This is a genomic window from Cytophaga hutchinsonii ATCC 33406 (assembly GCF_000014145.1).
In the GTDB taxonomy this organism is placed as follows: Bacteria; Bacteroidota; Bacteroidia; order Cytophagales; family Cytophagaceae; genus Cytophaga; species Cytophaga hutchinsonii.
The window spans coordinates 1283260-1995000 of sequence record NC_008255.1 but is presented as its reverse complement, the minus strand read 5'-3'; the positions used below and the strand labels follow the sequence as shown (position 1 = coordinate 1995000).

The window sequence follows — 711741 nt, the reverse complement described above, 5'->3', positions numbered from 1 at the left end:
GGTGCCGGAAGGTTAAGAGGGGGGCTTAGCGTAAGCGACGGTCTGAATCGAAGCCCCGGTAAACGGCGGCCGTAACTATAACGGTCCTAAGGTAGCGAAATTCCTTGTCGGGTAAGTTCCGACCTGCACGAATGGTGTAACGATCTGAGAACTGTCTCAGCCGTGAGCTCGGTGAAATTGTAGTAGCGGTGAAGATGCCGCTTACCCGTCACGGGACGGAAAGACCCCGTGCACCTTTACTATAGCTTTGCATTGATTTTGGGTAAATGATGTGTAGGATAGGTGGGAGGCTTTGAAGCGGGTACGCTAGTATTCGTGGAGCCAACGTTGAAATACCACCCTTTATTTACTTGGAGTCTAACCCCTGAATAGGGAAACAGTGCATGGTGGGTAGTTTGACTGGGGTGGTCGCCTCCAAAAAAGTATCGGAGGCTTCTAAAGGTTCCCTCAGTACGCTTGGTAACCGTACGTAGAGTGCAATGGCATAAGGGAGCTTGACTGTGAGACAAACAAGTCGATCAGGTACGAAAGTAGAGCATAGTGATCCGGTGGTTCCGCATGGAAGGGCCATCGCTCAAAGGATAAAAGGTACGCCGGGGATAACAGGCTGATCTCCCCCAAGAGCTCACATCGACGGGGAGGTTTGGCACCTCGATGTCGGCTCGTCACATCCTGGGGCTGGAGAAGGTCCCAAGGGTTCGGCTGTTCGCCGATTAAAGTGGCACGCGAGCTGGGTTCAGAACGTCGTGAGACAGTTCGGTCCCTATCTGTGATGGGCGTAGGAAGTTTGAGTGGACCTGACCTTAGTACGAGAGGACCGGGTTGGACTAACCTCTGGTGTATCTGTTGTGCCGCCAGGTGCAGTGCAGAGTAGCCACGTTGGGACGAGATAAGCGCTGAAAGCATCTAAGCGCGAAACTCACCACAAGATGAGACTTCCATACAGGGACGTCAGAGACTATGACGTTGATAGGCTGCAAGTGTAAAGTCAGAAATGGCATAGCTGAGCAGTACTAATTACCCGATAATTTTCTTTGGAAAAGTACTTTGATATACCCTATAATCATTAGGTCAAACCTATTAGTTTGCTAAACAGCCAGGTTCTCCAGCGGAGACAGAAAAGCAAAGCAGACACACACCTTAATGGTGGCTATAGCGTTGGTGTTCACCTCTTCCCATTTCGAACAGAGAAGTTAAGCCCAACTGCGCCAATGGTACTGCAGTCAAATGTGGGAGAGTAGGTCGCTGCCAACTTATTATCAAAACCCTTATCCTAACCGATAAGGGTTTTTTGTGTTATATAATTTTAAACAGACCACATTAGCCCTCCTGTAATTACATACACCACTAAAACAATGCAGGCAAGTGAGATAAATTGATTTGCTATTTTATAATAAATATTTAATTTTATTTATTATTTACAATTTTAATTTATTCAAATGAAACAATTATTCTATCTGGCATTTTCTATTTTGATCGTATCGATGACCTCTGCTTGCAAAAAAAGCAGTGACCCCACTCCAGCATCACCAGCAAACTCTACTGTTACATTACATGCAACAGATGGTAATGTGTATTGGAATGGAAATAATGAAACGAAACAGTTGGCAGTTAAAGGACAGCTAACAACAAAAAATCTGGTAATTACCGGCACCGGTTTCAAACTTCAGGTAGATACTATTGCCGGCATAGTAGGGACATATAATCTGACTCCTACAGATTTCAATAAATTTATTGAAATAAATACTACAGCAGATGTTTATGTAAGTTACAATAATTCAGGCCAAATTGTAATTACATCGATTGATAGAGTGAATCAGACAGTTTCAGGTTATTTTAAGTTAACGATGATGTCTTCTACCGGAGCAACTACATTTACAGGAGATTTTAAAAACGTTTTTTACCCAGGTAAATCATCTATGACAGCTGTTATTAACGGAGCAAATTGGTCAGCTGCAAATCCATATTATGGTGTTAATAATGGTCAGGTTAATATCACGGGAAGTAATGGATTCGGCGGAGCACCCATTTTTCTGAATTTAGAAAATGTTACGGCTCCGGGTACGTATGAAATAACATTAAGCGGCAGTTATAGAGCAGAGTACTACACAAGCAATTTTATCCAATATAAAGCTACTTCCGGACAGGTGACGGTTACCGAATACAATTCCATTTCGAAAGTAATCAAAGGTACGTTTAGTTTTACAGCTCCTCAAGTACCTGATACAGGTCTGGGTGGAACGCCAGGACCGGCTACTGTTACCGTAACTAATGGAAAGTTTAATATTCAGACGCCTTAATTAATTTAATCATAATACTCTATCAAACCCTTATCCTAATCGATAAGGGTTTTTTGTGTTTAGACCCGTAGCAACTCTATGTATCAAGATTTTTATAAAATAATTAAACTTTAAAATTATTTCAACGTATTTTCAAGTCATATTAAATAATTCCTCAAATCAGAATTGCCCCTTACTGTATTTTCATAAATCTATTGCTCCCCTTTATTAATGACTGATAATTATTTTTTAGAAATGATCCGTACACTTCGTAAACAGGAAGAGGTTATTTTGTATGGAAACATAGTACACATCAATGAAAAATATACCGGAGCAGTTGTAGAATTTCTTCAAAAAGAATATCAAAAGGAAATATTGGAATATCCTGATCACAATCTTCCTGCGTTTGAAACAGAGGCTGCTTTATGGGCAGCACAAACAATTTATACAGCAGCACAACTCTTGTTATACCGGGAAAATAAAGAAACAGACCTGGAACAACTGCTGCCTGATTACAATATTACACGTACCGCATCAGCTGTTTTATCGGTAGATCTTTGTTTGCGTTTTTTACCTGATATTCTGGTGCAACTGAAAATGATTGACAGTGAAGATTCAATCATTGAAATACTTGAACGAAAACTTATTTATTGGCACTACTCAGGCATTAACTATACATTGCCGTTACAGTTGCTTGATTTTAACAGCATGTTTATTGAGCATGCCTTAAAAAGCATATACATAAATCGTATCATCACTTATAAAAAATTAGATCTGGCTAACCAGGATGCATGCAAAGATACTGTTGCAGCGCATTTAGGTCTTTTTGCTGAGCAGTTTTGGAAAGAATTTAATAGAGAAAAATATATAGATGGAACATATTGAAAAGCTTAACGCTGTACTAAAGCATATAAAAACTTCCTTTGTAGGTAAAGATGAAATTATTGACCTGCTGGGAATAAGTTTGATTGCCAGGGAAAACGCATTCCTGCTTGGCCCCCCGGGTACAGCCAAGAGTGCGATTATACGCGCATTATCGGCGTGTATTTCGGATGGTAAAAATTTCGAATATCTGTTAACCCGATTTACAGAACCGGGAGAATTATTCGGGCCGTTTGATATCCGGAAATTAAAAGAAGGGGACTTGGTAACGAATACAGAAGGTATGATGCCGGAAGCTTCCATGGTTTTCCTGGATGAAATTTTCAATGCCAACAGTGCCATCCTGAATAGTTTATTAACGGCATTAAATGAACGTATTTTCAGAAGAGGAAAGGAAACTAAAAAGTTACCAGCGCTCATGTTTATTGGCGCGAGCAACGTATTGCCGGAAGACGAATCGTTAAATGCCTTACTTGATCGGTTCCTGATTCGTGCTCGCTGTGATTATGTAGATACCGATTTGCTTGAAGAAGTATTGGTTGCAGGCTGGAATCTTGAAACCAGAAATCAAAATCAAAAACCTGCTATTGCTCCGGCAGAAATAATTGAGCTGCAGCAATACGCCAAACAAGTCGATGTATCAACAGTGCGCAGGCAATATGTTGACCTGATACACAATCTTAGAAATACGGGGATAAAAATTTCAGACAGGAGAGCGGTGAAGATTCAGAATCTCTTGGCAGCAAGTGCTGTAATGAGTAACAGAAAAGAAGTAATCCCATCGGATCTGTGGGTATTAAAACATGTATGGGATACAGAAGAACAGATCGAAATCCTTGAAGGCATTATTAATACGATCATAGAGAAGGATACAAATCCCTTGGCGCATCCGCAGGCGCAATACAATAAAACGCCGAATGCAGAAGAGCTTATTAAAGAAATAATTCAGTTAACAGAAAAGTGGGAATCCGGTAATTTATCTTTTGAAGAACAGAATGTTGTAAAAGATAAATTAAGGTATTTACAGACACGCAGCAACTGGATCAAAAACAACGAACACAAACTTCATATACAGGAAAAAATAGAATCTTTATGGCACAAAATGCTTCAAACGATATAAGCTATTTCTTACTGTTGGATGAAGTGCATAAAGCAGATTTAGGCACGATACGGATATGGAATAATTTGAAGGTTGCCTTTGATGAAAAAAAAATATGGATCAAAGATTTTACACCTGAGCAGATTCATTCGGTAGAAGTTAAAAGCATTCCATACAAAACAATTTATTATTCGAAGGAAACAAAACTTTATCTGCAGAATAGTTTGCTGCCGGATAGAAATATTCCCTTATCCTTATTGTGGACACCTATTGACAGGGCGTTGCCAGTAATCCTGCCCGCATTTAACCATAATTATTTCGGCATACATGATAAAATCAGTATTGAACTGATTGTTTCCGAAAAAGAAGAAGAAGCCTGTGCCATGATTACAACACTTGAGACGCTGAAGCACTATATAGAAACAGCACCGGCTATTCGCTTACAATCTATCCAATGGACGATTCTGAATAAAAAGAACGTGCTCTTAGTTGGTAAACCATTGCTGCCGGTTACTGGTAATACGTATTGGCAGCAGCAGGAAATGCTGCTGCCGGTAGGCTTTGACTTTGAACTTCCTGTTCTTGCAAACAAAATACGGCATAAAATAAATCCTGAAAACCAAGTTGTTGTTTTGTGGAATTCCAATAATACGTATCAATTAATAGACAGACAGGCATTCAAACCATTATCGTTAGGATCATTCCGTGCAACAGTAAATCATCCGCTTTTTTATTCTTCGGTATATGAAAATGAATGATTACTTTAATGCGTACACCAATTATTTCTGGCAGTGGGAAGACAATGCCGAAGTTATTGCTATACCTGATCATAGCACGATTGCTTATCGGGCATTTATAAAAGAAGTGCTTGCAATACTTTCAGACCAGGGTTTACCACCATTTGGTGCGTTGCTGGCTGCAATCCTTGCAACCAACGCTCAGGGAAATGTTGCCCTGGATGTATTGCAGCAAAAATTTGCAGATGAAATAAATAAAGAAGGCAATGCCTATCTGGTTGAAGCATTTGTTTTTTTGAAACTGCTTTCAGAAATGCCGGAAGAATATAAAAAAGGAAACAAACGTGTACTTCTTTTACAGGTAATCTTTGAAAATTGCCACAATATTTTTTCTGTAAAAAACTCCAGGGAGATTATTCGCTGGTATGATGTAAATAAAGAAAATACAGCGCTTTTTGCTGAAAAAAAGGAATTGAATCATACCATTTACAGCAGAGATTTCAGAACGATTTCATTGCTTGGTTCGCGCTTCAAAAGTGTAGATGCGATCATAGATAAAATCGCATCGATACCTGAAGTAACAGAAGTTATTATTCCCAAAGAAGAAACCAGAAAAGGGAATAATAAACAAACATTTATAGATGAACTGATTGCTGATAACAGAACGTTTCAGTTGGGTATATTTGCTGAACGTATTTTATCCGGACTAAATGTTCCGTTCCACCGGTCATTGGCAGATCAGCAGCCGCTTGGCGGTATTTCTGATGTAACAAATAAAGGTTCGTTTGATAAACTGTTATTGTCAGAATTTGCAAACGAAGATATTCTTTTTCTTTCCCGGCTTGCCAACAATGAAGCACTTTATATTGAACGCGAAATTCCTCCGTCAAATAATAAACTCAAGCGCGTTTTCCTGATAGATGTGTCTTTAAGAAATTGGGGAACACCCAAATTAATAGCTTTTGCAACGATGCTGGCTATTGCTAAAGCGCCTAAAACTGCTACGATAGAATGCAGTGCGTTTTCTGTTGGCCGTTCATTCAAACCCATTGTTCTGGATAACATTCATGCCCTCATAGAAGGCATGCAGATACTGGAAGGCAGTGCAGATGCCTCAAGCGGATTGTCGTTGTATTTTAAAGAAAATCCGCCCGATAAAGATACAGAATTGTTTTTGCTTACTGAATCTTCTGCAGCGAAACAAACGGCTATGTATAATAGCCTGGGCACGTATGGCCCGTTTATTAACTATTATATCCATACCGATTTTGACGGGAATATTGATGTCTTTAAAAAGCAGCAAAAGAGTCAGAAACATATTCAGCATATTAAACTGCCGTTAGAAGAGCTTTTGAAAAAGAAGCCTGCAACAGCCAAACTTAATCTGCGCAATGAGTCTGTACTCAATTATCCGCTATTGGTAAGGAATGCAACGCATGTTAAACAGCAATTACTTGCTCCAAACGGAGAGTTGTATCAGATAACAGGAGAGAAGGCACTTGTAAAAAAATACGACCGGTTTGCAAAACACAATGAAAAAGGTTGGGTAATTGTACATGAAAATATACCTTTTGCTGACGGCATATGTGAAATAGTTGAGTTGAATAACGGAGAACATATGTTATTTATGTTTCATGTACAGAAAAAAATAATTGTATTACTAAATATTGCTACAGGGGATAAAAAAACGGTAACATTTAATGAATTCGGAATGAATCATGTATATAAGAATTTCATATACATTGATCAGAGTTTTTATCATAAAAACAATCATATATGGCGTATTGGCATTGATGGAACCGTTGAACTTGATTCATATATACAGGAAAAAGATTTATTTACGATAAAAAAGCCGTTAGCTTTAGTACCAGATAAAAGCTATACACAAGGTATATTTAAAAATATAAATGATGTTTTTATCAATGAAAACAATAACCTGGTATTTAACATCCATGAGCTTCATTTAAAAAGTAATTCGTATTTTAAACTGGAAAAAACAACACACATTTCCAGTACAAACAGATCTACTAAAACAAAACCGAATGAATTTGTATTTGATGATGGGAGCTGTATTGAAGTAAACAGATCAGGCGTACTAATACTGAAAAGCAGTGATGAAAACATTCCGTTGATTTACATTCCATCCATTATTGAATCAGCCTTGGGGCTGGCCGCAGGAAATGATTTCTCCGGCTATGAATATTATTATAAAAGTCCGCTGGTTGAACTGATTTTAAAAAAAACGGGTCAGAATGTATTACCTCAAATTCAGGCACTGCATGAACAGACAGATATTCCGAGACATGAATGTGGCGAAATTATGCATTCAAGATCCTTGCCGAGAACAATTATTCAATATGTATCCATGGGAAAGGCAGAGACGATCAGGCGAATGCTGGAAATACATGGCTCAACAATAGAAATAAAAGAAATGCCTGCTAAAGAACAAAAGCTGACGATTATACCTCCGTCTCTTTTTTACGATAAGTACATCCAGGCGTTTGTGAAAAATATTCAATCCTATGGAACTAAGAATTAATCCGCATCATAAAAACAGTTTTCCGATAGGAGGAATCCTTATTAAGGATGCATCTGTCAGGCAATGGATGAAGGAAATGCAACGCATGAATCTGATATCGGAAAATTGTCAGATTTTTCCGATACCGGGAACAACGGCCAATTCAGTCTGGGGATGTCTAATTATATATGCTGGTAAAATAGACAATTATCTTCTTGGTAAAAATGAATTATGCCAGCAGGTGTCTTCCAATTTCTTTATCCCGGAAAAAACAATTTTATACCCGGCTGTTACAGAAAAAGAAATGGAATCGGCATTGGGATCTGCCATGCATATAATCCATCCCGATTTTGGTATGACAGCCTTAACGGATGCGCTTGATCTTGACCAGTATATTGAGCTTCCGGCGAGCGGCCTTGCTGCTGTTACGGTACCTGAGCAAGGTGCTTTTATACCTTCATCGATACATGCTTTTCAGATAAAATCCTTATCACCGGAAGAAGTTCTGAAGAATCTGGAAGAAAATATTTTCCCTAAAAAAGAAAAAATAAAAGAAGAACCGTTAACTATTTTTGAAAAGCTGAAGCTTGGTTTTTATAAGCTGTTATTTTCAAAATCAGTTAATGGCCGTGAAACCGATGGTGCAGCTTTACGGAATCAAACGGAGAGCATTGCACCAGCTAATGGATTACTATCTAAATTTCAATCCTGGCTGCACCGTATTTCAAACAACCGTTTTTCGAAAAAACTTCAGCAGGATTTTGAAGACCTGGAAAAAAGAAATCAGAAACAAATTGATAAGCTGATGGATCTCTTTAAGAACAATCTGGAAGAAGCATTGAAGTATGCTATTCCGCTAGACGAAGGAGGTACGGCAAGAGGCGGTAATCAATCTTCGTTTGATTTAACCAAACGCTGGATGGATTTATCCTGGCTGCACCATGCTAAGGGTTCAGCCAGCGGCGGTTCTATAGATCTGGGTAATCATTATTATGACCTGCAAAGACAATATTACGCATCTGCTCAGGAGTTGCTTGATAAAAAGGAATATCAAAAAGCAGCCTTTGTGTATTTAAAATTATTGAAAAATTACCACTCTGCAGCACAGGCACTTGAATCCGGAAAATATTACCAGGAAGCTGCAACCATTTACGTAAAGCATGCAGGCAATAAATTGAAAGCTGCAGAATGTTATGAGCATGGTAAAATGACCGATGAAGCCATCATGTTGTACAAAGAATTAAATGAAAATGAGAAAGTAGGAGACCTGTATGTTTCGATAAACAAAAATAAGGATGCCAATGTGTATTATGAAAAAGTGGTAGATGATTACAAACTTCGTAACCAATATATAAAAGCGTCTTTAATTTATAAGAACAAAATCAAGAACACAATAGGGGCGCAGGCTTTACTGTTAGACGGATGGAGGACGAACAGAGATGCTTCAAATTGTCTGAACAATTATTTTTCCAATATTTCAGATTTGAAAATATTGAAAAATGAAATTCACGATGTGTATCACAACGATGTTACAGAACATAACAGCGAAGTGTTTTTAACGGTTATTGAACATGAATATAAAAAAGGGAATGAACTGGCAGAGCCAATGAGAGAGATTGCTTATGAAATTGTAGCGAAAAACGTTGAAAAAAATCCCTTTATCGTTTCTATGTTAAAAGGATTCAATAAAAATGATACACAATTGCTTAAGGATACAATGAAATATAAACAGCAGGCAAAAAATAAAACTAAATAAAAGCTAACGCTGATCAGTTAGATTTTGTTTGTTCTGTAACTTGTCTCAATATTTGCCACCAGCGTAAGTCGAGGTTTTCTTTGTTGAATTTCATTAAGGAAACAATGACAACGTTATTTTCAGGATTAATGTAAATCTGCTGTCTATACATACCAAGAGCCATATAATCTCCAACTTCTTTTTCTCCGATAAACCAGCTGTTGTTGTAGCCTACATTTTCCCCCAATGAATTTACAGGAGTAATAGATTGCTTCACCCAATTACTATCAATCAATTGGTTTCCTTTCCAGCTGCCGTTATTTAGATACAGCATACCGAATTTAGCATAATCCCTTGCAGAACCCGCGAAACAGCCTATTGCGCGTGTATGTTTGGTTTTATAATCATAGCCCCATACGGCAGAATCACAGGTGCCGATTTTAGACCAGATATTATCCGAGAAGTATTTATGCAGATCCTGTTTGGTTGTACGTTCAATGATTAAGCCCAATAAGGTGTAGTTGATATTAATGTATTCAAAATGCTCACCGGGCTTATGGTCAAAATAGATATAAGGCAATACATTTTCAACTTTACCATAATAAGCATCTGCAACATTTGGAACGCGCATTCTGATGCCTGATTTTTGATTCAGTAAATGGTTGATGGTTAGGGATTCAAAATTCTTATGATAATTGAGTTCCGGCAAATAATCTGTTACACGATCATTTACAGAACCTATATACCCTTGTTGGATAGCTATTCCGAGACATGCGGATACAAACGATTTGGATATTGAAAAGGAGGGAACCGGATTGTATTTTTTTATTTTCCTGTCTGTATATTCATACAGGATACTATCGTTTTTAATAACTACAAAGTATTTCGTTTTTTGTTCTTTTAAAAACTGATCCAGGGGTAATTTTATTAAAGGTACTTTTGAGGTCCAGTTTGCTACTTCAAATGATTTTTTTACAGGAACTTTTTTAAATTCAAAACACGTATCGGCATGTTTAACGGTTTCATATTTAAATCGATAAACGTCCTGCTCATCCGGGACAATATAGCGATATGCCTGAATAGGCATACAGCTGTATACAGTCAATGCAATCATTCCAAACAATACGGATTGTCTGAATGATTTTACTGAAATAAATGAATGAACTCTGAACAACAATGTTTACCGGTTAATGTTACTACAAATATACGATCGAAATAATATTCGATACAATATAGAATATACAAAAAAATCACGGATTATACGCTTATGTATGGTGACAAACGTTCTTGCGGACGGATCTGTAAGTTTTTATTTTATGAAGGTGTGAATAGCCTACCGGCAAAAAACGATGAATAATTGCCGTTTCTTATATTCTATAAAAATGCTTTTTTAAGCACCTGAAATGAGTCAGATACTTATTTTTATTTGCAAATAGATAACTTTCAGTGGGTTAAAAAAATGGATAATTAGTCAAACTCCGGACAAGGGATTCTTCTCAGCGGTTTATTACGCGATTTGGGGTTTCCAAAAAGGAACGTAAGGTTAAATTCGTGTGCTCCGCCGGTCTTGGCTGTGGTAAGTTTTGAAACCGTAAAATCATAACTATAACCTAAACTCAGTTGTTTAAATTTGTAGCCGATCAATACAACAACCGATTCGTTGTTCATTATTTTTTTCGAATAATTCTTTATGGGTATGCCTCTGTACCAAACGCCTAGCATGGTGTTATTTAATAAGGCGTATGCACCCAGATCCAATTGATCTGATTTACCCTGAGATTTGTATTGTGCTGTTGGTATCAGATAAGATTTTCCCTTTTCAGTAAGCGCGTTTGCATGCCCGTTTTTAGAGATCAAAAATTTATAGCCACCTGTTAAACTATACTTAGATGGTAGCGGGCTGCTTTCTCCATAGAACGATTGGTTGGGTGTATTCATATGCGAATAGGCAAGACCAACCCAGAATTTATCTGAATAAAAAACACCTCCGGAAGACAGATCCAGGTAATTTTTTTTATCCACGCCATATGGTTCAGTGCTTGCGTTTGATGTAAGCCCTCCGGTATTATACTGATCAGGAAATGTCAGCAACGAGTAATTAATATTTCTTGAAACATATCCTGCCTGCAAGCCTGCACGGAACGAATATTTTTCACTGATGGATAGTTCATAGGAATATTGCAGCTGAATATCTGTAGAACTGATATTTGTACCTCCTTGTATATCCCTTGAAACGATTGTTCCAACACCGCTACGTGTATTCGCAAAATAATGATCGAACGAAACAACAGACGTTGTGTATGTAGCATCCAGCGCAGGCCATTGCAAACGTTGATGCAGTATAACTCTGTTTTTATGCGCGCTGCCTGCAAAGGCAGGGTTCAGGTATAAAATATTCGCATAGAATTGGGAGAATTGATAATCCTGTGCGCTACTTTCTATACCCAAAGTACCGATAAACATAAAGACGAATAAATACGCTGTTGCCTGTTTCATCAATAGAAATTAAATTCCCCGGAAAATGTTTTCTTTTTTGCAGCCTTGCTTGTTTTTGCATTGGCGGCGTTTAGCTGTTCCTGCTGTTTCGCATTTTTCCGGGTTGCCTTTTTAACATTTGTTTCCCGGTCTTCAATATTTTTGCTTGTTAAGATATGTGCCTGTCTGGCTAAAAAATGGTGTGACTTTTTAGCTTTATCGGTCATCTGATGATCTTTACTCGTACGATACGTTTCTTTGGAACAGGAAAGAAATACGATCGCAAGAATGAGTGCGGGGTAATACGTTCTTTTCATCATTTTACAATGGTTACACTGCCTTCAAGTTGAAATGGCCCTTTATATAATTCAGAGTCGCCTTCGTATTTAATCACATATGGATAAACGCCTACAGGCATACTGTCTCCTTTATAGGTACCATCCCAATATACTGTTTTATCAGTTGAGTGGAAAATAACTTCGCCCCAACGGTTGAAGATTGTCATAGAATATGCCCCTACATGCGAATCAAACACATCATAAGTGTCATTTATACCATCGCCGTTAGGTGAAAACGCATTGGAAACAAATAATGCCGGCTTACATATTTCTGTAACGCTTGTTGAAGCCTGTGCTTTGCAGTTGAATGCATTTGTTATAAGGACATCATATATACCTGCATGGTTTACGGTGATGGTTTGTGACGTTTCATTTGCAGATGACCACTTGTAGCTGTTGAATGCTCCTGCATCCAGCGTTACGGTATTGCCGTTGTCTGAACAGAAAACGTAGCTCGCAGGTAGCGTTGGTACCGGAAGCTCATGTACCGTTACCTGAATATTCTTATCAGAAGAACACGTACCGAGCGATACTTTTACGTTATAGATTCCGGGAGCAGATGTATTATGGGTTTTATCCATTGAAATAATAATCTGACTGTTTTGTCTCCATTCGTATTGCAGTGATGCAAGTAAATGAGCCGGAATATTTGTGGTGGTTACATCCAATGCAGCCGATGAGTCTGCACAGATTGCCGCATCGGTTGTTATTATCTGCGGGATAGGAGTTCCTGTAGCAATGATGCTGTCTTTATTTGAGCATCCGTTCGCATCGGTTTCTGTAACAACATATGTTTCAGCATCTGTTGTTGAAAATACTGTTGCCATATAACTGTTTTGAAGAACAGTTCCGTTTTTATCTCTCCACGTGTAGGCAGATCCTGCCCGGGGATTCGTGAGCAATGTTATGGTACTTCCTTCACAGGAAAACAATTCGTGTTCGGGTGTGAAAAGAATTGGTTTGGGTTTTACTGTTACCAGGGCGTCTTTGCTGCATCCGGCTGTTTTGTAAGTCAATGTGTAGTCACCGGAAGTTGATACTATAAGATCGGAATGTATCGGATCGGATTGCAGTACGTTATTTCCTGACTGCCAGATATACGTAGCAGAAACAGCTGGTAGTCCGGAGGCGTTTGCATGCAGCGTTAATCCGGGTTCAAAGCAAAACGGACCGCCGGGATTTAACGTTGGAAGTTCGTATACCTGAATAGAAATCGTATCCGTATTGGAACAGTTATTTGCACTGCTTGCTTCCAGTACATAATCACCTGCCGTTTGTATATTCTGAAGTGTAATACTGTTTTGTGTTGCAAGAATCGTTTGCGAAGGAATACTATACCACTTGAAAGCTGCCCCTGAAGAACCTGATCCGGTACGTGTGAAATTCGTTGCTTTACAGATTAAGGTATCTTTTCCTGCGTCTACAGATGGAATGGGTGTGATGATGATAGATAATACATCCGAAGAGTCCGGACAGACGCCTCTTTTTCCGGTAAGTGTTAAATCAATGTGAGACGCATGTATTTCAGCAGGGGCTAATGTATATGTGGTTGTTAATCCATTACTGTTTGAGAAACTTCCGTTGCCTCCTGTCCAGCTGAGTGCTGCGGTATTATCTCCTGCAGCATGGATGTTTACAGTTGTTATGCCCTCACAAATTGTCATCGGCGGGCCAACTTCCAATGATACGGGTTTATGTAATGTGATACTTATGGTATCGTCTTGCTGCGGACAGGTGCGTACTCCGGTTGATGTAAATATCAGATTAATGTTGCCGGCAGTAATGTCGGCGGGTGCTATAAAGTAGTTGGTTGATAAAGCAGAAGCTGTAGCAAACGATCCGTTTCCTCCGGTCCAGATACCTGTTGCGCCGTTAACAAGTGCAGCAGATACAGGTAAGGTATTATTGAGTGCGCAAATAATTTTATCTGCCGCTAAACGCACAACAGGTGGCCTTTCAAAGGACAGATGAATGGTATCGTCTTCCTGCGCGCATAAGCGCATACCGGTAGACGTAAATATCAGATCAATACTTCCGGCTGTTGTATCGGCAGATGAAACTGTATACACCGCAGACTTGTTTGTTGGTACTGTAAATGTTCCGGTGCCGCCTTTCCATATGCCGGTTGCAGCATTGGTAAGAATTGCATTCACAGGAATTGTCTTCGTTGTAGAACAAATGGTTTTATCGGCATCTGTTTTTATGACAGGTGCTTTTTCAAATAGTATTATAACAGAATCTTTAGCAGGAGGGCAGATTCCATTGGTTGTTGAAGTCAAATATAATTTAACAGAACCTGCATTCCGTTCTGTTTGATTCGGCACATAGGTTGGATTGACTACATTTCTGGATGGCAAAAATGTTCCTGCGCCGCCAGTCCAGGAGCCGCCAAGCGTTGTACCTTCTACAACACCACTGAGTTTAAAGGAACTGATACTTTCGCATACAAGACTATCGTTTAATTCACCGGCGATGTTGCGGTTGTCTGCATCTACGGTTGCTGCAGGAATATCAAATATAAGATTCCTGGTTATGATGTTCGGATACCACCAGGTGTTAATGGTTTCTGCCGAAGCATTATCGCCGCGGTCTTTCCATTTATGACAGCCGCCTGCATTGGAACATCCGGTGAGATTTACCTTGCCATCAGGTGCAGTGCCTTTGTTAATCGCAGAATCATCCCAATACAGATTTGGTTTAGCACCTGCAGGCCGGATCAATTCTACAATGTACCCATTCGGATTGGCTTCAACGTCATATAAGGGTAAATGTGTAACCCCATTCAGATAGCTTATTTCAAGCGGAATTCCGGTAATGGCTGTAACATAATTTCCCAGTCCATCTTTACTGTCCCAGGGAATGCAGTTTTGTCCCGCAACAACATCTGCAATGATCAACAGATCTGTTGTATTGGGCTGGTAGCCTGCAGTACCATTGAGGTCCAGCACAATTTCAACTTTGCCGGGTTTGTTTACAGCAATGTTGATGCATCTGGTGGCCGGATCGCAGCCGGTTACAATCGGTTGTCCGATAATGTTTCCAAAGCTTCCGGTAGGGTAGCAGTTTCTGTCCGGATCATTCAGAAATATTTTATATTCGGGAACAGAGAAATTCCCCACTTTACTTTTTCGATCCGTTACAAGATTACCTGTATTGGATAACCCTGTTGAATTAGCAGCGATGACGGCACCAAAAGGCTGCATACCATTAAAGTCAATAGAAGTAACAATGCTATCCGTTGATAGAATATACATTTTTCCTGTAAATGGATTGTTGGTAGCAGTTGTATTGATATCCCAGGAATACGACCATAATCTTCCCGGTTTTGCTACCGCACCGGAAGCTACCGTAATATCCAGCAGGTCAAAAAAGCGTTGTGCATTTCCATTCGCAGGATTTACAGGTGGGGTAGTAGCAGAACCGGTATTGAATTCGAAATAATAATCACCTGCAACCAGCGCTGTATAACTCATTGCGTTATATCCACCCGCACCGGCAATCTGTGAAGGCCCGGTAACGGCCTGGTTATATGTTGCAATATATCCTGCACCACTGTTCGGTACCGGTTGAGAAGTATATGGGGATAAAATATTTCCTGATGGGTCTTTTAACCGGAAAAACACATCGTTATCAGGCTGTTTAAATCCAAAGTAGATGATTTCACCCGGTGAGCAGATATGCACATATAAACGGTCCATTGCAGGAGCGTTGTACGTGGCGAAAAGCCGGCCCCGGTCATATATCTGAAGCGAACCAAAATCGGATGCTGTTGGCCGTAATTCTTTCGTACCTTCTGCTATAGAAGAAAAACAAAATAAAAGCAAAAAGAATAAACCGGAAAAACGATTTATTAAAATCAACTTCAATGGAGAAATTGCTGCAGATACAAAGCTGAATGTAAAAAGTCTTTCAAATCTCATATCATAAAGTATTGGTTGTATATGTTTACCCTTACTTATAATACATGCAGTTTTTTAAAAAGTAACGAAATTTCAATAGATATTTAATTGTTTAAAATTCAATTTGTTGAAACAAAAAAGACCGTATTGAACGGTCTTTTTTATTATGAAGAATGAAGAAAATTAATTGATAGAAATTAATTCAACATCAAAAATCAACGTTGTGTGTGGCCCGATCAGTTCAGAAGCACCTCTTGCACCATACGCCAGGTCAGATGGTACATATAGCTGCCATTTAGAACCTGTAGGCATTAACTGCAAGGCTTCGATCCAGCCGGCAATTACACCGTTTACAGGGAAAGTAGCAGGCTGTCCGCGTTCAACAGAACTATCGAATACCGTACCGTTGATCAATGTTCCGTGGTAGTGTGTTGTTACTTTGTCTGTAGCGGTTGGTTTAGGGCCATTTCCTTCAACCAGCACTTTGTATTGCAAACCGCTAGGTAACGTAATTACATCCGCTTTAGCACCATTTGCCTTTAAGAAAGCAACGCCTTCTTCAATGTTTTTTTTCTGTTTGCGTTCCTGCATACCCTGGAAGTAAGCATTTAATATTTGCCCGCCTTTTGCTTCATCTATCTGTAACGTTTTATTGCCAAATACATCGCTTAATGCTGTTGTAAGTGCATCTAAATTTAAGTCATCAAATCCTTGATTTTTAAGGCTTGTTGCAATGTTTACACCAAGGCTATAGCTAACGGTATCTTTTTCTGTTGTGAATGCCATTGTTTTAAATAGAATTAATTTTGAATCTGTAAGTTCCGATTTTAAAAAACAAAACACAAATTCCAAATAGTAAGAAACAATTTACCCCAGGCGAATGATTTTTGATAGAAAGTAATTTATTTATACGTTGAATTTATTCTGTATAAACTAAAACGGCTTAAACAGATGCAAGCTGCAACTATTTAAGCCGTTCGGTTCGCCGCGGCGAATTGTATGTTGTTTATTTGAGATTTTAAAGCACTGAATAATAGGGTTTGAGTTTAATAATACGCATCATATTCAGAAAACGCATCATTTGATATCCGGAATCAAATTCAAACCATTTAATCGAATTGTTGGGATTCTGGGGGTTTGCATGGTGATTGTTGTGAAACGATTCTCCCCAGAATATCACATCTATCGGCAGTATATTTTTAGATGTATTGTTTACTTTGCAGTTTACATACCCAAATTTATGTGCCCACCAGTTTACAGCAACACCTTGTATGGAGCCCATAAGAATAGTGACCGGAAGAAATAAGAACATCCACCAGGCGGTAGCAAATTCTACGTAAAACAAAACGTATAAAAAGATCCATGCAAAACGTGTATAGAACGTATGCGCGTATTTTTCAAATACCGGCCAGTCGGGTAAATTTTTTGTGAAGCGTTCATCAACAGGTGTTTTTCCTGTATATACATCAATGTAATTATTACGTGTTTCCCACATCATCATTAAGGCATTGGATGAGTTTTGCGGAGAGTGCGGATCTTCAGGCGTATCGGTATGGGCATGGTGCAAACGGTGCAGTTTACCATAAGCATTCGCACTGATATAGGAAGAACCCTGAGCAATAAAGCAGCCTACATAAAAGATTTTTTCCCATGTTTTGGACATCGTGAAAATACCGTGAGCAGAATATCGATGGTGGAATACGGATTGAAAAAACAAGGAAACGTACCAGTGGATTACAAGAAAGGCAAATATGATCATACTCTACTTTTTAAGTTAAAATTGTTAAAGAGTAGAGACAACAAGCCAATTCCCGTTCCTGAAGATAAGCTTAATTTATGAATATAACTACAAATAATTGAGTCGTATTTATAAAAGTCAAACCATCAAGCAATTTACTTACAGTCTAACGGTGAATTCTGTTAAAAGTTGTGTGCTTAAAAAAATGTATTTAAAAAGTTACATTTACGTTTGAAACCAGAAGTGCCTGATTTGCATGAAAACTAAATTAACGTCTGTTACAAAAGATTATTCCGGTCTGCGTTTGGAAGAAGCTGAATACGAAAATATGCTATTTTTAAATTGCGACTTTACAAACGCACGGTTAAATGGTGTAGACTTAATCGATTGTACATTTGAGCAGTGTAACTTAAGCAATGCCACACTTGATGCTGCCTCTCTTAAAAACTGTACATTTATTGAATGTAAAATGCTTGGCCTGTCCTTTTCTCAAACACGTGATTTTGGATTTGAAATACATGTAACACATTCCAATCTTTCTTTTGCATCGTTTGATAAAAAGAAACTATATAAAAGTACTTTTACGGAATGCAATATGGAAGGTGTTAATTTTACACAAGCAGATCTGTCAAAAAGCAAGTTGCAGGCCTGTAATCTGCTGGATGCCTTGTTTTCAGACACCAATTTAAGCGGGGTGGATTTCAGAACAAATACCAATTTTCTGATACACCCCGAAGCAAATACAATTAAGAAAGCACGGTTTCAATCGCAGGATCTGCATCGCTTATTGATGGGTTATAATATTATTGTAGACTAGTACATAATAGCACGATTAATTACATCAATAAATTCGTTATGATTTCCATCTATACATTATTTACTAAAACAACGTTCGTTTTAATTTTAACGTTGCTTGTACGTATACTATGTGTATTGCTTATCGGCAAAATACCTTGTATGGAAACCGATTATTTTTCAGAAGGAAGAAATATTATTGAAGGGATTCCCAGTGTTATTTATCTTTCACCTTTGTATTCAATAGTAGTGTATGCATTGTCGACTGTTTTCGACAGTATTTTTTATGCATCAGCATGTATTTTTGTTTTAAGTTCAACAGCAGCAAGTTTTTATATGTATTCAATCTGTAAATTGTGGTTCAATGAACGAACCGCCTATACCAGTTTATTATTTTTGCTGTTCTTACCGAATTTAACCGTTTCTGTTGCCGGGTATTCACATTCCGTTATGCTGGGCATCGCGTTAGAGCTTGCGGCGTTGTTTTATATGTCATGTTATTTTAACAGTAATTCTGTAAAATGTTTTCTGCTTACATGCGTGTTTACAATACCTGCGGTGTGTATCCGGCCGGAGCTGCTTCTTGTATTGCTGCCGTTTTATGTTGTGCTGCTTGGGCACAGCCTTATCGGCAGCGGCATAAAACAGTCATACACAAAAATTGTTTTGTCGGCATTCTTTTTTCTGTTTCTTGTCGTATCGGTTTTGATGCATAAAGCAGTTGTACATACACTTAGCAGTAAAAAAGAAACGGCAGGTATTTTTACAGATAATACGTACAGTTATTTCACATTCATTCATACGTATTCATTGAGGTATTCCGGCGTTATTGATGATCAGAAAGCAATCCTTGCATCTGAACCACTGATAGGAAGTCCTCAGCAAAATAACTATTCCATTCCTGCTGTCATTATAAAGCATCCCGTGCAATTCATATCAAATGCATTATTTAACGGTAAAGAACTTTTAGACAATCTGGCGCATCCGCTGTTTATGCCGTTTTATATGTATTTTTTTATCGGAATACTGTTGATGTCTTCTATGAAGGGCAGTTATGGACCGTTCTGTTTTATTTCCATTCTGTTTGTGCTGCATGTAATTCCTCTTCTGATTTTTCATGTAGAGATCCGGTATATGCAGGCACTTAGTTTACTGATAATTATTGTTGCAGCTGCCGGAGAATCAAAACTGGAATCCAGTCTGTACAGAAAGGCAGTTGTGTTTTGCACAAGTATTATTTTTATCATGTATCTTATTAATAATATGAACATGTCTTCTCTATGTGTATGAAACTATCTGATAAAGTAATTTCTTATGCACGTTAAATTCCATAAGTTGCACTTAAATAATTGTTTGCTGCCCTGATTTCATGAAAAAGAACAGTATCAGATTGGAGAAAATACTTGTTATTCAAACGGCATTTATCGGTGATGCTATTTTAGCTACCGCGCTGCTGGAGTCTATTCATCAGTCGCTGCCGGATGCTGACATCGATATACTGGTTCGGAAAGGGAATGAGTCGCTGTTTCAGCAGCATCCGTTTTTAAAACAGGTATTGATCTGGGATAAAAAACAATCAAAGTATAAAAATCTTTTTGGCTTGCTTTCAAGCATCCGTTCTACTAAATACGACCTGGTTATTAATCTGCAGCGCTTTGGTGCTACCGGTTTTCTTACGGCATTTTCAGGTGCGGGCATAACAGTAGGGTATGATAAAAATCCATTTTCATTTTTATTTACAAAGAAATTCAGTCATGATCTGGATAAAGGGTTACATGAAGTTGACCGGAACAATACGTTGGTTTCCTGGTTTGCTTCAACATTAAAAAGACAACCCAAACTTTATCCGACACAGCAACACTATGAACGGGTAGAAGTGCATACGCAGAAAGCATTCATTTGTGTTGCGCCTAATTCTGTATGGTTTACCAAGCAATATCCGGAACATAAGTGGGTGGAATTTTTAAATCAGGTTCCATCCGTGTATACCATTTATTTATTGGGAGCGCCGGGCGATGCGGTAAGCTGCCAACGAATAAAAGATCAGATCATAACAGGTAATACCGTTGAGATTCTTGCCGGTAAATTATCCTTTTTAGAATCTGCTGCACTGATGGAAAAAGCAGCGATGAATTATGTAAATGATTCGGCACCGATGCATATTGCTTCCTCTATGAATGCACCTGTTGCTGCTGTGTTTTGCTCTACCGTTCCGGGTTTTGGTTTCGGCCCGCTATCCGACAAATCATTTAACATCGAAACGACGGAGAAACTTAGTTGCAGGCCTTGCGGGCTGCATGGATATAAAGCGTGTCCGGAGGGGCATTTTAAATGTGCGCAGACGATCGGGAAGGAGCAGTTTTTAGAGGTTTTAAGTAATAGGTTCTAAGTTTTAAGAAGGGTAAAGTTTAGAGTGTAAAGTATAACTGTATCTCGATTTTTATTTTAGGTTTGTCACGTCCTATTTGACTCATATTTCAACCATACATAAAACGGTTGATCATTTTCCCATGACTGAAGTCATGGGCTATGCAGATCGTTTGTTCATGTTTGCATAGCCCTCGGTTTTAACCGTGGGAAAATATCAACCATGCGTATGAATTGCATATAAACAAAAAAAAACGTCACGCTGTTTGGCGTGACGTTTTCAATTTAGAGAGCCTCCTGTCGGGATCGAACCAACGACCTACTGATTACAAGTCAGTTGCTCTACCAGCTGAGCTAAGGAGGCTTCTTTCCTTAAGGGAGTGCAAATATAAGAACGTTTTTGGGAAAGTCAAGTAGTAGGTTTGAAGTTTTGTTATTTAGTTACCAGACACTAGTTGCTAGTTGCTAGACTCTACTAATAATCAGAAGAGTAAAGTTGAAAGCTTAGTTATAACTATTTTTTTCTTTTGTCAAGGTACTAGTAGCTAGCAACTAGTACCTCAATAAACAAAAAAAACTCATGATATAAATCATGAGTTTTTTGTTTATTGAGCCTCCTGTCGGGATCGAACCAACGACCTACTGATTACAAGTCAGTTGCTCTACCAGCTGAGCTAAGGAGGCTTTTACCCTTAAGGGAGTGCAAATATAAGAACGTTTTTTTTTATTGCAATAGTAAGACATAAAAAAGTCAAAAAATACTTATCAACCTGTTGAAAACTTTACCGTGTTTTGTGCTGCTTATAACTGGCTAAACAGGCAGATTTTCACTATCTTGTATCGTTATTCCAAGTAATAAATTTCTACACAAAATATATGTCGGATCAACCTATTTCAGGCGGTACAAACATCATCCCAATAAATATTGAGGATGAAATGAGAGGTGCTTACATCGATTATTCCATGTCTGTAATTGTTTCAAGAGCATTACCGGATGTACGCGATGGTTTAAAGCCAGTTCACCGCCGGGTGTTATATGGAATGGAAGATTTAGGTGTACATTACAATAAAGCCTATAAAAAATCTGCCAGAATTGTCGGAGAGGTATTGGGTAAGTATCATCCGCACGGTGACTCATCTGTATACGATACCATGGTTCGTATGGCTCAGGAATGGTCGCTGCGCTATCCAATGGTCGACGGACAGGGGAACTTCGGTTCTGTCGATGGTGATTCGCCCGCTGCCATGCGTTATACCGAAGCTCGTTTAAAGCGTATCGCCGAAGAAATGCTTTCGGACATCAATAAAGATACGGTTGATTTCCAGCCCAACTTTGATGACTCGTTACAGGAGCCATCTGTACTTCCTTCAAAAGTTCCCAATTTATTAATAAACGGTTCTTCCGGTATTGCCGTTGGTATGGCTACCAACATGGCGCCCCATAACATCACAGAAGTGATTGACGGTGTGATCGCGTTTATTGACAACAACGATATTACCATTCCTGAACTGATGGTGCATGTAAAAGGTCCGGATTTCCCGACCGGTGCAACCATTTACGGTTACCAGGGCATACGTTCTGCGTTCGAAACAGGCAGAGGCCGTATCGTACTCCGTTCCCGCTCAACCATTGAAACAACATCTACCGGAAAAGAACAGATCATCGTTTCTGAAATTCCATATATGGTGAACAAAGCTGCCATGATTGAAAAGATCGCAGCGATGGTGAACGAAAAGAAAATCGAAGGCATCAGCGATATCCGTGATGAATCGGATAGAGAAGGGATGCGTATCGTATTCGATCTGAAAAGAGATGCAATCGCAAACGTTGTACTGAACAACTTATTTAAATATTCTCAGCTGCAGTCTTCTTTCAGTGTAAACAACGTGTGTCTGGTTAAAGGACGCCCGATGACCCTGAACCTGAAAGAAATGATTATGTATTTCGTTGAACACCGTCACGAGGTTGTTACACGCCGTACACAATTCGAATTGAATGAAGCGGAAAAAAGAGCCCACATTTTACAGGGTTACTTAATCGCGTTAGATCACCTGGATGAAGTAATTAAGCTGATCCGTGAATCCCGTGATCCGGAAGCAGCCCGTATCGGTTTGATGACAAACTTCGGTATGTCTGAGATTCAGGCGAAAGCGGTACTTGACTTAAGGCTGCAACGTCTTACAGGCATGGAGCGCGACAAGATCATTAAGGAATATGAAGAGATCATGGCGCTGATCAACCGGTTGAAAGAAATCCTTGCGAGTAAAGAACTTCGCATGGAGATCATCAAACAGGAACTGGACGAAATGAAGGAACGCTACGGAGATAAACGCAGATCTGACATTGTTCACGCTTCTGATGATATCAATATTGAAGATATGATTCCGGAAGAGCAAATGGTAATCACGATTTCTCATGAAGGATACATTAAACGTACTGCTCTGTCTGAATACAGAACACAAGGCAGAGGCGGCGTTGGCTCTAAAGGAGCAGGTTCAAAAGAATCTGACTTTACAGAACATTTATTTGTAGCATCTACTCATAATTATTTATTGTTCTTTACAGAATACGGTAAAGTATTCTGGTTAAAAGTATACGAAATCCCTGAAGGAGGCAAGACTACAAAAGGCCGTGCGATTCAGAACGTTATTCAGATTGAACCAGGTGATAAAGTACGTACCGTAATTAATGTTAAAACATTAACAGACGACGATTATATCAATAACAATTACCTTGTTATGTGTACCGAACAAGGTGTGATTAAGAAAACAACACTTGAAGCGTATTCAAGACCACGTTCCGGCGGTATCAATGCCATTACCATCCACGAAGGTGACCGTTTGCTGGATGTGAAAATGACATCAGGCAGCGATGAATTGGTCATTGCACTTCGTTCAGGCAGAGCCATCCGTTTCAACGAAAGCAAAGTTCGTCCGATGGGAAGAACAGCAGCAGGTGTGAAAGGGGTAACACTGGCACACGATAAAGATGTGGTTGTTGGTCTGGTTGCCGTAAGTTCTCCGGATACTACTTTGCTGGTCGTTTCAGAAAAAGGGTACGGAAAACGCTCGGATATAGAAGATTACCGTGTAACAAACAGAGGGGGCAAAGGTGTGAAAACATTGAACATCTCTGAAAAAACCGGTGACCTTGTCAGTATTCTTGGTGTGAACGATCAGTATCAGATCATGATCATCAATAAATCCGGTATTACAATCCGTATGGCTGTATCCGATCTGCGTGTAATGGGCAGAGCAACGCAAGGTGTTCGTCTGATCAAAATTCAGGATGGAGACTCTATTGCTTCTGTAGCGAAGTTCGAATTTACGGATATTATCGATGAAGAAGGTGGTGAATTAGCGAAACCGGATCTGGGAGACGTGATCGTTGCCGAAGAAGGTGCTGCAGACGAGGCTGAGGATGAAACAGAAGAAGATGCTGCGGAAGATTCTACCGAAGAATCACCTGAATAAGGATTAATAAAATATTGTTAATAAGTTATTTATATTCAAAGCCATAAACCGTTAGTAGAGGTTTATGGCTTTGTTGTTTATGTCGTAAACTATTTGTTAAGTTTTAATCGATTCAAATAATTCTCCTTTCTTATTCGTTATTTTCTTTCTTCGATTCTTACGTTCTGTTGTTTCTTCGCAGCGGTGAACCGCGAACGCTGCAAAACCGTCCTGGAATAGATACTGAATAAATTACCTGGATTAATCGTTTTACCTATTGAAATACCTGTTCAAAAGAATATATTTATACATCGCTAATCCTTAAAACCATTACATAATGAGTCGTTTTCTCACGTTCTTTTTGATTGTTTTTTCTTATGCATTACAGGCGCAGGTTGCATCCTTAACCAACGCCATTTTGTACCGCAACGATGGTAATCTTATAAAAGCCAAAGAAGAAATTGACAAAGCTGTTGTCAATGAAAAAACGATTGGCATGCCGAAGACCTGGTTTTACACCGGTTTAATCTATAAAGATCTTTATCAGGCAACCCCCACAGATCTTGCTGCACTTACAACGTCTACCGCTGCATTTAAAAAAGTATTTGAACTGGAAAAACCGGCAGGGGAGTTCAGTAAAAAATCTCAGGAAGCATTGGAACAGATCTGGGCAATATCCATCAATAACGGTGTGAATTTATATCAGCTTGAAAATTACCGTCAGGCTATTACAGATTTTGAACGTGCGCAAGGCATTAAGCCAGGCGATACAACAGCGTATGTGTATGCTTTTTATGCAGCCAATGAACTGAAAGATCAGGCACTGTTAGAGAAATATTCTTCCGCATTGGTTCGGTTAAACTATGCCAGCGAAGCTGTTTACTATATTGATATTGAATCGTTAATGGATAAAAATTTATTGGATAGTGCATACACGGTTTCTAAAAAAGCATTAACCAACTATCCATCCGACATTGCATTAAAAACACAGCAAACCGAATTGATGGTGAAGATGAATAAAACACAGGAGGCAATCGAAAACCTGAAAGTGCTTTCAACTAAAAATCCAAAAGATGTACAGCTGTTAATTAATATCGGTTCGCAGTATACCAATCTCAATGATGAACCACATGCGGCTGAATATTATCAAAAGGCCTTAGCTATTGATTCTGTGAATTTCAATGCGAATTATAATATGGCGGTTTTCAGTTTGCGCAAGGCTAATGAAATTTCAAAGCAGATTGTGGTGAGTGACAACAACCTTAAAAAATCATTTAAAGCAATACCAACTGTTGCAACAGATCCGCTTCGCCAGAATCTTCAAAAGGAATTAGCCGTTTCTACTAAATATTATAACCGTGCCGTGTTAGGTGCAAAAGATGAAGAAGCGAAGAAAAATGTAAAAACGCTTCAGGATAATATTACATCTTTTGAAGATCAGTTTTTGAAATAACGAAACATATTATATTCGATAAAAAACTTCCGCGAACCGGAAGTTTTTATTTTGTATAGGAATATTTCCACTTTTTAACGTGTGCAACAACACATTTTTGCACGCGAGCTAATGTATGCTCAACAGCCAATTCCGGTACAGGATTAACCTATCTGTGAAACAATATGACAGGATTATATCCGCTGAACAAAAAATACTAAACAGCAATAACCATACTTTTCCGTTGATGCATGGCTAAAATCTTCTGGATGTCGCGGTTATCCGGATGGCGGTTAACAAAAGGTTTCAGTTCCTCAATAGTTGATCCTGACAGATCAGCTGGTATGTAGGCATAGCCCAGGTAACGGCCTGCTTCAACAACAATTACCGCATATTCATCTCGTGTGCGGCCCGGCTGTTTAATGATGTAACTGTGATCCGGATGCTCAAACGTTGCCAGGGCGCGTTTCATCTTTACATTATACGCGGTGCTTCTTGTTGTGCCTTTACAGGCGGTACACAATTCAACGTCTGAACAGGGAGCAGTCTGTAAACCGCTGCGGCGGTGACACAATTGAAACGTGCGCACTTTTTCCAACAGAAATGTACGTGCTTCGCTGATGTATCTGAAAGAAATAAGCGGGTGCTGAAGTTTGTTTACTTTGGCGATGGATAAGCGGATGAAACCGGCATTATCTTCATACTGATAAATGCCGTAATTCTTTTCGCCGAATTTCTGAATGCTGTTATAGACCGGGAAATATTTTTTGATCTCATGGGATTCCAGCAGCAAAGACAATAACTCGCTGCCGCATACTTCATAACTCAGTCCGTATATGGCCTGCATAAACTGCTGGCTTTTCTGATTCTGCTGTTTGCCGGAAAAGTGGCTGATGACACGTTTTTTGATGTTATTGGCTTTGCCTACATAGATCACTTTGCCTTTATGATCGTGAAAATAATACACACCAAACGTTTCCGGCAGTGCATCAAACTGCTCGCGCGGCAGGTTTGCAGGCAGTAACGTTTCCTTCGAATTTTTCTTTAAAGACTTTGGTATAAATCCTTCTGTATCATTTAATAATAGTTTATTCAGAAGCCTCACCGTTGCTTCTGCATCACCTGCCGCGCGGTGTCTGTTCTGTACATCAATACCCAGGCTGCCGCATAGATTACCAAGACTGTAGGAGGGTAGTCCGGGGAAAATTTTCCGGCTCAAACGAACGGTACACAGTTTCGGCAGATTGTATGGCATGTTAAGTGCCTGCAGTTCTTTCTTTACGAACGTATAATCGAAATTGACATTATGTGCAACAAAAACACTGTCTCTGGTAAAGTCTGTGATTTCCCGTGCAACATCTGCAAAGACCGGGGCATCGGCTACCATTTCAGTATCAATGCCTGTTAAGGAAGTTATAAATACAGGAATGCGACGCTCCGGATTGATCAGCGTCTGATAAGTATCGGTTATTTTTTCTCCATCAAACTTATAGATTGCAATCTCAATGATCCGGTTTCCCGAAGCATGTCCGCCGGTTGTTTCAATATCAATGATCGAATACATCATTTGCCCTGTCCGGTTTTTTTACCTATTGCTCTTTTAACAGCATCCTGACCGAATTTAGTTCGGATCGCATCCATGGCGGCGTAGAGATTCTGATTTTTTTCAGAATCTTCGAACAGACTGATCTGATAATTTCCATGTACCAGGTTGCTCAGCTTTACACCGATAAGCCGGACATGTTTGCGTTTATTGTACAGCGCATCAAACAGGCCTGTGATCTTTTGCATAAGCACATCATCTGAAGAGGTATAAGAAAAAGAACATTGCCGGGTTTCTTTTTCAAAGTTTGAATATTTGATTTTAACGGTTAAACAGCCGGTTAAGAAATTCTTTTTCCGGAGTGAAAAACACAGCTCTTCAACCATTTGTAACAAGGTGGCGTGCAGCATGGGAACATTGGTGCTGTCTTCGCCAAAGGTTGTTTCTGTGGAAATGGATTTGCGTTCGGAATATGGTTCAACAGGTGAAAGATCAATACCGTTTGCACGTTTCCAGAGGCCTTGCCCGTGCTGGCCGAGCAGTTTTTCTATTTGTACAGCAGGTGTATTGCTTAATGTTCCGATATCGAAAATACCTGCCTGATGTAAAATCTCTGTGGTCTTTTTACCAACCATAGGAATTTTTTCAATCGGTAAAGGAGCGAGGAATGCTTTTTCTGTTCCGGCCGGAACATATAACAAGCCATTTGGTTTTGATAAGCCGGTGGCTATTTTAGAAACAACTTTGTTAACAGATAATCCGCAGGAGATCGGTAAACCGGATTCTTTAATGATGGTTTCACGCAGTTCGGTTGTCCATTTTAAAATGCCGAAAAAACGATCCATGCCGGTAATATCCAGGTAAAATTCGTCAATGGATGCCTGTTCGTACACAGGCGCTTTATCGTGAATGATCTGCCGTACAATCTTTGAATACTTGCTGTATTCCTGCATGTCACCGCGGACAAAAATAGCCTCCGGACAAAGTTTTTTGGCTTTCTGGCTCGACATGGCGGAATGAATACCGAATTTCCGGGCTTCATAACTGCAGGAAGCAACCACACCACGTTCACTGGAACCGCCAATGATCAAGGGTTTTCCTTTCAGTTCCGGGCGACGTAAAAGTTCGACGGAAACAAAAAACGAATCCAGATCCATGTGTATGATTGAACGATCCATGTTATTTTGCTAATTATATTAGTAAATTTACAATTAAAAAATCAATATTGAACTAATTTTATTAGTAATTTATGTAACAATCATTGAAAGTATCCTGTAACTTAGTATGCTGGAAAGAATTCGTTAAAAACACTATTCAGCAGTTATTATGGAACTACATACGACAGAAAAAACCGCACGTGAAGCTATAGAATACCGGCGTTCGGTCCGGATTTTTCAACCCGAATCACTGGATACGGAAAAAGTAAAAGAATGTATCCGGTTGGCAGCGTTGGCACCCAACAGCAGCAACATGCAGCTCTGGGAATTTTATCACATAACATCTGCTGAAATGCTTCGGGATGTGAGTAAGGTTTGCATGGACCAGAATGCGTCCAAAAATGCCAAAGAAATGGTTGTTTTTGTTGTCCGTAAGGATCTTTGGAAAGCGCGTGCAAAAGCAAATGCTGAAATCCGTAGAAAGCTGTTCGGAAGCAAACCTTTTAATGCATATACAAAACGCGAACAGGATGCTATAAAATACTTTACCAAGGTAATGCCGATTTTATATATGGATTTTTTCGGGCTATTGGGAGGTTTAAAATGGCTGATTGCGCAGGTTGCAGGCATTTTCAGGCCCATGTACAGGCAACTTACGCAGTCCGATATGCGGATTGTCGCGCATAAAAGCACGGCATTGGCGTGTGAGAATTTTATGATCAGCATGGCGGCAATCGGCTATGATACATGTCCGATGGAAGGCCTGGATTCGTTGCGGTTAAAGCGTCTGTTAAAGCTGCCATACGGTGCTGAAATCAGTATGGTAATAGCCTGTGGAATCCGTGTGCCGGAGGGAATCTATTGGCCGCAACACAGAATTCCATTTGAAGAAGTGTATTTTACAAAGTGAGTTTGAACGTTAAAATTGTAAAAATATTCTAAAATACTTTCGATAATGCAAGATCAGTATGTTCAGCAGGATTGGATCAGGCTTCTAAATACCATGTTATTGGGTGAATGTATATGTTTATAAGTCTTTAATCATCAATTTGATGGCTATTCATTTGTTATATAATTTACATTATGTTAAATAGAATTATGTAAAATCCGACCGCATATCTTCTATCTGATTTCTCTCATTTTGATTAAGATCTTTAGCTGCTGTACTGTATGCTTCAACGTCGCCAATTTCAGATCCTGATATTGTCAGATACGTCTGCTGCTTTTTTGTATGCTCCGCTGTCTAAAAAAAATAAACCTGGTACACCACTTATATCCATCTCTAATCAGATTATTTTTCACCTGGTTTGAGCACAAAATCTGACTCTGAAATTCTGCTTATTGAATTGTATTTCTGAATCTGATTGCAGTTTGGGGACCTTATTCGTCTTTGGTTGTCCGGCTTTTGATTCTGCTTAACGATACCGTTGTAATGCCCAGGTACGATGCAATAATATGCTGCGGTACTTTGCTGATCAGCTCCGGATATGTTTTTACCAGTTCACAGTAACGCTCTTCGGGTTTGGTGGTCATTAAGGAATAAATTCTTCTGGAATTAAGCACCACATTGTGGATAATCTTATGGTATACAGCATCTTTCAGATCTGCATGTGCTGTTAGAAACGCATCAAAATCTGCTTTTGTAATGTATGTCAGCTCGCAGGCATCAATTGTTTCAATATTAAAAATACTGGGCTCATTAAATAAAAACGATTCTATGGATGTAAACGACTTGCCCTCAAAAAGCAGTTGTGTAGTCGTTTCTTTATCATTGCTCATATGCCAGAACCGAACAATTCCTTTTTTTAAGTAATAGAACCTGTCAGATGTTTCACCTGCTTCAATCAGGAAACTTTTGGGTCCTATACTGATTTCCTGGTTGAAAAGTCCGGCTAGAATATCTTTCATTAGTGCATTAACTTATGTTATCTAAATGAAAAAAAATCCAATTTTTATTACATCAAACACGTATTTTACAAGCTTAAATGTTTGGGGCATTTCTTAGTATAAACTAAAGATAATACTATTTTTGAATTGTAAAAAGCGTTTGTGCATGAGTAGCAGTTATAAAGATGAGAATGTAGAATTGTTTTTTAAAGATGCTATTCTGTTCGGTATTTACCAGCCTCCTGTTGTAACATTGGATGTGGCTCAAAAAGCTGTTAAACAAAGATTAACGTTTTCTGAAGGTAAAACCTACCGTGTTTTAATTGATATCAGAAGAATAAAATCCGTTACTGCAGAAGCAAGAAAATTTCTGGCAGAACCGTATTGTTTTGATGGAATATCCATTGCGGCTATTGTTGTGAATAATATTTTTCAGGAAACGATCGGGAATATTTACATTTATCTAAGCAAGCATCCTGTTCCGTTAAAACTTTTTCGCAGTGAAAAAGATGCAATGAATTGGTTGAAGGAATGAATGGATGTTAAAAAAAACTATTACAAAAATCGATCCGTTAAGATTGTAAAAAAATAAGTTGAAAATTAGTATGAGTAAAAAATATGAAAGTGAATGTATTAAATTTTATATCGAAGAGGGTATTTTATATGGTATTTACCTCGCTCCTGTATTAACACTGGAAGTTGCACAGGAAGTTGTTAAGCAGCGATTACTTTTTGCTGCCGGTGTTACCTATCCTGTGCTGGCAGACATCCGCAATATTAAATCCGTAACTTCACAGGCAAGGGCCTTTTTTGCAAAACCGGAAAGCAATACATTCATATCTGCCGGAGCGCTTATTGTTAACAATATATTCTTAGAGACTATTGGAAACATTTTCATTTACCTAAACAAGCCATCTATCCCATCCAGACTTTTCAGGAATGAACAGGATGCTGTAAAGTGGCTAAAGACATTTCTGTAAATTACAGGATCCGTTAATCGTTATACATTTTTATCTGCTGTTCCAGCAACAGTAAACGCTCTTTAAGACTATCCACTTCAGCCGCTAAGGATAACGCCAATTCTGTGAGGAAAACCTCTACATGATGATTGTTTACTTCAGCGTAATACTTTCCGTTAATCTGAATGATTTTATCAGACTTTTTAACTTTTCGTGTAATAGGCCTCAAGCTTTTTTCCATAGCTTTCAACAAGTAAAAATATTAATTATGCAGACTTTGTCGTATTGTTTTCTTCAAAACGATCTTTGTAGAACGTAGCAATTCTTTTAAGATCTACCAACGTTGTATCTGCTAAATCAGCGGAACGTTTATACGCATTAATAGTCATCTCCTGCAATTTAACCATTGCCTGTAAATTCTCTATTTCTTTTTGTAACACAAGAAATTCATCTGAATTTCCTTTGTTTTCGGTTTCAGCAGATGTTGCAGTTCCTTGTGTGATATACATATTGCCTTCACCAAGCAATAACCAGTAAATGTTCATGGTTGGCAATGCCTCTATAATCTGAAGAAGCTTGTCTGTACCATATTTACGTCCATTCAGGATGTTGTAAATCTGCGTGCTGGAATTTCCACTTTGACGGGCAAGAGTATTAGGACGTATTCTTTCTGCTTCCAAAAAGGACCGTAATCTCTCTCCAATGCTTGTTAAGTTTTTCATTATAATTTCAATTTAAAAGAATATTAAAGGACTAGCAATACCATCCTTAAAAAATTCATAACGGTTGATGTAATGAATATTATATAATTATAACGAAAATATTTCATATATCCTCATATTTGATTATATATTTTGTACGTATTTTTATTTTTAATTAAAAATGAATTTGTTTTTATATTATGTTTTCATATTTTTGCAAGCATTATTTAATCATTTCATTAAAACTGAAATTTTAGAAGAATTTTAAATTAAAATTTAACGGCATTCAGTAAAAAAAGCCTTACTCGACAACATAAAATTCATATAATTCAATAAAAATACTCGATTTTTTTCAGTTAGAATATTTCAGCTGTGGGTTATTGGAGAGATTATTTCATATAATCTCTCTATTTTTTTGCTTGTTCCTGAAACGGACAGAAAGTAATTTCACACCTCTGATCAGCGTTTTTTAAGGATGTTGCTCAACGAATATACCGCAACCCCTGCCCAGATTACATTTACAAATGCAGATGGGTAAGCTGTATTGTACAGCGTATGTATGATTAATCCAACCGCGCCAAAAATATTCAACCAATGAAAAACCGGCATGTTGGCATTGACTCTATTTGTTGAGATTAAGAAAAATGCAATCAAAACCAATATGGCTCCCACCCAGCCAGCACACTCCACACCAATTTCTATAGCTGTCATAGAGGCCTACTGATAGGTACGCTGGAAGTTTGGACAAGGAATCGAACGTTTGATTCCAGCCGTCTTACGATAGGGTACTTTAAATTCATAGATTAACGATATTTCATGTGAACCGGCACTTTGTTTATTGGTTAACGATGAAAGCGTATAGTCGTAGCTATAGGTAAAACTCCAGCCTTTATGTCTGTAACCGATCATTGGGATTAGTGCTTCATTGTTTGGCAGGCCATTGTTGTACAAAACGGGAATGCCTCTGTACCACAACCCGATCATGATTGGATCATAGGTGTAATATAAACCTATATCGAGCTGTGTATTTGCACCTTGTGCCTTAAAATTTAAAGTTGGAGTTAAGCTGATTTCTTTGCCTCCCTGTGGCCGGTAATTTCTGTATCCGCCGCCGCCGTTCAGCATAATTTTGTACCCGGTCTGTATGTTGAAACGCATCGGCAGATCAAATCCTTTGGTATTGGTTACGGATTGATTGGGTGTATTTAAATGGTTAATGCCTAAGCCAAACCAGAAGTTTTCATTGTATACCAATCCGCCCGCTCCGATGTCCGGATACAATTTTGATGGGGAAGCGTTTAAAATCGGATCTGAAGAAGGTGCTCCGGTTGTTCCGTTATTGTCTATCTGATCGCCGAATAAAGCACTTGAATAATTTGCATCGCGAACGGCAAATCCTGCCTGTAAACCTGGTCTGAATACCCAGCCGCTTTCCAATGGTACCAGGTATGAATAAGAAACATTAACTTCTGTTGAATGGGTACGGGTTTGTCCCTGTGCATCGCGCATGATCCATAGGCCAATTCCGCTGCGGGCAGATTCAATCGCGTGGTCGCCCCAGACAGCATAGGTTGTATAGGGCTTTGCAATATTGGTCCACTGCGTTCGGTAATGCATACCTAAACGGGTATTATCACCTGTTCCTGCAAAAGCAGGATTGGAAAAAAGCGGTGTATTGTAGTATTGTGAAAATTGTACATCCTGCCCGTTCAATAGTAAACTATTTAAGGATAACAGGATAGCAAGTATTTTAACGCGTATGCTCATAATATAAAAGACAAAAGTATACAATAATCGCATATTTTGTTGCTACAAGAACGGAAAGTATCCCTATTTTCGTACATAAATCATTTATATGGAAAAAAGCTATTGGGAACAGGCACATTTGCAGCTGCCATTAAAATATACCTGGAAAATCTCACGGAATGCTTCTACTGAAAAAATAAATGTGATTGTTTTTCTGTGCATAGACGGACGTACATATCCCGGAGAAGCGGCTCCCAATGTTCGTTATGGCGAATCTGTAGAATTGATTGATCTGCAGTTTAAACATTTCCAGACAGTCTGGAAAGATTCGTTGCTGCAGGATGAACATGCATACAACGATGTGCTGGATGGATTGAAACTATGTCAATCCTTACGCTTTGCGCTGGAAAGTGCGTATGTGCATGCCCGTTGTGATAAAGATCCGGCTTTTTTTGAACGCTATACGGGAATAAAAATGCATACATCTCCCCTTGCCACTTCCTATACCTTACCCATTATGGATCCGGGCCAGATACAGGAATTTATACAAACGCATGATCTCACCCGTTTTGATACCCTGAAAATTAAAACAGGAAAAGAAGAAAGTAAAGAATTGATCAAAACCGCGAGCCGGTATTTTGATAAAATGATCCGGGTGGATGCCAATGAAGCCTGGACAGACCCTGATTTATTGATAAAAGAACTGGAAGAATTAAAGCGGATTCCGTTGGAATTTATTGAACAACCCTTTGAGTCAGCACAAAAGGATGCCTATAAATACTTTAAAAAGTATAGTAAAATACCTGTAATTGCGGATGAGTCGATAACTTTTGCCCCGGATTTAAAAGAAATTAAAGAACTTTTCCACGGTGTAAATATGAAGTTAATGAAGGCGGGCGGGTATCGCGAAGGTGCTAATATATTATTGAAATCCAAAGAGTTAGGGCTTAAAACGATGGTGGGTTGTATGGTCGAAACTACCCTTGGAATACGGTCAGGAATGTGGATTTCAGGCCATTCCGACTACATTGATTTAGATGGAAGTTTTGTAATTGACAATGAACCTTTTAAATTAGTATCCGAAAACCTTGGAAGGTTAGTCATTAAACAAGTAAATTTTTTCATTGAAAAATGGCAAAAGTAGCGAAAAAGAGCGCAAGTAGTGCTAAAAAAAGCGTAGCAACGAAAAAAGTAGTTGCTAAAAAGGCCGATAAACAGAAAAAAACAGCTGTTAAGGTCACCACCACCGCTTCCAAAAAGAAAGTAGCAGCAAAACCTGCTGCTAAGAAAGTAGCTCCTGTTGCTAAAAAGAAGGTTGTTGCTAAAAAAGCTACTAAACCTGTTGCTCCTGCTAAAAAAGCTCCTGCAGCTAAAAAGCCGGTTGCTAAAAAAGTTGCCGTAAAAGCTCCTGCAAAACCCGTTGCAAAAGCTGCCAAGGTTGTTGAAATTAAAAAAGCTGCTAAAAATGTACCTGTTGCTAAAAAAGCGGTTGCTGCTGCAAAAGCAAAACCTGCTGCACCGGTTGCTAAAAAAGCAGTTCCTGAAAAGACAGTCAAAATCGCCGCTCCGGCTGCAAAAGCTGAAGTGAAAAAAGAAGCGCCTGTTCTGCCAGCTGCTGCCCTTGCCGGAAAAGTTGCCGCTAAACCAAGACGCAAAAAGAAAAAAAATGACGATGACGATGACGACGAGGAAGAAGTTGTTTTCAGAAAACCTGTAAAGACAGCCAAAACAAGCGCTGTAAAAAAGGCATCGTCTAAATATATTTCTGAAGAATTAACGATGGAAGGTCCCGCACCGAAACGTGTAGGTCAGATCACCATGACTTCAGATGAAAAGATAAAATTGAAAAAAGCACTTTTAAATAAGTGTATTGATATTCAGAAAAATACCGTTGCAATTGCTAAAAAAGCAATGGAAGATGCCTTGACAAGCGCTAATGCTGAAAAAGTAACGGAAGAATTATCCGATTCATTCAGAGAATCCATGCACGCAACACGGGATATGTATGCGCGTCAGGCAAACGAAGGTGTAAATAACCTGGGTTTATTAAACAGGATTAATATTGTTGAGCATGATAAAGTAAAATTCGGCTCGGTTGTATTTACAAACTTTCAGAATTATTTTATCAGCACAGGCTTAGGAGAAATCAAAGTAGAAGACTTAAGTTTTCAGGCAGTCTCTACCCTTGCGCCGTTGTTCCAGATTCTGGTAGATAAGAAAAAGGGCGATACCTTTATGTTTTTAGACAGACTATATACTGTTATCGAAGTATTTTAACTGTTCGTTAAAAAATATTCAAAAAGCCTCATTCGATTTATTTCGGGTGAGGCTTTTTTATGCTAAAAGCTTAGAGCCTAAAGCCGAACGCTGCATGCTTCAGGCTTTTAGCATTCGGCCCTAAGCAAAAAACTTTGAACTTAGAACTTAAAACGTCTACCTTTGCTCCATGATTATTCAAGATTACATTGACTACTGGAACGAGCAGGACATCGAATTAGATAAAATTAAACTGGAGTCTGTACACGCGATTCCCCTACCCGTTGACATACTGGAATTCCTTTCCATGGTTGGTTTACCTAAGGAAGCAGCTCCTTATTTGACGTTTAATATAACCTCTTTCCCTGCTTTTGTTTCCCCGGATGATCTGTATGATCTGGAAGACCGTCCGGATCTGTCTGACTGGTTCATTATAGGTGAAACGGGAAACAGCGATCCGATCTGTATTGACCCTATGGGCGGTTACCGGATTTGTTATGTAGAAACGGAAAATGAATTTAATGCCGTTTTTATGAATAGCTCACTCGACAAGCTTGCTATTTGTATTTACCTGTATGAAAAATTTATTGAAAAATTCTCTACCGAGGAAAGTGAAAATCTGGTATTCAATGATGCCGATTGGGAATACCTGAAAAAGCAATTTATGGACATTGATCCGGAAGCATTGTCGGAAGGTTCTTTCTGGGATTATTATCTGGAATACCTGTTGGTTGATAGAGACTAAGTATTTCGTACAGAGTACTTAGACGATAATCATAATTAGACTCAGGATAAATGTTTGAATTTTATCGTATAAAGCTTCAGATACTTATATCTGAGCCTTTCGCTTTTATACTCAGTACTTAATACTAAGTACTTTGTACTTCCTAAAACTAACCCACACCCTAGTATTTCAGCCAGTGAAACCGTATCTTTGTGCCTTCAATTGACACTAGAGCATCATGATCGTTTTCGCTAAAAAAAGCACGGGCACTATCTACGCCATTCACACCGAACATTCATTTTCTACAGAAGATAAACAAAAATTAAACTGGTTACTTGACGGCGAAGTACTTTCCGATACAACACTTGCCGGTTTTTACAGAGGCCCGCGTAAGGAAATGCTTACCCCCTGGGCTACGAATGCAGTTGAGATCACACAAAACATGGGCATTGCAGGTATTCTTCGTATTGAAGAATTTTCTTCTGTAGCAAACACAGAAGCGTCGCATGATAAAATGCTTGAAGTGATCTATCAGAATTTAACACAAGATCTTTATAACATTCACATACAGCCGGAGCCGATCAAATACATTGATGATATTGCTGCCTTCAATAAACAGGAAGGTTTGGCATTAAGTCAGGAAGAAATTGATTACCTGGATTCCGTTGCAAAAAAACACAACCGCAAATTAACCGATTCAGAAGTGTTTGGTTTTTCTCAGGTAAACTCTGAACACTGCAGACATAAAATTTTTAACGGACGTTTTATCATTGATGGTGTAGAGAAAGAATCTTCGCTTTTCAAACTGATTAAGAAAACGTCTGAAACAAATCCGAACAAAATTGTTTCCGCATACAAGGATAACGTTTCGTTTACGAAAGGTCCGGTGATGGAACAGTTTGCGCCGGCAACACAGGATAAACCCGATTATTTCGAACGCAAACATGTTGAATCTGTTTTATCTTTAAAAGCAGAAACACACAACTTCCCTACTACGGTTGAACCATTCAACGGAGCTGCAACCGGTTCAGGCGGAGAGATCCGTGACCGTATTGCAGGTGGGATCGGCAGTGCGCCGCTGGCAGGTACTGCGGTATACATGACAGCGTATTCCCGTTTAACAAAAGACAGACCGTGGGAGAAAAACGGAATGAAAGAACGTGACTGGTTATACCAGACACCAATGGATATTCTGATTAAAGCATCCAATGGCGCATCTGACTTCGGTAACAAATTCGGACAGCCTGTGATCAACGGTTCGGTGTTTACGTTTGAACACGAAGAGAACGGCAAACGTTACGGTTTTGATAAAGTGATTATGCAGGCGGGCGGTATCGGGTATGGCGTGTTAAAAGACGCTAAGAAAGGACTGCCGAAAACGGGAGATAAAATTGTTGTGATGGGTGGTGACAACTACCGCATCGGTATGGGCGGCAGTGCCGTATCTTCATTGGATACAGGCGCGCTGAACAGTGCCATTGAACTGAACGCGATCCAGCGTTCGAATCCTGAAATGCAGAAGCGTGTATACAACGCCATCCGTGCGATGATGGAAAGCGGTAATAATCCGATTGTTTCCATACACGATCACGGCGCGGGCGGGCATTTAAACTGTTTGTCGGAACTGGTAGAAAGCACCGGCGGTAAAATTGATCTGGCTAAATTGCCGGTTGGAGATCCTACCCTGTCTGCAAAAGAAATTGTTGGTAATGAATCACAGGAACGTATGGGCCTTGTGATCAATCAAAACGACATAGCTACGCTTGAGCGTGTGGCTGCACGTGAGCGTGCACCATTATATGTAGTGGGTGACATTACAGGTGATCATCATTTCACGTTTGAATCTTCTGTAGATGGTGCGAAGCCGATCGACTGGCCGCTGGAAGACATGTTCGGGAATCCGCCGAAAACAATTCTTCGCGATGAAACACCAACGGCAACGTTCGAAGAAATTACATATGAGCAATCAAAACTAAACGAATATTTAGAAGCCGTTTTACAGCTCGAAGCGGTTGCTTGTAAAGACTGGTTAACCAATAAAGTTGACCGTTCGGTTACAGGTAAAGTTGCACAGCAGCAAAATGTTGGTTCGCTGCAATTGCCGTTAAGCAACTTCGGTGCCATGGCGCTTGATTATAAAGGTGTAGTTGGAGTGGCAACTGCTGTTGGACACGCTCCTGCTGTTGCCTTGATCAATCCGGAAGCAGGTTCGAGAATTGCGATTGCAGAAGCATTGGCGAATATTGTTTTTGCGCCGATTGACGGAGGCTTAAGTGGTGTATCATTGAGTGCGAACTGGATGTGGCCTTGTAAAAATAAAGGCGAAGATGCACGTTTATATGCAGCTGTTGAAGCGGTAAGTGATTTTGCCTGCGATCTTGGAATCAATATTCCTACCGGAAAAGATTCTCTTTCAATGACGCAGAAATACAAAGACGGCGTGGTATATGCACCCGGAACGGTGATCATATCTGCTTCCGGTGAAGTGAGTGATATCCGTAAAGGTGTTACACCGAATGTTGTTAAAGAAGCCGGTACGGGTTTGATCTATATTGATCTTACGTGTATGCCGCTTACATTAGGCGGTTCATCGTTTGCACAGATTTTGAATAAACTTGGAAATTCATCTCCGGATATTTTAGATACAGAACATTTCGAACGTACGTTTGATGCGATCCAGGATTTACTTCAGGATGAATTGATCCTTGCCGGACACGATGTATCAAGCGGAGGTTTAATTACGACATTGCTTGAAATGTGTTTTCCTGAAAATGGAATCGGCATGAATGTTTCATTGGACTTCCTGGGAGAAACAGATCTGGTAAAATGTCTGTTTGCTGAGAACCCGGCATTGGTGCTGCAAGTAAAAGATGCAGTGAAAGTACAGGACATGCTTGTAACAAAAGGGGTTGGAGCAGCTATTATCGGAACAGTAGAGCCTGGTGCTTCTGCTGTTTCAATTCAATTGAACGGTACAACAACCGATTTTGATATTGCCGCATTACGTACGGTCTGGTACAAGACTTCTTATTTATTAGATGAAAAACAAAGCACTCCTGCCTATGCAAAAGAGCGTTTTGAAAATTATACTAAACACGAAATCCAATTCAGCTTCCCGGCAAACTTTACAGGTAAGCTGAACAGTTACGGATTAGATGCAGCACGCACTACGAAGAGCGGTATTAAAGCTGCGATCATCCGTGAAAAAGGTGTGAACGGAGACCGTGAAATGGCTTACTCCATGTGGCTTGCAGGCTTTGATGTGAAAGATGTTCACATGACAGATTTAATTGCCGGCCGCGAAGATCTGGGTGATGTAAACTTTATTGTATTTGTTGGTGGTTTCTCTAACAGTGATGTGTTGGGTTCTGCGAAAGGCTGGGCCGGTGCATTCCTGTACAATGAAAAAGCGAAAAAAGCACTGGATAATTTCTATGCACGTCCGGATACCTTGTCACTAGGCGTTTGTAACGGTTGCCAGTTGATGGTTGAGTTGGGACTGATCAACCAGAACCATGAATCAAAACCAAAGATGCATCACAACAGCTCAGGGAAATTTGAATCCATTTACCTGAATGTGGATGTCGCAAAAGAAAATAAATCGATCTTATTAAAATCTATTGAGGGTTCTAAATTAGGAATCTGGGTTGCACACGGCGAAGGTAAATTCTACTTCCCGTACGATGTAACGAAATATAATATTGTCTTAAACTACAGTCATGCAAGCTATCCGGCCAATCCGAACGGTTCGCCTGTAAATGCTGCAGGTATTGTATCGGACGACGGCAGACATCTAGCGATGATGCCTCACCTGGAACGTTCAGTATTCCCATGGCAATGCGGCTACTACCCTGCTGATAAAGCGAAGGACGAATGTACACCGTGGCTGGAAGCCTTTGTTAACGCACGTAAGTGGGTGGAAGGAAAAAAATAAAAATAGCCCATGACTTAAGTCATGGGCTATTTTTTTAATGGGCTGTTTATGATCCGGAATCAGTATTGGGGTAACGGGACGAACTCTGTTTCATTCGGAACAGCCGGAAACCGTTGTGCAAGCCAGTCTGCCTTGGCTTTTTCGATGGTTTGTTTTTCGCTTGCAACAAAATTCCAGTAGATAAAACGTTCTTCGGGAAATGCTTCTCCGCCGAAAATATACACCGTTGTATTGGCATCCATTTCAAACGAACAGAGTTTACTGTCTTTTGCAATTAAAATATGTTTGGGTTCGAATGTATTTCCTTCACTGCTTACAGAACCTTCCAGTATATACATAGCGCTTTCACCAAATAAGCTATCACCAATAGATATTGTTTTAGGATCTGTTGTTTTAATTTCGATCATAAATAACGGACTGTATACCTGAACCGGAGATTTTTTGCCGAAGGCCTCTCCTGCTATAAGTTTATATTGTACACCATCTTCCTTCCAGTGCGGAATGTCGCTTGCTTCAACATGCATAAAGGCTGGCTCCATGGATTCCAGGGCTTTAGGCAAGGCTACCCAGATCTGTAATCCGTGAAGTGTTTTACTTATCGCCCGCACAGTATCGGGTGTGCGTTCGGAATGTGCAATCCCTTTCCCTGCTGTCATCCAGTTTACGGCACCTGGTTGTATTTCTATTTCTGTACCCAGGCTGTCGCGGTGCATGATACTTCCTTCAAACAGATAGGTTAATGTTGAAAGGCCGATATGTGGATGCGGCGGTATATCTAAATTTTCATTTGCCTTTAAATAAGCCGGCCCCATATGGTCTATAAAAGCAAAGGGCCCCACCATTCTTTTTTCTCTGAAAGGCAGCAAACGGCCTACCATAAAGTTTCCGATGTTTGCAGAACGTTCTTCTATTATAAGCTGGATGTTTGACATATGCGGAGAGATTATACTAGTAAGATATGTTTCAATCTAATAAAAAATATACACAGAAAAATGGTTCCAAATAAAAAAGTCATCACATAAACTGCGATGACTTTTTATTATACTAATTATGACTGTGCTTATTGAGCATCGTAGATAACAACTTTATCAAAAAACACTCTGAATTCTTCCAGGAATGCTTTGTGTAAAGCATGCACCTGATATACATCGTGGCCTGCAAGGTCATCAAATAAGATCAATAAAGAGAATGTGTATGTTGTATCAACAACAGCACGTTCAATGGGGGCCGGTGTTCCGATGTATAAACCTTTTACGGTTTCAACGCCTTTAAGTGTTTCTAAACTTTTGCGGAAAGCTGTTTTTTGTTCTTCTGTTGTATCGGTTTTAAGCCAGAATAATACGTGATGACTAAGCATGTAATTTTATATGTTAATAGGTAATAAACACAGCAAAGATACGAATTCTTCTTTATTCTAATATCTCCTGAACCCGGCCGATCTGTCCGTCTTCCAGGCGTACTTTAATACCACGGTGATGTTTGGGAACACTGGTTAACAGATCTTTAATAATTCCTTCCGTACGTATGCCTGTTTTCTGATCTTTTTTAAGCACGATGCTTACACGTGTTCCTTTTGTGAGATTTGCACGAATTCTTCCGTCCATGGGGTATTATGTTATTATTTATTTTGAAAGTAGTATAAATTATGAAGAAGTAGTATGTATTCTAACTACCTGTTAGCTCAGGATACACCCGAAAAATAGTTTGATTTATTTACATCAGCCTGTTTATGTAAGGGAAGAATTATATTGAACACCGCTCCTTTTTCAGTACTGCCAGTTGCATTGAGATCTCCGTTGTGATTGAGTGCAATTTTTTTACACATAGCCAAGCCAATACCTGTACCTTCATAGTCTGATTTCCGGTGCAGGCGCTGGAATATATTAAAGATCTTTTCTGTGTTTTCCGGGTTCAAACCAATACCATTATCGCTGAGTGTGATTTTATAGTAGTCGGTTTTCAGATTTAGTTCAGCAGCTTTTTTTTCTTCTTTTGATAATAAAGAAGATTCTATGGTAATCACTGGTTTTATATCTGTGCGGGCAAACTTGAGCGCATTGCTGATCAGGTTTCCAAATAATTGAGCCATCTGCAATGGAATTGCTTCAATCACAGGCAGCATTTGATATTGAATCGATGCATTCTTTTGTTCGATCAGGAGTTCAAAATCAATGCGTGTATTTTCTACTACCTGATTAAGATCTACCGAAGTAAATTCTTCCGTTTCCTTTATTAATTCTGAATAGCTTAATACATCTTTGATCAGCGTATTCATGCGTATGGCAGATTTGCTGATTTTACTCAACTGTGTTTTTGACTGCTCATCCAGATTGTTTCCGATCCTGCCTTCAAGCAATTGGGTAAACATACTGATCTTGCGGAGCGGCTCCTGTAAATCGTGTGAGGCAATGTATGCGAACTGTGCAAGTTCGGCATTTGACTTTTGAAGTTTATCATTTGTCGAGGCAAGTTCCTGTGTACGCGCACTTACGATTTCTTCAATCTTCAGCCGGGCAAGTACCTGTGCGGAAACATCTATGGTAACACATAGTACACCGATTATTTTTCCGCAATCTTCCCTATATGGTTCGTAAACAAAATTCTGGTAAACTGTTTCGAGGGTACCATTACGGATCAGCTGTACAGGCATTTCGTCTGCTTTAAACGTAATGCCTTTTTCATATACATCACGCATTATGGCTTCAAGTCCCTGACCGCGGGCATCGGGCAAAGCGTCGAAGACCGGCCGGTTTATGATATCTGCTTTGGGTTTTCCCCACAGTTCGATCATGAAGTCATTGGCAATTTCAATCACATGGTCATGGCCTGAAAGGATACACATAGCAACCGGTGCCTGTAAGATCATATTGCGCAGGTTCTGCTCACTTTGCTCAACACGTTGTTTGGCAAGGTTGAGATCTGTTACTTCCGCGGCTGTATTCATTACGCCATATACATTGCCTGCACCATCAAACAAGGGGGTAAAACTATAATTGAAATAGAATGCCTGTAATCTGTCATCGACAACAATATCTACCTGCTGATTTTTCGCGTGAAACGGAATGCCGGTTGTATATACACGGTCCAGCTGTTCATAGATATTCTGATTGGCCAGCTCCGGCAATACTTCGGAATATAATTTTCCAACTACATCATTCCCTTTCCCCCATACATCAAGAATATTTTGGTTTGTAAAACTTATACGCATCTCTCTGCCTACATATATACCAATCGGGAAAGGTGCACTTTCTATAATACTGCGTACCCGTTGCTCACTCTCTTCCAGTCTATGCCGGTCGATCATCTGTTCCGTAACATCTATAGCAATGTCGAGTATCGCATATACATTTCCGTCTGAATCGGATATGGGTGTATAGGTAAAATCATAATATTTTTCTACTTCAATACCATTCTGTATAATCTTAATCAGCGAGCCATGTGTCTGAATGGTTTTTCCGGTAGTGAAAACTTCATTCAGCATCTGTAAAAAAGGTTGCCTTTGTAATTCCGGAAATGTTTCAGCAAGCGGCTTGCCAGCAATATCAGGCCCTTTTCCGGCAACGTCAATAAAGGTTTGATTCGGATTTTCAATGATCAGGTCTGGGCCAATAAACATGGCGATGGCTGCCGGTGCATTGGCTACGATCGTACGTAATTTATCTTCGCTTTCTTCTACTTTTTTTCTTGCCAGTACCTGTTGCGTAACATCAGTCGCTACTACAAGAATGCCGACAACTAAATTGTCAACACCATACTGAGGCTGGTAAGTAAGATTTACATATACCGTTTCAAGCTTGCCTCTCCGAAGTAATTCAACGCGTACTTCAAAGGCACTATAAGGTTCATTGCTACGCAGAACACCTTCCAGTAAGGTATCAAAACCCTGACCGTTAAGCTCCGGCAATGCTTCCAGCAAGGGCTTATTAATGAGATCTTCTGGTTTTCGACCTACTAATTCAGCATAAAACGGATTTACAAGTCTGAATGTTAAACCTTCTTTATCGATGGTAGCAATAGCAACAGGAGATTGTTCAAAATAGCTGACCAGCTGCTGCAGATTTTTTTCAAGGGTAACCTGTGCTTCCATTTTTTCAGACACATCCATCCCAATACCTAAAATACTTTCTATGTTGCCTGACGCATCACGCAGCGGTTTATAAATAATCTTTTTAATATAAGACTTTGGAATTCCATGCACCATCAGTGTAAATGGTGATGATTCACCGGTATAGGAATTACCGCTTTTAAATACTTCTTTTAAAATTTCAAGATGTGGCTGGGTACTCAATTCCGGAAGTACTTCTGCGAGTTTCCTGCCAATGATATCCGGACCTTTGCCCCAGGTTTGTATTGCCATTTCATTGGCAAGGTCTATCACCATATCTTTACCTTTCAGTACACAGGTAGATACAGGAATTTCTTCAATCAGTGTGCGGAATTTTTCTTCACTTTCTTCCAGCCTTTTTTGATTTTTTACTTTGTTTGTTGTTTCGGTACAGGTAACAAATACGCCGCTTACTTTTCCATCATCGCCATATGCCGGGCTGTAGCTGAAGGTCCAGTATACGTCTTCCATCTGTCCATTACGGTAGATGGGCAGCAGCTGATCTTCATACCATACGGCTTCGTTGGTCTCCAATACCTGTTTAATGAGCGGGGCTATGAAATCCCAGATATCCGGCCATACATCCTTTGCTTTTTTGCCCAGTGCCGGGTGTTTCCCATTGATCCCCAGGCTTGGCCGGTACGCATCGTTGTAAAAACAGATCAGTTCTTCTCCCCAGAACAGAAACATCGGAAAGGAGGAGTGCAGAATAATACCGAGCGTGGTGTTTAAACTGTGCGGCCATTGGTCGGGTGTTCCGATGGATGTTTTTGACCAGTCGAACGAGCGGGTCAGCTCTCCCATCTCTCCGCCGCCGGAAAGGAAATAATGTGTGTGGTTATTTTCGGTAATGTTCATGCAATGAAATCAGCACAGGCTATTGTTGCTATTGAATGCATGTAACACGCATCAACATGTAAACTAAATTACAAAATATTTACAAAGAGACCTCCTCATAAAGAAACAATTAATGGTAAAGAATGCATTGTATCTTACATATAGCAATAAATCGGCCAGCGTAGAAATATTTTAAGCCTGGGATGATTAAATGGAAATTTTAGTGAGCATAACACCTAGAAAAACCGCGGTAAAACCAAACATGCAGCTGCCCAGTGTATTGACAGTAAAGGCTGTATAATTTCCGTTTTGCAGCAATAAAATATTTTCATAAGCAAATGCAGAAAATGTAGTGAAACCGCCGCATAATCCGGTAGCCAGAAATAACCGCCAATGAACAGCAAGCTGAAAACGTTCTGCTAACCCATAGATGATACCGATCAGCAGGCAGCCAATGATATTAACAGCGAATGTACTGTAGGGAAACGTGCCAGGGTACGTTCGTGTGATATGCAAACTCAACAGATAACGGCTGCCACTTCCGATGGCGCCGCCTACAAGTACGAGAATAAAATGCAGCATCTGAATATTCTTTTCTATTTACCTTTCAAAGGTACGAAAATTGGCCGTTCGCATCGGCAAATGTAATTTAGATCACGGAAATGATATAACTTATCCATGTTAAGATAAAATTATAAAAAATCAGACCCACAAGTTATCCGACCATTGGATTAATCTATTTATCCATTTGATGCAAAACCCGGGTAGAGTGTCATGCCGCCATCCACAAACAAGGTAGTGCCATGCACATAGTCTGACTCGTCTGATGCCAGCCACACAGCCACGTTACCGATATCTTCGGTCTCACCGATACGGTTGTATGGAATCAGTTTTAATAATTTTTCCGCTGCTTCCGGTGTTTCCCAGGCCTCATTGTTGATATCCGTTTTTATGGCACCCGGTCCGATGCTGTTAATACGTATTTTTAATCCGCCTAATTCCTGCGCCATGGATTTCATTAACATCATGATGCCGCCTTTAGATGCTGCATAATTTACATGTCCGCCCCATGGAATTACTTCGTGAACAGAACTGATGCAGATGATCTTGCCCAATGCTTTTGAGATCTCCGGACGTGCACCTCTTTTTGTAAACTCACGCACCGCTTCACGTGCGCATAAAAACTGACCCGTAAGATTTACACTGATCACTTTGTTCCACTGCTTCAATGTCATGTCAACGAACGCTGCGTCCTGCTGAAGGCCGGCATTGTTTACCAATATATCAATGGTGCCAAAGTGTTTGACTGCTTCCCTGAACATATTCTGTACATCAGCTTCATCACTTACATCAGCTTGATAGCAGATGGCAGAAGCGCCCAGTACCTTCAATTGTGCAACGGTTTCTTCTGCGGCGTCTTTATCTGAGTTGTAGTTAACAAGAATATTGGCGCCTGCAGCAGCCATTTTTAACGCAATGCCTTTTCCTATGCCGGAATCCCCGCCTGTGATAAGGGCAGTCTGGCCTTTTAATTTTAACTCTGACATATTAAATCTTAGATAGCTTGGTTTACTATATAAGATAGTAAAAAAATTATGAATTATGAATTATGACAAAACGATTTAGGATTATATTCACCGTGAAATGAATTATATCAACCTTCCATCCCACTTTACAAATGCTTCGATGGCTTCGTACTCGGGTAGGCCCAGATTGTTGTATGTATTAGCTGTAGCGCGGTTACGGTCTTCGGCGCGCTGCCAGAATTCGCGCGGATCCGCACCGGGGAACATTGGTGCATCTTTCTGCGACTGATGTTTGAAGATGCCTCTGCGCTTGCGCATCAGTTCATCCGGACTTAATGGTATGGCCATTTCAATCTGGTCGATGTCCCACTCCTGCCACGCACCGCGATACAGCCATACACGGCAGTCGCGCATCCAGTCTTCGTGTTTCAATTCATCCAGGGCCAGGAAGATTGCTTTTAAACATACACGGTGTGTGCCATGCGGATCAGATAAATCGCCTGCAGCAAAGACCTGCTGCGGTCTTAGTTCCTGCAATAAATTCTTTACGCAGTCTATATCTGCACGGCCGATTGGATTTTTTTTCACCAGGCCTGTTTCATAAAACGGCATGTCAAGGAAATGTGCATTAGCATCAGGAATGCCTACATAGCGGCAGGTAGCCTTTGCTTCCCCTCTTCTTATTAAACCTTTGATCTTCATTACGGCCGGCGGATCAATTTCTCCGGGCTTTTTATTTTTTAACGTTTCAACAATATTCCGGAAAGCAGCTGAAGTGGTATCTTCTCCTTCGTGCAGAAACTGATTGTAATCGGTTGCGAAATCTGCAAAACGGATCACATCCTCATCATACACCGCAATGTTTCCGGATGTCTGATAAGCAACGTGTACATCGTGGCCCTGATCAACCAGACGAATGAATGTACCGCCCATGGAGATAATATCATCATCGGGATGCGGACTGAAAATAACCACGCGTTTGGGGAACGGATATGCACGCTCCGGACGGTTGGTATCGTCTGTATTGGGCTTACCGCCAGGCCAGCCGGTAATGGTTTTTTGAAGCAGGTTAAATACTTCAATGTTGATGTTATATGCCGGTCCGTATTGTGCCACCAGTTCAGACAAACCATGTTCATTGTAATCCCTGTCTGTCAGTTTCAGGATTGGTTTTTCAACAACGGAACTCAGCCATACAGAGGCGCGTTTACGGGCATGTTCATCCCAATATACGCTACCTACCAGCCAAGGTGTTTTAATGCGTGTAAGCTCCGCACAAGATGCTGTATCCAGGATCACACCTACGTTGGGATGTGTCTGTAAAAATGTTGCCGGAATGGATTCGGTGATTTTTCCTTCAACGGTCTTTTTTATGATCTGTGCTTTTCCTTCGCCCCATGCCATTAAGATGATGCGTTTGGCCTTGAAGATGGTACCAATACCCATGGTTATCGCCGTTCTGGGTACATGTTCTTCGCCAAAAAAATCACTTGCAGCATCAATACGTGTCACATGATCCAGCGTGATTAAACGTGTTGTAGAGTCTAACCGTGATCCCGGTTCATTGAAACCAATATGTCCGGTGCGTCCGATACCTAAGAGCTGCACATCAAGACCACCTGCCGAATCAATTTTCGCATCGTAATTTTTACAGAATGTGTCAATTTCTTCTTTAGGAATTGAGCCGTTTGGTATGTTTATATTTTCTTTTGGAATATCAATGTGGTCAAATAAGTATTCCCACATGAAACGTACATAGCTTTGAAGGGCAGACCAGCTGATCGGATAATATTCATCTAAATTAAAGGTGATAACATTGTAAAAGCTCAAACCTTCCTCTCTATGCAAACGGATCAGTTCCGCATATACACTCTTAGGCGTAGAGCCGGTAGCAAGACCTAACACACAGTTACGGCCTTCTGCCTGCCGCTGGCGGATAATAGACGCCAGCTCGTGTGCCACTGCCTGTGAAGCCTGGTCGGCAGTAGGGTATATAGTAGTGTGTAAGTGTTCGAAATTTCTATCAACAATGTCCATATATTTGAAATGGTTAGCAGCGTAAATTAGTGAAATTTGGAATGCGTTTTTATGTGGTGGAAAAAATATCTTTTCTGCTTCTGTCCCCTTTACCGCAATGAAATACATTTCGTTTAAAGCAAGGTTTTAACTTCGACCTATTTGAGGCTGAAAGCAGTACACAGATCCACTATTTTGAACCCAATAATGCATTTTATAAGTATTTAAGATTTTCTTTCTGTTCAATACAATATATTTGCTTCCGGTACGACTTACCCCTATGAACGTAAAACGAATAAAAAAACGCATGTTTATCACATTCAGCATTATTGCCGTACTGGCAATCGCATTATATATATTTCTGCAAACAGCACCTTTCGGAAATCCGCCGGCAGACGCCCGTCTGGAACGCATCAGAAAATCAGCCAACTATAAAGACGGTGTATTTAAAAATCTTTCCAATACGCCGGTAATGGCCGAGGATGCATCTTACATGGATATGATCAAACAGCAATTCTCTAAAGATTCAACACGTGAACCTGCGGTATGCATTCCAAGTGTGAAGCGCGATCTATCTCTTGTCCCTTCTGATCGGCCGGTGATTACCTGGTTCGGACATTCGACGTATTTAATTCAAACAGAAGGGAAAAATATTTTAATTGATCCTGTTTTTTGTACCAGCACTTCTCCGGTTCAGTTTGTAGGTAATAAAAAATACAAGGGAACCGAAGTGTATACACCGGCTGATTTTCCGGCAATCAATTATCTGATCCTGACACACGATCATTACGATCACCTGGATTACCAGACAACGCTTGATATGCAATCAAAGGTTTTTTCGTATTACATGCCGCTGGGTGTTGGTTCGCACTTAGAATCCTGGGGTATTGATACGGCTAAATTACACGAACTGGATTGGTGGCAGGAAATTGATCTGGAACCGGGTTATAAGCTTGTATGCCTGCCGGCGCGCCATTTCTCCGGTCGCAGTATTACAGACAGAGGTAAAACGTTGTGGGCATCTTATCTGTTGATTACACCAACACATAAAATTTATATTGGCGGAGACTCCGGCTATGATACACACTTTAAACAGATTGCGGATAAATACGGCGCTGTTGATATTGCGTTTTTAGAATCCGGGCAATACAATGCTTACTGGCCATACATTCACATGATGCCTGAGCAGACGGTGCAGGCAGCAAAAGATCTGCAGGCGAAAGTATTGTTGCCGGTACACTGGGGAAAATATACGTTGGCGCTGCACCCCTGGGATGAACCTATCAAACGGTTAACACTGGAGGCGCATAAACAGCAGGTAAACGTTGCTACCCCAATGATTGGTGAACCGGTGATACTGGATAGTATTTTGCCGCACAGTACGTGGTGGGTGCCTGAAGGGAAAAAGTAATTATGAATTATGAATTATGAATTATGAATTATGAATTATGAATTATGAATTATGAATTATGAATTATGAATTATGAATTATGAATTATGAATTATGAATTATGAATTATGAATTTTTTATCCTTCATAATTCATAATTTTATTCTCTTATTCCTGTGGAGGATTTTGTTTTTTTACAATGGTATGTTTAATACCACTTGGTTCGCGGTGTACCGGTTTTGAATGTTCTTTCGGTGTAGGTCGATTACTACCTTTACTTCCGCTTTTAGATTTATTGTTTGAAAAACCTTTGTTGTTATATTTAGGTTTTTTCTCCGGTTCGTATGCAGGTCCTTCTCCTATTTCAATCGGGATTTTTAATTTTTCAATTTCTCTGCCGATCAGGTTTTCGATCTGCAAGAATTTATACTGATCGGTATCGCTGATAAAAGTTATGGCTGTACCCGTTGTTGCTGCCCGAGCGGTACGGCCAATACGGTGAATATAATTTTCTGCATCACCTGGAACTTCCGCATTAATCACCAGATCAATGCCATCAATATCAATACCTCGGGATAGAATGTCAGTACCAATCAGCATTTGCAATTGACGGCTTTTAAATGCGCGCATAATCTCTTCACGCTCTTCCTGCTCCAGATCCGAATGAAAACCTTTCAAAGAGAAGCCCATATTGGATAAATCACGTTCGAGTTTTTTAACGTGTTCCTTTGTAGAAGAAAAGATGATGATGCTGTTAAAATTACCGCTTGAAAGAATGTGTTTGATTAATTTATTTTTTTGCTCTTCGTACACCAGGTATGCTTGCTGTAAAATACCTTCCGCCGGTTTAGAAATTGCAATGTTGATCTGCTGCGGATCTTTCATGAGTTTGTTTGCTAACGCACGCATCTTTGTAGGCATGGTTGCAGAGAACATAATAGTTTGGCGCTCGGTAGGCAGATAACTTATTACACGTACAATATCATCATAAAAACCCATGTCCAGCATACGATCGGCTTCATCCAGTACAAGATGTTTGATCTGTTTTAAGTTTGCTGTACCGGATTGCAACTGAGCCAGCAATCTGCCTGGGGTTGCAATAACAATGTTGGCACCATCGGTCAATGCTTTGCGCTGCTGATCCCACGTTGCACCATCACCACCGCCATAAACAGCAATGGAGCTCACATTAATGAAGTATGAGAAACCTTCTATCTGCTGATCAATCTGTATGGCAAGTTCACGCGTTGGTACTAGAACCAGCGTATCCAGACTATCTGTATTTGATTCAATAATTTTATGTAAGATAGGAAGCATGTATGCAGCAGTCTTGCCTGTGCCTGTTTGTGCGCAGGCTACCAGATCACTATTCGACATAATCACAGGGATTGCTTCTGTCTGGATCGGTGTGGGTTTATTAAAGCCCATGGAGCTTAAGCTATCTAATAAACCGGAGTTAAAATTAAAATCGTTAAATGTCAATGACGTAGTGTTAAATTGTTTTACTTGTCTACTAGTAAATATAGTAAAATATCAACAGTTTTAGTTGCTTTTAGCCATAAACTACGCTTAGATAAAGGATTACATGGCGATTTGCCTTAAAAATACTGCTTGCTAATTTTTGAAACGGGTAGCAAAAAGGTATTTTTCCTTCCAGTAGCTGTCTGAGGTATTTGTAATGATCACACCGCTGCGGTTTGAAGCATGAATAAAGGTGCCGTCGCCCAGATAGATTCCCACATGCGTGATAAAATTACTACTGCTGTAAGAGCTGTAATAAAATAACAGATCTCCTTTTTTCAGCGAATCTACATTGGGTATAACGGTTCCGTATCTACCTTGTTCATGCGAAGAATGCGGCAATATAACCCCAGCCTGTTTATGTGCTACCATAATAAGACCCGAGCAATCTACTCCTTTTTTACTTACACCTCCCATTACGTGCGGCGTACCGATAAATGTTTTTGCATAAGCGATAACCTCATTGGCAGAATATTCTGAGGTGTCAACGGTTTTTTCAATACCGCCTTTCTGAAAACGTTCCAGCTGATTCTTAACTGTTGGATTGCTTGTATTGTCAAGCACTTGCTGAAATCCATCAGAATTCATTTCGGTTGTAAAACCGGCAAAAAATAAAGCTGCAAAAACGAATAGTGAGATGACTTTCAAACGCATGTGTTGTTATAAATAATTTTAAAGATACTACAATCTGCCTATGCTTACAAGAAATGATGGCTGTAGTTGAAATGTACGTATTCTTTTAATCAACGTTTTTACCCATAAAAAAAATCCCACAGCATTTATACCGTGGGATTTTTTTTTATGGAAATCAATGTATTAAGCAGACAGAATTTCTCCCGTCTCGTTATCTGCAACCTTATGTGGTTTATATCCTTTCATTGCAAAGAAGATGATATAAGCATAACATACCAGGCATAAGGTAAAGCTGTATCTGTAACCAACCTGATCTGCTAAGATACCTTGCAACAACGATACCAATGCACCGCCAGCTACCATGGTTACCATTAAGCCAGACCCTTTACTTGTATATTTACCTAATCGCGCAATACCCAAGGAGAAGATGCTTGGCCACATAATCGCGTTAAATAAACCTATTAATATTAAACAGATTGCTGCCAGCGGAACGGTTAATGATTTAAAGTTGAAATAAAATTCCAATGTGCTGCAATCTTCTCCCATATTTATTACCGGAACGGTTACAGAATTCGAAATCATAAAATCTGTCATACTTAAAAAAATCAGTGCAAATGCAACAACAGCTACAAAGGATAATGCTTTATTGGGTGATATTTTTTGCGTGATTTTGCTTCCCATAAATCGGCCGATCATAGCACCTGCCCAGTAATAGGCAACTAAGCTGGCTGCAAATTTTTCAGGAATATTACCCATGATGTCTGACTTTAAGTACACCACCAATAAGCTCCCGATTACAACTTCCGCACCTACGTAAAAGAAGATTGCGCCTGCACCAAATATCAAATGACTGAATTCAAAAATGCTTCCTGAAAGTACTTCATCTTTATCATTTTCAATAGAAAGTTTCGGAAGCTTCATAAAGATCATCAATGTTGCAATGGTAATAATCAATAGAGCAATGGCAACATATAATGTTCGTGTTGTAGAAAGCGTTTCGGTTTCAGACATTAAACATTCATTAAGTAAATAGAATGAACCGAAAATTGGGCCGATAGCTGTTGCCGTTGAGTTTAGTGCACCACCCAAATTTAGTCGCGCGGCTCCTGTTTCCGGAGAACCTAACGCAATCAGGTAGGGATTGATTGCAACCTGAAGAATGGCGAATCCACTTCCCACAATAAATAAAGCTAATAAGAACAAACCGTATGAAGCATATTCTGAAGCCGGATAGAATAATAATAAACCAAATGCAACAATGAATAATGAACAGATTGTTCCTTTTTTATAACCAATACGTTTTATCAGATTTCCTCCCGGAATAGATAATAAGCCATATGCCATAAAGAAACTGAATTGAATTAACAGTAATTTCCAATTTTCATTGTCTTTAAATACAAAGACGTTTTTCATAATTGGAATAAGTACATCATTCAGTACGGTTATAAAACCAATGATAAAGAATAGTGTTGCCATTAACGCAATGGCAGACGTATACTTTGTATTTGGATCGAGCGGAGAACTGGATGAATAATTTACTGGAGCATTACCACCTGCCATAAAAGTTAACTGTTTAGTTTTAAATATAATTTCCGAAGATAGGCTACTGAAGGCTAACAACAAAACATCAGATGTTTTATCTTAAAATTCGGGTAAAAAAAAAGTCCCGCTACAGGCGGGACTTTTTATACATATGTTAAATCAATTACTTAATTACAGTGAATTTCTGAACGGCTGCACCATTCTCTCCTTGTAAACGGATAAGATACATACCTGCTTTCAAATCAGATAAATTAAGTTGAATGTCAGTTGTTGACCAGTCTCCGGTTACAGGATATTCTCTGCCGTTAAGATCAAGAATAATAGGTTTGGCAGTTATCTCAAACGGTTTTACAACCGTTATGCTTGATGCTGCCGGATTAGGATAAATATTAATGAATGTATTTTTTAATATAGCATCTCTGGTTGATGTAGGTGTATCAACGGTGTAATCACGTTTGCTGGGTTCAATACCTGCATAGATACTTTGTATCGCACCAGTAATATAAGCAAGCGGTGCATTCCAGTTAATAGCAATTTCATTTGTTGAATAACTACATTCACTGTCTACATAAGATAAGGCAGGTTGTGAAGATGGATACCCAGGGCAATTATCCTGCTGACCTGAATTCGGCCCGCCTACCAATAAGCCCGGTACAGCTGGTGCAATACCATCTGCCTGTGACACTCTATGATGTGGTCTGTTTGCGCCAAGGCTTCCTGAACCTGTTACAAAACAATAATTCACACCATTTCTACCTAAGATGTAATCTACATTTGACACCGCTGCTTTTAAATAAGAACTGTCTTTTGTGTAGTTAAATGCCTGAATTAAAATCATAGATTGGTTAGCTGCCTGAGAATTACTTCCCCATCCAAAACCTCCGTTAGCGCCCATTGCTATACCATATGCAGATCCTGTAGCAAAATGATCTCTATAAACATTTGCTAAGGTTACAATTTTATTTTTAATAAATGTTGAATCTGAATTGTCTCCTAATACAACACGATTATGCGCCATGGAAATTAAACCCAGCGTGTATACATTCTGCCAGCCTGGTATGCTTGCGCCGGAAGATAAATTAATATCGTTGTAATATTCAGAGGATAATGTTGTAGTAAATAATTCTGCTGCCGCCCAGCTTTGTTCATCCGCAAAACTCCAGTCATCATACGTACCTGTTGTAATAGCAGGACTCGTTAAGTTTTCCTGTACGTAGAAAATATTTGGGTTTAGAATTGCCCAATCATATGCTTTTTTAGCAGCTTTTATGCAAGAATCTGCCAGCCCGGGTAATTGTGTTGGAAATTTAGAATAAATGCGGGCAGACTGCGCCATAACTGCTGCAAAATCTAATGTTGCTCCAGTGCTTTTCTGTACAACATATCTTTTTTGAGTAGCAGCACTTGGCATAATGTCCCCATCAAAATTAGCATTTGTTAATTTATGATACACGCCGCCATCATATGGATCCTGCATGGTTAACATCCAGCGAATGTTATACAATGCCTCATCCAGAACGTCCGGTACGGAGTTTGCACTTTCGGGAATATTTAAATTAAGTGTATCATAGTAGGTTGAAAAATGCTCATATGCAGCCAATAGCGTGTATGTTGAAATACCTGAATTTACAATGTATTTATTGTAGTCACCTGCATCGTACCAACCTCGTGGAGAAGAAATTTTAGATCCCGCAGCTCTTCCTGGTGAAACAGCCGAGTTGTGAATTTCTACTTGATTATCCGGATGCCCGGCAGCTCTTGACCAAATACCCGCATATGTTGCAGGCAATGCCGTTGATGCACGCTGATAATAAAATCCTTTAACACTGGCTTTAGAAATTGCGCTTAACGGGGTATTAGAAATAACAAATGGATAGGATGCATTTGGTATTCCCGGTGCCATTAATCGATATTTTCCAGGTGTCTTAAAATTACTGAAGTCCGCTATACGTACAGATTCTCCTGAATACGTCCATGTTGCTGTTGCTGAAAGATTTCCGGAATATACAACGGTGTTTGCTTCGTTTACTATTGTAAATGTTGCAGCGGATGCTCCATTGATAACTGCTTTTTTCTGGCCTTCTTTAAAGAAACCAATCTGATTTAATTTAATACCTCTTGCTCCTGTAACAATGGTTGATTTTGCTCTTGTACCAATCATTACACTATCCATGGTAAAGTTTTTGTTAAAACCCTGACCAACGCCTAAATTGCCTTTAGGATCTGTAATAAATTCCATACGTACAATCTGAGTAGCATCTACCGGACCGTTATTGGTTCCGTATTGCTGATAAAACCGGCCTGTAAAATCAAATAAATAATCATTGTATTTACCATCAGATTTAATCGTTTGTTTTGTATCTATCTGGTTTGTTCTGCGGCCGTTTGCGTCAATAAGATCAACGCGCATTACATAACCATAGGAAGATTTAATTTTTACAGAAACCAATGGTGCATCCATAATATCTATTGGTGAAAACTGGTACCCAAATCCGATATAATTTAATCCACCGTCTTTGCATTGTACAACCAATTCATTTCCATATAAATAAAGTTTATATTGCTCATCGGCAGTTCCGGTTTGTACCCAGGCAGCTCCGGCATCCATGCCCGTCGTTCCCGTTCCGGCTCTATCGAAATCATCTCCGGTGCCCGTTTGCGCATTTGCAAGCAGTGAACTAAACACTATTGAAATAAATAAACCTATTTTTTTCATATTTTTTGTCATTTAAACAATAATACTGTTTTGCAGGGAAAGGTGTTCCATTTTTGGGGATAAAAAGCAAAAAAAAAGTAATTTTGGATTGTTTTCTTTAAATCAATATACTATTTTAGTACCACATTTATTATCTGAATATCAACACATTTACATAATACAAAATCGTGATTTATCAATTAAGTACCACAGTTCGTTTTATAGTTTTTTTCCTTGTTTTATTTGTAATAAAGGTAGATTTAAAAGCGCAGGATTATAAGATAATAGACACAACTAATCATGTATCACTTTTGTCTACCGATGTATATTCATTTATTGATACAACAAATAACCTCTCTTTTCAAGACATTATTAGTGGAAAATACGATTCTGCTTTTAAAAAAACTGCTAAAGATGCTTTTTATACCAGTAAATTAAATGTGAATTACTGGCTGATGTTCAGGCTAAAAAATGTCAATGCTACTAAAAACTGGCTCGTAGAATTTCCGGATCCACATATTTCCAAAATAATTTTTTACAGAAAACTACCAGATGGTTCTTTTGAGAAAACATTAGCTTCCGGGTTTGATTACCCATTTTCAAATAAAGAGTTTAATCATAAAAACTTTGTATTTAATGTACGTACTCCCAAAGATTCCATTGAAACTTTTTATGCCGTCATTAATTCCAACAATACATCCAGTCTATCGGTTTTTGTTCGGGAAACTACATTTTTTAGCGGCTATGCATTAAGGGAGTATGTTCTATTAGGATTTTTCTATGGTGTTTTGCTTATAATGGCCATCTATAATCTATTCCTATACTTTAACACAAAGGATTTGGTATATCTGTTTTATGTATTTTATACGCTTTGCTGTGCCCTAAACTCCTTTTCAGAGGATGGACTTGGGTTTCAATATATCTGGCCGAATTTGCCGGTTATTAACAGCTGGGTTATGTTAGGTACACCTCCCCTTTTGGTTACGGCTTTTATGATCTATTCCTATTCTTTCCTGAAGATTACTCAGTTTTCTTCCAAATTCAGTTACCTGATTATTATTTTTTATTTTCTGTATATAATTTTCTACGTAGTTGAAAAATTTGTTTCCGGTACTCGTGTATTCTATCCATTTGTCTACCTGATTCCTTTTATTTTAATTTACCTTGTATCTTTTCAGATCTATTTAAAAGGAGAAAAATACGCACGCTTTTTCATCCTTGCATACACAATGATCATTATTAGTTTTGTGATTTTTGTTTTACGTATGTTTGATCTGGTGCCTGTAACCTTGTTTACTGTATACAGTTTCAACTTTGGATTTTTAATTGAAGTAGTAATTTTATCCATTGCATTGGGAGACAGAATTCGTATTGAAAGGCATCACCGGGAATTATTACAGTATCAGGCAATAAATCAGTTAAAAGAAAATGAATCGTTAAAAAATACCCTGATCTCTGAGTTAAAAGAGAAAGAGGTTATTCTGGACCGTGTAAATAAAGAACTGGAAACAAAAGTCGCCATTCGCACACAGGACCTGCAGAAAAAAACAGATGAGTTAAGTATTTTCAATTCCAATTTATCCAAGCTGGTTGAAGACTTGAATCAAATGAATATTAAGCTGGATGTTGACAACTGGCAGTTAAAACAAAAAGTTCAGGAAGAAGTAAAAGCCAGGTTGTCTGATGAGGAATTAAGCACCGATAAATTCAAAGAACTTTTTCCCGATGAAGCTGCTTGCCTGCGCTACTTGGAAAACATAAAGTGGGAAAATGGTTTTGTCTGTAAGAGATGCGGACATGACAGGTATATCAGTCATACCTCTCCTTTTACCCGTAAATGTACCTCCTGCAAGCACGTTGAAAGTGTTACTGCGGATACATTGTTTCATGGTATTCGTATTCCAATGGATAAGGCATTTTATATTGTTTACGACACCATCCGTTCAGGTAAATCAAAAACCTTAGAAGAATTATCCGATCTGTTGGGTTTAAATAAAAATACGATCTGGGCCTTCAGAAAAAAGATTCAGGCAGCGTATGATTATTTAAAAACAAAATCAAAAGGCGGCGTTGTGAAATGGGATGAATTGTTAAGCAATTAAAATTATTAATTAAATAAAATAAACGACCCCATCCTTCCTGTCTGTATACCATCTCTTCTTGCAGAATAAAAATTAGCCGGATTACTGAATGTACAGCGGCCGGCAATTTCAATATGTTCGGGTAACAGCCCGGCCTCAATTAATTGCGCCTGATTTGCTTTCCATAGATCAATACATGTTTTCCCGTTACTGCTATCTGATTTACAGGAATCTGAAAAATGCATCGCAACTTCTTCACCAACTTCATAACATGCCGCTGAAATGGAAGGCCCTATACCAGCCAGGATATTTTCAGGCAAGCAATTAAAATCTTTCTGCATACGTTGAACGGTATGTTTAGCGATCTCCGAAACGGTACCTTTCCATCCTGCATGAATGCTGGCTATTACATGCGCAACCGGATCAGCTAAAAGTATAGGAACACAATCTGCAGATAAGGTACCGATAATAATACCAGGTACATTTGTAATTAATGCATCGGTGTTTTCAAATATATGATCTTTATTTGAATCATCTATTACAGCTATATTATTACTGTGTGTTTGAAAAGGTATTACAACAGCGGCATCTGACGCATGTAGCAGTTGCGCAATTTCAGTTCTGTTTTGAGCAACAGCCAACGGATCATCCGGAACATTCAGTCCATAATTTAAGCCAGCAATATTACCGCGATGAATGTGCGGATTTCTACCGGTAACAATGTGTTTAACTGAAGGCCATGCGTTAAATACAGTGAATTGCCAATGCTGCTGCTGATCAATGAGTAGTTGTTGCATGATCCGTTAAAAGCCGAAGGGAGATTCACGGTAATTGGAAGGAATGGTAAAATATGTGTCCGCTACCAATTCCATAGATATTTCAGAAACTTCCATATTCATTTTTAATCCTTTCTCAAAGATTTCAATACGCATCGGAATGCCTTTCATTTCTTTGAATGCCTCATGGTGCAGATTTCCATCCATAAAACCCAGTGATCTGAATGCTGCGCTGTTCATGGAAGGCAGATCATTGGTTATCCAGATGTAACTGGTTTTAATCTCATTATTTTCTTTTGTTGTAAGAATGTATTTAATGCAAATACAATCCAGAATCATGGTTGTATCAGTAGTTGCAATTAATGCAATCAATGAATCATTGGTATTTAATCTTGCTGTATCATTAATTACCGAATAGGTACTGGTTTTGTCTTTAATAAAATAAGTATTTTTATTGGTATTAAGATAAAGCATGTTACCGGTTAGTTTTACCATACTTCCGCCATCAATCTTTGTAAACGAATTATTGTTCTTTAAAAAAATAGATAATGCACTCGGAAAAATTGAATTTGTGCTGTTCTCCTGATTAGTTGTCTGTGCAGCTTTTAATTGCTGGAGCTTTTTCAGCATGCTGTTTTTAATCGTTGGATTTTCCAATAACATCTCCTGCATTTCAGGATCTTTCAGCTGTTGTTCGAGCTCTTTGATAGCTTGATTCACTTCTGAATTATCTTCTGATTGTATTTCTGTCTGGTAAGAATCTGCAACTTTTGAATCAACAATATCTACTGTTATTGCCCATTTCATCACGCCTTCAAAAGGTTCTGTGTTTTGTGCGTGAGCCACAAGATTCATTATTAAAAGAAAGCTAACACCCAGGTATTTCATTTTATTTTTAATTACTCTATGTAATATATGAAAAAACCAGAACTTGTCTGGTTTTTTACGATGCGAAATATATACCGTATAAAATTACTTTGTGTAAGGAACTTCTTTATAACCGGAAGGAAGTATGAATAAATAATCTGAAAGTTTTTCAGGAGAAATTTGTACTACTTCCATTATAATTTCACCACCCTTTTCAGATGCTTCAATGCGTAACGGTACACCATCAATCTTTTTTAATGCTTCAGCTGTTTGATCCTGCCCCAGACCACCGCTATGAAATGATTTAGAATCATATTGCTTTAACTCTTTTGTTGCCCATATCTGCATGATATGTGTAACATTATTGTGTATCAGTGTTACATTGTATTTTGTGCAGGTATAAGAGAGTATTTTTTTTGTTTCTGTTGTAGGTGTAACAGTGACCGCAGATTGCTCGGTAGCTGTTTTTGTTGAAGCAGGTATTACGCTATACGTTTTTTCTGCATGTTTAATACTATATGTTTTATCAACAGATTTTATATATAAGATATCTCCCGCTGTATTTGCCATTCCGCCATCAATGGTTGTTAATGAATTTCCATTTTTTGTTTTAATGGAACATCCTTTTGGCATCAGGCTGTTTGCACCGCTTGCGCCCTGCATGGATTTCATTGCCTGTAATTGTGTTTCAAGCGTGGCTTTCAGAGAAGGATTGCTTTCAAAAGCGGCTTTCATATTCGGATCATTCAATTGTTTTTCCAATTGAGCAATCCCATCTTTAAGTTCTGCCTGCTGCTTCGCTGTTAATTCAACACTACCGTTTTTTGTGCCAGGCATATTAATAGAAAGTGTCCATTTTATTGTGCCCTCAAAAGGTGTTTGGGCATGTAAAAATGATATACCTGAAAATAATAAAAAGGCAGATACAATTTTTCTCATAAATAAAATATAGCGCTAAAGATATTTTTTAAAATAGAAAAGATATGAATTTTACTGTTTGAATTTCTCACCAAATACTTTTTTGAATTTTTCAAGCTTGGGTCTGATAATATACATGCAGTATGGCTCGCTACCATGTTCTTTATAATAATTCTGATGATAGTCTTCCGCCGGATAAAATTTTGTGAACGATACAATTTCAGTCACAATCGGTTTCTCAAATATTTTTTCCTCGTCCAGTTTCTTTTTATAAAATTCGGCTTCCTTGCGCTGTGTTTCATTGTGATAAAAAACCACAGATCTGTATTGGGTGCCAACATCGTTTCCCTGACGATTTAATGTTGTCGGGTCATGTGAATACCAGAACATCTGCAGCAATTCGCTGTAACTGACGATTGAGGGATTATAAACAATCTGCAATACTTCCGCATGCCCTGTTGTGCCGGTACATATCTGCTTGTAGCTTGGATTTGTTACTGTGCCGCCGCTATATCCTGACGTAACCTTAACGACTCCTTTAATGTCTTGAAAAACGGCTTCTGTACACCAAAAGCAACCATTGCCAAATGTTGCAGTATCCAATTGTTTTGTATCTCCGGTTTGGTTTTCCATATGTATATCGTGTGCAATAGGTTTCGTTTCTTTTGTTATGCTGCTGCAGGCCATTATGCTAAACAGACCAATGGCTAGTGTTCCAAGTTCCTTTAAATGCGCTTTCATATGAATTATTTTTATATGATATATACTACTTTTATGAACACTCAGATTGCATGTTGTAAGATAAATCAAAGGAATGAAAAAATGATGCCATAATGCTAAGAACATATTGAATTTATGAAAATATATACACATTCAATGAAAATTATATTCTCTGATACTTAATTATTTAGATACATAGTGAATAAATACTGAAAATTGGTTGTGCAATATTGATAATTATTTGTAGTTTTGCAGTCCCAAATGGCGAGGTAGCTCAGCTGGTTAGAGCACAGGATTCATAACCCTGAGGTCTCGGGTTCGAGTCCCGATTTCGCTACAAAAGCTTCACAGAAATGTGAAGCTTTTTTTGTTATACAATAATCCCCAATTTATAAATTTTAACTTTTTGATTTTTAATAGTTTATGTATTTTTAAATAGTTGATTATGATTACTATAATTATATCCGTGAAATAATAATTATATTCGTTCAGAAAATAATTGCCTATATGAAATATATTAAATTTTTAATTGTGACCGCATTTTTATTGTGTCTTCAACATGTAAATGCACAACTTCTTTATAATGAAACCGGGTATTATGTTGATTACGGTTCTTATAATAATTCAGGAACCGGATATTGGTTTAATTATTCAAGTGTTTCACCAACACACGATACGGTTTTTACCTATTATCAATCCCATGATGCATTAGTTTTTAAAGGATACAATAAAATCATTCCGGTAATTCCCGGACAGCCTGCTACTACGTATGTGTATGATAATGTAGGTTTTTTACAAAACAGGTTTTGGATACAACCCTTTCAAAATCCCGCTATAGTGGTAGATATGAGCAAGCCTGAAAATATGAATATGAAAATACGCATGCGGTCAACCGGCTCTGTAAAACCTAAAAATATCTATATAAAATTAATGGATACATTAGGTCACATAACCCTAAATGGTTCTGCTTATTATATTGTCAGTCCAACCAATCAATATACCGACTATTATTTTGATTTCAATCAAGGGTGGAGAGATTCAAGAATGGGCACCGGGATGAGTATCGTTGTTGATTCTTCAGCAATATCCGGCATGGATTTTTTTTGTAGAATTAGAATCTCCTGTTTCCGATTTAACGGTACTGCAACTTGAAATAGATTATATTCAACTGGGCAGTTATGTTGATTGGGCTTTCAATACAATAACAGGAAATATTTTTAATGACAATAATGGTGACTGTCAATTTAATTCCACAGACAATCCGGTAAAGCATAGTTTGGTAAAAGCCTTGCCTGGCCCATACTACGCTTATACAGATGAAAATGGTTTTTATGAATTAAAGGTAGATACATTAAATACTTCATATACGGTATCGTACACTACAGATTCAGAAGCAACGCTTATTGAAAAAATATGTCCTGCATCTGGTATGTACTCCGTATCAACACCTAAAGGAAAATCAACCTATTGCTGCCATGATTTCGCTCAGAAAATAAAACAATGTGCGGTATTAAAGATAGATATTAACAGCGATAGAAGAAGACGGTGTTTTAAAGGTTTTACGTATGTGAATTACCAGAATGTTGGTAATATTAATTCGTCACAGGCACAAATAAAAGTGGTATACCCTGAATTTGTAAAACCAATAAGCAGCACACCAGCCTGGACAAGCAAAGTTGGTGACACGTTGTATTATACTGTAGGGCTTGTTGCTCCATATTCACAACAGACAATAACAATTATTGATTCGGTTATTTGTGGAATTGAAAGTATCCGGTCATTAACTCAATGTACACAGGCTATGATCTCCCCTGCCAATGCATGCTTATACGAAGACATAGACTGGAATAATTCAGATGTTATTGTGAGAGGTAAGTGTGATATGGGTATTGCTAAATTTACCATTCTTAACGGAGGATCGGGAGATATGCCTGATAGTACAGCATTCAGGGTATATACAAATGACACCTTAATTTCTACACAAAAATTTGCCTTAAGGTCACAGGAATATTTTCAGGTTCAATTACCAGCTTATGGAAAAGTTATTCGCTTAGAAGCTGATCAGTCTGCAAACCACCCGGCATTTAACACCATTCCGAGAGTTTCGTTAGAAGGCTGTGTAACGAATCAGGCATTATTACAGAGCGCGTATAAAGGTATTGCAATGAATACCCCGTTAAATAATGATTTTGTGTCGTCAACATCGTGTATGCAAATTACGGATAGCTATGATCCAAATGATAAGGCCGTATTCCCTGTGGGGCAATCAGAAAGGAATTATATAAGTGCAGGAACAAAACTGAATTATACTATTCGTTTTGAAAATACAGGAAGTGATGACGCCTATACGGTGGTTGTAGTTGATACACTAGATTCAGATTTAGACGCTTCAACTTTTTTAGCAGGAAGTTCAAGCCACTCCTACTCGATTAAAAGAGAAGTGATTGATGACAGAGAGATTGTTACGTTTCAGTTTACTGATATTAATTTATCACCTAAAAAAGTTGATAGCATCAAATCTCAAGGCTTTATTAAATTTTCAATTTCTACCAGGCCGGATGTAGCGAATGGAATGCTGATTGAAAATGAGGCAAACATATTTTTTGATTACAATTCAGCCATTGTTACCAATAAGGTTTCACAAACCATTGGTGAGTATATAGAAGAAAAGCCGGAACTGGGAAGTATTGTTTCAAAAACTCCTGTAAATAATATTACTACCGGACTTACATCTAAAACAAATACAAAGGATCTTATTCTTCTCTACCCAAATCCAGTAAGCGAAAGCATTACAATCAAATTCCCGAGAGAGACAATAGAATCTACTATAAATGTTTATACAATAGATGGTGCAACTGTATTAACACAGCGTTTAGGTGCTGTTAAAGAAAGCAGGATCATATTACAACAATTGCCGCAAGGTATCTATTATTACAGCATAGCAGATTCAAGTGGTTTGAACCAGCACGGTAAAATAATAAAACAATAGAATAGTATATTATATAGTTAAACAATAATGGCCGGGAACTCCGGTCTTTATTGTTTAACTATATAACCGTTTATTTCCACGTAGTTAAAATCACGGCACTGGTTAGAATGTACATTAAAATGGCACCTGCAATGATCAGGAAAAATTTAAACGAATAAGCCTGATGGGCATATAGCGGCCCTATTATTGCAACAATGAATCCTAACCACAAGAGTGCTGCAAGGCGTACACTCTCCAGAATTGTTTCGCAACCAAGCTTTTTTAGTAGCCACGATAAGACAATAGCTAATACCAGATTGCCGGCTAGTTGGAATACTGAGGTAGCAACCATGCTGGGTCCTTGATTCATTTGTTCGCGGCTTTTACCTAAGCCTTCGGTGTAAGCTTCCTTAAAAACAACAGTAAACCAAATAAAACCAAATAGAAAGCAGGACGCTGCTGCTACAGCAACAGCCCAGTAATTGTATGCATATTTCATAAGATATAGTTTTAAAAATTAGCTGGTTATAACATAATTAAGGTACAAAAAATAAAATATTGTGTGTTACATAATTACCACATATAACAAAAAAGTCCCCCGCGTTAGGCGGGGGACTTTAAAACCACAATGAAGTGATATTATTTTTTTACTTTTTCAACAACAGCCTTGAAAGCTTCTGGATCATTCATTGCTAAATCAGCTAAAACTTTTCTGTTTAACTTGATGTTCGCTTTATCCAAAGCACCAATGAATTGAGAATAAGACAAACCATGCTGTCTTGTTCCTGCATTGATACGTTGTATCCAAAGACCACGGAAGTGTCTTTTCTTTTGTTTACGGCCAATATAGGCGAAAACTTTTCCTCGTTCAACCGCGTTTTTCGCAACGGTCCAAACATTTTTTCTTCTACCAAAGTAACCTTTGGCTAACTTCAAAATCTTCTTTCTTCTTTCTCTTGAAGCTACTGATGGTACTGATCTAGGCATTTCTTTTTTGTTTTTTAGTAGTTGGTGATTTGCTTATGCAAATTCTTGGTAACCAAACACTGGGTTTAACATTGTTAACCAGTTAAATCTAAACTTAATTAGATTTTTAGCATAGCCCTAACGTTGGACTCATCTGCTGCACTAACCAGGTGTGCGTGTACTAAGTTACGCTTACGTTTAGTAGATTTTTTCGTAAGAATGTGGCTATGATAAGCACTCTTTCTTTTGATTTTTCCACTTCCTGTAAGTTTAAACCTTTTCTTTGCTCCTGATTTGGTTTTTACTTTAGGCATTTTAGTTTATCAGTTTAATTATAAGAAATTACTTTTTTGGTGAAGCCTTTGGTGTAAGCATCAAGAACATTCTCTTACCTTCCAACCTTGGCATCTCTTCTACTTTTGCTAATTCTTCAAGTGCCTGAGCAAACTTCAATAACATGATCTCGCCACGTTCTTTGTAAACAATCGTACGCCCCACAAAGTGTACATACGCTTTTACTTTGAAGCCATCTTTAAGAAATTCAAACGCATGTTTTAATTTGAATTCATAATCGTGCTCATCTGTATTCGGGCCGAAACGAATCTCCTTTACAACAACTTTATGCTGTTTCGCCTTTAGTTCTTTCTGCTTTTTCTTCTGTTCGTATTTGAACTTTGAATAATCAGTAACTTTACAAACCGGAGGATCTGCGTTTGGTGAAATCTCAACAAGGTCAAGGTTCTGAGCCTTTGCAATGTTTAGCGCTTCGCGAATAGGATAAACATTGGGTTCAATGTTCTCTCCAACTAAACGTACATTAGCTGCTTTAATAAAATCGTTAATACGGTGTTCGTCCTTGTCCTTAATTGGTGCCCGGAAAGGCCTGGGATTTCGTAATGCCATTCGTTAAGTTTATTCCTGTTTGTTTTTAAACGAGTTGCGAATATCGCACATTTTTATCGTATACTAAAATCTGTATTCGTTTTTTTTTATCAGACTGCTAATTGTTTTGCAATTTCTGATTCAAAATATTGAATAAAATCTTCTACCAACATGCTTCCAAGATCTTCCCCACCGTGTTTACGAATGGCAATTTTTCCTTCGTTCACTTCTTTTTCCCCTATTACAAGCATAAAAGGCACTTTTTTTACTTCCGTATCTCTAATCTTCTTACCGATTTTTTCATCGCGGTTGTCTATAAACCCGCGAATGTCTTTAACCAAAAGCCTGTCATATACATCCTGGGCATAATCGTTAAATTTTTCGGAAATTGGTAAAATTGCAATCTGATCCGGAGAAAGCCATAGCGGGAAGTTGCCGGCAACGTGCTCAATCAATACGGCAATAAATCGCTCTAATGAACCGAATGGTGCGCGGTGTAACATTACCGGACGGTGTTTTTGGTTGTCAGAGCCTGTGTACTCAAGCTCAAAACGATTTGGCAATTGATAATCTACCTGAATGGTACCCAGCTGCCATTTTCTTCCTAATGCATCTTTTACCATGAAATCGAGTTTCGGCCCATAGAATGCAGCCTCTCCCAATTCAGTTACTGTACTTAAACCCTTCTCAGCGGATGCTTCAATGATGGCTTGTTCAGCCTTTTGCCACTGCTCATCTTCACCGATATATTTGTCTTTATTCTCAGGATCGCGTAACGAAATCTGTGCAGTGTAATCGTTAAAGCCTAATACTTTAAATACATAAAGCACCAGATCAATAACTTTTAAGAACTCTTCTTTTACCTGATCCGGTCTGCAAAAGATATGTGCATCATCCTGAGTAAAGCCTCTTACACGGGTTAACCCATGAAGCTCTCCGCTTTGCTCATATCGGTATACCGTACCAAATTCTGCAAAACGGATTGGAAGATCTTTATAGGAGCGCGGTTTTGTTTTGTATATCTCGCAGTGGTGCGGACAGTTCATTGGTTTTAACAGAAACTGCTCACCTTCATGCGGCGTAAATATTGGCTGGAACGAATCTTTACCATATTTATCAAAGTGCCCTGAAGTAACATACAATTGTTTGTTTCCGATATGTGGCGTTACTACAGGCTGATAACCTGCACGTACCTGAGCTTTCTTTAAAAAGTTTTCAAGGCGTTCGCGCAGTAAAGCACCTTTCGGTAACCATAACGGCAAGCCCATTCCTACTTTTTCAGAGAACGCAAACAATTCTAATTCTTTACCTAATTTTCTATGATCACGTTTCTTCGCCTCTTCCAGAATAGTTAAGTAGTCTTTCAACTCCTGCTGCTTAGGAAACGTAACACCGTAAATACGTGTTAACTGTTTGCTTTTTTCATCACCTCTCCAGTACGCACCGGCAACACTCATCAGCTTTACAGCCTTGATGAATCCTGTATCCGGAATGTGCGGCCCTCTGCAAAGATCTGTAAAGGCACCTTGCTTGTAGAAAGTAATAGAGCCATCTGAAAGACCTTCTAACAAATCCAGTTTGTACGGATCCTGTTTATCTGTAAAATAAGCAACAGCGTCTTTTTTTGAAATCTCTTTACGGATATACGCATTTTTTTGCTTGGCTAATTCAAGCACTTTCTTTTCAATATTTTCAAAATCATCCTGAGAAAATGCGCGGTCACCAAAGTCTACATCGTAGTAGAAACCGGTTTCAATAGCCGGCCCGATTCCGAATTTTGTGCCTGGGTATAATGCTTCAAGCGCTTCTGCCAGTAAGTGTGCAGAAGAGTGCCAAAATGTAGATTTACCTTCCGTGTCGTTCCACGTCAATAACTGCACCGTAGAGTCGCTCGTGATTGCTCTTGAAGCATCCCATATTTCTCCATTTACTTTGGCAGCCAGAACGTTTCTAGCAAGTCCTTCACTAATGCTAAGGGCAATGCCCATGCTCGTGATTCCTTTTTCGTATTCGCGGATTGATCCGTCGGGTAAAGTAATCTTTATCATAATAATATTCTAACCTGCGAATTTAATAAGATTTTCAAAATATAACTCAATACTGAAAGATAATAGCCAAATCAGTTGGTTGTATCCTGGGCAACATAACGAATATGTTTTTCAATACGTTCAATCTCTTTTTTCAGGTAAGTGTTTGATGAATCAATAGATAATGAATTTTTATAATAAGTAACCGCTCCTGCTTCATCATTTTGTTTTAAGGCATAATTACCCATTTTAATGATGCTTTGAGCATCAGAGGAGTTTTTCTCGATCCATTTGCTTAAATAATACATGGATTCTTTATAGTTGCCCTGTCTGCCATAATAGTCACTAAGCGGTTTATATAATTCAATGGCTTGCGGATCGCATAAAAGTCCTTCTTTGTATGCTGCCAGAGCTACTTGATTTTTATTGATGGTTTCATAAAACTTCCCTTCATATAAAAACAACGTAGGATTATTGGGGCGCATACGCTTCGCTTTAATTAATAAAGGCATGATTGAATCGTACATCTGCTTCTTATAATATAAAGACATTAAATCGATATATGCTTCAATGTATTGCGGATTGTTTTGAATACATTCTCTGAATTTTAAGAAGGAATGCGAAGTATCTTTACCGATCAATAATTTTTTTGCCTGCACGTATTTCAATTCAGCCATTTGAGGTGCAATTGCTGTAAGTTTACCAATGTACTGATTGGCAGAAATAGTATCGTTTTTTTCCAGCAAACAATTTGCTAATAGCGCATACAGTATAGGTTCAGCATTCCCTAACTGCAAGGCCTTCTGCCCTTCTTCAATAGCGCGGTCTACATTTTTTAATTCATTATTGATCTGCGCACTCAACAACCAATAGGCAGCAACGGATTCATCCATACGCAACGCTTTTTGAATATCGTTTTGCGCAATTCTGAAATTGTTGATGTTGTAAAAGTACGTTGCACGTTTAAAGTATAGGTATGGATTATCGGGCGTAGCTTCTATAGCTTCATTTAATGCACTTAATTGTAATTCGGAAGAATACAATAATTCATTTTCATTGGTCATTTTATTCGGCTCCTTTCCATCGGAACAGGAAAACAGCATCGTACTTATAATGATAAGTATTAATGCGTTAGTGCATGCTTTTATCATGATTAAATAATAAATCTAAATGATAGTTTTATACCAAATTTACTAATATCCGGCACATCTCTATATGTTACGCGGTGAATAAAATCAATCCGTGCACATTTGAATATATTGTCAATACCGTAGCCAACTTCCACATATGGCCTTGCCGGATCTAAAGAAGAGATTTTAACGGTCGGTTCACCGGATGATGTAGTCGGAGCAAGTAAATTTTTGTTTTGATCAGACATGCTTCCTACCAGCACATTGGTTGTTAAAAAGAATCTCCATTTTAGTTTCCGTACGAGTGGAATCCGGTTGCTGATTAATCCATCAAGGTCGTGTTTTATACGTATAGAAGCATACTGATCACTTGAATATTCAAAGAAGTTCATTAAGTTAAATGCAGCCGTTGTATAAAAAAATGTCTGGTTACCGATATGGTTTTCGATCAATGGATACGGCACCGGATTATATATTTTACCTACTGTAAACTGATAATTTGTACGGCCGATAATTCCGAATCGTATGGAATGATCGATTGTTAACTGAAGTTTATGATACGAATAGTCACTATTGAATACATTTTTCAAACCTGCTGTATACTGAATATTCGCGATGGGCCATTTTTTTCCGCCAAGGCTTATGCGTTCATTTCCATTTTGTAAAAATATTTCATCATACGATAATTTCAACAGGAATATTAATTCTGTGGTTTGAAATTTTTCTACTAAACCCGGTGTATAGCTTGCTGTTGGTTCTGAATCGTAAGCAGCAAAATTATAGATTGGATCAAACCACATATGTCTGAAGATAACTTTAGGCATAATATTTTTTGTCAGATCTCTTTCAAAAAATACGCCGACCTGTCTTGAATAATACGGACCTCTCAATGTTCCCCATCTTGTGAAAGCAAGAAACAGGTTGTTGTTTGTAAGCTTTTCTGAAGGAGCACCGATCTGATCGATGTCGTATTTATAATACACGCCTGTCTGCGTCCAGGGTTTACGGGATAAAATGAACGTTGCTGCTCCGCCATATTTCAATCGGTTATCTCTTGTACCATAACCAACAAACCCTTTTAAAATAACTTTTTTACTGAAATCTGTATTGGTTCTAAAACCTAACTGGAATTTATTCCCTTCAATATTATTATATGAATAACAGGATAAATAAGAACCTAATTCAATTTTGCCAATCTTTTTATATCCGTTAATGGCAATATCCAATAACTCAACATAGCTTTTTATAATCGGCAGATTGCGGATTGTATCAATTACTTTATAAATGGCAGGATCTGTTTTTCTTGTTGTATCCTCATAAATCTTATTCCAGTATTCCGGTGATTTTTCGCGGGCATCTTCAAGCACTTCGATGCCTTGATCAAAAAAGTTATTTGGCCTTGGCTGGTTCACTACAGGATCCTGAATGTTGGAATAAAACGTTGCAACCATACTTGGCAGTTTACCAATATCTTCAAGATCCAGATAGATGTGCGTAGAAGAAGGAAGCCACGCACCTTCTGAAAGCTGGATCAGGTTCTGTGTAAAGGTAATCCCATCGATGTAATTGAGGTTCGCATCTTTATTGATTGTACCTTTGATTTGTTTAAGTGCAAATGTGGTGTCGGTGATCCACATGGTACCTGTAAAGGCTAAGTCTTGTTTCTGTCTGGGAACAAAATTTATCTCATAGCACCACAACGAATCTATAAATAAACTATCCATCAATTCATATTCGTAAAAAATATTCCAGCTTTCAGAAATAGGTGAAATGAAATCTTTGCCTAAGATATTCATGTAATTCTGATAGAAATTATAATCCTGAAATGTTGAACCAAGCACCTGAGACAATACACTTCCATCGTCCATACCGATTCCTTCCACTTTAACCGCTTTAATAATTTCTTTGGCCTGGGTTGGATTCGTGCGGTAATAATAATCCGATATGGTTTCAGACATTAATACCGGTATCATTGGTTTGCCTTGCGCATCAACCAATGTTTTCATGCTATCTAAAATGCCCGCAACATCACGCATGATTTTCCTTTCACGCATTTCCTGACTGATGTTATTAACGTATATTTCTGTTCTGTTATAGGTTTCATATTCGTAACCGCTAAGTTTACGTTTGTCATTGTTCCTTTTATTATCCATGACACTTCGTAAAATTCTGTAAGCCGGATTTTCGGTAGGTACAATAAGAATTTCAGTTCCGCTCAGTTCTTCGGATAATAAAACAGTAATTTTAACAGCAGATTTGTTTTTGGGTATGGCAATGATCTTTGTTTGATAGCCCATGCTGCTGATCCAGAGCGAATCGGTAGATGCAGGGACTTTTAATTCATAGGTGCCATCGTAGTCAGAAGCGGTTCCATACGTTGTGCCTTTAACATAAATAGTGGCAAAAGGAATAGAATCAAGAGAAAGGGAATCCTGGATAACGCCGCTTATTTGAATTGTCTGGGCAAAACTTGCCGATGAGGCAATTAAATATAAAAAAAAACAGAGGAAGCTCTTTTTTAATGGAATTCTTATAATACTAAATACAGAAGTATAAAGTGTTACAAGCCTAACAATGAATGACATCAAAAATGAATGAGCCAACTTATACTATAGTTGAATGAATTTATGTATCAAGAGCAACATAAATTTAGAAAAAAAACATTTCATTCAACCTATATAACATTAATCTTTTGGCCTATTTGTTAACAAATCAATTAATTCTTTATATTCTGCTGCGCTGTGGGAGTCACAGCCCTTAACTATAATGTTGTTAAATATGGATTTTGTATGAACGGTTATTTCTGTAGAAGGCAGTAATGATTCTCTAACACTGATACCTGTTATATCTTCATATTTAATGCTTTCTATAAACGGCGTACCGTGCTTATCTATACCAACGTAATAAACACGCTGATCTGTAGTAACGATAAAGCCGAGGGTACTTTTTATGGATCCTTCTAGAAAGTAGAGTATTGTTTCGTCTGGTTTAAGACTTTTAAGAAATATATCGAATGCAATTGCAGCGGTTTGGGGCACATAACCTAGCTGAGTTAAGCGGGTATTGATTTTCTCTTCTAACTTCATACTTACTTGCTCATAAGTGACTTCTTACAATTTATACGGTTACCAATTGTAAAGGTTTGGTATTAATTAGCGAATGTTAATTAAAATTCAATTCAATTGTTGATCCTGCCACATAACCGTCGTCTTTTTTAGGTTTTTCAGCTGTTTTTTTTGCTTCTAATCTTGAAATTGAATTTATTTTATTTGTTCCTAATTTGTTACCAATTGATTTCCAGCCTTTTATTTCAGAGAATTCATCTATTGAAACAATCATTGTTGGATTAGTCACATATTTGCCTTTAGCGAAATCGATCTTGATTTTAGGCTTATCATCGGTAGAAATGAATAAAACCTGATTTCCTTTACCATCCGGAATAAACGCAAAACGTTTGCCCAAGGTGGTTGTTTCTAACTTAAAACGTTTAATATAGTATGTTTTTGAAGGAGCATCCAGATAAAGCGCTGAAACGATTGCTTCGGGATTGTGCTTTTCGATGGAAAGCAGCTGATCCGCATCATACCTGTTTGTAAGTTCAAAACCCGTTACTTCATAGGTACCATCTTTGTAGGTAGCTAAGATTTTATCTTCGGATGCAAATGAACCAATCAGTAATCCTTTTTTGTCGGTATTGATCCTGCCTATGGTTTCATCGTAATAAATTTCTGTACCAGCCAGCGTAGATTCACCTGCAGCTTTAAACGTTACCTTTTTTACAGGGTGTTTAGTCAGGATGTTCCCTTGCGTATCTCTGCCTTTAATCTCAATAGTACTGAAATCGAAATCAAATACTTTTATTTTTGCTTTGCTGGTAGGAGTTAATGTAACACTCACGGTTTCTGCTTCTCCATTTGGATTGGCCGAAAAATAAAGGACTTTAGAAGCTTTATTAGCTTTTACAAGCGGATATTCTTTTTCACGTGTTACGCCCATTACATTGAAACGTTTCACCATGCTGTTACCGCTGGCACCGTCAAGGGAAATAAGGTTATAGACCATACGGTCATCTCCTTTTCTGAAAATACCTGCGTAAAGAATGTCTTTACCAACAAATACCTTCTCTCCTATTTTCTTTACCACACAAATACCATCGCGTCTGAAAACAATTACATCATCTATATCAGAGCAATCACAAATGTATTCATCTTTTTTCAGCCCAAAGCCTATGAATCCTTCTGCTCTGTTGATATACAGCTTTTGATTGTTTGCTGCCACAACAGTTGCATTAATAACGTCAAATGTTTTGATTTCTGTTTTACGCTCTCTTCCTTTACCGTATTTCTTTAAAATACCTGTATAGTATGCTATTGAATAATCAATGATGTTTTCAAGGTTGTGTTCAACTTCTTTTAACTCGTTTGAATAACCACGCATCAGTTCATCTGCCTTGAAGGAATCAAATTTGGAGATACGTTTGATTTTTATTTCCGTTAAACGAACAATATCTTCTGTCGTAATGGTTCTGTAAAATTGCTTTTTGAATGGCTGTAACCCCTTGTCAATCGTAAGAAGTACATCTTCCCACGTTTCACACTCTTCAATTTTCCGGTAGATTCTATTTTCAATAAATATCTTTTCTAACGAAGAAAATAAAATACGTTCCAGCAATTCACTTCTGCGGATCTGTAATTCCTGCTTTAACAGGTCAACCGTCTGGCGTGTGCAGATACGAAGTATTTCATGAACACTTAAGAAATGCGGTTTATCATCTACAATTACACATGCATTAGGTGAAATAGAACTTTCACATTCCGTGAATGCATATAAGGCATCTATCGTAATACCAGGATCTGTACCGGGTAATAACTGCACCTGTATTTCTACATCCTTCGCTGTATTGTCGATTACTTTTTTAATCTTGATCTTACCGGTATCGTTTGCTTTAACGATCGATTCGATCAGTGAAGTTGTTGTAGTTCCGAAAGGAATATCTTTAATGACAAGTGTCTTCTTATCCATATCCTCAATACGTGCACGAACACGTACGCGGCTTCCCTTCTGGCCTTCATTATAATTACTTACATCTATAAAACCTCCCGTTGCAAAGTCCGGGAAAATCTCGAATTTTTTATTTTTCAATACAGCAATAGAAGCTTCTATAAGTTCAACAAAGTTGTGCGGTAATACTTTGGTGGACAAACCTACGGCAATTCCTTCTACTCCTTGTGCCAATAACAACGGAAATTTGACAGGTAGTGTAACCGGTTCCTTTTTACGCCCATCGTATGATGCCTGCCATTCTGTAGTATCTTCATTGAAAACTACATCCAGTGCAAACTTTGATAAGCGGCCTTCAATGTATCTGGGTGCCGCCGCACTGTCTCCGGTGCGTATATCACCCCAGTTTCCCTGTGGTTCGATCAACAGGTCCTTCTGCCCCATGTTTACAATGGCATCCCCGATCGATGCATCGCCGTGCGGGTGATACTGCATGGTTGAACCAATCACATTGGCAATTTTATTAAACCTGCCGTCATCCATAACTCTCATGGCATGGAGAATTCTTCGCTGAACAGGTTTTAGTCCATCATTGATATGCGGAACTGCTCTTTCAAGAATTACATAGGATGCATATTCTAAAAACCAGTTTTCATATAAACCGTTAACATGCACTACATCATGTATATGCTCGTTACCTGATTGTTCTTCTGATGAATTATTATTAATATCTTTTGCCATTTCTTTGGAAATACCTTAAATCGAATACTAAATTTACTGAAATATAACTTTCGAATCTATCTCATGTGGAAAAATAAGAACTTTTGTGTTCTGCTCATCGTATTGGTTTTTGCCAGCCTGCTATCTTGTAACAGTAACAAAATCAGCTGGATTGAAACAGCGGCCTGGAAAAAAGACTACAAAGGATGCGAAGGTTATCGTGCTTCCTTGATTCCGGAGTTAGAAAAACGCAAAGATGAACTGCTGGATCAGCGGGATGCTTTTTTCTTCCATACCCTTGGCAAAGCAAATAGAGTATCATACAGCGAAAGAGGAAAAAAGATTTTTTATTATTACCTCACACCTGCTGCACAATGCAATGAACTTCATGGAAAAACAATCGGTTTAACCATAGAATTTGAAGCGTTAGGCACTTCCCGTTTAATTTATCTGGAAGAAGTTGAGCCCTGATTCAATAGTGAAATTCTCGGCAGTATAATTTCAAATGTTGTACCCAAACCTTCTGTACTTGATACATCAATTGTTCCGCCTATTTTTATAATTGCTTTTTTAACAATATATAAGCCTAGGCCGGTATCGTCTTTTGACTCATAATTTCCTCTGTAAAACATATTAAATATTTTAGGCAGAATGGCTTCCGGAATACCGAGTCCGTTATCTGTAAACGTAATTTTTATTTCATCCGCATATTCTTCAATAACGATATCCAATATCAGATCCCGTGTTGTATCTCTATATTTTAAGGCATTTTCAAAAATGTTCTGGTAAATGGTTTTAATTGAAAATGCATCCGAAATGAAAGGTTTCTCCAAATGATTTTTAAAGCGAATTTGATTTTTTGTTATGCTATTGTTTCCTAAAAAACGTTCTGAAATTTGCTTATGCAATGTTTCAAAATGAATTTCACTAAAACGCGATTGTTGATTTTGAAGTTTTGTAACTGAATTCAGATCAGAAATATTCGACTCCAGATTATGTAGTTTCTTTTTAATTAATTCAAACAGTTTTTTCTGATCAGCTTGTTCATCCTTAATGCCCAGATTACACAGGCCTTCAATCGTTTTTAACGGACCTTTTAAATCATGAGAAGCGCTATATAAAAATAGATTTAATTCTTCCGATTTTATTTCCAGCAATTTATTTTTTTCTTCGATTTGAGACGTTCTTTTTTGAATGATCTGTTCCAGTTCATTATTCATCTGAAGCGTAGAAATATTTTCGAGTTTAATTCTTTTGAAACGTTCGGCTAATGCAAGTGTCATAAAAATACTTTCAAGGGCAATACCATAATACAATACAAAAAAACCAAACCCGCTTAAGCTGCTTAATGATACTACAGATAAATAATATATTATGTAGCTACATGTTAAAAGGCTTATACCAATGACCATATAAATGGTATCCGGGTTGTCTTTTTTGTAGGAATAGATTGAAAATCCGGTGCAGAATAACAACGTAAATAATTCAAAATGGAACGTATTAAGCGTAGTATCTTCAAGCATAAATACTGCATAACACAGACGCAGCACGATAATAATTTTAATGCAGGTATATATGAATCTGTTGTTAGATGATTTAAAATAGTGATAGGTATACAACAACATAAAAATGCTGACAGTACCCCGGGCAATGTTTTTGATAATCTCCGAATGAGCCGTTAACGATGGTGTTAAGAATAAACCTGTACCATCACGGTATAACATATGTATGATTTGAGCCAGAATAAACAAGCAATAAAATAAGATTACCTTTTCTTTTAGAATAGAATAATAAAAAATATTGTATATCAATACAAATGCCATAAAGCCATAGAATAAGCCAAACGACAGGTATTCATTAAAAAATGAACTGGCAAAATTTTCCGGTGTATAAACAGCAAATTCGTAATAAAAAGAAGATTCATTCTTCAACCGGATGTAGAACTGTTTTGTTTGATGTGCTTTCAGTTCAATATTAAAAATAGGTTGCTTGTGATTGATAAAACGGTTACTCAGATTTATGGTATCTCTATGAATCGTAACCATTGAATCTTCGGGATTATTCTCAAAAAGGTCTATTTCATTAATTGTAAAATTGTATGAGACGACATACCAGTTTTTATTTTTATTGTACGGATTGGAAAGTTTAAATGTATACCAATAACTTTTATTGTGATCAGTGTTTGTAAAATACTTTGTCTTTAACGGATAGGTTTTTCCTGTTGCCGGATCCCAGGATTCAGCAACACTACTATCAATTTTTACTATTTCGTGATTGCGTGTAAGAACAAGCGGCTCTCTGGAATATGCAGTAAAAGCAGCACTGTAGAGAGAAAGCAATAAAGAAAATAAGATGAACAGATATTGTGTACTACGTATATGTTTGAAAGAAACCGTGATTACTCTTCTCAATTTCATTATTCTTCTTTTAATAATAATGCTACCTTATCTTCCCACTCCTTTTGTTTAGCGGCAATAAGCCCATGATCTGTTTCTTTATCATATTTCTCTTGAAACTCATGCCATTCTTTTAATAGTTTAGAAGATTCTTTATTAAAAGAACCATTTTGAAGTGATTTTTCACTGGCAATCGCAGACAATTTTTTTCGTAGGATACGGGTATGGACTTCTGTTATATCAAAATGTACCTGTTCATGTTTCAATAAACTTGCAGACGTTTTATTTTTTGTCCAGGAAAGTTTTTTGTCAAAAAAGTTTTTAACTTCTACATTAATCTTGCCATTTGTATAGCTGGCACTGATATGAATATCAGTAAAGGTTAATGCCGCCGCCGGATTGGTTTTAGTTGGCTTACCTTTAAAATCATCCCAGGTTAATTTACGTTCTGCCGACCAGGCAAACTGATCACTATCTTCGGAAATTGAAACCGCAGAATAAAACAGCAGGGAAATAATCTGTATTAAAATAAGCATAGTTGCGCGATGATATATGTATACCAAAGTTAACAAAAGAGTATGATATAAAATTTGATTTTTATTTAAAATCCGGACAAGGGATCTTCTTTATTGGTTTTTTCTTTTTGGGAGGTTTACTAAAAATGTAGGTAATATTGATTTCATGGCTTCCTCCTGTTCTTCCAAGGCTTAATTTTGAAACGGTAAAATCATAGCTGTATCCCAATCTTAATCCTCTGATTTTCCAGCCAATCAGGCAAACAATTGATTCGTTGTTTTGTAACCCTTTATTATAGTGCTTTACCGGAATACCTCTGTACCACATACCGAGCATGAGGTGATGATAGATACCATAAAGCCCCAAATCCAGCTGATCAGATTTCCCCTGCGCTTTATAATTGAATGTCGGGGTTAGTGTAACTTCATCATCTTGTACTCTTGAACGATCGTTTTTAGGTGAAAGATCGAATCTATAACCACCCATGAAGGTTGTTTTAACAGGCAGGTTACTGGCATCTCCATAAAAAGATTGATTGGGTGTATTCATATGATAGACGGAGACGCCTGCCCAGAATTTATCCGAATATAAAATCCCACCTACGGATACATCAAAATAGCTAACGGTATTATGCCCAAAAGGCTCTTGTGTAGATTGTCCTGTAAAACCATCTACCGTGTATTGATCTGGAAATTTAAGGTAGGAATAATTTACATACCGTGAAGCATAAGTGCCTTGTGCGCCGGCTCTGAAAGCAAGTTTCGAGGTAAGAATAAGCTCATACGAATATTGCATACTTATTTCCGTAGAACTGATGATATTGCTCCCCTGTACGTCTCTTAATACCATCAAGCCAAGACCGCTCTTAGTTTTAGTGAAAAAATGATCAATTGAAAAACTGGACGTGATATATTTTGCGTCTAAGCGCGGCCATTGTAAGCGTTGATGACCTATTACCCGGGTTTGGTGTGCACTGCCGGCAAATGCAGGGTTTAAATATAAGACGTTAGCATAAAATTGAGAAAATTGAATGTCCTGTGCCGATATTTCTAACTGAAAATATAAGAAACAGGAAATTAATATTCCTAATTTTTTTACTGTCAACTTATTGCCTAAATACATTTAATTAATATGAATAAATGAAACACTTCATTATTTTATTATGGTTACACTACCTTCAAGTTTATACGGGCCAATGTATTCGTGACTATCGCCTTCATACACAATCGTCCATGGGTAAACACCTATTGGCATTATTTCTCCTTTATATATTCCGTTCCAGAAATGATCTTTATCAACGCTTTCAAAAATTATTTCTCCCCAGCGATTGAAAATTAAAAGTTTATACGAACCTATGTGTGCTCCATATACATTAAACATATCGTTGGTACCGTCCTGATTAGGACTGAAAGCATCGGCAACAAATAGTCTTGGCGGACAGATTTCTTTTACCTCAACCGATCCGGAAGCAGCACAGTTTGCATTAGTAAAAACAGTTACAGAATATATACCTCCTCTGCCAACATTTATTTCTTTGGTTGTTTCACCTGTTGGTTGCCAGATATAATGGGTGTGATTACCCGCATCAAGAATTATTTCTTTATCGGAGTCCGGACATATTTTTTTATGGGCTGGCAAATCAAGTACCGGCAGCGGATTTATGGATAAATTCATAGAGGCTGTATTGGAACAGGAACCTATTGATGCAACGAGCGAATAGGTGCCGCCGTTTGTCACTTCTATAAGATTTGATTTGCTCTTAGTGAGTTCAATGGTATTGTGCAGCCATTTGTAAGTTGTTGTATAACCTGTAAGTTCTGCTGCATTTAATGGGGTGCCATCAAGTACCAACGATTTATTTTTACAGATGCTGGTATCTCTTAAGTGTAAAACGGGATTAGGAATTCCGGTTACTTCGATACTGTCTTTTGCCTTACAATAATGTTGATCCGTTACCTCAACCAGATAGTTACTTATCCCCTTTTCAATAACTGTTGAGATTGTGTAGGAATTTGTGCCAATGGATTGCCCGTCTTTTTGCCAGCTGTACGTTGCTAATGGAATATTACTGCTGGTAAGTGTAATACTTTTTCCCTCACATTCTGTTTGCTGATCAGGCATATCTAATGTTGGATTGGCAAATACGTCTGTAACGGAAGAACGCTCGCAGTCACCTTGTTTGTAATAAAGTGTATAACGTCCCTGCTGCGTAACGGTTAATGAAAATTTATCTTCGCCGGTTAGTATTTCCCCATCTTTATTCCAGATTGGTTTTTCTAAAAGCGGGTCTGTAATTATAGCGTTTGCATTCAAAATTAATTGGTTGCTGAAACAATAGGGCCCAAGCAGATTAAATACCGGCGGCTTGAATGCATCAATGTTCATTGTGTCTGCATCCGTACAGCCAAATTGATTTTTTAATTTTAGTACTATACTGCTGTCCTTGTCTGCTTCCACAGAAGCTATTTCTGTAGATGAGATTATGATACCCTGTAAACTCTCCCAGGAGTAAATTGTCTGCGGAAATAATGTTGTACTTAATGATAAAGTGGTTCCTGTACAAATCATTCTATCAGGGCCTGCATCAGCAATGGGTGATTGGTGGAATATAAGTTCAACATTATCTTTCATTTGGCTGCACGGAACAGCACCTGTTGATGTAAGGGTTAATACTACAGATCCGGCGGCAGTTTCTGCTGCTGTTGGCTGGTATGTTGTATTTGCTGCATTGCTGTTTGAAAATGTCCCTGCTCCTCCTGACCATACCGTTGAGGCCGCATGTGTACTGCTTCCCTGCAATTGAATAGGCGAATGGTTAGGAATGCATATATCCTTGTCCGGACCTGCGTTTGCTGTTGGTACGGGTATAAAAGTAAGAGAAACGTTATCTGAAACAGAAGCGCATGGGGCAATTCCGGTAATTGTTAATGAGAGATTTACTGAGCCGGAATTGATTTCGTTACTGGTTGCTGTATACGTTGTAGTCAGATTTTGATTGTTTGAAAACGTACCATTGCCTCCTGTCCAGCTTACAGCTGTTTGATTTGCTGCTGCTGCTGTTAAACTAACAGTCGCTGTTGTTGCGCAGATAGTTTGCGCAGCGCCAATTGTTATGGTTGGCGGGGGATTTACAGTAATGGATTTTTGGATGGAGTCTACACATCCGTTTGTATTTGTATAAGTATATTTGATCGGAAATGTTCCCGCAGTTGTTGGTGTAAATCTTCCTGCGGCATTAATGTATTGTCCCGCAAAAACACCTCCTGTTGGACTAACACCCGAAATGTTTATTGCGGTATTGCTTTTACACACCGGGTTAATGTCTGCAAACTGCAGTGTTGGTATGCTGTGAATGGTGAAATCCAATTCTGCGGTATCGCTGCCGGCAGTTGTATAATTAATCACGGCATAATATTTACTGCCATTAGAAACAGTAATACTTGACGGATTGGCAATTTTGTTTGCAGCAGTGGCAGGTAGTGCAGCGTGCCATTCAAAGACTCGTGCTAAGCTGTTATAGGCTGTAATAGCAGTATTGTATGTTGTTAGGTTTACACCGTTTTTTATTCGGCTTCCTTTTACTGTTTCACATGCAGAAGCGCTGATAGGTACGGGTAAACACCTTTCCGGTACAGTTGTCTGAATGGTTATCGGGCATGGATTATCCGCAACGGGAGTAAGCTTAAGCTGGTACACACCCGATTTGTTTACTCTAATATTCTGCGTTGTTCTTGACCCTACTATACCAGGTCCTGTCCAGAGATAGGATGCAAAATCATTGGGCCCGTAAAGGGTAATATTTTCATCCGAACCACAAATGGTTGGAGGTATTTGTTTATCCAGAAAGGAACAGCTGGCATCAATGTATGCATAGCCCAGATGGCCGCCTCGTGAACAATCTGAAGCGATAAATTCTACGGTAACATTTTGTCCTTCATATCCCAGCAAAGGTATGGTTACAGTTGTCCAGTTCCGGTAATACAAGTTTAAAAACGCATTATTGTTAGGCCCATCCCTGGGTTCAGCAGGGTCATAATTTGGATTGGGTACAACGCTTTTGATAAAGTTCTGTATGGGTGGTTTTGCAATAGCTGTATAGGTTGCACAATTAATCTGATTTCCGTTTTTATCATACATGCGTACTTTAAAATAAGGTCTTTCCAGATCTCTATGGTCTCCCGGATCTTCTAATACGGCAGCATATTGATACGTGAAAATATTATTCGCAGGTGTTACAAGAAATGTTTGTCTTACGAGCGCAGCATTTCCACCATTCACATAATTTTCTAACCGGAGGGAATAATTTCCTCCGGGTGCAACAACTGGCAGTGTGGGAATATACGGATCGACCATGCCAGTAGTCATGATTTCATGTCTGGTGGTACTAAATCCATTTACAACATTACATGGCGCAGCTTGTTCACAGGCATTTGCTATAGATCCCTGCCACCCGGCAGTTGTACCTGATTCAAAACCAATGTTTTCACAAGGTCCGTTAAAAGCAAGCGGTGCATAGATATTTTCGTTTTGCAGACGGGCAAACGCTTGTTTGTTTTTTTCAAAGGAATTGTAAGCAGATAGATATTTTTTTACCAATTCATCTGTATAAGATTGAAGAGTTAAAGCAGTAATTTCACCTTTTTCCGCTTTCTTAAAAAAACAGGAACGATCTTCGGAAAATGTTAATTCTAAAAATTTCATGTACAAATCCAGATCCTGATTTGTAAGTTTTGTTTCAAGCTGAATTGCCTTTTTTATTGAAACAAAATCCATCGATGCCCAAAGTTCTTCCGCAGTATCTGAATGATTATCCTGCGCAAACGTGTAATTAGTTAAAATAATAAGGAATATGCCCGAGCAAAATAACCTTGATAGTGCATTCCAATTCATAAAATATAATATTTAAAATGTTTAAAATATTTAACTTTATTACATTGTAATATACATAGAAAATATATAAAAATATAAATTTTATAAAGAAAGTGAATATCTTTATTTCTTATATATTTCTTAATTCAAACAATTGAAAATTTTATAATTAATTAATAAACAGTTATTTGTATTTAAACATGAATTCAATAGCTCATTTTTAATCTATCCTATTCATTTAGTTGAATTTTATCCTTTTTAACCATAAAAGTTGAATATGCATACTAAAATAGATTCATATTTCAGTACGTTTGAAGCCTGAATTGATTTGGATAAAACAAATGAATGTTTTTTTCGTTATTGGGCTTTTTATAAATAGTTAGCATCAGTAAAAGTGCATATTTTAATACCATAGCTACAATTAGTAACTTGCGTAAATATGCTCACAAACAGACAGCTTTTTTTAAACAATCTTGCACAAACAAGTGATGCGCCGCTTTTAATAGAAGTTGAAAAAGCTTCCGGTGTATACATGTATGGTAAGCAAGGAGAAAAATACATCGATCTTATTTCTGGTATCGGAGTCAGTAATATCGGACATTGCCATCCGAAGGTTGTTCAGGCAATTCAGGAACAGAGTCAAAAATACATGCACCTGATGGTGTATGGGGAATTTGTTCAGGCACCACAGGTAAGACTGGCCACCAAACTGATTGAAACACTTCCTCCCTCGTTAGATTCCGTTTATCTGGTTAACTCTGGAAGTGAAGCAACAGAAGGTGCGCTGAAACTTGCAAAAAGATATACAAACCGCAGAGAAATCATTTCATGCAAAAATGCCTATCATGGTTCTTCACATGGAGCATTGAGTGTAATGGGAAATGAGTTTTTTAAGCAGTCTTACAGACCTTTGCTTCCTGGGATAAAACATATCCGGTATAATCATACAGAAGATCTGGATGTAATTACAGAACAGACCGCAGCTGTGATCATTGAAACGATCCAGGGCGAGGCAGGTGTGCGCATTGCTGATAAACCGTATATGCAGGCTTTGAGGAAGCGTTGTGATTACACAGGGACTTTATTGATATTGGATGAGATTCAATGCGGCTTCGGGCGTACAGGTACTTTCTGGGCATTTGAAACGTATGGTATTGTTCCGGATATTTTACTTGCTGCAAAAGGTATGGGCGGAGGTATGCCGATCGGAGCATTTATCTCTTCTAAAAAAATAATGCAGACATTGAGTTCAGATCCGGTATTAGGTCATATTACCACATTTGGCGGACATCCTGTAAGCTGTGCTGCGTCGATTGCCTGTATGGAAGTTATTCAGGAAGAAAAGCTGATGGACACCGTTTTGAAGAAAGAATCGCTGATCAGAAAACAGCTAAATCATCCAGGTATTAAAGAAATCAGAAGTGCAGGTTTGATGATGGCGGTTGAATTTGAATCGTATTCGGTATTGAAACGGATTATCGATCAGGCTATTGAAAAAGGTGTGTTAACAGACTGGTTTTTATTCTGTGACAACTCCATGCGTATTGCACCACCGCTTATTATCTCAGATGACCAGATCGAACAGGCGTGTTCCATTATATCTTCCTGTAAATAAAAAGAGCGGCGTTAATAAACGCCGCTCTTTTTATTTGATCGGTATGTTTGGTTACAACTGCTTTTTAATGGCTTCTGCAATTTCATTCATTTCTTCTGCAGGCAGTTTTAATTTTTCTCTGGTGAAATTAATATCCTGTACAGTTTGTAAAGGTATTAAGTGAATATGCGCATGCGGAACTTCCAGCCCGATAACTGCAACACCTACACGTTTACATGGAATAGCTTTTTCTATTGCTAAGGCAATTTTCTTCGAGAACAATGTCATTTCCGCCAGAAGAGTATCTTCTACTGAAAAAATATAATCAATCTCTTTTTTAGGTACAACAAGCACGTGTCCTTTCGCTAATGGAAATACATCCAGAAATGCAATAAGTGTTTCTGTTTCTGCTATAATAAAAGCAGGTATTTCTTTATTGATTATTTTAGTAAAAATACTCGGCATGTTGGTATTTATCTTCCGATATCTAAAATTTCAAATTCAATTTTACCCGCAGGTACATCTACCAAAACAGTTTCGCCTACTTCTCTACCAAGCAATGCTTTACCAATTGGAGATTTCAACGAAATACGGCCAGCTTTTAAGTCCGCTTCTTCTTCAGAAACCAATGTATACTCAACAATATGTCCGGTTTTCTTATTCTTGATTTTTACTTTTGTAAGAATAGAAGCTTTAGATGTATCAATAGTGCTTTCATCTAATAAACGGGCATTAGAAACAATTTCTTCCAATTTAGAAATTTTAAGTTCCAATAAACCCTGAGCATCTTTTGCTGCATCGTATTCCGCATTTTCACTTAGGTCACCTTTATCGCGAGCTTCAGCAATCTGCGCAGCGATTTGAGAACGGCCTTTTGTTTTAAGATGACTTAACTCGTTTTTCAACTTGTTTAAACCTTCTTCTGTGTAATATGATACTTTACTACTCATAACCAATAATTACTTCCAACTATATAAAATAAAAAAACGGTGCACCTCTGCGTACCGTTTAAACAAAGATAAGAATACTTTTGTAAGATTTCAACCTTAAAAGACATTATGTTGAAATCTAGTGTTTTCTATTTATTTAAATACCAAAAGAGTATTTTTTCGCCCAATACTTCACTTATTTTTCTGTAAGATTCAAATGTCCAGCCAGCTATATGCGGTGTTAAGATAACATTTGGATTTTTTACTAACAAATCAAAATCCTGACGCTGTTCTGTTGTAAGTGTTGAAAGTTTTTCATTTTCCAATACATCAAGAGCAGCCCCGCGTACTTTACCTGATTGTAAGGCTTCATTCAGGTCTTTTAATTTTACAATTTCTCCGCGTGCTGTATTTATCAGCCAAAAAGGTTTTGCAACAGAATCGAAAAATGTTTTATCAACCCATCCGCGGGAAAAATCATCTAACGGAATATGTAAACTTATAATATCAGCTTCTGCTTTTAATTTTTCAATATCCACCTGTTCTGCATTTTTGCAGGAATAATTTTCACGGTATTTATCGTAGGCAATTATTTTGCAGCCAAAGGCAGCCAGGCGTTTGGATGTTTCTTTACCCATATTTCCATACCCGATTAATCCTACCGTTAATGACTCAAGTTCATATCCCCTGTTTTCTTCTCTAAGCCAGATCGCATCTTTAACTTCCGTATCAGACCGTACAATATTATTGATAAGAGCTAAGATTAAACCAAGGGTATGCTCGCCTACAGCTACTCTGTTTCCTTCTGAAGCATGGAACAGTGCAATGTTTTTTTCTTTCAGGTATTCTTTATCAATATTATCAACTCCTGCTCCTGCACGTGCTATGAATTGAAGCTTCGTACACGAATCAATAATTTTTTTATCTACTCTGAATTTACTCCGGATCACTAATCCTTCATATGCCGGCAGCGCTTCGATACATGTTTCTTTGCTCCAGTCGGGCTTATAATCGTACGCTATAGCTGCTTTATCTAACAATTGAAATAAGGCAGTATCAACATCATCAACAATCAAACATTTTATTGAAGCCATAGCGAATTAAAAAGAATATAATAAATGAGCTACTGAAAAATATATACCCAGCCCCAACAAATCGTTGGCTGTAGTAATAAACGGACCGGATGCCAATGCCGGATTTACGCCAAACCGAAATAATATCAAAGGAGTAATTGTACCCATAAACGAAGAAACGAGTACTACACAAAACAGCGCTATTGAAACAGTAAGCGCCAGATCCATTTCCTGTTTTAAAACTAAATTGAATATAAAAACCAATGAAGAAATAGCGATACCATTGATCAATGAAACTACAAACCCCTTTATAAACCGATCCGGATTCATGGCAATATAGGTTGAATCTCTTGCCAGAGACTGAACAATCATAGAAGATGACTGTATACCCACATTACCGCCTGTTGCTGTAATAAGCGGAATAAAGAATGCCATGGCCGTAACCTGATGGATCACGTTTTCGAACAGACCGATGAATTGTGCACCTAATATCCCTCCGATCATACCAACGATCAGCCAGGGCAAACGGCTTTTGGAAAGCAGCCAAACGGAATCATCTTCTTCGGTATCGTTTGAGATACCGGCCATGATCTGTCTTTCAAGATCTGCCTGTTCGGTAATTAAATCGATAACATCATCAATGGTGATTCTTCCTAATAACTTGCCTTGCACATTTACAACCGGAATGGTTTCCAGATCATATTTACGCATCAGGTCGGCTACTTCGGTACCACTGCGATACGATTCAATACTCTTTATAGTAGGATCATAAATATCAGCAACGATGGCATGCTCGTCTGACAATAAAAGTTTTTTCAGTGATAAGAGCCCAAGCAAACGCATGTTGTCATCAACTACATATACAGAAAATACTTTATCGACATTTTTAGACTGTGCACGGATCTCTTCAATGCAACGATCAATTGTCCAGTTTAAATTTGCCTTTATTAATTCCTTAGCCATTAAGCCGCCGGCACAATCTTCATCGTAATGAAGCAGATCAATAATGTGGTCGGCTTTCTCCGGATTCTGGATAAATGCAATTACTTCCTCACCTGTTTTTACAGACAATTCGTTTATTAAATCCACAGCATCATCGGAGTCAATGAATTGAATGAAAGATGCAATTTGTTCCGGAGAATAATGTTTGAGAATTTTTAAACGGATATCTGTATCTAATTCTGAAATTACCTGCGCACTTTTTTCTGTCGTCAGAATATTTAACAGCGCTACAGATTCTTCTGTTTCCAGCTCATATAAAATAGCAGATAAGTCCTGCTCGGGTATTTCATTTACTAATTCAAGTACAGCATTGTTTTCTGCAAGGCTAAGATGCTCCTGCAGTTCCTTGATAAAATCTTCTGTCAGTTCAAATGCCATAACTATTATTTTCCGGAAAGCATGTTAGTTAAATCGAAGAATTCCTGAACAGATAGTTGTTCTGCTCTTTTATCAAAGATAGGTAAATCCATAGAAATGTTTTGCACGTTGATTGATTTGAGCGCATTTCTTAATGTCTTACGCCGCATGTTAAAGCCTGCTTTTACAACTTTGAAAAATTCTTTTTCATCGCAGGGCAAATGTGTGCGGTTATTTCTCTTTAAGCGAATCACACCCGACTTCACTTTAGGCGGCGGTGTGAAAACATGTTCCGGTACGGTAAACAAATATTCTATGTCATAAAATGCCTGCAGCAACACGCTGGTAATGCCGTATGTTTTATTCCCATTCTTAGCAGCAAACCGTTCGGCAACTTCTTTCTGAAACATGCCTACAACCTCCGGAATCTGTTCTCTGTAATCGAGCACTTTAAATAAAATCTCTGTTGAAATATTGTACGGAAAATTTCCTATGATAGCAAATTTATCGGGATACCAATCGGCAAGATCTGCTTTTAAAAAATCGCCATGAATAACATCATCCTTTAACTGAGGAAATACTTTTTTTAAATATTCGATTGATTCCCCATCGATATCAACAACTTTGGTATGATAGGAATTATTTTTAAGCAGGTATTGTGTAAGCACACCCATACCCGGCCCTATCTCCAGAACTTCTTTATACGAACCATGCAATGTAAGGCCATCAACAATATCCTGTGCGATTTGCTGATCATTCAAAAAATGCTGTCCTAAATGTTTTTTTGCTTTTACCTTTTCCATGTATCCTACCCAAAGATTTCTGCGAAGTTACACAACTCCTTCCATGTAACCATAAATTGTGTAATAGTTTGCCAGTGTATTGCTTATGTGATAGAAAAAAATAAACCCATATAAAAAGAAAAAAAGCCTCCGACGAAAGAGGCTTTTTTCAAACACTACTACTTTAATCAAAACGAGCAAGAATTGTTAAAGAAGAATTTTATTAAAATAGATATAAGGGAAACTAATAAATTGGTAATATGAATTATATACATATAAATACTCTTTTCCCGAATAAAGGTAACCTAAAATATATAAGAGATTAAGGATTAAATTTTCAAATTATTGAATTGTTCAAAGAGTTTTGGAACTTGTGTAATAACTTTTGATTACCTTTGAATGTAATAAATAGGTAAAATGACACCAAATCCAACATTTGACAGACCTGTTATTGGTATCACCCTAGGTGATTTCAATGGCGTTGGCCCGGAATTAATCCTTAAAACTTTTTCAGATTCCCGTATACTAAAAGTGTGTATACCTGTGATTTATGCTAATTATAAATTACTTGCCCGTTATAAGAAAATATTAGGCTTGTATGAAGAGCTGAATTTTCATTCAATCCGCAGTATACAGGAAGTGCAACCTAAAAAAATTAACCTTCTGGTTTGCTGGGAAGATGACTTTGAAGTTACGCCTGGTCAACCTACCAACGAGTCTGGTAAAGCGGCTTTCCTTTCATTGGAAAAAGCCGTGAGTGATGCGCTTGCCGGTTCAATACAGGCAATTGTAACCGCTCCTATAGATAAAAAGAATATTCAGCAGGAAGGCTTTACATTTGCAGGCCATACAGAATATCTGGCAGAACGCTGTGGCGTAAAAGATAACCTTATGGTAATGGTTAGTCCTACTATGAAGGTTGCGTTAGCTACAGCACACGTTTCTGTGGCACAAATAACCGCCAATTTAACCCGCGAACGTTTATTGACTAAAATAAACCTGTTATATAATTCCTTGAAAAAGGATTTTGGTATTTTAAAACCTAAAATTGCTGTTTTAGGACTAAATCCTCATGCAGGAGAGAACGGAATGATGGGTACAGAGGAGCAAACGTTAATTTCTCCGGTAATTAAAGAATTAAAAGATAAAGGAATATTAATATTTGGCCCTTTCCCGGCAGATGGCTTTTTCGGACAGCATCACTATACCAAGTTTGATGGAGTTTTAGCCATGTATCACGATCAGGGGTTGGCTCCCTTTAAAGCATTGTGTTTTGATGAAGGCGTTAATTTTACTGGTGGTTTGCCATTTATCCGTACTTCACCTGATCATGGAACAGCATATGATCTGGCAGGTAAAAATCTGGTGGCTGAAGAGTCCTTCAGATCGGCCATTTATTTGGCCTGTGACTTGGTAAAAAACAGTTTGTTAGTAAATAAGTAAGTAAAATTGATGAATAAAGGGGAAATATGAATGAATAACCCTTTTTTAAATCAATTGAATATTATAACTTTGCACCCCATCCTATAAATAGCATATGCAAAAGAATAGGTTAAGAGATTTTGATATTGAGATATCACATGTCAAGGAACACACACCGCACAAGTTTGAGTTCCAGCTTAATGATTCTTTTTTTACGTTATTTGAAGATAGTCTGATCCAGAAGGGATCAGTAACGGTTGATGTAGAATTTGAGAAAACGCCCCTGCTTATTCGAATGAATTTCATATTAAATGGAGTTGTTGAATTGGTTTGTGATCGTTCTTTAGATACCTTTGAGCAACCTATTTCATCTGAAAACGTTCTTTTATTCAAATATTCTGAAGAAGAAGGCGAAATAACAGAAGAGATTATTGGCATTAAAAGAGAAACCATCAAAATTAATATCGCTCAGTATATTTATGAGTTTATTAATTTAGAAGTACCCATAAAAAAACTTCATCCCCGTTTTCAGGAAGAAGAAGTCGATAATGATACATCAGAAACATTATTGATTTATTCTACAGAAACGGAAAATGAAGAAAAGAGTGAATCACCTACTGAAGATTTAATTGATCCGAGGTGGCTGGCACTAAAGAGTTTAAAAGATAAAAGTAAGTTAAACTAGTAATAAAGAAATGGCTCATCCTAAACGCAAAATTTCCAAAACAAGGAGAGACAAGAGAAGAACTCACTACAAAGCGGTTGCTTCTCAGTTTGTTGAATGCTCTAATTGTAGCGCACCTGTCCTGCTTCATATAGTTTGTCCGGAGTGCGGACACTACAGAGGTAAATTGGCAATCGAAAAAGCCTTAGCAGTATAAGCTGATGAGGTTAGCACTAGATGCGATGGGAGGAGATTTTGCTCCCAAGGCTATCATTGAGGGTGCCATCCTTGCCTCTGACTCTCTTCCTGCCGACGCAGAAATTATTCTGATCGGCAAGGAACAGCTAATCCGTGAACATTTGTCTACGCTTGAGGGTAACAAGAGCAGAATACAAATTGTTCATGCTGATGAGGTAATTGGCATGGCCGAGCATCCAACAAAAGCCTTTTCTCAAAAACCTAATTCCAGTATCGCTGTCGGGTTCCACCTGCTGAAGCAAAAAGAAGTTGATGCTTTTTGTAGTGCAGGAAATACGGGAGCTATGCTTGTAGGGTCTATGTTTAGTATCAAACCTATTGAAGGTATTCTTCGTCCTGGGATTGCTGGCTTTATGCCTCAAGAATCAGGACGTTTTGCTGTTGTAATAGATGTTGGTGCTAACGCAGATTGTAAGCCAGAAATGCTTGCTCAGTTTGCGGTTATCGGTTCTTTATATACGAAATATGTATTTGGAATTGAAAATCCGAAAGTGGGTTTAATGAATCTTGGTGAAGAAGAAGAAAAAGGAACCATTCTGACATTAGCTGCACATCAGTTAATTAAGGAGCTGGATTCTATTAATTTCATTGGAAACATTGAAGGACGGGATTTATTTAATAACAAAGCAGACGTTATTGTTTGCGACGGTTATACAGGCAATATCATCCTGAAAATGGGTGAAACGTTTTATGATTTAGTTTCTAAGCGTGGATACGATGATACATTCTTCAATATGTTCAATTATGAAGAAGTTGGCGGTAGTCCGATTTTAGGAGTTAATGGAAATGTAATCATTGGTCATGGAATTTCTTCCCCGAAGGCAATCAAGAATATGATGCATCAGGCGTACCAGTTAACACAAGCCAAAATCTCTGAAAAAATTAAAAACGCATACAGCTAATCTCAACAACTAGAAGATGGGCAATGTAAAGGCATGTATTACCGGTATTGCAGGTTATGTACCGGATTATATATTAACAAACCAGGAATTAGAACAACTTGTTGAAACATCTGATGAGTGGATTCTTTCCAGAACCGGGATTAAAGAACGTCGCATTTTAAAGGGCGAAGGATTAGGTACTTCTCACATGGCTGAGAAAGCAGTTAACGATCTCCTTGCGAAAACAAATACAGACCCTTCTGAAATCGATTTATTAATTTGCTGTACAACCACTCCGGACTATGTATTTCCTGCTACAGGAAATTTAGTATCGGATATGTGCGGACTGAAAAATGCATTCAGCTATGATATGAATGCAGCCTGCTCGGGTTTTTTATTCGGATTGGTAACAGGTTCTCAATATATTGAGAGCGGCAAATTTAAAAAAGTTATTGTAGTAGGTGCAGATAAAATGTCTGCCATTGTTAACTACAAAGATCGCAATACATGTATTTTATTTGGTGATGGTGCTGGTGCCGTTTTGCTGGAACCTAACAACGACGGATTTGGTGTTGTTGATAGTGTTTTAAAAACAGATGGTTCCGGAGCGCAATATCTGATTATGAAAGGCGGCGGCAGTCGCCATCCTGCATCTCTAGAAACAGTTATGAACAGCGAGCACTTTGCACATCAGGAAGGTGCAACAGTATTCAAATTTGCTGTTAAAAATATGTCAGATGTGGCAGCTGAAATCATGGAGCGTAATCAATTAACCGGCGATAATGTACAATGGTTAGTACCTCACCAGGCAAACAAACGAATCATTAATGCAACTGCAGAGCGCATGAATGTTGGACCTGAAAAGGTTATGATCAATATTGAGCGTTATGGCAATACAACAAGTGCTACTATCCCGCTTGTGCTTTGGGATTACGAAAAACAACTTAAAAAAGGAGATAATTTGGTATTGGCAGCGTTTGGCGGTGGCTTTACCTGGGGATCTGTTTATTTGAAATGGGGTTACGACCCAAAATAAATTTAGCTATTTGTTTATTGAAATTTATTAAATAGTATCGTTACACGTTAACGCATTAAAACGGTTATTAAAATTTAAAGACTGATGAAACCAAAGGAAATTCAGGAATTGATTGACTTTATTGCTAGCTCAGGTTTAGCGGAAGTAAATATTGAAACAGAACAATTTAAAATAAACGTTAAAAAATATCCGAACTCTGCTGTTAAAGCTTCGGATATCATAATGCCTGCATTACCTCAGGTAGCACCAATCCAACAATTACCTGCTACTCAAGCACCAGTTGCCACTCCTGCTGCTGCTGAGACAAAAGTCTCTGCTCCTGCTGCTGAATCATCAAATCTGATTACAATTAAATCACCGATGATCGGAACATTCTACCGTTCTTCTAGTCCTGAAACTCCTTCTTTTGTAAATGTTGGGGATGTCATCGAAGCTGGCAAGCCAGTTTGTATCATTGAAGCAATGAAATTATTTAATGAAATTGAATCTGAAATTTCAGGTAAAATTGTTAAAATATTAGTTGAAAACGCTACTCCAGTTGAATACGATCAACCATTATTCTTAGTTGAACCTAAGTAATTAATTGTTGAATAGTTCATTTACGGGATATATATATGTTTAAGAAAATATTAATTGCTAACAGGGGAGAAATTGCATTACGTGTAATCCGTGCTTGTAAAGAGCTTGGAATAAAAACGGTTGCTGTATACTCTGTTGCAGATAAAGAAAGTTTACATGTACGTTTTGCTGATGAAGCGGTTTGTATAGGACCTGCTCCTTCGAATCAATCGTACCTGAGCATACCAAATATTATTGCAGCTGCTGAAATTACAAATGCAGATGCTATTCACCCTGGTTATGGGTTCTTGTCTGAAAATGCAAAATTCTCTCAGGTGTGTGAAGACTATGGAATTAAATTTATTGGTGCAAGTGCAGCAATGATTAATTCTATGGGCGATAAAGCTTCTGCAAAAGATACCATGAAAAAAGCCGGTGTGCCATGTATTCCCGGTTCGGATGGTTTGTTGGGTTCAATCGAAGAAGGTATCAAATTAGCGAATAAAGTAAAGTACCCTGTGATCCTGAAAGCTACGGCTGGCGGTGGTGGCAGAGGTATGCGTATTATCCGCAGCGACCGTGAATTTGAAAAAGCATGGGTTGATGCGAAACAGGAAGCTGGCGCTTCTTTTGGTAACGATGGTTTGTATTTAGAAAAATTCATCGAAGAACCACGCCATATAGAAGTTCAGTTATTAGGCGATAAATTCGGAACGGTTGTTCACTTATCTGAAAGAGATTGTTCTATTCAGAGACGTCACCAGAAACTGATTGAAGAAACTCCTTCTCCGATCATTACAGAACGCTTGCGTACTAAAATGGGTGAAGCTGCTGTAAAAGGTGCAAAATCTATTAAGTATGAAGGTGCCGGTACCATTGAATTCCTGGTAGACAAACACGGTGATTTCTATTTCATGGAAATGAATACCCGTATTCAGGTTGAACATACCATTACCGAAGAAGTAACTGGTGTGGATCTTGTTAAAATGCAGATCCGAGTGGCAGCAGGCGAAAAGCTTGAAAAGAAAAACTACTTACCGTTACGTCATTCTATTGAATGCAGAATAAATGCGGAAGACGCTGCAAACGGTTTCCGTCCTTCTCCGGGCAAGATCACGAACTTCCATATGCCGAGCGGTTTTGGTGTACGTGTAGACAGCCACTGTTATACAGGTTATACAATACCTCCTAATTACGATTCTATGATTGCTAAGCTGATCGTTAACGCGGCTACGCGTGATGAAGCGTGTGACCGCATGAAACGTGCCTTACAGGAGTTTGTTATTGAAGGTGTAAAAACAACTATTCCATTCCATATTACGATGATGGACGACCCTCAGTTCAGGTCCGGGAAGTTTACGACAGCATTCCTTGAGACATTTGATTTCTCAAAAATTAAATAATTTAAAACCGGTTTTATACCGGTTTTTTTTTGCCTTATTTAAAGAATAGATTTCACCTGTAATCATTGATATCTGTATGGAAAAAGTAACGTGTCATATTACAAAAAAAGAATTTGATAAAAGTAATTGCCACAAGGCTGATTTTATCCGTCCTTCCTTATTTGAGTTGATTCAGAAAGATTATCCGGATCTCACTCCCAGCTCTTATATTTCGCTTGATGTGCTGGATAAATACCGTAAAACATATCTGGAAGGCATCATTAACAAAGAGAACAGAGAACTTTCAAGCCTCGAGAATGAAGTAGTAGAATCAATCACGCACAATCAGATTCTTTCAGATAACATTGAGCCTGACCTCAATGATAGCCTGACCTTTGGACAACGTGTGGCAGATTCCATCGCCGAGTTTGGTGGCAGCTGGACATTTATAATTTCCTTCTTCTCCTTCCTGATTGTATGGATGCTGATCAATATTTTCTGGTTGGCACAAACTGCTTTTGATCCGTATCCGTTTATTTTATTGAATTTACTTTTATCCTGCCTTGCTGCTATTCAGGCACCTATCATTATGATGAGTCAAAACAGACGGGAGCAGAAAGATCGTATCCGGAATGAATATGAATACAAAATAAACCTCAAAGCTGAACTGGAAATTAAATTGCTTCATGAAAAACTGGATCATTTAATGATTCATCAGAACAGACGTTTGCTTGAGATTCAGGAAATTCAGGTAGATATTTTAGAAGACATCATGAAGGAAATTAAAACAAAATGAACGTCATATTTCATGAAAAATAAGTATGCAGATATGCGCTATGTGCTTTTAATTGTTCTATTTGTATTTTTAAACACTGTGATATATGCTCAGAATATTGAGGATAGACGGGTATTCGTACTTACTGGTATAGGCGGTACCTCCTATCGCGGCGATCTTTCGCAGTCTTATGAAAGTTGGGGCGGCACGTTTCATGCAGGTATTTTATTCAATAAGAAAAAACGCATCAATGGATTTATCCATTTAATGGCAGGTGGTGTACGCGGAAATAATCCTTCCTATGTATATGAATCGACTGTGCAGACAACTCCAAATAAGTATTTCAAAACATCTTTATTTAGTGTAGGCTATGAGTTGCGCATTAATATTATAAAAAAAGAGTTGTATACGCTTTATTTCAGTCCGGGTATTTCGATTCTGCGGTACAATCCTAAAGACCAATTTAATGATTCGTATTCAAATCAATTTACAACACGTGCAAAAGGAGAAGAATATTCCAACATTACTATTATGCTTCCGGTCAGGATTGGCGTGGCTTATCACTTACCGAACGGGTATGGGATCGGAATGGATGTTGGTTTTTTAAACCCCATGACGGATTACATAGATAATATTTCACATTGGGGAAACAGGAAAAAGAAAGACAATTTAATGCAGCTCAATATTTTGCTTTATGTTCCTTTAAATTTAAAGCATAAAGAATAGTTTATCTGACATGCACAAACAAAAGAGGCTGTCATACAATGTATGCAGCCTTTTTTGTTTGTTGTATTGATTTTAAACATGTACTAATTCATGTTGTTCCACATCGATGGTTTCAATAAGCGTAACATCCTGTATCTCCACTGCCATAAGCCATTCATGGCGATGCTTTTCATAAATGTCTGTCAGTATTTCCGGCAGGAAATTACTTGTATTGGTCATTGATTCTGTCCGGATATCGTATTCGTTTGAAAATTCACCGTTATTTTTAACAGCAATTTTCAGTTGATAATTGATCAAAAATAATTCCATGTTATTTACTTATTTAAGTGAATCTTCAGAATCGGTTGAATTTGTAAATCTTGGTGCACATTTATTAAAGAATTTATCTTTTAAACTGGTACGTTCTTCCGTTGAAAGATTGTCCCACTTTGCTTTCATATGTTCTTTCCATGCTTGGCGCGGATCACGGTGGTTGCCGCAGCAACATCCGCCGCCTTTGCCTTTAAATCCGCCGAAGAGAATTTTAGATAATAAAACGATACCAAACGTTTGCCACAGATTAATTACAGGACCGTTGAACAAGGTTGGCACAAGCCAGTTCCACAAATGCATGGTAATATATCCTAAAGCAAATATTACTAAAGGCACACCAATGATTATTTTTGCGATGATGATGATTTTATTTTTCATGACTTAATAAGGTTAATTGGTTAATCAGATATTTGTTAGAATTTCTGTGATGCTATAATTCATCATACAATTCCTGTAATTTTTTTCTAAGTGTTAAGATTGCATACCGTTTTCTTGACAGCAGTGTATTTACACTAACACCTGTAATTTCACTTATTTCTTTAAACGACTTATCTTCAAATTCATGTAATAACATTACCTGTCTTTGTTCTGCCGGCATTTCAGCCATGGCTACCTCTATTGCTTCCCAGATTACGTTGCGTGCATAAACATCTTCCGGAGTATTTTTAAAATCCGGAAGAATATCTTCCAGCATCAACATTTCCGAATCTTCATTTTTCCCCTGAAATCCCAGATCAGACCATGCTTCAGGCTTCTTCTTCCGATAGCGATCGGTTATTTTGTTACGCGCAACAGAAAATAACCATGAACTAACTTTATCAATTGATTCAATGCTATCATAAGCAGAAACAAATTGAAAGAATACATCCTGCAGAATATCTTCTGCGTCTTCCAGCCGGGATACACGCTTGCGGATAAAACCTAACAGGCCTCCGCGTTGGTTTTTAAAAACCTGTTCTATGTGTGCTTCCTGACTATTTGCCATTTTGTATTTTGAATTCCTTCTATTAGGATAGTCGAACGATATTAAAAAATATTGTATACCTCGTAAAAATATTTCAAATTAAATATTAGAAATTATTTAAAATATTGAATTTCAGTTAATTAAATAGCTATTCAAGTCGGTTATATTCAATTTCATTTTACTAAAAAGACTATTATACCATTCGTACTATAATAAATAAAATAAGTAGTTATTCTTTGATGCGGTTTATCAAAAAGGAAATTTTATTGTCTGGAGTGATCTGATTCAGTATTCCTTCGCCTGTAGTTTTAATGATGAGATAATCGCGTGTGATATCCTGGCTCGTTACCGGTACTTCCAGTTCAATATTTACCCATAAGACCCCTCCTATATGCAGCACGGTAAACTTTGCCTGATATTGTTCAAGAATAGACAGTTTCTCTTTAAATGCACGAATAACCTGTTGCTGCAGCTCTTTATCAATAGATGATACAGACAGGAGTTTTACATTTTCAGAGAATAACATAACCGGTGAATATGCCATAGCGATTGAAAAAACAATACAAAATACCGGATCTATGTAATTCCCATATTCTTTAAATGAAGTAAACGTAAGCCCGTATGATAAGACAATAGCCAGGATAATGGATATATTAAACGCAATATCTGTTTTCCATTCCAGTGCATCGGTTTTCAATAATGCAGAATCGAGTTGTTTTCCTTTATGGCTTATAATAAAAAAAGCAATCATATTAAATACAGAGGTGATCAATGCATAGCTGAACATGATTTTGTGGTCTGTTTCCGGAGGTCCGCTGTATATGCTGCCGAGCGATTCACCGATTGCTTTGATACATATTAAAATGATCATGAAGCTGCGGATCAGATTTAAGATTGGTACATAACCTGAAAAACCCAGCGGGTGATCCTCATCTTTTGGTCTGTCTTTTAATTTTGAAATATAAATGGTTACAAGTCCAATAATGGCGCTGATAACATAAGAGCCGGCATCTACTTCAATGATATTGGATTCTGTAAGTTCATTGAAAACCAAACTGCAAATCATTAACGCTATAATCATGGAAAATGAAAACAGCAATGTATGATATTCTTTTTTGCTTTTAGTTCGTATCATATTGTATTGAAGAATAAAAAGAACAATCTATTTGGAGAATTCAAAAAGAAACTGTTTGGAAAAAGAATAATTAAATATAAAACAAAAAAGCACACGCAGAAAAATTCAGGTGTGCTTTTTGATCTTTATTTTTCTGTTATTCGACTACTTCTGCCGATACTTTTTCTTCATCTACTACCGGTGCATCTTTTTCAAGTTTAAGATTTTCGATAATGAACTGCTGACGTTCCGGGGTGTTTTTACCCATGTAGTAAGAAAGTAATTTAGGTATTGTAATTTCTTTGGTTAAAATAATCGGGTCAAGGCGAATGTTCTCTCCGATAAAGTGGCCAAACTCATCGGGTGAAATTTCTCCTAACCCCTTAAATCGGGTGATCTCTGGCTTTACACCCAACTTAGCCATTGCTTTTTGTTTTTCTTCTTCGCTGTAGCAGTAGATCGTTTCTTTTTTATTCCGGACCCTGAATAAAGGTGTATCTAAAATAAATAAGTGTCCGTTACGAACCAGATCCGGAAAGAATTGCAGGAAGAACGTCATCAATAACAAACGGATGTGCATACCATCTACATCGGCATCGGTAGCGATCACAACGTTTTTATATCGTAATCCCTCAAGTCCGTCTTCAATATTCAAGGCATGCTGAAGCAGATTGAATTCTTCGTTTTCGTAAACGATCTTTTTAGTAAGTCCGAAACAGTTTAATGGTTTACCGCGTAAGCTGAATACGGCCTGTGTTTCTACTTTACGCGATTTTGTAATTGATCCGCTGGCAGAATCCCCTTCGGTAATAAACAGGGTAGATTCATAACGTTTATCCGATTTTTCATCGTCTAAATGGAAACGGCAATCACGTAATTTTTTATTATGCAGATTTGCTTTTTTAGCACGGTCATTTGCAAGCTTTTTAATACCTGCAATGTCCTTACGCTCGCGTTCAGATTGTAAAATTCTTTTTAATAAGGCATCGGCTGCTGTAGAATTCTGGTGCAGGTAATTATCCAGTTCACGTTTTACAAAATCGTTAACAAAGTTACGAACCGTAGGTCCTTCGTGTGCAACGTTCTGAGAACCGAGCTTTGTTTTCGTCTGCGATTCGAATACCGGCTCCTGTACGCGGATTGCAATAGCGCCTATAATGGATGAGCGCACGTCTGACGCGTCAAAATCTTTTTTGTAGTATTCTCTAACCGTTTTAACAACGGCTTCTCTAAAGGCTGCTAAATGCGTTCCTCCCTGTGTTGTGTACTGGCCATTTACGAAGGAGTAATATTCTTCTCCGTATTGTTCTCCGTGTGTTAAACAGATTTCAATATCATTTCCTTTCAGATGAATGAATGGGTAACGGATAGATTCCACATCTGCTTTACGTTTTAACAGATCCAGCAAACCATTTTCAGAATAATATTTTTTTCCGTTATAATTTATTGTTAACCCTGCATTTAAGAACGCGTAGTTCCACAATTGTTCTTCCAGGAACTCCGGAATGAAATAAAAATTTTTAAAAATTGTATTGTCAGGTGTGAACGTAATCATCGTACCGTTTTTTTCGGTCGTTGATGTTTCTTTATGATCTTTTACTAATTCACCTTTTTCAAATTCTGCAACTTTAGTTTTGCCGTCGCGGATGGACTGAACTTTAAAATAAGCTGAAAGCGCATTTACGGCTTTGGTACCGACACCATTTAAACCAACGGATTTCTGGAAAGCACCACTATCATATTTACCACCGGTATTAATCTTGGATACACAATCGATCACTTTTCCCAAAGGAATTCCGCGTCCATAATCGCGTACCTCTACTTTTTTATCCGTAATTACGATGTCGATCTGCTTCCCGTTCCCCATCATGTGTTCATCGATGGAGTTATCTATAATCTCTTTAACAAGAACATAGATACCGTCATCCTGAGCAGAACCATCACCCAGTTTCCCGATATACATACCCGGACGTAACCGGATGTGTTCTTTCCAATCGAGTGAACGGATACTGTCTTCGGTATATATTGGTTTCTCAGCTGCCATGTAGAATCGGTGTGTTATTTTAGTCGCAGGAACAATTTACAAAAAATCTGTGACGCGTAAAGCGTGGATTATCCACAGAGACATTTTATAGATATTAAGTGATTGTTAATGAGTATTTTGTTGTTTCCTTTCGTAGATTATTCTGCCTTTCTGATTTGGCTTCAGGTACTGTTTATAATCACCCTGTCATTGACATAGGAATTTTATGAGACATATATGGTGAAGACATGGTACAACGGTGGGATAACCATGGGATAAACGTAGCTAAACCTTACTTGTTGCCTTCTCCTGTCTTGTCTTAAAATAGCCAATCGATTGTATTTTCAGACATCAGTAATGCATAAAAAAATCCCTGCTTCAATAATTGAACAGGGATTTTTATTTTGGTATATATGAATGAATCAGTTGATCACGATCTTCTGGATTTTATCACCTTCTCTGATCAGATCCACAATTTCAAGACCTTTGGTTACTTTACCAAAGCAGGTATGTAAACCATCCAGCCCGGCTGTTCTTTTACGGTTGTGGCAAATAAAGAATTGTGAACCACCTGTATCTTTTCCTCTGTGTGCCATAGATAATATACCGCGGTCGTGATACTGGCTCGGGTTCTTTGTTTCACATTTAATGGTATATCCCGGCCCGCCGCTGCCAGTACCATTCGGGCAACCAGCCTGAATCACAAAATCAGGAACTACACGGTGAAAATTTAAGCCATCGTAAAATCCGCTTTTCGCAAGTTTAACAAAGTTAGCTACCGCTATAGGTGTATCCTGATCATATAGTTCTACTTTCATAACACCTTTATCGGTGTGAATTTCTCCTGTTGTCATACTATTTATTATTATAGAATACTATTTATCTGTAATTCAAAAGTACGAATTTTTCCGAATATCTATTTAAATATCTATAAATGAATGTGCTGCTTAATAAACCGTTTTATATTATATAAAGCAGTTTGAAATTATTGCAGCTTCTCTCCCATTTTGTTTATGGCATACGTTGCTTTGCCGGTATCAACAATGTATACGCTTGCGTTGGCTTTATCCTGTTTGATTGATACAGCTTTTATCAATTTTGTTTCAATCCCATCCTGATTCAGCAAACACCATTTTTTTGAACGCATCACAGGCACAGGCATTACATTTGACGGATCCATGAATGTATAGAATTCCGTAGAAATCATCGTACCATCAAGACGCATCAATGACCACAGATTATCTTTTTTCACTTTAATATGATTCGGAGCCTGAAGTATAATTTCCTGGTATGCCGAAGGAAGCACACGTTTACCAGTGTTGTCCAGCAAGACTTTCAGGTTGTTTTCGGTTACGATATAATATGTTTTAATTCCAAGCTTCGCTATTTCAACAGATGAATAATTCGGTTCCAGAATATAGTTGCCTGCATGATTTATAATACCTGTATTGTTTCCTTGCCTGATCGTTGCCATGCCATTTGAAAATGGTTCCGCAACATCAAAACCAATATCAAATTTCAGGTTCTGTGCTTTACCGTTATAGTAATACCATTTGTTTTTCTGTTTGATTCGTATAGCTGAAATGGAATCGCTTAGACTTACCTGCTGAAAAGTCTTTACATAAAAAACAGAAGATGTAAGTGGTACAATCAGATCCAGCTGCGGTGTACTTTTCTCATCCGCCTGGTCAGGTTCTTTGCCAACATAATATTCATTATATGCAGATGGAAATATTGTTGTATAAATAGGTTTAACAACAAATGAATCTTTCAGATCAATGATGCCATACAGATTTTTTTCTTTTACAATGGCTGTGCCATTAGAAAAATCAGCCGCATCAACATATTTGGGTTTAATGAAAACTTTTCCTTTAACAGAAGCAAATCCGTATACATTATTTTTTTTGATGCGATAGAAGCCGCTCTGATACGGGGCGATAAATTGATATTCAACCGGCAACAATATGCCGCCTGCCAGATCGAGCAAGCCGTACTGATTGTTTAATTTAGCAATCAGTGTATTTGTTCTGAATACATCCAGCGAATCGTAGGTAGGATTCAGCGTTACTTTTCCAATGTTGTTAAAAATCCCCCATTTGCCATCCTGATTAAAAATAATATCACGCGGTGAAATCTTTTTTACGTTTTCAATATTAGGCTCTAACAGGAAGCCGCCGTTCACATGGTTTACAACACCGAGTTTGCCGTTCTTCTGTATCAATGAACAGTTGGGAGAAAGTACCTGTGCAACGGTGTATTGCGGTACAATGATGTATTTGGTATTGTCTTCATCAAACAAACCCCATAGCCCATCTTTTTTTACCCAGGTAAGTTCTGTACCATGAATGGCATACATATCTGTGAACTGATGTGCCAATACATTTCTTCCTTTGTCATCGATTAAACCCCACATACCACCTTTGGATGCCCATGCTTTGTTGTAGCGGAAGTTTAAAATCTTTTCATATTGTACAGGCACAACAAGATTACCATTGCAGTCAAGTACGCCACATAAATTACCTTTTTGAACAATAGCTTTGTTGCTGCTGTAAGGTGATACTTTGGTAAAGATGGGTTCTATAACCATCATTCCCATTACATCTGCATATCCCCATGCTTTTTTTTCTTTGTCGTAAAACGGGAACAGATCTTCCGGACAGCTGTTTCCCTGCTGTGCCTGTACGTTCAGCGTACAGAGAAGTAATAAAACACAGCTGATTTTTTGAATGAATTTCATAGATATATGTTGTATTTGATTCAATATAATAATGTGATTTGTTGAATTTGTTACAGGGTTAATACGATTGTTGGTTTATGGAACGAATGCTGTTGGTTTATTACGGTTCAATGCTATGGATCAATGTTACGGGGCAATGCTATTGCCCCCTACGGGTTAATCCTATTGCTCCTACGGGTTAATGCGATTAACCCCTACTGATCCATTTGTTGCCTGCAATATAATAACGCCATGGTTTGTCTTTATATTCCTGTGCATAATCAATTCCTACGCGTGTTGTTGATACAATTGATTCAACCGGGATGTTCCGGTCTTCTATCCAGACCGTATTTGCGGATAACGGAATTTTATTGTGTAGCCTGGTAATACCTAATGCCTGTGATAATGCACCGGGGCCGGCAGTAAGTGTTTTGTCCAGTTTCTTTTTATTCCTACGCTGCATCATTATATCAACACCTTCCAGCGGTTCTACCGAGCGGATTAAAATTGCATGGGGTATATTTTCGTTATTTGTAACAACATTGAATAAATGATGTATGCCGTAACAAAGGTACACATATCCGATTCCGCCTTTGTTATAAAATACTTCTGTACGTGTTGTACGTCTGTTGTTGAATGCATGCGATGCTTTATCTTCCGGGGCCTGATAGGCTTCTGTTTCAGTAATTATACCTGCAGTATATTTTCCATCAATATACGTTACGAGTACTTTTCCTAGCAGCTCCTTACTGATCAGCTGTACGTTTTCCCGTAGATAGAAGGATTCAGATAATTTAGGAAACATCGTATATTAAAAGAAATAAAGAATATTTTGTTAAAGCCTACTTTATTGGTGAATGAACAATTAGTAATTTACATGTTAATTGAAACATCATTACATAGAATATCTTTGTAAATATCTATGCATACATCTTAAAGGTTTTTAGTAAAATGCTTTTAGAGCAGATGGATTTCAATAGCAGTTATCAGACATATGCTATAAAAGATGGTTTATGTATAAATTTTAAGCATATTTATGTATAGATTATTTAGTTAAATTTAAGGATATTTATCTAAACTAAATACATATGCATATGTTCTTAATCAGCCGATTTTTAAAAACTATCGTTTTAAGCAGTTTACTCATTATTTCCGCTTATAAAGCTCAGGCACAATTTGATGATGAGCTTCAAGCAAAAAAGAACTGCTTTAAATTCACTCCTCAAGGTTTTTTTGTTTCAACATTTATGTTGTCTTACGAAAGATACATTGCTTCAGGCATTTCTTTGCAGATTACCGGTGGATTATTATCTGCACAGAAAAACTATGACACAAATTATAATGGTACAGCATATAAAGACAAAGATAAAGCTTCAGGCGGACTTGTTGAAGGTATGTTAAAATATTACTTTTTGCGTGGACGTTCACATATGAGCGGTTTGTATGCAGGTCCTTATTATAAATACTCTAAAAATGATTTTGTAATAAATAGAGACGGGACAAGTACATATGATCCTATTACCAGTCAATATACAAGTATGCCGCCTTCACAAATGAAGTATTCAATCACAACGGGTGAATTCGGTGCAGTTTTCGGTTATCAGGTAGTTATAAAAAATTCTTTTGTAATGGATATGTTTGTTGGCGGTGGTGTTAAAAGTTCTGACAATAACAGTCCGGCAACATATACGGATGAACGTTTCTGGATTCTGGAGTCTCAGGATTACAGCGGTGTTGTCCCTAAAGCAGGGTTTAGATTAGGTTTTGTATTCTAGTGCTTATTTAATAAAAAAACCGCCGCTGATAATGCCGGCATTGAAGTGCGTACGTTCGATGCCGGCATTTGTATATATATAGATGGTAGATCGCTGGGAAAAATCACCCGCGTCGCTTACAACAACATCACCGTTTTGCTGCCTGATGCCTAATCCATAAAAGTTTTTACCTGCAGCGTCTATTACTTTTTCTTTTACTGATGCAGAAGTATTGGTAGCTAATTTATAAATATCCCCTTCTATCCAATACATGTGTTTATCGACTTTATTATAATTTAGCTTAGATGCATAGCTGTCATAATTTACACCGGAAATGTTTCGTACCACTTCCCTGTTTATTGGATCCAGGCAACATATAGAAGGAAAGATTGAAAGCGACTTATTTCCACTGCATAAGATCCAGATCTTGTTGTTATCATCTACCGCAATAGATGAACTTCCAAAGCCTATATCCACACTATCTTTTAACACATCTGTATGTGTATCTATCAAATACAGATATCTGCTGTTGGGGCTGGTTACATAAAGCGTATCACGGAAAATAAGCAATTCTTCGGTCCAGTAATTGATGGTGATTTTTTTATTGATTGTGTGCGTGCGTGTATCTACAACGGAGATTCCTTTTCCATACAGATCTGAAACATATCCTTTGTTGTTTGCAGAAAAGCTGATGTATCTGGGTGATGTAAAACCAGATATTGTTTTTGTATTAACAAAGTCGTTGTCTACGATTTCAATTTTTCCTGAATTATTTACGACCAGATAAAATTCATTATTATAATACGATAGAGACTGACATACGTCGCCGGCCTGTTTATTATTCTTTAAATAAAACAGATCCTGTGTAACGGTGTTGGTCGATGAATCATAAAAGCTTACACTTCCGTTGCCCGACATAAAATTACCTTCGTTTACAATGTATATGCCCGTATTAAGCAAATCCGGTAAGGGATCTGATTCCCTTACCGGTGGTTTACATGAACTAATAAGTAAAATGAATGCTATAAATGAAAGAATCCGATTCATCAGTCTATTTTAATAATTTTTTGCGTTGTATTTCCTACACGGATATAGTAGATGCCATTGTTCCATGAAGATGCGTCAATGATGTCTTTTCCTGAAACAATCTGATCTGCCATTAGTATACCATTAGAATCAAAAATAGTTAATTGTTCACCAACGTACGATTGGTTTAATAAAGATATATTAAATGTATTTGAAGATGGGTTTGGATATACCTGAATTATTTGCACGGATGTGTTTTTTACAGATGTTGAAAGTGCATTCTGATTAATTACACCTACTGCATCCAGATCAAATCCACCAGAACCAAAAGCTGTTGGGTATGGATCATTTACCGGGTTACCTAATGAATCTTTTGTTGCAATGCCTGAATTAACTGATCCGATTACATCAATAATTTTTACATGTGTAATATTGTTTACATCTATGAGCGTATTATTTTTTAATTCATCCAGATCAAATGGTGTACCATATCCTGACACATATTTCCCTGCCAGGTTGTGCAATAATGCAGCATCTGTATATCCAAAACTACCAATCTGAGTAAGTGAATTTGTTTTTGAAACGGTAGGAAAACGCACATAATTTATACCATCTGAACTTACTTCAACAAATGCTAATTCAAGAAATTGTCCCGGACCGCTGAAGTTGTTAAATCCATTTTCAAACACAGCAAAATCAGGGCCTGCACCGTTCATCACCGGATATTGAAATTCAAGAATTGCTACGCCATTATCTCCTAATGATACGACTGATCCGTCAGCTTTTAACGTTGCTTTATCATCTGTTCCTACATTGGCCAATGCCCCACCTACTGCAATATCCTGATAACCTCTTGTTACAGCAGCTGCATTTGCCCATGATTTAAATAATAGATCATCTTTAGATAAAGCCTGGGTACTGCCATCTGCAACTGCTACATCATAAAGCGGTTCATTGAAATGATCTATTGCAAAATAGTTTGGAGTGTTCATTCCAAAATTACCATTGTCAGATGAGGTTAAAAGAAAGATTAAGCTATCTACAACACCCAATGGTCTTAGATCTACCCATTTCCATCTGTCTAAAATATAATCTTTTGCATTATCAGTAAAAGTATAATCGGCTAATTTAATTTTTACTGTATCTGAAATAACAGCATTGTTTCTGAAACCAGTAATTGCTAATTGAAAATAATCCGGGTCATTTCCTGATGCGCCTCCAAATTTTTTAGAAATAGTTGGTGTACCATTTTTCATATCTAATACAGCATAAGTAGTATTAGCTACATAAAAACCTGTTACCGGAGATTTTTTTGCTTCATTTTTTAACTGCACAATTGCCTGATCTTTTCCGATTGCAAATTTACCTGAATGGCCAACACCACTGCCTGTATAAACACTGTATTGATTTGTAAACCCAGCTGTTGTTACATCTGTGTGATTAGAATAAGCAAAGCCACCTTCCCAGTAACCATCTCCATATTCTGTGGAATAATTATTTTTAAAATAAGCGTTGCCATCTGTAAAACCGCCAGACTTATCTGCTCCTATCCAGTATCCTGTCTGATCAAGCGGCAAGCTCTCAAATGTTGATGTTATCTGTGTGAATCCCACAACAGATTGTGTTAACAATAATAAACTCGTAAACAGTTTTTTCATATGTGTATTAATTGAATGTATAAGAAATTGTTAATTGATAATTGCGCATCGGCATAGGCCTGCTTGACACAACCTTATAGTTTGTATTAAAGAGATTGTTGATGCGTGCACTTAGTGTGAGTATTGATTTTGCTTTTTTTAAATCAAGTGTAATGTTTGAAAAAACATCAAATAAATGATATGGGTTTAAATAATCTGAATTATCTGAGGTAATGAAACTCCAGGAAGTGTAGTTGTAAATCATTCCGGCTTCAACGCGTCTGGTAGCTATAGATGTTGACAAGGAGTTCTTATAGTAAGGTACATAGATCAGTTGTTTGCCTAAGCGCTGATCTGTGCTTTGCAGATCAGACTCATTGGTGGATTTTGTATAGGCAAAAGAATTACGTATATGAAATGAATATCTGCTGGAATGAATTTTTATACCTGATTCCAATTCAAGCCCTCTTGACCATACGCGTTGAATGTTGTCCGGCATCCAGATACCGTTATTGGGTGTCCACAAAATCCAGTCTGAAATGGTTCGTGTATATCCCGTAACATCCTGATAGATTTCAAATGCATGGTATTTTTTTTCAATTGTAAGCCCTCCTTCATATCCCCAGCCGTGTTCAGGTTTTAACGAGTTGTTTCCTCCCGGATTCCAATACAAATCATTCAAGGAGGGAATGCGGTAATTATAACCGGCTAAGCCATGAAGCTTTAACGTCGGAAAAATAAAATAATTTATACCTAGCGATGGCGTGAATGGCACCCAGGTATTGCACCACTCCTGGCGAACAGACGGCAGGAAAATTAGTTTATTAGTAAGAAAACGAATTGATGAAGAAATAAATACGGCATATTTATTTTGATGAACAGATGATGTAACAAAATTATCCGACATCCCTTCCTGAAGAATCAGCTGAGAACCCGCTAACAGATTTACATGCGTATTAAGCTGATAGCGGTATTCCAGCTCTGCCTGAATAATTCTGCTTGATATAATAGAATGGATATTTGATGTGTCTGATTCATAATTCATTTTATCTTCCTGATACCCTAACCTGCCTTGTATCACGTTGCGTTTCTTCGCGTATGTCCATTGAATCCCCTGTTTCCAGTTACGGTCGTATTGCGTCGCATCTGAATAAAGCGCTGATGTTGTACCCGGCAGATCACGGTTCATCTGTTGATACCATGACCAGTATTTCAGTGTATGATTTTTTATTCTGAAACTATAATCGACATAGACTCCTTTTTGATTTTGTGCAGCGTGATCAATCCGTTTTTTTTCAGCATTAGTGAAATAAGCTATATTATTTTGTGCCTGTTTATAATACGCAGAAATAAATAATTGTTTTGTTGAATCGCCTGCGCGTATAGATGCAATAGGTAATAGCGAGCTGAAGCTTGCCTGCTGGTACGTTATGCGTATTTGTTTTCGTTTTATAAAATCCTGTTGATTGGATAAATGTACGCTGCCTCCTATAGCTCCGCTTCCCATTAAGGAAACCTGAGAACCATATTGAATCTGCAGATTATTAAAAATGAAAGATGGAATGGTAGAATAATCAAGCTGTCCGGTTGTAGGGCTGTTCATGATCATGCCATTCATGGTTGTTTGTGTCTGTGAAGCTGAACCTCCGCGTACGGATATACTTGCAAGAGAAGATACACCGTATGCTTTAATGTATACCGATGACTGGTTACTTAATACATCTGCCAGTGAACCGGGATTGTTTTTTAAATAGGCCGAATCAATCGTAATAGATTTACTTCCGGCAGAAAAATCGTTGTAGCGGTAATCATTTACCTGCATTACAGGCATCACATATACAGAGTCTGTATTAATTTGTGCAAAGCAATAGTAGTTACCTGTTAAGACAGGTAATACAAGTAAAATGAGACGTATGAATGTACTTGATTGCATCAAATGATTTTTATAAATCATCCGAGCTTAGATGTTACAGGAAGATAAATGCAATAATGCAGATTAACACCTGCATTTAGAACTTACCCGCTAGCCTTTTCACCGAAAGCTTCGAATAGTGTGTTAGTGGCAGGTCTTCTGACTTACTCTGTTATATCCGCCTTCCCAAATAAATTCAGTGGCTAAATGAAATATAACGTAATGATGAGCTTACAGCAGCGGGAACTGTTCCGGATTTACACCGGCTTCCCTTTTAATTATTTCAAACGTTGAAATAAACCATTAACGGGAACAAAGGTAGTACTTTTTTTTGACGATGCAAGATATGTCTGGTTACCAGCTGCTAGTCGCTAGTTTCCAGACGAAAAAGTACTTAATACTTAATACCTATTGTCTAATAACTGGGAACCAGTTACTAATTACTAAAACCTAACTATTGTCTTTAGGTTGACAACTCTGGCTGTGAGGGTATTTGGTACAGCATACGTGTTGCCGCTGTAATCCGGAATCCATAAATAGGAAATAGTATTAGAAGTTCCCAATAAGTTCAGAACTTCTAAGCTGATCCAGATGGATTCAAATACCTTACGTTGAATCAGATCTTTGTCGTTAAATGAAATGAGTTTTGAAAAACCGATATCGACTCGTCTGTAAGCAGGTGCACGGAGCGATGAACGATACTCCGGATTTCCGGGAGGGCCGAATGGTAAGCCTGAAGCAAATTGCAGATTCAGGTATACTTTGATTGTGGGATTGTTAGGAATGTGATCCTGAAAGAAAATGGCTGCCGTAACGCGCTGGTCTGTAGGGCGACGGATATAGCCTCGGTTGTCATCAGCGATATTTTCTTTGGTAGAAAGAATACCTAAATTAAACCAGCTCTCCACTCCTTTTACAAACTCGCCATTCAACCGCATGTCAAAGCCCGTTGCATAAGCGGTTCCGTCGTTATACCCATAATAACGCAGACGTACATCATACAAATCATAAGGCACAATGCGATCAATATATTTAACGTATGCTTCTGTAATTAAGGTAAATTTTCTTCCCCAGCGCAGAAACTGTTTATCCATACCTGCGATAAAATGATACGAACGCTGAGCTTTTATTCCGGTGTTTACCGTACCATCTATAGCGCGCATTTCTCTGTAATAGGCCGGCTGCTGATATAAACCTGTACCGATCCGGAATTTAATCAACGTATTGTTTCTTGGCTGGTATGTATACTGCAGCCTGGGTGACACAAGCAGCTGTTCATTCAGAGACCAGTAATTTAACCGTACACCTGTAATAAAGGTATGTGTTGAATCTATAAAGTGTGTGTATTGACCGTATGCCTGAAGACGGCTAGAATTCAACAGCGTGTTTTTGTAGACAGATCTGGTAAGATCAACATAGGAAGCAGAGTCTGAAAAATTATATTCTTCAAAATGATCGTTTATCATTTCACGCTGAACAGAAGCGCCGAAATCAATTTGATTTTGTTTATTGATGTGATAGGTGCTGCGGTTATTTACATTAATGGATGCTGCTTTAAATAAATTTCGTCCATGTTCAAAATACGAACCAATGCCTTTGGTTATAACATCCTGGTTGTAGCTTGGTGAATTGGGATCCTGATCCACAGAGTTTATTTTATATCCGGATTCCACATCATAATATTCTCTTTCGGAAGCTATGTATCCATTTAAACCAAACGCTGTTTTAAAGGCATTATTAAAACGATGCATGTAACGTACTCCGCCTTGTACTGTCTGGTAGGTTAATATATCCCTGCCATCAAACGCTACATTAAAACGAAGCGGATCGTCCAGTGTACCAAATGTTGTCTGACGTGTTGTTGGAGTAATTTCATATTTGTTATTCGAAACAATAAACAGGAGGTCCACTTTAGAAATGCCCTGAGAGTATTTGTATTTGTTCTTTGATGTAATATCATACGTCAGTAACGTTTGCCAATCCCAAAACACAGGCTTGTATTCGCCTTTAGTATCTAACGTTTTTAATAAATAGGACGCAGATTTTAATCGTGCTCCAGACACAAAAGACAAACGGTTATTTATACTTATGCCTTCTATATGGGCTGCACCACCCAGAAAACCTGCCGTTACAGATCCGGCATACCGCCTGGGTGTTTTATAGCTGGCATTTAAAACGGATGAAAGCTTATCTCCGTATTTAGCTTCCCAGCCACCGGTGCTGAATGATACTCGGTTTATAAGGTCTGTATTGACCGTACTCAGTCCTTGCTGCTGGCCGGCTTTAGCCAGTTGAGGTGTGTAAATTTCAATATCGTTGATGTAAATTAAATTTTCATCGAAGTTTCCCCCACGTGCAGAATATTGCGTGGAAAGTTCATTGTTTGAAGTTACACCCAATGCCATTGCTGGAAGCACTTTTGTAAAATCTCCAAAGGCCGACGGAAGATATTTTGCATCTTTTGTATTTATTTCTACCGAATTATACAATAAGGTATCTTTAGAATAATCAATGATGTCAATCGTTTTTCCTTCAACAATATTTTCTTCTGCTTTAATGTTCAGGTATATTACCTGATTTGCTTTTGCTTGCAATGTTGTTGGTGTTTTTTTGTAGCCAAGCGATTTAATGGAAATAACAACAGGCTTACAACACGGTATTGTTGCAGAATAAAAACCTGAAGTATTGGAAACGGCTAACGGAATGGTGTCATTTAAAAAGACATATGCACCGGGAATAGAATCTCCTTCGGCATTTAGTATATATCCTTTAATAGTGGCGTGTTGAGAAAAACAATAACCTGTCAGAAGTATGGATAAGAGAAACGTAAAAAAAAATCGTGCTATATACATCTGACAGGTTAACGAACGGATCGCTTATATATTTTTGAGTTGTTCAATTGTTGCTACAGGATCTTTTGCAGAGAAAACATAATTGCCGGCAACAAGTACATCTGCACCTGCCTGAACCAATTTAGGTCCTGTAACTTCATTTACGCCTCCATCTATTTCAATCAATACGTTTGCATTGTTTTCCTGTATCAATTGTTTCAGATCCCGTACTTTCTGGTACGTATGTTCAATGAATTTCTGTCCGCCAAAACCCGGGTTTACAGACATCATACAAACAAGATCAATGTCTTTGATCACATCCTTTAACAGATGAATAGGTGTATGTGGATTGATTGCAATACCTGCTTTACAACCAACATCTTTTATTTGATAAATGGTACGGTGCAAGTGGGTACATGCTTCATAGTGTACAGAAATATTTGCGGCACCGGAGTCTTTAAATGTCTGAATATATTTCTCAGGATTTACAATCATTAAATGCACATCCAACGGTTTTGCTGCATGTTTATTAATTGCCTGCATAACAGGAAATCCAAAAGAGATATTGGGAACAAAAACGCCGTCCATAATATCAATATGAAACCAATCCGCTTTACTGGAGTTGATCATTTTAACATCTCTCTCCAGATTTGCGAAGTCTGCAGATAATACACTTGGTGCTATAAGTACGTTTGCCATAAGTACAAATATAATAAAAGCTGCTGCTATAAGGAACTATAATTTAATCCACTTAATAATTTCTGCTGTATAGGCAGATTTTACATAAATCAAATAAATGCCTGCCTGTAAATTATTTACATAATTTTCAATCGAAATCATGTTATTGGATGAAAAAAAATAATGTTCAAAAACTTGCTGACCCTGATAGTCATACATGCGTATTTCGTACGATTCTTCCGGTTCAGGAACTTTTATAATCAGCTGACCTGAATGATAGGGATTGGGTGCAATTAAACTGTTTACCGGATTAATGTAAATATTAAAATAGGATTCTGTTCTTGAAAAGTGTGGAACGCCGTAGCCTTTTAAATTTGTAGGATTGGAATAATTATCACACGATTGCAGTAAAATATTTTTTACCTCATCGTTTGATAAGGATGGATATGTTTGTTTGATTCCGGCAATCATGCCGGCAATCATTGGTGTAGATAAGGAAGTGCCACCTGTCATTAAGATTGTGCCATCGGGCTTGATACAGTTGATCCCGGCTCCTGTTGCACAAAGATCAGGTTTTAATCTGCCATCCGCTGTCGGGCCAATTGAACTAAACCCGGACTTTGTATTTGTAAAGTCTACCGAACCAACAGCCAGTACTTTTTTTGCATCGGCTGGTGTGCCAATATATTTCCAAGCATTATTTCCATCATTGCCGGCACTGCATACAACGATCATTCCCTTTCCATAAGCCATATCAGCTGCAGCCGCAATCACACTTGTCTGCCCGTCCATGTCTGCATAGGTATAACTATCCGTATTGTCATCATACGTTGTATAACCCAGAGAAACAGATATGATATCAACACCGCAGCTGTCTGCAATTTCGGCTGCACGCAGCCAATTGAATTCTTCTGTTTGTGTTTCTGTTGCAGCAACTTCTGTACGTAATAAAACATACGACGCTTCCGGCACAACACCTTTATAGACTAATGTATCTGCCGCAAGTACAGAAAGGATGTAGGTTCCATGACTTCCGTCATTGAACACATCAGCTTCATTATCGGCAACATCGTAAAAATAAGTAATCTGATTATTCTCCCATAAATGTTTAAATGCGGTAAGCGTATCAACACCGGGAAAACCGGAATCCGTAACAGCAATCAATATACCGGCTCCTTTTACGCCTTGCTTATGCATATCTGTTATACCCATGTAATCCGTATAATTTTGAGCATAGTTGAGTTGTGTTGCTGCTGTTATTTCCTGTGCATTACTTTTTTGTGTTACCTTAAAATTACCTGTACCATCAAGAACAAATGGGAATGCACGTATGGTATTATATTGACTTTCGGTTGCTTTTATGTGTACTGCATTTAACCATTTAGTGGAATATACAATTGAAGCACCTTCATTTTTTATAGCAGTAAGGTAATTAACGGATACAGGCAGGTCGGTTGAATCAATGCGGATCTGTTCGTGATGACGACGCTCCAGACTGCGTGCCGAAAGGTATGCGGATGGCTGCTGAATAGTACCCGGCGTTCCGTTTTTATCTTTTAAATAAATAATGTATGAATTGGTCTGTCCATACACATGTATGCTTCCGATAAAAAATAGTATAAAGCTCAGTTTTTTATGGAGTGCCATATTCAATTAATGTTTCTTCATATACCGAACCAAAATCAATTTTGTATAGTCCAATATTGGCAGGTTCTGTATTATAACTAAGCTGTTCATATTTTTTATAAATCATACCAACATACTTGGCGTATATTCTGTTTCTGTAATCTTTATTTACCAGGTTTTTGCTTTGTGCTTCTTCTATATTACAGGTTTCCTGAAAAAACAGATTTGAAACAGCGAATGAAGTATTATATGATTTTACAGTATAGGTATTTACCGGTGCTATATTTTTTGCATTGCCGTTCCATTTTTTTCCTGCTGATAAGGGAAAGACAAGACGAATATAATTACTGCCGGCTTCATTAATTGTAATTTGATTTAAATCTGTTGTAAAGCTCCACACCGAATCAGGCGCTGAAGGCCAGGGATTGGAAGCATGTGATCTTGAAAAACGATACAGTTGATAGACAATTGTATTCTTAAAATGAAATGTATCGTAAATAAGCTGTTTTACCTGAAAGGTTGTATCAATTGTATCACTGTTATATTTAATGCTGTGTACATTGTAAATCCAGTAACGGCCTGAATCTGTCGGGAAATATTCTTTGCCGGACAGCTCAGGTATACCTTCATCTTTTTTGTGACAGGAAAGTACTGTAACCAGAAATAAACTAAAAAATACCAGTTGTTTCATTTAGTCCTGTTTAAAACTCGATTTAATCCAGCCGCCGCCAATCACATCGTTGCCTTCATAAAAAACAGCTGCTTGCCCCGGCGCTATTGCCTTTACATGTTCATGGAATAATACACGCATTTCATCTCCTACCTGTTCAATTGTTGAAGATGTACCATCATCATTATAACGGACTTTTGTGATCGATTGTTTCTGAATACCTTTTAGATTTTCATACTTAGACATGATTAACTGATCTACCCACATGCCATTGCGGTTCAACCCTTCTTCTCTGCCTAAGACAACCCGGTTATTTTCTTTTTGAATTTCAGTAACAAATACGGGATAACCCAATGTAATACCCAATCCCTTGCGCTGACCAATGGTATAGAACGGATACCCTTCGTGTTTCCCTACTACAGTTCCATCTTCCATTACAAATTCGCCGCCTCTTACTTCTTCTTCAAGTCCGGGATTACGGCGTTTCAAAAAACCTCTGTAATCATTGTCCGGCACAAAGCAGATCTCATACGACTCACTTTTATTCACCAGATCCATGAAGCCACGTTCAGCAGCCATGGCACGGATATCTGTTTTATGCAGATGTCCCAGCGGGAACATTGTTCTGCTTAAGCTTTGCTGTGATATTCCCCACAAGGCATATGACTGGTCTTTGTTTTCATCTAAACCTTTAGAAATAACAAAGCGGTTATTTTCGCTTCTTACCTGAGCATAGTGGCCGGTTGCAATAAAATCACAATCCATTTTATCTGCTCTTCTCAGCAAAGAATCCCACTTTATATGCGTATTGCAGAGTACACACGGATTGGGCGTACGTCCATCCAGATATTCTTTATTAAAGTGGTTGATTACATAATCACCGAATTCTTCCCGGATATCTACGATATAGTGCGGAAATCCTAAACTTACAGCAATATTGCGGGCATCGTTGATGGAATCTAAACTGCAGCATCCGGTTTCTTTTTTGCTTCCCCCAAGATTTGCATAATCCCAGGTTTTCATGGTCATACCTATCACCTCATAGCCTTGTTCATGCAACATAACAGCTGCAACAGAACTATCTATCCCACCACTCATGGCAACCAATACTCTTCCTTTTTTACTCATTTCCAGTCAATTCCTTTTTTAACAAGGTTGTAACCGTAAAATCGGTTACTTAGTTTCTTTTATTATTAACAAATTTATGAATAAATTATCCCATATTTAGATTTAATTACAGAAGAACACACATAAATGGGATTAACGATTCCGGTAATATTAAACTCGGTAAACAACCTCTCAGATGCCAGATATGCGGCTGGCATGGGTGTTGAATTTATGGGTTTTGAAGTAGAGGCAAGCGGCGAGCGATATGTTTCCCCTGATTTATATAAAGCTATTACAGCCTGGTTGTCAGGTGTTCAAACCGTTACAGAACTAGCCGTTTTGACCCCCGCTGTATTGACAACCATACAAGAACAGTATCAGCCTGATTTTATTCAGTTCGAATCCGTTGAAGGCATTTCACAAAGTGATCTGGCCGATTTACCGTGCATTCAAAAAATCATCATCTCTACCGGCCAGGAAGCTAAGATTTTCAACAATTTAGCGCAGTATATATTCAGCGAAGCGAATTATGTATTGCTTGAATTATCTGATTGGACAAATTGGACTGAATTTCAGCAACTGATTACAGAGATAAATACTGCATACCCCGTTATCTGGTCTTTGCCGATTGAAAAAGAAGATGCCGCTTTAATTCAGGAAATTGAATTAAAAGGCATATCCTTAAAAGGCGGAGACGAACAAAGGCCGGGCTGGAAAGACCTGGATCAGTTGATTGATATATTAGAAGCATTAGAAGAAAATTAATTTACCCTATTACCATTACCCTATGAAGAGTTCGATTTTTACACTAACACTTAGTCCCGCTTTTGATAAAAGTACGTCAGTGGAAAGTGTACAACCTGAGCATAAATTACGTTGCGACAGCCCGATTTATCAACCTGGTGGTGGCGGTATTAATGTTTCCCGTGCAATTAAAAAATTAAACGGAAGTTCTGTAGCCCTTTATCCTATTGGCGGAGATACGGGCAATCATTTTAAAGCATTATTAACTGAAGAAGGAATTGAACAGATTACTTTTCAGATAAAAAACTGGACACGCGAAAATTTCATTGTTGTGGAACGTTCTACAAATAATCAATTCCGTTTCGGCATGCCGGGTTCAGAAATATATAAAGAAGAATGGGAACAAATGCTTGCTGTGATTCAGGATCCTTCAAACGATTTTGAATATTTTGTTGTGAGCGGCAGTACGCCTAAAGGTGTTCCCGATGAATTCTATACCCGTTTATCTCAGATCATTCTTCAGAAAAATGCGCGTCTTATTTTAGATACTTCCGGAGCAGCCTTAAAACACTGCCTGAAAGAAGGAATATTTTTGTGTAAGCCAAACATTAATGAATTAAGTGAAATTGTAGGCAAAGAACTTATTACAAAAGAACAGCAGGAAGCTGCCGCGATGGAAATTATCAATAGCGGTAAAGTTGAAATCCTGGTTGTATCCTTAGGTGGTGCCGGAGCATTCCTGGCGTCTAAACAAGGTATCTATCATGTAACTGCTCCGCCCGTTGAAAAAAGAAGTACAGTAGGTGCCGGAGACAGTATGGTTGCGGGCATGGTATTAAGTTTATCCCGAGGCAATCATTATGAAGATGTGATCAAATTCGGCGTAGCATGCGGTACAGCAGCAACAATGAATTTCGGTACAGAGCTTTGTAAATTAGAAGATGTAGAAAGGTTGTATAAGCAACTTGGCGGAAAATAATTTTGTGAGACTTACGAAGTACGTACTATATGAGTAATCAAACAATACAAACTCCAACAACGAACGGAATGCCATCAGGTATTCCGTTTATTGTGGGTAACGAAGCCGCAGAGCGTTTCAGCTTTTATGGCATGAGAGCTATTCTTGCTGTTTTTATGACCAGTTATTTACACATGACTGAAAGTACGGCAACAGAATGGGCACATACATTTAATTCAGCTGTTTACTTCACGCCTATTTTAGGCGCATTTTTAGCTGATATTTTTATCGGTAAATACCGAACCATCTTATATCTCTCTGTTCTATATTGTTTTGGCCACCTGGTTTTAGCACTGAATGAATCTAAAGACGGATTGTTTTGGGGATTAACCTTGATTTCCATTGGCGCAGGTGGTATTAAGCCTTGTGTGTCCGCGCACGTTGGTGATCAGTTTGGCATTAAAAATAAACACCTGATTGAGCGGGTATTTTCGATCTTTTATTTTGCCGTTAACTTCGGATCTCTTTTCAGCACGTTGCTGATCCCTTATTTGCTGGAACATTACGGTCCTGCTTATGCCTTTGGATTACCCGGTATATTAATGTTTGTTGCTACTTTTATATTTTGGTCTGGCAGAAATAAATTTGTTCATGTACCTCCCTTCGGTAAAGCCTATTTTAAAACAGTTTTTGGTAAAGAAGGTTTATCTGCCATCGGCAGACTCATATTTATATACGCATTTATTGCAATCTTCTGGGCGCTCTATGATCAGCATGCAAGTACGTGGGTATATCAATCTAAAAGTGCTTTCTTAAATAAAGATATTAATCTGTTTGGCCTTGTAGAGTTTACGCTTCTGCCTTCTCAGATACAAGCAGCCAATCCAGTCCTGGTTCTGGTTCTGATACCAGCTTTTGCGTTTTTTATCTATCCGGCGCTTAACAAAATCATTACACTAAAGCCTTTAATCAAGATTTTGCTGGGCATGTTTATGTGTGTGCTTGCCTTCCTGGTAGCAGCGTACATTGAAAAGCGGATTTCCAGCGGCATTGAAACAAGTGTGTGGTGGCAGTTCCTTGCTTATTTAATTTTAACTATGGCAGAAGTGATGGTTTCTATTACAGCACTGGAGTTTTCCTATACACAGGCACCCAATCAAATGAAATCAACAGTAATGGGTATTTTCATGTTTTCCATTTCACTTGGTAATATATTGGTAGCCGTTATTTCAAATTACAACAACCTGCATGAAGAAGTTAAAACGGTTGAAATTGGCACAAAAACATATATATCCATAAAAGATTATACACCGGTTAAAGGAGAAAAAATAGAATTCGAAGACGGAACAGGCTTATTCATTCTTCAGCAGAATTCAAAGACTTCGCTTATGGATACAATTCCGCTCGGTGGAACCTACCTGGTTGGCGATGTTGATGCTGTTTCCAACCGATTTACGCTTGAAGATAATGGCTGGCATGCTATTCAAACCATAAAAAAATCTGAATTGCCTAAAGGCTATAAAGTAGTCTTTCATCGGTTTAAGCACCAATCCTACTTCTATATGTACGCGCTGCTTATGTTTGTAACAGCGGTTCTGTTTATTGGCGTAGCGCTCAAATACAAAGGTAAAACGTACATTCAGGGAGAGGCTGTATAAGCCCTTCCTGAAAATTTTCTATAGAAATTTCTTTATATCAATTAATTAGTTTATCTTTGCATGTCTTTTGAGTAATGTACTCGCCAAAAAGCGGGTTTAATTCACAAGGAAATGTACGCTAGATCGTACCGCTGAAAAAATACCACCCATAGTCTCGAGGTAGGCTATACTACTTGTCAATCTGTTTCTAAGATTAATAGATTTTGATGTCCCAAGGTATTTTTTCATTACACCTTTCGGATATATTATGTAATCTAGAAAAGACGACGAAATAATTCATTTAACAAATTAAAAACATCCTATGTTATTTAAAGACCTTGGATTGTCTCCTGAAGTTGTGGAGGCTATCGAATCTATTGGCTATTCTGAAGCCACGCCTATTCAGGAAAAAACAATTCCAATTTTAATGACAGGAAAAGACCTTACAGGTCAGGCACAAACGGGTACTGGTAAAACAGCTGCCTTTGGTATTCCTGCTATTGAACATGTTGATATTTCTATCAACCAAACACAATCCTTAATTCTTTGTCCTACACGTGAACTTGCTTTACAGGTATGTACGGAATTAAAAAAACTTTCTAAATTCAAAAAAGGTCTTCGTGTACTTGCAGTATACGGTGGCGAATCGATTGAAAGACAAATCCGCGATCTGAAAGCGGGTGCGCATATCGTTGTAGGTACACCTGGCCGTATCATTGATCACCTGGACAGACGTACATTGAATGCTTCTCACCTTTCTCAGATCATCTTAGATGAAGCGGATGAAATGCTGAACATGGGTTTCAGAGAAGACATCGAATTAATCTTAACCCGTTTACCAGAAGAACGTCAGACTGTATTATTTTCTGCAACGCTTGCTCCTCCTATCCTGGCGCTTGCTAAACGTTTCCAGAATAATCCGGAGATCATTAAAATTGAAAGAAAAGAATTAACGATCAGCACGGTTGAACAATTCTATTACTTAGTTAAAAACTCTCAAAAAACAGAAATTGTTACACAAATCATTGACCTGAACAATCTTCAGTTGATGTTGATCTTCTGTAATACAAAAAGAAAAGTTGAAGAAGTTACCGATGAATTAAAAGCATACGGACACAATCCGATCAGCTTACACGGTGATAAAACACAACGCGACAGAACAGAAGTAATGAGCAAATTCCGTAAGGGATTAGCCAATATCCTTGTTGCTACAGATGTTGCGGCACGTGGTATTGACGTTACAGGTGTTGATGCGGTTATCAACTACGATGTTCCATTGGATATTGAAAACTACGTTCACCGTATCGGCAGAACAGGTAGAGCAGGTCAGTTAGGTAAATCATTCACATTGGTAACAAGTGATGAGAAATATAAATTGAGAGACATCGAACGTTATACAAAGGCAACAATTGAAAAAGCTGAAACGCCTACACGTCAGGAATTAGTTGCTTATAAAAAAGATAAATTAGCTACACGTATTACTACTGAATTAGAAAAACCAAACATTAAAATCTGGTCTGATTTATTAGAAGAATATAAAGAAAAAGGTATTACTGCTGATCAGATTGCAATTGCGTTGCTTTCTAAAGAAATGAAAGATCTTGCAGAACCTGAACGCAGAGTATTTGAAGACCGTGGCGATCGTCGTGATCGCGGCGACAGAGGTGACCGTGGCGGTCGTTTCGATCGTGGTGACAGAAGAGATGGACCTCGCAGAGATGGCCGTTCTTCAGACCGTTTCGGAGACAGACCAGCTGCTTCAAGAGACCGTGATGGTGGTGAAAGACGTGAAAGAACGCCGAGACCAAGAACAAGTGATGCAAGTATGGCACGTTTATTCGTAAACGTTGGACGTATTGACCGCATCTCTCCTGGTGATATCGTTGGTGCATTTGCCGGTGAGGCAAACATCAAAGGTTCTCAGATCGGACAGATCGATATCTTCGATAAATATTCATTCGTGGAACTTCCACATGACTTAGTTGATCAGGTTATGGACGGAATGAGAAACAATAAAATTAAAGGAAAATCAATCAACATCGAAATTTCGAACGGTAAGCAATAATAATGAGCCATTTGTTTTTAAACAAAGACGTTTATTCATGCATACTTGATGAACAGGAATCTGTTCATGTTGTTAAAGTTCTAAGATTAAAAGAAGGTGATGCCATTACTGTAACAAACGGTAATGGCATTGTTGTTTCGGCACAGATTACAAAAGCAGACCATCGTAAGTGCGGATATAAAATCATTGAAGAACAAAAATTGAATAAACGGTCTGCCGCACGCATTCATATTGCCATTGCTCCTACCAAGAACATTGATCGCATGGAATGGCTGGTAGAGAAATGTACCGAGTTTGGCATTGATGCATTCAGCTTTGTACTTACAGAACATTCAGAACGAAAAAATTTGCCGGTTGCTAAACTTGAGAAAACGGCTTTTGCTGCAATTAAACAAAGCGGCCAGCCCTTTCTTCCGCATTTCAGCGAATTACTTTCTTTTACTGCATTTCTGCAATCAGACTTTTCAGACTATGATTATAAATTGATTGCTTGCTTGGATGAAGCTCCTAAATCAACTATTTTAAAGCTGGTACAACCAGCCAAATCCTGTCTGGTATTGATTGGCCCTGAAGGTGATTTTACACAGCAGGAAGTCAGATCGGCTGTTGAAAAAGGATTTGTGAAAATATCCTTAGGAAATTCTATCTTACGAACGGAAACGGCAGCAATTGCATCCTGCCATATTTTGAATCTGATTCAGGAATAATGAAAAAAAAGCATTTTCTACTCGCGCTTACAGCTTGTATTTTATTAAGTTCTTCAACGTTTCAACCTTCTTTTAAGCTGGCGAAATTGAAATACCAGGGAGGTGGTGACTGGTATGCAAACAAAACCTCGCTGCCCAATTTAATTGCATTCTGTAATAAAAATATCGGCCTTAATCTGGCGCCTGAGGAAGACATTGTTGAAGCAGGAAGTACCGACCTGTTCTTACACCCGTTTGTACACATGACCGGGCACGGTAATGTTGTGTTCTCTTCTGTTGAAATACAAAACCTGCGCAACTACCTTATTGGTGGAGGCTTTTTACATATCGATGATAACTATGGAATGGATAAATTTATCCGTCCGGAGTTAAAGAAAATATTCCCTGAAGCTGAACTGGTTGAACTGCCTTTTACACATCCGATTTATCATCAGAAATACGACTTCAATGCAGGCTTGCCAAAGATCCATGAACACGATGGTAAAACGCCAAAGGGGTATGGAATCCTATATCAAGGCCGATTAGTTGTTTTCTACACATTTGAATGCGATCTTGGCAATGGTTGGGAAGACAAGCAAGTGTATAATGATCCCGAAGAAATACGTACAAAAGCCCTGCAAATGGGCGCCAATATAATTTCTTATGCACTAACTTCGTATTAATCAGCCTAAATACATACTTCTGAAAATAAATTCTGTTTTTCAGCAACAAATTCATTAAATTTGTTGTTGTAATTACAAACCAAACTAACCTAAAAATGACTGGTACAGCCTGGCCCATTATTATATTCTTTGTTGCGCATTGGTATTTATCTTTGTTCAGCCAAACATTCTTTCTGCACAGATATTCTGCGCACGCAATGTTTAAAATGAATAAATTCTGGGAGAAATTCTTCTTTATATTCTTATACCTGACTCAAGGTTCTTCTTACTTAGTTCCAAGAGCCTATGGCGCACTTCACAGAATGCACCATGCCTATAGTGATACAGAAAAAGATCCACACTCTCCTCTTTATTCAAGAAATGCATTTGTTATGATGTGGAAAACAAAAGACATCTACAACGCTGTATTAAGAAGAGAAGCACAAGTTGAGGATAAGTTCAATAAGAACCTTCCTGAATGGGCATTCATCGATAACATTGGTGATATGTGGATCTCCAGAATTATTTGGGGAACATTATATGTATTATTCTACATTTATTTTGTTCCTGCTGATATGTGGTATTTATATTTATTATTACCAATCCATTTCTTAATGGGACCTGTACACGGTGCTATCGTTAACTGGTTTGGGCATAAATTAGGTTATCAGAACTTTGATAACAAAGATGCTTCCAGAAACACACTTGCTCTGGATGTACTGTTAGGTGGTGAATTATTTCAGAACAATCACCATATGTATGGCAGCAGACCAAACTTTGCAATGAAGTGGTTTGAATTTGATCCTACCTATCCGGTAATAAAAGTATTGCATTATGTACGCATCATACGTCTGGTTAATCCGGATGCTAAAGCGTAATTAAGTAAGATTAAACCATAGTGAAAAATCCCGTCCTGATAAGTATCAGGACGGGATTTTTTTATTCAGATTTTGGATGGATTAAAAAGATTGGAGTAAGAGGTAATTTATTTATTTTCCATGTTAAAAATGTTTTTTCTAATTATTATATTTCATTAGAATCGATTTTAGTTTTTCCACTTCTTTTTTTTCGACTACATAAGTCTTTGTCCATCTATCGTGCCATCCTCTGCTGGGAGAGCTTAGACAAGAAAAAGCTTCAAAAGGAATAAATCGTATTACTGTTCGAAGGATACAAATTCTTAAGCTTGGTTTTTCTGCATATTCATTAATTACTACATAATTTGTAACCATTTTACCTGGAGTTTGCTGAAACTTATATTCAAAAAATATATACATTACTGGGTATAGTATTATCAGTAATAATGAAATAAGCGCAAGTAATTGTGGATTGGAGAAAAAAAATATTTTAGGTACAGATAAAATTAATTGCAATGCAATTCCATCTACAATAAAATGAACAAATCTAAGTCCCGGTTTTATGGTTTTAACATTTAATTTTTGTTTATATGTTCTTGCTACTTCTCTGATTACACCATCTACACCTCTTTCCAAATGAGAATATGTTTTTTCAATATAAATCTCATCTAGTGATTTTGATTTCATTTCGTCCAGTAGCATAAATTATATTCTGATTATGTTTCGTTGATTTTCTTGAGATAAAAGATGAAGGTTGTCTGGTTGCAGATTTCAATAATTAATTGTGTGAAAAACGTATGTTTTCTGTATCAGTCTCTGCGCTTCAGGATCTCCCCTGTTATAAATGCATTTCTTAAGTTACTCTTTGTAGATAAAAAAGTCAGCAACGGATGTTTGTTTTTTTGTTTCACAGAATAAGGCTGCAGATGTTCATCTACACCAAAAACGGAAGCCTTAGGTGCTATTTTTTCGTAATTCACAGGCTCTTCCTGCTTATAAAAAGCTTCGCGTGAAACAATATCCTGATTGTATTTATCGGCTTCGGGATTATTTTTTTGTTTTAGTTCTTCTTTCCGGCTATATGTACTCTGAAATCTTTTTGCAAATTTAGGTTGCTGCGGTTTATATGATTCTCTTATATATGGATTTACAGTACTTGTTGTAACTGGCTGTGAAGATTGTTTTTTAGACAAATTAGGTATGGGGGAACCGGATGGAATCGGGTCGGTACGTTTCCCTTTTTTCAGTGCATCCTTTATTTGTGTGTAAATATAAATGCCTATTGCAACTACCCAAAAAAGAATCTTAAGCTTTTCCATATCAGTGAATTATATTCCGTTATCAAGATACAAAAAATAAACCGGACATACATTTCTGTTAATAAAACTGTTGATAAACGGGTATAATGGGGGTACTATCTGGTGGCTAATTATCTTACTTTTAAAAGATTAAAATTCACAAGAGAGGCGAATTCCATGCAATTAAGTAAGTTAGAGATTAAAGGATTTAAGAGTTTTGGTGATAAAGTAGTCATAAATTTTGACGAAGGTATTACTGGTATTGTAGGTCCAAATGGCTGCGGAAAATCAAACGTTGTAGATGCGATACGTTGGGTATTGGGTGAACAGAAAACACGTGCCCTACGTTCGGACAAAATGGAGAACGTTATTTTTAACGGCACAAAAAACCGTAAGCCACAGCAAATGGCAGAAGTTTCGTTATCTTTTAACAATACAAAAAATTTATTACCGACTGAATATTCTCAGGTTACAATCACACGCCGTTACTACCGTACAGGCGACAGTGAATATTTATTGAACGGTGTTACCTGTCGGTTGAAAGATATCAATGACTTGTTTCTGGATACAGGTATCGGTTCTGATTCGTATGCAATCATTGAATTGAAAATGGTTGATGATATTTTGAACGATAAAGACGGATCGCGCCGTGAATTGTTTGAAGAAGCAGCGGGGATCTCTAAATTCAAAATGCGTAAAAAACAAACGCTTAAGAAATTAGAAGAAACAGATAAAGATCTTGAACGCGTTGAAGATTTACTTTTTGAGATTAACAAAAATCTTAAATCGCTTGAGAAGCAAGCCAAACAGACTGAAAAATATCATGAGATAAAAGAAGATTATAAAAATGCGAGTATTGATCTGGCTAAAGTAAGTGTACATTCTCAACATGAGGAAATACAAGCTTTAAACAAGACGTTAGATGAAAAAACAGACTTGCGCACGCAATACAATTCACAGATCAATGAAAAAGAAAGTGATGTTGAGCGTGTAAAACTGGAGATGGTTAATAAAGAAAAATTATTAGCTGACAGGCAAAAAACGTTGAACGAACATGTGAATTTGATCCGTACGTTTGAAAGTGATAAAAAAATTAAAAACGAACGTCTGCGTTTCTTAAATGACAAAAGCAAATCATTAACCGATCAGATTGAATTAGATAAGCAAAGCAATGACCGTGCGGCATTCAGCCTGGATAGCTTAACAAAAGAAAAAGAATCAGCAGAGAAAATATTTGAAGAAATTTCGTTAAAAGTTGAAAAATTAAAGCAGGAATACGAAGAGCAAAAAGAAAAAAACAAGCTTTTACAGGAAGAAGTAGGAACAGCTTCCAGTGCATTTAAATTAAAGCAGGAACAGGTTTATCAGATCAACAAACAGCTCGAAATTTATGCCATTCAGCTTTCATCTTTAAAACAGGAATTAGAAAAAACAACAAGTGATACATCTGCGCATTCTGCTAACCTTTCAGAATTTGAAAGCAAAGCAAATGAAGTAAAGCGTACACTAGATACAAAAAATGCGGAGCTTGAAACCCTCCAAGCTGAAGATGAGCGTATTCAGCAGCAGGTGATCAATCTTGAAAAAGAGATTGAACAGATCCGTGAACAATTGACGCAGGCAAACAGAAAGCTTGATTCAAAGCAAAACGAATTCAACTTAACCAAATCAATGGTTGAGAACCTGGAAGGTTTCCCGGAAGCAATCAAATTCTTAAAGAAGAATGCGTCGTGGGGTAAGGACACTCCGCTCCTTTCGGATATTCTTACCTGTGACGAAAAATTCAGACTGTGTATAGAGAACTACCTGGAGTCGTTCATGAATTACTATGTGGTAGAGAACGAAGCACAGGCAATTCAGGCAGTAAACCTATTAAGTGATTCAGCAAAAGGCAAAGCAAACTTCTTTGTTTTAACCCGTTTCAATAACTATACATCATCACAAAAAAATACGTTTGGCGACTGCGTATCTGCCCTGGATATTGTTGAATACGATAACAAATACAAAGGTTTGATTCAATATATTCTGGATGGTGTATACATTATTACAGGTAATCAGGATATTATTCCGGAAGATCCGCAATCGGTCTTTATTACACAGAATGGTAAGTTAGCAAAACGCAAATACAGTATTTCCGGTGGTTCAGTAGGATTGTTTGAAGGGAAACGTATCGGCCGTGCCAAGAACATGGAAAAGCTTGAAGCAGATATCAAGCAGATCACCAGTGATATTGAAAACATTCGTGTTGTACTTGATACGAAATTAAAAGAGTTTTATTTATTAAAAGAGAATACGAAAAAATTAGAAGTTGAAGAACTTCGCCGTGAGATCAATTTAGTAAACAACGAGTACATTACGCTGAAAACAAAACAGGAACAGCTGGCTTCCATGCTTTCTGATAATAGTTTGCGCAGAGAAGATGTATTGGAAAAGATCGCTAAAATTGAAGAAGACATTAATATCAATACGCCTCTTGCCAAAGAAGGTAAAGATGAACTTGAAAGTCTGGAAGAAAGACTGAATCAGTTGAATGATGATTTCAGCTTACAGACAACGCAGTTAAGCAACAAATCTGCTGTATACAATCAGGAGAATATTGGTTTCCATCAGCAGCAAAACCGTGTAAACAGTTTAGAGCAGGAAATTGGTTACAAACAAACAACGTTTGATCAAAGCAAAGAACGTATTGCTAAAAACTTAGAAGAACTGGAAATAGCAAATGGTGAGATCCGCCAGATGGTTGACAGTGCTGATGTGAGCGAAGATGAACTCATCTCTTTCTACAAAGAAAAAGAATCGATCGAACAAGGTGTGCATGAAGCTGAAAAAGATTATTACAGCACACGGGTACGTATTGATGAAGTAGAAAAAGAAGTTAAGGAAATCAGACGTAACCGTGAAGAATGTGATGAAATACTTGTTACGCTTCAGAACCGTGTTACGGAAACAAAAATTGGTTTAAGTTCCATCAAAGAGCGTTTGAATGTAGAGTTTAATTTAAACTTAGACGACATTTTAGCGAATCAGAATCCGGATGATGTATTACCATCCGAAGAAGAACTGAAAGAAAAAGTTATTAAAATTAAAAACAGCTTAGACCGCCTTGGGCCAATCAACCCCATGGCAATGGAAGCATACCAGGAGATCAAAGAACGCCACGTGTTTATTACAACACAAAAAGAAGATCTGGCAAAATCAAAAGAATCATTAATGGAAACCATTAATGAGATTGATACCGTTGCTAAGGCGACCTTCCTGGATGCGTTTGAAAAAATCCGCGATAACTTTATCCGGGTGTTCCGTTCGCTGTTTACAGATGAAGATAGTTGTGATCTGAAATTGGTTGATCCGGAAAATCCATTAGATTCAGCGATTGATATTATGGCAAAACCAAAAGGTAAGCGTCCGTTAACAATCAATCAATTATCCGGAGGAGAAAAAACGCTTACTGCAATCTCTCTTCTGTTTGCGATCTACTTAATCAAGCCGGCACCATTCTGTATCTTCGATGAGGTTGATGCACCGTTAGATGATGCCAACATTGATAAATTCAATAATATCATCCGTCAGTTTGCGGGTGAATCACAATTCATTATTGTAACGCACAACAAACGTACGATGGCTAGTACTGATATTATCTACGGTATCACGATGGTAGAGCAAGGTGTATCCAGATTGGTACCTGTAGACTTACGTTCGTTAAATGAAGCCTAACAAGCTTAAATCGATAGAACATAAAAAAGGTCCTTTCCGATATCAGCGGAAAGGACCTTTTTATTTTATTATTAAAAGATAGGTTTGATTATTTAGTAGTAGGCGCTGTAGAAGGGGCCGTAATCTGAGGTATGGCAACCGAATAGTCTGAACGCTGAATAATATCTTCAAAAAATAAAATCGACCAGATAATGTTTTGTTTATCTGCGTAAGGAATAATATCTACCAATGTTTCATTTACAGAAGTAATGTATTCCTGTTTGTTTTTAACTTCTTTTTCTAAATGGCTTTTGTTTTCGGGTGTCTGAGGAATGCTCATATCACTTAATGTCGCACCCGGCTTGCTATGTAAGGCCAAGTATGGTAATACTTCCGTAATGATACCAATACGTTCCTGGTAAATTGTTGTCAATTCCAATTTACTCATCAATTCTAATTCTTCTTTTGTATGGGTTTTCTTTAAAACGGCATTAGCACTAACATATGTTAATGGAGCAGAATTTTTCTGAGCAAATACATTTCCCGTAGAAAATATAAATGTCATTAAAAACATGAAGGCAAGTTTTGATGTAAGTGTGTTCATAGTAAATATGTTGAGATGAGCTTGTTTTAAAACATCTATTAAAGATACAATTTTATGTTTAAATGATTACAATCCTGTTTTGTGAATTCATTTAAATTTTTTACTATAGATTAAAAATAATTATTATATATCTCATAATCAATCATTTAATAGGGAAATATTAGCTATGGCTGCTTGCTTTAAGATAATTGGCAACCGCTCCTTGCAATTCAGGAAAAAATGAATCAAAACAATGCTGCATTTCTGAATAATGTTTTTGAAGAACTGCCGTTGCATCTTCCATATGAGACACAAAAGAAGCTCTACGCGACATTCCCTGAAACACCCGTTCCATACCATAAAAATTAGCATAATTGCTAAGCCAGTCCTGTCTGATCATATACGGCAGTAGTTCCTGTACCCGATCAGGCAACAGTGCAAAATTATTTTGTAAATGCTGATAGATGGTCTGAGCAAAGGCTGCTAAAGGAATATTTGAATAATTAACCCAATCCTTTGCTAAAAAATGATCCATGTATATATCCAGCACTACAGCATTATATTTACCGAAATAGGGCGTAAGTACTTTCTTCCCTTCACTGATAATGGCATGCGTATCGGTATAATGATCTATAAACCGATGCAGCATAATACCTTCTTTAATTTCCGGAGAAAATTCCAATATCTCTTTTCCTCTTACAGAGTCTGCAATAAAATTACCAATCATAGAAGACTGGTTTGTTCCGGAAAGAAATACGTGTGCTAAAAAATTCATTTATTCTCCTCCGCCGATAGTAGTTACTTTTTTAGGATAATTTCGAAACAGATTTATTCCGATACCAAATTCAAAATACGGTGATACATTATTTGTTGATGCATAACCCGGAGTTGATTTTTCTCTGTATTCAGCACCCAGCTGTAACTCTGAAAAGAAACGTGTACCCATATAATATTTCAAACCGCCAAGCAGGGAGTATGCATTAAAATCTGTTGTGGCATTTGCATGCTTGGATTCAGTGCCTCTCACATAATAGACGGAAGCGAGCCAGTAAATATTATAAAACGTTTTTGAGAAAGGAAACAGTTCCTGCGTAACCCCTACTCCATTATATTTATAACCCGGTGCTATACGTAATGTCGTTCCTTTATAACGCACATCTAACGTTGGTATCGGCATAAGCGATGCACCGCCAATACCGGTAAACGTGCCTATATTGAAATCTCTCCGGCGAGGTGTTTCCGATTGAGCAAATACAAAAGCATTTGTTAAAAGAAATAAAAATACAAACAGGCTATACTTCACTTAATTCAGGATGTTTATTAAAAACTTTTTAACGTTGCTTCATCACGGGCGATTACAGCTTTATTTTTATTAATCAATATTGGTCGTTCAATTAAAACAGGATGTTCTGCTAAAATAGAAATCCACTGTGCATCGGTAAATTCCTTGTCTTTATACGAATCAATGTACAGCGTTTCCTTTTTCCGGATAATATCCATTGGTTTCATTTTCAGCAGCTGCAATACTTCTTTCAACTCTTTTGCTGTTGGCGGATTTTTCAAATATTCCACCACTTCAATGTTCTCATCGCGCTCTTCAACATATGCCAGGGCCGTACGACTCTTTTGACAACGTGGGTTATGATAGATTTTTATCATGCAACAGCCGTTTCAATAACAAAATTATGATTGGTATAAATACAGATATCTGCAGCAATGCTCAAACTTTCACGAACCATTTCCGGAGCAGACAAGTGTGTTGCATGTTTTTTTAATGCAGCAGCTGCAGACTGTGCGTACATACTTCCCGAACCAATAGATAAGATGTCATTATCCGGCTCAATCACATCACCAGTTCCGGAAATCAATAACAGTTCATCTTTGTTAACAACAATCATCATCGCTTCCAGCTTGCGTAAATAACGATCTGTACGCCAGTCTTTCGCTAATTCAATAGCAGCACGTTTCATATTGCCGGCGTAGGTATTCAGTTTTTCTTCAAAACGTTCCAGCAGCGTAAATGCATCGGCTGTAGAACCGGCAAATCCGCATAACACTTTACCTTCCATTAATTTACGCACTTTTTTTACATAGTCTTTCACTACCGTATTTCCCAACGTCGCCTGCCCGTCTGCACCTATTGAAATTTGTCCGTTATGTCTGATTGCAACAACCGTAGTTGCATGTATTTTCTCCATTGTCTGTATAATTTGAACTCAAAATACACTTTTCGTTCGATATATAAAACCTTCCATTGGATTGAATATTTAAACAATGTGTATTACAATTCACTTATATTCCGTTATTTTTGGAGGATAAATCAGTGAATAGTAAGCATGAGAAGAGTAGTTGTTACAGGTATAGGAGCTCTTACACCTATCGGGAATACATCGAATGAATTTTGGAATAACCTGCTGGCTGGAAAAAGCGGCGCTGCACCCATCACCTATTTTAATACAGAAAAATTCAAAACAAAATTTGCCTGTGAAATTAAAGGATATAATCCGCTTAATTATTTCGAAAAAGGCGAAGCCCGCAAGTATGATCTGTTTACACAATATGCACTTATAACGGTTAAAGAAGCTATAGAACAGGCGAAGATAGATTTCGACTCATTAAACAAAGACCGCATCGGTGTTATCTGGGGTTCCGGCAACGGAGGTATTCTTACCACACAGGAACAGATCATGGAGTATGCAAAAGGTGACGGCACTCCCCGATTTAACCCATACTTTGTACCTAAAATATTAGTAGATATTGCCTCTGGTGTTATCTCCATTAAATATGGTCTGCGTGGTATAAACTATACAACAGTTTCTGCATGCGCATCCTCTACTACATCGGTTATTGATGCTTTCAATTACATCCGCTGGAACAAGGCAGATATGATTATTACTGGCGGTTCAGACGCTCCGATCAATGAAAGTTTAATCGGAGGGTTTGGTGCACTAAAAGCCTTATCAACACAAAATGAAAATCCGGAATCGGCTTCCCGTCCGTTTGATAATAGCCGTGATGGCTTTGTTATGGGTGAAGGTGCCGGTGCAATCATTTTAGAAGAATACGAACATGCTGTTAAGCGTGGTGCAACGATATTATGTGAAGTAATCGGTGGTGGTATGTGCGCGGACGCCTATCACTTAACGGGCTCACATCCGGAAGGTGACGGCGCCTACATGGGTATGAAATTAACGCTGGAAGATGCGGGTATTTCTGCAGCGGATGTTGATTACATTAACCCGCATGCAACATCTACACCAATTGGTGACCAAAGCGAATTAAAAGCAATTCAACGTTTGTTCGGCGATGCATCAAATGCTTCAATCAGTGCTTCTAAGTCTATGACCGGACACCTGCTGGGTGCTGCGGGTGCCATTGAAGCAATCATTTGCATTCAGGCGGTACAACACAACATGATTCCTCCAACGATTAATACAACTGCCGTAGAAGCCGGATACGAAAATCTGAATCTGGTATTAAACAAAGCTGTTGCTAAAGAAGTGAATGTAGCCATCAGCAATACATTTGGATTTGGCGGGCATATAGCAGCCCTGATGGTTAAAAAAATCTAAGCATATTTTTGATTTGCTTTTCGTATAATATTCATTAGATTAATGAATATTATACATTTTAATTCAGCTTCCCTCTAACCTATGAAAAGGTATTATTTGGTATTTATTTTAAGCATAGTTGCTCAGCTTGTTTTTGCTCAGGATTCTATCCGTCAAAATTTAGGCCCCAATATCAATACTGAATACGATGAAATAGGCCCCATCATTACACCCGATGGTAAAACCTTATACTACGTTATTGAAAGTCACCCTTCCAATACAAAATCGAATTATTACAATGATGCCGAGGATATCTGGTATTCAGAAAAGGATGCTTCAGGAAAATGGGGAAAGGCGAAACGCATGTCTAAACCTTTTAATACCCGTCGTTATAATAGCATTGAATGCATAAGCACCGATGGCAACATTGTATACATCAGGGGAGCGTATGAAAAAGGTGAATATACAGGCAGTGGTTTTTCGTATTCCATAAAAACAACAACAGGCTGGAGCGATCCGCAGGAAATGAACATTCAGGATTTTTCTAAAATGAGCAAAGGAAATTATTCTTCTTTGTGGGTATGCCCGGATGGTAAAACGCTTATCATATCTTTTTCAAAATACGCAGACAACAAAAAATATACTTCCAGAACAAAGATAAATGACATTTATGTTTGTTTTAAAACAGGCCCCAATCAGTGGGCTGCACCCGTTCCGATAAAATCCATTAACACAAAAAATTATACGGAGTCTACTCCATTTGTTGCCTCTGACAATACAACTTTATACTTCTCTTCTGATCGTCCGGGAGGCAAAGGTGATCGGGATATCTGGATGTCAAAACGTCTGGATGACACATGGCTTAAATGGTCTGAACCGGTAAACCTCGATTCAAATATAAATACTTCAGGATGGGATGCATATTATACGTTAGATGCGCGAGGTGAATTTGCATATATGGTTTCCGACAGATCCGGTTATGGACAAAGTGATATTGTACGCATTAAGTTAACAGCATCAAACAGACCAAACCCTGTTGTGTTGATCAGCGGAAGAGTCATTAATGCAAAGACCAATCAACCGGTTTCTGCACGCATTACCTATCAGTCTTTAAAAACAGGTAAAGAAATCGGACAGGCAATTTCAGACCCTGTAACAGGTAATTATAAAATGACTCTGCCGTATGGAAACCAATATAGCTTTAGTGCACAAGGCGGTAATTTCATTCCCGTATTTAATAATCTCGACCTTACAACCGTTGCAGAATATCAGGAAGTAAAACAGGATCTTTATCTTGTTCCGGTTGAAATTGGGCAAACCGTGCAACTGAATAATATTTTCTTTGATGTCAGTAAATCTACCTTAAGACAAGAATCGTATGCAGAACTGGATCGCTTGTATCTGATTCTGCAGAATAATCCGGTAATGGAAATTGAAATTGACGGGCACACGGATAATGTTGGCGACCCGATCATTAATATGCAATTATCAAATGACCGTGCGAATGCGGTAAAAGATTATTTACTAAAAAAAGGCATTGCACCCGGACGTATTGTTACCAAAGGTTTTGGAGGAACAAAACCAATTGTGAGCAACGATACAGAAGAATTAAAAAAACTGAACAGACGTGTTGAGTTTACCATTTTAAAATTGTAATTTTTAATAAAGACTTATATCATTGAAGTACCAGCATGTTCTGCTGATATTTTTTTATACCATTTATCTTAATTTATTTTAAAGATGCCATACGTAAACATTAAAGTTACTGATACAGGTGTTACCTCCGAACAAAAGGCTGCCTTAATTAAAGGGGTTACAGATTTATTACAGCAGGTGCTTAATAAAAATCCATTGACAACGGTTGTTGTTATTGATGAAGTTTCTACGGATAACTGGGGAATTGGCGGCGAGCAGGTAACTTCAAGAACGAAGAAAAGTTAATGAATCAAATGGGCGAAAAGTCAGATACATATAAAGTAGTCATTCAGCTTTCAAGTAATGAATTGCTGGTTCAAAAAGCAACCATCAGTCAATTGAATAATATTTTAAACGCGCTTCCATCCGTCAGCATTGAGCTTGTTATGAATGGACCTGGAATAGATCTGATTTTAAAAGATGCTTTTTTAATTAACACACTGGAGCAGCTAAGTGAAAAGGGTATTCAGTTTATGGTTTGTAAAAATTCATTGAACTATAAAAATATGGATCACAATTCAATCCTTCCTTTTTGTAAAATAGTCCCTTCTGCCCTTGCGCATCTGGTCGTAAGGCAGCATGAAGGCTGGAGTTATATAAAAGCCGGATTTTAACGTTATGAAATTTGACTAATAAGTGCCTTATAATTCTATTCCTATTTATAAAACAAAATGCTGGTTGTAGCCGGCATTTTGTTTTATAAATTCTGAATGATTATAATATAACTATCAGCATGTAAAGAAGTGAAATTAATTTAAATGGTAACGTACCAACCGTCTTTCAATGTAATTGGGGCTTGAAGCAAAAAATGGTAGCGTTTCAATTATAATTCCGACATTTTCAGCATATTTTGAGTGTCTATATCTTGGATTGCCAGCAAATGACCACTTAGGGTACATTAAACATGTTTCTTTCGCATTTAATGTCGCAAATGTTCCTGCAGCTGTTGTTACAGTTGTATTCTTGTCTGCCATTTGTCTTATAACCTTACTAATAGTATCCTTTTCTCCACCTTTAATGTAGCCGTAATTTAATATGGTTGAAAAATCCTGAGATGAAAATAATATTTTCCCGTTGGAATTAATGATATAATGCAATGAGTCTTTCTGAAATGAAATTTCTTTTTGAGTTGCATTATAAAATACAGGTTTTACAATTTTATGATATATTTTATTATTAATAACAGTATCCTTTTCAACATAACAACTATCAAAGATTTTTTTTGATGTAGCCTCACCTGCAGGATTAATATCAAATTGTTCGTAAATCCAATAGTTGCCTGTTTTTAATTGTGAAAAATCAGGATAGTTTGTAGCTGGAGCTGGCATTACTGGTTCCGGATTTTTTTTACAGGAATAAACAATTGCTGGTATTACAATAATTAACAAAAAAAGATTTTTACGCTTCATGTGTTTTGATTTTCATTTTTTCATAAAACGGTTTTTTATTTATTTATTGTGTAAGGAGGATACTTAATCTGTATGTGGATACGCCGGCACTAAACGTTGAAAGCAAACATTTTTTTTAAATTTCAGTAAGTAAAAAATACGTGATATGGATAAATCTATTATATAATAAAAATGCCGGACTACAGAATAGGCCGGCATTTTTCATACCAATGAATGTCTGTACATATTAAGCGTTCACTGCAATAGAGAAAGCCAAACGATGCGCTTTATCATAATAGCTTCCTAAGTTCTGCCAGTCAAAATGTTCGGATGCACTCTCCACTCTGTTACGTTGCGTTATACGGTCTCTGCGGGAGAGGTGAACAAAGTGATACATCTGGTCTGCCAGCTGCTGTGCAGCATCGTGGTAACTCTTATGGAAGCGGTTTGTTACGTAGATACCTTTGTTCTCATTATTCGGAATGTTTTTCAATACGTAGTCACCGAATCCGGATAAATCGGATGTGATTGCAGGCACACCGGATGCCATACATTCAAGCGGCGTATAGCCCCATGGTTCGTAGTAACTTGGGAACACACCTAAATGGCAACCGCGTACAAACTGTCCGTATTCCATGCCAAACAAGGGATTGGTGCTTGCAATGAAGTCCGGGTGATAAACAACTTTTACTTTATCGTGTTCATTGTTTACCATATTGGAATGTCTCAGGAAGTTCAGAATTTCATCCTGATTGTCGTACACTAAATTGTGTGTAACAACCTTTGGCAATTCATGCGACTTCCAGGATAGCAAGGTTCTTCTTAAACGCAGCTTCCAGTATTCGTCTACAAATTTATTTAAATCCGGTAATTTTAAGTCGCCGCTGGATGCAGCCGCTTCAAACAATTTATCGCCCAGCTGCTGTACAATTGCATCGCAGTTGCTTCTCACCTCTTCCATTACCGCGCGTGATTGTAATACCTGCGGGTTAATGGTATGGTATGGCTGCTTGGTAATAAAGAACATCACAACCGTTGTATCGGTGTTCTCTTCTTTTAATCTCCAGTTTAAACGGGCAAGCGCTTCAAGCGTAATGTCGAAGCCTTTATTCTTGTACTCATATCTTCCGGAAGTAAAGAAGTATAAGGTCTTATCCAGGTCAAACGTATAGCTTTGAAAAAAGTGACCGATCACAAATTCATGGATCTGATCTTTATGTTCTTTGTGTAAATTCTGGAATTCGTGTAAGGCAGTGAAACGTTCAATGTTCAAACCGTTGGGCAAAACCATGTCCGGGTTTCTGCCCAGTAACGACTGGCATTCACGGGCTGTTACTTCACTTACGGTTGTAAATACGTTCGCGCCGTGTGCGGCAGCGCGTTCTATTTTTACTGCAGGTTCGATATTAAAATTGACCGCTTCTTTATTCCAATCGTAATAAGGTAAGTTGTCATAGAAATTCGGATCATTCATGGCCAGGTAGCGGCCCAATAAGGTGGCGTGGGTTGTAAATACAATAGATGTTTTTACATGTTCGCGGCGCATTTCAGGAATCGCTGTACCTGTCATCCATTCGTGGAAATGAGATACACATGGAAGTTCTCCTTTTGTTTCATCCAATTGCTGATGGAACACCTTTGCAAGGAAACCAAAAGCAATTACCTGATTTAACAGGTCATCCCCTTCCGGACTTGAGATTCCGTGGTTTTCCCAAAGGCTGTATTTAATTTCACCTAACCGGTAGAATGCAGAGAAATGATTTATCAATACAACTTTCGGACGGCCTGATACCAGCCAGTGTCCGTAATGAACCTCATAACCTAAGTTGCGCATTCTCAATACAGCCTGTGCAAAAACATCATCAGCTTCGTAGGTATCAATCGCTTCAAATTCAGCAATGGCTTTGTTGTGAAAATACGGTCCAACCAAACAGTAGCGATCGCCCCATACTTCAGTCATGGTAGGTACTTTTGAACGGATAACGGTATAGATACCACCTACCTGATTACATACTTCCCAGGCTACTTCGGTTAATAAACAGTCAGAATAATTAGTGTTCATTTCAAATAATTTGGAATTAAAAGTCAATATTGTTTTGTACGTATAACCTGTTCGAATGTGTTTCAAATGCCAGCAGATTTCCTAAACCGGTGCGTTGTCCTTTGAAAACACAGCCGTTATCCAGACATATTTCTAAGTTTATTGAAGCAGAAGCTATCTGTTTTTCAATCGTATCCAGCGGTGTTGGTGTATGTCCGTGAACAACAATCCGGCCACCGGTAAGCGTGTGTGTTATTTCAGCGTTTCTGATCCACATCATTGAATTATAATCTTTCAACGGGGATTCAGCCAAATGGTTTATGCCTGCATGTACAAAGATAAAACGCTCATCCTGGAAATAATAAAAGGTGTTTGATATGAAATCCTGAACATGATACGGTACATGGTCGTGATTTTTTAATCCATAGGAAATCATTACTTCTTCCCCTCCATTTATAATCCAGCGCTCTCTCGCGGCTATCGATTGATGCGCATCCAGAAACATCTGTTCATGATTCCCTCTTAAAAAGACACAGTTTTTATAGTGTTCTTTTATATATATCAAATAATTTATAACAGCTTTACTATCAGGGCCACGGTCAATATAATCCCCTAAAAAAATAAACTGATCTTCATGTGTTGGCTGTAACTGATTTTCTACTAAAGCTTTTAAACTTTTATAACAACCATGAATATCTGCTATAACAAAGGTACGTTTCAACGGAATAAATTAATAGTATTAAGGCTACCTAAATATAACCTAATTTGGCATATATAAAAAAAGCTAACCCATAGGATTAGCTTTTAATGTATAAAATTACCGGAATTATTTTCTGATCGCGTCAAGAACTGTTTTACTCATTGGTTTAACACCTGAGCCAAAGAAATTAACCAGTTCGCCTTTTTCATTGATCAGGTATTTACAGAAATTCCATGTTGGAGCGTCTTTGTTCCAGCCATTTAACGCAGGATCTGTAAGCCATTTATATAAAGGATGTTGTTCATTGCCTTTGATGTGTACCTTTTCAAACATCTGAAAGGTAACGCCATAATTTTTAGTACAGAAAGCACCGATCTCACTTTCAGAACCTGACTCCTGTCCGCCGAAATCATTGCAGGGGAAACCTAAAACAGCTACCGAATCGCCATGAAGTGCATGCAGTTGCTGCAGTTCTTCGTATTGAGGTGTATAACCGCATTTAGAAGCCGTATTTACAATCAGAATCTTTTTACCTTTCAGCGTACTCAGATCAAACGGCTGTCCGTCAAGAGTTGTTACTTTAATGCTATAGATACTCTGCGTTTTGTCAACGGTAGCCATACTGTCTGTTGCAGAAGGTCTGTTTTTAACATCGCTGTTGATCCCCAGGCAGGAAGATACAAACATCATCAGTGAATAAGTTAATCCCATAAGTACAAATTGTTTATTTTTTTTTGTATACATAGCTTACATTTTTTCAGGTACTTCTATTCCCAGTAACAGCATACCATCTTTAATGGTCTTGGCAACCGCTCTGCAGAAGGCAATGCGGAAAGATTTAAGTTGTTCGTCCGGCTCCTGAAAAATTGATACCTCCGCGTAAAAACGGTTGTATTCTTTTGCTACATCAAAGATATAGTTTGCAATCGTAGACGGGGAATAATCGTTTCCGGCTTCACGGATTTTTTCAGGAAAACGGCTCAGCATTTCCAATACGGATACTTCAAACGGATGAAGTTTATTGATAACATGTCCTGCAGGTAACTGTTCATTGATGCCAAGCTCTGCTGCTTTACGCAGGATCGCAGAAATACGGGCATGTGTATATTGAATGAACGGTCCTGTATGTCCCTGGAAATCGATGGACTCTTCGGGATTAAACATCATGCGTTTCTTCGGATCTACTTTTAATAAAAAATATTTCAACGCGCCCAACCCAAGTGTTTCATATAAATGTGTAGCCTGCTCTTCACTGAAGCCATCGGTTTTACCTTGCTCCAGCGTACGTTCTTTTGCGGTAGCAATCATTTCATCTACCAGATCATCAGCATCTACAACGGTACCTTCACGTGATTTCATTTTTCCGCTTGGCAAATCAACCATACCATAAGACATATGATATACACCGTTTGCGTATGGCTTACCAAGTTTTTTAAGAATATGAATTAATACAATGAAATGATAATCCTGTTCATTCCCCACAACATATACCGAACGCTTGCATCCGAAATCTTTGTATTTTAATTCTGCTGTGCCCAGATCCTGTGTAATGTAAACAGAGGTACCGTCTGAGCGCAATACAAGCTTCTCATCCAGACCTTCTGCTGTCAGGTCGATCCACACCGAACCGTCGGCACGTTTATTAAATACACCTTTCGCTAACCCTTCTTCAACAATATCTTTACCTAATAGATAGGTATTTGATTCATAATAAAAGTGATCAAACGTAACACCTATTTTTTTATACGAAGCATTGAACCCATCATATACCCAGCCATTCATGGTCTTCCACAAATCATAAACTTCCTTATCACCCTGCTCCCATTTCAGCAGCATGGCTTGTGCTTCTTTCAGAATAGGCGCTTCTTTTTTTGCTTTATCTTCTTCTACCCCGGCAGCAACAAGTGCTTCCACTTCTTTCTTTAGCTGCTTATCAAAGGCTACATAATATTTTCCTACCAGATGATCGCCTTTCATGCCTGTACTTACGGGTGTTTCACCCAAACCGGATTTCTGATAGGCAATCATTGACTTACAGATATGAATGCCGCGATCGTTTACCAGGTTTGCTTTGATCACATCAAAACCATTTGCCTTTAAGATCTGACTGATGGAATAACCCAAAAAGTTATTACGCAGGTGACCAAGGTGCAGCGGTTTGTTTGTATTCGGAGAAGAATATTCTACCATTACCTTTTCCCCTTTGCCGTCCTGGAGCTGTGCATAATCCGGACGCAGGAAGCTGGCATATAATTGTTCCACCCAAAGCGCATCATTAAATACGACATTCAGGAATCCTTTTACGACATTAAAAGATGCTACAACAGCGGGAATATCCGCTGCACAAAAAGCTCCGATGCGCGCACCTATCTGCTCGGGAGCAACTTTAGCCTGTTTGATGTACGGAAAAACAACAAAGGTTAACGAACCTTCAAAATCTTTACGTGTCGGTTCAAGTAAAATATCTTCAGCAGAAACAGTGATGGAAAACTCTTGTAATAAGCCTTTAGCTATGGATTCTTTTAATAAGAACTCAGGATTCATAAATGGTTTTAAATTGTATTGAAGTACAAAGATGCTGATTTTTTGTGTATTTATCAGCAGAAAATCCATTTGATCCTGCTGCCGGCATATTTGAAAACACTTCTATAAATCAGCTATTTAAACGAAAAGCATTCTTTTCAATATTATTTTTACTGACATTCTGTATATTCAATTGCATAGTATTTTTTTTTATGTGATTATTGCAGTCAATTCGTAATTATAACCGCAGTAGATGGATAAGTATTTTGACCTGATCGACCAAACGTTTTACTTCCCGACAGAAGAGTTTAAACTGGTAAACAATGAATTGCATTTTAATGGATTCCCATTGATGGATGTTATCAATAAATACGGAACGCCATTGAAATTAAGTTACCTGCCTAAGATCAGTTCACAGATCCAAAAAGCAAAACAATGGTTCGGCGAAGCCATTACGAATAATAATTATTCGGGAACGTATACATATTGCTACTGTACCAAATCTTCGCATTTCAGTTTTGTATTGAACGAAGCATTGAAGAATGACATACATATTGAAACCTCTTCTGCTTACGATATTCCGATTGTTCGTATTTTATTCGAGAACAATAAAATTACGAAAGCAACCAATGTGATCTGCAATGGATATAAGCGCCCGGAATACACAGACTACATCTGTGATCTGATAAACGAAGGCTTTAACTGCACACCTATTTTAGACAACCTGGATGAAATTACAGCTTATGAAAAAGGTATTGAAACAAGTTGTAATTTAGGTATCCGTCTGGCAACGGATGAAGAGCCGAAGTTTGAATTCTATACGTCACGCCTGGGTTTCAGATACAACGATGTGGTTCAGTTCTACAAAGAAAAAATTGAGCCGAATCCGAAGTTCAAATTGAAAATGCTGCACTTCTTTATTAATACGGGTATTAAAGATACCACGTACTACTGGAGTGAGTTGAGCCGTTTTGTACACATGTACTGTACGATGAAAAAGATTAATCCGGATATGGACAGCATTGATATTGGTGGCGGCTGGCCGATCAAAACATCTGTGCATTTCGAATACGACTATAAATATATGGCAGACCAGATTGTAAAAACAATCAAGAAGGTGTGTGATGAAGAAGGTGTACCAACACCGAATATTTTCACAGAATTCGGCAGCTTTACCGTGGGAGAAAGCGGCGCTGCGGTATACTCCGTTTTAGGAAGCAAACTTCAGAACGATAAAGAAGAATGGTATATGATTGACAGTTCATTCATTACTACGCTTCCGGATGTATGGGGCTTAAGCCAGAAGTATTTATTACTGGCAGTGAACGGCTGGGATAAACCATATAAAAAAGTTAAGCTTGGCGGTATTACCTGCGACAGCATGGATTATTACAATTCAGAAGCACACCAGAACCTGGTGTTCATGCCGGAACTGGATGAGAAAGAACCTACATACATTGGTTTCTTCCATACCGGTGCTTATCAGGAATCACTTGGCGGATACGGTGGTATACAGCATTGCCTGGTACCGGCACCGAAACATATTTTAATTGATAAAGATGCGGATGGTAATTTCAGCTATAACTTGTTTGCACCGGAGCAGACAAAAGAAAGCATGCTGAAAATATTGGGCTACAAAGCTTAATGCTGAAGGCGGAAAGCTTTTAGTTCCTTGTAGCAAAAAATCACACACATTAAAAAAGGACAGCTGCTGCAGCTGTCCTTTTTGCCTTCGGCTTTAAGCGTGCCGCATTACGCTTTACACTTTCTTCAAAATCAGTTCCGCTGCTTCATACAACGAATCCACTTTATACTTTGCACTTGTTTCTGTATTCGGGAATTCTTCGATCAGAATGGTTGGGATGTTTAATTTATTAGCCGGAAGTATATCGCGCTCTCTGTCTCCAACCATCCACGATTGTGCAATATCAATATCATATTTAGCAATTGCCTTTTCAAACATCAATGAGCCTGGCTTGCGTGATAAGGATTCAGATGTTGACTGGTGATAAGGAGAATAAAAATATTCATCAATTAAATTACCGGATTCACGATCAAAGTAATCGTGGCACTTATATACATCTTCGTGCTGGTAAATACCTTTCGCAATACCGGATTGGTTGGTGATGATGATCAGTAAATAACCTGCTTCTTTTAACATTTTTAACGCAGGAATAACACCATCAATGATTTTAAATTCCTCAACTTTGTAGGTATAATTTACATTATCAACATTGATCACTCCATCGCGGTCCAGAAACACACACTTATTTTTCATTCTTCAGATATTTTTTCAAAAATACTGAAGATTTCCTAATAAATTTGAACATATTCAAATAGTATGATAGCAATTATTGGTGCAGGCATTTCAGGATTAACACTTGCGTATCAGCTTCAACAAGCTGGCAAGCCTTATATATTATTTGAATCTAACTCACGACCAGGCGGTTATATTAATTCTCAACGATTTGGTAAATACCTGTTAGAGGTAGGTCCCAACTCTATTCTGGTTGATAAAAAATTAGAGGAATTTATTCACGAATTGAATCTGGATAAATTATTTGAACCGGCAGCCATCATCAATAAAAACAGATTTATCTATAAAGATGCTAACATACAGCAAGTACCTTCCGGACCGCTGTCTTTTTTAACAGGACGTTTTTTTTCAGCAAAAACGAAGTATGCAATATTCAAAGAGCTTTTTAATAAAAGTATATCGAAAGAAAATGAAACGGTATACGATTTCTTTGCCCGAAGATTTTCTGCGCCCTTTACGCAGTATACCATCGATCCGTTTGCTACCGGAGTCTATGCAGGTGACATTAAACAGCTTTTAATAGAAGAAACATTTCCACAGCTGGTTGAATTGGAAAAACAATACGGCAGCATCATTAAAGGAATCTTCAAAAAAGGTTTTGGCGAAAAAAGAAAAACCGGCACATTTGTGCATGGCTTGCAAACACTTACAGATACACTGGCTGCACAGCTTCATTCCCTTCAGCTTAATACACGTGTATTGAATCTCCGTAAACAGATGGATAAGATTGTGCTAACCACGGATACGAAACATGGTATTGAAGAATTAACGTTTGATAAAGTTGTTGTTTGCGGAACAACTTTTCAGGCGGCTACATTGATCAAAGATTCCTATCCGGATCTTTCAGCCATACTTTCACAGGTACAATATGCTTCTATGAAGGCTGTGTTTGCTGCCTTTAAGCGTACTGATGTAACACATCCGATGAATGGATTCGGATGTTTATATCCCTCTGCAGAGCAATCTTTTTTAGCTGGTACCATTTGGAACAGCAGCATTTTTAACGATCGCTGTCCGGCCGATGAAGTACTGACAACGTCATTCATCGGCGGCATGCATCACCCGGAGTATACAGCGCTTTCAGAATCAGAACTAGAACAACGCGCCATACAGCAGTTAAGCAAAGATCTTGGGATTACAGGCAAACCAACGTTTACACACGTAGCCGGCTGGAACAAAGCCATTCCGCAATACGACATCTATTTAAAAAAGGCACGTCTTGCAAGTAAGCTGTTGAGCGATGATCATATTTACTTCCGTTCAAACTGGACAAACGGAATTTCTTTAGGCAATTGCATACAAAGTGCCCGTGATTTAGCGTTGATTTTATAAGTTATCTCCTGAAGTGTACTGCAAACAGATGATTTCGATGAAAATCTTCTGTTTGCTTTTCATCCTTACTAAAACAATTATTACCTTTAAGTATGAGTAAAAATCTCGTAATTGTTCCTACATACAACGAAATTGAAAACATAGGCTTGCTTATTGATAAAGTAATGACTTTGTCCACGCCATTTGATATTCTGGTTATTGAAGATAATTCTCCGGATGGTACAGCAGAACTCGTAAAAGAGTATGCGGTAAAATATCCGGATCGTGTATTTATGATTCAGCGCCAGGGCAAGTTGGGTTTAGGAACAGCATACATTGAGGGTTTTACATACGGCATCAATCACAGGTATGATTATTTATGTGAAATGGATGCTGATTTTTCCCATAATCCGGAAGACCTGATCCGTTTACACGACACATGCGAAAATAACGGTGCTGATGTAGCAATCGGAAGCCGCTATGTACATGGTGTAACCGTTATCAACTGGCCGATCGGCAGAGTACTGATGTCTTTCTTCGCCAGTAAATATGTACAGTTAATTACCGGTATGCCGATTGAAGATGCTACGGCTGGTTTTAAATGTTACAGCAGAAAAGTATTAGAAACCATTCCATATACAAAAGTAAAATTTGTAGGTTATGCCTTCCAGATCCAGATGAAATTTTTATGCTGGAAGTATGGATTTATATTAAAAGAAGTGCCGATCATTTTTATGGATCGTACGCGCGGCACCTCAAAAATGTCGATGGGCATTTTTAAAGAAGCAATCTTTGGCGTGATTATGATGAAATTTAAAAGTTTGTTTCAAACGTTCCATCCGCAGGCAGATAGTAAATAACAAATTTCAAATTACCGGAATGATTTTTTGTGGCTGCAAACCTGCTTAATACAATCCAGCATTCTGAGTATCACTGAAGGGATATTATTTAAGGTAAAAAAATCAACTTCCATTCGTTTCAATACGTTCGGTATTTAACGTATTTTTTTTAAAATATATTCTACTGATATCACCCCTGATCGGGACACAACTTAGCGATACATCCATTTGTAAAATCAAATTCATATATTTTGGGGGAATCTCATAAATATTTAAAATACTATCCGTATAGATCTGAAAAAATTATGCGTATCCGCTTTCCTTAATTGAATTTTATTGCTTTTACCGGACTCACTCTGGAAATAAAATAGATAGGAATCCAGAGAATTGCTGTAAGGGTTAACAAGGCTGCAATATTAATAGCAATGATTGTAAACCATGGAAATGCAATAGGTACTGCACTCATGAAATAATTTTCCGCATCTAAGGGCACAATGCCGGTATAGTATTGCAGCGCACATAAGGTCAACGCAACCACATTCCCGCCAAGCATTCCGATAATAATAATTTTAAATCCATTCCACAGGAATATTTTACTCACATCACTGTTCGTGGTTCCGAATGCTTTAAGCAGACCAACCATAGAGGTACGTTCCATGATCATGACAATGATGGTGGAGATAATTACAAAAATAGAAACACCCATAATGAGTGCTAAAAAGATTGTAACGTTTCTGTTTAGCAGATTGAGCCAATCAAAAATCTGCAGATACTTATCTGTTATCAGCTGAATCTGCATATCATACTCCATACGCTTGTATACTTCACTTGCAGTGGAATCAAGCATATTAAAATCGGATACATAAATTTCAAGACCGCCTATCTGCTTCGGAGACCAGGCGCTCAATACTCTGTTTAGTTGTATATCACCGATGATAAATAATTCATCCAGTTCTTCCAGACCTGTCTTGTAAATACCTGAAATGCTTACCTTCCTGTATCGCGGCGGATTCTGCACAAAATACAGTAAAAGACTGTCGCCGGTTTTTAAATTAAGCTTGTGTGCAATTTTTTCACTTATAACAATCTGTTTGGAATAACCGCTATCGTTAAACGTAATAAACCGGCCTTCCAGCATATTGCTTTTAAAACGATCAATATCAAAATCAGGCCCAACACCTTTTAAGATCACACCTTGAATTTCAGAGGAAGACTTTAACAGACAGGGTTTATGCGAAACACCCTGAACGTGTTCTATGTTAGGAATGGCTTTAATGGAATCAAGTGTGCCGGTATTAATAATAAACGGCGACTCCTCATACGATTTATCCAGATCATATTTGGTTAAATGAATGTGTGCTCCAAAACTGAAAATCTTTTGACGGATACTGGTTTTAAAACCATCCAGTATACACAACGAAGTAACCGATAATAAAAAACCAAGAAAAATAATGATGACAGCGATCCTGTGAACGAGGGACGAAAATGACTGCCGATCATTTTTTTGTATTCTTGACGATATAAAGTAATAAAGATTCAAATTTTACTAATTTTGAGCTATGTACTCACATTCAAATATACAGATTTCTATGCGTATTAAAGGATTCTTATCGGGGATAATTATTGGATTACCTTTATATCTGATTTTTTCATGCTCTTCTACTCCATCCACCAATCAAATCCCTGCTTCGCCCGCTAAAGTAAGCCATGCAGATTCAAGTCAAACGGCCCCGCCGCTTAAAACAGGTGCTGAACGTCTGGAAAAATACATGGCGTTATTAAAGAATAAAAAAGTAGCCTTGGTAGTTAACCAAACAGCCATGGTTAAACAGACACATTTAGTGGATACACTTTTAGCACTTGGTGTAAACATTAAAAAAATATTAGCTCCTGAACATGGTTTCAGAGGCACTGCCGATGCCGGCGAACATGTAAGTTCCTATGTAGATAAAAAAACAGGCTTGCCTGTGGTGTCCTTATATGGGGCAAATAAAAAACCTTCCTCTGAACAATTAGCAGACATCGATATTGTCGTTTATGACATTCAGGATGTTGGCGTACGTTTTTTTACCTATATCTCAACGCTGTATGTGGTAATGGAAAGCTGTGCTGAAAATAAAAAAGAATTGCTGGTACTGGACAGACCAAACCCAAATGGTGACTATGTAGATGGGCCTGTGCTGGATATGAAATTAAAATCCTTTATAGGCATGCTGCCGCTTCCGGTGGTTCATGGCTTAACTGTAGGGGAATTAACACAAATGATACAAGGGGAAAAATGGCTAAAGGACAGTTTGGTTTGTAAGTACACGGTTATACCGGTTGATAATTATACACACACCACAGAATATATTTTACCGATAAAACCCTCTCCCAACATGCCCAATAATCAAGCGATCCGCTTGTATCCTTCCTTAGGCTTATTCGAAGGAACAAACGTAAGCGTTGGCCGCGGCACGTACTTTCCATTTCAGGTTATTGGCTCTCCATTTACAACAGATACGGCCTTTTCATTTATCCCGGTTAGTATAGACGGCATGTCAAAAGACCCGATGCATATGAATAAAAAATGTTACGGATTTGACCTGAGAAAAACCACGTATAAAAAAGAATTTGATCTGAGTTATGTGATCAATATGTATGCTTTGACGAGCGATAAAGCCGGGTATTTTGGAAAGAATAATTTCTTTGATAAGCTTGCCGGCACAACGTTATTAAAGCAGCAGATCATAGAAAAAAAATCTGCTGCCGAAATAAAACAAACCTGGCAAAAAGACCTGGCCGTTTATAAGGCCATGCGTAAAAAATATTTATTGTACACAGACTTTGAATAAGAGTTGTCAGTAGACAGTGGTTAGTTTACAGTTTCGTTCTGTAAACTGACCATTGTCTACTGTTTACTGACCACTGATTATGAAATTAAGAATTATATATATGGGTACGCCTGATTTTGCTGTACCCAGTTTAGAGATATTAATTGAGAATGGTTTTGATGTTGCTGCTGTTGTTACAGCTCCGGATAAGCCTGCCGGAAGAGGTTTGAAGATTCAGTATTCAGCAGTGAAAGAAGCAGCGCTGAAACACAACATTCCTGTCTTGCAGCCGGAGAAATTAAAAGATGAACGTTTCATAGAAGAGTTAATATCTTATAATGCAAACCTGTTTATCGTTGTTGCATTCCGCATGCTTCCGGAAATAATCTGGCAGATGCCTTCAATCGGCACCTTTAATTTACATGGTTCACTGCTACCTAAATACCAGGGTGCTGCGCCTATCAACTGGGCAATCATTAATGGTGAAACAGAAACAGGGTGTACTACTTTTTTCCTGAAACATCAGATTGATACAGGCGATATTATCTTACAGGATAAAACACCTATCCTGCCGGATGATACATTTGAAACCGTATACAATAAATTAAAAGTACTGGGTGCAGATTTAGTATTAAAAACTGTTCGTATGATTGAATCTGAAACATACACGTCTACTCCCCAGAAAGGACAAGCAATACACGCTCCCAAAATATATAAAGAAACCGGAGCTATTGATTGGAATAACTCCTGCATTGCAATCAATAATCTGATTCGTGGGTTAAATCCGTTTCCTTCTGCCTGGTTTGTGCATGCAGAAAAAACATACAAAGTATTCAAAGCTATACCAGAAGTAACTCAGACGAATGCAGCCATCGGCAGCATCAAATCTGACAATAAAACAGGTATTAAAGTTGCCTGTGCAGATGGCTGGTTGTCATTAATCGAAATTCAGGCAGAAGGAAAAAAACGCATGTCTGTTCAGGATTTTCTAAAAGGAAATAAAATATGATCCGATCCATCATTGTCGCACAATCAGAAAACAGAGCTATTGGAATCAACAATACATTGCCGTGGCATTTGCCCGCAGACCTGAAACGTTTCAAAGCCATTACCATGGGGCACCACATGATCATGGGCCGCAAAACCTATGAATCGATTGGTAACCCGTTACCCGGCCGTACCAGCATTGTTGTAACACGTAATAAAGACCTGGTGTTTGCAGGCTGTACCATGGCCCATTCGCTGGCTGAAGCATTTGAGATTGCACAAAATAATAACGACTCTGAAGCCTTCGTTATTGGTGGTGCAGAACTGATCAAAGAGGCGATCAACTCTTGTGATAAATTATACCTTACAACCATTCATCAAAATTTTGAAGGAGATACTTTTTTAGATGCATTAGCTTCAGACTGGAAAGAAACTGAACATGTTGTACATGCGCCGGATGATAAGAATGCGTATTCGTATTCGTTTATTACGTATGAAAAATAATTATCTTTTTAGACCTCCAAGGTTTCAAAACCTTGGAGGTCTAAAAAGCCATTTTTACCTCAATATATACAGCTTGCCCCAATCCTGCTTAAAGGCTTTGTCTCCCGCAGTTTCTCTGTGTTCGAAAAATTGATTGCTATCTTTGATAATCACACGGTATAAATATACGCCGTTCGCTAAGCGATCACCGAAATCATCTGTGCCATCCCAGGCATACTCTGAAATATTATTGCCAATATGTAACGGACCTAATTGTTCTTTAAATATTTCCTTTACAATTTTTCCGGACACTGTCATGATCTGGATTTTTAAATTATCAGGAACGGTTGTGCCGCTTAATGTAAATACAAATCGGGTGCTTGTAGAAAACGGATTGGGATACGGGTAGAAATAAGAGATCGATGGTTTGTTTTCTACTTTGAATGTAATTTTATACTGGTGACCGCCTGTTTTATTACCTGAAGCGTCTTTCCCCTGAACAATAATAGTATAAGTTCCATCCGGCAGATTGGCAGGTTTAATCTCTGCAACAAAAGTATTGGTACGCGCATTTTCCAGACTCCAGCTTTGCACCATCGGGTTGGTTGATGTAATCTGCACCGCATTTGTCTGCCCCGGATATAACAGATACAGTTCAATACTGGCCGGATCTGTCAGCAACAGATACTGGTTATTATCTTTTAATGAAATATGTATAAGCGGGCTGGCAGAAACTAAATCACCATCGAAAATCCGTATACCATCAAAGGCGACTTCTAATATCGGTTGTGTTTTATCCGCTTCAATCACAAACGACGATTCCAGCACGTTATTGGAATAGTATTGCTCGGATTGCATCTGAGGATTCACATAAGCCTGAATATAATTTTTTCCTGTCAGGCCTTTTGTCGTAAACTTGTACGTAAACACAAGCGATTGTCTGGCATTCAATACCGAATATGTAATCGTATCGATGCGTAGAGAGCCCGATTCATTACGAATTGAATAAACAACCTGTATCGGTTTTGAGAAATCATAATCAGAAATATTATCGAATTGATATTTGATGGAAATACTATCTCCTTCGGGATGATTTGGAATGGTATAGGTATCCAGTCCTACCGCGTACGGGTTCAATGTGCCTTCCGGCACACCGTTATAGATAATCTGCCATTTTTTCAATGCCGGCGGTGTCAATGTTCCGTCATCCTGCAAATCCAGCAGCAGCTTGCAATACACATGCACCCCATCAATTAAATACGTTCCGTTTAAGTCTAATGAATCAACTTTAGGTAATAGTATTGTATCAATCGGATTGGCCATGATGTCAAAACGGATCAGCTTCAGGCTTGTCTCATCATTTAGTGAAGTATCAATGGCAAAATACATTTTACCCCACATGCTTGAGGGTCCGATTAAATTTGTCGTAATACTTCCTTTATAAAAGAAACTGTTCAGTGTGGTATCAATAGCAACAAACGAATCTGTTGCAGTGCTTACATTTACCTTTTCAGTTATCGGGCTTGTATTGATACGCTTTGTTATTAATAAAAACGGTTGCTGGCCGCTTGTTAACGCACTGATCTGCGTGGCATGTAACGAGTCCTTAAAATACGTTTGCAGGTTTGCCGGCCACCCATTTTTCATACTGTTCCCGTCATTAAAAATAATCAGGTAATCATTTTTATTTGTATGCTGTATGGCACGTATCAAACCGTCTGCATCCCGTCCATAGAGCCAGGTTGTTGATGGCGGGGTATTTGTATTTGTTGGGAAAGGTATTTCCAATACAAGCCGGGTATCAAAATTCTGCCCGCAATAATACCATCCTTCTGAATTGGGATTGTATACAACCGGCTCGAGAGAGGAACGGTCCAGTGTAAGCATAAACAGACCGCCGCTGCCGCCTACACAATTATAATAAGGTGTATTTTGAAGCAAGGGTAAATTATTCAGTGTTAAAAGCGTCAGATCTTTTTCTCCCAGATACCTTCCGCCTGCTGCCTGTACCATTAATGCAATAGAAGTTAATGGAAACTCCCATTTAAATTGATTACGGTTATATGACAAACCTACCAGATTATTTTCCAGATACTGATCAATATGTGTTTGCGACCAGCCCGGATTACTGTTCTTTATATATATAAATGAACTGTTATCCCATATCGTATCTTCTGTTGGTGCAATGGTATTAAAACGTACCCGCCAGAAATAAACAATACTGTCCGAAGGAGTCAAATCACTGATTAGCCCGGGTGTCCAGGTAGGCAACGATCCGGAAGAAATAACAGCTGTTTTTTTATGCATGCTGTTAAAAAACTTAGATGTATCTATTTCAAAATAATAATCTGTTAAATTAATAAACAGATTTGTTGCCTGAGCGGTCAATACCGTCGGCTGATTTGAAACAACGCTGTAGTTCAACGGATACATACATTTAATCGCACTTGAACGCATGTAATAATTGATATAAGCAACATTATTATCTTTGCGCATTTCTTTCAGCGAATCGGAAGGGTCGATTGTTATTTCAAACCGGTTATCACCTGCATAATTCCCGTCATTATTTGAAATATCAAAGACTACCGTATCTCTGTAATACAGCGGAGGTAAGGTAGCCTGATAGTTTTTCACAAAAACATTATTTACATATCTCTTAATGATCATATCAACCGTTTTTGTTGTTGTACTTCCATAATTATCAATCGGTATAATTATTCTAAACGGATCTTTCGCTGTTATACTGGCTGTTGTGGAGGGCGTAATAATACAATTTGCTTCTGCTGTTTGATTATCGCCATAAATCGCATAATCCGGCCGGCCGGGATTATACAAACGTAAAGCAGGGTCACCTGTCAGATTCATCTGGGTAATCTGTGCCTGAGAAGTAACATCTATTGATGCATTAATCGAATTGATCGAATCAATTACTTTTTTATGAATAAAACCAACAGGCTTATTTATATACCGGTAATCATTAAATTGAAAATTATAAAAGTATAGCGAAAATTGGTACAGATTATTTGTATAGCCAATATCGGTATGGCCCAATACATTTATAGCCCCAACGCCCGGGGTATTGATCCAGTCTTCTGCAAAAGAATAGTTGGAAAAAATATTTGCAGATGTACAGCCATTCACGAGCATCATTGGGTACTTGCCAAAATTTTTGTAGCCATATACCGGATTGGAAACAAATCCTATATCCACATCATTAATCAATGCCGATGAATGCCCAAAAAATGTCATTAACGAAATCCCTTTATTAAGATCATCCGCAACACCTGAGATCAGCTGATCATCTACGGCACCGTTCTGTAAATTCTTCACATATGTTTTTACGACCTTTCCTCCAAGATGCGGTCCTTCAACATAGGCTTTATAGGTATCAACATATTTTTTGAATAGCGTAACCTGGGCAGCATCTTCCCCGCCGCTTAAATGAATTAAATTCTTCCGCCACAACAATGTTGAATCCAGGGATTCGTGAGCCTGAACTTTTTCCAGATATCCCAATACCTCACTATTGGTGCGCGCAGGTACTCTGCCGGTATGGATCTGTGCTGCATACTTATTGTCTACGCTAAACATTAAATCTGAACCGGGCTCACCAAATGGCGGAACAAGATTTACAAAATGATTTTTAAAATCCGTATTTGTCCAGTAAAAAGAAGGGTTCTTCCGGTAAACAACGCTGCCGACATTATTAATAAAATTACTCATAGAAGGCACCACACCTTTTCCAAGTATCAATAAATATTTTTCTTTTGAATTGACTTGAATAATCTCAGAACAATATCTTTTTATAGCTATAGAAGAATACTCTCCATAGCTATACAGATTACATAGCTTTTCAAACGAACAGCGTTCTACATCATAATTACCACCGGCATTTGAACTTCGGTATTGATCATAACTCAAGGCCGATGAATTAAATACTTCAGGATATATAATAAAATAGTCTTTGCTCAGGTTCGGCAGAGACATGTTTACAAGTTCAACCTGAGAAATTGAATAATACCGATTAGTAAAAACAAAAAAAGTTTTAGTTGTATTTGGAATAACAACGGATGCAGTAGCTCCGGCCTGCGTATAAGGTATGCGTTCCTGATTCAGCTCGTCTGTTATATCTAATATGAATAGATTGCCTGTAACATTAGACAAATTAACGGTTCTGTTTTGATTACCATTTTCAGGAAGAATAACAGAAAGATCTTTTGAATTGGTTAACAGATAGTTTCTGGGATAGGTAATTTTAATATACGATACCGCTACAACATCTGTACCCGCACTGGAAAGCCGTATAGTACAGGCTATGGAATTTTTACCTGTTAAATAAGAATTGGGAATTACGGCTGAAATTTTACGGAATTCGTACGCACTAAAATCTGAAAAATTAAATGTATAATCCGGAGTATTTGCATTACCGATCAGTAGGGATGCTACATGGTTTGAATTGTTCCACTCCCCAACAATCTGTACTTCTATTTTTACATCGGCAGCTGTCTGTGTATAGGCACTAGAAATTGGTATCGTATAACTACCCGTTACAGGATTTCCGCCTTTGGCTATTTTATCGCCAAACCATCCTTCTCCAACATCGTAATCACTTTTCAATGTTTCTATGGAATAATAGGCTCCCGGATAATAGAGATCTGTATAGATAGATAATGCTTCTTCGTAATACCAGGATTCAGTAGTTGTCACGGAAGGAACAGCACTCACTGCAATGCGTTTCCCTGGTTGTGTACCGATGGTAAAAAAATATGCTGATGTGTCAGACCAGATGCTGTAATAGGCATGCGGCTGGTTCGCACTGTTCGCATATAACAGAGAATCCAGCTTTCCATCATTCCTTTTACCTAGGAAAAATAAACTGTCATGCTGCAATAAAATGGATTGCTCTTTACCACGATACCACATCTGAAGATTTGTAAGATCCGCGGTATTGATACCAGCTGATTGGAGTTTTGCATACGGTATTGCATAAATACCGTTTTGATAGGTTTTAACCTTATAATAAATCTGATTAGGTATGATCCATTCCGTACCATTCTGAGCAAGGCTTAACAGGCTTGCGAGAACAAAAAAAACGCTTAGTATAGTTGTCTTTATAGCGCTTTGTACACTCATTCACTATTTAATTTTATCAAATGAAAACTTTAAAGAAAATACATTTGAATATAACGATTCTGAAAAATCACCCAGATCGGTTAACGCATAGTCAATCGTGAACTTGCTTACCTTTACACCTAATCCGAAATTGGGCTGTACAGATGTTGAATAATTTCCTCCAAACCCTTTAATACGTTGTATATTTCCTACTCCAAAACGGAGATAGACGATTTTCATATAGTCAAATTCAAGGCCGGCAGCAGGGTCAATTGAAAACACGCCTGTACGGACAGCTGTGTTTCTTTTACCATCAAACGTAATTATTAAATCCGTGGCTGCTAATAATCCGATTTTTTTTGTAAGCTTAAAATTTCTGGCAACACCGGGTATTAATCTCGGCAAGGTTACTTCAATAGAATTTTTAGGCAGCATATTGTTTGTCTGTGCATACACATCCTTTAACAATTCCGTGTTGTATGACCATGCATTAAATGTACCTGTAATATCTCTTGCAACAAGCCCCAGCTCCCATTTACCGGCTTTATATTGCCCGCCTACATCAAAACCAAAGCCCCATGCCGTTGCAAAAGAACCAACGGTACGGTTAATGATTTTAAGGTTCACACCCAGATTTAAACCTTCGATGAGATTGCTTTTACGTGCATAAGAAACTAAAAATGCATAATCTGCTGCAGAGAAAAATCTAATGTTGTTGTAATTGATTTTGCCGTTTGCATTTCCGTCCCCATCAAACAGATAACGTGTATCGGGAATATCATCAATACCAAACCGGATGATGGAAGCGGCGATCACGCTTTGAGAATCGAGGCGTGTGGCAAATCCTGCATAATCGTATTTGGCGATCCCTGCAAAATATTCAGCGTGCATAAGACCAATGTCATATTTGGTTTTAATCCGCTGCAGCCCTGCCGGGTTCCAATAAGCAGACGTCACGTCGTTTACTGCCGCCGATTGTACGTTGGACATACCAAAAGCTCTTGCACCAATTCCAATCGCTAGAAATTCGTTACTGTACTTCGGTGTATAAATCTGGGAAAAGGAGGTAAATATTTGAAAAACAAACAATAAAAGTGTTACTCCCCTGAAATTTTTAGTTAACATACCGATTCAACGCTTAATTACGCTGTATATTTTGTTTATTTACACGATATTACGAAAAAAGTAAAGAATCGGCTATTTTTTATACTTTTATATATCTATAAACTCAATAAATCAATCCACATGAACAAAAAACAATTAATTGTATACGCTTTTATTGCAGCAGTATGTATGGTTGCCTGCAAAAATACAGATAAGCCAGCGGAAGAAAATAAAACAGTTGAAGTGCCGGTAGAAAAAGAGAAAACAACCGCTGAACAGTTGTCGGCTTTAAATGATTCGGCCAATGTTAAATGGGCAGCTATGGCAAAACTAGACAGCCAAAAATTTGCCGATATAAAACGTTTACTGGAAGAGATTTCTTATTGTAAAAAATACGATGAAAACGCTGTTCAGAAATTATTGAAATTAAATACAGAGGTACATGCGATGGCTTACACGCAGGGTAATTTATCCGATTCACTGATTGATTTATATGACGCACGTACTACAGATCTGATCAATAAGGTTCGGAACCTGAAATCTAAAACCGAAGAAATAAGCCAGCATCCGTTAGCCGATCAGTTAGAGAATGAAATACTGGCTGCTGATGAAGCCTTATTAAGATATAGAAACAATTACGATCAGGCAGCAGGCGCATACAATAGCTTCCTTGAACAGAACAAAGAAGCCATTGCTGCAGATCCCGCATTGGTTACATACCAGAAAAGAAAACTCTTTTCAATTGTATTATAAGCTTAATGTTTTCAACTCTTCTTTTACAAAGTCCATCAATTCTTTGATGTAGTCTTTACTGAAATCAAATTTAATCCCGGCAGCTTTATACACTTCCGGGATTGATTTTTTATATCCCAATGAAAGTGCTTTTTTGTAACGTTCATATCCTTTCGCCGGATCTTTTTTATAGTTTCTCCAAACGGCAATTGCCCCTAATTGAGCCATTCCATATTCAATATAATAGAATGGAACTTCAAATAAGTGAAGTTGTTTTTGCCAGGCTGTTAAACGGAAATTTTCCAGCCCGCTCCAGTCGGTTGTATTATTAGAAAAAGGATAGAAAGACTCTTTCCACATCTGCTCTCTTTCTTGAAGTGTATGATCTGGTTTCTGATAAATCGTATGCTGGAACAGATCAATTGTTGCAACCCACGGCATGGTTTGCAATACACTTTCCAGATGTTCGCGTTTTGCTCTATTAAGATCTTTCGCATCTGTGAAGAAAATATCCCAGTGCTCCATACTCATCAGTTCCATTGACATGGAAGCCAGTTCGGCAACTTCAGAAGTTGGATGTTTAAAGACATTCAGCTCCAGATCGGCTGTTAAAAATGAGTGGAGGGCATGCCCGCCTTCATGCACCATCGTTACTAAATCGCGAAGCGATTGTGTCGCATTCATGAATATAAAGGGCACTCCGGTTTCATCCAGCGGATAGTTGTAACCACCCGGTGCTTTTCCTTTGCGGGACATCAGATCGAGGTGCCCCATTTGTTTCATCGTTGCGATACAATCTGCTGTGTAACCATCCAATGCTGCAAAACATTCAATTGTTTTTTCAGTCAGATCATCTGCATCGTTGAATGGTTTTAAGGGTGTATTTCCGAAATAATTTACTGACAGGTCCCATGGTTTTAAGGCATCCAGATTCAACGCTTTTTTTCGTTCTTCCGCTAAGGTATTTAAGATCGGTACAACTTCAGATTTAATTGCATCGTGAAATGCATAACAATCTGCAGGGGTGTAATCAAAACGCCCCATAGCAGTAAACATATAGTCTCTGAAGTTTTTAAAGCCTGCGTTTAATGCAACCTTATGGCGCAAACCGATCAAGGTTGTATATAAATTATTTAACGTGTCTTTTTCCTGATATCTTCTTTCATTTATTCTTCTCCAGGCTTCTTCCCTTTTCACTCTGTCCAGCTGAAGCAGATAATCGGATGCCTGCTGCATCGTTATTTCTTTGCCGTCAATCGTAACGGTCATTGCTCCGGAAATGGTGCCAAATTCATGCGCTGTTTGCTCTATTTCAGAAAACAATGAAATGTTTTCATCGCGGTAGATGCTTTTATCTTTTTCCAGCAATTTAATTACGATATCAAAACCTTCCTTATCCTTCAGTTCCTTTAAAAACGGGTCTTCCAGCGCTTTCGTATCCAATTGGTTTGAATACGGCGCCATGGCCGGCTGCAATTCAGATACAAAAAAATTAAACGCGTTTTTAATTTCTTCATTCGTCGTATCACAGGTCATTTTGATATAGCGCCATCCGAGATCTTCAGAAATAGCAGATTCAAACTCGCTTCTATCCTGATACCAGGTATATAATTCATTCGAAGAGGCTATGTTTCTTGAAACCAGTTCTTCAAAATACGGTTTCAATGCATCCCAGGTAGTAACTTTAAAATCAGCAGGAAGATATGTTCTTTTCATAATAATGCTTAGTCTATTTCTATTACAGTACCTGCAACTGCTGGCCTGCCTACGCAGGTTAATACGTATCCGTTCTTAACTTCTTTTTCAGACAAGCCATCCTGGTCACCCATTTCCACTTTACCTGAAAGACACTTACCCATACATGCCGTACACAAACCACTCATACAGGAGTATGGTAAATCAATGTCTTCATCAAGGGCGCTTTGCAAAATTGTTTTACCTGGCTTAACTGTGAATTTATATTCACTACCCTGATACATAATGGTTACTTCATTGGCATCACCCGCATGTTCAGGCACACTCACAAATACGGAATCGTTTTCGTTTGTCGTAACAAAACTTTCTTTGTGAATCTTTGAAGATGCGACCTGTAAAATTTCCAGACCATGTTTTACCTCTTCCAGCATGCCATCAGGCCCGCATAAGAAATAGTCTGTTTTTGCAACAGCCAGATCTTTTATGTGTTCAATAATTTTAATAAACTGACTTTGGTTCAAGCGGCCTTTCGGTAAGCTTGTATCGTGCGGCTGGCTATAGGTATAGATAACTTCGAAATTAGAATAGGCTGCTTTCAACTCTTCCAGTTTCTTTTTAAAGATCACCGAATCTTCATTTCTGTTTGAATAGATCAAACAGATTTTCTTGAATTTTTTATTTGCCAGAGCCGTTTTTATCATGCTGATCAATGGTGTAATACCACTTCCCGCGCCAATAAAAACAAGGCTTTCTGACGATGCTTTATCCAGCGTAAAAATCCCTGCAGGCTGTTGAAACTCTAATGAGTCGCCTGCCTTTATGGTATTAAATAAATACGTTGAAGCTTTACCGTCCTGTATTTTTTTGATCGTAATGCTAGGCTTGGAATCCGTTTCCGGGGAAGAGGAAAAAGAATACGAACGTCTTACTTTTTCTCCACCTATATTCAGCAACAAGGTAATAAACTGTCCTGATTTATAATTCTTTATTGAATCATGTTGTTTTAAAACCAACGTTACAGCATCAGCTGTTTCGTTAATCTTTTCTTCGATAAGTACTTGGTTATTCGAACTCATAAACGGGAATAATTTTACGAATATACTATTTTCCTTTTTTTTAGCCGAAAATGTGTATAAAGTTTACGCCGCACGCAGCCTAAAATTAGCCTGATTTTAAGGTATTTTTTGGTATATTTGATGTTTCCTAAAGTAAATAAAATGGAATTACAAGCATTAACAGCTATCAGCCCGATAGACGGCCGATATAGAAACCAAGTTGCTTCATTAGCGCCTTACCTATCTGAATTTGGTTTAATTCACTACAGAGTTAAAATCGAAATAGAATATTTTATCGCATTATGCGAAAAACCTGTGCCGCAATTAAAAGATTTTGACAAATCGATCTATCCTGCCTTGCGTGCCATTTACTTGGAATTCAGCTTAGAAGATGCGCAACGTATCAAAGACATTGAGAAGGTAACAAACCACGATGTTAAAGCCGTTGAATACTTCATAAAAGAAAAATTAAAAAAATACGACTTAGGTAATTACCTTGAGTTTATACACTTCGGTTTAACCTCTCAGGACATCAACAATACTTCTATTCCATTGTTGTTGAAAGACGTGTTAAACAATTGCATCTATCCTGAATTATCTGCTTCCATTAAACAGATTGAAGCGTTGGCAAAAAGCTGGGAAACAATTCCGATGCTGGCAAAAACACACGGACAGCCTGCCTCTCCTACACGTTTGGGAAAAGAGTTTATGGTGTTTGTTGAACGTCTGATCAATCAGATCAATTTATTGCACCAGATTCCGTACAGCGCAAAGTTTGGAGGCGCTACAGGCAATTTCAATGCGCATAACGTTGCTTATCCGGAGATCAACTGGATCGAATTCGGAAATGATTTTGTGAATACAACACTTGGTTTATCGCGCAATCAATATACTACGCAAATTGAACACTACGATAACCTGGCTGCCTTGTTTGATACCCTAAAACGTATCTCAACCATATTGATCGATTTTGACCGCGATGTGTGGCAATATGTTTCGATGAACTACTTTAAACAAAAAGTTAAAAAAGATGAAGTAGGTTCTTCTGCCATGCCGCACAAGGTGAACCCGATTGATTTTGAAAACAGCGAAGGAAATTTAGGTGTGGCTATTGCCCTGTTTGAACATTTCTCTACCAAACTTCCTATTTCAAGATTACAGAGAGATTTAACGGATTCAACGGTGCTGCGTAATATCGGCGTGCCATTGGGCCATTTCTTAATTGCATTAAAATCCCTACAAAAAGGCCTTTCAAAATTAGAATTAAATGTAGATGCAATCAATGCAGATCTTGAAGACAACTGGGCAGTAATTGCTGAAGCAATCCAGACAATTCTTCGCAGAGAGAATTATCCGAATCCGTACGAAGCGTTGAAAGACTTAACACGCAATGGTGGTAAGATCACAAAAGATACCCTGCAGGGATTCATCAATGGACTAACCGTTTCAGAAGAAATCAAAGTGGAACTTCGTAAATTAAGTCCCCATAACTATACAGGTATTCAATTCTAGTTAGCATGAAAGAGATTATTCGTTTTGCTATCCGTAAAATTCCGCGTAAGTATTTACAGATTGTAAGTCCGGTTGCCATGAAAGCCATGAAGTTGGTTTACAGAGGAAATGCCGTTGAGTGTCCGGTGTGTAACAGCACATTTTCAAAAATGCTTCCCTATGGAAGAATTGTAAGCAGAGAAAATGCCTTGTGTCCGGAATGCTTATCGTTGGAAAGACATCGGTTGATGTGGTTGTTCTTAAAAAACAAAACAGATTTCTTTACTGCCAACATAAAACTGTTACATATTGCTCCGGAGCATTGTTTTATTGATCGTTTTGAAAAGTTAAAAAACATTAACTATATCACGGCTGATATTGAATCACCTCTGGCAAAAGTAAAAATGGATGTACATGACATTCCATTTGAAGCAAACACATTTGATGTTGTTTTCTGTAACCATGTGCTTGAACATGTTGACAACGATATCAGAGCAATGGAAGAAATGCTGCGGGTATTAAAGCCGGGCCGCTGGGCAATTCTGCAAAGCCCGATTGATCCTGCACGTGCGGAAACATTTGAAGATCCTACCATTACAGATCCGGCAGAAAGAGAACGTGTACATGGCCAGGATGACCACATGCGCACCTATGGCCTTGATTATGGCAATCGCATCAAACGTTCCGGTTTCCTTGTTACAGAAAGCATGTATGTAAAAGAACTTCCGGCTGAACTGGTAAAAAGATATTGCTTGCCTGGGGATGAAATAATTTATTTTTGCGAGAAAGCCCGGCAAATAGTGTAGAGTTAAAAGTGTATAGTGTACTGGTTCCTTTATTCTAATATTTCATTAAACAAAACAGCGGCCTCTTTATATGAGACCGCTGTTTTTGTTTGTTTTCTACCGAATGTATGAGCAACGATTACACTTTACACTCCTTTTAATTTTCCAGAATTTTTATCTCCGTTCTTCTGTTCAACTGCTTATTTTCCGGCGTATCGTTTGGCACCACCGGTTTTCCTTCCCCATGGCCAACATAAATAATGCGGTCAGCCGAGATACCCTTGCCAATTAAATAATCTTTTACCGTATGCGCCCGTGCATCTGAAAGCGTCAGGTTTGCCTGTGTATCTCCGTCACTATCGGTATGGCCTGCAACTTCAATTTTAATTTTTGGATTCTTACTTAATATATCAAACAATTTATCCAGTTCAGTTTCTGATTCCTTTCTTAGTGTAGATTTATTTACATCAAAGAATACGTTATTTAAAACAATGGTTGTACCAATATCAATTTTATCCAGGCAGATCACATCATCTATTTCTTTAAACTCTTCCAGTTTAGGAATATTGATATTTTTTGAATGGAATAAATATCCTTTTGCTTCTACCGTTATTGAATAATTTTTACCTGCGGGTAATGTTACAATGTATTTACCGGTTGAACTGTTTGATACATATTTACCAATCAGTTTGCCGCTTTCGATATCTGTTACAGTAATACTTGCCTGTATAAATTCTTTTGTTTTACAATCAGAAATTGTACCTTTTAATAATACCAACGCCGCTTTAGCAACTGGCCGTTCAAGCAGGTATAAATCTTTGTCGCCCAAACCACCTTCTCTTGCTGAAGAGAAATACGCACGTTTATTATCTGCAGACCACACAAAATAGATTTCATCACCAACCGTATTGATCGGATACCCTAGATTTTCCGGTTTCGATTTCACTGCAATAGGTTGCATAGATAAATCAATGGTTGATTGAAAAATATCAAATCCACCCATTGATGTGTGCGCCTGCGAACTAAAGTAAAATGTTTTTCCATCTGCATGCAAATACGGCGAAAATTCATCTTCCTTTGTATTGATTTCAGGCCCCATATTTACCGGTGCGCCCCACACGCCTGCAGCATTTTTAACAGCATAATAAATATCTGTACCACCGAATCCGCCTTTTTTATTTGAAACAAAAAACAGATAATTTCCATCCGGAGAAAAGTTTCCGCATGCTTCCCATCCGTCGGTGTTTATTGCCTTACCAAAAGAAATGGGCTTGCTCCAGTTTTGTCCGGATAAATTACTGTAATATAAATCACCGCCGCCGTCGTCCTTATATACAATCATTGTTTGACCTTCTGAAGACAGTCCTACACAGGCGTCGTGGCTTGTTGTGTTGATTGTCTGATCAATCTGAATACTTGTTCCCCAGGAATTGTTTGTCTGTTTATTCGACATGTAAATATCTTCAAAATAATGTCCGTCCATTTCCGATATAAGTCCACCGGTAGAGTTTGGCCTTCTGGATGTATAAATAATGGTTGATTCATCTACACTGATTGCCGGGTTATAATCCGGATAAGCAGAGTTTACAGATGCACCCAGGTTTGTGATTGTCATCTTTACCGGAGTCAGCATCAATGTCTTCGCATTATTACAATACGTTATATATTTTGCTGTTTGAGCAGTGAGTTCTTTGTCAGAAGAACGCAGTGTAGACTGAAAAGCTGTCAAGCTCTTTAACGCCTCATCAATATTACTGTTGGCATGATAGGCAAGCCCCATATAATAATCTAACAAGGGATCTTTTATCCCTGCTTTTTTTGCAGGAATCAAATACGTTAATGCTTTATCGTAACTATAGGTTTGAATATAACATAAGGCAATGGAATAATTCACTCCGGGATCATTCGGCACAAATTTATAAGCACCCAGATAACTATCCAGGGCTTTTAAATAATTCGCTCCATCATAATAGATCTTTCCTTCTTCCAGATAATTTCTCGCTTCTTTTGGTATTGCTTGCGCATAAACAGAAACGATACATGAAAACCATGTGAGAATTGAAATAATTAAGCACTTATACATATGTTTTGATTGCTATAAAAAACTTATTATGTTATTTTGCGTACAGATACAAAAACGAATTTGTGCATGAAAAGGTTATTAATCGGTACGCTATTGTTAACATCTTTGTTTTCTTGTTCCGGCAAGAAGCAGTATTACATGAGTAAAAGAGAAAAAACAAGTCAAAAGGGGTATCATGCCAATTCTGCCAATAAAATCGTAAATGAGAACGAAAAAAATAAAGCTATAAATCAAAAGGCTTCTGAGAAAAACAGGCAAAAAACAAATGCAGCAGCATCTGCCGCAGCTGCTGAAAAAAGTAAATCGAAAACAAAAAAACACAGTGGAGAATACAAATTTTATTTCCATTGATCTGATAATATAAATCCTACAATATAGCGCATAAAAAAGGTCCTGATTTAATCAGGACCTTTTTTATGCGCTATATTGTATCTGTTACAACAATTAATGTTTATAGAAACTAGGACAAGGTAAACGTCTCATTGGCTTGTGCTTCTTTACTGGCTTATGAATGTATGTCACATTAAATTCATGCGAGCCACCCGGCCCCGCAGCTGTTAACTTTGAAATGGTTAAATCATAGCTATAACTTGCACACCAGTTTTTATACATCCAGCCTACTAAAAACACAACCGATTCTCTGTTATTTACCTGTGCAGCATAATGCTTGATCGGAATACCTCTGTACCAGAAACCTGCCATCAATTGACTATAAACACCATACAAACCAATATCTAATTGATCTGCTTTACCTTGAGATTTATAATGAAAAGTTGGTGTAATGCTTATTTCTGTTTTATCTTCTGTATAGGCTAAATATTTCCGTTGAGACAACGGAATTTTATATCCACCGATCAATTGATAGGTCATATCTAAATTATCTTTAGTAGCACCCGCAAAAGATTGTACAGGGGTATTTAAATGCTGTACTGAAAAGCCGCCCCACAAGCGGTCTGAATAGATAACAGTACCCGCTGAGAAATCTGCATATAATTGATTTTCATTTCCTGTCTGATAATTTCCGCCGCCTACAAATACATCCTGCGCTGCGTCGTTAAACTGATTAGGGAATCTTAAACCGGAGTAATTTAATGTACGCTGAACACCTGAAGCCTGTAAGCCGAAACGAACGGTAAACGTTTTGGTAACAGGGACTTCATATGAATAAAGAAATGAAAATTGTGTAGATGAATAAATGCTTGAACCCTGAATATCCCGTACTATCTGAAAGCCCAGACCACTTTTGTATTTAGATAGGTATGTATCACCCGCTGCATAATATGTTTTATAATTCGCATCTAAACCCAACCATTGCAATCTTGTTTGCACCATCCCTCTTGTAGCATGAATACTGCCGGCAAATGCAGGATTATGAAACATTGGATTAGCGTAGAATTGAGAAAACTGTATATCTTGGGAAAAAGCAGTTTTACTTATACTGAAAAGCAGTAAAAGTGCTGTTGTTTTAATAATACGTAGGCTAATTGTACTAAACATGTATATTATATTTAGAATGAATTACGATCAAATATACGGAAATATAGTTCGTAATTCCCAATACGAAATTTATTGAGAATAGTTTTTTTGTACTCATACTTTCTGTTAATTTGTAGATATCAAAAACTCACAATGATAATGTTTTCAATGAAATCAGCATTCCTTATTATACTTTTGGGAGGTCTATGCATGTGCATTACACCACTAAAAGTTTCAGCACAGGTATCTTCTTCTCGTTCTGAAACTGAGTCTGTTGCTCATACAGCTTTTACAAATCAGGATTATTATCACGCGTTACCCTTATATCTTCATCTGGATAGTTTATATCCAAACGTGCCCAAATATATGTTCCCTATTGGTGTTAGTTACATTAACACAACCGGTGATCAGAAAAAAGCATTGGTGTATTTAGAGAAATGTAAATTAAAACCGAATCAATACCCGCCCACATTACATTATTATTTAGGCAGGGCATACCATTTAGATTATCGCTTCGATGATGCTATTGTAGAATTCGATGTTTGTCTTTCGCATTTATATAAAGCGAAATCAAAAAATGCGTTGATTATTAAAGATATTTATAGAGAAATTGAGATGTGTGAGAATGGAAAGAAAATTGTTCAAACACCTATTGTTATTGACATAGAAAATTTAGGCCCTGAAATTAACAGTTCATATGCCGAATACGGCCCTGTACTTACACTGGATGAAAAAGAAATTATCTTTACTTCCTGCAGACCCGAAACGACAGGCGGAATGATTGATCCGGAAGATGGATTATTTTTTGAAGACGTTTATATTTCTTCAAAAAAAGGTTCCGTATGGCAGAAAGCGTTAAATATGGGACCTGCTATCAATACAAACGGCCACGATGCAAGTGTCTCCTTAACACCTGATGGACAGGAATTACTTATATATAGATATGTAAATGAAGGTGCTTTCCTTTCTTCAAAACTTGATGGAACTACCTGGACAATTGCAGAAGAATTAAAAGGAGAAGTGAATTCCAAATTCTATGAACCTTCTGCCTGTTTAACAAAAGATGGCAGTTATATTATTTTCAGCAGCAACCAGCCTGGCGGGTATGGCGGACTTGATTTATATATTTCTAAAAAACTTTTAAATGGTGAATGGGCACGTCCAATTAATTTAGGATCAACCATCAATTCTAAATACGACGAAGACTCTCCTTTTTTACATCCGGATGGTAAAACACTTTACTTCAGTTCCAACGGACATAATTCTATGGGCGGTTTTGATATGTTTTACAGTACTGCATTAACGGATTCTACCAATCAATGGAATACACCTATTAATGTAGGCTATCCATTAAACTCTACACACGATGATCTGCACTTTTCATTATCAGCAGACGGAAAAAGAATTTACTTCGCGTCTATCCGTCCGGAAGGCTATGGGGATAAAGATATATATGTAGCAACATTAGAAGAAACAAACGTACAGGATGTATTGGTAATTGTTGGTGTTATTCAGGATTCACTTTCCAAGCAACCCGTAAGTGCGCGTATAGAAGTAATTAATACAGAAAACAATTCTGTTGTTGGTATTTATAATTCTAATAAAACAACGGGGAAATATATTATGGCACTTCCTGAAGGTGGCAAGTATAAAATTTCGATCCAATCTGAAAATTATAAAATTTGTGATGATTTTATTACAACGAAGGAATTGAATGGTTACCAGGAACTTGAATCTAACATCAATCTATGTCCGGATATTAAAGAATAACAGTTTATTCACAAAAAAACAACATTATTCGACTATATCACGTAAAAGTTAGCAAACTAGTACATCGTACTTATGGAACAACTATACACCTTCAAAATAAAACATACTATACACCAACAATTACTCAGCTTAGCTCTTCTGATGTTAACATGTGTTACATCATTTGCAGAGGGAACAGCTCAGTTAACTCCAACTTTAGCATCTGACAATCAGGGTGTATTACAGCTTTGGGATAATAATGACCCGGCCAGAAATTCTTTTACTTATGGTGCTCCTGAAACAAAGAGATTGAACTTCACAATCTGTAACCCAACAGAAGTTGTTTATTTTGGTATGAACTATGATGCCGGTGACATGGGTGGTACCAGTACGCTGTGGTATAGAATTATAGATCCTAATAATAACCAAGCTTTTCCTGCAACAGGATGGCGACAGGTAACGAATACAGGTGCAGGTTCAATCGGTTCATATGCACAGGCAGTTGCCGGTCCGAATACTATTGTTGGAGGTGCAGGTGGTTATACACCATTATCCTTTAACGTTACACCTGCAATGGGTGGAGGCGACTATTACATTGAATTTTTTAGAAAAAGTACAGCAGGTATGCCTACAGGAATTCCTATTGTACAGGACTTCGTTATCCGTACACCGGCAGAAACTGCAGCAATTGCTACACAACAAAAAACAAAAGTACGTCTACGCTATTTTGATTTAACAGTTACTAATGGTGCAGGAGGAACAAGAATCCCAGGCCGTCTGTTTTCCAAAACATGGGACATCAATGTGAATGCGGCCAATGCGGCATTTATCGCTACTATGTATGTATATGCCAATGATGGTATTGTAACGGGTCTTAATTTCAATAGAATCCGTCCGTTCGGTTTTACAATTGCCTGTAACTCTACAGGTGTGGCCAATACAGGCAATACTGCATTAGACAGAAGATCTACCAATACAAACTCCACGTATGCAGATTATAAAATATTTCTTAATGATCCGGATCAATGTGCGTATGGTACAGGTATATTCGGCGATATTCTGAATAAAAATAATATTACTGTTACCGGATGTGATGTCAATAACCGATGTATAAATATTGTCGTTGATAAGGCCGGTGGTGCTGAACTTTTATTAAACTTTAACGGTGTGCCCGGTTACCAGTTTGGTACATCGGATGTAATCATTAAACAGACATTGGTTGTAGGTTCAAACTGTATCCCATGGAACAGCCGTGATGGATTAGGTAATTTGATTACTCCCGGTACACCGTTGGATATGCGACTAGATTATTTCAATGGTATTACTCATTTACCATTATTTGACGTTGAAAACCATCCGTACGGATATATAGTATCACTCGTACGTCCTGCTGGCCCTCCGCCATTGTTATTCTGGGATGATACAGGAATTGGCGGCGGTACTGCAAACCTTTCCGGCTGTACAACCGGTGTACCTACGGCAACTTCAGGCTGTCACGGTTTCGGTTCCGTTACTGCCGGGGCAATACCTGCATCCAGTAATCCAACAACAAATGACTGGGGGAACAACAGAACCATCAATACCTGGTGGTATGCCAATTACATCAATGTTAATGCTGTATATAATGTACCCGGAAGTATTGCTGTAGATGCAAATACAGGAACACCGGGAACCGGTAGTGCCAACGATATTAACAGCTGTACCAATGCCGGACCGATTCAATTAAACGGTGCGGTAACAGGTGCTACAGGCGGCAGATGGAGCATTAAACCAGGTGTAACCGGAACGTTTGCCAATGTAAACTCTCCTATTACAACCTTTACTCCTTCAACAGCCGATCTAGCGCTCCCATCTATTTATTTATATTTAACATCTACGGGTAATGGTGGATGTCCTTCTGTAAAAGATTCAATAAAAGTAACCTTTATTGGTGGCCCAACAGTTAGTGCAGGTCCGCCGCAATCTGCCTGTGCGAATAATCCAACCTTAACACTCAATGGCAACTCGACTGTTGCTCCCGGTATCAGGTGGACTGGAGGCGCGGGTACGTTTGTGCCTAATAACACAACAAAAAATGCTACCTATACACCTACTGCTGCTGAGATAACAGCAGGTTCGGTGACGTTAACAATCACCACTACGGGAAGCACCCTTTGTCCGGAAGCAACGGCAAATGTAACACTTACCTATACGCCCGCGCCAACTGTAAATGCGGGATCTCCCGTTTCAGTATGTGCAAATAATGCCGTTGCGTCCCTTGTTGGAACAGCAACCAATCAGACAGGTGTAACCTGGTCTGGAGGTACAGGTACTTTTGGAACACCGGGCAGTACGTCAACAACATATACACCTTCGGCTACAGAAATTAATGCCGCCCCTACAGCTGTTACATTAACATTGACAGCCAGCAAAGCAGGTTGTAATTCTGTGACATCAAATGTAAATGTAAACATCACTCCAAGACCAACAGCGAATGCAGGGTTAAACAGAACGATCTGTAAAAATGACTCTGTAAACCTTGCTGGAAGTGTTACTATAGCTACAGGAGGAACATGGTCAGGCGGTACGGGTAAATTCACACCAAATGCGAATTCATTGACCGCAAATTACAAACCAAGTACTACTGAATTAGCAGGTTCTTCAGTAGTCTTAACACTTACAACAACGGGTAATGGATTATGTACACCCGTTCAAAGTCAGATGACTATCAACTTCAATGATGCACCAACAGCCGTAGCATCAGGCCCTGCAAACGTTTGTGCAAATAATCCTACTATTAATTTATCAAGTGTAGTTACAGGTTCTCCCGGACAATTATGGATTGGAGGAAGCGGAGGTACGTTTGTACCAAGTACTACTGCAAAAGACGTTACGTATACTCCTACAGCTTCTGAAATTGCAAGCGGCTTTACAGGTATTGTTTTACAAACCACAGGTGGTATATGTCCGCCGGTTTACGATACACTTATTATTAGCTTTGGCCCTGCTCCTACAGTAGATGCCGGCCTGCCTGTTTCAATTTGTGAAAACAAACCAACAGGTTCACTAGCCGGATCTTCGACAGGTGGCGCTGCAATTTCATGGTCATCACCAACAGGTGGTTTATTTTCTGCGCCAACAACTGTTAACCCTACTTATACGGCAACAGCTTCAGATATCGCTGCAGGCAGTGTTACATTGACAATTACAGGTACATTACCTACCTGTAATCCGGTAACCGATCAGGTGGTTGTTACCATTACGCCTCAGCCAACGGTAAGTGCCGGGCCTTCCAGATCTGTTTGTAGAAATAACCCTACTGCAACGTTCAATGGCAGCTTTGGCGGAGCAACTGGCGTACAATGGACAACTGGCGGAGATGGTACGTTTGGTTCAGCTACATCTGCTGTAACTACTTATACTGCGGGTCCGAATGACCTTGTTGCAGGTACTGTTACCTTAAGACTTACAACAACAGGTAATGGTAATTGTAATCCGGTATTTGCAACAACAACAATGACTTTCACAGCTACACCAGTTGTAGTTGCGGGTAATTATACGGTTTGTTCAAACAATGCAGCTGTAAATTTAAATGGATCTGTTACCATTGCAACCGGAGGCAGATGGACAGGAGGCGCGGGTTCTTTCTCTCCAAGCAGAAATGTTCTTAACCCGATATACACACCTACTGCAGCAGAAATTTCTGCCGGTACATTAAATCTAACGCTACAGTCAACCGGTAATGGAAATTGTAATGCAGTATCTTCAACAGGAACCATTACATTCTCTCCTGCTCCAACCGTTACTCCAACTACACCTGTAAATGTGTGTGCGGATTTCCCTACAGCAACAATTTCTGCTACAAGAACATTGGCAACAGGCATTGTATGGTCAGGAGGTACAGGAACAATAGCGAACACAACAGCTGCATCTACTTCATATACACCTTCCCTTAGTGAAATAACAGCAGGAACTGCTACCTTAACGGTAACAACAACCGGTAATGGAACATGTTCTCCTGTTTCTGCTAACGTTACTATATTAATAGCCCCTGCACCAACTGTTAATGCAGGAGCAAATCAGGTAGTCTGCGGTACGGTTTCAACGGTTTCAAATTTATCCGGTACCGTTACCGGAGCAACGGGTGGTACTTGGTCAAAGGTTTCGGGTACAGGTACTTTTGGAAATGCAAATAATACATCTACTACCTATACGCCATCAAATCAGGATGTAATAAATGGTAGTGTTACACTTAGATTAACCTCAACAGGAAATGGATTATGTCAGCCGGTATCTAATACAATGACAATAAGCTATACTCCTGTACCTTCTATTAATGCAGGTGCAGACCAGATTGTTTGTTCTACAGAATTACCTATTTCTCTTTCTGCTACAGGATCTCCGGCTGTTTGGAGTGCTGCAGGCGGTGTTTATGGAAACGCAAATTCATTGACAACAACGTATATGCCTTCTGCCGGTGAAATTGCTGCCGGTACAGTAACGTTAACAATCAATACAACACCAAGTGGTGCCTGTCCTACGAAATCAAGTCAGATTACTATTACAATACCAGCTGGCCCGATTGTTAATCCAGGTCCTGCCAATCAAACAATGTGCGGTAGTTTAGCTACGTATCAACTTACAGGTACAGTAACAAATGCAACAGGCGGCGTATGGACAACAAGCGGAACAGGTTCTTTCTTGCCAAATGCAAATACACTAAATGCAACGTATTCGCCATCAGCAACAGATCGTGCAAACGGTTCTGTAAACATAACATTAACATCTACAGGCAACGGATTCTGTAAACAGGTAGCCAGACAAATTACGTTAACCATTACTCCTGCCATTACAGTAAGTGCAGGCCCTAATCAAACGTTCTGTGCGGATGCCGGCGGCTTTGCATTAAACGGTACAGTAGCTGTTGCTACAGGCGGTGTATGGTCAATCACTTCCGGTTCCGGTACTATAGGAACACCTGCAAGTTTATCTACTACCTATACGCCTTCAGCGGCAGATCTTACTGCTGGTTCTGTTTCTTTATTATTAACATCAACAGGAAATGGCGGATGTCCGGCAGTAACAAGTGCTGTAACATTTACAATCACGCCAGCACCTACACTTACAATACCTTCAAATCTTACCATATGCGGTGACTCAGCATATGTACAATTGAGTGCAACATATACAATTGCAACAGGTGTGGCATGGACAACAAGCGGAACAGGCTCATTTACCCCAAATGCTTCTACTGCTTCTGCCAGATACATTCCTTCAGCTGCAGATATTGCTGCCGGTACGGTAACATTAACGGCAACAACAACAGGTAATGGCATATGTAATCCGATTGTAAGAAATGTCACAATCACAATTACTCCTATTGTTACATTAAATGCCGGTTCAAATCAAACTGTCTGTGAAAACAATTCCATTGTTAACCTGAATGCAGTAACAACTGTTGCTTCTGCAGTTAACTGGACAACAAACGGAACAGGAACATTTGCAAATCAGACAGCACCTTCTACTACATATACACCTTCTGTTGCAGACATTGCAGGCGGTTTAGTAACATTGACTGTAAGAACAACAGGTAATGGTTCTTGTAAAGCAAAAACCGGCCAGGTGCAGGTTACTATAAAACCTGCGCCAATTGTTGATGCTGGATTACCACAAACACTATGCGCAAATGTATCAGCTATTTCACTTAATGGTACTGTTACAAATGCTGCTGGAGGAACATGGACATCAAATGGTACCGGTACATTTGCTAATGCAAATGCATTAGCAACAACATACACACCTACGCAAGCAGATACAACTGCTGGTTCTGTGATATTCACCCTAACGTCTACCGGAAATGGTACCTGTACGCCGGTTTTCAAAACAGTTACAGTTACCTTTAAAAAGGTACCGATTGTAGTTGCCGGACCGAATCAGACAATTTGTGGTGATAGTACATACATTCAATTGGCTGGTAAAATAACGAATGCCGGGGGCGGTGTTTGGTCTAAATCCGGTACCGGAATATTTTTCCCAAGTACAATTGATTTAAATGCAGTATATTCTATAACAAATGCTGATAGAGCAGCAGGTACCGTTGTATTGACATTAACCTCTACTTCAAATGGTGCGTGTCCTGCAGAAAGCAAAAGCTTAACACTAACAATAACACCTGCTCCGGTAGTATCGATCGATTCAGATAGAATTGTATGTGCTAACAGTGCTGTAACAAGTGTATCAGGATCATTTACGGCTGGTGCTACCGGAATCAGATGGACAACATCCGGTACGGGAACATTCTCCAGTACAACATTAACAACTGTTACCTATACTCCTTCTGCTATTGATAAAGCTGCGGGATCAGTTGTATTAGCAATGACAACTACCGGTAATGGTACATGTAAACCTGCACAAGGTCACTTAACATTAACAATAACACCTGCACCAACACTTGAAGCTGGTTTCAATAAAACAATCTGTGCAGACAGTTTAGGTGTTCTTTTAAATGAGGCTACCTTAACAACCGCTACAGGAGTATTATGGTCAACAAGCGGTTCCGGAGTATTCGGCCCGAACAATACAGCCGTTCAGCCAACTTATTTCCCATCTGCTGCCGATATTACTGCAGGCTTAGTAAGAATAGCCGGAGTAACAACGGGTAATGGAACCTGTCTGGCTGTTAGAGATACTATTAATATACGAATAACTCCAAGACCAACTGTTAATGCGGGTACAGATATAGCTATCTGTGCTGATTCAGGCGGAGTTATTTTAGATGGCAATTCAACTATTGCGGGTGGTGTTAGATGGACGACTTCCGGCTCAGGTACATTTGTACCAAGTGCTTTGGTTAAAAATGCTGAATACATTCCTTCAAATGCAGATACAACTGCTAAAAACATCGTTCTTACATTAACTACTACCAATAACGGCACATGTAGACCAGTATCTGACAACGTAAATATTACAATTGCACCTGTACCGGTTGTTAATGCGGGCAGTGACAGAACAGTCTGTGCGGATGTCGATCAGTTATTATTAGGCGGTAAAGTACTTAACGCTACAGGTGGTATCTGGACAACAAGCGGAAGCGGTGTTTTCGATCCGAACAATACGACGTTAAATCCAAACTACTCGCCTTCAGCCTCTGATTTGACCGTTGGTACAGTTGTATTAACATTAACATCAACCGGGAATGGGTTGTGTAACGCGGTAAGCGAAAATGTGAACCTGCAATTCAATCCGGTTGCAACCATATCAGCCGGAAATAATCTTCAGGTTTGTAACAGTGTACCAACCGTAACAGTTAATGCTTCAGGAACAAACTTATCTAATGTAAGCTGGATTATATTATCCGGCAACGGAAGTTTATCATCTGCATCGACATTATCAACAACGTATAACGTGGATGCAGCAGATGCAGTTCCTGGCGGCAGTGTCACCTTACGTATCATAGGATCAGCGTTAAGCGGCTGTTCAAATGTTATGGATGATGTGGTTATCACATTCGTTGCTGCACCACCAATTGACGCTGGCCCATCTAAAACAGTATGTAGTACAGATCTTCCGATTAAATTAGAAGGTACTGGTTCTTCTGCAAAATGGTCTGGTTATGCGGGAACGTTTAATCCAAATGATGAAACATTAAATGCGTTGTATACGCCTTCTGCAGGAGAAATTTCAGCAGGGACAGTAACGTTGACATTAACAACCATTAATAATGGAGTTTGTTCGGCAGCCACGGATAACGTAACATTTACAATCATCCCTGGGCCTGTAGTGGATGCAGGGACAGTACCTAGAATTTGTACAAACTCTCCGAATGTAGGCTTATCCGGAACAAGTAATGGTATCAGCACAGGAGTTATCTGGTCTACCTCAGGATCTGGATCATTTGCAAACGGAACAACATTAACGCCTACCTATACACCTTCAAATTCAGATAAAAATGGCGGTGAAGTAGTATTGACAATTACATCTACAGGCAACAATACTGCTTGTAGAGCAGCTACAGATACGGTAAAATTATCTATCGCTCCTGCTCCAAAAATAACCGTAGGATCAAACCAAACGGTTTGTGGTGATGCTACTACAGTTGATGTCAATTCAACCGTTACAAATGCAACAGGTGTACTATGGTCAAATGTAACAGCTAATGGTACGTTTGTAAACAATACAGCCACAAGTACAAAATATAATGTTGCTGTACCTGCTGACACTACAGCCGGAACCATTACTGTTCAGGTATCTACGACTGGCCAGTTAACAGGTTGCCCTGCGGCTACTGCACAAATGAGCATTACATTCACGCGCCCTCCAAAAGTAAATGCAGGAAGCCCGATCACGGTATGTACGGATACAACGTCTATTCCTTTAAATGGCTCTGTACTGGTTGCATCCGGAGGGATCTGGACATCTCCTTCAGGTGGAACATTTACACCGAATGCAGGTTTACTAAATGCAAATTACATTCCATCTGCTGCAGATAAAGCTGCGGGTAATGTAACACTGACATTAACAACAACCGGAAACGGTACATGTAACGCTTACACAAGTACGGTAGCTATTACGCTTGATCCAAAGCCTACCTTGACAGGTTCTGTTGGAAATGATTCTATCTGTACAGGAAATGTTATTACTGCATCTTCCAGCTTTACTAATGCTACTTCTATCATCTGGAAGACAACAGGTACCGGAACATTCAATACAACAACCGGCAATTCAATCATCTATACTCCTTCTGCTGATGATGAATTAAATGGTGGTGTAATCATCTATGTTTCTACATTAGGTTCAAATCCGTGTAAAGAAATTGACAAATACTTCTCTATAACAATCCTGCAATCTCCGGCTTCATTGGTTAATGCAGGCTTTGATCAGATTGCCTGTGCGGATGCCGGTTTCTTCCCGCTGAATGGTACAGTAGGCGGTTTGGGAGGTTCTGGTATCTGGACAAGTGGAACAGGCCGTGGAGATTTCTATCCGGATGCAACCGATTTGAATCCGATCTTTGTGGCCGATCAGGCAGATATTGATGCAGGGGGCTTAACCATTACATTAACATCAACAAACAATGGTATCTGTTCTCCAAGCTTTGATGACATGATCTTAACAATAACTCCTGCCCCAACGGTTAGTGCAGGTTCAGATGTTACATTATGTGCAGATACAGCATTTGTTCAGTTAACTCCAACGATCACAAATGCGCTGGGTGGTGAATGGGCAACAACAGGTACGGGTATATTTTCTCCAAGTATTTCTGATCTCAATGCGGTATATGTTCCATCTGCTGCCGATAGAGCAAAAGGCTTGGTAGGTATATCTTTACAGACAACCGGTAATGGTACATGTAATGCATACTTTGATGACTTCATTATTAAGCTGACTCCTAAACCAACCGTAAATGTCGGTCCTGACAAACTTGTTTGTGCAGACCAGGTTGTTGATTTGTCTGCTGATATTACAATTGCAACAGGCGTAGACTGGACAACATCCGGTGCGGGTATATTTACGAACCCATCAAACAGCTTGACATCTCAATACATCATGTTTGATTCTGATACAGCAAATAAAATATTTAACGTCTTTGCTAAAACAGTTAATCAAGGCTTGTGTAAACCGGTTTACGATACACTCAAAATTACGGTACAACCTGTACCGGTAGTAATTGCATCTTCTGACCAGGCTGTATGTGCTGATTTAAATATCATACAGGTAAGTGCAGGTGTTGCCAATGCTGCCAGTGTAGAATGGACAACAAGTGGCTCAGGCTCATTTACACCAAACTCAACAGGTTCACCGATATCATATAACTTCTCACAAGAAGATCTCACATCAGGTTCAGTCACGTTGACTGCAACTTCTGCTAATTCTGGTATATGCAGTTCGAGAAACAGTGACTTAACCGTTACAATCTCTCCTGTACCAGAGGTATCTGCTGGTGCTCCGATCATCTGTGACACCTTAAATGGTGCTGCGTTAACCGGAACAATTATCAGCAGTCTTTCAGGAGATGCAACATGGTCTTCTTCAACTGCAGGTACATTTGCAGTAAACAATTCAACCTTGAATGCGGTTTACTACCCTACTCATGCAGATATCGTGGCTGGAAAAGTTACGCTTACATTAACCGCATCAAATTACGGCACCTGTAATGCAGTTTCAAGCACTGCGGACTTGTTGATTGAACCAATGCCAATTGCAAATGCAGGTACAGATCAATTCTCTTGCGTAGGTGCAGCAATTACAGTGGAAGCGCACAACATAGAAAACGGAGTTAATTATTCATGGGAAGATGAAACAGGAACAGTAGTTGCTCCGGCAAACGCTCCTTCTCACACATTTACCATTGCAGGTGATACAAAAAGAATTTTAGTCGCTGAAAATTACAAAGGCTGTATTACAACAGATACCGTTGCAATTACCACTTTTGTATTACCGAATTATACGTTTTCACCGAATGCTCCTACTTGTTACAGAGAGAATTTGTTGATACAATCAAATCCGTCTCCACAACCAACGGTTCCAGGTTTATACCAATGGTTTAATAACGGATCAATCATGACCGGCCAGGACAAAACGTTCATTATTGTTCCGGATACAGGTATATTCAGGATTGAATTCTCTTATGGAAATTGTAGTTCTTCCGATCAGATTCAGGTAAGACCTGTACCAATTATAACAACAGCTGATGCGATTGCCTGTGGAAATACCAGCTTAAGTGCAGCGGCAATTCCTGCAACATCAACTATTAACTGGAGTTTAAATGGTGCACCTCAAGGAACAGGAAGTCCAATCACCATTACATCTGTTCCAAATGATACAATTAAATATGATATCGTTGCGACAAACCCTGCTACAGGATGTTCTTCAGTAGATAGTGTGTATGTAATTGGTTTGCCGATTCCGCAAATGGTTTCTCTTGATTCAACTACCTGTGAAGGATTGCAGGTACGATTAACCGCACGTCCTGTTAACATTCCGAATTTAGATCAGTTCTTACAACTGACTTTCGACTGGAGAAAAGATGGCGGAGCAATTTTCTCAAGAGATTCAACAATTATTGTTTCTACGATCGGAACGTATAAAGGAGCTCTATCCATAGATCAATGTAAAGATACATCAACAAATGTAATCGACTATGCAGCGTATCCGGTTTCAACTTTACCGGAAGAATACGTGTATTGTCCGGATGCAGGCTTACCGGTAACACTTGATCCGGGTAACCAGCCGGCAGGTACTACGTTCCTTTGGAACAATGGCACGGCTGCTACATCTGATACATTAAATGTTATGCCTTTAGATGACAGTAGCTATGTAGTAGTGATAACAAATAAATATAACTGTTCAACTACAGATCAAACAAATGTATTAGCAATCTGTGCTCCGATCATTAAAGTGCCAACGGCCTTTACACCTGACTTATTGGGAAGCGGTAATGACCAATACTTCAGAGGCTACGGAAGATACGAACAGAATTATAAGTTAACTGTATTTAACAGATGGGGTGAAGTAATCTTCATGAGCACGGATAAAAATGCTGCCTGGGATGGTAATTATCTTGGACAGCCTGCACCATCCGGTATCTATCCTTGGATCGTTACATACGAAGGACGCAGACAATTTAAAGGTCCTTATAAACAAACAGGACAGGTAACAATTATCAGATAATCCTTACCTGTTAAAACATAAAAAAGAGCGGCGCTAATTATGGCACCGCTCTTTTTTTATGTACGAATTACAGATATTGATTAACTGATATATTCCCAGGCTGAGTGATACCCATTATGCGATTCAATATATTCCTGAAAACCGGCGTAAAATTTTGATGATGACAATGTAGACGAATCTCCTATAACAATAAGCTTTTTACGTGCACGTGTGATTGCAACATTCATGCGTCGCAGGTCTTTTAAAAAACCGATCTCCTGTTTTCCGTTGGAACGTACCAGACTTATAATAATAATATCCTTCTCCTGTCCCTGAAAACCATCTACGGTTTGTACCTGAATATTTTTAGACGTGATTTTCTGTTCGATCAATTGTTCACGAATGTATTGAATCTGTAATTTATACGGACTGATAATTCCGATGCTTGCCTGTTTATTTAATTCAGCTACGTTATTCAAAATAGCAAGAACAAGATCTGCCTCCTGTTTATTCCGGATACCAAACGGTGCTCCAACCAGTTCTTCTTCATAGCCTGTTCCGGCCGTATCAATAAACTGAATAACATCGTCATCAAAGGCATGATCTTTAACACTGCCGTGTGCTTCCAGTTTATTGTCATAAAACCATTGGGATGGAAACTGCATGATCTTTTCATTCATGCGGTATTGAATGGCAAGCATTTCCGAAATACCGGGCAAAGGCATTAATTTTTCAAGCAAACTTATCGCCAGGCCTTTTTTCGCCGCTTCATCGGATTTCACTGTTGGCGGCAGTTGTAAATGATCGCCTGCCAAAATTACTTTCTTCACTTTTTGAATCGGGATCCAGCACATCGGTTCCATGGTTTGACCCGATTCATCAAAAATCAACGTGTCAAATTTTTCTTTACCAATCTCTCTATGCATGGAAACTACAGGCGTACACGTTACCACTTGATTTTTTACTAATACATTTTGCTGTAAAAAATGTAAGTGATCGTCGGCTTGTCCACGCAGATTGCGGGCTTCCTTCAAGATGGCTTTTCGCTGTTCCCGTTCTTCCCGGTCAAAATTCCGTTTGTATTTATTCGCCATGCGAAAAAATTCTTCCGCACGTTTTTTCAATTCTTTCACTAAACCAAATTGTTCGTGATTCACAACTTGCCGGTCCAGGCAATACTGCAGATTCTGCTCCGTAATTTTGGAAGGGTTCCCCAATCGTACAACCGGCAAGCCTCTGGCAGCAAGCCTTTCCGTTAATACATCAACAGCCGCATTACTCGAAGCACAAACCAATACACGCTCCCCTTTTTCTATCAGAGTTTTTACTATTTCAACAATGGTAGTTGTTTTACCTGTGCCCGGAGGTCCATGAATGATTGCTACATCCTGCGCCTGTATGGCTTTTTCCCAGGCTTTCTTTTGTGTAATATCTAACTTGTCCGGTGCTGCGTAATTTTCTTTTGTATTGAATGAAGCAGTTTTTTCACCTAAAATAACATCGCGTAACCGGATCGAATCTTTTGTTAATCCATCGTCTGAAGCCCAGTAATCAAGCGTTGAAAGCATCGTTTCATAACTATGCTTATCAAATAGTTTATCCATACCGATCTTTCCATCCGAAAGCCAATCCGGCGCCTCATCTTTCATCAGCTGTACGGTTACCAAATTCCCGGCGGACGCCGTAATTACACCATCAATAAAATCTTCTTTTGTATTATGCTGCTGGTTTGAAAAGATCCGTACTTTGTCTCCTGAATAAAAAATATTTGGTGTATCCGCTTCGTATTTGCGTTCAACTTCAATGTGCAGGCGCTCTGCAAAACCATAGTATTCAGATTTTATAAATAACGGATACCACGTAATACCAAGTTCTTTGCGTTCCTGAATGGATTGTTTGGCAAGTTCTTCTTCATAAATTTTAGCATCCTCACTCATTTCTATTTTCAAAACACTTTTAATGCCTTGAAAATATTCCTTCGCCACACTCATGAATTATTTTTGTTTATCTTCAATTGTTTTACAAAGTTCTGCATACCAGGATTCACCGTACTTACGGATAAGCGGCCCTTTCAAAAATTTATAAATAGGAACGCCTAATTCCTTACCGTTTGAACATGCAGGTTTACAAATACTCCAGCGGTCGTAATTCAAGGCATCAAACTCGTCGTATTTGGTAATACGGATCGGATACAAATGACAGGAAATGGGTTTCTGATACGTAATTTTGCCTTCAATATATGCCTGCTCAATACCGCATTTTAAAATGCCTTTCGGATCGTATATCGCATAGGCGCATTCTCTGTTATTGCCTATTGTTGGCGTTACAGGCTCACCTTCTTCATCGGTAACAGATGTCCCCTGCTTTTCAATTGTCTTAACACCATCTTTTGATAAATACGGCTTAACAATCGGATAAATTTCTTCTAATATAAGGGCTTCTTCCACATCAAGCGGCGCTCCCATATCTCCTTCTACACAACAGGCCCCTTTGCATTTCAATAAATCGCACACAAAGAACTTTTCAGCTACATCGTCGCTTACAACAGCATTTCCTAAAGAAATCATATGATTAAATTTATCAACATATCAATACTCCCCACAAAGATAATGGTTTTAAAGGGGATTAAATCGTAAATTTATCCTTTAAATAAATCCCGTAAATGAGTTATCTAGATTCATTAAATGATGTTCAGCGACAAGCGGTTGAACAAACAGATGGCCCTGTAATGATTATAGCCGGTGCCGGCTCAGGAAAGACCCGTGTACTTACCTACCGTATTGCCCATTTAATACAAAAAGGTGTAGAACCGTTTAATATATTATCCCTCACATTTACCAATAAAGCTGCCAAAGAAATGCAGCACCGGATTCAGGCTGTATGCGGCAGTGAAGCACGAAATGTAATGATGGGAACGTTTCACTCTGTATTTTCGCGTATCCTGCGAGTTGAATCTCAGAAAATTGGATTTCCAAGCAACTTTACGATCTATGATACCGAAGATTCTAAATCGTTGCTGAGAACGATATTAAAGGAACAGAATTTAGACGACAAAGTTTACAAGCCGAATACTGTTTTTAACCGCATCAGTGCGGCAAAAAACAGGCTCATTTCATATAAAGAGTATATTGCCAATCCAAATTATATGGCAGATGACCGGGCAGCATTACGTCCTGAAATGGGTAAATTGTACCAGATGTATCAGGAACGCCTGATCCGCGCCGGTGCGATGGATTTTGACGATTTACTTTTCTATACCTATAAACTTTTCAATGAACATCCGGACGTGCTGAATAAATACCAGCATAAATTCAAATACATCATGGTAGATGAGTTTCAGGATACAAACATTGCACAGTATAACATAACCAAAAAGCTGGCGGCGATGAACCGCAACATCTGCGTGGTGGGTGATGATGCACAAAGTATCTATGCCTTCCGTGGTGCGGATATTCAGAACATCTTAAATTTTGAAAAAGATTATCCGGAATTAAAAGTTTTAAAACTGGAACAGAATTACCGTTCAACAAAAACAATTGTTGAAGCGGCAAATAATGTTATTACAAAAAATAAAGCGCAGTTAAAAAAGGACGTATGGACTTCAAACGAATCCGGAGAAAAAATCCATGTATACCGTGCTGCCAGTGATAATGAAGAAGGCCGGATCATTGCGCAGACAATCTTTGAAAACAAAATGAACATGCAATTGCGAAACAAGGATTTTGCAATCCTGTACCGTACCAACTCGCAATCCAGAAGTTTTGAAGAAGCGCTTCGTAAGCTCAACATAAACTACAAAGTAGTTGGCGGTATGTCTTTCTATCAACGAAAAGAAATTAAAGATGTACTTGCTTATCTGCGTTTTGTATTAAATGATCAGGATGAACAGAGTTTCAGACGTATCGTTAATTTTCCTAAACGCGGTATTGGCGATACAACCATAGCAAAACTATTTGTAATTGCAGATGAACAGGGGACAACGGTTTGGGACATTCTTTGCAATGTTAAAAGTATTATGACCGGCCGTCTGGTACCGGTAATAGAAGGTTTTGTAGATCTGATCAAATCCTATAAAATACTTGCCAATACAAAAGATGCGTTTGAAGCAGCCAATGAAATAGCAAAACAATCAGGGCTTCTGAAAGAATTATATGAAGACAAAACGGTTGAAGGTATTGCACGGTATGAAAACGTGCAGGAGCTTTTAAATGGTATTAAAGAATTTGTGGATCGTCCCGATCAGGAAGACAAATCATTAGGAAGCTACCTACAGGAAATATCCTTATTGACAGATACCGAAAAAGACAAAGAAGATAAAGATTCTGTAACGCTCATGACGATACACTCTGCAAAAGGACTTGAGTTCAATCAGGTATTTGTAGTGGGTATTGAAGAAGATCTGTTTCCATCAGCAATGATGCTGAACAGCCGTGCAGACCTGGAAGAAGAAAGACGTTTGTTTTATGTAGCGATCACACGTGCAGAGAAACGATTAACCTTAAGCTTTGCAACTTCCCGTTACCGTTTTGGACAATTGAAAAGCTGTTCGCCAAGCAGATTTTTAGAAGAAATTGATCCGCGCCATTTGCAAATGACATCTATTACGGCCAACTCCATCGGCTCGCAGGAATCAGGTCCGGCATTCAGCGGAATTAAGCCCAAAACTGCTGCTGCCACCGTTCAGGTTAAAGCAAAAGTTGCACCGGCATATACGCCATCTGAAGATTTTAAACCAAGCGATACATCCAATTTAATGATCGGAATGAAGGTAGAACACCCCAAATTCGGTTATGGAGAGGTTAAAAATATACAATCGAACGGTACAGATCGTAAAGCAGTGATAGATTTTAAAAATTTAGGAGAAAAAACACTAATTCTTAGCTTCGCGAAACTGAGAATTCACGAATCTTAGTTAACTTGAAGCATTAATACTACAAAAATGACATTAATCAAAGGAGAACCTGGTAAGGGCATCGTATTAAAAGAATACGGTAAAAACATACAAAAAATAGTAGACTGGATTTTAACGATTGAAGACAGAGAGCAACGTACCAGATACGCCAACACATGTGTGGAATTAATGCGCCAGTTAAATCCGGGTGTTCGTGATACAGAAGAGCATACAACTAAATTATGGGATCACCTTTTTATCATGTCTAATTTCAAATTAGATGTTGATACTCCGTACCCAATGCCTGACATTGCAGTACTTGGAAGAAAACCCGAAAGAGTTCCGTACAACCACAACAAATTAAAATACAAGCACTACGGTAAAAACATCAATCTTCTTATTGAACAGGCTATCTTAAAAGAAGATGGTGCAGAGAAAGAGGATGCGATCATTTACCTGGGCCGTTTAATGAAGCGTTTGTATAGTACGTGGAATAAAGAAAATGTAGACGATGAAGTTATCGTTGAACATTTATCTGAACTTTCTAAAAACAACTTACAAATAGATATTGCCCGCGTTAAACAGGAAAAATTATTTGACACTATTGGCGGCGCAACTGCAGACAGCAGAATCCCGAGCAGTCCTTCTTCTTCCGGCGGCTATTCAAGAGCAGGCGGAAGCAGCAACAGAAGATCGAATTCAAATGGAGGCGGCGGTTATTCAAATAACAATGGCAACAGCACGAGCAGATATCAACAGAATCAAAATAAACCAAGAAGAAGAAATTAATGGCATCTTTCGAAATAATCGGCGGTACTAAACTACGTGGTGAAATCATTCCGCAGGGAGCAAAAAACGAAGCACTTCAAATTTTATGTGCGGTACTAATATCTCCTGAACCTATTGTTATTCATAATGTACCAAACATTATTGATGTCAATAAACTGATCGAATTGTTAAACGATATGGGTGTTCTGGTTACAAAAATAACCTCATCGTCTTATCGTTTTGAATCAAAAGATATCAATCTGGATTTTTTAGATACAGAAGATTTCAAAAAGAAAGCTTCTGCCCTACGCGGCTCCATCATGATCATAGGTCCGCTATTGGCGCGCTTTGGCAAGGCAAAGATGCCTAAGCCGGGTGGTGACAAAATCGGAAGAAGAAGATTGGATACACACTTTATTGGCTTACAAAAACTAGGTGCCTCTTTTGATTACGATTCAAACGACAGTTTCTATAACATCAGTGCATCTGAATTAAAAGGCTGTTATATGCTACTGGATGAGGCATCGGTAACAGGTACTGCCAATGTTGTGTTAGCGGCTGTAATGGCAAAAGGCGAAACAACTATATATAATGCTGCCTGTGAGCCTTACTTACAGCAGTTGTGCAGCATGCTGAACCGCATGGGTGCTAAGATCAGCGGCATCGGCTCTAATTTATTAAAGATTGAAGGTGTTGATTATTTAGGCGGAACAGAACATACGATTCTTCCGGATATGATTGAGATCGGTAGTTTCATTGGACTTGCAGCAATGACAGGTTCTGAAATTACAATTAAAAATTGCCGTATTGATATGCTTGGCCTGATTCCTTCTGTGTTCCAGCGCTTAGGTATTAAGCTGGAATTCAGAGGAGATGATATCTTTATTCCCGAACAGGAAAATTATGAAATAGACACTTTTATTGATGGTTCTATCTTAACCGTTGCCGATCAGATCTGGCCTGGCTTCACGCCTGACTTATTAAGTATTGTGCTGGTTGTGGCAACACAAGCTAAAGGTTCTGTACTCATCCACCAGAAAATGTTTGAGAGCCGTTTATTCTTCGTAGATAAACTGATTGATATGGGTGCGCAGATTATTTTGTGCGATCCGCACAGAGCAACCGTAATTGGTTTAGGTAAGCAGGTTGCGTTAAGAGGTATATCTATGAGTTCTCCGGATATCAGAGCCGGGGTATCGTTATTGATCGCTGCGATGTCTGCACAGGGAAAATCTACTATTCATAATATTGAACAGATTGATCGTGGTTATCAGAATATTGATACACGATTGAATGCATTAGGTGCTAAAATCTCACGTCTAAACTAATACAACATATGGGTACTTTTAAGAAAATTTTATGGGGAATTCTTTTTCTCGGAGCGCTTTTTATTGCGTTCATGATGTTTGGTTCCTATGGAGATGGTTATCGTGCCGGAGCATTAACGAAAGTGGCTACCAATGGTGTTCTGTTCAAAACAAATGAAGGAGAACTGTATGTAGGTACTGTTATTAATAACGAAGAAGGCGATCCGGAAGCGGGCGGTGTAATCAATAATATCTGGTATTTTTCTATTCGTCGCGACGAAGTGCTTATGAAGCAACTACAAGATGCGTTATTGAATGGACACCGTGTAAAATTACACTACCATAAAAAATACTGGAGATTATTCTGGGTTGGTGACAGCAAATACATTGTTGATGGAGTAGAAATTCTGCCGCCATTACCACCAGCCAAATAAGTACAGATACATTTATTTTCAGAGATAGAATCATAAGCCGGAAACTCCCGGCTTATTTTTTTTGTGCTGGCAATTCGGAATCTCTCTGGCGCGAATCTTCGCGAAGCTGTATGGTTTCCAACATTCAACTAAACCATTGGCTAAAGCACAACGGCAATGAAGCGTAATCTTTATACATGGCAGCAGCATCTCATTGATTGAGCATGCTTAAAAATTACACAGTGCTTATTGAGAGCTGCCGCGCTTCATTGCCGGCAGATTCATGTGCCGGATTATTTCATGGATTATTAAAGTATCAATAAAAAAATCCCGGCTGCTTTCGTAACCGGGATTTTCAATATTGGGAACAATGTTCTTTCTTATGCGTAACTGTTTAACATTACCGGCATAACAAGCATCAATACATCTTCGTGTTCATCTTTATCGGCCGGAGTGATAATACCGGCTCTGTTCGGTGCAGAGAAATGCATGGAGATCTGCGGGCTATCCAGGTTGCTTAACATTTCAACCAGGAACTTCGCGTTGAAACCGATTTCCATATCCTGACCTTCAAACTCACACGCTAAACGCTCATTTGCTTCGTTGGAGAAATCCAAATCTTCTGCAGAAATCTGCAATTCACTTCCTGCTAATTTCAAACGAACCTGATGCGTTGTTTTGTTCGCATAGATCGAAATACGTTTTAATGAATTCATCATATCCGTTCTTGTAATTGTAAGAACATTCGGATTGTCTACCGGAATTGCGTTTTCGTAATCCGGGAAACGCTCATCGATCAAACGACAAATCATTTTAATATTGTTAAAGCTGAAGAATGCATTGGATGCATTGTATTCAATTTTAACATTGGTATTTTCTGAAGGTAAAGAAGCTTTTAATAAGTTCAATGCCTTTTTAGGAATAATCAATGTATTGGCCATTTCAGACACGATATCCGTACGTCTGTAACGGATCAAACGGTGACCGTCTGTAGCAACAAATGTTGCATTAGATTCCGTTAATGAAACGTATACACCTGTCATTGCCGGTTTCAATTCATCGTTGCTGGCAGCAAAGATGGTAGAAGAAATAGCACGGTTTAATATTTCAGTTGAGATATCTACGCTGTAGCCATTTTTAACACCAGGCACTTTAGGGAAATCTGTAGCGTTTTCACCTGAAAGTTTATAACGACCGTTATCTGAGCTGATCTCGATGCTATATGTTTCAGGATCAATTGTAAATGTTACCGGCTGTTCAGGTAAGTTTTTCAATGTATCCAGCAAAATCTTAGCCGGTACTGCAATACTACCCTTTGCTTTCGCCTCAACAGCGATTTCAGTAATCATTGACGTTTGAAGATCAGAAGCATAAACAACCAGCATTCCATCTCCAATTTCAAATAGAAAATTTTCCAGAATAGGCACTACCGGATTGGTTGTAATAACACCATTTATGGCAGTTAGTTGCTTAAGTAAAGCATTTGAAGAAACGACAAATTTCATCCTTGAATGTTTTTATAAATAAACCAAAAATATTACTGTAAAAATAATTAATAGTTAACGAATATTCTAACGAAATACGGCTTATTTATCCATAAACCATTGTTTTCTTACAAGTAACCGGAAAAACACTTCCGGGTTCAGGGTTACCAGCTCTCCGTTATCCACAACACGTGCATACAGAAGTTTTGTTCCTGGGAGTGCTTTATAGATCTGAATGGTTTTAGAACGGCTTTTATCGATATCAGTTACTGTAAGTAATACTTCAGGTTGCTGGGATTTCAACAGGTATTCCACAGAATCTTTCTGCTTATCAACAAGGTAGTTTTCAACATTTATACGTTGATAGAGCCCCAAATACGTGTATAACCGTGTGGAATCAACCTGAGACATGTCGACAACCTCATATCTGTTTAAAACTTTTTTAATGGTAAAACCATCCTTAGGTGAAGATTGGTATGATACAGACAGCTCTTCTATGCCACCCGGAGCATTTCGGAATAATGCTTTATTTCTCCAGTCACTGGCTTTAAGTTTGAACAGATCGGTCAGGTCTCCTGTGAAACCCGGCACATAAATGATATATGGATCAGCCGCTGAAGAACTGATAAAATACGAACTGTTATTATCGTTATCGTTCGTTAGCACCCAGAATTCTTTTTCTCCTTCTTCGGTTAATACCTGAACGTGTACACCATCGGCAAACAAACGTTTTTTAATTTCTTCTTTGATTTCGCTCGCCACAGGCATTTTTACATCCATGCGTGCAAGCCCTAACTTCATCGTTGTGATGATATCTCTGCGCACATCGTATTTCGAATCGATATACCATAGAGAACTCGTTTTAGGAGCTACATAATGTGTTTCTTTGTGCGATGTAAACGTAACTTTAACAATATCTGCCGTATCAATCTTTATAAAGTCTGTATATTCAGGTTTGCCCGATGCGCCTTTGCTTAAAAGCGTCCATAGAGCAGTTGCACCTGTTAACACCGTTAACAAAAATAAAACCTTAACACGAGTTGTAATACCTGTAAGCATACGTTCAATTATACATTGCGTGGAGTGCCGTATTTTTTCTTACGCCACAAATACCGGCTTATGCCGTATATCAATACTAAAATGATCGGCGAAACGATATTCACGATTTGCCAATACTTTTTATCATTCTTTATTTTCTGTTCATTCAACGGACGCATAACTACTTCTTTCTCCCGAACAAGCAGCAGCTCTTCTTCCATCATGTAATCAACAGCATTCAATATAAATTCTTTGTTTGAAAACAGATAGCGCATATCACGGTCGTACCCCAACGGAACAGGCATGTTTCTGTTTACATCATAGTCATTCCGGATCATATCCAGATCCGCACATACCAATACTTTAGAAGGCTTCGCACCTGAAACAACGACAGCATATTCAACAGGTGCAGGTTTACTTTTGTATAAAGAAGTGAACGAACCTTCCAGCAAACACGCAACGGTTTTAATTCCGCCATTGAAAGAGGCCGGATCCAGATCTTTTTTTAACACATCCAGATCGATCTGAAAAGGCACCTGTACTTCTTTGGATTGCGCAGAGGTTTGAATCAACGGTGTTTTCTTAATACCAACAGCTTTAACGGTATCAATCGATCCGGCAAAACGTAACACTACCGCATCCATATTCTTTACGATCGGATGCTTATTGAATTGATAAATCACCGGATAATACGGAAAATTAAGCGCCTGTACTTCGCCATTCAAGCCCGTTTGCACAACTGTTTTGGCACAGTTCATATCTTCCACTACAGATTGATTCATTCGGATACCGTACTTGAAAAGAAGATCGTCCAGATTGAGATTTTTACTCAACCCAAACGTTTCACCGTTTTTCAAACTATCCTTGCGGATGTCAATGGCATCGTAAATAAACATGGCTTTGCCGCCATTATTTATAAACTGATCAAGTATAAATTTCTCTTTTTCTGAATACGCAACTTTTGGCCCGATTACCATTGCCATATCAAAATGCTTTAACGCTGTAATGCTATCCAGCCGGATGCGCTGCACCGAATAGAATTCATTTAAGGTGCTGGTTACATCTTCTAACTGTTCTTTGGCTGGTTCACCATGTCCATCAATAATGGCAATGGTTTTGTATTCGGAAATGCTCAGCTTGCGGATTGCTTTCAGTAATTCAAATTCAACGCCTTCAACCGCCTGATTTAACTGTTCTTCATCAGACTGCACTTTATTTCCTTTCAGAAACTGAACCGGTGTTTCATTTTGTCTGTAGCTTACAATAGCTCCAGGAAAGATGAGCTTTTCTGTTTTCTGTCCGTTTTTCTCTTCTAAAAAATATTTTGGTTTAATGCCGCGTTGTGCAATCAACCTGAAGCCACGCTCACGCATCTGTTCATCTGCCTCATCTGCCGGATTGATGAAACGGTATTCCAGTTTGTTATTTGAATAAGCTTTAAACTGATCCAGCTTTTCTTTGATTGATTTTTTTAACCGTTCGTAGTCGGGATTCAGATCACCATCTAAAAAAATCTCAACGTATACATCTCCGTCTAACTTGCCTAACACCTGCTGGGAAACAGGCGAAATAGAATAACGTTTATCCTGCGTAAAATCCAGCCGGAAGAAATGTTCAGACAAAATGATATTTACAAATACCAGTATGGCTATCAGAAATATGTATTCAAGTATATCGTTTTTTTTCTTCACGTTGCTTACCACTTTCTGCTTTCTAAAATAATTTTGGTTGATAGAAGCATGATGCCTATCACGGTTAAAAAGTAACATACATTTCTGGAATCAACAACACCTTTACTTAATGCATTGTAATGATAATCCAGTCCGAACGGTAACAAGGTTACTGCAGAGCCTTCCCATAAGTCTAAACTGGCAAGGTGATCAAATCCGCTATAGATCAGGTAACACAATAACAAGGCAATGATAAAGGACACAATCTGATTGGTACTGATACTCGATGCAAAGATACCGGCAGATGTATAGACACAACCTAATAAAAACAAACCGATATACGAAGAACCAACTGCAGCTGAATCAATATTACCAACGGGCTTGCCTAATTGATATACGGAAATATAATATAAGACTGTCGGGATCAATGCCAAAGCAACCAGTGTACATGCCGACAGGTATTTACCCAATAATAGCTGCCAGTCGCTGAGAGGCTTTGTTAACAGCAGTTCAATCGTGCCGTCTTTTTTCTCTTCTGCAAAAGAACGCATCGTGATAGCTGGGATCAATAATAAAAATGCTAATGGGCCATAGGAAAACAGTGTATCCATTTCTGCATACCCATAGTCAAGAATACTGCTTGCAGGCAATACCCACATGAACACACCAATAAAGGTTAAGAAGACAAGTATTACTAAATAAGCAATTAAAGAATTAAGGAATACGGCTATTTCTTTCCGGAATATACTCCACATACAGTTACTTATATTTTAGAAGTTAATTCTCTGAACACACTCTCCAACGATTGTTCTTCCACTTTCATTTCAATAAGCGTCCAGCCTTTGTCTGCACAGGCTTTAAAGATAAGCGGACGTGTATCTGCATGGGTAGCAACAACCAGTTCATATGCATTGCCCTGCATGTGTCTGGCATCAGAAACAAAATCAAATATTTTAAACGCCTGTATATCCACTTGCTCGGTAAACTCCAGGCGGATGATTTTAATAGATGTATTGAAATTACGGATCTCCGTAATTGTTTTATCTGCTACGATTTTTCCTCGATTGATAATAATGACCTGATCGCATAAGGCCTGTACTTCCTGCATGATATGGGTTGAAAAAATTACCGTCTTATCTTTGGCAATACTTTTAATTACTTTACGAATCTCCAGGATCTGATTTGGATCTAAACCGGTTGTAGGTTCATCCAATATCAATACCTGCGGATCATGAATCAGTGCCTGTGCCAGGCCTGCACGCTGGCGATATCCTTTTGATAAGGCACCAAGCTTTTTATATTGCTCCACTCCCAACCCGCATAGCTCGATCATTTGAGCAACACGCTTTTTGAGGGCTGTATCTTTCATGCCGTACATCCCTCCGATAAACTGAAGATATTCCTGTACATACATATCCAGATACAAGGGATTGTGTTCGGGTAAGTACCCGATATTACGTCTTACTTCAATGGGCGATTCAAGTACACTGTAACCACACACTTCAATGGTTCCTGAAGAAGGCGGAATAAAACACGTAGCAACTTTCATCGTGGTAGACTTGCCGGCTCCGTTCGGACCTAAGAATCCTGTAATGCGGCCTTTTTCTGCTGTAAAGGATATACCATCAACAGCATATTGTTTCCCATATATCTTAACAAGGTCTTTTACAATTACAGACATAGTATCGGTATTTTTTCAAAAATACACATATTTTCTGAGTTTATCGATTCGCAAGGAGCGCAATTCTTACCAATGAAACAGATGTTTTACACATACGCCTGCATGGATTATTACCACCAGATTAAATAATAAGTCTATCAATCTTCTTTCGCAATTTTTTAATAGATTTAGTAATAGGTTAGCACATATTTTAAACGATGTATTTTATGAAAAAATTACTTTTAGTATTCAGTACTATTTTAATCATTCAGACAACCAGCGCTCAGAAACTTATTACTTTTGGACCTTTGGCCGGATATACCGCCAGTGTATTAGAAAATTCTGACTACCCGAACAGCACACCCGGCTCCGGTTATGTATTTGGTGGCTTTATACGAGCCGATATAAAAAAATGGTATATACAGCCCAATATTTATTATATGTACAATTCCTCTTCGATTGATGTAAATCAAACAAGCACAGATGTAAAATCAAAAAGTGTGAACGGAGATGTATTACTTGGATACCGGTTCTTTAAGTTTACCGATCTTACTTACCTGCGCCTGTTTGCAGGCCCGGGCTATTCAAATATTAATACATTGAAATATGATTCCTGTACTTCTGACTATTCAACAGACAATATCCTTCTCAATGCCGGTGTAGGCCTTGATTTCTGGAAGCTGACGTTTGATCTGAAATATCAAAGAGGATTGACAGATATTGACAAGTCATCGAACACCATGCATACAAGCTTGTTTATGCTGACAGCAGGATTCAAAATATTATAACATAGTCACAAAAATTAAAAGGCTTTATTCAGCAAACAGAATAAAGCCTTTTAATTTTACATTACCACTTTCATAGCGGAAGAAATTCAAATTTTAAATAATTAATCTGCACACCCTGATTCAGGTATGTTTTCTCGTAGGTAGTCTGTATGCCGTAATGTTCGGCTAACAACGGAGACTGATACAGATCGTGCGTAAAAACAAGATCTTTAATTTTCAGTGTTTGATCGGTCAGTACTTCTAAGGTATGATCAAATAATACACGGTTATCTGTTTTGAAAAACACCTTTCCTCCTGCCGGCATTAAGCGGCGGTAAATATTCATAAAACGTAAGCCTGACAACCGAAGCTTGGCTTCACTTTCTCTGGGTTTAGGATCCGGGAATGTAATCCAGATGCCTTTCACCTCACCCGGTTCAAAAAACTCTTCCAGGTTCTGTAATTTTGTGCGGATGAAAGCCGTATTGGTTAAGCCCGTTTCGATGGAAAGCGAACTCCCCTTCCACAAACGCGCGCCTTTAATATCCAGGCCGATGTAATTATTCTCCGGGAATAAAGCCGCCAGACCTGTTGTATATTCTGCCCTTCCGCAGCCAACTTCTAAAATGACCGGATTGTCATTTTTGAAGTATTCATGCCATTTTCCTTTATACGCTTTGTAATTTTCTTTTTCCGGCTGAAACAGGTTATGAACCTCTTCGTTCCATTTAAAGCGCATTAATTTTTTACGTGCCATTCTATTATTCCGATACAAATTCTCCTAAAACATATAAACTGCCTCCGATCCAGATCACATCGTCCGGTGCAGCATTTTTGCGCGCTGCCCGAACAGCGTCGTTTACATTCGTTATTGCCTGTCCCTGCAAACCGTTGACTGCTGCTGCTGTCTGCAGCTCAGCGGCAGGCATGGCTCTTGGCGAGTCTGCCTGACAAAAATAATAGGTAGCCTGCACAGGCAGCAAGGACAATACTTTTTCGATGTCCTTATCTTTAACCATACCGATCACAATATGAATGGACTTATGATATAGCTGCAACTGCTGCATGGAAAGCGTTATGCCCGCTTCGTTGTGTGCAGCATCCAGGATTGTTAACGGTTTTTGTGATATGATCTGCCAACGACCTTTAAAGCCAGCCAACTGCTGGACATGCGCCAACCCTTCTTTGATAGAGTCTTCGGGTATTGCCCAACCGTCCTTCTTCAACTGATCTATTACAGTCAATACACCAACAACATTTTTTGATTGATACAACCCTTGCAGATCTAATCGAAGTGCAATTATTTTCTTTAAGACATGATCTGTAATACTGATTTCAGTATGTTCAGATGCTGTTATAATTGTATCAACGGTATATGCTTCAAAGGCCTTAATTAACGGTGAATTTAGCGCGTTTGCCTGTTCCTCATAAACAGAAATCAGCTCTTGCTGAAGTTCTGAAATCACAACAGGTATTCCTGCTTTAATGATGCCGGCCTTTTCAGAAGCAATTGCTTGTATGGTATTGCCTAAAAACTGTGTATGATCCAGGCTCACATTTGTAATCAATGAAACTTCAGGCTGTACAATATTTGTAGCGTCCAGCCGCCCGCCCATACCAGTTTCAATAATGGCTATATCAACCTGTTGTTTGGCAAACCAGACGAATGCCAGAATGGTTGTTATCTCGAAAAAAGAGGGTTTGAAGCGATCAAATACTGCTGTATTATTCTGAACGAAATCAACAACAATGTCTTTCGGAATGGGAACACCATTGATGCGGATACGCTCCGTAAAATCATGAATGTGCGGGGAAGTATATAAGCCAACCGTATAACCTGCGGATTGGAGCACAGCCGCGAGTATGCTTGAACTACTGCCTTTGCCGTTTGTACCTGCTACGTGAATGGATTTAAATGCTGTATGCGGATTATTGAATGCAGCGGAAATGTTCAGAACATTACCCAGACCCGGTTTGTATGCCAGGCCGCCTTGCTTTTCAAAAGCAGGATATTGTGTATATAAAAATTGTATTGCCTGATTGTAATCCACGAATTAATTCAAACGGAATAAAAACGTAATCACGCCGGTAGAAACTTCGGCAGTACTTCCGTTATTTTTGTTTTTAACAAATTCCATTTTATTACGGATCTCGTATTCGCATTTCTTAACCAAGGCTTCACTTACTTGTTTTTCTTTTACAACAAGACTTATGATCTCCCCTTCATTATCAATCTTAATAACAAATGTTACTTTGCCTGCTTCCTTCTCAACGTTCTCTACTTTCGGTTCTTTTTCCAGGTGCCAGCCATCCATAGATAAGGCAGTACCTTTGCCGCTGCCTCCATTGCCGGGTTCACCATAATAATTTCTGCTATCCAGTGTCCCTTTTGGATTTCCCTGATTACCAGGCTGTCCGGTAACACCATCACCGGAATTTGTTGTACCGGTTTTAGAAGAAGCGTTTTGTTGTGTATTGGAAGTACCTGTTTGATTTGTTGTGCTTGTCGTTGTTGTTTTTGACGTGCTGCTTGACGGATTCTTTGGTGTTTCATTCACAACCGTTTCTGCATCCGGATTGTTTGTAGTTAAATTGGAAGCGTCCGGTGAAGAAATGGATTGAGAAGCATCTGCCTGTTCAACCTGCTCCGGATTATCCTGAGGTGTTTCGGTACCAACTTCTTCCATGGAATTATTGTCTCCGGAACCTATTTCACCAAAACCAAAATTGATTGCCGTGCCGGGAATTCCGCCGCCGCCGGGTTCTGTCTGCTGTAAAACAATCCAAAAGAAAAATCCCAGAAGCAACAATGCATGGACAATTATTGCAATAATAATTCCCTTACGCTCATATTGTCTCTCTTCCGGATGAGTCATTGCTTTTGTTTTAGAAAACGAATGCGTTAAAAGTAAATTGCACTTTCAGTATTAATATTTTTTAACCCAGATACCGCTATACGATGGCTCTAAGTTTGCCATTTCACTATTGGCTTTTTCAAGTGATTCAAATGAACCAACGGCAACTTTGTAAAAACCATTGGCATCTACCGGAAGTTTCACAACCTGCTTACCTGAATCTGTTAGTTTACTGTATAGTTTATCGGCATTTGATTCATTTTTAAATGAACCGATGATTACATAGAATGTCCCTGAAACAACTTCACCCGGAGCAATGTTCTGTACTTTTTTTGCAGATGTATTAGCAGTCGTTTTTGTTTCAATCACCACTTCTTCCATTACAGGAACTTCTTCTGTCTGAGCAAGCGCTTCAACAGGCGTTTCTTCTGTTGTATAGGTAAGGGTGTCTTTTACCAGTACTTCAGCTGTTGCTGCTGTATCTGTAACAGTTACCGCTTCTTTCTTCAATCCCAGTGATTCAAAAATGTTAACGCCGCCCATACTGATATCCTGATTCTGGCTATATCTGACAAAACCTGCAGCACCAACTAATACCAGTAACGGCATCAGTACAAATAACACTTTTGCAAACGTTGTTGTTTTTTTCTTTTCACCGACTGTTGATGGTTCTTCTTTTGAAGTCTGATCTTTTGCAGTACGGTGTTTTGTAGGCTGATTCATGTCAAAGGTATTACGTTCTATCGGTTTAAAAGTAAAATCTGTTAAGCCAAAGCTATCGGAAGAAAAATTAACTCTATAATCAGGTTCAAACTCAAGTTTACCTTCAACATTATAAAAAAAACGTCCGATCTCAGAAAGGTTATAATGTTTGTATAAAGCAAGTGTTGAATTAAATGTCTTTACAAATTCCTCGATTGTATTGGTTGCTTCCTGAAAAGAAACATTTTCGTTGCGGGAAATTTCAGCAGCCAGTAAACCATCGTTTACCTTGATCTGCGCATTAAAACCTAATGTGCGTCCCGGAGCTGTAAATTTATGGGTAATAGGATGAATATCAGCAGAAGTTGCCTGAGCGATAAACGCGCCTAAGCCTGGCACAATCACACAATCATGATTGCCAACTAGTTCTGATATGTATTTTTCTATATTTGTCATTTAAAAACTATACGTCAAACCGGCTAAAACGTTGAATCCTTTAACCTGGTAATATAAATATCTTTGATATTTCTGTGACAATATATTATTTAATTCTAAGAAAGCCGAAAAACTATTGGAAAATCTGTATTCGGTTTTAAGACTTAAATCTGCAATGTCAGTCAGCTTAACAGTTGAGTTACTCTCCATATTAAGCCCCTTAATACCACTAAGGTAATACATTTCAGCATTAAAGTATATTTTTTGCTTTAAATTATACTGTACACCCATTGATCCCTGGAAAGATGGCCGGTGCCATGCGCTTGCCAGCTTGTCTGTACTCCAGGCATTGTACACCATATTTGCAGATACTCTCCACTCCTTGCTCAAGTCATAAAACAATCCTCCGTCAAGCCCGAAAACACCTGCCTTATCATACAATACGCTGAACTGGCTGGAATCGGTTATGCTGTTGGTGAAGAAATACTGGTTGGTATATGCTCTGTAACTCATCTTAACGGTATAGCTTACTTTATCGTCAATGTTTCCGTTTGAACCCACATACAAATCAATTTTCCGGTTTGAATGACTTAGTACCGGATCAGAACCTACATAAGGGTTCTGCTGAATAAACGTACGATACGTATTTTTATCCATACCGCCGCCAATTCCGGCAAACACGGTTACTTTACCCGGCTTTAAATTGTAGTTCCCGTGTATGGCCGGATACAGGTGAAGACCGTTTGAGCCTTTAAGCGTATCGCTGGAATAATTAACGGTTGCACCAACGGTGAGATCCCACTTATCTCCTACCAACTTATACGTGGGTTTAAGCATTAATAAAAAACGGTTTACAGAGGAAGAATCGGACCTGTTTGCATTGGATATACTTGCATCCAGCGAGGCACTTCTGGTATCGGTTAGCTGAAGTGTACCAGCCGCATTCCAAACCAATTCCGTTTCTTTTGCTTTCAGTTTGGTAGCTAAATAATACAGATCAATGCCTGTAGAATACGTAAACTTATCGCCTACTTTTGTTTTAACTGTACCTATGCCCGCATGAAATAATTGATAGGTCTGCTTAATGGAATCTTTATTATTCAAAGAATCAACCTGCGGACGACCATAATATCTGTACCGGTCATTACTATAAGATACATGGCCATTCCAGCTGTTTGTCTTTCCATATTTGCTACCAAATCCTTCCAGCAAGTCATGACCATTCCCTGAATTCATTAAAGAGCCTTTTGCTGAAGACAAATGTTTAAAATGAGCGCCGTACGAATAGCTGGCACTTCTTTTATTTGTCAGATATATTTCCCCTAATACAGTGCCATAATTCCCGGCACCGATTTTACCATAATTCGGCAAAATCGTATTTAGTGAATCGGGTGGTATGGTTGGTATTTTTACTTTGGCATCAAACCGCGGCGGGTTTATAGAATAATCCTTTGTATCGTATTGCTGCGGTGTTGCCTCTCTTGTTGGCTGAACATCCAGGTTTGGTTCAAAGAAACGATTGGCCAGATTCAGATCAAGCTTTGCTTTATCATCTGTAATAATCGTTGTAGAGATAATCTCTCCTTCTGTTTGTGCAAAAACAGAGAAGGAAACGCTTGACAGTATCAACGCGAATATCAGTTTCAGCTTATTCATTTCCTGCACCCTCCTTTGTTTTAGCATCTGTAGCATTTAATTGATCCAAACGTGCCTGAGCCTGCTTTTTAATATCTGCGTTCGGGAATTTCAAAATGATTGAGTTCAAGGTTTCTTTCGCCTGGAAAATCTCATTCTTCATAACAAGATTTTCTGCGATCAATAAATACGATTTACCAAGCAATGTTTCGTAACTGTTGAATGTATTATTGAAATCATACAGCGTTTCCATTGATTGAGCATATTGCTTTTTATCGAACTGGATTTTGGCTACGTAATACATTGCTTCCGCGGCACTGATATCTTTAGGTCCGTTTATGCAAGACAATAAATAATCCTGGGCAGCATCATACTCTTTTTTCTGATAGGATACTTTTCCTTTATAAAGCTGTGCTTTATTTTCTGCATCCGGCGCTGCCGAACCATGGCTTATAATGCGCGTAGCATATGCCATGCAGGAGTCTAATTGATTGGAATCAAAAAACGCAACCATTAAACCTGTCCAGGCTGCGGTTTTTTCTTTATTGCTTGATGCCAGCGACTGGAATTCGGAATAATATTTTAATGAACCCGGCAGGTCGTTTTGCAGGTAAGCAATATCTGCCACACGCTGCAGCGATTTTTTATAATATTGATTTTTTTCTGCCAGAATCTCAATGTATGTTGCCTTCGCGTTGCTGTAATCTTTTGTTCTGAAATACGAATCTGCCAGGTAATACTGTGCTTCACTAACATTCGGGTGTGTCGGATACTGACGGATAAAGGCAGCAAAACCTGTAATCGCCTGCGGATATTTCTGAGAACTGTACAACGATTGTGCACTTCTGAATTCTACTTCTTTCAGATCCTGATCACTTGGATTTAATTCTTTATACTTTGCAAGAATTGGTGCAAACTCTTCTGATTTATCCTGAATGCCCAGCATCTCCTGAATACTTAATAACGCACTGTAAGCCGGAGCGCTTTTAGGGTATTCATACACGATGCGCTTATTATCGGCAATCGCTTTGTTATAATCTTTTAAATTGAAATAGGAAATCGCACGCTTCTGTAAGGCAATTGGTTTAAGTCCGTTCAGATCTTCTTTTTTATTGATAATCTTATTGTAGCCTTCAATAGCTACTTCGTACTTACTGGCTTCCAGATCCAGCTGACAACGTTGCATCAATGCCTGATCGTAATATGCAGAATTCGGATATTTATTTGTCAGCTGCGCATACATGGAATATGCCTGCGACGTTTTATTGGTTAAGTAATTGATTGTTGCTTTCTGAAAAAGAATATAATCTTCATCTTCATTCCGTTCAGCAAGTGCAAAGTCATAATATTTTATTGCTTCAGGAAAACGTCTGGTTACAAAATACAGGTCAGCCAAACGTAATTCAGCATCGCGGTAATAAATATCTCCTTTGCCTTTTTTCTCTGCCTGTATGGTAATGAATTTTACAAACTGCGGAATGGCTTCGTCCCATTTCTTCTGGTAATAATATGCATAGCCCTGTCCGTAATAGGCTTTTGCAACATTGGTATTTTCAAGCGTATTGCCTTTTTCAATAGCCGTTGAATATGACTCAATGGCTTCCGGGTATCTTTTTTCCAACGAAAGACATTCGCCTTTCCAGTAAAACGAATTGATGTATACCGTCTTGTCAAAATTATAGGTAGAAGACTTATCCAGTGCAACAATAGCGGCAGCATACTGTTTTTTATTAATCAGTTCAACGGCTTTGTAATAAGCAATACGCTGGTACGTAGTGTGAATGCGGGAGTTCTGATGTTTTAAATTTTCGATATATACTAAGGCTTCATCATAATTGCGGGAACCTAAAAATGATTCACTCAGCAATTCATATGCTTCCTGCATGTGGTAACTCTTCGGATATTTTTCAATAAAATTCTTTAAACGTGGTGTTGCTTCAGTAAAACGCCCTAAATCAGATGTTATCTTTGCATACAAAAACATTGCTTCTTCATTTATTACGGCACTGAATACAGAACGCTGTGCCAGTTCAAAACTGATCAGCGCAGCGTTTTTGTTTTCTGATTTTAAATAACTCAAACCCAATATATAAGCAGATGACTGTCCGAGAGAATCTTTATCGGTAGCAATTGCCTGAAGCATATCTACGGCCTGTTTATAATCTGCTGCTTTGTATGAGGAGAATCCGATCCGGTATTTCATATCCGGTGTAAGGCTCTTTGTACCTGTCGCCGTTAAATAATCCTTAAATAAAGGTGTTGCTTTAGCATATTCCTGTTTGAAAAAATAGGCATCTGCCAGGATCAGCTTCACATCATTGGTATTAGGACCGGCTGATTTATCTGCAATTACTTTTTCCGCATACGGGATCAGTTCATCATACTTCGCCTGTCTGTAATAGATATTAGCAATCAATACGGCTACTAAAGGCTTATACTCCTTACTTTCCGCTGCTTTCTGCAAATCAGCTATTGCCGTATCGTATTCACCATTTTTAAATTCTATATAGCCGGCATAATAATTTGCAGCAGGTGTGTACTGATGTTTGGCACCTTTACATTTATTAAATTTATCCAGTGCTGTAGCAAAATCTTTTTTGGTAAAGCTTGAATAACCCGACTTAAAATAGTAGTTATTTAATTCTTCGTGAGAAAGTTTTGATTCATCTACTTTAGCATAGTATAGAATGGCCTTATCGTATGATTTATTGGTATAAAAAAAATTTCCTAAGTCAAAACCGGCTCTGCCCGATTTAATATGATTGGGATATTTTTCAACGAAATTATTTAACAGATACTCTGCATCGTCGTTAAACAAATTCAAGGCGCACAGGCCTATATAATATTCACATTCAATGGCTCTGGTTTCCTGTGGGGCAGATTGAATATACTGGCGGAACAATTCTCTGGCAGCAACATATTTTTGCTTATCAAAGAGTTCCATGCCATCATAATACGTTCGATCTGAAGCATTATGTGCAGCTGTATTCTGAGCAAATGCAATAAAAACATTGATGCATGCAAAGAACAGTAAAATACTTTTTTTAACCATATAGTTTTTTAACTAGTATCAGATAAGGAATAATCTATTCTATGCTGCATATACCTATGCGACCGAGCAGACTGTTCAATGTAATAATTTAAACAATAATTCTTTTAAAATAAAGCCATCGGTAACATTAACAACCGTATACCCTTTCACCATTTTGTCCGCTTCACGAATGGCGCGCACACAAGAGATGCATTTATTAATATCATTGATGCGCGACGCATTGATGTATTCTTTTACAAAGAATGGATGTACACCAACAACCTTTGCCAGGCTTGCTTCACTCTTATCTGTGGCGGCATGAATCGCCAGTATTTTAAGATAGTAAGTAAACAAACTTGACAGCACCATTACAATCGGATTCGCTTTTGGATTGGATTCAAAATGATTAACGATTTTATTCGCTTTTATTATATCCCGTACACCGATAGCTTTTTGTAATTCAAAGACATTGTATTCTTTGCTCACGCCAACATATTTTTCGATTAAATCTTCGGTGATGGTTATAGCAGGATCTTTAACGTTGATGAGCAGCTTATCAATTTCATTTGCCATTCGGGAAAGATCCGTACCAATAGATTCGGCCAATAGAACGACCGCCTTCGGATCAATCCTGTAATTCTTTTCCCTGAAATAGCCATTAATCCATTCAGGCAATTTATTATCGTAAAGTTTGGCAGATTCAACAAACACCGAATACTTCTGCAGGTGCTTGGTTATTTTTTTACGGGCATCCAGTTTTTTATACTTGTGGCAAAATACCAGAATGGTTGTAGGCAATGGATTTTCGAGATATGCCATTAAAAATTTCTCTGTTGAATCTTTGGTCAGATCCGAAACATCCTGTGCTTCCTTAACCATTACTACCTGCCTTTCCGAAAACATCGGATACTTGCGGGCATTCTGAAGAATGGTAGAAACATTGGTATCTTTGCCATACAGGATCGTCTGATTAAATCCTCTCTCCGATTCCGGCAAACAGTTATTTTCTATATAACTGGATATTAGATCTATAAAATAGGGTTCCTCTCCCTGCAAAAAATATACAGGAGCGTATTTACCTTCCTTAAGGTCTTTTAATACTTTATCCGGAGCAGAACTGGTTTCAGCCATAATATCAAAATTACTAACCTTTGCGTGGAAACTAAACCAATGTGAATAAATACTTGAAATTTCCGCTTTTGCATATATAACGTATATTTGTACCCATAAAAATTACTGGATTCGTGAAAAATTTTGTTGAAGAGTTAAAATGGAGAGGCATGCTGCACGACATCATGCCGGGAACGGAAGAATATTTATTAAAGAATCAGACAACGGCTTATGTTGGTTTTGACCCTACAGCGTCCTCATTAACAATAGGTAACCTTGTTACGATCATGATGCTGGTGCATTTTCAGCATGCAGGTCATATTCCTATGGCACTTGTTGGCGGTGCTACGGGCATGATCGGTGATCCGTCCGGAAGATCCGAAGAACGTAACTTCCTTTCAGAAGAAACATTGCGCTTAAATCAGGAAGGGATCCGCAAGCAGCTGACTAAATTCCTTGATTTTGATTGCGGTGCAAATTCAGCAAAGCTTGTAAATAACTACGACTGGTTTAAAGGCATTGGCTTTCTGGAGTTTCTGCGTGACGCAGGCAAACACCTAACGGTGAACTACATGATGGCTAAAGATTCTGTAAAAAAGCGTCTGGAAGTGGGTCTTACCTTTACAGAGTTTTCCTACCAGTTATTACAGGGATATGATTTCTGTCATTTATACCAGAAAGAAAATGTACGCCTGCAAATGGGTGGTTCAGATCAATGGGGTAATATTACTTCCGGCACCGAATTGATCCGCAGAATGGCCGATGGTACTGCCTTTGCGTTAACAACCCCGTTGCTTACCAAAGCAGATGGCACCAAGTTTGGTAAATCTGCCGGCGGAAACATCTGGCTGGACGCAGCGCTTACTTCCCCGTACAAGTTTTACCAGTTCTGGCTGAACAGCGCAGATGAAGATGTAAGCCGTTTCATACGCATCTTTACCCTTCTTTCAAAAGAAGCGATTGAAGCGCTGGAAGCGGAACACGCGAAGGCTCCGCACGAACGTTTATTGCAGAAGACACTGGCAAAGGATATCACCATACGAGTACACTCTGAAGAAGACTATGAAATGGCAATCAAGGCTTCTGAAATTCTGTTTGGAAAAAGTGTTACGGAAGATCTGCAGGCATTGAATGAATCAACCCTGCTGTCGGTATTTGAAGGCATTCCGCTGATCGAAATTTCCAGATCGATCTTAGACGAGAAACCCAGCGTGCTGGACTTGTTGAGTACGTTAACCAATTCGGAGGTATTCCCTTCAAAAGGCGAAGCGCGCAAAATGATTCAGGGCGGTGGTGTAAGTATTAACAAAATAAAAATAAATTCTTCCGAAGAAATTGTAAATTACCCTTTGTTACTGAATAATTACCTGTTGGTACAAAAAGGCAAAAAAAATTATTACTTACTGAGATTTAATTAATTTTTAATATGACTCAAATAAACCATTCCATCGTTGTAAAAAAACAGTGTGCGTATAAAGATTCAACAGGCACGCGTTGCAAAAACACCTGTACATTAACGCATCCCTATTGCGAAAAACACACGGAAAGTGAACTTGGTTTTAAAGTTGCACAATCAACGGTTCCGTTTGCAGGTTTAGGTTTGTTTACGTTAAAGAAAATTAAAAAAGGATCCGTAGCTCTTTTATACGAAGGAGAAAAACTAACGGTTGAACAATATAATAAACGTTACGACAAAGAAGGTCATGGTGAGTACGGCATGACACTTGGTAAAAAACATGTAATCGATGCACGTAAGACATCCTCTGGCTTAGGCCGTTTTGTATGCGACTTCACAGGTTCGGATAAAAAAGCAAATGTTGAATACCTGGATAACGAAGGAGTGATTGAAATTGTAGCGAAGAAGAAAATCAAACCGGGCGAAGAACTGCTTGTCGATTACGGCGATGAAATGCGTACGGCTATGGGTTTCCAGCCGGAGAAGAAAAAGAAAGACAAAAAGAAAAAGTCGGATAAATCTGAGAAGAAAGATAAAAAGAAGAAAAAGAAATAGCCCATGGTTAAAACCATAGGAAATAAATAAATTATCAATACTAACAGGTCATGGTTAAAGACGGCCTACTATTAATTCCAGCCCACGGTTAAGCCGTGGGCTGTTTTTTTGCCCATGGGGTGAAGCCATGGGGTGTTTATTTGCCCACGGTTAAAACCGTGGGTTAGTGAGATGAAATGATGGATGGCAAGATTTAAAAACACGGTTGAAACCGTGCCAATAATCAATACCTATATCTTCATTTATTTGCCCACGGTTAAAACCATGGGCTGGTGAGATGAAATGATGGATGGCAAGATTAAAAAATACGGTTGAAACCGTACCAATAATCAATACATACATTTTTATTTATTTGCCCACGGTTAAAACCGTGGGCTGGTGAGATGAATGATGGATGGCAAGATTTAAAAACACGGTTGAAACCGTGCCAATAATCAATACATACATTTTTATTTATTTGCCCACGGTTAAAACCATGGGCTGGTGAGATGAATGATGGATGGCAAGATTAAAAAATACGGTTGAAACCGTGCCAATAATCAATACCTATATCTTCATTTATTTGCCCACGGTTAAAACCATGGGCCGGTGAGATGAATGATGGATGGCAAGATTTAAAAACACGGTTGAAACCGTGCCAATAATCAATAATATATCTTTATTTATTTGCCCATGGTTAAAACCATGGGCCAGTGAGATGAAATGATGGATGGCAAGATTAAAAAACACGGTTGAAACTGTGCCAATAATCAATACCTATATCTTTATTTATTTGCCCATGGTTAAAACCATGGGCCAGTGAGATGAAATGATGGATGGCAAGATTAAAAAAACACGGTTGAAACCGTGCCAATAATCAATACATATATCTTCATTTATTTGCCCACGGTTAAACCATGGGCCGGTGAGATGAAATGATGGATGGCAAGATTAAAAAATACGGTTGAAACCGTACCAAATAATCAATACATATATCTTCATTTATTTGCCCACGGTTAAAACCATGGGCCGGTGAGATGAAATGATGGATGGCAAGATTAAAAAATACGGTTGAAACCGTACCAATAATCAATACCTATATCTTCATTTATTTGCCCACGGTTAAAACCATGGGCCGGTGAGATGAAATGATGGATGGTAAGATTTAAAAACACGGTTGAAACCGTACCAAATAATCAATACATATATCTTCATTTATTTGCCCACGGTTAAAACCATGGGCTGGTGAGATGAATGATGGATGGCAAGATTAAAAAATACGGTTGAAACCGTACCAAATAATCAATACATATATCAAGCATATTAATGCGCAAAGCCCTGATTTACCTGGCAGCATTCAGGTAGTTTAGCATGTGCTGCAGTATCCATTGGTATATGGGTGGTAGCGTGCCCTGTTGCAGCAATAACTTTTTCAATCTCTACCGGCTTTACTACGGTAGAATCATATGCAATCTGAATAGTTTCTGTTTCTACATTCCAGTCTGCTTTGTCAACGCCGCGGATTGCAAGTACAGTTTTATCGATGCGTTCTTTGCACATTTCACAATTCCCGCGCACATGAAATTCAGCCTGTGCATTTGGTTTGCTGCTACATGCGGCCAGGAATGTAATAAGTATAATGAGACTAAGTGCCTTTTTCATTTTCAATAGATTAGTTGGTCAGAATAAAATCAACATTCCAATGTACAAAATAATTCCTGAACCATATTTATCACCCATTCAAAATACTCAAAAAGCATTATATACCATGCAATATCAGCCTCTCTGCTATGGATTTTAATCGTGTAAATGTTTAAGTTTGCATCTATATATTTATTACAATAATGGCTAAACCTAATGATCTTTCCAGAGGTTCATTCATTCGTTACAATGGAGAACTTCTTACAATTACTGAAATTGAACACCGCACACCCGGTAATTTAAGAGCTTTCTATCAGGCTAAAATGAAGAATGTTAAATCCGGCAAATCAGCTGAAGCCCGTTTCAGAGCAGACGAAGATATTGACATGGTTCGTGTTGAGGTAAAAGAGCTGCAGTACTTATATAAAGACGGCGACAGCCTTGTTTGCATGGATACTGAAACGTTCGATCAGATCTATATTCCAACGATCTTATTCGGTGATGCAATTGATTTTGTAAAAGAAGAAATGAATATGCTGATTTCCTTTGATGGTGAAACGCCTATTCAAGGTGAACTACCTTCACATGTAGAAATGGAAGTAACCTATACAGAGCCCGGTATTAAAGGAGATACAGCAACTAAAACATTAAAGCCTGCAACAGTTGATAACGGACCTACGATTACAGTACCGTTATTTGTTGAGATCGGCGACCGCATAAAAATTGACACCCGCACGCGTGCCTATGTGGAGCGTGTAAAATAAAAATATTGACGGGCATCAACTAAGTTATTTCAACAAATAAATAAATCGGTTGAGACACGAATAAACCGGTTGGAACCCATGATTGAAATCATGGGTTGGAAATCATACGCCGGGGATCATGCGGGCACAGGATTGAAATCGTCTGAATGATTGAGATCAAAGGTTCACGATTAAAATCGTGGGGTAGAGTCTATTAAAATAGCGGCCTTGTCGCTAATCAAATAGTGTTATGCAGATCAGGAAGATGATGAATGCGACAATAAATGTTGCATACATGATCAGATCTGTTTTCATATTCAACAAATAAATAAACCGGTTGAGACACGAATAAACCGGTTGGAACCCATGATTGAAATCATGGGTTGAAAATCATACGTCGGGGATCATGCGGCCACAGGATTGAAATCGTCTGAATGATTGAGATCAAAGGTTCACGATTAAAATCGTGGGGTAGAATCTATTAAAATAGCGGCCTTGTCGCTAATCAAATAGTGTTATACAGATCAGGAAGATGATGAATGCGACAATAAATGTTGCATACATGATCAGATCTGTTTTCATATTCAACAAATAAATAAACCGGTTGAGACACGAATAAACCGGTTGGAACCCATGATTGAAATCATGGGTTGAAAATCATACGCCGGGGATCATGCGGGCACAGGATTGAAATCGTCTGAATGATTGGGATCAAAGGTTCACGATTAAAATCGTGGGGTAGAGTCTATTAAAATAGCGGCCTTGTCGCTAATCAAATAGTGTTATGCAGATCAGGAAGATGATGAATGCGACAATAAATGTTGCATACATGATCAGATCTGTTTTCATATTCAACAAATAAATAAATCGGTTGAGACACGAATAAACCGGTTGGGACCCATGATTGAAATCATGGGTTGGAAATCATACGCCGGGGATCATGCGGGCACAGGATTGAAATCGTCTGAATGATTGAGATCAAAGGTTCACGATTAAAATCGTGGGGTAGAATCTATTAAAATAGCGGCCTTGTCGCTAATCAAATAGTGTTATACAGATCAGGAAGATGATGAATGCGACAATAAATGTTGCATACATGATCAGATCTGTTTTCATATTCAACAAATAAATAAATCGGTTGAGACACGAATAAACCGGTTGGACCCCATGATTGAAATCATGGGTTGGAAATCATACGCCGGGGATCATGCGGGCACAGGATTGAAATCGTCTGAATGATTGGGATCAAAGGTTCACGATTAAAATCGTGGGGTAGAGTCTATTAAAATAGCGGCCTTGTCGCTAATCAAATAGTGTTATGCAGATCAGGAAGATGATGAATGCGACAATAAATGTTGCATACATGATCAGATCTGTTTTCATATAGACTTCATATTGTTTATAGAAGTCACGCACCGATTTAAACCAACGTACCATAGTATGAGCAATGTTACGCTAAATATTGATTTCCTGCAAAAGGAATTTCCAAAAACGTGGAAAGATTTTAATGACTTTCATCAGCAGCTGCCTAAATCTCCATCCGCATCTGCTCTGCCGTTTGCTTCCCTTCCCTTTGACTGGCAGCTGGGTGTATATGTACATTACTTTCTGGATTCAGGGATTGAGCTGGATATCAGCAATGCGGGCTACGAATTTATTCCGGGCTTGATCGAGGAAGCTTTCCGGCTGCAGGAAAATAATATCAGCCATTATTCTTAGGCTCAGCGCTTAAGGGGAATGGCAAATAACAAACGATGGAATAATTCAACAGGTACGAGGGTGTTTGTGATTTGTATGGTGGTTTTAGATTTCAGGCTGCATACTCCTTTCATAGGTGTATGGTATGTGTTTCATGCTTTTTCCCGTCTTATTCCCCAGTGTTTCCAGGCACGATCCGTATTGTTGTCCTAGAGCAGCCGTACAGTTGCCATACTCCCTCCGTACTGTCCTGGTACTCCCTCCGTACTGTCTCCGTACTGTCGGCATACATACTTCATACAGTTAAAGAAAATTAAAAAACCCAAAAAACTCCAACTGCTTTCTCTATTTGCCTGGATAATTATTTCTGAATTCGAGTTTCTACATGAAGTAGCTGTTGATATTGCGACAGCTGCAATCAGTATATAAGTCTTAATCATATTAAAATTATTTTATTGTGTAGTAGTTGTTGTAGCTGCTGCATCTATTTTAGCTTCCGCCGTGGTTGGTCTTTTCGACCTCCGCGGCGGAAGCGCATTAACCTTTTTTTCTCGGGCAGGGATTTACCATGTTGCTCATGGATCTTAGATAATATATTCTGAATCAATGTACGTAAAAATACACAAATGTATTTTGAAGCCATTACAACATGTAGGATTTAAAGTAATCTATGATTTTATAAGCTCTTCTTAAGACTTCAAGGCTATGTTTTACTTCCGCAAGCTTATTAAGCAACCCTTCATCTAAAGGAGATATTTGTAGCAAACGATTGTAGTAATTTATTACCACCTTGGCATTTTCGATTTTGATTTTCCTGTCATTTTCTTCCATTGTATTTATTTTTATTACTTATAGAAATTCACTTTTGATTTGTTTTAAAAATTCACACGTGAATTAAAAATAAAAGAGAGATAAACGTTTTCTTATGATGTGTACTTTGTTGTCCGATGGATGCCAAATAACAAAAAACAATTCGCCGCGGCGAACCAAAATCTATCTATTTGATACTTGTGTTTTGGAATTTTTAATTTTGTAACAGGGCGTTCGCCTGCTTTGCGCCGGAAAACTACAAGCTTAAAATAAGTTCCTGCACTGGGCGCAATGCTGGCGCCGGGCTATCCGCTCCAACCTTTTTTGTGAAAAACAAAAAAGGATTTCCGCTCCTACCCCTAACGCGCCGGTGAGAGTTGTGTGTTGAATAATCTGTCTGAAGCTGGTAACATGTTAAGAAACAAAACATACTGAACAGACTTTTTTATTACTGTTTCAGCATGACAAAAATAAACGTAATGATCTTTGTATCCTATTTATAGGATTTGTATCCTGGAGATGGCTTAATAAATAAAAGTACGAAACATCATTTACTATCATTAATCTCTTTTTCTATGCCTGCTATCCGCACACGCAGCAAATACGACACATCTGTTATATATTTATATTATCACAACAAAGAACATCTTATATCAGAAACGTTGCGTAGATCGATTCCATATTCTACTATTTCCACCTGGCGAAATAATGATCCCAGTACTTCTTATATAGGTTATGAGATAAGGCACAAACTCGACCAAGCCTTTGAACACATGGAGCATATACATGAACGTGCTGCACTAAAAAAAACACTCAATATTGTTACCAAAACATGGATCCGTATTGCACACATCGTTAATCCTTTTCTTAATAAACACAAACAGTATAAAGATGTCGTCATAAATGAAGTTCAGCATTTATGTAGGATACTACCCAAACGCATTGCTCTAAAGCTTGCAGGAATTTCGTCCAATACTTTTCACTACAGATTAAACAAACTAAAAAATATCTGTCACGATTCTGCTTTTGCATTATGTTTTAAAAGACATCCGTTACAATTGTCTTTTAAAGAAATCAGCATCATGAAACAATTGCTCATGGACATACGATTTATCTGCTGGCCTGTTTCTTCTATTACATATTTTGCTAAACGAAACAAATTACTTGCTGCATCTTTGAGTACATGGTATAAGTATGTTCCGCTACTTGGAGTAAGGAATAAACAACAAAAAGAAAAACACGTGCACACAGGACTTGTCACAACCGCTCCCAATCAGTTTCTGCATGTGGATACAACCTTCTGGAATATTAAACACGACGTAAAAGCTGCTATTGTATTGGTGAGTGATAATTTTTCAAAAGCGATTCTGGGATGGAGTGTTTCTTTACAAAAAAATGCACATAATGTAAAGTGCGCACTTGATGCCGCTATACAGACTATACATCAATATCATCCAGAGCATCCATGCACAATACTCATGGCAGATGGAGGTACAGAGAATCACAATATTACCATTCATGAACTACTTAAAAATACAGTCCAACCTGAGATAACTAAAATCATAGCATTAAAAGATATTTCCTTTTCAAACGCCCCTATTGAAGCTATTAACAAAATCATTAAAGTATATCTTCGGTTTTATCAACCAGCTACTTTGTCTCAGCTTATTGAATGTGTAAAGCTTACGGTGCATGATTATTCGTTTGTACGCCCGCATGGTTCTTTAAACGGAATGGTTCCGATGGAAATCTATACCAATCAACAGTTCAATATGGATACAAAATCGTTTATGGCTGAAGCAAAAAGCAAACGTATCGAACAAAATCGTAATCACATGTGCCGAACCTGTAAATAAAAATCAACTAGCAGTATGAAAAAGTAAATCCTTCTTCAATTTTATTTCGAAGAAGGTATTTATCTTTTAATCAAATGATCGATTTTATTTATACTACGATAGATCGTAGCATAAACCGTGTAATTACTGTGGGATTTGCACCGTGTAATTACTGTGGGATTTGCAAACACAACAAAAAAGAGGTGTGCATATACCTGCACACCTCTTTCAAAGCAAATTATTCTATTTTATTATATGAATATCAATACATTGAATCTACATTTTGACAAATCAGATAATCTGGAACATTACCCATTACCACTTTCCGGTTCCACGTAAAATATTTGATAAAAAATCCAAATATATTGAGCTACTGTTTGCAACAAAACTGAGATAAAACAAAATAAATTTTTTTTCTCGTTCGCCGATTTCTTTTGGATAATATGATGTAAATGTTCCATCAGAATTTTTTTCTCTATAAATATTATAGACGACTTCATTTTTTATTTTTTCAATATAGTTTTCATGTTCTTTAAAATTCCACAAACGCAAATAATATTGAACAATATTTACTATTGGCACAGAAAAAAGTGGGTGTTCGGCAATTCCAAGGCTAATTCTATTTTTTTCAAATAATTCTTGAGTATCGTTATCAATAAAATTATAAATATAAGTATGTAAATATAATGGAAATTCAAATTGACCTCTATTCATATACCTAAATTCTTCAGTAAAATCATATTCTACAACAATCTTGTGAGTTTGAGATAATACTTTCTCAAATCTGATTTTTTTTTCAGTAGAAATTTGTGGGGCATATTTATAGTTGATTAGTTTTAATTTAAAAATTTCTTTGACATATGCTATAAGACCTTTCGCGTTAATTATTGTTCCTAACTTATTGCCACTTTTTAATTGATCCTCTGTAATAACTGTAGGAATAAAAAAATCAAAATCTGGCATTTTTTTTATTAAAATTTGATTTTGTTGACAATTGAAAAATTCATCAATACTTATCTTCAGTCTTAACATTTGCTGATTTCTCAATATAATTCCATCATTAGGATTTTTTATTCGAATAGAATCATTAAGAGGATTGATAAATTTAATCTCATTATCGTAATATCCACTACGTTTATCAATCCTCTTATTAAATCCTTCAAATTTAAAGTCTTTAAATGCTTTATCTATATTACATAACAAGTCATCTCGTTCTAGCCTAAAATTGGGGTAGACAAAGCTACTTATTGACTCAAGGAAAAAACGATCATAACTATCATAAATCTTACAAGCAAAAGATTTAGTGTCACTTATTAATTTATCTTTACTATTTAAGAATTGTTCAATTATCTGATTTTCTATCAAATTAATCATATTATTAAAATGCTAATGTTAATGAACCTACTACATAGAGTATTCCAACTCCAACAACAACATACCATGGATCAGGTTCTGGTATAACTGGTATTAATTTCAGTTTTGGTTCAGTTTCGGGTACCTTTTCAGGAACCAAAACTGGATCTTTGGGCGGAGTCACTTCAATCCACCATATAGCTCCCAAATTATTATTTATTATATAAACAAAACTACGTTGAGTTTCAATATCTGTAGCAAAAACTGAAACTTGTCCATCCCAAATAGCAGGAGCTCCATTTCTCGTACCTATGCTAAATGCATTTGTGCCATGTTGTATATTTAAAGAGTTGGCATAGAATACTGCATCGCTTACTGCAGAAGGATCTCCTACGGGTTTAATTTCCCATACACCTCCTGCTATACCATTCCAATAATAAATATCAGGACGAGTCTTATTTTGTATATTACGATTTGCTGTCCATAGAGGTTCTGGATATCTTTTTCTGAACTCATCTGTAAATGCTCTATGAGCAATTGTTCCATCTATTGCACCTGCTTGTTGAGGTTTTGATTGAGCTGATAATTGCTGTTGACATGGATCTGCTTGTTTTAAAGGTTCAAAACCTAAAGATTTAACTGGGTCTGAAACTATAAGATTAGCGCCTACAGGAATATTTGTATCTGGGTAACCATTCCACTTTTGAAGATCTTTTACATCAACTCCATATTGTTTAGCCAGGGCACTATATGTATCTCCAGACTGTACTTTATGAGTTTGAGGTTGTTCTCCTTCTAATCCAGTTGGATCTCTAAATTTATTTGGATTATTATTAAAACAAGCATAAGAACTTTGCCATGGATAGGTTTTAGGATCTGCATTCCATCTTCTACCTAATCTTGCATCATATTGCCAATATTCAGCTGTATAAATACCTTCGCCTAATTCTACATCCCTTTCTTGTATTCCATATGCAAAGCGATATTCATTGTTGCCGATAATCTGCCTACCAACCATAGCCATTCCAAATGGATAATAATCCGTTACACTATGGATTTGAGACATTGAAGAGTTTCGTCTGTAATCGGAGAGATTTGCCCTAACATTGCCTAAATGATCGCTTAGTTCATACGATTTACGGCCAAAATTCCTTGTTTTTGAAATATTGTTTGCTGGAGGAGTGTAAACCCCTATCCTTGATGAACCATATAAATATTGCTCGGTTAGTGACGGGTCATTGTTGCTTCCTGAGTTATATGCGTAAATCGAAATTATTTTACCACTAGCATCCCGAAGATAATAGGTTGAAGTTGCAGTTCCATCTTTTCTCAGAACTTTTTTAACGATTCTCTGTCCTGCTGCATCGTATTCAAACTCAAGATTCGGTTTTGTACTAGTTGCAGTACGGATTACGCATTTTACCTTTCCTGAAAAAGTCCACTGAATAATATCAATTTCCTCCTGTTTATCTTTAATTAAATTACCCATACCATCGTAACTATAGTTATCTGTATCTTGATCTTCAATATCTGCTTTAGTTAAAGAGGTTATCGGAGCATCATCAACCCAGCGTAATTTGTTAGTGGTATGCATATATCCTTTCGATTTGGTCTCATAATTATAAGTAAGCGTATCAAACTTTGTACCCTGCCCATCATAGCGCGACAACATTTTTATGTTACCATTGGCATCATAAGTATAATCTGTTCTGTATGCATTTCCTACATTCGGAGTGTTTGAGCCTGTGAGTCTATTTAACTGATCGTAGCTGTACTGCTGCTGTAAGATCGGCTGCGCAGTAATAGCAGGTGTCTTGCTGGTCATGCTGGCAATGTTCCCGTTATATAACCCTTTGCTCTTATTATCGGTTGTTGTCGCAATCGGTGTGGCAAGGATAGTAGCAGAGCCTATCGCTGTATAATCCTTTTCATTATACCCAAGCGCGTAACTGAAGGCTTCGGCCTGCATCTGTTTGATCCAGCCCTCTATAGTATAGGCATAGTTCTGTGTCTCTACGTTCAGCTCTCCGGTCTTGGTTCTGGCAAGCGGGCCGTGCGCGTAGTACTGATAGCTTGCTTCTCTGGTGTAGAGTATATCATCGGTGCTGGTTTTTACTTCCGTAATTCTATTGTCTCCATCGTAGGCATACACATGGATCAATTGATCCGGCTGTGCTTTCTGGTAGTAGACCTTCTTTACTTTTCCAGACATCAAGTCGTACTCGTAATCCACGGTTTTGGCCAACACATTGCCGTCGTGGCGGATCAGCTGCAATAAGCTGTTTACGTTGCCATGCACATCGTAGCTGTAGTGGGTTTCCTGCACCGGTCTGTTTTCTTCCTGCTGGTAAGTGGTATACGCTACCCGGTTTCTCAGGTACGTAGGCGTGAAACCGGCCGGCGGCATGTGGTTGTTGTCGTAAGTTGTTTTGCTTACCTGGTGCCTGAACCCTCCTGTTGCAAACGCTTCGTGCACCCCATACAATACCTGGCTTTCGTTCTTTGCCGTCACAACGGCTTTATCGGTTAACAGTTCTCCTACTTCAGTAATCCGGCCGATCTTATCGTACAGCGTGTATGAATACGCGCGTACTGTTCCACCCTGCGTTTTAACTCTGGAATCAGCAAGTAAGGTCTGATCTTCGTAATCTTTAATATTAAATTGCTTGGCGTTCTGGCTCAGTACGAGCCTGCCTAATTCATCATACCAGAATCTACTGTTAAACTGCTCGGCCTGGTCGTTGAGTTTTTGTACGCTGCCATCTCCTCCGATCAGCGTACCCTGCTGCGCATCGCTGCTTAAGGCAAGCTGCGGCGCGGCGGCACCGGCAGTAATTTTTGATTCGCTTTTCCAGTGTGCTCCGCCGTCTACCGTTTTTAAGATAACATTGTCTGCACCGGTAATGTAACCGGTTAAGCGGTCGCTGAACTGTACGGTTTTAAACGCTGCCACCGGTAAGCCTGTGCCTTTGTCGTCATCGGGAGCGGCGTCTGTAAATACTTTTGTATACGTAAAGGTTGTTGCGGTAAGCGGCGTGATTCTATACGCAGCGCCTGCATCGCCTACTGCAAAGCCATACCCGTCTGCATCCAGCCACACGCTTCGTAACGTTGCGGTGTTACCTGTAAGGCCACCATCTATTGCAAAGGTCTGCCCGTTATTGATTGATTTATAAATAGAGGTTCCTGCTGTAATCAGCACCACGGAAGGGGTAACGTTTACGCTGGTAGCCGCTGCCGGCGCTCCGCCTGCTGCTTTCCACACCGGATCGGTTGCACTCTGGTACAGAATGGTGTTGCTGCTACCCAGAATCACGGCTGTATTGCCCTTGGCGCTTACTGCGGTCAGGTCATTGCCTGTTCCGGCATACTCCATTTTCCAGGTGCTTCCTGCATCTGTTGAACGCAGTACGGTGCCCTGCTTGCCAACGGCGATAACGGTATTGGCATTGGCATACGCAAGGGCCGAAAGCGGCTGGATGTTGATTGCTGCTGCCACGTACGACGATGCCGCATTTTCTTTGTACCAGATCTTACCCAGGTCTGCGCCTGCAAGTAAGGGATCTCCGCTGCCTTCTGCGCTGTAGGTAGTCTGCCCGCTCACCGGACTGCCCGCTCCCGCTACCAGTACCTGGCCGGCGGTCTGCGTGGTACTTACCTGTACCGCGCCGTTATAGCCTGTTTCCGGTGTGAGGCTTGCCGAAGATTCCACATACGTAAGCTGGCTGCCTGCTGTAATAAGTTCCAGCCTGCCTTGCGTGCTGCTATAGGACGCATCGCTGAAACCTGCTTTGCTGCTTACTACCGGAACATAGGTAAAGGTTGTGCCCGAAGAAACATACAGCTCTCCGTTCTCGCCCGCTGCATATGCTTTGGCTCCGTCTGCAGTTACCGTGGTAAGTTTCTGTGGTGTAAGGCCCGCTGTACCGGTTACAAATGTACCGGCGGTGATCCTGCGTACCTTTCCGGATTCTACCGCATACCCGTTGCCTGCGCTGCTTAATACCACATCGGTGATAGCCGGATTGAGTGCAACAGAAACGGCGCCGCCGTAGGTTAATATAGTATTTGTGGTGCGCAGATAAAGTGAAGTGCCGTCTGAAAGCAGGCTGTTAACGGCTGCACCTGCGTAATTATTCGGTGTAGGCGTATCCACGCCCCCGGCCGTTGTATACGGGAAGGTTATGGTATGGGCAACCGCATTAACGGTTCCTTCATATACATTGCCTGTGGTGCTTAATGCAATTACGTTACCGCCCTGGATCGTAAAATCCTTTAAGGCAGGCATTGCCGGCGGTACTGTTGTATAGCCCGTCAGCGAAGGGGTTCCCGACACCGCATTGATGGTTCCGAAGTTGCTGCCGTTGAACACGGCATATACACCGTTAAACGGACGTACGCGTTTAAGGCCGCTGAACAGAATGGAGGCACTGCTGCCTGTAAGCGCATAAGCGCCTGATGTATTGTAGGCCATTACAAGGCTGCCTTCTCTGGTGATCTCTGTAATGCTGCTGATACCTGCCACCTGGGTCCAGGTAAGCGGTGTGGCGCTGTAATACACCATACCGTCGCTGGTAAGTGCATAATGCGTATTGTCGTCTATTGGCAGTAATTTACTGATGGTTTTATCTAAACCGGTACGGGTAATGCTCATGCTGCTGCCTGCTGGATTGCCCTTGAAGATGGTACCTTTAGGTCCGGCTGCCAGTACACCTGCAGATCCCAGTGCCACAGTTGTTACAACCGGCGGTTCAATGGTTCTTTCTGTCCAGCTGTCGCCGTTGCTGCTGCTCTGGTAGAGCTTCGTGCCCGCAAGCACCCAGATGTTTCCGTTTGTTTTATTTACCGCAGCATCCAGTACCGTAGAGGCACCTACCGCTGCTTTAAGCGGTGCTTTGATCTGCCAGGTTTTTCCTGCATCCGGGCTGGTATACTGATTGCCGTCTTCGGTAATGATCCAGCCGCTTCCTGCTGCAGAGAAAGATACGTATTTCACTGCCGACTGTGTGGTCAGCGGCAACAGGATCCAGCTTCTGCCTCCGTTATCGGAACGTAAAAATGTTCCTTTTTCTCCTCCTGCATATACTACCGTGGTAGATGGTACGCGGCTGATGGCGGTAATTTTGCCTAAGCCGATATTCTGGCTGGCCTGCCAGGTCTTGCCGGCATCTGCGGTAGTTAACAGCTGCGTTTTCTCTGTTGTATTGGACAGCATCAGTCCGCTGTTGCCCGTCGGGCTATAGGCCACTGCCGATACACTTGCGCCGTTTAAGCTTATGGTGCTGGCGGCTGTCTGCCACAGATCCATACGCTGGTGATCCGGAATATCCTGATGAATCAGCTGGTTCAGTGAATTGTATGCATAAGTCGTGGTATAATCGTGTTCGGTCAGGATCTTACCGCTGGCAGCAACCGTTCCCGTGATCTCGTTCACGGCCTGGTCTGTCTGGCTGGCAGTAAGGACTTTCACACCTGCCGGCGGAATGGTGCGTACCAGGTTTCCGCTCTGGTCGTAATAGTACAAGGTATAGTGTTCTTCCTTATCGTTAAAACGCATCGTTAAATGTTCTTCTGAACCGCCATATACGGCACGTACATACTGGTTGCGGATGCGGCGCTTCTGCTCGGCTACATAAAGCTCAAAGCGGTATTGCGCATACGCATTTGCCGCAAGACGCTTATAGTCGGCGCAGTGGTCTGCGGTATCAATTTCAATTTCAATCGGGTTGGATGAAATACAGATCAGGCTCTTGTAAAGGGTATCGTTGTAAACAATGGTATCGCTCACGGTACGCGGCGTACAGCCTGCCTTGGTGTAGGTTAAGGTATAAATACCGCCTGCGGTAACAACCTGGCTGCGCTGGGCAGGATATGGAAAGCCGTTCCAGTTCAGGCTGAAACCATCCACAGGAATGCTGCTCAGCGTAGACTGCTGTCCGGCACCAATCATACTGCGGCTGGCAATAATGCCGCCCTGGAAACGCTGGTTTTCGGGAAGCAGCGCGGCGATGGTTACGTTTGCCGTCTGGATACATCCGGCGGCATCGCTGATCCGGTAGGAATAGCTGCCGGCTGCCGGTGCCGGATTTATGGCATAGGCTGCAGCACTTGTTGAATAACCGGCACCTCCGGCACCGGCAGGTGTAGCCGTTTCTGTAATGGTATACGGAAGCTGCCCGCCTTTTAAGTCAAACGAAATACCGGAAAGTTTTTCCGGACAATCGGCAGGTGTTGTCTTAACCGATGCTGTGAATGCCGTAACCGGTCCCTGAATGGTTGCCGATACATTTTTTTCACATCCGCGTTTATCGGTTACATGGAAGGTATAGGCTCCCGGTTTTGCATGCTCATAATCTTCTTTATCGGTGGTAAATGTTACTGCCGGGCCATTGGTACCGTTTACCTGTTTGCGGGCAACGGTCCACTTCATGGTATACGGCGCAAGTCCGCCGCTGATCCGGATATCAATAAAGCCGGGATCTGAGCTGCATGCAGTGGTCAGGATACTTTTTGTCTCATCTACTTCAGCTTTAAAGGCCGAACAGTTTCCGCCTTTTATATCGGTTGGGTCGGTAGTTGTACACGGAGCTGTTCCCAGCGCAAGGGTAAAGCTTTGCTGTATGTAACAGCCTTGTGCATTTTTTATCTGAACCGTATGCAGGCCTCCGCAGCCATTTACAAAACTTGTGGCCTGCGCCTTGCTGTCCCAGGTCACAACTGCGCCCGGCGGAATGTTTCCGGTAAGTTCTGCTTTACCGTCGCAGGCTGTATTGCAGCTGGTGGCTGTGGTGCTTACGCTGATGTTCATGCCACAGCCAGGGCCTGTTACCTGTGCGCTTCCCTTACAGCTTCTGGAATCTGTTACGGTAAGTTTATAAATCCCGTCCAGGTTGGATTGCAGAGCCTGTGTCGGGTTTGCCAGGGCATTCCCGCCAACTGTTTCAACAGTCCACAAATAGGTGTATGGTGCTACTCCTCCGCTTACCGTGGGCGCAGCAGCCGAACCTTCCATTTTCACCAGCACCTTAACCGGGTTAGCCGAACACGGATCGTATACAAAGGTATACACCAGAGTGCAGCCTTTGCTGTCTGTAATATCAACAGTATAAGAAACGCCTGGCGTTAAATCGCTGCGGCTGTCTGACTGCTTATTATCAAAACGCCACACCACTTTATAATTCGGTGTACCGTTGCTTACTACAATATTTACTGTACTGCCTGACTGTGTGCTGGTAGCGCTCATAGGTGCCGGTTTTTTCAGACGTACGCCTGTACGGCTGTTACATTCCGGGTTCCAGCCTTTCACTGAAATAATATACAACCCTTCGCCCAGGTTTTCCTGCAGCGTGTTGTATGGACTGGTGATGGCTGTTGCCGGTGCTGTGGATGTCCAGTAATAATTTGCACCGGAAATAGCCGAGCTGGCTGTGATCTTACCGGTTGATGCTGTGCCGCAGCCTGGCTGTGTAATATCCAGACTGATGGCCGGAACGCAGGATACCGGCGGAATATATAACTGTGTGGTGCGGATACATCCTTTGCTGTCCTGCACCTGTACCTGATAGCTTCCACCGGTAAGGGTTGCAGCAGCAATTTGTGTTCCGTTTGACCATTGATAGGTATATGGCCCCACACCGCCTGTTACCTGAGCGGCATAGAGAGAACCTGATTGCTGTGCCACGTTTACGTGAATTTTAGCAGGCTGGCTCACGGATACAGTACCGCTGCCCGTAAGACATTTATTGCCATTTGACAATGTCAGAAAAACATAGGCACGGTAGGTGCCTGCGCGAAGCGACGTTACACTGCTGGCTGTTGAAAGATATGGCGTACCCGACCAGACCAGCGTTGCATTGGCGGGCAGATTTGTAATGGATATCTGTCCGTTGTTACCTCCATAACACGTTGGACTAACGGAAGCGAACTGTGGTGTAAATGTATTTGGACAAGATGTTCCCACAGGAATTGTGATTGTCTGTGTGAAACCACTCCCGTCTGTAACGGTAGCACTCACATAACCGGTGGAATATACCCATGAAGGGATCGGTATGGGGCCGCTGCCGCTGCCCCCGATCGACCAGCTTACGGTGGTACCTGAAGGCGGCGTTCCGCCGCTGCCTGTCTGCAGACTTACGCTGGCTACTTCACCTGTTGATGTATAACTGGTTGGTACAATCTGGTACGTAGTAGATGCTGTTGTTCCTACATATACAGAAACCGTTTGCGAAAGTCCGGTTTTATTATCGTATACCTGTACCAGTACGGTGCCGGATGGCAGGTTGTTTATGGTTGTGCCATTTATCTGTGTGGTTGCGTTGTTTACAATTGTGTAATCCCCGCTTCCGCCTGTAATGGTTAAGGTAATTGTTCCGTCGTTTTTATCGGTATAACCTTCAGGGGTGGATACGGCGGTTACAACAAGTGTATTGCTTGTCTGGCTGGTATTGTCGGTATACACCGGATTAGCTGAACCGCGAACAAAAATCTCGAATATGCACCCTTCTCCTGTTTTTACCTGCAAGGTACTATCCTTTACCGGGCGTGTCACAACATTACCCAATGCAGCACCTGCTGCGTTAAGAACTGTTACGGCAGAAGAACAGCCTGATGTAAACCGTACCTGATTTACGGCAATATATTCCACCTGCAGCTGCGAACAGCAGGTACTTGGTATTCCGGTAACCGGGATACTGAATGTAAGTGTTTTGGAACAGTTTTTTGTATCGCTTACGGTTACGTTGTAGGTACCGTTATTTACATAGGTATGTGTATTGCTGCTTCCGCTGGTGCCATCCGACCAGGTATAGATCAGCGCGCCCTGGCCACCGCTTGCCGTTACGGTAGCGGTTTTGTCGGTTACCGCAACCGTTGCTGTAATAGCCGTTGTGTCTTTGATCACAAATGTTTTTACTGTTGCCGGACAGCCTTCTGCCTGTACCGTTACCGTGTATGTACCGGCCGGAAGTCCCTGGTACGGATTATTCATACCTAACAGCGGACTGCTGTATTCAAGCGGCTGTAAAATGCACGAACAGTTTTTGTTTGCCGGAGATACAAGCGTACCCGTGAACGTATTGGGCCCGGCGCCCATGCAAAGAGATACCTGTCCCTGTAATTTACCCGAACCGTTTACGATTGTCTGGCCTGTTACTTTTATAGCACTGCACGACGAACCTGCACCGGTTACAGTACCGTCCAGCGTTATATGCTGGGTATTTAAGGCTGTACCTGCAGCCAGGCTCAGCGTGCTGCCGGCGTTAAGCCGCGACCACTGACTTACCTGGATTGATCCGGTATTGGTTACAGCTGCATTATTGATAAATTCATTGCCTACCTGAATCTTACAGTTATTGGTAAAGGTACTGCCTCCGTTAATGTGCAGGTTGCCTGTTATTGTTAAGATACCGCTGTTGGTACCGCTTACGTTATTGTTTACATTCCCGCTCACCGTTAAGGTTCCGTAGTTGAAAAATGTACCCGTGCTGGCATTGTTGTTAAAATCACCGCCGGCAATCATGGTTCCGTAGTTTTCTACCCGTCCGTTAAAGCTTACACTGTATGGGAAGGTAACTTTACCGTAGTTTTTAAGCGTACAGTTGGCAGGAAGGTTTAAGCTGGAAAGTGTCAGTTCTCCGTTTACTACTAAGGTAAAGGCTGCGCCGTTGGTGTTGTAATTAATATTCTGCGGAGTTGCCTTACCACAAATCACCAGTGTACCGGCAGTAACATTGATGTTGCCTGTATAGGCTGTCGCCGTAAGGCACACTTGCTGTCCGGAAGATACATTAATAGCAGCCGTATTATCTGTAACCGTCTGTGTACAGCCTGTTGTACAACTGTAGGTACTGGTCTGCACGGCAGAGCAGCCGGCAGGTGTCTGCGTACCGGAACCGCTGGTACCTGTACCCAGAATATTGCCGTTAAGATAAATGGTTGCTGAACCGTCATTTGAACCTGCACACGTAGGATTCTTCGTTACTACAGTAATTGAGCAGCTTCCGACCGGAGGGGTTACCGGAGCGGTAAGCGTGAATGACTGTGTTGCGGCACAGCCTTTTGAATCTTTTACTTCAACGGTATAGTTGCCTGAAAGTGCGTACGATGCGGCACTCTGGGTGCTCTGATTGCCGCTCCATACATAACTGTACGGGGCAGTACCGCCGCTTACAGCAACACTTGCAGAAAGTCCGTTTGGTGTAACAGCAGCGGCGAGTACTGCCGGCGCCTGAATAGTAAACGTTTTTGTTACCGGCGCGCAGCCTTGTGGTGTTACCACAACACTATAGGTGCGGGCTGTGAGATTGCTGACATTGTCGGATGTACCGCTTAATGGCGATTGCCATGCATACGTAGCAGATACCGGTGTACAGCTGCAGTTCTTTGTTGCAGGTGAACTGAATGTACCTGTGTTGGTTGTACCGTTAGGTGCACAGTAATCGATATTACCGGAGAACACAGCTGAGCTGTTTACAATAGCACCATTTGTTACTTTAATGGATGCGCAATTGCTGCTCATCCCCTGTACAATACCATCTATCGTTGTGCTGCCTGTTGTTAAAACAGAACCTGCATATCCCTGGTACAACGATGAACCATTCAATGCCGTTTTGCCTGTAACGGTAATTTTCCCTTTATTAATGAGGGTTTTATTGTTATTGCATTCAACACCTGCTGTGATGGTACACAGGTTATGAAGTGTACCTCCGCTGTTGTTATTGATCGTTCCGCTAACAGCTATTGTTCCGCCATTTAACGTTGTATTGAAATTATTAAAATTAGCCGATACGGTTACGGTACCTTTATTCGTGAAATTTCCGTAAGGCGCGTTAATGTTGAGGTCTCCGGTTATAGTTAAGGTACCGTTGTTCTCCAGTGTTCCGTTAAAGCCTACACCCGGCACCTTTAGGGTACCATAATTTTTCACCGTGCTGCTTCCGAATAAATTCAGACTGCTGAACTGTGCAGTACCCAGAACAACAAGTGTAAAGCTTGGATTGCTGCTGTTCAGATTCATGTAGGCTGGTGTGGCACTGCCTGTGATTACCAGTGTGCCGCCGGTTACCTGGATACCGCCGGTAAAATTGCTGCTGGTTAAGCAAACCTGCTCTCCGGGTCCTACCAATACTTCACCGGTATTGCTGCTGTAGCTTCGTGTACAGTTTGAAGTATAAGCAGCAGGTGCAATGTCTGCTGCCAGACAGCCTTGCGGGGTGCCGGAAGCCTGTCCGTTTACAACGACTTTCGCTGTACCGTTACTCTGTCCGTTGCAGCTCACATCCGTAGTTATGACCTGAACATCACAAACATTCTGAGCATGAAGGAGTGTGAAACTGAATACTAAAAGCAAACTCAGTATAATACGCTGACCCATAAAATATTTTTTAAAAGGAAAATCAATTTTCATGTGCACTAAAATTATTTTCTATTGACTGTAGCCGGTATAACAGTCGTACATCTGACTGGTATTAACGATGGCGTATAAATAAGTATCTTCCTGGATTCAAACTGATTGCCTGTAATGGAAATCATGGATGCATTGAATTCTTTATTACACAGTGTGCCAGTACATGGCACATATGGAACAGGGCCCAGTGAAAGAAACTGTCTGGCACGATCCGGAAACGTATGCGCATTTCCATTAGGCAGTGTCAGTGGTACAGAACTAATTACAGTACCGTAAGACAAATGAATCATAACATTATTTTCAACTTGTGTATTATTGGGCCCAGGCAGGTAATAGGTAATCTTGCCCGACAGTCCGGCTGAACTCTGTGTAGAAACAGACCAGCTGGGGTTCAGTGCTGAAAGGTTTGCAAGAGAAGTTCCTTCTGAAGATATATTCAATATCGACAAAACCACATCGAAATATTTATTAACATTGGCGGTATAGTCATCGCTGGAAGTATTATCAATACCTGCGAATAATGCTACCGGAGTAGTCGTTTCCAGCTGGCCGGAAGCGGATAATATATTCAAAAAGTCTGCTACATTCTTCGCATCATCTGTTAATACACACTTAGGCAGAATATCACAATCCTTCAGGTTTAAGGTAGTAATTACTCCCGTGAGTAAAACATCTGCATATACTGAATTCTTTTTAAAGGTTGCTTTGATGGTAAATGCATTATTGGACGTGTTTGATACCGTAAGACAACATAGAGAAAGAAGATCATCAAATGTATAGGGCTTATCTGCGGGCACTGTTAATGTAACGGTGTATACATCCGTTGATCCGCGCTGAATAATCCCCGTTAATACTTTATTACCGGATCCCAGTGTTGACTTCCAGTAAATAACGGGGTTGGTAATATCAGCATCAAGAATTTTTCTTTTTAATGATTCCCCAAGTACCACACTGCTGTTTGGGCAGGAAACGCTGGTACCTGCAGCAACAATGAGTTTGTTATTATTTTTTAACTGCATCAGCAATGCTTCCAGATCAGATGCCAGCGGGCATAGTCCGCACAGTTCATATTTTAACCGTTCGGCATCCAATGTGGCTGCATCCTGAAGATCAGTGAGGTCGCTGGCACACGGTATAAGAGAAACAATCGGATTTGTATGATTCGGATCATTTTCATCATCGTATGTTACCTCCGGACAGTTTCCTGCCTGCTCGGAAGAATAGGTATTGCTTATCCCAGACGGATAAAAATGCTGCTGCTTGTTTCTGAAATATTTAGCATTTCCGATGAAACAGATCTGATTCGGTGCCAGGTACGAAGGAATCGTAGCCGGATAATTAACAATGTTCCAGGTTGCGCATCGGTTTCTTGCCCAGTTAAACGGCGGACAGAATTTATAGGTAGCATTTATAACCTGCGGACGCACCATATCAAAATACCAGGCATCCGGAGAACGTATATAATCCGCATGACCGATGCAGCCATTGTAATAGCCCTGGTTCACCGATTTGATCATATCCAGTTTCTTTAAAAATTTCTGTTTGGCAGAGATATAAAGCGCTCTGTAGGTAGTCCATTCTTCTTCGGTAACAATAGTTGTTTTATCACATTTGTCTATAACACCGCAAGGCGTTGTTTCCGGCGTACCATTGGGGCAGTGTACCAAACGGTTTGCCACAATGGCCATAGAAACACCTTGATTGTAATAGTTTTCCATGGTATTGTTCATGTATTCTGTATAGAATATCTGTGTACCGGGAGGTAATTTTAAATGTCCGTTAGAGCTACCTTCTTTTTCAAAAACAGTCGGCAGATTTGTGGTTGGATCTATAAATCCCTGAGCACGGGCCTCCGCCAGATTGGTATTTAAAATTTTATATTCAAAATCATTGCTTTTCGCCTGAGCCATACAAGCAACATAATACGGATACTCCGGATGATACGGTAAAAGATTATATGCCCAGTGTGATTTCCATTGATTTATAAAATCGGAAAGATTTAATAAATACCGTACAGGAATCTTATATAAATTCAGATCTGCATCAACGGGCGTTAATTGCTCCAGTGCTTTCGCTGTATTCTGAATTTCCGGAAAAAAACGTTCTGCATTGTTATTGTCATAATCAATAAGCTTCTGCACATATACATAAGCGATGTCGCCATTTGCTTCTTTATATTCAGTAATTTCATATACAGTGTTTCCCCCCAGGGTAACCGGGTTTGACGCGTCTTTTAATATCTGATAGTTTTTTGCACGCGGAATAACATCCCCTGTATTTCTAATTTCAACCGGGTACCTCCAGTATTCCTTTGAATTACCCATTAAAGGCTGCAATACATTCAGGTATGAACCGAGCGGTAAGCGGTTGTTCGGGTTAAAAATAGAAAGCGGAAACAGTTCGGGGTGCAGTTCCGAATTGTCGGGCGAATTTTCATGATTGATGTCAATATTATCCAGTCCTGCAAATACATTAGAACCACCGGAGGTATTCACAGAAAAAGTATTCTGAGGCATGGTGATCGTGTTCTTATGCACTTCCCCGTACTGCCCGTCAGGGCTCATATCAACTTTCATGGCATTCAGTGATGCACGGCAGGCATAGGATGTATCGCAAATAGATGCACACAAACCATTAATATCATCCAGCTGCTCATCTGTCAGGTAATTCAGGTCTTTCAACCGTTTGATTTCAGCCTGACAGGTCTGGCAGGTCATGTTACAATCGGCAGTATTAATAACAGCCTCTTCTGCCTGAAAATCGGCTAATGTTTTAGCACACGGAGATGCTAAATAACTTTGCGTATAAGCCGCTAATTTTTCCTCGTTGATTACAGCCTGCTTGGTAATCTGATACTCTCCTTCATTTAAACCACTCGTAGGTATATCATCGATTGTAACAGTTTTCTTTGCACCGGTATTTCCTGAAGCTGTACTTCTTGTTGTAGAAAAAAGAACTGCTCCGCATTTATCCTTTAAGGTAAGTGTTACATCTACTACGCCATCAATATGCATATAGCTGCCGGCACTTTTACAAGGAATGTCATAAAATCCAAACGTACCGTTATAAGCAAAATCATAATCAATACCTTCTGAAGTAACAATGAATTTTTTATTAAATATTTTTGATAAGCTGTCCGGAGCCATCAGGTTACTCATCGGACTTGTTTTAATAAGGTCTTCGTTGATGCTTCTGGTATTGGCATTTCCCAGACTTTTTACATTATCCGGAGAGCCGCCCGCAAGCGCAGTTGCAATAACTTTTCCATCCAGATCAAGATAAGAAACACTCACTTGCCCGTTGGGGTCAATAACAGCATTCTTTTTATAATGTGCAGCATTACCAACCTGTGTTCCGAAGAGTCTGCATAATTCTGCCTGCAAAGGCGTAGCATACATGTATTTTGTTTCGTGTGTACTGCCTAAAAAATTAGACTCGCCCATTCCGGATTGAGCTGCAATACGCCCGGTGTTATCGGGTGTATAAACCGTTTGTGCATACGGATATTTTTTTGCGTCCGGAATCAGTTCTTTATTTATAATATCAGCCCCTGTATTGCCAGTTGTTCCGAAGCTGTTGGCTGGTGAATAGTAATTGGAAGCACCTGTGGTGGTTGAAAATTTTGCACCGGCAGGATCACAGGTAGCCGGATTAATATTTGTAATATCTTCTTTGTGCATACTGGTTTGTCCGTCTACAACATTGAAATTCGGATAGTAGCCAAGAGAATCTTTTTTAACCGGAACAGGTAAGGTCTGAATAATGGGACGACCGTTAAAATCATACAATGTTTCACCAACAACTGCACGGCCGTCTGTATTGATACGGGTTACAGCCTGGCGGTTGCGCGAAGAACCATCGTGGTAACTCACCACTACCTTATGTTTGCCTTCTTCAGCAAAACTTAACGACGACTGCCAGTTTAGATTATTTTCGAGGCCACTGTATAAATAGGCATTTGAAACCGGATAGGTATGTGTAAGCGTAGGTGATGTAACAGATCCATTATCAAGGTATGTCCAGTTGGATTTCGTCCATACAGGCGTACTGTTAACTACTGCTTTGCCCACCGCACGTACACGGTACAAAATATATCCTGCTTCATACACCAGCGGAATCTGATACAATGTATCGCTTACCACAACGCGGGAACTGTTGTTTCTGAAATAAAAACGCGGGATCTCTATTTCCGCAAATGTTTTGATCTCCCCAATTGCATTGCCCTGATTTGAAATGTAGGTCCATTCCAGTTCATAAGATTCAGCCTGTGGAACAGAGGTCCAGAATACAGGTAAGCTACCGCCTGCAGTTAAGACTGTATTGTGCGCAAGTCCTTGCGGAATATCTGAAAATGTTAACTTATCAAAGCTTTGTGTCACAACAGAAGCACACAGGGTCAGATCGCTGAAATTAGCTGTATTGGAAACCGAAATAACTTCAACCACGATGTTGTGCGCTCCTTTAGCCAGATAGTATGACGCGTCTGTGGCCATGGCTGTAACGTTATCTACATTAACGGTTAGAGAAACGTTATTCTCAACCGTTGTTTCATATACTGTGGCACCTTCTGTTTTATAGGTAATTTTTACAACAACCGTTGCTGATCCTGAAGTTGTCTGTGCACCTACAGGCAGTGAAAGTTTCACCAGCCCATATGAGTCTTCCACCCAGAAGTTTCGTGTATTTAATGGTATAAGTCCTGCCGGTGTATAACGGGAACCCGCTACCGCTACCGAATTACCGGTAACTAATGCCGCATTTTTAAGTTCACCATATTTGGTATCACTCTTTGAAAACGCTGTAACCGAACATAGTAATGCCATGAAAAATATGATTCTTTTCATATAAGCCCTTATCTTAAAATTGTTCATTATATCAATTTTTAATACGTTTTGTAATTATCAAATGCTTCCTGGATCACATACCGCCCGTTAAGTCTGGTAATGTATGTTTCCGTATCCGGAAACGTTGCAGCAGGTGTCCATTTAAAATCAGGTTCCTGATATGCCACCTGGATATACTTCATTTCTGCATTATAATCCGGAGAAAATACGGCATAGATGCTTACCAGATTTTTAGTCTTTTTGGAAAAAACCAGTTCAAGTGATTCGTATCCATAATCCTTAGGAAAAGAAAGTGCATAGGTGAACAGATTATCTTTAGCCGTATAGGCAATCGAATTACTGCTGTCTATGATCGATACAAAGTTACTGACCAGCATGTTTTTTGACTGCAGATTAGAGCTGTCGTCACTGAAGCGGATCGTACGAACTTCATGATTTACCACCAGTAAAAATGTTCCGTCATGGATCACAACCTGTGCATCTCCCATCTTTATATAATCTTTGTCTCTGGATTTATACAGATCAAAATCCATCTTCTCTACACTATCTGCTCTGCTGGCAACTGTTAAGGTGTATTTCAGATGAAAATTTTTATCTGACAACAACAGCTGTTCATATGCTGCACAACGTTGTTTCAATTCTTCTTTTTGTGCCCACGCACCTAAGACGATCGTGAATAAAAAAACAGTAACTAGTATCCGTTTCATTTGCTGTATAAAATATCGGTTCGCGTATGCGCTTAAAATAATGTTTATTTAATTTTATTTGACTGCACTTTACTCTGATTGCTGCGTGTCTCTTTAATTGTCATAACACCACGCTCGGTTTCTTTTTTTACCCGGATCAGAATGCCCTCATCATCGTATTCATAAACGGTAGCAAAATTATTCTCATCGAGTTCTGCCGTTAATTTCTGTGTGGACGGATCGTATACAAACGATTTCATGTTGCTGTTGAAAGGGTGAATACGGATATCATCAAAGAATACGTCTATGCCTTCAACAGTCTGTTCGTTCACCAGTACAATCTGAATATTACGGGCAATGTCAGGGATCTCAAACACACCCTCAATACGCTGCCAGCCGTCAACAACAGGGCCCGTTGGACGGAATAACGGAATATTGGTTATGGCATCATTATTAAAATTAATTTTTATACCTGAATGGTCGTAAGTACCAGGTGAATTACCGGTAAATGTTTCCTTCACCCAGGCCGACACTACATACTTTCCAGCTTTAGGAGAAAAAGAAGTAATACACTCAGAACAACTGATCGGTTCACAATCGGATTTAGAACCGATATATGTATTTGTCAGGTTAGAGGAAACAGGAAGATTAGCAATATCAAAGGTAAATTTCATGCTAACAGTATTGGTATATGTTTTATTTCCCGGAAAAGTCAGAAAGATGCGGATCTTTTCGTAAGCTGCCAGAGAGGCTGTATAAGACAAGCGCACTTTTGTAGATGTAGGCTGAATAGTAGTGTATTCAGAATTATCTGCTGATATATACACAACTGATGGAGCAGTTAAGACTGTCTTAAATACATCATTATCGGTATACACATTTGCAAGTAATGAAGAATGATCAAAATCAACATCACTTCTTGGAAGACTTAATGTAAATAAGATCTGAGTTTGCTCATAGGAGTTACCCGAACGATTCTCCCCTGTTAACTGCATGGAAAATGCATCGTTGTTTTTTATAGTTATGGATGTATCATTCAAAATACCTGCATCGCAGGACGCTGTCAATAATGCGTTCAGTTTCGAATCTGAATTATAGTTTGTGTAATAAGGGTACCCTATACTTAAATCAACGTTATTATTATTGATCAGATTAGCATATTCCCAGTAGGTTCCATTAGTTGGTTTACTTACAACTTTCACAGGTATCTTTACAAAAATAGATTTAAGTGTATACTGACAACCCGTTAATGTTGGTGGTAAATTAACTCCTGTAACAATTAATTTTTTTAAGTCACCTGAATAGGTATAGCTAAGAGATGCCTGCCCGTAATCAGCCTTGAATTGAAGTAAGCTTTTAAAAACAACACCATCTATACTGAACTGTGGCTGTATGCTTCTGTCAAAATCAAAATGATTATTTTTAGGAAAGGAAATTTTATACTGAGGTGTGTCATCTTTGCCCGGATTATACTGCAGTATATAGCTGTATGTTTCACCCGGACTAACTGTTTTTCCATATGGAGAAACATATATCTGAGCCTGTGTATTAGCGATATTCTGATCAAAGGAAACACCTATAGTTTTTGATGACAACAACGCATCGGTATCTTTTCTTCTCAGATTAAAAACAAGCCGGTTTGTTTCACCGCATTGGTTTGCAACAGCAGTGCTTTTTAAACTCAGCGTTAGATTTAAAAAATCATTGGCAGGTATGCCGCTATCAAAATACAAATAGATTTTTTCAATTTGCTTTTTATCAACCGTTGAAAAATCAAACACTCCCGAGCTGTTTTTTGTTTTTGTAAGCAATGTAGTACTGCTGCAATATTTAAATACTACCCTATTTACATATTGGGAAAGACTAGGTGATAATATATTCAACCCTGTAAATTCCGTATTTTTATCATTCAGAATTTCAATATAAGAATTCGTATTCAGGGCATTATTATAAATATTATCCACTGAAAAATTTACATTAAAATCCGGTTGACAGATATTAGAATATACATATGTACTTTGAAACTGAATTCTCGGATACGTATATAAAGCGCTTGCATCAACCAGTGAGGTTAAGGATTTATTATAGGATACCTCGTATCCGGGTTCAGCACATGAACCGGCTACCCTTACAGGAGTAACTTTAATTTTAAAAGTTAAATCTACCGTACCAACCGTTGTTACGGGCTTGATGTATACCCTGAAAAATCTCCGGTTGTAACTTTGATCCCGTGAAAAGCTGTACACGTTAGAGGAAGCCGTAAATGGAACATTTTCATTGGGCAAAGATTCAACATCATAAATTTGTTCAATTTTAACTATTGCCAGATTGGATTCCAAAGAAATATTGTCACTGAGCTGAGGATTTATACTATATGATGTGTAATAAAATTCTACATAGAAAACATCATTGGCATTTACATAATCCGCATCGCTGTATTTATAAAGAAGAATGTCAATATCTGTTGATTGTTTCAACAGTGTAAAAGCATATGTATTGGTGACGGAACTTATATCGGATGGAAAAATTTCCACACCATCCGCATCATAAAAAGACACCTTAGCTACAATTTGCGCATTGACATTTGAACATACTGGTGTTGTGGGTGTATTTATATAGATATTATTTACGGAGAATGTAAATCCGGTTGATTGCGGTGATTTCCCTTCATATAAATTGCTGCAGTCAAAGGAAATTGTCTGACTGGAAAAAGTAGCCGGGCTTATAACTACACTTGTGGTTGTGTTCGCGCCATAGCCTGTATTCCATGTCATGCTTGCCGGAAGTACAATATTGACACGGGCTTTTACAGGTATCTTGGAACCGAATCCGTTAGGAACAACACTGATAGCCATAGGCAGATTAACATAATTGTCATAGTTATATTGTGTAGTTGGATTATTGATCCGGATATAATTATCACCACAAATTCCTTGTACCGAAATTATAAAACTAAATAAAATAAAAACTAAATAACGTTTCATATAAATATCTTTTATATCTCCTTATTCGCAAGGTAAAATCACTTTCTTTATTTCCAGCTTCTGGCCTGAACCAACTTTGATAGACTTACGTCCGGTGTGCGCTTCCGCTTCGGTCACACTTGTTTTTGCATTTCTCCAGCTGAAGTGATCATCAATACAATCTCCGTAATCGTAATCCTCAAAACCATCGAAACCCGATTCTCTGTACTGAGAATTATTTGATGTAGCAACGGGAAGCTTACGCCCATAGCCATATTGTGCCATTAAATAACGGCCAAGCGCATCTTTATTTTCAATTTCAAGCCCTAGTGGATTGTAATTTGTAATCTCTGTTACATACTGCCATTTGGTTGCAGCAACATTATCGGGTAAACCCAATAAACCGTTTTGTTTGTATTGCCAGAACGTAGCAAAATCTTTATAAAATCCGTCTGTACGGATGTTCATCTGGTTATTCACCAAACGCTGGTAGCGGTCGGTTAAATACGTCCATGATCTGTACGGACGCAGGTTTCCTTTTACGCCGGTTATATAGGGATTGGTACTTTTAGTTGCATCTTCACAGTCGCAGCCCATACGTTTCCATGTCTCTTTGTATTCCGATGCACCCGCGTTAATAACATTATTGAATTCAACTACATTACCCTGCATCGGATTGGTTAATGTCACAACCGTACCAATGGGTGCCGAAGGCATATTACGTGCTCCTGACCGGATTACTTTGGCACGTGCAAAGCTTACAGGAACACCATTCTTATTAATAACCTGCACCGTTGACATATCCGGTTTATTAACAAACGCTTTTATGCCCGTATCAAGAATCAATTCATCTCCATCTTTAAATAAGCCTGTGTGTGTATCAAAATAGTTTTTTGAAAAACTCATTCCTTCTGTTTCACTTGCATGGCTCATACGCGTATATGCCCAGTGTGCAGGATAATTAAAGGTGTAGATCGGATCGTGAAATTCATTTTGCAAGGAAGTTAAAATCACTTCTCCTGTTTTTGCATCCCAGGCAAGGTTCTTCGTTGAAATACTTGCGCCGTTATCTTTTGCAATGGTCTCCTCCAGTATACCATACCTGTTGGCAACCTTGGTTGTAACAACAGAACGGAACTGAACAAGTTCATCCCCAACATCCGGGAAGCCCGTAGGAACTGGCAAAGGAATAAAGATTACGATTGTTTTTAAATGGCCGCTAAACCCGCCTCCTTCTGTTGTAGAAGTAGATTCGCGCTGGTCATTCACTACATCAACATCAACACCTAAAGTACTTGTTGCAGCAGGAATTGTGAGATCCGGATTTATGGTTTTAACCTGATTATCTAATTTACCGCCCAACGTTTTGTATTTATATTCAACCTCTGAAATGGGCTGTGGATTTGTCTCCTGAGAATTGACAGGAATTTCAGGATACACACGTTTGGATTTTGGTTTGCCGTGCATATCGTTTGTTTCAATGTAATATCCTTGTGTGCAGGTAGCTAAATCTGTAGATGCAAACCGCATGAATTTGGAAATCATATTCGGATTCAACCCGGCTTTAATAATCTTGGTACGCTCAGTGTAGGTCGGGAAATCTTTAGCTGTATAGAACTCCTGCTCTACCCGGCCAGTACCATTACCTACGGTATAATTTTTATTCTGAATGTTTGCAACCGTCAGTTTAACCGGTGTAACAACAACCTTGCTGTACCCCACAGTTGGCGCCGGGAAAAAGCATTCACCAAAAGGTTCTTCCAGGAAATGGGTATTGTTGGCAGCCAGCGGAATTTTTTCTTCAACAAATACAGGTTTACGGAATGGGTTTTCATCTCCTCCCATGATCGGTTCATATGCTGCAACACCGGAGCTTATTGTTCTGTTATTTTCGTTTTTTGTATAGCTGTATGTTTGCCCGTAATAGGATGTTTGTTTTACCAGACCCGGTTGCTGATTCTCTTTTACAGATTTCATCAATGCCCAGCTATCAGACATAATAATGGCTTTCACCCGATGACCGCCGCCAAGTTTGATCTGATCGGGTTCTAACAATTTCACGTACGACTCCTTGGGAACGATCTGATTGGAATGCTGCTTGGCAATCATTTCAGATGTATAGCCGGCGAAAACAGTTGCCACGCTTGAGATCTGGGAGATCAGTGCAAGCATGATGGTTTCCATGCCGGCATCTTTGGCATTGCCTAACCCTTTTAATTCTCTGCCCAGATTTAATTTAGCGAACATCCATCCAGCCCGTGAAATAGGATTTACAACGACCCCTCCGGATTTAACTTTCTGAAATACGATTTTAGCTTTCGTGTATTTATTACCCTGCAGACTACTTTCATCGAGTGTGCAGCTTCCCTTATCAATTTCGGCATAGCCTGGCACATACTCCGTTCGTGCTTTGCTTGTGGTAATGGACGGATTGATTACATTCATCAATACTTTAAAATACATCAGCTCCGTAGCACCTATATACAGATCCTGAAACTCCTGGTTACGGTTCGATGTTTTCGGAATAAATCCTTCACCCAGATTTATTGTGATAAAGTTTTTCTGATCAAATGCATTTGTAAACAAAACATCTGATTCATCTGCAATGGTATACATACGCATGGCTTTTTTATCCTGCACATAAGCATAATCATCCGATTCGTATACTACATGCATGGTACCTGCTGTTGGCATCTGAATTGTTGACAAGGCATATACGGCGGCATTATTATCAACAGCACTTTTATTCTGCTGATCGGTATACGGGAATACACCATTGGGTAATTTATTCTCACTGTTACCCGGCAGATTATTGAATTTATACGTACCCCAGCGATCGTAATTCAGATGTGAATAAGATGGATTCAATGCAGCATCCATGTTACCATCAAAATCCTGATCTGCGTATGTAAATACATATGGATTCAATACTCCTTTTTTAGAACCGCCATAGGTGAACCATACTTTTTCAAGCGTTAATTTTCCTTTTGCCGGATTTAATGCTGCATCAAATTTACTGTTTACTGTACCCGGACAAAGTTTATAGCTATAGCTGAAGTATACTGTTTTAATGGGCTCTGCACTTGAGTTCAGCTTATCTGCTTTTGCATATAAAACAATTTTATCCAGCTTCATCAGCGCGGTATTTCCGATTTTCCCATCCAGACCTTCTGCGCCAAAGCCATCCAGACGTGGACTCAGATGAAATTCAGCCACGTGTGTGGGTGTCTCAATCGAATGCAGATACCATACTTCTTTTTCACCGTAAATAATATTTCCTTTATCATCCAGGTTATCTCCTTTCATGCCTTCACTGAAACTTGCAATACGTTCGCTTTCTGACATCGGTGTGCGCCATAAGAAATTAACAGGAAGTTTAGAATAATTAAATTTTGTGTAGGTACCCAAATCTCCGTTAGAGGGGCCCGGAATATTATCGCTGTCTACATAATCCGAAGATAATATACAGGTAAGCAGATAGGAATGTGCATTGGCAGGAGTTGAAATATTATTATAATAATTATCAAGCCCGTTACGGTTGTTGTTTCCTAAATCGCTGCTTTGATAGCTTACAAGTCCTGAATTAACTGCTGCATTTTTAGTAGCCGCTGAGCCAGAATTTACCGCAAAAGTAATTTCCTGCTGGCTGATGTTATATGCCGGAATCCCATATACATAGCGGGATCCGGATTGATCGGTCACACGCACTTCTGAAATGTGATGGGCTTTTCGTAAATTATCAATACGTTTTAAGGTATCCTTTACATAGCCAATATTCTTATTGGAGGTATTTAATTTTTTATCTGCTTCGCTGCGGCCATCAATCCAGTCAAACGTATTCATTACATAATTCTGAATCGGTAATACAGCACCTCTTGAAGCTTCAGCAGCGGTTAGTGTTGTAAAAGCTGAAGTTTTGTTTGGTCTGCTGCTTCTGCTGTTTACCTGCTTTACAGCTGAAGCATTCGCATAGGTATTGGTAGGAATCCCATAAACAGATGAGGCCAGATTGTATTGCAGTAAATCAGTTGATTTCTGAACATCGTTTAAAAATACCAGATCATTTTCAACCGTTGATTCGCCCATTTTTTTAAAATATACAACTTCTTTGGTTGCGTTATTCAGATTGGTTTCTGAATTAAATACTGGAAAATTCCCATTATCACCTGTCCATTTACCTGAGATTGCATTGGTTTTATAGTAGGCGCCGTTCACTCCGACATCAATCGAGTTCGCTCCTAATCCAAGTGACACGCCGCCGGCAGGTGCTATGGATTCGTCTTTGGCAACCGGATCTGAAACAATACCAAAATCTCCGCGGTGTAAACGATAGGTTCCGCTGACACCCTGGCCGCTGACACTAAAAATGTCGTATGTATAATTTGTGACGGGTAAATTCTGTGTATACTTTTTGTGATAGGCACCATCTTTTTCTCTGTTTATATCATAGAGTTTCAAGTCCGAACTTCCTGCGCTGGAATACATATACCCATAGGCAGGATTGTGCGTAGTTGTATTTTTTAAAAATTGTCCGTTGTAATAACCTTCAAAACCCAGGTTCCCCAGTTCAGATACCGGATTAGAAAATTGAATCGCAAAGTTGGTACCTATGCTTAAATTCCGGTGACTTTGCTGTATCGTTGGTGTATAGGTTGGTGTCGAAAATCCCTGAAAAGCATTGCCTCCAAAATTAGTACCGTACAAACTTGATTTTGAACTTGGACTGTAACCGGCAGAAATCGTCATGCCTTTTAACCCTTCGCGGGTGTTGAACGGGAAACCAATGGATGCATTCAAGCCCTGTTCTTTTTTGCCGTTATCTTCTGTGTTGCTTATTCCTAATGTGGGTGAAATATCAAGTCCTGATTCAGATCCCGCCTGTAACGAAACACCTAAATTTCCAACAAGACCGTCTTTTGTACCGGATCCTGAAGAAATTGATGGATTGATTCCGGCACTGATTCCGATTCCATTATAGGTATTGTAAAATATGTTCGCATTTACACCTAAATTAGCCCGTACCAGTTTATCTACTTTCGCATCAAAAAACCTGATCCCTACACTTACTTTCGTTCCATAAGTTTCGTTGGGCGCAACATTAAAATCCGTACGTATATCATCGCCGCCAAAATCATCGGGCAAGCCACGCACAGAACGGTTGATGGCCCCTACATTTAAGTTCCAGCCCAAGCCTGTCCAGCTAGCTTCAGCATCGGGTGTAATACCGGAGGCATAATTTAAATTGATCGGATAGCCGCCTACATCCATTAACGGAATGTTGTAACTGAAGTCGCCCGTAAACGGGTCAACCATGTCATCCATTCCGGCAGGAGCAAACTGCTGCGTTTCTGGCTGTGATGGGCCTGACGACAAAGCTTTGCTTTGAATCGGAATAAAGAATGTTAAAAAATTAATTAACAGAAAAGAAGCTATTATGCGCTGATGCTTTGCTAATCGTAAAAACATTTTCTTATAATTTAATTAATGGAAATGACTGTATAGTTTCACTTGAAAGATAGAGATGACAATCGTTCAGGTGAAATGGTGAACCGTGAATCTTAATTTGATAACTGCTTAAGGAATCTGTATCCGGAATCAGGATCAATAATTTGTTGGGCTGATTCATTACATAAGAAGGAAATGCTTCTGTAATTACATTGGGCAATGTATCAGTGTTATTTTTAACAACAATTAATTGTTGTTTCAGTCCCTGAAGCAAATCTGTTTTTTTAATCGGATCAGATGCTGACTCTGTTTTGATTGTACATTCTGCCAGGCAATAGTAATACCCCTTTTGAATGTCAAGATATTTTGAAAGCGCCTTCTCGCCTTTTTCTCCATTTAGTAATGCTGCAGAATACGCTTCTAACTGTGGCGGATTAAAAATAAGGCTTAATAAAAACTGTTCGTTTTGAACACTGTTATATGTAATCCCTTTTTGTTCTTTTACCCATGCAACATATTCTTCCGCACGTAACTTTTCAGGTGCCGAAGCTGATCCGGCCGATTTTATTGATTGTAACACGTTGTTCCACCCTCCGGCCTTTTCATTGACAGCCGGATCTGACGTACAGGCCAGACATAAAGCTGCAAGCAGGCACACATACATGCGATTAAAAATAAACGTATCGATTAAATTATACTTCATTAATTTTTTATCATTTGTTAAAATATTAACAATTGCTAAAATATGACAATTAATGAATGGTTTTTAAAAAGTATAATTTAATTTATCAACATATAATAAATTTAATTCAACACAATAATTATATCAGTATTAAATATTGGAAAAATCATATTATCAGGAGGAATATAATTTTTATAAATTAAAATTTTCAGGATAAATAAAATCAGGCTTTCTAATACTAAAAAATGAAAAATACCCGGTTTAATACAAAAAACAGGTTGTTTTGAAAAAAGTACGTATAGTATCTGGTAGCTTGCTATACAAAAAAAACGGCAGGATAACCTGCCGTTTTTTTTAACTTATCTGAATCTTACGTTACTTTGATTCAGGTTTTTTACCAATGCTGTAGCCTAACGTAAACAGATATGTCTGATTAAACCATTGTGTCTGTATGCTGTTTACCGGCTCATACAGCGAAGTAAAACCGCGCACCATACGCACTCCGATATTCAATCCAAAATTAAATTCATATTCAACACCGGCCATAATACCTATATCATAGCGGTTGATGCCGTCTAATTTATTGTCGGCAATCTTTTTAACTTCCCCACCTATCAATGTATCTCTGTTTGAAGCAACGAGCAATGTGACACTTGGGCCCGCAAAGATCTGCGCGCCTTTGTAATGAAAGGCAGGTGTTACCGGATATACATCAATACAATAGTAATTTGTTTTTAAGGTTTTACCAGCTTCTTTATGGGTATATCCTCTATTCACATAATTAAATTCCGTTTTGATCCAGAAGTAATCACTGATTTCAGAATTAATATAAAACCCTGCCGTTGGTGTCCAGATCGGAGAAATAGATGAGGCACTTTTTGCATCCGAAAAATCACTGCCGTAATAATTTGGATTTGCGGCCCCTACCCTAAAACCAAAATATCCTTTTTGTGCCTGAACAGAAATTACTATTCCCAGAATGCATGTCAATACAATAGATAGCTTTTTCATAATCAACCGTGTTTGATTTTATATTATACAATAAAATTAACTTTTTTTTAATTGAAATCGCTTATTTGAAATACGTTATTTAAACGTATGCCTTTTTCCGTTTGCTGCAGGGAAATACAGGCATTGCTCAGATCATGCTCCAAAAAAACAGTCCAGTCTTCCGCTAAGACCTGGTTAAAAACGCGTTCTTTTTCCTGCATCGACACCAATGGCCGTACATCATAACTCATAATATACGGCATGGGTATATGACCGGCAGAAGGAAGCAGATCGGCGGCATACAGTATTTTTTTTTCTGCGGGTGTTGTGATCAACGGCAGCATCTGCTGTTCGGTATGTCCATCAACGAAAATAAAATCCATCCACTCAAAGGGCAGATTTTGAGTATCAACAAAATAAAGCTGACCGGATTCCTGCAAAGGAAATAAATTATCTTTCAGAAAGCTTGCTTTCTCTCTGGGGTTCGGCTCAACTGCCCAGTCCCAATGACGTGTATTGCTCCAGTAGCGCGCATTAGAGAAGGTCGGAACAATCTTATCTCCTTTTTTTTCAAGTGCGCCGCCCACATGGTCAAAATGTAAATGCGTTAATACTACATCTGTAATGTCAGAAGAATGAAAGCCATACGGTTTTAATAATGTATCCCAGGTTTGCGGAGTATCCCGGTAATAGTGCCTGAAAAATGATTCATCCTGTTTATCACCTAAGCCGGTATCGATCAATACCAGCTGCTTACCGTTTTCAATAAGCAGGCATCGGGTTGCCCAGGTGCAAAGATTGTTTGAATCAGCGGGGTTTAATTTATTCCAGATAGACTTGGGAACCACGCCGAACATGGCTCCCCCGTCTAGTTTAAAGTTTCCTGCGTTTATCGCAAAAAGTCTCATGCATTTTCTTCTACTACACCCATAGCAGAGAATTTATCAATACGCTGAGAAATACGCTCTGCCGGACTTAGTTGATTTAATTTTGCCAATGTTTCACCAATGACTTTTTTCATTTTTGTATACATCCACTCTGTATCCTGGTGTGCACCGCCAAGTGGTTCTTTAATAATATCATCAATCAGTTTATTTTTAAGCATATCTTCTGCTGTCAGGCGTAATGCTTCTGCGGCCTGTTCTTTATAATCCCAGCTTCTGAATAAAATAGAAGAACATGATTCAGGAGAAATAACCGAATACCAGGTATTTTCAAGCATCATTACTTTATCTCCGATTGCAATACCTAATGCACCACCTGAAGCTCCTTCGCCGATTATGATACAGATTACCGGAACTTTCAGCATGAACATTTCTTTCAGGTTTCGTGCAATTGCTTCACCCTGACCGCGTTCTTCTGCTTCCAGACCCGGATAAGCTCCCGGAGTATCGATTAATGTTAAGATCGGACGGTTAAATTTTTCCGCTAATTTCATTAAACGCAATGCTTTACGGTATCCATCCGGGTTGGCCATACCAAAGTTACGTACCTGACGTTCTTTTGTCTTACGGCCTTTCTGCTGACCAATGATCATAAATGATTCACCATTGATTTCACCGAAACCGCCAACCATAGCTAAATCATCTTTTACGCAACGGTCGCCATGCAGTTCAACGAATGTATCTGTGATACCGGCAATATAATCAAGTGTATACGGTCTTTCCGGATGACGGGATAATTGCACACGCTGCCATCTTGTTAAGTTTCCGTAAATATCTTTTTTTAAGCTTTTTATTTTTGTTTCCAATGCTTTAACAGCAGAGCTTACATCTACTTCACTTTCAGATGCCACTTGCTTCATTTCAGCCAGATTTGTTTCTAAATCGGCGATTGGTTTTTCAAAATCCAAATACATGTTTTTACATATAATAGTTTAGGCTACAAAAATACTAAAACAAACGGTTTTTGTTGCTAGCAGATAAGAAAGAATTAAAATGTTAATAAATTTCAGAAATAGGTTTGGAGTATATAATATTAAATGCTACCTTTGCATCGCAATAAGGGGAAACGCTCCTTGAAAATGCAGAAAGTTGACACAATCAGAATAAAAATAGATAACCATTGGAGTTGTAGTTCAGCTGGTTAGAACGCCTGCCTGTCACGCAGGAGGTCGCGGGTTCGAGTCCCGTCAATTCCGCTTAATGATCAAAGAGTTACAACGAAAGTTGTGACTCTTTTTTTTGTGGGTAAAACATAGGTAAAACATTTCAATTACCTTAATTGGAGTTATATAGAATAAAAAATCCCTAATAAATAGAATAGATTATCTATATAATTTTTTCTTTAGCCAAAATGCCACCTTCACTAACAATATCAAAGCTGGCACTTCAACCAACGGCCCAATCACTCCTGTAAATGCCGGCCCTGAATTTATTCCAAAAATAGCGATAGCAACGGCAATAGCCAGTTCAAAGTTATTTCCGGCTGCGGTAAATGAAAGTGCTACATTTTTAGAATAATCGGCACCAATGTACTTCCCAGCTATAAATGTTCCAATAAACATTAGAGCAAAATAAATCGTTAAAGGAATAGCAATCCTTAAAACATCCATTGGTAGCTGGACAATCAACTCTCCTTTCAAACTAAACATAACTACAATTGTAAATAATAATGCAATTAAGGTAATCGTACTTATGAACGGAAGATATTTTTGTTCGTACCAGTCTTTTCCTTTTACTTTTATCAATACATATCTGGAAACAAATCCTGCTAATAAAGGATTTCCGAGATAGATAAATACGCTCACTGCAATTTCCAGAAAACCAATATTAATTTCAATTCCCTTTATGCCGAAATATGGCGGAAGTACTGTAATATAAAGCCATGCCAACACACTATAAAACAGTACCTGAAAGATACTATTCAATGCAACCAAACCTGCTGCATATTCTCTATTTCCATCAGCCAGCTCATTCCAAACAATAACCATGGCAATGCATCGGGCAATACCGATTAATATTAAACCTACCATATACTCCGGATAATCCGAGAGAAACGTAATAGCAAGTACAAACATTAATAAAGGTCCAACAATCCAGTTTATAAAAAGAGACAACGACAATACTTTTACATTGTCGAATATATTATCAATCTCTTCATATTTTACTTTCGCCAAGGGAGGATACATCATAACAATTAATCCTATTGCAATAGGAATATTTGTTGTGCCAGATTGAAAAGAGTTTATCAATGATGGAGTATTAGGTATAAAATATCCTATCCCTACTCCTATTGCCATTGCTAGGAAAATCCATAACGTCAAGTAACGATCTAAGAAACCTAATTTCTTTCGTTGTGCAGGATTAGAGTTGTTCATTATTAATTGATTTGAGAAAAAACATACAAACATTCCGTTGCAATCTGCTTGCTTCGTTCTAAATACTTAGCATCCTGATGAGGCGTTTCATCAAAAGCTTTAGGGTCATTATAAGGCGTTGAAACCCGAACTTCTGCTCCATCAATATACGGACAAGCACCGTCTGCTTCTGTACACGTCATAACAGCGCAAAAGCCTTGCTTCGGATTTGCTTTATCGTCGTATTTTTTAGAGAAGCATTCAATTACAATTTTAGCATCACCAAACTGAACCGAATACACAGCATTAGGTTTGCCATCTTCATTTGTTACAGTAAATCCAATCGTTTCAATTGCTTTTATGGCATTCGGATTAAATGCTGTTGCTTCTGTTCCTCCTGAATAGGTTTCTACATTATTAAAGCCATAATAGGTTGCTGCAACCTTTGCCCATATCTGGCCCAAATGACTTCTTCTTGAATTATGTGTACAGATATAAATGAGTTCGGCTGCTTTTCCTTCACTTACTTTTTTTTGCACATAAGCACTTATCTTTTTTAATACGCTCTTTCTTTCTTCTGAAATGGTATCAAATGATTTTACTGCTTCTAAAATGTATTGCTCGATTATTGGTGACATTTTATTTTTGGTTTCATTTTTATAAATTAATTAGCAACATGTTGCTCTCGGATCGCATCCACAAGAAGCATCGGGTCTTTCAGCATATACCGTGATGCTATAGATACCCATACCTTTTTCTTTATAGCTATTTATTTCTTCCTGAGATAAATATTGTGACAGCACTTCTACAGGAATGATAATTTCCTTTTCCTTTTGAACTGTGATATTTACAAATCCCTGCTCAGCTAATATTCCTAAATACTCGCTTTTCTTTATCGCTCCTGATACACACCCTGCGTACATTTCACCTTCCTTTTTTATCGCATCAGGTAAATCGCCTTTTAACACTATGTCTGAAATACTAAAATGTCCGAGTGGCTTTAATATTCTAAATACCTCTGAAAAAGCCTTTGCCTTATCAGGTACTAAGTTCATTACACAATTACTTACAACAACATCTGCACGTTTAGAAGACAATGGAATATCTTCAATATCACCCAATCTGAATGCTACATTTGTAAAGCCCAACTTCTCAGTATTTCCTTTAGCTTTCTGAATCATGGCTTCCGTCATATCAATTCCTATAACCTCACCTTCTTCACCTGTTAACGTTCTTGCTACAAAGGCATCATTACCCGCACCTGAGCCCAGGTCAACAACTGTATCCCCTTTCTTTATCTTAGCATACTCCGTAGGAAGTCCGCAACCAAGACCTAAATCTGCATCTGGGTTATATCCATCCAATCCTGAATAGTCTTCACTCATGATGGTGTATGTGCCACAGCTTCCTGCACCGCAACAACTGGTTTCGTTTTGTACTTTTGATTGGTTTGCAATCTCGGAGTATTTCTGCTGAACCATTTCTTTTACATCTTGATTATTATTTTTCATATCTATATTTATTTAGCGTAATATTGCGATGATAGAATGCAAAAAAAGGGTTAACAACAGCTTTCCCCTTTATATGCATCAAATAATTTATTAAATATTTTCTGAGCTTCTTTCCAGACTTTAGCATCTATGCAATAGCAAATACTCTTGCCTTCGATGTCTCCCTTTATCAACCCTGCTTCCTTTAGCTCTTTTAAATGTTGAGATACAGTTGCCTGAGAAAGTGGTAATTCTTCAACAATATCATTACAGATACATGCATTCTTTTTAATTAGGAACTCGAGTATGGCAATTCGTGCAGGATGTCCCAATGCTTTCATCAAAACAGCCGTTCTATTTTGAGCTGTATTAAAATTATCTGTTTTTGTTAATCCCATATCGTAATATTACGATGTTATATTTGTATTTACAAACATTTCATTAACTAAATAGAACATTTTTGGGATTTTACTCTTATTTCTATAGATTTACCTAGTGAGATTCTGGTTATCCATATTAAGCCTATACATAATAGCATTGACGACAATGCCATGCCCTGATGCTATTACGTGTCAGGAAATGAAATCTAATAACTCATATTCAGATAAAAATCATGATCATAGTGAAGATGAAACAGATTTATGTTCGCCTTTTTGCGTCTGCTCTTGTTGCGGGTGTTCAGGTTTTTTATTGACAATAGCAAAAATTTATTTTAAAGATGAGGTTAAAATAAATACACCATTTTTTGTTTTCTTTTACCGCTCAGAGTTTATTTCCTCTTATTACTATTCCTTCTGGCAGCCGCCTAAAATTGCCCTTTCCTAAATCCCAATTAAATTAAGTTTCTTAGCTAGCCTATGTTTATGCATAAGTACGCTCAATCTATTATTTAATTTACATGACAACAAAAAAGTCTAAGGGCAAGCCTTTAACCTTTTTAGGTGTGGTTAAAATTATAGCTATTATATGCATATGCATAATTTTAATCATGGCAATAATAATTAGAATTAGTCATTATGTGCTTTACCATTTTAAATAAAACATCATGCTTGATAAAATCATTCATTTCTCAATAAAAAACAAACTCATAATTGGTGTCTTTACATTGGCATTAATTATTTGGGGATGTTGGTCAGCAACAAAGCTGCCTATTGATGCCGTACCTGACATCACAAACAATCAGGTACAAGTAATCACTTCAAGTCCATCACTGGCTGCCCAGGAAGTGGAAAGGTTAATTTCATTTCCTGTAGAAGTTAACATGGCTAACATACCTGGCTTAATAGAAGTGCGTTCTATTTCCCGCTTTGGGCTATCAGTAGTAACAGTTGTCTTTGATGATGCAACAGATATTTACTGGGCAAGACAACAGGTGTCAGAAAGACTGAAATCTGCTACCGATCAAATACCTAAAGGTGTTGGTGTCCCTGAAATGGGGCCGGTAAGTTCTGGCCTAGGGGAAATTTATCAATACGTGATACATCCTAAAAAAGGCTACGAAAACAAATATACTCCAATGGAACTCCGTACGATTCAAGACTGGATTGTACGAAGACAATTATTGGGAACGAAAGGTGTAGCTGATGTAAGTAGTTTCGGAGGGTTTGTAAAACAATACGAAATATCAATAAATCCGGATAAGCTGCGTAGTATGAATATTACGATAGGAGAAGTTTTTTCAGCCTTAGAAACAAATAATCAAAATACGGGCGGAGCTTATATTGATAAGCAACCAAACGCTTGGTTTATAAGAACAGAAGGTCTTGCTACTTCAATAGAAGATATTCAAAAAGTAGTAGTGAAAAATACAAACAATGGCACCCCCATTCTTATTCGTGATGTAGCTGTAGTACAATTTGGACATGCCGTCCGTTATGGAGCTATGACAAGGAATAACGATGGTGAAGTGGTAGGTGCGATTGTTATGATGCTTAAGGGAGCTAATTCGAATGAAGTAATAGGCAACGTTAAAGAACGAATTGAGCAGATAAGAAAAACGCTTCCTGAAGGTGTTGAGATCGAAGCTTTTCTTGACAGAACAAATTTAGTTAATAGAGCAATTCATACAGTATCTAAAAACTTGATTGAAGGTGCTCTTATAGTAATTTTTGTACTTGTTTTATTTTTAGGAAATCTTCGTGCTGGTTTAGTAGTAGCATCTGTCATACCATTAGCAATGCTATTTGCACTTTCTATGATGAATCTTTTTGGGGTTTCAGGAAACTTAATGTCTCTAGGTGCAATAGATTTCGGATTAATCGTTGATGGAGCTGTAATTATTGTAGAAGCAACCTTACATCATATTGTAAGCAAGCGATACACTCATAAGCTTTCTCAAGATGAGTTAGACAACGAAGTATTTGAATCCGCTTCCAAAATCAGAAACTCTGCTGCTTTTGGAGAAATCATTATACTCATTGTATATCTTCCAATTCTTGCTCTTGTTGGTATTGAAGGTAAAATGTTTAAACCGATGGCGCAAACAGTAGCCTTTGCAATATTAGGTGCTTTCATATTGTCTCTTACTTATGTGCCAATGATTTCAGCATTGCTTTTAAGTAAAAACCCATCTCATAAGAAAAATATTTCAGATAAGATGATGGATTTTTTCTACAAAATTTATTCCCCTGCTATTCATTTTGCCATCAAAAGAAAAATAGCTGTGGTATTAACATCCCTCCTGCTTTTTGCAGTGAGCTTATTTATTTTCATGAATATGGGTGGTGAATTTATACCAACATTAGATGAAGGTGATTTTGCCGTTGAAACTCGTGTACTAACTGGAAGTTCAATGATGGAAACAGTAGATGCTTCTTTAAAAGCTGGAGAAATTTTAACAAAACAATTTCCAAATGAAGTGAAGGAAGTAATCGGAAAAATTGGTGCCGGAGAAATCCCCACTGATCCGATGCCCATTGAAGCATGTGATTTGATGGTCATACTAAAAGATAAGGATGAATGGACAAGTGCAACCACACGCGATGAGCTGGCCAATAAGATGCAGGAAGCGTTAGAAGATATTCCTGGGGTAAATTTTGGTTTTCAGCAGCCTATACAGATGCGATTCAATGAACTCATGACCGGGGCAAAACAGGATGTAGCTATCAAAATTTATGGTGAGGATTTGGATATACTCACACAACAAGCAAATCAACTCGGTAAAATCATACAGACAATCAATGGTGCTAAAGATTTGTATGTCGAAAAGGTAACAGGATTACCACAAATACTTGTAAAATTTGATAGAGATAAGGTAGCACAATTTGGTTTAAACATTGAGGAGATGAATCGAATTGTAAGTACAGCTTTTGCTGGCGAGTCAGCAGGTGTTATATATGAAGGTGAAAGACGTTTTGATTTGGTATTAAGGTTGAATAAAGAAAACCGTCAGAGCATTGAAGATGTACAAAACTTATTTGTAACAACTGCTGATGGCCATCAAATTCCGTTGAGCCAGATTGCAGAAATAAGCTTTAAAGTAGGTCCAAATCAAATACAGCGTGATGATACAAAACGACGTATTACAGTCGCATTTAACGTTAGAGGAAGAGATGTTGAAAGTATTGTTAAAGAGATACAGGATAAAGTACAAGCGCAATTAAAACTTCCTTCAGGATACTATTTAACCTATGGTGGACAGTTTAAAAACTTAGTAGAAGCTAAAGCTCGCTTATCTGTAGCTGTACCTATTGCAATGGCTCTCATATTTATATTGCTGTATTTTACTTTCAATTCCTTTAAGCAAAGCATTCTGATTTTTACAGCTATCCCTCTTTCTGCTATTGGTGGTGTGTTTGCCTTATGGTTGCGTGATATGCCTTTCAGTATTTCGGCAGGTGTAGGTTTCATTGCCTTGTTTGGAGTAGCAGTATTAAACGGCATCGTTTTATTAGGTGAATTTAATAGTCTTAAGAAAGAGGGTTTAACTAACCTAACAGATATTATATTAAAAGGAACCCAAACAAGATTAAGACCCGTTCTTATGACTGCGACAGTTGCTTCCCTAGGCTTTTTGCCTATGGCATTGTCTCATGGGTCTGGAGCTGAGGTACAAAAGCCTTTGGCAACTGTTGTAATTGGAGGATTATTGTCTGCAACATTACTTACTTTATTAGTATTGCCCGTGTTGTATATCCTGTCTGAAAATGGATTCAAATTTAAGACTCCTAAAGTTGCTGTAATACTAGTGCCTCTACTATTTATGATGGGAATGCCAAGCTTATTAAAAGCGCAGGCTCCTCAAATCCTTTCTTTGGAACAGGCAATGCAAACTGCTGTGCAAAATAATTATAGTATAAAAGCAGCTCAGTATAACGTTGATTATAATAAAAATTTAAAAGGGACATCAACGGATATAGGAAAGACGAGCGCTACTCTTATGTATGGGCAGTATAATAGTTATTACAATGACAATAACTTTACGATTTCACAAACAATACCATTCCCTACTACTATGCACAGACAAGCTCAGTATTACAATGCTGCACTTAAAAGTGCAGAATATAATAAGGACATGTCAGAAAATGAATTGATACGAAATGTTAAAACTGCATACTATGCATTGCAATTTTCAAAAGCACGCAGAACTTTTTTACTAAAGCAGGATAGCATTTTTGTTGTCTTCCTTAGGTCAGCAGATCTTCGCTTACGAACAGGAGAAAGCAATGCGTTGGAAAAAGCTACTGCTGAAAGCCAGCTGTATGAAATTCGGACATTAATTGCACAGAATGATGCAGATATTATCATTTATCAGAATCAACTTAAAACACTGCTGAACACGAATGATGATATTACCACCCAGGGGATTACTCTTGATAAAAGAACGCTGTTAATTGGTGCGGATTCAGCTGCTGTAAACGGCAATCCGGCATTACGTTATTTTACTCAACAGGTACAAGTTGCTGAAGCGGCTAAAAATGTGGAACGTTCACGTTTGATGCCCGACATTACCTTGGGATATTTTAATCAAAGCTTATACGGCACACCTAATTATCAAGATCCTACAGTCGTTGCGAATGGGACTAGTCGTTTTCAGGGTGTAACGATAGGTGTTGCCATTCCTATTTGGGCCAAACCTCAGTTAGCTAAAATTAAGGCTAATGAAGCATATAAAAATGTAGCACAAGCCAATTTGGATCTTTACGAAAAAAACTTACAAGGTGAATATGCTCAAGCGTTTCAGTCATATTTAAAATTCAAAAACAGTCTTGAATATTATGAAACTAATGCGCTACCTACAGCCGACATTATAACCAAAAATGCGTTGGCTAACTACCAAAGCGGCAACATCGGTTATATTGAATTCTCTCAAGGCTTAAACAGAGCCTTAAGTATTCAGACAAATTACTTAGACATTGTAAGCCAATACAATCAATCAATCATTAACATTGAATTCCTTATCGGAAATAAATAATCATTATATGAAAAAGACACTATATAAAATCGTAATTATCATTGCAGCCAGCTGCATACTTTATTCCTGCGGAAACAAGTCAGAAAAAGCAGTTGAAGAACATCATGAAGAAGAGGAAGGAAAAGTAGAATTAAACAATGCACAATTTAAAAGTGCAGGGATTGAGTTTGGTAAAGTAGAACTAAAAAATATTAGTTCCACCATTTCTGTTAATGGGGTATTGGATGTCCCTCCTCAAAACATGGTATCTTTATCGGCACTTATGGGAGGATTTATAAAATCTACCATTCTATTACAAGGCATGCGTGTAAAAAAAGGCCAGGTAATTGCTACGATTCAGAATACAGACTTCATACAAATTCAAACTGAATATTTAGAGAATATTCAAAAATTGAAATTTTTAGAGTTAGAATATAAAAGACAGGAAGAACTTTCAAAAGAAAATGTAGCCTCAGCCAAAATTTTCCAACAAGCAAGCTCAGACTATAACAGTTTGCAAGCCACTATTGGAGGTTTGGAAGAAAAATTAAAGATTTTAAATATTGATCCTACAACTTTAACTAAATCTACAATCAGAAGTATCGTAAATATTTATTCTCCAATAAATGGATACGTAACAACAGTAAATATAAACATTGGCAGGTTTGTAAATCCACAAGACGTCATTTGTGAGATAGTCGACACAGAACACTTACATGCTGAGCTAACTGTGTTTGAAAAAGACATTTCAAAAATAAAAATTGGACAGAAACTTAGATTCGTTCTTGTCAATGAAAGTGGCAAAGAACGTACAGCATCCATATATTTAATCAATCATCAAATTTCTCCTGAAAGAACCATACGTGTGCATGCGCACATTGACACGGAAGATCCGAACCTAATGCCAAACATGTATCTAAAAGCATTAATAGAGATTGGTGAAGGTAATAAAACAACTGCGCTACCTGAGAAAGCTATAGTAAATGTTGGAGATAAATTCTATATCTTCATAAAAGATGATGGCCATAGCCATGAACACACAGAAACAAAACATGAAGAGGGTACAGAAACTCATGCAGAAGGCGAAGAAAAACATTCAGCAACTGAAGAGGTAAAACATGAAGAAGAGCAAGCTTTTAAAGCCATTGAAATACAAAAAGGTATTACTCAGAATGGCTATACAGAAGTAATACTCCCAGAGGGTTTTGAAATAGATCATGCTAAAGTAGTTATAAACGGTGCTTATGCGCTGCTTTCAAAAATGAACAATTCAGAAGAAGAAGGTCACGCTCATTAATTCCGACAAAAGATCTGAAAAATATAAATTAGAATAACTCATAAGTAATTAAGATTAGAATTATGCAAGAAACTATTAAAAACGATGCTGAGGACCAAAACCAAAAAGCAGTCGATCAAAAACACGATCACGGTTCTGGCAGTGAGAGTGACCATGATCACGATGCAGTAGATACAGAGGAAGAAAAAGCTGACGGATTTAAAAAATATCTTCCCGCTATAATTTCCTTCGTACTACTAATCGGAGGAATTATTGCCGATAACCAGGTAACTAAATTTCAAAGGCTGGAATTCTTCCAAGGATATGTCAGGTTAGCCTATTATCTTATACCCTATTTGCTCATTGGCTGGCCTGTGCTGAAAAAAGCATACCGATCTATCTTGCGTCGTGACTTCTTTAATGAGTTCATGTTAATGAGCATAGCTACTCTTGGAGCATTCTATATCAAGGAATATCCGGAAGGAGTTGCCGTAATGCTATTTTATCAGATTGGAGAATTATTCCAGGATGCTGCGGTGCAACGGGCTAAAAGATCCATAAAAGCGCTGCTGGATATTCGTCCGGATGAGGTAAATGTACTTAGGAATGGCAAAGCGGAAAAAGTACATCCTACTAAAGTAGCTATAGGTGAAACCATTCAAATCAAGTCCGGTGAAAAAATTGCATTAGATGGGGAGCTCCTTTCTGAAAAAGCATCCTTCAATACTGCTGCGCTAACTGGTGAAAGCAAGCCGGATAATAAGTATAAAGGTGAGCCTGTATTGGCAGGCATGATTAATCTTGACACTGTATCTGAGGTAAAAGTAACTGCTCTATTCAAAGACAGTAAATTGTCCAAGATACTGGAACTCGTACAGGATGCAACAGCAAAAAAAGCAAAGACACAGCTCTTTATTTCACGATTTGCACGCAGGTATACACCTGTAATGGTGTTCCTTGCTATTGCGATTACTGTTGTACCTTCTTTCTTTGTAGACAATTATGTTTTCAATGATTGGCTGTATAGAGCATTGGTATTTCTTGTTATTTCCTGCCCTTGTGCATTAGTTGTATCTATTCCTTTAGGATATTTCGGGGGTATTGGATTAGCCTCACGCAATGGTATCCTGTTTAAAGGCTCTAACTATTTAGATGTCATGACCGGTATTGATACTGTAGTAATGGACAAAACAGGAACGCTAACAAAAGGTGTTTTTAAAGTTCAGCAAGTAGAACCCAGCAATATTGAAAAAGATTCTCTTTTAAAATATACAGCTGCATTAGAGACACATTCAACACATCCTATTGCAAAAGCAGTTGTTGCATATGTAGCTCTTAAAGATTTACCGAATGCTGAAAATGTTGAGGAAATTGCAGGGTATGGATTAAAAGGTACTGTAGAAGGGAAACAGATATTAGTAGGGAATCTAAAATTATTGAGCAAATTCAATATTGCCTTTGATGAACAAATTAAGAACATCACTGACACCATAGTTGTAACAGCCATAGACGGGAAGTATGCAGGCTATTTAACCATTGCAGATGAAATCAAGGAAGATGCCTTAGAAGCCATAAAGGCATTGCATGGACTAGGTATTAAGACTGTTATGCTTTCGGGCGATAAGCAGGCTGTAGTAGATGCTGTCGCAAAGACATTAGGTATTGACGCTGCTTATGGCGATTTGCTTCCTGAAGGTAAAGTAGAAAAAGTACAGGCCCTTAAAAATGAGGGGAAGAAGATAGCATTTGTAGGAGATGGTGTTAACGATGCACCAGTTGTAGCTTTAGCAGATGCTGGAATTGCAATGGGTGGTTTGGGTTCGGATGCTACGATTGAAACTGCTGACATTGTTATTCAAAATGATCAGCCATACAAAATCTTCTCTGCTATTAAAATCGGCAAGCTTACTAAAAGAATTGTATGGCAAAACATATCGCTAGCATTTGCTGTAAAAGTTATTGTATTGATTTTAGGTGCTGGAGGTTTGGCAACCTTATGGGAAGCTGTATTTGCCGATGTTGGTGTTGCTCTGTTGGCAATATTGAATGCTGTACGTATTCAAAAGATAAAATTATAGTTATCTCAAACACGAATTATTATGAATAGTGTTACGCTTACAAATTACAATACAGAATTTATTATTGATGAAAAAGACGCTAGTTCAATCAAACTTATAAAGTTAACTTCATTGAATCAATATTCAAATTTGATGCTAATAATAAAAGATGAAAATGGTTCTACTCTAATAAATCGAGAGTTGGGATCTTTTAATATAGACCCTATCAAAAAGGAAATTCTGATAAACGAAGAAATAAAAGTATTCAAATTTATAATTGTAAGCATTTATAAAACTGAAATGAATCAAAAATTTACCATTACATTATATTTTGAAACCACACAATAAAAACAATTAGAACTGTAATTAAAATATAAATCCTGATGGCATCATCAGGATTTATATTTTAAATTAATAAGGCTTATTATTTAATAACCAATCCTGAAACTCAGAAATTTCCATTTCTTGATCTTTAATCATTTTTTTTGCCATTTCCTTTAAATCTGCGTCCTTACCGTAGTCTATTTGTGCCTGAGCCATTTCAGTAGCACTTTGATGATGTGTAATCATAAGTGCAGCAAAATCATTGTCCGAGTCGCCAGTGATAACTTCAAGATCAGCCCCTTTTGCCATTTTTTCCATGGAGGCCATAACAACCATATTATATTCAGTTGAGTTTGTATTATCCATATCCATGTGATTGTTCAGAAATGCATTCAACTCTGCAATTTCAGCCGTTTGTGCAGATATTATCTGATTTGCTTTTGTTTTCATTGCAGGATTATCACCATGTACCAATTCGTAATTTGCCATATCCAATGCACCTTGGTGATGCATTTTCATCATCATTGCAAAATCATGATCTACATTATTCATTTTGGTCATCGTATCCATGCTATGAGACATTTTGTGCATTATTTTCATCATCTCATTATCATTATGGGCTTGAACCTTTAATCCACTCGGCTCGGCTGGATCATCCTTTTTACAAGAAGATAGAGATATAATTGCGGTAACGATTACGGATGCCAAGATAGTTTTGACAAGTGTGTTCTTTGATTTCATACGTTTTTTTAATTTTGAGTTAATAATAGTTTAGATTTGAATCAAATTTTTAATCTATGCCGAGATAAGTGTTATCATATGATTACACTCTTCTGCACAGGCTCTACAAGATTCTGCGCACTTTTTGCAATGATCCATGTGACTGCCGTGTTTTTCACATTCTTCAGCACATTTATTACAAATATCTGCGCATAGCTGACATAATTGTGAGCTATACATTCCGCCTAAAGCCATTATTCGGGCGGCTGAAAAACATATTTCAGCACACTCCCTATTCAACTGAATGCATTTTTGTAACATTTTCATGTCTGATTCGTTTAAACATTCTGTGGTGCAATGTTCGCATTCAGCGGCACATTTGACGCAGGCATTGATACATGATAGAAATTTTTCGTAACTCATAGCTTTTGGGTTTAAATTGATTGATAGTTACTGAAGTTAAAAAACATTTATGTGATTTATCACAACATCCAAAAATTTTGTAACTATTTACAGTTAAAACATAACAACCCATACTGTTTAATTTCTTTACTTTACATAGATGAAAAGACTTACCAGCATATTGCTCCTTGTTATTTACTTTGCCTTCAATATAGGCTTAGTAATAAATAAGCATTATTGTAGTGGTAAAGTTATTTCAGTTTCGTTCTCGGATGCTAAAAAAGGGATGTGCGGTATTTGTGGCACAAAAAAAATGAACAAAAATTGTTGCAAGGATACTCAAACAAACCTTTCAATTGACGATAATCAAATAAGCTCGCATACAAATTTTAATTTTATTGGTGTATATACTAATGCAATAGTACCGTTCTTATCTTACCTAATTGAAGTGCCTGCTTATTCTAATAGTATAGAACACACAGGTCAATTTTATGCATTTGAAACAGGACCTCCTAAAATACCCATCTACCTTAGGTTACATACGCTTATTATTTAATTTTTACTTTTTTCTATAAAGCGAGAGATACTATTCTATAGTTATCGCTTATAAACATCCTATTCTCCTATCTCTTATTAGTGTATCAAATTAAAGGAAGCTTTTGCTTGACTTTATTTATACTGTCCATTTAAATCAATGAATTTCATGTTCGTTTATGAAATCTTGCTGCGAAAATGGAAGATAGCCTTCCAATAAAGGTAAAAGGGTTATAAATATGATTTTGTTAGTAATCATAGGATGCGTCTTCCTTTTCGTAGCTTATTTACAATAGTTTTATTCTAACTCTAAATATTAAAACCATGAAAACTAAAAAAAGAATTTATTCCATCCTCTTCGCTCTGATTGTATCAGTATTTGCATTTAATGCAACTGCAAAGGTGTTACATGATGAGACATCAACATTTAAGGTATATGGCAACTGTGAAATGTGCAAAAACCGTATTGAAACAGCATTGATAAAAAACCAAAACATCAAAAAAGCAACCTGGGATGTTAAAACAAAAATGCTTACTGTAGTATATGATCCACATATGATAAACCTGGATGCAATTCATAAAATAGTAGCGGATGCAGGTTATGATACAGATAAAGTAAAAGCTACTGATGCAGCGTATAATAAACTTCCGGGTTGCTGCAAATACGATAGAGCTAAAAAAATGTAACAATATTTAAACAACCTATACAATGAAAAAAATAATCTTGCCAATCATGGCTATTGCTATAGTAGCACTAGTTGCCATATCATGTGAAAACAAAAATAATAATCTTCCTGAAGACACGCATACTACCACTCAGCAGTATACATGCCCAATGCATCCTGAAGTTATTTCTGACAAACCTGGCAGCTGCCCGAAATGCGGAATGGATCTTGTAAAAAAATCTTCCTCAGAACCAATGGATATGAAGCATGACAGCACAATGCACAATGACAGTACTATGAAAATGTAATACATATAATCTCTTTGTTCTAATATAGTTTAATGTTCAGATTGGTAATGATCTTCTCCTGCCTTTGGGCAGGAGAATGATTTCAATTAAAAAATTATGGTAAACAAACTTATTTCCTTTTCCATCAGAAACCGCTTTATCGTTCTGTTCATCGCAGTAGGTGTCTTTGCATGGGGTATTTTATCCATCACAAAAAATCCCATTGATGCTATTCCAGACCTTTCTGAAAATCAGGTAATCGTATTCACTGAATGGATGGGACGTAGCCCACAGGTAATCGAAGATCAGATTACGTATCCTTTGGTTTCAAACCTACAAGGAATTCCAAAAATTAAAAATGTACGCGGAACTTCAATGTTCGGGATGAGTTTTGTTTACATCATTTTTGAAGACGATGTAGATATTTATTGGGCTAGAACCAGAGTACTTGAGCGGCTTAATTATGCACAGCGACTATTACCCCAAGGCATCACTCCTACTCTAGGACCTGATGGAACAGGCGTAGGACATGTATTCTGGTATTATTTAGACGCTAAAAATATTGATTTAGGAGAACAGCGTGCCTTACAGGATTGGTATATCAAATTTGGCTTACAGACTGTGAAAGGTGTAAGTGAAGTAGCATCTTTTGGTGGCTTTCAAAAACAATATCAGATTAACATTGATCCAAATAAACTTACTTATTACAATCTCACTTTAATGGATGTCCTCAAGGCTGTAAAAGTCAACAACAATGATGTTGGAGGCAGAAAGTTTGAGATGAGTGATATGAGCTATATCGTTCGTGGATTAGGGTACATTAAAAAAATTGAAGACGTAGAAAATGTACCTGTTTCAACAAATAACACCATACCGATTCGCATCAAAGATATAGCCACCGTGCAAATGGGCGGTGATATTCGATTAGGGATATTTGACAATAATGGTGAAGGCGAAGTTGTCGGAGGGATTGTAGTTATGCGCTATGGAGAGAATGCAGATAATGTTATTAAAGATGTAAAAGCTAAATTAAAAGATATTGAAAAAGGCCTACCCGAAGGTGTAACCATTAAAGTTGCATATGACAGAAGTACGTTGATTGAAGAAGCAATTAGCTCTATTAAGCATACCTTAGGAGAAGAAATTATTACAGTTTCTTTAGTAGTCATTATATTTTTGCTTAGCTGGAAAAGTGCTTTCAGTATTATTATTCAAATACCCATTACTATTGCAGCAAGTTTTATTCTGCTGAATATGTTTGGTATTTCCTCCAACATCATGTCTCTTACAGGGATAGCGCTAGCTATTGGTGTTATTGTAGATAACGGAATAGTCATGGCAGAGAACTGCCATCGAAATTTATCTCTCAAAGTTTATGATGAGCAAGATCGCCTGAATATTATTGAAAAATCCTGTAAACAGGTAGGCCGAGGAATTTTCTTTTCAACCATTATTATTATTGCTTCTTTCTTACCCGTATTTATGCTTTCAGGACAAGAGGGGAAATTATTTCATCCATTAGCATGGACAAAAACATTTATACTTTTAGTGGATGCCATTTTGGCTGTTACACTGGCACCTGTACTGATTTCATTTTTCATGAAAGGTAAACTAAGGCCTGAATCCAGTAATCCAATAAACAGATGGCTTGAGAAAATATATACTCCTATTATCACATGGTGCTTAACATGGAGAAAAACGACTCTTGGAATTAACATATTGGCTTTACTTATTAGCATCCCATTATTGATGAGCCTTGGCAAAGAGTTTATGCCACCGCTTGATGAAGGTTCTATATTATTCATGCCTGTAACATTACCAGATGTTTCTAATTCAGAGGTCAAAAGGATATTACAAATTCAAGACAAAATTATTAAATCTGTACCTGAAGTTGAATCTGTATTAGGGAAAGCAGGAAGAGCAAATACTGCTACAGATAACTCTCCTATTAGTATGATTGAAACCATTGTGTTATTAAAACCAAAATCTGAATGGAGAGCAGGTATAAAAAAAGAAGACATTATTAACGAATTGAATGCAAAGCTTCAGATCCCTGGTGTGGTGAATGGATGGACACAGCCCATCATTAACCGTATTAATATGTTATCTACGGGTATCCGCACAGATGTTGGATTAAAAGTATATGGACAGAATCTGGATTCCATTAATGCCTTCTCTCAAATGTTAAAAAAAGAATTAGAGGGAATTGAAGGTGTTAAAGATTTGTATGTAGAACCAATCACAGGTGGTAAGTATTTAGATATCACTATAAAGAAACAAGAGATCGGACGATATGGACTAACTGAAGATGATATTAATATGATAGTTGAATCTGCCTTAGGTGGAATGAATTTAACTACTACTATTGAGGGCAGGCAGCGATTTAATGTAAATGCGAGATTTGCACAGGACTACCGCAATAGCATCGAGAAAATAAAAAGGACTCCAGTGCAAACAATGAATTATGGCACCATTCCATTGTCAGCTGTAGCAGATATAACTCTATCTGAAGGTCCTCCTATGATCAACTCTGAAAATGCGATGTTACGTGGAACAATACTTTTCAACGTACGGGATAGAGACCTTGGAAGTACTGTAGACGAAGCAATGAAAAAATTAAATAATAAAATCAGTAAGCTACCAAAAGGTTATTTTATTGAATGGAGCGGTCAATATGAAAATTTGATTCGGGCGGAAAGAACATTGCTCATTATAATACCTGTAGTATTGGTTATCATTTTCTTTGCTCTTTATCTAGCCTTCCATTCACTACGAGAAGCATTTCTAAGTCTGTTAACCATTCCATTTGCTTTGATTGGTGGGGCTTATATGATTTATTTTTATCAGGTTAATTTATCTGTAGCTGTAATGGTCGGATTCATTGCTTTGTTTGGAATTGCCGTTGAAACAGGTATTATAATGGTTATTTATTTAAATGATGCCATGCATCAACTGGTACTCAAAAAGAAAGAGCTAAATGAATCCATAACCAATGAAGATATTCGCGAATATGTTATTAATGGGGCAGCTAAACGCTTGCGACCTAAATTAATGACTGTATCCGTTGCACTATTTGGCTTAGTACCTGTATTATGGTCTTCAGGTGTAGGAAGCGATGTGATGCTTCCAATCGTACTGCCAATGATTGGCGGAGTCCTTACCTCTTCTACTCATATACTTCTTGTAACGCCATTGATCTTTGAGATGACAAAAGAATACGAATTAAGAAAATTTGGAAAAATAGATGTATTGGAAGTAGAACATTAATTACCATTATGATAAAAAAGACAACGTTAATCTTATTTCTTCTATCATGTGCATTAATAGTTAATGCACAGATAATGCAACTAGATACCATTATCTCGACGATAGAACAGGCTAATCCGGAATTACAGATGTATGATGCACAATCTGCTGCTTTTACGAGCTATGCTGAAGGAGCTAAAGCTTGGGAAGCACCCAAAGTAGGCGCAGGTTTTTTTATGACCCCATACAATCCATCTATGTGGAAAGCGGATAATTCTGGTGGTATGAATAATATGGGTACTAATGGTATGGGCTCATTCATGATTCAAGGCCAGCAAATGATTCCCAACCCTGCTAAACTAAAAGCTAATGAAAAATACATGCAAAGTATGTCAGAAGTGGAAATAGCAAATAAAGACTATGTGAAAAATGATTTGTTTGCACAGGCTAAAATGAATTATGCTGAATGGATTATTCTTAAAAAGAAATTATATGTATTGGATGAACAGGAGCAATTAATGAATTATATCATTAAAACTTCTGAAATCCGCTATCCGTACCAACAGGAAAAGTTAAATTCTATATATAAAGCTAAAGCAGAGCTCGCCGCAATTCAGAATATGCGTTTGATGTTCGAAAGCGAAATAAGTTGGAAAAGAGTTGCATTGAACCAATTAATGAACCGTGACAAGTCAATACAATTTGATGTAGATACAAGTATTGTATTTAAAAATTACGAAGCAATAAGATTAGATACAACATTACTGATTACAAACAGAAGTGACCTTACTGCCATCGAGAAAAATATTCTAGTTTATAAAAATAAGCAGCAATATGAAAATAGCCGTTTAAAACCGGACTTCGAAATCCAATACGGCCATATGTTTTCATTTGGTAATAATCCCAATTTATTTACACTTATGGGCATGGTAACAATTCCTATTGCTCCATGGTCTTCAAAGATGTATAAATCTACAGCTTTAGGAATAAATTATGAGATACAGGGATATCAAAAGCAAAAAGAAGCAATCATTAATGAAGCCTCTGGCATGGTAGAATCTTTACAATGGCGAATCTCATCTCAAAAAAAACAAATAAATATTTACGAAAACACGATGTTGCCTGCTTTACAAAAAAATTATAAAGCCTCAGTACTTGCTTATGAGCAAAATACAGAGGATCTATTTGTAGTGTTGGATGCAGTGCAAGCATTGCAAATGGCAAAAATGGAATTGCTTGATAAAAAACAACAATTATTACTTCTTCAAATTGAATATGAAAAGACTATTGAACAAAAATAATAGTATATATCTATTTATGCTTGGTATAATATTGACTTCTCTAGCCTGCAATAATAAACAGACTGAATTACATGTGCATGCTAGTGCTGAGATGAGCAATGAAGCCAAAATATATACTTGTCCAATGCATCCGGAGATTATACGAAATAAACCAGGAAAATGCCCTATATGTGGTATGGATCTGGTTGAAAAAGGTGCTATCATGCAAAACTTAGGGGAGCTATCTATTGATGATGTGATTGAACCCGTAAATCAAACGGTAATTGGTAAAGCAAAAACAATCACTCCCCTTAATAAGAAAATGTTATCGCAAATTGAATCGAGCGGATACATTACTTACAATCCAAAAAATACTTCTTCTGTATCATCCCGATTCGATGGCAGGATTGATAAACTATATATAAAATATAATTTTCAGGAAGTAACCAAAGGCCAAAAAATCATGGACGTATACAGTCCTGAACTGGTAACAGCACAACAGAATTACATTTTTCTTTTAAACAATAAAGAAGATGATCCCTCTCTCCTGCAAGCAACAAAACAAAGATTGATTCTTTTGGGAATGAATGAAGCGCAACTACTACAATTAGAAAAAACACGAAAGCCGGAATATCTTGTATCTATTTATGCACCTGTAAGCGGACATATACATCAAATGAGTGATGTAACTGAATTAACGATGCCCACAATGCCAATGAATGGGGACAAAACTGGCAACTCAATGAATACATCTGCAACGGAATTTAATATACGTGAAGGTGTATATATAAAAAAAGGCGAACCAGTTTTTAATATTATAAGTCTTTCTCAAGTATGGGTAATATTAAAAGTGTATCCTCAAGATATAAGCACAATAAAAATTGGTCAACCTGTCACAATCATATCTGAAGTTGCTCCTGATAATGCAATCAATGCAAAGATTAGTTTTATTGAACCAATATTAGATGCAGATTCAAAATTTGCCAGTGTGCGTGTTTATCTGGACAAAAGTGATCATCACATTTTTAAAATAGGTTCTTTGGTAAATGCTATTATTTCTACCGATGGGCAGGATGGTCTTTGGATACCTACATCAGCAACGCTTAATCTAGGCAATGGCAACTCTATCGTATTTAAAAAAGAAGGAAATAACTTTAGAGCATCTGCAATCACTGTAGCTAATAGAGTAGATAACGAGATTAACATAATAAGCGGACTTTCTGCACATGATACAATAGCTTTAAATGCATGGTATATGGTAGACAGCGAAAGCTTTGTATTAACAAAATAAACATCTTGTAATCTTAATTGAATGAATCTACATATGAAAAATATAGTATTAGGCTTAACGCTTCTGATAGTAGCATGGTCATGTAACAAAGAATCCGGAAAAAATACTCCTGACAATGTATTCTATACATGTTCAATGGATCCTCAGGTCATGGAGAAGAAACCTGGAAAATGTCCGATTTGTAAAATGGATCTTACAAAAGTTATTATTGACAAAAATGATATGCAAAGCGGATTGAAATTAAATAACGAACAGGAACAATCCGCTAACATCAAAACCCTAATCATTTCAGAAGGAGATTTAGGAAGAGAAAAAACAGTCAATGGTCGCATAGTAATCAATGAAAATAAACGTTTCAAAATCAGTAGTAGAGTAAGCGGGAGAATTGAAAAACTTTACATAAAAAGTCTTGGGGAAACAATAAGCAAAGGAGTAAAACTATATGATTTATATAGCGAAGATCTTTTAGTTGCTCAAAGGGAATACCTGATTGCAATAGAAAAATCTAAAGAGTTTTCAGGATCTGAATTGGATTATATTCAATTAGCCGATGGGGCCAAAAACAAATTGATTTTATGGGGAATGAATGAAAATCAAATAAAATCACTGATTAATAAAAAAGAACTAAGCAACACCGTCACCATTTATAGCCCATATAAAGGAGTTGTAACTTCAGTAAACAAAAGAGAAGGCGATTATGTAATGGATGGAGATGTTGTCTTCGAAACAGCGGACCTATCTACGTTGTGGGTAGAAGCGGAATTGTATGCCGGCGAAGTAAATGAGTTTGATGTGAATGACCCCGTTGCAATAAAGATTATTGGTTTCCCAGGAAAAATATGGAACAGTCGTATTGACTTTTTTGCACCTCAGCTACAAACTCAGTCTAAAGTAAATCTTGTAAGAGCTGAAATATCTAATACTGACATGTCATTAAGGCCAGGAATGCAAGCAAATATTGTATTAAAAGAAAACACAAAGAAAGCGTTATTTCTTCCATTAAATGCAATACTTCAGGATTCTAAGGGAGCAACGGTTTGGATTAAGGAAAAAGATGGTTCTTATCATAGCAGGATGGTTATAACAGGCATTGAAAGCAATGACAATATAGAAATCCGTTCAGGTATCGAGGCCGGCGAAGAAGTTGTTATCAATGGTGCATACTTGCTCAACAGCGAATATATATTTAAAAAAGGAACTAATCCTATGGCAGGTCACGATATGTCTAACATGTAAATTTATGAACAAGGAGATTATTTTACATATAAAAAATATGGTTTGTCCACGATGTATAAAGGTTGTGACCGATGAACTGACAGAGCTAGGTATCAACACTATCAACGTCAGCTTGGGAAAGGTACAATTAACAGCTCCAGTTTCTAATGAAAGCCTGTTTGAAATAAAAAAAGCACTTGAAAAAAATGGATTCGAATTGCTGGATGATAAAAAGTCTAAAGTAATTGAGCAGATTAAAATATTAATTATAGAAGGAATCAGGGATGGTAAATTTTCTGAAATGCATATTAATTTGTCTCAATATATTAATGACCAAGTGCAGATGGAATATTCTTATTTAAGTAATCTATTTTCATCCGTTGAAGGTAAAACAATTGAGCGATTTGTAATTTTGCAAAAAATAGAACGCATCAAAGAATTAATTTCCTATGATGAATTGAGTATAAAAGAAATTGCCGGCCTTTTGGGATATAGCAGTCTGCAAGCACTTTCAAATCAATTTAAAAAAGAGACAGGAATGAATCCAAGAGACTTTAAAAAAATATCTGCAGACGTGACACGTAATCCAATAAATGATATTTAATAGCATTCTCCCATAAATTCATAAGTTTAAATATAAATTTTATAACCGTTGCTTTTAGTCTATTCTGTACCTTTACAATAAATAAAAAAGGTTATGGAAACGAAAGACATATTTGAAATACCTTTATCAGGTGTACATAGTGAGCATTGTGCTCTTTTAGTAGACAAGACATTTGCTCAGAATACCGACATTTCTACTCATAAGGTAGACTTCAATAATGAACGTGCTTTACTTAATTTTAAATCATTAACTCCTGATTTTACGAAGGTGGTTAAAGATATCCGCAGTATCGGATATGATGTATTAACTGTTAAAAAATCATTTCCGGTTCTTGGAATGTCTTGTGCATCCTGTGCAAGCAGTTCACAGAGTATTCTTGAAACACAACCTGGTGTGATAAGTGTTGCTGTAAATTATGCAAACACAACAGCGCAGATAGAATATATTCCAACGATTACAAATCCAAAAAAACTTAAAGCTTCATTACAATCTATCGGTTACGACTTGATGGTTGATGAAAGCGAAGAAGCAAAAGACACGCTAGAGGAAATTCATAAAAAAAATTATACGATTCTTAGGAATAAAACAATTGCAGCAATCGTACTCTCATTACCTATCGTTGTAATAGGGATGTTTTTTATGGACATACCATATGCAAATTATATTATGTGGGCATTGTCTACACCTGTGATTGGCTATATAGGGAGTTCTTTTTTTATCAATGCCTGGAAACAAGCCAAACATAGGTCTGCTAATATGGATACACTGGTTGCATTAAGCACAGGTGTAGCATATTTCTTTAGTGTATTTAACACTTTGTTTCCTGAATACTGGCATCAGAAAGGCCTTCATGCACATGTATATTTTGAAGCGGCTTCGGTAGTTATTGCTTTTATTTTACTCGGAAAATTATTAGAAGAAAAGGCTAAAGGAAATACATCTTCTGCAATTAAAAAATTAATTGGTTTGCAGCCTAAAACGGTTACGGTCGTTCATCAAGGTGGTCATCAGGTTGAAACGCCGATAGCTAATGTAAAGATTGGTGATGTACTATTAGTGAAGCCGGGAGAAAAGATTGCTGTAGACGGCAAACTTGTTTATGGCAACTCTTTTGTGGATGAAAGTATGATAAGTGGCGAACCTATCCCTATTGAAAAAAATATAAATGATTCTGTGCTTGCAGGCACGATAAATCAAAAGGGAAGTTTTCAATTCGTTGCAGAAAAAGTCGGTGGAGATACGATGCTGGCACACATAATTAAAATGGTGCAAGATGCACAAGGTAGTAAAGCTCCGGTTCAAAAACTTGTTGATAAAATCGCAGGTGTATTTGTACCGATAGTTATTGTAATAGCAATCTTAAGTTTAATAGTGTGGGTGTTGTTTGGAGGCGAAAACGGTTTCACGCAAGGTATGCTGGCAATGGTTACTGTTCTTGTAATAGCGTGCCCTTGTGCGTTAGGATTGGCCACTCCTACGGCAATAATGGTTGGTGTCGGGAAAGGTGCTGAAGCTGGCATCTTGATAAAAGATGCTGAAAGTCTTGAGACTGCAAGGAAGATAAATGCAATTATCCTCGATAAAACAGGAACGATTACAGAAGGCAAGCCTGCTGTGACGGATGTTATTTGGTTGAATGAAAACGCAGACAAAATTAACGTTTTCGCATCCATTGAAAAACAATCCGAACATCCCCTTGCGGAAGCTGTTGTTAACTATTTTGGAGAAATGAGTTACCTAAAAGTTGATAATTTTGAAAGCATTACCGGTTCTGGAGCAAAAGCGGTTGTAGATAATACATCGTATTTCATAGGTAATATGAAATTGATTGATGCACAAAAAATCAACATACATACAAATCTTAGAAATAAATCTAATCTATGGCTTAAAGAAGCTAAGACTGTCATTTACTTTGCTAATACCACAGAAGTTTTAGCAGTATTAGCTATTTCGGATAAAATCAAAACTACTTCCATAGATGCAATTAAACAACTCAAAACGTTGGGCATAGAAGTATATATGCTTACAGGCGACAATACCTTTACTGCTGAAGCTATAGCCAAGCAAGTCGGTATAAGTCAATTTAAAGCAGAAGTGTTACCATCTGATAAAGCGAATTTTGTTAAGGAGCTGCAGGCACAAGGTAAAGTTGTTGCAATGGTAGGTGACGGAATCAACGACAGTAATGCATTGGCACAGGCTAATGTTAGTATAGCCATGGGCAAAGGAAGTGATATTGCAATGGATGTTGCAAAAATGACTATCATTTCATCTGACCTTTCTAAAATACCTCAAGCAATAAAACTATCTACCTATACGGTTAATGCCATCCGACAAAATTTATTCTGGGCATTTATCTATAACATAATCGGTATCCCTTTGGCAGCTGGTATCCTCTACCCTTTTACAGGTTTTTTATTAAACCCAATGATTGCCGGAGCAGCTATGGCACTGAGCTCTGTAAGTGTTGTTAGTAACAGTTTGAGATTAAAATTTAAATCCATTTAACTAAAATTAACATTATGAAAACGCTAAAATTTAAAACAAATATTAATTGCAGTGGTTGTGTTGCTAAAGTAACTCCAGCATTAAATACATTAGAAGGTATTAACGAGTGGAAGGTTGATACAACAGTCCCTGAAAAGATACTGGAAATTAAGACAGATATACTTAATGATAATGAGATAATTCAAAAGCTTATCGCTCTTGGATTCAAGGCGGAAATATATGATTAAATTTTCATAAACATTAATATGTGTGCTTGTATATACTACTCCTAAAAATGAAAAATGATTGGGTAAAGAACCATATTCATAACAAAAGTTAGTCAAATGTTTATGAATATTGCCTGTTGTTGCATCCATATAAGCGAAGGCAACTGAGGAATCATAGTTTGGATCAGGACTCTTGAATGACCTTTATCTTTAATTGCATCTGTCTAAAACATCTCATGCTAATTCAGCATCAACATATCTTCAATCTCAAGGCTATAAGCAACAATTAATAACAATTATTTATGACTGATTTGAACTTTTAAAACTTTCTTTTAATACTCTGAGAAATGTTGAATTTCTAACATCAGCATCATTGATCAAAGAGTTTATTGACATAATATACAAACCAATCGGATATCGATCAGATGATTTCAAATCAAGCTGAATATTGAATTCATTGTAATAGACTGAATCTATAGAAAACAATTCTGTAAATCCATTATTTTTTAAATAAAGTATAACATCATCATTAAACTCAACTATTGCATAAAACCAAATTCGTTGAATTTTATTAGGATAATATTTCATTAATTTGGTGGCTCTTTGCTGTAACTGCACAATAGCTGTTACGTTATCAGACAAATTCAAATTTTTCTTTTTTAATTCAACAATAACCACATCTACCTTTTCGGAAGTATTTGGATCATTTGAAAAAATTAGTGCAATATCAGGTTCTGTAGTATCAGTTTCTACTGTTTCATCTTTAGTAATTTCTTTGATAACATCTGACATGATTTTATCACTTAAAATAGTGTTATATGTCATATATTTATCATCCAACAGCCACGCATTATTACTATATAAATCCGACATAAAATTGGATTTATATAGCTTCTTTCTCATCGGAATAATTAGATTATGAATATCTGGCTCACTACTTTTTTTGTCAATTAATTTTAATTTATTAATAATGATTTGTCGATATAAAATATATTCAGTTAATGCTCTTGACGAAAGCTCTAATGATTTTTCATATATATCTTCTGATAAATTATTAGGAGCGTCTAATACTTCTTTTTGTGCCTTGAAAAATTTATCCTGTGCTTTTTTTATTGATTCATCCCTCTTTATAAAACCAATTGTATCTTCTTCAAAATATCCAAGCAAGTGTGGGTAATGATTAATGAGGCTTTCTTTAGTAATATTATTTCGTTCCTGAATAATTGGTATCTCTCTCAAAAGTATTTCAGTAACTTTAGTTCTAAATAATGAAATTAAAGGTTTTAATATTTGCTCATTAATTGTCAATGATTGTCGCGAAGGATCTACTTGCCCAACAAAAATTGAAGAGTACAGAAGAAATATAACCTCATAACCTAATGGAATATTTTCATCTGTAATTATATCAAGTTTAAATGAGCGTTCATCAATGCATAGGGCAGTTATAATTGTTTTTTCATTTTCCCGTTGAATTATAGAATAATGAACATTCATATCTTTAAACATCTCAATAATTGAGGCGTCTATTGGTTCCACTTTTAAATCGCCAAGTTCAGAGACATTGAGTTTTTTTGTTTCAGAAATAAAATCATATTTCGGCTCAGGGTTTTGAACATCAAGAGAAATTGATATTTCAAATTCTTTCCCTTCTTGCTTTTTAGAATATAATTTTGGGTAAAACTCCTCCTTTATTCTTTTTATTAAATCTGGAGGGCTTAAAAATTTATGCGAACTAATTTTCTTTAAATAATAATTATTGAATGTTAATATAGTCTCCTTTGTATTATCAGTTATATCGTTAACTATTGATTTTTCATCAAAGTCAGTAGAAAAATTAAATGTTCTATGCTTGTTATTATATTTACTTGACACATCAACACTTTTAAAATAGCTTAAAAAAACAAGCCTTCCGATGCCTTTATGTGTTTCTTCTTCTACTTTGAGCAATTCACAGAATTTCAAAAAACGCTCATCTGTAAATCCATCACCATTATCTTTAAAAGATATTTTCAGTGTATCTTGATTAGCAAATTTATCAATTGAAATGTCAATGTCAATTTTAGTAGCATTTGCATCCATAGAATTAGCAATGGCTTCTATAAAAACTAATTCTAATGAAGGGTTTGCAAAAAATAACTTTACGGCTTGCTTTAAATTAATTTTCATGATTCACAATTAAAATACTATATACATTAACAACAATTAAAACAGGTTAATCAATCAACGCTTTCATCACTCATTGCATCACTTCCTTTAATCATTTTATATTGCACGTTAGCATTCAAAACTAAAAATCATTTCGGTAGATAGATAGTTATTTTTTTAAGTCGTATATTAAAATTACTATCACTATAAATTTAGTAATAGTAATATTACTGCCGCCATATTATTAATGCGTGCAAGCTCCAATAAATTTAATTAACCAATTTAAATTTATCTACTTCTATAAAGTAATTTAAAATTAAAAATTGTATTTAATCTTAAATATGGCTAAAACTATTTAAAACCTTGATTAAAAAAATCTTCAAAACTTATCTTATGATATTTTAAAATTTTGTAAAGTTTGCCAATAGTAATATTTGATCCATTCTCATATCTACCATATTGGCCTCTTGCGATTCCAGCATCGTGAGCAAAACTTTCCTGATTAGTGTATCCAGCTGCTTTTCTTAAATCAGTAAGCTTTTTGCCAACTTTCTTATAAAAACCTTCAAGTTCTTTATCTTCATCTGTCATATACAAATTAATGAATTGCGCACTTATAAATCACCTACTTATAAGTAGGATCTTATATGATCATTCATTAACTTTGTTTTAAACAATAAAGTTATGACGGAGAATAAAGTGATTAACCTGCCTAAAAACACTGTTTTATGCGAAAAAACAATAAATGCATTGGATGACCTGTTTAATACAGCAACTCCGCAGGACATCAAACAAAGCATCCATGAGTTCATGTTTTTCATGCTTATAAATACAGATACACAATGGTATCCAGACAATTTCAATACGCTAATGAGGCGAATTTATGTGCTTGACCAGTTCTTAGCTACAGCCGCTGAAAATTGTCAAAGGGATGAATAAACATAAAATTTTCAAGCAATGACGGATAGTAAAGAAGAGCACACCTTTTCACTTTCGACTTTCATATAATTTTAGCATTCAACCATATGGAGCAATATATAATACCACCGCCCACAAAACTATCCTGGACAGAAGAAGAACGTCCAAGAGAAAAACTTTTATCAAAAGGAATCGCAGCACTTAGCGATGCCGAACTTATTGCCATCTTGCTGGGATCCGGCACCGTCAATCTAAGAGCTGTTGATCTTGCCAAACATATCCTTCAAGATAACAACCAGAGTCTGTATACATTGGGCCGACTAAGTGTAAGGGATCTACAGAAAACCAAGGGGATTGGAAAAGCTAAAGCTATTATTTTGGTTAGTGCGTTTGAATTGGGTCGACGACGAAAAAATACAAATGTGGAGATAAAACCGCAGGTAAAGTCATCTGAAGATGTATATAATTATATTCAGGCGGATCTCGCCGACCTGATGCATGAAGAGTTTTGGATTTTATTATTGAACTGTGACAACCGTATCGAAAAGAAAATACGCATAAGTACAGGTGGCGTTTCCGCAACAATAGTTGATCCTAAGCTCATTTACAAATATGCATTAGAAAATCTGGCTTCTTATATTATCTTAATACATAACCATCCTTCAGGAAATACTAAACCTAGTCAGTCAGATTACAATTTAACTAAAAAGTTATGTGAAGCAGGCGCATTTCTAGAAACACCTGTATTGGATCATGTGATAATTTGCAATCATACATGGTATAGTTTTGCAGATGAAGGAAAAATATAATAGTATCACATGATAATAGATGTATCATACATATCATTTTAGCATTATTTCCGTTTGGATCCTGTGAACTTAAGCTGTAAAGCACTAGGAACAGCCATTATCTAATTACGAAATACAAGGAGCAGAAACACGAACATTTTAAAACATTTACCAAATCACCTGTAGTATGTCATCTTCTTTCAATAAAATTCAACAAATTATTTTGAGATGTTTTCAAAAGCTATAAGCAAAATTACTTGCTATTTTTACTAATATGAGATTGAAGAATACTTTTACATTTGGTAATTCTTGGCAAAAGATTTTTTTTCAATACATCATTTGAAAGAGTTTTTTCGGTTAAGCCTTTAATTGTTATAGCAGATTCAATGTTTTCCAAAAAAATAAGCTCTTTAGTTAATCTATCACTATAAGATGTTTCAAGATATCTAATACTAAGAAAGCTTGCCAAATCCATTATTTCTTTTGGCTGCCATTTTTTTACACTTTCATCAATAGTTTTCTTTTTAAATTGATGAAACAAAGGTGTACTTGGACTCCGAACATTAGTATTCGCTGGCAAAAATTCTTTTATAAATAATTGTAAATCATTTGCAAATAATTTCTCTAATTCTTCTGCTTCAATAAGAGCATTATATATTTCAATCTTTACAATCTTTTGTTGAATATGTAGTATTAATTTTTGTAAAAGAGGGTCGTTAAGATCTTCTTGAACGATTTCAAGTTGAGATTTTATTAAATAGTTTAACTTAGTTTGAGGAAGAAAAATATCAAGGCCTTTTTCAACTTTAATAATAATATCATCTTTTTGTACATCAATGATTTCATAAAAGGTTAGTAAATAAAAACAAGCATTTATATAAGAGATAATGTCTTCAAACTTTCCACTTTCACAATACTTCAATAAATCATTCAAGGCAACTCTAAAGTCTTCATCAGTATAAGACCAATAACCCGAATGAAGAAATGTGTTAAGAATTTGATGTGCAGGATTTATTTGACCTTCTTTAATATTGAAGCTTTCATCCAAATGTATCAGAAACTCTTCATTTGGAATTTCTTGACCCGAAGTTATTAGATCATAAACAACTGGGAAGAATATAAATTTTTCGGACAACCTATTATAATATATCCTTTTAAAATTTTCTGAATAAGACCACAAGTTTTCTTCAACTATAATATCTTTCTTTTCAGTTTTATCTAAACCAAAATCCATATCCAAAAAACTTGTTGCTTGTTCGTCAAGCTTTTTTTTGTCAGTAAAAGAAATATTATTAGGTTTTCTAAATTCAATTGAAATTGATAAGGTAAAAAGCCAAAGACTCTTTAATTGTTGATTTATAAGATCACTGTCTTCTTTTCCATCTTTAGTCAATAATAAATAAGGATATTTAAAATGTTCAATAGAAAATTTTAAACTCCTAATATTCGAAAATGATTTACTTAGTTCATTTTGATCATCTTTATCATCAGTTTTAGGATTTAAAGTTAAAATAATAAAATCCTTATTTGATGTTAAGTAATCTTTAAAGGGTGAGGATGCGTAAGAACTTATAATACTATCAAAAATTGAAGATATTTTCGGAATAAAATGAATAGTTTTTTCTATTGTTTTTTCTTTAAAAGTAATTCCATGTTTCATTTCTGATTCATTTGCAATAAGAAGAACTTTACAACCTTTATTCTCCACTAAGTCACTAACAATTCCAAGAAAATCATTTATATCAATTTTTTCACTCATTCGTTCAAGGTCATCAAAACAAATAAGTAAATTACCGTGTGGTAGAAATCTAAAAATATTATCACCAGCACCAACAATTAATTTATCTAAATCAACATACTTTTTTAGAAATGGTACAGCTTCAGAAAAATTCTTAATATTTTTTGCAATGGTTCCTGTAGAAAGATGTACGTCCTTTCCTTTTTTATCAAAATATTCAAAAATGACTTTTTGTGCAATATTATTTTTGTCTGTCTCCCCATATAAAGACACAATAATTGGAATAAATTCAGTTGTAGTTTCAATCAAAGGGAAAACTCGATTTTTTAAATGATGAGTTTTACCACTTCCCCAAGCTCCAGTTAACAGTAATGCCCCTGTAGTTTTCATTTTTAAATGATTGAGTATTGCTTGATTTATATTATCCAAAACATCTTCTTTTCCCATGTTGCTTTTTAAATATTGATTTAGTTTATGTTTTTTAAAAATGTTAATCCACTTTATTAACTTATATTTGAGATACTTTAATTAAATGTTTTAAAAGTTAAAAATGACTAATAGGGCTTATGCATATTGAAGCAAGATAATGATTTCAAATTTAAACGGCCTATCTCTATGATTAATAAGTAAAATTATTTGAGCACAACACAAAATTCTATATTATTTGAAAATGCAAACTTAATTACTTAATTACAATTATCTCATCCCACCTTGTGCTGTAGCATTGACTCAATTTTTCAGCCTTAAGATGCCATTGCTTTGTAACACCTAACGATCCTACTTTTACAAAATCTGCACCTAAGGACTTATTTAACTTGTCCATGATCGTAGTAACCTTGTTGTGCTTGCTTCTATCTACTGTATCGAAAAGATTTTGTTGAACACGATCTTCCGGAACAATACCTGACACGATCACTCCGCATTTCATATATCTGTATCCTGGTTTATAAACCAAATCCAATGCGCGCAATGATGCCTGTATAAGTTCGATGGTGCTATTAGTTGGCACAGGCAATGTGATTACTTTATTAACAAAATATTGTGGCTGATCAGGCTTATGCTTATTGGTATGTAATAGGATTTGTACCAACGTGCATACAGACTTATCTTTTCTAAGCTTTAAAGCGCAGCGTGATGCAAAATTGCTCATTGCTTCTTTTATTGGGTCAATATCCGTTAAGTATCTGCCAAAGCTTCTGGAAGTACAAATATTCTGTTTTGCCATAGCTACTAACTCTAGCTCTAGGCATTTTTCACCCTTCAATTCCTTGTGAAGTCTTAATCCGACCACTGACATATTTTTTCTAACCCACTCTTCGGGCTGCTGAACAAAATCATAAGTAGTTTGTATTCCATGATTCAAAAGAAAATTATGATATGCACGACCTATTCCCCAGATATTATCTACAGTTGTAATCTTTAAGGCTGCCATTATTTTCTCCTGTGAATCAAGCACACAAACATGATTATATTCCTTATTCTTCTTTGCGATCCTATTGGATAATTTGGCAAGAGCTTTTGTAGGGGCAATGCCTATTGATACCGGAATACCTGTATTGCGAAAAACTGTATTACGGATTGTTGTACCATAAATCTTTAAATCCCCAAGCAATTCAAAGCCTTCAAAGTTTAGAAAAGATTCGTCGATACTGTATACTTCAATCTCGGGTGTAAATTCAGCCAATGTATTCATTACCCGTTGTGACATATCACCGTACAAAGTATAATTAGAAGAGAACACAAATACATTATGTTTTTTTAATGCTTCTTCAATCATAAAATACGCTCCTCCCATGTCAATGCCCAGAGCCTTTGCTTCGTTGCTTCTTGCAATCACACAGCCATCGTTATTACTTAATACGACTATGGGCTTTCCGTTCAGTGAAGGATTGAATACTCTTTCACAGCTTGCGTAGAAATTATTGCAGTCAATTAATGCATACATCTCAATAATTTTTTTTAATTGTGTATACTACAATACCCCATATTGTAAATTCATTATCGGGAGTAACAATAATGGGTTTGAAATTTTTATTAGAAGGCATCAAATGAATTTCTTTTTTAGACTTATAAACCTTCACCCGCTTAACGGTAAACTCGCCATCTAAAAAACAAACCGCTATGCTGTTATCGGTAAGCTCTTTTGAACGATCAATGATCAATACATCTCCTTCCTCAATTCCGGCATCAATCATGCTGTTTCCTTTTACCCTTCCGCAAAAAGTAGCATTCGGATTAGTAATAAGCTCTCTATTTAAATCAATGGATAGATCAAGGTAATCTGTAGCTGGCGAAGGGAAACCACAAACCAGCTTATCTGAAATAAATGGAATCAGTGTAGCAGTAGAAGAATCAATTTGATACAGCTCAATCATATTTAATAAATAAAGGATGGTTTGATATTGCTATCAGGAACACCCTTCAACAATTATTAATTTTGCTAGCTATAGCATGCAATCTTAATTATTAGTGCTGAATCTACTCATTAACATATGTTAACTTTGGGGCGCTGATGAAGCAAAAATAAGCTTTTCAATTTCATTTACTAATATTTTTAGTATATAAAATCAATATTCGAAATATTGAATTGATAAAAAGGTTTATTTAAACAGAATTTTAAATTATCTCATTGATATTCAGGTATAAAATTATTTTATGTGTCTATAATAAACTGAATACGATCTGTATTTAACTTAATTTAACGCATATTTAACTTAATTTTAACTCTATTTTATAATTTTTTTAACTGTATTTCAATGATTTAATTAATGTGCTAAAATATTTAGCGCATATTTTAAACACTTTTGGAAAACGTTCGTATATTTGTCCACAATCTAATTCAAAAAACTTATGCGACTAAAACTTTCATTGGAAGAATCAGAAATGGTGTTAGCTCCTCACCTATCAAAATTAACCAGCAGTATCAAAAAGGGCTTTACCGATTATATGGATCTTGTAGGATACGACTGTTATTCTAAGGAACGTATCATTACTTTCAACTCCAGGACTAAGGCTACATTAATTCAAAATCTCATCTTGGAACGGATTAAAGAAAACTTTGCGAATGTTCCTGGAGTTGCCTGTAAAGAATACAAAGGGGTCTTCGGGCTTTTAATCGGCAACCAGATCTTCATTCGTTTTAACAAGTTCAACAAAAGACTTGAACCAGCTAAAGCAAAAACTACTCAAAGCAAGAAGTTTGAAAAGCAGCAAACAGTTATCAAAGGATTTCCCAGAAAGCCTATGTTCCTATATGCAGGCTATACTTTTACAAGCTCTATGACAGGCATAGGAAGCATTCACCTTGCCTTGCGTGTTAAAGGACATCAGGAATGGATCAAAGAACTATTTAATGGCCTCGCTATTCAACAGCCAATAGCTAATCTTACACCTGTAATAGAAAAACCAGCAAAACGTGTGCGTGTAAAACAAACCGTTCAAATTCAGCAAGCCAGTTAATATGAAAATTATCAAGCTTCGGAATAACAGTCCTGAATTCAATTATAAGATGATCGTCCTTGCAAGGGAATCCAGAGGCATTGGGCAGCGTGAGCTGGCTACACTGGTAGAAACCGATCAGGGTAATCTTTCCCGTATTGAGAAAGGCGCACAAACTCCTGTTAAAGATATGATCGAACGCATTAGTAAGGCACTCGATTATCCGGTAAGCTTTTTCAGGCTTCAGCATTCAGTGTATGATTTTTCAAAATCGTATTACAGACGCAAGCTTAAAATGCCTAAAAAGGAAATTGAATTGTCAGAAGCAAAGATCAATATTTCAAAAATCAATATTGAAACACTGATCCGTGCCGTAGAGCTTCCTGAACCCAATTACCCAACCTTTGATCTTTCAAAAGACCTGAGTGCTTCAGCCTGCGCTATACAGCTTCGTAAATACTGGAAACTTCCGCATGGCAGAGTCGAGAATTTTACAAAGGTTCTTGAAGATAATGGCGTACTGGTTGCGAACATTGACTTTGCAGGTATTGAAGTAGATGGGCATGCGATCCTTACCGAAAATAATCTGCCGATAATCTTTATCAATAAAAACATTACAGCAGATCGCTATCGACTAACGCTTGCGCATGAGCTTGGCCATTTGTGCCTGCATGTAGGAAGAGAGATAGCAGAAGATCGTGATGTGGAGCAGGAAGCATTTATGTTTGCAGCCGAACTACTAACACCTGAAGTAGAAATTGCTCCGGATCTCTGTGAAGTGAGTATTGAAAAGCTAAAGGAGCTAAAAAAATACTGGAAGGTTTCCATGGGATCACTTCTTAAGCGAGCGCACGTACTTAAAGGCGTTAGCGATAATCAGTATAAGTATCTTTGGCAGCAAATGGGTAATATGGGATACAAAACCGTTGAACCCAAAGAGCTTGAATTTGAAAAGGAAAAGCCAAAGCTTTTAAAAGAAATTATTGATGCACATCTTGAAGAGCTTCAATATAGCGAAGATGAGCTTTCTGAACTCTTAGGATTAAAGATCCAGGAGTTTGCTAAAAGCTATGCTCCAGCAAGACCAAGACTGAGAGTATCTAAAGGCAAAGCCCGTTAAATTTTAACAATTCATGCAGTAATAAAGCACAGCTTTTTTTAAAGCTCAATGGGATTGGTATCTGCATACGTGAACAAACAACATCATGAAAAAAGGATCACACATTTTATCCCATAATGAGCAGACCGCAGGCGAACTGCCTAGCTGCCATTATCCCTAGACAATAGTAGCATTTCATACAGTAAATGGCGCTTTCAAAAGAAAGTGTGTGCTACTGCATTGCCTTTTAATTCCATCAAGGGAATCGAAGACAGTCTAACGGAATGCAGCATCAAGCAACGGATTACAGCGCAATGCAAGGGATTCGACAAGTATCAGAGTGAAAGTAAGCAGCAGCTTTGTATTGACAAAACAACAAAACATGTCAGACATAAACGCTTACTACTATGAGAAAGAAAGATGAAAAATACATTCAGGCTGTTACACGTATCGAAGAGTTAACCAGTCAGCTAAAGGAAAACCCCGACGATCACGGTTTATTACAGGAATTATTTAAAGCAGAAGATGCACTCTGTAAGCTTATCAAAGATAACGAAAGCGAAGTAGAAGCTCTTTTGAAGTTGGACAGCGAACTGGATGAGGACAATGATTATTTCAACCACTATGACATTACAGAAATATAAAACCAAAAAACTTTTTACAGTACGGGAGTACAAGTTCAAAGAGCTGGTTGAAATCTACAAAGTAGATGCTAAGACTTTGCGCAAATGGATGATGCTTTTTGAAGTTAAAATCAGCCTTGATGGATTGTACTTTAAGATTCGTCAGGTTGAAGCAATTAAGGATACGCTTGGCTTCCCCTACTTCATCTATGATATAGACTGTGATCTTTCTGATGGTGAAAAGAAAATGATGAGTAAGCCTTTTGAAGTGCGTCCTTATAAATTTAAAGAGCTTTGTGCGATGTATAACAAGCACCCGACAACAATGCGCAGATGGCTGGCACCTTTTAAAGAACAGATTGGTGATTTGATCGGTGGCTATTATCTGATTCCGCAAATTGAAGCAATTATTGAACACATTGATCTTCCCTATACAATAACAGATGCAACGGAAAGCGAGATAGAGCAAGGGAATCCAAAGCAAAGTAAGGTAGCCTAGTGCAGAGTAAGGGAAAGCACGAGAAGCAGTATAAAAGTTCAGCATACCTTTGATTCATCAATAAAACGAAAAGCTAAGATGAACGCAGGCACTGATCATAACTCAAACCAATTATCGGTTTTCTTACTGGGAGCAATCTTAAGTATCCTTGCAGCAGTAGACTTCCCAAGCCTAATCAATTACTCTGTAAAAGCAATTGCTGGCGGTTTGATCTGGCTCATCTTTAGCCAGGTTCATGAGGCACTTAAAATCCGCATGAAAAATAAGGATAACCAAAACAATAAAAACAACCAGGAAAATGATTAAGGGCAAGCATGTACTCTTTGGTATGCTTGGAACAGCAGGTCTTGCAGGCGCAGCATACTTATTCAATCTAAGCAGGCTTTCAGCAGAACTGGAAGTAGAAAATAAAGCAGCTATTCATAAGGTGACATTAAGCGGACTTACTATCCGTATTGATGTAACCTTAAAAAATCCAACAGGCGGAAGCATTAATGTAAAGTATCCGTTTGTAAAACTGCTATACAGCGATACTACGCTTGGCAGCTCGGAGGTAAAAGACCAAAACTTTGATCTGGCAAAATTTGCAAAACAAATACTTGATCCTATTTACATCAATTTATCATTCATGAGCCTTGCAAGCAGTGTTCCAGCCTTGCTTAAAGAATACCGAAGTACAGGAAAGTTTGACCTGATCATAAAGATAGTAAGCACACTAAATGATACAATACCATTTTCAAAAACACAAAATATTAGCATTGGCTCTCAAAAACAGGTTACCTGAAAATATCCGGCAAGCAAGGAAACAGCATAATCGCTATTAGTGTACATGCATAGAAATCGTGAAGTAGAATGGAAGCAGATGCAGTAAGAAAGGTAAGAAGCGGAAAGGAATACGATTATCTGTTTCCCCCTGCAACCGGAAAAGATATTATCGTTAAAAAAAGTGCCGACGTATCAGACACGGTAAGTTTCATACAGGAGAATATTCCCAAAACGACCTGGCAAACTAAAAAGCTTGCACAGTTTGTAAAAGGCAGAAGCCTGGATGAAACATGCGCTAAACTCTGGCACTTTCTATATGAACACATTCCTTATAAAAAAGATGAGGAAGGTATTGAGCAGATTCGAAGTCCACGCAGAGTGTGGCACGACCGGAACAAATATAATAGTGACGGAGAAGTTGGTGTAGACTGTGATTGCTTTACAAGCATCGTATCAAGCACGCTGCTTGCTATGAACCCTCCTATCGCCCATAAATACAGGATTACAAAATATCCAAAGCGAAACGGAGAAATACCCAGGTGGCAGCACATTTATGTTGTCGTTCCTAAAGACGGGAAGCTTAATTACGAGCTTCGCAACCGAAACGATTACATCGTTATTGACTGCGTGAAGAATGCATACGATGATGAACAACCTTATTTGGAATTTAAAGATTTTGATGCAAAGATGAGACTAGATTATCTGGACGGTTTGGAAGAAGAGGAAAGATATGATGTTCCCAATTCTGTAGATGCAAAAGACTTTGCCTCTGTGTACGATGAGGAAGATCTTGGAAAGATCGGACAGTGGCTGAAAAAGACAGTCAAGAAGGTTGGCGACACAGCGGGGAAAGTAATACGAACCATTAACAAGGTTGCCAACCCTGCAACAATCCTGCTTCGCAATGGCTTTTTGATAGCCATGAAGATTAACCTTTTGAACGTAGCAAAGAAATTACGCTACGGTTATTTAAGCAATGACCAGGGACGCCAGATGGGAATGGATCTATCTGTACTTGAAAAAGTGCGAAAAGTTAGAGAGAAGGCAGAAACAATCTTTTATCAGGCTGGAGGTAAAAAGGAAAACTTAAAAAAAGCTATCCTTAACGGACATGGCAACAGAGATAAGAAAGTTCCTTTAAGCGGTTTGTTTGGTTTAGGCGAAGTATATGCCGATCAGGATGAATACGACATCATCAACGGCACAGGCAATTTGGGACAGCTTGGTGATCCTGCTACAGGTTCTGCCATTGCAGCTGCAATGTCTACCATGGCAGCACTCGCTGCTGCCTTAAAACAAGTAAAGAATCTGTTTCCTAAAGGAGGTAAAGAAGCAGAAAGCTTCAACAGCGAACAGGATACGGATCCGGGAGCAGCAGTCAATCCCTCAAATGTAACCTTTACGGAAGATGGAGACATTCAGGCAATGACATTAACACCTACAGCAATGAAAGAACTTGCACCAAGCGCTGCTTATGCTTCACAGCTTCCGGCAACGATAGACCCTTCAGCACCGCCGCCAGGCTTTTTTAGTAAAGCCGGAGCATGGATCAAGCAGAATCCAATACCCACAGCCCTTGTGGTAGCAGGTATCGGAACAGGAATTTACCTGCTGACTAAAAAAAAGAATGAGAGTTTCTCAGGTTTTAGTGGAATCAGTTCAAGACGTAAAGTGAAGCGAAAGCCTAAAAGAAAAGTCACACGCAAGACACGTAAGAAAAAAACATTTAAGGCAGTAAGAATCAGATAATATGGCAAAGGCTAAGAAAAGAAAACGCACAACTTCCCGATCAAGAACACGGACACGAAGAACTTCCTCCGCTTCTGCCCCACTAGTCCTTACAAAAGAAGTTTCAAGAAAAGAAATTGGTGTTGCAGTGCTTTCATTCTTTGGAGGTACAATTATTGGCGCAGCACTCGGCAAATACTCAGGTCTGGGAGGCTTAGCAATTGCGGGGCTCGGAGCATGGAAGAAAAACATGTATGCTACCAGCCTTGGTGCAGGAATGTTTTTAAGCACAGTTCCAAAACCAATGGGTGATGCTACCAATGGGATTTCCGATGAAGAAATGGAAGGCGTCAGTATTGCTTCTATCAAGGAAAACACGAAGAACTATTTTCAGACACTTGCAAGCAAACTTATGCTTAAGTCTTCAGAAGGTACAAACGGGTTAAGTGGCGAAGACGATGTAACCTATTTCATCAATCCATATACGCAAGGATCCGGTAAGCTTGATACAAGAGAGCTCGACCGCATACAGGAACAGATTGCCCAGATGAACAACCCTGTTAACGGCACATTCGGAGAGCCTGATTTCACAGAGCGAAACTTCTAAGACTATTGGAATCTAATTCATTAACAGCGCAGGCAAAACTGCGCTGAACACTAAACTATTGTCAATAATTTAAACTATACACACATGCTGGATGCGTTAGGAATGCTTGCAAAATCAGAGTACGGGAATGCAGGCGATTTAATGGGACTCGACGATGTAGATAGCGAATTGCTTGGCTATCTAAATGCACTGGATGTAGTATCCAGACAGCGGGTACTTCAAAAGCTAAATAAAAAAACTGTCGGCTCCCAAGGCTCACGGGCAGAAATGGAAAAGTTCTTTGCTGAACTTCCTAAAACAATTAAGGAAGGTTTGCTTTCTGGCAAGCTGCGCTTGGCTGATACAGTAGTCTACACCATTAAACCGATCAATGGTGCAAAGACAGTAAAGATGATGGAAAGCCAGGACGTGAAAGAAATTGGTCTTCGTACACTGTCTCAAGGCAGACTCCCTAAGAATTCGGCATTGCTTGTATCCGGTGTGATCCTTTTACAAGGCGTAGCAGCATCACTGGCAACGGATGATTTGAAAGCAACGGCCTTCAATACCATTGACAACATTGGCGCACTAGCTAGCGGAGAGTTTACGCTGAAAGCCAATAAGAAAAACATCGTGGACTCGATTTCAAACTACGTGTTTAAAACCAATGACTTCCACAACGTAACCAAAGGTTACTACAAGCTGGCGAACCCTCGCCTAATCCATGATGATGTGGACATCGAATGGGAAATAGACCTTGGCACAGTAAACGGGATTGATCCGAATACTGTATTGTTTGGAGGTCTGCATGGTACCATTACTATCCCATAATATATGTGGGTACATGCGGATGAAATTCATCCGCATGTTTTTATAACAAAGCCAAATCAATTGTGATGGAAGATAAGAAGTTTGTTAAAAAGCGATACAGCTTTATTGTAGATACACCGATTACCACCTACTCTAAAAAGTTTGACCTGGATAAAAACATAAAGCTTGTCAGAGGAATCCTTATGAGCAGTAACAAGCCCGATTTGCTTTTCTTCAGAGGTTCGCAGAAAATCTCGGTTAACGGAGAAGAATTATTTCCTGATGATTATGAGGCAAAACTTTTGATGTCCGGTATCAGTGTGCCGCCCGATCAAAAGTATGCGGACTTAGGCGATGGAGTAATAGCTGGTAACGGGGAAGTAAAAATTTCATACAAGGATTCGGAAAACTCCACTACTGTTTTCAGTGCTTACGAAGTGAATATGTATTTAATGTGCGAACTGGCATGAGTGAGATAAAAACAAAAAAGAAGGTAATGATTCTCCGGTTAGAAATTGATGAACCTACCTCTTCACTTCCTTTTGAAATCAAACTTCCAGCAAATGCCAAGCGTGTAACAGGAATGATGGTTACTACTACTTTGAAGTTATGGATCGATTAGGCACTATCTATTTTCAGGCACTCGACAATACAGATGTTTTCCTTGCAGAGGATGTATTCATGGATGGTTACGATGGGAATGACCGTATCACTACCCATATACCTGAACCGTTTAATATAGAACAGTATTCCATTTACAACGGAAAGGTACCAGCTATGACGCCAGTGACAGTGGATGGAGATACATCGGTTATCTATGGATGGTTTAAAGGAGATCACTACCCTTATCAGTATACACTCAGAATATATGTAGAATATGAAACAGATGAGGAATCTTAAAACTTGAAACAATGAGTGAGCCATTTATTCTATCCATTATACCTGAACGGATCAGACAGCTGGGTTATCACAATTATCATATACGTTACAGGGATGTTTCCATAAAAGCGAATGCGAAAATCATAGTTCCTGCCTACAACGAATTATGGTTTATATCTGGTGATCCGAACGGAATAAAAATAGAATCCGGTTATGGATTGTATGATTCAACAGGAAGCTATGTATATGATAATTCACATCAGCACCGTGGAGAGATAATTATCACAAATCCGAATACAGACAATAAGCGCATCAAATTCATTCAGGTCATTATTATTAATTAATACCTATGGCAATCATTGGAAAAGAAAAATACACGCAGGAAAAAATAGATAAGCTCTTTGACTATCTGAAGATGTATCATGACATGGGGCAGCCCATTGATTATGAAATATTGATCGATGGCTTTAAGGCTGTTAGAAGAACTGATAATCCTGAGTTGTTTCCGCTCTTTGAAAACTTTGTCAATGCAGATACCCGTTCCATAGAAATCCTTTTCTATCAGGGTACATCCAACAACAACGACAAGCATATTTTTACTATGCAGGAAGAGCCCAAGGAAGCCGGCCTTAGTGGAATTGATATTGATAATAAAATTCAGGAGCATGTTAACAAAGCAAAAAAAGACTGGGAGTTTGAACAGCTTAAAAAAGATTCTGAAGAATGGAAAATTTATGCCCAGGAACTCGAAGAGGATATTAGTAAGCTGGAGAAAGAATTACTGGAAGTTAAAAGTGCACAGTCACCGCTTCACGGTTTTCTTGGTCAATTTGGTTCGTCTCTTGTATCAGGTATAGTAAAACAAAACCCGCAGATCGCAGACAAGATTCCAGGGCTATCAGGTCTGTTGGAACCTACTGACAAATCCAGAAGTAATGAACCCGCCCCAGGAAGTGACATCTCCTTTTCTAGTGCAGAGTCCGCAACAGATACGGAGTCTGAAGAAGCCCGCACGTTTGTAAAGCACATAAGAAGTCATTTTCAGGGAGACAAGTTTGATAAGCTCATGCAGATCATTGATCTGCTAGCGATCAGCCCTTATAAGCTTGATGAAGTCATTAATCATTTAAACAACTAACACCAATGGCTACACATAAATTTAATGACGTACCCGTTCAGGGAGCGTCACAAGCCGAAGCATCGGATAAGCTTCGCTATGCGCTTGTATTAACCAAGCATTTTAAAGTAAACGAACTGAAACGCTTGGCTGAAGTAGTGGAAAGAGAACCTTCTAAAGTTGCCTTTGCCAAGCAGGCATTAGGCCTGTAAACGATGCTACAAAGGAATGAAGAAAAGAAGAAAGCGTACTTCAAGAAGTTATGCAAGCAGTCCCGCTCATTCCAGTATAGAAGACTTCAAAACAATTGTCATTTATTCAACGCTTGGACTTGCAACGGCTTCGGGCGTATTTCTTGCAGGCAGACATTTCTACAAAAAATCAAAAGCCAATAACGTTGAAAAGAAAAGCCTTCAGGAAGGTAATCCTGCAACCTATGCCAAGCAGTTGAAAATGGCATTTGACAACGATACCTGGTTTGGATGGGGAACCAATGAAAATCAAGTATTGCAGGTCTTCAATCAGATTCCTTCTAAAGCCTTTTATCAAAAAGTGCAGAAAGCATATGCAGATCTGTATGGCAAAAGCCTGAACAGTGATCTGGAAGATGAGCTATCAAGTGATGATTACAATACCGTAATACGATTATTAAGCAGTAAAAACGCAAAGTGATGCCAATACGAAAAAGACCACAGCAAAAACGAAAAGCCAAATCCAGCATAACTCCTGAAAGAGCATTTCTGTATGGCGTAGGTGTACTGGCTATTGGCGGAGCTGTATACTTTACCGGAAAGCAACTCTTGCAAAAAAAGCAAAATTATGTCAATGCAAGTGATACGAATCTAACCATTAGTGTTGCAGACAGTACTGCACCAGTAAAACGATTAGCCAGTGCTTCGGATTCTTTTCCTTTGAAGCTTGGAAGCAGGGGTTCACGGGTAACGCAATTGCAACAGGCATTGCAAAATGTTTTAGGCGCAAAAGTACTGGAACAATACACAAAGATTGACGGCATATTTGGAAGCGGAACTCAAAAAGCATTGAAAGCTGCAGGCTTGCCTGTTACTGTGAACGAAGACACATTTAATAGCATAGCAGCTAAAGACCGCTTTATACCATTGCCTGTACAGACTCCACAGAGCCTTGGCAGCAAGCTTTACATCTATGCAACAGGGAAAAACTTTGATGGCGTGATGACAGTATTGCAGCAGTTAAATACAACTGCCGATTACTCCGCTGCTAACAGCTCTTTTGTAGGCTCTCAGATCTTTTCTGTATCAAAGTCTATTGTCACGTATCTGCTGGATGAAGCGTTCCCGAATAATCAATTCGCAAAAGATCAGATCAAAGCTGAGTTTAAACGCATTGGCTTAAAGCAGGATACCGCAGGTAAATGGAGCCTTTCTGGTTTCAGCGGGTATAATGATTTGATAACAATAATTGATACCTATGTGCTTGCTCCAAACGGCAATCGTATTTCTGTGAATCGCAATACCATACTCGGAGAACAGACAAGCATCAAAAATGGCATGACAGCATTCCGATCTATAGATGGCGGTCAATTCAGTGTTCCAACCGGACATGTAAAATATGTTTAACAAAACAACAAGAGCTATGACAAGAGAAGAATACATTGAAAAATTTAAAGCTATAGTTATTGATTCAGTATCAGGAACAGGACTGTTCCCATCGGTTATGATGGCGCAGGCAATCTTGGAAAGTTCAAATAAGTACGGTCAGCCAGGTGCCAGTATGCTCGCAAAGGAATTCAACAACCACTTTGGTGTAAAGGCGGATAGAAGCTGGAAAGGTAAAAAGGTAAACTTAAAGACCCGTGAAGTTATTAAAAATAGCAGTGTAATGATTGGCGACTTTTTCCGAGTGTACGATCATGCTGCAAACTCCTTCAAAGACCGTAATACATTTCTTTTAAAAAATCCTACTTACACAAAAGCAGGTGTATTCCTGTCTCAAACACCCGAAGCACAAGCTGAAGCTTTACAGCGTGCAGGCTATGCTACTGATCCAAAATATGCAAACCTTATTAAGGCGCTCATTAAAATGTATAATCTGAAGGAGCTCGATGAGATAGCAAGAAAAAACGACTCATCCTCCATGGTAGCTTAATAGCCGTTGCTCTGGGGGTTAGCATAGGTGGATTATATTACTTGAATGAACATAGGAAAGGAGAATAAACGTGCTGTCAAGGATAAGAGGGATTTTAAAAAGAAGGATTTATAAGCTGTTCACAAGACCATACGAATTAAACATTGTTGGTCTGCGCTCTAAACAGACAAAGGCTAATGCGTTTGATGATGAGATTCATGTGTTCTATAAAACCGATAAGCGTAAATGGAACTATCATGTATACAAGGCTACAACCGATCCAGGAACATTCTGGCTTAAAAATCCTTCTTATCCCCAAGGTACTGCGATTCTAAAAGAAGGTCAGTATGAAAATGCTTATTCAATAGGTCTGCATCAAGGTAAGTATACTGCACTCGTTGAAAAGAAACCAGTAATCGTTATGCGGGATTACGACCGTAATACGGTCCTTGATTTTCAAAATGGCAAACTCGAAACTGGAGTATTTGGAATCAACATTCATCATGCAGCCAGCAAAGGAAAAACATTGCTCATTGATAAATATTCAGCCGGATGCCAGGTCTTTCAAAGTGCCGAGGACTTTAACCAGTTCATCAAACTTTGTGAAAAGCATAAAAGCCTTTACGGAAATGTATTTACCTATACACTAATTGATTTCAGAGCAATCAGAAAGATTACTCTGAAACGATTAGCAATAGCAGCTTCGATGCTAGCTACCGCAGTACTGGGAATGATCTTTAAAGGAAAGAGCAAATGAAAATTCCACGTCCACCCTATCACAGTGTAACAAATGAGCTTCTCTACGCACTGCTTACAGGCGGTGACTGCATTGGATATGAAGATCTCTCAATCTACAGTACATATGCGATGGGTCTAAGCTATCCTGTCAAAGCAGTTTATGCAGTTATTGTTGTAGAAGCTGATCCGAGTACATCTGATAAATCAAAGGTTATCCGCTTTAGAGAGTTTGATTTAGAAAACCTTCGTCCTACTGCTTTTAGCGGAATCCCTTTAGGGGATCTTGCAATGTATCAGGTTAAGGGAGAACATAATTTAGCGCACTTTCAGGCAATAGGAATAGAAGAAAACAAAGTACACACATTACGCATTCAATATTTCGGGTAAGTGTACCAAAATAAAATATAAACTATGAACGATCCGATATACTGCATTTCTTCTTTAACACTTAACACCGCTAAAAATTGCGTCAATATAATATTCAATTTCCGCTATGAAGGCAAGCTGCAATCCGGTTTTGCTTGCGTGGATTATACAGATCATACGCAAAGCCATTTAACTAGAGAGCTATCACAACTTACAAGCGATCCATTTGTTGAAACAATTATTGTACAAGCAATGCGTGATAATATGTATCATATCAGTTATCCTGAACGTGATATTATTGTTTGAAAATGAAAGATCAAGTTTCTTTAAATAAACGTATTGAACAATTTCTTTTAGAAAATAAACTTTCTGAAAAGACATTAAGTCCTGAAGAAATTGAATTCATTCAAACTTATGAAGGTTCAGGAGGACAAGCATCTAAAGGGGCAACAGGTGAAGGTCTTTTACATGAATTCTATACACCGGATTATGTAGTAGAACTGCTCTGGGAACTTGCCAAAAGATTTGGCTATGATGGAGGAAATATTCTGGAGCCCTCTATTGCAACGGGCAGAATGCTGAAGTACGCTCCCAAAGAGGCTACATGTGTAGGATTTGAAATTAATGCGGTATCAGCGGAAATTGCAAGGCTCACCTATCCAAACGCAATCATTCATAAAGGCTTCTTTGAAACAGCATTTCTTGAAGCACCTCGATTTACTAAGCGCATTCAGAAAGGAATTACATGGATCAAAGAATATCCCTTTAGCCTTGTAATTGGAAACCCGCCTTACGGAAAATACAAGAATGCTTACAGCTCTTATTTTCCAAGTCCTGCAATGGCCCAGATTGAGATGTTCTTTATCTACTACGGACTTTTACTATTAAAGTCAGGCGGGCTTTTGATATATGTAATCTCATCAAATTTCCTTCGAAATGGAAATACCTATGATAAGGCTAAGCTGGAGATTGAAAAGATAGCTGTTATAGAAGATGCTTACCGCTTGCCTCCTGTTTTTAAGTCCTCACAGGTTCCGGTAGATATTATTGTTTTACGAAAAAAGTAACAAGGCTATGGAAGAAAAAAAAGAAGTTGAACAGTCTGTACGTGCTGAAATAAGAAAACATTTAAGCCAATGCACCGAAGGCGGCACACCTAAAGTATTTGCTTTGCTCCAAACACCTGAAGGCTATCGCAAAATTGAAAGTATGATCATATTTATTTTAATCTACGATCAAATTACCATTGGTGCAGCTATCAGCAACATTGAAGCTGAATTAATCTGATAATGAAAAATAGCCCCGCTTACTATAGAGCTAGATTAGAAGTATTAGCTGCTCTTTCTAAAACAGGCGGCGAAGGCAAGAACGAGATGGATCATGTACTGTTCCGTAACGGTGTGTTGCCTGCTTCCTACAATGAAATAGCCCTAGTAGAAGATTGGTTGGAATCACACTCTGTATCAAATGAACCGCTAAGGTTTAGCGAACTGTGCCGATACAACACCTGGTTCAATCTGCATCCGGAAAAGATAGCAGGAAAAGAAATCACTTCTACATCAATTCAATTTCCCTTAACCATTAATGGAAGCAAGGAAGATGTTATCCGAACGATCCATGAATCCATTACACCGAAAGTAACTATGTCCTTAAAAGAAAAAGCCCTTCTGTTCAAAAAGTCATTCCAGTCAGATCTCTCCTCTGACTGGAATGACTTATCAGGCTTAGAGGATCTTGGTGAGCTTGTACAACAGGAAATTACTTCCAATCTTGAAGTACTCAAAAAGGCTGTTGAAGATTCACGTCAGGAAAAAACATATACTGCTTCCGATAAACTCTCCTTTGAAGAGGTAGTTTCGCTTTACAATAAAGGCATCTCAGAAGATGAAATCATTGCATGGGTTTGGTATAAGCGCAGCTTAGGCATAACAATGAAAGGCTGGGAAAAGTATTTCTTAGCAGACACCGGACAGGCAGGTGAAATGGTTTACACCGTTAAAGCAACTCTAATTAAAGACAATCATTTCAGAGACATAGCCGAAGTGGGTGCTAATATATTTTTAGGAAAACCAACACGGTTTAAAAATGAATATGCAGGTGTTGTATACATCATTTTCACAGCTATCAATGGCGACAAGCAATATGTAGCTGAAAAAGATATTCGTATTGATAAGACATCCATTAAAACAGATCCAGCTTCGTTAGATGCCCTTGTAAAAAAAGGTGTTCTGTTCTATCATCAGGGTGACCTTATGCCATACCCAATTTATGCGTATGGTAATATGTATGATCGTGAATTGGAACTTAAAAAAGATAAAGATTACATTATTTCAACTTACGGAGCACAGGTTTATAGCAGTCATGAAGAAATTATAGTAAAAGCTAAACCAGAGCTATTAAGCATCTTTAATGCAGACGAAAAGATGCGTCCTAAAATACTTTCGATTTCAGGTTTTGCTGATGAATTTATAATTCATGATCTAAAAGAGGAAACAGGTATTGAGCTAGAACCAAGAGATCATGGACACACATTAACGGGTGCGTTTTATTTTTACTTACAAAGCCTTTCCAGAGAACAGTTCAAAACTTCTACAGCTTTTGATATTTGGACGTACCATGTTCAAAGCAAAAAAATCATAGATAAGGATCTTTCTGAAGAACAACGCAAAGAGCTTAGAGCAAACGCCCGTAATGAGGGTGAAGAATTGTTCAGTCGCTTTCTATTTGAAGGACTAACATTTACAGACCAGGAAAAACTAAACCTATCCTGGAACAGAATTTATAATGGACAATCTTCTATTGCCTATCACAGAATACCGATTGGCTTTGAGTGTTCTGCTAAATTTAAGCAGTTCAATCTTCACTTCACTCCTGCCCAGCGTGAAGGTGTAGCTTTTATGGAAGCTGTAGGGAGTGGTATCGTAGCTTATGATGTTGGCGTTGGTAAAACTATGACAGCCATCATAGCTTTGGCACAAGCTATATACAGCGGCAAAGCGGTGCGTCCACTAATTGTTGTACCCAATCCCACATATGGAAAATGGATCAAAGAAATTATCGGCTATACTGATCCTGCCAGCAAAGAATTTATTCCCGGTGTTCTATCAAACACTGGCATTGAACTCAATGAGTGGTACAATCTTGGAACAGATTTATTGAAAAATCTTGACCTGACTAAAAAGATCAAGGCTAAAACGATAACCATTCTTACCTATGAAGGATTTAAAAAGATTGGCTTTTCAGAAAAGGTCATGGATCAGATGTTTGTCGAGCTGACAAATGTTTTATACCAGTCCAGTGAAAAGTCCGCTCGTGACAAAGAAATTGATTATCAAAAATACCGTGAAAAGATTGGTGTTGGATTAAAAGGGACGGAAGCTGATATAGACACGCTTGGCATTGATTACATCGTAATAGATGAGGCGCATAGATGCAAGAACATCTTTGAAGGCGTAAAGGCAGACGAAGACGGTAAGAAACGATTTGGCATAACAGGTGCTGTAAGTGAAACTGGTATTAAGGCTTTCTTTCTGTGCAACTATATCCAGCGTACTTATGGAAGAAACGTAATGCTTTTAACAGCTACACCTTTTACCAATAGTCCGCTTGAAATTTATTCCATGCTTTCCCTGGTTGCATATGAAAGCATGAAGAAACTAGGCATCTATAACATTCATACTTTCTTTGAATTGTTTGTGCTGGAGCGCACTGAGTATGTAGTCAATTACAAGGAAGAGATTGTGCCAAAGGATACGGTTAAATCCTTTAACAACCGCATGCTTCTTCAAAAGCTGATCTACAATCATATCAATTATAAGACCGGAGAAGAAGCAGGCGTGAAACGTCCTTGCAAAATTAACCTGCCACGCATCAATACATATGAGAACGGTAAGGTGAAGCGACTTCCACCAGCGCAACAGGTACTCACCTACCTTGCTATGACTCCGCTTCAACGTCAAAACCAAAACGAAATTACTGCTCTAGCAAAGAGTGCAACAAACGGACAGCTAAATATGTCTGCAATATTCCGTGCCTTGAACTTTAGCCTTGATAATGCATTAAGTCCTTTTCTATATGCAGATACTCCCGCAGATTACAAGGAGTTTGTAGATGAATCGCCAAAAATTAAATACGTTCTTGAATGTATTGCTTCAGTAAAACAATGGCATGAAGAACGTAAGCAGGAAGTATCCGGTCAGGTTATTTATTTGAACCGTGGTAAGAGCTTCTTTGCATTCATTAAGGAATATTTAGAAAAAGAAACCGGCTATAAAAAAGGAGTAAAATGGAACCGCATTGCTTTAGACGAAGTGGAGATCATTACTTCTGAAATGAGTCAGGCTAGAAAAGAAAACATCAAGGAAGCGTTTCTTGATGGTGCCGTAAAGATTATAATTGGCACGGCTACGATTCGTGAAGGTATTGATTTGCAGCGTAAAGGAACTGTCATCTATAATTGTTATCCAGACTGGAATCCGACCGATATACGGCAGCTCGAAGGACGTATCTGGCGCCAAGGAAATGAGTTCGGTTATATCCGATCTGTGATGCCACTGGTGCAGGATAGTATGGACGTGTTTGTCTTTCAAAAGTTGGAAGAAAAAACCAGCCGGATCAATGACATCTGGTATAGAGGCGACAGAGGTAATGTACTTGACTTAGAAGCGTTAGATCCAGAGGAAGTAAAGTTTGCATTGATCACAGACATTGAAGTCATCGCAAACATGAAGCGGAAAATACTCAAAGCAGAAATGGAACGTAGGCTAAACATTGTGAACGGTAGCCTTGATACATTAGCACGCTTTGATATTATCCTTAGGCGTTTCTTTGTTTTACGCCAGCAAGCAGTTGAGCATTTAGGTAAAGCAAAAGTTAGATTATCTGAAATTGAATTCACTCAATTCAGCTATCAGCGTTACACGGCTAAAGAGATCGACGCTGTAAAAGAAGAAGTAAGAGAAACGATGCTCGCTATTGAAATGTTTCTTGAATCTTCAACTCAAACAGATAAAGAACTGTTACGCCTGGGACGAATTCTTTTAAAAGGCATCTATCCTGTTGATACACGCAACCATTATCTGTTCTCTGAATACAAGCAGTACCTGTCCAATGTTAAGAAAGCTGAAAAAACAATCCTATCACAAAAGGGATTTACGATCAACGATAACATACAGGAAATTATTGGTGCTTACAAAAGAGATCAGGGAGCTATTGAAGCGGAAATCAGTCATGCTGAATCGGATGAATTCTTTGAAACCTTGAAAAGAGAAGCCATTCAAAAAAAATCAGCAATGGCAGTAAATGGTGCTACAGTAGAGGAAAGAGCGGCAGAGTTTGCAAGACTAAATTACCTGCTCTCTTATAAGTCCATGGATGTAGCTTCTGACAGCTGCATTCTTCCTGATAAAGAACGTGTTATTACTCATATTAATGACAATGATCTTCGAAAGCGGAAATTAAAGCTAAAAGCCAAAGCACTGAAATTAAAACTGACTCTACAAAACGCTGCCTGAAAATGATTACGATCCATAACTATATAGAAAGCATTGAGCAAATCGGCATTAGTAATCTTCCAGTACTTTTAAAGAATTTCCATAATGATTTAAAGGAAGGCACAAATGACTTTACAGACTGGAGCGTTTTAGAAGATGGCGATATTAAGGAAAGTACAGAGCTTTATTTTAAGGAGCTTTCAAAGCTGCTTGCAGTAAATAAAAAAGCTGTCAAGGCCGAGCCCAAAGCCAAGCCTGCAGCTCCTGTAAAAAACAAAGTCTCATCTATTAAGTCAGATAAATATTTTGTAGGTCAAAACATCACATTAAAAACAACGGGTGAAAAGGCCGTAATCAATAAAATATTTACGATCAAATCCGGAAATTTTATTCCTGGTCAAGGAGTACAAGCTCCTAAGGTTGAATACTCATTTACAATCAATACAAAAGATTCCATCAAAACAGTAAATGAAGATGAAATTTCTATTGACGTTGCTCCTACTCAAACTAAAAACACACAAGCCAGCAGCGATGCAAATCAAGTAGAAAATACAAGTGAAGATGTAAAATTCATTAAAAGCTTTGTCGCTTTCAATAACAAACAGAAAACACATGCTCAAATCAGAAGCCTATTATTAAGACTGCAAAAAGCAATTACACATAGGCTCATTAATAAAGATTCAACCTATGCTTCTGAAATTGGTATTGTGCAAGACAGGCTTATAAAGCTAGCAAAAGCAACAGAAACCAGCGGAGGAGCAGACATTAAATTGGATAATAGTTTGCTGAGTAAACTCACTGCTATCGCTGGAGGTGAAATCGTTTACGCCTCCATTGCTTATCTGAAACGATACATCGGCATGCAGTCAAAAGAGATTGAAAAGACCAAGGCAGAAAGTTTTGTAAGACAGGCAGAGAAAGCAATCAGCAGCGCAAAAGTTGAACCGACCGATCCATATCTTGACAGACTCAAAGTAGCAATTAAGACGGTAAAGAATTACATCACTGGTAAAGATAAGATCGTCAGTATTTCTAAAACTGAGTTAAACGGTTTGATGGGTATTGTTGATGGATGTGGATGTGGTCTAGCTGGGACAGACGATAGCCCAAGTGAGATCATGAGCAGCATGGACTTTGTAAATCTAAAATTTGATACCATCGGCTTTAAAGGCAAATGGCTTGATCTGATTGGTGATCCTTCTCCAGGATTTTCAGCGATGATCTATGGAAAGCCTAAGTTTGGTAAGTCGTATCTGTGTATGGACTTTGCCGGATACTTAGCAAAGAATCATGGGAAAGTGTTGTATGTAGCAAGTGAAGAGGATCTATTTATTACCCTTCAAAATAAGGTACGAGAAAAAGGCGTAGCAGATCCGAACCTGTTCTTAACAGGCACTATGCCCAAAGATCTTTCAGCTTACAATTTCATATTCCTGGATAGCGTGAGCAAGCTTGGTTTGTCACCGGAAGGTCTGACAGCTCTTGAAAAACAATATCCGCTTATTTCTTTCATCTATGTATTCCATGTCCGTAAAGACGGGAACTTCAAAGGAAGAAATGATTTTCAACACGACGTAGATATTGTTATTGAAGTACCGGAGAAAGGTCATGCTGTTCAATACGGCAGGTTTAACCAGGGCGGAGAAATGGACATCTTCGAATATGATGAAGCAGCTTAAATAAGTTTTAATTCTAAAGAACGATAGATATGTGGGAACTGATAAAAGGATTATTTACAAGCGGAAAAATACTTGAAAGTGCAAAAGACATCATTGATGAAGTAGTTACTTCTAAAGAAGAAAAAGCAAAATTACACATCATGTTCGAACAAATGCTCAATGAGCATGAACAGACCATCTTAAGGATGGAAGTCAAAGACCGTGATTCTGCTCGCAACCGTGAAATTGAGACTGCTAAAGTAGGATCAAGAAATTTCACACAAAACATTTTAGCATATGTAGGTGTGATTGGTTTCTTTGCAATGATGGGTTATCTCCTATCCAATGGCCTTGGTGAAATGAATGCAGAAGAAAGCTTTATCATTGGAAACCTTACAGGTATGGCAGGTGCAATTGCCAAAGACATTTTCAGTTACTACTTTGGTAGCTCTAAAGGTGAGCATGACACAAGACCACAGGCATTCGACTGGCAACGTTTCAAGAATTCAGATGAGTTTAAGAAGATTAAAGAATTGGGTAAAGATAAAGGCAAATAAAATTTTAATCTCAACTGCATTGCTATGCATCTAAATTCGTATCCTAATTATGAGAGATAAAATAATAGTTACCACTCACGACGAATTAATCTTTTTAATTGAGGATTCTGTTCGTAAAATATTGTCAGAAAAAAGTGAAATTAAACACAACGAAAGTAGCACATTGCTGCTTTCACTTAAGGAAGCTTCAGAATTTTTAAAGCTTGCACCTCAAACAATTTATGGATTTACTTCCAAAAGATTGATTCCCTTTATCAAACGAGGAAAGAAACTCTATTTCAAAAAAAATGAATTAGAGGAGTGGCTGGACGAGGGGAAGAAAAAGTCGTTGGCTGAGTTAAATAAGGAATTTAAACTAAACGGTAATATTAAATTGTAATTATTTAAAAAAATCCCAACTAGTTAATAGTTGGGATTTTTTTAAATAAGACTATATAATTAACCCAATATTTTTTCATTAGCATCATCGATAATATCGTTCTCAAAGCTATCCAAATAAATCTGAGTTGTCTTTTCTGTATCATGCTTCATTGCTTCACTTATCACAGAAGTTGACACCCCGCTTTTTTTCAAAATAGTAGCCCATGAATGTCTGGCAACGTAGGTGGTTAATTTAACATCTATGTCGCATGACTTAGCAATTACCTTCAATCCTGAATTAATTTGCTTTGTCACCTTCTTTATTCTATTATGTATTTGGTTTTGGTTTATGTGAACTTTATCGTTAAGAATTGGGAAAATATATTTTGATAGTTGATGTTCCAAATAATAATTCAAAATTTCTATTGCAGGTTTTAGCAGTTTAATATTATATTCCTTACCTGTTTTCATTCTTTTAAACTTCAATCTTCCGTTTTCAATGTTGGCATTTTTCAGAATAGCAATATCTGAAATGTTCATACCCATGTTATAGTAACTAAATAAAAAATAATTTTTACTATGCCATTCATTTGTATCTTCATCAATTTTCAAGTCAATGATACGTTGCATTAAATCTTTTGTAATAGCTCTTTTTTTAGTTTTAGTATCTAGCTTACTAATCTTATATACATCGAAAGGGTAGCAATCTTTTTTCACATAGCCTTCTATTATAGCTTTATTATATAATGAACGCAATGTCCTTATATAGACACTTATGGAGTTTTCACTAACATCATTACCCAATAAATATTCTTCTAATTTGTTTAACATGCCAGGATCAAGCTCATGAAAGAATAAATCTTTTCCTTTTCTAAATTTGAATAATGCCTTTCTTGAATCTCTATACACAGCTGCATTTCCAATTTTATTAGCTTTTTTGAAACGTTCAATTACTTCATCATAAAATTTAAGAACTGTTATTTTATTTTTACTCTTTTTTGTTGTGGCAATAATTTCGTCTGCTGAATAACTTTTGTTTTCAATTTCAGACTCCATAATTGCCTTCTTTACTTCAGCAATCTTTTTGCTGATGAGTGTTTCTAACTCAAATTTATTAGGGTTCTTTTTATTGGGAATACATTTATTCTCATCCCACCATTCTAACTTTGTACTTATTCCTAAAGAACTGTATTTAGTTTTTCTATCAATTATTATCCGAATCCATACCGGATATTCTCCATTTTTAAGCTGCTTATTTTTAGCTAAAAATACTTTTACAGATGCCATATCAATGTATTTAGGTAAAACATAGGTAAAACAAAAGTAATAAAAATTGATAAATAACCAAATATGATGATAAGGTATAAACTGTTTATTTACTCATTATCAATTAATTAATAAACAATGATAAAATTAAAAAAAGTAATATCTCATGCCTGTCACGCAGGAGGTCGCGGGTTCGAGTCCCGTCAATTCCGCGAAAAGCCTTAGAGAAATCTAAGGCTTTTTTGTTTTAGAGACTTTTCAGTTTTATTGAGTACTGATTAAATAGTGCGCATCCTTAAGTATTATTTTCAAAACAGTTGCTTTAAAGTTGAATTAGTAGTGCATCTCCACACAATTCAATCGCTAATTAATTGTAATAAAAAGACATGCTATTATTTATTGTTAATCCATTCATTTTTATAAAACAATTTAGTATTGTAAAACGATTTCATTTACTCACTAACCCATTTAATTAATTTTTACAATGTTTTTTATGAATGTATGTAAAACTTACTGTCATCTTTATCATAAGAATCACGCGTAAATAAAATACAGCATTTGATTTTTTAAGACATGTCGTGTCATTTGAAATATTCCAGCAATTCCAACTTTAAACTTTTATGCAGGATTTTACTTTTCAGAAATAAAAATTCTGAATGCTATTTCTCTGCTGAGGAAACCGATCATGCAAATCAGTAATTTTTAAAACGATATATACGTTCATTTTTAAAACGATATATACGTTCCCGCATTCACTGATATCAAAACAGGAACGGAAACAATTGAATGATCTAAAATTATATCAAATGTTAGATCCTTTAATTTTAACATATGTTAACAATACTCTGATTTCCAATCATTACTAAATCTGGACTACATAGTAATTTCGTAAAAAAATAACATTATTTTTTTTGCCAATACAGTTTTCATGTGTTGTTTTGTACCGGTAGTTTTAAACAGTGTTGCTTTTTATAAACATTTGTTGTCGAAAAAAATGAAATATTTTTTAAGCAGATGCAAACAAGTCTGTTTATGAAGCATTTTAAATAAAACGTACAGCGATATTTTTATCACAAACTATATTTTTTATAAACTACCGCGTAACACATCTTTTAACTATCAAATAACATCGCCTATGTAAACCTACACACAACTTATTGTTGTCAGTGAGCTGACTTTTTACCTGTACAACATGCATCGATTTGGCATAACAAAATCACAACACACATAAACGGACCTCCGTTTATTTTTCAATCATCAACCCTATAAATTAAGTACAAATGAAACTTAAACTACTTTTACTACTAGCTGCGATTACAGTATTTTGCCAGCTTAGCTATTCACAAGGACAAGGAAGCGGGTGGGTTGCATCTATCGGCCCAAGTCCATCTGACCCTACAACTAAAACAATTATTTCTGAAGGACCTACAAGTATCAATTTTGGACAGACATATAATTTTAAAGCAAGATCTTCTATATTTCCACAGGGCTTAGTTGATCTTTCCAGTGAATACGAAATCACGGAATGCGTGATTTTATGGAATTGGTATCTTGTAAAAGGAACGATTGACAATCCACTTCCGGCTGGTTATCAAAATGTGGCTTCAAATTTATTGCCAGGTCACGGCAGTTCTATAAACATCACCATCCCGGCAACAACCGGAACGTATACTGTAGTTGTGCAGGCAATATCATTTTCAAGTGCAACACCCCAGTGTTCGTACAAATGTGATGGTAAAGCATCTACGTACTCAGGTTACAGAGTCACCTACAACGAACCTGTTAATTATGTTTGCAAAAATAATCTGGGAAGACCAGCGTCGGGTTCAAACAGTGTAAACGGAACACAAAGTTATTACAGTCTTTCTCCAAATGTACAGGTTAAAGTATGTAACATTCCCGGCAGCTATGAAGGTTCAACCTCTACCGGATGGTGCCGCAGATTTATCTGGTGGATGTCTGTAGATGGCGGTGCACCGATTGAAGTAATTTATGGTAACAAATTATGTAACGGCACAAACACAACCGATTCTGATTTTGATTTAAATGTACCTTTACTTACGGCTGTTCCAGGTACGCATACCTATGGTTTCACCAGAAACTACCAGCTTATTAAGCCCAATGGTGATGTAAGCTCAAACAACTGGAGCAACTGGACGTATGTTACACTAAGTACCGGCCATATGCTTGATTATTTTAATTTCAGTTATACAACAAGTACGCCTAGCTGCGGACAAACAATAACAATGAGTCTTCCGACTGTAGCAAACGCAAACTACAGCTGGTCTGTACAGGATGGTTCTGCAAGCCCCGCTACCGGCCCAAGCACACAGGTTACCTTTAACAGCCAGGGGGCAAAGAATGTAAATGTAACAGTAACATCTACCGACGGAAGCTTTCCTCCGAAAACATTTACAAAGGTTATGAACGTACAAAACAGGATTGCAGATTTTACGCTTCCTGCATTGTCCGGTAATGCCGCTGCAACTACAATCAGTGTGCCGGCACAGAATAATGTTACGTATACCTGGTCTGTTCCGGGAGCAGTGTTTAATGGTGTACCAACGAATGTATGCAACATCAAAAATTTCACTTCTGCCAAAACAGGAACATACTCGCTTACCATTACACCTGCTGCGGGAACATGCGGAACAGCTATTACGAAAACAGGTACAATCAATATTGCCCATCCGGCTCTGCAGTTCAGCGGAACAACGTATGCACAGGTACCAAACAGCCCGGCATTTAATTTAGGAACAGGAAACTTTACCATGGAAGCCTGGATAAATGCATCAAATGCTCAGGTTTCTTTTCCGCAGATCATGTCGTTACGTACATCGGGATCTGATGGTTTCCTTTTCGGATTGTTCAGCTCCGGAAAACCTTTTATCCAGATGGGTGGCAGCACTGGTAACTGGGAATGCGGTAACTGCGCTGACTTAAGAGATAACAAATGTCACCACATAGCCATTACCAGAAATGCCGATGTAATGAGTTTTTATCAGGATGGTGTATTAATGAGTTCTTACACGGTTGGGTATGCAACAAGGAATATACAAAGTACCGGTCCGTTAAATATCGGAGTGGATGCCGCGTCACCTGGCAACACGTATTTTAAAGGGATGCTGCATGATGTCCGTATCTGGAATGTTGCTAGATCTTCCTCAGAAATTGCTGCCAATTATTCTTCTCTATTGGCAGGAAATGAACCAGGTCTTATAGGAAACTGGAAAATGAATGAAGGACAAGGCCAGTCATTGCTTAACAGTGCAGCCGGCAGCTCTAGTGCAACGTTGGGTACAACTTCAGCAACGGAAGCTGCTGATCCTGCCTGGGTGAGCTATACCTGTAACAACAACAATTACCGTACAGGTGATAATATGTCAATGGCTGATAATGCACCCGACGATGGTTTAGGTATTCAGGAATATGGAGAAACGGCTTTCACTATCTACCCGAATCCGGTAACATCGGGCCTTGTATACTTTGGTAAAACTGCTTCTGAATTCACGTTGATTAACAGTGAAGGTGTAGTGGTTCGCAAAGGAACGAATACGGATAAAATGGACGTATCTAATCTTTTACAAGGACTTTACATTCTTAAGCTGGATAACACGGCAGAAAAAATAGTTATTCAATAATTGAATACACTGTTTATCAATCTGCCAATGGAATGCATCCATTAAAAAAAGAGTCACGCTATATGCGTGACTCTTTTTTTAATGGATTTTTCAGATGAACTGTCGGATATAACTGCATCAGTTATGTCGCTATTTAACCTGAATAAATTATACTTCCTGCATCTTTCGTTTCTTACTGATACTTGCAGCCGTATAAATACTGATCTCATATAACAGATAAATCGGAATGGCAACAATCAGCTGGCTCATAATATCCGGTGATGGTGTAATAATTCCGGCAATAATAAATACCAGGATGATTGCCACCCGGCGATACTTCCGCATAAATTCCGGTGTTAGAATGCCAGCCATTGCCAGAAAATAAACCAGTACGGGCAATTGAAAAATCAATCCGCATACCAGTACCATAATGGTTACGGTTGAAACATACGAAGTAATATCAAACTGATTCTGAATAGCTGCATCGATGTTGTAGTTTGCTAAAAAATTAACGGATAAAGGCGCCAGTATAAAATACCCGAAAAGAATTCCTATGATAAACAAAAACGGCACAACAGAAACTACTTTAAAACTTACGTTAATCTCATTTTTGTGTAAAGCAGGTTTTATGTATTTCCAGATCTCCCATACAATAAATGGAAACCCTGCAATGAATCCCACAATAAATGCCGACTTTAAATGAATGGTAAACTGGCCCGACATTTCCCTGCTTAACAAGGTAAAGTTTAATGTATCCACACATAAGCTGTTATCGATCCTGCACAGCATTCTGTATGTCCAGAAATCCGGATAAGCGTGTGCAAGAATAATCGTATGAAAAATGTACGGCATGTAAATAAACGCTACAACTGTAAAAACCAGAATGATTACTACAGCGCGTATAAGTCTCCATCTTAATTCTTCTATGTGATCTAATACAGAAAATTCAGCTGAATGATCTTTAACAAATGATTTCCCCAACAGATTAAGCAGAAACATGGTCGTGTGGTTTGATATAAAATGAAGAGAAGAACTAAACGTCCTTCTCTATTGATTTATTTATTTCACTTTTCACTTCAGAAGAAGCATCTTTAAATTCTCTTATCCCCTGCCCTAAGCCTTTTGCCAGTTCAGGTATTTTTTTTGCTCCGAACAATAACACGACTGCAAACATAATGAGTGCAATCTCTCCGCCTCCAAGGCCCATGATCAATAATACGCTACCTAACATACCTGTATAATTTAATGTGATATATAAAACTGTGATGAGTTATAATACGCAGCAGGTGCTGTATTACCAGCAACCTGCTGCGTATTGATTAACTTACAATAAACCCTTGTGCAATACCGAACACGGTATTTTTATCCAATGGTTCATCAAATGCTTCTGCGATATTTGTCATCGTAACATCAGCTGAAGCCAAAATAGACAGATCAACACCACCCTGGGTTAGATTACTTTCTGCAGGGAAATTTGCATCCTCACCGGCTCCATACGTAGCGCCTGCTTCACCCACACCGATCCAGCCATTCAGCATTCTAAGCCTGCGCACTTCTGATGCGTGACGTGCCTCTACGGAATGGATCTGTAACGCTGCTGTTAAGGCTACTTTATTTGTTATAAGATTACCTGCCTGACCCTTATATGCTCTAACACCTGTATCTTCCAATGCCTGCGCAGTTGCAAGAAAATTTGCATAGCTATCAAAGGCGGTACCAAAATCAAATGCTGGAGAAGGATTAGCGGCACTCCCTAATACATTTTTCAGGAAAACAACATGCGCTGATTCATGTTTTTTGATCTGATTAAAAATTGTCATATCTGCACTGTCAATCAAACCTGATTTAGCTAACCCCTGTACATAAAAAGCCTCTTCCAGATATTCAAGTGTTAATGCATAATTCAATGTATCTGTTACCGATTGTGTATTTGCCTGTGTACTTGCCTGAACAATGCGTGGCATAGCAAACAATGCAAATGGTAACGAAGTAAGGGCAGCTTTTAAGCTGAAATCACTCGCCTTCTTAAACAAACCTCTTCTTAAGGCTGGCTTAAGAAATTCTTCCTGATCAATTTTTTCTAATTGAAGATCGTCTATAATTTTTAATAAGTTCATAACAGTTTTGTTTAAGCGGTTGGTAAATTACTTGCATTGATTTTTGTCTTGATGTATGTTCCTGCAATAGCAAGAACCTGAGCTGGCGTTTTTGCACCATCAAGACCTGTTGTAGCATCTACAACATCGTCTCCGGAGAAATCTGCTGATTTAGGATTTAACAAATCTCTGATTGCAGCGGCATGTCTCGCTTCAACAGAAACAATTTTCCCAGCCAGACCAAGGTATACAAGGCCGTTGGCTGTATTAGAGATCAATTGGCCAGCCCCATTATAGGCCGATACACCCAGATCTTCAAACGCTTTAGCCGTACCTAATACGCTTGCTCTGTTACCAAAATCAATGCTTGAAAAATTAACCTCAAGATCCTGGATAGCACTTGTTGAAAGTGCAGCTTTTAAAAAATCTCTGTGCACAATTTCATGTGCTTTGATGTCTTTCAACAACTGCTGCTCGGATGCAGAAAAAATTGTTGTAAACTTACTGTTTGCTACTACCTGGATGTAAAAAGCTGCTTCCAGCTGTTCCAGTGCATACGCATAATTTAAAATCCCGGTATCCCCGCTTCCCAGATTTACACCCATATCAGAAGGAGCCGGATCATCATCATCCTTCTTCTTACATGAAATAAGAATAGCCGAAGCTACAGCAGTTGCTCCTGCTGTTTTCAGAAACATTCTGCGATTTTTACCAAGATCACTGATCTGGTTTTTCTCTGTAGTGTTTTGCATGTGGTTGGTTGTTGTTTTGTGTTTAAATAAAGTTCCCTTGGAATTATTTAAAATAACATACTACCTTACACCACTAAATGGATTTCAACGATTCAAAAAAAACATTAAAATAATTTCAAGTCGTTAAAATTCAATGACTTGAAATTATTTTATTTTTTTAATTAATTATTCAGAAAAGGTATTTTAAAACATCCGGAATATAAAAACAAAAATAGCTTCTGACCCAAAAAGCCATAATTGTATGAGTTTTATAAATAAAAAAATGTCTGGCTAAATTTCTTTAACCAGACATTTTCAAGAAAAAAGTATTTTTTAAGTATTATTTGCTTACCACCAAACGTCTGTTTTCTGTAACACCGTTCATTGTTAATTTCACGATATATACACCTGCAGACAACGAGGAAACGTCTAATGAACTATTACCAGTGATTTCTTTTACAAATACAGGTTTACCTGTTACATCCATAAATTCAATCTGTGTAACTTCTGAAACATTTTCAATATGCACCATACCTTGTGCAGGGTTTGGGAACATTGTAATGGATTTCAATGCATTTGTTTCAGACAGACCTGTTGCTACTGTATTTTTAACACAAACTGTAAAAGCAGCATTCGAAGGAACTTCCTGAATGTAATTCTGAATTTTAACATAATACGTTCCGCCTACTGTCAAGCCTGTTACGTTAGCAACTTCTGTAGTTGTAGATGAAATCATATCATCTACGCAGGCTAATGATGTTGTACTTGTACAAGACGCCAGAACACTTAAAATAACATCTACATCTGCCCCTGGATCAGCTGTTATTGTTGCTGTAGTAGCGTTCGCAACAAATTTATAGTATACATCTAAATTACCACTGCATCCGTTTGCTACAGCAGAAGTTGTAGCACCGTTAAATGTACCTGTTGTGTTAATGCATGTTGATGATTGTGTTAATGTAACTGCGTTTGCACACTCATCATTTGCCGGAGGAATAGTTACACAAATAGTAAATGTTGGTGTAGCAGGCAACGAAGAACCGTATTGCTGAACTTTAATATAATACGTATTACCAATAGTTAAACCTGTCATGACAAGTACTTCTGTTGATCCGTTTGACGTATTATCAATACATGTTGTATAAGCACCGCCACATGTGCTATGTGCAGAAACAACCGCATCATATCCGGATGAACCAACAACCGTTACAACTGCATTCGTTGAAGTAGCAACAAATTTATAAAACACATCACTATTTCCTGTCTGGCAGGAAGAAGCTGTTATTGTAGACTTTGTTGCATTTAACGAAGTACCGGTAACCGGGTTGCATGATGTTGATGGTGTTAATGTAATTGCTCCTGAACACTCATCATTTACAGGAACCGTTGCAGGAGTACTTATAACACATACTGTAAATGTGCTTGTCGATGTAGGAGGTGAAGTACTGAAAGCTGAAACTTTAATATAATACGTTGTGCCTGCTGTTAATCCTGTTAACTGTACAGTTTCTGTTTCGCCGGAATAAGTATTATCCACGCATGCCAAAGAAGTACCGCCACACGCACTGAATACACTAAGCTTCATGTCTATTTCAGAAGATCCGGTAGCATTAACGGTAGCCGTTGGTGCATTTGCCACAAACTTATAAAACACATCATAATAACCGCCACAACCTGTTGTAACAGCAGAAGTAGTTGCTTTATAAATTGTACCCGCAACGGATGAACATGCTGTATTTGGGGTTAATGCGATTGCTCCGGTACATTCATCATTTGCAGGAGCCTGTGAAACCTGATTCTGAACACAAATTGTGAATGTAGAAGCAGCTACTGTACTGGAATATGCCTGAACTTTAATGTAATACGTATTACCGATTATCAACCCATCCATATCAACAACTTCAACATCATTACTTGCTGTATTATCTTTACAATCAAGAGACGAAGTACCGCATCCTGAAAATACACCAACGACAAGATCTAACGTACTAAGTGTTGGTGTTACAGTTATTTTAACTGCCGGCGATGTTGCAGTAAATTTATAAAACACATCATAATTTCCACCACAAGAAGTAGTGGTTGTTGTAGTTGAAGCATCTGCTAACGTACCTGATACCGGAGAACACGTAGTAGAAGGAGTTAAGCTTATAGCTCCTGTACACTCATCATTTACAGGACGTGTAACAGATTTAACACAGACACTGAATGTTGAACTGTATGGTGCAAAATCATAACTGGCAACTTTTATGTAATAGGTATTTCCAGGAACCAATCCATTGCTTTGAATAGTTTCTGCATATCCGGTATAATTATCGTTACCACAATACAAAGCAGTACCGCCACAAGCTGAAAACAAACTAACCGCAGGATTAAGCCCTGCACTTGGTGTTACTGTAATGTCTGCAGAAGCAGATGTTGCCACAAACTTAAAAAACACATCATTGTAGCCTACGCAGGATGACGTTGCTGTTGAGGTAGTAGCGCCGGCAATGGTTGCGTTTATGGATGTACACGTTGTTGACGCTGTAATTGTTGTAGCGCCCGCACATTCATCATTAGCAGGTGCTGCTACAGGTGTTTGGTTTTGAACAGCAATGGTAAAAGCAGGTACAATTCCTGTGGCAGGTTCGTTGCTTGCTACTTTTAAATAATATGTTGAACCAAGTGTTAAATTAGTTAAGTACATGGATTCAACCGAACCAGTACCTGAATTATCAACACATGCCAGATAAGAACCGGCACATGAAGTAAATAAACTCACGAATGGATTAAAACTTGCTGATGGGGTTACAGCAACAACTGCAGAAGTAGAAGTTGCTACAAATTTATAAAACACATCTAAGTCTCCTGAACAGGAAGTTGTAACGGTAGTTCTTGTTGATCCAGCCAATGTTCCGGAAAAAGGAGCAGGCGTTGTGGCAGGTGTTAGTGTTACTGCAGCACTACATTCATCATTTGCAGGACGTGTTGTATTTTGCACACAAATTGTAAACGTTGGTGTCGACAATGTTGAATTGTAGCTTGAAACTTTAATATAATATGTTTGACCAACCGTTAATGTGGAAACCTTAGCTTTCTCCGTTCCGCCTTGTCCGCCATTATCCTGACAAACAAGACTTGCAGATGTTCCGCATGCAGACAAGATGCTTAGTTTAGCATCAAGTGTAGAAGACGGAACTACAGTAACATCAACCGCAGCCGATGACGCAACAAACTTGTAGAACACATCTGCATAGCCATTGCACGCAGTTGTCAGTGTACTTGTCCCTGCTCCTGTCAGGGTTCCGCTTGTTGGGGTACAAGTGGAAGATGGCGTCAACGTAAGTGCGCCGGTACATTCATCATTTGCAACCTGCGAAAAAGATGAATGAAAAATTGAAATGCTAAATAAAGCGAGTAAAAATATTTTTTTCATAGAACATATATTTTTTCACAAAACTACAGCAATTCAATCAATTACATAAAAAAATATAATTAATTAATTGTCCACACAATATTATTTTGTATAAATATTGTTTAAACAAACAAATTAATTACTTAAAAATAAGCTACTTATATAAAAATTAACTGTCTCTTCGTTTGCTTTTCTTTCCTGCCATTTTTCGTTTGTCTTTGTAATTATAATTATAATCCTTCAGGTTGCTTTCTTTTTTGGCATGAAAAGCTGCTCCGGGTATATATTCCTCTATTGTTGTCTTTTTCTTCTTAACAACTTTTTCTTCTTCATCTCCTCCTCCACGGTTCCCTTCAATAACCAAATCAACCGGCAGCTCCATAATTTCCATACTATGCCCTACACCTAATTCAATCTTACGAACCATATTCAATTCAATGTCAGTTGCATACGTAATAGCAACCGTATTGGGAAGTTCATCCACCTGTTTACGTTCTACTCTATTGATAAAAATAGTACGGTCTGCAGGAAGATCAAAGTGAAGAATGTGACCGATATCATCCAGATTCAGCAATACCTCTTCTTCATTTGACAGTAACAATACACGAACATTTTCGTCTTGTTTAAACTGTTCAAAAGATGTAAATCCTTTCTGACTATACGATGGATTAAAAATAGCTACTGCTCCTTCAATGCGTTTTTCTAAACTTTTCAATAATTTATCAGAAGTCACTTTTGAATTTGAAAAAACGACAACCTTCTTATAGATGTCATAATCACGCATCATCAGGTTCAGCAGATTCAATTTTGTTTTATAATTCGGAACTTTAAACAACTGTAAATCAACCGTACTTAACACATGTTCTGAATCCAGATTTACTTCAATCGTTGTAGGATAGACTAAGAAGAAATGGATGAGTTTTTCCAGTTTTTCGTGCATCACTTCTGTAAATACAATGTGCTGGCATTTAGGTAAACTTTCAGATATATTTTTTACAACTGTTTGCAGACCTTGTTTAACGATAAGATCTGCATCATCCAGAATAAATGTTTTAAGCTGTGTAAGGTTGACAGCAGATTTAATATACAATGCCTCAATACGGTCGGGTGTACCAATCACTACATCAATACCATCTTCCAGTAACTCCCGCTGGCCTTCCATGCCTGCACCGGGATAAACACCCAATACACGTATATCCAAATTCTTACCCAGAAATCTGAACTGTTCTTCTAATTCAAGGCCCTTATCTTTATTAGGAACCATAATCATTGCGCGGGGAGCAATTTCAAAGGCATATTTTAATTTTGCCAATACGCCTAAAATCATTGCAGTAGTTTTGCCGCATCCCTCAGGCCCAATAACAACCAGATCCTGTCCGCCAATAATACGTGATAATGTTTTTTCCTGAACTTCTTTAGGTTCAACAAAACCCATATCAGACATTGCAGTATTTAACTGCTTATTCAATTTTAAAATTTCTAAAGGCACGGTATTCGCAATTTTATATCTCGGATAGCTTCCTGTTAACACAGGCCAGCAGAAAACACGTATTCGGTTTGAATACGGTTTCTACCTGCAAATTTAAGAAATAATAAACGGTTTCAACGGTGTTTGTATGTTTCAATCAGCTTTACTGTTAAAGGATGTGTGAATTTATTATTTAAAAGCAGCTTAACGGATCAATTTATGATTAAAAGGTATGCAATATCGTTGGTACCTGGCTGAAGCTTAGAAAAAGTACGGGGTAAAGCACGGATTTATCCTTATATAAACCACCTCATCACCCGCCTATGTGCCGGATTGACGATTGTAAACGGCTTATCTGCGGTAAAAAATGGATGGTATATCAGGCACATACACATAAAAAATTATTTATTTAAAGTGATTTGACGAATAATAAAAACTAAAATACCAGTAAAAGGATGTTGGTATATCGAATCAATAAAACGGAAATTCATAAAATTTCTTATCTTAAACGAAGATATTTTACAAGCGTATCTGAAACATATTAAACTTTGGGCTATGAAAATTACAACGCTTCTCTTTTCTTTTATTTTAATGATGCAGGGAGTACTTGCTCAGATTGTTCCCTTAGGTCAACCTATCAGTACTGCACTTACCGATGATTTCAATCCGAGTGTAAGCGGGAACGGAAAAACATTATTGTATGAAGTGATTTATAGAAACTCCAATAAGGCTGATGTAATGATCTCCACACAAACAAATGGTGTGTGGTCATTTCCACAGGTAGTTGCGGGTGTTAATACACAAACGGAACAGCTTACTAACGGAGGTTATTTCATCAACCATGCCGGCAATATTATTCTTTTTCATTCTAACCGCTATAAAGGTATTGGCGGAACAGATATCTGGTATACCGAAAAGAATGCAAACGGTGCCTGGTCTGCACCAACCAATTTTGCAAAGCCGATCAATAGTACAGGAAATGAAATTGATCCATCGATGTCTCCGGATGGGAAGTTTTTATATTTTACCTTATTAAGCGATAAAAAAACACCAAACGGCTTACCGTGCGGAAAAATCATGGTGAGTGAGCGCCTGAGCTCATCTACCTGGAAAGCTCCCGTAGAATTGCCCGGCACAATCAATACAGGCTGCGAATGCGGCGGCAAGCTTTTGTCTGATAATAAAACATTTCTTTTTTCATCCATGCGCCCGGGAGGGAAAGGCGGATTGGATTTTTATAAAAGTACATTGAATGATGACGGAGGTTTTACCACACCAATAAACTATGCATTTATCAATACACCAGATGATGATAAATACATTTCAATAGCTGCCGGCGGTTCTATGTTATATGCCGCTGCTCCCGGTAAAGGTAAAGATGAGCGCGACATTGTACGTTGTAAAGTTCCGGACGACATGCAGCCTGAAATGGTAAAATTATATCAAGGTGTTTTAAAAAATGCGGCAACACAAACTGCTATCACGGGACAGATCACCGTAACACATATAAAGACGGGCACAAGTATGGTATACAGAACTGCTGCAGACGGAAGTTATTCTGTACCTGTATTAACAACAGACGATTATGACATGGGAATCTTTTCTGCGGCGCCGGGTTTTGAATATCTATCCCTTCACATTGCAACATCGCCAGTTAAGAAATATGAAGAAAAAAATATTGAATTCAGTTTAAAACCATTAACCAAAGGAGTTGAGATCCCGCTTTCGGCACTTAGCTTTAAAGATGTTACAGCAATTGACAATGCCAGTCAGCTGGAACTGAATCGTGCAAAATTACTGCTTCGTTTAAACCCAACTATATCGTTCGAAATTCAGGCATATACAGATCAGGTTGTCACAGATACGGTACGTCATACCGCCATGGATAAAGAAGTGCTGAATCAGGCCGACTCAACCGTTACATACAGTAATGATTTTACAAAAGAAGAGGCGCGATACATCTATGATTACCTGGTACAAAACGGAACATCCGCAAGCCGCTTAAGCTACAAAGGCATGGGTGTAAATCCCGCAGAACAAAAAAAGAAATATGTGCTGATCGTAAAGTAACGTATTTAATAATCCAGATTGAATAAGGTTGCAGCACTTCTTGCGCTGCAACCTTATTTTTTTATTTTGTAAATGAGTGATGTAAAAATAGAATGTAATTTTCCGCAGTAATTTGTCTACTCTATTCCTATAAAGTTTATATATTTAAATACCTCTACAAACCGCATGTTCAACGTTAGTGGTAATTACATCAGACAACAATACTATTAATAATATGAAAGAAGATAAACTTGCTGTATTAATTGACGCAGACAACGTCCCTTATTCAAATGTCAAAGAGATGCTTGAAGAAATTTCAAAAAACGGGACACCTACTATTAAAAGAATTTATGCTGATTGGACAAAACCGACTGTTTCAGGCTGGAAAAGCGTCCTTTTGGAAAATGCAATTACTCCAATTCAACAATACAGTTATACAACTGGCAAAAATTCGAGCGACAGTGCTTTGATAATTGATGCCATGGATATTTTGTATTCAGGAAAGGTAAACGGTTTTTGTATTGTTTCCAGCGATAGCGATTTCACAAGATTAGCTACAAGACTTAGAGAGGCTGGAATGACAGTTATTGGATTTGGTGAGAAGAAGACACCTAAGCCTTTTATTTCTGCGTGCGACAAATTTATATACATAGAAATATTAAAAGCATCTTCTGTTGAGACAAAGGTTATTACAAAACCTGATGAGAAATTGAAAAAGGAAGAACCTATCAGCAAAGTAGATAATGAAACAATTCGAGTAATAACAGAAAGTGTAAATGATTTAGCGGATGAAGCAGGTTGGACATTTTTAGGGAGTTTGGGTAACTACATCCTTAAAAAGAAGCCAGACTTTGACCCAAGAAATTATGGATTTCCTAAACTGTATCCGTTAATTAAAGATATTGATAAATTTGAACTTGACGAAAGAGAAACAGGAATAAAAAACATTAGACATATATATTTAAAAGAAAAATAACTACTGCTAACAGCAGCTACAAAATGCGCGTATTCGTGCTTTGCATGACAGTTATAATTATAAAAAGTAATTATCTTCGAAATCAAGTTTTGTGGTAAAAGTCCCGTCCTTCGGGTAGCAGCAATACGTTCGTGGCAAGTGTAATAGAGAGCACTAACAACATAAATCAATGCAAGACATATTATTTGACTTTATATCAACATACATTTCACTGACAGAAGATGAGAAGAACGCATTACTTTCGTTAGACCTATTTCGTTCGGTACCGAAAGGTACGATCTTACTCAAAGAAGGACAGAAATCACAGGAGAGTTATTTTGTTTTAAAAGGCTGTATCCGGATTTATTACATAATAGACGGAGAAGAAAAAACTACTGCTTTCTACACCGAAATGGACGCATTAACACCACCTTGTGTTATACATAATGCCCCTTCTGAATATTTCATTAGCTGTATTGAAGACAGTATTCTTACCGTTTCAAATTTAGAGATGGAAGCAGAAATAAACAGTAAATTTCCAAAGTTTGAACTCATGTGCAGAATGTTGTCGGAAGAATTGTTAGCGAAACAACAAATAGACTTTGACGCGTTTAAGACATCTTCACCTGAACAACGATACCTGAACGTATTACAAAATAGACCGGACCTTATTCAGCGTGTTCCGCAACATCAATTAGCAAGTTTTTTAGGCATTAAGCCTCAATCCTTAAGCAGACTCAGAGCACGGATTGTTGACAAAAAGAGCTGATACATTTTTCTTAACTTAAGTGAAGGAGTTGTAGTATCCTGTCTATCTACTTTTGCCCTATCGTTTCACATAAAAAAGGATAGTAATGCAAAAGAATGTTTTATGGATTGGACTTGCCCTCATGTTGGCAAGCAGTATACAGGCGCATGCACAGGTTGCCCAAAAAGACAGCACCTATAAAAGATGGTTTATCGGGAGTTCCTTATTGATGTTTGGAAATTTTGATCAAACAAACAATCCCGGGTATATCCAATTAAATGCCGGCTATCGTGTAACACCCAAGGATGTTGTTCAATTAAGATTTAAACGATCCATTTATGCCTGGCCACTTGGAATCCCTTTTGGACCTTCCTTTGATGCACCGGGGGAAAACTATTCCGGACATGCTCGCATACTTGCTCCTCAAATAGGCTACCAGCGTTTTTGGTGGAAAGGCGTTTACACATCCCTTTATGCATTGAATGCTTTTGAAAAATACATGGATGAGAACAACAATAAGATTGGAAATGGATACACCTTGTATCTGGACTTATATTTGGGTTATCACTTTACGTTTTTTAAAAACCGGTTCTTTTTTGAACCAGCTATTGGTGTTAGTTATTGGCCCATACGAACAAATGTTCCGGAATCTTTTAAAGCAATAGAAGAAAGATGGCCGAACTACTTTATACAACCGGGCCTGGATGTTGGATTTAAATTTTAAAACAGCAATCATTAAGCGGATCGTTTAAATAGAGCATGCTTTTAATCCCATGACCAGTGCGCCGCGGCGGACAGGCCATTCTAAAGATTTCGGTCTGTGAGCCAACAATACAGGAAGCTTCGTTTTGAGCACAGTACGTTGCTGTTGATCCGCGTAACTGTTTCAGCATTAAAGTAACCATAGAACTTGCGGAAACAAAGATTCCGTTCTGTTCTGTGAGCTGCAGACCGAGGTGATACCAACAACAGCGTCGTTTCCTTTTAACTAAACAACATGAATGGGTCATTTATGAATACACAAAAAACAACACACAATATGCATACACAACATACATTAGAAGACATCAAAGTAAATTTGAAACTGAAGCTGGCTGCGCTGTGGGCGAGTTTGATGTTTCTCATTATCTATCTTGATTATTTCCACTTATACATGCCGAATATGATTGATGAAATCCGGACAGGGATTGTGTTTGAATTTGATATTACACAAGGATTTCTTTTGATAGCACTCATCGTAGTGACAATTCCGGCTTTGATGATTTTCCTTTCTGTTGCCCTGCCGGTTACCATAAATCGACGGGTAAATATCATAATTGCTACAATGAATATTCCGTGTATATTGTTTAATCTGGCTGGAGTAGCCTGGGCGCACATGTATGTGGGCGCTGCTGTACAAGTTGTGCTGCTTTGTCTGATTATCCGTTATGCATGGAAGTGGCCGCGTGTAGAGATATAAAAAACGATCAACGAAAATTTGATTAAAAGTAACCGTAGATCATTTTTCTGGCTGAGGCTGGTAAGTTATACTACTCCCCTAACCTTTGAAGATACAGAGCCAGTCAACGGCGGACAGGCTATTCTAAAGATTTCGGTCTGTGAGCCACAGACCAAGGTGATGGCGGACAGGCTATTCTAAAGATTTCGGTCTGTGAGTCACAGACCAAGGTGATGCAGACCGAGGATGGCGTTGCTCTGGCACAATATGTAAGGGAGAATCGCATTCGCCCTTTAAAGGCAAAGGCCGTCTAGATGTTAGTCTCGACGGCCTTTGTCTTTAAAATGAAATATACTTCGCACTCACCTGAATCACATCCACAAACGCCAGCACCAGTAAAAATAGCAGCAGATTCTTTTCTGCCTCTTCATAACGCAGCCATAGATTATTATTATACATTAATGTTGCGATTAAAAAACTTAAACAAAACGCATAATACAAATCGTATTCCGTAGCAATAAGAAACCTGCTCGCATAAATCAATATAAATACAACGAGTAAACATTCAAGCATCTCAAAGCTCTTAAATTCAACACTGTGTTTGTATGCCAGTATACCTAATGCAATAGCTGCAGCAATAAATGGTGCTGCCAGAAATATTGAATAATAAAGTTCATTCGAGCTCAATAAAAAAAAACGGCAGAACCACTGAACAGCAAACAAGGCAAACGTTAACAGGATAAAATCTTTCTTTTCTGAAATAACGGTATAGAAAACGGCTAAAGCAGCGATAAAAAATGTATGAAAGCTAAAAACCACCATACTTTCAATTGGAATGAAAAGAGGAATTATAGTAGATAATAAAATCAAACCGATTAAACCATAGGCGATCTTATCTTTTAATTCTTCGTTTAGCTTCAGCATATTTTTATTTTAATAATTCTTCTAATTTAGCATCCAATGCATCACCTCTCAGATCACGGGCGATTACAACGCCTTTCGGGTCGAGTAAAAAGGTTGCCGGTATACCTTCTACCTGATACAATTGCACGACAGAAGACTGCCATGATTTTAAATCCCCGACATGCGTCCAGCTTAAACCATCTTTTTCAATAGCCTTCAACCATTTCTCTTTACTATCATCCAGAGATACACTCAGGATATCAAAATTCTTACCTTTGTATGTATTGTAAGCACGTACTACATTGGGAGATTCCTGACGGCAAGGGCCGCACCACGAAGCCCAGAAATCAAGCAGTACATACTTTCCTCTGAAAGAAGATAACCGAACCATTTTGCCCGTTACATCCGGCAACGCAAACTCAGGCGCTTCTTTCCCGATTGCAGCCGGATTGCCTTTATCTTTCGCAGCCTTTTGTTCCAGATACGCTTTATACTGTGTTACATTCGTAACCAGGCTCGCCGTGTATTTATAGTCAGGCTGTTGTTGCTTGATCGTAGTTGTTGCTGTTTCGATAAACGGAAAATCATTTTCCCAATCGGCATAGCTCAACATGCTGAATACAATAGGCGAAGCTGTATGTTTAGTGATCGACTCACGTACATATACTTTCATCTCCGCTTCCACTTCCTTAATCTGATTCATGTAATTGGTAGCAATTACGGATGGTGTGGATGTATTCTTGATAGAATCCAGCATGCGGGACAGATTGGATTGTGCCTTGTTAAATTCAAGCATTTTTTTATTAAATGCTGCATACGCTTCATTATCCTTACTGCCGCTAAACACAACCGTTTCAAAAGGTTCTTTTGCATCTACTGTAAACGTGATGTTATCTCCTGTTAGAATCACCGGCAAATAGCTGTTTTTATCAATCCGTATACGGTATATATCCACTTCTTTTTTAATGCCTGAAAACGAAATCGATTGATCATCTATTTTTGCAGAGTCAACCGTTACCCAGCGCTTATCGCGGATCTCTTCCAGACAGGCATATTCAGATGTTGTATTTAAAACTTTCCCCTGTATGGAATAGTTAAAGCTTCCTGCTTCCAGTGGCTTTTTCTCTTCGCAGGAAAAAATAATCACCGAACATGCAGCCAGGGAAATATAGAAAAGAGATCTTAGATTCATAAACATACCATTATGCTTCCAACACTTGTTTAATCAATTCTGTAGCAACTTTCGGATCTGCTTTGCCTTTGGTAGCTTTCATCAGGTCACCCATAAACATAGACAGAATACCCGTTTTACCACCTTTGTATTCGGCAACTTTGGCCGGATACTTCGCAATAATTTCCTGTATCAAGGGAATCAATTCATCTGTATTGCTTTGTTGAATCAGGTTCATTTCTTCGGCAATCTGCTGCGGAGATTTACTTGTACCTTTAAGCAGTTCCGGGAAGATTGATTGGCTAGCAATCGTTGTGTTTACTTTCCCGGAATCAATCAGATCAACCAAAAGAGCAATCTGTTCAGGATATACCTTCAGGTCTTTTATATGCAGCGCCAATTCATTCAAATGTGATTTCACCGCACCGGTTACCCAGTTGGATGCTGCTTTATAATTTTTAGTATGATTACATACTTCGTTGAAATACAAGGCAATTTCTTTGCTATCTGTCAATACATTTACATCGTATTCAGATAATTTAAATTCGTTTGAGAATTTTGCATACAACTCCTGCGGTAAAGCCGGCAAGGCAGCTTTGATCTCAGCCAGCCAGGCATCACTTACAGCCACAGGCTGCAGATCCGGCTCAGGGAAATAACGGTAATCGTTAAGTTCTTCCTTCGTACGCATACCATGTGTGGTACCGTCTTCCGCATCAAACTGACGGGATTCAGAAACAATCTGTTCTCCTTTTTCGATCAATTCAATCTGACGTAAAATTTCAAAATCAATTGCACGCTGCACGTTACGTACAGAGTTCATGTTTTTAACTTCTACTTTTTTACCGTATTCTTTTGCACCTTTAAGCATTACAGAAACGTTGGCATCACAACGCATAGAACCTTCTTCCATGTTACCGTCGCAGATCTCCAGATAACGAACCAGCTTACGGATCTCGGACATTACCGCGTAGGCTTCTTCCGACGTACGGATATCGGGCTCTGTAACGATCTCGATCAATGGAACACCGGCACGGTTGTAATCAACGAGTGTATCTACTTCACCTGCAAGGTGCATGTTCTTACCTGCATCGTCTTCCATGTGAATACGATTCAAACGGATTGTCTGCTGATCGGTATTCTTCAATTTAATTTTAATGCTCCCGCCAATACAGATCGGTGCTCTGTCCTGCGTTGTTTGAAACCCTTTCGGAAGATCGGGATAGAAATAATTCTTGCGATCGAAAAATGTTAAGCGGTTGATCTCTGAGCCACATGCCAAGCCCATCTTTATGGCATACTCTACCACACGCTTATTCAGCTTGGGCAATGTGCCCGGGTGGCCAAGTGTAATAACACTTACGTTGGTATTGGGCATACTGCCGAACTCTGCTGAGTCTGAAGCAAATATTTTACTCAGCGTAGATAACTGCGCATGAACTTCCAAACCAATAACCGGTTGATATTTATCTATAATTGACTGATCCATAATTCTTCTCTATTCTCAAAATTAAGCATGCACCTGAATAAGATCTTTTGATTTTGCAATCACTTTATCCAATCCATTTAATTCTTTACCCCCTGCTGTAGCGTAGAATGGCTGTCCGCCGCCGCCGCCCTGAATTTCTTTCGACAATTCACGGATCATCTGCGACGCATTCAATCCTTTATCTGCAACTAAATTATCCGAGATCATTACCGCAATGTTAGGTTTGCCATCTACATTTACCGCAAGCACCAGCAGTAAATTATCTACTGTTTGTTTCAGATCGTATGCAACCTGACGCATGGCATCAACTGATGGCAATACAAGTTTCGCGCGGATCACATTGATATCCCCTACTTTTTCAACGGTATCTTTTAATGACTTTGCAATTGCTTTTGATTTCTCAGCCTGGTATTCGTCCAATTGTTTTTGCAATACAATACGCTCTTCCAATAAATCTTCCAACGACTTCACTAAGTCTTTTGGATTCTTCATCAGTTCAGTGATCTTCGCAAGCGTTGTTTGCTGTTCATCTACAAATACCTCCGCAGCAGTTGCCGTTAACGCTTCAATCCTGCGTACACCGGCTGCCACAGACGATTCACTTGTAATTTTAAAGAATCCGATCTTACCGGTAGAAGAAACGTGTGTACCACCGCATAATTCACGGGAGAAGGAATCATCAAAGGTGATCATACGAACATATTCCCCATATTTCTCACCGAACAAGGCCATTGCACCGAGTTTCTTTGCTTCTTCAATCGGTACATTACGTCTTTCGTTCAATGAAATATTTTCACGGATCTTTTCATTTACGATCAGTTCCACTTTTTTCAATTCTTCTTCTGTTACTTTAGAGAAATGAGAAAAGTCAAAACGCAATACCGATTCATTCACTAATGAACCTTTTTGATTTACATGCGAACCCAATACCTGCTTCAATGCAGCATGCAGCAAGTGTGTTGCCGAGTGATTGTTTTCTGTAAGCGAACGCTGCAATACATTTACTTTACAATCGACCGGAGCTTTTAAGTCAGCAGGCAATTGTTCCGTAATGTGAATGATCAGGTTATTTTCTTTTACCGTATTCAGTACTTTAATTTTCTTATCACCTTGTACTAAAGTACCCGTATCCCCAGCCTGTCCACCGCTCTCCGCATAGAACGGAGTTGTATCCAATACCAGCTGATACTGATCTTTGCCTTTTGTTTTAACCTGACGGTATTTAATAATTCTTGACGTAGAAATTAAATGGTCATAACCAACAAACTCCACTTCATCATCTTCTGTTACGATTGTCCAGTCGCTTGTCTCAACACTCGCAGCTTTTTTAGAACGTTGTTTCTGTGCAGCCATTTCAGTATCAAAGCCAGCTTCATCAACAGTCAATCCATTCTCACGCGCAATCAACTGAATTAGATCTAATGGAAAACCAAAGGTATCGTATAATTCAAAAGCAGTCTTACCATCAATGGTTGTAGCTTTCTTCGCTTTCAACTCTTCTCTGATCTGCTCTAATTTACTCAAACCAATATCAAGCGTGCGTAAGAAAGAGATTTCTTCTTCCTGCACTACTTTTGCAACAAAATCCTGTTGAGATTTCAATTCAGGGAACACATGCGCCAATTGATCAGCCAATACAGCAACCAATTTATATAAGAACGGTTCTTTTAAATTTAAGAAGGTATATGCGTAACGCACGGCACGACGCAGAATGCGGCGGATCACGTAACCCGCTTTATTATTCGATGGCAACTGTCCGTCTGCGATAACAAATGAAATTGCACGGATGTGATCGGCCATAACACGCATTGCAATGTCAGTCTTCTCATCGGCACCATATTTAATTCCTGCAGCTTTCGCTACGAAATCAATCATGGGTGTAAAAACATCCGTATCGTAATTTGATTTCTTCTTTTGAATCGCCATACACAGACGTTCGAAACCCATACCGGTATCTACGTGCTTGTCCGGAAGTTCTTCCAACGAGCCATCCGCTTTACGGTTGAACTGTATGAATACGTTGTTCCAGATCTCTACAACCTGCGGGTGATCGTTGTTCACCAATGTTTTACCATCAACAGCTTTTACTTCTTCGTCTGTACGAAGATCTACGTGAATCTCTGAACATGGGCCGCATGGGCCTTGCTCACCCATTTCCCAGAAGTTATCTTTTTTATTCCCTAACAGAATACGATCTTCAGCGATCCATTTTTTCCAGAAGTTATATGCTTCTGTATCGCGAGCTAATTTTTCTTTATCATCGCCTTCAAAAATGGTTACATACAAACGGTCTTTCGGAAGTTTGTATACGGAAGTTAATAATTCCCAAGACCAGGCAATGGCTTCTTCTTTGAAGTAATCTCCGAACGACCAGTTACCAAGCATTTCAAACATGGTATGGTGATAGGTATCAATACCCACCTCTTCCAGATCGTTGTGTTTACCGGATACACGCAAACATTTTTGTGTATCGGCAATACGGCGGTATTTAGGCGTTTCATTTCCCAGGAAATAATCTTTGAATTGATTCATCCCGGCGTTTGTGAACATCAACGTCGGATCATTTTTATTTACGATCGGTGCAGAAGGAACAATTTGGTGGCCTTTGGAGGCAAAGAAATCCAGAAATTGCTGACGGATTTCGGCTGAGGTCATAAACGAAGACATACTCAAAATTGGGTTTTCAACAGAATTTTATAAGATTCAAATTTAGGAAAAAACCACGGCAAAAGTGCCATTTTACTGAACAGATTTAACTTTTTATGTAATTTTTGGAATGCGAAACGGCTTCATAATGAAGGTTTTTCCACAAAGAAGCTTGAAATGTGGAAAACAATTAAAATACTGAAAGGTTTAGAGCAGAAATGTAACCGCCGGAATATGTAATTTTGAGGATAAGCGTTCAGGTATTCATACATATACAGCTACCAAATTGCCTTACAAAGAGAAAGATATAGAAAAAAAATATTTCAGCATTGGCGAGGTTTCTGCCATGTTTAAAGTTGCTCCTTCCCTGATTCGTTTTTGGGAAACAGAGTTCGATATCTTTAAACCGCAAAAAAACCGTCGCGGAAACCGTCAGTTTACCAAAGAAGACATTGAGAATTTCAGGCTCATTTACAATCTGGTAAAAGAACGCGGGTATACGCTGCAGGGTGCAAAAGAAATGCTTAAAGTAGACCGCCATAAATCGAAAGATAAAATGGAACTACTGGACTCTCTTCAGAAAGTACGGGATTTTTTGGTTGACTTGAAGAAGCAGATGGAATAGCGAGCTAGTTTAGAGTGGATTAGTGTGTATAGTTTAGGGGTAATAAGTTTTTAGAGTAAAGCTTAATAAGTGTAGAGTTTAAAGTGTAAAGTGTAGACTCTATCAATCACTCGAATTCATATTTACTTTTGATATCTAAACAGACTTTTAAATTATATTTGAAACCGATTAGAGATACGACTACACTTTACACGTTTACACTATATACTAAAAAAAGATACGATTACACTTTACACTCTAAACCTTACACTTGTAAATAAGTGTAATACTTTTAAAAATTAGCATAAAATCTTCAATAAACATTCCTTCACAGCTATGCAGGAAAAAATTTACCAGGTTGCCGTGGGCCTTATCCCTGGTGTTGGCGCAGCTACAACTAAAACGCTGATCAGTTATTGCGGCTGCGCCGAACAGATTTTTAAAACACCTAAAGGCAAACTCAAAAACATTCCGGGAATCGGAGCTGTTACGGTTGATAATATTTACAGCGCATCTGTTTTACATGAAGCGGAATCTATTGTAGAGCGCGCGCAAAAACTCGACACGCAATTGCTTTTTTACACCGATCCGGATTATCCCAACCGGCTAAAACAAATTCCGGATGCTCCTACACTTCTCTATTATAAAGGATCATCAGCCCTTAATCCACCTAAATCCATTGCGATTGTTGGAACACGAAAAGCAACCGAATACGGAAGATCGGTTGTACGGAAATTACTCGAAGAGATCGCATCTTATAAACCGCTTGTTGTTAGCGGGCTGGCCTATGGAATAGATATACAGGCGCACCGCGACGCATTGGAACTTGGACTGGAAACCATAGGTGTTATGGCCAATGGCACAAACATCATCTACCCTTCCGTACACAAAAACACTGCTCTTAAAATGTTGGAGCAAGGTGGTTTATTAAGCGAATATACATTTGATTCCATTGCAGAACCCATGCGCTTTCCAGCCAGAAACCGCATCATTGCAGGCATGACAGATGCTACCATTGTTATAGAAGCGACGCAATCGGGAGGTGCTTTGATCACTGCTGAAATTGCTGATAGTTATGACCGGGAAGTACTGGCAGTACCAGGCAGAATAACGGATATGGCTTCAGAAGGCTGTAACAATCTGATCAAACAAAATAAAGCGCATGCATTAACGTCTGCGGCGGACTTAATTGAACTATTAAACTGGGACATCACGCCTTCCCAACAAGCACACAAACATATTATCTTAGCTGATCTGGAAGAAGATGAGCTGATGATTTATGCTGTACTTACCGATAATGAGGGCATACATATTGATGAATTAAGCTGGAAGTCGCAGTTATCCATGCAAAAGATCAGTTCGGTATTATTGGAAATGGAGTTCAAAGGAATTGTGAAGGCGCTTCCGGGCAAAAAATTCTCTTTACGTTAACATATTTCTCCTATCGTTGATAAAAGCCGTTTGTTTCACTTTGTGAACTAAACGGCTTTTTCTATCTTGATACACTTTACAGGAAAAATTTATCTATGGCGTCTACATACTATGAACTATTAGGTGTATCAAAATATGCTTCAGAGGCAGATATAAAAAAAGCATTTAAGGATTTAGCCAAAAAATATCATCCTGATAAACATCCCGGGGAAGCTTTTTATGAAGAACATTTCAAAAAAATAAACGAAGCATACCAAATACTTTCAGATAAGCAAGCAAGGCAAAATTATGATTTCCGTTTGCAGTATGGGCAGCATGCTCAACAAAGCAGGCCGGCACAAAATCAACAACGTGCCTATCAACGGCCAACAGCAACCTACCAGCAACCTAAATACAGAAGACCTAAACCTGCGGCATCAGGAACTTCTGCATATCAAAAAAAATTAAATACCTACTACATTTCTATTGCCATAGGAGCTGTTGTATTTATATTCGCCTGCTACTGGTTTTATTCGTTTATGAACACCTACAGTTCAAAAAAATATTTTAATGAAGGATTAAAAGCTGAATCAAGAGGAAACGACATGCAGGCACTATCCTTCTACTTTTCTGCATTAGAAATAAATTTAAAAAACCCGGAGGTTAACGAAAAGATCGGAGACCTGTACTCAAAGTTTGCTACAAACAGTTCATATGATTTATTTTATTATGACCTGGAACTGCAGAAAAATTTTCAGGATCCGGACTTCGATGCAACAAGTATTGAACTGCTGAAAAAAACAAGAAACGTAGACTCCTTAGCTGCACTTTATTACAAACGCTCTTTTGAAAATTTCGAAATGCCTGTTGATAAAAGACGTGTCGGTTTAAAATCGATAAAAGCCTGTTTAAAAACCGGCGACTACAAACAAGCGGCAGATAATTTATATAAAGTATCATTCTTGCCTGATTATAAAAGAGACGACAGTGTGCTGTATTACCGTGGAGATGTTATTTTCCAGACAAGATTTTACGACCAGGCACGTGATAATTATAGAAAATTCCTTGCATTGCACCCTACATCGGCTGAAGCGTCTGTTAAAATTGCCGTATGTCATTACAATGAACACAACGAAGATTACGCATTGGCCCAACTTGCTAAAACGATAAAACGATTCCCGGCTAATGGTGAGGCTTATTATTTTCTTGGACAAATACATCTCAGGAATAACGACACGTTAAAAGCGTGTAGCAATTTCTATAAAGCAGATAGTTTACACGTACTTGCTGCCAAGCCCTCCTTATACAAATATTGTCGAAATTAATTATGAGATATACGTTTCTTGCCCTGTTGCTTCTGGCTTATTTCGTTTCTTTTTCACAGGCCAGTCCTTTTCCAGCCAATACATTCCGTTCAAAGGCAAATAAAAACTATTGGAAAAACAAAGCACCAAGAGCTGACTACTGGCAGCAGGATGTGCATTATACCATTGATGCAACACTGGATGATTCTCTGAATACCATAACAGGGAATTCTTACCGGCTTGTATACTGGAATAACTCTCCGGATGAACTGAAGGAATTATATTTCCATCTTTTTCAGAATATGGCTCAACCCGGTTCGTATTATGAAAATTTAAATCAGAATAATAAAATTCCGATCAAGTACGGCAAATACGAGCAGGAAGGATTGGGTACAACTACTGAGAACATTCAGGTAGACGGGCAAGCAGTAAAACTTGAATTAGACAATACGATACTGAAAATATTTCTGAATAAGCCGCTGCGAAGCGGTGATTCAGTGGTCGTAACCATGACGTTCAAAACGTATTACGACAATGGCAGCATGCGCCGCCGCATGAAATTCTATGAAACATTTAACACCAAACATTTTGACGGCGTGTTCTGGTACCCCTCTGTATGTGTATATGATTCTAAATTCGGATGGACAACAGATCAGGATCTGGACAAAGAATTTTATCACGACTTCGGTACGTTTGATGTTGCATTAACGTTTCCGCAGGAATATGTACTTGACGCCACAGGAGTATTGCTAAATGAAAAAGAAGTACTACCCGATTCGTTACGTGCAAAACTCGACATTAAAAACTTTGCAAAGAAACCATTCAATGAAGCTCCATCCATCATTATTCCCAAAGTTGCCGGTAAAACAAAGACCTGGTACTTCCACGCGGAAAATGTACACAACTTTGCCTTCACAGCTGATCCGTTATACCGCATTGGTGAAACATCATGGAACGGTGTACGTGTAATAACACTGGCACAGGAACCGCATGCTTCTAAATGGCAGCAGTCTGGCTGGTATACCGCACAGATCATTAAAACATACTCCAATGATTTCGGCATGTATGACTGGCCTAAGATTATTGTTGCGGATGCAAAAGACGGGATGGAATATCCAATGCTTACCTTAGATAATGGTACGTATCCGCAGCACCAGTATTTGTTGTCGCATGAAGTCGGACACATGTGGTTTTATGGCATGGTTGGTTCAAACGAAACATACCGTGCCTTTATGGACGAAGGCTTCACGCAGTTTTTAACAGTATGGTCAATGGATAAAATCCTGGGAGCAAAACGTGACCGCATCCACCCTAATAAGCGTGTCGACAAATACATTGATTCGGCTGATAACAGGTATGAAAATTTATATTATCCGTACCTTAACCATGTTACAGAAAATTTTGATGAACCGATCAACACACATTCGTGTGCGTTTAACGGAGCAGTAAGGCATAGCGGTAATTATGGTTTGGTTTATTACAAAGCCGGAACTATGTTATACAATTTAAAGTATGTACTGGGCGATTCGCTTTTTATAGGAGCAATGAAACACTATGTGCAGAAATGGAAATTCGCGCACCCCTACCCCGAAGATTTCAGAGATGCGATTATTGAATATACACACGTTGATCTGAACTGGTTCTTTGATCAATGGCTTGAAACAACCAAGTACATTGACTATAATGTTAAATCGGTAAAGCATGTATCCGAAGCTGACAATCAGCATACGTATGCGCTTACGTTTGAACGGTTGGGCCGCATGAATATGCCGCTAAAATTTGTTGTTATATGTAAAGATAGTACAAAGCAACATTATTTAATACCGAACACCTGGTTTGTTCCCCCAACAAAAGACAGTGTATTAAAAAAATGGTATGGATGGGATCTGCTTCAGCCTACGTATACAACAGAAATTAAAACGTCTTCTGAAATCAAGTCTGTGATTATTGATCCGGAAATGCTGCTTGCGGACATCAATAATTCAAACAATGAATGGGGAAAAAAAACAAACCGTACCTGGCAATTTGACCACCGTGTTCCGACTGCTAAAAACTGGAAGTACCGGAGAAATTATGTTCGTCCGGATGTTTGGTACAATGGGTTTGATGGTGTTCAGCTTGGCGCACATGCTGAAGGTAAATATTTCAACCGGTATAATTACCACATCAGTGTTTGGGGCAATACCACGCTTGGTCAGTATATACGGCAGCCAACAGATCTCAAACCTCAGTACATTGCTTTTAATGCAATGTATAACCGTCAGTTAAGTTTGCTTTCAAAAGAACTATCCGCTAATACACAATTGGCTTTCAATGCCGGTATATGGAAAGGTATAGTTGGTTTTGAAAAAATATTCCGCACACAGGATCAACGGAACACGAGATATACCAGGCTTTCTGTATATGCAAAATACCTGGTAAACGAATATAATTATCAGCCTTATTTATTATATCCTTCTGAATGGGGTGTGCGGAATCAATCGACACAATGGATTAATGCGTCATTGAATATTTCATTGTTACGCAATTACACGTATACAAAAGGCAGCGGAACGGTAAGTATTGGCTTACGTGTACCATTCATCGCAAGTGATTACAACTATTCACAGATTACCGGTGAAGCGAAAAATACGTATGCGCTGAAAAAGCTGGATCTAAAAACGCGCATCTTTGCTCAGCTAGGGCTGAATGATGTACCGCTTGAAAGTTCGTTGTATGCAGCGGGTGCAAACCAGGAGCAACTGATCGATAATAAATACACGCGCGCGATTGGTTTTGTGCCGTACGACTGGTTGAATTATCAGAACGCAACCAACCATTTTCAATATGGCGGCGGCTTAAATCTGAGAGGTTATGCAGGCAGTTATTGCGCAGAAAAAATAAGCACACCTACCGGCGATAGTATTGTGTATGCATACAATGGTCAATCAGGCGGCGCCGTTAATCTCGAACTGGATTTTGATAAGTACATAAAAGTAAAAGCGAAAGGAATTACTAAGAACATCCATCTTGACATGTATGGTTTCTTTGATGCAGGTATCTTAAATTATAATGTCGCAACAAAAAAATACTGGAGCAGCGTACGTATGGATGCCGGCTTGGGAACAGCCATGACAATAAAATTCACTCCATACGACATTACTCCGCTTACCATCCGGGCAGATTTCCCCTTGTGGATCAACACACCTGTTGACGGCACAAATTATGCTGACTTCAGATGGGTGTTGTCGGTGAACAGAGCTTTTTAACGTTTACGTTTTTTTATCCGTAGAGTTGTGAAACGCTCTACGGATGTTTTATACATTTATACTTGCTAGGGGCGATGCCCCTAGTTTTGATATTTAAGGCTTTCAGCCTTACATTATTTCTTATCGTTAGTTTTTATCTTAAATAGTTATTTTAATTTTAATGGGACAATCACTTTCACAGATGTATATACATCTGATTTTTGGTACAAAAAATCGTTATCCTTTTATTATCGGCTCTGTTGAAACGGAATTACATAAATACATTGCTGAAATATTAAAAAGTTATGAATCTCCGGCAATAAAAATAAATTCTGTGCCGGATCATATGCACATACTCTTCCGGTTATCGAAAAACTATACTTTAGTTAAAATTATAGAAGAAATAAAAAAACATTCTTCTAAATGGATGAAAAGTAAAGGTATTGATGGTTTTACGTGGCAAATTGGCTATGGCGCATTCTCTGTAAGCAGTTCAAAAATAGATACTGTTTCTAATTACATTATGAATCAAAAGGAACATCATAAAATTATATCCTTTAAGGATGAAGTTGAAGGATTCATGAAAAAATATCACCTATGCGAATATGATCCGGAATATTTTTGGGTATAGCAGCTAAGCCTGAAAGGCTTACATTTTATAACTAGGGGCAGCGCCCCTAGGATTTCGATGGATGAAAAGTAAAGGTGTTGATGGTTTTACGTGGCAAATCGGTTATGGAGCATTTTCAGTAAGCAGTTCAAAAATTGAAGTTGTATCTACTTATATCATTCATCAAAAACAACACCACAAGATTACATCGTTTAAGGATGAAGTTGAAAACTTTATGAAAAAATATCATATTTCAGAATACGATGCTGAATATTTTTGGGTATAAAACCAAGCCTGAAAGCTTGTATATCAAAAGCAGGGGCATCGCCCCTGGGATAGAATAGAATAATCTACTCAAATACCTTCTCCTTATATGTATACATCCCAAGCGGATCCTGTCTCAACAGCTTGGATAATGCCAGATACATCGCAGGTTGATTTACGTTAAAATGTTCCGGACGCTCGAAGAAATATTCTACAGCAACAGCAAAATATTCCGTACGGTCTACTTTATTATAATGATCGTATTTGGATTTTCCGCTTAAAATATATTTTTCAGCTTCCTGCTTGTATATTTTTTGAAATGCTTTATATGTTTGCTGACTGAATAGAGACTTCTCTCCGAATTTATGCTCCAGATCCAAAGCCATAGCCATGATCTTCAAACCGGGATTGTAGCCATCTATAAGCGAATCAAATCCTTTTTTGAATTCATTCCATGATATCTGAATGATGCGCTTTTTGCGCATAACTTCTACATGAACCGGAACTTCTTCAAATAGCTCAATAAAATCAAAGGATGAAAGGTAATATGCTTTACGGCAAAAAAGTATCTGTACAGCTGTAGCAGCAATCATTACTTTCATCTGTTCTGTTATTTCAAAACCATCAGAAGCTATAAACGATTTATTGGTTAAAAAATGCTGAACACGCTTTTCAAATTCAAGTTTTTTCTTTTCAGATAACTTTTTATAATACGTAAAATTGGTATAAAGTATTTGTTGTCGTTCTGCACTCAAGGATTTATGATATTGCAACATCAACAGGCTGGCCATGTAATATTCATTTTCCTTGCAATACCTGCCAAGCTTATAAATAATATAACCACAAGCAACAATAAATAATTTGATCATATTTTATTCAGAATATAAAATGGATTCTTAACAGGAATAAAATTCCCAAAAAAATGATGTAAAAAATTACAACTTCAGACATAAAGCCTTAAAGAGGCCGCCGTCAGAGATCATACAACCTGCCTGAATCATATCAAACAATTCCAGTTCACGTGTTTTAGAATACGGTTTTGAAGTCGTACGGACAATCAGTTTATCCGGCGGATTAATGGTTGCAGCTTCGATAAATACGGGATCTAAAAAATTCACGTCGGTATCATCCTCAGACTCCATTGCAACCAGTACCAGTTTATCTGTCAAACATTGGAACGCGTGTACAAAATTTTCTGCACGGTATTCCAGATATGCAATTTTCCGTAATATCCCTTCAAAGACAACATCGCTGAATAATTCAATCAGTCGTTCTGCGTCTGCTTTATCGTTTTCCTTTATCTTAACCCAATCTTCTGCAGCGATCCCGTTCAACACAAGATATTCCACAAATTCTTTTTCAAGTTCAGTAAGTTCTTCCAGAGTTAATAAACGGTAGGTAGGCATATTGATTGATTGTAATAGAAATATATACGGATAATGACGTGATTTTATAAACCACTGGCAAGCACGTCACAGATATGCATGGTTTTAATAGGAAGCTTATTATGCTTTATATAGCCTTCCATATGCATCAGACACGACACATCGGTGGATACAATAACAGAGGCTCCTGTATCAATTGCATTCAATACTTTCTGCTCAGCCATGCCTACAGATATAGGTTCAAACTTTACCGCAAAGGTACCGCCAAAACCGCAGCATGTTTCACTATCTTTCAGTTCTACTAACTCCAGGCCTTTCACATTGTTCAGCAAGGCACGTGGTCCTTCTTTGATCTTGCATTCTCTTAATCCGCTGCAGGAATCGTGGTAGGTTACTTTAGCATCGAGCGCTGCACCGGGAACAGATGTAACACCTAAAATTTTTGTAAGGAATTCTGTAAATTCATACGTATTCTGTTTCACACGTTTGTAATCCAGCACATATGAAGTAGAATCAAACAACCGGCTGTAACTGTTGCATACCATACCGACACACGAAGCAGATGGTGAAACCACATACCGGTTTGGCGTAGAGAAATCTTTCAGGAACTTAACCGCAACGTCTTTTGCTTCATCAAAGAAGCCTGCATTGAATGCCGGCTGTCCGCAGCAGGTTTGGTTGGGATTATAATGAACTTCACATCCAAGATGTTCTAATATTTTTACCATGTTAAAACCCGTTTCCGGATATAACTGATCTACAAAACAAGGAATAAAAATATCAACAATTATTTTCTTAGATCTCATTCATGTATGTGTTTATTGCAGTTACCTGCATTATCTCATAAAGATTTCAGAAGCCTGTTTCAAAGCCTCTTTAAAGTACAGGGTATGAATACCACTTGGAATAGCGCGTGTTTCCAGTTCTTCTAACAATACTTCGGTATTGATGTTCCCAACCAGTTCATCTTTAGCCATGGGACAGCCTCCGATACCCAATATGGTAGAGTCGATGCGTTTACAACCTGCATCCAGAGCGGCCTGTATTTTACGCTTTGCTGTTTCCGGACGGGAATGAAAATGTGCACCGAATTCAATATGCGGATAAGAGGCCTGTAATGTCCGGAACAGGTTTTTAATTAATTCAGGTTCTGAACTTCCAATCGTATCCGATAAGGAAATGGTTGTAATTTCTAATTGATCCAGTTGTTTTACAAAATCAATTACGGTTGCCGGCGAATATGCCTCTCCATATGGATTACCAAAGCCCATGGACAGATATACCACTAAGTTTTTGTGCTGACGGATACATAAATGCTGAATAGCATCTACGGTTCGCATAGCCTCATCAATACTTTTATTCGTATTTTTTTGCTGAAAGGTTTCTGAAAGAGACAGCGGAAAACCTAAATAATCAATTTCTGAATATGTCAACGCCTGCTCCGCTCCTCTTTCATTGGCAATGATCGATAATAATGCAGCACGTTCACCATCCAGCTGAAGCAGATCCAGCAGGTCTGCCGTATCTTTCATCTGCGGAATTGCTTTAGGAGAAACAAAACTTCCAAAATCAATGGAATGAAACCCACAGCGCAGCAACGTATTGATATATTTAGCCTTTACTTCCGTAGGAATAAAGGGAATTATACCCTGCATCGCATCACGCGGGCATTCAATCAACTTTATATGGGAAGCAATCGGTTCCATTAAAATACGTTAGAAGCTATTGATTTGACTGTATCTGATTTTCCCATAGAATAATAATGCAATACGGGAGTTCCTGCCTGCATCAGTTCTTTGGATTGCTGTATCGCCCATTCAATTCCAACCTGACGAACCTGCTCATCGTCTTTACATTTTTCAACTTCTTTAACCAAATCTTCCGGAATAACCAGGTGGAATATTTTTGGAAGGATCTGTAATTGTTTTTTAGTTGTTAATGGTTTTATACCTGGAATGATCGGAATCGTAATTCCATTTGCGCGGCAGTTCGCTACAAAATCCAGATACTTTTTATTGTCGAAAAACATCTGCGTTACAATGTAATCACTTCCACATGCAACTTTATGTTTTAGATTTCTCATATCAACTTCCATCGATGCCGCGTCCATATGCATTTCCGGATATGCTGCCACACCGATACAGAAATTAGTCGGAGCCGGATTCAATAGATCTTCTTCTACATAAATCCCCTTATTCATATCATTGATCTGCGAAACCAATTCACAGGCATAATTATACCCGCCCGGCTTTGCTACAAAACTACCTTCAAACTTAATCGGGTCGCCGCGTAATGCAAGTACGTTATCAATTCCCAGGAACTGCAAATCGATCAAGGCATCTTCCGTTTCCTGGCGGTTAAAACCACCGCAGATCAAATGCGGAACAGCATCAACCTTAAAACGGTTCATAATCGCCGCACAGATACCAACTGTTCCTGGGCGCTTACGTACAGTGATCTTTTCCTTTGTCCCATCAGCACGTTCTTTGATCTGATAATCTTCTCTGTGGTAGGTAACATCAATAAACGGAGGTTTAAATTCCATTAATGGATCAATAGCATCAAAAATAGATTGTATGTTTTGTCCCTTAAGCGGGGGAAGTATTTCAATTGAAAATAATGTCTTACCTTTTGCCTGTGCAATGTGCTCCGTAACCTTCATGTATTATATTTGTTGTAATCTTACAAAAATACATAAAACATAGCGATTACAATGCATACCATTCGCTCATTAAATATAAATCGTTGTATGATTACCGATTTTATTTACATAATAAAATGTCTGAATGAAAACCTGAATTATTTTTTTAGAAAATCGAATGATGCGAAATGAAATGCATATCAAAAAAAACAAACGCTTTTATTTTTGAATTGCGTTATCAACAATTTGTACTTGTTAAATATTTTTCACTCCACTAAACACAATTTTTATAACTCAATATCAAAAAAAAATTCTACCGTTTGGCAACGGTAGAATTTTTAACTTTAGTCAAGCAAATATGTTTATTTAATTACAAAAATGAATTAACCACTATTTGCGTATGCTTAATTCTAGGAGGAATTGTAAAACTAAATTAACTAAAAATGCCTCATTTTGCAATCAAATGCGATTATTTTTACTTTTAGCCGGATTGTTTTTTTATTCAAATTATATAACACTTACTTAAATTAATACAATTTTAAAGACTTTTTAAAAAACCAACTTTTTAATTTACAAGCAGTTATACAATAAGATCTTTTCAAAAAAAATATCCCTGATGTACTTTACCCGATAGCTTTCAAAAATTGTACTATTTCAATATTTCAATTTCAAAATCGACCTGTATAAGGACCTTTTTAAAACTAAAAAAAGAAATCCCTGTCTAAATGAATAAACAGGGATTCAATTCAATTAATTGAATTAATATCAAATATCGTATGTAAGATTAGGCGCCAGCCATTTTTCCATGGTCGACAGATTCATGTTTTTGCGGCTTGCATAGGCCTCAACCTGATCTTTTGCCACCTTTCCAAGACCAAAATATTTGGCGTCTGCATTGGCAAAATAAAATCCTGAAACTGAAGATGCTGGATACATAGCCATGCTCTCCGTTAAAATGATGCCTGTCTTATTTGTTGCATCAAGTAATTTAAACAGGTCCGGTTTTTCTGTATGATCGGGACAGGCAGGATAACCTGGTGCCGGGCGAATACCGATGTATGATTCTTTAATTAATTCTTCATTATCCAATGTTTCATCGGATGCATAGCCCCAATATTCTTTGCGGACTTTTGCGTGCAGACATTCTGCGAACGCTTCTGCCAACCGATCGGCAATCGCTTTCAGCATAATGCTGTTATAATCATCGTGATCTTTTTCAAAGCGCTCCAGATGTGGCTCTATGCCCATGCCCGCCGTTACAGCAAACATACCGATGTAATCCAACTTACCGGATTCTTTCGGTGCAATGAAATCTGCCAACGAAATGTTCGGTACATCTTTACCTTTTTTACCTTGCTGTCTTAAGAAATGAAATTTCTTTAACACCGTTGTTCGGGTTTCATCGGAATAGACTTCAACGGTATCATCGTTTACCACAGCTGCGGGGTACATACCATATGCAGCGTTTGCCGTAAGCCATTTTTCAGCAATCACTTTATCTAACAAGACATTGGCATCTTCAAACAATTTGGTTGCTTCAACACCAATTACCGGATCTTTTAATATTTTCGGATACTTGCCTTTCAACATCCAGGTCTGAAAGAAAGGTGTCCAGTCAATATATTCCCGAATTTCTTCCAGCGAAAAATCATTCAGTGCGTAATTGCCCAACTGTTTTGGTGTAACGATCTTAGCCGTCTCCCAATCCACCTGATATTTATTGGCACATGCCTCTTTATATGTTACGTAATTTTTATCTTCACGTTTGTTTGCATAATCTTCCCGGAGCTGGGCATATTCTGCTTTCATTTCTTTTACAAATGCTTCGCTCTGATCATCACTCAGCAGCTTACTGGCAACCGGCACTCCTTTAGATGCGTCAAGCACATGAATAACGGCTCCGCTGTAGTTCGGATCAATTTTAACAGCTGTATGAATACGTGACGTTGTAGCTCCTCCTATCAGTAGAGGGATTTTAAATCCGGCACGTTCCATTTCTTTCGCAACGGTTACCATTTCATCCAGCGACGGCGTGATTAACCCGGAAAGTCCGATGATGTCAACTTTTTCGTTGATCGCTGTTTCCAGTATTTTTGCAGCCGGCACCATAACTCCGATATCAACGATGTCATAATTATTACATGCCAATACAACACCAACAATGTTTTTACCGATATCGTGTACGTCGCCTTTAACGGTAGCCATTAAGATCTTGCCGGCATTTCGCTGATCTCCGTTCTTCGCTTTTTCTTCTTCCAGAAAAGGCATTAAATAGGCAACGGATTTTTTCATTACACGCGCACTCTTCACTACCTGCGGCAGGAACATTTTGCCTTCGCCAAACAAATCTCCAACAACGTTCATACCTGCCATTAGCGGGCCTTCTATTACCTTCAGCGGAATCACATATTTCTGACGCGCTTCTTCTGTATCCGCATCGATGAATTCAATTTCTCCTTTTACCAGAGCGTATGTCAACCGTTCTTCAACCGTCCCCTTTCGCCATTCAAGATCTTTTACCTGAACTTTATCTGTTCCTTTAACACGATCAGCATATTCTAATAAACGTTCAGTTGCATCGTCTCTTCGATTCAGCAATACATCTTCAACACGTTCAAGCAAATCTTTCGGAATATTCTCATATACTTCAAGCATGGCAGGGTTTACAATACCCATATCCATGCCTTCTTTGATGGCATAATATAAAAACACGGAATGCATGGCTTCACGCACGGTATTATTTCCACGGAATGAAAACGATACGTTACTGACACCGCCGCTTACGTGTGCACCCGGAAGGTTCTCCCGGATCCAGCGCGTTGCTCTAAAGAAATCCAGCGCGTAATTTTTATGTTCATCAATACCGGTCGCTACAGGAAAAATATTCGGGTCAAAAATGATGTCATTCGGATTGAAATCAAGTTTATCTACCAGCAAACGATACGAACGTTCGCAAATACTGATACGTCTATCGTATGTATCTGCTTGTCCGTCTTCGTCGAAGGCCATAACAACTACCGCTGCACCATACTTTTTAATTTTACGGGCCTGTTCCAGATATTCTTTTTCACCGGCCTTTAAGCTGATGGAGTTCACAATACCTTTTCCCTGAATACATTTCAAACCGGCTTCGATCACGTGCCATTTAGACGAATCGACCATTACCGGTACACGCGAGATCTCCGGTTCGGAAGCAAGCAGATTTAAATAGCGCACCATAGCGGCTTCACTATCCAGCATCCCTTCATCCATATTGACGTCAATCACCTGTGCTCCGCCACGAACCTGGTCTAACGCAACTTCAATGGCTTCTTCGTATTTGTTTTCTTTTATTAACCGTAAAAACTTCGCGGAACCAGTAACGTTGGTACGTTCACCAATGTTTACGAAGATGGAACCTTTATCAACAATAAGCGGCTCAAGCCCGCTTAATTTTAATGTACCGATTTTGTGACTCATTACTGCTAACTACTACGCTTCTACTGTTTCATCTAATTTACGCGGTGCAAATTTTGCAGCCACTTCTGCCATCGCCCTGATGTGATCCGGTGTACTGCCGCAGCAGCCACCCAGAATGTTTACCAATCCTTCTTCAAGGAAAACGGTTATCTGCTCTGCCATCTGGGCAGGTGTTTCATCGTATTGTCCGAACTCATTTGGTAAGCCGGCATTTGGATATGCACTTACAAAAAATGGAGCTTCTTTTGCAAGTACCTGTAAATACGGACGTAATTCTTTTGCACCTAATGCACAGTTTAAACCAACGGATAATAAAGGGCCGTGTGAAACTGAAATTAAAAATGCTTCTGTTGTTTGCCCGGAAAGTGTTCTTCCGCTGGCATCGGTGATTGTTGCCGAAACCATTACGGGAACTTCGTTGCCGGTTTCTTCAAACAATTCCATGATCGCGTAGATTGCCGCCTTAGAATTTAAGGTATCAAAGATCGTTTCAATCAATAACAGATCGGCCCCACCTTCAAGCAAGGCAATAGCCTGGTCTTTATACGCTTTCGCTAACTCATCAAAGGTTACCGCTCTGTAACCCGGATCATTTACATCAGGAGAAATAGATGCGGTACGGTTTGTTGGCCCGATTGCTCCGGCTACATAGCGCTGCGGCGAAGACGGATTCTTTTTCATAAATTCATCAACGGCTTCACGTGCTATTTTTGCACCGTAGTAATTGATGTCATAGACCATATGTTCCAGACGGTAATCTGCCTGTGCAATGGTTGTACCGCTGAACGTATTTGTTTCAATAATATCCGCACCGGCTGCCAGATATTCGGTATGAATTGCCTTGATCACATCCGGCCGCGTAAAACTTAATAAATCATTATTACCTTTTAACGGGTGATCGTGATTTTTTAATTTATCGTTTCTGAAATCTTCTTCTTCTAATGTGTAACGTTGAATCATGGTGCCCATTGCACCATCCAGAATCAGAATTCTTTTGGCTAATTCGCCGCGTATATCTGCCTTGGTCATAAATTATTCCTTTCTTCTAAGAGCCTCAAATACAAACCTACACACTTGCAGGCGCAAAGACAACTAATTACCTGAAACTTACAGTCTGGAAGCGTAACAAAAGGAACGCGATAATAATTTCAAATACATAACATTCAATATATTACAGAAATGATTATACTTCGATCGTGGACAAATAACCGCTTTCCAAAGCATTCAGTATCCTGTATGCTTATTAGTACAAAGACCGTAAATAGCTTTTAAAAGCCGTGGCAACTGTGTATTTTTGATGTAACGAACGAATACCTAAACATTACTACGTGAAATTAGCTGCAGTTGATATTGGCTCCAATGCCATTCGTTTTCAAGTAAGCAAAATCTTGGAATACAACGGAATGATTATGTTCAAAAAAATGGAGTATGTACGTTTCCCGTTGCGTTTGGGTGAAGATGTATTTCGTTTGGGAATGATTTCTGCGGAAAAGGAAATGAAGTTTATCAAACTCATTCAAACCTTTAAAAATCTATTCGAATTATACGAAGTTGACGACTACATGATCTCAGCAACTTCCGCCATGCGGGAATCTAAAAACGGCAGAGATATCGTTTTAAAAGTAAAAGGTCTGGTTGGCGTAGATATCGATATTATTGACGGAGACAAAGAAGCGGAACTCATCAATACCGTTTTACATAATGAACTTGATGATAACAGCTATATCCATATTGACGTGGGTGGCGGTAGTACAGAACTGAACCTGTTTGTAAACAGAAAAAAAATTGCCGCACGTTCTTTTAAGATTGGTTCCGTAAGAAGATTACAGGGGCTGGATGCACCGGAAGAATGGGAGTCAATGAAACAATGGGTAAAAGACAATATTGATAAACTTCCTAAACCTGTTACAGCTATTGGTACAGGCGGTAACATCGGTAAAATTTTTGAATTAGGTACGACGGAAAAATCTAAAAAAGACAAGCGCATGATCTCGCTTAAAAAGATCGAGGAAGTACAGCACAACATTTCTCAATACAGCTACGAAGACCGTATCAATGTATTAATGCTGAACAGTGACCGTGCCGATGTCATCATTCCTGCATCAGAAATCTATACGAGTGTAATGGAATTCGCAAAAGCTAAAAACATGCTGGTACCGGAAGTAGGTTTGAAGGATGGTTTAATGCTGATGCTGTATGAAAGAAACAAACACCTGCACATTACCGATTTAGACAGTATCCGAAACGTAAACAAATATCAGAAATAGTATTTATGGAAATGAATGAAGAAGGCACAACATCAGAAGGAAAAAATATAGAGCTTTTTATTGGTGTGCTTATTGCTGTTTTTGCAGCAATTTTATCCATCAATGATTTAGGCGGCGGCAGATACGGAGACGATGAAATGATCGCACATAAAGAAAGTGCCGCTATGTATGAATGGTCTCAAGCCAAAAGTATCAAATCTATTTTGTGTCAGAATCAACTGCAATCGCTAACAACATTAGAAGTAACAAATACAATAAAAGAGGGGCATGAAAAGATTGTTGATTCTATTAAAAATTCTCAATCTAAAGACATTGCCAGATATAAAAAAGAAATGGATGAAATCAGAAATGGTTCTGCAAACATTGATAAAAAAGATTGGGTAATCAAAGATGAAAAAACAGGTGCTTTAGGAAACGTGACCGGAGCAGCCGAATGGAAAGCTGAAGCCGAAAAACTAGGTGAAGCCGGAGATAAATTTGATCTTGCGAGTTTGTTTTTACAGATCTGCATTGTATTTGGCGCGATCAGTTTAGTGATACAAAAAACATCTACCCGTAAAATGTTTCTTTATTTAATGATTGGAATGGGTATTGTTGGAACGTATTTTATGATTCATGCCTATTCAATTGCAATGGGGTAACGTTATAAGTAATGTATTTTAAGTGTTAAGAGCGGCTGTTGATGTATAATTAACGGCCGCTTTATTTTTAATCCTAAATTAGAGTGGCTATGAAAAATATATTGTTTCTTTTATTCCTTTCAGCAACACCGTGTCTGAAACAGAAATACTTCAAAACGGTTATTCTAAAGTAGCTGTTAACCCACGTGTTTATTCAAACAAATCACTGTTTGACACATCAATATTAAAACAAGTGGATACTTCTGTTATGTATGAAGAATACGCGGTATACGATGATGATAGCAAATCTGTTCAGATACTTGCCAGACATGATCATCAACATGCTGATACATACTATGGTTCTTACCGCTTTTATAATAATGGATGTTTTAATTATTTTACACTGAACAGAATGGATACTATATTAACAGCTGATATGTTCAATCCGGATATAAAAGGATATGGTGGTGTATATTACAAACAAAAAGACAATATAAAGATATGATTACCCGCACCAATGGTGCGGGTAATCATGGGAAAATCACCGAAACACTCATATTTAAAGGTGATACGTTGTTTGTACTTTTTGTAACGCAAATAAACAACGGATCTTTATAAAACGAGAAATTCAGCCGTATTATTAGAGCACCAGGCAAAATGGTAATCCACAGTTTCATAAACATTCAATAAATCTTTTATATTTGTTCTATCACCTTCTAACATTACTTATGTATTCACGCATTGTTTTTTCATTTTTCTCCATCGGTTTCTTTTTAAGTTGTCAGCCGGATAATCCAGAAGAAGTAGTTCGGGTACAAAGCACCTTAGAAATCTTTTCGCTTGATTCAGGCACACGGCAAATCATTTATCAGGCAGACGAAAACGTTGAAGCACCGAACTGGTCGCGCAGCGATAGCTTTCTTCTTTTCAACATGAAAGGTGAAATATACCGTATTCCAACTACTGGCGGCACGCCGGTTAAAGTAAACACGGGCTTTGCGACACATTGTAATAACGATCACGGAATTTCTCCTGACAACAAACAATTAGTTGTTAGTCATCACGAAAAAGAAAGCGGTAAATCCATGATCTATACCATGCCGATCGGTGGCGGTGAACCGAAGCTGATCACACCGAACGCGCCTTCCTACTGGCACGGCTGGTCTCCGGATGGAAATACACTAGCTTATTGTGCAGAACGCAACGGCGAATTCGATATCTATACCATTCCTGCTAATGGCGGTACAGAACAACGACTGACAGATGCAGCAGGCCTGGATGATGGCCCGGATTATACCGCGGACGGAACATATATTTATTTCAATTCCGTTCGTACAGGAAAAATGAAAATCTGGAGAATGAAACCGGATGGTTCCGAACAGGAACAGGTGACATTTGATGATTACAATGATTGGTTCGCACACCCATCACCGGATGGGAAATACATTGTGTTTGTATCCTATGAACCCGAAGTCGAAGGACACCCGGCCAATAAAAATGTCACGTTACGCTTAATGCCCATGCAAGGCGGCGAACCAAGAGTGATCGCTAAACTTTTCGGCGGACAAGGTACGATCAATGTTCCGTCGTGGTCGCCCGACAGCAAACGATTTGCTTTTGTGAGTTATAAAATCCTCCCCTGATATGAACCAAAGAGATGTTATCCTTGATTGTGAAAAGAAATTATTAACTGCCATTCAGAATAATGATGTAGAATCATTAGAGGTATTACTGCACGATGATCTGCTTTTCATTATTCCATCAGGAGAAACCGTTACAAAAGAAACAGATATCGCAGCTTACAGTTCCGGAAAAATCGCGTTACGCGCTGTAGTACCGAGTGATTATATCATCCGGATCATACACGATACCGTTGTTGTTTCTGTGAACATTGAAATAAAAGGCGAATACATGGAACATACGCTCGACAATACATTCCGGTATCTCAGAGTATGGAAACTATTTGACGGAAACTGGAAAGTAATTGCCGGCAGCTGTACAGCTATTGGTTAAGGGAAAAAATATTTTTATTTTAGACAGTATATATACATATACCTTTTTAACAGGTAATTTTAAAACGAACCTTTAATATGAAAAACATCTTTACCCCTGAAGTTACAACCGAAGTGATAGCACGCATCAACACACTAAGCCCGGAATCAAAGGCAGGATGGGGAAAAATGAGCATCAATCAAATGCTGGCGCATTGTAATGTTGCCTATGAACTGGTATATGAAGACAAACATCCAAAACCAAACGTATTAATGAAATTCATTATCAAACTGGTTGCAAAAGATCTGGTTGTGAATGAAAAACCATATAAAAAAGGTGCAATGACTTCTCCGGCATTTCTTATCAAAGATGAACGGAACTTTGAAAAAGAAAAAATACGTTTGATCGACCATATTATAAAAACACAGCAGCTGGGCGAATCATACTTTGATAACAAAGAATCCCATTCATTTGGTGTGCTTACAAAAGGAGAATGGAACAACATGTTCTACAAACACCTGGATCATCATCTCAACCAATTTGGTGCGTAATTCAATTCTGTTTACAATTTTAAACCAACAGGTAGTATGAAGGTAAACGAAAAAAAACCTGAAACGATAGACGCATACATTTCAGTTTTTCCGGAGCATACTCAAAAGCTGCTTCAGCAAATGCGGACAACGATTAAAAAGGCTGCACCAAAAGCGGAAGAAGTAATCAGCTATGGAATGCCGGCATTTAAACTGCACAGTGTATTAGTCTATTTTGCCGGATATAAAAATCACATTGGCTTCTACCCTACTCCATCCGGAATCAAATTGTTCAGCGATGAATGCGCAGATTATAAAACGTCTAAAGGTGCTGTACAATTTCCGCTGGATAAACCACTACCGGTTAAACTCATCAAAGAAATTACACTATTCAGGGTAAAAGAAGACAAAACAAACGCTGCGATAAAAGCAGCAAAAAAAAACACTCCGAAAAAGAAAACAGTTTCTTCAAAAAAGAAATTATAGCAGCTTAAAAAGCTGCTGTTTCTAAACATTAACATATTCTTTATTTTACATCATCTCTTATTGAATTAGTATGGATTTAAAACTGTCAGATAAAGTAGCTTTTGTAAGTGGCTCTACCGCAGGTATTGGCTTTGCAATTGCTAAAAGACTTCTTATGGAAGGAGCTCAGGTTATTATTAATGGAAGAACACAGCACAATATTGATGAGGCCATCCGCGAACTAAAATCAGCTGTGCCAAAGGCAAAAATATCCGGTATTGCTGCTGACTTTTCAAACGTGGATGAGGTAAACAAACTCATACAAGCACTCCCCGACATAGATATACTTATTAATAATGCCGGCATCTTTGAACCCAAAGCATTCGTAGAAATTCCGGATGAAGACTGGTTTCGCTTCTTTGAAGTAAATGTAATGAGTGGTATCCGCCTGTCCAGACATTTCTTTCCAAACATGCTGAAAAAGAATTGGGGCAGAATCATTTTTATATCCAGCGAATCTGCTGTATTTATTCCGGATGAAATGATACATTACGGCATGACAAAAACAGCACAACTTGCTGTAAGCAGAGGGTTAGCAGAACTCACCAAGGGCTCAAATGTTACTGTAAATTCAATTTTACCTGGCCCTACCAAATCTAAAGGTGTAGGTACGTTTATTGAAGATCTGTCAAAAGCAAACAATATCAGTATTGAAGAAGTTGAAAAAGATTTCTTTAAAAATATGCGTCCTACGTCCCTTCTTCAGCGTTTTGCATCTGTTGAAGAAGTCGCAGATACAGTTGCCTATTACGTAAGTCCGCTTGCTTCAGCCACAAATGGTGCTTCCATACGTGTAGAAGGGGGCTTAGTCCGTTCCATTCTATAAAATCATTTCATGTAACTTTTAAGTTACCTATATTTATATAACTTAAAAGTACAAATGATAAAAAACAACATCAAGCACACCTGGTATTTTGGCCATCCGCAACAGCTGGTATGGGATTATCTGACCAAACCGGAATTGCTTTCGCAATGGCTGATGGAAAGCGATTTTCAGCCGGTTGCAGGACATACATTTATGTTTAATACAAAACCTAAAGTAAAAGTCGGATTTGATGGTTTGATCTATTGTCAGGTTTTAAAGGTGCAACCTGATCATGAATAAAGACTGGGGTAAAATCAAAGCAAGGCTTGATGTACTATTAGACAAACAATACAATGACCCAATAGACACCTGATATTTTTCAGGTAATCGCTGACCCGAACAGAAGGTACATGCTTGAATTACTTACTGAAAAGAATTTATCCATTAACCGTTGGCAGAAAAATTTGACATAAGCAGGCCTGCGCTGTATCCAGGCATGTAAAAGCCTTGTATGCGGCAGGCTTTATCAGTATTGAAGATATTGGCAGAGAAAGAGTTTGTATACTGAATCAGGACGGTTTTACTCATCTGCAGGAATGGATCAGTAATTTTGATGGATTCTGGAAAACAAAACTTAAAAACCTGGAAACGTTACTGAATAAAAAGAAATAAGGTATTATCCATTGTTCTATATATTTACATACTGTCCCATATGAAAAACACATTCATAACAATTATTTTTTCAATTCTTACAACAGTTTTTTCAATACATTCATACGCAGAAACCCATACACAAAAAGATTCAATCGAAACATGTTCCGTTGCAACATCGTTCTTTGATTGGTATTTAAATTCAATAAAAGGGCGTTCATTTTCTGCGTATAAGCCAGCATTTATTCAAGCGCCAAACGGAACTACCACCTTAGATTTTTCAGGTTATATCAGCAATCTTAAGCAACATCATTTTTCTGACTCTTTGCTTAATGTGGAAAAAAACGCGTATCAGCCATGTATTTCTAACCTGTCCAAAATTAAGTATCAGGATTTTATTGCATATACAGACTTAGATCAGTTTGAGGCAATAAACTGCGACTTTGAAAATGTCTACAAGTGGCTCCATACACAGGAAGCACCGGATGTAACGGCAGTAAAATCTATCCGGTTTATTACCCAGGAAAATGCCGTAGTAACAATAATGTTGGGTAGTTATATTTCCAAAGACAAAACGTATTCGTATTACAGTTCTTTACTTGTTTATATGAAAAAGATAAACAATACCTGGTTAATCAATGGCATTCGATAATTTTTATTATTGTGTTTTATATGAAAAAAAATATTCTGATTATTTTTTATATCAATGCATTCTTTTATGGATGTGTAGAAAAACAAAATCTTCCGTTACAGAACAACAACCTGATTCAAGCGCCATACATACAATCAGTACCTTACCCGACACAAATCAATATCTGTATGATTTCTTAAAAATGGTACTAGCAGATCAAAAACTACAATACAGTTATGGCCTATCTCAAGAAGTTAAAAATTGTTTATATGTTGAAAGTGATGAAGTATATCTATCAAGGTTTATTATAACTCCACCTCAAACAAACCCGTATGATCAGAACCCATCCGGTGTTGATTCCACTAAACTAATTTACAATACAGATTCATCCGTATCCGTTAACATATCAGCTCAGTTAATTTTGAATACCTTAACATTACTTCCAAATCATGCGTGTCTAAAAAAAAGTGATATAACATACATGATGGCTGAAAAAAGCAGACTGCATAATTTAAAATGGAACAATCAGAAAACAGGTTTTAGTCTTACTAATAAAAATAACTGGTACACTTTCTCTTTGCCTTATTTTTCAAAAGATAAAAAGAAAGCATTTATATGCATCCAATCATTATGTCCAGGACTTTGCGGAAGCGGAGATGTATTGTTGTATCAATTTAAAAATAACAAGTGGACATCTCAAAAAGTTGATTCCTGGCTGCATTAACAACAGAAAAATCACTTGTCGTATATACCCGCCTATATTGTCGTTTTTGCTAATATTAAATCACTTGTATTCTATTACCTTTGAAGATAAAATTTTATCTTACAATACAAACCAACTATAATACGTATGACAAAGGATTTATGGATCAACCTTCCGGTTAAAAACGTTATTAAATCACGTGATTTTTTTACCGCTATTGGTTTTTCATTGAATGAAGGTCAGGGCAACACTGAAAAATCTGCGGCTATAAAAATCGGAAACAAAAACATTATATTAATGTTGTTTGAAGAAAATTTATTCAAACAAATCGTGCAGCATGATTTAACCGATACGAAAATATCTTCGGAAGTATTATTTTCATTTGATGCGGAAAGCGAACAGGAAGTTCGTGATATCGCTGTAAAAGTTGAAAAAGCCGGAGGTATAGTATTTTCAAGGCCTGCAGAATTTGAAGGATGGATGTATGGTTGTGCATTCTCTGATCTGGATGGACACAGATGGAATGTACTGTACATGAATTTCAGTAAAATGAATAAATAATTATTAACGTGCAGCAAAAGAAACTACTACGGACATGTAAAAACGGACATCAGTATTATAAAAGTACTGAGTGCCCTGCTTGTCCGGTTTGCGAAGCGGCGAAATAACCAAGTGAAGTATTTCTATCAACATTAGGCGCTCCTGCCAGAAGAGCATTAGAATCAATCGGAGTAAAAACAGAAAAGCAATTGGCAGCACATACACAGGAAGAAATTCTATCGCTGCATGGCATGGGACCTGCCTCATTACCTAAACTTATAGATGCCTTAAAAAAGGCGGGCTTGTCTTTCAAATCCTAAAGACGAAACGATTAGTGAATGCCATGCAATTTTATTTTGAAGTACTATTTTGTAATGCTTCCAGGATTTTTTTATCCTTGCCGTAAATATCTTTAAAGAAATATAAATGTATGTCTCCCCGTTTCGAATAACAGGTAAAATAGGTAAGCATGACCGGTATTTTTTCTTTTAACGGAATCACATAATTCTTTTTATTACGGATTATCTTATCAATATCAGCTTGTGTAACACCCTGCTTTGAAAGAATGTGCAGCGCAAATTTCAGCGGATCCTTTAACCGGATACACCCATGGCTGAAAGAGCGCTCTTCCTGCTCAAATAAATACTTACCAGGCGTATCATGCAGGTAGATAGAATATGGATTCGGAAACATCAGCTTTACCTGGCCAAGTGAATTTTTAGGTCCGGGATTTTCTTTTATGGTAAATGGAAAATTACCGGCGGTATAATTACTGAATGAACTTGGTATGGCTACTTGTGCATTCCCTCTGAACAGATCCATATTATGTGACTGCAGATAATTCGGATTTCTTTTTAGAGAAGGCAGAATTTCTTTTACAGCAATGGAGCGTGGCACTGTCCAGTACGGATTGAATTCGATGTATGTCATCATCGCTTCAAACACAGGTGTTGAGGTATATTCTCTTCCTACAATAACCGATTCCGTATATACTACATTCTTATCTATAAAATGACGAAGCGTATAATCGGCAATATTCACCAGAATAAATTCTTTGGGAAGATCATTTGGCAGCCATCTGAAACGTTCCATGTTTACGAGGATCGCGCCCCTTACTTCTGCAGCAGTAAAATTCAGTTTGTCGATTGTTTTCTTATCGATTTTCCCGGAAGCGTGCAGTCCTACATGGGTCTGAAAAATCCGGATAGATTCCTGCAGCTGTTCATCAAAGGTATTATTCAGTGAATCAAAATTGTATTCAGAAGTAGATTGTAACCGTCTTTTTACAGATGAAATAATATAACAGGTATCCCCCAGGGTAAGCGTGCGGTCAAGGTATGGAAGCTTCTGATTATAGATAGCCTGAGAACCCAGACTATCAACAAGCCTGAGTGTTCTTCTTAGTGATTCATAGATATCATAATGCGGCCGTAAAATAGCTGGCAATGAATCCAGATTACCGGTAAAATAACGGACAAGCATGGAGTCAGAAATAATCTCTGAAGCCGAACGCTGGTAATTCCATTCCGGAAAAACACTTACCGGATCTACCTTACCATTATAGAGATGTTTTACATATAACAATACTGAACGGGAAATAACTATTTCAAGGCTCATCGCTTCCGTTACTGTAATAGGATCTTTCAGACAATCGGCATATTGTCTTTGCAATGCTGTATATTCATAATCTTCCGGATTTAATCCATCTGAAGTAGAATTTTTAAAAATATGCAACACGTCTTCTATGCGTTCTTTATATAACCAAAATGGTGTATAGTTATTGCGTGCATATAAATCTGCCAGGGAATCTGTCCTGGTTAGTGTATCTCCACGAAACAGAAATAAATCGTCTCCGGAAAAAACATGTAAAAATTTATCCTGAACCTGCGCACGTACAGAATCAAATACATCTGGCGGTATCTGGATGGGTGTAGCTGTTTTTATTTCATCTCTCCCGCTCTTAGAACAGGATGTACTGATAATCAGTAAAAAAATGACACTAAAAAAAATGCGGTTAGAATATTTCATAAAATGCTATATCATAGGTGATGTATATTCACACAACAATATAGCATTTTAACAGATTTTTTAACAAATCAACGAAAGCATTATTTTTTCAGACCTTCAATAATTTTCTTATCACTGTCATATACATCATAAAAAAAATACAGGCGGTTATCTCCTTTTTTTGTATAGCAGGTAAAATAACTGATCATGATCGGCATTTTTGTTTCCAGCGCCATAACATAATTTTTTTCCGATTGAACAATTTCATCAATGCGTTTCTCTGTTACTCCCTGCTGCGACAATAAATGATCTGCAAACTTTAAGGGATTATGCAGACGGATGCAGCCATGACTGTATGAGCGCACATCATTATCAAACAGATATTTTGCAGGCGTATCGTGCATGTAAATAGAATACGGGTTGGGGAATGAAAACTTTACCTGACCCAATGAGTTTTTAGGACCGGGTTTTTCTTTTATTGTAAACGGAAAATAGCTGTCTGAATACCCGGCAAAAGAAGGCGGAGATGCAATTTCTTTATCTCCTTCCATTAAAAACATGTTATGTTTTTCTAAATATTGTGGATCTTTTTTTAAGGATGGAAGAATTTCTTTAACAGCAATTGATCTGGGCACTGTCCAGTAAGGATTAAATTCTACATTTGAAATTGTTGCCTGAAAAACAGGCGTCTGATTGAGTTGCTTTCCAACAATAACCGTTTCATTATAAATTACTTTTCCATTTTTAAAATGTGACAAGGTATAATCCGGAATGTTAACTAAAATATACTCATTCGGTAGCTCATTTGAAAACCACCGGCAGCGCTCCATATTAGCACGTATCGTATTACGGATCTGTGCAGGCGTATAGTTTAATTTAGCCAATGTTGTTTTGTCAATAACACCCGTACCATGCAATCCTACGTGTTCCTGAAAAATCTTTACTGATTGAAACAGCTGTTCATCAAAAACATTATTAAGCTCATTAAAACTATATTCGGTTGTTGCCTGTAAGCGCTTTTTCACTTCCAATATAACAAAAGAGGTATCGCCCTTTACTAATTTTTTACCGATATACGGAATTTCTTTGCTTGTAAAACCGTTTGCTTCCAGCGAGTCCGCATTTATTAATGCCGTTTGAAGCGATGCATAAAAAGCAATTTGCGGCCGGAAGCGTACAGGAATCTGATCAATATTTTTGTTGAAGTAAATAACAAGTAAAGAATCGGTAATGAGATCTTTTGATGGGCGCTGGTAGTTCCATTCCGGGTAAATGGCTACGGGATCAAGTTTACCAAAATATAAATGATTTGTATATTTATACATAGATGCTGTCAGCATCAATTCGATATCGAGGGCTTCTTCCTCATCTATTTTATTGTCTTCCTTATACGTATTGTATGTGGATTCTATTACCTTATAATTATAATCCTGCGGATTCAAACCTTCATATTGGCTTGCTTTTAATACATTAATAGCTTCTTCCACTCTGCTCTGGTTTGTCCAGAAAGGTTGGTAGGCATTTTTTTTATATAATTTAAAAACAGGACTGGTGTAATTATAAATAGAAGTCCGGGCAACAATGCCGTTACCAGTCGTATCTGCTTTTTGAATTTTCTGTATAATGAAATCTTTGTTGGATTCGAATCCATCTTTCGTGAAAACAGAAACAGGATCTTTTATAATATCGGGAACCTTAACGGCTCCCTTATCAGGTACTTTAGCTGTAGTCTTGGCAGGTGTTGATTTTTTTGAGCAGGCAACTGAAACGCCTCCCACTAGGAGTAATATAACTAAATTTTTAAGCATATACCTAAGATAATAAACTTAGTCAATGCAACCAAACTGAAGTGTTTAAATAATTGTTATCGGGATAGTAGTGAAAAATCAAGGCATTGTTTGCAACCTGCGGAGCGATCGTTGTAAAGGTCGATACCGGTAAAGCCGGACAGCCCAGGCTACGTCCCAGTCTTCCCTGTGATTTACATAACTTTTCGTCTGCATAATCCGCGGTGTGCATTACGATAGCGCGTTTACGTGCATTATCATTAAAACCTTTGTCAAGGCCATCCATGCGGATAGACAAGCCATGCTGGCCTGTATATGTTTCTGATAACATATAAAAACCAAGACTTGATTTATTTGACTCTATTTCATTTGAAAAACTCGTTGCGAAATTTTCGCCTGTATGTTTTCCATGGCATACATAGTCTGTACACACTAAAGAAGTATCTGTCAGATCAATCAGATAAAATCTTCTTTCTGTTGAAGGCTTAGAGAAATCTACCACAGCAAGATATCTGAATTTCTTATGCAAAGAATCCTGAATGGAGTTAAAGCCTTTTAGTGCATATGCATAAACAGAAGGATTCAAACCTGCAATTTTCTTTAATTGAGGTATTTCTCCGTCTTTTGCACCCTGCACAAGGGCTTCAGACTTACTAAACGGCAATAAAATTGCTACTAATGCTATAATTAATACTTTCTGGTATGTTTTCATGTATTAGCTGGTTTAGATTATATATAACAGCAATCCAATTCAGATAATTCCCTGAATACTAAAAATATGTTTTATTTTAACATTGTTAATTTGATAATAAAAACGATTTTTCTGTAACAGTTATTATAGAATTTAAATTTAATATGATTACTTATTTCAGCACTATTTTATACACATAAACCTGTTCAATCCTTCAGCTATGAGCATTAAATACCCCTTCGAAAATCCGTTTTCCGTATCGGCAGATACACTTATTAATGACTTTCAAACAAATACCCAGTCTGGTTTAACAACCAGTGAAGCAGAAAACAGAATAAAAGAATTCGGACAGAATATTTATCAGGTTCAGAAACAAAAAAGTATCTGGCTGATGCTGTTATTACAGTTTAAAAGTCCGATCGTTTATCTGCTTCTTGCTGCGGCAGCTGTTTCTTTATACTTTAAAGATGTTATTGAAACTGCTGCAATCCTTGTCGTAATTGTGGTTAATGCCATCATCGGTTTTTTAATGGAGCTTCAGGCACGCAGTTCAATGAATGCGTTGAAAGAAATGGACGTGATCAAAACAAATGTGATCCGCGATGGAAAGAAACAAGAGATCCCTTCTGAAAATATTACACCCGGAGATATTGTATTGCTGGAAGCCGGTGATGTTGTTCCGGGCGACGGACGTATCATTGAAGCGAACCAGCTCAAATGTGATGAATCTTCTCTGACCGGTGAATCGTTACCTGCGGAAAAAAAGACCGAGGAATTACAAGCCAATACTGCGTTGGGAGATCAACACAATATGGTTTTCAAAGGTACATCGGTTGTGAATGGAAACGGCAAAGCACTTATTACTGGTATAGCCGAACATACACAGCTCGGTACTATTACGTCTCTGGTAGAAAAGTCGGAAGATAAACAAACACCCTTAGATCAAAAAATAAATGTACTAAGTAAAAAACTGATCTGGATCACACTGACAATGACTGCTATATTTGCTGCAACAGGTGTGATACAGGGCAAAGAATGGGTGTTGATTTTCGAAAGCTCTATAGCCCTTGCGGTGGCAGCTTTCCCGGAAGGACTTCCGATTGTTGCCACCATTGCGCTTTCGCATGGCATGCTCCTTATGGCTAAGAGGAATGCAATCGTAAAAAAACTTTCTGCCGTGGAAACGCTTGGCGGTACACGCGTGATTCTGACAGATAAAACAGGCACACTTACTGAAAATAAAATTTATGTAGAAACCTTTTCTTTCCCGGAAGAAAAAATAGCGGTAAAGATTAACAATAACACCGTAAACTACCCGGATAAACAGATAGAAAAGAGCAAAGAGAATTTTGAAAAAATGCGCCTGGTGGGTGCGTTGTGTAACAATGCTCCCCTTGAGCAGCAGGAACAGAAAGACGATCAGAAACCTGCTGCGGGCGACCCGATTGACATTGCACTGATTTTGCTGGCAAATGTTTCAGGAACATCTGCAAAAGACTTACAAGGGCAATTTGAACGTATTGGCGAAGTGCCTTTTAATTCTGATATCAAGATTATGGGAACGCTGCATAATTCTCCAAACGGGAAATTTGTAGCTGCTAAAGGTTCGGTAGAACATCTGTTAAACAACTGCAGCAAAATTCAATATGGCAGCGAAATTAAAGATCTGAATGATGAACAGAAAAAAGGCATTCTGGATGAATCTGAAAAAATGGCGGCAGACGGACTGCGTGTTATAGCGTTTGCTTATCGGGAAGGTCAGGATATCAATACAGACAATTATTTATCGGAACTCATCCACGTAGGTATGATCGGGTTTCTGGACCCGCCGCGTATGGACATTAAAGATGCTATTTTGCGTTGCAGAAATGCGGGCATACGCATTGTTATGATCACTGGTGACCACCCGATGACAGCCTTAAATATTGCAAAAAAAATCGGACTGGTAGATGAAAATGAACAGCATGTAATTATCGGCCAGGATCTGCCGGAGGCAGAAGCGGTAACAGATGAATGGAGAGAGAAAATTCTTGCGACTTCTGTTTTTGCACGTACTACACCAAAACAAAAGCTGGAGATTGTTGAAGCCTTTCAAAAAGCCGGAAATATTGTTGCCATGACCGGTGATGGCATAAACGATGCGCCGGCGCTGAAAAAAGCAGACATTGGTATTGCTATGGGACTGCGCGGCACACAGGTTGCAAAAGAAACAGCAGGCATTGTATTGAAGGATGATTCCTTTACATCGATAGCTGAAGCAGTAGCACATGGCAGAGAAATTTTTGACAACATTAAAAAATTTATTGTGTATTTATTCTCCTGCAATTTAAGCGAGATCTTTATTGTAACCATACTTGGTTTTATTACACCGCTCTCTACCTTGTTACCGCTACAGATTTTATTCCTGAACATGGTAACCGATGTGTTTCCTGCCCTTGCATTAGGCGTAGGCAAAGGCGATGAGAAAGTAATGGAAAAACAACCGCGGGATGCAAAAGAAAATATACTTACCAATAAAGACTGGATAAGAATTGCATTGTACTCCTTACTTATTTCTGTATCGGTTATCATTTCTGTGTTATATTGCAATCACATTATTGAATCAGACCATAAAATTGCTAACAATGCTGCATTCCTTACATTAGCCTTTTCACAACTTTTCCATGTATTAAACATGTCGTCCTTCAGTTCAAAAATGTTCCTGAACGATATAACAAAAAATATATTTGTGTGGCTGGCAATTTTATTATGTGCAGGTATTATGATCACGGTATATGCAATCCCGTATACACGCCTTATACTGGGTCTTGAACTGTTACCAGCAGAAGCTGTAGTCGTTTCAATCGCATGTAGTTTCATTCCGGTGGTAGTAGTTCAAACATATAAACTATTCTACAAAATCACTAAAAGCAAAAAATAATTTGCGGTTTCTATAAAAAAGAGCGTCTTGCTGATCAGCAGAACGCTCTTTTTTTATATAGAAATTAAATAATTCTTAGAACAATTTCACTTTAAGTACTTTCTTTTTATCCAGATAATAAAAATCTTTGTGTACGTTCACAATCGGTTCACCTTGTGTAGGAATATTCTTTACATATACATCATCTGATGTTAAGGTATATGAGTTTACATTGTCCAGTAAATTCAGATTCAATATTTCCAGTGCAATCTGTTTAGACAATTTATCTTCTATTAAAAACAGCGATTCAATACGTCTGTCAAAGCTTCGTACCATCATATCCGCGCTGCCGCCGTATACTTTCGGATCGCCTTCGTTATGGAAATAATACAGACGATTATGTTCAAGCAAATCTCCAACAATTGAACGTACGGAGATATTTTCACTTAAGCCTTCTTTACCAGGGCGCAGACAGCACATACCACGAACGATCAATTTGATCGGCACACCCGCCTGTGACGCTACATACAACGCATCAATGGCATCTTTATCCTGCAGGGAGTTGATTTTAATTACGATCCCGCTTGATTTACCATTGCGTGCATTTTCTGCTTCGTGATCAATCAGTTCAATTAATTTACGGCGCATATCTCCCGGCGCCGTAATAATATTTTGATAATCACCCGGCTCTGAGTGGCCTGTAATTACATTGAAGAATTCACTGATATCCTGGGCATACACTTCGTTTGTACTTAACAAACTGATATCGGTATATAAACGTGCCGTATCTTCGTTGTAATTACCGCTCGACATATGTACATAACGTGTAATTGATTCGTTGGAATTTTTACGAACAATCAGCATCAGTTTTGTATGTGTTTTGTATTTATTGAAACCATAAATTACAAAACAGCCAGCCTTTTGTAAACGCTGTGCTTCTTTAATATTATTCTCTTCATCAAAACGTGCCGTTACTTCAAACAATACAGAAACGTGCTTGCCGTTTTCTGCCGCTTTTAACAAGGCATTCGTAATACGCGAATGTTTCGCTAAACGGTAAATGGTAATTTTAATCGCCAATACACCGGAATCTTCTGCAGCTTGCTCCAGCAATTCCAATACGTATTTAAAATCATTGAACGGGTGATGCAATAAAACATCGTTCTTCTGCAGATATTTTAACAGATTAAATGATTCATCGCCTGTGGGAACCGCAAGTGCTAAAGGCTGTACAGGCGGAGACAATTTATTCTGATAGTTTTTAAATTCCGGATGATTTACAATTTGCCACAGACAGGTAAAATCCATTAGTGTTGGCGTTATAAAAATATTGCTTTCATCAATGTGATAACGGCCAAGTAAAATCTTCATCATCCAGGATGAATAATGCTCTTCTACTTCTATACGGACAACACGTGCTGTTTTCCGTGTCTTGATTTTCTTTTTTATTTCATCAATAAATGCTTCATCAATATCATCACTTTCTTCAACAGAAAAATCTCCGTTTCGTGTAATACGGAAAAGATTTACGGATAAGATCTCTACGTTTCTGAACAATTTAAAAATGTTCCAGCGAACAATTTCCTGAATCGGTATGAACAGAATCTTATCGTCGCGTTCAATTTCAAAAAACCGCGGAATGTTGGTCGGAAGCTGGATCAGCGTTAATCGTCTTTGCTCACCAATAATGTTGCGGTTGATGGTTACGACACCAAACACCAGCAATTTATTCATCATGATCGGAAACGAATGATGGTTATCATACGTCATCGGGGTAAGCATGGGGAAAATTGTCTTTTTGAAATACGTTTTTACCGTTTCATTTTCTTCTTTTGACAATTCATCTTCTTTTGAAACAATTGTAAAATCATTCTTTTCGAATTCAGGTTTCAATTGATCTGTAAAAACAGCAAGCTGATCTTTACAGAAATCCTGTAATTCCTGAAACAATACTTTTTTAAATGCTATTTCACGCAAACCTGAATAGTCAATGCGTTCTCTATCGTAATCTAAATAGTTATACAAACTTCCGACACGGATCTGAAAAAACTCATCTAAGTTTGATGACGTAATCGCCAGAAATTTCAGGCGATCAAAAATATTCCGTTGTTCATTTTTACTTTGATCTAAAACCCGGTAATTAAATTTTATCCAACTTAAATCGCGACTTATATAATTAGTAGAGACTTGTGTCCCTTTGGCATTTATAGAATCTTTAATAACCATACATGTAGAATTACACTGCTAAATAAAACGAAAAAAGGGGTTTATTCAACCCCTTTCACATTATTTTTATAATATTATTTATTCTTAAATATCAATTTTAGCATAACGGGCATTCTTCTCGATAAAGTCTCTTCTTGGAGCGACTTCATCTCCCATTAACATAGAGAATAAGTGATCCGCTTCAGCAGCAGATTCAACACTTACCTGCTTAAGGCTTCTTTTCTCCGGATCCATAGTTGTAGACCAAAGCTGTTCCGGGTTCATCTCACCCAAACCTTTGTATCGTTGTATACCAACCGAATCTTCTTTCCCATCTTTGGCAAGTTCTTTTACAGCAGCTTCACGTTGTTCTTCGGTCCAGCAATATTTTTCCTCTTTACCTCTTTTAACCAGGTAAAGCGGTGGCTGAGCAATGTATACGTGTCCGCCGTCAATAAGAGCGCGCATATAACGGAAGAAGAATGTCAGGATCAGGGTACGGATGTGCGAACCATCGATATCCGCATCCGTCATGATGATCACTTTATGGTAACGAAGTTTGGTCAGGTTCAACACTTTTTCACCTTCTTCTGTACCAAATGATACACCAAGCGCGGTAATCATGTTCTTGATCTCGTCGTTTTCGTAGATCCTGTGTTCCTGTGCTTTTTCAACGTTCAGAATCTTACCTCTTAAGGGTAAAATTGCATGGTATTTACGGTCTCTGCCTTGTTTTGCTGATCCACCGGCAGAATCCCCTTCCACCAGATATAATTCACATTTTTCCGGATCACTTTCAGAACAATCCGCCAGTTTACCCGGAAGGCCTGAACCTGATAAAACGTTTTTACGCTGTACCATTTCACGCGCCTTACGCGCTGCATTTCTGGCCTGTGCAGCTAAAATCACTTTTTGAACAATGATCTTCGCTTCCTTCGGATTCTCTTCCAGATAGGTATTAAGCATTTCGCCAACCACCTGGTCAACGGCGCCCATTACATCTGAGTTTCCTAATTTTGTTTTTGTCTGACCTTCAAATTGAGGCTCCTGCACTTTCACAGAAATTACGGCAGTAAGACCTTCTCTAAAGTCGTCACCGGTAACTTCCATCTTCAGTTTTTCCAGCATGCCCGATTTGTCGGCATAGGATTTCAACGTACGCGTTAAGGCTCTTCTGAAACCGGCAACGTGCGTCCCGCCTTCAATGGTATTGATATTGTTTACGTAAGAAAATACGTTTTCTGAATACGATGTATTATACAACATGGCAACTTCAACAGGAATAGGCCCTTTGTCGCTTTCCATGTATAAAGGTGTCGGAATAAGTTTTTCTCTTGTTGAATCCAGATAATCTACAAATTCACGTAAACCGCCTTCTGAATGAAACATTTCGATTTCAGATTTCCCTTCCGCATCTACCTGACGGTGATCCTGGAGCGTGATACGAATACCTTTGTTCAGAAAAGACAATTCTCTTAAACGGTTGGCAATGGTTTCGTATTTATATTCTGAACTTGTAAAAATAGTATCATCCGGTAAGAACTGAACTTTTGTTCCATGTAGGTCTGATTCGCCTATTTCTTTTACATCATATTGTGGAATCCCTTTTTTATATTCCTGCTGATGTACTTTGCCATGGCTGTAAACGGTAACTTTCATATCTGTTGAAAGTGCATTTACGCAGGAAACCCCTACACCGTGCAAACCACCTGAAACTTTATAGGAATCTTTATCAAATTTACCCCCGGCGTGTAATACGGTTAATACAACTTCAAGTGCCGATTTGCCATATTTAGCAATCACACCTGTAGGAATACCACGACCGTTGTCTGTTACCGTGATGGAATTATTTTCATTTATTTCTACCGTAATATCGGTGCAATGACCCGCGAGCGCTTCATCAATAGAGTTATCGACAACTTCCCAAACCAAATGGTGTAAACCTTTGATGCCGATATCGCCAATATACATGGCTGGTCGTTTACGTACGGCTTCTAGACCTTCTAAAACCTGGATACTATCCGCTGAATAGCCAGCTGCATTCTGTTCAGTAATTTCGCTCATTTTCTTTAGGTAGCTATAATGTAAAAATACATTTTTTTACCCGCATTTGATAGCGAAAAAATAGTTTTTATCCACATAAAATGCAACTTAAAATGTTCCAGCAGAGAGCATTACAAGGGTACATCCGATTACAGGTTCGATTCCATTTTCTGAAAGGATTTCTTCGAGTTCTTCATTCTCTGTTCCGGGGTTAAAAATCACTCTTTTCGGCTTCAGAGAAAGGATATAGTTGTATTCACTTAACTGATTTTGAGGATTAATATACAATGTAACCGTATCAACGCCTTCTATAACCGGACGTTCGTTAATAATGGTTTTACCCAGCACCTCGCCTTTTTTACGACCCACCGGTATAAACTCATGTCCATGACTTTTTAAGCGTTCTGCAGCAAGATATGCGTATCGGTTTGTTTCGGGTGTAGCACCTAAGATTAATGTCTTTTTCATGTGAATGATAGCGGTTGTTTGTAATTATAAGATAAACAAAAAAAATGTAAAAATAGTGCAGAGAATAATTAGTGTAAAGTTTAGAGTGTACAGTGTAAATTTCTAACATTATCCGTCACATAAATGTGATGGCAATGAAGCGCGACAGTGCTTTCAATTAGAGTATGCTTCTGGATCGCATTATTTTTTAGTTATTTCCCATTCAAGTATTTCAAATTGATCAGTCCTCATTCCACATAAAAGGCATGACTTTAAAAAGTCAATTTGAGTTATTCTTATTTTATCTTTTTTTATCTTTTTAGCTCCGCAAATTTCAATTCGTCGTTTTTCCATAAGAGTAAATCCCCCCCTTGAAAACCCTGATCAATAAAAATTTGCAGAGCGACTAGTTCTGCAAATAAAGGTTTATTTTTAGATCGTAAAACTGCTTTCCCTCCATAATTATTCAAAATCGGTTGCCCTTCCCAAAGTTCAAATTCATGAAAGCTCGTATAAATTAAATTTCCGTCAGGATTTGTATTTTGCAGTATGAATGAGATATTCCGGAATTAGTGTTTTGTTATTTGGAATTTATTTCCACTGCTGCCAACCCCAGCCCCTGTGCGATCCGTAACGCACAGCTCTCCCCATCCATAGCGGCCGACATGATTCCGCCTGCGTAACCGGCACCTTCGCCGCATGGATACAGGCCTTTTAAGGTAATGTGCTGTAAGGTTTCTTTATCTCTTGGAACAAATACGGGGGATGATGTACGGCTTTCTACACCGATCAGCAACCCTTCGTTGCTGGTATACCCTTTGATCTTATGTTCGAATTGTTTTAATCCCTGACGGAGGCGCTGCGCGATCATATCCGGCAACACATCGTCCATCCTGGCGCTCTTTAAACCTGGCTGGTAGGAACAATCCGGCAGAGAGGAAGAATATTTATTCTGAATAAAATCTGCGACACGCTGTGCCGGCGCTGTCTGTGTTTTACCACCAACAGCCCAGGCATTCTGTTCTACGCTTTTCTGAAATTCAAGTGCAGCAAAGGGGCCATGCTTACTGAATTCTTTTATATCGTCCAGTTCAACCGCTACTACCATGCCTGAATTGGCAAACTTTGAATCACGTTTACTTGGTGACATCCCGTTAACCACAAGTTCTCCCGGTGCGGTAGCCGCTGGTACAATAAAGCCGCCCGGACACATACAGAAGGAATATACACCGCGTTCTACTTTTTGATATTGCGTTTGTGTAACCAATGAATACGCTGCTGCCGGAAGATAATCGCCACGATCACCGGAACAATGATATTGCACCGTATCGATCAACGTTTGCGGATGCTCAATCCGTACACCTAAGGCAAAGGGTTTCGCTTCAATATGAATGCCTTGCTCATGCAGCATATAAAAAATATCGCGCGCTGAATGTCCCGTACAAAGTATGGTTGCTATGCCTTCAATTTTTTCATTATTGTGTGTAATCACGCCCGCACAAACGCCATCTCGTATAATGAGTTTTTCAACGCGTGTATCAAACAATACTTCACCGCCATATGCTTTAACGGTTTCACGAAGATCTGTAACCAATACAGGTAATTTATTGGTACCAATGTGCGGATGCGCATCTACCAGAATATCTTCCGTAGCACCATGTGCTACCAGTACCTCCAATACTTTTCGGATGTCGCCGCGCTTTTTGGAACGGGTATATAATTTCCCATCGGAATACGTACCCGCGCCGCCTTCTCCAAAACAGTAATTTGATTCCGGATTTACAATATGATCTTTGTTAATGGCTGCCAGGTCTCTTCTGCGTGCACGTACGTCTTTACCGCGTTCAATAACAACCGGCTTAATGCCGTACTCCAATAACCGCAAGGCGGCAAATAAACCAGCCGGACCTGCTCCTATGATCACAACCTGATGTTTACTATCGTTTGCTGGCTTATATATTTGTTTATGCAGCGCTAAAAGCGGGGGAAGCAGCTCTCCTTTATCAAATACTTCTACGCCCATGCGAACCAATACCTGACGGCCGCGCGCATCGATGGAACGACGTTTGATCCGGTATTGAAAATCGAGGGATTGATAAGAAGTCTGAGCTTTGATTGCTCGTTTAATTTGTTCATCACGAACAGCGTCTTCAGGGCGAAGCGCAATTTCAACCAGTTTACTCATGGGTAAGGTGTTTATCCTTAAATCATTTTATTAACAGGCTGCAATATACGTTTTTTTTGAGTCTGTAATAAGTAAAATATACAGAATAGCTATTAAAGCGTCATGCATTTAGCGTTATGTCTTGATAATTTTTACTTTTTAGGAAACTTATATCCTACAGTAAAACCAAACCGAAAAGGAATAGAAACAGGTGATCTGGACACACCGGGAAATACTGCTCCATATTCAATATCCGAGCCGGTCCAGTTTGTTGTAACATTTCTATAACCAAGTCCAATGCCGCCATATATATCAAACGTCCAGCCTTTTTTTCGCTGGTCAATCATAATACGGTCACCAAACAGAATGGAATATTCAATCGTCTGCTGAACCTGCTGCATGTGTTCCGGAGCGCCGGCAACAGGGGCAGTAAAATCAATAAAATTGTTTTCGTATACGGAATATCCATATCGTAATTCCTGTGCCATGTACAACATACCATAATCCTTATCCCTACGGTAAAATTTTTGCCGTACATACAATTCTGCACCTTTTGAATAGACAGTATTTGTTGGGATTTTTGCATGGCTATTGAACATTGGTTTGTATAAAAACACCCCTCCGATTTCATACCCCAATCGTTCCTGCAGATAATATTCAACGCTCACGGGAAAAGATGACGCTAACATGTACAGCGGATTAGAAGAAACGATAAATGCTCTTACTTCATTTACACGAGGGGTAAAATACCTCGACTTCTTTTTAGGTGTTACATACTTAGGTTTTATTGAAGACGCTAATGTGTCTTTGGTCACAAGTACTTGAGTGGTATCTGTAATAAGCTTAGGTGCTTGATTTTCATAAAACGTTTTATAATATCCGGCAACGGTTCCGTCTTCATTATATAAGGTCCAGACGCCAACTTTATTTCCATTAATCAACTTGCCTTCCATTTTAGGTTTCCCATTCAAATAAAAACCTTTGTACAAACCTTCCCCTCTGGTGTAATTACAGGTACCTTCCAGCACACCATTCTCAAGGTAATAATTCCAGACGCCTTCGTGCTTATCGTTTATGATTGTTCCTTCGGTACGCAGCGCCCCGCCTTCATAATATTCTTTATAGGTACCTTGTCCATTCACGTAGTTTGTTTCTCCTTTAAACAAACCTGAGTTATAATATATTTTCCAGGCACCATCTTTTTCCCCGTTTTCCATATTACCAACAGCGCTCAGTACACCATTGTCGTGGTAATATTTCCACGGGCCTGAATTTTTACCATTCACATATAAACCTTCACTGGCAATCTGTCCGTTAGGATGATAATATTTCCATACGCCCGACTTCAATCCATCCACTTCATTTCCTACAGCCATCAGTGTTCCATCTTCATGGTAATAACTCCACTCGCCTACGCTTTTACTGTCTTCAATTCTACCGGAGGCTTTTATTTTTCCTGAGGGATACATTTCTAAATAATCGCCATTATCATCTTCGTAACTGGCTAATGCTTTCAACGCTCCGTCTTCATAATAATAACTCCAGGCACCATTTTTTTTATTTTCAGAATATTTACCTTCACTTCTGGTTTTTCCATTTTCATAATAGTATTTCCAGAGCCCCGTCCTGTCACCGGCTACAGACTGTCCTTCCATACTGATGATGCCATTCTCGTAGTAATATTTCCATACGCCGTCTTTTTCACCGGCAACCATCACACCTTCCATTTTCAGGTTTCCATTTTCATAATAGAAACTCCACAGCCCTTCGGCAAGACCTTTTTTATAGGTTCCTGCAATCTTCTTCTGCTTGTTCTGAAAGTAGGATGTATACGAACTATCTCTGACCTGATTGTTCTTTTTTAACACATAAAAATTTTCTTTCAGTTGCTTCTTATTAAAGTCATAAAAGGTCTGAACATTTACAAGTTGGGCGTTGGATAAAAAAGAAAAACACATATAAACCATTATAAGAATAATGGGCCTATATGTGTTCGCTCTAAAAAAATGAATGTTCACTTATACTTGTTTTGCAGCTTGAATTTTTGAAATCACTTCTTTTTCCACCCAATTTTTTCCCCAGTTATCCAGTTCATCTTTGGTATATAAAGCAGGGAAAAAGATTACTTTCTGAAAACGCGGCGGAAGGTATTCTTTCCAATTCGTGCCTCCGGTAGCTTCCAGGAATTTCTTATGTTTGATCAAATGACCCAGAGCATATTTATAATGCATCAAGGGCCAGTCAATATTAATGTGCTGATCCAGTTGTTTTAGCGCAGCCTGAATAACCGGGTCTGCCTGTTCTTCCAGAGATAAACGCTTGTATACCGACCATACATTGCGTGACTTATATTCATACGCTAACTGTATCAATCTGGCTGTATATTCTTCTTCAAATTGACGCAGTGTTAATGTTTTCTGTCCGGTTTTTGAATCCGTTGCTCCTTTTTTCCAATACAAGCCATCAAATAATTCTTCAATGGTTGAATAGTCGTCGTACTTATCGCGTGTATCTGCATGAACCAGATTGATCAGATCCGTGCATGCTACTTCTACCATTCTGTATTGCACCGATTGAAAGCCGGATGCAGGTGTTAATGCGACACGGAATTTTAAAAACTGATCCTGATCCAAACCAACAGAAATAATATCAAATGAACTGATCAATTGGCCGAAGTACCAGTTACAGCGTTCAATGCGCTTTAAAAATACTGGGCCTGTTAACTGATCCGCTGTTTTAACCTGGTTCAGCTCATGCATCACCAATTTAAAATACAGCTCCGTGATCTGGTGGTATACAATGAATACCATTTCATCCGGGTAAGGCGTTCTGGGGTTTTGCAGTGTAAGCAAACTCTCCAGACGGATATAATCCCAGTACTTTAAATAGTTGGAATTCAACAGACCTTCCAGGTGCGTAGCAACATCCTGTCCATCCTTTTCGAAATGGCTGGTCAGCTGTTCTATTAATTCCTGTATATTATTTCCGGATTCGCTCCCGTGTCCGTGCATCGTTTCTGTTTATTTTTCGTTAGTAAGATATAATACCTTAATGAACGGGTATTATGTATTTCATTTCAACAAAAGAAGTAACTGTAAAACAGATTATTTATTGAAAACGATTTCAATACTTCAGATGTAAGATTGTAAATATCAAGATTTAATTGATGAAATCAAATGTACAAAGTCATCAAAACCGTAATAATTTGATATATTCAACGTAGACTTTAACGCTATGAAAACAAGTACTTATACCCAACCGGATTATTACAATATGGACGACCTGCTGACGGAAGAGCATAAGTTGATCCGCCAATCCGTGCAGGCCTTTATGAATAAAGAAGTTAAGCCAATTATAGAAAATTATGCACAGCGTAGTATCTTTCCGGATCATCTGGTTAAACCGTTCGGAGCCTTAGGTTTATATGGCCCTACAACACCTGTTGAGTATGGCGGCGGCGGACTGGATTATATTTCTTATGGAATTATGATGCAGGAAATTGAACGGGTAGATTCCGGTATGCGTTCCATGGCATCGGTGCAGGGCTCATTGGTTATGTTCCCTATTTTTAAATATGGAAGCGAAGAACAAAAAAAGAAATACTTACCCAAGCTGGCTAGTGGTGAATTACTTGGCTGTTTCGGATTAACCGAACCAGACCATGGATCAAACCCTGCAGGAATGGTTACATCTATTAAAGATGCCGGAGATCATTACATTCTGAATGGCGCCAAGATGTGGATCACCAATTCTCCCAAAGCAGACATTGCTGTGGTTTGGGCAAAGGATGATGCAGGCAGAATAAAAGGGATCATTGTTGAACGGGGTATGGAAGGTTTTACAACTCCGGAGATTCATAACAAATGGTCGCTGCGTGCGAGTATCACAGGTGAACTGGTTTTCGACAATGTAAAAGTTCCTAAGACGCATGTATTGCCTAAAGCAGATGGATTGAGTGGCCCGTTGAAGTGCCTGGATTCGGCTCGCTATGGCATTGCCTGGGGTGCGTTGGGTGCGGCAATGGAATGTTATGACATTGCAAAAAACTATGCCATGGAACGGGTTCAGTTTGGGAAACCCATTGCAGGTTTTCAATTAACACAAAAGAAATTAGCGGAGATGCTGACTGAAATTACCAAGGCACAACTGCTTGTATGGCGCTTAGGTATGTTAAAAAACGAAGGCAAAGCAAGCACCGGACAAGTATCTATGGCAAAACGCAATAACGTTGACATGGCATTAAAGGTTGCGCGCGAAGCACGGCAGATATTGGGTGGCATGGGTATTACAGGCGAATACCCGATCATGCGCCACATGATGAATTTAGAATCTGTGGTTACCTACGAAGGAACACATGATATCCATCTGCTTATTACAGGGCATGATATTACAGGGCTGAATGCATTTAAATAATTATGAGTTATGAATTATGAATGCATCTTACTAGTGTACTTTTAATGCTTGATTTCATTCGAACCAAATTATAATATTAAAGTAAAAACGTAAAATGACTCAATTCATAATTCATAATTCATAATTCATAATTCATAATTTATAATTTATAATTCCATGAGCATCGATTGGAGCTTCGCATTAGTTGTTTTTACAGGCTTATTCGCTATTATCAATCCGATTGGTAATGCGCCCATATTTATAAGTTTTGTTGATCATTTAGATAAGCATCAGCAAAAAGCTATTGCACTCAAATCAGTCACAGTAGGCTTTATCATTTTAGCAATATTCGTTGTTTTCGGTTATGCGTTGTTTAATGTTTTCAACATCAGTATTCAGGCCTTTCGCATTACCGGCGGCTTGCTGGTATTAAAAGTTGGTTTTGACATGATCAATTCCAAACCGAAAGATGCTGCAACATTGGTAAAAAATTCTGAAGCTACCGATACAGGATTTGCCATATCACCCCTGGCAACACCTATATTAGTAGGCCCCGGTACGCTTTCAACGGCAGTTAGTTTTGTGGGTGTCGGAAATAAAATTGAGAACAGTATTATCATTATCTGCTCTTCAGCAATAATCTTAACCATCACCTATTTTGTATTTATCTCTTCTACCACATTGATCGCAAAGATCGGAAAAGAAGCATTAAATGTTGTAACCAAAATAATGGGCTTACTTATTGCATCTATTGGCATACAAATGATCATTACTTCAATTGAAGAACTGATTCATAATTATAAATTATGAATTATGAATTACTATAACCGGTTTTACCTTTTCAAACTAATACATCAAGCTACATTTATATGATTCATTTCGCCGCGATGCATCCATAATTTATCATTCATAATTTAAAAATGAGTTCTATACAACACATTCCTTCGGCATCTTACAGTCCCGAGCAGCAAGAAATTAATACAAAGATCAAAGAAGTTAAAAACCTGCAGGAAGAACTAAAGCAGTTAAATGTCTCCATCCCTGAGGCAGTTACTGCGTATCAAAAAGCAATAGCTCCAATTGCTGAAAAAATACGCTTGCTTCAAAAAGAGAAAATCATTGCGCTGGATATTTATGTGCATGAAATTAAATTCTCTAAAAGAGAACTGCAGGAAATCGACACCTATATGACCGGCGAAATAGAACAATGGCTATATGAAAACGGTTCTGACAGTGAGTTAGAGGATTTATTTATCACCTATGCACACATGTCATTTGAAGCCTACACCGAACAGTTCAGAAAAGAGGAAGATACTTTCAGTTTTCAAAATCAGGTTACAGATGAAGAACCGTCATCTGAATCGAAAAAGAAAACAGCTGCAGAGCGTATGGCTGAGAAAGAAAAAGTTATTCAGGAGCAGCATCGGAAAAAATCCATCCGTGCCATTTATATTGATCTGATAAAAGCATTTCATCCGGATACCGAACAGGATGCCGGGAAAAAAGCAGAGAAAGAAGAGATCAGTAAAAAGATTACGGAAGCTTATGGTAAAAATGATTTGTATGCATTATTAAATCTTGAAACCAAATTTTTAGAGCAGCAGACCAACCGTTTGAACGGCATGAAAGCAGAAACGGTAAAAAGTTATGCAGCCATGCTCGATAACCAGATCAAGGAGCTGAAGCAAAGCATCCGTGACTTTAAAAATCAGCACGACACTATTTTTTTTGAGATGTGCAAGCCAAATGCCAAGCCTGAAAAATACCTGCGTAAAGTAAAGAAAGAATTACAGGAAGGCGTTCAGATCTTAAGCCGGCAGATCATGATTCTGCAGCATGTAGATCCGGGTATTAAATCAGATCTATTATTTGAAATGGAGCGGCAGAACAGCCGCAGACGATAATGCATTTAAATCACACCACAATGAATAAACTGTTTTTGGCTGTAATTATAGCTGTTATATTTTCAGGTTGTAATACTTACCAGAATAACTCTACGTACATTATTGCTCCGGGCGAAACTGTTGACATTTATTATTCAACTAATTCATGTTGTTTTTATTGCCTTATAAATGAAGATCAGTTAAAACACATACGATTAGTTGACCAGAAGACACTTGATCCAGGCCCGGATCAGTGTGAAGGATGCAATGCTACTTTTGCGTTTACTTTTAAAGCAGGTTCAATAGGTACTGATACGGTGAAGTTAAAACATCTGAACGCACTGGATACGTGTACGTATCCAGGAGGTGTAACGGAGAATTACATTATTACTGTGCGTGAATAGTATTACCATTCCGTGTGATAATACTTGCCGGAACTATCTCCAATCTTCTGATACGTATGTGCTCCGAAAAAATCGCGTTGTGCCTGTATGATATTTGCTGTTGCGTAATTACCTGAAAGCACATTCAGGTAATCAAGTGCTGCCAGATGCGACGGTACAGAAAGATCATATTGCAGTGCATTCACGGCAAAAGCTTTCAATGCAGGCTTGAGATCTTTCAATTGTTTTAAAATGGCAGGATGGGTAAAGATGTTTGAATCTTTTTTTAATGCCGGAATAAGCTCTTCCATAAAAGCACTTCGGATAATACAGCCGTTCGTCCAGATGCGTGCAATCTCAGCAAAATTCAGATCCCACCCATATTTCTGTGAAGCCTCATGGATCAGCATAAATCCCTGCTGATGATTAACAATGCGCGCAAGCATATACGCATCTTTTATCTCCGATAATGCAGCTGTATTAAAATGATATACCGAAGCTGGTTGTGTATTTACAAGAATGTGTTCTTTTATCGTGGAAACGTAACGGGCAAACAGCGCGGATGTAATAAGTGTGGCAGGTTGTCCGAGCTCAGATGCCGCAATGGTGGCCCAGTTCCCGGTTCCTTTATTGCCCGCTTTGTCTAAGATCAGATCAATCAGCCAAGCATCTCCTTCTTTTTTTATTAAAAGCGCTGCTGTAATTCCAAGCAGATAACTGTTTAACTCACCGCTGTTCCATTCTGTAAATAATGCAGCTATTTCAGTCGGCTCGATTTTTATGGCATATCTTAAATACGCATATACTTCCGCGATCAATTGCATTTCAGCATATTCAATTCCGTTATGAATCATTTTAACAAAATGGCCTGATCCATCTTTTCCGATATAGGTACAGCATGACTCCCCTTGCTTATCTTTCGCAGCAATTAGTGTAAGGTATTTTTCAACCAGTGCATACGCATCAGGATCTCCGGATGGCATAATAGACGGTCCTTTGAGCGCTCCCTGCTCTCCGCCTGAAACACCTGTTCCGATAAAATATATTCCTTTCCGGGCTAAAAACTCAATACGTCTTTTTGTGTCACCGTAATACGAATTTCCGCCATCAATCAATACATCTCCTGCGTTCAAATACGGAACAAGTTCTTCAATAAACGTGTCTGTTTCTTCTCCGGCCTTAATCATCAGAAAAATTTTACGCGGCTGTTCAAGGGAAGCAGCAAATGTTTTCAAATCTTCAAAGCCTTTCGCCGATTGAAGTTCAGGGTATTCAGCAATACATTTTTCTGCCACCTGCTCTTCTGAACCCTTTACAAATCGATTGTATAAAGATAGGGCTACACCGTTCGCTGCAAAATTTCGGGCGAGGCTTTTGCCCATCACACCCAGGCCTACCAACCCGAATGCTGATTTTGTAAGTTTTTTCACAATTGTATGAATAATCGTATCTGTATCTAATGCTGTATCAATATGCATCGCGGAAGATGGTTCTTCCAGTATATTGAATTGGGATTGTAACAGTGCCGGAGACATAAAATGTCCCGTTCTATTTTTTACTCTGAGATGAATGGTATCAAGGTCTCCTTTTAAATAGATCCAAACGATGGTATCTTCAATCTGCTGTGCTAATAATTTGCGATAAGACTCTTTTAATGCAGAACAGGCAAACACAACAGAATGGCCTTCACTCAGGGATTCTTTCGCCTGCTTATTAATATCCAGCAGCCAGTTGTATCTATCTTCATCTGTAAGTGGAATACCCGCAGCCATTTTCTCAATATTTGATATGGGATGAAAAGCATCGCCATCGTAAAAGTTAATTCCTAATGTTTCTGCCAGCAGCGTACCAATCGTTGTTTTACCACAACCGGAAACGCCCATAACAATATATATTCTATTTTCCATTTCGCATCTGTTCGGTCTACAAATTAACTATTTACATGCACTAATTGAAACCGCTTAAAGCCATATGCTTAAAAGCAGTACGCCGGCCAGGCCCGCAACAGACACAATGCTTTCCATGATTGTCCAGGATAAAAACGTATCTTTTATAGATACGTTAAAGTATTCTTTAAACATCCAGAAACCCGTATCGTTTACATGCGAACAGAAAATACTGCCTGCGCCTATGGCAAGAATCATCAGGTTGGGATCTGCACTTATATGCGGCATGAGCGGAGCAATAATACCGGCAGCTGTTAAACCGGCTACGGTGGCTGAACCCAGGCACAGACGGATGATAGCGGCAATGAGCCAGCCTAATATCAGCGGGTTTATCTGAAGCGATTGGAAATATCCGGCAAGGACGATGCTTGCTTCACTATCAATGAGTACTTGTTTTAACCCGCCGGATGCTCCGATGATCAGCAGGATCATGGCGATATCTTTTATTCCTGCTTCATATGTACGCATGATGTGCTTCATGCTAGTCCGTTGCTGCGTACCTAATGTAATGCTTACAACTAACAACGAAAGCAGCATAAGCACAGACGGCTCTTTTATGAATGAAAGTACCTGAATTACTTGTTTGTTTTCTATGATAAACGAAAGCAGAAAGGTCGTCAGTAATAGAAATACCGGCAACAACGCAGAGAAAATGCTGTTAAACACACCCGGTAAGGAATGGGCAGCAACCGTGTGCTCAACCAGAGGAAGTTCTCCCTGCGGTTGAATATGCCTTAATGTGCGTGCAAAAACAGGTCCGGCCAGAATAATTGCCGGCACTGCAACGGCAATACCGTATAAGAATGTTTTGATCATACTTGCCTGAAAGGTACCTACCAGTGATGCCGGAGAAGGATGCGGCGGCAACAGACTATGCGCCACAGACAAGGCTGCAAGCATCGGAATGCCCACATACACGGCAGGCAATTTATACCGGTAAGACAAGGTAAAAACAATCGGTATGATCAATACAAAGCCTACATTATAAAACAATGGAATACCAATAATCAAACCTGTTAACAGTAAGCCCCACTGCAGGTATTTTTTACCGCACACAGCAATGATCTTATCTGCGATAACCGTTGCCGCACCGCTTTCAGCCACCAGCTTACCGAGCATGGCGCCGGCAGTTAATGTAACCAGAATACTTCCGAGCATATCGCCGATACCTTTCTGAAAAGACTGTACGATATTACCCAATGGCATACCAAGTAGTATACCGGCAAGAATGGTAACAAGGATAAACGATATGAATGGGGATATTTTAAGAACAGCCGTTAAAAAAATTAACGTTGTGATGATTGTTAGTAAAATAAAAAGTAAGGACATGGTTCCGTTTTAAATGATTAGATCTGATGTATAGACTACTGTTTCTTTTTTATTGTTTGCGGAACAGTTAAATCCAGATCAAATTCCTTATTCATTTTTTCAATAAAATAAGCAGAAAGCAAGGGTGATTCCAGTTCTACATTCTGGTGTACAAAGAAATATAGTTCGTTTAATCCTTCTTTACGCCAGGTTTTAATACGTTTGATCCAATCATCCAGCCGCGCATAATCGCTTTCGTGATTAGCTCCTACATAACGTATAAATGCTTTATCTGACGTTAAGCGCATGTGCATGATATCTCTGCGCGCGGCAGTATCAACAAGCACAAATGTCTTTTTATATTTAACCAGCATCGCGTGCAGATCATCCTGTACGTTTTTATCCGAATACCATTCTTCGTTTCGCAGCTCTACAGCTAAAGGTACAGAAGCCGGAAACTTTTTCAGGAACGCATCAAGCTTATCCATATCTTTTGGTTTGAAGTTATCGTGCATCTGTAAAAAGCTCATACCGAGATTTTCTTCAAACAACACAACCGCATCGCAAAATTCCTCCACGATTGTTTCTACGCCAACCAACCGCTTAAAATGACTGATGGTATTGGGTATTTTAGGGAAGAATTTAAATCCTTTGGCTGCTTTCGCTTTCCATGTCTGCACCTGATCTTTAGAGGGAGACTTATAAAACGTAGCATTCAGTTCTATGCTGTTAAACTGCGTCGCATAATACTGCAGTTCGTCTTTTGTGCCTTTTGGGTAAAAGTTTTTCAGATCGGTTTTGTTCCATTTAGCACAACCTACATACACGTTAAAATGCTTGCCGGGCTTTGCTTCCGAGAGAATCTTTTTAGTGTCCGGATGATCTTTAGGTAACGTAAAATCAATATCTTCAGGAGTATCTGTTTTTCCGAATTGCATAAGCTTGTTTGTTGAATTACGATCTTCTTTTCATTCTATATAAAAGATAGAAAAAATATCCGTCATTACATTTATTTGCCTGAATATACTTTAAAAGCAAAAGGAAAGCATGAGCTTTCCTTTTAAGATATTTCTAAAAAACAACCTGTAGTATGGTTTGGAATTTGTATTTTGTTATTTGTTATCTTAACACTAGTGACTCCAGTTGTACTGGTCCAAATTTTCAACAGCCGCCTGAAGTAATTGAATGCTCAGCTCTACATCGTTCTTGTGCACCATTTCAATTACCTGATGAATGTGTCTGGTAGGAATAGAAATAGCACCCGCAATAGAACCGTTTTTTCCATTACGCTGTAGCGGTGCGGTATCTGTACCGCCTGCTACCAGAATTTCCGGTTGCCACATAATATTTTTATACTGCGCCTGTTGTTTTAAATAAGCCACCATTCTGTAATCACAAATGGTTGATGAATCTAAAATTTTGATCGCTGTCCCTTTACCCAGCTCCGTGCATTTTTCATGTGGTCGTGCGCCGGGTACATCGTATGCAATGGTTGTATCCAGGGCAATGGCAAAGTCCGGATTAACGCTGTGTGCAGCTACTCCCGCACCACGTAAGCCTACTTCTTCCTGTACGGTGAATACGGCATAAAAATCATATGGTACATCCTGGTGCTGCAATCTCCTTAGTGTTTCAATTAATATAAAAACAGAAATGCGGTTATCTAACGATTTGCAGTTAATACAGTCGCCCATTTCAATCAGGGAACGTTCTCTTGTAACCGTATCGCCGATGCTGATATATTGCTCTACTTCTTCTTTTTTCATTCCCAGATCAATGAAAAAATCTTCGATCTTCGCAGGCTTATTTTTTTCTTCCGGCGACATTACATGAATAGGCTTAGCACCCATAACACCTACCAGATCTTGTTTACCATGTACGATCACGCGTTGTGCCGTTAATGTTTTCGGATCAAAGCCGCCCAACGTCTGAAAGCGTACGAAGCCCTGTTCATCAATATGCGAAACGATAAAACCGATCTCGTCCATGTGTGCAGCTACCAATACTTTTTTATTTTCCGGATTGCGTACACCTTTTTTCAACGCAAACACGTTGCCGATATTATCTACCCAAACATGATCTGCCAGATGGCTCACTTCTTTCAATACTAATGAACGTACAGCCTGCTCGTAGCCCGGCACACCTGGTGTTTCGCAAATATTTTTTAATAACTGGATATCCATTCTATATGCAATAATTTTAAGTAATAAGTTCTAAGAAATGAATATACTGTTCGTTTGTTAAAACTTAAAATTTCACGACTAAACTTTTTTGTAAAAAAAAAGCCCTCTGAAAATATTCAAAGGGCTCTTTTTATTTTATTGTATGCTTATTCAACAATTCCTAACTTCAGGCTGTTTGCAAGCTGAATATCTGCCATTGGCATAGAAGCCGTAGTAACGTAGATATCACCTTTCTTTAAAAGTCCTTTTTCAACAAGGCTTTTCTTAACCGCTTCGATTGATTCGTCTGTTGTTGTAAATTTTTCAAACCTGAAAGCCTGTACACCCCAAACAAGGTTCATCTGATTCATTAATTGCTCATCATGTGTAGCGATATAAATGCTTGCTTTTGGCCTGTGGCTTGCAATTCTGAAAGCAGAATAACCGGATTGAGACAATCCGATAATTGCTTTAGCATTTACTTTATCCGCTAATTCACATGCAGAAGCGATAACACTGTCGCTGGTATTTGTAATATCATCTAATGTTGATTTATTATAGATATCAGCTTCTTTTTCTACCGCCTGGCAAATACGTGTCATTGCTTTAACCGTGATCACCGGATAGTTTCCTGAAGCTGTTTCAGCAGACAACATGATTGTATCTGTACCATCAATGATTGCGTTCGCTACGTCACTTGCTTCGGCACGTGTAGGACGCGCGTTTGTAATCATACTTTCCATCATTTGTGTTGCCACAATAACAGGTTTAGCTAACTGATTACATTTTTTAATGATCATTTTCTGGATCATCGGAACATCTTCCATCTGAAGTTCAACCCCCAGGTCACCACGTGCAACCATGATTGCATCAGATGCTTCAATAATCGCATCAATATCTTTAACTGCTTCAGGTTTTTCAACCTTGGCAATTACTTTACATGATTTACCATGTTCAGCAATAATTGCTTTTAATTCATTCAGATCAACTGCGCTTCTAACAAAAGAAAGCGCAATCCAGTCAACTTCATTTTTCAAACCGAATAATAAATCTTCTTTATCCTTGTCTGTTAATGAAGGTTCGGAAACAATTGTGTTTGGCAGGTTGATACCTTTACGTGATTTTAAGATACCGCCATAAATAACCACACACGTAACTTCACCATTACCTGTTTCTAAAACTTTTAATTCAATATTACCATCATCAATTAAAATAGCATCGCCTTTTTTAACATCCGATGTAAGCATTTTATAAGAAGTACTAATTTTATCTTTAGTACCTAACATTTTTTCTTTAGTAATAACAATCTGCGCACCTGCAACAAGTTCAACACCGTTGTTCTCAACTTCGTCAGTACGGATCTTAGGACCTTGCAAATCCTGAAGGATTGCTATGTTAACATTGTGTTCTTTTCTAAGTTCGCGGATCGCGTTAATTACGCCTTGATGTACATCGTGAGTGCCGTGAGAAAAATTCAATCTGAAAATGTTCGCGCCAGCTTGAACCAACTCCCATAACTTCTCCTTCGTGTTACATGCCGGACCTACAGTTGCAATAATCTTTGTTTTCTTGTTTACCATATAATATTAAATAAATATTAGATTATCCTTAGACTTCAATTCGTTTACATCAATGACTTTTATATATTGAATTGCCGTGCAAGTTTGTAATTGTTCCTTCATCCATTCCTCGTCAAATATACCACCTTCATCCATGACATGAATGAAATAATCATAATCCTTTAACTCAGGAATGAGGTAAGGTTTGGCAATATTACTAAATTCAATTGATTTATTTTTCAAAAGTCGCACCTGACTATACTCAGTAAAATATAGATATGTGCTAACCAATATGTTACAATCTTTTTGAAATTGTAAATTTATATCTTCAGCCTTAATTAGATGTATTTTGAGCAATTGGTTGATGTTCCAGGCAAGTTTATACTCCTTTGCAGAAGAAATAATTCCAATCATTTTGAAACTATAATCAAAATCAACGACGAGTTTATTAGCTTTCATTTTGAATGATTTTTTGAAAATTTATTCCCGGGAGAAAGAGTGTTAATAAATTTATTGAATGTATTATTTAGTAAGAACGTGTAAATTTAGAAGGAAATAGACGATTTTGGAATCATTTTTAGAATGTTTAAAAAAGAATCCAGAAAATAGTTTGACAAACTAGCATAAAATGTATTTCTTTGCCCCCGTGTTTTACTAAAAAATGTAAAAAAATGTCAGAAATCGCACAAAAAGTAAAAAGCATCATCGTTGAGAAATTAGGTGTTGAAGAATCAGAAGTTACTACTGAAGCAAGTTTCACTAATGATCTAGGTGCTGATTCACTAGATACTGTTGAACTTATCATGGAATTTGAAAAGGAATTCAACATTTCTATCCCAGACGAACAAGCTGAAAACATCACAACTGTTGGTCAGGCTATTGCTTACCTAGAGCAACACGTAAAATAATTTCATCAAATCATTCATTTATCCGGTAAATTCATATCATGAATTTAAAAAGAGTTGTTGTAACGGGATTGGGCTCCTTAACGCCAATTGGTAATACTGTTCCTGAATATTGGGATTCACTAATAAAAGGAGTAAGTGGAGCTGCGCTCATTACAAAATTCAATCCGGAAAAACACAAGACCAAGTTTGCGTGTGAAGTTAAAAACTTTAATGTTGAAGACTTCATTGAAAAGAAAGAAGCCCGTAAGATGGATCCTTTCACGCAGTATGCGGTAGTTGTGGCCGATGAAGCGATCAAAGATGCTGGCATTACAGCAGATTTGGATCATGACAGAATCGGCGTGATTTGGGGAGCCGGCATCGGTGGCCTTAAAACATTTGAAGATGAAGTATCGGCATTCTCCAAAGGAGATGGAACACCTCGTTTCAACCCGTTCTTTATTCCGAAAATGATTATTGATATCAGTGCCGGCTACATTTCTATCAGAAATGGTTTTCGTGGCCCTAATTTTTCAACTGTATCTGCCTGTGCATCTTCTTCAAATGCAATCCTGGATGCGTTCAATTATATCCGTTTAAACAAAGCTAATATTATTATTGCCGGTGGGTCTGAAGCTGCTGTTGTAGAATCAGGAATCGGTGGTTTTAATGCCTGCAGAGCTTTATCTGAAAGAAACGATGATCCGGCAACGGCTTCACGTCCATTCGATAAAGACCGGGATGGTTTTGTTATGGGTGAAGGCGCTGGTGCTCTTGTGCTTGAAGAATATGAACATGCGAAAGCCCGTGGTGCAAAAATTTATTGTGAAGTTATTGGCGGCGGTATGTCTGCTGATGCTTACCATTTAACTGCTCCCCACCCGGAAGGCTTAGGTGCAAAAAATGTAATGCTCAACGCGATCAGCGATGCCGAAATAGCTAAAGAAGACGTTGATTATATTAACGTTCACGGTACATCTACTCCTTTAGGTGATATCGCTGAAGTAACTGCTATTCAAGCTGTTTTTGGTGAACAAGCGTACAAACTGAATATCAGTTCAACGAAATCAATGACCGGACACTTATTAGGTGCTGCCGGTGCTATTGAATCCATTGCAACCATACTTGCAATTAAAAACCAGATCATCCCTCCTACTATTAACAACCACAACAGAGACGAAGCATTTGATGCAAGATTAAAGCTTACATTGAATAAAGCTGAAAAGCGTGAAGTTAACGTTGCGATGTGTAATACATTTGGTTTTGGTGGACATAACTGCTCTATCGTCTTCCGCAAAATTGATTAAGCATTGTTCTTGCTAGAAAAGCAACTCAATATTCTACGTAACTTCTTTCGAAAAAAAGAGGACAAGATCCTCGCTCAAAAAATCAGATACGTTACCGGTATGTGGCCTGGAAACCTGCATCTGTATCAAATGGCAATTGTACATACTTCTGCCGCTGATGAAAATGAGTCTGGTGTAAAAGAATCGTACGAACGTTTAGAATATTTAGGTGATTCCATTCTGGGTGCCGTAGTTGCTGAATATCTTTTCAAGCGTTTCCCCTTTAAAGATGAAGGTTTTTTAACTGAAATCAGAAGCCGGATCGTGAACAGAGAAATTCTGAACCAGGTAGGCAAAGATCTTGGTCTCTCAGACATTGTGGTTTTTAACGGAAGTAAAGGAAAGCAAGGCCATAAATCGCTTTATGGCGATGTGGTAGAAGCTATTGTTGGCGCGGTATACCTCGATAAAGGATTTGAAAATGCGAAGAAATTCGTTTTGAAAAAAATTGTTTCTTCTCAAATTGATGTCGACGCCATTATTCAAAACAATAAAAACTTCAAGAGTATTTTATTGGAATGGTGCCAAAAGGAAAATAAAAAACTTGAGTTTGTGATCATAGAAGAAAGCGGACACAGGCACCAAAAAGTATTTAAAGCTGAAGTGCGTGTTGCCGATGAAAGCAAAGGTCAAGGCATTGGTTTCAGTAAGAAAAAAGCAGAACAAAACGCCGCTGAAATAGCCTGTATCGAATTGGATTTAAAATAAGTACGCTGTTATGTGCAGATTTATTTTTTCACTCTTTTTTTTAATTCAACTCTCGGTTTCCGCTATTGCTCAACAAAATTCTGAGGTTACTGTTACAAAAACAAAACCGCGGCCAGATACAAATTACATTAAAAGCTATAAGCATTATTTAACCATAGGTATTTTTGTAGCAACTCCTATCAACACGCTTACGCTTACACCCAAAGATTCTACCATAAAACCTACGCAGTATTCTACGAATCTTGCCAGTGCTATAGGGTTCACAGGTTCATACAAAAGTATTTCCGGATCCTTTGCCTTCCGCGCAAGCCCGGAAGCTGATGAAACCAGTAAGTATGGAACAACCAAATACAAATCCTTTTCGCTGGGTACACAACGCACACGGTTTTCTATCCGGTTTGATTACAGAAAAGTGGCTGGATTCTACAACGGCGACTCTATAATAGCGTCAGGTAGTAATCCGGATACTTATTTTAAACGAAGTGATGTGAATATAAAGCAATTCATGCTTTCTGGCTTATATAATTTCAGCTGGAAAAAATATTCGTATCAATCCTCTTTTCTTTTTTCAGAACACCAATTAAAAACGCGTGTTGGTTTCATTATGAAATCATCCATAAGCCTGAACCGGTTACAGTCTGATTCGAGCTTAATTAATCTGGACCGTATGGCTACTGATTCTGAAAAAATTCAGCAATTAAATTTTACGTCATTTCTTGTCGGCCCCGGAATGGGCCTGAATGTTGTAGTTGCGAAACGTGTATACTTCTCGCTAATGATTTTTTATTCCCTGGATTTTGTCACCTATACGCTTATTAATAATAATAATTCAACCAATGTACGCGACAATAGTTTAACAGGCTTTTACGAAGGACGTGTTGCGCTCGGCTATCATTCCAAACGTTTTTATGCAGGGTTGAAATTTACAGGAGACAAAATTGCTGTACAAACACAAGGCTATACCGTTGAAAATTCCTTTGGGGTTTTAACACTGGATTTAGGCTACCGCTTTGTTGCACCCGGCATATTAAAAAAGGTGTATGCAAAAACACTCACTAAATACCTGGGACTATAATTATTTGTTCCTGTCTTTTTTAGTATGATCCGTTGCCGATTCATTTGCTACTGCAGGGTCTGAACAGCAAGGCCCGAAATGTACAGACTCGATCCACTCCTCATCCGTAATTATTTTTTTCGCAGCAGCAGGCGCCAATGCCGGCTGACACCACGAACAAGGTGAACCATCATCCATAAATGTTTTCCCTTCACATGAAGGACATAAATACCCACAGGTTGCCATATTTACAGAACTAATATCAGCGTTAATTAGTTTCAATATACAACTAATACATTTATAACAGAATTGTATTAATTTAGCAGGATCACTTAACCGTATTACATGGACGCAATAACTATTAAATACCTCATTATCGGAATTCTTATTTTTGATTTCCTGGTTGAACGCATATTGGATTACCTCAACATTAAAAATCTAAGTGCCGCACTTCCATCCAATGTTGCTGATGTATATGATACAGCTGAATATAACCGCTCGCAGGAATATCAGAAGGAAAAAGAAAAAGCAGAACAGTTTCAATCGTATTTTCAATTTGCCCTATACATATTGCTGCTTACACAAGGCTACCTTGGAGGCTTATACGATTACATACAGGCATCCGTGCTTCAATCTTCGTTAAGCACTTACAGCTTTTATGCATCAAACTTATTATTCTTCGGTGTACTGTTTATTGCAAGCGATCTTATCTCTACACCATTTTCAATTTATAATACGTTTGTGATCGAAGAAAAGTACGGCTTTAATAAAAGTACGGTGAAGCTTTTCATTATGGATAAAATTAAAGGCTACCTGCTTGCAATCATCCTTGGCGGCGTGATTATCGCTTTACTCTTATTCTTAATTCAAACACTTGATACATCGTTCTGGTGGATCTTCTGGTTAATCATCAGTGTACTGATTGTGACATTGAACATGTTTTATACCAGCCTCCTTCTTCCGTTGTTCAACAAACTTACCCCGCTGGGTGATGGCGAATTAAAAACAGCGATTCAGGCATATTGTGTAAAGGAGAATTTCCCTGTAGATAATATTTACATCATGGATGGTTCTAAACGATCGAATAAAGCGAATGCCTTTTTCTCCGGATTTGGCAAGAAGAAAAAAATTGTCTTATTTGATACGTTAGTGGATCAGCATTCCATACCTGAGCTTATCGCAATACTGGCGCATGAAGCAGGACATTTCAAAAAGAAACACATCATACAGATGATGGTATTATCCGTATTTCAAATGGGTGTATATTTATTCCTGTTATCGTTATTGATTAAAAATGAAAACGTATCTGTCGCGTTGGGTTCAACAGGCAACAGTATTGCTCTGAACTTAATTGGCTTTGGCTTATTATTCTCTCCGGTATCTTCAATTACTGGCATACTGGTAAATGTATTATCGAGAAAAAATGAATACGAAGCAGATGCATTTGCCGCGTCAACTTCAAGCGCTGCCGATTTAGGAATAGCGCTAAAGAATTTAAGTAAAAAGAATTTAAGTAATTTAACGCCTCACCCGGCGTATGTATTTCTTCATTACTCCCACCCGCCGGTTACACAACGTCTGGATGCGATGGGAATAAAGTAAGTTATCAGGTGCCGGGTACTAGTTACCAGTAAAGAGTACGGAGTACAACAAAGAAGCAGAAGATGTATCTTCTGCTTCTTTGTTTTTACAGCATTCAGGAAGACATTCAGAGCAGCAAACAATTACTTCTGTCTTTACTTTGTATTCTGTTCATACTTTTTTTCCTGTGTACTGTCTGCTATCTGCTGTCCACTTTTTGTACTATTCCACCATTCGCATGCTTTAATTTAATAATTAGCAAGAATAGATTATAAAATTCTTGTATTGAACGGTAATTATGCTTTCTTTATAGCAGTAAACGAACTTATCCGAATCCCTTCTTATACCCTTTTATCAATATGGCAATCAAAGTCGCAATTAATCACAAAACAACTTACTCGTACGACAGGCTTGTCAACCTGTCGCCCCACGTATTCAGATTAAGACCCGCAAGCCACTCAAGAACTGCTATTGAAGCATATTCATTCAAAGTCAGTCCGGCGAACCACTTTATTAACTGGCAGCAGGATCCTTTCGGCAATTACCAGGCGCGCGTTGTCTTTCCTGAACAGACGAAAGAATTAAGCATCGAAGTGGAAGTAATCGCAAACATGGTTGTGATCAATCCATTTGATTTTTTTGTGGAAGAATATGCAAGCAAATTTCCGTTCCAATACCAGGGGCAGTTGGTTAAAGAGCTGGCTCCGTACCTGGAAGTAAAGGATGACGGCCCCATGCTTGAGGAATGGATGAAAACAGTCAGCAGAGAATCTATTGAGATCGTTGATTTTCTTGTTTACATCAATCAGAAAGTATATAAAGATATTAACTATTCCATTCGTATGGAAGCGGGTGTACAGACACCGGATGAGACATTAGGATTAGCGCTGGGTTCCTGCCGGGATTCGGCCTGGCTGCTGGTGCAGGCGCTTCGTAAACTTGGCCTTGCTGCACGTTTTGTTTCGGGGTATCTTGTACAGTTAAAAGCAGATGTGGAAGCATTGGACGGACCTTCCGGACCGCCGGCAGATTTTACCGATCTGCATGCCTGGGCGGAAGTATACATTCCCGGCGCAGGTTGGGTTGGCCTGGATGCCACTTCGGGCCTGTTTGCCGGCGAAGGACACATTCCATTAGCCTGTACGCCCGACTATCTAAGTGCGGCGCCGGTGGTAGGTGCAACGAGCAAATGTGAAACAACGTTCTCGTTCTCCAATGTTGTTACCCGTATTCATGAAGACCCGCGTGTAACCAAGCCCTATTCAGAAGAAGAGTGGACAGCGATCAACGCACTGGGCATGATGGTTGATTATGAATACCAGAAGGGTGATGTGCGTATGACTATGGGCGGTGAACCTACCTTCGTTTCCATCGATGATATGGAATCTGCTCAATGGAACACAGAGGCAGATGGTGTTGAAAAACGTATCCTGTCACATGAATTATTATTACGCCTGCGTGCTCGCTTTGCTCCTGCAGGCATGCTGCATTACGGTCAGGGAAAATGGTATCCCGGTGAACCGCTTCCTCGCTGGCAGTACGGTTTGTTCTGGCGCAAGGATGGTTTACCGATGTGGAAGAACACCTCTTTACTGGCACTGGAAAACGGAAAGAAAAAATATACGCATATAGATGCCGAAGCATTTATTACGGAGCTGACGAAAACACTTGCAGTACCGGCTTCAGACATTTCTGCCCTACATGAAGATATCTTTTATTTCCTGTGGACAGAAGGAAAGATCCCGGTGAATATTGATCCGATGAGTTTTACATTAAAGGATCCGATTGAGCGCAGAACTTTAACTCAACTGTTGGATAAAGGCCTGGAAACACCGGCAGGTTTCGTATTGCCATTAGAATGGAGTCATAGTAAGAACTCCTGGAAAAGCGGTAAGTGGAGAATGAAACGTGAAGAGATATTTCTTATCCCCGGAAACTCCCCTATTGGTCTGCGATTACCGTTAGATGCGCTTTCTAAAATTGCAGCTGAATATGAGCCTTATGAAATTGAGCGCAGCCTGTTTGAAACAATTCCCTATCTGCAAAATGATTATACAAATACTGTACGTTCACGTTACGGCAGTATTGTAGAGCATGAGGACACTCCCGCGCGCAGAAAAATCAATGAAGCTGTTGAAGAAGAAAAGCAACATTCGAAACATAAAAAAATTGAAAAAGAAATAAAAGAAGCCCAGCCATTATTTTATGTTCCGCTTATAAAGACGGCTTTATGTGTTGAAGTACGTGATGGCATATTATATGTATTCTTACCACCGCTTAAATACATTGAACACTATCTTGACCTGCTTACGTCGATTGAACTGACGGCGGAAAAACTTCAGATCCCGGTTCGCATTGAAGGCTACGAACCGCCACGCGACAATCGTATTGAACGGCTTGTAGTATCCCCTGATCCGGGTGTGATTGAAGTAAATATTCATCCGGCAAAAGACTGGAAGGAAATGTCTTATAATCTGGAAGTATTATACCAGGAAGCATTTAAGACCCGGTTAGGGACGGAGAAATTCATGCTTGACGGCAAGCATACCGGTACCGGCGGCGGTAACCACATTACCATCGGCGGTGCTACGCCTGGCGATAGCCCGCTGCTGCGCAGACCGGATCTGCTTAGAAGTATCATAACGTTCTGGCAACACCACCCAGGCCTTTCGTATTTATTTTCAGGCGCGTTCATCGGTCCTACCAGCCAGGCACCACGCTTTGATGAAGGCCGGGATGAAAAATTATATGAGATGGAAATTGCCTTCGCGCAGATTCCGAATCACGATGAAATTCCCTTCTGGCTTGTTGACCGTTTGTTCCGTCACTTGCTGACCGATATTACCGGAAACACCCATAGAGCAGAATTATGTATTGATAAATTGTATTCCCCGGATTCTTCCAGCGGCCGCTTAGGTATTCTCGAGTTCAGAGCATTCGATATGCCGCCGCACAAAGAGATGAGCATGGTGCAGATGCTGTTAATCCGTACGCTGATCGCCTGGTTCTGGAAGACGCCGTATAAAAAAGACCTTGTACCGTGGGGTACAGAGCTGCATGATAAATATATGCTGCCGCATTTTGTGGAGCAGGATATGAAAGACATTGTGCGTGACCTGAATGATGCGGGATATCCATTCCAGATGAGCTGGCTGGCGCCGTTCTTCGAATTCAGGTTCCCGCATTACGGAACTGTTCACATCAAAGACGTGCAGATCCAGATCCGTATGGGTATTGAGCCATGGCATGTATTGGGCGAAGAAATGACCAGCTCGGGCACCTCGCGTTATGTAGACTCCTCGTTAGAGCGCCTGCAGGTGAAGCTGACCAACATGAATGACTCGCGGTATGTGCTTGCCTGCAATGGTTTCAAAGTGCCGTTAAAACCAACGCCTGTAAAAGGTGAGTTTGTATGCGGGATCCGGTACCGGGCATGGCAGCCGCCATCCGCACTACACCCGACGATTGGGATTGATACACCGCTGGTATTCGATCTGATTGATACGTGGAACGGCAGATCTGTTGGCGGATGTACGTATCACATCGCACATCCGGGCGGAAGAAGTTACGATACCTTCCCGATCAATAGCTATGAAGCGGAATCAAGGCGTGTATCGCGCTTCTGGGACAACGGGCATACACAGGATCCGGTCCCTGCACCGGATTACGTTACATCAACACCGATCGGCCGTTATATGATTGAGATAAATCCTGGTTTGAAACAGTTTGAATTAACAAACATCGAAACAAATAAAGCCTATCCGAATACACTGGATATGCGTCTTTGCTGGAAAGCAAAGAATAAGGACAGGTAGGTTTGCTGTATTACATGCAAATTCAAACATTCATATGAGTATATAAATTTAAACAGCCCGCGATTAAAATGCTGGGCTGTTTAAATTTATATGCTTGTATCTTCTATATGAGGTTCAGGTATGTGTGCGACAGACAAAGGGTAAAGGATTATCTCTTGTGTGCCACAAGGCATAAAAGGCTTCATTAAAAATCTATCACTTAATAGAAACCAAACTCTTTATGTGTAGCCCATATTTTTGTATATAAAAGCGTATTGATAAGCAACTGATTTGCCGGCCTTCCTTCTTCTCCATAATGTCCCAGCTTTTGTTGTGTATATAGAAGTATTGGGGCAGTTCCTGAACTCTTCGCTGTTAACAGTTGGCCGGTGACCCAAGGCGAAGGGTTTTAAATAAAAAAGAAAAGCATCTTTGATATTTTATCAAAGATGCTTTTCTTTTTATGACTAATTCATTATTTCAATTTAATTCATGCACATATTCAGGTTCGCCTTTGAGATACTGTATAATAAGGCGGGCTGTTTTTTCTGACACACCTGTATCCCCCACCCGGCTTGAAACTTCGTGGTAACCGGCAATCATGTCTTTCCGGTAAGCTGTTTCCGGCAATAACTGCTCAAGCTCGGCCCGGATATTCTGAATGGTACAGTCTCCCTGGATCAGTTCTTTCACTATCGGTTTGTCAACAATTAAATTAACCAACGAGATATATTTCACACTTAATACGGCCTTGGCAATATAATACGATAATGTATTCAACCGGTAACAAACAACCTGCGGTACATTAAACAGACAGGTTTCCAGTGTTGCTGTACCGGAAGCTACTACAGCTGCGCGAGCATGCAGCAGCAGATCATATGTTTCATCGGTAACGATTTTTACATTGTGTCTTTTGTATGGTTCGTACATAGCAGAATCCAGATTAGAAACGGCTGCTATCACAAACTGTATATTAGGAAAATCAAATGCGACTTCTACCATCCGATCCAGCAACATGGTTACTTCCTGAAACCGGCTGCCGGGAAGAATGGCTACCAGTTTTTTCTCTGCATTTAGCTGATGCTTCTGTATGAAGTTATTATTCGGAGTGAATGAGGCTATGGCATCGCGCAAGGGATTGCCTACATAATCTACTTTGTAGTCATACGTTGCGAAAAACTCTTTTTCAAAAGGAAGAATCACAAACATATGATCAACCAGCTTTTTAATTTTATACGCACGTTTGGTATTCCAGGCCCATACCTTCGGAGAAATGTAATAAAATACTTTTATATTATTTTCTTTACAGAACGCCGCGATCTTCATATTGAAGCCTGAAAAATCTACCAGTATAATTGCATCCGGCTGAAACGCTAGAATATCTTTTTTTGCTTTGCGTAATACGTTAAAAATCGTGAACAGATTTAAAAACACTTCTACAAAACCCATAAACGCAATGTCTTTGTAATGCGCATGAAGCTTCATACCTGCTGCTTTCGACAAATCGCCGCCTATCCCACGAATTTTAGCTTCAGCATCTTTTGTTTTTAATGCCTTGATTAAATTAGATGCGTGTAAATCACCGGAACGTTCACCACAGATTAAATAATATTTCATAGTAGCAGGTTAAAAGGATCATATACGTATATGTCCCTGAACTTGTTGTCTTTATTTTTTGTACTTACTCGCCGAAATATTCCACGTAGTTGCGTGGTGTTTCATACAATTTGATTGAATGCAGCTTACCTCTGCCATCAGAAAGTGTTGTGATATGCGGTTCAAGTATCTTCCAGAATTCATACGCCAGTATTTCTGTACTGGCCATTTTTCCGATCATAAAATCTACATCCAGATTCAGATTTTTATGATCTACTTTATCCGTTACTTTTTCACGGATCAGGGTGCTTAATTTTTTAAGGTCAATGACAAACCCTGTGTCAGGGCTCGGCTCACCTTTTACTGTAACAATCAAATCAAAATTATGGCCATGCCAGTTTGAATTTGCACATGGCCCAAACATTTCAGCATTTTTTTCCTCCGACCAGGCCGGATTATATAGTTTGTGTGCTGCGTTAAAATGTTCTTGTCTGGATACGTATATGATCATAACGGCATTGATTTTTCCTCATACAAAGGTAGCAATTGTAGCTAACATATCAGATGTTTTTATCGCTGGTCTTTAACAATAAGTACAGGAAGAATGGTACACCAATCAAGGACATCAATATGCCGGCTGGTATGCCTTGCGGCGGAAACAACTGACTCGAAAGCATTTCACAGATCATTAAAAATACTCCTGATAAATAACACAGTACAAGGATGAATGCACGTGTCTGTCTGTAGTTAAAAAGAATACGCACCATATGCGGCATGATCAAACCTATAAAACCGATGGGGCCGACCATACTTACCGCCGCTCCCGTAAGCATGGATGAAAGCAGTAACAATACAATGCGGTAGCGCTGAACGGGTACACCTATTCTGTTTGCATTTTCTTCACCAAGTTCCATGATCTGGAATGCGTTGAAAAACAGCATTGACAGGAGTATGAGCGCAGATACAATGCCTGCCATTACAGCAACTTTTTCCCAGCTTGCTGTTTGAAAAGAACCGAATGTCCAGAAGATAATATTTTTCCAGGACTGGTCTGCACCGGATGTATAAAGCATTAATGAAAGTAAGGCAATGGCTAAACTGGATATGGCAATACCTACCAGTATCATCCGGTATGGCACGATCCGTCCGTTAACGGTTGAAAGAAATAACGAGACGATATTTGTACCGAATGCTCCGGCAAATGTTAACACAAGCAAAACGGATAAACTCGCGAAACCCGGCGCCAGCCAGATATAAAATACGGCTGCAAACAACGATGCTCCGGCTGAACTGCCCAATACATAAGGGTCTGCCAATGGATTGCGTACAAGTACCTGCATCAGATAGCCGGATAAACCCAGGGCCGATCCGGTTAAAAGTGCTAATAACAATCTTGGCATACGCAATTCGATCCAGATTACATTGTTCATAGAACTGCTGTCAAATTGAAACATTGCTTTAGGCAATGCATGAATCGTTTTTACATCTAGCGTGGTTCCTGCAGCGAGCAGAAAAACAACAACCAACAGTGCGGCTATGTACAGGATGGCTTGCTTCATTTTGATAATATGGAAACAAGTGAATCTTTAAGTATCGGTAGTCTGATACCCGGCCTGCTCATAATAGAATCATCGATCACAAACAGCTGGTTCGTAATGTAGCCTTTGCATTGTTTAAGCAACGGATAGGTTTCAAAAAAAAGCTTCTGCTGATCGGTTGAATTAAAAATAAAAACATCCGGATTTGCCCGCAAAATATATTCTACATCTACCGTCGGATAAGCACTTTGAATGGTTTCAACACAATTTTTACCACCGGCCTGTTCAATCAATTCTGAAACAAATGTTGTTTTACCAAATACATAAATAGGTGAAACAGATGTAACTGCCAGGCATGTTTTCGCATGCTGTACAGATGTATGCATAGTATCGGACTGCATGGATGTTAGCCAATGTTTATATGTTGCAGAATCCCCTTTTGTAATCTCAACAAGTGTTTTCGTGCTGGCATATATTTCATTCAGCAGATCATATTTCTGCACATAAACAGCCAGATGCAGTTGCTCCAGCTTGTCCAGTTCCTGTACACTGATCATCCCCTGTTTAACCAAAATCAAATCCGGCTTCAAACGTACAACGCCTTCTATATCTAATGGATAATTGTTTACAGCAGGAATAACTTTTACACCTGCCGGGTAATCGCACCATACGGAACGCCCTATTAATCTAGAAGTATCTGAGAACGTATATACTAATTCGGTTATGGAAGGTGTAAGACTCAGAATTCTTTTCGGATTGACAGAAATGCTGACATTCCTGCCCAGATCATCTTTACGCACATAGAATGATTCAATTACACGATCCTCCTGCTTTGAGTTGCAGGATAGTATTGAAAGAACAAAAAGTATGCACAAGTAAATAGAATATCTCATCGGTTCAGAAAATAATTAGTAAATTTAAGCCAAATATTTGAATATAATCACGAAGTCTTATGATGGTTGTTACAGGTGCGGCTGGATTTATCGGAAGCTGCTTAATTCAACGCTTAAATGAGTTGAATTTTAATTTTATCGTTGCAGTAGATCATTTTGAAAATCCCGAAAAGAAAAAGAATCTGGAAAATAAAAAGATTCAGGAGTATGTGGACCGTGATGATTTTTTCGATTGGCTGGATAAAAACAACAAACATGTTGAATTCATCTTTCATATAGGCGCACGCACTGATACAACTGAATTCGACAAAGCAATCTTTGACAGACTGAATGTTGCCTATTCAAAAAACATGTGGAACGCCTGTATCAAGTATCAGATACCCCTTGTCTATGCTTCTTCTGCTGCAACGTATGGTAATGGTGAGTTTGGCTACGATGATAATGAGCAGAAAATCCCGCAATTAAAACCATTGAATCCATATGGTGATTCTAAAAATGATTTTGATATCTGGGCATTACAACAGGAGAAACAACCATTCTTCTGGGCAGGCTTAAAATTCTTTAACGTTTACGGACCGAATGAATATCATAAAAGCAGAATGGCTTCGGTGATCTTCCATGCGTTTCATCAGATAAAAAATTCCGGAAAGATGAAATTGTTCCGTTCACACAAAGCAGAATATACAGATGGCGGACAGATGCGTGACTTTGTGTATGTGAAAGATGTCTGCAACGTAATCATCTTCCTGATGAATCACCGCAAAAACAGCGGCATCTATAACTTAGGAAGCGGTACAGCCAGAACATTCCTTGATCTTGCCAAAAATACGTTTAAAAATATGGAGGTAACGGAAAATATTTCTTTCATTGATACGCCCATAGATATCCGTGATAAATATCAATACTTTACAGAAGCCAATATGGGCAAACTTAAAAGCATTGGCTATACGGATACATTCCATACCCTGGAAGAAGGTATTAAAGATTATGTAAAAAATTACCTGATACCAAATAAATACTGGTAGCCGGGCATATTGCATATGCCCGGGTATGCAATACATCTTAATCTGGGCGTATGCAATACATCTTAATCCGGGCGTATAGCAATACGTCCATACACCTATGAAATTGGAATTTCTATATCAGATCAATGAATTTGATGAACATGCCGTTCGTTTATCAGACTTTAATTCCGCGCAGGCACGTGCTTTCAGAGATGCTGTACAACAAGTTGTACTGACTGAAAAGAAAGCGCTGGATGTACATACATTAGATTTTGTTGAATCTGTCAACTGTTTGTTTACGCTACGAATCGCAGCAGAAGATCTGGGTATTGAAGAGGTTGTTGGCAAGCATCTCTATTGCGACCTTACAACTGCGGGATATAAAAATATGGTCAGACTGCTGGAACCTTTCTGCAACAAAGAGTCAAAAGGTTATGAGTGGCTGTATGATATAGATACTCCGATTGGTTTTTTATTTTCTGCGGGAGACCAGAGTTTAAAGTAACAAATAAAAAGATTGCGCTATGGCTAAGATTGAATTAAAAAAATACGCGCAATATTATTTTTTCTATAGGCATTTGGCCCCCATGGTGTCAAAATGCTTTCAATATATACTTATACAGTACATCGGAATAATAATAGTATTTGTCAGTGTACATCTAACAAGTTTTACTTAAATAAAAAAGTCCTCACGCTTATCAGCATGAGGACTTCTATATTATACGGTTAATTTTTAAAAATATTTTTTATTGTTTGTATACAATCGGAATCTCGTTTAGTCTGCCTTCAGAGACAGTAATATTTTTAATGGTACCGTCATTCATTACTACACGTAATGCCATTTCAAATGTGCCGGATACAACTTTATTGTTTTCGTCGATCTTATCTAACTGAACATAACCTGTTGAAGGTTTTCCAATTAAGCTGGTTGAAGGATCTTCGTATCGGATATAAGCAGCTCTGCTCTGCTGAGATAAATCTATTTTAGATTGTTGTACGGGATTCATAAAGGTGAATTTTATGAAACGGTCATTGCTAAAAGAAAGTTGATATTCACCACCGGTTATTTTTCTATAGCTGCCGGTTATACCTTCTATAACAAATGGTTTCCCATTGATATAATATGTAAATGTCCCCTTCTTATTAATTGTGGGGTTGTTTGATACAAATGAACTTGAAGATAAAAATACACTTAATAGTATTCCGAAGGCTACAAAATTCTTTACCATCTACAATTTCTGTTTAAATATTCAACCTTTAACCTATACGAATATAATAAAAAGAAGTTTAATTATGATAATATTACAGTACTATTTTTTAGTAAAAAAATACAATATTTCATAATCAAATAAAAATGAGATAGTTAAATACTATCTCATTGAGTAATTATTTAGTATAATTTTGCGTTTATTGCGCTTCTTCTTCCAGTTTATGGACTTTAACCAGTAAAATGCTTTGTTTATTTTTCTTCAAAATTGTGAATTGATATCCTTCAAACGTTAGTTTTTCACTTAAATCCGGAATCCGTGTAAAGATCTTAATGAGTAAGCCGGCTAAGGTATCGTATTCAGGTCCTTCGGGTAACGGAACAGGTAACCATTCATTCACATCCTGTATGTTTGCGAGCGCATTTACCACAAACTCATTCGCTGAAACCTGTTCTACAACAGGTGCTTCATCATCATGCTCATCCTGAATTTCACCGACCAGTTCTTCAATGATATCCTCAATGGTAGTGATTCCGGATACACCACCAAACTCATCTATAATAATAGCCATGTGTAAATGCTTAGCCTGAAGATTTTTGAGCAGTTCATTTATTTTTTTTGTTTCAGGAACAAAGTATGGCTGCCGCATGGCTGACTGCAGCTTAATCTGTTCCCCTTTATTCATCATCTTCAACAGATCTTTGGTATATAAAATACCTATTATATTATCGATGTTGTCTTTATATACAGGTAGCCTTGAATACCCTTCATTTACTATTTTATTCAACACATATTCCAACGGCAGATCAATATCAATTGCGTTGATGCTGGTACGCGGCGTCATAACCTGGCGAACGGTAACATCAATAAAGCCGAAGACATTTTTAATAAGCTGATGCTCATTTGGATTCAATGCACCACTCATTTTCCCCTGATCAATAAGTAATTCAAGTTCTTCCGCTGAATGCAGTTCTTTTTCTCCAACACTGGCGAATCCGGAGATCTTAAGGATGAATGTAGCAAAGCCATTTAATAAAAAGATAAATGGTTTGAAAATCAGATAAAAAGCTTTTAATGGATAGGCGATGGCTAATGTAACATCTTCTGCACGCTGAATAGCAATTGACTTAGGGGCAAGCTCCCCAAAAACAATGTGCATGATTGTTATGAATGTAAATGAGATAACAATCGAAATTTCATGCATGTATAATTCCGGCAATGAAATTGACATCAGGTCAAACACAATCAGCACCAAAGGCATTACAACCCGCTCTCCTGCCCAGCCTAATCCGAGACTGGCTAAAGTAATACCAAATTGAGTAGCAGATAAATAGGCATCTAAATTTTCAAGAATCGTTAAAGAAACCTGCGCCCGGGAGTTGCCCGTTGCAGCTTTAACTTCCAGTTGTGAGGAACGGACTTTTACAATGGCAAATTCGGCGGCAACAAAAAAACCATTTAAAATAACGAGAAAAAGGGTAACGCAAATATAGAATAAGATCATTGAAGTATTAATAGGCTGTTATGTTACAACCAATTAAGATGTTTAATACAAATATACAATTTTAATGGATTACTTTATATGTATCCCATTCATAAAATAAGGCTAGAACGCAGATAATTCAGCACAGAATAAAAACAGTTTTTTACCAATATGTATGAAAACCGAGGGTTATAAACATTGACGTTTAGAAACATTATAAATAAGCTAAAAACCTTTTTTTTTGACTGAATTTACATATTTTTGATGGATTATTATATGTAGAAGTATAGTATCAGGCCCAACTTCTTATGAACAATAAATACGCTGAATATCTTCCTATCGCCATTCAATTAATGGTGACTCTTGGTTTTATTTCTGTAACCTTATTATCAAGCTGGTTATTAGGTCCAAAAGTAAAATCAAAAAAGAAATTAGATGCCTTTGAATCAGGTTTAGATCCGGTAGGCAATGCCCGGGTACAGTTCTCCATCAAATATTTTTTAGTAGCAACCTTGTTTGTACTGTTTGATGTGGAAGTAATTTTCTTCTATCCATGGGCTGTAAACTTTAATTATTTCGCTGAAGCTGTTAATAAATGGGAAGGTTTTGTAAAAATGCTTCTGTTTATGACTTCGTTATTAATTGGATTCATCTACGTTATCAAGAAAAAAGCTTTAGATTGGGAATAACAACCTTTTTATTCAATTGTTTGTTTAAGTAGGTAAAATAGACCCAAACGCATCCAGAATATGAGTGATATAAAAATAGAAGAAAAACCAGACGGACTGGAAGGTCCGGGTTTCTTTGCCACATCATTAGATTCAGTAATCGGTTTAGCACGGAAAAACTCTTTGTGGCCGCTACCGTTTGCAACGTCTTGTTGCGGAATTGAATTCATGGCTACAATGGCATCTACATACGACATTGCGCGTTTTGGTGCTGAACGTCCAAGCTTCTCTCCCCGTCAGGCGGATGTCTTGTTAGTAATGGGAACCATTGCAAAAAAAATGGGTCCGGTACTTCGTCATGTGTACGAACAGATGGCAGAACCAAAATGGGTTGTAGCGGTTGGTGCCTGTGCATCAAGCGGTGGTATCTTCGACACCTACAGCGTACTTCAGGGCATCGACAGAATTATTCCGGTGGATGTGTATGTTCCGGGCTGTCCCCCACGTCCTGAACAGATTATACAAGGCTTAATGCGTGTGCAGGATCTGGCATCAACGGAATCACTTCGCAGACGCGAATCTCCTGAATACAAAGCATTACTTGCTAAATACGAGATTGAAGAATAATTCAAGCACTTCCATGGGAACACTTACAAATCAACACATCATAGATTCTCTTATCAATCGTTTCGGCGATAAAATAATTTCTACAGAGGAATCGTATGGTATGCTTACCATTACTATTGAAAGAAGCTACAACATGAATGTGTTGAATTTTCTTTACAGTGAAGCATCCTTAGGTTTTACTTTTTTAACTGACCTTACGGGTGTTCATTATCCTCAGGGCGAAGATTTATTAGGTGTTGTTTACCACCTGCATAATTTACCTGAGAATATCCGTATCCGCGTAAAAGCATTCTTTCCTAAAGCAGATCCGTATATTGATTCGGCAACAACGCTTTTTCAGGCAGCAAACTGGATGGAAAGAGAGACCTATGATTTCTTCGGGATTATATTCACCGGTCACCCAAATCTGATCCGCATTTTAAATGTAGATGATTTAGGATACCACCCGATGAGAAAAGAATACGCGTTGGAAGATCCAACACGTCACGATAAAGATGATTCTTTCTTTGGTAGATAATTGATATACACATGATCACTACAGGCGGAAATAAGCAGGAAATCGACCACATGGATAATGACCATTTAACTACGTTAAATTTAGGTCCTACCCACCCTGCCACACACGGCGTATTTCAGAATATTCTAAAAATGGATGGTGAACGCATTGTTGATGCAGTACCAACAGTTGGTTATATTCACAGAGCATTTGAAAAGATTGCAGAACGCAGGGCATTCTATCAGATCACAACGCTTACCGATCGTATGAATTATTGCTCGGCTCCATTGAACAACATGGGCTGGCACATGACGGTTGAAAAGCTTGCAGGTATTGAATTACCTAAACGCGTAGAATACATGCGGGTGGTAATTATGGAATTATCACGTATTGCGGATCACCTGATCTGTAATTCGATCTTAGGTGTTGATGCCGGAGCCTTCACCGGTTTCCTATACATTATGCAATCACGTGAGCAGATCTATGAAATATTTGAAGAGATCTGTGGTGCACGTTTAACAACAAACATGGGTCGTATTGGTGGCTTTGAAAGAGATTTCAACGACATCGCAATGCGCAAAATAGATAAGTTCCTGGCAGACTACCCTGCTGTATTGACTGAATTTGAAAACCTGTTTAACAGAAACCGGATTTTCATGGACAGAACAATCGGTACCGGTGGCATCACGGCTGAACGTGCCTTAAACTACGGCTTCACAGGCCCGAACTTACGTGCCGCAGGTGTTGATTACGATGTACGCGTTACCTCACCATACAGCTCGTATCAGGACTTTGATTTTACAATACCTATTGGTATCAATGGTGATACATACGACCGCTTCATGGTTCGTAACAAAGAAATGTGGGAAAGCTTAAGCATCATCCGTCAGGCGATGGAAAAAATCAAAGCGTTACCCAAAGGCGTATTCCATGCTGAAGTGCCGGACTTTTATCTTCCTCCCAAAGAAGATGTGTATTCACAGATGGAAGCATTGATCTACCACTTTAAAATTGTAATGGGTGAAACTGAAATTCCGAAAGGTGAAGTGTACCATTCGATTGAAGGAGCCAATGGTGAATTAGGCTATTATTTAGTAAGCGATGGCGGTAGGACACCTTACCGCTTACACTTCCGCAGACCTTGCTTTATCTATTACCAGGCATATCCTGAAATGATCAAAGGTCAATTAATTTCTGATGCAGTAGTTACAATGAGTAGTCTGAACCTGATTGCAGGTGAAATGGACGCTTAATTATATAAACGGATGGAACAAACACAACAGCAATTCCAGTTTTCTGAAGCAAGCCTGAAAAAAATTCAGGAGATGAAAGCACGTTATCCGGAAGGCAGACAAAAATCAGCGTTATTGCCCGTGTTGCATATGGCACAGGATGAGTTAGGCGGCTGGCTTCCTGCCCCGCTTATGGATTATGTTGCTTCCCTTTTAGATATCACTCCGATTGAAGTATATGAAGTAGCTTCGTTCTACTCCATGTACAACTTAAAGCCGGTTGGCAAGTGCATGTTTGAATTTTGTCAGACAGGGCCGTGCTGCCTAAACGGTGTTGAGGAACTGATCGAATATACGGAAGACAAACTTGGAATTAAACTGAATCAGACAAGTGCTGATGGCAGATTCACCATTAAAGCGGTAGAATGCATGGGTTCATGCGGTACAGCTCCAATGGCTCAGATCGGAACCTATTATTACGAAAATCTGACGAAAGAAAAGATTGATAAAATCATCGAAGTATTCGGTCAGCCGGATTTTGATCCATTTAAAAAATACGCAATCTAATGGCTACAAAATTACTACTTGAACACATCAATGTACCCGGAATCGAAACCTATGAGGTGTATCGTTCGAAGGGTGGTTACAGAGCAGTAGAAAAGGCTTTAAAGACAATGTCTCCTGACGATGTTATGGAGGAGGTTAAGAAGTCCGGACTTCGTGGCCGTGGTGGCGCCGGTTTCCCTACAGGTATGAAATGGAGTTTCCTGGACCGCAAATCCAATAACCCGAGATACCTGGTATGTAACGCCGATGAAAGCGAGCCGGGCACATTCAAGGACAGATACCTGATGGAAAAAAATCCTCATATTTTAATTGAAGGATTGATTGTATCCAGTTATTCCCTTGGTTCTAACAGTACCTACATCTACATCCGTGGTGAATATAAATGGATCGTTGGTATTCTTGAAAAAGCAATCGCTGAAGCCAAGAACGCCGGCTTCCTTGGTAAAAATATTTTAGGTTCGGGATTTGATCTTGAGATCTATGTAAATAATGGTGGCGGCGCGTATATCTGCGGTGAAGAAACGGCATTGATCGAATCACTGGAAGGTAAGCGTGGAAACCCGCGTATCAAACCTCCCTTCCCTGCCATCTCTGGTCTTTACAACTGCCCTACGGTTGTAAACAATGTTGAGACACTTGCTACCGTAACGCCGATCATTAATATGGGTGGTGATGAGTACGCAAAGTTAGGGATTGGAAAAAGTACCGGTACTAAATTAATTTCAGCTTGTGGTCATTTAAACAGACCTGGTGTTTATGAAATTGACCTGGGGTTACCTGTTGATGAGTTTTTAAATTCAGATGAATATTGCGGCGGTATCCGCAAAGGTCACGAATTGAAAGCCGTGATTGCCGGAGGTTCTTCGGTACCGATTCTTCCTGCTGAATTATTCATGCGAAACGCTGCCGGTGAAGCACGTTTAATGAGCTATGAATCGTTATCAGACGGAGGTTTTGCAACCGGTACGATGTTAGGTTCAGGCGGATTTATCGCTATGGATGAAACCACATGTATCGTTCATAACACATGGACACTGGCTCGCTTCTATCACCATGAATCATGTGGACAGTGCAGCCCTTGCCGCGAAGGCACAGGATGGATGGAAAAAGTCCTGCACCGTTTAGAATTCGGTCATGGTCACATGCATGATATCGACCTATTGGTTGAAATTGCTTCAAAAATTGAAGGAAATACCATCTGTCCGTTGGGTGATGCTGCGGCATGGCCTGTAGCTGCTGCTATCCGTCACTTCCGCGATGAATTTGAATATCACGTTACACACGCTAGTTTAGTAAAAGACAGCCGTAAGGCACATCTTCCAAATTATAAAACTGTAACAGTTTAATCGAGGCTCACATTATGTCACAACTGTTCAAAATAACAATAGACGGAGAAACAACCGAAGTAGCGCCGGGAACAACAATCCTGAATGCTGCCAGACAACTTGGCGGTTCGCTTGTTCCTCCTGCCATGTGCTACTACTCCAAACTAAAAGGGAGCGGTGGTAAATGCAGAACATGTCTGGTTGAAGTTTCTCAAGGATCTGAAAAAGATCCGCGTCCGATGCCTAAGTTGGTTGCATCCTGCTCTACTCCTATCATGGATGGGATGGTAGTAAAAAACTTAACATCACCTAAAGTAATTGAAGCACGTAAAAGTGTGGTCGAATTCTTATTGATCAACCACCCGCTGGATTGCCCGGTATGTGATCAGGCAGGTGAATGTCACTTACAGGATTTATCTTACGAACACGGAGCTGCACGTTCCCGCTACGAAGAGGAACGCAGAAAATTTGACCGCATTGATATCGGCGACAAGATCCAGTTACATATGACACGCTGCATTCTTTGCTACCGTTGTGTGTTTACTGCAGATCAGATCACAGATAAGCGTGTACATGGTATCATGTTCCGTGGCGACAAAGCTGAGATCTCTACTTATATTGAAAATGTAATTGATAATGATTTCTCCGGAAACGTTATTGATGTATGTCCGGTTGGCGCATTAACAGATAAAACATTCCGTTTCAAATCACGTGTGTGGTTTGTGAAACCAATGGAAGCGCACAGAGATTGTCCGAAGTGCAGTGGTAAAACAACTGTATGGTTAAGCGACAATGAAGTATACCGTGTTACAGGCCGGAAAGATAAATATGGCGAACTGGAGGAATGGATCTGTAACGACTGCCGTTTCGAACATAAAAAAATCACTGATTGGGTAATTGACGGGCCGAGAGCAATCGATCGCCATTCCGTTATTTCATTGAATAAATATCAAAAAGGAATTAAAGTTGAAGCACCGAAGAAAATAGGATATGGAAATACCCGTTGAGTTTTTACTTGAAAAAACAATCATTGTTACTGCCGTTTTTACCATATCGCTGGTAATAGCAATGTACAGTACATACGCAGAACGTAAAGTTTCAGCGTTACTTCAGGACCGTATCGGCCCGAATAGAGCGGGGCCATTTGGTTTGCTACAGCCGTTGGCAGATGGTGTTAAATTCTTTATGAAAGAAGAGATTATTCCTTCTTCTGCAAACAAAGCACTGTTTATCCTTGGGCCTTCTATTGCCATGATGACTGCCTGTTTAACAGGAGCGGTTATTCCATGGGGAAGTTATCTGGAGATCGGCGGCGATCAGATAGCGCTGCAGGTAACAGACATCAATATTGGTGTGCTTTATATTTTCGCTGTTGTATCGATTGGTGTATACGGTGTAATGATCGGTGGCTGGGCTTCTAATAATAAGTTCTCTTTAATGGGTGCTATACGGGCTTCTTCTCAAATGATCAGTTATGAAATTGCAATGGGTTTATCCATCATTGCTTTAGTAATGACAACAGGAACATTAAGTATCGGTGAAATTGTTCAGCAGCAGACAACAGATTGGTGGAACATTGTTTATCAGCCATTGGGTTTCTTCATCTTTATGGTATGTTCATTCGCAGAATGCAACAGAACTCCATTTGACTTACCTGAATGTGAAGCGGAACTTATCGGCGGATATCATACAGAATATTCATCCATGAAATTAGGGTTGTACTTATTCGCAGAATACATCAACATGTTTATCTCTTCTGCCGTAATGAGTGCATTCTACTTCGGCGGGTATGATATTCCGTATATCGAAACACTTGGTTTAGATCAGAATACAGTAACCATTTTAGGTACGCTGTTCTTCTTTACAAAAATCGTCTTATTCATATTCTTATTCATGTGGGTTAGATGGACATTACCACGTTTCCGTTATGATCAGCTAATGAATCTTGGTTGGAAGATTATGATTCCGATGGCTATCATAAATATTATTATTACTGGTGCATGTATATTGTTATTCTAAGTTAAAAAGCCATGCAATTAACAAACAGATCCAAAGTAGTTGTAGATAAAAAGATGACCTTCATGGAAAGGATATATATCCCTTCCATCGTAAGCGGAATGATGATTACGCTTTCCCACCTTTTTAAAAAGAAGGCTACTATTCAGTATCCGGAAGTACAACGTGAATTTGCTTTTGTATACAGAGGCAAGCATATTCTGAAAAGAGACGAACAAGGAAGAGAAAACTGCACAGCCTGCGGGTTATGTGCCGTATCTTGTCCGGCAGAAGCAATTACGATCATTGCCGATGAACGTAAAAAAGGCGAAGAGCATTTATACAAAGAAGAAAAATATGCTTCTTTGTATGAGATCAACATGCTGAGATGTATCTTCTGTGGCTTATGCGAAGAAGCTTGTCCGAAGGATGCCGTTTACCTTACGGAAGAATTAGTGCCTGCGCAATACAACCGCAAGGACTTTATCTATGGTAAAGATAAACTGGTACAGCCACTGGGAACCAGTGCCCATCCTAAGACTTACAAACCATATAAAAAATAAGCATTCACAGAAATCACAATGGGTAATATCTTATTTTATATCTTATCTGGAATTACGCTATGCAGTGCATTGTTCGTGATCCTTTCTAAAAATCCTGTATATAGCGTATTGTCATTGGTAATTACATTTTGCTGTATTACCGGTCATATGCTATTGTTATCTGCGGACTTTTTAGCAGTCGTTAATATCATTGTTTACGCCGGAGCCATCATGGTATTGTTCCTGTTTGTAATCATGATGCTGAACTTAAACGATGCGGCGGCTCAGCCGAATAAACCGTTCCTTAGTAAACTGGCTGCATGTGTTTCGGGCGGCTTATTATTGATCTCTCTGGTTTATCTGCTAAAAGGATATCAGGTAGGAAGCATTGATATGTCAAAGCTTGATCACAACTTCGGCAGTGCGCAGGAATTGGGTAAAATTTTATTCAATCAATTTATCCTCCCTTTTGAAATCACATCTGTATTATTCCTTTCTGCCATGATCGGTGCAGTAATGTTGGGTAAAAAAGATTTAAAAGATTATTAATAACTAAACGTTATGTCTGAATATTTAATCCTTTGTAGCATACTATTTTCTTTGGGTGCTTTTGGCGTATTGTACCGGAGAAACATACTGGTCATGTTCATGTGCATCGAGTTAATGTTGAATTCTGTAAACTTATTGATGGTTTATTTTTCTGCATTGCACAATGACCAGTCCGGTCAGGTGTTTGTATTCTTTATCATGGCTGTTGCAGCCGCAGAAATCACTATTGGTTTAGCGATCCTTGTCATGATATTCAGACACCTTGGATCAATCAATATTGATAGTTTAAAGAAACTCAAGTGGTAATTAAAAGTATAATTGTATCATGATGGAATTTGTTTGGCTAATACCAGCGCTACCTCTACTTGGCTTTCTGATATTAAGCTTATTTAATAAACACATACCTAAATCTGCTTCCGGCTATATTGCCAGTGCAATGATGTTAGGTTCATTTGCTATTGTTTTAACATTGTTATGCAAAGCTGCAGGCGGCGATTTAACAGCTACTACTGTAACCGTATTTGACTGGATTCATGTTGGTGATCTGAAGCTTGCGTTATCTTTTCAGATAGATAATCTATCTGTTTGGTTTATGTCGATCATTACGGGTGTTGGCTTTTTAATACATGTGTATTCAATCAGCTACATGCACGACGATGAAGGTGTGACACGCTATTTCTCTTACCTGAATTTGTTTGTATTCTCCATGCTTTTGCTGGTAATGGGGTCAAACTATGTAGTGATGTTTACCGGCTGGGAAGGCGTAGGTCTTTGCTCCTATTTACTGATCGGGTTCTGGTTTAAAAATCAGGCATACAATGATGCGGCTAAAAAAGCTTTTATCATGAACCGTATCGGAGATCTGGGATTCCTGCTTGGTATGCTTTTAATCTACAACCAGTTCAAAAGTCTTGAATACAGCGTAGTTTTTGATCAGGCATTAAAGATTATAAATCCGAATGAACCATCCGGTATTATTTTCGCAATCACGATGTTATTATTTGTAGGTGCGATGGGTAAAAGTGCTCAGATCCCGCTTTATACCTGGTTACCGGATGCGATGGCAGGCCCTACTCCTGTTTCAGCATTGATCCACGCGGCTACCATGGTTACTGCAGGTATCTACATGATTGCCCGCTCAAACATTCTGTACAGCATGGCACCATGCACGTTAGATATTATTTATGTAGTTGGTACAGGTACTGCGATTTTAGCCGCGTTAATTGGTTTAACACAAACCGATATCAAAAAGGTATTGGCGTATTCAACCGTGAGTCAGTTAGGTTTCATGTTTATGGCTATTGGCCTTGGAGGTTATTCTGCGGGTGTATTCCATGTAACAACACATGCTTTCTTCAAGGCATTGTTATTCTTGGGTGCGGGCAGTGTTATTCACGCAATGGGCGGCGAGCAGGATATCCGTAAGATGGGTGGTTTAATGAAAAAACTCCCGATCACCTTTATCACATTCATCATTGCAACATTAGCGATTGCCGGTATTCCTCCGCTTGCAGGTTTCTTCTCAAAAGATGCGATCCTTGCTTTAGCGTTTGAATCCAGTCCGCTTAAATGGGGCTTAGGTGTTTTCGCTGCCTTGTTAACTACATTCTATATGTTCAGAATGTTATTCCTTACATTCTTCGGTGAATTCAGAGGAACAACGCATCAGAAAGAACATCTGCATGAGTCTCCGTTGTTAATGACAATCCCATTGATGGTGCTGGCATTACTGACAGTAGTAAGTGGTTTCATTGAAATCCCGCACGTATTTGTACACGAAGGCAGCAACTGGTTCAGCCATTATTTAGCTGGTGCAAACATTGCTTTGCCAGCAGCCTCTCACCTTTCAGCTGAAACTGAATTCGTACTTATGGGTTCTGCATTGGTATTGGTTGTGTTGGTTATCATAACAACATATGTGTTATATGTTTCTAAAAAGACATTACCGCCATCGTCTGAAGCCGAGCTTTCATTTATCGATAAACTTTCATACAATAAGTTCTATGTAGATGAGCTATATGATACCATCATTGTAAAACCGATTGCTTTCTTATCTGATTTTACAAGTACGTTCATTGAAAAACAATTCATTGACAGGATTGTAAACTTCTCCGGAAAATCTGTTCAGTGGAGCGGCAAAACAATTCGTTATATCCAGTCTGGTGATGTAAACACATACGCCATCTTTATGGTGATTGGAATTGTAGTTATCTTATTTATCAACTTAGTACTGTAATACATCTGTCAGACATGATTACGACGCTTTTAATATTCTTCCCTCTTGTTGCAGCATTAATCGTATTTATTGCTGGTCAACGTATGGCTCCGGCAATAGGGATTATAGCAACTCTTATTGAATTTGCATTAGGCATTTTCGCTTACGTTAATTTTGATGCAGCAGCAGGCTGGAACTATGAAATAGTTCTGCCATGGATCAGCACATTAAATATTAATTATGCCGTGGGTATGGATGGTATAAGTCTGGCATTGGTTTTATTAACCACCTTCTTATTACCGCTTATATTGCTGGCTTCTTTATCCGGTTCATTAAAAAATAAAAAAGGCTTTTATGTGCTGGCACTTATTATGCAGTCTGCATTGATTGGTGTATTCACATCAAAAGATTTATTTCTTTTCTACATTTTCTGGGAATTAGCATTAATACCTATCTACTTCATCTGTTTATTGTGGGGTGATGAAAACCGTAAATTTGTAACGTTTAAATTTTTCATTTACACATTGTTTGGTAGCTTGATTATGCTGGCGGCAATTATCTATTTGTATTCCGTTGCTCCGGTAAAATCATTTGCAATGGAAAACATCTACAATACATCTTTAACTACCTGCGAACAGGTATGGATATTCGCTGCGCTGTTTTTAGCGTTTGGTATTAAGATGCCTGTATTCCCGCTCCATACCTGGCAGCCGTCTACCTATACAAGTGCACCAGTAGCAGGTACCATGTTATTAAGCGGTATCATGTTAAAAATGGGTATTTATGGCGTGATCCGCTGGATCTTACCTGTGCTTCCTACGGCATTAATGGACTGGGGCTGGTTAGCGATGTTACTTGCCATAATCGGTATTATCTATGCATCCATTATTGCTATTAAACAATCAAACTACAAAACGCTTATTGCTTATGTATCGATTGCACACGTTGGTTTGATCGCAGCAGGTTTATTCACAAATTCAGTTGAGGGTTTACAAGGTGTGATTGCACAAATGCTGGCGCACGGTGTAAACGTTGTCGGAATTTTATTTGTAGTTGAAATTTTATTAAACCGTACCGGAACATTAGAAATAGCTAAACTTGGCGGGTTAAGAAATCAGATGCCGCAGTTCGCCGTATTCTTTGTGGTGATCATGATGGCAAGTATTGCGCTTCCTTCAACAAATGGTTTCGTTGGCGAATTCTTATTATTTGTCGGTATTTTTAATATCAATCCGTATCTGGCTGCAGTTGCAGGTATAACCATTATCCTGGGAGCTGTTTATATGTTAAGCTCGTATCAGAAAATCATGCTTGGTGAAGCACGGTCTGAATACGACGGTGTAGTTGATTTAACACTCCTTGAAAAAAGCATTTTAATACCAATAGTGATCGTAATTTTCGTACTTGGTTTGTTCCCGAATCTGATTTTAGATTTAACGGAACCAGCTGTAAATGGAATTTTACATTCGGTACATAATTCAATCCCTGTTGCAAACTAAGTAGAACATTAAAAGGAATATGAACGCAATAATTCTTATATCTGTATTAGGTATTTTATCAATGATGTCTGAATTCATTGGTCTAAAGAAATTGATTTACCCGATCATACTTATTTCATTGATTGGAATACTTGGTTACAATGCCTGTACATTCTGGAATAATCCGGAAACACACTATGGTATGTTAGTACACAATAACTACTCAGTAGCATTCGGTTCTTTACTGATCACAATAACGCTATTCTGGTTTATCCTTTTCCGCTCTTCTTACAGCTCAGGTGAATTCAATCAGGGAGATCATTATGCATTGATTTTATTTTCAACAGTTGGTGGGTTGGTACTGGTTTCGTTCAGCAACATGTCCATGCTTTTTCTGGGTGTTGAAATTCTTTCCATCCCATTATATATATTGGCCGGAAGCAGAAAAAAAGATCTGCACTCTGTTGAATCATCCATTAAATATTTTATCCTCGGTTCATTTGCAACGGGTATCATGTTATTAGGTATCGCATTGATCTACGGAGCTACAGGATCATTTGATTTTGCAACCATTGAAAAAACTGCTTCTGCTGATCCGTTATTCTTTATCGGGATTACATTGCTTTCCATTGCGTTTGCCTTTAAAGTATCAGCGGTACCATTCCATTTCTGGGTGCCGGATGTATACAGCGGTGCACCAACATTCATTACAGCTTTCATGTCTACCTTTGTTAAGGTTGCTGCTTTTGGTGCCTTCTACCTTATGCTGGACAGTATCTTTGAATCTGTACCTACCTATTTATCTCATACTTTAATAGGTTTGTCTGCGCTGACAATTGTAGTAGGAAACATAGCAGCTTCTTACCAGGATAATGTTAAACGTATGCTTGCATTTTCAGGGGTTTCACAGGCCGGTTATATGTTAATGGTCTTCCCTATTTTAACGATTAGTGCTAAAACATCTTTGTTCGTTTATTTAGCAGGTTATGCAATAGCCAACCTGATTGCTATTTATATTGTTCAGGTAGTAGAAAAATCAAAAGGTGATGCACGTGTTGAAAATTTCAGCGGCTTAGGTAAATCAAATCCATTCTTAGCATTTGTATTATCTTTATCTTTAATTTCCTTAGCAGGTATTCCTCCGGCAGCAGGTTTTTTCGGTAAATTTTATTTATTCACCGAAGTAATCCATGCGGGTAACATTTACTTAGTTTTAATTGCTATATTGGGTTCATTAATCAGTGTGTATTATTACTTCAAAACCATTATTGCTATGTATAGCGGTGAAGAAGTTTCAACATTAACTAACCCAGCATTCGGATTTACTTCAGTTATCCTTGCGATTATGTCAGCACTTGTTGTACTGATTGGTCTGTTTCCGGATATCTTGTTGCAAATAGGAATGAATATATAGATGGACATTTTCGAATTATACCATAACATTACCAATCCAGAGGTAATCATTAAAACAGGAGGATTATTTTTAATCCTCCTTATCATTTTTGCGGAAAACGGCGTATTCTTTGGTTTCTTTTTACCAGGCGATACCTTGTTGTTTACGACCGGCTTATTGTCTTCTACAGGTAAGTTTGATGTGCCTATTGTAACCCTGCTGATCAGTATTTCCATAGCCGCCTATCTGGGCAGTTTATTCGGATATTTTTTCGGGGAAAAAACAGGAAGCAGGCTCTTTACCAAAGATGATTCCCTTTTCTTTAAGAAAAAATACATGTTTGCTGCTGAAGCATTCTTTATCCGTTACGGTGCCGTAGCCTTAATCATGGCCCGTTTCCTTCCTATTATCCGTACCTTTGCGCCAATTTTCTCTGGTATCGTCCGGTATCCGTACGGTAAATTCCTGCTTTATAACATCATTGGCGGAACACTTTGGGTGGTGAGCCTTGTTTACGGCGGCTACTTATTAGGACAGGTTGTTCCGGAATCAAAAGATTATCTGGAACATATAATTCTTGGCATCATCATTATAACCTGGATACCTGTAGTTGTTACCTATATAAAAGAGCGTAATCGGGCTAAAAAAGCAGCAGAAATTACAACTGATTCAAATTCTGACCGTTGAATCTATTTTGCTTTTTTTTTCGTATTTATATGGTAGGTAGAAATTAATAGAGTATAATTGTAGTTGGTTTACCAGGCATGGCCTTAATTTATATATGAACAACGAAGCTTCATTTTGGATCATTTTTAATGTTAGTATTTTAACGCTACTCACGTTAGATTTATTCGTTTTTAATAAAGGAAATAAAGTCGTTACAACAAAATCGGCTTTACAATGGAGCGCATTCTGGGTTGGATTGGCTATGGCCTTTAATATATTCGTATATTACTGGAAAGGCCGCGAAGCTGCAGAACTCTTTTTTACAGGTTATATCATTGAGGAATCCTTAAGCGTAGATAACTTATTTGTATTCATGCTTATCTTCAGCTATTTCAGGGTACCTTCTGAGTATCAGCGTAAAGTATTATTCTGGGGAATTATTGGCGCCCTTGTTTTAAGAGCGTTATTTATTGTTGTTGGAATTGAACTGATCGAACACTTTGACTGGCTTTTATATATTTTAGGAATATTCCTGGTGTATACAGGTGTAAAAATGCTGTTCTCCAGCGACGACGACGAGATTGACCCGGAGAACAATATTATTTTAAAACTTACCAATAAATTTATCCGCGTAACAAAGACGTATGAAGGAGATAAATTCTTTGTCCGCAAAGAAGGTATCTTATATGCCACGCCCCTTTTTATTGTTGTGCTGATTGTTGAAAGTACAGATGTTGTTTTTGCTGTAGATTCCATCCCTACAATCCTTGGTATAACAACGGATACGTTTATTGTATATACATCAAACGTATTTGCTTTGTTAGGTTTACGTTCTCTTTACTTTGCACTTTCAAGTGTTATGAAGTTATTCCATTATATCAATTACGGACTTGCTGTAATTTTATCTTTTGTTGGAGTAAAACTATTGATCCACTCCTGGTATGAGATTCCGCATAAATATGCATTATCTTTTGTTGTGCTTTCTTTGGGTCTTTCTGTATTGGCTTCCTGGTTATTCCCGAAAAAAGAAAATGAAAAACTAAATTTCTAATTCATCATTTATAAAAAAGGCTTGCTATTTTATAGCAAGCCTTTTTTATATAAATGCATTCCGTTAAAAATTCACAACCAGTTTTACAGCTATATTTCTTCCCATATTATAAATACCTGTGCGGCCATTCGGCGTTTGTGAATAATATTCAAAATACTTTAACCGGTTCATATTAGACTGATAGCTTGTGTTTAACAGATTATTTACCTGAACATACAGCTGCATGGTATTGTTCTTTGCATACGCGATGTCTGTTGAAATACCAATGTTCAGCAAGGCATATCCTTTGGTGAATGTTTCCGTTTCTGCCAGGCTTAAATATCTGTTTTGTGAACCTGTTACTTCCAGTTCAATACGCGGGGTAACTGATGTAAAAAGCTGTGACCGTGTTTGAATTTTATCCGACATACTGCTGTACAATTTCATCGGAGGAATAAACGGCAGATACTCTCCATTCACACCCTGTCCTTTGTAAATGGCATCTCTGTTAAAGCCATAGGTCAATACAAAAGCATTTTCAAAGAGAAAACCTTTCATACGTTCCGGATGAATATTGAGTGTTGCTTCAAACCCATATAAGGCTGCAAGCGCCTGCTTGTATTGATAGGTTTTATTGCCCTGATCGTCTACAATCGGATCATTGTTTGCATCAAAAAGTTTCGTGAGATAGATGTAGTTCTGAATAGTATTATTAAAGATGCTTGCCGACAAAGAGAGATCTTTAAACTCCCCTGTTATCCCAATATCTTCCTGTAATGAAAATTCAGGTTTGAAACTTCGATCTCCCAAATACACAATGTGTGCGCCCGGATCAAGTCCATTTGACGAAAGTTCTGTAATGCTTGGAGCGCGGTATCCGCGGGCAATATTCACTTTAAGGTTTATTTTTTTAGATAACTTATGTGTTAAACCAATACTAGCAGAGATGCCTGAAAACGTTTTATTGAAGGCCGGATACTGCAAATACGCATTCGTTGTATCCGTTGAAATATAATCAAACCCGGTATCAGGATTTGATTTGACATACACATCATTCCAGTGCAATTTACGCGTATCATAGCGTATGCCTCCACTAATAGTAGTTTTGTTCTGCTTCCATTTCAGATACAGATACGAACCGATATCAAATAAAGAATAATCAGGAATGGGAAAATCGGTCGCATCTTTACTGATGTTATTTTGTGACATACCATTTACACCAACGGATGTTTCAATATTCTTAAATGCAGGTGCGTTATATCTCAGGCTGTAATTAATGGTGTTGAGCCGCACAAACAAACCTGCCTGCTGAGGCAGCGTTGGGTGATTGTATTCTCTACGTATATTTTGCTGAAATGCCAATAAGAGATCCAGATCACTCCTTCCCAAGCGGTAAAAGCTGTGGTTGTAGATGCGGTAATGCTGAATGTGCTGATGCAAAGGCGAAAGCTTATAGGCATTCAGTTCTTTATCGGATACTACAGGACGATTGGCAATGTCGTCTACTGCTCCTTCATACACCTGTTTGGTAAATTTCCGTGATAGAGAATCCCGGCTGCCATCGGGAATCCCCTGAAGGTTATCATACAGCGTAATATTCATATGTGAATAGCCTCGGCTATTCTTATAGCCAAGCAAGGCTGAAACATTTTTTTCATCAAAACCTGTATTGTAAACCCTGCCATCATATTGGTTGCGATAATTTTTTGCCGCGCGATAAGAGCCACGAACAGCAGCTACCCAATGCGCGGTGCTATATGTAAGCTGTAATCCGTTACCAATAAGGTTGTTGTTGGTTTGGTATTCAGAAGTGAATTTTCCGTGCAGCGTGCTATCATTCTGGTCTGGGATATAGGGCATAAAACTCACCACCCCAGCTAAAGCATCTGAACCATACATTAAACTTGCCGGCCCTTTAATAACCTCTGCTTTATGTATGTTGTAGGCATCTACTTCAAGCCCATGTTCATCACCCCATTGCTGACCTTCCTGCCTTACACCATCGTATAACGTTAACACACGGTTGTATCCCAGACCACGGATAAATGGTTTGGATACGTTGGGACCAGTCTTTAATGCGGTAACACCGGGCGCGTTTTTCACCAATGCATCTACCACATTACTTTCAACTGTCTGATCCATTTGCTGCGGCGAAACAGAAACAATTGATACCGGATTTTCACTGATCAGTGTTGCCCGCGTAACACCTGTGATTACAATATCGTTTGTATTTTCATCTTCTTTCAGATTGAAATTTAAAACAACAATATTATCCAGTAATACAATTTTACGTTCCGTCTTTTGATATCCGGTACAATGTACCTGAACGATATATGTTCCGGCGGGAACACCATCAAGTCTGTAATTACCGAGAGAATCTGTAACTGTACCAAATGGTGTTTCCTTAAGCAGTACATACGCATATTCTACAGATACACTATCTGCCTTAACTCTTCCGCGAATACCTGACGTTTGAGCGTTTACAATTGTTCCAGCTGAGAAGAAAAACCACAATACCATTAATATACCAATCCGAATGTTCACCTAATCTAATATTTTAGTTATGGTTACAATATTATAAAAGTTAGACTTACCTAACAATTATTATTACATATTTTTTATATATTTGTATAACTATGCTATCCTATACCGAAGAGAATTACCTCAAAGCTTTATTGAAAATCACCCTCCAGGAAGAAAATGAAGGAGCCGGAACAAACGAGCTTGCAGCATTGCTATCGGTAAAACCGGCAACGGTAACAGATATGCTTAAAAAGCTTAAGGATAAAAACCTGGTTTCATACGAAAAATATGGAAAGATCTTTTTGACGTCTAAAGGGAAAAAATATGGCACGGATATCTTACGTAAACACAGGCTTTGGGAAACATTTTTATTTCAAAAGCTGGAATTCACCTGGGATGAGATACATGAAGTTGCGGAACAGCTGGAACATATTCAATCCGCCAAACTCATTGAAAAATTAGATAAGTTTCTGGGGCACCCAACATTAGACCCGCATGGTGATGTTATACCTACTTCCAGTGGTGAAATTAAAATTCAGTTTACAAATACCCTGTCGGAAATAGATGTTGACACAACCTGCCGCATGGTCGCAGTAAAAGATAATTCCTCTTCTTTTTTACAGTATGTAGTAAAAATAGGTCTGGCGCTGAATACAGAAATTAAGGTCTTAGCCAAGCAGGAATACGACTCGTTAATGGAAATTGAAATCAAAGGCAAAAGATGCAGTGTAAGTCAAAAGTTTGCCGAAAATATTTTTGTTGTCTGCAGCAATTGCGTGGTAGGCGAAACCTGCACAAAGAAAAAATGCAGGTTTAAATAACCGGCACTTTTTTTTAATTCTCTGCCACTTTAAGCAGTACTTTTTCAAGCACACGCTGAATCGTTCTATTTTTAGCTTCGTGTTTATTTACCATAAGCGATACCGCATATACTTTACCTGAAGCAGCCGTAACATATCCGCTGTAACAGGTAGTGCCGTTCATGGTTCCGCTTTTAACCCGTATCTTACCGCCGCTTTCTTTACAGATATGTGCTACAGTACCTTCTTTACCCGCTGTTGGCAGACAACCTACAAACACGGTATTGGCCTGTTGTTTCGCCAACAGACTTGTAAGCTGGTTGGGTGATATAGAATTGAAGGGCGACATGCCTGAACCATCGCGCAGAACCAAACCCGAAGTATCCACTCCGATTTTCTTTAAGTACTTTTTAACTGCTGCTGCGCCAAGTTCCGTTGAGCCAATACCTGTTTTATTAAACGCAATTTCTTTTAACAGACATTCTGCATAGAGATTATTGCTGACCAGATTTGTATACACAGCAATTTCCTTTAGCCTAGGTGAACGCTGTTCCAGAAGTGTAATCCAATTTGTTGTATCAGGAATCGTATCATCCTGCGTAAGTACCCGCATCTCTCCTTTCCATTGAATACCCTGTACAGCCATTTCTTTAGTCAGTAATTGACCCAGCAGGCGTGCAGGGTCAGAAATACTTGCTTTAACATTGTATGTGCTACCGGCAGGCACGGTGCCTTCAATGTAAACGAAAGGATTATACGGAGAGGAATATACAATGGACTGATCTCCTGAACCCGCTGCACCTGTTTTAACATGATTTACATACACGCAGGATGTGTCTTTGGGTGTAATGCTTAGTATGGTTGTAATGCTGCCTAAAGAAGTCCCGGGCTTAATAGCAATCACATTCTGATTTTCATTGATGTTTAATCCATAGCTCCCTGCTCCATAATAGTTCCCGATGTCACCCCAGGTGTAATCGTTCGGGATAGCATTGTAGCCAAAATGTGTCGGATCAATAACCAGATTGCCTGTAAAGGCTGTAATGCCTTTATTCTTCAGCGCTGTCACCCAATTGCGCACCAGTGTCTGATAGCTGCCAGCAGCGGTCATCTTATCGGAACCCAGAGTCGGATCACCGCTGCCCTTAACATATAAGGTACCACTAAAATTACCCGCTTCAATATTTCCGGTATATAAGACCTTTGTCACAAACCGGTAATCGCTTCCTAGCAATTCCAGTGCGGCGGCAGTTGTTACAATTTTCAGATTTGATGCCGGAGTAAAGGCCTGCTGTGCATTCTTTTCAAATACCAATGTATTGGCAGTTATATCCCGGATAGAGATGCCCACTTGTGCGCGCTTAAGCAAGCTATCTTCCAAAATAGGCTTTAGCTGACTGTTCCAGCTTACCTGAGCCTGTACCAAAGACGTGAGGAAAAATAATATATACAACAACGGAACAGACTTCTTAAGCAATATTTTCATAATTAATCTTTATCATTCAACCAGCGCTTTCGGCTCTGGCACTACTCATATACAGATAATCGAACAAGCCGGCTTCTTCTTACTGCTGTTGTAACGGATACAGGAATTGACTCAACTGTTGTTGAAAGAGTTCTCGAATTCACTGGTAAAGATGTACGATGATCAATATCTTTTACATCAACGATAGAAAATACTTTCAATTATTTCATAAAATTTATGTCGAACAAATTTTAATATAAAACATTTTTTTTATTTTAGGGTTATAAATTAACTTTAGTCAAAAGAGAACATTTTTATATCACTGACGTACCATGGCAAAAAAAGTAAAAAAAGCAGAGAAATCTTCTGTTAAGAAGACTCTTAAAAAAGCAGAAAAAGCTGTAAAAAAAGTAGCTGCGAAAGTTAAAAAGGCAGCGAAAAAAGTTGTTAAAAAAGTAACTACTGCGAAGAAAGCAGCTCCTAAAAAAGCAGTTAAGAAAGCAGTTAAGAAAGTTGCTAAAAAAGCAGCACCTGCTAAGAAAGCGGTTAAAAAGGCCGTTAAGAAAGCAGTTAAAAAAGCAGCTCCAGCTAAAAAGGCAGCTAAGAAAGCAGTAAAAGCGGTTGCTAAAAAAGCAGCGCCTGCTAAGAAAGCAGTTAAAAAAGCGGTTGCTAAAAAAACAGCTCCGGCTAAGAAATCGGCAGCTAAGAAATCAGCTCCGGCAAAGAAAGCAGCTCCTTCAAAAGCAGTAGCGAAAAAGGCAACAGCGCCTAAGAAAAAAGCAGCGCCTAAAAAACCGGCAGCTAAACCAGAAGTTGAAAAAGATGAGGAAGTAGAAATTCTTTCTTACACAGCTCCAGTAGAGACTCCAAAAGAAGATGAGGATGAAACACCTCAAGGTGATTTATTCTCTCCAAATGACAATTCTATTTTCTAAGAATTACCATTTAATCACATAAAAAGAGTGGTACAAATACATACCACTCTTTTTTATGTCTATAAAATCAGCGCCAGATATAAAAGAAAGCCCTTAAGATATTACTCTTAAGGGCTTTCTTTTTGTGTTCATTATATTGAAGAAATCAATTACGTTTATTCATTTCATCGCGCACGCGGGCAGCTTTTTCATAATCTTCTTTTTCAATTGCTTCATCAAGCATTGCCTGAAGCTGATCAAGAGACATATTCTTTATCTGGTCTTCTCTTCCTGAAAAACTCGAATCCGCTTTAGCAGAACTTATTGTTGCTTCTTCAAGCTTATCTTCGTCGTCTTCATCCTCATCTTCATCCATATCATCCATATCGTCGTTCAGCACAATACCTGCTTCAGACATAATGGTTTCATATGAATAAATCGGAACATCAAAACGCAAACCTATAGCAATCGCATCAGAAGGACGTGCATCGATCTCGATATTTTTAATTCCGTCTGAGCAGATAATTTTAGCAAAGAAAACACCTTCTTTCAGATCTGAAATTACAATCTCTTCGACGATAAAATGGAATGACAAGGCAAACGATTTAAATAAATCGTGTGTCATTGGCCGATTAGGTATTACCTTTTCGATTTCAATAGCAATTGCTTGCGCTTCAAACATTCCAATAATAATCGGTAACCGTCTGTTACCATTCACTTCTCCTAATACCAAAGCAAACGAGCCTGTTTGCGATTGACTGGACGACAAACCTATAATTTCTAATCTAATTTTCTCCACTCTACTGATGTGCTTATTTAAGCAATTTAGCAGCTTCAGTCAATTTCGGTAATACTTCGAATAAGTCACCTACAATGCCATAGTCTGCAGCCTTAAAGAAAGGTGCTTCAGGATCTTTATTGATGACAACAATACATTTGGATGAGTTCACCCCTGCCAAATGTTGGATCGCTCCTGAAATTCCGACTGCAATATATAAATTCGGCGCTACTTTTACACCTGTTTGACCAACGTGTTCGTGGTGAGGTCTCCAATCCATATCAGAAACCGGTTTAGAACATCCTGTTGCTGCTCCCAATGCTTTTGCCAAATCAAGCAAAACACCCCAGTTTTCGGGGCCTTTTAAGCCTCTGCCACCCGATACAACAATCTCTGCTTCCGTCAACAAAAGCTCTCCGGACATTTTTTCCACATTTGTAGTTTTAACCTTTGTATCTGCATCTGTTAATGATACAGATAATGCTTCTACTGCAGCTGTTCCGCCTGTCTCTGTTCCCTGGTAAGCATTTTTAGCCAAGGTGATAACTTTAATATCTGTATTGATCGAAACCGTCGCAAAAGCTTTTCCGGTAAAAATTGAACGTTTTACCTGGAAACCTGCACTTGTATCCGGCAATTCAGTAACATTAGTTACAACACCGGCTTTTAACTGAGAAGCTAATTTAGGTGCAAAAGAATCAACAAGGGTAGATTTAGGCAAGACAATTACTTTTGCACCCGCTTTCTTAGCAGCTTCAACAACAGCAGCTGCAGATGCTAACGGTGCATTCTGATTAAATGCATCTCCTGTTACGTGCAATACTTTTGAAGCACCGAAATTACCCAATGCCGTTAATTGCTCCTGAGGAATATTACCGATTGCCACAACTATAGCAGAACCGCCAAGTTTAGAAGCAACCTGAGTGCCGTAAGCAACAGCATCCATGGAAGATTTTTTTATTTCTGAGCCATTAGACTCAACATATATTAATACTGACATAATCTTTTCTCAATAATGTAAAACAAGAATTAAAGTACTTTTGCTTCGTTGCGTAATAACGTAAGAAGCTCTTCCGGATTAGCTGCATCAATCATTTTACAAGCACCTTTAGGAGCCGGCAATGAAAACGTGCCATATACTACATCGTCAGCAACAACAACCGGTTCCACTACATTCAACGGTTTGGTACGTGCGGACATGATACCGCGCATGTTTGGAATTTTCCATTCTGCGATCGGCTCCTGGCAACCCGCTACAAACGGCAAAGCACATTCAACAGATTCCTTACCGCCTTCTATTTCACGTGTCATTTTAGCTACACCGTTTTCAATATCCAGTTTCATGATTGGTGTAACACAAGGCATACCTAATGCATCAGCAACCAAACCATGAACCAAACCTCCATTATAATCAATAGACTCACGACCCATTAAAATCAAATCATATCCGCCGCTCTTTGCTACCGCTGCAATCTGCGCAGCAACAAAACCAGCGTCTTTAGGAACTGCATTGATGCGGATGGCGTCATCAGCGCCAATCGCTAATGCTTTGCGAATGGTAGGTTCCGTTTCTGCATCGCCAACATTCAGTACTGTTACTGTACCTCCTGACTGCTCTTTTAATTCAACGGCTCTTGAGAGCGCGTATTCATCGTACGGACCGATGATAAACTGAACACCTGCTGTATTAAATTTGTTGTCTGCAAACGTAATTTTAGAAGTGGTGTCGGGCACATGCGTGATACAAACTAAAATTTTCATCGGTTATATGTATATTTAATGATAAATAAATCGGCAACCGTCTCTTACCGAAACTTTACTGTTTTATTGATTGGACGGTACATTGAATGAACACAATTCAATTTATTATATTTAACTCTATTATATACTTAAAAGTTACATTTTTTATCAAAAAATGACAATTATTTAATGAATCGGTTAGACTACTTATTGGAATTGCATAAAGAACAGCCCAACGACCCGTTTTTGCTGTATGGAATTGCGTTGGAATATAAAAAAACGGATCATGCTGAAACCGGTAAAACGTTTGACAACCTACTCACTTCTTTTCCCGATTATCTCGCTACGTATTATCAGGCCGCAGAATTCTTTGCTGAAAAAGGTTCTTATGAAAAAGCACTGGAAATATATGATACCGGAATTTCACTTGCTGCATCTTTAAACGAAATGAAAACACTTGCTGAATTAAAAAATGCAAAACAAAATCTGGAGATTGATCTGATGTAATTCGATCTGTTATTTTTTTAAGAATGTGAAAGCTGGCTCGAACTTTGCCACTCTGCGTACGTATATATTTACCGATTAACTAAAAAAAACAAATATGTAGCAGCCACATTTTTTATTAAAAAGCACCCCTTGATTTCAAAAACCATTTAACCTTTTACACACTTAACCCTACTTGTATGAATATTGTATTTATTGTTTTAGGAGTACTCTTTTTTCTTATCATTCTTTCCGGATTTGTTACTGTTAAACAAGGTTATGTTGCTATCATAACTGTATTCGGAAAATACAGAAGAGTGATTGAACCGGGATTAAGTTTTAGAATCCCTTTTATTGAAACGGTATATAAAAGGATCTCTATTCAGAACAGATCTGTAGAAATTGAATTCCAGGCCGTAACACAGGATCAGGCAAACGTTTATTTCAAAGCAATGATGCTGTATGCTGTGATCAACCAATCTGAGTCTACCATTAAAAACGTTGCCTTTAAATTCGTTGATGAATCAAGTTTCATGCAGGCACTGATCCGTACCATTGAAGGTACAATACGTAGTTTTGTTGCAACAAAAAAGCAGGCAGAAATATTAAGTCTCAGGACAGAAATTATTGAAGAAGTAAAGATGCATCTGGACGCTACATTAGAGGAATGGGGCTATCACATGATTGACATTCAATTAAACGACATTATGTTTGATGAAGAAATCATAAAATCCATGGCTAAAGTAGTAGCATCCAACAACCTGAAAGCTGCGGCTGAGAACGAAGGACAAGCCTTGTTAATTACAAAAACAAAAGCGGCGGAAGCGGAAGGTAATGCTATAAAAATTTCGGCAATTGCTGAAAAAGAAGCGGCTATTCAACGCGGCCAGGGTATTGCATTGTTCCGAGAAGAAGTAGCTAAGGGTATGGCTCAGGCGGCAAGAGAAATGTCTGAAGCGCAGCTGGATTCATCTTACCTGATGTTCTCTTTATGGACGGAGTCAATCAAACATTTTGCTGAACATGGAAAGGGAAATGTTATTTTCTTAGATGGATCAACAGATGGCATGCATAAAACATTGAATCAAATGATGGCCGTTTCTAAACTTCAGGAAACGAAATAACACCATCTGATAAATAACATGAATGAGCCGGCAGAATTGGCAACGTACGTTGTCAATTCTGCCGGCTCATTTTTTTTGCAAATGCAAAAAATCAGTTGAGCACTTTATTATATAAATTATTTAATGCATTTGCTGTAAGAGGCTTTGAGACGTAATAATCTACCCAATCTGAAGCTTCCGCTTTTGCCTGATCACGCGGATCCAGCGAACTGGATAATAAACATACAATACTTTTATTTTTCATCGGCTGAAAGTGTTGTTTAAACAGATCAATAAGCTCCCAACCATTTATTCCCGGCATATTAATATCAATGCATATAATTGAGGGCCATCTGCCGGCTGCATAAAGTTCGTTCAGCTTATTAATGGCGGCATTTCCTGATGTTACTGATTGTATCTCTTCTACCCGATGTGTCATCCTGATAATGGTGGTATTCAGAAAATTTACAATATCATCATCATCGATTAAAAGCACCGAATCAATTTTTCGAGTATCTGCCATTATGCATTATAAGGTATAGTAAAATGAAAAATACTTCCTTCCTTCTCATTCGACTCAACCCATATAGAACCGCTATGTAATTCAGTAACAATTTTAAAACATTGAGCAAGCCCCAATCCATTGCCTTCATACGTTGACTTAGGATGTAATTGCTGATAGAGTTTGAAAATTTTCTCTCTGAATTGCGGATCAATTCCAATACCATTATCCGCTACAGAAAATTTAAAATAACCACCTTCAACAACAGAGTAAATCTTAATAACAGGACGCCTAACTGAAAATTTTAATGCATTACTGATCAGGTTCTGAAATAATATTCTCAGTTCAATATCATAGCCCATAACAAAAGGCAATGGTGTAACCTCAATATCGGCCTGAGTTTCTTCAACCTGTATGTGCAGATCCATCAACACATCAGTAATAACCTGGTTGCAATCGATTTTAGACATAACTACATTTTTACCGATACGGGAGTATTCCAGCAACCCTTTGATAAGGTTTGTCATTCTAAGTGTACTCTGGTTAATATAATGCAGGTATTGTGTAACATCCGGATCGGGCGCATCCTCAAGTTTAGCTGACAATAGGGCTATAAAACCCTGTATGGTATTTAAGGGTTCCTGCAGATCATGAGAAGCAACATACGCAAACTGTTCCATTTCAACATTTTTGCGTTCAAGCTCTTCTGTATATTTCTGAACACCCTGTGCTTTTTTTAATTCTGTATTATCCAGGTGGCAACCAATCATTTTAGAAGGTTTACCATTTTCGTCCCGCGTAACAATATTACCCGAACAGATCACCCAAACAATAGATCCGTTCTTGTGTTTATAGCGCACTTCAATTTCAAAGGGAACTTTACCATCCGACTCAACATGTTTACTCAGCAAAGCATAGGTAGCCGGTAAATCAGAAGGGTGCATAAGCATGTTAATTGTTTCCGGTGAATTCTCCAGTTCATGATCTGCATAACCCAGCATGGATTTCAAGTGTGCACTGATAAACATGGTATTCAATGGAATATCCCAGATCCAGTATCCGGCAAGCGTGTTTTCTGTGATGCTGTTAAACAAACTTTCCTGTTCTGATAATTTTAATTTAAGTATGGCCAATTCTTTTTGAATTGATTTCAAATCTGAAGATTCTTCTTCCTGAAGTCCGTCAAAACCATTCATACAATGCTTTATTATTTCTCTCTATAAAAATATATCCCTGACAGAGCTAACCGCCATATATAATTGCAAGTCACAAACATCCACACAATTACATACAGTTAGCGTATAGTAAATATAAGCCATTTTTTTAAGTAAGACTTATTTTGACAAAATGATTCCTTAAAACATGAATAAGCGATGCAAAAAACACGTTCCAGCCGGAAAGAAATTAACTGACAGGCTGCTCTCCCATCGTTCCCGTTTCATAGAATTACCAGAAGCTTCCTTTCAAAATGTAAACAACTCTGATTAAATATTTATTCAAAATCTGCGTACATCGTATGTTTACTTTATGATAATGCATATATGTAGAAACCGATTGATACAAGCACTGCTGGAAATCATTAAAATAATGTGTACCTTAATCGTATACATGGCTTAACATGTGCATACCAAACCTGGCAACAATATAATGCTGGTGGTATGCTAAACATTAATTTATATCCTTTAATTGCATTGGATCAATTTACTCATACCTTCAGAAGGTGTGCTCTACGTATGTAAATTACCAATTAAAAAAGATCCTGTTTAAAGCTATTTAATTAACTCATGAAAATTGAACAATTATATACCGGCTGTTTAGCGGAAGCTGCTTATTACATCGAATCAGAAGGTGAAGCAATCATCATTGATCCCTTACGTGACATTCAAACGTATGTACAAAAGATAGAACGTAATAACGTTACATTGAAATATATTTTCGAGACACACTTTCATGCAGACTTTGTTTCAGGCCACCTAGACCTTGCTGAGGCAACAGGTGCAACCATCGTTTATGGCCCTAAGGCTGAAACAACGTTCAATAGCCACATTGCGTATGATGGAGAAAAAATATCTATTGGCAAAATTACCCTTCAAGTACTCCACACACCTGGCCATACACAGGAATCAAGCTGTTATCTGTTATACGATGAAGACGGCAATAAACATGCATTATTTACCGGAGACACCTTGTTTATTGGTGATGTTGGGCGACCAGACCTGGCGATTAAAAGCGATCTGACAAAGGAAGATCTGGCAGGTATGCTTTATGATTCTTTAGAGGAAAAAATTAAACCTCTACCGGATGCTATAACTATTTATCCTGCACACGGCGCAGGTTCTGCCTGTGGTAAAAATTTAAGCAAAGAAACATTTGATACATTAGGCAGTCAGAAACAAAAAAATTATGCATTGAAAGCGGCCGATAAAGAGACATTTATTAAACAAGTATTGGATGATCTGCAGCCCGCGCCATCTTATTTTAATATGAATGCCTTATTAAATAAAGAAGGTCCAGGCAGCGTTTCGGAATTAATTAAGCAAGGAAGCATTGCGTTCGATGTTCAGTCGTTTGAAAATCTACAAAGACAGACATATGCAGTACTGCTGGATACACGTGATGCAAAAGAATTTAAAAAAGGTTTTATTCCTGGTTCTATTAATATCGGATTGAATGGTCAGCTTGCGCCATGGGCCGGCACGTTACTTACCAATAGTGATAAACCCATATTAATAATTACTGATCCGGGTAAAGAAGAAGAAACCATTATCCGATTGGCACGTGTGGGTGTAGATCAAGTCATCGGTTATTTAAAAGATGGTTATAATTCCTGGCAAAAAGCGAACAAACCTGAAGAAAATATTGAAACTATTTCTGCAGCTGAGCTTGTAGAAAAGCTTGATGAAAACATCAACATTCTTGATGTACGTAAAGCAGATGAATATGAAAAAGGTCATCTGAATGCTGCCCAACATTTACCACTTGATTACATCAACGACTGGATAACAACATTGGATAAAAACAAAACCTATTATGTACATTGTGCCGGCGGATATCGTTCTGTAATAACAGAATCAATTTTGAAATCACGGAACATTTCCAACGTTATTGATGTTTCAGGTGGATACGGTGCTATAAAAGCGGCAATGGAACCGACTAAAAAGCGCTGGTTAAATGCATTCTTTTCATTTATGAAAGTAAAATAACTGAAATGTCTGTTTTAAAAACAGTACCTCTGTCTGTAATCGGTGCTGGTCTTGGGGCGGCCGGAGGTTTCATTTATTGAAAGTTTATCGGCTGCAGCAATGGGCATGGTATGAACCAATCTATATGGTATCATACCACAGCACATGGTGCTGTTATGGGAGGTTTATTCGTACATACATTTTCAACTAAGTAACAAATACGGCTATGGCTTCATTTAAAGAACTGATAAATTCTGACAAACCGGTATTGGTAGATTTTCATGCTACCTGGTGCGGTCCGTGTAAACAGCTTGCTCCTGTTATCGAAAAGGTTGCAGGTACATTTAATGAACGGTTGAAAGTGGTTAAAGTAGATGTAGATAAAAATACAGCGGCGGCACAAGCCTACCAGGTAAAAGGTGTACCAACCATGATCTTATTTAAACAGGGAAAAATTGTCTGGCGCAGCTCCGGCTATATGGACGAAGGCAAACTGAGCAAGACGCTGCAGGCATTTATTTAAATAATTAAATGTATCATCGAATACAATGCGAAACTGTAGGGCAACCCTTGCTGTTGCCCTGTCCAATCGTGAACATGTGTTTGATGATTACCGGCCCGTGTACCATCACTGGTCACCATTGTATTATCAGGGGCGACCGCAAGGGTCGCCCCTACGTTTTTCATTCCAGCGTTTGGGGTTATCAATGATATAATTGGAAATATTCATATATGATTCATGATTACGAATGATATGTTCATAATAATTCCGTTGCCATAATTTTCCCATTATTTCATTTTTGGATTTATATATTTTTAAAATTTCATTTGAAACAATTGATTTATACCCACCAATAATTGAACCTATCGTTGCCTTGTGTTGCGAAAACTGTAGGGGCAACCCTTGCGGTTGCCCGGTCAAATCGTGAACATGCGTTTGATGATTACCTACAGGTGTACCATCATCGGTCACAGGTGTATTACCAGGGATGTTTTTTGTATTATCACGGGCGACCATTGTATTATCACCGGCGACCGTTGTATGATCATGGGCGACCGTTGTATCATCACGGGCGACCGTTGTATTATCACTGGTCACCATTGTATTATCACGGGCGACCGCAAGGGTCGCCCCTACGGTTTTCATTCCAACGTTTGGGGTTGTCAATAATATAATTGGAAATATTTATATACGATTCATGATTACGAATGATATGTTCATAATAATTCCGTTGCCATAATTTTCCCATTATTTCATTTTGAGATTTATATATTTTTAAAATTTCATTTGAAACAATTGATTTATACCCACCAATAATTGAACCTACCGTTGCATTGTGTTGCGAAAACTGTAGGGGCAACCCTTGCGGTTGCCCGGTCAAATCGTGAACATGTGTTTGATGATTACCGGCCCGTGTACCATCACTGGTCACCATTGTATTATCACCGGCGATCGTTGTATTATCAGGGGTGATCATTGTATTATCACGGGCGACCGTTGTATCATCACCGGCGACCGTTGTATTATCATGGGCGACCGTTGTATGATCACGGGCGACCGCAAGGGTCGCCCCTACGGTTTTCATTCCAACGTTTGGGGTTGTCAATAATATAATTGGAAATATTTATATACGATTCATGATTACGAATAATATGTTCATAATAATTCCGTTGCCATAATTTTCCCATTATTTCATTTTGAGATTTATATATTTTTAAAATTTCATTTGAAACAATTGATTTATACCCACCAATAATTGAACCTACCGTTGCCTTGTGTTGCGAAAACTGTAGGGGCAACCCTTGCGGTTGCCCGGTCAAATCATGAACATGTGTTTGATGATTACCGGCCCGTGTACCATCACTGGTCACCATTGTATTATCACCGGCGACCGTTGTATTATCAGGGGTGATCATTGTATTATCACCGGCGATCGTTGTATGATCAGGGGCGACCGTTGTATTATCACCGGCGATCGTTGTATCACCTGCGACCATTATATTATCAGCGACCGTTGTATTATCACGGGCGACCGCAAGGGTCGCCCCTACGTTGGTTAACGAAACGATTGCGTGTATGTGGTCGGGCATTATTTGAAAAACGTCCAATTCAACATTCATGTATCGTTTTGGCAATTTCATCCATTCATTATACGCAATGATTCCCAATTGATTTAAAATCATTTCATCATATATGATCTCACCAAAACGTGAAATACGGTCCTGGCAACAGATGGTAATAAAATACAGATCTGGTTTTGAATAATCACGCCCTTTCAGGCGAATGCTTTTTCTGTTGTGAGAGTTTTTATTGTAAAAAGTCATAATAGATTGAATAAAAAGTAAAAAACAATTCTAAAATACATGAATTGTTTTTACTTTTTATTCAATTATAAAAATCGTAACAGTCGTTAATACTTGATAACCCAAAGGTCACATCTGTATTCTAAAACGGTGCCGGCCCGTCGTCGTCGCCGCCGAAGTCGTTGACCTTACTGCCCAGCGTTTGTCCGCCGAAGAATTTATTCTGATCTCCGCTCCAGTTATTGCTATCCATATCAATGAAATCTCCGCCAAGATCGGCGAATTTCGTAAACTTACCGATGTATTTCAGTTTAACTGTTTCCAGCGAACCGTTACGGTGTTTGGCAATAATTACTTCACCTGTACCTGCTGTCGGATTTCCTTCTTCATCCTGTTCGATTTTATAGTATTCCGGACGGTACAGGAACATTACAATATCCGCATCCTGTTCAATCGCACCAGATTCACGTAAATCTGAAAGCTGCGGACGTTTATCTCCTCCTCTGGATTCAACCGCACGACTCAACTGAGAAAGCGCAATTACAGGCACTTCCAGTTCTTTGGCCAATCCTTTTAATGCACGCGAGATCGCAGAGATTTCCTGTTCACGGTTACCGCCGCCGCCTTTGTTACTTGTATCAGCAGACATCAGCTGCAGGTAATCAATGATGATCATCTGAATATCATTACGCGATTTCAAGCGGCGCGCTTTGGTACGCAGTTCCCGGATCGATAAACCCGGTGTATCATCAATGTATATAGGAGCAGAAGTTAATGGAGAAATTTTACTGTGCAATTGCTGCCATTCGTATTCTTCCAGCTTACCTGTTTTAATTTTATAACTATCCAGTTCAGCTTCAGAAGCAATTAAACGATTCACAAGCTGAACAGCCGACATCTCCAAAGAGAATAAGGCAATAGGTTTCTTAAAATCAACTGCTGCATTGCGCATGGCAGACAAGACAAAGGCTGTCTTTCCCATACCCGGACGGGCAGCAATGATGATCAGATCACTTTTTTGAAAACCAGACGTAACACGGTCCAGATCAGACATACCGCTTGGTACGCCTGTTAATCCATCCGCCTGGTCTTTCTTTTCTGCCAGCTCTTTCAATGCCTGTCCGATCAAACTTCTCATTTCAGAATAATTCTTACGGATGTTGGCTTCAGAAACTTCGTACAGGTCCTTTTCTGTTTTATCTAATAAATCAAAAACGTCTGTAGTATCTTCATAGGCGTCTTTGTGAATTTTAGAAGCAATCGTAATCAGATTACGTTTGATCGATTGTTCTGAAACGATACGCGCGTGAAATTCAATGTTGGCTGCCGAACTGACCTTTGTTGTCAATTCCGTAATGTAATACGCACCGCCGACAAATTCCAGCTCCGCTTTTGAACGCAGCTGATTTACAACAGTAATCAGATCGACCGGTTCCGAACGGTCAAACAATTCCAGAACAGCTAAATATATTTTCTGATGTGCTTCTTTGTAAAAACTTTCAGGTTTTAAAATATCAATTACTGAAGTCAACGCATCTTTCTCCAGCAATAATGCCCCCAATACAGCCTCTTCCACTTCAATGGCCTGCGGCGGGAGCTTTCCCATTCCGGCTAACAGATCCGATGCTATAGTATTTTTTGCTACAAACCCTGTAGCTTTTGTCCTCGATTTTCCAAACTCCATACTTCAAATATACCTCTAATTATCTATTGAAAAGGATTTGATTTTTATTATAGAACACACAAGTTGATAACCTGGTGTTAACAAATTATCAACAGTGCTCTATCCCATTAATACAAAAGGATTGATGAAAAATTCCCCTATAAAACGATACTTATCAACACTACTCGTTTTCCTTTATCCACTTTGATAATTTTATCCCGAATTCTTCTATTTTTGTTGGATTACTATACGTTAAAATGGCAAACAACAAGGTTCATTTCATTGCAATTGGTGGTGCAGTTATGCATAATCTGGCATTAGCCCTACACCATAAAGGATATTTGGTAAGCGGTTCAGACGATGAAATTTTTGAACCTTCCAGAACACGGTTGGCAGCGTACAATTTACTGCCTGCAGAAATGGGTTGGTTTCCGGAGAAAATAACAACAGACTTGGATGCGGTTATTTTAGGTATGCATGCACGCAATGACAATCCGGAATTACAGAAAGCACGTGAACTGGGAATTAAAATATATTCTTTCCCGGAATACATATACGAACAGTCAAAAGACAAACAACGCATTGTAATTGCGGGTAGTCATGGTAAAACAACGATCACCGCAATGATTATGCATGTACTCAAAACACACAAGCGCAAGTTTGATTACCTGGTAGGTGCAAAATTAGATGGCTTTGAAACAATGGTTCAGATCACAGACGATGCCCCGATCATCATTATTGAAGGAGATGAATATTTAACATCACCGCTGGATCTGACACCAAAATTCCTGCACTATCATCACCACATCGGTTTGATCAGCGGCGTTGCCTGGGATCACATCAATGTATACCCTACATTTGAGGAATATGTTAAACAGTTTGATGCCTTTGCCGATTCAACTCCCAAAGGCGGCATTCTGATCTACAGTGAATCAGACGACCTGGCAACTTTAGTGGCAGATAAACCAAGACCGGATGTACAGGCAATCGGTTATTCTGCACCGAAGCATGAGATTGTAAACGGCATTACGTACCTGCTTACAGATAAAGGCAAAATTGAACTGGAAGTTTTCGGAAAACACAATCTTAAAAACATTAATGCTGCGAAAAATGTGTGCTTAAAAATAGGTATTACGGAAGCGATGTTCTATGATGCAATCAAAACATTTAAAGGTGCAGCAAACCGTCTTGAAATATTGGGCAGAGGCAAACATAATGTTGTGTTCAAAGATTTTGCACATGCTCCCTCAAAATTAAAGGCAACATCTAAAGCTGTAAAAAAACAGTTTTCAGACCGTAAACTTATTGCCGTACTTGAACTGCATACATTCAGCAGTTTAAACAAAGAGTTTCTTTCTCAATACAAAGACACATACAAAGCTCCGGATGAACCAATCGTTTATTTCAATCCGGAAACAGTTAAACATAAACGGTTAGAAGAAATTACGGAAGCCGATATCATTGAAGCATTTGACAATCCTAAATTGAACGTTTTTACGGACAGCAAAAAACTTGAAGAATTTCTATTTTCACACGACTGGAAACACAGTAATTTATTATTGATGAGTTCCGGAAATTTTGGAGGTATTGACTTAAAAAAATTAACATCACACGTATTGAATCAACACGCATAATGACCGATCAACTCCCGCTTTTCGATGCCGCAAATGCATTTAAAATGAAAATAAACAAACCTATTGCATTCTTTGATTTAGAAACAACAGGTGTAAACATTTCTACGGATCGAATTATTGAGATTTGTATTGTTCGGGTTTCTCCTCCGGATGAAAAGGTTGAAGTAAAAACATTCCGTGTAAACCCCGGCATGCCGATCCCTGATCAATCGAGCGCCATACATGGTATTTATGACAAAGATGTTGCCGACAAACCTACGTTTACGGAAATTGCACATCAGATCAATCAGTTCATGAAAGACTGTGATCTGGGAGGGTTTAACAGCATTCGGTTTGATATACCTTTATTAATTGAAGAATTTTTCAGAGCGGGAATTGAATTCGATATTACAAAAAGGAAGTTAGTGGATTCGCAGCGCATCTTCCATTTAATGGAACCGCGAACACTTGGTGCCGCCTATAAATTTTATTGCAACAAAGACCTTGAAAACGCACACAGTGCAGAAGCGGATACACTTGCAACGTATTACATTTTAAAAGCACAGATTGAACGGTATGCAGACAAGCAAATAAAAGATGCAGAAGGTAAAGTAAGTATTCCGATTAAAAATGATATGCAGGTGCTGCATGATTTTTCAGTAGGCAATATGGTTGATCTGGCAGGCCGTATGATCATGAGTGACAAAGGTGAAGAACTATTCAATTTTGGCAAATACAAAGGCATGAAAGTAAAGGATACATTGGTGAAAGATCCGATGTATTATGACTGGATCATGAAAGGTGATTTTCCGCAGGATACCAAGAAAAAGCTTACACAGATCAAATTAAAAAACTTTGGTGGATTAAAATAATGTACGTTTAATTCGTTTAAACGTACATTTCATCCTACATAACACAATGCCTCTGTTAGTAATAAAACTAATAGAGGCATTTTTTCGTTTATATAGAAACATACAAAAGAAAGGAGACTGATTATGAAAAAGAAATTACTCCATACCGTAGGGCTTTTGTTTTTTTCTATCACCGTTGTATTCTTCCTGTTCAACGTTGTTCTGGTGAATCATATTGATACATTATTACCATCGAAAATATCACCACAGAATCCAACGGAAGAATATACGCCTAAAGAAAAAAACAAATATTCTCCCCATGAATTGCAGCGAATCTATTTGTTTGAACACATACATAGAAGTGTTGAAAAAGGCAAGAAAGGAACAATATCATAATCTTCGATAAAGCGAATAATATCAAATGTATATTATTCGCTTTTTTATTATTCCAAACCTTTGTATTGAACACTGTCAAGCACCAAAAGATGAGTGCGTTACACGACACACCCATGCACCTTCCAAATACCTATACACATTTTTACTTTTTACTAGCTACTTAGCCATTAAAAATTTATTTTAGTAGGGCGTATATTTACTTGCCTGTACCGTAAATACATTAATTATTCTAAAAGAACCGGTTTTTATTAAACAACCGTCTTATAAAAATTTTTACGCGAAGAAATCGAATTACACATGAAAGAGAAAAAAGGAATCGCCCTAATTGAAGACGACCCATGGCTGGAGCCCTATGAAGCTGAAATTCAAGATCGCATTATCCGGTATAAACGCGCAGTAAAAGAAATTAAAGAACATTACGGAGACCTGTTGACATTTGCCACAGGACATAAATACTATGGCATAAATTTCGATGAGGACGAGCGCGGCTGGTATTACAGAGAATGGGCTCCTGAAGCCTATGAAGTATACCTTACAGGTGACTTCAACGATTGGGACAGACGTTCACATCCGTTGACACGCAATGAATTTGGTGTGTGGCAGATCTTCCTTCCATACGATCTGTATCAAAAACGTTTTGTTCATAAAAGTAAAATTAAAGTACAGATTGTAGGTGCCAATGGCACACACGACCGTATTCCGGCATACATAACCCGCGTTGTACAGGATACTGAAACAACAGACTTCTCCGGACAGCTTTGGTTCCCGCAAAAACCTTTTGAATGGACAGACCGCGATTTCAATTTGCGCAAGATCAAAAATCCGATTATCTACGAAGCACACGTAGGGATGGCGCAGGAGAAAGAAGGTGTTGGTACGTACAGAGAATTTGCGGATAAGATTGTTCCCCGCATCCGTCAGATGGGCTATAACAGCATTCAGCTGATGGCTGTTATGGAACACCCGTATTATGGTTCATTTGGTTATCACGTTTCCAATTTCTTTGCTCCTTCTTCCCGCTTCGGCACGCCTGAAGATCTGAAATACCTGGTAGATCGTGCACATAAATTCGGACTGGCAGTAATCATGGACGTTGTGCATTCACATGCCGTAAAAAATCTGTCTGAAGGCCTGAATGAATTTGATGGCAGCGATCATCAATACTTCCATCCGGGCGACAGAGGGTATCATACGGGCTGGGATTCTAAACTATTTGATTACGGCAAGCTTGAAGTAAAACGCTTTCTGCTATCAAACCTACGTTACTGGCTGGAAGAATATCACTTTGATGGTTTCCGCTTTGATGGTGTTACTTCGATGCTGTATTTTGATCACGGCATGAAAACATTTGACAGCTACGACACCTATTTTAAAGGCGGTGTGGATTTTGATGCCGTTACGTATTTACAATTAGCCAACGAGGTAACCCATAGGTATTTAAAAGATTCCATTACGATTGCTGAAGATGTAAGCGGTATGCCGGGCTTATCACGCTCCATACGAGATGGCGGTGTTGGTTTCGATTACCGTTTGGCAATGGGTATACCTGATTTCTGGATCAAGTATTTAAAACATTTGCAGGATGAGCAATGGAACATCTATGAAATGTGGAGCACGTTAACGAATCGACGCTACAAAGAAAAAACAATTGCCTATGCAGAGTCGCATGACCAGGCAATGGTTGGCGACAAAACCATTGCCTTCTGGTTAATGGACAAGGAAATGTATTTCCACATGCAGGTAGATGATCCCAATCCGGTGATTGACCGCGGCATTGCGATACATAAGCTGCTGCGTTTATTTACGTTTGCCCTGGGCGGCGAAGGGTATTTAAACTTTATGGGCAATGAATTCGGGCATCCGGAATGGATTGATTTTCCAAGGGAAGGAAACGGCTGGAGTTACCAATACGCCCGCCGCCAGTGGTCGCTGGTAGATAATCCTAAATTGAAATATCAATACTTAGGAGCATTTGATGAAGCGATGATGCGTCTGGTACGTAAAACACGATTGCTTGCAGCAGAACCTGCACAGCAATTGAATATGGACGACCACAACAAAGTGATTATCTTCGAACGCAATAATATGATCTTTGTATTCAATTTCAGTGTAAGCAATTCGGTATTTGATTATAAATTCAAATCATTCGCACCGGGTACATTTGAGATCGTATTAAATAGCGACGACACACGTTTCGGCGGTCACGGCCGTGTAGATGACACACTTGAATACCATACCAACACAGAAGGTCAGTTGAGCATCTATACGCCAAACAGAAGTGTGCTGGTTTTTCAACGGAAAGAAGCATCAGAATAATTGAATCATTCTCTGAAATATGATCAACTGTTTAGTAGCTGCTCTACGTATAAAAATCGAATGATCAGAAAAAAAATAATAAGTCCTGTGGTTTAGGTGCTGCAGGACTTATTATTTAATCCATACATAAATATCTGTTTTTATATAAATGCTGAACACGATGAAAAAATCTTTTTTTATTTTAACTCTTACAGTTATAGTATGTACATCTTTATTGTCAGGTTGTGATGCCTTAACAGGAAAAGAAATAGGGCGAATACCCGTTAATCAGGTAAGTACAGACAGCAATTTAATTATTAAAGAAACTTCACTGGATCTTAAAAACGGTGAAAAAATTTCCATCTGGTCAGACATGGATATGGAGTATGAGGGTAATGCAGAACTGCGATTCAGAATGCAGCTATTAAAAGACGGCGAAAACCTGGGTAACCTGGAAATTGATCCGACGGAAAAGAATATTACACTTGGGGAGGTAAAAACTACTTTAATGGGAAAAACCAACTGGAGTTTTGCAGGTAAAAATTCTGAAATAACAATAGATGGTGATGGCAAGTACACATTCAAAGCAATACTTGTATCCTCAGAAAATCCAACATTGAAAATAATGAAAGCTGAAATCGTATTAAAAAAGTAAAAAATCAAACCAATACAAAAAACGATTTATACATTATATTAATAAATATTGAATCTTCCCTACGCTTTCAATATCCATATGTATTTAAATAAGCCAAACAGATTAGAAGAGTTAGATGCGTTAAGAGGTATTGCGGCGTTACTCGTTATTTTTTTTCATTTTACACTTAACAGAACTGAATATAATTCTTTTTTCAAATTGGGTACAACAGGCGTTGATCTGTTTTTTATGATCAGTGGTTTTGTAATATTCATGAGCCTGCAAAAAATATCAAGGGGAGTTGATTTTGTAATAAACAGAGCCAGCAGGTTATACCCAACGTATTGGGCATGTGTATCTTTTACATTTATCCTGTTAAGTACATATTACATTTACAAGGGCACGTTTCATCCCGCAGCATCTTTTATCCAATTCATAGGAAATCTTACTATGTTTCAATTTTATCTGGGAATTGAAGATATAGACGGCCCTTACTGGACTATGATTATTGAAATGCTTTTTTATATCTTTATTTTAATATTGTTTAAATTAAAATCAATAAAATATGTAATACACGTAGCTGTTACCCTATGCTGTATAACTGTAACTGGTGAATATTATACGATCAAACCGATAATAGAAATTATCAGCTGGATACCTTTATTGAGTTTTCTGCCGTTATTTTTAGCCGGCATAATTTTCTATAACATCTATACAAATAAGAATAGCCTGCTTCTAAATTATTCGTTGCTTACATTTTGTTTATTATGTCAGCTCGTACTTTTTTCGCATGCAGGAAGATCCGTACTTTTCATAAATCAGGCCGCGTATACATGCATGTTGTGTTTTTATTTCATTCTTTTCATCTTATTCGTGAATAAAAAATTGTCCTTTCTGGTAAATAAAGTAACGCTGTTTTTAGGCAATATTTCATTTGCCTTGTATCTGATACATCAATGTGTCTCTCTGTTTTTTATCATTCCTATATTCAATAATGTCTTCGGAATAAATTTCTGGATTGTATGTATATGTATTGACCTGCCTGTTATTATTGGATTAGCAACATTTATAACCTACAAAATAGAGCAGCCTTACTCGAGGAAAATGAAAGAAAAATTGCGTGCTGTGTTTATTCAACAGAATAACACCCGGCATATAAAAACATCCTGAAAAGATAACACGCATAATAAATCCGTAACATTACAATACTTACAACACCTTTATGAAATCATTACGCATAACTTCCTGGACATTAATCGGCGCCAGCTTCATTTTTAAACTTATGCACTATCCGTTTTCAGGTCCGTTGATCTTATTAGGGGTAATATTGTTACTTATTTATACTATCATTTTCCTTGCAAACAATGTAAAAGAAAACCTTGCAGAATCTCTTTTTCATCTGAATATTTTAATCTGGACAGCCTACTTTATGTTCCGTTTTATGTACTGGCCTTTTGCCCAGGCAGTATTTGCTGTTGCAGTCTGTACTGCCCTTGCGTATATCATTTTACTTAGAACAAACAAAACAACCATTTCAGTTCGGCACATCCTTCTATTTACATACATGTCTGCGTTAATTGTATTGTCTTATACACCATCATACAGGATCTACTACTTCTTCAACTTAAATACTGTTTTGAACGAAAACACAAACCAATATAATTACCGGGCGTGGGATAAATACAGTTGGTTTTTATATGTTGCCGAACAGAAACAGGAGGCATTAGATGCCAATCAAAAAGCCCGGCATGCGGTGGAAGAATCGTTAAAAAGTGATCCGTCTGATCCGGAAGCAACGCTGTTTGTTCCTTACATCATGCAGCATACATATAATATCCAGGAAGAAAACTGGACCAATTATACACAACCATAATTCAACGTTATCCTTTCTTCTATTGAAAAAAGATTTTTATATTTAGTAACATTGAATCAAAACGACAGTCATGACAATATTTGAACAGCAACTTAGACGCATGAAGCAGGACAAAGGCTTTATTGCAGCATTGGACCAAAGTGGCGGCAGTACGCCTAAAGCATTAACCGGATATGGCATACAGGAAAATGCGTATAAAAACGAAGACGAAATGTATGGTCTTATTCATGCCATGCGGTCACGTGTACTGACAGATAAATCCTTCACTGGAGATAAAATCTTAGGCGTTATTCTATTTGAAAAAACATTAAACGCCAAGGTTGAAGGTATGCCAACGACCGAGTATTTGTGGAAGAAACACATCGTTCCTTTCTTAAAGATTGATAAAGGGCTGGAAGAAAAAAAGAACGATGTGCAATTAATGAAACCAATCCCAAACCTTGCCGGTATCATTCAGGATGCAAAAAGCAAGGGAGTATTTGGCACAAAAATGCGTTCCGTCATTTTTGCAAACAATCAGGCAGGCATTGCAGCTGTTGTGCAGCAGCAGTTTGAATTTGCCCGTATCATTATTGAAAATGGCCTGGTACCAATTATTGAGCCCGAAGTAGATATTCATGCTGCAGATAAAAAAGAAATTGAAGCAACATTAAAAGCAGCCTTACTGGAACAATTAAACAAGCTTACAGCGAATCAAAACGTAATGCTGAAATTAACCCTTCCAGCAGAAAATAATTTCTATAGCGATTTAACAACGCATCCTCAGGTAGTACGTGTTGTTGCTTTATCGGGCGGATATGATTTTGAAAAAGCGACAAACTTGCTGGCAAATAATAAAAACGTCATTGCAAGTTTTTCAAGAGCATTGCTGGATGATCTGAGAGTTGACCAAACAACAGAACAATTCTCAACTGTACTATCGAAAGCTATTGATGGGATATACAACGCATCGATTACATAAAAAAAGAAACGTATTTGTCATAGAGATTGATTGTTGCATTAACACATATCAATCTCTATGATTTTTACTTAATAGATCCTGAATAACACCCGGCGCTGTATATACACCAAATAATTCTTCGAGTTTCCCGCTTCTGTATTGAAATATTTTTTCAATTTTCCCTTTTAGTGAAAAAGGGTGTACCAGACTACCTAACAAACCCAACGGCATTTTATATTCCAGAATATCGATCATCTCAACACCATTTGGAATAGTATTAAAATAATGTTCGTGATTCCAATATGCATAAGGCCCCGAACGCTGTTTATCTACAAAAGATTTCCGTTCTTCTACCTGTGTGATTTCATTTACCCAGGTGAATGGAAGATTAAAAACGGAACTAACCGTATAGGTTATTGTCATGCCGACATACATAGGCCAATTTCCTCCGGAAACGATATTGAAACCCAAGGAAGGTGGTGTTATTTTTTCAAAATTACATGGAACCGAAAAAAAATTCCATAATTCTTCCACACTTACAGGAAATTGTTGTTTTCGTTCTATGCGATACATATTCAATACATAAAATTAGACGTGCAAGATACATTTTTATCCGCACACTAATACCGCGATTTTCACGTAGATATTCTGAGCATCAGCCTTATGAAGTATAAATACAACTTTTAATTACCGTAAAAACACCTATTAGATGTTTGTCAGCCCCCCCTTTCAGGCAAGTAACCCGGGTTTTTAGTATATTTGAGTTTGAAACTTAACCACATACTATGTCTGATATTACTCCTCCCTGTCCTGCATGTAAATCGTCTTATGCTTACGAAGTGGATTCGTTACTGGTATGTCCGGAATGTAATTATGAATGGAACCCTTCTGATATTGAAGAGGCATTACATACAGATATGATTATTAAGGATTCCAATGGAAATGTACTGCAAGATGGCGACACGGTTGTAATCATAAAAGACCTGCCGGTGAAAGGTGCACCCAAAGCAATAAAAGCCGGTACAAAAGTTAAAAATATACGCTTAACAGACGGCGATCACAATATTGATTGCAAGGTAGATGGTTTTGGTGCCATGGCCTTAAAGTCTGAATTTGTGCGGAAGGCGTAACAACAGCCCATGGTTTAAACCATGGGCTGTTTTGTTAAAGGCTTGTAAACCCGTAAATAATTGCGGAACTTTGCACATCCTATGAAAAAGAAAGTTGAAATACTTGCTCCTGCCAAAAACCTATATCAAGGAATGGCAGCTATCAATGCCGGAGCAGATGCTGTATATATTGGCGCACCTCAATTCGGAGCACGAACCAATGCAACCAATCCGGTTGAAGACATAGCAGAGCTTGTGCGTTACGCACACTTATTCAAAGCTCAGGTATTTGTAGTATTAAACACTATTTTATACGACAACGAACTAGACACCTGTGAAAAACTCATTCACGAGCTGTATCATATTGGTGTAGATGCATTGATCATTCAGGACATGGCCATTATGGAAATGAACATCCCTCCTATTGTGATCCATGCCAGTACACAAGCCAATAACCGCGATCCGAAACATGTAAAGTTTCTGGCAGATGCCGGCATGAAACGCGCCGTGCTGGCACGCGAATTAAATTTAGATCAGATCAGAGACATTGCTGAAGCAACGGATGTTGAACTGGAATTTTTTGTTTCCGGAGCCTTATGTGTATCCTTCAGCGGCAATTGCTACATGAGTATTGCCGGCGGAGAGCGCAGTGCTAACCGCGGCTCGTGTGCACAAAACTGCCGCTTGCCTTATAACCTGATTGATGGTACAGGTAAAACACTTATTGCAAACAGCCATTTATTATCTATCAAAGATCTTGACTTAAGCGATCAATTACCAAATCTCATTGAAGCTGGTATTACTTCGTTTAAAATTGAAGGCCGTTTGAAGGATATTGTCTATGTAAAAAACAATGTATCCTACCTGCGCAAAAAGCTGGATGCGTTCCTTGAAAATAACGAACGTTTTGAAAAAGCTTCCTCCGGGCGCACATTCTACAATTTTGATGCTGAAATGGATCGCAGCTTCAACAGAGGTTATACCGACTATTTTGTAAACAAAAGAACAGAGCGGATCGGCTCATGGGACACACCAAAATCTCAGGGACAAGTAATCGGTAAAGTTATTGAAGTAAAACATAACGGTTACGTCATTGAAAATTCAGATAAACTAAACAATGGGGATGGTTTATATTTCATAAATGAAGCCGGTGAAGCCGATGGCGCGCAAATAAATACAATCACCAATAATGTAGTTATTCCAAATACCTTTAAGCCAATTAAAGTCGGCACAATGATTTACCGGAATGCCGATGCGGAATTCAATAAATTGGTTGAACGGGAAGACAGTGCGATCCGTAAGATCGGCGTATCGCTGCTATTCAGTGAAGTACCTGAAGGTTTCCAGCTTAAAGCAATTGATGAAGACGGACATGAAAGTATTTCAACACTTGACGTTCAGAAGGAATTAAGCAAAAATGGCGACGGCGTTATAGACAACATTAAAAAAAATCTGGCTAAAACAGGAAATACACCGTTTATCGTTGACAAGCTGGACGTAACGCTTTCAGCAAATTGGTTTCTGCCTATTTCAAAAATAAATGAGATCAGAAGAATTGTATTAGAAGAACTGATTGATGTACGTGTTGCTTCATACAATCGTAAAGAATATCAAATCAAAAAAACGGATCATCCATATCCGGTAGAAAAACTCGATTTCATGTATAATGTATCCAATAAAATGGCCAGGACATTTTACCACAGACATGGTGTTACTGAAATTGAAAAAGCATTTGAATTACAATGGGACCCGGGCAAGGCACGTGTAATGACAACCAAATACTGCGTAAAATATGAATTAGGCAAATGTGCACGCTATCAGCGCGACACCATGGGCGAAAAAGTTGTCGAGCCTTTAGTATTAAAGCATGGTGAAAATGAATACAAACTTAAATTCAATTGTAAACCTTGTGAAATGGAGATCTGGGAAAAGGATGCCGATCTCGTTTTTGATGAAGATGATTATTAATTCCTGTTATAAAGCAAAAAAGAAAAGGCCCATAAAAATTAAATTTTTATGGGCCTTTTCTATACGATACTTCTGAATTTATAGAATAGGATTGCTGCACATGAGTACAATTTTTTTCAGGTGATTTAACTGAATAGAATCCGTTACATCCATTGAAAAGCCCAAAATGTTCGTCTGGCCGGTAATGGGGTTAAAAAATGGAATTTTATGTGTTTTAAAAGAATAAGAAGAACCGTTAGGCAATGAAAAACTTTGCTCAGGAAGTTCAATTGCATTTTTGGTTTTTAATACCTTTTCATCCGTTTCTTTAATAAGCGATAATTCGTCTTCATCTTTTATAAAATGCGCATCATTTTTACCGATTATTTCTTCCTCCGGAACCTCAAAAAGTTTTGCTTCAAGTGCATTTACAACCTGATATGTACTATTTTCATCTTTAATGAATACAGGAAAAGGCATACTTTCGATAATAATTTTGAGAAATAAATTTGTTTTGTCAACCGATAAATTTTCAAAACCTTTATCGTCGTACTCCTTATAAACAGTACTATTTTTATAATCTAAGAACTTTTTATCTAACTTATCAACATTAGAAATATCAATACTATCTAAAATAGACTCTAAATATTTAACCTTACTTTCAATATTTGCGATCTTTTTGTCGTATTCGAGCATAATTTTAAAGCTATTATATTCCATAATCAATACAATTTAGTGAAATACATATTATTTAACTATGTCTAAATATAGATGCTAAAAATTGTATTATTTTACTAATGTAAGAATACTATCGTAATTTTACGTATATTTTTTGGGAGACTTATCTTCTGATAATTGATTCCATACAAAAAAGTGCATTATCCTGATAATTCTATATTTAAAAGGAATATAATGCAAAATTGACAAGGTTGTAAAATGTATAGAAAACCTGACAGTTTATCCGATTATTGAAGGCAAATTATTTAAATTTAATTTTAAATTAAATAGTTACAATTGCTCCTTATTGCGTATTAAATAACAAATAACGTTTACATAAAAAGTACCATTTCTATCATGATTAAAAAAACCAGTCTCCTGCTTTTTGCTTACTTAATCGTATTTACCCATCAATTATTCAGTCAAACCCCTTACTTTACCAGTACAGAGTATAAAAAAGCACTCTGGATGACTACACGTTTTTACGGCGGTCAACGTTCCGGCGATAATAACTGGCTATTATATAACCATTTACCATCAGGTGTGGATGCTTCGTTGAGAGGTAAAGCATTTATAGCAGATAAAGACGGCACCTACGATCTTTCCGGCGGATGGCATGATTGCGGTGATCACGTAAAATTCGGGCAAACAGAATTCTATTCAGCTTACATGTTGTTAAAAGGATATGCAGAATTTCCGGCTGGTTATGGTGACTATTATGCATACGACTATCAAGGATATAAAACATCCGGCAGCTGGTCTTTTGAAGGAACAGGACACGCACCTAATGGGATTCCGGACATTTTAGATGAAGTCAAACATGCAACCGATTTTTTCATCAAATGCGCCAAAGATGCAACAACTTTTTATTACCAGGTTGGCCAGGGTGATCCGGATCACAAACAATGGGTAACAGCAGTAAAAATGCAGACGTTATCTGTTGCAAACGGCGGACAGACACGTGCTACCTATAAAAACCCGAACGATGCTTCCATGCCTTCTTTTTGCGGTGCTACCTTAGCATTAATGTCGCGTTTATACAGACCATATGATGCCGCTTATGCCGATTTATGTCTTGTGCATGCAAAATATGCTTATGACTATGCAAAAACAAAAACTTCCACTGTTGGTTCACCTGATGGAAGCTTTTATGCTGCAAACGATAATTACAAGGATGATTATTCAACAATGTGTGCAGAATTATTCTGGGCTACAAACACCGCCTCCTATAAAACAGAAGCGCTAAGCTTTTCAATAAGTACCGCTCCGGGCCAAGGAGCTGACATTTATGGAAAAAATTACGGGTTTGATTATTCAAACAATGGTGATATTGCAATTTATAACCAGGCATTACTAGGCAATACATATGCAAAAGATGTACTAAATTCAATTGTAAATTCTTTTTATTTAAATAATACCCGAAGTGATGGTCAGTTTAATGATGGCAATACCAGCTGGGGGCCGCTGCGTTATAATGCCAACACCGCTTTCATTGTGGCTTTATGGCAAAAACTATATGGTACAAGCGCTACTCCTAATAAATACATTTATGACAACATCGATTATATTTTAGGAAAAAACTCCAGCAACCAATCATTTGTTGTTGGTTTCGGAACAAAATCTCCTGCGCACCCACACCATAGAAATGTTTATTTAAGTGATGCAAACACGCCGGTAAACAGCCTGGCAATACCTGCAAAAAATCAGCAATTTGGCTTAATGGTAGGCGGTACAAGAAATGCCGGTTCCTTTAATGACAATCTTGAAACCTATACACATACAGAAGGCGGTATTGATTACAATGCTTGCCTGGTTGGTGTATTAGCCTACATCAATTCCGTACTCAGCCCTGTCGTTACACACTCTACGCCAAGCCTTGGCGCCGACCAGTCTCTATGCGGCAAAACAAGTATTGTGTTAAATTCAAATGTAAACGTTGACAATATCAAAACATATACCTGGAAAAACGGCACTACGATTGTACAGGCAGCTTCAAAAACAGCTAAAACACTTACCGTAACTTCAGCCGGTACATATACCTGTATTCTTGACTCACTAGGCATCTGGTCTACTCAGGACGAAATTGTTATTACCTCTACTCTTCCGGCAGTTAATCTTGGAGCAACAAAACAATTGTGCAACCCTGCAACGGCAACATTAGATATCGGCGCTTCAGGAACAGGCTATACGTATCAATGGAAAAAGAATAACGTTGTGTTATTGGGAGAAACGTCTAAAACGTTGGTGGTACATAAATCCGGAACGTATATTGGTATATTAAGCGCAACAGGCTGTCCTTCTACTTCAGGAAGTGTAACTATTACATCGCTTCTGCCTAATGCAGGCAACGATACCCTTTGCAGTGCAGGAATAGCAAACCTTAGCATCAGCGGAAGCGGCGGTCCATATCAATGGTATACTGCAGCAACCAACGGCACATTACTTACAACAGGTACTACGTACAAACCAGCCGTATCTGCTCCTGTTACAACCTATTATGTACAGGATGGCGGTTCCGTAAATGTTACAGCAGTACCAAGCAATACAGGCTTCACAGGTCCTCAAAATGCAGGCTCAATCGGCATTACCTTTACAGCTGCAAAAGCGTTTACGATTACACAGTTAAAAGTATTACCTTATGTGTACAGCTGTAACGGAGAAAATGTATTTGTTACCTTCGATCTTTTCCAGGGAACAACGAAACTTGCTTCATACACCTCTTCATCTGTTGTTTGTACAGGTACACAATCCGGAACAACTTTTACTCCTTATACATTAAACTTCCCTACAGCAATAAATATTCCTGCTGCCGGTTCTTATACATTAACACCAAGTGCGGGTAATCAATTAGTATGGTATAGTGGCGGTGCCGATTATACAACGATGGATGTTAGTGGAGTCATTGATGTTACAGGACCTACAAGTACCTATCAGCCAAATTCATTCCCTGGAATTTACGACATAAAAATTCTATCCGGATCTGGTTGTGCAAGAACTCCTGTATACGCTGTAGTAAATTCCAATTATCCGTCATGTAAAATAACTACGGATATTAATACATCTGCACAGGCAAAAGGATACAACATTTATCCAAACCCGTCAAACGAAACATTCAGGTTGACAAGTCCATCTACAGTTGATATAACCATTATGAATGCACTGGGCCAGGCTGTTGAATCCTTCTCAAATATCACGGAATTGAATTTTGGACAGCATTTAAAACCAGGCATGTACTATGTGATAATGAGTCAGGATGGATTAACCATTCAAACGATGAATATCATTAAATACTAATAAGCAGGAGTTTATATTAACAAACGTATACAAGCAGTTTTGCAGTCGTTATATCAAATCAGACGGCTGCAAAACTGCTTTTTTTATAAGATGAAAATCATCTTTTTACGAACATATGTTAACACGCAGGTAAGATAATGCCTTAAAAAACATAAATGTTTGAACATTATTTTTTCTTTTTATCCATACCATAGCTGTGGCGTTAACAAAAAACAGTATAACTTATCACTAAAACTATCTGATAATCAAAACAAAGCATTTTTTAATGTACGCCTTCAGGAATAAAATAATAGTATTTTTCCTCTATAAAATACCTTAAACAAATCCTGTTCAATGTATCTTAAGTCTATTTTTTAACTATTTCAGAAAGTAATAATTAGTTAAATTTAAAATAATATTAGAAAGTTACTATTTGCAATTTTCCGTATTAATAATAAACTAATTAGCATACTTTATTTACAATCCTCCATTTTGTATGAATCAAAAGATCAGGAACTTAATCATTATCTGTGCAGGTTTATTCTTCCTTTCAACGCATTTAAGTGCTCAGACACCTTATTTTACCCCAGCTGAATACAAAAAAGCGTTGTGGATGACTACCCGTTTTTATGGTGGTCAGCGTGCAGGCGACAATAACTGGTTATTATACAATCACCTTCCTTCCGGAGTTAATGCTTCATTAAGAGGAAAATCCTTTTTACAGGATGGTGATGCAGGTTATGATTTGAGTGGAGGTTGGTTTGATTGTGGAGATCATGTAAAATTTGGTCAGACGGAATATTATTCTGCCTACATGCTTTTGAAAGGTTATGCTGAATTCCCAACCGGGTACGGTGATTATTATGCCTATGACTACCAAGGATATAAAACAGCAAACAGCTGGAACTGGGAAGGAACAGGCCACTCGCCAAACGGCATACCAGACATTCTGGATGAAGTAAAACATGCTACAGATTATTTTATTAAGTGTGCAAAAAACTCTACAACCTTCTATTATCAGGTCGGTCAGGGTGGGCCCGATCACATGCTTTGGGAAACAGCCGTACAAATGCAGACAGAATCTGTTGGGAATGGCGGAGAACCAAGAGTTGTTTATAAAAACCCCAGTGATGCTTCCATGCCTTCTTTCTGCGGAGCAACATTAGCTTTAATGTCCAGATTATATAGACAATACGATGCAGCGTACGCAGACTTATGCCTGGAGCATGCAAAATATGCCTATGATTACGCGAAGGCACACCCAGGTACAATAGGTTCTCCGGATGGTGGTTTTTATCCTGCCAACAGCAACTGGAGAGATGATTACTCTTCTATGTGTGCCGAATTATTCTGGGCAACCAATACGGCTGCTTATAAAACAGAAGCATTATCGTTTACAATAGCAGCATCCGGTTCTGCAAACATTACTGGTAACACGTATGGATTTGATTATTCAAATAACGGAGATATTGCCATTTACAATCAGGCTTTATTAGGAAATACAAGTGCTAAAGGGGTTTTAAACACGATTGTAACAAGTAATTATTTAGGCAATGTACAGGGAGACGGTCAGTTTAACGGCGGTAATACAACCTGGGGACCGACCCGATACAATGCAAACACTGCATTCATCGTTGCCTTATGGCAAAAATTATATGGAACTGATGCTACTCCCCATAAATATATTTATGACAACATTGATTACTTACTTGGAAAAAACTCAAGTAACCAATCATTTATTGTCGGCTTCGGAACAAAATCTCCAAAATTCCCGCACCATAGAAATGTTTACCTGCGGGATAATAATCCATCCGATGCTGTAAAAGCTACAATGACCATTCCAGCAAAAAATCAACAGTTTGGGTTAATGGTTGGCGGCTCAAGAAACGCATCTTCTTTCAGTGACAATGTTGTAAACTATCAGCACACAGAAGGTGGTATTGATTACAATGCCTGTCTGGTAGGTGTACTCGCTTACCTTAACTCTGTTTTAGCACCCGTATCTCAACACCCTTCTCCAAATTTAGGCGCAGACAAATCGTTGTGTGGTACCGGGAGTATAGTACTGAATTCGGGTATTGCAACGGATACTAAAAAAACATTTACATGGAAAAAAGATAATGTAGTTGTACAGGCTGCTTCAACAACAGCTAATACATATACGGCAACAGCTGCAGGTACCTATGTAGTAGTACTTGATTCTGCAGGCAAATGGTCTACACAGGATGAAATAATAATTACAGCTACATTACCTGCATTCAGCCTTGGATCCGGAGTTCAGTTATGTAACCCGGCTACCGCAACATTAGATATCGGTGCAACAGGCACGGGTTATACCTACCAATGGAAGAAAAACAATGTTGTGCTTGTTGGTGCAACCGCTAAAACATTAGAAGTATCTTCTGCAGGCACCTACGTGGGAACATTAAGTGCATCCGGCTGTACGTCTACAACCAGCAGTGTGATTGTTACGTCTTCTCTGCCCGTTGCCGGAAATGACACACTTTGTGCAGCAGGTACAGCGGCATTAACCATAACAGGCAGCGGCGGTCCTTACCAATGGTATACAGCAGCTACGGGAGGTACATTACTAACAACCGGAACCAGCTACAGTCCTTCTGTAACGGCGTCAACAACCTATTATGTACAGGATGGAAGTTCTGTAAGCGTTACTGCCGGGCCTTCTTCCGCATCTAATCCCTTATCAGGAGGAACAAATGGCGGTAACGTGGGTATGAAATTCACCGCGTCAAAAGCATTCACTATTACACAGCTGAAAATATTACCGTATGTATATAGTTGCGGTTCGAGCGATAATGTATTTGCGACATTTGATCTGTCAAAAGATGGTACCAAAATCGGAACATACACATCCTCTTCTGTTCCTTGCACAGGCACACAAAGTGGCTCTCCGTTCAATACATTTTATACGTTGAATTTCCCGACAGCAATTTCTATCCCGGGTGCAGGAAATTATACCCTAACACCAAATGGCGGTAACGCAATTGTATGGTTTGCTTCCGGTGCAAACTTCAGTACCATGGATGCTGCCGGTGTAATGGACATTACAGATGATACACGTGATGACATGGCAAACTCCTTCCCGGGTATCTTCGATATAAAAATACAATCCGGTTCAGGTTGTGCAAGAACACCCGTATACGCGATTGTAAATGCCGCCTTCCCGAATTGCAAAGCCAGTAAATCAGCACAGACAATTACCTTCGGAGCCTTACCAGCTAAAGTTTACGGAGACGCACCTTTCACGTTGGCAGCTACCGCTTCTTCCGGCTTAGCCGTAACCTATACAAGCAGCAACCCTGCGGTAGCAACTGTTACTGCTGCCGGTGTGGTTACAATCGTTGGTGCAGGCACTACCGTGATTACAGCAAATCAGGCAGGTAATACAAACTACAATGCTGCAACTGCTGTACCGCAAACATTAACCGTTGGCAAAGCAAACCAGACCATTACATTCGCAACACTTCCGGCTAAAACAGTTGGTGATGCAGACTTTACGTTAGCAGCAACAGCTTCTTCCGGCTTAGCCGTTACCTATACAAGCAGCAACCCTGCGGTAGCAACTGTTACTACTGCCGGTGTGGTTACCATCGTTGGTGCAGGTACTACCGTAATTACAGCAAACCAGGCAGGTAATGCAAACTACAATGCTGCAACTGCTGTACCGCAAACATTAACCGTTGGCAAAGCAAACCAGACCATTACATTCGCAACACTTCCGGCTAAAATAGTTGGTGATGCAGACTTTACGTTGGCAGCTACCGCTTCTTCCGGCTTAGCCGTAACGTACACAAGCAGCAACCCTGCGGTAGCAACGGTTACTGCTGCCGGTGTGGTTACCATCGTTGGTGCAGGTACTACCGTAATTACAGCAAACCAGGCAGGTAATACAAACTACAATGCTGCAACTGCTGTACCGCAAACATTAACCGTTGGCAAAGCAAACCAGACCATTACATTCGCAACACTTCCGGCTAAAATAGTTGGTGATGCAGACTTTACGTTGGCAGCTACCGCTTCTTCCGGCTTAGCCGTAACGTACACAAGCAGCAACCCTGCGGTAGCAACGGTTACTGCTGCCGGTGTGGTTACCATCGTTGGTGCAGGTACTACCGTAATTACAGCAAACCAGGCAGGAAATGCAAACTACAATGCTGCAACTGCTGTACCGCAAACATTAACCGTTGGCAAAGCAAACCAGACCATTACATTCGGAACACTTCCGGCTAAAACAGTTGGTGATGCCAGCTTCAGCTTAACCGCAACAGCTTCTTCCGGTTTAGCCGTAACGTATACAAGCAGCAACCCTGCGGTAGCAACGGTTACTGCTGCCGGTGTGGTTACCATCGTTGATGCAGGTACTACCGTGATTACAGCAAACCAGACAGGTAATGCAAACTACAACGCTGCTCCTGCTGTTACGCAGACATTAACGGTAAATACACCTGCTAAAACAAACCAGACAATTACATTCGGAACAATTCCGGCTAAAACAGTTGGTGATGCCAGCTTCAGCTTAACCGCAACGGCTTCTTCCGGTTTAGCCGTAACCTATACAAGCAGCAACCCGGCCGTAGCAACGGTTACTGCTGCCGGTGTGGTTACAATCGTTGGTGCAGGCACTACCGTGATTACAGCAAATCAGGCAGGTAATACAAACTACAATGCTGCAACTGCTGTACCGCAAACATTAACCGTTGGCAAAGCAAACCAGACCATTACATTCGCAACACTTCCGGCTAAAACAGTTGGTGATGCAGACTTTACGTTAGCAGCAACAGCTTCTTCCGGCTTAGCCGTTACCTATACAAGCAGCAACCCTGCGGTAGCAACTGTTACTACTGCCGGTGTGGTTACCATCGTTGGTGCAGGTACTACCGTAATTACAGCAAACCAGGCAGGTAATGCAAACTACAATGCTGCAACTGCTGTACCGCAAACATTAACCGTTGGCAAAGCAAACCAGACCATTACATTCGCAACACTTCCGGCTAAAATAGTTGGTGATGCAGACTTTACGTTGGCAGCTACCGCTTCTTCCGGCTTAGCCGTAACGTACACAAGCAGCAACCCTGCGGTAGCAACGGTTACTGCTGCCGGTGTGGTTACCATCGTTGGTGCAGGTACTACCGTGATTACAGCAAACCAGGCTGGAAACGCTACTTACAACGCCGCTCCTGCTGTTACGCAGACATTAACCGTTGGCAAAGCAAACCAGACAATTACCTTCGGAACAATTCCGGCTAAAACGGTTGGTGATGCCAGCTTTACCTTAACCGCAACGGCTTCTTCAGGTTTAGCCGTAACGTACACAAGCAGCAACCCTGCGGTAGCAACCGTTACTGCTGCCGGTGTGGTTACTATTGTTGGTGCAGGCACTACGGTTATTACAGCCAACCAGGCTGGAAACGCTACTTACAACGCCGCTCCTGCTGTTACGCAGACATTAACGGTAAATACACCTGCTAAAACAAACCAGACAATTACCTTCGGAACTCTTCCGGCTAAAACGGTTGGTGATGCAAGCTTTACCTTAACCGCAACGGCTTCTTCCGGTTTAGCCGTAACGTACACAAGCAGCAACCCTGCGGTAGCAACCGTTACTGCTGCCGGTGTGGTTACTATTGTTGGTGCAGGCACTACGGTTATTACAGCCAACCAGGCTGGAAACGCTACTTACAACGCCACTCCTGCTGTTACGCAGACATTAACGGTAAATACACCTGCTAAAACAAACCAGACAATTACATTCGGAACAATTCCGGCTAAAACAGTTGGTGATGCCAGCTTCAGCTTAACCGCAACGGCTTCTTCCGGTTTAGCCGTAACGTACACAAGCAGCAACCCTGCCGTAGCAACGGTTACTTCCGCTGGTGTGGTTACTATCGTTGGTGCAGGTACTGCCGTAATTACAGCAAACCAGGCTGGAAACACTACTTACAACGCCGCTCCTGCTGTTACACAGACATTAACCGTGAATGCGCCGGCACCAGTATCTGTTATTCAGGTTTTAACCAGTACATCTGCCATCGTTGAGAATGACGGAGCAACGATCAATATCGGTTCTAATTTGATGAACACTTCTACTTCATTGTATACATTCACTATAAAAAATACAGGATCCAGCAATTTAATTATTGACAACATTGTTGGCTCAACAGGATTCAGCGCGAATCAGATCTCTCCTTCAGGTCCTATTCTTCCGAATTCATCTGCAACGTTTACTATTTCAGGTATACCAAATAATGTTGGCAGCCCAAGACAGGGAACAGCTACGATATTCTACAACAGTAAAATATTTACAATTAATGTATCGGTAAGTGTGGGAACTCCTACCGGTGTTGCAACGATGCTGTCTCAATCTGATATTGAAATCTATCCGAATCCTACCAGCGGTAATTCTAACTTAGAATTCAAAGGTACTTTTGACAATATAGAAGTAACTATATACAGTATCGACGGAAGTAAAATTTCAGTTTCTCAGCTTGGCTCCGCGAGTAGTTCGGTAGGTACGGTTGAAGTACAGGAATTACCTTCTGGTGTTTACCTGGTTGAAGTAAACACCACACAGGGAAAATTGATAAAACGCCTTATAAAAGAATAGCCTATACAGATCAGATAAAAACAAAAAGAGACATCATACTTGATGTCTCTTTTTGTTTTTTATAGCATTTGATTCGTATCTATTTATAGGTACCAAAGAGTTCAACCATTTTTTTATTACGGAAGTTGAAAATTTCTTCCAGCTTATTTTTCACAAGAAACGGGTGAGCCAGATTTCCCAATATGCCAAAGGGTAATTTATAATGTAATATATCCGTCATTTCAACCCCGTTTTCAATAGCTTTAAAATGATGCTGGTGGTGCCAGATAGCATATGGCCCTACACGCTGTTCATCTACAAAAAAACGTTGTGGCTCTACATGTGTAATCTCTGTTACCCACGTCATCGGTATCCCCAATAACGGTCTAACGGTATATTTTATAATCATGCCTGCATACATCGGTATACCGCCTCCCGATTTTATATCAAACCCCATATAAGCAGGTGTTATTTTTTTCAGATTATCCGGGGAAGCAAAAAAATCCCAGGCTTCATCTATTGAAATCGGCAAACGCTGTGTTCTTTCCAGTCTGTACATCTCTTATGCTTTCTGTAATTGTATATTTTCTAAAAATAGTAATATACAATTAGTCCTTTATATATGCAAGGAATTCATTTTTAACCCCTTCTTCTTTAAACTTTCCGGAGTAATGCGCCGTAACCGTTGAGCTGGCTTCATCTTTCACACCGCGCATGGAAACGCATAAATGTTTTGCATCCAGTACAATTGCAACATCTTCTGTTCCCAGAATAGACTTCAATTCATTTGCAATCTGTACCGTTAATCGTTCCTGCACTTGCGGGCGTCTTGCAAAATAATCAACGATTCTGTTGAGTTTTGACAAACCAATTACCTTTCCATTGGAAATGTAAGCAACATGAGCCTTTCCAATAATAGGAACAAAATGATGCTCACAGTTGGAATAAAATGTAATGTTCTTTTCCAGAATCATTTCATCGTATTTGTATTTATTTTCAAACAAAGCCACAGCTGGTTTGTTCAATGGATTCAAGCCGCTGAATATTTCCTTTACATACATTTTTGCTACACGGTTCGGCGTATCCTTCAAACTATCATCAGAAAGATCCAAACCAAGAATTTCCATGATATCCTTAAATTTCCTGCTGATTAATTCCACTTTGATATCATCCTCTAATTCAAATGCATCAACCCGCAATGGTGTTTCCGGATTGGATGAATAATGATCATCATTCAGCTCTTCCTTTTCAATATGTACCGCTTTTGTAATTTTCATATGTACTAAGTTCATGGAAGTATACCAATGACCTGTTCTTCCTTGTAAAATGTAATCTGCTTTTGTTGATTTACTATCTCCGTAACTAAAGTTTGTAGTTCATTAATCAGATAGATCGACAAGTTAACACATATACTACTATTATAATTCCTTCTGGTGTTTATTTTATCCTGATTCAGTGATTCTTTTTATGCGTTTATCCTGATTTAAAGACATTTTTAAAATAAGTATATTTACGTACTAAATATTTGCATTTACGTAATTTATACGTACTTTTGCTTACGTAGTTAACATTAGTCCCTTTACTTATGAAAAACGAAACGCACATACTGGTTGTAGGCAATGGAATGGTTGGCTACAAGTTCTGCGAAAAGCTGAAGAAAAAAGATTCTTCTGGAAACTTCACCATTACCGTACTTGGAGAAGAACCAAGACCAGCCTATGACCGGGTTCACTTAAGTGAATACTTCAGCACACGTTCTGCAGATCATTTAACAATGGCTCCGAAAGAATGGTATGCGGCAAACAACATTAACCTTGTGTTAGGTAATCCGGTTGTATCTATAGATCGGGAACAGAAATCTGTTACTACCTTTTCAGGTGCTGTCTATACGTATGATAAATTAATACTTGCCACCGGGTCTGCTGCTTTTGTTCCACCTATTAAAGGTGTTGAGAAAGACGGCATCTTTGTATACCGCACGATTGAAGATCTGGAGATGATGATCAAGCAGGCGGAAAAATCAAAGGTGGGTGCTGTAATCGGCGGCGGCTTATTAGGTCTGGAAGCTGCGAAAGCCTTACTGGACTTAGGATTGAAGCCCCATGTGATCGAGTTTGCGCCGCGGTTAATGCCTCGTCAGCTGGATGAGGCCGGTTCTAAAATACTTCAGCAAAAATTAGAATCACTCGGTTTATCCATTCACTTAAATAAAACAACTTCGTACTTCGATGGTGATGCAGCAGTAACAGCTATGCAGTTTGCTGATGATACGCGTCTGGAATTGGATATGGTTGTAATTTCTGCCGGGATTAAACCAAGAGACGAAATTGCTAAGAAAGCAGGTTTAACGGTAGGTCCCAGAGGTGGTATTGAAGTAAATGATGCACTTCAGACATCTGACCCGAACATTTATGCCATTGGTGAATGTGCTTTGCATTGGGGTATGATCTATGGATTGGTTGCACCGGGTTATGAAATGGCTGAAGTAGTGGCGGAGAATCTGATCCATGAACACAGCAAAGCATTCAGATCGTTTGATATGTCTACCAAATTGAAATTAATTGGTGTAGATGTTGCAAGCTTTGGTGATGCATTTGGTACCGAAGAAGGTTCTGTTACAATTACATATGAAAATAAAGACAAAGGAATTTACAAGCGTTTAAATTTATCTGCCGATAAAAAACGTGTTATAGGTGGGATATTAGTGGGTGATGCTGAAAGCTATAACATGTTGCTGCAGATGGTTACTAACAAGATGGCTTTACCACCGGACCCGGAAGATCTGATTCTGGGCTCCCGTGGTGAAGGCAGGTCTGAAGGAGGTAATGCAGGCGTGATGAGCCTCCCCGATGAAGCATTGATCTGTTCATGCGAAGGTGTTACGAAAGGCATGATCTGCTGCGCGGTAACGGATCAACACGTAACAGATCTTCCGGGCATGAAAAAATGTACCAAAGCCGGAACAGGCTGCGGTGGCTGTGTGCCGATGGTGAATGATTTAATTTCCGAGACATTAAAATCTCAAGGCAAGGTGATTAAAAAAGTGCTCTGCGAACACTTTGATTATTCCCGTCAGGAATTATTGGATCTGATAAAGATCAATGAATATAAAAGTTACGATGTTATTCTCAATGAAGCTGGAAAAGGCGATGGCTGCGAGATCTGTAAACCGGCAATCGGTTCAATCTTAGCAAGTGTCTGGAATGAAGTTATTTTAAAACAGGCCACGATACAGGACTCAAACGACCGCTTTTTAGCCAACCTGCAGAAAGGCGGTACTTACTCGGTTGTACCACGTGTGGCAGGCGGAGAAATAACGGCAGATAAACTCATTGTACTGGGTGAAGTAGCGAAGAAATACGATCTCTATTGTAAAATTACCGGCGGACAGCGGATCGACTTGTTCGGTGCGCCGGTTCATCAATTGCCGGATATCTGGGAAGAACTGATCCATGCGGGTTTTGAAAGCGGACATGCATACGGTAAATCATTGCGTACGGTAAAAAGTTGTGTCGGGTCAACGTGGTGCAGGTTTGGCGTACAGGATGCTGTTTCTTATGCGATCCGCATTGAAGACCGGTACAAAGGTATCCGATCTCCGCATAAAGTAAAGATGGCTGTATCGGGTTGTGTACGTGAATGCGCAGAAGCTCAAAGCAAAGACTTTGGCATCATTGCTACCGATAAGGGATGGAACTTATATGTATGCGGCAACGGTGGTGCAAAACCTCAGCACGCACTATTATTTGCTTCAGACCTGGATGATGAAACATGCATCCGATACATAGACCGTATCATGATATTCTATATCCGCACGGCAGAACCATTAATGCGCACAGCAACATGGTTAAATAAATTAGAAGGCGGCATGGATTATTTGCGCGATGTAATTATCAACGATAGTCTTGGTATGTGCAGCCAGTTTGAGAAAGAACTGCAACTGCTTGTTGATACTTATCATTGTGAATGGAAAGAAGTTGTTGAAAATCCGGAATTAAGAAAACGTTTTAACACATTCATTAATTCAGAAGAAGCAGATGAAACAATGGCATTTGTAGAAATGCGTACACAAAAAAAACCAGCAAACTGGAAAGCGTAATTATCCTAAATCCTTTAGTCGTATGAACAATGTAACAACAACTCTTACAGATACTACCTGGTATAAAGCCGGAACTATTACAGACGTACCTGAAAACGGCGGCGCATGTGCCATGATACAAGGAAAACAGATTGCAATATTTAATTTTACGCGCCGCGATGAATGGTTTGCAACGGATAATCTTTGTCCGCATAAACAGCAGATGATTCTTTCCCGTGGAATGATTGGTGACATGAGTGAAGAACCTAAAGTAGCCTGTCCCTTTCATAAAAAATCATTTTCATTAAAAGATGGTCATTGTATGTCGGGTGATGACTATACTATAAAGACCTATCCAATCAAAGTAGAAGACGGTTTAATTTTTATTGGCCTGAATGAATAATTTAACTTCTTTTCTGGAATTGGTTTAGTTGGGGCGGTGGCGAAAAGGGCGTCACCGCCTTTTATTTGCTATCGGAGACACAATTAAAGCATTACAGGAAAACAGGATTACAATATTTATAAATTCCAAATAACAAAAAACAAATTCCAAACGGAGAAAAACAAATCCGTGATCCATTGATTGAATCAAGTAATTTTAGCTGTTGTAATTGTTTTTTTGTTATTTGGAATTTGTCCAAGTTAAGGCTTGCTATTAAAGCTGAATACTACGTACTTAGCACATATTACCTAACACTAATTACGTCCTATGCGTGACATCAGCGGAAAACAGATTACTCTACGTACAGCAACAGGCATCGGCATGGTTACCTGTTCGGCCTCAACGGTTGATCACATAAAAAACGATACCTTACCCAAAGGCAATATGTTTGATGTTGCGCGTGCGGCTGCATTTTTAGCCGCAAAAAATACATCACAGCTTATTCCGCATTGCCACCCGGTGGGTATAGATGGCATGTCTGTTGAATTTGAAATTCTTGATCCTGTAAAACATCAGCAAGAATTAGCCATTCCGCTGGATGGCTTATATGGTGTTGTGATCCGTTCAGAAATAAAATCAATCGGCAGAACAGGTATTGAGATTGAAGCCTTAACGGGTATTTCAATTGCAGCCTTAACGGTATATGACCTGTTAAAAAACATTGATAAGCATTTAAGCATTGGCCCTATCCGTTTGCTTGAAAAAACAGGTGGAAAAAGCGGACAGAAATATTTCAATACACCGCCTAAATGCGCCGTATTGGTTTGTTCCGATTCTACTTTTGAAGGTAAACGCGAAGACCGTTCCGGAAAAAAAATAATCGAAATCTTAAACGAACATGGCATCACTGCTGCAGCCTATGATATTGTACCTGATGAGCGGATTCATATTCAGGAAAAAATACGTGCTTGGGTAAACGAAGATTATGCTTATATCTTTACTACCGGAGGCACGGGTCTGGGGCCAAGAGATAAAACGGTTGAAGCGGTAAAAGAATTATTGGAACGTGATGCAGACGGTATCGCCGAAGCAATGCGTGTGTACGGACAAATGCGTACGCCGCTGGCGATGATGTCCAGAGCGGTTGCCGGTGCAATCAATGAAACACTCATTGTTACCTTACCCGGCAGCAGCAATGGTGTGCGCGAATGCCTGGAAGCAATTATGCCGGCCGTATTTCACGCCCGCAAAATGATGAAAGGCGGAGGGCATTAATATGATATCCTTTGATGATGCACAAAAAACCGTTCTAAGTAAAAAACTTGAAACAACACCTACACAAATCCCCTTGCTTGAAAGCATCGGGAATTTTTATTCTGCCGACATTTCTGCCGATAGAAATTACCCGCCCTTTAACAGAGCCGCGGTGGACGGTATTGCCTTTTACTGGGATGGTATCTCTCCTGTTAAAGAATCTTATCAGATAGCCGGAAGTATTTTTGCCGGAGAAATGTGGCAAAAAGACATTCAGGCGTTTGAGTGTGTGTGGATCATGACAGGTGCACCCGTACCAAAGCAATTAAATATGCTTGTACGGGTAGAAGATATTTCTGCACAAAACAATCATATCTATTTCAGAAAAGGACTCACGTTTACACGTATGCAAAACATTGCAAAGGAAGGGGAAGATATTTTAAAGGATACCGTTGTTTTAACAAAGGGAATGCGCATAACACCGCAGCATGTCAGTACACTTGCTTCGCTCGGATATGGATTTGTTCCTTCTTATGGCTTTTTAACAGCTACCATTTTACGCACCGGCAATGAAATTACTGAACCATCAACTGATGTATTAGCTGCCTGGCAAATTCGTGATTCAAATTCTTTTACGATACGCTCACTGTTAAAAGACTATCCGGTAACGATTAACATGCGTTCAGCTCAAGATACCATGGAAGCATTGGTAACACAAATAGAAGCGGGCAAACATTCAAACATCCTTATACTTACAGGCGGCGTATCGGCTGGTGCCGCAGACCTTGTACCCGAGGCGCTGCTCGCCTGCGGATTTACATGTCACTTTCATAAAGTTGAAATACGCCCTGGAAAACCCATTTGGTTTGGCACACATCCTACTGGCTGCATTGCTTTCGGTTTACCCGGAAATCCGTTTTCTGTTCAGATTGGAGTTAAAGTTTTTGTTGAACCATTTATCCGCGCCTGCTTTAATAACCGGGATAAAACATTCATACACAAAATACTTACCCACGAACGCTTAAAGAAAATTTCTTTCGATGAATTCATTGTTGCCGACGAAAATATACATGGCGTATGTGTTAAAAAACACAACGGATCGGGTGATATTTCTGCTTCCTTATCCAGCACAGGTATGATACGTCATCAGGCACAAAAAGAAAAATTAGAAGCTGGCGACACCGTTGATTATTATCCATGGATGATCAACTGGTAATCAATACGCCTACTTTACGTATACGTTTGTGCGGCTGTCAGAATAAGCAGGTTTCTTTATTTTAGTAAAATCGTATTGCTTATCTACAATGTAATAATCAAATCCTTTCAAGGTATCTGCATCCACATTAATTTGAGGGAAGTGAAATTCCAGTTTTTCGGCTTCGTACCCCTGCGTTTTATTCTCAAATAAAAAATTCGTTTCAAATAGAACGGTTGTAAAAAAATAGCTTCCCCGGCCGGTTATCTTTTTATTTATTTCGTGATACGATATATTAAAGCCTTCATATTTTTCAATCGAATAGTAAAAATTAAAAAAGCAGGCACTTTGAATACATAGCGTTATCAGCAATATGTACCCAACAGATTTTTTTCCCAATACGCTCCCAAAAGGAATAACCATAGCAAATACGAAAACGAAGGCGTAATAATTAAACGTTCTTGGAAAAGGAATGACCGCATGGCCGATCAACAAAATTGCAGGTGCCAAAAGAAAAACAACGAGTAAAATCAACTCGAATTTCATTTTGTTTTTAATAAGCATCAGTATGGATATCAGGATAAACAAAAGAATAACCAGATAGTGTACACCAGTAATTTCTGAGATCATCCGGCTGAAAAAATCCGGAAGCTTTTCGAGTACTTCCGTTCTGGCAATTGGTTTTACAAACTGATTATTGGTAAGCGCTCCAATGCCATTGATGATGATTATAGGCAAATACAACACAAACACAACAGCTAAAACTGCTGCATTACTGAAAAACTGTTTTTTGATTCGTAACCCATTATTCAATAAAATAACCAGGTTCAGAATAATAAACACATATAAAAAAGACGGCATGGTAAAAAACCCCAGCACATTACTTATACTAAAAATCAACCAATGTCTTGTCTGGTCTGCATTAAAAATAATATTGTATGCTGCATATAGTGATACGATAAAGAATAACAGCACCAGACCATACCCTCTGGACATGTAACTGTAATATACAGACATAAAAAGCATAGAAGCTATACCTACTATAAGTAACGAACTGTTTTTAGAATAATATTTTTTAATAAAAGAGAAACAAATCAACCAGCAGAAAAATGAAACGGCAATGCTTGAAATTCTGAGACATAATAAGGGATTGAAAAATGGTATGTATCGGGTAACGTTTGTGATCAATGAATGTAATACGTGATTATTCGGAGCCGGATAATAACATAAGGATGCCAATGGAGACTTCGCGGTAAATTGCAGGTAAGTCCAGGCTTCATCATAAGACACGGGCATTGATACCGCAAAAAAAACAGAACTGATTAATGGTATAACTAATACCCATTTAACTTCTGTGTATAAAAGATCTGTCACAAGTAGCTGAATCTGTCTTTTAAAATAGATAAAAACTGCTGCAGCCTGGCTCCATATTTTTTCAAAGAGAACCAGAATAGATGCAAGTACTACTATACAGAAGATCCCAATACTTTGCAGAATTAAAAATTTATCCGGTGCTACCAGCTCCATGATTTTGTCAGCACGTGCAGCTTCTCCAATCGCATTAATCAGATAATGCATACATCCTTCGTATCCAGAGATAAAAGAAAACAGAAGCATACCGAAAACGCATAACAAAATCAGATACAGAAAAAATTTTAAGGTAAATTTCATTTCAAAATAATTAGAAGCGATCAGACAATTTTAACACGAATGAATGCAGTAAAACGATTACTGATAGTGATAAAAGATACCTTTATCAAACAGTGTCCATAGGCAAGCCTTCATATCTGCTGCTTTCAGGCAATTATTTGTCCACGTATTGCAGGTATAAAATAAACTATATCTTCCTTTTGCTTCAAAAAACAAATCATTTTTTCCATAGGAAGCATTGGGGATTAAAATGTACGCTGATGACGCTGTCGTTTGAAAACTTGATTCCATAAACGCAAGCATCTTCAGATATTGTGCTTTAGAAATAGATACTTTTTTACAGCGTTCACCTTCAATCATCTCTGTATAAAAAGTAACATGCATGGCAGAGCTGCTTAAATAAAACAAGGCATTAAAAGCAGTTTTAGCTGTAAGGTCACCCCAGGTTGGAGTGTCGAGATAAAAGCCTTTATCTCCCCATCCGATACCAACATACTTAAAACCGGTTTTCCCGCCTTTCGTTTTTTTTGAATCCAGGTGCGTTGTCCAGTCTTTCAACTCCGAAGTAAGCGGAAGAACAAGATCTGTGTGTACGCCATTAGAGCGTAAATATACATCCACACAATCTTCTGTACAGGCTTCAAAGTCTGTATTCACGGGTATATACGCAACAGCGGTTATCACAAGTACATAAGTGATAAAACCCAATAGAACAATAAGCATGTATTTAAATACGGTCTTTAACAGCTTAGGTAATTTAATTTTCATTAATTGAGGTCGTTATTTTGAAGGGGTAATATCTTCCGGACTGTTTATATTTTTAAACAGTACTTCTGCTTCTTTTTTAATCGGAATGAAAAAGGAATTGCTGATTTCAATACAGTATTTCAAACTGAATCTGGTTAGGTCTCCGGATAAAAACAGCCAGTATATTTTTCGCAGTGCTTCCGAAGTATAAATCCCGGGCATTGGTTCAATAATTTCATTCGCATATTGATAAACAATAATATCATGCCCTATGCTCATCGTTTCATAGGCCTGAACCAAATCTGACAAGATACTTTTTCCTAAATGAATCATATCGCATGGCAGCAGCAGTACATCCGTATTGGGGTATTTTACATAGAATGATAACAAACCTGCCAAAGGTCCTTTTATATCATCCAGCGTATCAACAATAAGCGCGTCTGCCGGCAAAAAATTCAGATACTGTTGATTCTGTGAAGCATTAATGGAATAATAAAAGGGCAACCCTGCCGAAGCACACAAATTACCTGCGCGCTCTACCAATCGTTCGCCATTTAATTCCATACTCCCCTTGTCTGTTCCCATGCGCGAGCTTTGTCCGCCCGACAATATCAATGCAACAAGTTTATCCGGATCTTCCTCGGGTACTCCACAATACATATGCGTTCATTAACTCTGAGGAATGAAGGTAAAAATTTTACTTCATATATCACAATATGCGCAGCGATTCAACTGAACGGAGTTGTGTAAAACTAAAAAGAACTGATCGTTTATTTAACAAGCAAAAATTTCAAGCCGGCAGAACACAATACAACAAATAGAATTGCAATTAAAAACTTATTCTTATATAAGGTTGAACCTAAATGAGAACCCGCATACCCGCCTATAATTACCGCTACAACCCAGTAGGCAATGTTATGTACCTGAAACGTATTGGAAAACATATGGCCAGCCAAGCCGATCAGCGAATTGCATAAAATAAATAACGCAGCCACACCTGATGTTTTTTTGAGTGAGGTCCAACCCATAACAATGATTAACGGAGAAAGAAAAATACCGCCGCCAACACCGATCAAACCGGAAAACAAACCAATTACGGCACCAACAATCAATGCCGTATAAAGATTTACTTCTTTTATCTCATTCTGTTCAATCTGCTTGTTTCTAATAATTAATGCCACAGCAGATACCAGTAAAAATACACCGGCAAACCATTTGAACCAAAACGGATCAAGCGTAATGGCACCGCCTATAAAGGCTGCAGGAATTGATGTAATACTGAAATATATAAAGACTTTCGCATCAAAATATCCTGCCTTAATAAATTTGTACGAAGCGATGGATGCAACAACAATATTTAAAATCAGCGAAGTTGATTTAATTTCCAGTAAGGGAAATGACAATAAAGACATAACTGCCAGATAGCCTGATGCGCCTGCATGTCCAACTGAAGAATAAATAAAGGCGACAAAAAGAAATAAGCAGCATGCACCCACAATCATCCAATCCATGTAACGTTTTTTAGATACTTATCAGGTAGTGGAACATGAACAGTTATGCCCCCATTCGCTGGTTCCGTCTGCAAAATATTCACGCTTCCAGATAGGCGCTTCATGTTTTACCCGGTTAATAATATATTGGTTTGCTTCGTATGCTTCTTTACGATGACGCGAAGCGGTAATAACAACCACTGCAGCTCCCGACACATCTACGCTGCCGGATCGGTGTACGCAAAGAGCCATTTTCAAATTCCATTTAGCGGCTGCTTCGAGTAAAATTTCATGGATCATATGCTCCGCTAAGGAAGTATGTACTTCATAATCCAGGTATAAAACTTCTTTAGCAGAATCCGTACGCACTTCACCGCTGAAGAGAACGATGGCGCCGGCTTCCGGATGATGATACTCTTTCAGCAGATCGGCCGGGGAAATTTCAGCCGCTGAAATATGTATATCATTAACCACCGCTTGAGGGTGGGATAACGAATATGTTTTCATAGTCTGTAATTTCTTTTTCTAACGGAAGTATTTCTTTTTCTGAAGAGAAGCGACATGCGTTAAGCAGCGTAACGGCATCCGGATACGTTAGCAGCAAGGTTTCTTTAAGCTCCCTGATTGTTCTGATATCCGTTGCGTTCAGTTCCAATGCAGCAGGCATAACATCTTTCAGTGCGGCAAATACATGTACTTTCATAAATTAACCTCCCAGGTGTTTCATACTGATTTCACTTCCGGTAAAATATTCCTGTTTTTGTGCCAATGCATTCTGCAGCGAAAAACTAAGTTGTTCTGCTGATTGGTGTTTTATTTGAATTCCTTCTGAAGCACTTATACATCCGTATATTTTTCCATAACTATCCAGCCGCAACCGATTACAATCTGAACAGAAGGGTTCCGATTCATTTGCTATAACTCCGAATACCATGCCTTTGCTTGTTTGCCAATAGGTAGCGGTATTGGAAGGGGCTCGATCCATTTTTGCAACAGATGTCACCGATGAAATTTTCTCAACAATATCATCCATTCCAAAAAAATAATCGGATTCATTGTAATGTAAATAGCCCATCTTCATAAGTTCTAAGAATCGTATGGGAATATTACGGGCCGATGCATATTCCAGCAACGGTATGATCTGATGATCGTTCACACCTCTCAATACCACCGTATTAATTTTTATAGCAATCCCTTTATGGCGTGCAGCTTCAATGCCATCCAATACTGCCCGTAAATCTTGATTTTTTGTGATATTCCTGAAGACAGCAGGATCCAGCGCATCCAGTGAAATATTTATGGATGTCAAACCAGCCTCAACCAGTGCATCAAGTACAGATAAAAGTTTCAACCCGTTTGTAGTAAGTTTAATATCTGTAATACCTAATGCTTTAATTCCTTTTATAAGTACCGGGAGTTCTTTAAATAGAAGTGGTTCGCCGCCTGTGAGGCGTATGGTTTTCAGGCCAACCTGACTGTGTATATTTTTTATAATCGATAAATACTCCTCAACAGTCAATACCTTTTCTGCGCTGGGCGTATGAATGGCACCGGGTGTAACACAATATACACATGCCATATTACATACAGCTGTAAGGCTAACCCGTAGTGTTTTGAATTGTCTTCCGGAGGAATCCTGTATGGGATAGTTAGCTGGCATGTTTGGTTTCTGTATCGATAAACAAGTTAAATCCTTTTTTTGAATTTGAACAGATGGAACAGCAATAATTTTGTGGTAATGCATCAAAAGAAGTACCGGGTACAATACCTTCATCAGCATCCCCATATGCAGGATCATAGATGGTTAAGCACACACTGCATTGATACGAAAACTCAAATGCTTCTTTGGATTTCTGAACGATTACCGGTGCCGGTGCCGGCGTTACTAATGCTTTGTCAAATCTTGCTTTTTTTGCTGTATAATATTCCTCCGTTAAATAACTGATAAACTCGGGTAAATTCTTTTTTTGAACATAATCCATAAAGGCCACGTCTACCGGATTATTCGGATTAAAATTTTCTTTATAGCGGATATGGTATACAGGAAAACAATTCTTCCCAAGAAATGTAAACAAGGGTTCTTCAACAACTTTTATAGAATAAAACGTATCATTCGGATGATTATTTACACCCAGAATCAAGCCCTCTGTACGCTTATCACGTACCCTGAAATAATCATTCACATACGAACGGACTTCATTGCTGTTCATATTCCATTCGTTCATGTTCCAGTTCAGTTCATGTGCTGCATGGCCAGTGCTTACATCATACAGACCCAATAGCTGCTCCCAGAAAGGAATACGGACAGTTGAAATATTTTTCAGTAGAAAACTATCCCATGAACTGATATAAATGGTGCCAATATTTGATTCCAGGGCTTCCACACAAATAGCATCAATCAGGCTGATTGAAAATTCATTATGTGTATTGAATATACCCAGCCAGTGTTTGCTTCCGTATGGATGAAAGCCCTCTACCGGAAAGAAGTGATAATCCGGAATGGCAGGATACGCATCAACCTTTTTAAAATTCCAGGTATCCAGCAGATACAGTTCTTCCATTAATTCATTTAACGAAATTTTATCCTGTGCGAATATGCACGTTTGTACAAACATGCTGAAACTGGATATTTTTTCAGATTGAATCAACACAGGCAGCCAGCCCTGCTCCTTTTGTTCCGGAAGCGAAAAATATACATTCCAATAGCCTTCTACCGTCGAGGCAATAAAATTCAGCACACCGGTAAATAAGGGCATAGCATACTGATCCGGATCCGTAATATTAATTGCGATTCGTGGCTGAAAATCAAAGCTCTCCAATATGTCCTTGTATTCTCCTTCGGTGAGCCACACCTTTGTTTGTAAAATATCTTTTACCAGACAGGAAGATACAATATTAAAATGTGCATGAATACCGATGGAATAGGAAAGCGATAATAAATCAAACCGTATTTTAAAATCTGCCATAAAAATTTCTTTTATGGTAAACCGGATTTCCTGGCGTGTGCCTAATTGCAAACATTCCGCTCCAAACTGCTGTGCAATCATAGCAATTTTACGCAGCGTTCCGGGCGAGATAATCCCGCCCTTACAATATACTTCAACAGATATACGTTTAGGCATACGTTTTTTGTGAGTTAGATGATTCTGTTACTGCATGCATACGCTCCAATATTGCTTTAACTTCCGGCTTGCAGCTGCCGCAGCCAGTACCGGCTCCGGTCGTATTACAAATGGAAGTCACATCCTTACAGCCGCCTTTGATGGCATTTTCAATATTCCCACTGCCAACAGTATTGCAGGAACAAACCAGCGTTCCCAGCATCGGTTCTTTTGATATGCTCCCGGACATCAACAGGCTTTCGCGCTTTTCACCAAGTTCTACGCCAGACTTTATCCAGTCTCTGAATTCATTAAACTCAGATTTATCTCCCATCAGAATTGCACCAACAAGACGGTCCTGATACACAATACATTTTTTATAATACTTTCGTGTTTTGTCAAGGAAAATAATTTCTTCATAATCCGGATTATTAGGAGGTGCTTCAACCATACCAATGGAACATAACTCAACCCCGTGTACTTTCAGTATGTTCATACTTAACGTACCGGTATAATTTGAAGTAGTACTTCCATTCAGATATTCAGCAAGAACAGTAGCCTGTTCTTCTGCACCGGCAGTGATACCAAATAACGCTCCATTACGTTCTGCAATTTCACCCATTGCATATACAAATTCATTCGATGTCTGTAAATGCTCATCCACGATCACTCCTCTGTTTACCTGTATCCCGGCCTCTTTCAGAAACTCTACATTGGGTTGCGTACCAATCGCAAACAGAATAGCTTTGCAATCAATCTTGCGACTGCTTTTCAAACGCAGACTTTCAACTGCATATTCACCGTTTACATACAATACTTCATCATCAAAGTACAGATCCATGCCCCGTTCTGTTAACTCTTTCGCTAACAGATTGGCTGCTGTCTTATCCAGCTGCCGGTCCATTAACCTGGATGAACGCTGAATAACAGAAACCTTCATACCAATTTCTAGCAGGGAGTCGGCCATCTCTAAACCCAGCAAACCACCACCAACAACAACAACAGAGTCTCCCGTAGAAAGATGATGAATCAATGCATCTGCATCTTCTCTCCTTCTCATGGTAAAGATGCCTTTAACCGGAGCAATATGTTTCATCTGTGTGGACCGGCTTCCGGTTGCTACCAGTAAGCGATCGTAACAATGTACTTCTCCGGTATCATCAACAATCGATTTTGATTCTGTGATCAGCCTGGTTATTTTCCGTGGAATCAGGGTTACACCCAACTCCAGCCATTCTGCTTTACGCAGCTTTTCTAAATTATCCCAGCTTTTATGTTTGCTTACATATTCCGGCAATAAAACTCTGTTATAAAAATGAAAATTTTCTGCGCTGAAAACTGTTATTGTATCTTCCGCACCTAATTCACGATGGCGTTTGATAAACTGACACGAAGCAGCACCGGCACCAACAATAACAATATGTTCCCGCGGTTTTACATATTTTGTAACCTGCACCGCTGTGAATTTATAGTCCGGCTCTTTAGAAACCGGATCAATTAAATTATTGGTTACATTGTTTGTACGCGTCAGGTCTGTGCTTAACATCCTTCCCCAATGCATGGGTAAAAACACTACGCCTTTTTTTATATCTTCGGTAAGAATAGCTGTTACCCGTACATCCCCTCTTCTGCTTTCTATCGTAACAACATCATCCTGTTTAATTCCTCTTATTCCGGCATCTTCCGGATGGATTTCCAGAAAGGGTTTTGAAATGTGCTTGTTCAATTTACGTACTTTACCCGTACGTGTCATGGTATGCCATTGATCACGGATGCGTCCCGTTGTAAGGATCAGCGGAAAATCATCATCCAGTTTTTCAGAGTGATTCATAGAATCCACTGAAATAATATTGGCTAAACCGGTAGGTGTATAAAATGTATGATCGGTAAATAAACGCGGTGTACCCGGATGACCTTTTTCCGGAACGGGCCATTGTACGCTTCTCCGCTGAATCAGGTCTGCATACGACAAACCGCTTATATCAATATTCGTACCTTTGGTGATACGCGTATATTCTTCAAATATTTCTGCATTGGATGCATAATTAAATGATTCTTTCCAGCCCATCTTGTGTGCAAACCGGCACAGAATGTCAACATCGGGCAAGGCTTCACCCGGCGGCTCCATTACTTTGGAAAGATAACTTATCCGCCGGTCGGAATTTGTCATCACGCCTTCCTTCTCCATATACGCAGCAGCAGGCAGCACCAGGTCTGCATATTTCAACGTGTCGGATTTATTTGAAATATCCTGCACAACAACAAAACGTGCGTTACGCAACGCAGCTTCTGCATTTCGTGCATCGGGCAGACTCACCAATGGGTTTGTACAAATGATCCATACAGCTTTCATTTTTCCGGAAAGCAGCTGATCAAACATTTCTGTAGCAGTAAATCCAGGCTTTTCATTGATAGCAGGTACACCCCAGAAATCTGCTACTTCCTTTCTGTGTGCTGGATTTAATAAGTTTTTATGTGCAGGTAACATATTGGACAAGCCGCCAACTTCTCTTCCACCCATCGCATTCGGTTGTCCGGTTAAAGACAACGGTCCTGCGCCCGGCTTGCCAATCTGCCCTGTTATTAACGATAAATTCAGAAGTGAAACATTTTTATTTACACCAATAACACTTTGATTCAGGCCCATCGCCCACATGCTGATAAAGGCCTGGGAATCGCCGATCATATCTGCTGCCTGAATGATCAGTTCTTTTTCCAATACACAGATATCAGCCGCTTCCTGAAGGCTTAACGTAAAAACTTTTTCTTTGAATGCTTCATATCCGCTGGTATGGGCATCAATAAAAGCCTGATCGATCTTTCCTGTTTCAATTAACCGGCGTGCAATCGCATGACACAATACAATGTCTGTGCCCGGCTGTAATTGCAAATGCACATCTGCCAAGGAACAGGATTGCGTTTTGCGCGGATCAGCAACGATGATCTTCACATGCGGGTTGGCCGCTTTATGATTTTCCAGACGGCGGAATAAAATCGGGTGACACCAGGCCGGGTTTGCTCCTGTTATAAAAAAGCAGTCTGCCAGTTCAATATCGTCATAACTCAGCGGTACAGAGTCTTCGCCCAAGGCAAGCTTATACCCTACCACCGCCGAGCTCATGCACAACCTGGAATTAGTGTCTATGTTATTGGTACCAATAAAACCTTTGGTGATTTTATTTGCGATATAATATTCTTCTGTTAAACATTGTCCGGACACATAGTATCCCACTGAATCCGGACCATATTTTTCGATCAATGCTTTGAATACTGCAGCAGCTCTATCCAGCGCGGTATCCCAGGAAACACGCTGCAACGGCATGTTTCTGTTTCCACGCATTTCAGGATATAACAAACGGTCTGTCTGATCCATGGCGGCATAATGTAAGTTCATGCCTTTTGAACACAGCATGCCCTGGTTTGCAGGATACGATTTATCGCCTTCTATCTGAAGACTGCCATTAACCGCTTTGTGAATTTTAACACCACAACCAACACCGCAATACGAGCAGGTTGAGGTATATGTTTTTGTAGATTGAGACATGATCGTATTCGTTTAAAAGGGGTAATCGAATAAAATGCATTTTCATTATGCTAAACTTTCAACAGCTGTAAACTCAACCTGTTTTTTTTCTGTGCTTGTTACAAAACGGATCGTGAAAGCCAGTACAGCTATACCTAATACACAATAACCAATAATTGAAAAGGCATCGTTATACGTAAGCGATTCGCTTTTAAATAAAAAGCCCATCAACACGGCACCAATGTTACCGCCTGCACCAACAATACCGGCAACACTGCCTACCGCATTTTTATTCACAAAAGGAACAACTGCATAGGTGGCGCCGTTAGACATTTTTACAAACAAAGCAAAACCGATCATGGAGATCACGGAAAACACAAGTACTTCCATGTTTGAGAAAATAAGAATACCGATACCTTCTAATAAAATACAGGCACCCAATACCAATACACGGCCATTCAATCCTTTTGTATTTCCTATTTTATCACTTAACATACCGCCAAGTGCACGCGCAAACAGGTTCATCATCCCAAACGAAGCAGCGATCAGCCCTGCAGCTTCAAGCGACAAATTAAATTTATCTTTAAAATATAAAGCAGCGATATTATCAATTGTAATTTCAATACCAAAACAGGCGCCGTAACAAAACGCCAGTACCCAAACCCTGTAATCTTTAAAAATTTCAGCAAATGATACCTGCGACTGCTTTTTCTTTAGCGTAAAATTCGGATCCTTCTTCTTCAGGTCCGCGAGATTACCTTCCGGTGTATCTGTTGTATATAAAAAATATAAGATACCCATAATCAATAAGGCGATACCCGGCACCACCATTGCCAGCCTCCATGATTCGCTGTTTGAATAACCCAATCCTACAAAGCCTGCAAAGATCAAAGGCATTACAAGCTGCGTAACTCCTCCGCCCAGATTGCCCCAGCCTGCTGTAACGGCATTTGCTGTTCCTATAATATTAGGTGCAAACATAGCCGAAGTATGAAACTGCGTAACCACAAAAGATGCACCGATCACACCAATGGTTAAGCGAAACAATAGAAACGACGTATAATCGTTACTAAGTCCGATCAGCATTACGGGAAATGCACCCAGGATCAATAACGCTGCATACATGATCCGTGGTCCTACACGATCACATAAATAGCCAATCAGAATACGGGCAAAGATGGTTATGGAAACAGATGCGATCATGATGTTTCCGATTTCTCCTTTCGTTAAATGTAATTCATCGCGAACCATAACCATTAACGGAGCAATACCAAACCATCCGAAAAAACACAGAAAGAAGGCCATCCAGGTCATGTGGAATGCTTTCATGTTAGGTGTCTTTAAACTGAACAGATTAATTGTTGTAGCCTTATGTGTGTTCATGTTGCAGGGAGTAAAAAGAGTGAATACTTACTTACGTACAAATATATTAAACAATACGTAATTATACGTACTAATACGTATTTATTTTTACGTAAATATTAACTCCAGCAAAATCAATTAAATGAATTGATTAAGATCCAGACAAAAAAAAATACGAAACACTGTTTTTCAGATAATTAATAAAATATGTAAAGACTAAAACCTGCTTTTATTCTCCTTTGCTGTGGGTTGAGCAGAATTTTAAGTACCTTAATTGTCATGAATCGCCCCATGCATTTACCTTATATTGTTTTTATTTTACTTATTTTCTGTTTTCAGAGCTGTTTACCCAGCCGTACCTTTTCACACGCGAAACATCCGGCGGTACCGGATTATTCGGATGAATACAACTGGGTAGCACTTCCCTGGAGATTTGATGCCGCCGACTGCATTCCGCAGGGCTGTCCTACACCTGACCGGCAAGACAGTGCAGCGGTTGATGTTTTTTATGTATACCCGACAGCGTATATCATCGGCACAAAGTGGAACGCCAAAATATCTAATCCGCGTATCATCGGGCGGGTTGGTACGATTACCGAATCTCAGGCGAGCGTGTATAATAACATTGGCAAAGTATATGCGCCTTTATACAGGCAAGCTATTCTCAAATCTTTTTTTAATAAAAAGAGCGGCCCGCTGGCATTAGACCTTGCTTACTCAGATGTTAAAAGAGCATTTGATTATTACATGGCACATTGGAATAACGGCAGACCCTTTATTTTGGCAGGTCACAGCCAGGGCTCCAATCACCTGATCCGTTTATTAAAAGAAGAAATAGATGGTAAAGAGATTCAGAAACAATTAGTAGCGGCTTATTTAATTGGTATGCCCGTGTCTGACACAACATTCAAAAGCATTAAACAGGCCCAGACAGAAACACAAGTTAATGGGTATGTTTCCTGGAACACGTTTAAATATGGTACCCGATTAAAACCGTCTGACTATTTTTCCGGAGGAACATGTACGAACCCGCTGAGCTGGAAATCAGATACAACGTTGGTGCCGGCCTCCTTAAACCCGGGCGGCGCACCGTTGAAACTAAACCGCATCGACCAGGCTCTGTGCGGTGCAAAAATAAACAATGGAATATTATGGGTACAAAAGCCAATCAAAAAGGGATATATCCGGTTGGGTAAAAGCTACCACTTATGTGATTATAGTTTATTTTATCTTTCGATCCGGAATAATGCCAAGGCACGGACAGATTCTTATTTCAAAAAATATTCTGCACACACAAGCAACTAATATAAAAACAGTCTAACGCTGTTGCAGGCGTTAGACTATACTATTTTTTCATCAATTGCAATACGCACAAGTTCAACGGCATTTTTTACTTTTAGCTTTTTCATAATATTAGCACGGTGTGTTTCAATCGTACGGATACTGATGCCTAAACCATCTGCAATTTCTCTGTTATTTTTCCCATCGGTGATCATTTTCAAAATGCCTTTTTCACGTTTGGTCAATTCATATTCATCGTTTGAATACCCGGATTGAATTGAATCTGTCTGTTTTACTTTACTCAGATAGCCGGATACCAGTACACTCGAAATAGCGGTGTTAAAATATTTATCTCCGTTGTAAACAGCTGTAATGGCTTTTATAAATTCGTCCTTATCAACGTCTTTTAATAAATATCCGTATGCACCTGCTTCAACAGATTTTAAAATATATGTTTCGTTATCATGCATAGATAAAATCAACACTTTAGAATCCGGATATTTTTTAGAGATTACATCTGCTGCCTCAATACCGCTCATCTCCGGCATGGTGATATCCATGATCACAACATCCGGTTTTAGTTGTTTAACCGCTTCAATGCCATCTAATCCATTTGCGGCTTCACCAACGATATGAAAATTTTTCTGATCTTTTAATGTTGCTTTAATTCCATCGCGAACAATGGTATGATCATCTACCAGTAAAATATTAATTTTCTTCATACACTAAACGATTACGGCAGGAATTTCTACGGTTATGGTAGTCCCTTCCTCAATTATACTATTAAATATAAGATTTCCATTTAATAAACTAACTCTTTCTCTGATATTGGTCATTCCCCGTCCGCTGCCATCTGCTTTCTTTTTATCATGCGGTGTAAAACCTTTACCATTATCCTGTATTGAAAACTGAATCCGGTTCGAATCGAATTGCAGATCCAGGGTTATTTTAGTTGCTTCCGCATATTTGATCGCATTGTTTAATGCTTCCTGTACAATGCGGTATGTATTGATTTCAACATTCTTACCGAACCGTCCGATATCCTTTACCCCTACATATTCAATGCTTATCTGCTTTGTTCCGGAAATGGTGAAACGTTCACTTAAATGCTGCAATGCTGCAGCTAATCCAAAATCATTTAATACACTTGGCATCAGATCAAACGATATTCTCCTAACTTCAAGTATGGTTTCCTGAATGAGCTGTTTAATACCCTCAACGTGCGCCTGTTCTTTTTTTGTGGAAGGTGTTTTCATGCCTTGTATATTAAACTTCAAGGCAGTCAGCATTTGTCCTAAACCATCATGCAGTTCCCGCGCAATCTTTCTGCGCTCATGCTCCTGCCCTTCTAAAACAGACGTTGTACGGATTTTATGTTCTGTTACACTTTGTCTGAATTTTTCCGATAGATCGGTATAGATCGCTATATATTGATTGGGTACATGCTCATCATTCAGTACCGGAATGATGGTAGTGTCCAGCCAGACATAACTTCCGTCTTTTGCTTTGTTGCGTATCTCATCGTTCCATACATTGCCTGTAGATATGGTTTCCCACATGATATCAAAAAAACGCTGCGCGTGATAATGACTGTTTAAGATATCAAAACGCTGACCGATCAATTCCTCTTTATCATATTTCAATATCTCACAAAATTTCTCGTTTGCATAGGTAATGACACCATAGCGATCTGTCCGGATCATAATGGTTGCCAACTCAAGCGCATAATTAATTCCTTTTATATCTTTTAAAGACTTACTCAGCGAATTGTTTGCAATCTTGATCTTATGTGTTAATGCAGTTGATTTAGATTCCGCATCAATCAGCTCAGAGATTGTCTCTTTAATTTTTCTGGATACAGGTTTGAAAATAAACAGACCTTCCGCAATCAGAATCAATATGGTTACAACAAAAAGTATGAATTCAATGTTTTTTAAGAACAATACTTTTGCCCGCGCCTCAGCATCATATTGATAGACAATTTCATTCATGTGATTCAAAAATTTTTTTTCTGAATCGATTACTTTTTTCAATGCCGTTTCTACAACCAGAGAATCTTTACGCACGTTTTGCGATTCATTGGCTATGATACTTGCATTCTCATAAACCTGACTGAAATACGGTTCTGTTTGTTTGAACATTTTCTGTATGGCTAGACTTTCCGTAGAGGGCAGCTTTAATGCGGTATCTCCATGCAACAAACCTAACTGCCGCTCTTTCCAGCCCGTTAGAAGAGTTGTAAGTTCTTTACCCATATCGGAATATTGTTTGTGTGGCAGATCATCACGGATCAGCAAACACATTTTACAAATCTCCTGACTTGAATAGCGCTGACGCCCAGCCATATTAACCACATACGAATCACTCAACTGATTTTGTATCGACTGCTGAATCAGAAACTGACCGATAAAGGTAAGTAGCGCAACGGCCGATAAGGCACCGATATAAAGCTTTGTCAACCTTCCTGAAGAACGTTCCTGTACCTCTATATCTTTTGTATTACGCTGAATCATGATTTGTATTTAGGTAAAAATACGTATTTTTACAGCAAATAAAAATAAGTACCATGGCTGCAGTATTAAATCGTTTAGAAGAGCTTTTAAAGAAAAAAGGAATCGGTCCGGAAGGAAGTAAAAGCCTTAAAGCAGATGAACTTGCAGAAGTACAGGTTTTATTTACAGACAATAGCTATAGCCTTACTACCCGTGCAACCTTATTAACGGCTTTACTGATGCTTCCTCCTTCTGAAGCCGAAGCTACCTGGCTGAAGCATTTTTTACCTACGTATGCAGATCAATTGCCCGCTGCGCTGCATTTCATGGTAACACATACAGAGGCTCAGACACCCATGGAAAAATACCTTTGTAAAACCCTCAGCGGTATGGACCTTAGCTATGACGAGGCTTTCAACGCTATGACATTGTTATTAAAAGACCCGTCTGTTCCGGACTTTCAAAAAGGTGCTTTCCTTGAAGCACAGCGTTTGAAACGTGAAAGCTTTGATGAGAATAAAGCCTTCTTTGATGTACTTTGGCATGCAACTACGCGTGTACAAACAAATGTGCCTGTATTGATTGACATCTGCGATAATTACGACGGGTTTACGCGCCATCATAATCTGGCACCGTTTTTTGCTGCCGCGATCGCTGCCTGCGGTTATCCGTGCCTGGTACACGGCACCGATGAAGTTGCTCCAAAGTTTGGCGTATCAAGCAATAGTGTTTTAAAAGCATGCGGATACCAATATAAGAATCCAATCAACGCAACAGATAAACTTCATGACCCTGAAATTGGCTGGGCGTATGTGGGGCAGGCAGATTTTACGCCTGCATTGTACCGGTTAAAAACAGTGCGCAAAGAAATGGTTAAACGTCCTTTTTTAGCAACGTTTGAAAAAATGATGCAGCCTGTTCAGGCCATAAACGGCAACCATTTACTAACGGGCTTCACGCATGCGCATTACCGCACCGAGGTTGCAGAACAATTAAAGGCACAGCAGAAAATAGCGGCAGCGCTTGTTATCAAAGGAATGGAAGGTTCTTCCTGCCCGCCGCTAAACAGAGAAACGATTCAGGTTACTGTTACCAATAATACCATTCTGGATCAGCAGATTTCCCCATCAGACTTTCTTCCAGAAACACACAATCAATTACCCGCAAAAACAACCGATGCTGAAACAACGGCCGCATTAGGACTTGCGGCCCTTAACGGCGAAGAGAATGAAGCGTTTTATCAGATCATTTATTATGTAAGCATGGCGCTTACCGGCTTTGGATTCGAAAAGAAAAATGTGATTCCCCGAAAAGTTGAAGAACTGTTACGTTCCGGAAATGTGTTAGCGCACTTTAATAAAGGTTTACTTTGATTTTAAGATCCATGTAGGTTTTTCTACAGATGACATCTGGCTTCGGATCCAGAGCACGCGGGATGCAGTATTTTTGCCGGGCTTTAACGGATTTCTTTTTAATGGAAGCGGCAGGATTGCGGCAATAGAAGCGGCTTGCTGCTGTGATAATTTTTTAGCCGGTATGTGGTAATATTTTTGCGCAGCGGCTTCAATACCATAGATTCCCTTACCCATTTCAATTTCATTCAGATACATTTCCATGATCCGTTCTTTCGACCATAATAATTCTATCAGAAAAGTAAAATATGCTTCAAATCCTTTACGGATCCATGATCTGGAAGGAAATAAAAATACGTTTTTAGCTGTTTGCTGACTGATGGTGGATGCGCCGCGTTTAATGCCATTTTTATGGCGTTCATTATATGCTCGGGCAGCCCGGATAGCTTCCCAGTCAAAACCATTGTGTTCGAGAAAATGATGGTCTTCTGAAGCAATAACTGCGCAAACCATGTTGGGAGAAATTTCTTTTATCGGTTTCCATGTTTTACGGATACCCACATACTCTTTTGAGAAAACACCTTCTGCTACACGTACGATCATTAAAGGTGTTACAACCGGATTGACAAATTTAAATACAAGTACGATCTGAAAGGTGTAAACAAAAAAATAGATACAACATGTAAGCAATATTATTTTGGCTTTTTTCATCAACTGTTTACAACTAAATATAATTTCTATGTACAAATCTACACAATTTCAATTGTTTGGTTTGATATAAAATAAGTAAATTGATGAAAATTATTTTATCATGAATGACGCGCAGGCATTGGCACGTATTGAAGAATTAAACAAAGTCCTTCATTACCACAACAATCTATATTATCAGAAAGACACGACAGAAATTTCAGATTTTGAATTCGACACATTATTACAGGAATTAATTGAACTTGAAAAGCAATTTCCGCTGTATCTGAAAGCTGATTCCCCTTCGCAGCGTGTCGGCGGAACCGTTACCAAAGAATTTGCTTCCATCAGTCATAAATACCCGATGCTTTCACTTTCCAACACCTATTCGGAAGAGGAGATCCGGGAGTTTGATGAGCGTGTACAAAAAGCTGTTGGCCATGCAGTAGAATATGTGTGTGAAATGAAATTTGATGGGGTTGCCATAAGCATCACCTATAAGAACGGTATGATTGCGCAGGCCGTTACCCGCGGGGATGGTGTGCGCGGCGACGATGTTACCAATAACATTAAAACCATTAAAAGTATTCCGTTAAAAATTCAATCGGCAACGTTTCCGGAAGAATTTGAAGTACGGGGCGAAGTATATCTGCCGTATGAAATGTTTGAACGTATCAATCAGGAACGTGAAGACATTGGAGAAGCGGCATTGGCCAATCCGCGCAATGCAGCAAGCGGTACGGTTAAAATGCAGGATTCGGGTATTGTTGCCAAACGGGCACTGGATTGTTTTATCTATTCACTCCTGCAGGATTCGAATAAACAGCCAACGCATGCTGCTGCGCTGGCACAATTAAAAGAATGGGGATTCAGAGTATCGGATTCGTACAAAGTCTGTAAAAACGTAGATGAAATTATACAGTATATCAATCACTGGAGCGAGGAACGTTTTAAACTTCCGCTGGCAACGGATGGTATTGTGATCAAGGTGAATGATCTGCGGCTGCAATCAGAGCTGGGCATGACGGCTAAAAGTCCGCGTTGGGCCATTGCTTATAAATTCAAAGCAGAAGAAGCTTCCACTCCCATCCTGTCGGTTGAATATCAGGTGGGCCGTACCGGAGCCGTAACACCTGTTGCCAATCTGGCGCCGGTGCATCTGGCAGGAACAACGGTGAAACGTGCTACACTGCATAATGCCAACGAAATGGAGCGTTTGAATTTACACATAGGTGATACGGTTTTTGTTGAAAAAGGCGGAGAAATCATCCCGAAGATTACCCGTGTGGATGTTTCAAAACGGATTGCAGGAAGCCAAATGATTCCGTTTATTCAGAACTGCCCCGTGTGCGATACCAAACTGATCCGTATTGAAGGCGAAGCTGCCTGGTATTGTCCGAATGACAAAGGCTGCGCGCCACAGATCACGGGCAAGATCGAACATTTTATTCAGCGCAAAGCAATGAACATTGATGGTATCGGTTCAGAAACCATTGAACTGCTGTACCAAAAGAAGCTGATCCGCAATGTTGCAGATCTGTATACATTAACATACGATCAACTCATTCAATTAGACCGATTTGGAGAAAAGTCTGTAACCAATGTATTGAATGGCATAGAAGCATCCAAACAAACACCTTTTAAAAGCGTGTTGTTTGCCATTGGTATACGTTATGTAGGTTCAACCGTAGCGGAGAAGCTGGCGCTGCATTTTAAGAGCATTAACGCATTGGAGAAAGCCAGTATAGAAGAATTACTGCAGGCGCCTGAAATAGGAATTAAAATAGCGCAGAGCATTATTGAATGGTTCTCTGTTGATACAAATGTTCAACTAATAGAAGACCTGAAAAAAGCAGGTGTAAAACTGGAATTAAGCGAACATGAAATTCTGAAACCGGAGTCGGATAAATTTGCCGGCAAAAGTTTTGTCATTTCAGGCGTATTTGAAAACTATGAACGGGATGAATTGAAAGATCTCATCTTAAAAAATGGGGGTAAAATCAGTTCAGGAATTACGGGTAAACTCAACTATCTGGTAGCCGGAGAGAATATGGGACCTGCCAAATTAGAAAAAGCGCAGAAACTAAACATAACTATTCTTTCAGAGGCAGAATTTATTTCACTCTTAAATTCATGATTCTTTTACACAAATAGAAAAATACCCTGCCTGTATTTTCTTAATGTTCTGATAATTTGCCAATTTTGCATATTATAAAATAACTACAATCGTGCACACGTTTTACGGTACAGGAACAGCTCTTATTACTCCGTTTAAAAAAGACCATTCGGTAGATTACGACGCGTTCAAAAACTTAATTGAATTTAACATCTCTTCGGGTGTTGATTATATAGTTGTAAATGGTACTACAGCTGAATCTGCAACTACTTCAAAAGAAGAAAAAGCAAAGCTGCTTGAAGTTGCTCTGGACGTAAATAATGGTCGTGTGCCTGTAATGTATGGCATTGGCGGCAATGACACGGCTGAAGTGATTCAACGCATCGGTTCGGCTGATTTTAAAGGCGTAGATGCATTACTTTCTGTTTGCCCGTACTACAACAAACCTTCTCAGGAAGGCGTTTTTCAGCATTACAAAGCCATTGCCGAAAAATGTCCGGTTCCGGTGTTAGCATACAACGTTCCGGGAAGAACCGGTATTAATATATCTGCTAAAACGTCTATCCGTTTAAGTGAGGTTAAAAACATATTTGGCATTAAAGAAGCAAGCGGCGATTTAGTTCAGGCACTTGAAATCATTAAAAATACGCCAAATGAGTTTTTGGTTATTTCAGGCGACGATCTGTTAGCCGTACCAACCATTTCTCTAGGTGCTGTAGGAGCTATTTCGGTTCTTTCCAATACGTACCCTGCTAAATTTTCAGAAATGATTAAAGCAGCCATACAGTCCCGTTTTCAGCAGGCAACGCAAATCCTTGCCCGATTCACGGAGATGAACCCGTTGATGTACGAAGAAGGCAATCCGGTGGGCGTTAAAAGCTTATTGGAACTTATGGGTATCTGTTCGAGCGAAGTACGTTTACCCTTGGTAAAAGCATCCGGTGAATTAATTCATAAAATTGAACAGGCGCACGTAAAAATTACACGCGAATACGCAAATCATTAATAGCATATAGAAAGGCTAAACATAAAAAAAGTCTTCCAGCGAATTGCTGGAAGACTTTTTTTATGTTTTTCAAAACAGTCAGACTAGATTATTCTGCAGAATTTTTAGCATCCTGAACTTCTTTTCTGATGTCTTGTGCAATATTTTTCAAATCTTGCATTCCTTTTCTTACTCTAGTACCAGCAGCACTATTTTGTTTGTCATAAAACTTAACAAAGTCTGCTTCTAAAGAAGCAATAAGGTCTTTAAGTTGTTCAAATCTGTTCATTGTATCCAAAAATTTTGAGTTTTAACTAATCGTTTAATAATTGAAAATACGAAATATATTGCGAATGCGCAATACATTGGCAATATATTTCGATTTTTCTTTTAGATAGAAATGTTTGTTAAACTTTTGCTATAAACGCCTTGTTTCAATTTTTCAGCGATTTCAGCAAAAGCATTGATCGTTCTTGTTACGTCTGCCAGGGTATGCTCAGCTGTCGGGATTAAACGAAGCATCATAACTCCCTTAGGAACAACCGGATATATTACTATCGAACAGAATATACCGTAATTCTCTCTTAAATCAATGATCATTTGAGCTGCTTCTGATTCCGTTCCGCTCAAATATACAGGTGTTACCGGTGATTGTGTATTACCAATATTAAACCCTTTTTCTTTTAAGCCTGATTGTAAGGCACGAACCACATTCCAAAGATTATCTCTTAACTGAGGTTGTGTACGAAGCAATTCCAGACGTTTCATATTTCCGACAACCAATGCCATCGGCAATGTTTTTGCGAAAATCTGAGAACGTGTATTATATCTTAAATACTCAATAATGTTTTCTTTTGAAGCTACAAATGCACCTACACTCGCCATAGATTTAGCAAACGTAGAGAAGTAAATATCCACTTCATCCTGTACCCCCTGCTCTTCCGCTGCACCTGCACCCGTTTTACCCATAGTACCAAAACCATGTGCATCATCTATCAGTAAACGGAACGAATAGTGTTTTTTCAATTCAACAATTTCCTTCAATTTACCCATATCACCTGCCATACCGAATACGCCTTCAGTAATTACTAGAATTGAACCTTTAGCAGGGTCAATCATTTTATTGGCACGCTCTAACTGTGTTTTTAAGTTATCGATATCGTTGTGCGGGAAAACCAAACGCTTTCCGATGTGCATACGCATACCGTCTATGATACATGCATGTGATTCAGAATCGTAAATAACGATATCATGACGATCCAGTAACGCATCAATGATAGACATGATACCTTGGTATCCGAAATTCAATACCATTGCATCTTCTTTACCCATGAAGTTTGCAAGCTGTGATTCGAACTCTTCAATCAAATTAGAGTTACCTGACATCATACGCGCACCCATTGGGTAAGCTAAACCATATTGAGAAGTTCCGTCTGTATCAGCTTTACGCACTTCCGGATGATTTGCTAACCCTATATAGTTATTCAAACTCCAGTTTAATACATCTTTCCCTCTAAATTTCATATGAGGAGCGATATCGCCTTCCAATTTAGGAAATGCAAAATAACCGTGAGCGATATTTGAGTGCTTCCCTAAGGGCCCTCTGTCGTGCTGTAATTTCTCAAACAGATCCAAAGTAGTACAATTTTATAGTTAAACTAACTTAATTATATAAGGTGGTTTTACACCTGTTAAACTTCCAAATCTAATAAATTTTACCCGTATTTTAAAGGAATGTAGATAAAATCTACGGCAACGTAACACGGATTTAAATCACAAATTATTTTTTCAGCAAAGGGATTTTTTTAAAGAATACGTATAACAAAATTGAGAATTCATCCACAAACAAGGTTTTTCTAAAAAAAAATCAATACATTGTTTTAAAATTCGAAGAATAAAAGCTTTTTACTCTAAAGAGGATATTTATTAATATGAAACATTCATTACTATTTTCAGCTTTATTAACACTTGTTTTTTCTGTTTCTGCCCAAACATCCAATAAAGGAAAAATATTTAATATGCAGGGCCCGGGAGCAGCATCATGGGATTTATTAGAACATAAAGCTTTGTTTATCACATCAAAAGCTGATCATAAAGATTTAGTAAACATTACCGATTCAATTGATTTGCCTGTTTTCAAAAAAACATTCAAATCCTATAATTCTTCTCATTTTTTAAAAGTCGACAAAACATTACCCAAATTATCTTACGAATCACTAGAATCTGCTTTTAATGCAGGAAAATATACATCCAGCATTGATGAGGTTAAGGTAGGTGATGTCTACATCGCTAAAATCAGAGAATCCAAGAGTTTTGCATGGATTAAAATCACACACATTGAAGATGATGGAAAATCAAAAGCAACTGGCGGCAATAACAATGACTACATTGAATTTGAATATACTGTATTTTCAAATATTGATACGCACGGTACTTTCAATGAAGGTTTAGAGTTATTCAAAAAAGGAAATTTTATTGGCGCATATGATAAATTTAAAGCTGCTGCTGTAGCCGATCCAAACGGATATGAAGCGTATTATTATATGGGTTTATGCAAAATGGAACTTGGTGATTATCCTGCAGCAATCACAAATTTTGACAAAGCAATTGATATAAAACCGAAGTACACAGCAGCATTCTCAAAGAGAGGTATGTCTAAAAGCAAAGAAGGTTTTAGAGATGAGGCAATTGCAGATTTTACAACGGCAATCAAATACGATTCTTCTTATGCTGAAGCATATCAAAACCGTGCACACGAATTATTTTTATTAAGCCGTTACGAAGAATCAATCACCGATTATTCAAAAGTGATTGCATTGCAGCCGGATAATTTCCAGGCATATTTTGGCAGAGGACAATCCAAAGCTGAATTTGGCAAGCACGTAGAAGCTATTGCAGATTACAACAAGGCAATTGTTCTGTATCCGAACTTTACATACGCTTACTTTTACAGAGGCTTTTCAAAAAGCTATTTAGATAATTTCAGTGATGCAATAAAAGATTTTAATAAAGCCATACAGCTTGATCCAAACGATCATCCTGCCTATTTCAACAGAGCATACTGCAAACGTGAAGAAGGCGACTACGAAGGTGCTATAAAAGATTACAATAAATGTATTTCATTAAAACCTCAATATGAAGAAGCGTATTTTCAAAAAGCAAATACCTTATACATGATGGGTGATAAAACAGCTGCCATTAAAGAATACGATGAAATTGTTAAAAAATTCCCGAATGAATCTGCAGCCTACGCAAATCGTGGTTTCTTTAATATGAACATCAAAAAAGATAAAGAAGCAATGGATGATTTCAATAAAGCGATCACACTCAATGAAAACAATCCTGAAGCGTACAGATACAGAGCGGTATTAAAAAGTGAAATCAAAGATAAAGAAGGTGCCTGCGCAGACTTAGCAAAAGCTGTTGCACTTGGCGATCAGGAATCTATTGTTTTACAAAAAGATATTTGTAAGAAATAGTGTTCATCAACCACCTACACAACACGGACATAATTTTAGCTTCCGGCTCTCCGAGAAGAAAACAATTATTAGAGGATGCGGGAATTAATTTCCGCATCCATACTAAAAACGTTGAAGAAAACTACCCCGTCTATTTACAACGTTCTGAAATCCCTCTATACCTGTCTAAAATCAAAGCACACGCTGTAAAAGCAGACTTCCCTGACAGTCTCATTATTGCAGCGGATACGATTGTTGTACAACGCAGAGATGTGTTCAATAAACCAGGTTCTGCGGAAGAAGCAAAAGACATGCTGCGCAAACTTTCCAACAACATGCATGAAGTAATAACAGGTGTAACCATCTGTTATGGCGAAAAAGAACGTTCATTCTACGACATTACTGAAGTGTTTTTTAAGCCGCTTTCAGAAACTTATATCAATTACTACATTGAAAACCACAAACCGTTTGATAAAGCGGGTGCATACGGTATTCAGGAATGGCTGGGAATGGTTGGAATAAAAAAAATACAGGGAGATTTTTATAACGTAATGGGATTACCTGTTTCAAAATTAATAGACGAACTCGAAAAAATGTTCAATCCTGAACTGGAACTGAACCAAATAAATTCTAACAGACCGGAAGAACCTAATAAATATTTATACTTCGGCATCTGATATTGGTTCCGCGTAACAATGTATTGCCGCGGCGGAACCAACATATTTTAGCACATAGAATCTTCAAGAATTCTCAATTCTACTGAAGGTGAAATTTTTTCATATAGAATATTATATACAGCCTTTGTAATCGGCATCTGTACATGCAGCTTTTTATTCAGTTCATACACACATTTAACGGCATAATACCCTTCTGCAATCATATTCATTTCTACCTGTGCGGCTTTAACCGAGTATCCTCTGCCAACCATGTTTCCTAAGGTACGGTTGCGACTATATGGTGAATAACAGGTAACCAGTAAATCTCCCAGGTAAGCAGAAGCATTCCAGTTCCGCTCCTTTTTACTTAATGCATCTACAAACAATTCGATCTCTAACATGGCATTAGATACTAAAACTGCCTGAAAATTGTCTCCGTAGTTTAATCCTCTTGCAATACCGCAGGCAATGGCCACAACATTTTTCATTACGGCACAATATTCTACGCCATACAGATCTTCAACAACGGTTGCTTTAACAAAACCGCACTGAAGCAGATCGGCTACTACGGATGCGGCAGTAAAATCTTCACCGGCAATGGATAAATAAGAACGTTTCTCTAAGGCTACTTCTTCGGCGTGGCAAGGCCCCGCGATGATACAGATCTTCTGAGAAGGTACCGCGTGTGTTTTCTGTAACAGGTCTGTAACCAGTATATTTTCAGAAGGTATCATACCTTTGATAGCAGACACCACAATTTTATCTTTTAAGTCTGCTGCCGGAATTGTTTCCAGTACCTCACCTATAAAAGCTGCGGGCACAACAAAAATTACAACCGAGGCACCTTCTAATGCTTTTCTGACATTTGTAGTCGGAGTAACTTTTTTTGTATCAATCGGGACATTGCTTAAATAATTGGGGTTCTTGCCATGCTGTAAAATATAATCAACATCTTTTTTATTCTTTAACCACCAATTGATGCGAACATTCTGTTCTGAAAGTATTTTAACAAGTGCGGTTGCCCAACTTCCTCCACCTATTACTGCAATTTTTGTTGCGTCTACCTTTTTCTGCATCAGTATTCGTATTATGTTTGTTTAAAGATTATGTAAATATACATCATTAAACGTAAACCTATTAATGACTGCAATACCAAATTCAATTCAAAAACAATATTTAGGTGTATTTTTAGGCGTTTGCAGTGCAGCATGTTTTTCAACCAAAGCCATCATGGTAAAGATTGCCTATATGTATGGGGCTGATACTGTGTTTATTTTATTTCTTCGACTGTTTTTCTCCTTGCCCTTATACATTATTCTTGCTGTTATTTATTCAAAAAATGCAGACATGAAAATTACGCGTATACAATGGATCTGGATTGTACTGCTTGGTTTCATCGGCTATTATATTTCCAGCCTGTTTGATTTCATGGGCCTCTCCTACATCAGCGCATCGCTTGAACGCCTGATCCTGTTTATTTATCCAACCTTAATCGTAGTATTAAACACGTTGCTGTTTGGAAGCAAGCTGCAACGCAAAGATTACCTGGCATTGGTGCTTACCTATATCGGCATCTTTTTTATTTATTTAGGGAATACCGAATCAACAACAGAAAATCTGATCAAAGGCAGCATATTGGTTTTTGCCTGCGCGTTAACGTATGCCTTTTATATTGTAGGCAGCGGACGGTTAATACCGGTAATCGGTGCACAACGGTATACTGCGTATGCCATGCTCGTTTCTACGCTGTCTGTTATGATCCACCAGGGGTTAGTAAACGGTATCCCCGACTTAACACATACATCTTCTGAAATTTTATGGGTCGGTTTTGCCATGGCAATTATTGCTACCGTTATCCCATCGTTAACTCTGGCGCAATCCATCAAATTAATCGGCACCGAAAAATCGTCCATCATAGCTACGTTAGGTCCCGTTTTTACAATTGCACTGGCCAATATTATTCTCAAAGAACCATTTACCCTCCGTCAGGGAATCGGAACCGCTTTTATCATAACCGGTGTGTGGATCGTAGGTAAAAAAGACTCCTGAACCGCTTAGTTTTAACTCTAATCTTTCCCATTCTGTATTAACACTGATTGATCGTTTCTGTAAAATAAATCAGTAAAAATTTGCTGTTTGTTAAATTTTGCATTTACTTTGAAATACAAAGTTCTTTATATTATTACAATTAACCATTCCCAATTTATTGAATTTAAATACTTATAAACTTTGTAATTCAAAGTTCTTTACTATTAAAATATATGAATATACCTGCAGTACATACACAACAGAAAGCAAATTCTTCGGATACAACGGCACTGATACGAATGCTTATAAGTAGTTTATTATTACTCAGTACACTTTACTTCATTCCTGTTCTTGTGTGTTACGGCTTTAATGCCGGCTTTGAACTATGGATCTGTGCTGCAGCCTTAAACCTCATGGCTCAGCCACTTTTACTGAGCACTTGCATCTATATATTTTTAACGATAAAACTGCCGAAGGCTTACTTATATGCACTGTTCATACTTCTTAACATAACATTGTTTCTTTTGCCAATCGCTATCATCTGCTTAATATTTAATACACCATGGAATTTTAACTTCGGCTGAGAAGCCTTTAACACTACTACTCATGTTACTCACAAAACAAAAAATCATACTCCGTAAAATACGTATCGTACTTTGTGGATTTATTGTACTACTGGTCTTAAGTGGTGTAACCGCTTTCCCGATCGAAACAGAACTAAGCCTGCTTATGAGGTTTAGGTTTATTCTTCCCTCCCCTTGTCAGCACTGGCTCACAACTATATATGAAGCAGTAGCAGATACAAATAAAAACTATCCGTATTTAAGTTATGGCACCGACTGGCTTGCTTTTGCACACCTGGTAATTGCAGTTGCGTTTATTGGACCGGTAAAAGATCCGGTAAAAAATATCTGGGTGATTCAATTCGGAATGATTGCCTGCGCCATGGTATTCCCGCTGACATTTATTGCCGGCTCGTTCAGAGGTATTCCCTTTTTCTGGCAACTGATCGATTGTTCGTTTGGCTTCTTTGGTTTTATACCGCTCTTCTATTGTTATAAAAGAATCCGGTTAATAGAAAAACATAATTCATAATTCATTCCGCCGCGGCGGATCATAATTCATAATTCAAATGAATCACCTTACAAAAACTCTCTTCTGGCTTACCGCATTCAGCATTGCCATGGGTTTTATGGAAACAGCAGTAGTTGTTTACCTTCGTGAACTGTATTACCCCGCGGGTTTTAAATTTCCCTTAGCTCCTATTACACCTACCGTAGCGATTACGGAATTCCTGCGGGAAGCAGCAACTGTTATTATGCTCGCAGGCATCGGAATTCTGTCCGGAAAAAACAGGATGCAGCGTTTTGCATTTTTCATTTACGCCTTCGCTATCTGGGATATCTTCTATTACGTTTTCCTGAAACTATTATTAGACTGGCCTGCATCTTTATTTACATGGGATATCCTGTTTTTAATTCCTATTCCCTGGGTAGGTCCGGTACTGGCACCATGCATCGTTTCTCTAACCATGATTTTACTCACGGCCGCCATCTTCTATGCTCAGGAAAAAAACGATTCGGTAACATTCAGGCCTGAAGAATGTATACTCCAAATCACCGGCTGTATCATTATCATAGGATCATTTTTATGGGATTATATACAGGCACATAACGGATCGGATATCTGGATACTTTCAAGCAAAGAAGCATTATTAACGGATATGACAAACTATATTCCTCAGGCATACAACTGGTGGGTCTTCTGGACAGGTGAAGCGGTGATTCTTTATGGAATTACATTGTTTCTCATCCGGACTAAAAGCAAAAAAACAAATACATGCCGTTAAACAATCTTAACGAACAGTCTTTCACTTGCATAAAATTGCGTGTATCTTTATAGCATTAATTGTATACCTATGATTATATATTCAAACGGACAATTTATACCGGATTCAGAAGCGCTCTTTACTATAGACAATAGAGCCTTCCAATACGGAGATGGTGTCTTTGAAACAATGCTTTATAAAAATAACAGCATTCGATATTTTTCAGATCACTTCTCCAGGCTGCAAAAATCGATGGCCTGCATGGAACTTACCAATGAGATCTGCTCCAACGAAACGGAATTGGAAAACATCATTCATGAACTCATTAAGAAGAACGGATACGGAGCTGACGTTCGCATCAAATTAATGGTGCATAGAAACTGGGGTGGTTTGTATGCGCCTGAATCTACGAATGGTATTCTAACGGTTTTGGTAAAAGAACACATCGCCTCCAATCAGATAAGCAAAGAATATGTAGTCTTTTCGGACGATGTGCGTAATCACTACTATAAAGGCTCTATGTATAAATTGCTGAGTTCGGGCAGGTATGTACTGGCAGGACTTGAAATGAAGCGCCGTAAAGCAAACGACATTATCATTACAGATATTGACGGCAATGTAAGCGAATGCCTTCAGGCAAATCTGTTCTGGATCAAAAACAATACAATCTATACGCCGGGAATTGAAACAGGCTGCATTGACGGCGTTATGCGCAAGCAAATTCAGCAGTATTGTGCTGTAACTAATATTGAATTCAAAACCGGATTTTACAACATCACCGAATTAGAGAAGTCTGATATCGTATTCGCAGGAAATGTTGCGGGTCTTACTCCTTTTGCACAAATAGAAAAAGTAAAATTCAGAACAGAACACGAATTGTTTGATAAGCTTAAAAAGCACTTGACATAAGAATTGCCTGTTCCCGGGTACAAATTTACAAATACAGAAAACTCTTTTTTTTAAACGGGCATTAACTGGAAGCTGGTACAGATTTGTCGTGCATTCAGCAATTGCCTGGTCATTCGAGTTCAAAAACTACAGAGGTCTATACGTGTGTAAATACGAAACATATCAATCAGATTAAGAGTCCGTTGAACGACTTGTCGATCTAAAAATCTCTCAGTATCTTATCCCAACATATGAAATATACATGCAAGTAGGTGCGTGTATTTACTAGTTGGTTGCAATACTTTGACAACCACACACCAAAAAGACAATATTAATGTAAGAATGGAGACAATAGAAATAAGACAAAACAAAAAGACCTTAATCCCTATGCTTGCTGTGCTGACAGCAGCATTAATGGCATGATTTATTATATTTATTTTTCTGGCACGTATGACAATAATAACACAATGAAGATTGTTTATGTTTTCTTGACTGCTTCATTGCTGTATTCTATTTATATTCCGACAAAGAAATTCGTTAAAAATGAACCCGTTTTAACGTTTAGAAAATCAGAAATCGAAATAAACGAAAAAGGAAAGCCTGTTTCATTTCTTTGGCTTCAAATTATTGACTGGAAAATTGAAAAGGAAGAAGATAGCAGTACTTATTATTTGACAATAGAGACTGCAGACACTAAAAAGAGAATAAATATTTCGTGGCTTGACAAAGGACCGAGTGAAATAGAAGAATTATTACGGACCTATAAAACGAGATGACAAAATAGTATTGCAACCAACAGCAGATTGGCAATCGTTATGGTGTGTTTAAAATTGAGATCAATTGAAACATTTAACATATTTATTGATATTTCCCCTTTTTATTCATTTGTCTTCTTTTGGACAAACGAATAAAAAACACTTCCCTAATCAAAAACCAATTCAAGCAGACAAGATTGATTTTATTGATATGTGCAGTTCTAAAATTCAGTCAGATACAATTCTCTCTAATAGGAAAAGGCTTACCAAAGACCAAGGGGAATATTTTGCGCAAAAATGGACAAATGGAAAACTTAAAGGCCCGTATAAATTTATTCCTGTTTATTTTATAACCATTTATTTTAAAGACGGAAGTAAAAGGGAATTTCGAACCAATAGTACTAATCTGATTAAAGAAGAAACAGATTGGGCTTATGAAATCGGAGATATAAAATTTGTTGATACTTTATGGGGAAATGCGAATATTCATCCAATAAATTCAATTAAAACTATTTTTGATAATTATATTGAATACAACGAATCTACAGATTCAAAAGGCAATAAATACTTAATGACATCAAGTCTGGAGAACTTAACAATTATTACCGAACCTTCAGACTATGAGTTATTACTAAATATTTGGATGTATTACTCACCAACAGATTCTCCAACTTTATATCTAATCCCGGAGTTGTTAAAAAAGAATAAACCTGAAAGTATTGAAGCTGTAAAAAAGCGAATTCAAAATAAAAAAGAATGGGAAAATGAAAATACAGCTCCTTACAAAGACCTATATAAATTATTGCAACAGCTGCAAGAATAATAAACGACACCATAATAATAGCTAGTAATTAGTGTAAGTTTGTTTGTTAGGACACTTCATTGCGTCACAACCGCATGAATAATTTGTAAATTAAGGCATGCTTTCAGTTATAGTGCGGAAACTATAAGCATTAACATTTGTACCAATTAGCAGTAACACGGTTAGCGGTAATTCTAAAATGACACCCTACAAACTTTGACAAAATAGCTATGACAGAAAATACAAATTTCAAAAGCGGGTATTCCGAAGTGAATGGACTAAAGATGTATTACGAAATTCACGGAGAAGGTAAACCACTTGTTTTAATTCACGGCGGTGGCTCAACTATTAAAACATCATTTGGCAATATACTTCCATTACTTTTAAAAAGCAGACAAATTATTGTAATGGAATTGCAAGCTCACGGACACACTGGTGACAGGGAAACAGACTTGACATTTGAACAAGACGCAGATGACGTCGCTAAACTTTTGGAAAATTTACAAATAACAAAAGCAGACTTTTTAGGCTTTAGCAATGGCGGACATACAACAATTGAAATTGCATTACGACACAAAAAGATTGTTGACAAAATCTTACTAGCTTCAGCATTTTACAAAAGAGATGCTGTTGTTCCAGAGTTTTGGGATGGGTTTGACTCTGCTACACTTGAAATGATGCCGAAGGTTTTGCAAGAAGGTTATTTAAAAGCCAACGATGACGAAAAGGGACTTTTAAATATGTTCAAAAAAGACGTTCAAAAGATGAAAGATTTCAAGGGTTGGACAGACGAACAAATGAAATCCATTACAGCTAAAACATTAATAATTAATGGCAATAACGATGTTGGCAGTATAGAACACGCAGTTGAGATGTATCGGATACTTCCAAATTGCGAATTGGCAATCTTGCCAGGCGGACACGGAACTTATTTAGGTGCAATTGAGTCATTGCCGAACGGCGAGTGGACAATGAAATATGTTGCCGAACTAATTGAAGAGTTTTTTGACAAGCATTAATTAAAACAACTACAGCTAACATTGCATTGGGGTTCTAGGGGCTGCCGAACATAGGCTGAACATTTGTAATTCTATCTAACATTGATGCAAGCATTGGCAGCACAAGACTTGATTTTCAACATCTGTTATTGACTGTGGTAGAGATAATCTATATTGAATTATATACAAAAGGCGACACGCTTGAAAATATGTTCGATTGCTCTTGAATAAAAATCAATGATAAGAATTTTAAAGTTCAACAAATACAGACAACCAAAATTCATTATGGTAGAAGAACGGATGATGAAATCTTAAAGAAACTTAAAGTGATTATTGATACATCATACATAAAATTGAAACAATAAAAGATACCTATAACACAACATATACAATTTATATCGGTTCGTTTGTAAGGAAATAGTTGTGCTCTTTTCATACTCCGCCAAATCCCTCCGTAATTCTTATGGCAAACATGAATTTCCGCAGCAATTTTTCTACTCTGTTTCTTTAAAGTTCTTATCTTTAAATACCGCTACAATAGTATGTTAATCCTTAGCGGTCAGGCTCAAATGACAATAACATAGAGGGATGATTTCAACAGAATATAGACCTAAATCACTTTTGGAAGAATTTGTAGTTTGCTTTTATTTCAACAAAAGTGACAATTTTGAATATGCTGACTATGCTAACCCGACAACAAATCAAGAAATGTTCTTTAATCTTGGAGACGATTTTGAATTAAAAAACTCAATCGGACAGGTAACTAGCCAACGGAGTTGGATTAGCGGTCTTCAATCAAAATCACTACCCATAAAATGTAGTGGCAGACATATTACTGCTGGAGTAATTTTTAAGCCTTGGGGACTTTATGCAGCATTTGGCATAAATGCGAAGGAATTAGCTAATAAAACAATATATAGCAAGTGGTTATGCGATTTAAGCAATGAATTAGACAATAGTGAATTTTCGGAATCACAGTTTTTCGACTTGATGGAATTTAACCTATTAAAGTCAATCAAAAGAAGTAAAATGACCAAAGTAATGCAAAAAATTGTCAATGAAATTGAGCAAGAAAACGTATTTACTCTATCAGAAAAATTGAACCGTTCAAAAAAAACTATCATAGAATCATTCAATAAAATGATTGGATTAAGTCCTCATAAGTTCTATACTCTAAAATGTATTTGTGAAACAATCACATTACTACAAAATAACCCGACAATTAAACTTACTGAATTAGCATATAACCAAGGCTTCTATGACCAAGCCCACTTTATCAGGGTTTTTAAAGAACATACTGGATTAACACCCAAAGAATTTCGTAATAGTATTATGAAAAGGTAAATTTTATACAATTTTCGGTTTATTCAAGTAACGAACTTTGCCGAAAAACTAAATATTTATGAGAAAAGTAATCCTTTACATCGCAACAAGTTTAGACGGCTATATTGCTAAGCCAAATGACGACCTTGGTTTTCTTTCAATTGTAGAACAAGAAGGACAAGACTATGGCTATGCGGACTTCGTAAAAACTGTAGATGCTGTTATTGTTGGGCGCAAAACTTACGACAAAGTAATTTCTATGGGCTTTGACTTTCCACACGCAGACAAAGATGCTTATATCATTACTCGGACACCAAGACCAAGTATTGGGTCAATAAAGTTTTATACAGACGATCTTAAATCACTTGTTAACAAACTCAAATCAGAAAACGGAAAAAATATATTTTGTGACGGTGGAGCAGAAATCGTAAGCGAACTTTTAAAAGATGACCTTATTGACGAATTTATTATTTCCGTTATTCCAATATTAGTTGGCAACGGGACAAAACTATTCAAAGACGGAAGACCAGAACAAATATTAGAACTTATTTCAACAAAACAGTTTGAAAAAGGGCTTACTCAACTTCATTACAAACGTGCGGACAAATAGGCAAAATATTAACGCAGAACAAAAAGCCCGAACCGCTAAAAAGGGTTTTGCAATAGTGGGACGAAACTGCAAAGTTTAACGTTAGTTCTTCAATTGAATATAAAACTGTAAAAAAGTAAAGTGGCAAGTTTCAAATTGGAATAGTAAAGCAATAGAGTTTTATAAAAAGCACGGAGCAATAATTGATGAGGTTGAAATAAATTGTGATTTACATTTAGATAAAATCTAAACACAATAAAATAACGAACCGCTAACAATAGCTACACGCAATGCCAGGTTCGTTGTATGGATAGTGTAGTACTGTAAATTAACCCGCCAAAACTTTGTTTCGGCTCATCCGATAACTAATTTATGAGCCGAAACAAAGTTTCGGCTACTCCTGTAAGGCTTGGTCATCTCTTAGCAACCCGGCTCTGCATGTAGCAGAACCTTATCTACAATTACTCAAAATGAAACAAATACAGTGGGATATTGAAATCAAACTATTCTTACCGAACAATACATTGGTAGTATATCCAGATGAGAACAAGGATGAGTTTATTGAAAACCCAAATTTTAAAGTCATTAGAGAATGTTTGAATATTGATATTGATATAACTGATTGGTACAACAAATGTATTCAAATAGCACTTGGAAAAATGGAATTGCAAAAAATCGAAATCTATTATTCCTCAGATGAAGAAAGTTATATTCTGCTAGATAATTATCGAGACCCGTATGATGAACTGGATTTAATTGGAATTGGGGTGAAAACTACTTCTGAATTAGGAGAGCAGGTTAGAAAATTAACAAGAATATTAAATGATGAATCACCATACAATATAAACTATTGTGAAGGCTGTAATTCAGTATTTAAATTGTATCCCATTGACGAGAAAACTAAAGGTAGATACAAAGAACCGCAAAAAAGCGAATATCTGGACGGAAAAGAAATTAAAATTATAAAAAGTAGATAACAATGTATATAAAAAATAGGCGAAACATTAATAAAATCAGGGCTGGGTGCTTGTATTAAATTTTGAACTTAACCGAAATTTTGTGCTTCGAAATCGCCTACTTTTCATATACTAAACGGTAGGCGTAATCTCTATTCATTACTAAATTTTAACTATTAAATAAATTACTTTTTATAAATATCATTCACTAAAATTAATATAGTATGACTCCACTAATTAAGAATGCATTATTAACCGTTTTTTTCATTTTCGGATTACTGATAAGTTTACAGGCACAGGATAAATATCAGTTTGCTGTAATATCATATAGAACTTACGGACACGAGATTGGAATATCTATAAATGGAAAAGAATTTCAAAAAATTGTAGTTCCAAAAGAAGATATAAAACACCCTTCTTTAGATGTTAATGTAGTTATTGAACTAGTAAATAAAATGACAAATGAAGGATGGGAAGTATTTAGTACAGGAAATCCTACCGTTGGGGATTGGATTTGCTACGTCTTCTATTTAAGAAAGAAAATTGAGTAAGCATTTGCGGAATATTCTTTAGTTTAATTACTATCAAGCCGAAAACGCCTAACAATAGCTAGTAATTAGTGCAAGTCCGTTTGCTAGAAAACTTCAGTGCATCTAACCCGCATGAATAATTTGTATATTAAAGCATCCTTTTGTTTCTGCCGGCGGAAAGATATAAGCACTAACGCCTGCATCAACAAATAATACTAAACGTATGGATAATGCTAACCTAAAGCAGAAAACTAAAGAAAATACTATGAATAAATTAATTGAATTTTTAGCGAATAGCCAATCGTATTTTATTAATTTGGCGAGAATATCGATTCTTGTAGTTATGGTTTGGATTGGCGGACTAAAAGCCTATCAGTATGAAGCAGATGGGATTGTCCCATTTGTTGCCAATAGTCCATTAATGTCTTTTCTTTATAATAAAAAAACTCCTGAATACAATGATTATAAAAATCCAGAAGGAAAAACAGTTCAAAAAAATATAGATTGGCATAAAGAAAATGGAACATATATTTTTGCATATGGATTAGGAACTGTTATAATAATTATAGGCTTATTAACTTTTATTGGAATCTGGCATAATAAAATTGGATTATTAGGCGGAGTACTAACCTTTGGTATGTCATTAGTTACATTAACTTTTTTGATTACAACACCAGAAGTATATGTTCCAAATCTTGGCGGAGATTTTCCAACACCACAATATGGATTTCCATATTTATCAGGCGCAGGCAGATTGGTAATAAAAGACGTAATAATGATGGCTACCGGACTAATTTGTGCATCAGATTGTGCACGGAAACTTTTAGCACAAAAGAAATAAGCGCTACCAATAAATGCAACCACAAACGTTGTGCGCAATTCTAATCATTAACATAGATTTATAATTAAGCAGATGAAATTATTGGATTACATCTTTTACAAAGTCAGCAAATATTATCAAGGAGATGCCAATCCTGATTTTTACCCCATTTATATCTTAACTCTTATTTCTTTATCTTCAATAAGTATTATTTTAAATACAACTGAGCTTTTAATTGGTGAAAAGTTAGTCGATTTGAAAAATAATGATGTGTTGGCAATATCAATAGGTATTTTTATATGTGGATTTTTCAGTGTATTATTTTATTTAGTATATATTAAATTCGGTAGAAATTATAGAATATCTTTTAATGAATCTAGAGTTGGCAGAATATTAGGTTCGATAGGTGTAATTACATTGATTGTTGTTTTGTTTCTTTCAGCATTATTATTGTATTCAATTAGATTCAGATCTTTTGCTTAAGAAATGTACATAACAATACATACAATTTATAGCATTCGTTTTTCAGGAAAAGTTGAGCTCTTCCCTACTCCAGCAAATTGCAGCGGAATTCAGATGGCAAAACAGAATATGAATTTCCGCAGGAATTGTCTACCCTCTTCCTTTAAACTTCTTATCTTAAATGCCGCTACAAATTCCATGTTAAACGTTACCGGCAAGTATAACAAGACACCACCACAATGAAAAAACTCCTTGATCACATAAAGAGAATAGAACACGGCTTTAAACATATTTTTGAAGCCGGCAACACTATTTTAGCTGACGAAAAACAAAAACATTTGGACCTTGCAACAAGTTTTTTAGATGACGATAGTTATCAAGTCAGAATGTTAGCAACATATATCTTAGGACATCTTTCAACAAATAACCAAAAAGCGCTTAAACTTCTTAAAACAAAAGTTGCAGACGATAAGGATTGGAGAGTTCAGGAAATGTTAGCCAAAGCGTTTGACTATTATTGTATGACAATTGGATATGAAAAGAGCCTGCCAACTATTAACAAGTGGTTAGAAGATAAAAATCCAAATGTAAAAAGAGCGGTTGTTGAAGGACTTCGCATATGGACAAGCCGACCTTATTTTCGGGATAATCCGACAGTTGCAATACATTTAATTAGCGCGCATAAGTCCGATGACAGTGAATATCTGCGTAAATCAGTGGGCAATGCACTTCGGGATATTGGTAAAAAGTATAAAGACGACATAATAAATGAAATCTCACAATGGGATTTGACAAATAAAAAAACAGCGTTTACTTATAAACTGGCGAAAGGGAAATAAATACTCTAATAGAACTGGAAATTCTTGTCAGAATAGTGCGAGGTTGAATTATATCACATGATTTTAGATGTAGAAGGTCTATCCTATCACAAAGATCTGTAAGATGCTTTTAAGAGCTCTGCAATGTGCGTAACAACAGCTTATATTTGAATATGTATTGCTGTCTTCTTTGATAATCTCAACTGCGCTGCTTTTCAGTCTGCACAAAATGATTATATTTAACATGAGTGCGGATTTAGTGTATGAACGAACGTTTTGAACCCGCATAGCTAAAACAAATGCAGACACAAACCTTAGGTGTACTTTTAAAACAACACCAGACAATAACAACAGACCAATGGTAACAATCGACAACTATTTAGACAGCCATTATATACATAGAAGCAACTGGTTAAGAGCTACTGTTCTTGGGGCTAATGACGGGATAATATCTATTTCCAGTCTTGCAATTGGAGTTGCGGCTGCAAGTTCTGCTAGAGAGCCTATTATTTTAGCAACTGTAGCGGGCCTGGTAGCAGGAGCATTATCAATGGCTGCAGGAGAATATGTTTCAGTAAGTTCACAAACGGATACTGAAAAAGCAGACATTGAAAGAGAGCGAAAGGAATTGCATGAAATGCCCGAAGACGAACTTAATATGTTGGCTCAAATCTATGAAAGAAGAGGGCTAAAAAAGGAAACAGCAAGACAAGTTGCAATAGAACTGACCGAAAAAGATGCGTTGGGAACTCATATCCGTGATGAATTGGGTATAAATGAAATCAGCCAGGCAAAACCAATTCAGGCAGCATTTGCTTCAGGTATATCATTTACAGTAGGTGGTATATTGCCTCTGTTGGTAATATTGGTTGCACCAGTGAAAGGAATGGAATACTGGCTTTATGGCTTTTCAATTGTTTTTCTTGTTATTTTGGGGATCACCTCAGCCAAAACAGGGGGAGCAAGTATTAGTAAAGCAATATTGAGAATTACAATCTGGGGAACTATCGCAATGGGACTATCCGCATTAGCAGGCTATCTTTTTGGAGTGAATGTTTAAGTAGTGTAACACACTCCGCCTAACCCGGCTTTGTGAATGAAATGAGAAGAATGTTTTTTTTTCAGAAAACAGTAGTTCTTTATCCAAGCGTTGTGCATCCAATTAAGTTAGCACTGATACCAGCCTCATACCGCAGCAAACATTATCACTACACCGCTACTGCAGCCTTAATATGCGGATGCGGATCGTATCCTTCCAAGGTGAAATCTTCAAACTTAAAATCAAAGATTGACTTCACATCCGGATTAATCTTCATCGCAGGCAATGGTCTGAAGTCACGGCTCAATTGCAGCTTTGCCTGTTCAAGGTGATTGGAATATAAATGCGCATCTCCTAATGTATGTACAAAATCGCCCGCCTGTAAACCGCATACCTGTGCAACCATCATCGTTAACAAAGCATAGGAAGCAATATTAAACGGTACACCTAAGAATACATCTGCACTGCGCTGATAGAGCTGGCACGACAATTTTCCGTCGGCTACATAAAACTGAAAGAACGCGTGGCATGGCGGCAGCTTCATTTTTTCAATCTCCCCTACGTTCCATGCGCTAACAATCAGCCTTCTTGAATCCGGATTATTTTTTATCATATTCACCACGTTAGTGATCTGATCAATATGCTTCCCGTCTGGCGTAGGCCACGAACGCCACTGATAACCGTAAACCGGCCCTAAGTTGCCGTTCTCATCCGCCCATTCATCCCAGATAGAAACATTGTTATCCTTTAGATATTTGATATTTGTATCGCCCTGTAAAAACCACAGCAACTCATGCGTAATGGAACGCATGTGCAGCTTCTTTGTCGTTAATAAAGGAAAACCTTCCTGCAGATTAAAGCGCATCTGGTATCCAAATACACTGACGGTGCCGGTACCGGTGCGGTCTTCTTTTTTTACACCCTGATCCAGGATGTGCTGCATAAGGTCGTGATATTGTTTCATTGGAAAGAAGTATTTCAGCCAGGATTTATATGAGCAGATCTATTTGAATCGCCTGCTCTGTTCTATAAAATTACAAAAGGCCTGCGGGTTTCCCCACAGGCCTTTATAAGAAGTTATTAACAATAAATTACTTCGCTGGTGCTGTAGTAGTTTTGTCCTGAGAACCACAGCTTGAACCTGATTGGCAGCAAGATTTTTTCTTTTTACCTTTTCCGCCGTCATTTACTGCTGCAGAAAGCGTACCAGCAGCTAATGCTACGAATACAATACCGAAAACGATTTTTTTCATATGTGTTTAAATTTAATGATTACTAGGTTTACTTGTACTTATTAACGCCTAAACTACCGATTTAGTTTATAGAAATGCATTTATTTAGACGAATTAACACAATTGGTCGACTAAGTACAGGAAATTGAAGTCGAAATAACGATAAAAAAGCGTAATTTTGAATTCTTAACACATTATTTCGTATGGCTGATTATCATTTTGGAGAAGTAGAAAACAAGTGGCAAAGTAAGTGGAACGCAGAAAAAACGTTCAAAGCGCTGGAAAATTCTTCTAAACCTAAATATTTTGTTTTAGACATGTTCCCTTACCCATCCGGCAGCGGATTACATGTCGGCCACCCGCTTGGCTACATTGCTTCGGATATCATGGCGCGTTATAAGCGCATTAAAGGATATAACGTACTTCACCCGATGGGCTTTGACTCGTTTGGTTTGCCGGCAGAACAATATGCCGTTCAGACAGGTCAGCACCCGGCTATTACAACAGAACAGAATATTGCCCGATACATTGAGCAATTAAATAAAATCGGTTTCTCGTTTGACTGGGACAGAGAAATCCGTACCAGCGATCCGGCATACTACAAATGGACACAGTGGATTTTTATCCAGCTATTCAATCATTGGTATAATAAAGCATCTGATAAAGCAGAACCGATCACAAACCTGGTCAAACAGTTTGAAACTGCCGGAAATGCAGGAATCAATGCAGCTTGTGATGAAGATGCTGTTACATTTACAGCCGCAGACTGGAAAAGCTATTCTGAAAAACAACAAAGCGATACCTTATTAAAATACCGCTTAACCTATTTATCTGAAACAATGGTAAACTGGTGCCCGGGCCTGGGTACGGTACTTGCGAACGAAGAAGTAAAAGATGGTTTATCTGAACGTGGCGGTTTTCCCGTTGAGCGTAAAAAGATGAAGCAATGGAGCATGCGTATTACTGCCTATGCAGACCGTTTGCTGAAAGGACTTGATACGATTGACTGGCCGGAAGCGATGAAAGAAATGCAGCGCTACTGGATCGGCAAATCGTTGGGTGCAATGCTTACGTTTAAAGTGGTTGATAAAGACATGGAGTTAACCGTCTTTACAACACGTATCGATACAACCTTTGGTGTTACGTATGTATCCATTGCTCCGGAACATGAATGGATCGGCGCATTAACTTCCCCCGAGCAAAAAGCAGCAGTGGAAGAATATGTAACGAAAGCGAAGAACCGTTCGGAGCGCGACCGCATGAGCGATGTTAAAACAGTTTCAGGCTGTTTCACGGGTTCGTATGTAACCAATCCATTCAACAATGAAAAAATTCCGGTGTGGATCGCGGATTATGTATTAGCGGGTTATGGTACAGGAGTTGTAATGGCTGTGCCTTCTTCCGATGAACGTGATTATAAATTTGCAAGCTTCTATAAACTCCCGATTATCTCGGTGCAGGAAGGTGCGCATACGGATATTACCAAAGAAGACTTTGACCCGAAAGCCGGAACCATGATCAACTCCGGGTTCTTAAATGGTTTAACGGTGAAGCAGGCAATTCCTGAAGCAATTAAATTCATTGAAGAAAAGAAGATCGGTTTTGCGAAAATCAATTTCAAAATGCGTGATTCAATCTTTGGCCGTCAGCGTTACTGGGGCGAACCTATTCCGGTTTCCTATAAAAATGATATTCCGTATGTACTGAATGAATCCGAGCTTCCATTAGCCTTACCTGCTATTGACGAGTATAAGCCTACAGAAACAGGCGAACCGCCGCTGGCACGTAACAAAGCATTTGCCGATAAAGGCTATGAATTAAGTACCATGCCGGGCTGGGCCGGTTCCAGCTGGTACTTCATGCGTTACATGGACCCGCAGAATAAAACAGCAGTGGCTGCTGCAGATAAGATAAACTACTGGGGGCAGGTTGATCTGTATATGGGCGGTGCAGAACATGCAACCGGTCACTTATTGTATTCCCGTTTCTGGAACAAATTCCTGTTTGATATGGGTATCACGCCAAACGACGAACCGTTTGCAAAGCTTATCAACCAGGGAATGATTCAGGGTGTTTCAAAATTTGCGTATAGAATCAATGGTACAAACAAATTTGTTTCTGCCGGTTTGAAAAAAGAATACGACACCACACCTATTCACGTTGATGTAAGCATTGTACATAATGATGTATTAGATACGGAAGCATTTAAGAAGTGGCGTCCTGATTTTGCTTCTGCAGAATTTATCTTAGAGAACAATACGTATGTATGCGGTTCTGAAGTTGAAAAAATGTCGAAGTCTAAATTCAACGTGGTTAACCCGGATGATATTGTAAACAAATACGGTGCGGATACACTGCGTATGTATGAAATGTTTCTGGGTCCGCTGGAGCAATCAAAACCCTGGAATACAAATGGCATTGAAGGTGTATACAAATTCTTAAACCGTTTCTGGCGGTTGTTCCACGATACGGCAGGTAACTTTGCCGTAAGTGATGCTCAGCCAACTGCTGAAGAATTAAAAGTATTACATAAAACACTGAAACGTGTTGAGGAAGATATTGAACGTTTCTCTTTCAATACACCGGTGAGTACGTTTATGATCTGTGTAAATGAATTGGGTTCTCTTAAATGTAACAAGCGAACTATTCTTGAACCATTGACGATTGCATTATCACCGTTGGCGCCGCATATCGCAGAAGAGTTATGGTCGCTACTGGGTCATACAACATCTGTTTCAACAGCAACCTACCCTGCCTGGGATGAAAAATTCCTGGTAGAAAGCAACCACGAATATCCCATTTCGATTAACGGTAAAATGCGGGCAAAATTAAATCTGCCGGTTGATATGCCGGCTGCTGAAGTGGAGCAGCAAGTGTTAGCGAATGAAGTTGTTCAAAAATGGCTGGAGGGTAAAGCGCCTAAAAAAATCATTGTTATTCCAAATAAAATCGTGAATGTTGTCATGTAATAAAATAAAAAGGGAGCTCAAGGCTCCCTTTTTATTTGTACGTGCTGTTACAGTTTTATGATTCTGCGGGTATCAAACATACCGTCTTCACTGGTGATGCGAAGCAGGTATGCGCCTTTGTTTAATTCACCGATCGGCACATCAACGCTTGCAGATGTAAAGGCAAGAGTCTTTACAAGCACACCTGTCTCAGAATATATGTCGATTGATTTAATGCTCTTCGGAGACTCTATGTGAATAGACGCACTTGCAGGATTTGGATATAACGCTTCTAAGATCAATGTAGGTTTAACCACCGGAGTTGTTATGGTTGCTGTAAAAGCACCTAACATGCTGGTATGTACACCGCACTGATATGTATAATCTCCGGCTTCTGTAACGGTGTAGGTAAAGGTTTCATTTTTCCCGAACGTACCGGAAGTAAATGGTGCAGCTCCGGCTGGAACAGCTGTAGAGACAATGGAATGCAATGTATTATCCATGTTCGTCCAGGTAATAACATCCCCAACCTGAACAGTTGTTTGTGCTGGACTAAAAGCAAATCCGCTGATCGTAACAGCAACGGCTGCTGCCTGACAAAATAAGGCTGACAGCATAAAAACGAAAATAAGGTACATTTTTTTCATAGATAAAAGATTTTTACATGAAATGGTTAAAAACTAGTAACAATTGGTTTAATTTAATCAAAATATACAAACCCACAATTATTGCTAACCTTATAAAATTACCCGATATGAAAAAGATTGTTTATACATTGCTATCCGTTGCATTCATTAGTGTTTCTGCTCAAGTAAACAGTTCGCCTTCTATAGTTACCGGAATTCAATTGAAAATTGCCTCTCCGCAAATGACAACTACAGATATTTTCAATTACCTGAATACAAACTTAGGTTTGTCTGCAACACAGAAACCAACGGTAAAAACAGCGGTAGATCAGGCAGGTGCGGAAGTTACAAAACTGAATGCAGACGCTACGAAATCTGCAACAGAAGTAGCTGCAGCAAAAACGAATATTGTAAATGCATTAATCAAAAAACTTAGCAGCGGTATACTTACAGGTGCGCAGTCAACAAAACTATCAGGTCTTACAAGTACCCTTACCAGCATGTTTTCTCAATTGAAATAATTAGATACAACTGTATAGTAAATAAAAAAGGAGGTTAATACCTCCTTTTTTATTTACTATTATTTAATCAACTGAATTAAAATGATAAGAAGTCAGCGGATTCTTTTTTCAGGGTTTCGTGAGACTTGTTTGTTTTAATACCGTCAACGATTTTTTTAACTAATACACCAGCAACAGCCATACGGATTCCTAGTTTAATAGCAAGTTCAGTACAAAAATCAATTTTTTGATCTTCGTTATCATCTTCTGTTAAAACCATTTGAACACATTCATATACGCGGTCAAAACGTAAAGAATCATTTTCGGGAGCTTTGAATTTGATTGGCTCTTCACTGCGTATAATTTCTTTTACACGGTCGTTACTTAAACCATTTTTCTCACCCAATTCGAAAATTAATTTTTTTTCGGCTACTGAAAAATTACCATCCAGGTTTGCTATGGCTACCAGGTTAGCAATCTGACTTTTAATTCCTTTTGTTTTTTTACTTACAAAGATTTCCATAAATAAAACTTTTCTTATTTCTTGTTTATACCACAAAGTAAAACAAAAAGATTTACATATCTATCAATAATCTAATATTTTTTAATTCAAATTAAGTTATTCTATTAATATTCAAACAAATAATTAAACAACAAATCGAAATAATACAATTAAATCTTATTTTTTATACAGGCATGACTGAATATAAATAAATTAGTATTTTTACAATAATATCTAACTACATCAAACAGTGGCAGACAAAAAAATACTTTTTTCAGAAGAAATAAACGCTAAATATAATACTAACGGAGATTATATAGTTCTGGGCAGTGCACTATATGAAGGCGAATGTTTACCGGATGCACATATCAAATTGCCTTTAAAAACACTGAACAGGCATGGAATGATTGCCGGTGCTACCGGTACAGGTAAAACAAAAACACTACAGACAATTGCTGAATCTCTTTCATTAAAGGGTATTCCAACCTTAATGATGGATATTAAAGGTGATTTGAGCGGTATTGCTGCAAGCGGAACAACAAATGCTAAAATAGAAGAAAGACAATCTAAAATAGGTCTCCCATTCGAACCTCAGGGATTTCCGATCGAGATTTTCAGTTTATCAAAAGAGAAAGGGGTTCGTTTACGTGCAACTGTTTCTGAATTCGGACCGGTATTATTTTCAAAAATATTAGGACTGAATGATACACAAAGCGGTATTGTTTCCCTCATCTTTAAATTCTGCGACGATGAACGTTTACCGCTTCTGGACCTGGCAGATTTCAAACGTTTGATTCAGTATATTACCAATGAAGGTAAAGCCCGGATTGAAAAAGAATATGGAAAAATATCTTCTACTTCTACTTCAACCATCTTGCGAAAAGTAATTGAGTTAGAGCAACAAGGAGCAGATTTATTTTTTGGGGAATACTCTTTTGAAGTAGATGATCTGTTACGCAAAGATGCTTCAGGAAAGGGTTATATATCGATTATGAAAGTGACCGATATTCAGGACAGGCCTAAATTGTTCTCAACATTTATGCTAAGTTTATTGTCGGAGATATACAGCACATTTCCGGAAGTTGGTGATCAGGAAAAGCCTAAATTAGTACTGTTTATTGACGAAGCACATTTAATCTTTAATGAAGCTTCCGACGCATTACTCAATCAGATAGAGACGATTATCAAGTTAATACGATCTAAAGGTGTAGGTATATTTTTCTGTACACAAAACCCAATGGATATTCCTGCATCCATCTTAGGTCAGCTTGGTTTAAAGGTTCAGCATGCATTACGTGCCTTCACCGCTGCAGATCGCAAGCAGATTAAATTAACAGCTGCCAATTATCCGTTATCAGATTATTACGACACTGAAAGTCTGCTTACTTCTATGGGTATCGGAGAAGCAGCAATTACAGTACTTACCGAAAAAGGAACGCCTTCTCCCCTTGCACACACCCTGCTTTGTGCACCAAGATCACGCATGGACATTTTGAATGATAATGAAATAGATGCGATCATTCAACGTTCTGCTTTAAGTAAAAAATACAACGAAGCGGTTGATCGTAAAAGCGCTTACGAAATACTGAATGAAAAATATTCTGTAAAAGAAGAAGAAACGGAAGAGCCGGAAGAAAAAAAATCCAGTTCCCGTAAAAGTTCCCGACCTGAAAAAAGCACGTTCGAAGAAGCGATTAACAGCCCGATTGCAAAACAGGTTGGAAGAACATTGGTACACGAAATTGTCCGCGGGATCTTTGGCGTATTAGGTGTAAATACTTCTCAACGCAGAAAGAGAAGATAGTAGTATGAATATTGTAATTGTTGGTGGTGGGGCAGCCGGTTTTTTCAGCGCAATTACATGCGCAGCTACGAATAAATCAGCCAAGGTAACGATTGTAGAAAAAACAGATAAGCTGCTTTCAAAAGTGCGTGTTTCCGGTGGTGGCAGATGCAACGTAACAAATGCGTGTGATACGCTTGAAGAGTTTGTAAAACACTATCCAAGAGGAAGTGAATTACTGCGCACAGCTTTTAAAACCTTCAGCAACAAAGATACCATTGCCTGGTTTAATAAAAGATCTGTTAAATTAAAAACCGAACCGGACGGCAGAATTTTCCCTGTTTCAGACAGTTCTCAAACCATTATTGATTGCTTGCTTTCCGAAGCTGCAAAATACCAGATTAAGATTATAACAAAGTTTCAGGTTCAATCCATAAAACAAACACCTTCAGGTTTTAGTATAACTTCTGCCGAGCAGGCAGCACTTACAGCAGATAAAATTATTATTGCCAGCGGCGGATACCCGCAGATACATCACTATAATTGGTTAAAAGAATTGGGATTAACCATTGCTGAGCCTGTGCCTTCCTTATTTACATTTAATATACCTGCCTCTCCTATTAAAGCATTAATGGGCGTTTCGCAACTGGCAGAAGTAAGTATTAAACAAACATCTTATTCTTATAAAGGCCCGTTGCTGATTACGCATTGGGGAGTAAGCGGTCCGGCAGTATTAAAGCTTTCAGCCTTTGCAGCACGCGACCTTGCAATCAAAAAATACAATTTTGATATCCAGATAAACTGGCTGGGAGATACACCCAATGTATCGGAAAATGATCTGAAGATAGTTAGAGAACAGCATGCCAAAAAACTCGTTCGCAATGTGATTCCTTTGGGATTACCAAAACGCTTATGGGAGGTTTTCTGTGATCAGGCAGAAGTACGGCCGTTTGAAAACTGGGCCGAACTGGGTAATAAAAAACTGAAGCTTTTGTTTTCCTTTATAAAAAAATATCCGTTAACCGCTTCCGGTAAAACAACCTTCAAAGAAGAGTTTGTTACATGTGGCGGCATATCACTGGATAGTATAAATAACCAAACCCTTGAGGCATTGCATTGCCCGGGAGTATACGTTGCAGGAGAAGCCTTAGATATTGATGGAATAACAGGTGGTTTTAACTTTCAGGCAGCCTGGACAACCGGCTACATTGCAGGTTTGAACTGCGCTTCCGCTTAGATTAGCTTTTCTTCGGCGTAATTTTAGTTCGCTCAAGATAACTTACATACAACTGATCAATCATCAGGTTCAATAAACGATCATAGCCGATATAATTTTCATATTTTAATTCACCGCTTTCATCGTACTGACTAATGATCGCTTCCAGATCCAGTTCAATGGATGAATAAAGCAAAAACTCATTCAGCTTTGCAGATCTTTTTTTACCCTGAACAGCATCGCTTGAAACAGAAACAGGATTGAAGCCATACATGTTCATGGTGATTGTATTAATCAGGCCAAGGGTGCCGGCAAAAGTAACATCATTCTGAACCAACAGAACAGCATCAACCTCTAAAACCCTGGCCAGCTCAGCCAATGAATTGGCAAATATATAATCCAACTTTTGATTGGGTAGTTTGATGAATTTATATGAAATGGCGGAGCATGATTGGTAGTTAACGGAATCTGATATTTTTCTTCTGTAAGAGCTCACATAGTTTATCCGTAACGAATCATATGCTTCACGCTGCGCTGCTGTAAAATCACCAGGCGAGATTAATTTCGTGCCTAATGAATCGAAGCGTTTGGTTATAGATTCAAGAGAGTAACTGATTAATGCAGAAGAAAGTTTATTCCCATCCATTGAAGCAGTCCAGTTTGAACCTCGCCAGAACTCATTGGCAGATTTATTGGTAACTACAATTTCATTATTCCATATATAAAAGGAAATCAACGCTACCTTTTTAGGAAACTCTTTTTGATTACTCAGATTGGGATAATTCCCACGACCATCAATAAAAGGGTAATATTGATTGATATCCGGATTGTCGTGAATTTTCTTAGTAACAAACTGATCCGGGTACAAACTCAAATCTTCCAGAAACAATTGTGCGTTTGCTCCTGAAATAGAGAGTAAAAATACTGTTACAACGTATAATAGGTGTTTTAGCTGGTTCATAAAAGAAAGGATATATAGCATATCTTGTCTTTCACTTTTACGTTTTAAAAGAAGCCGGGTTTTACATATGTAATAAAAAAAGGGCTTTCGCCCTTTTTTTATTACATATGTTATCGTGTGTGATATCTTACTTTCTGCCTTTTGTTGCCTCAATGGACAAGCACAGGAATGTAAATGGTGAGTTCCAGTTAATAGCAACTTCGTTGGTTGCATAACTACACTGCTCATCAATGTATGATTTTGCAGGAACTTTAGTTGTATACTTACCTGTACATGTTCCGGCATCTTCCTGACCTGGATTTGGTCCGCCTGCCAACATACCTGGTACCGGCTCAACAATTCCATCTGCTTCACTTGGTCTGTGGTGCGGATTCATAACCTGCTTGCTTCCGTATCCGGAAACATAGCAATAACCTGTACCATTACGGCCCAATAAATAATCTAAGTTTGAAATTGCTGCAGTCAGGTAAGAACCTTCATTGCTTAATTTATATGCATTCATCAACAACATACCCTGGTTAGCTGCAGTTGAGTTACTTCCCCAGTTAAAATTACCATTACTCAAACCCATAGCAACATTAAATGCAGACTTGTTAACCTGGTACTTCTGAAGTTTACTTGCTAAATCCAGAACTTTAGTTTTAACCAATTCTAATGTCGGCGCAAATTCTTCCGGAAGATTGTCTCTGTTCTGAATTAAGCTATAAAGACCTAATGTATTTACTTTAGCCCAGTTTGGCAATTCAAATTCTGTACGCAGTGTAAATTCGATATTAGCATCTTCAGCATATTTCGTCTGATTTGTTGCAATAAATAATTCGATTGCAGCCCACTGGAATTCATCTGTAACGTTTCCATCATCATATGCACCTGTATTAATATCAGGATTGTATTTCTGATTCATTACGCCTTGGTTATAAATAACACTTTTGTTCTTTTTAGACCAATCGTATGCAGCAATACTTGCTTTTAAACATTTATCAGAAAATGCCTTATCTGTCTTTTTGTATACTCTGTATGCTACAGCCATAACTGCTGCAAAATCCAGAGAAGCGGCTGTTGTTTTCATGATGACATATCTGCCGTTAGTAGCATCTGCCGGCATTACAGAACCATCAAAGTTTGTGTTTGTCAATTTATGGTAAACACCGCCATCTTCATCCTGCATGGTAACCATCCAGTCAAGGTTCCAGCGTATTTCATCCAGAAGATCCGGAATGTTATTGGTATTTTCAGGGATATTTAATTTAAGTGTATCAAAGAATTTTGGATACTGCTCATATAATGCCATCAATGTATATGTACTGATACCAGAGTTTACAATGTATTTATTGTAATCACCGGCATCATACCATCCTTTAGATGAGTTGATTTTTGTTCCTTCCGGTCTTGTGGCTGTTGCTGCAGAAGCATGAACAATTACCTGATCGTCCGGGTGACCTGCCGGTCTTGCCCATTTGCCTGCATATTGTGCAGGCAGTGCTGTAGAAGCTCTTTGATAGTAAAGAAATCCTAAAGATGCTTTACCAACCGTTAAGTTTACCTGGTTAGAAATCTGGAATGGATAGGAATCACCAACCCCAGGTACAGATACTATATATGTACCTGTTTTATTGAATTTTGTAAAATCTGCTTTGTTTGAAAACTCTTCCGAGTATTCCCAGATACCCATTGGCTTTAATACGCCGGAGAATACTTTTTCCTTTGTTTTTGCATCTAATACAAAAAATTCCTTTGCAGTAGAATCAGTAATGATAGCAACTTTTTCCGTTGAAGGATAAAATCCTACCTGGTTCAAACGTATTTTGTCAGTAGCTTTTTGACCGAAAGCCAATGCTGCCACCGACACAAATAGTGTTATTAAGCTTGCTGTTTTTATTTTTCTCATTGAAACCATAGGTTCTGGCTTATTTAAATGATACAATTATTTAATAGCATTGTTATATTAAACAAATACGATGCCTAACTCCTGCCAGACATCGTATTTGTTTTATGAATTATTGACCAGAAGTAAGCTCTTGGTATTTTTTATCGCTAATAACCTCGATCTCATCAATGAAAATCTTTCCGGTAAATGGTTCTCCACCTGGGTTTACAAAGAATATCACATCTTTCATACCTGTCGGATCTACCGTTTGCACGTCCGGATATGTCTGAGAATATTTCCCTGAATAGTTATAGTAGTAGTTTTTAAATTCACCTGATTCTTCAATCTTCATGATTAAAGGAAATTCATTTGTAGTATGCCCGTTTTTATCTTTGTAATCCATACGAAGATTTGGCGTACCGCCTTCAGCTCTTGCTTTTACACGAACGATCTGAGCTTTTGTGAAATCCATCTGATTGATTGCTCTACCAAACGTTTCGTAACCCGGACCCACTCCTGTACATTCAATAGACATTACATCCCCTTTTTTCTCCAGGTTTAACTTTTCGTTGGCAACCCACCAGGAATACAATTCGTCCTGAAAATCATCTACGACACCACCTTCTGAAGCAACTACCTTTGGTAATTCATCCGGAGAAACAATTTTAATATAATCAATGTATAATGTTCCTGTCCAGTCTGCCATACCACCATTAATGAAGATCAGGAAGTCATGGATCATTTTCTCATCTACCTTCTGATTATCCGGCCAGGATTGTCTCCATTTTCCCGTAAAATCAAAATAGTAATCTTTGTATTCTTTACCTAAATGAATACGCTGTTTCGGAGAATCAGCATTGGCATCCATCTGGTTGATATCTTTCATGTGAATGATAACTGTTGGTGGTTTTTCACCTTCAGCTCTGCAACGGATTTTAATTACAGAACATTCAGACATGTTTAACAAAGCCGTTTCCGTACCAAAACAGTCCCATTTAGAACCGATTGCGTTACCAACAACCTTTAGAGTATCTCCAATTTTAGATAATTTTGTTTGGTCATTACTAACCCACCAGCTATAAATTTCGCCGTTGAATTCGTCAAGTGTGCCTTTTTGAAATTGACAGGCAGGAGTTCCGATATCCGGATCTTCTACCACCGCAATCTGGCTGTTATCATCCAGTACCTGTGCTTCAAAGGATGCACATTGTCTGGCAGTAACCGCTAACAGTATAAGTATCGATGCTAAGAATTTCATTTCTTAAAGTGTTTAAATTATTTATGCGGATCTAATGGAGCTCCGTAAGTAAAGCATGCAAAATCGATATCTACGGATACTCTGTTAAACGGAGGGCTTGAAACTAAACCGAATTGAACCCGTGCAATTTTTTGCGGTTCTAATTTTCTGTTTCCAAAACCACCGTTTGCAAAATCTTCTGATGGTAACAGATCACTGTATTTACAGGAGAATAATTTCCAGCCAATATGGTTAACAGGAATTTTAAATACCCATGAATCTTCAGATGAAGGACAGAAATTATCCGTGTTTGTATTAGAGGGCTTATTAGCATAATATGTACAATTATCGATTGTACTTCCATCCATTCTATCGTCTTCCTGACATTCAAAGTTTAAGGTTGCATAAGGAAGGTTATCTTTAGGCAGGTTCTCAATACCTCTTACATAAATATTCAGATAAAGTTGATTAGGATCTGTCCATGCAGGTGGTAAGAAATAAACAGTAGCACCACCGTTTCTTCTGGATTGTAATCCCCCAACAAAGAACCCGTTTGCTTCTTTAGACACACCTTCCAGACGCATATACTGCACGCCCTCCGGGGCACGTATAGAATCATTTTGAACTTTATAAGCAGGAGCATCCGTGCCGCCACTAGGAAAAATGCTGAATTGGTCTGGATATCCTATTGCAGTTTCAAAATTAGAACCCGCATTTACCAGCATAAATGTTGGTGTAGCAACTGTATAATCTTTTTCTGCAGCAATAGTAAATGTCGTTGAAGTACATACACCTTGCTTGCCGCTGATAATTAAATTAGCAACAACGGTTTCTCCTGTTTCAAAAAAGTACAGTCCATCGTGATTACCTGTCCATGTAGCATTTGAAACATTTAGCGCAGATGATGTACCTGCAATCGTTTTAGTAGCTTTAGAAGTTACTCCTTCCAATTCAATTTTCCAGGTAACTGTTTCAGGAAACGTTGCAATGAAGAATTTCGGAATCGGGAGTGTAAAATCAGCCGATGTACCAAATGAAGTAGTTAACGCCCCGCAAGAGAAATTTTCACTTGCAGCTATGTTTGTCGGGCCAACCACTTTAGAATCGGTATAACTTCTTTTACAAGAAGTTATACCGATTAAAAGGGCTACAGCAAACAAACTATGTTTGAATATATTCATGTTCTTAATTTTTATTAAAATTAGAATATCATTGTGTAGTTAAAGAAAATCTGATTGATCTTATAGTTGTTGTAAGATGCATCATCAAATTTAACACTCTGTGTTACTCCATTAACTGTAAAGTAGGTGTTTTTGCTGAATCTGTATCTTGCACCGAACGTAGACAGGAACTGAGACTGATCAAGTTTGTAATTTGAGAACGGATTATCTGTTCTGATCTGATTGAAATCATTTCGTACATAGATATATTCATTTCCTTTTGCTGTGATTGTCTTAATACCACCGATAAGGTCAAGGTTCTTAACAACTTCAACTGTTAAACCTAAATCTATTAACGTAGATTGAAGGTCAACCGGACTTACGCCACCTCGTGTTGTTTTTTCATAACGTGCGCCGGCAGTAAATATTATGTTCTTTTCAAAACGTAACAACTTGTGTATGTTAACCATAGCACCACCTTTTAAGCCAGTAAATTTACGTAAAGCATTATCAACGGTATCGCCTTGAGAAGCAACTTCAGATAATAAGTCAGCAACGAAATCTGCTTTTACTACTTTTTCAGCATTACCCAATGAAGCACCTATTGTTAAACCTTTACGGTTTGCTGTTGCCTGGCCATAAGGAGTAATGTTGTTGTAGGCAGGGTTAAATGCCATAAGTGTATTTTTCAAATTCAGGTTGCGCAGGTTCTGATCAGATACATAATCAAGTAACGTAGCTCCACCTATTGTTGCTCTTTGAACAGCATTGTTCTGAACCTGATCAAACATTCCTAATGTATTGTTTCCATGAGGACCGTTATAACCGTAATCATTCACTCTTCTTGTTTGTGCTCCGGAACTGAAGAAATCAGCGCCTACATTTCTGTAGTTAACAAACAACTTCAATAACCACGGCTTATATTTTGCAGATAAACCTAAATCATAGAAATAATCATCTGTTTTAACAGAATCTTTTTCAATAACTGCATATTTATTGTTTGACTTACCAGCTTCACCATAGAAAGACAAATCAATTTTATCCATGTAGTGTGTTACTTTCCAGTCACCAGTTAGAACCTGGTTTTGATTTGTTAAACCCGGAGATGATACCGTACCTGCAGCATCAAAGATGTACACGTAGTTACCACCAACCTGTAACATTCTGCTTTGAACCAATTCAACTCTGCCGCCCATCATATAACGATCCGGTGTAATTGAAGGTGTGTATCTTCTGTTTCTTGTAGCAAATGCACGTAAGCCAAGCTTTTCAATCCCTTGTTCGAAACGAAGACCTGTTTCAATGTGTGCACCTTGTAAACGCCATTTGTTACCGAAGTTGAAGTTTTCGTATTCTACCACACTTCTGCGTTGCGCAATGATATCTGATTCATAATCATTGTAGATTTCATTTGAGTTGAAGATGGTATACTTACTCAATTCTAGATCAATATCTCCAATTTCATATTTCACTTTTTTGCCTATGATACCGTCTAAACGTAATTGACGGAAGATAAACTGAGAACCATCACCGTAGAAACCACCAAAGCTGTTAGACAAACGTAATGTTGCACTGGCTCTTAATGCTTCATTTGGCTGAGCATTTACACCCAAATCAAAGATCGTGTAACCATCTGTTGATTTTCTCGCAGATGTTGAATCTTTGTATTGAGTAACAATATTTGCCTGATCAGTACTATCTGAATAAGGCTTTAAGATATTTCCGTTTAAGTAACTTCCTGTTACTAACGCACGACCTAATCCGTTCCAATAAACTACCTGAGCGTTTGAAACCATCATCGTACCAGCAGTCATTGCTGCTAGTATTAGAACTTTTTTAGCAAATGTTCCCATTGTTGACATCTATACTAATATATTTTAGAAAAATATTTTTAATTCAACTGTTGTTTCCATCCCTTTGTACTTGTTAAGGGTGAAGTTTTTATCATTCTGACCAAACCATCTGTTTCGAACATAAAGGCCTGCTCTGCTGGAGAAATCGTAATCGATTCCAAGTCCATAACCCCAGCTTACCTGTTGTACTGTTGCACCCTGATCGGATGTAGTACTCAGGATCGGGTTGTTATAGATATCTTTGATTACATCTCCAGGAGAATATTCAATTCCTTGTGCAGTAGTACCAGAAGTAGTGTATGCTTTTTCAACACGGTTATTACCTGTTACTTTTTCAAAGCTACCAAAACTTACCAGTGTTACTTTAGGATGGATGTTGTAGAATGCCATTAACTCTTCATAGAATGTTCTCAGGAACGCCTTGTCTGTAAATACAGGGATCGGGTTAAAGTTATCATCTGTAACCGAGTTATAGGTATTGAAGTTATTTAAGATCAAATCACGACCAAAGAATTTCAACTTATAAGCTAAATTCAAATTAAGTGTCTGATACATTTTCAAGTAATCAACTACCGTATCTGTGATACCATACGATTCATATACTCTTCTGTAGATGCTGGTATTACGTTGGTAAGGACCTGCATATTTCTGGAAATATGTAAAACGTGATGTAGTGAATGAGTTTGTCTGGTGCCAGTAAGAGATACTGTTACCTCTGTTTGAAAATAAACCTGAAACATCTTCCCATTCTTTGTTGAACGCCCATGCAGCTGATACTTTCAATTTACCATAAGCACTTTCATGCTTAATGTTTGTTCCCCATCTGTTGTTAGCCATTTGACCAACATCTAAAATTGCTCCCGGGAAAACAGTGATATCATTGTTTGTATTGATGTTTGTTGGTGTTGGAACCGTGTGGTTGTTTGCCGTGTTTAAGGACTCACTGTTTACGTTTGCAACGGATTTTCTAACGGAGAATACCTGAGCTGAAAGCGGTACACCAAACCATGATTTTAATACATCAAACTGGAAGTTAAAGCAGTGTGCTTTTAATGGATTGTTCCAGTTGTAGTTCAAGCCTGTAATAGAATCCTTTTCCTGTTTTTTATTGAATAGCAATTCGTAATCTCTATCCGTAAATAAACCATCCTGGAAACGGCCTATACCAACTTCTGTATAGATCTTGAATTTAGAAAAATTGAATTTGCCATCTGCTGTAATAATCTGCTGTCTTACTTTAGAGCCTAAGTAGTGCGGATCAACTGTTGCATCGTATCTTGGATCTAATCTGAAGCCAACGTTATCATAAGTACCGAACTGATCAAAGAAGTTTAACCCGATTTTATGTACGCCTATAGATTTGTCAACACGTATAGCAATTAAGTTTTTAGGTGTTTTAGTTAAATATGTCTGGAAACCACCTGAGTTATCTGACTTACCTACAATGAATGTAAAACCAAATCCTTTAGGTAAATTTTTACCGGATAACATAAACCCTTGCGTACCTGTATTTCCCCAACGCTGATCACGGGCAATGTTCTGCTCGTTGTAAAAACGTGTATATGAACCAAATGAATTTCCTTCCGGCTGCCACGGATAACGCTCAAACATATCATCACGATACTGATAGTTGGCCAATGTAAACGGACTTAATTTTGCCCAGTTTACACCACCACCTGCAACCAGGGTAAAATCCCCTACTTTGGTGTTTGCGTATCCTTTAAATTGCATGATACGATATACCATCGCTCTGCGGTTGGTTGTTTGCCCGATACCAGGCACCTGATTGGCTATGCTGTCCTCACGAATGATACCCATCATCTGATTATCAAATGAGTACTCAATCTGGAACCAGGTTTTAGCGGTTGGAGTACCTTCCAAACGTAATAAGAACATTGGTTCCTGATAACCTGTGTAAACTCTGTTTACAATGTCAAGACCATTTACCGTTAATAACTGATCGGCTTGCGGAGCCAATGGGTTATGTTGCGGCATTGTTCGAAACTGATTATAAGATCTGATATAACCGGAATACTTTAAACCAGTCCATCTCTTATATTGCTTTGTTCCAGATTCTTCGGTTTGATATGCAGAACTTTTCAACGCGGGTGAAAATGTGAACCATTTTTTACCAGATGTTGAAGTTGCAACCGGCGTGTAATTCGTAACACGAGCACTATCATTATCTCCATGATTGCTCGCCGAAACGTTGCCATAACCTAAAACTAGGAGCAATGTAAGAACCCTTACTCGCATGCTTTTAGACATATTGTTTAACTTCTTGTTTAATTAGTTTGATTAACCTTAAAATCCATTTGATGTATTATTTCGGACGTTAAAATCCCACAAGGATACAAATTAAATCTTATAAATCTACAACATTCCTTCAGAATTTTATAAACAAATAACCAAATATTTAATTATAAATAGATTACAATAATTAAATCACCATTCAATGTATCGCTTTTACTACCCTATTACCACCTGAAAAAAATGTTTATTATTTAATAAGGACAATAAAATATACTAAAAGTAACAAAATATTAACCTTCCTTTTTTACATATAACCGCTATTATGCAATATAAATAATGTAATAAAAAATCAGAATTAGAAATAAATTCAATTTTTTAGATTGATGGTTGCGCAGGTATTGCAAGGTTCTCTTGAATTTCAAATCATAAAAAGTAAAATGATTTATATTTATCGGGAATATGAAATATTTTACCCTTCAATATTTTATAATTTAACAATCCATATGTATTTTTAAGAGTTAAAAGTTTTATCAATCTAATTAAATATATACTAAATATCATGTCGAAGGAAGCGGAAATAATATTAGACGGTAAAAGTTATAAATTCCCTGTAATTGAAGGATCTGAAGGCGAAAAAGCAATTGATATTGCGAAACTTAGAGATTTGACGGGTTATGTTACTTTAGATACTGGTTACAAAAACACTGGCGCTACCAAAAGTGCTATTACATTTTTAGATGGAGAACAAGGTATTTTACGCTACAGAGGCTACCCTATTGAGCAGCTTGCTTCTAAAGCTTCCTTCTTGGAAGTTTCCTATTTACTTATATACGGTGAACTTCCGACTACATCTCAATTAGAGAATTTCAAAGAACGCATCAGAAAACACACAAACCTTCACGAAGACATTAAAAAGGTATTTGATGGTTTTCCGTCATCTGCTCACCCAATGGGGGTTTTATCTTCGGCAGTAAGTTCTTTAACCGCTTATTATCCCGGTTCAATTGATCCAACAGCTAATGATGATGAAGTTGATATGACAATTGTACGTTTGATGGCTAAATTACCAACAATTGCTGCATGGTCATACAGAAATTCTAAAGGTCAGCCATTAATGTATCCGAAACCAAAATTAGGATACTGTGAAAATTTCCTATACATGATGTTCGGCCAGCCCAATGAAGATTTTGAACTTGACCCGGTTGTTGTTGAAGCATTAAACACCTTATTTATCCTGCATGCTGATCACGAACAAAACTGCTCTACGTCAACTGTACGTATTGTAGGTTCTGCGCATGCAAGTTTATATTCTTCTATTGCTGCAGGTATCAACGCACTGTGGGGGCCGCTACATGGTGGTGCAAACCAGGAAGTAATTGAAATGCTTGAAGAAATAAAAGCTTCAGGAATTTCTACTAAAGATTATATCGCCAAGGTTAAAACAAAAGAAGTTCGTTTAATGGGCTTCGGACACAGAGTTTATAAAAACTTTGATCCGCGTGCAAAAATCATCAAAAAAGCGTGTGATGATATCTTAAATAAATTAGGGGTAAAGGATCCTGCATTAGAAATTGCAAAAGAACTTGAGCAGGCCGCGCTAAGTGATCCATATTTCGTAGAACGCAAATTATATCCAAACGTCGATTTCTACTCTGGTATTATTTACAAAGCGTTAGGTTTACGCAGCGACTTGTTTACCGTTATGTTTGCTATCGGCCGTCTTCCGGGCTGGATTGCTCAGTGGAAAGAACTTAGAGATGCTAAAGAACCTATCGGCAGACCAAGACAGATCTACACAGGTTATACAGAAAGAGATTACGTTAGTATTGATAAGAGAAAATAGTACATAGTACATAGTAGAAAAAAAATGAAGTCCCGCTAAATATAGCGGGACTTCATTTTTATATTTAAATTGACATATTAATTATGAAACGACTTGTACTTAATACTATATACTTAGTACTTTCTATCTTTTAATGTGTTCCAACCGATCATTCAGACTTTTCAACGCGCCCATAAATTCTTCACGTACTTTTTTTGCATATGGATTTTCCAATTCAATCGTTAAAAAAAGATCCATGGAATCGCCTCCTAAATTTCTTTTTATATCTAACAGATACTGGTATGCGGGTGTCTTTTGTTCTACATCCGGAATATCCATTTCATTGATTGATCTGCCGATGAAATGTGTCAATGCCTGTACATAGGCCATTTGTTTATCGTGTGTTTCCGGTGTACGTTCAAGCACGTTCAATTGAATGACATTACGTAAAAAATGGGTTATTGCACGCATTTTTTTAGAACGCACAGGACAAACAACCATATTCAGCCCCTTAATCCCATTCTTACCGCTTTGTGGACCAAACAGCGGGTGTGTGCCTAATATATCTACAGTCAGCGGCAGATGCTTAAGCATTAATTCGATGGGTTTTACCTTTACAGAAGAAACGTCTACAATAAGTGCTTCTGCTTTTAGATAGTCTTTAATTTCAAGCAATAAGGATTCTAAAAACTGAACCGGCACTGCAAGTATGACAATATCTTTAGATGCAGTTTCCTGCAATGTACCCCACTCTACCTTGTGTTCAGCGGCAATATGCGAGAGATCTGTTAAATCATGAACGGTCACAGAAATATAGGGTTGCAAATGCTTCACCATAAACTGTCCAAAACCACCAAAACCAATAATTCCTAATGTGCGCATTTTTAACGTGTAATGTATAACGCTACGTTATACGAATAAAAAAATAAAACGATACAATTCTATCTATTACTTTCTCATATGAATCCCTTTTCCGGATAAATATGATTTTAATTCAGGTATAGCAATTTCTTTAAAGTGGAAAATGCTTGCAGCCAAGGCAGCATCTGCTTTCCCGAGTGTAAATACATCTGTAAAATGTTCCATCGTACCGGCACCGCCTGATGCAATGATGGGAATGGAAACATGTGTAGATATATATGCTGTCAATTCATTTGCAAAACCAGCTTTGGTTCCATCCTTATCCATTGACGTGAGAAGTAATTCTCCTGCGCCACGTTCCTGCATCTCTTTCGCCCATGCAATCGTATCCAGGTCTGTAGGTTTTGTGCCTCCATGTGAATGAACCAGATTCATTCCCCCAACGTTTCGGGTATCGATTGCAACAACGATACATTGATTACCAAACTCCTTAGACAACTGATCAATCAATGCGGGATTTTTAATTGCAGAAGAGTTTACAGAAACTTTATCTGCACCGGCATTCAGGCAAGCGGACACATCTTCAATGGAACCAATACCACCGCCAATAGTGAAGGGAATATTTATATGTTGTGCTACACGCTTAACAAGTTCAACCAGTGTACCTCTTTTTTCCAATGTAGCTGTGATATCTAAAAATACAAGTTCGTCTGCCCCTTGCTGAGAATACAAAGCGCCCAATTCAACAGGATCACCGGCATCTCTCAGGTTTAAGAAATTTACTCCTTTTACTGTTTTTCCGTCTTTAACATCCAGACAAGGTATGATACGTTTTGTAAGCACGTTTTAAGTATTAAGTTTTATGTATTACGTTTTAAGAAATCCGGATCAATTTCATGTTGCTATTTATAATTCATCCAACCACAAAAAGCAGTTAAATAAAGAACGTTTACGCATTGAATTGCGCTAATTGCTGCAATGTTATCCTTCCTTCATAGAAAGCTTTGCCAACAATTACTCCATAGATACCCATATCGTTTAACTTTTCAATATCAGCAAGCTCTGCGACACCGCCGCTGGCAATCCAGTTAATCTGCTTAAATTCTTCGTTTAATTGTTTATATAAATCGAACGAAGGGCCTTGCAGCAAACCATCTTTTGCGACATCGGTACAAATGGAATATGAAATACCAAAGGGTATGAACTGATTCATTAACTGCTGAATACTCAGGTCAGATGTTTCCTGCCAGCCATGTACAGCAATCATTCCTGATTTAGTATCTGCTCCGAGAATGATGCATTCTTTACCAAACTGTGTCAGCCAATGCTGAACTTTTTCCGGATTTTTAACAGCAATACTACCTGCTGTAATTTGTCTGGCACCTGCATCAAATGCGATTTTAAGATCTTCGTCTGACTGCAGACCGCCTCCGAAGTCTACTGACAATTTTGTTGCAGCGGTTATATTTTCAAGTACTTTATAATTAACGATCTGTTTTTTCTTTGCACCATCCAGATCCACTAAATGCAAGCGTTGAATACCTGCATCTTCAAACATCTTAGCTACTTCAACCGGATTGGAATGATATTCTTTTTTCTGATTGTAATCGCCCTGTGTTAACCGCACACACTTGCCATCTATTATATCTATTGCGGGAATTATCTGTATCATTTAGAAATGTAACGTTTTACGTGTAAAGTGTAAAGATGCGCACTCATTCCTTACAACTCTATGAAATTTTTCAATATTTGTTCTCCCACGTCGCTGCTTTTTTCCGGGTGAAACTGTACCGCGTAGAAATTATCTTTCTGCAGGGCACACGCATACGGGAGAATGTAATTTGTTGTTGCTATCTGATACGCATTTGACTCTACATAATAGCTATGTACAAAATACACGTAGCTCTCTTCTGCTATCCCTTTAAACAAAGGGCTTTTCAATTCTGTAACCGTGTTCCAGCCGATCTGGGGTACTTTATCCAAAGGAGGAAACTTCTTTACTTTAGCAGGAATAATTCCCAAACAATCTGTATTGTTTTCTTCTGAATGTTCGCACAATAGCTGCTGACCGATGCAAATACCAAACACCGGTTGTTTCAGATCTTTAATCACCTGATCCAGTCCTTTGCTGCGCAGGTAATTCATCGCATTAGATGCTTCACCCTGACCCGGAAACAATACTTTATCTGCAGATCTCAATTCATCTACATCATCTGTCAATACAGGCTCAATGCCTAAACGATTTAACGCATATATGACGGATTGAATATTACCCGCATTGTATTTTACTATTGCTAGTTTCATTTTTTTACGTAATAAGCTAAATTGCCGTGATTGTGTCTTTTCGACCAATCACTTGCTGGCTAGGTGGTTGGTCGAAAAGACACAACCACGGCAAACTATACACACAATTAACAAGTCGCATCCTACAATACTCCTTTAGTGCTTGGAATACGTGTATTCGCAGGATCTTTTCTGATGGCTGCTTTAATCGCTTTTGCAAATGCCTTGAATGTTGCTTCGATCTTATGATGTTCGTTATCCCCCTCAACCTTAATATTCAAATTACATTTTGCTGTATCACAAAACGACTTAAAGAAGTGAAAGAACATTTCTGTAGGCATGTCTCCGATTTTCTCACGTTTATATTCCGCATCCCATACCAGCCAGCTTCTGCCTGAAAAATCAATGGCTACCTGAGCCAGTGCTTCATCCATCGGCAATAGAAAGCCGTAACGGTCAATTCCACGCTTGGAGCCCAATGCCAGCAGAAATGCTTCACCAAGTGCCAAAGCGGTATCTTCAATCGTGTGATGTTCATCGATGTGTAAATCACCTTTCACTTCAACAGACAGGTCTATGCCGGAGTGCTTGCATAGCTGATCCAGCATGTGATCAAAGAAACCAAGACCTGTATTCATTACACCTTTACCTTCACCATCCAGATCCAGGTAAATAGTAATGTCTGTTTCGTTTGTCTTTCTGTTAACACGTGCTATACGTTCAGACTTTACCAGGAATTTATAAATTTCCATCCAGTCATCTGTAGCAAGTGCATATTTCAATTCTCCAAGTCCCCAATCCAGGGCCTTTGTAGACGGTGTTATATAAATCGCTTTTGTTCCTAAATTTTTAGCAAGCTGCACATCCGTTACGCGATCACCGATTACGAAACTATTTTCAAGATCATACGTGCCGTTCATGTATTCAGTAAGCATGCCAATACCCGGCTTGCGCGTCGGCAGGTTGTCCTTAGGAAAAGACCGGTCTACGTGAATGCGTTTGAATACAATGCCTTCACCTTCCAGCGTTTTCAACATTTTATTCTGTGCCGGCCAGAAGGTCTCTTCAGGAAAAGAGTTTGTGCCCAAGCCATCCTGATTGGTAACCATTACCAATTCGTAATCTGTTTCAACAGCAATTTTAGACAGTGCTGTTAATACCCTTGGAAGAAATACCAGTTTCTCTAACGAGTCAATCTGTTCATCCGCGGGCTCTGTAATGATGGTTCCATCCCGATCGATAAATAATGCTTTCTTTTTCATATCTATAAATTTCTAATGGAATTAATATGTTTTTAAAACATCCAGCAAACGTTTATTTTCCGCCTCTGTACCTACTGTAATACGCACACAACCTTCACATAGAATGATCTTTGAACGGTCTCTGGTGATTACAATATGCTCAACTAAGTAATCATACACTTTTTTCCCATCCGCGGTACGCATCAATATAAAGTTCGCGTCGGACGGATATAACTCCAGACAAACAGGAAGTTTACTTAATTCCTCACGCAACCAATCCCGCTGTTTTAATATTTTGTACACCATCTCATCTTTCACAGAAACATTCTGCAATGCTTCCAATGCTGCTTCCTGCGTTAACAGGTTGATGTTGTATGGCGGCTTGATCTTATTCAGCACAGAAACGATTTCTTTGGATGCAAAGGCAGTACCTAAACGCAACGCTGCCATTCCCCATGCTTTGGAAAATGTCTGCAGTACCACCATATTCGGATACTGATCCAATAAGGGCACAAAGCCTTTTGTATCGGCGAAATCAATGTATGCTTCATCCACCACAACAATTCCGGAGAATGCGTTTAAAATACGTTTCACTTTATCTTCACTCATCAGATTGCCTGTAGGATTATTAGGCGAACAGATGAAAATGATTTTTGTATGAGTCTTTACAGCAGCAAGAATTGCGTCAACATCCAGGTCGAAGGCTTTTGTAAGCGGAACAGAAATAATATCTACATCGTTAATGCCTGCGCTCACTTCATACATACCGTATGTGGGAGGCAAGATCAGGATACTGTCTTTACCAGGCTGACAGGTGGCGCGTATCAATAGATCGATCGGTTCATCACTGCCATTTCCAAAGAATATATGTTCAGCAGAAACGTTTTTAAGTGCAGACAAAGCTGTTTTAACATCACGTTGTAATGGATCCGGGTACCGGTTAACCATCTTTTGTATGGCAGAACCATATGGGTTTTCATTTGCATCTAAAAAGATGCCTTCCGTCCCTTTATATTCATCCCTTGCAGAAGAATATGGCTTTGCGTTCTTAATATTATCCCTTAAAATCGAATCTAATGAAAATGCCATTCTATTAATTATCTAATAAACTGTAAAACTACGAAATTTATAGATTGAAGACACCCACAAGGCTAAATGAAATCGTCTTTTATATAAAAAAAGTTAAATTTATAGCTATATTTGTTAGTAGTTATTAATAGCAACCCAAGTAAAAAAAGCCATGAAAGTTCGAAATAACTGGCAAATTGAGTGTCATCACTCTCCTGAAACCATTGACCGTATCTTATTGCCGATCCGTAAAAGAGGTCTTTCGGTTATCAGCTTAAATTACAAACAAGCTGACAATCTAGATGCTACATGCACGATTGAATTTGAAACAGAAGAAAACGACGTAGAACGCGTCTACAAAAACATGCTTCGTATTCAGGATATTAAATCAGTCAATAAACTCAGCTAAAAATATCCTTACTATAATTATCAAAAAAGACTGTATTATTCGTAAGCCAGTCTTTTTGTTTTTATAGCAGGGCTTCTTCTAAGCTTTATGATTTCAAAAAAAACACGTCTTTTTTTATTGGCATTTTCAATCTTATGTCTGTGTGTTGGGTTTTATTTTTACAACACGTATGATACCTTACCGATTGTTTATGATTCCACGATAGATAACACTTCTTTTCAAGACGTAGAATTTGAAAGAGATTCCTCTTCCTCCAGCAACATTCCGGAAAAATCCAGTTCAGGAAGCGCGGTATGGGACAGCAGTATTTCAAGTGAACGGCATGCACATACACTACAACACAGAACCCGTATTACAGGCAGGTCAGCAACTATTACAGCCACAACCGCTAAGACAAAAAACGGTGATACACCGATCGACAGGATAACTGACCTTCCTGTAAAAAAAATAATCGGCAGAGAACTAACAGCAGCAGATTTTCATCCGAATTATTCTGCCAATGCCCGTATACGGTTAACGAATTTTTATAATACATTTAAAAACGGGGATTATATTTCCGGCAAAGAATTTTCATTGATTTACAAAAAAGATCCTAACCTGAATAAGATTGAGAAGTCTACTATCTGTTCTTTTATTGAAAAAAATATTCAGCATATTTCAAGAAATAAAAATGCACTTGTCATTCATACTACGGATGATAATGGCATTCATACCAAATTAAAAATACCATTTGTTCAGGATCTGCGTATTGACATTGCGAATGGCGCAACGGTTGAAATCGGACAAACCTTTTCTTCCAGCGAAGTTGAATTTTTAAAAACAATCTTAATGCCTATAAAACTGAATGATATTGAAATCCTTCATAACGGTGAAGAATTTCCTAAAAGCGGTTTTATAAGCGGTAATTATTATTTCATTGACTATTCTAAAAGTAAAATGGCGTATAAGCTTCATTAAAAACACATACGCCAAGTTACTTATTATTCTTCATTCCCTTCTGTCCCCAATACCTCATCGGTATTTTTTATCAATTCATCAAAATTGCTGACATTAAATTTCCGGAGAATATTCATTCGGTGTGTTTCAACCGTACGCACACTTAAATTATATTCTTCCGCAATTTCTTTATTCGTTTTCCCTTCGCGGATCCTATTTAAAATCTGATATTCTCTTTTAGATAACGAAGACTGAATAGAGCTTGATGATATTTCAGGCGTATTCTTCACGTCTTTTAATTCCTTGTATTTTTTTATCAATACATCCGTAACATCACCTGTAAAATAAAACTGTCCGTTTGAAACGGCGCGAATGCCTTTCAGAAATATTTTATTACTGGTATCTTTTAGTATGTAGCCGCTTGCACCCATTTCCAGTGCGGTCACAACATAATCATCCCGATCATATAAGCTGAAGAAGAGAATATGCGTATTGCTGTCGTTCTTAAGAATAGCACGGCTTGTTTCCAAACCATTCATACCTGACATGCGGATATCCATGATAACAACATCGGCGTGGTTATCCTTAAGCAGTTCCAACGCCTCTTCACCTGAAGAAGCGGTACCTACAACTTCCATGTCCGATTCATTTGAGATCAGCTGCCGTACACCATCTCTGAATATTTCATGATCATCAGCAATAAAAACTTTAATCTTTTTAGTCAACATAATACGGTTAGTTTTTTATTAAAAAAATAATTAATTAATTAGTTAGTTAGTTAGTTAGTTAGTTTAAATAGGTATCTGTACCTGAAGTGTTGTGCCCTCTCCGATCAGCGATTTTACTACAAATTTACCGCCTAATAATTCTGCACGCTCTTTCATATTACGCAACCCGTTAGACTTTGCTATAAATTCTCGGCTTAATAATTTTTTTTCATCGAAATCAAATCCTTTCCCGTTATCCTTCACAAATAAATGTACATTTTTTTCGTCATTACTAATATGAATAAAAACGTTTGATCCTTTTGAATGTTTAATGGCATTATTTAGCCCTTCCTGTAAAATACGGAATATACCTATTTCCACTTCACGCGGTAAGGCATGCGGTTCCAGTTCATCATCCAGATCAAAGGACATTTCAGTTGTTGCTGAGCACATCTTCTGTAACTCGCGGATGGCTGCGCTCAAACCAAAATCATCCAGTACACTTGGCAAGAGATCTGAGCATATTTTTTTCGTTTCATTAATGACCATCTGTAACAGATCGGTAAGTTCGGTTATATCACTACCCAGATGTGTATTTTTATTTTCGATCATCTCCATCTTCATACGCAGACTTGTAAGCATTTGTCCGATACCATCGTGAATTTCCGCAGCAATGCGGGTGCGTTCTTTTTCCTGTCCGTTAATGATAGAATATGAAATTATTTTTTGCTCTGCTCCCTGACGTTTTATTTTTTCTTCTGTAAGCAGCAGTAACTCCCGTTCTGTATTTTTACGTTTTGTAATATCTGTGCAAACAACCAGAAACTGATACAACGAACCTTTATTATCTATGATCGGCATCATGGTAACATCGAGCCAGAAGCCTGTACCATCGGAAGCATGATCAAAGATCTCTCCCTGCCATACTTCTTTGCGACGCTCCTGATTATTTATATGCTCGTAGATGATACTTTCCTTGCCGCCCATATTGTTATAGAACAAAGGCTTTCCGATCAGCTCACCCATGTTGTAGCGCGTAACGTGGCAATACTTATCGTTGGCATAAATAATGTGCCCGTATTGATCGGTCTTTACAACGTACGTGGCCTTTTCAAGGGCATAATTTATATCCCGGAATTCTTTATGCGATTGTTCTCGTATCGTGTTCGCTTCCTGCAGCTGCGTGGCCAGATTCTTGGCATTTGTTTCCGACTCTACCAAATCCTTCATGTTTTGTTTCACACGAACGGCTAGCGGATAAAAAATAAAAACGGCTTCCAGAAACAAGCTTACCAACACGATGTATAACAGAATATATTCAATTTCTTTTAACTTCTTCACCCCATTCCGGTAAAAACGATCGTAATCAAATACAATCAGTTCCATGCCCAATAAATACATGCGTTCATTTTCAAGAATGGTTCTTATGTATGCTTTCAGATTCATGGAGTCAAGTGCTTTCGGGCTATACAGTTCCTTGAGCATGCCGTTGGAAGCACCTAAAATAGCGGCATACGGTTCTTCAATAATGCCGAACATTTCTTTTAACTCATCCCGGTCATTGGCCGGAAGGTTCATAAAATCACTGCCGCCGCCTTTGAGCGCTTCGTGCGACTTTTGCCATTGGCGTAAGGTATTTGCAAACTCTTTCCGATTGGTTTCTATATCATTCCCGGACTCGATCAGCAATGCGGTTTTGCTTAGCGACTGACTGTATGTACGCTGACGCGCAGCAATATTAATGACGTGGGAATCCGTAACCTGGCTACTTAAGTATTGTTGAATTAAGATCTGACTTAATATGGTAATCATTGCAATCAAAGACAATGCAATGGCATACATATAAGCAGAGTATTTAAAAAGCTTCTGCTCTTGCCCGACTATACCAATTTCTTTTTCAAAAAGCTTCATAAACGTAAGTAGTCCTGCTATCATTTTAAAATTACTTAAATTTCAGTTAAAATAACGAACTTTAAAAGGCTTTTTTTAGTATATATACAGTAAATACTTACGTATTACTTTATGGTTAAAGATACAACGCATTCCATACTTGAAATTTCAACTATTCATGGTAAAAGTTCTGTTACTGGTTCAAAGATTTTCCGTCCGTTGAAAATTTTCGCCCTTGAAAAAAACAAAGCATGCCACCTGGTGTTTTCAAATTATGGAGGTGGTTTTGTGGAAGGTGATTCGATTGACCTTACGATTGATTGTAAAGCGGATACCGTATCTGCTTTTTCAAGCCAGGCGAATACCCGTATCTATCGGTCGGAGCATGGAAAAACATGCAAACAAACCATTACCGGTACTGTTGGCGAGAACGCACTCGTGGTATTTATGGGTGATCCGGTAGTGCCGCATCAAAAAAGCATATTCGAACAGCATCTTTTCTGGAAACTTGAAAAAAATGCGGTACTGTTAGTAATTGATTGGTTTGAAGCCGGACGCATACTGAATGGCGAGCGTTTTGCTTTTGACTCTTTCTTTACAGAATTAAAAATAGAATCGAATGGTGTACCGATTGTATGGGACCGTTTTAAAATGGATCCGTCACAAAACAACATGAATTCACCGGGAGCTTTTCTGGATCACTCTTCATACATCAATATCTTTTTAGCAGGCGATGAAAATCTGACTCGTGTAAAATCCATTGAAACACAGCTGCGTTTTTTAGCTGCACAATATTTTCATGAGCACATTGAAAATAAATCCGAATCACTGATTCGTATAGGCAGTGCGGTAAAAGTTAACGAACAGGTATTTATGATCCGTTGTTCAGCAAAAAACAATGATCTGCTGCAGCCCTTTGTTAAAGCACTGGCAGAACATATGTCTGATAAAGAGTTATTGGGTTTTAATCCGTTTGAAGGAAGGAATTAATTTGCATGAAATTCTTGGGGCGATGCCCCAAGTTCTGATATGTCAGGCTTTCAGCCTGTGATATCAGATAAAAATCTGTACCATGTAAAAAATCAGCTGCTACAATATAACATACTTATTAAATTATAGCAGCTATACTCAGGCTGAAAGCCTGTGATAATAAAACTTGGGGCATCGCCCCAAGAAAGCAGCACTATACTACTCTTTCCGTAACGAATACACAGGCTTTGCTTCCAGTGCTTTTTCTCTCGCAGTTAATATATGATTGATAATCTCATCAATGCCGAAGCAGTCTTTTGCACGGGCAAATAAAAAAGGTCCATCGCCGCGCATTTTTTTAGAATCGCGTTCCATGACCGATAGGTCTGCATTTACTAAATGTGCCAGGTCAATTTTGTTGATTACCAATAAATCAGCCTGCGTAATACCCGGGCCTCCTTTACGGGGAATCTTGTCTCCACCTGAAACATCAATCACATACACTGAATAATCAACCAGCTCTTTACTAAAGTGTGCGGCTAAATTATCTCCTCCGCTTTCTACAAACAATAATTCTACATCGGGAAAGCGTTTCATTAATTCTTCCAATGCATACATGTTTTGTGAAACATCTTCTCGTATGGCTGCATGCGGACAGCCTCCTGTTTCAACGCCAATGATACGGTCTTTTGAAAGTGCTTCGTTACGGATCAGAAATTCGGCATCTTCGCTGGTAAAGATATCATTGGTAACAACAGCTATATTCATTTTATCGCGCAATGCTTTACAGATCTGCATTAGCCAGGCTGTCTTCCCGGTCCCTACTGGTCCACCGATACCAACGGTAAAAGCACGTTTCTTAAAATTTCTTTTTTCATGAATCAATTCCCGGTGATGAAAATGGCCTGGAGAATCGAAATGATCTAAATGGCGGTACATTTTTAAAAGGGTCATAACAGTAACGTTTTAGTTTTGAAATAATTTAGAGTAAACCCGATCGTGCGAGAGTTGTGCAAGCTCCAGCAGATAGGCTGATTTATAAGCAGTGGAGTAATGTACTGGAATATAAGATTCAATACGAATGGTGAAAAGATGTAAAACCTGTTGCAGTTCCGTGTGCGCCATAGAAGGGCCGGCAGATCCCAAACGGATCAGCGCGCTGATCTGATCGCGGATCGACATGTAGAAATACAGGAACAAGGTTTGTGACAATGTAAAATTTGACGCCTGCATGCTTAATCCGAAAACGATCGGAAATTCAAATGTTAAATTTTCTTTGCGAAATACTTCTTCCGTTTCATCCATCAGGTAACTGTTTGTAATCTGTTTACAGATCTTCAGCCAGTTCCTGCCCATGACGCATCCTGCCTTCGACAAAGGTGGGTTCAGCAACATCGATTTGTAGACCTGCAGCAAAGATTTCAAATCTGCTATATTTATAGAAGTAATTGATTGCTGATGTGCCGCAGCAATAAACGGAAAGTCAAATGCGATCAATTGTTCAGAGAACGTCAACAGATATTCGCGCAAACCTTTTCCGTCTGATATTAAATTATGTTTCACAGCCGATTCCAATCCATATGAATACGCAAAACCTCCTACAGGGAACGCAGAGTCCGCCATCTGAAGGAGCAGGAATAAATGTGTATTGTCTTTGGATGAAATCATGTGTATTCGTTTAACTTACTGTTAAATGATTGTTGGTGACCCGCTTTGTCTTTTGTTCACTACACAAAGAGTTGTTCTTGCGGAACACCAACAATGGCGTTGGACTTCTATCGAGGATCAGATAATTCCGTATCTGCTTTTACTTGGGCCCAAGCTATGAAATATGAGGCTTTCAGCCTGATTCATATTTAAAACAAATTGTAAAGCTGTGCCAGCGGCAGCTTCTTTGCCGGTGCGCAGGTGATCCATTCACCGTTGACGGTTACTTTGTACGTTTCTGCATCTACTTTAATATCCGGAAGAAAATCATTCAGCTTCATGTCTTTTTTCTTCACAGAACGGCAGCCCACAACCGGAGTGACTTTTTTATTCAGCCCATATCCGTTTACGGTTTCTTCCGACGCTGCCGAAACAAATGCTAATGAGGTTGCTCCTGTTGCTTTACCCATCGCACCAAACATAGGCCTTGAGAAGAAAGGCTGCGGCGTTGGTATGGATGCATTGGGATCCCCCATCTGCGCCTGTACGATTACGCCTCCTTTTAAAATCAATTCCGGTCTGCTTCCGAAGAAATCCGGCTGCCAGACAACAAGGTCTGCCAGCTTACCTACTTCAACCGAACCGATCACATGACTGCAGCCGTGCGCGATCGCCGGGTTGATCGTATACTTGGCAATATATCTTTTTACACGAAAGTTATCCGCGTCAATCTGTTTATCTTCTTCCAGCAAACCGCGTTGCTCTTTCATTTTATGTGCTGTCTGCCAGGTACGGCAGATTACTTCTCCTACTCTGCCCATTGCCTGTGAATCAGACGACAGCATTGACAAGGCACCCATATCATGCAGAATATCTTCAGCAGCAATTGTCTCGCCACGGATACGGCTTTCCGCAAAGGACACATCTTCGGGAATGTTCCGGTCTAAATGGTGACAAACCATCAGCATATCCAGGTGTTCATCAATGGTATTTACTGTAAATGGTTTTGTCGGATTGGTTGAAGAAGGCAGTACATCCGGATCTCCGCATAACACTATAATATCAGGCGCGTGGCCGCCGCCTGCACCCTCTGTGTGATAGGTATGAATTGTTCTGCCTTTGAATGCTGCGCGGCTGGATTCCACAAAACCACTTTCGTTTAAGGTATCCGTATGAATACACACCTGTACGTCGTATTTTTCTGCTACTGACAAACAGTTATCAATAGCAGCGGGTGTTGTACCCCAGTCTTCATGAAGCTTTAAACCAAGCGCGCCAGCTTTGATCTGTTCTTCGATCTCTTCCGGATGGGAAGTATTCCCTTTACCAAGAAATCCAATATTCATCGGGATGTTATCGGTTGCTTTCAACATCATTTCAATGTGAAAGGCACCGGGTGTACAGGTAGTTGCTTTTGTTCCTGTTGCAGGACCGGTGCCGCCGCCGATAAAGGTTGTAATACCCGAAGCGAGCGCTTCGTTCATCTGCTGCGGACAGATGTAATGGATGTGATTATCAATCCCGCCTGCAGTAATGATCATACCTTCCCCTGCAATTACTTCCGTAACCGTTCCTGCAATCATATCCGGGTGCACACCCGGCATGATATGTGGATTGCCGCTTTTACCGATTGCCTTAATGTGTCCGTTCTTAATACCGATGTCAGCTTTATAAATACCTGTATAATCAATGATCAATGCATTGGTAATAAGTAAGTCTAATACATCATCCGATTTATAGCCGGAAGCCTGTCCCATGCCGTCGCGTAATACCTTGCCGCCGCCGAATTTACATTCTTCTCCATACACCGTAAGATCCTTTTCAACGCGCACCAGAAGATTGGTGTCGCCTAAGGTGATTTTATCTCCGGTAGTTACGCCAAACATGTCTGCATAACTTTTTCTTGATAGTATATATGACATAACGTGTATGGTTTAAATAAATCCTTTTTCCTGCATGCGCTGCTTGATCTGCGGAATATCATCTTCTGTGATACCGCCATCGATCAACCCATTTCCTCCGTATACGATTTGCTGCCCGGCAATCTCAACTACCTGCACCGTTTTCTTCTCACCCGGTTCAAAGCGTACCGCTGTGCCTGCCGGTATATCAAGTCGGTAGCCGATTGCTCCGACACGGTCAAACTTCAGCGCCGCATTTGTTTCTGAAAAAATATAATGTGAACCAACCTGTACCGGCCTGTCGCCGGAGTTAATCACATCAAGTATTTTCGTTTTTCTGCCTGCGTTCAATTCGATCGTACCGGCGGCATATTCTTTTGCACCTGGTGTTGGATTGATCGTATTATCAATAAGCAGTTTTGATGCTGACTTTGTTAATCCGGAACCATACAGGGCATAACCATTTGACAGGTTTTGATTACAGACAGGATGATGGACCGTTACGAGTTTTGTACCATCCGGAAATGTACCTTCTATCTGTACTTCGTCTACCATCTGCGCAACGCCATCCATTACATCGTCTACGCCAAGAATCTTCATGCCAAGATCCATCAGCTCAGCAACACTGTATCCTTCACGGATAAACTCTAAAAGCTGTGCAGATAAAAGTGCAATGGTTTCCGGGTAATTTAGCAGAATACCTCTGGCATATCTTTTCTGTGCAAGAACTCCGGCATTGTGCAGCATTAACTTTTCAATATCCTTCGGTGCAAGTCTCATATATTGTTTAGTTTCCGGGCACTAGTTGCTAGTGCCGGATTATTGGTTATTATAACTATGCATTGTATTTGTTCTAGTGTCTAGAAACTAGCAGCTAGTAGCTGGCGACTACACCGATAAATATTTCCGGATATCATCCAGATCCAATTCATCTTTGCTTCCTTCCATTAACATTCTGCCGCGGTCCATAAAATAATAGTAGTCGGTGATCTGTTTTGCAAAATCAATTTTTTGTTCTACCAGTAAAATGGTAATTCCTTTTTCGGCTGCAAGGTTTTTCAATACCTGCCCGATCTCCTGTGCAATGGATGGCTGTATGCCTTCTGTAGGTTCGTCTAATAAGATGAGCGAAGGATTACTCACAAGCACCCGGGCAATTGCCAGCTGCTGCTGCTGCCCGCCGCTTAAGTTGCCACCCAGACGTTTCCTGAAATCTTTTAAGATCGGAAACATGGCATAAATTTCATCTTCCGGAATTTTAGCTTTCGACTTACTTCCCAATGCTTCCATGCCTAGTTTGATATTTTCATACACGGTAAGTTTTGGAATGATCTCTCTCCCTTGCGGCACATAACCGATCCCCATGTTTGCTTTTTTAAAAGAAGGTAGTGTTTGTATTTCTTCGCCTTTGTAGGTGATTGTACCTTTAGATACCTGCACCAGACTCATAATGGTTTTCAACAAAGTTGTTTTACCAACACCATTGCGCCCCATAATGGTTGTTACTTTACCTTTTTCTGCTTTAAAATTTAAACCCCATAAAATCATACTCTGTCCGTAAGCAGCATGTAGATCGTTGGATTCAAGTATAATATCTTTCATGTGTATTTAATTATGAATTATAAATGATGAATGATGAATGATACTGCTATTCATCATTTATTTTTCCAGTGCTGTATTGGCTCTTCCCAAATAAGAATCAATCACACGTTCATCGTTGCGCACCTGATCGAATGAGCCTTCCATTAAAAGTTGCCCGCGTACAAGCACGGTAACCAGATTCTGTGCGATCTGTTTCACAAAACCCATGTCATGTTCGATAACGATCACACTGTGCTTTTTGGAAAGGTTTGTCAGCAGCTCTCCTGTCTTGTATGTTTCTTCGTCCGACATACCCGCTGCCGGTTCATCAATCAGCATCAGTTTGGGATCCTGCAGAATTACGATCGCAATTTCCAGCCATTGTTTTTGTCCGTGTGATAAATTTCCCGCGAGTAATTCCAGGTGCTTGCCAAGGCCTACCATTTCTGCTACCGATTCTATGCGATCTTTTATTTCTGTATTCATTTTAAAGAACATAGAGGTAAGCAAACCTTTATGCATACGCACAGAAAGCAGCATATTATCAAACACCGATAAGCTTGGGAATACAGAAGGCTTCTGAAACTTACGACCTATACCCATCTGCGCAATACGTACTTCTTTTTTTCCTAATATCTCTTCTCCGTTGAAAGTAACATCGCCGCCATTGGGTTTTGTTTTGCCGCAAAGGATATCCATGAACGTAGATTTACCGGCACCGTTCGGGCCAATGATCACACGCAGTTCGTTTTGCTGTATATTGAAGGCGGAAAGATTAAGCGCCTTTACTCCTCCAAAAGACACATGAAGATTTTTTACATTCAGTAGCATAATCGTACGGGTTAAGAATTCGTATTTGAAACTGATTTAGTTGATGATAAAGAATTGATTTTATTTTCGAGCATTTCAATTAATCCCCAGAACCCTTTTTCAAAGAAAAGAACCGTGAGTATAAACAGCACGCCTAATATGTATAACCACGATTCCGGAAACATACTTGTGCAGACACTGTATAAATAATTCACCAGCAAGGCTCCGATGATTGCGCCTTTTAATCTTCCTCTTCCGCCCAATGCTACCCACATCACCATTTCAACAGATGCTTTTACATCCATTCTGCCCGGCGTGATAATACCCGTCTGCGGCACATACAGCATACCTCCGATTGCCGCAACCACAGCTGCAATCACAAACACGGCCAGCTTATAATTTACAACATTGTAAGCCGTATAACTTACCCGTGATTCACTATCGCGGATCGCTACCAGTACTTTACCAAACTTAGAGTTTACCAGCCATTTACAGAACAGAAATAAACCGAACATCACCAGAAAGGATACTATGTACAGACCTAATTTGGTTGATGGACTGGAAAGCGAAAAACCGAGCAATGTTTTAAACCCGGTTAAGCCGTTGGTTCCGCCCAGCATGGTTTCATTACGGAGAAAAATCAACCACATAGCCAACGCAAGCGCCTGTGTGATAATGGCCAGATACACCCCTTTGATGCGGCTTCTGAATACGAAGTAGCCAAAGATGAATGCAAAGATTCCGGGAATCAGCAACGCAAGAAGAAATGATAAACCAAAGGAATGAAAAGGTATCCAGAAGGCCGGCAATACATCCACCTGATTCCATACCATGAAATCCGGGATTCCGGAAGGATCCTCTCCGCCTGCCACCAGCAGCATGTGCATGGCAATAGCATAACCGCCCAGACAGAAGAAAACTGCCTGGCACATAGACAACACACCTGAATAACCCCAGATCAGATCTACACCTAGTGCAGCAATGGCAAAACAAAAATATCTTCCCCACAACGAAATGGTATTGTTTGAAACAAAACCCAGCATATTTCCTATGGGCATAATAATTAAGAACACACCGATAAGAATGATATAGAACAACGAATTACTATTGAAATATTTTTTCATAATCTCAGATCAGATACAGGTTATAATTAATCTTCAGCAATACGGCCTTTGTCAGGGAATAAACCTTTAGGTTTAAATTGCAAGAATAAAATAATGATGGCCAGAATAAGTACTTTACCGTACACTGCTTCGAAGAACGATTCGAGTATTTTGAATATAAAACCGATTCCGAAACCCGATACAATTGTACCGGCAATATTACCTACTCCACCTGTTACGACAACCAGGAACGAATCTACGATATATGTCTGTCCCATATCCGGCACAACGTTACCGATCAGTGTCATGGCGCAGCCCGCTGTACCGGCAAGCCCTGAGCCGAGAAAGAATGTAATGGCATCTACTTTACCTGTTTCAATTCCAAGGCATGAACTCATGTTTCTGTTTTGTGTCACGGCACGTACACGTAAACCCAAACGCGTTTTATATAATGTATAATAAGTAATGGCAATCATAAAGATGCACAAGCCAATAATAAATAACCGGTTGTATGGCAAAACCAGATGAGAGGTTATTTCCCAGCCGCCTGACAGTACTGCAGGTGTGCGTACAGCGGTAAGGTCACCAAACAATGTACGTGCAAACTGGATGAGCACAAGACTTACCCCCCAGGTTGCGAGCAAACTCTCCAGCGGACGGGAATATAAATACCGGATAATTAACCGTTCTATGATAAACCCAAAGGCACCTGCAACCAGAAATGAAACAGGCAAAGAGATCCAGAAGAACAGATCACCTTTGGGCAGTAAACTCTGAATAATAAATGTAGTGTATGCCCCGATCATAAGGAATTCACCGTGCGCCATATTGATGATACCCGCTAATCCATAGATGATGGACAAACCAAGTGCAACCATGATCAGGATACTTCCTAAACTTAAGCCGCTGAATAAATTCTGAACAACACTCAACCGTTCGTGTTTTCCGTTCAGATCAGCGATGGCAGCTTTGGCATATGCTTTTAACTCCGGATTTTTTTCCGAAGCTTCATATGCTTCTAAGATTGATTCTGTATTGGAGCCCCAGTTAATTACGAGACTGTCAATCAATATTTTTTTTCTGTTGTCATCCGCAGATGCATTTAATTCAATGGAAAAAATAGTCTCCTGAGCGATGGATTTAACATCAGAAGATGTTTCTTTTGCACGTGCTGCATATAAGGCCGGCAGTGCTTCTTTATCTTTTAAGGCTTGAAACTGTCCGTAGGCAGCCTTACGTTTTTCAGCGTCAGCACTTGAAAGATTTAAGTACGGGCCTAACTGCCCGATCAATAAACGTTCGCTGCGGCCAAACGTAACTTCTTTTAATTTTGATATTGGCTGAAGTATTATAACACCAGCACCATCTTTTACCGGAGCATTAACCGGATACAGTGTATACACTTCATAAAAATCTGTACCATCTTCTCCTGTTGTTCTGACACCTGTTGTTACTGGCTGATCCTTGAACAGATATATTTTTTTATCGTAGACAGCTGCCAGAAACGGATAAACATCGGTATTACCGGATTCTACCAAACGTTTAACAGACAATTGTTTTATTGAATCGTTTCCGGAAATAGACGCGTGAACAAAATAGGATAAAGAATCTTTTTGTAACGAAGATCCTGAAACCAGACTTCCCCAAAACAAGAGTGTTATATATAGAAGATGTTTCATTGAACTACATGGTAAGTAAATGAGAAATAAAAGTTAAAAGAGCTGGCTGCAGTTTCCTTGCACACAAACATACAGCCAGCTTAATCACCCTTTTAACTTATTGTAAACTATTAATCATGAAGACAGCTAAACAGGCAGGGAAGAAATTCCTTTCAATGCTATTCTTCCCTGCGGGAATTATTTAAGGTTGTATGTACCGCCGTGGCTTACATGATCACAGCTCTTATTCGGCGAAGTTAATTTAGACCATGGTTCAGGAGATACCAATCCGTTACTTTTCCAGATGATGTCAAACTGCCCATCGCTTCTGATCTCACCGATCAATACTGGCTTTTCAAGGTGATGGTTGATCGGGCTCATTTTTACAGGGCCGCCTGGTGATAAAAATTCAAGTCCGTATAATTCCGGACGCATTTTTGCAATATCCGTCGTACCTGCTTTTTCTACCGCATTTTTCCAAAGATAAACATCTGTATAAGCCCAACAGATCGGATCATCTGTTACACGTTTGTCGCCGCCCGGCAATCCTTTTTTCGCACAGTATGCTTTGAAATCTGCAACGAATTTTTTGTTTTCAGGAGACTCCAATGATTGGTAATAATTCCATGCAGCTAAGTGACCCACTAAAAACTCTGTATCCATAGAACGCAGTTCATCTTCAGCAACAGAGAATGCCATGATCGGACAGATACCAGCAGTTAAGCCCTGGTTAGAGAATTCTTTGTAGAACGGAACGTTTGAGTCACCATTTACTGTACTCAATACACATGCTTTGCCGCCTGCAGCAAATTTCTTGATCTTAGAAACAATTGTCTGATAATCCTGGTGGTGGAACGGTGTATATTCTTCAATGATATTTTCTTTTGGAACACCTTTCGATAATAAGAATGCTTTCAGAATTTTGTTAGCTGTTCTCGGAAACACATAATCCGTACCTAACAGATAGAATTTTTTATATCCGCCGCCTTTTTCGCTCATTAAATATTCTGCTGCCGGAATCAATTGCTGATTTGGTGTAGCACCAGAATAGATAACGTTTGCGGAACATTCTTCGCCTTCATACTGTACCGGATAAAACAATAAATTATTATGTTCTTCAAACACAGGAAGCACAGACTTTCTGGATACAGAAGTCCAGCAACCGAATACAGCAGTAACTTTTTTATCCAAAATCAATTCCTTGGATTTTTCTGCAAATAAATCCCAGTCAGAAGCCGGATCAACAATCACGGCTTCTACTTTTTTGCCTAATACACCGCCGGAATTATTGATCTCTTCGATCGCCATTTCAATAACATCCTTTAATGAAACTTCAGAAATAGCCATGGTACCGCTTAACGAATGCAGAATACCTACTTTAATTGTTTCTTCTGATTTAGTCGAGTCAGTAGTAGTTTCTCCTTCTGTTTTTGTTTCACTGCCTGAGCAGCTTGTTAATAAAAATCCTACTGCCAGTAAGACGCATACATACTTGAACAGTTGTATGAGGTTTAATCGTGCTGTTTTCATAGTCATTACATTTAGTTGATATAGGTATAGAGTTGTTCGTAAATAATTTTTATGCCGTAAAGCACCGACACAGAAGCAATGATATAAGAGAATGCGAGCAAATACTTAGGTTTTAAAAATTTCAACCGTGTAAAAAACGCGGCAATAATTCCCATACCGATGATTGTGCCTAATCCAAATAAGAAAAGGAATTGTGTCTGTTCGTATAAGGTAGTAAACTGGCTTGTTAATAGTACAGCTATGGTACCGCTTCCTGCAAGGCCATGAATAATCCCTACATTAAAAAACACATATTTATTTTCCCGGTGAGGATGCATATGTTTTTTAGCAGCGATGGCAAATAAGCGTATCACACCAATAACAACCATCATAATTCCCACCAGTAACTCCAGCGAAAATTCAGGAGAAAATTCTACAGAGTTTTTAATAAACAATAAGATAAATGCTGAAACCATTACAGATACGGTATGACCAAGGCCCCATGATGCGCCTCGCAATGCTTCTTTCAGCAAGCCATGGCGTACATCGATCAGATTACTTACCGCAATTACATGATCAGATTCAACAGAGTGGGACAAACCTATAAGTATCGGTGTGAGCATATATAATTTGTTTAAATTGAATTTCTATGATTAGAAAATAAAGAATTGCAATTGTAACCAGATTTGTCCGAATGATTTCTTATCAACTTCTCCGGATGTATTCAGCACGCCTTTTGTAAATGAAGTATAAGATAAACGTAAGTTCGTTCCGTATCCATTAAAGAAGTAGTTCAAACCACCACCAAATACAGAAGAAGAATTTAATTTATTGAACGTACTTTTATCTGTAGTTCCAAAAACCTGATTATCTTCCGCGTTGATGCTTTGATTTTCGTAACGGATATATGGCTGTAATTTGATGTCTTTGAAATAGTATCCTAATTCAAGTAATTGTGTTGTTTGTTTCGGAATTAATCGTGCAAAAGAGTTTGTTGCTGTTAAGCTCGTACCACCAGTCATATAACTGAATGCAGCGCTTAACGTAACAGAACCCGGGTTACCAGCCGGCATGTCTACAAATAAATCCGCACCGATATTCGAGTAAGAACCCTGCGCATCAAAACCTGCACCCAGTGAAATTGTTTTACCGTTTCCTAAATTTGTTCCTGAGTAATAATAATTTTTATCTGCATCCAGAAAGTTATATACGACACGACCAACTGTTCTCAATGGAGAATTATCTGTTGCACGACGGCCGGTAAATACCCCGATACGGTATTCCAGTTTTTCATTTAAAAAATAACCTCTGGCATTCACCCCAAGATCACGGCCGAAGTTACCTTGCAACGGCTGGTTCTCAAATAAGTTATATGGGTATTGGAAGAAGGTAAAATCATTTGCCAGTAAAGAGGCAGCGCCCTGTAAACCATTACGGTTATGTGAAACCAGCTGCATACCACCGATAAGTGTAAGTGCCGTGCTGAATTTATGTTCGTACTGGCAATCTAAAATGATCGGCGATACTTTTACATTCTTTGTTGTTGAATCGATCCGTGTACCGATTGCAGAAGGAACTTCTGTTTCCATAAAGAAACTTCCCTTTTTAGATAACTGTCCGCCCAATAAGATCCTGGCTCTGTACAGCATGAAACCTTTGTTCCATTGGTCGCTTGAATTTGTGCCCGGACCAAAACCTGCCTGTGAATACGTACCCATCATATGAACGATCGCACCGGCAGAAATACTTGGTTTGAATGGCGTGGTATCTGCAGCTGCTTGTGCTGTTGCTTCTGTCCCTGTTTCAAAAAAGTAACCTGGCACTTCACGGAGTATGTATTTATTTTTAGGCGTTTTCTGCATAGTCTTAAAAACCTCAGAACCATTTTTGGCCTGCTTCGATTTTGCATTTTTTTTGATCGGATCTTCCTCATTTGTCGTTAGAGGACCGTTTGCAAAGGATGCAGATGTCAATAGCATCGATATCCCCATGGTAGATAAAAACTTACATGTACTAATCATTTTGTTCGTTGTTTGATGTTAAACATGAATACTTAAGTATTTATACAATAGTATCAAACTACTTAAGTATTTCAAAATGATTATGGAAGATTCTTGCAATAATTATATAGATTGTTTTATAGTTTATATAAGCTATATATCCACAGATGAAACATTTACGTACAACCCATCCGTTTTTAATATATAAAAACTACTTAATATATATACAATTAGTATACAATTAAATGAATAAATATTACGTATAAATAGGATAATACACTGCACTGCAAATACAGTTGTTGGGGGAATCTTGACGGTTGTTGGGGCAACCTTCACGGTTGCCCGTTTCAGGGCGAATGCAATTCGCCCCTACGGCAAATGGCGTTTGCGGTCTTTCTTTTTCTTTGTGCGCTCCTTTGGGGTGTCTTCCAGACCGGTGCTGTTATTCTTTTTATGTTTACGCTGAAAAATCTTTTGCATAAATGTATCTTCTTTATACATCTCGCATGCGATGTCATTTTCAAAAGGAAAATCTTTAGTTACTAAATATTTCAGTGCAGGGTCTTTTTGTACGCGCTTATAAAAACCTGCCCAGATGGGCATTGCCGTTGATGCTCCTCTGCCTTGTGCCATGGATGTAAAATGTATGGCCGGATTATCCGCTCCCACCCACACTCCGGCTAAAAATCCATTGGTATAGCCCATAAACCAGCCGTCTTTATTATCCTGCGTCGTTCCTGTTTTCCCGGCAATCTGTCCACGGAATCCATATACATCTCTTAATTCATATGCTGTGCCTTTATCCACCACATTGCATAACATATTTGTTAATGTATGTGCCTGTTCTGGCGATAAACATTTTTTATATACATTTTTTGACTGATATATTTTTTCTCCCGATGCATTCAAAACAGATGTAATAGACTGCAGGCCGGATTTAACGCCGTTGTTCGCAAAGGCCGTGTAAGCTCCTGTCAATTCAAGCAAACTGATATCGGCAACGCCTAAAGCAATTGAAGGTTTAGCAGGCAGATCGCTTTGAATGCCCAGGGTACGTGCCAATGAAATCACCTGCTTGATGCCCGCCTGCATACAGATCTGTACACTGATCGTATTGATGGAATTCGCCAGCGCCCCGGCCATGGAATACTGATCGTTTTCTTTTTCACCTGAGTTTTCAGGTTTCCAGTCTTCATATTGTGTATAGGTGATCTGTTTGTTGGAAATAAAATCGCAGGGCTTCATTCCGCTAACCAAACCTTCTGCATATACAATCGGTTTAAAAACCGAACCAACCTGCCGCTGAGAAAGAATGTGATCGTATTGAACCTGTTTAAAATTAGCACCTCCTACCCAGGCCATGATTGCTCCGGTATGCGGATTAACTACCAACATGCCTGTCTGAAGCGAACTCAGCACCTGCTGCAAGGAATCCATCGGTGATAGGTATTTCACCTGTTCACCCCATAAGGTATTAATCCGCAGACTATCTTTCTTTTGAACCTGCGTCATGATTTCTTTTGAAGACAAGCCTTGTGCTTCCAACGCTTTATAGCGGTTTGTTTTTTTCATTTCAGCAGCAAGCAGTTTTTTATTGGAATCAAAAAACTTTGTACGCGCCAGCTGCCGGGTAAGCAAGGGCTGTATGCGTTTTAAATGTTCCACAGCAGCCTCTTCAGCATATTGCTGTAAACGGGAATGAATAGTAGTATATATTTTCAATCCATCCGTATACAGATCATACGCGGAGCCATCCGGCTTTTTGCGCGTTGACAATAGCTCCAGCAAGTCGGTCTTTAAACGTTCTCTGAAATAAGGAGCCAGCCCTTCGCTGTTATCCATGCGTTTGTAATTTAATACCAACGGTTTTTTCTGCAGCTGCGCAGATTCAGCAACAGACAGATACTTATATTTTTCCATCTGTTCCAGAACAACATTCCTGCGTGTAAACGCATTGGCAGGCCTGGTACGGGGATTGTAATTGGTTGGCGACTTAAGCATGCCTGCAAGTACTGCTGCCTGTTCAGGGGCAAGAGCCGACGGGGCAATATTAAAAAAGCGTTGCGTAGCTGTTTTAATACCATACGTATCTTCACCAAAAGAAACGGTATTTACATAGAGCAGAATGATCTCATTCTTGGAATAGAGTTTTTCCAGCTGATTGGCAATAATAGCTTCGCGGATCTTATTGACGGGCATGGTAAGCCATCCATACTGTTTACGTCCGAATAAATTTTTGGCGAGCTGTTGCGTAATCGTACTTCCGCCGCCAGCCTGCTGACGCAATAAAATTGATTTAAACAGAACACGAAGTAAGCTTCTGGTATCTACACCTGTATGCTCGTAAAATCGGGCATCTTCTGTTGCAATAATGGCATCGAATACATAATGAGAAACTTCTTTGTACGTTGCATCTGAACGGTTCTGTACAAAGTATCTTCCTAACAAAACACTGTCTGCTGAATAAACTTCTGATGCCTGGTAATTTTTAATTGCCATCAATTCATTATCGTCCGGCATATGGCCGAACATACCGGTGGATACGGAATAAAATAATAGAACCGGCAGACTGGCTATCAATAGACAGCCCGTAAAAACTGTCAGGAAACCTACGAGTATTTTTTTCGGCCAGGAAAGAGATCCGTACCAGATAAATGGCTGTATAAAAATGGTTTTCAACACCTTAAAAATAAAATTCATAATCCTTTTCATATACGCTACCTTCAAAAGCTTTCCGTTACGTTTGATTTTACAATCCTTTATATAAGTTACTTGTTTTTATTGAGATAAAGAAGATGAATTATATCAAACACAAGATACCGGATAGCTATTTCAGATACTTTTCAGTATCTTATTAACACATGCCGGATTGACCTGAACCTTGCTGATTATAGACAAATACACGCATGAACGGAAACACACATCCATCGTCAATAACCTGTCAGCACGAATACCGGCACTTGTATCATCAAAAAAAATATACACATACGTGTTACTAATATGCTGCCCGGAAGTATATATATCTATCATACATTTATTTCTGCAATGAAATTCTTCGTTCCGTTACTGTTTCTGCTTCTTGGATTACAAGTCTCAATCGCTCAGGAACTTGTTATCAATGGTGGTGCTGAACTTCCTACTACTACGGGCTGGACACAAAAAACAGCCGGCGATCACTGGGCCATTGATGCCCAACGTCCACCCCACAGCGGTTCGTATCATTTTTATCCGGAAAATACCGTGAATGCAACTTCCGAACTGTATCAGGATATAGACGTATCAGCCAATGCTGCACGCATTGATGCAGGAACTGCAAGCTATACGTTTTCAGGCTGGCGCAGAGGATACCGCAATACCTCTCCATTCAGTAACGACATGGATCGTTCCCAGATCATTGTTGAATACCTCGACGTTTCAGGAAATGTACTGGAAACGTACGATACCGGAAGTGCGGTGTTTTCTGTATGGACAAACAATACAGATACACGTAATGCACCAATCGGAACACGTACGGTCCGCATCCGGCTGATCAGTGTACGTGTTTCAAGCAGCGATAACGACGGTTACTACGACGACATTTCATTTATTTATAATGCGCCAACCTGTACAGCACCTGCCGGCATTACACTAACACCTGCTGCTGCCACACATTACTGCCTTGGAAGTCCGCTCAGCATATCTGCGGTTGTAAGTCCGGCGAACACAAATTATTACTATACCTGGTACCTGAACGGCACTGCCATTGCACCCGCCAGCAGCACATACACGCCGTTTACAAAACCGGTAACAACCGCTGCGGATGCAGGCATGTATACCTTACGGGTAGAAGATGGCAACAACAGTACAGCAGCCTGCTACCAGGAAGCAAGCGTTACCATTATCCTGGATGCAGCACCTGTAGCCGGCATCATCAGCTCTGATCAGGAAATCTGCCTGGGTACCGCAGCTTCTGCTCTGACAGGCACTGCAAGTACAGGCGGCACAAGCGTAAAATATTATACATGGCAGCGTTCAAACACATCGGCTTCCGGTCCATGGGTAACGGTACAGGCCTACAGTAGCACAGCTGCCGGCTATACACCTGCCTCAGCAACAGGTACCTTTTATTACAGAAGAATCGATTCTTCCGGGGCCTGTGCATCAGTACCGACAAATGCAGTAACCATACGAGTAAATAACACACTGAAGCTCGACCCGATAACTTCTCTGCTGCGTGATACATTATGTACCGGAGAATCCTTTCAGTTGATTCCGCATATGGCAATACCCGTTCCTGCGTCATTAAACGGCGGCTATTATTTTACCTGGAAAAAAATTCAGGAGCCAGCTACAAGTTCTACAGCAGTTGCAGCAGGTTCTTCCATGACTCATTATCCGTCTGTTGCTATGGCGGCTTTCCTCTCCGACTCAGGCACATATATTTTAATTACACAAGACGGTATGTCCGCAAAAAAATGTAAAGATTCTGTTCAGATAAAAATTCATATAAATAAAGCGCCGGATACAAAAGCGCTCATACAATCCAATCAGGAATTTTGCCTGTCTGCTTCCGCAACACCGCTTACAGAAGTGCGTCCGGGAAGCGGTGTTAGCGGCCAGTTATCCTATCAATGGTATACAACCAAAGACACAACAGGTGTTCCGGCACTTATAAAGATCGCTTCTGCTTCATCGGGTATCAGTTATGATCCGGGAACACCCGTGCAAACAAACTATTATGTACGCAAAGATTCCGTATCATATTGCCCTGCGGTCAAAACCAATTTTCTTAAGGTACGGGTAAACAACAAACCGATATTAGACAGTATTCATCCGCTTGTGAACGACACCCTATGCAAAAATTTTAATGAACAGTTTCAGCTTAAAGGCTATCTGGATAGTATAACTGCGGGAAAGGCTTCTTTAAATGGTGGCTATGTTTTTACATGGAAAAAAGTACAGCAGACAATCGGTACAACTGTTTTAACTTCTGCCGGCGCATATACGGATTATCCGTTAACCAGCCGTGCAGTAGCGGAAGACGATTCGGGCACGTATTATCTGATCGTGCGGGATGGTTACGGTGCTGCAACCTGTTTCGATTCTATATCCCTTCATATTGTTGTACAGGACAATTGTGTTGCCATCAACTGCAGTAAGCCAGACGCTGTTTCCATTAAAGTTGCAGCCGGCAGCAGCGATCAGTTATGCGCGGGTACAACACTCATCTTGCAAAAAGATGTAATTACGTTCCCTGCTGTGCCTCCTACGTTTGGTTATGTATATTCATGGGTACGAACCAACACGCTCGGCACCGTAACTGTGCAGGGCCCGTCAGCAATGTATCAGGATCTGATCGTGAATGCCGTTACAGCTGCTGACAGCGGCCGCTATGAGCTGGTTGTACAGGATGGCGCGGCAAGCCCTGCCAGCCTGTGTTCGGAACGTTCACAACCCATTACCATTGTTGTATATGATCCCGTTACACCGGCACGGATTGGCAGCGATACGCTGATCTGCACCGGAAGCACGATCTTGCCTTTTACGGAACTTCTTGCCAATAGCGGCGGCACCGGAAGCTATGCCCACCAATGGCAATCATCTTCAGACCTGTCCGCATTTACGGATATAGCAGGTGCAACAGCTATTACGTATCAACCTCCCGCGATTTCTTCTTCCATCTATTTCAGACGGGCAGACAGGTCCGGCAATTGTGGCGTTGTATACAGCGATACAGTCTCCGTTATCACAACAAGCGGCGTAATACCGGGGAGTATCACGTCTGCTAACGGAACTATCTGTTACAATACCATTCCGCCCCAACCGCTTCTCAGTACTGGTTCTGCTGCTGGAGGAACGGGTGGCAACGGGTCAGAACTGTATCAATGGCAGCAATCAGCGGATAACATAAACTGGACGGATATACCTGGCGCAACAGCAATAAATTACAGCGAAACAAATCCGCTGCAAGATACCACCTATTACCGCAGACGTGTAATCATGGGCCCGGGCACATGTGACCAGGCCTACACAACATCTGTTGTATTAAATGTATCTGCACCATTTACACCCGGTACTATTGGCAAAGATACTGCAGTCTGCTCGGGTTCATCCATCAGGATAAAAGAATTGACAACTGCCACAGGAAATAATATACAGTACAAATGGATCGCTTCGATTACCAAAGGTGCTTCGTGGTTTGATGCTCCCGGGGTTTCAACCGCAAAAGAGTATATAACACCCGGCTTAAACGATTCTATCTGGTACAAACGTGTAGCAATTTCCAGCTGCAGTCAGGATTCCTCTAATCTGGTGCGGGTTGATGTGGCTGTGACACCCGCTGCATATGCAGGCACTGATACGACCGTACAAAAAAACAGCATCATTCAGTTACAGGGAAGGGTTATCGGCTCGGTAAATTATGTATGGATACCGTCAACACGTTTAAGTAATGCGAATATATTAAATCCGGATGCAATGATTGTCAGTACCATTACCTATACACTTAAAGCAACCGATGTAACAGGCACGTGCAGTGCGGTAAGCATTGTTACCATCACCGTTGAAGACCCAATCGGTGTACCAAATGTCATTACACCGAATGGCGATGGCACCAATGACACTTGGATCATCGAACGTATTGAAAATTATCCCAATGCAATCTGTACCATATACAACCGCTGGGGAAATATTGTATGGAAAGCCGGGAACGGTGCTTTTCAATGGAACGGAACGAATTACAGAAACGGAGAAGCGTTACCGGACGGAACATATTTTTACATCATCGATCTCAAAAGCACTGCTTATCCGGAACCTTATACCGGATATATACAATTGGTTCGATAGAAATTCAATCCGGGATCGGATAAATACGTTAATGCGTGTGATAAATTCCCACCCGATTATGTCATGCAAATGACGCAACGATTTCACTAAAGCATGTAAGGCACGTATTCAAAACTATGCAGACATTTACAGGCATTAACCTATAAATTTTTACTGAAAATGAAAACACTATTTACACAGTTACAATCGAAAAGAATTGTTGCAGCATCTGTTGCAGGCATATTTATGTTCAGCATTTTAAGTTGCTCCGAACATGCTGAAAAAAAGACAACTACTGAAGTTATTCAGAAAGAAACCAAAGACAGTATTGTTAAGGAAAACAAAAAGAAGGATCTGAAACCAGCAGGTGAAGCACCTGAATGGGGCAAGTCCATGACACCGGAAATGCTTGTTGTCATTGAAAAACTTAAAAGCCTCGGCGGAAAACCAATCGAAACGCTTGATGCAAAAGAAGCACGCCAGCAACCTACTCCTGCAGACGCTGTACTAGCTGTAATGAAAGATTATGACATGACGATGCCTCCTGCATTGTGTGATACCGTAAACAAGCAGATACCTGTTACCGGAGGTACAACAACCATTCGCATTTATACGCCTAAGCAAGGCACTGCTCCTTATCCGGTAATTGTTTATTACCATGGCGGCGGTTTTGTAATTGCTGATCTGGATGCATACGGTGCAAGCGCACAAAGCTTATGTGAACAGTCTGGAGCCGTTGTTGTATCGGTAGAATACCCAAAAGGTCCGGAACATAAATTCCCTGCTGCACATAATGTATGCTTTGATGCCTATAAATGGATCATCAAAAATGCTGCTTCTCTTAATGCAGATGCTTCAAAGATTGCATTAGTGGGTGAAAGCGCAGGCGGCAATATTGCTATTAATGTAAGCATCCTGGCACGTGATAAAAAAATTCAGATGCCGCTGTATGAAGTATTGATTTACCCGGTTGTAAATAATGACCTGAATGCTGAAAGCTATGTTACGTATGCGGCAGCAAAACCATTGAATAAACCAATGATGGAATGGTTTGTTAAAAATTACCTGAACACACCTAAGCAATCTGAAGACCCGCGCATCAGTGTAGTACGTGCTAATCTGAACGGCTTGCCACCAACACTGATCATTGGTGCAGAAATTGATCCGTTGCAGTCTGAAGGAGAATTGCTGAATAAGAAATTGAAAGACGCAAAGGTTGATTCTCAATATGAGTTATACAAAGGTGTAACACATGAATTCTTTGGTATGGCTGCAGTTATTCCGCAGGCTAAAGATGCACAGGCACTGGCTGTAAAAAAAATCAAAGCTGCATTCGACAAATAAACCGTCAGCAAATAGTATTAAAAAAGAAAGGCCGGTTAGTGTTAGCTAACCGGCCTTTCTTTTGTGATGTGTTTAAATTCAGTTCAAGCCCGACACCCAATCAATAGCTTTCTGCTGGTCTTTGTGTTCAAACACTTTGAATTCTCCCGGTACCAGTACACTGAATACATCGGTAAATGTTTTCACGCCTTTCTCATCTGATACGATTGCGGCACGATTCCATTTTGTAAGATTTTTAACGCCAAGTACAGCATCTTTAAACCAGGCACCTGCTGTAAAATCTTTTACAGACGTATCCAATACAAGCATGTAATTAAGCGTATCTGTTTTTTCTACCAGTTCTTTTACTGTAGGAATAACCTTATTGGTAAAATCTTCCTGGGTAACTTCGTTTGTTGCTTTAAATCCTACCATATTGGCGGGTAAATTTTGAATTTGTGTGATCATAGCAGTATTGGTTTAGTTGAATAAATTAAGTGTATAAATTATTATTGATTAAAAGATTTCTCAGACCTTGTTATTTCTGCGGTTCAGGACCTCTGAATAAATCTTTGCCTTCCAGCTTTTCTAAACTGACAGGTTTATTCTGTCTGGCAGATAAATAAATGGCTTCAATGATTTTCATATCCTGCAAACCTTCTTCCCCGGGTGTATATGGTTTTTTATTCTGACGGATGCAGTCGGCCAAATGATCCATTTCTAATGCAAACTGATTTTTAGGCATCCGTTTTGGTGTTTCATAAATTTCCGCATCCTCATCTGCAAAGGATCGGTACATCTGTAGTCCTCCATAGGAGAACGCAGGGTCCATTCCAAAGAAAGCACGTTCTGCGTATACTCTGTAATTACGCGATTGATGCTGGCTGTAGCTGGTACTGCACATAGCTCTTACACCTCCTGGGAAAGTAAGCTGAAAATTTACCATATCCTCTACTTCTTTAAACCGCGGATCTGATGTATCGGTACTGATCTGTGCATATACTTCCGTAGGTTCTTCTCCTGTCAGAAAGCGGATCGTGTTCAGACAATAAATACCAACATCCGGCAGGCTTCCGCCACCGGCAAGTTTTTTATTCAAACGCCACTGCTTCGGATCACCAATATTCTGGCTATTAACAGAAACAATGTTCGTTACCTTTCCATATTTCTGTTCGCGTACAAGTTTTTTAATTTCTGTATTATTCGGTTCATATTGCACCCGGTAAGCAATCATTAACTTGCGGTTTGCTTCTTCACATGCTTTAATCATTTGTTCGCATTCCGCAACAGAATTCGCCATTGGCTTTTCACACAATACATGTTTGCCGGCTTTAGCAGCACGGATCGTAAATTCTGCATGCTGGCCGTTGGGTAAAATGATGTAAACAACATCTACCTGTTTATTATTTTTAATGGAATCGAAATTCTCATAATCATAAATATTTTTTTCAGAAACACCGTACTGTTTTGCAACAATCAGTGCCTTCTTTTTATCGCCGCTAACAAGTGCCACCACTTTGGATTTTTTGCATGCACCGAATGCGGGCAGAACTTCTTCCAAGGCAAGATGACCCAGACCTACAATAGCATACCCAATGCGCTGATCAACCGGATGCGGATTAGGTAGCGGTCCTTTATCCTGTTCTGTTTTTGCATCAAGCGGAGGAAGTGTAATATCGTTTTCAGGACCGGTACTGGTTAATGCATCGTGTGAGGCAATCGTTCCTGAAGCGTCCGCGCCATACGATGCTACTCCCCCAAGTAACGCAACGGATAAAACAGTTTGTGTAGAACGAAAAAGAAAATGACGCCGCTCAACCGGTGTTTCAAGTGTTTCTAAAATGGATTGTGACATAGCTGATTGATTTGTTATTTTAAAAGAAATGCTGTAACATTTATGCTTTAAGAATTTATGTTGACTAAGGCTTTAAAATTACCTTAACGCAATCTTCCTGTTTATTTTTAAAGATGTCATAAGCATGGGATGCATGTGACAAAGGGAGTACGTGTGTAACAATATCATTTAATACCACTTTCTCATTTTGCACAAGGGTAAATAAATGATCAATATATTTTTGTACCGGAGCTTGTCCCAGTCTTACTGTAAGTCCTTTATCAAACATGGTATGCAGAGGGAAATTATCATAGGGTGTTCCATATACGCCAACTACTGTAACAGTACCACCTCTGCGTACAGCTTTAAAACAATTTTCAAGCACTTTATCTGTTCCTTTTTCAAAACGGACAACCGCTTTTACTTTATCAAAAAACGTCCGTTCAGCCTCAACTCCAACTGCGTCTACGCATACATCTGCACCTCGTCCATTTGTCATTGCGCGGATTGCCTCAATTACATCAACTTCATGTGGATTCAGCGTTTCTACATTATTAACCATTTTAGCTTTAGCTAAACGGTAATTCAACGGATCAATCGCAATAACCCGGCCTGCCCCCTTTAACCAGGCTGCCTTTTGAGCCATCAGTCCTACCGGCCCTGAACCAAAGATTGCTACTGTTTCACCTCCTTTTAACTGTGCCCAATCAATTGCTGACCAACCTGTAGGAAAGATATCCGTAAGAAAAAGAACCTGTTCATCGCTGAGCGATTCCGGCACCAATCGTGGCGAATAATCCGCATACGGAACACGTACGTATTGAGCCTGCCCTCCGGCATATCCGCCGTAAAGATCTGTATAACCAAACAAACCACCGCCTTTCCCGCTTAATACATCTCCTTCGGGGCCGTAATGTTCGGGATTGCTGTGTTCACAATTAGGCTGCATGTCATGGTTACAGAAATAGCAATGTCCGCAGGCAATCGGAAAAGGAACAACAATACGGTCACCTGCTTTTAAATGTGTAACCGCATTACCTACTTCTTCTACAATGCCCATAAATTCATGGCCCATAATCAGCGGACGTGCTTGCGGAAAAAAGCCATCGTAAATATGAAGATCAGAGCCACAGATAGCCGTTGACGTTACTTTAAGAATGATATCATCACTCTTTTCTATTTTAGGATCTTCTACTGTATCTACGGAGATATGACCCGGTTTATGAAATACGGCTGCTTTCATTGTTGTATGTTTAGCTGGTTGAAAGATTATTTAATACTTCATTTTTACTATTTCAGGGATGCTTCTTTAAGATCTAACAGAATACGCTTCTGTACAGTATTTTTAACATTGTAATAAGACAACGCATTCACCCACAATTCAACAACAATCACAAAGCCATCTATATCCAAAGAAGAAATACCAATATTCGGTTTGGGATCTTCCAGAATATCTGTAGAATCTTTAATGGAATGCGCAATCACTTCCTGTACCTTAGTGACATCAGCTGTATAGGGAAACTTCATCAGCAGATCCAGACGGCGGTTACCCTGCTGACTCATGTTCACTATAATTTCATTTGATAATTTACTATTTGGTATAACAACTGTTTTATTATCAAAGGTGGTAATGACGGTAAAAAAAATCTGAATGGATTCTACGATCCCATCCTGTCCCTGTGCAACAATGTTATCACCTACTTTAAACGGCTTTAATAATAATATCAGGATACCTCCTGCAAAATTCTGCAGTGTGCCCGACAACGCAAGACCAATGGCTACACCAAAGGATGCAAGGGCTGCAGCAAACAAGGTCATCTGTATACCAAGCATCTGCATAACAAATAAGAACAGCAATACATGTAACACAGCAATAACAAGGCTCTGAATAAAGGGTTCCAGAGAAGAATGAACTTGGCGTTTTTGCAATGTACGCTTAAGCCATTTCTTAATCATTCTAATAAGCCAGAAACCAATAAATAACAGTACAAAAGCAAAAACAATGCGCGGGCCATTACTTATTATCCAATCAACAGCGCGTTGAAAAATCTCATCAAAATCTACGTGTATATTCATTTTATTTTAACTTAAATATTATATCCAGAATTTACATAAATACGTAAAACCAGTGTTGCTGTAAAATTTGCAGGAATCAATATTGCAGGAAACCGGTGCATCACATTAATTCTTTAATCATTTTATCTTTAGGCCGGTATTTTATGCTGGCCCAGCAACTGATTATATTAATAAGAACAGAAATAGTATTAGAACCAATGATGATCCAGTCTTCACGCATTACACCATAAACAATCCATAAAATACCTCCTGTAAACAGCACTGCCAGCATGAGATACGAAACATCTTCTGCTTTTTTGGTACGCAAGACTTTTATCAGTTGCGGCAGCAACGAAAGTGCGGTGCACATACTTGCACAAACTCCTGTAACAACAATCCAATCCATATGCAACCGTAATTAATAACACCCCGTTAATTCCGGCAAATAAATCTATTTACAGGTGTATGCTGATTTTACTCTTTGCAGGTGAGCACTTTTTTATGGGCTGCTTTTGCATTGTTCCATTTCAATGGCTTAAATGTTCTGCCTTCCTGTTTGTTATAACTGGTAAAAAAATCTTCTATAGAATGAATCATTTTTTTATCCAGCTCTTTAACATCCGTTATATTTTTATATAGCTGCGATTCAACAGAAACAGCTATTAACCGGTCGTTGCGTACCTGCTTATTATTTTTATCTGCTTCAACCGCTTCAAGCACACCCACTAAACGTGCAGCCAGGATACATCCCGGATATGTCTCCCCTTCTACTAAGACCAACGCATCAACCGGATCTCCGTCATCGCATAAGGTATTTGGCACAAATCCGAAATCAAATGGAAAAGCACTGCCCGCCGGTAAGGTTTTTTTAAGGCTGAATGCTTTTAAATCCCGATCGTATGCATATTTTTCTAAAGAATATTGAGGTGTTTCTACTACAACATGAATAATATCACCTTTGTATGGCTGTGCATGTCTTACTTTCATAGCGGTTATAATCAAAATTGAATACGAATATCCCGCGTAGAAATTTATTCTTATTACAGAATAATGTATTATGCTTATATAAAAGCCATGTTAAATAAAAAAACCTGTAAGAGAACATTGATCTGCTCTTTACAGGACAAATAGTTAGGTATAAAATAAACTGTTATTTATTAAAAACAGTATTCAGTTTTAACCTTCCTAATGCTTCTACAGATTGAATGGGTTTGGTTTGAATCAGATACCAGCCATCTTCAAAACGCTTATATATATCCACGTCGCACGGAAAAAAATAGTCATACGTATCAAGTTCTTCTTCCAGATTAATGGATTTACGTTTTGGAATTTTAAAGGCATAATACGTTGCACCTTGTACGCCGGCCTTAACAGTACCTTTCGTACGATCAGAAGCTTCGTCAAGAGACAGTTCCTGTTCGCTGTATACAATGAGATCAAAATGAACATTGCTTGCACATTGCGCCATAACATAAATACCTGTTGAATCGGATTGCGGTACACCTTGAATAGCCCCTTTCCAGATCTCCAGAGAATCGCAGACAGACAAAAAATCCACATCCGATTTTTTCAGTTTCTGTTCTTTCTGTATTTGAATGGTATTTTCTTCTTTATTATTTTGAGTAATCGAATCTGTATGCTTATGCGTTTCTTCAGATGGAGAATCTATGCTGCATGCACCAAATAAGATACCGAATAGTAATATACCGTGATGTTTCATTTGATCAGTTCTCTTTTCCATTTGTATGCATCTGTAATCAATCCTTTTCCTGTAAGCTGATTCATTTCAGGTGTTGCCATAATTTCACCCTGGTCTGCATCCATCGTTTTAAAAAGCTTTTCTCTGGAAAAATAATATTGCGTCCGGCTGATTTTTGTTTTTAACGGATCGTAGTATTCCTTATCCCCGTTTTGGAGAGCTTTATTTTGATCCCAGCTGATAGGTCTGTTATATGCGTAATTTCGCTGAAATGCATAGATCAGCTTTCCCTGAAAAAAATAGTAATACATTTCTTTTTTACCTGTTTCGATCGTCCAGGTCACAAAGATCAGCCTGATGTCTTTCTTTTCCATATACCCCACTACAGAAACACCTTCCGGAGTTTTTTCCCAGCTTCTTATAACTACCGAATCATAGGAAGTACGCTGTTGGTTTATCGCTCGGGCTTTGATCTGAATTTCATTCATTAAGGAGTCTGCTGATTGTGCAACCAGAATATGCGTCATAAAAACAGCAAGTATAGAAAGTATAAATCGGTTCATAGGTTAATTGATAAGGGTTAAAAAGCAGCAATTGCTGAAATTCTTTATGTATTTACGATTTCTTTGCGAGAAAAAGAAATTACAACCCTGCATATGTTTTATTTAAAAAATCAGCATACAAAAATTTCCTTAAAAATAAAGCCTCAATCAGAAAACTGATTGAGGCTCATCGTATAGAATACGTATTTGATTTTTATTTTATAATACTGATTTTCTTTGTGATAACATTTGACTGCTGATTGATAATCAGAATGTATGTTCCGTCTGACAGTTCTGCTACATTCAGTTTTGCATCTGTTCCATTGATAGCAACCGGCAAAGAAACTTCTTCACCCAAAATACTTACAACTTTAACCGTTGCTCCTGAAAGATCCAGATCCGTTTCAACAATTACTTCATCTCTTGCCGGAACAGGATATACATTGCTGTACATGCTGTTACCGGATGAAATCCCTGTTGTAATTCCTGTAAAGATGATCACCGGAGAAGAAGTAGTAATACCGCCGTTGCTGTCCTTAACACGCACCGTAATGGTATGTGATCCTGTTCCCGGATCATTCCATGTAAAGCTGTATGGCTCTGATGCAGCTGTTCCGATTACGATATCACCATCCAGGAATTCAACCTGTTCAATAGAACCATCCGGATCAGAGACATCTACCGTAATCAAAACCGGAGAAGATACATTTGTGTTGTTTGCCGGCGATGTGATCGTAATAACCGAAGGCTGATTGGTTGTTACCGTTACAGTAGTTACTGCAGAAACCATTTTACAGTTATTCGCATTTGTAACCTCTACGGTATAATCGCCTGCTGAAGTAGCGGCATACGATGATGCCGTGCTTAATGGAGTTGTTCCTCTAAACCATTTATATGATAAGCCAGAACCTGTGTTTGCATTTAACAATACACTGCCTCCCGATAAAATAGCAGTAGAACCTGTTGGTGTAATCGTTGCTGCCGGCAATTCATTGACTGTTACCGTGATCATTGCGCGCGGACTTTCACAGCCGTTTGTTGTCTGCGATACATAATAGCTGGTATTACCTGTTGCAGCTGTTGAAGGTATAGGTGTGTTTGCCAGGGCAGTTCCGCCGCTGGCTGTTTCGTACCATTTCAAAGCAGTTCCGGTTGCTGTCAACGGAATAGCCGTTGCCTGCTGACAATACGCTGCAGTTGCCGTTACCGCCGGAGCGGACGGTAAGGAATTTATCGCCACAACGGTAGCTGCTGAAACAGCCTTACAATTGTTCGTATTTGTTACCTCTACCGTATAAGAGCCGGCTGAAGCTGCTACATACGTTGCAGCTGTACCTGCCGGTGTGTTTCCATTCTTCCATACATAAGAAGTACCTGTACTGGCTGTAAGTGTAACAGAACCGCCTGCGCAGAATGTCGTTTCAGAACCTGCTGTGATTGTTGCTGCCGGTAAAGCATTTATCGTTACCGCAATCACTGCTCTCGGACTTTCACATCCGCTTACAGTTTGCGATACATAATAATTGGTTAAACCAACGGTTGCTGTTTCCGGTATCAGCGTTGCAGCAGCTGTGCCGCCCGTTGATGCTGTATACCATTTCAATCCCGTACCGGTTGCCGTTAATGCAGCTGCTGCTGCATTCTGGCAATACGCTGCGGTTGCACTCACTGTTGGTGCCGCTGGTGCTGCATTTACCGTTACGGTTGTTGCGGCTGATGTTGCTTTGCATGTATTTGCATTCGTAACTTCTACCGTATAAGAACCGGATTCCGTTGCTGCATAGGTTGCAGTTGTGCCTACCTGTGTTGTACCTCTTTTCCATACGTAGGAAGTACCTGTGCTTGATGTAAGTGTTACCGAACCGCCTGCACAGAATGTGGTTGCACCTGCTGTTGTAATTACTGCTGCCGGCAAGGCATTTACCGTTACCGCAATCGCTGCTCTTGAACTTTCACAGCCGCTCACTGTTTGCGATACATAATAATTTATTGTGCCAACAGTTCCTGTTTCCGGCGTCAATGAAGCTGCAGATGTACCACCTGTTGCTGCTGTATACCATTTCAATCCGGTACCGGTTGCCGTCAATGCAGTAGCAGGTGCATTCTGGCAATACGCCGCTGTTGCGGTAACTGTTGGTGCCGCTGGTGTTGTACACGGTACCGCGCCTTGTAAAATTGCCGTACCGAATAAGGAAGGATCCTGCCATGCATTATCTGTAGCAGCATTCCAGGAAAGCTTTCCATCCCGTACACCGTTATCATCATCATCATTGATCATAAAGTCTATACCCACAAGCTGGCCGGCAGCAGGCGTGCCCTGTATCGTTGCCCATGGAATACGGGCCTCTATAATATAACCACCGGTACGTGCAACCGCGGTATAGGTAATGCCAGCCACAGAGCGGCCTGCAGGCAATACACTCACCGTTGTTCCTTTATTCCAGCCAAATGTATATTGAAAATCATTTGTGCTATAAGTTGTTGCTTTATCATTATTAATATCAATATAAACTTCTACGCCGTCATCATCGTAAGCATTTGTACTTTCGCTTATTTTTACATCATCCGTAATATCAGCAAGTATATACAGGTAAGTATCATCCCATAGTGCTTTAAAATTACCCGATAAGTCTGCGCTGTTTGTAACGGTACCTGACAACAATTTAGTTGCGGCAGCAGGCAGCACATTTACATTGTTCCATACTTCGTCTACCGTACCGTCTACCGCTACCGGAGCACTTACTTTATATATTTTATAATTGTTTACTACGTTAACTGTTACAGAAACACGTGGGCCTTCACAGCCATTTAATGTCTGTGCGGCATAATATACCATTGTTCCGGTAACCGAAGTGGAAGGTGTTGGTGCTGTTGTTAAAGCAGTACCGCCTGTTGCCACCGTATACCATTTAACAGCAGTACCCGTTGCCGTTAATGCTGTAGCTGCAGCATTCAGGTCGTAATTAATAACAGCTGCGGCAACAGTTGGTGCAGGTGTCGCACAGGTATTCGGACATTCAGGCTTCCATACTTTGAAATTACCGGAGCAGTTTAACATACCAAGCAGGTATAACATACCATCGTAATATCTATACGTACCGGTAGGAAGGCCTGTACTCCAGAATTCCTGTACAAACGGAGTAGTAAGTGTTGTATTTGTAACAGCTAAAGACGCTACGGCATTACAGGCTACAAGGCCCGTTGAATGATCTCCGCCGGCATTTGATCCGTTCCAGTCGTAATGATTTTTATAATTCGAACCTTGATTTTTAAAAAAGTTCAGATACCTCTCTGCGATAACAGGCTGCTGGGCATCTACCTTAAACCAGTGATAATCCATACCCAGGTTCATAATGGTGCGCCACGCATCGTACATAAACCGGTGACTGTCGCTGTTGAATGATGTTGTTTTAGGCGTACCGTCAAAGTTAGAATAATCTGCTGTAAGGCCCGAAGTAGAATGTGAAGCGTCGCGGATCAGCTTTCTTGCCGCTGCAGGTGTCTGTTGCCAGAACGCAGTATTTGAAGTGGACCATCTTCCCCAAAGTTCAAAAAACCCTGGCAGATTGTAGGAAGGATCTGTAAAATCATACGATCCGCCATTCGGTCCAAAAGTAATCAGCTTGGAATTGGTATTGAATAAGCTGTTTATGCCTCCGGCACCTGTCTTACTCTGCACTTTACTTAATACAGCTTGAGCTTCTGCACTGTAATTGTAAATACCGGTTCCATTACCCCATCTGTTAGCAGCAAAAAACAATGCCGTTATAAAATAAGCTTCACCATCTGGTGCAGGATTATTATCAATAACGCCTCCGTTTGTATTTAACTGCCAGCGGAAAAATCCATCCAGGTTACCTGAATTATGCTGCATATAAGTCTTCGTCCATTTCCATAATTTATCAAACTCTGCCTTTTTATCAAGCTGCACACAGATCATAAGGCCATAAGACATCCCTTCTGAACGCACATCATTGTTAGCGATATCTTGTATATAAGCCATATCAGTACCTACTTCATAATATAGTTTTTGAGTGGAACTGCCGTAGAAGAAATGCTGAAAAGCAGCATCAACCTTTGCTTTTACTTCTGCATCTGTCTTATTAAGCAATTCTTTGAACATATTTCTGTATACGCCTGTATAATATGCTCCCTGCCCTGTTTCGTTACAGCTTGTATTACCTGTACCGGAAGCCGTTACGGTTACTACAAGTGCTGCCCTCGGACCTTCGCATCCGTTTAGCGTCTGTGAAACATAATAGGTTGTTGAACCGGCTGCAGTCGTAGATGGTGTTGGTGCTGTTGTACTGGCCGTGCCGGCTGTTGCATTTGTACCGTACCATTTTAATGCTGTACCGGTAGCTGTTAATGCCGTTGCGGCAGCTCCCTGCACAAATGACACCGGCGAAACCGTTGGTGCAGCAGTTGCACAGCCCGGATTGGTAACAGCAGCATTCGCTAATGTATACACACCTTTATCCGGAACCACATCAAACTGTACATACTTAACAGTATTAACCGTAACAATTGTCGAAGTAATAATTGTACCTGCCTGCATAACACGCGCGGCAGTCCAGCCTGAAGGCAATTGACGGCGGATAGTTATAGCCGCATCATAAATGGTATTGTCCAGATTATCTGTCGGCGTCATTCTCAGGGAATCTGCTGTTACAGTAGTTTCTGCAATAGACATGGCATTACGTTCTTTAATGTATTTAGCTACGTTACCGAATGTGCCTACCCAATAATCGGCTGTATTGGTATTCACATAAGAAAGGTGACTGCTCAGTACGCTCGATGCAAGCGGCGAATAACCGCCATCGCCATCAATGCCGTGTATTAAAAACACACACCAGCCGCCTGAAGTTTTTGCGCTGTTGACACGTGTATTCATATCATTGGCGGTGTTTACACCTGTATTGCCGCATATGATTGAACTTAAATTATAAAAATCAGTCGGCGAACTCGGTATGATCTGACCGCTGCATGTTCTTCCCGCAATGTAATATTTCTGAATGGTTGATACATCTCCGATATTACAATTCGGATACGCTACCGTATAACATTTCTGCGTAGTGATATTACTGTTAATGGTTGCCTGCGAATTCTTCAGCTCTGTATCCTGTGCAGATATAGCCGCGCCATTTAAGTTATTATGTGTTACAGTATGACTGCCGATCTCGTGTCCGGCATTGGCTGCCGTTTTCATGTTTGCCCAGTTCGGGCTCATGCTCTGCGTTACAGCAAATATGGTCGATTTAAAACCGTAGGTATTTAATAATGGAATGGCAACCGGAATCTGATTGCTGGTGTTATCATCAAATGTGTACGTTACCGCGGCAGGTTTAAAATTTTTCCATGTACCTACCTGGTATGCAGCTGGAATCTGAGCCTTCGATGAAACTGCGTAAAAAAACGCACAACAAAACAGGGCAACAAAAACAGAAACAGATTTTTTCATAGTATAACGGTTATATATTACAGCACAGAATTATATTGATTCCGTGCAAACATCAAACTTTCAGGAACTACGCACAGGCGTAAAAAAAGTAAACAAAAGAACGGTAAAATACCATAAAAAAAGGCCGTAACAATGTTACGGCCTTTTTTTATGGTATTTAGAAATACAGTTACTATCTGGAAACCAAAAACTTATAGGTATCACCTGTTTTTGTATAGATCAGATACAATCCATTTTCCAATATGCCTGTATCAATGGATTCCAGTTCTGTAAATGAAAATACCAGCGATCCTTTTGAATCGTATACCGTTCCGCTGATGCTTTCAGAGAAATATAAGGTCTGAAGCGTTACAGGATTCGGGAATAGCATAAAATCCTGTTGAACCGAAGAAAAGTCTATATCTGTTGAAATACAATCGGTTTCCGGCAGCCCGCAGCCACATGTTCCCGGAACTGTTTTGGCAGGGTCGGCAGGACATAAATCTCCGGCTGTTGAAACGTATCCGGCAGGTTTTTCACAGGCTGCACGTGTGTTTTCAGCATCACCTAAACCATCATTATCTGTATCCGCAAACCAGATTGTCGGAATCGTTACCGTAACCGTTGTTGTTCCGGACGTTCCTTTGCAGTTTCCTGAACCGGTAACTTCCACGGTGTATGAACCTGCTGTTGTTGCTGTATAACTTGCCGCAGTACCAACCTGTGTATTGCCGTTTTTCCAGATATAAGAACTACCCGCTGAGGCCGTAAGCAGTACCGAACCACCCTGACAGAATGTTGTTGAACCTGTTGCGGTGATTGTTGCCGCTGGTATACTGGTTACAGCAACCGTAGTTACTGGTGAAACAGCTTTACAACCGCCAGCATTTGTAACTTCTACCGTATACGAACCAGCTGCTGTGGCTGTATAACTTGCCGTAGTACCAACCTGCGTATTCCCGTTTTTCCAGATATAAGAAGTACCCGCTGAGGCTGTAAGTATCACTGAATTTCCCTGGCAGATGTTTGTGGCCCCTGCGGCAGTAATTGCAGCCGCTGGTAGGGCATTTACAATTACCACCAGAGTTGCTCTTGAGCTTTCACATCCGTTTACAGTTTGCGATGCATAATAATTTGTAGTACCAGCAGCCGATGTAGATGGTGTCAGTGCGGTTACCACTGTCCCGCCTGTTGCAGCATCATACCATTTCAGGGCGGTGCCTGCAGCCGTTACCGGTACAGCTGTTGCATTTACGCAATAGGTAACAGGTGTTGTAACGGCAGGTGCAGCGGGTAAAGCGTTTACGGTTACAGCAACAGCCGGAGCAGTTGCTGTCTGGCCGTTTGCCGTAATGGTTACGGTATAACTTCCGGATTGCGTTGCTGTATAAGCTGCAGCGGTAGCTCCCGTAATATCGGCTGCATCTTTTTTCCATTGATAGGTATATCCGGTACCGGTATTTGCATTCAGAATAACGTTGCCGCCTGTACAGAACGTTGTTAAACCTGCCGGTGTAATTACTGGCGTAAGGACAAAGTTGCCTTCAGTCATAGATACCTTATCTATATTCAGACAGATGCTGTTTGCACCTGCATAAAATTTCATCAGCGCGGTTGCATCTGTTACATCTGCTGTATACGTAAAGCTAAATGTCTGTGCAGCTGTTGTAAGATCAATTGTCTGTGAAAAATAGGTTGTATAAGGGCTTGCAAGTTCCTGCAGGTTCACAGACATCTGTCGGGCAGCATCTGCCTTAGCCATAAAGCTTATCTGATAGGTTTTACCTGCAACAACCGGTGTTGTCTGGCTTACCTGCACATGCCATTCAATAGTACCCGGATTTGAAGAAGGACACACACGTAATGAATTGGTGCCGGATAAATTTCCATTGGTTACAACCGACATGGTGCCTGTTGCATTATTATTGTTCTGCAAAGTCCAGCCAGTTGTTCCGCTATCAAATTCGCCATTGTTGATCAATTCTTTTTTAGGATTACCAACGGTGATTGTTATGGCAGTGGAAGTGGTTTTGTTGCCTGAATTATCCGTAGCCACGGCTGTAATTGTGTAAACGCCTTCAGCAACAGTAGCCCAGCTATAAGAATACGGCGCTGTTGTTTTACTTCCCAATAAAGTTGTACCGCTATAAAATTCTACGTTAGAAATCGTACCATCGGCATCGGTTGCCGCAGCAGTTAATGTAACAGTGGCCCCTGCCGCATACGTCGCATTGTTTACCGGAGCAGTAAGGCTTACTACCGGGCTGCTGCCGCTTGAACAGTCTGCAAACGGGAACGGTGCCGGACAGCACGACAGACTTGGCTTCCCCGCCATATAGTTTATCAGCCAGGTCAGTGCCGGACGTGGTGTGCCATTTGCATACATGATACCTGAATCTGTACCGTTTGCGCCGGACGTGCCGTTACCGTTTCTCCAGGTAGTTCCCTGTATGTATCCCCAAAGTGTGATCCCTGCTACGTGCGGGTGCTCCCAGGCTACAGGTATTAAAGAAGAATATACAGACGTTTGTTTCGCTTCATTCGGATCTGCCTGCTGATCAAATTCTGTAATGTGTGTCGGCAATCCGGTTTTAGTCCAGATCTCGTCAATACAGGCTTTAAAGTTTGCTGCCGTCAGATTATCAATGCCATGGCATTGCAAGCCTACCCCATCAATCAGGTTTTTCTTTCCGTCCGTAAGGTTTGGGGCATTCTTTACCGCATTGGCCATTTCCAGATACGGAGCTCTGCAGTTGTTCCAGTTCATCTCAACATTGTATTCGTTGATCAGCAATACCGCATCCGGAAAATATTTACGCGCAAGCTGGAACGGCCAGATCACCCATCCGTACGGGTTGTTCAGATCGTTGGCATTTGCTGGCTCAGCTTTGTAACCGGCTGTAAGTGCTGCCTTCATATTACCAGGCATCGCTGTGTTTACGGGCTCATTCAGCACATCGATCATTTTAAGCCCGCCCATTGGCGCATAGTGTGTAGAACATGCTTTGATATAATTCTGTACAGCCGCTGTGATTGTAGCTGCTGATGCTGTTGACACCCAGCCGGGCGCCTGCTGACCCCATACAAACGCGTGGTATTTGAATAAACCGCCGTTATTTTTTGCCCAGTTGTAAGCCAGATCTGAACCTGTCCAGTTATAGGTACCTTGTGTATTTTCTACAGATCCCCATTTAGAGGAGTTCTCTGAAGTTACCTGGTTCCAGTATGTAGTATAGGTAGAAGGAACACTGTTTGCAATAATGTTTCCGAAATATTTTCCTTTACATTTCCCGATCGGGTTAGTTGTTGATGTAGTAGTTGTTACCGTAACACTTTTAGCCGTTGAAGTTGTGCTGCTGCCGGAGTTATCCGTTGCAACCGCGGTAATACTGTATGTCCCTGCTCCAACATTTGTCCAGCTGTATGTATATGGAGAAGTTGTTACCGTACTTAATAAGGTGCTACCGTTATAGAATTTCACAGCTGAAATTGTTCCATCTGCATCGGTTGCGGTTGCGGTAATGGTAATACTTGCAGGCGCTGTAAAGCTGGTTGCTGTTGGTGCCGTTAATGTTACTACCGGGGCTGCCGCTGCAGTTATATTCAGAAGGGAAAGCATGGTTTGCGCATATCTTGTTCCAAGCAATCTATATCCTGCTGTTGTGAAATGTAAATTATCTGACTGATCGGTACAACCGCTGGAAGAAATGACATGTGCTGTTGGTATGGTATTCGGCAACGCATTTATGGTTGTATTCATACTGGCACAAAGACCGCCCTGTGCCGCATCAACAACCTGTCCGGCTAATAGCGGAACATTCGCTGCGGTAAGGCCAAGATCTGCAAGAAGATTTTTATATACATTATTTACTTTAGTAGCCCAGGCCTGATCACCTGTATTAGACTCTCCCTGATGCAGCAGAATCCCTTTGATCACACCATCTTTCTGTGCAAGTTTTGCCAGTTCAACCAAACGGCCATACGGATTACCACCGTATTGACCGGCAGTTGTTTTAATGTATTGATCTGCGGATGAAAGACTATTCAGATAGGTATTGTAATTTGTTTTATCAAACAGTTCAATTTTACAACCTGCCACAGACACATGTACAATACCAACTTTTATATTCGCCGGTAAATTTTTAACCATTTCACGGCCAAAATAATCCGATGGCCCTATTTTGGTATTACATCGCGCAATAGGCGGCGTTGCTGTCCGCCAGGCATTCTGAGGCTGACCCGTGCAGCTTACTGCCTGCATCACGCGGAAACGGCTGTCAACAGTCTGGTCCTGCGCTTCAATCGGTCCCTGCCCTTCCATATTCGATTGCCCGAAGCAAAGGTAAATATGAAAATTGGGGTCCTGTGAAAAAGCCTGAGGCGTTAACACCCATGTAAAAAAAGCCCAGAAGAATGCGGCAATAAATCTATGCTTCATATGTTTCTATATTTAAACGTGTTTTTAAGCTGAAGGATGAGTTTGTATAATCCATATTCTAAGGTCCAGACACGGATTTACAGAGCTACGAACCCGGGGCAAAATTGTAAACAGTAAAAATTCAGTTATATCTATACTAATTTCAGGATCGAGATACTATATAGCTTATTTGATTCGCCGCCGTGAACAGCCTTAATTTTTTGGTTCTTTTGCTCGGCCGCGGCGCAAAGGCAAAAGAACAGCCAAAAGAACAGCAATAAAAAAGAAACTTTTTCAAAAACTGCTGAATGGTCAAGCGCTCAACCGGGCCTGACAATCTGCATTATAAATCATTCTATAGATTGTGGTGAACTACGGATAGATCTGGCAGTAAGCATTCCCCGTTTAGCATTCCGTTTTAAGCTTTCGGCATATCTCATAAAAAAGCCCTCCGTTTAAAACGAAGGGCTGCCGCAGCTGACTGAATTATGAGTGATTATTATTTTATAAGTGTTATTTTTTTTCTTAAAATGGAATTCCCGTCTCTCACAAGTAATACATAAGTCCCTACACTTAAATTACTCAGATCAACCGTTGCGCCATTTCCTGTAACCATGGCCGATAAGGATACTTCTTTACCCAATACATCAACCACCGTAAAATCAGCCGTTGAAAGATCGGTTTCCGTTTCAATAAACACTTCTCCGGCAGAAGGATTCGGATATACAAAAGCCTGAATGCTATTGGCAGATTGTACAGCAGTAGTAATTTGTTCAGAAGTTATTGTTACCGGTGCTGAAGTTGTTACACCGCCATTTTGATCCGTAACCCGAACCGTTATAGAATGTTCTCCTGCGCCCGGCGTATTCCAGACAAATGTATACGGCGCTGCTGCAGCTGTACCGATCACAGTAGTACCATCCAGAAACTCGACACGTGTAATAGCACCATCTGCGTCTGAAATGTCTGCCGAAATAGTTATTGCACCTTTAATCGTTGCATCAGGCAATGGAGAGGTAATCGTAATAACCGAAGGCTGATTCGTTGCTGACGTTACAATCGTTGCTGCAGATACAGCTTTACAGTCGTTTGCATTCGTAACCTCTACGGTATAAGCACCTGCTGTATTAGCTTCGTATGCTGAAGCTATACTTAACTGAGTTGTACCTCTAAACCATTTATAGGCGAAACCGGTACCCGTGTTTGCATTCAACAATACGCTGCCGCCCGGTAAAATGGCTGTAGAACCGGATGCCGTGATCGTTGCTGCAGGTAAGGTATGTATGGTTACCGCAATTACTGCGCGCGCACTTTCACAGCCGTTTGTTGTCTGTGATACATAATAGTTCCTTGAGCCTGCAGTTCCTGTTTCCGGTATTAGTGCAGCAGCTGATGTACCACCCGTTGCTGCTGTATACCATTTCAATCCGCTTCCTGCTGCCGTTAATACCGCTGCTGTTTCATTCTGACAATATGCAACGGTTGCAGCAACTGCAGGTGCGGCAGGTGCGGTGGTTACTGTTACTGCTGTTGCCGTTGATACTGCTTTGCAGGTAGCGACATTGGTAACTTCAACCGTGTATGAACCGGATTCAGCAGCTGTATATGTTGCAGCCGTACCAACCAGTGTTGCACCTCTTTTCCAGACATAGGAAGTACCTGTGCTGGCTGTAAGCAGTACAGAGCCGCCTGTACAAAATGTTGTCGGTGAACCTGCTGTGATCGTTGCTGCCGGCAGTGCATGTATGGTTACCGCAATTACTGCCCGTGCACTTTCACAGCCGTTTGTTGTCTGTGATACATAATAGTTCCTTGAACCTGCAGTTCCGGTTTCCGGTGTCAGTGCATTTGTTGATGTACCACCCGTTGCTGCTGTATACCATTTCAATCCGGTACCTGTTGCCGTTAATACCGCTGCTGTTTCATTCTGGCAATACGCAACGGTTGCGGCAACTGTAGGTGCGGCAGGTGCTGTATTTACCGTTACTAACGTTGCGGTGGATGTTGCCGCACATGCACCGGATGTAACCGTTACCGTATAGGAACCGGAAGTGGTTGCGGCATATGAAGCGGCAGTTGCTCCGGCGATAACTGTATCATCTTTTTTCCATATATAAGTAAAACCTGTTCCCGCATTTGCATTCAGTGTTACAGAAGTACCGCTGCATACAGTTGTTGCACCTGTTGCTGTAATCGTTGCTGCCGGAGGCGTACAATCCAGCCCTTTCAGAACAATTGTACCCATCAGCGATGGATTGTTCCAGGTATCATCTGCCGTAGCTGTCCAGGCTATTTTTTTATCCCGGGCTGCACCATTATCATCGTCGTTGATCATAACATCAAAACCGTGCAGGCTGTTTGCTGCTGGTACACCGCCGATTGTTACCCATGGAATACGTACTTCCATAATATATCCACCCGTTGTATTGGTGCTCCCTTTAGTAATACCGGCAACGGAATGTCCGTTTATTTCATACGCTGCGGTAGCATCATTCCAGCGGAACGTATACTGATGATCGTTTGCGCCATACGCCATTGGTTTATTGTTCCCAAAATCAAAATAGATTTCAACCCCATCATCGTTGTATACATCTGTACCGGCATCGTTGCGTTTCACGTCGTCTGTTACCTGCACAAGCACATACAAATTCGTTGCATCCCACATCGCTTTCCAGTTACCGGAAAGATCTGCGGCAGAACTTACCGTACCGCTCAATATATTTGTGATCGGAACAGCCGTATAATTGCTCCATGCAGCATCTACTGTGCCGTCAATGGCTGGCGCTGTACCTGTCTGGAAAATGGCTTTGGTTACAAGAACGGTTATCGCAGCGGAAGTACCTGCATGACTGGCAGAAGTAGTGGCTTTTGCCGTGATCTGATATTTTCCTGCGGGTGCATTGGCCCATGTAAATGTATAAGGTGCGGCTGCATCCGTTCCTAATAGTGTAGTACCCTGATAAAATTCTACCTGCGTGATCGTCCCTGTTTTTGGTGTTGCCGTTGCAGTGATTGTTATCGGTTCACCTTCGGCGTAAGAAGCATTTGTTGCCGGAGCTGTAACCGTAACGGCCGGCGAATTAGTATTTACCGGAGGCAGTACATATCCTTTCCATGCGGCAATCCATTTATTATAATCGGTATTGGGAAAAGAATGTACCGCAATATTGGTATTCGCTGTTGTACTATTCCGAAGGAATTTATCTACAAAGGCTGTAACCTCTGCGTTTGATGCACTTGGCAGCGAGCAGTGATCGTGGCCGCCACGGAAAGAAAATCCAAACCGTTCAGGCACGCCAAGCGTTGTCCATACTTCCTGAGCAGCTCTGCTCGACACATAACCCGATTCATCTCCCAGCCATTCAAAAGGCGGATTCCCCAATACTAATAAAGCACGAGGTGCAATCATTGCCATTAATTCATGGTGATCATACGGAAGTTTTACTGCATTGCCATTCTGAAAGTTTGTTTTCAGGCTTTGCATAAACCAGGCATAATTGGTATTGCTTATTTTTTCTACGTTTCCAATCGTCTCGGATACACGCCACGCATTAACACCGCCGCCGCCGGACTCCTGTGCGATTGTTAAGGCAATACGTTCATCGAACGCACCTGCAAACAGCGCCATTTTACCGGCATAGGAACAGCCTGTTACAGCAATCCGTTTTGTATCGGCATTCAGTTGTGCCTGCACAAGTTCAATACCATCAATCAAACGGCTTATGCCCCATGCCCATGCACTGTAATATCCGTTACTGGTAAGGTTGGGATAAAGCTGAAAGAACGGATACGATGGATCTCTGTCCCCTTGTGTATATTTCGCAACCTGATCGTGGTTGAATGGTATTTGTATAACACCATTGAATAAATTTGTCGGAAGCTGTCCGGTGCGGGCATTCATCCCGATCACTACAGGGAAAGGTCCCGTGCCGGTTGGCATAGTAACGTTTGATGTAAGCGTAAGCGTTTTGCCATTTTCAGTAACACGCACAGTAAGTACACCTCCGGTATAAGTAGCCGTTATATTAGCGGGTTTCGGCGGTTTCACACCAATCTCGTATTGTTCAATTTCACGTTTGATCTCATTTCTTCTGCACGACCAGTCAGCAAAGCTAGCAATTCTGCCGCTGCCGTTTGACCAGGCAAAAGGATCCGGCAGCATGGCATAGGAAGGTAACTGAGCCACAGCCGGTAAGGGAGGCGCAGTACAGGATGCACCGGTATTCTCTACTTCATACACCAGCGGTATCTGAGCAAATGAAGTGGCGGCAAACAGATTCAGTATAAACAAAAGGATACTGTTCTTGATTTGTCTTTTTATTTTCATCGTATTCTGCGTTTAGGATTCAAAAATTTTATTCCATACTATTTACCCTATAAAACTGCCTTGTGCGTAAGACAGCATTTTAACGTTCAACTATTTTTGAATAGTTAAGCATACTACAGATCCGTTATACAGCAGTACTGTTCTGGCGAATCCAATAAATACAGGGAATCTTTATATCTACGAACGTAGATTAGAAAAGTGAACAGGGAGAAGAAATGATGAAAATGTAACCGCGCATACTCGCATTGGTTGGTGTTTAGCCCGTCTGAATGTTAGGTAAACATCCAAGCATTACCGGGCGTCACCAACCAATTTCAAAAAGGACAACTTATTATAATTCTCAATTCGCGAATAACGAATAATGATTACAATCGCTGTTGGCGTTTAGAAAAGTTTTATTGGAACAGTGTTGGAACAAAAAAAACAAAGACCTAACTAATAATCAATTAGTTAGGTCTTTCAGTGTGGAGTCGGAGAGATTCGAACTCTCGTCCAGAGAAGGCCACTATCGAATCTTCTACATGCTTAGCCGGATGTTCATTTTCGAGCTGTAGCAGGTCACCGGCACCCAACTATAACCTTAGTTACTTAATTTCGCGAAGCACCCGCAACTTGTACTCCCCTAGTCCTGCTGTTCGACATCTCAGTTCACAGCCCGCAGAACAGAAGCCGTGTGAGATGTGGCCGGGTGCTGTTCTTAACAGCTCCACTCAACGCTCATTATTACAAACTTAGTTCGTAATTAAGCAGCCATGGCGTAAGATTCTTCGCCAATTATTGTTCGGAACTATCTTTTAAGGCTCTCATCCCATGAGCCTGCATGCTTACACACGTAATCACTCAACCTGTCAATTCCTGTCGACCCCATTTCGTGTAAAGGGATACAAATATAACCTTTTTTAAACAGAAGTTCCATTTTAAGTTCTAATAATACAGAAAGCGAATACTAAGGCTCACTGCCACCGTGGTCTGTGGCACACAGACCACCAGCAAATGTTCTGTGTGCCACAGACCATGGTGAGAGGGTATGAATAAACAGCCAATCAGTACCGGGCGTCACCAACCAATTTCTCAGCGTGGTCTGTGTGCCACAGACCACGCTGAGAGGAACAGATAAACCATTTCAATCACATCAATCAATTGATTCAGACCTCCGGGGAGTATAACGTTGCTCTGCTGAAAACCCGTACACAAATATTTCAGCAGATGCGTTTTGAAAACTGCTAAAATAACGGAAGAATGATCCTGAATGTTGTTCCTTTATCGATCTCAGACTCCACGTTAATAAGCCCGCCATGGTTCTCAACAATCTTTTTACAAAGTGCCAGACCGATTCCATTGCCTTTGTAATTTATTTCTGTTTGCGCCATGCGGTAAAAGAAACCGAATATCTTATCTGCATACTTCTGTTCAAACCCGATCCCATTATCTTTAAAAGAAATAACAATATATTTCCGTGAAGGATCAAGCTGTTCAAATGTCCGTACCTGTTTATTTGTAAGCTGTATTGCCTCAATGGATATCAATGGTTTCTGCACGCAGAACTTTAGTGAATTACTCAGCAGATTTGAAAAAAGCTGACTGATCTGATGCGCAATACCGTTGATGTGCGGCAGCTTCCCGACATGAACCACAGCACCCTTTTCTTTTATGATCAGTTCAAAATCAACCAGCAGATAACTGATCGTACTGTTCAGGTCTATATCTGTCATCGCGTTATGGTCATAAGACAAGCGCGAAAAATCCAGAACATTTTTTATCAGCGATGACATCCGCTCGGCTGATGCTGCGATCTTCTGCAGATACGTATCTACATCATCTTTTGCCCGCTTCTGATTTAGCAGCGAAATAAAGACACGGATTTTCCGCAACGGTTCCTGCAGATCATGACTCGCTATATAGGCAAACTGTTCCAGATCGCTGTTGGATTTTATAAGCTGATTATTGATCTGGCTCAGCTTCTGGTTGGCGGCATTGATCTCGGTAATGTCATGCGAAATGATCAATGCGCCGTAAACCATATTGTTATATGCAAGCGGGATAAAATAATTGTCCAGATACTTAGTCTCCGGGCCGCGGTTGATCAGTACACTGTTGTGCAGGCTTTGTCCGGAGAATACGCTCAGAATATTTTCATAATCAAATACGGCCTCAGACTGACTGAACACATCGGTATATTTCTGACCGATCGCCGCTTCACGTCTGATCAGGAAGATATCTTCACAGGCTTTATTTACAGAAGTAATTACCAGATCCTTATTAACAACCGCAATCGAATTTACAGAAGCATCAAAGATGGTTTCAATAAACTCATTCTGCTGGGAAAGATCTTCATTCTTTTTGCGCAATTCAGCGGTACGCTTTACAACCATTTGTTCCAGCTGCAGAGATGCCTCTTTATCTTTAGTAATATCGCGTGTGATACCGATCATACGCCGCTGACTGCCATCTGAATCAAGCAACATCTTACCAATGGTTTTAATCCATTTGATGCTGTTATCGGGCCATACAATACGTATTTCATATTCATACAGTCCTGTAGTTTCCATTTGCTGTCTGGCTGTCTGATATAAATGCATATCTTCCGGATAAATCTGCGCAACAAGATCACTCCATACCAGAGTTGTATCTTTCGGGTACCCGAATATAACGGCAAGCGTGTCTGAATAAGCAATGTGTCTGGTATCCATATCAATGTGCCATGCCGCCATATTAGACGCGTCCAGCGCCAGGCTAAGACGCATCTCACTTTCCTTCAGATCTTTTTTGGTATCGCGTATCTCCGTGATGTCCAGCATCGAGCTCAGCATGCGGTACGGCGTTCCGTGTTCATCCAGCATCAGATAGCCTCTGTCATTGATCAGCTTATAGCTGCCGTCTGCATGCTGATACCTGTATTCAAGTTCCCAGTGTGTTTGGGATGTATTGATATAGGCATTAACGGCCTTATTGATCCGGTCGCGGTCTTCCGGATGAATGTTACTGAGCCAGAATTTACGTGTAAGTTCAAACGTATCTTTTTTATATCCCAGAAGGCGTTCATAATTATCACTCAGCCAGATCGAATTATTCATAAAGTTCCAGTCTACCACCACATCGTTTGTAACGGTTGATACCAGACGAAAACGTTCTTCGCTCGTAGCAAGCTCACGTGTGCGTTCAGCGACACGTGTTTCCAGATTGTAATTAAGTGTCTTCAGATTTTCTTTTGCGGCAAAGAGTTCACCATAACTTTTACGCAGCTGGTCTTCCATCATCTTGCGGTCACTGATATCATTCAGTGTAAGCGCAAGCCCGTCCATCATCTTTACAGCAGACACATCAAACCATTTATCGTTTAAACCCAGCTCGGTTACAAAACTGTTCCCGGTTTCAACCACACGCACCAGATCTTTGTAGATCAGCTCATACAAATGCATGCTTACAGCAGAAAACGGCACGTGCTCTTCCGAAAGATTTTTCCCGAACAGCTCATTGGCAACTGAATTGGAAGTAATGCTGAACAGTTCAGAGATTTCTCCCGACCTGTTTCTGGATGCACTAAGCGCAAGAATAGAACTCTTGCTTGAATCGAATACACCATTGATAATACTGTTCAGCTTCTTAAATCCGCTGATATCAATAAAGCTGATGAGCGCACCGTCAATGATATTGTTCTTGCGGATATAGGAATAGATCCGTACAAGAAGCGTTACACCGTTTTCAAGATTCAGTTCTTTTTCAATGATCTTGTTCTCGAACAGCGCCTGTTTGATATCGCGTTCAAAATTATCGTACCGGAAATTGGTCGTAAGGTGTGTAATGGAACGTGAGACATCACTCTCTATGATATTAATAAGCCCTGCGGCGGCAGGGTTGAATTTCCGGATCAGCATGTCTTTATCAACGATCACCTGGCCGATGTCGCTGCACCGGAAATAATTATTCAGATCGTCGTTGAGATCAAGCAGCTCCTGAATGCGGAGCTGATGTTCGGTATTTAATGTGTGCAGTTCCTCATTCAGAGACTGCAGCTCTTCATTGCTCGATTGCAGCTCTTCATTGGATGAGAGCAGTTCTTCATTGCTGGACTGCAGTTCTTCATTTGTTGTTTCAAGTTCTTCAATAGCTGTCTGCAGATTAAACTTGCTTTCCTTAAGTTCCCGCTTGAGTTTGGTCAGCAGCTCCTTATTCGGACCATCTTCCATGTGCTCATTGTTATCGCCAATATCGAACATGTGCGGGGTTGAATTGAACATTACCAGTGTGTTACCCTGCACTTCTTTATCGGGACGCACACTTATAACCAGGCTGATGAACTGACCGTTCAGTTCATAATGCAGATTATTGAGCAGAACAGTTTCATTGTTCTTCCAGGCTTTGATAAGGGCGGTATTTAACGGAATGGATACCGCATCCGGAAGCATTTTCAGCAGATTGAACTTCAACCCTTCTTCCGGGAATACCAGATATTTTTTATAGTTCCCGATCGTGTCATGAATAATATAATGCCGGTCCAGATAAAAACCAACCACAGCAAAATCTTCCAGAATGGTTTGGTGCACGGCTTCTGAAAGAGCCTTGCTTTCAGCCATCCCGACAGCAGTGGTTTTACCTTTCTTAATATTCGTATGAAAGGCAAACCTGTCTTCATAACGTCCTGGATAAGTGCTCTTGCCTTCCGTGTCTGCTTTGCTGTACAGTTTCCATTTGCGGTCCATCTCCACAAAAGCATCCTTATTGGTAGAAATACTTTCACTCGGCCCCAGGAACAGGTAGCCGTTCTTGTTCAGCCCGAAACTGAACTTCGATAAAATGATCTTCTGCAGCTGGTTATTTACATAGATCAGCATGTTCCGGCAGCTTACCAGGTCGTTCTTAATAAACGGCGGATCGGTAATGAGATTATGCCGGGCAAATACGATCTGTTTGCGGATCTCAGGAATGACTGTATAGACATTATCTCTTTTTGTGAAATACCGGCTCAGGTATTCCAGCGGAATTTCCTTATTAATAAATTCCGGATATTCGGCTTTGGAAGCCTTTTCAATATGGGAAGCATCCAGATCGGTGCCGAAAATCTTTACTTCCAGGTTGCGGTTGCGCTGCTGGATAAGATCATGCAGCAGGATTGCAATGGAGTATACCTCTTCTCCTGTACTGCAGGCACTCACCCAAACTTTTATGGTTTCAAAATCATGTTTTGAATCAATCAGCGGAATCAGCACTTTTTCACGCAGGCTGTCAAATGCCTCTTTATCCCGGAAGAACTTTGTAACACCGATCAGCAGGTCCTTACAAAATATTTTCCCTTCCTGTGTATGCTCTATGATGTAGTGCAGATAATCTTCTACGGTAGATATTTTCAGGAAGGCCAGGCGGCGGGTTAACCTTCGAAGGATTGTCGGCATCTTGTACTGCTGAAAATCACATCCTGTCTGCTTATGCAATACATGCAGCACTTTGTTCAACACTCCCTGGTCGATCTCATTTTCAATAAGGCTCACAACCGGCAGCTCATTGATATAATTAATAATCTCTACGTGCATCTTCGAAGTAGGCAGGATCAGGTCCGCACGCCCGGTTGCAATGCTGCTGCGCGGCATGCCGTCAAACTTAGCCAGCTGCGGGTCCTGCACGATCACAAGCCCTTCGGCATCCTTAATGGCTTCTATCCCGCGGGAACCATCGGTACCGGTGCCAGACAATACAATGGCAATGGCACGGTCGCCGTACTTATCGGCAAGGGAATAAAAGAATGTATCAATAGACGTGTTCGGGCCTTTATCCAGACTGTCCTTTTCATGGATGATCAGCTTGTCTTCACCTACCGTAAGATTTTTGCCCGGCGGAATAACATAGATACAATTCGGCCGGATCTCCATTTCATTCCTGGCCTCGTATATTTTCATGTGCGTGTGGCGCGACAGCAGATCTACCAGCAGACTTTTATAATCCGGTGATAAATGCTGTACAAGAATATACGAAAGCCGGCTGTTTTCAGGCGCGTTGTCAAAAAAATCGTTATACGCTTCCAGACCTCCTGCCGAAGCCCCGATACCAACTATGTAATGTGTATTGTCTGATTTTATATCCATCAATATACTATCGTCTGTTTTGTTCTTTCAACCGCGTTTCAATAAAGATACGCTGCAGCTCTTTTGCAAAATTCATTTCATATTCCTGAAAAGGCTGACTTGTGCTTTTGATCTCTTCCTTCCATATCTCAAAGGAATGCCGCGGATGATAGGTTTTCATATCTTCGTTGAACCGGATCGCTTCGTTCGGATTCCCGCCCCAATCGATACGCTGCAGGATCTCTGCACGGAAACACAATATATATTCACCTTTATCGGGAATGACCGGAAACGCCAGCAAGCCGCTGGCTACGGAAGCTATGGCTGCTGCATCTTCATACGCTTCGGTTAATGCGGCGGTAGCGTATAACGTTGTAAAATTTTTCATCTGCAGCCAGATTACCAGTTCATGAATAGAGGATGCAGACGGACAGGCACCGAATGATTTCACCTTAGATTCACGTATATGCACCAATCCGGTGCAATCCAGCAGCTGCATGATTAAAGCTGCACAATTATCAATGGCATTGATCAGCATCGTCTGTGAATAGAGCTCTTCAATGATCGAATTCATCAGGGCCTGGTTTTCCGTTGTCTTTGTCAGGTTCTGTTCGGTCTCAAGTGCGGAAAGACGCGTAGAAACAACATTTGAAAACATTTCAAATACCGAACACTGATCAAAATTCAGAAATTTCTTTTCACGGTGGTGGCACGCGATCAGTCCCCAGAGTGTATTGTCTTTCAGAATACGTGTCGACATAGAAGATTTCACGTTCATGTTTGTCAGATATTCCAGATGCACTTTGATCACCCCGCGCAGATTACACACACCCAGATCTACAAAACCGCTGCTGGCCGGATTAATTACCGGATACAGCTTCGAAGGCTTATACTCCCTGTCCGGGATAAGCCGGTATGGATTTTTCAGGTAAAGTTCGCGCGCCTGCTTAGGAATATCTGAAGCTGGGAATGTGATCCCCAGGTAAGATTCCATACCGGGCTCCATTGCCTCTGCCAGTACATGCCCGTTCCAGTCTTCATCAAACTTATAAATCATGACCTTATCAAAACCCGAAAATGTTTTCAGCTCTTTTACAGCAATGGAAAGCGATTCGCCCAGTTCCTGGCTCTGCTGAATGGCAGCAGATGCTTCATGGATCTGCTGGTAAACTTCCCGGAAGCCTTTTATATCGGTATCATCCGATGGCTCAAACTCGAAGAGAATATATTCTTCTTTTACATGAATCAAGGTCAGGAAAGATGTCCGCACACCTCCGTAAAATTCAAGCGTACAGGTAAAACGCTTCTGGGCCTTGGATGAAAGCTTTTCCTGAAGCAGCTGAAACGAATCTGCAGTAAGAAGTTCCTTCAGATTTTTATCTATAAATGATTGGTAGGAAATACGGGTGAAAGCTTCTGCATTATCACTTACCTGCAAAACAATAAGTGCAGGATCACACACAAGTAAAAAACCATAATCCTGAATCTGGTTAACAAAACTTATTGGCAGACTTCCGCAGAATTTCGAATCGTAATTTTGTTTGGACATGTATTAGTCGGTATAAATAAAGTAGTTATTCAGGCAACGCTTTCCGGCAAACGGCATCACGTAAATCATATTAACTACAGGCATAATAAAGATACATTATTTTACATTTTTAACCGCTTCAGGATGTGCATTATTATTTAAAAAAATTATACAGCTTCAGACTTTATTTTTCTTCAACGGATACGTATAAAAATGCTGCATGCCTGAATACACAGGCCATGCATGCCTGTAAGTATGGTATATGAAAACCAAACAGCATAATAAAACGGTATGGAAATAAAAAAATTATTGACTTAAAATAATAATAATGAATACGTGCTTAACGTCAGGGAAAATTCCGGTATAAAAACATGAATACATACTGTCAGGAATCTCTGAGAATTAGTATTTATTGATCGCGTAAAAGCACTTTCATTAAATAACGTTACATGCTTAAAAATATAACGATATTTACCTGAGAGATAAATTCTTTAGATAATACTATTTTTAAAAAAAATGATATATAGTTTAAATATAAATACAGGATCTGTTTAAAATACGGTGGCATACACAGGAGACTTATAGAGGTTGCATACGCATTCCGGATCGCCTTGGCATAAGACATTTACCAACAGCATGTTTAGTAACTCTGCCTGTTGAAACATAAAAAACGGCAGCTTTACCTAAGCTTCATAAGCAGTTGAGCCATGGTTATCCCACCTTTATCCCACCTTTCTCTCACCTCTTGCTCATCGGTAACTCATATAAACAGATTAAAGAAAGCTGAAAATAAAATTCCCTGTCAGGGATATCTGTTTCCTCTTCCCTGGTTCTGAATCTTTTTTTACGCATACAGCAGAAATTAACATATAATACATACTGAAAATGAATACATTATATCAAAAACCCAAAGAGTTATAACCGCTCGTGTGTAAAACTTTTCCACTCATATTCTATACTTTTAGTAAATTGCTGTATGGATAATTTCATTGTTTCAGCACGTAAATACAGACCGGCAACGTTTGACAGCGTTGTAGGGCAAAGTCATATTACTACGACTCTGAAGAATGCTATTAAAAACAATCACCTTGCTCAGGCATTTTTATTCTGCGGTCCCAGAGGGGTTGGTAAAACCACTAATGCGCGTATTCTGGCCAAAACCATCAACTGTACAAACATTACAGCAGATATTGAAGCCTGCGACGAATGCGAATCGTGCAAGAGTTTTAACAACAATGCCTCGTTCAATATTCAGGAATTAGATGCTGCATCCAACAACTCGGTAGATGATATCCGGAACCTTGTTGAACAGGTGCGCTATCCGCCGCAATACGGAAAATATAAAATCTATATCATAGATGAGGTCCATATGCTCTCTACGGCTGCGTTCAACGCATTCCTGAAGACGCTTGAGGAGCCTCCTGCGTATGCCATTTTCATCTTAGCTACTACGGAAAAACATAAGATCATTCCAACAATTTTATCGCGTTGCCAGATCTTCGATTTCAACCGTATTCAGATAAAAGATATTGCCGAACACCTGGCTGGCATTGCTGTAAAAGAAAATATCAAAGCTGAAAAGGAAGCCTTACACCTGATCGCTCAGAAAGCGGACGGCGCATTGCGTGACGCACTTTCCATGTTTGATCTCATCGTAACATTCTCTTCGGACAATACCATTACCTATAAATGTGCGATTGATAACCTGCATATTTTAGATTACGATTATTACTTCAAGCTTACCGACATGCTGAATACACAGGATGTTGCCAACAGCTTACTTACTTTTGACGAGATCCTGCGCCAGGGTTTTGATGGACACAATTTTATCATTGGCCTGAGCGAACATTTACGCAACCTGATGGTATGCAAAGACAAAGCAACGATTGCCTTGCTGGAAGTTTCGGAAGAAGTTAAGAAACGTTATGAGCAACAGTCATCTGCTGTAAGTATCAGCTTTTTAATGTCCGGCCTGAACATCGGCAACCAGTGTGACCTGCATTACAAAGGAAGCAAAAACCAACGTCTGCACGTTGAACTGGCGCTGATGAAAATGGCCTTCATCAATCAGGCAATTTCCGCTCCTGACCTGCTGGAAGACCTAAAAAAAAAAGTAAATTAAAACAGGACGCTGCTGCTGCAAACGGCGGCGTTTCAGAACAGCCTGCAGGCAAACCTTTCGTATTAGGTGATAAGGCAGGTACGTCTCCTTCCACAAGCGGCTTCCGCATTCCCAAACTACAGGATCTAAAAGAGAGCGCTGCCAGGCCCGCAGCAGAAACAGCGGCGGCAACCATTGCGCTTACACCTGCTTCCGAAGAAACCGCCGGTGTACAGCAAACGTTTACCCTCGCACAGCTTACTCAGGTATGGAATGCCTATGCAGAAAAGCTGAAAGGAAAAGGCATGATCCATCATCATATCGTATTAACGAGCACCGCTATTGACCTGCAGCCCGACTTCAGCATACAGATAACCGTTGGCAATGAAGTGCAGATGGATCAGCTGGAAGAGATTAAAGTAGAATTCCTGGCACATTTACGTCAGTCGTTAAAAAATACAGCGATCCGCATACACGCAAAGATCGGGTATGTAGCACCGAAGGAAAAGAAATTCTTCACCGATGATGACAAGCTTAAGTTCCTGATGGAACACTACCCGGTTGTGGCAGAACTCAGAAAAAAACTGGGACTTGAAATAAACTATTGATTTCAGCGTTTTACAAATACGTTTTGGCAGTTTTTGATATGCCTGCCAGATCTGCAAGTTTAAAATAAAAAATAACACGCATCAACTATTAATAACGTTACGTAATGTTAGCCTGTATTGAACCTGACAGATTTGAATGTACTGTCTTTTCATTCCAATCAATTACTAAATACGAATATTTACGTCTCTCATTTTAATGAAAAGAAAATTCACCATACTCGCCGTAGCACTTGTAATCGTAGCGGCACAATTTATAACCTATCACACCAGTGCTGAATCTGCGCTTTCCAAACGTGTCATCCGCGATTTAATCATCAACAACAACTACCCTTCTGACACCATTCTTTTAAGACCCTTAATTTCTGTTTCAGGAGACAAGAGCATTAAACCATACCCGCTGCAGCTTTCTTCCAAAGAAAATTTTCCTTTGCTCAAAAAGAAACTTGCTCCGGGTATTGTTCTGGATGCAGCAGATCGAACATCAAATTCCACTGCGATCAAATCAGGATTATCCATTGTAGCTCTTGAAGAACACACATTCTCTGTTACAGTAAATACAAACTATTCTTACCAAAGTGAATTTTATTATAATGAGGACAACTATGTATGGATATTGTTTTCCTGGTTTAAACTGTAACAACCCATTCATGTCCGCTTTCTAAAAACAATACGCATTTTCGCTGTTGTTTGTGTTCCTGTCAGATTAACGTTCAACTAATGAGCAAAAGAAAACACAGGTCACCACAACATACACACGTATAAAACATATAGTATTCAACGTATGAAACATTTTATTCTCAGTATCGGATTAAGCATCGGTTGCTTTTCAGCGGCTCTTTCTCAAACAGCTTTTGAAACAAAAACAGCGACCGACTCCAAAGGGCGCAACTATGAATACGTAACCAATGATCCGCTTAAGGCCCGTATCTACACCCTTTCAAACGGATTGAAAGTATATCTGTCCGATTACAAAGATGCTCCCCGCATCCAGACATACGTAGCCGTACGCACCGGCAGCAAGAACGATCCCGCAACGGCAACCGGGCTCGCGCATTACCTGGAACACATCTTGTTTAAAGGTACATCAAAGATCGGTACATCAGACTGGCCGAAAGAACAAATTGAACTGGATAAAATAGAGGCATTGTATGAAGTGTACCGAAATACGGCAGATGCTAAAAAACGTACGGCCATCTACCATCAGATCGACAGCATCTCTGTTGTAGCAGCAGGGTATGCGATCGCAAATGAATACGACAAGATGCTGAGCCAGATCGGCGCGCAGGGCACCAATGCCTATACCTTTGTAGAACAGACCGTATATGTAAACGACATTCCATCCAACCAGATCCAGAAATGGGCAGAGATCGAAGCAGAACGGTTCAGCATGGTTGTTCCGCGCTTGTTCCACACAGAGCTGGAAGCAGTTTACGAAGAAAAGAACAAAGGCCTGGATAATGATGGCAGAAAAGTCTTTGAAACTACCATGGCTTCGCTGTTTAAAAAAGATGCATACGGCACACAGACAACCATCGGTACGGTAGAACATTTAAAAAACCCGTCAATCACAGAAATTAAAAAATACTTCAATACGTATTATGTAGCCAATAACATGGCGATCTGCATGAGCGGCGACCTGAATTACGATTCCACGATTACCCTGCTGGAAAAACAGTTTTCAAAATTACTCAAAAAAGATGTACCCGTGTTAGCGGCGCCGGTTGAAGAGGCCATTAAAATACCGTTGCAGGCAACTGTTGTCGGGCCAACAGCAGAAAGCGTATCGCTTGCTTACCGCCTGGATGTTGCCATACCAAAAGACCCGGCATTCAGAAGCAAATTAAAAATGATCCAGATGCTGCTAACAAATGGTCAGGCTGGCTTAATCGATCTGAATATCAATCAGGCGCAGAAAGCAATGGGGGCCTACTCCTACGATCTGCCGCTGAAAGATTACAGCATCTTAATGCTTGGCGGAAAACCGCTGGAAGGCCAGACACTGGAAGCCGTAGAAGCATTACTGTTACAGCAGATCACGAATTTAAAGACAGGCAATTTTAAAGACTGGCTCATCCCGGCTGTTGTAAACGATTACAAAACAAGTACCATGACGCAGTTTGAAAGTAACAAAGCACGTGCCGATGCGTTTGTAGATGCGTTTGTATGGGGCATCAGCTGGAAAGATTACATCAATGAAATCAATATCCTGCAAAGCATCACCAAACAGCAGGTACAGGATTTTGCAACCGCATACTTTCAGAATAATTATGTAACGGTATTCAAACGCAAAGGCGTTGACTCTACGATACAGAAGGTACCAAAGCCGATCATTTCTTCCGTGCCGGTAAACAGAGACAGCCAGTCTGACTTCTACAAAGAAGTTTTCAAAACGCCGTCTCCGGTGATCAAACCCGTATACCTGGATTATGCAAAAGAACTCACGGCTTCAATCATCGGTGTATTCCCTGCTTTGTATAAACAGAATAAAGAAAACGCATTATTTACGCAGCAATACAAATGGGATTTAGGCAAAATGCCGGACCCGCAGAACAGCTTAATGCTCTCCTACCTGAATTACCTGGGCACGGATAAATATACGGCAGAGCAGCTGCAGGAAGAGTTCTATAAACTTGGCTGTAATTACTCCTTCCGCATAGCAGGCAGTGAATTAATTCTTACACTTTCCGGCATACAGGATAATTATGTAAAAGCATTAACCTTACTTGAATCGTTTGTTCAGCGCATGAAAGGCAACAATGAAGCGCTGGCACAAATCAAATCAAACATCTTAAAAAGCCGGGCAGACAACAAAACCAATAAAGATGTTATTCTGCGTTCGGCAATGGCAGGCTATGTTAAGTACGATGGTATCAATCCATTTACCAATATCATTCCGGAAGATCGCTTAAAAGTAATTACATCCGAAGAATTGATCGCGGCATTTAAACAACTGTACAATTCAAAACATGAAATTGTTTATTATGGCCCGGCATCTTTTGCTGCACTATCTAAATCCATTACAAAGCTGCATAAATCAAAAGGTGAATCGCTGATGCGCATTCAGACAGCTTATTCGTTCAGTAAACCGGCAGCAAACAAAGTGTACTGGGTAAACTACGATATGGTGCAGGCTGAAGTATTATTACTTTCCCGCTCCGTTGATTTTAATAAAGAACTGATTCCGGCCATTCAGCTATACAACGAATATTTTGGCGGCAGCATGGGCAGTCTGGTATTTCAGGAAATGCGTGAATCAAGAGCGCTGGCTTATTCCGTTAAATCTACGTTTGACCTGCCGTATTATCCTTCCGATCCCTTCTATTCTACGTCATACATCGGTACGCAGGCAGACAAGATTCAGGAAGCGTTGAGTGGCATGGTTGAACTGATTGATAACATGCCGAAATCTGATCTCCTGTTTGAGAACTCTAAAATCTCTATTTTAGAAACCATTGCAACGCAGCGTGTAACCAAACTGGGTGTATTGAATGATTATGAGCGCAACAAACGCATGGGTTATACAACAGATATCCGCAAAGCAATTTTCGATTCCATATCTGTCATGACGTTCAATGATATCCATACGTTCCAGCAGACATACATAAACAAGCAGCCGCGCATCATTCTGATCATCGGTTCAAAAGATAAAATTGATTTTAACAGCTTATCTGAATACGGAGAAGTAAAAGAGCTGACACTGGAAGAGATCTTTGGATATTAGAGAGGCGGAAAGCTTAATGCGTAAAGCAGAAGGCGGAAGGCTTAAGGCGGAAGGCGAAAGGCGGAAGGCGAAAGGCTTAAGGCGAAAGGCGAAAGGCGTAAAGCGTAAAGCTATTTAATTTAAAACTATAAGTAGGTTAATAAAAAAGCGATCGTCAGTAATTTGACAATCGCTTTTGCTTTAAACTCTACGCGTTCTGCATTAGGCCTTTTAGCTTTAGGCTTTAGGCTTTAGGCCTTAAGCCTTCTGCATTAGGCTTTTCGCTTTAGGCTTTAGGCTTTAGGCGTTAAGCTTTAAGCCTTAAGCCTTATTCCTCCTTATACGCCACATCCTCATTATGCGCCACTTTCTGAACATCGTTCTCCAGCCATACCAAAAACAATTTATACGCAATAGAAAATAATACCGCTCCTAAGAACATTCCGATAAAACCGCCTGCTATGAACCCTCCTACAACGCCAATAAAAATAATCGGCATAGGTACAGGCGCACCTTTACTTAGTAAAATCGGCTTCATTAAATGCTCAAATATATAAATCAGCACCATCCACGCGGCCAGCAATGATGCTGTAACAGGGCTGCCTGTGTAGAACATATAAATAACAATCGGCACAGCCAGCGGAACAATGCCTAACTGCACAATAGAAAGCAATAAGCACACAACTGTCCACACACCAGCCAGCGGAACACCGGCCACAAAAAAACCAAACGCCGCCAGTACAGATTCCAGGAAAGCAACGCCGATAATGCCTTTAGTAACATTCTGTATCGTACGCTCCGTAATATGAGAAAACTCTTCGCCGTTTTTACCGGCAATACGGATAAATATTTTTTCTGCCAGCCCTGCTGACTGTTTTGCATGAGCTAGAAACAAGCCAGCAATAATAACCGATGCCAGGAAATGCACCAGGCCAAGCCCTAAACCACCGATAAAACCAAGCACACCAATGCCTACGGCTTCAATTTGTGTGGCATGTTCTTTAAATACCACAGAAGAATTATTCGTTAAGTTTTTAAGAAATTCATATAAGGTATCCTGGATAAGCGGCAAGCCTCTCAGATTTTCAATCATACCCGTAACTGCTGCCCTGTTTTCCGGAGAAATAAAGTGGGTAAATTCCCGGATCAATGAATGGATCAATAAATAAGATGGTACAATAAAAACGATCAAGGCAACACATGTAATTAAAACAGCCCCCCATTTATCAGACAGGTTAAATCTGTTTCGCAGCAGTGTCAATATAGGTGACGCCGCAACGGCCAGAATAATTCCGCCTAATAAGATGGATACAAACGGCATCATGATGATGTAACAAAAAAACATTAAGCCAAAGAATAAAACTAATCGAATAGCAGTCTCCAGTGAATTTTTGACATTCGGCGCACCCTGCGCACCTTGGTTGTTCATAGTAAAATATATTAAGCGTGTTTAGTAAAAATTAAACTTACCATGCAAGTTCATAAATAACTTTCATAGATTTTTACATAAAAAACAGTATTTGTAGTATAAAACACAACAAACTATCTTAAAACAATTAAAAACTTCATTTTATACCATTCATTATCAACAAATAACAGGAAAGACGGAATAAGCATTGAATTTTTACGCGTTAATACGTAATATTGAAGGATTATACCTAGTTTATTTAATTCACTACAATATATTCTTACATAAAAATGAGCGGAAAAATTAAAGTAGCTAACCCGGTTGTTGAACTGGATGGCGATGAAATGACACGAATTATCTGGAAATTTATTAAAGATAAATTGATCCTTCCTTACCTGGATTTAGATATCAAGTATTATGACTTGGGTATGGAAAACCGCGATGCTACAAACGATCAGGTTACAATTGATTCTGCAGAAGCAATTAAAAAATACAGCGTTGGTATCAAGTGTGCTACTATTACACCGGATGAACAACGTGTTGAAGAATTTAAACTTAAACAAATGTGGAAGTCTCCAAACGGTACCATCCGTAACATCTTAGATGGTACTGTTTTCCGTGAGCCGATCGTTTGTACAAACGTACCACGCTTAGTTCCTAACTGGACTGCTCCTATTGTTGTTGGCCGTCACGCATTTGGTGATCAGTACAAAGCAACGGATTTCGTTGTACCGGGCAAAGGTAAATTAACCATCAAATTTGAAGGTGAAGACGGAAAAGTAATTGAGCACGAAGTGTATCAGTTCAAAGGTCCGGGTGTTGCAATGGGCATGTACAATACAGAAGAGTCAATCAGAGGTTTTGCGTATTCTTGTTTCAACATGGCCTTAAGCAAAAAATGGCCCTTATACTTATCTACTAAAAACACCATTTTAAAGAAATACGATGGTCGCTTCAAAGATATTTTTGAAGAGATCTACCAGAAAGATTACAAATCCAAGTTTGAAGCTGCGGGTATTGTTTACGAACACCGTTTGATTGATGACATGGTTGCTTCTGCATTAAAGTGGAACGGTAACTTTGTCTGGGCTTGTAAAAACTATGACGGAGACGTTCAATCAGATACGGTTGCTCAAGGTTTCGGTTCATTAGGTTTAATGACATCAGTATTGGTTACGCCAGACGGTTCTACAATGGAAGCAGAAGCGGCACACGGTACAGTAACGCGTCACTACAGAGATCACCAGGCAGGTAAACCAACGTCTACAAACCCGATCGCGTCTATCTTCGCATGGACAAGAGGTTTGGAATTCCGCGGTAAAAAAGATGGTAACCAGGAATTGGTTAACTTCTGCCAGACACTTGAAAAAGTTTGCGTTGCAACCGTTGAAAGTGGTAAAATGACAAAAGATTTAGCTGTTTGTATCCATGGCAACAAAGTGAAACATGGCGAACACTATTTATATACAGAAGAATTTTTAGCTGCAATTGATGACAATTTGAAAATTGCATTAAAGAAGTAATGCTGTCTAAAACTTATACACATAAAACCTCGCTTTCATCGGCGGGGTTTTATTTTTTATACCTTATGCTGTAACTTACGTACATATAAGTATATCGCTACATAACCTGCAAAACGCTTGAACGGAGCATTTGTCATATCGCTGGATTTTGAATTGTATTGGGGGGTACGGGATTCAAAATCACTCGAACACTACAAGGAAAATATCCTGGGTGTTTGGGAGGCTATGCCGCGTTTACTGAATCTGTTCAGCGAGTTTAACATTAAAGCTACTTTTGCAACGGTTGGCCTGCTGACTTTTGACAGCAAGGAAGCCCTGATCGCAGCCATCCCTGAGCAGCTGCCTCATTATACGCATGATGCCTATAACTGGTATCCGGATTATTTAACGCAGGTTGGCTCTTCTGAAAAAGAAGATAAGCTACACTTCGCTCCTTCTCTGATTCAGCAAATACATGATGCCGGTGTACACGAGATCTGCACCCATACCTTCACCCATTATTATACCCTGGAAGAAGGTGCCGGCATAGTGAGTTTTAAAGCCGATCTGGAAGCGGCCAAAAAACGCGCACATGCCATGGGTATCCCCATGAATACAATCATCTTTCCAAGAAATCAATATAACAGCGAATATCTGAACGTGTGTAAAGAAGCGGGCTTCATTGGCTTTAGAGGTACAGAAGACAGCTGGCTATACAAACCGCTGAGCCGAACAAAAGAAAGCAGCTGGCGGAGACTACTGCGTCTGATTGATTCCTACTGGAACATCAGCGGTGTGCATTGTTATGATTGGAATGAAATAAAAGACCCCAGTGGCTTGTATAACATTCCTGCGAGCAGGTTTCTACGTCCTTACCCGGGCAAAAAACTACGCTTCCTGGAACGGCTGCGCTTAAAACGTATTACCAATGCGATGACCTATGCTGCAATGAACGGGAAAATTTTTCATTTGTGGTGGCATCCGCATAACTTTGGCAAAGACATTCAGAAAAACATAACTTTTCTGCGTGCTATTTTAGAACACCAGCATACACTGTATAAAGTATATGGGTTTGAATCGCGCACGATGAATAAATGTTATTCGATAATAAATAACTATGAGCAACGATAAGGAAATTATCAAACGTGCTGTTGAACGTCACGATATCGACAGCAGTATTTTTCAGGGCAGGTATGTAAACTTTACACAGGGTAAATATACGGATGAGTTTATTTACGGGCGTTACCAGATGTTTGAAGAGATTGACAGAATCCTTTCCAGCTTGCCCAAAGGGGCTAAAGTCCTTGACCTGGGTTGCGGAACAGGGCATTTCTCCACATACATCAAAACACTCTGCTATGAAGTAACAGGTCTTGACCCGTCTACAAAAATGCTGGATTACGCACGTCAGAATTTTCCCGAAATCACCTTTGTTGAAGGTTATTCCAATGCACTTCCGTTTGAAGACAATACCTTCGACCTGATCATCAGCATTGAAGTATTACGTTACCTCGATACTAAAATTGTACTGGAATCATACGAAGAAATATACCGGACATTAAAACCAAACGGTAAAATGTTTATCACCCATGTAAACACGCTTGCAACAGAAGGATATTACATATTTTACCATTTAAAAAAACTGGCACATTCCTTTAAAGGAAAAGAATACCACAGTGCTTATTTTACCTCTGCCAATAAAGAAGAACGCACACTGAAAAAAATAGGCTTTAAAAACATTTCCTGCATTGGACGTATGTTCGCGACAGTGCGTACCGGTTATAAGTTCGGAAAGACAATTGGAAAAACATACGCAAAGCTGTTGGAAAAATTCAATCCGAAACAGCGTTTTGAAAAAAGTCATTTCAAAAACTTCACCGGCCATCTGATTGTCATTGCAGAGAAATAGAACATAATTCATAATTCATTCCGCCGCGGCGGATCATAATTCATAATTTTCTTATGAAATACAAAATGCTTGTCCTGGATATGGACGACACCCTGTTAACAGACGAACATCGCATTTCAGATAAAAATAAGGAGGCATTGCGCAAAGCACAGGAACTGGGCGTGTATGTAGTATTAGCTTCCGGCCGCCCCACTCCTGCCATGGTTCATTATGCCGTTGAACTTAACCTGGCACATTACGACTCTTATATTCTTTCTTATAACGGCGCGGTGATTATGCGCATGAAAGACAATAGTATTCTGTTTGAACAAAGCTTAACCAAAGAAGAGATCCATCGCTTATACGATTTTAGTGTATCCCACAAGGTACACATCATAACGTATATCAACGGACAGATTATCAGCGAAACTTCTTCCCCTTATATTGATATCGAAAAACAAATCACCGGCATGCCGTTTGAAAAAGTAGCAAGCTTTAAAGACGCGGTAACAACCTCTGCGATCAAATGTATCCTGCTGGAAGAGCCTGCTTATTTAAAACAGGTGGAAGCATGGTTAAAAGCAGAAATGCCGGACAAAAGCGTAGCAACTTCCAAACCGTATTTTTTAGAAGTAACACACCACGGCATTGATAAGGCTGAAAGCTTAAAGAGACTGGCAGCCAAACTGAACATTAAACAGGAAGAGATCATTGCGGTAGGAAATGCCGGCAACGACCTGTCAATGGTTGAATATGCAGGCCTGGGGGTGTGGGTAGACAATGTAACACCCGAATTGCGGGATAAGGCGGATGTGATCGTAGCATCCAATAACAACCACGGTGTCGCAGAGGTTGTTGAACGTTTTATCCTGTAGGGCGAACCATTGTTGTTACCCGTTTAATCTTCCCTGCTCCCCGCTATTTTATAAACAACCCATTTGAAATTTGTTTTCTGCTGTAATTAATGGTAAATTATATATAAACCATTAATCACCGGTAATTTACAATCACAATATGATCAGCGGAAGGAAAGCAGTGCGGGTAGCTTCCAAAATACTTATTTGGCTCTTAGGAATATTTACTGTTCTTTTTATACTTCTGTGGTCTGTTTTAAAAGTACCTGCTGTTCAAAATTTTCTCATTAAAAAAGCTACCGGCTACGTCAGCAATAAAACACATACCCGTGTTGAATTAGCATACATTGACCTTGAGTTTCCAAAGTCCATCCTGCTTCAAGGAATTTTTCTGGAAGATACAAAACACGACACGTTGGTTTCGATCGGGGAAATAGAAGTAAACCTGAATATGCTTGCGCTTCTTTCCAATACCGTTTCCATTGAAACACTTGGAATTGATAACTTCTATGTGCGCTTAAAACGAACCAATCCAGACACTACATTTAATTTTCAATTTTTAGCAGATGCCTTTACGTCAGACGACACAAAAGAAGTAGTTGTTGATACGGTTAAAGGTACGCCCTGGACGATCAAAGCAAATTCAATTGCTTTAACACATGGTCGTTTTGAAATGCTGGATGAAACAAGCGGTATGCTGATGAATGTCTCTGCGGGAGAAATCGAGGCCGAACTAAATAAACTGGACATCACTGCCAGCTATGTTGACCTGGGTGATATAAAGCTTTCTGAAGTGCATGGCAACATGCGCAATACCAAACCGGCAGCACCGGATACCGATACCAGTTCCGGCGGATGGAACGGCATACACGCTTCTTTACTTACGATTGAACACTCTTCTTTTAAATACACGGATGACATTACTGCGATGCGCATCGATGTAAACATTGGCGAACTTGAGTTAAAGCCGAGTACAATTGATCTTACCAAACAACTTATTGCAAGCGATGGTTTATCGATCGGACAAAGCCGGGCTTTGATTCAGCTTAAAAAATCGTCCGATACAAGCGCACAACATTCAGATGATCCGGAAAGTGCGGAATGGAATGTTCAAGTGAGTTCATTAAATCTGAAACAGAATGATTTCAAAATGGATTTTCTGAATGAACCTGAAATTCCTGCAGGAATAGACTGGAATCATTTAGCACTTACGGGTATCAATACATCAGCAAAAGACATTTCATACAACGGTCCGCTTGTTAAAGCAACCATAGAATCGTTATCCGCACAGGACAACAGCGGCTTCGGAGTTCGATCCCTTAAAACGGTCGCCTATATGGATGCCACATCCGCAAGCCTTACAGACCTTTCGCTTGTTACCAATCATTCTTATCTGGGCCAGGACATAAAAGTAACATTTAACTCCTTAAGCGAAATCATGTCTTCCCTGTCGGTTGACTGCTCCATGATGAATAATCAGGTTGCCGTACGTGACCTGCTGTTGCTTGTACCTTCACTCGACACCGTTGAAATTATTCATAAAAACAAAGACCGCAGAGCAGCTTTCAACCTGATTGCAAAAGGCAATCTAAACCGTCTGGATATTCAGCAGTTTTACTTCAAAACATTAAACACAAGTATTGATACAAAAGGCCGTTTAAATTTCATTACAGATCCGGATAAATTATTTATTGACCTGAACATTAAACGCATTCAGACAGGCGGTGCAGACTTAACAGCGCTTCTGCCTGACAGCACATTGCCCGCAAGTATTCAGATACCTTCTGAAGTATTTGCAACAGGTAATTATACAGGAACATTATCGGACTTCCATTCTACGATAGATATGAGCAGCTCTATCGGCAGTGTATTTATAGATGCAGATATAAAAAATCTGCAGAAAGAAATACCCGTATATACGCTTGCTCTTCAAACGCACAGCTTTGATCTCGGCCAGTTGATGAACCAATCAAACCTGGGTAAACTAAACGGCGCAGTAGATGTGACCGGGAGAGGTTTTGACACCAGCAGCATAAAAGCAACGATACATAGCGACATTGAATCTTTTGGTTTGAACGATTATGTGTACCACAACATACAGCTTGATGGCAGCATAGATAAAAAGCTTATAGAAGCAACCGGCACGGTGGATGATCAGAACCTGAATCTTCTTCTTACAGCAAAGGCCAATCTGGATAAACAGCAGGAATTTTATGATGCACAGATAAATTTAAAAGGTGCCGATTTTAAAGGTTTGGGTATTACCACGGAAAGCATAAACCTGTCGGCAAATACAGATATACATTTAATTGGTGATCCTACACAGAACATTAACGGACATGTTTCAACACGCAACATACTTGTTATTCAAAACGGCAAACGTTATAAAGAAGATTCACTGATTCTGGTATCGATCAATGAACCGGGTAAAAGCAATATGAAATTAAACAGTTCAATGGTAGCAGCCAGCTTTGACGGAAACATCGATGTATTCTCTGTAAGCGATGCCATTACCAATCACCTGAACCGGTATTTCCTTTTAACTGAAACAAAATTCAAGCAGACTAAACCGCAGAATTTTGTATTTGAAATAAAACTGAACGACTCTCCGCTTCTGCGTGAAGTACTTTTGCCTTCACTGCAAAATTACAAACCGCTTAGCATTTCAGGTTCTTTCAACAGCGAAGAAGCCAAAATGGCTGTAAGTGCTTCTATTCCGCTTGCCACCTACTCCGGCATCACCGTTAATGAATTCGTTTTTGATATTGATTCTGATGCGGATAAATTAACGTATAACACGGGCTGGAGTTATTTAAAAACCGGAGGTATTACGCTTCAGCAAACTACCGCAGACGGCTTGCTGCGTAACGACACTGCTTCAATCAACGTTACCATTAAGGATGTTGAAGAACGGAATAAGATCAAACTCAATTCCATTGTAACCCATGCTTCCAAAGACCACTATCGTTTCAGTATTGTTAAAGATGGATTAATGCTGCAGGAAGATAAGTGGGCCGTAACAGAAAATAATTATATAGAAATTGCTTCGAATTATATTTTTGCAGACCATTTTAATTTATCTCATGAAAAACAATTTATAAAACTGCAATCAGCGGCTGAAGGCAACGACATGAATTTGCAATTCAGTGCCTTTGATCTGCATACCTTGTCGCAGATTGTTGAAGATACGGACACATTGCTGGTACAGGGAATTCTGAATGGAGAGGTCAATCTGAAAAACATTCATCAGAATCCAGCCTTTACTTCAAAGCTCGACATTCAGAATCTTGCATATAAGGATTCGCGTGTCGGCAATTTAAAGATCACAGCAGATAACCTTACAGCCGACAGATACACGGCTAATATTGAATTGACAGACTCTCTGAACCGGGCAACCATTGGAGGATATTATTTAAGTTCGGATGAAAACAGCGCCCTGCATTTTAATGCCGATATAAAATCCATTCAGCTGCATTCGCTGGAAGCCTTTAGCGGCGGCCAGATATCGGGCAGTACCGGACTTGTAAGAGGAAATATCGCTATCACCGGACCAGTAAAAGAACCCAGGTTTAACGGCGACATTCAATTTATAGAGGCATCCACAAAAGTAGCATACATCAACCAGCGGATATTCATGAAGAAAGAAACGATAACCGTTTCTTCCGAAAAAGTAACATTCAAATCGTTTAATATACTTGATTCATTAAACAATGAAGCAATCATTAACGGTACGGTAGGAATAGAAAAATTTGACAATGCAACTTTTAACCTAACCGTTACTACAAATGATTTCATGATACTGAATACAACCGCTGTAAATAACAAACTCTATTATGGAAGAGTATTTCTGGACAGTAAAATTTCTATCAGGGGAGATCAGAACCTGCCTGTCATCAATGCAACTATTGATATCGAAAAAGGCAGTCATTTCACCTTTGCTATACCAGATTCAAAGATCAGTGTTGACCGCGGTGATGGTATTGTGATTTTCACAACTGATTCCTCTTCCCTTGATCCGATCATGTTACGGCAAAATGAAGAAGTTATTGCAGAAAAAATAACCGGGCTTGATCTGTCAGCAAAAATTCATATTGACAGGAACAGTACATTAAAGATACTGGTTGATCCGATCTCAGGAGATTCGCTATCCGTAAGAGGTGATGCAGACCTGAACTTCAAGATGGATGCCAGTGGCCAGACAAACTTAACCGGCACCTATGTAGTTAACGATGGTAATTACAAAGCTTCTTTAGAAAATCTCATTGTACGTAAATTCAATATTTCAAGAGGCAGTAAAATCATATGGACCGGCGACCCGCTCGATGCGCTTATTGACATTAAAGCTACTTATACAACGAAGACAGCACCGGACGGCTTACTTGTTAATTCAGCGGTGATAGATTCTTCAGCCATGCGTAAACCATTACCTTTTATTGTAGTCATGTCTATGCAGGGCGAATTATTAAAACCAACCATCAGTTTTCAGCTTGACATGCCGGACAATGCAAAAGGTGCGCTGGGCGGCGAAGTGTATTCAAAGATCACAAATATAAATGCGAATGAGTCCGAAGTTAATAAACAGGTTTTCGCTTTATTGGTTTTAAACCGGTTTATCACGCCTGAAGCCGGCGGCGGCGGAAGCGGCGCTTCGGATTTTGCACGCAGAAGCGTGAGCCGGATGATGAGCAATGAACTCAATAAACTCTCCGCTAAGTATGTGGAAGGATTGCAGATTGATGTTGATGTGCAGTCATACAACCAGGTAAATAACGGGCAGCAAAGAGGAAACACGCAGGTGGAAGTGGGTGTTACAAAGACATTATTTGATGAACGGCTGTCTGTTCAGATCGGCGGAAATGTACCGATTGAAGGACAGGATGCGTCATCAAACAGCAGCACTGCAAAAAATATCACCGGTGATGTAACTGTTGAATATAAGCTTACAAAAAACGGGCGATACAAGGTTAAAGCCTTCCGTAAAAATGAATACGATGGTATATCAAACGGAACCATTGTTGAAACAGGTGCAGGTATTATGTATATCCGGAATTTCACACATTTCAAAGAGCTCTTCATTTCTAAAAAGAAAAGAAAAGAATTAACCCAACAAAAAACACCAATCAGTACGCATTAATGACTTTAAGCAGTAGATACATATATATTCTTTTACTAATAGGAGCTTGCATCGGTTGCACATCAACAAAGTATGTACCTGATGGCGACTCGTTATACACAGGAGCAACATTCGACATACAATCGAATGAACCCAAACGTTTTATAAAATCTGTTCAGACAGATCTGGAAGCGCAATTAAAACCCAAACCCAACACATCCATTTTTGGATGGAGAATCAAACTGAGTATTTATAATGCGCTCGGAAAACCTAAAAAACAAAAAGGCTTAAAATATAATCTGAGCAGAAAGTTTGGACAGGCTCCTGTCCTGTTTTCTTCCGTGAATACATCTCTGACACAAAAAGCGTTATCTGCAGCACTCTTTAACAGAGGGCTTTTTGATGCTCAAGTAAGCTATGATATTGTAACCAGCAAAAATAAAAAAAAGACAAGCATTGTTTATCAGATAAAAACAGGACCGTCTTATAGAATAGATACGTATGCGGTCCGGATAAAAGACACTGCCATAGTAAATCTGATCAATAACAATGCAGATAAAAGCCGTGTAAAAAAAGGAAGAAGATATAGCCTGGAGCGTTTACGGACAGAACGGGAACATATTGATGAGGTTCTGAAAAACAACGGCTACTTCCATTTCAATCCTGAATATCTTGTTTTCGAAGCTGACACATCCGGAACCCGGTCAAGTGTAGCCATGCGGCTAAAGCTAAAGCCTCAGACAACCGAAAAAAGTTTGCGGCGCTATACCATGTCGGGTGTATATGTACTGCTGGACAGCACGTATACAGCTAAACATTTCATTCATAAAACAGATACCGTTATGATAGACAGTGTGGTATTGTATCTGAATCATGACTTTAAAGCCAAATCCATCGCACAGTATGTATATTTAAAACCAAACGATTATTATTCAAGAGAAAATTATCAGCTGACGTTAAGCAGGCTCATGGGTATGAACCTGTTTAAATATGTCGATATAGATATTGTTGAAAAAGACTCTACCCATCTGGACATATTCATTCACCTCTCTCCGTTACCTAAGCGTTCTGTAAGTATTGAGGTTGATCTTGTGAGCAAATCAAATAATTTCATTGGCCCGGGGATGAATCTGAATTATACGGATAAGAATTATTTTAAGGGGGGCGAAAAATTAAGCCTGGGCTTTCATGGTTCTGTAGAAACACAATTGAATGGTCAGTTCAAAGGTTTGTATACGTATGAATTCGGGCCTCAGCTTTCGCTTACGTTTCCAAGGTTTATACTGCCTTTTAAAGTTCCCGCGTCGAGCCTTTTTACTCCCAGTACAATTATCAGCACAAGCTATACATTCCTCAAAAGGGTTAATTATTTTGAAATGCGTTCGCTGCAGATCTCCTATGGATACAAGTGGAAAGAATCGCTGCCGATAGAACATTATCTGAGACCGATCAATATAAATTTTTTCAACATTACTAATATCAGTACGGATTTCAATACCTTGCTGCTGCAAAATCCTGCATTGAGACGCCGTTATGAAGACCAGCTGATTGTAGGGATCATGTATTCATATACATACAATCAGCAGGTTTTTCCTAAAAAGAAAAATCAAATTTATTTTAATGGAAACATTGATATTTCAGGAAATACACTTAGTGCTATAAATAAACTTGCCGGCAGTCCTGAAAAACCGGATGGATCAAAAACCATAAATGGTATAGCCTACGCACAGTATGCAAAATTTGATATTGATGTACGTAACTATCATAAAGTAACAAGACAGACCGTATTTGCCAGCAGGCTCATTCTCGGCTGGGGTATTCCATACGGAAATTCCACTGCGCTTCCTTTTGTTAAAGGTTTCTTTTCAGGCGGTGCGAACAGCTTACGTGCATTCCCTGTTAACTCTGTTGGCCCCGGTACATACAGGCTGCCGGACAGTTTACAAAGTTCCTTCTTTATTCAGCAAGGCGGTGATATAAAAGTTGAATGGAGTGCTGAATATCGGTTCCCTATTGTGAGTATTATTAAAGGTGCTCTTTTTGTTGATGCCGGTAACGTATGGCTGTATAAAAATAACGACTTGATACCCGGTGCACAATTCAAACTGGAAAAAGCATTTACAGAACTGGCTGTTGGCGGCGGTTTTGGTTTGCGTGCAGATCTGAGCTTTTTCATCATACGGCTTGATCTGGCCACCCCTATCCGAAAACCCTGGCTCGAAGAAGGCGAACGCTGGGTATTGGATGATGCAAAATTAGGAAGCGGAGAATGGCGCAGGCAAAACATCATTCTGAATATTGCTATTGGTTATCCGTTTTAACCCTTGGGGAAACCTTTGCGGTTGCCCGTTTCCGGGCGAGGGTAACCAATTATGTCCGGGCGAGGGTAACCAATTATATTCGGGCGAGGGTAAACCTCGCCCCTACTTATTTACCCTCCATTTTTTGAGAATATAAATAATAATGAGTATTATTATATAACTGCGTATCACAAAATAAACGACTCTTTTACGCAGGCTATGTAAGGGATATAATTAGGTATGATAAAAAGTCTTGTAGCCGTATTTACAGCTATTTTTGTATGGAATCTGACAGCACAAGCAGAATATACCATCACCCTTAATAACGATCAAAAACAATATGAGATCCAGCCTCAGTTTGTAGAACAGCTGCAGGACCCAGCGGCTTCTTATACCATAGATCAGGTATCTTCCCCGCTTTTTGCTGCAAAGTTTAAAGCAACAGGCGAAACCATGCTGCGCAATACCAACAGACAAGCGGCTTACTGGTTAAAACTGAGAATTATAAACCATACAGATAAAAGCCAGCAATGGCTTATTGAATCATTTAATTTCAGAATAAACGAAATCTCCTGTTTTCTTCAAACCGACTCCGGCTTTACAGAAGTAGTAGAAGGTGATATGTATGCGTTTAAGCAGCGATCTGTTGGCCATAAAAACTTTGAATTCCTGTTACCAAATGACCGTGATTCCATCATTTGCTACCTGCGCATAAAAACCAAACAACCTGCCAGCTTTGAATTATTCATCCGTCGGTTTGATGCTTTCACTACCTACGCGATAGGTGAGTATTTTCTGCTGGGTATTTTTTATGGAACCATTGGTATTGTAGCATTATTCAGTTTACTGATGCTGCTTTCGTTCCGTAAATTAGTATTCCTGTATTATTCGCTTTTCCTTACAGGCTTCGGCATTTTTTTTATGTGTCAGGATGGCACAGGCTTTCAATACCTGTGGTCAGATATGCCCATCATAAACGCCTATTCCATTTCCATTTCGCGCCTGCTCATGCTGATACCTTATACCTTATACTTTTGCGAGTTTTTAGATATTAAGAAACGCCTTCCATTGGTATGGAAAGCAATGATGATATGGATTGTACTGCGTATAGTGGGTGCTTTTCTTCCCAAAGAAAATGATTTGTTGTTGTCGCTTGTGATGTACTACGATTACATTCCGTTTATTGTAGCTTATCTTACAGCAATTTATTCTTACAGCAAAGGTTTCAAGCCGGCCTTATATTTCACCTTAGGTTTTTCCATTCTGCTCATATCATTTATCATTAATTCACTGCGTGTTGCCTGCATCGTTGAATCGAATATATTTACTGCATACTCATTAAACTTTGGAGCCGTGCTTGAAATTCTTTTCCTTTCCCTTTCATTGGGTGCGTGGTTACGCATAATTATTCAGGAAAAAACTGTCACGGAAAATATCAATAAATTACTGGAGGAAAAAGTACAGGAACGTACCGCCATTCTGCAGATTCAGAATACTATTATAAATGAAAAGGTAAACGAGCTCGACACCTTATTTTACAGGCTTTCACACGATGTAAAAGGTCCGTTAAAATCAATCATGGGGCTTGCTAATTTAGGTTTGATCGATCATACTGACCGGGAGAATTATTTTCGTATGATCCAGAGCAGCGCCACAAAACTTGATAAGATCACATCCAATTTCCTTCAACTCTCCAACGCAAAACAATTTGATACCGAAGATCTTTCTTCCATTAATTTCAGAAAACTGCTTGCAGAAGTCATTGAAAACCTGCGCTACCTGAATGAGTTTGAAAAAACAAGTATTCAGGTAGACATTGAACAGGAAGGGGAATTTTATTCCTATAAAAACATTTTATATCCTGCCATTTCAAATATTATTGAAAACGCCGTTAAGTACCGCCATGAACAGGGCATTTCATCAACCCTGTATATACAGATTGATAGCAGCAGCAAAAAAGCGACCCTGACATTTACCGACAATGGAATCGGGATAAACCCGGTCAATTCTCAGCATATTTTTGATATGTTTTTCAGGGAGAATACAAAAGAAGGTGTTTCAGGTACCGGCCTTGGCTTGTACATTGTAAAAACATTCATTGAAAAAATAAATGGTACTGTAACTCATACAGCCAATCCAGCAAACGAAACCATTTTCGTAATCGAAATTCCCAACGCGTTGGGAGTGAATTGAATTCGCTTTGCATGTATGGGGAATGCAATTCGCCCATACCGTTTACTTATTTGCGGGTTGTTCGTAATAATTTAAATGTGATTTATTAAAATTATCCAACTTTTTCTTAACTTACTGACAAATATACACATACTCGATGAAACACGTATTTACAGTTTTCAGCTTCTTTCTTTCTGTTCTTGCATTTGCAGGCAATGGAAATAACTATCAGGCCCCGCGTGCCCAAACAGCTCCTACCATTGATGGTAATGGCAATGATGCCTGCTGGAGTTCAGCAACCTGGTATGATGTAAGTTATCTTTGGTTGGGCGTGCAGCCTTCGGCGGCAGATTTTACGGGTAAATTTAAAGTAACCTGGAACGCAAATAAATTATTCATATTGGCGGAGATCACAGATGATGTACTAAATGATAACTATGCAAACCCGCTTTCAAATTACTGGGAAGATGATACCTGGGAAATATTTCTGGATGAAAATCATTCAGGCGGAGAACACGAAAATAATTACAATGCATTTGCCTACCACGTATCTACGTTAGGTGATATTGTTGATTCAGATCTTGGCTCACCACGATTATTCAATGCACACGCGACAGTATCCAGAACAAAGAGCGGAACAACCTATACCTGGGAAGCTGCTTTTGATGTATATACAGATGCCTATATATATGCGAACGGAACATCAAACCCAAAAGCTACCTTAACGTTAGGAAAGCAAATGGGCTTTGCCATGGCCTATTGTGATAATGATGGCGGTACTACCAGACAAAGTTTTATCGGTTCAGAAGATGTTCCGGGAACAAATAAAAATGTTGCCTATCAAAATGCAACTGTATTTGGCAACTTAGAATTAGTTGAAACATTAACACCTACGTTCAGCCAGATTTTAGTTAATAATACAGGTCTTACCAACCCTACCGTTATGACGATGCTTCCGGATGGACGTATCCTGATCGGCCAGCAGGCGGGTACAGTAAAGATTGTTAAGAACGGAGCCTTACTTTCGGGAAATGCTTTAGCCATCACCGTTGATGCATCCGGCGGTGATTATACTGAACGCGGTTTGATAGGTATTACCTCAGACCCGAATTTTGCGGCAAACGGGTATATCTATATTTTTTATACCACGAGTGTTGGCGGCACGCACAATAAAGTAAGCCGGTTTAAAATGACTGGAGATGTCATTGACCCTGCTTCCGAAACACTTGTTACAGACCTCGATCCGTTATCAACAGCATCCAATCACAACGGCGGCGCCCTGCATTTTGGCCTTGATGGCAAGCTCTATATCGCAACCGGTGAAAATGCAACACCTGCCAATGCGCAGAATTTAACTGTTACGCATGGAAAACTACTGCGTTTGAATGCCGATGGAACGATCCCTTCTGACAACCCATATGCTACAGATGCAAATCTTTCAAAAAGAAAAATCTGGCAATACGGCTTACGTAACCCATTTACGTTTGATATACAACCGGAAACGGGAAAACTATTCATCAATGATGTTGGCCAGGATGCCTGGGAAGAAATCAACGATGGTACGGTAGCCAATAAAAACTTTGGCTGGCCGAATGTGGAAGGAGTAACAACGATTACTACTTACGCAAACCCTGTATATACATACAATCACGGCGCGAGCAATGTGAATGGCTGTGCCATCACTGGGGGGTGCTTCTTTAATCCTGCATCTACAAACTACCCATCTAAATATATTGGTAAATATTTCTTTATGGATTATTGCGGTGAATGGATGGATGTTATGGACCCTGTAACGGGATTAAAAACAGAACGTTTCATTGACAACGTAATCGGCAGTTACCCGGTAGCGGTTGACGTTGCTGCAGATGGTAACCTGTATTATTTAACAAGAAGCCCTGCGGCATTATATAAAGTCGTTTATTCAGGAAGTTCCATTCCCGACATTCTTCAGAATCCTGCATCGCAAACGGTAGCAGCCAGCCAGCCGGCAACCTTTAAAGTAAGTGCAGCAGGTGTTAAACCGTTTACATACAGGTGGCAAAAAAATGGCGTAGATATTCCCGGCGCTGTAGATTCAACTTTTAAAATCGCTGCTGTAGCAGCAGGCGATGCGGGTGCTTACCGTGTCATCATAACCAACACGTATGGTTCCGATACCAGCAGTGCTGCAACATTAACGGTTACAGCGTTTAACAGCAAGCCTACCGTTACGTTCACAACTGCACCGGCAAACAACTCCTTATTTGTTGGCGGACAGGTATTCAATTTTGTAGCAACGGCAACCGATGTACAGGATGGTTTATTGCCTGCAAGTGCCTTCTCCTGGCACTTTGATTTACACCACAACACACACATTCACGATGGCTTACCATCAAACGGTGTTAAAAACTTCACGGCTACCATTCCTACAACCGGCCATACAGACACCGACATCTATTATAAAATATATGTAGTTGTAAAAGATGCAGGCGGATTAACCGATACAGCTTTTGTAAACTTATTGCCAACGCTGAAAAAGATTACCCTAAAAACAGTTCCGGCAGGTTTAACCGTAAAACTGGATGATGAGCCGGTGGTAACACCAAACACACAGCAAAGCGTTGTTGGTGTAGTACGTACCTTAGACGTGGTGCTTACACAATCCTATCAGGGAAAAGTATACAGCTTTACAGGCTGGTCTCACGGCGGCACGGCAAATCAGTCTTATGCTACTGCCGGTAAAGACACAAGCTTTACAGCCTTATTCCAGGAGACACAGGTAATAAAAGACAGCATCTCTCCTATTCATGATGCCTTTGCACAATACACCAGCTATGATGGTACCAATGCCAACATTGCTTATGGTGCATCTACACCAAATGATCTGGTGGTGAAAAACTATTCTGCAACACCGAACAGACAATCGTATCTCATGTTTAACCTGAACAATCTGTTAGGAAGCGCTACGGATATTTCTTCTGTCAAATTAAAATTATACGGAGGTCTTTCAAATGAAGTAGGCGCAAACAGCATTAAAGTAATTGCGTATGAAGGGGCAAGCAATTTATGGACAGAAAATGCGGTTACCTGGAATACAAAACCGGAACGGTTAAATGTAAAATATGATTCTGTAACGGTAACAAACTTAAGTCCTGCGGATCAGTTTTTTTATTTAGACCTTACAGCACTTATCAAAGCTAAAGTTGCTGCCGGCCAGAATTTAGTTACAGTAGTATTAGTAACACCAAACGACAATGCGAAGCGTGTTATCTTCCAGTCAAAAGAAAACCCGGCAGCGAAAGGTCCTATGCTGGTAGTTTCTTACGCAGCAAATTGCAACGCTGCCATTACATCTCCGGGTACCGTATATTGCACAGGTTCTTCATTGACCTTATCTGCCAATTCAGGTTCAGGCTTTACCTACAAATGGTATAAAGATGCTGTACTTATTCCAGGTGCAACTGCTGCAACATATCCTGTAGCTACAAATGGTGCATATACCGTACAGGTAACAAATGCATCCGGATGCTTTAAAACATCCAGTGCCGTATTAATTACACAGGCTACCCCTCCAACCATAACAATTACGTCTCCTAAAACAGCCCTGTGTACCGGTGATTCTATTTTAATTACCGCGAATCCGGCAACAGGCTTAACCTATGCATGGTATAACAATAATACGCTTATAGCCGGAGCTACCTCTAACAGCTATAAAGCAAAAGCAGCAGGTGTGTATACGGTTGAAGCGCAAAATACAAGTGCATGTAAAAAGGTTTCTACACCGATAACAATTACTGAAAATGCCTTACCAACAGCTGTCATTACCAATTCGGCATCTGCGCTATGTACAGGAGATTCAATCACGTTAACGGCTACGGCAGGAAATGCCAGTTACCAGTGGTATAAAAATGCTGCCGCAGTAAGCGGTGCAACACAGAGTACATACAAAGTAAAAACAGCTGGCTCCTATACGGTTGAAGTAAACAATGCAGCTGCATGTAAAAAACTATCGGCTGCCGTTTCCATTACAGAAAACGCATTACCGGTTATAAGTGTTGCGGCCCCGGTATTTGGTATTTGTACAGGAGATTCTACTACATTAACTGCAACTCCTGCAACCGGGTTAACATATAAGTGGTTCAAAAATTCCGCATTGATTTCAGGTGCTTCGGCAAATATGTACAAAGTTAAAACAGGCGGCAGTTATTATGTTGAAGCAACCAATACAAACGGCTGTAAAAAGAATGCAACAGCAGTAACAATAACAGAAAATCCGTTACCAACCGTTACCGTTACCTCAACGGCTACTTCTTTCTGTACAAACGGTACCGTTACGTTAACGTCCAGCAATGGCCAAACCTATAAATGGATGCTTGCCAATACACCTATCGCCAATGCGACAGCTTCAACATTGGTTACCGGTACGGCAGGTTCTTATACGGTTGAAATCAGCAGCGCAAACGGCTGTAAGAAAACATCTGCACCTGTGGTATTGACAGAAAACAGCTTACCGGTTGCTGAAGTAACGGTTCCTTCCACATCATTCTGTTCAGGCAGCACACTTGAGCTTACCTCCAGCACAGGTGCTTCCTACCAGTGGTATAACAGCAATGGTATTATTGCCGGTGCAACAACTGCTACCTATCTTGCCAGCACAGGAGGGCCGTATTATGTAGAAGTAACCAGCAGTCAGAATTGCAAAAAAACATCTGAACCGAAGAGCCTCACGGTTGTTAATTCGGTTACCTGGTATGCAGATACTGACGGAGACGGTATGGGAGTTGCAGGTGAAACAATTTCTTCGTGTACACAACCCAATGGGTATGTATCTGTAGCCGGAGATCTTTGTCCGGCAGATGCAAACAAAACCGAACCAGGTACCTGTGGCTGCGGTATTGCAGAAGGTACGTGTATACCAACGGATGTAACAGGTGTATTAAGCCAACAGGCATTTGTTCTGTTTCCGAACCCGGTTACACAAACAATCTTATACTTCTCTAAAGAGATAAGCGGCACCGTATATGATGCCAAAGGCGCCCTGGTACTGTCATTCAGTGATGCTGAACGCATTGAAACCAGCACATTGGAAAACGGTCTGTATATCATCCATACAGCAACCGGCGACAACTATAAATTTTATATCGCGCGGTAATTCAAGTGCACCTTTGTGCACCTTTCTTTATAACTCAGAGCGTCCGTTTCACACAGCTGAAGCGGACGCTCTTTTATTTCGACTGACATGGTATAGGCTGCAGGCGTCAACTATTTCATACTTCTGCCGTACCATATGTACACTCTTTTCGTACTGTAAGCATACGTGCGCCATACGTATTCTATGGTATTTCTATGGCATTTCTATGCTGTCCCCATACTCCCTCCGTACTGTCCCCGTACTCTCTTCGTACTGTCTTCATACTCCCCTCGTACTCTCTTCATACTGTTGCCGTACTGTATTCATACCCTTTTGATACATACCCATGCCTTAATTATCTATTCTGCCCGCATCCGTAAATGTGTGCGGTACACTTCTGTTTTTTGAATTGGAAAAACATAGGCTTTTCATTCAATATCACTAATCCATGTTTAAACACGCTTTTATTATATGTTTCATGCAATTTATGGTTACATACATTACAAAAAATAGTAAATTAAAACACTAAAAAACAGATACTTAATTTTAAAAAGTGATATATATCATTTTTTCACGCTCTCCATATTATTATATTTTTTATGCAATACCATATTTTTAGAGTAACTTCATAGAGAATTCAACTGAAAAATCATTTTATTGAATAGTACTACATGTCTAAAGAAATACATTTCCTACTGATTGACGACGATGAAGATGACAGGGAATTTTTCCAGTTTGCATTAGAAGACATCAATAGAAATATTGGATATACGGGCGTTGAAAGTGGCTATGATGCGCTCCATTTGTTAAAAAACGGTCCACAGCCGGATTATATCTTCCTGGATCTGAACATGCCCGGTATGTCCGGGCGTGAATGCCTGATGGAATTAAAAAAAGACCGCGTTTTTTCCCACATCCCTGTAATCATTTTTTCTACTTCCAGCGATCCGTATGACCGGGAAGAAACAAAAAAATTAGGCGCAATAGACTTTATTACAAAACCAACCAAAACAAGCGAATTAGTAAAATCGCTGAATACGTTTTTATCCAATCATTTGTCTCCCAAAATATAACATCTAATGAAAAACGAATCAATCAAAATTTTCCAGAAGAAAAAACAAGTTATTCTGGAAAAATGGATAACCATACAATCGCAGGATCAAGGCTTAAACAATGACCTGATTACAAATGAAGATTTACGTGTTCAATCAGAAGAATTATTGTATACATTTATTGATAACCTCACAGACAATAATATTGAAAATCCTGATTCAAGAGATTTTGAAAATGTGCTTGATATTCTTTCATCCATTTCCATATCACGTGCCAAACAAGGCTATTCGCCCCGTGAGACAGGTTTCTATGTATATAGTTTAAAAGAGGCATTGCTTTCTGTGCTGAACGAAGAGATAAAAGACTCTTCAGTTTTGTATACGCAAAGCATGGCAATCAATAAACTGCTGGATAGCTTTACGATCAGCACATTTGAAACCTTTATCAAAGGACGTGAAGATGTGATCTTCCGCCAGACGGATGAGATCACACAGATCTCCACACCGGTAATACGTGTATGGGATGGCATTCTTGCCCTTCCGATTATCGGCACCCTGGACAGTTCACGTACGCAGGTAGTTATGGAAAGTCTTTTACAGGAAATTGTTGATACCGGAAGCAGCATTGCAATATTAGATATTTCAGGTGTACCAGCAGTAGATTCACTTGTTGCTCAGCATTTGATTAAAACAGTAAGTGCTACACGGCTGATGGGCGCGGAATGTATTATCAGCGGTATCCGTCCGGAGATCGCGCAAACCGTGGTACATTTAGGCATTGACCTTTCAACGATTATTACAAAGGCTACATTGGCAAGCGCACTTAAAACTGCCTTTGTGATGCTTAATCTTGAAGTAAATAAAAAACAACGTAATAAAACAGTATAATACCTTTTAACACTGAACATGGAAAAAATACCTATTTTAAGAATGGGTCACTTTCTTTTGGTGACAATACAAGTGGATCTGTACGATCAGCTGGCAGAAAATCTGGAAGCTGATCTGGTTAATATGGTCAGCAAGACAAATGCAAAAGGTGTACTTATAGATGTTTCCTCCGTTTCTATCATTGATTCTTTTATGGGCCGGATTCTGGGAAACATTGCTACCATGTCTAAAATCATGGATGCCGATACGGTAGTGGTTGGTATGCAGCCCGCGGTAGCAATAACCCTGGTAGAATTGGGATTGCCGTTAAAAGGTGTGTATACAGCTTTGAATGTTGAAAGAGGAATGGAATTGTTGAGGTCAAAAATCCTTCTTGAAGAAGAAGATCAGGAAGAAGAATATGACAACGATGACAACAATGACACCGATAGTCCTGAATAAAGACTCCATAAATGTCTTTCGTGAAACGGATGTTGTACCCTTCAGAAGCAGGGTTAAAGAGCATGCTGTAAAAATCGGCATGAGCCTCTTAAATCAAACCAAACTTATTACCGGTGCCAGTGAGCTTGTCCGGAACATGCTTAAATACGGAAACGGCGGTATTGTGCGGATTGAAATTGTAAGTAAGGGCCGCGATACAGGAATCCGATTGATCTTTGAAGATAAAGGACCGGGCATACCGGATATTAATAAAGCCATGACAGATGGATTTACGACCGGCAAGAGCATGGGGCTTGGTTTACCGGGCACAAAGCGGCTGATGAATGAATTTAACATTACATCTGAAGTAGGCGTGGGTACTACGGTAACGGTAATTAAATGGAAAAATGGATAACATATTGTTTCAAAGTTATATTATAGAGGAACGAAGTTATGCATCGTTTATTAAAAGAGAAATACACAATTTAGTACGCCCGCATTTTACAGAACAACGTACCGGAGAAATTGATATTGTTGTATCCGAAATGGTTTCCAATCTGATTAAGTACGCTACGCGTGGAGAATTGCTCTACAGATTAAGCATGCCGGATAACGAGCCTTTTTTTGAAGTTATCTGTATTGATAATGGAACCGGAATTAAAGATATCTCTCATTCCATGAAAGACGGCATTTCCAGTAAAAGTACGCTGGGGCATGGCATAGGTTCCATTCAGCGGCTGAGCGATTTTTCGCAGATTTATTCACAGCCGGATTGGGGAACCATTCTTTATTCGCAGTTTTCAGGCTCATTGAATTCCACTAAAATTTCTCCTGGCAATACACTGGTTCGGTGCATCAATGTTGCGCTGCCCGGAGAAAAAGTTTCCGGTGACGGAACTGCTATCAGAAAGGCAGGAGAAAAAACACTAGTGTTTACCGGTGATGGACTGGGACACGGGGAATTTGCAAAAGAAGCCGTAGACGCTGCAATCAGCACGTTCAACAACACGAATTATTCAGACCCTTCAGATATCATCCGTGAAATTCATGCAGCCGTAAAAAAGACGCGTGGATTGGTAGCAACTATTGGTATACTGGACCACCGGACAAAAGAATGGCTGATCAGCGGCATCGGCAATATTGCTGTACGTTTGCAGCGCGGGCTTGAATATAAAAACTACAGCAGCTACAACGGTATTATTGGTTTGAATATTCCCACCCGCATAGAGAAAAACCGCTATGAGATGGAAAAATTTCAGCAGTTGATTTTATGCTCAGACGGTATTAAGACACGATGGGATCTGCTGCACTACCCCTCTATTTTAAAATATGACCCGATGATTCTGGCTGCAGCAATCTACAAAGATCATGCACGCCGTACAGATGATATGACTGTATTAATTGTGAAAGTTTTATGATTGAAATTGTAAAGATAAATCTTGAAAATGAAATGGATCTGATCCTTTCACACAAACGCAGTATGAAACTCGCCGAGCTATGCGGGCTTTCGGTACTCGTACAGACATCTTTTGCAACAGCTGTATCGGAAATATCACGCTGTCTGATCGGCGATGAATTCAACCGTTCCAGCCTTACACTTTCAATTCATGTATTACCCAACAACCGAAAGGAACTGGTTGCCGTTTTGCAAACCAACGATACATTTGAACGAAAACATTCTGAAGCTATCAAGTATGCACAGAGATTAATTGACACGCTCAAAATTGACAGGCAAAAAGATACCACAGAAGTGATACTGACTCAAAAGATCAACTTCAGCGGGCTGATCAATGATACGCGCATGCAGTCGTTTATCAATTATTTTAAAAGAGAACTGCCGTTATCTCCCTACGATGAACTGCGCAAAAAGAATATTCAGTTGCTGGAAGTTTCTGAAAAGCTTAAAGACAGTGAAGTACAATATAAAATGCTCACGGAGACGCTTCCTTTAATGATGTTTACAGCTAATGGCGGCGGATACCTCACCTATGCAAATAAATGGCTCAAAGATTATTTTGGAATGCTGGAAATTCAGAGTGGAAAAACAGAATGGACCAGCCTGGTAAATAGCAGCGATACAAAGCAGGTACGTGATGAGTGGGAAAAGGCTCAAACGAATCAAACACATTTCCGTGCGCAGGCAAAACTAAAATCAAAAACAGCAGAGTCAGCGCTGTGGCATTTGATCTCGCTTGTGCCTGTAAAAAATGATCTGAACCAGATTACCAGCTGGACAGGTTTCTTTGTTGACATACATGCACAGAAAGTAGTTGAAGAAACATTAAAAAACAATGTTGAACTGAAGAGCATTCAAAAGCAATTGTTAAATTATCAGGGCAAGCTGGAAGAAAAAGTTCATGAATTAAACAAATCGAACCACGATCTTGAACAGTTTGCATACATTGCCAGTCATGATTTGCAGGAACCTTTACGAAAAATACAAAGCTTTACAGAACTGCTTGAACTAAATATTACGGATAAGGAACGTTCAAAAAAATACCTGGATAAAATAGATTCTGCGGCTTCACGTATGAGTGGTTTGATTAAAGATGTTTTAAATTATTCACGTTTATCACAAAGCGCAAATACATTTGTTGAAACAAACCTTCAAAACGTACTGGAGCATGTTAAAACAGATGTAGAATTAATTATAGAAGAAAAAGGTGCAATAATCAAATCTACACCACTACCTGTGATCAATGGTATTGAACAGCAACTGTATCAGCTGTTCTATAACCTTATAAACAATGCGCTTAAATTCAGTACGGAGAAACCGCTGTTAACTATTTCCTGCCGTAATCTCACGGATGATGAAGTAACCGGCAATACGGAACTGTCTTCCGGACAGGCATACATCGAACTTGTTTTTAAAGACAATGGCATTGGCTTTGATCAAAAGCATGCCAAGCAGATCTTTACGATTTTTAAACGTCTGAATTCAAAAGACAAATACGAAGGAACAGGTATCGGACTGGCACTTTGTAAAAAGATTGTTGACAACCATCATGGCCTGATAACTGTAACCAGCGAACCGGGTGCAGGTACAGCCTTTAACGTAATCCTGCCAGTGGCGTAGGGGCGAATTGCATTCGCCCCTCAACACACACGGACGAATGCAATATACACGGGCGAATGCCATCACGGGCGAATGCCATCACGGGCGAATGCAATTCGCCCCTACGTTAATCCAAACCAACCAGTACAAATGCCCCCCAATAGATCGGCTGCTGGTATTTTTTCAGAATATATACTTTGGCATCGTATAACGACTGACGTTTATTTCCTGTTTTTACCCAATTGGTATAAAACTGATTTAACAGATCGCCGGTTACTTCATCGGATACTTTAAACAAACTCATCACAAGGTTTTTAGAACCTGCTACAATAAACGATCGCTGTAACCCGTATACGCCTTCACCCAATTGTACATCACCCAGACCGGTTTCACAGGCACTTAACAAAACAAGTTCTGTATTATCAAAGTCGAGGTTCATTGCTTCATACGCAGTCAGTAAACCATCTTCACTGTTAAAATCAACATTGTCGGGGTCGTTTAATAATGTACCGCCATTCGCAACGAGTAAACCTGAACGATAGAGCGGGTTTTGTGAAGATTCATTTTCGAGTTCCGAATCAAAACCAGACTGCTGAATATCGGGCAGGAAATAACCGTGTGTGGCAATGTGAAAGAAACGCGGACTCTTTAATGATTTGATTTTATCTTCTGTTGCTGCGCTTTCCATAATCAGTTCAGATGAAATATTGTTTTGCTTCAGCAATACACTAATATCTTTTACTTCTTTTTCAGCACCGGGAAGCTGCGGTATGGTCTTATCATAATCTTCCGACAACGCAGCCGGATAATACGTTGGATTACCTACCAGTACAATGTTTGATTCTTTTACTTTAGTGGCCGTTTCACCGGACGCTGTTTTACGCTGCTTTTTATAACCATCCACCAGGATATCTTTTGTATTGGCAACCTGCACAAACTGATATTTCTCCAGCTGATATTTTCCATCCGGCCCTTTTAATGTTTCAAGATTGATCTGATTATACACTCCTTCAGGAGAAATATATAAACGTGTTTTGGCTGCGGGTATCAAAGCCTGAATATTCTTCCAGTATACATCGTATGAAAATTTATCTTCAATATTAAACTTCATACAGTTACGGTAATATTTAACATTACGGCTTTCCATTTCCTTACCGTTTGTCATCGCAACAATTTCAGGAGAATTTTTCGTTTCTTTATGCAGCACCAATGCAGCATACACAATGGTATCTGTAAACTTTGTTGTAAAGTATCTGAAACGGATCATCTCAACGGCCGCTTCATTCGGAGCCAGCATACCTTTCAACTGTTTCCAGTCATATACCAGTTTGCTTTCATAACTCTGTGCAAATAATTCAGAAGATTCAGAAAGATATTTTTCCAGAGATTCAATCTCCTTTTGAAGTTCAACCTTATTAATGGCGTTTTCCTGAATCTGCGTATTACTCATGGACAATACGGTTGAAAAATATTCTTTTTTACCGATCCAGTTTTGATACGCATCAATCATACTTTGATTTCCGCTGTTTAAAATGCGCTGACGCACTTTAATGGATGAATTCAGCATCAATGCTTTTGTTGAAATGGTCATATTGTACACATTCCCCATCAGATCCGGACGGTCGGCACGTAATTGATAAGCCATTGAATAGTAAAACTCAAAATCGGTTTTAATTACACTCCAGGCTTTCATCTTTTCACGTTCACTTAATGCAGGGAACTGAACGGAAATAAAATTCAGGTATCCTTTAATCGCTTCATCGTACGACTTAACAGCGTTGTCATAATCTTTCAGGATGAAATACATTTGTCCGCTTTTACAAAGAGCTTTTGTATAATCCGGATGGCTTGTACTGAATGAAGAAGAATAAATATCTTTTGATTTAATGAAAGACATATTGGCATCTACATATTTGCCTCTTCTGTAATAGATCAACCCTTTCAGGTAATTATAATCTGCCGCATGTCTGTCTGCAGTACCAAATTTTTCAACCCAGATTTTATTTGCGGCTTCCAGATTTACATCTGCCTTATCTTCTTTACCCGTCTCCAGGTAAAACAGCGACAGGTTCTTTAACACTTCTGCATAAATGGGCGTATTTTCATTCAGTTCCGTTTTAATGGTTTTCAAAGAAGAAAGAAACAGTTTTTCAATTTCATTCTTATCTCCTTTGTTATAATACTTGATCAGCGCCAGATCATTTTTGGCCAATGCTACCTGAATGTGATCTTCGCCATATAATTTTTTATAAATATCAATTACATTTAATATGGTTACCTGAGCCGTGTTATAATCACCAATAGCTGTATGTATATCGGCATACAGTTTCATTGCTTCTGCATAACGGATCGAGTTCGTACCGAATGTATTTTTACAAATGGTCATGGAGCGTGTTGCATACTTTTCAGCACGGGCATAATCTCCTTTAATGAAATACAGAAACCCAATCTGATTCAGTGGATTGATCAAACTTCTGTTATCAATACCAAAACGTTTTTCTCGTAATTGAATGGATTTTATTAAACCATCTTCCGTTTCCTGATACTTTCCGATATGAATGTATAGAATTGCAAGCTCTTCGATAGAGGACGACAGTTTAGACGACTTAAGTGTTTTCTTTGACAGCTTATATGCCTTCTTCAGGTTTTTCTCCGCATCTTCATACAAGCCTTCGATAATAAATAAACGCGCCTGCGTTTCCAGCACTTTTGCGTATTCTAAATTATCTTTATCGGTTGCAAATTTTTTGAACAATGCCAATGCTTCTGCCAGTTTCAATTCTGCGTCGCCGTAATTCCCCTGAGAGATATCCAGGTTTGCCTGTGTCTGCAAAGCAGTTCCATAGTTCACACTCAACTTGCCATATCGTGCCACAACAATAGCAGTAGCTTCAGCGGCAATTTTCTGTGCTTCATCAAAACGGTCTGTCAATTCAAAAAGCTTTGCTTCCTGATACAGGTAGGTTACATATTGTTTGTGCTGATGATCAAGTTCTTTACTTACCACCTGATTCAAGCTATATTTATATGTCTCTTCTGCTTTTTTAAATTTATCCGTATACGTTACATAATACGTGGCACGGTCCAGCAGCTGCATGTGATAATTCGGAGATGCTTCACCCAGCAGGGCTAATTTAATCTGAGTAGCCTGTTCAATGGCTGCTTCTGCTTCATCGTAACGATCTAATTCAATATACGCATCGGCTAATATTTTCAGCAGGAACGCACGATCCAGGTGAACCTTCGGAATCATGCCTTCTTTGTTTAAAATCTTATCAATATTTTTTACTGCGCCGTTCCAGTCCTCTGATAAAAACCGATCCTGAATTTCCAGGAAAATGACTTTGCTGTAGTAGTAATTATCTTTTCCATAATAGCGTGTAACACGTACGTCAAACATTTCAGACTTGGTTCTGAAATCGCTGCTCTGGCTGGTTACACGGTATGTCGGGATCAGGTATTCAAAAATCATAATGGCTTCCCGGCTGTAATTCCTGTATCTGCCGTACTTTGTTTTTAACAGTGTGTTATACGCCAGGTCGTATAACCGGTTTGCTTCTTTTTTTGTACCTACTGTTTCTGCCAGCCGTCCTTTATAAAAGAGATTTTCGACATAACACAGATCTTTCGTTCCAACATTTTTCTTTATCCATTCGCTGGTCAGGTTCAGGATCGAATCGGTAGATTTATAATTGCCGTTATCCAGATACATCTCTGCCTGCATGTTCAGCATACGCGCATACGCACGTTTACGCAGGATCAGGTCCATACCGGAAACTTTAACTACTTTTTGTTTACCGGTTTTCGGATCAGTTTTTAATTCACTTGTTACAATGTTTCTTTTTCTGAACGCAATAATTTCCGTTAAACCTTTTTGTGCTTTGATATAAAAACCCTGGCGATAAAAAGTGATCACCGAACTTTTTTTCAAATCATAATATAAACCCGAATCGCTCAACCCGCCTTTAGCAATGATACCATAGATATCCCCTAAATATTTTGACGCGTTTACATAATCTCCGTAAGACAAATAAGTATCAATGGCATAATTCACAGACTTTGCATACTGGTATACATCATCCTTTGAAGACTTCTGCAGTTCGCGGTCGCCTTTAAACATGTATTCTTCATACGCTTTAAAATTACCATCCAGCTCCGAACCTTTTGCATATAAAAAGTATGCACGGGCCAGCACCAGTGAACCTGCTTTGCCGGAACTGGTCATGCTGTTTATTAATATTCCTGCGGAACGGATGCCTAATTTATAATCTCCTTTTTCGTAATAGGTTTCAATTTTCTTAAAAGAAGTTTCAAATGCTTCATCGCCTGCAAGAGCAAGAAATGAACAGCATACCAAACTAATGGACAATAGAATGTTCTTAAAAAAGGATTTCATGATCGATCGTTTATTTATAGTTTGTAAGTTCTTAAAAATGTCACGAACGGACAAATATTTATTTCAGGCACGCGAATCAAAATTGTACAAATTAAAGACTGCGCTTAATTATATCAGTAATGTGAATAATATCTTTTTCAATCAGTTGTGTTCCTGAGGGCAGACACAGGCTGTTCGCAAATACAGCATCCGAAACGCCGTTCAGATACGCTGTACAATCCTTAAAAACAGGTTGTCTGTGCATGGGATTCCACACATTCCTGCTCTCAATATTTTCTTCTTCCAAGGCCAGCCGAACTTTCTCCGGCGATTCCGCAGATGCAAATTCAACACAGGTGAGCCAGGCATTATCGATACCTGCATCAGCCTGTTTTATATTTGCTGCACCAGATAAATGGATCGCATACCACGCACGTATCTGTTTCTTTTTATTAATTTTTTGTCCAAGCTGTTCCAGCTGCGCGCATGCAACAGCAGCATTTAGATTACACATCCGGTAATTGTATCCTACCTGCAGGTGTTCGTAATACGGCTTTTCTTCTTTCGCTTGATTGGCCAGTACACGCACTTCATTAAAAAGTTCTTCATCGTTTGTAATAACAGCACCACCCGTTCCGCCTGTTACCAGTTTATTTCCATTAAAAGATAACGCGCCTGCATGCCCAAAGGAACCAAGTGCTTTATTTTTGTAGGAAGAGCCCAGCGCTTCTGCAGCATCTTCAATAAGGTATAAATGATATTTAGCAGCAATAGCCTGTATCTGATCCAGCATAGCCGGAAAGCCATAAATATGAACCAGAATAATTGCTTTGGGTTTCTGTTTATTTTCTATGGAATCAAGAATGGCCTGTTCCAGTAATACCGGATCCATGTTCCATGAATGTGATTCGCTATCAATAAATACGGGGGTAGCTCTTTGATACAGCACAGGAAAAATACTTGCGGCAAATGTGAAGGTAGGACAAAAAACAAGATCCCCTTCCTGAATATGCAACGCAAGCAATGCTAAATGAATCGCTGAAGTACCTGAATTAACAGGTACTGCAAAAGATGTACCTGTTTGTGTTTGTAATAATTCCGTGAAAGAATCTAACTGGGGGCCGAATGGAGCAATCCAGTTAGATTCTAATGCTTCCTGTATGTATCGGAATTCATTGCCGGACAAATCCGGCGGTGAGAGATACACACGCTTCTGCATTATACCGTTTTCTTAACAAGTGTACGAATGATTTTCCCCGGAACACCCACAACCATGGAATAATCAGGGATGTCCTGAATGATTACAGCACCCGCCCCGATCACACACCACTTGCCGATCTGCTTCCCAGGAATAACCGTTGAACCCGCACCGATGTGTGTACCTTCACCAATATTTACATCAGCACACAGGGTCACATTAGAGGAAAGGTGTACAAAATCTCCCAATTCACAATCATGCTCTACAATAGCGTTGGAATTAATGATACAATGTTTCCCTACTCTTGAACCCGCATTCACAATAGAACCCGGCATTGCCACTGTGCCTTCACCGATAACGGTTGTTGGTGAAACAGTAGAAGCGCTGTGAATTGCTTTACCGAAAGCATGTTTGATTTTAGAAACAATTTTCTTGCGGATCAGATTGTCACCAATAGTAACAATGATCTGTTCTGCCGATTCATATTCCGGGTCATAATACCCAACAACCGGAATGTTATCCAGTTTGATCAGATCCTGATTGTCATCAAATATTGCATGCACCTCACCGCCTGAAGTCATGACACAATCTTTAACAACTCTGGAGTGGCCACTGGCACCATATAAAAGCATACGATTAATTTTTAAAAGGTTTCATAGTTATAGAATCAGAAGCATTCACTTCGTTAAATTTCATCAGCTGAAAAAATGTTTTCGCTAAAATAAGCATATCCAATCTGAATGATCTGTTTTTAATATACATACTATCGAATTGAAACCGTGACTCCCACGATGTTGCATTACGGCCATTTACCTGCGCCAGACCGGTAATACCGGGCTTTGCTTCAAAACGTAACCGTTGTTCTTCAGTATAGTAACAATCATATGACACAGGCAAAGGCCTTGGCCCAACCAGGCTCATCTTCCCTGTAAGTACGAGAAATAGCTGCGGAAGTTCGTCTATAGAAGTAATTCGTAACAATTTACCGAAACCGGTGACCCGTTTCATGTCTGCCAGAGGTACTCCGTGTTCATCCTGTATCGTTCTCATGGTCTGAAACTTAATCAATTGAAACGGTTTCATGTGCAAACCCGTGCGTTCCTGTATAAAAAAAACATTCTTATACAGCGCATAATTTACAATTGAAATCAGGAGGAAAAGTGGAGCTGTGCACCCAATAGTACTTATGGCAATTAATTTATCGATGAAGGGCTTAATAAATGAACTGTAAAACATTCTCCTGAAATATGTTACAATATAGCCACTTTAGTATTATTTTTGACAGGATTCTTTCAACATTACAATGATCTCATTTCCAAATGCCAAGATCAATCTTGGTTTATCTGTTTTAAGCAAACGTCCGGATGGATACCATAACATTGAAACGTGTTTTTATCCAATCCCGTGGAACGACATGCTTGAGATCATTCCGGCAAAAGAAACCGTATTTACCAGTTCGGGCAATAACATACCGGGAACATCTGCTTCTAATCTGTGCCTTAAGACGTATACCCTGCTGAAAGAAAAGTATCCGCTCTCACCTGTTCACATTCACTTGCATAAACGCATCCCCATCGGTGCAGGCCTGGGCGGCGGCTCTTCAGACGCAGCCTTTACCTGTAAGCTTTTAAACGATGTGTTTGCACTCAAACTTTCTGCCGCAGAAATGGAAGATATTGTTCGGCCCGTTGGTAGTGACTGTGCATTTTTTATTGAAAACACATCTATTCTGGCACACGAAAAAGGTGATTACTTTTCACATCCGGGTATCGTGAATCTAAGTGGAAAATGGATTTACCTGATCCATCCGGGCATTCATGTGGCAACAAAAGAAGCGTATGATGGTGTTGTACCCAATACAGACAGAAAACCGATCGGTGATATTTTAAAACAACCATTGAGTGTCTGGAAAGCAGAACTTGTAAACGATTTTGAACGTAGTGTATTTGAAAAATATCCGGCTATAAAAACCTTAAAAGAACAGATGTACAAACAGGGTGCAGCATATGCGGCAATGAGTGGCTCCGGTTCAACGGTATTCGGTATATTTAATACAAAACCGGAAACTTTTCATGAAAACACATCCAACATACAGAGTTGTATTGCCCCATTATAACCAAACAATTATGCGTTCATTATTTTTCAGCTGCATCTTATTATTAAGCATAACCGTTAAGGGATATAGTCAGTCCATTGCTGCCGATACCACAAATAAAAACTATATTGAATTCGGCAATGGGGGTGGTTTCACAGGTGCTGTTAAAAGCCATATCCTTACCCAGGAAGGCAACCTGTTTCAACTGGAAAATCAGTCTGGCGCAACGTTTGTAAAAAAAATAAAACATTGCAAGGTAAAACATATTTATCGCTATGTAATTAAAAACAACATGGCAGCATGCGTGTACAATGAGCCCGGCAATACCTATGCATTTATAACCATTCAACTGAATAAACAAACCAATAAAATCATTTGGAACAACAGCAATATTCTTACTCCCCCTACAATTACCAAACTTTATAACAAGCTTATTAAGCTCCGTTAATATGAAAAAACCGTATAGCACGTTATTTTTATTGCTGTTAACAGCAACACACACGTTTGCGCAAACATCCTTTGATGTAAAAGAAAAACAGAGCAATCCCGCTGCACACCGCTCCTTTGAAGCAACACGCATCAAAGGAAATATGCTCCAGCAATCCATATTAACAGCGCAAGGAACAAGCCTTCTTCCGCAGCTTTCAAAACCAAACACAGCAGCTGTACGTGCTACAGCAAAAAATCCGTTCAGCGTAATTTATTCAAATGAAACCGGGCTGCCAATCTTCATTAAAACCATCATTCCTCAGACACTGCAGCAGCGCGCTGTTGGTACAGGAAGTGGAATTGCGATTGCGTACAACTACATTGATCAGCTGCGCGAAACATTAGGCTTAACAGACGTTGCCGAGCCATTTACGCCATACAAAACAGAAAAAGATCTTTTGGGCGGACAAATTATCCGGTTAAAGCAATTTTACAACGGCATTGAAATAGATGGTTGTGAAAGTATTGTACACATCAATGCAAGCGGACAGGCTGTTTCGTGGAACGGCAGTTACATTAAACCTGATCTTATTAAACACACCTCTTTTGCGGTCACGCCCGCCGCGGCGGCGGCAAAAGCGCTTGCTGATATTAAAACACATGCACACTATGTAGAACTGTCTGAACAGGAACAGCAGTTTTTAAATTACAGTACACCAGGCATCAAACAAATCTACTACATTGACGACAAACTTGTGCGGAGCTGTGTACCGGCTTACAGCATTGATGTACGTCCAAACTTTCTGGATTGGTGGGAATATATTATTGATGCACAAACAGGAAACATCCTTTCATCGCATTCCAAAACATGCCATGCCGACGGTCCGCGCATAAGTACCGGCAACGACCTCAACGGCGTATCACGTACGATTAATACCTACCAGACAGGTTCATTGTATTATACGACAGATGCCAGCAGAAGCATGTTTAAATCAAGCCAGTCTTCATTCCCCGACAATCCTGCCGGTGCCATTCAAACGCTTGATCTGAACTATACATATGGTTCCAATACCAAATACAAAGCTATTACTTCCAGCACCAACAGTTTTAATGCTACGGCAATTTCGGCACATTATATTGCCGGCAAGTCATACGATTACTATTCTGCCATACATGGCCGTACTTCTATTGATGGGAATGGCGGCACAATTATCTCTTTCATAAATGTTGCTGACCCGGACGATGGAACACCAATGGACAATGCGTTCTGGAATGGTAAAGCCATGTATTACGGCAATGGAAATACAAACTTCAAACCCCTGGCCGGCGGCCTGGATGTAGGCGGGCATGAACTGACGCACGGTGTGATCCAGAATTCTGCCAACCTCAATTACCAGGGCGAATCCGGTGCCATCAACGAATCAATGGCGGATATTTTTGGCTGTATGATTGATTCTCTGGATTGGAAAATCGGTGAAGATGTTGTACTTCTAAGTAAGTACCCTTCCGGTGCCTTACGTGATTTATCCAACCCGCACAATGGCGGCACAAATATAAATTCAAGAGGCTGGCAGCCTGCACATGTATCTGAAAAATACTCCGGAACACAGGATAATGGCGGCGTACACATAAACAGCGGTATAACCAATTATGCTTTTTATTTATTGGCACAGTCTACTTCAAGAAGTAAGGCTGAAAAAATATTTTACCGTGCATTAACCGCCTACCTTACGCGTTCTTCTAAATTCATTGACCTCAGAATTGCATGTATCGCTGCGGCAACCGATTTATATACATCAAATGAGGCAACGAAAACAGGAATCGCTTTTGACCAGGTAGGGATTACAGGAAACAGTGAAGTACCTACAACACCTGTATCAAGCAACCTGCCAGTGAATACAGGCGATGAATACTTGCTTACGTATAATCTGAACACAACCTACAGCACGAAATTATACCGCATAAATACGGCGACACAAGCTTATGCTACCATCAATACAAGTTCGGTATTCAACAAGCCCAGCATAACCGACGATGGTTCAATGGCGTATTTTGTAAACACGGCCAACCAGCTGAAAAGCCTGTACCTGACACCGGGCAATACGTACGAACAGATTATTCAGGACGAACCTATCTGGAACAATGTTGCAATCAGTAAAAACGGCAAACGTTTGGCCGCAACAACAACCGACAAGGATACATCTGTTTATGTATATGATTTCGATAGTGATACCTGGGCACAATTTGTGTTGTACAACCCTACCTATTCAGAAGGAATTAAATCAGGCGGGCCTATCTATGCGGATGCATTGGAATGGGATCACACAGGAGAGTTTTTAGTATACGACTGTTATAACGAATTTGAAAATACATCCGGTAACAACATCAATTTCTGGGACATCAATTTTATTCAGGTGTGGGATAATACCCTGAATGATTTTGGAGACGGAACTGTAACAAAATTATTTTCATCGCTGCCGGATCACATAAGTGTGGGTAATCCTGCGTTTGCAAAAAATTCTACCAATATCATTGCCTTTGATTACATAGACGAAGATGAAGGTGATTTATATGTTATCGGCTGCAATACAGAAACAAATGAACTGGATGTTATTACAAGCAGCAATGTACTTGGTTTTCCGAATTTTAACAGACTTGACAATAAGATTGCTTATCTCTATGAATTAAATTCAGACCATATGAAATCTATCTGGACAGTTGATCTGGATGAAAGCAAAATTACAGCGCTGCCAAACGGTTCAGATACATACTATACAGACAAATCAAACTGGCCGGTTTATTATGCAACCGGCGTACGATCCCTTCCCTCTTCTACTACAGCAAAGCACACGAACACTTCGGAGAATCGTGCAAACGTATATCCGAATCCCGCATCTGCAGATTTCAGCATACGGTTAACGTCCGGTGACCAAAGCCATGCCGTTATACATATCAACAGTACAACCGGCCAGCTCATTTACAGTACTGCTGCCAATCTGCTCACAGGGGAAAACACCATTCCTGTTCAGCTGCCAGCATCTGTTGCTTCAGGATATTATATTGTAACCATTGAAACTGCTGATGAACGCTGGGTAAGCAAGCTGATTAAAAAATAATCCATATGAACAGAAAGGTAAAACGCGCTTTACCTGTTTTATTGATACTGGCAATAGGTTATTTCAGCCTGCCCTACCTGAATGGCAGGAACAGATATCTTAATTACCTGAATTATATTTTCCGGGGAAACAGCTTACAGGTGTCCTGCAGTAAAAATCTGGACATAAAAAACAGTGTGGTATTTTTGAAAATGAAACAGCATTGATTCAAAACAGAGATCCGGAAAGTGCTGAACGCATGTTGCACAGAAAGCAGCCTGCGATACTGATGCGCGACACTATTTTTGCCCATGGTAAACAGGTAAAAGCTATTCCGTATGACTATGGCAAGCAGCGCCTGGCTGTATATTATAACGATGAATACGTTGGTGAGCTCTGCCATTGGCAAACGAACCAGTATCATGTACATGATTACACTGTTCATCTGAAAAGTGCCAAGGGAATAATTGTCATGAACGGCCACATTGACGGGCCTGATGTGATGTATCCAATATCCAGACGTTAAAAAATAGAATACGGTAATGCCTTATACTATTTTTTCTTTCTCCAATCCGTTCCTTCCCAAAAGTCAATCACCGCTCTCCATTGTTCACCGCTCCGTGTGTAAAGCCACTTGTTAAATCCGAAGTAATAATCTATTTCCTGGCCGGCGCTGTTTTGTATCCCTTCAAATATGCCTACAGTTATCAGATCCATTGTTTGTTTGTCACAACTCTTTAATATGTTTTCAATATTTGTAAAAATTATGTGAAAACTTTCTGTTTGGTTCGCTTTAAATTTTTCAATAATGAATTCAATGATAATCCGTATATCTGAATAAATCAATCTTTCAGATACGTCTCCGTTATATTCATTTTCAATGTACTGCTCCCATCTGGCTTTCAATTCAGGATCAGAACTGATTATTAAGGCAAGTGCCGGATCAATCGTATATATCATCGTGAGTCTATATTGATATACTTATTTATCATATTGTTTTATCCTTTCAAACAATTTCTGTTTATAGATTTCAGTAAACAGAAATCCACTCAAAAGACCTTTTGTAATTTCTTTTGACTTTATTTTTTCATCAAACCAATCTTCAAAAAAGTTTGCATAACCTCCTGTGGTAATTCCAGCATCACTCATGGCAACCATAGGCAGATAGTGCTTTACAAAGTCTTCTTTTGATTTGATTTTCCTGTTTATACTCAGCAGGTAAAATTGAATATCATAAGACAGATAGGAAAGTTCATCGGCATGCAGCGCAAAATATCCTTTCTCTGTTGTAAGTTCGGTGAAGAGATTTCTTAAAACACGATCGAAGTTTACAGACAGATCTTTTTTAATGTATGCCTGCAGCACTTCTGAAAAATTTCCTGTACGGAAAGTTTCTAATGTACTTATCAAGTCCTGTGCAGATGTGTCATATACATCTGCATGAACAAGTCCGCGAATGAAAGTTTCGAAATCTTTTGCGAGGAACGTTTTTTGATACTCCCGTTCCTGATCCACATAAAACACCTGCGGTTCGCCCTTGGGGCCGCAGATGGAATAATCAAGCAGAATCATTTCATGTCCGGCAGAAGGACAGGTACAAACATAAATTCCGGTATCCGGGTATCCCCATTCATCAATCATGAAGCGGCTGCCAAAGCTTCCACCTAAGGAATATGTTTTCGATCTGCCGATGCCCATAATTCCGGAAATTTCAACATGATATTCCGTACCGGATGTTTCTTCTGTAACAGGAAAACAACAGTTGACAGGTGTGCCGCCATTATGCTGTTTCATAAGTTCGATGTAAGAAGCCGGAAGCTTATATCCTAGTTCCTGTTCTATTGAATCAATAAGCGCGTCTGTTGGTGTTTCTTCTACATATTCTTCTATGGAATAAGCTGAATCATCCCAGAAACCGGATACGTCGAAATCGCTGAATGTATTTTGTACCATTTATTTGTTTTTTTGCTTCACCAGTATAGTATCCCAGGTATGGTCTTCCGGCTCCTGTTCGGTAACCGGAATATCCACCTTCCGGCTGATCGTATTAAAAAAAGTTTCGTATCCGCCCCACTGAGAAAAACGGGGGAATTCATATAAAGTATTTCCATTGCGCACGTACATCCTGGTCATGACTGTACTTATACATATGATACGGCTTCCGTTCGCAGCTGTTTCCGGAAACAGTTTGCGGCAATCTTTCCTGTATGCTGCAAAGGCTTCTTTAAATAAGGATTGCGGAACGGTGTAGCTTGTTTCTTTTATTACGTTGAGATCACTGCATATTACTGTGTAGGTTGTATCAACCCGGAAGATTTTCATTTTGGTCATAAAGGGGCTGCCGCATCCGGATGAATAGCAGCCAATAAAAAGTGTGTCCAGCTCATCCGTTTGCATAGACAGAACATCGTTGGCATCTCCTTTTATTAAAGGGGAATAAGCAGTGGTGTCAAACAGGATACACGTATCCTGTTTCGGTTTTATCGCATTGACCTGATCATTGGTAAGCAACGAAAAAAATGTCAGTGTTACAGCCTTGCCAGGAATACTGTCATAACTGAAACAGGTATTTTTATCAATGGTATCATATTCTATTTTTGTAAACGGATACATGTTCCCATCGGCATCTTTGACTTGCGGTACATCTGTATAAAAAGAATGACTGAAAGGTATAACTGTTTTTATGTTATAAAACGATTCTGCATCATCTCTTGGCTTACAGGACAAAAGAATACAGACAATCAAAAAACATCCGTAACAAATCTGTTTCATACGTTGTATCTACCTGGTTCTATACGTTCAAAAATCATTGTCAGCAGTTAAAAATAATCGCTGTATTTATGCGCACGGTTCTGTGCTTCGGAACTATCGTTCCAGTCATAGGTTGGCAAACCGAGCTCGTGAAAGATTTGTTTTGTTGCTTCATAATTAATCCTGCCGCAATTTCGCGGTTGTGAAAAATACGTTCTGCATGAAAAACAAATAGCAAGCCGGCCGGCTATTTTTCCTTTTTTATAAAAGATGAATCCGTGATACGGCTGAAAACAATCGGCAGGCAGATAGTTGCGCTGATTCTTCCCTGAAAGATTTTCGCTGATGGTTGTGAGCTGTGCATCCGTTACTTTCCGTTTGCCTGAACGTGTATATTTCGTATCCATTTTTGAAACATCATACATGAGTTCATGACTGCCATCAAGGATAACAGCGTCCGCACTATCAAAATCAGCCTGCAGCCAGACCGGATCAATGTCTTTTACCGCATAGATCATCGAATCTTCCTCCTGCACTACAGGAAGTTTCGATGCTACCACATGTTTATCCGTTGCCGGAAGTTCTTCCTTCGTTTGAGTTTCAAATGTACAGCCCCATATGGCAAGCAGCGTGAGAAGCAGAAAAGCATAGTGTTTCATGTGCAGTTGTTTAAAGTCACTGGAAAACATTTAAAAGGCAGTATGGGCGAATTGCATTCGCCCGTTTGAAAAACAGCATTCGCCCGTTTGAAAAGAACATCTACCCGTTTGAAAAACACACTTGCACTTTTGCAGATACGGCACATACGTATTCGATCGTGCCGTCCAGCGTTTCATTTGACCATTTCGCCTGCGGGCGGAATGGCGGAATTAAACGCTGGACGGGACGAATGCAATGGCAAACAGGGGCAAATGCAATGTTAACAGGGGCGAATGCAATGTTAACAGGGGCAAATGCAATGTTAACAGGGGCAAATGCAATGTTAACAGGGGCAAATGCAATGTTAACAGGGGCAAATGCAATGTTAACAGGGGCAAATGCAATTTGCCCCTACGGTTGTACGTATGTGCGTTTGATTTCCGGGCTTTTAACTTCGTGTGCGATGAATTCCTTGCGGATCTTTTCGTATACGGCTGTCTGCATCGGACCAAAATCAGCTACATTTGCATACGGTCTTACGGATAATACAATTGCGCTTTCTGCATATTCTACTACAATTACAGACGGCTCTGGTGTTTTTAGAACCAGGGGTTCATTCTGTAATACACCCATGATAATGCTTCGTACATGGTCTAGATCTTCTGAAAAATCAATCGCGATACGTAAGCTTGCTCTTAAATTACCGTGACGGGTTACATTCACAATTGTTCCGTTTGAAACAGAACCGTTGGCAAGGATAACCGTTTTATTTTCCGGTGTCAATAAAATCGTATTGAAGATCTGAATCTCCTGCACCTCTCCTGTTTCGCCTTGTGTGCTGATTACATCGCCTACTTTGAACGGTTTAAAGATCAGGATTAACACGCCACCAGCAAAGTTTGCCAATGAGCCCTGAAGTGCCAGACCTACCGCCAGACCCGCAGCACCAAATACCGCAAGCAGAGAGGTTGTGGGCAAACCGATCATACCGGCAAACGTAAGTACAATAATGATCTTGAGGCCCACACTTACCAGGCTGCGGATAAAACCTTCCAGCGAAACATCGTAGTTACGCTTATTAAAATATTTTGCTAAACCTTTATCCAGTCGTTTCGCTAACCAGAAGCCAACAAACAGAACGGCTAAACTATACGCCAGTGTAGGCAGATATGAAATAATGCTGTCGGTAACACTTTTTAAATGATCTACTGAAACAAATTCAGGTTTTGCTAATTCGGGCATATGGGTATTTGTCAAATGTATGTATACTATTTTATTTATCTATCCGTCTGTTTGCCGGTGACACCCGGGTGACAATCCGCGTAAAACTTAGATTTCAGGCTCACTAAACACCAATAACGGCGGCTGACGGTTTATTTATTTCGGCACCCTGCGGTACATAATCAAACCGATCACAATAAAGACAATGTTTGGTATCCACGAAGCGAACAAGGGGCCAATACCGCCGACATTAGCCAGACTGCGGCTCGTAATCATAAAAATAATGTAAACGAATGCCAGCAGGAAACCAAATGCAATGGTTAAGCCGGCGCCTTCTCTTGACTTACGCGAAGATGCGATCACTCCGATCAGGGTTAAGATGATCACGGAAAAAGGATACGTGTACCGCTGATATTTTTCAGTTATGTAGGTACTGATATTTTCTGAACCGCGTGCTTCCAGCAGTGCAATCTGATTATTCAGTTCGCCCATATCATATGTTTCAAAAAGCATATACGTATCTTCGAAATCTTTCGGTGTAATGGTTAATGCCGTATCCAGCCCTCTCCCTTTAAATACTTCTTCCTTACCGTCCTCTGTAAAGCGGCGGATAAAATATTCTTCCATGCGCCATTTTTTTGTACTGTCGTTCCAGTTCATGCGGGCCGCTTTAAGTTTACTTACCAGACGGTTATCAATAATGGTTTCCAGTGTAAACTGGTATCCGACATTGATCTCGCTGTTGTAGCTTTCTATATATACATAGGTAGTCGGCGCGGTTTTCATATGTACATTTCTTCCTTCATAAAAAAATGTACTCTTAATGTATTTCTTTTCAAAATCCACCCGTTTCTTGTTTCCATGCGGAATCAGCCAGCCGCTCATGTAAAATACCATGAAGGCAATCAGGATAGAACCGATCAGGTACGGATACATGATCCGTGTCAGACTCATCCCGCTGCTGAGCATGGCAATGATCTCCGTACGGGCCGCCAGATTCGCGGTAACAAATATGGTGGCAATAAAAATAGTGATCGGACTCAGCAGATTGGCCATATAGGGAATAAAGGCGAAATAATATTCCACCAGTATAAACCATATACTGAGTTTGTGTTTCATGAAATCTTCCATCTTCTCTGTTATATCAATAACAGTGATGACCAGCATAAACATGAGTACAACAAAGAAGTATGTTACCAGGAACTTCTTAATGATATAGAGATCGAGTTTTTTCACAACCAGTTTTTATAAACGTTGCATGCATTGTTTTACCATACGTTCTTTCCATTCCCGGAACGTGCCCGCTACGATCTGCTTACGCGCTTCACGCATGAGCCACAGGTAAAACGAAATATTCTGTATTGTTGCTATCTGCGCACCCAGCATTTCATTGTTGTGCACCAGGTGGCGAACATATGCTTTGGTATAATAATCATTGAGGTAAATATCTAGGCCCTGATCCAGCGGAGTAAAATCGTTCTCCCACTTTTTATTACGGATGTTGATGATGCCCTGTGTAGTAAACAGCATGCCGTTGCGGGCATTACGTGTCGGCATTACACAATCAAACATATCTATACCCAGCGCAATATTTTCCAGTAAATTTTCCGGCGTGCCTACCCCCATCAGATAACGGGGTTTGTCTTTGGGCAGTACCGAACAAACCAGTTCACTCATGGCATACATTTCTTCTGCCGGTTCACCCACCGACAACCCGCCAATGGCATTTCCCACACAGCCTGCTTCAGCAATCACTTCGGCCGACTTCAGACGCAGGTCTTTATATACACTTCCCTGTACAATCGGGAACAGATGCTGCTGATATCCGTACTTCGGCTCTGTCTCTGCCATACGCGTTACACAGCGACCCAGCCAGCGGTGCGTCATTTCCATCGACTTGCGCGCATATTCATATTCGCACGGGTACGGCGTACATTCATCAAAGGCCATTACAATATCTGCGCCAATGGTACGCTGAATGTCCATCACACTTTCCGGCGTAAAGAAATGTGCCGAGCCATCGATGTGTGATTTGAACTTTACCCCTTCCTCGTTAATTTTCCGGATACCCGATAAAGAATAAACCTGAAAACCTCCGCTGTCTGTGAGGATAGAACGTTTCCAGCCGATAAATTTATGTAAACCGCCTGCCTGTTCAATAATGTTCAGCCCCGGACGTAAATATAAGTGATAGGTATTCCCTAAAATGATAGGGGCATCCGCTTCCTGCTCAAGCTCACGCTGATGCATCGCCTTTACAGTACCAGCTGTACCAACCGGCATAAAAATAGGTGTTTCGAAAGTTCCGTGATCGGTGGTTATTACACCAGCCCGCGCACTGGTTCCAATATCATTGTGTTCAATTTTATAAAACATGGTAATCGGTTAAGTATGCTAAATTACCTTTATTTATTTAGGAGATAAAGCCGTTTTGTGCTTTTATTTGATGTTACCGCGTTTGATGCTCCCATGATTTGTCTTCCCACGATTAATCCGCCGCGGCGGACGTGGGCTGGGGGCCGTTTAATGTTCCCACGATGGATGTTGGGTGTTGGGGTGTTGGGGTGTTGGGGTGTTGGGGTGTTGGGGTGTTGGGGTGTTGGGGTGTTGGGGTGTTCCCACGATTAAAATCGTGGGCTGGGGGGATTTTAATCCCTTTATTTTTTATGTCTGTATCGTTTTATATTAACTCTTACCAACCCATGGTTTAAACCATGGGAAATCAATCGTGGGACTGGTGGACATATATAATACCGGACAGGGGCGTATGCAATACGCCCCTACGCCTTTCCATTATTTTTCCTTATTATTGAAAAAAAATCCTTTGAACCAACCGATCTTTATTCAAATCCTTTTGTTTATCACCGGAATAGTGTCGGTTGCTTATCTGTTGCTGCTTCTATGTTCCATTCCGTTCAGAAAAACCTTACCGGAAACCATTTCCAGCGAAGGTGTAACCGTTCTGATTGCTGCACACAATGAACGTGAGAACCTGAGTCAGTTTCTTCCTTCTGTCTTAAACCAATCCTATCCGCTTTTTGAAATCATTGTAGTGTGCGACCGCTGTACTGACGGCACTGTTTCTTATCTTAAATCATTATCTAATAAAAACTTACGAATCATTGAAGTAAACGGGAAAACCCAAGGTGTTCACCCTAAAAAGGCTGCCCTGCAGACCGGCATAAAAGCTGCCCGGTATGACTGGATTTTGCTAACCGACGCTGATTGCCGGGCTGCCAGCGATGGCTGGATCAGCGGAATGATGGCCGCCAAAGAAGACAAAGCCATCTGTCTGGGTATTTCCATGTATGAAAAAAGACCAGGCTTTTTGAATACGTTCATTCAGTTTGAGACCTTATTTACCGCATTTCAATATACAGGCTGGGCCATTTTAGGCAAACCATACATGGCTGTCGGGAGAAATTTGTTGTATTCAAAGCAACTATTTATCAACACTGGCGGCTTTGGAAAATATGGGGGCCATCTTGGCGGAGATGATGATCTGTTGATACAGCGGCTGGCGACGGGAAGGAATACAACAGTTTGTATTAATACCGAAAGTTTCACGCTTAGCAGGCCAGCAGAAGGATTCAGCGTTTGGTGGCGACAGAAACACCGCCATCTGCATGCGGGGAAAAAATACCCAATTGGGGTATTGATTAACTTATGTATATACCCCGTTTGCAGTACAATCTTCTACGCCGGAATCATTTATTCGGGCATATCCTTCAATTTTGCTGAGATAATGCTCTTTTATATTTTGAGAACATGTATATTTATAAGTATTTTTGTGTGTATGGGTCGGAAGTGGAATGTACCTGTTTCAATCTTCTTTCTTCCCATTGCTGAAATAGTCTATTTGATTTATCTACTATTCGCTGGTTTATATAACACAGCAGTACCTATTAAGAAATGGAAGTAACGAATGACCTTCCCGAAGGAAGAGAGTTTTCAGAAAAAGCCAAGAAGGACTTTTTATTAGTAGAAAGAGCTAAGACATCGGGTGATGAGAAAGCGTTTGCCGAATTGATGTCGCGCTACAAGAAACCTGTCTACCACATGATCCTGAAAATGATCCGGAATGTGGATGATGCGGAAGACTTAACGATTGAAGCATTTGCGAAAGCATTTAAGAATTTACATAAATTCAATCCTGACTTTACCTTCAGTACCTGGCTGTTCCGTATTGCAACGAACAACTGTATTGATTTCATCCGTCGTAAGAAACTGGTAACAACCAGTATTTCTTCTACCTACAAGGATGATAATGGCGAACACACCGAAATGGATATTAAGGACAGTAACTTGACACCGTTTGAAGAAACCATTAAAAGTCAGAAGATCGAAATCATTCAGGCCATTGTAAGCAAGCTTCCTCCTAAATATCAAACCTTAGTGCGTTTGAGATATTTTGAAGAGTACTCCTACGAAGAGATCGCCGTAGCGATCGAAGCTCCCCTTGGTACTGTTAAAGCACAGCTGCACCGTGCACGCGAACTCCTGTTAGACTTAGTAAAGAACCGTAAGGATTCCATTTAAATTATTAACGCTCCTAGGGTTTTAGCCCCTTGGAGCGTTCAAGTATCTACCCCACCCCGTTTTGCAAATCATCGAAAAATATTTCAAGCATCTGAGCCCCGAACAGGTAAAACAGTTTGGTGCCTTACACAGCCTGTATACCGAATGGAACGAAAAAATCAATGTCGTTTCAAGAAAAGATATAGACCAGCTGTATGAGCGCCACGTCTTACATTCGTTGGGAATCGCTAAGGTGATGGCCTTCAAGCCCGGCACCAGGATTCTGGATGTGGGCACGGGCGGTGGTTTTCCGGGTATCCCTCTTTCCATCCTGTTCCCTGAATCGGATTTTCACCTGATCGATTCCATTGGCAAAAAGATTAAAGTAGTAGAAGAAGTAAGCGCCGGAGCGGGCATTAAAAACATCCGCACTACGCATGGCCGTGCCGAAGATGTTACCGACAGATACCACTTTGTTGTGAGCAGAGCCGTTACGCGTTTCAAACCTTTCTGGGGTTGGGTAGCAAAGAAATTCAGCGACGAACAATTCAACGATTTGAATAACGGTATCTTATATTTAAAAGGTGGTGACCTGGATGAAGAGATCCAGGAACTGAACCGCCCGGCCTATGAGTACGACCTGAACATGTTTTTTGAAGAGGAATTCTTCGACACAAAAAAAGTAGTCCACGTACCTGCATTCTGATTCTTTTTTGATATAAATATTCGTAGCTTCCGTCGTTCACTTTTTAACACGACCGAACCTTATGTTATCCTCTATTAAAACCCTAACAGCCTGTTGCCTGTTCATGCTGTGCCTGGCGGCCTGCAGCAAAAAGAATGTCATTGAAATCAAAGAAACAAACACGCAGGATGAAGTAGATCTGCAGCAAAACATTGTGATCGTTTTTACCGAAGAGATTGCAGGAGACAGCGCGCTGGATACGTGGACAGCAAACCCGCTTGTTGTTTTTACACCTGAAGTAAAAGGGATGTTCAAATGGACGGCACCAAACGAATTAACCTTCTCGCCTACTACCGGCTTCGCGGCCAGTACAGATTATAAAGCCGTACTCTCGCCGGCACTGGAAACTGAATCGGGCGATAAAAAAATGAAGCTCGGTGATGAAACTTCTTTTGCGTTCCACACACCTTACCTGAACCTTATACAGGTAGGAAATTTCTGGGCAAAAAAAGAAAGCAACAAATCGGTGAACGAAGTACGCATGGCGTTAACGTTCAATTATAAAATAAACCCTTCCCAGTTAAAAGAACTCTTAAGCATTAGCATCGATGGCAAGCCTGTTGCGGTTGACATCTACACAACAGCCGTAAGCAACACCATTGACGTGGGGATTTCGGAAGCGGCTGTTTCGTATGACAATAAAAAAGCAGCCATCCAGATCAAGGCCGGACTGAAATGTGTTGAAAGCCCGTACAGCACGGATAAAGAGATCAGCGTAGAAACGTTTATCACCTCCAAATCTGATTTCCAGATCACGGGTGTAACCGCTGAATATACAGACAAAGACGGCTACATCAATGTAGTTACCAACCAGGAGATCACAACCGATCAGATCCAGTCGTTGATTGTACTGGAGCCGGATCTTCCGGTCACCATTGAAAAACAGACCAGCGGTTTCTACATCAAAGGAAATTTCAATTCCGGAGAAGGCTATGAACTGACGATCAAAAAAGAACTGACCGGCATTTTCGGCGGAACGTTAAAAAGTGATTTCACCGAAACCATTTTATTCGGCACACCGAAACCTGCCATCAGCTTTGTATCTCAGAAAGGCGTTTACCTCAGCAGCAAAGGAAACAAAAACATAGCCGTGCGCATCATCAACGTACCTAAGGTAAAAGTAACCGTGTACAAGGTGTATGCAAACAACGTGTTATCGTTCTTCCGCAACAACAGCATCGGCAATTACGAGTACTATGACGACGAGGAATATTATTACAGCGATTACGGCACCTCGTACTACGGACTGGAAGACATTGGTGATGTTGTATACACCAAAGAAATTGAAACAAAGAATTTAAAGAAAGTAAACGGAACACCGTTACTGAATCTGAACTTCAATGACATTAATCAGTTTAAAGGTATTTACATTGTAAAAGTAACCTCTACCGAAGACCAGTGGCTGCGCGACTCCAAGTTCGTTTCCATTTCTGATATCGGGCTGATTGCCAAACAGGGGAAAGATGACATGCTCATCATGACCAATTCCATTCTTACAAACGAAGCCATCAGCGGTGTGGAAATCAACCTCATCAGCCACAACAACCAGACGGTGTACACAACCAAAACAGACGGCAGCGGTGTGATCCACATTACCGACCTGAAGAACAAGATCCGGAATTTTAATGTACGCATGATCACCGCAACAAACGGCAGTGATTTCAACTTCCTGCATTTCAATCAGAGTTATGTAGAAAATACCGAATACGAAACGGGTGGTTCAAAAGAAAATGAAACCGGTTACGATGCCTTTATCTACGGCGACAGAGAGATCTACCGCCCGGGTGAAACGGTATACATCAACAACGTGGTGCGTGATGTACAGTGGCAGGTATTAAAAAATGTACCTGTAAAAGTGAAGGTATTGCTGCCGAACGGAAAAGACTTCCAGAATATCCGCGGTACCTTAAACGAACAGGGCGCATTCGCTACTTCGTTCAAACTGCCTGAATCAACGGTAACCGGCACCTATTCCATTGAGTTGTACACCTCTACCAATGTATTGCTGAACGCGGTTAATATCAGTGTGGAAGAGTTCATGCCAGACCGCATTAAAGTTACTTCTACGGTAAACAAAGAGGCGCTGAGTCTTTCCGAACCGCTCACGGTGAACATACAGGCGATGAACTTATTCGGCCCGCCGGCATCCAACAGAAACTACGAAGCGGAATTATCGCTGAGCCGCAAATATTTCAGCGCAGCCAAATACCCGAATTATGATTTCGGTATCAACGCTTCTTCCTATAACGAATTCCAGAATGAAGTACGAGAAGGCACCACCGATGCAGAAGGCAAAGGCAAACAGGATTTCACCTTCTCTGCGGCCTATAAAAACTGCGGCGTACTGCAGGGCAAGATCTTTACTACGGTGTTTGACGAATCCGGCAGGCCGGTACACCAGGTAAACCGCTTTGATGTGTATACACAGGAAACGTTCTTCGGTATTCAGTATACCGATAATTATGTAAACACCAACCAGGCATTCTCCATTCCGCTGATTGCGGTGAACCGCGCCGGGGAAGCCGTTGCGGCTTCTGCCCGTGTGGAAGTGATCAAGTACGACTGGCAGACGGTGATGCAGCGCACGTATGGAGACGACTACCGGTATGTATCGCAGCGCAAGGTGCGTGTGATGGAAAATAAAACCATCTCGATCAGCCGGCCGGGACAGCCATTCATCTTCACGCCTACGCTTTCCGGCGAATATGAGATCCGTGTGTATGCACCGGATGCACAATCGTATGTAAGCAACTATTTCTATGCGTATGGCTGGGGCACCACTTCTTCCACCTCGTTTGAAGTAAACACGGAAGGTAAAGTAACCATTGAAACCGACAAAACAGCATACAACACCGGAGATGAAGCCAAACTGTTATTCAAGACACCGTTTGAAGGCAAGCTGATTGTTACCGTTGAACGCAACCAGGTGTATGAATACAAGGTGCTGGAAACAAACAACCGTTCTGCCAGCATGACCCTTGCGTTAAAAGACGCGTACCTGCCCAACGTATATATTTCCGCCACACTGATTAAACCAAACAGCGACCAGCGTGTGCCGCTTACGGTGGCACATGGTTTCCAGAACCTTTCTGTAAACAAAGCGGAAAACAAACTGCCGGTTGAGATTATTGCCCTTGAGAAGAGCCGTTCCAGAACCAGACAGAAGATCTGCATCAAAACAAAAGCAGAGTCTGACATACAGGTTACCATCGCGGTAATTGATGAAGGAATCCTTCAGTTAAAAAACACCCAGACGCCTGACCCGTATGGGTTCTTCTACCGCAAACGTGCGCTTGAAGTAAACTCGTATGATGTGTACGCGCGTTTATTATCTGAGCTCAGCACCAGCAGCAGCCGTATCGGCGGGGATGGGTACAACCTCAGCAAACGTGCCAACCCGCTCTCCAACAAACGCGTGAAGCTGGTTACCTTCTGGAGCGGCATCTTAAAAACCAATTCCAGCGGAGAAGTATGTTACGAGATTGATATTCCGCAATTCTCCGGCGACCTGCGCATCATGGCTGTTGTATATAAAGACAACCGTTTCGGCAGTGCGCAGAAAAGCATGAAAGTGGCGGACCCGATTGTTATATCTACCTCCCTGCCGCGCTTCCTGAGCCCGGGCGACTCTTTAACCATGCCGGTAACCATGAGCAATACAACCGCCAAACCGATGAGCGCCAGCGTAAACATTGGCACCACAGGTGCTGTACGTGTTTCCGGTGCGGCAAACCAGAATGTACAGATCGCGGCGAATTCGGAAAAACAGGTATACTTTACCGTGGTTGCGGATAAAAAAACCGGCCTGGCTAAAATCACCACAACGATTAAAGCGATCAGCGAAACCTTTACCGAAGAGACCGACATCACGGTGCGTCCGGCCAGCTCGCTGATCAAAGTAAGCGGCTCCGGCTTTGTAGCCGGCGGCAGCACGGCAAACGTTACGCTTACAAACGATTTCATTCCATCAAGTACAACAACGCGTATCCTGGTGAACCGTTCACCGATTACAGGCTTTACCGACAACTTAAGTTACCTGATCGGGTATCCGTATGGCTGTATTGAGCAGACCACCTCACGCGCCTTCCCGCAGCTGTACCTGCGCGATCTGATGAAAGAACTGAAACAGGTAAACTATACCGGTGCTTCGCCGGAAGAAATGGTACAGGCGGGTGTAAACCGCATCTATACCTTCCAGACGTATAACGGAAGCTTCAGCTACTGGCCGGGCCACTACGAAGGCGACTGGTGGGGAACGGCGTATGCCACGCACTTCCTGATTGAAGCGAAGAAAGCGGGCTACGACGTATCGAGCCAGGTGATTGATAAAGCCACCAGCTACCTGAAAGAAAAAGTAAAAGAGAAAGGACAGTATACCTATTACTATTATGACGGTGCCGGCAAAAAAGCAAACCGGGTAATCGCGGCGAAAGAGATCTTCTACTCGCTGTATGTACTGAGCCTGAACAACCAGCAGGATGTTTCGGTGATGAACTTCTATAAGAGCAACCCGGATCTGCTGGCCGTAGACAGCCGTTATTTACTGGCTTCTACCTACCTGCGCACCGGCGACCAGGGATCGTACCGTACGTTGAGCCCGAAATCGTTTGACAATGAAAAATCGATCAACAGCTTTGGCGGCAGCTATTACAGCTATGTGCGCGATATGGCCATTGCGCTGGATGCCTTGGTTGAAAACGATCCGAACAACCCGCAGATCGGCATCATGACCAAACACCTGAGCGATGAATTAAAGCACCGCCGCTATCTGAACACGCAGGAAAATGCCTTTGCGCTGATTGCGCTGGGCAAGATTGCCCGTAAGAATGCGGCAGGTACGGCCACTGCCGATATCAGAAGCACGGATGGCGTGCTGGGTACATTTACCGGCAGCACCTTCCTTACGACTAAAAACCAATCGAACAAAACCGTTACCATCAACGCCAAAGGTACCGGCACCATTTACTATTCATGGGAAGCGGAAGGGATCAGCGAAACCGGCAAGGTGAAAGAAGAAGACAGCTACCTGAGTGTACGCAGACAGTTCTACGACCGCAACGGCAACGCAATTACGGGCAACCGTTTTAAACAGAATGACCTGGTGGTGGTACGCATCGCGGTGAGCTCTACCGATGGCTCACACGTGCAGAATGTGGTACTGACCGATATGCTGCCGGCCGGTTTTGAAATTGAGAACCCAAGGCTGAATGACTATTCGGATGCAGGCTGGATCAAAAACGCCGCTACCCCCGAACACTTTGATATCCGCGACGACCGCATCAATATGTTTGTTACCGCAACCAACACAACGCAGTACTATTACTATATGGTGCGCGCGGTAAGTGTGGGTACATTCAAACTGGGGCCATGCAGCGCCGATGCCATGTACAACGGTGAATACCATTCCTACAATGGTTTGGGAACCATAACCGTGACGGAAAAATAATTGCATGCACCCGATCCGTACCTTTTTTACCGCATACAAAAAACACGTCACCAGGTTTGCAGCAATCACAGCAGGCCTGGTGCTGTTGTTTTTTATCCTCAACGCCTTATTTCCGCTGCCGCCGGTGCCCTCCTATTCAACGGTGGTTACAGGCGACAAAAATGAGGTGATTCATGCCTTCTTAAGCCGCGACGATAAATGGCGCTTTAAGATCAGCACGCGTGAGCTGCACCCCGACCTGAAGACGGCCTTCATTCATAAAGAAGACAACTATTTTTATTACCACCCGGGTATCAATGTACTGGCGCTGATGCGGGCGGCTTTCAACAATACCCTTCATCTGAAGAAAACCTCCGGCGCCTCTACCATTACCATGCAGGTGGTGCGCCTGCTGGAACCACGGGAACGTACCTATCTGAACAAAATCATTGAAGCCTTCCGGGCCCTGCAATACGAATGGGTATACAGCAAAGAAGAGATCCTGGAGCTGTATATTAATTTTGTGCCCTACGGCTCTAACATTGAAGGGGTAAAAGCGGCCTCGCTGCTGTACTTCCAGAAATCGCCGGAGCAGCTGAGCCTGGCGCAAATTGTTTCGCTCACCATTATACCCAACCGCCCCGTATCGCTTAACCCGCAGCGCAGCCGCGCGCTGCTGAAAACGGAACGCAACAAATGGCTGAAACGGTTTGGCGAAGCAGGTATCTTTGAACCCCAGCGCATACAGGACGCGCTGAAAGAAGATGTATACGCCAGCCGCAAGCCGCTGCCCAAACGGGCGCCGCACCTGAGCATACGCCTGCATAAAAAATACCCGAAGGCAACGGAGATCGGCACCACCCTTAAAGTAACCACGCAGGAACGCGCACAGCTGATCCTGACCAACTACATGGCACGCATACGCCAGCTGGGCATACACAACAGCGCGCTGGTTATCTACAACAATGAAACCCGCCGCATGGAAGCCTATATCGGCGCCAATGATTTTTACGACAGCGAACACGACGGACAGGTAGACGGCGTAAACGCCATCCGCTCGCCGGGCAGCACACTGAAACCCTTTATCTACGGCATGGCTTTTGACAAAGGACTGCTTACGCCCAAAAGGGTGATTGAAGATATTCCCACCAATTTTGACGGCTATGTACCCACCAACTTTGATGAACACTTTAACGGGCTGGTATCGGTTGAAAAAGCACTGGCCTATTCGCTGAACATACCGGCGGTGAAAACCATTGAACAGATCACGCCCAATGCCTTTACGCAGGTGCTGGCCAAGAACGGCTTTAAGCAGATCAAACGCGACCAGGCACACCTGGGCCTCTCGGTATCGCTGGGGGGCTGCGGCGTAACGCTGGAAGAGCTCACACACCTGTATACGGTTTTTGCGCAGCACGGCATACGCTATCACTACGCAACCCTGCAGCAGGACGCTGACAGCCTGGCCAGCCGCGTGCTCTCCGAATCTTCGGCGTATATGATCTCGGAGATCTTAACGCAGATTACCCGCCCCGACCTGCCCAACAACATGCAGAGCAGTTTTCACATACCGCACATTGCCTGGAAAACCGGCACTTCGTTTGGCCGCAAGGATGCCTGGTGTATCGGCTACAACCAGAAATATACCATTGGTGTATGGGTGGGCAATTTTGATGCCACCGGTGTACATGAACTTACCGGGGCAGACATTGCCACGCCCCTGCTGTTTGAGCTGTTCAACACGCTGGATTATAATTCGCAGCAGCACTGGTTCTTTAAACCGAAGGAACTGGGGCTGCGTACGGTATGCACCTACAGCGGGCTGCCGATGGGCCCGCACTGCACGGAGAGCATGATAGACCAGTATATACCGAAGGTATCAACCAATGCGGTGTGCATGCACCTGAAAGAATATACGGTTGCGGCAAACGGGCAGTACAGCTACTGCACCTCGTGCATACCGGATGGCGGCTATACCGTTAAGCTGTACCCCAACCTGAGTGTGGCACTGGCAGATTTTTATGACAGCCAGCACATACCGTATGAAAAGCCGCCGGTACACAACCCCATGTGCATACGGGTGATGGAAGAGCAGCACCCGAAGATTGTAATGCCTGTAGCCAATAAAGAATACCTGATTGAACGGGCGGTACCTACTGAACTGCAATTAAAAAGCATTGTACCCAATGATGTACGTAAAGTATATTGGTATATCAACGGCAGGTTTTACCAGGAAGCGGGCCCGAAAGACGAAGTATTTTTTTTACCGCAGGAAGGTGTAACCAAGATAGCGTGCAGCGACGACCAGGGCCGCAACAGCAGTATAAAAATTACGGTTGGGTTTTATTAGTTGTGGAACGCGGATGTGATTGCTGCATAAAATCAGGCGCATGCGATTCGCCCATACGTGAACGCAGGTTGGTACTTGCGATACCTGTCAAACAACTACGCCCATTACCGTAAGGGCGTATTGAATACGCCCTTTAAAACAAGAGCAATCATTACTAAATATAAACGCTAATACATAGCGACCAAATACGTGTAGCAAACTCGACACTTCAATAAAACAACCAAGATAAATGTCGAATGTTAATATACGTATAAAAAAATCCCATATTAATATTTATTACAGGTCTTACATAATACTATCCAAATGGCCACGAAGTAATTAATAAGCGAGATAATTTTCAGGTTCAGTGATGACCACATTTCTATTTTGACTTTCAACTGGCCTATCTTAGTGAACTTATTTTATGCTCCTGACATACATATTTAGTTCTTGCACTATGGTTTTTCTTTAGTCTTTCCTTTTACTATCCGTGTAGTATTGATGCTCCCTTCATACTGTCTCCGTACTGTCCCCATACTCCTCTCATACTGTCGCCGTACTCCCTTCGTACTGTCTGCGTACTCCCTTCATACTTAAGTCGTACTTACTTGATACATGAATTGTACTTTAATCAATTATGAGATGCATGATATCTTCCTTATCAATGCCTGCGTAAACACAGAATTCATCAATGGTGATCAGACTTTCCGGTGATTTGTTTAATGAAATTTTAATTTTCTGCATCATGTAGCGAGCAGACCTCAGCCCTTTTCCTGTAATTAGCTGAATATCCTTTGCATAGATTATTGCGCGGTGCATTTTTTTCATAGCAGTACTATTTATTACGCTTTGTTACAATTTATACCATTTGTGATCTTTTGATGCAATATACTACCTCTTAATACCAGTATGACATAGTTGCATTCCTTCTGATTTTTTAACGCTGTAAAATTGCATAACAAATTATTACAGGCAATGAAAAAAACATTTATGTTATCCAATCTATTCTCCACAAACCTTGTCTTTATTGACTTATGGGGGAATCTGTACATGAAAGTGTACATGTCATTATTTATTAATTCAATAACCAACCTAAAAAAAATGAAACAGATTATTTTCATTCTGTCCACGCTACTCTTAATGAGTACTGCCTATTCTCAACAACCTGCGCGAATTACCCGCATAAAAGATGGTGATACATTTGTAGCGGTATGGAAACACCGATCCTACACGTGCCGCCTTGCTTCTATTGATGCACCGGAACTTTCACAAACCTACGGATACGAATCGTACCAAGCGCTAAGTAAAATAGTAGCAGGCAAAAAAATCCTGATTACCGCACACACAAGAGACTTGTATGGACGCGTGCTTGTTAATGCATATGTTGATGGCAAGAGACTGGACAGCCTACTTATCAGAAAGGGTTATGCCTGGCACTATTCTACTTATTCTCATGAGGCAATGTTAAAACAATGTATGCAGGATGCCATACTAGATAAAGCAGGCCTCTGGCATTGCGGAAAAGACTCGGTTTGTCCGCCGTGGTTATTCAGAAATTATAACTACCCGAACAAACAAAAATATTGCATGGGCTGCAACTAAGCATCTATGCAATCACGGATAACTATTGCTACTTCATTATGCCTGTAATGCAGTATCTAATTAATCAACATCCACACATAAAAAATTATCATGGCTAGACAAAAAGGCTTATTAAAAATTGATGGAACAATCGGCGGGATGACATTCCTCAGAACCAAAGACGGGCTTATCGTTAAAGAACAATTACCCTCTACCAAAAGTAAATTTGAAAGTGATCCCAAATTTCAACGGACACGTGAAAACGCACAGGAGTTTGGTATGGCAGGAACATCCGGAAAAATGCTACGTGATGCAATCCGCAGTTTTATGAAGAATGCTTCTGATAGCAAAGTTACAGCCAGACTTACTCAGGTTATGAGCTTTATTCTTAAAGAAGATAAAACAAGCGCACGCGGCAGCCGGAATGTCGCAACGGGGATTAAAACAGATAAGGGAAAAGCGTTTCTAAGAAAATTCAATTTCAATATTGATGCATTATTGGGAACTATTCTATTTAAGCCTTTAGTGCTAGATCCAGCAACGGGTGAAATTACAATTGATGACCTATCTCCTCTTAATGAAATTGAAGGTCCCCAAGGCGCTACCCATGTAACATTAAAAAGCGCGTTTTTAAGCATTGATTTCGCTACCGGTAAAGCCGATGTACAATACTCTTTACCTGTAAATCTAGAATTAACTGCAGACAGAGGGATTTTACAATTATCGCCTACTAAAGCGCCTATAATTACGACTGACACTACCGTTATGCATTTACTTGCACTGGAATTTTATCAGGAAATCAACAATGTACAATACTCTCTGAAAAATGGGGCTTATAATTGCCTTGAGATTGTTCATGTTGAATAATGGACCTACTATTGGAAAGAAACTATAAAACAGGATTACCAACTGATGGCAACCTGTTTTATGAAGAAAAACTTATTTGCCAAACTATTGAGTTGCCTTGGCTAAATAATTCAACTAGTATTTCATGTATACCAGAGGGCAGATATAAACTGCACAGATGTTTTAGTAAAAAATTTGACTGGCATTTAGGGATAGAAAATGTTACGAACAGAAGGTTTATAACTATACATCCAGCAAATGATGCACTAAAAGAATTACGCGGATGTATTGCGCCTGTTACTGAAATAATCCGAACCGGAATTGGGTTAGATTCTAAACATGCTTTAAAAAAGCTATTGGATCTAGTTGGCCCCGAGTTTAAAAAAGGCAACTCCATTTATCTAACAATTAAACCTTCAAATTCTACTTTATTATGAATGTAGTACAACGAGTAAAATCTCCAACGCCAAAATTCTTCAAAGTGTTACGAACCATTGGTTTAAGTTTAGCTGCTGCAGGAACTACAATTATTGCATCTCCTATTGCTGTTCCTATCGCTGTTGTTTCTATAGCTAGCTATGTCATAGTTGCAGGTGCTGTATTAACGGCTGTTAGTCAAACAGCGGTTGAATCTACAAAGCAAGATGAGCCAAATACAGAACAATAACGGAACAATCTTCTGCACTGTTGGAGGGACGCTTTTGAGCGTCCTTTCCAATATACATTCAGATGATTTGGTCAAAACCTGTTTATTGGCAGCAATTGGCGCAACGGTAAGTTTTATTGTATCGTTAAACCTTAAAGGATTAGTAAGAATTATCAAAAAGAAAAAATAGTTAATTAGAAAAGGCTTCTTTTGCTGAGGCCTTTTCTAGTATATTTCTATTTTGTGATAGAAATATACGTTCATAATAAATCAAAAATTAAGTAATCTATCTTTTGTGTTTTTTGTCATTGATTCCCTAATTTTTTTTAAAGCTTTTTGCCCTTGTTCTTCATCAATAGTAAGTATACCTTGATGATTAAATATAATAATTAAAGAATTAGTTTTTTTAAATATATCTGTTGAATTTAATATTAACTTTTTATTATCTGTTAAAAAATAAGGAATTGAATCCTCAATATCAATAATTATATTCCTTTCATTAACTACTTTATATACTTTAACAAATTTTTCTTTTTTCATTAACAAAAAACCTAAAATTTTAGCTGTAAATTTTTTACTTACTGGAACTTTGATGAAATTTATTTTTTCTTCATTCGAAACAGGATTAATTAATAGTTCCCAATCTTTATTGGAAATTCCATCAGAGGCATTAGCCCATAAATTTTTTAGATCTTTGTGTTTATCTAACGAAAATTTAATAAACACATAATCATATGCAAAAGTAATAAGTTGCCTCTCTTTTTTATGTTCACTGTTAATATACTTATACGATTCCTGCAAATAAACAAAGAAATCGTTTAATAAATTATATATTATAACCTCACTAAAAGATTTGTAATCGATACTATAATACAAATCCAATAGATTAAGAAATCTATCAGAATCTGAATGTTTGTAAATTTTAATTAAAATGTCTTTTTGAGCTTCTTTTGAATCCAAAAAAATAAATTGTGCTGCAAAGTATTCTTGTAATGATTTATGAGACCATCTGTAATAAATACCATCAATAGTAAAAAGTGGTACCGTATTAATCAAATCTTTTAGAAAATCTGATTCTTTAAATATTAATCCACTTGTAAACCCCTTGGCTTCTGTTATTAAGTTTAAAATTTCATCTTTTGTAAATTCAATTTTACCTTTAATTATACAATTATAACCTATATGTCTTAATACTCTGTGAAACTCATCAATATCTAGTAACGAAAACTTCCCCCTTATAAAAGAATCACCTTTTGTTAAATCATGGGATTCAAATAAAGCGTCATAAACTTGCCTATAAAATATGTGTTTTTTAAGAGGTATAGTTTGTTTATGTTCATATGCAGCAAATAATAAAGAAACTAGTAAAGGATTGTGCAGAAACTCTTCAATATTTTCGTATTGATGTTCTTTTAATTTTTTGATTAATTGTTTAGACAAGGTACCATTGTGGTCATATTTTGTTAATAATTCAAATGCTTGCAATTTTGTAAGAGAATTAATTTTAAATTCTTTAAAATCACCGAATGATGAAAGCGCTGTTTCAGGACGTGATGTTAAGATAAAAAAATTATTGCCTGCTTTATTAATAAATGTTTGAATTTGCTTTGTCACAGTTTTTCTACTATCTAAAGGAATTTCGTCAAATCCATCTAATAAAAAGATAAAATCTCCTTTCTGAATTAAATGAAGAACAAAACTTTTATCAACTACTTCGTTAATGGTTGACAACTGTTCAATAATTTCATCTATTATGTCCTTAGATTTTGACAACCTCCTTAATTCAATTAATATAGGAATGCCTTTATTTTCATCAATAATTGAAAGGAAAATTCTTTTCATTATTGTGGATTTACCCATGCCAGCTGTGTCAGTAATTAATACTCTTTGAAAATTTGACAATAATTTTTCATTGTAATTATCAATTACAAATGATTGCTTATCTGAATTTACAACTGTTAATGGAATGTATAATTCCTTTAATAACTTCTGTTGATTATGAAATACAATCGTATTTATTATTGAATACTTTTCATATGAATTTATTAGGTATTTATTAAATTTATTTTCAATTAAATGCTCGAAATTTTTTGTCTTAATTGAGAATATATCCGATAGTTCTTTAATTTTAGGCTTTAAAAATGAATCAGTTATACTAGAAATCAAAGGTGCTGAAACAGTTATTAAACTTTTAATTATTTCTGATTTTTCCATGCTTTTAGGGATATTATTTTATTCGCACAAATATTATTAAAAAATTTTAACTATAATTACGCATTACAATATGACAAATATTATTTTAAAAAATTATAAAAATATAAATTTTCTTTATAATTGGAAAAATACTAGCTATAAATATCCGATTGTCAACTTCTTTATATTCTAAATTACAATAATTAATACTAATTAAATTATACACGTTTATCTTTTGAATTTCTATCAAACGAAATGAGATTAAACATTTCACGCATGCGGCTTCTTACGCGGACTCCGTAAAACGATTCGATTTCTTCTGCTACTAGATTTGTAGTAATATGAGTAACCATGTCTTTTTCTATAAACAAATCATACCGTGAGAGCAGAATTTCAGCCATTACGTTGCATTCATTACCATAGTATTTAAGACTGCTTTCAGTGCCTAAGTCATCAAAACACCAAGCCTGTGGTGTAACTACTTTTTTATTATTCTTAAATGACTGATAGCTGTATTTGTGAATAGCATCATACCCTTGTGATATAAAATCATAACTCACTAATCTACATGAACGAACAATGTATCTGTTTGCTACAGGAATTATATGATTCATAAGATTCATGAGTGTTGTTTTACCACATCCTACAGGCCCAGAAAGCATGATGCCTTTATCCAAACTAATCTTATGGCGTTGCGCATTCCTTTCGTCTTTTATAATGTAGATCAATATTTTATAAACCACTTCATAATCTGCGGGATCAATAAAAAATTTTAATCCGAAAAGTTCTTTACCTTTTTTATTTAAAAATGTAATGCATTCATCAAAATCAAGTACCTTTTCTGTTTGATTATTCATACCTGCTGACTTAGAGTGGTTCTGAGTAGTTTCTGTCTGTATTGGTGTGTAATTTTTCATTTATATTTTTATGTGTTGATTTATTTACACTTTCACTGGTGTCAAATTTTACTTTTTTTAACATCCATTTTTGAGCAGCGGCTTTCCAATCCTGAATTTTTGTTTGATTAGCGGTACACCAACCCGTTGCCTGGTAATGAAAAAAAAATGTATCTGCTTCCTGTTCCGGCCATTCTTTTTCATTAAAAAATTCTTTAACCTCATTATGGGTTGGGGATGTATTTTCGTTTCCCCTATGTTTATTCTGTTTATTATTGTTTATATATAATACATGTACACTTTCATGTACAGTTTCTGTACATGTGTCTGTACTTGCACCTGTACATACTGATGTACAGAAACTGTACATGCTAATGGATGAATTGTTCGAATTCCGGCTCGGCTTATAATTGATATATTTCCATTCATGCAGTTCTTTGAGGCATTTTGTATATGTTGTCAGTGAACCAATGCACGCTCCTTTCATTATTTCCAAGCGTTGATACAATAAGGGATTTTTAAACCGGTGTATGTTCCATTGCCGAAATAATGCCATATACAATGATACATGGCTTGGCGTTAATCTTTCGTCGTAATAAATACTTTCAAAAACTTTATTTAGATGCTTAATGTAGTTCATTTATAATGTGATTTGTGTAAAAAATTAATCTGAGTTGCGATGAACAAAAATTGAAAGGTACTGCGATATATAAAATACATACTATAGCGTATTCTTTACATTTGTTCATGTATTTTTCTACGTATTTATCATACATATGCATATACGTATATGCTATTTATTGGCATTATATACACTTATTACACATTACTTATAACCTATGTTAAGATTTTGGAAAGCAATACTTTTTTGCTTGTGTTAAGAGATTTCGTTATTTAATTTTGAAACATTATTAAGCTATTATTAAATAATGATCGAAGCTACTTACTCAGATAGAAAAGCTGCTATAGAAATTCTTACTCAATCTTTTAATTCAAATAAGAGTGTAGAATATGTTATCAGAGGAGGGAAAAACCGTTCTGCTCAAATCAAAGCGCTGATGGAATATGCCTTTGATATGTGCATGCTTTTTGGTAATGTTTACTTATCTGATGATAAAAAAGCGTGTGGCTTAGTTTTACTTCCACATAAAAAAAAAGTAACATTAAAGAGTATTGAACTTGACATTAGCTTTTTATTATTATGCAGCGGCATAAAGAAGGTGTCAAAAATTCTCAAAAGAGAAGAAGCAATCAAAAATGCTCATGCTGAAAATTCCTATGCACACTTATGGTTTTTAGGAGTTGCTCCAAAAGAGCAAGGTAAAGGCTATGGAAGTACATTGCTTAACGAAATAACTGAATTATATACTAAAATAGGATTGCCTGTATATTTAGAAACATCCACGCTGTCAAATTTACCTTGGTATAAAAAAAACGGATTTGAAATTATTCAGGAATTACGCCTAGGATATTCGTTATTCATTCTTAAAAAAGAAATAAATATTCATCATGCTCTTGCCTGGAACTGAAATTCACATCTTCGTTTTTTTTATTTTGGTTGTTGAATTTATTTTCTTTCTATTTCAGATCATTTATTATTTTTCACGGCCAACCGACATACAACGATTACGTTTTCTTCTGTTGCTTTTATTTGCTGTATATTATAATAGTGTAAGCGGTTTCCTGCCCGATAAAAACATACCCTTATCTATAGAGGTACAAAATACCATTGCATATTCCGGAGGCCTGTTATTATCATTTTACCTACCCTATTACATCTATAAATCTTTTAATTTGGCATCTCTTAAGTTTTATGCGTATTGGGGCTCTGTGGTTTTTTTATTCATGCCATTTTTCATGTGTTTTGTAGTTCCTTATTATTTCACCGGAGATATAAACCTAAGCCGAAAACTGGTGGTAATTGTGCCTTTTATATATGCACTGAGTTTTATTTTTTGCTTTACAAAAGCTATTCGGGAAGCATATAGCTATTTAATACAGACATTTTCTAAAATTGAAATGGCAGGCATATATATTACTGTTATATTCTGGACTGCATTACCTATTATTGTTTATTTTGACGGCAGTCAATTGGTAGAAAATACAATAGCAAATGCAGGATTCCTTCTTTTAATTATTATTGCTATTAGAAAAAAGATTTCTGAATCAAGATTAGAATACCAGATGCTTTTATTATCAAAAGATGACTCTAAAAACACTGAAATTGAAATCGTATTTGATGAAAAACGTTTTCAGGAAAACTGCGCTGATTTTAATTTAACAGCCCGTGAAAGGGAAATTATACACCTGCTTGCAAAAGCGTATACGTACAAAGAAATTGCAGAAGAATTATTTATATCTGACAGAACTGTAGCGAAACATATAAGTAACATTTATTCAAAAACAGGTGTGAGCCAAAAGTCTGAACTTTTAGCAAAGCTGGAATATTCATTACTCATTGCTTAACAATAATCCTTCTTGTATGATTACTCCATCCAGATAAATAATAAATGCTTCTGCCAATAAACGTAACGATTTTTTATCCTGGTATTTCAAAAGCAAGGCCTTTTCATAAATAGGATTATATTTGTCAAACCATTCATCAAACATTTCATCTGTGTTTATTCCCATTAATGCTGCAATGGAATGCTGAATGGATGGCTCATATTGGGATTTAAGGCCAATATTTTCCATGCCGATCAATAACTGCTGTAAACAAAGATCTTCTACGATCAAGTCTACTAAAATTGTTTTATCTGTATTCATACCAACGAATTTATATAACCAATTTACTGATAAATAAATCCGTGAAAGCCTGGGTAGCTTTCAGCGGATTCGATTCTTCTCAGTCAACTTAAGTGCTGATTCAAAATTAGGTATTCATTATTTATTCGAGGTTAACAAAAGATAAGAAATGCACCAATCAATTATTATATTTATTAAGTTTCAGCCAAGATAAGATTGAATAAAAATGTGTACCTAATGTATCTGGTAATTGATTAATTAATTGATTTTTTTTCTCAAGAATGGCATCATAAAACTTAAGGGCTAAAAATTCCTGATGTATTCTGAAATAATGCATATCTATTTCAAGTAATGTGTAAACTGTATCTTCATACCAGTTATACATCTGTGCTTCATATTGTTTTGGCAAGTCAATTTTTGAAAAAATGAGATCTGCCAGATTTGAGTTAAAATCATCTGTTGCCAGACCTGTTGCTTCAAGCCCAATTAGAAGCCTTCTGCTCTTCATATCTGCGAGCAATAATAGTATTATTTCTTCTTTGCTGTATTTCATTGTAGTTTCCATAAATAGCTGATCAAAATGGATAATAAGCAAATATAATGATTATTTATAAATCCTTTACATAGTTTCCCATTAATTAATGGTTAGTTATACAAAGGATACTTTTTTCTTTTGTTTATGGAAAAGAAAAAAGCAATAGCTAAAAAATTAGGTAACAATCCTGCCAAAAAGGTAACTAAGGTGACTAAAAAAGTTGTAAACAAAAAAACAGATAAACATATTCAAGCTTTAGCAGCTAGAATCCGACAAATACGTAAAAAGTTGGGTTATACAAATGCCGACTTTTTCGCCTATGAGCACAATATTTCCCGATCACAATTTTCACGTTATGAATCAGGAGAAGATATCCGTTTTTCTAGTTTGATGAACGTAATAAATGCTTTAGGGATGACAGCAGAAGAATTCTTTAGTGAAGGTTTTGATTAATATTTGAGGTGTATGCCTATTAAACTCTCCGAATTAAACAGATTGCTAATGTCTTTTAAATATATGTGTGTGTATGATTTGCTTGCGTATGGTGAGAAGTTAGATACTGGTAAGTTTAAAAAGCTTTTAGATGAAAGGATAAGAGATAATGGAACTTCAGAAGAATACTATCAAGTTGATGGATAAGCCTAGATTGAAATTCAATTAATCTATGCTCTCTCACAGAATCAAATAAGTAGGAAAATATGCGTCTTGGAATCTAGAAAAAAGAAATATCAGAATAATATTCTTTCTTTTAAAAAATCGATTAATCTTATTCGAGAATCCTTCGTAGCAATTAAAGAATTATTTTTTTCACGAATTAACGCTGTTGCTACATGTATAGCATCATTAATTTCGATCGATTTTAATCCAGATAATTCTACATGAGAGGGGGTATCATGTCTTATTCAAGAACAACTAAGAATTTAGAATTGTTTGCATCGCATATGGGTAAGTCAAGTGCTCAGGATGTAGAGAATTATTTAGGAGTTAAGAAGGGCTTAGTAGTATTTAGTGATAAGCATGTATCATATGGTAAATATTATAAAAGAAAGAGAGTAGTGAATAAAGTATTTAAGGCAAAAGATCACGTTTCTAAGACTGATAAGACAGTTCATAATCAAACGTTGAATTATTACTGTGGTAAGCTTCAAAGGTTTTTAGATTGCGAGTTGAAGGGTGTTTCTACGAAATATCTACAGGGGTATTTGAATTGGTTTATGTCTATTGAAAATGGAAAGAGAGAAGCATCATCTGTTAAGAGTGCTGTGATGGAGAATAGAGTGGCGTTGGATATATTTAAGCAGAAGGAAAAAGAGTTTCAGTATTTCTTAAAAATTAACGGTAGAAATAACTACGGGAAGTGTAGGGATAGGTATTATGGAAAAGTAGCATAGTAATAAAAAAATCTATGCTTTTACTATATTTTAAAATAAGTGTCTTTAAATTATTATATTTAGAGGCATTTATTTTAGTTAATTGAAACAATTTGTCTTAAAATAGTTAAAAACTATAAGACAATTGCTATTTTTGAAAAACCTCTACTTTTATGGATAAGACCAAAGATATTATTTTTGACGTTTTTAGATTTCAAATAGTTCCTATATCTTCTACTAACCAAATGGTGCTTTTTAGCGAATTTACAAACGTAGATGATTTAAAGGCGAATAAGAACTTATATTTTTCTACAGTGTTGAAAGCTAATAATAGCTATTATAACAAACAAAATGAAACTCTTCCTTATAAAAGCATTTATTCAGAAGATGATTTGATAGTTTTTAGATTAGCTGCTAAAAAAGGTAGAATAATTCAAGACAGTAATTTTACTCAAAAGCAAGTTGAAGATTATCCTGATGTATTAGTTATTATAAATAACAATCCGGAAATTCAAAAAATAGCTATTAGTAGAAATATACAAGCGTTTAGTAGTTCTGATGTTGTGTTGCATATATTGGAATCAAAATACAGAGATTTATTAAGAGCATACAATTTACAAATATACATAAAGCCAATATTCAAAACTTTTGAGTTTTGGCAAATAGCTAATCAGTATGAAGGTCGTGTTGAAGGCTTAGAATTTGAACTGATAAAGCCGAATATGAGTAATATTAGTGGTTCATTAAGGGAATCATTTAAAAGCATTATAGACACAACAAATAGTCATACAACTAAGTTAGTAATGAAAGCTCCCGAAGATTCTTCTTTGGAGCATATAGATAGCAATAATGAAGACTTAAAAGGTATGGTTGATTATGCCTCAGAAGGTGGAGGCGAAATTTCAATAAAAGTTAAAGGAATAAAAAGAAAGATTAAAACTAAAAAATCATCCACTCAAGTATCAATTGATTCAATTGAACTTACGGGGAATCCAAATGCTGTTATTACTGCTTACAATAAAATAATCGGAAGTTGAATTACATAAAAAACATATTCACTTATTTAGGAATCAGTTTTATACTGACAATATTATCTAATGCATTAGAAAGTGATTTTTGGGCTAAATTTTTAGATGGAAATCTTATTGTTATTCTAATAACTTTATTAGCAATTAATACTGCAACGATAAGTCTTATTATATCTAAGATGCAAGAGATTGCCGAGAAACATATTATTGATTTTGATGGTGCAATAAAAGAAGTTAAGAAATCCTTATATGAGCAAATCATTTTAATAGCATTGGCAATTGTATTTTTAATATTAAAAGATAGTTCTGTTATTAAAACAACTTTTAAATATCATGATGTCGCATTTAATACAATTATTGGTAGTATTTTTATTAATTCAATTGATATTTTAAGGGATACAGGTGTTGCTATTTTTGAAATATTAAAATTCAATAATCGTAAGTGATAATTAATACTATGGATGAGATAATTAATGATTATAATGATTTTCAAGTTATAACAATACCTCCGCATAAAATATCAATTATGCGTGTTTTATTAAAAAAGAATTTTGTTCTAACAAAAGAAACAGAAGAATTTATAAAGGTTGATTTTTCAAATGGTTTTGGTGAAAAATATTCCCATCCACAAAACAAAAAAAGTGAGAAATATTCACAACCCAATTACAATTTTATACAAATAGAAAATTTAAGTGAAGAAGAAGTTTCAGTAAGTATTCAATATTAATTTTATTTTTTCATGACAGATAAATATACAATCCGTGATTTCTTTGCTTATTTATTAATAGGAATTTTTCTCTTATTAACTCTATTATTTGAGTTTAAAGCTTCTTTATTTCATTTTTTTCAAATATCACAAAGAGGTATAAAAGACAATCCCGCAACAATACTTTTTCTATTAATTCCTGGGCTTTATTTATTAGGACATATAGTTCATGGAGTTGATTTAATAATTACTAAAATTGGTATGTATATATGGGATTTTAAGAAAAAAAGCTACAAGAGTATATTAATCAAGAGAACCTTATCTTTTTTGAATTTTGTAGTTAATGGTTATAGACAAGTTGGAATTTTAAATTCTCAAAGCACGCAAATAAATAATCATATTTCATTTAGAAAAAAAGTATGCGAACTACAATATGAGGGAAAGTATAGTAGTTCTGAATATTGGAATTTAATGAATGAATTATTCAAAGGTTTAACCTTAATCACATTTGGTTGGAGTATATACTATTTAACACAATGCATTTTAAACTATTCTCTCATTTATTTTTTATTGACTTGTTTGTTTTGGTATAGGGCAAGATTTATGGTTGTAAATTATGTATCTATGGTTAATAATACATATAATATCATCTCTACGCCTTAATATAATAAGGCCTAAGTTTTTATTATACTTTACGAAATTTTTTTACGAAATATTTTGTCTTATAGGCTTATCAGGGGAACAACTGCATTGAACAACAACTACTATGGCAAATAAAGCTAAATCAGAAATTCTTGAGCGTTTTAAAAAACAAAAATCAAAACCAAATCATGTGATTGACCAAGGTGTTATTTCACATGCAATTTTCCCAAAGTTAAATCCTAAAGAACAGGATTCCTTTAATGATACTCTTAAAGAAATGTATGATGAGGGTCTTATTTTAACAGAGCAAAGAACAGGTGCATTTTGTATAGTTCTTACCGAGAAAGGATATGATACGATTTATCCTATAAATGAGAAAGACGCTATTGAAAAGATTGGCAAATCTATCATGAATCGGTTTTTAGATACAAATTCAAGAGTTGGACACATAATAGATAATCGGTGGCTAAATTATGGTCTTACAGAAGATTTGAATCCTAAAGAAATAGATTTAATTGATAAATCTATAAGCAATTTAATTAAGAAGGAATTCATTGTTGCTTCACAAAATGGTATATCCTTAGCTCAAAAAGGATTTGATAACATTTATTAAATATTTAGAATAGATTATATTAATCACAACAAAAAAATAAAACTATGATATATATACCACATCAAATAATTCCACTCGGCACATCAGGCAGAATTAAAATTGATAATAAAAATTTAGAATTTAATTTTATTAATTCCGCACCTGCAAGTAATATTGGAAATCTATATTTATATGGAATTGGTAGTAATGGAATTAATGAAAGTATATTTATTGTAAAAATGGAGAAATATGACTTTAAAGAAGTGTATGAAAAAATGTGTCATAGATATAGGATACAAATGAAAGATATTACGGTTAATACTTATCAATATCAATTGTTAATTGTAGGAACAAAACATCCAGAAAATAATATAGCTTTTAATAATAGCAGATTTATAACAGTATTCTTTACTAATTCTTTTAAGAAAGTAATATTAGCTGATAGTAAGGAAATGGATATTGCAGAAAATAATATTGATGATTTTCTGAAAAGTTTAGATAATTATGATTTAGGATAAATTTTCTAGGACACTTGTATTATAGAAGATATTTTCAATCGTCTTATTTCCTTTTTATGTTCAATGATTTCTTGTTCAGCTATTTTTAATGCTTCAATGGCTTTAATATAGGTATCCATATCTACATATGTTTCTTCAATAACAGTATTGTTTTTAATGCGTTTCAAAACAATACAATCTACATATTTAGTGCATACTCTCGTATTGTCTATTGTCTGAACCAGGATTAAACTGATTAATATGGTTATCATGATACAGAATAAATACATACACAATTTATAAATGATACTGCCGCGTTTCATTACCGTTCCTTTTAAGGAACGGAGTCAGATACGGCACGGCACCTGGAGTACGACTGTGCGGACCGCCTGCGTTTATTACACTCTACCCCAACCCTGCTACCGGTACGGTGTCTATTGAAAATACCGGCACGCAGGTATTCACACAGCTGGAGATTATTAATCCGGAAGGAATGACCCTGAAAAAAGAAACCGTAACCGGTGCTCTTACCACAACAGATGTATCGGCCTTTCCACCGGGTATGTATTTTGTGCGCTTAACAAACGATGCAGCCTTTACCGTGATGAAGCTGGTTAAGGAGTAATGGTTTCGGATTAGATAAAACATAATAAAAATGGGCAATTTCATGCAAATGGTTGGTGACGCCCGGGTGATTCGCAATCACACCGGATAATGCTGACGGGCTAAACACCAACCATGGCGGGGGATTTCAACGGCATATGCCGCAATATATTTATTAAATGCTTCTGCTACGTACGGGCGAATCGCATTCGCCCTTTAGGTTTAGCATCATTCGCCCTTTAGGATTAGCATCATTCGCCCTTTAGGATTAGCATCGCATTCCCCTTTTAAAACAGGCGAATCGCATTCGCCTTTAAAAATTAAAATTCGCCCTTTTAAATTGGGCGGATGCGATTTGAATGAAAGGACGGATGCGATTTGAATGAAAGGGCGAATGCGATTTGAATAAAAGGACGGATGCAATTCGAATGAAAGGACGGATGCGATTTGAATGTAGGGGCGAATGCAATTCGCCCCTACGGTTGCGTTATTTATGTACGGGGGCGAATTTCTGTACGCAGTTATTATCGGCGTCTGCAATGTACAGGCTGCCGAACGAATCGATTGCTACGCCGCGCGGGCTTTGGAACTGACCATCGTCAATACCGGGTCCGCCGATCACTGTAATGAACGTTCCTGTATTTGAAAACTTCTGTATGCAGTTTCTTTCCAGGTCAGATACATAAATATCCCCTGCCGGACAAGCACCAATACCAATCGGCGTTAAAAACTTTCCGTTTGTAGTGCCCTGTCCGCCCCACTTGGTAATAAACTCACCTGTATTGGTAAACTTCTGCACTTCTCTGGTTTGAGAGTCTACAATATAAATATCTCCTTTTGCATCAATGGCAATATCTGCCAGCCAGGAGAAATGACTTGCGCCCGTGCCCTGCTGCCCCCATTTAGAAAGGAAGTCGCCGTTGCTGTTAAACTTCTGTACCCGGTGATTATCTCTGTCTACTACATAAATATTATCATCTCCATCAATAGCCAGTGCAATGGGGTCATTAAACTGTCCGTTGCCTGAGCCGTAATTCCCCCAGGTAGAAATCATTTGTCCATCCGGCGAGAATTTCATAATACAGTGTTTCTGATCGTCTGCAATGTACACATTGCCTGCATGGTCAATGGCAAAGTCTGCAAGGTTGCCATACGTATTGTTCCAGGAACCTATGTTGCCCCACTTCTGTATAAAATCTCCGGTAGGTGAAAATTTCTGTATGTAATTAATATCCATTACATATACGTTGTTTGCCCTGTCGAGTACCACATTAAAAGGAAAATAGAACTGTTCATTCTGTCCAAGCGGATTGCCCCACAGCAACACATAATGCCCCTGGTTTGTAAATTTCTGTACGCGCTGATTGCCTGCTTCAACGGTATAAATATTATCAGAGGCATCCAGAGCAATGCCTGTAATGGCGTTAAAGTGATTTGGTTTATCGCCGATCTTTCCCCACTTCGCTATAAATACACCTGTGTTTGAAAGTTCCTGAATACGCGTGTTGTTATAGTCAACAACAAACAGGTGATTTTTTTTATCAATCGCTAATCCGTTCGGGTAATTGAACTGGCCTTTACCTTCGCCGTATGAACCCCAGGAAGCGACCATTTCACCGTCGCCGTTAAACTTCTGAATGCGGTGATTGCTGGCATCGGCAATGTAGAGAAAGCCGTATGTATCGATCACAATATCTTCCGGCTCATTCAGCTGCCCGGGTTCTTTACCCAGCACACCCCATTTTTTCAGAAAGACACCATCGCTGGTAAATTTCTGTACGCAGTGATTGGCACGGTCTGTAACATAAATATTGTTCATGCTGTCAATAGCAATGCCTGTTAAAAAAGAAAACTCCCCTTCATGTGTTCCGTATCTTCCCCATTTAGTAACAAACTGTCCATCCAGTGTCATTTTCTGAACACGGAACCCGTCAAGCACATATAAAAAACCCTGCTTATCAATGGCCATGCGGGATGCATCTGAAAACTGTCCTTCGCCAAAACCAAAGCGCCCCCATTTTTTCAACAGCGTTCCTTTTGCGTCAAACTTTTGTACCCGGTCAATATCAGACACGTACACGTTATTCACGGAGTCAACAACAATACCCAGCGGACTGATGAATACCGGTGCTATTCTGGAATTTTTATAGCCGCTTAGTTTCCGTTCAAATAAATAGTTTTGCGCGGATGCAATGCCTATAAATTGTAGTGCAGATATGAGTAACAGACAAATTCTCGTCTTATTGATGTACATAAGGAATGGATATTTTGGATTAAAACTGTTTGTTAATTTTGAAAAACGATCTCCCGAAATTGTAATTTTTGAATTATTAACACATGTATATTTTTCAAAATATTGAACAGTAAGGTAATGTTACAAAAAAAAATATATACATAGCAATGTTTAAACGAATAAAATAGTAGTATGCCAGTAGCCAAAAGTCACCAGCATAAAAAATAAAACACCAGAACTTTTATCCACAAGTACGATTATTCTAAGAAATAGAACAATTGAATGTTTGATTTGTATTTATCCGATTTTTAGGATTAAATTCCGTGGTAGGTGAAATAATCTTTACGTTACTTTTAATAAGGCAATCTGTCCGTTTACAGGGCAACCGCAAGGTTTGCCCCTGCCATTATACCGATACAGGCGGCAGTGCAATGTCTGCAACAGGCAGATATAGGTTTTTATGCTGCAAGGCATTAATAAAACCCGCCGGGTTTTGAATGTACATATGATCTAACGGAAACGAATATCCGATATGGGCATGCGGAATATATTTTTTAATGCCTGTCAGAAAAATGTTCCGTTCAACCGGATCGGTGCATTCAAACGTTATCTCAATCGAATCTCTTGTACATATTTGAAAATGACTTGTTTTGAACAACGTAATAAGATACCATACGGTGTGTTTTTCTACAATGGGTTTTATCCAGACAATGCTTTCAGGCTTATGCTTAATCCGATTTACCCAAAATGCACCTCCGTGCTTTGTTCCTATTTTAAAGCATACGGCCAGCAGCAGCATTGCAATACCGAGTATAGTAAAGGGAACAAAAAATTTCATTGTTCCATAAGCAATTGCGCATATACCTGTGCCAATTATTAGCACCCGTGCAAAGTTCCCTGCTAAGAACACATGCTCACACTGATGTTTTATATACGTTTCAAAATCTTCATCATTGATATCCGGTTCGGGCAAGCGGCTTATGATTGCCGCTGCCTGTTCATCTTTCAGATTCCTTGCTGTTAGGCTCCCGTAAAGCTCTTCAGCTGTTTTCCCTTTTCTTTTTTCTTCCAATGCGAAAAACCAGTGCTGTTCCTTATCATAATCCAGCTCTTCTGGGGTAGGTTCAAAAATAGAAGCGTCCAGTGGCCTGGTTTTATACACTTCAATAAACACAGCCAGCGCTTCTTTTGTTAGTGTATTTCTTTCATGAGTAGCAATATGCAGCAGCTTTTCATCCGGCATGGATGAGAAATTCTGCCTGATCTGATGCAGGTCGGCCATACGTGTTGACAGGATAATCAGCCCAAAGATAATTCAAATAAAACAATCAGGCGATCTGTATACCTGAAATATGATTTATTCGTTAAAAATGCGATATTAGTCATAAATTCCGGCCAGGCCGCCGGATTATTCTGACCGAATCATCTAAAGCCTTATAACGTTACACGCATACCTGCTTATGAAAAATAACAACCAACCCCTTATCTGGATTTTACGCTTTATAGTATCTGCGCTGTTTATTTTTTCAGCTATTTCTAAATTAATTCCGAGTATTGCTGCTTTTGAACATCAATTGGTTGTACAGAACATAACAAATATCTGCTTTGCGCCTATACTTGCGCGCGTTGTAATTGCGGCAGAATTCTTCTTAGGGATCGCGTTCCTTCAAAATCATTACTTTAAAAAATTCATTTTGCCGGCCATGTTCCTTATGCTGCTTGGCTTCTGCATCCACTTAAGCTACCAGATCTTTTTACATGGAGACAGCGGTAATTGCGGCTGTATGGGCGACCTGATCCCGATGACACCTTCGCAGGCATTGATTAAAAATGTTGTTACCCTTGGCATATTGGTTTACATTTATACAAAAACGCAGGTGGCTAAAGCAAATCAACACCGCTACCCGCTTGCCATTCTTCTGGTATGTTTTGGGTTTGTATTCTGGAAATACCAACCGGAATGCGGCTGTGACACGGCTGAAATCCTTACCCCTCCTGCACCTGTTATAGAGCGCATCATTCAGATTGATACGGTATATGTAGACAAAACTACGCTGAATAAAAAAGGCAAAACAGGTACAGAAGTAAAGCCATCGGATAAAAAACCACAGACAGATGCTGTTGTGTTGCCTCCGGAACCGGCTGTTCCGACGGTTCAGCGCCGCACATCCATCTTCGCTCCGTATACAAACTTCAGTACCGGCACAACCAATCTGGATGCAGGCAGACAGATTGTATGTCTGTTTAATGTAGAGTGCGACCATTGTATGCATACAGCCAAAGAAATCTGTGAGTTAAACAAAACCACAAAACTTCCTCCGGTACACATTATCTTCTGGGGAGAAGAGTCTCAAAAAGATGCCTTCTTTAAATTTGCCGGATGCACGTTCCCGTATGCATTTGTTGAAGCCACTAAATTCTTCCGTTTGCTTGATAAAGCGCCTTCTCCGCCACGTATCGTTGTGCTGAATGAAGGAAATATTGTAGGTGATTTCTCTTCTGAAACATTTTCAAAAGCTGCTTTAGTTGACGCAACAAAAAAATAATATGTTGTCCAGATCATTTGCATGGTTCTTATGCATCAGCCTTTGTTTTTTATCGTTCCATATAAAAAACAAAAAAGGAGTTGCCTTAAAAAAAATTGTTATTGACGCGGGCCATGGCGGTAAAGACCCGGGCTGCAACGGAAAATATTCCAGGGAAAAAGATATCACCTTGCAGATTGCGCTTGAGCTGGGCGAACTGATCAAAACAAATCTTCCCGATATTGAAGTTACCTACACCCGCAAAGACGACCGTTTTATTGAACTGCACGACCGTGCGGGTATTGCCAACAGGATTGATGCCGACCTGTTTATTTCAATCCATGTGAATGCGGGCCCCGAGCAGTTTGCCGGAACAGAAACGTACTGCATGGGATTGCATAAAACAGAATCGAATATGCAGGTAGCGCAACGGGAGAATTCTTCTATTCTCATGGAAGCAAACAACCAGGCAAACTACGATGGTTTTGATCCCAACAAACCGGAATCGTACATCATGTTTTCCCTGTATCAAAGCGCCAACTTAAGCAACAGCATGATACTTGCAGAACGCATTGAAGAAGAATTCAAAACATACAACCAACGCTACAGCCGAGGTGTTAAGCAGGCAGGTTTTCTGGTGTTATGGAAAACAACCATGCCGGCCGTACTTGTGGAAACAGGTTTCTTAACACACAAAGAAGAAGAAATCTATCTGAATTCTGAAAAAGGAAAAACCCACACGGCGTATGGCATCTATAGCGCCATCGAAGATTATAAACTGCTGATCGAAGCGGAATAACAGTGTATCGTTTAACGTGTAATATGTAGTCATTACACGATTTAAACCTATCTGCGTATGATCTGTATTCCAATAATCAGGGATTAAATAATCCTAATTAAAAGATCGATATCCTGGGGCACCGGTCAGTACCGATCTCCGTCAACAGATAAAACTAAATACGTTACCTTACACTTTTAACTTTTCACGTTTACATGACTGACACTGAATTACACGCATTAAAATTTCCGATCGGGGAATACCAAAAAACAGTTGACCCTTCTGCCGCACAACTTACGGCGTTTATATCTGACATACATTTATTTCCGCAACGCCTGCGGGAAGCTGCAGAAACACTGAGTCAGGCGCAGCTTGATACAACGTATCGCCCGGGCGGGTGGACGATCAGACAGGTGATTCATCATTGTGCAGATAGTCATATGAACAGTTTTATTCGTTTTAAGCTGGCGCTGACAGAAGACACTCCTACGATCAAACCTTACTGGGAAGACCGCTGGGCAGAATGCATTGACAGTAAAATGGCTATAGAATTCAGCCTGCATATCTTAGACGGCTTGCATACCCGGTGGACCGCTTTACTGGAATCACTTTCAGCCGCTGAATTAAAACGGGAGTTTAACCATCCGGAACACCACGCACCATTTAAAATTGATGAATACATCGGCATGTATGCCTGGCACAGCAATCACCACCTGGCGCATATCACAGCATTAAAAAAACGGAAAGGCTGGTAATACCTGCCTTTCCGTTTTTTTAACAGACACGATCTTTTACTTCAGAAACCCATTTCATCAAATGGGTTTCTTTTTTTATATCCCTTTCCGAAATTGAATTAATCCACTTTTATAAAAAAATATTGAAAATTCCGTTACCTCGGTCATAGCTCTGGTGTATTTAAATAGAATGAAGTTTTAAAACCGAATATTCATACACTAAAAAAATATACTTCTCACACTAATAAGAGACCGACGATGAAACATGTCTATTTAGTACTATTCAGTATACTGAGCATTGTATTTGTACAGGCACAGGATAAATGTGCGCCCGTGGGCTGGGCCACACAAAACGGAGGTGTAACGGGCGGCGGCTCTGCCACACCTACAGTTGTTACAACCTATGCGGCGTTAAAGACTGCACTTACCAGCACTTCTGTAAAAGTAGTACATGTATCCGGAACGATTACCTTTCCAACCAACGGACGCATTACCATACAGGATACCGATGGAAAAACCATTATCGGTTTAGCGGGTTCACGTATGATCTCGGTTGATAAAACCAAAGACGGTTCAGGAATTATGTACATCAAACGGTCTAAAAATTTCATCATGCGGAATTTAACGTTTGAAGGTCCGGGGGCCTACGACACAGATGGTAACGATAACCTTACTATAGATGCCTGTACAAATTTCTGGGTAGACCACTGCGATTTTCAGGATGGTATGGATGGAAATTTCGACATTAAAAATGCTTCGGATTATATTTCAGTAACGTGGTGCAAATTCAGCTATATAAAAGCCCCTATACCAAACGGACCGGGAGGTTCGGATGATCACCGGTACACAAACCTGATCGGCAGTTCAGACGGCGCCACCGGTGATGCAGGCAAACTGCGTGTTACTTTCCAGTACTGCTGGTGGGGACAGGGATGTGTAGAACGTATGCCGCGTGTACGGTTCGGTAAAATACACCTTGCAAACAATCTGTATAACAGCACCGTTTCAAACAACGTTATCCGCGCGGGCTATAAAGCAGACCTGCTGATAGAAAGCAATGTTTTTATCGGTGTGAACAAGCCGATTGATCTGTTTGAAAATGATTTCACGGCGGTAACCGCACGCAACAACATCTTTACAAATACAAGCGGCAATACAGCCGGAAGCGGTACATCCTTCACTCCTCCCTACACGCTGACAGTTGCACCAGCAAATACGGTGCAGGCACTGGTAACAAACACTGCCTGCGGTTCGGGCGCAACGCTGGACAGCCCTACGCAATGCGGCTGCGGAACAACACCTGTAAACAATAACCCCACAGCAACACTTTCTGCTCCTGCCAATGGCGCTTCAGGCTGTATAGGAACGGCAATTACCCTGACAGCTTCTGCACAGGACAGCGATGGTACCATTCAGAAAGTAGATTTTTACAACGGCACTGCCTTGCTTGGTTCAGACAATACATCTCCCTACTCGATTACCTATACGCCAACAGCGGCAGGTACCTTATCCATCAAAGCTACTGCTACAGACAATGCGGGCGGTACCGGCACGTCTGCAACCAACACAGTAACGGTATCTGCATTACCAACGGCAAGCGTTTCTTCTTCAACCACCAATCTGTGTCCGTCTGGTTCTGTTGTGCTGACAGCCACTACAGGCGCTTCGTACAAATGGTTCAGAGGGACAGAACAAGTGGGAACCGCAGCAACGTACACCGCTGCCGAAGCCGGTGCCTATACCGTAGAAGTAACCAATGCGGCAGGCTGTAAAGCAACTTCTGCAGCCAGAACACTTACAGGGACACTTCAGGCAACCCCAACGATAACAGCATCAGCTACGTCATTCTGCGCAGGCGGTTCAGCTGTATTAACAGCCAGCAGCGGCGCTTCGTACAAATGGTACAGAGGAACAGCACCGGTGGGTACAGCAGCATCCTTAACCGTTACAGAAGCAGGTGCCTATACCGTAGAAGTAACGAATGCTTCCGGATGCAAAGCAACATCGGCTGTAACACAAATCGCTGTGAATACCGCAACAATACCAACGGTAACGGCTTCATCGACTTCATTCTGCGCAGGCGGTTCAGCTGTATTAACAGCCAGCAGCGGCGCTTCGTACAAATGGTACAGAGGAACAGCACCGGTGGGTACAGCAGCATCCTTAACCGTTACAGAAGCAGGTGCCTATACTGTAGAAGTAACGAATGCTTCCGGGTGTAAAGCAACATCGGCTGTAACACAAATCGCTGTGAATACCGCAACAATACCAACGGTAACCGCTTCATCCACTTCATTCTGCGCAGGCGGTTCAGCTGTATTAACAGCCAGCAGCGGCGCATCGTACAAATGGTACAGAGGAACAGCACCGGTGGGTACAGCAGCATCCTTAACCGTTACAGAAGCAGGTGCCTATACTGTAGAAGTAACGAATGCTTCCGGGTGTAAAGCAACATCGGCTGTAACACAAATCGGTGTGAATACCGCAACAATACCAACGGTAACGGCTTCATCGACTTCATTCTGTACAGGCGGTTCAGCTGTATTAACAGCCAGCAGCGGCGCTTCGTACAAATGGTACAGAGGAACAGTACCGGTTGGTACAGCAGCATCCTTAACCGTTACAGAAGCAGGTGCCTATACCGTAGAAGTAACGAATGCTTCCGGATGCAAAGCCGCCTCTTCCGTTACGCAGATCAACACAACACAGCAAACTGTCTGGTATGCAGACGCTGATAACGATGGCAAAGGCGATGCAGCTTCAACGCTGCTTTCCTGTACGAAACCACAAGGGTATGTTTCCGTATCGGGAGATGCCTGCCCGGCAGACCCGGGAAAAACAGCTGCGGGCAACTGTGGCTGCGGCAATACAGAAGCTTCTTGTCTGGATTGTTCGGGAACACCGAACGGAACTGCATTTTACGATAACTGTTCCATCTGTGTAGGCGGCAATACTGAAAAAACGGCTTGTGTAACAACGGCAACAATTAATGGAACAAATACAAATATTAAAGTTGTGCCGCAGCCTTTTGATGTGCATACATCTATATCAATAGAAAATCTGGGCATGATCCAATCCATCACAATCATAAACAGTGCGGGTACAGTTGTTGAAACAACTCAGCAGATCAATGCACCATACATCACCGTGGGTGAATCGCTTGCATCTGGATTATACACCGTTCTTATTCATGTTGAACAGGGTGTGTATACAACAAAGATTGTAAAAAAATAGTAGTTAGCAGTTAGTAATTATGAATTATAAAAATACATTATGATTCATAATTACTAACTTTTTTTATCTGCTGTATGTTAGAAATACCTCTACCGCGTTATCACCTTTTGCCAGGTAGTTTAATATGCCTGTTGAATAAGACATGGCAAGAGATAGGCTGGATGTTCCTATGTGAATGTCTTTTAATCCGCCGATCAGCACAACACCTTTCTGATACTTATAATTTCCGCCGAATTCTACCAGATTCTGTAGCGTTATAATAGCTGCAACCTGTACATCATGCATATTGTGTTGCTGATACTTATACCACACATGTGTTGTGAGCTGAATATCGGGATTAATAAAAAACAGATAACTGACATTCGCATTGTATTGTCTTCTCAATTCAAAGATTTGTCCAAGCGGACTGAGTTTCCCCTGAGAAATCTGCTGTATCGAAATACCTGCTTTAAGCTTGCGGCCTACCACCCAAAGGCCTGTGCTGCCATCGTATGCCAGATCAGAACCGCCGGCACTGGATTGCGTTGCTTTAAATGCATAACTAACGGCACCTACTGCTATTCCTGCGGATAAAAAATAGGTTTCTGAAAGGTGTATATCAAATGCGTACCTTCCATATATCCTGTTTTTACTGAAAAAATCTCCTTCACTATTATTAAACAATTGAATACCTACGGAGTGTGCACGATTAAAACGATTAGATTGTATGCGAAAATTTGCATCAAAATAGGTTTGTCTTACACCGCGGAAAACACCCAGCTGCGACTTATGCCCCATGTGTAAGATAACGCCTGCTGTATCCGTATTTGCTGGATTTATGAGGTAGTAGTTTTGAAAGAACTGATCGTATGTATCCGGTATAAGCGCTCCGTTTTGCCCTTTTGAAATAAAGGATGTGATAAAAAATACGGGAAGAATATACCAGTTACGGACAGCATTCATTGAACAAAACAACATCAATTCTATTAATAATAAAATATTTTTTACATTTATTACTAAAATATTAAATAAAGCCTGTTACTTTTTTAAAGCCAGTTTGTAATACAGATACGTGAAGGATATAAACAGAACAATTGTTGAATGTATTAAAAACAGGCAAAACGAAAAAGCGTTGTCTTATCTGTATAGTCATACCCTCAAAAAAGTAAAAGGTTATATCTTAAGCAATAGCGGCACGCAGGATGAAGCAAATGACATCTTTCAGGATGCGGTTATTATTTTCTTCAAATCTGTAATCGAAAACAAGTTTGAAGACAATTTATCGGTTGATGCATACCTTTTCACGATATCGAAAAACTTATGGATCAATGCAGCTAAAAGAAAACGAAAGCTCGTTCATGTAGATATTGAAGACCAGCATCTTTCAGCCGAATCATATAATCAGCTTGATTCTATGATCTCAGCCGAAAAAAGAAAAGCACTGGATATCGCTTACAGTAAACTTGAAGATGCCTGCCGGAAATTACTCGGACTGGTTGCATACGAAAAATTAAGTATGAAAGAACTTCAGGAAAAGATGCAGCTTTCCAGTGAAAATGCAGCCAAAACAATGCATTACAGATGCAAACAATCTTTCCATAAGATCATTAAAGAAAATTCAGATCTATTAAATATACTAAAGCCTTGAGACCGGATCTTGAACACTATTACCTGATTGACCAGTACCTTGAGAACAAACTCACGGGGCAGGAATTAGCGGCATTTGAACAGCAGCTGATGCAGGATAAGGCTTTTGCGAACGAAGTGCAGGAACAGCGCATGCTCAATAACCTGATCCTCGAAGCCGAATTAAAAAGTGTGCGAAGCCAGATAGAAAAAGATCTGCTGAACATGCAAACGCCTTCGTTCTTCCGCATGCATTGGCAATGGATTAGCGCAGGTGCCTTATGTTTGCTTGGCTCCTTGTTTTTTATGCTGCCTGGTAAAAAAGATATTCAAACAGTTTCTCTCCAGAAATCTGCCGCTTCACATATTGAAAAGGAAAATAATCCAGATATTGCACCGGTTGAAAACACGACGCAAAAAACAGCAACAGCTCTGAACCTGCCTGCAAAAACGGATATAAGCGATATCGTTACCCGTACACAAGCAACTGACACAGCACAAGCTGGCAGCCTGGTTATTGCTGGTACACCTGTGATTGTTCCCGTCAATACAAAAACAGAACCTGCTCTTGAGACAACAGCAGGTGAAGAAAATAAAAAAACAGATTGTTCTTTAACCAAAATAACATCTGTCATTACTACGGAGAACAGCTGCATGAACACGGAGACAGGCTCGATACATATTGATAAGATCAGCGGCGGAATTGCTCCGTATACGTACACACTTAACAACAAAAAAATTAAAGAGAAAAATGTTTCTGCATTGGGTGCCGGAATCTATGAGGTGAAAATATCAGACCGAAACGGATGTTTATCCGAACAGAAAATTTCTATCCTTGAAAAAAACTGCACACCTGCTATTCAACAGGGAACGAAATTCAACATCAATCCGATGCTTGGCGAGACATGCTCTATCGCGTTCGATACAGATAAAAAAGGAAGCCTGACCATTTATAACCGAAGCGGAAAAATTGTTTACCGCGTTACAAATCCATCCCTTGATTACATTGAATGGAACGGAAGCGATGGTACCGGAGCACTTGCTGAAGCAGGGCTTTATGTGTATCTTATCGACTACACGGATGGGACAAAAGTAACCGGAGAAGTGACTATTACCAGATAATGAAAAAATACCTATACATATCAGTTATCTATTTTTTATTTGCCGGCATATACGCGGCAAATGCCCAGCCTTATTATACCATTCCGGATATAAATCTTCGAAATGTATTAATAAGAGATTACCCTGCCTATATGAATGCTGAAGGGCAGCTGAATGTAGCCGCAGCAAAAATGATGTCGGCCGATCTGAATCTTGACAATGCAGACATTCAAAACCCTGACGGAATACAGTTCTTTGAAAAAACGGGAATTCTGCGTTTGAGAAATAATAGAGTAACAAACGTGTCGCAGTTAAGCTACATGAAAAATTTACGCCGGATTTATGTAAACGGAAATCAAATCACTTCCATTCCTAATCTGGCAGACCTTTACCAGTTAATTGATTTGTATGTCGGGAATAATAAAATAACTTCTATTGCAAGCATTGCAAATAAAACAACGCTGCTGTATTTAAATGCTGCCGGAAATGCGCTGACTGAAATACCGGATCTTTCTGCATTGGTAAATCTTAAAACATTAGCGCTGGATTTTAATTCAATCAGTGTGTTGCCTGACTTAAGCATGAATAGTAATCTTCAACAGCTTAGTATAAGCAACACCAATATCCATAGTATTCCCAGCCTGCCGACTCTTCTCAATCTTGAAATATTCAATTGTGAAAAGACAAACATGACAGATCTTTCGGGTTTACATACAAACACAAAACTGATTAAACTGCTTGCTCAGAATTGCAGAGTAAGCACACTTCCGAACTTTGCCAACAAACCAAACCTTACTACTGTAAACCTTTCAGAGAATTACCTTACGTTTGAAGATCTTATTCCGCTGGCATCACTTCCGAATTTTTCTGTCTTTACCTATGCACCGCAGAAGAACATCAGTATTCCTGCCTATGTGGATATACGCGAACGTAATATGTATACCTACCAGATTCCGATCGACCCTGCACTTACAACAAATACATTTACCTGGTATAAAAACAACACACCCTTGTTAACAAATGCTACAGGGAACTACAGCTTCGCTCCTGCTTTCATGAGTGATTCAGGTATATATTCTGCATACATTACAAATGCTGCATTGCCGGGCCTTACACTAAAGACCAATACATCAAAACTAACCGTACGTACGTGTATGGACATCAGCAAGCTAAACATAAGTGTATTATCTTCCGATTGCCGTGAAGGCTCCCTGATAGACATTGCCGGCACAACGGTTGACGGTGCTGTAGCTCCGGTCAATTATATCCTTCAATCAACAAGTCCTGTAAAAAATATGACAGGAATTACAGCTACACAGTTTCCTAACATCATACCGGGAACGTATGTATTACAGGCAACCGATTCAAGAAACTGCACAACCTACAAGACATTCCTGCTGGATAAAGGAAGCGATTGCGAATCTGTTTTTTCCCCCAACGGAGATGGCATCATGGATAATTATTTTATTCCTGACATTGGAACGGTACGGATTTACAATACTTCTAAAAAATTAATTAAAACACTTCAGGTTCCCGGCGCGTGGGACGGATCAACCGATGCTGGCGGCATGGCCGATTCGGGTTATTATGTCATTATCATCAATGAATCCGGCAGCATCGGTGTAAGCCTTATGAGGTAATTTTTTATTGCTGTTTATTTGCCACATACCAGCTCATACATGAGACGGCAATGCAGCGCAGTCTCTCTCAAGTATTGTATCCTGACTTATTTTTGTAACGACACAATACCTGGCCTTTCCTTTTTTATGCCCTGCGCCGCTTTTATTGCCGTGCGGCTTTAGCTAAGGGTAAAAGCTGTTAATCCATATTCAATTCATTCACATACCAGCTCATACATGAGACGGCAATGAAGCGCAGCCTTTCTCAAGTATTGTATCCTGACTTATTTTTGTAACGACACAATACCTGGCCTTTCCTTTTTATGCCCTGCGCCGCTTTTATTGCCGTGCGGCTTTAGCTAAGGGTAAAAGCTGTTAATCCATATTCAATTCATTCACATACCAGCTCATAAATGAGACGGCAATGAAGCGCAGCCTTTCTCAAGTATTGTATCCTGACTTATTTTTGTAACGACACAATACCTGGCCTTTCCTTTTTATGCCCTGCGCCGCTTTTATTGCCGTGCGGCTTTAGCTAAGGGTAAAAGCTGTTAATTCCTATTCAATTCATTCACATACCAGCTCATAAATGAGACGGCAATGAAGCGCAGCCTTTCTCAAGTATTGTATCCTGACTTATTTTTGTAACGACACAATACCTGGCCTTTCCTTTTTATGCCCTGCGCCGCTTTTATTGCCGTGCGGCTTTAGCTAAGGGTAAAAGCTGTTAATCCATATTCAATTCATTCACATACCATCTCATAAATGAGACGGCAATGAAGCGCAGCCTTTCTCAAGTATTGTATCCTGACTTATTTTTGTAACGACACAATACCTGGCCTTTCCTTTTTATGCCCTGCGCCGCTTTTATTGCCGTGCGGCTTTAGCTAAGGGGTTTGTTATCCGGTTAAGCCAATAGCAGCAGATAAAGAGTCAATAAAATTCAACCAGGTGTAATACAGGATTTTTTTACGAAAAACATGAACAAAACCTGTTACCTTTTTAAGCCTTTTTTGTATTAGAAGTAGATAAAGTCAATTTCTATAACCAACATCATTTATATGAAAGAATTCTACATTCTCTCAACGCTGAAAAGAATCATTTTTATAATTTTCCTTTCTGGCATTACTTTTCAGCATACATTTGCTCAATACCAGATGGAACAGCTCAACCGAGGGGTTGTAGCTGTAAGTATGGGTGGAACCAAAGTATTTGTCAGCTGGAGATGGCTGGGGACAGAAGATAACATCACGTTCAATTTATACCGAAACGGTACAAAAATAAACAGTACACCGCTTACAGTAAGCAATTATACGGATAATGCGGGCAGCACCTCTGCTTCCTATACCGTAAAAGCTATCGTTAATGGTGTTGAGCAGGCCGCTTCTGAGGCTGCAACACCATGGGCACAAAAATATTATACGCTGCCGTTAAATGTACCTGCAGGCGGAACAACGCCAACAGGAGAAGCTTATACGTATAGTCCGAATGATTGTAGTGTAGGTGATGTGGATGGCGATGGCACATTGGAAATAGTTGTTAAATGGGACCCTTCCAATGCAAAGGACAATTCGCAATCTGGCTATACCGGGAATGTATACATTGATTGTTATACAATGAAAGGTGTGTTTTTATGGAGAATCGATCTTGGAAAAAATATCCGTGCAGGCGCGCATTATACACAATTCCTGGTGTATGATTTTGATGGAGACGGAAAAGCAGAAATGGCGTGTAAAACTGCCGACGGAACAAAAGATGGCAAAGGCGTTGTGATAGGATCTGCAACAGCAGATTATAGGAACAGCAGCGGTTATATTTTAAGCGGCCCTGAATTTCTAACCGTATTTAACGGGAAAACAGGAGCTGCAATGGCTACTGCAAATTATACGCCCGGCAGAGGCACGGTGTCAAGCTGGGGAGACAATTATGGAAACAGAGTAGATCGTTTTATTGCAACGGTTGCTTATCTTGACGGACAGCGCCCGAGCATGGTTTTCGGACGTGGTTACTACACACGTTTGGTACGTTCTGCCTGGGATTTCAGAAACGGCCAGTTAACACAACGCTGGATCTTTGACAGCAATGCGTCCGGAAATGGCAGCTATGCAGGCATGGGCAATCACCAGATGACGGTTGGAGATGTTGATGGAGATGGCAGGCAGGAAGTATGTAACGGCTCAAGCGCGGTAGATAATGATGGTAAAGGTTTATATTCAAATGGACTTGGGCACGGTGATGCGCTGCACATGAGTGATATGGACCCTGACAGACCGGGCCAGGAAGTATGGCAGTGTCATGAAGAACCTAAAAAATATGGCAACAATGGCCTGGCTTTTAAAGATGCAAAAACCGGACAGCCGATCTGGAGCCTGGGTGGCGGAGATCAGGGAGATATCGGCCGCTGTATGGCCGGTGATATTGATCCGCGTTATAAAGGATATGAAGTATGGGGATCATCGGGTTCGTTGTATACATGTAAAGGTGTAGCCATAGGAACGTCAAAACCTTCTGTAAACTTTGGTGTTTACTGGGATGGCGACCTGCAGCGCGAATTACTGGATGGGGCTAAGCTGGATGAATGGGATTATGTGAATAACCGCATGAACCGGTTAGCAACATTATATGATGCCTCTTATGGCGGCGGTACTCCATGTAATACAACAAAAGCCACACCGAATATCTCCGGAGATTTATTCGGAGACTGGCGTGAAGAAATTATTTTACATTCAGCAGATAATAAAAATCTGCTGATCTATACAACAACCATTCCGTCTGATTACAAATTCAGAACTTTGCTGCATGACCCGCAATACCGCGTAGCTATTGCCTGGCAGAATGCTGCATATAATCAGCCCCCGCATCTTAGTTATTATCTGGGTACCGATATGGCAACGCCTGCTAAACCTGATATAACAATCGTTGGAAATAATACAACAGGTTGTGTCCCGGCAATAGCTGTACCTTCAACTGCTTTCTGTGCCGGTGGGTCTGTGCTTATGACAGCAACCACAGGAACTTCCTATAAATGGTTCAATGGAACTTCTCAGGTAGGAACAGCTGCAACCTATACAGCTACTACAGCCGGAAATTATACGGTAGAAGTGACGAATGCTTCAGGCTGTAAAGCAACAAGTATTCCGGTAACAATCACGGTTAATACATTACCCGTTATTACTCCATATGTAAAAATAGATGCAAATGCATGGACCAGTAGTTCAACAGCTGCAGTCTGTGAAGCTGACACAGTCAATTTCGGACCGCATCCTAATGTTGCTTCTGGCTGGAGTTGGACAGGGCCAAATAATTTCAATTCATCCTTAAGGAATCCGGTTCTTACTGCTATTACCGCTACACAGGCAGGAACGTATAAAGCTACTTATACGGATGCCAACGGCTGCAAAACAACCAGCGACTTTATTCTTCAGGTATCGAAACCAACGGCAGCAATCACGGTTTCTGCTGCTTCATTCTGCCCGGGTGGTTCAGCAGTGCTGACAGCAAGTACAGGGACAACATACAAATGGTTCAAAGGAACAACAGCCCTTGGAACAGCGTCAACACAAACCGTTACAGAAGCTGGCGCCTATACCGTGGAAGTAACAAATGCGGCAGGCTGTAAGGCAACATCGGCACCATCAACTGTAACCCTCAGTACTCCACAGGCAACGCCAACAATTACAGCAACGGTAACATCATTCTGCCCGGGTGGTTCAGCAGTGCTGACAGCAAGTACAGGGACAACATACAAATGGTTCAAAGGAACAACAGCCCTTGGAACAGCGTCAACACAAACCGTTACAGAAGCTGGCGCCTATACCGTGGAAGTAACAAATGCGGCAGGCTGTAAGGCAACATCGGCACCATCAACTGTAACCCTCAGTACTCCACAGGCAACGCCAACAATTACAGCAACGGCAACATCGTTCTGCGCAGGTGGTTCAGCAGTGCTGACAGCAAGTACAGGAACAACATATAAATGGTTCAAAGGAACTACAGCGCTTGGCACAGCGTCAACACAAACCGTTACGGAAGCGGGCGCCTATACCGTAGAAGTAACCAATGCCTCCGGGTGTAAAGCAACGTCGGCTGTAACACAAATAACACTGAATGCTGCACCGCCGGCAATCATTACAGCATCAGCAACATCGTTCTGCGCAGGTGGTTCAGCAGTGCTGACAGCAAGTACAGGAACAACATATAAATGGTTCAAAGGAACTACAGCGCTTGGCACAGCGTCAACACAAACCGTTACGGAAGCGGGCGCCTATACCGTAGAAGTAACCAATGCTTCCGGATGTAAAGCAACGTCGGCTGTAACTCAAATTCTTACTACGCAACCATCTGCCTGGTATGCAGATACTGATGGCGATGGCAAAGGCGATCCTGCTGTTACAATGACGGCATGCACACAACCTGCCGGCTATGTAGCCACAGCCGGCGATGGCTGTCCGGCCGATGCCGGCAAAATCGCTGCGGGCAATTGCGGATGCGGCAATACAGAAACTTCGTGTCTGGATTGTGCGGGTGTTGTTAACGGAATGGCTGTACTGGACAACTGCAACATCTGTGTAGGCGGCAATACCGGCAAATCAGCCTGCGTAACAACGGCAACAGTAAACGGTTCAGCAGCTAACATTCAAGTGATCCCGCAACCGTTTGACGGTACTACTACCATCACGGTTTATAACATAGGCATGATCCAATCCATAACAATCATAAGTGCTTCCGGAGCTATTGTTGAAACAAGACAGGGATTGAGCACAGATGAAATAACAATCGGCGAATCATTAGCAGCAGGTCTTTATTCGGTGATTATTACAACCGAAAATGGCATGTATACTACCCGGATCGTAAAAAAGTAAATACGATGGCAAAGGCGATCCGGCTGTTGCTCCATAGCCTGCACACAACCTGCAGGCTATGGAGCAACAGCCGGCGATGGCTGTCCGGCGGATGCGGCAACACAGAAACTTCGTGTCTGGATTGTGCGGATATTCCTAACGGAACAGCCTTGCTGGATAACTGCAACACCTGCAGGCGGCACCACCGGAAAATCTCTTTGTGCAACAACGGATATTTTTATGTATTTAACCTTTTCTAAAAATACATTATCCATTTTCCCTCAACCATTTACACAAAACGTAGTCCTTTCATTAAAAAATAATCCAATTAATCCGTTACTTTTTTCAATCTGCAGGGTCTTTAATAGAATACCATCCCGGTACAGGCACCTCAGAAATACAATCCGGGGAATCTTTACCTAGCCGATTGTATATCCTTGTTGTAGAAACCGAGTTTGAGGTTTACAAGTAAAGTTATAAAACACTGATTTATAGCGTTAACCTGTTTATGGAACAAGTTGTTCTATAAACAGGTTAACGCTATAGCCAATAGCACATATGATTATTTTACTAAATAATGTAACTTTAATAGCTGGTTAAACACATATATTGAATGACTAAATCCTCCTACTCCTTCTTTCAAGTGTATACGCAGAGAATCATCCTTCCATTATTGTTCCTGCTTACATACACGGTTACATTTTCACAAACCTATAAATGGGATAACGTTGCTATAGGTGGCGGCGGTTTCGTTTCCGGAATCATCACCAGTAAAACCGAGCAGAATGTTATGTTTGCCCGCACCGATGTTGGCGGTGCATACCGCTGGGATGCAACAAACTCGAAATGGATTCCCCTACTCGATTGGAATTCAGAAAGTGAAACAGGATATCAGGGGGTTGAATCGATCGCGATGGACCCCAAAGCATCAAAAAATGTATACATGCTTGTTGGTACGGATTATTTCAACGCAGGTAAAACGGCAATATTACGCTCGTCTGATTATGGAAACACATTTGCTGTAACAGATGTAACGTCTAAGTTTAAAGCACATGGCAACGGCATGGGCAGGCAGAACGGTGAAAAACTGGTGGTAGATCCGAATAAAGGATCCATTCTTTTTTGCGGAACACGATATAATGGTTTGTTTAAAAGTACGGATTCCGGTGCAAGCTGGAACAATGTAACAACAACAGGCAGCGGTACACCAAATGGTAATGGTTTAAGTTTTGTTTTGATTGACCCGAAAAGCGGTACAACGGGCAACGCATCGCAAACCATATTTTTTGGTATCTCTCAGACAAATGATAATTTTTATAAAAGCACAAACGGTGGTGCATCCTTCAGCGCTGTAACCGGCGGACCAAATTTAATGCCGCAACGCGCAGTATTGGCAAGTGATAATAATATGTATATCACCTATGCAGATAAAGAAGGTCCATGGAATATTTCCAACGGACAAATATGGAAATATAATATTACGACGGGTGTATGGACAAATGTTACGCCAACAGTACCTACTATGGTTGCAGGCTTTGGCGGTATCAGTGTGGATCCGAATAACCCGAACCGATTGATTGCATCAACAACGAATTTATACTGGACACAGTTTCCGGATTCTTACGGAGACCGTTTCTTTTTAAGTACAAACGGAGGTGCAACCTGGACAGATTTAGTAGGAAACAGCGGAATAACCGTTAACCCGAACGGCTGTACCTGGATCACCGGAAAGTCTATTCACTGGGCTGGCTGCATCGAATTCAATCCGTTCAATACAGCGCAGGCATATGTTATTTCCGGAAACGGAATATTTGTTTGCGACAATGTAAACGCGGCAACAACAACCTGGAAGTTTTTGGTAAAAGGACTTGAAGAAACAGTCCCGCTGGATATTGTAAGTATTACGGGCGGTCCGTTAGTTTCTGTCATTGGCGATTATGATGGTTTTATTCATACAGATGTTACACAATATGCTCCGATCCATACACCCAACATTGGTACAACAACAGGTTTGGCTGTTGCTGCCTTAAACAGCAGTAAAATGGTACGTGTCGGAAATGACATGTATTATACGCTGAATCAGGGAGCAAGCGCCTGGACAAAAACCACATCGCTTAATGGTACAAAAGGTAAAGTTGCTCTTTCTGCAAATGGCACTACCCTATTACACTGTCCGGAAGGGTCATCTACCATGTATCGTTCTACCAACAACGGCAGCTCCTGGTCTACCTGTAATGGCATCAGCATTAAAGATGCCGTGCCCGTTGCAGATATGGTGAATTCCAGTAAATTCTATGCGTACAGCAATACCTCCGGTTCAGTTATGGTAAGTACCGATGGTGGTGCAAATTTCACGGCTGCTTCAAATGCGGGAACAAACGGTTCACCGATCATGCGTACCGTTCCGGGTATTGAAGGAGATATCTGGCTCGCCTTATATGATGGCGGTTTAAAACATTCAACAAATTCCGGCACAACATTTACATCCATATCAAACGTTACTACCTGTTCGGCAGTTGGCTTAGGTAAAGCAGCACCTTCAGCAACGTATCATACCATTTATATCTGGGGAACTGTAGGCGGTGTAAAAGGCGCCTTCCGTTCAATCGATAAAGGTGTAACCTGGGTACGTATAAACGATGATGCGCATGAATACGGCGGACCTGGTAACGGGCAATTTATTATCGGAGACATGAATGTTTACGGCCGTGTGTATATGAGCACCGTTGGCCGAGGTATTGCTTACGGAGAAACAACAACAGCAACGTGTACAGCAACAATCACCAGCGCTTCTACGTCTTTCTGTACAGGCGGTTCTCTTTTATTAACGGCAAGTACAGGAACAACCTATAAGTGGTACAAAGATAATGTTGCCATCACCGGAGCTACCAATTCAACCTATGCAGCAACTGCTGCCGGTTCGTATACGGTAGACGTTACAAACGCGGGCAGCTGTACAGCAACAGCTGATGCTAAAACCATTACCGCAACGGCATTACCAACAGCTGCCATTACAACAACTGCCGGTTCATTCTGCGCCGGTTCTGCTCTTTCACTTGCCGCAAGCACCGGTACCGGTTTAACCTACCAATGGTCGAATGCTGCAGGTACGATCTCCGGGGCAACCGCTTCAACGTATGCTGTGAATGTTGCTGGCACCTATAAAGTAACGGTTACAAACACCGCTACAACCTGCTCTGCAACATCAGCAGATAAAACCATTACCGCAACGGCATTACCAACAGCTGCTATTACAACAACTGCCAGTTCATTCTGCGCCGGTTCTGCCCTTTCACTTGCCGCAAACACCGGTACCGGTTTAACCTACCAATGGTCGAATGCGGCAGGTACGATCTCCGGAGCTACTGCTTCAACGTATGCTGCAACTGTTGCAGGCACGTATAAAGTAACCGTTACAAACACTGCTACAACCTGTTCTGCAACATCAGCAGATAAAACCATTACCGCAACGGCGTTACCAACAGCTGCTATTACAACAACTGCCAGTTCATTCTGCGCCGGTTCTGCTCTTTCCCTTGCCGCAAACTCCGGCACCGGTTTAACCTACCAATGGTCAAATGCTGCAGGCACGATCTCCGGAGCAACTGCTTCAACGTATGCTGCGAATGTTGCAGGCACGTATAAAGTAACGGTTACAAACTCTGCTACAACCTGCTCTGCAACATCAGCAGATAAAACCATTACCGCAACGGCATTACCAACTGCTGCCATTACAACAACTGCCAATTCATTCTGCGCCGGTTCTGCCCTTTCACTTGCCGCAAACTCCGGTACCGGTTTAACCTACCAATGGTCAAATGCTGCAGGCACGATCTCCGGAGCTACTGCTTCAACGTATGCTGTGAATGTTGCAGGCACGTATAAAGTAACGGTTACAAACTCTGCTACAACTTGTTCTGCAACATCAGCAGATAAAACGGTTACGGTAACTAATTCACTTACCTGGTATGAAGATGCCGATGGTGACGGGAAAGGCGATCCGAACGTTACAGTTTCTTCGTGTACGCAGCCATCAGGTTATGTTTCTACCGCAGGCGATACCTGTCCGGCTGATCCTGCCAAAACAGCTGCCGGTAACTGCGGCTGTGGAAAAACAGAAACAAGCTGTTTAGATTGTGCGGGTGTACCAAATGGCGCGGCATTTATGGACAATTGTTCGATCTGTGTGGGTGGTACAACCGGAAAAAATCCGTGTATTACGACTGCAACGATCAACGGAGCCAATACAAACATCACTGTTTCTCCGCAGCCATTCCAGTCACATACAACCATTAAACTGGACAATATCGGAAAGATTCAATCTTTATTGATCATCAGCAGCGCAGGTAGTATTGTTGACAGCAGACAGGACATCAATGCAACGGAAATTACATTAGGTGAATCCTTATCTGCAGGTATGTATTCGGTTATTTTAACTACCGAGTCGGGTGTGTACACAACAAAAATTGTAAAATTCTAGGTGTTTATTTTTTAACACCTGTAAATAAAGGTTCTGCTTATCAGCAGAACCTTTATTTTTTTACTTAAGCTTCTTTTTTTTTATTACCTTGAAAACTGTAACTCATTATTCAGTTTCCCATGGACATACACATCAAACCCATCAATACATTTGCACACGCAGAAATGGATGCTTTATACACAATGATCTTTCATTTTTATGAAGAATATGATCCGACCCATGTAATTACGAAAGAATCCATAAATGATACCATCATTCACCTGACCAATCACCCTGAAAGCGGTTCCATTCAATTTGTTTATGATGCTGAAAATGCCCTGGTGGGATATGTTATTCTGATAAAATACTGGAGCAACGAATACCAGGGATACCTGCTGTTTATTGATGAACTTTATATCGTTCCCGATAAAAGAAGTTTAGGCTATGGCAGAACCTGTATTACATTGATTGAAAAAACATTTCACGACATACAGGCGCTGGCACTGGAAGTTTCACCCAAAAACACGCGGGCCCAGGCGTTCTATCTGCAACTTGGCTTTCTGCCAAATAAAAACAAGACGTTCATTAAAATTAAATATTAATAGATACCATTCATTTTTTATCTGAATACTTACGCCCAAATAAACCGTTCATTCTTTTTAACGGTTTATTTTTTCAAATACGTTTAACATACTACAGCTATGGAAAATTATATACTACCCGCGTCCAAGATTTTATCCTGGGCAGAAGAAGACCGTCCACGTGAAAAACTTTTATTAAAAGGCATTTCTGCCTTGAGTGATGCAGAACTCATTGCTATTTTACTTGGCTCAGGCACAACAAATGTAAGTGCTGTAGAACTTGCCAAACAGATTATGCAGGACAATAATCAAAGCCTGAATAACCTTGCCCGGCAGAATGTAAAAGCCTTACAAAAATTCAAGGGAATTGGCGAAGCTAAGGCAATTACCTTAGTAAGCGCATTGGAATTAGGCAGGCGCCGGAAAGTTGCAGATGTTGAAATCAGGCCACAGGTAAAATCTTCCGAAGATGTGTACAACTATATGCAAAGTAATCTGGCTGATCTTCCGTATGAAGAATTCTGGATTTTACTATTGAACCGGGCAAATCGGATTGAAAAGAAAATACGCATCAGTACCGGCGGCGTTTCAGGTACAGTAGCTGATCCTAAGCTCATTTACAAATATGCGTTGGAAAATTTAGCTTCATCTATTATCTTAGTACATAACCACCCCTCCGGAAATACGAAACCAAGTGAGGCAGATTACAGTTTAACTAAAAAATTGTGTGAGGCAGGAACGTTTTTAGAAACACCTGTTTTAGATCATGTGATAATTTGTAATCATACGTGGTATAGTTTTGCAGATGAAGGAAAAATATAATAGCATTAAACGAAAACAGATTTTACACATCATTTTCGTACTCATTGCCGTAGGTATCGCTGTCAGCTTAATGTTATCAAGCATTAAAGTAAACAAACCGGTTGATATTGTTGCAAAATACCGCGAGCAGAAAGACGATCATTTTAAAACATCTATAAAATCCCCGATCAAAGAAAAAGAAACGTTTGAAGGACTCTCGTATTATGATTATTCTGAAAACTACCGGGTTAAGGCATACATTACGTTTACGCAGGATACACAGCTGATCAGCATGCCGCGTACAGATGGCAAGCAGTCGTTTTATTTATATTTTGCAACGGCCACGTTCAAGATTGATGATAAAATGTGCTCGCTCCGCTTGTATAAATATCCGGATGATGTGCAGGCAAAACCCTTATTGTTTGTTCCTTTTTACGATCAGACAAATGGCGCAGGCAGCTATGAAGGCGGCCGTTACCTGGATGTAGAACTTTCAAATAACAAAACTGTAATCATTGATTTCAATTATGCGTACAATCCTTTTTGTGTCTATAATTATCAATACACGTGTCCTATTCCGCCTGCAGAGAATCATTTGCCGGTAGCAATACCTGCAGGAGAAAAATCATATTTCCACACGCACGAATGATGTTCCCGCCCCGCTATAGCAACCCTGATTACTGGAAGGAATCCGGTATTATACAGGAAGCCCGTTTTCAAACGTCTCTTTCCGGCGGCAAAGGCGGACAGAATGTAAATAAGGTAAGCACAAAGGTTGAAATTTACTGGTCGCCTTCAACATCTGCTGTACTTTCAGAAGATGCGCGTGCACGCGTATTAGAAAAAATTTCATCTAAGATTGATAATGACGGAGAGATCCGTGTTACCTGCGATACAAGCAGAAGCCAATTACAGAATAAAAAAACCGCGATCGATAAATTAAGTATTCTTCTTGCTTTCTGTTTTAAGGAAAATAAACCACGCAAGGCATCCAAGCCAACGCATGCTTCGGTTAAGAAACGCCTGGAAAGTAAAAAGATTCAGAAAGATATTAAAGCCAACCGCAGAAAAGGAAATTACGAATAAAGCCTGCGGTTTCAACCGTGGGCTTTACGTTTCTCATTTATCCATAACGTAACATTAAAAACGGTTTCAACCGTTTTACCTCATAACATACAATGATACCGGTTGGATTGATGCTTATTCATAACTGATGGTTTCAACCATGGGCACATAACGTTACCTTTCAATAAAATTTTTTATCAGCCCACGGTTGAAACCGTGGGCTATTTGCCAACCTTTCCTTCTTCAAAAACAAATTCATTCCTATTATTCCTCACCTTGCTCAAATCAATAGACTTATACCCCATGTTGTAATAATCAATTGTTTTGGCACCTTCTTTTTTTAAAAGAAAATTAACAACGCCAAAAATGTAATTTTTAGATGGCGACTTATCAAGCGCTTTTTTTATGGCTAAATCTTCTTCAGGAAGAAATATGCTGCAATGATCGGGGGTATCTGTATACCTTCTGACTTTTATTTTTTGCCTGTTTGGAAATGTAAACCAATAGATATAATATCTGTACGCATAATCATACCATCCTTGTTCGTCCTTCGTTCCTACATCTTCCTGATATTCCTTTGTCCAAAATATTTTTTCCATGTTTATCCCAAAATAATTATGTATCGGTATAACTAACGCAACAGGGTACTATATGTTACCGGGAAAATTTAAGGAAAGATAAATCCCTTTTATTTGTATGTATTGTATACTTGCGCGCTATACGTGGGCGACACCAGGAGTTACCGCTGCAGGAAAATCCTCCTTGCTGTTATCCTTTATAAATCATTCCGAAGCGATAATACTACACAATTTAATATTATACTAAATAATTAATTGTCTGATGTTTATAAAAATTAAAACTATTAAAAGTATTATCAAACCATAAATAATACCTAAAAAAGAAGAATTCAACCATGTTTTTACAGGATTTTTCTGCAATTTTGAACTTGTAAAATTGTTATTCATAAACACGTACATATCAAATGGCAAATTATTTCAATACTCTTTCATTAAGAGAAAAATTAGATCAGTTAGGCGTTTGCGAATTCATGGACAGAAGTGAGTTTTCTGACGGTGTAGCTGCTTTGAAAGGTAAAAAAATTGTAATCGTAGGTTGTGGTGCACAAGGTTTGAACCAGGGTTTAAACCTTCGTGATTCTGGTTTAGATGTTTCTTATACATTACGTAAAGAAGCCATTGATTCTAAAAGACAATCATTTTTAAATGCTTCTGAAAATGGTTTCAAAGTGGGCACGTACGAAGAATTAATTCCTACTGCTGATTTAGTAATTAACTTAACGCCGGATAAACAACATACTGCTGTTGTGTCTGCAGTTATGCCATTAATGAAAAAAGGTTCTACCTTATCTTACTCTCACGGTTTCAACATCGTTGAAGAAGGTATGCAGATCCGTAAGGACATCACGGTAATCATGGTTGCTCCTAAGTCTCCGGGTTCTGAAGTTCGTGAAGAATATAAAAGAGGTTTCGGTGTCCCTACGTTGATCGCCGTTCACCCTGAAAACGATCCTGAAGGTAAAGGCTGGGATTATGCTAAGGCTTACTGCGTAGGTACAGGTGGTGACAGAGCTGGTGTATTGAAATCATCTTTCGTTGCTGAAGTAAAATCTGATTTAATGGGTGAGCAAACAATCCTTTGTGGTTTGTTGCAAACTGGTTCTATCCTTTGCTTCGACAAAATGGTTGAAAAAGGCATTGATAAAGGATATGCTTCTAAATTGATCCAGTACGGATGGGAAGTTATCACGGAATCATTGAAACATGGCGGTATCAGCGGTATGATGGATCGTCTTTCAAACCCTGCTAAAATCAAGGCGTTCCAGGTATCTGAAGAATTGAAAGATATCATGCGTCCATTATTCCGTAAGCATCAGGATGATATCATCAGCGGAGAATTCTCCCGCATCATGATGGAAGACTGGGCGAATGGCGATAAAAATTTATTGACATGGAGAGCTGCAACAGGTGAAACTGCATTTGAAAAAACGCCTGCAGGTGACGTTAAAATTGCTGAGCAGGAATATTATGACAATGGTTTGCTGATGGTTGCTATGGTTCGTGCGGGTGTTGAACTGGCATTCGAAACAATGACTGAATCAGGTATCATTGATGAATCTGCTTACTACGAATCATTACACGAAACACCGCTTATCGCGAACACAATCGCGCGTAAGAAATTATTCGAAATGAACCGTGTAATTTCTGATACAGCTGAATACGGCTGCTACTTATTCGATCATGCCTGTAAGCCATTATTGGCGAACTTCATGAAGACAGTAGATACAGACATCATTGGTAAAAACTTCAACGCGGGTAAAGATAATGGTGTTGACAACCAGATGCTGATCGCTGTAAATGAAGTATTACGTTCTCACCCGATCGAAATCGTTGGTGCTGAATTACGTGAAGCAATGACTGAAATGAAAGCAATCGTTTCTTAAGTACGACTAAAATCAGAAGTTTAGTATAAAATGAAAAGTGGCCGACGGCGTAAAGCTGGCGGTCACTTTTTTGCTTATTATATAGTTGTAATGAAATCATTTCTCCTTAAAATATTCTTCCAGTACATTCTTATCTGACTGATACCATTTACCTTTATACGGCCCGTATCCATGTCCATTGGTATGTATGCTATCTTTACGGCCATTTTTTCTTATAACTATTATTCTTCCTTTATTCTGGAATTTTACAGGACCTAACACTTGCTGTACGGAATGCATCTTATCTAAAAAACGTGCTACATCATTTATCTGAACGGTGTCTTTCCATTGAATGATCATTACTGCAGATATTGATTCCTGTTCAAAATGATTACCAAGATTATCGTCCGGTGTATATTTTTTAAATAGCGTATTCACAAGGATCACTAAAACTAATACGGTTATCGAAACAGCTGCGATTATCTGTATAACCCAGAAGCGCATCACACGGAATGGATTTTTATCCTTATGTAACCTGTTAAATACAATCAGAATTAATAAAAATGCAATAGCGTAGATACTTGATATCAATACATTGATATTCATAATTTAAATAAATGATTTTTCATTTCATACGAATTATGGGTTACAATGTTTACAAAAAGAATAGTAAACAGCTCTCTTTCTTATTCTCATCCCTCTCTCCTTTTAATTCTTCTGTCCCTGTTCTTTTGCTCCGACATGCCGTGAGCAAAAAGAGTAAAAGAACAAAGATCAGGATTGTACGCCCCTGGATCAAATAAGCTAAAATTCTGATTCTTCGTCACAGCGAATGAGACCGAATGAAGCAAGAATAATCATTGCCGAAATGGGTTTGTAAATTTAACCTACTAACAGAGGTTTGTACATTTAACAAAAAAAATATTGCCAAATAATTTAACAATATTTTTTGTTACCATACTCCTAAGTAACTACGTTAACTTTATCGTGTACGTTAACGTCTTTCTTTGCAGCCCTTGAAAAATAACTGTATACCGCAGGTATTACATACAAGGTAAGTGCTAACGAAATAAGTAAACCGCCTACAATTACGATACCCATACCGGTGCGGCTTTTAGAGGCAGCTCCGAATGCAACGGCAATAGGTAATGCGCCTAAGGCTGTAGCAATACTGGTCATCAGAATAGGCCGCAACCTGGCTACGGATGCTTCTACGACAGATTCAGCAATACTCAATCCTTCCTGTTTTAACTGATTGGCAAATTCAACAATCAGGATTCCGTTTTTTGTGACTAAGCCTATCAGCATAATGAGTCCGATCTGACTGAACAGGTTATTTGTCTGGTTGAAATACCACAGCGAAAAAACGCCGCCACCGATCGCCAGCGGAACGGTTAACATAATAATAAAGGGATCAATAAAACTTTCAAACTGCGCGGCAAGGATCATATACACCAGCAGTAAGGCCAGAATAAAGACAGATGATGTATTAGACGAACTCTCAACAAAGTCGCGGGAAGGTCCTTGCAATGCAGTCGAAAATGATTTATCCAGTAATTGATCTGAAACTTCATCCATTGCTTTCAATCCGTCGCCTATTGTATAACCAGATGCGAGCCCTGCGGAAACAGTTGCAGACATATAGCGATTGTAACGAAATAACTGAGGCGGACTGCTTGCTTCCTGCAGTTCAACAAGATTATCCAATGAAATTAAAATGCCGGCATTACTGCGCACATAGATATTTTTAAGATCCACAGTTTCATTCCGGTTCCTGCGGTCGAACTGGCCAATTACCTGATATTGCTTTCCTGACCGGTTGAAAAATCCAAGACGCTGTCCGCTTAGGGCCAGCTGCAGCGACTGTGCAATATCTGTCACTGTTACGCCTACGTTACGGGCTTTCTCCCGGTTAATCAGCACTTGTACTTCCGGACGATTGAATTTCAGGTTTACATCAACAATAGAGAAGGCAGGTTTTTTTTGGGCTTCTTCCATAAACTTCGGCAGCACTTCACGCAGCTTCTCAAATGTGGGAGCCTGAATAATATATTGAACGGGTAACCCTCTGAACCCTGTATTAATAGTCTGCTCCTGCCCGACCTGAATTTTTGCTTCCGGAAATTTTTTAACGATACGATTGAGCTGATCGGTAATTTCCTGCTGGCTTCGGTCCCGTTCTGAACGGTCAACCAACGGAATACGGCAAAGCCCTGCATTTGTACTTCCGGAACCAAAACCTGCACCGGTAATTGTCAGTACAAGGAATTTTTCAGGAACAGAATCCATAATTGTTTTACTAAAGCGAAGCATGAAATCATCGGTATATTCAAAGCTTGCCCCCTCAGGTGTTGTAATCGTAATACGAATCATACTGCGGTCTTCCAGCGGAGCAATCTCTGCGGGAAGCGCCTTCCAGACAAAAACAGTAAGCACCATGGCAATACCCAGAATAAAAAAAGCCAGCCAGCGTTTTTTCATAAACTGCTGTAATGACTTGCGATACGATTCATTGAGTGCAACAAAAAACGGTTCGGTCTTTTCATAGAAACGAGTCTTCTTATGAACATCTTTGACCAGCCAGGCATTCAACATAGGTGTGAGGGTGAGTGATACAAAAATTGAAATAAAGATGGACGATGCTACAACAATACCAAACTCCATAAATAATTTTCCGACAAAACCTTCCATAAAAATAATCGGCAGGAAAATCGCGATCAATGTTACAGAAGTTGAAATAACAGCGAATACAATTTCGTTGGCTCCGTCAATAGCCGCCTGAAAGGGATTCATACCCAGCTCCATTTTTTTATAAATATTCTCTGTTACCACGATCCCGTCATCAACAACCAAGCCGGTTGATAATACAATTGCAAGCAGCGTTAATATGTTAATAGAAAAACCAAACAGATACATGATAAAAAATGTACCGATGAGAGAAACAGGTATATCAATCAATGGACGCAATGCAACAGACCAGTCACGAAAGAATAGATAAATAATAATTACAACAAGCAGCACCGCTATAAAAAGTGTTTCGATTACTTCATGAATAGACTTGGTAACAAAGCGTGTCATGTCATTTGAAATACTCAATTCATACTCTGCCGGCAGTTCAGTTTTAAGCTGTTCATACCGTTTATAAAACTCTTTGGCAATTTCAACATGGTTTGCACCGGGCTGTGGTATCAGAATACAAGCGGTGCTCGGCACACCATTGATGCGATAGCTGCTTTGTTCATTTTCTGCCCCTAATTCGGCATAACCAACATCCTGCAAACGCACTACTCTGTTATTCTCTGACCGGATGATCATATTATCAAAGCCATATGCATTGCTGAATTTTGCATTCGCTTTCACAGTTAGTTCTGTACTGTTTCCTTCCAGCCTGCCAGCAGGCAGTTCAACATTTTCTTTATCCAGTGCCTGCTTCACATCCTGCAGCGTTACTCCGTAAGCTTCAAGCTTTATGGGATCAAGCCAAAGACGCATGGCATACTTTTTCTCTCCCATCAACTGTACCGTACTGACACCAGGAATCGTCTGTAACCGGGGAATCAATACATCATCTGCATATTCACATATTTCAAGGTCTGTCAGCGATTTATTCGTAACAGTCATTGCAATAATGTATTCTGACAAATTATTATTCTTACTGATTACAGGCGGTCCATCAAGGTCCTGTGGAAGCGAGCGCTGCGCCTGCGATACTTTATCGCGTACATCATTGGTTGCAGTCTCCATATCGATGCCCAGCTCAAACTCCACACTGATATTGCTTGATCCGATGCTGCTTGAGGACGCGATTGATTTTACCCCTTCAATGCCATTGATTGCTTTCTCTAACGGATATGTGATCTGCGATTCGATAACTTCAGCACTTGCGCCGGCATAGCCTACACGTATGGATACAACAGGTGGATCAATCACCGGAAATTCACGGATTCCTAATTTCTGATACCCAAGATATCCGAAAAGCAGAATGATTCCATTCATGACAATGGTCAATACCGGTCTTTTTATACTGATGGTTGATAAACTCATTGCGTTTCCGTTTACTTCTTTTTCCCTTGTACAACTTTAACCGGCGTATTTTTCTTCAGCTGAAAATTACCTTTAACAACAACGGAATCTCCTGCTGCAAGCCCTGAAAGAATCTGTACATTATCGGCGGTACGCAGGCCTGTTTCTATAATACGTTCTTCTGCCAATCCATTTTTCACGATAAAAACTTTTTTACCTGTTAAAAATGGAATAATGGTTTCTGTAGGCACAAACAGTGTTCCTGATTTATCTTTCAGAAAAAGTTCTACATGAGTAAATGCACCGGGTAACAACCGGCCATCTGCGTTACGGCTCAGCGCACGATAACGAACACTTCTGCTTCCTGCATCAACCATCGGGTCTTTCACCGATATCGTTGCAGTATGAACTTCAGCAGAACCTTCCGTTTTAAAATGAACGACATCACCTGCATTAAAAAGACTGGTATATTTTTCAGGCAGTGAAAAATCTATTTTAACCGGATCAAGCTGGTGAATATATGCAACTGTAACAGCAGGTGTGAGGTAGCTTCCGATACTTACATTGCGAATACCGATTACCCCGTCAAATGGTGCACGTATTTCTGTCTTTGCAAGCAATGCCTGATGATATGTACTATCTGCCAGTAAGGATTTCAGATCCGCCAGCGCAATATCATATTCCTGCTGGCTAACGCCTGACAGTTTAAGCAACTTTCTCTGCCGTACTTCTGATTCTTCTGCCAGACGTAACCTTATATTAATTTTATCAAGCTGCGCACGAAGATCTGCATCATTTACTTTGAGTAATAATGTTCCGGCCTTTACACGTTGACCTTCCGGAAGATTCAGGTACGTTATAATACCTGTTGCTTCTGCTTTTAATGCAGCCTCTTCATTTGCAACAATGGTACCGCTTGCATAAATATGATCCTGAAATGCATCATCTCCAACAATACAAACCGTTACAGGAACAGCAGACTGTTTATCTTTGCCTGAACTGTTGCCTCCGGCTTTCTGAGAAGGAAAAAAAATAAGCTTTACAGCAATTAATATACCTATGGCAATACCGGTAATTACGTATAGTCTGATCTTCTTCATACAAGTATGCAGAATACTTACACCTTTTATATTATGCGGAAAAAACATGGAAGGCGTACTATTCTTCTTATTAATTCAACAGGCAATTTATTCAAATCAGCTTATTTCATTTCACAATTTCCTGTATCATACCACTGACTTATCCTGGTCAGTATGAAAAATATTGTCCTGCCATTTTTTACTATGACAGGACAAATTCATTAAACGAACAAAAAAATTAAACTGCTTTTGAAAACTGAACAGCCGAAGAAGCTCCCTCCCAATACCTTTCATCAAAGGCTATACAGATGTTCCGTAAAAACGCCTTGCCGAGATCAGTCACCTGTAAGCTATTGCTTGTAGTTATGATTAAACCGTCTGCTTCCAATGGCGCAAATCTATTTATCAATGCATCGGAAAGATCGCCTTTACACCACGTGGTTTTATATGTACACATTACAGCTAAGATATGTGTGCGGATTTTCAGATCCTGTTTGGTTAATACATGTCCTTTGAATATCGGAATCAGATCCATATCCACGAGCTTCTGATACGCTTCAACCGTTTTAACATTTTGAGCAAATGCTCCCCAGGTATCACTAATTGCTGACACACCCAATCCAATAGCAAAACCAGTATGCTGTGCGGTATAGCCCATGAAATTTCTATGCAGCGTTCCATTGTCAGCTGCACGGGTAAGAGCATCTCCCGGCAATGCAAAATGATCCATACCAATATCAATATATCCGGCATGTAACAGCAACGCCTTGCCTGCTTCATATAACGCCCGCTTTACTTCATCATCCGGCAAATCGAGTTCAGTATATTTCCGCTGACCTGGTTTCAGCCAGGGTACGTGTGCATAGCTGTAAAAAGCAATCCGATCTGGTGTCAATGCAATGGATTTTGAAATGGTATCTGTTATGCCTGCTAAGGTTTGTAAAGGCAAGCCATATACGAGATCATAATTAATTGATGTATAACCAATGGCACGGGCTTCTTCTGTTACACGTACAACATTTTCCAAAGGCTGTACCCGATTGATGATTTCCTGTACATGTAAATCGAAATCCTGTATACCAAAACTCACTCTGGAGAAGCCTAACCGGTAAAGAATATCTAAATGTTCTTTGGTTGTATTGTTGGGGTGCCCTTCAAAACTATACGATGTATGTTCAGGGATAATGCAATCGCATAATATGGAACGGATCAAAAACTCCAGATTATCCGGATGAAAGAATGTGGGTGTACCACCGCCCAAATGCAATTCTGTGAGGATGGGCTTTTCTTTAAATAAATTCAGATATAATTTCCATTCTTTCAGAACAGATTTTATATAGGGCATCTCAACCGCATGATTGACTGTAATACGGGTATTACACCCACAATATGTACACAGACTTTCGCAATAAGGCAAATGTATGTATAAGCTGATTCCACCATGTGTATTGGCATGAAAGAAATCTGTACGCACACCATGCTCCCACTCCTGCTTTTTAAAATTGGCTGTATCCCAATACGGCACTGTCGGGTAGCTTGTATACCGCGGACAGGAAACATTGTATTTTTGAATTAAGCTCTTTTCAGAATGAGTAATTTCCATATAGATCAATGACAAGATACTTCAGCGCAGCCGGATTTATCTGCAGCCGGACTTACATACGGAATTCCTAAATTCATTCCGCGTAAAATCAATACGATTCCTAAGGCACATACAAAAACAGGTACAGCCTTTTGAAATAAGTGTTTTAATGATGCAGGAATATAATTCTTTGTAAAAATCAATGCTACCATAGCCGGTAATGTACCGAGACCAAACAAAGCCATATACAGGCTGCTTTGAAATACATCCTCCATCGCTATAGATCCTATCAGTGTCAGCGATACTAACCCGCAGGGCAATAAACCATTCAGTAAACCAATAACAAACAAAGAAGAAAATGTATGCTGTTTTAAATGCCCGGAGATCGACTGTTTTAACGCGTGTACATACGGAATCGCGATCCATGTTTTACCGGAAGCAGTTTTTCTGAATATAAACGGAGCCAGGATCAACACTACAAGCATGCAGCCTGAAGCAATTGATACGATCTGCTGCAAATCAGCTATTTTAAATGCGGCACCTAATGTTCCAACAATTGCTCCGAGTATACTGTAGGTTACAGCTCGTCCGCTATTATAAAATAATGCAGCCAGAAGACGCATACGTTTATCAGCAGTTTGAATGGGTAAGGCAAGGGCGATCGGCCCGCACATACCAATGCAATGCAGACTTCCCAAAATGCCCATTATTAATCCAGCCCAGATCATATTATTTTATATATAGCGTTTCTTCTGTATAAAAAGGAATTGTATTTCCTTTCCAATCAACATGTACAACATAATTACCTTTTATAAATTCTTTTTTCGAAAACGTTTGCCGGTTATTTATACGTGTAATTGAAAAGGTCTTATCTTTTGAAATATCCGACGGCCGGTATAATTTAATTATTCCTGTTACAGCTGTATGTGCATATGCTTCAGGAAAAATAAATTGAATGGAATCTTCTGTCTGTATCACCTGCACGGCTGCGTTTAATCGACGCACATTTGAAAGTTTATCTATTTTCTGCTGATAGGCAATTTCTTTATCGTAATAATCTTCACTAACCAATTCTGTATTGATGCTGAATGTTTTGGATATGAGCCAAAACATGAACACAACAAAACACGTAAAAAAGATTGCGATGTAATTTCCCCAATGTAATTTCATACTCTTACTATTATAATACTGGTCCAACAAACGACGTACTTACTTCATCAATTAATTCTGTTCCCTTATACACGCCAATAGTAAAAGGGGTTTTAATCGAGTGAATATCTTTTTGATCCAGCAGAATGAAGAAAGCCCCTTCTGAAATGGCATTAGGAACAATCTCCGGAATCTGTCCGATTAATTTAATTTCACCGGCTTGGCCAATAATGTTAAAACTGATCGGTACCGTGTCTCTTGTCTTATTTACAATTTTAAAATTATAAAGATTACTATACCGTTCGTTTTCCTGCTGCTGATACAGCATGCCCGGTGTACGTAATACAGTTGTTTCAACATCCGGCCGCGTAGCCAGCAGCGTTACGAACGCCGCAACTAAAACCAATAATATACCAGTGTAGGCTATCACACGTCTTGTCCATGTAAAGGATATTTGATTCCGTATACCCTCTTCAGATGCATACCGAATCAAACCATGAGGCTTACCAATCTTATCCATGATACTGTCACATTCATCAATACAAGCCGTACAGTTGATACATTCCATCTGTACACCATTGCGTATATCAATGCCTGTTGGACATACATGTACGCATTGATGACAATCAATACAATCTCCTTTTCCCGCAATTTCCCGGTCTTCTCCGCGTTTCAGGTGTCCTCTGCGTTCCCCCCGGATATAATCATAGGCAACATTGATCGAATTCTTATCAAGCAATACACCCTGCAGCCTCCCATACGGGCAGATCGTCGTACAGATCTGTTCTCTGAAACGTGCATAGACACCGTAGAAAACACCGGTAAAAATAAGTATGGAAGAAAAACCTCCGATATGATTCAGCGGATTATCTGAAACGATCTGCTGCCATTCATCTGTACCAATGATATAGGTTAAAAATAAGTTTGAGATACAGAAAGAAAATAAAAGAAACATCGCATGCTTGGCAAGTTTTTTCAATAACTTATTCAATGTTAAGGAAGCATTATTCAATGCAATCTGGCTTCTGTAATCGCCTTCGATCCAATATTCAATTTTACGAAAAACCATTTCCATGAATATAGTCTGCGGACATACCCATCCACAGAATACACGACCATAGATCATCGTAAAGAGAACAATGAATACCACAAAAGAAATCATTGCCAATAAAAACAAATGAAAATCCTGCGGCCAGAAGATGATCCCGAACAATATAAATTTACGTTCCAGCACATTCAGCAGGATCAGCGGATCACCTTCTATACGTATGAACGGCGTAACAATAAAGAGTGTAAGAAATACATAACTCACATAATTTCTGATAGACGTAAAGAAACCTTTTGGCTTTTTAGGATATAACCAAATCCGTTTACCTTCTGCATCTACCGTTGAGATGTGATCTCTGAATGACTGATCGATATGTTTATGCTCTGCTTCCACGCTCCATGAAACTATGTTCTACACTTATATTATTTCTGCACCAGTTCCCCCTGCGGTGCTTTAGGATTCGGAGGATTTGTACCTTTCAATGTCAGGATATAGCTCGACACCTGCTGAATCTGTACCGGACTGATCTGTGATTGCCACGAGATCATTCCTTTTTCAGGTACACCATATTTTACCGTTTTGAAAATCTCTTTTATATCACCGCCATGTAACCAGTAATCATCCGCAAAATTAGGCCCGACACCGCCTTCCCCAAGCTTACCGTGACATGCTGCACAATTTTCCAGGAACAGTTTTTTCCCTTCTTCAATCGCAGTAGCGTCCGTAAGTACCGTTGCAGAATTTTCATCTACTTTGCTTGCATACAATTTCATTTCTTCCTGTGCAGCGATCAAAGACTTTTCATATTCCTGCACCTGTGTATCACCATACCCGGATGTCTGATAATAATAGAAATATCCGCCTGCAAAAATAATCGTTGCATAAAACAGGTATACCCACCAGGTAGGCAGATTATTATCCAGTTCACGGATACCATCGTAATTGTGATCCATCAGAATCTCATGTTCGCGATCAACCGGTACGGCACCTGTAAAATCAAACAACGGTTTCTCTTCTTTATTATCTGCGGCAAACATCACACGTAATGCGGTATTGAGATAATATAAAAAGAACAGAAGCCCTAATAATAAAACGATCAGCGTGCACAATGCAAAGATCAGGATCACAGAAGATGTATTTTCCACAACCGGTGTTTCAGGCGCAATACTTGATGCCCATGAATTTTGCAGTGTGCATAAAAAAGAAACCATACATAAAATACCTGTTTTCATATATCTGATTTTATTAGATGTTAGAAGAATGCTCTGTTTCATCTTCCAGAGGAAGATTGGACATGATTGAAATATTTTCTTTGCTTTCTTTAAAAACCAGAATGGCTACAATCAAAAAGAATACAAAGAAAATAATGAACGATATCAAGGGGTAGATCTCAATGCCGCCTATCGTTGACATGTGTGATTTGATAAACTTTAGCATATCTTATTTGATTGAAGTTGAATCGTTAACTTTAATATCTGTACCAAGGCGCTGCAGGTAAGCAATCATTGCAATAATTTCTTTATCCCTGGTCACTTTAATATTATCTGCAGCCAGGCTTTTCACAATTGCGTCGGCCTGTATACGCATTTCTGCATGAACATTTTTTTCATATCCTTCCGCATATGGCACGCCAAGTGTACGCATGGCTGCTATCTTTTTTTCGGTATCGGAAATATCCAGTATATTTTCTAACATCGAAGCATATGCCGGCATGATGGAATTCGGTGAAGTAAGTGTTGGATCGAGCATGTGGTTGTAATGCCAGGAGTTTGGATATTTGCCGCCAACACGATGTAAATCCGGACCGGTACGTTTAGAACCCCACAAATGCGGGTGGTCGTACACAAACTCTCCTGCTTTGGAATACTCGCCATACCGAACGGTCTCAGAACGGAACGGACGCACCATTTGAGAGTGGCAGTTGTTACATCCTTCGCGGATGTAAATATCACGGCCTTCGAGTTCAAGCGGTGTATAAGGTTTAACCGACCTGATTGTAGGAATATTTGATTTAACCAGAAATGTCGGAATCATTTCTACCATCCCGCCAATCAGAATCACAATCAAACTGAAAAACATCAATTGTATTGGTTTGCGTTCGATCCATCGGTGCCAGTGATCACCTTTGTGTGCGTGATATACAGCAGGTAATGCAGGAGCTTCCGCTTCTTCGTTTTTCTCAAATACCGTTGCTGCAGCTACTGTTTTAGCAATGTTATAACACATCACAATAACACCTGTGAGGTAAAACACACCACCCAATGCGCGAAGCATGTACATGGTACGAAGCTGCAATACTGTTTCAAGGAAATTCGGATACGCTAATACGCCATCCTGTGTAAATTCTTTCCACATGGCACTTTGTGTAAAGCCGGCCCAATACATCGGCAATGCATAAAAGAGGATACCAAGGGTGCCGATCCAGAAATGGAAGTTGGCAAGTCTGGTTGAGAATAATTCCGTTTTATACATACGCGGGATCAGCCAGTAAATCATACCAAATGTTAAGAACCCATTCCAGCCAAGTGCACCTACGTGTACGTGTGCCACGATCCAATCTGTATAGTGTGCAATTGCATTTACACTTTTTAAAGAAAGCATAGGTCCTTCAAAAGTAGCCATGCCATAAGCTGTAATGGCTACAACAAAAAATTTCAATACCGGTTCCACGCGTACTTTATCCCACACACTGCGTAAAGTTAGTAACCCATTGAGCATGCCTCCCCAGGAAGGAGCAATCAACATAACAGAGAATACAACACCCAACGTCTGCGCCCAGTCTGGCAAGGCCGTATAAAGCAAGTGGTGCGGCCCGGCCCAGATATACATAAATATCAATGCCCAGAAGTGAATGATGGAAAGACGATAGGAATAAACGGGTCTGTTGGCCGCTTTAGGAACAAAGTAATACATAAGCCCTAAGTATGGCGTTGTTAAAAAGAATGCAACAGCATTGTGGCCATACCACCATTGCACCAGTGCATCTTGTACACCTGCATACCAGGAATAACTTTTCAGAAATGTTACCGGAATTTCAAACGAGTTAACAAGGTGGAGTACGGCAACGGTTACAAACGTACCGATATAAAACCAGATGGCTACATATAAATGCTGCTGTCTTCTTTTAAGAATGGTACCAAACATGTTCCAGCCAAAAACAACCCAGATGATCGTAATTGCAATATCAATCGGCCATTCCAGCTCGGCATATTCTTTACTTGTTGTGATGCCAAAAGGTAAGGTTGCCACTGCTGAAACAATGATCAGCTGCCAGCCCCAGAAGTTTATCCTGCTTAAGGTATCGCTGAACATACGTGCTTTACATAAACGCTGTAAGGAATAATATACACCGGAAAAAATACCATTACCTACAAAGGCAAAAATAACCGCATTTGTATGCAATGGCCGTATACGGCCAAACGTAGTAATATCTGCAAAATTCAATACTGGAAAAACCAGTTGCAGGGCAGCTAACAAACCTACCACCATACCGATCACTCCCCAGATCATTGTTGCAAAAATAAAATTCCTGACAATTATATTGTCATAGGAAAATTTTTCGAGCGTGTTGTTGTTCATATACTCTATTTATTATTTGTTGTTTTATTTTTTGGAACATCATCAAAAAGCATGCGATGAGCAGGTGTATCTTCATCGTCGTATTGTCCATCTTTTATAGACCATATACAGGCTGCTAAAAAACAGATAGCAACCAGCAGACTTATTCCTATTAAGATGAATAATACACTCATTATTGTGATTGGTTATTCCGGAACAAAGTAACTCAAGTCATACCTTCTATAGTATGAGATTGACCAATGCATTACATGACAATTATCATTATTCCAACAAACAGCTGTACCTCTTGTATTACATGGCATTCAGCAGTATTTATCAGCTAGAATATTTTTAAACAACCATATTATACAAGCATTTTACACATGTGATGTATGCTGTTTGCATGTATGATTTTTATCATGAACAAAAAACGAAATGCTGCATACTTTTGAAAAATAAACTGAATCAACGTTGATATGATTATCTTACTATTCTTTGTTGCGCATTGGTATCTATCTTTATTTATGCAGACATTCTTTCTGCACCGGTATGCCGCACATCAAATGTTTACCATGTCTAAAGGCTGGGAAAAATTCTTTTACATACTTACGTGGCTGTTTCAGGGTTCATCTTATCTGAGTCCCTATGCATATGGTGTGATGCACCGTCTGCATCACACCTATGCAGATACAGATAAAGATCCGCACTCTCCTAAATATTCTACCGGAATGTTTGATATGATGTGGAAGACTAAAAATATTTATAATGACATTTTACACGGACGCATAGAGCTTGATCCGAAGTATAAAAAAAATGTACCTTACTGGGGATTTATAGAAAAGATGGGAGACAATTGGTTTTCACGTGTTGCGTGGGGTACTGCCTATACCCTGTTCTATGTATATTTTGCAACACATTGGTGGATGTTTTTATTACTACCGATTCATTATCTGATGGGCCCTGTACACGGAGCTATTATTAATTGGTTTGCCCATAAATATGGTTATGTAAACTTTGTAGTTAATGATACGGCTAAAAACTTACTGCCTGTTGATTTTCTCATGTTTGGAGAAAGCTATCACAACAACCATCACAAACTTGGTGGCCGTGCTAATTTTGGTGTTAAGTGGCACGAATTTGATCCGGCCTACCCGATCATCTTATTTTTCAATGCCTTTCACATCATCAAATTAAAACGGAATAATGATTTGAATTACATGTAAAAAATCCGGACCTGAAAAATACCGGATAGTTTTAGAAAATAAAGAGCGAGGTATCAGATCATATCTGACAGCCCGCTCTTTTTCTTTCCGTAGATTTCTGTTAATTTAAATGTACAACCAGTAAAGGTATACGTGTGTGAAAGGCCATTTCTTTTGTATTGCTTTTAAAAAACAGTTCTTCTAAAAAACTTTTTTTACCTGTGGCCATACAAATTACATCAATATATCCGGAAGCAATTTCCTTTTCCAGCCCTTCAAATACCGTATCATCGTGGCTTACAGTATATGAAATTTTATTGTATTTAATTTCATTGACATGTATTTCTGCAAGCTGATCCAGCTTTTCTTTTGCATCGCTGTATATAGATGCTTCTGTATTTATATATATAACGTTTACTTCTGCATCAAACAGTTCCGCAAACCTGCAAACTCTTTTTAATTCTTTTGAATGGCCTTCCTGAAAATCGATAGCGTAAAGGATTTTTTTTATAAGTCTGAAATTACAATTTGAAGGAATGATCAATACAGGACAGGTAACGTGCTTAAATATACCAACTGAATTTGTTCCCAAAAACAGTCCTTCAATATTGCCTGCTCCATTCGTTCCGGAAACAATCAAATCTATATTATGTTCTTTTACAACATTGCTGATATCTTCGGCTAAAGAACCGATCCGGATAACCTTATTAACTGTAATGTATTCACTGGCCAGGCCGGCAGCCAGTTCATCCATATGCTGATTTAAATTTAAGTCGTCAGCATCATCGAACATGCCATTATACATTGTTTGTATAGCCTGATCAGGAGTTACAATCATTCTTTTGCTGTGAAACAAAAAAATCGTGCAGCTCATTTTTCGGGTCAGATGTTTCACATATTCAATTGCATTCATTGAAACATCACTAAAATCTACTGGAATTAATACATTTCTAATCATTGCTAACAAGTATTGGTTTGCAACAAATTAGCTTAAATAGACAATAAGGTCAATACAGTTTTATACGGATTATAAACGAACGTGCTATCATTTTTCAGGTTTTATAAAACGATAACGTATTTAAAAAATAATTTATAAGAATTATTATCTGAAAAACGGAAGCAAACCCAACAATCTGCGCAGGCCCTGCGTTTGGGGTGCTGATTTTTGTTTGGGTTTTGCATGAACAATATTCTTGTCAATATAGCGTGATAAACCAGATCCTTTTGCTGCAAGCAGTTTCATTGCCTCAACATGTTTCTGCGAGACCATGGATGCGTTATATTCAACGATACTTTTTCTATACTGAATGCGGATGAATACATCTCCTGTTTCATAGTGGGTAATTTCCGATTTACCTGTACTATTCATATACCTTTCCATGTAAAAATACTGTTTGTTTAACTGTTAAAAATAAACTGAAAGCTATTCAAATCATGAATTACCTACGGTAAACAAAACACGTAAAAGCATGTAAGTAATTCTAATTCAATTAATAAAAAAATAAAATAAAATCCAATTATTAGACAATAAAATCACATTTTCCGGGCAAGCACATTTGTTGTCAAAACAACCATTAATACAACCGTAACAGAACTTACCGGCATAATCACCGCTGCAACAAGCGGACTGAACAGGCCTTGAACTGCCAGTGTAATGACAACAATGTTATATAAAATGGAAAATAATAATGTTGCTTTTACCGCTTTTACCGTTCCTCTACTAAAGTTTAACATACGACTCAATGAAGAAATATATAATGCATCCATAATACCATCGCAGGATGGGGAAAAATTATACACTTCTTCTGAAACAGAAATACCTACATTACTCTGCTTTAATGCACCGGCATCATTCAACCCATCGCCCAACATTAAAACCTGTTTTCCCTGCTGTTGCAGCCCGGATATGAAGGCGAGCTTATCTTCGGGGCTTTGATTAAAAATAATATTTTCTGCTTCCGGAAAAATAGCTTCCAGCTGTTTTTTTTCCGTATCATTATCTCCGGACAATACATACAACCGGTATGTACCTTTCAGCTGCTGTATCAATGTGTCCATGTGCATCCGATATTTATTCCGGAAGATATAGTAACCGTAAAATACATCATTTACAGAAATACCAACATATGCTCCGGCTAATGTACCCGCCTCTCTTCGCTGTGTAAAAGCTGCCGATCCGATTTTATAATTATTACCTGCAATGCTTGCCTGCAGGCCTTTTCCTGAAATTTCTTCAAAATCAGAAACAACATAATGTAATGCGTGCGGTTTTAAATAGGCAGCAAGCTTCATGCTTAGCGGGTGCGTCGAATGCTGCACGACTGCATAAATACAGCCAAGCTGTTCCATGGTGAGTTTATTTCCATAAAAGGTAACCGCAGACTGGTCGGATTGGGTAATCGTACCCGTTTTATCAAATACAATTGTATCTATGTGTGCAAGTTTTTCAACTACCTCTGTACTCCGTAAAAACAATCCTTTTTTTGCCAGAATACGAATCGCATTACCATAAGCAAACGGAATGGATAACGCCAGCGCACACGGACACGCTACAATCAAGACAGCTGTTAATGCATTAAATGCTGCAGCAATATTAATGGTATACCAATATCCGAATGTTATAGCACTCAATATCAATAAAGCAATGGTAAAATTACGGCCGAAGCGATCTGCAAGCTGCGAAACAGAATTGCCGCCTTTCGATTTATCAAACACCTGATTATTCCACAGCTGCAGTAAATGACTCTGTGACACCTCTTTTTCTATGCGCAGGTGAATACTTTCCTTTGTTTGTCTGCCACCGGCATAGATCAATTCACCTTTATGTTTTTTAACAGGCAGTGATTCACCTGTAACAAAACTATAATCGATGTATGCGCTTTCGCTTATTAATGTTGCATCTGCCGGAATAATCTCCTGTGAACGGATTACGATCTCCTCTCCTGCACGAAGCGTAGAAATAGCAGCTGGTTTCAGCCCATCGGCCTCAACTCTGTTTACCGCTACCGGAAAATACGATTGATAATCGCGGTCAAACGACATCGATTGATATACTTTGCTTTGATACCATTTACCGATGAGCAGAAAAAAGACCAGACCTGTAAACGAATCAATATACCCTGCGCTGGTATGGGTCAGTATTTCATATACACTTCGGGAAAATAACGCTGTCATACCAATCGTAATGGGCATATCCAGGTTGATCATTTTGTTTTTTATTCCTTTCCAGGCAGCGATATAAAAATCAGATGCGGAATAAAATAATACAGGTAAACCAAGCGCAATAGAAATGTATCCGAATACCTCTGCATACATCCCTTCTATTTCCCTGTCAAGCCCCAGGTATTCCGGGAAACTCATCAACATACTATTCGAAGCACAAAAACCTGCTACTACCAGTTTATAAAAAACACTGCGGTTGGTTTCAGGCGTTTCTTTCTCTGTTGTTTTATTCAGTTGTATGTGTGGTGCGTAACCAAGCGAATCCATCAACTCTACGATACGACGCAGGTTTACGACAGAACTGTTATAGGTAATTGAAATCTCTTTTTTGGTAAAGCTTACATCCGAGCGGATAATGCCCGGTTCAATCGTATAAAGTTTTTCCAGTAACCACAGGCAGGAACTGCAATGAATAGAAGGAATAAAAAAATGTATAACAACGGTTGAATCATTTTTAAAATCAACCAGCGAATCTGCAATATCTGCCTGATCCAGATATGCATATGCATCACCAATGGATGACCGGACCTTAATACCTGCAGAAGTATCAAGTTCATAATAGGTACAGAGATCGTGTTCATTCAGAATTTCGTATACGGTTTTACAGCCGCTGCAGCAGAAATACTGTTCATTAATATGAATGGAATGATCTTCGCATGCCTGGCCGCAATGTGTACACAAAATACTTTCCGTAACAACAGTCAATTCCATATGAATGCATTGAAGTGAAACAGTACGATTAATTTTTCATTTTCTGAAGTTTATCCAGGTTGATAATGGAGATCTTACTTCCCTGAATACTGATCAATCCTTCGTCTTTAAAATCGGATAAAGTACGGATGACTGTCTCCTTGGAAGCACCGGCAATAGCCGCCAGGTCGTCCCGGTAAATAGCCATCGTAAAATCTGAGGGATCTTCATCTTTATGAAAATTTGAATAGATCATAAACAACGATTCCGCTACACGCTTGCGCACGGAGTTATATGCCAGTTTCAGCAAACGTTCTTCCTTTTCAATCAGGTTGTCTGAAAGCATTTTAATGAACTTTTCAGATACATCTTTGCTGCTGAACAAGACTGCAAAAAATTCATCTTTGGGAATGATATGAATTTCTGAATCATCCAGCATCATGGCCGATTCGGTGTGATCACTGCCTTCAAGCAGATTCATATAACCCAGAAAATCGCCTTCTTTATATAAACCTGTGATCAGCTCACGCCCGTCGTCATTAGTCTTATAGGTTTTCAATTTTCCGCTTACAATAAAATATAAGGAATTGGCTTTATTGCCTTCTGAATACAGAATCTGTTTCTTTTTAAACCGGCTGATCTTGCGCTGATCTGAAATAAGTTTTTCCAATTCCTGATTGCCTCTTGCTTCAGAAACAATTTTATGAATGGAATCCAGATCGCCGCCCACAGCGGCACTACGAATCAATTCTTTTTTACGCAGCCGGATTTCAACCGCATCCAGCAGTTCAACATCATCAAACGGCTTTGTTAAATAATCGTCGGCGCCTAAGTTCATACCTTTACGGACATCACTTTTTTCCGTTTTAGCAGTTAGAAATATAAACGGTATTACAGCTGTTTCCTGAGATTTTGATAGAAGATGGAGCACACCATACCCATCCAGTTCAGGCATCATTACATCACAAATGATCAAATCAGGGATGGATTGCTTTGCAAGTCCCACTCCCACTTTCCCGTTCATTGCTGTTAATACCTTGTAATCTGCCAGCTCCAGTATTTCTGCGATATTTTCCCTTACCTCTAGATTGTCTTCTATTACTAAAATTGATTTCATTTTAACTGCTTGTTTTAAAAAGGAATCTGAACAATAAATGTTGTACCCTGTGACTGTTTGCTTGTAAACTCTATGCGCCCGCGCAGTAAATCCAGATATTTTTTTACGATGTTTAATCCTAAACCTGTACCCGGAATATTTGTGGCGTTGTGCGCCCGGAAGAACCGGCTGAATAAATACGACTGGTCTTCTTCCGGAATACCAATACCTTCATCTATAATTGTAATGCTTAATACCTGTTCTGTTGCCGCTGTTTGTATACGTATTTCCTGACCTTCTCCGGAATATTTAATCGCATTTGAAACCAGGTTGATCATAATGTTGCGTACTAAATTTTTATCCAGAAATACTTTTTGAATTTCGTTCTCTTTGCTTATACTGATCACCTGACCTTCTTTCAGAATACTATTCATTTCATCCACCACTTCATACAGCAGTTCCTGAATTGAAAATTCAATCGGATCATTCAGCACCATGCCTTCTTCAAGCCTGCTCAGCGATAAAAAGTCATTCAGAATACTCGTTAAATTGTTCACGGATGACTTGATCCGGTTCACATGCTTGAGTCGCTTGTCTTCATCTTTCGGATCATTATATCTGGATATAAGCGATACAGAAGATAAGATCGTGCTTAACGGTGTACGGAACTCATGCGAAGCCATGGTTACAAAACGCGATTTCAATTCACTCAGATCACGTTCTTTGGCCAATGCTTCCTTTACTTCCCGAAGTTCGGAGATATCGTGAATGATACCGGTGAAAATCTTTTTATTCTCCAGAATAACTTCACTGATACTAAGCAAAAACGGGAACATTGTTCCATTTTTACGTTTCCCGATCACTTCCCGGCCTTTCCCGATAATCTTGCCTTTACCTGTTTCATGATACGTACCGATGTATTTATCGTGATTACCGCGATCCGGTTCAGGCATCAGTATTTTAATATTTTGCCCGATGAGTTCCGTTGAAGCATACCCAAACATTTTTATGGCAGACGGATTTACGGATTCAATGATACCGCGGTCGTCAATGGTAATAATACCGTCTACAGCGTTGTCAATAATAGCTTGGTACCTGGATTCTAAGTCGAACCTGGACGTGGATTTAATAGGCATATATAATTCTCTATAAGTCACTATAAATCTACAAATTTAAGTTAAGCTTGACCGGTAACGTTCCTATTTTATATCAAAATTCCTTATTTGAAAATCCATTCGATATGACGAAGATCATTCAGCCTTTTGATCGTTATCAGTACACAAAGGCCTATAATTATTTGAAAATTTGATTTTTATATTGAAAGGAAGCACGGCAGCCATATTTCATGCAGATAAAAACTTATGCCCGCACCATAAAACTCTATGATCCGAACTATCTAATTCGCACTTTATTCCGTATTTTTGCAACTTATAATAACATAGAATTAATTACATGCGCATTTCTTATAACTGGCTTAAAGACTATATAGATTTAACAGAATCTGCTGACGAAATAGCAAGACTTTTAACCCATTCAGGCCTTGAAGTAGAAAAGGTAGAAAAATACGAAAGCATCAAAGGCGGTTTAGCAGGCATTGTTATCGGCAAGGTATTAACCTGCGAACAACATCCCAATGCAGACCGGTTACGCAAAACTACGGTGGATGTAGGCGGAGAAACGCCTTTGAATATTGTATGCGGTGCACAAAATGTGGCAGCCGGGCAAACAGTTGTTGTAGCCACAATCGGCGCAACCATGTATCCGCTGGAAGGTGATTCGTTCCCCATACAAAAAACAAAGATCCGCGGTGAAGTATCTGAAGGTATGCTATGTGCAGAAGAAGAACTGGGCATAGGCAAATCACACGATGGTATCCTTGTAATTGATGCAGACATCAAACCGGGTACTTCGGCACAGGAATATTTTGAAATTGAAGTTGATTCTATTTTTGAGATCGGCTTAACACCAAACCGCGCCGATGCTGCTTCGCACTTAGGCGTGGCGCGCGACTTACGTGCATTACTAAACAGAAGCCTTAAAAAAGTTGACCTGAAGAACTTCCAGCCAGGTTTTAAAGCCAGCGGTATTACAGTTAAGGTTGAAAATACAAAAGCTTGTCCGCGTTACACGGGCCTAAGCATTAAAGGTGTTAAAGTTGCCGAGTCTCCGGCATGGTTGAAAAACCGTTTACGTTCTATTGGTGTAAATCCGATCAACAACGTTGTGGATTGCACCAATTATGTGATGCATAGCCTTGGTCAGCCGCTGCATGCCTTTGACCAGGATGAAATAAAAGGAAATACCATCTTTGTTAAAAATGTTCCGGCTAACACGGAATTTGTAACACTCGATGGCGTAACCCGCAAGCTGAGTGAAAACGATCTGATGATCTGCAACACGTCTGAACCGATGTGTCTGGCCGGTGTATTCGGAGGTTTGGATTCCGGTGTTAAAAATAATACCCGCCATATCTTTTTAGAATGTGCGTATTTCAATCCGGAAACAGTTCGTACGTCTTCTATGAAACACGGACTGAAAACGGATTCTTCTTTCCGTTTTGAACGCGGTACGGATCCGAACATGCCGAAAGTAGCGCTGCGTAAGGCGGCGGCGATGATCGCTGAAATTGCAGGCGGAGAAATATCTTCGGATATCATTGATACAAATACAGAAACATTTCCTCCGTTCAGAATTGAAACGACACACCAGCGTATCTGCAAACTGATCGGAAAAGAAATTCCGGCAGACCGCATTCTTGAAATTATTGCATTACTGGATATCAAACTTGCCTTCCGCAATGGCGATCTCCTGGTGCTGGATGTTCCGCCTTTCCGCGTAGATGTGCAGCGTGAGGCCGATCTGATCGAAGAAGTATTGCGTATCTATGGTTACGATAATATTGAGCTGAGTGATCGCTTACGTTCTGATTTCTTATCCGAATTCCCGGCCAAAGATGCCGATCATATTCATCACCTGATCGACCAGAGCCTTATTGCGAAGGGCTTTCAGGAGATACTGACAAATTCATTAACGAAAGGTGCGTACAATGAACTGCTTTCTAAACAGGAAGATGCCGTACCAATCTTAAATAAATTAAGCGAAGAACTGGCCTTCATGCGCCCTTCCCTGGCATTTACCGGCTTAGAGACCGTTGCGTACAACATCAACCGCAGACAAAAAAATCTAAAGTTGTTTGAATGGGGAAAAGTATATTTTAAACGTGGTACCAAATACAATGAATACAACCGTCTTTCTGTTTTCATAACCGGAAATCAACATGCGGAAAGCTGGAATACGCCTTCTAAAACAGTTGATTTTTTTGACATGAAAGCGGTCGTTGTTCAGATACTGGAAAAACTGCACATAGCTGTTACACAGGTGCAGGAAATTGAATCGAACCCATTATTCTCAAAAGGTGTTATTTACAAGCATGCCGGAAAAGAACTGGTTCAGTTTGGATATATATCACAAGCTGCCCTGAAAGCTACGGATGTAAAACAGGAAGTATTGTTTGCAGATTTTAATGCCGATCTGCTTCTTGAACTGTATTCGAACAAAAGCAAGTACAAGGAAATTTCCAAATTCCCGGAAGTACGCAGAGATTTGTCGCTGGTGCTGGATGCATCTGTTACGTTTGAGCAGATTAAAGAACTGGCGTTAAAAACAGAACGCAAGATCCTTACCGACATCAATGTATTTGATGTATATGCAGGAAAACAGATTGCAGAAGGCAAAAAATCGTATTCGTTGAGTTTCACTCTGTTGGATAACGAACAAACGCTTACAGATCAGGTAATTGAAGCGACAATGAATAAGCTGATGCAATCGATTGAAAAAGAATTCAATACAATAATCCGTAAATAAATAATAAATCACGGAAAGTTCCGTTTCCAGCACAGTTACTTTATGTGCGTGTGCCGGATAAATAGGTAAACTCCCTGATTTTATCTAATTTGTAGATATGGCTGGATCGAAAGACCTTTTATTGCGTTTGGAAGCACTTGAAGCGAAAGCTTTAAAGCTTGCTCATGCGCACAAAGAACTTTCTATTTCTTACAAGGATCTTCAATCTGAAAATCTGAGACTTAAAAATCAGATTATTCTCAAAGAAGAAGAGGTGAGAAACTTTCATAATCAAGAGAAAATAAGTAAAATTGTAACATCAATCGCAGAGGATACTTATCGAAAAACTGAGCTGAAGCTTAAAATCAATGAGTATATTAAGGAGATTGACAAATGCATTGCCTTTATCAAAGAATAAAACTGATTTAATACCCTTATTATGGGTGAGTTATCTATAAAAATCAGGATTAGTGATCGCGACTACCCGATGCGCGTGGATGCTTCTGAAGAAGAACGTATCCGTGTGGCCGGGAAATTAATAAATGAAAAGCTCAAACATTTCCGTGAGCAATTTGGAATTGACGATAAACAGGATTTACTCTCTATGACTGTATTTGATGCAGTTATGGATAAATTAAAATCAGATCAAGCCACAACGGACAATGAAACTATCGTTCAGAGTAAGATAGAGCACATAGATCGCATTCTTTCAGAGGCCTTAGCTTTATAAACAAGCTTTTTTGCATTTGCCGTCCCCTTTTACACCATCTGTTGCGGTTGGGTAAACCCCCAAATTATTACCATGTCTGAATTAATTATGTATATTCTTGCCACCGCGGTTGTATCAATCGGTGTTGGTATTGTTGCCGGGAAAGCAATTTTCCAGAAAGATTTTTCAAAACAGGAAACAGAAGCCAAAGAAAAAGCAAACCTGATTATCAAAGAAGCTGAATTAAAAGCGGAAGCAACAAAAAAAGACAAACAGCTTGAAGCAAAAGAACATTTCCTGAAGCTTAAAACAGAGTTTGAAGAAGATTCAAACAAAAAGAAAAACCTGATCATCCAGAACGAACAGAAGATCAAGCAACGCGAACAGACCATTTCCAAGCAGATGGAAACCAATACACGCCGCGAAGCTGAACTGGATTCATTGCGTGAAAATCTTTCTTCTCAGTTGGAGATTCTGAACAAACGTAAAGAAGAACTGGAAAAACTGAGACATTCTCAGATCGAAAAATTAGAGAAAATTGCTGGCCTTACGGGTGAAGAAGCGAAAGCGCAATTGATGGATACCATCAAAGAAGAAGCGCGTACGGAAGCATCTTCTTATATTAAACGCATCACGGACGAAGCTAAAATGACGGCTACCAAGGATGCGAAGAAAATTGTTATTGAAACCTTACAGCGTACAGCTACTGAAAATGCTGTTGAGAACTGCGTATCGATCTTCAATATTGAAAGTGATGACATCAAAGGTAAAATCATTGGCCGTGAAGGCCGTAACATCCGTGCGCTTGAAGCTGCTACCGGTGTAGAGATCATTGTAGATGATACTCCGGAAGCGATCATTATTTCAGGCTTTGATCCGGTACGCAGAGAGGTTGCCCGTTTATCGCTGCACCGCCTGGTACAGGATGGACGTATTCACCCGGCGCGTATTGAAGAGGTTGTTACAAAAACAGCTAAACACTTAGACGAAGAAATTATTGAGATCGGCGAACGTACCGCTATTGACTTAGGCATTCATGGTTTACACCCTGAATTGATCCGTCTGGTAGGCCGTATGCGTTTCCGTTCTTCATACGGACAGAACTTATTACAGCACTCCAGAGAAGTTGCTAAATTATGTGCAACAATGGCTTCTGAACTTGGCTTGAATGCTAAGGTTGCGAAACGTGCCGGCTTGCTGCATGACATTGGTAAAGTATATCCGGATGAACCTGAATTGCCGCACGCCATTTTGGGTATGGAATTAGCCAAGAAATACAAAGAGTCTGCTGAGATCTGCAATGCAATCGGAGCTCACCACGATGAAATTGAAATGACGGGTCTTATCTCCCCGATCGTTCAGGTATGTGATGCCATCAGCGGTGCTCGCCCTGGTGCACGTCGTGAGGTGATGGAACAATATATCAAACGTCTGAAAGATCTTGAGCAGCTTGCACTGTCATTTGATGGTGTATTGAAATGTTACGCAATACAGGCGGGTAGAGAGCTGCGTATCATGGTTGATGCAGAAAACGTATCGGATGATAAAGCAGGTATCCTGTCGTTTGATATTGCGCAGAAAATTGAAAAAGAAATGCAGTATCCGGGCCAGATCAAAGTAACGGTTATCCGTGAAATGCGTGCCGTGAACTTTGCGAAATAATAAAGATATAGCATTACTTCCCGTATTGCTTAATTGTAAGAGCGTCCCGCTGCATGGCGGGACGCTTCTTTTTTTAATATTAGGTGAAGTTGAAGAATTTCATTCCAACGATATTAAAACATCTTTCAAAGGTTTATTATTACTTGAATCAAGTGATGAAGATGGAAATACATATAGAACAAAAATACTCGTAGAATAAATATACAGATAAAAAAAGCTACGCTATGAACAACTCATAGCGTAGCTTTTTTTATCTGTTACTGTGTTGATATCGGATTAAAAGAAAATAAATCGTTTATAATTCGTACTCTTCTCTTGTATCGGATTCTAAATCTTCGTGATTGTCACCGCCCAGGCTGTAGTAATTGTTTTCCTCGTCTTCGCTTCCAATATCTTCCTGTGCATCATCTAATTCTGTACCTGGTATATCCAGATCACTGCCAGACATATCATCTTTAAAATCTTTCTGGTTCATTGTTTCAGGAACTTCGTTACGTTTTTTTTTCTTTTTTTCAGGATCTTCTGGATCAATATCCGTTTTTTCATCTCTGTAATAAATATCGTCTTCAGGCGGATACAGGGGATAACCCGGCAGATCAAGTGCAGTATCACTACCCTTCTCTCCGGGTAATTTTACGGGAACAGGAGTTTTCTTTTTCATAGCTGTAGATTTTTACTTCTTTAATTCATCTTTTAGTATTGTGTATTAAAGAATGGTATAAACAAATATGCATCCCGAACGGCTCTAATATTTTATACGATGTTTTTTAAAAATTACATGATTCACATATCAGGCTATGCCTATACCGCATACATCTATATTTACTGTGCAATAAACCGGAGTATCGATTTTGCTGTTTGTTCCGGTTGATCTTCCTGAATATAGGTGCGTGCCTGATCTATTTCAACAAGTACCGCATCAGGAAAAACGCCCTTCAGAGCCTCTCCCATTTTTAAGGGAAAAAGTTCAACATCTTTATTGCCCCAAAGAATCAATACCGGATTGGTAAAGTTTTTTAATTTTTCAGCAGCGGCAAGCGTATACACCGGCGACCATGCTCTTGCAGCCGATGCAAAGTTTGCGCGTATCCTTTTATCCTGAATAAAATTATGCAGATATAAATGGTATAACTCATCAGTTGTTATTTTAAACGATAACAACCCCATGATCAACTCACTTTTCAGTATTTTTTTGAACATAAAAACCCTGCTTAATATAAAATTAAACCCGGGAATTTTAACGGCAGATGTTAAGTATTTAAATTTTGAAGGAGGAAATATATCCAGCACTTCACAATTTGAAAAAATCAGTTTGTTAATTTTCCCAGGAAACAAGGATGCAAATACTTGCACATATGCGCCCCCTGTATCATTCGAAACAATAGTAACGTTATCCAGTTCAAGATATTCTATAAATTCCCGAATCAATTCTGCAATCCCGGTTGGTGTTAAACATACATGATCAGCAACCGGCAAATAATGTCCGCCAATAGGCAGGTCAATCGCAATACATCTGCATTCTTTACTGATCAGCGGAATGATCTTCCTCCAGGTATCTGCATTCGATAAGGCGCCGTGAATAAAAAGAACCGGCGGGCCTTTGCCTTCATCAACATATTGAATCCCGCCTTTAACTTCTGCTATATAGCGTTTTAAAGATTCAGGCTGAATACGTTTCTTCTTTGAAAATTTTGTTCGCATGACATTTCAGTTGTTTCATGCAAAAATGAAGCGAAGCCGCGTTATAACAAATAGACATTTGTCATAAAATTACGATCCGTTCCGCAGCCGGCTTAAATGCCGGGGAGTAATACCTAAAAAAGAGGAAAGGTGTTTTAACGGAATAAATTTAATGTATTTGGAATGTTCTGCCGCAAGTGCTTCATACCGTTCTTTACCTGTTTGTTTTTGAAAGGATACAGTCCGTTTCTCCAGATCAATGTAATGCAATTCCGTCAATATTCTGCCAACGTTTTGCCATTCAGCACTGCCTGCATACAAGGCATATAAGTCCGTGCGTTTCAAAACAAGCAGCTCTGAATCACACAATGCATGTATATTTTCAAAGGTTGGCTCTTGTGTAATAAAGCTTGAATATGCAGCGGTTAACTCATTTTCAAACGCAATGCATTTAGTGGTTTCCTTACCTTCTACATTGCTGTAATACGATCGTAAAATACCTGTTTTAATCCATGCAATCTCATCACATACTGCACCCTCCTTTATAAGAAATCCATTCTTTTTTAAGAATTTAGTTTTGATTACTGCATTGATTTTTTGAAGTTCGTTATCAGAAAGTATCTGTAACGATTTTAAAAACTCGATCATTTTACTATGTTTTTTTTATCTTGTTTATTTTCACTGTGAACAATAAGAGGGATATTCAGATTGTCCGTTATGATTATTGAGGTGCTATTGCTTGTATGTTACCTTTCCCATCGATCTTATATATGCGATCAGGTACGGCCTGGATTTTATTCGTACCAGTATCCGTTTCATATTGAATACCATCTGTAAAATAATATATAGTCAGGTTTTTAAAGATGGTACTTTTTTCATCCGGAAACCACAGAATCCGAAATCCATCCCCCTGAACAGATGTTCCGGAATAGTTTGCGGAAGCTACTTTTATTTTATCAATAAGCATTCCTGTTTTTGACAACGTACACAAATATTTTTCATTACTGAACGCATGTTGAATTTCATAAAGCAGGCAATAATTTTTTTTTGATGCTGCTATCCTGTTTACAAAATAATAACTGGCATCTGCCGGATCTATAGATTCATCTGAAGGGTAACGGATGTTTTTTAAAGAATCTGTTAATAAAAAATCCTGTACTAATTCATACGGAATGCGTAATGAGTCGGATTTCTGTAAAACGCTGTTCTGGCAATCAAACAGTAAATCATTTTTAATTTGTAGATCTTCCGTATCCGTATTATGTGCATTAGCATCATCACCGTACTCTTCCTGTTCATCCGGGATATAATATCCGTAATCAAATTCATGTGGTGCGTACCGGATAGTATCCGGCAGAGAAACAACAGGAAATTGTCCTGCAAAATCTAACACAACCTTTTTGCCATGCTGTGCAAAAGATACAACATGAATGAGTAAAAAAAGAAACACAAAAAAACAAACCGCTTTTTCATATTAATTAAGTGAAACAATTTTCATGTTATTTCTTTTCAGAAGCAGAACGATTATTATTTTCCAGATAACGGGCAAGTTTATCCAGTGATTCTTTTGTACCCGCTTCATTGTCTTCAGGTGTTATACCGGCTGGAATATTTTTAAAAAAAATGGTCACATTTGTTACATCTTTTCCTTTTTCTTCTAAAAACACTTCCATAATCATTGCCTCTTCAAATTCTTTTTTCTCTGATTGAAAAGTAATTGAATGCACAACTTTTTCATACGGTTGCAGCTCTATAAATGTTGATGTATACCTGTCTTCATTCCCCGATGTCTTGCCCTTTATGCTATTATCTGTATAAAAAAGCGACATAGTGTACCCGCCACCAACAGATAAATCAAAGTCGTGTATCTTGCCAGTCATTTGATCTGGCGCAAGCCAGAATTCCAATGCTTCTTTTTGCGTTAAAGCCTCATACACATGCTGTCTTGTTGCATGTATAATTTTTGAATTAGTTGTGGCAGATGACATAATTTGAGCGTAAGATGAAATAAAAGATCCAGATCGTTTTTACGATCCCATAGCGTATTCAATATCCATTCTTTCAAATCCAAAACCAACATTTTATATTAAATTTATTGTCAAAGCCCCATAATACCCGGCACTATTTAGTGTAAATTTTAATTTATAAAAAGACTGCCTATCTTGTATTGAAATCACTTGAATTACAATAATCATTCATGCATATATTCTTAACTATTATTGTGACATTTTTATGTATGCCCTGGCCGGCTATGATCATGATGTCACCTATGATGATTGCTGCTCCGGGTTTTGCAAATAAAAAATCATACATAATTTGTGCAATGTTGTTTTTTATCTACCCTTCCGGCATCTTTCTGTTACTCAAACTAACAGGTTATTCTTTTTACGGAACCGATCCGATTTGGTGGGCCGCCGCAGCTTGTATTGCAGGCATGCTGGTTTCATTGCTATATCAGCTGCCTAAACAATTATACAATACCTGGAAAGGAATTTCGAACTATGACTATTTTATCACAGATACCTCCGTATACTTCAACGGCAGCAAACTAAAAAATGCTGACGCGAAGACATTCACGCATTTCAATAACAGAGGATATTACAGCAAAGATAAAAATCAGGTATATTATAATTCAAAAAAAATAGATACCGCGGATGCTGCTACATTTCAACCGCTTTTACATGATGATACCAAAAGCTTCTGGCACGATAAGAACAATGCGTATTATCAATGGAACCAGCGGATAAAAGGCGCCGATGGTGCAAGTCTGGAATATGCAGGAGAAAGATATGTGTATGACAGAAAACATGTTTTTTTTGAAAACACATTATTACAGGATGCAGACAGAACAACATTCAAAACCATGCCCGGCAATACAGGCAAGGATAATAAAAACGTTTTTATACGTTCCATAAAAGTTACTGCTGTTAAAGATCCGGCAAGTTTTGAAATCATATCCATACAGGATGAACTATTTGGTAAAGACAAGAATCAGATCTATGCACTGCATTACAGCGCTGAGCAGCCATTAATACCTTTTCCGGATGCAGATATCGCCACCTTTGAAGTAATCGGCGAACAGTATGCAAAAGATAAAAACAAGGTATATTATTACAGCTATCACCTGAATGAAATCCGTGTATTAGCAGATGCTGATCCGGAAACCTTTACCCTTTATTTTGATCAATCCAGACGAACTGATGCAACCGATGGAAAAAAATACTACCGGGCTGGTATATTGCATGCGGAACAAAAATCAAATTAATGGATGCGCTTCACTTCAGTCCAGCACACATGAATAAATTATTTATTTCACATTATCCAGTTGAAATACACGTTCGATCTGTGGTAAGTAAGTTGTAAGAAATATTTTTTTTATCCGCAAACAAGCTGTCTGGTCACTGCACGTAAGAAAAACGTTGTCGCCTTTCAGCAGCAGATCATAATATACAGATTGGGCACTCTGATCGTATAGCACAATAGTATTGTAATCGGAAACTTCTGCAGAAAGTTTATCCGCCGACCAGTTCGTGAATTGATTAGCAGGATTCAGATACAGATCAAACCCATCCATTTGGTAATGCGGACTGTTGTTGTATCTATTACAATACGTTTTGCGATCCCCCTGCTTCAGAACTGCAGCAGCAATGGCATTAAATTTTTCAACCGATACTTCTGTAGTTATATCTATTGCTTGAGTAAAAAACATCTCGTGTAAAAGCTTATACCCGTCTTTTTATGAAAACCTAATCACTGCCAGGATACAGCTAAGGTTTGAATTATTATTTTTTCAAAAAAACTTCAACTTTTTCCGGATTGAATTTAATCAGATAGTTTTTTTTCTTATTAATAGCACTGTCGCCGTCATAATCAAAAACAGGTGTATCATAATTAAAAGAATTGAATCCCGCCGGAAACTCTCCGTTTTTAACTTTATACGTAATTAATTCAAACGTATCCAGCTTTAATACGCAGTAATGTTTCTGATCTATAAAAAGAAACAGCGCATTTGTTTTAACATCTACAAAGGAGATATCCAGTAAAGCCATCTCAATTTTACACTGATGAAGCAGTTTCCAGGTTTTCATATCATATACATACAAGGTTTGCGGTTTACCTGTGTATGAAATAAAAAAATAATTAGTAGCTGAATCCAGCAGAATTTCCCACGGACCTTGATATTGCTGTTCCTCTGGCATTTCAAATGTGTGAAATAATTGATATCCATTAGAAACATTTTGTGCCTTAACCTTATAAATAGTTATAATCAGTAAGCATACAATAATTACAAAACGCTTGGATACAGGCATTTTTTCCATGAGATTAATTATCTGAATTATATAACAATTTATAAAAATTCAGATAAAATTCTAATTCAATATCTGATATTCTTAATGCACCCGGCTTTCTCTGCATACCATTCACATAACATACTTTTATCTGTCCGTTAAAATGTGCTCCTCATTTTTGCAAGCTTTTTAGGTGCAACGGTACAATAGGCAGTCTTAAGGATTTCAAAGAATATCTGGCCTGTTACTTTTTCCAGTTCAACATGTGTCCAGCCTTGTTTTCCCCATTTATTGTTACCGCATAAATAATTGTTTTATCCGGCAAACAATAAAGATCCTGATCTGTTTCGGACAATTTCAGGCAAGCTCTCCGGTTTACGTCATCCTACGTAGCAAATATTTTTTTCTTCTGAATTACGTTTTTTCGAAGTGTTTTTTTTCTGTTGCTTCAGGAAACGAAAGCGCCCACGACCTGAATTGTTCTATTGTGAGCATATGATGTAAAATTTAAAAACGGATCTAAAATTTATGAACTGACTGCCAGTTTATATATCGAATCTGTTAAAGAAATATGCAGTTACATTTATTTTCAGACAACCGGGCATTTCTTACCCAAAGTCAAGTTGTTTAAAACGGATACCTTTCATCTTTGTATATATTGTAACTATATAAAAATATGAAAACAAAAATCACAAGATTCTTTCTGATGTTTGCAGGTATGACAGGTATATACATCGGTGCATCGTTATTATTTACTCCTGTTTCTTTTGAAGCTTCAGCAGGTATTCCTGTTACTGACAACGTTAACCTGTTAAGCGAAATACGATCATCCGGCGGTACGTTGTTAGCTGCAGGAATGCTGATTCTTATCGGTGGATTTCGTATTGCTATGACTAGAACAGCCTTAATCGTATCCAGCCTGTTCTATTCTGCCTATGGAATCTCCCGCGTGATCAGCATATTGATAGATGGTCTGCCGAATATATCTCTTGTTCTCATAACCGCATCAGAACTGGTTATTGGTATGCTGAGTATTCTTTTATTATTAAATTTTCAGCGCGATGAAAAATAAACGATTAATTGATTGATTTATCTTTTAACAAAATACGCTTCCGGATCCTGCTGAAGGATTCCGGTGTTACGCCAATATAACTTGCTAATTGATGCAGCGGAACACGCGTCAGTAATTCAGGTTGTGTTTGCAGCAGCATCAGGTAGCGCTCTTCTGCTGTACTATTCATCATTGCGGCAAGCCTTTCCTGCATGTTAGCATAATCCTGCGGCATCACTGTATGTACCAGATATTTCAATTTTGGATATTCTGTGTGTAATGCTTCTTCTTCTTCACGTGTGCCTGTGGTCAGTGTACTATCTTCTACACAAGACAGATAGTATGCTGACGGCAGTTTATTCATATAACTGGCATATAAAATAGCTGCCTGCCCTTCCGTAAAAAAACCTGTCGTTTTTTCTTCTCCGTCAACAAGAATATATTGACGTACACAGCCCGACAGAACAAAATAACATTTTGAGCTAACATCCCCCTCGCGCAGAATTACCGTGCTTTTTTTGAACGTCTCAACCTTCATTTTTTCTGCTACAGCAATTATTTCTTCCTGGCTAAAGGCATTAAAACCTGAAATAAATTTTATTAATGCGTCTTTCATACCTTATGTCAGGACGTGGCAGCGATCCACTTTTTAACAATATCTGTTAGCGTTTTTTTCGCACCTTCAACATCCGTAAGATTTTTAAATGTTGCAACGGCACGATCGTTTTCTTTCCAGGCAAGCAACCCCGATTCATCCTTAATAAGCCTGTCCTGGGGTTGTGCTTTTACTTTTGCACCCCGATGAAAAATAAGCTGTATGTTTTTAGGCGGTTGAATTTTCATCGTAATTCGATCCGCTCCGTTTGATAGATAATTCGGCCCGTTCCATTTTATATTTTCAGACAACGATTTATCTGCCTGCAAAATAATTTCACGCAACAGCTGAATTTCTTTTATCAACGGATGATTCAGCGCTTCTAAAAAATCAGACACTTCCTTATTTAATTGTTTCATTAATCATTCTATTATGTATTCAATATCCCTGCTTTTCAATGTAAAAGCAAATAAGTCTATCGTATATTTTATTTCAATTACCTTGAGTATAATTTTATAAGACCTGCCAGATTCAATATCAAATAAAACGAATACTTTCAACAACCTTATTTCTTACTCCAGAATCTGCCAGGTCTGTTTTCAACTATTTTTTTTCTTTTTCAAGTCAATGACTCAAACTTCAATCAATGCGGATAGCCTGCCATTTAAATCAGAAAAAAATTACATGTATATTTAACGAAAGCGGCATCAGTGTATTGCTTAGTTATCTGGTACTAAGCAATCACGAAGCACTTGCTAAAAAATTAGTATACGTATTAAAACCATTCTTGCTTGAATATTCTTTTCGTATGTAGCCGTAATAAACGGCGCAGCTTAACAGCTGAAACAATATATAAAAACAGTGCATCGTATACGGTACGGTCTGCAGGTACCGAACCGTCTGCACGTATAAAAGTAACAGCCAGGCTTATTGATTGGGCAGAAGTAGTATTTGTAATGGAGAAAAAGCACAAACAGCGTATGTTTGAAAATTTCCAGAACGAACTTTCAAATAAGGAAATTGTAGTACTGGATATTCCGGATGATTTCCGGTATATGGATGAAGAGCTTATCGAAATTCTGCAAACTTCTGTTGACAGTTATTTCCGAAACTAATTACGTAACTTAAAAGGTAATGATTCTGTAAGCTATTGGTATGCTTACAGAATCATTACTAACTCTACGCATGCGCGGGACATGTTATTTCACCAGCGGCATATATTTCTCACGGTTTTCATAAATCATCCAGAGATTGACTGCAAGCAGCACAAGTGCCATAGGCAACCCGGAAGGTGCATTGACAATATGTGTCAATAGAATACCGATCATAACAGGAAAGATCACAATAGCACCTAAGGCTCTGTATTTATTGGTGATCACCAGAATACCACCCACAATCTCAACAACTGCGATCAAGGGCATGAGCCATGTAATCGTCATGAAAGCAGTCATTACTTTTACCATATTCTCCGGCATATCTTCCGGCACAGGCATGTAGTGGAAAAATTTATTCAGACCGCCGTTAATGAATAAAAGCCCGAACAGCAGGCTTACACCAAAAAGAATTTTCTTTTTTATTGTATTCGTTTTTTGATTTTCAACATGTAATCCTGTCATAGCATTTTTCGTTTTAATTGAATATTATTTTTTACCCGATACCAGTAATTCATCCAGGTTTTCCATAGCCATGGTAATACCTTCTTTGAAGCCCATTTGTATAGTAGCTTCCAGCTGTGCTACATCGTCATAGGAAATGTGATATTGCACTTCGGTGATCTCACCTTTGTCAATAAAACGCATATCCCAGTTTGATCGCGGCATCTCAGTATTAAGCTTTCCGCTTGCATCCGTAAATCCATCCTTACCGGTAAAACGTTCTATCGGTTTAATGATTGCATATTCACAAATAGACCAGTGTTCTTCGCCATTCGGGCCAACCATAGCATATAGCCACGTACCACCTTCTTTAAAATCCATTGATTTTGTTTTAGCTTTCCATGGTTTTGGCGCCCACCACTGATCCAGTATTTCTGCTCTTGTAAACGCTTCCCAAACGATTGCACGTACTGCTGCAAATTCTCTTTTAATTGTAATGGTCTTGTTTTCCTTATTGACAGAAAAATCAAGGGCTAAATCTGTTCTCATTTTTTATCTTTTTTTAAGGTTAGTAATACATCGTCCAGTTGATTGAACCGGCTTTCCCAGATCTTTTTATACTGCTTCAGCCAATGGTCAATTTCTTTCATTTTATTTACTTCCAGCTGATAGTAAATTTCCCTGCCTGTATATTCCTGTTTCACAAGTTCACATTCCGTTAATATCCGCAGGTGTTTTGAAACCGCCTGTCTGCTGATATCAAAATGCTCTGCCAAGGCATTTGGTGTCATCGACTGTGCAGCAATCAATAAAATAATTGCACGCCTGGTAGGATCTGCAATGGCTTGAAAAACATCTCTTCTCATAAGTTATGTTCAATATATGAAACTATTCGGTTGCTAATATATAGGCAACCATTCAGTTTCGCAAACTTTATGGATTATATTTTATATACATTGCCGGAAACTGTAAGGGCTGCCCCTACGCTTCTTCTTTGATCGCAATAGAATGCAGCAGTTTTTCAAAAATAGCTTTATCCGCTTCGGAATATCCGGTTTTACTAATATGTACATCAATCCAGTAGCCTTTATTGGCTGCGTAGGCATTCACACTATGAAAATTTACAACCTGCCCCTTAAATGACTTTGTATCGTGTTCTACAATTGCCAGATTTGGTGTCTCATATTTTTTCACGTTTTCTTTGGCCAGCGGACTTTTCTGAGATTTACTCCAGTAATATTCGCGGCAGGCAATTTTATCTCCGTCGGATTGCGTTTTTTCGATAAAAATAGAAAGAGACAGGTTGTTTTTTTTATTTGTTGCTGAAACCTGCAGTACGGTGCTATCAGGAGAATAGCTTACTTTTTCAATTTCAAATCCGCTCAGATCAATTTCCAGACTCCAGTTTTGGGATGGAATCTTAAATGCATTCTGGCCAAAAGATGTTGTTGCATACATACAAGCAAACAAAAATAAAAAGCAGGTTATTTTTTTCATACTACTGTTATCAAATTAAAATGAATAGAACGTATTCGCTGCTTACCCTTTTCAGTAAAAGCAGTAAAAATCTTTATTATTAAGATACAAAAAACAGTATGTATTTAAAACAGGATCAGGTAAAAAAATGGCCGCATCAATGTATGATGCGGCCATTTAATACAATTACGGTTATAATAAACCCGGAATGCTATTATTGTTTAATAACAGACTTTGTTATTTTTCCTGATTCCGTTTCGATGTGTACAAAATACATACCTCTGCTTAAATCAGACATATCAATATTTGCAATAGATACAGCATCGGCAGCATAAACAATTTTACCAAGCATATCTACTACCGTTAACGATTTAGAACCTTCTACGCGATCCATTCCAATAAACAATGTTTCAGTAACAGGGTTTGGATACAGTTCAATGTTATCATTCAAATAAGCAGAATTGATAGCCGTTGTTGTAGACTTTGTAACCTTCATAACGTCTGATGCTGTTATACATGGTGACACGCCGTTTACCGTATAGGTAAATTCGTATACCCCTGTAGCTGTTAAGCCGCTTGCAGTAACAGTTGCAGCAGTACCGGACGGAGTGATTGTAACCGTTGTTCCGGCTGGTTTCGAAAATACAGTCCATGTTCCGGCAGTTGTACCGGTTCCGGTAAGCGTTACCGTATTGGCAGTAGAAATTGTCTGATCCATACCAGCGTTTGCCACTGTTGGGTTTGTACAGACAGGTGTTGTTTTCGTAACAGTCATAGTAGAGGTTGCTGCAACACAAGGGCTGGTAGCACTTACCGTATACACGAATGTATATACACCATCTGCTGTTAATCCGTTTGCTGTAACAGAAGCACCTGTTCCGGAGAACGTAACGTTGGCAGCACCTGGCTTATTCTGTACACTCCATGTACCTGCGGAAGAACCGGAACCTGTAAGCGTAGCCGATGTCGCGGTAGAAATTGTCTGGTTATTTCCTGCATTCGCTGTTGCCGGATTGGTACAGCTAGGGCTCGTTTTATTTACATTCACAGAAGCTGCCACAGCACCGCAAGGGCTTGTTCCCTGAACGGTATACGTAAATGTATATGTACCATCAACGGTTAACCCGCTTGCGGTAACAGAAGCGCCTGTTGTCGGTGAAAATGTTACCGTTCCTGCTCCTGTTGGTTTGATCAGCAGGCTCCATGTACCCACTGCAGAACCTGTACCGGTTAATGTAACCGATGTTTCTGTAGAAATAGCTATTGTATTGCCTGCACTGGCTGTTGCCGGTGCCACGATCGTTACCTTTAATGGTGAACGTACACTTTCACAGCTGGCATTTGTTGTTGAAACCTGGCTTACATAATATGTAGTAATGCCGGCAGTAGTAGTAGATGGCGTCGGTGCATTGTCGGATGCGGCACCTCCGGTAGCATTTGTATACCACTGGAACTTATTGCCTGTAGCCAAACCAGATGCAGTTAATGGGACAGCGTTCAGTGAACCTCTGCAATAAGAAATATCTGCCGGAGTAACTGCATTCGGAGTAGTGCACGGCGGAACCGTTTTAGTTACAGCTACTGAATCCTTTGCTGATGCGCATGAACCTGTTCCGGCAACGGTATAAACAAATCCGTACGTACCGTTTACAGTTAAACCATTAGCCGTAACAGCAGCTGAAGTTGCCGAAGGCGAGAACGTTACCGTTGCTCCTGTCGGAACAGAGTATGTACTCCATGTTCCCGCTGAAGAACCCACAGCAGTTAGACTTGCAGATGTTGCTGAAGTGATTGTCACATCCTGGCCGGCATCAGAAGTTGCTGCCGGTACAATCGTAACTTTTAATTCTGTACGCGGACCTTCACATGTGCTTGATCCCGGCACTGCCTGGCTCACATAATACGTCTGATCACCGGCAACAGATGTTGAAGGGATCGGTGCAACCGTATTGGCTACCCCGCCAGTTGCTGAAGCATACCATTTCAATGTAAGGCCTGCTGTACCTGTTGCTGTAAGTGCTACTGCATTAGTTGCATTCTGGCAATACGATTTGGTTGCTGTAGTTACAGCTTTTGGTGTTGTACAGATATCAACCCCTAACGCCGGATTGCCCAGTTTTAATCCCGAGAAAATAATTTTCTGGTCTGTAAATGCAAGCGGATCATAATTAGGAGTACCTGTATCCTGTTTATTTACCGGAATAATTACTACCTCAACAACTTTACTGAAATCAAAATCCGTGTTGTTCAGATTGATATCGGTCGGGAAATTCGGATTGTTTGGATTTTTAATCGATAACGTATTTTTGAAATCAAACGAGAAGTTTGTTGTTGTGCCGGGTGCCAAAGATAAATAATCGGGTGCAAGATGGTTTTTGCTGAAACCGATTTCATATTTATACCAGTTTGTAGCAACTGTTTCTGTTAAGAATGTTTTGTTGATAGCAATTACAGTTCCGTCTGCATCTTTCATCTGAAACTTCAGGTCCAGCGTGGCTGTATTGGTTGCCGGTGCTGCAACGGTTAACTGCAATACCGCATTCTGTGTAAGATCGAGTGTATACTTTTGTTTTGTAGTTCCCTGGCAATATTCCCCAAAATTAAAGCCAATTACATTGTATGACTTCTGTGGCTGTGAAATAAGGTATTGTAATGTACCATTACCTGTACGGGTTGCTTCTGCTTTAAACGGAGTAGCAGCATCTCTGTCTTCAAACCAGTAGATACCTGCCGCTGCTGCCGCTGTAGCTGTACCGCAGCTTGCACCATTTACACCGCCTGTTAACTCAGAGAACTGATCTGTGTTTTCAAACTGATCGGTGATACCTGTTGTAGCAACATTTGACGCACCAATAATACTTATTACATATACCGGAGATATTGCAATTACAGCGCCTGCTGCATCATATGATTTTGCAGTGATGCTGTGACCACCCGATGCAAGCGTTGATGTTGAAAATGTATACGGGCTCGAAGCGTCTGAATTCAATAACGTTGTACCGCTATAGAATTCCACTTTTGAGATTGTACCGTTTGCTACTGTAGCAGTAGCTGTCATAGTAACTGTTTCGCCCGCATCATATACAATCTTATTTCCTGCAAATGCAACGGTAACAGATCCTGTAGTAACCGTAACATTACATTTACCCTTCAGATATGCCCGTACAAGCGCACCTGAAGCTGTAAGATCGTTGGTTGTCCAGTTGCTGATGCCTGTACCCGGCTTTAATGCCGCAGAAGTTTCATTTTTATTTGTAACAGACCAGTTGGCTGAACTTATTTTATTTGCTTCAAGGAAATTCCACCAGGTCTGCGATTCGCCCGGGTTATAGCCGCCGTTACCGGAAGCATCGGTTGTACCGTATTCGGTAGCGAAAATTGCAACACCTTTGTTTAAGGCATTTGTAACTTTTTGTCTTAATGAACCCTGGTGTGAATTTGCATAGTAGTGTACAGTGTACGCAATGTTCGTTCCTGTAACCGGATCGTTTGCCGCTTCATCCACTTCCTGAGAATATGTTCTTGTACCGCAGATAATGATGTTATCCGGATCTTTTGCACGGATGGTCTGTATCAACTCATTGTGGTAAGGCTTAATCGTACCTGACCAAGATTGATAAATAGGTTCGTTGAACGTTTCGTATAAAACGTTTGGCACATTGCCATACGTTGTTGCGATCTCCGTAAAAAACGTTTTTGCCTGGTTTTTATAGTTTTCGGCATTATGGGTATGAAAATCGACAATTACGTATACGCCATTGGCAATACAGGCATCTATAACGGCTTTCACCTTAGCCATTTCTGCCGCCGGATTATTTACGTAGTTGGAAGATCCTGTTTCAACAGACATGGCAGCACGGACTACATCCACACACCAGTCATCCCGCAGCCATTTAACAGTAGTTGCATTGTAGTACGGTGCTCCTTCCGGATACCCGCTCCAGAATAAGGACATCCCGCGTAAAACAACCGGGTTGTTGTTCTGATCGGAAACTTTTCCGTTGAAAATTTTTAACTGCCCGTATTTCTGAACGGGTGTCGTTTGTGCATTTACAGCAAGCATGCTGCAAAAGACCATTGCCAGGGTTATTAACCCGGCTTGCAGAGTCGAACGTATATTCATATGTATAGTTTAGGTTC

The 711741-nt window shown here is 39.1% G+C and carries 574 protein-coding genes, 4 tRNA genes, 2 rRNA genes, 1 other RNA gene and 1 riboswitch (1 of these 582 only partly in view); of the genes, 289 read left to right on the top strand and 292 right to left on the bottom strand.

Annotated elements, in window-relative coordinates; translation table 11 throughout:
• The 8 genes from CHU_RS08290 to CHU_RS18870 all read left to right on the top strand — a co-directional run.
• Positions 1 to 1037: ribosomal RNA gene (locus CHU_RS08290) — 23S ribosomal RNA — on the top strand; it begins 1860 nt to the left of the window's first position.
• A 105-nt stretch (positions 1038 to 1142) separates the two neighbouring features.
• A 5S ribosomal RNA gene (gene rrf / locus CHU_RS08285) occupies positions 1143 to 1254 on the top strand.
• Between the two features lie 185 nt (positions 1255 to 1439).
• A complete protein-coding gene (locus CHU_RS08280; RefSeq protein ID WP_011585082.1) occupies positions 1440 to 2300 on the top strand; it encodes a hypothetical protein in 861 nt (286 codons plus the stop codon).
• 210 nt (positions 2301 to 2510) lie between these two features.
• Positions 2511 to 3164: a hypothetical protein gene (locus tag CHU_RS08275; protein ID WP_011585081.1), complete on the top strand. Its 654-nt coding sequence runs from the start codon at positions 2511 to 2513 to the stop codon at positions 3162 to 3164.
• Positions 3151 to 4281, top strand: coding sequence for an AAA family ATPase (locus CHU_RS08270; RefSeq protein ID WP_011585080.1), 1131 nt, complete (start codon positions 3151 to 3153; stop codon positions 4279 to 4281). Before CHU_RS08275 ends, CHU_RS08270 begins: the two co-directional genes overlap by 14 nt.
• On the top strand, positions 4254 to 5018 hold the full coding sequence (locus tag CHU_RS08265; protein ID WP_011585079.1) for a hypothetical protein: 765 nt from the start codon (positions 4254 to 4256) through the stop codon (positions 5016 to 5018). The genes CHU_RS08270 and CHU_RS08265 overlap by 28 nt, the downstream gene beginning before the upstream one ends.
• Positions 5011 to 7536 carry a hypothetical protein gene (locus tag CHU_RS08260; RefSeq protein WP_143144162.1) on the top strand — a complete coding sequence of 842 codons (2526 nt, stop codon included), beginning with the start codon at positions 5011 to 5013 and terminating at the stop codon, positions 7534 to 7536. Before CHU_RS08265 ends, CHU_RS08260 begins: the two co-directional genes overlap by 8 nt.
• On the top strand, positions 7520 to 9271 hold the full coding sequence (locus CHU_RS18870) for a hypothetical protein (RefSeq protein ID WP_011585077.1): 1752 nt from the start codon (positions 7520 to 7522) through the stop codon (positions 9269 to 9271). Before CHU_RS08260 ends, CHU_RS18870 begins: the two co-directional genes overlap by 17 nt.
• A 13-nt stretch (positions 9272 to 9284) precedes the next feature.
• On the opposite strand, the gene CHU_RS08250 is transcribed toward CHU_RS18870, so the two are convergent.
• The 6 genes from CHU_RS08250 to CHU_RS08225 all read right to left on the bottom strand — a co-directional run bounded on the left by CHU_RS08250 (position 9285) and on the right by CHU_RS08225 (position 17721).
• The gene (locus tag CHU_RS08250) at positions 9285 to 10427 is read right to left on the bottom strand and encodes a serine hydrolase domain-containing protein (protein WP_011585076.1); all 1143 of its coding nucleotides are present in this window, start codon (positions 10425 to 10427) and stop codon (positions 9285 to 9287) included.
• 290 nt (positions 10428 to 10717) lie between these two features.
• Positions 10718 to 11746 (bottom strand): PorP/SprF family type IX secretion system membrane protein, encoded by a 1029-nt coding sequence (locus CHU_RS08245; protein WP_011585075.1) that lies wholly within the window; start codon positions 11744 to 11746, stop codon positions 10718 to 10720.
• Positions 11746 to 12045, bottom strand: a complete 300-nt coding sequence (locus CHU_RS08240) for a hypothetical protein (RefSeq protein WP_238379374.1) — start codon at positions 12043 to 12045, stop codon at positions 11746 to 11748. The genes CHU_RS08245 and CHU_RS08240 overlap by 1 nt, the downstream gene beginning before the upstream one ends.
• Positions 12042 to 15983, bottom strand: coding sequence for a gliding motility-associated C-terminal domain-containing protein (locus CHU_RS08235; protein ID WP_011585073.1), 3942 nt, complete (start codon positions 15981 to 15983; stop codon positions 12042 to 12044). The genes CHU_RS08240 and CHU_RS08235 overlap by 4 nt, the downstream gene beginning before the upstream one ends.
• A 162-nt stretch (positions 15984 to 16145) precedes the next feature.
• A complete protein-coding gene (locus tag CHU_RS08230; RefSeq protein WP_041932281.1) occupies positions 16146 to 16748 on the bottom strand; it encodes an FKBP-type peptidyl-prolyl cis-trans isomerase in 603 nt (200 codons plus the stop codon).
• Between the two features lie 232 nt (positions 16749 to 16980).
• Positions 16981 to 17721 (bottom strand): fatty acid desaturase, encoded by a 741-nt coding sequence (locus tag CHU_RS08225; protein WP_011585071.1) that lies wholly within the window; start codon positions 17719 to 17721, stop codon positions 16981 to 16983.
• Between the two features lie 235 nt (positions 17722 to 17956).
• On the opposite strand from CHU_RS08225, the gene CHU_RS08220 reads away from it, so the two are divergent.
• The 3 genes from CHU_RS08220 (at position 17957) to CHU_RS08210 (ending at position 20884) form a co-directional block, all read left to right on the top strand.
• Positions 17957 to 18517, top strand: coding sequence for a pentapeptide repeat-containing protein (locus tag CHU_RS08220; protein ID WP_011585070.1), 561 nt, complete (start codon positions 17957 to 17959; stop codon positions 18515 to 18517).
• 38 nt (positions 18518 to 18555) lie between these two features.
• On the top strand, positions 18556 to 19785 hold the full coding sequence (locus CHU_RS08215; RefSeq protein WP_011585069.1) for a hypothetical protein: 1230 nt from the start codon (positions 18556 to 18558) through the stop codon (positions 19783 to 19785).
• A gap of 79 nt (positions 19786 to 19864) precedes the next feature.
• Positions 19865 to 20884 (top strand): glycosyltransferase family 9 protein, encoded by a 1020-nt coding sequence (locus CHU_RS08210; RefSeq protein WP_011585068.1) that lies wholly within the window; start codon positions 19865 to 19867, stop codon positions 20882 to 20884.
• Positions 20885 to 21153: 269 nt separating this feature from the next.
• Here CHU_RS08210 and CHU_RS08205 read toward each other — a convergent pair.
• Both CHU_RS08205 and CHU_RS08200 read right to left on the bottom strand, forming a co-directional pair.
• Positions 21154 to 21226: transfer RNA gene (locus CHU_RS08205), tRNA-Thr, on the bottom strand.
• Positions 21227 to 21473: 247 nt separating this feature from the next.
• Positions 21474 to 21546, bottom strand: a tRNA-Thr gene (locus tag CHU_RS08200).
• 192 nt (positions 21547 to 21738) lie between these two features.
• Here CHU_RS08200 and gyrA point away from each other — a divergent pair.
• Positions 21739 to 24336 carry a DNA gyrase subunit A gene (gyrA, locus tag CHU_RS08195; RefSeq protein WP_011585067.1) on the top strand — a complete coding sequence of 866 codons (2598 nt, stop codon included), beginning with the start codon at positions 21739 to 21741 and terminating at the stop codon, positions 24334 to 24336.
• A gap of 316 nt (positions 24337 to 24652) precedes the next feature.
• Positions 24653 to 25768, top strand: a complete 1116-nt coding sequence (locus CHU_RS08190) for a tetratricopeptide repeat protein (protein WP_011585066.1) — start codon at positions 24653 to 24655, stop codon at positions 25766 to 25768.
• 196 nt (positions 25769 to 25964) lie between these two features.
• On the opposite strand, the gene CHU_RS08185 is transcribed toward CHU_RS08190, so the two are convergent.
• Positions 25965 to 27314, bottom strand: coding sequence for an exonuclease domain-containing protein (locus CHU_RS08185; RefSeq protein ID WP_011585065.1), 1350 nt, complete (start codon positions 27312 to 27314; stop codon positions 25965 to 25967).
• Positions 27311 to 28468, bottom strand: coding sequence for a DNA polymerase IV (gene dinB / locus CHU_RS08180; protein WP_011585064.1), 1158 nt, complete (start codon positions 28466 to 28468; stop codon positions 27311 to 27313). Before dinB ends, CHU_RS08185 begins: the two co-directional genes overlap by 4 nt.
• 148 nt (positions 28469 to 28616) lie before the next feature.
• Between dinB and CHU_RS08175 the strand changes: the two genes are divergently transcribed.
• Positions 28617 to 29357: a nitroreductase family protein gene (locus CHU_RS08175; RefSeq protein ID WP_011585063.1), complete on the top strand. Its 741-nt coding sequence runs from the start codon at positions 28617 to 28619 to the stop codon at positions 29355 to 29357.
• 470 nt (positions 29358 to 29827) lie between these two features.
• Here CHU_RS08175 and CHU_RS08170 read toward each other — a convergent pair whose 3' ends face one another.
• Positions 29828 to 30355, bottom strand: coding sequence for a Crp/Fnr family transcriptional regulator (locus tag CHU_RS08170; RefSeq protein WP_011585062.1), 528 nt, complete (start codon positions 30353 to 30355; stop codon positions 29828 to 29830).
• 145 nt (positions 30356 to 30500) lie between these two features.
• Here CHU_RS08170 and CHU_RS08165 point away from each other — a divergent pair, with 145 nt between their 5' ends.
• Together CHU_RS08165 and CHU_RS18865 are read left to right on the top strand one after the other, a co-directional pair.
• Positions 30501 to 30869 (top strand): STAS/SEC14 domain-containing protein, encoded by a 369-nt coding sequence (locus CHU_RS08165; protein WP_011585061.1) that lies wholly within the window; start codon positions 30501 to 30503, stop codon positions 30867 to 30869.
• Positions 30870 to 30939: 70 nt separating this feature from the next.
• The gene (locus CHU_RS18865) at positions 30940 to 31314 is read left to right on the top strand and encodes an STAS/SEC14 domain-containing protein (protein WP_011585060.1); all 375 of its coding nucleotides are present in this window, start codon (positions 30940 to 30942) and stop codon (positions 31312 to 31314) included.
• A 13-nt stretch (positions 31315 to 31327) separates the two neighbouring features.
• Here the strand turns inward: CHU_RS18865 and CHU_RS08155 are convergent, their stop codons facing one another.
• The 5 genes from CHU_RS08155 to CHU_RS19930 all read right to left on the bottom strand — a co-directional run bounded on the left by CHU_RS08155 (position 31328) and on the right by CHU_RS19930 (position 34097).
• Positions 31328 to 31534: a hypothetical protein gene (locus CHU_RS08155; RefSeq protein WP_041932280.1), complete on the bottom strand. Its 207-nt coding sequence runs from the start codon at positions 31532 to 31534 to the stop codon at positions 31328 to 31330.
• Positions 31535 to 31559: 25 nt separating this feature from the next.
• Positions 31560 to 31973, bottom strand: a complete 414-nt coding sequence (locus tag CHU_RS08150) for a hypothetical protein (RefSeq protein WP_143144161.1) — start codon at positions 31971 to 31973, stop codon at positions 31560 to 31562.
• 480 nt (positions 31974 to 32453) lie between these two features.
• On the bottom strand, positions 32454 to 32705 hold the full coding sequence (locus tag CHU_RS08145) for a CBU_0592 family membrane protein (RefSeq protein ID WP_011585057.1): 252 nt from the start codon (positions 32703 to 32705) through the stop codon (positions 32454 to 32456).
• A 6-nt stretch (positions 32706 to 32711) separates the two neighbouring features.
• The gene (locus CHU_RS08140) at positions 32712 to 33761 is read right to left on the bottom strand and encodes a PorP/SprF family type IX secretion system membrane protein (RefSeq protein ID WP_041932279.1); all 1050 of its coding nucleotides are present in this window, start codon (positions 33759 to 33761) and stop codon (positions 32712 to 32714) included.
• A 243-nt stretch (positions 33762 to 34004) separates the two neighbouring features.
• Positions 34005 to 34097 (bottom strand): hypothetical protein, encoded by a 93-nt coding sequence (locus CHU_RS19930; RefSeq protein ID WP_369678450.1) that lies wholly within the window; start codon positions 34095 to 34097, stop codon positions 34005 to 34007.
• A gap of 118 nt (positions 34098 to 34215) precedes the next feature.
• Here CHU_RS19930 and CHU_RS19925 point away from each other — a divergent pair, with 118 nt between their 5' ends.
• From CHU_RS19925 to purL, 4 genes are all read left to right on the top strand, one after another.
• Positions 34216 to 34884 (top strand): enolase C-terminal domain-like protein, encoded by a 669-nt coding sequence (locus CHU_RS19925; protein WP_369678452.1) that lies wholly within the window; start codon positions 34216 to 34218, stop codon positions 34882 to 34884.
• Complete coding sequence (locus CHU_RS08130) at positions 34872 to 36017, top strand: hypothetical protein (RefSeq protein ID WP_011585054.1); 1146 nt, start codon at positions 34872 to 34874, stop codon at positions 36015 to 36017. The genes CHU_RS19925 and CHU_RS08130 overlap by 13 nt, the downstream gene beginning before the upstream one ends.
• A gap of 169 nt (positions 36018 to 36186) precedes the next feature.
• Positions 36187 to 36741 carry an SUKH-4 family immunity protein gene (locus CHU_RS08125; protein ID WP_011585053.1) on the top strand — a complete coding sequence of 185 codons (555 nt, stop codon included), beginning with the start codon at positions 36187 to 36189 and terminating at the stop codon, positions 36739 to 36741.
• A 217-nt stretch (positions 36742 to 36958) separates the two neighbouring features.
• Positions 36959 to 40654, top strand: a complete 3696-nt coding sequence (gene purL / locus CHU_RS08120) for a phosphoribosylformylglycinamidine synthase (protein WP_011585052.1) — start codon at positions 36959 to 36961, stop codon at positions 40652 to 40654.
• 59 nt (positions 40655 to 40713) lie between these two features.
• On the opposite strand, the gene CHU_RS08115 is transcribed toward purL, so the two are convergent.
• The 7 genes from CHU_RS08115 to nagB form a co-directional block, all read right to left on the bottom strand.
• Complete coding sequence (locus tag CHU_RS08115) at positions 40714 to 41586, bottom strand: pirin family protein (RefSeq protein WP_011585051.1); 873 nt, start codon at positions 41584 to 41586, stop codon at positions 40714 to 40716.
• Positions 41587 to 41714: 128 nt separating this feature from the next.
• A complete protein-coding gene (locus tag CHU_RS08110; protein WP_011585050.1) occupies positions 41715 to 42011 on the bottom strand; it encodes a Dabb family protein in 297 nt (98 codons plus the stop codon).
• A gap of 52 nt (positions 42012 to 42063) precedes the next feature.
• Entirely contained in the window at positions 42064 to 42258 is a 195-nt protein-coding gene (locus CHU_RS08105; RefSeq protein ID WP_011585049.1) for a YwbE family protein, read from the bottom strand.
• Between the two features lie 77 nt (positions 42259 to 42335).
• The gene (locus CHU_RS08100) at positions 42336 to 45617 is read right to left on the bottom strand and encodes a PAS domain-containing protein (protein ID WP_011585048.1); all 3282 of its coding nucleotides are present in this window, start codon (positions 45615 to 45617) and stop codon (positions 42336 to 42338) included.
• Between the two features lie 186 nt (positions 45618 to 45803).
• Positions 45804 to 46178: a fluoride efflux transporter CrcB gene (gene crcB / locus CHU_RS08095; RefSeq protein ID WP_011585047.1), complete on the bottom strand. Its 375-nt coding sequence runs from the start codon at positions 46176 to 46178 to the stop codon at positions 45804 to 45806.
• 158 nt (positions 46179 to 46336) lie between these two features.
• A complete protein-coding gene (locus CHU_RS08090; RefSeq protein ID WP_011585046.1) occupies positions 46337 to 47143 on the bottom strand; it encodes an SDR family oxidoreductase in 807 nt (268 codons plus the stop codon).
• A gap of 102 nt (positions 47144 to 47245) precedes the next feature.
• Positions 47246 to 49159, bottom strand: coding sequence for a glucosamine-6-phosphate deaminase (gene nagB / locus CHU_RS08085; RefSeq protein WP_011585045.1), 1914 nt, complete (start codon positions 49157 to 49159; stop codon positions 47246 to 47248).
• Between the two features lie 259 nt (positions 49160 to 49418).
• Between nagB and CHU_RS08080 the strand changes: the two genes are divergently transcribed.
• Entirely contained in the window at positions 49419 to 50549 is a 1131-nt protein-coding gene (locus CHU_RS08080) for an MBL fold metallo-hydrolase (protein WP_011585044.1), read from the top strand.
• A 146-nt stretch (positions 50550 to 50695) separates the two neighbouring features.
• Here the strand turns inward: CHU_RS08080 and CHU_RS08075 are convergent, their stop codons facing one another.
• From CHU_RS08075 to CHU_RS18860, 4 genes are all read right to left on the bottom strand, one after another.
• On the bottom strand, positions 50696 to 52009 hold the full coding sequence (locus CHU_RS08075) for a DEAD/DEAH box helicase (protein ID WP_011585043.1): 1314 nt from the start codon (positions 52007 to 52009) through the stop codon (positions 50696 to 50698).
• Between the two features lie 132 nt (positions 52010 to 52141).
• Complete coding sequence (locus CHU_RS08070) at positions 52142 to 52702, bottom strand: C40 family peptidase (RefSeq protein WP_011585042.1); 561 nt, start codon at positions 52700 to 52702, stop codon at positions 52142 to 52144.
• Between the two features lie 162 nt (positions 52703 to 52864).
• On the bottom strand, positions 52865 to 54241 hold the full coding sequence (locus tag CHU_RS08065; protein ID WP_011585041.1) for a sugar MFS transporter: 1377 nt from the start codon (positions 54239 to 54241) through the stop codon (positions 52865 to 52867).
• Between the two features lie 145 nt (positions 54242 to 54386).
• On the bottom strand, positions 54387 to 56939 hold the full coding sequence (locus CHU_RS18860; protein ID WP_238379373.1) for a glycoside hydrolase family 9 protein: 2553 nt from the start codon (positions 56937 to 56939) through the stop codon (positions 54387 to 54389).
• A 290-nt stretch (positions 56940 to 57229) separates the two neighbouring features.
• Between CHU_RS18860 and CHU_RS08055 the strand changes: the two genes are divergently transcribed.
• Positions 57230 to 59020: a 7TM diverse intracellular signaling domain-containing protein gene (locus tag CHU_RS08055; RefSeq protein ID WP_011585039.1), complete on the top strand. Its 1791-nt coding sequence runs from the start codon at positions 57230 to 57232 to the stop codon at positions 59018 to 59020.
• Between the two features lie 5 nt (positions 59021 to 59025).
• Here CHU_RS08055 and pgeF read toward each other — a convergent pair whose 3' ends face one another.
• The 4 genes from pgeF to msrA form a co-directional block, all read right to left on the bottom strand.
• A complete protein-coding gene (pgeF, locus tag CHU_RS08050; RefSeq protein ID WP_011585038.1) occupies positions 59026 to 59796 on the bottom strand; it encodes a peptidoglycan editing factor PgeF in 771 nt (256 codons plus the stop codon).
• Between the two features lie 6 nt (positions 59797 to 59802).
• Complete coding sequence (locus CHU_RS08045; protein ID WP_394330726.1) at positions 59803 to 60630, bottom strand: DUF4412 domain-containing protein; 828 nt, start codon at positions 60628 to 60630, stop codon at positions 59803 to 59805.
• 117 nt (positions 60631 to 60747) lie between these two features.
• On the bottom strand, positions 60748 to 61581 hold the full coding sequence (locus CHU_RS08040; RefSeq protein ID WP_011585036.1) for a DUF4412 domain-containing protein: 834 nt from the start codon (positions 61579 to 61581) through the stop codon (positions 60748 to 60750).
• Between the two features lie 51 nt (positions 61582 to 61632).
• Complete coding sequence (gene msrA / locus CHU_RS08035; protein WP_041932278.1) at positions 61633 to 62301, bottom strand: peptide-methionine (S)-S-oxide reductase MsrA; 669 nt, start codon at positions 62299 to 62301, stop codon at positions 61633 to 61635.
• A gap of 242 nt (positions 62302 to 62543) precedes the next feature.
• Between msrA and CHU_RS08030 the strand changes: the two genes are divergently transcribed.
• From CHU_RS08030 to CHU_RS08020, 3 genes are all read left to right on the top strand, one after another.
• Positions 62544 to 62617 (top strand) — tRNA-Met (locus CHU_RS08030).
• A gap of 170 nt (positions 62618 to 62787) precedes the next feature.
• Positions 62788 to 63432 carry a hypothetical protein gene (locus CHU_RS08025; RefSeq protein ID WP_011585034.1) on the top strand — a complete coding sequence of 215 codons (645 nt, stop codon included), beginning with the start codon at positions 62788 to 62790 and terminating at the stop codon, positions 63430 to 63432.
• Positions 63350 to 65269, top strand: coding sequence for a T9SS type A sorting domain-containing protein (locus CHU_RS08020; RefSeq protein ID WP_011585033.1), 1920 nt, complete (start codon positions 63350 to 63352; stop codon positions 65267 to 65269). The genes CHU_RS08025 and CHU_RS08020 overlap by 83 nt, the downstream gene beginning before the upstream one ends.
• A gap of 70 nt (positions 65270 to 65339) precedes the next feature.
• Here CHU_RS08020 and CHU_RS08015 read toward each other — a convergent pair whose 3' ends face one another.
• From CHU_RS08015 to CHU_RS07975, 9 genes are all read right to left on the bottom strand, one after another.
• Positions 65340 to 65747 carry a DUF1761 domain-containing protein gene (locus CHU_RS08015; RefSeq protein WP_011585032.1) on the bottom strand — a complete coding sequence of 136 codons (408 nt, stop codon included), beginning with the start codon at positions 65745 to 65747 and terminating at the stop codon, positions 65340 to 65342.
• A gap of 140 nt (positions 65748 to 65887) precedes the next feature.
• Positions 65888 to 66235 carry a 50S ribosomal protein L20 gene (rplT, locus tag CHU_RS08010; protein WP_011585031.1) on the bottom strand — a complete coding sequence of 116 codons (348 nt, stop codon included), beginning with the start codon at positions 66233 to 66235 and terminating at the stop codon, positions 65888 to 65890.
• A gap of 98 nt (positions 66236 to 66333) precedes the next feature.
• On the bottom strand, positions 66334 to 66528 hold the full coding sequence (rpmI, locus tag CHU_RS08005; protein ID WP_011585030.1) for a 50S ribosomal protein L35: 195 nt from the start codon (positions 66526 to 66528) through the stop codon (positions 66334 to 66336).
• Positions 66529 to 66556: 28 nt separating this feature from the next.
• Positions 66557 to 67117, bottom strand: a complete 561-nt coding sequence (gene infC, locus CHU_RS08000; RefSeq protein WP_011585029.1) for a translation initiation factor IF-3 — start codon at positions 67115 to 67117, stop codon at positions 66557 to 66559.
• An 89-nt stretch (positions 67118 to 67206) separates the two neighbouring features.
• Entirely contained in the window at positions 67207 to 69144 is a 1938-nt protein-coding gene (gene thrS / locus CHU_RS07995; protein ID WP_011585028.1) for a threonine--tRNA ligase, read from the bottom strand.
• A 71-nt stretch (positions 69145 to 69215) separates the two neighbouring features.
• The gene (locus CHU_RS07990) at positions 69216 to 70274 is read right to left on the bottom strand and encodes a tetratricopeptide repeat protein (RefSeq protein WP_011585027.1); all 1059 of its coding nucleotides are present in this window, start codon (positions 70272 to 70274) and stop codon (positions 69216 to 69218) included.
• A gap of 2 nt (positions 70275 to 70276) precedes the next feature.
• Positions 70277 to 72838: a DUF5686 and carboxypeptidase-like regulatory domain-containing protein gene (locus CHU_RS07985; protein ID WP_011585026.1), complete on the bottom strand. Its 2562-nt coding sequence runs from the start codon at positions 72836 to 72838 to the stop codon at positions 70277 to 70279.
• A gap of 99 nt (positions 72839 to 72937) precedes the next feature.
• Complete coding sequence (locus CHU_RS07980; RefSeq protein ID WP_011585025.1) at positions 72938 to 73339, bottom strand: PH domain-containing protein; 402 nt, start codon at positions 73337 to 73339, stop codon at positions 72938 to 72940.
• A 76-nt stretch (positions 73340 to 73415) separates the two neighbouring features.
• A complete protein-coding gene (locus tag CHU_RS07975) occupies positions 73416 to 75995 on the bottom strand; it encodes a DNA gyrase/topoisomerase IV subunit A (RefSeq protein ID WP_011585024.1) in 2580 nt (859 codons plus the stop codon).
• 63 nt (positions 75996 to 76058) lie between these two features.
• Here CHU_RS07975 and CHU_RS07970 point away from each other — a divergent pair, with 63 nt between their 5' ends.
• On the top strand, positions 76059 to 76445 hold the full coding sequence (locus CHU_RS07970; RefSeq protein ID WP_011585023.1) for a hypothetical protein: 387 nt from the start codon (positions 76059 to 76061) through the stop codon (positions 76443 to 76445).
• On the opposite strand, the gene CHU_RS07965 is transcribed toward CHU_RS07970, so the two are convergent.
• The 4 genes from CHU_RS07965 to CHU_RS07950 form a co-directional block, all read right to left on the bottom strand.
• A complete protein-coding gene (locus tag CHU_RS07965; protein ID WP_011585022.1) occupies positions 76421 to 78391 on the bottom strand; it encodes a sensor histidine kinase in 1971 nt (656 codons plus the stop codon). The two genes, CHU_RS07970 and CHU_RS07965, sit on opposite strands and share 25 nt — an antisense overlap.
• Complete coding sequence (locus CHU_RS07960) at positions 78391 to 78906, bottom strand: DUF922 domain-containing protein (protein WP_049755501.1); 516 nt, start codon at positions 78904 to 78906, stop codon at positions 78391 to 78393. The genes CHU_RS07965 and CHU_RS07960 overlap by 1 nt, the downstream gene beginning before the upstream one ends.
• Positions 78907 to 78967: 61 nt before the next feature.
• On the bottom strand, positions 78968 to 79990 hold the full coding sequence (locus CHU_RS07955; protein WP_238379371.1) for a PorP/SprF family type IX secretion system membrane protein: 1023 nt from the start codon (positions 79988 to 79990) through the stop codon (positions 78968 to 78970).
• 48 nt (positions 79991 to 80038) lie between these two features.
• Positions 80039 to 83776 (bottom strand): gliding motility-associated C-terminal domain-containing protein, encoded by a 3738-nt coding sequence (locus CHU_RS07950; protein ID WP_011585019.1) that lies wholly within the window; start codon positions 83774 to 83776, stop codon positions 80039 to 80041.
• A gap of 418 nt (positions 83777 to 84194) precedes the next feature.
• Here CHU_RS07950 and CHU_RS07945 point away from each other — a divergent pair, with 418 nt between their 5' ends.
• On the top strand, positions 84195 to 85370 hold the full coding sequence (locus CHU_RS07945; protein WP_041932277.1) for an aspartate aminotransferase family protein: 1176 nt from the start codon (positions 84195 to 84197) through the stop codon (positions 85368 to 85370).
• Between the two features lie 51 nt (positions 85371 to 85421).
• On the opposite strand, the gene CHU_RS07940 is transcribed toward CHU_RS07945, so the two are convergent.
• The 5 genes from CHU_RS07940 to rsmA all read right to left on the bottom strand — a co-directional run bounded on the left by CHU_RS07940 (position 85422) and on the right by rsmA (position 89513).
• Positions 85422 to 85814 (bottom strand): HIT family protein, encoded by a 393-nt coding sequence (locus CHU_RS07940; protein ID WP_011585017.1) that lies wholly within the window; start codon positions 85812 to 85814, stop codon positions 85422 to 85424.
• A gap of 8 nt (positions 85815 to 85822) precedes the next feature.
• Complete coding sequence (greA, locus tag CHU_RS07935; RefSeq protein WP_011585016.1) at positions 85823 to 86299, bottom strand: transcription elongation factor GreA; 477 nt, start codon at positions 86297 to 86299, stop codon at positions 85823 to 85825.
• Positions 86300 to 86427: 128 nt separating this feature from the next.
• Complete coding sequence (locus CHU_RS07930) at positions 86428 to 87372, bottom strand: 2-hydroxyacid dehydrogenase (RefSeq protein ID WP_011585015.1); 945 nt, start codon at positions 87370 to 87372, stop codon at positions 86428 to 86430.
• A 6-nt stretch (positions 87373 to 87378) separates the two neighbouring features.
• Positions 87379 to 88731: a magnesium transporter gene (mgtE, locus tag CHU_RS07925; protein ID WP_011585014.1), complete on the bottom strand. Its 1353-nt coding sequence runs from the start codon at positions 88729 to 88731 to the stop codon at positions 87379 to 87381.
• A 5-nt stretch (positions 88732 to 88736) separates the two neighbouring features.
• On the bottom strand, positions 88737 to 89513 hold the full coding sequence (gene rsmA, locus CHU_RS07920) for a 16S rRNA (adenine(1518)-N(6)/adenine(1519)-N(6))-dimethyltransferase RsmA (protein WP_011585013.1): 777 nt from the start codon (positions 89511 to 89513) through the stop codon (positions 88737 to 88739).
• A 396-nt stretch (positions 89514 to 89909) separates the two neighbouring features.
• Between rsmA and pdxA the strand changes: the two genes are divergently transcribed.
• The 9 genes from pdxA (at position 89910) to CHU_RS07880 (ending at position 97194) form a co-directional block, all read left to right on the top strand.
• The gene (gene pdxA, locus CHU_RS07915) at positions 89910 to 90935 is read left to right on the top strand and encodes a 4-hydroxythreonine-4-phosphate dehydrogenase PdxA (protein ID WP_011585012.1); all 1026 of its coding nucleotides are present in this window, start codon (positions 89910 to 89912) and stop codon (positions 90933 to 90935) included.
• Between the two features lie 94 nt (positions 90936 to 91029).
• Complete coding sequence (locus CHU_RS07910; RefSeq protein ID WP_011585011.1) at positions 91030 to 91599, top strand: YceD family protein; 570 nt, start codon at positions 91030 to 91032, stop codon at positions 91597 to 91599.
• A 10-nt stretch (positions 91600 to 91609) separates the two neighbouring features.
• Positions 91610 to 91795, top strand: a complete 186-nt coding sequence (rpmF, locus tag CHU_RS19175) for a 50S ribosomal protein L32 (protein ID WP_011585010.1) — start codon at positions 91610 to 91612, stop codon at positions 91793 to 91795.
• 4 nt (positions 91796 to 91799) lie between these two features.
• The gene (plsX, locus tag CHU_RS07905; RefSeq protein WP_011585009.1) at positions 91800 to 92738 is read left to right on the top strand and encodes a phosphate acyltransferase PlsX; all 939 of its coding nucleotides are present in this window, start codon (positions 91800 to 91802) and stop codon (positions 92736 to 92738) included.
• 16 nt (positions 92739 to 92754) lie between these two features.
• Positions 92755 to 93753, top strand: a complete 999-nt coding sequence (locus CHU_RS07900) for a beta-ketoacyl-ACP synthase III (protein WP_011585008.1) — start codon at positions 92755 to 92757, stop codon at positions 93751 to 93753.
• 84 nt (positions 93754 to 93837) lie between these two features.
• Positions 93838 to 94332 (top strand): acetyl-CoA carboxylase biotin carboxyl carrier protein, encoded by a 495-nt coding sequence (gene accB / locus CHU_RS07895; protein ID WP_011585007.1) that lies wholly within the window; start codon positions 93838 to 93840, stop codon positions 94330 to 94332.
• 35 nt (positions 94333 to 94367) lie between these two features.
• The gene (accC, locus tag CHU_RS07890) at positions 94368 to 95714 is read left to right on the top strand and encodes an acetyl-CoA carboxylase biotin carboxylase subunit (protein ID WP_011585006.1); all 1347 of its coding nucleotides are present in this window, start codon (positions 94368 to 94370) and stop codon (positions 95712 to 95714) included.
• Between the two features lie 76 nt (positions 95715 to 95790).
• Positions 95791 to 96489 (top strand): DUF1003 domain-containing protein, encoded by a 699-nt coding sequence (locus CHU_RS07885; protein ID WP_011585005.1) that lies wholly within the window; start codon positions 95791 to 95793, stop codon positions 96487 to 96489.
• Positions 96490 to 96501: 12 nt separating this feature from the next.
• Entirely contained in the window at positions 96502 to 97194 is a 693-nt protein-coding gene (locus tag CHU_RS07880) for a hypothetical protein (RefSeq protein ID WP_011585004.1), read from the top strand.
• Between the two features lie 72 nt (positions 97195 to 97266).
• On the opposite strand, the gene CHU_RS07875 is transcribed toward CHU_RS07880, so the two are convergent.
• The 8 genes from CHU_RS07875 to CHU_RS07840 form a co-directional block, all read right to left on the bottom strand.
• Positions 97267 to 97503 carry a hypothetical protein gene (locus CHU_RS07875; RefSeq protein ID WP_011585003.1) on the bottom strand — a complete coding sequence of 79 codons (237 nt, stop codon included), beginning with the start codon at positions 97501 to 97503 and terminating at the stop codon, positions 97267 to 97269.
• A 9-nt stretch (positions 97504 to 97512) separates the two neighbouring features.
• Entirely contained in the window at positions 97513 to 97884 is a 372-nt protein-coding gene (locus CHU_RS07870; protein ID WP_011585002.1) for a hypothetical protein, read from the bottom strand.
• Positions 97885 to 97936: 52 nt separating this feature from the next.
• Complete coding sequence (locus tag CHU_RS07865) at positions 97937 to 98491, bottom strand: RNA polymerase sigma factor (protein WP_011585001.1); 555 nt, start codon at positions 98489 to 98491, stop codon at positions 97937 to 97939.
• A gap of 208 nt (positions 98492 to 98699) precedes the next feature.
• Complete coding sequence (locus tag CHU_RS07860; protein WP_011585000.1) at positions 98700 to 99605, bottom strand: cation transporter; 906 nt, start codon at positions 99603 to 99605, stop codon at positions 98700 to 98702.
• 136 nt (positions 99606 to 99741) lie between these two features.
• Positions 99742 to 101628: a DNA topoisomerase IV subunit B gene (locus CHU_RS07855; RefSeq protein WP_011584999.1), complete on the bottom strand. Its 1887-nt coding sequence runs from the start codon at positions 101626 to 101628 to the stop codon at positions 99742 to 99744.
• Positions 101629 to 102029: 401 nt separating this feature from the next.
• Positions 102030 to 102461, bottom strand: coding sequence for a peptidylprolyl isomerase (locus CHU_RS07850; RefSeq protein ID WP_011584998.1), 432 nt, complete (start codon positions 102459 to 102461; stop codon positions 102030 to 102032).
• 131 nt (positions 102462 to 102592) lie between these two features.
• Positions 102593 to 104344 (bottom strand): WG repeat-containing protein, encoded by a 1752-nt coding sequence (locus tag CHU_RS07845; protein WP_011584997.1) that lies wholly within the window; start codon positions 104342 to 104344, stop codon positions 102593 to 102595.
• A 187-nt stretch (positions 104345 to 104531) separates the two neighbouring features.
• Positions 104532 to 105128, bottom strand: a complete 597-nt coding sequence (locus CHU_RS07840; RefSeq protein WP_011584996.1) for a DNA-3-methyladenine glycosylase — start codon at positions 105126 to 105128, stop codon at positions 104532 to 104534.
• A 289-nt stretch (positions 105129 to 105417) separates the two neighbouring features.
• On the opposite strand from CHU_RS07840, the gene CHU_RS07835 reads away from it, so the two are divergent.
• Positions 105418 to 106098: a DUF3575 domain-containing protein gene (locus CHU_RS07835; protein ID WP_011584995.1), complete on the top strand. Its 681-nt coding sequence runs from the start codon at positions 105418 to 105420 to the stop codon at positions 106096 to 106098.
• A 3-nt stretch (positions 106099 to 106101) separates the two neighbouring features.
• Here CHU_RS07835 and CHU_RS07830 read toward each other — a convergent pair whose 3' ends face one another.
• The 8 genes from CHU_RS07830 to mnmA form a co-directional block, all read right to left on the bottom strand.
• A complete protein-coding gene (locus CHU_RS07830; protein ID WP_011584994.1) occupies positions 106102 to 107124 on the bottom strand; it encodes a YncE family protein in 1023 nt (340 codons plus the stop codon).
• Entirely contained in the window at positions 107124 to 108761 is a 1638-nt protein-coding gene (locus CHU_RS07825) for a DUF4465 domain-containing protein (protein ID WP_011584993.1), read from the bottom strand. The genes CHU_RS07830 and CHU_RS07825 overlap by 1 nt, the downstream gene beginning before the upstream one ends.
• Before the next feature lie 7 nt (positions 108762 to 108768).
• On the bottom strand, positions 108769 to 110673 hold the full coding sequence (locus CHU_RS07820; RefSeq protein ID WP_143144159.1) for a TonB-dependent receptor: 1905 nt from the start codon (positions 110671 to 110673) through the stop codon (positions 108769 to 108771).
• A 110-nt stretch (positions 110674 to 110783) separates the two neighbouring features.
• Positions 110784 to 110972, bottom strand: a riboswitch (cobalamin riboswitch).
• Positions 110973 to 111095: 123 nt separating this feature from the next.
• Positions 111096 to 113504, bottom strand: a complete 2409-nt coding sequence (locus CHU_RS07815) for a TonB-dependent receptor (RefSeq protein ID WP_011584991.1) — start codon at positions 113502 to 113504, stop codon at positions 111096 to 111098.
• Between the two features lie 24 nt (positions 113505 to 113528).
• The gene (gene rpe, locus CHU_RS07810) at positions 113529 to 114182 is read right to left on the bottom strand and encodes a ribulose-phosphate 3-epimerase (protein WP_011584990.1); all 654 of its coding nucleotides are present in this window, start codon (positions 114180 to 114182) and stop codon (positions 113529 to 113531) included.
• Between the two features lie 36 nt (positions 114183 to 114218).
• A complete protein-coding gene (locus CHU_RS07805) occupies positions 114219 to 115808 on the bottom strand; it encodes a S8 family serine peptidase (RefSeq protein WP_041932276.1) in 1590 nt (529 codons plus the stop codon).
• Positions 115795 to 116478: a hypothetical protein gene (locus tag CHU_RS07800; protein ID WP_011584988.1), complete on the bottom strand. Its 684-nt coding sequence runs from the start codon at positions 116476 to 116478 to the stop codon at positions 115795 to 115797. The genes CHU_RS07805 and CHU_RS07800 overlap by 14 nt, the downstream gene beginning before the upstream one ends.
• Positions 116479 to 117585 carry a tRNA 2-thiouridine(34) synthase MnmA gene (gene mnmA, locus CHU_RS07795; RefSeq protein WP_041932275.1) on the bottom strand — a complete coding sequence of 369 codons (1107 nt, stop codon included), beginning with the start codon at positions 117583 to 117585 and terminating at the stop codon, positions 116479 to 116481.
• A 126-nt stretch (positions 117586 to 117711) separates the two neighbouring features.
• Between mnmA and CHU_RS07790 the strand changes: the two genes are divergently transcribed.
• The 7 genes from CHU_RS07790 to CHU_RS07760 all read left to right on the top strand — a co-directional run bounded on the left by CHU_RS07790 (position 117712) and on the right by CHU_RS07760 (position 125194).
• Positions 117712 to 118329, top strand: a complete 618-nt coding sequence (locus CHU_RS07790; protein WP_011584986.1) for a hypothetical protein — start codon at positions 117712 to 117714, stop codon at positions 118327 to 118329.
• Between the two features lie 22 nt (positions 118330 to 118351).
• Complete coding sequence (locus CHU_RS07785) at positions 118352 to 119287, top strand: 1-phosphofructokinase family hexose kinase (RefSeq protein ID WP_011584985.1); 936 nt, start codon at positions 118352 to 118354, stop codon at positions 119285 to 119287.
• Positions 119288 to 119316: 29 nt separating this feature from the next.
• The gene (locus CHU_RS07780; protein ID WP_238379370.1) at positions 119317 to 120924 is read left to right on the top strand and encodes a POT family MFS transporter; all 1608 of its coding nucleotides are present in this window, start codon (positions 119317 to 119319) and stop codon (positions 120922 to 120924) included.
• 301 nt (positions 120925 to 121225) lie between these two features.
• Entirely contained in the window at positions 121226 to 122968 is a 1743-nt protein-coding gene (locus CHU_RS07775) for a DEAD/DEAH box helicase (RefSeq protein WP_011584983.1), read from the top strand.
• A gap of 2 nt (positions 122969 to 122970) precedes the next feature.
• A complete protein-coding gene (locus CHU_RS07770; protein WP_011584982.1) occupies positions 122971 to 123675 on the top strand; it encodes a 16S rRNA (uracil(1498)-N(3))-methyltransferase in 705 nt (234 codons plus the stop codon).
• Positions 123675 to 124337 (top strand): DUF4159 domain-containing protein, encoded by a 663-nt coding sequence (locus CHU_RS07765; RefSeq protein WP_011584981.1) that lies wholly within the window; start codon positions 123675 to 123677, stop codon positions 124335 to 124337. Before CHU_RS07770 ends, CHU_RS07765 begins: the two co-directional genes overlap by 1 nt.
• A 95-nt stretch (positions 124338 to 124432) precedes the next feature.
• Complete coding sequence (locus tag CHU_RS07760) at positions 124433 to 125194, top strand: acyl-CoA desaturase (protein WP_011584980.1); 762 nt, start codon at positions 124433 to 124435, stop codon at positions 125192 to 125194.
• A gap of 138 nt (positions 125195 to 125332) precedes the next feature.
• On the opposite strand, the gene CHU_RS07755 is transcribed toward CHU_RS07760, so the two are convergent.
• Together CHU_RS07755 and CHU_RS07750 are read right to left on the bottom strand one after the other, a co-directional pair.
• The gene (locus CHU_RS07755; RefSeq protein ID WP_011584979.1) at positions 125333 to 125875 is read right to left on the bottom strand and encodes an RDD family protein; all 543 of its coding nucleotides are present in this window, start codon (positions 125873 to 125875) and stop codon (positions 125333 to 125335) included.
• 107 nt (positions 125876 to 125982) lie between these two features.
• Positions 125983 to 126492 (bottom strand): hypothetical protein, encoded by a 510-nt coding sequence (locus CHU_RS07750; protein WP_011584978.1) that lies wholly within the window; start codon positions 126490 to 126492, stop codon positions 125983 to 125985.
• Positions 126493 to 126648: 156 nt separating this feature from the next.
• Between CHU_RS07750 and smc the strand changes: the two genes are divergently transcribed.
• The gene (gene smc / locus CHU_RS07745; RefSeq protein WP_011584977.1) at positions 126649 to 130185 is read left to right on the top strand and encodes a chromosome segregation protein SMC; all 3537 of its coding nucleotides are present in this window, start codon (positions 126649 to 126651) and stop codon (positions 130183 to 130185) included.
• A gap of 88 nt (positions 130186 to 130273) precedes the next feature.
• On the opposite strand, the gene CHU_RS07740 is transcribed toward smc, so the two are convergent.
• From CHU_RS07740 to hslV, 5 genes are all read right to left on the bottom strand, one after another.
• The gene (locus CHU_RS07740; protein ID WP_011584976.1) at positions 130274 to 130768 is read right to left on the bottom strand and encodes a hypothetical protein; all 495 of its coding nucleotides are present in this window, start codon (positions 130766 to 130768) and stop codon (positions 130274 to 130276) included.
• A gap of 160 nt (positions 130769 to 130928) precedes the next feature.
• Complete coding sequence (locus tag CHU_RS07735) at positions 130929 to 131522, bottom strand: ACP phosphodiesterase (RefSeq protein WP_011584975.1); 594 nt, start codon at positions 131520 to 131522, stop codon at positions 130929 to 130931.
• Entirely contained in the window at positions 131523 to 132050 is a 528-nt protein-coding gene (locus tag CHU_RS07730; protein WP_011584974.1) for a hypothetical protein, read from the bottom strand.
• Positions 132051 to 132067: 17 nt separating this feature from the next.
• The gene (gene arsC, locus CHU_RS07725; RefSeq protein WP_011584973.1) at positions 132068 to 132406 is read right to left on the bottom strand and encodes an arsenate reductase (glutaredoxin); all 339 of its coding nucleotides are present in this window, start codon (positions 132404 to 132406) and stop codon (positions 132068 to 132070) included.
• Entirely contained in the window at positions 132403 to 132945 is a 543-nt protein-coding gene (gene hslV / locus CHU_RS07720) for an ATP-dependent protease subunit HslV (RefSeq protein ID WP_011584972.1), read from the bottom strand. Before hslV ends, arsC begins: the two co-directional genes overlap by 4 nt.
• Positions 132946 to 133083: 138 nt before the next feature.
• Between hslV and fabF (CHU_RS07715) the strand changes: the two genes are divergently transcribed.
• The 4 genes from fabF (CHU_RS07715) to CHU_RS07700 all read left to right on the top strand — a co-directional run bounded on the left by fabF (CHU_RS07715) (position 133084) and on the right by CHU_RS07700 (position 136607).
• Positions 133084 to 134319, top strand: coding sequence for a beta-ketoacyl-ACP synthase II (gene fabF / locus CHU_RS07715; protein WP_011584971.1), 1236 nt, complete (start codon positions 133084 to 133086; stop codon positions 134317 to 134319).
• A gap of 81 nt (positions 134320 to 134400) precedes the next feature.
• Complete coding sequence (locus CHU_RS07710; protein ID WP_011584970.1) at positions 134401 to 135954, top strand: OmpA family protein; 1554 nt, start codon at positions 134401 to 134403, stop codon at positions 135952 to 135954.
• An 84-nt stretch (positions 135955 to 136038) separates the two neighbouring features.
• Complete coding sequence (locus CHU_RS07705) at positions 136039 to 136239, top strand: tautomerase family protein (RefSeq protein ID WP_011584969.1); 201 nt, start codon at positions 136039 to 136041, stop codon at positions 136237 to 136239.
• A gap of 8 nt (positions 136240 to 136247) precedes the next feature.
• The gene (locus CHU_RS07700; protein WP_011584968.1) at positions 136248 to 136607 is read left to right on the top strand and encodes a DsrE family protein; all 360 of its coding nucleotides are present in this window, start codon (positions 136248 to 136250) and stop codon (positions 136605 to 136607) included.
• Between the two features lie 135 nt (positions 136608 to 136742).
• Here the strand turns inward: CHU_RS07700 and CHU_RS07695 are convergent, their stop codons facing one another.
• The 5 genes from CHU_RS07695 to argS all read right to left on the bottom strand — a co-directional run bounded on the left by CHU_RS07695 (position 136743) and on the right by argS (position 142666).
• On the bottom strand, positions 136743 to 137402 hold the full coding sequence (locus CHU_RS07695) for a hypothetical protein (protein ID WP_011584967.1): 660 nt from the start codon (positions 137400 to 137402) through the stop codon (positions 136743 to 136745).
• 226 nt (positions 137403 to 137628) lie between these two features.
• Positions 137629 to 139443 carry a glycosyltransferase gene (locus CHU_RS07690; RefSeq protein ID WP_011584966.1) on the bottom strand — a complete coding sequence of 605 codons (1815 nt, stop codon included), beginning with the start codon at positions 139441 to 139443 and terminating at the stop codon, positions 137629 to 137631.
• A 16-nt stretch (positions 139444 to 139459) separates the two neighbouring features.
• Positions 139460 to 140143: a metallophosphoesterase family protein gene (locus tag CHU_RS07685; RefSeq protein ID WP_011584965.1), complete on the bottom strand. Its 684-nt coding sequence runs from the start codon at positions 140141 to 140143 to the stop codon at positions 139460 to 139462.
• Between the two features lie 105 nt (positions 140144 to 140248).
• A complete protein-coding gene (locus CHU_RS07680) occupies positions 140249 to 140866 on the bottom strand; it encodes a glutathione peroxidase (protein ID WP_238379369.1) in 618 nt (205 codons plus the stop codon).
• Between the two features lie 3 nt (positions 140867 to 140869).
• Positions 140870 to 142666, bottom strand: a complete 1797-nt coding sequence (gene argS, locus CHU_RS07675; protein ID WP_041932647.1) for an arginine--tRNA ligase — start codon at positions 142664 to 142666, stop codon at positions 140870 to 140872.
• 232 nt (positions 142667 to 142898) lie between these two features.
• Between argS and CHU_RS07670 the strand changes: the two genes are divergently transcribed.
• Positions 142899 to 144290 carry a decarboxylase gene (locus CHU_RS07670; RefSeq protein WP_041932274.1) on the top strand — a complete coding sequence of 464 codons (1392 nt, stop codon included), beginning with the start codon at positions 142899 to 142901 and terminating at the stop codon, positions 144288 to 144290.
• Positions 144291 to 144404: 114 nt separating this feature from the next.
• On the opposite strand, the gene CHU_RS07665 is transcribed toward CHU_RS07670, so the two are convergent.
• Positions 144405 to 144923, bottom strand: a complete 519-nt coding sequence (locus tag CHU_RS07665; protein WP_011584961.1) for a D-glycero-alpha-D-manno-heptose-1,7-bisphosphate 7-phosphatase — start codon at positions 144921 to 144923, stop codon at positions 144405 to 144407.
• Positions 144924 to 144986: 63 nt separating this feature from the next.
• Here CHU_RS07665 and hemG point away from each other — a divergent pair, with 63 nt between their 5' ends.
• Entirely contained in the window at positions 144987 to 146294 is a 1308-nt protein-coding gene (hemG, locus tag CHU_RS07660; protein WP_011584960.1) for a protoporphyrinogen oxidase, read from the top strand.
• 92 nt (positions 146295 to 146386) lie between these two features.
• On the top strand, positions 146387 to 147133 hold the full coding sequence (locus CHU_RS07655; RefSeq protein ID WP_011584959.1) for a polyprenol monophosphomannose synthase: 747 nt from the start codon (positions 146387 to 146389) through the stop codon (positions 147131 to 147133).
• 301 nt (positions 147134 to 147434) lie between these two features.
• Here CHU_RS07655 and CHU_RS07650 read toward each other — a convergent pair whose 3' ends face one another.
• The gene (locus CHU_RS07650; protein WP_011584958.1) at positions 147435 to 148652 is read right to left on the bottom strand and encodes an ABC transporter permease; all 1218 of its coding nucleotides are present in this window, start codon (positions 148650 to 148652) and stop codon (positions 147435 to 147437) included.
• A 19-nt stretch (positions 148653 to 148671) separates the two neighbouring features.
• Here CHU_RS07650 and CHU_RS07645 point away from each other — a divergent pair, with 19 nt between their 5' ends.
• The 3 genes from CHU_RS07645 to CHU_RS07635 all read left to right on the top strand — a co-directional run bounded on the left by CHU_RS07645 (position 148672) and on the right by CHU_RS07635 (position 151416).
• Complete coding sequence (locus CHU_RS07645) at positions 148672 to 149946, top strand: exo-beta-N-acetylmuramidase NamZ family protein (protein WP_011584957.1); 1275 nt, start codon at positions 148672 to 148674, stop codon at positions 149944 to 149946.
• 79 nt (positions 149947 to 150025) lie between these two features.
• Complete coding sequence (fmt, locus tag CHU_RS07640; protein WP_011584956.1) at positions 150026 to 150934, top strand: methionyl-tRNA formyltransferase; 909 nt, start codon at positions 150026 to 150028, stop codon at positions 150932 to 150934.
• Positions 150931 to 151416, top strand: a complete 486-nt coding sequence (locus CHU_RS07635) for a dihydrofolate reductase (protein ID WP_011584955.1) — start codon at positions 150931 to 150933, stop codon at positions 151414 to 151416. The genes fmt and CHU_RS07635 overlap by 4 nt, the downstream gene beginning before the upstream one ends.
• Before the next feature lie 54 nt (positions 151417 to 151470).
• Here CHU_RS07635 and CHU_RS07630 read toward each other — a convergent pair whose 3' ends face one another.
• Together CHU_RS07630 and CHU_RS07625 are read right to left on the bottom strand one after the other, a co-directional pair.
• The gene (locus CHU_RS07630; RefSeq protein ID WP_011584954.1) at positions 151471 to 156528 is read right to left on the bottom strand and encodes a C25 family cysteine peptidase; all 5058 of its coding nucleotides are present in this window, start codon (positions 156526 to 156528) and stop codon (positions 151471 to 151473) included.
• 3 nt (positions 156529 to 156531) lie between these two features.
• Positions 156532 to 157632 carry a PorV/PorQ family protein gene (locus CHU_RS07625; RefSeq protein WP_041932273.1) on the bottom strand — a complete coding sequence of 367 codons (1101 nt, stop codon included), beginning with the start codon at positions 157630 to 157632 and terminating at the stop codon, positions 156532 to 156534.
• A 120-nt stretch (positions 157633 to 157752) separates the two neighbouring features.
• Between CHU_RS07625 and CHU_RS07620 the strand changes: the two genes are divergently transcribed.
• Complete coding sequence (locus CHU_RS07620; protein ID WP_041932272.1) at positions 157753 to 158364, top strand: hypothetical protein; 612 nt, start codon at positions 157753 to 157755, stop codon at positions 158362 to 158364.
• Here CHU_RS07620 and CHU_RS07615 read toward each other — a convergent pair.
• Positions 158359 to 160059 carry a M3 family oligoendopeptidase gene (locus CHU_RS07615; RefSeq protein WP_011584951.1) on the bottom strand — a complete coding sequence of 567 codons (1701 nt, stop codon included), beginning with the start codon at positions 160057 to 160059 and terminating at the stop codon, positions 158359 to 158361. The genes CHU_RS07620 and CHU_RS07615 overlap by 6 nt on opposite strands.
• 8 nt (positions 160060 to 160067) lie before the next feature.
• Positions 160068 to 161114, bottom strand: coding sequence for a ferredoxin--NADP reductase (locus tag CHU_RS07610; RefSeq protein WP_011584950.1), 1047 nt, complete (start codon positions 161112 to 161114; stop codon positions 160068 to 160070).
• A 141-nt stretch (positions 161115 to 161255) separates the two neighbouring features.
• On the opposite strand from CHU_RS07610, the gene purB reads away from it, so the two are divergent.
• Both purB and CHU_RS07600 read left to right on the top strand, forming a co-directional pair.
• Positions 161256 to 162605: an adenylosuccinate lyase gene (gene purB / locus CHU_RS07605; RefSeq protein WP_041932646.1), complete on the top strand. Its 1350-nt coding sequence runs from the start codon at positions 161256 to 161258 to the stop codon at positions 162603 to 162605.
• 5 nt (positions 162606 to 162610) lie between these two features.
• On the top strand, positions 162611 to 163390 hold the full coding sequence (locus tag CHU_RS07600) for a class I SAM-dependent methyltransferase (RefSeq protein WP_011584948.1): 780 nt from the start codon (positions 162611 to 162613) through the stop codon (positions 163388 to 163390).
• A gap of 136 nt (positions 163391 to 163526) precedes the next feature.
• Here the strand turns inward: CHU_RS07600 and CHU_RS07595 are convergent, their stop codons facing one another.
• A complete protein-coding gene (locus tag CHU_RS07595; protein WP_011584947.1) occupies positions 163527 to 165452 on the bottom strand; it encodes an OmpA family protein in 1926 nt (641 codons plus the stop codon).
• Between the two features lie 66 nt (positions 165453 to 165518).
• On the opposite strand from CHU_RS07595, the gene CHU_RS07590 reads away from it, so the two are divergent.
• Positions 165519 to 165803, top strand: coding sequence for a hypothetical protein (locus CHU_RS07590; protein WP_041932271.1), 285 nt, complete (start codon positions 165519 to 165521; stop codon positions 165801 to 165803).
• A gap of 93 nt (positions 165804 to 165896) precedes the next feature.
• Here the strand turns inward: CHU_RS07590 and CHU_RS07585 are convergent, their stop codons facing one another.
• On the bottom strand, positions 165897 to 166949 hold the full coding sequence (locus CHU_RS07585) for a PorP/SprF family type IX secretion system membrane protein (protein WP_011584945.1): 1053 nt from the start codon (positions 166947 to 166949) through the stop codon (positions 165897 to 165899).
• Positions 166950 to 167096: 147 nt separating this feature from the next.
• On the opposite strand from CHU_RS07585, the gene CHU_RS07580 reads away from it, so the two are divergent.
• A complete protein-coding gene (locus tag CHU_RS07580; protein WP_238379365.1) occupies positions 167097 to 168698 on the top strand; it encodes a hypothetical protein in 1602 nt (533 codons plus the stop codon).
• A gap of 72 nt (positions 168699 to 168770) precedes the next feature.
• Complete coding sequence (locus CHU_RS07575) at positions 168771 to 180326, top strand: gliding motility-associated C-terminal domain-containing protein (RefSeq protein WP_011584943.1); 11556 nt, start codon at positions 168771 to 168773, stop codon at positions 180324 to 180326.
• An 80-nt stretch (positions 180327 to 180406) separates the two neighbouring features.
• Here the strand turns inward: CHU_RS07575 and CHU_RS07570 are convergent, their stop codons facing one another.
• Both CHU_RS07570 and CHU_RS07565 read right to left on the bottom strand, forming a co-directional pair.
• Complete coding sequence (locus CHU_RS07570) at positions 180407 to 182296, bottom strand: AAA domain-containing protein (RefSeq protein ID WP_041932268.1); 1890 nt, start codon at positions 182294 to 182296, stop codon at positions 180407 to 180409.
• 3 nt (positions 182297 to 182299) lie between these two features.
• On the bottom strand, positions 182300 to 182872 hold the full coding sequence (locus tag CHU_RS07565) for a DUF3109 family protein (protein ID WP_011584941.1): 573 nt from the start codon (positions 182870 to 182872) through the stop codon (positions 182300 to 182302).
• A gap of 95 nt (positions 182873 to 182967) precedes the next feature.
• On the opposite strand from CHU_RS07565, the gene CHU_RS07560 reads away from it, so the two are divergent.
• From CHU_RS07560 to CHU_RS07545, 4 genes are read left to right on the top strand one after another with little or no spacing between them, the layout of a single operon-like run.
• A complete protein-coding gene (locus CHU_RS07560; RefSeq protein ID WP_011584940.1) occupies positions 182968 to 185217 on the top strand; it encodes an ATP-dependent helicase in 2250 nt (749 codons plus the stop codon).
• A gap of 27 nt (positions 185218 to 185244) precedes the next feature.
• Complete coding sequence (locus tag CHU_RS07555; RefSeq protein WP_011584939.1) at positions 185245 to 185985, top strand: DUF4290 domain-containing protein; 741 nt, start codon at positions 185245 to 185247, stop codon at positions 185983 to 185985.
• A complete protein-coding gene (gene murA / locus CHU_RS07550; protein ID WP_011584938.1) occupies positions 185985 to 187292 on the top strand; it encodes a UDP-N-acetylglucosamine 1-carboxyvinyltransferase in 1308 nt (435 codons plus the stop codon). The genes CHU_RS07555 and murA overlap by 1 nt, the downstream gene beginning before the upstream one ends.
• Before the next feature lie 8 nt (positions 187293 to 187300).
• Positions 187301 to 187705 (top strand): hypothetical protein, encoded by a 405-nt coding sequence (locus tag CHU_RS07545; protein ID WP_011584937.1) that lies wholly within the window; start codon positions 187301 to 187303, stop codon positions 187703 to 187705.
• Between the two features lie 359 nt (positions 187706 to 188064).
• On the opposite strand, the gene dnaN is transcribed toward CHU_RS07545, so the two are convergent.
• The 5 genes from dnaN to gldA all read right to left on the bottom strand — a co-directional run bounded on the left by dnaN (position 188065) and on the right by gldA (position 193557).
• Entirely contained in the window at positions 188065 to 189189 is a 1125-nt protein-coding gene (dnaN, locus tag CHU_RS07540) for a DNA polymerase III subunit beta (protein WP_011584935.1), read from the bottom strand.
• A gap of 81 nt (positions 189190 to 189270) precedes the next feature.
• Positions 189271 to 190227: a DUF4340 domain-containing protein gene (locus CHU_RS07535; RefSeq protein ID WP_011584934.1), complete on the bottom strand. Its 957-nt coding sequence runs from the start codon at positions 190225 to 190227 to the stop codon at positions 189271 to 189273.
• A gap of 8 nt (positions 190228 to 190235) precedes the next feature.
• A complete protein-coding gene (gene gldG, locus CHU_RS07530; protein ID WP_238379364.1) occupies positions 190236 to 191897 on the bottom strand; it encodes a gliding motility-associated ABC transporter substrate-binding protein GldG in 1662 nt (553 codons plus the stop codon).
• 5 nt (positions 191898 to 191902) lie between these two features.
• On the bottom strand, positions 191903 to 192631 hold the full coding sequence (gene gldF, locus CHU_RS07525; protein WP_011584932.1) for a gliding motility-associated ABC transporter permease subunit GldF: 729 nt from the start codon (positions 192629 to 192631) through the stop codon (positions 191903 to 191905).
• Positions 192632 to 192639: 8 nt separating this feature from the next.
• Positions 192640 to 193557, bottom strand: a complete 918-nt coding sequence (gldA, locus tag CHU_RS07520; protein ID WP_011584931.1) for a gliding motility-associated ABC transporter ATP-binding subunit GldA — start codon at positions 193555 to 193557, stop codon at positions 192640 to 192642.
• Between the two features lie 206 nt (positions 193558 to 193763).
• On the opposite strand from gldA, the gene CHU_RS07515 reads away from it, so the two are divergent.
• Entirely contained in the window at positions 193764 to 194324 is a 561-nt protein-coding gene (locus tag CHU_RS07515; protein WP_143144158.1) for an outer membrane beta-barrel protein, read from the top strand.
• Positions 194325 to 194394: 70 nt separating this feature from the next.
• On the opposite strand, the gene trmB is transcribed toward CHU_RS07515, so the two are convergent.
• The 7 genes from trmB to holA form a co-directional block, all read right to left on the bottom strand.
• Complete coding sequence (gene trmB, locus CHU_RS07510; protein WP_011584929.1) at positions 194395 to 195060, bottom strand: tRNA (guanosine(46)-N7)-methyltransferase TrmB; 666 nt, start codon at positions 195058 to 195060, stop codon at positions 194395 to 194397.
• A 4-nt stretch (positions 195061 to 195064) separates the two neighbouring features.
• Positions 195065 to 196354 (bottom strand): bifunctional folylpolyglutamate synthase/dihydrofolate synthase, encoded by a 1290-nt coding sequence (locus CHU_RS07505; protein WP_011584928.1) that lies wholly within the window; start codon positions 196352 to 196354, stop codon positions 195065 to 195067.
• Positions 196355 to 196357: 3 nt separating this feature from the next.
• Complete coding sequence (locus tag CHU_RS07500; protein WP_011584927.1) at positions 196358 to 197179, bottom strand: hypothetical protein; 822 nt, start codon at positions 197177 to 197179, stop codon at positions 196358 to 196360.
• A 51-nt stretch (positions 197180 to 197230) separates the two neighbouring features.
• A complete protein-coding gene (locus tag CHU_RS07495) occupies positions 197231 to 198316 on the bottom strand; it encodes an SPOR domain-containing protein (protein ID WP_011584926.1) in 1086 nt (361 codons plus the stop codon).
• Positions 198317 to 199951, bottom strand: a complete 1635-nt coding sequence (locus tag CHU_RS07490; RefSeq protein WP_011584925.1) for an integral outer membrane protein — start codon at positions 199949 to 199951, stop codon at positions 198317 to 198319.
• A complete protein-coding gene (locus CHU_RS07485; protein ID WP_011584924.1) occupies positions 199944 to 202982 on the bottom strand; it encodes a tetratricopeptide repeat protein in 3039 nt (1012 codons plus the stop codon). The genes CHU_RS07490 and CHU_RS07485 overlap by 8 nt, the downstream gene beginning before the upstream one ends.
• A 75-nt stretch (positions 202983 to 203057) precedes the next feature.
• A complete protein-coding gene (holA, locus tag CHU_RS07480; RefSeq protein ID WP_011584923.1) occupies positions 203058 to 204092 on the bottom strand; it encodes a DNA polymerase III subunit delta in 1035 nt (344 codons plus the stop codon).
• A gap of 113 nt (positions 204093 to 204205) precedes the next feature.
• Between holA and tyrS the strand changes: the two genes are divergently transcribed.
• Together tyrS and CHU_RS07470 are read left to right on the top strand one after the other, a co-directional pair.
• Complete coding sequence (gene tyrS / locus CHU_RS07475) at positions 204206 to 205489, top strand: tyrosine--tRNA ligase (RefSeq protein ID WP_011584922.1); 1284 nt, start codon at positions 204206 to 204208, stop codon at positions 205487 to 205489.
• An 8-nt stretch (positions 205490 to 205497) separates the two neighbouring features.
• The gene (locus tag CHU_RS07470) at positions 205498 to 206082 is read left to right on the top strand and encodes an SET domain-containing protein (protein WP_011584921.1); all 585 of its coding nucleotides are present in this window, start codon (positions 205498 to 205500) and stop codon (positions 206080 to 206082) included.
• A gap of 1302 nt (positions 206083 to 207384) precedes the next feature.
• Here CHU_RS07470 and CHU_RS07465 read toward each other — a convergent pair.
• Complete coding sequence (locus tag CHU_RS07465; RefSeq protein ID WP_143144157.1) at positions 207385 to 207723, bottom strand: heavy-metal-associated domain-containing protein; 339 nt, start codon at positions 207721 to 207723, stop codon at positions 207385 to 207387.
• A 182-nt stretch (positions 207724 to 207905) separates the two neighbouring features.
• Between CHU_RS07465 and efp the strand changes: the two genes are divergently transcribed.
• Complete coding sequence (gene efp, locus CHU_RS07460; protein WP_011584917.1) at positions 207906 to 208466, top strand: elongation factor P; 561 nt, start codon at positions 207906 to 207908, stop codon at positions 208464 to 208466.
• Between the two features lie 1281 nt (positions 208467 to 209747).
• Here the strand turns inward: efp and CHU_RS19785 are convergent.
• Positions 209748 to 209882 carry a hypothetical protein gene (locus CHU_RS19785; protein ID WP_262485272.1) on the bottom strand — a complete coding sequence of 45 codons (135 nt, stop codon included), beginning with the start codon at positions 209880 to 209882 and terminating at the stop codon, positions 209748 to 209750.
• Positions 209883 to 209885: 3 nt separating this feature from the next.
• Between CHU_RS19785 and CHU_RS07455 the strand changes: the two genes are divergently transcribed.
• Positions 209886 to 210164, top strand: a complete 279-nt coding sequence (locus tag CHU_RS07455) for a hypothetical protein (RefSeq protein WP_011584916.1) — start codon at positions 209886 to 209888, stop codon at positions 210162 to 210164.
• A 621-nt stretch (positions 210165 to 210785) separates the two neighbouring features.
• Here CHU_RS07455 and CHU_RS07450 read toward each other — a convergent pair.
• Complete coding sequence (locus CHU_RS07450; protein WP_011584915.1) at positions 210786 to 210974, bottom strand: hypothetical protein; 189 nt, start codon at positions 210972 to 210974, stop codon at positions 210786 to 210788.
• Positions 210975 to 211528: 554 nt separating this feature from the next.
• Between CHU_RS07450 and CHU_RS07445 the strand changes: the two genes are divergently transcribed.
• The gene (locus CHU_RS07445) at positions 211529 to 212809 is read left to right on the top strand and encodes a DDE-type integrase/transposase/recombinase (protein ID WP_041932267.1); all 1281 of its coding nucleotides are present in this window, start codon (positions 211529 to 211531) and stop codon (positions 212807 to 212809) included.
• Positions 212810 to 213103: 294 nt separating this feature from the next.
• Here CHU_RS07445 and CHU_RS07440 read toward each other — a convergent pair whose 3' ends face one another.
• The 10 genes from CHU_RS07440 to CHU_RS07395 form a co-directional block, all read right to left on the bottom strand.
• A complete protein-coding gene (locus tag CHU_RS07440) occupies positions 213104 to 214162 on the bottom strand; it encodes a hypothetical protein (RefSeq protein ID WP_011584912.1) in 1059 nt (352 codons plus the stop codon).
• Positions 214163 to 214166: 4 nt separating this feature from the next.
• A complete protein-coding gene (locus CHU_RS07435) occupies positions 214167 to 225545 on the bottom strand; it encodes a YCF48-related protein (protein WP_041932266.1) in 11379 nt (3792 codons plus the stop codon).
• 11 nt (positions 225546 to 225556) lie between these two features.
• The gene (locus CHU_RS07430; RefSeq protein ID WP_143144111.1) at positions 225557 to 230368 is read right to left on the bottom strand and encodes a hypothetical protein; all 4812 of its coding nucleotides are present in this window, start codon (positions 230366 to 230368) and stop codon (positions 225557 to 225559) included.
• 59 nt (positions 230369 to 230427) lie between these two features.
• Positions 230428 to 231096, bottom strand: a complete 669-nt coding sequence (locus CHU_RS07425; RefSeq protein ID WP_041932264.1) for a hypothetical protein — start codon at positions 231094 to 231096, stop codon at positions 230428 to 230430.
• A 44-nt stretch (positions 231097 to 231140) separates the two neighbouring features.
• On the bottom strand, positions 231141 to 234059 hold the full coding sequence (locus CHU_RS07420) for a hypothetical protein (protein WP_011584908.1): 2919 nt from the start codon (positions 234057 to 234059) through the stop codon (positions 231141 to 231143).
• A gap of 21 nt (positions 234060 to 234080) precedes the next feature.
• Positions 234081 to 239504 (bottom strand): hypothetical protein, encoded by a 5424-nt coding sequence (locus CHU_RS07415; RefSeq protein ID WP_011584907.1) that lies wholly within the window; start codon positions 239502 to 239504, stop codon positions 234081 to 234083.
• Positions 239505 to 239508: 4 nt separating this feature from the next.
• Positions 239509 to 240186: a hypothetical protein gene (locus CHU_RS07410; protein WP_011584906.1), complete on the bottom strand. Its 678-nt coding sequence runs from the start codon at positions 240184 to 240186 to the stop codon at positions 239509 to 239511.
• A 354-nt stretch (positions 240187 to 240540) separates the two neighbouring features.
• A complete protein-coding gene (locus CHU_RS07405; protein WP_011584905.1) occupies positions 240541 to 241176 on the bottom strand; it encodes an outer membrane beta-barrel protein in 636 nt (211 codons plus the stop codon).
• 47 nt (positions 241177 to 241223) lie between these two features.
• Positions 241224 to 242063, bottom strand: coding sequence for an MBL fold metallo-hydrolase (locus CHU_RS07400; RefSeq protein WP_011584904.1), 840 nt, complete (start codon positions 242061 to 242063; stop codon positions 241224 to 241226).
• Positions 242060 to 243013 carry an acetyl-CoA carboxylase carboxyltransferase subunit alpha gene (locus tag CHU_RS07395; protein WP_011584903.1) on the bottom strand — a complete coding sequence of 318 codons (954 nt, stop codon included), beginning with the start codon at positions 243011 to 243013 and terminating at the stop codon, positions 242060 to 242062. The genes CHU_RS07400 and CHU_RS07395 overlap by 4 nt, the downstream gene beginning before the upstream one ends.
• A gap of 208 nt (positions 243014 to 243221) precedes the next feature.
• Between CHU_RS07395 and CHU_RS07390 the strand changes: the two genes are divergently transcribed.
• A tRNA-Asp gene (locus CHU_RS07390) sits at positions 243222 to 243295 on the top strand.
• Positions 243296 to 243421: 126 nt separating this feature from the next.
• On the opposite strand, the gene arsB is transcribed toward CHU_RS07390, so the two are convergent.
• The 4 genes from arsB to CHU_RS07370 are packed head-to-tail and all read right to left on the bottom strand — an operon-like array spanning position 243422 to position 246341.
• Positions 243422 to 244474, bottom strand: coding sequence for an ACR3 family arsenite efflux transporter (gene arsB / locus CHU_RS07385; protein WP_011584902.1), 1053 nt, complete (start codon positions 244472 to 244474; stop codon positions 243422 to 243424).
• 2 nt (positions 244475 to 244476) lie between these two features.
• The gene (locus tag CHU_RS07380; protein WP_011584901.1) at positions 244477 to 245091 is read right to left on the bottom strand and encodes a protein-tyrosine-phosphatase; all 615 of its coding nucleotides are present in this window, start codon (positions 245089 to 245091) and stop codon (positions 244477 to 244479) included.
• A gap of 30 nt (positions 245092 to 245121) precedes the next feature.
• On the bottom strand, positions 245122 to 245964 hold the full coding sequence (locus CHU_RS07375; RefSeq protein ID WP_011584900.1) for an arsenite methyltransferase: 843 nt from the start codon (positions 245962 to 245964) through the stop codon (positions 245122 to 245124).
• 50 nt (positions 245965 to 246014) lie between these two features.
• Positions 246015 to 246341: an ArsR/SmtB family transcription factor gene (locus CHU_RS07370; RefSeq protein ID WP_011584899.1), complete on the bottom strand. Its 327-nt coding sequence runs from the start codon at positions 246339 to 246341 to the stop codon at positions 246015 to 246017.
• A 97-nt stretch (positions 246342 to 246438) separates the two neighbouring features.
• Between CHU_RS07370 and CHU_RS19920 the strand changes: the two genes are divergently transcribed.
• From CHU_RS19920 to CHU_RS07350, 5 genes are all read left to right on the top strand, one after another.
• Positions 246439 to 246768, top strand: coding sequence for a DUF6660 family protein (locus tag CHU_RS19920; RefSeq protein ID WP_369678447.1), 330 nt, complete (start codon positions 246439 to 246441; stop codon positions 246766 to 246768).
• 220 nt (positions 246769 to 246988) lie between these two features.
• Positions 246989 to 251356, top strand: a complete 4368-nt coding sequence (locus CHU_RS07365) for a CusA/CzcA family heavy metal efflux RND transporter (RefSeq protein ID WP_011584898.1) — start codon at positions 246989 to 246991, stop codon at positions 251354 to 251356.
• Between the two features lie 7 nt (positions 251357 to 251363).
• On the top strand, positions 251364 to 252632 hold the full coding sequence (locus tag CHU_RS07360; RefSeq protein ID WP_011584897.1) for an efflux RND transporter periplasmic adaptor subunit: 1269 nt from the start codon (positions 251364 to 251366) through the stop codon (positions 252630 to 252632).
• Between the two features lie 62 nt (positions 252633 to 252694).
• Positions 252695 to 254689, top strand: a complete 1995-nt coding sequence (locus CHU_RS07355; RefSeq protein ID WP_011584896.1) for a heavy metal translocating P-type ATPase — start codon at positions 252695 to 252697, stop codon at positions 254687 to 254689.
• 21 nt (positions 254690 to 254710) lie between these two features.
• Positions 254711 to 255016: a hypothetical protein gene (locus tag CHU_RS07350; RefSeq protein WP_011584895.1), complete on the top strand. Its 306-nt coding sequence runs from the start codon at positions 254711 to 254713 to the stop codon at positions 255014 to 255016.
• A gap of 63 nt (positions 255017 to 255079) precedes the next feature.
• On the opposite strand, the gene CHU_RS07345 is transcribed toward CHU_RS07350, so the two are convergent.
• Both CHU_RS07345 and CHU_RS19840 read right to left on the bottom strand, forming a co-directional pair.
• Positions 255080 to 255733 (bottom strand): DUF305 domain-containing protein, encoded by a 654-nt coding sequence (locus CHU_RS07345; RefSeq protein ID WP_011584894.1) that lies wholly within the window; start codon positions 255731 to 255733, stop codon positions 255080 to 255082.
• A gap of 54 nt (positions 255734 to 255787) precedes the next feature.
• Positions 255788 to 255952 carry a four-helix bundle copper-binding protein gene (locus CHU_RS19840; protein WP_316910396.1) on the bottom strand — a complete coding sequence of 55 codons (165 nt, stop codon included), beginning with the start codon at positions 255950 to 255952 and terminating at the stop codon, positions 255788 to 255790.
• A gap of 322 nt (positions 255953 to 256274) precedes the next feature.
• On the opposite strand from CHU_RS19840, the gene CHU_RS07340 reads away from it, so the two are divergent.
• The 10 genes from CHU_RS07340 (at position 256275) to CHU_RS07295 (ending at position 267971) form a co-directional block, all read left to right on the top strand.
• Positions 256275 to 256670, top strand: a complete 396-nt coding sequence (locus CHU_RS07340; RefSeq protein WP_011584893.1) for an HYC_CC_PP family protein — start codon at positions 256275 to 256277, stop codon at positions 256668 to 256670.
• Between the two features lie 302 nt (positions 256671 to 256972).
• A complete protein-coding gene (locus CHU_RS07335) occupies positions 256973 to 257335 on the top strand; it encodes a heavy-metal-associated domain-containing protein (protein WP_011584892.1) in 363 nt (120 codons plus the stop codon).
• 22 nt (positions 257336 to 257357) lie between these two features.
• Positions 257358 to 257621: a heavy metal-binding domain-containing protein gene (locus CHU_RS07330; protein WP_011584891.1), complete on the top strand. Its 264-nt coding sequence runs from the start codon at positions 257358 to 257360 to the stop codon at positions 257619 to 257621.
• 96 nt (positions 257622 to 257717) lie between these two features.
• Entirely contained in the window at positions 257718 to 260867 is a 3150-nt protein-coding gene (locus tag CHU_RS07325; RefSeq protein WP_011584890.1) for an efflux RND transporter permease subunit, read from the top strand.
• 74 nt (positions 260868 to 260941) lie between these two features.
• Complete coding sequence (locus CHU_RS07320; RefSeq protein ID WP_177254169.1) at positions 260942 to 262147, top strand: TolC family protein; 1206 nt, start codon at positions 260942 to 260944, stop codon at positions 262145 to 262147.
• Positions 262122 to 263417: an HlyD family efflux transporter periplasmic adaptor subunit gene (locus CHU_RS07315; protein ID WP_041932262.1), complete on the top strand. Its 1296-nt coding sequence runs from the start codon at positions 262122 to 262124 to the stop codon at positions 263415 to 263417. Before CHU_RS07320 ends, CHU_RS07315 begins: the two co-directional genes overlap by 26 nt.
• Positions 263418 to 263450: 33 nt before the next feature.
• Positions 263451 to 264653: an efflux RND transporter periplasmic adaptor subunit gene (locus CHU_RS07310; RefSeq protein ID WP_041932261.1), complete on the top strand. Its 1203-nt coding sequence runs from the start codon at positions 263451 to 263453 to the stop codon at positions 264651 to 264653.
• Between the two features lie 4 nt (positions 264654 to 264657).
• Positions 264658 to 265236, top strand: coding sequence for an AraC family transcriptional regulator (locus tag CHU_RS07305; RefSeq protein WP_011584886.1), 579 nt, complete (start codon positions 264658 to 264660; stop codon positions 265234 to 265236).
• Positions 265237 to 265329: 93 nt separating this feature from the next.
• On the top strand, positions 265330 to 267744 hold the full coding sequence (locus CHU_RS07300; RefSeq protein WP_011584885.1) for a copper-translocating P-type ATPase: 2415 nt from the start codon (positions 265330 to 265332) through the stop codon (positions 267742 to 267744).
• A 14-nt stretch (positions 267745 to 267758) separates the two neighbouring features.
• Positions 267759 to 267971 carry a heavy-metal-associated domain-containing protein gene (locus CHU_RS07295; RefSeq protein WP_011584884.1) on the top strand — a complete coding sequence of 71 codons (213 nt, stop codon included), beginning with the start codon at positions 267759 to 267761 and terminating at the stop codon, positions 267969 to 267971.
• 279 nt (positions 267972 to 268250) lie between these two features.
• On the opposite strand, the gene CHU_RS07290 is transcribed toward CHU_RS07295, so the two are convergent.
• Both CHU_RS07290 and CHU_RS07285 read right to left on the bottom strand, forming a co-directional pair.
• Entirely contained in the window at positions 268251 to 270116 is a 1866-nt protein-coding gene (locus CHU_RS07290; RefSeq protein ID WP_011584883.1) for an ATP-binding protein, read from the bottom strand.
• A gap of 330 nt (positions 270117 to 270446) precedes the next feature.
• Positions 270447 to 270686: a helix-turn-helix domain-containing protein gene (locus CHU_RS07285; protein WP_011584882.1), complete on the bottom strand. Its 240-nt coding sequence runs from the start codon at positions 270684 to 270686 to the stop codon at positions 270447 to 270449.
• 93 nt (positions 270687 to 270779) lie between these two features.
• Between CHU_RS07285 and CHU_RS07280 the strand changes: the two genes are divergently transcribed.
• Positions 270780 to 271034: a hypothetical protein gene (locus CHU_RS07280; protein WP_011584881.1), complete on the top strand. Its 255-nt coding sequence runs from the start codon at positions 270780 to 270782 to the stop codon at positions 271032 to 271034.
• Between the two features lie 86 nt (positions 271035 to 271120).
• Entirely contained in the window at positions 271121 to 271822 is a 702-nt protein-coding gene (gene radC, locus CHU_RS07275) for a RadC family protein (protein ID WP_011584880.1), read from the top strand.
• A 232-nt stretch (positions 271823 to 272054) separates the two neighbouring features.
• Here the strand turns inward: radC (CHU_RS07275) and CHU_RS07270 are convergent, their stop codons facing one another.
• The 3 genes from CHU_RS07270 to CHU_RS07260 form a co-directional block, all read right to left on the bottom strand.
• Positions 272055 to 273986: a hypothetical protein gene (locus CHU_RS07270; RefSeq protein ID WP_041932260.1), complete on the bottom strand. Its 1932-nt coding sequence runs from the start codon at positions 273984 to 273986 to the stop codon at positions 272055 to 272057.
• 235 nt (positions 273987 to 274221) lie between these two features.
• A complete protein-coding gene (locus CHU_RS07265; RefSeq protein WP_011584878.1) occupies positions 274222 to 275484 on the bottom strand; it encodes a Y-family DNA polymerase in 1263 nt (420 codons plus the stop codon).
• Position 275485: 1 nt separating this feature from the next.
• Positions 275486 to 275914, bottom strand: a complete 429-nt coding sequence (locus tag CHU_RS07260) for a LexA family protein (RefSeq protein ID WP_011584877.1) — start codon at positions 275912 to 275914, stop codon at positions 275486 to 275488.
• A 475-nt stretch (positions 275915 to 276389) separates the two neighbouring features.
• Between CHU_RS07260 and CHU_RS07255 the strand changes: the two genes are divergently transcribed.
• The 27 genes from CHU_RS07255 (at position 276390) to CHU_RS18855 (ending at position 296379) form a co-directional block, all read left to right on the top strand.
• Positions 276390 to 276998 (top strand): hypothetical protein, encoded by a 609-nt coding sequence (locus CHU_RS07255; RefSeq protein ID WP_041932258.1) that lies wholly within the window; start codon positions 276390 to 276392, stop codon positions 276996 to 276998.
• Position 276999: 1 nt separating this feature from the next.
• The gene (locus CHU_RS07250) at positions 277000 to 278097 is read left to right on the top strand and encodes a helix-turn-helix domain-containing protein (RefSeq protein ID WP_011584875.1); all 1098 of its coding nucleotides are present in this window, start codon (positions 277000 to 277002) and stop codon (positions 278095 to 278097) included.
• A 386-nt stretch (positions 278098 to 278483) separates the two neighbouring features.
• Positions 278484 to 278720: a hypothetical protein gene (locus tag CHU_RS07245; RefSeq protein ID WP_011584873.1), complete on the top strand. Its 237-nt coding sequence runs from the start codon at positions 278484 to 278486 to the stop codon at positions 278718 to 278720.
• Positions 278701 to 279198, top strand: coding sequence for a hypothetical protein (locus CHU_RS07240; RefSeq protein ID WP_041932257.1), 498 nt, complete (start codon positions 278701 to 278703; stop codon positions 279196 to 279198). The genes CHU_RS07245 and CHU_RS07240 overlap by 20 nt, the downstream gene beginning before the upstream one ends.
• Before the next feature lie 78 nt (positions 279199 to 279276).
• The gene (locus CHU_RS07235) at positions 279277 to 279504 is read left to right on the top strand and encodes a hypothetical protein (RefSeq protein ID WP_011584871.1); all 228 of its coding nucleotides are present in this window, start codon (positions 279277 to 279279) and stop codon (positions 279502 to 279504) included.
• Positions 279497 to 279982 (top strand): LEA type 2 family protein, encoded by a 486-nt coding sequence (locus tag CHU_RS07230; RefSeq protein WP_041932256.1) that lies wholly within the window; start codon positions 279497 to 279499, stop codon positions 279980 to 279982. Before CHU_RS07235 ends, CHU_RS07230 begins: the two co-directional genes overlap by 8 nt.
• Positions 279983 to 280050: 68 nt before the next feature.
• Positions 280051 to 281712, top strand: a complete 1662-nt coding sequence (locus CHU_RS07225) for a hypothetical protein (RefSeq protein ID WP_011584869.1) — start codon at positions 280051 to 280053, stop codon at positions 281710 to 281712.
• 1 nt (position 281713) lies between these two features.
• The gene (locus CHU_RS07220) at positions 281714 to 282298 is read left to right on the top strand and encodes a hypothetical protein (protein WP_011584868.1); all 585 of its coding nucleotides are present in this window, start codon (positions 281714 to 281716) and stop codon (positions 282296 to 282298) included.
• 84 nt (positions 282299 to 282382) lie between these two features.
• Positions 282383 to 283108 carry a hypothetical protein gene (locus CHU_RS07215; protein ID WP_041932255.1) on the top strand — a complete coding sequence of 242 codons (726 nt, stop codon included), beginning with the start codon at positions 282383 to 282385 and terminating at the stop codon, positions 283106 to 283108.
• Positions 283109 to 283173: 65 nt separating this feature from the next.
• Positions 283174 to 283557, top strand: coding sequence for a hypothetical protein (locus CHU_RS07210; protein WP_049755497.1), 384 nt, complete (start codon positions 283174 to 283176; stop codon positions 283555 to 283557).
• Positions 283554 to 283709: a hypothetical protein gene (locus CHU_RS19540; RefSeq protein ID WP_177254168.1), complete on the top strand. Its 156-nt coding sequence runs from the start codon at positions 283554 to 283556 to the stop codon at positions 283707 to 283709. The genes CHU_RS07210 and CHU_RS19540 overlap by 4 nt, the downstream gene beginning before the upstream one ends.
• Positions 283697 to 283987: a hypothetical protein gene (locus tag CHU_RS07205; protein ID WP_011584864.1), complete on the top strand. Its 291-nt coding sequence runs from the start codon at positions 283697 to 283699 to the stop codon at positions 283985 to 283987. Before CHU_RS19540 ends, CHU_RS07205 begins: the two co-directional genes overlap by 13 nt.
• An 11-nt stretch (positions 283988 to 283998) precedes the next feature.
• Positions 283999 to 284310: a hypothetical protein gene (locus tag CHU_RS07200; protein WP_011584863.1), complete on the top strand. Its 312-nt coding sequence runs from the start codon at positions 283999 to 284001 to the stop codon at positions 284308 to 284310.
• Between the two features lie 5 nt (positions 284311 to 284315).
• On the top strand, positions 284316 to 285104 hold the full coding sequence (locus CHU_RS07195) for a hypothetical protein (protein ID WP_041932254.1): 789 nt from the start codon (positions 284316 to 284318) through the stop codon (positions 285102 to 285104).
• Between the two features lie 5 nt (positions 285105 to 285109).
• Positions 285110 to 285295 carry a hypothetical protein gene (locus tag CHU_RS07190; protein WP_011584861.1) on the top strand — a complete coding sequence of 62 codons (186 nt, stop codon included), beginning with the start codon at positions 285110 to 285112 and terminating at the stop codon, positions 285293 to 285295.
• A gap of 16 nt (positions 285296 to 285311) precedes the next feature.
• Positions 285312 to 285755, top strand: a complete 444-nt coding sequence (locus CHU_RS07185; protein WP_011584860.1) for a hypothetical protein — start codon at positions 285312 to 285314, stop codon at positions 285753 to 285755.
• Positions 285755 to 286681: a peptidoglycan-binding domain-containing protein gene (locus CHU_RS07180; RefSeq protein WP_011584859.1), complete on the top strand. Its 927-nt coding sequence runs from the start codon at positions 285755 to 285757 to the stop codon at positions 286679 to 286681. The genes CHU_RS07185 and CHU_RS07180 overlap by 1 nt, the downstream gene beginning before the upstream one ends.
• A gap of 16 nt (positions 286682 to 286697) precedes the next feature.
• Positions 286698 to 287210 (top strand): glycoside hydrolase family 73 protein, encoded by a 513-nt coding sequence (locus CHU_RS07175; protein WP_011584858.1) that lies wholly within the window; start codon positions 286698 to 286700, stop codon positions 287208 to 287210.
• Between the two features lie 70 nt (positions 287211 to 287280).
• On the top strand, positions 287281 to 287946 hold the full coding sequence (locus CHU_RS07170) for a hypothetical protein (protein WP_011584857.1): 666 nt from the start codon (positions 287281 to 287283) through the stop codon (positions 287944 to 287946).
• On the top strand, positions 287943 to 288314 hold the full coding sequence (locus CHU_RS07165) for a hypothetical protein (protein ID WP_011584856.1): 372 nt from the start codon (positions 287943 to 287945) through the stop codon (positions 288312 to 288314). The genes CHU_RS07170 and CHU_RS07165 overlap by 4 nt, the downstream gene beginning before the upstream one ends.
• A gap of 24 nt (positions 288315 to 288338) precedes the next feature.
• Positions 288339 to 288599, top strand: coding sequence for a hypothetical protein (locus CHU_RS07160; RefSeq protein WP_011584855.1), 261 nt, complete (start codon positions 288339 to 288341; stop codon positions 288597 to 288599).
• 2 nt (positions 288600 to 288601) lie between these two features.
• Positions 288602 to 289360: an Eco57I restriction-modification methylase domain-containing protein gene (locus tag CHU_RS07155; RefSeq protein WP_143144108.1), complete on the top strand. Its 759-nt coding sequence runs from the start codon at positions 288602 to 288604 to the stop codon at positions 289358 to 289360.
• 7 nt (positions 289361 to 289367) lie between these two features.
• Complete coding sequence (locus CHU_RS07150; RefSeq protein ID WP_041932253.1) at positions 289368 to 289580, top strand: hypothetical protein; 213 nt, start codon at positions 289368 to 289370, stop codon at positions 289578 to 289580.
• A gap of 2 nt (positions 289581 to 289582) precedes the next feature.
• A complete protein-coding gene (locus CHU_RS07145) occupies positions 289583 to 293806 on the top strand; it encodes a DEAD/DEAH box helicase (protein WP_072356013.1) in 4224 nt (1407 codons plus the stop codon).
• 2 nt (positions 293807 to 293808) lie between these two features.
• Positions 293809 to 295464 (top strand): ATP-dependent serine protease, encoded by a 1656-nt coding sequence (locus CHU_RS07140; protein WP_011584851.1) that lies wholly within the window; start codon positions 293809 to 293811, stop codon positions 295462 to 295464.
• A gap of 29 nt (positions 295465 to 295493) precedes the next feature.
• Positions 295494 to 296000, top strand: coding sequence for a hypothetical protein (locus CHU_RS07135; protein ID WP_011584850.1), 507 nt, complete (start codon positions 295494 to 295496; stop codon positions 295998 to 296000).
• A 49-nt stretch (positions 296001 to 296049) separates the two neighbouring features.
• A complete protein-coding gene (locus tag CHU_RS18855; RefSeq protein WP_011584849.1) occupies positions 296050 to 296379 on the top strand; it encodes a helix-turn-helix domain-containing protein in 330 nt (109 codons plus the stop codon).
• 59 nt (positions 296380 to 296438) lie between these two features.
• Here the strand turns inward: CHU_RS18855 and CHU_RS07125 are convergent, their stop codons facing one another.
• On the bottom strand, positions 296439 to 297647 hold the full coding sequence (locus CHU_RS07125; protein ID WP_011584848.1) for a site-specific integrase: 1209 nt from the start codon (positions 297645 to 297647) through the stop codon (positions 296439 to 296441).
• Between the two features lie 1259 nt (positions 297648 to 298906).
• Between CHU_RS07125 and CHU_RS07120 the strand changes: the two genes are divergently transcribed.
• A complete protein-coding gene (locus CHU_RS07120; RefSeq protein WP_011584847.1) occupies positions 298907 to 301267 on the top strand; it encodes a LamG-like jellyroll fold domain-containing protein in 2361 nt (786 codons plus the stop codon).
• A gap of 147 nt (positions 301268 to 301414) precedes the next feature.
• Here CHU_RS07120 and tatC read toward each other — a convergent pair whose 3' ends face one another.
• The 6 genes from tatC to CHU_RS07090 all read right to left on the bottom strand — a co-directional run bounded on the left by tatC (position 301415) and on the right by CHU_RS07090 (position 308935).
• Entirely contained in the window at positions 301415 to 302245 is an 831-nt protein-coding gene (gene tatC, locus CHU_RS07115) for a twin-arginine translocase subunit TatC (protein WP_049755494.1), read from the bottom strand.
• A 34-nt stretch (positions 302246 to 302279) separates the two neighbouring features.
• Positions 302280 to 302477, bottom strand: a complete 198-nt coding sequence (locus CHU_RS07110; protein ID WP_011584845.1) for a Sec-independent protein translocase subunit TatA/TatB — start codon at positions 302475 to 302477, stop codon at positions 302280 to 302282.
• Between the two features lie 88 nt (positions 302478 to 302565).
• On the bottom strand, positions 302566 to 303363 hold the full coding sequence (locus tag CHU_RS07105) for a ferritin-like domain-containing protein (protein WP_041932252.1): 798 nt from the start codon (positions 303361 to 303363) through the stop codon (positions 302566 to 302568).
• Positions 303364 to 303374: 11 nt separating this feature from the next.
• Complete coding sequence (locus CHU_RS07100; RefSeq protein ID WP_011584843.1) at positions 303375 to 304094, bottom strand: ferritin-like domain-containing protein; 720 nt, start codon at positions 304092 to 304094, stop codon at positions 303375 to 303377.
• Positions 304095 to 304413: 319 nt separating this feature from the next.
• Complete coding sequence (locus CHU_RS07095; RefSeq protein WP_011584842.1) at positions 304414 to 307488, bottom strand: T9SS type A sorting domain-containing protein; 3075 nt, start codon at positions 307486 to 307488, stop codon at positions 304414 to 304416.
• Positions 307489 to 307636: 148 nt separating this feature from the next.
• Positions 307637 to 308935: a DEAD/DEAH box helicase gene (locus CHU_RS07090; RefSeq protein WP_238379363.1), complete on the bottom strand. Its 1299-nt coding sequence runs from the start codon at positions 308933 to 308935 to the stop codon at positions 307637 to 307639.
• 555 nt (positions 308936 to 309490) lie between these two features.
• Here CHU_RS07090 and CHU_RS07085 point away from each other — a divergent pair.
• From CHU_RS07085 to CHU_RS07060, 5 genes are all read left to right on the top strand, one after another.
• A complete protein-coding gene (locus CHU_RS07085) occupies positions 309491 to 311005 on the top strand; it encodes a PD40 domain-containing protein (RefSeq protein ID WP_011584840.1) in 1515 nt (504 codons plus the stop codon).
• 214 nt (positions 311006 to 311219) lie between these two features.
• Positions 311220 to 311960 (top strand): NYN domain-containing protein, encoded by a 741-nt coding sequence (locus CHU_RS07080; RefSeq protein ID WP_041932251.1) that lies wholly within the window; start codon positions 311220 to 311222, stop codon positions 311958 to 311960.
• Between the two features lie 169 nt (positions 311961 to 312129).
• Complete coding sequence (locus CHU_RS07075; protein ID WP_011584838.1) at positions 312130 to 312708, top strand: Crp/Fnr family transcriptional regulator; 579 nt, start codon at positions 312130 to 312132, stop codon at positions 312706 to 312708.
• An 85-nt stretch (positions 312709 to 312793) separates the two neighbouring features.
• A complete protein-coding gene (locus CHU_RS07070) occupies positions 312794 to 313411 on the top strand; it encodes a hypothetical protein (RefSeq protein ID WP_041932250.1) in 618 nt (205 codons plus the stop codon).
• Between the two features lie 315 nt (positions 313412 to 313726).
• The gene (locus CHU_RS07060; protein ID WP_143144107.1) at positions 313727 to 314146 is read left to right on the top strand and encodes a DUF6326 family protein; all 420 of its coding nucleotides are present in this window, start codon (positions 313727 to 313729) and stop codon (positions 314144 to 314146) included.
• Between the two features lie 318 nt (positions 314147 to 314464).
• Here CHU_RS07060 and CHU_RS07055 read toward each other — a convergent pair whose 3' ends face one another.
• From CHU_RS07055 to alaS, 4 genes are read right to left on the bottom strand one after another with little or no spacing between them, the layout of a single operon-like run.
• Positions 314465 to 315049: a hypothetical protein gene (locus tag CHU_RS07055; RefSeq protein WP_011584835.1), complete on the bottom strand. Its 585-nt coding sequence runs from the start codon at positions 315047 to 315049 to the stop codon at positions 314465 to 314467.
• Positions 315050 to 315053: 4 nt separating this feature from the next.
• On the bottom strand, positions 315054 to 316220 hold the full coding sequence (locus CHU_RS07050; protein ID WP_143144106.1) for a TlpA disulfide reductase family protein: 1167 nt from the start codon (positions 316218 to 316220) through the stop codon (positions 315054 to 315056).
• Positions 316221 to 316230: 10 nt separating this feature from the next.
• Positions 316231 to 317688 carry an Asp-tRNA(Asn)/Glu-tRNA(Gln) amidotransferase subunit GatB gene (gene gatB, locus CHU_RS07045; protein ID WP_011584833.1) on the bottom strand — a complete coding sequence of 486 codons (1458 nt, stop codon included), beginning with the start codon at positions 317686 to 317688 and terminating at the stop codon, positions 316231 to 316233.
• Between the two features lie 21 nt (positions 317689 to 317709).
• Positions 317710 to 320343 (bottom strand): alanine--tRNA ligase, encoded by a 2634-nt coding sequence (gene alaS, locus CHU_RS07040; RefSeq protein ID WP_011584832.1) that lies wholly within the window; start codon positions 320341 to 320343, stop codon positions 317710 to 317712.
• A 277-nt stretch (positions 320344 to 320620) separates the two neighbouring features.
• On the opposite strand from alaS, the gene CHU_RS07035 reads away from it, so the two are divergent.
• The 6 genes from CHU_RS07035 (at position 320621) to CHU_RS07010 (ending at position 327775) form a co-directional block, all read left to right on the top strand.
• Positions 320621 to 320959, top strand: coding sequence for a MerR family transcriptional regulator (locus tag CHU_RS07035; RefSeq protein WP_011584831.1), 339 nt, complete (start codon positions 320621 to 320623; stop codon positions 320957 to 320959).
• 315 nt (positions 320960 to 321274) lie between these two features.
• Positions 321275 to 322369, top strand: a complete 1095-nt coding sequence (gene dprA, locus CHU_RS07030; RefSeq protein WP_011584830.1) for a DNA-processing protein DprA — start codon at positions 321275 to 321277, stop codon at positions 322367 to 322369.
• Between the two features lie 95 nt (positions 322370 to 322464).
• A complete protein-coding gene (locus CHU_RS07025) occupies positions 322465 to 323673 on the top strand; it encodes a tetratricopeptide repeat protein (RefSeq protein WP_011584829.1) in 1209 nt (402 codons plus the stop codon).
• A 2-nt stretch (positions 323674 to 323675) separates the two neighbouring features.
• A complete protein-coding gene (locus tag CHU_RS07020; protein WP_041932247.1) occupies positions 323676 to 326900 on the top strand; it encodes a M1 family metallopeptidase in 3225 nt (1074 codons plus the stop codon).
• Between the two features lie 160 nt (positions 326901 to 327060).
• Positions 327061 to 327510, top strand: coding sequence for an IS200/IS605 family transposase (gene tnpA / locus CHU_RS07015; protein ID WP_011584827.1), 450 nt, complete (start codon positions 327061 to 327063; stop codon positions 327508 to 327510).
• A 61-nt stretch (positions 327511 to 327571) separates the two neighbouring features.
• A complete protein-coding gene (locus CHU_RS07010) occupies positions 327572 to 327775 on the top strand; it encodes a transposase (RefSeq protein ID WP_011584826.1) in 204 nt (67 codons plus the stop codon).
• A gap of 64 nt (positions 327776 to 327839) precedes the next feature.
• Here CHU_RS07010 and CHU_RS07005 read toward each other — a convergent pair whose 3' ends face one another.
• The 7 genes from CHU_RS07005 to CHU_RS06975 all read right to left on the bottom strand — a co-directional run bounded on the left by CHU_RS07005 (position 327840) and on the right by CHU_RS06975 (position 336267).
• Positions 327840 to 328622, bottom strand: a complete 783-nt coding sequence (locus CHU_RS07005) for a zinc-dependent peptidase (RefSeq protein WP_011584825.1) — start codon at positions 328620 to 328622, stop codon at positions 327840 to 327842.
• A 66-nt stretch (positions 328623 to 328688) separates the two neighbouring features.
• The gene (locus CHU_RS07000) at positions 328689 to 329159 is read right to left on the bottom strand and encodes a DUF6495 family protein (protein WP_011584824.1); all 471 of its coding nucleotides are present in this window, start codon (positions 329157 to 329159) and stop codon (positions 328689 to 328691) included.
• Positions 329160 to 329203: 44 nt separating this feature from the next.
• Entirely contained in the window at positions 329204 to 329944 is a 741-nt protein-coding gene (locus CHU_RS06995) for a (Fe-S)-binding protein (protein ID WP_011584823.1), read from the bottom strand.
• Between the two features lie 30 nt (positions 329945 to 329974).
• Complete coding sequence (locus tag CHU_RS06990; RefSeq protein WP_011584822.1) at positions 329975 to 330844, bottom strand: hydroxymethylglutaryl-CoA lyase; 870 nt, start codon at positions 330842 to 330844, stop codon at positions 329975 to 329977.
• Entirely contained in the window at positions 330844 to 331800 is a 957-nt protein-coding gene (gene metF / locus CHU_RS06985) for a methylenetetrahydrofolate reductase [NAD(P)H] (protein ID WP_011584821.1), read from the bottom strand. The genes CHU_RS06990 and metF overlap by 1 nt, the downstream gene beginning before the upstream one ends.
• A gap of 744 nt (positions 331801 to 332544) precedes the next feature.
• A complete protein-coding gene (gene metH, locus CHU_RS06980) occupies positions 332545 to 335238 on the bottom strand; it encodes a methionine synthase (RefSeq protein ID WP_011584820.1) in 2694 nt (897 codons plus the stop codon).
• A 12-nt stretch (positions 335239 to 335250) separates the two neighbouring features.
• Positions 335251 to 336267 (bottom strand): homocysteine S-methyltransferase family protein, encoded by a 1017-nt coding sequence (locus CHU_RS06975; protein ID WP_011584819.1) that lies wholly within the window; start codon positions 336265 to 336267, stop codon positions 335251 to 335253.
• Between the two features lie 299 nt (positions 336268 to 336566).
• On the opposite strand from CHU_RS06975, the gene CHU_RS06970 reads away from it, so the two are divergent.
• The 13 genes from CHU_RS06970 (at position 336567) to CHU_RS06910 (ending at position 344523) form a co-directional block, all read left to right on the top strand.
• Positions 336567 to 337505 (top strand): Ppx/GppA phosphatase family protein, encoded by a 939-nt coding sequence (locus CHU_RS06970; RefSeq protein WP_011584818.1) that lies wholly within the window; start codon positions 336567 to 336569, stop codon positions 337503 to 337505.
• 5 nt (positions 337506 to 337510) lie between these two features.
• Entirely contained in the window at positions 337511 to 338146 is a 636-nt protein-coding gene (locus CHU_RS06965; protein WP_049755493.1) for a DUF4337 domain-containing protein, read from the top strand.
• A gap of 130 nt (positions 338147 to 338276) precedes the next feature.
• Positions 338277 to 338630, top strand: coding sequence for a hypothetical protein (locus tag CHU_RS06960; protein WP_011584816.1), 354 nt, complete (start codon positions 338277 to 338279; stop codon positions 338628 to 338630).
• A gap of 223 nt (positions 338631 to 338853) precedes the next feature.
• A complete protein-coding gene (locus CHU_RS06955) occupies positions 338854 to 339768 on the top strand; it encodes a TolB family protein (RefSeq protein ID WP_041932246.1) in 915 nt (304 codons plus the stop codon).
• 1 nt (position 339769) lies between these two features.
• Positions 339770 to 340138, top strand: a complete 369-nt coding sequence (locus CHU_RS06950; protein ID WP_011584814.1) for a nuclear transport factor 2 family protein — start codon at positions 339770 to 339772, stop codon at positions 340136 to 340138.
• Positions 340139 to 340215: 77 nt separating this feature from the next.
• On the top strand, positions 340216 to 340668 hold the full coding sequence (locus CHU_RS06945; protein ID WP_011584813.1) for a DUF1569 domain-containing protein: 453 nt from the start codon (positions 340216 to 340218) through the stop codon (positions 340666 to 340668).
• Positions 340669 to 340704: 36 nt separating this feature from the next.
• Positions 340705 to 341133, top strand: a complete 429-nt coding sequence (locus CHU_RS06940) for an iron chaperone (protein ID WP_011584812.1) — start codon at positions 340705 to 340707, stop codon at positions 341131 to 341133.
• A 70-nt stretch (positions 341134 to 341203) separates the two neighbouring features.
• Positions 341204 to 341998 (top strand): SDR family NAD(P)-dependent oxidoreductase, encoded by a 795-nt coding sequence (locus tag CHU_RS06935; RefSeq protein ID WP_011584811.1) that lies wholly within the window; start codon positions 341204 to 341206, stop codon positions 341996 to 341998.
• Between the two features lie 54 nt (positions 341999 to 342052).
• Positions 342053 to 342277: an SRPBCC family protein gene (locus tag CHU_RS06930; protein WP_011584810.1), complete on the top strand. Its 225-nt coding sequence runs from the start codon at positions 342053 to 342055 to the stop codon at positions 342275 to 342277.
• Positions 342278 to 342484: 207 nt separating this feature from the next.
• Complete coding sequence (locus tag CHU_RS19655; RefSeq protein ID WP_011584809.1) at positions 342485 to 342649, top strand: hypothetical protein; 165 nt, start codon at positions 342485 to 342487, stop codon at positions 342647 to 342649.
• A 40-nt stretch (positions 342650 to 342689) separates the two neighbouring features.
• Complete coding sequence (locus CHU_RS06920; RefSeq protein WP_011584808.1) at positions 342690 to 343280, top strand: hypothetical protein; 591 nt, start codon at positions 342690 to 342692, stop codon at positions 343278 to 343280.
• Positions 343267 to 343983, top strand: a complete 717-nt coding sequence (locus CHU_RS06915) for a hypothetical protein (protein ID WP_011584807.1) — start codon at positions 343267 to 343269, stop codon at positions 343981 to 343983. The genes CHU_RS06920 and CHU_RS06915 overlap by 14 nt, the downstream gene beginning before the upstream one ends.
• A gap of 126 nt (positions 343984 to 344109) precedes the next feature.
• Positions 344110 to 344523: a VOC family protein gene (locus CHU_RS06910; RefSeq protein ID WP_011584806.1), complete on the top strand. Its 414-nt coding sequence runs from the start codon at positions 344110 to 344112 to the stop codon at positions 344521 to 344523.
• 330 nt (positions 344524 to 344853) lie between these two features.
• Here the strand turns inward: CHU_RS06910 and CHU_RS06905 are convergent, their stop codons facing one another.
• The 3 genes from CHU_RS06905 to CHU_RS06895 all read right to left on the bottom strand — a co-directional run bounded on the left by CHU_RS06905 (position 344854) and on the right by CHU_RS06895 (position 349008).
• Complete coding sequence (locus tag CHU_RS06905; RefSeq protein ID WP_011584804.1) at positions 344854 to 346530, bottom strand: L,D-transpeptidase family protein; 1677 nt, start codon at positions 346528 to 346530, stop codon at positions 344854 to 344856.
• A gap of 80 nt (positions 346531 to 346610) precedes the next feature.
• Complete coding sequence (locus CHU_RS06900) at positions 346611 to 348317, bottom strand: L,D-transpeptidase family protein (RefSeq protein WP_011584803.1); 1707 nt, start codon at positions 348315 to 348317, stop codon at positions 346611 to 346613.
• A 22-nt stretch (positions 348318 to 348339) separates the two neighbouring features.
• Positions 348340 to 349008 carry a murein L,D-transpeptidase catalytic domain family protein gene (locus CHU_RS06895; RefSeq protein WP_011584802.1) on the bottom strand — a complete coding sequence of 223 codons (669 nt, stop codon included), beginning with the start codon at positions 349006 to 349008 and terminating at the stop codon, positions 348340 to 348342.
• A 199-nt stretch (positions 349009 to 349207) separates the two neighbouring features.
• Between CHU_RS06895 and CHU_RS06890 the strand changes: the two genes are divergently transcribed.
• Positions 349208 to 351907: a cation-translocating P-type ATPase gene (locus tag CHU_RS06890; protein ID WP_011584801.1), complete on the top strand. Its 2700-nt coding sequence runs from the start codon at positions 349208 to 349210 to the stop codon at positions 351905 to 351907.
• A gap of 75 nt (positions 351908 to 351982) precedes the next feature.
• Here the strand turns inward: CHU_RS06890 and ppk1 are convergent, their stop codons facing one another.
• The 6 genes from ppk1 to CHU_RS06860 form a co-directional block, all read right to left on the bottom strand.
• Positions 351983 to 354112 (bottom strand): polyphosphate kinase 1, encoded by a 2130-nt coding sequence (ppk1, locus tag CHU_RS06885; RefSeq protein WP_011584800.1) that lies wholly within the window; start codon positions 354110 to 354112, stop codon positions 351983 to 351985.
• 84 nt (positions 354113 to 354196) lie between these two features.
• Complete coding sequence (gene gyrB, locus CHU_RS06880; RefSeq protein WP_011584799.1) at positions 354197 to 356155, bottom strand: DNA topoisomerase (ATP-hydrolyzing) subunit B; 1959 nt, start codon at positions 356153 to 356155, stop codon at positions 354197 to 354199.
• Positions 356156 to 356242: 87 nt separating this feature from the next.
• Positions 356243 to 356602 carry a CoA-binding protein gene (locus CHU_RS06875; protein ID WP_011584798.1) on the bottom strand — a complete coding sequence of 120 codons (360 nt, stop codon included), beginning with the start codon at positions 356600 to 356602 and terminating at the stop codon, positions 356243 to 356245.
• 559 nt (positions 356603 to 357161) lie between these two features.
• Positions 357162 to 358766: an NAD(P)/FAD-dependent oxidoreductase gene (locus CHU_RS06870; protein ID WP_011584797.1), complete on the bottom strand. Its 1605-nt coding sequence runs from the start codon at positions 358764 to 358766 to the stop codon at positions 357162 to 357164.
• 131 nt (positions 358767 to 358897) lie between these two features.
• Positions 358898 to 360703, bottom strand: coding sequence for a toxin-antitoxin system YwqK family antitoxin (locus CHU_RS06865; protein WP_049755491.1), 1806 nt, complete (start codon positions 360701 to 360703; stop codon positions 358898 to 358900).
• Positions 360704 to 360763: 60 nt separating this feature from the next.
• Positions 360764 to 361756, bottom strand: a complete 993-nt coding sequence (locus CHU_RS06860; RefSeq protein WP_011584795.1) for a tryptophan 2,3-dioxygenase family protein — start codon at positions 361754 to 361756, stop codon at positions 360764 to 360766.
• 223 nt (positions 361757 to 361979) lie between these two features.
• Between CHU_RS06860 and CHU_RS06855 the strand changes: the two genes are divergently transcribed.
• From CHU_RS06855 to CHU_RS06840, 4 genes are all read left to right on the top strand, one after another.
• Positions 361980 to 363158, top strand: a complete 1179-nt coding sequence (locus CHU_RS06855; RefSeq protein ID WP_011584794.1) for an acyl-CoA dehydrogenase family protein — start codon at positions 361980 to 361982, stop codon at positions 363156 to 363158.
• 156 nt (positions 363159 to 363314) lie between these two features.
• Complete coding sequence (locus tag CHU_RS06850; protein ID WP_011584793.1) at positions 363315 to 363947, top strand: MarC family protein; 633 nt, start codon at positions 363315 to 363317, stop codon at positions 363945 to 363947.
• 110 nt (positions 363948 to 364057) lie between these two features.
• Positions 364058 to 365041, top strand: a complete 984-nt coding sequence (locus CHU_RS06845; protein ID WP_011584792.1) for a molecular chaperone DnaJ — start codon at positions 364058 to 364060, stop codon at positions 365039 to 365041.
• A 20-nt stretch (positions 365042 to 365061) separates the two neighbouring features.
• Positions 365062 to 365424, top strand: a complete 363-nt coding sequence (locus CHU_RS06840) for a hypothetical protein (RefSeq protein ID WP_143144105.1) — start codon at positions 365062 to 365064, stop codon at positions 365422 to 365424.
• A 2-nt stretch (positions 365425 to 365426) separates the two neighbouring features.
• Here the strand turns inward: CHU_RS06840 and gnd are convergent, their stop codons facing one another.
• The 6 genes from gnd to CHU_RS06810 all read right to left on the bottom strand — a co-directional run bounded on the left by gnd (position 365427) and on the right by CHU_RS06810 (position 372837).
• Positions 365427 to 367310, bottom strand: a complete 1884-nt coding sequence (gnd, locus tag CHU_RS06835; protein WP_011584790.1) for a decarboxylating NADP(+)-dependent phosphogluconate dehydrogenase — start codon at positions 367308 to 367310, stop codon at positions 365427 to 365429.
• A 54-nt stretch (positions 367311 to 367364) separates the two neighbouring features.
• A complete protein-coding gene (locus CHU_RS06830) occupies positions 367365 to 368678 on the bottom strand; it encodes a gluconate:H+ symporter (RefSeq protein ID WP_011584789.1) in 1314 nt (437 codons plus the stop codon).
• Positions 368679 to 368713: 35 nt separating this feature from the next.
• On the bottom strand, positions 368714 to 369595 hold the full coding sequence (locus tag CHU_RS06825) for a DUF72 domain-containing protein (RefSeq protein WP_011584788.1): 882 nt from the start codon (positions 369593 to 369595) through the stop codon (positions 368714 to 368716).
• A gap of 192 nt (positions 369596 to 369787) precedes the next feature.
• Positions 369788 to 370840 carry a M42 family metallopeptidase gene (locus CHU_RS06820; protein ID WP_011584787.1) on the bottom strand — a complete coding sequence of 351 codons (1053 nt, stop codon included), beginning with the start codon at positions 370838 to 370840 and terminating at the stop codon, positions 369788 to 369790.
• A gap of 146 nt (positions 370841 to 370986) precedes the next feature.
• Positions 370987 to 372399, bottom strand: a complete 1413-nt coding sequence (gene pyk, locus CHU_RS06815) for a pyruvate kinase (RefSeq protein ID WP_011584786.1) — start codon at positions 372397 to 372399, stop codon at positions 370987 to 370989.
• Positions 372400 to 372405: 6 nt separating this feature from the next.
• Positions 372406 to 372837, bottom strand: coding sequence for an IPExxxVDY family protein (locus CHU_RS06810; protein WP_011584785.1), 432 nt, complete (start codon positions 372835 to 372837; stop codon positions 372406 to 372408).
• Positions 372838 to 373049: 212 nt separating this feature from the next.
• Between CHU_RS06810 and CHU_RS06805 the strand changes: the two genes are divergently transcribed.
• From CHU_RS06805 to CHU_RS06790, 4 genes are read left to right on the top strand one after another with little or no spacing between them, the layout of a single operon-like run.
• On the top strand, positions 373050 to 373286 hold the full coding sequence (locus tag CHU_RS06805) for an acyl carrier protein (RefSeq protein WP_011584784.1): 237 nt from the start codon (positions 373050 to 373052) through the stop codon (positions 373284 to 373286).
• Between the two features lie 38 nt (positions 373287 to 373324).
• Positions 373325 to 374572, top strand: coding sequence for a beta-ketoacyl-ACP synthase II (gene fabF, locus CHU_RS06800; protein ID WP_011584783.1), 1248 nt, complete (start codon positions 373325 to 373327; stop codon positions 374570 to 374572).
• A gap of 3 nt (positions 374573 to 374575) precedes the next feature.
• Positions 374576 to 375319 (top strand): ribonuclease III, encoded by a 744-nt coding sequence (rnc, locus tag CHU_RS06795; RefSeq protein ID WP_011584782.1) that lies wholly within the window; start codon positions 374576 to 374578, stop codon positions 375317 to 375319.
• A gap of 10 nt (positions 375320 to 375329) precedes the next feature.
• Positions 375330 to 376394: a DUF4421 domain-containing protein gene (locus CHU_RS06790; RefSeq protein WP_011584781.1), complete on the top strand. Its 1065-nt coding sequence runs from the start codon at positions 375330 to 375332 to the stop codon at positions 376392 to 376394.
• On the opposite strand, the gene CHU_RS06785 is transcribed toward CHU_RS06790, so the two are convergent.
• Positions 376395 to 376655: a hypothetical protein gene (locus CHU_RS06785; protein WP_011584780.1), complete on the bottom strand. Its 261-nt coding sequence runs from the start codon at positions 376653 to 376655 to the stop codon at positions 376395 to 376397.
• Between the two features lie 63 nt (positions 376656 to 376718).
• Between CHU_RS06785 and CHU_RS06780 the strand changes: the two genes are divergently transcribed.
• Together CHU_RS06780 and CHU_RS06775 are read left to right on the top strand one after the other, a co-directional pair.
• Positions 376719 to 377975, top strand: coding sequence for a M48 family metallopeptidase (locus CHU_RS06780; protein WP_011584779.1), 1257 nt, complete (start codon positions 376719 to 376721; stop codon positions 377973 to 377975).
• 338 nt (positions 377976 to 378313) lie between these two features.
• On the top strand, positions 378314 to 381769 hold the full coding sequence (locus CHU_RS06775; RefSeq protein WP_011584778.1) for a DUF2126 domain-containing protein: 3456 nt from the start codon (positions 378314 to 378316) through the stop codon (positions 381767 to 381769).
• Positions 381770 to 382228: 459 nt separating this feature from the next.
• Here CHU_RS06775 and lpxB read toward each other — a convergent pair whose 3' ends face one another.
• From lpxB to CHU_RS06755, 4 genes are all read right to left on the bottom strand, one after another.
• Complete coding sequence (lpxB, locus tag CHU_RS06770) at positions 382229 to 383365, bottom strand: lipid-A-disaccharide synthase (RefSeq protein WP_011584777.1); 1137 nt, start codon at positions 383363 to 383365, stop codon at positions 382229 to 382231.
• Positions 383366 to 383429: 64 nt separating this feature from the next.
• The gene (locus CHU_RS06765) at positions 383430 to 383852 is read right to left on the bottom strand and encodes a 6-pyruvoyl trahydropterin synthase family protein (protein WP_041932635.1); all 423 of its coding nucleotides are present in this window, start codon (positions 383850 to 383852) and stop codon (positions 383430 to 383432) included.
• 52 nt (positions 383853 to 383904) lie between these two features.
• Entirely contained in the window at positions 383905 to 384903 is a 999-nt protein-coding gene (locus CHU_RS06760; protein WP_011584775.1) for a FecCD family ABC transporter permease, read from the bottom strand.
• A complete protein-coding gene (locus CHU_RS06755; RefSeq protein ID WP_011584774.1) occupies positions 384900 to 385775 on the bottom strand; it encodes a helical backbone metal receptor in 876 nt (291 codons plus the stop codon). Before CHU_RS06755 ends, CHU_RS06760 begins: the two co-directional genes overlap by 4 nt.
• A gap of 59 nt (positions 385776 to 385834) precedes the next feature.
• Here CHU_RS06755 and rfaD point away from each other — a divergent pair, with 59 nt between their 5' ends.
• Together rfaD and CHU_RS06745 are read left to right on the top strand one after the other, a co-directional pair.
• On the top strand, positions 385835 to 386800 hold the full coding sequence (gene rfaD / locus CHU_RS06750; RefSeq protein ID WP_011584773.1) for an ADP-glyceromanno-heptose 6-epimerase: 966 nt from the start codon (positions 385835 to 385837) through the stop codon (positions 386798 to 386800).
• A gap of 97 nt (positions 386801 to 386897) precedes the next feature.
• The gene (locus CHU_RS06745) at positions 386898 to 387284 is read left to right on the top strand and encodes a hypothetical protein (RefSeq protein ID WP_011584772.1); all 387 of its coding nucleotides are present in this window, start codon (positions 386898 to 386900) and stop codon (positions 387282 to 387284) included.
• Positions 387285 to 387525: 241 nt separating this feature from the next.
• Here the strand turns inward: CHU_RS06745 and CHU_RS06740 are convergent, their stop codons facing one another.
• Together CHU_RS06740 and CHU_RS06735 are read right to left on the bottom strand one after the other, a co-directional pair.
• Entirely contained in the window at positions 387526 to 388008 is a 483-nt protein-coding gene (locus CHU_RS06740; RefSeq protein WP_011584771.1) for a hypothetical protein, read from the bottom strand.
• Positions 388009 to 388186: 178 nt separating this feature from the next.
• Positions 388187 to 389491 (bottom strand): hemolysin family protein, encoded by a 1305-nt coding sequence (locus CHU_RS06735; protein WP_011584770.1) that lies wholly within the window; start codon positions 389489 to 389491, stop codon positions 388187 to 388189.
• Between the two features lie 287 nt (positions 389492 to 389778).
• Between CHU_RS06735 and CHU_RS06730 the strand changes: the two genes are divergently transcribed.
• The 16 genes from CHU_RS06730 (at position 389779) to CHU_RS06655 (ending at position 404274) form a co-directional block, all read left to right on the top strand.
• Positions 389779 to 390159, top strand: coding sequence for an NADH-quinone oxidoreductase subunit A (locus CHU_RS06730; protein WP_011584769.1), 381 nt, complete (start codon positions 389779 to 389781; stop codon positions 390157 to 390159).
• A 60-nt stretch (positions 390160 to 390219) separates the two neighbouring features.
• Positions 390220 to 390765: an NADH-quinone oxidoreductase subunit B gene (locus CHU_RS06725; protein WP_011584768.1), complete on the top strand. Its 546-nt coding sequence runs from the start codon at positions 390220 to 390222 to the stop codon at positions 390763 to 390765.
• 13 nt (positions 390766 to 390778) lie between these two features.
• Positions 390779 to 391282 (top strand): NADH-quinone oxidoreductase subunit C, encoded by a 504-nt coding sequence (locus CHU_RS06720; RefSeq protein WP_041932244.1) that lies wholly within the window; start codon positions 390779 to 390781, stop codon positions 391280 to 391282.
• Between the two features lie 11 nt (positions 391283 to 391293).
• Positions 391294 to 392514 carry an NADH-quinone oxidoreductase subunit D gene (locus CHU_RS06715; protein ID WP_041932243.1) on the top strand — a complete coding sequence of 407 codons (1221 nt, stop codon included), beginning with the start codon at positions 391294 to 391296 and terminating at the stop codon, positions 392512 to 392514.
• Between the two features lie 12 nt (positions 392515 to 392526).
• Positions 392527 to 393060, top strand: coding sequence for a complex I 24 kDa subunit family protein (gene nuoE / locus CHU_RS06710; protein ID WP_011584765.1), 534 nt, complete (start codon positions 392527 to 392529; stop codon positions 393058 to 393060).
• Positions 393060 to 394406, top strand: a complete 1347-nt coding sequence (gene nuoF, locus CHU_RS06705; RefSeq protein WP_011584764.1) for an NADH-quinone oxidoreductase subunit NuoF — start codon at positions 393060 to 393062, stop codon at positions 394404 to 394406. The genes nuoE and nuoF overlap by 1 nt, the downstream gene beginning before the upstream one ends.
• A gap of 14 nt (positions 394407 to 394420) precedes the next feature.
• A complete protein-coding gene (locus CHU_RS06700; RefSeq protein ID WP_011584763.1) occupies positions 394421 to 395392 on the top strand; it encodes a 2Fe-2S iron-sulfur cluster-binding protein in 972 nt (323 codons plus the stop codon).
• Positions 395376 to 396404 (top strand): NADH-quinone oxidoreductase subunit NuoH, encoded by a 1029-nt coding sequence (nuoH, locus tag CHU_RS06695; RefSeq protein ID WP_011584762.1) that lies wholly within the window; start codon positions 395376 to 395378, stop codon positions 396402 to 396404. Before CHU_RS06700 ends, nuoH begins: the two co-directional genes overlap by 17 nt.
• Before the next feature lie 11 nt (positions 396405 to 396415).
• Positions 396416 to 396943 carry a NuoI/complex I 23 kDa subunit family protein gene (locus CHU_RS06690; protein ID WP_011584761.1) on the top strand — a complete coding sequence of 176 codons (528 nt, stop codon included), beginning with the start codon at positions 396416 to 396418 and terminating at the stop codon, positions 396941 to 396943.
• Positions 396944 to 396961: 18 nt separating this feature from the next.
• A complete protein-coding gene (locus CHU_RS06685) occupies positions 396962 to 397471 on the top strand; it encodes an NADH-quinone oxidoreductase subunit J family protein (protein ID WP_011584760.1) in 510 nt (169 codons plus the stop codon).
• Positions 397472 to 397483: 12 nt separating this feature from the next.
• The gene (nuoK, locus tag CHU_RS06680; protein ID WP_011584759.1) at positions 397484 to 397777 is read left to right on the top strand and encodes an NADH-quinone oxidoreductase subunit NuoK; all 294 of its coding nucleotides are present in this window, start codon (positions 397484 to 397486) and stop codon (positions 397775 to 397777) included.
• A gap of 19 nt (positions 397778 to 397796) precedes the next feature.
• Positions 397797 to 399707 carry an NADH-quinone oxidoreductase subunit L gene (gene nuoL / locus CHU_RS06675; protein WP_011584758.1) on the top strand — a complete coding sequence of 637 codons (1911 nt, stop codon included), beginning with the start codon at positions 397797 to 397799 and terminating at the stop codon, positions 399705 to 399707.
• Positions 399708 to 399721: 14 nt separating this feature from the next.
• Positions 399722 to 401185, top strand: coding sequence for a complex I subunit 4 family protein (locus tag CHU_RS06670; protein ID WP_011584757.1), 1464 nt, complete (start codon positions 399722 to 399724; stop codon positions 401183 to 401185).
• Between the two features lie 19 nt (positions 401186 to 401204).
• Positions 401205 to 402578 carry an NADH-quinone oxidoreductase subunit N gene (locus CHU_RS06665; protein ID WP_011584756.1) on the top strand — a complete coding sequence of 458 codons (1374 nt, stop codon included), beginning with the start codon at positions 401205 to 401207 and terminating at the stop codon, positions 402576 to 402578.
• The gene (locus CHU_RS06660; protein WP_011584755.1) at positions 402579 to 403244 is read left to right on the top strand and encodes a DedA family protein; all 666 of its coding nucleotides are present in this window, start codon (positions 402579 to 402581) and stop codon (positions 403242 to 403244) included.
• A gap of 94 nt (positions 403245 to 403338) precedes the next feature.
• Positions 403339 to 404274, top strand: coding sequence for a TerC family protein (locus tag CHU_RS06655; RefSeq protein WP_011584754.1), 936 nt, complete (start codon positions 403339 to 403341; stop codon positions 404272 to 404274).
• Positions 404275 to 404337: 63 nt separating this feature from the next.
• Here the strand turns inward: CHU_RS06655 and CHU_RS06650 are convergent, their stop codons facing one another.
• Positions 404338 to 406797 carry a TonB-dependent receptor gene (locus CHU_RS06650; protein WP_143144104.1) on the bottom strand — a complete coding sequence of 820 codons (2460 nt, stop codon included), beginning with the start codon at positions 406795 to 406797 and terminating at the stop codon, positions 404338 to 404340.
• 92 nt (positions 406798 to 406889) lie between these two features.
• Here CHU_RS06650 and CHU_RS06645 point away from each other — a divergent pair, with 92 nt between their 5' ends.
• A complete protein-coding gene (locus tag CHU_RS06645) occupies positions 406890 to 407597 on the top strand; it encodes a metal-dependent transcriptional regulator (protein ID WP_011584752.1) in 708 nt (235 codons plus the stop codon).
• Positions 407598 to 407610: 13 nt separating this feature from the next.
• Here CHU_RS06645 and dacB read toward each other — a convergent pair whose 3' ends face one another.
• Positions 407611 to 409062 (bottom strand): D-alanyl-D-alanine carboxypeptidase/D-alanyl-D-alanine endopeptidase, encoded by a 1452-nt coding sequence (dacB, locus tag CHU_RS06640; protein ID WP_011584751.1) that lies wholly within the window; start codon positions 409060 to 409062, stop codon positions 407611 to 407613.
• A gap of 311 nt (positions 409063 to 409373) precedes the next feature.
• On the opposite strand from dacB, the gene CHU_RS06635 reads away from it, so the two are divergent.
• A complete protein-coding gene (locus CHU_RS06635) occupies positions 409374 to 409976 on the top strand; it encodes a hypothetical protein (RefSeq protein ID WP_011584749.1) in 603 nt (200 codons plus the stop codon).
• Between the two features lie 145 nt (positions 409977 to 410121).
• Here CHU_RS06635 and CHU_RS06630 read toward each other — a convergent pair whose 3' ends face one another.
• Genes CHU_RS06630 through CHU_RS06620 form a run of 3 tightly spaced genes read right to left on the bottom strand, consistent with a single transcriptional unit; the run spans position 410122 to position 412494 of the window.
• A complete protein-coding gene (locus tag CHU_RS06630) occupies positions 410122 to 410754 on the bottom strand; it encodes a bifunctional nuclease family protein (RefSeq protein ID WP_011584748.1) in 633 nt (210 codons plus the stop codon).
• A 13-nt stretch (positions 410755 to 410767) separates the two neighbouring features.
• Entirely contained in the window at positions 410768 to 411733 is a 966-nt protein-coding gene (locus CHU_RS06625) for an electron transfer flavoprotein subunit alpha/FixB family protein (protein WP_011584747.1), read from the bottom strand.
• Positions 411734 to 411762: 29 nt separating this feature from the next.
• Complete coding sequence (locus CHU_RS06620) at positions 411763 to 412494, bottom strand: electron transfer flavoprotein subunit beta/FixA family protein (RefSeq protein WP_011584746.1); 732 nt, start codon at positions 412492 to 412494, stop codon at positions 411763 to 411765.
• Between the two features lie 168 nt (positions 412495 to 412662).
• On the opposite strand from CHU_RS06620, the gene CHU_RS06615 reads away from it, so the two are divergent.
• Both CHU_RS06615 and CHU_RS06610 read left to right on the top strand, forming a co-directional pair.
• On the top strand, positions 412663 to 412980 hold the full coding sequence (locus CHU_RS06615) for a hypothetical protein (RefSeq protein WP_011584745.1): 318 nt from the start codon (positions 412663 to 412665) through the stop codon (positions 412978 to 412980).
• A 176-nt stretch (positions 412981 to 413156) separates the two neighbouring features.
• Entirely contained in the window at positions 413157 to 414080 is a 924-nt protein-coding gene (locus CHU_RS06610; protein WP_011584744.1) for an SPFH domain-containing protein, read from the top strand.
• A gap of 91 nt (positions 414081 to 414171) precedes the next feature.
• Here CHU_RS06610 and CHU_RS06605 read toward each other — a convergent pair whose 3' ends face one another.
• Positions 414172 to 414582 carry a response regulator gene (locus CHU_RS06605; protein ID WP_011584743.1) on the bottom strand — a complete coding sequence of 137 codons (411 nt, stop codon included), beginning with the start codon at positions 414580 to 414582 and terminating at the stop codon, positions 414172 to 414174.
• Positions 414582 to 415757: a sensor histidine kinase gene (locus CHU_RS18850; protein WP_011584742.1), complete on the bottom strand. Its 1176-nt coding sequence runs from the start codon at positions 415755 to 415757 to the stop codon at positions 414582 to 414584. Before CHU_RS18850 ends, CHU_RS06605 begins: the two co-directional genes overlap by 1 nt.
• A gap of 588 nt (positions 415758 to 416345) precedes the next feature.
• Here CHU_RS18850 and CHU_RS06595 point away from each other — a divergent pair.
• Both CHU_RS06595 and trxA read left to right on the top strand, forming a co-directional pair.
• A complete protein-coding gene (locus CHU_RS06595; RefSeq protein WP_011584741.1) occupies positions 416346 to 417764 on the top strand; it encodes an MBL fold metallo-hydrolase in 1419 nt (472 codons plus the stop codon).
• A 205-nt stretch (positions 417765 to 417969) separates the two neighbouring features.
• Positions 417970 to 418266: a thioredoxin gene (gene trxA / locus CHU_RS06590; RefSeq protein ID WP_011584740.1), complete on the top strand. Its 297-nt coding sequence runs from the start codon at positions 417970 to 417972 to the stop codon at positions 418264 to 418266.
• Between the two features lie 126 nt (positions 418267 to 418392).
• On the opposite strand, the gene CHU_RS18845 is transcribed toward trxA, so the two are convergent.
• The 4 genes from CHU_RS18845 to dnaB all read right to left on the bottom strand — a co-directional run bounded on the left by CHU_RS18845 (position 418393) and on the right by dnaB (position 421731).
• Positions 418393 to 418890: a transposase gene (locus CHU_RS18845; RefSeq protein ID WP_238379362.1), complete on the bottom strand. Its 498-nt coding sequence runs from the start codon at positions 418888 to 418890 to the stop codon at positions 418393 to 418395.
• Positions 418853 to 419329, bottom strand: coding sequence for a transposase (locus CHU_RS19385; RefSeq protein WP_143144102.1), 477 nt, complete (start codon positions 419327 to 419329; stop codon positions 418853 to 418855). The genes CHU_RS18845 and CHU_RS19385 overlap by 38 nt, the downstream gene beginning before the upstream one ends.
• Positions 419292 to 420068, bottom strand: a complete 777-nt coding sequence (locus tag CHU_RS06575) for a transposase (protein WP_011584737.1) — start codon at positions 420066 to 420068, stop codon at positions 419292 to 419294. The genes CHU_RS19385 and CHU_RS06575 overlap by 38 nt, the downstream gene beginning before the upstream one ends.
• A 121-nt stretch (positions 420069 to 420189) precedes the next feature.
• Positions 420190 to 421731: a replicative DNA helicase gene (gene dnaB / locus CHU_RS06570; protein ID WP_011584736.1), complete on the bottom strand. Its 1542-nt coding sequence runs from the start codon at positions 421729 to 421731 to the stop codon at positions 420190 to 420192.
• A 236-nt stretch (positions 421732 to 421967) separates the two neighbouring features.
• Between dnaB and murC the strand changes: the two genes are divergently transcribed.
• From murC to CHU_RS06530, 8 genes are all read left to right on the top strand, one after another.
• A complete protein-coding gene (gene murC, locus CHU_RS06565) occupies positions 421968 to 423344 on the top strand; it encodes a UDP-N-acetylmuramate--L-alanine ligase (protein WP_011584735.1) in 1377 nt (458 codons plus the stop codon).
• The gene (locus CHU_RS06560) at positions 423344 to 424195 is read left to right on the top strand and encodes a 3'-5' exonuclease (RefSeq protein ID WP_011584734.1); all 852 of its coding nucleotides are present in this window, start codon (positions 423344 to 423346) and stop codon (positions 424193 to 424195) included. The genes murC and CHU_RS06560 overlap by 1 nt, the downstream gene beginning before the upstream one ends.
• Positions 424196 to 424318: 123 nt before the next feature.
• Positions 424319 to 424570, top strand: a complete 252-nt coding sequence (locus CHU_RS06555; protein ID WP_011584733.1) for a hypothetical protein — start codon at positions 424319 to 424321, stop codon at positions 424568 to 424570.
• Between the two features lie 297 nt (positions 424571 to 424867).
• Positions 424868 to 426886, top strand: a complete 2019-nt coding sequence (locus CHU_RS06550) for an alpha amylase C-terminal domain-containing protein (RefSeq protein WP_011584732.1) — start codon at positions 424868 to 424870, stop codon at positions 426884 to 426886.
• Between the two features lie 160 nt (positions 426887 to 427046).
• A complete protein-coding gene (locus tag CHU_RS06545; RefSeq protein WP_143144101.1) occupies positions 427047 to 427520 on the top strand; it encodes a hypothetical protein in 474 nt (157 codons plus the stop codon).
• A 78-nt stretch (positions 427521 to 427598) separates the two neighbouring features.
• Positions 427599 to 428669 carry an acyltransferase family protein gene (locus tag CHU_RS18840; RefSeq protein WP_049755483.1) on the top strand — a complete coding sequence of 357 codons (1071 nt, stop codon included), beginning with the start codon at positions 427599 to 427601 and terminating at the stop codon, positions 428667 to 428669.
• Positions 428670 to 428721: 52 nt separating this feature from the next.
• Positions 428722 to 429372, top strand: a complete 651-nt coding sequence (locus tag CHU_RS06535) for a hypothetical protein (protein WP_011584729.1) — start codon at positions 428722 to 428724, stop codon at positions 429370 to 429372.
• Between the two features lie 70 nt (positions 429373 to 429442).
• Positions 429443 to 430333, top strand: coding sequence for a fructose bisphosphate aldolase (locus CHU_RS06530; RefSeq protein WP_011584728.1), 891 nt, complete (start codon positions 429443 to 429445; stop codon positions 430331 to 430333).
• Positions 430334 to 430381: 48 nt separating this feature from the next.
• On the opposite strand, the gene CHU_RS06525 is transcribed toward CHU_RS06530, so the two are convergent.
• A complete protein-coding gene (locus tag CHU_RS06525; RefSeq protein ID WP_011584727.1) occupies positions 430382 to 430885 on the bottom strand; it encodes an SRPBCC family protein in 504 nt (167 codons plus the stop codon).
• A 212-nt stretch (positions 430886 to 431097) separates the two neighbouring features.
• On the opposite strand from CHU_RS06525, the gene CHU_RS06520 reads away from it, so the two are divergent.
• On the top strand, positions 431098 to 431442 hold the full coding sequence (locus CHU_RS06520) for a zinc ribbon domain-containing protein YjdM (RefSeq protein ID WP_011584726.1): 345 nt from the start codon (positions 431098 to 431100) through the stop codon (positions 431440 to 431442).
• 81 nt (positions 431443 to 431523) lie between these two features.
• Positions 431524 to 433389, top strand: a complete 1866-nt coding sequence (locus CHU_RS06515; RefSeq protein WP_011584725.1) for a peptidase U32 family protein — start codon at positions 431524 to 431526, stop codon at positions 433387 to 433389.
• 78 nt (positions 433390 to 433467) lie between these two features.
• Here the strand turns inward: CHU_RS06515 and CHU_RS06510 are convergent, their stop codons facing one another.
• Positions 433468 to 434064 (bottom strand): PAS domain-containing protein, encoded by a 597-nt coding sequence (locus CHU_RS06510; protein ID WP_238379361.1) that lies wholly within the window; start codon positions 434062 to 434064, stop codon positions 433468 to 433470.
• Positions 434065 to 434442: 378 nt separating this feature from the next.
• On the opposite strand from CHU_RS06510, the gene CHU_RS06505 reads away from it, so the two are divergent.
• Positions 434443 to 437379, top strand: coding sequence for a glycoside hydrolase family 9 protein (locus CHU_RS06505; RefSeq protein WP_011584723.1), 2937 nt, complete (start codon positions 434443 to 434445; stop codon positions 437377 to 437379).
• A gap of 475 nt (positions 437380 to 437854) precedes the next feature.
• Positions 437855 to 443983, top strand: coding sequence for a glycoside hydrolase family 9 protein (locus CHU_RS06500; RefSeq protein ID WP_011584722.1), 6129 nt, complete (start codon positions 437855 to 437857; stop codon positions 443981 to 443983).
• Positions 443984 to 444062: 79 nt separating this feature from the next.
• Here CHU_RS06500 and CHU_RS06495 read toward each other — a convergent pair whose 3' ends face one another.
• Both CHU_RS06495 and folE read right to left on the bottom strand, forming a co-directional pair.
• Positions 444063 to 444521 carry an SRPBCC family protein gene (locus CHU_RS06495; protein WP_011584721.1) on the bottom strand — a complete coding sequence of 153 codons (459 nt, stop codon included), beginning with the start codon at positions 444519 to 444521 and terminating at the stop codon, positions 444063 to 444065.
• A 49-nt stretch (positions 444522 to 444570) separates the two neighbouring features.
• Positions 444571 to 445239 (bottom strand): GTP cyclohydrolase I FolE, encoded by a 669-nt coding sequence (folE, locus tag CHU_RS06490; RefSeq protein WP_041932624.1) that lies wholly within the window; start codon positions 445237 to 445239, stop codon positions 444571 to 444573.
• A gap of 308 nt (positions 445240 to 445547) precedes the next feature.
• Here folE and nirB point away from each other — a divergent pair, with 308 nt between their 5' ends.
• From nirB to CHU_RS06470, 4 genes are all read left to right on the top strand, one after another.
• The gene (gene nirB / locus CHU_RS06485; RefSeq protein WP_011584719.1) at positions 445548 to 448061 is read left to right on the top strand and encodes a nitrite reductase large subunit NirB; all 2514 of its coding nucleotides are present in this window, start codon (positions 445548 to 445550) and stop codon (positions 448059 to 448061) included.
• A gap of 22 nt (positions 448062 to 448083) precedes the next feature.
• On the top strand, positions 448084 to 448443 hold the full coding sequence (nirD, locus tag CHU_RS06480; RefSeq protein ID WP_011584718.1) for a nitrite reductase small subunit NirD: 360 nt from the start codon (positions 448084 to 448086) through the stop codon (positions 448441 to 448443).
• Positions 448444 to 448749: 306 nt separating this feature from the next.
• Complete coding sequence (moaCB, locus tag CHU_RS06475) at positions 448750 to 449697, top strand: bifunctional molybdenum cofactor biosynthesis protein MoaC/MoaB (protein WP_011584717.1); 948 nt, start codon at positions 448750 to 448752, stop codon at positions 449695 to 449697.
• 1 nt (position 449698) lies between these two features.
• Complete coding sequence (locus tag CHU_RS06470) at positions 449699 to 450892, top strand: molybdopterin molybdotransferase MoeA (RefSeq protein WP_011584716.1); 1194 nt, start codon at positions 449699 to 449701, stop codon at positions 450890 to 450892.
• Between the two features lie 9 nt (positions 450893 to 450901).
• Here the strand turns inward: CHU_RS06470 and CHU_RS06465 are convergent, their stop codons facing one another.
• From CHU_RS06465 to CHU_RS06420, 10 genes are all read right to left on the bottom strand, one after another.
• Positions 450902 to 452449, bottom strand: coding sequence for a hypothetical protein (locus tag CHU_RS06465; RefSeq protein ID WP_143144156.1), 1548 nt, complete (start codon positions 452447 to 452449; stop codon positions 450902 to 450904).
• Positions 452450 to 452599: 150 nt separating this feature from the next.
• Positions 452600 to 453289 carry a TIGR02117 family protein gene (locus tag CHU_RS06460; RefSeq protein WP_011584714.1) on the bottom strand — a complete coding sequence of 230 codons (690 nt, stop codon included), beginning with the start codon at positions 453287 to 453289 and terminating at the stop codon, positions 452600 to 452602.
• A 12-nt stretch (positions 453290 to 453301) separates the two neighbouring features.
• The gene (locus CHU_RS06455; RefSeq protein ID WP_011584713.1) at positions 453302 to 453928 is read right to left on the bottom strand and encodes a molybdenum cofactor guanylyltransferase; all 627 of its coding nucleotides are present in this window, start codon (positions 453926 to 453928) and stop codon (positions 453302 to 453304) included.
• Between the two features lie 110 nt (positions 453929 to 454038).
• Positions 454039 to 454779 (bottom strand): sulfite exporter TauE/SafE family protein, encoded by a 741-nt coding sequence (locus CHU_RS06450; RefSeq protein WP_011584712.1) that lies wholly within the window; start codon positions 454777 to 454779, stop codon positions 454039 to 454041.
• A gap of 21 nt (positions 454780 to 454800) precedes the next feature.
• Positions 454801 to 455265 carry a molybdenum cofactor biosynthesis protein MoaE gene (locus tag CHU_RS06445; protein ID WP_011584711.1) on the bottom strand — a complete coding sequence of 155 codons (465 nt, stop codon included), beginning with the start codon at positions 455263 to 455265 and terminating at the stop codon, positions 454801 to 454803.
• Positions 455225 to 455461 carry a MoaD/ThiS family protein gene (locus tag CHU_RS06440; protein ID WP_011584710.1) on the bottom strand — a complete coding sequence of 79 codons (237 nt, stop codon included), beginning with the start codon at positions 455459 to 455461 and terminating at the stop codon, positions 455225 to 455227. Before CHU_RS06440 ends, CHU_RS06445 begins: the two co-directional genes overlap by 41 nt.
• Positions 455462 to 455464: 3 nt before the next feature.
• Positions 455465 to 456418 (bottom strand): GTP 3',8-cyclase MoaA, encoded by a 954-nt coding sequence (locus CHU_RS06435; protein WP_011584709.1) that lies wholly within the window; start codon positions 456416 to 456418, stop codon positions 455465 to 455467.
• A complete protein-coding gene (locus tag CHU_RS06430; protein ID WP_011584708.1) occupies positions 456408 to 457880 on the bottom strand; it encodes a rubredoxin in 1473 nt (490 codons plus the stop codon). Before CHU_RS06430 ends, CHU_RS06435 begins: the two co-directional genes overlap by 11 nt.
• The gene (locus CHU_RS06425; protein ID WP_011584707.1) at positions 457873 to 461403 is read right to left on the bottom strand and encodes a nitrate reductase; all 3531 of its coding nucleotides are present in this window, start codon (positions 461401 to 461403) and stop codon (positions 457873 to 457875) included. The genes CHU_RS06430 and CHU_RS06425 overlap by 8 nt, the downstream gene beginning before the upstream one ends.
• A 45-nt stretch (positions 461404 to 461448) precedes the next feature.
• Complete coding sequence (locus CHU_RS06420; RefSeq protein ID WP_011584706.1) at positions 461449 to 462765, bottom strand: NarK family nitrate/nitrite MFS transporter; 1317 nt, start codon at positions 462763 to 462765, stop codon at positions 461449 to 461451.
• A 270-nt stretch (positions 462766 to 463035) separates the two neighbouring features.
• Here CHU_RS06420 and CHU_RS06415 point away from each other — a divergent pair, with 270 nt between their 5' ends.
• A complete protein-coding gene (locus CHU_RS06415; protein WP_011584705.1) occupies positions 463036 to 464049 on the top strand; it encodes a DUF3089 domain-containing protein in 1014 nt (337 codons plus the stop codon).
• A 35-nt stretch (positions 464050 to 464084) separates the two neighbouring features.
• Here the strand turns inward: CHU_RS06415 and CHU_RS06410 are convergent, their stop codons facing one another.
• Both CHU_RS06410 and CHU_RS06405 read right to left on the bottom strand, forming a co-directional pair.
• Complete coding sequence (locus CHU_RS06410; RefSeq protein WP_011584704.1) at positions 464085 to 464747, bottom strand: response regulator; 663 nt, start codon at positions 464745 to 464747, stop codon at positions 464085 to 464087.
• Between the two features lie 3 nt (positions 464748 to 464750).
• Positions 464751 to 466538 (bottom strand): PAS domain-containing sensor histidine kinase, encoded by a 1788-nt coding sequence (locus CHU_RS06405; RefSeq protein ID WP_041932239.1) that lies wholly within the window; start codon positions 466536 to 466538, stop codon positions 464751 to 464753.
• A gap of 53 nt (positions 466539 to 466591) precedes the next feature.
• Between CHU_RS06405 and CHU_RS06400 the strand changes: the two genes are divergently transcribed.
• Positions 466592 to 467890, top strand: coding sequence for a hypothetical protein (locus CHU_RS06400; RefSeq protein ID WP_011584702.1), 1299 nt, complete (start codon positions 466592 to 466594; stop codon positions 467888 to 467890).
• Here the strand turns inward: CHU_RS06400 and mtgA are convergent.
• Complete coding sequence (gene mtgA, locus CHU_RS06395; protein WP_041932238.1) at positions 467882 to 468580, bottom strand: monofunctional biosynthetic peptidoglycan transglycosylase; 699 nt, start codon at positions 468578 to 468580, stop codon at positions 467882 to 467884. The two genes, CHU_RS06400 and mtgA, sit on opposite strands and share 9 nt — an antisense overlap.
• A 100-nt stretch (positions 468581 to 468680) precedes the next feature.
• On the opposite strand from mtgA, the gene ligA reads away from it, so the two are divergent.
• Entirely contained in the window at positions 468681 to 470693 is a 2013-nt protein-coding gene (gene ligA / locus CHU_RS06390) for an NAD-dependent DNA ligase LigA (protein WP_011584700.1), read from the top strand.
• Between the two features lie 91 nt (positions 470694 to 470784).
• Entirely contained in the window at positions 470785 to 471678 is an 894-nt protein-coding gene (gene dapA, locus CHU_RS06385; RefSeq protein ID WP_011584699.1) for a 4-hydroxy-tetrahydrodipicolinate synthase, read from the top strand.
• 88 nt (positions 471679 to 471766) lie between these two features.
• On the opposite strand, the gene CHU_RS06380 is transcribed toward dapA, so the two are convergent.
• Both CHU_RS06380 and CHU_RS06375 read right to left on the bottom strand, forming a co-directional pair.
• Positions 471767 to 471946, bottom strand: coding sequence for a histone H1 (locus CHU_RS06380; protein WP_011584698.1), 180 nt, complete (start codon positions 471944 to 471946; stop codon positions 471767 to 471769).
• 101 nt (positions 471947 to 472047) lie between these two features.
• Complete coding sequence (locus tag CHU_RS06375; protein ID WP_011584697.1) at positions 472048 to 473292, bottom strand: aminotransferase class I/II-fold pyridoxal phosphate-dependent enzyme; 1245 nt, start codon at positions 473290 to 473292, stop codon at positions 472048 to 472050.
• 296 nt (positions 473293 to 473588) lie between these two features.
• Here CHU_RS06375 and CHU_RS06370 point away from each other — a divergent pair, with 296 nt between their 5' ends.
• Both CHU_RS06370 and CHU_RS06365 read left to right on the top strand, forming a co-directional pair.
• Positions 473589 to 475136 (top strand): tetratricopeptide repeat protein, encoded by a 1548-nt coding sequence (locus CHU_RS06370; RefSeq protein ID WP_011584696.1) that lies wholly within the window; start codon positions 473589 to 473591, stop codon positions 475134 to 475136.
• The gene (locus CHU_RS06365) at positions 475136 to 475792 is read left to right on the top strand and encodes a Maf-like protein (protein WP_011584695.1); all 657 of its coding nucleotides are present in this window, start codon (positions 475136 to 475138) and stop codon (positions 475790 to 475792) included. The genes CHU_RS06370 and CHU_RS06365 overlap by 1 nt, the downstream gene beginning before the upstream one ends.
• A gap of 47 nt (positions 475793 to 475839) precedes the next feature.
• Here CHU_RS06365 and CHU_RS06360 read toward each other — a convergent pair whose 3' ends face one another.
• Positions 475840 to 476847: an NAD(P)H-dependent glycerol-3-phosphate dehydrogenase gene (locus CHU_RS06360; RefSeq protein WP_011584694.1), complete on the bottom strand. Its 1008-nt coding sequence runs from the start codon at positions 476845 to 476847 to the stop codon at positions 475840 to 475842.
• 64 nt (positions 476848 to 476911) lie between these two features.
• Between CHU_RS06360 and CHU_RS06355 the strand changes: the two genes are divergently transcribed.
• The 15 genes from CHU_RS06355 to CHU_RS06280 all read left to right on the top strand — a co-directional run bounded on the left by CHU_RS06355 (position 476912) and on the right by CHU_RS06280 (position 489628).
• Positions 476912 to 477820, top strand: a complete 909-nt coding sequence (locus CHU_RS06355) for a DMT family transporter (protein WP_011584693.1) — start codon at positions 476912 to 476914, stop codon at positions 477818 to 477820.
• A 585-nt stretch (positions 477821 to 478405) separates the two neighbouring features.
• Positions 478406 to 478894, top strand: a complete 489-nt coding sequence (locus CHU_RS06345) for a hypothetical protein (protein ID WP_011584691.1) — start codon at positions 478406 to 478408, stop codon at positions 478892 to 478894.
• A 37-nt stretch (positions 478895 to 478931) separates the two neighbouring features.
• Positions 478932 to 479648 (top strand): hypothetical protein, encoded by a 717-nt coding sequence (locus CHU_RS06340; protein WP_011584690.1) that lies wholly within the window; start codon positions 478932 to 478934, stop codon positions 479646 to 479648.
• A gap of 69 nt (positions 479649 to 479717) precedes the next feature.
• Positions 479718 to 480536: an aminotransferase class IV gene (locus CHU_RS06335; RefSeq protein ID WP_011584689.1), complete on the top strand. Its 819-nt coding sequence runs from the start codon at positions 479718 to 479720 to the stop codon at positions 480534 to 480536.
• A gap of 446 nt (positions 480537 to 480982) precedes the next feature.
• Positions 480983 to 481291, top strand: a complete 309-nt coding sequence (locus CHU_RS06330; protein WP_143144149.1) for a hypothetical protein — start codon at positions 480983 to 480985, stop codon at positions 481289 to 481291.
• Between the two features lie 109 nt (positions 481292 to 481400).
• On the top strand, positions 481401 to 482093 hold the full coding sequence (locus tag CHU_RS06325) for a hypothetical protein (RefSeq protein WP_041932237.1): 693 nt from the start codon (positions 481401 to 481403) through the stop codon (positions 482091 to 482093).
• 209 nt (positions 482094 to 482302) lie between these two features.
• Positions 482303 to 483091, top strand: coding sequence for an alpha/beta fold hydrolase (locus CHU_RS06320; RefSeq protein WP_011584686.1), 789 nt, complete (start codon positions 482303 to 482305; stop codon positions 483089 to 483091).
• Positions 483092 to 483658: 567 nt separating this feature from the next.
• Positions 483659 to 484414 carry a helix-turn-helix domain-containing protein gene (locus CHU_RS06315; protein ID WP_011584685.1) on the top strand — a complete coding sequence of 252 codons (756 nt, stop codon included), beginning with the start codon at positions 483659 to 483661 and terminating at the stop codon, positions 484412 to 484414.
• A 58-nt stretch (positions 484415 to 484472) separates the two neighbouring features.
• Positions 484473 to 485003 carry a dihydrofolate reductase family protein gene (locus CHU_RS06310; RefSeq protein WP_011584684.1) on the top strand — a complete coding sequence of 177 codons (531 nt, stop codon included), beginning with the start codon at positions 484473 to 484475 and terminating at the stop codon, positions 485001 to 485003.
• Positions 485004 to 485452: 449 nt separating this feature from the next.
• Positions 485453 to 485959, top strand: a complete 507-nt coding sequence (locus tag CHU_RS06305) for a hypothetical protein (RefSeq protein ID WP_011584683.1) — start codon at positions 485453 to 485455, stop codon at positions 485957 to 485959.
• A 203-nt stretch (positions 485960 to 486162) separates the two neighbouring features.
• Complete coding sequence (locus tag CHU_RS06300; protein ID WP_011584682.1) at positions 486163 to 486489, top strand: hypothetical protein; 327 nt, start codon at positions 486163 to 486165, stop codon at positions 486487 to 486489.
• Positions 486490 to 486691: 202 nt separating this feature from the next.
• Positions 486692 to 487309, top strand: coding sequence for a DUF417 family protein (locus tag CHU_RS06295; RefSeq protein WP_238379360.1), 618 nt, complete (start codon positions 486692 to 486694; stop codon positions 487307 to 487309).
• Positions 487310 to 487381: 72 nt separating this feature from the next.
• On the top strand, positions 487382 to 487771 hold the full coding sequence (locus CHU_RS06290; RefSeq protein WP_011584680.1) for a hypothetical protein: 390 nt from the start codon (positions 487382 to 487384) through the stop codon (positions 487769 to 487771).
• 218 nt (positions 487772 to 487989) lie between these two features.
• On the top strand, positions 487990 to 488589 hold the full coding sequence (locus CHU_RS06285) for a HEAT repeat domain-containing protein (RefSeq protein WP_011584678.1): 600 nt from the start codon (positions 487990 to 487992) through the stop codon (positions 488587 to 488589).
• Positions 488590 to 488926: 337 nt separating this feature from the next.
• A complete protein-coding gene (locus tag CHU_RS06280) occupies positions 488927 to 489628 on the top strand; it encodes a VIT1/CCC1 transporter family protein (protein WP_011584677.1) in 702 nt (233 codons plus the stop codon).
• Positions 489629 to 489776: 148 nt separating this feature from the next.
• Here the strand turns inward: CHU_RS06280 and CHU_RS06275 are convergent, their stop codons facing one another.
• Positions 489777 to 490571: a thymidylate synthase gene (locus CHU_RS06275; RefSeq protein ID WP_011584676.1), complete on the bottom strand. Its 795-nt coding sequence runs from the start codon at positions 490569 to 490571 to the stop codon at positions 489777 to 489779.
• A gap of 127 nt (positions 490572 to 490698) precedes the next feature.
• Positions 490699 to 490860 (bottom strand): hypothetical protein, encoded by a 162-nt coding sequence (locus CHU_RS19535; RefSeq protein ID WP_011584675.1) that lies wholly within the window; start codon positions 490858 to 490860, stop codon positions 490699 to 490701.
• Positions 490861 to 491042: 182 nt separating this feature from the next.
• On the opposite strand from CHU_RS19535, the gene leuS reads away from it, so the two are divergent.
• Entirely contained in the window at positions 491043 to 493808 is a 2766-nt protein-coding gene (leuS, locus tag CHU_RS06270; protein WP_011584674.1) for a leucine--tRNA ligase, read from the top strand.
• A gap of 47 nt (positions 493809 to 493855) precedes the next feature.
• On the opposite strand, the gene CHU_RS18835 is transcribed toward leuS, so the two are convergent.
• Complete coding sequence (locus CHU_RS18835; protein WP_011584673.1) at positions 493856 to 494434, bottom strand: T9SS type A sorting domain-containing protein; 579 nt, start codon at positions 494432 to 494434, stop codon at positions 493856 to 493858.
• Positions 494435 to 494541: 107 nt separating this feature from the next.
• Between CHU_RS18835 and CHU_RS06260 the strand changes: the two genes are divergently transcribed.
• Positions 494542 to 494934 carry a hypothetical protein gene (locus CHU_RS06260; RefSeq protein ID WP_143144148.1) on the top strand — a complete coding sequence of 131 codons (393 nt, stop codon included), beginning with the start codon at positions 494542 to 494544 and terminating at the stop codon, positions 494932 to 494934.
• A gap of 76 nt (positions 494935 to 495010) precedes the next feature.
• Here CHU_RS06260 and CHU_RS06255 read toward each other — a convergent pair whose 3' ends face one another.
• Positions 495011 to 495472, bottom strand: coding sequence for a hypothetical protein (locus CHU_RS06255; protein WP_238379359.1), 462 nt, complete (start codon positions 495470 to 495472; stop codon positions 495011 to 495013).
• A gap of 193 nt (positions 495473 to 495665) precedes the next feature.
• Between CHU_RS06255 and CHU_RS06250 the strand changes: the two genes are divergently transcribed.
• Positions 495666 to 497219 (top strand): helicase HerA-like domain-containing protein, encoded by a 1554-nt coding sequence (locus CHU_RS06250; RefSeq protein ID WP_011584670.1) that lies wholly within the window; start codon positions 495666 to 495668, stop codon positions 497217 to 497219.
• A gap of 4 nt (positions 497220 to 497223) precedes the next feature.
• Positions 497224 to 498435 (top strand): NAD(P)/FAD-dependent oxidoreductase, encoded by a 1212-nt coding sequence (locus CHU_RS06245; protein WP_011584669.1) that lies wholly within the window; start codon positions 497224 to 497226, stop codon positions 498433 to 498435.
• A 1-nt stretch (position 498436) separates the two neighbouring features.
• Here the strand turns inward: CHU_RS06245 and CHU_RS06240 are convergent, their stop codons facing one another.
• From CHU_RS06240 to CHU_RS06215, 6 genes are all read right to left on the bottom strand, one after another.
• Entirely contained in the window at positions 498437 to 499375 is a 939-nt protein-coding gene (locus tag CHU_RS06240) for a hypothetical protein (protein WP_041932236.1), read from the bottom strand.
• Positions 499376 to 499502: 127 nt separating this feature from the next.
• Entirely contained in the window at positions 499503 to 501263 is a 1761-nt protein-coding gene (locus CHU_RS06235; protein WP_238379358.1) for a calcium-dependent endoglucanase Cel9C, read from the bottom strand.
• A 109-nt stretch (positions 501264 to 501372) separates the two neighbouring features.
• Positions 501373 to 502500 carry a CHU_1279 family cellulose-binding protein gene (locus CHU_RS06230; RefSeq protein WP_011584666.1) on the bottom strand — a complete coding sequence of 376 codons (1128 nt, stop codon included), beginning with the start codon at positions 502498 to 502500 and terminating at the stop codon, positions 501373 to 501375.
• Positions 502501 to 502517: 17 nt separating this feature from the next.
• Complete coding sequence (locus tag CHU_RS06225) at positions 502518 to 503660, bottom strand: hypothetical protein (protein ID WP_011584665.1); 1143 nt, start codon at positions 503658 to 503660, stop codon at positions 502518 to 502520.
• 20 nt (positions 503661 to 503680) lie between these two features.
• Positions 503681 to 505492: a CHU_1277 family cellulose-binding protein gene (locus tag CHU_RS06220; RefSeq protein ID WP_238379357.1), complete on the bottom strand. Its 1812-nt coding sequence runs from the start codon at positions 505490 to 505492 to the stop codon at positions 503681 to 503683.
• Between the two features lie 24 nt (positions 505493 to 505516).
• Positions 505517 to 507727: a CHU_1276 family cellulose-binding protein gene (locus tag CHU_RS06215; RefSeq protein ID WP_238379356.1), complete on the bottom strand. Its 2211-nt coding sequence runs from the start codon at positions 507725 to 507727 to the stop codon at positions 505517 to 505519.
• 577 nt (positions 507728 to 508304) lie between these two features.
• Here CHU_RS06215 and CHU_RS06210 point away from each other — a divergent pair.
• A complete protein-coding gene (locus CHU_RS06210; protein WP_011584662.1) occupies positions 508305 to 509588 on the top strand; it encodes a citrate synthase in 1284 nt (427 codons plus the stop codon).
• A 123-nt stretch (positions 509589 to 509711) separates the two neighbouring features.
• Here the strand turns inward: CHU_RS06210 and CHU_RS06205 are convergent, their stop codons facing one another.
• The 6 genes from CHU_RS06205 to hisC all read right to left on the bottom strand — a co-directional run bounded on the left by CHU_RS06205 (position 509712) and on the right by hisC (position 515041).
• Positions 509712 to 510449, bottom strand: coding sequence for a prephenate dehydrogenase/arogenate dehydrogenase family protein (locus CHU_RS06205; protein WP_011584661.1), 738 nt, complete (start codon positions 510447 to 510449; stop codon positions 509712 to 509714).
• 66 nt (positions 510450 to 510515) lie between these two features.
• Positions 510516 to 511271 carry an imidazole glycerol phosphate synthase subunit HisF gene (gene hisF / locus CHU_RS06200; protein WP_011584660.1) on the bottom strand — a complete coding sequence of 252 codons (756 nt, stop codon included), beginning with the start codon at positions 511269 to 511271 and terminating at the stop codon, positions 510516 to 510518.
• Positions 511272 to 511377: 106 nt separating this feature from the next.
• Entirely contained in the window at positions 511378 to 512100 is a 723-nt protein-coding gene (hisA, locus tag CHU_RS06195; protein WP_011584659.1) for a 1-(5-phosphoribosyl)-5-[(5-phosphoribosylamino)methylideneamino]imidazole-4-carboxamide isomerase, read from the bottom strand.
• 50 nt (positions 512101 to 512150) lie between these two features.
• Positions 512151 to 512732, bottom strand: coding sequence for an imidazole glycerol phosphate synthase subunit HisH (gene hisH, locus CHU_RS06190; protein WP_011584658.1), 582 nt, complete (start codon positions 512730 to 512732; stop codon positions 512151 to 512153).
• 122 nt (positions 512733 to 512854) lie between these two features.
• Positions 512855 to 513973, bottom strand: a complete 1119-nt coding sequence (hisB, locus tag CHU_RS06185; RefSeq protein ID WP_011584657.1) for a bifunctional histidinol-phosphatase/imidazoleglycerol-phosphate dehydratase HisB — start codon at positions 513971 to 513973, stop codon at positions 512855 to 512857.
• Between the two features lie 21 nt (positions 513974 to 513994).
• Positions 513995 to 515041, bottom strand: coding sequence for a histidinol-phosphate transaminase (hisC, locus tag CHU_RS06180; protein ID WP_011584656.1), 1047 nt, complete (start codon positions 515039 to 515041; stop codon positions 513995 to 513997).
• Positions 515042 to 515192: 151 nt separating this feature from the next.
• Between hisC and CHU_RS06175 the strand changes: the two genes are divergently transcribed.
• Both CHU_RS06175 and CHU_RS06170 read left to right on the top strand, forming a co-directional pair.
• Positions 515193 to 515429: a hypothetical protein gene (locus CHU_RS06175; RefSeq protein WP_011584655.1), complete on the top strand. Its 237-nt coding sequence runs from the start codon at positions 515193 to 515195 to the stop codon at positions 515427 to 515429.
• Between the two features lie 87 nt (positions 515430 to 515516).
• On the top strand, positions 515517 to 516386 hold the full coding sequence (locus tag CHU_RS06170) for a hypothetical protein (protein ID WP_011584654.1): 870 nt from the start codon (positions 515517 to 515519) through the stop codon (positions 516384 to 516386).
• A 23-nt stretch (positions 516387 to 516409) separates the two neighbouring features.
• On the opposite strand, the gene CHU_RS06165 is transcribed toward CHU_RS06170, so the two are convergent.
• Both CHU_RS06165 and CHU_RS06160 read right to left on the bottom strand, forming a co-directional pair.
• Complete coding sequence (locus CHU_RS06165) at positions 516410 to 517093, bottom strand: response regulator transcription factor (RefSeq protein ID WP_011584653.1); 684 nt, start codon at positions 517091 to 517093, stop codon at positions 516410 to 516412.
• 63 nt (positions 517094 to 517156) lie between these two features.
• Positions 517157 to 519007, bottom strand: coding sequence for a PAS domain-containing protein (locus tag CHU_RS06160; protein ID WP_081428653.1), 1851 nt, complete (start codon positions 519005 to 519007; stop codon positions 517157 to 517159).
• Between the two features lie 87 nt (positions 519008 to 519094).
• On the opposite strand from CHU_RS06160, the gene CHU_RS06155 reads away from it, so the two are divergent.
• Positions 519095 to 519952, top strand: coding sequence for an urease accessory protein UreD (locus CHU_RS06155; protein ID WP_011584651.1), 858 nt, complete (start codon positions 519095 to 519097; stop codon positions 519950 to 519952).
• 198 nt (positions 519953 to 520150) lie between these two features.
• Here CHU_RS06155 and ureG read toward each other — a convergent pair whose 3' ends face one another.
• The 12 genes from ureG to CHU_RS06095 form a co-directional block, all read right to left on the bottom strand.
• Complete coding sequence (gene ureG, locus CHU_RS06150) at positions 520151 to 520885, bottom strand: urease accessory protein UreG (RefSeq protein ID WP_011584650.1); 735 nt, start codon at positions 520883 to 520885, stop codon at positions 520151 to 520153.
• Between the two features lie 12 nt (positions 520886 to 520897).
• Complete coding sequence (locus CHU_RS06145; protein ID WP_011584649.1) at positions 520898 to 521599, bottom strand: urease accessory protein UreF; 702 nt, start codon at positions 521597 to 521599, stop codon at positions 520898 to 520900.
• Positions 521600 to 521787: 188 nt separating this feature from the next.
• A complete protein-coding gene (ureC, locus tag CHU_RS06140; RefSeq protein WP_011584648.1) occupies positions 521788 to 523500 on the bottom strand; it encodes an urease subunit alpha in 1713 nt (570 codons plus the stop codon).
• Between the two features lie 12 nt (positions 523501 to 523512).
• Complete coding sequence (gene ureA, locus CHU_RS06135; RefSeq protein ID WP_011584647.1) at positions 523513 to 524259, bottom strand: urease subunit gamma; 747 nt, start codon at positions 524257 to 524259, stop codon at positions 523513 to 523515.
• A 108-nt stretch (positions 524260 to 524367) separates the two neighbouring features.
• Positions 524368 to 525081: an urea ABC transporter ATP-binding subunit UrtE gene (urtE, locus tag CHU_RS06130; protein ID WP_011584646.1), complete on the bottom strand. Its 714-nt coding sequence runs from the start codon at positions 525079 to 525081 to the stop codon at positions 524368 to 524370.
• A 57-nt stretch (positions 525082 to 525138) separates the two neighbouring features.
• The gene (gene urtD / locus CHU_RS06125) at positions 525139 to 525891 is read right to left on the bottom strand and encodes an urea ABC transporter ATP-binding protein UrtD (protein ID WP_011584645.1); all 753 of its coding nucleotides are present in this window, start codon (positions 525889 to 525891) and stop codon (positions 525139 to 525141) included.
• A gap of 11 nt (positions 525892 to 525902) precedes the next feature.
• Positions 525903 to 526994 (bottom strand): urea ABC transporter permease subunit UrtC, encoded by a 1092-nt coding sequence (gene urtC / locus CHU_RS06120; protein ID WP_011584644.1) that lies wholly within the window; start codon positions 526992 to 526994, stop codon positions 525903 to 525905.
• A gap of 26 nt (positions 526995 to 527020) precedes the next feature.
• On the bottom strand, positions 527021 to 528652 hold the full coding sequence (gene urtB, locus CHU_RS19150; RefSeq protein WP_011584643.1) for an urea ABC transporter permease subunit UrtB: 1632 nt from the start codon (positions 528650 to 528652) through the stop codon (positions 527021 to 527023).
• Between the two features lie 177 nt (positions 528653 to 528829).
• Positions 528830 to 530167 (bottom strand): urea ABC transporter substrate-binding protein, encoded by a 1338-nt coding sequence (gene urtA, locus CHU_RS06110; RefSeq protein WP_011584642.1) that lies wholly within the window; start codon positions 530165 to 530167, stop codon positions 528830 to 528832.
• A gap of 5 nt (positions 530168 to 530172) precedes the next feature.
• Positions 530173 to 530763 carry a hypothetical protein gene (locus CHU_RS06105; RefSeq protein ID WP_011584641.1) on the bottom strand — a complete coding sequence of 197 codons (591 nt, stop codon included), beginning with the start codon at positions 530761 to 530763 and terminating at the stop codon, positions 530173 to 530175.
• A 30-nt stretch (positions 530764 to 530793) separates the two neighbouring features.
• Positions 530794 to 532161: a hypothetical protein gene (locus tag CHU_RS06100; protein ID WP_011584640.1), complete on the bottom strand. Its 1368-nt coding sequence runs from the start codon at positions 532159 to 532161 to the stop codon at positions 530794 to 530796.
• 348 nt (positions 532162 to 532509) lie between these two features.
• Positions 532510 to 534840, bottom strand: a complete 2331-nt coding sequence (locus CHU_RS06095) for a transglycosylase domain-containing protein (protein WP_011584639.1) — start codon at positions 534838 to 534840, stop codon at positions 532510 to 532512.
• Between the two features lie 345 nt (positions 534841 to 535185).
• Between CHU_RS06095 and CHU_RS06090 the strand changes: the two genes are divergently transcribed.
• Both CHU_RS06090 and CHU_RS06085 read left to right on the top strand, forming a co-directional pair.
• Positions 535186 to 538965 (top strand): gliding motility-associated C-terminal domain-containing protein, encoded by a 3780-nt coding sequence (locus CHU_RS06090; protein ID WP_011584637.1) that lies wholly within the window; start codon positions 535186 to 535188, stop codon positions 538963 to 538965.
• Between the two features lie 159 nt (positions 538966 to 539124).
• Positions 539125 to 540288, top strand: a complete 1164-nt coding sequence (locus CHU_RS06085; protein WP_041932229.1) for an alpha/beta hydrolase — start codon at positions 539125 to 539127, stop codon at positions 540286 to 540288.
• 78 nt (positions 540289 to 540366) lie between these two features.
• On the opposite strand, the gene CHU_RS06080 is transcribed toward CHU_RS06085, so the two are convergent.
• The 14 genes from CHU_RS06080 to CHU_RS06010 form a co-directional block, all read right to left on the bottom strand.
• Positions 540367 to 540735 (bottom strand): STAS/SEC14 domain-containing protein, encoded by a 369-nt coding sequence (locus CHU_RS06080; RefSeq protein ID WP_011584635.1) that lies wholly within the window; start codon positions 540733 to 540735, stop codon positions 540367 to 540369.
• A 70-nt stretch (positions 540736 to 540805) separates the two neighbouring features.
• A complete protein-coding gene (locus CHU_RS06075; RefSeq protein WP_011584634.1) occupies positions 540806 to 542122 on the bottom strand; it encodes a Gfo/Idh/MocA family protein in 1317 nt (438 codons plus the stop codon).
• A gap of 64 nt (positions 542123 to 542186) precedes the next feature.
• The gene (locus CHU_RS06070) at positions 542187 to 543344 is read right to left on the bottom strand and encodes a zinc-dependent alcohol dehydrogenase (RefSeq protein ID WP_011584633.1); all 1158 of its coding nucleotides are present in this window, start codon (positions 543342 to 543344) and stop codon (positions 542187 to 542189) included.
• A gap of 47 nt (positions 543345 to 543391) precedes the next feature.
• Positions 543392 to 544177: a mechanosensitive ion channel family protein gene (locus tag CHU_RS06065; RefSeq protein ID WP_011584632.1), complete on the bottom strand. Its 786-nt coding sequence runs from the start codon at positions 544175 to 544177 to the stop codon at positions 543392 to 543394.
• A gap of 100 nt (positions 544178 to 544277) precedes the next feature.
• Positions 544278 to 544562, bottom strand: coding sequence for a SemiSWEET family sugar transporter (locus CHU_RS06060; protein ID WP_011584631.1), 285 nt, complete (start codon positions 544560 to 544562; stop codon positions 544278 to 544280).
• A gap of 68 nt (positions 544563 to 544630) precedes the next feature.
• Positions 544631 to 545143: an inorganic diphosphatase gene (locus tag CHU_RS06055; RefSeq protein WP_041932228.1), complete on the bottom strand. Its 513-nt coding sequence runs from the start codon at positions 545141 to 545143 to the stop codon at positions 544631 to 544633.
• A 163-nt stretch (positions 545144 to 545306) separates the two neighbouring features.
• Positions 545307 to 545897, bottom strand: coding sequence for a hypothetical protein (locus CHU_RS06050; protein WP_143144146.1), 591 nt, complete (start codon positions 545895 to 545897; stop codon positions 545307 to 545309).
• The gene (locus tag CHU_RS06045) at positions 545873 to 546418 is read right to left on the bottom strand and encodes a hypothetical protein (protein ID WP_011584628.1); all 546 of its coding nucleotides are present in this window, start codon (positions 546416 to 546418) and stop codon (positions 545873 to 545875) included. Before CHU_RS06045 ends, CHU_RS06050 begins: the two co-directional genes overlap by 25 nt.
• Before the next feature lie 193 nt (positions 546419 to 546611).
• The gene (locus tag CHU_RS18830) at positions 546612 to 551858 is read right to left on the bottom strand and encodes a glycosyl hydrolase family 8 (RefSeq protein ID WP_011584627.1); all 5247 of its coding nucleotides are present in this window, start codon (positions 551856 to 551858) and stop codon (positions 546612 to 546614) included.
• A 172-nt stretch (positions 551859 to 552030) separates the two neighbouring features.
• Positions 552031 to 556275 (bottom strand): endo-1,4-beta-xylanase, encoded by a 4245-nt coding sequence (locus tag CHU_RS19145; protein WP_011584626.1) that lies wholly within the window; start codon positions 556273 to 556275, stop codon positions 552031 to 552033.
• A 478-nt stretch (positions 556276 to 556753) separates the two neighbouring features.
• Positions 556754 to 560581: a sugar-binding protein gene (locus CHU_RS19530; RefSeq protein WP_011584625.1), complete on the bottom strand. Its 3828-nt coding sequence runs from the start codon at positions 560579 to 560581 to the stop codon at positions 556754 to 556756.
• Positions 560582 to 561043: 462 nt separating this feature from the next.
• Positions 561044 to 561447: a transfer-messenger RNA gene (gene ssrA / locus CHU_RS19135) on the bottom strand.
• A 357-nt stretch (positions 561448 to 561804) separates the two neighbouring features.
• Positions 561805 to 566658: a chemotaxis protein CheB gene (locus tag CHU_RS06015; protein ID WP_049755478.1), complete on the bottom strand. Its 4854-nt coding sequence runs from the start codon at positions 566656 to 566658 to the stop codon at positions 561805 to 561807.
• A 7-nt stretch (positions 566659 to 566665) separates the two neighbouring features.
• Positions 566666 to 568186 carry a GAF domain-containing protein gene (locus CHU_RS06010; RefSeq protein WP_011584623.1) on the bottom strand — a complete coding sequence of 507 codons (1521 nt, stop codon included), beginning with the start codon at positions 568184 to 568186 and terminating at the stop codon, positions 566666 to 566668.
• A 955-nt stretch (positions 568187 to 569141) separates the two neighbouring features.
• Between CHU_RS06010 and CHU_RS06000 the strand changes: the two genes are divergently transcribed.
• The 4 genes from CHU_RS06000 to CHU_RS05980 all read left to right on the top strand — a co-directional run bounded on the left by CHU_RS06000 (position 569142) and on the right by CHU_RS05980 (position 574595).
• Positions 569142 to 570287, top strand: a complete 1146-nt coding sequence (locus CHU_RS06000) for a DNA polymerase III subunit gamma/tau (RefSeq protein WP_011584621.1) — start codon at positions 569142 to 569144, stop codon at positions 570285 to 570287.
• 284 nt (positions 570288 to 570571) lie between these two features.
• On the top strand, positions 570572 to 570874 hold the full coding sequence (locus tag CHU_RS05990; protein WP_011584620.1) for a hypothetical protein: 303 nt from the start codon (positions 570572 to 570574) through the stop codon (positions 570872 to 570874).
• A 196-nt stretch (positions 570875 to 571070) separates the two neighbouring features.
• The gene (locus tag CHU_RS05985) at positions 571071 to 571511 is read left to right on the top strand and encodes a hypothetical protein (RefSeq protein WP_011584619.1); all 441 of its coding nucleotides are present in this window, start codon (positions 571071 to 571073) and stop codon (positions 571509 to 571511) included.
• Between the two features lie 144 nt (positions 571512 to 571655).
• Positions 571656 to 574595, top strand: coding sequence for a M16 family metallopeptidase (locus CHU_RS05980; RefSeq protein WP_011584618.1), 2940 nt, complete (start codon positions 571656 to 571658; stop codon positions 574593 to 574595).
• A 307-nt stretch (positions 574596 to 574902) separates the two neighbouring features.
• Here CHU_RS05980 and CHU_RS05975 read toward each other — a convergent pair whose 3' ends face one another.
• Complete coding sequence (locus CHU_RS05975; RefSeq protein WP_011584617.1) at positions 574903 to 576003, bottom strand: AI-2E family transporter; 1101 nt, start codon at positions 576001 to 576003, stop codon at positions 574903 to 574905.
• 269 nt (positions 576004 to 576272) lie between these two features.
• Here CHU_RS05975 and CHU_RS05970 point away from each other — a divergent pair, with 269 nt between their 5' ends.
• The 14 genes from CHU_RS05970 (at position 576273) to CHU_RS05905 (ending at position 600357) form a co-directional block, all read left to right on the top strand.
• Positions 576273 to 577505, top strand: a complete 1233-nt coding sequence (locus CHU_RS05970) for an NADP-dependent isocitrate dehydrogenase (protein ID WP_011584616.1) — start codon at positions 576273 to 576275, stop codon at positions 577503 to 577505.
• Between the two features lie 117 nt (positions 577506 to 577622).
• Positions 577623 to 578615: a polysaccharide deacetylase family protein gene (locus CHU_RS05965; protein ID WP_011584615.1), complete on the top strand. Its 993-nt coding sequence runs from the start codon at positions 577623 to 577625 to the stop codon at positions 578613 to 578615.
• On the top strand, positions 578602 to 579393 hold the full coding sequence (locus CHU_RS05960) for a class I SAM-dependent methyltransferase (RefSeq protein WP_011584614.1): 792 nt from the start codon (positions 578602 to 578604) through the stop codon (positions 579391 to 579393). The genes CHU_RS05965 and CHU_RS05960 overlap by 14 nt, the downstream gene beginning before the upstream one ends.
• 53 nt (positions 579394 to 579446) lie before the next feature.
• Complete coding sequence (locus tag CHU_RS05955) at positions 579447 to 580247, top strand: Cof-type HAD-IIB family hydrolase (RefSeq protein ID WP_011584613.1); 801 nt, start codon at positions 579447 to 579449, stop codon at positions 580245 to 580247.
• A 139-nt stretch (positions 580248 to 580386) separates the two neighbouring features.
• Positions 580387 to 585360 carry a translocation/assembly module TamB domain-containing protein gene (locus CHU_RS05950; protein ID WP_041932225.1) on the top strand — a complete coding sequence of 1658 codons (4974 nt, stop codon included), beginning with the start codon at positions 580387 to 580389 and terminating at the stop codon, positions 585358 to 585360.
• On the top strand, positions 585360 to 587660 hold the full coding sequence (locus CHU_RS05945) for a BamA/TamA family outer membrane protein (protein WP_011584611.1): 2301 nt from the start codon (positions 585360 to 585362) through the stop codon (positions 587658 to 587660). Before CHU_RS05950 ends, CHU_RS05945 begins: the two co-directional genes overlap by 1 nt.
• 219 nt (positions 587661 to 587879) lie before the next feature.
• Positions 587880 to 589832 (top strand): sensor histidine kinase, encoded by a 1953-nt coding sequence (locus CHU_RS05940; protein WP_011584610.1) that lies wholly within the window; start codon positions 587880 to 587882, stop codon positions 589830 to 589832.
• Between the two features lie 136 nt (positions 589833 to 589968).
• Positions 589969 to 594942 (top strand): sugar-binding protein, encoded by a 4974-nt coding sequence (locus tag CHU_RS05935; protein ID WP_011584609.1) that lies wholly within the window; start codon positions 589969 to 589971, stop codon positions 594940 to 594942.
• A 650-nt stretch (positions 594943 to 595592) separates the two neighbouring features.
• Complete coding sequence (locus CHU_RS05930; RefSeq protein ID WP_011584608.1) at positions 595593 to 595994, top strand: response regulator; 402 nt, start codon at positions 595593 to 595595, stop codon at positions 595992 to 595994.
• Positions 595995 to 596000: 6 nt separating this feature from the next.
• Complete coding sequence (locus tag CHU_RS05925; protein ID WP_011584607.1) at positions 596001 to 596861, top strand: STAS domain-containing protein; 861 nt, start codon at positions 596001 to 596003, stop codon at positions 596859 to 596861.
• 18 nt (positions 596862 to 596879) lie between these two features.
• The gene (locus CHU_RS05920; RefSeq protein WP_011584606.1) at positions 596880 to 597302 is read left to right on the top strand and encodes an STAS domain-containing protein; all 423 of its coding nucleotides are present in this window, start codon (positions 596880 to 596882) and stop codon (positions 597300 to 597302) included.
• Positions 597271 to 597696, top strand: a complete 426-nt coding sequence (locus CHU_RS05915; RefSeq protein ID WP_011584605.1) for an anti-sigma regulatory factor — start codon at positions 597271 to 597273, stop codon at positions 597694 to 597696. The genes CHU_RS05920 and CHU_RS05915 overlap by 32 nt, the downstream gene beginning before the upstream one ends.
• Positions 597689 to 598699, top strand: coding sequence for a SpoIIE family protein phosphatase (locus CHU_RS05910; RefSeq protein ID WP_011584604.1), 1011 nt, complete (start codon positions 597689 to 597691; stop codon positions 598697 to 598699). The genes CHU_RS05915 and CHU_RS05910 overlap by 8 nt, the downstream gene beginning before the upstream one ends.
• Positions 598696 to 600357, top strand: a complete 1662-nt coding sequence (locus CHU_RS05905) for a PAS domain-containing sensor histidine kinase (RefSeq protein ID WP_011584603.1) — start codon at positions 598696 to 598698, stop codon at positions 600355 to 600357. The genes CHU_RS05910 and CHU_RS05905 overlap by 4 nt, the downstream gene beginning before the upstream one ends.
• 106 nt (positions 600358 to 600463) lie before the next feature.
• On the opposite strand, the gene CHU_RS05900 is transcribed toward CHU_RS05905, so the two are convergent.
• The 4 genes from CHU_RS05900 to CHU_RS05885 form a co-directional block, all read right to left on the bottom strand.
• Entirely contained in the window at positions 600464 to 604732 is a 4269-nt protein-coding gene (locus tag CHU_RS05900; RefSeq protein WP_041932224.1) for a CHAT domain-containing protein, read from the bottom strand.
• A gap of 91 nt (positions 604733 to 604823) precedes the next feature.
• Positions 604824 to 605918, bottom strand: a complete 1095-nt coding sequence (locus tag CHU_RS05895) for a DegT/DnrJ/EryC1/StrS family aminotransferase (protein WP_238379355.1) — start codon at positions 605916 to 605918, stop codon at positions 604824 to 604826.
• Positions 605919 to 605929: 11 nt separating this feature from the next.
• Positions 605930 to 606541, bottom strand: a complete 612-nt coding sequence (locus tag CHU_RS05890; RefSeq protein WP_011584600.1) for an acetyltransferase — start codon at positions 606539 to 606541, stop codon at positions 605930 to 605932.
• 4 nt (positions 606542 to 606545) lie between these two features.
• Positions 606546 to 607145, bottom strand: coding sequence for a sugar transferase (locus tag CHU_RS05885; RefSeq protein WP_011584599.1), 600 nt, complete (start codon positions 607143 to 607145; stop codon positions 606546 to 606548).
• 67 nt (positions 607146 to 607212) lie between these two features.
• Here CHU_RS05885 and ispE point away from each other — a divergent pair, with 67 nt between their 5' ends.
• From ispE to CHU_RS05860, 5 genes are read left to right on the top strand one after another with little or no spacing between them, the layout of a single operon-like run.
• Positions 607213 to 608025 carry a 4-(cytidine 5'-diphospho)-2-C-methyl-D-erythritol kinase gene (gene ispE / locus CHU_RS05880; RefSeq protein ID WP_011584598.1) on the top strand — a complete coding sequence of 271 codons (813 nt, stop codon included), beginning with the start codon at positions 607213 to 607215 and terminating at the stop codon, positions 608023 to 608025.
• 10 nt (positions 608026 to 608035) lie between these two features.
• Positions 608036 to 608452: a hypothetical protein gene (locus CHU_RS05875; protein ID WP_041932223.1), complete on the top strand. Its 417-nt coding sequence runs from the start codon at positions 608036 to 608038 to the stop codon at positions 608450 to 608452.
• Between the two features lies 1 nt (position 608453).
• Positions 608454 to 611549: a M4 family metallopeptidase gene (locus CHU_RS05870; protein WP_011584596.1), complete on the top strand. Its 3096-nt coding sequence runs from the start codon at positions 608454 to 608456 to the stop codon at positions 611547 to 611549.
• A 5-nt stretch (positions 611550 to 611554) separates the two neighbouring features.
• A complete protein-coding gene (locus CHU_RS05865; RefSeq protein WP_011584595.1) occupies positions 611555 to 611755 on the top strand; it encodes a hypothetical protein in 201 nt (66 codons plus the stop codon).
• Complete coding sequence (locus CHU_RS05860) at positions 611752 to 612054, top strand: hypothetical protein (protein WP_041932222.1); 303 nt, start codon at positions 611752 to 611754, stop codon at positions 612052 to 612054. Before CHU_RS05865 ends, CHU_RS05860 begins: the two co-directional genes overlap by 4 nt.
• Positions 612055 to 612080: 26 nt before the next feature.
• Here CHU_RS05860 and CHU_RS05855 read toward each other — a convergent pair whose 3' ends face one another.
• From CHU_RS05855 to tgt, 7 genes are all read right to left on the bottom strand, one after another.
• Complete coding sequence (locus CHU_RS05855) at positions 612081 to 612488, bottom strand: DUF7674 family protein (RefSeq protein WP_011584593.1); 408 nt, start codon at positions 612486 to 612488, stop codon at positions 612081 to 612083.
• A 21-nt stretch (positions 612489 to 612509) separates the two neighbouring features.
• Positions 612510 to 613481: an SMI1/KNR4 family protein gene (locus tag CHU_RS05850; protein WP_011584592.1), complete on the bottom strand. Its 972-nt coding sequence runs from the start codon at positions 613479 to 613481 to the stop codon at positions 612510 to 612512.
• Positions 613482 to 614300 (bottom strand): hypothetical protein, encoded by an 819-nt coding sequence (locus tag CHU_RS05845; protein ID WP_011584591.1) that lies wholly within the window; start codon positions 614298 to 614300, stop codon positions 613482 to 613484.
• Positions 614301 to 614347: 47 nt separating this feature from the next.
• Positions 614348 to 614938 (bottom strand): hypothetical protein, encoded by a 591-nt coding sequence (locus tag CHU_RS05840; RefSeq protein WP_143144145.1) that lies wholly within the window; start codon positions 614936 to 614938, stop codon positions 614348 to 614350.
• A gap of 391 nt (positions 614939 to 615329) precedes the next feature.
• Positions 615330 to 616160 (bottom strand): mechanosensitive ion channel family protein, encoded by an 831-nt coding sequence (locus CHU_RS05835; protein WP_041932221.1) that lies wholly within the window; start codon positions 616158 to 616160, stop codon positions 615330 to 615332.
• Positions 616161 to 616295: 135 nt separating this feature from the next.
• Positions 616296 to 617375 carry an LptF/LptG family permease gene (locus tag CHU_RS05830; RefSeq protein WP_011584588.1) on the bottom strand — a complete coding sequence of 360 codons (1080 nt, stop codon included), beginning with the start codon at positions 617373 to 617375 and terminating at the stop codon, positions 616296 to 616298.
• A 9-nt stretch (positions 617376 to 617384) separates the two neighbouring features.
• Positions 617385 to 618515, bottom strand: a complete 1131-nt coding sequence (gene tgt / locus CHU_RS05825) for a tRNA guanosine(34) transglycosylase Tgt (RefSeq protein ID WP_011584587.1) — start codon at positions 618513 to 618515, stop codon at positions 617385 to 617387.
• Positions 618516 to 618963: 448 nt separating this feature from the next.
• Here tgt and CHU_RS05820 point away from each other — a divergent pair, with 448 nt between their 5' ends.
• From CHU_RS05820 to pbpC, 5 genes are all read left to right on the top strand, one after another.
• Positions 618964 to 620061, top strand: coding sequence for a glycosyltransferase (locus CHU_RS05820; protein WP_238379354.1), 1098 nt, complete (start codon positions 618964 to 618966; stop codon positions 620059 to 620061).
• Positions 620052 to 620678: an RNA polymerase sigma factor gene (locus CHU_RS05815; RefSeq protein WP_011584585.1), complete on the top strand. Its 627-nt coding sequence runs from the start codon at positions 620052 to 620054 to the stop codon at positions 620676 to 620678. The genes CHU_RS05820 and CHU_RS05815 overlap by 10 nt, the downstream gene beginning before the upstream one ends.
• A gap of 61 nt (positions 620679 to 620739) precedes the next feature.
• Positions 620740 to 621363, top strand: a complete 624-nt coding sequence (rsmG, locus tag CHU_RS05810; RefSeq protein WP_011584584.1) for a 16S rRNA (guanine(527)-N(7))-methyltransferase RsmG — start codon at positions 620740 to 620742, stop codon at positions 621361 to 621363.
• 61 nt (positions 621364 to 621424) lie between these two features.
• Entirely contained in the window at positions 621425 to 626848 is a 5424-nt protein-coding gene (locus tag CHU_RS05805; RefSeq protein WP_011584583.1) for an alpha-2-macroglobulin family protein, read from the top strand.
• Between the two features lie 4 nt (positions 626849 to 626852).
• Positions 626853 to 629177 (top strand): penicillin-binding protein 1C, encoded by a 2325-nt coding sequence (pbpC, locus tag CHU_RS05800; RefSeq protein WP_011584582.1) that lies wholly within the window; start codon positions 626853 to 626855, stop codon positions 629175 to 629177.
• Between the two features lie 606 nt (positions 629178 to 629783).
• Here pbpC and CHU_RS05795 read toward each other — a convergent pair.
• Positions 629784 to 629984 carry a hypothetical protein gene (locus CHU_RS05795; RefSeq protein WP_011584581.1) on the bottom strand — a complete coding sequence of 67 codons (201 nt, stop codon included), beginning with the start codon at positions 629982 to 629984 and terminating at the stop codon, positions 629784 to 629786.
• Positions 629985 to 630257: 273 nt separating this feature from the next.
• On the opposite strand from CHU_RS05795, the gene CHU_RS05790 reads away from it, so the two are divergent.
• The 4 genes from CHU_RS05790 (at position 630258) to CHU_RS05775 (ending at position 632250) form a co-directional block, all read left to right on the top strand.
• Positions 630258 to 630758: a thermonuclease family protein gene (locus CHU_RS05790; RefSeq protein ID WP_011584580.1), complete on the top strand. Its 501-nt coding sequence runs from the start codon at positions 630258 to 630260 to the stop codon at positions 630756 to 630758.
• Positions 630759 to 630848: 90 nt separating this feature from the next.
• Complete coding sequence (locus CHU_RS05785; RefSeq protein ID WP_011584579.1) at positions 630849 to 631604, top strand: hypothetical protein; 756 nt, start codon at positions 630849 to 630851, stop codon at positions 631602 to 631604.
• 11 nt (positions 631605 to 631615) lie between these two features.
• Positions 631616 to 632020: a DUF5675 family protein gene (locus tag CHU_RS05780; protein WP_238379353.1), complete on the top strand. Its 405-nt coding sequence runs from the start codon at positions 631616 to 631618 to the stop codon at positions 632018 to 632020.
• Entirely contained in the window at positions 632017 to 632250 is a 234-nt protein-coding gene (locus CHU_RS05775) for a hypothetical protein (protein ID WP_011584577.1), read from the top strand. The genes CHU_RS05780 and CHU_RS05775 overlap by 4 nt, the downstream gene beginning before the upstream one ends.
• Before the next feature lie 249 nt (positions 632251 to 632499).
• On the opposite strand, the gene CHU_RS05765 is transcribed toward CHU_RS05775, so the two are convergent.
• The 3 genes from CHU_RS05765 to CHU_RS05755 all read right to left on the bottom strand — a co-directional run bounded on the left by CHU_RS05765 (position 632500) and on the right by CHU_RS05755 (position 635958).
• A complete protein-coding gene (locus CHU_RS05765; protein WP_011584575.1) occupies positions 632500 to 634443 on the bottom strand; it encodes an NACHT domain-containing protein in 1944 nt (647 codons plus the stop codon).
• Positions 634444 to 634640: 197 nt separating this feature from the next.
• A complete protein-coding gene (locus CHU_RS05760) occupies positions 634641 to 635339 on the bottom strand; it encodes an ATPase (protein ID WP_238379352.1) in 699 nt (232 codons plus the stop codon).
• Positions 635290 to 635958, bottom strand: coding sequence for a hypothetical protein (locus CHU_RS05755; protein ID WP_011584573.1), 669 nt, complete (start codon positions 635956 to 635958; stop codon positions 635290 to 635292). The genes CHU_RS05760 and CHU_RS05755 overlap by 50 nt, the downstream gene beginning before the upstream one ends.
• A gap of 289 nt (positions 635959 to 636247) precedes the next feature.
• Here CHU_RS05755 and CHU_RS05750 point away from each other — a divergent pair, with 289 nt between their 5' ends.
• Positions 636248 to 636847 carry a GNAT family N-acetyltransferase gene (locus CHU_RS05750; RefSeq protein WP_011584572.1) on the top strand — a complete coding sequence of 200 codons (600 nt, stop codon included), beginning with the start codon at positions 636248 to 636250 and terminating at the stop codon, positions 636845 to 636847.
• Positions 636828 to 637784, top strand: coding sequence for a helix-turn-helix domain-containing protein (locus CHU_RS19835; RefSeq protein ID WP_011584571.1), 957 nt, complete (start codon positions 636828 to 636830; stop codon positions 637782 to 637784). Before CHU_RS05750 ends, CHU_RS19835 begins: the two co-directional genes overlap by 20 nt.
• On the opposite strand, the gene CHU_RS05740 is transcribed toward CHU_RS19835, so the two are convergent.
• Together CHU_RS05740 and CHU_RS05735 are read right to left on the bottom strand one after the other, a co-directional pair.
• Entirely contained in the window at positions 637770 to 638084 is a 315-nt protein-coding gene (locus CHU_RS05740; RefSeq protein WP_011584570.1) for a hypothetical protein, read from the bottom strand. The genes CHU_RS19835 and CHU_RS05740 overlap by 15 nt on opposite strands.
• A gap of 157 nt (positions 638085 to 638241) precedes the next feature.
• A complete protein-coding gene (locus CHU_RS05735) occupies positions 638242 to 638616 on the bottom strand; it encodes a hypothetical protein (RefSeq protein WP_238379351.1) in 375 nt (124 codons plus the stop codon).
• A gap of 126 nt (positions 638617 to 638742) precedes the next feature.
• On the opposite strand from CHU_RS05735, the gene CHU_RS05730 reads away from it, so the two are divergent.
• The 9 genes from CHU_RS05730 to CHU_RS05695 all read left to right on the top strand — a co-directional run bounded on the left by CHU_RS05730 (position 638743) and on the right by CHU_RS05695 (position 643454).
• Positions 638743 to 639051: a helix-turn-helix domain-containing protein gene (locus CHU_RS05730; RefSeq protein WP_011584568.1), complete on the top strand. Its 309-nt coding sequence runs from the start codon at positions 638743 to 638745 to the stop codon at positions 639049 to 639051.
• A gap of 12 nt (positions 639052 to 639063) precedes the next feature.
• Positions 639064 to 639237, top strand: coding sequence for a hypothetical protein (locus CHU_RS19525; protein ID WP_187148220.1), 174 nt, complete (start codon positions 639064 to 639066; stop codon positions 639235 to 639237).
• Between the two features lie 239 nt (positions 639238 to 639476).
• Positions 639477 to 639989 carry a hypothetical protein gene (locus CHU_RS05725; RefSeq protein WP_041932220.1) on the top strand — a complete coding sequence of 171 codons (513 nt, stop codon included), beginning with the start codon at positions 639477 to 639479 and terminating at the stop codon, positions 639987 to 639989.
• Positions 639990 to 640141: 152 nt separating this feature from the next.
• Positions 640142 to 641005 (top strand): hypothetical protein, encoded by an 864-nt coding sequence (locus CHU_RS05720; RefSeq protein ID WP_011584566.1) that lies wholly within the window; start codon positions 640142 to 640144, stop codon positions 641003 to 641005.
• Complete coding sequence (locus CHU_RS05715; protein ID WP_011584565.1) at positions 641002 to 641442, top strand: hypothetical protein; 441 nt, start codon at positions 641002 to 641004, stop codon at positions 641440 to 641442. The genes CHU_RS05720 and CHU_RS05715 overlap by 4 nt, the downstream gene beginning before the upstream one ends.
• 11 nt (positions 641443 to 641453) lie before the next feature.
• Complete coding sequence (locus tag CHU_RS05710) at positions 641454 to 641723, top strand: hypothetical protein (RefSeq protein ID WP_041932219.1); 270 nt, start codon at positions 641454 to 641456, stop codon at positions 641721 to 641723.
• A gap of 12 nt (positions 641724 to 641735) precedes the next feature.
• Positions 641736 to 642365: a hypothetical protein gene (locus CHU_RS05705; protein WP_011584563.1), complete on the top strand. Its 630-nt coding sequence runs from the start codon at positions 641736 to 641738 to the stop codon at positions 642363 to 642365.
• 103 nt (positions 642366 to 642468) lie between these two features.
• The gene (locus tag CHU_RS05700; protein ID WP_011584562.1) at positions 642469 to 642957 is read left to right on the top strand and encodes a hypothetical protein; all 489 of its coding nucleotides are present in this window, start codon (positions 642469 to 642471) and stop codon (positions 642955 to 642957) included.
• 44 nt (positions 642958 to 643001) lie between these two features.
• Positions 643002 to 643454, top strand: a complete 453-nt coding sequence (locus CHU_RS05695; protein ID WP_011584561.1) for a hypothetical protein — start codon at positions 643002 to 643004, stop codon at positions 643452 to 643454.
• A gap of 5 nt (positions 643455 to 643459) precedes the next feature.
• Here CHU_RS05695 and CHU_RS05690 read toward each other — a convergent pair whose 3' ends face one another.
• Entirely contained in the window at positions 643460 to 643705 is a 246-nt protein-coding gene (locus CHU_RS05690) for a hypothetical protein (RefSeq protein ID WP_143144144.1), read from the bottom strand.
• A 104-nt stretch (positions 643706 to 643809) separates the two neighbouring features.
• Here CHU_RS05690 and CHU_RS05685 point away from each other — a divergent pair, with 104 nt between their 5' ends.
• Positions 643810 to 644058, top strand: coding sequence for a T9SS type A sorting domain-containing protein (locus tag CHU_RS05685; RefSeq protein ID WP_081428651.1), 249 nt, complete (start codon positions 643810 to 643812; stop codon positions 644056 to 644058).
• Positions 644059 to 644523: 465 nt separating this feature from the next.
• Here the strand turns inward: CHU_RS05685 and CHU_RS05680 are convergent, their stop codons facing one another.
• Positions 644524 to 646290 carry a 6-bladed beta-propeller gene (locus CHU_RS05680; RefSeq protein WP_011584557.1) on the bottom strand — a complete coding sequence of 589 codons (1767 nt, stop codon included), beginning with the start codon at positions 646288 to 646290 and terminating at the stop codon, positions 644524 to 644526.
• Between the two features lie 385 nt (positions 646291 to 646675).
• Positions 646676 to 647551 carry a hypothetical protein gene (locus tag CHU_RS05675; RefSeq protein ID WP_011584556.1) on the bottom strand — a complete coding sequence of 292 codons (876 nt, stop codon included), beginning with the start codon at positions 647549 to 647551 and terminating at the stop codon, positions 646676 to 646678.
• Positions 647552 to 647729: 178 nt separating this feature from the next.
• On the opposite strand from CHU_RS05675, the gene CHU_RS05670 reads away from it, so the two are divergent.
• From CHU_RS05670 to CHU_RS05655, 4 genes are all read left to right on the top strand, one after another.
• On the top strand, positions 647730 to 648815 hold the full coding sequence (locus CHU_RS05670) for a CHU_1165 family disulfide oxidoreductase (RefSeq protein ID WP_011584555.1): 1086 nt from the start codon (positions 647730 to 647732) through the stop codon (positions 648813 to 648815).
• Between the two features lies 1 nt (position 648816).
• Positions 648817 to 649593, top strand: a complete 777-nt coding sequence (locus tag CHU_RS05665) for an N-acetylmuramoyl-L-alanine amidase family protein (RefSeq protein WP_041932218.1) — start codon at positions 648817 to 648819, stop codon at positions 649591 to 649593.
• 194 nt (positions 649594 to 649787) lie between these two features.
• A complete protein-coding gene (locus CHU_RS05660; RefSeq protein WP_011584553.1) occupies positions 649788 to 650327 on the top strand; it encodes a YfiT family bacillithiol transferase in 540 nt (179 codons plus the stop codon).
• Positions 650328 to 650564: 237 nt separating this feature from the next.
• On the top strand, positions 650565 to 653540 hold the full coding sequence (locus tag CHU_RS05655; RefSeq protein WP_011584552.1) for a T9SS type A sorting domain-containing protein: 2976 nt from the start codon (positions 650565 to 650567) through the stop codon (positions 653538 to 653540).
• A gap of 63 nt (positions 653541 to 653603) precedes the next feature.
• On the opposite strand, the gene CHU_RS05650 is transcribed toward CHU_RS05655, so the two are convergent.
• Entirely contained in the window at positions 653604 to 654482 is an 879-nt protein-coding gene (locus CHU_RS05650; protein ID WP_041932217.1) for a PorP/SprF family type IX secretion system membrane protein, read from the bottom strand.
• A 109-nt stretch (positions 654483 to 654591) separates the two neighbouring features.
• Between CHU_RS05650 and CHU_RS05645 the strand changes: the two genes are divergently transcribed.
• From CHU_RS05645 to CHU_RS19830, 4 genes are all read left to right on the top strand, one after another.
• Entirely contained in the window at positions 654592 to 655167 is a 576-nt protein-coding gene (locus CHU_RS05645; RefSeq protein ID WP_011584550.1) for an RNA polymerase sigma factor, read from the top strand.
• Positions 655164 to 656267, top strand: a complete 1104-nt coding sequence (locus CHU_RS05640) for a gliding motility-associated C-terminal domain-containing protein (RefSeq protein WP_041932216.1) — start codon at positions 655164 to 655166, stop codon at positions 656265 to 656267. The genes CHU_RS05645 and CHU_RS05640 overlap by 4 nt, the downstream gene beginning before the upstream one ends.
• On the top strand, positions 656267 to 657886 hold the full coding sequence (locus CHU_RS05635; RefSeq protein WP_011584548.1) for a leucine-rich repeat domain-containing protein: 1620 nt from the start codon (positions 656267 to 656269) through the stop codon (positions 657884 to 657886). The genes CHU_RS05640 and CHU_RS05635 overlap by 1 nt, the downstream gene beginning before the upstream one ends.
• Positions 657887 to 658926: 1040 nt before the next feature.
• Positions 658927 to 662727, top strand: a complete 3801-nt coding sequence (locus tag CHU_RS19830; protein WP_011584547.1) for an immunoglobulin domain-containing protein — start codon at positions 658927 to 658929, stop codon at positions 662725 to 662727.
• A 56-nt stretch (positions 662728 to 662783) separates the two neighbouring features.
• Here the strand turns inward: CHU_RS19830 and CHU_RS05625 are convergent, their stop codons facing one another.
• Positions 662784 to 662981 (bottom strand): hypothetical protein, encoded by a 198-nt coding sequence (locus CHU_RS05625; RefSeq protein ID WP_041932215.1) that lies wholly within the window; start codon positions 662979 to 662981, stop codon positions 662784 to 662786.
• A gap of 338 nt (positions 662982 to 663319) precedes the next feature.
• Here CHU_RS05625 and CHU_RS18825 point away from each other — a divergent pair, with 338 nt between their 5' ends.
• The 5 genes from CHU_RS18825 to arfB all read left to right on the top strand — a co-directional run bounded on the left by CHU_RS18825 (position 663320) and on the right by arfB (position 669633).
• Positions 663320 to 667186, top strand: a complete 3867-nt coding sequence (locus CHU_RS18825; protein ID WP_011584545.1) for a T9SS type A sorting domain-containing protein — start codon at positions 663320 to 663322, stop codon at positions 667184 to 667186.
• Between the two features lie 119 nt (positions 667187 to 667305).
• Positions 667306 to 667767, top strand: a complete 462-nt coding sequence (locus CHU_RS18820; protein WP_011584544.1) for a GNAT family N-acetyltransferase — start codon at positions 667306 to 667308, stop codon at positions 667765 to 667767.
• A gap of 99 nt (positions 667768 to 667866) precedes the next feature.
• Complete coding sequence (radC, locus tag CHU_RS05610) at positions 667867 to 668568, top strand: RadC family protein (protein WP_011584543.1); 702 nt, start codon at positions 667867 to 667869, stop codon at positions 668566 to 668568.
• 70 nt (positions 668569 to 668638) lie between these two features.
• The gene (locus CHU_RS05605) at positions 668639 to 669196 is read left to right on the top strand and encodes a DUF1684 domain-containing protein (protein ID WP_238379350.1); all 558 of its coding nucleotides are present in this window, start codon (positions 668639 to 668641) and stop codon (positions 669194 to 669196) included.
• Positions 669193 to 669633, top strand: a complete 441-nt coding sequence (gene arfB / locus CHU_RS05600; protein ID WP_238379349.1) for an alternative ribosome rescue aminoacyl-tRNA hydrolase ArfB — start codon at positions 669193 to 669195, stop codon at positions 669631 to 669633. The genes CHU_RS05605 and arfB overlap by 4 nt, the downstream gene beginning before the upstream one ends.
• Before the next feature lie 200 nt (positions 669634 to 669833).
• Here arfB and CHU_RS05595 read toward each other — a convergent pair whose 3' ends face one another.
• Positions 669834 to 670211 (bottom strand): hypothetical protein, encoded by a 378-nt coding sequence (locus CHU_RS05595; protein WP_011584540.1) that lies wholly within the window; start codon positions 670209 to 670211, stop codon positions 669834 to 669836.
• Positions 670212 to 670594: 383 nt separating this feature from the next.
• On the opposite strand from CHU_RS05595, the gene ilvC reads away from it, so the two are divergent.
• On the top strand, positions 670595 to 672073 hold the full coding sequence (gene ilvC / locus CHU_RS05590) for a ketol-acid reductoisomerase (protein WP_011584538.1): 1479 nt from the start codon (positions 670595 to 670597) through the stop codon (positions 672071 to 672073).
• Positions 672074 to 672169: 96 nt separating this feature from the next.
• Here the strand turns inward: ilvC and CHU_RS05585 are convergent, their stop codons facing one another.
• The 11 genes from CHU_RS05585 to ccoS form a co-directional block, all read right to left on the bottom strand.
• Positions 672170 to 672658, bottom strand: a complete 489-nt coding sequence (locus tag CHU_RS05585) for a hypothetical protein (RefSeq protein WP_011584537.1) — start codon at positions 672656 to 672658, stop codon at positions 672170 to 672172.
• A gap of 357 nt (positions 672659 to 673015) precedes the next feature.
• A complete protein-coding gene (locus CHU_RS05580) occupies positions 673016 to 676096 on the bottom strand; it encodes an efflux RND transporter permease subunit (RefSeq protein WP_011584536.1) in 3081 nt (1026 codons plus the stop codon).
• A gap of 11 nt (positions 676097 to 676107) precedes the next feature.
• Positions 676108 to 677175, bottom strand: a complete 1068-nt coding sequence (locus CHU_RS05575) for an efflux RND transporter periplasmic adaptor subunit (RefSeq protein WP_041932606.1) — start codon at positions 677173 to 677175, stop codon at positions 676108 to 676110.
• A gap of 217 nt (positions 677176 to 677392) precedes the next feature.
• The gene (hemN, locus tag CHU_RS05570) at positions 677393 to 678757 is read right to left on the bottom strand and encodes an oxygen-independent coproporphyrinogen III oxidase (RefSeq protein WP_041932213.1); all 1365 of its coding nucleotides are present in this window, start codon (positions 678755 to 678757) and stop codon (positions 677393 to 677395) included.
• A gap of 5 nt (positions 678758 to 678762) precedes the next feature.
• Complete coding sequence (locus tag CHU_RS05565) at positions 678763 to 679464, bottom strand: sulfite exporter TauE/SafE family protein (protein ID WP_041932212.1); 702 nt, start codon at positions 679462 to 679464, stop codon at positions 678763 to 678765.
• Between the two features lies 1 nt (position 679465).
• On the bottom strand, positions 679466 to 679906 hold the full coding sequence (locus tag CHU_RS05560) for a FixH family protein (RefSeq protein ID WP_011584532.1): 441 nt from the start codon (positions 679904 to 679906) through the stop codon (positions 679466 to 679468).
• A gap of 10 nt (positions 679907 to 679916) precedes the next feature.
• Positions 679917 to 681326 carry a cytochrome c oxidase accessory protein CcoG gene (gene ccoG, locus CHU_RS05555; RefSeq protein ID WP_011584531.1) on the bottom strand — a complete coding sequence of 470 codons (1410 nt, stop codon included), beginning with the start codon at positions 681324 to 681326 and terminating at the stop codon, positions 679917 to 679919.
• 29 nt (positions 681327 to 681355) lie between these two features.
• Positions 681356 to 682165: a cbb3-type cytochrome c oxidase N-terminal domain-containing protein gene (locus tag CHU_RS05550; protein ID WP_011584530.1), complete on the bottom strand. Its 810-nt coding sequence runs from the start codon at positions 682163 to 682165 to the stop codon at positions 681356 to 681358.
• Between the two features lie 13 nt (positions 682166 to 682178).
• A complete protein-coding gene (locus CHU_RS05545; RefSeq protein WP_011584529.1) occupies positions 682179 to 682370 on the bottom strand; it encodes a hypothetical protein in 192 nt (63 codons plus the stop codon).
• A 3-nt stretch (positions 682371 to 682373) separates the two neighbouring features.
• Positions 682374 to 684512, bottom strand: a complete 2139-nt coding sequence (ccoN, locus tag CHU_RS05540; protein ID WP_011584528.1) for a cytochrome-c oxidase, cbb3-type subunit I — start codon at positions 684510 to 684512, stop codon at positions 682374 to 682376.
• A 5-nt stretch (positions 684513 to 684517) separates the two neighbouring features.
• A complete protein-coding gene (gene ccoS / locus CHU_RS05535) occupies positions 684518 to 684685 on the bottom strand; it encodes a cbb3-type cytochrome oxidase assembly protein CcoS (protein ID WP_011584527.1) in 168 nt (55 codons plus the stop codon).
• 282 nt (positions 684686 to 684967) lie between these two features.
• Between ccoS and CHU_RS05530 the strand changes: the two genes are divergently transcribed.
• Positions 684968 to 685714 carry an acyl-CoA desaturase gene (locus CHU_RS05530; protein ID WP_011584526.1) on the top strand — a complete coding sequence of 249 codons (747 nt, stop codon included), beginning with the start codon at positions 684968 to 684970 and terminating at the stop codon, positions 685712 to 685714.
• Between the two features lie 100 nt (positions 685715 to 685814).
• Here CHU_RS05530 and CHU_RS05525 read toward each other — a convergent pair whose 3' ends face one another.
• From CHU_RS05525 to CHU_RS05505, 5 genes are all read right to left on the bottom strand, one after another.
• Positions 685815 to 686651: a universal stress protein gene (locus tag CHU_RS05525; protein ID WP_041932211.1), complete on the bottom strand. Its 837-nt coding sequence runs from the start codon at positions 686649 to 686651 to the stop codon at positions 685815 to 685817.
• 144 nt (positions 686652 to 686795) lie between these two features.
• Complete coding sequence (locus CHU_RS05520) at positions 686796 to 687074, bottom strand: hypothetical protein (RefSeq protein WP_011584524.1); 279 nt, start codon at positions 687072 to 687074, stop codon at positions 686796 to 686798.
• Between the two features lie 152 nt (positions 687075 to 687226).
• Entirely contained in the window at positions 687227 to 689626 is a 2400-nt protein-coding gene (locus CHU_RS05515; protein WP_011584523.1) for a heavy metal translocating P-type ATPase, read from the bottom strand.
• Between the two features lie 28 nt (positions 689627 to 689654).
• Positions 689655 to 690722: a response regulator gene (locus CHU_RS05510; protein ID WP_011584522.1), complete on the bottom strand. Its 1068-nt coding sequence runs from the start codon at positions 690720 to 690722 to the stop codon at positions 689655 to 689657.
• 14 nt (positions 690723 to 690736) lie between these two features.
• Entirely contained in the window at positions 690737 to 691837 is a 1101-nt protein-coding gene (locus CHU_RS05505; protein WP_041932210.1) for a PAS domain-containing sensor histidine kinase, read from the bottom strand.
• 316 nt (positions 691838 to 692153) lie between these two features.
• Between CHU_RS05505 and pheT the strand changes: the two genes are divergently transcribed.
• The 4 genes from pheT to rny all read left to right on the top strand — a co-directional run bounded on the left by pheT (position 692154) and on the right by rny (position 696915).
• On the top strand, positions 692154 to 694565 hold the full coding sequence (gene pheT / locus CHU_RS05500; protein WP_011584520.1) for a phenylalanine--tRNA ligase subunit beta: 2412 nt from the start codon (positions 692154 to 692156) through the stop codon (positions 694563 to 694565).
• 97 nt (positions 694566 to 694662) lie between these two features.
• Entirely contained in the window at positions 694663 to 694962 is a 300-nt protein-coding gene (locus tag CHU_RS05495; protein ID WP_011584519.1) for a hypothetical protein, read from the top strand.
• A gap of 21 nt (positions 694963 to 694983) precedes the next feature.
• Complete coding sequence (locus CHU_RS05490; protein ID WP_011584518.1) at positions 694984 to 695274, top strand: cell division protein ZapA; 291 nt, start codon at positions 694984 to 694986, stop codon at positions 695272 to 695274.
• 72 nt (positions 695275 to 695346) lie between these two features.
• Positions 695347 to 696915: a ribonuclease Y gene (rny, locus tag CHU_RS05485; protein ID WP_011584517.1), complete on the top strand. Its 1569-nt coding sequence runs from the start codon at positions 695347 to 695349 to the stop codon at positions 696913 to 696915.
• Positions 696916 to 697210: 295 nt separating this feature from the next.
• On the opposite strand, the gene CHU_RS05475 is transcribed toward rny, so the two are convergent.
• From CHU_RS05475 to CHU_RS05455, 5 genes are all read right to left on the bottom strand, one after another.
• Positions 697211 to 697576, bottom strand: coding sequence for a hypothetical protein (locus CHU_RS05475; protein ID WP_011584515.1), 366 nt, complete (start codon positions 697574 to 697576; stop codon positions 697211 to 697213).
• 161 nt (positions 697577 to 697737) lie between these two features.
• The gene (locus CHU_RS05470) at positions 697738 to 698616 is read right to left on the bottom strand and encodes an alpha/beta fold hydrolase (protein WP_011584514.1); all 879 of its coding nucleotides are present in this window, start codon (positions 698614 to 698616) and stop codon (positions 697738 to 697740) included.
• A 69-nt stretch (positions 698617 to 698685) separates the two neighbouring features.
• Positions 698686 to 699243 (bottom strand): Crp/Fnr family transcriptional regulator, encoded by a 558-nt coding sequence (locus tag CHU_RS05465; RefSeq protein WP_011584513.1) that lies wholly within the window; start codon positions 699241 to 699243, stop codon positions 698686 to 698688.
• A 73-nt stretch (positions 699244 to 699316) separates the two neighbouring features.
• Complete coding sequence (locus CHU_RS05460; protein ID WP_011584512.1) at positions 699317 to 700045, bottom strand: hypothetical protein; 729 nt, start codon at positions 700043 to 700045, stop codon at positions 699317 to 699319.
• A gap of 49 nt (positions 700046 to 700094) precedes the next feature.
• Positions 700095 to 700583 carry an SRPBCC family protein gene (locus tag CHU_RS05455; RefSeq protein ID WP_011584511.1) on the bottom strand — a complete coding sequence of 163 codons (489 nt, stop codon included), beginning with the start codon at positions 700581 to 700583 and terminating at the stop codon, positions 700095 to 700097.
• A 209-nt stretch (positions 700584 to 700792) separates the two neighbouring features.
• Here CHU_RS05455 and CHU_RS05450 point away from each other — a divergent pair, with 209 nt between their 5' ends.
• Positions 700793 to 701860, top strand: a complete 1068-nt coding sequence (locus CHU_RS05450; RefSeq protein ID WP_011584510.1) for a DKNYY domain-containing protein — start codon at positions 700793 to 700795, stop codon at positions 701858 to 701860.
• Positions 701861 to 701902: 42 nt separating this feature from the next.
• Here CHU_RS05450 and CHU_RS05445 read toward each other — a convergent pair whose 3' ends face one another.
• The gene (locus tag CHU_RS05445; RefSeq protein ID WP_011584509.1) at positions 701903 to 702304 is read right to left on the bottom strand and encodes a hypothetical protein; all 402 of its coding nucleotides are present in this window, start codon (positions 702302 to 702304) and stop codon (positions 701903 to 701905) included.
• Between the two features lie 73 nt (positions 702305 to 702377).
• The gene (locus CHU_RS05440) at positions 702378 to 702914 is read right to left on the bottom strand and encodes a hypothetical protein (RefSeq protein WP_011584508.1); all 537 of its coding nucleotides are present in this window, start codon (positions 702912 to 702914) and stop codon (positions 702378 to 702380) included.
• Between the two features lie 646 nt (positions 702915 to 703560).
• Between CHU_RS05440 and CHU_RS05435 the strand changes: the two genes are divergently transcribed.
• Positions 703561 to 703956 carry a DUF4345 domain-containing protein gene (locus CHU_RS05435; protein WP_011584507.1) on the top strand — a complete coding sequence of 132 codons (396 nt, stop codon included), beginning with the start codon at positions 703561 to 703563 and terminating at the stop codon, positions 703954 to 703956.
• A gap of 4 nt (positions 703957 to 703960) precedes the next feature.
• Here CHU_RS05435 and CHU_RS05430 read toward each other — a convergent pair whose 3' ends face one another.
• Together CHU_RS05430 and CHU_RS05425 are read right to left on the bottom strand one after the other, a co-directional pair.
• A complete protein-coding gene (locus CHU_RS05430) occupies positions 703961 to 704551 on the bottom strand; it encodes a Crp/Fnr family transcriptional regulator (protein WP_011584506.1) in 591 nt (196 codons plus the stop codon).
• Positions 704552 to 704559: 8 nt separating this feature from the next.
• On the bottom strand, positions 704560 to 704949 hold the full coding sequence (locus CHU_RS05425; protein WP_011584505.1) for a DUF1801 domain-containing protein: 390 nt from the start codon (positions 704947 to 704949) through the stop codon (positions 704560 to 704562).
• A gap of 372 nt (positions 704950 to 705321) precedes the next feature.
• Between CHU_RS05425 and CHU_RS05420 the strand changes: the two genes are divergently transcribed.
• Complete coding sequence (locus CHU_RS05420) at positions 705322 to 705645, top strand: low molecular weight protein tyrosine phosphatase family protein (protein ID WP_011584503.1); 324 nt, start codon at positions 705322 to 705324, stop codon at positions 705643 to 705645.
• 84 nt (positions 705646 to 705729) lie between these two features.
• Here CHU_RS05420 and CHU_RS05415 read toward each other — a convergent pair whose 3' ends face one another.
• From CHU_RS05415 to CHU_RS05395, 5 genes are all read right to left on the bottom strand, one after another.
• Positions 705730 to 706146, bottom strand: a complete 417-nt coding sequence (locus CHU_RS05415) for a DoxX family protein (protein ID WP_011584502.1) — start codon at positions 706144 to 706146, stop codon at positions 705730 to 705732.
• Between the two features lie 24 nt (positions 706147 to 706170).
• On the bottom strand, positions 706171 to 706674 hold the full coding sequence (locus CHU_RS05410; RefSeq protein ID WP_011584501.1) for an SRPBCC family protein: 504 nt from the start codon (positions 706672 to 706674) through the stop codon (positions 706171 to 706173).
• Positions 706671 to 706991, bottom strand: a complete 321-nt coding sequence (locus CHU_RS05405) for an ArsR/SmtB family transcription factor (protein ID WP_011584500.1) — start codon at positions 706989 to 706991, stop codon at positions 706671 to 706673. The genes CHU_RS05410 and CHU_RS05405 overlap by 4 nt, the downstream gene beginning before the upstream one ends.
• A gap of 115 nt (positions 706992 to 707106) precedes the next feature.
• A complete protein-coding gene (locus CHU_RS05400) occupies positions 707107 to 707622 on the bottom strand; it encodes a hypothetical protein (RefSeq protein ID WP_041932209.1) in 516 nt (171 codons plus the stop codon).
• 193 nt (positions 707623 to 707815) lie between these two features.
• Entirely contained in the window at positions 707816 to 711724 is a 3909-nt protein-coding gene (locus tag CHU_RS05395) for a cellulase family glycosylhydrolase (protein WP_011584498.1), read from the bottom strand.
• Positions 711725 to 711741 lie beyond the last annotated feature (17 nt).

Coding starts and splice junctions, on each gene's coding strand:
- CHU_RS07145 (WP_072356013.1), top strand. CDS start 289,583: ATGAAAAATAGCCCCGCTTACTATAGAGCTAGATTAGAAGTATTAGCT.
- hisB (WP_011584657.1), bottom strand. CDS start 513,973: ATGAAAAAGAAAGCATTATTTATCGATCGGGATGGAACCATCATTACA.
- argS (WP_041932647.1), bottom strand. CDS start 142,666: ATGAATCCTGAGTTCTTATTAAAAGAATCCATAGCTAAAGGCTTATTA.
- CHU_RS06910 (WP_011584806.1), top strand. CDS start 344,110: ATGACAAAGGATTTATGGATCAACCTTCCGGTTAAAAACGTTATTAAA.
- CHU_RS07245 (WP_011584873.1), top strand. CDS start 278,484: ATGAGAAAGAAAGATGAAAAATACATTCAGGCTGTTACACGTATCGAA.
- plsX (WP_011585009.1), top strand. CDS start 91,800: ATGAGGTTAGCACTAGATGCGATGGGAGGAGATTTTGCTCCCAAGGCT.
- CHU_RS05890 (WP_011584600.1), bottom strand. CDS start 606,541: ATGCTTTTATATGGTGCCAGTGGCCACTCCAGAGTTGTTAAAGATTGT.
- trxA (WP_011584740.1), top strand. CDS start 417,970: ATGGCTTCATTTAAAGAACTGATAAATTCTGACAAACCGGTATTGGTA.
- CHU_RS07140 (WP_011584851.1), top strand. CDS start 293,809: ATGATTACGATCCATAACTATATAGAAAGCATTGAGCAAATCGGCATT.
- CHU_RS07155 (WP_143144108.1), top strand. CDS start 288,602: ATGAAAGATCAAGTTTCTTTAAATAAACGTATTGAACAATTTCTTTTA.
- CHU_RS07600 (WP_011584948.1), top strand. CDS start 162,611: ATGAAAGAGATTATTCGTTTTGCTATCCGTAAAATTCCGCGTAAGTAT.
- CHU_RS07960 (WP_049755501.1), bottom strand. CDS start 78,906: ATGCTTATTTTAATACAGATTATTTCCCTGCTGTTTTATTCTGCGGTT.
- CHU_RS05840 (WP_143144145.1), bottom strand. CDS start 614,938: ATGAAACACTATGCTTTTCTGCTTCTCACGCTGCTTGCCATATGGGGC.
- CHU_RS08045 (WP_394330726.1), bottom strand. CDS start 60,630: ATGAATCTTGTGGCTCACGCACAAAACACAGAACCTTTTGAAGGCGTG.
- CHU_RS07755 (WP_011584979.1), bottom strand. CDS start 125,875: ATGCTACTGGACGAAATGAAATCAAAATCACTAGATGAGATTTATATT.
- CHU_RS07280 (WP_011584881.1), top strand. CDS start 270,780: ATGACGGAGAATAAAGTGATTAACCTGCCTAAAAACACTGTTTTATGC.
- CHU_RS07485 (WP_011584924.1), bottom strand. CDS start 202,982: ATGGTTAAAAAAAGTATTTTACTGTTCTTTGCATGCATCAATGTTTTT.
- CHU_RS18855 (WP_011584849.1), top strand. CDS start 296,050: ATGAGAGATAAAATAATAGTTACCACTCACGACGAATTAATCTTTTTA.
- CHU_RS08070 (WP_011585042.1), bottom strand. CDS start 52,702: ATGCGTTTGAAAGTCATCTCACTATTCGTTTTTGCAGCTTTATTTTTT.
- CHU_RS06465 (WP_143144156.1), bottom strand. CDS start 452,449: ATGCATTATCTGATTAATGCGATTGGAGAAGCTGCACGTGCTGACAAA.
- CHU_RS19385 (WP_143144102.1), bottom strand. CDS start 419,329: ATGAAAACCGTAGGGGCGACCCTTGCGGTCGCCCGTGATCATACAACG.
- CHU_RS06900 (WP_011584803.1), bottom strand. CDS start 348,317: ATGCTTAAAAATTTAGTTATATTACTCCTAGTGGGAGGCGTTTCAGTT.
- CHU_RS07805 (WP_041932276.1), bottom strand. CDS start 115,808: ATGGCACTCCATAAAAAACTGAGCTTTATACTATTTTTTATCGGAAGC.
- CHU_RS05580 (WP_011584536.1), bottom strand. CDS start 676,096: ATGAGTTTATCAACCATCAGTATAAAAAGACCGGTATTGACCATTGTC.
- CHU_RS06345 (WP_011584691.1), top strand. CDS start 478,406: ATGTTACTCACAAAACAAAAAATCATACTCCGTAAAATACGTATCGTA.
- CHU_RS07575 (WP_011584943.1), top strand. CDS start 168,771: ATGGAACAACTATACACCTTCAAAATAAAACATACTATACACCAACAA.
- CHU_RS07565 (WP_011584941.1), bottom strand. CDS start 182,872: ATGATTTCTTTAGGAAATGCTGTTGTAAGCGACGATGTAGCTGAAAAG.
- CHU_RS06405 (WP_041932239.1), bottom strand. CDS start 466,538: ATGATTCAGCGTAATACAAAAGATATAGAGGTACAGGAACGTTCTTCA.
- rfaD (WP_011584773.1), top strand. CDS start 385,835: ATGATGGTTGTTACAGGTGCGGCTGGATTTATCGGAAGCTGCTTAATT.
- CHU_RS19535 (WP_011584675.1), bottom strand. CDS start 490,860: ATGAAAAAAATCGTTTTCGGTATTGTATTCGTAGCATTAGCTGCTGGT.
- CHU_RS07110 (WP_011584845.1), bottom strand. CDS start 302,477: ATGTTAGGTAGCGTATTATTGATCATGGGCCTTGGAGGCGGAGAGATT.
- CHU_RS06560 (WP_011584734.1), top strand. CDS start 423,344: ATGACCGATCAACTCCCGCTTTTCGATGCCGCAAATGCATTTAAAATG.
- CHU_RS06915 (WP_011584807.1), top strand. CDS start 343,267: ATGGCATTCGATAATTTTTATTATTGTGTTTTATATGAAAAAAAATAT.
- CHU_RS07300 (WP_011584885.1), top strand. CDS start 265,330: ATGGAAACGAAAGACATATTTGAAATACCTTTATCAGGTGTACATAGT.
- CHU_RS05875 (WP_041932223.1), top strand. CDS start 608,036: ATGCGTTCATTATTTTTCAGCTGCATCTTATTATTAAGCATAACCGTT.
- CHU_RS08130 (WP_011585054.1), top strand. CDS start 34,872: ATGGCAAAAGTAGCGAAAAAGAGCGCAAGTAGTGCTAAAAAAAGCGTA.
- CHU_RS05980 (WP_011584618.1), top strand. CDS start 571,656: ATGAAACATTTTATTCTCAGTATCGGATTAAGCATCGGTTGCTTTTCA.
- CHU_RS05760 (WP_238379352.1), bottom strand. CDS start 635,339: ATGAAAAATTACACACCAATACAGACAGAAACTACTCAGAACCACTCT.
- nirB (WP_011584719.1), top strand. CDS start 445,548: ATGAAAAACGAAACGCACATACTGGTTGTAGGCAATGGAATGGTTGGC.
- CHU_RS06620 (WP_011584746.1), bottom strand. CDS start 412,494: ATGAAAATTTTAGTTTGTATCACGCATGTGCCCGACACCACTTCTAAA.
- CHU_RS08175 (WP_011585063.1), top strand. CDS start 28,617: ATGGAACTACATACGACAGAAAAAACCGCACGTGAAGCTATAGAATAC.
- CHU_RS06170 (WP_011584654.1), top strand. CDS start 515,517: ATGATTTCAAAAAAAACACGTCTTTTTTTATTGGCATTTTCAATCTTA.
- CHU_RS07455 (WP_011584916.1), top strand. CDS start 209,886: ATGAGCAATGTTACGCTAAATATTGATTTCCTGCAAAAGGAATTTCCA.
- CHU_RS05900 (WP_041932224.1), bottom strand. CDS start 604,732: ATGAAATCCTTTTTTAAGAACATTCTATTGTCCATTAGTTTGGTATGC.
- CHU_RS07225 (WP_011584869.1), top strand. CDS start 280,051: ATGGAAGCAGATGCAGTAAGAAAGGTAAGAAGCGGAAAGGAATACGAT.
- holA (WP_011584923.1), bottom strand. CDS start 204,092: ATGGCTGAAACCAGTTCTGCTCCGGATAAAGTATTAAAAGACCTTAAG.
- gyrB (WP_011584799.1), bottom strand. CDS start 356,155: ATGAGCGAAATTACTGAACAGAATGCAGCTGGCTATTCAGCGGATAGT.
- lpxB (WP_011584777.1), bottom strand. CDS start 383,365: ATGAAATATTATTTAATCTGTGGTGAACGTTCCGGTGATTTACACGCA.
- dacB (WP_011584751.1), bottom strand. CDS start 409,062: ATGAAAATATTGCTTAAGAAGTCTGTTCCGTTGTTGTATATATTATTT.
- fabF (WP_011584971.1), top strand. CDS start 133,084: ATGAGAAGAGTAGTTGTTACAGGTATAGGAGCTCTTACACCTATCGGG.
- CHU_RS08280 (WP_011585082.1), top strand. CDS start 1,440: ATGAAACAATTATTCTATCTGGCATTTTCTATTTTGATCGTATCGATG.
- murC (WP_011584735.1), top strand. CDS start 421,968: ATGGCAAACAACAAGGTTCATTTCATTGCAATTGGTGGTGCAGTTATG.
- CHU_RS07860 (WP_011585000.1), bottom strand. CDS start 99,605: ATGATACGAACTAAAAGCAAAAAAGAATATCATACATTGCTGTTTTCA.
- CHU_RS07750 (WP_011584978.1), bottom strand. CDS start 126,492: ATGGAAAAGCTTAAGATTCTTTTTTGGGTAGTTGCAATAGGCATTTAT.
- CHU_RS05515 (WP_011584523.1), bottom strand. CDS start 689,626: ATGGAATTGACTGTTGTTACGGAAAGTATTTTGTGTACACATTGCGGC.
- CHU_RS06610 (WP_011584744.1), top strand. CDS start 413,157: ATGAATATTGTATTTATTGTTTTAGGAGTACTCTTTTTTCTTATCATT.
- CHU_RS06550 (WP_011584732.1), top strand. CDS start 424,868: ATGAAAGAGAAAAAAGGAATCGCCCTAATTGAAGACGACCCATGGCTG.
- nuoF (WP_011584764.1), top strand. CDS start 393,060: ATGGCTACAAAATTACTACTTGAACACATCAATGTACCCGGAATCGAA.
- CHU_RS18825 (WP_011584545.1), top strand. CDS start 663,320: ATGACTAAATCCTCCTACTCCTTCTTTCAAGTGTATACGCAGAGAATC.
- CHU_RS07440 (WP_011584912.1), bottom strand. CDS start 214,162: ATGATTAATTTGATAGAAAATCAGATAATTGAACAATTCTTAAATAGT.
- CHU_RS07205 (WP_011584864.1), top strand. CDS start 283,697: ATGGATCGATTAGGCACTATCTATTTTCAGGCACTCGACAATACAGAT.
- CHU_RS07345 (WP_011584894.1), bottom strand. CDS start 255,733: ATGAAATCAAAGAACACACTTGTCAAAACTATCTTGGCATCCGTAATC.
- CHU_RS07670 (WP_041932274.1), top strand. CDS start 142,899: ATGGATAAGTATTTTGACCTGATCGACCAAACGTTTTACTTCCCGACA.
- CHU_RS07585 (WP_011584945.1), bottom strand. CDS start 166,949: ATGTTTAGTACAATTAGCCTACGTATTATTAAAACAACAGCACTTTTA.
- CHU_RS06905 (WP_011584804.1), bottom strand. CDS start 346,530: ATGAAATATTCTAACCGCATTTTTTTTAGTGTCATTTTTTTACTGATT.
- CHU_RS05415 (WP_011584502.1), bottom strand. CDS start 706,146: ATGACAGGATTACATGTTGAAAATCAAAAAACGAATACAATAAAAAAG.
- CHU_RS05520 (WP_011584524.1), bottom strand. CDS start 687,074: ATGGAAAGGTATATGAATAGTACAGGTAAATCGGAAATTACCCACTAT.
- CHU_RS07980 (WP_011585025.1), bottom strand. CDS start 73,339: ATGAAGTTAGAAGAGAAAATCAATACCCGCTTAACTCAGCTAGGTTAT.
- CHU_RS07495 (WP_011584926.1), bottom strand. CDS start 198,316: ATGACAAATATAGAAAAATACATATCAGAACTAGTTGGCAATCATGAT.
- CHU_RS05735 (WP_238379351.1), bottom strand. CDS start 638,616: ATGAAATACAGCAAAGAAGAAATAATACTATTATTGCTCGCAGATATG.
- CHU_RS06500 (WP_011584722.1), top strand. CDS start 437,855: ATGAATCAAAAGATCAGGAACTTAATCATTATCTGTGCAGGTTTATTC.
- CHU_RS06730 (WP_011584769.1), top strand. CDS start 389,779: ATGAACAATAAATACGCTGAATATCTTCCTATCGCCATTCAATTAATG.
- CHU_RS07950 (WP_011585019.1), bottom strand. CDS start 83,776: ATGAATTGGAATGCACTATCAAGGTTATTTTGCTCGGGCATATTCCTT.
- CHU_RS05575 (WP_041932606.1), bottom strand. CDS start 677,175: ATGAAGAAGATCAGACTATACGTAATTACCGGTATTGCCATAGGTATA.
- CHU_RS07465 (WP_143144157.1), bottom strand. CDS start 207,723: ATGAAAAAGGCACTTAGTCTCATTATACTTATTACATTCCTGGCCGCA.
- CHU_RS07060 (WP_143144107.1), top strand. CDS start 313,727: ATGCATACACAACATACATTAGAAGACATCAAAGTAAATTTGAAACTG.
- CHU_RS06645 (WP_011584752.1), top strand. CDS start 406,890: ATGCTATCCTATACCGAAGAGAATTACCTCAAAGCTTTATTGAAAATC.
- CHU_RS06780 (WP_011584779.1), top strand. CDS start 376,719: ATGGACGCAATAACTATTAAATACCTCATTATCGGAATTCTTATTTTT.
- CHU_RS05915 (WP_011584605.1), top strand. CDS start 597,271: ATGACAACAATGACACCGATAGTCCTGAATAAAGACTCCATAAATGTC.
- CHU_RS08260 (WP_143144162.1), top strand. CDS start 5,011: ATGAATGATTACTTTAATGCGTACACCAATTATTTCTGGCAGTGGGAA.
- CHU_RS06660 (WP_011584755.1), top strand. CDS start 402,579: ATGGACATTTTCGAATTATACCATAACATTACCAATCCAGAGGTAATC.
- CHU_RS07545 (WP_011584937.1), top strand. CDS start 187,301: ATGGGTACTTTTAAGAAAATTTTATGGGGAATTCTTTTTCTCGGAGCG.
- CHU_RS06300 (WP_011584682.1), top strand. CDS start 486,163: ATGACTCCACTAATTAAGAATGCATTATTAACCGTTTTTTTCATTTTC.
- ispE (WP_011584598.1), top strand. CDS start 607,213: ATGATCTCATTTCCAAATGCCAAGATCAATCTTGGTTTATCTGTTTTA.
- CHU_RS07515 (WP_143144158.1), top strand. CDS start 193,764: ATGAAAAAATTACTTTTAGTATTCAGTACTATTTTAATCATTCAGACA.
- CHU_RS05740 (WP_011584570.1), bottom strand. CDS start 638,084: ATGAATACAGATAAAACAATTTTAGTAGACTTGATCGTAGAAGATCTT.
- msrA (WP_041932278.1), bottom strand. CDS start 62,301: ATGAAAGCGCATTTAAAGGAACTTGGAACACTAGCCATTGGTCTGTTT.
- thrS (WP_011585028.1), bottom strand. CDS start 69,144: ATGATAAAGATTACTTTACCCGACGGATCAATCCGCGAATACGAAAAA.
- CHU_RS06280 (WP_011584677.1), top strand. CDS start 488,927: ATGGTAACAATCGACAACTATTTAGACAGCCATTATATACATAGAAGC.
- urtA (WP_011584642.1), bottom strand. CDS start 530,167: ATGACTATGAAAACAGCACGATTAAACCTCATACAACTGTTCAAGTAT.
- rplT (WP_011585031.1), bottom strand. CDS start 66,235: ATGCCTAGATCAGTACCATCAGTAGCTTCAAGAGAAAGAAGAAAGAAG.
- CHU_RS05395 (WP_011584498.1), bottom strand. CDS start 711,724: ATGAATATACGTTCGACTCTGCAAGCCGGGTTAATAACCCTGGCAATG.
- tnpA (WP_011584827.1), top strand. CDS start 327,061: ATGGGACAATCACTTTCACAGATGTATATACATCTGATTTTTGGTACA.
- CHU_RS19830 (WP_011584547.1), top strand. CDS start 658,927: ATGAAAGAATTCTACATTCTCTCAACGCTGAAAAGAATCATTTTTATA.
- CHU_RS06415 (WP_011584705.1), top strand. CDS start 463,036: ATGCATTTACCTTATATTGTTTTTATTTTACTTATTTTCTGTTTTCAG.
- CHU_RS06515 (WP_011584725.1), top strand. CDS start 431,524: ATGAAAAAGAAAGTTGAAATACTTGCTCCTGCCAAAAACCTATATCAA.
- CHU_RS18870 (WP_011585077.1), top strand. CDS start 7,520: ATGGAACTAAGAATTAATCCGCATCATAAAAACAGTTTTCCGATAGGA.
- CHU_RS06725 (WP_011584768.1), top strand. CDS start 390,220: ATGAGTGATATAAAAATAGAAGAAAAACCAGACGGACTGGAAGGTCCG.
- CHU_RS06845 (WP_011584792.1), top strand. CDS start 364,058: ATGAGTTCTATACAACACATTCCTTCGGCATCTTACAGTCCCGAGCAG.
- CHU_RS06805 (WP_011584784.1), top strand. CDS start 373,050: ATGTCAGAAATCGCACAAAAAGTAAAAAGCATCATCGTTGAGAAATTA.
- CHU_RS07735 (WP_011584975.1), bottom strand. CDS start 131,522: ATGAATTTTTTAGCACACGTATTTCTTTCCGGAACAAACCAGTCTTCT.
- CHU_RS05855 (WP_011584593.1), bottom strand. CDS start 612,488: ATGATATATACGATTGATCCGGCACTTGCCTTAATAATCAGTTCTGAT.
- CHU_RS06945 (WP_011584813.1), top strand. CDS start 340,216: ATGAAAAACATCTTTACCCCTGAAGTTACAACCGAAGTGATAGCACGC.
- pheT (WP_011584520.1), top strand. CDS start 692,154: ATGCGCATTTCTTATAACTGGCTTAAAGACTATATAGATTTAACAGAA.
- CHU_RS07820 (WP_143144159.1), bottom strand. CDS start 110,673: ATGCAATCAAGTACATTCATACGTCTCATTTTACTTGTATTACCTGTC.
- CHU_RS07705 (WP_011584969.1), top strand. CDS start 136,039: ATGCCATACGTAAACATTAAAGTTACTGATACAGGTGTTACCTCCGAA.
- CHU_RS06085 (WP_041932229.1), top strand. CDS start 539,125: ATGAAAACACTATTTACACAGTTACAATCGAAAAGAATTGTTGCAGCA.
- efp (WP_011584917.1), top strand. CDS start 207,906: ATGGCTAAACCTAATGATCTTTCCAGAGGTTCATTCATTCGTTACAAT.
- CHU_RS08080 (WP_011585044.1), top strand. CDS start 49,419: ATGAACGTAAAACGAATAAAAAAACGCATGTTTATCACATTCAGCATT.
- CHU_RS07355 (WP_011584896.1), top strand. CDS start 252,695: ATGCAAGAAACTATTAAAAACGATGCTGAGGACCAAAACCAAAAAGCA.
- CHU_RS07260 (WP_011584877.1), bottom strand. CDS start 275,914: ATGATTGAGCTGTATCAAATTGATTCTTCTACTGCTACACTGATTCCA.
- arsC (WP_011584973.1), bottom strand. CDS start 132,406: ATGATAAAAATCTATCATAACCCACGTTGTCAAAAGAGTCGTACGGCC.
- CHU_RS07305 (WP_011584886.1), top strand. CDS start 264,658: ATGAACAAGGAGATTATTTTACATATAAAAAATATGGTTTGTCCACGA.
- CHU_RS06455 (WP_011584713.1), bottom strand. CDS start 453,928: ATGTATTGTGGAGTACCCGAGGAAGATCCGGATAAACTTGTTGCATTG.
- CHU_RS07180 (WP_011584859.1), top strand. CDS start 285,755: ATGCCAATACGAAAAAGACCACAGCAAAAACGAAAAGCCAAATCCAGC.
- CHU_RS05665 (WP_041932218.1), top strand. CDS start 648,817: ATGTTGTCCAGATCATTTGCATGGTTCTTATGCATCAGCCTTTGTTTT.
- CHU_RS05680 (WP_011584557.1), bottom strand. CDS start 646,290: ATGTACATCAATAAGACGAGAATTTGTCTGTTACTCATATCTGCACTA.
- rpmI (WP_011585030.1), bottom strand. CDS start 66,528: ATGCCTAAAGTAAAAACCAAATCAGGAGCAAAGAAAAGGTTTAAACTT.
- CHU_RS06875 (WP_011584798.1), bottom strand. CDS start 356,602: ATGAAAAAGACATTAATCTTAGGTGCTACACCCGAAACAAACCGATAC.
- CHU_RS05790 (WP_011584580.1), top strand. CDS start 630,258: ATGAAACAGATTATTTTCATTCTGTCCACGCTACTCTTAATGAGTACT.
- CHU_RS07885 (WP_011585005.1), top strand. CDS start 95,791: ATGGAAAAAGTAACGTGTCATATTACAAAAAAAGAATTTGATAAAAGT.
- CHU_RS19840 (WP_316910396.1), bottom strand. CDS start 255,952: ATGTATAGCTCACAATTATGTCAGCTATGCGCAGATATTTGTAATAAA.
- CHU_RS05920 (WP_011584606.1), top strand. CDS start 596,880: ATGGAAAAAATACCTATTTTAAGAATGGGTCACTTTCTTTTGGTGACA.
- CHU_RS08165 (WP_011585061.1), top strand. CDS start 30,501: ATGAGTAGCAGTTATAAAGATGAGAATGTAGAATTGTTTTTTAAAGAT.
- CHU_RS08015 (WP_011585032.1), bottom strand. CDS start 65,747: ATGAAATATGCATACAATTACTGGGCTGTTGCTGTAGCAGCAGCGTCC.
- CHU_RS07830 (WP_011584994.1), bottom strand. CDS start 107,124: ATGAATCGGATTCTTTCATTTATAGCATTCATTTTACTTATTAGTTCA.
- CHU_RS06920 (WP_011584808.1), top strand. CDS start 342,690: ATGAAAAACACATTCATAACAATTATTTTTTCAATTCTTACAACAGTT.
- nuoL (WP_011584758.1), top strand. CDS start 397,797: ATGATGGAATTTGTTTGGCTAATACCAGCGCTACCTCTACTTGGCTTT.
- CHU_RS05970 (WP_011584616.1), top strand. CDS start 576,273: ATGAGCGGAAAAATTAAAGTAGCTAACCCGGTTGTTGAACTGGATGGC.
- CHU_RS07255 (WP_041932258.1), top strand. CDS start 276,390: ATGCGACTAAAACTTTCATTGGAAGAATCAGAAATGGTGTTAGCTCCT.
- CHU_RS05960 (WP_011584614.1), top strand. CDS start 578,602: ATGAGCAACGATAAGGAAATTATCAAACGTGCTGTTGAACGTCACGAT.
- CHU_RS05530 (WP_011584526.1), top strand. CDS start 684,968: ATGATTATCTTACTATTCTTTGTTGCGCATTGGTATCTATCTTTATTT.
- CHU_RS07365 (WP_011584898.1), top strand. CDS start 246,989: ATGCTTGATAAAATCATTCATTTCTCAATAAAAAACAAACTCATAATT.
- CHU_RS06545 (WP_143144101.1), top strand. CDS start 427,047: ATGAAAAAATCTTTTTTTATTTTAACTCTTACAGTTATAGTATGTACA.
- CHU_RS05935 (WP_011584609.1), top strand. CDS start 589,969: ATGAAACACGTATTTACAGTTTTCAGCTTCTTTCTTTCTGTTCTTGCA.
- CHU_RS06790 (WP_011584781.1), top strand. CDS start 375,330: ATGTGCAGATTTATTTTTTCACTCTTTTTTTTAATTCAACTCTCGGTT.
- ilvC (WP_011584538.1), top strand. CDS start 670,595: ATGGCAAATTATTTCAATACTCTTTCATTAAGAGAAAAATTAGATCAG.
- CHU_RS06450 (WP_011584712.1), bottom strand. CDS start 454,779: ATGGATTGGATGATTGTGGGTGCATGCTGCTTATTTCTTTTTGTCGCC.
- CHU_RS06070 (WP_011584633.1), bottom strand. CDS start 543,344: ATGAAAGCAGCCGTATTTCATAAACCGGGTCATATCTCCGTAGATACA.
- CHU_RS06245 (WP_011584669.1), top strand. CDS start 497,224: ATGAATATTGTAATTGTTGGTGGTGGGGCAGCCGGTTTTTTCAGCGCA.
- radC (WP_011584543.1), top strand. CDS start 667,867: ATGGAAAATTATATACTACCCGCGTCCAAGATTTTATCCTGGGCAGAA.
- purL (WP_011585052.1), top strand. CDS start 36,959: ATGATCGTTTTCGCTAAAAAAAGCACGGGCACTATCTACGCCATTCAC.
- CHU_RS08115 (WP_011585051.1), bottom strand. CDS start 41,586: ATGTCAAACATCCAGCTTATAATAGAAGAACGTTCTGCAAACATCGGA.
- CHU_RS07965 (WP_011585022.1), bottom strand. CDS start 78,391: ATGAAATTGAGAAGAGTAATCACGGTTTCTTTCAAACATATACGTAGT.
- CHU_RS06470 (WP_011584716.1), top strand. CDS start 449,699: ATGATATCCTTTGATGATGCACAAAAAACCGTTCTAAGTAAAAAACTT.
- CHU_RS06165 (WP_011584653.1), bottom strand. CDS start 517,093: ATGTTGACTAAAAAGATTAAAGTTTTTATTGCTGATGATCATGAAATA.
- CHU_RS06095 (WP_011584639.1), bottom strand. CDS start 534,840: ATGAATTTTATTTTTAAGGTGTTGAAAACCATTTTTATACAGCCATTT.
- CHU_RS05470 (WP_011584514.1), bottom strand. CDS start 698,616: ATGCGAACAAAATTTTCAAAGAAGAAACGTATTCAGCCTGAATCTTTA.
- metH (WP_011584820.1), bottom strand. CDS start 335,238: ATGAGTCACAAAATCGGTACATTAAAATTAAGCGGGCTTGAGCCGCTT.
- CHU_RS06315 (WP_011584685.1), top strand. CDS start 483,659: ATGATTTCAACAGAATATAGACCTAAATCACTTTTGGAAGAATTTGTA.
- CHU_RS07580 (WP_238379365.1), top strand. CDS start 167,097: ATGAAATCAGCATTCCTTATTATACTTTTGGGAGGTCTATGCATGTGC.
- CHU_RS05925 (WP_011584607.1), top strand. CDS start 596,001: ATGAAAAACGAATCAATCAAAATTTTCCAGAAGAAAAAACAAGTTATT.
- CHU_RS07845 (WP_011584997.1), bottom strand. CDS start 104,344: ATGAAATTCATTCAAAAAATCAGCTGTGTTTTATTACTTCTCTGTACG.
- CHU_RS05910 (WP_011584604.1), top strand. CDS start 597,689: ATGGATAACATATTGTTTCAAAGTTATATTATAGAGGAACGAAGTTAT.
- hslV (WP_011584972.1), bottom strand. CDS start 132,945: ATGGAGAAAATACATGCAACTACGGTTGTTGCAATCAGACATAACGGA.
- CHU_RS06285 (WP_011584678.1), top strand. CDS start 487,990: ATGAAAAAACTCCTTGATCACATAAAGAGAATAGAACACGGCTTTAAA.
- CHU_RS05650 (WP_041932217.1), bottom strand. CDS start 654,482: ATGAATGCTGTCCGTAACTGGTATATTCTTCCCGTATTTTTTATCACA.
- CHU_RS05905 (WP_011584603.1), top strand. CDS start 598,696: ATGATTGAAATTGTAAAGATAAATCTTGAAAATGAAATGGATCTGATC.
- CHU_RS07945 (WP_041932277.1), top strand. CDS start 84,195: ATGCTCACAAACAGACAGCTTTTTTTAAACAATCTTGCACAAACAAGT.
- CHU_RS06310 (WP_011584684.1), top strand. CDS start 484,473: ATGAGAAAAGTAATCCTTTACATCGCAACAAGTTTAGACGGCTATATT.
- CHU_RS07415 (WP_011584907.1), bottom strand. CDS start 239,504: ATGTTTTTACGATTAGCAAAGCATCAGCGCATAATAGCTTCTTTTCTG.
- CHU_RS05845 (WP_011584591.1), bottom strand. CDS start 614,300: ATGAAACAGATTTGTTACGGATGTTTTTTGATTGTCTGTATTCTTTTG.
- CHU_RS06060 (WP_011584631.1), bottom strand. CDS start 544,562: ATGGATTGGATTGTTGTTACAGGAGTTTGTGCAAGTATGTGCACCGCA.
- hisC (WP_011584656.1), bottom strand. CDS start 515,041: ATGGCATTTTCATTAGATTCGATTTTAAGGGATAATATTAAGAACGCA.
- CHU_RS05495 (WP_011584519.1), top strand. CDS start 694,663: ATGGCTGGATCGAAAGACCTTTTATTGCGTTTGGAAGCACTTGAAGCG.
- CHU_RS05930 (WP_011584608.1), top strand. CDS start 595,593: ATGTCTAAAGAAATACATTTCCTACTGATTGACGACGATGAAGATGAC.
- CHU_RS07490 (WP_011584925.1), bottom strand. CDS start 199,951: ATGAATAAGCTGAAACTGATATTCGCGTTGATACTGTCAAGCGTTTCC.
- CHU_RS06410 (WP_011584704.1), bottom strand. CDS start 464,747: ATGAAGAAAATTAATATTTTACTGGTAGATGATCATACCATTGTTCGC.
- CHU_RS05805 (WP_011584583.1), top strand. CDS start 621,425: ATGTTATCCTCTATTAAAACCCTAACAGCCTGTTGCCTGTTCATGCTG.
- CHU_RS07195 (WP_041932254.1), top strand. CDS start 284,316: ATGGCAATCATTGGAAAAGAAAAATACACGCAGGAAAAAATAGATAAG.
- CHU_RS05750 (WP_011584572.1), top strand. CDS start 636,248: ATGATCGAAGCTACTTACTCAGATAGAAAAGCTGCTATAGAAATTCTT.
- CHU_RS06160 (WP_081428653.1), bottom strand. CDS start 519,007: ATGATAGCAGGACTACTTACGTTTATGAAGCTTTTTGAAAAAGAAATT.
- CHU_RS06045 (WP_011584628.1), bottom strand. CDS start 546,418: ATGAACCGATTTATACTTTCTATACTTGCTGTTTTTATGACGCATATT.
- CHU_RS06670 (WP_011584757.1), top strand. CDS start 399,722: ATGATTACGACGCTTTTAATATTCTTCCCTCTTGTTGCAGCATTAATC.
- CHU_RS19530 (WP_011584625.1), bottom strand. CDS start 560,581: ATGAAAATAAAAAGACAAATCAAGAACAGTATCCTTTTGTTTATACTG.
- CHU_RS05405 (WP_011584500.1), bottom strand. CDS start 706,991: ATGAGAAGAGATGTTTTTCAAGCCATTGCAGATCCTACCAGGCGTGCA.
- CHU_RS06380 (WP_011584698.1), bottom strand. CDS start 471,946: ATGAACAGATTTGAACAACTTAAAGACCTTATTGCTTCTTTAGAAGCA.
- CHU_RS07535 (WP_011584934.1), bottom strand. CDS start 190,227: ATGCTTACAGGTATTACAACTCGTGTTAAGGTTTTATTTTTGTTAACG.
- CHU_RS06865 (WP_049755491.1), bottom strand. CDS start 360,703: ATGTGTTTTTCTTTTTTATCCAACGCCCAACTTGTAAATGTTCAGACC.
- CHU_RS05795 (WP_011584581.1), bottom strand. CDS start 629,984: ATGAAAAAAATGCACCGCGCAATAATCTATGCAAAGGATATTCAGCTA.
- CHU_RS06935 (WP_011584811.1), top strand. CDS start 341,204: ATGGATTTAAAACTGTCAGATAAAGTAGCTTTTGTAAGTGGCTCTACC.
- accB (WP_011585007.1), top strand. CDS start 93,838: ATGAAACCAAAGGAAATTCAGGAATTGATTGACTTTATTGCTAGCTCA.
- urtB (WP_011584643.1), bottom strand. CDS start 528,652: ATGAAACATCTTCTATATATAACACTCTTGTTTTGGGGAAGTCTGGTT.
- CHU_RS06080 (WP_011584635.1), bottom strand. CDS start 540,735: ATGATCACACAAATTCAAAATTTACCCGCCAATATGGTAGGATTTAAA.
- CHU_RS07435 (WP_041932266.1), bottom strand. CDS start 225,545: ATGAAAATTGATTTTCCTTTTAAAAAATATTTTATGGGTCAGCGTATT.
- dprA (WP_011584830.1), top strand. CDS start 321,275: ATGCAGGAAAAAATTTACCAGGTTGCCGTGGGCCTTATCCCTGGTGTT.
- mgtE (WP_011585014.1), bottom strand. CDS start 88,731: ATGGCATTTGAACTGACAGAAGATTTTATCAAGGAACTGCAGGAGCAT.
- CHU_RS06655 (WP_011584754.1), top strand. CDS start 403,339: ATGAACAACGAAGCTTCATTTTGGATCATTTTTAATGTTAGTATTTTA.
- CHU_RS06000 (WP_011584621.1), top strand. CDS start 569,142: ATGGATAATTTCATTGTTTCAGCACGTAAATACAGACCGGCAACGTTT.
- CHU_RS07290 (WP_011584883.1), bottom strand. CDS start 270,116: ATGAAAATTAATTTAAAGCAAGCCGTAAAGTTATTTTTTGCAAACCCT.
- CHU_RS06760 (WP_011584775.1), bottom strand. CDS start 384,903: ATGAAGCAAGCCATCCTGTACATAGCCGCACTGTTGGTTGTTGTTTTT.
- gldA (WP_011584931.1), bottom strand. CDS start 193,557: ATGTCTGTAATTGTAAAAGACCTTGTTAAGATATATGGGAAACAATAT.
- CHU_RS07095 (WP_011584842.1), bottom strand. CDS start 307,488: ATGAAAAAAATATTTTTACTCGCTTTATTTAGCATTTCAATTTTTCAT.
- CHU_RS07690 (WP_011584966.1), bottom strand. CDS start 139,443: ATGAACACTAATTATTCTGACTGTTTATTAACCGAAGTAGCCTGGGAA.
- CHU_RS07085 (WP_011584840.1), top strand. CDS start 309,491: ATGAAAATTACAACGCTTCTCTTTTCTTTTATTTTAATGATGCAGGGA.
- CHU_RS07785 (WP_011584985.1), top strand. CDS start 118,352: ATGAAGAGTTCGATTTTTACACTAACACTTAGTCCCGCTTTTGATAAA.
- CHU_RS05945 (WP_011584611.1), top strand. CDS start 585,360: ATGACTTTAAGCAGTAGATACATATATATTCTTTTACTAATAGGAGCT.
- CHU_RS08190 (WP_011585066.1), top strand. CDS start 24,653: ATGAGTCGTTTTCTCACGTTCTTTTTGATTGTTTTTTCTTATGCATTA.
- CHU_RS08245 (WP_011585075.1), bottom strand. CDS start 11,746: ATGAAACAGGCAACAGCGTATTTATTCGTCTTTATGTTTATCGGTACT.
- CHU_RS19785 (WP_262485272.1), bottom strand. CDS start 209,882: ATGGTACGTTGGTTTAAATCGGTGCGTGACTTCTATAAACAATATGAA.
- crcB (WP_011585047.1), bottom strand. CDS start 46,178: ATGCTGCATTTTATTCTCGTACTTGTAGGCGGCGCCATCGGAAGTGGC.
- CHU_RS05695 (WP_011584561.1), top strand. CDS start 643,002: ATGATATATATACCACATCAAATAATTCCACTCGGCACATCAGGCAGA.
- CHU_RS06555 (WP_011584733.1), top strand. CDS start 424,319: ATGAAAAAGAAATTACTCCATACCGTAGGGCTTTTGTTTTTTTCTATC.
- CHU_RS08225 (WP_011585071.1), bottom strand. CDS start 17,721: ATGATCATATTTGCCTTTCTTGTAATCCACTGGTACGTTTCCTTGTTT.
- CHU_RS05720 (WP_011584566.1), top strand. CDS start 640,142: ATGGATAAGACCAAAGATATTATTTTTGACGTTTTTAGATTTCAAATA.
- CHU_RS18820 (WP_011584544.1), top strand. CDS start 667,306: ATGGACATACACATCAAACCCATCAATACATTTGCACACGCAGAAATG.
- CHU_RS06720 (WP_041932244.1), top strand. CDS start 390,779: ATGGGAACACTTACAAATCAACACATCATAGATTCTCTTATCAATCGT.
- CHU_RS07340 (WP_011584893.1), top strand. CDS start 256,275: ATGAAAAGACTTACCAGCATATTGCTCCTTGTTATTTACTTTGCCTTC.
- CHU_RS07360 (WP_011584897.1), top strand. CDS start 251,364: ATGAAAAAGACACTATATAAAATCGTAATTATCATTGCAGCCAGCTGC.
- CHU_RS07175 (WP_011584858.1), top strand. CDS start 286,698: ATGACAAGAGAAGAATACATTGAAAAATTTAAAGCTATAGTTATTGAT.
- CHU_RS05430 (WP_011584506.1), bottom strand. CDS start 704,551: ATGAAAGACGCATTAATAAAATTTATTTCAGGTTTTAATGCCTTTAGC.
- CHU_RS05490 (WP_011584518.1), top strand. CDS start 694,984: ATGGGTGAGTTATCTATAAAAATCAGGATTAGTGATCGCGACTACCCG.
- CHU_RS06850 (WP_011584793.1), top strand. CDS start 363,315: ATGAGCATCGATTGGAGCTTCGCATTAGTTGTTTTTACAGGCTTATTC.
- CHU_RS07190 (WP_011584861.1), top strand. CDS start 285,110: ATGGCTACACATAAATTTAATGACGTACCCGTTCAGGGAGCGTCACAA.
- CHU_RS05885 (WP_011584599.1), bottom strand. CDS start 607,145: ATGTTTTACAGTTCATTTATTAAGCCCTTCATCGATAAATTAATTGCC.
- CHU_RS07410 (WP_011584906.1), bottom strand. CDS start 240,186: ATGAAGTATAATTTAATCGATACGTTTATTTTTAATCGCATGTATGTG.
- CHU_RS07630 (WP_011584954.1), bottom strand. CDS start 156,528: ATGAGTGTACAAAGCGCTATAAAGACAACTATACTAAGCGTTTTTTTT.
- CHU_RS06830 (WP_011584789.1), bottom strand. CDS start 368,678: ATGTCCTTACTTTTTATTTTACTAACAATCATCACAACGTTAATTTTT.
- CHU_RS05985 (WP_011584619.1), top strand. CDS start 571,071: ATGAAAAGAAAATTCACCATACTCGCCGTAGCACTTGTAATCGTAGCG.
- hisA (WP_011584659.1), bottom strand. CDS start 512,100: ATGATACAGATAATTCCCGCAATAGATATAATAGATGGCAAGTGTGTG.
- CHU_RS07590 (WP_041932271.1), top strand. CDS start 165,519: ATGAAAAGGTTATTAATCGGTACGCTATTGTTAACATCTTTGTTTTCT.
- CHU_RS06105 (WP_011584641.1), bottom strand. CDS start 530,763: ATGCTCACACCGATACTTATAGGTTTGTCCCACTCTGTTGAATCTGAT.
- CHU_RS07875 (WP_011585003.1), bottom strand. CDS start 97,503: ATGGAATTATTTTTGATCAATTATCAACTGAAAATTGCTGTTAAAAAT.
- CHU_RS06575 (WP_011584737.1), bottom strand. CDS start 420,068: ATGACTTTTTACAATAAAAACTCTCACAACAGAAAAAGCATTCGCCTG.
- CHU_RS05865 (WP_011584595.1), top strand. CDS start 611,555: ATGAACAGAAAGGTAAAACGCGCTTTACCTGTTTTATTGATACTGGCA.
- CHU_RS05560 (WP_011584532.1), bottom strand. CDS start 679,906: ATGAAATTACATTGGGGAAATTACATCGCAATCTTTTTTACGTGTTTT.
- CHU_RS06495 (WP_011584721.1), bottom strand. CDS start 444,521: ATGTACAGACTGGAAAGAACACAGCGTTTGCCGATTTCAATAGATGAA.
- CHU_RS07010 (WP_011584826.1), top strand. CDS start 327,572: ATGAAAAGTAAAGGTGTTGATGGTTTTACGTGGCAAATCGGTTATGGA.
- CHU_RS07000 (WP_011584824.1), bottom strand. CDS start 329,159: ATGCCTACCTACCGTTTATTAACTCTGGAAGAACTTACTGAACTTGAA.
- CHU_RS06625 (WP_011584747.1), bottom strand. CDS start 411,733: ATGTCAGTATTAATATATGTTGAGTCTAATGGCTCAGAAATAAAAAAA.
- CHU_RS07645 (WP_011584957.1), top strand. CDS start 148,672: ATGTACTCACATTCAAATATACAGATTTCTATGCGTATTAAAGGATTC.
- CHU_RS08100 (WP_011585048.1), bottom strand. CDS start 45,617: ATGAACATTACCGAAAATAACCACACACATTATTTCCTTTCCGGCGGC.
- CHU_RS05765 (WP_011584575.1), bottom strand. CDS start 634,443: ATGGAAAAATCAGAAATAATTAAAAGTTTAATAACTGTTTCAGCACCT.
- CHU_RS07270 (WP_041932260.1), bottom strand. CDS start 273,986: ATGGGAAAAGAAGATGTTTTGGATAATATAAATCAAGCAATACTCAAT.
- CHU_RS06715 (WP_041932243.1), top strand. CDS start 391,294: ATGATCACTACAGGCGGAAATAAGCAGGAAATCGACCACATGGATAAT.
- CHU_RS07680 (WP_238379369.1), bottom strand. CDS start 140,866: ATGTATACAAAAAAAAATAAACAATTTGTACTTATGGGATTAACTTAT.
- CHU_RS07560 (WP_011584940.1), top strand. CDS start 182,968: ATGAGTTATCTAGATTCATTAAATGATGTTCAGCGACAAGCGGTTGAA.
- CHU_RS05725 (WP_041932220.1), top strand. CDS start 639,477: ATGAGAGGGGGTATCATGTCTTATTCAAGAACAACTAAGAATTTAGAA.
- CHU_RS07975 (WP_011585024.1), bottom strand. CDS start 75,995: ATGGCAAAAGATATTAATAATAATTCATCAGAAGAACAATCAGGTAAC.
- CHU_RS08065 (WP_011585041.1), bottom strand. CDS start 54,241: ATGGCAGGTGGTAATGCTCCAGTAAATTATTCATCCAGTTCTCCGCTC.
- CHU_RS07880 (WP_011585004.1), top strand. CDS start 96,502: ATGAAAAATAAGTATGCAGATATGCGCTATGTGCTTTTAATTGTTCTA.
- CHU_RS05950 (WP_041932225.1), top strand. CDS start 580,387: ATGATCAGCGGAAGGAAAGCAGTGCGGGTAGCTTCCAAAATACTTATT.
- CHU_RS07055 (WP_011584835.1), bottom strand. CDS start 315,049: ATGCTGAAGCTAAACGAAGAATTAAAAGATAAGATCGCCTATGGTTTA.
- nuoK (WP_011584759.1), top strand. CDS start 397,484: ATGTCTGAATATTTAATCCTTTGTAGCATACTATTTTCTTTGGGTGCT.
- CHU_RS06355 (WP_011584693.1), top strand. CDS start 476,912: ATGACTGCAATACCAAATTCAATTCAAAAACAATATTTAGGTGTATTT.
- CHU_RS08185 (WP_011585065.1), bottom strand. CDS start 27,314: ATGATGTATTCGATCATTGATATTGAAACAACCGGCGGACATGCTTCG.
- CHU_RS08210 (WP_011585068.1), top strand. CDS start 19,865: ATGAAAAAGAACAGTATCAGATTGGAGAAAATACTTGTTATTCAAACG.
- CHU_RS05990 (WP_011584620.1), top strand. CDS start 570,572: ATGATCCATCATCATATCGTATTAACGAGCACCGCTATTGACCTGCAG.
- CHU_RS07770 (WP_011584982.1), top strand. CDS start 122,971: ATGAGCCATTTGTTTTTAAACAAAGACGTTTATTCATGCATACTTGAT.
- CHU_RS08040 (WP_011585036.1), bottom strand. CDS start 61,581: ATGAGAAAAATTGTATCTGCCTTTTTATTATTTTCAGGTATATCATTT.
- CHU_RS05525 (WP_041932211.1), bottom strand. CDS start 686,651: ATGATTAGAAATGTATTAATTCCAGTAGATTTTAGTGATGTTTCAATG.
- CHU_RS07595 (WP_011584947.1), bottom strand. CDS start 165,452: ATGTATAAGTGCTTAATTATTTCAATTCTCACATGGTTTTCATGTATC.
- CHU_RS07320 (WP_177254169.1), top strand. CDS start 260,942: ATGCAACTAGATACCATTATCTCGACGATAGAACAGGCTAATCCGGAA.
- CHU_RS06510 (WP_238379361.1), bottom strand. CDS start 434,064: ATGCTCGAATACGACAAAAAGATCGCAAATATTGAAAGTAAGGTTAAA.
- CHU_RS06050 (WP_143144146.1), bottom strand. CDS start 545,897: ATGGAAAAGAGAACTGATCAAATGAAACATCACGGTATATTACTATTC.
- CHU_RS06330 (WP_143144149.1), top strand. CDS start 480,983: ATGAAGATTGTTTATGTTTTCTTGACTGCTTCATTGCTGTATTCTATT.
- CHU_RS07425 (WP_041932264.1), bottom strand. CDS start 231,096: ATGAAACGGATACTAGTTACTGTTTTTTTATTCACGATCGTCTTAGGT.
- CHU_RS07740 (WP_011584976.1), bottom strand. CDS start 130,768: ATGAACACACTTACATCAAAACTTGCCTTCATGTTTTTAATGACATTT.
- CHU_RS18860 (WP_238379373.1), bottom strand. CDS start 56,939: ATGAAAAAAATAGGTTTATTTATTTCAATAGTGTTTAGTTCACTGCTT.
- CHU_RS05410 (WP_011584501.1), bottom strand. CDS start 706,674: ATGAGAACAGATTTAGCCCTTGATTTTTCTGTCAATAAGGAAAACAAG.
- CHU_RS06775 (WP_011584778.1), top strand. CDS start 378,314: ATGGCAATCAAAGTCGCAATTAATCACAAAACAACTTACTCGTACGAC.
- CHU_RS06305 (WP_011584683.1), top strand. CDS start 485,453: ATGAAACAAATACAGTGGGATATTGAAATCAAACTATTCTTACCGAAC.
- rpmF (WP_011585010.1), top strand. CDS start 91,610: ATGGCTCATCCTAAACGCAAAATTTCCAAAACAAGGAGAGACAAGAGA.
- CHU_RS18845 (WP_238379362.1), bottom strand. CDS start 418,890: ATGAAAACCGTAGGGGCGACCCTTGCGGTCGCCCGTGATAATACAATG.
- smc (WP_011584977.1), top strand. CDS start 126,649: ATGCAATTAAGTAAGTTAGAGATTAAAGGATTTAAGAGTTTTGGTGAT.
- rsmA (WP_011585013.1), bottom strand. CDS start 89,513: ATGGAAAAGGTAAAAGCAAAAAAACATTTAGGACAGCATTTTTTGAAT.
- CHU_RS07990 (WP_011585027.1), bottom strand. CDS start 70,274: ATGATAAAAGCATGCACTAACGCATTAATACTTATCATTATAAGTACG.
- CHU_RS06015 (WP_049755478.1), bottom strand. CDS start 566,658: ATGGATATAAAATCAGACAATACACATTACATAGTTGGTATCGGGGCT.
- CHU_RS06225 (WP_011584665.1), bottom strand. CDS start 503,660: ATGAATATATTCAAACATAGTTTGTTTGCTGTAGCCCTTTTAATCGGT.
- arsB (WP_011584902.1), bottom strand. CDS start 244,474: ATGAACAACTCTAATCCTGCACAACGAAAGAAATTAGGTTTCTTAGAT.
- CHU_RS07775 (WP_011584983.1), top strand. CDS start 121,226: ATGTTATTTAAAGACCTTGGATTGTCTCCTGAAGTTGTGGAGGCTATC.
- CHU_RS07405 (WP_011584905.1), bottom strand. CDS start 241,176: ATGAAAAAGCTATCTATTGTATTGACATGCATTCTGGGAATAGTAATT.
- CHU_RS06940 (WP_011584812.1), top strand. CDS start 340,705: ATGAAGGTAAACGAAAAAAAACCTGAAACGATAGACGCATACATTTCA.
- CHU_RS05455 (WP_011584511.1), bottom strand. CDS start 700,583: ATGTCATCTGCCACAACTAATTCAAAAATTATACATGCAACAAGACAG.
- CHU_RS06420 (WP_011584706.1), bottom strand. CDS start 462,765: ATGAACACACATAAGGCTACAACAATTAATCTGTTCAGTTTAAAGACA.
- CHU_RS19145 (WP_011584626.1), bottom strand. CDS start 556,275: ATGAAGCATAGATTTATTGCCGCATTCTTCTGGGCTTTTTTTACATGG.
- CHU_RS08220 (WP_011585070.1), top strand. CDS start 17,957: ATGAAAACTAAATTAACGTCTGTTACAAAAGATTATTCCGGTCTGCGT.
- CHU_RS07850 (WP_011584998.1), bottom strand. CDS start 102,461: ATGACAACAGGAGAAATTCACACCGATAAAGGTGTTATGAAAGTAGAA.
- CHU_RS07265 (WP_011584878.1), bottom strand. CDS start 275,484: ATGTATGCATTAATTGACTGCAATAATTTCTACGCAAGCTGTGAAAGA.
- CHU_RS08275 (WP_011585081.1), top strand. CDS start 2,511: ATGACTGATAATTATTTTTTAGAAATGATCCGTACACTTCGTAAACAG.
- nirD (WP_011584718.1), top strand. CDS start 448,084: ATGAACAATGTAACAACAACTCTTACAGATACTACCTGGTATAAAGCC.
- CHU_RS07285 (WP_011584882.1), bottom strand. CDS start 270,686: ATGACAGATGAAGATAAAGAACTTGAAGGTTTTTATAAGAAAGTTGGC.
- CHU_RS05655 (WP_011584552.1), top strand. CDS start 650,565: ATGAAACATGTCTATTTAGTACTATTCAGTATACTGAGCATTGTATTT.
- CHU_RS06065 (WP_011584632.1), bottom strand. CDS start 544,177: ATGAATATACACGTAGATTTTGATGAGATTTTTCAACGCGCTGTTGAT.
- CHU_RS07445 (WP_041932267.1), top strand. CDS start 211,529: ATGCCTGCTATCCGCACACGCAGCAAATACGACACATCTGTTATATAT.
- CHU_RS07250 (WP_011584875.1), top strand. CDS start 277,000: ATGAAAATTATCAAGCTTCGGAATAACAGTCCTGAATTCAATTATAAG.
- CHU_RS05660 (WP_011584553.1), top strand. CDS start 649,788: ATGACTGACACTGAATTACACGCATTAAAATTTCCGATCGGGGAATAC.
- CHU_RS05940 (WP_011584610.1), top strand. CDS start 587,880: ATGATAAAAAGTCTTGTAGCCGTATTTACAGCTATTTTTGTATGGAAT.
- CHU_RS06205 (WP_011584661.1), bottom strand. CDS start 510,449: ATGCGCACATTAGGAATTATTGGTTTTGGTGGTTTTGGACAGTTTATG.
- CHU_RS08145 (WP_011585057.1), bottom strand. CDS start 32,705: ATGACAGCTATAGAAATTGGTGTGGAGTGTGCTGGCTGGGTGGGAGCC.
- CHU_RS05785 (WP_011584579.1), top strand. CDS start 630,849: ATGGCTAGACAAAAAGGCTTATTAAAAATTGATGGAACAATCGGCGGG.
- mnmA (WP_041932275.1), bottom strand. CDS start 117,585: ATGAGTAAAAAAGGAAGAGTATTGGTTGCCATGAGTGGTGGGATAGAT.
- CHU_RS06175 (WP_011584655.1), top strand. CDS start 515,193: ATGAAAGTTCGAAATAACTGGCAAATTGAGTGTCATCACTCTCCTGAA.
- ccoN (WP_011584528.1), bottom strand. CDS start 684,512: ATGAACAACAACACGCTCGAAAAATTTTCCTATGACAATATAATTGTC.
- CHU_RS19525 (WP_187148220.1), top strand. CDS start 639,064: ATGCCTATTAAACTCTCCGAATTAAACAGATTGCTAATGTCTTTTAAA.
- CHU_RS07310 (WP_041932261.1), top strand. CDS start 263,451: ATGAAAAATATAGTATTAGGCTTAACGCTTCTGATAGTAGCATGGTCA.
- CHU_RS06990 (WP_011584822.1), bottom strand. CDS start 330,844: ATGGAACCGATTGCTTCCCATATAAAGTTGATTGAATGCCCGCGTGAT.
- CHU_RS07070 (WP_041932250.1), top strand. CDS start 312,794: ATGCAAAAGAATGTTTTATGGATTGGACTTGCCCTCATGTTGGCAAGC.
- ligA (WP_011584700.1), top strand. CDS start 468,681: ATGAATGACGCGCAGGCATTGGCACGTATTGAAGAATTAAACAAAGTC.
- CHU_RS07025 (WP_011584829.1), top strand. CDS start 322,465: ATGGCGTCTACATACTATGAACTATTAGGTGTATCAAAATATGCTTCA.
- CHU_RS05625 (WP_041932215.1), bottom strand. CDS start 662,981: ATGGATAATGTATTTTTAGAAAAGGTTAAATACATAAAAATATCCGTT.
- CHU_RS07135 (WP_011584850.1), top strand. CDS start 295,494: ATGTGGGAACTGATAAAAGGATTATTTACAAGCGGAAAAATACTTGAA.
- CHU_RS07840 (WP_011584996.1), bottom strand. CDS start 105,128: ATGTTTCCTAAATTATCTGAATCCTTCTATCTACGGGAAAACGTACAG.
- CHU_RS07330 (WP_011584891.1), top strand. CDS start 257,358: ATGAAAAAAATAATCTTGCCAATCATGGCTATTGCTATAGTAGCACTA.
- folE (WP_041932624.1), bottom strand. CDS start 445,239: ATGAAAATTACAAAAGCGGTACATATTGAAAAGGAAGAGCTGAATGAT.
- CHU_RS05505 (WP_041932210.1), bottom strand. CDS start 691,837: ATGCCTATTAAATCCACGTCCAGGTTCGACTTAGAATCCAGGTACCAA.
- fabF (WP_011584783.1), top strand. CDS start 373,325: ATGAATTTAAAAAGAGTTGTTGTAACGGGATTGGGCTCCTTAACGCCA.
- CHU_RS07930 (WP_011585015.1), bottom strand. CDS start 87,372: ATGGCTTCAATAAAATGTTTGATTGTTGATGATGTTGATACTGCCTTA.
- CHU_RS08230 (WP_041932281.1), bottom strand. CDS start 16,748: ATGGCATTCACAACAGAAAAAGATACCGTTAGCTATAGCCTTGGTGTA.
- CHU_RS06530 (WP_011584728.1), top strand. CDS start 429,443: ATGACAATATTTGAACAGCAACTTAGACGCATGAAGCAGGACAAAGGC.
- CHU_RS07200 (WP_011584863.1), top strand. CDS start 283,999: ATGAGTGAGCCATTTATTCTATCCATTATACCTGAACGGATCAGACAG.
- CHU_RS07210 (WP_049755497.1), top strand. CDS start 283,174: ATGGAAGATAAGAAGTTTGTTAAAAAGCGATACAGCTTTATTGTAGAT.
- CHU_RS06295 (WP_238379360.1), top strand. CDS start 486,692: ATGGATAATGCTAACCTAAAGCAGAAAACTAAAGAAAATACTATGAAT.
- CHU_RS05445 (WP_011584509.1), bottom strand. CDS start 702,304: ATGTTTTTTACTCAAGCAATAGATATAACTACAGAAGTATCGGTTGAA.
- CHU_RS07165 (WP_011584856.1), top strand. CDS start 287,943: ATGAAAATTCCACGTCCACCCTATCACAGTGTAACAAATGAGCTTCTC.
- urtE (WP_011584646.1), bottom strand. CDS start 525,081: ATGAAAGATATTATACTTGAATCCAACGATCTACATGCTGCTTACGGA.
- CHU_RS06235 (WP_238379358.1), bottom strand. CDS start 501,263: ATGAGAAAAATAAAAACAGCAAGCTTAATAACACTATTTGTGTCGGTG.
- CHU_RS07105 (WP_041932252.1), bottom strand. CDS start 303,363: ATGAACTTATTAAAAATTATAGACGATCTTCAATTAGAAAAAATTGAT.
- ureA (WP_011584647.1), bottom strand. CDS start 524,259: ATGAGACTTGCACCGAAGGATATTGAAAAGTTAATGCTGCACAATGCC.
- CHU_RS05450 (WP_011584510.1), top strand. CDS start 700,793: ATGCATATATTCTTAACTATTATTGTGACATTTTTATGTATGCCCTGG.
- CHU_RS06425 (WP_011584707.1), bottom strand. CDS start 461,403: ATGTCTCAATCTACAAAAACATATACCTCAACCTGCTCGTATTGCGGT.
- CHU_RS05730 (WP_011584568.1), top strand. CDS start 638,743: ATGGAAAAGAAAAAAGCAATAGCTAAAAAATTAGGTAACAATCCTGCC.
- CHU_RS05670 (WP_011584555.1), top strand. CDS start 647,730: ATGAAAAATAACAACCAACCCCTTATCTGGATTTTACGCTTTATAGTA.
- rny (WP_011584517.1), top strand. CDS start 695,347: ATGTCTGAATTAATTATGTATATTCTTGCCACCGCGGTTGTATCAATC.
- CHU_RS08140 (WP_041932279.1), bottom strand. CDS start 33,761: ATGAGCATACGCGTTAAAATACTTGCTATCCTGTTATCCTTAAATAGT.
- CHU_RS06605 (WP_011584743.1), bottom strand. CDS start 414,582: ATGGCAGATACTCGAAAAATTGATTCGGTGCTTTTAATCGATGATGAT.
- accC (WP_011585006.1), top strand. CDS start 94,368: ATGTTTAAGAAAATATTAATTGCTAACAGGGGAGAAATTGCATTACGT.
- CHU_RS06335 (WP_011584689.1), top strand. CDS start 479,718: ATGATTATATATTCAAACGGACAATTTATACCGGATTCAGAAGCGCTC.
- CHU_RS06360 (WP_011584694.1), bottom strand. CDS start 476,847: ATGCAGAAAAAGGTAGACGCAACAAAAATTGCAGTAATAGGTGGAGGA.
- CHU_RS06895 (WP_011584802.1), bottom strand. CDS start 349,008: ATGAAAACATACCAGAAAGTATTAATTATAGCATTAGTAGCAATTTTA.
- CHU_RS06820 (WP_011584787.1), bottom strand. CDS start 370,840: ATGGATATCCAGTTATTAAAAAATATTTGCGAAACACCAGGTGTGCCG.
- CHU_RS07230 (WP_041932256.1), top strand. CDS start 279,497: ATGATTAAGGGCAAGCATGTACTCTTTGGTATGCTTGGAACAGCAGGT.
- CHU_RS07075 (WP_011584838.1), top strand. CDS start 312,130: ATGCAAGACATATTATTTGACTTTATATCAACATACATTTCACTGACA.
- gnd (WP_011584790.1), bottom strand. CDS start 367,310: ATGGAAAATAGAATATATATTGTTATGGGCGTTTCCGGTTGTGGTAAA.
- CHU_RS05975 (WP_011584617.1), bottom strand. CDS start 576,003: ATGAACAACCAAGGTGCGCAGGGTGCGCCGAATGTCAAAAATTCACTG.
- CHU_RS07395 (WP_011584903.1), bottom strand. CDS start 243,013: ATGTATTTGGATTTTGAAAAACCAATCGCCGATTTAGAAACAAATCTG.
- CHU_RS05425 (WP_011584505.1), bottom strand. CDS start 704,949: ATGAAACAATTAAATAAGGAAGTGTCTGATTTTTTAGAAGCGCTGAAT.
- arfB (WP_238379349.1), top strand. CDS start 669,193: ATGATGTTCCCGCCCCGCTATAGCAACCCTGATTACTGGAAGGAATCC.
- CHU_RS07825 (WP_011584993.1), bottom strand. CDS start 108,761: ATGAAAAAACTGTTTACGAGTTTATTATTGTTAACACAATCTGTTGTG.
- CHU_RS07400 (WP_011584904.1), bottom strand. CDS start 242,063: ATGAGACTTTTTGCGATAAACGCAGGAAACTTTAAACTAGACGGGGGA.
- CHU_RS06525 (WP_011584727.1), bottom strand. CDS start 430,885: ATGTATCGCATAGAACGAAAACAACAATTTCCTGTAAGTGTGGAAGAA.
- CHU_RS07220 (WP_011584868.1), top strand. CDS start 281,714: ATGGCAAAGGCTAAGAAAAGAAAACGCACAACTTCCCGATCAAGAACA.
- CHU_RS05815 (WP_011584585.1), top strand. CDS start 620,052: ATGGAAGTAACGAATGACCTTCCCGAAGGAAGAGAGTTTTCAGAAAAA.
- CHU_RS06615 (WP_011584745.1), top strand. CDS start 412,663: ATGAATCGGTTAGACTACTTATTGGAATTGCATAAAGAACAGCCCAAC.
- CHU_RS07570 (WP_041932268.1), bottom strand. CDS start 182,296: ATGAGTGTGGCGAAGGAATATTTTCAAGGCATTAAAAGTGTTTTGAAA.
- CHU_RS06975 (WP_011584819.1), bottom strand. CDS start 336,267: ATGACCAAGGCAGATATACGCGGCGAATTAGCCAAAAGAATTCTGATT.
- CHU_RS05690 (WP_143144144.1), bottom strand. CDS start 643,705: ATGATAACCATATTAATCAGTTTAATCCTGGTTCAGACAATAGACAAT.
- CHU_RS07800 (WP_011584988.1), bottom strand. CDS start 116,478: ATGAAACAACTGGTATTTTTTAGTTTATTTCTGGTTACAGTACTTTCC.
- urtC (WP_011584644.1), bottom strand. CDS start 526,994: ATGAAAAAATATTTCAATAGTAATTCGTTGTTCTATATCATTCTTATC.
- CHU_RS06240 (WP_041932236.1), bottom strand. CDS start 499,375: ATGAACCAGCTAAAACACCTATTATACGTTGTAACAGTATTTTTACTC.
- dinB (WP_011585064.1), bottom strand. CDS start 28,468: ATGGATCGTTCAATCATACACATGGATCTGGATTCGTTTTTTGTTTCC.
- CHU_RS05755 (WP_011584573.1), bottom strand. CDS start 635,958: ATGAACTACATTAAGCATCTAAATAAAGTTTTTGAAAGTATTTATTAC.
- CHU_RS06740 (WP_011584771.1), bottom strand. CDS start 388,008: ATGGTAAAGAATTTTGTAGCCTTCGGAATACTATTAAGTGTATTTTTA.
- nuoE (WP_011584765.1), top strand. CDS start 392,527: ATGGAACAAACACAACAGCAATTCCAGTTTTCTGAAGCAAGCCTGAAA.
- CHU_RS06260 (WP_143144148.1), top strand. CDS start 494,542: ATGAAAAAGATTGTTTATACATTGCTATCCGTTGCATTCATTAGTGTT.
- tgt (WP_011584587.1), bottom strand. CDS start 618,515: ATGTTTTATAAAATTGAACACAATGATATTGGAACCAGTGCGCGGGCT.
- CHU_RS05440 (WP_011584508.1), bottom strand. CDS start 702,914: ATGGAAAAAATGCCTGTATCCAAGCGTTTTGTAATTATTGTATGCTTA.
- CHU_RS07760 (WP_011584980.1), top strand. CDS start 124,433: ATGACTGGTACAGCCTGGCCCATTATTATATTCTTTGTTGCGCATTGG.
- CHU_RS07470 (WP_011584921.1), top strand. CDS start 205,498: ATGACTCAAATAAACCATTCCATCGTTGTAAAAAAACAGTGTGCGTAT.
- metF (WP_011584821.1), bottom strand. CDS start 331,800: ATGAAGGTTACGGAGCACATTGCACAGGCAAAAGGTAAGACATTATTT.
- CHU_RS06810 (WP_011584785.1), bottom strand. CDS start 372,837: ATGAAAGCTAATAAACTCGTCGTTGATTTTGATTATAGTTTCAAAATG.
- greA (WP_011585016.1), bottom strand. CDS start 86,299: ATGAGTAGTAAAGTATCATATTACACAGAAGAAGGTTTAAACAAGTTG.
- CHU_RS05870 (WP_011584596.1), top strand. CDS start 608,454: ATGAAAAAACCGTATAGCACGTTATTTTTATTGCTGTTAACAGCAACA.
- radC (WP_011584880.1), top strand. CDS start 271,121: ATGGAGCAATATATAATACCACCGCCCACAAAACTATCCTGGACAGAA.
- CHU_RS06505 (WP_011584723.1), top strand. CDS start 434,443: ATGATTAAAAAAACCAGTCTCCTGCTTTTTGCTTACTTAATCGTATTT.
- CHU_RS07555 (WP_011584939.1), top strand. CDS start 185,245: ATGACATTAATCAAAGGAGAACCTGGTAAGGGCATCGTATTAAAAGAA.
- CHU_RS07780 (WP_238379370.1), top strand. CDS start 119,317: ATGAGTAATCAAACAATACAAACTCCAACAACGAACGGAATGCCATCA.
- CHU_RS05435 (WP_011584507.1), top strand. CDS start 703,561: ATGAAAACAAAAATCACAAGATTCTTTCTGATGTTTGCAGGTATGACA.
- CHU_RS07635 (WP_011584955.1), top strand. CDS start 150,931: ATGATCCGATCCATCATTGTCGCACAATCAGAAAACAGAGCTATTGGA.
- CHU_RS08105 (WP_011585049.1), bottom strand. CDS start 42,258: ATGGACGGAAGAATTCGTGCAAATCTCACAAAAGGAACACGTGTAAGC.
- CHU_RS06275 (WP_011584676.1), bottom strand. CDS start 490,571: ATGAAACAATATCACGACCTTATGCAGCACATCCTGGATCAGGGTGTA.
- CHU_RS06435 (WP_011584709.1), bottom strand. CDS start 456,418: ATGCCAGCTAACTATCCCATACAGGATTCCTCCGGAAGACAATTCAAA.
- CHU_RS06290 (WP_011584680.1), top strand. CDS start 487,382: ATGAAATTATTGGATTACATCTTTTACAAAGTCAGCAAATATTATCAA.
- CHU_RS08090 (WP_011585046.1), bottom strand. CDS start 47,143: ATGTCAGAGTTAAAATTAAAAGGCCAGACTGCCCTTATCACAGGCGGG.
- purB (WP_041932646.1), top strand. CDS start 161,256: ATGGAATTACAAGCATTAACAGCTATCAGCCCGATAGACGGCCGATAT.
- CHU_RS07185 (WP_011584860.1), top strand. CDS start 285,312: ATGAAGAAAAGAAGAAAGCGTACTTCAAGAAGTTATGCAAGCAGTCCC.
- CHU_RS05635 (WP_011584548.1), top strand. CDS start 656,267: ATGAAAAAATACCTATACATATCAGTTATCTATTTTTTATTTGCCGGC.
- CHU_RS06520 (WP_011584726.1), top strand. CDS start 431,098: ATGTCTGATATTACTCCTCCCTGTCCTGCATGTAAATCGTCTTATGCT.
- dnaB (WP_011584736.1), bottom strand. CDS start 421,731: ATGGAGTTTGGAAAATCGAGGACAAAAGCTACAGGGTTTGTAGCAAAA.
- CHU_RS05775 (WP_011584577.1), top strand. CDS start 632,017: ATGAATGTAGTACAACGAGTAAAATCTCCAACGCCAAAATTCTTCAAA.
- CHU_RS18840 (WP_049755483.1), top strand. CDS start 427,599: ATGTATTTAAATAAGCCAAACAGATTAGAAGAGTTAGATGCGTTAAGA.
- CHU_RS05565 (WP_041932212.1), bottom strand. CDS start 679,464: ATGATCTGGGCTGGATTAATAATGGGCATTTTGGGAAGTCTGCATTGC.
- CHU_RS06855 (WP_011584794.1), top strand. CDS start 361,980: ATGAAAACAAGTACTTATACCCAACCGGATTATTACAATATGGACGAC.
- CHU_RS05595 (WP_011584540.1), bottom strand. CDS start 670,211: ATGGAAAAAATATTTTGGACAAAGGAATATCAGGAAGATGTAGGAACG.
- CHU_RS05475 (WP_011584515.1), bottom strand. CDS start 697,576: ATGAAAAAGAAAACTCCTGTTCCCGTAAAATTACCCGGAGAGAAGGGT.
- CHU_RS07970 (WP_011585023.1), top strand. CDS start 76,059: ATGTGGAAAAATAAGAACTTTTGTGTTCTGCTCATCGTATTGGTTTTT.
- CHU_RS06825 (WP_011584788.1), bottom strand. CDS start 369,595: ATGCAATTCGGAAAAACAGATACTCCTGAAGATATTGATTTTACGTTA.
- CHU_RS06440 (WP_011584710.1), bottom strand. CDS start 455,461: ATGAAAGTACATGTATTTGCCGCACTGAAAGATGTTATGCCTGCTGCA.
- CHU_RS06995 (WP_011584823.1), bottom strand. CDS start 329,944: ATGAGATCTAAGAAAATAATTGTTGATATTTTTATTCCTTGTTTTGTA.
- CHU_RS08025 (WP_011585034.1), top strand. CDS start 62,788: ATGAAATATATTAAATTTTTAATTGTGACCGCATTTTTATTGTGTCTT.
- CHU_RS07215 (WP_041932255.1), top strand. CDS start 282,383: ATGCTGGATGCGTTAGGAATGCTTGCAAAATCAGAGTACGGGAATGCA.
- CHU_RS06220 (WP_238379357.1), bottom strand. CDS start 505,492: ATGGGAACATTTGCTAAAAAAGTTCTAATACTAGCAGCAATGACTGCT.
- CHU_RS18850 (WP_011584742.1), bottom strand. CDS start 415,757: ATGAATGGTTTTGACGGACTTCAGGAAGAAGAATCTTCAGATTTGAAA.
- CHU_RS07790 (WP_011584986.1), top strand. CDS start 117,712: ATGGGATTAACGATTCCGGTAATATTAAACTCGGTAAACAACCTCTCA.
- CHU_RS06370 (WP_011584696.1), top strand. CDS start 473,589: ATGAAACATTCATTACTATTTTCAGCTTTATTAACACTTGTTTTTTCT.
- CHU_RS07335 (WP_011584892.1), top strand. CDS start 256,973: ATGAAAACTAAAAAAAGAATTTATTCCATCCTCTTCGCTCTGATTGTA.
- CHU_RS05400 (WP_041932209.1), bottom strand. CDS start 707,622: ATGAAAAAAATAACCTGCTTTTTATTTTTGTTTGCTTGTATGTATGCA.
- CHU_RS05550 (WP_011584530.1), bottom strand. CDS start 682,165: ATGAAAACAGGTATTTTATGTATGGTTTCTTTTTTATGCACACTGCAA.
- nuoH (WP_011584762.1), top strand. CDS start 395,376: ATGGAAATACCCGTTGAGTTTTTACTTGAAAAAACAATCATTGTTACT.
- CHU_RS06535 (WP_011584729.1), top strand. CDS start 428,722: ATGAAATCATTACGCATAACTTCCTGGACATTAATCGGCGCCAGCTTC.
- CHU_RS07315 (WP_041932262.1), top strand. CDS start 262,122: ATGAAAAGACTATTGAACAAAAATAATAGTATATATCTATTTATGCTT.
- ureC (WP_011584648.1), bottom strand. CDS start 523,500: ATGTCATATATACTATCAAGAAAAAGTTATGCAGACATGTTTGGCGTA.
- rpe (WP_011584990.1), bottom strand. CDS start 114,182: ATGGCAAACGTACTTATAGCACCAAGTGTATTATCTGCAGACTTCGCA.
- CHU_RS08155 (WP_041932280.1), bottom strand. CDS start 31,534: ATGGAAAAAAGCTTGAGGCCTATTACACGAAAAGTTAAAAAGTCTGAT.
- CHU_RS05710 (WP_041932219.1), top strand. CDS start 641,454: ATGGATGAGATAATTAATGATTATAATGATTTTCAAGTTATAACAATA.
- CHU_RS07370 (WP_011584899.1), bottom strand. CDS start 246,341: ATGGGATTAACAAAAACAGATAATTTTAATACAGCTCAAAATAGAACG.
- CHU_RS08125 (WP_011585053.1), top strand. CDS start 36,187: ATGATTATTCAAGATTACATTGACTACTGGAACGAGCAGGACATCGAA.
- CHU_RS06870 (WP_011584797.1), bottom strand. CDS start 358,766: ATGAGTAAACTGGTTGAAATTGCGCTTCGCCCTGAAGACGCTGTTCGT.
- pdxA (WP_011585012.1), top strand. CDS start 89,910: ATGACACCAAATCCAACATTTGACAGACCTGTTATTGGTATCACCCTA.
- ureG (WP_011584650.1), bottom strand. CDS start 520,885: ATGACCCTTTTAAAAATGTACCGCCATTTAGATCATTTCGATTCTCCA.
- CHU_RS07100 (WP_011584843.1), bottom strand. CDS start 304,094: ATGCAAAACACTACAGAGAAAAACCAGATCAGTGATCTTGGTAAAAAT.
- CHU_RS07710 (WP_011584970.1), top strand. CDS start 134,401: ATGAAAAGGTATTATTTGGTATTTATTTTAAGCATAGTTGCTCAGCTT.
- CHU_RS08235 (WP_011585073.1), bottom strand. CDS start 15,983: ATGAGATTTGAAAGACTTTTTACATTCAGCTTTGTATCTGCAGCAATT.
- CHU_RS07080 (WP_041932251.1), top strand. CDS start 311,220: ATGAAAGAAGATAAACTTGCTGTATTAATTGACGCAGACAACGTCCCT.
- CHU_RS06665 (WP_011584756.1), top strand. CDS start 401,205: ATGAACGCAATAATTCTTATATCTGTATTAGGTATTTTATCAATGATG.
- CHU_RS06010 (WP_011584623.1), bottom strand. CDS start 568,186: ATGTCCAAACAAAATTACGATTCGAAATTCTGCGGAAGTCTGCCAATA.
- CHU_RS06635 (WP_011584749.1), top strand. CDS start 409,374: ATGGCAAAAAAAGTAAAAAAAGCAGAGAAATCTTCTGTTAAGAAGACT.
- CHU_RS08270 (WP_011585080.1), top strand. CDS start 3,151: ATGGAACATATTGAAAAGCTTAACGCTGTACTAAAGCATATAAAAACT.
- CHU_RS06950 (WP_011584814.1), top strand. CDS start 339,770: ATGAACCAAAGAGATGTTATCCTTGATTGTGAAAAGAAATTATTAACT.
- CHU_RS06430 (WP_011584708.1), bottom strand. CDS start 457,880: ATGCCTAAACGTATATCTGTTGAAGTATATTGTAAGGGCGGGATTATC.
- murA (WP_011584938.1), top strand. CDS start 185,985: ATGGCATCTTTCGAAATAATCGGCGGTACTAAACTACGTGGTGAAATC.
- gatB (WP_011584833.1), bottom strand. CDS start 317,688: ATGGATCAGTCAATTATAGATAAATATCAACCGGTTATTGGTTTGGAA.
- CHU_RS07125 (WP_011584848.1), bottom strand. CDS start 297,647: ATGGCATCTGTAAAAGTATTTTTAGCTAAAAATAAGCAGCTTAAAAAT.
- CHU_RS07150 (WP_041932253.1), top strand. CDS start 289,368: ATGGAAGAAAAAAAAGAAGTTGAACAGTCTGTACGTGCTGAAATAAGA.
- CHU_RS05545 (WP_011584529.1), bottom strand. CDS start 682,370: ATGCTAAAGTTTATCAAATCACACATGTCAACGATAGGCGGCATTGAG.
- CHU_RS07940 (WP_011585017.1), bottom strand. CDS start 85,814: ATGCCGAGTATTTTTACTAAAATAATCAATAAAGAAATACCTGCTTTT.
- CHU_RS06955 (WP_041932246.1), top strand. CDS start 338,854: ATGTATTCACGCATTGTTTTTTCATTTTTCTCCATCGGTTTCTTTTTA.
- hisH (WP_011584658.1), bottom strand. CDS start 512,732: ATGAAACTAGCAATAGTAAAATACAATGCGGGTAATATTCAATCCGTC.
- CHU_RS06320 (WP_011584686.1), top strand. CDS start 482,303: ATGACAGAAAATACAAATTTCAAAAGCGGGTATTCCGAAGTGAATGGA.
- CHU_RS07615 (WP_011584951.1), bottom strand. CDS start 160,059: ATGAAAAGAACATATCTTCCTGCTGATTTTAAAGTTACTACCTGGGAT.
- CHU_RS07420 (WP_011584908.1), bottom strand. CDS start 234,059: ATGAAACGTTATTTAGTTTTTATTTTATTTAGTTTTATAATTTCGGTA.
- CHU_RS07375 (WP_011584900.1), bottom strand. CDS start 245,964: ATGAAAAATAATAATCAAGATGTAAAAGAAATGGTTCAGCAGAAATAC.
- CHU_RS06460 (WP_011584714.1), bottom strand. CDS start 453,289: ATGAAAATTAAATTACCTAAGCTGTTAAAGACCGTATTTAAATACATG.
- CHU_RS06840 (WP_143144105.1), top strand. CDS start 365,062: ATGAATAAACTGTTTTTGGCTGTAATTATAGCTGTTATATTTTCAGGT.
- mtgA (WP_041932238.1), bottom strand. CDS start 468,580: ATGAAAAAAGCCAAAATAATATTGCTTACATGTTGTATCTATTTTTTT.
- CHU_RS06860 (WP_011584795.1), bottom strand. CDS start 361,756: ATGCACGGACACGGGAGCGAATCCGGAAATAATATACAGGAATTAATA.
- CHU_RS19835 (WP_011584571.1), top strand. CDS start 636,828: ATGCTCTTGCCTGGAACTGAAATTCACATCTTCGTTTTTTTTATTTTG.
- CHU_RS07005 (WP_011584825.1), bottom strand. CDS start 328,622: ATGATCAAATTATTTATTGTTGCTTGTGGTTATATTATTTATAAGCTT.
- CHU_RS05835 (WP_041932221.1), bottom strand. CDS start 616,160: ATGCCCGAATTAGCAAAACCTGAATTTGTTTCAGTAGATCATTTAAAA.
- ppk1 (WP_011584800.1), bottom strand. CDS start 354,112: ATGGTTATTAAAGATTCTATAAATGCCAAAGGGACACAAGTCTCTACT.
- CHU_RS07855 (WP_011584999.1), bottom strand. CDS start 101,628: ATGGCAGCTGAGAAACCAATATATACCGAAGACAGTATCCGTTCACTC.
- CHU_RS06210 (WP_011584662.1), top strand. CDS start 508,305: ATGTCGAAGGAAGCGGAAATAATATTAGACGGTAAAAGTTATAAATTC.
- CHU_RS07985 (WP_011585026.1), bottom strand. CDS start 72,838: ATGTCATTCATTGTTAGGCTTGTAACACTTTATACTTCTGTATTTAGT.
- CHU_RS06145 (WP_011584649.1), bottom strand. CDS start 521,599: ATGATTTCATCCAAAGACAATACACATTTATTCCTGCTCCTTCAGATG.
- CHU_RS05465 (WP_011584513.1), bottom strand. CDS start 699,243: ATGATCGAGTTTTTAAAATCGTTACAGATACTTTCTGATAACGAACTT.
- CHU_RS06400 (WP_011584702.1), top strand. CDS start 466,592: ATGGCTGCAGTATTAAATCGTTTAGAAGAGCTTTTAAAGAAAAAAGGA.
- CHU_RS05705 (WP_011584563.1), top strand. CDS start 641,736: ATGACAGATAAATATACAATCCGTGATTTCTTTGCTTATTTATTAATA.
- CHU_RS07610 (WP_011584950.1), bottom strand. CDS start 161,114: ATGAGTTCGAATAACCAAGTACTTATCGAAGAAAAGATTAACGAAACA.
- hemG (WP_011584960.1), top strand. CDS start 144,987: ATGATAGCAATTATTGGTGCAGGCATTTCAGGATTAACACTTGCGTAT.
- CHU_RS19540 (WP_177254168.1), top strand. CDS start 283,554: ATGAGTGAGATAAAAACAAAAAAGAAGGTAATGATTCTCCGGTTAGAA.
- trmB (WP_011584929.1), bottom strand. CDS start 195,060: ATGGCACGTAAAAAATTAATGCGCTTTAAATGGAACGAAGAGGTTCAT.
- CHU_RS18865 (WP_011585060.1), top strand. CDS start 30,940: ATGAGTAAAAAATATGAAAGTGAATGTATTAAATTTTATATCGAAGAG.
- CHU_RS19925 (WP_369678452.1), top strand. CDS start 34,216: ATGCATACATCTCCCCTTGCCACTTCCTATACCTTACCCATTATGGAT.
- CHU_RS06930 (WP_011584810.1), top strand. CDS start 342,053: ATGATAAAAAACAACATCAAGCACACCTGGTATTTTGGCCATCCGCAA.
- CHU_RS07240 (WP_041932257.1), top strand. CDS start 278,701: ATGACATTACAGAAATATAAAACCAAAAAACTTTTTACAGTACGGGAG.
- CHU_RS06700 (WP_011584763.1), top strand. CDS start 394,421: ATGTCACAACTGTTCAAAATAACAATAGACGGAGAAACAACCGAAGTA.
- CHU_RS07160 (WP_011584855.1), top strand. CDS start 288,339: ATGAACGATCCGATATACTGCATTTCTTCTTTAACACTTAACACCGCT.
- CHU_RS07500 (WP_011584927.1), bottom strand. CDS start 197,179: ATGACTCATCCGGAAGAGAGACAATATGAGCGTAAGGGAATTATTATT.
- CHU_RS07450 (WP_011584915.1), bottom strand. CDS start 210,974: ATGGAAGAAAATGACAGGAAAATCAAAATCGAAAATGCCAAGGTGGTA.
- ccoS (WP_011584527.1), bottom strand. CDS start 684,685: ATGAGTGTATTATTCATCTTAATAGGAATAAGTCTGCTGGTTGCTATC.
- tatC (WP_049755494.1), bottom strand. CDS start 302,245: ATGTTTCTGCTTAATCTGTTGGGGAAATCATTTGTTAAAGATCATTCA.
- CHU_RS06155 (WP_011584651.1), top strand. CDS start 519,095: ATGGTTAAAGATACAACGCATTCCATACTTGAAATTTCAACTATTCAT.
- CHU_RS08215 (WP_011585069.1), top strand. CDS start 18,556: ATGATTTCCATCTATACATTATTTACTAAAACAACGTTCGTTTTAATT.
- CHU_RS07620 (WP_041932272.1), top strand. CDS start 157,753: ATGAACAAAAAACAATTAATTGTATACGCTTTTATTGCAGCAGTATGT.
- CHU_RS07765 (WP_011584981.1), top strand. CDS start 123,675: ATGAAAAAAAAGCATTTTCTACTCGCGCTTACAGCTTGTATTTTATTA.
- CHU_RS06445 (WP_011584711.1), bottom strand. CDS start 455,265: ATGAAAACATATTCGTTATCCCACCCTCAAGCGGTGGTTAATGATATA.
- CHU_RS08265 (WP_011585079.1), top strand. CDS start 4,254: ATGGCACAAAATGCTTCAAACGATATAAGCTATTTCTTACTGTTGGAT.
- gldF (WP_011584932.1), bottom strand. CDS start 192,631: ATGTGGAGTATATTCCGGAAAGAAATAGCCGTATTCCTTAATTCTTTA.
- CHU_RS05675 (WP_011584556.1), bottom strand. CDS start 647,551: ATGGCCGACCTGCATCAGATCAGGCAGAATTTCTCATCCATGCCGGAT.
- hemN (WP_041932213.1), bottom strand. CDS start 678,757: ATGGAAATTACTCATTCTGAAAAGAGCTTAATTCAAAAATACAATGTT.
- CHU_RS06230 (WP_011584666.1), bottom strand. CDS start 502,500: ATGAAATTCTTAGCATCGATACTTATACTGTTAGCGGTTACTGCCAGA.
- CHU_RS05605 (WP_238379350.1), top strand. CDS start 668,639: ATGTTATCAAGCATTAAAGTAAACAAACCGGTTGATATTGTTGCAAAA.
- CHU_RS06690 (WP_011584761.1), top strand. CDS start 396,416: ATGCAATTAACAAACAGATCCAAAGTAGTTGTAGATAAAAAGATGACC.
- CHU_RS07050 (WP_143144106.1), bottom strand. CDS start 316,220: ATGAATCTAAGATCTCTTTTCTATATTTCCCTGGCTGCATGTTCGGTG.
- CHU_RS06755 (WP_011584774.1), bottom strand. CDS start 385,775: ATGAGATATTCTATTTACTTGTGCATACTTTTTGTTCTTTCAATACTA.
- CHU_RS07900 (WP_011585008.1), top strand. CDS start 92,755: ATGGGCAATGTAAAGGCATGTATTACCGGTATTGCAGGTTATGTACCG.
- CHU_RS07870 (WP_011585002.1), bottom strand. CDS start 97,884: ATGAAAAATAAAATCATCATCATCGCAAAAATAATCATTGGTGTGCCT.
- nagB (WP_011585045.1), bottom strand. CDS start 49,159: ATGGACATTGTTGATAGAAATTTCGAACACTTACACACTACTATATAC.
- CHU_RS07700 (WP_011584968.1), top strand. CDS start 136,248: ATGGGCGAAAAGTCAGATACATATAAAGTAGTCATTCAGCTTTCAAGT.
- pbpC (WP_011584582.1), top strand. CDS start 626,853: ATGCACCCGATCCGTACCTTTTTTACCGCATACAAAAAACACGTCACC.
- urtD (WP_011584645.1), bottom strand. CDS start 525,891: ATGCTACTGAATGTAAAAAATCTTCATGTGTCTTTTGGAGGAGTAAAG.
- CHU_RS07665 (WP_011584961.1), bottom strand. CDS start 144,923: ATGAAAAATAAGTGTGTGTTTCTGGACCGCGATGGAGTGATCAATGTT.
- CHU_RS07625 (WP_041932273.1), bottom strand. CDS start 157,632: ATGTTAACTAAAAATTTCAGGGGAGTAACACTTTTATTGTTTGTTTTT.
- CHU_RS07350 (WP_011584895.1), top strand. CDS start 254,711: ATGAATAGTGTTACGCTTACAAATTACAATACAGAATTTATTATTGAT.
- CHU_RS07380 (WP_011584901.1), bottom strand. CDS start 245,091: ATGTCACCAATAATCGAGCAATACATTTTAGAAGCAGTAAAATCATTT.
- CHU_RS06055 (WP_041932228.1), bottom strand. CDS start 545,143: ATGAAAGTAAGACATGCACAGCCATACAAAGGTGATATTATTCATGTT.
- moaCB (WP_011584717.1), top strand. CDS start 448,750: ATGCGTGACATCAGCGGAAAACAGATTACTCTACGTACAGCAACAGGC.
- CHU_RS06890 (WP_011584801.1), top strand. CDS start 349,208: ATGAGCATTAAATACCCCTTCGAAAATCCGTTTTCCGTATCGGCAGAT.
- CHU_RS07695 (WP_011584967.1), bottom strand. CDS start 137,402: ATGAAGCGTAAAAATCTTTTTTTGTTAATTATTGTAATACCAGCAATT.
- CHU_RS05585 (WP_011584537.1), bottom strand. CDS start 672,658: ATGAATATCAATGTATTGATATCAAGTATCTACGCTATTGCATTTTTA.
- CHU_RS07835 (WP_011584995.1), top strand. CDS start 105,418: ATGTTCTTAATCAGCCGATTTTTAAAAACTATCGTTTTAAGCAGTTTA.
- CHU_RS07430 (WP_143144111.1), bottom strand. CDS start 230,368: ATGGCATTACTATGTTCGGTTACAGCGTTTTCAAAGAGTGATACCAAA.
- CHU_RS07815 (WP_011584991.1), bottom strand. CDS start 113,504: ATGTATATAGCACGATTTTTTTTTACGTTTCTCTTATCCATACTTCTG.
- CHU_RS06965 (WP_049755493.1), top strand. CDS start 337,511: ATGGAAATGAATGAAGAAGGCACAACATCAGAAGGAAAAAATATAGAG.
- CHU_RS07325 (WP_011584890.1), top strand. CDS start 257,718: ATGGTAAACAAACTTATTTCCTTTTCCATCAGAAACCGCTTTATCGTT.
- CHU_RS18830 (WP_011584627.1), bottom strand. CDS start 551,858: ATGAAAAAATCTGTTTCTGTTTTTGTTGCCCTGTTTTGTTGTGCGTTT.
- CHU_RS06595 (WP_011584741.1), top strand. CDS start 416,346: ATGAAAATTGAACAATTATATACCGGCTGTTTAGCGGAAGCTGCTTAT.
- gyrA (WP_011585067.1), top strand. CDS start 21,739: ATGTCGGATCAACCTATTTCAGGCGGTACAAACATCATCCCAATAAAT.
- CHU_RS07120 (WP_011584847.1), top strand. CDS start 298,907: ATGAAACTTAAACTACTTTTACTACTAGCTGCGATTACAGTATTTTGC.
- CHU_RS07295 (WP_011584884.1), top strand. CDS start 267,759: ATGAAAACGCTAAAATTTAAAACAAATATTAATTGCAGTGGTTGTGTT.
- infC (WP_011585029.1), bottom strand. CDS start 67,117: ATGGCATTACGAAATCCCAGGCCTTTCCGGGCACCAATTAAGGACAAG.
- CHU_RS08110 (WP_011585050.1), bottom strand. CDS start 42,011: ATGCTTAGTCATCACGTATTATTCTGGCTTAAAACCGATACAACAGAA.
- CHU_RS06340 (WP_011584690.1), top strand. CDS start 478,932: ATGAATCACCTTACAAAAACTCTCTTCTGGCTTACCGCATTCAGCATT.
- dnaN (WP_011584935.1), bottom strand. CDS start 189,189: ATGAAATTTGTCGTTTCTTCAAATGCTTTACTTAAGCAACTAACTGCC.
- CHU_RS08170 (WP_011585062.1), bottom strand. CDS start 30,355: ATGAAAGATATTCTAGCCGGACTTTTCAACCAGGAAATCAGTATAGGA.
- CHU_RS06735 (WP_011584770.1), bottom strand. CDS start 389,491: ATGATCTTATTCTATATTTGCGTTACCCTTTTTCTCGTTATTTTAAAT.
- pgeF (WP_011585038.1), bottom strand. CDS start 59,796: ATGCAACAACTACTCATTGATCAGCAGCAGCATTGGCAATTCACTGTA.
- fmt (WP_011584956.1), top strand. CDS start 150,026: ATGAAATTAAGAATTATATATATGGGTACGCCTGATTTTGCTGTACCC.
- CHU_RS06745 (WP_011584772.1), top strand. CDS start 386,898: ATGAAATTGGAATTTCTATATCAGATCAATGAATTTGATGAACATGCC.
- CHU_RS18835 (WP_011584673.1), bottom strand. CDS start 494,434: ATGAAAAAAATGTACCTTATTTTCGTTTTTATGCTGTCAGCCTTATTT.
- CHU_RS06100 (WP_011584640.1), bottom strand. CDS start 532,161: ATGATTAGTACATGTAAGTTTTTATCTACCATGGGGATATCGATGCTA.
- CHU_RS07020 (WP_041932247.1), top strand. CDS start 323,676: ATGAGATATACGTTTCTTGCCCTGTTGCTTCTGGCTTATTTCGTTTCT.
- CHU_RS05955 (WP_011584613.1), top strand. CDS start 579,447: ATGAAATACAAAATGCTTGTCCTGGATATGGACGACACCCTGTTAACA.
- CHU_RS07235 (WP_011584871.1), top strand. CDS start 279,277: ATGAACGCAGGCACTGATCATAACTCAAACCAATTATCGGTTTTCTTA.
- CHU_RS07865 (WP_011585001.1), bottom strand. CDS start 98,491: ATGGCAAATAGTCAGGAAGCACACATAGAACAGGTTTTTAAAAACCAA.
- CHU_RS05510 (WP_011584522.1), bottom strand. CDS start 690,722: ATGAAATCAATTTTAGTAATAGAAGACAATCTAGAGGTAAGGGAAAAT.
- leuS (WP_011584674.1), top strand. CDS start 491,043: ATGGCTGATTATCATTTTGGAGAAGTAGAAAACAAGTGGCAAAGTAAG.
- CHU_RS06090 (WP_011584637.1), top strand. CDS start 535,186: ATGAAATTCTTCGTTCCGTTACTGTTTCTGCTTCTTGGATTACAAGTC.
- CHU_RS07910 (WP_011585011.1), top strand. CDS start 91,030: ATGCAAAAGAATAGGTTAAGAGATTTTGATATTGAGATATCACATGTC.
- CHU_RS05700 (WP_011584562.1), top strand. CDS start 642,469: ATGGCAAATAAAGCTAAATCAGAAATTCTTGAGCGTTTTAAAAAACAA.
- CHU_RS07655 (WP_011584959.1), top strand. CDS start 146,387: ATGAGTAAAAATCTCGTAATTGTTCCTACATACAACGAAATTGAAAAC.
- alaS (WP_011584832.1), bottom strand. CDS start 320,343: ATGACCTCAGCCGAAATCCGTCAGCAATTTCTGGATTTCTTTGCCTCC.
- CHU_RS06075 (WP_011584634.1), bottom strand. CDS start 542,122: ATGTCACAATCCATTTTAGAAACACTTGAAACACCGGTTGAGCGGCGT.
- CHU_RS06685 (WP_011584760.1), top strand. CDS start 396,962: ATGGGTAATATCTTATTTTATATCTTATCTGGAATTACGCTATGCAGT.
- CHU_RS08240 (WP_238379374.1), bottom strand. CDS start 12,045: ATGATGAAAAGAACGTATTACCCCGCACTCATTCTTGCGATCGTATTT.
- CHU_RS05850 (WP_011584592.1), bottom strand. CDS start 613,481: ATGGTACAAAATACATTCAGCGATTTCGACGTATCCGGTTTCTGGGAT.
- pyk (WP_011584786.1), bottom strand. CDS start 372,399: ATGGTAAACAAGAAAACAAAGATTATTGCAACTGTAGGTCCGGCATGT.